A 905,431-nucleotide genomic window follows, 5' to 3' on the forward strand; every position below is an offset into this window, starting at 1 on the left:
CAGGCGAAGTTCACTGATCCCGCGGCCTGGTATCATGGCGCACCGCCGGGAGAGGCTCCCTTCGAATATGCCAATGTCGGTTCGCCCGTGGTCGCGACGGTGCTCGAGGCGGCGAGCGGCGAGCGTTATGATCGGCTGGTCGAGCGAACGGTCTTCGCGCCGCTGGGCATCGAGGCCTGCCTCAACTGGATCGGCTGTGCGCAGGATTTCGCCGAGCGCGCGGTGGTACTCTATCGCAGCACCGGCGAGGTCGCGCGCGATGCCGCCGGGGACCGCCCGCCCAATTGCACTATCCCGGTCGCCGAAGGTGCCGCATGTAACCTTGAAGCCTATGTGCCGGGGACCAATGCCTCGATCTTCTCGCCGCAGGGCGGAGTGCGCATCGGGATGGTGGATCTGGCGAGACTGGGTCAGGCCATCATGAACGAGAATCCCCTCCTGCTCGACCCTGTCGGATTCGCCCGGCTCAAGCGCCCGGAACCGCCGACTGCCGGGAGCGCACCGCTGTTCTGCTTCTACGGCCTCGCCGTGCAGACGCTCCATCCCGGGCTGGCGGGCTGCAACGACGATCTCTTCCCCGATGTCGCGCGCCGGTACGGTCATGCGGGCGAGGCCTATGGGCTGCGCTCGGGGCTGTGGATCGACCCGGAGGGCCACCGCGGCATCGCCTATTTCGTTACCGCCGTGCCTGAGCCCGAAGTCGAGGACACCGGCGGCTTTTCCGACGAGGAACGGGCGCTCGTCGCGCGTGCCGTGGAAATTGCCTCACGGGGCAAGGGTAGAGATTGACCGTGCCGCGCTAATCGCGCAGGGCAATCGGCGTCGGCCACGGGAGCGATTCTGCGGCAGGCGCGCACGGGAGAGACCGGCGGGGCAACCCTCCGGCGCCGAAGGAGCAACCGCCCCGGAAACTCTCAGGCCCACGGACCGTGCGCTGCCATCGGCACTCTGGAAAGCGTCGCCATCATCGGCGGCCACCGAAGGGGTAAGCCCGCGCACCTTTGCATAAAGGTGGGGGCCAGTCTCTCAGGTTTCCCGACAGAGGGGGCATGGAAATGTTGCGCTCCGCAAGGGGCGGCCATGCTGTCGGGGAAGTTTGTTGAGCGAAGACATCGAAATAGAAGAACCCGAAACCGGCACGTTGCCGCTCGATGCCTGGCATCGCGGCAAGGGCGCGCGCATGGTCGAGTTCGCCGGATACTGGATGCCGATCCAGTACGAAGGCATCGTGGCCGAACACGAATGGACCCGCACCAATGCCGGCCTGTTCGATGTCAGCCACATGGGGCAGCTGCTGTTGTCCGGTCCGGATCTCGACGCGGCCGTGGAAGCCGTGTTGCCGATCGACCTGTCGACCCTGAAACTAGGCCAGCAGCGCTATTCGCTGCTGCTCGACGAGGATGGCGGCGTGCTCGACGACCTGATGGTCTCGCGCTGGCCGGAAAGCCTGTATCTCGTTGTCAACGGTGCGACCAAGTGGGACGATATCGGGCATCTGCGCGAATACCTGCCCGACGAGATCACCCTCAACCACCTCGACGAGCAGGCGCTGCTGGCGCTGCAGGGGCCCAAGGCGGCGGATGCGCTGGCGCGCCATGCGTCGGGTGAATACCCGCTGTCGGCGCTGACCTTCATGAAGTTCGGTCGCTTCACCATCGCAGGTCACGAGGTGACCATTGCCCGCGCCGGTTACACGGGCGAGGACGGTTTCGAGATTTCGCTTCCCGGCCATGCAGCCGAGGAAATCGCCGACCTGCTGTGCGGCGAACCCGAAGTGAAGCCCATCGGACTTGGCGCGCGCGACAGCCTGCGCCTCGAGGCAGGCCTGCCGCTTTACGGCCACGACCTTTCGCCTGAAACCTCGCCCATCGAAGCAGGCCTGGTGTTCGGCATCAACAAGCGCCGCGGCAGCCCCGTTGAACAGGGTGGGGGCGGCTATCCCGGTGCGACACGGATCAATCGCGAAATCGTCGAAGGCACGCTGCGCAAATGGGTCGGCCTCAAGGTCGAAGGCCGCATGCCCGCGCGCGAAGGTGCCGAGGTCTTTGCCGGCGGCGAGCAGGTCGGGGTGGTGACCAGTGGCGGTTTCTCGCCCACGCTCGGTGCGCCCATCGCCATGGCCTATGTCGCCAGCGCCCATGCCGCGACAGGCACCGCGCTCGAAATCGAAGTCCGTTCGAAGCGTCTGGCGGCCACGGTCGTCCCGACACCTTTCGTCCCCCACCGCTACTACAGAGGGAAATGATCCGATGGCCCGTTACTTCACCGATGAACATGAATGGATCGACGTCGACGGCGACACTGCCACGGTCGGCATCACCGATTATGCGCAGGGCCAGCTCGGCGACATCGTCTTCGTCGAACTCCCCTCAGCCGGCACTTCGCTCAGCAAGGGCGGCGATGCGGCAGTGGTGGAAAGCGTCAAGGCGGCAAGCGACGTCTACGCCCCTATCGACGGCGAAGTGACCGAAGGCAACGGCGCGCTCGAGGACGATCCCGCTCTCGTCAACACCGCGCCCGAAGGCGATGGCTGGTTCTTCAAGATGACCATCGGCGACGCGAGCCAGCTCGACGGCCTGATGGACGAAGCCGCCTACAAGGCCTTCTGCGACAGTCTCTAATTGATCGTCCCCGTGCCGGGGACCCCGAGGACATACGATGCGCTACCTGCCGCTTACCCAGGATGACCGTTCGGCGATGCTCGCCCGGATCGGTGCCAGCAATATCGACGATCTCTTCGTCGACGTGCCCGAGGAAGCCCGCCTGTCGGGCCCGATCGCGGGTCTCCCGCTGCATGCCAGCGAGATGGCGGTCGAGAAGCACATGCGGCGCCTGTCCAAGAAGAACCTCGCGGCGGCCGATGCTGCGTTTTTCCTCGGTGCCGGGGCGTACAAGCATCACGTCCCGGCGAGCGTCGACCACATCATCCAGCGCGGCGAGTTCCTGACCGCCTACACGCCTTACCAGCCGGAAATCGCGCAGGGCACGCTGCAGATGCTGTTCGAGTTCCAGAGCCAGGTCGCCCGCCTCTATGGCTGCGCGGTCGCCAATGCCTCGATGTACGACGGGTCGACCGCGTGCTGGGAAGCAGTGGCGATGGCCGGGCGCGTGACCAAGCGCAAACGCGTGGTCCTCTCGGGCGCTCTGCACCCGCACTATGCCGAGGTCGTCAAGACCATGGCGAAGTTCACCGAGGACGAGATCGCATCTGCCTCGCCCGCGCTCCAGGCCGCGCCGGATAACGCTGGCCTGATCGCGCGGATCGACGACCAGACCAGCTGCGTCGTGGTCCAGTACCCCGACATCCTCGGACGCATCCCCGACCTCGCCGAGATTGCCGAGGCGGCTCATGCCAAGGGCGCGCTGCTGATCGCGGTCAATACCGAGCCCGTCGCGCTGGGCGCGATCAAGTCGCCGGGCGAGCTCGGTGCGGACATCGTCGTGGGCGAAGGCCAGTCGATCGGCGTCGGCCTGCAGTTCGGCGGGCCGTACCTCGGCCTCTTCGCGGTGCGCGATCCCAAGCATGTGCGCCAGATGCCGGGCCGCCTGTGTGGCGAGACGGTCGATGCCGAGGGCAAGCGCGGCTTCGTGCTCACTCTCTCGACCCGCGAGCAGCACATCCGCCGCGAGAAAGCGACATCGAACATCTGCACCAACTCGGGCCTCTGCGCGCTGGCGTTCAGCGTCCACATGACCCTGCTCGGCGAGAAAGGCCTGCGCGCGCTGGCGGCGGAAAATCACCGCCTCGCCTGCCTCGCCGCCGACCGGCTGGCAAAGGTTCCGGGTGTAAGCGTCCTCAACGACGCCTTCTTCAACGAGTTCACCCTCCGTCTCGGCACGGATGCGCGCAAGGTCGTGCGCACTCTCGCCGACAGGGGCGTTCTGGCGGGCGTCTCGCTCGGCCGCCTGTTCCCGGCGCATGAGGAACTCGCCGACGGCCTGCTCGTCGCAGTGACCGAAACCACCACCGAGGAGGACATTGAAATGCTTGCCTCCGCTCTCGAGGAGGTGCTGGCATGAACGCGCCAAACGCATCCGGCTGGAAGCCCGGCACGCCTGTCGAAGGTCACAACGCCATGAGCGGTCCCGATACCGCCACCGGCAACCGCGCGCTGATGCTGGAAGAGCCGCTGCTGTTCGAGATCGGCCATGTCGAGCAGACCGGCGTCGACCTTCCCGAACCTCAGGGCGGCGCGAACCGCCTGGGCGGTTTCGACCGCGCCGAGGCCATCGGCCTGCCCGGTCTCTCCGAACCCGAGACCGTGCGTCACTACACGCGTCTCAGCCGCCAGAACTACGCCATCGACCTCGGCCTCTTCCCGCTGGGAAGCTGCACGATGAAGCACAACCCGCGCCTCAACGAGAAGGTCGCACGGATGCCCGGCTTCGCCGATGTCCATCCGCTGCAGCCGGTCGACACCGTGCGCGGCGCGCTCGAGGTCATCAATGAACTGGCCTTCTGGCTGATCGAGCTGACCGGCATGTACGGCGTCGCGATGAGCCCCAAGGCGGGCGCGCATGGCGAGCTGTGCGGCATCCTGTGCATCCGCGCCGCGCTGGAAGCGCGCGGCGATGCGCGCGAGGTCATCCTCGTCCCCGAAAGCGCGCATGGCACCAACCCCGCCACCGCCGCCTTTGCCGGATATCGCGTGGAGGACATTCCAGCGACCGCCGAAGGCCGCGTCGACCTCGAGGCGCTCAAGGCACGCCTCGGTCCCGATGTCGCCGGCGTGATGATCACCAACCCCAACACCTGCGGGTTGTTCGAGCGCGACTTGAAGGCGATCTCCGACGCGGTCCACGCGGCGGGCGGCTTTGTCTATTGCGACGGTGCCAACTTCAACGCCATCGTCGGCAAGGTGCGCCCGGGCGACCTTGGCGTCGATGCGATGCACATCAACCTGCACAAGACCTTCTCCACCCCGCACGGCGGCGGCGGTCCGGGTTCGGGGCCGGTGGTGCTGTCGGAAGCGCTCGCGCCGTTCGGCCCGCTGCCCTTCACTGCGCGGACCAAGGACGGCATCGTCCACCTCGTCGAGGAAGAGAACGCGGCCGAGTTCGACCACACGCAGGCCTTCGGCCGCATGACGGCCTTCCACGGGCAGATGGGCATGTTCACCCGCGCGCTGACCTACATCCTCAGCCACGGCGCCGATGGCTTGAAGCAGGTGGCCGAGGATGCGGTCCTCAACGCCAATTACATCCTGCGCAGCCTCGAGGACGTGCTCGATGCGCCCTTCGGACCCAGCGGGCCGTGCATGCACGAGGCGCTGTTCAGCGATAAGGGTTTCGCCGAGGGGCTCTCCACCCTCGATCTCGCCAAGGGGCTGATCGACGAGGGCTATCATCCGATGACCATGTACTTCCCGCTGGTGGTGCATGGCGCGATGCTGGTCGAACCGACCGAGACCGAGAGCAAGGCCGCGCTCGACCAGTTCATCGGTGCCCTGCGCAGCGTCGCAGAGCGGGCAGTGAACGGTGACGAGACACTCAAGACCGCGCCGCACTACGCCCCGCGCCGCCGCCTCGACGAGACGCTGGCGGCAAGGAAGCCGGTCCTCGCCTGGCAGGAGCCCAATCCACCTTCCGGATCGCCGAGTTTGAGCGAGCAGGGCGGGCGTTGATCGCTCGCCCGCGGTCATGAAGATCGTCTTCAGCCGGAAGGGCTTCGATAGTGCGGCGGGCGGTGGGCCTTCGCCGATTGTGGAGGGACGACCGGTAAGCCTGCCCATTCCGGCGGGCGTGGCATCGCGGACAAGCTATGGCGACCTCGGCCTTGGCGACCATGCAGCGCGGGCGAGCAGGGGACGTCATGACGCCGCTTCGCTGTGCCACCACGACCCCATGTTCACCGCTGACGGGCGCTGCCTCTTCGGACAGGTTGGCGCGGCGCAGACCCATCTGGAAAACCGCGGTGTCGGGGTGGGAGACGTGTTCCTCTTCTTCGGCCTGTTCCGCGAGGAGGGTGGCGATCTACATCACCGGATCTTCGGCTTCCTCGAAGTCGAGGATGTTATCCCGCTCGCGGGTGGTGCGCCGGGCTGGCTGGTCAAGCACAGGCATCCGCACGCGCTAGGAATGCACGGCAGCAACGACGCTATCTACGCCGGACGCGGGCAGGTGGCTGCGCGCGCGAGCGATGCGTTGCGTCTCACCGTGCCGGGCGCACAGCCCTCGCTATGGCAGCGGCCCGCATGGTTGAAGCCGGGCGGTCTGAGCTATCACGACCGTCCCGACCGCTGGCTTCGCGGCGGCAGGTTGCGCAGCGTGGCGAGGGGGCAGGAATTCGTCGCCGATATCGGGCGCAGGGCTGCGCCGCGCGACTGGCTCGCGCGGATCATCGAGGAAATCAGAGCGTCTTGATGATCGCGCTGAAGTCGAGCCCGCCGTTGGCCTCGGCGAAGCGCTCGTAAAGTTCCGCCGCGGTCGAACCGAGCACGGTGGTGGCATCGACACTCGCCGCCGCTTCCATCGCGAGGCGCAGATCCTTGAGCATCAGCGCGGTGGCGAAGCCGCCCTGGTAATCGTTGTCCGCCGGGCTCTGCACGCCGACGCCGGGGAGGGGGGTGTAGGCGTTCAACGACCAGTTGTAGCCTGACGAAACCGAGCTGATCTCGTAGAACTTCTGCGGGTCGAGGCCGAGCTTCTTCGCCATGGTCATCGCCTCTGCCGTGCCGATCATGGTGATGGCGAGGAGCATGTTGTTGCAGATCTTGGCGGTCTGGCCCGCGCCCGCAGCGCCGGCATGGATCACGGCCTTGCCCATCGGGTCGAGCACTTCGCTGGCGCGCTCGAAAGCCTTGTCGCTGCCGCCGACCATGAAGGTCAGCGTCCCGCCGTTTGCCGCCGCGATCCCGCCCGATACCGGCGCATCGACCATGTTATAGCCCGCCGCTTCGGCGGCCGCGATGACCTCCTTGGCGGTCGCGACATCGATGGTCGAACAGTCGAGCAGGATGGCACCGGCAGGCGCATGGCCGAAGACGCTGCCCTGGTAGACCGATTTCACGATACCCCCGTTGGGCAGCATGGTGACGACCGCGTCCACGCCTTCGCACGCAGCGCCTGCGTCGTCGAACACTGAACACCCATGTTCGGCGGCCGAACGCAGCGCTTCATCCGCAAGGTCGAAGGCATTCACCTCGTGCCCCGCCTTGACGAGGTTCGCGGCCATCCCGCCGCCCATGTTGCCGAGGCCGATGAAAGCGATTTTCATGTCAGCGTCCCTTCCACTTGCCCTCGCGCTTCTCGATGAACGCGCTCATGCCTTCCTTCTTGTCCTCACTGGCGGTGAGGATCTGGAAGATGCGGCGCTCGATGATCAGGCCCTGATCGAGCGAAGTCTCGAAAGCGGCGTTGACCATTTCCTTGTTGGCGATCGCGGCCATCGGCGGCTTGCTGGCGATGGTCGCGGCGGTCTTCAGCGCTTCCTCGATCAGGCTCTCGTGCGGGACGACGCGTGCGACGAGGTTCGCGCGCTCGGCCTCTTCGGCGCCCATCATCCGGCCCGTCAGGCACATTTCCATCGCCTTCGACTTGCCGACTGCCTTGGTCAGCCTCTGGCTGCCGCCCATGCCCGGGGCGACGCCGAGATTGATCTCGGGCTGGCCGAACTTGGCCTTGTCCGACGCGATGATGAAGTCGGCCATCATCGCCAGTTCGCACCCGCCGCCCAGCGCGAAGCCGTTGACTGCCGCGATCCACGGCTTGCGGGTCTTCTTGACGATCTCGCTGGTCCAGGGGCTGAAGAAGTCGTCGAGATAGAAGTCGGCCGCCGCCTTCTCGCTCATCTCCTTGATGTCCGCGCCTGCGGCGAAGGCTTTGTCGCCCGAGCCGGTCAGAACCGCGCACAGCTGGCTGGCATCGGCCTGGTAGGCAGCAAAAGCGTCGATCAGCTCGTCCAGCACCTGCGAGTTGAGCGCGTTCAGCGCCTGCGGGCGATTGAGCGTGATCAGCGTAACCGCGTCACGCTTCTCGACGGTGATGGTTTCGTAACTCATAGGGGTTTCCATTCCTCGTTGGCGGGAAGCGGGGCGAAGATGCTGTCGAGCAGTTCCTCGCTCACGCCCTCGGGCGTTGCCGGGTCCCATTTGGGGTCGTGTGTCTTGTCGACGATCACCGCGCGGACACCCTCGGCAAAATCGGGGCGGATCAGCACGCGCGAAGCGATCCGGTACTCCATTTTCATGTTGTCGGCGAAATTGTCGAGATTTTGACTTTCGGCAAATTGCCTCAGGGCGACCTTGCAGGTTTGCGGACTCTTGGTGCGCAGGGTCGCGAGTTCCTTCGCCGCCCATTCGATGTCGTCCAGCTCGAGACTTTCGAGGATATCCTCGTACCTATCGGAAGCGAAATGCTTGGCGATCCGCTCGGCATTGGCTTCGATGCGTGCTGGTGGGGGCGTCTCGGAAAGTTCGGAAAGGATGCCCGCAATGCGATCCGGATGCTCGGCTATGCGAGCCTTCGCTTCGGCCAGTTTCTCAGCCGGCAGGTAGTGCGTGGCGATGCCGGCCCACAGGCATTCCGACCCGTCGAGCCGCGCGCCGGTAAGCGCGAGGAATTGCCCCAGCCTGCCGCCGAGACGCGAGAGGTGCCAGCCGCCGCCGACATCGGGAAACAGGCCGATGCCCGTCTCCGGCATGGCGAACCGCGTGTTCTCGGTCGCCACGCGGTACTTGCACGGCATGGCGATGCCCACGCCGCCGCCCATGGTGATGCCGTCCATGAAGGCCACGATGGGCTTCGCGTACTCGAACATCTGGTGATTGAGCTGGTACTCGTCATGGAAGAAGGCGCGCCCGCTCTTGCCCCCGTCGTTCAATGCGGAATGGCGCAGCAGGTTGATGTCGCCCCCGGCGCAGAACCCACGCCCTTCGGCGTGGTCGAGGATGACCGCCTCTACCGCATCGTCCTCGGCCCACTTGGCGAGGCCCGCGCTCATCGCGTGGCACATGTCGAGGGTCAGCGCGTGGAGCGCCTTGGGCCGGTTGAGCGAGATGTGCCCCGCGCGGCCGTGGGTATGGATATGGACCTCGTCGGTCATGCGGCATCCTTGCGTTCGATAAGGTCCCAGCGGTTGCCCCAGGGATCGTTGAAGACCGCGACGGTGCCATAGGGCTCCTCGCGCGGTCCGTCGGTGAATTCCACCCCCCATGCGGTCATGCGGCCATGGTCGGTGGCGAAGTCATTGGTGTCGAGGAACCAGCCCACGCGGCCGCCGGTCTGGTTGCCGATGGCGGAGCGTTGGTCGTCGTTGACGGCGCGGGCGAGCAGCAACCTGCCGCCATGCGATCCGGCCATGACCACCCAGCGCTTGCCTTCGCCAAGGTCGCTGTCCTCTTCCAGCGCGAAGCCCAGTGCGTCGCGGAAGAAGGCGATGGCCTCGTCATAGTCGGGCACCACCAACGCCGTCATGGCGAGGCCAATCATTGGCGCAGCATCTCGCGACCGACGATCATGCGCATGACCTGGTTGGTGCCTTCGAGGATCGAGTGGACCCTGAGGTCGCGCCAGAAGCGCTCGATCGGGTATTCCTTGAGGTAGCCGTAGCCGCCGAACAGCTGCAGTGCGTCGTTGACGATCTTGCTCCCGCTGTCGGTCGCCAGCCGCTTTGCCATGGCCGAGAACTTGCTCTTGTCGGGCGCGTTGTCGGTGACCTTGGCTGCCGCGAGATAGAGCAGGGCGCGCGCTGCCTCGAGATCGGTGGCCATGTCGGCGAGCATGAACTGGGTGTTCTGGAAGTCGGCGATCGGCTGGCCGAACTGCTGGCGTTCCTTGGTGTACTTCACTGCCTCATCGAGACAACGCTGGGCCCCCCCCAATGAGCAGGCACCGATGTTGAGGCGACCGCCGTCGAGGCCTGCCATGGCATAGCGGAACCCGTCGCCTTCCGGCCCGACGCGGTTGGCCACGGGCACGCGGCAATCCTCGAAAATCAGCTGCGCCGTGGGCGATGCGTTCCAGCCGAGCTTCTTCTCCGGCTTGCCGAAGGAGAGGCCGGGGGTGTCCTTCTCGATCACGAGGCAGGTGATGCCCTTGGACTTGTGCTCGCCGGTGCGGACCATGACGACATAGATATCGTTGAAGCCGCTGCCCGAAATGAACTGCTTGGTGCCGTTGAGGACATAGTGGTCGCCATCGAGCACAGCGGTGGTCTTGAGCCCCGCCGCGTCCGATCCCGAACCCGGTTCGGTCAGGGCGTAGCTGGCAATTTTTTCCATGGTCACGAGGCTCGGCAGGAAGCGCGATTTCACGTCCTCGCCGCCGAAGCGGTCGATCATCCACGTTGCCATGTTGTGGATCGAGACATAGGCGCTGGTCGCCGGGCAGCCATAGGCCATGGCTTCCATGATCAGCGCCGCTTCGAGCCGCCCGAGGTTGATGCCGCCCGATTCCTCGCTGACGTAGATCGCGCCGAAGCCGAGCTCGCCGGTCTTCTGGATAACGTCGCGGGGGAAGTGGCTCTTCTCGTCCCATTCGGCGGCGAAGGGGGTGATGTTGTCGGCCGTGAACCGCTGCGCCATTTCCTGGATCGCGAGCTGGTCGTCGGTAAGTGCAAATTGTCCGGTCATGGCGCGTGCCCTAGCGCCGGACGGGGCAGGATGGAAGGCGTCAGCCGCAGGTAATCGCGGTGATACGGCCTTCCCCGTTCAGGGTAACGCGGACCCGCCACGGGCTGAATGCCGTGGTCACAATCATGTCGGGCTCGATCCATTCGAATATGCGGGCGCGCGTCACGTCCTGGATGCTCTGGGCAATCTCCTGCGAGGCTTGCCGGCCGACATGGACCTGTGCCGGTTTCGCATCACAGGCGCCCTCGGCGGCTGCACGCTCGGTGAGGCTCGAATAGCGAGGGGCACATGCCGCCACCGACATGAGCCCCGTGATCGAAACCAGTACGGCTAGCCGCAAGTGATCTCGGTGATTTTCATCGCGTTATCGTAACGCACGTTCACTCGGTCCGGGCGATAGTCCATGGTCCAGGCCGAATCCGACGGACCCCACCGCAGGGTGCGAGCGCCACTCTGCTGCTGGATCGCAGCACCCATGTCGGCGCTGGCGGTATGGCCGATATGCCCCTGAACTGCGGCCGCATCGCAAGTATATGTCGGTTCTGCCGCCGGAGTGCTGGCCGGCTCCTCGTAGGCCGCGCACGCTGCAAGGGGCAGGGCGATGGCGATCAGGGCAATCGAACGCATGGGCATTCTCCTCAGTTGTCGCAACGCATCAGCTTTATCGGGTCTATCCGGTCCTCGTCTACCGAGGACTCGGTGAGTGTATTACCATCGTCGGAAAGATCGAGCTTGCGAGCCATCTGCCACTTCTCTCCCTCGCCCTCCATGGCCAGCGAGACGACGATGCTGTCCGCGCTGTCTACCTCGATGCGCGTGACCTCGCCCCGCGACTCATAGAATCGGATGGACTTGGGCGCGATCTCCAGCCGCATGTCGGACGGCACGTCGCAACTACCCTTGTCGTGATCCCACACGCCCAGGAAGGCTGAGGGAATTTCCTCTGCCGTGACAGGGGTTGGCGAGGAAGTTGGTGACGTCTGCGCGGAAGCCTTCGCTTCGCCAGAGCCGGCTGCGCCAGCAGGCTCATCTGCTCCCGATGCATCCGGTCCCGGCGAACATGCCGCCATGGTCAGGAACAATACGGGAAGGAGCGGGCGAAGGAGGGCTGCATGGTTCATGAAGCCTCCAACGCCCGGGTTGAGGAAACTATCCCTGAAAGATCAACCCATTGTCGGGATGACGAAAGCGTTCGAGCCGTCGCCGCCGCCGTCGGGCCAGCGCTGGGTGACCTTCTTGGTCTTGGTCCAGAAACGCAGGCCTTCCATGCCGTACTGGTCGATGTCGCCGAAGCCCGAACGCTTCCACCCGCCGAAGCTGTGGTAGCTGACCGGCACCGGGATGGGGACGTTGATGCCGACCATGCCTACGTTCACGCGGCTCGCGAATTCGCGCGCGGCGTGGCCATTGCGGGTGAAGATCGCGACGCCATTGCCGTACTGGTGCTGGCTCGGCAGGCGGACGGCCTCTTCGAAGTCCTTTGCGCGGACGATCTGGAGCACGGGGCCGAAGATCTCTTCCTTGTAGCTGTCCATGTCGGTGGTGACGCGGTCGAGCAGCGTCGGGCCGACGAAGAAGCCCTTCTCGTAGCCCTGCAAGGTGAAGCCGCGACCGTCGATGACGACTTCGGCACCTTCCTTCTCGGCGGTGTCGATCCAGCCTTCGACGCGGGCCTTGTGCTCGGGCGTCACGACCGGGCCGTAATGAGCATCCTTGTCGGTCGAGACGCCGACGCGCAGGCCATTGATCGCAGGGATCAGCTTTTCGCGCAGGCGGTCGGCCGTGTCCTCGCCCACCGGCACGACGACAGGCAGCGCCATGCAGCGCTCGCCCGCCGAGCCGAAGGCGGCTCCGGCGAGGTCGTTGACCACCTGGTCGAGATCCGCGTCGGGCATCACGATGCCGTGGTTCTTGGCGCCACCGAAAGCCTGCACGCGCTTCGCGTTCGCCGAGCCGCGCGAGTAGATGTACTGCGCAATGTCGGAGGACCCGACGAAGCTGATCGCCGGAATGTCGGGATGGTCGAGGATCGCGTCGACCATTTCCTTGTCGCCGTGGACGACCTGCAGCAGGCCTTCCGGAGCGCCAGCCTCGATGAAGAGTTCTGCGAGGCGCACCGGCACGCTCGGATCGCGTTCGGAAGGCTTGAGGATGAAGGCGTTGCCCGCCGCGATCGCCATGCCGAACATCCACATCGGGATCATCGCAGGGAAGTTGAACGGAGTGATGCCCGCGCCGATGCCGAGCGGCTGGCGCATCGAATAGACGTCGATGCCGGGCCCTGCACCCTGCGTATATTCGCCCTTCAGCGCCTGCGGGATGCCGCAAGCGAACTCGATCACCTCGAGCCCGCGCTGGATATCGCCGTGAGCGTCGTCGACCACCTTGCCGTGCTCGCTCGACAGAAGTTCGGCCAGTTCCTGCTTGTGCGCTTCGACGAGGCGCTTGAATTCGAACATCACGCGCGCGCGCTTCTGCGGGTTGGTCGCGGCCCATTCGGGCTGGACCTTCTTCGCTGCGTCGACCGCGCGCTGCAGCAGCGCCGCGTCGCCAAGGGCGACCTCGGCCTGGATTTCACCCGTCGACGGGTTCCAGATCTTGTGGGTGCGGCTTGCGGTTCCGCCGGTTCCGCCGACGATGAAATGGTCTACCTGACGCATGGGAATCTCCTCTTGCGGCCCATCTAGAGATGTGTGCGCCACAAGCAAGGGAGGAGCGCGACGGCGCGGGCCACAACGACGTTGACCGGGGCGGACACCTGCGGCAAAGCGCCGCGCACAGGCGGGTATGATGTAATGGTAGCCTGTCAGCTTCCCATGCTGAACGCGCGGGTTCGATTCCCGCTACCCGCTCCAGCCGCCCTTCCCATCATCACAGGTGCATTATAGGGTGGCCCCAGCAACTGCTTGGAGCGACCATGTCGATCTTTACGGACCATCCCAACTCAGTCGGCGAAAGCTATGGCGAGCATATGTCGAGCGCCTTCAGTTTCGGCTCGCGGATGTTCGTGGGGAGCCTTGCCTGTTTCGTGCACGGGATTTTCCCTTTTTGGTTCAAGGGCAACGGCAGCCGCACGGTCCACGATTTGTCCAAGCGCATGATCCATGGCCGCGACAAGTTCGATGGCAAGGCCGCGCATACCAAGCCGGCCGATTGGTGCATTTGAGCCGCCACGATCTTTCTGCTCGATAGGCTTGGGGGCAGGCTTGGACCGCATCGTTTCGCAACAGTCCGGCGACGACGGCAGCCTGCTCGGGCGCTTTAACGGTGCAAAACCCCCGGCGGCGGAGTGGTTCACCGAAGCGCTCGCAATTGCTCCGGACCGGTCGCATTTCGAAGTCGACGGCGCGCAAATCGAGCTCCTGACATGGGGCGAAGCGGGTAAACCCGGACTGTTGTTCCTTCACGGCAATGCCGCCCATGCCGACTGGTGGAGCTTCATTGCGCCCCTCTTTGCCGACGACTTTCGCTGTGCGGCGATCTCGTGGTCGGGCATGGGGCGCTCCGACTGGCGCGAGGCCTATGCGATCCCGACCTTCGCCAAGGAAGCGATGACGGCGATCGAGGTCGCGGGGCTCGCAGCATCGGGTGAGCCGCCGGTTATCGTCGCCCACTCCTTCGGCGGCTTTCCCACGCTGAATATCGGCGCATTTCACCCGCATGCGATAGCTGGCGCGATCCTTGTCGATTCAGCGCCCCCCAAGCCCGGGCAGGGGCCGCCACCCCGTCTTGCACAGGGACGCGAGCGCAACCCGCGCTATCCGACGCTGGAAGCAGCGCTGCGTCGGTTCCGTTTCCTGCCAGAGCAGGACAGCGGCATGCCCGAGATCATCGACTGGATGGCGCGCAACGCCCTTCACCAGGTTCCCGCATCGGCAGACGATCCGGGCGGATGGACCTGGCGCTTCGATCCCCGTTTCTGGAAGAAGTTCACGCCTGGCGCCTTCGGTATCAGGGTTGGAGTGCCGATGGGCATCATCATCGGCGAAAAGTCTGCCCTATTCCCCGAAGGCAGGCTGGAAGAGCTGCAGGCCCTGCTACCAGACTGCCGGTTCTCGACGGTCATAGAGGACGCGCATCACCACGTCCTAGTCGACACTCCGCTCGAACTCGTGGCGGCAATCCGCAAGGGTCTGCCGCTGCTGCGCTAGCCTATTTCGGCGGCATGCGGATCCCGCCGTCGAGGCGGAACTGGTGACCGTTGATATAGGTGTTGCGGGCGATCTCGACGATCAGCGAGGCAAACTCCTCAGGATGGCCAAGGCGCTTGGGGAAAGGCACCGAGGCGTTGAGCTGCGCCCACATTGCCGGATTGCGGTCCTTCATGCCCAGCATCAGCGGAGTCGCGAAGATGCCCGGCATGACCGAGTTCACGCGGATGCCGACATCCATCAGGTCTCGGGCCATCGGCAGGACGAGGCCGTTCACGCCCGCCTTGCAGCTGCCGTAGATGACCTGCCCGATCTGTCCGTCCTGCGCCGCGACGCTGGCGGTCAGCGTAATGCAGCCGCGCTCGCCATCCTCGTTGAGCGGCTCGGAATTGGCCATGCCCAGCGCCGAATGGCTGGCGATGCGATAGGAAGATACGAGGATGCCTTCAGCCCCGAAGGCATAGTCCTCGGTGGCGAGGCGTTTGTAGCTCCCTGTTTCCTTGTCCCAGCCCAGCGTCTTGCCGCGGCGGCTGGTCATCGCGCAGTGGACGGTTACGCGTTCCTGGCCATGAGCGGCACGGGCCTTTTCGAACCCGGCAACGACCGAATCCTCGTCGGTGATGTCGACGCGTGCGAAGGTGCCGCCGATGGCTGCGGCATGAGCTTCGCCCGCTTCTTCGTTGACGTCGAAGATCGTCACCTTGAGGCCCGCATCCGCCAATGCCTGCGCGCTTGCTTTCCCGAGGCCCGATGCGCCGCCTGTCACCACCGCTGCCATGCCTGCCTTCAGTTCCATGCTCTCTCTCCCAGCTCTTTGTCTCTCGTGCGAAACTGCTATCGCATGCCGAGAGCCATAGCCAGTGGAGCCGTCGCAGAACCGTGACAGCATTTCTTTTCGCCCTTCTTGCCACCTTTGCCGCCGGTTTCGGTGCGCGCGACCAGATGCTCGTCGGCACATTGCGCGACCGCCTGGGTCAATCCGGAGGACTGTTGGTGACGGGGTTGGGCACGGCACTGGCCACTGCCTTGATCGCGGCATGGTGCGGAGCGCTGATCGGCTCGACCATGTCGAACGACGCTTCGACCATGTTCGTCGCAATTGCCATGCTGGTCGCCGCCATCGAGTGTGCGCTCCCGCGCCGGCTGATCTCGCCCGACGAGCCGACGCGGTCGCTGGGCGCCATCGGCATCGTCCTGTTCGCGCGCCAGCTCACCGATGCAGCGCGGTTCCTCGTCCTCGCCGTTGCGGCGGCCTATGCCTCGCCCGAGATGGCCGCATTCGGAGGCGCTGTCGGCGGTATGGCCATCGTCGCGATCGGCTGGACGCTCGGAAGGGACGGTCTCGACCGGTTGCCGCTCCGCACCATCAGGCATTTCGTCGCCATCTTCCTCTTCCTCGTCGCCGTATCGACTGCGCTTTCGGCCCGCGGCATCATCGGGTAAACCGATTACCTTGACCGGTTGAAATCGGGAAACCCGTTCAGCCCTTCCTGCGTTGGATGTTCGAACACGAAATCCACGAAAGGTTGGGACCATGGCCAAGGCTGGCGACAATTCGAAGAAGGAACTTATCGCGGCACTCAACGGGGTGCTCGCGGATACCTACGCCCTCTACATCAAGACCAAGAACTTCCACTGGCACGTCGCGGGCCCGCGTTTCCGCGACCTTCACCTCATGTTCGACGAGCAGGCACAACAGCTGTTCGGCACGGTGGACATCATTGCGGAGCGCGCGCGCAAGCAGGACGGCGACACGCTGACCTCGATCGGTTCGATTGCCAAGCACACCAAGATCAAGGACCAGGATTCGACCTCGATCGGCCCGGACAAGATGGTCACCGAACTCAAGGGCGACAACGAAACGCTGCACGAACGGCTCGAAACGCTCAAGGACGCAGCCGAAGCGGCGAACGACAACGCCACCAGCGCACTTGTCGACGAATGGATCGACGCCTGCGAGGAGCGCATCTGGTTCCTCCGCCAGACCGCCAAGTAAGCGAATAGCTATTCGCACGCGCATCGGGCCGCCTTCGCCATTGGGCGTGGGCGGCCTTGGTGTATGGAGAGCGGATGGCTCAGGTGGAAATTATCGAAAGCGCGAGCGACTCGGCGATTGCCGACTGGCTGGCCGTGCAGATTGCCGATGCGCTCAACGCGGGCGACGGGCCGGTGACCATCACTGTCCCCGGCGGGTCGACTCCGTTCCCGATAATGGAGGCGCTGCTCGACCACGATCTCGACTGGACGCGTCTTGTCGTCTGGCCGGGCGACGACCGCGTCGTGCCGGAGGACCATCCCGCATCCAACACCGGCAAGCTGCGCGACCTGTTCGAACCTGCGGGAGCCGAAGTAGTCACTCTGTCCGAGATGGAAGCCGTGCCGCACTTCACGCTGGCGTGGCTGGGCATGGGCGCCGACGGGCATATTGCCTCGCTGTTCCCCAATACCGATCCGCAGGTGGACGAACCGCAGCAAGTGGTGCGGCTCACGCCGGACCCGCTGCCGCCCGAGGCGCCCTTCGACCGCATCAGCCTGACCATTCCTTCGCTGCTGGCAAGCGACCAGCTGGTCTTCGTCATCCGCGGCGAGGAGAAACGCGCCGTTCTCGACCAAGCCATTGGGGGACAAAGCGATCTTCCGGTTGCGCGGCTGCTCGGTGCAGCTAGACAAAAGGTGACATGCTTCACCTGATCCCGAAGCCGCTCCATCGGCTTGCCCTCACCGTCGGCCATCGCCTGCGCCATCATTGGCGCAAGGCGACCGGCGTCACTGGCGAGGGCGTTTCGGTGATCGGACGCGACTTCGACGGCCAGATCCTGTTGGTCCGGCATAGCTACGGGCCGCAGGGCTGGTACTTCCCGGGCGGCGGAATCGGGCGGAAGGAGACGCCGGAGGATGCAGCCCGGCGCGAATTGCGCGAAGAGGCCAACTGCCCGATCGAAGGGCTCAAGCTCGTCGGCATCATCGAGGAGGAATTGTCGGGCGCTCCGCACCGGGCGCACATCTTCGAAGGCGTGGTGAACACCATGCCGAAGGCCGATGGCCGCGAGATTGTCGAGGCCCGGTTTTTCCCGACCCATTCGCTGCCCGAACCGCTGAGCCCGCGCACCAAGGCCCGACTGCAATTGTGGCAGGCGCGCAAGAGCTAGAGCAGGCTCAACTGGGCATCCGGGCGCGACTGCTCGGCTTCGCCGTCACCCTCGAGTTTCGACAGGGTGAGCCCCATCAGCCTGATCGGCATGGGTAGCGGCAGGACCTCCTCCAGCAAGTTCCGTCCGATGGCGGCGAACTCGGCCTTCGTTTCGATTGGCCGGTCGACGGTCTTCGCCCGGCTGAAGATCTGGAAGTCGGTGTATTTCATCTTCAGCGTCACCGTCCGCCCCTTGGCCTCGGCGCGCTCGATATAACCCCACACGATGTCGATGATGTCCTCCATCGTCTCGCGCAGTTCGCTGCCCGATGACAGGTCGCGGTTGAAGGTCCGCTCCCCGCCGACCGACTTGCGGATGCGGCTTGAGCGCACCGGCCTCAGGTCGATGCCCCGCGCGGCGCGATAAAGGTAGTCGGCGAAGCTACCGAAGTTCGCACGCAGCCACTCGATGTCCTTGAGCGCCAGGTCGCCTCCGGTCTCGATCCCGAGCCGCGCCATCTTCTCCGCGCCCTTGGGTCCGACGCCGTGGAACCGGCGAATGGGTAGCTTTGCGACGAATTGCGCGCCTTCGCCCGGGCGGACGACGCACATCCCGTCAGGCTTGTTCTGGTCGCTGGCGATCTTGGCGAGGAACTTGTTGTAGCTCACTCCGGCGCTGGCGGTCAGTTTCGTCTTGGCGCGGATTTCCTGCCGGATCAGTTCGGCAATGCGTGTCGCGCTGCCGATGCCGAGCTTGTCTTCGGTAACGTCGAGATACGCCTCGTCGAGGCTCAGTGGTTCGACGAGGTCGGTGTGATGGTGGAAGATCGCCCGGATTTGCCGGCTCGCTTCCTTGTAGGCATCGAAGCGGTGGCGGACGAAGATGAGGTCGGGACACAGCCTCTTGGCGGTGACCGAGGGCATGGCGCTGCGCACGCCGAACTTCCTCGCCTCGTAGCTCGCCGCCGCCACCACGCCGCGTCCGCCCGAACCGCCCACGGCAACCGGCTTGCCCCTCAATTCGGGATTGTCGCGCTGTTCGACGCTGGCGAAGAAAGCGTCCATGTCGACATGGATGACCTTGCGCAGGCCGCCCGCCTCGCCGTCTTCATCCGTGTCTTTCGCGTCACTCATCGCAACCAAGATAGGCCGACGGGTTGCAAAGCGGAACCTTGTCCGTCACCTGCCATTTTGTGCGCATGCGAAGAGAAGTCCTTGCCAACGGCGAACAGCCGGTAATCGCCGCCGCCCCCAAGAGGCGGATCGGCGAGCGCGAGCTCATCTGGATGATGGCGCTGCTGATGGCGTGCAACGCCTTCGGCATCGACGCCATCCTGCCTGCGCTCGACAGCCTTGCGAACAGCTTTGCCGTTGCCGGTAACGACCGCCAGTTCGTGGTCGGCATCTACCTCCTCGCCGGCGGCATAGGAACGCTGATACCGGGGGCATTCGCCGACCGCTACGGTCGTCGTCCGGTCCTATTCGTGGCCCTGGGCTGTTACATCGCGCTGTCGCTGGCCTGCGCAGCGGTAACGAGTTTCGACCAGTTGCTCTTCCTGCGCGCTTTGCAGGGGTTCTTCGCGGCGGGCATCATCGCTCTGCCGCCCGCCATCATTCGCGACCGCGTGGGCGGCGACCGCATGGCGCGGTTGATGAGCCTCATCTTCGTCATCTTCCTGCTCGTACCTGCGGTTGCGCCCAGTATCGGACAGGGCGTCCTGCTGCTGTTCGGGGACTGGCGCTGGATATTCGTTTCGATGGCCGTGCTTGGCGCCTTAATGACGGCATGGGTCTATTTCCGCCTGCCCGAGACCCTGCACGAGGAAGACCGGCAGGATATCGAGATCTCGCATATCGCCAGCAACATGCTCAGCGCAGTCTCGTTGCGCGCGACCATCGGCTACACGCTGGCGAGTTCGCTCGTCTTCGGGGCGCTGTTCGGCTTTATCAATTCCTCGCAACAGCTGATCGGCGAAGCCTTCGGCGCGGGCGAGATGTTCCCGCTGCTCTTCGCCATCTGCGCGGGCTGCATGGCCATCGCCAACTGGACCAATAGCCGCATCGTCGAGCGCTTCGGCGCGCGGCGCGTGAGCCACACGGCGCTGTTCCTGTTCATCGGCGTGGCAGGGCTGCAGTACTATTTCGCCCACCAGCCGGACGAGGACCTGTGGACCTTCGTGCCCCTGATGGCTGCCAACATGAGCCTGCTTGGGTTCATCGGTGCGAACTTCGGCTCGATCGCGATGCAGCCGTTCAAGCACATCGCCGGAGCTGCATCGAGCGCGCAGAGCTTCCTGCGCATGACCACGGGTGCCCTGCTCGGTGCCACGGTCGGCTACGCCTATGACGGAAGCGCCCGCCCGCTGGCGACGGCGCTGCTGCTGGCGGCGCTGACGAGCCTTGCCTTCGTGCTCTATTCCGAGCGCGGGAAGTTGTTCGGGCCGCCTGAACCCGACGACGAAGACGAGGACTAGAGGTCGCTCGCCAGCCTGCGCCAGGCGAGGTCGGCGAATTCGCAGAGCAAGAGCCGCGTGTCGCGCGGGTCGATGATATCCTCGACATTGAAGCGCTCGGCGCTGCGGAAGGGCGAAGTGACCTTGTCTAGTCGCGCCCGGATCGCCTCGAGTTCGGCCGCCGGGTCCACGGCCGCCTCGATCTCCGACTTGTAGGCAACCTCCAGCCCGCCTGCGATGGGGAGCGAGCCCCAGTCGCCCGAGGGCCAGCAATAGCGGTACTGGTAGAGATCGGCATTGCTCATCGCACTGCCCGCGATGCCATAGGCGCGGCGCATGACAATCGAGGCGAGCGGCACGGTGGCCTTGTAGACCGCGTTCATCGCCTGCACGCCGTAGCGGATCGTGCCCGCCACCTCAGCCTCGCGCCCGATCATGAAGCCGGGATTATCAACCAGATGCACGATCGGCAGGCGGAACAGGTCGGCCAGTTTCACGAACCGCTCGACCTTCTCGGAGGTCTTCGCATCCCACGATCCGCCGAGGTAGCTCGGGTCGTTGGCGAGGACGAAAACTGGCCAGCCGTCGAGGCGGGCGAGGGCGGTGATGCAGGCGCGGCCCCACATGCGACCGATCTCGAACACGGTGCCTTTGTCGAAGATCAGGTCCATCGCCCGGCGCATCGAATAGACCTGCTTCTCGTCGCGCGGAATCAGGCTTAGCAGCGCTTCCTCGCGCCGGTCCGCGGGATCGCCGCTGACAATGCGACGCGCCTGCTGGCCGACGTGTTCGGGCATGAAGGAAAGGAAGTGGCGTGCACGGGCAAACGCCTCTGCCTCGCTCGCTACTTCGTCGTCGACCACGCCGTTGCGGGTGTGGATGCCGCTGCCGCCGAGCGCTTCCTTGGCCTCCTCGTGGTTCGCCGATCCGCCGTCCTTCCAGGCATCGCCTAGCGCGTCGACCACGGCGGGCCCGGCGGCGAAGATCTGAGAGAGGCCCTTGACCATGACCGAGTAATGGCTCGCCGCGATCCGTGCCGCGCCGAGGCCTGCGGTGGGACCGAGCGAGAGCGCCACAACGGGCACGGTGTCGAGGTTCTTCACCACCTCGCCCCACATGTGGACCGCAGGGATGTAGGTCGAACCGATCATCTCGAGCGTCTTGACCGAGCCGCCGCCGCCGGTGCCGTCGATCATCCGGATGATCGGCAGGCGCAGCTCGTGCGCCATCTTTTCGGCCTGCTCCATCTTGCGGCCGATCCCCGCGTCCGCCGCCCCGCCGCGAATGGTGAAGTCATCGGCGGTAGCCACCACGGGCCGCCCGTTGATGGTGGCCTTGCCGAACAGGAACGGGGCAGGGAGGACGCCGGTAAGGTTGCCGTCCTCGTCATAGGAGCCCTTGCCGGCGATCTTGCCGATCTCGCGGAAGGAGCCGGGATCGACCAGGGCGGCGAGCCGCGCGCGGGCGTCCATCTTGCCGCGCCCGTGCTGGCGCGCAACCTTGTCCGGCCCGCCCATCGCCTCGGCCAGCGCCTCGCGATGGCGCAGTTCCTCGAGTTCCTTTTCCCAGCTCATGCGTGCCCGCTCTCCTCAGGCCAGCACGCTTGCAAGGGACGCGGCGAAAGGGAAGCCCTATTCTTCTTTCGGCTCGACAACTGCCAGCACGGCCTCGACCTGCACCTGGCTGCCGGCGCTGACCGAAAGTTCGGTGACTGTCCCGTCGAACGGCGCGGTAAGCGCGTGCTCCATCTTCATCGCCTCGAGCACCATCAGGCGCTGTCCGGCAGTGACGGCCTGCCCTTCGGTGACATCGACTGCGATGACCTTGCCTGGCATGGGCGCGATGATGTCGCCGTCGTGAGCGTGGTGCGCGCCAGCGCCGCGTGCCCCGCGATCGAATACGAAGCTCTGCCCTTCTGCGAACACCACGACCCGCGCAGTATCTACGAATCCGGTTGCGGGAACATCGAGGCCGGATCGCGCGGCCGAGACGGTGCGGGTGTCGCCCTTGTGAGAAAGGGTCGTGGTCAGCACCCCGGGCGCATTGAGGCGTAGCCCGATGGGGAGATGGTCGTATTCCTCGGTCTCTGCCAGGACGACGAAATCGGCTGCGGTCCGCCAGATCGTCTCGTCAGCCTCATCCGAAGTGACCAAATCGTCGAGCTTGGCAGCGATGAAGCCGGTGTCGAGGTTGGCGTCTTCGAAGTCCTCGTCGCGCAGGCAATTGGCGATGAAGGCGGCATTGGTCTTCACCGGCCAGATTTCGACTCCCTCGGCGATTTCGGCGAGCTGGTCGATGGCATCGCTGCGGTTCTCACCCCAGACGACCAGCTTGGCCACCATGGGATCGTAGAAGGGCGAGATCATGTCGCCTTCCTCCACGCCGGTTTCGATCCTGCCCTCAACGCCGAGATCGAAATGTTCGAGGCGACCGGTCGATGGCAGGAATCCCGCAACCGTGTCTTCGGCATAAAGGCGCGCCTCAATCGCATGACCGTCGATGAAAAGCTCGTCCTGCTTGAGCGGCAACGGCTCGCCGCTCGCGACACGCAATTGCCACTCGACCAGGTCCACGCCGGTGATTTCCTCGGTCACCGGGTGTTCGACCTGCAGGCGGGTGTTCATTTCCATGAAGAAGATGCGGTCGGCGCGCAGGCCTTCGCTGGCGTCGGCGATGAATTCGATCGTGCCCGCGCCTTCGTAATCGACCGCCTTCGCGGCGCGCACAGCGGCGGCGCAGATGTCCTCGCGGGTGGCCTCGTCCATGCCGGGGGCGGGGGCTTCCTCGATTACCTTCTGGTGGCGGCGCTGGAGCGAGCAGTCGCGTTCGAACAGGTGGACGACGTTGCCGTGGCTGTCGCCGAACACCTGCACCTCGATATGGCGGGGCGAGGTGATCCACTTTTCGAGCAGGACCTCGTCGTTCGAAAAGCTGGCCTTCGCCTCGCGCCGGCAGCTTTCCAGCGCAGCCTCGAAATCCGCCGCATCATCGACCTTGCGCATACCCTTGCCGCCGCCGCCTGCGACTGCCTTGATCAGCACGGGATAGCCGATGGCGTCGGCTTCCTGCTTCAGACGTTCGACCGACTGGTCCTCGCCCTCGTAGCCGGGCGTCACCGGCACCCCGGCGGCACGCATCAGCTTCTTGGCTGCGTCCTTCAGGCCCATGGCCTCGATGCTCGATGGCTTGGGGCCGACCCAGATCAGGCCCGCATCGATCACCGCTTGCGCAAAGCCGGCGTTCTCCGACAGGAAGCCGTATCCCGGGTGGATCGCATCCGCTCCGGTAGCCTTGGCAGCCGCAATGATCTTCGCGCCAACGAGATAGCTCTCAGCCGCGGGCGAGGGGCCGATATGCACTGCCTCGTCCGCCGAGCGGACGTGCAGCGCCTTGGCGTCGGCATCCGAATAGACAGCCACCGTGGCGATACCCATCTCGCGCGCAGTGCGGATGATGCGGCAGGCGATCTCGCCGCGATTGGCGATGAGGAGTTTCTGGATCATCGTGAGCTAATCAGCGTCCCTTGGGGCAATTGTCGGGTTCGACGGTGTACTGGATGCCGGTGACCTTCCACGCGCCTTCGATCTTGATCAGGTTGAAAACGTCGATGCCGCAGTGGCTGCGCTTGCCATTCAAGTCGAAGCTGTATTCGGCCCAGACGACGGCGATGTTGCCGCGCACCAGCACGGTGGGGTCCCAATAGACCTCGCGGAAGGTGTCATCGCCCTCGTTGATGGTGGCGAGGTCGTCGGCGAAGCTGCGGAAACGCACGATTTCCTTGCCATCGCGCATCCGGTGGGATGCGAGCAGGCCATCCTTGGTCGAGACGGCGCCGATCACTGCGGGGTCCTTCTCGTTCAGTCCGCGCAGGAACTCGTCGACCGAGTGCAGGATCGCGGAATTGCTGTCGTCCTGCGCCAAAGCGGGCGTGCCCAGGCACATCGCAGTGGCCGCGATTGCGGCGAGCCATCCCTTCATCGTCTCTCTCCTGAAACTTCCCGCCCGCGCTAGCCGTAGCGGAAGCCCTCTTCAAGCTACCACCCGGCGACGGGGCGGAAATCGTGGCGCGACCAGAGGATCGGTTCGTCGAGCGGAGTGGGGCGATTGATCAGCGCCTCGAAGAAGGCGTTGGTCACGTGCCACAGCTTTTCGAGGCCATTGACGCGTACCCGCTTGTCCCATGCTTTCTGCCCGCGGCCCAGCACCTTGCGGCCGATCGCGCCGTATATGTTCGCGGCGGACAGGACCGCCCAGCGCTGGCGGAAGCGCAGGCGCGCCGCGCCAAGCTTGGAGGCCTGCTCGTGCTTTTCCATCAGCGCGATGAGGCGGGGCATGAGGCTGGCAAGCACGAAGCGGTTTTCGGGCAGAGCATGTTCGCCCTCGGCCCAGCCCTTCTCGGCAAGCCAGGTCATCGGCAGGTAGCGGCGTCCGGCCTCGGCGTCCTCGACGATGTCGCGGGCGATATTGGCGATTTGGAAAGCCAGGCCGAGGTCGCAGGCGCGGTCGAGCGTGTCTCCGTCATCCTCGGGCACGCCCATGACCTGCGCCATCATTACCCCGACGGACCCCGCGACATGGTAACAATAACGCAGCATGTCTGCCTCGTTCGCCGGCTTCCAGCGGGTGGCGTCGAGCGCGAAGCCGCCGATCATGTCGTTGGCGAGGTCCATGGTCAGTCCGCATTCGTCGGCAACCAGACCGAAGCCGTCGAAGGCCGGGTCGGCGGTCGGCTGTTCCTCAAGCGCACGGCGGGTGAGCACGCGGATGGCCTGCACCCGGTCCTCGGCGTCCTTGAGGTCACCCTGGTCGCCCAGCGGACCGCCCTTGTCCTGATTGTCGGCAATATCGTCGCAGCGGCGGCACCAGGCGTAGAGGAGCCAGGCCCGTTCGCGCGTAGCGCGGTCGAACAGTTTAGAGGCGGCGGAAAAGCTCTGCGAACCTTCCTCGATCGCGGTCCGCGCCTTTTCGACGAGATAGCGCCGTTCCCGCCCGCCGCCGGCGCGGGCTGGGGTGTGGCGGATCTTGCTGGTCGTAAGGGGACGCGGTTTGCTCAGAGGTCTTCGGCCTTCATGCGGAAGATCGGGGTGTGCGGCTCATATGCTGCCATCTTGTCGAGCAATCCGGTTAACGTCTCGTCCGCGATCAATATGCCCTGGTGCGCGGGGCGGACGAAGCCGACATCGGCCATGTGGCGGTTGAAGGCGACGAGGTGGTCGTAGAAACCGAAGGCGTTGAGCAGGCCGACGGGCTTCTGATGATAGCCGAGCTGCGCCCAGCTCATCGCCTCCCACAGCTCGTCCATCGTGCCGACGCCGCCGGGGATGGTGACGAAGCCGTCGGAAAGGTCGGTGAAGCGCTGTTTGCGCTCGTGCATGCCCGAGACGGTATAGAGTTCGGTGCAGTCGTGGTTGGCGACCTCCGAATTGGCGAGCGCTTCGGGGATTACCCCGATGACCTCGCCCCCGGCTTCCAGCGCGCCACGCGCAACCGCGCCCATCAGACCAAGGCGGCCGCCGCCATAGACGGTCCCGATCCCGCGCTCGGCGAGACCTTTGCCCACGTCGTAGGCCAGCTGGATGTATCGCGGATCCTCCGGGCTGGCGGAGCCGCAGTATACGGCGAGACGGTTCATGAAAGCAGGTCCTCGATCATAAGCCCCGCGGTCGCCTTGGCGCTGCCGACGACGCCGGGGATGCCCGCGCCCGGGTGCGTGCCTGCGCCCACGAGGTAGAAATTGTCGATCACGTCGTCGCGATTGTGGCCGCGGAACCACGCGCTCTGGGTCAGCAGCGGTTCAAGGCTGAAGGCGCTGCCCATGTGGGCGTTGAGGTCCATGGCGAAATCGCGCGGTGCGTAGTGAAACTTGGTGACGATGCGTTCGGAAAGGCCCGGGATCAGGCGCCGCTCGACCTCGTCGAGGATACGCTTTTCGAGGATCGGGCCCATCTCTGCCCAGTCGACCGCCAGCTTGCCCATGTGGGCGACGGGGACGAGCGCATAGAAAGTGCTCTTGCCCTCGGGCGCCATGCCCGGATCGGTAACGCTGGGGTGATGGAGGTAGATCGAGAAATCCGCCGGCAGCACGCCGTGGTCGTAGATGTCCTCGAGCAGGCCTTTGTAGCGCGGGCCGAACAGGATCATGTGGTGCGGAATGCCCGGCCAGGTTCCCTCGATCCCGAAGTGGACGACGAACAGGCTGGGCGAGAACTTCTTCTTGGCGAGGCTGTGTGCGTAGTCCGTGCCGCGCTTGGATTCGCCGAGCAGGTCGCGGTAGCTGTGCATGATGTCGGCATTGCTGGCGACGGCGTCGAAGCGCTGCTTCCAGCCCGAATGCGTCTCCACCTCGGTCGCGGTCTTGCCCAGCGTGTGCACCTTGGTGACGGGGTCGTGCAGCCGCACGGTGCCGCCGATACGCTCGAAATGGCGGACCATGCCGGCGACGAGGCGATTGGTGCCGCCCTTGGCCCACCACACGCCGCCGTCCTTCTCCAGCTTGTGGATGAGGGCGTAGATGCTGCTCGTCTTCATCGGGTTGCCGCCGACGAGGAGGGTGTGGAAGGAGAGCGCCTCGCGCAGCTTCTCGTTGTCGACGAAGCTGGAAACTATCGAATAGACGCTGCGCCAGGCCTGCTGTTTCGCGAGCGCTGGCGCGGCCTTCAGCATCGACTTGAAGTCGAGGAACGGCACATGCCCCAGCTTGACGTAGCCTTCCTCGTACACCGCCTCGGAATATTCGAGGAACCGCTGGTAGCCGGCGACATCGGCCGGGTTGAGCGCGGCGATTTCGGAGAACAGCTTCTCCTCGTCGTTCGAATAATCGAAGTTCGTCCCGTCGGGCCAGTTGAGGCGGTAGAACGGCATGACGGGAACGATGTCGACGTCCTCGGCAATGTTGTGCCCGGTCAGCGCCCACAGTTCCTTGAGACAATCGGGATCGGTGATGACGGTCGGCCCGGCATCGAAGGTGAAGCCGTCCTTTTCCCAGAAGTAGGCCCGGCCACCCGGCTTGTCGCGCGCCTCGACCACCGTCGTGGCAATACCGGCGGACTGCAGGCGGATGGCGAGCGCAAGGCCACCGAAGCCCGATCCGATCACGCAGGCGGTCCGGCCTCGCGTCATAGGGACTTCGGAAAGTTCGGGCGAAGGTGCGGTCGGGGACGTCGTTTCGGCGTTCATCGGCTCCCCCCTTGGCGCAGCGGAGCGCCTTTGCCAAGCAAGGCGCGCACACCGGCATGAATCGGGATGGGAGGCTTGCCGCTCAATATGCGCAGCTTGTCGCGGAACGTGGACCGACCCGAATAGAGCCGCTGGATCAGCGGTTCCGGCAGGCGATAGAACCGCTCGAAGATAAGGTAGCGCTGGTCCGGCACCGCGCCGTCGAACAGCATGCGCCCGAGATCGCGATAGAACCGCATCGCCTTCCAGTGCTCCTTCGCGCGCTCCGCGAGGAGGTCGGCGAGTTCGGCTCCCGGAAGGCGGGCATTCTGCGCGATGAATACCGCGTTTGCGGCAGCGAAAGGCAGCGTGTAACTTGTCAACGGATGGACGAAGCCCGCGCGGGCACCCGCACGAACGACGCCGCGCATCCCAAGTTCGCGCTGGAAGGCGGCGAAATTGCCTCCCGTGACCACTGGCAGGACACCCGTCTCCTCGCCGATCGTCTCTCCCTTCCAGCCCTGCTTCTCGCAATAGGCATCGATCCGCGCGGAAAGCGCCTCGCGGTCGAGCGTCGGCGCATCGGCGTAGTAGGTGTCCTCGACAAAGAGTTCGTCGGGCGAGAGAGGCAGCGTATAGACGAAGCGATAGGCATCGTGCTGTGCGACGTCCGCATCCATCACGATCGGGCGCTCGACCCCGTGGGGGGCAGGTGTGCGGATGTGGCGGCCCATGAAGACCTGCCAGCCCCCGCGCAGATGCTGGCTGGGTTCGAAGTCGCGGCAGTCGACCACCCTGTCTGCGGCAATGCCCTGTCCGTTCTCGAGGACAATCCCGTCGTCGCGCAGTCCGGCGACGCGCGTGCCCAGTTGTATCGCACCTTGAGGCAATTCGCGGCGCAGGTATGCGTCGAAGGCGCGGCTGGACATCGAGCGGTAGGTCGCCTTCAGGTTCCGCGAATGGGCGGGGAAACGCACGTCGTAACCGCTCGTCCAGTCGGTCTTGTCGAAACCGACGAGCAGGCCCCTGGCGGTGTCGGCGACATCGTTCTTGAACCAGCTCCAGCGGTGGTTGCCGCCGAAACTGTCACCCGCTTCGAAGATTGCGATAGCCATGTCGGGATAGGTGCGGTGCACGGCGAGGGCGGTTAGCCCCCCGGCCAGTCCGCCCCCCACGATGGCCATGTCGATCTTGCGCCCGCTCATTGGCAGGAAGGCTTAGGGAGTAACTTGGCTTGCGGCAATCACGAGTGTCGCCGCTCAATCGGCGTAACAGGCCTCGAAATGCGCGGTGAAGGCTTCTTCAAGGGCGGCATCGAAAGCGGCCCCTTCTTCCGCGGTGAAATCGTCGTTCACCAAGGCGAGCTCGAGCTGGTGCATTTCGGGCTTCAGCGTCTGGAAATTGCGAAACCAGTCGGCGGTCATCAGGAACCAGCCGATCTTTGCCAGCCTGGTCCTGTCGCCGCCCTTCCTGATCTTCTCCTCCATTACCGCCTTGTCTGCCGCGAGCGCTGCGGCGGAGACTGAGCCGTCCTCGTTCCCCCGGACGTCCGAGAGAACGTTTTCGACCGACTCGTTCTGTTCGGCCAGGCTGATAAGGAATCGCCCGTCATCGGATGCATAAAACTCGGCCGCACCGCGCGCTTCCTCTGGCGAAAGCCTGGATGAAAAGAGCTCAAGCAGTTGCGCCCGGTATTGCGTCACACCTCTTTCGTGCGAAGCGACGAGATGCGGACGCGCGGTTTGTCCCATGAGGTCGAGCGTTCCCGCGCACTCTTCTTCCATCTCGACCATTTCCGGATCGCGCTGCGCTTCCTCGACCATGACGGCGATCGCACTATCGGCGAACCCGGACATGAGACGATCCTTCGCCGCAAGGGCTTCGACGAGGTCGGTGTACGCGCTTCCTCCAGCGGCAGACAGCGGCGCTGGCACAGACGCTGCAATTGCCAGCAGGGCAGCAAGGCTAAGCTTCGTGATCATCGCAGGCTTGTGGCGCGCAAAGTGACGTGGATCAACGGCTTGGCTCGACCGAATGGGGGAACGTCGCGGCGTGAAGGCGGTTCTCCATTGAAAAGGGGCATGTCAGAATGAAATCGCATACGATCCGCTTTGCGCTCGGGGCCATCCTCGTCGCCAGTGCAACGCCAGCTTTCGCGCAGGACGACGAACAGGGCGACGCCTTGCTGCGTGAGTCGCATCAATCGGTTTATACTGGCGACTGGCTCAGCGTCGGGGCGGGCGTGGTCTATTCGCCCAGTTACGACGGGTCGGACGATTATGTGATTTCGCCGCTGCCGATCGTGCAGGGCAAGCTGGGCGGCATCGGGATCAATCCGCGACCCGGCGGTCTGGCGCTCGATTTCATCCCCGATGCCGATGGCGAAGTGGCATTTTCGGCGGGCGTCGCAGCCAGGATCAACCGCAATCGCGCCAGCCAGATCAAGGATCCGGTGGTCAAGCTCTACGGCAAGCTCGACACCGCGGTCGAAGTGGGTCCGACGCTCGGCGTCAGCTTCCCCGCCGTCCTCAATCCCTACGACAGCCTCAGCTTCAACGTGGACGCGCTGTGGGACGTGGCGGGCGCGCACAAGGGCATGACCATCAACCCCAGCGTGACCTATTTCACACCCGTCAGCCGCGGTGCCGCCGTATCGCTGTCGGTCAGCGCGAGCCACGTCGACGACGACTATGCCGACTATTACTACTCGGTCCCGACGCTCAATACGCTGGCCCCCGAAGACACATTGCCCGGCTTCCAGGCCAAGGGCGGTTTCGACAGCGTTGGAGTCAATTTGCTCGCCGGAGTGGATCTCGACGGTGACCTGACCAACGGCGGTTTCGCGCTGATCGTGCTGGGCGGATACTCGAAGATGCTCGGCGATGCGAAGCGCACTCCCTTCACCAGCATCCGGGGTGACGATGACCAGTGGATGCTCGCCGCGGGGGTCGGCTACACGTTCTAGCGACACAATCTGGCGCTTTGACGCCGATCAATGACTCGATTCCTGCGCGGATGTGATAAGCACGTCAGCGAGAGAGGAATCGCCTATGAACGCTGTCGAGAGTTTTTCGCCCTCCAAGAATGCCACCCATGTCGACGTCCTGATCGTCGGCGCGGGCATATCGGGCATCGGATCTGCCTGGCACCTGCAGCAGCAATGCCCGTGGGCGAGCTATACGATCCTGGAGATGAAGGACACGTTCGGCGGGACCTGGGACACGCACAAGTACCCGGGCGTGCGCTCCGACAGCGATCTCTACACCTTCGGCTATCGCTTCAAGCCGTGGGTAGGTGCGCCGATCGCCAGTGCCGAGGAGATCCTCAAGTACATGGGCGAGGTGATCGAGGAGAACGGGATCGACGAGCATATCCGCTACGGTCACCGCATAACCTCCTGCGCCTATTCGCGCGACACGGGACTGTGGACCGTCGGTGCGACCCGCCTGTCCGACGGTGCCGAACTCACCTTCACCTGCCACTTTTTGTGGATGTGCCAGGGCTATTACGACCACGAGAACCCCTACATCCCGCCCGAGTGGCAGGGCATGGGGCTGGGCGACTACAAGGGCGATTTCTTCCACGCCATGCAGTGGGACCCGAACTACGACTACACCGGCAAGCGCGTGCTGGTCATCGGATCGGGCGCAACCGCCGCCACGGTCGTGCCGGCCTTCGCCGAAAAGGCGGAGAAGGTCATCATGCTCCAGCGCAGCCCGACCTATTTCTTCTGCAGCGAGAACAAGAACCCCCTGGCCGACAAGCTGCGCGAGGTCGGGGCCGAGGAGCCCGCGATTCACGACATCGTCCGGCGCCAGATCATGTTCAACCAGGACGTGATGACCAAGCGCTGCCAGGAGGAACCCGAGACCGTTTTCGAGGAACTGAAGGAACTGGTGCGGACCTTCGCGGAAAAGCCCGACTTCGAATTCGAACCGCACTTCACCCCGAAATACCGCGTCTGGCAGCAGCGGCTGGCCTTCTGTCCGGAGGGCGACGTGTTCAGGGCGGCCGTCTCGGGCAAGCTCGACGTCGTCACCGACACGATCGACCGCTTCACCGAGAAGGGTGTGCGCACCTCGTCGGGCCAAGAGATCGAGGCAGACATCATCATCGCCTGCACCGGCTTCAACCTGCTGGTCATGGGAGGCATTCCCTTCACCGTCGATGGCGAGGATGTCGACTGGGGCAAGACCGTCACCTATCGCGGCGCGATGCATACCGGCGTGCCCAACATGGTCTGGGTGATGGGCTATTTCCGCGCCAGCTGGACCCTGCGCGTCGACATGATGGGCGATTTCGTGTGTGCCATGCTCAACAACATGCGCGACAAGGGCGTGTCGCAGGTCGAGGTGAAGTTCCGGCCCGAGGATCAGGACATGGAAATCCTGCCCTGGATCGAGTCCGACAACTTCAATCCCGGCTACCTCAATCGCGGGATCGACGCGATGCCGCGGCGTGGGTCGAAGCCCGAATGGCGGCACAACCAGGATTACTGGGCCGAACGCGAGGCCTTCCCCCACATCGATTTCAACGGTCCGGAATTCGCCTATTCCGGCGGCCAGCCGCTGGGAGAGGAATCGCAGACGAGGGCGACCGTCGCCGCCTGACATTGGTCGAGTAGTGTCCGCCCGTGGTCGGAAGGGCGCTTTTCGGCGCGCGCTTGCGCGTGTCTGAGGGGCGCCACGAGAAAACCAGGGGAAACACAATGAAACTCGCCCGCATCGCATTGCTGTCGACGGCAGCACTTTCGCTCGGCGCCTGCGCCACCACCGGCACAATGTCCGAACCGCAGGGAGTTGCGGTCGTCTCGCAGGCTGACGAGCAGCAGGCTGCCCATGACGCGCTCTTCGCGCTCTTCGCCGATGCCGACGAACGCAATCTCAAGCTCAACCCCATCGGCGCGCTGTTCCGCGGAGACATGCGTTACGCCGATCGTCTGGGCGACTATCTCACCGACGAATTCACCGCCGCGAGCAAGGCGGACACCGAAACCAATCTCACGCTGCTGGCTGCCATCGACCGTAGCAAGCTCTCCCCGACGGACCAGATCGCCTACGATGTGTTCGCGCATGACCAGAAGGGGGCGATGGAAGGCTTCGCGCCCGAACTGATGGCTGCCTCCGAAGTCCGTCCGGTCAACCACTTCGCGGGCTTCCACACCTTCTACCCGAGCTTCGCCAGCGGCCAGAGCGCGGCTCCGTTCAAGACTGTCACCGACTACGAGAACAATCTCAAGCGCCATGCCGACTACATTGCCATCACCGACCGGGCGATCGGCAAGTTCCGCGAAGGCATGAAGACCGGCGTTTTCGAGACCAAGCTGACCATCGGCAATGTCGTCAGCCAGCTCGACACGCAGCTCGCTATGCCGATCGAGGACTCGCCTTTCTGGATGCCGATCAAGAACATGCCGGAAGATTTCTCGGCAGAGGACAAGGCGCGCCTGACCGCAGAATATCGCACAGCGACGCAAGCAATCTACGCTGCCCACACCCGCCTGCGCGATTTCCTGCGCGACGAATACCTGCCGGTGGCGCGCGACAGCGTCGGTCTCGGCCAGATGAAGGGCGGACCGGCCTACTATCGCTACCTCATCGAGAACTCGACCACGCTGCCGCTGGAGCCCGAGTACCTGCACCAGCTGGGCCTCTCCGAAGTCGCCCGGATCAAGGGCGGGATGGAGCAGATCAAGGACGAGGTCGGCTTCAAGGGCACGCTCAACGAGTTCTTCGATTACGTGCGCACCGACGAGAAGTTCAAGCCGAAGAGCCGCGAGGCGCTGACCCAGAGCTATTATGACATCGGCAAGCGCGTCGACGAGCAGATCGGCAACTACTTCTCGCTGCTTCCCAAGACTCCGTTGCAGATCAAGCCTTACGAGGAATGGCGCGAGAAGTTCGAGGCCGGCGGTTCCTACGATTCCGGCTCGCCCGACGGCACGCGTCCGGGCACCTTCTATTTCAACGCCTATGACCTGCCGAGCAGGCTGACGACGGGCAACGTCACGCTCTATCTCCACGAAGGCGCGCCCGGGCACCATTTCCAGATCAGCCTTGCGCAGGAAAACGAGGCGCTGCCCGCCTTCATGCGGTTCGGCGGCAACACTGCCTATGTTGAAGGCTGGGCGTTGTATGCCGAGACGCTCGGTTACGAGATGGGCTTCTACAAGGATCCCTGGGCCCGTTACGGCACGCTGCAGGACGAACAGCTTCGCGCCATGCGCCTGGTCGTCGATACCGGCATCCACGCCAAGGGCTGGACGCGCGAGCAGGCGATCGATTTCATGCTGGCCAATTCCGGCATGACCCGTACCGAAGTCGTGGCCGAGGTCGAGCGGTACATCGCCATCCCCTCGCAGGCGCTCGCCTACAAGGTCGGTGCGCTGAAGATCCAGGAACTGCGCAAGCGGGCCGAGGAGAAGCTGGGCGACAAGTTCGACATCCGTGCATTCCATGCGCAAGTGCTCGATACGGGTGCGCTGCCGCTGCCGGTGCTAGAGGAGAAGATCGACCGCTGGATTGCCGGCGGAGGCAAGTGATCGAGGCGGCCTCCGCAAGCGTGGAGGCCGCTCAGCAAATAGCTTTCCAAGGGGAGGAAAGAACATGAGGAAATTCGCCGCGCAGGCAGCGCTTGCACTGGTCCTTGCGGGAATGTCAGGGGCCTGCACCACCACGGGAGGCGTCGACGCGGAAGCGGTCTCGGCGCTGCCCAGCCCCCACCAGCAACTGGATGCACTCCTCGTCGCCAGCGAAGCAGCGTATCTGGAACGCAATCCCGTATCGGCGTTCTTCCGCGGCGATTTCACGCATGCCGACACTCTGGGCGACTCCTCGCCTGCATATTACGACCGCGAGCGAGCCGCTGCGCAGTCGGACCTGGCATCGTTGCACGCCATCGATCGATCGGCTCTGAGCGAGACCGACCGAATGGTCTACGATACCTTCGAATATACGATGCAGAGGCGCATCGCGGACAATTTCGGCGACGTGCTCAAGACCAACCTCGCCACTCCGATCGACCATTTCACGGGCTTTCACGTATTCTATCCGCGCATGTCGGCTCCGGGCGCCTTCATGCCTTTCGATACGGTGAAGGATTACGAGGACAATCTGTCCCGGCACCGTTCGGCGGCCCAGAACATCGACGAGATGATCGCCCGTTTGCGGACCGGCGCAGATGAGGGGATTACTCTGCCTCGGCTGACCGTCGAAATAATGGTCAAGCAATTCGACACACAGCTTGGGTCACCAGACCCGAGCAATCCCTACTACGCGCCCCTGAAGGCCTTCCCGGACAGTTTTTCCGCTGCCGAGAAGGCGCGGCTCGACGCAGAAACGCGCACCGCCGTGCAGAACGAACTCTTCCCTGCGATGAGGCGGATGCGGGATTATCTTGCAAATGAATACCTGCCGCTGGCGCGGACCAGCATTGCAGCCACAGCGACCCCTGGTGGCGAGGCCTACTACGCGCATCGCATCCACGAAATGACCACGCTGCCGCTGACTGCGGAGGAAGTGCACCAGACCGGACTTGCCGAGGTGGCACGGATCAATGCAGCGCTGTCCAAGGCCCGGGGCGAGGCGGGGGATCGCACGCAACCGACCTATACCACCAAGGCGGACCTGCAGGAGGCATGGTACGGCGTCGGTCGCAAGGTCGATCCGTTGCTCGACAAGCTTTTCATCCACAAGCCGCGGACGGAGTTGCAGATCCTCCCCTACGAGGAATACCGGGAGGCCTTCAACCTTGCGGCTTCGTACAACCCGGGGAAGATCGACGGCACCCGACCGGGCACCTTCTACTTTAGTGGCTGGAACGTGGCCGAGCGCAAGCTGGGCACCTCGATCGCGCTGTATATGCACGAAGGCAATCCGGGGCATCATTTCCAGACCATGATCGCTTACGAGAACGAGGACCTGCCTGACTTCATGCGTTACGGCGGTTTCACGGCCTTCAGCGAGGGCTGGGGGCTGTATGCCGAAAGCCTCGGCTACGAACTCGGCCTCTACGGCGACCCGCTGGATCGCATAGGTGCCCTGGCAGGGGGCGAGTTGCTGCGCGCGGTCCGGCTGGTGGTCGACACCGGCATGCACGCCAAGGGCTGGAGCCGCGAGAAGGCCATCGAATACATGGTCGCCAACGGTCAGCCCCGCGACTTCGCCGAGAGCGAGACGGCACGCTACATCGTCATGCCGGCCCAGGCGCTTGCCTACAAAACCGGCGAGCTCAAGATCAAGCAGCTGCGCGCAAGGGCCGAAGCGGCGCTTGGCGACAGCTTCGACGTTCGCAAGTTCCATGACCAGGTCCTCAATACCGGCGACCTGCCCCTGTCGGTGCTGGAGGCCAAGATCGACGCTTGGATCGCCGGCGGCGGAAAGTAGACCGGCTCGTGAAAGTGGATTGATCGCCGCCCCCTATGGCCGCGTCCTCATGCTGCCATTACGGCGGGGGAGTTGACCGGGGGTGGCGATGGATTTCCTGCGCAAGGCAGACTGGCTGACGCGAGATCGTGTGCGGGGCTATGCCCTGCTCGTCGCGCTCGCCTCCCTGGCCTTGCTTGCTAATAGCTACTTCAAGGCCATGGGGCCTGACGGGACGGATTTCCTCGCATTCTGGGGTGCGGGACATGTCACGTCAGCAGGCGAACCGGCAGCGGCATACGATCTGGCAACGCAGCAGCGTGTGCAGACCGCAACCGGGAGCCTGGGCTGGTTCGCCTTCGTCAACCCACCCCCATTCCTGTTCGCCGCGACGCCCTTTGGCGCGCTGCCGTTCCCGTTGGCCTGGATTGCATGGGTCGGTGTAACCTGGGGGCTGTGGGCGTGGGCGAGCATTCGCGCCTTTCCGCGCCTGTGGCCACTGGTGGTCGCCTATCCCGGAGCGCTGGTCGCGGCGGGCCATGCGCAGACGGGTTTGCTGACGGGCTCACTTCTGGTCCTTGCAGCTCACGAGCTGGGTAAACAGCCGCGCCTCGCAGGCGCCGCCATCGGAGCGTTGGTAATCAAGCCCCACCTCGCCTTGCTGGCGCCATTCTGGTTCGCGGCGGGAGGGAAATGGAGGGCGTTCGTTGCAGCAGGTATGACCGTGGCCGCGCTGCTGCTTGCGGCATTGCTCGCTTTCGGCACGGCGACTTTCGAAGGATACGTGACCAGCTGGAAGGCTAGCGGATTGCTGATGGAAGGGGTGAACACCGACTTCCTCCTGCGCATGACAACCTTCTTCTCGCAGACCCGCATTTTTGCTGGAGACGGGGCAGCCTATTTTGCGGGCAGCATTTCCGCGCTCTTGGCACTGCTCGCCGCAGTAACGTGTTGGCGTCGGTTTGACGGGGATGCCCGCGCCACGGGAGCAGCCGTCCTTGCAGCCACGGCGCTCGCATCGCCCTACCTGTTCAACTACGATCTGCCGTTCCTCATCTTCCCTACGTTGTGGCTAGTGGAGCGGGGCATCGCCGAGGGGTTTCGCACTTACGAAAAGCTAGCTTTGGCGGTCCTGTGGTTCGCACCCTATGCGACTCGCGCCGCCGCACTGCCGATGGGGGTGAACCTCATGCCTCTTGCCGCCCTGGCCTTGCTTTTCCTCGTGTGGACGCGTCCCGGATCGGGACTCGCCGAAACGGAAACGGGAACCGCCGCAGCTACTTAGGGTTTCTACCCATCAGGACGGAGGGAAAGAGTTTCATGGAGGTAACCCATGTCGAGCTTGTCCTTCCACAGTAGCCGCCCCGACCGGTGGACCCAGCCAAAGGCCTATAGCGACAGCAGCTTGCGCTATCAGACCCACGGCAAGATCCTCCCGATGGAGGAACCGGGTTTCCTGGCCCGACTGTTCGGACGGCGCTGAGGGTTCAGTCGAAGGATAAGGGGCCGGAAGCCATGGTGGTTTCCGGCCCCTTTTTCGTGTCCAGTCGCCGGCCAAGCCCGCTTGCCTTTTATGCGCGCAAGCCCTAGATGCGCACCCGTCTTCCGACATTGGGAATCGAAAAAGCCCCTCCCGGACTTGAACCGGGGCGGCGAGAGACCCTACCTGAAAGGGACGTGGCGGAAGGCGCGACGAATTACACGCGAGAGTGCGAACATGGCAGACGAAAAGAAGACTTCGCCGGCGGAATTCATCCGCCAGGTCCAGACCGAGGCCCGCAAGGTGGTCTGGCCGTCGCGCGAAGAAACGGTACGCACTGCCATCTTCGTTTTCATCATGATGCTGATCCTGGGGGTCTTCTTCCTCAGCATCGACACGCTTTTCAGCGCCGCCATGCAGTGGCTGCTGTCGCTCGCATAATCGCCGATCAGGCCGAACTTCCGACAGGGTAACGAGAAAAAATGGCACGCTGGTACATCATCCACGCCTATTCGGGCTTCGAGAACAAGGTCCGTGACGCGATCATCGCCGAGGCCGAGCGCCTGGGCCTGCAGGACGGGGTCGAAGACGTACAGGTCCCGACCGAAACCGTGACCGAAGTGAAGCGCGGCAAGAAGGTCCAGGTCGAACGCAAGTTCATGCCGGGCTACGTTCTCGCGAAGCTCAACATGACCGACGATGTCTACCACCTCGTCAAGAACACCCCGAAGGTGACCGGCTTCCTCGGCACCAACAACAAGCCGCAGGCGATCTCCGACAAGGAAGCTGCGCGCTATTTCGGCGGTGTGGAAGAAGCCAAGGCCGCGCCCAAGACGCAGGTTTCGGTCGATTACGAAATCGGCGACCAGGTCAAGGTGCTCGACGGCCCCTTCGCCAGCTTCAACGGCCTCGTCGAGGAACTCGATTTCGACAAGCAGAAGGTCAAGGTCTCGGTCTCGATCTTCGGTCGCGCGACCCCGGTCGAACTCGACTTCGAGCAGGTCGAACTCGTCAAGTAATTCGGCTGGCGGGGCCCGGGTCCCGCCAAGCTACCCCTAAGAGCAGGCTGTGTCGCGATCCGCGCTGATGCGCGATGCGCTGTGCGTGGTACGCACGAAAACGCGGCTGCTGTCGCACTTCTTCAACTGGAATCGCGCCTTGCGTTCCTTGAAGTCGAGCGACACGCGGCGGAAGTTCTCCATCATGTCCGTTCCCAGCAACAGCGAAGGTTTCCCTGTCAGGTTGAGCACTTCGAACGGCGGGATATCGGCAAAGGCGATCGGCACATTCTGGAGAATGATCGGACCAACCTTGAGCCGCTTGATGATGGCGAAATCGAGCTCCATAGCGGCGCCGGTCACGCCATAGACCTTGATCTTGCTGAATTCGTCGAAGTGACGGCGCAGCAGCTTGTCGCGCAGCGCAAGGTTGCCGATGGTGATCTCGGAGCCCGTATCGACGATTGCGTCGACCTTCTCCTTCTCGGCAGTGACCTCGGTCAGGATCAGCTGGCCGCGCTCCAGACGGCCCGTCACGACGATGATGCCATCGCCGAACATGCCCGCGCTGCGCTCGTCATCAACGGTGATGATGCGCTTTTCGAAATCCAGCATCAGCCGCTGCTCGACAAGGGTGTCGAGGCCGATCATCCCGTCCCCGCCGAGATCGCTTTCGTCGAGCACGGGCAATTCGAGACCGACGGTTTCGGTCGGGCCCAATCCCAGCGTGTCGACCTTGACCGTGTCGACCATGCGGCTTTCGGTCACGCCGTGGAGGAAAACCTGCTCCCCGTCGGGAAGGCCGAGCTTACCCGCCAGCGACTGCCCGATCACCGAGGTGTCGGCGCCGCTGTCGACGACGAAGTTGTAGGGTCCCTTGCCGTTGACCATGACCTCTGCGGTCATCCGGCTGACGCGCTTCTCCGCCTCGATGGCTTCGCCACCGATCTGCAGAGTCTCGTCGATGACGGCAGGCGGCAGTTCGGGCATCCGCATGACCGGCGTGGTCCGCACCTCTTTCGAAGCTTGTGCCATGGCCGGCGATGAGCTTGCCAGCAGCAGAGCTGCGGCGATCGATCCTCTCCACTTCATGCAGCGATCATAGACCTTTGCAATCCTCGAAGGGAGTGGGCTTCGATAGAGGAGCCATCGGGTTCGATGGGCGGTCGACGGCGCAGGGGGAGAATCGCTTGCATTCGCGGCGCGAAACGCTATGTGCGCGCCTTCCCGAGACATCTTAGGGAAACCCGCGCGGGAGGACTGCCCCGGTAGTCCACTTGACCGCTTACCATGAGCCGCGTGTCGAAAGAGTCGCGGCAACAGTGAGAAAGGAGGCCATTCATGGCCAAGAAGATCGACGGCTATATCAAGCTGCAGGTGCCCGCCGGCACCGCCAACCCCTCGCCGCCTATCGGCCCCGCACTGGGCCAGCGTGGCGTGAACATTATGGAATTCTGCAAGGCCTTCAACGCCGCGACCGACAGCCTCGAAAAGGGCATGCCGATCCCGACGATCATCACGGTCTATGCCGACCGCTCGTTCACCTTCATCACCAAGACTCCGCCGGCCAGCTTCCTGATCAAGAAGGCTGCCAAGCTGAAGTCGGGTTCGAAGGAGCCGGGCAAGGTTTCGGCCGGAACCATCAAGCGCTCGCAGCTCGCCGAAATCGCAGAGACCAAGATGAAGGATCTCAACGCGAACGATATCGAGCAGGCAACCAAGATCATCGAAGGCTCCGCGCGTTCGATGGGCCTCGACGTGGTGGAGGGCTAAGACCATGGCAAAGCAGACCAAGAAGCAGCAGGTTCGCGCCAAGCTGGACAGCGAAAAGCTCTACACCGTCGACGAGGCGCTCGCCACGCTGCGCGAGCACAAGAGCAAGTTCGACGAGACCGTCGAAGTCGCGATGAACCTGGGCGTCGACCCGCGTCACGCCGACCAGATGGTTCGCGGCATGGTTTCGTTGCCGAGCGGCACGGGCAAGGACGTTCGCGTCGCCGTGTTCGCCCGTGGCGACAATGCCGACAAGGCTCTCGCTGCCGGTGCCGACAAGGTCGGTGCGGAAGACCTCATGGAAGACATGCAGAACGGCAACCTCAACTATGACCGCGTGATCGCCACGCCGGACATGATGGGCGTCGTCGGCCGTCTCGGTAAGGTGCTGGGTCCCAAGGGCCTGATGCCGAACCCGAAGCTGGGCACCGTCACCCCGAACGTCGAACAGGCGGTCAAGGATGCGAAGGCCGGCCAGGTCGAATTCCGTGTCGAGAAGCTGGGCATCATCCACTCGGGGATCGGCAAGCTGTCGTTCAAGGACGCCGACCTAAAGGCGAACTTCAAGGCGCTGACCGAAGCCGTCGTGAAGGCCAAGCCGTCGGGTGCCAAGGGCAAGTACGTCCGCAAGGTCACCCTGACCAGCTCGATGGGCCCGGGCCTCAAGCTCGACCTCACCGAGGTCGAAGGCGCCTGAGCCACTCGCTTCGAACGATGAGATCAGAAGGGCCGGGGGGAAACCTCCGGCCCTTTCTCATTGTGGAATTGGTGCGCCCCGCAATTGGCGCGAATAGAGCCAGCCGATGCCGATCAGGCTGAAGCCCAGCGCCATGAAGCTGGCGATGCGCAACAGGCCCTCGAGCCCGGCCGCGTCAACGATGAAGACCTTGGCAACCGCCAGGACCATGAGCACCAGCGATCCGACCCGCCAGCTGCGTTCTCCCCGGCGGCTGCCGAGGATGAGGAAGCCGATCGCCAGGACAATTCCGAGCAGCGAGCGCAGCAGGTCCTCCGTCTGCGTCATCGGCGCATCCACGGGTATCGAACCAGCGAAGGCCTGTCGAAGCAACGTTAGGGTTCCCAGGCTGACCAGCGCGACGACAAGCCCGTCTGCCGCAGGTTTCAGGCGCTCGGGAATGGCCCGGCGCAGCATCAGCGCCGTGCCGACCGCAACCGCATAGGCGGCCAGCACCAGGTTGGCGACCGGCGTCGCGCCTACTGCCTGCCTGTCCCACAGCGGGTTATGCAGCAGGCCGGTGTAGACGAGGAAATGGACCAGCGCGGCAGTCATGATGACCCGCCCGACCAGCGGTACCCTTGTCATCGCGGCCCATCCCGCCGCAAGCAGCAGGGCTTGCCAAAGCGTACGCTCGGCAAGACCCTGCGATACGAAGGCCGTGATCGTCTCGATCGCGAAAACCTGCTTGAATGCGACATGCAGCGCCACCGCGAGCGGGATGAGAGCAAGCCATTCCAGGCGGAAATTCACGCTCCGCCAAACATGCGGAGGGAGCCGGAGGAACGCCAGCGCAGCGATCAGGGGTAGCAGGCGACGTCCGATCATCGCCAGCGAAGGGATTGCATCGACAAACACCGGCTCGCCGCCGAGCGACATCAGCGCTGCGCCGACCCAGTTCAACAGTGGGAGGAGCGCCCAGGACGCGGCGATGGCCACGGCGACCAGCCTGGCGACCGGGCGGTCCGGCAGACCGAAGGACAATGCGATGGCCAGCAAGGCGGCTGCCCACGCCAGGGTCCAGCCCGGTAGCACTTGCGCGAGCGCAGCATAGGCCAGCGCCGCGGCAGCCCCTTCCGCGAAATGACGCAACTCGGGCATCCGCTCGCGCCATGCGAGTGCTGCCATGACTGCGAGCGGGGCGAGCCAGCGAAGGAGACTACGCAGGCCAAGCGCCGGTTCGGTGCCTGCGGACAGACGCATGACCTCGGCCTCGACCGCAACGTGACCGAGGAGCGAGAAAATGCTTGCCGTTCCGATGCCCCAGAGCAGCCCGAACAGTTCCTTTTCCTCGCGTTCGCGCAGGAGGGCAAAGCTGCCCGCGAACAGGGCTGCAGCCACGATTGGCGCAAGCCACGCGGGGGTCACCATGAGGCTGGCGGCAAACACCAGCATCAACGCAACCAGCAATTCGAAGGCCAGCATTGGCGCAGGGCCCCTGTGCCAGAGCCGCCATGCCGCCAGGGCCGGGAATGTGGCGAGCGCCAGTGTTCCCGCTGCCAGTGCAGCCTCGATACGGTCTGCGACGAAATCGCCGAACGAGGCGTAGGCAATTATGGCCAGCGCAGCGGTCAAGCCTCCAACCTGCCAGAGATCGATCTTGCGTTCGTCCTCGCGCCAGATGTGGAGCAAGGGGAGGCCGGCAAATATTGCTGCAATGCCGCTTGCCACGATAGCGAAGCCTTCGCCCGACGCACCGGTCCACTGGCCTAGAAGCAACAATCCGACCGTTGCCGCAATTGCATTCGCCTCGCGCATGTCGGGTCTCCTCCAGCCGAAGAAACCGAGAGTCGCACCGAGCAAAAGGTAGAGTCCCCAGGCGAGCGGCGAATAGCCGCCGCTGTCGACCAGCAGGGCCAGCTGGACACTGGCGACCAGCGCGGACGCAAGGCGGAACGGTAGCTCGAAACGGCTCGTCCCCGAAAGCGCGGGCAGCACTGCGCCGAGCACGACGAAATAGAGGCCAAGTGCCAGAACGTCGGCGAAACCTGGTTCGCCGCCGAGCAGCAGCAAAGCGCCCCAACCGAGGCCACCGACCATTGCGGCGATGCCCATCCATTCGCGCTTCTGCTCGCGGCCCGCGTAGGTAAGGCCGCCGGTGACGAGGCCGAGATAGAGTGCCAGCAGCGGCAGATTGGCATTGTCACCCCCGACGACTGCCGGCGCGGCAAAGCCACCGACGAGGCCCAGGACCGCGCTTGGGAGGCCGAAACGGAACGACAGCGCAATGGCGCCGGCGGTGACCGCTGCCAGGCCGAGAAAGGCCATCGTCTGCCCTATCAGGCCGTATTGCGTGCCGGCGAGATAGAACCCGGCATAGAGCGTCGCGAGGCCTGCGCCTGCCAGCGCCTGCGCCACACGAGGATCGGCGACCTTCTCGCGAAAACGGTACGCGGCTTCGGCGCCGGCGATCAGGCCGCCGCCGAAGACGAAGGCCATGATGACGCGCAGCAGCGGGGTGATCAACCCGCGTTCGATCGAATACCGAACCAGGAAAACCCCGGCGACCGCCAGGGTGACCCCGCCAGCCCAGATCGGCAGCCTGCGACCGAAAACGTCTTCGAGGTCGAACGCGAACCTTTCGCGGAGTGGCTTAGGCGGGTGGGGTTCTTCAGTGTGATCAACGGCGGCAGGTGCCGTGACCTGGGGTTCGCCAGCTGGTTCGGGTGTCTCCGAAGGGGGTGCGGAATGGGCCGTCTGGCTCAGGCGAACTTTGGGTACCGTAACCGTTTCGCGAGGTGCCGGAGGGGCGGTTTCTTCAACGGGGACAGGCGCTTCGCGCTCTGCAGGACGCATGGTTCGCATTGCATCGAACATGTGGTCCTGCAGCTCGTCGAGGCGCTCGAGCTTTTGTTCGGCCCGGTCGAGACGATGCCACAAGCGGGCGACCAGCCCGGCCAGTCCGAAGATGAAAAGCCATTCCATCGCGCGATCCCCCTCGCGCCATTTCTAACGGTGGCTTGGTCGGCGCGAAAGCCGCAGTCAGATTCCGCCGTGGGTAAAGGCAAATCCGGCGGCATCGAGTCCTTCGCACAGTTGCGCCATGCAGGCCTTGAGCGCCGCTTCGTCGGTCGAGCGGATGACGAAGTTCGATCCGACCTTGCCTTCGCGGAAGAAGGGATAGCTGCCGATCTGGCAGTTCTCGAACGCCTTCTCGGTATCGCGCAGCAAGATCGCGACCTCGCTTTCGGGGATGAACCCGCCGACCGTCTCGCTCAGCAGCGGTGCCCCGCCTTCGAGCGTGCCGGTCAGCGCGTCGAGCATGCCCGCGGTGATGTGCGGCACGCCGGCCATGAGGTGGAGATTGCCGATCTTGATGCCCGGTGCACCGGACATGCGGTTGGGGATCAGTTCGGCTCCCTCGGGCACGCGTGCCATCCGCAGGCGCCCTTCGTTGAGGCCACCCTTGTCGGAATAATACTTCTCGAGGATCGCCCGCGCCGTAGGATGAACGACGACTGCGACGCCCAGCGCCTCGGCAACCGCATCGACGGTGATGTCGTCATGCGTCGGGCCGATTCCGCCGGTGGTGAAAAGGTAATCGTAGGCCTCGCGCAACGCGTTCACCGCCTCGACAATCCGCTCGATTACATCGGGGACCACCCGGACCTCGGCGAGGCGGATGTTCTGCACCTGGAGCCAGCTGGCGACTTGCGCGATGTTCTTGTCGTGCGTGCGGCCGGACAGGATCTCGTCGCCGATGACGACGAGGCCGGCGGTATAGATGCGTTCGCTCATGCGTGAGGACGTAGTGCGGCTTTGCCCGGAAAGCTACTCCGCAGCTTCGAGCTGTTCCTCGACTTCACGTGCATTTGCTCCGTGGCGGTGTAGATCGAGAATGCCGTCCTCCACCGGATCGGTTTTCATCCGCTTTCGGTCGATCACGTATTCCTGGTTGAGCCGCCACGGATAGCTGACCGCGTTCTTCGGCATGATGTGCTTGCCGCGCTGGATGTAGCCGCTGGAGAAATCGAAGATGTCGTCTTCCTCGAGCCCATGATTCTCGGCGAGAACAGGTACGGCGACATCGGTCCCGGTCGCCTTCTGCTTGGCCAGCACCCGGCAGATATAATCCGAATTGATGTCGGCCCGAAGCGTCCAGCTGGCGTTGAGATATCCGAATACGGCCGCAAGGTTCGGCACGTTCGAGAACATGCAGCCCTTGTAATAGAAGTGCTGCGCCAGATCGATCGGCTGGCCTTCCTTCGACAGAGCGATCTTGCCCGCGACGGCAAGCTTGAGCCCGGTTGCGGTGATGACGATGTCGGCGGGCAGGAATGTATCGTCTGTCAGGCGCACGCCGCCCTTCTCGAAAGCCTTGATGTGGCCGGTTACGACCTCGGCCTTGCCCTTCTTGATCGCCTGGAACAGATCGTCGTCGGGAACGAGGCACAGGCGCTGTTCCCACGGGTTGTAGGGCGGGGTGAAGGGCGTCAGATCGTAGTCCTTGCCCATCGACTTGCGGATCCGCTTGTGAAGCCCGTCCTTCACCTTCTCCGGCTTGTTGCGGGCCATCTTGAAGCTGATGTCCTGCATCTTGATGTTCTTGAACCGGGTGATGTTGTAGGCCGTCTTCTCCGGCAGGATCTTGCGCAGGAAGTTGGCGATGCCGTCCTTGGCAGGGCGGCTGAACATCCAGGTCGGCGTGCGTTGCAGCATGGTGACCTTCGCCGCCTTGTCCGCCATCGACGGGACGATGGTGACCGCCGTTGCGCCGGATCCGATGACGACGACGTTCTTGCCGCTGTAGTCGAGGTCCTTGGGCCAGAACTGCGGGTGGATGACCTGCCCTTCGAACTCGCCGAAATCGAAGCCGGGATCGTAGGGTTCGTCGTAGTCGTAATAGCCTGCGCCGAGGTAGAGCCAGTTCGCAGTCAGCATCTTGCGCTCGCCCTCACCGGTTTCGAGCGTCACATGCCAGCGCGCATCGCTCTCACGCCAGTCGGCGTAGATGACCTTGTGATTGAAACGGATGTGCTGGCGGATGCCACGTTCGTCGACGACGCGATCGAGATATTCGAGGATCGCCGGAGCATCGGCGATCGACTTCTCGTGCTTCCAGGGCTCGAAATCGAAGCCCAGCGTGTGCATGTCGCTGTCCGAACGGATGCCCGGGTAACGGAACAGGTCCCAGGTCCCGCCCAGGTTCTCGCGGCGTTCGACGATCGCGTAGCTGTGGCCGGGGGCCTTCTCGGTCATGTGTGCTGCCATGCCGATGCCGGAAATGCCTGCCCCGACGATGAGAACGTCGAAATCGGTCGCCGTGTCTGCCATCAATTTGTCTCCCACTTTACGCGAACGTAACCCAAGCGGGAGGCGTGCGCTAGTAGGTTGTGAAATGCAACCCGAACTAGGAGGCGCGGGAGGCCAGTTCGCGTCGCCTTTCGGCAGGAGTCTGGGCAGGGGCGCTCTGAGATTGCGCCGGTATTCGCGCGGCCCTGACGCTTTTCAGGCGCACCAATAGGTGGATGAGCACAAGAGGCCCGAGATAGAAGGGGAGCTGACGGAGCAATGTCAGCAGGATCCCGTCGCGGAAGACCACGATCGAGGTCGCTGCAAAGAGAGCATAGTAGAGGCGCGGCATGGCATCGTCGTTGCGCGTTAGCAGCCGGGAGTGCGCGCCGCCGTAGAGCATCGCAAAGATCGCCGCCTGGATGATGATGCCGAAATAGCCGAGCGACATCCAGCCTGCGCCCGGCAGTGAAATCGTCATCCCGATTGGCGTGCCGTAGTCCCACAATTTGAAGAACTGCACAGGTGATCCGATGGGCTTGTCTTTCCACAGGGTGCGGGGGACCGGTTCGGTGAGAATCTGCAGGTTGTGGGCGAAATAGTCCCAGCTGCCCGTCCTTTGGGGGACGGCGTAAACGATGTACTCGAAATACTCGAGGCTGGCGAAATCCATGTGTTCGAGCGGATCGAGCTCCATGGCCGAGGTGTAGGTATCGCCGGCGTCGCCGCCCAGCACACCGCGGATAGCAGCGCCGCGGTCGACGACCACTGCATTGAAGGTGAGAAAGCTGATTGCGGCAATCGCCATCACGCGCCAGTCGAACCAGCTTCGGCGCCGCTCGAGCAGGAATAGGAAAGCGACCGCCGCTGCAGCGAAAATGAAGGAACCGCGTCCGCCCGAGCCGAGCATCAGCAGGCTGGCGGCAAGGAACAGCAGCCAGCCCGAGGCGCGAAACCGGAGCAACCAGACCGCGAGCACGGCCAGCGGGCCAAGGACCAGCGCGGACTCGCTGAACCAGCCGTTGCCGTCGACATTGACCATGATACCGGTCGCCGCATCGCGCGCCATGGTTGCATAGGGGTCGATACGGCGATTCCAGTTTTCCAGCTGTGCAGCCACGGCAAGCGGCACCAGCAGCGCGGAGACGAGCAACATCGGTCCGACCATCGCGCGCCGCAAGCGATCGAAGTCGCCCGTCGCCACAGGTTGGGAGGGAACGGACGCCACTTTCAGCGATACGGCGACGAAGACCACCATCGCCAGATTTGCACCCAGTATGACCGTTATCTTGTCCGCCATCGAAGGCTGGAAATCGTAGACCCGATAGACGAGATCGAACTTGTAGAACCACGCGAACAGTGGGCGGATCACGAAGATGAAGCCGTGGAAGGCGAGGTAGATCGACGCAGGGTGCAGCAGGCTCGCCGCCTCCTGCCTTACATAGGCGATGCAGACCCCGACGAAGAGGATGCAGGATGCAAGGAGGAGGAACTCGTACACTCCAGGAAGGATGCCTTTGCGGAGTGTCTCAGGCAAGCAGCGGACGTACGCGATGCACTGAATTTGTCCGGGCAGCAGCGGTCAGTCTTGCCCCTCGCCCGGCCGGTCCATCTCACGGATGATGTGACCCAGCACGCCCGGGTGGAGAGGATTGTCGAATTCGGCCCCCACGGTGCTCCCTTCGCGCCATTTCACATCGGTGGTGATCGGACCGATATTGCCGACCTTGATCAGGATCGTGCTGCCGACCTCCAGCACCGAAAATCGGTCGAAAAAGCGGCATCCATATTCGGAGATGTCCTTGATCCAGATGTCTCGCGACTGGCCGTGTTTCGACCGATAGCGTCCAGCAACCTGAACCATATGTCGTTCTTCACGGCGACTGTCGCTTGGCATGAGCTTTCCTGGATTTTCGTCAGGATAGCCATGGCAAGACACTTTGCACAAGCGGATTGCCGCCCGCTACCAATCAGACAAGCGATCGGTTAGGGATTGGGCGCGAGAGGAGTCGGGGCAAACATGCCGCATAACGATAAGGGTAGGGTCCGGCGAATGACGTCGATTGACGTCGCCGAACGGGCAGGGGTCAGCCAGTCTACGGTCAGCCGGGCGCTCTCCGGGTCGGAGACTATTACCGAGGCAACCCGCCGCCGTGTCGAGGAGGCGGCACGCGAACTGGGCTATTTCGTCAACGCACGCGCCGCCGGGCTGCGCAAGGGCGAAACCGGGACGATCGCGATCGTCATCATCGGTCGCGAAGGGCAGGGCGCCGCAGCGATAAATCCGTTCTACTATTCCATGCTCGGCAGCACCTGTGCCGCCGCAGCAGAACGCGGCTACGAAGCGCTGGTGTCATTCCAGGCACAACCGGACGACTTCTTCGGCCACTACGTCGCGCGACGCCAGGCAGACGGGGTCGTCGTGATCGGCACGGCGACCAACTCTGCCGCGTGGGACTATTTCCGCGAATGCGCGAAGGAAACCGACGCGATCGCCTTCTGGGGTTCGCCTTTCGACGATGCGGTGTGGGTGCGTTCGGACAATCGCGAGGGCGGGCGGATCGCGGTTCAGCGGCTGGTCGACAGCGGCGCGAGGCACATCGTCTTTGTCGGCGACACCAATTCCTCGCAGCGGCAGTTCCGAGAACGTTATGAAGGCTATGCCGAGGCCGTGGAGGCGGCGGGCCTGCCGGTTAGCGAGCCAGTGGTCAGCGAAGGCGAGGACCGTGTGTCGCAAGGGCGCAGCGCGATTGCCGCATTGGTCGACGCCGGGACAAAATTCGATGCGCTCTTCTTCGCCTGCGATGCCATGGCGCTCGGCGCGCTGGAAGAACTCTCGGCGCGGGGCATCTCCGTGCCCGGCGACGTCGGCGTGGTAGGCTTCGACGGCCTTGGTTCGGGCGAATTCAGCTCGCCGCCGCTCACCACCGTCGAGCCCGACTTCGCCGCGGCAGGAAAGCTTCTTGTCGATACGGCATTGGCGGGTGAGGGGGAAAAGCCCGAACGCCGCGTTCCGGTTCATCTCGTGGAGCGTTCGAGCGTCCGCTGACCCCAATCGACAAACTGCATTTGCCCTCCCTGCCTCACCGCCTATGAAGCGGTCACGCACAGGGAGAGCATAATGAAATCGAGTATCGCTTCCGTCCTCGCGGTTTTGTTCGCGAGCCAGGCCGCATTCGCGCAGGATCCGCAGCCGAGCCCCAATCCGGTAGAGGAACAGGAAGTCGACGCATCGCAGGAAACCGGCCCCAAGGACGGTTCGGGCATTGCGGTTCAGGCCGCTCCGGCCAAGCCCACGGCCGAAGCCAAGAAGGAAGACGAGAAGTGGGACGTCACCGCACCGCGCTGGGCGACGATCCGCCAGGTACCGATCCGCACCGACGAGGGGACGTGGATGGATGTCGACGTCTCGCCAGACGGCCGGATGCTGACCTTCTCCCTGCTTGGCGACATCTATACCATGCCCATTTCCGGCGGCACCCCGACGCGCGTCGCCGAGGGCCTCGCCTGGGAAGTGCAGCCACGATTCTCGCCCGACGGCAAGCGTATCGCCTTCACTTCCGACCGTGCAGGGGGTGACAACATCTGGGTGATGAACGCCGACGGTTCGGACAAGAAGCAAGTCACCAAGGAAGATTTCCGCCTGCTCAACCAGGCAAGCTGGTCGCCCGATGGCCAGTACATCGCGGCGAAGAAGCACTTCACCACCCAGCGCAGCGCTGGCACGGGCGAAATCTGGCTCTACCACGTGTCCGGCGGTGGCGGCGTCAAGCTGGTCGCCCGCGCCAACGAAAACCTGCAGAAGGAACTGGGCGAGCCGACCTACGCACCTTCGGGCGATGCGGTCTACTACACGCGCAATGTCACCGGCGGTAACTCGTTCGAATATGCGCAGGATTCGACGCAAGGCACTTTCGCGATCGAACGCTATGATCTTGCAACCACCGAAGTCACCACGGTCGCCAGCGGGTTCGGCGGCGCTGTGCGCCCCTCGCCGTCGCCGGATGGCAAGTCGCTTGCCTTCATCCGCCGCGACAAGGATCAGACCGAACTCTGGGTGAAGGACCTCGCCAGCGGGGTCGAGCGCATGGTCTATGGCGACCTCGACATGGACATGCAGGAAACCTGGGCGGTTTACGGGTTTTACCCGCTGATGGACTGGACGCCCGACGGCAAGAGCATCGTCGCATGGGCGGGCGGCAAGATCCGCCGCATCGCCGCCGACGGTAGCGGGGCGACTGTCATTCCCTTCCGCATCGACGATACGCGGGGCGTCGCCGACGCCCCGCATCCGGTCATTCCGGTGGGTGAAGACAGCTTCACCGCGAAAATCCCGCGCTTTGCCAGCGTGTCGCCCGACGGACGGACGGTTGCTTTCGAAAGCCTCGGCAAGCTTTACGCCAAGCCGGTGGCGGGCGGCGAACCGCGCCGCCTGTTCTCCGATGGCGGGGACGCGCTGGAACTGTGGCCGAGCTGGTCGCGCGACGGGCGCAAGCTGGCCTTCGTGCGCTGGACCGATGCTGGCCTGGGGCAGGTGATGGTGGCCGATGCCAATGGACGCAATGCGAAGGCGGTCACCACCATGCGCGGCCACTACGCGCTGCCGCAGTTCTCGCCCGATGGCCGTACTGTCGTGTTCGAGAAGCGCTCTGGCGGATACCTGACTTCGCCTCAGTATTCCGAAAACGAGGGTGTTTATGCAGTTCCGGTCAGCGGCGGGACGCCGAAGCTGATTGCCCGCGACACGTCTGAGCCGCAGTTCGGTGCAGCGAGTGACCGCGTGTTCATGCTCGGGCGGTCGGGTGGCAAGCTGCAGCTGATCTCAGCCAACCTCGATGGTGACAAGCGACAGGTGCATGCCGAGGGTGAACTTGTCAGCGGCTATAGCGTCAGCCCCATGGGTGACATGCTGGCATTCCGCGAGAACTACGAAGTCTTCGTAACGCCGCTGATGCCCGGCGGGCAGGCGGTTACATTGGGAGAGAAGGCCAGTTCACTGCCGGTGACCCGTGCGAGCAAGGGCGGTGCGGACTATGTCGGCTGGACCGACGGTGGCCGCACGCTGACCTGGTCGATGGGACCGACGCTGTTCCGCGCGCCGATCGCGTCGATGTTCGCCAACGCTCCGCAGGACAAGGATGCCCCCAAGTTCGAGCCGCCGGTTAACGGTGTATCACTGGCCCGCACGGTCCAGGCGGACAAGCATCAGGGAGTCGTCGCCCTGACAGGCGCGCGCATCCTGACGATGACCGGCGATGGCGCAGGCGTGATCGAGAACGGTACGATCGTTATCGACGGTGATCGCATCGCTGCAGTCGGACCCGCCTCATCGGTCAGCATTCCGGCAGGTGCCACGAAGGTCGATGCCACAGGCAAGACCATCATGCCCGGCCTCGTCGACGCACACGCGCATGGATCGCAGGGGACGGGCGACCTTGTCCCGCAGCAGAACTGGTCGCTGGTCCAGAACCTCGCGCTCGGCACGACGACGATCCACGATCCTTCCTCGCAAGCGAGCCAGATCTTTGAAGCGTCCGAGCGCCAGCGGGCAGGCCTCCTGCTCGGGCCGCGCATCTTCTCGACCGGCGAGGTCATCTATGGCGCGAAGGCACCCGGTATCTATGCCCGCATCGACGGCTATGACGATGCGCTGGCGCATGTCCGCCGTATCAAGGCGCAGGGCGGTGTGTCGGTGAAGAACTACAACCAGCCCCGGCGCGAACAGCGCCAACAGGTGGTTGCTGCGGCGCGCGACGAGAATATGCTCGTCGTGGCCGAGGGTGGTTCGCTGTTCGGCATGGACATGAACCTGATCGCCGACGGCAATTCGACGGTCGAACACAATGTCCCCGTGGAGCACTTCTACGAGGACGTGCTCCAGTTCTGGAGCGGGTCGCAGACCAACAACACGCCGACCCTTGTCGTGACCTACGGCGGACTGGCGGGCGATCCCTACTGGCGCCAGGCGACCGACGTGTTTGCCAACCCGCTGATGGTCCACACCCCGCCGCGCCAGTTGATCGCGGAGACCGGGCGCCGGACGAAGGCACCCGATTGGGCCTATGTCGATGATGATTCCGCGCGCGAGGCGAAGAAGCTCAGCGAACGCGGCGTCAAGATCAGCATCGGCGCGCATGGCCAGCAGGCAGGTATCGGCTCGCACTGGGAACTGTGGAGCTTCGTTCGTGGCGGCATGACGCCGGTCGAGGCGCTGCGGGCAGGGACGATCGTTTCGGCACAATCGCTGGGCATGTCGCGTGATATCGGCAGCCTCGAAGTCGGCAAGCTCGCCGACCTGCTGGTGCTGTCGGCGGACCCCAGCACCGACATCCGCAATTCCGACAAGATCGATCGCGTCATGCTCGGCGGGCGGCTCTACGATGCCCGCACCATGAACGAGGTCGAGACAGGGACGGCGAAGCGCCTTCCCTATTGGTGGGAGTGACCTCGGCGCCTAGGCGGCGCGAATGTGGCCCAGGAAGTCCTGCACCTTGCGGCGCAGGACATCCGCCTGCCCTTCGAGGCTCTCGGCCGAACTGAGCACCTGTGCGGCGGCAGCCCCCGTGGCGAGCGAGGTTTCGCGAACCTCCTCAATGCTGCCCGAAACCTCATCGGTCGAGCGGGCGGCGAGGTCGATACTGCGGGCGAGGTCCTGCCCCGCGACCGATTGCTGGTCGACAGCACTGGCGATCGAGACCGCAGTGCGTTCGAGTTCGCGAATCTGGTCGGCGATCGAGCGCAGCGCGCCGACGCTGGCACCGGTGGAATCCTGCATCGTGCGAATCTGCTCGGCGACTTCTTCGGTCGCGCGGCTGGTCTGCGCGGCGAGTTCCTTCACCTCGCTGGCGACGACGGCAAAGCCACGTCCTGCTTCACCGCCACGAGCAGCCTCGATGGAGGCATTCAGTGCGAGCAGGTTCGTACGCTGTGCAATCGACTGGATCAGTTCGACGATCTGGCCAACCTGGTCCGCTGAATTGGCGAGGGCGGAAATGGTCGCGTCGGCACCGGTCGCGGTTTCGGTCGCGCGACGGGCCAACTCGGCCGAGTGCGACGCCTGCCGGCTGATCTCGCCGATCGACATGGCGAACTCGTCCGATGCGGAGGCGGCAGCGGTGGCACCTTCTGCAGCGCCTTCCATGGCGCGGATGACCTGTTCCGACTTGCCGGTGGCCTGGTCGGCAGTTGCGGCCATGCTTGCAGCCGTCGTCTTGAGCTGGCTGGCAGCGGATGCGACGCTGCCCACGACTTCACCGATGCTGGTGTCGAATTCTCCGGCAAATCGCAGGACTTCCGCCTTGCGCGCCTCTGCGGCTGCCTTGCGGGCGACGAAGAGCTCATCGAGCTTGTGCCCCGACTTCAGGAACACCGCGAGCGATCGGGCGAGGTCGCCGATTTCGTCGACCCGGTCGGTACCCGAAACCTCGATGTCTCGAGCGCCGGCGGCAAGGCGGCCCATCTCGCGCGAGATGTCCACGAAGGGTACGATGATCTGCCTGCGGATGAACTGGAGGCTGGCCACACCGAGGATGAGCGCGATTGCAGTGATCGCGATGATGCCGATCTTGGCCGAAGCGATGTTGGCGGGGTCGGAAAAGCCCCACAGGGCGAGAAGCGTCACCGACACCAACCCGCCCATCGTGAACACGGAAGCGATCATGGCCTTGTGATCGAGCGAGCGGGACATGAACCAGGCAGAAATTCCGCCTTGCTCGCCCTTTCCGGCACTTACGGCGATGTCGACCGCCGCAATCTCCTCAACCATTTCATCCGTAAGGATTTTAGTCTGCGCGTTCATCGCTGGCCATCCCCGCTAAACTTCCTGTCAACCATAAGCGGGAAATGCTTGAGATCGCGTTAAGCGGCCTTCACGTGCCTCAGGAAGTCGTGGACCTGCGTCTGGAGCGTGCCGGCCTGTTCTTCGAGTGACGTGGCAGAGGTCAGCACCTGGCTCGCGGCTGCACCGGCTGTGAGGGACGTCTCGCGCACCTTGAGGATGCTTCCCGAAACTTCGTCGGTCGAACGTGCGGCAAGGTCGATGCTTCGGGCCAGATCCTGTCCGGCGACCGACTGCTGGTCGACGGCGCTGGCGATCGAGACGGCAGTGCTTTCGAGCTCGCGGATCTGGCTGGCGATCGAACGGAGTGCGCCGACGCTGGCACCGGTTGAATCCTGCATTGCCCGGATTTGTCCGGCGATTTCCTCGGTCGCGCGGCTCGTCTGCGCGGCAAGTTCTTTCACTTCGCTCGCTACGACAGCGAAGCCGCGACCTGCCTCGCCGCCGCGCGCCGCTTCGATCGATGCGTTGAGCGCAAGAAGGTTGGTGCGCTTGGCGATCGACTGGATCAGCTCCACGATCTGGCCGACCTGATCGGCCGACGACGCCAGTGCGGAAATAGTCGTATCGGCACCGGTTGCGGTTTCGGTTGCCTTGCGGGCGAGTTCCGCCGAGTGCGAAGCTTGGCGGCTGATCTCCCCGATCGACATGGCAAATTCGTCTGATGCGGATGCTGCCGCGGTTGCGCCCACCGACGCCTGCTCGATGGATCGCGATACGATGGCTGTCTGGTCGCTGGCTTCTTCTGCTGCCCCTGCCATCGAGGACGCAGTGGTCTTGAGCTGAGAAGATGCTGCGGCGACGCCGCTTACAACTTCACCTACCGTGCGTTCGAAACGCTCGGCGATGAGTTGCATTTCCTTGCCACGTTCTGCGCGTAGTGAGGCGCGTTCCTGCGACATGCGTTCGAATTCCCATGCGGCCTGAAGGAAGACCTCGAACGCGCGGGCAAGATCGCCGATTTCGTCCTGCCGGTCGAGAGCGGGGATGTGCATGTCCTTTTCGCCCTTGGCGAGGCGACCGGCGACATCGGTCATACGGCGCAAGGTGTGCGAAATGTCGCGGGCGAGGTAGCGCGCGCTCAACGTCACCATCGAAATGCCGATGACAGCGACCACGATGAAGGCGACGAAGAGCAGGGAAACGATGAAGGTCGAGTGCTCGTCGGCAGCCTTGGCTATCGCTTCGAAATCGCTACGCAGTCCATGTGCCTCATCGACGAACTGTACACCATCGAGGTAGACGCTGTCGGAGAACTCCTGCCATTGCTGGCCCGAGCCGCGCGACCGTTGGGCAGCCTCGACCCGAGTTGTGAGCGAAGCAAGATCGCCGTTGAGCTTGTCGATGGCCGGCAAGGTTACAGGCGCTACGTCTACGGCAAGTGCCTTGATGTCGCTGAGCTTGCGGTCGGCATTGCGAAGCGCATCGTGCGCCGCGACGAGATCCGATTTGTCACCCACGGCGGCGTAATGCTGTACGAACAGACGGGCATCGCCGATGTCGCCGATCATGCGCGCAGCTTCGACATTCGCCTGCGACAAGGCCATCCGCTCCGCCTTCAGTTGCAAGGCGACGTAACCGCCGACAAGCGTTGCCAGCAGGCCGAGCACCACTGCTGCAATGTTGGCCATTGCTATGGCGCGTAATTTCTCGCCGACTGACTTGTTGAAGAGAAAGCCCTTCAACCCGCTGGGACGATCGATGTCGGTCGCCTCAGCGGCCTCGGAAATCCCCGCGAAGAGCGGCTGTCCGCCCAGCTCCGGCACGTGGATTTCGCCCACGACTTCCTGTTCGGCGACAACGCCGTTCACCATGTCCGAAAGTGCGCTCATGCGACCTTGGAATCCCTCAGTTCTGTAGGTGTTGCCGTTCCGACCGGCTTGCCCAGATGCTGGGCGATTTCCTCGGCGGGAAGGGCCTTGAAATAGAGCCAGCCCTGGATCTGGTCGCAGCCGGCGGCGCGGACCATGTCGGCCTGGTCCTGTGTCTCGACGCCCTCGGCCGTCACGCCCATCTTCATGGCACGCGCCACGGTGATGCTGGACAGCATCATGGCGCGGCTGCCCTCGTCTTCGCCTGCCTGGACGACGAGGCTACGGTCGAGCTTGAGCTTTTCAAAGCGGAACTGACGCAGGAAGCCGATCGAGGCATATCCGGTGCCGAAATCGTCGAGCGAGATTTTGACCCCGAAACCGCGGATGACAGCAAGGCTGCGCTCGGCGACCACCGGGTCGAGCACGAGGCAGGTTTCCGTAATCTCGAGTTCGAGGCGCTCCGGATCGAAGCCAGTCTCTTCGAGGATATGGCCGAGCTGGATCGGGAACTCCGGATTGCGCAGCTGAGCGGCGGAGATATTCACCGATAGGGTAATGTCATCCCATTCGAGTGCATCGCAGCAGGCCTGACGCAGGACCCACAGGCCAATCGCATTGATGAGGCCGCTTTCCTCAGCGACGGGGATGAAAATGTTCGGACCCACGCGCTTGCCGTCGGCACGCTCCCAGCGCAGCAGACACTCGACCGCCACGACCTTGCGGGTGCGGCTGTCGACGAGCGGCTGGTAGTTAAGACGGAATTCCCTGTTGGCGAGGCCTGCGCGAAGCTCGTCGTCCATTTCTTTCAGCTGTTCGCGACTCTGATCGAACGCGGCGCTGAACCAGGTGCAGCGCATCTTGCCACCGCGCTTGGACGCATACATCGCCACATCCGAGCGACGCAGCAGTTCGGATGAGCTGAGCTTTTCGCCCGGCACCTTGCGCGACAGGCCGATGCTTGCCCCCAGGGTCAGGCGCCGGTCGTCAACGCTGACCGGCTTGGCGAGGCGTTCGATCAAGCGGCGGCAAAGCCCCTCAAGCAGTGTGCCGGCGACCGGGCCACTGATCAGCAGTGCATACTCGTCGCCGCCAAGGCGATAGACCGAAGCTTCGTCCCCCGCGAGATCCTTCAGGATCGTCGCGCATTCGCGGATCGCGGCATCGCCAACAAAATGGCCATAGTGATCATTGACCAGCTTGAACCCGTCGAGGTCGATCAGTGCGAGTGCGATTTCCTGACCTGCCCGGTCATGCTTCTGGAAGTCGACATGCAGGGATCGCCTGTTGGGAAGCGCAGTGAGGCTGTCTGTAAAACCGAGCTTTTCGTATCGACCGATATGACGCAGGCCGAGTATCGCCAGGACGGCAACTGCACAGCAGAAGATGATGGATCCGGCGGCCAGGACAGGTGCGGGCGTAGAAAGTCCGATCTTGTGGCTGACCATCGCCAGCGACATCGTGAGCAGGAAGATGGTCGATAAGACAAGGATGGGGCCGAGCACAAACGCTCTGCTGTCGGCACCCGCGCTATCGTCCTTGAAACTCACGAATTCCCCCCGCGGTGCGACCCCACGAACTTGTGTACCCTGCGATTTACCTAGGAATCGCTAAGGAAGCGTAAACCCGGGGTTTACCTTGATTGGCAGGCGGTTTGCCTTATCGCGCGGCGGCGATCCGCGGCGAGTGCGCGACGCGCGATGCTACCGACGTCGGCTTGTAGATTGCCGAACCCCATTCGGAGGATTCGAAGCGTTCGGTCTGTCCAACCACCGATTCCCCGGCGCCAAGCATGAGCCAGCCGTCTTGGGCGAGCGCACTAGCGACGCGATCGAAGGCCGATGCCCGGGTAGGACGGTCGAAATAGAGCAGGACATTGCGACACAGTACGAGGTCGAACCGACCGGGCGCGGGCGGATAATCGAGAATGCTCTGCTGTTGGAAGCGGGTCATCGAGCAGATGCGATCGCTCGCCTGCCAGCCGCGTGGCGTCTCGGAAAAGAAGTTGAGCATTTGCGCGACACTGATCCCGCGCTGAATTTCAAACTGCGAATAGCAGCCGGTCTTGGCCGTGGTTATTGCCTTGCCCGAAACATCGGTTCCCACAATGTCGATATCCCAATCCTGCCAACGGCCCGGTTGCTCGGCGAAGATCATCGCCAGGCTGAGCGCTTCCTGGCCGGTCGAACATCCTGCCGACCAGATCGACAGCTTTCGGGTGCTCGCACGCTTGCGAGCCAGGTCGGGCAGGACCTGGTTGGCGAGCGTCATGAAATAGACGTGGTCGCGGAAAAAGTAGGTTTCGTTATTGAGCAGCGCCTCGACGACCTTGGTTGCAAGGTGCTGTTCGCCCGGTCGTTCAAGCATGCAGGCGAGCTGGTCGATATTGTCGATGCCGAATTCGCGAAACAGGCCGGCAAGCGCCGTCGACACACGCCAACGGCGGTTCTCAGTGAGTTGCTGTCCGGTCTTCTGGGCAAGTAGGTCGGCAATAATTGAGTGTGAGGCGTCATTCACGCCCATGCGTCCGCTCCTGCGCTTGAAAGGACCTTCTCGGCCAGTTCCTCTGGCGGGAGCACTGCTGAAGCGAGACCCATCTCGGTCACTGCGCGCGGCATGCCCCAAACGGCGCAGCTTTCCGCGTTCTGCGCGAAGATCGACCCACCGGCGGTGGCGATGACCTGTGCACCCTCGGTTCCGTCGCGTCCCATCCCGGAAAGAAGGACCGCAGCGACGTGCCCGTCGCAGGCCTCGGCAAGCGTTTCGAACATCGGGTCGACTGATGGCATGCAGCCGCTCTTGACCGGATGGTAGGCCAGACCGGTAACCAGACGCCCGGCGCTTTTGCGGACAATCATGTGGCCATGGCCTGGAGCGATGACGATGTGACCACGCCGAATCTCGACCCCTTCGTCGGCAAGGATGGCCGGACGGCGCGCAGCCATTTCCATCTGCTTCGCGAAGACCGGAATAAAGCTGTCGGGCAGGTGCTGAGTAATCAGAATGGGGAGATCGAAGTTCTCCGGCACTTTGCGCAGGAACAAGTTCAGTGCGTGGATGCCGCCAGTCGACGCACCTATCGCAACCACCTGCGGTTTCTTGCCAAGCGTTTTCGGTGCACGAGCGACAGGGACTGATGGCTTTGCCGTCGTCGGGTCGACCCCGGCCAATGCCCTGATCTTGCCAAGCAGGGTATTGCGATAATCATCGTTGAAGCCGCCAGGACGCGGCTTGAGCATGGTGTCTGCGGCGCCAAGCGACAGCGCTTTCACCGTATGTTCGGCCCCGTCGGCGGTCAGAGAGGAGATCACGAGGATCTGCGCCTTGGGCGCAGCTTGCTGGAGCTTGGGCAGCGCCTCGATCCCGCCCATTCCGGGCATCTCGAGGTCGAGCATGATCACGTCGATCTCATGGCTCGCCAGCGCCTCGATCCCGCGTTCGGCGGTGTTCGCGGTGGTGACGAGGCGCATGTCCTCTTCGTTCTGGAGCATGCGCGTGAAGACCGTGCGGACGGTTAGGGAATCGTCCACGATCATGATCCGGACGACGCGCTTCTGCGGTGTCACGGAAACTATCCGTTCAGTGCGAAGTGCCGCAACCATCTGCCGGGCCCCCTTCAGGCCATGCCGACAAGCTGGAGCTTGATCTGCAGGGTCTCGTGATCGAACGGCTTCATCACATATTCGTCGGCACCCGCGCTGATCGCTTCGCGGATGTGCGCAACATCGTTCTCGGTAGTGCAGAAAACGACTTTCGGTTTGTCGCCGCCATCACGTTGGCGCAGCTGAACGATGAACTCGATACCGGTCATGACCGGCATGTTCCAGTCGAGCAGGACCACATCGGGCATTGATTCGAGGCACTTGTTGAGGCCTTCCTGGCCGTTTTCCGCCTCTTCCACCGCGAAACCGAGGGTCTCGAGGATATGACGGGAAACTTTGCGGATAACGCGCGAATCGTCGACGATCAGGCAGGTTTTCATTTCGTAGGACCTCTGGTGTTCGCAACGGTAGTAACCGCCGCAGGTAACTATTCGCTTAAGCTGCCTCTGCGACCGGTCCCGCGACCAGCGTGACCACGTCAATCACGAGCGCAGGTCCCCCGTCGGTTTCGACCATTCCCAGGGATGCATGTTGCCAACCGCTCCCGAAGCCGCCGGGAACGGCCATCGCCTCGCTTCGTGCTTCGCCCACGTCATAGGCCTCGTCGACCAGCAGGGCGTACAGATGCCCGCCTACGTCGACGACCGCAGCACGCTGATCGGATACTTCGCCAGAGCTCTCCAGTCCGAGGGCAACCGGGCAATCGATGACGGTCAGCGCCTGGCTACGCAGTGCAGTCAGGCCACGGACGAAGCCGGGAGTGCCCGGAATAGGCGTGATCTCGTCGATCTCGATCACCGACTGGACCTGGCTGGCAGGGATTGCAGCACGGCGGCCTGCAATCATGCACATCAACAGGAGCTCGTTCATGCGGTCTTCCCCCCTGCCATCTTGCCAAGGCGAACCTGCTTGAGGGCCGCCAGGAGGCTGTCGCGGTCGTAGCGATAAATGGTGTCGGGCATCTCGGGCCCGGCTTCCGGTTCTTGGCGTAGTCGAATGACGTTTCGCGCAGCCGGTGATTGTTCGGTCTCTTCGTGCCGTTCGAAGACGATCGCGACATCGGCGCTGTCATCTCCCTCGCCAGCGATGCGGTAGCCTGCAGCCTCGACCAGCGGACCCAGGATGGTGCGGGCCCATTCGCTGGCTTCGGGAATTCGGCACGACATCGGGTGATCGAGTCGTTGCGGGGCCCGATGGCGGGCGAAGAGGGCGTGGCCATCAATGACTGGCACCGTCTGGCCCTCGATGAGAGTCACACCCTCGATGAGAGGGTCTCCTTCGACCGGGACAATGTCGCCTTCCATTTCCGACGCGTCGAGGACTTCCGAGACGGCATACACAAGCTCGCTTTCTCCATCCGACAGGCGCAGCAGTCGGCAGCGATCTTGGGGAAGTTCACCGAACTCGAGGCCTACGAGTGAGAAGATGGCTCCGTCGATGACGGCCTGCGCACGATTGCCTTCGATGTCGATGGCCTCGCGCGAAATGGTGTCAATGCGGCGAACAAGGTCGAGGCGGGCAGCCCGTCGACGTCCGTCGAGCCCTGCGAAGAGCATGATCGGGACTGTCTTGCGGCGATGTTCGACCTTTTCTTCCTCGACGACGTTTGTTGTTCCTCGTTCGGAAACCAACTGGTGGGTCGCCGCGATGCTCGGCATGTCGAGCAGCATCATTGGTCGACCGTCGTCAAGCAGGGTGGTGCCGGCATAAAGGCGGGTCTCCATGACGGCGGGCGCGATCGGCTTCACCACCACGTCCTCGTGGTCGTAGACCCGGTCGACGGCGAGTGCGAAAACATCGTCGCTGGCTAGGCGGATCAGCACCAGCGTCCTCTCTTCCCAGATGACATCGGCGTTGTCCTCGATGCCGAGGATCGCTCCGAGGGAGAGGCAGGGTACTCGCTTGCCGCGGAAGGTGACGAGGCGACGTTCGCCGGCTTCGGCGAAGTCGACATTGGCGTTGGAACCGAAGACGATCTCTTCGACGTAGCTGCGCGGAATGGCATAGCGCTGACGCCCTGCGCCAACGGTCAGCGCGGCAATGATCGACAGGGTCAGCGGCAACTTGATGTGGAAGCTGGTGCCCTGGCCAGGCTTGCTGGTGAGGTCGATGGAACCGCCGACCTTCTCGATATTGGCGCGCACCACATCCATACCGACGCCGCGTCCGGATACCGAACTCACCTGATCTGCGGTCGACAGGCCCGGCGCGAAGATGAGGTGCTGCTTGCGACGGTCCGACATGGCGTCGACCTCCGCCTTGGTGTGAATCCCGGCAGAGACGGCCTTCGCCGCGATCCGTTCGATGTCCAGCCCGCGACCGTCATCGGTCACCACGAGGCTGATCTGGTTGCCGGCCTGGCGTGCCGAGAAGCGCATCAGGCCGATTTCGCGCTTGCCCTTGTGCAGTCGGTCGCCCGGGCTCTCGATCCCGTGGTCGATTGCATTGCGGATGATGTGGGTCAGCGGATCGCGGACCATCTCGATCATCTCGCGGTCGAGTTCGACTTCACCGCCTTCGAAATCGACCATGACCTGCTTGCCCAGTTCGTTCGACAGATCGCGAACGAGGCGGGGAAGCGAGCTGAACAGGTGTTCGAGCCGCTGCATTCGCATGCGTGTGATCGACGAACGGACATCGGCCAGGATGGTCGAGAGGCGTTCGAAAGGGCCGTCGATGGTCGGCTGTTCGCCAGCATCACGCAGGCGGCGGGCAAGGTCGTTGCGCGCCAGCACCATGTCGGAGACACCCTTCATTACCTCGTCGAGAAGGTCGACCGGCAGGCGGATCGATCGCTGGACCGCGTTGGCCCGGCTGCTTTTGGTCGTGTCCTCTGACGTATCGGCGATTTCTACCGAGATCGCACCCGACGCTGCGGTATCTTCCTGCTCGCTGTCCGCTCGGCGATGTACGAATTCGTCCGGTTCCTGCGGATTGAGTGCCGCGATCAGCGGCTCGTCGCCGCCTTCGGGAAATTCCTCGCCCGCTTCGATCGCATCGGTCATTGCGCTGATGCGATCGATGATCGCGAGCACCGCCGAAACCAGAGCGCTGTCGGGCGTCCGACGCCCGGCGCGGCATTCCGACAGGGCGTCTTCGGCTGCGTGGCTCAACTTCTCGAGGCGGGGGAAGTCGAAGAAGCCGCAATTGCCCTTCACCGTGTGGACGAAGCGGAAAATGGTATCGAGACGTTCGGTATCGGAAGGGTTTGCTTCCCACGCGACGATTTCGCCGCCGCTGGCTTCAAGCATCTCCCTGGTCTCGGCGATAAAGTCCGCCAGCAACTCATCCATGGTGTTCGCCCCTGATACGATCGGGTCGAGCTATGGACGAAGATGGTTAACGATTGGTTTGGGCGGGCCCAGCTCCCTGCTGAGGACTCCGGAGGATTTTCCAGACGACAAACGCGGCGAATGATCCGCCAATAACGTTGGCCGCGAGTTCCGCTGCATAGACAGCCTCCGCACCCCAGACCGGGCGAAGCAGCCAGGCGAAGGGCAGCATGACCAGAAAGACGCGGGCAAAGCTCTGGCCCAGCGCGAAGCGGGCCTTGTCCACGGCATTGAGCGCGCCATTGGCGACGATCAGGACGCCGAAACCGGCATAGCCCCAGACCGAGATCTCCAGATATCGTGCGAACTCGGCGATGACCGCAGGGTCATCCGTGAAGAAGCGGGCAAACCATTGGCCAAGGGCAAACAGCAGAACCGCGATGATGAGCCCGTAGGCGATGCAGAAGACAGCCGCCTCGCGCATGGCCTCGCGTGAGCGGTCGGGCATTCCTGCGCCCCAGTTTTGTCCGACGATGGCCCCGATCGAACCCGACAGGGCAAGCAATGGAACCACGGCGAAACTCTGCAAACGCCCTGCTGCACCGAAGCCGGCGACCGCTGCTTCGCCCTGGCTGGCAAGGAGGGCGGTGAGGACCGAAAGGCCAATGGGATTGATCGCGTTGGAGAAGGCTGCAGGACCTGCAACGGACAGGATCGCCTTGGCCGATTCCCCCATGCGGCACTTGCGGATGAGGGTCGGGTGTATCTTGAGCGCGGAGCGGTCGATCAGCACCAGGGCCACCACGATCGCCAGAACCCAGCCGATCAGCGTTGCCCAGGCCGCGCCGGCGACCCCGAAACCTTCGAAGCCGAAGCCACCGGTTATGAGCAGCGGGTCGAGTATCCAGTTCGCGATCGAGAAGGTCAGGGAGACATAACTCGTGGCCTTCGCTTCGCCCTGTCCGCGCAGGATACCATTGAGGCCCATCTGCAGCAGCAGGAACGGCATGCCGATTGCATAGGGCACCATGTATTCGCGGATGAGGGGCAGCAGTTGCGGCGGCGCCTGCATCAGGCGGAAGAGGGGATCGAGCAGGAGGTAAAGCACAAGAGCGAAGGCGAGCCCCATCACGAGCGCGAAGATCGCGCCGAAATTCGCCCTGCGTTCCGCACGGTCGCGGTCGCCTTCGCCCAGCGCCCGCGCAATCACGGAATTGATGCCGACCATCACCCCGACGCCCAGGCTTGAGATTGCGATCGTGATCGGGAAGATGAAGCTTACCGCCGCCAGTTCGGCCGAGCCGAGCCGCCCGATGAAATAGGCGTCGATGAGGCCAACCGACATGATTGCCGCCACGCCGAGGATCATCGGAAGGGTCTGGGTGACGAGGTGGCCGCGGATACTCCCGCTCGTCAGTTTGGCCGTCGCGCTCATCGCCTCTGCGCCTAGCGGCAAGGGACCGCCTTGCCTAGCGCCCAATCACCCCAGACCGCTTGCGCACTCGCAGCGCCGCATGCGATACTGGTGGAGAAACGAAACCGGTGAGGAACTGAGACCATGGCGACCCAGATCAGGCAACGCGATTTCGAATGCAGCGATGCCGAATGGCAGGCGCGCCAGGACCTTGCCGCGTGCTATCGCATCTTCGACCACCTCGGCTGGGGCGAGAGCATCTACAACCACATTTCAGTCGCCGTTCCGGGAGAGAACGATACTTTCCTCATCAATCCCTTCGGCCTGCTCTATGACGAGGTTACAGCGTCGAACCTCGTGAAGATCGACGTCGAAGGCAACAATGTCGGCCATTCGCAATACATGGTGAACAAGGCCGGCTTCACCCAGCACGCCTACTTCCACAAGCACCTCGGCGCGAAGGCGAATGCGATCTGCCACGTCCACACGACAGCGACGATGGCAGTGTGCAGCCACAAGGACGGACTGCTCCCGACCAATTTCTACGCCTGCAATTTCCAGGGGCGCATCGGCTATCACGACTTCGAAGGCGTCACCGTTCGTCCGGAAGAAGGTGAGCGCCTGGTCGAGAACCTCGGAAACAACTCAATTCTTATGCTGCGCAACCACGGCCCGGTGGTCATGGATCGGACGATCCAGGGCATGTTCGTGAAGATGTGGTCGCTCCAGCGCGCCTGCGAGATCCAGGTCGCCACACTCAGCCAGGGCGCGGCCAACGTCATCTCGCAGGACGTGGTCGACGTTCACCAGCGCGATCTTTCCGTCATGGCGTCGCAGGGCGGGGCAGGCGTGCTGGATTTCGAAGCGTGGAAACGCCGGGTGTCGAAGATCGACGATAGCTGGAAATACTGACCGGCTGACGGTATCCGCTTCGCATGACCAGCATGACCGTCAACGGGAAGCCCGTGCGCTTCCTGATGGATCCAGACACCCCGCTGCTGTGGGCGTTGCGCGACGCGGCGAACCTTACGGGTACGAAGTACGGTTGCGGCGAGGGTGATTGCGGGGCCTGCATGGTCCATGTCGATGGCGAGGCACTGCGATCCTGCCTGATCACGATTTCCGAAGCGGAGGGCCGCTTCATCACCACGATCGAAGGCCTCAGTCGTGATCGCTCTCATCCGGTCCAGCAGGCCATGGTCGCCGAACAGGCGATCCAGTGCGGCTTCTGCACACCGGGCATCGTCATGGCGGCCTCTGCCTTGCTGAGGAAGAATCCCTCACCCAGCGAGGCCGAGATCAAGGCCGCTATCACGAACCTGTGCCGCTGCGGTATTTACCCGCGGCTGGTCGAAGCCATTTTGCGCGCCGGCAGGGTGACCCGCCGAGCCGAGACCATCAGCGCCGCGCCCGCGCCCGGTATCAGCGCCGAGGACGCTGCTCGCGAAGTTCCCGCGATCAGCGCCCCCGAAACTGCACCTTCCGACTAGATTTTCACCTTCACGCCGATCCTGGCGGTGAGCGGCTTGCCCGGCTGGATGTTGTTGTCGCCATGGGCCGACGGGTAATAGTTCTCGTCGAACAGGTTCTCGACGTTGAGCTGGATGCCGATGCGATCGTTGAGCGTGTAATAGGCCGCTGCATCGACGCGAACGTAGTCGGGCAGGACGACGGTGTTGCTGATGCTGGCATATTGTTCGTCCTGGTAGACCAGGCCTGCACCCATCCCGAATTGCTCGCTCAGGTCGATGCGGTTCCATAGCGCGATCTGGTGCTTCGGCAGCTGCTGCAGCACCGTACCGGCGACGGCCCGATCGGTGTCGTTGCGGATCTCGCCGTCGAGATAGGTGTAGCCGAGGCTCGCCTGCCACATGGGCAGGATCTTGCCGACGAGGCTTGCCTCGAAACCCTTGACGCGGCTCGACCCGGTGAGGACGGGAAGACCCGAACCCGACGGATCGGGGGCCGTCGTGTTGGTGCGATCCAGCTGGAACACTGCAGCCGTCGCGAACAGGTCGGGGCGGACCGCCCACTTGACGCCAAGTTCTAGGTTCTCGAACTTCTCCGGCTCGAGCGCCGCATCATCCGCGCCGAGGGTCGAGAACTGGTCGCCCGACTGCGGCAGGAAACTGGTCGAATAGCTGGCGTAGAGCGACAGGTCCCGCTGCGGCTTGAAGATCACGCCGAAACGCGGGCTCCACTTCTCGTCGACACGGGCAGTCTGGACCGGGACTGCAGGATTGAAGAGGTTGGTGGCCTTGAGGTCGAAGCGGTCGAAGCGGACACCGCCGACCAGCTGCACGATGCCGAAATCGAGCTGCTCCTGGACATAGGCGGAGAAGGTATCGAGCTGCGATGCACTGCGATTGGTCAGGCGACCGATCCCGACCGCAGGGACGTCGATGATGCGGGCGAGCGGGCGGTTGATATCCTCGACCCCGCCGCCGAAATCGATCTCGGTGCGCGAGGCAATCGTCTCCTGGTCGCCTACTTCGACGCCTGCGAGGAAGGTCGAACCGATCCCGCCGAAATCCGTATCCCAGACGAGGTTCGCTTGGCCGATCCAGTTCTCGCGGTCGGTCGCGCTGGTGTAGCCGCCGAGGTTCACCGTGGTGCCGTCACTGTTCGAGGGAACGACGTTGGCGTAGTACTTGTCGTAGTTGGCGTACTGGCCGGTGGCGTTGATGCTCACCGTGTCGGTCAACTCATGATCGATCCGTAGCCGGGCAATATGCGCGACATTGGTCGAGGTATTAAATTCGCGGCTGCCGAAGAAGGTCCGATCATAACCTTCAAGCGGTCCGGTCCCGACCGACGGCAAACCGCGGTCGGTCACGCGCTCGTCGTCGTCATAGGTGTAATGTGCGGTCAGTCGGGTGCGTTCGCCGAGACGGGCGGTGACGGTCGGCGAGATGCCGATGAAGCGGCCTTCGTAGAAATCGCGGTGATTGCCGAATTCTTCGTAGGTCGCGTTGAGACGGGCGGCGATCGTTTCCGAGGCGGGCACGTTGAGGTCCGCCGCGAGGGCGAAGGCGCCGAAACTGTCGACCGAGGCATCGAAGCCCAATTCGGTTCCGGTAAACTCGGCGACCTTGCTTACGCGGTTGACGATCCCGCCGCCGCCGCCGCGCCCGAAGATGAGCGCGTTCGAACCCTTGAGCACTTCGACGCGATCGACGTTGTAGAGCGAGCGGTAGTACTGCGCATCGTCCCGCAGGCCGTCGAGGTAGAAGTCCGCCGTGCTCGACTGGCCGCGGATGTAGATCTGGTCGCGATGACCCTCGCCCGTATCGAGCGAAACGCCCGGGACATAGCGCAGTGCGTCGTTGAGCTGGGTTATGCCCATGTCGTCGAGCTGGTCTTCGGTGATCATCGTCACCGCCTGCGGCACGTCGATCAGCGCGGTGGGCGTCTTGGTGGCCGTCGACCCGTCGTCGACGTCATAGCCGTCGCGCGCACCCGTCACGATGATGTCGGTGGGCAGGTAGTCGCGCTCGGGCTGGGCGTCGTCGGCCATCGCAGGCGTGGCCAGCATGGCAGTGCCGAGCAGAAGGGCGCGCGTGAAGGGAAGGGGCCTCATGGAAAACTTTCTTTTCTTGCGAATGATTCTCAAATCCTGTCCGCCTGCTATTGCGAACCATTCGCATTCGCAACAGAGAAATTGAGTTTTGCGCGTGAAAAAACTGCAAGACCCGCTTTCGCCGGGCGCAACTGCCGCCTAGGGCTTGCTACCGGAAAAGGAGACAAGAGCCATGAAGGCGACCATCTGGCACAATCCGAAGTGCGGCACATCGCGCAAAACTCTCGCCATCCTCGAGAGCCTTTCAGGGGTCGAGCTGACCGTGGTCGAATATCTCAAGGAACCGCCAAGCGCCGAAAAGCTCGCCCAGCTCTACAAGGATGCGGGGATCACTCCGAACGAAGGCCTGCGCATTCGCGGGACCGATGCAGAGGAGCGCGGCCTGCCGAACGCCGACGCGGCTACGGTGCTCGACGCCATGGCGACCGATCCAATCCTTATCGAGAGACCTCTGGTCGAAACGGACAAGGGCGTCCGCCTTTGCCGTCCGCAGGACCGGGTCCTGGAGATACTCTAGCGGCGGTCGCGGGTGAGGTCGCTGTCGGCCTGGAGAGACACCCAGCCATAGGCGAAGACGATCAGGCAGATCGCGACGATCAATCCGAAGCCGAGCCAGTCGGAATGTCCGTAAAGCCAGACGCCCAGCGCAGGAGCGTAGATATAGCTCGCCCCCGCCACCGAAGCGGTGATGCCTGACGCCTGCCCCTGTTCGGACCGGGTGACCGCGAGGGACGTTCCGGACGTCGCGCCCGGCCGGAAAAGACCGAAGCCCAGCGAGGCGATGGCGAAACTGAGGGCGATAAGGTGCAGGTCGTCTGCGATGCCGAGTACCGCCACCCCGATTGCCGATATGAGGATGCCCGATAGTGTCGCTGCACGCGGGCCGAGGTTGAAGCGGGGGATCAATCCCCACTGAGCGAGAAGCGTGGCAATCGCACCCGCCATCAGGACCAGTCCGACAGGACCCGTGCCCTCGGTCGGGTTGTCCCGTAGCCCGAGCCTGTCGAGCACGAGGAACCCGGCGATCCCGAGCATCATTGCCTGGGCGTGTCCCCCCAGCAAATTCACTATTACCCAGGGGCGCAGGCGCGGTTCGAACCAGCGAAGCTTGTGCGGCTCCACCTGCTCTTCGCCGTCGTCGTCGTCTTCGGACTGGGTGCCGGAAAGATCCGCCGTCGGACTACCCGAATAGGACGGGTCGTAGGCCTTACCGCGCGCTGGAAACTGCGGCTCGTCATTAGGCAGGCGCCACCTCAGCGCGACCAGCGTAAGGACCCCGATGAGCGCGAAAATGACGAACGGGCCGGTCAGGCCGACGCCCGGGAGGACCATTAATGGTGCCAGGGCTGGGCCGATGACGGTACCAAGGCCGAAGCTCGACGCAATTAGTGAAAGTGCCTGCGTGCGTTCCGAGCGGGGCGTGCGGCTGGCGACATAGGCCTGTACGGCAGGCGGGGCCGCACTGCCGAAGCCGCCGTAGAGGCTGCGCGCCGCCGCAAACAGGAGCAAGGCCCAAAAGGCAGTGAGATAGCCCGAAAGACCGAACCACAACATCAGGCCGCACAGCGAGAAGCTGGCAATGAAGCCGACAAGGCCGAGCGCCATCATCGCCTTGCGTCCGCGCCGGTCGGAACGGTCCGCCCAGATGGGCGCACAGAACACCCACAGCAGCGCTGACCAGCTGTAGGCGAGGCTGATCCACACGTCGTCGACCTTCAGTGCAGTGCCAATGGACGGCATCACCGACTGCATTGCGGTATTGCCCGCTGCGGTCGTCAGCATGACGGCGAAAAGCAGAACCATCCGCTCTCGCGAGATAGGCTTGCTTTGCGGAGCAACGCCCGCGGGGGTCAGTGTCTTGTCCGGATCGGCGTCGCCCATGAAACGTGCGCTACGCCCGCCGAAGCGCGCTTGCAATGCCAGCAGGGTGCTGTCACACCGCGCGAATTCTTTTTTCAGGTCGCCGTGAGGAATTGGAATTGGCTTCCGAACAAGGTGTTGGCGTAATCGAACGCCCCAGTTTCAAGCATAAGGCGGCGCGGTTCTTCGGACAGTGGGGGGTCTTCTTCCGCGGTTTCCTGGAACACCCGAGGATGGTGGGTTCGATCATCCCGTCTTCGCGCTTCACCATCGAGAAGATGCTCGCCCCGGTGAAATGGGAAGAGTGCGAATTGTTCGTCGAATACGGCCCGGGTGTCGGCACCTTCTGCCAGCCCGTACTCGACCGGTTGCGCCGCGACGGTGCCCTGATCGTGATCGACACCAACCCGCTCTACATCGACTATCTCAAGAAGCATTTTCGGGACAGCCGCTTCCATGCGGTGCTCGGCAGTGCCGAGGATGTCGAGGCCATCGTAAGGGCGCATGGCTATGACCACGCAGATTACGTGCTGTCGGGTCTGCCGTTTTCGACCCTGCCCGATGGCGTGGGCCCGGCCATTGCTGCGGCGACCCACCGGGTCATCCGCCCCGGCGGCGCGTTCCTCGTCTACCAGTTTTCGGCCAAGGCGCGCGATTTCATGGCGAAGCATTTTCGCCGGATCGACAGCGGCTTCGAATTCTGGAACGTCCTGCCCTGCCAGCTTTTCTGGGGTTGGAAGGACTGATCAGATTTCGATCGTGATCTCGTCCCGGCTGTGCAGGCGCGCAAGCTGGGCGTGGATAGCGGCGAGTATGCAGGCGCCGACGACAACGGCGATCGCATTTGTTGCCGCCTCGACTACGGCCATCCCGAAGCTAGCTATCTCGGCGCTGGCGAAAGCGAGCAAGAGCGTGGCGACCAGCGAAACGACGCTCGAAATCACGAGAAAAGCGATCACCAGCAGCGCGAAGAACAGGAAAAGCCGCAAGCTGTTGCCCTTGGTCAAGGTCCAAGATTTACGGATCGCTGCGACCGGGTTCATTTCGCCATCCATGGCAATTACGGGCGAGACCAGCGTCAGCTTGATGATGATATAGAGCGTCACCACGAAGGCGAGCACCATGCCGAGCGCAGCCAAGGCCCGTCCGCCGACGACACCCGGAAGGCCAACGAGGAAGAAGATGACGAGGACGATCAGTCCTGCCTGAATGACCTGTACGCCGAGATAGGTCGCGATTGACTTGACCCCGGTTTCGAGAGCCTCCGCAACCGTCGGCTTTGCGCGTTGGCGCATCAGGGCAAGCATGGCGAGGTTACCGATTCCGCCGACGATCATCAGCGCGAGGAACAGCCACCAGTATTTGGCAACCATCGACTGCATCACTGCCATCATGGCGTCGGCATTCGTGCCGGCACCCGGATTGGCGAGTTGCGACATTTCGGGGATGAAGCTGGTCGCCGCAGCGTATGGCAGGAAATAGAAGACCCCGGCGATCGTCACCAGCAAGCCGAGATTGGCTTTCAGCAGCGACATCGCATCGCGCCACGCCTTGTCCAGGTCGAACTTCATCCCGCAACCTCCATTTCCCCCTTGATAAGCGCCTGCCCAGTCGCCACGCAATCGCCGATGTCGGCACAACACCCCGCAAATATCGAATGGCGCAGCGAAAGCGGGCAGATCGCCTATCGCGACGCGCTGGCCGCGATGGAGGAACGCAACCGCGCGATCAGCGAGGGGAGCGCGTCGGAGATGGTCTGGCTGCTGGAACATCCGCCGGTCTACACCGCCGGGACCAGCGCCGATGGTGCCGAACTGCTCGACCCGCGTTTCGAAGTGGTCGAGGCCGGGCGGGGCGGGCGCTATACCTACCATGGCCCGGGGCAGCGGGTGGGTTACGTCATGCTCGATCTCAAGGAACGCGGGCGCGATGTGCGCTGCTTCGTCCACTCGCTCGAAGGCTGGGTCATCGCCACGCTGGCGGATATCGGGGTGGAGAGCTGGCGCTCGGAAGGTCGCATCGGCATCTGGACGCGCGATGTCGATGGGGGCGAGGCGAAGATCGGCGCCATCGGCGTGCGCGTGCGGCGCTGGGTGACGATGCACGGCTTCTCGGTCAATCTCGCGCCCGACCTGACCCACTTCACCGGTATCGTGCCCTGCGGAATAGAGGAATTCGGCGTCACCAGCCTTGCGCGGCTTGGTATCGACCTTGCGCCCGAGGCATTCGATGAGGCATTGCATGCCCGCTTCGGCGATTTCCTCGCCGCACTCGAAGGAAAGGCCTGCGCACTGCCATGATCCGCAAGACTCTTATCGCCTTGACCCTCTCGGCTGCATTGGGCGCTTGCGGAGGCAAGGACAGCGGAGAGACAACCGACGCGAATGCAGGCGCGCGCGGCGAAGTGCTGGGCGGCTCGATCAGCGACGGGATGATCCCGCTCGACGAGTTGAAGTCGCGCGCGGCCCCGATGAAGGCCACTCCGGCCTCCGCCTCGACCGGCAGTGCCGTAGCGCCGGCGGAGGAGGCTGCGGGAGAAGATGCCCCCTCAGAGGCAGAGGCCCCGCCTGCCGAGGATACGGCTCCCGAACTGCCCGAGAACTAGACCTCGCCGAGGACCGCCCTGGCGCGACGCAGCTCGGGCTGGCCGATGCGCCGGCCCTTGTGCATCAGACTGTCGGCATGCGGGCTGACCGCGAAGGCCGAGATCACCAGCTGCGCCTCGCCACGTTCCTCCGCGGTGGGCGCGAACGCGGCGTTGATCGCTGCGACGTGCGCCGGATGGGTCGCGAACATGCCGGTGAATCCGTCTGCCCGTGCGCCCTCGGCGGCACGAGCCATGGGTTCCGGCTCGCGCGGGCCCGAGTATGCCGCCTCGATCGCTTCCAGGCCCAGTGCCTGCGCCACCAGCAATACCTGCGCGCGCAAGTAGGCAAGCGGATCGCTCCACGCACCCCCGGGACCGCGCTTGCGTCGGGCGGACAGCGAATGGGCGAGGCCGTCGGCGTCCCACGCCAGCGCCGATACGCGCGGATGCATATCCTCGAGCAGTTTCGGCACCTGGAGCGCCGCGCGCGGCGACCTGCCGATCTGGGGGATGATGCGCGTCGAATTGCTCCTGACACCGCAACGTTGTTCGATTTCGTAGAGGAGACCTGCGAACTGCTGGATATCGTCCTGCGTACCGCATCCGCCGACTACGATGCCTTCCGGAGCCGCTTCCATCACGGCCTCCAGGTCGTCGCGCCAGTGGGGACTGTCGCCCGGCACGATCCGCGCCCAGCGCGCAAAGCGCCTCGCGGCGACCACCTGTTCGCGGTGCGAGATCAGCCAGTCTCGCGCCTGGAGCCGTGTCTTGGCCTGCTTTTCGGCATGGCCCCCGCGTACGAGATCCACCACCACCACGTCCGCCCCGGCATTGGCTACCGATGCGAGCGCCTTGTCATTGTCGGCCGGGACCAGAATCCACGAGCGCATGCTACCCTCCAGTTGCTCGCCATGTGGCGAATCACTGGAAGGGAGCCTCCTCTCAAATGGTTAGCATGGGGTAATCGATGTACCCTTCCGGCCCCGAGCCGTACCAGGAATGCGGTACGTTGACGTTGGGAGCGATTTCGGCTCCCAGGCGGAAGCGTTCGGCAAGGTCGGGGTTGGAGATGTAGTCGCGTCCCCAGCTGATCGCGTCGGCGCGTCCCGCTTCAATATCGGCAACCGCGCCCTCGGGCGAATAATCGCTGTTGAGCACCAGCGCGCCCGAATAGATCTGGCGGATCAGCGGGCTCTGCTTGGGCACTTCGGTGGCCCCGAAAGTGCCGTTCGGGCCCGGTTCGCGCAGTTCGAGGAACGCGAGGCCGAGGTCTTCCACGACCTTCGTCGCTGCGCCGAAGGTTGCCGGCGGATCGCTGTCGTCGCAACCCTGCGTCTCCCCGTTGGGCGAGAGGCGAACGCCGACGCGATCGGCACCCCAGACATCGACCAGTGCGGTCAGGACCTCGCGCAGGAAGCGGGTGCGGTTTTCCGGGCTGCCGCCGTATTCGTCTGTCCGCAAATTGGTGCTGTCGCGCAGGAATTGGTCGACGAGATAGCCATTCGCGCCGTGCAGTTGCACGCCATCGAAGCCGGCCTTCTTGGCGTTTTCGGCAGCGTGGCGGTAATCCTCGACGATGCGCTTGATGTCATCGACGGTCGCTTCGCGCGCCTGCTCGTAGTCCTTGCGTCCCTCGAAGGTGTGCGCATGACCGGGCGCAGTGGTCGCGCTGGCCGAAACCGGCGGATTGCCACCGAGGAACAGCGGGTGGACGAGGCGGCCCATGTGCCACAGCTGCATGACGATCAGACCGCCTTCCTCGTGCACGGCATCGGTGGTCAGCTTCCAGCCCTCGACCTGCTCTTCGCTCCAGATACCCGGAGCTGCGGGCCAGCCCGAACCTTCCACGGTGATACCGGTCGCTTCGCTGATGATGAGGCCCGCCCCGGCGCGCTGGCGGTAATAGGTCGCCATCATCTCGTTCGGCACCGATCCCGGCTGGCTCGAACGTCCGCGCGTCAGCGGCGCCATGAACACCCGGTTCTTCGCTTCGAGGGCGCCCATCTTCAGCGGCTGGAAAAGCGTTTCATGCATCGCGGACAAATCCTTTTTGCTAGCTCGTGTCGGCGATTGAGCTAGGGGCGAGACATGAGCGGCGCAACCAGCACGGCGGACAAGAATGGCTATCAGGCCAGCGCGTGGCACTTTGTCGCGCTGCTCGCCGGCAATGCCGCGCTGGCGATAGGGCCGTGGTTCGTGCGGCTGGCCGACACCGGTCCGGTCTCGGTCGGGTTCTGGCGCATGCTCCTGCCGCTGCCGATCCTGCTGCTTCTTGCTCGCAGGGAGCGGTCAGAAGCGCCGCTCGACATGAAGCGAGCAGGCTGGATCGTCTTCGCCGGGATCGCCTTCGCGCTCGACCTTGCCGCCTGGCATCTCGGCATCGAGCGTACGCGTCTGGGCAATTCGGTGCTTCTGGCCAATTCGGGCAGCCTGTTCCTGATGGTCTGGGGCCTCGTCCAGCTGCGCCGCATGCCGCATCGCAACGAATCCGTCGCCATATTCGCAGCGCTGACGGGGGTCGCGATCCTGCTCGGGCGCAGCTTCGAGATTTCGCCCCGGACGCTTTTGGGCGACGTGCTGTGCCTTGCCGCGGGTTTCTTTTATGTCCTCTACCTGATCCCCGCGCAGAAGGTGCGCGAGGGGCTGGGACAGTGGACCGTGCTCTCACTGGTCAGCATGGCAGCGGCACCGGTCCTGTTCGTGATCGCATACAGGGTTGGCGAGCCGATCCTCCCCGGACCCGTCGGATGGGCACCCGTTGTTGCCATGGCGATAACCGGCCAACTGATCGGGCAGGCGCTGATCGTCTATTCGCTGAAGAACTTCCCGCCGTTGATCATCGGCTTCGCCCTGCTCACCCAGCCCGCGCTCGCTGCGCTGGTCGGCTTCCTTGCCTTCGGGGAAGTGCTCATGCCGCTCGACTTCCTCGGCATGGCGCTGGTCGCCGCGGCGCTGCTGGTTGCACGGACGACGCCTCGCCAGCGCGCACCTACCGGAACGCCTTGAGGAACAGCAGGTAGCGCTGCTCGACCTCGGCAAGGTCGGGTCCGGCGAGCGCCAGCCGGGCCTGTTCGACCAGCTTGTCGCCCTGCTCCCTGATCAGGCCGACCCGGCCTTCATCGCTCACAGGGGCGGCGGCGGTACGAAGGCTGTCGAACATGACCAGCGACGCCTGCACGCTCGTGGCGACGGCGCTGCGCAAGGCACCGAAGCCGCGCTGGAGGAAGTGGGCGAATGTGTCTGGGAGGGGGTGGACGCTGTCGTCCTCGGGGTGGTCCTCGCACCGTCGCCGCAGGTCGCGTCGTCCCAGTTCGGCAGTCGCCGCACCGAGCCAGTGGATTGCGGTAATCGCGGTGAAGGGATCGTTGATGCCCGGACTGAGCGCGCGCAGGCCGATCTCGACCAGCTCGTCTATCAGGAACTGGGGGTCCTGTGTCGGGGTGCGGGTCGAACCGATCGTGAAGGCATGTTCGACCCGGGAGGGCAGAGTCTCGCTGACGTCTCCGGTCACCCGCACCAGCGCCATGCCGGGATGGACGAAGTCACCTGTACGAACCTCGAGCGCGATCTTCTGGTCGATCGACTCGGCAAGGTCACGCAGCTCTTCGAAATCGATGATCTGTACGTATCCGGTCCGCTCTGTCAGGACCTCCGTTCCGTCGGGCGCAGGTGGCAGTTCCTCGCCGCTGTCATCGCGCGGGTAGTTGTCGCGGATGTCGGAAAGGAGGCGGTGGCCGATACCCTTGAGGACCGTGTTGATGCGAATGCTCGAGGGCACGTGATTGAGGAAGTAGACCAGCACCGCAACCGACAGGGCCATCAGCCCGTAGGCGACCAGCAGCGATAGCTGCGGGACGAAGCCCGGCAGAGTGCTGTGAACGGCTTCCTCTATGCTCGCCGTTGCCTCGTCCTCAGCGCGCACGGTGCGCAGGACGGTGATCGCGTAGACGAAGGTGCCGATGAAGGTCGCAAGGCTCAACTGGTTGCCCTTGTCCTCCATGAAGTTGGTCAGGAGCCGGGGGCCGTAGGTACCGCTGGCATAGGCGACTGCGGCGATGGTGATCGAGAACACGGTCGATGCTACCCCGATCATCGACCCGGCGATAACCGTGAGCATGTTCGACGCGCCGTCGGGTCGTGCGGGGACCAGCCATCCGCCGGTGCTCAGGAACTTGGCAAAGCCGTTGCGGTCGACCCACACCAGGGCGAACGCCATCGCACCGCTCACGATGGAGAAGAGCGCAGGATAAAACCAGTAATTCGAGTTCAGCCGGGTCCAGAACCAGCGTAATTCGGCAGGCAAGCGCGTTTCCCCTGATGCGATCGCAGTCAGGGGCAATACGCTCGAACCCGCTTTGGGTGCCTCAGTCGTCCTTGCCCGAGCCGATTTCGCGGTTGAGGAATGTCAGAAGCAGCGCCGCCCGCTTGGCATCTTCCTCGTGATCCGCGCCGACCGAATGGCCGCCTTCCTTGTACTCGTGATAGTAGAAGGTCTGGCCGAACGCCTCGTGCTTGGCGGCCGCCTTGCGGGCGTGGCCAGGGTGGACGCGGTCGTCGAGGGTCGAGAGGTAGTAGAAGGCGACCGGCGCATCGGCACCCGGCTTCATGTTCTGATACGGCGACCATGCCTTCATGAAGGCCCAGTCCTCCGCCACGTCGGGGTTGCCGTACTCGGCCATCCACGAGGCACCGGCGAGTAGCTTGTTATAGCGCCGCATGTCGATCAGCGGACTGCCCGAAATGATCGCGCCGTAGAGGTCGGGGCGCTGGTTCGCCACTGCGCCGACCAGCACGCCACCGTTCGAGCGGCCCGATGCGGCGATGCGCTTTGGCGTCGCAAGGCGGTTGGCGACGAGGTCGTCGGCGACCGCGTGGAAGTCGTCGAAACTGTTCTGGCGCTTGTCGCGCAACGCGTCCTCGTGCCAGCGCGGGCCGTATTCGCCGCCGCCACGGATGTTGGCGAGGACATAGGCATTGCCGCTTTCCAGCCAGAATAGGCCGAGCGGGCCGCTGCGATAGGGTTCGGCGGTGAGGTACTTGGGCGTCTGCGCGTTGCGGAAGCCGCCATAGGCGTGGATCAGCGTCGGCAGCGGGCCTTCGACGCCCTTGGGACGTACGAGGTAATAGGGCACGCGCGTGCCATCCTTGGAGATCGCGAACTTCTGCTCGACGGTGAACTTCGAGGCATCGAACTGTGCGGGTTCGCTGGCAATCGCGACCGGTTCGCCCTCGCTCGGCACGGCATAGAGCGTGGGCGGGGTGAGCATGTTCTCGACCGTGACGAAGGCCATGTCGCCCTTGCCGCTGGTCTCGGCGATCTGGATGGTGCTGTTGGCGGGCAGGTCCATTTCGCGGCTGATCCAGCCCGGGTGGGCGGGGGTCAGCTCGATCAGCTTGCCCGAGACATCATCGAGCACCTTGATCCACAGCTTGTGCTCGGACGCGGAGACTTCCTCGACCGCCTGCGATGCGCTGGGAACGAAGACGGTGAAGGGGGTCACGTCGTAACCCTTGACCACGTCCTCGAGCGAGAAGGCGACAAGCGAGCCGACGCCAGCAGTGCCGCCCTGGATCGCCAGCGGTGAATTGAGCTTGGCGACCAGGAACCCGTCGAGCACGGCGCGGAATTCCGCGTCGGCGGGCATGGGCAGCGGGATCGTGCTCCCGTCGTCCTTCACTAGCTCGTAATTGTTGGTCCAGAAGCTCGGGCTCCGGTTGATGAAGCGCCAGCGCGTCTCGCCGTCGAGCACCGAAAGCCCGCTGATGCTGACGTCGGCCTGCTGGCCTTCGGCCACCAGCTTGGCGGAAGCGAAATCGCTGCCGCGTTTCCAGAGCTTCACGAGGCGCGGATAGCCGGAATCGGTGAGCGTGCCGGCGCCCTCGTCGGTGCCGACGAAAAGCGTGTCCTTGTCGAACCAGGCGACGTTCGACTTCGCCTCGGGCAGGGTGAAGCCGCCGTCCACGAACTTGCCGGTCACGGTATCGAATTCGCGCACGACATCGGCGTCGGTGCCGCCGTCACTGATCGAGACGAGGCAGCGCGTGTATTCGGGGGCAAGGCAGTCGGCGCCGTGCCAGACCCAGCTCTTGCCCTCGTCCTTCCCCAGCTTGTCGACGTCGATCAGCACGCGCCAGTCGGGCTTGCCGGACATGTAGCTCGCAAGGCTTGCGATTCGCCACAGGCCGCGCGGATTGTTCGCGTCGCGCCAAAGGTTGATGACGCGGTCGCCCTGGATCGCTGTGGGCATGGCGATCTGGCGATCATCGTCGAGGATCTGCTTCGCCCAGGCCTTGGCAATGGGATACTCGGGCGAAGCGGTCAGCAGCGCCTCGGTGTCGGCATTCCAGCGGTCGACCTGTTCCAGAGCCTTCTCGCCCTTGATCTCTTCCAGCCAGATGTAGGGATCATCGGCATCGGTATCCTGCGCCGCCAGCGGCGCGGCGACAAAAGCGAGTGCGGCGGCAAGCGCCAGTCGTGCGACCATTATTCTGTCTCTCCGGTAATCGTATTTATTGCGGGCGACCGAGATCGCCCATGCCGATGGTGCCGCTTGCCATTTCGAGCATGCGGTCGAGGCTGCGCTTGGCCTGGATGCGCAGGCCTTCCTCGATCTCGATGCGCGGCTCGAGGTCACGCAGGCAGGCGTAGAGCTTCTCCATCGTGTTCAAGGCCATGTAGGGGCAGATGTTGCAGCTGCAGTTACCATCCGCGCCTGGCGCACCGATGAACGTCTTGTTCGGCAGCGCCTTTTCCATCTGGTGGATGATATGCGGTTCGGTTGCGACGATCAGCGTGTCGCCGCTGAAGGTCTCGGCAAACTGCAGGATGCCGCTGGTCGAACCCACGTAATCGGCGTGGTCGATGATGGTCGGCGGGCATTCCGGGTGCGCGGCGATGGGCGCATCGGGGTACTGCTGCTTGAGCTTGAGCAGTTCCGTCTCGCTGAAAGCTTCGTGGACGATGCAAACGCCCGGCCACAGCAGCATCTCGCGCCCGAACTTGCGGCTGAGATAGCCGCCGAGGTGACGGTCGGGGCCGAAGATGATCTTCTGTTCCTTGGGGATCTGCTGGAGGATGGTCTCGGCGCTCGAGCTGGTGACGATCACGTCGGACAGCGCCTTCACCTCGGTCGAACAGTTGATGTAGGTGAGTGCGATATGATCCGGATGGGCCTCGCGGAAGGCCTTGAACTTTTCTGGCGGGCAGCTGTCCTCGAGGCTGCAGCCTGCGTCCATGTCGGGCAGGACCACGATCTTCTCGGGCGAGAGGATCTTTGCCGTGTCGGCCATGAACTTGACGCCGCAGAAGACGATCACGTCGGCATCGGTGTCCGCAGCCATCTGCGAGAGCTGGAGTGAGTCCCCGACGAAGTCGGCAATATCCTGGATGTCGGGCGACTGGTAGTAATGCGCCAGGATGACCGCGTTCTTTTCCTTCCGCAGGCGGTTGATCTCTTCGAGCAAATCCTGCCCGGTGAGCGGCTTCGTCTGGTCGGTCATTCTCTTTCCCGTCTTCTTGCGTTTGAGGCGCTTATAGCCTCAACGGGCGCGAAGGCGAGTGCGTTCCGGGCAAGCCCTATTGCATGCTTCTCACATGGAAAAACCGGGCGGCAGGAAGGCCTGCATCGGCCGCTCCGCCCCGGGCGTTCCGGCTACTAGCCACTCGGTCACCGCATACCCGATCGGCGAGTATGCGAGCAGCATCGAGGCGATGAACGTACCCACGTAGATGCCGAAACCCCACTTGTAGGCCGGGTGGACGACACCGTCGCGGCGCTTGTCGGCAATCATTCCGATGATGGGGAAGATGAGAGTCACCAGGAAGGTAACCGTCCAGGAATACGGAATCATCAGGGGCAGGGGAAGCAGGCGACCGAGCCCGGGGCCGGTGAGGATTGCCATGGCACACAGCATCAGCCTGCGATGCCAGCCGGTATAGCGGCGCTGCTTCAGCGCCCAGAACGCGAGTCCGCCGAAGCACAGGAGCAGCGAGAGATTGCTGACGAAGAACTCGTTCATGTCGAAGAAGAACGGCCCGCCGTTGCGCCGTGCCGAGGTCACGATGATCGTAACCCCGGCCGCCACCATCAGCGGAATCCACAGGTAGGCCAGCTTCCCCAGCCGCACATGGAGGGCAATGTTGCCCGAGTTGATGGTGACGTGCTGGGCGAGGTAGAGACCGATCCAGCTCATGAAGATCAGACCGTGGACGTGGAACTGCCACGGAACGGCAAAGGTCGAACGTCCCATCGCCAAGTTGAGCGAGAAGCCCGCGAGAATGATCGCGGACATGACGAATGCCATGATGGTGAAGAAGCGCGTGCCCGGAACGGACGTGTGCTGCGGTGCGGCGGCTGTGGCCATGAGAACCCTCCCTTGTTCTGCGACCGGGCGTTGTTAGTGTGTTATGCGCCTAATACTCCGAGAATATGCCTATTTGAAGTGTCGTTCAACCGGCCGGTTTCGGCTCTCCGTCGAAACGCACCTCGACCTTCACGTCGCCATAGCCGGCAATCTGCAGGGGAATGGCGAGGTTCTGGCGCACCGCCTCCTTGGCAGCCGACTTCGCCATCGAGAGGACCTGCGGGTTCTTGGCGAAGGCAGCCGCCTTGCGTTCGGCCTGCAGCGAGTTGTTGCGGGCAAGGTCGCTGCTGGCATCGCGGGTGACCCAGCTGCCCTCGGTGAAGACCTTCTGCTGCGCCTCGTCGAGATTGGGGCGCGAGATGCGCAGGGCAGGCAGGACGACATCGAGCCGCTCCTTGTCCGCGTCCCACTCGAACCGGTCGCGGTCCATGGTGGAAAGGTCGAGGCGATATTCGACGGTCGCCGGGATGATCGCGGCCTGGCGGCTCTTGAGAAGGTCGACGCCCAGCACGCCGCGCGTGTCCTCGCTCTCGGCGACGACCTCGAAGCGGCTGGAAAAGACGGTAAGCGAGTTCTGCTTCTCGAAGGCGAGCATTGCACGGCCGACCGGATCGCCCTCTTCCTTGTGGAAGAATGCGCGCCAGCCCAGCCAGGCGACCGCAGCGAGCAGGAGGATGACGATCAGCCACGGAACCGCCTGCGTACGGGCAAGCGGTTGCTCGCGCACTACCGTCGGTTGCAGGTCGGTCTCGCGGGTCGTCAGATCGTTTTCCATATATCGTCAGAACGGGCGACGAGGCCCCGGCGTTCCAGATCGATCAGGTGCGCCGTGACCGACATCTCAGCGGCCTTGTCCAGCCTAGGGTCGAGGCCCTTGTACATCTTGGGCACGAATTCGCTGGCGCGGTGGGGCCCTTCGCCGAGCAGGCGGACGATCTGGTTCTCGCGCTGGCGGCGGTGACCGATCATCCCTCGCACGAGCTGGCGCGGCTTTTCGACCGCTTCGCCATGGGCCGGGTAGTAGACCGTATCCTCGCGCGCGTAGAGCTTTTCGAGGCTCGCCATATAGGCGCTCATGTCGCCGTCGGGCGGGATCACGACGCTGGTCGACCAACCCATGACGTGGTCGCCGGTAAACAGCGCGCCGCTCTCCTCCAGCGCGAAGCACAGGTGGTTCGAGACATGGCCCGGTGTCGCGACGGCGGTCAGGGTCCAGCCCGGGCCGGTCATCTGTTCACCGTCTTCCATCACCCGGTCGGGTTCGTATGTGCGGTCGAAGGAGGCGTCGGCGCGCGGGCCGCTGTCGTCGAGGACAAGCGGTGCGCAACCGACAATGGGAGCGCCGGTGCGCGCAGCCAGCGTCTTTGCTGCTGGTGAATGGTCGCGGTGCGTGTGGGTGCACATGATTGCGCAGACATGCTCATCGCCGATCGCGGCATCGAGGGCGAGCAGGTGCTCCTTCTCGTCCGGACCCGGGTCGATCACCGCGCAGCCGTCGCCCAGACCCACGATATAGGTTTGCGTACCCGTGTAGGTGTAGGGCGAGGGGTTGGGGGCGAGCACGCGGCGCACCAGCGGCTCGAGTTGCATCGCTTCGCCCGTGGGCCAGGGTTTGGGAGGAGGTCCAGCCATGGGCTTGCATATGGGGCACCGCTTGGCCCATGTCACGCCCATGCGTATGACAGCGCAGGACAGGGAGAGATCATGGCCGACCGCATTCTCGTTCTCGATGCCGGGACCACATCGACCCGCGCGATGGTATTCGCGCCCGACGGGACGCTCGAAGGCGTGGCGCAGCAGGAGATTACCCAGCACTATCCCGAGCCAGGCTGGGTCGAGCACGATGCATCGGAAATCTGGGACAAGACGCTGGCCTGCGCCTGCGAAGTCGTCGGTGGCGACGCAGGACGCATTGCCGCGATCGGCATCACCAACCAGCGCGAGACCGTGGTCGCCTGGGACAAGACAACGGGCGAACCTCTGGCCCGCGCGATCGTCTGGCAGGATCGGCGCACGGCCGATTTCTGCGCCGGGCTGAAGGACTACGGCTACGAGGAAACCGTCCAGAAGCGCACTGGCCTGCTGCTCGATCCCTACTTTTCAGGCACCAAGATGCGCTGGATGCTCGACCATTGCGATGCCGTGCGCGAGGCCGAGCAGGCCGGGACACTGGCCTTCGGTACGGTCGAGAGCTGGCTGGTCTACAAGCTGTCGGGCGGGACCCATGTGACCGATGCGAGTAACGCCAGCCGTACGCTACTGCTGGCGCTCGACGGCGAGCAGTTCGACGAGGGGCTGTGCGAGATCATAGGGGTTCCGCGTGCAACGCTGCCCGAAGTGGTCGATACGCATGGCCGCATAGCCGTTGCCCGCCCGGAGTGCTTTGGCAGCGAGATCCCCATCTGCGGCCTCGTTGGTGACCAGCAATCGGCCACGATCGGACAAGGCTGCCTCTCGTTCGGCGAGACCAAGGCAACCTACGGCACAGGGGCATTCGTGCTGACCAACAAGGGACAGGAGATTCCCCGCTCCGCCAACCGGCTGCTGGGCACGGTGCTGTACCAGGAGAAAGGCGTGCGCACCTATGCCATCGAAGGCGCCTGCTTCGTCGCCGGGAGCCTCGTCCAGTACCTGCGCGACCAGCTCGGCCTCATCGGCAATGCCGCAGAGACCGAGGCGCTTGCACGCTCGATCCCCGACAGTGGCGAGGTGGTCATCGTGCCCGCACTCGCCGGACTGGGTGCGCCGCACTGGCGGCCCGACGCCCGCGGGGTGATCTCGGGCTTGAGCTTTGCCAGCGGCAAGGCGCAGCTGGCGCGCGCCGCGCTCGAGGCGATGGCGCACCAAACGCACGACCTCGCGAGCGCCTTTGCCGCCGATGGTGCGCCGTGGTCGCGCCTCAGGATCGATGGCGGGATGAGCGCCAACAACTGGATGGCGCAGGACCTGGCCGACATCCTCGACATCGAGGTGGAACGCCCGGACTTCGTGGAAACCACGGCGCTCGGTGCAGCGATCCTCGCTTCGGTCGGTGCGGGGTTCCATCCCTCGCTGGCTGCTGCGGCGCAGGCGATGCGTGGGTCGAGCACCTGCTTTGTGGCGAAGATGGACGAGGATGTGCGCCGCGACCGGCTGGCTCGTTATGCGCGGGCGCTGTCGGCTGCCTGATCAGCTGCCGGTAGCGAAAGCCTTGGCAATCATTCCCTGGAGCGCCTGAACCGGGGCGTCGTGATCGCTATCGCGATTGCGCCAAGCGCGATCGAGCCGCGCCACGCGGGCATGGAGTTCCTCGCTCTCGCGGATCAGCGCCTGTGTTTCGGGCTCGAGCATGGCGATATTGTCGGGATCCGAGGTCCTTTCCTCGGGCAGCGCGCCGTGACGGCGAAGCTGGGTCTCGGTAAGCTCGCCCGAGTAATAGGCACGCTGGTTCAGCAGCCAGGCCAGCACATGCATGACACGGGTCGTCGTGCGCAGCCCCTCGATCGAGAGCGCGACACGCAGGAGGTCGTCCGAACCGGTGCTTTCCGCGCCCAGGCGCAGGTCGAAAACCGCACGGACGTCGTCCGCCAGGACAAGGGCCTCTGCATAAAGGTCCTCGACGATTTCCTCGCTGATGTCGCGCGATTGCATGACAGAAGGATTACGCCTGAAGGGGGCTTCAGGCCAGTGCGTTAACATGCCTGTCCCGCGCTGGAACGATGGCGCGTCCAAGCTGCTCTAAAGCGGAGATAATCAGGCGATTATGTCGGGGACGAGAGTATCCTCGATCAGCGCAATCCGGTCCTTCAACTGGAGCTTGCGCTTCTTGAGTCGCGCGATTTGCAGCTGGTCGACGAAACCGCTGCGCTCGCCCGCCTCGCTCAGTGCGGCAATTGCCGCATCGAGGTCGCGGTGCTCGCTTCGCAGCGTTTCCAATCGCTTGCGCAGCTCCTGTTCGTTCACGCTCGTCCTTCCCGAATCTCGCTTCGCCGCATGCCCCTTAAGGAGGGTGTTTGTAAATCGACAATAGTGTGGTTCTATAGTCGGTCTGCGGCCCGTGCCGCGCCGGCACGAGTCGCTTCTGGGGTCGCAATAAACCCGAAGGAGACAACCCGATGCAATCATCCCACGTCGATGCGCTCAAAGCCAAGCATGCCGGTCTCGAAGCCCGCCTGCACGAGGAACAGACCCGTCCTGCGCCCGACGTCGTGATGATCCAGCAACTCAAGAAGCAGAAGCTACGCATCAAGGAAGAACTCGCGAGCTGCTGAGCATCATCGCATAGCGAAATGCGGGGCGCGGCGGTCCGCGTCCCGCTTTCGCAACCCTCCATTTTTTGCCATAGGCCGTGGCCATGTCAGCTGCAGCCTCCGCCCGCCAGATCCTGACCCGCCTGCACGAGATCATGGCCGGGCGCACACACGCCCAGCACAAGCTTGACCGCGTGGTCGAAGTCATTGCCGACAGCCTCAATAGCGAGGTCTGCTCGATATACCTCCTGCGCGAGGGCGCGCTCGAGCTGTTTGCCACCCAGGGCCTCAACCCGGCCGCAGTCCACGTCACCCGCATGGCGGTGGGCGAAGGGCTGACCGGTACCATCGCCAAGAATATCGAGACGCTGAACCTGGCCGAGGCGAAGGCGCATCCGGACTTCCTCTACCGGCCCGAGACCGGCGAAGAGAAATTCCATTCCTTCGCCGGTGTCCCCATCGTCTATCGCGAGCGTGCCGTGGGCGTTCTGTGCGTCCAGCACGTCGAGCCGCGCCGATACGAGGAAGTCGAGATCGAGGCGCTGCAGACCACCGCCATGATCCTGTCAGAGCTCATCGCGCACAAGGAACTGGTTGACGACGAAGAGACGATAACCTTTGGCGAGGCGCATACCGAGACCGAGGTGATCGAAGGCCTCACTCTTGTCAAAGGCCTCGCGGCAGGGCAGGCGGTTTTCCACCAGCCGCGCATCGAGATCGACCAGGTCGTCGCCGAGGATATCGAAGCCGAGCGCCAGCGCGTCTATCGCGCCTTCGACAAGATGCGCGAACAGATCGACGCACTCGGCAAAGAACCCGAGTTCGGCAAGGGCGGCGAGCACGTCGAGGTGCTCGAGACCTACAAGATGTTCGCCTACGACGAGGGCTGGAGCCGCCGCATCAACGAGGCGATCGATTCCGGCCTGACTGCGGAGGCCGCCATCGAACGGGTCCAGCAGCGCACCCGCATGCGCATGCGCGAGATCGACGATCCGTTGCTGCAGGACCGCATGCACGACCTGGAAGACCTGTCGAACAGGCTGCTGCGCATCGTATCGGGCCAGCTCGGCACCGCGGCAACGCAGGGGCTGCGCCGGGATTCGATCCTGATTGCGCGCAACCTCGGCCCCGCCGAGCTGCTCGAATACGACCGGCGCAGGCTCAAGGGCGTGGTGCTGGAGGAAGGCTCGCTGACGGCACACGTGGTGATCGTCGCCCGGGCGATGGGAATTCCCGTCCTTGGTCGCGCCAGCGGGGTACGTGCGCGTGTGAGCGAGGGGGACGAGATCCTGCTCGACGCGGACCGCGGCACGGTTACGCTGCGCCCCGGCCAGCAGCTGCTCGACGCTTTCGAGACCCGCTTCGCCAAGAACCGCGAGCGGCAGGCGACCTATGCCGAACTACGCGATGTCGAACCCTTCACCCGCGATGGCACGCGGATCACGGTGATGATCAACGCGGGCCTGCGCGATGACATGAGCATGCTGCAGCTGACCGGGGCGGATGGCGTCGGCCTCTTCCGTACCGAGTTCCAGTTCCTCGTCTCGGCCACGCTGCCCGCCCGTGACCGCCAGTTGCGTCTCTACCGCGACGTGCTCGATGCAGCAGGCGACAAGCCGGTCATCTTCCGCACGGTCGACATCGGTGGCGACAAGGCGGTGCCCTATCTCAATTCGCAGGTCGCGGAGCGTGACGAGAACCCGGCGATGGGCTGGCGAGCCCTGCGCCTCTCGCTCGACCGCGAAGGCCTGCTCAAGGCGCAGGCACGCGCCCTGCTGGAAGCGGCCGCGGGTCGGTCCCTTTCGGTCATGTTCCCCATGGTGTCCGAGCCGTGGGAGTTCGACGCGGCGAAGAAAGTGTTCGAAGACCAGCTCGAGTTCCTGCGCGCCCGCCGCAAGCTCCTGCCCGAAGCGGTCGAGTACGGCTGCATGCTCGAAGTGCCTTCGCTGGCAGAAGTGCTCGACCTGCTGATCCCGCGCATTTCGTTCATTTCCGTCGGCACCAACGACCTGACCCAGTTCCTTTTCGCCGCCGATCGCGCCAACCCGTTGCTGGCGGAGCGTTACGACTGGCTCAGCCCGGCCATCCTGCGTTTCCTGCAGCGTGTGTCGCAGGCCACGGTCGGCCATCCGGTGCGGCTCGGCGTATGCGGCGAGATGGGCGGGCGCAGGCTGGAAGCCCTGGCGCTGCTCGGTATCGGCTATCGCCGCCTGTCGATCACACCGGTGGCCGTCGGTCCGATCAAGGAACTGGTTCGCAAGGTGGACCTGGGCGAAATCGGCGCACAGATGAACCAGTGGCTGCTGTCACCGCCAGCGGACCTGCGCGCCGAGCTGAAGCGCTGGGCCGAGCAGCGCGATATCGAGGTCGACTGATTTCGTCGTGCGTCCGGCGCGCTTCGTCGGTTTGCCGGAATCGTGCTACAAGCTGCGCTTGACGCCTGCGCGCCGCACCGCTTTCACGGGCGCTGAAAAAGGCGGCACAAGCCGCGGGATCGCATTTCGGGGACCGCATGGAACAGGACACAAGCGTCGAGGAACAATTTGCCCATACCGGAAGGGTGGGGGACCGCCTGCGCGCCGCGCGCGAGAAGGCAGGGTTCGACCTCGAACAGGTAGCCGCCGAAACGCGCATCCCGATCAGGCATCTCCAGTCGATCGAAGCAGGCCAGTTCGGTGCGCTGCCTTCGCGCACCTATGCGGTCGGGTTCAGCCGTACCTATGCCCGCACCGTGGGTCTCGACGAGCGCGAGATCATCGACCAGGTCCGCGCGGAGCTGGCCGAGGGCGATCTCGATCCACGCACTTCGCCGGCCCGTTTCGAGCCGGGTGACCCGGCACGCGTGCCGGGCCGCGGCCTTGCCTGGTTCGCTGTCCTTGCGGGCATCATCCTCGTGGCGGGGATTTACGCCTTCTACAGCACCTATTTCGCGCCCGGCCTCGGTCCTGCACCCCTGCGCGATCCCGCCGAAGAGAAGCCCGCTGCGGCAGCCGCCGCCCCTGCTGCCGCACCTGCCGCGACACCGACCGGTGGCCCGGTGGTCTTCACCAACGAGATGGATGGCACCTGGGTGCGGTTCTACGACGGGACCGGCAAGACCCTCTTCGAAGGCATCATGGCCAAGGGGGACAAGTTCACCGTCCCTGCCGATGCCGCGAACCCGCAAATCCGCACCGGACGACCCTATGCCTTCACGATTACCGTGGGTGGCAAGGCGGTGCCCAAGCTGTCCGAGGTGGACGAGGTGGTCAGCAACGTCCCGGTCGATGCCGCAGCCTTGATAGCCCGGCCCGTGCCTGCGCCGTCTGTCTCGACTACACTCTCTGCACCCGCGACGCCTGCTCCGGTCGCAACGCCCTGATCGAGGGGAGGGGAAAAGCCCCTTCATGACCTCGACAGCTTTGCGCCCCTAGGGCAGTTTTCCAGACCAACGGATTTCCATCAGGAGCCCACCCGATGAACATCGGACGAATTGCACGCACCTGGGGCCTCGGCAGCGTCGCCGTCGCCCTGCTCGCCACCTCGGTGCCCGCCCTTGCGCAGGACAATGGCGAGGAAATGCGCATCCGCCGCCTCGAGCAGGAAGTGAAGGCGCTGCAGCGCAAGGTGTTCCCGGGCGCAGACGGGCGCTATTTCGAACCCGAGATCAGCGCGACGCCGTCTACCGGCACAACGACCGTGCCGACTAACTCGACCACGGCAGTGACCGATATCCTCGCCCGCCTCGACGCGCTCGAGGCGCAATTGCAGCGCCAGACCGCGCAGAACGAGGAGAATGCCAACACGCTTCGGGTTCTCGGAGAACGCATCGCCGTCCTGGAAGCTGGCGGGGTCAAGCCCGCAGTGGCCACGAACACGGCCCCGGCGACCGAGACGATCGTCTCGCCGTCGAACAATGCGGTGAACACCAATGTCGACAAGATGACCGGCAACGCGCCGCCGGCCAAGCCTGCGACCGGACCCAGCGCCGAACGTCTTGCCGCAGTGCAGGCGATCGCCAAGCCGCAGACCGACGATGCCGGCGACGACGAATATTCCTATGGCTTCCGCCTGTGGAATGCCGGCTTCTTCCCCGAGGCGGCCCAGCAGCTGACGATGTTCGTCGAGAAATATCCCAAGCACAGCCGGATTTCCTACGGCCGCAACCTGCTCGGCCGCGCGTATCTCAACGATGGCAAGGCGCGCGAGGCAGCGCCGTGGTTCCTGAAGAACTACCAGTCGGACAAGCAGGGTGCGCGCGCGGGCGACAGCCTGCTGTACCTTGCCGAAGCGATGATCCAGCTGAAGGACACCAAGCGCGCCTGCATCGCCCTGGCCGAGTTCTCGGAAACCTATCCGGCTCTCGCTACCGGTCGCCTCGCAAGCGATTATGCGGCACGGCGCGACAAGGTGAAGTGCGGCTGACGTGAACCTGGACCCGCTTCTGGTCGAGCGATTTCGCGAAGACCTCGAGGCGGTCTGGCCGTTTTCCGGCACCGGTGAGAAACTGCTGTTGGCGGTGTCCGGCGGGCCGGACAGCCTCGCCATGCTGTTGCTGGCCCACGCGGCAATCCCCGGGCAGGTCGAGGCAGCCACGGTCGACCATCGGCTCCGCGCCGCCGCCGCACGGGAGGCGGCCTACGTCGCTGGCATCTGCGAGCGGCTGGGAGTTCGCCACAAGGTGCTCGAGGTCGATGTCGCCGAGGGCAACCTCCAGGCGGAGGCGCGATCGGCCCGTTACGACGCGTTGGCAGGCTGGATGGAGGAGCGCGAAATCTCCACCATGGCCACCGCTCACCAGCTCGACGACCAGGCAGAGACGTTCCTCATGCGCCTCAACCGTGGCAGTGGGCTGGGAGGCCTCGCGGGGATCCGCAAGCTGACCGGCGTTCCCGGCCACGAATACCTGCGCCTCATCCGGCCGGTGCTCGGCTGGCGGCGGAGCGAGTTGCAGGCGGTGGTGGATGTGGCGGGGATCGAAGCGGTCACCGACCCCTCGAACGAGGACGACCAGTTCGACCGTGTCAGGATGCGCAAGGCGCTGGCCTCTGTGGACTGGCTGGACATCCCCGCAATCGCCAGAAGCGCCGAATTGCTGGCACATGCCGATGCTTCGCTCGACTGGGTAGTGTCACGAGAATGGATGGAGTGCGTCTCGCAAGGCGACGGGGCCATCACCTACCGCGCGCTCAAGACCGGACTAGGCGGCGACCGGGTCATCCGCCCCGCGCTGCTGGTCCGGATTTTCAGGGTCCTGGGCGCAACGCTGGACCTGTCGGCAGCAGGTGCACTCGCCGCCAATCTCGAAAGTGGCAAGGCGGGCAATGTCGCGGGCATCCATGCGGAGGCCGTCGATGTTGCAGGCGAGCGGTTATGGCAATTCCGGCCTGAGAATCCGCGCCGTACCGGCTAGCGCATTTCAGATGATGCTGTCGCCGAGGCCCATGGTCTTGCCGTCGGTAATCACCACCATGTCGCCCTTCTTGGCGATGGCGAAAAGGCGGCTGGCGATCTCGTCCGGCACGCCGACGCAGCCGTGGCTGGCATAGCCGTTCTCGACCAGGTGGCCGCCGTGAATGGCGACCCCGTCGGTGGTCAGGAACAGGCTCCACGGCATGGGCGCATTGCCATATTTCTCGGACACGTTGTGCCGATCCTTGTAGAGGATCGGGAAGTGTCCCGTAGGGGTCGGGTGGTCATCGGTCCCCAGCATCACTGCAGCCGCGCCAATCTCGTAACCGCCCTGGAAGACCGAGATGACCCGTGCCTGCAGGTCCACGGTGACCAGCAAGGGACCGGGCGGCACGTCCTTGTCGTCCCAGTACCACTCGCCGTACTTGATCGGTCCTTCGATCGGGAGGATGCGGCGCACGGTATAGAGGCGGTCGTAATCGGCCTGCGCCTTCGCAGCGATTGCGCCCATCGGCTCGAGCTTCGGCTGGTTGGCGGCAGCGGACGGCGTCGCATCGGCGGGATCGCCCGCACCGGTCAGCGCAACGCCGCCCAGCACGGCGGCAACAACCAGTGTCGCCCCACCGATCCACTTCAGATTCGCATCCATGCGCTGCAGTATGCGCAGCAAAAGGTGAATTTTCCAGTACCGCCCCAGCGGGCAGGGCAGGTGAAACCCTAGCTTCCGAGGGTAAACGCCTCGCGCGCGAGCTTCTCGACATTCGCCTCGTCGACCGGGCCGCGCGGCGAAACCCAGCTTCCGCCGACGCAGAGCACGGGGTCGAAGGCCAGCCATTCGGGGGCATTTTGCAGCGTGATCCCGCCTGTGGGGCAGAAGCGGCACTGGCCGAACGGCGCAGCGAGGGCCTTGAGTGCCGGAATTCCGCCCGAAGTCACTGCCGGGAAGAACTTGAAATGCGTCAGGCCAAGATCGAGTCCGCGCATGATGTCGCCTGCACTGGCGATGCCGGGCAGGAACGGGATGCGCTCGCGGATTGCCGCCTTGCCGAGCGGTTCGGTCAGGCCGGGCGAGACGATGAACTCGCTGCCCGCATCGATTGCCTTCATCAGCTCGGCTTCGTTGGTCACCGTGCCCGCGCCGACGATGGCGCCTTCGACGCTCTTCATCGCGCGGATTGCATCGAGTGCCGCAGGAGTGCGCAGGGTAACTTCGAGGACGCGCAGGCCGCCGGCGACCAGCGCGCGGGCGAGCGGGACTGCATGTTCGACCTCGTCCACCACGATCACCGGAATGACCGGCGCGGTCTGCATGATGTCGGCAATATGGGTCACTTGGCGGCCTTTCCGTGTTCGGAGGCGAATGCCGCAGCGGCACCGAAAAGGCCCGGCTGCGGATGGATGATGAGCTTGACCGGGATCGAGGCCATCAGCTCCTGGAAGCGGCCCTTGGCCTTGAAGCGCTCGGCAAAGCCCGACTTCAGCAACGTCTCGCGAATGCGGTAGCCGAGGCCGCCCGCGATCACGACACCGCCGAAACCGCCCTGCGCCAACGCAATGTCGCCCGCGACACTGCCAAGCGACATGCAGAAGCGGTCGACCGCCGCGGCGGCGAGGCTGTCGCTGCCGTCCTGCCCGCGCGTCCAGATGGCAATATCGTCTTCCTCGGCGACCGGCTTGCCCTCCATCGCGGCGAGCGCCTGGTAGATGTCCGAAATCGCCGGGCCCGCAACAACGCGCTCGACCGAAACGCGGGTATGGCGCTTGCGCAGGCGGGCGAGAATGGCATCGTCGATCTGGTCGAGCGGGGCGAAGTCGATATGCCCGCCCTCGGTCGCCGAGACGCGATAGGTGCCATCGGGTTCGCGATAGAGATGCGCGACGCCGAGCCCCGTGCCGGGACCGAGCACGCTCAGGCGACCGGTTGGTGCGAGCGGCTTGTCGGGACCCGTCAAATGGATGAACTGGTCCTCGCTCGCCCGCGCGACGGCATGGGCGACTGCCTCGAAATCGTTGACGATGGTGAACCGCTCGACGCCGAGTTTTTCCTTCACCAACGCCGGACGGATGATCCACGGATTGTTGGTGAAGCGAATGACTTCGCCGCCAACCGGTCCGGCAATGGCCATCGACACGCGCGGGGGCAGGCTGCCCCCCATGCGGTCGCGAAAGTCCTCCCACGCGGTCTGGAAACTCGCATGGTCGACGGTGTGAAGCGTCTCGGGCTGGCCGAGGGTGATCGAGCCGTCGTCATGGATCGTTGCGATGGCGAAGCGGGCATGCGTCCCGCCGATATCTACGCTGACAACGTCCATGCTCACAGTCCTGCCATGGCCAGCATGGCCGACGCCCCGCGCTCGGCCCCGTCCGCGCCGAGGCGGAACATGGCAAAGAGTTCGCGGCCCATGCCTGTATCGGGTGCCGGTTCGCTCGCCGCTTCGCGCGCGTCGAGGTCGGCATCTGTCGAAAGCGTGCCGGTGACGGCGCACAGCCGCACCATATCGCCGTCGCGCAGTTTGCTGAGTGGCCCGCCGCCGAGTGCTTCGGGCGTGCAGTGGATCGCTGCCGGGACCTTGCCCGACGCGCCCGACATGCGCCCGTCGGTGACGAGGGCGACGCGGTAACCGCGATCCTGCAGCACGCCGAGTGCAGGGGTCAGCTTGTGCAGTTCGGGCATGCCGTTGGCGCGGGGGCCCTGGAAGCGGACGACGACGACCACGTCGCGGTCGAGTTCGCCGCGCCTGAAGGCCTCGTTGACCGAATGCTGGTCCTCAAACACGCGACACGGGGCCTCGATGGTCCAGCGTTCGCGATCGACGGCAGAGGACTTGAAGCAGGCGCGGCCGAGATTGCCTTCGACAAGGCGCATGCCGCCGTCCGCCTGGAACGGGTCGGAGGCTGGACGGAGCATTTCCGCATCGCCGCTGGGGCCGGGATCGCGCCAGGTCAGCGCGTCGCCGTCCATGCCGGGTTCCCTGGAATAGGCCTCGAACCCGCCGTCCCAGATCGTCAGGATGTCGGCATGTGCCAATCCTTCGTCGAGGAGTGTGCCGATGACATAGCCCATGCCGCCCGCATCGTGGAAATGGTTCACGTCGCCCGATCCGTTGGGATAGACCCGCGCCACCAGCGGGACCGCGCTAGAAAGCTCGGCGAGGTCGGTCCAGTCGAAGGCGATGCCCGCCGCGCGTGCCATGGCGGGAATGTGGATCGCATGGTTGGTCGACCCGCCGGTGGCGAGGAGGCCAATGGCGGCGTTCACGATCGCCTTCTCGTCGACCACGCGACCGAGCGGACGGAAGTCGCCATCCTTGCCCATCTCAGCGAGGCGATGCGTCGCCTTGCGGCTCAGTTCCTGCCGCAGCTTCGCGCCCGGCGGCACGAAGGCCGCACCGGGAACGTGAAGACCCATCATCTCCATCATCATCTGGTTGGAGTTTGCCGTGCCGTAGAAGGTGCAGGTGCCGGGCGAGTGGTAGCTGCCCATCTCGCTCGCCAGCAGCTCCTCGCGGCTCGCCTTGCCCTCGGCATAGAGCTGGCGGACGCGCTGCTTTTCCTTGTTCGAGATGCCCGTGCCCATGGGCCCCGAAGGCACGAAGATCGCCGGCAGGTGGCCGAAGCGCAGCGCACCCATCAGGAGGCCCGGGACGATCTTGTCGCAAATGCCGAGCAGGGCGATCCCGTCGAACATGGCATGACTCAGCGCAACCACGGTCGAGAGCGCAATGGCATCGCGGCTGAACAGCGACAGTTCCATCCCGTCCTGCCCCTGCGTCACGCCGTCGCACATGGCCGGAGTGCCGCCCGCGACCTGCACCGTCGCGCCGACTTCGCGCGCCCAGATCTTCATCCGCTCGGGATAGCGGTAATACGGCTGGTGGGCCGAAAGCATGTCGTTGTAGGCGGTGACGACGCCAAGGTTCGGGCCGCGCGCCGCGCGGATTGCCTCCTGGTCTTCCTCCGCCCCGGCGAACGCATGGGCGAGGTTCGAGCAGGACATCGAGTGGCGGTTGACCTGATTGCCGGCCTCGCGCTCCATCAATTCGAGATACTGCCCACGCGATTTGCGCGAGTTCTCGATCACCCGCTGGGTGACGCGATGGACGGTATCGTTCAGTGGCTTACTCATCGTGCCAGCTCACCCCATCACGCTCTGCGAGAGCGATCGCTGCACTTGGTCCCCAGCTGCCTGCACCATATGTCTTCGGCCTGATGCCGGCATCGACCCACAGCTTGCGAATGGCGTCGATCCATTCCCACTGCGCCTCCACCTCGTCGCGGCGGACAAACAGCGTCTGGTCGCCTTCGACAAGGTCGAGAAGCAGCCGTTCGTAGGCAATGCGGCGGACCGCACCCGAGAAGGCATCGTCCATGGCGATATCGAGCGGCACCGGGCGCAGGCGCAGGCCCTCGCGATCGAGGCCTGGCACCTTGGCCATCATGGTCAGCTGGATGTTCTCTTCGGGCTGGATGCCGATGACGAGGCGGTTCGGCTGGGTGGTCGCACCGCGGCCCTCGAAGATCGAGTGCGGGATGCAGCGGAACTGAACCACGATCTCGGTCACGCGTTCGGGCAGGCGCTTGCCGGTGCGCATGTAGAAGGGCACGCCCTTCCAGCGCCAGTTGTCGACATGTGCCTTGATCGCGACGAAGGTTTCGGTGTCGCTGTCCTTGCCGAGTTCCTCGTCGTAGCCCGGTACGGCGGCACCGTTGACCGCGCCTGCGCGATACTGGCCGGTGACGGTCTCGTCGCGGCCGACCGGGCGCAAGGCGCGCAGCACCTTGACCTTCTCGTCGCGCACGGCCGTTGCATCGAAGCTCGTCGGAGGCTCCATCGCGACGAGCGCTAGCAGCTGCAGCATGTGATTCTGGACCATGTCGCGCAGCGCGCCGCTGTCGTCGTAATAGGCGACGCGGCTTTCGAGGCCCACGGTTTCGGCGACGGTGATCTGGACGTGGTCGATGTAACGCGCGTTCCACACCGGCTCGAACAGAAGGTTGGCAAAGCGCAGGGCGAGGAGGTTCTGAACCGTTTCCTTGCCGAGATAGTGATCGATCCGGAAAATCCGGTCCTCGGGGAAGGCGCGGGCGACCGCGTCGTTGATCTCGCAGCTGCTGCCGAGGTCGGTGCCAAGCGGCTTTTCGAGCCCGATGCGGACGTTGCCTTCGGTCAGCCCCGCGTGCTGCAATCCGGAAATCGTTGCTTCGAACAGGCTCGGTGCGGTCGAAAGGAAGATGGCGAGGCCATTTCCATAGTCGCCGATTTCCTTCGCCAGCTCGTCATACCCTTCGACCGTCGTTGCATCGACGGGCACGTAGTGCAGGCGGCCGAGGAAGTTATCGACGCCCGTCCGGCGGTTTTCGGGGAGATATTTCTCCAGCGCTTCGCGCGCGAAGTCGCGATAGGCCTGGGTCGAAAGGTCCGATCGGGCGGTGCCGACGATCTTCAGATCTTCGGCAAGGAGGCCGTCGGCGTCGAGCGCGCAGAGCGATGGCAGCAGCATACGCTGCGCCAAGTCACCGGTCGCGCCGAAGAGCAGCAGTCTGTCCGCGGTGAAGCTCATGCGAAATGCCCTGCAGTCATGGTTCTCCCTCTCTCCTGCGTCAGGCGGTTACCAGCGCGGGCGACACCATGCCAGTGGGCTGCATTCCTATTCTTGCACCACCGACACCCGGCTCGACCGGAAATTGCTTGGCCCGAAGCTGGTGAGGAAGCTGACGTCGGCCGCGTCGCGACCCACGCCGATCTTCACGATATCTTCCGGCGTGGCCATGCCCGTTGCGTCAACCAGCTGCCAGGTGCCGCCATCCCTGGTGTTCGGGTCTTCGAGGAAGACTTCGGCCACGGCGTGGAAATCGGGCGGGGTAACGCCGGGCGAATAACAGGCGACGTAACGTGCCGGGATGGTGCTGGCGCGGGCGAGAGAAATGAGCACGTGGGCATAGTCGCGGCAGATGCCCTGTCGCTGGACAAAGCTGTCGACCGCGCCGGTGTCCGGGCCGGAGCTTCCGGGGACGTAGGAGAGGTTCTGCGCGATCCAGTCGCGGATCGCGGCGATCCGTGCACCGCCCTGAGTGTCGCCGAACTCGGCCTCGACGAAGGGCTGGAACTGGTCTGCCGGGCAATAGCGGCTGTCGAACAGGTACTGCACTGCCTCTCCGGGCATGTCGTGCGGAGCGAGCATTTCCAGCGACTGGAGCGGAGCGATCATCCGCTGGACTTCAGCCCGAGCGCTGTAGCTTACATCGAAGTCGCCTTCCGCCCTGATCCAGATTCGCTCGCCGATATCGTCCTGTGCCGGAACGCGTGCACAATGTTCCGAAGCGGAGAGCGTGGTTTTCGGATTGATGATCTTCTGTTCTGGAAGCGAGGCCGCCTCGAACTGCAGCAACACATCGGTCGGCTGGTCGAGCGAAAAGGAAAAGCTGGCTTCGATGAGGAGCGACATATGACCTTGGAACGCAGGAACTGCGCGCTTGTTTCGTCGAATTTCCCGACTTCATCTCCGATCGGGAAAAGCAAGTCGAACCCCGAAACGAGAAAGGGCCCCGTGAGGGGCCCTATCGAAAACTGGTTGAAGATCGACGATCCTAGTCGTCGCTGAAGAACCAACGCCAAATACGGAACATATGTACCTCCTGTTTGATACAGGAGGGTTAATTCCATTAACCATGGTTGTTTGTAAAGTCTAAACCATGTTCGCTTTTCGCGCTTCTTCTCGGTTCTCGTTGAATTCCAGCAACTTAGACAGGGAAATCGGGCGACTGAAAACATAGCCCTGAAGCTCGTCACAGCCGATTTCGTTAAGGATTTCCACCTCTTCGGGCGTTTCGACGCCTTCCGCAACGATGGTGATTCGCGCTTCGCGGCCCATGGCGACGAGGCTCGAGACGATGGCCCGCGCCTTGGGGTCCTTCAGCATGTTGCTGACGAACAGGCGGTCGATCTTGAGCTCGTCGAAGGGCAGGGCGAAGAAGGTCTCGAAATTCGCTGCACCCATCCCGAAATCGTCGATCGACACGTTGAGGCCCAATGCCCGGAGCTCGGACAGAATGGCTGCGGCGGTCGAAAGATCGGCGATGCGGGAGGTTTCGGTGACTTCCAGGACAAGGAAGCGCGGATCGAAGCGCGTCGCCTGGAGGATGTTGCGGACGATGCCGACGATGCGCATGTCGCCAAGCAATGTCGCGGAGATGTTGACCGACATCTTGATCATCGTCCCGCGGAAATGGAGCAGCTGTCCTGCCGAGCACGCCGACTGGAGGACGTAGCGGGTCAGGTGCTCCATGCGCCCGGCCTTTTCGCACTGCTGGACGAAGTGAAGCGGTTCGATGAAGCCGCGAGCAGGGTCGTGCCAGCGCACCAGGGCCTCGACCCCGGCGATCGATCCGCTCGCACGGTCGATTTTGGGCTGGTAGAGGCAATAAATCTCGCCCGCTTCCATCGCGGCATCAATGCGGGCGCGCAGCGAGATGTCCCACAGCATGTCTGAATGCGATGCGCTTTCGGCAATACGGATGGGCTCCAGCGCTTCGTTGGTCTCTTCCACGGCTGCGGTGGCAGCCGGAACCCGATTGATCGGATCGCCTTCGATCGCGACTGCGCCGAACGTGATGCCAACGTCGACCGAGTTGCCGCCGACATTCACCGGTGAGGCGAAGATGGCGCGCAGTCCGGACAAGTGCTCCTGCAGCGCGTCCGCGTTCTCGATCGGGGAATGCCATGCGAGGTAATGGCTGTCACTGAAGATGGCGAGGTTGGGATCTGCAGCACGGAATCGATCGACCAGCTTGAGCAGGTATTTGCTCCGGTCCTCGACCTTCAGCGTCTTCAGGATGTGCTCGTAATTGTGGACCTTGGCCACGACCACGAAGCCACTGCTGGTCCCAAGACGAATCAGACGTGCTTCCAGCGCCTTGAGGGTGGGCAGGCCGGTATCCTGGTTGAAGTGTGCCACGCGGCGCTTCCAGCGGGTCCACAGGCGATAGGAGGCGTAGACACCCAGCAAGCCGAGTGCATAGGAAGATTCCATGCGGATGCCGATGCGGGCCGCGACGATCAGGCTGGCAAAGAAGGTGACGACCAGCGCAGTATAGCCGATCCACCTGCGCTTGCGCGTCCGACCCAGCAAGATGACAAGTGCAAGCGCGAGGGCACAGAATAGCATTGATGGAACCGGCCCCAGATAACTCAGGCGGTTCGCCTTTAGGGATTCTGCGGCATAGATTTCGACATAGCTGGCCGGCGCATTGCTGCTGTTTGGAATGCGAAGGCTCGATCCGGCGTTCTGACGGTCATAGCCGATGACAACGCTCTTGCCTGCAAGATCGATATCATCGCTCAACTTCCCGCCGAGTGTCACGAGATCGCTCATCGGCAGGGAATCGATTTCCTTGCTGCCGAAGCCATAGTCGATCTGGAATCGTGAAGCTGTCGCATTGCGCGCACCGCCGAGTGCCGCGCCCAGCGTGGTCATCTTTTTGCCACCGATGACGATGGCAAAGTCGGACACCCACCTCACGTCGAAGAGGTCGGAGTTCTGCTTGTCCGAAATTACTCGCGTGGCCTGTCCGGCAAGTTCCGGGACCGTCCGCTCAATCTTCTGCTTGCCTTGCGCATCATGGAACAGCTGGTCCACCACAACTACTCGTGGGCCCAGCAGGGCAATGGCCTCGGAAAGAGGTTCGTCGAATGCGGGTGACGACTCTTCTTCGAAGGCGATATCGATATAGACCTTGCCGACACCGCGACGGTCGAGTTCGCGCAAGGCGTTGGCCAATCGCACGCGGCGATGACCGAAAACCGGATCATTGATTGGCTCGTCGACACTGACAAAGACGATGTCGCCCGAAGGTTTGTGACCCGCGATCTTGGACTGGAACAGCCAGATAAACTGGTCGACCGGTTCGAGCAGGAAAACCGCGGTCATCACCAGGGTGATGCCCACAGCCCAGAGGACGTGGCGCAGCCGTTCCTTCACGCGCGCGCCGAAGCGGCCGTCTGTCGGGACGGCAGCCCTATCGAGGGCAGAAAGGGCGCTCTTCTGGCTCATTGCGCCCCTTATGGGGCCCTTAAGTTTAAGAAAGTTTTGATGCGGGCTGCGCAAAAGGTCGCAAGCCACCGCAGACTGCGGGTTGCGATGGTTAAATGCGGTTTAGGAAATTAGGCTAAGGAAATTCGGCCCGAACCCTCGGGAACGCTCCCAAGCTACTCACCAAAACCTCGAATTTCCGCGACTTTAGGGCAGGTTTCGCGCGGCTTACGAATAAGGTTAACGGGTAAATCCGGCTGTCGCCCGCGTACAAGAATCAGGCCGGAACGCCAAAAAGATCGTGTGCGTCGCTTTCTTCGATCGAAACGTGCACGATATCGCCCTGCGAAAGCGAAGCCGGGACGTTGCGCAGATACACCGCGCCGTCGATCTCGGGTGCATCGGCCTGACTGCGACCGGTCGCGCCGATGTCGCCATCTTCGTCGGGTTCGCCGATCTCGTCGATGATCACCGGAATGACCTTGCCGACCTTGGCGGCGAGCTTGGCGGCGCTGATCCGCTCGGTCACTTCCATGACGCGGGCGTAGCGTTCTTCCTTCATCGCTTCCGGGACCGGGTCGGGCAGGGCATTGGCCTGGGCACCCTCGACCGGCTCGAAACGGAAGGCACCGACGCGGTCCAGCTGGGCCTCTTCCAGCCAGTCGAGCAGGTACTTGAAATCATCCTCGGTCTCGCCGGGGAAACCGACCACGAAGCTCGAGCGGATGGCGATGTCGGGGCAGATTTGGCGCCAGCTCTTGAGCCGTTCGAGCACCTTGGCCTCGTTGGCCGGGCGCTTCATGGCGCGCAAGACCGACGGGCTGGCATGCTGGAAGGGGATGTCGAGATACGGCGTCAGCAGCCCCTCGGCCATCAGCGGGATCACCGCGTCGACGTGGGGGTAGGGATAGACGTAGTGCAGCCGCACCCAGGGCGGAGTACCCTCGGGCGTGCGCAACTGGCCCAGTTCGCGGGCAAGCTCGGTCATGTGCGCGCGGACGGGACGGTCCTTCCACACCCGCTCCTCGTGCCGGGTATCGACGCCGTAGGCCGAGGTGTCCTGGCTGATGACGAGCAGTTCCTTCGTTCCCGCCGCCACCAACTTTTCTGCTTCTCGCAGCACGGCATCGACGCGACGGCTGGCGAGCTTTCCGCGAAGCTGCGGGATGATGCAGAAGGCGCAGGAGTGATTGCAGCCCTCGGAAATCTTCAGGTAGCTGTAGTGGCGCGGGGTGAGCTTGACGTCGGGCTGCGGGATCAGGTCCACGAACGGTCCCTGCGATGGCGGGGCGGCTTCATGGACTGCCTCGACCACGTCCTCGTACTGGTGGGCGCCGGTTACTGCCAGGACCTGCGGGAAGCGGGCGCGGATGACATCCGCCTCTTCGCCCATGCAGCCGGTGACGATGACGCGGCCGTTTTCCGCAATCGCCTCGCCAATCGCTTCCAGGCTTTCTTCCTTTGCGCTGTCGAGGAAGCCGCAGGTGTTGACCAGCACCACGTCGGCACCGGCGTAGTCGGGGCTCATGGCATAGCCGTCCGCACGCAGGCGCGTGAGGATACGTTCGGAATCCACCAGCGCCTTGGGGCAGCCGAGGGAAACCATCCCGACCTTCTTCTGGTCGGGGATCGAGGCGGGGGAAGTGGTCATGCGATTATCCGGATTTCGCGCGGCCCCCTACACGCGATTGACGCTTTGCGCTACCGCCAAGCGATGCGCATCGTCCTGACCAAGGGGAGCACGTCCGATAACGTCGCCATCGAGCGCGACGACGGGTCACGTGCAGGCTTCGACTTTCCCAAGAAAGGCCCGGTTCCGCACGACGCGTTCCATTTCTTCGTCGAACACGAACTGGGCATGGCGCACGGCTTCTGGGGCCTCGTTGCGTCGGGCATGGACCCAGAAGCGGTCGGCGCCATGGCGGCCGAGGCGGGTCATGCCAGCGCCAAGCGGGCCCAGATGCCGCACGACCACATCGTGGAATTGCTTCAGGCCGAACGCCTCGTCGAGTGCTTCGAGGCGGAGAGCTGGGCCGGTGCCAGCGACGACGAGGGGATCATGGCCATGGCCGAGCCGGGCTGGGCAGCCTCGCACGTTCCCCCGGTTGATGGCGTTCGCGCGAAACTTGGTAGTATCCGCGATGGTATCGCCGGGTTTGCCGCAAACTGGCATGCCTTGCCGCCAAAGGGATCGCTGACGCTCGAATGGAAGGGTAATTCCAATGGGTAACATCAACATGTTCGCCGTGGTGATGGCGAGTCTCGCCTTCTTCGCGGTCGGTGCGGTCTGGTATGGCGTGCTCTTCAGCAAGCCGTGGCAGCGCGAAACCGGCGTGACCGAGGCACCGCGAGGCGCACAGGTAGCCAAGATCATGGGCCTGACCTTCGCCTTCGAGATGCTGGTCGTACTCATGCTCGAACACACGATTGCCCGGACGGGGGCATCGGACCGGGCGATCATGATGATCGCCATCGGTTTCGGGCTTTCGATCATGACGCCTGCCATTGGGATCAACTACCTCCACCAGCGGAAGTCGCTGACGCTGTTCCTGATCGACGCCGGCCATTTCGTGGTCGGCATGGCTCTGGCAGGCGCAGTGTTGCTCTACTTGCGCTGAGCCCTAGCCGACATCGAGGCGGTCATTGTGGAAGTGGCCGTCGCCCTTGGCGGCGCCGTTCTCCGTCGGGACGATCTCGACGATGATGTCGCCCGCCTGCAGATTCTGGCACGCATCCTCCCAGAAGCCGAGCGCCTTGCCATCGCGATAGACCCTCAGGCCCCGTCCGCCCGAGGACAGCTGCGAAATCGAACAGCCGCACTCTTCGGGCAGGACCTTGCGCTCGATCAACTGGACCCGGCCAGAAACCGACGCGAGGTCGGCGAGGTAGTCCGCAATGTGCTCGCCCTTCGCGCTTCCCGCCAGCAGCAGGCCGGTAAAGCGCACCGGATTGATGACATTGTTTGCCCCTGCCTGGCGGGCGAGCGATTCGTTGTCGTCAGCACGCACGACGGTGCTGATGGGCACATCGGGGGCGAGTGAGCGGGCGGTCAGTGTGATCAGGATGGTGGTGTCGTCGCGGCCCGCGGAGATGAGCACGTTCGACGCTTCGGAAATGCGCACCGCCTTCAGCGTCTCGTCGCGCGTCGCGTCTGCTGCCATGACATTGCAACCAAGCGCCTCGGCTTCGGACAGGCGGTCCTCGCTCGGGTCGATCACGACGATCCGGCTGGGGTCGGTGCCGCGTTCGATAAGTTCGGTAACCGCCTCCGAACCCGAGATGCCGAAGCCCAGCACGACGATATGGTCGCGCAACTGTTCCTGGATGCGGGCCATGCGCCACTGCTCCCATGTGCGTTTGATGATGAAGTTATAGGCCGTGCCGACGAAGATGAAGAGCACGGCGAAGCGGACTGGCGTCACGATAACCGCCTCTACCAGGCGGGCGCGGTCGGAAATCGGCGCGATGTCGCCGAACCCGGTCGTGGTGATCGAAATCATGGTGAAATAGACGACGTCGAGGAAACTGACCTCGCCGTCGAGATTGTCGACCAGTCCTTCGCGGTCCCACCAGTGGATCATGATCACCGCGAAGATGAGCAGCAGCGCAAGGCCCAGCCTGATGCCTAGGTCGCCCCAAACCGGAATGCGAACAGCCCGGCGAAGCGGCTGGAAACGCGGCCCTCGCGGGTTGCGCGGCGATGCGGTCTGCTTGACCGAAAGTTTCCTGCTCTCTCCGCTCATCCGGCGCCTCTTTCGACAGAAACTGCCGCAGGGTCAACGCCCTTGGGCGAATGGCGCTAGGGCTCGTAGCGGTCCGCGAGCGCGCCGAGCGAGGCGTGGTGGGTGAGATCGAGCTGGAGCGGGGTCACCGAGATATAGCCTTCATCGATTGCTTCGAGGTCGGTGCCATGGTCGAGTGTGTGCTCGATGGAATCGAGCCCGAACCAGTAATATTTGAAGCCGCGCGGATCGCGGCCTTCGACCACCGTGCCGCGCGAATAATCGTGGAATCCTTGCCGCACGGCGCGGATACCCTTCACCTCCGACGCGGGAAGCGGCGGGAAGTTCACATTGACGAGTGTGCGCTTCGGAAGCGGCGTGGTGAGCAGCGGAGCCAGAACCTTCGCGCCCCATTCGATGGCCGCGCCGAAAGGCACGTCCTCGCCCATGCCCTCGCGGGCATAGACCTGGCTCAGGGCAATCGAACGGACGCCCGCCAGCGCGCCCTCGATCGCGGCGGAGACGGTGCCCGAATAGGTGATGTCGTCGGCGAGGTTCGCGCCGCGATTGACGCCGGACAGGATCAGGTCGGGCGGTCCGGGGACGACCTTGCGCAGGCCCATGGTCACCGCATCGGTCGGCGTGCCGGTGACCGAAAAGCGCCGCTCGTCATGCTGGCGCAGCCGGACCGGCTTGGTCAGCGTGAGGGCGTGGCCCATGCCCGACTGCTCCTCGTCCGGGGCGCAGATCCAGATGTCGTCGCTGAACTGGCGCGCGATGCCCTCCAGGACCGCAAGGCCGGAAGCGCGGATGCCGTCGTCATTGGTGAGGAGGATGCGCATCAGGCCTTGGGCTCCAGTGTGGTGACGCCGCCCATGTAGGGGGCGAGCACGTCGGGCACGCTGACGCTGCCGTCGGCCTGCTGATAGTTCTCCATCACTGCGACCAGCGTGCGTCCCACAGCGAGACCCGAGCCGTTCAATGTGTGGACGAAGGCGGTCTTCTTTTCGCCTTCGGGGCGGTAGCGCGCATTCATCCGGCGCGCCTGGAAATCTCCCGTGTTCGAACACGAAGAGATTTCGCGCCATGCGCCCTGGCCGGGCAGCCAAACTTCAAGGTCGTAGGTCTTGCGCGCGCCGAAGCCCATGTCGCCGGTGCACAGCAGCACGCGGCGATAGGGCAGGTCGAGCGCCTCGAGGATGCTCTCGGCGCATTTGGTCATGCGCTCATGTTCGGCCTCGCTGTCTTCCGGACGGCATACGCTGACCAGTTCGACCTTTTCGAACTGGTGCTGGCGGATGAAGCCGCGCGTATCGCGTCCCGCCGCGCCCGCTTCGGAGCGGAAGCACAGCGTATGCGCGGTCATGCGGATCGGCTCGGCAAGGTCGGGCAGGATCTCGCCCGCGACCGAAGCGGTGAGGGGCACTTCCGAAGTTGGGATCAGCCAGCGGCCATCGGTCGTCCGGAAGCTGTCCTCGGCAAACTTCGGCAGTTTGTCGGTGCCGTACATCGCGTCGTCATTGACCAGTACTGGCGGGTTGCATTCGGTGTAGCCGTTATCGCGCGTCTGCTTGTCGAGCATGAACTGGGCGAGCGCGCGATGAAGGTGCGCCATGTCGCCGCGCAGGAAAGTGAAGCGCGCGCCCGACAGCTTGGCGCCGGTTTCGAACTCCATGCCCAGCGCCGGACCGAGGTCGGCGTGCTCCTTCGGTTCGAAGTTGAACTCGCGCTTTGTGCCCCACTGGTGGACTTCGACATTGTCGTTCTCGTCCGCGCCATCGGGCACATCGGACGCCGGGGTGTTCGGCAGCTGTTCGAGCAGCGAACGAAGCGCTTCATCCGCAGCCTTTTCGGCCTCTTCCCATTCGGGCATCGCGGCCTTGATCTCGGCCACTTCGGCCTTCAGTGCCTCGGCCTTGTCCTTGTTGCCCTGGCCCATCGCCTGACCGATGGCCTTGGACGCGTCGTTGCGGCGGCCCTGCGCCTGTTGGACCTTGGTAGCGGCTTCCCTCTTCGCAGCGTCGAGTTCGAGGATTCGCGCCGCGACCGGCTCTGCCCCGCGGCGGGCGAGAGCGGCATCGAAGGCTTCGGGATTCGTGCGGATAAAGGCGATGTCGTGCATGGCGGCGCGCTATGCCCTGCCGTCACGCGAATGGCCAGAGGGTAGCAGATGCGAAGAGGGCCGGGTCGAAGCCCGGCCCTCGCATATCAAGCCCTGGGGAGAGGTCAGAACTTGAACTGGCCCGTGACGTAAAACCGGCGGGGATCACCGTAGAAACCGGTAAGGTTCCCTTCGAGGCCGAGACGCGTAGCAGTCACGAAGTCGTACCCTGCGACGATGTAGCGCTGGTCGAAGAGGTTCTTGCCGTGAACGCCGATCGACCAGCGGTCGCTGTCGTCGGTGTAGACGATGCTGGCATCGACCAGTTCGAAGCCATCCTGGTCGAGTGGGCCGGGCACTTCGAACTGGCTCGAATCCGAGCGCATGGAGACCGATCCGATGAAGTCGACAATGCCGTTCGCGACCGGCAGGCCGAGGTCGAAACCGGCATTCACGGTAATGTCCGGAGTGTTCTGGAACACCCGCTGGTCAGCGACATCATTGCCGAAGGCGTCGATGAAGGTGTTGTACTTGGCATCGAGGTAGCCGAGGGCCCAGTTGAAGGCGAAGCGGCTGCCTGGACCTGCGAAATCCTTGCCTACCAGAGCACGGCCCTCGAACTCGAAGCCGTTGACGTCGGCATCGCCCGCGTTCGAGGTGATACCGATGAAGCTGTCGTTGACGCCGTCATTGTTGGTATCGAAGCCCACCGAGCCGGGAATCTGGACATCGGTGTAGTCGCCCTTGAAGGCGGCCATGCTGATGAAGAGCCGGTTGTCGAGCAGGGATGCCTTCCAGCCGATTTCGTAGCTGTCGACCTTTTCGGGAGCGAAGCTCAGGAACTCGTACCTGTCCGCATAATCTCGATCGCCATCGCCATCGAGGTCGGGTGCCGCAGTCGACTGGCCGCGCGGGTCGAAGCCGCCGCCCTTGAAGCCCTTGGAATAGGTGAAATAGAGCGTGTTGTTGTCGTCCGGCTTGAAGGCCAGCGATGCGCGCGGGGTAAATTCCTTGAACGTCGCACTGCCTTCGAAGTCGCTGGTGACGGCGATCGGAATCGCGGTCGACGGCGGGAACAGGTCGGAAAAGCCGCCGATGAAGGTGGTGCGCAGAATGCGGCTGCTACGCTTGTCCCAAGTGTAGCGACCACCGAGCGAGAGGCTCAGCTGATCGGTAAGGTCGTAGGTGAAATCGCCAAAGATCGACCAGGTCTTGGTGTCGACATCGCCGAGCGTCTGGGCATTCAGGCCGGGAAGTCCCACCGCGGGCAATGCGCCGGTGGTGAACAGCGCCACGTCGAAGGCAGTGAAGGCGTTGGCGTCGAGGTAATATGCGCCGAGAACGCCCGACAGCCTGTCACCTTCGACAAGAAGCTGCAGTTCCTCGCTGAACTGCTTGTTGCGGTAGATCGCCGGAACGTCGAGGTCCGCAGCCGGCAGGCTGTCGAAGTCGATTGGCGTCGTGGACTTGTCCTTGCGATATCCGGTGATCGACTTGAGCGTCAGCGTGTCGCTCAGATCATAGGCGACGGTGAGGCCCCCGCCATAGGCCTCGACCTCCTGTTCGACGACATTGAGGCCGGCGCGTGTATCGTAGACATTGTCGAGGACGGGAGCACCGGTGAAGGCTCCCCGCAATAGGCGATGGCCCTGCCGGGGGTCGGAGTTGTCCTTCACATAATCGCCCGACAGGCGGATGAAGAGCGGACCATTGTCGAACTCGATCGTTCCGCGACCCGCCCAGACGTCCTTGTTGTAGTTCTCGACGCCGGGTTGGGTGAGGTTGTCTCCGAACCCTCCGCGCGAAAGGCGTGCCACCGACGCGCCAATCTTGAAGCTGTCGCTGACGGGTGTCGAGGCCGTGAGGATCAGATCAGCCTGATTGTAGGAACCATAGGTTGCCTTGACCTTGACCTGGGTCTCGTCGGGCAGGGCAGCGGTGACGTATTTGATCGCGCCGCCGATAGTGTTGCGGCCGTAAAGTGTACCCTGCGGGCCGCGCAGCACCTCGATGCGTTCCACATCGTAGACGTCGAGAACGGCTGCCTGGGGGCGGTTGAGATAAACGTCGTCGACATAGAGACCCACGCCGGCCTCGAACCCTGCGACAGGGTCCTGCTGTCCGACGCCGCGAATGAAGGCGGTAAGGGTCGTATTGGTGCCACGGCTGACTTCGAGGGTCAGGTTGGGCACCTCCTGGCCGATCTGGGTCAGGTCGGTCGTGCCCTTGAGCTCCATATCCTCGCCAGAAAGCGCGGTGACCGACAGGGGCACATCGATGATGCTTTCCTCTCGCCGGCGCGCGGTCACGACAATGACGCTCCCGGCCTCATCCTCGCTCGCGGTGGTCGCGGCGGCGTCGCCGACGTCCTGCGCGCTGGCCGGGGTCGAGATGAAAGCGGCAGTGGCGGCGCCTGCGAGAAGGCAGGCGATGAGGTTTCGTTGCGTAAGCATGATTCGGAATTCTCCCTCCCGGATTGTCTTATCCGCCAGCCAATAATGAAACCTGAACCACCTTTCAAGTTCATCTTGCGAGGATCCAAGTTCCGGCTTACGAACGCTCCGGTAACGGGGGATGTCGATGGCGGCTGAAACGAGCATTGCGGACAAGGCCCCGCGCACCGAGCGCGGTCGCAAGACCTTGCGCAAGCTGCTGGATGCTGCGGCCCGCGAATTTGCCGATCACGGCTTCCACGAAGCCTCGATCAGCGGGATCACGCGGCGGGCAGGCGTCGCACTGGGAAGCTTCTACACCTATTACGACAGCAAGGATGCGATCTTCCGCGCGCTGGTGAAGGACATGAGCGAGGCGGTTGGTGCCGCAGCGCGAAACGCGCTGGTGCCTGGCATGGACGCACTGGAAGTGGAGCGAGCGGCCCTGGAGGCATTCCTGCGCTTCGCTGCCGAAAACAAGGCGCTTTACCGGATCATCGACGAGGCAGAATTCGTCGATGCCGAAAGCTATCGCGCTCACTATGAGACCATCGGCTCGCGCATCGAGGATCGCCTTCGGGCTGGCGGCAAGGGTGGCGAACTACGCGAGGGCCTCGGAACACCCGAAGCTTGGGCGCTGATGGGCATGAACGTCTTCCTCGGCCTTCGTTATGCGATCTGGGCGCGCGAGGGCGATCCGGATGCGGCCGAGGTTGCTGCAGCAGCAAATCGCCTTTTGCAGTCGGGAATAGCCCCAATCGCCTGAGCCTTTCCCGGAACCCCGGCAGCCCGAAACGGTTTGATCTCCAAAGGAGACTTTCAAATGTTCGGCAAGATTATCGGAGCATTCGTCGGCGACAAACTCGCCAAGCAGACCAGCGCAGTCGGTGGAGCCGGCGGCGCAGCACTCGGCGTCGTCGCGGCAACCGTCCTGCGCCGTATGAGCCTTCCCGCGATGATCGCACTGGGGGCTGGCGGCTATGTCGCCAAGAGGCTCATTGAGAAGAACGAGCGTGAGAAGGCGGCCAAGTCCGCGACCACGACCGCAGACCCGGACATTTCGCCGCGCCAAGCCGCATGAACCGATAGTTCGCGAGGTCCCATCCACCCGCCTCGGCGGGGCGGATGGTGGGCGCGACAGGGATTGAACCTGTGACCCCACCCGTGTGAAGGGTGTGCTCTACCGCTGAGCTACGCGCCCGCCCGTTCGATGCTTCGATAGCCGTGCCATCGGGGCAGGGGCGGGCCTTTACGCGGCGAATCGCGCCAAGGCAAGCGCCTGCCTAGTCGAGTAGTGCTGCCGCAAACCTGGCGAGCCAGTTGACCTCCAGCTTGGCGGAAGTCCTCGCCTGCGAGACGGGTTCGCACTCGAGGCAATAGGCCTGCATCCCCTGCACCTTGAGAAGGCGATTGAGATCGCCCTGCATTCTCGAAACGAGAGCATTCTCGCGCCGTGCGAAAAGCGCGACAACATCCTGTCGCCTGCCCGTGCCCGCATCGTCGATTAGCCAACGCCGCAAGAGGCTATCATAGTTCGGAAGCGCGCTGCCGAGGTATTCGGCGTGCCAGTTGCTGCCCAGTTTGGCCTGTTTCGCGACCCACTCCAACGCATCGTCGATGCCGCCATATTGGTCCACGAGGTTGATCTGGCGGGCTGTACCGCCATCCCAGACACGGCCCTGTCCGATCCGGTCGACCTGGTCGCGGGTCAATTTACGCGACCCGCCAACCCGCTCGAGGAAATCCTCGTAGCCGTTCTCGATAGTGGCCTGCAGCAGGGCGTCCACTTCAGGGGTTAATCCACCCACGATGTCAGGCTGGCCGGAGAGCGGAGTAGTGCGCACACCATCTGAATTTACGCCCAGGCTAGCCGCGGTCTCCTCGAAAGTCGGAATGACCGCGAAGATACCGATCGAGCCGGTGATAGTCTCCGGCTCGGCGAAAATGCGGTCTGCCGGGGTCGACACCCAATAGCCGCCGCTTGCAGCGAGATTGGCCATGGAAACCGCCACTGGGATGCCCTTGGCCTTGTGGCGCAGGATGGCATTGCGGATCTGTTCGGATGCCAGGACCGAACCACCCGGTGAATCCACGCGTACGACGAGGCCCGCGAGATCCTGCGACAGCGCATCGTCGAGCAATTCGGCAATGCGTTCGCCACCTGCCGTGCCGGGACCGGCGTCTCCATCGACGATTTCACCTGCGATGGTCACGACCCCGATTGGCTTGCCCTTGGAAGGGGCTGGATTGTCTTCGATCCAGGCGTCGAGCGGGGTGGCCGGATAAGCACCCGGAAGATCGCTCCAGTCGTCTTCACCGACCAGTTCGACCACGCGCTTCTCGAAATCGGCGCGCGTGCCGAGTTTGTCGACGAGGCCGGCCTGCAGCGCTGCTGTGGCAAGATCGCCCTTGGCCGCCGCAACCCACCCGACGGGATCGGTGGTGACCTTCGCGATATTGGCTGCCGGCCGCGCCTTCTTGATCGCCGCCTGATACTCTTCCCATAGCGCCCCATAAAGTGCGCTGTAGTTCTCGCGCGCCGCATCCGACATGTCCGAGCGGGTGTAGGGCTCAACCGCGCTCTTGTATTCGCCGACCTTGTAGACACGCGCCTTGACCTTCAACTTCTCGAGAAGGCCGGCGTAGTACTGCCGCTGGCCTCCAGGCCCGGCGATGACCGCACCGCCAAGCGGGTCGACCCAGATTTCCGACGCATGCGCCGCCAGCAGCATGGCATCGTCGGCATAGGCCGTAGCGAAGGCGAGGACAGGCTTGTCCGCTGCACGTACCCGGTCGAGCGCTCCGCCGATTTCTTGCAGGTGGACCTGACCCCCGCCGAGGAACCGGTCGAGATCGAGAACGACGGCGGAGATCCGCTCGTCCTTTGCCGCGGCATCGAGTGCCCGGACAATGTCGCGCGTCTGGTACTCCGTGGTTGGTGCTTCCGATGCGAGCAGCGCTGCGATCGGATCTATCTCGGCCCGCTCTTCCACCACCACGCCGTCGAGTTCGAGCAGGAGCGCGCCATCGCGAACCGCGGCGGGGCTCGGCCGTGCGGCGAGGATCGCGAACAATGCGGCAAAGAACAGCAGCATGAAAATGAGGACCAGCGCGTCCTTGATACCGACCAGCAAGCGCCAGACACGACCCGCAAAATGCATCGAGATATTCTCCTGTTGCGTCCTAGCTAGGGAAGGCGAAGAAACTTCGCCACCGGAAAGCGCTTGAGAGACCCATCAGGCTCGACTAAGGGCGTGGCTTCAATGGCATCGATGGAAACTTCGCCGCATGCGGCCCGCTATCCTGCGGGCGCGCTGGCATTCCCGCACCGCGACCTGATTGGCATCGGCCAGTTGGAACGGCACGAAATCCTGTTCCTGCTCGACGAGGCAGAACAATGGGTTGCGCTTAACCGGCAGGCGACCAAGCACGAGGACCTGCTGGCTGGCCTGACCATCATCAATGCCTTCTTCGAGAATTCGACCCGCACGCTGCTGAGCTTCGAGATCGCGGGCAAGCGCCTGGGGGCGGACGTCGTCAACATGCATGCGGCGCAGTCGAGCGTGAAGAAGGGCGAGACGCTGATCGACACGGCGATCACGCTCAACGCCATGCACGCCGACGCCATCGTCATCCGGCATGGATCGAGCGGGGCGACGCAGCTGATAGCCGACAAGGTCGATTGCCCGGTCCTCAACGCCGGCGATGGGCAGCACGAACACCCGACACAGGCGCTGCTCGATGCGCTGGCCCTGCGCCATGCCCTGCGTGACAGGGGCGAAGCAGCCGACGACTTCACCGGCCTCAAGATCGTGATTTGCGGCGACATCCTGCACAGCCGCGTCGCGCGTTCCAACCTGCTGTGCCTGCAGGCGCTCGGGGCGACGGTCCGGCTCTGTGCACCGCCAGCGCTGATGCCATCGGGGATCGAGGCGATGGGAGCGGAGGTCTACCATGACTTCGAGGCTGCGCTCGATGACGCCGACGTTGCAATGATGTTGCGCCTGCAGACCGAACGGATGAGCGGCCAGTTCATCCCCTCGGCGCGCGAATATCATCACCTTTACGGTCTGACTAAGAAGCGACTCGCCAATGCGAAGCCCGATGCGCTGGTCATGCACCCTGGGCCGATGAACCGCGGGGTCGAGATTGACAGCGAGGTTGCCGATCTGATCGATCGGTCGATCATCACTCGCCAGGTCGAGATGGGCGTCGCAATCCGCATGGCCGCACTCGACGTGCTGACGCGCCGCGCGAGAGGCGTTGCAGGATGGGGAGACGCGGCATGAAGCAACAGCGCCCCATCGCGATTACCAATGGCCGGATCGTCACGCCGAAGGGAATCATCGACGGCACGCTCCGCCTTGCCAATGGAATCATCGCTTCAGCAGGCGCTGAAGCGCCTTGCGACGGGGACGAGATAGTCGAGGTGGGCGGCAAGCTTATCGCCCCGGGACTGATCGACTTCGGTGTGTTCGCAATCGACAAGCCCGCCTTTCACTTCGGCGGGATTACCCGCGCGGCGTTGATGCCCGACCAGTCGCCGCCGCTCGACCTTCCTAGCCGGGTTTCCTACATCGCCAAGAGCGGCAAGCCCGACTTCTGGATCCACCCTCTCGCCGCGGCGACGCGCGGGCTCGAGGGGCGCGAGATCGCCGAAATCGCCCTCATGCGCGAGGCCGGGGCTCGCGGGATCGCAACGGGACGCCAGTGGATAGCGGACTCGGGCGCAATGCTGCGCTTGCTGCAGTATGCGGCGATGCTGGACATGATCGTTGTCTCTCACGCCGAGGATGCGGCGCTGGTGGGTAGCGCCGTCGCGACTGCCGGGGAGGTTGCCACCCGTCGCGGTTTGCCGAGCGCGCCGGCCGAAGCCGAAGCGATCGCCATCGCACGCGATATTTCTCTTGCCCGAATGGCTGGTACCAAGCTGCATTTCCGGCAGGTCACGACGCGAGCCGGGTTGGACCTGGTTCGGCAGGCCAAGGACGCGGGCCAGCGCGTCACTTGCGGCGTCACTCCGGCACACTTCATGCTCTCCGACCTCGCGACGGTCGACTTCCGTACCTTTGCCCGCCTCTCGCCGCCGCTACGCAGCGAAGCGGACCGGCAGGCAGTGCGCGAGGCCATTGCCGATGGGACGATCGACGTCATCGCCAGCGGCCACGACCCGCGCGGGCCCGAGGACAAGCGTCTGCCCTTCGCCGATGCGGAGCCGGGCATGGCGGGAGCCGAGACGTTGCTGGCAATGACGCTGACGCTTGTCCGCGACGGCGTGATCGACATTGGCAGGGCGTTCGAACTGCTCGCGCGCAATCCCGCTGCACTCCTGGGAGTAGAGGCAGGAGCCATTGCCGGGGGACACGAGGCAGACATCGCCATCATCGACCCGGACAAGCCGTGGATCATCCAGAGCGCGAGGATGGAGGCTACCGCCGGTAATACGCCGTTCGATGGTCAGCCTACGCAAGGCCGCGTCAGCGCGCTCTATAAGGGTGGCGTGCCGATTACCCTGTGACTACACAGCCATTGAAAAAGCCCCGCCCGGATTGCTCCGGACGGGGCTACGAAGGCTGGATGGAGTGCGCGAATGTTACCGCGCTGCGACCCGCACTTCGTCCCCGACCACTGCAAGTGCGCCGGGAAGTGGATTGGTTGCGGCGTAGGCAATGCAACCTTCGCCCTTGCTCTTGACCGTGCGGCACATCGACTGTGCCGAAGCCTTGGCGTAGCCGGCGGCGGCAACGCGGTAGTAGATCTTGCCGTTGACGCGGGCCTTGGTGATGACCTTTTCGGCACCCGACAGTTCGGGATAGCGCTTCTGGAATACCTTCCACGCTGCCTGCGCATCGGACATCGAGAAATACGAGCCGAGCTGGATATTGTAATCGCCCGAGGCCAACGCATGCGAGGCGAAGGGAGCAGACTCCTGCGCCTTGCGCGGTGCGGCTACCAGTGAGACTTCTGCCTTCTTGGCCGCCGGCGTGTAGGTTGCCGGGAGCGGCTGGATCGTCTCGGCTTGCGCAAAGCTGTGGTCGAAGTCGTTCGAGATGCCTGCTTCCGCGAGGGCTGCGTCAGCGCTGTCGTCGACGCTCGCCTGCTGGTCGACTGCGGGCAGTTCGGAAGCAAGGGCGAAATCGCTCTGCGGAGCGGTTTCGACCGTATCAGCCGATTCCTGTGCCAGCTGCTCGACGCTCTGGTGGTTCGAAAGCGCGAGCATCGCAGGCTGGCCCGGATCTTCCTTGGCTTCCACACCGAGGAGGCTCGCGACACGAGCCGTGTAGAGCTCGGGGCGGGCCATCGATGCCCAGCTGGCCATGCGGTCGTTGAGTTCGTCGCCCGGAACGTCGTTGGCGGCGATCAGGCGCGCTTCGGTCCACGAACCCGACAGGGCGTAGGCATAGGCGAGGTTCTGGCGAACCTTGACCGTGTTCTGGCCGCCACGAAGCGTGTTGAGGAGGATGTGCACACCCTGGCCCGGTTCACCGGCAAGTGCGAGCGCGAGCCCGAAGTCCGCCGGATCGATTTCCGACTGGTGGACACGAAGTGTTTCGAGGGCGCCTGCTTGGTCACCGATGGCCGTGAGGGCCAGCGTATAGCTGATGACGGTGCGCGGCGCGTTGTCACCGAGTTCGATTGCTTCAGCAAAGGTCGTGGCTGCCGACTGGAAGCGGCCTGCTTCCAGATAGGCGTTTGCCAGCAGGGTGCGGGTATAGGCGTCGCGCGGGCTGGCGAGAACGGCGGCTTCGGCGTGGGTAATCGCCTTGCTCGTCTTGCCTTTGGCCAGAGCAGTTTCGGCCTGCGCGGCCGAATAATTGTGCGACGGCGCGACCTTGCCGGTGCAAGCGCTCAGCGCGGTCGTCGCCAGTGCCGTGGTAACGGCAAGCTGTACGAGCCGGCGGGTCTTGGCATTCGTCTCGGTGCTCATTTCAAATCCCCCTGGAGGCGATCCCACATCGTCTTCGGTTTACTTCTCTTTGCCCTGGACCTGCGCGGCGAGGCTGGCGATTTCCGGCATTTCCGCGAGCAGGGCATCAAGTGCGTCGGTGACCAGCTGCTGGGCGCTGCGACCGCGGACGGTGCAGGCAAGGCGCAGCTGGAGGTGGCGTTGGTGGTCGAGACGCAGCGTGAAGGCTGCGCGCTTGCCGCGGCTTGATGCAGCCTGGCGCACGACCGGACGGTCTTCCGCGACCGGGCGTTCCATATGCGCAGCGATGCGATCGAGCGACTGGCGCACCTGGTTGGGCGCACCGCTTTCGTTCGCGGCCTGCGGAGCTAGCTGCACGACCTTGCCGTCGTGACCTGCATCATCTCCCATGTCGTTCCAGCCGAGGTCTTCAAGGTTGGCAGCCGCTGCGGCGCCATCGACCGGGCCGGGAATTCCCGACTGCGGGCGCATGGCTGGCTTGGCGCCACCCTTGCGGGCAAGGAGAGTGGGAGAGAGCGAGGCGAAATTGGCGTCAGACATCCGGCAGTCTCCGCCTTTCCGTTCTTACTGTGCCACCCGGCGGCCGAAGCCACCCGAGGGGCGATGAGCACCGGGAAGCGCCGACTGCGAGTTCGGCGCGGCGAAAACCGTGCGACGGAAGTTCTTTTCCAGGCGGTCGGCGATGTACTTCCACAGCGCGGTGACCTCGGCGGCCGAGCGGCTTTCGGGGTCGACTTCCATCACCGTGCGGCCATCGATCATCGAGGCAGCGAAATCGGTGCGGTGGTGCAGGGTGATCGGGGCGACCGTGCCATGTTGCGACAGCGCGACGGCGGCTTCCGAAGTGATCTTCGCCTTGGGCGTCGCGGCATTGACTACGAAGACCAGCGGTTTGCCGGCGCGTTCGCACAGGTCGACAGTGGCACCGACGGCGCGCAGGTCGTGCGGGCTGGGACGAGTCGGGACCACGATCAGTTCGGCGACCGAAATCACCGACTGGATTGCCATGGTGATCGCCGGCGGCGTGTCGATTACGGCCAGCTTGAAACCCTGCTGGCGCAGGACGTTGAGGTCGTTCGCCAGGCGGGCCACCGTGGTCTGGGCGAAGGCAGGGTATTCCGCCTCACGCTCGTTCCACCAGTCGGCCAGCGAACCCTGGGGGTCGATGTCGATGAGCACGACCGGGCCGGCGCCTGCGCGCTGGGCCTGAACGGCTAGATGTCCGGAGAGCGTGGTTTTACCCGATCCGCCCTTCTGTGATGCCAGTGCCAGTACACGCAAGGCTTGTCCCCCTGGTTTGCGCCTGTGTCATACGTCTGCCGCGACCATTTGCGGCTCTCCCGATGGGAAATCGCAGACTACCCCTAATTTAGAGTTAACTTGCCGACACTTTGCATCGCCGGGGTCCGGCCGCTGGAGGCGCAAGGCTTTGCTAACCGTGAGTTTACTATAGGATGCGTCACCGGGCGCAGGTTGGCCGCGCCTATTGGAGGGATTGGGTCGATGGTTCGCGTGATGAAACAGGCAGTTGTGCTGGTGGCGGGAGTGGCGATGTTCGCTGTTGCTGTGCCCGCGATTGCCGACGTCAAGGCGGGTGTCGATGCCTGGAGTCGTGGTGACTACGCCATGGCAGTGCGCGAATGGGTCGGTCCTGCCGAACAGGGCGACCCTGACGCGCAGTTCAACCTTGCCCAGGCCTACCGCCTCGGCCGCGGTGTCGATGCCGACCAGGCCCAGGCGGAAGCGCTTTATGCTCGTGCGGCCGCGCAGGGGCATATCAAGGCGGCGGACAATTACGGACTGATATTGTTCCAGAAGGGCGAGCGAGAGAAGGCGATGCCCTATATCGAAGGCGCTGCGATGCGCGGTGATCCGCGGGCGCAGTATCTGCTCGGCATCGCCTATTTCAACGGCGATCTGGTGGAGAAGGACTGGCGCCGAGCCTATGCATTGACTTCGCTCGCCAATTCCACCGGTCTACCCCAGGCACGAGGTGCCCTGGCGCAAATGGACGAATTCATTCCGCTCGCGGATCGACAGGCGGCCCAGACGCTTGCTGCCGAGATCAAGGCCAAGGCGGAGGCGACGCGAGCCAGAGAGCTGGCGGCCGTCGACCTTGCCCTGGCAAGCGAAACGGCCGCGCCGCGCAACCTGCCGACGCCTCCCTCTTCGAGCAAACCCGGCGTCGACTATCCGACACGATCGCCAGGCGATCCCAAGGCGACAATTGTGGCACGGGCAGAACCTCCGGCTCCGGCAAGGACAGCTCCAGAAGCCGTCGTGACACCGCCGAAAGTATCACCGCCACCCGCCGCGATCGCCCAAGCCCCATCGCGTGCATCTGGCAGCTGGAAGATCCAGTTGGGTGCCTTCGGCGTTCCGGGGAATGCCGACAAGCTGTGGGACAAACTTGCGTCTCGCAGCGAAGTTGCCGGGCGCCAGAAGGTCAAGGAACCCGCCGGACGCCTGACGAAGTTGCTCGTAGGCGGATATGCAACACGCGATGAAGCCGCAGCCGCGTGCGCGTCGCTCAAGCGTAGCGGTCAGGACTGCCTTGTAACGCAGTAGTCTGCGCGCAGTTTGTCCGCATCCTTCGACCGTTGGTCGGTTCCTGACTTGGCAATCCAATGCCGTGTGTTAGTGGGATAGAACACGGTGGGGATGGGTAATGGCAGAATCGATCGACCAGATGACGGCGGATGTCGCGAATGTGCCAGTTCAGCCGAGTGCAACGCTGGGTGATGACCGGCTGGTAAGCCTCGACTTCATCCGTGGCATCGCCGTCCTCGGCATCCTTTTTGCCAATATTACAGCCTTCGCGCACCCGTTCATGGTCTATGTCTGGCCAGGCGCCATGCCGGGTGGACCGACCGAGGGGGACCGCATTGTCTGGCTCATCCAGTACGTACTCATCGACCACAAGATGCGCGGACTATTCACCCTACTGTTCGGGGCGGGGATGATGCTTTTCGTCGAGAAGGCCTGGGCCAAGGGTTCAGGGCGCGGGCTGCAGTTCCGGCGCCTCGTCTGGCTGCTGCTCTTCGGCATGATCCATTACTATCTGATCTGGTTCGGCGACATCCTGCAGACCTACGCGGTATGGGGCATGGTCGCTCTGTTGTGCATGAAGTGGCGGGCGAAGACGCAGTTCCTCGTCGGCCTGTCGCTCTACGGGCTCGGCACCCTCGCCATGTTCGGGATGATCGGTTCGCAATACTATCTCGCCACCCATCCGGCAGTGGCGGAGAAGCGCCTTTCGGAGAAGCAGAAGGAGAGAATGCGGAACGCCGTTCCCGAAATCCTCAAGGAGGTGTCCGAGGACATTACGCTGGTCAGGAAGAGCGACTATCCCGCGGCAGTCCGCCACCAGGTTGTCGAAGAAACGGGCCAGAACCTCGTCGGCATCGGTTTCGGCCTCTTCGAAACCATTGGCCTGATCCTTATGGGAATGGGGCTTTACCGCTTCGGCTTTTTCAGCGGCGAACTCGATCGGTCGGAAATGCGGCTGTGGGGTTGGGTGGGGCTGGGTTCAGGTGCCGCCATCTCGGCGGGGCTCGGCATATGGGCCTATGCTTCCGGTTTCCCCTTCTTCCTGACCTTCTTCGTGTTCCAGGGCCTGTTCATGATTCCGCGCCTCCTGTTCACGCTTGGCCTTGCGGCACTGCTTGTCGTCTGGTCTCCCAAGGCTACGCAGGGGTGGCTGGGGCAGCGTTTCGTGGCAGCAGGACGGATGGCGTTCAGCAATTACCTCGGGACTTCGATCATCATGCTGGCGATTTTCCCGGCCTGGGGTCTCGGCCTGTTCGGTTCGATGCACCGTCTGGCGCTTTTCGCGATGGTCCTGGCAGTCTGGGTTGCCATGCTCGGCTGGTCGAAGCCTTGGCTCGAGAGGTACCGCTATGGACCGCTCGAGTGGCTGTGGCGCTGCCTGACCTACTGGCGGATTTTCCCCTTGCGCCGGTAGCCCGCTAGGGTCCTGCGATTTCCCAAAAGGTGCCATGTGTGCCGCCGTGCTTGGTCAGGCGCGCGATCCGTCGGTCACCGTCCCACAATTCGGCATTGCCATGCACGACGTTGATATCCGCCACGAGTAGTGCCGTGGCTTCGTCGAGCACTTCGAGTTCGAGCGTTTCTTCACGCTCGCCCGTGATGGACAATAGGATGCGGCCCATGAAGCATCTCCTTCTCTGCCTGAGCGCAGATGAGACGATCAATGTGAACCCTGTATAACAGCTTTCCTCCCGGCCTTTCCGTAACGTCAATTGAGCGGGGAAATGCGCGTGGAATGCGCTCAGCCGTTGTGCATCACACGCTTCATTCGCTCGCGGTTACGTTTTGCGGCAGTTCTCGTCTCCATCAGGAAGGACGCGAGACCTGCAACGAGAAATGCCATGGTGACGATCCAGCTCAAGGCCACGAGTGTACCGAGCGGGGTGCGAACAAAGGCGCTGACGAACAGCAGTACGATGACGATGCTGATGGTGAGTGCTGCCGCTGTGCTGAGCATGACCGCGCGCTGGGCATAGATGCGCCGCTTCTCAAGGGCGGGCAGTTCCTCCAGCAGGATGCCCGCACGGCCTTCCTCGTCGGCAGCCATGATCTTCTCGATCTTGTTTGCGACCCAGATCAGGCGATTGGTCATCACGTTCATCACCGCGCCGATGGCGGCAAGAAGGAAGGCCGGAGCAAGGCTCAGCTGGACGACATGCTGCACCTGAGCCGTCGAACTCGTGCGCTCGAGGATCGCACTGGCCGGGGTAGACGCTAAAAGGTCGAGCAACATGGGCTCAGTCCTTCTGGTACGGGTTTTTCGGACTCTTGAGGACCACCCGCACAGGCACAGCCTCGAACCCGAGCTTCGAGCGGATGCCGTTCACGAGATAGCGCTCGTAGCTCTTGGGGAGCATGTCGAGACGGGTGCCGAATACCACGAAGCGCGGCGGGCGCGTGCTGGCCTGGGTGATGTAGCGCAGCTTGATCCGCTTGCCCTTTGGCGCGGGCGGGGGATTGGCTTCCAGCGCATCGTCGAACCAGCGGTTGAGCGCAGCGGTCGGTACGCGGCGGCTCCATGCTTCGCGCAGGTCGAAAGCCGCGCAAAGCAATTGGTCGAGGCCCTTGCCGGTCTTGGCACTGACGGCGATCAGCGGAAGGCCGCGAACCTGCGCGAGGCCTTCATCGAGCGCAGCGCGTACACCATTGAAGAGAGCCGAGGCATCCTCTGCCACGTCCCATTTGTTGATGGCGATCATGAGGGCGCGGCCCTCTTCGAGAACCATGCTGGCAATCTTGAGGTCCTGGTGTTCGAGCCCTCGCGTGGCGTCGAGCAGCAGCACGACGACCTCGGCGAAATCGATCGCGCGGCGGGCATCGGCGACCGACAGCTTCTCCAGTTTCTCGACGACCTGCGCCTTCTTGCGCATTCCGGCGGTGTCGATGAGGCGGATCTCGCGCGTTTCGCCGGATCGCGGGTCGGTCCATTCCCAGTCGACCGCGATCGAATCACGGGTGATCCCGGCCTCGGGGCCGGTAAGGAGGCGATCCTCGCCCAGCAGGCGGTTGATCAGCGTGGACTTGCCCGCATTGGGTCGTCCGACGATGGCGAGCTTGAGCGGGCCTGCGGGTGCATCCTCGCCGTCCTCGGCGTCAGCAGCTTCGGCTTCGGCCTCGGCAGCTTCGGCCTTGGCGCCGATGATGGGCCAAAGATGATCGAACAGATCGGCCACGCCCTCGCCATGTTCTGCGGAAAGCGCGACGGGCTCGCCGAAGCCGAGCGAGAAACTTTCGTAGATACCCGCATCGCCCTGGGTTCCCTCGGCCTTGTTGGCGACCAGTACCACCGGGACTTCCTGTCCGCGGAGCCAGCGCGCGATCTCTTCATCGAGAGGCGTGATGCCCACGCGCGAATCGAAGACGAACATCGCGGCGTCGGCGCCTTCGAGGCTGACCTCGGTCTGCTTGCGCATGCGACCGGGCAGGGTATCGGGATCCTCGTCCTCCCAGCCCGCGGTATCGACGACCTGGAATTCGAGGCCCGCGATCTCCGCATCCCCGATACGGCGGTCACGAGTGACGCCGGGCTGGTCGTCGACCAGGGCGAGCCGCTTGCCGATCAGGCGGTTGAACAGCGTCGACTTGCCGACATTCGGCCTGCCGATGATGATCACCGTGGGCTTCGAGGATGATGAGGCGAACATGATGGGGCGCCAAGTGGCGGCTCGCCGCTCTCTTTGCAAGCGGCACGAACGTTCGCGCCCCACTCCGGCAGGGCGCAAGGTAGGTCACTTGTGAGGCGGTCAGTCCTTCTTGGCGACCGGCGCGTTGTCGCCGAGGTCTTCGAACCAGGCTTCGACAGGGCCGCTGAGCTTGAGCGTCAGCGGGTTGCCATGGCGGTCCATGGTCTTGCCGGCCTGCACGCGAACCCAGCCTTCGGGAATCGAGTATTCTTCGATATCCGTGCGCTGCTTGCCCTTGAAGCGAATGCCGACGCCGCGCTTCAGCACTTCGACGTCGAAATGCTCGCTCTTCGGGTTTACCGAAAGGCGTGCGGGCGGGGTGTCGGTCTTGGTCTCTTCGGTCATGGAGGGCGCCCGTAATCGGCCTGTCGCCGCATCGCAAGTTCAATTGGACGAACACCGGCGCGCCATGCTTGCGCTTGGCGTCGCATCCGACTAGAGGCACGCGCCTATACGCGAAGGACTGGCGCCTCTCGCGCAGCTTCGTTCGGGTTAGCGGGCGTGGCGGAATTGGTAGACGCGCTGGTTTTAGGTACCAGTATCGAAAGATGTGGGGGTTCGAGTCCCTTCGCCCGCACCAATGCCGCCGCCATGTGAGCCCTTCGCAAATTTCGGTATTGGAAAGTCACGAGTTCACCCATGCAGATCAAAGAGACCACCAACGAGGGCCTCAAGCGCGCCTACACCGTCACCATCCCGGCCAAGGAAATCGACGAGCGCGTTTCGAGCGAAGTGAAGAAGATCGCCCCGCAGGTGCGCATGCCCGGCTTCCGCCCCGGCAAGGTACCCGCCAACCTCGTGCGCAAGATGCACGGCGAACAGCTTCATGCTCAGACCGTCAACGACATGATCCGCGAATCGGTCGACAAGGTGATGGTCGACAACAAGCTGCGCCCCGCGATGCAGCCCAAGGTCGAATTCGGTGACGGCTACGAAGAAGGCAAGGACGCCTCGCTGACCGTCGAGGTGGAAGTGCTGCCCGAAATCAAGGCCCCTGAAATCGAGGGCCTGAAGATCGAGCGCCTGACCGTTCCGGTGAAGGACGAGGCCGTGGACGAAGCCGTTCAGCGCATCGCCGACCAGAACAAGAGCTACAAGGACGCGCCGAAGACCAAGAAGGCTGCCGATGGCGACCAGCTGATCATCGACTTCGTCGGCAGCATTGACGGTGTCGAATTCGAAGGTGGTGCAGCGGAAAACACCCCGCTGACCATCGGCTCGGGCCAGTTCATCCCCGGCTTCGAGGAACAGTTGACCGGTGTGAAGACCGGCGACGAGAAGACCATCACCGTCACCTTCCCCGCCGACTACCCGGCCGAGCACCTCGCCGGCAAGGACGCACAGTTCGCGATCAAGGTCCAGCAGGTGAAGGTCCCGAACGAAACCAAGGCTGACGACGAGTTTGCCAAGAACCTCGGCCTCGACAGCATCGACAAGCTGAAGGAACTCCTGCGCGGCCAGCTGGAGCAGGAAACTGCCGGCCTCACCCGCACGCAGATGAAGCGCCAGCTCCTCGACAAGCTTGCTGCCGGTCATGATTTTGCCGTGCCGGAAGGCATGGTCGAAGCCGAATTCCAGCAGATCTGGGCCCAGCTCCAGCAGGAAGCGGCCCGTTCCGACGATCCGGAAGCCTCGCTGAAGGAAATGGAAGCCGAGAAGGACGAATATCGTCGCATCGCGGAGCGTCGCGTGCGCCTGGGCCTGCTGCTGTCGGAAATCGGCCAGGCCAACGGCGTCGAGGTCACCAATAACGAGATGAGCATGCTCATCCAGCAGGCTGCCCAGCAGTACCGCGCCGAAGACCGCGAACGCTTCATCGAATACGTCCGCAACGAGCCGATGGCTGCCGCCCAGCTGCGTGCCCCGCTCTATGAGGACAAGGTCGTCGATTTCCTCTTCGACAAGGCCGAGATCACCGACCGCGAAGTGACACGCGAGGAACTCGAAGCCGCGATCGAGGCCGAGGAAGACGCAACCGACGAAGCGCCGAAGAAGAAGGCTCCGGCCAAGAAGGCTGCTGCCAAGAAGGAAGCGCCGAAGAAGGAAGCCAAGGGCGCGGACGAGAAGAAGCCCGCCGCCAAGAAGGCCCCGGCCAAGAAGGAAGCTGCCGAGAAGAAGCCGGCCGCCAAGAAGGCTCCGGCCAAGAAGGCCGCTGCGAAGAAGTAAGCTTCCGGCTGGAAAGCAATTGCGAGGGGCGGTGGACTTCGGTCCGCCGCCCCTTCGCGTTTGGCCGTAGTGTTATTGGTCCGAGGGGCTCCATGCCCCGAACGACGGAGTTGCCAGTTCGGTCGAGCGGGCGCGCTCATAGGCAGCGCCCAGCTTGAGTATTTCGTGGTCGGACCATTTGGCCCCCATGAAGCTCAGCCCGACAGGCAGACGCTCCACCGCGCCCATGGGTACGGTCAGGTGAGGGTATCCCGCGACAGCCGCGAGCGAGCCTGCACCGATCCCGCCGGGATAATGATCGCCCAGGACAAGATCGGTGGTCCAGCTCGGGCCTGCTGTCGGAGCCACCAGCACATCGACGCGATAATCGCGCAGCAGCTTGTCGATGCCATCCTCCCCCGCCAGCCGGAGCGAAGTTGCCCGCGCCTCGCGATAGGCAGCCTCGTCGGTCGTCTGAAGAGCCATTTCGAACAGCGACTGGCCGAACCAGCGCATTTCCTCGTCTGCATGCACCTTGTTGAACTCCACCAATTCCGCCAGCGTCCTTGGCAGGCTCTTGTCGGGGAGCGACGCAAGGTAGGCGTCCATCGTCACTCGCAATTCGTAGAGCAGGACTGTGAATTCGGCCGCCCCCAGTTCGCCCGGTTCATCGGCTTCGATTTCGACGATTTCCGCACCGGCCCTGCGCATGTCATCGATGGCCTTGTCGAACAGGGCGCGGATATCGTCGCGCGAACCGACCTGCTTTCGCAGCACCCCTATCCGCTTGCCTGCGAGTGACGCCCCGGCCAGCCCCTGCGTGAAGTCGGTCTTGCGAGCATCCGCCTCCGCGGTGGCCGCGTCCAGTGGATCGCTGCCTGCAATGGCTCCCAGCAGAAGCGCGGCGTCAAAGACGGTAGAAGCCATGGGACCCGCAGTGTCCTGCGAACTGCTGATCGGAACGACGTGGGTCCGGCTGACCATTCCGACGGTAGGCTTGAAGCCGACGATGCCGTTGATGCTTGCCGGGCAGGTGATCGAACCATCCGTTTCGGTGCCAATCGCGGCCCAGGCAAAGCCCGCAGCGACGGCAGCGCCGCTGCCGGAGGATGAGCCGCACGCATTGCGGTCAATCGCGTGCGGATTGCGGGTCAGTCCGCCCACCGCGCTCCACCCGCTGGTCGAATTATTGTCGCGAATATTGGCCCACTCGCTGAGGTTGGTCTTGCCCAGGACCACGCCGCCCGCAGCCCGGAGGCTGGCGATCAGCGGGGCATCGCGTCCGGTGAGGTTGTCCTTCAGCGCAAGTGAACCGGCAGTCGTCGGCCATTCCATCGTCTCGATGTTGTCCTTCACGAGCACAGTCCGCCCGTCGAGCGGCATCCCCGCCTCGCTCGCCTCATTGGCATAATTCGCGGCCTCGGGTTCATAGACGATAACCGCGTTGAGCATCGGCCCGGCATCGTCGAGCGCCTTGATCCGGGCGATCTGTAGCTCTGCTTCGGCAGGAGCGTCATAGGTTTCGGCCGCGATTGCGGGCGAAGCCAGGAGGGCAAGGGCGAGGGCGAAAGTGGTGGGTGGAGGCCTTCTCATGACCACCACCCTGCCACGGGTACGATCCAATGCAAGCGTACTAGAAATTCCCACTGAGCGTGAAGCGGAAGATCGGGCCTATGCGACGGTCGACAACTTCGTTGAAGAGCACCGCGCCATCGGGCCGTTCGGCATCGTAGACCGTGCGCCAGCCCTTGTTGCGGGCACCGAGCACATTGCTGACCTGGACCTTGGCGGTCATCCCCAGAACGTCCTTGTTCTCGAGGAAGACCGACGCAAAGCTCGGCCCTTCCCAGTAACGCCCGATCTCATATCGGCGCGAGTATCCGGCGGGGTTGAAGGTGAACAGGCCTGCACCCCAGGCCCAGTCGCTGTCGGGAATGTCGTGACGGAAATCGAGCTCCAGCTGCGAATTGAGATCGTAGGAGAATTCGCGCTGCCCGCCCACGAATGGGTCGGTCACGTCCATCCAGCGCTTAGTCGCATCGAAGCTGAGCTGTGCGCCCTTGAAGCCGATCGGATCGAACTTGATCGTCCCGGAGAACTGGATGTGAAGGCGCTTGGCGTCGCCAATATTGCCGCGCGCCTCGCCGCCGTTCTCGAGCGGGAAGAAATCGACGAAATCCTCGAACCAGGCCTGGCGGACCTGCAGCTTGGCCGAACCCCAAGGACCGAACTTCTTGTTCGCCTCGAGTTCGACATTCCAGCTCTGGTCGGGCTGCAACTCGTTGTTCCCGCCGCTGCCATTGTCGTCGTTGAGGTTTACGCTGGCGAGGAAGTCGCCGAAGCCGAGCTGGCCGACCTTGCGGCGCACTTCCACCGACACGTCGAAATCGTCGCTCGGCTTCCAGGCAAGCGACACCGAACCCTTCGGGCGGGTAAACTGGCGCGAGTTGGGCAGTGAACCGGTCTGCTCGATCTTCGAGTACTCTGCGCCACCCGTCGCCTGGAGAGTCAGCTTGGGGCTCAGCTGCTTGGTCACGCTGAGCAACGCTTCGTATCGATCCTCGGTCACTCCGCCGGTTCCCGCGGGGAAGGGCAGGGCCACGAAAGTGCCCGTGTCATCCAGTTCGTACAGCGCGGATGCCCGGTCCAGCCGGTTGAATGCGGCTTCGCCCGACAGCTGGAAATCCGCCTTGAACATGTTCCAGTCGTATTCGAAGCGCCCGATGCGCTCGCCGTAACCATTTCTCTGGGCGAAACGGAACCCGGTGTCGGGTGAGCCATCGTCGAACCTGTCGACGAGTTTGCTGGTGAAATTGTCGCGCTCGAAACGTTCGAGGCCGATCAGCTTCAACTTTCCCGGCCCCAGCGGGAACTGGAAATCGCCGCCGATCTCGTATGCCGGGCCGTCTTCATCGGACAGGACGAGGCGATCGCGCACTGGTCCGCTCGCGGGCACTGCCAGTTCGGTTTCGCGGCGCCAGAAGAAGTCTTCGCCATATTTCAGGTTGAGGTGCGCCAGCGTGTCCGGGGCAAAGGTGTAGGTGAAGTTCGTGGACAGGCGAGGGTTGTCGAACTTGCCGGAGAAGGTGGTGTCCTGGCGCTCGATGAGGTCACCCGCGCCATTGGTGATCACGATCGGGCCGTCGGCGCCGAAGCGGTCGTTGTCGTTGTTGAGCGACACCGTATAGTCGAGATTGCCGGACTTGCCCGAAAGCGAGATCTCGCCACCGTAGAGCTGCGCTTCGGTATTGTGGGGGCGGAAACCTGTATTCCAGCGGAATTGTCCGGAGGTCGCTGTCGTGTTGACGATGACATTGGCGACCTGTCCGTTGAGGCCCGGGATGTCGAGCGTGGCGCCATCGGCAATCTCGATGCGGACCACGTCCTTCGCGGAAATGCGCCGCAACTGATCACGCACGCTGTCCGACTTGCTCGAGAACCTCTCGCCATTGACAAGGACATTGGCGGTTGCCTGGCCCAGGCCGCGCGCCCCGTTGTTGCCGTCGTCGATGACGAATCCGGGCACCTGGCTCAGCATGTCGAGTGCGCTGCGGGGTGCGTAGCGACTGAAATAGTCGGGCTGGAAGACCTGTGCGCCGACAGTCGGTGAGTCCTTCTCGCCGGCGACCGGGACATCGTCCTTGTCGCGTGCATTCACGGCAGTCGGAATGAGCATGAGCGTTGCAATGATTCCAGCAACGGACACGGCGCGGATATTCGGCATGAAAGATTGGCTCCCCATCGAAACTGCTTCGATCTCGGGAGTTCTGATTACACATGTAGGCAATCGGCTGAATCGGTGCTCGACCGACGCGCTATCGATGCCGATGAAACTGGGTTTGGGGCCGCCGAACGACAATCGGCGACCGACCGGCGTCGCACAAAGACGCCGGTCGGGAATGCCGGATCAGAACTTCACTTCGCTGGCGTGCGAAATGACGTTGCCGAGAATGCCATAGGCTTTCGCCTCTTCGGTGCTCATCCAGAAATCGCGGTCGATGTCCTTGATAACCTTGTCGTAATCCTGACCGGTCGCCTCGGCGATCTTGCGGGCAATGCGCTCGCGCATCTTGACGATTTCCTGCGCCTGGATGGCGATATCGGACGCCTTGCCTCCTGCGCCGCCCGAAGGCTGATGGATAAGGAAGCGAGTGTTGGGGAGGCAGAAGCGGCGCTCGTGCGGGACCGAGAGGAAGATGTGCGTGGCGATACTGGCGACCCAGCCGGTGCCGATGATGGCGACCGGCGAATTGATATAGCCGATGAGGTCGTGGATCGTGTCGCCCGACTCGACATGCCCACCGGGAGAGTTGACGATCAGCTTGATCGGCTCGTTCGAGAGGTGGTCGAGGTAGAGCAGTTGCATCGACACGCGCTCGGCGAGTTTCTGGTCGACGCCGCCGAACAGCATCACCGTGCGCGCTTCGAGGAACTTGGCGGTCATCGCGGCACGGATGCCGGTGCCTTCCGTTTCTTCGTCCTCTTCGTCGGCGCGGATGGGGAAATTGGCGGAGAACTGAGTTGGCGACATGTGTGGGACCTCGTGTTGATCTGGCGCGGGGGTTATCGCTACGTGAACCACATCGCAACGATATCGCGTAAAACAAGCCTTGAACCGTGCGGCAGCAGCACAGATATAGCCGCAAACACAAAGGACCCTTCATGATCGACCTGTTCGGCACCGACGCATATTCCACTCAAGGCCAGTTCACCCGTGACCCCGTGACCGGGGCGCTCGTGCCTGTGGTCGTGGAACAGACGAGCCGGGGCGAACGCAGCTTCGACATCTTCAGCCGCCTGCTGCGCGAACGCATCGTCTTCGTGACCGGTCCGGTCGAGGACAACATGGCTTCGCTCATCACGGCGCAGCTGCTGTTCCTCGAGAGCGAAAATCCGTCGAAGCCGATCAGCATGTACATCAACTCGCCCGGTGGCGTGGTGACTGCAGGCATGGCGATCCATGACACGATGCAATACATCAAGCCGCGCGTTTCGACCGTCTGCATCGGTCAGGCCGCCTCGATGGGCAGCTTCCTCCTTGCAGCCGGTGAACCGGGCATGCGCATCGCGCTCCCCAACGCCAGGATCATGGTCCATCAGCCTTCGGGCGGCGCCCGCGGCATGGCATCGGACATCGAGATCCAGGCACGCGAGATACTGCGCATTCGCGAGCGGATGAACAATCTCTACGTGAAGTATACCGGCCAGAGCCTGACCGAGATCGAGAAGGCGATGGACCGCGACACTTTCCTCGAAGCCGAAGAGGCAATGAAGTTCGGAATCGTGGACAAAGTCTTCGAATCCCGTCCTGAGAACGAGGAAAGCGATGCGGATGGCTCGGGCGGCGCGCCCGAGTGATTCCGGCGGCGGGAAACCCTCCTGCCGGGCATCATTGCCACATCATCGTAGGATTTCGGCAACCCTGCCGCTTCAGCTTGTGGCAAGGGGCTTGAAGTACCTATGATATTGACCCTTACCCTGTGCACCTTAAAGTCGGCGAATCCGGCTGGCGGGGAAGCGGGGCAGACGATTAGGAAATGACCAAGTTGAGCGGAACCGATAGCAAGAGCACGCTGTACTGCAGCTTCTGCGGCAAGTCGCAGCACGAGGTGAGGAAACTCATCGCGGGTCCGACCGTGTTCATCTGCGACGAATGCGTCGAGCTTTGCAACGACATCATTCGCGAAGAAACCAAGGCCGGGATCGCGGGCAAGAAGGAAGGCGATGTCCCCACGCCTTCCGAAATCTTCGAAACGCTCAACGATTACGTCATCGGCCAGGACCGCGCCAAGCGCGTGCTGTCGGTCGCCGTTCACAACCACTACAAGCGCCTCAAGCACAGCGGCAAGGCCGGCGACGTCGAACTGGCGAAGTCGAACATCCTGCTGGTCGGTCCGACCGGTTCGGGCAAGACCCTGCTCGCCCAGACGCTGGCGCGCACCTTCGATGTGCCTTTCACCATGGCCGATGCGACGACGCTGACCGAAGCCGGTTATGTCGGCGAAGACGTCGAGAACATCATCCTCAAACTGCTGCAAGCGTCCGACTACAATGTCGAGAAGGCGCAGCACGGCATCGTCTACATCGACGAGATCGACAAGATCACGCGCAAGGCCGAAAACCCCTCGATCACCCGCGACGTGTCGGGCGAGGGCGTCCAGCAGGCGCTGCTCAAGCTGATGGAAGGCACCACCGCCTCGGTTCCGCCGCAAGGTGGCCGCAAGCATCCGCAGCAGGAATTCCTGCAGGTCGACACGACGAACATCCTGTTCATCTGCGGCGGTGCGTTTGCAGGTCTTGAAAAGATCATCGCCGATCGCCTGCAGAAGCGTTCGATCGGTTTCGGTGCGCATGTTGCCGACCCGGACAAGCGCCGTGTCGGCGAACTGCTGGAGAAGGGCGAGCCGGAGGATCTCCTCAAGTTCGGCCTGATCCCGGAATTCGTCGGCCGCCTGCCAGTCATCGCGACGTTGCGCGACCTCGATGTCGAAGCACTCATGACGATCCTCACTCAGCCGAAGAATGCGCTGGTCAAGCAGTACCAGAAGCTGTTCGAGCTCGAGGACGTGGAACTGACCTTCACCGACGACGCGCTCAACGAGATCGCCGAAAAGGCGATCAAGCGCAAAACCGGTGCGCGTGGCCTGCGTTCGATTGTCGAGGGCATCCTGCTCGACACGATGTTCGACCTGCCCGACATGGACGGCGTGACGGAGATCGTGATCGACAAGGATGTGGTGGACGGCAAGAAAGAGCCGATCCAGGTCCACGGCGGCAAGAAGGGTGAAAAGGAAGAGGCGGCCTAAGCGCCTCTCCAGGCCTGGCTCTTCTGGAGCAAGGCGTTCATCCGCTCGACGCGTTCGCGCGGCAGTACCTCGCGGTAATCGTAGGTTTTCTCGAAGTTCGGGATGTCAGGTGGCAAAGCGACCCAGGGCATCTTTTCCGAAACAAAGATCACGGCATCGGGCGTCAGGGTCGAGGGTTCGTCCAGCGTGCCGACGCGTACACCTGCGCCTAGCCGGCCAAGTCTGGGGTAATAGCTCCAAACGGCAACGCCGCATTCGCTACAGCGGCAGATAATGTGCGGGCCGCCGCTTCCGGCCTTCACCACGTCTTCGGTAAGCTGGCCTTGTAGCAGCTCAACGCGGTCGCTTTCGATGAAGGCATTGACCACGCTCGTCGATCCGGTCTGGTGCTGGCACTGGGTGCAATGGCAATTGTTGACGAAGATCGGTGACCCACTGATGCTGTAACGGACCGCGCCACATCCGCATCCGCCTTCGCGCACCACTTCGCCCATTTCCGCCTCCCTAGCAGCCGAGCGCGCAACCCCTCGTCGTTTCGACCTGGATCGTGGCATGCCCGATGCGGTGATGATGCTCCAACTCGTGCTGGATGTCGCGAAGGAATTTGTCGCCCGGATGACCATCGGGCATCACCAGATGCGCGGTTAGAGCGGTCTCCGTGGTGCTCATTGGCCAGATATGCAGGTCATGCACCGCGTGTACTCCCGGTAGACCGGCAAGATAGGCGCGGACCTGTTTTTCCGAAATTCCCTTGGGAACGGCGAGCAGGCTCATCGCCACGCTATCCTTCAGCAGTCCCCATGCGCCCCATGCGATCACGGCCACGATCAAGAGGCTGACGAGCGGGTCGATCCAGTGCGCGCCGGTAATGATGATGGCTATGCCCGCAATGACCACGCCAAGGCTCACCAGTGCATCCGCAGCCATGTGAAGGAATGCGCCGCGGATATTGAGGTCGTCGTGCCGCCCCTTGAGGAAGAGCAGGGCCGTGCCGGTATTGATCAGGATGCCGATCCCAGCGACGATTGCCATGGTCTTGCCCTGCACGACGGCAGGCTCGGCAATCCGGTGCAAGGTTTCGAACAGGATGGCGCCGATGGCGACCAGCAGCAGCCCAGCATTGGCGAGCGCCGCCAGTATCGTCGAGCTCTTGAAGCCGTAGGTAAACCGCTCCGAGGGAGGGCGCTTTGCCGCTACGCTGGCGCCCCAGGCGAGCAGGAGGCTTAGTACGTCGGAGAGATTGTGCCCGGCATCCGCGATCAGGGCCATCGACCCCGCGATCCAGCCGTATCCGGCCTCGATCACGACAAAGGCGGTATTGAGTATGATCCCGATCAGGAATGCGCGACCGAAGTCAGCCGGTGCATGTGCATGGCCATGACCATGTTGGTGGTCGTGGTCGTGTGAATGCCCCTGTCCCATCCGGTTCGACTTTTCCCCTTTGGCGCGACCCGCAGTCGGACCTAGCGCTAAACGATGATGACCGACAAGAAAAACATGCAAAAACAATTAGATATAGAATATCATTATGTGGCATGTTATAACATTATACGAATTGGTCCAGAGGCATTTGTCGCCTGACGTGAAATGGAACTCGGACGAACGATGGACTGCGTAGCGGATGCCGGCATGGGATTGACCGGAGCTCAGAAATTGGCGCCGAGAACCTCTTTCACGACAACTTCGGGGTCGCGATGGCCGGGAGGCAGTATCGAATGGCCGGACATGACCAGGACCGCCTTCCACAAGGCCCACCCGGCTGCTCGCATCGCCAATGAGGGATCCCTGGAGGGCATGCCCTTGAGAAATGTCTCACGCAGCCCTTTGTCGAAGCCTAGCCAGGCAATGGCCCAGTCGCAGGCTGGATCGCCTATCGCCGCAAGCCCGAAGTCGATGACCCCGCCGATCCCACTGCCGGTAGCGATAAGGTTTGCGGGCGCGATATCGCCATGCACAAATGCCTCTCGCGGCGGAGCACCTGCGCTGTTCGCCCGGCTCCAGAACTCACGGACGGCATTGCCCACAGCCGGCTGCAGCCCTTCCGATGCACTTTCAAAGCTGCTGTCGAGGGAGGCCAGACCGGCGCCGCGCCAGAAATTCCCGGCAGACGGGTATTCGCACCCGTCACTGGAGACTTTCGAGAGTGCTGCCAAGAGATCAGCCAGTTGCACGGCATGGATCTCGGTAGGTCGCGAAAGATTCGCCAGAGTCTCGCCATCGAGCCATTCGACGATGAGGAAGGGATAGGGAAATACTTCGCAGGCCGTTCCCACGGCGTGAACGCAAGGAACCGGAATTGGCAATTGGGACCTCAAGGTCCGTAGAGCCTTCGCTTCGCGCAGTGGCTGGGAAGCGTAGCGTGCATCTCGGGGAAATTTGGCGACCAAGTGTTCGCCTACACGAAAGACCGCGTGATCCCAACCTCCCGGAACCACCGGTGAGACGGGCAAGGCTGAAAGCTCGGGAAACTGGTCCGAAATCACCTGCGCAGCCTCGCGGTACCCGATCGGGCTACGCGAGGATTCAGTCATAGATGCAGTTGTCCAGCCCGTCGCGCCGGACGACGCCCACCCGCGCAGCTATGGTATTGCCGTGGCGGCGGAGCCAGCCTCCCGGGTTCTTGACCGAGCGCTCCTTGGGAAGGGGGAGGGCAACTGCCATGCGCGCGGCTTCGGTCGGGCTCAGGCTGGCAGCGGACTTGCCGAAATAGCGCTGCGCACCGGCCTCCACCCCATAGGTGGCGAGTCCCGTCTCCGCGACGTTGAGATAGACCTCCATGATCCGCCGCTTGCCCCAGATCTGTTCGATCAGCACGGTGAACCACGCTTCGAGCCCTTTGCGGAAGTAGCCGCCACCCTGCCACAGGAAGACGTTCTTGGCGGTCTGCTGGCTGATCGTAGAGCCCCCGCGGATCCTCCCGCCCTGAGCATTCATTGCCGCGGCCTTGGCAATCGCCTCGGTGTCGAACCCGTCATGGCTGCAGAACTTGCCGTCTTCAGCCGCAATTACAGCGCGGACCATGTTGCGGTCGATGTTGCTGAGCGATTCCCAGTCCTTGGTGACACCGCCGCGATCCCATACTTCGCCATCCAGTATCATGGTGGCGGTAACCGGTACCGGAACGAACTTGAACAGCAGGACGAGGGCGAGGCTTATGGCGACGAAACCCACCATGGCCTTGAACAGGAAACGGACCAGCCAGCGCATCGCGTGCATCTAGCCACCGGCGACTATCGACGCAATCTGGACGACACCGTTCTCCGATGGCTGTCGTTGCTCTACCGACCGGCGTATTGGGCGCGGATCGGACTGCCCTCGTGCCACTTCGGGGCATCGGGCGCGTTTGCCACATTCTCCGCCAGCTCGAGCCAGAACTCGTTGAAGGTCTGCGCCGCCTTCCAGTCCATCAACTGGGCGGGATCATCCTGCGGCTTGTGATAGCCGGTGCGATACCAATGGCGGTAGATGCGCTCGCTCTCGCTTCCCGGTTCAAAGCCGAAGGTGAAATTGAGGAAGGGGATGCCGGCCTCCATGAACGGGCGGTGGTCGGTCCGCAGGATAAGGCGCCTTTCCGGCTCGGGATCGTCCTGCAACACGAAGCCATGCTTGGCTGCAAGCAGCGCCGCCTGATCGCCCAGTGTGCTGTCGGTCCGGCCATGCGTAGTCAGCCGTTCGAGCGGGAATATCGGCCGTAACTGGTCGAGGTTGAGCACACCTGCGATCCTGTCCATCGGCCATGTCGGATGGGCGGCGAACCAGCGCGAACCGTGAAGACCGAGCTCTTCGCCGGTCCACACACCGATGATGACCGGTCGCCTCATGGGCTTGCCGCGATGCGCCTCGGCAAACTTGATCAGCAGCGCCACATAGGCCGCATCGTCGAGAGTGCCGTTGTAGAGCGGATCGCCATCTACCGCATGACCGAAGCCGTAGCCGTCGAGATGCGCGCCCAGCAGGATTGCCTGGTCCGCGAGCGCAGGATCGGATCCCGGCAGGTAACCTATGACGTTGGGCGTGCTGTACTGGCTACTGCGCAACACTGTCGTCAACCGCGCCGTGCCGCCATCGAAAGACGGGAGCGGCTGACCAGTCGACCCCTTGGTGATTAGGCCCGCGGCATCATGTCCGGGAACGAGTTTCTCCAGCGCATCCGCATTGAGAAGAATGGAAACAAAATCGTCGGCGACCGGGAGTTCGCCGGGCTGCGCGACGACCTTGTTGTAGGCAAAGGGCCAGCGGGGCGGCTCGATCACGAAGCCCGGGTCGGCGATCTGGATGACGCCTTGCGCACCGGCGGCACGCACAGCCTGTTCGCGCTCCGCATCGCCCGGCAGGCCGGTGCGGTTGGCATTGTGGCAGATGACCATCTTGCCAGCGACATCGCCAAGGTCCTGCGCCGCGCAGTAGCCGCGGTAGACGAGCGAATATACCTTGTCAGACGGCACACCGGGTTGGGGGCGGACGACGAAATCGTCGAGATGGGACAATGTGCCACCATCTGCTCTCAGCGTCGCGAACGATACAGCGAGTTCTTCGAGAGGCACCCGTTGATACCAGCTGCCATCGGTCCCGAGCGGCTTGAAGCCAGCCTCGGCCAGCTTGTGGGCCACGAGTACCGCGGCTCTCTCGTGCCCGGGCGTGCCCGATGCGCGCCCTTCATAGGCGTCGCCTGAAATTTCGCTGGCCAGGTCCCACCAGGCCCGCGTGGCCGGATCGCCTGCCTCACCATGATGGTTGGCTGTGAGGGCGACCAGGGCCGCCGATGCGAGCAGCAGTTTTGCCTTGTTCAAACGAAATCTCCCCCGATCATGCCTGACCGGGGGAGACTGAAGTGTTTGCGGACTATGTCAATCGCACCGACTTGGCAGGCGCGTCACGCCATGCCGGGCAGGAGCCTCTCGCCAGCGATGCGCTGCATTGCCTTCTGGAGCTTCTCGAAGGCACGAACTTCGATCTGGCGGATGCGTTCGCGGCTGACGTCATAGACCTGCGAGAGTTCCTCGAGCGTCTGCGGATTGTCCGTCAGGCGACGCTCGGTGAGAATGTGCTTTTCGCGCTCGTTGAGGCTTTCCATCGCTTCGACGAGCATTTCGTGGCGCACTTCTGCTTCCTCGGCATCGGCGACGGTCTCGTCCTGCAGCGGACGATCGTCGGTCAGCCAGTCCTGCCACTCGCCCGAGCCTTCCTCGCCGTTGCGCATGGAAACGTTGAGCGAACCGTCACCGCCCATCATCATGCGACGGTTCATGTTCACGACTTCCTGCTCGGGTACGCCGAGGTCGGTCGCGATCTTGGTCACGTCGTCCGGGTGAAGGTCGGTATCCTCGTAGGCATCGAGGTTCTTCTTCATCCGGCGAAGGTTGAAGAAGAGCTTCTTCTGAGCCGCGGTGGTGCCCATCTTCACGAGGCTCCAGGACCGCAGGATGTATTCCTGGATCGAAGCCTTAATCCACCACATGGCATAGGTGGCGAGACGGAAGCCGCGGTCGGCTTCGAACTTCTTGACGCCCTGCATCAGGCCGACGTTGCCTTCGGAAATGAGATCCGAGACGGGCAGGCCGTAGCCCCGATAGCCCATGGCGATCTTGGCCACGAGTCGCAGGTGCGACGTGACAAGCTGCGCCGCAGCTTCGGGGTCGTCATGTTCCTCGTAGCGCTTCGCGAGCATGTATTCTTGCTCAGCGGTCAGCACCGGAAACTTCTTGATTTCTGAGAGATAGCGGTTGAGGCTTTGCTCACCGCCGAGCGCCGGAACGCTCATGGATCGTGCGTTGCTCACTAATACCCTGACCTTTCTTTCGTCGACCACATTTGCCGGACCCCAGATGGGCATCCGGTCTTTCGGGCCACTCGGTTACTTATAGCTGGACGCGGCCGAAAATGCACCTGCGTTTCGTCGATTTCAACGAGCGGTTTCGTCGATAAGTTCCCGCATATCCGGGGGCAATTCGGCGCAGAAATCCAAGCTTTCACCGCTGATAGGATGTATGAATCCCAGTCTCGCCGCGTGAAGGGCCTGGCGCTTGAAGTCGAGGCTTTCGAGAAGCGCCCGAAGGGGCTTGGGAGTGCGTCCATAGACAGGGTCTCCCAATAGCGGATGACCGATTGACGCACAGTGAACGCGGACCTGGTGCGTGCGCCCGGTTTCGAGGCGACATTCGATCAACGCGGCATTGTTCAGGGGCTTCAGGGTCTCGTAGTGGGTGACGGCACGCTTCCCGCGGCTGGAATCATCCGGGAGGACCGCCATCTTCTTGCGATCCTTGTCGGAGCGGCCGATCCGGCCCGAGATGGTGCCCCAGGGCGGATTGGGGTGGCCGGCGCAAACGGCGAGGTACCGGCGGGTGATCGAATGGTCGGCGAACTGCTTTGCCAGCCCCTCGTGTGCCGCGTCCGACTTTGCCACCACCAATAGACCCGATGTGTCCTTGTCGATCCTGTGCACTATCCCAGGGCGCGCGATACCGTTGATGCCGGACAGCCTGCCCGCGCAATGGTGGAGCAGGGCGTTGACCAGCGTACCGTCGGGATTTCCGGCTGCGGGGTGCACGACCATCCCGGCCGGCTTGTTGACGACGACGAGGTGGTCGTCTTCGAACACGATATCGAGCGGAATGTCCTGCGGTTCGGCGGCAAGCGGCTCGGGTGGGGGGAGAGCGATCGAAAACCGAGTGCCCTCGGCAACCTTGGCCGACGCGCTCGTCGCAACATGCTTGCCGACGGTGACTGCTGCATCGGCAATCAGCGCCTTCACCCGTTCGCGCGACAGGCCAGTAGCCTCCGCCAGCGCCTTGTCCAGCCTGCCTGCCGTTCCCAGAGTTCCGGTGATGATTTCCGCCTCGGCCATGCTAGGGCCATGCGCGATGGCACTCGAAGTCTCAAGCGCGGTGATCGATGTCCTGCTGGAACAGGCGCGATCTGCCCATCCGCAAGAGTGTTGCGGAATCCTCTTCGGGGCGGCTGGGCGAATCCTTCAAGCCGCACCGGCGAGAAACGTGCACTTGCTTCCCGAGAGCCATTTCGAGATCGATCCGCAGGCGTTGGTCGATGCGCATCGCGCTGCGCGCAGCGGTGGGTCACAGGTCGCCGGCTTCTATCATTCCCATCCTAACGGATTGGCAGAGCCGTCACGAACCGATCGGGAGATGGCGGCACGCGACGGGATGATCTGGGCCATCGTCGCGGCGGGACGAGTCTGTTTCTGGCGTTCGGGGGATGCGGGTTTCGAACCGCTTCCCTATGTGACGACGCACCGCTAAGACACCTCACGCAATCTTCAGTACCCAGGAACACGATGGACGACCGCCAATCGATCGACCTTGCCGCGATGCTCTGTTCGCGCCTTTGCCATGACATGCTGAGCCCCGTCGGGGCGCTATCCAACGGCCTTGAACTGCTGGCGGTCGAAACCGACCCTGACATGCGTGCCAATGTGATGCAGCTGCTCGAACAGAGCGCGCAGATCAGCACCAACAAGCTGAAGTTCTTCCGCCTGGCCTTCGGGGCCGCGGGCGGCTTTGGCGAGCGCGTCGACATCGAAGAGCCCAAGTCATTGATCGAGGCGCTGGCCGCGGACAAGAACGGCATCACGATCCACTGGGCCCTCGCCCAACCCAACCTCGCCAAGCCGGCGGTCAAGGTGCTGCTGAACTTCGCCCAGATCGCAATCGATGCACTGGTTCGTGGCGGTACGCTCGATATCGGGGCGGAAGTGCGTAATGGGGCCTGCGAGATCGTGGTTCGCGCCTCGGGTCCCAAGATCGCCTTCGACGAGACCATCGGCAAGGCACTCGACGGGTCGCTCGACCGCTCGGAACTTTCCAGCCGGACAGCTGCCGCTCACATGATCTCTCTCCTCGCCGAGGGTTCGGGTGGCGGGCTGCAGTATGCGAAGACCGACGATGCGCTGGTGCTGGGTGCGGTCCTGCCCGAAAGCGGAGACCTGATCGGGTGAGCACCGACGAGCTGGTCCACCAGGAGCGGCTGTCGCCCAATTTCGACGAGCGCGCGCTGCCCGTCGATATGGTCATTCTTCATTACACCGAGATGCTCGGCCCCGAGGCCGCGCTCGAGCGCATGTGCGACCCCGACGCCAAGGTCTCCGCGCATTACCTGATAGCTGAAGACGGCACCGTCACGCGGCTCGTGCCCGAGGACAAACGTGCCTGGCATGCCGGCGTTTCATACTGGCGCGGGAAGAGGGACATCAACTCGGCCAGCATCGGGATCGAACTCGACCATCCCGGCCATCTTCACGGCTACCGCGATTTCAGCGAGGCCCAGTTCGAGTCTCTGGTACCTCTGCTGGCGCGGATCTTGAAGACGCACGACATTCCGCGTGCCAACGTCATCGGACACTCCGACATAGCGCCGCAGCGCAAGATCGATCCGGGCGAACTTTTCCCGTGGGAGCGACTGGCGGAATACGGCCTTTGCCTTCCGCGACCAAAGATCGAACTGGGCGATCCCTTTGACAACGATGGCGCCTTCTACCTCGCTCTGGAACGGTTCGGATACGACATAACCGACGGGCACAAGGCCGTCGAAGCGTTCCAGCGTCGCTGGCGGCCACACAAGATCGACGGCGAAATCGACGGCGAGGTGCGCGCGATCCTGTTCCAGTTACTCGTCGATCGCGATCGCGGAGCGCACCGCTAGGCGCGATTCGCGCCCGGGTGATATCGCGTCATTGGGCACAAGTTGACCCTCGACCACGCGCACAGACATCAACGGTTCGCCGCAGGACTCACTCTTGCCATCCCGAGCCACGTGGCGGTTCGGAACTGTTCATTTATGAGACAGGTTCAGATTAACACGCGGCCAGCCGAGCCGAGAAAACGGCAATCCGCCACTTGCCTCGCGCAGGTTAGTTCGGGGGTTTTTACACCGGGTCAGCCTCGCTGGGGGAGGTGGCCTGCCAGTCCGGTCCGGGCGCAGCGCGCCGGCTGGTGACGATTGAAGGAGTAGAAGTATGAGTTTCGTTTCCAAGAGCCCCAAGGCTCTTCTCGTAATCGCCGCCATGGCGCTTCCGATGACCGGTAGCCTTTCGGCTCAGGACATGGACACCTCTGCCGACGGCGAAGTCCTGACCACCGTTTACGGCGCCACGCCGACCGACCTCAAGGAAATGCCTGCCGGTCCCGAAATCGAAGGCATCATCACCGCCCGCAAGGGTGAGAAGATGCAGGTCACCTCGACCGACGGCACCAACACCGTGCTGACGATCAGCGACGCGACCGAAATTCGCGGCCAGGGTGGCTTCCTTGGCATGAACAAGAACAAGCTGGGCAAGGATGCCCTGCTCAACGGTCTCCCGGTCACTGTCGACACCGTCCAGTGGGGCGGTCGCGGCCTGATCGCCAGCAAGGTCGCGCTCAAGAGCAAGGACCTCAAGACCGCGCAGATGATCAAGCAGGGCACCGCCCAGGGCTTCGCCGAGCAGACCGCTGCTACCGAAGCGTTGCGCAGCCGCGTTGCCGACATCGACCAATACAACGTGAAGGGCGTGACCAACGTCTATTTCGACACCGCGAAGTACAACCTGTCCGACCAGGCCCGTAACGACCTGTGTGCCGCCGCCAGCCAGGCGAACGGCATGGACAACGCGCTGCTCCTGGTGGTCGGATACACCGACTCGACCGGCGACTACGAGTTCAACCAGGAACTCAGCGAAAAGCGCGCCAGCCGCGTCGTGAACTACCTGCAGCAGGCCTGCGGCTGGAAGCCGTACCGCATGCTGACCCCGACCGGCATGGCCGAAGCCGACCCGGCTGCTGACAACAGCACCGAAGAAGGTAAGGCGCAGAACCGCCGTGTCGCGGTGAACATCCTCGTCAGCAAGGGCCTCGACGGCCTCTAAGACAGGACTGACAGATTGAAGCGGGGCGGGCGGCACAAGTCGTCCGCCCCGTTTTCTTTGGCATCTTGCGAACAGCAGGCGGGGCACTGACTTATCCCCAGCCCTACTGGCCAATCAATCGGGCTAGGGAATATAACTCGTGGCGGGTCGCTGCTTCCTGAAGGGAGGGAGTTGCCATGACACGCAAGTTGTTTGCAGAGTTCTTCGGTACGTTCTGGCTTGTCTTCGGTGGTTGCGGATCGGCAGTATTGGCCGCAGGTTTTCCCGAATTGGGTATCGGCTTCGTCGGAGTTTCGATGGCCTTTGGCCTGACGGTCCTGACAATGGCCTATGCTGTCGGAGGGATTTCCGGTGGGCACTTCAACCCTGCGGTTTCGCTGGGTCTTGCAGTGGGCGGAAGGTTCTCCTGGAACGAATTGATCCCGTATTGGGCTGCCCAGGTCATCGGGGCGTTCTGCGCCGCGGGGACTCTTTTCGTGATCGCCTCAGGTGTGGCCGACTGGACGCCGGGCGGCTTCGCATCGAACGGCTATGGAGAGCTGTCGCCTGGAGGCTTCTCGATGCAGTCGGCCTTCCTGATCGAGATGGTCCTGACCGGCATGTTCCTGATCATCATCCTGGGCTCGACATCGGCGAAGGTACCGGGTGGCTTTGCGCCGATATCGATCGGCCTCGCGCTGACCCTGATCCACCTCATCTCGATTCCCGTGACCAATACCTCGGTCAACCCGGCGCGATCGACGAGTGTCGCGTTCTATGCAGAGACGGGTGCGGTGCCCCAGCTGTGGCTCTTCTGGGTTGCCCCCCTGCTTGGTGCGGCGATCGGAGCCGCAATCTGGCGTTACGTAATTGCTCCTGAGGAATCGCTGCAAGGCATCGGCGGCGAGGGAGAATAGGTCGCATTCGCGGGGCGGCTAGGCAGTCGTCCCGCGAATGACTATATGCCGCTACGCCAGGGGGCCGGGCAGCCGCGCGTTTTAGGACGCGAGGAAAGTCCGGGCTCCACGAAACGAGGGTGGCGGGTAACGCCCGCCGGATGCAAGTCCAGGGAAAGTGCCACAGAGAGCATACCGCCGATGGCCTCTTCGGAGGATCAGGCAAGGGTGAAAGGGTGCGGTAAGAGCGCACCGGGGTTCTGGTAACAGCGCCCGCATGGCAAACCCCACCCGGAGCAAGGCCGAATAGGGGCGGCGCGCGAAAGCAGGGGTGTTTCACCCCAGTCGCCCGGGTTGGCTGCTCGAGCCATGGAGCAATCCATGGCCCAGACGAATGGCTGCCGCCGCGCGGCTGATGCCTTGAGCAGATCGCGTGCGGAACAGAACCCGGCTTACAGGCCCCCTGGCACTACTATTCAGAGAGATATGGTCAGCCGAGTGCGGCTGCAGACGTCGTTATCGTTCCGTCCGTTTCGACAGCTTGCAGCGCCCGACGCGTTTCCCCTTCGAGAACAAGGGCCGTCAGGCGGCCGGTGCGAAATGCGCCGGTATCGATGCCGATGCGGTGGTCGGTACGTTCGATTTCCTCGAAGATCGTATGACCGTGCACGACTACGTGGCTGAAGGGTTCGGTGTGCTTGAGGAAGCGTTCGCGGATCCAGCGCAAGTCTCCCTTCTTCTGGTCCTCGAGCGAACGCTTGGGATTCAGGCCGGCATGGACGAACACATAATCGCCCGCGATGATCATGTCCTCGAATCCCGCCAGGAACTCGCGGTGATGGTCGGGAACGAGATCAGGAAGCTGGCCCTGTAATTCCCTGATCGTAAGCTCGTTGTAGTGCTTGCGCTTGATGCCGTAGCTGAGGATCGTTTCGCGCCCACCATGCTTCACGAAATGGCGGAGCATTTCGCGATCCTCGAAGCTTTCGAGGAACATCTCCTCGTGATTGCCGGCAATGCAGCGCAATTTGCGGGTCTGTCCCCAGTCCCGTGCACGCTCGATAACCCCGGCACTTTCGGGACCGCGGTCGATCAGGTCGCCCAGCAGGACCACCGTGGTCTGCGCGACCGGTTGCGCCGCATCGTCCGACTCGATCGCCTCGATGAGCGCATCGAACAGGTCGAGGCGCCCATGGATGTCGCCGATCACATAGTACCGCTCGCCCTCCGGAACGCGCGATATGCGGCGTTCGGGGGTGCGTTCCTTGAAGAGTTGGCGAAGTGATCGAAGCATCGGGTTTGGATTGGGCGTACTCGGGGGAGACGGGAGATAGGCGCTATCGTTCCAAGCCACAACTTGCGCTGAACGCCCCTGTGGAAGGCGTTGCGGAAAAATCACAGCTTTTGTGCAACTGCGAAAAGATATCGCTCCATATCTTGCGCAGCGCACGCGTGCCGTGCACAAAAACACTCGTATCTGCACGAGGAACCGAAACAAACCGGTCCCGGCGGATTCGCAGGTGGGACGAAGCGACACTCGTACAGGAGTTTAATATGCTGACGTCCTTTCGCGGCTTTTGTGCCGTATCGCTCGCCTCGGCGGGCCTGTTCCTCGCATCGCCGGCTCTGGCGCAGGACGAAGAGGCTGCGGACAGCGGCCCCGTCACGCTTTCGGCCAATGCAGCGCTGACCACCGACTATCGTTTCCGCGGCGTTTCGCTGTCAGGCGGAGATCCGGCCATCCAGGGCGGTTTCGACGTCGCCCACGAAAGTGGCTTCTATGTCGGAACCTGGGCTTCGTCGATCGACGGCGGCGATGCTTATGGCCAGATGGAACTCGACATCTATGGCGGCTGGAGTGGGCAGCTTACCGATGCGGTAAGCGTAGATGTCGGGGCGGTATATTACATCTACCCGACCGAGGACATCGGCGCAGATGTCGACTATTACGAACTCCTCGGCTCGCTGGGCTTCACGCTCGGACCGGCAGAGGCGACCGTCGGGGTCGGCTATTCGCCCAAGCAGGATTCGCTCGGTGGCGACGATAACCTCTATCTCTACACCGACCTCGGTGTCGGCATTCCGAGCACTCCGCTGACCCTGACCGGCCACATTGGCTACACCGATGGTGCGCTTGCTCCGCCGCTGCTGGCCGGTGACGCCGACGATACCGGGATCGACTGGTCCCTCGGTGTCTCGGCGTCGTCAGGTAATTTCGAACTCGGCGTCAGCTACATGGGCGTCGATGGCACCTCGATCGACGGCTTTACCGACGACACCGTGGTCGCAACGCTCACCGCAAGCTTCTGATTTAACCCGTGGGGGGACGGGGGCGGGCTTCGGTCCGCCCCCTTTTTCATGTCGGATGCGGAACGCCCTGGTCAAATCCCTTCCGCCGGGCGCCAGATCTCTTGCCAATTGCTGGTGCGCAGGCACTGTCGCGTCGACCGTGCATTGATGTATCGAAGATCTCGCAACCGGCGACGCCGGGTGGTTGATGCACGAACATGGAGAAGCGACGCGTGACGAAATACCTCCACACGATGATCCGGGTGGCAGATCCCGATGCCACGGTGGATTTCTTCAAGCTTATCGGTCTGGAGGAGGTTCGCAGGTTCGATAGCGAGCAGGGGCGGTTCACGCTGATTTTCCTGGCACCGCCCGGGCAGGAAGGGATCGCCGAGGTGGAGCTGACCTACAACTGGCCGCCCGAAGATGGTGGCGAGGGGGAGCAGTATTCGGGCGGACGCAATTTCGGCCATCTCGCCTATCGGGTCGATAATATCTACGAGACCTGTCAGCGCTTGATGGATGCGGGTGTGACCATCAACCGCCCGCCGCGCGACGGACACATGGCCTTTGTAAGGACCCCCGATGGCATTTCCATCGAACTGCTGCAGGAAGGCTATCTCGAACCGCAGGAGCCCTGGGCGAGCATGGAGAACACCGGCAGCTGGTAGGGCTCAGTCGACGTAGGGGTTCTTCGGATCGTCGGGATGCGTCGTCGTCATACGGAGAATGGCGTATCCTACCAGTGCCGAGACCAACGAACCCAGCAGAGTGCCGATCTTCGCTTCATCGATCAGCTCACGCGAACCGGGGAATGCAAGTTCGCCGATGAAGAGCGACATGGTGAAGCCGATCCCGCACAGGATCGAGACACCCCAGACTTCGGGCCAGGTGGACTGGTCCGGGCGAAGCGCGAAGCGGGTTTTTTCCGCAGCATAGATTGCGGCGAAGATGCCCACCTGCTTGCCCAGGAACAGGCCGGCGGCGATCGCAATGGGTAGCGGAGCCAGGACGCCCTCGATCCCCATGCCGCCCAAATCCACGCCTGCATTGGCGAAACCAAACACGGGAACGATCAGATATGCGCTCCATGGTGCAAGTGCGTGCTCCATCCGCTCGACCATGGTGTCGTCGTCCTTGCCGACCATCGGGATGGTGAGCGCTGCCAAGACACCTGCAATTGTCGCGTGGACGCCGGAATTGAGGACGAAATACCAAAGTACGACAGCCATCGCGATGAAGGGCCAGAAGCGCGTTACCTTCATCCGGTTCATCACAAACATCAGGGCGACGACTGCGGCGGCAGCTGCGAGGTAGCCGAGCTTGAGATTGGCGGTGTAGAAAACCGCGATCACCAGGACTGCGCCGATGTCGTCGACAATGGCGACGGTCAGGAGGAAGAGCCGCAGCGAAGCGGGGACCCGATTGCCGAGCAGGCCAAGCACGCCCATCGCAAAGGCGATATCGGTCGCAGCCGGGATCGCCCATCCGCGCATGAGCTCGGCATCACCCGCGCCGCTGACGAAGAAGACATAGATCGCTGCGGGAACGGCCATTCCGGCGATCGCCGCCAGGACCGGCAGCTTGCGCTGCGCATTGGTCGACAACTGGCCTTCGATCCATTCGCGCTTCACCTCGAGCCCGACGACGAAGAAGAAAACCGCCATGAGCGCGTCGTTAATCCACAGGTGCAGCGTGTTGAGCTTGAACAGTTCGGGCGCGAACAGGGCCCCATGGAATAGCGAGTGGTATGCTTCGCGCAGAGGCGAGTTCGCGGCCAGCATAGCCGCCATCGCAACGAGAATGAGGAGTATCCCGGCCGAGGCATCGCTCACGAAAAGAGCGCGGACGGGAGCAAAGACGATGCGGAGTGCTGAAGGTCGTTCGGTCATCGCGGCCCGCTTTTGAGGAAAGAGCCTCGACTTGCAAGTCCAACACAGGGCGTTGCCACTCAACTGTCGCATCGCTACAAGTCCGGGACAGGGGGATCAGGGTCGTGGATTTCTACCAAATATCTGGAGAGCAATGGTATTTGCTCTTCCACAGGGAGCTTCTGCTGTTCACGGCGGCTTTCTTCGCCGTGGGCGTAGTCGACGAGTTTGCGCTCGATCTCAGCTATCTCTGGATGCGCATCACGGGGCGGATTTCGACGCCGCACATCAGAACCGAAAGCCTGCCGCAAAGGCTGCTGGCTGGCGACGCGGCAATCTTCATCCCTGCTTGGCAGGAATCGTCTGTCATCGGCCCGACGATTGCTCACCTGCTGGCGAGCTGGGGGCACGACAATCTCCGGCTCTACGTCGGTTGCTATCGCAATGATCCGCTGACCATCGCTTCGGTCGTCGCATCGGCTCGAGGCGATAATCGCGTCAGGCTGGTAATCCACGGCGAAGACGGCCCGACCAGCAAGGCCGACTGCCTCAACCGCCTCTACCGTGCCTTGTGCGATGACGAGGCGCGGTATGGACGCGAGGCGCGCATGGTGGTCCTGCACGACGCCGAGGACATGGTAGACCCGGCGGCACTCGCCTTGCTCGATCTCTCGCTGTGGCGTGCGGATTTCGTACAATTACCGGTTATGGCCCTGCCGCAGAGCAATTCGCGCTTCATCGGCAGCCACTATTCCGACGAATTTGCCGAAGCACATGCCAAGTCGCTGGTCGTGCGCGATGCATTGGGAGCCGCAATTCCCGGAGCAGGGGTCGGGTGTGCCGTTGCGAGGAAGATTTTGGCCCGCATGGGACCAGAGCCCTTTGCACGACAGTCGCTGACGGAGGACTACGAGCTTGGCCTCAAGATCGCCGCGCTGGGCGGGAAGGGCCGTTTCCTGAGGGCGCGGGCTTCGGATGGTCGCCTCATTGCGACGAGGGCCTTCTTTCCCTCGCGCCTCGATGTCGCGGTGCGGCAGAAAACCCGGTGGATGCATGGTATCGCGCTGCAAGGGTGGGATCGCCTCGGGTGGCGCGGTACCTGGGTAGATCTGTGGATGCAGATGCGTGACAGGCGCGGACCTTTGGCGGCGATACTTCTTGCGTCAGCTTATCTGCTGATTGCAATCACCGCTGCGGGGTGGCTTGCGTCGGGTCTGGGGATTGTTGCCCCCTCCGAATATTCGCCGCTCCTAGGATTTCTCCTCCTCATCAACGTGCTGGGGCTTGCCGCCCGTTCACTGTCCCGCGCCGTTTTCACTGCACGCGAGTTCGGGTGGCGACAAGGCTTGCTGGCAATCCCCCGCGTCGTGGTATCCAATATTATTTCGATTATGGCCGGGCGCCGCGCGCTCGGCGCATATATCAAGACACTTCGCGGTGGCCCGGTAACCTGGGACAAGACGGATCACAGCGATCATCCGGCCATGGTGCCCTGGCGCGAACTGGTCCGGGTCGCATGATGGACGTGAAAGATAGCGGGAGGGGGCAACCTATCCTCTTCCTCGGCCTTCTGCTCGCCAGCTGGGTGCTGCTGCGGATCGTTACCTGGCAAACACCCTGGATCCCCTTGAATGAGGCGAGAGAGGCGGTTCGCATGACCGCCACGGTATCCACCAGCCTGCCGGAAGGGGCGAGTGGTCGATTGGCCGATCCGGTCGACAACTCACAACGGCTGCCGTCGATTGAGCGGGCTCCAATCACTTCCCCAGAATGGTCCGCGATGCTGCGGGACGGGTCCGACGATGATGCCTCGGAATACGAGAAACATTTCGTGCCGGGTGCTCATGCGTCCGGCCACAACCTGCTCTGGTTGTCGGCCATGGCCGGATTGCCCATGCCCCGTGAAGTGAGTGCACTGCTCCAACGCGAGCGCTCCGACAGAGCAACGAACAATTCGCAACCGATGTTACCGGGCCAGCAACGATCCGAGCGCCGCTGGCACGCCGATGCGTGGCTATTGCTGAGACAAGGCGCAACGTCCGACGTGGCCCTAGTCGACAGGCCTTCAAGCTATGGGGGAAGCCAGGCCGGGGCGGTTTTTTCATTCCGGCTTGATCCGGGAAGTCACCGCGAACCGCAAGTCTACGCCCGTGTCACCAAGGCTTTGGTGCGCGACGGCGAAAGCGAATTGGCCTCGGGTCTCGGGTTCCGTCCGCTCCGTTCCCTGCCGATCAAGGCGCACGCAGAGCTTCGCGCGACCCGTCGCGGAGATGACACCGAGATCAGACCGGCGGCTTTCGTCGCCGGTGGTGTCGATGACGCCCCCCTGCCGCTGGGTCTCGCTGCCAGCGGTTATGCCCAGGCTGGTGTCGTCGGTGGGCGGTTCGGCACTGCATTCGCCGACGGCGCCTTGCAGGTCGCCCGCTCGGGCGAGCGTCAGGTGGATGTGGCTCTTGGGGCGTGGGGCGGCGCGCAGCGTGGTTCCGCGAGGCTGGATGTCGGTCCGTCATTGCAGCTCAATCTCAAGCTTGGTGGTGCGCCCACCACCTTGTCCGCCGACTACAGGATGCGGGTTGCGGGGGATGCCCAGCCCGGTTCAGGCGCTGCCCTGACGATTATTAGCGGATTCTAATAAACGCGGCTCTTCCAACCGGCACGCTGGTGACGTAGAGGCCGCTCATGGACGTCTACCTCCCCATCGCGAACATGTCCGTAAATGGACTGTGGATTGTCGCGCTGGGTGGCCTGACCGGTATTCTCTCTGGACTGTTCGGGGTTGGCGGCGGCTTCCTGACCACACCGCTGCTGATTTTCGTTGGTGTTCCTCCGACGGTCGCAGCCGCATCCGCTTCGACCCAGGTCACAGGCGCAAGCGTAACCGGGGTTATTGCCCATAATGCCCGCGGCGGGGTCGACTACCGCATGGGTGCGGTGATGATTGCAGGAGGCGTCATTGGATCCGGCATCGGCTCCTTGCTGTTCCGCTTCTTCCGGTCGATCGGCCAGATCGACGTGGTTATCAGCATGCTCTACGTCGTGCTTCTCGGTTCCATCGGAATGCTCATGGCCAAGGAATCGATCGAGCTGCTGCGCGGCGGCGGCTCCAAGCAGGTCGCCCGGCGGCGGCATCATCCTTTGGTCGCCAGCCTCCCCATGCGCTGGCGGTTCTACAAGTCGGGCCTTTACATATCGCCTCTGGCCCCGCTGCTTGTCGGTGTGGTGGTGGGCATCCTCACCATGCTCATGGGTGTCGGCGGCGGGTTCATCTTGGTGCCCGCCATGCTCTACATCCTAGGCATGAGCGCCAATGTCGTCGTGGGAACCAGCCTGTTCAATATCCTGTTCGTGACCATGGCGACCACGATGATGCACTCGCTGACGACCAAGGCAGTCGACATCGTGCTGGTGTTCCTCCTGCTTGTCGGATCTGTCACGGGGGCCCAGATCGGCTCGCAGATCGCGGTCAAGGCCAAGCCGGAAATGCTGCGCCTGATCCTTGCTGCGATCGTTCTCGTGATTGCCTTCCGCATGTTCCTGGGCCTGTTTTACCGACCCGACGAAATCTATACGTTGTCACCGCTATGAGGGCGCTGCTTCTCCTCGTCTTCGCATTCGTCCTGATGGGCCAACGTGACCCGATCCTCGTGCCGGAAGTAAGCCAGCACGAAATCCAGGTGCGTCAGGGCTTCACGGGAACGGAATTGCTCCTGTTTGGTGCGATCCTTGATCCGCGTGGCCTTCAGGCAGGTAACAAGTATGATATCGTGGTCGTGTTGAAGGGGCCCTCACAGCCCCTCCGCATCCGCGAGAAGGCGCGGTTTGCGGGCGTGTGGGTCAATGCCGACAGCAGCGATTTCCGCTCAGTCCCCTCGTTCTTCGCTGTATCCTCGTCTCGTCCCATCCAGGACATCGTCGACGAAAAGACGGCTGCAATCTACGAATTCGGCACCCAATACATCCAGCTGTCGCCCAATGGTGTCATCGACGTCGAACAGCAGTCGCGCTTTGCCTCGGGTCTTGTCGATCTCAAGACGCGCCAGGAACTCTACAAGGAAGATTTCCAGGGTGTGAAAATCAGTGAGCAGGTCCTTTACCAGGCCCGCATCTCTCTCCCTTCCAGCGTCATAACCGGGACCTATACGGCGGAAACCTTTGCCATAACCGGTGGGCGCGTAATCGCGTCGGCACAGGCCGACGTCGAAGTTGTGAAAGTCGGATTCGAAAAGCAGGTGACCTACTATTCGCAACAATGGTCACTGATTTACGGCCTGTTGGCAGTGGCCCTGTCGGTAACGATGGGCTGGGGGGCCGGCCGCCTCTTCGCGATGATCTGATACTCCCTCGTCCAACATCGTTGACCGGATTTTAACCGCCTTCGGGCAGGTAGGTGCGGCATGCGCGGGCAGTTCGCGCGACTGAGGGGCCGAACCTGACCATGACCGATATGGGCAACCAGAACTTCCGTACTTTCGATCCATCCAAGGAAGATGGCGCGGAGCCGCCCCAGCCGCGCGGCAATTCGCTGCGCGACCGCATCCGTCGTTCGGAACAGTCGGTTGCGCCGCAGTCCTATGCTTCGCCGTCAGGCTACGTGCACAATCCGGAGCCGGAGCCTGCGCCCGAAGCGCCCCCGGCCTACGAACCGCAGAACCAGCAAAGCTATAATCAGCCCGTTGCAGATGTGCCACCTGCCCCGGTTGCGGAAACACAGCCCGAGCCTGCCCCAGTCGAGCAACCCGACGATACGCCGGTCGCGACCACTGAGGCGGAAGCTATTAGCCAGAACACGCTCGACCCGATCGGCGTCGTACTCGAGATTGCAGGATCGGGTTCGATGATCGCCATCGATCTCCAGCGCCTCAACGAATGTGCCGACGACGACGATCCGTCGGTTGCCATGGCGGGGCAGGTCGGTAGCCAGATCAAGATCCGTGTAGGCAACAACTGGCTGCTCGCCAGCGTTCGCAACCAGCGCCAGGACCGCAAGGCTGGCAGCATCCTCGCCAACATCGACTTCCTCGGCGAAGGTATCGAGGAGAAGCTCACGGGGCGCCTCCACGGCTTCCGCCGCGGTGTGACCCGTTATCCGGTCCCCGGCTCGATGGTCTACGCCGCGAGCACCGCCGACCTCAAGCAGGTCTATGCCAGCGACGGCCGCAGCGCCGTGACGATCGGCAAGGTCTATCCGACCAAGGACATCCGTGCCGGCATCTACATCGATGCCATGCTGGGCAAGCACTTCGCCCTGCTGGGATCGACCGGTACCGGTAAGTCGACCAGCGCCGCGCTGATCCTTCACCGCATCTGCCAGGCCGCGCCCGAAGGGCACATCCTGATGATCGACCCGCACGGCGAATATTCCGCCGCCTTCCGCCAGACCGGCGTGATCCTCGACGTCTCCAACCTGCAGATGCCGTACTGGATCATGAATTTCGAGGAGCACTGCGAAGTGCTGCTGACCTCGAACGGCAACGAGCGTCAGGTCGACGCCGACATTCTCGCCAAGTGTCTCCTCAAGGCGCGCCAGAAGAGCCGCCTTGCCGAAAGCATGGGCAAGATCACTGTCGATAGTCCGATCCCCTACCTGCTCTCGGATCTCTCAAACGAGATCCAGGACCAGATGGGCAAGCTCGACAAGTCGACCACTTCCGCGCCCTACATGCGGATCAAGAACAAGCTCGACGAGATCAAGGCTGACCCGCGTTACCAGTTCATGTTCTCCGGCATGCTGGTGGCGGACACCATGGCCGAGTTCATCGGCAAGATCTTCCGCATGCCTTCAAACGGCAAGCCGATCTCGATCATCGACGTGTCGGGCGTGCCCTCGGACATCACCTCGACCGTGGTCGCCGTGCTCAGCCGTCTCGTCTTCGACTTCGCCATCTGGGGCCGCGAGGAACGCACCAGCCCGATCCTGCTGGTCTGCGAAGAAGCGCACCGCTACGTGCCGAACGAGAAAAATGCCGATGGCAACTCGGTCGGGAAAATCCTCAGCCGTATCGCCAAGGAAGGCCGTAAGTACGGTATCTCGCTGGGCCTTATCACACAGCGTCCGTCCGACCTTGCCGAAGGCGTGCTGTCGCAGTGCGGTACTATCATCTCGATGCGCTTGAACAACGATCGTGACCAGGCCTTCGTGAAGGCCGCCATGCCCGAAGGCGCGCGCGGCTTCCTCGACAGCATCCCGGCGCTGCGCAACCGCGAGTGCATCATCTGCGGCGAGGGTGTCGCCATTCCGATCCGCGTCGCCTTCGACAATCTCGAGGAAGCCAAGCGTCCGGCTTCGGAAGACCCCAGCTTCGTCGACCTCTGGAACAAGACCGGCGGCGAAGAGGACATCGTCCAGCGAACCGTGCAGCGCTGGCGTTCGCAGGGCTGATGTTGGAAATCCTCCCTGCTTTTGCGCAGCGAAAGGGGGGAGGGGGATCGCCAGCCTGAAAGGCTGGTGGTGGAGGGGCCAGGAGCGCCGATGCCCCTCCGTCACACGCCTGCGGCGTGCGCCACCTCCCCATTTGGCCTTGCGGCAAAATGGAGAGGAAATCTCAGCCTCACGTCCCCCTTGTATCCCCGAACAGGTGGATATGCAGGCGGTCGCTCATCCGGAAACCGTGTTCGACGCATAGCGGGGCGAGCCACTTCTCGCGTGCGCGCAGGGTTGCGCTGTCGGTGCCCTCGGGCATCAGGAAGACGTGGTCAGGCCGGAAGCGATAGCGTGTCCGCAGCGTCACGACCTCGTCGATGTCCGAAGGTTCGGCGATCACGAACTTGAACCATGCGCGCGGGTCGGTGGCGTAAGCATCGAGCCGTTCCGGCAGAAGCGCGAGATCGGCAGGATTGCCGCTGTGCGCCAGCTTCGGGCTGACGTTGAACTGGTCGATGCGGACGTCCAGCGCGGTCGGCGCCTTGGTGGTGCCGTTGGTTTCCACCTCAACCGTCATATCGGGCAGGAGGTCGAGCAGGCGTGCAAGGGCAGGGGCCTGCAGCAGCGGTTCGCCGCCCGTGATGACAAGGCGTTTCTGACCGAGTGCCGTGATGCGCGCTGCAACCTCGCCTTCGTCGAGTGTCAGCTGGTTGGCTTTGCGTTCGTAGTCGACGCCATCGCGGTGCGGGCGGTTGTCGCCCTCAAAATGCCAGGTGTAGGCCGTGTCGCACCAGACGCAGGCGAGGTTGCAGCGCGACAGGCGCACGAAGGTGCAGGGCATGCCCGCACTCGGTCCTTCGCCCTGCACGCTGGCGAAGATCTCCGGCTCGCCGGGAGCCTGCGTGGCGAGGACTAGCGGCACATCATCCCAGCCGCGCCAAGGCAGCTTCGAGGCGAGCGACTTCGGCCGTGTGATGCGCGTGGTCGGCGCGCGCCTTTTCGACGGCTTCCGGCGCTGCCCGCTCGACGAAGTTCGCGTTCGAGAGCCGACCTTCGAGCGATTTGGCTTCCTTGGCCGAAGCAGCGAGCGCCTTGTCGAGCCGAGCCTTTTCCGCTGCGATGTCGATCACGCCTTCGAGCGGGACGATGAAGGCATCTTCGCCAGCCGAGACCTGCATGGCTGCACTGGCCGGAGCGTCGGCCATGTGGATCGGCGTCAGTCGGGCGAGCCGCTCGATCGCCGGTCCGCTTGCCTCGATCACGCGCTGGCCCAGTGCCGAGGGGCTGGCGACATAGGCTTCCAGCTTTGCACCCGGCGAAATTCCAAGCTCGTTCTTGGCAGTGCGCACCGCGCTGGTCAGCGCGATCAGCCAGTCTATTTCCGCCTTGGCCTCTGCATCCACCGCCGCACCCGGCTCGGGCCACTTCGCGGTGATGAGCGGATAATGCGCGCGCTCGCCCTGCTTCGACCACAGTTCTTCGGTGATGAAAGGCATGAAGGGGTGCAGCATGACGAGGATCTGGTCGAGGACCCATCCGGCGACGGCCCTGGTCTCGTCATCGATATTGCCCTTGATGAGTTCGAGATACCAATCGCAGAAGCGGTCCCACACGAAGTGGTAGATGGTATTGGCCGCCGCATCGAAGCGCAGGTCGGCCATCGCGCTTTCGAGCTGGCCTTGCGTCTCGACCACCTCGCCGATGATCCAGCGGTTGACCGCATGGTTTGCCGCAGGGGCAGCGATCGACGTGCTCGCGCCGATGCCGTTCGACTGGCAGAAACGCGTCGCATTCCAGAGCTTTGTCGCGAAGTTGCGATAGCCCTCGATGCGCCTGTCATCCATCTTGATGTCGCGGCCCTGGCTTTCCATCGCCGCCATGAAGAAGCGCAGCGCATCCGCGCCGTACTGGTCAATGAGGCCTAGCGGATCGACGACGTTGCCCTTGGACTTGGACATCTTCTGCCCGTCCGCCGCGCGCACGAGACCGTGGAGGTAGAGTCGCGGCCAGGGGTTCTGCCCGGTGTTGTACTGGCCCATCATCATCATACGGGCATCCCAGAAGAACAGGATGTCGAAACCCGAAATGAGCAGGTCGTTGGGGTAGTGCTTTTCGACCAGGTCGGTCTTTTCCGGCCAGCCAAGCGTGGCGAAAGGCCACAGCGCGGAGGAGAACCAGGTGTCGAGGACGTCTTCGTCGCGAGTCAGCGCGACACCTTCCCCGGCGAGCGCTTGTGCCTCTTCTTCGGTGAGTGCGACGTAGGGCTTGCCTTCGGCATCGTACCAAGCCGGAATGCGGTGGCCCCACCACAGCTGGCGCGAAACGCACCAGGGCTGGATGTTCTCCATCCAGTTGAAGAAGGTCTTCTCCCAGCTCTTCGGGACGATTTCGATCGCGCCGCTCTTCACGGCCTCGATCGGCTTTTTCGCCAGCGTCTCGGCATCGACGTACCACTGGTCGGTCAGCCAGGGTTCGATGACCACGCCGCCACGGTCGCCGAAGGGCGTCTGGATCGTACGCGGTTCGGCGTCGTGCTCGGTTTCGTTGCCTTCCTTGTCCCTTGTGACATGCGGGATGAGGAATCCCAGTTCCTTCATCCGCGCGACGACGAGTTCGCGTGCGCCATCGACGCCGTCACGCTTGAAGCGGTGCAGGCCGATGAACTCTTCGGGGACCAGCCCGTCGGCGGTCTGGCAGACGTTGCCTTCCGCATCGAGCATGTTGAGCATCTCGGCAGGCTTCATGCCCGCGCGCTTACCCACCTCGAAGTCGTTGAAATCGTGACCTGGCGTGATCTTCACGCAGCCCGAGCCGAGTTCGGGATCGGCGTGCTCATCGGCGACCACCTTGAAGCGTCGACCGGTGATCGGCTGGAGAATGTCCTTGCCGACGACCGACTTGTAGCGCTCGTCATCCGGGTGAACGGCCACCGCCATGTCGGCCAGCATCGTTTCGGGCCGAGTGGTCGCGACGACGAGGTAATCCTTGCCTTCCGACGTCGTGACGCCGTCTGCCAGCGGATAGCGGAAGTGCCAGAAGCCGCCCTTGACCTCGTGCGTCTCGACCTCGAGGTCGGAGATCGCGGTCTTGAGCTTCACATCCCAGTTCACCAGCCGCTTGTCGCGGTAGATGAGGCCGTCGTTGTAGAGGTCGACGAAGGTCTTGAGCACGGCATTGCTGAAGTGATCGTCCATCGTGAACTGCTCGCGCGACCAGTCCATCGAACAGCCGAGCCGGCGCAGCTGGCGAGTAATCGCTCCGCCGCTCTCCTCCTTCCACTCCCACACCTTGGCCACGAAATCCTCGCGGCTGTAGTTGGTGCGCTTGTCCTGGCGTTCCTCCAGTTGACGTTCGACCACCATCTGCGTGGCGATGCCGGCATGGTCGGTCCCGACGACCCACAGCGCATCCTTGCCGCGCAGGCGTTCGTAACGGATCACCACGTCCTGCAGCGTGTTGTCGAGCGCGTGGCCGATATGGAGACTGCCGGTGACGTTCGGCGGCGGATTGACGATGGTGTAGGGCTCGGCGTCCGGGCGATCGGGCCGGAACAGGCCGTTCTCCTCCCAATGCGCGTACCAGCGCGCCTCGATTTCCGCAGGGTCGAATGTCTTGGGCAGTTCGGTGCTCATGGGACGCGCCTTTGCCAGCGCCCATGCTGCGATGCAACGTTGCTGTGGCACCGGGAGCATAGCCGCTTGTTAAGTGCCGGATTTCCCCGCATACCCGCGCCCGCATGACAGGGCTTGCACAATACGATCTCGGACAAGGCGGAGGCGAGGGCGCGGTACTGGCGCTTTCGGGGCCATACCTCGTTTCGACGATCGGTGCGGTCGATGCAGAACTGCGCTCGCTTCAGGGCCCCATTGCCAAGGTCGATTTGTCCTCCGTGAGCGAGATCGACACGGTGGGCGCGTGGGTTGCCTGTACGCTTTCGAGCGATCACGATGCCGAAATCGTCGGGGCAAGCGAGCGCGCAAAACGTCTTATCGGTGCCCTTCAAGGCATGCGCGGGACCGAAGAGGTCGCTGCGCCGCGGCTGCCGGTCTGGGAACGCGTGCCGACGGCCATGGGCGACAAGGTGTTCAATGCCCGCACCGGTATCATGGGCGTCCTAAGCTTCTTCGGCGCGCTGATTACAGCTGCGGGGAACCTCATCCGGCATCCGGCCCGCTTCCGCTGGCTCGCACTCATCCGCCAGTTCGAACTCGTTGGCGTCGCGGCGCTGCCGATTATCGGGCTGATGAGCTTCCTCATCGGTATCGTCATCGCGCAGCAGGGCGCGGTCCAGTTGCAGCAGTTCGGCGCCGAGACGCTGACTGTGAACCTCGTCGGCCGCATCACCTTGCGTGAACTCGGCGTCCTGATGACCGCGATCATGGTTGCCGGCCGATCGGGCAGCGCCTTTGCCGCGCAGATCGGCACGATGAAACTGACCGAAGAGGTCGATGCCATGCGGACGATCGGCATCGCGCCGATGGAGGCGCTGGTCATCCCGCGCATACTCGCATGTACTTTCATGATGATCATCCTGGGCTTCTACAGCTCGGTCGTCGCAATCGTCGGCGGTGCCGTGGTCGGCGACCTGATGCTCGGCATTCCGTTCTGGAGCTTCCTTTCGCGAATCCAGGAAGTTGTGCCGCTCCATGACCTGTGGGTCGGCCTGGTCAAGGCGCCGGTCTTCGGCCTCATCGTCGGCCTTGCCGGCTGCTACCACGGCATGAAGGTCGAAGGGAATTCGGAGGAAGTGGGCCTGCGCACGACCATGGCAGTCGTCTCGGCTATCTTCGCCGTCATCGTGCTCGACGCATTCTTCGCGGTCTTCTTCACCGAAGTGGGGTGGGGCTGATGGCCGAGGACGGAACCGGCCGGACCCTCGGGCGTCACGAACGCTACCGCGGCGAATACCCCATCGTTGTCGAAGGCCTCAAGAACGCCTTCGGGGAACAGGTCGTTCACGAGAATCTGGATCTCAAGGTCAAGCGCGGCGAAATCCTTGGCGTCGTCGGTGGCTCGGGTACGGGCAAGAGCGTGCTGATGCGCTCGATCATCGGGCTGCAGACTCCGGCCGAGGGCGAGATCAAGGTCTTCGGCCGTTCGATGACCGACGCCGAGCCTGATGAGGAAATCGGCGTTCGCAACCGATGGGGCGTGCTGTTCCAGGGCGGTGCGCTGTTTTCGACCCTTACCGTGGGCGAAAACGTGCAGGTTCCGCTCAAGCAATTCTACCCGGAAATCCCCCACCGGCTGCTGGAGGAAATCGCCCGTTACAAGGTGATGCTGTCGGGCCTTCCGGAAGAGGCGGTGAGCAAATATCCGAGCGAGCTTTCGGGCGGCATGAAGAAGCGCGCCGGCCTCGCCCGCGCGCTGGCGCTCGATCCCGAACTGCTCTTCCTCGACGAACCGACGGCGGGCCTCGACCCGATCGGTGCAGCCGCATTCGACAATTTGACGCGGGAATTGAAGGCAACGCTGGGCCTGACCGTTTTCCTGATCACCCACGACCTCGATACGCTGCACGAGATCTGCGACCGGGTGGCCGTGTTGGCGGACAAGCGCGTGATCGCGGTCGACACGGTTCCGAACCTGATGGAACTCGACCATCCGTGGATCCAGGAATACTTCAACGGCCCCCGCGGCCGGGCGGCGCTCACCGCGCAGGCACTCGACGAATTGCGGCGGCACATGGACATGCCGGTGGCCGCTCATGCGGTCAAAGCGTTGGACAAGACGCCACCGGGCAAGGCATAGGGCAAGGGAATGGAAACGCGGGCAAATCACGTTTGGGTGGGGGTGGTCACATTGTTGATCCTCGCCGCGCTGGCATTCTTCATCGTCTGGCTCGCGCGGCTGGGTAACGGCTCGCAGAAAGAGTACGACATCTTCTTCAAGCAGTCGGTGGCAGGCCTCGCCAATGGCAGTCAGGTCAGCTTTGCGGGCGTTCCCGTCGGGCAGGTCGACGAGATCGTCCTGTGGGAAAAGGACCCCGAATTCGTCCGCGTCCGGATCAAGGTGAAGGAAGAGGTCCCGATCCTGGTCGGCACCGTCGCCACGATCCAGGGCAGCTTTACCGGCGTTTCGACCATCATGCTCGACGGTGCACGTTCGGGTGCTCCGCCAATTACGTGCGAGACCACCGCCTGCACCGAGGGCGCGCCCATCATCCCGCCCGCGGCCGGTGGCTTCAACGAGATTCTCGCCAACGCACCGCTGCTGCTTGAGCGCCTTGCGACGCTGACCGAGCGCCTGACCATGCTCCTGTCCGACAAGAACCAGAGCGAGATTTCGGCGATCCTCGCCAATACCAATCGCGCCAGTGCGAGCCTTGCCGACGCGGCACCCCAGGTCGAAAGGACCATGGCCGAACTGCAGGTCACCCTGCGCGAAGCGAGCGAAACGCTCGACCAGTTCGAGAAGGTGACGGCGTCGACCGATCGGATTCTCAACGAGGAAGGCGAGCAGATCGCCAAGCAGCTTCGCGCGACGCTGAAATCGGCGAGCGGCGCTGCGGCTGCGCTCGAACAGACACTGGAAGAGGCCCGTCCGGCCACCAAGCAGCTCACCGAAAGCACGCTTCCTGCAGCCGAAGCCACGCTCAAGGACCTTCGCGCGACCAGCAAGGCACTGCGCGAAGTTACAGAAAAGATAGACGAGAAGGGTGCCGGAGCGCTGCTCTCCAGCCAGCCATTGCCCGAGTACAAGCCGTGAGGGACCGACGCATGAACAGGATCACCGCACTCGCCGCCATGGCGCCCGTGCTGCTGCTCGGCGGCTGTCTCAGCCTCGGTGGCAAAGTGCCCGAAAGCCTCCTGACCCTGACTCCGGCGACGACGGCTGCGGCCGGTACGGTCGCGCAAGGCTCGTCCAGCAGTTCGCTGGCGCTTGTCGAACTCGACGTACCGCAGGCGCTCGATGTCACCCGCGTGCCGGTGCAGGTGAGCGACACCGAACTAGCCTATCTCAAGGACGCGGTCTGGGTCGAACGGCCGGCGCGCCTCTTCCGCCGCCTCATCGCCGAAACCATTCGCGCAAAGTCGGGCCGCATGGTCATCGACGGCGACGATCCCGGGGCGCTCGCGATAGACCGTGTGGGCGGCACTCTTCGCTCCTTCGGTTACGACGCGCGCACATCGTCGGTCGTTGTGGTCTTTGACGCTGCGCGCAGCGGCGAAGGATCCAGCGTAACGACCAAGCGGTTTGAATCGCGCATTTCAGGCGTACCCGCCGAAGTTGGAGCAGTCGGACCGGCACTCAACCAGGCAGCCAACGATGTTGCAGCTCAGGTGGCGGATTGGGTCGGCTGATCCAGCGCAAAGCCTGCTCGGTGCCATACCGACAGGTCAAAGGAATCTTGGACGTCTTGGCCTTCGAACACCCGCTGGCCGGGAATCAGTTGATCAAGGGCGGTATCGAGCCTGGCGAAGATCCTCTGTCCGCAGCAATTCGTGAAGCTAGGGAGGAGAGCGGACTAGTCCTGGGTAACGGAAGCTTGGAGCTGGGAGTTCCTGTGCCGGTTACTCCGGACTCCACCTGGCATTTTTTCGCGTTCCCAACCTTGGGCCTGCCTGATGGCTGGCATTTCCTCACCCCCGACGACGGCGGCCGGCTTTTCCGGTTCTTCTGGCATCCCCTGCACCACGATCCTGACGACACCTGGCACGAAGCATTTCACATTGCCTTGGATCATGTCCGGGCGACGTTACCAGGGCTGGTAGGCCCGGGAGGAGCTGCCTAGCTTCTGGCCTGCGCCAGCGTAACGAAGACCTGCGCGGCGGAAAATTCCTCTCCCTTACGCGCGCGCGTCGCTTCGGCCTCTTCCTCGCGGCCCCATTGTTCGGCCTGCCATTCCTCCTCGAGATTGGCATCACGCCAGAGGAGCATCGGGTCGTTGATTGCATCGTCATTGGCCAGCAGGGCCACCGCCAGTGATGCGGCGAGGGAGGCCATGGAGGTCATGCCTGCAAGGGTGAAATCGTCGAGGGTCGCGAGGTGCTCGCGCAGCCGGTCCAGCGTCTCTTTCGGCTGGGGCCTGTGCATCACCCCGCTTACGCGCTGGAAGCGGACGCCCATCCGGCCTTCGAGATGGTCCAGCAGTGGGTCCCATACCTCGCGCTGGCGGGCATGGAACGCCTCGTCGGGGTCCGCGCGATAGCAGAGCGTATCGGTCTCGGCGAAGGCCAGCAGTTTGGTGATTGCAGTTTCGCGGTCTGCGGCCACCACATCGATGGCGAAGTCGGCATGATCGCGGAACAGGAATTTGCCGGGGTCGATTTCGTCTCCCTGCTTCGACCATTCCGACGACATGGCTGACGCAAGGATGCGCGTCGGGAGGACCTGCTGTTGGCCGCCCTGCGTCTTGATGCCCCTGCCGTCCAGCTGCACCTGCCAGCCGCCCTTAACTTCGGCGACCGTCACATCCTTGTAAAAACGCTTCACTTGTCGCTCTTCCACTTCCGGGCGAGAAGCAGCGGCATGATGAATACGTCGAGTGCGCCGATGAAGAGGAAAATGTAGCCGACGATTGCGGGTAGGTCGACGATCTGGGCGAGGATCATCGCGCCCAGGACCGCCAGGATCACCCCCGAAATCCGGATCCATTGCATGGCCCAGAAACGGGCCTTCGCGGGGTCACTCTGTGCCAAGGATCAATGCCTCCAATTGTTCGATGGTGTCCGCCACACAGCTCGCTCCAGTGGCCATGAGTTCATCTGCTTCGTGATAGCCCCAGGAAACGCCGATTGCCCGCACGCCTGCAGCTACTGCCATTTCCATGTCGAAACTGGTGTCGCCAATCATGATCGCGTCCTGGGGCTCGACACCCGCTTCGGCGAGCGCGGTTTCCAGCATGGAGGGGTGCGGCTTGGAGGGATGGCGGTCGGCAGTCTGCAAGGTCACGAACAACTGCCTGATACCGTGCGATTCAAGGCACGCGTTGAGGCCGCGGTCGCTCTTCCCCGTGGCCACTCCGAGAAGCCAGCCCGCCGCGTCCAGGCGAGCGACCAGTTCGCCGATGCCATCATAGAGCGGCTCCTGCAGCGCGCCCGAAACGCGAAGCGAACGATATCCGTCCTTATACGCCTCAACGACGCGGGCCCGTTCCTCATCGCTGGCGTGCGGGGCCAGTTCGCGCAGGGCGTAGGGCAGGCTGAGCCCGACCATTCGTCGTACGGCGTGGCGGTCGGGCGTGGGCAGGCCCGCCATGGCAAAGGCCTGTTCCATGGTGTCGCAGATTGCGGCCTGGCCATCGACCAAGGTTCCGTCGCAATCGAAGACGACCAGACGTGTCATGGTGCAAAGCGCTCCATGGCCTGCGCGATGGGGGCATTCCCTGCTGCAACCTGTCCTGCGGCGATGGCTTCACGCACCTCTTGCGGCTGCTTCTGCGAGAGCTTGAACGTCGGCCGCCTGATATCGATTGCCATCTCGAAGCCGGTGATGCCGCGCAGCTGGCGAGCCCAGTTGTCCGCGCTCGTCTCCTCTGCGGACCAGCGATCGCCGCCCAATCGACCTTCGTGCCGGTCGATTGCGCGGTAGAGGAAATCTTCGAGCTCGACCTCGTCGAGCTTGCGGACCGTGCCTTCCATCTCGATCGTCACATAATCCCAGGTCGGTACGGTATCGCGGTTGGCGTACCAGCGGGGGCTGACATACCCTTCGGCACCATTCACGACGACGAGCGCGCGCGACCCTTCGAGATGCGGGACCAGCGCATTGCGGCGCGACAGGTGGAACCGGACGCAGCCACCGTCCGACATCAACAGGGGGGTATGGGCGACACGCGGACCGTCCGGCGTCGTGATGAACACCATGCCGAAGCCGATTTCCTCCACCAACCCATCGAGCAGCGCGACATCACCGCTGCGAAAGAGCGGATTGGGGTGCATCAGCGCTTGCCCTTGGGCGGTTTGGTGGACTTGGGTCCAGTTTTCGCCTTGGGTCCGGCATCGCGGCGACCCCGGCGTTCGCCTTTGCGCGTCTTGCGATAGTTCTTGGCGTGCTGGCGGGCCTGCTGCTTCTTTTCCTCGCGCGATTTTGGCGGCGGATCGTCGCGCATTGGTGTCGCGTCGCTGGCGTTCACGTTGAAGCCCAGTTGTTCGAGGCTGGCCGCGAAATGCTCGGGCAGGTCGGCAGTGACATCGATCTTGCCGCCCGAGGGATTGTCGATGATCAACCGGCGTGCATGGAGATGCATCTTGCGACTGATCGATCCGGTCAGGAAGGCATCCTTGCCGCCATACTTGCCATCGCCGACGATCGGCGTGCCCATGGCTGCGCAGTGCACGCGAAGCTGGTGCGTGCGGCCGGTGAGCGGCTCCAGTTCGAGCCATGCAGCCTTCTGTCCGGCCTTGTCGACGACGCGGTACTTGGTCTTGGCGGGCTGCCCGCCTTCGTGATCGACATGCATCTTCTCGCCACCCGAACCGGGCTGCTTGGCAAGCGGCGCCTCGATGATGCCCTGTGCGACCTCGGGCACTCCGACCACCAGCGCCCAGTATACCTTCTTCGCACTGCGGCCCGAGAAGCGCTTCGAGAAGAACGCTGCGCTTCCCGGGGTGCGGGCGACGAGAAGGACGCCGGAGGTATCCTTGTCGAGCCGGTGGACGAGGCGCGGACGCGGCTCGTCCTCGCCCGGCGCGAACGCGTCGAGTAGGCCGTCGACGTGGGTCGTGGTGCCGGTCCCGCCTTGCGTCGCAAGGCCGGGGGGCTTGTTGAGGACGATGGCGCCCTTGTCCTCGCGGATGACCATCGCATGGGCCTGTTCGATTTCGGCTTCGGTGAGCTGGCGTTTGGCCTTGGGCTTCTTGTGCGGCGCATCGCCGCCTGGCGGCACACGGACGGTCTGGCCTGCCGCAATGCGGTCCTCGGGCTTCACGCGCTTGCCGTCGACACGCAACTGGCCCGTCCGTGCCCACTTGCTCACCGTGCCGAAGCCGACCTGCGGCAGGTGGCGCTTGAACCAGCGGTCAAGGCGCACGCCGTCATCATCGGCATCGACCGTGAACAGCCGCACTTCGTCGGAAGTCTTCATCCGTAGGCTCGCATTACGGTTAGTCCGAAGATCAGCCCGCTGATCCCGAGTGCAAAGGATAGCACGGCATAAAGCGCGGCGAAGGTGAATTGCCCGCGTTCGAGCAGCAGGACCATCTCGAGGCTGAAAGCGCTGAAGGTGGTGAACCCACCAAGCAAACCTACGCCGAGGAGCAAGCGCAGCTGCTCCCCCTCGCCGCTGCCGTGGCGGGCGAGCCATCCGGCCAGAAAGCCCATCAGCACGCTGCCGAAAGCGTTGGCGGCCAGCGTCGCCCATGGGAAGGTCGTGACCGCCTGGACGCCCAGCCAGTGGGTCATGCCCCGGCCCAGCTGGTAACGCATGACGGCACCGATCGCGCCGCCCAAGGCGACGTGCAGGCTGGCAATGAATGGGGAGAAGCCGGACATCGCCCAAGCCCCTAGCGCCAACGGCTCGCCTATGAAAGCCGCCAAAGCGCTTGCCTTTCCCCTCTCGAATCCGTATGTGCGCCCCCGTTCGAGCCGGCCCCTTTGGGATTCGGCGCGTTTTTCGTTTTCTGGACGAACCCGTATTAAGGAGGCAAACCCCGCTTGCGGCGGGCTCTGGCCCGCAAGTTGAGGTGTTGATTTTTATGCAGATTATGGTTCGCGATAACAATGTCGACCAGGCTCTCCGCGCGCTCAAGAAGAAGCTGCAGCGTGAAGGCGTGTATCGCGAAATGAAGCTGCGCCGCCACTACGAGAAGCCGAGCGAAAAGCGCGCCCGCGAAAAGGCCGCTGCTGTTCGCCGCGCCCGCAAGCTCGAGCGCAAGCGCATGGAGCGTGACGGCTCGAAGTAAGCCGTTGCCAGCAAATCCAAGCTAAGCCATGAGGGCGCGGAGCAATCCGCGCCCTTTGCGTATCAGGACCATATCCGCATGACCGAGATTACCCGCGTACCTCTCCAGCCCATCGCCAAGGGCTCGCTCACCAAGCTGTGGCTGGGCGTCCTCTTGGCAGTCCTGCTCGGCGCAGGCCTTGCCTGGGCAGCCGCCCCCAAGGGGCTGTCGGTCGACACGATCACCGCCGGCACGGGCGATTCCCCCAAGCTGGGCGATGTGGTTTTCGTCAAATACGTGGGCAAGCTGAAGGACGGGACCGAATTCGACCGGTCGCAGCCGCTCCCCATTCCTCCCGGCCTGCTGCCCGACGGCAACCCGCTGCTGCTCGAGGAAGGCGCGATTATCGACGGCTTCATCCAGGGCCTGACCCAGATGCAGAAGGGCGGCAAGTACACGCTGACCATTCCGGCCGACCAGGCCTATGGCGCCGAACCGCCCCCGGGCTCGCCGATTCCGCCGAATGCGGACCTCGTGTTCGATGTCGAGATAGTGGATTTCATGAGCCGCGACGATTTCCAGCAGCGCGCCGCCGCTATCCAGCAGATGATGCAGGCGCAGCAGGGCCAACAGCAGGCTCAGCCCGAGGGGGCTCCGCCCGCGCAATAATCTCCATCGCCAGGGAGGGCGCAGGTGACTGAGGACAAGGCGGGCGACGAACACGAGTGGCCCCTGCGGCCCTGGATCCTTGCCGCTCTCCTTGGACTTGGCGGTCTCTCAGTCTGGCTGGCTGCGGACGGTTTTGATGGTGACCCCGAGCCATGGCGAGCGGCGCTCATGGCATTGGCCTTCTTTGGGCCGATCTGCGCCGGGCTGACTCTCGAACGGGAGAATTGGCGGCGTGCCGACCTGTTCTCTGCGCTTGTCGGCCTCGTCATGGGCGGCATTGCCTGGCGGGTCGCTGCCGAGGTCGAACATTACGAGGCGGCGACCTTCTGGCTTGCCGCAGGCGTGGTGTCGGCATTGCTTGCGGTGCCGCTCTTCCAGGCCGGGTTCCACCGATATCGCTGGCAAACCTCCTACCAGAAGACGCACTATCACGTGTGGACCGACGCTATCAGCGGCGGCGGGGCGCTGGCGTTCACGGGTCTTGCCTGGCTCGTGCTGGCATTGCTGGCCCAGCTGTTCCACGCGATCAAGATCGATCTCCTGAAGGATCTCATCGACGAAGGATGGTTCGGCTGGACTTTCTCCGGTCTTGCGTTCGGAGCCGCGCTGGGCGTGCTGCGCAACCAGATCAAGGTTCTCGGTACGCTGCAGAACGTGGTCATGCTGGTCTTCTCGCTGATCGCGGTTCCCCTCGCTTTCGCTGTGGCACTGTTCCTTTTGGCGGTACTTTTCAGCGGGCTCGACGTCCTGTGGGAAGCAACGCGCAGTGCGACACCAATGCTGCTCGCAATCGCGGCAGCGAGCTTCGTGCTGGTCAATGCCGTGCTGCGTAACAGCGACGAATCCGGTAGCAAGTCGCGCATCATGCGGGGGGCGGCATTTGTGCTGGCAGTCGGCATCCTGCCGCTGGCCATCCTTGCGGCGATTTCGATGGGTACACGTATCGCCGAATACGGCCTCAGCCCCGAACGCATCTGGGGCCTCATCGCGATCATGGTCGCAGTGGCCTACGGCGTTGCCTATTTCGTTGCTGCGATCCGCAGTCGCCGACACGGGTGGGACACGCAGCGTCAGGCGAACCTGCATCTCGCAGTCGCGACCTGTGTCCTCGCCCTGTTGCTGGCAATGCCAATCCTCGACTTCGGAGCAATTTCTGCGCGCAACCAGGTGGCACGACTGGATGCGGGCAAGGTGAGCGTCGACGATTTCGATTACGATGCGCTGCGGTGGGATTTCGGTAACGCGGGGCGCGAGGTTCTGGCCTCTCTCACGAAGAATTCAAATCCTCAGGTTGCGAAGCTTGCCCGCGAAGCCGAACAGCGCGAATCCCGCCCTCACCGCTGGCTCAATGAAAATCGCGACAAGCTGGATGAGCGAATTGCGAACCTTCGCATCGATGCCGGCGATGCGGTCCTGCAAGAGGCGATACGGGAGGATGTGCGCAATAATCCGTACCTCTGCATGGCCCCGTGCGTCGCAATCGACGCAGGACCACGACCTGGTGGCGGCCGGTGGGTTGCCTACGTCCAGAACGGTACGGTCAATCGCCGAGTCCTGTTGAGAGAGAAGGGCACCTCGGGGGAAGATTCCTTCGTTCTGGATGTCGGCAATGTCCCCGGGCCGCAGAACCCCGAACAGAAGGCGGATTCTCAGGTGGAGATCCGCGAATGGAAGGGCAGGCGGGTCTATATCGACGGGAAGCCTGCAGGCGATCCGTTCGAATAGCATTGCAGTGCAGCATGACCGCTTGAAGCGCGGCCTTCGCGCGGCTAACGCGCTCGCATGTCCGTAACACGTGAAGAAGTGGCGAAGATCGCCTCGCTCGCCCGCATCAAGATGGGCGATGCGGAACTCGAACGCATGGTGCCCGAATTGAACGGCATCCTGAAGTGGGTCGAACAGCTGGGCGAGGTCGACGCGACCGGCGTCGAGCCGATGACTGCGGTTATCGAAAACCACCTGCGCCTGCGCGATGACGTGGTCGATGCCGATCCGTTCACCGCCGGTGGCCGCCGCGAGGATGTCCTCGCGAACGCCCCCGCTGCAGAACACGGCTTCTTCGGCGTTCCCAAGGTGATTGAATAATGAGCGCGCTTACCGACCTTGGCGTCAAGGCCATCCGCGACGGCGTTGCTGGCGGCGAATTCACTGCGCGCGAAGTGGCCGAGGTGTTCAACGCCGCGGTGGCCGAGGCTGCCAGCCTCAACGCCTTCATTGTCACCACCCCCGAACATGCGCTCGCCGCCGCTGATGCGACCGATGCAAAGCGCGCCAAGGGCGAGGAGCTTGGCAAGATGGGCGGCGTGCCCATCGGCATGAAGGACCTGTTCGCCACCAGAGGCGTCCAGACCACTGCCGCGAGCCACATCCTCGAAGGCTTCAAGCCCGAATACGAGAGCACCGTTTCGCAGAAGCTGTGGGACGCGGGCGCGGGCATGCTGGGCAAGCTCAATCTCGACCAGTTCGCGATGGGTTCGTCGAACGAGACTTCCTATTTCGGCAATGTCACCTCGCCGTGGCAGAAGGCTGGCAGCAACGCCGCGATGAGCCCGGGCGGTTCGTCGGGTGGCTCGTCAGCTTCGGTTGCCGCGCGCATAGCGCCCGCTGCGACCGGCACCGACACCGGCGGCTCGATCCGCCAGCCTGCCGCTTTCACCGGCATTTGCGGCATCAAGCCGACCTACGGCCGCTGCAGCCGCTGGGGTGTCGTCGCGTTCGCATCCAGCCTCGACCAGGCCGGTCCGATGGCCCGCAGCGTTGAAGACTGCGCGATCATGCTCGAGGCCATGGCCGGTTTCGATCCCAAGGACGCTACCAGCCTGAAGATGGATGTTCCCGCGTGGGAAGCGGGCCTTTCCGCCGACCTCAAGGGCAAGAAGATCGGCATTCCGCGCGAATACCGCATGGAAGGGACCGACGAGGAAATCCTCAAGTCCTGGGAACAGGGCAAGGAATGGCTGCGCGATGCGGGCGCGGAGATCGTCGATATCTCGCTGCCGCATACGAAGTACGCGCTGCCTGCCTACTACATCATCGCTCCGGCCGAGGCCTCGTCCAACCTCGCGCGCTACGACGGCGTGCGTTACGGCTTGCGCGACCTGCCGGACGGGGCAGGTTTGCAGGATATGTATGCAGCCACCCGCGCCGCCGGTTTCGGCGACGAGGTCAAGCGCCGCATCCTCATCGGCACCTACGTGCTGAGCGCGGGTTTCTACGACGCCTATTACACGCAGGCGCAGAAGGTCCGCGCGCTCGTCGCCCGCGACTTCGCGGAAGCGTGGAGCCAGTGCGACGCGATCCTCGCGCCGACCACTCCGACTGCCAGCTTCCCGTTGGGCTCGCTCAACGAAGACCCGCTGACGATGTACCTCAACGACGTCTTCGCCGTTCCTGCGTCGCTTGCCGGCCTGCCTGCGATGAGCGTGCCCGCAATGCTCAACTCGGACGGCCTCCCGCTCGGCCTGCAGATCGTCGGCAAGCCCTTCGACGAGCAGGGTGTGCTGAACGTCGGCCTCGCTATCGAACAGCGCGCCGCGTTCGCGGCGAAGCCGGAGAAGTGGTGGTAGAGGCGCCTTCCGCGGCTGCTTCAAGGGCTGCCGCAGCGCATCGCTTCATCGCGCTCGATTCCCTGCGCGGGCTCGCCGCGCTGGCGATTGTGTTCTACCACATGGGTGATTTCGGCTGGGTCGCCGGCCTGCCGCCGTTCCGCTACGGCTGGATGCTGGTCGACTTCTTCTTCATCCTGTCGGGCTTCGTCATCACCTGGAGCTATGGCGAGCGGTTGGCCATGGGCTATCCGCGGACCGGTTTCGTACTGGTGCGGTTGGGGCGAATGTACCCGCTCCACATCGCGACCGTCCTCCTGTTCGTGATCCTCGAATTCGCCCTGTTCCGCCCGGTATTGCACGAGGCACATTCACTCACCGAGCTGGTACGCGGCATATTCCTGCTCGATGCCTTTCGCACCGGTGCCGGAAATTTCTATGCGCCGGTCAGCTGGGCAGTTGCAGTGGAGCTGGTGCTCTACGTTATTGCCGCTTCAATGTTCGGGCGTGGCCGCTCAGCGATTGCAATCGCGGTCCTCCTCGCCGCGATCTCGGCATGGGCTCTGTGGACAGGCTTCAACGTGCCCGGTTTCGGTCGCCTGCTGCAGCGGGGACTGCTGGCATTCCCGCTGGGTGTGCTGGCATGCTGGCTCTATCGCCGGATGGAAGGCAGGAAGCCCGGCGTGTTGCTGGCGAGTATGATGGAAATCGCGCTATTCGCGCTGCTTGTCTGGTTGCTCTGGCTGCCGGGCAAGTACGCGAACTGGATACCGGGCATGGACGTGCTGTTCCTTGTCATGGTGCTGGTTTTCGCATGGGATGCAGGGATCGTTAGCAGGGTGCTTCAGTGGCAACCGCTGGTGACCCTCGGGACGCTCTCTTTTGCGCTCTACATGATGCACCTGTTCTACGTGATCCTGCCCAATCGCCTGCTCCCGCACATGTTCGAGGCGACCGGTCATCCAGACTGGATCGCAACGAAGCCCGACAAGTTCGGTCTTCTCAGCGTCGCTCCACCGCCCGCGCTCGCCACGGCAATCTCGCTCTCGCTGCTGGCCCTGGCCATCGGTACGGCGTGGCTTGCCTGGCGCTATATCGAGGAGCCCGCGCGCGAATGGAGCCGGCGCTTCGCAAATCCGCACAAGTGAGCCTTTTCACGCACGCTGCACTGCACTATCGGCGAGAACATGACTGAATCCACTTACCGCATCCAGGGCGCCACGGGCGAATGGGAGGTCGTGATCGGCCTCGAAGTCCACGCGCAGGTCGTCTCCAAGTCCAAGCTGTTTTCCGGCGCCGCTACCGCCTTCGGGGCTGAGCCGAATACGCAAGTCAGCCTCGTCGATGCGGCGATGCCCGGCATGCTGCCCGTGCCAAACCGCGAGTGCATCCGTCAGGCGGTGCGCACCGGCATGGCGATCGAGGCGCAGATCAACGCGTGGAGCCGGTTCGACCGCAAGAACTACTTCTATGCCGACCTGCCGCAGGGATACCAGATCAGCCAGCTCTACCACCCGCTCGTGGGCGAGGGACAGCTGACCATCGAAGCCGACGAGAAGGCGGGCATCCCCGCAGACAAGGTCATCGGCATCGAACGCATCCACGTCGAGCAGGACGCGGGCAAGCTGATGCACGACCAGCACCCGACCATGTCCTATGTCGATCTCAACCGCAGCGGCGTGGCGCTGATGGAGATCGTGTCGAAGCCCGACATGCGTTCGCCCGCCGAAGCCGGGGCCTATGTCCGCAAGCTGCGTTCGATCCTTCGCTATGTCGGATCGTGCGACGGGAACATGGAAGAAGGCTCGATGCGCGCCGACGTCAACGTCAGCGTGCGCAAGCCGGGTGAGGAATTCGGCACCCGCACCGAGACCAAGAACGTCAATTCGGTCCGCTTCGTGATGCAGGTCATCGAATACGAAGCCAACCGCCAGGTCGACGTGATCGAGAACGGCGGCAAGGTGGAGCAGGAAACGCGCCTGTTCGATCCGAACACCGGCACGACCCGCACCATGCGTTCGAAGGAAGACGCGCACGACTATCGCTACTTCCCCGATCCGGACCTGTTGCCGCTCGAACTTGAGGACAGCTTCCTCGAGGAATGCCGTGCATCGCTGCCCGAACTGCCTGATGCCAAGCGCGCGCGCTATGAGAACGAGCTGGGCCTGACGCCGTACAACGCGCGCGAACTGACCGCAGAGGTCGAGACTTTCGCCCGCTTCGAAACGCTTCTTGCCGCCACCGCCAAGGGTATCGGCAAGCCGGAGAAGGACGTCGCGACGCAGGTCGCAAACTGGGCACTATCGGTCGCGCCGGGGGTAATGAACGCACTGGGTGACGAGGCCAATCCTGCCTATGCCACGGCCGAAGCGCAGGCGGCCATCCTCGACATGCAGGCCAAGGGCGAAATCTCCGGCGGCCAGGCCAAGGAGATTTTCGAGATCGTCCTCAAGACCGGTCGCACCCCTGCCGAAATCGCCGAGGCGGAAGGCCTCAAGCAGGTCAGTGACACGGGTGCCATCGAGGAGGCGATCGATGCGATCATCGCCGCCAATGGCGACAAGGTCGAGGAATACCGCAGCGGCAAGGACAAGCTCTTCGGCTTCTTCGTCGGCCAGACGATGAAGGCGATGCAGGGCAAGGCCAATCCCGCAGTGGTCAACCAGATCCTCAAGGACAAGCTCGGCTGAACCGCAAGATCGGTCGGGCACGTCGGCTTGACCTCGCCTAACCATCCCCTGCCACGGAGGATGGAATGAACGCGACGGCTGCCGACAACTATCGCAAGCGCATGGCGCGGGTGCTGGATCATATCGACCGGCACCCCGACGGCGACCTGCGGCTGGAGGCATTGGCCGGGGTCGCAGCCTTCAGCAAGTTCCATTTCCATCGCCAGTTCGGTGCCAATTTCGGCATTTCCGTCCAGCGCTACGTGAACCTTTCGCGCATGAAGCGTGCGGCTTTCGCATTGGCATGCAGGCCGGAACTGCCGGTCATCGAGATTGCCCTTGCCGCCGGGTTCCAGTCCCCTGATTCCTTCACCAAGGCATTTCGTGGGGAGTTCGGTGTCAGCCCGAGCGCATTCCGCAAGGCACCCGACTGGGCCGCGTGGCAAACGGCAATCACGCCGTACGACAACGCGAGGAAACACATCATGGCTTCGAACTTCCAACCAGGCGATGTCGAGATCGTCGATTTCGCCGAAACGCCGATCATCGTGCTCAGTCACCGGGGCGATCCGGCGATAGTCCAGCCGTCGATTGCGCGGTTCATCGAGTGGCGGAAAGCGAACAGGGTCGGGCCGCAGGTCGCCCGCACCTTCAACATGTTCTATGGCGGCCGTGATGTGGCGCCCGAGGATTTCCGCATCGATCTGGCATGCGAAGCGGTACGGGGTCTAGAACCGAGCGAGGGCATGGAACGCTCTGCCATCGCTGGCGGACGCTGTGCGCGCCTAAAGCTTACGGGCGTCAATGACGAGCTCGAAGTGCCCGCGACCTGGCTCTACCGCGACTGGTTGCCACAGAGCGGGGAAACGCTGCGCGACTTCCCCCTGTTCTGTGAACGGAGCAATTTCGGCCCTGGCATGCCCGAGAGCGAAATGGTGACGGAGCTCTACCTCCCTCTGGAATGACCGGTCCTTGGGCACTAGGCGGGGACGATGACTTCCATCGTCCTTGTCCAGCCCGAGATACCCGGCAACACCGGTGCGGTGGGACGCACCTGCGTCGCACTCGACATGGAACTGGTGCTGATCCACCCGCTGGGCTTCGAGATCTCGGACAAGCGGGTCAAGCGCTCGGGACTAGATTACTGGCCGCACATCAGGCTGGTTGAATTTGCCAGCTGGGATGCCTTCCTCGCCGAACGCAAACCGCGCCATGACCAGCTGTTCCTTTTCGAGGAATATGCCGAGCGCAACTTTTACGAGCCCGAGTACCCGGAAGATGCCTATCTGGTCTTCGGACGCGAGACCAAGGGTATCCCGGAAGAGATCGTCACCGCTCACCGGGCGCAGATGGTCAGTCTCCCGATGCGTTCCGAAAAGGTACGTTCGCTAAACCTCGCTAACACCGTGGCGGCCGCCGCGTACCAAGCGGTTAGGCGACACATATAGGCCCAAGACGGCGCTGATTTTCCTTTTAAGGGATCCATGGTAAGCATTGGCCAATGAAGTGGGCATTCTCCATATTTCTGGGTCTCTACCTCATCGCATTGTTCCTGCTTGCGGTGGGAACCTTCGGATGGTTCGGCCAAGAAAAAGACCCGTTGTCCGGTGTGTTCCTCCTGCCCCTCGGCCTGCCGTGGAACCTCGTTGCCGACAAGCTCGGCTTCGGTGGCTGGCTGACCGCAGTCGCGGCTCCCGCGATAAATGCTGCCGTGCTCTGGTTCCTCTGGAAGCGATAACAGCCTAGTTCGAAGCGGGGTCTTCGGTTCTTGATACCGGCGCCGCCTTGCCCAGCTTGGCTACATGTGCGTCCGCTTCGCGTAACACGGCGACGAACGTGCGGTAATCGTCGTCCATGCAGCCATCGTTCCACGAAATTTCGGTTGTCGTCGCACCCTTGGTCATGCGCAGCAGCCCATATGGAGCATCGGTCATGAAGTTTGTGCAAGCCTGCGAATCCGGGGCAGGCTTGGGCAGGCGCCGGAGGATCTTCTCAAGGACAACATAGTTGGAAGCGTCCGGATCGATTTCGTGCCAGACAAGCGTAGGTGGCGAATTGAAAGCTTCGCCTTCCTTCCTCACAGCCTCGGTCCAGCTTCCTCCACCATCGGGAAGCATGCGCCACGAGGTCACCGGCGCTCCCCAGCTCTTTACCTCGAATGAAACGAAATCCCAGTCCGGCCCGTGTGGTTTCTTGGAGTTTCCGGCATGGGCTGGGAAACCCACAGCCAGTCCCACCGCAACAGCGATTGCCTGGACGAGGCGAGCCGCATTCAACCTGGCGGGCAGTTGTGTCACTTGGTCAGAACTTGTCGAAAGCGTAGACCACCCGTCGGGCGCGAATTACCAGCCCTCGACCATCAGGTGTGAGCGTGTAGTTCGTTGCTGTGGGAAGATCGGCAGCGAGGTCCTCGCCGAAAGTCGGTCGCGGACATAGAGCGCGAGTCGCTGCGACTTGCGAGATAGTCATTACACCGTTGTAAGTTTCCGGCATGGACGCATTCCAGTCTGCCGACCCCCGATTGCAATCCAGTTGCATGACAAGCTTGCCGCCGCGCTGGAAATTGAGCGTATGGCGAGCCTGCAATTCGGGGTTGAGACGAGTCGACGTGCCCGATGTTTCGACGTCGACGAGCCGCCACGTCGTACCATCGAGAGGATGGGAGATGCCAGGCAAGCTTTCGCAACTGACAAGCGATAGCGCGGAGATGCCGAGGACTGCGGCCTTTGCGAGATTGGTGCGCTTCATCGGTTCATCCTTCCTTTGCATTAGCGATGCGGTCCATCACTTCCTTGCACGCGGCAGCGCTGTTTGCGGCCTTTTCGCCCTCAGGAATTTCGGCTTTTCCGGAAAGATCCATCGCGGCTTTGTTGAGCACTTCGTCAAGCTGCCCCGGGGTCAGGTAGCCGAGTTCCTGCGCAGCTTGCGCCGTCGAACAAATGCCTGTCGACAGGCCAACGCCCGCTCCCACACCCACCATGGTTCCACCGATCAGGGGTGCGACAAGGAAGGCACCGCCAGCAAGCCCTGCGACGAATGCCAGAATTCCAACGACTGTCTTGCTCATCGAACCGTCCTCCTCAGCCGCCGGTAATCATCGCATCGACGAAGACGTATGTCTCAGGTCCGTATCGTACGATCACCTGATCTTCCTTGCGGGTCCAGTTGAACTCCCAGCCCGCCGAACCGTCGGATTGTGCGCTGTCGGCACCATAGGGATCGGTGCCTTTGAAGAATACGGCACGCTTGCGGCCATCGGGTTTCTCAACCTCGATCAGGTGTTCACCCGGATTGCCCCAATTGCGCTTGATGCCCGCGTTGCAGTCCTGCGTCGGAGGCTTGTTGTCGAAACCGCATTTGAGAATGGTGGTGGCGTTGTATTCCGTCCCGGAGACAAGGGCGTCGCCTTGCCCGTAGGCCGGCTCCACATCATCCGGTCCGCCTGCCTCTGGACCCTGAGAACTCGCGGTGGCTGGTGTCGCAGTGGCCGTACCTTCAGAGGCATCGGCCTCGGTCTGCGCTCCGCATGCTGCGAGCCCGCCGATTGCCAGTCCCGCAAGGATGAATTTTCGCATATTTCCCTCCAATGGGTTCGAAGGCCGGACCCGGACCGCATGTCGGACCCGGCCTTCCTCGGTGGCCCTACATTGCCCCTTCGCTGCCTGTGTACATGATGTCGCCGATCGTCCCGTCGCGATAGGCGAGGCACTGCCATGGTGCTTCCCCGCCCTCGACGTTGATGAAGATGGCGATGGCAGCCTCCGATTCCTCGATCCGGTTGGTACCGATCACGCGGGCACCGGTTTCCTTGCCAACCTTCATGGCACATTTGCCTTCGAGGCCGCTGGGTCCGCGAATTGCAACCTCCTTCGGCTTGGGGGCGGATGCCGCTTCGACGGGGCCGTTCTCACCGACCGGTGAAGACATGCCCGCATTGGCATCGCCCATCGGGACACTGACCAGGCGAACGCCATCGACGTTGCCGACGACCTTTCCTCCCAACGCCTCGGCATCGGCCTCAGTTGGGCAACCGACAAGGTCGGCACTGTCATCGAGATAGTTCGAAGTCGCCGCACTCTCGCCGAGCCTACGGCACGGATCGCCTGCGTTGGGATAGCCGTCACCAAACGGTGCCAGGGACTCGGGAATTGCCACGGCCTCAGAAGTGGTCACCTCTTCAACCGGGGTCTCTTCTGTCGATCCGCCGCAAGCGGAGAGGGCGAGCGCCGCAGCACTCGCCAACAGGATGCGAAATCGCATGACGTCTCTCCTGTCCGATCAGCGGCAGTTCGGGTGCTGACCAATGTCACGAAGGTCGTAGAAGTGACCGTCGGCGATCGTCACCTGCACGCACTGGTTCGTGTCGCGCTTGTACTGGATCGAGTAACGCGTGTTGCCGCTGGTGAAATTGTCGACCTGGACAAAGCCGCGGCGCGACATTTCGTCCATTCCGCCAGCCGCCCGGGCCCCCTGGAGGTCGGCATATTGAGCTACGGGATGGTAGCCGCCTTTGCCGTGATGGTAGCTGGTATTGGCCTGTCGCTGCTGAACGCCTGCTTGGTAACCGCTCGAGTACGAATCCGAACGGTCATAATTGTGGTAAGCGACATTGTGCAGGCCGTCGTTGTATCCCCGCTCGTACTGCTGCTCTTGCGCGTAGTCGGTGTAGTGTTGTTTGTTTTCGTGGTGGTTCGACTTGTGGCTCAGTAGCGCTCCGAGGATTGCGGCGCCTGCAACGACGCCGACCGCCGCTGCGGCATCGCCACCGCCCTTATGATGGCCGCAATCCTGGTCGGATGCGTCGTTAATGGTCATCACCTGGCCGTTATAGGTCTCAACGACGACGCAGTTCTTGTCGGAGCCATCCCACCAGTAGCTGTAGATGTAGCCCATGGAATTCTTGTTGGTGGAAACGTGACTGAAGCCGCGATCCCTAAGCATTCCCTCTGCTTCTTTGGCATAGTTGCCATTGATATAGGTGAGTTGAGCTGCCTTTTCCGCGAGGACGGGTGTCGCCGCCAAGGCCGTACATGCAGAGAACGCGATAATTTTCGCTAAGCGGGCAGTCATAGTGATCTCCTCGGAATCAACGATTTTGCGTGCGACTGAAGAGCTGGCCCGGCTTTGATTTTCCTCAAAGTCCCCCGATTCTGGGAAATGCTATCAAAGGGTTGTGACCGTGCATATTGTCTCTTCCTGCCAAGGAGTTGACATTTTCTGCCAATTTGTACGCAATAGCCCTAACCAATCTTCCCTGTGGGGCTGAAATTGAGTCCGCTTCTTCAATCGATCGAGAGATTCGAAGCTGAATGCCCGGATTTGGCGTCATCGCTGATTCCCGTCGGAGTGACGCGATACTGGGGTGTAAGCCTGGGTTGGCCGGAGTGGATATGGAAGGGCACGAAACTCTCGGTCGGCCAATTCCCGACCGATGCAATTCCCTTGAGTACCGACCTAAGGTTGATTGCAAATCTCGTCGAGAATGTAGGCGAGGAATATCTTCTGCGCAGCTTACTCGAATGGCCATTCGTGCCACACGAAGATATCCTGTTCGCTTCCCCGGACCTCGCCAGCGCGATGAAGGCAATTGGTAGCCGCATCACCCGGACAAATCCATGCATGTCGATGTCAATAGGTCAGGCAAGGGACGGGGTGGAGATCGTCGTTGAAATCGATCCCTGCATTGGGGAGCTGCGTGGCTTCCTGGAGTTGGTTTCCATCATTTTCCTGTTCAGACTGGTCAATTCCTTCACAGGTTTTGCCGGTAGGGAATTGATAGCACGGTCTCCTATTTCAGCTCAGCTGAGAAATGCAGAAGTTGGCTTGGTTGAATTGGTCGACGGAGTAGAAGGAGGGCAGTTCGCGGCGGGCGCAGATATCACGCGGATCGTGTTGAGCCATGAATACCTGACCCTGCCGAACCCCGAATATCGGCCTGACAGGTGGCAAGTTGTCGTCGATGAACTTGCTCGGGACGCCGCGATTGCCGGTCCGCTTGGGCACGAGGCTCTACGTGCGTTGATCAAAAAATCCCTGAAGCAGCATCGACGCACCCCACAGATCGCCGAACTCGCGTCACAGCGCCAAACGTCGGTGCGATCACTCGCTCGCGAACTAGCGGGACAGGGACTCTCTTTGCGTGAGGTTGCCAATGAGGCGAAGATGGAACTGTCGACCGAATATCTCCGGGACGACTCTATGACGGTCGCCCAAATTTCATCCAGCCTCGGTTATTCTGAAGCGTCCAGCTTCATCAGGTCATTCCGTAAGAAGTTCGGCGTTGCTCCCGGTGAATGGCGGCGAGCATCAGCAGCCAGCTAGGGAAGTACAAAAAGAAAGGGGCGCCGGAATTTTTCCCGACGCCCCCCCAAATTCATTTTTTCGCTTTTTAGCCCTGGCGGGTGCCCGACAGCGGCATGTCGCCGAATGCGCCGGCGTTCACGGTACCGGTGAGGTTGTCGCCGTCGATGGTGGCGGTGCAGGTCAGGGTCATCGGCATGGGAACGGTCATGTTCATCTTCCAGCCGATGGTGTTGCCGTCGATCGTGCCGTCGGCAATTTCCATCGAACCCATGCCGCCTGCCATCAGGCCGGTGAAGCCGGTGCCGTCAGCGTTGGGGGTGACGGTCAGCGTACCCTTCTGGTCGCCCATGGGGCTCTTGACGGTGGTGTCATAGGTACCGGCTACGGACATGGTAATTCCTCTCTTCGCTTGAGGGTGGGATTGGGGCGCTTAATCCGCGTTGCTGACACTCGTGTCAACATCGAGATAGGTGGTCGGAAGCTTTAGTCCGGCAAGCTGGCTGTCGATCAGCTTGCGGTCGCCGACGACGACGATTGTGAGATTGTCCGGGCCGAGATACTGCTTGGCCGCCGCATCGATCGCGCCCTTGCCGATCGCCCGATAGGTATCGGGCAGCTTGGAGTAGTAGTCGTCCGGACGACCCAGCCGTGCGTTCTGCGTAATCGCGCCGAGGACCTGGAAATTGGTCTCGAAACGGTTCGGCAGGCCGCGGATATTGCCGTCTGTCACCCGGGTGAATTCCACGTCGTCCACTGCACGCTTGCCATCCGCAAAATCGCGAACCGTATCGAGGATGAGCTGGATCGAGTCTGCCGTCCTGTCCGACTGAACCGCCGTGCTGATGGTGAACAGGCGAGGGCCAGCGTTCTGGTCGACGCCGCTGCGCGCGCCATAGCTCCAGCCCTTTTCCTCGCGAATGATCATGTTGATGCGGCTGAGGAAGCCGTTGCCCAGCACTTCATTGGCGAGATCGAGTGCTTCCAGCCCCTGCGTCGGGCCATTGAGCGGCAGGACGCGGCCCGCATAGATAACGGATTGCGGCGAGTTGGGCCGATCGATTACCACCAGTCGCGTGCCCTCGACGCGGGCGGAATTGGTGAAGACCTTTTCGGGCGCTGCCGTGCCGTTCGCGGTCCAGTCGCCGAATGCTGCTTCGAGTTGCGGCTTGAGTTCGGCCATGGTGACATCGCCGACCACGGTGATGCGCGCCTTTTCCGGCCGGATCCATTCCTCGTGCTCGGTCCGCAGCGTGGCAGGGGTGATCGCCTTGACCACGTCGACAGTGCCGAGACCGCCGACGGTGCCGTAGGGATGATTTTCTCCGAACACGAGCGGGCGCAGCGTCCGGCTGGCGAGGCCGCCTGGCGAGGAAAGCTGCTGCGCGATTTCCGACAGGCGCTGGTCGCGCACCCGCTGGACTTCGGTATCGGCAAAGGCCGGATTGCGCACGATGTCCGCCATCAGCGCCAGGGAGGGCGTGAGGTTCGACGCGAGGGCATTCATCGTCACTGAACTCGTGTCGAGCGAACTGCCCGTACCGATGGATGCACCGAGCCGCTCCTGCGCCTCGGCGATCTCGACTGCGCTGCGCGTGGTGGTCCCCTCCTCGAGCAGGTCCATCATCAGCGACTGCGTGCCCGCGCCGGCCTTGCCGTCGGCGGCGTAGCCAGCGTCGAATTCCATCGACACCGCGACCTTGGGTACGGCGGTCCGGCGTGCGAGGGTTACCTCGATGCCGTTCGACAGCGTGGTGCGCTCGAGCGTCGGGAAAGTCAGCGAGCCGACCGGGGCTACCGGCGGCAAGCTGCGTTCCGGACCGCTGCGGGCGAGTGCCGGACCGTCGCCCTTGTCCGGTGCGGGCGGCGCGACCTTGTCCTCGTCACCCCAACCGCCCATGTCGGCGCCCTTTTCGGTCCGATCGCCCGGAACGACTGCCAGCTTCATGCCGGGGCGCGAGAGCCACTTGGAGAGGGCCGTCTGGACTTCTGCCGGGGTAAGCGTGGCGAGGCGTTCGAGGTCCTTGCGGTACTGGGCCGGGTCGCCCGAATAGAGCAGGCCTTCCGCCAGGGTCACACCCTTCCCGCCGAAGCCGCCGACCCGTTCGAGGCCATCGATATTGCTCGACAGGATGGACGTGGCCGCGCGCCGGATTTCGTCTTCGGTCGGCCCTTCTGTCATGATTTGCGCAATCAGCTCGTCGAGCCGCGCCTCGGCCTTCGCCCGGTCGACGCCCGGCTTCACGTCCATCTGCGCCTGGAGGAACGAGAGGTTTTCGTGCTGCTGCGAATAGGCGCTGACCGAAACGGCCAGTTGCTCGTCGCGGACGAGCGTGTTGTCGAGGCGCGAGGATGCGAGCCCGCCGAGCACATACATGCCGACGGCAACGGGGATAGCGTCGGGATCGTTGGTCGATGGGCCGGTCCAGTTGCGCGTGACGCGCACGAGCGGGACCTGATCGACCATCTCCCGCGTGACGGGTGCTGCGAGTGTCACCGGCGGCGCGCTGACCGGGCTGATCTCGGGGCCGCGCGGGATGTCTCCGAACCAGCGCTCGACCATCGGTTTGGCGGTCGCCGCGTCGATGTCGCCCGACAGGACGAGCACGACGTTGTTGGGCGCGTAATTGTCCTTGAACCATTTGGCGACGTCGGCAAGGCTGGCGGCATCGAGATCGGCCATCGAGCCAATTGTCGAGTGGCGGTAAGGGTGGCCGACGGGGAGCAGGCCTTCGCCGATGGCGTATTCGGCGAGTCCATAGGGCTGGTTGTCGCCCTGGTTCTTCTCGTTCTTGACCACGCCCCGCTGCTTGTCGAGTTTCTCCTGAGTGACCGCGCCGAGAAGGTAACCCATGCGGTCGCTCTCCATCATCAGCGCCAGGTCGACCGCGCCGGTCGGCACCGTCTCGACGTAATTGGTGCGGTCATACCAGGTCGAACCATTCGTGCTGGTCGAGCCCGCGGCTTCCAGCGGGATGTCGAAATTCTCGACGTTTTCGCTGCCGCCGAACATCAGGTGTTCGAACAGGTGGGCGAAGCCGGTGCGACCTCGCGGCTCGTTCTTGGAGCCGACACGGTAGTAGGTCGTGACCCCCACGATAGGCGCCTTGTGGTCCGTGTGCACGAGCACCGTCAGGCCGTTTTCGAGCTGGAATTGCTCGTAGGGAATGTCGACCTTCTCGACGAGCGAGGCGAGGGAGGACGGGCTGGCTGCCGGCGCGCTGGCAAGCGGGGCATCGACGGGCGCAGTCGCGCATCCGGCAAGGGCGAGGGCGGCAATGCCGCTCAGAAGGTATCGACGCATGGCAGTCCCTTAGTTGCGACCTGGGTCATGTGAAACGGTGTAGCGGCTAACCGCATTCGCGAGGACGTCCTCGCGCCAGAAATGGACCGGCTTCAAGCGGTGCTGGACGAACAGCGTCGCCTGGTCGGCGTAATGCATGGATTTGGGCCGTGTGGTCGCCGCGCCGTAGGGCTGGATCGACTGCGACTTCACGCGCTTTCCCGGTGCCCATTCGGCGAACTGGACAAAGCTGTCACCGTGCTTGACCGCCAGCCTGCCATCTTCCTGCACGTCCCAGGTCGTCGAGGCGCGGAGCGTGTCCGACCCGCCATCGAGCGGAAGATCGACCGAACCTTGGCGCAGGCGCAGCAGGTCACTCATCGGAGGATCGATCCGTCCGAAATGGGTCTTGAGATGGTCGACTGCCCATGCCAGCTTTTCCCCCACATCGGGCAAGGGCTTGTTCTGGTACTCGGCGGACATGAAATCCTTGATCATGAGCAGCGCGAGGCTGTCGGCGCGGCCCTCGTTGTCGGCGGTGAAATCCCAATCCATCAGCAGCGCACGCGCCTTGCCCTCATCACTCTTGGGGTCGAGCTTGAGCTTCGCCAGCGCCGCCCAAAGATCACCGACATAGCCAGCACGTTCGTAGCCCGTGTCGTATTTGATCTTCTCCAGCGTCGCGCGGTCGATGGTCTCTGCCTCGCTCAGCAGCTTCCACGCGCGACGCGAGCGATTGGTCGTCTTGAGTTCGACCCCCATTTCCGGTGCGACGCTCGCCGGTGCGATATCGTCTGCAGCACCGGCCGCTGTGAAGGGCGAGTTGTTCGAATTGTAGAGCCACCCGCTCGACGGGTTTACGTATTTGGGGAGTGCCGAGTAGGCCACCGGCCCCTTCCAGATCGCTTTCGGATCATCACCGGGCAGGACGCCGCGCCAGTCGTAGCCTTTCGGCCGATCGGGCATGGCGGCGTTGTAGACGTAGGCGATATTGCCCTTGGCGTCGCCGTAGATGAAGTTCGTGCTCGGGATGTCCATGCGGGCGAGGATCGACTGCCACTCGTCGAGGCTCTTCGCCTTGTTGAGGCGGTAATAGGCGTCGAGCTGGCCGAGATTGTCCATGCCGCCATAGCGGATGGCGAAAGCGCCGCGGTCGTTGATGATCACCGGACCGTGGATGCTGCGATAGACCGTACGCTGGATCGGCAGCACGAGCGGGCCGATCCGGACGGGGAGGGTGACGGTGGTTTCCTTCAGCGGCAGCCACTTGTCGCCCATGCGGTACTTCTTCCCGCTTTCGTCCAGCACGAGCTTGTAGACATCGGTCATGTCGGGCCGGTTGACCGTGTTGGTCCAGCCGAGGTCCTCGTTATGACCGAGGAAAGGGTAGGGGCTTCCGGGAAAATTGGCGCCTGCATAGTGCCACCCTTCACCGCTTTCGACGACGAGTTCGTACCAGGCGACCCCGCCGCGCCAGGGCTGGTGGCTGTTGGACACGAGACGGGTCACCCCATCGCCCGAGCGCTTTGGGGCGACGGCAAAGGCGTTGGATCCCGACAGCGCTCCATCTTCCGCCCAGGGCAGGGGGAAGGCGCGTGCCTGCTTGGGCTTGCCGATGGCCGGCCCGAATTCGGGTAGCAGGTCGGTACCCTTGACCAGCGGTTCGATCGTGCCGTTGAGGCCGAAGAAGAAGGGTTGGCGCAAGGCAAACCCTGCCGCCACGTCCACCCCGTCAACGGGGAAGAGATTGTCGAGCCTTACCTCACCCCTATGCAGCTTGGCGTAGTCGTTGAGGCCTGTCGCGTAGGCCTCGAACAGGGCACGGGTATCTTCCGGTAACTCGGGATAGTGCCGTTCGGCCGTGCCGCGCGCATCGAGCAGGTGGTAGACGTAATCGACCGCCGCGCCGTCCTCGCCGGCGATGGCGCCATAGCGACCGCGGGCCATCGCGATGACATCCTGCAAGGTTGCGAAGTCGTCCTCGGCATGGGCGCGGGCGACACCATAGGCGACATCGGCGTCGGTCTTGCCGTAGATGTGAGGGACGCCGAACTCGTCGCGGGTGATTTCGGCAGAATAGGCTCGGTCCGACAGGCGAACGTCATCGCGCTTCGCCCAGAACGGCTCCCATGTCGCCAAGGCGACGAAGGCGACGAACAATACGACCAGCAGCGCAAATCCGATGCGCCCAACCCATTTCCGCATTCAGGCAATTCCTCTCTTGGATGTTGGCCTAGCGGGATTCGCGCCAAGGGCAAGGGGACGCTTTGGGTTGGGCAAAACTGCCGCGCGGCTATTTCGTTAATGGGATTCGGCCCGCTAGCCCCGCGAGCGTGACAGCGCAGATCACCATCGGCCACGACGCCTCCGGAAAGCCGGTCCAGTTCGACATCGAGGAACTGCTCGCGACCCGCCTGCTGGTGCAGGGCAATTCAGGCAGCGGCAAATCGCACCTCCTGCGCCGCCTCCTCGAAGAGAGCGCGCGCATGGTGCAGCAGGTGGTGATCGACCCGGAGGGCGATTTCGTGACGCTGGCCGAGCCCTTCGGTCACATCGTCATCGACGGTGCCGCCTATTCGCCCGCCGAGATCGAGGCGCTGGCCCGCCGCATCCGCGAACATCGCGCCAGTGTGGTGTTGGCGCTCGAAGGGCTTGAGGTCGAACAGCAGATCCGCTGCGCCGCGCAGTTCCTCACCGCCCTGTTCGACGCCCCGCGCGAACACTGGTTTCCCGCGCTGGTGGTGGTCGACGAGGCGCAGATGTTCGCCCCAGCCGTGGCGGGCGAGATTGCCGAGGACACAAGGCGCATGACGCTGTCGGCCATGACCAATCTCATGTGCCGCGGGCGCAAGCGCGGCCTTGCGGGCATCGTCGCGACCCAGCGTCTGGCGAAGCTCGCCAAGAACGTCGCGGCAGAGGCCTCGAACTTCCTCATGGGCCGCACCTTCCTCGACATCGACATGGTCCGCGCCGCCGACCTCCTCGGCATGGAGCGGCGGCAGGCCGAGCGGATTCGCGAACTCGAACGTGGGCACTTCCTCGCGCTCGGCCCGGCGATCACGCGCTTGCCGGTGGCGGTGAAGATCGGTCCGGTGCAATCGGGCCTCAAGGCGCGCGCCGAGGGCCTCATGGCCATGCCCGAGACCGCACCTGCCGACATGGAAGCACTGCTGACCCGCGACCTCGCGAGCGAGGTCGCCAAGGCCCCGCCGCCCGGCCCGCCTCCGGCCCCGCGCTGGGAAGAGGTCGAGGCCGATATCGCCCACGCCGAAGAGCGCCAGGTCGAGGCTCCGCGCGCCGCACCCGACACCTCCGCAGTCGCGCAACAGATCGAAGCGATCATCGTTGCCATGGCAGGGGAGGAAGGCGTCGCCTTCCAGTCGGCGAGCGCGCAGTACCAGACCTTCCTGTCGCGCTGCCGGCGCGAACGGATCATCGGCCCGATGCCCGACATGGGCACGTTTCGTCGCCGCTTCGCCATGGCGGGTGCCGGCCTCGACCTTGTCGACGAGGAAACCCGTGAGCGCATCATGAAGCTCGCCCACGCGGTCGAGGACGATTTGCTCGCGCCGTTTCTCGTTCTCGCCAAGACCGCCAGCGCGGGGGAGGCAGATGTCGACGAGGATGCACTGGCGCGCGCCTACGGCACCAGTTCGCCCGGTCGCATCCGCCGCCTGCTCGACCATCTCGAGCGGCAGGGCCTCATCGTGGTGCGCGAGGATTTCGGGGGAGGGCGCTCGGTCCTCGTCCCGGGGCTCGAAGCCTCAGCGACTCCCGCCGAATAGCTGGCGACCGGCGAGGTCGAGCATGATTTCCTCGCTGCCGCCGCCGATCGCGTTGACGCGGACCTCGCGATAGATGCGTTCGACCTTGCTGCCGGTGATGTAGCTCGCCCCGCCGAGGACCTGCGCAGCTTCGCGCGCGACGGCTTCAAGCATCCGCGTGGCCTGCACCTTGAGCATGGCGAAATCGGCCGGACGGTCGCGCCCTTCGCGGACCTGCCAGGCGCACAGGTCGACCCAGGCCTGCGTTGCCTCGATCTGGCGTTCCATGTCGGCCAGCTTGATGCGGATCGACTGGTGGCCGACCAGCGGCTTGCCGAAGGTCTCGCGCTGCTGTGCCCAGTCGGCGGCCTCGGCCATGGCGACGCGGGCGTAGGCGCAGCAGCCCATGGCCATGCCCAGCCGCTCACCGTTGAAATTGCGCATGATGCCGATGAAGCCACCGTTCTCGGTCCCGATCAGGTTTTCTGCGGGCACGCGAACGTCGCTGAAGTGGATCGCGGCGGTATCCGAACAGCGCCAGCCCATCTTGTCGAGCCGCGTGCGCTCGACCCCCTCGCTCGCCATGTCGATCAGCAGCAGCGATATGCCGCCCGCTCCCGGACCGCCCGTGCGCACGGCGCACGTCAGCCAGTCCGCGCGCATGCCGGAGGTAATGAACATCTTGCCGCCGTTGACGACGTAATGGTCGCCATCCCGCACCGCAGTGGTCTTGAGGTTGGCAACGTCCGATCCGCCGCCCGCCTCGGTAATGCCGAGCGCGATGATCTTCTCGCCCGCGAGCACCGGCGGGGCGACGCGCTGCTTTAGATCGTCCGACCCCAGCGCCAGCACCGGCGGCAAGCCGATGCCGTGCGTCATCAGCGATGCACCGAGACCGCCTGCGCCGACGGCGGCCAGTTCCTCGGTCAGGACGAGGCCGTGGAAGATGTCGAAGCCCTGTTCGTGCCCGCCGTACTGCTCCGGGTAGCGCAGGCCGAGGATGCCCGCCTCGGCAGCCTTGCGATGGAGGTCGCGCGGGAGTTCGCCTTCGGCTTCCCAGCGGTCGATGTTTGGCGCGATCTCGCGCTCGACGAAGCGGCGAACGCTGGTTGCCAACGCCTCGTGGCTTTCGTCGTAAAAGGGAGAGCGGGCGCGCCAGTCGTCGAATGCTGTCATGACGGCATCCTCATGCGCGCGGTGCGGACAGTCAATCGGCGAAAATTTTCGCATCCCGTCTGGCCAAACCTGCGGTCACCCCTATATCCGCCTAACACACCTCACGAAAATGGTGGGGGAGGGCTTGTGTTGCTATAATGCAACACCATATTCGAGCGGTAATTCTCGATTGAGGGGTTTCGAATGAATCTCGAAAAGTTCACCGATCGCGCCAAGGGCTTTCTCCAGAGCGCGCAGACCGTCGCCATCCGCATGAACCACCAGCGGATCTCGCCCACCCACATCCTCAAGGCCCTGCTCGAGGATAACGAGGGCATGGCCGCCGGACTGATGCAGCGTGCGGGTGCCCACCCGGGCACGGCCGTGACCGAAGTCGACCTCGCGCTCGGCAAGGTTGCTGCTGTTACTGGCGGCGGCGCGCAGCAGACACCGGGCCTCGACAACGATGCCGTGCGCGTGCTCGACCAGGCCGAGCAGCTCGCGGAGAAGTCGGGTGACAGCTATGTCACCGTCGAGCGGCTGCTCCTTGCTCTTTCGCTGGCCAGCACCACGGCTGCTGGCCAGGCGCTGAAGAACGCCGGGCTCGACCCCAAGAAGCTCGAACAGGCGATCACCGAACTGCGCGGTGGGCGCACCGCCGACAGCGCGGGAGCGGAAAACGCTTATGACGCCCTAAAGAAGTATGCCCGCGACCTGACCCAGGCGGCGCGTGACGGCAAGCTCGACCCGGTGATCGGCCGCGACGAGGAAATCCGCCGCACGGTGCAGATCCTCGCCCGCCGGACCAAGAACAATCCTGCCCTCATCGGCGAGCCCGGCACCGGCAAGACCGCGATCGCCGAAGGTCTGGCGTTGCGCATCGCCAATGGCGACGTGCCCGACAGCCTCAAGGGCCGCACGCTCATGGCGCTCGACATGGGCTCGCTTATCGCGGGCGCGAAGTATCGCGGCGAGTTCGAGGAGCGGCTCAAGGCCGTGCTCGACGAGGTGAAGGGCGCCGAGGGGCAGATCATCCTGTTCATCGACGAGATGCACACGCTGATCGGCGCCGGTGCTTCCGAAGGCAGCATGGATGCCTCCAACCTGCTGAAGCCCGCGCTGGCCCGTGGCGAACTGCACTGCATCGGGGCGACCACGCTCGACGAGTACCAGAAGTACGTCGAGAAGGACCCCGCGCTGCAGCGGCGCTTCCAGTCGGTCTATATCGGCGAACCGAGCGTCGAGGACACGATCAGCATCCTGCGCGGCATCAAGGACAAGTACGAGCTGCACCACGGCGTGCGCATCACCGACGGTGCGATCGTAGCGGCGGCGCAGCTCAGCAACCGCTACATCCAGAACCGCTTCCTGCCCGACAAGGCCATCGACCTGATGGACGAGGCAGCGTCGCGCATCCGCATGGAAGTGGAGAGCAAGCCCGAGGAGATCGAGGGCCTCGACCGCCGCATCATCCAGCTGCGCATCGAGGAGCAGGCACTCCAGAAGGAAACCGATACCGCGTCGAAGGACCGGCTCGAGGCGCTGCGCAAGGAGCTGTCCGAGCTCGAGCAGCAGTCCTCCGAACTCACCACGCGCTGGCAGAACGAGCGTGACAAGATCCATGCCGAGGCGCGGATCAAGGAAGAGCTCGACGCGGCGCGGCTCGAACTCGAGCAGGCGCAGCGGACCGGCGACCTCGCCAAGGCTGGCGAGCTGCAATACGGCAAGATCCCCGAGCTCGAGAAGAAGCTCAACGAAGCCTCCGGCCAGAACGAGAATGCCCTGCTGCGCGAGGAAGTGACCGAGGACGACATCGCCTCTGTCGTCAGCCGCTGGACCGGCATCCCGGTCGACAAGATGATGGAAGGCGAGCGCGAGAAGCTGCTCCAGATGGAGGAGATCCTCGGCAAGCGCGTCATCGGGCAGGCGCAGGCGATCGACGCCGTGTCCAAGGCCGTGCGCCGCGCACGTGCGGGCCTACAGGACCCGGGGCGTCCGCTCGGCTCGTTCCTCTTCCTCGGGCCCACGGGCGTCGGCAAGACCGAACTGACCAAGGCGCTCGCCGGCTTCCTGTTCGACGACGATAGCGCGATGGTCCGCATCGACATGAGCGAATTCATGGAGAAGCACGCGGTCGCCCGCCTGATCGGCGCGCCTCCGGGCTATGTCGGCTACGAGGAAGGCGGCGTGCTGACCGAAGCGGTCCGTCGGCGCCCCTACCAGGTCGTGCTGTTTGACGAGGTCGAAAAGGCCCACACCGACGTCTTCAACGTGCTGCTGCAAGTGCTCGATGACGGCCGCCTGACCGACGGGCAGGGCCGCGTGGTCGACTTCTCGAACACGCTGATCATCCTGACCTCCAACCTCGGCAGCCAGTACCTCGCCAATATGGACGACGGGCAAAAGGTCGAGGATGTCGAACCACAGGTGATGGACGTGGTGCGTGGGCACTTCCGGCCCGAGTTCCTCAACCGCCTCGACGAGATCATCCTGTTCCACCGCTTGGGGCAGGAGCACATGGCGCCGATCGTCGATATCCAGGTCGCGCGGGTGCAGAAGCTGCTCAAGGACCGCAAGATCGTGCTCGACCTTACCGACGGCGCGAAGAAGTGGCTCGGCCGCGTGGGATACGACCCGGTCTATGGCGCACGCCCGCTGAAGCGTGCGGTCCAGCGCTATGTCCAGGACCCGCTGGCCGACATGATCCTGTCGGGCAAGGTTCCGGACGGTTCGACCGTCCACATCGATGAAGGCGACGGGCAGCTCGAAATGAAGATCAGCTGATCCCGAAAGCCGCAATAACGGCCGGAATCACGCGCTGTGTGATTCCGGCCACACATACTGAAAACCCGTAATGACGGCTTTGACAAGCCAGACCCCCTATTGCACTAGCAATCCATTAGGGACTGGGGGTCTCTCGACAGATTCGAACTCTATGCGCCTTGGGGCGCGGGGAAATATAGTTCGGTGTCGGGCAGCAAGAATACTCCCGTTCCAGTGTCGCGAACTGGAGTAAACATGAAAAAGTTCAACGAAAAGACCTTGGCTGGTCTGGCGATTTCCGCTTCGACCCTGGCCATACTCGTGGCCACGCCTGCCATGGCGCAGGAAGAAGGCGATGCATGCGTCGTCGGTACCGTCAACGGGACCCTTGATGCCGACGGCAATTGCGTCGTCATCGAAGGCACCGACGATGTGTCGACCACCGGCGCCGACGGCGCGCCTGTCGAAGGCGGCATCGTCGTCACCGGCTCGCGCATCAAGCGCGACACCTACAGCAGCGTTTCGCCTCTGCAGGTGCTGACTTCGGATACCGAAAACGAAGCCGGTCTGTTCGACCCGACCCAGATCCTGCAGCGTTCGGAAGCTGCTGCCGGCGTCCAGATCGATGCGACCTTCCAGGGCTTCGTGCTCGACAACGGCCCGGGTTCGGCAACGCTCGACCTTCGTGGCCTCGGTGCCGACCGCACCCTGCTGCTGATCAACGGCCGCCGCCTCGCCCCTGCCGGTGTGGAAGGCGCTCCGACCGCTCCCTCGATCAACCTCCTGCCCAGCACGCTGATCGACCGTTACGAACTGCTCCTCGAAGGTGCATCGTCGGTTTACGGTTCGGACGCAGTCGCGGGTGTCGGCAACGTCATTCTTCGCAAGGACTTCGACGGCCTCGAACTGACCGCTTTCGGCAACGTCAATCCGCAGGGTGGCGGCGATGACTACACCATCGGCGGTGCCTGGGGTTTCAACACCGACCGTGGCTTCTTCGGCATCGGCGCGGAATACGACTACCGCGACGAGATCCGTCTGCGCGATCGTGACTTCTTCCGCGGTTGTACGACGAACCTCGACATCACCAACACCGGTGAAATTCGTCGTCTGACCATCGACGACCAGGCCAACACTCTTGCTGACTCGGGTGGCACCATCACCACTTCGACCAGCGAGTGCATTCAGAGCGGTTTCAACGGCCGTATCATCGTTCCGTTCAACCGCCTCGGCTCGGTCTACTATGACGACCGCACCTACGGCTCGCAGATCGGTAACTCGGGTATCCCGGGCTTCAGTGAATCGGCCTTCGGTGGCCCGATCGACGCCGACGGCGACGGCGTTCGCGACGTCGACTTCCTGCTCGGCCAGAACCTGAACGGCATCAACCCCGACCAGATCTTCCTGAGCAAGCAGAAGCGTTACAACATTCTCGCTTACGGTGAATACACCCTGCCCGGCGAAGCCAACATCACTCCGTTCTTCGAAGCGATGTACACCCGCGCCGAAATCAACAGCGACAACGAGTTCTTCGCTCAGGTCTTCCCGTATGTTCCGGACTCGAACCAGTTCAACCCCTGTAACACCAACGTTACCGGGATCGACTGCCGTTCCAGCCTGACCATTCCGGGCTCGCGCCAGGGCGGTATCGGTCCGCAGCCGGTTCGTCCGGTTTTCGCGATCACCGGCGACCGCAACAACACCGACGTGAAGCAGGAGCAGTATCGCGGTGTTCTCGGTATCCGCGGCGATCTGCCGTTCATCTCGCCGAGCTGGAGCTTCGAAACCGCACTGACCTATTCGAAGGCCATCGGCACGTCGAACGTCCGCGGTATCCGTGAAGACAAGCTCGCCTTCGCCCTCGGCATCGACCCGACGATGGACTTCGACGGCGACGGCGTGGCCGACAACAACGGCAACGGCATCGCTGACGATTACAACTCGGGCCAGATCGTCACCAACAACGCCCTGCTGCAGTCGATTTTCGGCTACCCCGCAGCAATCGCGCCATGCGACGCCTCGGCACTTGCAAACCCGGAACTGGCCATGCCGGACCTGCTGGACGGCTGTGTGCCCGTGAACCTGTTCGCGCCGAGCGTGCTGGGTGTCGGCATCGGCGACTTCGCATCGCAGGCCGAGCGTGACTACGTCTTCGGCAACCGCTCGTTCAAGACCACCTATGAACAGCTCGTATGGGGCGCTTTCGCCACCGGCGATCTCTTCGAACTGCCGGCCGGTCCGGTCGGTGCGGTGGTCGGTGTCGAGTACCGTCGCGACGAAATCAACTCGATCGCCAACTCGGTTGCGGCAGACGGCCTGTTCTTCGGCTTCTTCGCTGACAGCGGCGCTGTCGGCAGCAAGGAAACGAAGGAAGCCTATGGCGAAATCGACATTCCGCTTCAGGCCGACAAGCCCTGGGTGCAGGAACTCAACCTGAACCTTTCGGGCCGTATCACGGACGACGAATATTACGGCACCAACTACACCTACGCGGTGAAGGCTGGCTGGCGTCCGATCGACCCGCTGCTGATCAAGTTCAGCTACGGCACCTCGTTCCGTGCTCCGAACCTGCGCGAAAACTTCCTGGGTTCGCAGACCGGCTTCAGCACCCTGTTCGATCCTTGCGCCGTTCCCGATGCTGCGTTTGACGACGTCAACGGCGTGTACGATCCGACAGGAGAAACCCGCGACGCACGTATCCTCGAGAACTGCCGTCGTGAAGGTCGCGACCCGACCACGGCCGGTCTCCTGATCGACCCGACCACCGGTCAGTCGCTCAACACGACGCAGAATACGAGTGTCGAAATCGCCCGCGGCGGTAGCCTCGATATCGATCCGGAAACGTCGCGCTCGCTGACCACCGGCTTCGCTTTCGAAGACACCATCGGTGACGGCTTCGATGTCAGCTTCGGCTTCAACTACTATGACATCAAGGTGAAGGGCTCGATCATCGCGCCGTCGGCACAGTTCATTCTGAACGACTGCTACACGCGTGAAGATGGCCAGCGAAGCCCGTTCTGTGACCGCATCACGGTTTCCTCGACGGGCCGCGAACTGGTTTCGGACGTGTTCGCCGGTTACATCAACCTGAACCAGGAAAGCGTCCGCGGCATCGACCTGAACAGCCGCTTCCGCAAGGAAGTGAACATGTTCGGCAAGCTCGTCGACTGGACACTGACCATGCGTGCCAACCACCTGATCGAGCGTAGCTCGCTGTTCGTGAACGACAACGGCCAGCGCACCTACGACGACGATGCCGGTGAAATCGGTCTGCAGAAGTGGACCGGTCGTGCGACGCTGGCAGCCGACATCGACAAGTTCCGCCTGTCCTGGACGACCCGCTACATCGGCCCGTTCGACCAGGATCCGGACGTCATCGACGAGTTCTCGGACGTGTTCGGTTACAACGCGGACGGCGACTTCATCGGTCAGACCGGCAGCACCTGCCTCGGTGGCGGTTCGCGCGATGCGAACGGCGTTCCCGATGGCGTGGTCGCAGGCGACGGCGTCTACTGTCGCCCCGTCGGCTTCGGCAAGGAGCAGTTCCTGCACACCGCTTCGGTTTCGTATCGCAGCGACAGCCTGGAAGTCATCCTGGGCGTGAGCAACATCTTCGATACCGCTCCGCCGCAGGTCAGCCCCTTCGCTTCGGGTATCACCGATATCTCGAACACCGCACTGGGTGCTGGTTATGACTACAACGGCCGTGAGTTCTTCATGTCGATCAACAAGAAGTTCTGACGACGTTCATATACCAGTCTGAATAAGAAAAGCGGCCTCGGGCATTTGTCCCGGGGCCGCTTTTTCATTATGGTTGCGGGACTGGATTCGGGAGAATTATCATTATGAAAGCGTATCGTACGGCCCTGCGCAGCGCGCTGGCCGGAGCCCTCCTCTTGTCGACCGCGCCGCTGGCGGTCCAGGCGCAGGCCCCCACGGTTCCCATCGATGTCTGGGCCCTTCGTGAAGTCGTGACTTCCGTGTCGGTGTCGCCCGATGGACAGCACATCCTCGTTCTCAAGACCGAGAGCAAGGAGGGCGATTACGTCATGGAGATCTACAAGTCGGACGACCTCTCCAAGCCGTGGCGCCGTCTCAATGCCGACCCGATGGAAATCATCGGCGCGCGGTGGGTGAACGACAATTACATTTTCGGTACGGCTTGGGAGGTGGTGCGCAAGTCGGTCTCTCGTCCCGAAGACGACGTGCGCGGTTACAAGTCGTTCTCCTATTCGCTGGCCGACAACAAGTTCTCGAGCAGCGAGGGCAACCTCAATGTCGTGAACCTGCTGCGAGACGAACCCAACCATATCCTGGTTTCATCGGGCCGTTCGGTCCAGTCAGGCGACGCCGTCGATCCGTTCGAGGCATTCCGCCCGCGCGCCTATTACCGCTACAACCTTGAAACCGGCGCGAAGGAGTTGCTCTACAAGGGCAACGACAAATTCCCCACGGCAGTCTTCGACAATCAGGGCAACCCGCGTTTCACCTCGTCGGTCGAGCCGGGTAGCCATCTGCAGAAGTTCTACTACCGCCTGCCGGGCGAGGGCAGCTGGACCGAGTATTCGACCAGCTACGACCTCGATTCCCACGACAACCTCTACCGCGTGCTGAGCGGTTTCCAGGGCCTGGTCGGTTTCAAGGACGAAGATCCCACCGTCGGCTACATGCTGGACACTGCGGAGGGAGACAAGGCCGCGCTGTGGGAGTTCGATTTCAAGACCGGCAAGATTGGCCAGAAGCTGTTCGAAGCCCCCAATTCCGACGTGATCGGCATCCAGACCAGTTCGATGAGCTGGGCGGGTGACAACCACCTGACTGCTGCGCTTTACCCCGGCGAAATGCTCGAACGTCACTGGTTCGATCCGAAGGAACAGGCGCTCTACGACGCCTTGTCGAAGCAAATCCCCGAGGCCTGGCAGGTCTGGATCACCAGCCGTTCGCGCGATGGCAACACGATGATCGTGAACAACGCCGGCCCGAAGGACCCGGGTTCGTTCTGGCTCGTCCGCAACGGCCGCATGAGCAAGCTGGGCAGCACCAATCCGCTGCTCCGCCCCGAACAGTTGGCCGATGTCCAGTTTATCAACTACAAGGCTCGAGACGGCCGCACGATCCCGGCCTATCTCACCGTGCCGCAGGGCAAGGGCCCGTTCCCGCTGGTGGTCCTGCCTCATGGCGGCCCGCACGTGAACGAGATCGTTACCTATGACGAGTGGAGCCAGTTCCTCGCCAACCAGGGATACATGGTGCTGCAACCGCAGTACCGCATCTCGACCGGCTGGGGTAAGTCGCACTTCGATGCCGGATATGGCGAACACGGCGGAAAGATGCAGGATGACCTCGATGACGGCGCGCTGGCGCTGGTCACACAGGGTCTGGTCGACCGCAACCGTATCGCGATGTTCGGCTGGTCGTACGGCGGCTATGCCGCACTAGCGTCGACCACGCGCGATCCGCAGATCTACCAGTGCGCCATTGCCGGTGCAGCGGTTGCGGACCCTGAAAAGGTCTACAACCTGCGCCGCAACCCCTACAGCCCCAAGGCGCTGGACGAATGGGAGAAGCGTCGCGGTACGATCGGGATCAACCCGATCAAGGAAGTGGCCAAGTCCAACATCCCCTTGCTGATGATCCACGGCGACGTCGACCGGCGCGTCCTATACTTCAACTACAAGGACTACGAGAAGGCGATGGAGAAGGCGGGCAAGACCAATGCCCAGTTCGTGACCCTCAAGGGTGCGGACCACTTCTACAATACGCTGATGTACAACCACCAGACGCAGCTGTTCACCACCATGCGTGACTTCCTGGCCAAGGATTGCGGTCCCGGCGGCCTCTAAGCCGATCGCCAGAACGAAAAGGGCCGGCCCGGTGAATAACCGTGGCCGGCCTTTTCATTCCGGGCGCTGTTTCGGCAACGCCCCACGTTAAATGCTGACCTAGCGCACGCGGACGGCCTTGACCCCACCCTGGTCGTTGATCCTGATGAAATAGGATGAAAGGGCGGCGTTCTTGATCAGGAGCTTGTCTCCGGACTTGGGTTCGAGAAGGCGACGAGGGACCTGGTCGATCCGCCAAACGGCACCCTCGGCAGTGCGAATGGTGTAACCGGTGCCATGCGAGCCGGAGACCGATGCGATGGTCGTCTCGAGCTCCTGGATTTCCTCTTCGTCCTTCCCTTCCTTGTCCTTCTTCCCGAAGATGCCGAAGTCCGGCAGCGAGAAGCCGAACAGCTTGCGCCGCGTCTTGCGTACCTCTTCGCGATCGACGATCTTCAACTCGCCCTTTTCCGTCGCACCGACGATCGCTGCGGCTGCCGCGTCGAAACACGCGAGACGGGCAGTTGGATCGGCCTCCCCCTGGCACGCCTTGATCGACTGGATGTGGACGTTCGTAGAATCCGCCTCCTGCGCCACAGCCGATGCAGGCAGGCATGTTGCGACAAGACTGGCCGCGACGAGATAACTCATCCGGCGGTTCAATTCGTAAGGGACCATTCACCTCTCCCGGCGCAAGTTCGGGCTCCACAATATCCCGCAGGTCGCGGATTTGAAATAGCGAGCTGGTATGTCGCCAACGGATTCGACCTCGTCCGGCAAATGACGTATGTTGAAAATCAATAATCTATTTATTCGAAGGATTACCCGATGTCGTTCCGAAGCATTGCATTGACAGCTGCTCTTTTGACTTTCGCCCCCGCCAATCTTGCCGCTCAGACGAGTGATGCAGGTGGCGAGGAAGCTACAGCCAAGTCCATCATTGTCGAAGGTCAGCAGGAAGACCCGCAGCAGGACAAGATCGTCTGCAAGACGGTCAAGGTGATCGGTTCGCGCGTCAACACGGGCAAGGAATGCAAGAGCCGCCGTCAATGGACTGCCGAGAAGGCGCAGAACCGCCAGGATCTCGAAAAGATCCAGTCTTCTCGCTGGAAGAGCAATTGATCGCGATATTGCCCTAATACGTTCGTCCTGCGGGCAATGCCCCCGGCCTGAGAGGAGTTGGAAAGATGCGTGGAATCAACCTGCTTGGGCTGGGCGTGCCGCTCGTCTTGTCGGTGGCTCCGGTCGCTGCCTTCGCTCAGGCCGCAGAGACGAGGCCCAATGCAGTCGCCAAGGCCTCGGACGTCGCCAGCGAAGAGAAGATTATCGCCGGCCCGAACGAGGAAGAGGTGATCTGCAAGCGCGATAAACCCACCGGTACCCGTGTGGCCACCAAGCGCGTTTGCAAGACCGCCCGTCTCTGGAACCTTGAACGCATCGAGATGCGCCGCACGGTCGAGCGCGGCCAGAACGAACGGATGAAAGAAGGCAACTGACCTGAGCGAGGCTCAGGCAGCTTCGCCTTCTTCTTCGACCGGATAGCCCATCCGCTCTGCCCAGGGGTGCAATATCGGCATGACGCCCCGCAAGTGGGGGGCATAGCGCCGCCAGCGGTAGCTGGCCCGCGTGTACAACTCTTCACCGATCTGGGAGTAGCTGGCCGTGCGCACGTGCCCGCGGCTTTTTGCTGTTGTGGTGTGATCGAGCATTCGCTCGGTCACTTCCAATCCAAGCCATTCGGCAATCGGCTGGAGTTCGTTTTCCGTGTCGACCACCAGGCGTTCGTAACGCACCGCTCGCCAGTCGACGTCGAACAGTTCCAGGCCGCGATGCCATGACTGCCACACGGCATCGTAGGTCTTCGCCGCCTCGTCGAGATCGGTGAAGCTGCGCATCCCGAGGTTCAGCGTGAAATTGGCCATGAAGCAGCTCAAGACCACGTCGTAAGGGTGCCGTTCGGCAAGGATGAACTTCGCGCTTGGGAACAATCGCTTGATCAGCGGGATGCGCTGCATGTTGAGTGGATGCTTGTCGAGTAGCCAGCGGCTATCGTCCCACCCGTTGTCGCGCGCGATGGCGAAATACATGTCGCGCAGTTCGGCGATACGCTCGGGCGTCAGCGTGGCGATATCCTCGTTCATCGTATGACGGACCAGGCGCGGGATCATGGGCTTTTCCTCGAGCACGCTGAGTGCAGGATGTCCCATCAGCATGGTGTCGAGCAGGGTTGTGCCCGAACGCGGGAAGCCGACGAGGAATACCGGGTCACGATATTCATTGCCCGGTGAAGCGGGTGTCCAGCTCGCTCGCCATTCGGGCGTCCAAAGGGCCAGATCGGCCTCAACCCGCTGGCGGTAGGTCTTGCCTACATGTGGGCGAGCCTTTGCCACTGCCGCCTCGTTCATCTTTTCAAAAGCAGCGAACGCCTTGTCGGCAAGGTTCTGGCGATCCGCCACACCACCAACCAGTTGCCAGCGGCGCATCGGCAGGACGGTTTCGGGAATCGCATCTGCATAGCGGGCGGCAGCTTCGAAATCGCCTGCGCGACGGGCCTGCCAGGCAAAGAGGAAAGATGCTTCGGGAGGTGCCGATTCCTTGTCGAGGCCTGCGACGAGAGCATCGAGATCCTCGATCCGGTTCAGCTTCTCCAGCAACATGCCGTATTCGATATGCGCTTCGCCGAAGCCGTCGAGGCGCGAAATGGCGTCGCGGTAGACCTCCATCGACTTGTCCAGATCATCGACCTGGGCGTAAGCCATGCCCAGATCGGTCAGGACCCTGACATTGTCAGGCTCGATTGCCCGTGCATCTTCCAGCACCTTGACCCGCGGAGGACCTCGTTCAGCCTCGCGCAGCACTTCGGCAAGATTGAGGTAGATCGGCACTTCGACGGGCGCGAGCGTGATGGCTTGCTCGAACGCGGTGATAGCTTCTTCGACTTCCCCGAGTTCGGCATAGATGTTGCCGAGGTTGTTGAGCGCAGCGAGATCGTTGGGGTCCGCTTCGATCGCACGGCGGTAGGCGGCCAACGCCTCTTGGTACCGCCCACGCTTCTGTTGGATATAGCCCTCGATCCGAGCAAGTGGAGCGTCGGTCGATCCAGCGGCGATGGCCAGTGCGCCGTCATCATCACCCGACTGCACGAGCGCCGCGGCCAGATTGTTCCGGCTGGCCCTGTCGGCCGGGTTAAGCTGCACCAGTTCGCGCAGGTAGGGGATCGCCCTGTCGAATGCCTCGATATGCAAGGCAGCAAGGCTTCCTATCGCAAGAAACGGACCCCGTTCGAGCGCAGAGGGCAAGGCCTGCTCGATCAGCTGCAGAGCGCCCGCGGGGTTCCCGCTGCGCAGCATCTGCATGGCCTGCATCAATTCCTGGGGCGGGGGAGGGAGATTCATTTTGGGTCGTATCCGGTCAGGGTGTCGGGCGCGCAATGTCGAATGCCACGGTCATTCGCTCGCCCGAAGGAAAGGCGCGCGTACCATGCCACATGGTCGATGGAAACAGTACCAGTCGCCCTATTGCCGGCTCGATGAGCCGTACGGGATCGAGGTCCGGCAGGACATCGCGGCACTCGCCGATCGAGAGCCATCCGGCATGGCTCGACCGGTCGGGCTGCGTCGTGTCCGCCATGGTTTCGGGCAGGTGGATATAGAGCGCGGAGCTGATCCATCCGCGACCGTGCACATGGTCCGAATGGAAGCCGGCGTCGCGCAAGCGCACCGACCAGGAGCCCGCCACGCGGAGCGGGTCACGCTCGGCAAGAAACGTCGGATGGCCCTCGCGCGGCGCAGGCAGCTGTGCGACATGCCGTGCGACCGTCTCCAGTATGACCTTGCGCAGGTGCTGGATGACCGGATCGGTCCGCAGGAGGAGATTTCCATCGGTCTGGGTACCACCACGCACAGACTGGTCGAGCGGTTGTGCCTTGGCAAAGTGCAGCTTGCGGAGGTATTCGGCCAGCCCGGCGATGTCGCCGATCTCATCGGCAATGTCGTAAATCCCGACAAGATTCTCTTCCCCCTCAAGCCAGTCCCAGCGCTCATCGCCCGTCAGGCGCCATGCCAAAGACTGGTATGGCCACAACATGTGGTCATGGTCCTGCGGAAGCAGGGGCTCGAGGAGGGGCGTTACCAGCTCGGCGCGGCCCGCCCGTAACAGGTGCCGCGCATATAGCGAGGCATCACCGACCGAGTGCGACGGATCGAAGGCGGCAAACAGCTTGTCGGCTTCTTCGATCCGATCCAGCTCGGAGGAAACATGCGCGGCCAGCGCGTGGAGCTGTGGGCTGACAATCCCAAGCCTGTTTGCGTCATCAAGAGCTCGCGCAGCTCCTTCAAGGTCGAGCGCCTCGAGGCGGGTGGAAACGTGAAGGCTGTGCAGCGCCACCGAGCGGGGATTGCTGCGGATGGCTGCGGCAATCGTGGCATACGGATCGACGCCCAGCTGGCCGCGGATATGCGCCGCGTCACGGTGCCCCTCGATCCACTCGGCATTGCCGGCAAGGAGTGCGTCGAGGAGTTGGACAGCGTCTGTCGCACGGCCGTCGTGCAGCAAGGCTGCGGCAAGGCCAAGACGCGCAGTGCCGTCCTGCGGGGCGAGGGCGATCGCACGCTCGAACAGGGCGCTGGCCGGCTGGCCCGCCTCGAGCGCGGCGCGCGCATGGGAATGGGCAATGAGCGCATCGCCAGGAGCGATTTGGGCCGCCGTGGAGAATGCGCTGACCGCTGTCGCGCTCTCCTGGGCCGTCCGTGCGGCCAGACCGAGCAATTGGTGCGCACGGGCTTCTCGTGAAAATTTGCCAGCGAGCTTCAGCGCAGCGGGAAGGAGGATTTCAGCATGGCCGGAACGAAGCAGCTCGATGCCCGAGGCAAAAGCGGCCTGCAGATCCCCTAGGGGAAAGCTGGCGATACGCTGGCTGGCTTCTTTGCGGTTCACTGGGATCGAAAGTCCGGAAAATCTGGCGTGGCCGGAGCCACAAAAGAAAATGGCGGACCCGAAGGCCCGCCATTCCCTTTCTAGCGACTGTGAAGCTTAGAATTCAAGCGTCACACCGGCGTAGATGTAGCGACCAAGAGCGTCGTACACCTGCGCGAAGACGTTGCCGTTACACGAGCCGGCAGGGCAAGCCTGCGAGCCGGTCACCGGCGGGGTCTTGTCGAGGATGTTGTTGGCACCCAGGCGGAAGTTGTAGTGGTCGCCCACTTCCGCGGTCAGAGCCAGGTCGAAGTAGCTGACCGCGTCGAAGTGCGAAGCACCCGGACGGCCACCGTCGAGGTCGACGGCGTCGAAGTAACGCCAGCGAACCGAAGCACCGATGCCGTTGGCGAAGTCGAAGCCAACGCGGGCCTGGTGGCGCCACTCGGGGTTCGGGGTTCCGCAAACGTTGCCGGCGAGGCCGACGCAGTCGATGTCTTCGACGCCCGGGACACCCGGGTTCGAGCTGAGTTCTTCAAGCCACGTACCAACGAAGCTGAAGTTCAGTCGACCAAGGTCACCGATCTGACGGTTGTACGAGGCCAGAACGTCGATACCCGAGGTCTTCAGGCGGCCGATGTTCTGCGAAAGATCCTCGATGTAGCCGTTCGACGTACGCCAGATCGAACCCGATGCGTCACGGTTGATCAGGCCGCAGAAGAAAGCGTCTGCGGTGTCGGTGCACTGCTCCATGATGATGTCGGCGCCGATGCCCTGGATGGCACCTTCAACCTTGATCTTGAAGTAGTCGACGCTGGCGCTGAAGCCCGGCAGGAACGTCGGGGTCAGAACCACACCAACGGTGTAGGTGTCAGCGACTTCCGGAAGCAGGTCCGGGTTACCGCCGATCAGGCCGTTGTACTGGTTGGCAGGGTTCGGAGCGACGAACTGGCCGACCGAAAGACCCTGGGCAAGACAGCCCGTGTCAGCTGCGGTGATGGTGAAACCGGCGCAAAGGTCGGTCGAACCGTCAAGAGCAACACGCTGCGGAGCGAAGAGATCCTGCACCGTCGGCGCACGCACCGCACGGTTGTAACCGCCACGCAGACGGATGTCTGCGGTCGGGGCAAGTTCACCCTCGATCTTGTAGGTGTCGGTCTTGGCACCGGTGCTGTAGTCCGAATAACGGTAACCACCGGTCAACGTGAATTCGTGCAGCCAGGTGTCCTGGACGATCGGCAGACGAATTTCAGTGAAGAATTCCTTCACGTTGAACGAGCCCGAAACCGGAAGCGTCGGGGCGCCCTGGCCAGCGAGGTCGCCGGTCTGGAACGCGATGTCCGACATGAATTCCAGCTTCTCCTTGCGGTATTCCGCACCGAGAACGATGCCGACACCTTCCGAGGCCCACGGAGTCTGGATACCGTATTCACCCAGAGCGCCCGAGACGTAACCCGACAGGATCTGCTCGCTGACAACACCGCGCTGGAAGCCCGGGGTCGACAGATAGTTGGTCGCTGCCGCGCTCGGCGGAGTGCCCGGGTTGAAGATGTCCCAGGGTACGCAGTTCGGATCGGTACCGTCGAGCACCGAACGGCAGACCGCGTTGCCATTGGCGTCGGTCACAACGTCGAGTGCGCGGGTGATACGCGTCACCGAAAGGTCGTTGGTGTAGGTTTCGGCGAAGTTGGTACGACCATACTGGTAGTATGCATCGTACGACCAGGCCGGGCTCAGGTCACCACGGGTACCCAGCACGGCGCGGTAGCTGGTGTGCTGGAGGTCGTCGCGACGCGGGCCGCCTTCGACGTTACGACGGCCGATCTGGGCGAAACCACGGTTGTAGGTGGTGCCGGTAACCGGATCAACGAAGTCGAACGGTGCAGCGAAGGTGCCGGTCGGGTCGCCATTGGCGTCGAGGATCGGCGAGTTGCCGACGACGTCAAAAGCGCGGGCCGGGTCGTTGCTGACCAGGAGGTTTTCGTCATCGCACAGACCTGCCAGCTGGCTCGCGCCGAGCAGCGGGTTGTTACAGTTGATCGAAGTGGTGACGAAGAAGTTACCCGACGGAGCGATCTGGGCGACCGTACGGTCGTCCATGAACATGAACTCCATGTAGGGGTGCAGCGCCGAGCTGATTTCGTAGTCGGCGAAGACGCCTGCCGTGTAACGTTCGTCCGGACGCTGATAGTAGTTCAGCGGGGCGTAGTTGTAGGCAGTGAAGCCCGGCAGGAGGGTACGGTTCGGACCGAACTGGCCGATCGTCGAGGTGAACGAATCATAGATGCCGTCACCGTCCGTATCGGTCAGGTTGTCGAAGTCGTCATAGTAGAACACGGTGCCGGTCGGCGAGGTTGCCGAACCACCACAGGTGTAGAGCGTTGCACCGCCAGCGACCTGGGCGTTGGTGCGGGCCGAAAGGGCGCAAGCCGAGTAGTCGCGCGACGACTGGTTCACAGCCTTGATCTTGCGGTAACCGACATAGGCAGTGGCGTGGCCACGACCGTCATCGAAGCTCGTGCCGAAAGCCAGCGTGGCATCGAAGGTGCCGCCGTTGGTCGACATGCCCTTCGGATAGCCGAAGTTGCGTGCGTCGAGAGCGTTGGTGATGTCGGCACCGGCACGGTTGTTGTGCTGGTAGACCGAGTACTGCGTGTCGAGCTTGAAGCCTTCGAAATCGGTATCCATCACGAAGTTGACGACGCCCGAAACGGCGTCGGCACCGTACACCGACGAAGCACCACCGGTCAGCACGTCGACGCGTTCGATCAGGGCAGCCGGGATCACGTTGATGTCGGCAGCCGAAGTGCCCGGGTCACCCGGGACGAGGCGGCGGCCGTTGACGAGAACCAGGTTACGCTCCGAGCCGAGACCGCGAAGGTTCAGCGTGGCAGTACCCGATGCGCCGTTCGAGATGTTGGCGCCCTGTCCGGCGAACACCTGCGGCAGCGAGTTGATGAGGTCTTCGACGCGGGTGGTACCGGTCTGGGCGAACTCTTCGGAACCGACGACGGTAACCGGAGTGGCCGATTCGAGGTTCGGCTGCTTGATGCGCGAACCGGTAACCAGGATGGTGTTGGCAGAAGTGCCAAGCTCGTCCCCGTCGACGCTTTCAGCCGGCTGAACGCCGGCGTCGTCGTCTGCGTCCTGTGCAAACGCCGGGGCGCTCGCCAGGGCAAGGCTAAGTGCAAGCGGAGCCGCACTCACCTTGAAAATGGTGGAATTCTTCATGAGATATCAATCCCCTATAAAGACCCGCGGGGCGGGTTCTCTCATCTTATTCAAGCCAAGGAGACGCGCGCACGCGCACGCCTACTCAAGCTGTCGTACACGATGGAGGCTCGGGAGGGCTCTCCGCAATGCCAAAGTGATTGCAATTGTTAATTGCGGCACGCCATGTGTCTTGCTTGCAACATGGCCGCGGCCCACGGAATTCCGTCATTTTTGTCACCTTAACCATGTCAAACCCCTGTCCCGGTCGGAAAAATGCAACAACGGGCGCAGCTGCCGGCAGCCTAGCGGCGCTTGAGCGTATCCAGTGCAAGGTCCGCTTGACCTTAACGTCAACGTCAAATACGCCAGTGGCAAATCGAAACCTGTGAGGAGAGCCCCCATGCCCAACGCCTATATCGTCGAAGCCGTTCGTACGGCCGGGGGGCGCCGCGGCGGCCGCCTTGCTGGTGTCCATCCGGTGGACCTCGCCGCCAAGTCGCTCGATGCGGTGATGGAGCGCAGCGGGCTCGAAGCCAAGGCCGTCGACGACGTGGTGATGGGCTGCGTCAGCCAAGGCGGCGAGCAGGCCATGCAGGTCGGACGCAATGCGGTTCTCGCCTCCAAGACCCTCGGCGAAGGCGTACCTGCTGTCACCATCGATCGCCAGTGCGGTTCCAGCCAGCAGGCGATCCAGTTCGCTGCGCAGGCAGTCATGTCGGGCACCCAGGACGTGGTTATTGCCGCCGGCGTCGAGAGCATGAGCCGCGTGCCGATGGGTTCGACCGCCATGTTCCACATGAAAGAGGGTCTGGGTAACTACAAGTCGCCCGGCCTTGAGGAAAAATACCCCGGCATCCAGTGGTCGCAGTTCATGGGTGCCGAGATGATTGTCAAGAAGCACGGCTTCACCAAGGACGACCTCGACCGCTTTGCGCTGTCGAGCCATCTCAAGGCGATCGAGGCAACCAAGTCGGGCGCCTTTACCGATGAAATCGTGCCGGTGCAGATCGAGACGCCGGAAGGCACCGAGATGCATACGGTCGATGAAGGCATCCGCTTCGATGCCACTCTCGAGAGCATCTCGAGCGTGAAGCTGCTCAATCCCGAGGGCACCATCACTGCCGCAACCAGCAGCCAGATCTGCGATGGTTCGAGCGCCGTGCTGGTCGTCAGCGAGAAGGCGCTGAAGGAATACGGTCTCACCCCGCTGGCGCGCATCCACAACCTCACTGTCACCGCCGGTGACCCCGTGATCATGCTGGAAGAGCCGCTGTTCGCCACCGATCGCGCGTTGCAGCGTGCGGGCATGAACATCTCGGACATCGACCTTTACGAGGTCAACGAGGCCTTCGCCCCGGTGCCGCTCGCCTGGCTCAAGCACACGGGCGCAGATCCGGACAAGCTCAACGTCAACGGAGGCGCGATCGCGCTGGGCCACCCGCTCGGCGCGAGCGGCACCAAACTGATGGCAACGCTCGTCCACGCGCTCCGCGCGCGCGGCAAGAAATATGGCCTGCAGACGATGTGCGAAGGCGGCGGCGTCGCCAATGTCACCATCATCGAGGCAATGTAAGAACCCCCAAATCCTGAGAGGATAATTCCATGGAAGTCAGTGCAAACACTCCCGCCGTCGTCACCGGCGGCGCCTCCGGCCTTGGCGCGGCAACTGCCCGCGCCCTTGCCGCCAAGGGTGCCAAGGTCGCCATCTTCGACATGAACGAAGAGAAGGGCGAGGCGCTCGCAGCCGAACTCGGAGGCGTCTTCTGCAAGGTCAATGTGACCAGCGACGAGGAAGTCGATGCAGCCTTCGCCAAGGCCCGCGCCGCCCACGGGCAGGAGCGTATTCTGGTCAACTGTGCGGGTATCGGTAACGCGATCAAGACTGCCAGCCGTTCGAAGGAAGACGGCTCGATCAAGCATTTCCCGATCAGCGCCTTCGATTTCGTGATCCAGGTGAACCTCATCGGCACCTTCCGCTGCATCGCCAAGTCGGCTGCCGGTATGCTGACGCTCGACCCGCTCGATGAGAACGGCGAGCGCGGTGCGATCGTCAATACCGCCTCGGTCGCGGGCGAGGACGGCCAGATCGGCCAGGCCGCGTACTCGGCATCGAAGGCGGGCGTCATCGGCATGACCCTGCCGATCGCGCGCGACCTGATGAACGAAGGCATCCGCGTCAACACTATCCTGCCGGGCATCTTCGACACCCCGCTGCTCGCCGCCGCGCCGCAGAACGTGCGCGACGCACTGGCCGCATCCGTGCCGTTCCCCAAGCGCCTCGGCATCCCGACCGAATACGCCAAGCTCGCCATGTGCATGATCGAGACCGGCTATTTCAACGGCGAGGACGTCCGCCTCGACGGGGCCATCAGGATGGCCCCGCGCTAAGCGAAACGATCAAGGGAAGGGCGGCCATCTGAGCCGCCCTTTTCGTTTGGGAGAGAGACATGACCGAATACAAGCAGATCAAGCTCGATATCGCCGATGGCATCGCCACGCTAACGCTTCACCGGCCGGAGAAGATGAACGCGTTCACCCGCGTGATGATGGACGAGATGATCGATGCCATGGACGTGACCGATGCCGACGACAGCGTGCGTGCGGTCATCGTCACCGGGGCGGGTGACCGGGCTTTCTGCGCCGGTGCCGACCTGACCCCCGAGGGCGGCGGTCATGTGTTTTCCGACCCGAACCCGGTCGAAAGCCTTTCCGACGAGCGCGTGCGCGACGGAGGTGGGCGACTGACGCTTCGCCTGTTCAATTCGAAGAAGCCGCTGATCGGCGCCTGCAACGGCGTGGCCGTGGGCGTCGGCATAACGATGCAGCTGCCTTTCGACATCCGCCTGGCTTCCGACAATGCCCGCTTCGGCTTCGTATTCGCGCGCCGGGGGATTACCCCCGAAGCTGCATCGAGCTGGTTCTTGCCCCGCCTCGTCGGCATGCAGACCGCGCTCGAATGGTGCATGACGGGCAGGATCTTCGACGCGCAGGAAGCCAAGGAGCGCGGTCTCGTCCGCTCGGTCCATCCGCAGGGCGAACTCCTTGATGTCGCCCGCGGCATTGCCCGCGAGATTGCCGACAACACCTCGGCGGTTTCCGTAGCCATGACCCGCGCCATGCTCTGGCGCATCGGCGGTGGCGGGCATCCGATGGAAGGCCATCGCGTCGACAGTCGCGCGATCTACCGCCTCAGCCGCAGCAACGATGCGAAAGAAGGCATTGCCAGCTTCCTCGAAAAGCGTGCCCCGGCCTATCCCGACACGGTCAGCAAGAACATGCCCGACTTCTATCCCTGGTGGGACGAACCCGGCTACGAATGAGGGCAGGGCAATAGTTGCGCTTGTGACGGTTACAGGCGCAACTGACTTGCCAAGCGCGGCGCGATTCCTAAGGTTGGCGTCATGTCGAAACGCCAGCCCGCCCAGCGCCTTGCCGATTTCCTGCCCTACCAGCTTTCGGTCGCGTCGAACGCAGTCTCTACCCGCATTGCCGAGCAGTATCGCAAGCGCTTTGCGCTCAAGACAACCGAATGGCGGATCATGGCGGTTCTGGGTGATGCCGGCGCATTGACTCAGCGCGAGATGTCGCAGCTGACCTTGATGGACAAGGTGCCGGTCAATCGCGCATGCAAGCGTCTGGAAGATCGCGGCCTGATCCAGCGATCGCCGAACGCCTCGGACGGACGCTCGCACCTCCTCGAACTTACGACCGAGGGCAGGGCAGTGCACGCGGGCATCATGCCGCTGGCGGTCAAGATCGAGGAAGAGCTCTTCGCCGTCCTGTCACCCGCCGAACAGGCGAGCCTGCGCGACATGCTTGTCCGCGTACGAGAAAACGCGGGCGACTTCGATGCGGAAAGCCTGGCCGACTAGGTCGACCAGGCTCTCTCGCTTCCCGTCTTCTTCTCAGGGTTATTCGGTTATCCGATGCCGCCACTGAAGGCGTCGGCGATCGAACAGGCCGCCGGGCCGAGAATGACGATGAACAGCACCGGCAGGATGAACATGATCAGCGGCACGGTCATGATCGCGGGCAGGCGCGCGGCCTTTTCCTCGGCGCGCATCATACGTTCGTTACGGAACTCTGCCGAGAGCACACGGAGAGCAGATGCAAGCGGAGTACCATAGCGTTCGGTTTGGATCATGGTCGTGACCACGCCCTTCACCGCTTCGAGATTCACGCGATAGGCGAGGTTGTCGAAGGCTTTCTTACGTTCGTTGAGGAACGACAGCTCGATCGCGGTCAGGGCAAATTCGTCGCCCAGTTCCGGATAGGCGCGGCCGAGTTCCTTGGCGACGCGGTTGAAGGCGGCGTCTACGGTCAGGCCAGCCTCGGCGCAGATGACCAGGAGGTCGAGCGCGTCGGGAAGGCCCTTGCGAATGGCATCAGACCGCTTCTTGGCGATGTTCGACAGGTAGATTTCCGGCCCCTTGTACCCTGCGAACAGGGCAGCAGCGAGAGCCATGACGCGCTTCATCTGCCAGTCGGGATAGATCTCGACGAGGTAGAGCAGGACGAATGCGGTACCGCCGAGCACGATCGGCAGGATCATGCGCAGACCAATGATGAGGACCGCCAGTTCCTTGTTGCGGATGCCCGCCCAGGCGAGCTTCTGCTGGACGATGTCGACCTGGCTCTGCTGCAACACTTTCATGTTGCCCAGGGTGTCCTTGATCTTTTCCGTCGTGTCGGTCTTGCGGACGAGGCTCTGGCGCTTCTTCGCGCTCGAAGTCACGAGGCCCGACTTGAGCTCTTCGCGACGACCTTCGAGCGCTTTAACACGCTTTGCCATCGGGTCCTTGATGGTGACGGCCGAATAGATCGCGACGAGCACCGCGACGGCGGCGATCCCTGCCAGGATCGAGCCGACGAGGATGACGTCGAAGCCGAGAAGCTTGGGGCCGGTGGAGGGGTCCATGGGTCTTTCTCTTCCCTGCTCAGATTTCGAAACTGACCATCTTGGCCATGATGAAGCCGCCGATCGACATCCAGACGAGGCCGCCAAGGCCGGTCACGATGAGGCGGTCGTCTTCGAAGAACCCGCCAATGTAGGTGGGATTGATCCACCAGATCAGCGTGAAGACGATGAAGGGCAGCGAGCCGACGATGTAGGCCGAGGCCTTTGATTCCGAGCTCATGGCACGGATCTTGAGCTTCATCTGGGCGCGCTTGCGCAGCACGTCGGCGAGGTTCGACAGCGTCTCGGCGAGGTTACCGCCGGTTTCGCGCTGGATCGCGAGCGTGATGCAGAAGAAGTTGAATTCAGGGATGCCCAGGCGGTCGGCGGTGTCCTGGAGCGAATCCTCCATGGTCTTGCCGATCTTGATGCGCTCGACGATGCCCTTGAACTCCTGGCCCACGGGTCCGGGAAGTTCCTGCGCCACGACCGAAAGCGTCTCGGTAACCGGCAGACCCGAACGAAGGCCGCGAACGAGTAGCTCGATGGCATCGGGGAATTTGGTGTTGAACTGCGCCGTGCGCTTCTTGATCTGCCGGTTCACGATGAAGTGCGGCAGGCCAGCGCCGGCAAGTGTGCCGAGGCCGAGCGAAAGGGCGAAGGAACCCGACCGCAGGAACAGGAGGATGGCCACGCCGAGGCCGATGCCGACAGACGTGTAGGCATACTGGCTCAGCGTCCAGTTCTTCCCCGTACGGTCAAGCCGAACGGCAAGCGCATCCACGCGCGAGCCCGAGCCGGCAACCTTGTAGCGCTTGGGTTTGCGCGCTGCGATTGCCTTCTTCAGCTGGGATTCGACCTTGGCGTCAGTGCTTTCGGAGTGGCGGTAGCGCAACTGCTGCAGGCGGCGTTGGCCGGCCTTGCCCGCGTCGGGACCAGCCACCAGGGTGTAGCCGATCGCGAGCAGCGCGAGGACGCCCACCGCCAGCAGTACTACCTGAATGATGTCCATGCCCACACTCCGTAAGTCGAATTCGGTGGTCCGGCGGGCGCCCCATCGGGCAGCGCCCGCCGGTTAGTCGGTTTATTCCGCGGCTTCGGCGAAGACCGCCTTGTCCTTCTTCTTCGGCATCAGGCCTTTGAGGTCGATGCCGCCGAGGAGCGACTTTTTCGCGGCGGAGGCTTCGCCTTCCTCCGCTCCGTCACCGCCGATGCCGACGATGCGCGCAGCAAGCTGCTTCATCGCGGCAGCGGCCTTGGAGCCGCCGTTCGCCTCGACGAAGGTCTTGCCCAGCTTGGCGGCATTGGCTGCCGCCTTCTGGTCGAAGGGAATGACGATATCGATCTTGCGTTCGATCGAGGCTTCGAAATCGGCTTTGCTGATTTCGGCGACGCCCGGCTGCACCTTGTTGGCGACGATGATCGGCACCGCATGCGGGGCGTTGGTCTTGAGCCAGGACAGGATGCGGATCGAATCGCGTGCCGAGGCAAGCGACATTTCGGTCGTGAGCACTGCCACGTTCACCTCGTTGAGGAGGTGAGGGAAGTTGATCATCATGTTGCGCGGCATGTCGACAACCGTCATCTCGAAAGCGTGACGGAATTCGTCCTGCAGCTGCATGAAGGCCGAACCATCGGTCATCAGCGGCTGGTTAATCGGCGCTTCTGCCGACAGGATCGCGAGGTTGTCGTTCGCACGGATCATGGCGCGTTCGATGAACAGCCCGTCGATGCGGCTCGGATTGTCGATCGCGTCGGTCAGGCCGCGACCCGGTTCGAGGTCGAGCGCCAAGGCGCCGGTCCCGAAGTGGACGTCGAGGTCGAGCAGGGCAGTCGACAGCTTGCGCTCGGTCGAGAAGTTCCACGCGATCGAGGTCGCCAGCGTCGATGCGCCAACGCCACCGCGGGTGCCGATGATGGCGGTCGAGATATGGCGCTTGGCCATTTCCTCGTCGCTCAGGCGCGGAGCGGCAAAGACCGCCTGCGCATTGTTGAGCGAATCGCGCAGCATGCTCGCCGACAGCGGCTTGAGCAGGTAGTCGTGAATGCCGCTGGCGAGCAGGTCGCGATAGAGGCGCACGTCGTTAACCTGGCCACAGGCGATCACCACCGTGCCGGGTTCACAAACTTCGGCGAGGGCGTTGATGTCGTTCAGCGGATCGCCGCTTTCCGACAGGTCGACCATCAGGATGTTCGGGCTGGCCGACACCGACAGCGACTGGACCGCATTACGCAGACCGCCCTTGTTGCACTTTTCCGGCTGCCAGCCGAGTTCGATCACCACCGGACGCAGGACATCGAGCGCGGCCTCGTCGCAGAGATACGCGGCGAATGCGTCACGATTGCCGGGCATGGATGTTTTCAACGAAGCGCTCATGACATCAATTCCCTTCGGTGGAGGACACCTTCGACAGGCCCTGGCTGCCCGTGGCGGGCTTTTCGCGGTAGCTGTCGATGGCTTTGTTGGAGCTGAGGATTACGGTCTCGCCGCTACCCTGCTGGCCGCGCACGAGGTCCTCGGGGTTGGCGACCATGGCCGCCATGTTCGAGTTCACCGCGCAACCGTAGTTGGGGTAGGTGCCGTTGTTGTAGTTGATGTCGCTCTTGGCCGACCAGTCCGGGCAGCCCGGAACGCTGGCCGTGGTGCGCGAGATGACCACGCGGACCTGGCCCGGATTGACATAGCCTTCGGTCGGCGGAGCGCCATCGGCAACGATGATGCCGTAGCGACCGGCGAGGCTGGCCACGGTGGCCTTGACCCCGGGGCTGTTCGTCGGATCGTCGATCGCGATGCGGTCGCCGTAGCGCAGGTCCATCGTTTCGAACCAGCCGTCGAGACGGCGCTGTTCGGACACCGGCAGGCTGTCGCCGCTGGTAGCGACGTCGAAGGTGTAGTTGGTCCGTTCGACCACCGGCTGCTTCGTCGAATAAAGCGAGCGGTTTTCGGGCATCCCGCCGCAGGCGCCAAGGCCGAGCGAAAGCGAGAGGGCGAGGGCGACTGCCGTCTTGCGGGTCAGATCGTTACGCATGTTCTGTTCCTTCTCGATCACTTGAAGCTGAAGCCGGGCTTGGCATCCGCGTCGGCTTCTGCACGACGCGACTGGACCGGAGCGGCTGCCGCCTTGGTTTCACCCGCCGGCTGGGCCTGCGAGATGCCGGGAGTGGCCGGCTGCGCGCTTTCCTGCATGGTCGGCACCGGACGGTGTGCGCCGTCCTTGCCGGCGTTCTCCATGTATCCGATGATGCTCTGGATCTCGTTGGGAGCCTTGAAGCCATCGGTCGGCAGGACCACGTCGTTGGCGTTGATCGGCTTCACCAGGTACGGCGTAACCACGATCACCAGTTCGGTTTCACCCTTCTGGTAGCTCTTCGAACGGAACAGGTTGCCGATGATCGGAACATCGCCGAGGCCCGGGGTCTTCTCCAGGAGGTTCTGCGAGTTGTTCTGCATCAGGCCCGCGATCATGAAGCTCTGGCCAGAGCCGAGTTCGATGGTCGTTTCTGCACGACGGGTCGTCAGTGCCGGGATCTGGAAGCCGTTGAGCGTGACCGCACCGCGGCTCGAGAGCTCGGAGACTTCCGGACGCACGCGGATCGAGATGCGGCCGTTGGCCAGCACGGTCGGCGTGTAGGTCAGGCTGACACCGTAATTCTTGTACTCGACCGAGGTCGTGCCGAGGCCCTGGCTCTGCGGGATCGGGAACTCGCCGCCTGCGAGGAATTCGGCCGTTTCACCCGAAAGGGCGGTCAGGTTCGGTTCCGACAGGGTGGTGACGAGGCCGATCTGCTCGCCCAGGTTGAGCGTGGCAAGAAGGTCGAGGCCGAGCAGCTTGCCGCCCAGCGAAAGCAGGCCGTTGCGAGAACCACGAATCGGCTCGAAAGTCGTCCGCGGTGTCACGAAGCGCTGGTTGATGTAGTCGTAGGGGCGCGTCTCGCTGACGCAGCCGAAGTCGTACACGGCGCAGGGATCGAGCGGCACGGTGTTATCGGTCGGCTGGGCGCCGACGATGTTGCCCGCCCGGCCGCTCTGAGCGCCGAAGACGAAGCCGTTGGACTGGTCGCGCGTGGTCAGGTTGCCCTGGATGTCGCGAACGAGCGAGCGGCTAACCTCGGCAAAGCGCACCTGCAGGTTGACCTGCAGCGGCGTCGCCATGCGCAGGCGGCTGATGACGTTGGTGTCCTCGCCAACGAAGGCTTCGACGAGGCGCTGTGCCTCGGCGGCATCTTCAGGGGCCGCCACGGTGCCGGTGAGCAGCACGGTGTTGGTGCCCATGGTGGCCACGTTCACCTTCGCTTCCGGCATCGCCAGCGCCAGCATCTGGTCGATGCTGCCGATGTTCGAACCGACGCGGACGTTGGCCGACCACACGACGTCGCCGGCAGCGTTGCTGGCGTAGACCGTGGTCTCGCCGCCGCCCTTGCCCATTACGTAGAGCTGGCGCTGCGACTTGACCTGCACATCGGCGACCGTTTCGTCGGCGATGAAGACGTCGGCCATCGTGCCCGGCACGGTGACGAGTTCACCCTTGCCGATCGAGAGGACGATTTCCGTGGAAGGACGCGAGACCGATTGGGCGGTTGCGACATTCGCCGGGATGGCTGCCAGCGGCGCGATAGCCAGGCTGGCGAGCAGCAGTTTGGTGGAAAGACGACGTTTCATGGAATTGCCCCCTGAATGGCTTCCTGTGTCCAAGACCCGGCTCACCGCGTCACCGTGGCGCCTGCGGCGGGAACGGTGTTGGCGGCATTCTGCATGCCCTGACCCTGGGCCTTCATGGCCGAGGAGAGCATCTGTTCGAAAACCGAAGGTTCGGTTGCGTTGGCGGTTGCGTTGCCGTTGGCGCCGATCGGAACAGCTTCCGTTTCCTTGCCACGGGTCACACGGACGACCGGACCGCGGTGCGAGCTGCCCTGGCGCTTGAAGAGGTCGGCCGGGTTGAAGTCGCCGCCGCCGCCGCCGGAGCGCGGTGCAGCCTGCGAAGGCATGCTGCGGCGCTGGAAGCGCGACACGTCACCGCCGGTCACATAGGTGCTCTTGCCGTCATCGGGGCGAGCCATTGCTTCGCGCAGCAGCTTCTCTTCTTCTTCGGGCGTGGCGTTGTCCGGGATGTTCACGTCGCCTGCCGCGATGGCGCGCTCGAGTTCCGACTGGTTGTCGGCGAGCGAGCGCAGCGAGAGGCTGAGCGTACCGATGGTCTGCGCGACGGCGATCTTCTCGGCGATGACCGGGGTCACTTCGAGCGTGACGGCGCGGAAAGGCTTGACGACGGTGGAGCCGTCTTCGGCCTTTTCCTGCACAGTCGACTGGTCGGTCGCGAGCACACGAAGGTTACGAATGATGGTTTCGGACGCTTTCAGCGCCGTACCGCCGTCGGTGCCGTTGACCGTCTGGGTCAGGACCATGTCGACGCGGTCGCCCGGGAAGACGAAGCCGGCAACACCCGACTGGGCCGAAACGGGAACCGTGATGGCGCGCATGCCCGGAGTAAGGGCAGCAGCAAGGAAGCCGCGATCACCAGGAGCGACGAGGGCGCCCTGGGTAACGGGTTCACCAGCCGTGATCGGGAAGCGGACGACCGTGCCGAGAAGCTTGGTCATGTCGGCCTCGCCATCGAGGAAGTAGGCATCCTGCACCAGTTCTTCCGGCCACAGCTGGAAGCCGATGGCGTCGGCGGTGATGATAGTGCCCACCGGCAGCGCACGCTGCGCGACGAGGACCTTGGGCCCCTGCGGCTCGACCTGCGCGGCCTCGGCCTGCGGTGCCGATGCGCCTGCAAACATGCTCCGTGCGATAAGTGCGGTACCGATCGCGACGATCAGCGCACCCACCAGCAGAACCAGCTTCTTCCTGTCCATGGCTGTCTAGCCCCCTCGTATGGCCCGCCGTGAAATCCTGTTGCGGGCAAGTATGGTTTCAACCTCTACGGTCGAATTGGTTAAGATCGGGTTTTCAGCCCAGTGCGATCGCGGCAGAGCCGGCAACCAGCGGTTCGGTGCCGAGGACCCACAGTCCTGCGACGGCGATTGCGAGGCCGTATGGAATGGCGATCCGGTCACGGCGGCGGCGCATGATGTGCACGGCACCGAAACCGATCGTGAGCAGGCCGCCGACGACGGCCATGATCACCACGAGCTTGAGAAACGAATAGGGCGCGATCCACAGCGCGAGCGCGGTGAGCAGCTTGACGTCACCGCCACCCATCTGGCGCAGTGCGAAGAGGATGCAGCACAGGGCGAATATGGCGAAGGCGAAACCTACCTGGAGTGCGACGTCGGGCCAAAGGGCCATGCCGCTGTCCCACCACCAGAGCGGCGCACCGATCGCGATGGCCGCGTTAAGCTGGTTGCCGATCTGGCGGCTCTTTAGATCGGTGAACGCTGCGATGAGCAGCGCGATTGCCAATCCGCCGAGCAATACGTAGGTGAAATCGAAACCGGCCATGATGCCCCCTGAAGGTCTTTCACCGCAGGGTGCTACAGGACAGGGCTTACCAAAAAGTAACCATAGCGGAGCGCAGACAGCCTTGGATCGTTCACCCAGCCCAGCGATAGATCGTCGCGCGATACCGGCCGACGCGGTGGAGAGCACCTGGGCCGCGCCCGGCGGTCAATCCATCCGGCGCATCGACTGGCAAGCCAACAATCCGCCGCGCGGATCGATCCTGTTCCTGCCAGGTCGCGGTGATTTCTACGAAAAGTATCTCGAAACGCTCGAACAATGGCACCGCGTCGGTTGGCGGGTGACGGCATCCGACTGGCGTGGGCAGGCAGGATCGGGTCGCCTGGGCGACGATGAGGTTACCGGGCATATCGGCGATTTCGCGGATTGGGTCGACGACCTGCGTTCGCTGTGGGCCGAGTGGAAGGCATCGACGCCTGCCCCGCATATTCTCGCGGCGCATTCGATGGGCGGCCATGTCGTCATGCGCGCGCTGATGGCCCATGCGGTCGATCCTGACGCGGTGATCATGATCGCACCGATGCTCGGCATGGCTGGTCCGCCGCTGCCGCTGCCGGTGCTTCACACGGTGGCGAAGCTGATGACGCGAATCGGCAAGCCCACCCGTCCGGCGTGGAAATGGAGCGAAAAGCCGGGCGAGATTCCTGCGCGGCGACGCGACCTCCTGAGCCATGACGGGGAACGTTATGCCGACGAGCTTTGGTGGCGCGAGAAACGGCCAGAGCTGGTCATGGGGCCGGGTAGCTGGGGCTGGGTCGAGCGCGCCTACGCATCGAGCCGCGCGATCGAAGCGAAGGGCGCGCTCGAAGGTATCGACACGCCGATCCTCATCGTCTCCACTTCCGCCGACAAGCTCGTCAGCCACGAGGCTGCCGCCCGCGCTGCCGGACGCCTGCCGCATGGAGAGCTGATTGCCTTCGGGCCCGAGGCGCATCACGAGATCCTGCGCGAGGTCGATCCGGTCCGTGACCGCGCCATGGACGGGATCGCCGAATTCCTCGACCGGGTGGCACCGCGAACGACGTGACCACCTACGACTTTGCCATTGTCGGTGCCGGGATTGCCGGGGCCAGCCTAGCTGCCGAACTTTCGGGGCATGGTGCACGCGTGCTCGTGATGGAGGCAGAGGATCGCCCAGGATATCATTCGACCGGGCGATCAGCGGCATTCTGGGAGGAGTGTTACGGCGGGCCGGAAATCGTCCCCCTGACGCTTGCTTCGGGACCCTACCTCAAGGAACACGGGTTCCTCTCGGCGCGCGGCGCACTCTACATCGCGCGTGAGGGGGAAGAGAGCGGACTCGATGAGTTCATGGACACCTTTGGCGAAACTGGTGTCACCATCGAAAGGCTGGGTCGAGCGGGTCTCGAGCGGCAGATCGAAGGGATCCGTTCCGGTTGGTCAGGCGCCATTTGGGAACCTGCCTGCGCCGACATCGATGTGGCCGGCCTCCACGCGCATTATCTTTCGATGGCGAAGAGGAATGGCGTCGACCTCGTGTGCCGGGCGCGGCTGGGCAACGCAGAGCGACGCGGCGGGACCTGGACCTTGCAGACCGAGGCTGGGGAGCAGTTTCGCGCAAAGGTGCTCATCAATGCGGCCGGGGCGTGGGCGGACGAGGTTGCGGCAATTGCAGGAGCCAAGCCGATGGGCATCCAGCCGCTGCGCCGGACGGTCGTGCAATTGCGCGTCGAACCTGCGCCTCCCAGCGACCTTCCGCTCGTGCTCGACATGGAAGGGAGCTTCTATTTCAAACCCGAGTCCGGGCGTCTCTGGCTCAGTCCGCATGACGAGGAGCCGAGCGATCCCTGCGATGCGGCCCCGGAGGAGCTGGCCGTTGCCGAAGCCATCGATCGGCTCGAAAAGGTGGTCGACTGGAAAATCGTGGCAGTGGAGCGAAAGTGGGCGGGCTTGCGCAGCTTCGCGCCCGACCGTTGCCCGGTCTATGGCTTCGACGGTCAATGCGAAGGCTTTGCCTGGTTCGCCGGGCAGGGCGGCTACGGCATCCAGACTGCGCCCGCTGCCGCGCGGCTGACTTCACAATTGCTGCTGGGACTTGAGCGCGATGCCATGACGGCAAGTCTCGACGCTTCGCTCTATTCGCCCGCGAGACGGGGGTAGCCAAGAAGTTCTCATTTGTTAATGTACCGGCCGTCCAATCCGAAGAGAGAGACGGGAGACGCAACCAAATGGCTCACCACTTCAAGATCAAACAAAACAAGAAGGGCGAATACGTCGCCTATTTCATGTACAATTCCGAAACGATGTTCTGGACCGAAGGCTACAGCTCGAAGGCCAGCGCGAAGAACGCCATCGAATCGATCAAGAAAAACGGCCCCGGCGCGGAAACCGTCGACGAAAGCTGATTTCGCCTACCGCTGGCCGGCGAGGATGCGATCCGCTTCGTCGCTGGCCAGCCGGTCTACGCGCTCGTTTTCCTCGTGACCCGCGTGGCCTTTCACCCAATGCCATTTGACCTTGTGATGGCTCGTGAGCTTGATGAGCTCGTGCCATAGCTCGGCATTGCGAACGGGTTTCTTGCTGGCGTTGACCCAGCCGCGCTTCTGCCAGCCGAAAACCCACTTGGTGATCCCATCGACCAGGTACTTGCTGTCGGTGTAGAGGTCGACCTCGCACGGCTCGATCAGCGCCGACAGTGCGCGGATCGCGGCGGTCATTTCCATCCGGTTGTTGGTCGTGTCGGGCTCACCGCCCGAAAGTTCCTTCTCGTGACGCCCCATGCGCAACAGCGCACCCCAGCCGCCCGGGCCCGGGTTGCCCTTGCATGCCCCGTCGGTAAAAATCTCGACCTTCTTCATGCAAAGAGGCTTTGGCCGTTCTCGCGATAGAAGGCCAGACGGCGCGCGAAATCGAGCGGGTCCTTGCGGACCACCAGTGCATCGGCCGGCGTGAATACCCAGTCGTAAGCGCGCGAAGACAGGAAGCGGACGCAGGCACCGCGCAACAGGACCGGCATGGCGGTACGCTCTTCCTCGGACAATGTCCGCCCGGAAGCATAGCCGCGCAGCAATGCGTCCGAAATATCGGAGAGGAACTGGTGCCCACCGCGAGTGAAGCACCAAGCGGCGTGGGTCACGGCAAGGTCGTAGGCGAAATAATCGTCGGCCGAGAAATAGAAGTCGATGAGGCCAGAGACCGTGTCACCGAGCATCAGCACATTGTCGGGGAACAGGTCGCAATGGACCACGCCGTGCGGCAGGCCCGATGGCCAGTTGGCGCCGAGGAACGACAGCTCGTCGTATGCACTTGAGGCGAGACCGGGTGAAATCGCCTCCAGATTGTCGGTCCCGCACTGGTGGATAAGCCGGTCCCACTCTGCGAGCCCCATCGTCTGCTGGCCGTGCATGGGAAAGTCGGCGACCGCGTGATGGAGCTGCGCAAGTGCCCGCCCTACCGCTGCGGCCTGTGCCGGCGTCGGCCGATCGACCGACACGCCGGGCAGGAACTCGATCAGCGCAACCGCCTTGTCGCCGATCATGCGGAACGCAGCTCCGTCCCGGTCGTGGATCGTTGCCGGTACAGGGCAATCGCGCGCCGAGAGATGGTCCAGCAGGCCGAGGAAGAACGGCAACTGGGTTGTGTCGATGCGATACTCGTACATCGTCAGGATGAAGCGCCCGCGCGTCGTCTCTACCAGCCAGTTGGAGTTGGAGACGCCCTCGGCGATCCCCTTCGCCGAGACGAGATCGCCTACGTCGTAGCATGCGACCAGATGCGCGAGGTCCTCTGCGCCGAGATGGGTATAGACCGCCACCTATTCGATGAGCTGCCGGGGCAGCTTGAAGACCATGTTTTCCTCGGTCGTGACGACTGGCGTTTCTTCGACCACGCGCCAGTCGGACAGACGGTCCACCACCTCGCGGACCAGTTTCTCCGGCGCCGACGCGCCTGCTGTAAGGCCGAGGGTGCCGACGCCTTCGAGCCAGCTCGGGTCGATTTCGGACGCGCGCTGGATCAAGCGAGCGTCGGTTCCGAGACGCTGGGCGACCTCGACGAGGCGAAGCGAGTTCGAGGAATTGGGAGCACCGATGACCAGAACCAGGTCGCAGCTGGGCGCGATGCTCTTGACAGCAGCCTGGCGATTGCTGGTGGCGTAGCAGATGTCTTCAGCTTTGGGCGCGACGATTTGCGGGTAACGCGCCTGCAACGCCTCCACCATCTCTCGCGTGTCATCGACCGAAAGGGTCGTTTGCGTGAGGAAGGACAAGTCGTCATCCTGCGTAAACGGCAAGTTGGCGACGTCTTCAACGGTCTCGACCAGGGTTATCATGCCCTCCGGAACCTGGCCCATGGTCCCGATCACCTCGGGATGGCCGGCATGGCCGATGAAGAGGATGTGTTGCCCCTTCTCGATCTGGCGTTCCGCCTGACGGTGTACCTTGCTGACCAGCGGGCAAGTAGCATCGACGTAGAGCAGGTTGCGGCGCTGGGCCTCCGCTGGAACGGACTTCGGCACACCATGTGCGCTGAATACTACCGGTGCATCGTCCGGGACCTCGTCCAATTCCTCGACGAAGATTGCCCCACGCTCCTTGAGGCTGTCCACGACGTAGCGGTTGTGGACGATCTCGTGCCGCACATAGACCGGTGCACCGTACTTTTGCAGCGCCCGTTCGACGATCTCGATTGCCCGGTCGACACCTGCGCAAAAGCCGCGCGGTGCAGCGATGAGGAGCTTGAGGGGAAGGCGCGGATCGGGGTTCTGGCCCGCGGCAGTGGATGGAAAGGGCGCGTTCATGTGCCGCCCTCTAGCGCTTTCCCCCGACCCAAGCTAGGGCGTGTCCGCGCCCGCCGGGCGGGATGAATTCGAATTTCGACAAGGGACGAACTCCGCATGACCAGTCGCCACCGCCTTCTCCCCGTCCTTGCCCTGGGGCTCGCCCTTGCAGGCTGCGCCAGGACGGGCGATCTGGTTATCGACCAGGGCGTCGGCATCTCCGCGATCCGTACCGCCTGTCCGGCTGTCGGCATCCCCGACTATACCGGCGACGTCACCACCTTCCGTGCGCCCGGCTCGACCACTCTCGCCGACCTCGATCTGGTTGCGACCATGACCAACCTGCGTTCGACCTGCGACGAGGGCGCCGAGCGCGTCTATACCGAGGCGACTTTCGACGTCCTTGCCCGCCGTGCCGATACGCGCGGCGCACGCACCGTCACCGTGCCGTTCTTCTCGACCGTCTTGCGCGGCGGTACCCAGGTCGTGACCAAGCGCGTCGGCCAGGTTACGTTGCAGTTCGCCGATGGCCAGGAACGCGCCTCGGCCAGCGGCAAGGCAGGTGCCTTCGTCAACCGTGCCGAGGCATCGCTTCCCGCCGACATTCGCGAGCAGATTACCCGCAAGCGCAAGGCCGGCGACCCGGACGCCGCGCTCGACCCGCTGGCCGATCCTGCAGTGAAGGCTGCCGTCCAGCGCGCAACCTTCGAACTGCTGGTCGGCTTCCAGCTGAGCGAAGCACAGCTGCGCTACAACGCGACGCGCTGAGCAGGCGCGCTGCTCTCTTGCGATTCTGGCCCAATGGGCTAGGCGCGCGCCATGGCTGAAATGCAGACACTCCACGCGGCCTTCGCGGCCCGCATCGACGCGGTATTGAATGCACTGGAACTGGAAGGCGTGCTGCCCTCCGGTATCTCGCGTGCGAACGTGACGGTCGAACCGCCGCGAGATCCCTCGCACGGCGACCTCGCCACCAATGCCGCCATGGTCCTTGCCAAGCCCGCGCAGACCAATCCGCGCGCGCTGGCGGAAAAGATCGTCGCCCACCTCGACCGCGATCCGGACATCGTCGGGACCGAGATTGCCGGGCCCGGTTTTATCAACTTGCGTCTGTCGGACGATGCCTGGCGGCGCGAGCTTGCCGCTATCGTCGCTCTAGGTGGCGACTACGGCCGCTCGACCATGGGCGAAGGGCGCAAGGTCAACGTCGAATACGTCTCGGCCAACCCGACCGGCCCGATGCACATGGGCCATTGTCGCGGGGCAGTCGTCGGCGATGCGCTTGCCGGACTGCTCGAATTCGCCGGGCACGAGGTAATCCGCGAATACTACGTCAACGATGCCGGCGGGCAGGTCGACGTGCTCGCCCGCTCCGCGCACATGCGGTACCGCGAGGCGCTGGGCGAGGATATCGGCGAGATTCCGGAAGGTCTCTACCCGGGCGACTATCTCGTCCCGGTGGGCGAGAAGCTCGCCCAGGAATTCGGTCCGGCCTACAAGGATGCGCCCGAGAGCGAATGGCTGGTTCTGTTCCGCGGGCGTGCCGTTGCCGCGATGATGGACATGATCCGCAGCGACCTTGCTCAGCTCGGCATCCATCACGACCTGTTTTCTTCCGAAGCCGAATTGCAGGCAGCCAAGAAGCCCGAAGCCGCCGAGGCGTGGCTGCGCGAACACGGCTATGTCTATGACGGCGTGCTCGAAGCGCCCAAGGGCAAGGCCCCGCCCGAGGACTGGGAGCCGGTGCAACTGCCGCTCTTCCGCTCGACCCAGTTCGGCGACGACCAGGATCGCCCGATCAAGAAATCGAACGGCGCGTGGACCTATTTCGGTGCCGACCTCGCCTATCACCTGCAGAAGGCGCAGAATGCCGACGAGCTGATCGACATCTGGGGCGCCGACCATGCCGGCACGGTGAAGCGCATCAAGTCTGCCGTCGCCGCGCTCAGCGAAGGGCAGGGCAAGGCGATCCCCTTCGACGTCAAGCTGGTCCAGATGGTCCAGCTGATGAAGGGCGGCCAGCCGTTCAAGATGTCCAAGCGCGCCGGCAACTTCGTCACGCTGGCGGATGTGGTTGAGATGGTCGGCAAGGACGTCGTGCGTTTCACCATGCTGACCCGCAAGCCCGACGCGCAGATGGACTTCGACTTCGACAAGGTGGTCGAGGCGTCGAAGGACAATCCCGTCTTCTACCTCCAGTATGCCCACGCGCGCATCCGTTCGACGCTGCGCAAGGCGGGGGTCGAGCCTTCGGGCGACCACCTCGACCGCCTTGGTGCGGACGAGCTGGCACTGGTTCGCGAGGCCGCGCAGTTCCCGCGCGTAGTCGAGGCCGCAGCCAAGGCGCGCGAGCCGCACCGCATCGCATTTTTCCTAGGTGATCTGGCCGCTGCCTTTCACAGCTTCTGGAATGCGGGTAATGACGATCCTTCGAAGCGGATCATCCAGGAAGGTGATCCCGAATTGACCGCGGCCCGGCTCTACCTCGCCGACGCGGTGGGGCAGGTCATCCGCAACGGCCTCGGCATTCTCGGGGTCCAGGCGGTCGAGGAGATGTGAGCATGGGGTCGAGGCCTTTCGACAGCGACGACGACTGGGACGGTAACGACCAGCTCGACCTTGCAGAGAACGAGCGTCTCCCGTGGCTGGAGTCGGGCGAGGAGGATGAAGGTGCTGGCGGGTTCGATACCTCGCGCCTTGCCCTGCTCGGCGTGCTTGCCTTCCTGGCGTTGGCAGTAGTGGTCGGAGGTATCTGGTATCTCGGCAAGAGCACCTCGGACGAGCCTGAACCTGACGGAAGCCTGATCGCTGCTCCGACGGAACCCTACAAGACCCGGCCCAAGGACCAGGGCGGCAAGGTTTTTGCCGGTACCGGCGACACGAGCTTCGCGGTTGGCGAGGGCCAGAGCCGTGAGGGCAAGCTGGCCGATACCTCGCCGATCGATACCAAGACGACTGCTGCAAAGCCATCGATCGCCTCGACCGTGGGCGAAGAGCCGCGCGAGACCAAGCCGCAACCCGTTTCGGGCGGCGCGGTACAGGTGGGCGCATTCCCGAGCAGGGAAGAGGCAGAGGCAGCATGGGGCCGCCTCATTCGCCAGACGGAAGTCCTGTCTGGTGTCAGCCACCGCGTCGTCGAGGCGCGCGTCGACATCGGACGCGTCTATCGCCTGCAGGCGATAGCGGGTGACCGGGCCGGCGCGAACCGCCTGTGCGACGCGCTGAAGGCCGACGGGCTGGCCTGTTTCGTGAAATAGCGCGCAGACTGGCTTAATTTCCACACTTGCCGCAGGCGGTGCGCTTGCGGGCACAGGGCGAAAGTCGCAGTTTCCTCTCCATGACGCCCGCCATTTTCGGCATTGCCGGCCTCGAACTGACGGCCGAGGAGCGCGACTTCTTCCGCGACGCCGATCCGGCGGGTTACATCCTGTTCGCCCGCAATTGCGAAAACCGCGAACAGCTCCGCCGTCTGACCGATGACCTGCGTTCCCTCCACGGGCGCGATCGGCTGGTCGTCTCGATCGACCAGGAAGGTGGACGTGTCGTGCGGATGAAGCCGCCCGAATGGCCGCGCTATCCTGCAGGCGAAGCCTTCGCCAGGCTGTTCGAGATCGCACCCGCCTCCGCCATCGAGGCGGCGCGCGCCAATGCCGAGGCGATGGGACGCGAACTCGCGCTGGTCGGCGTCAGTGTCGACTATCACGCACCGTTCGACGTGCGCCGTCCGGAAACCGACAACGTGATCGGCGACCGCGCGCTGGGCAGCGACCCGATGCAGGTGGCGGCGCTGGGTCGCGCAGTCCTCGACGGACTTGGCCGCGCAGGCGTCGTCGGTTGTTTGAAGCACATGCCGGGCCATGGCCGTGCGACGGTGGACAGCCACAAGGAACTTCCCCGGGTGGAAGCGAGTGTAGAGGATCTGGAGGTGGATATCGTGCCCTTCCGCACGCTGTCTTCGCATCCTCTGGGCATGAGCGCGCATATCGTCTTCACCGCCTGGGATGCGGACAATCCCGCCACGCTTTCGCCCAAGGTCGTGCGCGACGTCATCCGCGGCCAGATCGGCTTCGACGGGTTGCTGCTGACCGACGACATCGACATGCAGGCGCTTGACGGGACCATTCCCGAACGCGCCGAGCGCGCGTTGGCCGCGGGCTGCGACATCGTCCTCAACTGCTGGGCCAAGCTCGATGACATGGCCGGTATTGTCGAACGCTGCGGGACGATGAGCGAAGCGACCTCGGCTCGCCTCGACCGTGTCCACGCCGCCATGGGCGAACCGGCGGATGCGATCGAAACCACCGAACTTCTGGCCAAGCGCGACGCGCTGCTCGCGCTGGTGGAGGCTGCGGCATGACCGACGAGGGCCTGCTCTTTCCCGAAACCGCCGTGGTCGAGGACGATTGGGACGGCATCGCCAACGAGGCTAAGGTGGACGAGAACGCGCTCTACCTCGAGCTCGACGGGTGGGAAGGGCCGCTGGACCTGCTGCTCGACCTGGCGCGGCGGCAGAAGGTCGATCTGCGCTCGATTTCGATCCTCGCGCTGGTCGACCAGTACCTGGATTACATCGAGCGGGCCGAGGCGCTGCGGCTGGAGCTGGCTGCCGACTACCTCGTGATGGCGGCGTGGCTGGCCTATCTCAAGTCGGCCATGCTCCTGCCCAAGGACGAGCAGGAGGATCCGAGCCCCGAAGAACTCGCCCTCAAGCTGCAACTGCGCCTGCAGCGCCTGGGTGCGATGCGCGACGCGGCGGCGCGGCTCATGGGCGGCAACCGCATCGGACGCGACGTTTTCCTGCGTGGCGCGCCCGAGGGGCTGGAAATTGCCCGCAAGAACCTGTGGCAATGCGACCAGTTCGCGTTGATCGAGGCCTATGGCCGCGTGAAGGCGCGCACGGCACCTGCGATCCACATGGTTCGCGAACGTCCGGTCATGACCCTCGAATCGGCGCTCGACCGCGTGTCGCACATGCTCGGCGTGTCGCTCGACTGGATGGAGCTGAAGGATTTCCTTCCGCCCTATGCCGAACCGCGCCTGCGCCGTTCGGCGCTGGCATCAAGTTTCGTCGCTGCGCTCGAACTGGCGCGGCTTGGCCGGGCCGAACTGCAACAGGACGAGACCTTTGGGCCGCTTCATCTCAGGAAGGCGGGCGCCCGTGGATGAGCTGACCCGCGCAGTCGAGGCGGCGTTGTTTGCCGCCGAGGAGCCGATGACGGCGGAGGAACTCGCGCATTTCCTTGGCGATGCCGCTGTCGGTGATGTTCGTGACGCGCTCGACAGCGTAGCTGCGCATTATCGCGACCGCGGTGTGCAGCTGGTCGAGCGCGGCAAGCGCTGGCATTTCGAAACCGCCCCCGATCTCGCCCACCTGCTGCGGCGCGAGAAGGAACAGGTCCGCCGCCTCAGCCGTGCAGCGACCGAAGTCCTTGCCATCATCGCCTATCACGAGCCGGTCAGTCGCGCGGAAATCGAATCGATCCGCGGCGTTCAGACCTCTGGCGGCACGCTTGATGTGCTGATGGAGGCGGGCTGGGTGAAGATCGCCGGTCGGCGCGAAGTTCCCGGACGTCCGACGATCTATGCGACGACTCCCGAATTCCTCGACCATTTCGGCCTTTCAAGTCGTCGCGACCTGCCCGGCCTTGCCGAACTCAAGGCAACAGGCCTGCTCGATCCGATCGACGATGCCTATGATGCGCTGGTGGGCGAGGATCTCGAGGTCGCAGACCCGGTCGATGCCGAACCGGGCGATTGACCGTAGTCGCACTGGCATTCATCCGCTGCAGCGCCTACAGGTAAGCGCGCGCAGTCAATTTATCGCCGCAGATGTGCGGCACGGAGATTTCCATGGGTTCCTTTTCGATCTGGCACTGGCTGGTCGTCCTCGTAATCGTCCTGGTGCTGTTCGGACGTGGGCGCGTTTCCGACATCATGGGCGAATTCGGCAAGGGCATCAAAAGCTTCAAGCAGGGTATGGACGAAACCGATAAGGCGGCTCCGCGGATCGAAGGTCCGGCTCACGATGCCAAACCCGCCGATCCGGCTCCTGCCGAGCCTCAGCCTGCGCCGCGCAGCGACAGTCAGGGCTGATCCCTACCCTCGGATAACTGGCGATGTTCGACATCGGTGCAAGTGAGCTGCTCATGATCGTCATCGTGGCGATCGTGGTGATAGGCCCGAAGGACATGCCCCGTGCGCTGCGCAGCGCCGGGCGCTGGATCGGCAAGGTGCGGCGCATGTCGAACCACTTTCGCGCCGGGGTCGACGAGATGATCCGCCAGGCCGAGATCGAGGACATGGAAGCCAAGTGGGCCGAGCGGAACAAGCAAATCATGGCCAAATACCCGACCGGCGATGAGCCCGCCGGCGGCGCTCCCGACGATTTGCTCCCGCCACAGATGGAACCGCTCGATCCGGCGGAGGCCGACGCGCGCGCCGAAGCCGCAATAGCGCGTGCTGCGCCGGCCAAGGCGCCCGAGCATGAGAGCGAGCCGCCGCTGCCGCTTGCGCCCCCGGCTGGGCCGAAGGACGCCTGACATGCCGGTGATCAAGGACATCGACGAAACGCAGGCACCGTTGCTCGATCACCTGATCGAACTCCGCGCACGGCTGGTTCGGGCCTTCATGGCCTTGGGCGTGGCGTTCGCAGTGTGCCTCTATTTCGCGAAGGACATTCTCGCCTTCCTCGTCCAGCCGCTGCTCGACGCGGGGCAATCGAAGCTGATCTACACCAAGCTCTACGGGCAATTCTTCGTCGAGCTGAAGGTCGCGCTGTTTGCCGCGTTCTTCATCGCCTTTCCGGTGATCGCCAACCAGCTGTGGCAGTTCATTGCTCCGGGGCTTTATGCAAAGGAAAAGAAGGCGTTCCTGCCGTTCCTGCTGGCGACGCCAATCCTGTTCACCGCGGGCGGAGCGCTGGCCTATTACGTCGTGATGCCCACCGCGTTCCACTGGTTCCTCGGGTTCCAGGGATCGCCGGGCGGGGTCAAGATCGAGGCGCTGCCCAATTCGGAAGACTACCTCGGGCTGGTAATGCAGTTCATCCTCGCCTTCGGCTTGAGCTTCCTGCTGCCCTTGCTGCTCCTCTTGCTCAACACGGCGGGGATCGTCAGCCGGGCGCAGCTTATTGGCGCGCGCCGTTACGTGATCGTGCTGGTTTTCGTGATCGCGGCGATTGCCACGCCGCCCGACGTGATCAGCCAGTTGATGCTCGCGATACCGCTGCTTCTGCTGTTCGAGGGCGCCTTGCTGGTCATGCGCTTCACCGAGAAGCGCCGTCTCGCCGAAGCTGCCAGCGACAACGCCGAAGCCGAAGAGCCTCAGTCCGCGTCGTAAACCTTGCGGCCGCCGACCCAGGTTTCGAGGACCTTGGTCGCACGAAGGTCTGCCGGGGTCGCCAGCAGCGGGTCACGATCGACGAGCACGAAGTCGGCGCGTTCTCCAGGTAGCAGTCGCCCGAAGCGCCCCTCTGCAAAGCCGGCATAGGCAGCATCGCTGGTGAAGCCGGCCAATGCCTGTTCGCGCGTCACGCGGTCCTGCGGACGCCAGCCGCCGAACGGCTGCCCATCGGCATCCATGCGGGTGCTGGCGGCAGCCATGCCGGCGAAGGGGTCGGCGGATTCAACCGGCGCGTCCGAGCCAAATGCGAGCTTACCGCCCAGTTGCAGTATAGTGTTCCAGGCATAGGCCCCATCGAGCCGGTTGGGCCCGAGACGGGCCTCGGCCATCAGGCGGTCGCTGGTCTGGTGAACTGGCTGCATCGAAGCGATGATGCCGTCCTTGGCAAACTTCGGCAGGTCGGCAGGGTCAACGATCTGCGCATGCTCGATGCGCCAGCGACGATCGCCGGGGAAGCTTTCGGCAATCTCGCCAATGGCGTTGAGAGCTTCGGCATTTGCGGCGTCGCCGATGGCGTGGATGGCGGGCTGGAAATTCCCCTGCGCCGCGCGGACGAGGATGTTGCGAAGCTGCGCCGGCGCGGTAAGCGGGAGGCCCGTATTCTTGGGGTCGTCGGAATAAGGCTGCTTGAGCCAAGCACCCCGGCTGCCGAGCGCGCCGTCCATGTACAGCTTGATGCCATTCATCCGCAGCTTGTCGTCGTAGAGCCAGGGAGTGGGCCTGGATCCGGCGATCAGTTCCATGTTCTGCGGGCCGCCGGCATAGGCCATTATGCGCAGAGTCAGCGAACCGTTGTCGCCCGCGCGGCGATAGGCCTGCCAGTCCTCGATTGAAGTGCCCATGTCTGCTGCGGCAGTGATGCCCAGGCGATGGAGCACCTTCTGCGCCTCGGCGAAGGCGAGATCACGCTCGTTCGGGCGCGGGGCGGGGATGGCGGTTTCCATAAGCCGCGTGGCGTTGTCGACGAAAACTCCCGAAGGCGCTTGCGATCCGGCCAGGCGCTCGACGCGTCCGCCATCCGGATTTTTCGTCGCCGTGGTGATCCCCGCGGCCTTCATGGCCATGGTGTTCGCCCAGCCTGCATGGCCATCGACCCGTTCGAGATAGACGGGGCGATCGGCTACCGCACTGTCCAATTCGGCGGCGGTCGGGAAGCGGCCCAAGCCCCACTTCTCCTGGTTCCAGCCGCGGCCGAGGATCCACGGACGCGCTTCGTTCTCCGCTGCGAACTTGCGGATCTTCTCGAGCGCCTCGGCAAGCGAATTGGTGTCGGACAGGTCGAGCGTCAGGGCGGCGATGCCGACGCCCATGACATGGGCGTGTGCGTCGATCAGGCCCGGGATCATCACCCGGCCCTTGCCATCCTCGCGATAGTCGGTCTGCGGCTTTTTGTCGCCGCGCTGCAGGACCTTGGCGACCTTCCCCTGGTCGTCCACAACGATGCCCGTGAAGCGTAAAACCTTGCCGTTTTCGTCAATTGTCAAACCTTCGACATTGTCGATCAGTACGTCTGCGAGGGCCGGTGGGGCCATCGTTGCGGCGAGGAGGGCGGCAATCAACTTGAGCTTCATCTTGGTGCGGTCCCGTAAATGCATGAGGCGCGGCGATAAGGCATAGCTTGGCGCAGGCAAACCCTTTCCGCGATTGCGCACGACCCCCGCGGGCCGTAGGGGCGAGTGCATATGACACAGGCAACTTCCGCCCGCGCCGCCGAAAAGGCGACCGATCTCCTGACGCTCGACGACGTGCGCGCCGCTGCCGCGCGTATCGAGGGTGCCGTGGTGCGCACGCCGATGATGCGTTCGCAGACCCTGTCGGAGATTACCGGGGCCGATGTCTGGCTGAAATTCGAGAACCAGCAGTTCACCGCCGCATACAAGGAACGCGGTGCGCTCAATGCCCTGCTGCACCTCACTGAAGAACAGCGTGCGCGGGGTGTGATTGCAGCGTCTGCGGGCAACCACTCGCAGGGGCTGAGCTATCATGGCCGTCGCCTCGGCGTACCGGTCACCATCGTGATGCCGCAGACCACGCCCAGCGTGAAGGTCATGCAGACCGAGAGCGTTGGCGGCATGGTGGAACAGTTTGGCGAGACCTTCGACGAGGCTTACGCCCACGCCCGCCAGCTCGAGCAGGAACGTGGCCTGACCTTCGTGCATCCCTTCGATGACCCGCTGGTCGCGGCGGGGCAGGGCACGGTCGCGCTCGAGATGCTTGAGGACAAGGACGACTTCGATTGTCTTGTCGTTCCCATCGGTGGCGGCGGCCTGATGAGCGGCATGGCGACGGCAGCCAAGGCGCTCAAGCCCGGGATCGAGATGATCGGGGTGCAGGCAAAGCTGTTCCCCTCGATGTATTCGGAAGTGACCGGCAACGACCTGCCCTGTGGCGGCGACACACTTGCCGAGGGCATTGCGGTGAAGGCGCCGGGCGAATTCACCCGCGAAGTCATTCGCGAGCTGGTCGACGAAATCCTCCTGGTGGACGAGCCCAAGCTCGAGCACTCGGTTTCGCTGCTACTCCAGATCGAAAAGACGGTTGTCGAGGGTGCCGGTGCTGCCGGGCTTGCGGCCGTGCTTTCCTATCCCGAGAAGTTCGCCGGCAAGACTGTCGGCCTGGTCCTGTGCGGCGGCAACATCGACACCCGACTGCTCGCCAACGTGCTCCTACGTGATCTTGCTCGCTCCGGGCGTCTCGCACGCCTGCGGATCGTGCTGCAGGATCGTCCCGGCGCGCTGTTCAAAGTGATGCGCGAGTTCAACGCGCACAACGTCAACATCATCGAGATCTATCACCAGCGCATTTTCACCACCCTCCCGGCGAAGGGACTGACGGCGGAGATCGAGTGCGAGGCGCGCGATTCGGATCAGATAGACGCCCTTGTGTCTTCGCTGGTGGCGAAGGGATATTCGGTGGAGCTGGCCGAACTGGCCTGAGCGAGACGCGCCAGCGCGCGAATTAACCATCCATTCCGTGTGGTTAGTCGGACGAAACGTCGAATTCGTGGTTAAGGGACTTTTAACGCGGGACCCTCTGCGGCATAAAAGAGTCAATGAGACGTTAACTGTCTCTCGACGAAAGGATGCCAAGCGCAGTGACGGCCCCGATCCGCTTTCCCCGGTTCTTCGTGACCAGCCCTGCGCCGTGTCCGTACCTGCCGGGCAAGAGCGAGCGCAAGGTTTTCACGGAACTGCGCGGGACCAGCGCGGACGAGCTCAACGAAGCGCTGGGCCGGATCGGTTTCCGCCGCAGCCAGACGGTTGCCTATCGCCCCTCCTGCCTCGACTGCCAGGCCTGTATCTCGGTCCGCGTCGTGGCCAACGAATTCAAGCCGTCTTCCACGCAGAAGCGCGCGCTTAAGGCGAACGAGGATCTCGTCGCTACCGAGTGTCGTCCCTGGGCGACCGGCGAGCAGTTCGAACTCCTTCAGAAATATCTCGCAGTGCGCCACCCTGGTGGTGGCATGACGCAGATGGAGGAAAACGACTTTGCGGATATGGTGGAACACACTCCAGTATCCAGCTATGTAATTGAATATCGGGAGCCGGGTATCGGCGCCGAACCTGGGCGGCTGGTGGGTGCCTGCCTGACTGACTACCAGGGTGACGGGCTGTCGATGATCTACAGCTTCTACGACCCTGAGCATGAGGATCGCGCCGGGCTTGGTAACTACATCATCCTCGACCATATCCGCCGCGCGGCGGAACGCGGACTGCCTTACGTTTACCTCGGTTACTGGGTCGAAGGGGCAGACCGCATGCAATACAAGGTCCGCTACCGGCCGCTTGAAAAGCTCGGTCGCGGCGGATGGGAACGCATGGCCGATGACGAACAGCGTCGGCTCATCGCCACGGCTACCGCCCCGCGTGCTCGCCGCCGTGACGAGGCCCTGCCTGCCAAGGATGGCACACAGGCCGAATACAAGCTCGCTGACTGAGCACATCCGCCATTCGCTGATCCTTTGTGCTGCCGCCGCGGTCGCGTTCGCGCCGCTGGATCTGGCCGCCCAGGACATGGACGCGCCTCCTTCGCTCGAGGATCTGATTCCCGACAGCGCAGTGGAGGACCCAGATAGCTGGGCTCAGCAGGGAACCGATGCGCCTGTCGCTACCGACATCGATTCCGCAGTAGAAGTCGAGGCGGATACACCGCTCACCGATCTGCCCGGAATGGATCTCGCATGGCCCGAGGACATCGAACTCGAACCGTTGCAGCAGCTCGAGCCCGAGGAAGGCATCGAATTCGTCCAACTGCTCGATGATCGCCAGCAGGTCGCACTCGAGGACGCCGAGACCGAAACGCTTTCCCCCTCTCTCGTCCTAGGCTTTCCGCAGAAGGAACCGCCCTTCAGCGAACGCGGCGATTTCGTCTCGCGCTTCCAGGCGCTGTCGACGATCGAGGAACTGGACGGGGATGACGAGACCGTCGCGCAGCTTGCTGCCCGGGCGCGTGAGGACGAGGAACTGCTTGGCAATCTCCTTCGCGTCTACGGTTACTACGATGGCGAAATCATCCGTAACATCGGCGCACGCGAGGTGGGCGAGGACGGCGGAGAGGCCGCTCCCCGGGTTCGCTTCGACATCATTCCCGGACCCCGCTACAAATACGGAACCATCGATCTCGGCGATCTCGCGAGCGCGCTCGATGCGGAGGAATTGCGCGCATCCTTCGGCATCCAGCCCGGCGACTACCTGCAGTCCGACACCATCGTCCAGCAGCGCTTCAATCTCGACCGCAAGCTGGGCGAGACCGGTTATGCCTTTGCCGAGATCGACGAGCCGGAACTCCTGATCGACCACGAGAGGGTCGAGGGTGACCTGACCATGCCGGTCCGGCCCAAGGGCAAGTATGTCTTTGGCGATGTCATCAGCAGCGATCCGCGCTTCCTTTCTAGCAAGCACCTCGCGGAAATAGCGCGCTTCGATGCGGGCGATGTCTACAAGCGCAGCCTTGAAATGGACCTGCGGCGCGCCATCACCGCGACCGGACTGGTTTCAACCGTCTCCGTGACCCCGCGCGAGGTGGTCGCACCGCAGGGCGACCAGCCGGGCGTGGTGGAGATGGATGTCGGTATCGAGCGCGCGAAGTTGCGCACTGTGGCCGGTGCCATCGGTTACGGTTCGGAAGAAGGCATTCGCGTCCAGGCGAGCTGGGAACACCGCAACCTCTTCCCGTCGGAAGGGTTGCTGCGCCTCCGCGGTATTGTCGGCACGCGCGAGCAGCTTGCAGGCGTGACTTTCCGCAAGAACAACTTCCACGGGCGCGACAACGTCGCCGGTGTCGATGCCTATGCATCAACAATCGACACTGATGCCTATGACGCAAGGACCGTCGCTATCCAGGGAGGGTTCGAAAAGACCTCCACGCTTCTATTCCAGAAGCCGTTCAGTTGGGCCCTCGGAGCCGAATTCCTGGCGACAGATGAACGCAACCGCGTGATTGGGGGCATCCCGCGTCCGCGCAGGACCTTCCTCATTGCCTCACTCTATGGTCGCGCGACAATCGATACGAGCGACTCCCTTGTCGATCCCACCAAAGGCTTTCGAATTACCGGGATGCTGGCCCCGGAAACCTCTCGAACCGCGGGCGACCAATTCTATTACCTGCGCAACCAGGTCGATGCGGCATATTACCAGTCGATCACCGACCGAACGGTGCTTGCTGGGCGCCTGCGCTTCGCCAGTATCCAGGGTGCGCCGCTTTACGCGATCGCTCCTTCTCGCAGGCTCTATGCCGGGGGCGGCGGGTCCGTGCGCGGTTACGGGTACCAGTCCATCGGGCCCAAGAACGACCTCGGCGAGGTGACCGGTGGGCTCAGCCTGGTGGAGGCATCGGTCGAGGCCCGTATTGGTACGGGTTTCTTCGACGGGGCGGTATCGGTCGTGCCATTCTTCGATCTCGGTGCGGTTTCCATCAATCGCACCCCGGATTTCCGTTATGTGAAATACGGCGCCGGCCTGGGCTTGCGGTATGCCACCGGCTTTGGTCCCATCCGCATCGATGTGGGCGTGCCGCTCAACCCCGACCCTGAGGATTCCTCGGTCGCCGTCTATGTTTCGCTGGGTCAGGCCTTCTGATGGTCGATGACGTGGCCATTGTCGACGAGGTAGCGCCCCCGCGGCGGAGATCCCGCCTTGGGCGGGCAGCCAAATGGTTGCTGGGCATTCTGGGTGCGCTCGTACTGGCGGTGGTCGCCGCAGTTGTTCTGCTCAATACGCCCTTGGGTGAGCGCTTTCTCGCCAGCAAGATTGCCGAGCGAACCTTTCCCAATGGCCTCAACATCTCGATCGGGCGGATCGAGGGCAACCTCTATGGCGCGGCGATCCTGCATGATGTTCGCCTCTCCGATCCCAAGGGCGTTTTCCTGACGATCCCGCGCGCGGAGGTCGACTGGAATCCCGGTGCATGGCTGTCCAACCGGCTGGACATCGACAGCTTCGTGGCCCGGCGCGCAACCTTGTCGCGGATCCCCGAATTCCTGCCCAGCGAAGACGACAATCCCATCCTTCCTGGCTTCGACATCTCAATCGACCATCTGGAAATCGACAATCTGACGATCGCTTCCGGAATTGCGGGCGACAAGGCGCAGAGGGTCGATCTCGACGCAGAGCTGCAGGTCGAGGATCGCCGCCTGCTCGTCGATGCGAAGGGCACGCTGGGGTCGCGTGACAGGCTCGCCTTCAGGCTCGACGCGGAACCGGACGGGGATGACTTCGATGCTTCCCTGGATCTCGACGCGCAGGCGAATGGGCCGCTGGCGTCGCTGGCAGGGGTCGAGAAGCCGTACACTGCGAAATTGCGCGGCGATGGCAGTTGGACTGCGTGGAAGGGTGGCCTGCTGGTCAGGAGCGAAGGCAAGCGGGTCGCGGCGCTGCGCGTGACGAACCGCTCCGGTCGCTTCGGTCTCCTCGGAAAAGTCGACCCGTCCGATTTCCTCACCGGCCTCCCGCTGAGGGCGATGGGAAGTGATGTCGCGATCAGATCGGACATCAGGATCGACAACCGGGTATTCGATGGCCGGACGATCCTCATCGGACGGGGACTTTCGCTCGATGCGGACGGCAAGCTCGACCTCGCGGAAAACCGCGTCAACGAGCTCGATGTGATTGCGCAAGTGCGTGACCCATCGCTGTTCGGCAATGGGATTGCGGTGCGTGGCGGCCGGATGATCGCGACAATCAACGGCGCGTTCAAGGACCTGACGATCCTTCACGATCTGCAATTGGCGGAACTCGATGTCAGCGGCACCAAGCTTGCGCGCGTCCGCCAGCGCGGAACTGCCCGTTACGACGGTTCGCGTTGGACTGTCCCGCTCGACCTCGGCGTTGATCGGGTAGCGAGCGGAAATTCGTGGATTGACCCACGCCTCGTGAATGGCACTGCACGGGGCAGGCTGGTCCTCACAGGCAGCAAGCTCGTATCGGACGACCTGAGACTGGTTTTCCAGGGTTTGACCGCGAACCTCGCCTTGCGAGGCGACGTTGCCAAGGGAAGTTACCAGGTTCGCGGGCCGGTTCGCGCGGATCGCCTTGCGCTTGAGAACGTGGGCTCGGCAGGAGGCACGGCGGCCATCGACCTGACTCTCTCGCCGGGTGCACCGTGGAGGCTCAAGGCCGATCTCGATGCGCGTATCGCGCCGGTGACCAATGCCACGCTGGCCAATCTCGCGGGAACGCCGATCCGTGTACGCGGCGGAATAGCCATGGGTGGCGATGCCCCGCTGCGCTTCGACGGCGTGCGGATCAATGCCAGCAAGCTGACGGCGTCGCTCAACGGTGACATTCGCCAGGGCACCACACGGGTCGCGGGCAAGGGACACCACGTCGATTACGGCGACTTCACCGTTGAGGCCTCGCTGACCCAGGAGGGTCCCCGCGCGGTGCTCGTCTTCGCCAAGCCGGCGACTGGTGTGGAGAATGTCCGCCTAGCCATCGCGCCGACCCGGGAAGGTTTCGCGATCGACGCTGACGGAGGATCGGTCCTTGGGCCATTCACAGGCAAACTCGGCCTGTTCGCTCCGAAAGGCGGCCCGACGCGAATCGATATCGACACGCTGACTGTGTCCGAAACAAGCGTTACGGGCGGCCTGACGCTGGTCGATGGCGGTGCACAAGGCCAGCTGGCCTTTGCCGGTGGCGGCCTCGACGGAACGGTGGACCTTGCTCCGCGCGGCGGCGGTCAGGGTCTCGATATCGACCTCAAGGCACGCAATGCGAGCTTTGGTGGAGAGCCGAGAATGCGGATCGCGCGTGCCGACCTGAAGGCGAACGGGCTGATCAGCGACGGCAAGTCGAGCTTCACCGGCTCGGGCACCGCGGCGGGCCTGTCCTATGGGACCCTATTCATCGCCCGCGCGGCAGCCCAGGGCAAGATCGAGAACGGCAGCGGCACAGTCGATGCGTCAATTTCGGGTCGCCGGAATGCCCGCTTCGAGCTGGACCTGAACGGTCGTTTCACGCCGGGGCAGATCGCCGTGGCGGCGAAAGGCGAATTCGCCGGTCGGGCCATCACCATGCCACGCCGCGCCATCCTGACCAGCCTCGAGGGTGGCGGCTGGGAACTGGCGCCGACACAGGTCAGCTATGGCGACGCGGGAATGGTAGCCTCCGGCCGGTTCGGCGGCGACAATCTCGCCTTCGATTTCAAGCTGGCCGGGATGCCCCTTTCGCTCATCGACATCGCGCGCTCGGACACCGGGCTTGGCGGGACGATTTCGGGGACTGTCAATTTCCGCAACGGCGCGAACGGAATTCCGGTCGGAGAGGCGAAGGTCAAGGTTGACGGCCTTACCCGCTCGGGCCTCGTCCTTACTTCACGGCCGGTTGACCTATCGCTGGTCGCGCGCCTTACCGAAAGCGAACTCCAGGTCCGCGCCCTGCTGCGCAACGAGGACATCAGGCGCGGACGCGTCCAGGCTCGGATAAGTGGCCTGCCGCAAGCGGGCCTGCTGCTCGATCGCCTGCGTGCGGGACGCCTGGTGGCGCAGCTGCGCTACCAGGGCGCGGCGGAAAGCCTCTGGCGTCTTGCCGCCATCGAGGCATTCGACCTTACAGGCCCCGTATCGATCGCAGCCGATGCCACCGGATCGCTTGCCGACCCGACCGTACGCGGCTCCGTCACAAGCGACGACTTGCGCGTGCTGAGCTCGCTTTCAGGCACCGACATCCGAAAGGTTTCCGTGCGCGGCAAGTTCACCGGGTCCCGGCTCCAGCTCATGCGGTTTGCCGGGACCACCGATAATGGCGGGACGGTGAAGGGCAGCGGCATCGTCGACCTGCGCACCCTCGGCGAGCCGGTCGAAGGCCGGGTGCTCGAAATCCGCGGCCCGATCATCGACCTGCGTGCTTCGGTGGAGAATGCGCGGCTGCTCAATGCCAAAGGTCTCAATGCAACGATCACCGGACCGCTGCGCATCATCTCGGACGGGCTTGGCGGCACGATCGCCGGGCGGGTCAAGGTCAACCGTGCAAGCTGGAAGCTCGGCGTGGCAGCGGACGACTTGCGGCTCCCTCAGATCCCGACGCGAGAGATCAATTCCCCCGCGAGCCGTGCTCCGCGCGTCGCACCCGCGAGGCCTTGGCGCTACCTTATCGATGCCAAGGCAAGCAGTCGCATCGACGTCGACGGCATGGGCCTCGACAGCGAATGGGGAGCCGATGTCATCCTGCGTGGCACGACCGAGAATCCGCGCATCGGCGGACGTGCGCGCGTGGTGCGCGGCGACTACACTTTTGCAGGAACGCGGTTTGAACTGACCCGCGGCGAGATCGCCTTCGACGAAACCGTTCCGATCGATCCGCGCCTCGATATTCGTGCCGAGACAAAGCGTGACAGCCTGACCGTCGTCGTGACAGTCAAGGGCAGCGCGACCCAGCCGGAAATCGCCTTCACCTCCGACCCCTCCCTGCCGGAGGAAGAGATCATGGCGCGCCTGTTGTTCGGTGGTTCGATCACGACCTTGTCCGCGACCGATGCGCTGCAACTCGGCGCTGCGGTAGCAAGCCTGCGCGGGGGTGGCGGCATGGACCCGATCAATCAGTTGCGCAGCGCGATCGGGCTCGACCGCTTGCGCGTGGTAAGCGCCGACCCCGCGCTTGGGCGCGGGACCGGCGTCGCTCTGGGCAAGAATTTCGGCCGCAGGTTCTACGCGGAGATCATCACCGACGGACGCGGTTATAGCGCTACCGAGGTCGAGTTCCGCGTGACCAGCTGGCTCTCGGTACTCGCAGCTGTCTCGACGATCGGACGCGAAAGCGTCGTCGCAGAGATCAGCCGCGATTACTAGGCCGGGTCAGCCTTCCTTTTTCGGAAGAAGAACCGCGTCGAGCGGGATGAGGACGCCGTTATTGGCGGCAACCGCAGTGCCGGCGAACTTGGCCTTGGCTCCGCCTGGCATCGACACGGTGATTGCGTCACCTTCCTTGGCAAAGGTCACCTGACCTTCTCCCAGGGTCGTCATCGTGACAGGGCCGCCCTTGTCGACGATTGCCTTGTCGATGGCCTCGGGCGTGAGATGCCCGGGTACCATGTGATCGCGCAGGAGCGCGATCAGCATGGGCTTCTGGTCATCCGCGAACAAAGCCTCCCCGTCTTCGCCAAGCGCACCGAAGGCGGTGTCGGTCGGGGCGAGGACGGTGTAGCTGCCCGGACCTTCCAGCAGGCCTGAAAGCTCGCTCTTGGTCAGGGCGTCGCGAAGCTTGGACATACCCTCTTCGCCAGTGATGGCAGCAGCAAGCGTCAGAGTGCCGTCGTCCTTGGTCGAGGCGGTCGCGGATGCGTCGTCCTTCGCCTCGGAGCAGGCTCCGAGGAGCGGAAGCGAAGCGAGAGCAATGGCGGCGATACCGTTCTTGATCATTTTCATGGTCTTGTGCTCCCTCAAACCAGCAGGTCGATCACAGCGGCGACAAGCTGCGTTTCAGGATCGACGCGGTACACGTAGCCATCCGAATAACGGTAATAGGCATCAGGCGTGTCGTAGTAGCGATCGCGATAGGCGTAGGGGACGTTGTAGACGTCGTATCCCATCGGCATCGGCTGGCCGACGCGAATGTCGTCGCCGGTCAGGAGAGCCGCAACCGACATGATTGCGGCGTCTTCCGGATCGACCCGGTAGATCACGTTATCGGCATAGCGGTAGCGACCGCTTCCGCCGAGATCGTAATAGTCGACGTAATAGTCGGGCACCGGATAGTAGTTGTACGAGGTTGGCCACGGGTTGCCGATCGCCAGAGCGCCGCCGAGCAGCGGAATGTAGCCGCTGATGCCGCCGCCATTGCCCAAGCGCAGCAGGTAGCCGTCATTGTAGTAATAACGACCGTCGCCGTAATTGCTCAGGCCGAACAGGCTGGGACGATAGGAATAGCCGAACAGGCTGCGCTCGTATCGGTCCTTGGCCTGGCCCGGAGGCATGCAGCCGTTGTGCTTCTTGGCAAGGCCCGGGGGGCACCCGTTGATCAGGCCACGCGACCCGTCGCGCAGCAGCAGTTCGCGGTCGCGGCGGTAATCGACACGATCGACGAAGCGACGGTCTCCATCGCGGCGATCGTCGTAGCCACGGTCGCCGTTATCGCGGTCGTCATCGCGGCCACGGTTGACGAAGGCGCGTTCGTCGCGCCGCTCGACACGGTTCTCGACTGCGCGGTCAACGCGACGTTCGACCGATTTGCCGCGATTTTCCACACGACGCTCGACCGCCTTGACCTGGCTGCGGTCATTGCCGCGGTTATCCGAACGATGTTCGACAGCCTGCGGCCCACGGTCCTTGCCGCCGCCACGGTCCTGCTTCATTGCCGCAGCTTCAGGCTTGCCCTTGCCGTTTCCGTTACCCTTGCCGGGCTCGGCATAGGCGCCACCAGCTGCCAGCGCGACTGCCGCCACGCCTGCCAGAATGTAACGCATGATAAGTCTCCTTTTGCCGGCTCAACGGGGACGCAACGGTCTTGGTTCCTGCGCAAAAGCCCTTATTTCCGCCGTTTATCGGAGGTTCAGCTACCACAGCGGTAAAGCGTTGCCTCCTCGCGACGACGGCGGACCAGCCCTTTTAGGACCCGCCCACCGGCCATGTTCCAGCGGCCAAACTCGTTCGCGGCAGCTGCGAAATCTCCGGCCCGATGGAGCTTGGTCAGGGTTGCCCGGGCGATGGCGCCGGTATTGTAGTGGAAGCTGACGAGGGCATCGAACTGCGCTTTTGAGGTAGGGGCATCGCCGATTGCGCGGGCCACGTCCCTGGCATGTCGCGCAATGTCCTTCGCGAGCCGGTCGTCGCATTGCTCGCGGGTCCAGACCGTGTCGTGGTCGATATCGGGTCCGGTCGCGCCCCAGCCTATGGTCCATGGCGCCCCGCCCGTGCCGGGATCCGGGTAGGCTTCGACAAGTCCGTCCCGCCGCAATCGCGCACATCCTTCATAGCGCTTGATGAGTTGGAGCCCCGCAGTTCCCATCCCACGATCTGGAACACATGGAACACGGTCCTGAGGCAAGTCTTCCATCCCGTCGAGGGCGCGATCGAGTGCTTCGATCTCGGAACGGCGAAATCCGCGCCCGATCAGGCGGCGGACGAGGTCAAATAGCGGTTTGCGATCCATGATTATGCCTCTCTGGAGTTGCTGGAGGCAGGGCAATTAGGCGGCATCGCCCGGTGTAGGAAAGTCGATGAACTACTCTTCGGTGCAGTGAGCGCATTTGTCCTATCCGGGCAATGGGTACGGGCGTATTGATGCCAGCCAAATGATAACGAGTCCGGACGACCGGGTCGCCGTCTGCATTCTTGGGAGGATGATGCATGAAGCGATCCGTTTTTGTCGCGGGCGTTGCGCTCGCCGCGCTGACGACCGGATGGGCGATCCCGGCGATGACCCAGTCCGCCGCCTCGCCTGCCCGCTACACGATGGATGCCAGGACCATGTCCGGCATGGCAGCAATGGGCGGTGGCGGTGGGATGGCGGCCGCCATGGCGATGATGCAGGGCAAGGGCGGCGGCGCGGCGCATGAACTGCACCTCAAGCTCGGATCGGGGCAGGCCCCGACGGGCACTGCCAAGGCCGACCACTTCATGCCCAGCGGTGCCGGTCTCGGGGCGTCCGTGCCGCTGACCTATACCCCGGGCAAGGGGGAGGTCGGGCCAGCGGGGACAGCGACGCCGAAGGGAAAGCTCTTGCTGTTCTGGGGGTGCGGTGAACATGCCCCTCCGGGCCAGCCGGTGGTCATCGATTTCTCAAAACTGGCCAAGGGCCAGGTTCCGCCTGATCTCTATGCAGCTGCGGTCAACATTCCCGAAGAGTGGCGGATCATGCCCTCCAACAGCCGCACCTACGGCGAATGGCCCAACGGCCTCGAGACGAAAGCCGTCCCGCCGAAGTCCTCGCTGATCGGGGCGCATCGGATCGCAAGCACCTATGCGCCCGAAATCTCCTTCTCCCTCGACCAGGACTTCATGGCCCCGGTCGAGGTGAAGAGCAGCCGGATGCCAAGCGGCGCATGGGACATGCGCTGGCAGGGGGTGGGCGGCGCGACCGGATACTATGCCTGGGTGATGTCAGCAAAGGAGGGGCCGGGTCGCGAGGCGTCGGAGATGGTGTGGTGGACCTCGAGCGCAAACCGTGCCTTCGGCGGCCCGATGTGGGACTGGCTCTCGCCTGCGGCAGCCGCCAAGCTGGTCGCGGCGAAGACCGTCATGGCGCCGTCGCAGACCAGTTGCACGGTTCCGGCCGAAGTGCAGAAGGCGGGCGGCGAGATGATGATGGCCAACCTCTCGGCCTACGGGCCTGAACGCAATTTCTCTTATCCGCCCAGGCCGCCAAAGGCTGCGGCTGGCTGGAAACCCGACTGGATCGCGCGGGTCCGGTATCGTTCAACCAACATGTCCGTTCTCGGCATGGAAATGCCCGACACGGGTCAGATGAGCGACTCCGAAGCCTCCGAAGCGGCTCCCAAGCCCGCCTCCAAACCAAAGTGCAAAGGGCTGAAGGGGATTGCGATGAGAGCTGCCGGTCTGTGCGAATGAACCGGGCGCGCCCGTAGAGGCGTTGAGCTAGGTCGTCGAAACAATCTCGCGAATGGCCTCGGCCAGCCTGTCGACCTCGCGCTCCCGCGTCGCCAGCGCCGGGGTCACGCGAATGCATGCTCCCGAGGCAAGGCCCGTGCGGTGGACGGTGAAGATGCGGTGGCGTTCGAGCAGCTTCGCAGCGAGCGCCACGTTCTGTTCGCGCGTGACCAGTCCACGCAGCCGGAACGAGGTGATCGCGCCATAGCAGCGCGGATCGTCGGGCGTCAGGATTTGGACCTGCGGCAGCTCGCGCAAAGCGGTCACCCAGCGGTCGCGCAGTGACTTGAGCCTGCCTTCACGCCGAGTCGACCCGATCGCCGACTGGAAGGCAAGCGCGGTCGGGACGGTCAGCTGAGCAGCATAGTCCGGCGTACCGGTATGGGCGCGCGAATAGATTCCGGTGCTGTCCGGCGGCTCTGCCGGATCCGGATCGATTGCCGCAATCCTCTCCTTGCGGATGTAGAGCGCTCCCACGCCAAGCGGCGCGCCGATCCACTTGTGGAGGTTCATGGCGATGAAATCGGCCTTGAGATCGGGCAGGGCGAAATCGAGCTGTCCGACGCTGTGCGCTGCGTCGACAATGCAGTCGATCTCCCGCGCTCGCGCAAGTTCCGCGATCTCCGCAACGGGCAGGACAAACCCGGTGCGGTGGCTGACATGCGTCAGGAGCGCCATCCGGACATCGGGATTGGCGGCAAAGGCCTCCGCATAGGCTGCGACCAGATTGTCGTGCGTGGCAGGCTCGGGCAGGGCGATCTTCACGACGCGCACGCCCCGGCGTTCCCCTAGGGAGTCCATGCACGCCTGCGCACTGTCGTAGTCGAGGTCGGAATAGAGCACGGCATCGCCAGGCTTCAGGCGATTGTACTGCAGGATCAGGGCCTTCAGCGCCTCGGTTGCATTGCGGGTGAGAGTTATCTCCTCGAAGGCCACGCCGAAGAAATCCGCTACCTTCTCCGTCACTTCCTGCAGGTCGTCGTTCATGGTCCGGCGAGCGTAATAGCTCGTATCGCGGTTCACCCGCTCGACATTGGCGAGGTACGCCTGCTGCACGGGGCGGGACATCATGCCCCAATTGCCATGCTCGAGCTGGATGATTTCGCGCGTGACATCGTACTGGCCGGCGATCTCGTCCCAGTTCCCGGAGAGCGAAGCCTTGCCCAGCGTGGCGGGCAGCAACGGGAGGGCGGCTGCCCCGAACAAGGTCCTGCGGTCGAATTCCATGACAGCCCCCCGCGCAATTGCCGGACGAGCCTACCAGAGGTGTTTCCCGTGTCGATAGCGCAGCGCCTTTTCGAGCGCGCAAAGAGAAAGGGCGCCCGGTTTCCCGGACGCCCTCCTCGGTGATTGCGGGGCTATGCCGCCAAAAGGTTAAGCGGAATAGTACATGTCGAATTCGGCCGGGCACGGCGTGGTTTCGACGCGCATGACTTCTTCCCACTTCAGCTCGGCATAGGCGTCGATCTGGTCCTTGGTGAAGACGTCGCCCTTGAGCAGGAACTCGTGGTCGGCTTCGAGGCTTTCCAGGGCTTCGCGCAAGCTGCCGCACACGGTCGGCACGTCGGCGAGTTCGGCCGGCGGCAGGTCGTAGAGGTTCTTGTCCATGGCTTCGCCCGGGTGGATCTTGTTCTGGATCCCGTCGAGACCAGCCATGAGCAGCGCTGCATAGGCGAGGTAGGGATTGGCCATCGCGTCGGGGAAGCGGAATTCAACGCGCTTGGCCTTGTCGCCGGAACCATAGGGGATGCGGCAGGAAGCCGAACGGTTGCGTGCCGAATAGGCGAGCAGCACGGGAGCCTCGAAGCCCGGCACCAGGCGCTTGTAGCTGTTGGTGGTCGGGTTGGTGAAGGCGTTCAGCGCCTTGGCATGCTTGATGACGCCACCGATGAAATAGAGGCAGGTTTCCGACAGGCCGCCATACTGGTTGCCCGCGAAGGTCGGCTTGCCGCCATCCCAGATGGAAATATGGGTGTGCATGCCCGACCCGTTATCGTCCTTGATCGGCTTGGGCATGAAAGTCGCGGTCTTGCCATAGGCGTGGGCCACCTGGTGCACGACGTACTTGTAGATCTGCATGCGGTCGGCGGTCGTGACGAGCGTGCCGAAGGTCAGGCCAAGCTCGTGCTGTGCCGCGGCGACTTCGTGGTGGTGCTTGTCGCAGGGCAGGCCCATTTCGATCATGGTCGAAACCATCTCGCCACGGATGTCGACGGCGCTGTCGACCGGGGCGACGGGGAAGTAGCCGCCCTTGGCGCGCGGACGGTGCGCCATGTTGCCGCTCTCGTATTCCTTGCCGGTGTTGGTCGGCAGTTCGATGTCGTCGATGGCGTAGCCCGAGCCGGCATAGCCGTCTTCGAAGCGGACATCGTCGAACATGAAGAACTCGGCTTCGGGGCCGACGTAGACGGTGTCGCCGATACCGGTCGACTTGAGGAATGCCTCGGCGCGCTTGGCGGTGGTACGCGGGTCGCGCGCGTACCATTCACCGGTCGAGGGTTCGACGATATCGCAGAACAGGATCATCATCGGCTCGGCGCTGAACGGGTCCATGTAGACGTGTTCGAGGTCGGGCTTCAGGATCATGTCGGATTCGTTGATGACCTTCCAGCCGGCGATCGACGAACCGTCGAACATCAGGCCGTCTTCGAGCTGGTCTTCGTCGAGCGTCTTGGCGACCATGGTCAGGTGCTGCCACTTGCCCTTGGGGTCGGTGAAACGCAGGTCGACCCATTCGACGCCGTCGTCGGCGATCTGCTTCAGGACCTTCTTTGCACTGGACATTGGTATTGCCTCCGTTTGAACTCGTTGGGTTTGGGGCTCTGCGCCCGGTATTGATCAGATGGCGTCGTTGTCGCGTTCGCCGGTTCGGATGCGCAGCGCGCCTTCGATATTCGAGATGAAGATCTTGCCGTCACCGATACGGCCCGTCTGGGCGGCGGCGGCGATGGCTTCCACGGTGCGTTCGGCGATGTCATCGGCAACGACGACCTCGAGCTTCACCTTGGGCAGGAAATCGACGACGTATTCGGCACCGCGATAGAGCTCGGTGTGGCCCTTCTGGCGCCCGAAGCCCTTGGCCTCGGTCACGGTGATGCCGGACACGCCGATTTCGTGAAGGGCTTCCTTCACCTCGTCGAGCTTGAACGGCTTGATGATCGCTTCGATCTTTTTCACTTGGTTTCCGTCCTCGGGATGCTGCTGCGATTTCGATCCTCGCGCGATTCAATCCAAGAATCGTGCCAAGCGTCGCGTCGGGCCGTAGACGAAGAATTGGGGCCTTCGGAAGGGGTGTTGCGCAATTTTTTGGCCGAATCCGGCTTCTCTTGCGCAACAGCCCGATCGAGATGGCAGGCCAGTGCCTAGCGACTGGTCGCGCCGTGCTTAATTTTTAGGCAGACAAGAGCCGCAGGCCCGCAGTTTCGGGCAGGCCGCAAAGCAGGTTGAGGTTCTGCACCGCGGCCCCGCTCGCACCCTTACCGAGGTTGTCGAGGCGGGCGACGAGGCGTGCGTTCCAGCCACCGTCATTGCCGAACACGAAGAGTTCGAGGCCGTCGAAAGGTGCATCGTCCGGACCCAGCAGCAATTCGCCGACGGGTTGCTTGTCGTGGACCGTGACGACCGCGGAAACGGCGTAGAATTCGCCAAGGGCATCCCGCAAGGCATCGGCCTGCGGCTCATTCGCCATGGCACCCAGATGGAGCGGAACCTCGACGATCATGCCGCGGTAGGCGGGAACGACCGATGGCGCGAAAATGACCGGATGTTCGAGGCCCGCATGGGCCTTCATCTCGGGAAGGTGCTTGTGCTTGAGGTCGTAGCCATAAGCGCGGAATGCGGGGGCGCCAGGTGCCTCGAACCGTTCGATCAGCGCCTTGCCGCCGCCCGAATAGCCGCTCACCGCATTGACGGTGTAGGGCCAGTCGGCAGGCAGCAGGCCTGCGCGCACCAGCGGTGCGACAAGGGCGAGGAAGCCGGTCGGGTAACATCCAGGATTGCTCACCCGGCGCGCCGTTGCCACCCGCTCGCTGCCGACCAGTTCGGGGAAACCATAGCACCAGCCCTCGGTCGTGCGGTGCGCGCTCGAAGCGTCGATCACGCGGGTGCCGGACGCCGGGTCGATGAGAGCGACCGCCTCGATCGCAGCTTCATCGGGCAGGCAGAGAATGGCGACATCCGCCTCGTTCAGCGCCTCGCGCCGGGCGGAGGTATCCTTCCTCTGTGCATCGTCGAGCGTGATGAGGCTGAACTCGCTACGGCCCGCGAGCCGTTCCGCGATTTCCAGCCCGGTCGTGCCCGCCGCGCCGTCGATGAATACCTTATGCGTCACTGTCGGCTTCGAGTGCACCGAGATGCACATAGCCGCTGGGGCCCTCGGGGCCACGCGTGATCCAGGCCCAGTCGCCTGCGACGTCGAGCAGTTCGACCGCCGTTCCGCCCGAAAGCGATGCCCCGTCGCCCGCGTCATCGCGCATGGCGAGCTTGAGAACCGCGCCGCCAGCGGCAACCTTGCGGAGGTGCGGGATCACGTAGTGCGCGGCGAGGTAGCGCCCGGCGAGCGCAATGTGCGCCAAGTCCCCGCGAAGCGGCAGCGTTCCCGGTGCAGGCTTTTCGACCGGACCCTTCAGTCCGACGATCCCTTCGGGAAGTTGGTAGCTGGCCTGTTCGCTCACTCTTTGTGGATGCCCTGAAATTGCGGTTGCGGGCGCTTAACCCCAAGGGCGGATTCCCGCAAGGCGCGCGCGCGGCTTATGCCGAACCGAAACGTTTTTGCAGCATGTGCCATGCAGCGCGCAGGCCATAGGCATCGCCGCCCTTGGGCCTGCCGGGCTTGCCTACCGGACGCCATGCAAAGGTGTCGAAATGCGCCCAGTCGATGCCTTCGCCGACGAACTTGTCGAGGAACAGGCCCGCCACGCTTGCCCCGGCAAAGCCGTTGGTGTGCGAGTTGTTGAGGTCGGCGATGTCGGAGGACAGCCATTCCCGATAGGCTTCGGGCAGGGGCAGGCGCCAGGGTTGGTCGTCGCTCGCCTTGCCCGCCGCGATGAGTTCCTCGGCAGTTTCGTCGCGCCGGGTCATCAGCGCCGGATAATCGGGACCAAGTGCCACACGCGCCGCGCCGGTCAGTGTGGCGAAATCGATGATCAGCTCGGGCTTCTCCTCGCTGGCACGTTGCAGCGCGTCGCCGAGGATCAGGCGACCTTCGGCATCAGTATTGCCGATCTCGACGGTCAGTCCCTTGCGCGTCTTGAGCACGTCGCCAGGGCGGAAGGCATTGCCGCTGATTGCATTCTCGACCGCCGGGACGAGCAGGTGCAGGCGAACCCTCAGCTTTGCCCCCATGACGAGGCCTGCAAGGGCGATGGCGTGGGCAGCCCCACCCATGTCCTTCTTCATCAGCAGCATGCCGCTCGCAGGCTTGATGTCGAGGCCGCCGGAATCGAATGCGACGCCCTTGCCGACGATGGCCAGGACCGGATCGCCTTCCTTGCCCCAGGTCAGGTGCATGATCCGCGGTGCATGGGTGCGGGCCGCGGCACGCCCGACTGCGTGGACCATCGGGTATTCGCGTTCGAGCGCATCGCCCTTTGTCACGCTGAGCTTGGCCGAATGCGCCTTGGCGAGCTTCTCGCACTGCGCCTCGAGCGCCTCGGGTCCCATATCCTCGGCTGGCGTATTGACGAGGTCGCGGACAAGGCTGACGGCCTTTGCCTCGGCAATCGCGGCATCGATCCTGCCAGCCTCCTTGGTCAGGAGGACGCGCGGACCGACCGGGCGCTCGGGCTTCTTGTAGCGGTCGAAAACGTATTGAGCCGTCTGCCAGCCGTGGAGGGCGGGGCCGGGTTCGCCATCGACGCGGCGGTAGGTTCCCTCCGGCAGGACTTCGGCCAGCTTGGCGAGGCACCAGCTCGACAGGTTGTCCGGGTTCGCCACGCCGCCCACGGCAAAGAAACCGTCGCCATCCGGCACGATGCCGACCTGGTAGCCACCGCCGTCGAATTTCTGCGCCGCCAGGGCCGCGCGCTGGCCCGCCGATAGTTTCTTGACCCAATCGGCAAAGCCGTCGCGATTGACGAGGTGGATGGCTGTCGCTTCCTGGCCCTTGTCGGGCTGGATTAGCGGCGTCTTGTCGGCCATATCGGCGAAGTCCCTCTTTCAACGATTTCCATGGAGGAAACCGGCATGCGAGCGTCCCTGTTCCTGATTTCGCTGGCTCTGTCGAGTGCCGCCTGCAGCGATGCTACCGAGTTTGCCGAGGACGCCGGGGTCAAGGAGGAGGCCGTATCGACCCCGGCGACAGCCCAGGCGAAGGCCGCCGCTGGCGGTGCGAATGCCATCTCCAAGGAAACGGAGCAGTATCAGTTCGCCTACGCCTGGCCTGAAGAAGCCGGGCGACACGACAAGCTGGCCGCATTCCTCCAGGAGGACGCCGATCACATGCAGGGCGAACTGGCCAAGGAAGCGGCAGAGGACTGGAAGGGTGCCGAAGGACAGGACTGGACCCCGCGCCAGCACAGTGCATCGCTGGAATGGAAAGTCGTCACCGACACGCCGCGTTTCCTATCGCTGTCCGGCCATCTCGCCACCTACTCGGGCGGCGCGCACGGGATGTACGGCGTGGAATCGCTCGTGTGGGACAAGAAGGCGGACGACGGGATGGATGCCAAGGTCCTGTTCCAGTCACCGACCAGGCTCGAAACCGCTCTCGGGGCGGAGCTTTGCGCCAAGCTCAACAAGGAGCGCGAGAAGCGCAGGGGCATCAGGGTCGACCCGAACAGCGGTGACTCGTTCGACAATTGCCCGGGCCTCGACGAGGCGACGGTGCTGGTGGGCTCCTCGACCGGCAAGACGCTCGACCGTCTGACGATCTACTTCGGCCCCTATGTCGCCGGTCCCTATGCGGAAGGCGATTTCGAGCTCGATTTCCCGGTGACCGCCGCCGTTCTGGATGCGGTGAAGCCCGAATATGCGAGCGGTTTCAGCATCAAGCGCTGACGGCCTCGCAATTCGACGCTGCAATCGCTATGTGGCGCGCATGACCGAATACCAGGTGATCGACAACGACACGGCCGTTTATCGCGACGGCACCATCAAGCTCCACGGGCCGGAAGGCTTCGAGGGGATGCGCAAGGCCGGCCGCCTTGCCGCCGAAATCCTCGACGAGCTGACCACTTTCGTGCAGCCGGGGGTGACCACGGGCCAGATCGACGATCTGGTGCGGACGATGACGCTCGATGCGGGCGCGGTCCCGGCGACGATGGGCTATCGCGGCTATGCGCACAGCTGCTGCACCTCGATCAACCATGTGATCTGTCACGGCATCCCCTCGGACAAAGCGCTGAAGGACGGCGACATCGTCAATATCGACGTGACCCCGCTGCTCGACGGCTGGCACGGCGATACCAGCCGGATGTATTTCGTCGGCGATGTATCGCTCAAGGCGCGCAAGCTGGTCGACGTGACCTACGAATGCCTCATGCTCGGTATCGAGGCGGCATCGAAGCCGGGTGCTCGGCTGGGCGACATCGGCGCCGTTATCGAGGCGCATGCCCGCCAGCATCGTTATGGCGTGGTGCAGGAGTTCTGCGGCCACGGCCTCGGTCGCCTGTTCCACGATGCGCCCGAAGTCATCCATGCCGCCCGCGCAGGGACCGGCCCGGAGCTCAAGCCCGGCATGTTCTTCACCATCGAGCCGATGATCAATCTCGGTCGTCCGCATGCCAAGATCCTCGGCGACGGCTGGACCGCGGTGACGCGCGACAAGTCGCTTTCGGCCCAGTTCGAGCACTCGATCGGCATTACCGAGAACGGCGTCGAGATCTTCACCGAAAGTCCGAAGGGGCTGCACCAGCCGCCCTACTGATCGGGTGCGGGCTCCGCGGGAGTCGTTGTCCGGTCCTGCCATGACTGATCGCTGATGAAGCGGCCTCGCTCGGCCTCGCGGCTCATGGCGATGACGTGGTCCACCCCCTCGATGGTGATTTCGAAAGTCCCGTGCTCGGTTGCGCGGATGAGGCCCTTCGACTTCAGATACCACGCATGGAAGTCGAACGTGTCGTCCGAACAGTCGATCAGCTCCTGGATATAGAAGCCGATCACGCCCGGATCGCGCGGCTTCTCGCGCCGCCGCTTGTAGAGGAACTGCAGGATCTTCTCGTGCGCCGAAGCGTCTTCGGAGGCCGTGCGCTCGTCGATGCGCAGGTCGCCTTCCTCGACCTCCTCGAACACCGCATCCTTGTGGTGTGTGCGGTATTCGCGGTCGTATTCGGCACGCGATTCCGGATCGCGCAGTACGCGATAGGCCTCGATGATCTCCTGGAACTTGTCCACGTCCGCAGTCTGCGTGTGGTCCGGGTGATACATCTGCGCGAAGTAGCGATAGGCCTTTTCGAGCATTTTCGCATCGCAGGTCGGCGACACCTGCAGCAGCGCATAGAAATCGGTAAAGCTGTGACTCTCGTCGTTCATCAAGGCCTCGCCGTGTGACCGGTGGGACGACCGGTTCATGCTTCCACTTTCGGTTGCGACGCCATCGGGCGAGAGTACCTTTGCCTTGTTATTGGCCTTTGTTTTCGTGGCAACGCGGCAATTGTCAAAGGAAATGGCGGAATTAGCTCTCCCGTGCAGACCTGATCGCTGCCCCCGCTGCAAAAGGAGCAAGAGCGCACAGGCCGAGGCTGATTGCTGCGGTAAGGATAATGGCACTGTCGTCAGGACGCGCCAGCGCTCCTGCACCAAAGATCAGGATCGGCACGGCAAGCGGGATGACCATCAGTCCTGCCAACGCGGCACCACCGCGAAGTGTGGCGGTGAGCGCAGCGACGGCAAGGCCCACTGCTGCAAGTCCGGGCGTGCCTGCCAGCAGCCCCCACAGGACCGTGCGCGTGGTCTCTCCCGTTAGGCCCAGCAGGGCGGCTGCGGGCAGGGTTGCCAACAGCAGAAGGGGCGCAAAGGCGAGCCAGTGGGCGAGGAGCCGGACGAACATCGCCAGCTCTTCCGAAACGCCGCGCAGGTGCAACTGGTCGAACACTCCCGCTTCGAGGTCGCTCGCTACCAGCTGCTCGAGCGGGAGGATCGCCGCAAGCAGCGCCGCGACCCAGATCACGCCGCCGCCGGTGCGGGCAAGCATCTGCGGTTCGGGACCGACGGCGAAGGGGTAGAGCATGGCGACGGCGAGGAAGAACAGCAAAGGCAGGATGCTCCCGCCACCCGAACCCCCGGGCAGGAGGTTGCGCAAGTCGCGCCGAAGGAGGGCAACAAAGGCGCGCGTCATGCGGCAAATTCCGAAAGGTCGAGGACACGCATTCCGTCCAGGGGGAAAGGCTGGTGCGATGCCAGGACGCAGATTCCGTCGGCGCGGCAATGGCCTTCGACCATGGCACCGACCATCGATACGCCTCTCTCGTCGAGACCGTTAAGCGGTTCGTCCAGCAGCCAGATGTCGGCATTCTGCGCACTTAGCCGGGCCAGTGCAGCACGCTTGCGTTGGCCGGTCGAGAGATAACGAACCGGAACGTCGAGCAGGTCCTCGAGGTAGGAGGGAACGTTGGTCGGCGGGGTTGCATCGAGCGCACGCCAGAAGCCCAGCGACTTGCCGAGCGGCAGCATGGTGTCGAGGGCGGAGCGCTCGTCGAGCAGCCCGACCTGGCCTTCGCGCTGGACCGTGCCCGCGAAAGGGCGGAGCAGGCCTGCAAGGATGCGCAGCAGGCTCGACTTGCCGATCCCGTTCGCGCCGGTGACGTGGACGACCTCGCGCGGCCGCAACTCCAGCGAGACGCCTCGGAACAGCAAGCGCTCGCCGCGGCGGCAGGCGAGATCGGTCGCGGATAGGCGGGGTGTCATGGGTAACAGGCTCTAGGGGCTCGTTCGCCGGTGGCCAAGTATCCGCTTGGGCTTGTCAACCGGACCAAGCGGACCGACAAGGCCGGCATGGCCAGGTTCGGCCGCTTGGGGGAAGGGGAACGGGAATGTCCGACAAGGGTCACCTCTTGCGCGTGTTGGGGGTGGTCTTCGGACTCGCCGCCGTGGTCGGCAGCGTTGTCGGTCAGGGCATCTTGCGAGCGCCCGGCATCGCCGCACAGGCAAGCGAAAGCGGGACCGTCCTGATCGGGCTCTGGTTCCTGGGTGGAGCACTCTCGCTCCTCGCCGCGCTACCTTATGCGGAACTGGGCGCCGCACTGCCGAGTGCCGGCGGGATCGTCACCTTTACCGAGCGCGCTTTCGGCAAGGGGGCAAGCGTGCTGGCATCCTATTCCATGTTGCTCATGCTCATTTCCGCGCTCGCAAATGTGGCCTTCGTGGCGGGCGAACTGCTGGTCCGGCTGGGCGTCGGCGGAGGAGAAATCGGACCGGGAGCGATCGCGACGGCAACGCTTGCGGTGTTCTTCGCCATCAATGCCATGGGAACGCGCATCAGTGGCGGGGCACAGATCGCGTTTTCCGCCTTCAAGGGCGCGGTGCTGGCGATCTTCGTGGTCATCCTCTTTGCGCAGCCTGGTGCACCCGCCGTTGCGGGTGAAGCGAGCATCGCGCCACAGGGCCTGCTCGGCTACGCGACCGCCATGCTGGTCATCATCGGCGCCTACAACGGCTGGGGCGATGTCGTCTTCTATGGCGAGGAGATCGAAGATCCGGCGCGCGCCCTGCCGCGGGCGCTGTTCGGCGGGATCATTGCCATCACGGTGCTCTACACCGCCGTGAACATGGCGATACTCCATGTCCTCACCCCTCAGCAGATGGCAGCGTCCGACTTCGCTGCAGGAGACGCCGCCGCCGGGATTTTCGGGCAAGCGGGCGACACTGTCTTCACGATCTTCGGCGTGGTTTCGATCGCGGCCATCTGCAGTCTCATGACCATGACCGTCAGCCGTATCGCCTATGCCTCGGCGCGTGTGGGTCTGCTCCCTCCCGCCTTGGAACGCGTCGCCGCGAACGGCACGCCGATCAATGCGATGGTCCTGGTGGTGCTGGGCGCAGCCGCATTCCTCTGGTCGGGCAGTTATCTGACGCTGGCGTCGACCAGCACGGCCTTGTCACAGGTCATGATCCTGCTTTTCGCCTTGTGCTCGTGGCAGCTGTATCGTCGCGAACCTGACCTGCCGCGCCCGTTCCGCGTGCCTTTCTTCAAGTCCGTGATGGCGCTTGTGATCCTGTTCGACGCCGCCCTGCTGGTCGTCTTCGTGTGGCAGGATCCGGCCAATTCGCTGCTCGGATTTGCTCTGGTCGCGGCGCTCGCCGCTGGCTACTGGCTCGTCCGTCGAATGGCCGGCAGCAAGCCGATTCAGGAACAGCAATGACCGTCGAACAACTGACCGAAGAAGAACGCGCCACTTGGCTGAGCGCACTGCCGCAGTGGTCGCTGTCCCGCGACGGCGCGGCGATCGAACGCAAGTTCGAGTTTGCCGACTTCTCCGAAGCCTTCGCCTTCATGACCCGCGTGGCGATGATCGCCGAAACGCGCGACCATCACCCCGAGTGGTTCAACGTCTACAACCGGGTCGAGATCACCCTGACCACGCACGACGCGGGCGGATTGTCGCTCCGCGACGTGAAGATGGCGCGCAAGATCGACGCGCTGGTGGCCTAACGGCCCAGCGGGCTGACGCCGGCGCGCATCTGTTTGCGGACGCGCCCCGGCATCCAGCGCAGTGCAAAGCCGAGCTGGCGGGTGGACTTGCCGATGAGGTGGTGGAGCTGGTCGGAATGCACCGCATCCCATGCGGCCTGCGCCACATCGGCAACCGGCAGGACTTCGGATTTCTGTTCGACCACGGTCTGCCGGATCAGCTCGTTCGACCCGCGATTGGGGGCCTTGTCGAGCAGCGGCGTGTCGACGAAAATCGGGCACAGGTCGGTGACCTTGATGCCTTCCTCGGCCCATTCGGCATCGAGGCTTTCGGTGATGCTGCGCACGCCTGCCTTCGAGGCGCAATAGACGCTCACGCCGCCGACGCCGTGGACACCCGCCGCGCTCGCAATGTTGAGCAGGCATGACCCCGGCGCGGTTTTCGCGAGGTAGGGATGCGCCGCCTGCGCGCCGAAGAGGACTCCCTTCAGATTGATGTCGAGGCAGTTCTCGATATCCTCGATCGACATGTCTGCCAGGGGGCCGCCAACCGGAATTCCGGCGTTGTTGACAACAACGTCGATGCGGCCGCCCGCGGCCGTCGCAAAGCCGTCGAGCGCCTCGTCCCATTGCCCGCGGTCGCGCACGTCGAGCCTGTGCATGAAGGTGAAGCCGTTGCCGATCAACGAGAGCGTCTCGCGCATGCCTGCCTCGTCGATATCGCCGACGCCGACGAACCAGCCTTCGGACGCAAACTTGCGGGCGATGGCGCGGCCGATGCCCGAACCGCCGCCAGTGATGAAGATTGCCTTGCGCGTGCTCATGTCTCTCTCCCTACCCCTATGCCGCTTCAGAGCGCGGCGTTGTTATATGTGTGCCAGGTGAAGATGGCCATGGCCCCGCGATAGGGCCGCCATTTGTCGCCCAGAGCGCGGGTTTCCTTCTCGTTCGGCCTGGCAGGCAGTTCGAGCAACCGGCCCACCGCCTCTTGCACGGCGAGGTCGCCGGCGGGCCAGATATCCTGCCGTCCCTCGGCGAAGAGCAGGTAGATTTCCGCCGACCAGCGTCCGATTCCCTTGATACGGGTTAGTTCGGCGATGGCTTCCTCGTCATCCTCGGGCAGGTCGTCGAATGCGAGTTCGCCGCTGGCGACCAGTTCGCACAGGGACCGGGCATAGCCCTGCTTCTGGCGCGACAGGCCGCATGCGCGCAGCGTGTCGAAGTCGCGCGCGAGCAATTCGTGGGCGTGCATGTCCTCCCCCAGTTCGGCCTCGAGCTTGTTCCACACAGATGCCGCGGCAGCGACACTGACCTGCTGTCCGACGATGGTGCGCAGCAGCGTCTTGTAGCCGGTCGGGCGGATCCGCTCCTCGGGATAGCCGCAGCGCTCGATCGCAGCGGCGACGACCTTGTCGTTCGCGGCGACGGCATCGAGATGGTCGCGCAATTGCGTGTTTGTCAGTCCCATGCCGCTCGCGCTTGCCTTCCCGCCCGTGATTGAATAGCAGCCGCTCGCATAGGGTCGGCCAGTGGCCCTTTGCAACCGAGGAAAGACGCAATGCCCAAACTGATCGTCACCACCCGCGAAGGCGAGACTTCGGAAATCGACGTCGCCGACGGCCTGACCGTGATGGAAGCGATCCGCGACAACGGCTTCGACGAGCTGCTTGCGCTGTGTGGTGGCTGCTGCTCGTGCGCGACCTGTCACGTACACGTCGATCCCGAGTTCAAGGACAAGCTCCCGACGATGAGCGAGGACGAGGACGACCTGCTCGAATCCACCGACCACCGGACCGAGAATTCGCGCCTGTCGTGCCAGATCCCGTTCACCGCCGATCTCGACGGCATGAAGGTTACTATCGCGCCTGAAGATTGATGTTGTTTGCCGGTTAAGGTTGTCGCGCCTAACTGGCACGGCATGATTGCAAGCAAAGTGACCGGGCAGACGCTCGACCTCATCGGCAATACGCCGCTCGTCCGCCTTGCCGGACCCAGCGCGGAAGCCGGATGCGACATCTACGGCAAGTGCGAATTCGCCAACCCCGGGGCCTCCGTCAAGGATCGCGCCGCGCTCTACATCATCCGTGATGCAGAGGCGCGCGGCGAACTGAAGCCGGGCGGCACGGTGGTCGAAGGGACCGCAGGCAACACCGGTATCGGCATCGCGCTCGTCGCGAATGCGCTGGGCTATCGCACCATCATCGTCATGCCGGACAACCAGAGCCGGGAGAAAATGGCGACCTTGCGCGCACTCGGCGCCGAACTGGTCACTGTCCCGCCGACGAAATACGCCGACTGCAACCACTTCCAGCATGTCTCGCGCCGCATGGCTGGCGAGATCGACGGGGCGATCTGGGCCGGGCAGTTCGACAACACTGCCAACCGCAAGGCGCATATCGAAGGCACGGCGAAGGAATTGTGGGAGCAGATGGGTGGCCGGATCGACGGCTTTACCTGCGCGGCGGGTACCGGCGGCACGATTGCCGGCGTCGGCATGGGCCTCAAGGAATTCGATGAGAACGTCGTCATCGCGCTGACCGACCCTCACGGCGCGGCGCTCTACAATTACTACGCCAATGGCGAGCTGAAGGCCGAAGGCTCCTCGGTTGCAGAGGGCATCGGGCAGGGCCGCATCACCGGCAATCTCGAAGGTGCGCCGATCGACACGCAGTTCCGTATCTCGGACGAGGAAGGCCTCAACTGGGTCGCCCGCCTGCTGCGCGAGGAAGGCCTGTGCCTCGGCCTGTCGAGCGGGATAAACGTCGCCGGCGCCATCGCGCTGGGCAAGCAGCTGGTCGCCGAAGGGCGCGAAAATCCGCAGGTCGCGACCATCCTCTGCGACACCGGCTTCCGCTACCTGTCTACTCTATACAATGCCGAGTGGCTGCAGTCGAAGGGCTTGCCCGTCTTCGACTGGTTGCAGCCGCAAGATTGACCTGTCGGGCTGCAGGAGCCTAATCTCGTGCGAATGGCGCAGTTTTTCGACATGAGCCGCAAGCCCCCGGTGGGCGAGCTCCCCGAGATTTCTCCCGGTAGCGCGCAGCGTGCGCGAACCGTTCAGCGGCTCCAGATCGGAGTAACGGGAGTGGTGCTGATGATCGTGCTCGTCGGCCTTGCCAGCCTGGTCGAGAACAGCGCCTCGCAGATCGACGCGACGGCTGTTCCAGAAGCGGCGCCGACCACCGAACCGACCTCCACGCAACAGCAGAACGACCCGCTCGTCGAAGCGGGCGTCGTACCGGACCTTCCTGCACCGCAAGCGACGACCCCCGCCGGGCCGTCGGGACAGGGCGAAGCAGGACAGGTTGCGAACTAGTTTGATTTTCCTTGCCGCGCTGTTCCTGTCCGCGTGCAGCGCGGGACAGGCGGACCAGCGCGTGGCGGACCGGCCAGGCGTCGGGCTCTTCACCAGCTTGCCGATCTACTGGGGCGAGAGCGACAATATAAACGCGATCCTCGATGGCAGCGGTAAACCCGATTGGGTACGCGAACTGGTCGAACATCGCTTCGCCATCCAACCGCTTGATGCGCTTGAGCCGGACACGCTTGCGGGGACGAAGCGCCTTATCATGGCGCAGCCGCGCCCGCTTGCTCCGTCCGAAAACCTCGCACTCGACGAGTGGGTTCGCGAGGGCGGGCGTCTGCTGGTCTTCGCCGACCCCATGCTGACGCGGCACAGCAATTTCGCCATTGGGGACAAGCGTCGCCAGCAGGACGTGGTCGTGCTCTCCCCGATCCTTACGCGCTGGGGCCTCGAACTCTTCTTCGATGACGAACAGGCCGAAGGCGAGCGCTGGGTGAAGGCATATGATGGCGAGTTCCCCGTGAACCTGCCCGGCCAGTTCCGCCTGCGATCAGCTGGCGGGGAAGACGAGTGCATCGTCTCGGAGACCGGCCTCCTCGCGCAGTGCCAGGTCGGGAAAGGCCGGGTGACCTTGCTCGCCGATGCGGCCGTCCTCGACTGGGAAGGCGAGGGCGAGGTTCCGGCCAAGCGCACCGGCGCGCTCGACTCGCTGGTCGCGGCCTCGCTCGACTACTGATCCACGGGAAAACACGGGACAGGCCGGAATCGCGTCCGGAGTCGCGCCTGCGACTCCGCAGAATTCCGTGCATTTCCAGATATCTCGGTAAGATTTTGGTAAGCAGTTCGAGCTTGTAGTGAGAAAAAATAGTTAGATAAATCAGTGATATACGGGCTTATCCCGTGAAATCCCGCAATTTTCCCTTTCTTCCCCGGCCTTCCCGCGATAAATCAAGGGGACATCGGACAAAGCCGACTAGATGCGCACAGCCGAATGGCGTCGCAGCTTGCCCGTTTGCGCGGGCGGCAGGGGGGAAGTCTTGTCCGTTGGGGAGCTATTTCGAACTCGTATTCGGGACTTGGGGCAAGTGTCATTCGGAGGGTACAGCGGTCAGGCCTATTCGCCCGCGGGCGACAAGGGCCGCTTTGTGCTTCCGCCCCTCTTCCGCAAGGCCGTGAAGGATAGCAGCGACGGTCGCGTCCTGTGCCTGATGAAGCACCCCAAGTGGAATTGCCTCGTTGGCTTCGGCCTCAGCCGCAAGCAGGAACTCGACGCCCAGCTCGATCGTGAAGAAGAGTTGGCAGCCCGCCTCGGCAACGAATTCGACCGCGACACCCGCGCGATGCAGCTCTTCGGTTTCCAGGAAATGCCGTTCGATGACAGCGGTCGTTTCGTGATGCCCGATCACCTGCGTACGCTCGCCAACATCGACGAAGGCCTCTACTTCCAGGGCGGCGGTCGCTTCTTCACCCTGTGGAACCCCGAAGAACTCGCCAAGATGGGCGACGACTGGGCTGGCGCGAAGGCGGCCTGCGAAAGCTTCCTCGCCGAAGCGAAAGGCAAATCGAAGGGTGCGGGCAAATGACCGACGCCCCGCACATCCCCGTTCTTCTCGACGAAGTGATCGAGGCGCTCGACCCGCAGCCGGGCGACGTTCTCATCGACGCCACCTTCGGTGCCGGCGGCTATACCCGCGCGCTTCTTGAGCGCGGCGCGACGGTGCACGCCTTCGATCGGGACCCCGATGCCATTTCGTCGGGTCGCAACTGGCGCGAGACGGGGGAAAACCCGCCGCGCCTTATTCTCCATCCGCACCGTTTCTCGGAAATGCTCGACGTCATGACGTCGGCGGGCGTCTCTCGAGTCGACGGTGTGGTAATGGATATCGGTGTGTCCTCGATGCAGCTTGACCAGGCTCATCGCGGTTTTGCTTTCTCTGCGGACGGCCCGCTCGACATGCGAATGAGCCAGGATGGCGAGAGTGCGGCCGATTTCCTCAATTCCGCCGATGAAAAGGCAATTGCCGACGTCCTCTACAACTATGGCGAGGAGCGCCAGTCGCGCCGCGTCGCACGCGCCATCGTGGCGGCCCGTCCGCTGTCGACCACGGGCGAGCTGGCGCGTGTGGTCCGCAAGGCGCTCGGCTTCAAGCCGCACGACAAGAAAGACCCGGCCACCCGTACTTTCCAGGCCATCCGCATCCATGTGAACGGCGAGCTCGACGAACTGTCCCAAGCACTGTCGGCTGCCGAACACCTGCTGAAGGAAGGGGGCCGCCTTGCGGTGGTCAGCTTCCACAGCCTCGAAGACCGGATCGTCAAGCGCTTCCTGCGCGAGGCATCCTCAACCCCGAGCGCCTCGCGTCACGTCCCAATGGCGGCGCAGGACGATCCGGTCTTTTTTCGAGTCAGTAAGGCGATCAAGCCCACCGAAGCAGAGATCGCCCGCAATCCGCGCGCCCGCTCCTCGGTCCTCCGTTACGCGACACGCACGGCAACTCCGGCGAGGGAGGCGGCATGATGGTCACGGGTTCACGCATTCGCCAGATCGGCTGGGCTGTCGTTCTCGGCACGTGCTTCGCAATGCTCCTCGCGCTCACCTTCAAGGTCAATGCGGTCAAGAGCGATGTGCGCCTCACCGAACGTGCGATCATCGCGGCGCAGCAGGAACGGCTGATGCTGGAAACCGAATTCCAGACCCGCGCCAGCCAGCACCAGCTGTCCGACTGGAATGCGGTCGAATTCGGATATGGCGCGCCGCGCGCCGACCAGTATCTCGAGAGCGAGACCCAGCTGGCCGCGCTTGGCAGTCCGCGCGGCATCGGCGCGCCATCGCCGGTTCGCGTGGCCCTGAACCGTCCGGAACGCGAAGGCGCCGAGGATGAAAGCCTGCTGTCGGGCTGGATTGCGGCATCGCAGCCGACCCTGCCTTCGGCCGGTCATCCGGCGCAGCGTGAACTGGCCGCGACCGGCCTTGCCGAACGTCTTTCCAACCCCGTCGGTCCCATCGCCAAGGTCGCCGAGGTGTCGCAGTGAATGCCTTTTCCGGCTTCGGTCCCGCCATTGCCGCGGGTCGGAGCGGGCACGGTGCAGTCAGCATGGCGGTCGCTTCGGGACGAGTTCAGCTTGTCACCGTTCGCCAGCGCACGCTTACCATGGCGCGCTGGCGCGTGCTGTGGATCACCATGGCATTCGCCTTCATCGCTCTCCTCGCGATCGTGCGCATCCTCTACCTGGGTGCGTCCGACCAGGGGCTGCGCGCCACTTCATTTGCCGATGCCCTGCTGCCGCCGCGCGGGGAGATCGTCGACCGCAACGGCGTGCCGCTGGCGCGCGCGTTTCCCGCATATGCACTCTGGTTCAACCCCAAGGCTTTGGGGGAAGATGGCGACCCGCTGGTCAGGAGCCCTGAAGAAGTCGCAAACAAGCTGAAGGCCATCTTCCCCGATCTCGATGAAAAGAAGCTCGCCGCGCAGTTCGCAGCCGGCAAGCAGGGATACATTCGCCGTCGCGTACTGCCCGAAGAGGCGAACCGGGTGCAAGAAATCGGCGAGCTGGCGCTCGAAATGCCGATGGAGAACGACCGCCATTATCCGCAGGGATCGATGGCAGCGCACGTGCTCGGATACGTTGCCGCCGACGGCAAGGGTCGCGTCGGTATGGAGCAGGTGCTCGACGACAAGCTCTCCAACCCCGCCACGCGGGGAACGCCGGTGCCGTTGTCGATCGATGTGCGCGTGCAGGGAGCGCTGGAAGACGAACTGGCCCGCGGCATGAAGCTCAACCAGGCGCAGGGTGCCGCCGGTATCGTCCTCGACGTCGATACGGGCGAAATCCTCGCGCTCGCTTCATTGCCCGAATTCGACCCGAACAAGATCGATGCGCGCGGGCAAAGCCTGATGTTCAACCGCGTCACCAACCAGGTCTACGAACTGGGTTCGACCTTCAAGCCGATCACGGTGGCAGCTGCCCTCGATGCCGGCGTGATCCGCGATCTTGGCAAGCGCTACGACGCCTCGCCGGTCAAGGTCGGTCGCTTCACCATCAGCGACAGCCACAATCTTGGTTCCTCGCTCAATCCCATCGAGACGCTGATCCATTCGTCGAACACCGTTAGCGCGCGCATCGCCGACCAGCTCGGCCCGGAACGCATGCGCCGTACGATGATGGACCTCGGCATGAACGAGCGGCCCTATATCGAAATTCCGGCACGCGGCTTTCCCCTCTGGCCGGGCAAGAAATGGCCGCGCCTGACCAACATGACGGTCGGCTTCGGCCACAGCATCGCGGTGACCCCGCTGCACCTGGCATCGGCCTATGCGGCGCTGGTGAACGGCGGCATCTGGCGTCCGGCGACGCTCCACAAGCTTGGGCCCGGTGAAGCACCCAAGGGCCGCCGCGTGTTCAAGCAGTCGACCTCCAGCCGGATGCGCCAGCTGCTCCGCACGATTGCGGTCTACGGCACCGGACGCAATGCCAACGCCCCCGGCTATCGTGTTGGCGGCAAGACCGGTTCGGCCGAGAAACCGGGTGCGGGCGGGTACAAGAAGTCCGCCATCGTCTCGACCTTTGCCGCGGCATTCCCGATGGACAAGCCGCGCTATGTCATCATCGCCATGCTCGATGAGCCCAAGGGCACCGTCGCCTCCAGCTTCCAGCGCACCGCCGCGTGGAACGCTGCACCCATCGTCGGTCGCCTCGTCCCGCGCATCGGACCGCTGATCGGCGTGCGTCCCGACGATACCCGCGACGTAGATATCTCGGACATCAAGCCGCTTATTCCGGAGGCGGCTTCGGAATGAAACTCTCCAGGTTGACCGCGGCGGCAGGGGTTGCCGGCATCGACAGCGATGCCGAGGTGACCGGTTTCGCCATCGACAACCGCAAGGTCGCGCCCGGCACCGTGTTCGGCGCGTTCCAGGGCACGCAGGTCAATGGCGAGGACTTCATTCCCGCCGCAGTGGATGCCGGGGCCATTGCCGTGGTCGCCCGTCATGGGGTGCAGGTGACGGGCGCTGTCCACATTGCCAGCGACAATCCGCGCAAGACCTTTGCCCAGCTCGCCGCGCGCTTCTTCACCCCGGTGCCGGAGCACATTGTCGCGGTGACCGGCACCAACGGCAAGACCTCGACCGCCGAGATGACGCGCCAGATCTGGCGCATGGCGGGCGAGCGGGCGGCCAGCATCGGCACGCTCGGCGTGACCACGCCAGACGGCAGCGTATCGACCGGGCTGACGACTCCCGACATCGTGACATTCCTCTCCAACATGAGCGGCCTCGCGCGCGAGGGTGTGACCCACGTCGCCTACGAGGCATCGAGCCACGGCCTTTCCCAATACCGGAACGAAGGCCTCAAGGTCGAAGCCGCCGCCTTTACCAATTTCAGCCGCGACCACCTCGACTACCACGCCGATATGGAGGACTATTTCTCCGCCAAAATGCGGCTGTTCGACGAGGTCGTGGCCGATGACGCCACGGCAGTCGTGTGGCTGGGTGCGGACGGTAGCGAGTGGAACCTTCGCGTCCTCGACCATGCGAAACGCCGCGGATTGAAGGTCATGACCGTGGGCGAAGCGGGCGAAGACATCCGCCTGACCAGCCGCGAGCCGACCCAGCTTGGCCAGGTCCTCACAGTCGATCACGCCGGACAGACGCGCAAGATCACCCTGCCGCTCATCGGTGCCTACCAGGTTTCGAACGCGCTCTGCGCCGCAGGGCTGGCACTGGCGAGCGGAACCGATACCGGACTCGTCTGGGATGCCGTGGCTCGGCTTCAGCCGGTCCGTGGGCGGCTCGAACGCGCCGTCATCGCGCCCTCGGGTGCGCCGGTTTACGTCGATTATGCCCACACGCCCGACGCTGTCGAGGCAGCCATTGCGGCGCTGCGTCCCCACGTCACCGGGCGGCTCATCACGGTTCTGGGTGCAGGCGGTGACCGCGATCATGGCAAGCGCGCGCCGATGGGCGAGGCAGCGGCCAAGGCGAGCGATCTCGTGATCGTGACGGATGACAATCCGCGCGGCGAGGATCCTGCGGAAATCCGCAAAGCGGTGCTTGCAGGGGCGCCGAATGCCCGCGAAGTGGGCGACCGTCGCGAAGCCATCTGTGCAGCCATCGCCGAAGCGCACGAGGACGACATCGTCCTCGTCGCCGGCAAGGGACACGAAACGGGTCAGATAATCGGGTCGGGAGAAACCATGCGGGTACTGCCCTTCGACGACGTCGAGGTCGCACGCGAATGCGCGGCGGCCATTGCCAGAGGTGATGCATGAGCGCTGCGATCCTGCGCCACCCGGCCTATGTAAGCTGGCCTGCGGACCCGCGCGACCGCCTGCCGCTGACCCTGTGGTCGGCAATGGATATTGCCAAAGCTGTGGGCGGCACCGCCAGCCATGATTTCCAGGTCGCCGGTGTCGAAATGGACAGCCGCGATGTCGTCAACGGGGACCTCTTCGTCGCGCTCAAGGGCGAGGCGATGGACGGCCACCGCTTCCTCGACAAGGCATTCGCCAATGGCGCTGCCGGAGCGCTGGTCGACCGGCCCGTGGACTGGCCGCACATCCTCGTCGAGGACACCACCGCCGCATTGAAGGCGCTCGCCCGCGCCGCACGCGAACGGACTGCGGCAAAGATCATCGGTGTGACCGGATCGGTCGGCAAGACGGGCGTGAAGGAAGCCATCTTCGCCAGCCTCGAGCGTGCGAGCCGCGGGGCCGCACACCGCTCTATCCGCAGCTACAACAACCATGTCGGCGTGCCTTTGAGCCTTGCGCGGATGCCTGCGCGGAGCCGCTTCGGCGTTTTCGAAATGGGCATGAACAATGCCGGCGAGATCGAGGGACTGACCACGCAGGTCCGCCCGCATGTCGCAGTCATCACGACCATCGCGCCCGCGCACATCGAGAACCTTGGTTCGATGGAGGCCATCGCCGACGCCAAGGCCGAGATCTTCCTCGGCCTCGAGCCTGGCGGCGTCGCGATCATCCCGGCCGACAGCCCCTATTTCGAGCGCCTTGAGGCCTCGGCCCGCAAGCTCGGTGTCAGGATCGTCAGCTTCGGCAAGGCCCGCCATGCCGACATGCGCCTGCTCGATGCCATTCCCAGCGCCAATGGCGGTAGCCTGGTGACCTGCGAATTCCCCGGCGGACGGCTGTGCTATACCGTCGCCGAGCCGGGCGAACACTGGGTGATGAACTCTCTCGCCGTCATGGCTGCGGTGCGCGCTGCCGGTGGCGACATGGCCGCGGCCGGTCTGGCGCTGGCCGAAATGGGCGGCCTCAAGGGTCGCGGCGCGCGCCATGGCATCGACGTTCCGGGCGGCAAGGCGCTGCTGATCGACGAGAGTTACAATGCCAATCCCGCAAGCATGCGTGCCACGCTCGCGCAACTGGGTGCGACGCCATCGGGCCGCCGCATTGCCGTTCTCGGCGCCATGAAGGAACTGGGCGACTTCGGTCCGCAGTTCCACGCCGCACTGGCCGAACCGGTCGTCGCAGCCGATGTGGACTATGCTCTGCTTGTCGGCGACGAGATGGGCGCCCTCGCGCGCGAACTGGGGAAAGCCCAGAGCAGCGTGCTTGGCAAGCCCATTGCCTGGGCGCATTGCCGTAACACAGACGAGGCGATCGAATTGCTCGAGGATTTCGGCATCGTCGCTGGCGATGCCGTGCTGGTAAAGGGCTCGAATTCGGTGGGCCTCGGACGGCTCGTGGAACACTTCACTCGCGTCCGCTGACGCAAAGAGGCTCGATTGCTTTACCTCCTCGCCGAATGGTTGAATTTCGAAGGGATCTTCAACCTCGTGCGCTATCAGACATTCCGCGCCGGGGCGACGCTGATGACGGCGCTGATCATCGGCCTGCTTATCGGACCGCGCTTCATCGACATGCTGCGTGTGCGCCAGGGCAAAGGCCAGCCGATCCGTGAAGATGGACCGCAGACCCACCTCGCCAAGCGCGGCACGCCGACCATGGGCGGCCTGATGATCCTCATCAGCCTGACCGTTTCGGTCCTCATCTGGATGGACCTCAGGAACCCTTTCATCTGGGCCTGCCTTGCGGTGACGCTGGGCTTCGGGATCATCGGCTTCCTCGACGATTACGACAAGGTCACCAAGGCCAGTCACAAGGGCGTGTCGGCGCGCATCCGCCTGCTGCTGGAATTCACCGTGGCGGGTATTGCCAGCTACATCACGGTCAGCCAGATCAATACCTTCCTCTACGTGCCCTTCGTCAACGACTTCGGGATCGAACTGGGCTTCCTCTATTTCGCTTTCGCCGCCGTGGTCATCGTCGGTGCGGGCAATGCGGTGAACCTGACCGACGGGCTTGATGGCCTTGCGACGATGCCGGTGATCATCGCGGCGGGTACTTTCGCAATCATCGCCTACCTCGTCGGTCGCGTGGACTATTCGGGCTATCTCGGCATTCCCTATGTCGAGGGCGCGGGCGAACTGGCGATATTCTGCGCCGCAATCATGGGTGCGGGCCTTGCCTTCCTGTGGTTCAATGCCCCTCCGGCGGCGGTGTTCATGGGTGACACCGGCTCCCTCGCGCTTGGCGGCGCTCTCGGTGCCATCGCCGTGGCGACGCACCACGAAGTCGTCCTCGCCATCGTCGGCGGGCTGTTCGTGTTCGAGGCGCTTTCGGTCATCATCCAGGTGTTCTGGTTCAAGCGTACCGGCAAGCGCGTTTTCCGGATGGCGCCGATACACCACCATTTCGAACAGCTCGGCTGGTCGGAAAGCAAGGTCGTGATCCGGTTCTGGATCGTGGCCATCATCCTCGCACTCATGGGGCTGGCGACGCTCAAGCTACGATGATCACCTCGTCCGCCTGGTCTGGAAAGAAATACGCCGTCCTCGGGCTGGCGCGCTCCGGCCGGGCGACGGTCGAGGCGTTGCTGGCGAGCGGGGCTCAAGTGCTCGCTTGGGACAGCCGCGAGGAAGCGCGCGCCGAGTTCGCCGGGCGGGTCGAGCTGGCCGATCCGGTCGAGGCAGACCTGACGGACTTCGCCGGCGTGGTGGTCAGCCCTGGTGTCCCGCTCAACACCCACCCGATCAAGCCGCATGCCGACAAGTTCGGCGTGCCGGTCATCGGTGACATCGAGCTCTTCGCGCAGGCGCGCGGCGGACTGCTGAAGCACAAGGTCGTCGGCATCACCGGCACCAATGGCAAGTCCACGACCACTGCGCTGGTCCACCACATCCTCAAGACCGCGGGCGTGCCATCCACCATGGGCGGCAATATCGGCCTGCCCATCCTCGAGCAGGACCCGCTGCCCAAGGGCGGGGTCTACGTGCTGGAACTGTCGAGCTACCAGATCGACCTGACATATTCGCTCGACTGCGATGTAGCGGTGTTGCTCAACGTGACGCCCGACCATCTCGATCGCTACGAAAGCTTCGAGGCTTATCGTGCCTCCAAGCTGCGCCTCTTCGCGATGCAATCCGCTGGCCACACGGGCGTTGACGCCAGCTGTGACCCGGCGATCCGCGAAGCATTGGAGGGTGTCGACGGGCCGGGCGAGATGACCACGCTCAACCCCGACGCAAAGGACAGCGATTTTCTCGACCTCGCCGCTGCGCCTTCGCTGCAGGGACCGCACAATGCCCAGAACGCCTATGCCGCCTGGGCAGTGGCTTTCGACCTCGGACTGGACCGCCCCACCGTCAACGCGGCACTGGCGAGCTATCGTGGACTACCGCACCGTATGGAGCGGGTTCGCGAGCTGCGCGGCGTTGCCTACGTCAACGACAGCAAGGGCACCAACACTGCCGCTTCCGCCCCCGCGCTGGCCGCGTTCGAGAACATCCACTGGATCCTCGGCGGGCTGGCCAAGGAGCCGGGTCTGGGCGAGTGCGAGGCCGAACTGCCCCATGTGAAAGCCGCCTACACCATCGGCAAGGCGGGTGAGGATTTCGCCCGCTTGCTGGAAGGGCGGGTGTCAATCGAGCGCTCGGTCACGCTCGAACAGGCGGTGTCCGATGCAGCGAAGGCCGCGGTGTCCGGCGACACCGTCCTGCTTTCGCCAGCTTGCGCCAGCTTCGACCAGTATCGCGACTTCGAACAGCGCGGGGACCACTTCCGCGAGCTGGTGGAGGCACTCAAGTGAACACCGTCCAGCCCTACGTCCCCGGCAAGCGCCAGCCCGCCCACACCCCCAAGGGCAAGATCTCGCGCTGGACCGAGCTCAAGATATGGTGGCGCGAGATCGACCGCGTCCTGCTGCTACTCGTGCTGCTGCTGATGAGCCTGGGTACCATCGCCGTCGCTGCGGCCAGCCCGGCCAGCGCCGCACGCCTCTCGACCGCGAGCGAGAAGCTCGATCCGCTCTATTTTTTCTACCGCCACATCGCCTGGCAGGTGCTCGGCTTCGGCACCATGATCGGCGTGTCCATGCTCAGTCGCGAGAATGCGCGACGGCTTGGCATCCTGATTTCCGGCGCGATGCTGGGCCTGCTGTTCCTCGTCCCGGTCATCGGGCCGGAGATCAACGGCGCCCGGCGCTGGATCAACGTGGGCATGCAGTTCCAGCCGTCAGAGTTCCTCAAACCGGCCTTCGCGATCGCGCTGGCATGGATCCTCTCGTGGCGCATCCGCGATCCCAACCTGCCGGTCCAGGGCATCGCGACCGGCCTGATGGGCCTCATCGCCGCACTGCTGATGATGCAGCCGAACTTCGGTGACACGCTGCTGTTTGCAGGCGTGTGGTTTGTCCTCATCATCCTGTCGGGCATCGACGTGAAGCGGCTCGGCGGGGTCATCGGCGGGGGCATCGTCGGCCTCACCGCAACGTACTTCCTCTACGACAATGCCCGCCACCGTATCGACAGCTTCCTTGGTGGCGGCACCGCATTCGACCAGGTCGATCTTGCCAGCCGCACGCTGCTTGCGGGTGGCTGGACCGGCGCGGGCTATGGCCTCGGCATCCGCAAGATGAGCCTGCCCGAAGCGCACACCGACTATATCTTCAGCGTCATCGGCGAGGAGTTCGGCCTTCTCGCCTGTGCAGTGATCGTGCTGCTCTACCTCGCCATCGTCACCCGCGTGCTCATGCGGCTGGTGGACGAGGAGGATCTTTTCGCCCTGCTGGCGGGCGCGGGCCTTACCGCGCTGCTCGGCGGACAGGCCTTCATCAACATGCTGGTCAACCTGCAGCTGTTCCCGTCCAAGGGCATGACCCTGCCGCTGGTCAGCTATGGCGGTTCATCGACCATCGCCGTGTGCCTTGGCGTCGGCCTGCTGATCGCGGTGACGCGGCGCAATCCCTTCCTGAAAAGCCGGACCCGCGGGCTTGGCGATCTGCTCGGATTAGGGCAGGGCGGCCCGATGAACGAGACCACTTCGCGGCCCAAGCGCGAGATCCATCCATGACCGGTGCGACGCGACATTATGTCCTTGCGGCGGGCGGCACCGGCGGGCACCTGCTGCCTGCCTTTGCGCTTGCGACCGAGCTTGACCGGCGTGGCCACCACGTCGCCCTGATTACCGACGCGCGCGGCGCCGAAATTCCCGGCAAGCCCGACTTCATGCCCGCGCATGTCCTGCCCGCAGGCCGGTTCGGCAAGAACCCCCTGAACTGGTTCAAGGGCGTCTCCGCGGTGATGGAAGGGCGCCGCATGGCGCTGCGCCTGTTCGACAGTTTCGAGCCAAGCGCGGTGGTCGGTTTCGGCGGCTATCCCTCGCTGCCTTCGATCCTCGCCTCGACTTCGGCCGGCATCCCGACGCTGGTTCACGAACAGAACGCCGTGCTGGGCCGGGTGAACCGCCTGCTGGCGAGCCGCGTCGATGCCATCGCTACCGCCTATCCCGAGGTCGAGCGGCTGGCGCCCAAGTTCCTCGAGAAAACCCACCTCGTCGGCAATCCTGTGCGCGCGGGCGTCCTCAGCCTGCGCGACGAGCCCTATCCCGCCTATGGCGAGGACGGTCTGCTGCGCGTCCTCGTGACCGGCGGCAGCCAGGGTGCGCGCGTCCTGTCGGAAGTCGTGCCCGACGGCCTTGCGATGCTCCCGCCAGCAGTTCGCCAGCGCCTGCAGGTAACCCAGCAGTGCCGCGCCGAAGACCTCGACAAGGTTCGCGAGCGCTATCGCACCCATGGCATCCCTGCCGAACTTGGCACCTATTTCGAGGACATGGCCGCACGGCTGGCCGACGCGCACCTTTTCATCGGCCGCGCAGGCGCATCGACCATTGCCGAACTTACGGCGGTCGGCCGGCCCGCGATCCTCGTGCCGCTGCCCATCGCGACCGACGATCACCAGGCCGCCAATGCCCGCGAACTGGCGAAGGCCGGCGGGGCTCGGATGATCCGGCAGGACAGGTTCAACGGCAAGGAACTCGCCAAGCAGATCATGGCGCTGGCCGACAATCCCAAGGGTCTGGCTGCTGCAGCGCACGCGGCGTGGAACTGCGGTCGCCCCAAGGCGGTCGAGGATCTGGCCGATCTCGTCGAGAGCTTCGGCGGGGCAGAGATGATGGATGTCATCCGCGTCGGCGGAAACAACGCTCGCGGCGCGTCGCAGGGCGTGCCGGCAGGTCAGGGTGCAGCGCGGGAGATGGCCAAGTGAGAGGCGTTCCGACAGATATCGGCGTCGTGCATTTCGTCGGCATCGGCGGCATCGGCATGTCGGGCATTGCCGAGGTGATGAACAACCTCGGCTATACCGTGCAGGGCTCCGACATGAAGGAAAGCGCCACGGTCGAGCGACTGCGCAAGCAGGGCATTGCCGTGAAGATCGGGCACGAGAAGGAAAACGTCGAAGGCGCCGCTGTCGTCGTCACCTCCACTGCCGTGAAGCGCACCAATCCCGAAGTGGCCCACGCGCTCGAGAACCGCATTCCCGTGGTGCGTCGCGCGGAAATGCTGGCCGAACTGATGCGCCTCAAGTCGACCATCGCCGTCGCGGGGACGCACGGCAAGACGACGACGACCAGCATGATCGCCGCGCTGCTTGATGCGGGCAATGTCGATCCGACGGTCATCAATGGCGGGATCATCGAGCAGTATGGCTCGAACGCCCGCCTCGGCGACAGCGACTGGATGGTGGTCGAGGCCGACGAGAGCGACGGCAGCTTCCTGCGCCTCGACGGGACGATTGCGGTCGTCACCAACATCGATCCCGAACATCTCGACCATTACGGCGATTTCGAGGGCGTCAAGGACGCCTTCGTCGAGTTCATCCACAATGTCCCCTTCTACGGCGCGGCGGTGCTGTGCATCGACCATCCCGAAGTGCAGGCGGTGATCGGCAAGGTCCGCGACCGCCGCGTGGTGACCTACGGCTTCTCGCTCCAGGCCGACATCTGCGGCGTCAACGTCCAGCCCGATGCAGGCGGCAACAAGTTCGACGTGATTGTCCGCCAACGGGGCGAGGAGGATCGCCGGATCGAGGGCGTCCGCCTCCCCATGCCGGGCCGTCACAACGTCCAGAACGCGCTCGCCGCGATTGCCGTGGCGATCGAGATGGGCTGTGCGGACGAAGTCATCGTCAACGGCTTTTCCAGCTTCGGCGGCGTGCGTCGCCGCTTCACCCGCGTGGGCGAGGTCAAGACGCGGACCGGCTCCGCAACGATCATCGACGATTATGGTCACCACCCGGTGGAGATCAAAGCCGTGCTCGCCGCCGCGCGTGAGAGCGCAGGCGCTGGCCGCGTGATCGCCGTGGTCCAGCCGCACCGCTACACCCGACTGCGCGACCTGATGGATGACTTCCAGTCATGCTTCAACGATGCCGACAAGGTCTTCGTTACCCCGGTCTATGCCGCGGGCGAGGAGGCCATCGAAGGCGTCGATGCAGAGGCGCTGGCGGCCGGTCTCAAGTCGCGCGGGCATCGCTCGGCCGCGACCGTTGCCAACGAGGACGAGCTGGCCAAGGCCCTCGCGGAAGATATCGCGGCGGGTGACCTCATCGTCTGCCTCGGCGCGGGCGACATCACACGCTGGGCCGCCGAACTCGCCGGGCGTATCGAGCGGGAGCGGTCGGCGTGACAATGGAGCAGCCCGACGACGTCTGGAACTGGGACAATGGCATGGCGCCCGACTGCGAAGTCGATGGCGCTGTGGCGGCGCCCATCTCGACCGTCGGGATCCGCGGCAAGCTGACCCATGATGCGCCACTGGCGAAGCTCGTCTGGTTCAAGAGCGGCGGCAATGCCGACTGGCTGTTCGAGCCTGCCGACCTAGAGGACCTCGTGCTGTTCCTCGAACGGCTCGACGGTTCGCTGCCGGTCATGGCGCTCGGCCTCGGATCGAACCTGATCGTGCGCGACGGCGGGGTTCCGGGCGTGGTCATCAAGCTCGGCAAGGCCTTCGCCAGCATCGAGGTTCTGGAGGACAATGTCCTCGCCTGCGGTGCGGGCGCGCATGGCATTCTCGTCGCCTCGACCGCGCGCGACGCGGGCATTGCGGGCATGGAATTCATGCGCGGCATTCCCGGCACAGTCGGCGGCTTCGTCCGCATGAACGGGGGCGCCTATGGGCGCGAGGTCAGCGATGTGCTGGTCGATTGCGACGTCATCCTGCCCGACGGATCGCTGGTGACGTTGCCCGCCGTCGACCTGCAATACACCTATCGCCACTCGGTCCTGCCCGAAGGTGCCGTGGTCGTCGCCGCCCGCTTCAAGGGCGTGCCGGGCGATCCAGCGGTGATCGGCGCGGAGATGGACCGCATCGCCGAAGCGCGCGAGGCAAGCCAGCCGCTGCGCACCAAGACCGGCGGATCGACCTTCAAGAACCCGCCGGGCAAGAAGGCGTGGGAGCTTGTCGATGCAGCCGGGTGTCGCGGCCTACAGATGGGCGGCGCGCAGGTAAGCGAGAAGCACACCAACTTCCTGATCAACATGGGGCACGCGACCAGCGCCGATATCGAAGGGCTGGGCGAGGAAGTGAAACGCCGAGTCTACGCCAATTCCGGCGTCGAGCTGGAGTGGGAAATTCAACGTGTGGGGCGACCGTAGGAAGCAAGTGAAATGACCGATCTCCCCAAACTCCACATCGCCGTCCTCATGGGCGGCTGGGCGAACGAGCGGCCTGTCAGCCTGATGTCGGGCGAGGGCGTTGCCAAGGCGCTGGAAGAGCGCGGCCATAGCGTGACGCGGATCGACATGGACCGGCAGGTCGCGGCGCGGATTGCCGAGGTCGCTCCCGACGTCGTTTTCAACGCGCTCCACGGCGTTCCGGGCGAAGACGGCACGGTGCAGGGAATGCTCGACCTGATGGGCGTGCCCTACACGCATTCGGGACTCGTCACCTCGGTCATCGCGATCGACAAACAGCTGACCAAGCAGGCGCTGGTGCCCGCAGGCATTCCCATGCCTGGCGGCCGCATCGTTAAGAGTGCAGACTTGCACGACCGCGACCCGATGCCGCGACCTTATGTGCTGAAGCCGGTCAACGAGGGCAGTTCGGTCGGCGTCGCCATCGTCACCGACGAAGGCAATTACGGCAACCCGATCGCGCGCGATGCCAAGGGCCCGTGGCAGGAGTTCAGGGAGCTGCTGGCCGAGCCCTATATCAAGGGTCGCGAGATGACGTCTGCCGTCGTGGATTTCCCCGAGGGCCCCCGCGCGCTGGCCGTCACCGAACTGAAGCCCAAGAGCGGCTTCTACGATTTCGACGCCAAGTACACCGACGGCATGACCGACCACGTCTGCCCCGCCGACCTGCCCGACAATATCCGCGACCTGTGCCTCGAATATGCGCTCAAGGCGCACAAGGTGCTGGGCTGCAAGGGTACCAGCCGGACCGATTTCCGCTGGGACGAGGAGCAGGGCGAGGACGGGCTCTTCGTGCTCGAAACCAATACCCAACCGGGCATGACCGCGCTCAGCCTGGTCCCCGAACAGGCGCGCTATGCGGGCTACGAATATGGCGAGCTGTGCGAGATGATCGTCGCTGCCGCGCTGCGCGATCACGCCGCGAAATCGGGCGGGGGCGGCGATGGCTAAGGTCAGTCGCAAGCCGCAGGGTGTCCGTCGCTCTGCCGCGGCCCGCAGCCGCAACCAGAAGGTGCGCGCTGCGCGCAAGCACACCGGCGGCCTGCTCGACCGGACCATGGCGGCGCTGCCTTTCACCGACGAGCAGTGGCACAAGTTTTTCCTGACCATGATTGTCCTGGCAGGCGTGGGGGTTGTCGCTACAATCGCGAACTACGCCGGTGTGCCCGACATCGCTCGCGAGGAGCTGGCCAAGTCCGCCTCGCGCGCCGGGTTCGAGGTCAGCAAGGTCCGGGTTTCCGGCGTCGACCGAATGAACGAGGAACTCGTCTACGAACGCGTGCTGGCGGAACAGGATCGGCCCATGCCGCTGGTCGAACTGGGCGAGGTGCGCCAGCGCCTTCTCGCGCTGCCATGGGTCGCCGACGCGCGCGTCTCGCGCCAGCTTCCCGACACGTTGAAGGTCGATATCGTCGAGCGAATTCCACATGCCGTCCTGCGCAAGCCGGGGCGGCTGGTCCTCATCGATCCGGAAGGCAATGAACTCGAACCGATTAGCGCTGCTGCCGCCAAGGGCAAGCTGCTGATCGGAGGGCCGGGCGCGCAGAAGCAGGTAGTCGAACTCGGCAAGCTGCTCGATGCCGCTCCAGCCTTGAAACCCCAGATCGCCGAGGCCGAATGGGTCGGCAACCGCCGCTGGAACCTGACCTTCAAGACCGGCCAGCTGCTGGCCTTGCCGGAAGGCGAATTGGGAGCGCCCGCGCTGGTCAAGTTTGCCCGACTTGACGGCATGCACCGCCTGATCGGCGGCAAGCCCATCGCCATCGACATGCGCGTGCCCGACCGCGCCTACCTGCGCTGCAAGGATGGCCCGTGCCCGCACGGCCTTGCGGCCAACGGAAGTGCCAACTGATGGCCGCACCCACCACACCCCGCATCACCAGCGTCTATGCGGCAGTGAACATCGGTTCGTTCCGTATTTCGGCCATGATTATGGGTCGGGCGGAGAACGGCGAGATGATCGTGCTGGGTTCGAGCCACCGTGCCAGCGACGGCATCAAGCGCGGCTACGTCACCGATATGCGCGCCGCCAGCCATGCCATCCGCACCGCGGTCGAAAAGGCGGAGGCAAACGCCAACACCTCGGTCTCCAGCGTGTGGATCGGATGTGCAGGTGCCGGGCTTTCGAGCAAGATTTCGAGCGTCGAGATCGCGATTGGCGGACGGCGGATCGAGGAAGACGATATCGAGCACCTGCTCTATGCCGCGCGCGACCATATCGCGCCCGACGGCCGCATGGTGCTGCATGCCCAGCCGGCGCACTACACGCTCGACGGGGCGCATGGGGTCGCCAATCCCAAGGGACTTCATGCCGAGGCGCTGGGCGTCGATGTCCACGTCACCCTCGCCGAGGGTGCGCCGGTACGTAACCTGATAGAGGCGGTGCAGAGCGCGCATCTCGATGTCGAGGGTGTCGTCGCCAGCCCCCTCGCCGCTGCCTATGCCTGCCTGTCGGCGGAAGAGCGCGACCTTGGCGTCGCGCTGGTCGAAATCGGGGCGCAGGTCACCAATGTCTCGGTCCACGCGGCGGGCATGTTGCTGGGCCTGCGTTCCATTCCCGTTGGCTCGAACGACATCACCGACGCCATCGCGTCCTCGCTCGGCATTCGCCGCAGCCAGGCGGAGCGACTGAAATGCGTTTCCGGCTCTGCCATCGCCACACCCACCGACCACCGAGAGATGGTTGCCGTCAACGCGCCCGGTGAAGAACCGGGAGGGCGCCTTGCGCGCGGGGCAGACGAACAGAACCGCATCCCGCGTGCCGAACTTGTTTCGATCGTCACCGACCGCCTTGGTGTGATGAGCGCGGAGATCGGCAAGGCGCTGAAGACGCTCGGCTTCGGCGGGGCGCAGGGCGGACAGGTCGTGCTGACCGGCGGAGGAGCGGAACTCCACGGCATTGCCGAATTCATGCAGGGTGCGCTCGGCCAGCCGGTCCGCATCGGGAAGCCGCCGGCACTGCAGGGACTGCCTGAAGCCCATGCCACCCCCGGTTTCGCGACGCTGGCAGGTCTGTGCCTCTATGCGGCCGACGACCCTGTCGACATCCGCTCCGTGGGCTCGAGTTACCAGCCGACACGCCGTTATTCGGGCCTTGGTCTGGTGAACCGTGTCGTACAGGCGGTGCGTGACTATTTTTGACGCTTGTTTGCACGGGCTAACCGGTCATTAGCCCTTGTGGATAAGGATGTTTCTATGTGCCTCTCGCGATTCGCTTTGCGCTAGATGTGTGACATAGTGATCCGAACGAATTTCGACTTCCCGGGGGATACCCAATGAGCATCAATATCGGTCCGGCTTCCAGCGACGACCTGCGTCCCAAGATCATGGTCATCGGCGTGGGCGGTGCAGGCGGCAACGCCATCGCCAACATGATGGAGGCCGGCATCGAAGGCGTGGACTTCATCGTCAGCAACACCGATGCGCAGGCGCTCAGCACTTCGCCTGCCGCCAAGCGCATCCAGCTCGGCCCCGACATCACTGGTGGCCTGGGTGCCGGCGCCCGCCCCGAAGTGGGCAAGGCTGCGGCGGAAGAAACCGTCGATGAGATCGAGGACGCGCTCGATGGCTGCAACATGGTCTTCATCGCAGCCGGCATGGGCGGGGGCACCGGCACCGGCGCTGCCCCGGTCATCGCCGAAGCCGCGCGCAAGAAGGGCGTCCTGACCGTCGGCGTCGTGACCAAGCCATTCCTGTTCGAAGGCACGCGCCGCATGCGCGCTGCCGAAGCGGGCATCGAGGAGCTGCAGAAACACGTCGATACGCTGATCGTCATTCCCAACCAGAACCTGTTCCTGGTCGCAAAGGCGGAAACCACCTTCAAGGAAGCCTTCATGCTCGCCGACGAGGTGCTGCAGCAGGGTGTCCGTTCGATCACCGACCTCATGGTCATGCCGGGCCTCATCAACCTCGACTTCGCCGACGTCCGTTCGGTGATGAGCGAGATGGGCAAGGCGATGATGGGCACGGGCGAGGGCGAGGGCGACAACCGCGCGCTCGACGCCGCCGAACGCGCCATCGCCAACCCGCTGCTCGACGGCGTGTCGATGGCCGGTGCCAAGGGCGTCATCATCTCGATCATCGGCGGCGAGGACATGAAGCTCCTCGAAGTCGACGAAGCCGCCAACCACATCCGCGAGCTGGTGGACGAGGACGCGAACATCATCTGGGGTTCGGCCTTCAATCCCGACCTCGAAGGCAAGATCCGCGTCTCGGTCGTCGCCACGGGTATCGACGGAAGCGGTTCGGTAATGAATTCGGCGCCGCGCAGCTTCTCGATGAGCGAGAGCCGCGCGCCCAAGCGCCCTGTGCTCGACCTGCCGAGCGACGATATGGTCGAGGAAGAGCCGTTCGAACTCAATGAAGGCCTTTCGGCCGAGCCCGAGGTCGATGAAGACAGCGCATACGGCCTCGCAAACGAAGCGGGAGCGGCTGACGATTCCGTTCTCTCGGACGATCTCGGTTATTCGGAAGAGGATGACGAAGATTTCGACGACGTCGACGAAATCGTCGACCCCCTCGCTGGACTGCGCAACGAGGAAACCGACGAATACGACGGTGGCCACGGCGCCGTTCCGCCTCCGGCAGATGCCGGCAACTACGGTGCGGGCGACGGCTGGAACGAAGACGAGGGCGACGGATCGATGCTCGACCTGTCGGAGACCATGGAAGAAGGGGGGCAGGATGAACTCCAGCTCGGCTCGGACCAGTATGCCGACGGCGAAAGCCCGCTCGCCAGCAAGCCGATGCGCAAGCGCCCCATCCTGGGTGGCGGCGGCGACTATGGTTCGGGCGGCGGCGACGAAGGCGCTTCTGGTGGCAGCACGCTGTTCGAGCGCATGGCCAACCTTTCGCGCGGGGCCAACAAGCCCGCCGATGACGAGGATGACGACGAGGACGACGATGAAGGCGGCAGCGGTTCGCTCAACATTCCCCGTTTCCTCGGGCGCCAGAACAACCAGTAACTCGTAACCCGGTGGCCCGCGTCAGCGCAGGTTAAAGCGCGCGCGGGCAGGGACAGGATCATGCGACGAAATATCCGATTTGCGGGCGCCGCAGCGTTCCTTGCCATCGGCCTGGGGCACGGGCCGGCTTTTGCCCAGCGTGAGATTGTCCAGCCGCTCCCGCCGGAAGGTTCGGCCAAGCTCAACGACGCGCTGACGCGGCTTGCCCGCAATTCGCAGGACGTGTCGGCCCTGGTCGACGCCGGCGAGGCGGCCATGACATTGGGCGATATCGACGCGGCGATCGGCTTCTTCGGCCGCGCCAAGGAGCTCTCGCCGTCGGACAGCCGCGTGATGCTGGGCCTCGCATCGGCCTATTCGCGCTCGCGCCGTCCCGTGGAAGCGCTTCGGCTCTTTGCCGAGGCGGAGAAGGCGGGCGTGGCGCCGGAGCGCATGGCCGAAGATCGTGCGCTGGCTTTCGACCTTGTCGGAGACAGCCGGAGCGCGCAGGCACTTTACCGCCTTTCGCTGTCGAAAAGGCCGGACGCGGAGACAAGCCGTCGCCTCGCGTTGAGCTATGCCATTTCCGGCGACCGCAAGCAGTTCGAGGCGACGCTTCTCCCGCTCCTCAAGGAACAGGACCTTGCATCCTTCCGTACCCGGGCTTTCGGACTTGCGATCCTCGGTGACACGAAGGAGGCGGTGAAGATCGCCAATGCCATGTTGCCGCCTGCCATGGCGCGCAAGATGGAGCCCTATCTCGAATTCATGCCGCGCCTAACCGAGGCACAGCAGGCCGCCGCAGGCACGCTTGGCATCTTCCCGCGCGCCTCGACGATCGGCACCGACGATGCGAAGATCGCTGCATATGCGGGCGCGCCCGCCGAACTGCCCCCGGTGGCGGCTCCTCCGTCCCCCGCACCGACCCCGAGCGCGCCGCCGGTTCGCGTGGCGCAGGCGGATTCCGCGCCGAAGCCTGCCGCATCCGATCCGCGCAACCGCGATCAGCGTCGCCGCCCTGACCGCACCGGCAGCACGCAGTGGCGCGATCCGTTCGCACCCGCTGCACAACAGCCGGCTGCCAAGCCGACGCAGCCGTCCGCGCAGCCGGTAAAGCAGGCACCGCCGCCGCCTCCTCCGCCGCCAACTCCGGCTGTGTCCACCGCGCCCGTGCCGTCGGTCGGTGTCGAACTGCCCCCGCGCGAACTCCCGCCGCGCGAGGAGCCGCCGGTCGTGATCGCGCAACAGGGACAGCCGATCGATTTGCTGACCAAGGAGGAGCGCGAAGCCGCATCGCAGACCCCTGCGTATTCTCCTCCTCCGCCGCCGGCGCCAGCTCCCCCGCCGCCGAGCGCGCCGCCGGTTACGATCATTGCCCAGCCGGTGCCTGCGCCGGTCCAGCAGTCCGCTCCGGAACCCGAGCCCGAGCCGACCATCGAGGAAGCCTTCGCGGCATTCACGCTCGAACCGGCCCCGCAGGCCGCGCGTGCCCCGGGTGCCGTCGACATCACCCGGATCGAGATCAAGCGCGAGAAGCCCGCACCGCCTCCGCCTCCGCCGCCTCCCCCTCCACCGCCAATTCCTTCGCGCAACTGGGTGCAGGTGGCGACTGGCAAGGACCTCAAGGCACTCGCCTTCGACTGGCGCCGGATCGCCAAGAAGGCCGAGGGAAAACTCGATGGGAAGGGGCCCTTCACAACCAAGTGGGTGGAGGCTAACCGGCTGCTCGCAGGGCCGTTCCGCAATGCCACCGAAGCCCGCAACTTCATGAACGATCTCAAGAAGATGGGCATCGACAGCTTTACCTTCACCAGTGCCGAGGGCGAGAAGGTCGACCCTCTGAAATAGGGTTCGTGCGATTGGTTTGTGCACAGGCTTTGCACAGCCGAAATCGGTTCTCCCCAGCGCCGCACGTATCACGGATTGCCAAATCACCCCCCCGTTCTGCATCCCCATTCGCATGACGCGCACGGAAAAGGGTCGATGAGAGCAGTCGGCGAAAACTACGAAGCCGAAGAGGACGCGGCGCCTCTCGAAATGCTCGTGGCGCTCTTCGAAGCGCGCGGCTGGCCGTGCGAAAGCGTCCATGGGGAAATGAGCGGGGAAATCCAGGGAAGCTGGACCACCTACCAGGTCAAGGGCATCTGGCGCCCGGACGACATGGTGCTGCAGATTCTCTGCCTGCCTGAAATCCGCGTCCCCGATGCCAAGCGCAAGCAGGCGCAGGAGCTGGTGACCCGCGTCAACGAGCAGATGTGGCTCGGCCATTTCGACATCTGGTCGAACGGCGGCGTCGTGCTCTATCGCAACGGCACGATGCTGGGCGACGACGGTCTCCTCAGCCTCAGCCAGGCGCAGGCGCTGGTTGAGATCGCGGTCGACGAATGCGACCGCTTCTACCCCGCCTTCCAGTTCGTCCTGTGGGGCGACAAGACGCCGGTCGAGGCACTCGATGCCGCCATGGTCGACGCGGCAGGCGAAGCCTGATCTTGCTGAACTTTTCCGGTTAGCGCCGGTTAACCCGTTTCGGTCCGGTTTCGCTTGAAAATCGGGTCATTCCACCCGATATTCCATCCCTGAGGAGCGGAGGCTCGTACCCTCTCCGCAACGAGGAGTTTGGAATAATGGCCAATTGGAACGACACCGACCAGAGGCAGGGCTTCGGCACCGTGCCGCGCGCTGGCGACGCCGTTGCCAGGCAGGACACTTTCGACGCGGGCCTGCGCAAGCACATGCTGTCGATCTACAACTATATGGCGTCGGGCGTGCTGCTGACCGGCATCGTCGCGCTGCTGACCGCGCGTAGCGGCCTTGCGATGACCTTCGCGAGCGGTCCGCTGATGTGGATCGTCGCGCTTTCGCCGCTCGCCTTTGTTTTCGCCATGAGCTTCGGCGTGAACAAGTTCAGCAAGGCGACGCTCAACCTCATGTTCTGGGCTTTCGCCACGGTGATGGGCCTGTCGCTCTCGACGATCTTCCTCGTCTACACTGGTGAAAGCATTGCTGCGACGTTCTTCGCAACGGCGGGCGCCTTCGCTGGTCTCAGCCTGTTCGGCTACACCACCAAGAAGGACCTGTCGGGCTTCGGCACCTTCCTCACCATGGGCGTGATCGGTCTGTTCATCGCAATGCTGATCAACCTGTGGCTGCAGTCCAGCACGCTGGCGCTGGCAGTCAGCTTCATCGGCGTGCTGATCTTCGCGGGCCTCACCGCTTGGGACACGCAGCGCCTGAAGCAGGAATACCAGTACCTGCGCGGTACCGAGTTCGCGGGCAAGGCCATCATCATGGGTGCGCTCAGCCTGTACCTCGACTTCATCAATATGTTCCTGTTCCTCCTGCGCTTCATGGGCAGCCGCGACTGATCGCGCTCCATTCGTCGCAGGCGTGAATCGCCTCATCGTGCCCGGGGTGTTATCCGCACCCCGGGCATTTTCTTTACCCTCTTCGCAGTCTAGTCCGGTAGTGCTTCATCCCCCGTCAATGGACGACGGAGCAGGATGGATAAGGGTCAAGTATCAGGAGGGTCCGCGCGCCATGAGCCGCGTTTCAACGCAATCCGTCCGCCTTGCGGCTACTGCCGCCGGGCTTGCTGCCATCGCCGCGTGTACGCCGCCTGCTCCGCCGCCACCTCCGCCTCCGCCGCCGCCTCCGCCTGCGGTCGTCATTCCGCCGAGGCCGTTGCCGCCGGGCGGCGCAACTGCAAGCATGACCATCCCCCTCATGGGTGCCAACGGCATTCGCCAGACGGTCAATGCAAATCTCACGCCCTCGCAGACGACATGGAACCTGCGTTCAGCCTTGAACGTGGCGGCGCTCAACTGCCTGAAGCCGCAGTATGCGGGCATCCTCCCAGCCTATAAGGGTTTCCTGGAGACCCATGCGCGCAAGCTGTCCGCCACCAATCGGGCACTGCAGAGCGAATTCCGCCAGAAGTACGGGCCGACCTATCGCGACGTGCAGGATGCCTACATGACGCAGGTCTACAACTACTTCGCCCTGCCGCCTGCGCTTGATGATTTCTGCGCCGCGTCGCTGGCCGTGGCGACGGAGCTGCCGAAGACCTCGAAGGAGGATATCGACCTCTACGCTTCGACCGCGCTTCCGCGGATCGAGAGTGTGTTCGAGAACTTCTTCCGCGCTTACGAGCAGTATCGCGTGAATCTGACCGCATGGAACGCGCAGTACGGTCCGCCGACGGTGACTACGACGGTGCAGGGTTATACCAACCCGCTTGATCCCAATACGCCGGTCGCGCCGGGCACATCGCCCGTGGGCACCATGCCGGCAACGCAGCCGGTCGTCGTCGCGGGCCAGAACCAGGCGCCCGTCGACCTGCCGCCAGCCACCGCCGCCAGCGGGAGCCTGCCGACCAGCGGCCCGATCTTCCGCTCGGGCGAGATTGTCCAGAAGACCGACGACGCGTCCAAGCCCAAGTAAGGGCAGGGCAGGACGGCGGAATTACCCCCTTTGCAGGCGCTTGACCCGTTGCTAACGGTCGCGCCTGCTTTTGCCTTGCCATCCGGCGGCAATCAGACCTGGAACGGGGCCGTAGCTCAGATGGGAGAGCGCGTCGTTCGCAATGACGAGGTCAGGGGTTCGATCCCCCTCGGCTCCACCAGGATCCCCGGCTCCAGCCTATTTCGCCAGACGCGCCTCGATCGCCTCTGCGAGCTTGCGCACGCGCGCCGCGTTGTAGCCGAGGTCGGATACGCCGACGCGGCTGACCGAACGCAGGTCGATCCGGCCCTCGGTGACGCGGGCGACGACGTCGTCCTTGAAGCCGAAGGCAAAAGTTTCCGCCGTACCTTCGACCGTCCCGGCCGCATCGTCGCGGCGAACGTCGGCGAGGCCGATATCCTCCATCGCCCCGGCAACTGCGGCCATGGCCTCGGCATCGCTGCCTTCGTAGGGCACGGGGACGAGATCGCCGTAGCTGTCGGCGATGATGTCGGCATGGCTTTTCGCCGCAATAGGCTGCCCCTTCACCCGGTCGGCCCACAGGGCGATCTGGCCGATAGGCGTGGTGTAGTCGTCGACCGGGTTGGCACCGAACTTCTCGCGCATGGCCATGGTTTCGGGCGAGAACTGCGGCGGGTTGGCCGTGTCGGTGGCCACGTCGTGGATCGGCGGCACGCTATCGCCCTGCGCGCGGACCGACATCAGGCCTGCGAACAGGGTGACGGGGATCGCAAGCGCTGCGGCGGCCTTCCACCATTCGCTACGCGGACCTTTGACGAATGCCATGACAAGCGCGATGATTGCGACCAGTCCGACGATACCCATGAGGATCGGGCCGATGGTTACGACCATCGTGAGGAAGCCGATTTTCCAGTCGATCAGGCCGAACTTCGGTCCGAACACCGCGACGAGGAACCAGAGGACCAGCGCAACCGCCAGCCAGAGTGAAATCCTGGGCAGCTTTGCAATCATCCCCGTTCCCCTTCCAGTTATGTCATCCGCGTCCACGATAGGACGCCACGCCCTGATCGGGAAGCCATAGTCCTTCCGGTGGCGCACCGCTCTGCCAGAAAATGTCGATCGGGATCCCGCCGCGCGGGTACCAATAGCCGCCGATACGCAACCAGCGGGGTGCCATTTCATCGAACAGGCGCTTGCCGATGCCGACCGTCACATCCTCGTGGAAGCCGCAATGGTTGCGGAACGATCCGAGGAAGAGCTTGAGGCTCTTCGATTCGACGATGGTTTCGCCGGGTGCATAGTCGATGACGAGATGCGCAAAATCGGGCTGTCCGGTGACCGGGCACAGCGAGGTGAACTCGGGCGCGGCGAAACGGACCATGTAGAGTTCACCCTTGCGCGGGTTGGGCACGTAGTCGAGCTCGGCCTCCTCGGGAGAGGTCGGCAGCGGGCTGTTGGCGCCAAGGAACTTGGGGCTGGGTGTGTCGCTCATGCCGCGCATCTGCCGCGATTGTCGCTTCCACGCAAGGCAAGGCTTGGAAGCGGGCGCTTCAGTACCTATTCAGCCCGCCGCAGCGCATATGCGCGCCTCCCACCAGATTGCTGCCGATGAAAACGCGTTTCCGCCTTCCCCTGACCGCCCTTGCAGTGACCCTTTCGGCGCCCGTTATGGCGCAGCAGGCCGAGGATTTCTCGCTTCCGCCCGCGCCCGCGCCGAGTGCGACGCAGCGTGCGCAAGGACCGGTGGACACGGAGAGCGGAGCGTTGCCGCTTCGCCCACGGGTGATCAGCACCGCGGCCCCGGCTCCCACACCAACTCCCACGCCTGCCGCTGCGACGCCGCAGCAGAGCAGAGTCGAACGTCCCGTTCCGACCACGGCGGCACCACGCCAGACTGCACCGCAGCAATCCCGCCAAGCTCCCGCGAACCCGCAACCTACGCCGATCGAGCGCCAGCCGGTGGTCCCGCAGGAATTTCCCGCCGCGCCCTCGGCCCGTCCGACCCAGCCGTCGACCGCACCGTCGCCGAGCATCGATACCGGCATTGTCCCGGCTCCCGTCACGCAGGATGCGAGTGAAGCATTGCCGTTCGACTGGCGGCTTCTGGCTGGAGTCGGTGGCGCGCTGGTCCTGCTGCTCGGCGGCTTCCTGTTCTGGCGCCGACGCAAGGCCGCCGAGCTCCCGCCCGAGATCGAACGCCCGGTGGTAGCATCCGCCGCGCCGCGTGCCGCAATCCCGGCGGCCCAGGCGCTAAGCATTCGGTGCGAGGCCGAAAAGCTGACCCGCAGTGCGGTCTATGCGACGCTCAAGTACCGCCTCACGCTGGTCAACCGCACCGATGCGGCGATGACCGACGTCGCGATCGGCATCGACCTTGTCTCCGCCCATGCGGCCGCGCCGATGGAAGAGCAGGTTGCGACGCTGGCCACTCCGCTCGAGACGCGTCACACCCTGCCGCGCATCGCGCCGCGCCAGAACGTCAGCGTCGAAGGGCAGGTCCAGCTGCCGCTGGCGAGTGCGCAGGTGATCTTCCAGGGCCAGCATCCGCTGCTCGTCCCGCTGATGCGCGTGCGTATCGACGGCGCTGGCGAAGGCGTGCTGCTCAAGACCTTTGTGGTGGGCCAGGGCGAACCCGATGGCGGCCGTGTCCAGCCCTTCCGCCTCGACGAGGCTCCGCGCAGCTATTCGCCCATCGCGCAGCGCGAACTCGCCTGAGTCGACTTGGCCAGCGCCGCCCGCTAACCGAAGGGGCGATGGACAGACTCGTTTCAACCGAATGGCTTGCCGGCGAACGGGGTGCCGACGATCTCGTCGTGCTCGACGCGACGCAACACCTCGGCGGGTCCGATCGCGATGCTGCTGCGGAATATCTCGCAGGCCATATTCCCGGGGCGCGTTTCCTCGATCTCGCCAGCTGGACGGACCCTGCTTCCGCCACGCCCAAGGCCGTGCCCGTCAGCGCACAATTCGCCGAACGACTGGGGCGCATGGGCATACGGCCGGACACGCGCGTGGTCCTATATGACGACAGCGCCATCCGCAGTTCGGCCCGCGCGTGGTTCATCTTCGACCTCCACCACTTCGACAACGTCGCCGTACTCGATGGCGGACTGGGCAAGTGGAAGGCGGAAGGAAGGCCGCTCGCCTCCGGTGAGGAAAGCTGGTCTGCGACCGAGTTTCCGACGGGCCCGCAGCCGCGCCGCGAAGTGCTCGACAAGGCCGCCGTCCTGGGGATTGCGGCATCGCAGTCGTGCGAGATCGTCGATGCCCGCGATGCGGAGCGGTTCGAGGGCACGAGCGAGGATCACGTCCACGGCCTCGCCGGTGGCCACATTCCCGGTGCGCGCAACGTCCATTTCCGCGACCTGCTCAATGACGACGGGACCTACCGCACTCCGCAGGAGATCGACCGCCTGTTCCGCGATGCCGGTATCGCCGATGACAGGCCGCTCGTCGCCAGTTGCGGCAGCGGGATGACCGCCTGCGTGCTGCTGTTCGCCCGCGAACTGGCGGGCAGGGGCGGGGCGCTCTACGACGGGAGCTGGATGGAATGGGGCGCAGACCCCGCAACGCCGAAGGAAAAGGGGGCCGCGCGCTGAACATGGCGGGCAAGGACGACAAGCTTTCTCCAGCCACCAGGCTGGTCACCGGCGGCAGGTCGGGCGACTTCGCCGACCATGTCGTCAACCCGCCCGTCTGGCGTGCGAGCACGCATCTCTATGCCGACTGCGCCGCGCTGCGCGACGGAGTTAAGACCAATGAGGACGGCCGTTTCTTCTACGGCCGCCGTGGCGCCCCGACGCAGTGGGCCCTGTGCGAGGCATTGACCGAGATCGAGCCGGGAGCCCACGGCACCGTCCTCTATCCCAGTGGCGTCGCGGCCATCGTTGGTTCGCTGATGGCGGTGCTCAAGGCGGGCGACGTCCTGTTGGTGACCGACAATGCCTACGATCCGACGCGCAGCGCGGCGATGGGCATCCTGAAGCGTTTCGGGGTCGAACACCGCTTCTTCGACCCGCTCGACCATGTGGCCTACGAAGCGGCATTCTGCGACCGTACCAGGGCGGTCATGCTCGAAGTGCCGGGCAGCCTGACTTTCGAGGTCTGCGACATTCCCGCGCTGGCAAGAATAGCCCGCGACAAGGGTGCGACGAGCGTTCTCGACAATACCTGGGCGACCGCGCTGGGCTTTGCGGGCCTGTTGCATGGTTGCGATATCGTCGTGACCGCGCTGACCAAGCATGTCGGCGGGCATTCGGACCTGATGATGGGCGCGGCGAGCGCGGGCGAACGCTGGTATCGTCGCCTGCGTCAGACGAGCCAGCAATTGGGCCATGTCGTCTCGCCCGACGATGCTGCACTGGCGCTGCGCGGTCTCAGGACCATGGGTATCCGGCTGGAGCGCGAGAGTGCGACGGCATTGGCGCTGGCGCAGTGGCTGGAGGCTCGCGAAGACGTGGCTCACGTCCTGTGCCCGCTGTTGCCCGGCGCGCCGGGCCACGAGACCTGGCGTCGCGACTTCACCGGCGGCTGCGGCCTTTTCAGCTTCGTCCTCAAGGGCCGCGACGATGCCGCACGCTGTCGCCTCGTCGATGCGCTGCAACTCTTCGCTATCGGCTACAGCTGGGGCGGGTTCGAAAGTCTCGCGCTCCCATTCGATGTCGAGCCCATCCGCAGCCGCATGGCCTGGCCGAAAACGGGCTGGGGGGTTGAGGACCGCTACGCGATCCGTCTATCGATCGGTCTCGAAGACCCGCAGGACCTTATCGCCGACCTCGAACGCGGCTTTGCGGCGATGAACGAAGGATAGACGTGCAAGCCGAAGCGACCCCAACTCCTACCGCAACTCCTGTCGAGCAGGCCTGGAGCCTGGCCGAAACCGCGCCCGAACAGGGGCCGGTCGCGGCGGCCGAGGGGATCAAGGAGGCGGTCAGTTCCAAGAGCGAGACGGTGGGGTCGATCGTCGACACGCTCGACGGCCTCGCCCTGAGCCTCGGCGACTTCCGCATATCGCTGTTCGACGTCCTCGTGGTCGGTTCGATCATCGTCGGGGTCATTGCCTTCGCCTGGTTCGCCAGCAAGCTTGCGCGGCGGCTGGTCAGGCGCGTCACTAGGCTCGACGGGACGCAGCAACTGCTGGCCGAGAAGATCGTCTCGATCGTCGTCTGGGCGGCTGCCTTCTTCCTCGGCATCGACTTGCTCGGGATCGACCTGACCGCGCTGGCCGTGTTCTCGGGCGCGTTCGGCCTCGCCATAGGTTTCGGCCTCCAGAAGACCTTCGGCAACCTCATTGCCGGGATCATCCTGCTAATGGACCGCTCCATCAAGCCGGGCGACGTCATCGCCATCGCCGACCAGGCAGGCAACGAGACCTTCGGCCAGATCCGCAAGATCGGCATTCGCGCAGTCTCGGTCACCACGCGCGACCAGCGCGAGTACCTCATCCCGAACGAAAACCTGATGATCAACCAGGTCGAGAACTGGTCCTACTCGTCGAAAAACGTGCGCATCCAGGTGCCGGTCGGGATCAGTTACGAGGCAGATATCGACCTTGCCGAGAAGCTGATGCTTCAGGCAGCCAAGGACTGCGACCGCGTGCTCAGTGCGCCACCGCCGACCGTGTGGATGAGCGACTACGGCGACAATTCGGTCAATTTCATCATCCACTGCTGGATCCAGGACCCCGAGGAAGGGGTCGGCAATGTCCGCTCCGCCGTGCTCAAGAAGCTGTGGTGGCTGTTCAAGGAAAACGGCGTCGAAATCCCGTTTCCGCAGCGCGACCTGCATATCCGCTCGAGCGACCAGCTCGATCGATTGCTCGAAATCATGGGCCGCAAGGACGCCGCCAAATCCAAGTAACCGCGTCCTGCATATTAGGATTTGCCGAACAAGTAACGCTTCCAGTCCAAGCAGCCGGATTTTGAAATTTCGGCTTTCACGCCGGACATCTGCAATTTCAAAATCAAAGCTTCGCGGTCTCGCACGCATTCTGATTGGCGCGAAATGGCTGCCATCCGCATCTTTGCGGACATGGCACAGACCGGAACAATTTATCTCGTCGGCGCAGGCCCGGGCGACCCCGACCTTCTGACCATCCGCGCCGCGCGGCTGATCGAGCGCGCGGGAATCATCGTCCATGACGGGCTGGTCGATCCGGCGATCCTCGCGCTCGCACCGCCCGATGCCGAACTCATCTCGGTCGCCAAGCAGCGCTCGAAGCACACGATGCAGCAGGAGGACATCAATGCCCTGCTCGTCAGCATCGCGCGCTCGGGCGAGGACGTTGTGCGGTTGAAGGGCGGCGATCCCTTCGTCTTCGGACGCGGCGGCGAGGAAGCGGAAGCTGCCCGCGCGGCCGGCATCCCGGTGGAGGTCGTCCCCGGCATCAGCGCTGCCAATGGCGCGGCTGCAGCGGCGCAAATCGCGCTGACCCACCGTGATGCCTCGAGCATCGTCAGCTTCGTCGCCGGGCAGTGCAAGGGCCTCAAGGACCAGGACTGGGCCGGCCTTGCCGGCAAGGGCCGGACGCTGGTCATCTACATGGGGGTAAAGACCGCGCCGCAGATCGCCGAGAAGCTGATGGAGGACGGGCTTGCGCCCGACATGCCGGTGGCGGTGATCGAGAACGGCACGCGGCCCGAAATGCGCGTCCTGCGCGGCTTGCTCGCCGGTCTTCCCGAACTGGTGGAGAATGAAAAGGTCGTCAGCCCGGCGTTGATCGTGATCGGCGAAGTGACCGCGCGCGACGACATCACCCTCGCAATGACAGCACAGGAGGTGGCCCGATGAGGCTTCTGACCGGAAACGACCTCAAGACCGGCGCGGTGGTCTGGTGGACCGGCGTCGACTGGTCGATCCACGTCGAGGACGCGGTGAATGTCGCCGCGAACGAGGACGAGATCGCCCGGCGCGAGGAAGCGACGCGCCGCGTCAATGCCCCCTATGCGATCGATGCCGAGATGCGCAACGGCCATCCGCGCCCGCTCCATATCAAGGACCGTGTCCGGGCATTGGGCCCGACAGTGCGGCCCGACCTGACCCTCAAGCCCGCCGAACCCGATATCGGCAACTGGGTGATCTGATGTACAAGTACGACCAATACGACCAGGCGATGGTCGATGCGCGCGTGGAGGAATTCCGCGACCAGGTGCGTCGCCGCCTCGATGGCAAGATAACCGAGGACCAGTTCAAGCCGCTGCGGCTGATGAACGGGCTCTACCTCCAGCTCCACGCCTACATGCTGCGCGTCGCCATTCCCTATGGCACGCTCGACAGCCGCCAGATGCATGCACTGGCGGACATCGCGGACAAGTACGACCGCGGATATGGCCACTTCACCACGCGCCAGAACATCCAGTACAACTGGATCAAGCTGGAGGACGCTGGCGACATCCTCGCCGATCTCGCCAAGGTCGAGATGCACGCCATCCAGACCAGCGGCAACTGCATCCGCAACATCTCTTCGGACCATTTCGCCGGAGCGGCCGCCGACGAGGTCGTCGATCCGCGCCCCTATGCCGAACTTCTGCGCCAGTGGTCGAGCTTCCACCCGGAATTCAGCTACCTGCCGCGCAAGTTCAAGATCGCGGTCATCGCCAGCGAGCGCGACCGTGCAGCCATGCGGTTGCACGATATCGGAATCAACATCGTCAGGAATGACGCGGGCGAACTGGGTGCGGCCTTCTATGTCGGGGGTGGCATGGGCCGCACGCCGATGGTGGCGCCGTGCATCAACCCCTTCGTCCCGCTCGACCAGCTCGTGACCTATGCCGAAGCCTGCCTGAGGGTCTACAACCGCTACGGCAGGCGCGACAACAAGTACAAGGCGCGCATCAAGATCCTCGTCCACGAACTGGGCGCGGAGGAATATACCCGCCAGGTCGAGGAAGAATTCGCGCACCTGCTGACGCAGGGTATCGAGCCGCCGCTGGCCGAACTCGAGCGCATCAGGGGCTATTTCGAAGACCCGTTGTTTGCCGATGCGAGCGGTGACGCGATCGACCGTTCGGACCCCGATTTCGCCCTCTGGGTGGATCGCAACACCGTGCCGCACAAGGCCGCCGGATACGTCTCCGCCGTAATCAGCCTGAAGCCGGTGGGCGGCATTCCGGGCGATGCCAGCGCCCAGCAGATGCACCTGATGGCCGACCTCGCCCGCGACTACAGCTTCGACGAAATGCGCGTCATGCACACGCAGAACATCGTCCTCCCGCACGTCCGCAAGGCCGATCTCCACGCGCTGTGGACCGCGCTCGACGAAGCGGGGCTGGGCAGTCCGAACCTCGACACGGTCGAAGACATTATCGCCTGCCCAGGGCTCGACTATTGCAGTCTCGCCAACGCCCGCTCGATCCCCGTGGCGCAGAAGATATCGGAGCGCTTTGCCGCGAACGGCAAAACCCGGACCCTGGGCGAACTCAAGCTGAAGATTTCCGGCTGCATCAATGCCTGCGGGCACCATCACGCGGGCCACATCGGCATCCTCGGCGTCGACCGCAAGGGGGTGGAGAACTACCAGCTCCTCCTCGGCGGCAGCGAGGCGGAAGATACCAGTCTCGCCAAGATCACCGGACCCGGTTTCGACGAGAACGGCATCGTCGATGCGGTCGAAACCGTCACCACCGTCTACGAACGCGAGCGTCATGATGGCGAGCGCTTCCTCGACACCTATCGCCGGATCGGAATGGATCCCTTCAAGGAGGCGCTCTATGGCTGAGCCGCTGCGTTATCGCGACGACGAGCCCGTCGACCACCCGGCGGTTACCGTCGATTCCTTCCTCGAGCAGACCAATGCCAATGCGGTGCGGATCGAACCGGGCGACGATGCCCGCGATCTTCTCCCGCATCTCGACAGGCTGGCACTGGTCGAGGTCAATTTCCCTGCCTTCGGAGACGGACGCGGCTATTCTTCGGCCCGTATCCTGCGCGAGGCCGGCTTCACGGGCGAATTGCGAGCCGTGGGTGACGTGCTGGTCGACCAGATCGCCTATATGCGCCGCTGCGGCTTCGATGCCTTCGAGCCTGACAAGCAGCTGGACATGGGCGATGTCGAGGCTGCCTTCGCGCGCTGGCCGGAAGTCTACCAGCCGACGGTCGACGACCGGACACCGATCTGGGCGAAACGCCACGCATGAACGAAATCCGCGCCATCGACCGGATCGACACGGGACCGCGCTTCAGCGAGCACGACGCCGTGCGCCTGAACCGCATGTTCCGTGGGACGGAAACGGAAGACTGGTTGCGTGCGGTTATCGAAGGGTCGCTGGTCGGAGACATGGCGATCGTTTCGAGTTTCGGCGCGGAAAGCGCCGTGCTGTTGCATCTCCTCTCTGAGATCGATCCGAACATCCCGGTGCTCTTCCTCGAGACCGGCAAGCACTTCCCAGAATCGCTCGCTTATCGTGACGAACTGGCCGAGCGGCTGGGGCTGAACATCGTCAACCTCTACCCCGAGATCGCCGATCTGCAGGCGCGCGACGAAAGCGGGCTGCGCTGGTCCTACGATCCCGACGGCTGCTGCGAATTGCGCAAGGTGAAGCCGCTCGAAAAGGCGCTAGCGCGCTTCGATGCGAGCTTTACGGGTCGCAAGGCCTTCCAGTCATCTACCCGCGCGAACCTGCCCCGCTTCGAGATCGACACTTCTGACGCGCAGGGAAGGCTCAAGATCAATCCGCTGATCGACTGGTCGGCCGACGATATTGCGGCCTATTTCTCGGCGCATGATCTGCCGCGCCATCCGCTGGTCGAACAGGGCTTCCCTTCGATCGGTTGCTCGCCTTGTACGCGTCCCGTGGCCGAGGGCGAAGACCCGCGCGCCGGACGCTGGGCCGGTTGGGACAAGGTCGAATGCGGCATTCACAAGCCGGGCGAGGAACCGTTCCTCTAGGTTAGCTGGGAGGACGCGAAGCGCGCCCTCCCGCCATGCAGGCCCTATTCGGGCAAGCGTTCTACCGTGACCGATTTGCCGGTCTTCGGATTGCTGGACACCCAGACCCCGTTCTCGTCGATCTTCTCCGGATAGCACTCCTCGACAGCGCCTTCTTCGCTCTTGGTCGCGCAGTATTCGCCCGGCTTCTGCACCCAGGTGCCTGTTTCGACGACCTTTCCGTCGGCATCGGTGGTCGAATAGGTACCATCGGCCTTCACGTCGTCGGTAAGGACTGTCCCGTCCTCCTGCGTGATCTTGAACTTGCCGTAACCCGGGCCGCCATCTGCAGCCATCGCCTCCGCAGGCGTCGCTTCAGCTGCTGGCTCGGCGGTTGCCGCCTCGTCGGGCGCTTCGGCCGGCTGAGAGCAAGCGGAAATGGCCGCAAGTGCAGCTACGAGTACAATTTTCTTCATGGTTTATCCCCTCGATCGTGAACGAACGGGCGGCTGTTACCGCCATTGCGACTCGCGATCCCGGCGGGGACAATACGCCCGTTCGCCAGATCACCAAATCGGGGGACTCAGAGCAGGCCTTGCGAACGGTACCACTGGGCCGTGCGGGTCAGGCCCTCTTCACCCTCGATGTGCGGTTCCCAGACCGCTGCGGGGACCTTTTTCGAGGATCGCGCGACCCAGTTGGGGTGCGCCATGTAGCCCACGCGGTCGGGTGTCAGCCGGGCCTTGTCTCCGCGCAACAGGCGGTCGATCCGTGCTCCGGCCATCATCAACCCCTTGGGGAGGTGCGGTGCGAACACATTGCGACCGACGGCCCTGCCGATCGCTTCGGCCAGTTCCTTGTGCGACCAGCCTCCCTCGCGCCCGTCGTCGGGCTCGAACATGTGGCGGCGGACGAGAGCGGGGGTGGCATCGACGAGGTCGAGTAGCAGGCGCGCCAGATCCTCGACATGGATGATCGAACTCGCTCCGCGCGGCGGCAGGGGAACGATGCCCAGTTTCGCGGAGCGGAACATCTCGAGATAGTCGACGTCGCGGGGGCCGTAGACGCCCGGCGGGCGGACGATGGTCCAGTCGAGACCGCTCGCCTCCACCAGTTCCTCGGCCCTGGCCTTTGATGCGCCATAGGCCGACAGGCCGGGCTCGCGTGCTGAAAGCGAGGAGACGAAAACGAACCGGCGGGTCTTCGTGGCCTTCGCAGCCTCGATCATGCGCGCGGTCCCGGCAACATTGGCTTCCTCGAACTCGGCGGGATCTGGAGTGCTGGTGAGGCCGGCAACGTGGATCACGGCATCGGCGCCTTCGCACAGTCCGGCGAGCGCATCAGCGTCGCCGAGGCCGCCTTCGACCCATGCGACATTCTCGCGCGCGGGTTGGGCACGGCGGGTCAGCGCACGGAGCGCGGCTTCACGCTGCCCGGCAGCATCGAGCACGGCCTGCCCGACGAAGCCGGTCGCGCCGGTCAGCGCGATGGTCACGTGTGCACCATGTGGTCGCGATGGACGACCGCGGCGCGGGGGGCGTAACCGAGCTTCTGAGCCTGCTGGTCCTGCTTGAGGCCGAGGATGCTGCGGCACTCGGCCGAGGTGTATTCGACGAGTCCCTGGCCGAGCCTCTCGCCCTTGGGGCCGTGGATCGCGACAAGGTCGCCGCGGGCAAATTCGCCGGTGATATCGGTCATGCCGGCGGCGAGCAGGCTCGCGCCCTTTTCGAGCGCAGCGACACAGCCTGCGTCGACCGTGACTACGCCTGAGGGAGCAAGGCGGCCGCCCAACCATGCCTTGCGTGCGCTGGCATCGGCCTGCGGCACGAACAGCGTGCCGACTGGCGTGTCGAGCGCCCGCGATACCGGCGAGGGATTGGTGCCGTTGACTATGGCGAGAGCGATCCCGGCGCGTTCGGCAATGCGCGCGGCTTGCAGCTTGGCCAACATCCCGCCCGATCCGAGGCCGGACGAGGATTCCCCGCTGGCCATGGCAATGACCTCGGGTGTGACGCCTTCGACCCGCTCGATCAGTTCGGCTCCGGGCTGTCGTGGATCGCGGTCGTAGAGGCCGTCGACGTCGCTGAGCAGCATGACCGCATCGGCGCCTGCCGCCTGCGCCACGCGGGCAGCGAGGCGGTCGTTGTCGCCGAAGCGGATTTCCTCCGTCGCGACGCTGTCGTTCTCGTTGACCACGGGAACCGCACCTGCCTCGATCAGGCGCGCCAGCGTGGCCGAGGCATTGAGGTAGCGCCGCCGGTCCTCGAGGTCGCCGATGGTCACCAGCATCTGAGCGGCGGTGATGTCATGACGTCCCAGCGCATCGGACCACAGTCGCGCCAGTTCGACCTGTCCGACCGATGCGGCCGCCTGCGCATCGGCAAGGCTCCCGCGGCCCCCCTTGGGCAGCTTCAGCTTCGCCGCGCCGAGCGCAATCGCGCCCGAGGATACGACAATGACTTCGGATGTCTTGCGCAGTTCCGCGATTTCCGCGGCCAGCGTCGCCAGCCAGTCCGTGCGCGGCCTGCCCTGTTCGACAAGCAGCGCCGAGCCGACCTTGACGACAAGGCGGCGCGCGTGGCGTAGGTCGGGGAGGGCGGCGATGGCTTTCACGCTGCCAGCCCTAACCAAAGCAGTGGCTTGGCGAAAGCCGCCTTCGCTTGGGGAACGCCAAGCGCCGGTATCGGCTCAGATCGGCGACCAGTCGGGTGCCTCGCCCTCGTCCTCGACTTCGGCTTCCTGCGTTTCGGTCGCGGTGCGGTCGGGGAGGTAGCCGAGCACGGCATCGAGAAGGTCCTCGATACCCTCGCCGGTGGCGCCGGAAACGCGGAACACCTTGGTGGCGCCTGCCGCGATCAGTTCCTCGGCGAAGCCTTCGCCCAGTTCCTTGTCGGCGAGGTCCATCTTGTTGAGCGCGACGAGCCGCGGCTTGTCGTCGAGGCCCGCGCCGTAGGCCTCGAGCTCGCCTTCGACGATCTGCATAGCCTCGACCGGGTCGACGCCCGAGATGTCGATCAGGTGGATCAGCACACGGCAACGTTCGATATGGCCGAGGAACCGGTCGCCGATGCCTGCGCCTTCGGCAGCGCCTTCGATCAGGCCGGGAATATCGGCGAGGACGAACTCGCGTCCCTTGTGCGTCACCACACCCAGCTTGGGCACGAGGGTGGTGAAGGCGTAAGCGCCGACCTTGGCCTTGGCGTTCGAAACCTGGTTGATGAAGGTCGACTTGCCCGCATTGGGCAGGCCGAGCAGGCCCACGTCGGCAAGCAGCTTCAGCCGCAGCCAGACCCACATCTCCTCGCCCGGCATGCCCGGCTGGTGCTGGCGCGGGGCGCGGTTGGTGCTGGTCTTGTAGCTGGCATTGCCGCGACCGCCCATGCCGCCTTCGAGGAAGACGATGCGCTGGCCAATCTCGGTGAAGTCCGCCAGCACCTCTTCCTTGTCTTCGGACAGGATTTGCGTGCCGACCGGGACCGGGATCACCAGGTCGGGGGCGCCTGCGCCATAGCGGTCCTTGCCCATGCCATGGCCGCCGCGCTGCGCCTTGAAGTGCTGCGAATAGCGAAAGTCGATGAGCGTGTTGAGGCCCTGGACGGCTTCGAACACGATATCGCCGCCCTTGCCGCCGTTGCCGCCGTCGGGTCCGCCGTATTCGACATACTTTTCGCGCCGGAAACTGACGGCGCCCGGGCCGCCTGCGCCCGATTTGAGATAGATCTTGGCCTGGTCGAGAAAATGCATCGCGCGCCCCTAGTCGTTTTTGCCCGCAAAGGCGAGCGCGAGAAAAAATCCGCCTCGCATGGATTAAATGCGCAGCGCCTTCCGTTCTCTTCCCAAGCCGGTCGCCAAGGGGCCCGGCGCAAGGAGGAACACATGAAATCCAATGCAATCTGTTTCGTACTCGCTCTCGTCTCGGCAGGTGCCGCAAGTGCCGCCGTCCCGATGCTGCTTGAAGAGCGTGTTGCGCGCGACGAGGAAAAGCTGATCCTCGACCATCCCATCGCCGGGATCGAGAACAGCCTGTGGTTCGATTATCGCGGCGACGTGATCGAAGCGCAGAAGGAACTGTCGAGCGACCTGCGCCGCGCGAGCGACATCGAGGACAAGCGCGACGCGTGGGAAGAATACGCCGTCGAACTCAAGAATGAACGTGAAGACTACATTCACGACATGGCGAAGCGCGGCTTCCGCCAGGGCAGTGTCACCATCATCGACTGACGATCCCGACCTCGATGCCGCCCAGCGTCCCTCATCGGGCGGCCGACACTGCCAGAAGGGCCGGAGAACTCCCCTCCGGCCCTTCCTTTTTTGCTGCGCTTCGAGTGCGACGTTAGCGCCAGCCTGAACTGCGCGCGGAGGCTTCCTGTTCTGCGTCGAGAGCGGGTCCTGTCGCCATTTCCTGCACCTGCTCGAAGATCGGATTGGTGCTCGCCTGGCGGTAGTCCGTCGAGCTGCCGGGCGAATATTCGACCTCGGCGCGATCCTGCCATCCATCGGTCGTCCGGCATGCGATCGCGGACCGGCCCGGGACGCTGTAGGCGCGGCAGACCTCGTCCTCCCGATTGCGGAAGGAAAGAAGGATGCGTGTCTCGGCATCGCTCGGCTGTTCCGAAACCAGCTGGTTGTCGAGCGCGGCCAGGAGCTGCGGATCGAGCTCGTCCGACCCTGCGCGCGGCAGGAACAGGGCCAAGGCCAGCGATGCGGCAAGCGCGGGTCCGGCATATATCGCCCAGCGCGGCAGGCGGCGCCTGGCCTCAACCCGTTCGCGTGCAGCCGAGAAATCGACAACCTCTGCCTCTTTCGGCCTGAGCATTGCGGCGAGATGATCGGGCACCGGTTGCTCGGCAATAGGCGCGAAATGCGCCGCTAGCTGCGCCTTCAGCGCACGATGCGCCTCGACCTGCGCAGCCAGCTCGGGATCGGAAGCGACCGCAGTTGCAACCGCTGCCTGCCGCTCGGGCGAAAGCTCTCCATCGGCGAAGGCGGCAATCTCTTCGCGGGAAATCGTCATTGGGCCTCTCCCAGCAGTTCGAGCAGGGCATCGCGTCCGCGCACCAGGCGCGAGTTGAGCGTGCCCACCGGGCAGCCGACGATTTCCGCCGCTTCCTTGTAGGCATAGCCTTCGACCATGACGAGCAGCACAGCCTCGCGCTGGTCATCGGGCAGCTTCTGCATGGCCCGATCGACCATCGAAAGCTCGACGGCATGCTCCTGCGCGCCGTCACCGCCGACCGACAGGCCTGCGTCCTCGTGCACGAAGGTCTCGCGGCGGCGGGTCGTCGCCCGGCCTTCGTCGATCCAGATATTGCGCATCACGCGGTACATCCAACTGTCGAGCCGCGTGCCTTCCTGCCACTTGGACCGGTTGGCGAGCGCGCGCTCGAGGCTCATCTGGCAAAGATCGTCACCGTCGGCAGGATTGCCGCACAGCCCGACCGCGAAACGTCGCAGCCGGGGCAAGAGTGCCAGCAGGTCCTGCTCGAACGATGTGCTCAGCGTCTTTGCCTTCCGAGGGATTAAACGGATGACCCCGCCCGTTTCATCCATGCTTAATCGCAGTTAGGTGAAAGGTCGAAGCGATGAACCGCATTATCCTCATCCCCGCGCTGGCCGCGAGCCTCGCCGCGCCGCTGGCCGCACAGGTCGCGCTGCCCGGCGTGTCGCTGCCGCGCGTGGGGGATGTGCTGCGTCCGGTCACCGATACGCTCGAGGACACGACGCGCGTTGCAACCGACCTTGCACGCGACCGCCTGCGGATGATCGACCGGCTGGTGCGCGCCAATCGCGACATTATCGAACGCGACGCGGCGGGCGAACCCGCACGCAAGGGTGAATTGCTGGTGATGGATGCCGCAGCGGATCGACTGGTCGAGGCGGAGAAGTTCGGTTTTATCGTGATCGAGCGCGACGACATCGACGATCTTGGGATCAGTGTAACGCGTATGCGGACGCCGCGGGGCATGACGCTAGCCAAGGCGCAGGCCTTGCTCTCCGAGACATTGCCCGATGCGATCGTAAGCGCGGACAATCTGCACTTCCAGTCGGGTCGCGGCTCGGGCGTGGCGACGCAATTTGCGGCAGCTGCCAGCGGCACCGCCTACTCTGCCGAAGTCGGGATGATCGACGGGGCTAGCGGGGTATCTGTTCCGGTGATCGCGACCAGGGGTTTTGCATCCGGTGCGCCTTATCCGAGCCACCATGGCAGCGCGATCGCCTCGCTGCTGCACTCGGCGGGCGTTGCAAGGGTTCGCGTGGCCGATGTCTACGGGACCGACAAGGCGGGCGGCAATGCGCTTGCCATCGCGCGCGGCCTCGGCTGGCTGGTCGAGCAGGGCAGCGATGTCGTCACCATCAGCCTGGTCGGACCGCGCAATCCGGTGCTGGAACGTGCCATCGCCGCTGCCAGGCGCAAGGGCGTGGTGGTGGTCGCGGCGGTGGGCAATGACGGCCCTGCAGCGCCTGCGGCCTACCCGGCGAGCTACGACGGCGTGGTTGCGGTCACGGCGGTCGACGGCAAGCGCCGCGCGCTGATCGAGGCGGGCAAGGCGCTACATCTCGACTATGCCGCCCCGGGCGCGGATATCTTCGGGCTCAATGCAAAGGGCAAGCGCATCACCTTGCGCGGAACCTCCTTCGCGACCCCGCTCGTGGCGGCGCGGATCGCCCGCGCGGGTACAGGCAACTGGCGCGATGCCCTGGACAAGGAGGCGATCGACCTTGGCCCCAAGGGGGTGGACGACACCTATGGTCGGGGCCTCGTCTGCGCTGCCTGCAAGGGTCGCTAGAAAAATTTCGCCGGTCATGGATTAAGCCTTAGGCGGCATCCGTTTTCCTTTCGAAGCGAGCGACAAACCCCATTCCGGCGCTCGCGGACAAGAAAGGATAAACACATGAAAAAACTTCTTCTTGCCGCTTCGGCTCTCACTCTCTTCGCCGCCCCGCAGGCGCACGCCCAGCTCCTTTCGGGCTCGGGCCTCGGCTCGATCACCGGCAGCGCAGCCGGCGCCATCGGCCCCATGGCGCGCATGCCGACTGACACGCTGCGTTCGACTACGCGCGGTGCCGTGCGCGGCGATGCGAAGACCCGCGGCAGCCAGAAGGTCGACCGCAAGTCGGGCTCGGTCACGGTCGACCGCAGCATCGACACCGGTCTTGAGGCCACCACGAGCCAGCTTCTCGACACGCCCACCGGTTCGGCCAGCGGCTCGGCTTCGGGCAGCGGCAGCGCGTCCGGTTCGGGCAGTGCCAATGCCCAGCTCATCGGCACCGATGCAGTGCGCGGCGCGGCGCAGGATGTCGTCGGTCGCGGCCGTGACACGGCGGAAAGCGTGCGCAACCTCGCCACTCCCGCCGTCGGCGCGGCGCGTGACCGCGCCACCGGTGTAGTCGGTCAGGCAGGTTCGCTCACCGGCGCGGCCCAGGGCGCAGGCTCGGCCGCAGGTTCGGCCTCGGGCATGCTCGGGAATGATTTCCTGGCTGTTGCCGGTAGCGGTGCAGCCGAGGGCGAAGGCGCCTTCGCGGTCGCTCCGGGTATGCCGGTGATGCTGCCGAGTGGCGAGAAGCTGGGCGAAGTGCGCCAGATCGTCGCCGACAAGCGCGGCCAGGTGCAGGAGGTTCTCGTCGAGGCGCGCGATCGCACCATGACCCTGCCTGCCGCCAATCTTACCGGCTCGGCCAACGCGCTGGTGATGGGCGAGGGGACGCTGACCGCGGAGCAGCCCGCCGAAGAGCCGGCTGACGAAACTGCCGAATAGTACGGCGTCGTCGCGCGGGAAGGGCAGTCGGACTTCGGTTCGGCTGCCCTTTTCTTGTGCGGGTGGCGGGCGTATCGGGCCGGAATGCAACTCGACGACCTGCTCCACCGCTATTTCGCCACCGACGACCCGCACTCGATTGGGCCTGCGGCGCTATCGGCGGGGATCGAGCACTGCCTCGTCGACCTCGGGCTGGAGAAGGACCCCGGCAAGCGCTTTGCCCTGTGGTCGTTGCTCTTCATGCTTGGGGCGGCACCCGATCTCGACGTCGCGTTCGAGAACGAGGAAGAACGCGAGGCCGCGCGGAACTTCATGGAACTGCTGGAAGCCGGCGAGAGCCACCTTCGCGAAGGAGGTTAGGGCGGCTGCGTCAATCGCAACCGCCCTGACACCGTCAGGCGAAATCGAAGCCGTTCACCGGGTATAGGGCGTCCCAGTTGGCATGCGGGACGTGGATTCCCATATCGGCAGCACCAGGACCGACGAGCGCCTCGTCAGAGAAGGCAAGTGCTTCCATCCCGACGCTCGTTGCAGGCTGTGCGAACTGGACCGCAGCGGCAACGGCGGTCGTAGTAGCCCCTAGCACGGTGCCGATCAGCTGCCCGTCGGCATAGATTTCGGTCTCGGCACCCGACTGGAAGTAGGAGATCGTCCTCGTGCCGATCCCGGCAATGAGGATGGTATCCGGACCGTTGCCGAAGTCTGCGATCATGTCATCATCGCCAATCTCGCCATCGGCGTGAAGGACGAAGGTATCGGGTCCGAGACCGCCGATGAGAAGGTCACTGCCCGCTCCGCCGTCAAGGACGTCGGGGCCCTTGCCACCGTCGAGGATATCGTTGCCCGCGCCACCGAACAGCTCGTCTGCGCCGTTGCCGCCGAACAGCTGGTCGTTACCGCCGAGGCCGAAGATGACGTCCGCACCATTGCCGCCGTCGATGCGGTCGTTGCCGTCATTGCCGGACAAGTGATCCACTCCGTTGCCGCCGGTAATCACCTGGATGCCGATGTTGAAACGGCCGAGGACAGGATCGTGATCGGACACGGCCATGCCCGTGGTGGAATTGCGGTGCACGATATCGAGGATCGCCCCGTCCATCATCCCGCCGGTGGCGAAGATGTGGTCGATCTGCTGCGCATTGCCCTCGAAGATGGTCGAATAGCGCTCCTCGGCTTCCAGCAGGAACGACAGGTTGTTGAGGATGACGTCCGAACCGTCGCTGATGGTACCGCCGGCGTAGTCCAGTTGTCCGGTGAGGATCTGCAGCGGCTCCTCGAACTGGAAGTCGTTGAAGTCCCCTGCGACGACCACATTGGCGAGCGGGTCGGTTGCCAGCAAGGCATCGACATAGGCATTGACCGCCGCCGCCTGCGCCGCGCGGGTTAGAGAGCCCGCCTGGATTGGCGGTTGGTCGGCGGTGTAGCTGGTGTCCGAGCCGATCATCGAAGTGAAGTGGTTGCCAATGACCGTCACTTCCTCCCCGTTGAAGCTGAACGTTGCACCAAGCGGAGCACGCGCGAATGCTTCGTCATCGATGGTGAAGACCGACGCCGGGTCGAGATCGACAGTGTCGGCGCGATAGAGGAACGCCACGCGGATGTTGCCGCCCGGCTGACCGCCGGTCTGTCCGTCTTCGATGAAGGGATTGTCGAGGACGTAGTACTGAACTCCGGTCTCGGCATAGATCAGGTCTGCGAGCATCTGCAGGGTCAGCGCTGCACTCACCGTGCCGTCGTTGGCCGAGCCGCTGTCGTCCTGCACCTCTTCGAGTACGACGATGTCGGGTGCGTTCATGGCAACGCCGATGTCGAATGCAATCGCGTCGAAACGACCGTCGGCAACGTCGGTGTCGCCATCGGCATCGTTTATGTCGAGGTTGAGGACGTTGTAGGTGGCAATCGTCAGCTGGTTTGCAGCACCGGTCAGAACGGAAGTTTCGCCGATGTTGGTGGTGACGAGACCGACGCTGACTTCTTCCGTCGGCCGGATCTCGAAATTGCCGAAAGCATAGTCGACGATCCCCGTCACGCTCGACAATACGGTGCCCGGGCCCACTTGCGGAGTGTCAAAGGTCACGCCGTTGAGGGTATAGCCGCCGTCGATCTGGATACGCTCGGGATTGAAGTCGGAACCCGCGCCGGTGTCGAAATAGCCCAGATCGCCTTCACCGCCCTGGATGACCACCAGGCCGCTGTCAGCCACGCTCGTCGCGGACAGGTTGCCTGCGCCATCGCTGGCTACGGTCCACAATTCGCCGAAGTTGTTGGTGCTGTCGACTGCGACAGGGTTCTGGACCGTGACCAGCATGCCTTCGAGGCTTTCCCAGAAGTCGATGCCGTCATTGGCAGGGTCGTAGGTGCCGAGCAGGTCGTCATCGATAATTTCGGTCGGCGGCGTGATGCCGTCCGGTCCTATCACCACTGCAGTGGGCAGGCTATTGCCCGTGCTGTCGACCGTAACTGTCGGGCTGGTCAGTTCGGTGATCGTCAGGTTGCTTTCGTCGCCACCGGGCAGGAATTCCGTGACCGTGCCACTGACGGTGACGCCATCGCCCGCAACCACCGTTGGGGTGGAGCCGGTGAAGACAAAGATTGCGTCCGAGGTTGCGGAATTGCCGTCACCGTCCGCGTCCTGCATGTAGAAGCCGGTCGCGGAAACGGCGGTTACGATGCCGGTCGTGGTGACTGAATTGCCCACGAAAATCGACTGGTGGCCTTCCCCCTGGATCTCGCCGATCTGGAGGTTGAGCGCCTCGTCGTTGACGATAGTGCCAGTGGCCGAACCGTCGCGGATGTCGGACCCGCCGGTCGGATTGGTAAGTTCCACGGTGAAGAACTCGCTCGGTTCGGGAAGGATGTCCCCGGTTACGCTGACGGTAATCGTCGCCGTTGTCTGACCGGCGTCGAAAGTGACCGTTCCGCTGAGCGGCCCGGACAGGTCGCCGGTGCCGGCGGATTGCGCACCGTTGCCGAGCATGACCTGGTAGTCGACCGATACGGCGCCTTCGCTGCCCCCGGTACGACGGACCGTGAACGTCATGTCCGTGGTCCCGGTGTCACCTTCGACGACACTGCTGTCGCCAATGTAGAAGCTGCCGTTGGGATTGGGGGGTATGAAATCCTGCCCGCCATTGGGCGCACCGAAACTGTCGCCTACGGGGCCGGTCCAGCTGAAGTCTTCGTAGCTCGAGCCCGCACCCACCAGCTGGATGGAAAGCCCTGCCGGACCGCCGGTTTCTTCGACGCCGACGTCAATGCTGGTCATGCCCGCCGCCGGACCGGAAGTTGCCAGCATCGTGCCTTCATAGGAAAGGAACTGGATGACGTTGCCGCCCGCATCGACCAGTGCGAAACCGTCGGGCGCGCCGTTCTGGATATTCGTAGCATCGACCCATACCGTGCCGAAGCCATCGTCCTGATCGGCGATGACGCCACTCAAAGCGATCGTCTGGTAAGGCACCCCGCCGTTCCCGTTGTAAAGCACGATGCTCCAGCCGGTCAGGTCCGTTCCCGCTGCGCCGGCAATCTCGATCCGTTCGCCCACGTCGGCGCCGGAGTTGTCATAGTGGAACTCGTTGAAGAACACATTCGCGGCTGCGGGCGGCGGGGGCGGAGGCGGAGGTGGCGGGGGAGGAGCATCGCCGAAGGTCTGCCCGGTATTGATGGAACCGCGCGTTTCGGCTGCGGGTCCGGACCAGGTGAAGTCCACCGGAGCGGTTCCGCTGCCCGTAAGTTGCAGTGAATATCCGACCGGCGTTACCCCATCCTCGGCAATACCGATGTCGGTACTGGTCATCCCGGCTGCAGGACCGTCGATAGCGACGAATTCGCCTTCATAGCTGAGGAACTGGAGCACCGTGCCATCGGGAGCCACGAGCGCAATGGCATCGGGTGCACCGTTCTGGAGGCCGTTCGCAGGGAGGTTGAACGCGACCGCGCCGTACCCATTGCCCTCATCGTCGACCGTGCCCGTCAGGGGAATGGTGTTGTAAACCAGACCGTTGCCGCCGTTGTAGAGCACCAGCGAGTAATTGGTCAGGTCGAGCCCTGCCGTGCCTGCTACTTCGATGAACTCGCCGGTATCGGTACCGGCGTTGTCGTAATGGAATTCGTTGATGAACAGCACGTCCTCGACGATTTCCTGGCCAGTGTTGGCAGCCCCGGAAGTGTTCGCCTGGGCGGCAGACCACGTGAAGTCGCCGTAAGTCGATCCGCTGCCGGTGAGCTGGAGCGAATGTCCGGCAGGGACGCCGCTGAGTTCGGCGACGCCGATGTCGGTGCTGGTCAATCCGTCGGCAGCGCCGCCGACGGCAGTAAAGCTGCCCTCGTAGCTCAGGAACATGACTACCGAGCCGCCCGCGTCGACCAGGGCGATGCCGTCGGGTGCACCGTTCTGAAGGCCGGTAGCGGCCACGGAAACGAAAGTGTCGGATCCGCTCAACGCGATCGTGCCATACGGCGCACCGTTCGAACCGTTGTAGAGAACCACCGTCCAGCCGGTCAGGTCGGCACCGTCGAGGTTGGCGATTTCAATGAACTCGCCCGTATCCGCCCCGTCGTTGTCGTAGTGGAATTCGTTGATGAAGATGCGCGATGCCGGATTGGCGACCATACCTGACCCCTTAACGTGAATGCCGTGACAGAACCGCTCGCCGTGGCCGCGATTCGAATGGGGGATGTGCTAGGTCAGGTCCGCGTCAGTTCGGTTACCCCCGAGTTCAAATCCTGTGGACAGGGGATTTTGTCTCAAATCGGGACTCTGCCGGATCAGGGAATTTCTTCAAGAAGTGGGCGTTTCTCGCCCGAGTAGATCGCCCGAACATCGGCGTCCCTGCGCGCCAGCGATGTCGCCTGGTTCACATATCCCTTGTCGGTGATTTCGCCCGCATCGAGCGAAGGGGGATCGGTCAGCAGCAACATCTTACCGATCCGGCGCGAGCTTCCGCCCGCTGTCCGGTTGAACTCCGCGAGCTTGGCCGCGATGTCCCTTGCCAGGATGACGAGGCCCGCGCTCCCGCTCTTCGCGGTATATTTCTGGACCGCAGCGGGGCTGGGCCATGCAAGCACGCCGATGAATTCGCGGTCCTGGCCGGTGATCACGCAGTCGTGGATCAACGGGCTGCAGGCGGTGACGACTTCGGGCCTCAGAGTTCCCACGGAAACCCACGTGCCGGTCGACAGCTTGAAGTCCTCTGTCACGCGTCCGTCGAAGACGAGGCCTTGCAGCGGGTCGTCCTCGTCGAGGAAACGCGCGGCATCGCCGAGCTTGTAGAAGCCCTCTTCATCGAAAGCCTCCGCATTCTTGGCCGGATCGTCCTTGTAGCCGCTGGTTACCGAGGAGCCCTTGACCCGCACTTCCATCTTCTGGCCGTTGGGGACCAGCTTCAGGGTCACGCCGGGCATGGGCAGGCCGATCAGTCCGACGCGGTCGATCTCCCAGTGGACCATGGTGATGCCCTGCGTTTCAGTGGCACCGTACATGGTGGTGATCGGGATGCGCTTGCCTGTCTCGGCAATGGCGAGTGCCTGGATGCGGTCGTAGAGATCATCCGACAGCGTGGCGCCGCCATACCCGAGCGAGATGACCCGTGCGAAGAACGAGGACCTGAGCTTCTCGTCCTGTTCCATCGCGTCGGCCAGCATGGCGAAGGCGACCGGGGCTGAACCGAAACCCGTCGGCGATACCTCGTAGAGGTTGCGGATGGTCGTCTCGAACATGCCGGGAATGGGCTTGCCCTCGTCGAGATAGAGAGTGCCGCCCGACCAGGTGACGCCGTTGAAGGAGATGTTTCCCGCGCTGATATGGCTCCACGGCATCCATTCGAGGATCACCGGCGGTTCGCGGCTGTCGCGCGGCTGTTCGGCAAGCCCCTCCTGCCCGGCGATGACAGTGGACATCATGCCATGCGTCTGGGGGACGCATTTGGGCATGCCGGTCGAGCCGGAGGTGAAGAGATACTTGCCCACCGTATCTGCCGTGATCGCGTCGCGCCGCTCCTCGACGGCAGGGGTGGGGACCTGCCGGCAAAGCTCCACGAAATCGACCGCACCTTCGGGTGAGCCGTCGCAAGTAATGACGGTAAGTCCGGGCAATTCCTCGCGCAGGCGGGCGAGCGCGGCAGCATGCAGCGCGCCTTCCTTCGCGAACACCGCCTTGGCGCCGATCTTGCGGAAGCAGTGCAGCAACTTGGCATGGTCCTGCGACATCAGCGAATAGGCCGCGCTGACCGGGGCAATCGGGACGCCCGCGGTATAGCAGCCGAGCATCAGCAGCGCGTGCTCCAGCGAATTGCCCGAAATGACCATGACCGGATCATCCTGGCCGTGCCCGTGATCGATCAGCCATTGCGCAATCGAATCTGCAGCGGCGCGCGCCTCCCCCCAGGTCACGCCACGCCATGGGCCATGTCCGGGCTGGCGCTGGAGAATGAAGGACCGGTCGGGATGCGCTTCGCTTCGGTCCCGGAAGATTTCCGCAAGGTTCGCCGGCACCTGTGCGGGCGGATGCGAGCTGCTGATGAGCACAGTTCCGTCCTCGCGCCTCTCCACCACAGCTGCAGGCGGCTTCTGCGGAAGGCGGCTGAACGGTGGAGGGCTGCTTGCCATATCAGGGTCTCTCCCGGCGCTGATCAAGGACTCGTCGATGCCAAGCGGTATCCTATTTCCACAGATGATGCGAACGCTGGCGTTCCTGTCCCGGCAGCAAACGGGACCGCGCAATTGCAATGCGTCCTCTGCACGGGCATTGGAGGGCGATGGGGAAAAGGACCGCCAGCTCAGTCGCGCGCAGCCAGGGCAAAGCCAGCATCCGCGACTCCCTTCTCGAAGCGGCCAGCGCCTTGATGCGCGAGCAGGACACAGTCGAGATCGGAATTCTCGACATCGCCTCGCGGGCCGAGGTCAATCACGGGATGATCCGGTACTATTTCGGCAGCAAGGAAGGGATGATGCTCGCCCTGCTGGACCGTGACGTCCAGATGCGCATCCGCCAGCTCGCCGCCCTGTTCCGCCTCGACGTGACGCCGACCGAGCGCATGCGTATCCACCTCGAGGGCATTCTCGATACCTATTACCAGATCCCCTATCTCAACCGCCTGATCCACGCGATGGTCCGCGATGCCTCGCCCGAGCGGGTTCATCACATTGCCGAGGAACTGCTCAAGCCCATCGCGCGGGCGCAGCACCGGATCATCGAAGCGGGTATCGAGAGCGGGGAATTCCGCAAGGTCGATCCCAAGCTGTTCTATTTCAACACGATCGGTTCGGCGGATGGACTCTATGCCAACAGGTTCACCCTGTCGGCGGTGTTCGGCGGGATTCCCGCAGCCGATGATGCGCTGCACGAACGGTACAAGAAGCAGACGGTGGAAACGTTGATGGCCGGTCTGCTGGCGTAGTTATCAGGCTTGATAATCGACGCCGCGGATGCATAAGGGCATCCATGGATCTGCAACTCGACGACCAGCAGAAGCTGCTTCAGCAATCGCTCGCCCGCTTCCTCGAAAAGCGGCTGCCGTTCGACGTCCGCCAGCGGCAGCGCAGCGCGTCGGACTTCCTCGAATTCTGGCGCGCACTCGATAGCGAACTGGGTGTGGGTGCAGCGGGCATCGATGAGGATCTCGGAGGTTTTGGCGGCGGACGCGAGGCAGAGATGATCGTCGCGACCGCACTGGGCGGTGCGCTGGCCGTGACGCCCTATGTGGCGTCGAATGTCCTGTCCTCGACGCTCCTCTCGGCATTGGGCCAGAACGAGCTTGCTGGTGCGATCGGTTCGGGCAATGCGATCGTCACGACAGCCGTGGAGGAAGCCCAGACGCGGGGCGACGTGGCCCTGATCGAAGCGCGGGCGGAGCCGGTGGAGAAGGGCTGGCGATTCACCGGCAAGAAGCTGGCAGTCGATTTCGCATCGGTGGCAGACGTGGTGCTGGTCCCTGCGCGTCTTGCCGACGGCAATCTGGCTCTCTTCGCTTCCACGCCCGCCGAGCTCGGCGCGGCGCTCAAATCCTATCATCTCGTCGACGGGACTCCGGCCGCCGACATCGTTCTCGATGGCCTGGTCCTGCCCGGGAGTGCCTGCCTCGCGAAAGGTGAAGCGGTCCTGGCGGCGCTGAGCCTCGCAGTCGATGCCGCCATTGCCGCATACTGCGGAGAAGCGGCAGGGATCGCCTCGGTCATGGTCGAGGACACTGTTGCCTACACCAAGGAGCGACAGCAGTTCGGCGTCGCTATCGCCTCTTTCCAGGCGCTGCAGCACCGCATGGTCGACATGTGGGCCAAGGCGCGCGAAATCGAGGCGGCTTCATTGCTCGCGACGCTCAAATCGGATCGTCCTGACGCCGTCTCCGCCGCCAAGGCCACGGTTTCGGACGGGCTCCGGCTGATCGGGCAGGAGGCGGTGCAATTGCACGGCGCGATGGGGCTGACGGAGGAATTGCGCGTCGGCCACTACTTCAAGCGCGCAACCGTTCTCGAACATCGCCTCGGCAGCGCGGCCGACCACGTCGAGCGCTATCGAGCGCTACGGTCCCACGCCTAGGGCAGTCTACAAGCCGAGGACGTGCCGCGCGAGGATATTGCGCTGGATCTCGTTCGAACCGGCGTAGATCGAGCCGGCCCTTTCGTTGAGATATTTGAGCGGCGCGATGGCCTGCCACTTCTCGCCAGAGACATAGCCGTCTTCGGGTGCCTCGTATTCAGGGACATCGGCACCTGGACGGGCTGCGTGCGGCTGGAACACCGTCCCGCTCGTCCCCGCAGCCTCAAGCGCCAGTTCGGTCAGGTGCTGCGCCAGTTCGGTGCCCATGATCTTCATCAGCGAGGACATTGCGCCGACGCTTTCTCCGCGCCCGGCTGAAGAAAGCAGCTTCAGTTCGAGCACCTCGAGCACGTCAATGCGGATCATCGCGCGGGCGAGGCGGTGCGCGAAGTCGCCGTGTTCGAGCAGGCTCTTGCCGCCCACGCGCACCTTCGCGGCGCGCGCCTCGATATTCTGCGCGCGAATCTTCAGGCCTGCCGAATAGGCCGAACCGCCGCGCTCGAACTCGAGCAGGAACTTGGCGACCTGCCAGCCCCGGTCCACTTCGCCGATAACGTTCGCGCGCGAGACGCGGACATCGTCGAAGAACACCTGGTTCTGCACGGTCTCGCCCGACAACATGACGATCGGCCTGACGCTCACGCCGCCCTGGTCCATGGGCACGAGGATGAAGGTGATGCCTTCCTGCTTGCGGCCTTCCGAATGCGTCCTGACGAGGCAGAAGATCCAGTTCGCCTCCTGCGCATGCGTGGTCCAGATTTTCGATCCGTTGAGGATGAAATCATCGCCGTCGGGAACCGCGCTCATCTGCAGGGCAGCAAGGTCGGAGCCCGCATTGGGTTCCGAATAGCCCTGGCAGAAGAAGACCTCCCCGGTCAGAATCCGCGGCAGGAAGAAGGCCTTCTGCTCGGGTGTTCCGAATGCGGCGATGACATGGGCAACCATGTGGATACCCATGGGCGAGAGCGAAGGTGCGGATGCCTTCGCCTTCTCGTTGGCGAACAGATAATGCTGGGCGACGGTCCAGTCCTTGCCGCCATGTTCTTCCGGCCAGTGGGGGGCGGCAAGACCCGCTGCATGCAGCTTCAATTGCCACGCCATCGACGCGTCGTGATCGGGATAGACGCTGGTCGCGTGCATACCGGCATCGCGGATGTCATCGGTCAGTTCGCGGGCACAGAATTCCGCGATCTCGGCCGCAAAGGCCTTTTCGTCGGGAGACCAGTCGAGGTTCATGCCATATCCGTTTGCCGTAGATTATCAGTTCTGATAACTCATTTGCTCTCTCGGTCAATCGTCTTGGATGCCCACTCGCCATGAACCAGCACGCCGCCGTCGAACCCGCGCCCGCCAAAACCTACCAGAAGAGTTCGACCCCGACCCAGGTCGATTTCACCAGGCCGGCAGGTGAGGAGGCGTTCTACGCACCCGATTCGATCCAGTGGCGGATCTTCAAGAACAACGTTGCATTGGCGATCGGCGGCGTTGCCGCAGTGCTCCTCGAATTTGCCGACGCGCGCATTCGTTCGGGGGTGTGGGATCATTCCATCTATCCCGTCGACCCGATCGGCCGTTCGCAGCGAACCGGCATGGCCGCCATGCTGGGCGTCTATGGGCCGCGCAGCGTGGCAAGGCAGGTCATTGCCGGCGTGGGCCGCATGCATGCCAAGGTGTCCGGTACGACTCCGAAGGGCGAGGCATACAAGGCGCTCGATCCCGAATTGCTCGACTGGGTATCGGCCACCGCGCAATACGGCTTCAGCACGGCCTATGATCGCTATGTCCACCGGCTGAGCGATGCCGAAAAGCATGCCTTCTGGAACAATGGCGACGAGGTGGCGCGGCTCTACGGCGTGACCGAAATCCCCCATTCCGAGGCCGAGTTCCTGACCATGATGGAACGGCTGGTGCCGCGTTTCGAAGCCCACCAGATCAACATCGACTTCCTCGAGATCGTCGCCTCGGGCAAGGCGCGTCCGGAAATTCCCAGCTTCATCCACCGCGCCATGGCGCGTGCTGCGGTCAGCATTCTTCCGCCTATCGTGAGGCAGAAACTGGAACTCGGGCGCGAATGGGATATCTCCCTGCCCGAGAAGATGCTGGTCAGGTTCTTCGGCAGGGTGGCCGACCGCAAAATCGATCCGGAGTCGCCCGCCTACCAGGCCGCGCTGCGGCTCGGCCTGCCGGGGGATACGGCGTGGAAGAAATAGGGCACAGCGAAGCCGCCGGTGACAGCGGCGAACCTAATCGGGAGAGCAGGGCATGAAGACGCGTTTCACCGAGATGTTCGGTGTGGAGCATCCCATCGCGCAGGGTGGGATGATGTGGGTCGGGAAGGCAGAACTGGTCTCCGCCGTCGCCAACGCCGGGGCACTCGGTTTCCTCACCGCGCTGACCCAGCCGACGCCCGAGGAACTGACGAAGGAAATCGCCCGCTGTCGCGACATGACCGACAAGCCCTTCGGCGTGAACCTCACCATCCTGCCGAGCATCAATCCGCCGCCCTACGCCGAGTATCGCGCTGCGATCATCGAAAGCGGGGTGAAGATCGTCGAAACCGCCGGGTACAAGCCGCAGGAGCACGTCGACCACTTCAAGCAGCACGGCGTGAAGGTGATCCACAAGTGCACCGCCGTGCGTCATGCGGTCTCGGCCGAAAAGATGGGCGTCGATGCGATCTCGATCGACGGCTTCGAATGCGCCGGGCACCCGGGCGAGGACGATATTCCGGGCCTGATCCTGATCCCGGCGGCCGCTGACAAGATCTCGATCCCGATGCTCGCTTCGGGCGGGTTCGGTGACGGCCGGGGCCTTGCCGCCGCGCTCGCCCTGGGGGCCGACGGCATCAACATGGGCACCCGCTTCTGCGCGACCAAGGAAGCGCCGATCCACGAAAACTTCAAGCAGGCCATGGTCGAGGCAGACGAGCGCCAGACCAAGCTGATCTTCCGCACCTACAGGAACTCCGCCCGTGTCGCCGCCAACGCGATTTCGGAGGAGGTCGTCAGGCTGGAGCGCGAGGGCAAGCCGTTCGAGGAAGTGGCGCATCTCGTGAAGGGGCAGCGCGGGCGCGAAGGCTACGAGACAGGTGACACCGAACGCGGCATCTGGAGCGCGGGCATGATCCAGGGCCTGATCCACGACGTCCCGACCGTGCGCGAGCTGGTCGAGCGGATCGTCGACGAGGCAGACGCGATCATCACCGATCGTCTTGCCCGAATGGCGAGCTGAGGGACGCGCCTGACATGGAACAGGTCGCCGGCACGGTCGAAGGCGGGCTGGAGATCGTCGCGGACGGGCTGCCAAGCGACAACATCTGCTTCACACCACCGCCTGCCTGATCGGCGAGGCCACAGGAGAAAGCCCACGTGCCGGACATTATCCTCCACCACTACGATGCGTCGCCTTTCTCCAACAAGGTGCGGCTGCTGCTTGGCCTGAAAGGGCTGGCGTGGAAATCGGTGGTCACGCCCAACATGATGCCCAAGCCGGACCTCGTCCCGCTCACCGGGGGCTATCGCCGCGCGCCGGTGATGCAGATCGGCGCGGACATCTATTGCGACAGCCAGGTCATCATGGCGGAGATCGAGCGGCGGTTTCCGGAGCCGAAGGCGGATTTCGGAGCGGGCTGGCCGATCAACCTGTGGGCGGATCGCCAGTGGTTCCAGCACTCGGTCGCAGTCATTTTCGGCCTTCTGGGCGACAAGGTCGATCCCGCCTTCATCGCCGATCGCGAGAAATTGTCGGGGCGCCCGTTCAACGTGAAGGCGATGGCCGCCTTCGCCGGCCCGGCAAAGGGCCAGTGGCGCGCACAGGCAGGCTGGATCGAGCGTGCGCTCGGGACGGGCGGCGAGGACTTCCTGTTCGGGCCGCAACCCGCCATCGGCGACCTCGCAGCGCATATGAATATCTGGTTCCTGAAGTCCGCCTTCCACGATCTCGCCGATGAATTGCTCGACGGGTTCGACAGGGTGAAATCCTGGTACGCGCGCATCGAGGCACTCGGTCAGGGCTCGCGCGCGGAAATCGCGGGGGTGGAGGCGCTGCGCATCGCGAGCGAGGCCGACCCGGTCGCTGCACCTTTCGTCCATGACACGGCTGCAACCGGCGGGTTGCAGGTCGGCAGCGATGTCGTGGTCTCTGCCGACGACTATGGCCGCGATCCGATATCGGGAAAGCTGGTCTCGGCCAGCGTCGATCGCATCGTCATCAGCCGCAGCGATGGCGACCTGGGAACGTGCAATCTACACTTCCCGCGGGTGGGCTTCGTCGTGACGGGAACTGGTGCCGGTTAGAGGATTCGAACCCCTGGCCTGATGATTACAAATCAACTGCTCTACCAACTGAGCTAAACCGGCGCTCCAGAGGCGGGGCCTTTCGTTCAAAGCGCCCCGAAAGTCCAGCCCTCCGTTGCCGCGATTTCGGGAGTCAGTCCCACAGGCGTCCAGCGCGCGTCATCGTGGGCGACGGCGCGCAGCCATGCCGCGGTGAGGAGCGCGTCGGAGGAATGATCGTCGATCGGTCCCTCTCCCGCGACGCCCGGAGAACCCAGGGCGGCAAGTGCGGCATTGAGGTCCTCGTAACTGCGCATCTTGGCCTTGGCCGCGCTGCGACCGGCCTCGCGCGCGGCGAGGCTGGTGTAGATTTCCACCACCACCGAGCCGCGTGGCGGCAGAGGGTCGACTGGCCAGACAGGCAGGTGGCCGCGGAGATGATGCAGCATCCGCATGCCGGTGAGGCTCGACTTGCCGACCTGCGCTGCGCCGACGAGGTTGAAGTTGGAGTAGGGCTTGCAGCCCATCGCCGCTTGCGCGTGCTCGGTGACGCGGAAGCGGCCCCGGCCGTGCGCCGCCCCGTCGCAGCCGAAACGCGCGCCGGTATCCATCCCGTCGCGGAAGAACGGGCGCAGGTCTGGATGGGCAACGAAGCTGTTGGCCCCGAGATGGTCCTCGTCCGCAGCGATCTTGTCGATCAAGTCCCATAGCGCGGGCGCGTCGGGCGGCGTGTCGGGAAGGCCGGGAAAGTAGGCTCCGCAATCGGCGAAGGGCAGTCCGATGCCGAGGTCTAGCCCGACCAGCGTATCCTCCGGCAGCTCGTCGCGCAGGATCGCCAGCACGTCTGCGCGGCCCCAGAAATGCTCGATCAGGACCGGCGCCCCGCCGTCGCCATGTGCCAGCGCCAGCGCGATGCCCTTCTGCCGTTCGCCCTTCGCACCCGACCAGTCGATGGCGAGGAAATGAGCGAACCTATTGGCGTTCACGCCGCAGCTTGTCCCAGTAGTCGAGCCGCTTCCTTACCTCGCGCTCGAAACCGCGTTCGACCGGCTGGTAATAGGCTTGCGGCTCCATCTCCTCGGGCCAGTAATTGTCGCCCGAAAAGCCGTCCTCGGCGTCGTGGTCGTAGCTGTAGCCGGAGCCGTAGCCGATGTCCTTCATCAGCTTGGTCGGGGCGTTGAGGATATTCTGCGGTGGCATCAGGCTGCCGGTCTCGCGCGCCGACTTGAAGCTCGATTTCATCGCTATGTAGGCGGCATTCGATTTGGGTGCGGTGGCGAGATAGATGCAGGCCTGCACCAGCGCCAGCTCGCCTTCCGGACTGCCGAGGAATTCATACGCGTCCTTGGCCGCCATGCACTGCACCAGCGCCTGCGGGTCGGCCATGCCGATGTCCTCGACCGCCACTCGGATCAGGCGACGGGCGAGGAAGCGTGGTTCCTCGCCTGCGGTGAGCATCCGCGCGAGGTAGTAGAGGCTGGCCTGCACGTCGGACCCGCGCACCGCCTTGTGGAGCGCGGAAATGAGGTTGTAGTGGCCCTCGCGATCCTTGTCGTAGACCGCGACGCGGCGCTGGAGGAAGGCGCCGAGCGCCGCCGGGTCGAGCGGTTCCTCGATCTTCGCGTTGTAGAGCGTCTCGGCCTGGTTGAGCAGGAAGCGGCCATCGCCATCGGCTGTCGCCACCAGTGCCTCGCGCGCGGCAGGCGTGAGGGGCAGCGCACCTTCGAGGTGTTCGGCACGTTCGAGCAGCTGATCGAGCGCTTCATTCGCAAGTCTTTGCAGGATCAGAACCTGCGCGCGGCTCAGCAACGCGGCGTTGAGTGCGAAGCTCGGGTTCTCGGTCGTCGCCCCGACCAGGGTCACCGTACCGCGCTCGACGAAGGGCAGGAATCCATCCTGCTGCGCGCGGTTGAAGCGGTGGATCTCGTCCACGAAGAGCAGCGTACGCTGCCCGGCTTCCGCGGCCTTGTCGGCCTCGGCGAAGGCTTTCTTGAGATCGGCAACCCCGCTGAAGACCGCCGAAACGCTGGCGAAACGCATCCCCACGCTGTCGGCCAGCAGGCGCGCGATAGTGGTCTTGCCGGTACCGGGCGGACCCCACAGGATCATGCTCGAAAGGCGCCCCGCCGCGACCATCCGCCCGATCGCGCCCTCGGGCCCGGTCAGGTGGTCCTGCCCGACGACTTCCGACAGGTCGCGCGGACGCAGCCGGTCGGCGAGCGGCGCATCTTCGCGCAAGGCATCGGGATCGGGTGCCGAGGGCAGGCTGTCGGGGAAGAGATCGGACATTGGTCGGCTGACATAGGACGTTCGCAGAGGATTTGCAGGCCCATCTTGTCATTACCTCATGAAGATATATCTTAGAACTATCGAAGATAACTCAAGGATGCTTCCCATGCACAGGGCACACAAGTGGCGCAAGATGGCGCGGATGGGCGGCTGGCCCTTCGCTGCAGCGATGATGTCGGGCGCCGATTTCGGCAGCGGTTTCGGTCGCGGTTTCTCGCCCGAGAACTTCTCGTTCGAATTCGGGCCGCGCGGGGGCCGTCGCCGTCGCATGTTCGGCTCGGGCGAATTGCGGCTGGTGCTGCTGCACCTGCTCGCGCAGGAGCCGCGCCACGGTTACGAGCTGATCAAGGCGGTCGAAGAGCTGACCGAGGGCAGCTATTCGCCGAGCCCGGGCACGGTCTATCCGACGCTCTCGCTGCTCGAGGACGAAGGCGCCATCGCACAGGCGCAGGGCGACGAGACGCGCAAGGCCTACGAAGCGACCGAAGCTGGACGCCGCGAGCTCGAGGAGCGGGCCGACGAGGTCGAGGCGCTGCTCGAACGGCTGGAAGGCCATGGCGAACGCCGCCGCGCCTACGCGACACCGGAGATGTTCCGCGCGGTCGGCAACCTCGCCAACGTGCTCAAGCACCGCGCCCGGTCAGGCAAGCTCGACGAGGAAACGATCAACGAGATCGTCGACCTTGTCGATGAACTGGCTAAGAAGATCGAGCGTCTCTGAATTCGCCCGCCACTTGCACCCTCGACGCGATGGTCTAGTCTCTCGCGTCGAGGGACGCATTTGGGGGAGGTTGCAACATGAACACCGCCGTGAAAGCGCCGTGGCATCTGTGGGCCGTCGGCATCATCACCCTGCTGTGGAACGCAGTGGGGATCACCAGCTACCTGATGACCGAACTGGGCAAGCTCGAAGCTCTTGGCATGACGCCGGAGCAGATTGCCTATTTCGACACGTTCCCGGCCTGGGCCATCGCCGTCTGGGCGCTCGGCGTCTGGGGTGCCTTTTTCGGATCGCTGCTGTTGCTGTTCCGCTCGCGCCATGCGGTGACTTCGCTGATCGTCTCGGTCGTCGGGCTGGTCGGAACGACGATCTTCCAGCGCGTGGTGACCGAACTGCCGGCCGACATGGAGAACCCCGGGCTCGACATCGCCATCTGGGTCATCACCCTCGGCACGCTGTGGTACGCGATGAAAATGCGCCGCGAAGGCGTGCTGCGCTGACCTACTTGCCGCGCTGCGCCATCAGCCTGAGGTAGGTGTCGAGCACCGCCTGGTTGATGGCGTCCCAACTGTAAGCACGGGCGGCCTTCTCGCCTGCCTCGCCATGTGCGCGGCGCAGCGCATCGTCTGTGCAGTACCGGGCCAGCGCATCTGCACAGCCCTTGGCGAAAGCTTCGTCCTTGCTCGGAGGGATGAGGAAACCCGTCTCGCCTTCGGTGACGATGCTGGCGGCGCCGGTGGCTCCGGCGGCAACGACGGGGAGGCCCGACGCCAGCGCCTCGAGCGTCACATTGCCGAAAGTCTCGGTGATCGAGGGATTGAAGAATATGTCCCCGCTCGCCAGTGCACGACCGAGGTCTGCACCCGTCTGGAAACCGACGAAGCTCCCGCCCGGCAGGGCCTTCTCGAACCAACCGCGCGCAGGGCCGTCGCCGATCACCAGTACCTTGTGCGGGACCTGCCGCTTGCGCAGTTCGACCACCGTGTCGGCAAAGACGTCGAGGCCCTTCTCCATCACCAGCCGGCCGAGGAAAACGATCGCGACGTCATCGTCCGCCAGCCCCTGCGCGCGGCGCCATTCGAGATCGCGCTTCGAAGGATCGAACACCGTCCGGTCGACCCCGCGCGACCAGATGGTGATATCCTCGTGCATCCCCTGCGCCTTGAGCTCCTCGATCTGGCTCTGCGAGGGCGCGACGAGGGCGTCGCAGCGGTTGTAGAAGCGGCGCAGGATGCCTTCTACCGCTGGCTCCAGGAAACCGAGGCCGTAGTAGCGCGGATAGGTCTCGAAGCGCGTGTGGACACTGGCGAGGGTGGGAAGCTTGTGCTGCTCGGCCCACTTCAGCGCCGCGTGCCCGGTCGGGTCGGGCGAGGACAGGTGGACGATGTTCGGCGCGAACTTCTCGAGGTCCTCGCGATTGGCCGCGGAAAGCCCCAGCGGCAGGCGATATTCGCCACGGTTCTTCACCGGCATACGGATGTTGGGAACCCCGACGAGATCGCCTGTCGGCTCGAAGTCGGGGCGGTCGACCACGGGCGCGTAGACGCGCAGCGCCGCACCCTGGCGCAGCAGGTATTCGGCGAGCCGGTTGAGCGCCTGGTTGGCGCCGTCACGCGTGTAATTGTAGTTCCCGCTGAACAGCGCGATCCGGAGGTCCTTGGCTTCCATCGCGCGGGCCATAGTCGGGCGGAACCAATTTGGCGAGAGCGCGCTTGTCCCGAACAACCCACGCTTTGCAGACGCATGGCTATTTCCGATTGACTTGTTGCGCCGCAACATTATTGCCGCCGACGGGCCACGCGGTCCCAACGCCGCGCGTGCTCTCTGCAAGGAGAGACTTACATGACTGACTTGATCCGCCCGGGTGCAAAGCCCGCGCGTCCGTACTTTTCCTCCGGTCCCTGCGCCAAGCCGCCGGGCTGGGCCCCTGAAAAACTCGCAACCGATTCGCTCGGCCGTTCGCATCGCTCCAAGCTGGGCAAGGCGCGGCTGCAGTACTGCATCGACCTGATCCGCGAAGTGCTGGAGGTGCCGGATACGCACCGCATCGGCATCGTTCCAGGTTCGGATACCGGCGCGGTCGAGATGGCGATGTGGACCATGCTCGGCGCCCGCCCCGTAACGACTCTCGCATGGGAGAGCTTCGGCGAGGGCTGGGTCACCGACGCGGTCAAGCAGCTCAAGATCGATCCCACGGTCATCCGTGCGGACTACGGCCAGCTGCCCGACCTCACTCAGGTCGACTGGTCGAACGACGTGATCTTCACTTGGAACGGCACGACCTCGGGCGTGCGCGTGCCCAACGGCGACTGGATTGCCGCCGACCGTGAGGGCCTGACCATCGCCGATGCGACCAGCGCAGTGTTCGCGCAGGATATCGCCTGGGACAAGGTCGATGTGCTGACCTTCAGCTGGCAAAAGGTGCTCGGCGGGGAGGGTGCGCATGGCGTGCTGATCCTCGGCCCCCGCGCCGTCGAAAGGCTCGAAACCTACACCCCCGCATGGCCGCTGCCCAAGGTCTTCCGCCTGATGAGCAAGGGCGCGCTGGCCGAGGGCGTGTTCAAGGGCGAGACGATCAACACCCCCTCCATGCTTGCGGTCGAGGATGCGATCTTCGCGCTCGAATGGGGCAAGTCGCTGGGTGGGCTCTCCGCGATGAAGGCGCGCGCCAATGCCAATGCCGCGGCGCTCGATGCGATCGTGCAGGAACGCGAATGGCTCGGCCACCTCGCCTGCGATCCGGCAAGCCGGTCCAACACCAGCGTCTGCCTGACGGTCGAAGGTGCCGACGAAGCCCGCATCAAGGCCATGGCCAAGCTGCTCGAGGACGAAGACGCCGCTTACGACGTCGCGGGCTACCGCGATGCCCCGGCAGGCCTGCGCATCTGGTGCGGCGCCACGGTCGAGACTGCCGATATCGAGGCACTCGGCCCCTGGCTCGACTGGGCCTACGCTGCCACCGCGTAACCTTTCTGCGCCCCGGCCACGCGCCGGGGTCGCTCCCCCAATTTTCTCCGCAAGGAACCTGACATGACCAAGCCCAAAGTCCTCATTTCGGACAAGATGGACCCCAACGCCGCCAAGATCTTCGAAGAGCGCGGCTGCGACGTCGATGTGATCACCGGCGAAACGCCCGAACAGCTGATCGCCCGCATCGGCGAATACGATGGCCTTGCCATCCGTTCTTCGACCAAGGTGACCAAGGCGGTGCTCGACGCCGCGACCAATCTCAAGGTCATCGGGCGCGCAGGCATCGGGGTCGACAATGTCGATATCCCCGCCGCCAGCGCGCAGGGCGTCGTGGTGATGAACACCCCGTTCGGCAATTCGATCACCACTGCCGAACACGCCATCGCGCTGATGTTCGCGCTTGCCCGCCAGATCCCGGAAGCGAACGCCCAGACGCAGGAAGGCAAGTGGCCCAAGAACGACTTCATGGGCGTCGAAGTCACCGGCAAGACGCTCGGCCTGATCGGCGCCGGCAACATCGGTTCGATCGTCGCCAGCAGGGCGCTCGGACTCAAGATGAAGGTCGTCGCTTACGATCCCTTCCTGACCGAGGAACGCGCGATTGAAATGGGTGTCGAGAAGGCCGACCTCGAAACGCTGCTGGCGAAGGCGGATTTCATCACGCTGCACACCCCGCTGACCGACGAGACGCGCAACATCCTCAGCCGCGAAAACCTCGCCAGGACCAAGAAGGGCGTGCGCATCATCAACTGCGCGCGCGGCGGGCTGATCGACGAGGAGGCACTGGCCGATGCACTCGACAGCGGTCAGGTCGCGGGCGCGGCACTCGACGTGTTCCAGACCGAGCCGGCCAAGGAATCGCCGCTGTTCGGCAAGCCCAATTTCATCTGCACCCCGCACTTGGGCGCGAGCACCAATGAAGCGCAGGTCAATGTCGCGCTGCAGGTGGCCGAGCAGATGGCCGACTACCTCGTCAACGGCGGCGTCACCAATGCGCTCAACATGCCTTCGCTGAGCGCCGAGGAAGCCCCCAAGCTCAAGCCCTACATGAAGCTGGCGGAGAACCTCGGCAGCCTCGTCGGCCAGCTGGCCCACGGGAACCTGACCAAGATTTCGATCGAGCGCGAAGGCGCGGCAGCCGAACTGTCGGGCAAGCCGATCGAGGGTGCGGTCCTTGCCGGCCTGATGCGCCAATATTCCGACACGGTGAACATGGTCAACGCACCCTTCCTCGCCAAGGAACGCGGGCTCGATGTGCGTTCGGTGCGCCACGAGAAGGAAGGTGCCTACAATACCCTCATTCGCGTGACCGTCGGCACCGAAGCGGGCGACCGCTCGGTCGCAGGAACGCTGTTCGGAGCGGACGCGCCGCGCCTCGTCGAGATCTTCGGCGTCGGCATCGAAGCGGAACTCGCGGGTGACATGCTCTACATCGTCAACGAAGACGCGCCGGGCTTCATCGGTCGCATCGGTACCCTGCTGGGCGAAAACGGCATCAACATCGGCACCTTCCACCTCGGCCGTCGCCAGGCGGGCGGCGAGGCGGTGCTGCTGCTGAGCGTCGACCAGCCCATCCCGCAGGACGTGGTCAAGGCCGCTTGCGCGCTCGAGGGCGTGAAGGTGGTCATGCCGCTGGCATTCTGACCGGCATTGGGGCAGGGGGCGGCTGCTGTGACTGACCAAGACGACCTCCTGCCCGTCGGGCTCGAAGACGCGCTGCCTTCGCGGGCGCGAGCCATTACCGAAGCCATGCGCGCCGTACTCGATGCGATGGACGGCCACGGGTACGACCGCGTGCGTCCTCCGCTGGTGGAATTCGAGAAGTCGCTTGCCGGGCGCATGGAAGGCGTCGCGACGCGGCGCATGATCCGCTTCACCGACCCTGAGTCCCTGCGCACCCTTGCGCTGCGCAGCGACATGACGGTGCAGGTCGGGCGCATCGCGGCGACCGTCATGGCGTCGGCGCCGCGTCCGCTGCGCCTGTGCTACGCAGGCGATGTCGCCATGCTCAAGGCCGACCAGCTCGATCCGGCACGGCAGCGGCTGCAGCTCGGCGCGGAGCTCATCGGCAGCGACAGCGTCGCGGCGGCAAGCGAGATTGTGGGTGTGGCCATCGATGCGCTGAAGGGCGCGGGCCTGGGCAACATCTCGGTCGACTTCACGCTCCCCGACCTCGTCGACACACTGGCGGAGAAGGCACTCCCGCTCGACGTCGACAAGCGCGAGGCGGTGCGCCGCGAACTGGACACCAAGGATGCCGGCGGGCTGACCGCAGCGGGCGGCGAAGCCTATCTCCCGCTGCTCTACGCGACCGGTCCCTTCGACGAGGCTATCGCCAAGCTGGCCGAAATCGACGCGGGCGGGGCGCTCGCCAGCCGCATCGCCGGGCTGCGCGACATTGCCGCGAGCATCGGCAAACGTGCCCGCATCACTCTCGACCCGACCGAGCGCCACGGTTTCGAATACCAGAGCTGGTTCGGCTTCACGCTCTATGCCGAGGGGGCACGCGGCACGCTGGGGCGCGGCGGAACCTACACGATCCGCGGCAGCGAAGAGGCGGCGACGGGCTTCACCATCTACATGGACCCGCTTCTCGAGGCACTCGGCACGCGGGCGGATGAAGCACGCAAGACGCTATTCCTCCCGCTCGGACATGACCGCGATGCGGCGGCCCGCCTGCGCGCCATCGGCTGGCGGACGGTAGCGGCGATCTCGGGCAGTGAAGACGCGAAGGCTCTAGGCTGCACGCATCGACTTGAAGACGGTGAAACCATCCCGCTGGGGTGAGCCAGCCGATCAGTCGCCTAGGACCGCCTCGACATCGCCGATCTTGATGTCGCTCGTCATGCCCAGGTAGCGCTCGTAATACGGTTTGTGTGACGCTCCTACGATGGTGAGGACTCTTCGCCCTGGCCCGACGACCTCGCGGATGTTGGCTGCCATGCGCAAATTACGCGTCTCCCAGTAGGCGAGATAGGCGCGGCCCGAGTTGCCCGGCAATTTCGAACCCGCAGCAGCGGCGAAATCGCTCGTTACTGCGGCCCGTTGGCTCTCCAGCGAATTGAGCGCACGGTACCAGTCGATCAGCGGGCCGCCGTCCGCGATCGACTTCTCCCACCGCTCATGTTCGGCGGCGCGTTCCTTGACCGCCGGATTGTCCCAGATTTTGCCCATGTCCTCGCCATAAACCTTCTCGTCGACCGGGCCCGATGCGGCTTCGCCGGTGTGGTCGTCGACCGGAAACACCCGCTCCAGCCCGAGCCGGACGGCGAGCGGGGCCGCGATGGTGACGTTCTCGTTGCGCGACGCCATGCGTTTGCCCAGCAGGTCGACCAGGACTTGTGGCAGGGAGGCATCCGCATGGCGTTCGGCCGGGGGCAGCCGCAACCACTGGACCAGCGCCGAATCCGCTTCACCTGCGGCGAGGAACAGGCCGGCAAGCCGCCTGCGGACCTCGGGCGCGCGATCCTGTGCCGGTTGCGCGAGTATCTCCGAGTAGGCCTTTTCAGCCTCCGGCCCGGTCAGCCCCAACGCCTCGCGCGCCGGTGCCGGGTCGAAGCAATAGTTCGCGGCGACTCCGGGATAGGCGAATTCGTAGGTCCGCAGGTAATCGCATTGGGCGCCCGACATTGCCTCCACCGCAATCGCCTGCGGAGCCCAGGTGGCGAGCCGCGCCAACAGGGGGTCGAAGCGCGTGCGGTCGAAATCCGCGGGCAGGTACGAAAGATGTGCGGTGCCGAGAACCAGCACCTCGCTGCGGTCGCCGCGTTGAAGCGCTGCAGCATCGGCAATCTCGACGGGGGAGGGGGCTGGTGCTGCGAGGCAGGCTTGCGAGCACAGTGATGCGACGATCGCAACGGCTTGAAAGGTCAGGCGGAAATGGGACATCGGGGAACTCCGTGACTGTATTGCTTGAATAAGTCACCACTGCCGGTCCCTGTCAACAGCGAAGGCCCTTGCCGATCCGGGAAAAGGCCAATTCGGTGGTGCTGGCCTTGTCGGTGGGTGAGGATCCGGGGGTCGAAAGCTCGTGGCGATGGAGTGCGCTAGGCAGGAGCGGCAACCCACTTCGGGTGTTTTTCCATGATCGCGGCAAACAGCTCCGACCCGGTCAGCCGGTCGAGCCATGAGCGGACACGCGGGACATCCTGCGTCGCGAACCAGCCCTTGTCGTGATGCGCGAACTGCCGGACGAAGGGGAAGGTGGCGATGTCGGCGAGGCCACGGGTGTTGCCACAAAGGTAGGGCCGCTCCGCAAGCCTTGTTTCGAGGATAACCAGGTGCGCGAGGCAGGCCGCACGATGTTCGAGCGGGTCCGCATCTTCGTACCGCGTGTGGTACTTGTAGCGGTCGAGGTGGTGCTTGAAGGGCCCGTCATTGGCCGCGAGCAGTTCCGGATCGTCGCGTTCCAGCCAGCCTTCGGGGTCGTTCTGCCCGAGAGCCCATCGCATGATGTCGATACTTTCTTCGAGTACCTTGCCATCGGCGCTGATCAGGACCGGAACGGTGCCCTTGGGCGATGCTTCGAGCATTTCAGCCGGCTTGTCGCGCAGAACGACCTCGCGATGTTCATATCCGATCCCGCTCGCATGCAGCGCCATCCGTGCCCGCATCGCATAGGGGCAGCGGCGGAAGCTGTAGAGTATCGCCTCAGCCATCGGCCTTCTTGTTGTGCCGCGCCCCGACATGCTCCTCGCCACGCGCTGCGGCGAGGGCCTCCTGCCGCTGGCGCTCGGCATAGCGGGCGCGTTGTTCGTCGGTGCGGCTGTCTATGCAGTGGAGGCAGCTCACACCCTCGACAAAGCTCTCCTGCGCCATGTCCTCGGGCGAGAGTGGCATGCGGCAGGCGCGGCACAGCGAATGGTCGCCCACGGCGAGGCCATGGCCCACGCTGACACGCTCGTCGAAGACGAAGCACTCGCCTTCCCACAAACTCTCTTCGGCGGGGACGTGTTCGAGGTAATTCAGGATCCCGCCCTTGAGGTGGTAGACCTCGTCCAGCCCCTCCGACCTGGCGAAAGCGGTCGATTTCTCGCAGCGAATGCCACCGGTGCAGAACATCGCGACCTTGGGCGACTTCCCTTCCGCCTCCAGCTCCGCGCGGCGGGCGCGGAACCACTCGGGAAATTCGCGGAAGCTCTTGGTCTTCGGGTCCTCGGCCCCGCGGAAAGTGCCGATCGCGACCTCGTAGTCATTGCGCGTGTCGATCAAGATGGTGTCGGGGTCCGCGATCAGCGCGTTCCAGTCCTCCGGCGCGACATAGGTCCCGACCCCCGCCAGCGGATCGAGATCCGGTTCACCCATGGTGACGATCTCTTTTTTCAGCCGCACCTTCATGCGGTGGAAGGGCTGGTGCTCGGCGCGCGATTCCTTGACCTCGATCGCTGCGCAACCGGGCAACTGGCGAATGTGAGCCAGTACAAGCTCTATGCCATGGTCTACACCGGCTATGGTCCCGTTGATCCCTTCGCGCGCAAGCAGCAGCGTGCCGCGCACGCCGTTTTCCTCGCACAGCGCGAGCAGTGCCGGCCTTAGCGCGGCGGGATCGTCGAACCGCGTGAACTGGTAAAGCGCGGCTATCCGGAAGGGAGCATTGTCGGACACGGCGGCGCCGTTAGCACCGCCGTCGCCCTTCCGCTAGTTGGCGAACCGCGCTGCCAGCCAGGCATCGACCACCGTTGTCGCAGGATAATCTGCTTCGCCCAGCTTGCGGTTGATCTCTGCATGCCCCTTGAGCCCGCGGCCCTCGAAACCCTGCACCTTCGCGCTGGTGCCCGCCTTGCGCAGGGCGGCCCCCAGCTGTCGCGACTGTTCAGTGCCGTCGCGACGCTGGACGTGGAGGATGAGAAAGTCGGGGGCATTGGGCGCGGCTGAGTGCACGGTCGGGGAAAGCGCCTTCTGCCGCTCGGGATCGGTGCCGAAGGCCTGCTTATATGTCTCGCCCATCAGGCGCGCATTCTCGTCCATCTGCGCGGGCACATCATAGGCCGCCCCGTCGAGCGGCAGGACACCGTCGATATCGCGATACGAAAGGCCGGCCTTGCGCAGGTAGGTGGGGTCGGTCCCCACCAGCGCCACGAGATGTGCGCCTGCGCTGTGGCCGACTAGGACGAGCCTTTCGGCATCATAGCCCAGCCGCTTCGCGTCGCGCTTGAGCAGCGCAACCGCATCGGCCACGTCCTGCGCCTGCTGTTCGACCGTTGCATCGGGCACGAGACGGTAGTTGACCGAGGCGACCGCATATCCGAGCCCCTGCCAGTGCGAGAGCTTGGCCGATCCCTTCATCATCGACTTGTCGCCGCGCTTCCACCCGCCGCCGTGGACGAAGACTACCAAGGGCGCACCCCTGACCGTGCCGGGCCAGACATCTACCTTCTGCAACCTGTCAGTTCCGTAAGCGAGTTCGGCGGGCGCGGGCGAGCGCTTGTCTGCGGCAGATGCGACTACACTGCCGCCGATGAGGCCCAGGACCAACAGGGAAGCAATCACGGGTCTTTTCATGGCGAAATACTCACGCAAGCGGCTCGATACAGCCATGCCATTTTCGGGTATAGGAATTCCAGTCGCGGATTGTCCCGGTTTGTCGCGACAGTTCGCTTGCCCTCGCGGGCCTGAAAGCCTAGGCGCGCACGCGTTTGTGTCAGTCTGACAGGCAGGTTTCCCGCATATGGCCAATGTTACCGTGATCGGCGCCCAGTGGGGCGATGAGGGCAAGGGCAAGATCGTCGACTGGCTCGCCAGCCGCGCCGATGCCGTGGTCCGCTTCCAGGGCGGTCATAACGCGGGCCACACGCTGGTGGTCGGCAACACCACCTACAAGCTGTCCCTGCTGCCCTCAGGCATCGTCACCGGCACGCTCAGCATCATCGGCAACGGCGTGGTGCTCGATCCCTGGCACCTCAAGAGCGAAATCGAGAAGCTCGAAGGCCAGGGCGTCGAAATCAACGCTGACAATTTCGCCATTGCGGACAATTGCCCGCTGATCCTCCCGATCCACCGCGATCTCGACGGCCTGCGTGAGACGGCAGCAGGATCGGGCAAGATCGGCACTACCGGTCGCGGGATCGGCCCCGCTTACGAGGACAAGGTCGGCCGCCGCGCGATCCGGGTGTGTGACCTCGCCCATCTCGACCAGCTGGAGCCGCAGCTCGACCGCCTTTGCGCCCACCACGATGCGCTGCGCGCCGGTTTCGACCAGCCGCCGGTCGACCGCGAGGCGCTGCTTGCCGAACTGCGCGAAATCGCGCCTTTCGTGCTGCAATACGCGCAGCCGGTTTGGAAGCGCCTGAAGAAGGTCCGCAAGGCCGGCGCCAAGGTCCTGTTCGAAGGGGCGCAGGGCGTGCTGCTCGACGTCGATCACGGCACCTATCCCTTTGTGACCAGCTCGAACACGGTGAGTGGCACCGCGGCGAGCGGGTCGGGCCTGGGGCCGAATTCGACCGGCTTCGTGCTCGGCATCGTGAAGGCCTATACCACCCGCGTCGGCAGCGGTCCGTTCCCGACCGAGCTCGACGACGACACTGGCCAGCGCCTCGGTGAGCGCGGCCACGAATTCGGCACCGTCACGGGACGCAAGCGTCGCTGCGGCTGGTTCGACGCCGTACTGGTGCGCCAGAGCTGCGCCATCAGCGGCGTGACCGGCATCGCGCTGACCAAGCTCGACGTGCTCGACGGGTTCGAGAAGGTGAAGATCTGCACCGGCTATCGCCTCAACGGCAAGATCATGGACTATTTCCCTTCGCACGCCGCCGATCAGGCGAATGTGGAGCCGATCTACGAGGAAATGGACGGCTGGCAGGAAACCACTGCTGGTGCGCGTTCGTGGGCCGATCTCCCGGCGCAGGCGATCAAGTACATCCAGCGCGTGCAGGAACTGATCGAAACGCCGGTGGCGCTGGTCTCGACCAGCCCCGAGCGCGAGGACACCATCCTCGTGCGCGATCCGTTCATGGACTGACGCGAATTTCGCGATAGGATGGCGGGGTGAGGCATCTCGTCGCAATCCTCCTTTGTGCAATGATCGGTTGTTCGCAGCCTTTGCCGCAGGCGCGTGCCCAGCAGGCGCAAGCCGGGGAACAGGCTGAGCTGTTGCTGGTCGACAAATCGGAGCGGACGCTGTGGGTCTATCAAGGCGGAAAGCCCATCCGCACGTACCGTTCGCTCCAGTTCGGCGATGCGCCGGTGGGTCACAAGCAGTTCCAGGGTGACGAGCGCACGCCGGAGGGACGCTACACGATCGATTACGGTAATCCGCAATCGAGCTATTACCTGTCGCTCCACATAGACTACCCCAATGCGGCGGACCGTGCCTTTGCGCAGCGGAGGGGGCGCTCGCCCGGGGGACTGATCTTCATCCACGGGCAGCCCAACGGCGTCCCGGATGGCGTTCGCATACCGGGCGACTGGACCGACGGTTGCATTGCTCTCTCGAATGCCCAGATCGCGGAGCTCTGGAGCTTGGTGCCCAACGGCACGCCGATCGAGATCAGGCCCTAGTCGCGCCCTTCTTCTAGCATCGCGACCTGAAGCTGGAGGCGCTTAACCTCGCGCAGGACGGTGAACATATTCATCCGGCTGAACAGCCAGTCCTTGAGGAAGCCGGTCGACATCACCAGCACCACCGTTCCTGTCGCCCAGAGGATCGTCTCGCGCGTGTCGGTCGCTTCGAACATCTGCCAGATGCAATAGAACATCAGGCCTGCCATCACGAAGGTCATCGCGAAGACCAGCTTGGCCCAACCACCCAGAGGGCCACCGAGGCTGTCGCCCAGCTGCGTGAAGAGGCCGCGCGAATTGTCGAGGCTGGCGAGGAACGCCTTGTCGTCCTCGTCGAGAGCTGCGTGGATGCGTTCGTCGATTGTCGTCATGTGACGTCTCCTTGGGGATTTTCGGCCAGCACCTGCTTCAGTCGGCGCCGGGCGTGGAACAGTCGGGTTTTGGCAGTGCCGAGCGGCACTTGTTGGACCTCTGCGATCTCGGCGAGAGTCAGCCCCTCGACGAAGAATAGTTGTGCCGCCAGGCGCTGGTCCGGCGGCAGGAGTGCGAATGCCTGGCGGATAGCGATGCCGTCGTCGGTCTGTGAACCCGACCCGGGTTCGGTCGTCATCTCGCCGGACGAGGATCGAACTGCCTGCCGGACACGGATGCGATCGACGCACTTCCGGTGGAGGATGCCGAAAGCCCACGGGGCGAACCGTGCCGGGTCGCGCAGCGTGTCAATTCCGCGCAGGATTGCGAGCCAGCATTCCTGCACGGCAACGCGGGCAAGTTCATCGTCGGCGAGAAGCCTTCGCGCAGTCCGAACGAGGCGGGGCTGCCATCGCGCCGCCAAACGCTCCGCCGCAGACCTGTCGCCGGCTTGGACGAGCGTCACCAGAAGCTCATCGAATAGCCTCGCAGCATCATTGGCATGGCGACCCTGACCGATCATGCAGAGATAGTCGCAGGGACCCGGCTGAAGGTTCAATCGTGTCAGCAGATTTTGCACGATTTCTTGACACGATCCGTATTTGTTCTCATCTTGTTCGCAACTTTCTGGTGAGGAGCGCGAATCAATGCAGGCCGATTTTCTGTATGATGCGGCTGAGGACGGGGCTGGTTGCCAGCTTGGAGTCACGGTCCTGGCGGATCGTGCGCATATCCGTGGCGAGTTGCGTGACGACGCCGAAGCCGCAGGCTTCCGCATCCTCCATTCTTGCTCTCTGGAGGAATACGCGCGCGGTGCGATCACTGCACTTGGTGATGTCGTCCTCATCGATTGCGCGGAGGATTCGGCCCAGTCGCTGGCAATGCTGGCGCGACTGGACATGCGCGCGGGCAAGGCGGGGGCACAGATGGTCGTGTCGACCACGATGGGTGCTCTTGATGCCGTGTTCGGCTGCTTTTCCTTTTCCGCCCCGCAGATACTGGTCGATCCATGCCGTTCGGAACGTGTGATCGCGATCGGGCGCGTGCTCGCCCATGTTCCAAACCTGCGGCTGCGCGAATTGGGCGAAGAAGACCGGCTGATGCTCCTACGCCTGACCGAACAAGTCGGCAGGATTGCGGAACGGCTTGAGAAACTGCCGGCCGGCCAGCGCGCCGGGGGAGGTGCGTTCAGGTTCGAGTCTCCCTCGCAGGGCTGGCATGCCGAAAGCGATGAGTACACGATCGCGCCCCCGCAGTCGCAGCGCCCGCGACTTCCCGAAGCATCGTTCATCCGGCGCATTATCCGTCAACGACAGGCAAGGGCACGGTTCTTCGATGCCGAGCTGTTCGCCGATCCCGCATGGGACATTTTGCTCGATCTTTCGGCTGCTCGAGCGGAACGCTGCCAGGTGTCTGTGACCTCGCTTTGCATTGCTGCAGGCGTCCCGGCCACAACCGCGTTGCGCTGGATCAGCCAGATGGTCGATGCGGGACTACTGATGAGAGTGTCCGATCCACATGACCGTCGTCGGGCCTATATCGCCCTTGCCGATGCCAGCGCCGACGCGATGGCGCGATACTTTGCGGAAGTCGGCGCGGATGGAAGCGTACCGGTCCTCGCTTAGTTCCTCGACTGGGTATCCGAGGTATCAACTGGCGTGCCAGTAATCCTGCATTAGTTCGCTTGCCCAGTCAGGTTGGCGATGCTCGCCGCGAGGCTGGAATTCCCGCATTGCCGGCTTGATATCGAGGACCGGCGTTCCATCGATGGCATCGAGCCCGGCGACTTCGAGCCGGGTGCCATGGATAGCGATTATCTGACAGGTCGTCAGTCCGATCCTGTTGGGGCGGTTCTTGCCGCGCTGCGCGAAGATGCCCACCAGTGGCCAATCACTGCGATTACGCGGATGGCGCGCGCCCTTCTCGATCTTCTCCGGAGCAACCTGGTCGAAGAGGAAGATTATTTCGGCATGGCTGAAGTCGTCCAGGCCGGCGAGGGCTTCGGGTCCGAACTGCGTGTCGTCGAGTTCGATCGTCGCGCGCTCCTTCGCCCAATCATCGTCAACTGCCATCGAGCGACCACCCCGAACATGGCCGATGGGTTTGACGATGTAGTCCATGGTGCCTCGCTTTCAGATGCGCAGGATGACGGTGAGTCCCTCTTCCGGCGGGTCGCAGGGCAGCTTGCGGCGAACCGCATCCGCCCGCGCGCGCTGCAGGATAGTGACGGGAACCCCATCGTCGTGGATGACCGTGTCGGCCATGCCGAGCAGCCGCGCTTGGCGCAGCGTCAGGTCTTCCGGGTCGTCGCTGGTCAGGGTCAGATCGACGATGCGGTTGCTCCCTGCGCTAGCGTTGCCAGCGAGCCACTCGGCGACACGCTCCGCTCCTCCCGCAGCCAGAGGGTCGAGCGCACCATTCTCACCCAAGGCCTCGTCAAGCGCCTGGCGGCGATGCGCGGCGTCGGGAAAACGGTTGCGTAGCGCCGATCTCGCCGAGTTGAGGGCATTCGCAAGCTCACCCAATGTCTGTGGCAGGAAGCGTTCCAGCCGCAGCCGCAGGTGCTTGGCAAGGCCCGCAGACGCCCCGCCGGTACTCACAGCCACCAGCACCGGATCGCGGTCGAGCACGCTCGGCAAGGTGAAGTCGCAGAGCTCCGGCCTGTCTGCGACGTTGACCAGCAGGCCGGCGCGCTTGAGGCGCAGGGCGGCCGATTTCGCCGCCTTCGGATCCTCCAGCGCGACGAATGCCAGCCTTGCGTGATGCGCTTCGGTCTCGCCGCAGGGCATGCCGCCGGCTCGTTCGACCAGCCGTGCCTTGGCCTCTGCCATGTCTCCTTCGCCCACCACCACCACGCGGCTGCCCGCGATGCGGTGGAAGAGCGGCAGTGAATGCATCAGAGCAGCCACTCCGGCACGCGCTCGGCGTCCATGATGGCGCTTGCCGCAATCCGGTCCGCGACGACGGCAAACTTGTCGCCGTCGACCAGCACCTCGGCAACGAAGCCGCGCGAGTTGTATGACGATGCCATGGTCGCGCCATAGGCGCCCGCTGTGCGGAACACGGCGAGGTCGCCTGCGCCGAGTGCGTCACACTCCCGGTCCATGGCAAAGGTGTCACCTGTCTCGCAGATCGGTCCGACGATATGCGCGGTCATGCGCTCGCCAGTGGGTTCGACAGCCTCGAAATCATGCCACGCGCCGTACATCGCTGGGCGAGCAAGATCGTTCATAGCCGCATCGACCACGACGAAGGGCGGCCCGTTACCACTCCGCTTGGAGCGGATGACGCGGGTCAGCAGGACACCGGCATTGCCGGCGATCACGCGCCCGGGCTCGAACATCAGGCGGACGTCCCAGCCCTTGGTGACGCGCGCGACCATGGCCCCGTAGTCCGCCGGCGAAGGCAGCACTTCGCCCGCTTTGTAGGGGACGCCCAAACCACCGCCGAGATCGGCGTGGGTAACGGAAAAGCCGGCGGCCCGGATTTCGCCGATCAAAGCACCGACCTTGCCGAATGCGGTCTCCAATGGTTCGAGATCGGCCAGCTGGCTCCCGATGTGCACGGCAATGCCGCGCATCTCGATGCCCTCTTCGCTTGCGAGGCGCGCATAGATCTCTGCCGCTCGGTCCAGCGGGACACCGAACTTGTTCTCACGCTTTCCGGTGGAGATCTTCTCGTGCGTACGGGCATCGACATCGGGATTGACCCTGAGTGCGCATGCAGCCGTGCGACCATGCCTCCGCGCAATTGCCGCGAGTTCGTACCCTTCTTCCTCGCTCTCGATATTGAACTGGCCGATGCCTTTCTCGAGACCCTGAAGCAGTTCGGCATGGGTCTTGCCGACGCCAGAGAAGACGATGTCCTCCGGCTTCATGCCGGCGGCTAGCGCACGGTTGAGTTCGCCCCCCGAAACGACGTCTGCACCATATCCCTCGTTCGCAAGGACCTTGAGCACGGCGAGATTGGGGTTCGACTTCACCGCAAAGGCGATGTGCGGGTTATCGAGGCCCGAAAGCGCATCACGGAAAACGCGCGCGTGGCGCTCCAGCGTGGCGCGCGAGTAGACGTAGACCGGCGTGCCAACCTCTTCCGCAATCCGCGGCAGGGGCACGTCTTCGGCATGCATGACGCCATCACGTATCTGGAAATGGTCCATGGTCAGCGCCCCTGCCCAAAGGAACGCGCCACGTCGAGCAAGGCTTGCTTGACGGGCAAGTAGTTACTCGGGCGGCAGGTCGAAGGGGTCGTCCTGGCGTTCCTCGGACCGCGTGCGCAGCTCGACACTGCGGTCGGGCGCAGCCTGCGGATCGACAGCCAGCAGATCGGCCGAACTGGGTTGGACCTCGGTCCCGTAGGGTGCCGGCGGCAGTGATGCACCCTTGGCAGGGGTAAGGTCGGCCTTCTGGCCACAGGCGGCCAGCACGCAGGCAAGAGCGAGGAGAGCCAGCTTCTTCATTCAGTCGTCCATTCCCAGAGCCGTGCGGGCTTCAGCCACACGCGCTTCTACCTGAGCGGGTGCGGTCCCGCCATATGAGGATCGCGATGCGACCGAAGCATCGACCGAGAGTGCCTTGTACACTCGTTCGTCGATCCGCGCGTCGATTGCCTTCAGCACATCGAGGGGCAATTGGTCGAGCGCCACGCCATCGGCCTCGGCGCGTTTCACTGCTGCCCCGGTGATGTGATGCGCCTCGCGGAAAGGAATATCCGCCTCGCGTACCAGCCAGTCGGCCAGATCGGTCGCAGTCGCGTATCCGAGTTCGGCGGCGTGCCGCATGCGCGACGTCACGAAAGTCGTGTCGGCCACCATGCCGGTCATCGCGGCAATGCTGAGTGCGAGCAGGCCGGCTGCCTCGAAGACCGGCGGCTTGTCGTCCTGCATATCCTTTGAATAAGCGAGGGGAAGTCCCTTCATCGTGATCATCAGTGCGGTTGCGCAGCCGATGACGCGCCCCGCGTGGCCGCGCACCAGCTCGGCGGCGTCGGGGTTTTTCTTCTGCGGCATGATCGAGCTGCCGGTCGACAGCGTGTCGGGCAGTTTGACGAAGCCGAAGGGCTGGCTGGCCCAGATGATGAACTCCTCCGCCAGACGGCTGAGATGCAGCGCGCAGGCGCTTGCCGCCATCAGGTAATCCAGCGCGAAATCGCGGTCGGACACGGCGTCGAGACTGTTGCGCGTGGGCCTGTCGAAGCCAAGCGCTGCGGCCGTAGCATCGCGGTCGATGGGAAAGCCGGTTCCGGCCAGCGCCGCGCTTCCCAGCGGGCTCTCGTTCATGCGCCGCCGCGCATCGGCGAAGCGGCTGCGGTCGCGCGCAATCATCTCGTAATAGGCCATCAGGTGGTGGCCCAGGGTCACGGGCTGCGCGGTCTGCAAATGGGTGAAACCGGGCATGATGCTGTCGGCGTGCTCTCCAGCGCGCATTACGAGCGCGCGCTGCAAGGCCTCCAGCCCGGCATCGGCCTGGTCCATTGCGTCGCGCACCCACAGGCGGAAATCGGTGGCGACCTGGTCGTTGCGACTGCGCGCCGTGTGGAGACGTCCTGCCACCGGGCCGATAAGTTCGGCAAGCCGGCTCTCGGTCGTCATATGGATGTCTTCAAGGTCCCAATTCTCGGGTACCCCGTCGCGCTCATACTCTGCGGCGACTGTGTCCAGACCGGCGGAAATGGTTGTCGCGTCCTCGGCACTGACGATGCCTTGTGCGCCGAGCATTGCCACATGCGCCTTGGATGCAACGATATCCTGACGCCAGAGCGCCTTGTCGAAGGGGATCGAGGCGTTGATTTCGCGCATGATCGCGCTAGGTCCCTCGGCGAACCTGCCGCCCCACATGGCATTGGAGCCCGAATTGTCCCGCTTGTCGCTCACGCTTGCTGTCGTCCTTGGCCTGTCGGTTGCCGCCTGCGATAGGGACGCACCGGACAAGGCGCAAGAAAGCAGCGCTAAACCCGCGCCAATGGGCGAGATCGACCGTAGCCAGGCGGGAACGCTTATGCCGACCGCAACCGTGCGGAATCTCGAAGGGCGCGAGCTCAACCTCGGAGCACTCCAGGGCACACCCGTGCTTGTAAACCTATGGGCGACCTGGTGCGCGCCTTGCGTCAAGGAACTCCCGCTGATCGATGCACTGGCATCCGAGTACGACGATCGCTTGCACGTCATCACGGTGAGCCAGGACGCCAAGGGAGCAGAAGTGGTTGGGCCGTTCTTTGCGAAGGGTGGGTATCGCTACCTTGAATCCTGGATGGATGCGGAAGCGAACCTGGGCTTTGCGCTTGGCGGCGGATCGCTGCCCATGACCGTGCTCTACGACGCCGCGGGCCGGGAAGTTTGGCGCGTGACCGGCGATTTCGACTGGTCGAGCGAGGAGGCGAGGGCGGCGATTGAGCAGGAACTGCGGGCCGACTGATCCATCGACGGGGCATGATCCCGGAAACCCGATTGATCGGACCGGCACGGGCACGTAGCTATTGTTCATGGGCGACCTGCGGCTTGGCTTCACTCGCAAATTGCTGACGACCTTGGTCGTTCTGCTTGCGCTGGCATGGGCAGGGGCCACTGGCGCTCCGATCGAAAAGACAGGCAAAGTCGATGTCCCGGTAACGGACCTCGAACTCTATCAGCAGATTTCGAAGAGCGTCCGTTCCGGCGAGGGTTATTATGAGGCTGCCATCAGGCACCAGAGGCAGGCAGAGTTCCCATTGCAGCCGGCAAGCACTGTCCGCATCCCGACGCTTGCTTATCTGACAACCTTGGTTCCGCCGCACTACGTGACGGTTTTACTCCTCGTCGCGAATATCCTTGCCTGGGTGGGACGAATGCCCGGAACCCCGGCCGAACGAGCGGTGGCGGGGGTTCTGCTGGCGGTCGGAGGCTTTTTGGCCTTCGATCAGAGCATGGCTTACCTGCATGACCTTTGGGCAGGCCTGCTCCTGTCGCTGGCACTTGTCTCCTATTCCGAAGAAAGATGGTGGCCTACTTGGCTCTTTGCGGCCTTGGCACTCGCAATCCGCGAGCATGCCATCGTTTTTGCCGCTCTTTTCGGAGCCTTGTCGCTCTACCGGCAACGTTGGCCCGAAACGATTGCCTGGATGGTTCTGGGAGCAGTCTTCCTTGCTGGAACGACTGCCCACTATCTCGCCGTTGCCCAATTGGTCACGGATACCGACAAGGCGTCCGATGGATGGCTGTGGTTGCTCGGACCCAAGGCTTTCTTGAACGACATTCTCGCCCTGACCCTGCTGCGCCTCTTGCCCAACTGGCTTTCCGGGCCACTCGCAATCCTGCCGTTCCTAGGCTGGGCGATCCTGAACGACAAGCGCCCGCTGATCGTATTTACGACCTTCGCCATCCTGTTTTGCTTCGTCGGGCGCGAAGACAATTTCTATTGGGGCTTCCTGGTGCTGCCAGCCTACCTCGCGGGCCTTGCTCTGGTTCCACGAGCTATCATTCAGTTCTGGAAGGGAAAACCGCAAATGGTGGGCGCTGACGGGCTCGAACCGCCGACCCTCTCGGTGTAAACGAGATGCTCTACCAACTGAGCTAAGCGCCCCACTTCGTGGAGAGGCGCGGATTTAGCCGGGATTGGCGTTGCGTCAAGCCAAAGACGGAGCGGCGAGGGCAACAAAATGCTCTGAGGCCGCGGACAAGCCGGGACGGTCTCGAACTTTACCGACCCTTGTCCGCCTCCATTGCCAGGCAAAGCGCTCCGATAATTCCGGCGTCATCGCCAAGCGACGGTTTGACTACTCTGTGAATGGCGGCGGCGGGAAGGTAGCCGCGATCCAACTCCCTTTCCTTGGCCCGGACGCGGTCGAGCAGTCCTGGCGCGTTCATGACGCCCCCTCCCAACACGATGACCTCTGCCGAAGACATCGCGAAGATCGTGTGACACAGGTGAGCGAGATAGTGCGCTATGACCGCGTGTGCCTCGTGATCGTCGGGCAACTCGGAGAGTGATTTCCCCCAGCGCCTGAGAATGGCCGGTCCCGAAGCGAGGCCCTCGAGGCAGTCGCCATGGGTGGGACAAACGCCTTCAAATGCCGCGTCGCTTTCGTGCCGGCGCGGGAAGATGTGGCCCATCTCGGGGTGTGCTGCGCCATGGACCGCTTTGCCATCGATAACGAGGCCCCCACCGATCCCCGTGCCGACGGTCACATAGGCAAGCGAATTGGCGTCTTCGCCGGCACCGAACCGGCTCTCTGCCAGCGCCGCTCCATTGACGTCGGTGTCGAACCCGATCGGAACGCCGAATTCACGGCCGAAGAAGCCTGCAAGGTCGCAATCCGCCCAGCCGGGCTTGGGGGTGTTGGTGATCCTGCCCCACCGTCCGTCTTTCGGATCGACTACCGCGGGACCGAAAGTCGCAATCCCGATTGCCGATAGTCTGCCCTGGTTGTGGAACCACGCCGCAGCTTCCGAAAGTGTTTCGGCAGGCGTTCGGGTCGCTATCGTGTGTCTTGCGGTCAGATTGGTCGGCGAGGTGCCCGTACCCAGGACGAACTTCGTGCCACCGGCCTCGATCGCGCCATAGAGGGGCAAATTGCTGCTCATGCGCTGAAGGCATTCCGCGAGCGCTCAGTGCGCCGCCACTCAACATGACCAGTAGTTCGCAAGTCTGAGCTCCGGCGACAATCGGGTGCTCTGGTCTCCCAGAACAAACGGTACCTTCCTCCATGCCAAACGATGCGCGCGTATTCCAGTCCGTTCGCGGGGCGGTTCCTAGACTGCGGTGCTGAACCTGCCCGGCGTTTCGCCGCGATACCGGTCGAAATTAGCAGCGATTGTTCGAGCATAGGGGAGTCCGTCTGCCAGAATGGTCAGGCAGTCATCGTCGATGGATGCGAGGCCGCGCTCCATAAATGGCGCCAGCCTCTCTCTGGCCGCAGGAAGGTGGCTCGCGTCCAGTCTTGCGCGACCGTGGCACAGGAGCTGCTCGATGATCGCGCCGCGACGCTGGTCATCCGTGGTCCGCAATATTCCGCGATTGGCCGCCAGCTGGCCTTGCGATGCGATCATGCGGTAGCGACCGCCGTTCTTTTCGCTTTGTGCGAGCATCTGCGGGAAGCTGCTGATCGCCGATGCGCCCAAGCCGATGAGCACATCGCTCGGGTCGTCGGTGAATCCCTGGAAGTTGCGACGCAATTTGCCGGACATTGCCGCGTGCGCCAGCGGATCGCTGCCCGGCCTTGCGAAATGATCGAAGCCAACCGGTGCGTACCCGTGGGTAACGAGGTAGGAAAAGCCGAAGGCTGCCATGTCGAAGCGTTCCCTCTGGCCGGGAAGCTTGGTCGCATCGATCGCCTTCTGGCGCGGCACGATGTGCGGCACATGGGCATAACCGAAGAGTGCTATCCGGTCGGCACTGAGCACGCGTGTGCGGTGCAAGGTGTCTTCGAGATCGTGCATGTCCTGCCCTGGCAGGCCGTACATGAGGTCGAAGTTGAGCGACGTCACACCCGCCTCGCGCAGCCAGTCGACGGTGCGCAGGATCGTGTCCTCCGATTGTTCCCGGCCGATCGCGGTCTGGCAATGCGGGGCGAAGGTCTGCACACCGAGACTTGCGCGAGTGACGCCTGCCGCCCCGAGTGCGGCAGCCCAGTCGCGGCTCATGGTTCTCGGGTCGAGTTCCACCGAAATGACCGGGTCGGAAAGGTCGAAATGATCGGCGAGGCGGTCGGTGAGAATAGCGAATTCGCCGGGTGAAATAGCGTTCGGACTGCCGCCCCCGAAAGCTACGCGGCCAACCCGTACGCCCCGTGGAAGCAACGAAGCCACGGTTTCAATCTCCGTGTGCAGGGCCGCGAGGTAGGATTCGAGGCGCTGGCGACGATTGGCGCGTCCGGTGTTGCAGCCGCAGTAGAAGCATATCTGTTCGCAGAACGGGATATGCAAATAGAGCGATACCTCGCCTGTCGCTCCTTCGAGGGCTGCGCGATAGTCGGCGGTTGCGATTTCGCCAAAGTCGGCGGCGGTGGGATAGCTCGTATAGCGCGGGACGGGCGTAGCGAGCAGGTCTGGATGATAGGGCCACATGCGGCCATCTGCGCCGCATCCCCGGCACCAGTCATTGCGACAGATCAAACTTCCTGCGGTTGCAGCCTGCGTGACAAGCCTTTTCGGCGCATGGGGGCGCCGGTTCCGGCTTTTGCTGCTTCACGGGAATCTCGATCTGCCCGCCGATGCATAAGGCGGCGGTAATCGACCGCTGAGCAGGCGGGAGCGGACCGACCATCATCGGCAGCAACGATGCGAGGCCGAGCACGACCGCGTTCATTGCTGGTCCTCGGGATCATCGATCAGGATGCGTTGCGCCGCGCCATCAAGATCCTCGAACTGGGAATCGCGCATGGCCCAGAAGAAGGCTGCCAGTCCCAGAGCGCCCATGCCGAGCGCGATAGGGATCAGGAAGGCGAGACCGTTCATCGTCCCTCCTTTGCCAAGCGGAGGGAGTTTCCGACGACCACGAGCGAACTCAGCGACATGGCGATGGCGGCGATCAGCGGCGTGACCATGCCCAACAGGGCGAGCGGAACGGCGAGGATATTGTAGCCGATAGCGAAACCGAAATTCTGCCGCACGATGCTCATTGTCCGCCGCGCCACACGCACGGCATGGGCGACAGGCATGAGCCCGCGGCCCAGGAACACGGCGTCGGCGGCCTGCTGGCTGACATCGCTCGCTGTGCCGGGCGCGATGGAAGCATGGGCTGCGGCGAGGGCAGGGCCGTCATTGATCCCGTCGCCGACCATCAACGGGTGAAGACCACGGGATCGCAGTTCCTCCAGCAAGGCGAGCTTGCCCTCGGGGCGTATTTCACCCTGACCGGCAATGCCGAGCCTCGCGGCGAGCGCGTCGACCGCGGAAGCTCGGTCGCCGGAAATCACGCGGCTCTCGACACCCATCAGCGAGAGCTGGGCGAGTGCCTCCCTCGCGTCGGGGCGGAGCTGGTCGGTGAATGCAATGGTCGTTGACGCCCCGTCGATCTGGAGCGCAGTCGAGGGACCCTCGGTAGCGACGAACGAGCGCGCAAGTGCGACTTTTCTTCCGCTGATCCGACCGGTGACCCCTGAACCGCTCTCTTCGACGACCGACTCGATCTCCGCTGGGACAACCCCTTCCGCCGCGAGGGCACGGGACAGGCCCAGGCTCAGCGGGTGGCGACTTGCCTGCGCGAGGCCCAGGGCTATCGCTTTCTGTTCGTCGCTCAGCGCGGCAATGTCGGGCACAGGCTCGCCGAGGGTCAATGTGCCGGTCTTGTCGAACAGTGCCGTATCGACCTCGGCCAGCCGCTCCAGCGCGCTCCCGTCCTTGACCAGCAGGCCCTTCTTGGCGAGCGCGCCCGACGCGACGACCTGCGCGGCAGGCACTGCGAGGCCCATGGCGCAGGGACAGGTGATGATGAGCACCGCGATCGCAACCGTCAGCGAGAAGTGCCAGCCCGCGCCCGCCACCATCCAGCCGATGAATGCGAGCAGCGCGAGCGAATGGACGGCGGGGGCATACAGCCGCGAGGCGCGGTCGGCGATGCGGACGTACTGGCTGCGCGACTGGCCCGCCTCGTCCATCAGGCGGGCGATCTCGGCAAGAACCGTGTCGGAAGCGACTGCGGTAATGCGGACCTCTACCGGATTGCCGAGATTGATGGCACCAGCGTGCACTTCGTCTCCCGTCGCGGCGGGCTGCGGCGCGCTTTCGCCGGTCAGCATGGCATTGTCGATCGCCGTATCGCCCTTCTCGATGATACCGTCGGCTGCGAGAGCCTCGCCGACTGCGACCTGCATCAGCATCCCGGGTTCGAGGTCGTCGGCGTCGAGGACCCTCGTCGAACCGTCCGCGCCGAGAATGTGCGCGCGCTTGCCCATGCGTGAGAGCAGGGCGCCGATCCCTGCCCGCGTGCGGTTGCGCATCGATGCATCGAGCGCACGTCCCGCAAGGAGGAAGAACAGCAGCATGACCGCGCCGTCGAAATAGGCGTCTTCACCACCGATCACGGTCTCGTAAAGGCTGAGCCCGGATGCGAGGATCACACCGATGGAAATCGGGACATCCATGTTGGTGCGGCGATGACGCAATGCCATGAGCGCGCTCGAGAAGAAGGGGCGCCCGGAATAGGCTATCACGGGCAGCGCGATCAGCGCCGAAAGCCAGTGGAAGAGCTCGCGCGTCACTCCGCCCGCACCCGACCAGACACTGACCGAGAGCAGCATGATGTTCATCATCCCGAAGCCGGCAACTGCTAGTGCGCGCAGGAGCGACTTCGCTTCCGCGTCGTCCGTGGCCAGGGGATTTGCGGCAACCGGCTGGGCCTCGTAACCCAGGTCTTCCAGCGCGTCGATGAGAGCATCTTCGCTCAAGGAATCGACGTGTCGCACGGCAACGCGCTTGGCCGAGAAGTTGACGCGAACGGTATCCACCCCTTCGACCTTGGCCAACCCACGTTCGATTGTGGCAATGCAGCCGGCACAGCGGATGCCAGGCACGGTGAAGCGCGTGTCGACCAGGTGCGGCGCTGTGCCGTCTATGGTCGCATGGACACTCACGAGATGTGGGCCTCCCGCGCCCAGATCTTGCCGGAGTTGTGGAGCGTCAGGCGTACGGTCCAGCGACCGGAGGGAACCGGCTTGTTCGAACGGAATTCGTTGGGGCCTGATCGCTCGAGTTCAACAGTCCGGGCATCCGGAGTGCCCAATGGGCGCCGGATTTCGGCGGAAGCGGTTGCGTATTGCGGGACGTCGGCCGTGCTCACGACCAAGTGCCCGTCGTCATCGCGAGCAATCTCGGCGCTGTAGCCGAGCTTGTCCTGTTCGCGCGATTGCTCCAGCCAGCCGTTGTATTTCTGACTGGCGACATAGGAGTTTTCGACCACCACGCCGCCGAACCCTTCAGTGGCCAGCGCTGCCATGGTGAAGTTCACGGCAAAGACGACACCGAAACCTGCCACCAAGATCGCGGTCATGTGCCGCCCGGTGAATTCCTTGCGCATCATTCTTCTCCCGGCGCATCGAAGCGCGTGGTGACGGTGTCAATTTCGTCCTTCTCGTCGAGAGAGCGCAAGCGGAAGCTGAACTCCTGCGACGAGGCTCCGGTCGGTACTGCGACGTAGGCACGGACCGAGCGGACCTGGTCGGCCGCGACGGTCACGGTCTGGGTTTCCGCCGCTTGGTCGCGGCCAACGGTGTCGGTCCACATCACGGCGCCGGGTAGACCGACAACGGCAATCTCCATGCGGCGCGGGCGGCTTTCCATGTTGCGAAGTTTGAGCGTGTAGGAATTGCGCACCGAGCCGTCGCTCATCAGCATGAACGGCGGATTGCGGTCGGGAGCCACGGTCAGGTCGGTGTGGCTGCGCACGCCAAGTGCGAAGAGAAGCGCAAGTCCAATACCTGCCCAGATGCCGAAGTAGACAATCGTGCGTGGGCGGAGCAGCGCTTTCCATGCGGGGCGCGGCTCGCCACCTGCCGCCTCGCGCTCGCAATCCTCCAGCGTGGCGTAATCGATCAGGCCACGAGGGCGACCAATGTCCTTCATCACGCGGTCGCAGGCGTCGATGCACAGGGCGCAGGTGATGCACCCGATCTGCGGTCCTTCGCGAATGTCGATCCCCGTCGGACAGACCTGCACACACTGGGTGCAATCGATGCAGTCGCCGAACTGGTCCGGGTTCTTTGCTGCCTTCTTCACGCTACCGCGCGGTTCCCCGCGCCAGTCCTTGTAGGTGACGATGAGCGACTTTTCATCGAGCATGGCGGTCTGGATTCGTGGCCAGGGGCACATGTAGATGCAGACCTGTTCGCGCATGAACCCGCCGAGCGTGACCGTGGTCAAGGTGAGCACGGCGACTGTGATGTAGGCGACCGGCGCCGCCTCTCCGCGCCAGAAGTCGTGCACCAGTGTCGGCGCATCGGCAAAATACATGATCCATGCGCCGCCGGTCCAGAAGCCAATGACGAGATAGATCGACCACTTGAAGGCGCGGCGCAGCACCTTGCCCCAGGTCCACGGCGCGGCGTCGAGGCGCATGCGGGCGTTGCGATCGCCATCGACGAAGCGGTCGACGTGCTGGAAGACGTCGGTCCACACGGTCTGCGGACAGGCATAACCGCACCACGCACGTCCGACGGCGCTCGTCACGAGGAAAAGGCCGATGCCTGCCATGATCAGCAGGCCCGCGACGAAGTAGAATTCGTGCGGCCAAATCTCGATGCCGAACATGTAGAAGCGGCGGTTGGCAAGATCGACCAGTACCGCCTGGTCCGGCGAGTAGGGTCCGCGGTCCCAGCGGATCCACGGCGTGCCATAGTAGATCGCGAGAGTGACGAGCATCACGAACCACTTGAACCGCCGGAAGGGCCCGTCGATGCGCTTGTTGTGCACGAAAGCGCGCTTCTCGTAGAGCTTCTCGGGCAGCGTCGTGCGCGGCGGTTCATGCGGTTCGTGTCGGCGGGTCGCCGCCTCGGCATCGGCGACCGCGCTCGACACGGGCTCGTTGGATTTGGTCACGCCGTCGTCGACGACGGCCGACCAGTCACGGCCTTCAGGGTTGCTCATCGACCTTCACCTCGGGATCGGCTGCGACCTCCGCGAAGTCTTCGCCTCCCCCGAGCGAGTGGACATATGCGGCGAGCATCTTGATCGTCACCGGATCGAGACGGCCCTGCCAGTGCGGCATCACGCCCATGCGCGGCTGCAGGATCTGCTGCTTCAGCGCCTCGCGGCTGCTTCCGCGCAGCCAGATCGCATCGTTGAGACGCGGTGCGCCGAGCGAGCGGTTTCCTTCGCCGCCGGCGCCATGGCAGGCGGCGCAATTGTCCGCGAACAGCGACGCACCTGCGGTATTGGGCTTCTCCTTGCCGCTCAGCGACAGGACGTGGCTGACCAATGCATCGAGCTGCTGCGAATTGAACGCCCCCGCAAACGGCGGCATCGCGCTCGTCCGCGTACCTTCGTCACCCGGCTGGCGGATGCCGTGAGTCAGCGTGTATTCGATCGTCTTGAGGTCACCGCCCCATAGCCAGTCATCGTCGTTGAGATTGGGGTAGCCCAATTCATGGCTGCCTGCTGCCCCGGAGCCGTGGCATTGTACGCAGTTGACCTTGAATGCGGCAGCACCACCGGCGACGGCCTTCTGGAGCAGTTCGCTGTTGTCGGACAGGCGCTCGATCGGAACCTGCGCCAGCTGCTCGCGCACCGATGCGCGCGCCTGGTCGGCAACGCTCATTTCCTCGGCCAACTGGCCGCGGCTTGACCAACCCAGATAGCCCGTCGTGGCCCGATCGATCATCGGCCAGGCGGGGAAGGCAATCACATAGCCGATGGCAAACACGATCGTCAGGTAGAAGGTCCACAGCCACCACCGCGGCAGCGGGGTGTTGAGTTCCTCGATGCCGTCCCATTCGTGGCCGACGGTTTCGGTGCCTGTAGGCTGGTCGACGCGCTTATTCACCATCGTCTTGTCCCTCGAAAATCATGGTCGCGGCGGTGCGGTTCTTGTCCTTCGAACCGGGGCGGAAAGGCCATGCGCAGAGCGTCAAGAAGATGAAGAACATGATCGCGAGGCCAATGCCGTCGGCAAAGTGGCGCAAGGTATCGTAAGTGCTCACCGGCCCTTCTCCTTGGCGAGTTCCTCCATCGGGGCGGCACTGTCGACATCGACCAGCGTGCCGAGCATCTGGAGGTACGCGATGAGCGCATCCATCTCGGTCAGGCGGGTCGGGTTACCGTCGAAATCGCGGACCTGCGCCTTGGGATAGCGCGTGGCGAGATCGCCGGCATCGGCTTCCGGATTGGCTTGGGCGAGCATGTCGTCCTTGGCCTTGGCGATATCGTCCTTGCTGTAGGGAACACCCACGCGGCTGAGCGCCGTCAGCGTGGCCTTGGGATCGCCGATCTGAAGCTCATTCTCCGCGAGGAAGCCGTATTGCGGCATCACGCTTTCAGGGACGACGCTCTGCGGGTTGGTCAGGTGCTGGACGTGCCACTCGTCGGAATAGCGACCGCCCACGCGGGCAAGATCGGGGCCGGTGCGCTTCGATCCCCACTGGAAGGGGTGGTCGTACATGCTCTCCGCCGCGAGACTGTAGTGGCCATAGCGTTCGACCTCGTCACGGAACGGACGGATCATCTGGCTGTGGCAGGTATAGCAGCCTTCGCGGATGTAGATGTCGCGTCCGGCCTGCTCCAGCGGAGTGTAGGGGCGCATGCCTTCGACCTTCTCGATCGTGTTATCGATCCAGAACAGCGGGGCGATCTCGACGATGCCGCCGATGGCCACGGTCGCGAAGGTGGCGACGGCGAGCAGGGTAATGTTCTTCTCGAGCCGCTTGTGCCCGGCGAAAGGTTCCTTGGGTGTATCGCTCATTGCTGGTCTCTCACTCGGCCGGGACGGCGCTGGGCTGGGTGGCGACGATGGGGCGGTCTGCCTCCGGATCGTAGGCGGCGTCGCGCATGGGGGCTTCCTCGCGCAGCTTGCCGGCGATGGTCATCCAGATGTTGTAGGTCATCAGGATCGCGCCGCTCAGGTACATGAGGCCGCCGACCGCACGCATGACGTACATCGGGAACATGGCGGCGACGGTGTCGGCGAAGGACCAGACGAGGTAGCCGTCCGGGCCGTATTCACGCCACATGAGGCCCTGCATCACGCCGGCAACCCACATGCTCGCGGCGTAGAAGACGATACCGACGGTCGCGAGCCAGAAGTGCCAGTTGATCATGCGCAGCGAATAGAGGCGCTTGCGCTTCCACAGCCTGGGCACGAGGAAATAGACGCAGGCAAAGGTGATCATGCCGTTCCATCCCAGCGCGCCCGAGTGGACGTGACCGATGGTCCAGTCGGTGTAGTGGCTGAGGCTGTTGACGCTCTTGATCGACAGCATCGGCCCTTCGAAGGTGCTCATGCCGTAGAAGGCCAGTGCCATCACCATCATGCGGATGATCGGGTCGGTGCGGACCTTGTCCCAGGCGCCGTTCAGCGTCATCAGGCCGTTGATCATGCCGCCCCAGCTGGGCATCCACAGCATCACCGAGAACACCATTCCCAGCGTCTGCGCCCAGTCGGGCAATGACGTGTAGTGGAGGTGGTGCGGTCCCGCCCAGATGTACAGGAAGATCAGCGACCAGAAGTGGATGATCGACAGGCGGTAGGAATAGACCGGACGCTCGGCCTGCTTGGGGACGAAGTAATACATCATCGCCAGGAAGCCCGCGGTCAGGAAGAAGCCGACCGCGTTATGGCCGTACCACCACTGGGTCAGCGCATCCTGCACGCCGGCGAAGGCACTGTAGCTCTTGGCGCCCAGCAGGCTGACCGGCATCGCCAGGTTGTTGACCACGTGCAGCATCGCCACCGTGACGATGAAGGCGAGGTAGAACCAGTTGGCGACGTAGATGTGTGGCTCGCGGCGCTTGGCCAGCGTGCCGACGAAGACGATCAGGTAGGCCACCCAGACGATCGTGAGCCACAGGTCGACGTACCACTCGGGTTCTGCATACTCCTTCGACTGGGTGACGCCGAGGAGGTAGCCGGTGGCGGCCAGGACAATGAACAGCTGGTATCCCCAGAACACGAAACGGGCGAGCGCCGGGAAGGCCAGCTGCGTGCGGCAGGTTCGCTGCACGACGTAGAAGCTGGTTGCCAGCAGCGCATTGCCGCCGAAAGCGAAGATCACTGCGCTGGTATGCAGCGGGCGAACGCGGCCGAAGTTGAGATAGGGTTCGAAATTGAGCTGCGGGAACGCGAGCTGGCTGGCGATGAACACGCCTGCGAGGAGGCCCGCGAGGCCCCAGAACATCGTCGCGATGACGCCCCAGCGGACCGGATCGTCGTCATAGCGCGACGGCCCGTCGGGCATGTGAAAGAAGCCCTTGGCCTTGCCCGCCGGATCGAAGCGCGATGCGCTCATCCAGATCATCACGAAGGCCAGCACCGCCACGATCGAGGCGTGGGCGGCAAAGCCTCCGTCGGCGGCGGCGACGGCAGCGGCCATTGCCGCCAGCATGATCAGGAACCAGAGGCCTATCCGGCCGAGTGCGGCTTCCGCTTGCATGGAAATCTCCGTGATTTTTCCGACGCGTATGACGGAGCCCCTGTGCCCGCATTGATCTGCGTCAATTTTTGAAAAGTTTTCACGCGGCCGCGCTCAGATATCCGGCACAGTCCTCGAGGCGATTTGGATCGAGCAGCAGGATGCCGGAGCGTCCGACCGTTTCGATCAGCGACTGTTCGCGCAGCAGTGTGAGCTGGCGGCTGACGGTCTCGATCGTCAGGCCAAGGCTGTCGGCGATGTCGCGCCGAGACATCGGCAGGTCGAGACTGATACCGCGCTCCACCGGCGTCCCGATCCGTTCGGCCATCGCCAGCAGGAAGCTGGCGATCCGCTCGGATGCCGATTTCCGGCCGAGCGTGACCGTCTTTTCCCTGCAGCGTAGCAGCGAAGTGCTCGATGCGGCGAACAACCTGCCTATCACTCCGGCATTCTCCCGCGCGATGTCGAGGAACCTGTCGCCGGGAAAGGCGATGACCGTCGCGTCGCGCAGCGCGCAGATCGAATAGGAATGGTGCATCCGCGCAGGGATCGAAACGACATCGCCCGCGAAGTGGAACGCCACGATCTGGTCGCGCGAGTGCGATGCGTGGGCAACGAGCTTGGTCGCGCCCTCGCGGATGAACACGAATTGCTCGATATGGTCGTCGACCAGCAGCGTCTGGTCGCGCGATATCTCCGCGAAACGGGCGAGGCCCGCGACCCTGCACCGCAATTCGTGCCCCGCCTCGCCGGTTAGGTAGCGGGTGGCGAAATCGTCGAAAGACTGTTCGAACGTCGTCATCGATCCGCCACTGGTTCACGGCGACGGGAATTTCTTTGATCAAGGTCAATGAAGGCAGAATTTCCTGCGCCTAGCCAGCCTCACGAGCGCTGCAAGAACCTGGGCCGCAAGGGGCGGCCACTGCACCGCCAGAGGAAATGAAGATGAAGAAGCTGCTTGTCGCAGCAATGGTCGGCACGGCGTTCCTTGCCGCCCCGGCCCAGGCGCAGGACAATACCGGCAAGGTGCAGGTGAAGCTGCTCGGCACTGCCGTGCTTCCGGACGGCAAGATTACCGACGTCAATGTCGATCTCGTCGGCCTCCCCCTCGACACTCAGACCGAAGCAAACGACAACGTGGTTCCCACGGTTGCCATCGAGTATTTCGTTACGCCCGAAATCTCGCTTGAGACAATCTGCTGCATGACCCAGCACGACGTCGACGCAGTAGCTGGTCTGCCTGGTGCCGAACTGGTTTCGAACGCCAAGCTGATTCCTGCGACCTTGACGGCGAAGTATCACCTTAATGCGGGAGGGATCTCGCCATATTTCGGTGCGGGAGTCACCTATTTCTGGTGGGTAGACGCCAAGCCGGGTGCCGCCACCATCCCGTTGGGTGTGAGCAAGACTGAGCTGTCAGACGAATTCGGCTTCGTTCTCCAGGCCGGGGTTGATGTGCCGGTCGGTGACAGCGGTTTCGGCATTACCCTCGATGCCAAGCGCTACTTCGTCGACACCACCGCACGTTGGTATGCAGCGAGCTTCACGGCTATCGAGACCGAACACAAGCTCGATCCCTGGGTGCTGAGCGCGGGCGTCGCCTACCGTTTCTGACCAAGATGCATGCGTGACCCGCGCCGCCAAGCGCGCTATCGGCGCGGGTCATGACCACAAGGCTCACAGTTCTCGCCACGGGTGGCACGATCGCCGGCATCGCAGGGTCGGCCATCGCCAACGACTACACGGCGGGCGAGATTTCCATCGACGAGTATCTCAAAAAGGTCGGTGTTCTCGGCCTGGGAGCCGAACTGTCCGGTCGCCAGATCGCGAACATCGATTCAGCCGACATGGGGCCGGAGGTGTGGAACCTGCTTCACCCCGCAATCGCCGAGGCGCTGGCCGATCCTGACTGCGACGGAGTGATCGTCACCCACGGGACCGACACGCTCGAGGAAACCGCTTTCCTGCTCGACCTGACGCTGCCTGCGACCAAGCCGGTCGTGGTGGTCGGCGCGATGCGCCCGGCCGATGCGGTCGGCTATGACGGCTTGCGCAATTTCGCCAATTCAGTGCGCGTTGCCGGCGACCCGCTGGCGAGCGGGCGCGGTGTACTGGTGGTCATGGGGGACCGCGTCTTCGCCGCACGCGACGTGCGCAAGGTGAGAACCCGTGGGACCGAGGCATTCCGCGGCTTCCCGCGCGAATCCATCGGTCTGGTCACTCCGTCGACGCTGGAATGGTTCGGCGCGCCGTGGCGCGGCAACACCGATGCCGCCTTCGCTTGGAACAACGACCTCCCGCAGGTCGCCATCATCTACCTCCATGCGGCCATTTGTGCCGATGACGTTGCGCGGCAGGTCGACGCCGACACCAAGGGCATCGTCGTGGCCGGCGTGGGCGAGGGCAATATGCCCGAACGCGTCCGCAAGGAACTTGTCAGGTTGGCGGCGAGCGGCATCCCGGTGGTGCGGGCCAGCCGGGCTAACGAGGGACTGGTGGACCGCGAGCCCGAGGACGAGGCGAACCGCTTCGTCGCCGCCCGCGCGCTCAATCCGCAAAAGGCGCGCATCCTGCTGCAATTGCTGCTTGCCGGCGGCGAGACGGATCCCGCCGCCATCCAGCGCGCATTCGACGGTCGCTAATCCTCAGCCGTTGGGCAGGACGAGGTACTTCTCGCCGGTCTTCATCTGGCGATAGTCGAGAATCGCATCCTTGGTCAGCATGCCCTCGAGGTCGACCTTGGTCTTGTAGCTGCTGGCGAAGGTGGTGGTCAGGTTGTCGAGCACGCGCTTGCGCATACGCATTACCGTTTCCATCCCTGCGGTCGCGAGGAACGGGGTCAACAGCCAGCCCGACAGGGTCCAGCCGAAGCCATAGGACGGGGTCAGCGTGGTCGGCCCGAAGTCGAGGCGGCCGTAGATGAACATGCGCTTCTGCTGGTTCGAGCCATAACGCGAATATTCGGTCATCTTCGACACTGCGACCTGCTCCATTGCCTTGAAGCAGGTGTCGACCATGGTCCCGCCACCGATCGGGTCAAAGCCGTAGAAGGCGTCGGTCTCGTCGATGGCGGCCTTGAGCTTGGCCATGAAGTCGGCATCGGATGAATCGACCACGTGCGTTGCGCCGAGACCCTTGAGCAGTTCTGCCTGGTCGGGCTTGCGGACGATGTTGACGAGGCCGAGGCCGTCTTCCTGGCAGATCTTGACCAGCATCTGGCCCAGGTTCGACGCACCGACGGTGTGGAGGATGGCTTTCTGGCCATCCATCTTGGCGTTCTCGGCAAAGCCCAGAGCGGTCATCGGGTTGACGAAGCTCGACGCGCCGTCCTCGGCGCTGTGGTCACCCAGCGGCAGGCACATGGCCGCATCCGCAATGGCATATTCGGAATAGGCATTGCCGGGCACGCAGGCGACGCGCTGGCCCATCAGCGCCTTGGCCATGTCGCTGTCACCGGTCGCGACGACAGTGCCGGCACCTTCGTTGCCAGCGGGGAGGCGCTGGCCGTGGCGGGCCTTCTGGCCGGAATTGAACGGCTCGGGCATCTTGGCGACGACCTTGCCCGGCGAATAGGTGGCGTTTTCGAAATCGGCCGCGCCGGTCAGGATGGCGAGGTCGGAAGGGTTGATCGGCGCCGCCTCCATCTTGACCAGCACCTGGTTGCCGGTGGGCTCGGGAAACTCGCGGCTGGCGATTTCGACCGTTAGCGTACCGTCGCTTTCAAGAGTGGTGAAAAGCTGCTTTCCGGTAGTCGGCATATCCATTCTCCCAATTCGAATCTGGTGTGGAGGCCTCGCTACGCCTCCGCCGGACGATTGGCTAGGCTGACGTTAGGTCAACCTTTTGACGGATAGACCGCGCGCAAGAAGTAGAGGCCGCAGGACGGGGCATTGAGGCCCAGCGCCTGCCGGTCGCGCGCTTCCAGCGCCTCGGCCACCTGCTCCTCGCGCCAGCGGCCCATGCCGACCAGTGCAAGACAGCCGACCATGCTGCGGACCTGGTGGTGGAGGAAGCTGCGCGCCTCGGCATGGATGCGGACTTCCTCTCCGTCCCTCTCCACATCGAGACGGTCGAGGGTCTTGACCGGGCTGTCCGCCTGGCAATGGGCCGAGCGGAACGTGGTGAAGTCATGAAGTCCGACCAGCGACTGTGCCGCGCGATGCATGGCCTCGTGGTCGAGCGGAGTGCCCAATTGCCACGCCCGGTCGCGATCGAGCGTCAGCGGCGCACGGCGATTGGCGATGCGATAGACATAGGCGCGGCCGATACAGGAAAAGCGCGCGTGCCAGTCGTCGGGTACCACCTCGCACGCGGTGACAGCGATGGGATCGGGGCGCAGGTGCGCATTCAGCGCCTCCATCAGCCGGAATGGGTCGATGTCCTTCGCGATGTCGAGGTGGCTGCGCATGGCGAGTGCGTGGACGCCGGTATCGGTCCTCCCCGCGCTGTGGAGCCTCACATCCTCCCCGGTGACCCGAAAGGCGGCTTCCTCTACCGCCTGCTGGACGCTGGGTCCGTCGGCCTGTCGCTGGAGGCCGAAGAAGGGCGTCCCGTCGAATTCGAGGGTCAGCGCGAAGCGGGTCACGTCAGGATCGTGCCCTTCGCCACCGCATTGCCGCGCAGGAAGGTGTCGAGGTCCATCGCCGGCTTGCCCGCACGTTGCAGGCGGACGGGACGGATTGCGCCCGTGCCGCAGGCGATTGCCATGCGTTCATCGACGACCTCGCCCGGATTGCCGGCGCCTTCGGCATTTTCGGCACGCAAGAGCTTAACGCGTTCGCCGCCCAGTTCGAACCATGCGCCGGGGAAGGGGGCGAGGCCGCGTACCAGTCGCTCGATTTCGTCGGCGGGCTTCGACCAGTCGATCCGGGCCTCTGCCTTGTCGATCTTCGCGGCATAGGTCGCCTGCACGTCGTCCTGCTTGAGCGGGTGGAGCATTTTCAGGTCGATCAGCGTTCCGACCATCAGCTGCGCGCCGATCTCCGCCAGTTCCTCGGTCAGTTCGCCGGTCGTCTTGTCCTCGATCGGCGTGCGCGCTGTGGCGAGCATCGGTCCGGTGTCGAGCCCGGCTTCCATCTGCATGATCGTGACGCCGGTCACCGGATCGCCCGCCATCACCGCGCGGTGGATCGGCGCCGCACCGCGCCAATGCGGCAGGATCGAGGCATGGACGTTGAGGCAACCGAACTTCGGCGCATCGAGGATCGCCTGCGGCAGGATCAGCCCATAGGCTGCCACAACTGCGACATCGGCGTCGAGAGCGGCAAATGCCTCCTGCTCTTCTGCCGACCTGAGCGACTTGGGATGCCGCACCTCGATGCCGAGGTCGGCGGCACGCTGGTGGACCGGGGTCGGCGTCAATTCGCGACCACGCCTGCCACCGGGACGCGGCGGCTGGGTATAGACGCAGACCACCTCATGCGCCGCATCGACCAGCGCCTGCAGCGTCGGCACCGCGAATTCCGGCGTTCCCATGAAGATTATGCGCATGAAGGGCCTTGTGGTCTTTCTCTGTTCCGCTGCGGCCCCTATCTGTCGGGGCATGGCATCGCAAGAGATCGAGACGCTGGCCGCCGCGCTGGCAAAGCTTCCCGGCCTCGGCCCGCGCAGCGCGCGGCGGGCAGTGCTGTGGCTGGTCAAGCGGCGCGAGACGGCGCTGCCCGCGCTGCTCGATGCGTTGGCAACGGTGGGTGAGGCGCTGGTCGAGTGCGACACCTGCGGCAATGTCGACACGCGCAACCCCTGCGCCATCTGCGCCGACCCGCGCCGCGACCAGAAGAGCCTCTGCGTCGTGGAGGATGTCGCGGACCTATGGGCGCTCGATCGCGCCAAGCTGTTCACCGGCAAATATCACGTCCTCGGCGGTCGCCTGTCCGCGCTCGACGGCGTGCGGCCCGAGGATCTCAACATCGCCAAGCTGCTCTCGCGGGTGGAAGAGGGCGGGGTGGACGAAGTCGTCCTCGCCATGAACGCGACGCTGGAGGGGCAGACCACCGCCCACTACCTCGCCGAGCGACTGGAAGCTTACCCGGTCCGCATCACCCAGCTCGCCCACGGCCTGCCCGTCGGCGGCGAACTTGACTACCTCGACGAAGGCACCCTCGCGCAGGCATTGCGCGCACGCAGGCCCGTGGGATAGAAGGATATTTCGAGGGTCGCACCTCGTGGGGGGGAGTGACGGGCTTGGCGACTTCGGCGCAGCGGGCGGGGAAGATTCATCCCGCCTGGTACCTATTTTGGGCGTTATTCCTTTCGACCAGCATCTATTTCCTGCTCGATTCTGTCGGTGACGTGATGTCACCAAGCCTACAGGACGGTTCGACGACCTGGAACCGCATCGTCTGGTATGTCGGCCACGCGGTCATCGCCTCGCCGATCCTGCTGATCGCACCGCTCCAGTTCATGCCGGGCCTGCGCCAATCGCGACCGGTAGTGCACAGGTGGCTCGGGAGGGTCTTTCTCGGTGGTTGCATCGTGGCCGGATTGCTCGGCATCTTCCTCGGCTCGACGCTCTACCTCCCCGGCTCTCGCATCCCGCTGACCCTGCTTGCCAGCACCTGGGTCTTCTTCGCCGCCATCGCATGGCAGGCGGCACGCCGGCGGGACTTCGTCAACCACCGCAGGTTCGCCATCCGTGCCTTTGCGCTGGGTGGCGCATTCGTTTGGGTGCGCATCATCAACAAGGTGCAGGGCGACGTATTTTCCTGGATGCCGACCGAGGATTTGCAGGAAACCACCAAGGAATGGTTGACCCTGTTCCTGCCCATCCTCGTCACCGAACTCTGGCTCAACTGGGGGCCGACCGCGAAGAAGCTGTTCGCCCGCAAGGCCTGACCGTTCGCGGATTGAATAAAGCGCGAACCGCGACTATCTGGCCCGCATGGCTATCCGTGAAATCCTCGAAGTGCCGGATCCCCGGCTAAAGGTCGTGTCCGAACCCGTCACCGAATTCGACGACGAGCTGAACGAGCTCGTCTCGGACATGTTCGAAACCATGTATGCCGCGCCCGGCATCGGTCTCGCCGCCATCCAGGTCGGCGTGCCCAAGCGCGTGCTGGTGATCGACCTCCAGCCCGAGGACCTCGATGCCGAGCCTGAAGAATGCAACCACGACGGCCACCATCACCACCATTATCCGCTGAAGAAGGAACCGCGCGTCTTCGTGAACCCGGTCATCCTTGACCCGGCGGAAGAGCTGGCGACCTACCAGGAAGGCTGCCTCTCGGTCCCCGAGATCTTCGCCGATGTGGACCGTCCAGCAACCTGCCGCGTGCGCTACCAGGACCTCGAGGGTGAGACCCACGAAGAGGAGATGGAAGGCCTGATGGCCACCTGCATCCAGCACGAGATGGACCACCTCGAGGGCATTCTCTTCATCGACCACCTCAGCCGGCTGAAGCGCAACATGGCGCTGAAGAAGCTGAAGAAGATGCGCGAATTCGCGTAAGCCTCCAATTCGGTTGAAACAGCGCGAACGCCACTGGCGTTCCCTCTCCGTTCCGCATAAGGTGGTGGGATGGACCCGATGCTTTTCATTCTTCTCGCCCTCCTTGGCGGACTGCTGATCGGCGGTTTCGCCGGATATTTCTTCGGTTCACGCCCGGTGGCCGACTGGAAGGCTCGCCATGGCGCGGCAGAGGCGGAGGCCAAGGCAGCGGAAGAGAAGCTTTTGCGCATGGCGCCCGAACTCGCCACCATGTCCGAGCGGGCGGCGCGGGCCGACAATTTGGCCGAGGCGCTCGACAAGGCGCGCGAGGAGAATGCGGCCTTCCGAGCCGAGCGTGCCGGTTTCGAGGAGCAGAAGCGGCTGCTCGAGGAAAGCCGGACGAACCTGCTCAAGGAATTCGAGAACACGGGCGCAAAGGTGCTGTCGGCTGCGCAGGAGCGGTTGGTGGCAGCAGCTGCAGAGCGTCTTGGCCATTCCGAAAAGGCGAGCGAGGAGAAGATCAAGGCCCTGCTCGAACCCGTGGGTGCGCGGCTCAAGGCCTATGAGGAGCAGGTGGGCGCGCTGGAGGCCAAGCGCGTTGATGCCTTCGGGCAGCTCACCGGCCTCATCGAGTCGATCAAGACCGGACAGGAAGAGGTCCGGCGAGAGGCGCAGCGTCTGGGCAACTCGCTGACCAATGCCCCAAAAGCACGGGGACGCTGGGGCGAGCGGGCACTGCAGAATGTCCTCGAACAGTGTGGCCTGTCCGAGCACACCGATTTCGAACTCGAGCACTCGATGGAAACCGACGAGGGCCGTCTGCGCCCCGATGCCATCGTCCATGTGCCCGGCCAGAAGAAACTGGTGATCGACGCAAAGGTCTCGCTCAACGCCTACCAGGCTGCATTCGAAGCCGAGGACGATAGCGAGAAGGCCCGACATCTGGAGCTTCACGCGCGGGCGATGAAGAACCATGTCCAGACGCTCGGTGCCAAAAGCTACCAGAGCCAGTTCGACGAGGCGCCCGACTATGTCGTAATGTTCGTGCCGGGAGAACACTTCGTCGCTGCCGCGCTCGAAACCGATCCCGAATTGTGGGACTTCGCCTTCCGGAACAAGGTACTGCTGGCGACGCCGACCAACCTCGTCGCCATCGCGCGCACCGTGGCACAGGTCTGGCGTCAGGACACGATCGCCAAGGAAGCGATGGAGATCGGCAAGGCGGGCGCGGAACTCTACGATCGACTTGCTGTTGCTGCCGAACACATGAAGCGCGTCGGTGGCGGACTGGAGACCGCGGTAAACAACTACAACAAATTCGTCGGCAGTTTCGAGCGCAATGTGCTCTCCTCCGGCCGGCGTCTTGCCGAGAAGGGCATCGAGATCGGAAAGCGCGAGATCGAGGAAGTACCCAAGGTCGAAGCCACGCCGCGCTACAATAACGACGACCTGCCGGAACACGGCTCGCTCCCGGGGGTTGATTCTACTCAGAATCATTAGACCTTACGGGAGTATCACATGCGCAATTTCATGCTGGCGACGGCCCTGCTAGCGCTTGCAGCCTGCAGTGGTGGCGCGGACGAGCCCGTCGCTAGGGAATCGGGCGCTGACGCGTTTCCCGATCAACCAGAGCCGGCCGCCGTCGGCCGTTTTGCTCCGCAGAACGATTGTGTCGAGCTGCCGAACGCGAAACTCTTCTTCGTCGATCTGGGCAAGGCCGTGCGCGACCGCGATGCAAATGCGCTGTTGAAGCTGACAAGCAAGGACGTGAAGCTCGACTTCGGCGGTGGTGGCGGCCTGACCACGTTCCGCGAGCGCCTGGAGGCAGAGGAAGGCCAGTTGTGGAAGGAACTCGACGAAATCCTGATGCTCGGCTGCGGGCGTGACGAAGCCGGCGACATGGTCCTCCCATGGCTGTTCTCTCAGGATCTCGGGGTCGATGATCCGTTTTCGACGATGGTCACGATGGGACCCGATGTCGTTATGCGCGACAAGCCCGCATCCACCGGCGCTGTTGTCGAAACGATTCCCTGGGACACCGTGCAACTTGCTGACGGCTTCGATCCCAAGGCACCCTTCGCGAAAGTTACCAGCCGCTCGGGCAAGGAGGGATACATCGCCACCGACAAGCTGCGCTCTCCCTTGGATTACCGCATCACCGCTGCACCGGCGGGAGACGGCTGGCAGATCGTCAGCTTCGTTGCCGGTGACTGATCAGCCTTCAAGGCTGGCGAGCACTTCATACCCGAACGTTGCCGTCGCGAATGCGGCGTCGCGCCTGTACGTCTGTCGGAATTCGACCGCGTTGTCGCGCAACCCGGATCGGCGGAGCACCGGGAAAATCCTCCAGCCTGGTGGTCAATTTCCTCGATCCTGTTAGGAACTGCGGGAGCTGACGAACGCAATTCAGAGGGCGCGGATGAAAGGTGGCAATTCAGTAACCGACCGCCTGAACAGCCTGGTTGACCGACCTGACGTCTTGCTCGCCATTCTTGCGGCCGTCACGTTTTCCCTGAGGTTTCCTGCGCTGGGCGACTGGAACCTCGAGATTGATGATCAATGGTATTCCTTGGTCGGCCACCGATTACTTTCGGGCCAGCTTCTCTACGTCGACATCTTCGATCGCAAGGGCCCGGCTCTCTACCTGCTCTTTACTGCCCTTGCGATTCCCGGAAAATCGGTCCTTCCGTATCAGATCCTGGCGGGGGCCTGCGCCACCTGGGCATCCTATCTTTGTGCGCGGATTGCCATGGACAGGTCGAACGTGCTGGCCGGGCTGGCTTCGGCCCTGCTCATGACCGGGCTCGTGTTTGCCCATGGCGGGGCAAATGCCCAAACCCCAATCTTCTACAACCCGCTCGTCCTAATCGGGGCATCGGCGGTCGTAAGCCGGATCGACCTGTTGTCGAAGGGAAGGATTGATCGTCGACTTGTGCTGGGGTTCCTCGCGACGGGCCTGGCCATAGCCTTCAAGCTATCGGTCGTTTTTGAAGGAATTTTCTTCGGCCTGTTTGCCAGCTTCTTGATGTGGAAGAGTTCGAATTCCCGCGCACGAGTATTGCGAAACGTGGCGACCCTTGCCGCCGCGGGCGCTGCGCCAATGCTCGTCGCTACGCTCTTCTATGTCGCGATCGGTCACTTCGACGAATTTTGGCAGGCAATCGTGCGTTCAAACTTCGACCGAACATATTTTACCCCGGCAGATCGGCTGAAAAGGGTCGAAATCTTCGTAACCATGATCGGGCTCCCGCTGGCACTTTTTGTGGGAAGCGTCGCGCTTCAGGTCATCAACCGGGAGTGGGATCGGGAGGCGCGCTTCCTTGCAGGATGGGCGGCAGTCTCAATTCTGGCGATCCTCATCTTTCCGGCGTTCTATTCGCATTATGCCCTGACCACGATTGCGCCGCTTTGCATCGGCATCGCACCAATCCTGAAGCGTTCGCGTGCGGCACTGCTTGTAGCGCTGGCCTTCGTACCGCTTGCTGTCGCCAAAAGCGGTGAGTTCGCGCCGTCAACACGGGAGAGGTCGCGCCACGCATCGGCCGAACTCGTGAAGTATGTCGATACAGAGTTGGGAAATGGGAAACTGGTGGTGTGGGGTTCGCCGAGCTATCTTCACGTGATGGTCGGTTCGCCCCCGCTAAGCTTCCTTGCATTCCCTCCCCATCTCTACCACCAGCTCGAAGCAGGCGCGAGCGGCAGGGACGAAGTCATGGAAGTTCGTCGAATGCTTGCTCAGCGACCTGACGTGGTTGTCGTTCAGGAGAACCTTGCGAAGCCGCAAAACAGGGCAACCCAGGCGCTAGTGGCAGAATACCTAGCTACTTGCCGCAAGGCTCGAAAGTTCGTCCTGTTTGATCATTTCGGTGATCAGCACCAAACAGTCTACAGCCGTTGTTCCGGCACCGTACGGCAAAGGCGAATAATTGGATCGTAAGGCGCACTGCAGCCCAGCTTGCTGTATTCGCGGTGGCCTATTCAGTCTGAGGCCTGTCAGCCTTCGAGGCTGGCGAGCACTTCATACCCGAGCACTGCCGCCGCCACTGCGGCATTAAGGCTGTCGGCGCGTCCTTTCATCGGCATGGTGACGCGCAGGTCGCAGGCCATTTCGTAGTCCTCGGGCAGGCCGCGGCTCTCGTTGCCGACCATCACGAAGCATGGTGCTGCATAGGGCGCGCCGCGATAGGGCTGTGCGTCGCGCAGCGATGCCGCCACCAACTGCCCGTTTCCGGCGCGCAGCCAGGGCTCGAACTCCTCCCAACGCGCCTGTGCAATCTTCTGGGTGAACACCGCCCCCATGCTCGCGCGGACTGCCTCGACGCTGAAGGGATCGGCGCAATCGTCGATCAGGATGAGACCGCCTGCCCCGATCGCATCGCCGGTGCGCAGCATGGTGCCGAGATTGCCCGGATCGCGTAGCGCCTGTGCGACCAGCCAGATGTCGGCAGCATTGCGGTCCAGCGCATCCAGTCTCGTGTCGAACTCGGCAAAGACACCCGCAACCGCCTGGGCATTGTCCTTGCCAGTGATCTTGGAAAGGATGTCCGGGCTGGTTTCGATCACCTCACCGCCCGCAGCTTCGACCGACATCTCCAGTTCTGTCAGCAGCGGATGGGGATCGCGGTTCGTCGATAGCACGAGGACTTCGGGGACATGGCCGCATTCGCGCGCATCTGTCAGAAGGCGAAGACCTTCGGCGAGGAACTTGCCCGAAGCCTTGCGGTGCTTCTTCTCACGAAGTGCACGCAGCGCCTTTACTGTGGGGTTGGAAAAGCCGGTGATGACCCGCCGCGATTCCGCGCGTTCGAGGGTCATGTCAGGGTTCTCCGAAACCGTCCTCGACCATGGCGGCGAGCCCGGCCATGGCATCCTCGCTGCCAGTGCCGGTGACGATGATCTCGATGACGTCGCCCTTCGCCGCGCCGAGCATCATCAGGCCAAGGATGGAGCCGCCTGCCGCTTCGTTGTCGCCCTTGGTCACGCGGACGTTGCAGCCGTCGGGCAATTCCGAAACCGCGTTGACGAACTTCGCACTGGCGCGAGCGTGCAGGCCGCGCTGGTTGACCACGGTGAGGGTGCGGCGCAGTTCGCTCAAGACGCCTTCCGTGCGCTGGAGATGTCCTGACCGAGGAATTCGGAAGCGACAGTGATGTAGTTGCGCCCGGCAGTCTGTGCGGCATGGACGGCGTCGACGACATTCATCGACTTGCGCGCGCCGGCGAGGCGGATGAGCATGGGCAGGTTGATGCCTGCAATCACCTCGATGCGACCGGTGTCCAGCAGCGAAATCGCGAGATTGGAGGGCGTGCCGCCGAACAGGTCGGTGAGGATGATGGCGCCGTCGCCCGTGTCGACCTTGGCAATGGCGTCGGAAATATCCTGGCGCCGCTGCTCCATGTCGTCGTTGGGGCCGATGCAGATTGTTGCAACGCCTTCCTGTTTGCCCACCACATGCTCCATCGCGTCGATGAAGTGCTCGGCAAGCTTGCCGTGGGTGACGAGGATCATGCCAATCATGCGCGACTTGTTCCGAACTGTTCCCTTGGAAGGACTCGTGCCGCGCTCTCAAGCATCATGCGGCTCGGGAATCAACGCCGTTCGAGTGGATCTGCCGGCCTGCTTCCCAGGTTGCGATGAATGACCGTGGGCGAAAACCCCGCCTTGCGCAAGACCTCGGCCGCGCGTTCCGCACTGTAAACCGAGCGGTGTCTCCCGCCGGTACAGCCGAAAGCGATGTTCAGGTAGCTGCGCCCCTGCGCCGCGTACCGCGGCAGCAGCTCGGTGATAAGGGCAACGATACGTTTGAAAGCCGGCTCGAACGAGGGATCGGCGGCGATGTGTGAACCCACGGCTTCGTCCAATCCCGTCTTCTCGCGCAGTTCCGGAACCCAGTGGGGGTTGTCGAGAAAGCGCATGTCGAACAGCAGGTCGGCCAATGGCGGCATTCCCCGCGCGAAGCCGAAGCTGGATACAGTCACCGTCATGGCGCGCTCGGCCGTGTCCGAAAAACTCTCGCGGATGACCTGCTGCAACTGGTTGGACGAGAAGTCCGATGTGTCGACGACGATCTCGGCCCAGCGGCGGAGGGGTTCGAGCAGTTCGCGTTCGGCCTTGATGCCATCGAGCGCCGGTCGGCCGCGAGCCATCGGATGCGGGCGGCGTGTTTCGTTGTAGCGTCGCTCCAGCTCGCCGCTGGCGCAATCGATGAAGAGCGTCGTCAATTCGATGTCGGCGCCCGTGTCCAGCTGCTTGCACAAGGCGATGATCTCGGCAGGGGCAAACCCGCGCGTTCTCGAATCGAAGCCTATTGCGAGAGGGGTGGGGTTCTTGTCACCACCCACCAGGCCGGCAAGCAGGCGCACCGGGAAATTGTCGATCGCCTCCCACCCCAGATCCTCGAGCACTTGCAGCGCAGTGGTCTTTCCCGCGCCCGAGAGGCCGGTCACCAGCAGAATCCGCTGGGTTGAGGAGGGTTCCGAATCGCCGGGCATCGCGGTCAATTATGCTGTTTGCGTCGGGCTAGGGAAGCGAAGTCCGTGCTTCAGCAGAGCATATTCCGCCCTGATCGCCTGGACCGCATCTCCCGGAGCGAAACGCAGGAGCGGGATTGCAACGCCTTCAAGCTCGCGGAATCCGAGTTCCAGCGGATATCGTTCCGCATCATGGTCGAGCGTGAGCATGATCGCGACGGGCGCTTCTATCGCAGGCATTTCGACGATGCCGACATTGCGGACCTCGATCTTTCCGCGAGTGTTCGGCGGCGGCGCCGCGACAAGTTGATCACGGTCATTCACGAGCGTTACCGCATCGTCACCGATGAGCATTGCTCCCCTGTCGATCAGCGCCAATGCCAGCGAGGTCTTGCCGCTTCCCGATGGCCCTTCGATCAACAGGGCGCGTCCGTCGATCGCAACCGCGGTTACGTTGGGTAAGACCGTGGACGTCATCGCTTGGCGGGAATTCCGAAGACAAGGCAGGCGCCTTCCTTGCCGTCGGCACGGGACGTGGCGACCAGCGTTCCGTCATGCGCTTCGGCAATGGTACGCGCGATGGCGAGGCCAAGGCCCGAATGTTTGCCGAAGTCCTCGCCATCCGGCCGGTCGGAGTGGAAGCGTTGGAACACCTTCTCGCGCTTTTCGACGGGAATGCCCGGGCCTTCATCGGAGATCGCGAGGGTAATCCAGCCGTCCTTCCGGGTCAGGTTGGCGCGGATCTCGCCGCCCGTCGGGGAGAACGACACGGCATTGTCGAGAAGATTATCGATCACGCGCTCGAGCCGGATCGGGACGCCGAGGACGGACATGGGACCACCGTTGATCTCGACGACGAGCTTGCGCCCTTCGTTCTCCTCACGCTCCTCGCGGGCGGAAACGATGTTGGAAAGCAACATCTCGAGGTCGACCGGCTCGAACTCGGCGCGCGAAAGTTCGGCATCGATGCGGCTGGCGTCGGAGATTTCGGTGACCAGGCGATCGATCCGCTGGACGTCGTGGGTGGCGATGTCGAGCAGTTGTTCCTTGAGCGCAGGATCCTGAACCTTGGCGAGTGATTCCGTGGCACTGCGCAGGCTCGCAAGCGGGTTCTTGATTTCGTGTGCGACGTCGGCGGCGAAGCTTTCGACCGCGTCGATCCTCTGGCGCAGTGCACCGGTCATGTCGGACAATGCACGAGCGAGCATGCCGATTTCGTCACGCCGTTGCGGGAGGCGTGGAACGACGACTTCGCGGTCGCGACCCTGCCGCACGCGGACAGCCGCCTGCACCAGTTCACGCAAAGGTCGGACGATGGTTTGCGCGAGGAAGAAAGAGAGCAGGGTCGAAACCAGCAAAGCCAGCAGCACGACTACTGCAACGGTCGAGCGCGCCTCGCGAACGCTTTCGGTAATGTCGACCGGGTTGCGCGTGAGCAACAGCGTCTCGCCATCCAGGCCGACAGGTGCTGCCGCATTGATGACGTGGGTGCCATCGGGGGCATCGCGCAGAACGATTTGCGTGAGGCTTTCCTCGCGGGCGCGCGTAAGCTCCGGCCAGTCGGCCACGTCGTCGCTTTCAGGCTCGCGATAATCGGGCAGGGCGGGTGCGCCGACGACGCGGTCGAACCAGCGGTCCATGCGCAGTGCGAAGTCGGTCTGGTCGACTTCGGAAGGCTCGGGCAGGTCAAAGCTCGGCGGTGCGAGGGCAAAGCTGTCGGATTCGAGTTCGCCCTTGGGATTGTACACCCTGAGACGCAGGCGCTGTTCCTTGCCGATCTGGATGAGCAGGGCATCCTGCCTCTGGCGCGTGGCGCCGGCGAGCGCCTCGGCAGTGATCTGCGCTTCGACCAGCGCGAGCTTGAAGCGCTCGTCTAGGAGCTGCTTGCGGTAGGCATCGACGTAGATGACGCCGCCACCCAGCAGCACCAGCGGCAGGATGTTTACGAAGAGTATGCGGCTGGTGAGCGACAGCCTGCGCGACCAGCGCAGGTTCTCGAGGCGCGGATCGCCCTTCAGGACGCTGCCGATTTCCGACATGGCCTGTCCCGGACCCACTTCAGCCGTCGCTGAAGCTGTAGCCAGCGCCGTAGAGCGTTTCGATGGCGGAGAAGGTATTGTCGATGCTGCGGAACTTGCGCCGCATGCGCTTGATGTGGCTGTCGACTGTGCGGTCGTCGACGAAGACGTCGTCGGGGTAGGCAGCATCCATCAGCTGGTTGCGGCTCTTGATGACGCCGGGGCGCGAAGCCAGCGCCTCCAGCAGCAGGAACTCTGTCACGGTCAGCGAAACCGGCTTGCCGCCCCAGGTGACATGGTGGCGTGCCGGATCCATGTGGAGGCGGCCGCGCTCGATTACCTCGCCATGCGGTTCGTCGAGCGCGTCGGTGACGGTCAGCGGGCGTCGCGCATCGCTGCGGCGCAGGATCGTGCGGATGCGCGCCAGCAGCAGGCGCAGGCTGAAGGGTTTGGCGATATAGTCGTCGGCACCCATCTGCAGGCCGGCTTCCTCGTCCGCCTCGTCATCCTTGCTGGTGAGGAAGATCACCGGCAGCGGCGATTTTTCGCGCAAGCGACGCAGCAGTTCCATTCCGTCCATCTTGGGCATCTTGATGTCGAAGATGGCGAGGTCGGGCGGGTTGGTCAGGAGCGCTCCGAGCGCCGCTTCTCCATCCGAATAGACGCGGGTAGCGAAACCTTCCGCCTGCAGGGCGATGGACACCGTTGTGAGGATATTGCGGTCGTCGTCGACCAGCGCGATTACCGTCTGGTCCGGGTCATCGGGGTTCGCCCCCAGGATCGCATCGCTGCTCATGATCGCGTGCCTATCGCTTTTATCGGTGCAAAACAACGCGAGCCTTACCTGCGTTAAGCACAATTCGTCGCGCCCGGTTTGACGCAGCGGCACTGCGCTACTATGCGAAAAATCGAGTGCTGCGCATTCGTATGCGCAGATGATTCCATCACAGTAACGCATGCGCGCGCTGGAGATATTCCTGGTGACTTTCCCGCTTTCCCACTCGCTGTCCGATCAGGGCATCGAAACTGCCGCCACCATCCACCCCAACCTCGATTCCGGTGAACTTACCGCCGCCGCGCTCGAACGTGGCGAGGGCCGCCGCGCCAAGGACGGACCGCTGGTCGTGGAGACGGGCCGCCACACCGGCCGCAGCGCCAAGGACAAGTTCATCGTCCGCGATAGCGAGACCGAGAACACCGTGTGGTGGGACAACAATGCCTCGATGACGCCGGAGAACTTCGCTGCGCTCAAGGCCGACTTCATGGCCGCGGTCGCCGACAAGAAGGAACTCTTCGTCGCCGACCTGTTCGGCGGTTCGCAGCCCGAATACCGGGTGAACGTTCGCGTTATCAACGAGCTTGCCTGGCACAACCAGTTCATCCGCACTCTGCTGGTGCGCCCGACCGAGGCCGAACTTGAAGGCTTCGTGCCCGAATACACGATCATCGACCTGCCGAGCTTCCAAGCCGACCCTGCCCGCCACGGCACGCGCAGCGAAACCGTGATCGCGGTGAACCTCAGCGAGAAGCTGATCCTCATCGGCGGCACCAAATATGCTGGCGAGATGAAGAAGAGCGTCTTCGGCATTCTCAACTACCTGCTCCCCGCAAAGGGCGTCATGCCCATGCACTGTTCGGCCAATGTCGGCCCCGACGGCAAGACCGCCGTGTTCTTCGGCCTTTCGGGCACCGGCAAGACTACGCTTTCGGCCGACGCCAGCCGCACGCTGATCGGTGACGACGAGCATGGCTGGTCGGACACGGCAGTCTTCAATTTCGAAGGCGGCTGCTACGCCAAGATGATCCGCCTAAATCCCGAGGCCGAGCCGGAAATCTATGCCACCACCAAGATGGAAGGCACGGTGCTCGAGAACGTCGTGATGAACGATGCGGGCGAGATCGACCTCGACGACAACACCCTCGCCGAGAACACTCGCGGTGCCTATCCGCTGTCCTCGATCCCGAACACCTCGGCCGAGAACATGGGCCCGCCGCCCTCGAACGTGATCATGCTGACTGCCGACGCCTTCGGCGTCCTGCCCCCGATCGCACGCCTCACGCCGGATCAGGCGATGTACTATTTCCTTTCGGGTTACACCGCGAAGGTCGCCGGGACGGAGATCGGCGTGACCGAACCAGAAGCCACCTTCAGCACCTGCTTTGGTGCACCCTTCATGCCGCGCCACCCGAGCGTCTACGGCAACCTCCTCAAGGAGCGTATCGCCAAGGGCGAAGTGCAGTGCTGGCTCGTCAACACCGGCTGGACCGGCGGCAAGTACGGCACCGGCAACCGCATGCCGATCAAGGCAACCCGTGCGCTGCTCAACGCTGCGCTCGACGGCAGCCTCAACGACGCTCCGTTCCGCAAGGACCCCAATTTCGGTTTCGAAGTGCCGGTCAGCGTCGAAGGCGTCGACAGCACCATCCTCGATCCGCGCTCGACCTGGGCGGACAAGGAAGAATACGACCGCACCGCGCACAAGCTGGTGCAGCTCTTCGTCGACAACTTCCAGCCCTTTGCTGCGCATGTCGACCAGGGCGTCCGCGACGCGGCCCCCGCCGCCGCCTGACGCCACACGAGTTGGAGAGGAGGCCCCCGGCCGCTGCCCTGAGGGGAAGCGGACCGGGGGCTGTTTCTTTGCTGGCCCGACGCTACACTCCCGCTGTTACCGCAGCGGGAGAAGGATGATGAGCGTCTTCGATTCGATCCTGAAGAACATGGCCAATGCCCCCGACGATGTCGTCAACGTTGCGGCAAAGGTTGGCATCGACCCGGGCATCGCGGAAAAGGCCATTGCCGCTTTGGGCAAGGCGCATGGCGAGGCCGGCGACACCGTGCTGTCGGCCGCAGCGAAGACGGGACTCGATACAGGTACTCTCGCCAGGCTGGTCGAACAGATCGGCGGCGAAGGATCCCTCGCCGAGTATGCTCGCATGGTCGGCGCCAATCCGCAGGCGAAAAATATTCTTGGCATGCTCGACCAGGACGGCGACGGTAATCCGCTCGACGACATAGCCGGACTGGCGAGCGGACTGTTCGGCAAGAAGTAACGACCCGGGTGTGACTGCGCCCACTTCCATCGCAGAGGAGAAAGCTATGAACCTGTCCCAAGCCCTGCAGCAGAGCGGGGTTATCGAGAGCATGGCTAGCGAACTTGGCATCGACGAACAGACGGCCCGCATCGGTGCGGGTGCTCTCCTGCCGGCAATTGTGGCGGGCATGGGGAGGCAGACGACTGCAACGGCAGCACCGACCGGTGGTCTCGGCGGTCTGGGCGACATCCTGGGCGCGGCTTTGGGCGGCGGTGGAGCTGGCGGTGGCATCGGCGGAGCGCTTGGCGGCGGACTGGGTGGTGTTCTCCTGGATGCCGTCCTCAAGAAGGAACCCACGCCCACCCAACCGGGCAACGACATCCTGGGTCAGATATTCGGCAGCAAGGACGTGAGTCGGGGCGTTGCAGAGGAAGTTGCCGGATCGACCGGCATCGATGCCGGGATTCTGAAGAAAATGCTCCCCATTCTCGCGATGGCAGTGGTGGGATACATGATGAACCAGAAGCAGGGCGGCAGTGGCGCGAGCGGGGGAAGCCCGCTCGGCGGTGCGCTCGGCGGCATTCTTGGTCAGGTGGTGACGGGCATGATGCGGCGCTAACCGCTCAGCGAAGCATCAGGCCTTTACACGCGCGATGTAACGGCCGACGTTCTTTTCCAGCACGTCCATCGGTACATTTCCGCCGAGGATGACGGCGTCGTTGAAAGCCTTGAGATCGTAGGCGCCGCCGAGCTCGGCCTGAGCGCGCTTGCGCTGGTCGACGATGCGGCTGTGACCGAGCTTGTAGCCGGTAGCCTGACCCGGCCAGCTGCAATAGCGATCGACCTCGCTTTCGACTTCCTCGCGCTTGCTACCGTTGCGCTCGACGAAGAAACGCACGGCCTGCTCGCGGCTCCAGCCTTTCGAATGGAGACCGGTGTCGACGACCATGCGGCAGGCGCGGAAAGCGAGGCTCTGCAGGTAGCCCAGGCGGCCGACCGTGAAATCGTCGTACGCCCCAAGCTCGTCCGCCAGCTGTTCCGCATAGAGCGCCCAGCCTTCGCTGAACGGGTTGAAGGCGAGGATCGAGCGGATGAGCGACAGGCGGTTGGAGAACTCGCCTTCCCAGATGTGACCGGGGATGGATTCGTGGAAAGCCAGATCGGCGAGGTCGTACTTGCGATGCAGGTCTGTGCTGCGCAGGTTGATCCAGAAGCGGCCCGGGATCGTGCCGTCCTTGCTCCCTGCGCCGCCATAGGCGCCCGGCGCGCCGACTTCCTCCGCCGGCGGGATGCGCTTCACCTCCATGTTCGGACTGACCAGCGTGTTGAAGGCGCGCGGCATTTGCGACTTCACCCAGTTCACCCGGTCCCAGATAAACGCCATGATCTCTTCGCGGCCCGCATCGCCCGGCGCAAACTTGTAGCGCGCATCCTGGCCCAGCGCCTGCATCCGTTCCCCGACCGATCCCGTGGTGTAGCCGATTTCGCGCAGGATCGGGTCCATCCGGCCGTGCAGCGCCTCGAGTTCGTCGAGGCCCTGGCGATGTATCTCGTCGGCACTCATGGTGGTCGTTGTGCTCGACCGCAGGGCCCAGGCATAGAACTCCTCGCCATGCGGCCGGACAGAAATGCCCGGAGCATCGGTGGCTACGGCACGTTCGGCCTTGAGCTCTGCCAGCTGGCGCAACAGCGCATCGGCGATCGGCCCGGTTTCCAGCGTAAGCGCACGATTGGCATGGCTCTCCGGCATGCCGGTTGATTTCAGCTTGGCACGCAGATCGTCGGCGAAGAGCTCGCCCTTGCTGGCGCTTTCGATGGTCTGTTCCATCTGGCGGATGGTTTTATCGATCAGGAATGCGGGCGGCACAACGCCCATCGCGCGGGCCGCCTTGATCCGCTCAAGTTCGCCATCGAGTGTGGCGGGGAAGGCCTCGACGCGCTGGATGTAGGCATCGGCATCGTCGCCATTCTCGACCTTCTGGTCGGACTGCATGAAGCGCGGCATGGCGAGGTACTCGCCGACGTTCTGGATAACGACGTAGGGGGCGGTTCGCCAATTGCCGACGGGTGTGTCGCCATAGGGCAAGGCGAAGCCATCCAGCGCGACTTCGTAGGCGCTTTGAACTACATCGAGGTTGGTGACGGTGTCGCTGTCGAGCCCGTCACGCGGATAGGCCGCAACGCGTGCCAGGTCCTGACGCAACGTCGCTGCAAAGGCCTGCTGCCCGGCCTGCGTCTGGTCCTCCAGCTTGCCGCGCAAATACGCATAGCGACCCGTATCGACGCCGAGCGAGGTAGCACGGCCCGGTTCGTGCTCCAGCAGGTTGTAGGCAACCACTTCGAGCAGCCGGTCTGCGCCGATCTGCGCCGCTTTCCCAACCATCTCGTCGCGCGGGAGGCTGGCGCAGCCGCTGAGGGTGAGCGCTGTCGTGGCGCCAAGTCCTGCGAGGGCCTGGCGACGGGTGATGTCGAAGCTGGTCTGGGTCATGGCGGGCGGTGTGACCCGCCCGCCAGATACTGTCAAATCAATCGAGGAATTCGGCCGGGACCTTGCCGCCATTGGCCGCAAGTTCGTTCATCACGCGGCGATGGAGCCAGATGTTGTCCTCGGCGCTGCCCGAATAGTCCTCACGGCCAAATTCGATCGCCAGTTCCTTGCGGTGAGCGTAGTCGGAATCGACGCCGATCAGCTTCATCAGGTCGACGATCGATGTGCGCCAGTTGAGCTTGTCCGCGCCCGGCATGGCGTCGAGATTGCTTTCGATATCTATTACGGGGACGGCCTTCTGCTCAACAACCGGGGCATCGGCCCATGCGTTGCCGGTCGGCTGCGGCGTCGGAGCTTCTTGCGCCTGAGCCTTTTTGCCGAAGATTGCGTCCTTGATCTTGCCGAAAATGCTCATGCTGCGTCCTCCATTTGCCAGCGTCCCGGATGGGCTGCGCCTGATTGAGTAACGAGGCAGTGTCGCGGGTGTTCCGTCGCAGGGCTTGAAGGTCGCGTTCGTGAGGCTATGGCAGGCGCATGCTCGATGCCGTACTCTCGCTCACTGTCCTTGCCGCGATAATGCTGATTATCGGTGCCTTCTTCATGTGGCGCCGGACCGGCAACCTGAAGAACGCCCTGCTGATGGTGCTTCTGGCCGCAGTCGCGCTGGTCAATGTTGCCATCTGGACCTTGCCCGATGCGAGCGGGAGCGCCCCGATCGAAAAGGTCGACCGGGGCGCGGGGGAGTAGGCCTACTCGGGCAATTCCCAGATGACGGAACCGGTGTAGCTGCCAGCGACCGGCTCGCCGCTGCCGCCACGTGCAGGTTCGAAACGCGCTCTGCGAGTGACGAGACTGCAGGTCGCTTCATCGAGTTCGCTATGTCCGGTAGAACCGGTAACGCTGCAATTGGTGACCTTGCCGTTGGCTGCAATCTCGAGCCGGAACTTGGCAAGGCCTGTCAGTTCGCGCCGCGCCCAGCTGGGCTTGTAGTCGGCATTGGTCAGCCACCGCGTGGGATCGTTGCGCGGCTTGGCGGCCACCGCGTCGAAGCTCGGCTTGGGCGATGGCCGCGGTTGTTCGATGACCGGACCGGTACCCGGCTGCGGCAGAGGGACGGGCGGGGGGATGAGTTCCGTGGTCTCGACCGGCGGATTGATCGGTTTGAGTTCGAACTTCGGCTGGGGGACGAAGACGGGTGGGGTCACGCTTTCCTGCGGTACTACCTCGTCGACTGGGGGAGGCGGTGGCGGCGGAGGGGCTTCCGGAATGTCCCGCACGTCCATCTTGTTGATAATTTCCGGTAGCCCGCCGCTGATCGTGAGACCGGCAACCAGCGCGAAACCGATTGCGGCATGGATGCCCACCACCGCCGCCATGCTGGCGGGAGACGGCCTGCGGGACTGGTCGACAAATGACATGGACGTGCTCCTCTTCCAAAGCGGGAAGCGCTGACCGCTTCCTCGTTTGGGCAATGTTACAACATAACATTCCAGAGTCAAGCGCGCTCGGAGCGTGGAGCGCTACTTCGTCTAGTGGATCACTTGATCGGGCAGCTCGGGTCGAGACGGAAGTCGAGGTAGTTGTCGACCGACTTCATCAGGTCTTCCTGCTCGTTCTCGAAGAAGTGGTTGGCGCGCGGAATTTCCTCGTGATGCACCGTGATGTGCTTCTGCGTGCGCAGCTTCTCGACCAGCTTGGTGACCGAGTTGGGCTGCACCACAGTATCCTGTGCGCCATGGATGAAGATGCCGCTGGCCGGGCAAGGGGCGAGGAAGGAGAAGTCATACATGCTCGCCGGAGCACCGATGGAAATCCAGCCGCGGATTTCCGGGCGGCGCATGAGCAGCTGCATGCCGATGAGCGCGCCAAAGCTGACGCCGGCGATCCAGGTCGTCTGCGCTTCGGGATGGATCTGCTGCACCCAGTCGAGCGCACTTGCCGCATCGCTAAGCTCGCCAACGCCGTTGTCGAAGCTGCCTTGGCTGCGGCCGACGCCGCGGAAATTGAAGCGCAGGGTCGCGAAACCGCGGTTCACGAAGGTCTTGTAGAGACGCTGCGTGATCTGCTCATTCATGGTGCCGCCACCCTGCGGGTGCGGGTGGAGAATCATCGCCACGGGCGCGCGCGGGCGCGGGGCGGGAGAGAAACGGCCTTCGAGGCGGCCTTCGGGGCCGGGAAAGATGACGGTCGGCATGGGCGGGATACCTGTCGAATTGTGCTTGGTCGCAGGCCACGGGTGGCGCGCGGGAGGTCGCGGGCTATATAGGGTCCGCAAGCAAAATCGCAATCATTTCGAGCCCGTATCATCCCGGAACGCATCTACCTCGATCACGCCGCCACAACGCCGCTGCGCCCCGAAGCGCGGCGCGCGATGGAAGTGGGCTTCGACCACTGGGCAAATCCGTCCTCGCCCCATGCCGAAGGGCGCAAGGCACGGGCCATGCTCGAGGACGCGCGCGAGCGGGTGAAGGCAGCGCTTGGGTGGGAAGGCGAGGTGATCTTTACGAGCGGAGCGAGCGAGGCGGCAGCGCTGGCGTTAGAGCACTCCAATGTGTGGGACGAGGCTATCAGCGCTATCGAGCATGACGCGCTGTATGCTGATGCCAAAAATCGGCGAAGTGCTATTGTCGCGGTATCTGGAGATGGTGCACTCAACCTCCGTGAGGCCGAAGCCCGTATCTCACACGCTCCGGAAATTGCTGGGCCGACGGATGACAACTGTTGGCTGTTGGCGATCCAACATGTGAATTCGGAAACGGGAAACCGCCAAGATATCACTCAGATTAGCAATATGACACGAAGTTATGGTGCCATGTTGCTCGTGGATTGCGCACAATCCGCAGGGAAAATGCCAATTCCTCGTGAGGCCGACTTGGCGCTCATCTCCGCCCACAAGTTCGGTGGCCCAATCGGCGTCGGCGCTCTGCTAGTGCACGACTACGCCGTACTCGCCCCTTCCGGCGGACAAGAGCGAGGATACCGGCGCGGGACTGAGAACCTACCGGGGATATTGGGCATGGCTACCGCGCTCGAAGCCTGTACTGATCCATATGCTTCCGACGAGATCATGGCGCCGCTCGACGAGCTAGCCAAAGAATGCCGGAAGATTGGCGGAACCTGGCTTTCCGATCGTCTCTCCGACCCGACGCCCTACATCCGTGCCGTCGCGATGCCGAACATGAGCGCAACCGCGCAGGTCATGCGTTTCGACATGGCGGGAATTGCGGTCAGCCAGGGCTCGGCCTGTTCCAGCGGCACGATGAAGACCAGTCGCGTGCTCGAGGCGATGCAGGTCGAGCCGGAGATCGCTGCCAACACGATCCGCGTTTCGCTCGGCTGGAACACTACCCGCGAGGAGGTGGAACGGTTCTGCGAGGTCTGGCTTGAGATGGCAAAAGCATGATTTACCTCGACTACCAGGCCACCACTCCGCTCGCACCCGAGGCGCGCGATGCGATGATCCGCTGGCTCGACGGGCCGGGAGGAACCGGCTTCGGCAATCCCCACAGCGCGCATCGCATGGGCCGTGAAGCGAAGGCGGCGATCGAGGTCGCGCGCGAGCAGGTCGCCGCGCTGTTTCCGCCGGGGGGCCGCATCATCTTCACCTCCGGCGCGACCGAGGCGCTCAACCTTGCCATCCGTGGCTCGGGTCTTGGGGGCACGGTCGCCTATTCCGCGATCGAACATTCCGCTGTGGGCGATACCGCGCAGGCAATGGGAAGGAGCCATGTCCTCGCGGTCGACAGCGAAGGTATTTGCAGTGCCCAACAGGACCTGCCTGCCGACACGCGGCTCGTTTGCGTGATGCAGGTCAACAACGAGATCGGGACGATCCAGCCGACACTCGACTGGCATCGCAAGGCAAAGGAGAACAATGCCTTGTTCCTCTGCGATGCGGTGCAGGCCTACGGAAAGATACCGGTGACGGCCGCCGACATGATCGCGATTTCGGCGCACAAGTTCTACGGACCCAAGGGCGTTGGTGCGCTCTGGGTGCGCGACGGGGTCGAGCTGGCCGAAGTGCAGACCGGTGGCGGGCAGGAGTTCGGACTGCGTTCCGGCACCCTCTCCCCGGCACTGATCGCGGGCATGGGCGCGGCGGCAAAACTTGCGAATGAAGCGCTCGATCGGGACAGCGACCACGTCGAGACACTCTGGAACAGGGCACGCGAGCTTTTTGCCGACTGGACCCTCAACGGCAGCGCCGATGCGCGCTGGCACGGCAATCTCAACATCCGCCGCGACGGGCTCGACGTGGCCCGACTGATGAGCGACTGCCGGACGGTCATGTTTTCCGCGGGCAGCGCTTGTGCCAGCGGCTCGGGCCGCCCGAGTCACGTGCTCAAGGCAATCGGGCTTTCCGATGCCCAAGCCAAAAGTTCCATACGCCTCGGCTTCGGACGCTATACTACTCTGCAGGAAATCGAGGAGGCGGCGCGCCTCATCAATGCAGCAGCGGAGGCGCAGGGACTTTGAAGGTGCATTTCACCACGTCGCGGGGCGAACAGGTTACCGCCGAAGCCGCGGCGGGCGACAACCTCCTTCGCGTGGCGCAGGCGGCCGGCCTGCCGCTCGAGGGGACATGCGAGGGACAGATGGCCTGTTCTACCTGCCATGTGATCGTTGCACCCGAATGGTTCGACCGGCTTGATGCTGCCTGCGAGGAAGAAGAGGACATGCTCGACCTTGCGGCAGGCGTCGCCCGCACCAGCCGCCTGTCCTGCCAGATCGTGCTCGGCGAGGAGCTTGACGGGCTTTCCGTCAGCATCCCCGCCGACAGTCACGACATGCGCCGGATCTAGTCCGCCGCTTCCGCAGCGGACTTCTCGGGCAACCAGCCCGAGCTGCCGATCCCGGTCGATAAGCCCAGGCGGCGCCACGTGCGCACGCCGATCCACACGATCGCGCCGAGCGGGACAAGAACCGCCAGCAGCACGATCAACACACCGATAAGGTTGCCGAAGAGCGCGCCGAGCGAATTGAAAGCGCTGCGGATGGGATCGACGAACCCGCCGGCACTCGGCTTTCCGCTTTCGTAGCTGACTGTCATCGTCGAATAGGCGACCCGGCCGCGCATCTCGGTCAGCCAGCTGCGCGCCTGGTCGATCTCCTCGTTGACCTGCGCCACGCCGCGCTCGGCGGCAACGAGTTCGGAGACAGTGCCCTTGCGGTTCTGCAGCACTTCCATCAGCCGGTCGCGCAAGGCCGTGCGGGCGCGCAGTCGTGCTTCGGTGTCGACGATATTCTTGGATAGGTCCTCGCCTTCGATCGAGGACGAAACCAGTTCGCCATCGACCTTGCCCGAGGCATTGGCGAGATCCTTGCCGAAGCCCCGCGCATCGCGGCTGCGCACCGCAAGGGTCAGGCTGCCATAGGCGTAGTCGCCCTCATTCTCGGCCTGGTTCATCGAGATAATCCGACAGACGTCGGGACCCTTCGCCTCGCACATGTCGGCATGGCGTTCCTGCAGGGAACGAATGGCGTTGGAGGGAAGCCGGAACCCGTAGGCGTAGCGGTAGGCGACTTGCGGGACGCCGACGGGAATGTCGGCACTGGGCACCGATGTCGACTGATCGCCAGCCATGTCGGCACTTGCTATCGGAGCAGGAGGCGGAGGCGGTGGCGGGACGGGGGCCGTGGCGCGGGACGGCTCGGCCATTTCGTAGGTCATGGCAGGCGCTTCGGCGACGTCGACCGTCGTCATGTGCTCCTCGACCGAACGGTCATCGCTTTGGCCGCAAGCGGTCAGCGCACATGTTGCCACGATCACAATGGGAAGGGTCCGTTTCATCGCAAGCTCCTCTCTTCTCCCGACTCGAACATAATTCTGCCTTAGTTCCGACACAATGTAAATGTTACAACGTAACGTTCAATATCGCGCCATAGATGGCAAGCTGCCAAAAGCTCGAAACCCCGCCACCTTCCGGCGGCGAGGCTTCAATCTGTCCGCTTCGAATAGGGGATTAGGCGGTTTCGAGTTCGCGCTTTTCCACCTTCACGCCCAGCATTTCGATCAGCGCCTTGCTGAAGGCCGGAATATCGTCGGGCTTGCGACTGGTGATGAGGTTTCCGTCGACCACGACTTCCTTGTCGACCACCTTGGCACCTGCGTTCTTCAGGTCGGTACGAACCGAAGGCCAGCTGGTGACACTCTTGCCCTCGACCAGGCCTGCTTCGATCAGCATCCACGGTGCATGGCAGATCGCTGCGATGGGCTTCTTGGTATGGTCGAACATCTTCACGATCTCCACTGCTTTCTTGTTCATGCGCAGGATATCGGGGTTCATCTGGCCGCCCGGGAGAAGTAGGGCATCGTATCCCTTGCAGCTATCAATCTCGTCCACGGTCTTGTCGACCTTGACCGCATCGCCCCAGTCCTTCTGGTCCCAACCGCGGATCTTGCCGCTTTCGAGGCTCACGACAGTGGTTTCGAAACCGGCCTTCTCGAGGTTGGCCTTGGGCTCCATCAGCTCCGACTGTTCGAAGCCATCGGTGGCGAGGATCATGACATGTTTCATGGGGTGTATCTCCTTGATTTGCTGTTACCCATTCAACGTGTGGGGACAGCGGCGCGTTCCGTGCTGACAGGCGAGCCGTGGCTCTGGTAGGGCGAAGCCCATGTCGACTACCGAACTGGACGATTCCGGCGCCGATCCCTTCGACGCCATCGTCGATGCACCCTTTGATTCCGCGCTGTCCGAGCGCTACCTCGTCTATGCGCTGAGCACGATTACCGCCCGCTCGCTGCCCGATTTGCGCGATGGTCTGAAGCCGGTCCACCGCCGCCTGCTGTGGGCGATGCGGCAGCTGAAGCTCGATCCCAATTCCGCCTTCAAGAAGTCTGCCCGCGTGGTGGGCGACGTCATCGGCAAGTACCATCCGCATGGCGACGCCTCGGTCTATGACGCGATGGTCCGCCTCGCGCAGGATTTCGCGCTGCGTTACCCGCTGGTCGAGGGGCAGGGGAACTTCGGCAATATCGACGGCGATAACGCGGCCGCCTACCGCTACACCGAAGCGCGCCTGACCAGGACCGCACTGCGCCTGATGGAAGGGCTGGACGAGGGTACGGTCGAATTCGTCCCGACCTACAATGGCGAGGAGGAAGAGCCCGAAATCTTCCCCGGCCTGTTCCCTAATCTCCTTGCCAACGGGGCCAGCGGCATCGCGGTTGGCATGGCGACCAATATCCCGAGCCACAACGTCGCCGAAATTGTCGATGCGACGCTGGAAGTGATCGACAATCCGCATGTCGAACACGCGCGGCTGATGGAGCTGTTCAAGGGCCCGGACTTCGCCACCGGCGGGGTGGTGGCCGAAAGTGCCGAGACGATTGCCGCTGCCTATGAGACCGGGCGCGGCAGTTTCCGTGTGCGCGGTCGCTTCCATGCGGCGGAGGCGGACAAGGCGGAGGACCGCGAGGCGGGCATCGAGCGTCTCGGCGGGGGCCAGTGGCAGCTGGTCATCTCCGAAATCCCCTACCAGGTGCAGAAGGGCAAGCTGATCGAGCAGATCGCGCAGGCGATCGCCGACAAGAAGCTGCCGATCCTTGAGGACGTGCGCGACGAAAGCGACGAGAAGATCCGCATCGTCCTCGTCCCGCGCAGCCGCAATGTCGATCCGGAACTGCTGAAGGAGAGCATCTACAAGCTCACCGATCTCGAGACGCGCTTCGGCCTCAACCTCAACGTGCTCGACCATACGCGCACGCCGATGGTCATGGGCCTGAAGGAGCTGCTCGACAACTGGATCGTCAGCCAGATCGACATCCTCCAGCGCCGCAGCCAGCACCGGCTCGACCAGATCGCGCGGCGGCTGGAGCTGGTCGAAGGCTACATCATAGCCTTCCTCAACCTTGACCGGGTGATCGAGATCATCCGTTACGAGGACGATCCCAAGGCAGTCATGATGGCGGAGTTCAAGCTCACCGACCGCCAGGCGGAGGCGATCCTCAACATGCGGCTGCGGTCCTTGCGCAAGCTTGAGGAAATGCAGCTGCGGCAGGAGCGCGACGAGCTGCTGAAGGAACAGGACGAGCTCGAAAAACTGCTGTCCTCGCCAGCCCGCCAGCGCACCCGGTTGAAGCGCGACCTCAACGCCCTGCGCAAGGAATACGCCGAGGATACGCCGCTGGGTGCTCGCCGCACGACCATTGCCGAAGCCGCGCCCGCAGTCGAATTCAGCATGGACGCGATGATCGAGAAGGCGCCGATCACGGTCATCCTGTCCCAGCGCGGCTGGGTGCGCGGGGCGACGGGGCACCTGCCGCTCGACCAGGAATGGAAGTTCAAGGAGGGCGATGGTCCCGCCTTCGTGCTTCACGCGCAGACCACCGACAAGCTGCTGCTCGCCGCCGACAACGGGCGGTTCTACACGCTCGGCGCCGACAAGCTGCCTGGCGCGCGCGGCTTCGGCGAACCGGTGAGGAACACGCTCGACATCGAGGCCGAGGCGAACATCGTCGCGGTCATCGTCCACAAGCCCGGCCAGCGCCTGTTGCTGGCGGCGACCACGGGCAAAGGCTTTGCCGCGACCACCGATGAACTCCTCGCCGAAACCCGAAAAGGGCGGCAGGTGGTGAACCTCAAGGACAAGGCGAAGCTCGTCGTCGTGAGGCCGATCGAGGCGACCCACGACCACGTCGCGGTGGTCGGCGACAACCGCAAGCTGGTGGTCTTCAATCTCGAGGAGCTGCCCGACCTTGCGCGCGGGCAGGGCGTGACGCTGCAGCGCTACCGCGACGGCGGCCTCAGCGATGCGACGACCTTCAAGCTCGACGAAGGCCTCAGCTGGACCATGGGCGGCAAGGAAGGCCGCACACGGACCGAAGGCGACATGTGGCAGTGGAAGGTCGCGCGCGGAGGGGCAGGGCGCATGCCGCCGCAGGGTTTCCCGCGCGACAATCGGTTCGGCTGATTACGCAAAAGGCCGGGAGCACGCGAACGGCTCCCGGCCCCCAATAAACCCATGCGACCCGAAGGACTGGGCTACTGTTCCTTACTGACCGCCCTGTGCCGCCATGGCGGCGTCGATCTGGGCGTTGGTCAGGCGAGCCATGAGGCCGTGATCGGTTGCGTCGAAGTGCGAGCGCAGCAGCGTGACCTTGTTGGCCTCGTCGCCGCCGCGCGCGATCACGACATTGTTGCCGTTGATTTCGAGGACGGTGCCGAGCGCGGCGTGATCTGCAGCCATGGCTTCGGCGCCGACGACCAGCGCTGCGTCGCGCTTCGCCGCGGCTTCGGCCAGCTGCGCGTCGATCATGCTGTCGAGCTGGGCCTTGGTGACGGTGATGGTCGGACCGGCTTCACCCTGGCCGTACATTTCGACGCCCAGCGGAACCTTGTGCTTGCCGGTGTCGAGCACGGCCTGGCCGTTCTCGACCGAAACGATGGTACCGACAGCCTGGCCTTCGGGGCCGGTGACCGTGGCGCCGGCAACGACCTGGTCGTTGGCAAGGGCGGGGGTGGCAGCAAGAGCAATGGCGGCAACCGCCAGCTTCGCAAACTTCATTCTTCTACTCCAAGACTGTTTCAACGTGACGCGGCTTTCCCACACGCGGAAGCGCAGAAAAGCCGACAAGACTGGCTTTGAGCGGGGCGAGAGCAAGGCCCGACAAATCCCGCTGTGATCCCCAAGGGAGCGGGCGCTCTATTTCAGCTTGAGGCCGAAAAGGCAACCTCAGGGGCCGTTTTACGGATAGCGAGCTTAAGCTGCGCTGAAGATCAGCGTCCCGCTAGTGCCTCGTCGAGCAGGGTTTCGACACGCTCACGCGGGGGGAAACCTTCCTCGACCCAGCGCTTCTCGACCGCCTGCAAGATGCGCGCGACCTCCGGCCCTTTGCCTACCCCGCGGGCGACGATCTCGCCGCCCTTGAGGGGCAATTTCGGGACCTCCCAGTCGAGCAAATCCGCGGGATTTTCGCCCGCGATGAGCAGCCGGTCGACTGCGCATTCGACGCCGACGTCATAGGCGAGCGCCTGCGGGTTCTCCACGTCGCGGGTGTCGCGCCTTGCCACGCAAGTCAGCCGGTCGCGCTGGCTGCGCGAGAAGCGCAGGCGGGCCGAGACCGTTTCTGCGACCGGCGGCACGGCAGGAAGCATTGCCGCGATGCGGCGCATGGCGTCCGGCTCGATCCCCGCAGCACGCTCGCTGGCAACCAGCTCGCCGAGCTTGCCCACCTCGTGCTTGCCGCATTCGGGGAGCACCACCTGGAGCACGCCGAGTTCACGCATCTTGGCGACGGTCGCCACCGGGTCGGGCAGGGCGAGGAGGTTCTGCAATTCCCAGCCCACGCGCTCGCGGCTGAGGCCCTTCAGCGTCGGCGCCAACTCGCTGCAAGCCGCCGTCGCCTCATCATCCCAGCCATCGGCGAAACGGGTGGCGAAGCGGAAATACCGGAGGATCCGCAGGTGGTCTTCCTGGATCCGCGCGACCGGGTTGCCGATGAAGCGCACGCGGTTCGCTGCCAAGTCGTCGAGCCCGCCGAAATAGTCCGAAATCTCCAGCGTCAGCGGGTGGGCGTAGAGTGCGTTGATGGTGAAGTCGCGCCGCGCGGCGTCGTCCTTCCATTCCTCGCTGAAGGAGATGGTTGCGCGCCTGCCATCGGTCGCGACGTCGTGGCGTAGCGTCGTGATTTCGACATTGCCGTCCTCGAAGATCGCAGTGACCGTACCGTGGTCGATCCCGGTCGGGATGGTCCTGATACCCGCTTCGCCACACCGGTCGATGACCGCCGCTGGCAAATGGCGCGTCGCCGCATCGATATCGTGGCTGTCGTGCCCGGTAACGGCATCACGCACGCAGCCACCGACCCAGCGCATGTCATCTGCCCCAAGAGCTTCGACAAGGCGCAGGTAATCCTCGCGCTTCGTCCACGGGCAATCGGGCATGCGCTCAGCCATCGTCACGTCCGTGCCAGGCGATACGGCGCGACAGGTTCCAGCAGATTGCGGCCGTGACGCCCCAGATCCGGTAGCCATCGTAATCCATTTCGAGATAGCCGCGCATTGCGCCCTTCCAGAAGACCTCGTTGCGGCTCCATTGCGACGCATCCATCAGAAGGTCCAGCGGGCATTCGAACCAGCTTTCGACCTCGCGCGGCTCGGCGCGGATCGGCAGGTTGGCAGGTATGGTGGCGAGGACCGGGGTGATGTCGAAGCCGGTGCCGGTCTGGTAACGGTCGGTGGTGCCGATAACGCGCACTTTCCCGGGCTCGATATGGAGTTCCTCCCATGCTTCGCGCAGGGCGGCCTCCACCGCGTCCTCGCCATGGTCGAGCTTGCCGCCGGGGAAGGCGACCTGTCCCGGATGGTCGCGCATGGTACGCGGTCGCTGGGTCAGGATTACGGTCGGTCGTTCCTGTTCGGTAACGGCTATGAGGACGGCAGCATCGGCAGTCCTGCCGACGTCCGCAAACCTGCTGTCGGTCATGAGTTCGCCGACATCTTGCGCGTGGCCGTGCTCAAGCATTGCGGCAAGGCGGTCGAAGAGATCGCTCATGCAGGCAACAACGAAAAGGTTTCGCCGCCGCTCTCGACGGTCCAGTCGTCTCCGCTCTCGAGCGCGATCTGCGCCAGCTGTTCGTAGGTCGAGCGATTGAGCCGCGCTTCGCAACCACGCCTCACCCCGAGGTAAAGTGCCGGGGATTCGGCGTCGCCTGCCGCGCGAAGGGGATGGTCACGGTCGGCAATTACCAGCTCGTCCGTGTTGAGGCGGAATGCCAGATTGCCCTCGGCAACACTGACGTCGGTGGCGATGAAGGCTGCATCCTCCACCTCAATGGCGAGTTTCTGGTGCGGAGTGACCAGCCAGTGCTGCCTCTCGTCATCGCGCAGCAGCAGTCCGGAGAAGGCGCGCACCATCGCGGTGCGGGTGATCGGCGATCCCTCGTGCAGCCAGGTGCCGTCGGCAAGGATGCGCATGTGGCTCTCGCCGCTTTCGGCTGGCGTCCAGCGCTCCACAGGCGGCAGTTTGCGCGCCTCGACCGCCTCGGCGATCTGGGCGAGCGACATTCCTGCAAGTTCGGGAGGGGGATTGTAGGGCATCGGTCGGGTTTGCGATGCCAGATGGAACACGTCAGGCCAAGACCGGTTTCCACGGCCCCAACATTCCCTCGCGCGGGAGGATGGCCGGATTGCCGCTGCGGGCGAGCAGGCGGTGCTTCTCGAACGGCCCCGGGCAATGCCACCCTCCGGTGTGCGCGGAGGTGAAATCCCAGCGGTCGTAATAGTCCGGATCGCCGATCATTACCTGCGGCAGAGGTGCCGCGCCATCTTCGAAGCCGGCGTCGATCGCGCCGAGGCTCGCCGCCATCAGCGCCTTGCCGAAGCCTTCGCCCTGTCGCCCGGGCATGACGGCAACCGGGCCGACCATGATCATGGGGTGAGGGCGCCCTTCGGGATCGGTCAGCGCCACGGGCCACAGCTGGATCGTGCCGACGAGATAGTCGTCCTCGTCGAGCGCGGCGAAGCTCAGCCCTTCGAGCCAGTCGGTCCCTTCACGGATGCGATAGGCGGTGCGTGCATGGCGTCCCTCGCCGAAAGCAGCGTCGAGCAGATCTTCGACCAGCGCCGGGTCGATCGCGGACAAGGGAACGAGCGTCGCCATAAGGGCGCGGCGCTTAGAACCAGCGAACGCCCAAGTCGATAAATTTCGCCTAGGCCCCGGTGTAGCTATTGCGGGCGTAGTTCGAGCAGGCGTCCATCGCTACCGTCCTCCAGCACCCACAGCGCGCCATCGGGTCCTTCGATGACCGAACGAATGCGATTGTCCATGGGATAGCGCGTCACCTCTCTCGCGGACTCGCCATCGATGCGAACCCGGACGATGGCTTCGGAAGACAGGCCCGCAATCAGCAAGTCGCCCTTGAGACCGGGGAAGAGGTCGCCCGAATAGAAGGTCATGTTGCCCGGGGCGATGACCGGGGTCCAGCTGATCGCCGGCTTGGCGAAGCCGTCGTCGGCAGTGTGGTCAGGGATGTCGGAACCGTCGTAGTTGTCGCCGTTCGAGCGGACCGGCCAGCCATAGTTCTGGCCCTTCCTGACGAGGTTGAGTTCATCGCCGCCCGCCGGGCCGTGCTCGACTTCCCACAGGCGTCCCTGTGCGTCGAAGTCCACGCCAAGCAGGTTGCGATGGCCCCACGACCAGATCTGGTTCGAAGGGCTGCCCTTGGCCTCCAGCGGATTGCCGGCGGCCGCCGTACCGTCGAGGTTGAGGCGAACGACGCTGCCCAACGTGTTCGTCGTGTCTTGCGCTGGATCGAACTTCTGGCGGTCGCCGCTGGTCACGAAGAGGTATTTCCCATCGGGACTGAAAGCGATGCGGTGGGAGTAGTGCCCGCGACCGCTCACCTTGGGTGTCTGGCGCCAGATGACCGCCAGTTTGGAAATGGCGCATTCGTCGGCCTGCTGGCAGTCCAGCGTGCCCCGACCGACTACGGCGCCGCGGGTGTCGCTCGGACCGGCCTCGACCCAGCTGAGGTAGATTGTCCGCGCGGTGGTCCCCTTGGCCTCCTCGCCCGGCAGGAATGCGACGTCGCCAAGGCCGCCCTGGCCACCGTAATCGACGTTCGGCAGTCCCGTGACCGTGCCCAGCCTGCCATTGGCCGTATCGACGAACTTCATCGTTCCGGCCTTCTCGGTGATGAAGAGGAGTTTAGTGCCTGGCAGGAACGCCTCGGCCCAAGGCTGGGAAAAGCTGCCATGCGCAGTCTTTGCGAAGGTGAACCCGGCCTCTGATCCGGTAGGGGATGGCGAGGGTGTCGATGTGGGCCCGTCGGTGGATGACCCGATGCTGCAGCTTGCCGCCATCAGTAGCGGGGCTAGGGTGGCGGCAATCATGGAAACGCGGCTCATCTACTCGTCCTCTCCCTCTTGCGGTCTCGGCGACGCGCCGCTGGTCGTCGGAGTGGACGAAGCGGGGCGCGGACCGCTGGCCGGGCCGGTGGTCGCAGCAGCAGTGGTGCTGTGCAACCCCTCGCCGACCGGTCTCGATGATTCCAAAAAGCTTTCGCCCAAGCGGCGTTCCGAACTGGAGCCTCAAATCCTTGCGCGTTGCGCATGGGGGCTTGCCGTGGTGGAGCCGGAGGAGATCGACCGGCTCAATATCTTCGGCGCGACCATGTTGGCGATGACGCTGGCAGTGTCCCGGCTCGTCGCGGCGCTGGGGTGCGAACCCGATGCGGTGCTGATCGACGGTAATTTGACCCCGCATGGTCGCCATGCCGACTGGCGCTGGGCCGATGCCCGCCCGATCGTCGGCGGCGACGGCAAGGAGCAGTGCATCGGCGCCGCCTCGATCATCGCCAAGGAGCACCGCGACCGGCTGATGCAGGAGGCTGCGAAGGAGCACCCCCATTACGGGTGGGAGCGCAACAAGGGTTACGGCTCGGCCGAGCACATGGAGGCACTACGCATCCACGGTCCGACACCGCTTCACCGGCGCAGCTTCGCGCCGGTGGCGCAGGCCGATCTGTTCGCACTCGGAACCTGACCGCCCGCCACTCGCTTTCCTCTGCAACAGGAGGATTTGATGGAAAATTCCCATTCCGGACACTCTGGTCACGGCAAGTGGACGACCTTCTTCGCCATGATCGCCACGTCGGTCGTGACCATGTTCGTGCTGACCTATTTCAACAGCTGGCAGGTCGACCACGTGTTTTTCAGCCAGACGCGCATGTGGATGGCGCTGATGATGGGCTGCGCGATGATCGTGGTCATGCTCGGATTCATGTGGGGCATGTACAAATCGCGCACCACCAAGCTGCTGGTCCTTGGCGGGGCATTTGTGTTTGGCGCAGGCTTCCTCGCCCTCGTGCGCAGCCAGGAGACGGTGGACGACACCGCCTGGATGAAGGCGATGATCCCGCACCATTCGATTGCCGTGCTGACCAGTGCTCGTGCCGAGATCTCGGACCCGCGCGTGCGCAAGCTCGCCGACGACATCATCAAGGCTCAGGTCAAGGAAATCGAGGAGATGAAGCTGCTCATCGCCGATATCGAGGCTAATGGGGAATTGGGCGAGGGGACGCCGATCCCGGCCCGCAGCACAGCCCTGACTCCCGAACTGCGCGCCGAAGCACGCGAGGCAGCCGCCCGGTAATCGCCACCCCGATCAGCTCGCTGAGGCAGCTTCCCGTTCGGCGGCCTTCTCGGTCTCGATCTTTTCGCGCTGCTTGGCCACGGCGCGAGCCTGTGTCGCGAGCGCAGTCCATGTCGCTTCGGAACGGAGCGCCCTTTCGCGGACGTTGTCGAGCGTGGCTGCTTCGGCGTCTGCAGCGGCTTCCCTGGCGCGGGCGGAATAGAATTCGTAAGTCTGGCTCATGAAGCCTCCCCTTGTCGGGTCGTGAGTGGAAGCGCGCTGCCAGCAACGGGGCCAGGCAGCGCGCTCCCGTGATCGGTCAGTCGGCAGCCGACAGATTGACGGCGCTTGCCTTGCCGTTGCGGCCGGTCTCGATCTCGTAATTCAGGCGGTGGTCCTTATCGAGCGTGTGCATCCCTGCGGCCTGCACGGCACTGATGTGGACGAAGCTGTCGCCCGAACCATCATCGGGCTGGATGAAGCCGTAGCCCTTGTCGGTGTTGAAGAATTTTACGGTGCCGGTCTTCGACATGATGTGTTCCTTTCCAGAACGTGGTTGCCCGAGGCGCAACTTGCCCCCGGGGTCGTGCGTCAAATCGTCCGATGAAAGGAAGTCGTCGTCTGGTTTTCGCCGTGGTCCCGATGCAGGGCATGCGGGCAGGTGGCGGTCGTCAAAGGCCGAAGTCCGTCGCAAATTTCGACGTCAGCGGTGGCTCAGTAGCACGACGGGGGCATTCGACCTAACGATTAAACCTGTTGCGAATTGAGTCCTTCGCGCCACACCCGCATCATCTTGAGTCCGGCGATTCTGCGCAGACTCAACATCTTGTGCCGGACTCCTTTCGTTCTCTCTTGGATAACGGCCCGTTAACCATAACCGGCTATCGCAAGGCTCTTGACGCGGAGTCCGCTTGGACTCACCCTGTGGATAACTACGGACAGGGGAATATGATGGGGGTCATAGAGACCACGAAGAACCGCGCCCAAGCGGTTGTAAAAGCTGCTGCTACGCCGAAGGAGCTGCTCCCGCTGGGTCAGATCATCCCGGGCGATTGCGTGGAAGCGATGCGGTCGATCCCGACCGCGTCGGTCGATCTCGTCTTTGCCGATCCGCCCTACAACCTCCAGCTCGGCGGCGACCTCAACCGTCCCGACGGCAGCCATGTCGATGCCGTGACGGACGACTGGGACAAGTTCGACACCTTCGCCGCCTATGACGAGTTTACCCGCGCCTGGCTGACCGAGGCGAAGCGCATCCTCAAGCCCGACGGCGCGCTGTGGGTCATCGGCAGCTACCACAACATCTTCCGCGTCGGCGCGATCCTGCAGGACCTCGGGTTCTGGATCCTCAACGACATCGTCTGGCGCAAGTCGAACCCCATGCCCAACTTCAAGGGCACCCGCTTCACCAATGCGCACGAGACGCTGATCTGGGCGAGCCAGGGCGAGAAGGCCAAGTACCACTTCAACTATCGCGCGATGAAGACGCTCAATGACGAGCTCCAGATGCGCAGCGACTGGGTCCTGCCGATCTGTTCGGGCGGCGAGCGGCTGAAGGAGGGCGGCACCAAGGTCCACCCGACGCAGAAGCCCGAAAGCCTGCTCTATCGCGTGCTCCTCTCGACCACCGAGAAGGGCGACGTCGTGCTCGACCCGTTCTTCGGCACCGGCACCACTGGCGCGGTGGCCAAGCGCCTGGGGCGTGAATGGATCGGCTGCGAGCGCGAGAGCGTCTATCGCGACGCCGCGCTGAAGCGGATCGAGAAGGAACTCCCGCTCGACGAAAGCGCGCTCACCACCATGCAGGCCGGCCGCGCCGCGCCCAAGGTTGCCTTCGGCGCGCTGGTCGAGGGCGGCTTCCTCAAGCCCGGCACCGAGGTGTTCGACAAGAAACGCCGCTGGGTCGCGACAGTGCGCGCCGACGGCTCGCTGGCCTATGGCAAGCAGGCAGGCAGCATCCACTCGCTCGGCAAGGACCTCCAGGGCGCGCCCAGCTGCAACGGCTGGACCTTCTGGCATTACGAGAACGGTGGGGAGATCAAACCCATCGACGCCGCGCGGCAGCTATACCTGCTGGCGGTGGAGGATTGAGGATCAAGCTCGCCTTCCTATCGGCGACTTCCACTAGTATGTGAATCCGTCCGGGACTGCGCAACCTCCCGTCCAGGCGCTCGCGCTCAAGCGTTGCCTCGTCGATCCGCCACATGGCGGGTATGGGAGTGCGGGGTTCGACCATGAGTGAAGCAGAAACTTCTCCCCGGTTTGATCAACTGCTCAGGGTATTCCTTCGCATCGGCCTGCTCAGTTTCGGCGGTCCGGCCGGACAGATTGCGCTGATGCATCGTGAGCTCGTCGAAGAACGACAATGGGTGGAAGAGGAGGACTACCTCCACGCGCTCAACTTCTGTCACCTTCTGCCCGGCCCCGAGGCACAACAGCTTGCGACATGGATCGGCTGGCGCCTGCACGGCTGGCGCGGAGGGCTGGCGGCTGGCCTCCTGTTCGTGATTCCGGGGGCCATCGTCATACTGGCCCTGTCGATGCTCTACGCGATCGCCGCCAATCTCGACTGGTTCGTCGCCGTGTTCCTCGGAGTAAAGGCAGCGGTGCTTGCGATCGTGGTCCAGGCCCTCCTCCGTATTGCCGGGAGAGCACTCAATTCCCCGTTCAAGAAGGTGTTGGCCATCGCTGCCTTCATATCTCTCTTCCTGCTCGACCTGCCGTTTCCATTGATCGTTCTAGGGGCTGGGCTGATCGGCGTGTCGGTCGCCGCTGTCCGCCCCCATTGGCTTTCGCTGGGACAGAGTGCGGCACCTGTCGAAGATGGACCCCGGCCATGGAGGGCAACATTGCTCGCGGTGCTGGTCTGGGGCATCATCTGGGCGGTCCCGATGGCCCTCGTTGCTGCGACCCTTGGGCGCGAGCACGTGCTGTGGGACATCGGCGCCTTCTTTTCGCAGCTTGCCGTTGTGACATTTGGCGGCGCCTATGCGGTCCTCGCATATATGGCGCAGGAGGCTGTGCAGGGGTTCGGGTGGTTGAACGCCCGCGAGATGGCGGACGGGCTCGGCCTTGCGGAAACGACACCGGGGCCCCTGATCCTTGTCACTCAATTCGTGGGCTATCTGGCAGCTTACCGTACGCCGGACCCGTTCACGCCGCTTGTTGCCGGGCTGTTGGGCGCAGGGCTCACCACTTGGGTGACCTTCGCGCCGTGCTTCCTTTGGATTTTCGCTCTGGCGCCGTGGATCGACAGGCTCGGGAAGGCCGTCAGGCTCAAGGGCGGGCTGGCAGCGGTGACGGCGGCAGTGGTGGGCGTCATCGCAAACCTGACCGCGTGGTTCGCACTGCATGTGATCTTCACTTCAGTGGGCGAGGCGAGGATGGGACCGGTCAGATTCTACTTGCCGGACTGGGCCAACTTCGACTGGCGGGCAGCGCTGCTGTCGGCAGTGGCTTTCCTCCTGACATTCGGTGCAAAATGGTCGGTGTTTCGAGTGCTGGCAGTATGCGCCTTGGGTGGGTTGGCCCTCAGTTTGGTGTCACTGTAGGCAAGGCGGCAGGCGAATGGGGATGATCCCGTCCGGGTCTACTTCGTGTGAGTAGCAGCGGACTGTCCTACAGGCTGCCTTCAGCGCTATGACCTGGCAAATGCGCTCACGATCGCCGTCACACTCGGCCCACGCAAGGCGACACTTTCGCCCGCAAGGTCACACTCTGCCGATTTCCCCTCATAACCCTGTTCCATGTGTTCCATCCTGTGGGGTTTGCGCTAGGCAGGTCCTCCTATGATCCAACACGCCTCCATCCGCCCCATCGGCCTCGTCCCCGGTCCGCAGTCAGAGCACGGCAATGCCATCCGGCTGGCGGGCGGGATGGTCTATGCGAGCCGCTTTGCAGTGGTGCTGCGGCGTGACGGGCAGGTGGTCGAACGCTGGCTCGCCTCGCCCGACACGATTGCCGAGGTGATCGGGAACCTGCCCGACCAATGCGGGGCCGAGGCCGAGGCGCAGTGGAGCAACCTCACGCTCGCGCATCCGCCGCTGGCGCTGGGCGCGCGGACGATCCGGCTCGACCAGCCGCAGGTCATGGGCATCCTCAACGTCACGCCCGACAGCTTCAGCGATGGCGGCGCGCATGACAGCCCCGATGCCGCGCGCGAGCACGCCGCGGCCATGGTCGAGGCGGGGGCGGGCATCATCGACGTCGGCGGCGAGAGCACCCGCCCCGGGGCCAAGCCCCTGTGGGAAGGTGACGAGATCGCCCGCGTCGTCCCCGCGATCGATGCCTGCGTCGCCATGGGCGCGGCGGTCAGTATCGACACGCGCAAGGCGGCGGTGATGGAGGCCGCGCTCGAAGCGGGGGCGCACATGGTCAACGACGTCTCCGGCCTCGCGCACGATCCGCGCAGCGCCGAGGTGGTCGCGCGCGCCGGTGTGCCGGTGGTGCTGATGCACGCGCCGGGTGCGGCGGGCGAGGACCTGCACGAGGGCGGTGAATACGAGAACGTGGTGTTCGAGGTCTTCGATGCGCTGCGTGCGCGGCGCGATGTGGCGCTCAGCGCGGGGATCGAGGCAAGGAACATCCTCCTCGATCCGGGCATCGGCTTCGGCAAGTCGCTTGCAGAGAACCTCGCGCTGATCAACGCACTGCCGCTGTTCCATGTGCTTGGCCATCCGCTGATGCTCGGCGCGAGCCGCAAGCGGATGATCGGCGCGCTCTCGAACGAAGCAGAGGCGGACGCGCGGCTCGGCGGCAGCATCGCGCTCGCCATGAAGGGCATGGACGCGGGCGTGCAAATGCTGCGCGTCCACGACGTCCCCGAAACCGTCCAGGCGCGCAACGTCTGGCGCGGCCTGCGCGATGCGGCGCTGACCGACTTCGCGGACCTGCCGGGCTAGCTCCCGGGCGAGGCGGCGCTACCCGCCAGCAGGCCGCCGTCGAGGGTGAGTTCGGCGCCGGTCATGTAGCCGCTCTCGGGCGAAGCGAGGTAGACGCACAGCGCGGCGACCTCCTCGACCGTGCCGAAGCGCTTCAAGGGGGTGTCGGCAACGAAAGCCGCCATCCGCTCCTCGCGGTCGGGACCGTCGCCGATCAGCGCATCCCACATGGGGGTGAGCACGGCGGCGGGGTGGATGGAGTTGCAGCGGACCTTGAGCCCCTGCTGCGCGGCGTAGAGCGCGACCGACTTGGTGTGGTTGCGGATCGCCGCCTTGCTTGCCGCATAGGCCGCCGCGCCGGGAATGCCGACGAGGCCGGAGCGGGAGGAGATGTTGATGATCGACCCCGTTGCCTTGGCTCGCATGGAGCGCAGGGCATAGCGGCAGCCGAGGAAGCAGCCGTCGGTGTTGACCGCGTGAACCCGGTGCCATTCGGCAAGCGTGGCGTTCTCGGGATCGTGGGCGGCGGGGCCATCCTCGAAACCGGTGATGCCGGCGTTGTTGACCAGCACGTCGACCTCTGGGAAGGCCTGAGCCAGCCGGTCCCATTCGGCTTCGCTGGCCACGTCGAGCCGGTGCCACTCGCAGCCGAGTTCCGATGCAGCTTTCCTACCCGTTTCGGGATCGATATCGGTCAGCACCACGCGCGCACCTTCGGCGACGAAGGCCTTGCAGATTGCCTTGCCGATACCGCGCGCGCCGCCGGTGACGACGCACAGCATGTCGTTCAGTCTTTGCATGGGGACCGGCTAGGCCGGTCAGGCGGCGTTGTCGATGCCGAGCTCGGAAAGCTTCCGGTAAAGCGTCGAGCGCCCGATGCCGAGACGGCGGGCGACTTCGGTCATTCGTCCACGGTAGTGGCCGATGGCAAGGCGGATGACGTCGGCCTCGATGTCCTCGAGCGCGCGCAGGTTGCCGTCCTCGGTGTAGAGCAGGACGCCGAGCCCGCGATGGCGGCTCTCGCCGCGGTCCGGGCTGTCGCCGAGCAGCTGCGAAAGCTGGGGGAAGCTTGACGCGGTCAGTGCCTCGCCGTCGCAGAACACGGCGGCGCGGAAGAGAACGGCCTGGAGCTGGCGGACGTTGCCCGGCCAGTCGTAGGCCTCGAGCAAGGTCAGCGCGCTGTCGGCGATCGAGTGATGCTGCAGGCCCGGCTGCTCACCGATCTGCGAAAGGAAGTAGCGCGTAAGGGCAGGGATATCGCCCATGCGCTCGCGCAGCGCCGGCAGGCGGACGCGGGTAGCCGAGAGGATGTCGAACAGCTTCTTCGAGAAGTCGCCTGCGGCGACCAGCTCGTCGATGTCGAAATCGCTCGCTGCAAAGATGCGCACGTCGATCTTGAAACCGTGCGATGCGCCGGTGGGGCGCACGATGCCGCTTTCGAGAACGTCGGCGAGACGGTCCTGGAGGACAAGGTCCATCCGGTCGATGTCGTCGAACAGCAGCGTCCCGCCGTCGCAGGATTCGAGCAGGCCGGTCTGGCGATCGAAGGCACCGGCGAAGGCGCCCTTCTCGTGACCGAAGACGAGCGATTCCAGCGACATCGACGGCATGGAGCCGCAGTTCACCAGCTTCATCGCGTTCTTGGCGCGGGTCGAGGAGCCGTGCATGGCCCGCATCAGCATTTCCTTGCCCGTGCCACTTTCGCCTTCGACCAGAGCATGTCCGTGGCCACGCGCTGCGGTCGCGGCCTTTGCCAGGGCCGTGCGGAACGGTGGGGCGGAGCCGACCATGGCATCGAAGTCGAGCGCCGCTGCGAACTTCTCGGTCATCGGCTGTAGTTCGTCGCGCGGAGCCTCGTCGCGGGTCGCGCTGCGCAGTGCAGCGAGCAGGCGATCGGGACCGACCGGCTTTATGAGGTAGTCTGTTGCGCCCGAGCGCATGGCTTCCACCGCCAGTAACGGCGAAGTGCTCGCGGTCAGCATAAGCAGCGGCACATCGGGCCGGAGTTGGCGGATCTGGCGTATGAGTTCGCAGGCGTCTTCGCCCGGCACCCACTGGTCGAGCAGGACAGCGCGGATTTCGCCGCTTTCGTCGGCGGCCAGCTTCTGGATCGCTTCTTCGCCAGAACCGACAACGAGCGTGCGCCAACCCTCGCGCGATGCAAGTGCGCTGACGAATCGGCTCTGCGCCGGCTCGTCGTCGATCAGCATAAGCAGGCGGGTGTCATCGCTCGCCATGGTTGTCCCGGGCTCCCATTTGGCGGCCACGCAGGTCGCCTTCGCGAATGACTTACGGGAAAGGAGTAAAGACCCGATTAAGGCTGCCGGCTTTGGGGAATGGGACGAAGGTGGGACTTGAGCCACCGCGCCTGGCGCGATAGACCGCCGCCAACGACAATCCGCAACCTCAGGGGTATCGCATGAATTCCGCCAACGACATGAAGGCGCACAGCAAGACCTATTCCTCGTTCATCGGCATGCTCAAGTGGGCGATCCCGGTGATTGCCGCGATTACGGCGCTCGTCGTCATACTGATTTCGAACTAACGCACCTCCGATGCGGATCGCGGTGCTGAAGGAGCGCGCGGCCGGCGAGAGCCGTGTTGCGATCACGCCTGAAACGGTGAAGAAATTCATCGGCTTGGGTGCCAGCGTTGCGGTCGAGGGAGGGGCAGGTCTCGGCGCTGCAATCACCGACGACGCCCTGCGAGAAGCGGGTGCAGAACTCGGTTCTGCAGCCGCGACGATAAAGGACGCCGACATCGTGCTTGGCGTGCAGGCCCCGGATATCGCTTCGCTGGCCGGAGCAAAGCCCGGTGCGTGGGTGGCGGCGACTTTCGATCCATTCCGCAACGCGGCGCTGGTCGACGCCTATGCCAAGGCCGGCTTCGAAGCGCTGAGCATGGAGTTCATGCCGCGCATCACGCGTGCGCAGAGCATGGACGTGCTTTCAAGCCAGTCCAACCTCGCGGGCTACAAGGCCGTTCTCGCCGCGGCGAACGAATATGGTCGCGCTTTCCCGATGATGATGACCGCTGCCGGTACGGTGCAGGCGGCGAAGTGCTTCGTCATGGGGGTGGGCGTTGCGGGGCTCCAGGCGATTGCGACCGCCAAGCGCCTCGGCGCGCAGGTCTCCGCGACCGACGTCCGTTCGGCGACCAGGGAGCAGATCCAGTCGCTCGGTGCCAAGCCGATCTTTGTCGAGAACGTCGCGGGGATCGAGGGCGAGGGTTCGGGCGGCTATGCCACCGAAATGAGCGAGGAATACCAGAAGGCGCAGGCCGAGCTGGTGTCCGGGCACATCGCCAAGCAGGACATCGTCATCACCACCGCGCTGATCCCGGGCAGGCCCGCGCCGCGCCTGATCTCGGACGCGCAGATTGCCAGCATGAAGCCGGGCAGCGTGATCTTCGACCTCGCGGTCGCGCAGGGTGGCAATGTTGAAGGCTCGGCCGCCGACCAGGTGGTCGAAAAGCACGGCGTGAAAATCGTCGGCTATTCGAACACCGCAGGCCATCTCGCCGCCGACGCCTCGGCCCTGTTTGCGCGCAATCTGTTCAACTTCCTCTCGGCCTTCTGGGACAAGGAAGCGGGCAAGCCTGTCCTCGACGAGGAAATCGGCAATGCCGTGCGCCTGACGCAGGGCGGCAAGGTCGTGAACGAGAGGCTGGCGGCGCAGTAGATTATCCGGACCCGGGGAGGGCCACAGTGGACTTCATTTCGATCCTGTCGATCTTCGTGCTGGCGTGTTTCGTCGGCTATTACGTGGTCTGGTCGGTCACGCCTGCGCTGCACACGCCGCTGATGGCGGTCACCAATGCGATTTCATCGGTGATCATTGTAGGCGCGCTGATCTCAGCCGCGGAGGCCGGGAATGACCTCGCGAAATGGCTCGGCTTGCTTGGCGTGGTCCTGGCGAGCGTAAATATCTTCGGCGGATTTGCCGTAACCGAGCGCATGCTGGCGATGTACAAGAAGAAGGAGAAGAAGTGATGTTCTCCGTTCTTGGCCAGACGACTGCCTGTGCAGATCCGGTTACGATGGATTGCAGCTACATGAAGGCGATCGCTGCGAGTGCCTCCGAAACCGCGGCCGCGCATGGTCCCGTTAACCCTTGGGTCGCACTCGCCTACCTTGTGGCAGGCATCTTCTTCATCCTTGCCCTGCGTGGCCTTTCGTCACCTTCGACGAGCCGCACGGGCAACCGCTTCGGCATGATCGGTATGCTGATTGCCGTGGTGACCACGCTGCTCACGCACTCGGTGGTCAACATCGTCGAGATCGGGATTGCGATCTTCCTCGGCGGGATCATCGGCGTCACTGTCGCGCGGCGCATCGCGATGACGCAGATGCCCGAACTGGTCGCTGCGTTCCACTCGCTGGTCGGCCTTGCCGCTGTGCTGGTCGGGTGGGCTGCCTATCTCAGTCCCAGTGCCTTCGGACTGCTGGCCGCCGACGGCGGGATCGAGTCCGTCAGCAAGATTGAGATGGGTCTGGGTATCGCCATCGGGGCGATCACCTTTTCGGGCTCGGTCATCGCCTTCCTCAAGCTTTCGGGCAAGATGAGCGGTTCGCCGATCCTCCTGCCTGCGCGCCACGTGATCAACCTCGGCACGCTGGCCGCCATTATCGTTCTGACCGCGCTTTTTGCCATGGCCGGTCCCGCCGAAACCATGCCGCTGATCATCGCATTGACGGTTTTGAGCTTCGTGATCGGTTTCCTGCTGATCATCCCCATCGGCGGGGCGGACATGCCGGTCGTCGTCTCGATGCTGAACAGCTATTCGGGCTGGGCCGCTGCGGCGATGGGCTTCACGCTTGGCAATACGGCCATGATCATCACCGGCGCACTGGTTGGCAGCTCGGGCGCGATCCTCAGTTACATCATGTGCCGCGCGATGAACCGCAGCTTCATAAGCGTCATTGCCGGCGGCTTCGGTGCCGAGGCGGGCGCAGGTGGTGGCGAAGCCAAGGAACAGCGCCCCTACAAGCAGGGCAGCGCGGCGGACGCCGCTTTCATGTTGGAACAGGCGGAGAAGGTCATCATCATTCCCGGCTACGGCATGGCGGTGGCGCAGGCACAGCACGCTCTGCGCGAGATGGCCGACATTCTCGAGGAGAAGGGTGTCGAGGTGAAATACGCCATCCACCCTGTTGCCGGACGCATGCCCGGGCACATGAACGTGCTGCTCGCCGAAGCCAGTGTTCCCTACGAGAACGTCTACGAGCTGGAGGACATCAACTCCGAATTCGCCCAGGCCGACGTCGCCTTCATCATCGGCGCGAATGACGTGGTCAATCCGGCGGCCAAGACCGACAAGACCAGCCCCATCTATGGCATGCCGGTGTTCGACGTCGACAAAGCCAAGCAGGTCTTCTTCATCAAGCGCAGCATGGGCGGCGTGGGTTACGCGGGCGTCGACAACGACGTATTCTACATGGACCAGACCATGATGCTGCTCGCCGATGCGAAGAAGATGGTCGAGGATATCGTCAAGGCGCTGGACTGAGGTCGTGTTTTGAAGCGCGTCCTGCTCGTCATAGTCGTGCTGCTTATTGCCGGCGGTGCCGTCTGGTTCTTCACCGGAGGACCCGAGCGCGTTGCACGCCAGCGGATCAAGAGCGAACTGGTCGCACGGGGGCTTCCGCAACCGATGGCCGAGTGCATGGCGACGCGCATGTCCGAGCAATTGTCGATTGCGCAGCTCCGCAAGCTCGAGGCGCTGAAGCCCGAGGCGGGTGAGGCCGATGTGCCGATGACCGTCGCGGGCGTGCTCGAGCGGGTCCGTCGGGTCGGCGATCCCGAAGTCGTCGAGGTCACTGCCACCTCGGCCGCGATCTGCGCCTTCGGCGGTATCTGACCTACACCAGCTTGCAATCGCGCCCCCTTGCGGCATGATGCCGGGCAGGGGAGAAAGCCGATGACGCGATATTTCGCTGCTGCCGCTGCACTGCTGATGGCATCCACTGCGCTGGCTCATGACGGACACGAACATGCCGATGCCACGCTTGAGCGGGTGGGCACCGAATACATGGTCATGCAGACCAGCGCGAAGCCTGAGGCACGGGAACCCTTCCTTCGCGGCCTCGCGCTGCTCCACAACTTCGAATACAACTACGCCGCGGAGGAATTCCAGCGCGCCCAGGCCGCCGATCCGGGCTTCGTCATGGCCTATTGGGGCGAGGCGATGAGCTACAACCACTCGCTGTGGGAAGAGCAGGATCGCGACAAAGCGATTGCTGCTCTCGCGAAGCTGGGGCCGACACCCGCAGACCGCGCGGCGAAGGCGCGCAATCCTCGCGAGTCAGGCTGGCTGGCCGCGGTCGAGGCACTCTATGGCGAAGGCACCAAGCAGGAGCGGGACATGGCCTACCTCGCCGCCATGCAGCGTCTTTTCGATGCAGACCCATCCGACATCGATGCGCGCGCCTTTACCGGGCTTGCGATCCTCGGTTCGTCACATGGCGGGCGCCAGATCCCCATCTACATGCGCGCAGCCGGTCTGCTGGAGCCGGGCTTCATCACCAACGACCACCATCCGGGCATCCTGCATTACCTCATCCATTCCTATGACGATCCAGTGCATGCACCGCTGGGGGCACGCGCCGCCGAACGCTATGCCAAGGTCGCGCCGGATGCGGGCCATGCCCAGCATATGGTGAGCCACATCTTCCACGCGCTGGGCGACTGGCAGGCGTCCGAACTGGCCAACATCAACGCGGACTCGGTGGTGGACCGCCAGCGGGCTGCACAAAGTCGCGATCCCGCATTCTGCGGGCACTACAACGAATGGCTGGTCTATGCGCTGATCCATCAGGGCAAGGATGCCAGCGCGATCGTCGACGGCTGCCGGGCCCAGGCTCTCGGCGCGATTGCGGGAGAGCGGAAGGGACGCCTCGGGTTCGGGGCACCATCGAGCTATGGTGCGATTTCGCTCTGGAACGGGGTATTGACCGGAAACTGGCCGGATCCGGTCGAGGGCACGGGCGATGGCTATCTCCTGATGCGCTTCGACCTCGCGACTTCGCGCCTGCTCGCCCATCGTGACGACGTTGCGGAAATGCGCTCGACGCTCGAGGAAATGCGTAGCCTTGGCAGCGAGATCGCGAGCGTATTGCCGACCGAAGATCCGCTCAACACTTACACCATGCCGTGGATTTCCCGTCAGCTTGCACAGGGCGATGCACTGGTGGCACTGGCTTCGGGCAAGACTGAAGACGGCCTCGCCATGCTCCGCGCAGCAGCCGAAGCCGAAGACGCCTTGCCCGAGGATTTCGGACCGCCTGCAATCGCCATCCCCAGCTACGAAATGCTTGGCCAGCAACTCCTGGTACTCGGGCGCAAGGACGAGGCAGCCGCGGCATTCCGGATGGCTCTGGCCTTCTCGCCGGGCCGCAAGCCTTCGCTCGACGGGCTTGCCGTAGCGGAAGGCTCCGGCGGCTAGCGCCTCCGCTTGCAATCACGCTCCCTTGCGGCAGTATGGGTTGCAAGGGAGAGACTCATGATCCGTCTGACGATTGCCGCAGCCATGCTGGCGAGTGCCGCGCCGGTGCTTGCCGAAACCCACTCAGTGACGCCCGGAGATGGAGCCCAGGAACGCCTGCAGGAAGCTCTCATCGTGGCCAAGCCCGGAGACGAGATCGTCCTCGCCGCGGGACGCTACTCCCTTACTGACGGACTGAGCCTCGACGTCGACGGCGTGACCATCCGCGGGGCGGGCATGGACGGCACGGTACTCGATTTCACCACCCAGAAGGGAGCGGGTGAAGGCCTGCTGGTGACCAGCGACAACGTTACCCTGCGTGATTTCGCACTGGAGAATCCCAAGGGTGACGGGATCAAGTCCAAGGGTGCCGACAACATCATCTACCATCGCATCCGTGTGACCTGGACCAATGGTCCTGCGCCCACCAACGGCGCCTATGGCATCTACCCGGTCGAAAGCGACGGCGTGCTTGTCGACGGGGCAAAGGTTTCGGGCGCGTCCGATGCGGGCATCTACGTCGGACAGTCGAACCACATCACAGTGCGCAACTCGATTGCCGAGGCCAATGTCGCCGGAATCGAGATCGAGAACAGCCGCAATGCACTGGTCGAGCACAATGTCGCCACGCGCAACACGGGTGGCATCCTGATCTTCGACCTGCCTGGCCTGCCGGTCATGGGTGGCGGTAATGTCATCGTCGCGAACAACCTCGTGGTTGCGAACGACACACCCAACTTTGCACCCCCGGGCAACATCGTCGCGGGCGTGCGCCGCGGGACCGGCATCATGGTCATGGCCAACGACCGCGTGCTGGTCGAGAACAACATCCTCTCCGGCAACCCGACCGCGCCGATCATGGTGATTTCCTACACCCAGGCGTTCACCGATCCGCGGTACGATCCGTTTCCGCGCAATGTGACGGTCGGGGCCAATCTGATCGCCAACGGGGGTTACGATCCCCAACTCGAAGGTGCGGATCAACTGCTCGCAGCCTTCGGTGGCGAATTGCCCCCGCTGCTGTGGGACGGGCTCGGAAACCCGACTTCTGCGCTCTACGTTGCGCCGGGTACCAAGGGATGGACGCTCGGTCTGACAGAGCAGGGCAAGGGACTGACAGGTGCTCAGCCTGCGCCGCTTACCAATGCCCCCGCGCCCATCGAAATATTCTACCGCGAAGGCATTGGGGCGCCTGCCGCGCTGCTTGAAAGGCTGGGTGGATGAAGCATTTCGCCTGGGTCGCTTGCGCCGCGCTGGCATTTTCCGGCGCGATGGTAGCGCGCGCGACCCCGCCCGGCTCGGTCAACGAAGTCGCGATAACCGATCCTGCGATGCCGAGGTCGTTGTCCGAGTACGGCTTCTTCGCTGACGCGCCCGCGCAGTTGCCGGGCAAGGGCGTCACCCCCTATCGGCTCAATACGCCGCTGTTTTCGGACGGAGCTGAAAAGCTGCGCTTCGTCTACGTGCCGGCAGGTTCAATGGCGCGAGCGAATGGCGAGAACCTGCTCGACCTGCCTGTCGGAAGTGCGCTCATCAAGACCTTTGCCTTTCAGCAGGATGGCAAGCGCCGCCTGGTCGAAACCCGCGTACTCCTGCACCGTGCCGACGGCTGGCTCGCGCTGCCCTATCTGTGGAACGACGAGCAGACCGAGGCCCGGCTTGCCATCGCGGGGGCGCGGCTCGACCTCTTCACGCCGAAAGGTGAGGCGATCAGCTACCGCGTGCCCAACAAGAACCAGTGCAAGGAATGCCACGGATTGGACGGCGTAGTGACGCCGATCGGTCCCAAGGCGCGCAATCTGTCGCGCGACTGGCTCGCGGCGATGGTCGATGCCGGGCACCTCGACAAATTGCCCCAGGATGCCGACCAGCTTCCCGTGTGGGAGGATCGCGAGAGCGCCAACCTCACGGCCGCGGCGCGCGCCTACCTCGACGTCAACTGTGCCCATTGCCACCGGCCCGGAGCAACGGCATCGAACAGCGGACTGGACCTGCGTTGGGAACAGCAGGACCCGCACGCGATCGGCATCGGCAAGCGACCAGTGGCAGCCGGACGTGGGGCAGGCGGAAATTTGTTCGACATTGTCCCCGGTGCACCTGACAAGTCGATCATCGCTTATCGTATGAGCACAACCGAGCCGGGCGTTGCCATGCCGGAGATTGGCAAGGAGACGGTCGACACCGACGGGCTGGCCATCGTGCGCAATTGGATCGAGGAGATGGCCCCATGAAGTGGCTCTGGCGCATTCTTGGCATACTGCTTGGCCTGCTGGTCGTGCTGTTCTTCGTGTTTCGGGTGCCCGATACCGATCCTGCCGAGATGCGCGCGAAATATGCCACTGCCCCGTCGCAGTTCGTGAAGCTCACCGACGGCCGTGAAATTCATCTCCGCGACGAGGGACCGCGCGATGCGCCCGTCATCATCCTGCTTCACGGCTCGAACGCGGACCTTTCTGCTTGGCAGAAATGGACCGAGGCCCTGCGCGACAAGTACCGGGTGATCCGCTTCGACCAGCGTGGCCACGGGCTGACCGGACCTGCGCCCGGTGACGATTACGACCTCACGGCCTTCGTCAATGACGTCGACGAGGTTGCAGATGCACTGGACGTCGGGACTTTCACCTTGGGAGGCAATTCGATGGGTGGCGGGATCGCGATGGGATACGCCATCGCCAATCCCGACAGGCTCGACGCGCTTATCCTCGTCGATGCGGGCGGAGCTCCGATCGAGCGTAAGGGTAGCGGAAATCTTGCTTTCACTCTCGCAGGCAAGCCGGTCATCGGCGACTTGATGAGCCAGCTCTTGCCGCGTTCGCTTGTCGAGAAGAGCCTGTCGCAGAGCGTATCGAACCAGGCCGTGGTGACCCCCGAGGCGGTCGATCGCTATTGGGAGATGGCTCGCTATCCAGGCGCGCGCGCGGCCACGCGCAAGCGCTTTTCTACCCCCCGAAGGTCCTTCTCGGCGGAAAGCGTCGCTGCGATGCAGGTCCCGACGCTCGTGATGTGGGGTGAAGAGGATGCGCTAATCCCCTATGACGCGGCAGGCTGGTACATGGACCATCTCCCCAACGCAAAGCTGGTTCACTATCCGGGGATCGGGCACCTTCCGATGGAAGAGGCACCGGAAAAGAGCGTCGCAGACCTGACGGCTTGGCTCGACGAGGTGTTGGCGAACGGTAACCCGACTTCTGCGGAACCCGAAGATACGCCGTCCGTTTCTACGCCTTAGGATCGTTTAAGGGCCGCACGGTTGACCGTCGGCTTCAAGGGAAGGGGCGCAGGGTTTGCGGAAATTGGGGTTGATTGGCGGGATGAGCTGGATCTCGACCCGCGACTATTATGAACGCATAAATCGGCTGGTGCAGAAGAGGGTTGCTCCGATGGCGGGCCCGCCAATGCTCATCGAGAGCCTCGACTACCTGCAGATTTACCAAGCGAAGCAGGTAGAGGATTGGGATGCCGTTGCCACCATCCTGATCGATTCAGCACGGCGGCTTGAGGGCGCCGGGGCCGAGGGGCTGGTGATCGCTGCGAACGCAATGCACAAAGTGTACGACCGCATAGGGGAAGCCGTGTCGATACCGGTGCTCCATATCGCCGACAGTGTCGGTCGGGCGATGCAGGAGGCCAACTGCAAGAGCGCGGCGCTGCTCGGCACGCGATATGTCATGACCGAAAGTTTCTATCGCCAGCGTCTCGTCGCGCACGGTGTAGATTTGCTTCCTCCGCAGCCCGAAGACGTCGAGATGGTCGATGGCATCATCTACAAGGAACTTATGCTGGGCCGCGTGACGCGCGATGCAGAGCGGGCAATCAAGACGATGATTACGATGAAAGAAAAGGAGGGGGCGGAAGCGATCGTCCTCGCCTGTGCCGAACTCGAACTGGTGGTCGATACCGATGCAAATGTTCTGCCGGTCTTCGATTCCACGACGATCCACTGCAAGGAAATTGCCGACTGGATACTCGAATGATGCGTCAATCGGTCAGGTATCGTTAGAAAAGAGCGCGAAGAATTTTTTTCAACGAAATTTACCATGACGATATTGATGCAAAGTTTTTTGTCGGCATGATGTACCTTCCTAACTCTGGGAAGGGACTCACAATATGAAAATTACCGTTGGTCGCATGGCGGCCGCGAGCGTCCTTGCGCTTGCGGCAGCGGGGATGTCTGTCTCGGGTACGGCCCAATCGGCCCCCGCAGCAGGCTCCAAGATAGAGAATTCCTACATCTGCGTTTTCAACCCCGGTCTCGTCGCCAAGGGCAACGTCAAGGCCGAGGCGGCCCGCTCCGCCAACGCTGCTGGTGGTGGTGTCGGCCACACCTACCAGAACACCATTCGCGGCTTCTCCATCAACGCATCAGCCCAGGGCGTTGCGAAGATGCAGGCCAACAACCCGCGCATCGCATTCTGCGAGCAGGACCAGGTCATCACCACTATGCAGAGCGGCAAGCCGGGTGGCGTGACCGCCCAGGCCGAAACGCTGCCGTGGGGCATCCAGCGCGTTAACGGCGGCCAGACCGGCGCGACCGGTCGAGCGATCGTTATCGACACCGGTGTCGACTTCACCCACCCCGATATCAACGTGAACACTTCGCTTGCGCGCAACTTCACCAAGGATCGTGACGGAAACGATCTGAACGGCCACGGCACCCATGTCGCAGGTACCATCGCTGCCATCGCAGGAAACGGTATTGGCGTTATCGGGGTCGCTCCGGGCGTTACGGTTATCCCGGTCAAGGTTCTCGACCGTCGCGGCTCGGGTTCGAACAGCGGCGTCATCGCCGGTATCGACTATGCAGCAAGCATTGCTGCAAGCGGTGATGTGGCCAACATGAGCTTGGGTGGCGGCTTTAGCCAGGCGCTCAACGATGCAGTCATTGCCGCAGCCGGAAGCGGACTGAAGTTTGCCCTGGCCGCAGGCAACGAGAGCACGAGCGCAACTACCAAGTCACCTGCATCGGCCAACCACCCGAACATCTACACAGTGTCGTCGTTCGCACAGGGTGACAATTGGTCGAGCTTCTCGAACTATGGCAACCCGCCGGTCGATTATGCCGAGCCGGGTTCGTCGATCTACTCGACCTACAAGGGAGGCGGCTATGCCACCCTGTCGGGCACCTCGATGGCCAGCCCCCACATGGCGGGCCTGCTGCTCCTTGGTGCCATCCGCAGCGGCGGTTCGGTCAACAATGACCCCGACGGTAACCCGGACACCATCGGCATCCACTGATAGGGTATCGAAATCGGGAGGGGCCGCGCGGCATATGTCGCGCGGCCCTTTCTTTTTGCCGATAAGCAGGCGGGTTCGCTTTTCGTTCACGTTGTCGCGCGCGGGTACCTGACCTAAGCCGCTGCCACCCATGGAAAGAGCCCGCTACGCTGCCGACCCCGCCAAGTCCCGCGGGCGCGAATTCGCCGAAAACCGCGACGGAACCCGCGGTCCTCGCAGCGAGTTCCAGCGCGACCGGGACCGGATCGTTCACTCGATCGCCTTTCGCCGCCTGCGCTCGAAGACGCAGGTCTTTATCGCACCGGACGGCGACCATTATCGCACGCGCCTGACGCATAGTATCGAGGTCGCGCAGATTGGCCGGGTAATAGCGCGCGAACTCGGTCTGGACGAGGACCTGACCGAAGCCCTCTGCCTTGCTCACGATATCGGCCATCCGCCCTTTGGTCATGCAGGCGAGAAGGCACTGGAAGAGGCAATGACCCACGCAGGCGGTTACGACCACAATGCGCAGGGTATCCGCACGCTGGCACGGCTCGAGAGCCCGTATTGCGAACACGAGGGCCTCAACCTCACCTGGGAAACGCTTGAGGGCATGGCCAAGCACAACGGCCCGGTCGACGCACCACATTGGGCTTTGGCGGAGGTCGACGCTGCCTTCCCGCTCTCGCTTGGCGAATGGCCTTCGCTTGAGGCCCAGGTCGCGGCAATTGCCGACGACATCGCCTATGACAATCACGATATCGATGACGGCTTACGCGCCGGATTCCTCGAGCTTGACGACCTGCTTACGCTCGACTGGCTCGGCGACCAGTGGCGCGCGGTGGAGCGGCGGTTCCCGAACGCATCGCGTGACCGCCAGCTGCGCGAGCTCGTGCGTACGCAGATCGGTACCATGGTCAACGATGTACTGGTGCAAACGCGGTCGCAATTGGGTGGCATCGACAGCGCCGAGGACGTGCGTGCCGCCGGACATGCTCTGGCGACTTTCTCGCCCGCGATGCGCGACCAGGAACGCGGTCTCAAGCACTTCATGTACGAGCGGCTCTACTATCACCCCGACCAGCTTTCGACAGCGGAGCGGGCGCGCGACGTGATTGCGCGCCTCTTCGTCGCCTATAGTCAGGATTCATCGACGATGCCCGATGACTGGCTTTCGCAGATGCCCGCATCCGAACCGCATCGCAGCCGCCATATCGCCGACTTCATTGCCGGCATGACCGATCGTTACGCCATCGACCAGGTGCGCCGGATTTATGGTCGCGCACCCGAAGGTTTGAGCAATGTCTGAGACAATCCGTATTGCGCTTGTCGGCTCGACCGGCCTGATTGGCCGCACCGTCATGCAGGCTTGCGTAGGGCGCGAGGACTTGCGCCTTACCGCTATCGCCCGGCGCGAGGCAAAGCTGCCCGAAGGGGCGCGGATGGAAATGTTCGTCGCAGACCCTGCGCAGTGGGACGAAGTGATTGAGGCGATCAAGCCGAAGGCGATCATTTGCGCGCTTGGCACGACATGGAAGAAGTCTGGACAGGACGAAGCGGCATTCCGCGCGGTGGACCAGGATCTCGTCATGGCTGTCGCCAGGGCCGCGAAAGAGCATGGTGTCGAACGTTTCGTTCACGTCAGTTCGGTCGGGGCGGACTTCGCGTCGAAGAACTTCTACCTTCGCGTCAAGGGCGAGGTCGAGCGGGACCTTGGCAAATTGCGACTGGGACGCCTCGACATTCTGCGCCCCGGATTGCTTCGCGGGACGCGCGAGAACGACCGAAGAGTCGCGGAACGCTTGGGGATTGCAGCTGCGCCCTTGGTCAATCTTGCCCTGCAAGGGCAGTACCGCAAGTACCGTGCCATCAAGGCGGAGACAGTTGCCGACGCTGCATTGGCTCTTGCCAAACGAAACGCCAGGGGGCGCTTCGTGCACGATAACGATGCGATTGTCCGCGCGGCCAAGAGTTTGCCGAAGATCGGTGCCGAAGACGACTAGGAATCGAAGGGGGAGGGGGCATGATCGGCTGGGCGACGCGACTGTTCGCATTCTGGACGCTAGCCGGGACCATGCTCGCATGGTTCTTTCCGCCGCTGTTCCTCTGGGTTGTCGACGGTAGTATCGTTCCCTTCGGCCAGCCGCTCGTCAGTGTCATGCTGGGCGTGGTCATGCTCGGCATGGGACTTACCCTGACCCTCGATGATTTTAGGGGTGTGCTGCGGATGCCGCGCGCAGTTCTTGCCGGAGTGGTGCTCCAGTTCTCGATCATGCCGCTCGCCGGGATCGTACTGGCAACATTGCTGGGTCTGGAAGGCGGGTTGGCCGTCGGCCTCATCCTCGTCGCCTGCTGTCCGGGCGGCACGGCTTCGAACGTCATTTCGTACCTCGCGCGTGCCAATGTTGCTCTTTCAGTGGCGATGACCATGGCATCGACCCTGGTCGCCGTCGTCGCCACGCCGCTGCTGACAGGCTGGCTTGCGGGCGTGTTCGTCGAGATCGATCGCTGGGCGTTGTTCCGCTCCATGATCGCCGTCGTGCTCGTGCCCGTCGTTCTCGGTGTCGCGCTGCGTGCCCTGATGCCCGACGCAACCCGAAATATCGAACCGATTGCTCCTCTAGTCTCCGTCCTTCTGGTCGTCCTGATCGTCGGAGCAATCGTTGCGCGATCAAAGGACCTGATCAGCCAGCACGCCGGGATCCTGTTGCTTGCCCTGTTCCTTCTGCACGCGGCGGGATTCGCCTTGGGATATTTGCTGACGCGTGTTCTTCGCTTCGATGAAGAAATAGCGAGGACAGTCAGCATCGAGGTGGGAATGCAGAACAGCGGCCTCGGGTCGACGCTCGCCTCCACGCCAAGTTTTGCAGCGCAATTCGCCAACCCCTTGCAGGCCGCGCTGGCTCCCGTACCCAGCGCGATATCGGCAGTCTATCACGTCGTCATCGGCAGCCTGCTCGCCTCGTGGTGGCGGCGCCGGACGGAAGAAGAGGAAGTTTAGATCATGTGGCAAACTGCATTCGGGATCGCGAACCTGCTTGCCATGGCAATGTGGGCGGCACTTATCCTCCTGCCGCGCAAGCCCGCGCTGCTTGCGGCTATCCTTTATCTCGGCGTGGGCCTGCTGTGCCTTGCCTATGCTCTCGGCATATCGGCCATCCTTGGCGGACTGGTCGACCCGAAGGGCCCGGGAGGCGGAACCGTCGATTTCACCACGATTGAGGGTGTCCGGTCGATCTTTGCCAGCGACGGCGGTGTGACAATCGGATGGATCCACTACCTCGCCTTCGATCTCTTCGTCGGGCTGTGGATCGCAAGGGATGCGGATGCCAAGGAATTTTCCCGCCTGGTGCAGGCGCCGATCCTGTTTCTCACATTTATGGCCGGTCCCTTTGGCCTGGTTGTCTGGCTGCTGGTCCGCGAAAGGCGGGCCCGGAAGAATGGTCGCTGGGAATAGGCTGCAAAGGCCAAAGCGGGGCAGGAATCAGGTTGCCTAATGCAACCGGCGTGGCATGATGTTCATCAAAGCTGATAACAGCGGAGAGGATTGATGGCAGCGACGCAAAAGCTCACGTTTGACGAGCTTATCCGACACTGGGCGCAGGAAAAACCCGATGCGGTCGCGCTGGAGCAGGAAGGTGACGCGATTACCTTCGGTGAGCTTGAAGTGCGCTCCCGTCAGATTGTGTCCATGCTTGCGTCGCATGGGGTGGGCAAGGGCGACAGGATTGCCTGGCTGGGCAAGAACGCGCGCCACTATTTCGAGCTCTTCTATTCTGCCGCGCGCGTCGGTGCGGTAATGGTCCCGATCGGGTGGCGCCTCGCCCCGCCGGAGATTGCCTATATCCTCGGCGATACCGGGGCGAAGGTCCTGTTCATCGACGAAGGTTTCGATGAACTCGCGGCAAAGGCCTGCGGCCAGATGGATTCTCCTCCCGAGATTATCGACACGCCAACTGCGAAGACACAGATCGCCGCGGCGAGTGCAGATGAGTTCACGCCCGCGGGCCGTGATGATGCGATCCTGCAACTCTACACTTCGGGCACCACAGGCAACCCCAAGGGTGCCGTCCTCACGAACGGCAACCTGTTCTCGCTTCGCCTGCCTGCGGAGGAAGCCGCACAGCCCTGGTCGAGTTGGGACGAGGACGAAGCCATACTGATCTGCATGCCCTGCGCGCATATCGGCGGGACGGGGCTTGGCATTATGGCCATGGCAGCTGGCATTCGCGGCATCGTCCAGGCGGAATTCTCACCTGAGGGCGTCCTCGACGGATTCGAGCAGGGCATTACTCGGCTCTTCATCGTGCCGGCGGCGCTCCAGATGGTTGTCCAGCACCCGAGAGCGAAAACCACCGACATGTCGGGCGTCAAATATGTGATGTACGGTGCCGCTCCCATCCCGCTCGACCTGCTGCGCGAAGCGGTCAAGACCATACCTGCCGCAGGATTCCTCCAGTGTTACGGAATGACCGAGACGACCGGCACGATTGCCATGCTGCCTCCCGACGACCACGATCTCGAAGGTAACCAGCGTATGCGCAGCGCGGGCAAGGCAGTTCCGGGTGCCGAGCTCAAGGTCGTGGACGAGAACGGAGATGAACTGCCGCTTGGCGAAGTTGGCGAGCTCATCTGCAAGAGTCCGTCGAACATGGCAGGTTATTGGAACCTGCCTGAGGCTACCGCCAACTCGCTCAAGGACGGGTGGATGTACACCGGCGATGCCGCCTACATGGACGAAGACGGCTACGTCTACATTCAGGACCGGATCAAGGACATGATCATCTCGGGAGGTGAAAATGTCTACCCGGCGCAGGTCGAGAGCGCCATCTACGGTCACCCGGCGGTGGCGGAAGTCGCGGTCATCGGTGTGCCAGACGAAACCTGGGGCGAGGCCGTGAAGGCTTGTGTCGTTCCCAAGCCGGGGGCGACTGTCGAACCGAACGATATCATTGCCTTCACGCGTGAGCGACTAGCAGGCTTCAAGGTGCCCAAGAGCATCGACGTGATCGACGTGATGCCGCGCAACGCCAGCGGCAAGATCCTGCGGCGTGAATTGCGCGCTCCCTATTGGGAAGGTCGCGACCGACAGGTCAACTGACGGCGGGCCGCGTCATGCAGCCCGCCGGCTAGGTCAGTCGATGGCGTCTTCGCCGGCCTGGCCGACGGATTCGATGTCGTTGCCAAGGCCCTTTACAGTGTTGCAGGCGGTGGCGGTCAGCGCCATCGTGGTGATGCCGAGGGCAAGCAGAAACTTACGGACCATCTTTTCTCTCCATGTCGAAGAGCTCGTACTTGAGCGATATGGGTTAAGAAACGGGTTGCGCACTACGCGGTTCCCGCGCGGGACAGGCGATGCTCGCGCCAGGCGATCAGCGCGCCCGCACCTATGACCAGCGGTGCACCCAGCCAGGTGGTCGTCGGTGGCAGGCGGTTCCAGATCATCCAGCCATAGAGTGTCGCCCAGATGAGCGAGGAATAGTCCATCACGATTACGCTCGCGACCTGGCCGAAGCGAAGCGATGCAGTGAGGAGAAGCTGCGCCACACAGCCCAGTGCCCCTATCGCCAGCAGCAGGAGCCACTGCTTTGGGCTGTGTGCCTCGATGAAGAAGGGCAGGCCAAGGGCAAAGACTGCCGTCGACCATGCCGAAAACCAGAACACGATGGCGATCGGCTCGTCGGTACGGCCCAAGTCGCGCAACTGGATCGAGATCACTGCCACCATGAAGGCCCCGCTGAGGCCGACGATGACGCCAAACATGGGCATATGCGACTGTCCGGGCTGGGTGATGACCAGAATGCCGAGGAAGCCTGCAATGACCGCGCCCCAGCGCCAGGGACCAACCGTCTCACGCAGGAGGATTGCGGAAAGGATCACGGCAAAGATCGGGGTAGTGAAGCCCAGCGTTGTCGATTCAGCGAGTGGCAGCAAGATCGGGGCGCCGAAGGTTAGTGCCATTCCGATCATGCCGAGGACTGCACGCCGAATGTGCGCAGACATGCGGTTGGTCCTCAACCTTGACAGTTGTCCTTGAGCGGCAAGCCACAAGCCTAACATCGGCACGGTCAGGGAGGCTCGCCAGAACAGGATCTCGCCGAAATGCACTCCGCTCTCGGCAGTGTATTTCACCAGCATGACCAGCGTCGCCAGCGTGAAAGCCGCGCAAAGTCGCAAGGCGAGGGCAAAGCCCGGTCGCTGGGGGACGTGCTGTTCGCTCACGACTCAAGGGCCTAGCTGCCGCGCAACCTTTGGCAAGCAAGCAATTGCATGCCCCCATGTGCTCCCCCATATGCCCGCGCATCATGTGGAAGCTGCCCGACGAAATTCTCTTTGCCAGCGATGCGGAACTGCTGGCGCTATGGGGAGCCGGGATGCTCGTCCTTGCCGCGCTTTGCTCTGTGATGGAGCGGCGGCGGATGAAACGGGCACAGATCAACCGCATCGGCTGGGTGCCGTGGACGGGCCTGTTCCTGACCTTTGCAGTGATCGGCGGCGGGCTGCTGGCGGTGGCCGTGCCTGCAATGTTCAATCCGGGCTAGGCGTCTTCGCGCGTGCGGCGCTCCGCCTTGCCGCGCATGAGCATCCAGCTTTGCAGCATCAGCGCCGCGAAGCGCACTTCGCAGGGCCTACCGGCAATGAGAACTGTCGAGCTTGAATGGCGCGACAGGTTACAGGCAGGCTTCCAGATATGCCTGGTCGAAGCCGAACTGGCGGGCCTTCTCCAGCGTATAGGGGCGCAGGCCCGAGCTGCGGAATTCGCCAAGGATCTTGCCGTCGTCGCTCTCGTCGAGATACTCGAACTTGAAGAGCTCCTGCGTCACGATCACGTCGCCTTCCATCCCGATCACTTCGGTGATGTTGGTCGTACGGCGCGAACCGTCGCGAAGACGCTTCACCTGTACGATCAGATCGACCGATTCGGCGATCTGGCGCGAAATGGCTTCCTTGGGGATCTTGATGTCGCCCATCAGGATCATGTTTTCCATACGGCCGAGGCACTCGCGCGGCGAGTTGGCGTGGAGCGTACACATCGAACCGTCGTGACCCGTGTTCATCGCGGCCAGGAGGTCGAAACACTCCGCGCCGCGAATTTCGCCCAGGATGATGCGGTCAGGACGCATACGCAGGGCGTTCTTGACGAGGTCGCCGATGGTAATGGCACCCTGGCCTTCAAGGTTCGGCGGGCGCGTTTCGAGCGGCAGCCAGTGCGGCTGCTGCAGGCGAAGTTCGGCCGCGTCTTCGATAGTGAGCACGCGCTCACCCGGGTCGATCATCTTCGACAGGGCGTTGAGCATGGTCGTCTTACCCGAACCCGTACCGCCCGAGATGACGATGTTCATGCGGCATGCGCCCGCAATCTTGAGTGCGGTACACATCTTTTCGCTCATCGAACCGAAGTCCTTGAGCATGTCGAGCGTGATCGGCTTCTCGGAGAACTTACGAATCGAGATTGCGGTGCCCTTGAGCGACAACGGCGGAACGATGACGTTCACACGGCTGCCGTCCTTGAGACGGGCGTCGGCCAGCGGGGTGGTCTGGTCTACGCGGCGGCCGACCTGGTTCACGATGCGCTGGGCGATCTGGAAGAGGTGGCTCTCGTCACGGAACTTGATGCCAGCGAGGGTGAGCTTGCCCTTCTTTTCGATGTAGGTCTGGTCCGGACCATTGACCATGATGTCAGTCACGTCGGGATCGTTGAGCAGTTCTTCGAGCGGACCGAAGCCGAGCAGTTCGTCGACCAGAACCTTTTCCAGCGCGAACTGTTCACGACGGTTAAGGGTGACCTTCAGTTCGGCCAGCACTTCCATGATGATCGGGCGGAATTCTTCCGACAGCTCGTCTTTCGACAGGGTCGCGGCTGCTTCCGGGTCGACGCGTTCGAGCAGGCGCGGGAGCACCTGTTCCTTGATCTTGTGAACACTCGCTTCGAAGCCGCCAACCTGCGATTCACCCGAATGGCTGGTGTTCATGCGATCGTCGAGGCGCGACATTGCGTCGCCTTGCGAAGGCTTTCCAGCGGGCGCTGCGGCTGCCGGTTCGTCGGGGATCGGCGGGAACTGTTCGCCGCCCTTGGCTTCAGCAGCAGAACCACCGCCACGCATGGGTCGTGCGACCCCGAACTGCGGACGTGCCCCGGCACCCATTCCTGCCGGTCCGTTCTTGCGTCCGAAAGCGCTCATTCCAAAACCCCCACGCGATATTGACGTGTTTCGTGTGTGCGAAGGTGCTCTCCCTCAGGGAAACCACGCCTCTCGAAGAGTGGTGAATAAGTTGGAAACCTTTATTTTTGGCTAATGCGGACGGTCAGAGGGACACCGCAAGAACACGGATTTTCGCCGATTTTTTCGGCAAGATGAGAGAAGCGAGGCTCCACGACGCCAAGAGGGGCTGGCCACTATCCCGCGCAACGTCTAGCGGCCCAAGATCAGGGAAAACGACGGATATCCGCAGCAATGCAGCATCAAGAACGCGGGGGCATACTCTTGGCCCTTGCCGGTTTCATCTTCCTGTCGATCGGCGACGCCGTCATCAAGACCATGGCAGGGCAGTGGTCGCCACTGGCGGTCGCGGCATTGCGCTATGTCTTTGGAGCGATAGCTCTCTCGGCCTTGCTCCTGCGCAGCGAGGGTCCACGTGGTTTCAAGCCGAGCCATCCGTGGTTGCAGCTGGCCCGCGGCATTTGCGTTGGCGGCGCAACTCTGTGTTTCTTCAGCGCCATCTTCAATATGCCCCTGGCGACGGCAATGGCGCTCGCTTTCGTCTCGCCCGTGCTGGTCGCATTGCTCAGCGGGCCCCTGCTGGGGGAACAGGTGCGCCCGATGGTCTGGCTGGTTTCTGCGCTGGCACTGACCGGGGTCGCCCTTGTCCTGCGGCCCAGTTTTGCGGAGCTTGGCTGGGTGGCACTCCTGCCACTCGCGTCGGCCACGTTTTTCGCGCTTCTGGTCATCGCCAACAGGGCAAGCGCGGGGCAGGGTAGCGCTCTTTCCATGCAGGCCTACGTTGCGGTGGTTGCGGCACCACCCATGGTCCTTGCCGCAATTGGCGGTCACTTGAGCAATATCGAAGCACTCCGGATTGGAATGCCGGACTGGACCATTGTTGCGAAGTGCGCCGTGGTCGCTTTTACCGCCAGCACGGCTCATTGGCTGACCTATCTCGGCACCATGCGCGCAGGCGCCTCGACCATTGCGCCGACCAGCTATGTACAGATGCTCGTCGCGACCTTTATGGGCTGGTGGTGGTTCGGCGATGTTCCGGATCTCGCTACACTCGCAGGCGCAGCGATCATCATCGGGGCGGGCCTCATCCTCTGGTGGAGCACGCCGAAAGCAGCGCCCGTCGCCGATTGATCGACGGGGAATAGTCGCTAAGTCTCGGCGTCACACGCGAATACGAAAAGGCGGAAATCTATGTGCGGAATAATCGGGATCGTCGGCAAGGAAGCGGTTGCGGACCGGCTCGTCGATGGCCTCCGCCGCATGGAGTACCGCGGTTATGACAGTGCCGGTGTTTGCACCATCCATGATGGCGAGCTGGTGCGCCGTCGCGCAGAAGGCAAGCTCAACAATCTCGTAGTCGAACTTGCGGCCAACCCTGCGCCTGGCAATGTCGGCATTGCTCACACCCGCTGGGCAACCCATGGTGCCCCGACGGCAAAGAATGCCCACCCGCATGCCACGCCATTTGTCGCCTTGGTCCACAACGGGATTATCGAGAATTTCAAGGAGTTGCGGGCCGAGCTGGCAGATGCCGGGCGTACTCTTGAGAGCGACACCGACACCGAAGTCGTTGTCCAGCACATTTCCTGGTTGGTCGAACAGGGCAAGTCGCCCGAGGAGGCAGTCGGCGAGGTTCTTCCGCGCTTGCGGGGGGCTTTTGCGCTCGCCATCGCCTTTCGCGACCACCCCGGTATCCTTATCGGCGCCCGGCGCGGTTCGCCGCTTGTTGTGGGCTATGGAGACGGCGAAACCTACATCGGCTCCGATGCGCTGGCACTGGCTCCCTTGACGCAGCAGATCACCTACCTTGAAGAAGGCGACTGGGTTGTCATCGACCATGATGGCGCGACGATCCGCGATGAGGCGAACGAACCGGTCGAACGCCAGGTGCAGACCTCGGGTGCGTCGGCAGCTGCGGTAGAGAAGGGCAATTACCGCCACTTCATGCAGAAGGAGATCTTCGAGCAGCCGACCGTGGTCGCGCAGACGCTCGGCTCCTACCTGCGCCAGTCGGACAACTCGGTGGCTCTGCCGCAGTTCGATTTCGATATCTCGAGCATCCGCCGCGTGACCATCGTCGCCTGCGGCACGTCCTATTACGCTGGCATGGTGGCGAAGTACTGGTTTGAGCAGTTTGCCCGCGTGCCGGTCGACATCGATGTGGCGAGCGAGTTCCGTTACCGCGAGCCGGTGCTGGAAGATGGCGGGCTCGCATTGTTCATCTCGCAAAGCGGCGAGACGGCGGACACACTGGCTGCCTTGCGCCATTGCAAGGAGAACGGCCAGACGATCGGCGTCGTCGTGAATGTCCCGACGAGCTCGATGGCGCGCGAGGCCGACCTGCTGTTGCCGACCCATGCCGGCCCGGAAATCGGGGTCGCCTCGACCAAGGCTTTCACCTGCCAGCTGGCGGTGCTCGCGGCGCTTGCCGCACATATGGCGGTGAAGAAGGGCCTGATGTCACGGGCCGAGGAACAGGAAGTCGTCGCCCACCTCCTGGAGGCGCCGGCGGCTCTCAACAGCGCGCTCGACCATGACGACGACATCGCATCGATGGCGCACCTCATCGCCCCGGCGCGCGACGTGCTCTATCTGGGCCGTGGACCAGACTACCCGCTGGCGATGGAAGGGGCGCTGAAGCTGAAGGAAATCAGCTACATTCACGCCGAAGGTTATGCCTCGGGCGAGATGAAGCACGGGCCGATCGCTCTGATCGACGAAGCCGTACCTGTGATCGTCCTGGCTCCTTCGGGACAGCTGTTCGAAAAGACCGTTTCGAACATGGAGGAAGTCCGCGCCCGAGGGGGCAAGATCGTACTCATTTCCGACGCGGAGGGTCTCGAACAGGCGGGCGAGGGTTGCCTTGCCACGATCGAGATGCCGAGGGTGCATCCGCTGATTGCTCCGCTGGTCTATGCCATCCCTGTGCAGTTGCTCGCCTACCACGTCGCATGTGTCAAAGGCACGGACGTCGACCAGCCTCGCAACCTTGCAAAATCGGTAACGGTCGAATGAGGGAGGAGGGCGGCTGCCACTGCGGCGCGGTGCGCTTCGCGATCGAGATCGATCTGCCGGTCGACCTGCTGATCTGCAACTGCTCGATCTGCTCGATGACCGGATTCCGCCATCTGATCGTGAAGAGCGAGGATTTCACGCTCCTGAGCGGTGGTGACGCGCTGACGAGCTACAAGTTCGGCACTGGCAAGGCCGACCATCTCTTCTGCTCGACCTGCGGCATCAAGAGTTTCTACCGGCCGAGATCGCATCCCGATGGCTGGAGTGTTAATTTTAACTGCCTCGATAGGCCGGGGCAGATCGCGGTAAACGAGGTCCCTTTTGACGGCCGCAATTGGGAGGCGGCAAAAGCGGCTTTGGATGCTGAAAAATAAAGCCAAAATTTACCATCAAAGTGCTTTCTGAGCCCTAGGAAATTTACCGGTAGCTAAGACTTACCCGTTAACCAGACAGGGTGAGCGAGCAGAAATCCGATTTGGCCCAATTGGTCCGGCCCCTGTCGATACGTCAGGCGACCGGGCTTGATGCGCCTGACGGCGCCGACTGGGCGCGCGTTCACGGTCATCAGTATGCCCTGCTCGGAAAGCGGACGGTCGTTCGTGCGTCGGTCCAACTGATGGCGCTCATCCTCGTCGTGGCAACACTGTGGAGCGGGGTCGACCATGTCCTCCTCGTGGCATGGGGCGTAGCGCTTGCCTTTGCAGTTGCCTTGGCGGTGTCCGAGGATCGTCGTGCACTGACTGCCGAGGTTGCGCATTACGGCGCTGAGGAAATCAGGCGACATGCAGTCGCTTCGGCGGCGAAGGGAGTGATTTGGGGCCTGGGCATGATGGCCTTCGCCACTTCGGGAGGTGCCGATCGCCTGTGGATCGTATGGAGCGTCGCGGCGCTGTTGATGTTGGCCACCTCTGTCAGTCGCTACAGTGCCCCGATCAGCTCGATGGCATTTTCGGCATCGGTGGGGATCGGAGGGCTTCTTGCCGCTGGCATCGCGGGCAACTGGCTGCTCGTTACGGTGGTCCTTTTCAGCGTAGTATTCGCCGTGTTCGGCGTTATCGAAAATGCCCGGGTTTTTGTCGCTTCGCGCCTTACCGAAGCCGCGATGCACGAGAAGAGCGAGACGGTCTCCATGCTCCTGCGCGAATTCGAGGAGGGGCAGGCCGACTGGTTATGGCAGATTGACACGCGCCGGCGCCTGAAGGGGGTTTCACCGCGCTTCGCCTATGCACTGGGCAGCGATGCCAAATCTGTTGAGGGCGTGGCCTTTCTCGAGCTGATCTCGGGCCCCAATTGGAGCAATGACGAGTACCGCGAAACGCTGAAGGCCTTTGCCGACAAGATCAAGCGCAAGGAGCCTTTTTCGGACCTTCTCGTCCGTGTCGCCCTGCCTACCGGACAGCGGTGGTGGGAGCTTTCCGGTGCGCCGATTGTCGACGACAACGGCATCTTCCAGGGCTTTCGCGGGGTCGGTTCGGACGTCACCGAACAGCGCGAGAGTTCGGAAAAGATTGCCTATCTCGCTCGCTACGACACGCTTACCCATCTGCCCAACCGCCTGATGCTGAACGAGGCGTTGGGCGAAGCCCTCGCATATGCCGAACACTGGCGATCCCGCTGCGCATTCCTGATGATCGACCTCGACCGCTTCAAGGCGGTCAATGATTCACTGGGACACCTCGTCGGCGACGTGATGCTCGGTCAGGTGGCCAATCGTCTGAAGAGCATCGTCGGCGAACACGAGCTGTGCGGACGACTGGGCGGAGATGAGTTCGGGATCGTGATCCGCGACCTTAGTAACCGTCGCCGGATCGAAGAACTCGCCAAGGCCGTTATCGAGCAGCTTTCCGAACCCTACCAGATCGAAAACCAGATCCTATACGTTGGCGCCAGCGTCGGTTCTGCGATCGGCCCCCGCGACGGTAAGACTGTAGAGGAGATGCTGCGCAACGCTGACCTCGCGCTCTATCGCGCCAAGGATGAAGGTGGTGGCGAGCACTTCGAGTACGAACCTTCGCTCCACGCCAATGCCGAGGAAAAGCGCCAGCTCGAATTCTCGCTCCGCAGCGCCCTCGAAAAGAACGAGATGGCGCTCCACTACCAGCCCGTGGTGGATGCCCATACTGAAGAGGTGGTAAGCTTCGAAGCGCTGATCCGGTGGAACAGCTCGGAGCATGGTTTCGTAAGCCCGGCCAAGTTCATCCCGCTGGCGGAAGATACCCGCCTGATCGTGCCGATCGGTACATGGGTGATGCAGCAGGCCTGCAACGAAGCCGCCCGCCACTGGCCGAGCGACGTGAAGGTGAACATCAACGTCTCGCCCGAACAGCTGCTGGAGCCCGAATTCGCCTCGACCGTGGTCCGGGCGCTGTCGCACAGCGGACTCGATCCCAAGCGACTGGAGATCGAGGTGACCGAGAGCATATTCCTGCGCGATGCCAGCGTGGCGCGCAAAGCGTTGGAGCAGTGCATCGCACTTGGCTGCTCGGTGGCACTCGACGATTTCGGGACCGGTTATTCCTCGCTCGGCTACCTGCGCAAACTCAACTTCACCACGATCAAGGTCGACCGCAGCTTCGTCCAGGGTGCCGCCCAGCAGAGCCGCGAGTCACTGGCGATCATTCGCGCAGTGGTCGCCATGGCGCAAAGCCTCGACATGACCACCACTGCCGAAGGTGTCGAAAATGCCGAGGAAGCCATCATGGTACGCGATCTCGGGTGCACCAAGATCCAGGGCTATCACTTCGGTCGTCCGATGAGTGCCGAGGACGCGCGCAAGGTGTTTGCCCGCCGCGCCGTCGACCTTAATCGAAAGTCTGCCTGATCAGGCGTCCGCGAGCGCGCGGACAGCGCTTTCGAACAGCGCTGCCCCGTCAGTACCACCATGCGCGGGATCGATGGCTCGCTCCGGATGCGGCATCATGCCCAGAACATTGCCTGCCGCATTGAGCACACCGGCGATATCTCGGGCCGACCCGTTTACGCTCTCGGTATAGCGGAATGCCACACGTCCTTCTCCCTCGAGCCGGTCGAGTGTCGCGTCGTCGGCGTAGAAATTGCCGTCGTGGTGGGCAACAGGGATGCGGATGTCCTGGCCCGCTTCATAGCCGCCAGTGAACAACGACTGTGCGTTCTCGACCTTGAGGCCCACGGTCCGGCAGATGAAGTTCTGCCCCGCATTGCGGAGAAGCGCACCCGGAAGGAGCCCGGCTTCGGTGAGGACCTGGAAGCCGTTGCAGACGCCCAGAACCGGCACGCCACGATCGGCCGCTGCCTTAACGCTCTGCATGATCGGACTGTTGGCCGCCATTGCGCCCGAGCGAAGGTAATCGCCATACGAGAAGCCACCGGGGAGGGCGATGAAATCGAGGCCATCGGGCAATTCGGCATCACCGTGCCAGACGCGCAGTGGGGCGGTGCCCGAAATCCGCTCTATCGCCACCGCCATATCGCGGTCGCAGTTGGAACCGGGGAAAGTGACGACGGCAGCGCGGAACGACATCAGGCAACCTTCTCGATGCGGTAGTTCTCGATCACCATGTTGGCGAGCAGCTTGCGGCACATGTCGTCAAGTGCCTCATCGGAGGTGCTGTCGGCGACATCCAGCTCAATCAGCCGTCCAACGCGCACATCGTCGACGCCTTCGAAGCCGAGACCTTCCAGCGCGTGATGGACGGCGCGACCCTGCGGATCGAGCACTCCGGGCTTGAGGTTGACGTGGACTCGGATCTTCATCGGCAGGCCTTTCGTGTTGGCGCGCCTATGCCGCGAAGAGGTGCGCGGTTCAAGCAGCAGCGACGCGACAATCCGCTGCGGTCACATGAGTGTCAGAAAAACCACCGCTGTAGCAGTGTTGCAACTGTTGCAATGAATCTGAAGCATTCGGGGCGTGGTTGGGACTCAAGCGGGTTTCAATCTGCTACGGCATGGCCACGGCCAACCGGCCACTTCCCTCCAAATTCCCGCGCAAGGATCGGCGCGGGGTCAAGCAGGACATTCCCCACATGAAACTAAGCCGCACCGCAGCCCGTCTTATCGGGACCAGCGCCTTCGCCATTGCTGCCATCGCCGCGCAGCCTGCCTATGCCCAGGATGCCGACACGACCGGCGCCGAAGAGCAGGCAGACGGCCAGCTCAATACCATTATCGTGACCGCCAACCGGCGCGAGGAAAACCTGCAGGAGGTGCCAGTTTCGGCAGCCACCCTGTCGGCCGACACGGTCAAGACCATCTTCGACGCCGGTGCCGAAGTCACCGCGCTCGCTGCTCGCGTCCCGGGCCTCTTCGTCGAAAGCTCCAACGGCCGTGCAGCCCCGCGCTTTTACATCCGCGGCCTCGGCAACACCGACTTCGACCTCGCTGCCTCGCAGCCGGTTTCGGTCGTGATGGACGACGTTGTGATGGAAAACGTCACACTGAAGTCCTTCCCCATCTTCGACATCGAGCGCATCGAAGTGCTGCGCGGTCCTCAGGGCACGCTGTTCGGCCGCAACACCCCGGCGGGCATCGTCAAGATCGACACTGTAAAGCCGGGTGACGAGTTTGCGGTTGCCGGTTCGCTGAGCGTCGGCAGCTTCGGTTCGGTTTCGGCCGATGGCGGTGTCACCATCCCGTTGGTCGACGGCATGGTATCGATGCGCCTTTCGGGCCTGTGGCAGCACCGCGGAAATTGGGTCGACAATGGCTACACGGGTGAAAAGAACGCGCTCGGTGGTTATGACGAAATCGCCGGTCGTGCCCAGCTGCTCATCACGCCGACGGAAGAGCTTTCGATCCTCGGCACCTATGCGGTGCGTGACCTCGACGGCACTTCGACGCTGTTCCGCGCCAATATCCTCGGCCCCGGCGACAACGAGCTGAACGAAAACTACGATCGCGACACCGTCTTCTTCGATGCGGGTGGCGGCAACCAGGCCAAGTACAAGGCCGACATCGCCACTGTGAAGCTCGACTACGATGCGGGCTTCGGCACCTTCACCAGCATCACGAGCTGGGCGAACAGCGAAGGCTCGAGCCGCGGCGACATCGACGGTGGCTTCGGCGCGTCCTTCCTCCCCGAGATGGGTCCCGGCTTCATTCCGTTCCCCTCGGACACGCAGGACTCGATCGAGCTCGACCAGTTCACCCAGGAAGTCCGTCTCGCCTCGGCAACGGGCGGTTCGATCGAATGGCAGGTCGGCGGCTTCTACTTCGACAGCGACTTCGACGTGACAACGGTCGGCTTCGATTTCCCGCCGCCGGTTACCGTCAACCACACCAACGAGAGCTGGGCGGTCTTCGGGCAGGTTTCGACCCGCGTCAGCGACGTTCTCAAGCTGACCGGCGGCCTGCGCTGGACCGACGACCAGAAGAACTTCATCGTCAAGTCGGGTTCTGCCCCGCAGGCGCGTGAAGTTTCCGACGCTCGCCTGAGCTGGGATGCCGCGGCGTTCCTCGATGTCAGCGATGACGCCAGCGTCTATGCCCGCGTGGCCAGCGGCTTCCGCGCCCCGACCATCCAGGGCCGCGACGTGGCCTTCTTCTCGGCTCCCTCGATCGCAACCAGCGAAAAGATCATGAGCTACGAAGCCGGCTTCAAGTCGGAGCTGGCCGGTCGCACGGTGCGCCTGAACGGTGCGATCTACTACTACACGATCAAGGACCCGCAGTTCTCGGCCGTGGGTGGTGCCGACAACCTCGTCCAGCTGGTGAATGCCGACAAGGGTCGCGGCTACGGCTTCGAACTCGACAGCGCGTTCCAGGTGACGCCTGACTTCCTCATCACGGCCGGCCTCAGCTACAACAACACGAAGATCCAGGACGACACGCTGGCCGTGGGCATCTGCGCCCAGTGCACCGTGACCGATCCGACTGTCGTGCTGTCGGGCAACACCCGCGCGCTGGTCGATGGCAACCCGTTCCCCAATGCGCCCGAGTGGATCGCCGACGTCACCGCACGTTACGCTGTTCCGATGGGCAATTCGGGCGAGCTGTTCGTGTTCACCGACTGGGCCTATCAGGGGAAGACCAACTTCTTCCTGTATGAAAGCAAGGAGTTCAACTCGAATAACCAGGTCGAGGGCGGCCTCCGTATCGGTTACGCCAAGACCGACGGCAGCTTCGAACTGGCGGCCTTCGTGCGCAACATCACAGATGCCGACAATGTGAAGGGCGGCATCGACTTCAATAACAACACGGCTTTCGTGAACGACCCGCGCGTCTTCGGCGTGTCGGCCCGCTTCAGCTACTGAGCCGGTTGATCTGACAGGAAGGGGGTCGGGCCGCGGGTCCGGCCCCTTTCTTATTGTCCTTCGGGAATGACGTGGAATTCGACCGCCCCGGCGGGATCGAGGTAGGTGCGCGCCGTTTCCATGATCTGTTCGGGCGTAACTGCCGAATACCGCTCCTTGGCCGTGATAAAACGCTCGATGTCCTCGGGTTTGCTCTGTGCGCGGTCGACGTAGCCCATCCAGCCGCCATTGCTCTTCAGCCGGTTGTCGAAACTTTCGAGTACCGGCTGCAAGGCGCGTTTGAGAAGATCGGGGTCCACCGGTTCAGCCCGCAGCTTCTCTATGACCGAAACCAATGCCCCGTGCGTCGCAGCGATGTCCTTCACGTCGACCTGCGCACCGACCATGAAGGTGCCGAAGCCGGTCCACACCTCGGACTGGGTCGTGTCGACTTCCGAACCGTAAGTCTTGCCGAGTTCTTCCCGCAGGGTGTCCGTCACCATAAGTCGGACAATGCGTCCAAGGAGAGTGAGGCGGGTGGATCGCTCCCAGTCGCTATCGTCGGCGGTGGGCCACATGAGATTGACCAGCGCCTGGTCCTTCTCGCCGCCATGGCGGACAATCTTCAGACCGCGCTCCTTGGTGAAGCTGCGCTGGCGTTCTCCCTGGTCATAGGAGCGAAAATTCGCTTCGCGTGGGGGAAGTGCACCAAGGGTGCGGGCCACCGCATCGATGGCCTTTTGCTGGTCGAAGTCGCCGACGACGGCGATTTCGATCGCGCCCCGGGTCAGACGATCGGAAATTGCATCGCGCAAGCTGCCGTAATCGAGTGCAAGGTAGGATTCGAGCGGCTGCCGCGAGAAGCGTGGGTCGCCATCGGTGACGATCTTGCGCATCGCTTCCCCGAAGGCTGACGATGGGGTTTTGTCGAGACGGGCAAAGAATGCGGGAAGGCTCTGCCTCCACGCCCCCAGACCTTCGGCCCGGTATCCCGGGTCACTTACGAATGCGGCCAGCACCTGGAGCTGGAACTCGAGATCCTTAGGTGTGGTATTGCCGGACATTGCGAAGCGATCGTCCTCGACCGAAATGTTGCCGCCAACCGAGCGTCCCGCCAGCAATGTTTGTAACTGGTCGAGCGAATGCTTGCCCAGGCCACCGGCTACCAGTCGTCCAAAGAGTTCGGTGCCGAGCGGTTTATCCTTGCTGTCGACAAGCCGGCCGCCATCGATGCCGAGCTGCACTGCCACCCGATCCTTCTCGAGCGTAGTCGGCTTGAGGTTGAGCATGACACCGTTTGCGAAGCGCAAGGTGCGGATGTCGAGCCTTTCGGACATCGTGTCGGACACGATTTTTCCGGGCGCTCCGAAATCGGTATAGCCGAACTCGGTGACGGCCTCCTGCGGCGGAGCATCGACTTTCCTTGCATATGCGGCAGCGACGGCCGCGCGCAGTGCGCCTTCGCCACCCTCGGGCGCGGCCTTGCCGGTAAAGCGCACCAGCGGCGCTGCGAGTTCGGGCCAGCCGTCTTTCATCGCTCCAAGCACGGCCTCCGGACTGATGGTGTCGGCCATCGCCTCGAACTGGGCGAGGCGATTGGCAGCACTGTCGGGCACCGAATTGCCTTGAGCGGTTGCGAGCGCCGCGCCTAGCCATCCGCCGTTGCTGCGGGTCGGTTCCTGCGCCGCAGAGTTTTCGAGCGAGTTGCGGATATTGGCTACCTGCTCCGCCACTTCGGCGGCGGTGAAGCCGTACTCCATGGCGCGGCGATACTGGTCGACCGCGGCGTCGAGCCCGCGCTGCCAGCCGCCATCCTCCGTCACCACGGTAAGTCGCGTCGTGCGCGACAGATTGTCCTGTTCGGAAAGTTGGAGGAAGGCCCCGCGGAATGGCGGGTCTTCTTTCTGCGCCTCGCGGCTCATCCGGCGGCCGATTATGCCGCTTGCCACTTGGCGTAGGGTTTCCTGCTGCCGCGCTGCGACTGTATCAGGTGCATCGACAAAGGCCGCGTGGCGCATCAGCGTCACGCTCTCGTCGAGGGCGGGGTGGGTGTAGATGTCATAGGCGTCGGCATACGCCGGATCGACGGGCCCCGGGCTCGGCTGGTCGGGAGACACTGCCGGCTTCCAGTCGGCGAAACGTGCGCGGATGGCCGCCTCGACCTTCGCAGGATCGTAATCACCCACCACGACAAGGGTGGTCGAGGAGGGAATGTATTCACGCTCCCAGAATCTCCGCAGCCCCGTGGCGGTTGCCGCTTCTAGGGTCTCTACCGTGCCGATGGGCAGGCGGGCCGGCATCCGTCCCTCGGGATAAGTGAACTCCAGCCCGTCGACGAAGTTCTGCAGCGCATAGGTGTTGCGCACCCGCCGCTCGGACAGCACAACGCCGCGCTCCCGCTCGACCGCTTCTGGGGTGATGGTCAGCTCGCTCGCCGTTTCGCGCATCAGCATTAGCGCGGTGCCGAGAAGATCCTCGTCGGCTCGCGGCAGGTCGAGCTTGTATTCGGTGTATTCGAAGCCGGTCGAGGCATTGGTGTCGGCGCCGAAGGCCAGACCGAGGCGTTCGAGCAGCTTGACCATCTCGCCCTCGGGCACATTGGTCGAGCCATTGAAGGCCATGTGCTCGACATAGTGGGCGAAGCCGCGTTCCTCGTCATTTTCATCCAACGCGCCCGCATGAACCAGCATGCGAACAAGTGCAGTGCCCTCCGGTCGCTCGTTGTGGCGAATGATGTAGCGCATGCCGTTTTCGAGCTTGCCGAAGACCCAGCCGTCGGCTGGCTGGATATCGCTTTCCTCCAGTTCCCATGCAGCGGGATCCCAGCCTACCGCTTCGGCATGAGCGACCGACGATGTGGTAAGAAGGAGGGCGGCAAAGAGAAACTTGCGAATGATCATGGGCAAGGGCTGCCCTATCGGCACCCGGCTGACAATGGCGTGAACCTTCTTGTTAACGCTGGAGGCGATTTTGCCCGTGTTTTCGTGCGATTGGCGCGATATGAAGATCCCCGTGAGCAGCCTCGATCTCGTCTATAATCCGGTGTCGGGCAGCTTCAGCCAGGCGCATCTCGATGCGCTGGTCGCGGCGCTTCGTTCCCAGGGGTTCGAGGTGACCCCGCTACCGACGACGGCCGAGGGGGCGCAGTTCTCGGGCGACGCGGATCTCATCTGCATACACGGCGGCGACGGGACATTGCGCGATTGCGTAAAGACGCTCGGCGAGGATGCAGGGCGTATCCCGCTCGCCGTGGCGCCCTCGGGCACGATCAACCTCGTGGCCCGAGAACTGGGCTATCCGCGACAGCCGGAAGCTTTCGCTCGCAAGTTGGCGGAAGGATGGAAGCGCGGTTCGGAAAGCTGGATCCATGCACCGCTCTATCAGCTGGGCGACATGCCGATCGTATCGTGCCTTTCAATCGGGCCGGACAGCCATGCGGTTGCGCGCGTCTCGGGACCGCTGAAGAAGCGCATCGGTCGCTATGCCTATGTCGTGGCGATGATGCAGCAGATGCGCGAATGGCCACGCTCGGCGATGCAGATCAGGGGGACGGCCGTGGATGGCGAGCGTTTCGAATGCGCAGCCGAAGCCGTGATCGTGTCGAGCGCGGCGCTCTACGCCGGACCCTTTCGCCTGAGCCCGCAGGCCGCGCTTGCCGCGGATTCGGTCGAGCTCATATCGCTGAAGAAATCGACCCGCCTTCGCACCATCGCGCTCAGCCTTGCCGCCATGTTCAACCTGCCGGTCGCGCGCCTCGGCATTGCCGAAGTACGCTCTGTCCGCCGCGTCGAGTTCGACCGTTGCGTTACTCCCGTACAAGTCGACGGCGACCACATGCCCGATTGCGCCTGGGCTATCGGTCCAAGCGGCCTGACGCTGCGCTACGTAGTCTGATTACTTTTTCGGCTTGGGCGAGCTGCGCAGGCGGCCGCGGTGTGCGTTCATGTCAAGCACTTCGCCGGGACCGCTGTCGTCGTCCTGCAGCAGGCGGAGGCGTCGGGCGACCTCCTGATAGGCTTCGCTTTCCCCGCCAAGGTCGCGGCGGAAACGGTCCTTGTCGAGCTTTTCGCCGGTGTTGATGTCCCACAGGCGGCAGCCGTCGGGGCTGATTTCGTCGGCCAGGATCACGCGGCTGTAGTCACCGTCCCAGATGCGTCCGAACTCGAGCTTGAAGTCGACGAGGCGGATGTCGATGGCGCTGAACATGCCGCACAGGAAGTCGTTGATGCGGATTGCCATCGACGAGATGTCCTGCATCTCTTCGTGGCTGCACCAGTTGAAGCAGGCGATTTCCTCTTCCGAGACCAGCGGGTCGCCGAGGCTGTCGTCCTTGTAGCAGTATTCCAGCAGCGTGTGCGGCAGCAGCTCGCCTTCCTCAATGCCCAGGCGCTTGCTGAGCGAGCCGGCGGCTACATTGCGCACGATCACTTCGAGCGGGATGATCTCGACCTGGCGGATCAGCTGCTCGCGCATGTTGAGGCGGCGGATGAAGTGCGTCGGGATGCCGATGTGCGAAAGGCGGGTGAAAACGAACTCGCTGATGCGGTTGTTGATCACACCCTTGCCGTTGATCGTGCCCTTTTTCTGGGCGTTGAAGGCGGTCGCGTCGTCCTTGAAATACTGGATCAGCGTGCCCGGTTCGGGGCCTTCGTAGAGGATCTTGGCCTTGCCTTCGTAGATCTGGCGGCGACGTGCCATCGGACAGTATTCCTTATCGCTCAAAAAGCTGTCGCCCCGGTAGCGGAATCGGCTGGCGACCGCGGCCCGGGGCGTTCGCTTGGCGCATACAGAAGCGCAGGTGCGAAAGCAATTGTGGGCGGGTTCAGTGTACCGCTTTGGACGGGATGTCTTCCACCGCCGGTGCGTGGTCTTCCTTGAGCTTGGCGATCATCCGACCCAGCGTCGCTCGCTGGACAAGGACGCTGAACAGGACTGCGCCGAACGTTGCCGCCAATATCAACTCGCGCGTTTCGCCCGGTGGGAGGGATAGGGCGAGCGCGATGGAAATCCCTCCGCGCAGCCCGCCCCACCACAAGACCCTCCCGGCGCCCTTTTCGCTTAGGCGCGCAGCAGGAATCGCCTTCGTCGAGATTGTGACCGCGATAGCTCGGGCCAGCAAGGTAAGCGGAATGACCGCCAAGCCGAAAACCAGGTCATCGAGGCCGGGTACCAAAGCGATCATCTCGAGGCCGATGAGCAGGAAGAGTACAGAATTCAGCAGCTCGTCGACCAGCTCCCAGAACTTGATCACGTAGTCGCGCGTCACGTCGCTCATGGCATAGGTAACGCCCTGGTTGCCGATCAACAGGCCCGCTACGGCCATGGCAAGCGGACCGGAAATGTGGAAGGCCGAACATAATGCATAGCCGCCCATAACGATGGCGAGAGTGATGAGCACTTCGAGGGTGTATTCGTCCATGCTCGCCAGCGCTCGATAGCCGATCCAGCCGAACACCAGTCCGACCACCACGCCGCCACCGGCTTCAATCGCGAAAAGTCGGGCCCCTTCGGCGAGCGAAAACTCCGCCCCTGTTATCGCGGCCCCCAGCAGGATCGTGAAGACCACTATGCCGACACCGTCGTTGAACAGGCTTTCACCCGCGACTGCGCTCTGGAGCGATGCTGGGACGTTTTCCTCGCGCAGGACGCCCAGGACAGAAACCGGATCGGTGGGCGAGATCAGAGCGCCGAAGACGAAGTACCAGATCGGCGCGATCGGAAGGCCCAGCAGCATGCCGACGCCCATCGTCGCGAACCCTACCAGCACGGTCGAGACGATCACGCCGACCGTGGAGAGCAGCAGAACTGGCAGCCAGGCGGAGCGTAGGCGCTCGAGATCGACATGCAGTGCGCCTGCAAAAAGCAGGAAGCTGAGCATGCCCTGGAGAAGCGTCTCGGTGAAGTTCAGCTCTTCGAGCAAGCGTGCGACACGGTCGTCCAGGGTAACACCGGGGAGGAGGGCATTGGCAAGCATCAGTCCGGTCGCTGCCAGCGCACCCATGACGGTCAGGCCGATGACATGCGGCAGGCGCAGGAAATGGTGGTTGAACCACCCGAGAAATGCGGCGGTGACGACGAGCAGGGCGGCAATGTCGAACGCCGACAGTGCGGCGGAAGCTGTTTCGTGCATGGGATGGGGGTAGCGCGGGTTCCACGCAAGGTGAAGCTTGCGCGCCAACAAAGGCTTGGGCAGCATGGTGCGCGCATGCACCGTTACCGTCATTCCGGCCTCGAAATCGCATCCGAGATCGCCCTGCCGGAATGGGACGGCTTTGCGAGCAGTTCGACTAGCAACGCAGACATCAAGATCAAGCTGTCCGACGAACGTTCTCCGGCGTTTCCAGGGGACGGCAGCACCTATTCACTGGGCTCAACTGCGGGTTTCTGCATAGAAGGCGTCGGCGGGTGGAAGCTCGAGGCAGGACGTCGGATGACGCTTTATCCGAGCCTTGCCGTAGACCCAGCTGAACTGCGGCTTTTCACACTGGGAAGTGCCTGGGGCGTGCTCGGTTACCAGCGAGGCGATGCGATGTGGCATGGCAGCGCCGTGGAATTGGATGGCAGCGCAGTCCTGTTTTGTGGTGATGCGGGCGAAGGCAAGAGTACGATGGCGGCGGCCATGGTAGCGACGGGCGCGAGGCTGTTTGGGGACGATCTTTCGAAGGTGGAGCCGAACGCCGGGGGTGCGCTGATCCACCCTTCATCTTCGCGGCTCAAGCTGTGGGGTGCTGCGGTCGATCATTTTGGCTGGCGCGAGCGCGTGGTCCAGCGCGACGTGATGCGCGGAGATAAGTTCCACTGCCATATCGAACCCAACCATGCCGGAGGTCCGCCGCTCCCGCTGGCCGCAATTGTCGTGCTGGAAAGCGGCGAGGCCCCGTTGCTGGAGCCGTTATCGGGCAGCGAAGCGCTTGCCGAGGTCCTGAGCGGCACGATCTACCGCCCCGAAGCGCTCGAAACCATGGGCCGTTGGGGCGAGCAGGGCGCGCTGGTAGCGCGAATCATCGCAGGTGCCAAGGTATTCCGCCTGACCCGACCGCGCGATCTCGGGGCAATCGGCGAGAGCGTCGGGTTGGTTTCGAAGATGCTGGATCGGCTCGGGTAGCGAAGTGGTGCCCAGGGGCGGAGTCGAACCACCGACACGACGATTTTCAGTCGTCTGCTCTACCACTGAGCTACCCGGGCACACTGCTTCGGCGGAGGGGCTACAAGAGCCCCGCGAGCAATGAGAGCGCGCCTATGGCGAAGCGGGCACGCCTTGGCAAGGGGGTAATTCAGTCCTCGCGCGTGCGCAGGACTTCGTCGGCGATTTCCTCGGGCATGGCAGGGCGACCAGGCACGGCGTAACCGTCGCCGAACCATTGCGCCAGATCGCGGTCGCGGCAGCGCGAGGAGCAGAACGGGCTGAACTCGGCACTGCGCGGCTTGCGGCAGATCGGGCAGGGTTTGGACGAGTTAGGCATGATCGACCATCTGGGCATGGGGAGCCGCAATCGCAATGCCGGGATCGGGCCTTACCACGAGTTCGCGGCCCATCCGGCGGCGCAATTCGTCGAGCCATTCGGGACGCAGCTTGTCGATGACCGCGGGATGGGCGGACAGCTCGATTCGTCCGGCCCCCGCCAGACCCTCGGCCTTGCGCAGCAGCAGGCGGGCAGCAGCCCCCGCGCGGTTGCGCGCGATGCGATGGAGGAGCGAGGGACGCTCCAGCCGCGCGATGATCTGGACGAAACCGAAACCGTTCATGGCCGTGCGTTCATGCGGCCAGTGTCCGAGGCTTCGTTCCAGCCCGGTATCGACGACCTTGCGATCGCCCTTGTCGCTGACGGTGGGGAAATCGATACCGATGTTGCCGGCAAGGTCGAACCGCCCGATGCTGCGCGCCAGCGCCGGAATGCCGTTGAAGGTGATCGCTTCGAATGGTCCGCCGTCGATGTCGATCAGCGTCATGGCCGGGGTCTCGGCGAAGAGCAGGCTCCCGCCGTAAAAATCGACCTGCTGGATCGCGGCTTCCATCCACAGATCGTCCCAGTTTGCGTCGCCCGGGAAGCGGTGGACGACTTGCACTTCGGCCTCCTCGCCCAGAGCTTCGGCGAGCGATGGAGCGGGCTTGACCGGGTTCTCGGTGAACCGGCACTGGGCAAGCTTGAGCCGGCCCCGTTCGGCCATGGCTTCGCGTGTTACCCGCATTCGGACAGGGGCGCCGATGCTGACTGGACGGGGAACGAGCGGGCACAAGGCCTTCTCGCCATTGGCGAACTCGACCAGGCCCGCGCGGCCTTCGCCCAGCCTTTCGAGCAGCTTCGCATCGGCGATCTCGCCGGTTACCAGCCCACTTCCGGGCCAGCTGACGCGCGCCGCCTCGATGCCGTTTTCGCCGAGCCGGATCGCGCGGTGTTCGCCGATCCCCTCTTCGACGAGCCAGCGGTCAGGCAAGGTCGAACCCTGCCGCCTTGAGCAGCGCACGGGTCTCGTAGAGCGGTAGGCCGACAACGCCCGAATGGCTACCCTGGATGCGGCTGATCAGACCCTCGGCAATGCCCTGGATGGCATAGCCACCCGCCTTGCCGTGCCATTCGCCGCTGGCGATGTAGGCCTCGATCTCCTCGCGCGAGAGGCGCTTGAAGATGACCACAGTCTCGCTCAGTCGCTCACGCATGGTGCCGTCAGGTGCGCGCAGGGCGATGGCGGACAGCACTCGGTGACGTCGACCCGACAGCAATTCGAGGCACTGACGCGCGATCGCCTCGTCCTCGGCCTTGGGCAGGATGCGGCGTCCGGCAGCGACAACGGTGTCGCCTGCGAGCACGAAGCCTTCGGACGAAGTAGCGGTCTCTGCCTTCTCGCGCGCCATGCGCCTGGCGTAATCGCGCGGAAGTTCGCCCTTGCGTGGGCTCTCGTCGATATCGGCTGCGGTGATCGCGTCGGGCGTCAGGCCGAGGCGCGCGATGAGTTCGCGCCTGCGGGGACTTGCGGATGCGAGGATGAGCTTGGGCGAACCCACGCCGGATTACTGCGGGCCGGGGCCGCCGCGACCGGGCATGAAGCGGTAGGTGATGCGCGCCTTGGTCAGGTCGTAGGGCGTCAGTTCGCACAGGACCTCGTCACCCACCAGCACGCGGATGCGGTTCTTGCGCATCTTGCCGGCGGTATGACCGAGCACTTCGTGGCCATTCTCGAGCTCCACCCGGAACATCGCGTTCGGCAGCAGCTCGACCACGCGCCCGCGCATTTCGAGAAGTTCTTCTTTGGCCATGCAGTCTTGTTATCCGTAAATTGTCAGAAATTGCGTGGCGGCGCCTTTAGCCGGAGCGCGGCCAAAAGGGAAGCCTTGGCGCATCGGGTCGGGGCCGACCAAGAGTCCATATGTCTCGACGAGCGACAAACCGATACAGGAACCGCCCTTGCGGGGCATGGGTTCTTCCCGCAAGTGCGAGAGGGCGGGGGCATGTTTCGGTTTAGTTTGAAGGTGATCGTTGAGTAAGCTCCCCGCATTTGCCGTATCGCTGGCGGCTATCGCCTGGTCGACCTGTGCGATGGCGCAGGATGTCGCACAGGTCACGCCGTCGGAGGGCAAGCCCCAGGAAGAACCGGCGGCGCTCGACCCCGGCACCATCGTCGTCACCGGCGAGCGTATCCGTGGCCAGCTGATCACCGACCAGCCGCCAGTCGCCGAATACGACGCTGCAGATATCGCGGCCTTCGGCGGGAGTTCGATTGCCGACATCATCTCCGCGATCGAGCCCGCGAGCGGCAGTGCGCGCGGTGGACGCGGAGGTGGCCAGCCGGTGTTCCTGATCAACGGCATCCGCGTGTCGAGCTTCCGCGAATTCCGCAACTACCCGCCCGAAAGCATCGCCAAGGTCGAGGTGTTTCCCGAAGAGGTCGCCCAGCGTCTCGGCTTCCCGCCCGACCAGCGCGTGGTCAACATCGTGCTCAAGCCGAACTATTCCTCGCTCACTGCGGAGCTCGAGCTCGAGGCGCCGCAGGATGGCGGCTATTCGCGCAACGAGCAGGAACTCACCTATCTCAAGATTACAAGTGGCGGGCGGCTGAACTTCAACCTCGATGTCGAGGACACCAGCGCGCTGACCGAGGATGAGCGCGGCTTCACCGTTCCCTCGACCATCGCCGGTGTCGATGACGAGGCACCTTTTCGCACGCTGCTTTCTGACAGCCTAAAGGTAGAAGGCACGGCAAACTACGTCCGCGCCGATATCGACACGGGTGCATCGACCAGCCTCAATGCCACGGTCACACGCGAGGAAAGCCTCGGCCTGTCGGGCCTGCGCGAAGTGGGTGGCATCGTCTCTCCGCTGGAAACGCGGCGCACGACCGATACCTATGCCTTTGCCGGAGCATACAACCGGCGCTTCGGCGGGTGGCAGGGCACATTCACCACCGACGTGATCCGTGCGCTCGGCGATACGGAGATCGACCGGTTCGACCAGAGCGGATTCGACCTTGCGCAGAGCAACACCTGGACCGTCACCAACAAGGCGACGCTGGTCGGCTATCCGCTCGAACTGCCGGCGGGAGAGGTTTCGACAACCTTCGACCTTGGCCTCGACTGGAAGCGGATCGAGAGCGAGGATACCCGGTCGACCACCGGGCTTCAGGCGACACGTCGCCGCTTGCGCGGGGGCGTCAACGTCTCCGTTCCGATTGCCGAGGATGACGGCGCATGGGGTGCCATCGGCAGCCTGACAGCCAACTTCTCCGCCGGCGCGGAGGATCTCTCGGACTTCGGTGGGCTTTACAGCTGGACCGCCGGGCTCAACTGGTCACCGACCCGCAGCCTCAACTTGCAGGCCACCCGGATCTGGCGCGAGGTTGCCCCGACGCTGAGCGACCTTGGCCGTCCGCGGATCGACAGCTTCAACGTGCCCGTGTTCGATTTCGTGACCGGTGACAGCGTGCTTGCGACTGTCACCACCGGCGGCAATCCGTCGCTGCTCGCCGAAACGCAGGCAGACTGGAAGTTTGGTGCGAACTGGGAATTGCCCTTCTGGAAGGACACGCGCTTCCAGGTCGATTACGCGCTCAACAACTCGAGCGACGTAACTCTCAGTTCGCCATCCTATTCGGCGGCGTTCGAAAGCGCTTTTCCCGATCGCGTCACACGCGGCACTTCGGGCGAGCTGCTGGCCATCGACCGTCGTCCGGTTACGCTGTTTCGTACCAAGAGCAGGACGCTCAGCTTCGGTCTCAACACGCGCGGCACCATTGGCAAGGCGCGCGAGAGCGGCGGGGGTCAGGGGCAAGGACGTGGTGGTCCACCGGGGTTCGGTGGTGGAAGGTCCGGTGCGGGCGGTCCCGGCGGCGGTGGCGGGTTCGATCCCAACCGCTTCCGCGAGATGCGGGCGAAATTCTGCGCCGCACCGGCAACCGAGACTCCCGATCTCTCCCTGTTGCCGGAGCGCATGCGCGAGCGCCTGATGGGGCCCGACGGCAAGCCCGATCCTGTCCTGGTGAAGGACGCGCGCGACCGCTTCTGTAGCGAGAATACCGAGCGTGATTTCGAAGCAGTGCGCACGGCTCTCTGCACCGACCCGCCCAATATCGACGCCCTCCCGCCACAGATGCTCGAGCGGCTGAAGCGCGAGGACGGCACGGTCGATCCGGACAGGCTCGCCGCGATAAAGGAACGGATCTGCGCCGCACCCGGAGCGCGACAGAGCGGTGAAGCCAGCAGCGCCGAGGCGCGCGGGGGCGGTGGACGCGGCGGTCGTGGCGGCCGGGGCGGAATGCCCTTCGGTCCCGGCGGCGGCGACAACGGACAGGGTCGCTACTTCGTCAGCCTCAACCACTCGATTGCGCTCGACAATGAGATACAACTAGCGCCCGGTGGGCCGATCTATGACCAGATCGACGGCGAGGTCATCGGAGGTGGGGCGGTGCCTAAGCACACAACGCGCCTCGAAGGCGGGCTGTTCTGGGGTGGCTATGGCTTGCGCGTTTCGGGCAATTACATCGGCGAAGCCGTGCTGCGCGGCAGTGGCCTGCCGGGGTCGAGCGACCTCTTCTTCGGGGACCTTGCGACCGTGGACCTGCGCCTGTTTGCCGATCTCGGGCAGGCGCTGAAAAAGGATGACGGTTTCCTCAAGGGCTTCCGTTTGTCGCTGGTCGTGAACAACCTCTTCGACGGGCAGCGGAGGGTCGTCGACAGCAGCGGGCAAATCCCCGATGCCTACGACCCGCGCCGCATCGATCCCATCGGCCGATACTTCGGCATCGACCTCAGGAAGCAGTTCTGACGCGAAGCCTCAGTGCAGTCGCGTCCGCGGGAAGGCGATGTTGGCAATGCCCTTGGGCTGGAACCTGCGCCACTTGCCCTCTTCCTGCGCCAGTCGGTCGGCGATGGCGTAGACTGCAGCGGGATTGACGCCCAGGCCGCAATGGCTGGCGAACACCTCGATGTTCTCGCACTGGTCGTGGTCGAAATCCTGCACCGAGCCGCGCCAGTGCACCACACCGTCGGCCTTGGTCAGGATCGAGGTCGTGGGGACGGGCGGAGCCTTGGCCAGCTCGCGGAAATTGCCGTCGCGAATGGGCTCGGGCTCATGGCCGTTGAGGTATTCGAACAGGCGCCGCGCATTGGTGTGGTTGCGATCATCGCTGATGGGCGAACCGAGGCTGATCACCTGACGCACCTTTTCCGGTGCCAGCTTGGCGAGCTCGCGGGCGAATACGCCGCCGAGGCTCCAGCCGACGATGCTGACCTTGCCGCCGGTGCGTGCGTGAAGCTCGTCGACGCAGGCCATCATCGCCTCGATGCGCGCATTGTCGACGCGGACATTGCGTCCGAGGTTCCAGCCCACTGCATCGTAGCCGAGCTTGGCCAGCAGGCGGCGCAGCGGAGCGGTCGAGAAGTCCGAAGCCATGAAACCCGGCAGGACCAGCACGCCGTGGCCGTCGCCGCGCGGCAGCATCCCCATTAGCGGGGTGAGCGCGTAGAAACTGGCGAGTTCGGTCATGGCGCGACCCGGTTCGGTCAGCGCGAGAACGATGTGCGGCGGACGGGCTTCATCCGGCGCAACGTTGGTCTTTGCAGTCACGTGGTGGCTTTTCCTTTCCCTTTCGGGGCAGCCGCTGAACGGCTGGCGACCCCTTTGGTGCCCTTCGCCGGGGCCTTTTTCGTTGCTGGTGCCCCCTTCTTTGCGGCGGGCTTCTTTTTGGTTGCTGGTGCCTTTGCCTCCGCCGGCCTGGGCGCAGCCGCACCACCCGCCTTCTTTGCGGCATCGCGCAGTTCGGTGAAGCTGTCCTCGATGCACTGGGCGTAGAATTCCGGATCGGGCAGCAGTTCGCGGCAGGCGGTGAAGGCGATGGTCGCCTCGTCGGTATAGGACTGGACCACATGGCCGAGGCCCATGCCGTCGGTCAGGCACAGCAGTCCCATCATGCTCTCGAGCCGTGCGCCGGAGGAATAGATCGGAACCGGCGGGCCGGGGACATTGGTGACGACGGTGGTGAACACCGGCCCGACACCGCGGTTAGCCAGGCCGAGGCGGGTGTAGAGCTGCGCCCCGAGGCTCATCCACAGCGCCGGGCTGACCTTGCTCACTTCGGTCATGTTGCGCGCGCCTACGGCGTCGGTCATCGCCTTGGAATTGGTCGTGCGGTCATGGACGAAGCGCATTCGCTCGATAGGATCTTCGATATGCGTGCCCAGTGGAGCGACCATGGCCGCAACCTGGTTGCCCATGTCACCCTTCTCGGTCGCCGAACGGACCGATATCGGCGCCATTGCCGTCAGCGTCTTCTTCGGAAGGTCGTTCTTGGCGAGGAGGTACTTGCGCATCGCCCCGCCGACGATGGTCAGGAACACGTCATTGACCTTGGCACCCTCGACGGCGGTGCGGATCGCCTTGATGTCGGCCAGCGGCACGCTGCGTCCCTCGACCACGCGGTGGCCGGAAATCGCCCGGTTGAAGCGCGTCTTGGGTGCGATCATCTCGCCCGAGACGTCGAATTCCTTGGCGACTATGCCCTTCAATGCCTTGGCCAGGCCCGGTGCAGCCTTCGCCGCGACCTCGATCTGCTTGAGAGGGTTGGTAATGGCGTTGAAATAGCTCTTGCCCAGCAGTTCGACCGGATTGGGGACCTTCTCGGGCTTCCAGTCGTCCTTCGCATCCGGCGGCGGCTCGTCGGGGGACAACGTGTGCATCGCCTCCATCAGGTCGATGCCGCTCATGCCGTCGATCGCCGCATGATGGACCTTGGTGACCATCGCAAAGCTGCCCTTGGCGACGCCGGGAATGTTTTCGAGACCCTCGACAACGGTGAACTCCCATGGCGGGCGGGTCAGGTCGAGCGGGCGGGCGAAGATGCGCGCCGCCTGGATGCACAATTGTCGCCAGTCGCCGGGTTTGGGCAGGGCGATGTGGCGGACGTGATATTCGAGGTCGAAGTCCGGATCCTCGATCCAGTAGGGATAGTCGAGATCGAAAGGCACGCGCACCAACCGCTGGCGGATCGTGCGGGACAGCTGCATGCGGCTCTCGAAGAAGGCCAGGATATCCTTGAAGCGGACAAAGCCGCCGGGCGCAGTTTCGGGGTTGTAGATGAGGATCGAGCCGATGTGCATCGGCGAATTGCGCGTCTCCAGCGCGACGAAACTCGCATCCATCCCCTGGAGCTGGCGCATAGGCATCTTCTCCTGCACGGCCTGCTTTGCGCAGGTCCGAATGTTGCAGATGCTAACATGTGACGATTCCGCGTCAACTTGCCGCCTAGGTAAACGGCTTCCCTAGCGGCGAATGCTCAGATCGCGTCGCCCGCCGCCACCCCGCTGGCCCAGGCCCACTGGAAGTTGTAGCCGCCCAGCCAGCCGGTAACGTCGACCGCCTCGCCAATCGCGTAGAGACCGGGAATTCGCTTTGCTTCCATGGTCTTGGAAGAAAGTTCTGCGGTCGAAATGCCGCCCACGGTGACCTCTGCCTTGGCGAAGCCCTCGGTGCCGTTGGGGTGGAATTCCCAGCGCTTGAGCCGTTCCCCGGCTGCTCGCAACGCCTTGTCCGCCGTGTTGGCTAATTCGCTGCCCACGCCGATCTTATCCGCAAGAATGTCGGCAAGGCGGTCGGGCAGGGCTTCGCGCAGCAGCGAGCGAATGGTGGCGCGCGGATGGTCGCGCTTGGCATCGAGCAGCCATTCGGCGGTGCGATCGGGCAGGAAGTCGATCGCAACCGGATCGCCCGGCCGCCAATACGAACTCACTTGCAGGATCGAGGGACCGGACAGCCCGCGGTGGGTGAAAAGCGCCGCTTCGGCGAAGCTGGTCCTGTTGGCGGTCGCGACAACGGGTGCGGAAACGCCGGATATTTCGCGAAACAGCACCTCTTCCCCGCCCAAGGTAAGCGGGACGAGTGCTGGCCGCGGCTCGACAACCTTGAGCCCGAATTGGCGAGCGAGATCATAGGCGAAACCGGTTGCCCCCATCTTGGGGATCGATGGCCCCCCGGTGGCGATGACGAGGGCATGAGCGGAATAGGCTTCCGACTGCGTTTGGACAGTGAATGTCCCATTCTGGGACACTGCGACGACCTCCTCGCCACATTTCACCGCAACGCCGCCTCTTGCGCATTCCTCCAGCAGCATCGCGACGATCTGCTTCGCCGAACCGTCGCAGAAGAGCTGGCCGAGCGTCTTTTCGTGCCAGGCAATACTGTACCGCTCGACGAGTTCGATGAAATCGCGTGGTGTGTAGCGGGCCAGCGCACTCTTGGCGAAATGCGGATTGGCGCTGAGGTAATTCGCTGGACCCGCGCCGATATTGGTGAAGTTGCACCGCCCACCACCCGAGATGAGGATTTTCTTAGCCGGTTGTTCGGCCTTCTCGAGGACCAGCACGCGCTTGCCGCGCTGACCGGCGCGGGCAGCGCACATCAGGCCGGCAGCGCCGCCGCCGAGGATGATGGCGTCGTATCGGTTTTCCACCTTGCGCCCATCGCGGCTTTACCCCGTGCGCGCAAGCACTGGGGCGGCGAATTTTGGTGCTTGGCGGCCAATCGCGCGACAATTAAATCGCAGGATCAAGCGCAATGGCCCGAGCTCGAGTCGCTGGCATTCCGCCCGAATTGTTCTGAGTCTTCACTTCTTGAGCAAATGTTCGTGCGGAGAGAATTGCGATGGGAGCTGCTTCCGACGGATTTTGGGGACTCGCCACGAGGATTGTGTCTGCACAGGACGAGGCCACGATCCGTTACGAGTTCCGTGAAGTCCTGAAGGAACTGGGGTTCGGTGCGGCCTACTACCTTTCGCCCGTTGTTTCGGACCCCCGGGTGGGCCGTCAGTTATACACCTTCGGCTTCCCCGAGGAATGGGGTCGTCAGTACGGTGACAAGCTTGGCATGATGGACCCATTCCCGAGGGCAGCGCTGAAGCACGGCGGTGTCTTCCGTTGGTCTCAGGTAGGCAAGATTCTCCGGCTGCAACCACGCAATCTGCGGTACCTGAAGGCTCTGGAAGGCTTCGGCATCTACGATGGCATCGGGTTTCCGTGCTATGGTCCCGGTGCACGCCGGAGCTTCGTCGGCGTAGGGCTGCCAGCTTCGGAGAAAAGCTTCAGCCCTGAGGGGGTGTTGAAAGTGCAGGTGGCCGGGCAACTGGCCTTCCAGCGACAGGCTCAGATCAACCGGTTGGTCGACCTGGCCAACCCACGCCTCTCGCAGAGGGAACACGACGTGTTGCAGCTGATTGCCAAGGGCAAGAGCAACAGCGTTATCGCCCAGGTGCTGCGCATCTCGAGCTCTACTGTCGGCGTCTACGTTGCGCGGCTGTTCGAGAAACTCGGCGTAAGCGATCGCACCTCCGCGTCTGTGAGGGCGCTCTCTTTGGGCCTCATTCCCGGCTTCGTGACCCCCGAAACAGGTGTGAAGTAACCAGCGATCCACCTCTATGTCGGGCAATTGCTCGACTTTAACTTCTCGCCTCTTCCCTTAATGGCTCTCGGCGAGCGGAAGCCGTAGCCCTTCGAGTCGCAAATTCGAGGACCTCAGGCGCCCGCAGCGACAGTCGCCTGGTCCCCGGATCGGCGGATGCGCGGGACGGTTCGGGGCCATCGTTTGCTGGCAACGGGCCGTCCTTCAGCAGTGCATATGTCGTGGTCACCGATGCTGGCAGTTTGCCAAGCGGCTTTTCCGCCCTATCTCGGCTGCCATGTCGCGCACGAAAGCCGGTTCTCCCCCTGATCCCCGAGGCAAGGAGCGTTTCAACGAGGAACGCGCCGCCTATACCGTCGCCAGTGCGCAGCCAGACCTCGAGGCGGGGATCACCGCGATCCGCGAGACGGTGAAGGTGCTGAAGCCCAAGCCTGGCGTCTATCGCATGCTCGATACGCGTGGCGACGTGCTCTACGTCGGCAAGGCGCGCAGCCTGAAGGCGCGGGTGGCGAACTACACTCAGGTCAAGGGACTCTCCAACCGGCTCCAGCGGATGATCAGCCAGACCCGGCGGATGGAGATCGTCACCACCAATTCCGAGGCCGAGGCACTGTTGCTCGAAGCGCAGCTGATCAAGCGCTATCGCCCGCCGTTCAACGTCCTACTGCGCGACGACAAGAGCTTCCCATTCATCCTGCTGCGCGCCGATCACACCTTCCCGCGCATCCAGAAGCACCGCGGCGCGCGCAAGGCCAAGGGCAATTACTACGGCCCCTTTGCCAGTGCCGGATCGGTCAACAAGACGCTGAATGCGCTGCAGAAACTGTTCCTGCTGCGCAGCTGCACCGACAGCTTTTTCAACAATCGCGACCGGCCCTGCCTGCTTTACCAGATCAAGCGCTGTTCGGCCCCTTGCGTCGGGCGCATCGACCAGCAGGGCTACGACAGTCTGGTGCGCGAGGCGAAGGACTTCCTCGGCGGCAAATCCTCTGTCGTGCAGGCACAGATCGAAAAGCAGATGGCCAAGGCCGCAGCCGACCTCGATTTCGAGACCGCCGCGATTCTGCGCGATCGGCTGCGTGCGGCGACCTTCATCCAGGGTTCGCAGGCCATCAATGCGCAGGGTGTTGGCGATGCCGATGTCTTCGCGCTTGCTGCCAAGGGCGGGCAAGTCGGGGTGCAGGCCTTCTTCATTCGCGGCGGGCAGAACTGGGGCCACCGCACCTTCTACCCACGGAACACCGGCGATCTCGACCTCGCCGAAGTGCTGTCCGACGTGCTCCTCCAATTCTACGAGGAGGTGCCGCCGCCGCGCACGATCCTCGTCGATCGCGAACTGATCGAACAGGAACTGGTGGCCGAGGCGCTGGCCGAGAAGGCGGGTCACGCCGTGGCCATTTCGATCCCCCAGCGCGGCACGCGGCGCAAGCTGATGGAGCAGGCCCAGCGCAATGCTGTCGAGGCGCTCGACCGGCGGCTCGCGGAAAGCGGTACCAAGGCGAAGATCCTGCGCGAGTTGGCCGAATTCCTCGAGTTGGAGGACGTGCCGCAGCGGATCGAGGTCTACGACAACAGCCATATCCAAGGCGACAAGGCGCTCGGCGCCATGGCCGTTGCCAGCCCCGAAGGCTTCGAAAAGGGCCAATACCGCAAGTTCAATATCAAGACCGCGCAGACCAACGACGACTTCGGCATGATGCGCGAGGTGATGGAGCGGCGCTTCCGCAACCTCGCCGAAAATCCCGATGGCGATACGGGCAAGAAAAACAGTCACGAGACCGTCTGGCCCGACCTCGTCCTCATCGACGGCGGCAAGGGCCAGATGTCATCGGTGCGCGACACGCTTGAGGAGATGGGGATCGAGGACGTCCCGTTGATTGCCATCGCCAAGGGGCCGCACCACGGCAGAGAAGGCCGCGAGGTGTTCCACTTCCCTGACGGACGCGAGAAGACGCTGCCGGTCAACTCGCCGCTGCTGTTCTACCTCCAGACCCTGCGCGACGAAGTCCACCGCTACGCCATCGGCGCCCACCGCGCCAAGCGCAGCCGCGCGATCACCGCTTCACCACTGGACGAGATCCCCGGCATCGGCCCTTCGCGCAAGCGAGCCCTGCTGTTGCACTTCGGCACTGCGGGGAAGGTGAGGGCAGCGGCGCTCGAAGACCTGCAACGCGCACCCGGCATCAGCGAGGGCGTGGCGCAGCAGATCTACGATTTTTATCACGCCGGGGGGTGATGGGTGGATGTCCGCTAGCGACCCGATTGTGGTCATCGTGTCATGTGCTAGCATTGGTTATCTAGGGAGATGGCCATGCTGAAACGACGTAACGTTCTTACAGCGGGATTAGCTTTGCCTTTGGCGGCAGGAGCGGTTTCCGCAAAGGGCCAGATGCCGCAAGATCCATTGGTTGGATCATGGTCATTGATCGAAGCGATGACCGTTCAAAAGGACGGGGAAACAGGTCCTTGGGATGGCCATACCCGCCCCTACACTGGGCTCATCGTTTATGGGGCCAGCGGTATGATGTCGGTGCAGATCGCCACAGCAAGGGCGCCAATGCCGTCGGATGGCAACCTCAGGAAGCTGACAGCGGACGAGCAATTGGCGTACCTCCACAGCTACTATGCCTACTATGGAAAATATGAGTTCGATCCTGCCCGGTCGGTAGTCACTCATTTCGTACAGTCGTCTCTCGATCCTACCGAAACCGGCATTGTTTATCGTCGGGCCGTGAAGCTTGTCGGCGATGTCGTCACGCTAACAACCTTGGAACCGAACGACGCGTCCGGCAGCCACAACGTGCTGAGCTGGCGCCGGCTTTGACGCGCATGCATTATTAAGTCAGCTTTTCACCCCAAAAATGTCATCCCAGCGAACGCTGGGATGACATGGGGTCAGCACCCCTTTCCTACACCCCCTGTCCCGTGCCCTAAGCTGGCGGATGAAGCACTATCGTCCTCGTGTCCCGCAATCCCGCTCGCCGCCCATTGCCATCCCGCCGTTCCACGCCGTGCCGGTGCGCATTCGCGCGGATGGGTGGACACCGCTCAGGCAGGCGGAGTTCATCGGACACCTCGCCGCAAAACGCTCGGTTGCGGCGGCGGCGCGCGAGGTGTCGATGGCGCGCGAGACGGCCTATCGCTTGCGTGAGAGGCCGGGTGCCGAAGGCTTTGCGGCGGCATGGGACGTCGCATTGGCGCGGCCAGGATCGGAGGCGGGGAGGGCGCGGCTACTCGCGGCGCTGATGGCAGCGCGCGAGGCATTGAAGCCCTCGCGAAAGGTCACAGTCGAGCAGCTCAAATGGCGGGTGGAGACCGGGCTGTGGCAGGTCTTCCTGCGAGGTGGTTGCTACGCCGGAGTGCGGCGCAATCCGGACAATTCCGCGCTTCTTGCGCTTCTCGCCCGCACTCGCCGCGCGGAGTGCGCGACCTGATGAAAACGGAAGGTCACACATTTCCTCTGTGGTGTTTGTGTTCCACTCCCGCTGCCGATCCGATTTTGTCCCAGATCAACGACAGGCCGCGCTTCTCGGCCGACAAGGACCACAGCGAGGCTGTCGAGCGGTCGCTTGTCACCGCCGCCTCCGCGAGGAGACGCGATATGAAAACCATCCTGTTCAATGCGCTCGGAGACCCGGGCAACGCCGGGCGTCTCGATGCCGTGCTCGATATTGCGCGGGCATTCGAAGCACATGTGACGCTGCTCCATTCGGTGCCGTTCGAAGCGAGTGTGGCCATCGATCCCTATGCCGCCACATTCGCCGCGCTTGCGCCAGTCTGGCAGGACGAGGCCAACCGCGTGCGCGACAAGATCATCGCCGATCTCGGGAACGAGGATGTTCCGTGGAACTGGGTCGAAACGGTCGGCCCGACTGCGCGCGCCCTCCTCAAGGAGTCCGCGCTGCAGGACCTGATCGTCGTCGGGGCCCGGGACCCGCAGGCAATCGATGCCGGGCCGTCATTTACAGCCGGCGAACTGGCGGTGACGGCCGATTGCCCCGTACTGGTGCTGCCGGAGAATGCTTCGCGGTTTGACGCTACTGCTCCGGTGCTGGTGGCATGGGATGGATCGGCCGAGGCATCGCACGCGCTCAAGGCCGCAGTGCCATTCCTTCGCAAGGCCAAGGATGTGTATCTGGCGGTGGTCAAGGAGGCATCGAAGAGCGAGAAACCTCACGACCTGCCTCCACTCGGCGGTGCTGATTACCTTTCGCGCCATGGGATATCGAGCCAGCTGGTGGAAATCGACCCGCGCGAGCACGTCGTCGCCGAGGCTATCCGCACCGCAGCGGAAATTCGCCATGCCGGTCTCATCGTGATGGGGGCCTATGGGCGGACGCGCCTGTCGGAGCGGATTTTCGGCGGCACGACGCGCGACATGCTCGCGGACGTGCGAATTCCGGTTCTCCTGACGAACTGATGTGAAGAGGGCGGCTTCGGGCCGCCCTCTCGTCAGTTGCGGAAGCTCGGGTCGATCCGGTCGAGCTTGCGCAGCAGGGCTGGCCAGGCGAGGCCGTCGGCGACCATGCCCATGCCGGCGGCGGGCGTCTGGCTCTCGACCTTCTCGGGCGTGCCCTGCGGCGGATTGTTGAGGTTCTCGCGACCCGCACTTAACATGCGGACCTGTGCGGTGCAGGCGCGCTCGATGAAGTAAAGGCGCAGGAAGCACTGGGCCACGGTCTTGCCGATCGCCAGCGTGCCGTGGTTGCGCAGGATCATGGCGTGCTTGTCGCCCATGTCCTCGACCAGGCGCTCGCGCTCCTCGAGGTCGGTCGCGATGCCTTCGTAGTCGTGATAGGCGATGTCGTGGCGCGCGATCATGCCGGTCTGCGTGTGCTCCATCAGCCCTTCGGACATGGCGCTGACCGCCTGTCCGTCGGGGGTGTGGAGGTGCATCACCGCATGCGCATCCTCGCAGTTCATGTGCAGCGCGGAATGGATGGTGAAGCCCGCCGGATTGACCGGATGCGCGCTCGGCAGGACCGGCTGGCCGTCGGTGTCGATCTTGACGAGGCTCGAGGCGGTGATTTCCTCGAACATCATGTCGTAGGGGTTGATGAGGAAATGGTGCTCCGGTCCCGGAACGCGGGCGGAGAGGTGGGTGAAGATGAGGTCGTCCCAACCATAGAGCGCCACGAGGCGATAGGCGGCGGCGAGATCTACACGGACCTGCCATTCCTCGGCGCTCACGGCACCGCGGATGTGGCTGTCGTCATTGGCTGACTTGGTTTCGAGTACGGTGGCCATTGTCGCTCTCCTCAGTTCTGCTCGACTGCCGACTTGTAGATGCTGGTCCGGGGACGCTCGAACAGGCGCATCACCATCGGTGCAAAAAATTCCAGCGGCTCGCTGTCGTAATCCGGATCGAACGCCGGACAGTCGTACTTGTCAATGAATTCGCGCGTCGCCTCGAAATACGGCGAGTCCCGGAAACGGTCGCGCATATCGGGATCGAGGCCCACGAAATGGAAGAAGTTGTTTCCTTGGAAAATTGCATGATGCTTCACGATCCAGTGGAGTTCCTCCGAAACGAAAGGCTGCAGGATAGCGGCGGCGATATCGGCATGGTTGTACGCACCCAGCGTGTCGCCGATGTCGTGCAGCAGCGCCATGACCACGTAATCCTCGGGCTTCCCATCGCGATAGGCGCGGGTGGCCGTCTGCAGGCAGTGGGTCAGCCGGTCGACCGGAAAGCCGCCGAAGTCGCCGTCGAGCAGCTTTAGATGTGCCAGGATCCGCGCCCCGCCGCTTTCGGCAAAGGGCTTCATGTGGGTCATGATGATGTCCCAGTCTTCCTGGGTCCCCTCCGTCATGGTGCGGAAGGCGGCGGTCTTCTCGAGCACTTCGGTCATTACATCGCTCCTCGGCGAAAGTTGCGAATCACCTTCTAGGCGCGCATGAGGCAAAGGAATGCAAAGGACTTATCATTTCGTCGCCATGCCACCGACAAGGGCGGAGGGAGAGGTTCTGTCGGCACTGGTCGAGGTTGGTCGCAGGCGCGACTGCGCGGGTGGCACGCCGGTTCTTCACCGCGGCGACCCGGGAACCGGCTTCTGGCTCATCGAGAGCGGCCACGTAATGGCCTGCCGCTTCGGACCCGAGGGGGAGCGGACTTTGTTTGCCGTGCTCGGACCGGGCGACCTGATTGGCGAGGTCGCATGCTTTGCAGGGGTTACGCAGCAAGTTGATGCGATCACCGAAGGCGAGGCGTCACTCGTGTGGATCGAGATGGCGCAGGTCGAGCGCCTGATGGCGGACAAGCCCCATGTCGCAAGATGGCTGCTGGGGACGCTGGCCAACAAGCTGCGCGCGGCACTCGATCGGGTCGAGGGCGACCAAAGCCTGTCAGCACAAGCAAGGATCGCGCGGGTCCTCGTCGATTTGGCGGCGCGCGAAGGGGCCGAGCTTACGCTGACCCAGCAGCAACTCGCGGACCATGTCGGCGTTTCGCGCGTCACGACCGGGCAGGTGCTTGCCCGCTTTGCGCAGGAGGGCGCGATCGAGCGTGGCTATGGCGGCCTGCGCGTGCTCTCGGTCGAGCGATTGGCGGCTCATTCGGCCTAGGCCTGCGTTGCCGTTCCCGCGACGACATACAGCGTCACCAGAAGCCCCGCGATCAGACCGGCAGGACGGTAGCTGCCGGTGCGCTGCCACACAAAGCTGGCGATGATTGCCAGCGCGGTGAGTACGGGGACGAACTGGATCAGGATGACCGTGCTCAGCGGATCCCAGGCGGTGATGAGGGTGCCGGTTGCGAGAAGCACGCCGTAAATCACCGCGAGCAAACCCGAGATGCCGCCGGTGAGGGCGAGGATGGCGAAGACCGAGCGTCTGGTCGCGCTCTCTCCCGCAACTGTCAGGCCAGCAAGCCCGCGCATGGTGATAAGGAACGCCAGGGTAATCGGGACGACGTAGATCGCTGCGATCCCCCATTGGGCCGCGCTTGGGAACTTGATCGCCACGACCCACAGGCGCAGGTCGGTCAGGAACAGGGCCCCGACCAGCCAGACCACCGCATAGGCGATTGCCGCGATACTCACGGCAAGGACGAGCGAGCGCAGCCAGTCGGGGCGAGTGTCCTCGATCGAAGCCTTGGTGAAGCGTCCGACGAGCAGGCTCAAGCCCGCGCCCAGGAGTGCCCAGACGGTCACTTGCGTCGTAACCATCTGCGGCAGGAATGGCGTTGCCGGTACGAGCAGGTAGATCGCGCCGAATACGGGAAAGAACAGAACTGCGGGCACGATCGTGGTGAGGGCGAAGTCACGCTTCCATGCCCGGTCCAGGGCGTTCCTGGCGGGGATCGGGGTGCCGCGCAGCGAAGCGAAGAACGGGTGGCGCAGCAACAGGTCGATTGCACCGAGAATGACCATGACGAAGCCGACAAGACCGACGCCCGTGCCGATCTCCTTCCACAGCCAGGTCTGGTTTTCGGCGGTGAGGGGCTTACCCCCATCGAGCGTCGCAGCGAACCAGTCGGCGGCATCGCCGATGGCGGCATGCGAGAAATGGTCGCCGGGGTGGGTGGTCGCTGGCTGGTAGAGCCTGCGCGCGGTCCCGGCTGCAATGTCGCCGTAAGTGCGGCCCAGTTCGACATCGGTATCGGTCCCGAACACAGCCTGCAGCTTCTTGCTTTGCGCTACGTCCGCCGCTCGGTCGACGCCCCACATGAGCTGCGAAAACTCGTCGTAAGTGCTGAAAACGAGGCCCAGGTTGCGCGGCCAGCTCGGCGATCCCTCCTGCGCGAAGGGCGCGCCTGTCGATGACCCTTCAAGAACTACAGACTTGTACGCATCGGGCATGGTCGCTGCCGCAGCGAGGACGGTCCAGCCGCCCATGGAGTGGCCTTCGAGGCCGATATTGTCCTTGTCCACCATCGGCAGCGAGCGAAGGTAGGTCAGCCCGTCGGGACCGCCGAAGCCGTTCGAGAAGGCGGGCCCGTCGCTATAGCCGTGCCCGGTCTGATCGAGCGCGAGCACAACATAGCCGCGCCGAGCGAACTCGATCGCAAATCCATCCTGCGTCTCGCGCGAATTGATGTAGCCGTGAACTGCGAGAATGCCCGGAGCAGGCGTCTCGGGCGTGGCATTGGCAGGGACGTAGAGCAGGGCGCTCATCTGCTTGCCATCGGTACCGGTAAAACGGACATCGGTGACGGTAGTGCCGCCTGCCTCGCGGACCTGCTTGGCGAGAAATCCGCCAGCCAGGATCAGCAAAAAGCCCGCTACTAGCAACCACCAGCGCGGCTTGTCGGTCGCCTGCCCCGTCACGCCATTTGTCGCCATTCGCTCGTTCCCCCTCGGGATGAGCGTCTAGCAAGCTTGGTCGGGCGTGACTATCCGCGCGAGGAAGCGCCGGGTTTGCCCTTGAACGGCTTGCCCTTGCCCTTGAATCCCGGCTTGGGCTTTCCTGCGAACGGCTTGCCGCCGCCTGGCTTGCCTTTGTAGCCGCCGGGCGCCTTGCCGCCCGGTGCCTTGCCGATCGGACGGGGGCGAACGCGCGGACCGCTGGCATTGTCGCGGTCACGGCGGTTCTGACGTGCCTCGAAACGCGGGCCTTCTGCAGATTCGACGATCTGGATGGCGTCCTGCTCGTCGTCGGGCGAGGCGGTGCGGGCCACGGCGTCGGCGAACTTGGCGGCGATGACGCGAGGAATCTGGAAGTAGGTCTCGAACCCGCCGACCTTGATCGCGCCAATTTCATTGCGGGTGATGTGCCCGCGGCGACAGATCAAAGGCAGGATCCAGCGCGGCTCGGCGTTCTGGCGACGACCGATGTCCATCTTGAACCAGACCACATCCTCGAAGCCCGGGCGGTGACGCTCGGCCTTGGCCTTCTCGCGCGCTTCGGGCGTGTTTGCGAGCAGCTCTTCCGGCTGCGGCATGCTGGCGCGATGCGAATGGACGAGCGCGGCAGCGATATCCTCGGGCGGCATGCGCTTCATCAGATCGGCGGCGAGCTCGCGGTCGTCCTCGTCGAACTCGCGCGGTTCGGTCAGGCGCTCCATCAGGCGCGTGCGATCCTTGGCGCGGATGGCCTCGGGCGTGGGGGCGTCGAGCCATTCCGCCTCGATCCGCGCGCCGCGCAGCAGGCCTTCGACCCGGCGACGGCGGTTGTAGGGAACGATGATCGCCGCAATGCCCTTCTTGCCCGCACGGCCGGTACGGCCAGAGCGGTGCTGGAGCGTCTCCGCATCGCGCGGGATTTCGACATGGACGACGAGGCTCAGCGAAGGCAGGTCGATCCCGCGCGCCGCGACATCGGTCGCAACGCAGACGCGAGCGCGACGGTCGCGCAGCGCCTGCAGCGCCTGGTTACGCTCGGACTGAGAGTGCTCGCCTGACAGCGCGACGACGCCGAAGCCGCGCTCCTGCAGCGTCGCGTGGAGGTGCCGCACATTGTCGCGTGTGGCGCAGAACAGGATCGCGGTCTCCGCCTCATGGAAGCGCAGGAGATTGACCACCGCATGCTCGATCTCGGACGGACCGACGGTGATGCACTGGTAGGAAATATCGCCGTGACCACGATCCTCGCCAACGAGGCTGAGGCGCAGCGCATCGCGCTGGTAGCGCTCGGCCAAGCGCTCGATCGGGCGCGGCATGGTGGCAGAGAACAGCAGCGTGCGACGGCTGTCGGGCGTCGCGTCAAGGATCTCCTCGAGGTCTTCGCGAAAGCCCATGTCGAGCATCTCGTCCGCTTCGTCGAGGACCACGCCGACAAGACCCGAAAGGTCGAGCGCGCCGCGTTCGAGGTGGTCGCGCAGGCGACCCGGCGTGCCGACCACGATGGCCGGCCCGGCCCGGAGCGCACGGCGTTCCTTGCTCGCGTCCATCCCGCCGACGCAGGTCGCGATGCGCAGGCCGGCCCCGGCATAGAGCCAGCCGAGTTCGCGGCTCACTTGCAGCGCAAGTTCACGGGTGGGCGCAATGACAAGCACCAGCGGTTGCTCGCTGAGCGGCATATCGCCGATCTCGCCAAGCAGTTCGGGGGCGAGCGCGAGACCGAAAGCGACGGTCTTGCCGCTACCCGTCTGCGCCGAAACGACGAGATCGCGGCCCTGCGCATTGGGTGCAATAACGGCGGCCTGGACCGGAGTGAGAGCGCTGTAGCCACGATTCGCAAGCGCATCGCCGATCACCGGCGGAAGGGTTTCAAAAGACATGGGTTCTCGATTCTATCGACAGCGCGGCGCGGCGGGGGGCTGGCGCTCTGGCACTGTTCGGGCGGGCCTATAGCAGGCCTGGCCCGGTTTGGCTCGCGGTTTTTTGTGCAGGTGCGAAAGGGGCCGTTCAGCCTTCTTTTTTCACCCGTCGCCGCATCATGCCTTCCTGCGCCACGCTGGCAACAAGCTCTCCAGCGCGGTTGAAGATGCGACCGCGGTTGAAGCCTCGGCCGGATCCGCTCCACGGGCTGTCGGTGGCGTAGAGCAGCCATTCGTCGGCGCGGGCCGGGCGGTGGAACCAGATCGCATGATCGAGGCTCGCGCCGACCAGCTCGCCGCGCATCCAGCTGAGGCCATGGGGCAGCGCACTGGTGCCGAGCAGGGTGAAGTCGCTGGCATAGGCGATCACTGCGCGGTGCAGCGCCGCATCGTCAGGCAGGGGCGCGACGGCGCGGAACCAGCTGTGGGCTTTCGGCTCGCTCGGTTCGCGGTTCATCCAGTGCAGCCGGCCTGCCGTGCGCATGTCGATGGGTCGGGGACGCAGGAAGATCGCGCGCTGCGCTTCGGGCATGCGGTCGCCGGCGCGTTCGGCAATCTCGCGGCGGATGTCCATGTCGCTCTGGAGTTCCTCGGGTGGCGCGACATCGGGCATTTCGACGTCGTCATGTTCGAGGCCTTCCTCGGGTCGCTGGAAGCTTGCGGTGAGGTTGAGGATCGGCCTTGTGCTGCCATCCGTGTCCACTTGGCTCGCCACCACACGGCGGTTTGCGAAACTGCGCCCGTCAAAGTCGCGCGCGGTGCGGTAGGAAATGTCGATCCCTTCCTCGCCGCCGCGGAGGAAGTAGGCGTGGAGCGAATGCGCCTCCAGTCCCTCGGGTGCGGTGGCCTGTGCGGCCTGCAACGCCTGCGCAATGACCTGTCCACCGAAGACGCGACCGACGCCACCGACCTGCTTGCGGCCGGTGAAGGCATCCTCGCCATCGCGGGTGACGGTCAGCAGGCGCACGAGGCCTGCGACAAGTTGCTCGGTGGTTCTCGTATCGCTCACGAGAGCGGCTTTGCGGCGACCTTACGCTTGCGTCAAGCGCCGCATCACGCGCCATGCGGTCGACTTTGCACTGTTGGACGCGGGCCAGCGTCCCGGTGCGCGCGGCTTTAGGCCCATCCGCCGCAAAGTGCCGTTGAAAGATCGGGCGTAGGCCTCGGCATAGCTCCACTCGCTGCGCCAGGTAATGGAAAGCGAGATCGAGCTTTGGGCGCCGTTGCGCACGAAATGCGGGGCCATCACGGGGACGAATACAGCCTCGCCAGCATCGAGCGTATAGGCCGTGCCCCCTGCCAGCAGCTCGTCACGCCAGGGCAGTTCGCGAGGGCCGCCGAGGTGGTAGCTCTCATGCACCTCGTCTGGGGCGAAACGCGCGTCGCCTGCCGGGAACTGGGTCATGGTCTTGGTCCCGGCGAGCTGGAGCAGGATATTGTGCTCTGGGTCGAAATGGTAGGGCGTGACGGCGTTCGGGCTGGAGATGAAAATATAGCCCTGCGGCGTCAGCATGGCGCCGGTCTTGCTCTCGATGACTGGCCGGATTTCGTCGAGCAGGTCGAGCAGCAGGGAACGATATTCTGGCACCTGCTCGATGTTCTTGAGCACGGCCCAGCTGTCGCTGGTGGCGATCTTGCGGATGGTTTCCCCGATGGTCAGGCCCGACGCATCGGGCTTGCCATCGACGCCGATCGGCAGATTGCCGCGATTGTACTCGATGCTGGTGACCGGCAGCGCTTCGGCCAGCCCCGCGAGACCGTCGAGCGAAAAGCGCTCGTTGCGCTGCAGCGAGTGACGCAGCACATGCGGGGTCTCGGGATAGTTGGCAGCGAACGTGCTGCGGGATTCTGGTGGGAAGGCGGTCATTTCCGTCGGCTCCAGCGCCATTCTTCGAGTTTTATCCAGGCCTCACCCACCCAGCGACGCGGGCCGCGTCCGATGGCCACGCTCTGCCACACGATCTCGCGCCGTTCGCGCCAGATGTGGTCGATCATGGCGTGATCCTGCGCGGCGCAGCTGTCGCACCATTCGATCGTCGGATCGTCAAGCAGGTCGAGATTGGCGAGTTGCAGCTGCACCCCGGGCGAGAACCGCGCGAGGTCCTCGTCATAGGCGGTCTTGAACGAGAAGGCGCCGCGACCGGCGAGGAAGGTGGCCAGCATGGCGATCGGGCGGCCGTCGAGTGTTAGCGAGAGACGTTCGAGCCGGCCCATCCGCGCGGCGCTTTCGATGGCGGAGCGGAAAAGGTGCTCGGTTTCGGGATTGCTCGAAAGCGCGGAGCTTTCATTGCCCTTCCAGCCGCGAGCCTCAAGGGCGAGGAAATCCGCGATCCAGTAATCAACCTGTGCGCCATCGTGCGAGCGGATCAGTTCGAGCGCGCCCAATTCGCCGAGACGCTTGTATTGGCGACGCAATTCCTTGCGCTTTTTGGCGGTCAGTGCCTCTTCGCGATATTGCGCGGCAGTGAGATCGGAAGAAAGCAGGGCCCGCTTTTGCTCCATGACAGTGCGCAGGGAGCGCCGCTGGTCCTTGCAGACCTTGTCGAGCGCTGCGGCCAATTCCCCGTACCTAGGCTGCTGGGGCAGGTGGAGGAAAAGCATCCGGGCACCCGTCCGATCGCACCAGGCGAGGTAATTCGACCAGAAATCCGCCTCGTGGCCCGCCGCGACCAGCGGGCTGCCGAGGAATGCATTGTGGTGCATCCAAATGGCGCAATTGGGAATGCTGCGCGCGTGGTACGAGTTGGCTTGGTGATGGGGCACCAGGCCGACGAGCTTCGCATCGGCCACGAGAAGCAAAAGCATGACGCTGCCGCCGGGATCGAAGGCTTCCAGCGCCGGTCTCAAATACCACGGTTCGAAGAATGGGTTGGGGGTGGAGGCGCAATCGGTGAGGCGCTGCCAGTGCGGTTGCAGCGTTGCGAGGTCGAGCCGGTTCCAAGGCAACGCATGGAAGCCGTCGCGCAGCCCGAGCGGGGCCGCGACCCCGTCATGGGCGCGGTCGGCTGTTGCCACCGGATCGGCCAGTCCCATCGGCCCAACTACCCTCCTGTCGCGAACCATTTCGCGGTGTGCGCGCGTCATACCGCATCTGCGCTGAAAAAGACTTAATCCTCCAAAAAGCAAAAGGCGGCGGCACCCGTAGATGCCGCCGCCTCGTTTCCCGGACTAGGATCCGAAGAAGTTAGCCCGCGGCGAGAGCTGCGAGAAGCAACAGCGCGACGATGTTGGTGATCTTGATCATCGGGTTCACGGCAGGGCCGGCGGTGTCCTTGTATGGGTCACCGACAGTGTCGCCGGTCACGGCAGCCTTGTGGGCTTCCGAGCCCTTGCCGCCGTGGTTGCCGTCTTCGATGTACTTCTTGGCATTGTCCCAGGCGCCGCCGCCGGCGGTCATGGAAAGCGCCACGAAGAGACCGCCAACGATAACGCCGAGGAGCAGTGCGCCCAGCGCCGCGAAGCCATTGGCCTGGCCTGCAATCGAAGTGATCACGAAGTAAACCACGATCGGGGCAAGAACCGGCAGCATCGAGGGGATGATCATCTCCTTGATCGCAGCCTTGGTCACGAGGTCCACGGTCCGCGCGTAATCGGGCTTGGACTCGTAGGTCATGATGCCGGGGTTGTTCTTGAACTGCTCGCGCACGTCGACCACCACGTCACCGGCTGCGCGGCCCACGGCGGTCATGCCCATCGCACCGAAGAGGTACGGGAGCAGCGCGCCGAGCAGCAGCCCGACGATAACATACGGGTTCTCGAGGCTGAAGTTGACCGTCAGGTTCGGGAAGAACTCGCGAAGGTCGGTGGTGTAGGCAGCGAAGAGAACCAGCGCGGCGAGGCCGGCCGATCCGATCGCATAACCCTTGGTCACGGCCTTGGTCGTGTTACCCACGGCGTCGAGCAGGTCGGTTTTCTCGCGAACGCTGTCGTCGAGACCGGCCATTTCGGCGATGCCGCCGGCATTGTCGGTCACCGGACCGTAGGCGTCGAGCGCCACGACCATGCCTGCCAGCGCCAGCATCGCGGTAGCCGCATAGGCGATGCCGATAAGGCCCGCGAGCGAGTAGGCGATGATTATGCCTGCGACGATGACGATGGTCGGCAGGGCGGTCGATTCAAGGCTGATGGCGAGACCCTGGATCACGTTGGTGCCGTGGCCCGTCTCCGAAGCCTTGGCGATCGAGCGGACCGGGCGATAGTTGGTGCCGGTGTAGTACTCGGTGATCCAGATGATCAGGCCGGTGATCGCAAGGCCCAGCAGCGAGCAGAAGAACAGCGCCATGCCGTTGAACCCGGTGCCCGGAATCTCGGTGGCCATCCCGCCAAGAGCATAGTCGGTCACGACATAGATCAGCGGAATCGACAGGATCGCGGTGACGAGGAAGCCCTTGTACATCGCACCCATGACATTCGTGCCGCCGCCGAGGCGGACGAAGTAGGTGCCGATGATCGAGGTGAGGATGCATGCACCGCCGATCAGCAGCGGGAGCGCCATCATCGGCATCAGCAGTTCGCCGAGGCCCTTCATCAGCAGCGCGGTCAGGACCATGGTGGCACCGACGGTGACGACATAGGTCTCGAACAGGTCGGCAGCCATGCCGGCGCAGTCGCCCACGTTGTCGCCCACGTTGTCGGCGATCACTGCCGGGTTACGCGGATCGTCTTCAGGGATGCCTGCCTCGACCTTGCCGACGAGGTCGGCGCCGACGTCGGCGGCCTTGGTGAAGATACCGCCACCCAGACGTGCGAAGATCGAGATCAGCGAAGCTCCGAAGGCGAGGCCGACGAGGCCGTCGATCACGTGGCGGTCATTGGCGGCGTAACCGGCGGGGCCGGTCAGGTACCAGAAGAACACCGCAATCGCGAGGAGGGCGAGGCCCGCCACCAGCATGCCGGTGATGGCGCCTGCGCGGAAGGCAAGGGTAAGACCCTGCTGCAGTCCGCTTTGCGCCGCAGCGGCGGTGCGAACGTTCGAACGGACCGAAATGTTCATCCCGATGAAGCCCGCCACGCCCGAAAGGATCGCGCCGATGACGAAGCCGGTGGCCGGAATGGCGCCGAGGAATACGAACACCAGCACGGCCACGACCACGCCGACGATGGCGATGGTGGTGTACTGCCGCTTCAGATAGGCCTGCGCACCTTCCTGAATGGCTGCAGCGATTTCCTGCATCTTTTCGTTGCCGGCGCCGCTGCCCAGCACCTGGCGGCTGGTGACGAAGCCGTACACGACGGCCAGCAATCCCAGCAGGATGGAAATGGTAACAAGATCCACGGAAAACTCCCCTCCCGTTTGATTTTATGATTGATGCGACCCGACGCAACAAACGCCGGAGCATGTGCGCGAGGGGTATAAGGACGACTGATTGCGTGACAAGGCCGAAAAGCGCAGCAATCCGCGCTTATTCCCCCGCCTTGGCCGAAAGTTCAGTGCCTGTAGCCGAGATTGCCCTGCGGCGGGCTGCCGTCGAGGAGGATCGGGTGCCCCCCGGCCTTGAGCACGCTGCCGATCCGGTGGATTTCGAAGCGCTCGCCGAGATCGGCCGGTCCGCTAAGAAGCAGGACATAATCGTCGCCCCAGCGCATTGCCTCGTCGAGCCGGTCCGGTGGCGTAATCCGTGCGACCGCATCGCTATCGATGGCGAGCGTGCAATGGCTCGCGGCTGAAATGCGCGAGGCGTCGAGCAGAAGCCCGTCCGAAATGTCCATCATCGCGCTGGCGTGAGGGGCAAGCGCGCGCCCGAGCTCCAGCTGGGGGCGCGGGCGTGTATAGGCCAAGTCGCTCGCTCCGGTACGGTCGCGCAGCGCCTCGAAACCGAGCATTGCCTGTCCGATGGGACCGCCGATCCACAGCGCCTCGCCGGGTCGTGCGCCCGACCGCGATGGCACGGGACTAAAGGTCGCGCGACCTATTGCCGTGCAACCCCAGACTCGTTGCCCCTCGCCGCGCACAGTATCGCCACCAAGCAGGGCCACTTCGTATTCGGAGCAGATTTCGCGAAGGCCCGTGATGAAACGCTCGTCGCCCTCGCCAAGCATGTGCGATACGAGGATGCCGACTGGCTCCGCTCCCTTCGCGGCCAGGTCGGAGAGATTCACCGCGACCAGCTTCCATGCGATGTCTGCCGGGTCCTGGCCTTCGAGGAGATGGACGCCTTCGACGAGTGTGTCGTGAGTGATCACGAGCGTCTCGCCACCGATCTCGATCACGGCGGCGTCGTCGGCAAGTCCGCGTGCAGCGGGTGACGTCGCAAGTGCGCGCAAGCTGGCGATGAAATCGAATTCGCCGCTCACGACTTTCCGGGAAACTCTGCCGCTGCCATAGCTGCCGCACATTGCATGGAGGCTTCGACGTGTCACTAACCTTCCGCCTTGCCCTTGCCGCCCTTTCGCTGTCCGTCCCGGTCGGCGCTGCGGCGCAGGACGTGCCGAAGCCTGCCGTGCCGCAGGTGAGCTCCGGAAAAATCGTCTGGTGGTCCGACTTCGCCCCGGCCCAGGACGTCGGTGTCAGTGACATCTGGGTCTGGCTGCCAGCAGGTTACGCGACGCACCCCAAGCGGCGTTTCCCGGTGCTCTACATGCACGATGCGGAGAATATCTTCGATCGCCGCCTGTCGAACTTCGACAAGGAATGGGCGATGGACGAAGCGGTCACGCGCCTCGCGGCGCGCGGGGACTTCCGCGAGTGGATCATCGTCGGGCTGCGCAGCCCCAAGGACCGCTATCAGACGCTGTTTCCGCAGAAGCTGATGGATCACCTGCCCGAGGAGTACCGCAAGTCGGTCCTGTCGATCGATTTCCCGGGCATCGCCGCAGGTCCGCAACTGCGCGGGGACCGCTATGCAGCGATGGTCACCAAGGACCTGAAACGCCGCGTCGATGCGACGTTCCGGACCCTGAAGGGACCGGAAGACACGGCGGTAATGGGATCATCGATGGGCGGGCTGATGAGCCTCTACCTGATTGGCGAGTATCCCGAGGTCTTTGGCCAGGCGGCGGGCCTCTCGACCCATCTGCCGCTGTCAAATCCCGACGAGGGCGACAGCGAATTGCGGGCCAAACAGGTTGCTGAGGCGTTCTCGGCCTATTTCGCCACGACGCGTCTCGATCCGGTGCGGAACCACATCTACATCGATCATGGCACTGCCACGCTCGATGCGTTTTACGCACCATACTTCGCGCGTTTCGGGGAGATGATGGCGGCGCGCGGCTGGGCCGGGCCTTCGTTCGAGAGCCGGGCCTTCTTCGGGGCCGAGCACGAGGAGAACGCCTGGGCCCAACGGGTCGACATCCCGCTCGGCTTCCTCGACCGGAAGGACCCTTGAAGGACTAGCGCCCTGCTTCCTTGGCCACCGCGTCGAGGATTCCGTTGACGAATTTCGCCTCGCGGTCGTCGAAGAAGGCCTTGGCGACGTCGACGTACTCGCTGATCGATGTAGCCTTGGTCACATCCTGCCGCGCGAGCAGTTCGTAGGTCCCGGCTCGCAGGATCTGGAGCATGGTCTTGTCGAGGCGCGCCAGCGTCCAGCCCTCGGCAAGACGGCCAGCCAACAGGTCGTCGATCTCGCCGCGGCGGGCATCGACGCCCGAAACGACGTCGTCGAAGAAGTCGACATCGGCGTCGGCATATTCCTCGTCCTCGACCACTTGGCCGATACGGTGCTGGTGGAACTCGTCGAGCAGGCGGGCAAGGGCGGTGCCTTCCATCTGCTGCTGGTAGAGCGCCTGGACGGCGGCGAGGCGGGCGGCCGAACGGGCCTGCGAGCGGGAATTCTGGGTCACTTGTTCAATCTCACGGCAATCGAGAGGGCGTGGGCGGGAAGGCCCTCGGCCTCGGCAAGGCGGATGGCAGCCGGTCCGATCGCGGCGAGCGCGGCATCGGAGGCGTCGATGAAGCTGGTGCGCTTCATGAAGTCGAGCACTGAGAGCCCGCTGGCGAAACGGGCGCGGCGGCCGGTGGGAAGCACGTGGTTGGGGCCGGCGATGTAGTCGCCGACGGCTTCGGGTGTATGGCGGCCGAGGAAAACGCTGCCGGCATGGCGCATCTGCTCGAACAGCGCCTGTGGGTCGTCGACCATGAGTTCGACGTGCTCGGCAGCGAGGCGGTCGGAGAGGGCAGGGGCCTGGTCGAGGCTATCGACGATCACGATAAGGCCGTGCGCGTCCCAGCTTGCCTTGGCGGTCTTGGCAGTGGCCAGCTTCATCAGCGCAAGGTCGATGGCATCGCCCACCTGCCGGGCCAGCGCCTCGCTGTCGGTGATCAGGATCGACTGGCTGGTCGGATCATGCTCGGCCTGGCTGAGGAGGTCGGCGGCGATCCATTCGGGATTGTTGTTGGCATCGGCGATCACCAAGATTTCGCTGGGCCCGGCGACCATGTCGATGCCGACCACGCCGTAAAGCTGGCGCTTGGCCTCGGCGACCCAGGCGTTGCCCGGACCGGTGACGACATCGACGCGCTTGATGCGGTCGGTGCCGTAGGCCAGCGCTGCAACCGCCTGGGCCCCGCCGACGCGCCACATCTCGTCCACGCCCGCGATATGCGCAGCGGCGAGGACAAGCGGATTGGTCTGGCCCTTGGGTGTCGGGGTGACGACGACGAGGCGCTCGACGCCGGCAACCTTGGCCGGGATTGCGTTCATTAGCAGCGATGACGGGTAGGCAGCGCGACCTCCCGGGACATAGAGACCTGCGGCATCGACCGGCAGCCAGCGCGCGCCGAGGCGCATGCCGATATCGTCGGTGTAATCGCGGTCCGCCGGCAGCTGGTTCTCGTGGTAGGAGCGGATGCGCTGTGCGGCGGTGTTCAGTGCACTGTTCAGTGCCGGATCGAGCGCTTCATACGCAGCCTTGCAGGTTTCGGCAGAGATACGCCAGTCGTCCTCGGTGGTGAGGCGGTGGTCGTCGAAGCGCATCGAATATTCCACCAGCGCGGCATCGCCACGCTCGCGAACTTCGTTGAGGATGGTCGCGACATCGCGCTGCACATCGACGTCGCTCTCGCGCCGGTCGCGGACTATGCGCCTGAACTTCTTGTCGAAATCCGGGTCTGTCGTGCGGAGCAACTGCATCACACGTCCCTGCGGAATGCGTCGACCAGCGCGGCGACGCGTGGATCGGTCTTGAGAGCGGCACGGTTGACGATCAGCCGAGCGCTGATGTCGAGGATGTGTCCCGTCTCGACGAGGCCATTGTCCTTCAGCGTCTGGCCGGAGGAAACGAGGTCGACAATCCTGCCTGCCAGTCCCAGTGCAGGGGCGATTTCCATTGCGCCGTTGAGTTTCACGCACTCGGCCTGCACGCCGCGCTGCTCGAAAAAGCGGCGGGTCAGGTTGGGGTACTTGGTGGCAACCCGCACATGGCTTGCCCCGTCGACACTGGCGGCGCCTTCTTTCGGTTCGGCGACCGCGAGATGGCAGTGGCCGATATCGAGATCGACCGGCGCATAGAGGTCCGCGTAATCGAATTCCTCGATCACGTCGGAACCGACGATGCCCAGTTGCGCGGCACCGTGCGCGACGAAGGTTGCCACGTCGAAGGCACGTACCCGAATGATGTTCATGTCACTGCGCGTGGTCGCGAAAGTCAGCGAGCGGTTGGCCTTGTCGTGGAAGGCGTCTTCGGGCACGACGCCGGCACGCGCCATCACGGGCAGCGCCTCGTCGAGGATGCGCCCCTTGGGTACGGCGAATGTCAGGCTGTCGCTCATGTCGCGGGCAGATAGGCAAGCGCTTGCGAAAGGGCAACGTATATGGGTGATTCCGGGCAAAGACCGCACTACGAGAAGATGGATATCGACACCAAGGGTGACGGCGCGGTCGGCAAGGGGTTCCGCAACCAGGTCGCCTATTGCCTCAATAACGGAGCTCCGATCACCGCCCGGGTGGTCACGGCGATCTGGGCTGCGATCGAGGGTGGGCTCGACAATGCGCTCGCTCGCCGGATTGCCGAATGGCAGGGCGCGCCCTTGGCCGATGCGCTTCCGTTGCGGATCGCTGGAGGCCTGCACTGGCTCCATCTGACGGGACGTGAGCCGGCATTGGCTCCCATCTATCGCGGCATAGGGGCAGACGATGTTGCGATCATCACCGACGCCATGACAGCACACGAAGCGCAACTGCTGCCGTGGCTCGATGGGCCTCCGCAAACCAATGAAGCAGGCCGGTCGAGCAATTTCATCGCCGCCATGCTGTGGCTTGCCGGCAAGGGCCTGCCGCCGCGCTTCGAATGCCTTGAGATCGGGTCGAGCGCGGGCATCAACCTAATGCTTGATCGCTACCACTATGATCTCGGCGGGGTGCAGGTCGGACCGGCGGACGCGGTGATGCACTTCAAGCCGGAATGGCAGGGGACTGCTCCGCCTGACAGGCAGATCGAGATCGTTTCGACCAAGGGATGCGACGTTGCGCCGGTCGATCTGACCGACCCGAACCAGTCCGAACGGCTAATGGCCTACATCTGGCCGGAACACACGATCCGTTTCGAGCGGATGGAGGCGGCCATTCGTGCTGCAACCGAGCGCAAGCCCGACCTGACGAAGATCAATGCAGCGGAATTCGTCGAGCGCGAATTGGCAAAGCCGCAGGAGCCGGGCACCACCCGGATGCTGATGCACTCGATCGTCTGGCAATACGTTCCTGCCGACCAGCAGGAGAGGGTGACTGCAGCTATGGAGGCCGCAGGCGCTAAGGCTACGGCCGAAACTCCGCTAGCGTGGGTATCGGTCGAGGCCGACCGGACCGTCCACCGCCACAATCTCAAGGTGCGCTACTGGCCCGACGGAGCAGAAGCGACGCAACTCACCTGGTCACACGCCCACGGCGCCGACATCGAGTGGCTGGGTAACTAGGCGGTCTTTTCGAGGAAAGCTTCCATCGCCGCATTGAAGGCTTCGGGTGCTTCCCACTGGACGAAGTGACCGGTCCCCGGAACCTGCACCACTTCGGGGTTGTCGATGACTTCATCGAGCCCTTCGAGGTTGGCAGGCGGCAGCGCCATGTCATCCATCGCCCAGATCACCAGCGTCGGGATGGCCAGCTTGGGCAGGGGGAAAGGCTGGTAATCGGCGGGGAGTTCGTAGGGCGCGTCGAGCGAAAGCACCTCCATCGGGCTCGCACGATAATAATTGAGCATGCCGAAGGCGGCGTCGGGATTCGACCAGTCCTGGAGCAGTTGCGCCTGTTCCTCCGGGTCCATCGACGTGGTGACTTCGCGCCCCTCGAAGGCCTTCATCAGCACTGGGGCCAACCCATGCTCGCGGATCATCGGATCGTTCGCCGGGTCGCGGAAGATGCGGAAATACTGGCTCGCCTCGCGCTGCTGGCGGTTGGTGTAGAGCAGCTTGGGGAAGAGCACCGGATGTGGCGCGTTGGCGATGATGGCTCGCGTAACCCGACCGTTCATCATCCCGCCGTAAGCGACGCCCCAGGCAATCGCGCCGCCCCAGTCGTGACCGACGATGGTGAACTTGTCGATGCCCAGTGCATCCATCAGAGCAAAGGCGTCGCCGATCATCTTGTCGGGCGTGTACTCCGACACTTCCTGTGGCTTTGAAGAGCTGCGATACCCCCGCTGGTCGGGTGCGATACAGCGATAACGATCGGAGAAATGCGCGATCTGGTTGCGCCAGGTGCGGTGGCTTTCGGGAAAGCCATGGAGGAACAGCAAGGCCGGTGCATCGCGCGGTCCCTCGTCGACCACGTCGAGGTGGATGCCGTTGGCGAGATCGACACGCTTCTGTTCCATGGTCAGCCCTCCGCCTTCATCTTCTCCATATAGCCCGCTGCGACCATGCCTGCGACCTGGTCGAGCAGCTGGTCGGGCGTGCGACGCATCTCGCCCATCGCTTGTTCCATCCCGTTGGCGACGATGATCTCGCGTTGTCCTGCTTCGACCGCATCAATGATGCGCTGTGCTGCCTCCAGCGGCGGGATACCGTTATCGATGACGCTGTCGCTGCGTCCGCGCTTGCTGCCGTCGGAGGTGAGCGCATTGCGGCTGACGTCGGTGGCGACAGAGCCGGGGTAGATGACATGGACCTGCACGCCGCTTTGCGAAAGTTCTGCACGGAGCGCGTCGGCATATCCGGCGAGCCCGAACTTGGCCGCGCAATAGGCCGTGCGCATCGGAACGCCGACCTTGCCCGCGATCGAGCTGATGAACAGAAGGTGCCCGCTACCGCGCTCGGTCACATGCGGGAGCAGCGCCTGCGTCGCCGCGATCTGTGCGGTGAGGTCGATGTCGATGATCTCGCGGTAGACCGCGATGTCGGTATCGACCGCTGCGCTGCGCTGGGAAACTCCGGCATTGGCGACGAATATGTCGACCCCCTTCCACGCGACTGCCTTGTCTGTCGCTGCCCACATCGCAGCGTCGTCGCGGACGTCGAAGGGCAGGATCAGCGTCTCGGTCGGCAAATCTGCCGCGACTTCCGCAAGGCGCGCCTCGTCACGTCCGGACAGAACAATGTTGGCGCCTCGGCTGGCCCATTCGCGTGCAAGCGCTGCGCCGATGCCGCTGCTCGCGCCAGTAATCCAGGCGGTCTTGCCTTCGAAACTCATGTTGGTCCCCTCACGGATAGGTTACGGTATTCGGCTCGCCGTCGGGGAGTGGAATGTATTCCTCCTCATCCCCTGGAACCTTGGGAAAGCGACCCTCGCGCCAGTCAGCTTTCGCTTGCTCGATACGCTCGCGGCGCGAGCTGACGAAGTTCCACCAGGCATGACGGCGTGTTTCGAATGCCTCGCCGCCGAGCAGCATGACCCGCGCTCCGGTCGCGCTTTCCAGTGTCATGTCACGGCCCGGCTGCAGGATGGCCAGTTCGTACTGGTTGAGGTCATGTCCATCGACGCTGGCTTCTCCTGCAACAAGCATGACCGCGCGTTCGTCGGCATCTTCCTCAAGCGGAATGGCGCCGCCCGCTTCGAGCAGGATTTCTGCGTAGATCGTGTCGGCGTAAGTGGTCGTGGGGGCGCGCTCGCCCCAAAGCTCGCCCATGATGACGATTGCGCGGGCACGACCGTCTTCGATGATCGGCAGGTCGGTGACCGCCTCGAATGTGGGATCGATCTCTTCCCGCCCATCTGGAAGAGCGAGCCAGGTCTGCATTCCAAATAGTCGTGGTCCGTTCTTGCGTTCGGATTCAGGCGACCTTTCGGAATGAACGATGCCCCTGCCGGCGGTCATCAGATTCACCTGCCCGGGGCGGATGGTCGAGAACGTGCCGAGACTGTCGCGATGGTCGATCGCACCCTCGAACAGCCAGGTAACCGTCGCGAGGTTGATGTGGGGATGCGGGCGGACATCCATGCCGGTACCAAGATCAAGCTGGGCCGGGCCAAACTGGTCGACAAAAATGAAGGGCCCGACCATCGTCCGCTTTCGAGCGGGAAGGACGCGCCGGACCTCGAATTGGCCAAGGTCGTGGGTGACCGGAGTGAGCGTCTGTTCGAAAAGGCTCATCCGTCGCCCTCCTATGCCGTTGGTGCAGATGCGTGGATGGCGAGGGCGTGAACCCGTTGTCCGGGTATGTCCCCGAGTGCGCGATTGACCATTCTCTGCCTGTCCAGGCGGGACTTGTCGGCAAAGGCGGCTGCCTCGATCACAACCGTGAAATGTGATTCCCCGCTGCCATCGTCGCCCGAGTGGCCATGGTGCTTGGCGCTGTCATTGATGACCTCGAGCCGCGTGGGCCGGAATGCCTCGGTGAGAAGGCGCTCCATTTCCTGCTGGACGGGTCCGCTCATGAGCCAAAATCTCCTTTGCAGGGGTAGCCATAGCGCATCCTGCTCCCCATTCTAGAACGAATGCGCCAAACAAAGTTTCACGGACGTTACGAAGCCGAAGGGCGAACCTGTGCGCACCCTTCTTGCCGGGAAGCAGGCGAATTTCGCGCGCCGGGCATGCGCGGGCATGGTTTCGACGGTCCGGGCGAATGGCAGTGGCTGTGCCTTGAGCACGTACGCGAATTCAATTCCGGCTACGACTGGTTCGAGGGCATGAGCGCCGAGGAAATCTTCGAAGCGCAGTCGCCTGCCAGCGGTTGGCGGACGGAAAGTCCGAGTTTCCGTTCCAATGCCGGCGTCGACGGGATGCCGCGCTGGGCCGACTATGACGACCCACTCGATGCCATCGCCGCGCGGGCCGCAGGCATCAAAAGTCGTGCCCGGCGCGAGGCGGAACTGGCCATGGACGGCCGCTTCAGTCGCGAGGAAGCGATGGCGCTCGAAGAACTTGGGCTCGGCACCGACGTCGATCGCGCGAGACTGCGACGGCGCTACTCCGAACTGGTCCGGCGCTACCATCCCGACCGAAATGGCGGTGATCGCACGCACGAAGCACAACTGGGCAAGGTGGTCGAAGCGTACCAGACCTTGCGCAAGTCGCGGGCGATCGCCTGACTGTCAGTCGCGCTCGGGAGCTCCAGGCGGGAAATATGGCCGATAGGGCCGCGCATCTTCGACACAGCGCGCGACCTCCGGGAGAGCCAGCAATTCCTCGCGCAGAGAAATGACCTTTGGGCAGGACTCCGGGATCGGGTCGACCCAATCCGCATAGAAGAGTGCAGGTGCCGCGGCACAGGTCACCAGGCTGACGTGCGGGGAAAGGCTGTGCGTTTCCAACCAACTTTCGAGCCATTGGTAGGCGCGTCTTAGACCGGCCTTACCGGCCTCGACCTCCCGCATGTTGGGCTCCCCGATTGTCGGGGTGTTACCGACCTCCGTGTTGCTGAGGTACGCGCCGACCACGCGCTGGAAGCTGCCCTGGAAATAGTTATCGAATACCCTGTCGAGCATCCGCGCTTCCACCGCAACGGCGGGACTGGCCGGTATGAGCGGAGCCGGGCCCGGGTGATGGACGGCCAGGTATTCGACGATGGTCGTCGCTTCGATGACCGCGATGTCGCCATCAGTGAGTACCGGGAATTTGCCAGCCGGATGCGCGGAATGAACGACCGCGTTAGCCTCGTCGCATCCGGGGCCGATCTGCCTGAACTCGAACTGCGTCCCGTTGGCGTAAAGCGGGATCAGTGCCTTCCAGGTGTAGCTGGAAAAAAGATGACCATAGAGGGCGAGGGTCACCAGGTGCCCTCTGCCACGCGCCTGCGGCGTTCGATTTCCCGATCGCTAATGATGGGGATGGGTGCTTCATCTGGATAGGGTGGCAAGGACCCGGCGGGGCGATAGGTCGCGACGACGGTACCCTTGTCCGTGATCCAGTGATCGATCATGTCCAGTCGTTCGACGGGAGTGCCTTCGCCGAACATCCTCTTGCCGCGACCGAGCGTTACGGGGAAAGTCATCAGGACCAGTTCGTCGATCAGCCCGGCAGCCAGAAGACCGGGATAGATCGTACTCGATCCCTGGATGACGAGGTCGGGCCCGTCAGTCTGCTTCAGGTCGGCTACCGCTTCGATGGAGGACAACCGGTGGCTGTTTTCCCAAGGGAGTTCCTGATCTCCGCGCGTCAGCACGTATTTGGCGGCGCTGGTGAACGCCTCGCTCATCGGCTTGTTATCGCCTTCGGCATAAGGCCAATAGGCGGCGAAGATGTCGTAGGTCCGCCGACCCAGCAAGAGGTCGTACTCGCCGCCGAACAGCTTGCCGAGAGCAGGCTCAATGCCTTCGTCCCACAGCTTGAAAACCCAGCCGGCCTCTTCGAAGCCACCCATCGGGTCCTCGCCCGGTCCGCCGGGTGCCTGCATTACGCCGTCGAGCGAGAGAAACATCCCTCCGACAATCCTTCTCGCCATCGAACTATTCTCCCCTGCGGGCAGCGTTGATCGTGGCGACGTCGAGCTTGGTCATGTCCATCATCGCGGTGAAGGCGCGCTGCGCCTCGTCACCACCTGCTGCAAGTGCGTCGAGCATGGTGCGCGGAGTGATCTGCCACGAGAAGCCCCACTTGTCCTTGCACCAGCCGCAGGCGCTTTCCTGACCGCCATTGTCGACAATCGCGTCCCAGTAACGGTCGGTCTCGGCCTGATCCTCGGTCACGACCATGAGACTGACGGCCTCGTTGGGCTTGAACATCGGACCGCCATTGAGGCCCGAAAAACTGCGACCGAGAAGGGTGAACTCGACGGTGATGGGATCGCCCTGCTTCCCGCTCGGGAAATCCGTCGGTGCGTAGCGGATCGCATCGAGAGAGCTGTCAGGGAATGTGTCCGCATAGAAGCGCGCAGCTTCCTCCGCGTCGCCGTCGAACCACAGGACGGTGGTCAGCTTTTCGCTCATTGTGTGCTCTCCTTGCGGGGACCGACGAGCCCGATTGTCGCGCCGCTCGGGTCGTGGGCGTAAACTGAGTATTCGCCCCCCGGGATTTGCTGAGGTTCGCCAAGCAGCTTGCCGCCATGGTCGTTGACCGCAGCGCAAGCACGATCGATGTCGTCGACGCCGACGAAGTGCTGCCAGCGCGAACCTTCTCCGCCCGGCTGTGCCTTGCCGATCGCGCCGATCCCGACGCCGTCGTGCTGAATGAAGAGATAATCGCCCATTGGCCCCATCGGCATGGCTCCTTCCTGGGTCCAGCCGAAGGTGCTTGTATAGAGAGCCGTCGCAGCAGCCTGGTCCGTAGTCCACAGCTCATTCCAACGGAAATGGCGCGCCTTCACGACGTCGAAAATGTCGCTCCTTGCGTCAGGATTGCCGGGGGGTGGGGTGGGGGTCATCAGGTAGATCACAGCCCCCTGCGGGTCGGAAACAAGCGCCATGCGACCCACACCCGCCATATCGTTCGGCCCCATGTGGATCGCGCCACCAGCCTCGACAAACGCGGTTGCTGCAGCATCGACATCTGGAACGTGAACATAGCCGAACCAGCCCGGTTTCGCGCCGTTGGCCAGCATGTCTTCGGAGAGCGCGAGTACACCGCCGGCAAACCCGCCATCGCCGCGATTGATCATGCGATAGTCCATGGTGCCGTCCGGCACGCTGTTTTCCGCATCGATATCCCAACCGACCACTGCCGCGTAGAAGTCGCGCGCACGCGACGGGTCGTCGGTCATCAGCTCGTACCAGATGAAGGCTCCGCGATCGTCCGCCAAAGCTCAGGCCTCCGCTTCGAAGATCGTTTCGAACCCACCGATGATCATGCGCTTGCCGTCAAAGGGCATTTCACTGCCATCGGGGGCGCCGAATTCGGTCTGCATGCGTTCATCGGCCATCATCTTTTCATGCGCCGCATCCGCGGTCGCCTTGTCGGGCCAGACCATCCAGCTGAAGACGACCTTCTCGCCTTCCTCCAGATTGACTGCACGGCGAAAGTCGGTGTGCTGCCCGTCCTTCACGTCGGACTCCCACGCCTCGACATGGCCGATGCAGCCATAGTCCCGCGCTATCGGCCAAAACTTCTCGGCCACTACGCGATAGGCTTCCTTGTTGGCTTCCGGCACGGGCACCACGAATCCGTTCACATACATGCTCTCTCTCCTTCAATCCGCGTTGTCCGGGTGGCGTGCGAAAGCGGCGAGTTGGTCTGCCATCGCCTGCTTGAATGCGGGGCGCGCCTCGCCGCGAGCGACATAGGCCTCGACCGCCGGATGCGTTGCCAGGACGCGGCTGCCACCTAGCGATCTCAGCGTGGTGACCATGGCGATGTCCGCAACGGTGAACTGGCCGTCGAGCCATTCGGAAGCACCCAGCCTTGCCTCCAGCGGAGCAAGCCGTTGCCCGAGGAATTGCTCGAGGCTCGGTCGGCGCAGCTTTGCCCATTCCTCGTCCTTGGCGAAGAACGATATGTTGCCATGTTCGAAGATCGGAGGCTCGACCGTGTTGAACGCAGCGAACAGCCAGGAGATTGCTGTCGCCTGCCTCTGTGGGTCTGCGGGCAGGAGCATCTCGCTCTGCTGCGCCAGGTGGAGTAGCGATGCACCGCTTTCGAAAAAGGCTACAGCGCCGTCGCGGATTATCGGAATCTGGCTCCACGGTTGCCCCTCGACCAGCCAGTCGGGCTTGTCGGCGACATTGGCCAGCCGCTCGCGATAGGAAATACCCGCTTCCTCGCACGCCCAACGGGGACGCAAGTCGCGCACGAAGCCCTGCGCGAAGGGCGGGACCCAGCGGTAGCCGCTGATCTCGACCTGCGCGCCGGGATCGATCATCGAAATCAAGCCTGTGCCTCGGCGAATTCGGCGGGACCGACTTCCACAGCGGCTTGGTCCATCCAGAAGACTTCCCAGATGTGGCCGTCAGGGTCCTCGAAGCTGCGACCGTACATGAAGCCGTAGTCCTGCTTGGGATTGCAATCAGGCGTTCCGCCCGCGCCAGCCGCCTTGTCGACCATGGCATCGACCGCGTCGCGGCTTTCCGCACCCAGAGCGTTCATGACCTGCGCAGTCTTCCTGGCATCGGGAATGTCCTTCGTGGTGAACGACTTCCACTTTTCGTGGGTCAGCAGCATGACGACGATCGCATCGCTCAGCTGCATTGCGGCAGCGGTTTCGTCGGTAAACTTCGGTTCGTTGGTGAAGCCGACCGCCGAATAGAACGCCTTGGATTTCTCCAGGTCGGAAACGGGAAGGTTTACGAAGATCATCTGGGTCATCGGGAGGCGTCCTTTTCGAAGAGGAGGGTGAGGTAGCGCTTGAGGTGCACCAGGCTTTCACGCGCCATTGCGGCGGCGCGTTCATCGGTCTCCTGGGTCTTGGCGAGGATGAAGGCGCCCTGGATGACGACCTGCATGTGGATCGACAGGCCGCGCGGGTCGGCATCGATCCCGTACTTCGACACCGCTTCGGCGAAGTCGTCGACGAACAGATCGGCATTGCCGAGAATCGAGTCCGCGCAGGCCGCACGGATCGGCTCGCTTGTGCGGAAGCCTTCCTGGATCATCGTTCCGGCAACGCAGCTGAAGCTTTCGGTCGGGCCGCCGACTAGCGCGATGCGCAAGTCGAGATACCCGAGGATGCGTTCCAGCGGATCATCGATCTGGCGATAGGGAGCATCGTCGAAGAAGCCGGACGTCGACGTGCTCCAGTATCGCGCAAGCTCAACACCCAAAGCCTCTTTCGAATCGAAATGATGGAAGAAAGCGCCCTTGGTGACACCAGCCTCTTCGCAAAGTTCGCCTACCGAAGTCGCAGCGAACCCCTGCCTCCTGATCAGCCTCACACCGGCCTCGAGCAACTTGTCGCGGGCATTCTGTGGCGCGGGCCGGAATGGGCGGTTCGGGATCATGCGACTCGCCATACCGACCGGTTGGTATGTTGCCAAGGCGCTTGCGACGAAGCGCACGAAAATGGCGTCAGATCAATCTATTGCCGAAACGCCCAGCGCAGCGTCTTGCCCGCACCCCAGGTCGCTGCGCGGGCCGGAATGCCCCCGAGTCCCGGGCGTTCGAGGCCAAGCATGGACCGCGCAAATGGCGGCAATAGGGCAATGGACTCGGCCATGATGGCCTTTTGCAGCGCGACCGGTGCACCCTCTGGCCTGATCGCGACGACGAATTGCGCGACCTCGCGCGCCTCGGGGCTGGTTCGCAGGTCGTCCCGCAATTCACGAAATACTGCTTCAGCCTCGCGCCGGTTAGTCGGGACAGGATCGGCGCCCAATGCAGCGGCGATTACAGCGAACTGGCGATAGTATTCGTCCTGCTCGTGGCAGGGCATGTCCGGGCGCACGTGGCGCAAGTAAGCCGCAAGGAAGCTGGTCGCTTCCGCGACATGGACCCAGGCGAGGGTGCGCGGATCGCGCGCGGAATAGGGCGTGCCGTCGGGCAGGGTGCCGTTGACAGAGGAGTGGATGCGATTGACCCGCTCGATCGCCTGCATCGCGATATCGCGCTGGGCGAAAGTCGTGTCGGTGATGAAATGCGCTGTCCGGCTGAGCCGGCCGTGCATATCCTCGCGGAAGTTGGAGAAGTCGAGTACGCCCTGCAAGGCATGGGGGTGGAGCATCTGCAGGAACAGACTGCGGATTCCGCCGACCATCATCCCGATGATGTCCGCGTGAACCATCCGGATCGGGCTGTCGCGCTCGAACAGGGCATCGTCGGATGACTGTCTCGGCGTTGCGGAGGCGTCGCCCTCATTGAAGGCCGCGCGGACGTTGCCCACTATCCGCTGGCGTAGAAATTCGAGGGGGTCTGGGCGACTCACACTGCCAATATAGGCTTGGCGCGCCCGCGATAAATCCCTAGGCCGCAAGCGCGATGAACAAGATGCAGAACACGAATATCGACGTCAGCGGCAAGACGCTGATGGATGGTCCGGACCGCATGGTGAAGGTGCGCGAGGTCTTCGGCATCGATGTCGATTGGGAAGTGCCCGCCTTCTCGCTGAAGGACGAGCGCGTTCCCGAGATCGATCCCGAATACGTGTTCGATCCCGACACCACTCTGGCGATTCTCGCCGGTTTTGCTCACGATCGCCGCGTGATGGTCCAGGGCTATCACGGCACGGGCAAGTCGACGCATATCGAACAGGTCGCAGCGCGCCTGCGCTGGCCTTGCATCCGCATCAACCTCGACGCGCACATCAGCCGTATTGACCTCGTCGGGCGCGACGCCATCGTCCTGCGCGACGGGTTGCAGGTGACCGAATTCCGCGAAGGCCTGCTGCCGTGGGCACTCCAGCATCCGGTGGCGCTGGTGTTCGACGAATACGATGCGGGCCGCCCCGACGTGATGTTCGTGATCCAGCGCGTTCTGGAACAGCGCGGCAAGCTGACCCTGCTCGACCAGAACCGCGTGATCCACCCCGATCCCTATTTCCGGCTGTTCGCCACCGCGAACACGGTCGGGCTAGGCGACACATCCGGCCTCTATCATGGCACGCAGCAGATCAACCAGGGCCAGATGGACCGCTGGAACATCGTGGTCGGGCTCAATTACCTTCCCGCCGAGACAGAGCAGAAGATTGTCGAAGGCAAGGCACCAGACGTCGATCCGAAGATTCTGGCCGACATGGTCAAGGTTGCGGACCTGTCGCGCCAGGGCTTCATCAATGGCGACATATCGACGGTGATGAGCCCGCGCACGGTCATCACATGGGCCCAGAACTACGAGATTTTTGGCAACATCGGTTTCGCTTTCCGCGTCTCCTTCCTCAACAAGTGCGACGAGGAAGAACGCATGCTGGTGGCGGAATATTACCAGCGCGTCTTCGGCGAGGACTTGCCGGAAAGCGTGGTCGGACGGTCGTCGTAGTGGGCGGTTAAGCTGCAACCCTCTATGCATGGCTGTGTTGTTAGTCTAACACAGTAGGCAATGGGCGTTTTCGATACTTTCAGGCGCAAGCGCGACACGGACGCAGGCTTCGAGCCGCACCGGGGATACTACGCGCTGCACGACTCGCTCGATTACGACGACTGGGACGACCGCCTGGACCGTCTCGACGATGCTGTGCGCTTCGAGGAAAAGCGTCGCCAGCGCTGGTGGCAGCGGGAATATTGGCGTGGTCGGCGCAAGCGCTGGTGGGCGGTGCGTATTGCCGCTGGCCTGGTCGGACTTTTCATCGTGCTTTTCGCATGGCTTGCCATCACGGCACCGCTCAACAAGTCGTTGCAGCCGATCGCTGCACCGCAAGTCACCTTGCTGGCCGCTGACGGCACGCCGATCGCGCGAAACGGAGCGATTACCGACGAACCCGTTGATGTCTCGAAACTCCCGCCTCACGTCATCGAGGCCTTCATGGCAATCGAGGACAGGCGTTTCTACGACCATTGGGGTGTAGATCCGCGGGGCATAGCACGTGCGGCATTCACCGGTACCGGTGGCGGAAGTACCATTACCCAGCAGCTTGCCAAGTTCACCTTCCTCTCTCCCGAGCGGACTTTGACGCGCAAGGCTCGCGAGGCGATGATTGCCTTCTGGCTGGAGGCCTGGCTGACCAAGGACGAAATCCTCGAGCGCTACCTTTCGAATGCATACTTCGGTGACAACGTTTACGGCCTGCGCGCGGCAAGCCTGCATTACTTCTATCGCCAGCCGGAAAAGCTGCGACTGAACCAGGCGATCATGCTCGCGGGCCTGGTTCAGGCGCCTTCGGCCTACGCACCCACGCGTCACTATGACCGTGCCGTCAAGCGCATGGGCATGGTCACCAACGCCATGGTCGACGCCGGCTACCTCACCAAGGCCGAAGCGCGCCAGGTGCGGCCGCCGTCACTCGATGTTCGGATGCGTAACAACCTGCCGACAGGAACGTATTTTGCCGACTGGGCGCTGCCCGAAGCACGCAAGGTGACCGAGGGCGGCTATGACCGCCAGACCCTCACAACCACCCTCGACAGCAGGCTCCAGAATATTGCCCGTCGGGTCACCCAGCGTGCTCCCCTGGGCAAAGCCCAGATCGCTCTCGTCGCGATGCGGACCAATGGCGAGGTCGTGGCGATGATCGGCGGCAAGGACTACGCCAAGTCACCATTCAATCGTGCGACGCAGGCAAGGCGGCAACCGGGATCGACCTTCAAGCTGTTCGTCTACCTCGCGGCCCTGCGTGCGGGATGGGAACCCGACGACCTGATCGACAACTCCGAGATAACGCAAGGGAGCTATCGGCCCAAGAACTCGCGCGGGCGCTACTCTCCGACACTGACGCTGGAGCAGGCGTTTGCGCAGTCTTCCAACGTGGCGGCGGTGCGCCTGTTGCAAGAGGTCGGTAGCGACAAGGTCATCGCCACTGCACGCGATCTCGGCGTGACGTCTCCGCTCGACAAGGGCGATCCCACCATGGCGCTCGGTACGAGCACGATGACCCTTCTGGAACTGACCTCGGCCTATGCCGCGGTCGCGGCAAATGCCTATCCCGTTGAGCCGCATGCTTTTGCCAAGCCTGAGCGCAACTGGTTCGAAAACCTTGTGGACGGCCCGTCGAGTTTCTCGCGGTCTACCCATGACGAATTGGAACAACTTCTGCGCGCGGCCATCAACAGCGGGACAGGGAAGGCAGCAATGTTGAGCGGTCCCAATTTCGGCAAGACAGGCACAACGCAGGACAATCGCGATGCGCTGTTCGTGGGCTATGCAGGCGATCTGGTCGTGGGCGTGTGGATCGGCAATGACGACAATACGCCGTTGCAGGGTGGCATTTCCGGTGGCGGACTGCCCGCTCGCATCTGGCGCGACTTCATGACACAGGCATTGGGCGTCCAGTCGACGCCGCAAAGCAATCCGGACGAGAACGCGGATCCCGGCGGCCCCATCAAACCGCTCGACGTACCTGATCTTGAAGACATTCCACTTGGGGATGGTACGTCTCGACTACGTGTGCGGGACGGCACGGCAGTGCTCTCCACGGAAATCGACGGCATCCCGGTTGAAATCGAGCTCGGCGATCAGGGGGTCGTTGTCGACGAGGCTGCCATCGAGGAAGCGCGACGCCGTGCTGCCGAGGAAGCCGCGAGGGCGATCCGGCGCCGAGAGGAAGAAATCGTACCGAACTAGTCAGCCATGAGGACATTCATGACCGCGGTGGCGATGGGCCGTGCGGGATCGTCCTGCCATGCCTCAACGGTAATATTGGCACTGCGGCGCCCGAGTTTGGTTATGCGTCCCTTCGCGAAGCTCGTCCGGCTCTTGCCCGCGGCGAGGTATTGAACGGTGATGTTGATCGGCTTGAGCATGGCGTCGCGACCCAGTCGCTCCAGTTCGGCGCGTAGCACGGCATAGCCCGCCGTCTCGAGCAACCCGCCGGTTGCGCCTCCGTGATAGTGTTCGGGGCGCCCTTCTACAGTTTCGTCGAAATCGACCCGCATGACGGGCACACCTGCGTCCCAGCCATCATGCGTGATGCCGAGCGATCGCGCGTAGGGCGTCAAGGCGACGATCTGCTCCTGCTCAGGCATCGTGCATCACCCGCGTGTTGGGAGCTATCTTCATGAAGACGGCCTGGATGTGGGCGACCGGGTCGTCGATGTCGCCATCGTGGGCGACACCGCGGACGAATGCGGCGCTGCGGGTGACGCGATAGCACTGCGAGCGCCCGAAGACGGCTGCACCCTCGCGGGCGGGGCGAACATAATCCACGCGAAGGTCCAGCGTCGCGATCGCGGTGAAATCATCCATCGCCCGCCAGATCGCCATGCCGCTCGCCATGTCCATCAGGCTGAGGATCGGGCCCGATGCCAAGACGCGCTGGCCCTCTTCTCCGAGCAAATCCTCACGCCACGGTAACTCGAGCTCAACCCAGTCCTCGCCATGGTCGGAATATCTGAGGCCGAGCCAGCCGGAATGGCCCCTGCTGACGAAGAACGGCGTCGCGGCACGGGGATCGAATTTGCGCGGCTGGTCGGTCATTCATGCCGCGATAGCCACGGGTTCCCGCAGCTTACAATCTTTTAATTTCAAGCGCCGCGAGGGACAGGCCAGCAGTGCCCCAGGCGGGCGTGGACAAGGGGTCGTGGCCCGCCGGTACTAGGGAAGCAAAAATCATGAACCTGCCCAAGATCGACATCGCCAGCCTGCCCGGCATTGACCAGGTTACCGGCCTGTTCGGAAGCCTCGTCGCCAGCGGAGGCAAGATGGACGACACCGTCGTGGTCGTCATGGTCTATGTCTACGACACGACCGGCGGCAATCTTTTCTGAGGCCCAGGGCGCGATGCAGACCAACGAAGCATTGCGTGCGCTGCGCGGGGACATCCCCGCGCAGCATCGGGCGCAAAAGGCGATGGAGAAGGTGATTGCTGACTGGCGCTCGTCCGGTTTGGGGGGCGTGGCAAGGGACGAGCTGAAGCGCTTTGGCGAGGGAGCGGAATGGAAGGACTGCCCCACCCTTGTGCAGCTGATCAGGGACCATGCCATGGCAACGGCTCTTGTGACGCCGTTGATCGAAGGCATCGCAGCGGCATTGCGCGACCACCCCTTTGGTCATGTGCCGTTTCGTCACCAGCTGTCGGACGGGGTTGCGATGCTGCAATTGATCGAGGCTGGCCCAGCGGTTGTCACCCTGCTCGCATATGGCGAAGAGGCAGCCGTACCTGCTCCTGAGACAGTCTCCTTTTCCGACGTCGAGCGGCACGAGATCGTGCTTTCCGGTTCAGCAGACCTGCGCATTGCCGAACTCATTCAGGAAACTGGCACCCATGCTGCCATCGATTGCAGTCCGCGACGTGTGGTCGAGGGCGAACCGATGCATTTCCCGCCCGATATTGCCCGGATTGCCGAGAAGATTCACGGGCAGATGGTGGTGCTGAGAGTGGCCCGATCGCCACTGCATCCTCGTCCTTCACGGGCATTTCGCCTCGACGATGGCTCTCTGGTGCACCGCGCCAGCGGGGACAGGGGCGAAAGCCGGCGAGAGATCGCGATGGCAGTGCTCGGACGAATGGGGCGCCACGAAGCGGCACCACTTCTTGCCGAACTGGCGCGCGAAGGCAGCGATCATTTTCGCTGGCAGGCATTGCGCGAATGCATCGCGCTCGACAGCGCGACAGGCTTCGACGCGCTCACCGAATGCGCAAATACCGCCGACGACCCGCTCGCCGGGCATGCCGGGGCGCTGCGAGCGCACCTCCTCGAAGCCTACCCCCAACTCGCAACCGTCCAGGAGACCATGGCATGCCCCGCGTAATCGGCAATCGAGCCGAAGAGGCTCTCAGTCTCGAACAGACACTCGCGCTGCTCGGTGACGGCTTTTCGCCCGCTGACGAGGAAAGTACCGACGAGGCGGCGCAGCTTCTCGCAGGTCTCGGCCGCAACCGCGACTTCCTCGGCGATTTGCTGGTGGACCAGCTGCGCAACCGCCATCGCGACGGCGGGATAGAGAGCGCCTATGGGCCACAGGCGATCGTCCTGTCACCGGTAAGGGGCAAATGCTTCCTGCGGGCCAACATCTGGCCGAGCGATGACGAGGCCTGTTTCACCGCGAGCGGCGCGCGCAACTTCGTCTATGGCCTGCCTCACGACCACAATTTCGACTTCCTGACGGTCGGCTATTTCGGGCCCGGCTATCGCAGCGACTATTACGAATACGACTACGAGAGCGTGACGGGTTTCCGTGGCGAGTTGGCGGACCTGCGCTTCGTCGAACACAGTGCGCTGCACGAGGGACGGCTGATGCACTACCGCGCCCATGTCGACATCCATTCGCAATTGCCGCCGGAAGCGACCTCGATCTCACTCAACATCATGCATGTCGACGCCGCGCAGGGCTGGTTCGACCAGTACGGCTTCGATCTCGACAGCAATGCCATTACGGGTGTGCTCAACCCGACCTCGACGGAGACCTTCCTGCGCTGTGCGGTCGGGCTGGGAGGCCAGCGCGCCCTGGATCTCGCCGAAACCTTCGGCAGGCGACATCCGAGCGACCGGTTGCGGCTGGCCAGCTATGAAGCGCGGGCCGGACTCTGTCGCGAACCCGGTGAACGGGATGCGCTGTGGCGCGAAGCGGAGTTTTCGGGAAGTCGCCTGCTGGCGATGGAAGCGGCCGCGCGAAGGCGGGCGCTGGCGGCCTAGAAACCGCCGCCGGCCAGTGCGTCGATGGCACCCTGGAGGATGACTGCGGCGGCGTGGCTGTCGATCTTCTCGGCGCGCTTGGCGCGGCTCATGTCCTGGGCGATCATCGCCCCTTCCGCGCTGGCAGTGGACCAGCGTTCGTCCCACAGCAGCACCGGCAGGTTCAGCGCGGCAGCGACATTGCGCGCATAGGCACGGCTGGCCTGTGCACGCGGTCCTTCGCTGCCATCCATGTTGCGCGGCAGGCCGATCACGACGCCACGCACGCCGCGCTCCGCGACTATCGAGCGCAGGGCTTCGCTATCCTTGCCGAACTTCCCACGGATGATGGTCTTGCCCGCCGTGGCAAAGCGCCAGCCTGCATCGCAGGTTGCGACGCCCACGGTCTTCGTGCCGACATCGAGTGCCAGCAAGGCACCACCGTCGGGCAGCGCGTCACCGAAGTCGAGCCGGTTGTCGGTTACGAGGGGCTTTGCGTCCATGCCTTCACCCGCGCGACTACGTCTTCCTGCACGTTCTTCCAGAACAGCGGGATATCATAGACGTGATAGTTTCCACCCGGCAGCACGCCTTCTCCCAGCGTCGGGGGCTCGCCGATGTAGAGCAGGCCATTACTGCCGCATCGCGCCGGCACCGCTCCTGCAACCAGCGAACCCGAGGTCATGCCCTCGTCGGGCACCAGCGTGCCGAGGTTGGCGCTAGCGGGTGCATTGCCGCCGGTGGACCCGGTCAGCGGATTGACGCAGAGGATCGGACCGTCGCCGCGCGGCTGGCCATCATACCCGGGCGTCGCCTTGTAGCGTTCCATGATGAGTGAAGCATCGCCATCTTCGGCAAAGGCCGACCAGGCAAGCAGGCACTGTGTCTGTGCGGGCGCCGCGCAGGCCGGGAAAGGCAGGGCCGGAAGGTCATGTTCGACCGAAACCGGCCAGCCCGGTGCGTAGACTGCGACGATGCGCTTCTCGAGCGGTGTGCCGGCAACTTCCTCGCGCAGCAGGCGCAGGACATGTGCCGCACCCTGGCTGTGCCCGGCAAGGACGATGGGCTTGTCGGCATCGACGCTCTCGACGAAATAGCGGAAGGCCTGCGCGACATCGGCATAAGCCGCATCGATCGCCTTCGCCGCCTCGGGCTTGTCGGTCAGGAAGGCACCTGCCCCTGCCTGGCGGTATTTGGGTGCCCAGATTTCGTCGGCGCGGTTGAACGGGCTTGCGAGGCCCTTGAGGAAGAGACGGGCCCGGCTGTTGGTCGAGGCATCGTCGAGCGTCGCATTCCAGTCGCCGCCAGCCTTGATGTAACTCGTCGGGGGAACGAAGAAGACAGCAAAGGATGGCAGTTCACTGGCATCGGCCGGTTCGCCGGGCAGGGTGGCGGTCGCAGCCATCGGGTTCCCTTGGTCGAGGCTTTGCTCTGCGGCGGGCGCGTCGGGCGAGGGAGTTCGGGTCGCGGGATCGACAGGCGCTTCGGCAATGGCTGGCTGGTATCGGGCCGGGTCTTCGGTCCCGATGCCGGGGCGCGAGTACCACATGTCCGGGTCTTCGTACGCATTGGCCGCCAGCGGCTTTTGTTCGACGAATTCACCGCGTGGGACGAAGGCGATCTGCGTCGCTTCGCGCGACCAGATCGACAGGGCGATTGCGCCGGCGATGACGATGACGATGATCACCGCAATCAGGTAAAGGAACTTGCGGGCCATCAGGCAGGCTCCGCCTTCATGGCACCGTGCCGGGCATCGTCGCCCTTCTGCAGCCGGACCGCGCGACGCTCGAGCGCCACCTTCATCATGGCCAGCATCGGGTCAGCCAGCGCGAGGCCGAGGATCCCGAACAACGCACCGAAGATGAGCTGTGCGGAGAGAACCAAGGCCGGGGCGAGGTCGACCGTCTTCTTGGCGATCATCGGCACCAGCACGTAACCGTCGAAGTTCTGGACGAGGAAATAGACGAAGATCGTGTAGAGCCCCATCTCGGTCCCGCCGGAAAAGCCGACCAGCACCATCAGCACGCCGGAGATGATCGCGCCGATGTTGGGGATGAAGGCGAGCAGACCCGTCAGCAAGCCGAGCAGCGCCGCCATCGGCACCGGTTCAAGCCCGATGATCATCCCGCCGAATGCCAGCATGATCCAGGTGAAAAACCCTTCGAAGCCCATGCCGAGGAGGCGACCGGCGAGCAGGCGGCGCATGGTGTAGGCCTGATAGCTCAGCGTATCGAAGAAGGCATCGCGTCGGCCTTCGGGGATCATCCAGGCAACACCGCGCTCGTAAACCCGCGGGTCGATGGCGAGATAGATACCGATTATCGCAATCAGGAAGGCCGTGGTGAGCCCGCCGAAGATGCCACCGATTGCCTTGGTGACCGTGCCGACGCCGCTGACCAGGTTGCTGGCGATCTTCTGGACGTCTTCCTGTCCGATCGCGAAGCCCTTGGACTGGAGGAATGCCAGCAAGCGCCCGATCTGCTCGCCAATGATGGCTGGAAATTCGGCGGCCTGCTGCGAAATCTGCGAGCCCGCGAAATAGCCGAGCCATATGAGGAAGGCGACCGTCAGGAGAAGCACGATCCCGACGCGCCAGTTGCGACCAAGCGGCAGGATGCGGCCCAGCAGGCGCGCTCCTCCATCGATCATGGCGGCGAATACAAGTGCCCCGAAGATAACCAGCAAGGACTGCGACAGATGGACCGCCAGGACGATCAGCCCGATGACGAGACCCCAGACGAGCGCCTTTGACGCCTCATACCGAAGCTTGGGACTTTCGATCCGCGTTGGGCTGGCCCCGGCAGTGTCACCGCCCTTGTCGTTTGTCGAACCGGACGGCGATGTATCTGTCATTGCGTGCTTTTCCTCTCTGCGAGCGGTGGCCGCAGAGTGGTCCAGGCGCGTCCGTCACGCAAGCTCGTAAACCAGCTGATCGGGTTCAGCGTCGTCGTTCCGTCGAGCGAGAAGGTGATGAATTCCGCCCGTCCTCCGATGTTGGCCAGAGGAACGGGACCCAGCAGGCCGCGGTCGCTGATGGTCTCGCGACTGTCGGCCGAATGGTCGCGATTGTCGCCCATTACGAAGACCGCATCGTCGGGAACGGTGATCTCGGCGAAGTTGTCGAGCTGCTGCCGCTCGTGGTCGATGATCAGGTAGGTAGCGCCATTGGGCATGGTTTCGCGCATGACAGGGACGCGGCAGACGCGCTTGCCGGTGTCGTCGGTGGCACGGAAATTATCGAGGTCGAAGCCGTCGCAGCGCGAATTGGCATCGAGCGGCAGGTCGATGGCGGGCTCAACCTTCTGTGGAACCGGCGTGCCGTTGAGGATGATCTGGCCGTTCTCGACAGCGATGCGGTCGCCGGGCAGCGCAACGACGCGCTTGATGTAATCCTCGTCACGTTCCGGGTGCACGGGGATGACGATGTCGCCGTATTCGGGTGTCGCGGCCCACAGCCGCCACTTGCCACGCGGCGCGAGGTGGAAGCTGATCGACGACCAGTTCCAGCCATAGGGATATTTGCTCACCACCAGGCGGTCGCCGACCAGCAGGTTCGGCATCATCGATTCCGACGGGATATAGAACGGTTTCGCGATGAAGCTGTGGAACGCGAAGACCGCGAGCAGCATGATGGCGAGACCGCGGATTTCCGCCAGCCAGTCGACCTTCTCGTCGGTCTTGTCTTTCTTGTTCTTGGGAATGTCGTTCACTGCCGGGCTGCCGGTACTCATGCGGGAATGGCCTCGATGATCACGTAGGCCTGGGCCCATGGATGATCGTCGGTGAGGGTAAGATGAATGCGCGCCTCATGGCCGTGCGGAATCATTTCCGCAAGCCGGATTGCAGCCCCTCCGGTAAGGGCGAGCGTCGGTGCACCCGAAGGCGCGTTCACCACGCCGATGTCCTTCATGAACACACCGCGCCGAAATCCCGTGCCGACAGCCTTGGAGAAGGCTTCCTTGGCGGCAAAGCGCTTGGCGTAGGTGCCTGCGATGGTGAAGGGCCGGCGGCGGGCCTTGGAAATCTCGATTTCGGTGAAGACCCGCTGCTCGAAGCGCTCGCCAAAGCGTTGCAGGGAGTTCTGGATCCGCTCGATATTGCAGAGGTCGGAGCCGAGGCCGATGATCACGGGCGCGCCTCGTCCATCAGGTCGCGCATCCGGCGCACGGCTGCTTCCAACCCGACGAATACCGCTTCGCCGACAAGGTAATGGCCGATGTTGAGCTCGGCCAGCTCGGCTATGGCGGCGATGGGTTTCACGTTTTCGTAGGTCAGGCCGTGCCCTGCGTGCGGCTCGATACCCAGCTGGCGGGCGAGAGCGGACATTCTCGCTATGCGATCCAGCTCGCGCGCTTCCCGCTCGGTGTCGCCGTCGAGGCCGGCATGCGCGTATTCGCCCGTGTGAAACTCCACCACCGGCGCACCAAGGCGTTGCGCGGCTTCGAGCTGGCGCTCGCTTGCTTCGATGAAGAGCGACACGCGAATGCCCGCATCGGACAGGCGAGTGACAATCGGCGCAAGCTGGTTGTGCAGGCCTGCCGCGTCGAGCCCGCCCTCGGTTGTGCGCTCTTCGCGCTTCTCGGGCACGATGCAAGCGGCGTGCGGCTGGTGGGCCAGCGCGATGGCGAGCATTTCCTCGGTCGCTGCCATCTCGAGGTTGAGCGGCAGGTCGGTCGCTGCCTGGATACGACGCAGGTCGGCGTCGCGGATATGACGCCGGTCTTCGCGCAAATGGGCGGTGATCCCGTCACCCCCCACAGCTGCGACGATCTCGGCCGCGCGCACCGGATCGGGATGATCGCCGCCACGCGCGTTCCGGATGGTCGCGACATGGTCGATGTTCACCCCGAGGCGCAGTCGCTGGCTCAAGCCGTGCGGCTCCCGGGCTTGGTCACGGGGATCGCGGCCAGTTCGGGTGGCACTTCGTCCTCGGCATAGGAGGGGAAGTTGATGTCGACGAGCGGGAAGAAGGGGACACCGAGGTCGGCGGTGCCATTGGAGCGGTCGACGAGCGCGCACTCGGCAATAACCTCGCCACCTTCGCGCCCGACGGCGTCGATCGCTTCGCGGCTTGATAGGCCGGTCGTCACGACGTCCTCGACCATCAGCACCTTGGCGCCCGGTTCGAGGCGGAAGCCGCGGCGCAAATGGAAGACGCCCTCCGGCCGTTCGAGAAACATGGCGTCCTTGCCCAGGGCACGGCCCATTTCGTGACCGATGATCAATCCGCCCATCGCCGGGCTCACCACCACGTCGATCTGACTGCGGATTTCACGCGGGATTCGCTGGGCCAGTGCAAGTGCCAGCCGCCCGGCGCGTTCCGGGTTCATGAGCACGCGCGCGCACTGCAGGTAATGCCCGCTGTGGCGCCCGCTCGAGAGCTTGAAATGGCCTTCGAGGAGGGCCTCGCTGGCGCGGAATTCGCTGAGGATGTCTTCGTCTGTCATACCGGTCTGGCTCAAAGCGCGTTGCGCCGCTTTAGGCAAGGGGCAAACGAATGTGCATATTTTTCTCGCCTGCCCGCTTGAGGCCCGCGCAAAGCCTGCCTATAGGGCAGCCCAAATCGCGCCCCTGCGCCGGGGGAATCCCTTGCGCGCGGCCGGTAAATGAGGGTCACTCCGACCGAGCCGATAACGAGACACGAAAGAGCGTCCAGAGATGAAATTTCATGGCTCCCGCAACGGGTTCCACCGCATCGCAGCCGGCCTTTCCATGGCACTGGCCCTTACGCTCAGCCCGGTGCTGGCAGTCGCGCAGGATGCGCCTGCCGCTGAGGTAGAGCCTGCTGTCGAGGCACCCGTCGCTGCCGATGCCGCCGCGACCGATGTGACCGCGGCCGATGCAGCTGCACCTGCAGCAGGATCGTACACGCCGATGAAGCCGACTGCCGGCAAGGGTATGCCCGTCGAACGTGGCATCGATGTTCAGGACCAGTATTCGCCGACCGGCGATTTCGCGCATGGCCTGCACATCGGCCTGGTCTGGGTGATGGCAATCATCAGCGCTTTCGTGCTGCTGCTCTTCATCATCGTCATCGTTCGCTTCAATGCAAAGGCGAACCCGGTTCCCTCGAAGACCAGCCACAACACGCTGATCGAAGTTATCTGGACCGTCGTCCCCGCGCTGATCCTGCTCGGGATCGCGATCCCTTCGATCACGCTGATCTCGAAGCAGTACAAGAGCCCGCCGAAGGATGCGATCACCGTCAAGGCGATCGGCTACCAGTGGTACTGGGGCTACAATTATCCCGACAACGGCGATTTCGAAGTCGTGTCGAACATGCTCAAGGAAAAGGCCGACGTTAAGGCCGGCGAGCGTTTCCGCACCGATGACGACGGCCCGTCGCACCTCGCGGTCGACAACCGCATGGTCCTTCCGGTCGGCGTTCCGATCCGCCTGCAGACCACTGCAGCCGACGTGATCCACTCGTTCGCAGTGCCGAGCCTGTGGTTCAAGCTCGACGCGGTCCCGGGTCGCCTGAACGAGAAGATGCTCATCATCAAGGAACCGGGCGTCTACTTCGGCCAGTGTTCGGAGCTGTGCGGTGCGCGCCACGGCTACATGCCGATCGCCATCGAAGCGCTGCCGCTTGACCAGTTCAACGCCTGGGTCGTTGCCCAGGGCGGAACGGTGAAGGGCGCGAAGGCTGAAGAAGCTGCGGCGCCTGCTGCAGCTCCGGCTGCCGCAGCACCGGCTGAAGGCGAAGCTGCGCCGGTTGCTGCCGAAGCTACCACCTGATATTAGCAATTACTGATATACGAAGCCGAGAGAACAGACCGATGGCCACTACCGCCGACCACTTCCAGGCTCACGACGACCACGCACACCATGATGCCGATCACAAGCCCGGCTTCTTCGCGCGCTGGTTCATGTCCACCAACCACAAGGACATCGGCACGCTGTACCTGATCTTCGCGATCATCGCCGGCATCGTCGGTGGCGCGATTTCGGGTATCATGCGCATGGAGCTGGCCCAGCCCGGCATCCAGTACCTGCAGTTCTGGGCGGAGTTCATGGGCGGCAATGCCGACTTCGACACCTCGCTTCACATGTGGAACGTGTTCATCACGGCTCACGGCCTGATCATGGTCTTCTTCATGGTCATGCCGGCCATGATCGGCGGCTTCGGCAACTGGTTCGTACCGCTCATGATCGGCGCGCCCGACATGGCGTTCCCGCGCATGAACAACATCAGCTTCTGGCTGACGGTCGCCGGGTTCTTCAGCCTGCTGTTCTCGCTGTTCGTACCGGGCGGTACCGGCCCGGGCGCGGGTACCGGCTGGACCGTCTATGCTCCGCTGTCGACCAGCGGTTCGCAGGGTCCGGCTGTCGACTTCGCGATCTTCTCGCTTCACCTTGCGGGTGCGGGTTCGATCCTGGGCGCGACCAACTTCATCACCACCATCTTCAACATGCGCGCGCCGGGCATGACCCTGCACAAGATGCCGCTGTTCGTATGGTCGGTGCTCGTTACCGCCTTCCTCCTGCTGCTCGCGCTGCCCGTGCTTGCTGCGGCGATCACCATGCTGATCACCGACCGCAACTTCGGCACGACCTTCTTCGACCCCGCAGGCGGCGGTGACCCGATCCTTTACCAACACCTGTTCTGGTTCTTCGGCCACCCCGAAGTGTACATCATGATCCTGCCGGGCTTCGGCATGATCTCGCAGATCGTTGCGACCTTCAGCCGCAAGCCGGTGTTCGGCTACCTCGGCATGGCCTACGCCATGGTCGCAATCGGCGTCGTCGGCTTCGTCGTGTGGGCCCACCACATGTACACCGTCGGCCTCGACGTGAACACGAAGATGTACTTCACCGCGGCAACCATGGTCATCGCAGTCCCGACGGGCGTGAAGATCTTCAGCTGGATCGCCACCATGTGGGGCGGTTCCATCCAGTTCAAGTCGCCGATGGTCTGGGCGATCGGCATGATCTTCCTCTTCACCGTGGGCGGCGTGACCGGCGTGTACCTCGCCAACGGCGGCGTGGACGACGTGGTGCACGACACCTACTTCGTCGTCGCGCACTTCCACTACGTGCTGTCGATGGGTGCGGTGTTCTCGCTGTTCGCGGGCTTCTACTACTGGTTCCCGAAGATGAGCGGCAAGATGCACTCCGAGCTGCTGGCCCACCTCCATTTCTGGGGCTTCTTCATCGGCGTGAACGTGATCTTCTTCCCGCAGCACTTCCTCGGCCTGCAGGGCATGCCGCGTCGCTACCCAGACTATGCGGAAGCCTATGCCTACTGGAACGAGATCAGCTCGCTCGGCTACGAAATCATGGCCGGTTCGATGATCTTCTTCTTTGCCAACATCGTGTACGCCTTCGTGGCGGGCAAGAAGGCCGCAGACAATTACTGGGGCGAAGGCGCCACGACGCTCGAATGGACGCTGTCGAGCCCGCCGCCGTTCCACCAGTTCAGCGAACTGCCGGTGATCGAGGACCATCACACTGCCGACGATCACATGAGCCCCAAGCCCGCTTCGGCGTAAGGCGCAAGGCAATCGAACAAGCAGCGGCCGGTCCCCAAAGGGCCGGCCGTTTGCCGTTGAGGACCAGGAGAAGAGCATGCCAGAAATGCGCACCATCGATGTCGGCGACCTGAGTCTGCGCTGTGCCATCGAGGGCCCGGAGCCGGGCTCGGCGCCGCTTGCCATCATGGTCCATGGCTTTCCTGAAAGCTGGTACAGCTGGCGTCACCAGCTCGGCCCGGTCGCTGATGCGGGCTTTACGGCCTGCGCCATCGACGTTCGGGGATATGGCGGCTCGGACAAGCCTCACGCAGTCGATGCCTACTCGATGGAGCACATCGTCGGGGATCTCGTGGGCCTCAAACTGGCGCTCCATCCCGACGAACCCGCTGTCCTGATCGGACACGACTGGGGTGCACCGATCGTCTGGAACACGGCGCTGACCAACCCGGATCACTTCCGTGCAGTCGCGGGGATGTCGGTACCCTTCGCCGGCGTGCCGCAACGCCCCTTTACCGAGGTGTTCCGCGAACATTTCACCAGCCAGGGCCGGTTCTTCTACCAGGAGTATTTTCAGGACCCGGGTGTGGCCGAGGCCGAGGCCGAACGCAATCCGCGCGACTGGGTGGCGCGGATGATGTACTCGATCAGCGGCGATGTCCCGCCGGGCGAATACTGGAGCAAGCAGCTGGGCGCGACCTTCCTCGAAGGGCTGCCCGATCCGCAACCCGTCCCGTGGCTGACCGAGGAAGACCTCGACTTCTACGAGAGCGAGTTCAAGGCGTCGGGTTTCCGGGGTCCGCTCAACCGCTACCGCAACCACGAGAACGATTACGAGTGGCTGCAGGGCTGGGTGGGCAAGAAGATCGAACAGCCCGCGCTGTTCATCGGCGGCACCCGCGATCCGGCCACGACCCTCTTCGGCGCGGTTGCCGACCCGGTGGCCATGATGCGTCTGTTCGCTCCGCGCGTCGAAGGCCACGTGCTCGAAGGTGTCGGCCACTGGACGCAGCAGGAGCGGCCCGAAGAGGTCAACCGCTTGCTGATCGACTGGCTAAAGCGGCTCTAGCGCCCTATATGGCCCCCGATTCCATGACCCAGGCGATCCCCACCCAACTCCCCGCCGACTGGCGAGACTTCTTTGCGCTGACCAAGCCGCGCGTGATGACGCTGGTGATCTTCACCGGGTTCTGCGGCCTGCTTGCCGCGCCGGGAAGCATTCACCCTGTGCTGGGCTTCACTGCCATTCTCTGTATAGCGCTGGGCGCGGGCGGGGCGGCTGCGCTCAATCAGTGGTGGGAAGCGGATATCGATGCCGGGATGAAGCGTACCGCGCAGCGCCCACTGCCTGCAGGTCGGCTTCATCGCACCGACGCACGCGATTTCGGCATTCTCATCTCGGCTGCTTCGGTCGTCATTATGGGGCTGGGCGTCAACTGGCTTGCGGCTTCCATCCTCGCGATTTCGATCTTCTACTACGCTGTGGTCTACACCATCTGGCTCAAGCCGCGCACACCGCAGAACATCGTCATCGGAGGCGGCGCCGGGGCCTTCCCACCGATGATCGGCTGGGTTGCCGTTACCGGCGACATCACCTTGATGCCGGTCCTGCTGTTCGCGATAATCTTCATGTGGACGCCGCCCCATTTCTGGGCGCTCGCGCTGTTCGTGAAGACCGATTACGCAAATGTCGGCATTCCAATGATGCCGGTCGTAAAGGGCGAGAAATCGACCCGTCGCCAGATCCTCGTTTACACGGTCCTGCTGGCCCCCATCGCCATCGCGCCATGGTATCTCGGCTACACGGGCGCGGTCTACGGCGTGATCGCCTCGGCACTCAGCCTTGCTTTCTTCGCCCTCGCGCTGCCTGTGGGCCTGCGCGACACGGCGGAGGGCGATACGATGAAGCCTGAAAAGCGCCTGTTCGGTTTCAGCGTCGCCTATCTCTTCGCCCTGTTCGCTGCGCTGGTGGCGGATGCCTATCTCACCCCCATGTTGATGGCCTGATGATGACTCCCGAAGAAGAAGCCGAATTCCGTCGCCGCCAGAAGAGCCGCAATCTCGTGCTCGGCGGCATCCTGCTGGGCCTTGCCGTCCTGTTTTACGTGATCACCATCGTCAGGATGTGAGGCCACGATGACCGCTGCAACGCTCCAGGCCCGCAAGAACCGCACCGCAATGCTGGCGCTGCTTGGCGCTGCTGCGATGCTTGGTCTCGGTTATGCCGCTGTCCCGCTTTACCAGCTGTTCTGCCAGGTCACCGGCTTCGGCGGCACGACCCAGCGCGCCAGTGAGAGCGACGCCGACATCGCCGCTCGCCAGGCGGCGAGCGGTGCGGCACGAACGATCTCGGTCCGCTTCGATGCCAACACCGCGGGCGACGTACCGTGGAGCTTCCACCCGGAACAGCCGACCGATACGGTCACGATCGGCCAGCGCGACATGGCCATCTACATCGCCAAGAACAATTCCAGCGAGCGCATCACCGGCACCGCGACATTCAATGTCGAGCCCGAGCAGGCCGGCAAGTATTTCAACAAGATCCAGTGCTTCTGCTTTACCGAGCAGGTGCTCGAACCGGGGCAGCAGGTTCGCATGCCGGTGCTTTATTACGTCGACCCGAAGGCGCTCGACGATCCGAACATGGACGGGGTTGAGCAGATCACCCTTTCATATACTTTCCACCGGGCTTTGGATTTAGCCGAGTAGCCCCTAGACCCGCGCGCAATGGCGCATTAAGGGCCTCCGCAAAGCGAAAACCAGGACGCGTAAACATGGCTGGCAACGTCAATCACGAATACCACATTCTCGAACCCGATATCTGGCCGCTGATCGGCTCGATTTCGGCGCTCACCTTCACCAGCGGCATGGTGCTGTTCATGCACGACATGCCGAGTGCGAAGATCGTCCTCGGCCTCGGCATCATGGGCCTGATCGCGACCTTCTTCAGCTGGTTCTCGAACATTGTGAAGGAAGCCCAGCGCGGCGACCACACGCCCGTCGTGCAGCTTCACCTGCGCTACGGCATGATCCTGTTCATTGCTTCGGAAGTGATGTTCTTCGTCGGCTGGTTCTGGAGTTTCTTCGACTTCGCACTGTTCCCCTCGACGATTTCCGAGGTGGTTGGCGGGCAGTTCCCGCCCAAGGCAATCGAGGCGGTCATGGACCCCTTCAGCCTGCCGCTGCTCAACACGCTGATCCTGCTTTGCTCGGGCACCACGGTTACCTGGGCGCACCACTCGCTTATCCATGGCGACCGTGACGGTCTCAAGAAGGGCCTCTGGCTGACCATCCTGCTGGGCGCGCTGTTCACCAGCATCCAGGCCTATGAATACGCCCACGCGCCGTTCGGCTTCGGTGGCAACACCTACGGCTCGGCATTCTACATGGCGACCGGTTTCCACGGCTTCCACGTGCTTGTCGGCACGATCTTCCTGATCGTCTGCCTCGTGCGCACCTACAAGGGCCACTTCACCCCGCGCCAGCACTTCGGCTTCGAAGCGGCTGCGTGGTACTGGCACTTCGTCGACGTGGTGTGGCTGTTCCTCTTCGTCGCCGTCTACGTCTGGGGCGGCTGGGGTGCACCCATCCACTGATGTCCTCGGACATTCGGATTACGGCAGAGGGCAGCCCGGCTTAGGTCAGGCTGCCCTTCGCTTTTAGAAAGCCCTCGCATGACCCGCCGCATTCCCATCATCCCGACCGTAATCGTTGCCGCTGCCATCGCGACGATGATCGCGCTCGGTTTCTGGCAGCTCGATCGCAAGGGCCAGAAGGAAGCGCTGATCGCACATGCCGAGCGCTCGCTGAGCATGTCGTCGGAGGTCGAATATCCGCGCGACGAGCGCGCTCTCGATGGGGTGCTTTACCGCCGTACCCGCGTGACCTGCGCCAGCCTGATAGATGCGACGACAGTTGCGGGCTCCAGTGCGCGGGGCGAAAGCGGTGTAGCCCATCGTGTGACCTGCGACCTTCCTGACGGCAGGCCCGTGAAGATCGACCTGGGTTTTTCGCGCGATCCGGCACCGGTTCCTTGGAGCGGCGGTGAGGTCAGCGGAATGATTGCCCCCGGCGGCAGGATCGTCGCGACGGACGAGGTGCCCGGGCTTGAGCTGCTCGCGCTGCCGGATCCGAGGGACCTGCCGAACAATCATCTCGCTTACGCAGGTCAGTGGTTCTTTTTCGCCCTGACCGCACTGGTGATCTACATCCTTGCCCTTCGACGCCGCACTCAATCGGAGGGCAGGGAGGCTAAGGGGGAATAAAGCCCCCATTGCTTGCCCGTACACCCGCCGCCCGCTAACCGCATCGCACGATGAAATACGTCTCCACCCGCGGCTCTGCGCCATCGCTCGATTTCGCCGGCGTCACGCTGGCTGGCCTCGCCTCGGATGGCGGGCTCTATGTGCCCGAGCAGTGGCCACGCTTCACGCAGGACGAGATCACGGCGATGCGCGGGCTACCCTATGCCGAACTCGCCGCGCGGGTGATGCAGCCCTTTGTCGGCGATTGCCTGACGCCCGATCGCCTGCTCGAGCTGACGACACAGGCCTATGGCCGTTTCGCGCACAAGGCGGTGACGCCGCTGGTCCAGCTCGACGAGCAGCAATGGCTGCTGGAGCTGTTCCATGGCCCCACGCTCGCCTTCAAGGACGTGGCGCTGCAACTCCTCGGCCTGTTGTTCGAGGAGTTCCTTGCGCGCGAGGATGGCAGCCTGACGATCGTCGGCGCGACCAGTGGCGATACCGGCAGCGCCGCCATCGATGCGGTTGCGGGCCTCGACCGGGTCGAGATCTTCATGCTCCACCCCAAGGGCCGGGTGAGCGACGTACAGCGGCGCCAGATGACGACGGTGCGTGCGCCGAACGTCCACAACATCGCCATCGACGGCAGCTTCGACGATGCGCAGGCGATGGTGAAGCGTATTTTCGCGGATGCCGACGTCACGGCCAGGCATCGCATCGGAGCGGTCAATTCGATCAATTGGGCCCGCCTGATGGCGCAGGTGGTCTATTACTTTGCCGCCTCGCTCCAGTTGGGCGGCCCCGAACGCAAGCTCGCCTTCAGTGTGCCCACGGGCAATTTCGGCGATGTCTTCGCCGGCTATGTTGCCGCGCAAATGGGCCTGCCGATTGAGCGACTGGTGGTTGCCACCAACATCAACGACATCCTCCACCGTGCGCTATCGCAAGGCGACTATTCGACCGGCACGGTGACGCCGACCGCAGCGCCGAGCATGGACATCCAGGTCTCCTCCAACTTCGAGCGGCTGCTTTTCGATGTCGGTGGACGAGACGGAGCGGCGCTCGCCGAGCAGATGCGCGCCTTCGAGGCGAGCAAGGCCATGCGCCTCACCAATGCCCAGCAGCAGGGTGCCTCGGCGCTCTTCACCAGCGCGCGTGCCGACGAAGGCGAGACCGCACAGTCGATGCGCTGGGCCTATGAGCATTGCGGCGAAATCATCGACCCTCACACCGCGATTGGTCTCCACGCCGCCCGCCATGCCGAGCTGCCAGGCGATATTCCCGTGGTGACGCTTGCCACAGCTCACCCGGCCAAATTCAATGATGCCGTCGAACGTGCCACCGGCACGCGCCCGCCGCTGCCTGCCCGTGTCGGCGACCTCTTCGCGCGCGAGGAGGCTTACGTCGAACTCCCGGGCACTTACGAGGCTGTGCGCGACCACATCCTCGCCAACGCATCCTGATGGCCGAGCTCGTCCGCAATCCCGTACTGATGGTCGGCGAGGGCTGGGATGCCTATCGCCTGCTCGACAGCGGCAATGGCCGCAAGTTCGAGGCCTACGGGCCCTACAGCTTCATCCGTCCCGAACCGCAGGCCATGTGGACTCCTCGGCTTGAGGGTTGGGATGCGCATGGCGAGTTCGTTCCCGGCAGCGATGAGGACGGCGGCGGGCGCTGGCAATACTTCAAGGACGTTCCGGGCGCGGGCTGGGAACTTGGCTGGGGCGACGAAGTGCGTTTCAACGCTCAGTGCACTCCCTTCCGCCATCTTGGCTTCTTCCCCGACATGGCCCCGGTGTGGAGCTGGATGGGTGATCAGCTTGCCGGCAGGGACGATGCCGAGACGATGAACCTGTTCGGCTATACCGGCGTCGGTTCGCTCGCCCTGTCGCAATACGGCCGCGTCACCCATGTCGATGCGAGCAAAAAATCGGTCGCCCAGGCGCGCGAGAATGCCGCGCTTTCGGGCATGGAGGACCGCCCGGTCCGCTGGCTGGTCGAGGATGCAATGAAATACACCGCGCGCGAGGTGCGGCGCGGACGGCGTTACGATGGCATCATCCTCGACCCTCCCAAGTTCGGGCGTGGTCCCGATGGCGAGGTTTGGCGGCTGGAGGAAGGGCTGCCCGGTCTCGTCGCCGATTGCCGCCAGCTGCTCGATGCCGACAGCAGCTTCCTGTTCCTCACCGTCTATGCAGTGCGCATGAGCAGCCTCGCGCTGGGCGGGTTGCTCGACGAGGTGTTCTCAGGCCTTCCGGGAAAGATCGAGCACGGCGATCTTGCCGTGCAGGAAGACGGCTCGGGCCGCTTGCTCCCCACCGCAATCTTCGCGCGCTGGTCCAATCCGCGCTAGGGGCAGGCCATGACCGATTCGCTGATCCTCGAGGTGGCCGATTTCGAGCACGACGTGCTCACCGGAATCTATTCCGAAGAGACCGGGCGCCCGCAGCCGCTGCGCTTCACCATCCAGGCGCGGATGAAGCCGCTGGCGAAGTACGAGGCCGAGACCTCGCTCGATGCGAGCAAGAACTACATGGATCTGAAGTTCGCGGCCTCCGAAGCTTTGCCCGAAGGCGTCCATTTCAAGCTGATCGAGGCAGTTGCCGACCACGTCTGCGAAACCCTGTTCCTGCAGGACAGCCGCGTCGAGGCGGTCACCGTTAAGATCGTCAAGCTCGCCATCGCCGAGGCGCACGAGAAGATCGGCATCACCCTCCACCGCGAGCGCCGGTGATGAAGCGAATTGCGGTCGACGGCCTGCCGGACGATCCGCTCGCCGCAGCCGGCGTGTTCCATCAGCACTGGCTGGCCCATGTCGAGGACTTCCTCGGCAAGGGCGAGGACGTGATGATCGTTGTGCCTTCCGCAGATCACACGCATGGCGAATGGCGGCTGGCCATCGTTGCCGGGCTCGCGCGCAAGCACACGCCGCGCCGCGTCAACATGGTCGCGGGCGAGGGCGAAGCGGTCGACGCGACCGAAACCTATCTTGCAGCGGCGCCCGGCATCACCGGCCAGTACCTGGAGACCTGAGCGATGGTCCGGATCCTCTTCCTCGGTCCCCTGCGCGACCTTGCCGGAGTGCAGGAGCGCGAGGTCACGGGGCCGCTAAGCTGGAACGGGCTGCTCGAAGTCGTCGGACCCGAGGTTGCCGAACAGCTCAGGCTGGACCGCGTCAACGTCGCCTGCGCCGGACGAGTGCTGGCCGACAAGACTGCGCTGCGTGCCAACGATGGAGACGAGATCGCGCTGCTCCCGCCGGTAAGCGGTGGTTAGGCTGGCACTCTCGACCCCGCTCGACGTGCGCCTGCTCGACAGGGGGCTGAGCGTCGGTGAGGCGCTGGCGGCCTTCAATGCCGCGCACGAGGCTGCCGGCGGGGTGGTTTCCTTCCTCGGCAAGGTCCGTCCCGACGGCGACGTACTGGCACTGGAACTTTCGCACTACGAACCGCTGACGCTGCCGGGCATGGAAGGATTGGCCGAAGAGGCCCGCACCCGGTTCTCGCTCGACGGGGCACTCGTCTGGCACCGGGTCGGCGTCATGACGCCGGGCGAGGCGATCGTCCTTGTGGCCACCGCAGCGCGCCATCGCCGCGATGCCTTCGATGCCGCGCAATACCTGATGGACCACCTCAAGAGCGCGGCGTGGCTGTGGAAGCGCGAGAAGCGCGCGGACGGCTGGCACTGGATCGAACCGCGCGACATCGACCATACGGATCTTGCCCGCTGGAACTAACGCCAGGGTGTTGATCCATATCAAGGAACCCGCTTCCGATTCGCCGCAACCTGCTCCTCAACAGCAAGGAGCAGCGTAAATGTCGAAGAACCTCCCCCGTGATCTCGTCGCCGGCCAGGCAAATGTCCGCGACCATGCCGTCACCCCGACCATCGTGGATCGCAGCTTCGAGCTCCCGAAAGAGTTCTACATGGCGACCGTCGGCCTTTATCTCGGCTTCCTGGCGGTCATGGCTATCGGCGTGCCTTCGGGCGGACTGATCCTGCCCATGGTCCTCTTCGCTGTTTCGATCATTGCGGGTTTCGCCCTGCCGGTCGTCTGGTCGCGCCTCGCGCCGGAAGAGACGCAGAAGAAGCCCAAGAGCTGGGGGGCACTCAAGCTCCATGGCATTATGACCCATACCGGCCGCGTGACAGCGAAGGATGCCGCGGTGCAGGTCCTGATCCTTCCCGTACTGGTATTCTGCTGGGGCATCGTGGCCGTCACGATCGTGGGGAGCGTTGCCGGCTAAGGTAATCCCGGTATCCAGTACACCTCGCGGGGCCGGGCGACCGGTCCCGCGATTTTCTTTCCGGGATCAGCGAACGCGCGAACGCAACCGCTCGAGGACCGAGTCTTCTTCGCTGATAAGGTCGATGACCTGCCCGCGCGCCACATCGATGGCCGCGGCATCCTCTGCCTGGATCGAGGCGGCGGCATGGATGATGTCGAGTTCGCCGAGGGCAATCGCGGCAATGCTGCGGGCCGAATCGAGGTCAGCCAGCGCCACTTGCGCGGCGGCCCAGCTGTCGCTCCCGATGTCTGCGCCGGCAGCGGAACCCACCAGCTTTTCGGCTACGGGCTGCGCAGCGGCGAAGGTGGCATGGGCCTCGCGTGCCTGTGCCACCAGCGCTGCAAGGCGCGCATCCAGACCACCGCTCAGGTCGACTTCTACGGGAGGGACATCGAGCTGCTGCAAGGGAGCAGGCTCGAAGCTGCCCTCTACCCGCTCGACATCGCGAATGGCGAGCGAGGGATAGCCGTCGGTGCCGGTACCGGCACATCCGGAAAGGGCAAGGGCGAGGAGAGCAGGGCGAATGAACTTGCGGTCGGTCATCGCCGCCTCCATATCACGCGTGACGCGGGGCGCCAGCAGACATGCAAAAATCCGCATCCGGGCCGTTGACTTGCAACCACCTTTCGCCTAACGGCACGCTTCTTTCCGGGGCCGCCATCCGGCGGCTCGACGGGTGCGCCGTATATTCGCAAGAGTACGGCAAAGCTAATTGATTGAGAGATAACCACCATGTTCGCAGTAGTGCGCACGGGCGGCAAGCAGTACCGGGTTGCCGCCGGAGACAAGATCGCGGTTGAAAAGCTCGCTGGCGAAGCCGGCGACACCATTACGCTGGGCGACGTCCTGCTGGCCGGCGATGGCGACAAGCTCGCCGATGCCGCCAAGACCGTCGTTTCGGCCGAGATCATCGCGCAGGCGAAGAGCGAAAAGGTCGTCGTCTTCAAGAAGCGTCGCCGTCACAACTATCGTCGCAAGAACGGCCACCGCCAGCAGATGACCCTGCTGCGCATCGTTGCCGTGGGCGATTCGAAGGCCGAGAAGAAGGCTGCTCCGAAGAAGGAAGCCGCTCCGAAGGCCGACGCTGCGGAAGCAAAGGCTCCGGCCAAGAAGGCCGCGCCGAAGAAGGAAGCTGCCGAGAAGGCCGCTCCCGCAAAGAAGGCTGCGCCCAAGAAGGCTGCTGCCAAGAAGACCGAAGCCAAGAAGTAAGGAGCGCGAACCATGGCACATAAAAAAGCAGGCGGTTCATCGCGCAACGGTCGTGACTCGGCCGGTCGTCGTCTTGGCGTGAAGAAGTTCGGCAGCCAGGACGTGGTCGCCGGCAACATTATCGTGCGCCAGCGTGGCACCAAGTTCTACCCGGGCAGCAATGTCGGCATGGGCAAGGACCACACCCTTTTCGCGCTTACCGACGGTATTGTGCGATTCCACAAGGGCAAGCTCGGTCGCAAGTTCGTGTCGGTAGACATGATGGCAGAAGCCGCCGAATAAATCGGACGCTCCGATAAAGGGATCGTCCAGACAGGACGGTCCCAGCCGGGATAAACACCGGCAGCCGAAGAGGGAGATGGGACCGACCCGTCTCCCTCTTGTCGTTTCTCCCTCTCAGACTGGCGAAATTTCCTTTCGCCGCCACGCAACTGTCACGCGTCCGGCCTAGGAGCCCGGAGCGTGGTCCAAAGGGGAGAATACCGATGTTCCATGTAACGGAGAGGCTGCTGTTGCGGCCTGCCTGGCCCGAAGACTGGAAGGGCGTGCTCGAAGCGATTGCCGACGAGGGTATCGTCCGCAACCTCGCGCGCGCGCCGTGGCCCTATGACGAGGCCGCCGCCAGGTTCTTCGTCGAACTCCCCCAGGACGAACGCCTTCCCCATTTCCTCGTGGTCGAATCAGGCAGTGGCCGGATCATCGGCTCGGCCGGCTTGGGCGAACACGATGGCCAGCCCGAGGTCGGTTACTGGTTCGCCCGTGACGCATGGGGCAGGGGCTATGCGGCCGAAGCTGCCCGCGGGGTGGTGGAAGTGGCCAAGCTGCTCGGTCACCGCAGGCTGGTTGCCGGGCACTTCGTCGACAACCCGGCATCGGGCAGGGTGCTGCGCAAGGCCGGTTTCGTGCCCACGGGCTGCATCGGCAAGCGCCACAGCCTCGCGCGCGGCGAGCAGGTTGCGTCGATCGAGTATGTGCTCGACCTCGACGAGGCCGACATGCTCCCGCCAATGGCCGCCTGACCAAATAGAAAGGCCCCGCGATCGCTCGCGGGGCCTTTTCACATTCAAGACCCGAGGCTTACTCGGCGGGCATCAGCGCCGCTTCGAACTCGCCCTCGAACTTGTTGATGAGGGCGCGGTCGTCGTGGTCCCACGGGTGGAAGCCGGGCTTGAAGTAGCTCAACCATGCCGGGAAGATCCGGCGCACGACGCCCGGGCTGACGGTGAGGTACTTGAACAGGCCCCACTTCGCCTTGCGGCCGGTAATCCCGTCCTGCGCCAGAAGTTTGAGCGTATCGTTCCAGCGGTTCCTGAAGAAGTTGAAGCTGACGATCAGCATCATCAGGCTGCGCAGCTTGTAGCGGCGCCAGGGCGACCAGTCGCGAGTGGCGTGCAGATAGGTATCGTAGGCGACACCCTTGTGCTCGATCTCTTCGATCGAATGCCATTCCCACATCTTGCGAACTTCTTCGTCCGCATCCTTGAAATGCTTGGGGTTCGCGAGGAACTCGTAGGCCATCATGGCCGTGTAGTGTTCGAGAGCCATGGTCGCGGCGAGGTTGACTATGACCGGGCGGTCCTTCGTCAGCGCCAGCATTTCGGCAACGCGCTGGTCGATCGCCTTGATATCATAGCCATGTTCTTCGGCGAGGCGGTTGAAAGCGACGTGCTCACGCGTGTGGTTGATTTCCTGCTTCACGAAAGCGCGAATCTCGGCGGCCAGCTTGGGGTCGGCGCCGTCGCGATGGGCCTTCACGGCCTCGATGAAAAAGGCCTCGCCACGCGGGAAGGTCGCGGAAAGGGCATTGTGCCAGGCGGTGCCGAAAGGCTCGCCGGCCCACCAGCGGCGCGGGGTGGTGCCGCGGTTGAAACGTTCGTCGCGCACAGTCAGGGTCAGGTCCGCCGGGGTGGGGACGCTGCGGCGCGTATCGGTATCGAATTGGACAGGGGCGTTCATCGGGAACTCCACTAGGATTAACTTACATCAGTGTCAGTAAGGGTTACTGACACAATTGTCAATAAGCATCCCGCATGGGCTTCACCCCGCCTGTCGGATGGGCTAACGCCTTGTCGATGGCGACCCGTAAACGACTGTCACCCGAGGAATCCCGCCTTGCCGCGCTGGAGGCCGCGCGCTCCCTGCTGATCGAGGCCGGGCCCCAGGCGGTAACGCTGAAGGCCGTGGCTGCGCGAATCGGGCGCACCCATGCCAACCTGCTCCACCACTTCGGTTCGGCTGCGGGGTTGCAGCGCGAACTGGCACGCCACCTTGCCGAAACCGTGTGCTCGACCATCGTAGATGCGGTTCGGGCAAGCAGGGCGGGGCTGGGTAGCCCACGCGAAGTGGTCGATCTCGCCTTCGACGCTTTCGACAAGGAGGGCGCCGGCGCACTTGCCAGCTGGATGATCCTGACCGGTAACGAAGATGCGCTGACGCCGATCGTCGAGACGATCCATGACCTCGTCGACGAAATCGCGCCGGAAGAGGCTGCGCACGGTGCCGCGCCGCTCCAGGTTCACGAAGAAACTCTTGCGCTCGTCCTGATGGCCATGGGTGACGCCTTGATCGGCCAGGCACTCTCGCGCTCGCTCGGATTGCCGGAGACTGCCGCCCGCGACCGGGCCGAGCGGATGCTGATGAATTCGATCGCTGCGCTTATTCCGCAGAAGTAAGGCCGGCCCGCATCCATTCGGGTGCAGCGTTCGGCGCGATATCCTCGACACGCAGGTGTTCAACGGCCCGATCGAGCGCTTCATATGCATGCTTGCGCCGTTTCTCGGTCGACTGCGACAGCGGGACCACGACCAGCCGGCGGTTGACCTTCTGCCGCCAGTTCATCCGGGCAGTGTTCTCCTGCCCGACGTAACAGCCCTTGGTGAAGCTGACGCCGTTGAGCTCGACCGCATTGGTTTCCAGCCACAGAATATCCTGCATGTCGGCGCGCCCCTCGGGCACACCCAGCGCCAGGCGATGCGCCAGCCACGCCGCGTCGGCAGGCTCATCCGCTTCATTGGCGGGCGCCAACCAGCGCTGCCCGAGATCGGCAAGCCGCGGATCCGCCGCGCCGCCGTCACCGGGCTCTTTCTGCCAGTGAACCGCGACAGCGGGATCAACGGCAATGTCGATCTTGCGCCGCAGGCGATAGAGCGAGAGCCGCTTCGCCAGTTCCTCGGCCGCCGAAGCCTCGCAATCGAGCAGCAGTTCGCCGTGACCCGCAGGCCATACGATGAAATCGAACAGCATCTTGCCCTGCGGCGTCAGCAGGCCCGCATAGACCGGCAGCAGGCCGGTCACGTCATTGGTCACAAGGCCCTGGAGGAAAGCGGCCACGTCCTCTCCCTCTTCCTGTGGAGTGAGGCGGATCACGGCGCGGTCGAACAGGCGGGTAGCGGTCATGGGTGACAGATAGGCGACCGGACGCCATAGGCAACCACATGGCCGAATCGCTGACAATCCGCCGCCCGGACGACTGGCATCTCCACTTTCGCGACGGTGCCACCATGCGCGCCGTGGTGCCGCATACCGCCCGCCAGTTCGCCCGCGCGATCGTTATGCCGAACCTCGTCCCGCCGGTGACGACGAACGCACTTGCCGCCGCCTATCGCGAGCGCATCCTCGACGCTGTGCCCGAGGGCGTGGACTTCACCCCGCTGATGACCGCCTATCTCACCGACCAGAGCGACGCGGAGGATCTGGCCGCCGGTTTCGCGGATGGAGTGCTGACCGCAGTGAAGCTCTATCCGGCAGGGGCGACCACCAATTCGGCGCAGGGCGTGACCGATATCGCGAATGTCATGGGCGTGCTCGAGCGCATGGCCGAAATCGGCATGCCGCTGTGCGTCCATGGCGAGGTGACGCATGCCGACATCGACATCTTCGATCGTGAGGCGGTGTTCATCGACCGCGTGATGCAGCCGCTGGTCGCGCGCCTGCCCGAACTCAAGGTGATCTTCGAACACATCACAACCCGGCAGGCAGCGGAATTCGTCGATGCTTCGGGACCGAACATCGCCGCGACGATCACCCCGCAGCACCTCCACATCAACCGCAACGCCATGCTAGTCGGCGGAATTCGTCCGCACATGTACTGCCTGCCCGTTGCCAAGCGCGAGGAGCACCGGCTGGCGCTGCGCAAGACGGCGACTTCGGGTTCGGCGAAGTACTTCCTCGGCACCGACAGCGCACCGCATCACAAGCACACAAAGGAAACCGACTGCGGCTGCGCGGGCATCTTCAACGCGCCCTATGCGCTGGAAAGCTATGTCACCGTGTTCGACGAGGAAGGCGCGCTTGACCGGTTCGAGGCCTTCGCCTCGCTCAACGGCCCGCGCTTTTACGGCCTGCCGGTCAACGAGAGCATGATTACGCTGGAGAAGGCACCGGTCGAAGTCCCGGCGACGGTTAGCGGCGGGGAAGCGGAGATCGTCCCCTTCCACGCAGGCGAAACGCTCAGCTGGCGGCTGGCGTCCTAGACCGCGCGACGAGGTCCCACACGAAGATCGCGGCTGCCGCCCAGATACAGGCGAAACAGGCCAGCTCCGCCGGGTGCAGCGGCTTGTGGAATACAGTCAGCCCGAGTACGAAGACGATGCTCGGCGCGAGGAACTGGATGAAGCCCAGCGTCGAATAGGGCAACCGGCGCGCCGCGATGGCGAAAAGGAGCAGGGGGAATGCCGTCAATGCACCGCCGAGCATGATCGCAAGGCCAAGGCCCAGGCTCTGCGTGAATGCCGAACCCGCCGGCGTCTGCGCATAATACCAGGCGACCGCGGTGGCCGGTACGAGCAGCAGCATGGACTCGATGGTCAGGCCTGGCACCGAACCGACCGGGACCTGCTTGCGGATCAATCCATAAGTGCCGAAGCTGAGCGCAAGCGTCAGGCTGATCCAGAGCGTGGTCAGAGCGCCGCCCAGCAAGAGCGAGACGCCAAGCGCCGCGAGCCCGACCGCGATCCACTGACGCCGGGTCAGTTTCTCACCCAACAGCAACGTGCCGAGCAGCACGTTGACCAGCGGATTGATGTAGTAGCCGAGGCTTGCGGCGAAGACCTGGCCGGATTGGATTGCCCAGACGTAGACGACCCAGTTGATGGCAATGAGCGCGGAACTGAGCGCCAGCAATCCCAGAACCTTGGGGTTGGCAAGCGCGCTGCGGACTTCCGGTCCCTGCTTGCGGAAGGCGACGATCAGCAAGCATAGCGGCAGCGTCCAGATAATCCGCCAGCCGACGAATTCGAAGGCCGGCACCGACTTCACCAGGATCAGGTAGAGCGGCAGGAAGCCCCAGATCAGATAGGCCCCGAAGGCCGCGCCAAGACCGGTGCGGTCGCTGTGGGGGTGGTGCTGGTTCATCGATTCAGCGCCTAGGGGTAGGAGAATCGCCCCGCAAGCAACAATTCGTCGCTGCTGGAATGTCGCTTTGTCGCAAATTCGAATCCTGACAGCCGCGTTGCATTCTGTTCAGGAAGGCGGGCCTAAAGCTTAACACCAGACACCGAGTCTCACCGCCTGAAGAAACCAGAAGGAACCGCAAAATGGCCAAGATTTTCCGCACCACCGCCATTGCACTTGCGGCCTCGAGCATGACCCTGTCGATGCCCGCCGCCGCCGCCCCCGATGCCCACGCGTCGGCCGTCGCGCACGCCAATGCCGCCTATGGCGACATGACTTACGAGCACGGCAAGAAGAAGGGCCATCGCAAGCACTATCGTGAATATGAGGAATACGGTCACTACAATCGTTACGACGACCGCCGCTATCGCTCGTACTCGCGTCCCTACTACATGGGCTACGACCGCTATTATGGCGAGCCGGTCTACCGCGACACGCGCATCTGGCGCGGCAATGACGGCCGTTATTACTGCCGCAAGGAAAATGGCACCACCGGCCTGCTGGTCGGCGCGGGCGTCGGCGCCCTGATCGGTCACGAAGTGGCAGGTCGCGGCGGGGATCGGACCCTTGGCGCCATCCTCGGCGCTGCCGGCGGCGCCCTGCTGGGTCGTGCGATCGACCGCTCCAGCACCCGCTGCGGATAAACTGAACACCAGTCTTCGGTCGTGCCCACCCACGGCCCGAGGCACGGCTTCCACCGAGCCGTGAGGGCGTCGTCTGTCTCCAATTCCGGGGGCGGGCGGCGCCCTTTACCTTTTGGGACTACCACCGTCCCGCTATGATGCAGCTGGCGCTGGTGGCTGGCGTCGGGAGGCGTCCCGCGCCAGTGACAACGTCAAGCGATAGCGGGAGACCCCATGAATCTGCGTCCGATTTCTGCCCTTGCCGCCTTGGCGCTGGTTTCGGCCTGCGGTGACAATGCCACCGGTCCCAAAGAGGGCGAGGCGATGGATCCGGCCAGCCAGCAGGCGCTCAATGACGAGCTAATGACCGACCCGGACCTTGCCAACCGCAACGAGGCGGGCGCGGCGCTTTCGGGCACCGGCAATGACGCGGTTCCGGAAATCGACAAGAGCACCCGCGCAATCGAAGCTGCCCGGACGAGGGCGGTAGAACTGGTTGGCGGCACGGCAAACATGAAGCCTGCACCGGCCGCGCGCCAACTCGCCGCGAATGCCCCCGACACCAAGGCGATGGTCGCCGCCGCCAAGGCAGCCGTCACGCCGGGCGGAGCGAACTGCGCCGATAGCGTCGAATACGGTGCGGCCTGGGCGGCTAAGCTGCCAGCCACTTTCCCCGTCTATCCGCGCGGCAATACGCAGGAGGCAGCTGGCACCGACGAGGGCGATTGCGCACTGCGCATCGTGACCTTCCTCACCCCGGTGGAGATCGACGAGATCTTTGCCTTCTATGCCTCGCGCGCGACGGCGGCAGGCTACGCGGTCGAACACGTGCTCAAGGGTGAGGCGAACATCCTCAGCGGCACCAAGGGCAAGTCAGCCGTCGTCGTCTACGCCACGCGCCTGCCTTCGGACGTGACGCAGATCGACCTCGTCACGTCCGAGTGAGGACGGGCGTCAGGCGTCCTTGAGGCCCACGCCGATGTTGGCGCGCGGCTGCTCCATCTCCGTGCTCGCTACCGGATAGGCGCAATAATCGGCGGCATAAAAGGCTGCGGGACGATGGTTGCCCGAGAGGCCGACGCCGCCGAACGGCGCGGCCGAGGATGCGCCGTTGGTCGGGCGGTTCCAGTTCACCACACCGGCGCGGATCTCGGTCCAGAAATGCTCGAAATCCTTCGGACCGCCGCCAATCAGCGAAGCGGCGAGGCCGTAACGCGTGTTGTTGGCCTCGGCGATGGCGGCATCGAAATCGGCCACGCGGATGACCTGCAGCAGCGGGCCGAACAACTCGATGTCGGGACGTTCGGCAATGTCGGTCGCATCGAGGATGGCTGGGCTGAGGAAGGGAAGGCTCTCGTCCTTGCGCTTCATGTGCATGACCGGGCGTCCACCACGGTTCATCAACGCGACGAAGCTCTCGGACAGCAGGTCCGCCGTCTGGTTGTCGATCACGCAGCCCATGAACGGCTGGGGTTCGGCGAAGGGTTCGTCAACGATCAGCCGCTCGGTCAGGCGCTTAACCTCGGCGACCAGCTTGTCGAACATCGAATCGACGATGATCAGGCGCCGCGCTGCGGTGCAGCGCTGGCCTGCGGTGGTGAAGGCGGACTGGATGATGGTGACTGCCGCATCTTCGAGCTTGGGCGTGTCGATGGCGACGATCGGATTGTTGCCGCCCATTTCCAGCGCAACGATCTTGCCCGGGTTGGTCGCCAGCTTGCGGTTGATGGCGATGCCCGCGCGCGCGGAGCCGGTGAAGAGAACGCCGTCGACCGCATCGTGCTCGACCAACGCCTTGCCTTCTTCCGGGCCGCCGTGGATGCACTGGATGACGCTTTCGGAAATGCCTGCCTCGTGGAAGCAACGGGTCAGGAATTCGCCCACCGCCGGCGTCTTCTCCGACGGCTTGAAGATGATGACATTGCCCGCGATCAGCGCGGGGACGATGTGGCCGTTGGGCAGGTGCGCGGGGAAGTTGTACGGGCCGAGGACGACCATCACTCCATGCGGCTTGTGGCGCAGCGCCGCTGTTCCCTGGAGGGCGCTGTTGAGCTTCTTCTGGCCGGTGCGCTCGGCATAGGCGGTTACCGAAATCTCCACCTTGGCGATGACCGCCTCGACCTCGGTGCGGGCTTCCCACAGGGGCTTGCCCGTTTCGCGGGCGATGAGTTCGGCGAAGGGCTCGGCGTGCTTGCGGACGGTATTGGCGAAGCGACGGAGCAGTTCGATGCGGTTGCCCAGCGGCGTGCGCGCCCACTCTGCCTTGGCACCGGCCGCGCGGTCGATGACTGCTTCGACATTGCCCGCCGTGCCGCGCCAGATTTCGGCACCGGTTGCAGGCTCGAAGGAAACCAGTTCGTTGCTAGACACTTCTACCTTCCCGCGTCGCGATCCCGGATGCCCGCGCCTATGTGCGAGGCGAGGCAAGCGGTCAAATATCCATTTATGTAACTAACCCGCATGGCCAAGGGGTCCCGGCGGGGTCCCGTGCGCTTCACCCATGCGCCGCAGGGCAGCCACCTTGGCTTCGAGCACGCTCCAGTCGTCGCGCTGGTCGATGGCGGACCAGATCGATTCGACCTCTTCGATCAGCATCGACTGGGGTTGTTCCTCTGACCAGTAATCGTGGTTCGCGTCGATCGGCTGGTAGGTGGCGAGCGCCTTGGCGAGGCTGCCCTGGGTTCCCCGGCCGCCGCGGTGGCGAAAGAAGAAAGCGTCGGGGCTCTCGCCGCTTTCGCGCAAGTGCGCCTCGCATGCGGCGACGAGGGCGGCATCGTCTTCCGGCCCGCGCGATTCGACGCCAAGACGCCAGCACCAACGCCGCCCGATCGCTTCCATATAGGCAGGGCCGAAGCGCTCCATCGCGGCAATCAGCGGCGGGGCATCGGACAGCTGGCGCAATGCGACGGCCAGCTGCCCGCAATTCCAGTGCAGCGCCTCGGGCTGGCGGCCGAAGGCGTAGAGGCCCTGGTGGTCGAAATAGGCGGCCGTGAAGCCCGGGTCCCAGCGCGGCGCGAAGCGCCACGGGCCGTAGTCGAAGCTCTCGCCCGAGATGTTCATGTTGTCGGTGTTGAGGACGCCGTGGACGAAGCCCGCGACCATCCAGCTTGCGGCAAGGTCGGCAAGGCGCTCCACGACCTGTCCCAGCAGCGTGGCGGCGGGGTTTTCGTCTGTCCCGCTCGCGGCGGGACCAGGGAACCTATGGAGACAATAATCGACCAGCTGCGCCATGTGATCGCGCTCCTCGAACACGGCGAGCCGCTGGAAGGTGCCGATACGGATGTGACCGTGCGAAAGACGGGTCATCACTGCCGAGCGCGTCGGCGAGGGCTCGTCCCCGCGCTGCAGCGCCTCGCCGGTTTCCACTACGCTGAACGTCTTCGAGGTGTAGACCCCGAGCGCCTCGAGCATCTCTGTCGCGAGGATTTCGCGCACCGCGCCTTTCAGCGTCAGCCGCCCGTCGCCGTCGCGGCTCCACGGCGTGCGTCCCGAACCCTTGGTGCCCAGGTCCAGCAGCCGGTCTTCGCTATCGCGCATCTGGGCGAAGAGGAAACCGCGCCCGTCACCCAGTTCGGGATTGTAAACGCGGAACTGGTGGCCGTGGTATCGCAGGGCGAGCGGTTGCGGGAGATTGCCCTCCAGCGGCTCGAAGCGTCCGAAATGCGCCACCCACTCCTCGTCCGACATCTCGGCGAGGCCGATGCTTGCAGCATGGCGATCGTTGCGGAAGCGCAGCCTTGTCTCGGGGAAATCGGCTGCCTCGACCGGATCGCCGAGCCAGTCTGACAATTCGAGGATTGCAGGATCGGGGCGATAGCTCGCGGCTTGCGGTTCTCCTCGCATGTCGCGATAGTGGGGGGTGAAGGCGTCCGGCACAAGGGCGCCACCAACCAGCGACGGGACGAACGCCGCCAGCAATGGACAACAGCTACACCGACCGCACCTGGCAGAGCGCCGACGGTCTCACCCTCCATTTCCGCGATTACCCCGGCAGCGATGCGCGCCCGCCGGTGATCTGCCTGCATGGCCTGACCCGCAATGCACGCGATTTCGAGGCGCTGGCACCCCACATCGCTGCACAGGGTTGGCGCGTGATCGTTGCCGAAATGCGGGGACGCGGGGACAGCGACTATTCGGACGACCCGGCCACCTATGCCGTGCCCACCTATGTCGGCGATCTGATGGCCCTGCTCGACCAGGAGGGGATCGAGAGCTTCGTGTCGGTCGGGACCTCGATGGGCGGGCTGATCACGATGATCCTCGCGACATTGCAGCCGCAGCGTATTGCCGGTGCCGTGCTCAACGACGTCGGTCCGGTTCTCGAGACCAGCGGCCTCGACACGATCAAGGGCTATGTCGGGCAAGGGCGCAGCTTCCCCACCTGGATGCATGCCGCCCGTGCTCTCGAAGAAGTTCACGGGGCGACCTTCCCGCGTTTCGATACCGAACAGTGGATTGCCATGGCCAAGCGCACGCTGACCCTGTCGAGCGGCGGGCGCATCGTGTTCGACTACGACATGAAGATCGCCGAGCCGATCCTTGCGGCCGACGAAAACGCGGTCCCGCCCGACCTCTGGCCCGCTTTCGAGACGCTGGCCGCCAAGCCGCTGCTGATGCTGCGCGGAGGGATTTCGGGCCTGCTAGGCGAGGCAGCCTTCGCCGAAATGCGCAGACGTGCCCCTGCAGCGGCAGCGGCGACGATTCCGGAAGTAGGTCATGCGCCCACGCTCGACGAACCAGAGGCCCGGGCGGCGATCGACAGTTTCCTTGCAGGACTTGCATGAGCGCGAAGAACGGCGGCGTTCCGCACATACTCCACCTCCAGTCGACCTTTGCCGCCGGTGGCAAGGAGCGGCGCACTGTCCAGCTGATCAACGCTTTCGGATCTAAGGCACGCCACACGATTGTGTCCGCCGAACCCGAGCGGCTGGGCGCTGCGGATGGCATCGCCAAAGGTATCCACGTCATCCTGCAGCCGGAATTTCCCAGCCTGAAGGGCCTGCCGCTTCCCGGCCGCCTGCAGAAGATCGCAAGGGCGATGAAGGGTTACGACCTCGTCTTGACCTACAACTGGGGCGCGATGGACGCGGTGATGGCGCACACGCTGTTCAAGGACCTGCACAATCTGCCGCCGCTGATCCATCACGAGGACGGCTTCGACGAAAGCGAACTCAGGAAGCTGAAGACCAGCCGCACCTGGTATCGCCGCGTCGCGCTGGGAAAGTCGGCCGGACTGGTCGTGCCATCGGAGAAGCTCGAGGAAATCGCGCTGGTCGATTGGCAGCAGCCGCTGGGCCGCGTGAAGCGCATTCCCAACGGTATCGACACCAAGGCTTTCGCCATGCGCCCCAAGAAGGACGTGTTGCGGACCATCAAGCGTCCGGGCGAAATGTGGGTCGGCACGCTGGCTGGCCTGAGGACGATCAAGAACCTGCCGCGCCTGGTGCGTGCCTTTGCCCCGCTGCAGGAACACTGGCACCTCGTCATCCTGGGCGAGGGCGAGGCGCGCGCGGCGATTGAGGCGGAGGCTGACCGGCTGGGTGTCAATCACCGCGTCCACCTGCCCGGAGCGGTCGATGATCCTGCTCGCGTGATCGGCCTGTTCGACATCTTCGCCCTGTCGAGCGATTCCGAGCAGTTTCCCCTGTCCGTGGTCGAGGCGATGGCAGCAGGCCTCCCGGTCGCGGCCCCGGCGGTGGGCGATATCGCCGACATCGTGTCGGACGAGAATGCGGAATACGTCTCCGCACCCGGTGACGAGGCGGAACTGGCCGAAAACCTGCTGCAACTGTCGCTCTCGAAGGAACTTCGATCGCGCCTTGGCGAGGCCAACCGGAAGAAGGCGGTGGCGCAGTTCGACGAGGCGAAGATGGTCGCGACCTACCGGCGGCTCTATTCCAGTGCCATGCGGCGGGATTTGTAGAGCTTTCATGCCCGGTTCACTCGGACGGGGACAGGTTGGTTGCACCATTGCCCTTGACCTGCGCACTGCCTAAAGACCCGCGAACCTTTCACAACCCAAGCGGAGCCCGCCCCAAGTGGCCCTCACACCCAAGACCCCGATGACCCGCGAAGACAAGCTCGCCCAGCGAGACGCCGCAGAGCAGGAAGCACTGCTGCGCGAGGTGGACGATGCCGTTCGCCAGGGCGATACGGAGGAATTCCTGACCAAGTGGGGCAAGCCCCTGCTGGGCGTCGTGGTTGCCGGGCTCGTCGGGTTCGGCGGCTACCTGTTCTGGCAGAGCCGCCAGGAAGCGGCGATGGAGAAGAACTCCGAAGTGCTCGTCGGTGCACTCGATCAGGTCGGCGTCGGCAACCTCAAAAGCGGCTATGATGGCCTCGAGGAACTTGCCGGCGCAAAGGAAGGCGCGGCATCCGCCGCCGCCGGGATGATCCGTGCTGGCATCGCCGCGCAGCAGCAACGTCCCGCAGAAGCAGCCAAGCTGTTCGCCGCCGTTGCGGCCGATGACAGCGCCCCGCAGGTCATGCGCGACCTTGCCAAGGTGCGGGAAATTTCGGTCAAGTACGACGCCATGAAGAGCGCCGACATCATCGCCGCGCTCAAGCCGCTGGCGGTGCCAGGGAACCCTTATTTCGGGAGCGCGGGCGAAATGGTCGCCCATGCCTATCTCGACATGGGCAAACGCGCCGAGGCTGGCGCAATGTTCGCCCAGATCGCCAAGGACGATGAAGTACCCGAAACGCTCAGGTCGCGCGCGCGCCAGATGGCCGGCGTGCTGGGCGTCGATGCAATCGAAGACGTCGATGCGCTGCTCAGGGAGCAGGGTCTTGAACGCGATGCCGGGGCCGAAGCGCCCGCGGCAGGACAATAAGCGCCTTTCGGGGCCGGAACGAACGGAAGATGGTACGGATGGATCGACAGTCGATTTCGCGTGGCGCAGTGGTAGCAGCCCTTGCCCTCGGCCTTGCGGCCTGCAGTGGCGGGCTGTTCGGGAAGGGTGACAAGAAACAGACCCCGACTTTGGGCGAACGCCAGCCGATCCTTTCCAAGATCGTCACCAGCACTTCGGTCGACCCTGCGCTTGCAGGCGTGGCCGTGGTCCTGCCGCCCGAACAGGTCAATGCAGACTGGGCGCAGGCCGGCGGCACCGCGAGCAAGTCCTACGGACACCTTGCTCTTTCGGCGACACCGACCCGCGCCTTCACCGCGCAGGTTGAAGGTACCAGCAAGACGCGCCGTCTTGGCTCGGCTCCAGTGGTCGGCGATGGAAAGCTTTTCGCCGTCGGCAGCGACGGACAACTGACGGCGTTCGACGCGCAGACCGGTGCGCGCCGCTGGAGCTATGCCGCAGAGATGGCGAGCGACCTCAAGCCTTCGTCCTTCGGCGGCGGCGCCAGCTATGATTCCGGCAAGGTCTACATGACCGATGGTGCCGGGAACGTAGTCGCGCTCGATGCCGGCAACGGAGCGCAGCAATGGAAGGTAAAGCCCGGCGGTCCGCTGCGCGGTGCACCGACCATCGCCTTTGGCCTCGCCTTCGTGATGAGCCAGGACAACCAGATCTTCGCCCTCAGCCTGGCCGACGGTTCGGTCCAGTGGCAGGAATCGGGTTCCTCGACGCTGGCAGGCGTTTTCGGCGTGGCCGCGCCCGCAGCCGGACAAGGTACGGTGATTGCAGGCTACAGCTCGGGCGAACTCATCGCGCACCGATACGAGAACGGGCGCACCTTGTGGGCCGATGCTCTGGCGAAAACATCGATTTCGACCTCGGTGTCGTCGCTCACCGACATCGACGCCGACCCGATCATCGACCAGGGCCGTGTCTATGCACTCGGCCAGGGCGGTCGCATGGCGGCTTACGAGCTGGTGACCGGACAGCGTATCTGGGAACTCAACCTTGCGGGCATTTCCACCCCCGCTATCGCCGGCGAGTGGATTTTCACCCTCACCGACGACGCGCGCCTGCTGGCGATTGCCCGCAGCTCGGGCAAGGTACGCTGGCTGACGCAGCTGCCGAAGTGGCGCGACATGAAGGACGAGAAGGGCCAGATCTTCTGGAACGGACCGGTCCTCGCCGGCAACAACCTGTGGGCCGTGAACTCGGAAGGCCAGATCTACAAGATCAGCACTGCCGAGGGTTCGGCGAGCCTGTTCCAGGACATCGGCGAGTCGGTCACGCTGGCACCGATCGTGGCCAACAAGACGCTCTATGTCCTTGACGACAGCGGCCGGATCACCGCCTTCCGCTGATTTTGGACCGTCTGCCGCCGCCCTGTTAACCATTCTCGTGTAAGGGCGGGGGCAAGATGGGCGACGTATCCACTGAAAGGCTGGCGCGGCCGGAAAGCGACGTTTCGGCGGCGGTCGGGCTGATGGGCCTTGCCGGCCTGTTCGGCTGGGTCGCTTTCGCGCGCTCATACCCGGCGATCGCCAACGCGCTGCAATTGCCCGGACCGCATCAGGTGATGTCGGGACCGCACGCGGCGCTTGCTGCACTGTTCGCCGCCGCCCTGCCGATGGCGCTGTGGTCCATCTTCGTCGACAAGGTCCACCTGCGCCCCTCGACGGGCCTCGACTGGGGGCTCGCCAAATCGCGCAAGCCCGATCGCCGTATCACCTGGACCAAGCTGTTCGGGATATGGGCCACCTGGGCAATCATCGCGGCGCTTTATTGCCTGTGCCGCTGGTACTGGAGCGGGAACTACGTTTTCGCCATCCGCGTGCTCGCATGGTCGGCCATTCCGGTCGTTATCCTGTCGGTCCCCTATGTCATGTGGATCGACCGCTACATGACGCAACCGAGGGACCACGCCTGGCACTTCGGTGCACTGCTAACGCGCCAGGCAGGATGGGAGCTCGAAGCCGTCAAGGCGCACTGGCGCACCTGGATCATCAAGGGGTTCTTCACCGCCTTCATGATTTCGATAACGCCCTTCGCCTTCGATCATGTGGTGAGCGCGGACTTTGCCATGCTGGCGCAGAACCCTGCCCAACTCGCCCTGACGGTGATCGAGGCGATGTTCATGGTCGACGTGATCATCGGCACGGTTGGTTACATCGTCACAATGCGTCCGCTCGACGCGCATATCCGCAGCGGGAATCCCTTCCTCGGTGGCTGGGCGGCTGCGCTGATCTGCTATCCGCCGCTTGTCTGGGGCATCCTCGGTGACGGGAAAGCGATCAATTACGAGCAGAACACGCCCGGCTGGATCTACTGGATGGAAGGCAATCCGGCCCTGCTGAGCGCTTGGGCCATTCTGCTGGTGGCACTCACTGCAGCCTATGCCTGGGCGACGTTTGCTTTCGGCCTGCGTTTCTCGAACCTGACCTATCGCGGCGTGCTGACCAATGGGCCTTACCGCTTCACGCGCCATCCGGCATATGTCTCCAAGAACCTCTTCTGGTGGTGCGCGACGCTGCCGTTCCTGGTGTCGACCGGCAACCCGGTGGAGGCGATCCGCAACACCTTCTTCCTCTTCGTCGTCAACGGCATCTACTACTGGCGCGCGAAGACCGAGGAGGCGCACCTCCTTCGCGAAGATCCCAAATATCGCGAATATCACGCCTTCATGGCGCAACACGGGCTGCTGACCGCGCCGCTGACGCGCGCGGCGGAGATGCTCAGCCGAGCGGTTGGCCTTCGTCCGTCTCGTACATCCTGAGGTCGCGCGCGACCGGCGGGTTCGCCGCCATCACCTTCTGGAATTCCTTCATGTGCGCCGAAGCCCCGTGCGCGGCGAGTGCTTCACGATCGCGCCAGCGTTCGAACAGGATCAGCGTATCGGGATCGGCAAGGTCGCGGGCGAAGGTGTAATCGTAGCAACCATCTTCCGCGCGGCTGGCGCGGACCATCGCTACTACCGCATCGATCACATCCTGTCCCGCATCGCCTGCCAGCTTGATGGTACCGTTTATCTGGATCATCGCCGCTCTCCCTCGCTCAGAAACTGTATTTGTAGACGCGCTTGATGTCTCCGCCCCATTCGCCGTTGTAACGGTCGAGGAGGACCTGCGCCGGGACCTTCCCGCTTGCGACGATCTCGTCGAGCGTTTCGAGGAAGCCCGTCTCGTTATCGCCGGAGGAATTGAGCTTGCCGCGTGCGGTGAGGCCAGCGCGGGAGATCTTCAGTACCTCGCGGGCAAGGTCGCGCAGCTTGCCGCCACCGGGGATTTCGGCATCGAGCGCCAGCTTCGGCACCGCGTTGCGCAGGGCCTCGCGCTCGTCCATCGACCAGCCCTTGACCAGGTCCCACGCGGCATCGAGCGCGCCCTGATCGTAGAGCAGTCCGACCCAGAAGGCGGGAAGGGCACAGATGCGGCTCCACGGGCCGCCATCGGCGCCGCGCATCTCAAGGAAGCTTTTGAGGCGCACTTCGGGGAAGGCGGTCGACAGGTGATCCCACCAGTCGCTCTGTGTCGGCTTCTCGCCGGGCAGGACCGACAGCTTGCCATCGAGGAAGTCGCGGAAGCTTAGGCCCGCCGCATCGATGTACTTCCCGTCACGGAAGACGAAGTACATCGGCACGTCGAGCATGTAGTCGACGTATCGCTCGTATCCGAAGTCCTCGTCGAAGACGAAGGGGATCATGCCGGTGCGGTGGGGGTCGGTGTCGCTCCAGATATGGCTGCGATACGACAGGTAACCGTTGGGTTTCCCTTCGAGGAAGGGCGAATTGGCAAAGAGCGCGGTCGCAAGCGGCTGGAGCGCGAGACTGGTGCGAAACTTCTGCGCCATGTCGGCTTCGGAAGAATAGTCGAGGTTCACCTGGATCGTGCAGGTGCGCAGCATCATGTCGAGGCCGAGGCTGCCGACACGCGGCATGTGCCGCAGCATGATGTCGTAGCGGCCCTTGGGCATGATCGGCAGTTCTTCACGGGTCTTGTCCGGCCACATGCCGAGGCCGAGGAAACCGACGCCGAAACGTTCGCCGACTTCCTTCACCTGCTGCAGGTGTCGCCCGGTCTCGGCGCAGGTCTGGTGCAGGTTTTCCAGTGGCGCGCCCGAAAGTTCCAGCTGTCCGGCGGGCTCAAGGCTCACGGTGCCGTCCTCGCCGCGCATGGCGATGACCTTGCCGTTCTCTTCGACCGGTTCCCAACCGAACTCGGTCAGTGCCAGGAGGATGTCGCGGATGCCGCCGGGCTCGTCATAGGACGGGGCCTTGAAGGTCTTGCGGCAGTAGACGAGCTTTTCGTGCTCGGTACCGATGCGCCAGGCGTCCTTGGGCTTCTCGCCCTGCTGCATCGGCAGGACCAGCTGGTCACGCGACTCGATGATGGGATCGTCCTTGGCGGATGTGTCGCGTGTGCTCATGCCGGTTGCGTTAGAAAACCGAACCTTGCGTGGAAAGGAAATTATTCTTCGTCGATCCAGTCGCCAGCCTCGGCCATCCACACTGCCACGCCGGCTATCGCGGCCGTTTCGCCGCGCAGGATACGGGGGCCGAGACTGATCGCGACCGAGGCGGGATGCGCGCGGATCGCGGCGCGCTCGGCCTCGTCGAAGCCGCCTTCGGGACCGACCAGCAGGGCAGCAGGCCCCTCGGCATAGCAGAATGCGTCAGCTGCTGGCTCTCCGCCGTTCTCGTCGGCGAAGAACAGATGGCGGTCCTGTGGCCAGTCGCGCAGCAGGGTGTCGAGCTTCACTGGCTCGCCCAGTTCCGGGAGTGCGGTGCGGGCGCACTGCTCGGCGGCCTCGGTTGTGACTGCTCGGGCGCGTTCGGCGTTGAGCTTGTCGGCAACGCAGCGCCGCGTGACGACGGGCACGATCCGCGCGACGCCAAGCTCGGTTGCCTTTTCGAGCACGAGGTCGAAGCGGTCTTTCTTCAGGAGCGCAGGGCAGAGCCAGAAATCGGGCACCGGCTCACGCTCGCGCAGCAGTTCGCGTGGGGCTAGGGTTACGTGGCGCTTGCCGGCCTCCACCACCTCCGCAGCCCATTCCCCGGTCGTATCGTCACACAGGATCACGGCATCACCCGGCGCGACGCGCATTACCTTGCCAAGGTAATGTGCCTTGTTGCCTTCGACATGCACCGGCAAGTCGAGGGCGATAGGACTATCGACGAACAGGCGGGGAGCACTCTTTGGCGGCCATGCGGGTGTTGCGGGCATGGCTTTGCAGGTGGCACGGTGGAAGGTAGGGAGCAAGCGATGAGCGACGCCGCTGCCCCCGAAATCGTCCCTGACACCGAGCACCGCGGGATCATTGCGCGCCTGCCGCAACTGCCGCGCGACCTGGCCCAGCTTGCCCGCTTCGACCGCCCCATCGGGTGGTGGCTGCTATTCTGGCCGTGTGCCTGGGGCGTGTGGCTGACGGGAGCGGGATGGCAGGTCGAGCTGGTGCTCTGGCTATTGCTCGGCAGTATCGCCATGCGCGGGGCTGGGTGCGTCTACAACGACATTGTCGATGCCGACCTCGACCGGCAGGTGGCGCGAACGGCGGTGAGGCCGGTGGCAAGCGGACGGGTGTCGAAGAAGCTGGCATGGGGATGGCTGCTCGCGCTCTGCCTCGTCGGACTTCTGGTGCTGCTGCAGCTGCGACCGCTGGCGCAGGGCGTTGCGCTGGCGAGCGTTGCCCTCGTGGCCGCCTACCCCTTCATGAAGCGGATCACCTGGTGGCCACAGGCGTGGCTCGGCATGGTCTTCACCTGGGGGCTGCTGGTCGGCTGGACGGAATTGCGGGCCGACAATTGGGACGCGCTTGCCGCAATGTATGCGGGCGCGGCGCTCTGGGTGATCGGCTATGACACGATCTATGCGCTGCAGGATCGCGAGGACGATGCGCTGGTCGGAATCCGGTCTTCCGCCTTGCGCATGGGCGCGCACGTGAAGGGCGGCGTCGCCGGATGTTATGCCGGGGCGATCGGGCTCTGGGCGCTGGCCTTCTGGCTTTATCGCGCGGACTGGGTGGCGCTGCTCGCCTTGCTGCCGGCTGCGGGCCACCTTGTCTGGCAGGTCGTGACGCTCGAACCAGAGGACGGTGCCAATCCGCTCGACCGCTTTCGTTCCAACCGCTGGACGGGCGCACTGGTCGCCATCGCCTGCTTCATCGTGGGGAACGCCTGATGTGCAACCTCTACCGCATGACCAAGAACAAGGACGAGGTCGCCAAGTGGTTCGATGTGGTCAACGAGCTCGGCGGCGCGAACTTCGGTGAGGAGGTCTATCCCGGATATCCCGGCGCAGTCGTCGAGGGAGCCCGCTTGCGCCAGATGAGCTGGGGTTTCCCGCTGGTGCTCAAGGGCAAGAACGGCCAGCCGCTGAAGCCCAAGCCGGTCAACAATGCCCGCACCGACAAGCTCTCCGGCTTCTTCTGGCGCTACAGCTTCGAGGAACGGCGCTGCATTATCCCGGTGACGGCATGGGCCGAGGCCGAGGGGAAGAAGGGATCGATGACCCGCAGCTGGCTCTCGCGCCCGGATGCAGAACTCTTCGCAGTTGCGGGCATCTGGCGCACCAGCGAGGAATGGGGCGATGTCTACTCCATGGTGATGACCGATGCCGCCGGCCTCGCCGCAGAGGTTCACACGCGCATGCCGGTGCTGCTGGCCGAGGACGATATCGCCACCTGGACCGGCGGGACTCCGCAAGAAGCCTTTGACCTGTGCCGTCCGTGGGAGGGAGAGCTGACCCTCGACCGAACGGGGGAGCCGTGGTCCGGTCGTGGACAAGTCGGCTTGCTCTGACCCCGAAAACTTGAGCGACTCGGAAAGGGAGGAATAGCCTCCCTTTCATGACGGACACCTTCGTCGCCCTTTCCGATCCCACACGCCGGCTCCTGCTGGACCGGCTGAGCGAGGAAGGCGGGCTGACGCTGTCCGACCTTTCCGAAGACCTGCCGATGACCCGACAGGCGGTGGCCAAGCACCTGGCGGTGCTCGAGGCGGCCGAACTTGTCGCAAGCGAGAGGGACGGGCGGTGCAAGCGGCACTACCTCAATCCCGTACCGCTGGCGAAAATGGCCCGCCGCTGGCTCGGCCGGTTCGAGGATGTACCGATGGGTGCGATTGCGGGTTTCCGCTCGCAGCGCCCCGCTACTTCACCCGCACACCGGATTTGACCACGGCATCGACGTCGGCGAGTTCGCCTACGTCTGCCAGCGGGTCGCCCGATACGGCGATCAGGTCGCCCCATGATCCCGGCTTCACCACGCCGACCTGACCGGACTGGCCCAGTGCCTGCGCCGCATTGACCGTCGCCGCGCGGATCGCCTCGATCGGGGTCATGCCGTATTCGACCATGACCGCGAACTGGCCACCGACTTCCTCGTGCGGCATCACACCCGCGTCGCTGCCGAAGACCATGCCGACGCCGGCCTGGTGCGCCTTGCGGAAATTGTCGCGCTGGGCCTGCGCGATCTCGCGATCCTTGCGTAAATTGTCTTCCAGAGTGCCGTTAGAACGGCCCACGCGCTGGGTGTAGTCGGTGTTGTAGATGTCCATCGACAGCCAGGTGCCATGCTGCTTGGCGAGGCGGATACCTTCATCGTCGATCAGGCTGGCATGCTCGATCGTGTCGATGCCCGCCTTGATCGCGGCCTTGATGCCCGCCGCGCCGTGAGCGTGAGCGGCGACCTTGAGGCCCCAGAAATGCGCTTCTTCGGCAATCGCGCGAAGTTCCTCTTCGTGGAGTTGCTGCTGCCCCGGCTCGGTGTTGCGGCTGAATACGCCGCCGGTTGCGCAGACTTTGATGACTTCGGCGCCATACTTGCGCTGCTCACGTACCCGGAGGCGGAATTCCTCGGGAGAATCGGCAACGCCGGGGCTCTTCGCGCCGAAGCTGGGCGGGAGATAGGTTTCGTCGCAATGCCCACCGGTCGCACCGAGTGCATAGTTCGCGGTCACGATGCGCGGGCCCGGTATCCAGCCTTCCTCGATTGCTTCGTCGATCGCCTTCACGTTGTAGTTGCCGTCGCCGACGTTACGGACGGTCGTGAAACCGACCTGCAGCATCTTCTCGGCATTCACGACGCCAAGGACGGTTGCGAAATTGTCGGTGAACTGGAGGCCGGTGTAGCCGCCGTACTCGGGCCGCCCGTCGAGGTGGACGTGCATGTCGATGAGGCCGGGCAACAGGGTCTTGCCGGCAAGGTCGATATGCGTCGCGCCATCCGGCACCGCGCCGCCCGACGTCACCGCCGAAACCTTCCCGTCGACGATAACCACGACCGGATCGGCGATGTACTTGCCGCTCTCGACATCGAGCAACCGGTCGGCGGTGACGGCCACCGTTTCGGCAGCGAGCGGAGCGGCTACGAAAAGGGCAAGCGCGGAGGCGCAGGCGGCAAGCTTCATGATGATTCCCCTGCGGGGCGCGAGATCCGCGCCCCTTGGGGAAAGTTCATACACGAACAGGCCGGGTTGGAAACGGGGTAGGGCGGTCCTCGCGCTTCTTCAGTTCCTTCTTGCGGCGCGGGAAGAGCGGCTGCGCAAACATTGGCGCGCGGGGGATGACCTCATTCATAGCTCACCACCTCGAATTCGATGCCGTCCCAGTCGAAGAAGTAGAAGCTACTCGGTCCCGGATCGTACTCGCTGTGGCTGAAGGTCTCGAGCCCATGGCCGAGCACGACCTTCTCGGCCGCGTCGAGATCGTCGACCTGCAGGCCAACATGGTTCAGCGGCACGCCCTTGGCGAAGCCGCCCTTCGCAGCGTCGTTGGTGTAGATGGCGACGTAATTGTGCGCATCGCCGACGTGGATCGTCCGCCCGCCCATCAGCGAGGGACCGCGCCATCGCTCCTTCCACCCGAGAAGGTCCTCGAACAAGGTCTTGCTGCGTTCGGGATCAGTGACGGTGATGTTGACGTGTTCGATATTGCCGTGGGCCATTGTGCATCTCCTTTGCCGCCGGAGGTTGAGAGTGTGGCGACATGCGATGCGCCGACTTGTGCAACCTCAACCTGACTTGAGGTCAAGCTGCAAAATCGCTATCGCTGTAATCGATGAAAGCGAACGACCTCCTGACCATCGGCGAACTCGCCGCGCGCACGGGCCTGAGTGTCTCGGCAATCCGGTTCTACGAGGACAAGGGGCTGGTCGAGCCCTGGCGGACCAATGGCAACCAGCGCCGCTTCCTGCGCAGCGACATCCGCCGGCTGAGCTTCATCATGATTGCGCAGAAGCTGGGCCTGTCGCTGTCGGAGATCGATGAGGCGATGAAGCGCCTGCCGCAGGGTCGCACGCCCAATGCCGCCGACTGGAAACGCATAAGCGGCACCATCCGCCAGCGCATCGACGCGCAAATCGCCCAGCTTGAGAAAGTGCGCGAGGACCTCGACGGCTGCATCGGCTGCGGGTGCCTGAGCCTGAAGAAATGCGCATTGTTCAATGCCGGCGACAAATGGGCCGAGAAGGGTGCGGGGCCGCGGGTGCTGCTTTAGGCGATTGACTGGTGCTCGAACCGAGGCATGATGCTCGTGATCTTGGGGGAGGTTTAATGCGCATACATCGGTCTGTCTTCGCCATCGTAGCCCTGAGCCTTGCCATGCCGCTGGTCGCACAAGGCTCCAAGGTCTCGGAAGCCATTGAGCTTGCGACTGCGCCGGAAAAGCTGAAGCCGGGGCAGTGGGTATGGGATCCGGGTGCCGCCAGCGGCGGACACGTCACGGTACTGGTGGACCTGACAAGCCAACTCGCGTTCATATATCGCAACGGCATCAACATTGGCGTTTCGACGATTTCTTCCGGTAAGCCGGGTCATGAGACGCCGACGGGTGTTTTCACCATTCTCCAGAAAGATGCGAACCACCACTCGAGCACCTACAACAATGCACCGATGTATTTCCAGGAGCGGCTGACTTGGGATGGTGTGGCGCTCCACGCGGGCGGATTGCCCGGATACCCGGAAAGTCACGGTTGCGTGCACTTGCCCTATGCCTTCGCCAAGGCCCTGTTCGCAGTGACCGATATGGGCGGTACGGTCGTTGTGACAGGCCGCGCTGGGACACCGATCCATGCGAGAGCGGGCGGTGTGCTGGCGCCGATCGCGGAAGGTGGCGGTGCGGCGCTCCACCAGCCGTTGCCCGACGACAAGAATTGGCAGTGGCGTGATGATGGCCCGCAAACCGGGCCGCTTTCCATCGTTGTTTCGACATCCGACGAACGCATCGTCGTCATGCGAAACGGTGAGGAGATTGCCCGATCACGCGCAGTCATCGAGGGAGATCGTGATGGCACCCACGTGGCGATCCTGGAGAAGGGTGAGGACGGCAAGCCTCACTGGATGCTCGTCGGCGTTCCCGGTCACGAGGGCGAAGGGCACCATGCGGTTGACGCGACCATGCTTGAGCGACTGCGCATGCCGAAGGAGTTCCATCGCCGGCTGCACAGTCTGATGGAGCCGGGTGCCACTGTGCTCGTGACCTCGGCCAGTGTCGGGGCCCACAACAGCGGAAAGCAACTCTCGTTGCTTAGTGCCATCGAAACTGCCGACGCGCTCTAGGGACTAATACTCCGGCCCCAGTTCGGGGTCCAAGTCCCGCGGCCGCGCGAAATGCACCAGCTTGCCGCAGCCTTCGCGCAGGTCGGCCCAGTCGTCGATGGCGAGTTCGAACACTGCGTAGGCGGCGGTAGGGAACTTGACCTTGGCCTCGTCGAACAGGGCGTTTTCGTTCTTGGGCGAGACCATTTCGAAGACCATGTCGCCGAGGCCAGGGTTGTGGCCCGACACCAGGATCGCCTTCGCGTCGCCGCCATGGTCGCGGATCACGTCGCAGATCGTGTCGGTCCCGGCGAGATAGAGCCGCTCGTCCCATACGGGTTCGAGGTCGGGCAGGGCATCGGCGAGGGTCAGCTTCACGCGCTCGGCCGGGCTGGCGAGGAGCAGGTCCCACTTGACCCCGTGGTCGCGGATATGGTCGCCGATGACCTGCGCGCCGCGGTGGCCGCGATCGTTGAGGCCCCGGTCGAAATCGCGCTTGTCGCTCTGCCCCCAGTCGGACTTGGCATGCCGCAATAGGCCGAGGATCTTCACTGGGTCTGGCTCTCCGCTTCGTCGGACACAACGCTCTCTCGCGTCCCTCCAACACCTTGTGCGACCCGCTGTAAAGCCTCTTCCAATGTCATACGTATGACTGGCGTGCCCGCGGGGAATGCGGACAGCAACCGGGTGGGGAAGGCTGGTGAGAGGACGACGAAGTGACCCGCATCGTCACGGCTGCGGATCAGGCGTCCGAATGCCTGTGCGAGCCGCGCACGAATGATCCGGTCGTCGTAACGCTGGGCACCGCCTTCCTGCTCGGCGGCAGCGGCGCGGCGGGCGCGGTGGAGGATGGTCGGACGCGGCCAGGGGACGCTTTCCATGACCACGCAGCGCAAGGATTCTCCCGGAACATCGACCCCGTCGCGCAGGGCATCGGTGCCGAGCAGGCTGGCGCGCGGGTCGTCGCGGAAGATGTCGGTCAGCGTGCCGGTGTCGATAGGATCGACATGCTGCGCATAGAGCGGCAGTCCTGCGCGGGCGAGACGGTCGGCAATACGCCCATAGACTGCACGCATCCGGCGGATCGCGGTGAACAGGCCGAGCACGCCGCCATCGCTTGCCTCGATCAGCCGGGCATAGGCGCCCGCCATGGCCGGGATGTCGCCCTTGCGGATGTCGGTGACGATGATGACCTCGGCCCGGCTCGCATAGTCGAACGGACTGTCCGCCTGCGCGGTCTTCGGCTTCAGGTCGAGGTGGAGCGCACCGCTCTTGGCGATGGCATGCTCCCAGTCCGGACCGCTCTCGTCGCGATCGGTCAGCGTGGCGCTGGTCAGCATGACGCCGTGCGCCGGTTCGAGCACCACCTTGGCGAAGGGCTTCATCGGGTCGAGCCAGTGGCGATAGAGACCGACGTCGAATTCGCGCGCGTCATTGCGATCGACCGCCAGCCAGTCGACGAACTCGGGATCCGCCGGTCCGCCGAGTCGTCCGAGCAATGCTTCCCAAGCAGCGATCAGGTCGATGCGCCAGGCAAGTGAGTGGCGTGCGCCCTCGATACGGGCGCGGCCCTGTCCGTCGAGCCAGTCGGGCGCGTCTTCCAGCACTGCCTCGAGCCGCCCGGCGAGCTTCAACAGCGGCTGGCGGATTTCGGCCAGCGCCTGCGCGGCGGCACCGGCGGCCTCGACCAGCTCGCCGGGTAGCTGTGCGGTCTCGGTCTCGATGCCGTATCCCGCCTCCTGTCCGCTCTCGTCGCGCGCGTAGGTGACGGCGCGGACCTGCGCGAGCAGTTCTTCCAGCGGCCCGATCGGGGCATTCTCGACCAGCCGCCCGAGCCAGCCGTCGGAGGGGAGGGCGTGCGCCGCCTCGACCGCCGCTTCCACCGCGTCGCCTCCGGCCTCGTCATAGCTCGCAACATCGGCGAGCCGTGCGGCCAGCCCGCGCCTGCGACCGCGACTGTTCTTCTCCGGCCCGACGATCCAGCGCCGAAGCTCGATCGCCTCGGCTCCGGTGAGCGCGGCAGAAAAGGTGGAATCGGCGGCATCGAAGACGTGATGCCCTTCGTCGAAGACGATCCGAGTGGGGCGGTTGGCCGCATCGCGCCCGCGCGCGGCGTTGACCATCACCAGCGCGTGGTTGGCGATGACGAGGTCGGCCTGTGCCGCGGCGCGGGCGCTCTTCTCGATGAAACACTTCCGGTAGTGCGGACACCCGGCATAGACGCACTCGCCGCGCTGGTCGGTCAGCGCCGCGATGCCGCGCTTGCGGAACAGCGTGCCGAGCCAGCCGGGCAGGTCGCCGCCGATCATGTCGCCGTCCTGCGAATAGGCCGCCCAGCGCGCGACGAGATGCGCGAGGATGGCGGGGCGTCCGGCAAACCCGCCTTGCAACGCATCCTCGAGGTTGAGCAGGCAGAGGTAGTTCTCGCGCCCCTTGCGAACCACCACGGGGGGCGAGCCGTCGGGGCGCGTCGCGGGCCATGCGCGGGCACTTTCGCGGCGCAGCTGGCGCTGGAGGTTCTTGGTGTAGGTCGAGACCCAGACCGTGCCGCCCGACAGCCGCGCCCACAGCGATGCGGGTGCCAGATAGCCCAGTGTCTTGCCGATGCCCGTTCCGGCCTGCGCGAGGAGGATATGCGGTCGCCGCTCGCGGTCGCGCGGGGCGAACACGCTGCCCGCATCGCGCGAGAACAGCCGCTGGCCGTCGCGTTGCTCGGCGCCCTCTCCCGTCAGCCGGGCGAGTTGGCCTTCGATCTCGGCTTCCTCGATCAGCACCTGCTGCGGCTGGGGGCGGTCGGGTGCTTCCTCCCATTCGGCAAGCTTGGAGAAGAGCCATTTCTCGGCCTTCTCCGGCTGGCGGATATGCGGGGCGAGGACACCGGCCCAGGGCCACCTCAGCCGCGCGAGCGATTGCAGGGTCGACCAGGCCCCTTCGCGTTGTTCCCAGCTATCGCTCTCGCACGTGGCGACGAGCGCACCTGCCGCCTGTTGCAGGAGCAAGGGCACGCCTGCGTCGTCGACGGGCTCCTCCAGCCCCAGCGCGTGGGCCAGACCCTTGGGCGTCGGCACGCAGAACTTTGCCGGATGGACGAAGGCGAACAGCTCGAGCAGGTCGAGGCCGGAGAGGTCCGGATAGCCCAGCCTGCTTGCCACCAGCGGGGCATTCATCATCAGCAGCGGGGTATCGGCCGCGGCCATGACAGCCTCGCCCTTCGAACAGCCGCGCGTGCTGCCGTTGGCATCGCGCAGCCAGGTCCCGGCGTGGCTCGCGTGGAGGGAAGGGAGGGGCAGCGGGGCGCTCACGATTCGACCATGCTTAGTGTGGAACGAAAAGTAAACACAGGGAAGGGATAGGTTCAAAACCTGCCAACGGTTCGTCGCAAGCGGTCTTCACGCCGCCCCGAAATTAACCATGCAGATCGTTTGAAAACAGCGCGTTGTCCGTTCCTGAACGGGAGATTACAGGAACTGTGGCCAAATCCTGCCGGTTTTATCGGCATGACCAAGACCCGCCATCTGCTCGCCAGCGCCCCCATCGCGATTGCCGCCATGGCCGCGCTTTCCGCCACTCCCACGCTTGCCCAGGAGACCCCGGTCATCGTCCTCGATGTCCCGACTCCAGCAAGTTCGCCTGCGCCGGTTATTGCCATTCCCGAAGCGGTGCCCACCGCGACTGCGACGACTGTCGCAGAACCGGCTAGCGAGCCGGTTGCCCGCACGGGCACGCCGGTTTCCGAGCCTGCAGCGTCGACCGCGAGCCAGCGTCGGGCAACGTCCGCGCCAGCCGCCCGCACCGCTGTGAGTTCCGCCGCGCCGTCTGCTGCCGCAGCCGTAACGCCGACGGAGGCGGTCGCAGTGCCGACTTCCGATATCCTGCCGGCAGCCAATGCTGCGGAGATCGCTGCAGCACAGGCTGAACTTGAACCCATTCCCGAACCCGTGAAGGACGGATCGAGCGCTGCGCTGCTGTTCGCTCTCCTCGCTGCGGGCGGCGTAGGCCTCGCCGCGTTCTTCCTGGTGCGTTCGCTCCGTCGCCGTGTGATCGATGTGCCGGTGATCGAGCAGCCTGTTGTTACGCGTCCGGTAGACACCTTTGGCCGCGAACCGGCCGTGACTGCCTACGACGCCGCTCCCGTCGTCGCCACGCCGGCTCTCGAACCCACCGCTCCGATTGCCTCGAGCAACGGCGCTGCGGTCGAGATCCCGCCGGTAGCCCCGCAGACCGAACGTGAGCGTGACAACCTGCTGCGTCGCATGATCGCGGCCAAGCCGGACCGCGCCAATCCCTTCCAGTCGCACAAGGCACGGGCGAAGCGTGCGCGACTGATCCTCCAGTCGATCGGTACCCGCTTTACCGATCGCAAGCCGGGCATCGACCTCAGCCAGTACACCAATGTCTGGCCGGAGCTCCGTGGCTGGCGACCTGCGACCGCCTGATCCCCTCCCAATCCTCAGCTGGCGTCGCAGCGGTAGGGGTGTCCGCCTTCGGGTCGGGCACCCCTATTGCGTGTCAGGCGGCGATGGCGAGGTCCGAAGCGGCAAGCGCTTGGGCAAGGTCCGCAAGGATATCGTCGCTGTCTTCCAGCCCAACCGACAATCGCAGCAATCCTTCGCCGATCCCGTGCGCCGCGCGTTCTTCGGGCGTGTAGGTCGAGTGGGTCATCGATGCCGGATGCTGGATCAGGGTTTCGGCATCGCCGAGTGACACGGCGCGCATGATCATGCCGAGCCGGTTCATGAAGCGAATGCCCTGCTCGTAGCCGCCGGCAAGGTCGAAGGCGATCATCCCGCCGGGCAGCGCCATCTGGCGGCTGGCGAGTTCGTGCTGGGCGAAGCTTTCGAGGCCGGGGTAGTGGACCGCCGCAACCTGCGGCTGGGCCTCCAGCCAGCGCGCGACGTCGGCCGCGGTGGTGCTGTGCCGCTCCATCCGCAGCGCAAGTGTCTTGAGGCCCCGCATGATGAGGGTGGCGGTGAAGGGGCTCATCACAGCGCCGGTCATGTCCTTGAGGCCCTCCAGCCGGACCCGCTGCATCGTCTCGGCACTGCCCGCGACGAGGCCGCCAACCAGATCGCCATGGCCGCCGAGGTACTTGGTGGCCGAATGCACGACCACATCCGCGCCAAGTTCGATCGGGCGCGTCAGGGCGGGTGTCGCATAGGTGTTGTCGACCACGACCTGCGCACCGTGAGTGTGCGCTACCGTGCTGATCGCGGCGATGTCGACCAAGCGCATGTTCGGGTTCGCGGGCGTTTCGAAATAGACGAGTTTCACCCGATCGCTCATCGCGGCTTCGAGGGCTGGGGGATCGGTCAGGTCCACATGGGTGACCTTGATCCCGAACTTGGCGAGGCCGTGGCGGAAGAAGGCGAAGGTGCAGCCATAGAGCGTCCTGTCGGTCACGATCTCGTCACCGGCGGCGAGCAGCGTCCACATCACTGCGGTGATCGCCCCCATGCCGCTAGCGGTGGCAACACCCGCCTCGGCACCCTCGAGCGTGGCGATGCGTTGTTCGAGCAGGTCCAGCGTTGGGTTGGAGATGCGGCTGTAGAAGTAGCCCGCCTGTTCACCGGCAAAGATCGCGCCGCCCTGTTCCGCGCTTTCGAAGGCGAAGGTCGATGCCATGTGCATGGGCGGGGTCAGCGCACCCATGTTCTCCGCCGGGTCGTACCCGTGGTGAATGGCGCGGCTGGTGAAGCCTGAAAGCTGCTTGCGACTCATCGTTTGTGCCCTTGTTTGTTGTTTCGGCACCATCATAGCGTCGTGACCCTGGCATTTCTCTCCTATCTATGCCACGATTGTTCTTCAGATTAGCATGATATGCCAACGAAGGTGTCAATGGACGCAAAAGATCGCCAGATACTTCGTGAACTCCAGCGCGACGGGCGCCTGACGAATGCGGAATTGTCGGAGCGGGTGAACCTCTCGCCTTCACCATGCCTCAGGCGGGTGCGCAATCTCGAGCAATCGGGCGTGATCGACCGCTACGTCGCCATCGTCGACCGCGAGGCTGCCGGTTATCCTGTGACCGCCTTCGTTCAGGTCACGCTCGCCCGGCATGACCGCGAGGTGGTCGCCGCCTTTGAGGCGCGGGTCCGCGAGACGCCACAGATCCTCACCTGCCATCTGATGACGGGAAGCTCGGACTACCTGCTCCAGATCGTGGTCGCAGGCCTAGACGCCTACGAGGATTTCATGCGCGGCACGTTGCACGACACGCCGGGCATCGCGACGATCAATACGAGTTTCGTTTACGGTACGGTGAAGGACACGGTGGAATTGCCCTGAGTGTCTCGTTGGCGGCTATTGGCAGCACACGAGGTAAACGCGAAGGGCAAATATGGGGTGGAAGGCGGACATTCGCTCAGCCATAGTTTGTCTGAACATCGCAACCTCAGGAGCGACGCTTTGGCGAACCCTTTTGACCTTTCAGGAACAGCGGCCGTGGTGACTGGAGCGAGCCGGGGCATTGGCTTGGCCATCGCACGTCACATCCTTTGGGCTGGTGGATATGTTGTCATCGGTGGGATCGATAAGGCCGAAACAGAAACCACGATCCAGCAGCTTGCCAGCGAGTTTGATGCTGACCGTGTGTCAGGGTCGGCAGGCGATATCAGCCAACCTGAAGCAGCACATCGGCTGATTGAACTCTCCTATGAACACTTCGGGCGGTTGGATACAGTTGTGTGCAATGCTGGCATCGACATCATCAAACCAGCCGTCGACTACCAGCCAAGTGAGTGGGATCGCATCCTTTCGGTTAACCTGCGGGGTGCTTTTCTGCCTGCGCAAGCAGCAGCTAGGAGATGGATCGAGGAGAAACAGCAGGGTAGCGTCATCCTAACGTCCTCCATAATTGCTCGCGCTGGTGTGGCGGGATTGGCCCCGTATGGCGCAAGTAAGGGCGGGATAGATCAGCTTGTTCGCGGCCTTGCGGTCGAGTGGGCGAAATATGGTATCCGGGTGAATGCGGTAGCTCCGGGCTACGTCGACAATGTAATGAGCGGTGTCGAAGTTCATTCTGACCCCGAGAGTGACAAGCGCATTCGTACGTTTACGCCGCTGGGCCGTCGAGCGACGGTAGACGAGATTGCAGCGCCGTTTGTGTTCCTTGCTTCGGCCGCAGCCAGCTACATCACAGGGACCGTTTTGGTCGTGGACGGCGGTTATACAGCTCAATAATCTGTTCCGCTTTGTTGTCGTTAGCCGACGGACCGCTTTCAGACAAAGCTCCGCCTCGTCCTGCCATGATGGTAGGCCAACGATCTCTGTCCTACTCGACATGCTCGCGATACCGAGTGTGCTATGGGAACTCGATCACTTCTCACGGCATCGGCCTTCTCGCGAGCCGAAAGTCACACTTCACCCCGCAAGGGTGACACTTTCGCCGTCAGAGTGACAACCGGGCCTATCTTTCCCAGGACCGTGTTCCATGTGTTCCATCCTGTGAGGTTCGCTCCCGCTCGCTCCAACATTCATCCAACACTTCGCACTTGCGAAATGCGGACGCAGCGGCAAAGGCGTTGGCCATGAGCATGACCGATCTGATCGCCGCCGCACGCGTGTCCAAGGCCTGGCCGTTCCAGGAGGCGCAGAAGCTGCTCAAGCGCTATCCCGACGGCACGAAGCCGGACGGATCGCCGGTCCTGTTCGAAACGGGATACGGTCCCTCTGGCCTGCCGCATATCGGCACGTTTCAGGAGGTGCTGCGCACCACGCTGGTTCGCCGCGCGTTCGAGGCGCTGATCGGGGCGAAGCCGGAAGACGGCAAGACGCGCCTCGTCGCCTTCAGCGACGACATGGACGGGCTGCGCAAGGTGCCCGACAATATCGAGAACAAGGCCGTGCTCGCCGCCAATCTCGGCAAGCCGCTGACGCGTATTCCCGACCCTTTCGGCACTCACGAGAGCTTCGCGCATCACAACAATGCGATGCTTCGTGCCTTCCTCGACCGGTTCGGCTTCGAATACGAGTTCGTGTCCTCGAGCGACGAGTACAATTCGGGCGCCTTCGACGAAGCGCTGCGCCAGGTACTGCGCAAGAACCAGGCGATCCTCGACATCATGCTTCCGACGCTGCGCGAGGAGCGCCGCCAGACCTATTCGCCGATCCTGCCGGTCAGCCCCACCACGGGCGTCGTGCTGCAGGTCCCGGTCGAGGTCGTCGACGCCGAAGCGGGTATCGTCCGCTTTACCGACGAGGACGGCAGCGTGGTCGAACAGTCTGCGCTCGGCGGGCAGAGCAAGCTGCAATGGAAGGTCGACTGGGCGATGCGCTGGTATGCGCTCGGCGTCGATTACGAGATGTGCGGCAAGGACCTGACCGACAGCGTCACCCAGTCGGGCAAGATCGTTCAGGTGCTCGGCGGCCGGAAGCCCGAAGGGCTGATCTACGAGCTCTTCCTCGACGAGAAGGGCGAGAAGATCTCCAAGTCCAAGGGCAACGGCCTGACGATCGAGGAATGGCTGACCTATGGTTCGGAAGAGAGCCTAGGCCTCTACATCTTCCCCAATCCCAAGAGCGCCAAGCAGCTCCACGTCGGGGTCATCCCGCGCGCGGTCGATGATTACTGGCAGTTCCGTTCGGCGCTGCCGACGCAGGAGCTAGACAAGCAGCTGGGCAATCCGGCGTGGCACCTGTTGCGCGCCAATGGCGGCTACGAAGCTGAGGAAGCTTCGGGCGCGGGTGACAGCCTGCCGGTGACCTATGGCCTGCTGCTCAACCTTGCGAGCGTGCTGGGGACCGAGGCGACCGAAGAGAACCTGCGCGAATACCTCGAGACCTACATCGGTGCGGGCAAGGTTACGCCCGAGCTAGAGGTGCTGATCGGTACTGCGGTTGCCTACACCCGCGACTACATCGCGCCGACGCTGTCCAAGCGGGCGCCGACTGCCAACGAGGCGGCGGCCTTGCAGGCGCTCGATGCGTATCTCGCCGCCGCTCCGGCGGATGCGAGTGCCGAGGACTTGCAGACCGAGGTGTACGAGATCGGCAAGCGCGAGGAGTATGGCTTCGAGAACCTGCGCGACTGGTTCAAGGCGCTCTACCAGACGCTGCTCGGCAGCGACCAGGGGCCGCGCATGGGCAGCTTCATCGCGCTCTACGGGATCGCGAACAGCCGCAAGCTGATCGCCGAGGCGCTCGCGCGGGGCTGACGCCTCAGGTGTGCTTTCGCGTGCGGTACCATTTGGTCAGCACGTACTTCACGCCCTTGTCGACCGGCGTACCGGCGTGGAGCGTATCCTCGTTGGGCACGCCCTCGGGCGTGGCATTGTTCCACACGAGCAGGACCCCCGGCTTGGGCTCGATGGATACCCCGACTTCGACGAAGTGGGTGTGCCCGCCTTCTTCGACCTCGTTGAGGAAGGCCATCGCGGTCCAGCAGCGCTGCCCGCCACGCTTGCGTTCCTGCTTCCAGTACTCCTGGTCGGTATAGAACCAGTCGTTGTGCGGCTTGAATTCCTGACCCGGCAAGTATCGCTGGCCCTGGATGTTCTCGCCGCAGATCGGATTCATGTCGAGCAGGTCGTCAATCCGCCGGGAGATCATTTTCACGAAGGGATCGTGCGGATTGAAGTTCCCCGAATACGAAGTGCGGAACTTGGCGATATAGGCCGTCTCGTGAAGCTGGCTCGGCTGGGCGACCTGGTCGATCATGCGGATCAGCCGCTGGCACTCCTCGGCGGTGAGAAAGTCGCCCACGGCGAAGATTTCTGCCTTGTCGGTGGGGATCTTGTAGGCATTGGGATCGGCTTCGAGGCGCTTGCGTACCTGTGCGCCGACCCGCTTCAGGGCACCCTGGTCGGGGATGATGGCAGTCTTGGTCATGGGGTCGTGTGTTAGCAAGCCACGCTGGCGCATCAAGCATATCGCTTGCCGGACGGCGAGTAAGCGCTAGTTTGTGCAGACGAACTTCGGGGAGTGAGACATGAACACCACTGCTGCGCGCCGCTATTCGATCGGCGCGATGATCTTTCACTGGCTCATCGCCATCCTTGTCATCATGAACTGGCGGATTGCCGAGACGGCGCACCACCTCAAGGGCGCGGACCAGATGGCAGTTTACGGTTACCACAAGGCGTGGGGTATGCTGATCCTGGTCCTGACGGTCGGTCGACTCCTGTGGCGCTGGACGCACCCAGTTCCCCCCCTTCCGGCAGACCTGAAACCATGGGAAGCCAAGCTGGCGCGAGCAGTGCACATCATCTTCTACGTGCTGCTGATCGGACTTCCCATCGGCGGCTGGCTGGCCACATCCTTTGGTGCTCGCCCGATCGATTTCTTCGGCATGTTCACCATCCCGACGTTGCCGGTGGGCGAAAACAAGGAATTGAGCCACACGATCTTCGAAGCGCACGCAACCGGCGGGTCGATCTTCATCTACCTGATCGCGCTGCATATCCTTGGTGCGCTGAAGCATACCTTCTTCGACAAGAACGGGGGCATCTTCCGCATGTTGCCCTTCGGCAAGGTGCCGGGCTGATACATGCAAAAACCCCCGCCGATCGCTCGGCGGGGGTTCTCTTTCGCCTACCGGACCACTCTCAAGCCGGTGGACGTTAAGGCTTACCAGAAGAAGTCGTAGATCACGTCGACCACTTCGCCGCTGTAGATGTCGACCAGCAGGACATCGTCATAGTAACGGACCCAGCGGTAGGGACCGTAGACATCCGGCAAGCGATAGCGCCAGGGATCGTTGATCCAGTAACGGCTGCCGAAGAACACGTCTCCAAGATAGAAACCGATGCTCAGGCGGCGATAACGATAGTCCCGGTAGGGCGCGTAGTAGGTGCCCAAGCGGAAGATGCTGCGGTTGTGGCTGCGATAGCTGTACCAGTCGTAGCGGTGGTTATCGCGCCATACCCGGCGGTCCCAGCGATCATAGTCATGCCAGCGCCGTCCATCGTGATAACGGGCGCGACGGCTGTCGTCGCGTCGTCCATCGCGGTATCCGTCGCGTCGACCGTCACGGTAAGCATCACGACTGCCATCGCGATAGCCGTCCCGACGCCCGTCGCGATAGGTCGAGTCGCGGCGACCGTCCCGGTAGTCGCGATTGCGGCCTTCGGTCGATCCGAATACTCCCATGTCGCGCCCACGGCGATCTTCGACACGACGGTCATCACGGCGGTCTTCTGCGCGGCGCTCGATCACCCGGTCGCCTGATCGGCGATCGGAGCGATTCCAGTCGCGGCCGCTACGTTCCACGGCCACGTCCGAGCGACGATCCGAACGATTCCAGTCGCTGCCACGTCGTTCGTCGCCACGGTTCGGCTGCTGGACCACCGCAGCAGGAGCCTGCCTGCGCTGTTCGGTGCGAGGTGCTTCCTTGCGGTATTCCTGGCGCTGTTCGGCGCGTTCGACGCGCTGCTGCATGCGCTCGGCACGCTTGCCGCGGTCCCCGCCATCGCGGTTGCGCTCGGCGCGAGGTTCATTGCTGGCCGAGGCTGCCTGGGCCTCGGTGGGAAGGGCGGTAAGCGCGGTGGCGGCTGCGAGAGCCCCCAGAGCACTACCCTTCAACAGATTGGTCAAAGTCATGGAGCGTGTCCTTTTTTCTCTCGTCCAGTGCCGCTCCACCACCGCGGCGCATTGTCGATGTGTCACTGTGTATCACAACGTCCTGACGTGAAACTGAACCGCTCTGTCACCCTTCTGTTCATGTTCGAGCACTTCGATATTAACAACTTCGTCATTGGAAAACAGTCGGGAGTAGCGCAAGGGAATGGCGTGCTAGATAGTCTGGACGCAATCCGCGAAGATGTTGCGCGCAGGTTTGCGCAGTCTGCGCATGACCGCCGATCGGCTTTCCACACGCCTGTGGTGGCCACTGCCGATGCGGATGCTCGCGTGATGGTATTGAGGTCCTTCGATGAAGCCAACTGGACCATGCGCTTTCACACCGACGCGCGTGCTCCCAAGGTAGACACCATCGCACGCGACAGTCGGGTAGGTGTCACCGTCTACGACCGCGAAGCGAATCTCCAGGTCAGGGCACGAGGAATAGGTCGCGTGGTCCTGAACGGACTTCTGGTCGATGCGGCGTGGGAGAGCAGCACGCGCTTTGCCCGCAGGTGCTACCTCGGGGCAGGGCCGGGTGAACTGGCCGACAGCCCGACCAGTGGACTGCCACCGCAAATCGAGGGGGCGGAACCGGGTTACGACGAACTCGCGCCGGCAAGGGAGAATTTTGCCGTGCTGCTGGTGGAAATCAACGAATTCGACTGGTTCTCCCTCGCTCACACGGGACACCGCCGCGCCCTAATCGCGCGCGAATCGGCACGCTGGATTACGCCGTGACGTGGTTCCGGTCGAAGACCACTGTTCGGTTACGTCCGCCACGCTTGGCAAAATAAAGTGCGTTGTCTGCGGCCTTGAGCAGGTCGGCTTCACTTGCACCCAAGCCCAATTCGGCAATTCCCGCGCTGATAGTTACCCTGTCCAGGCCATCGACCGACCATGCGCGGGTCTCGACATGCGAGCACAAGTCCGCACAGCGGGGCTGGAGGTCACTTGCAGCAACGCCCCGAGCGACCACCAGGAATTCTTCACCACCGAACCGACCGACCGTACCCAGACCACCAAACCGTTCGGTCAGCAAATTGCCCATTTCCTGGAGGATACGGTCGCCTGCTTCGTGGCCGAAACTGTCATTGATGGCCTTGAAATGATCGACGTCGATCATTGCGACGGTAAGGAGTTCATCGTGCCTGGCTGCATCGCGCACGGCATCGCCGAGGTCCGAAATGATCTTGCGACGGTTGGCGATGCCGGTGAGGTGGTCGGTCTCGGCCAGGAGCTTGACCTCCTTGGCCTCGCGCTCGGCCCTGCTGCGGGCAAGGGCAAGCTCGCGGATGGTTCTCGCGCGCTCGCTGATATCCATGATGGTCCCGAAGATGGCATAGTCTTCCGCGCGTGCCTGCGTTCCAAGTTCGCCGCGGCACTCGGTATCGAAGACCTGACCCTGGACGCCCGGAACACGTGCTTCGAACACGAAAGGTACTCCAGTCTGCAGCGACTGGTGCAGTATCCCTGCAACCCGGGCCTGGTCGTCAGCATGGAAGAGCGCGGCAATATCCGCGATTGATCGCGGCTCGGCTTCCTTGCCGAACAACCGCCGAGCTTCGCCCGAAAGATACACGCGCCCCTCGCTCGGCGAATAGCGCCAATGGCCGACCCGCGCGGCCTTCTCCGCGGCGGTCAGGAAGCGATTGCTCGACTCCAGCTCAAGCAAGTCACGCTGACGCTGCGCGAGGAGCAGACCGATGGGGAGTGCCGAAATCAGCAGGCCGAGGATGTAGACCTGCATGTAGAGCACCTGCTGGTGCTGTGTGGGGAAATAGCCGCTCACAGGCCCCGCATTGTAGATCGTGAGTACCGACCCGATGACGGCCACGACCATCAGCGCGAGCGATGTGCCACTGATCCCGAGGACGGCCGTTGCGATGGAAATGGCAATAAGGGGCAGGAAGAGCAGGGGTATCTCTGCTTGGCCGAAGGCGACGAAACTGGTCAGGGCGACAAGCAGCAAGACCCAGAATGCACGCAGGCTGTTAAGGCGCAGATAGCCATTGTCATGCTGGACAAGGAACAGGATGAATGGCGCGACGATCAGCATGCCCAGGCCCACTGTGCTCGCCCACGAACTCAGGAACCGGAGGTCGAGATTGGTAGACAGTAGCCCTGCGACGAGCGCGCTCAGGCAGCTTATAACGATGGCCGAAGCGGCGAACCTGATCAGGTTGAGCGGCTTTGCCAGTAGTTCGCCGCGACTCTTTTCCCCTCCCATTAGGAAGAAGACCGACCAACCCTCCGCGAGATTGGCGATAGTGTAGCCGACACAGGCGAGGATCGGCACACCGCCGAGGTAATTGGCGAGCAGGCTGGCAAGAGCGACGCCCGCAGTGGTCGAGATGCGGCCCTGTCGTCCCAGGTGCATGAGCGAGGCGACGAAAATGCCGCTCGAGGGCCATACGGCGGCAATGCCATCTTCGCCTTGCGTCAGGTCGAGCGCGACCATGGCGCATCCCAGCCACGCCAGACTGTACGCGACAGGCCAGACTATGTTTTCGCTTCTACCTGCAATCCCACGGTCCAAGGCATGTCCCCCTTGGGACGCGCCTTAGACCGGGAATATTGTCGGGGCAATTAACGCGTTAGCTTCTTGTAGGCGAGGCGGGTCGGACGATCGGCAGCGTCACCGAGGCGGCGTCTCTTGTCCTCTTCATAGGCTTCGAAGTTTCCTTCGAACCATTCGACATGGCTGTTGCCTTCGAATGCCAGGATGTGCGTCGCCAGGCGGTCGAGGAAGAAGCGGTCGTGGCTGATGACCACGGCGCAGCCGGCGAAGTTCTCGATCGCATCTTCCAGTGCTGCAAGGGTTTCGACGTCGAGGTCGTTGGTCGGCTCGTCCAGCAGCAGGACGTTACCGCCGGCCTTGAGCATCTTGGCCATGTGAACGCGGTTGCGCTCACCACCCGACAGCTTGCCGACGTTCTTCTGCTGGTCCGCGCCCTTGAAGTTGAACGCGCCGACATAGGCGCGCGTGCTCATGTCCTGGCCATTGACTTTCATGTAGTCGAGGCCATCCGAAATCTCTTCCCACACGTTGTGCTTGGGGTCGAGATGGTCACGGCTCTGGTCGACATAGCCGAGGCGCACGGTCGAGCCGATCTCGATCGTGCCGCTGTCGGGTGTTTCCTTGCCCGTAAGAATCTTGAACAGCGTCGACTTGCCCGCGCCGTTCGGACCGATCACGCCGACAATACCGCCCGGGGGAAGGGTGAACGACAGGTCTTCGAACAGCAGCTTGTCGCCATAGGCCTTGGAAATGCCCTTGGCCTCGATGACCTTGCCGCCAAGACGCTCGGGCACCTGAATGACGATCTGGGCCTTGCCGACCTGCCGGTTGTCTTGGCTGTTCTGCAGTTCCTCGAACTTGCGGATACGCGCTTTGGACTTGGTCTGCCGTGCGGCCGGGGTCTGGCGGATCCACTCGAGCTCACGCTGAAGGGCCTTCTGCTTGCCCGATTCCTCGCGGCTTTCCTGCTCGAGGCGCTTCGCCTTCTTCTCAAGGTAGGTCGAGTAATTGCCTTCGTATGGATAGTACGACCCGCGGTCGAGTTCGAGGATCCAGCCGACGACGTTGTCGAGGAAGTAGCGGTCGTGGGTGATCATCAGCACCGCACCCGCGTATTCCTTGAGGTGGTTTTCGAGCCACTGGACGCTTTCGGCGTCGAGGTGGTTGGTCGGTTCGTCGAGCAGCAGGATGCTGGGCTTCTGGATCAGCAGGCGGGTCAGCGCGACGCGGCGCTTTTCACCACCCGACAAGTCCTTGACCGGCCAGTCGCCGGGAGGGCAGCGCAGCGCTTCCATCGCGACCTCGAGCTGGTTGTCGAGCGTCCAGCCGTCGACCGCATCGATCTTGTCCTGCAGCTCGCCCATTTCCGCGCCCAGCGCGTCGAAATCGGCATCGGGCTCGCACATCAGAGCGCTGACTTCGTTGAAGCGAGCGACGAGGTCGGCGGTTTCCTTGGCGCCTTCGCGGACATTCTCGAGGACGGTCTTGGTCGGATCAAGCTCGGGTTCCTGCTCGAGATAGCCGACGGTGATGTTCTCACCCGGCCAGGCTTCGCCGGTGAAGTCCTTGTCGATCCCCGCCATGATCTTGATCAGCGTCGACTTGCCCGCACCGTTGGGGCCGACGATGCCGATCTTGGCGCCCTGGTAGAACTGCAGGTTGATATTCGACAGCACCGGCTTCTGGGCGCCGGGGAAGGTCTTGGTCATGTCCTTCATGACATAGGCATATTGGGCGGCCATCAGGCGGATCCTTCGAAACAGAATGGGATGAGCGGGCGGAACATGCCCGGCAGGTATGGGGCGCCAGATAATGACGCCGGGGCAAAGGGGCAAGCTCGGGATTGGCTTCGCATCTTCTTTCCCCTAGCCCCCCGCCCAATGGAAGAGGTCGAGTTCGAAGTTGTGGCGGGAACGCTTCCCACGGTCGCGATACTGTTCACCCACTTCGCGCCCTATCACATCGACCGGATCGAAGCGGCAGCCGCACGGCTCAAGGGCAGGGCGAGAGTGCTTGGCGTCGAGTGTGCAAGCGGCGAAGATACCTATTCGTGGGAGCCCAAACGCGAGACTTGCGAGGCTGACTACCTCTCGTTGTTTCCGGGCCGGAAATACGAGGACATCGGAAGGCTCGAACGGCTGACCGCCTATGCGGAGAAGCTCCGGCATTGCGAATGGGTGCTCTCGGGCATCCCGTGGAGCGACGTGGACATAGTTGCCCTGTCATGGCGCAGGCGGACGAAGGGGCGCAAGATGGTGGCGATGTCGTGCTCCAAGTTCGACGACAAGCCGCGCAACCTCGTACGCGAACAGGTGAAGTCGAAGCTCCTCCAGGGTTATTCCTCGGCAATCGTCGCCGGTCCGCGCCAGCGCGACTACCTGATGTTCCTCGGTTTCGACGAAGCGGATATCCTGCCGGGTTACAACACGCTTTCGGTGGAACGCATTAGGCAGCAAGCCCCCTTCGAACCCGTCGCGTGGGCAGATCGCCCTTTCACCTATGTCGGGCGGCTGGTCGGGAAGAAGAACCTGCCGACGTTGCTGGAAGGATATCGCCGATATGCAGCGGCAGCGGGGAAGGGCGCGCGAAGGCTCCTGCTTGTCGGCGACGGTCCCCTTCGCGGGGAACTTGAAACACTTGCGGAAACCCTCGGGATTGCGAATTGCGTCACCTTTGCCGGAGCGACCGACAGTGCAGGCGTGTCGGCGCACCTCAGCCGCGCTCTCGCGCTGTGCCTCGTCTCCACCGAAGAACAATGGGGCAATGTCGTGAACGAGGCCGTGGCCCTGGGCATCCCCTCGATAACTTCGGCCAACGTAGGCGCGCGTGACGCGCTGGTCCGGAGCGGGGTGAGCGGGCATGTCGTCGAACCGGCCTCGCCCGAAAGTATCGCTCGGGCCATGGCAGCAACAGCTTCAAGCGAGGCCAACTGGGTTGAACTCAGCCGCGCCGCATCGGAACACACATGGCTCGCCGACGCGGCGCGATTTGCCGATGCGGTCGAGATGCTCGTGGACCCGGAAAACGGCCCTGCAGCGGACATCGAACGCTTTTGGCAGGAATGCGAAGGCGGTTGAGCGACTGATCGCTGGACAGGGCAAGGTGCGCGCAATAGCAAGCCCGCCATGACAAGGTCGCCATTCGCGCTCGCCGCGCTCTCGCTCGCCATCGCCGCTCCCTCGAACGCGACCTCGCCGCCCAAATGGACGTTCGGCGACCAGGCGCAGAAGGCCCTCGAAGAGGACAAGACTGCCTGGGATTTTCTCGAGGGGATCACGACAGAGGTCGGACCGCGCATGGCTGGGACCGAGGCCGAGGTAAGGGGCCGTAGCTGGGCGGTCCAGTGGCTCAAGCGCAACGGCTTCGCTAATGTGATCGAAGAGCCGTACGACATGCAGACCTGGGTACGCGGAGAGGAAAAGGCGGAGGTCACCGCCCCCTATGCCCAGCCGATGCGCATTACCGCACTCGGGACGAGTGCCTCCACCGGACCCGACGGCATCGAGGCCGAGGTGGTCTATTTCCCGACCTACGCGCACCTTCAAGCGGCGGAACCGGGCAGCCTGAACGGGAAGATCGCATTCATCAGCCATGACATGCGCCCGACGCAGGACGGCTCTGGCTATGGCTTCGCCGGACCCGCACGCTGGACCGGTGCAGGCCTCGCCGCCAGCAAGGGCGCGGTCGCCACGGTAATCCGCTCGATCGGGACCGAGAACCACCGCACGCCCCACACCGGCGGCACGACCTTTCCGGAAGGGGTCGCCGCGACACCGGCCGGTGCATTGTCCAATCCCGATGCCGACAACCTCGAACGCATCTTCGCACGCCAGCCCAGGAGCGTGCGGATGAAGCTCGTCCTCACACCGCGCGACCTTGGGACGACGAAGAGTGGGAATGTGACAGGCGAGATCGTCGGACGCGACCCTTCGCTGCCACCTGTACTGTTGGCCTGTCATCTCGACAGCTGGGATCTCGGCACCGGGACTATCGATGATGGTGCAGGCTGCGCCATCATCGCTGCCGCCGCCAAGCAGGTCGCTGCACACGGCAAGCCGCTGCGAACTATTCGCGTGCTCTTTGCAGGGGCCGAGGAGACCGGGCTGTGGGGCTCCAAGGCTTATGCCGCTGCGCATAAGGATGAGCCCTTCTTGGTCGGGATTGAAAGCGACTTCGGTGCTGATCGCATCTGGCGGATCGACAGCAATTTCACGAAGACTGACGCCGACTTGTACACGCAGCTTTCTGCGGCAGTAGCGCCTTTCGGTGTCGCCCCGTCCATGCAGCAGGCAGGGGGTGGAGCTGATCTCAATGTGGTGCGCGAGCAGAAGGGGGCGCTGGTCGACCTGCAGCAGGACGGAACGCGCTATTTCGACCTGCACCACACTCCCGACGATACGCTGGACAAGGTCGATCCGGTGCAGCTTCGCCAGAATGTCGCTGTCTGGACTGCGGTTGTCGGTACCCTGGCCAACAGGGCGGACGGGATAAAACTGGCCGAATAGGACAGGTGCACGGTTGACGCGCAATTAACTATTCGCCGCTAGGCCAATCCGTATGGGACGGGCCTTGTAATCCATGCGCGAACAGATACTTGGGCTGATCACGCCGTTGATGGCGCTGATCTTCTTCAGCGTGTTCCTGCTGCTTTGGCGGCGGGGCAAGATGGGGGCCTATGTCCTCGCCTTTGCCGGAGCCTACCTGTTTTTCGGTCTCGGGTTCGTCGCGACGCACCTTCTCCCCGATACAGGCGCATTCTACGTCTTTCACCTTACCCAGCTGTTCTACACCGCAGGCAGCGTGTGCGTGATCTGGGGCGCGACAAGGCGTGTGAACCAGCACGTATCATTGCCGGTACTGGGTCTCGTTTATGTGCTGACAGCGTTGACGCTCGCGGTTGCCGTCGGAATGTCCGATGAGACGGGCCCCCGGCTCTATATCGTGAACACCGGATATGGAGTGATGTTCACAATCGGCACGATGGCGCTGCTGCAGGCTCCGCGCCGTTCAGCACTCGACAAACTCGTGACAGTCCTGTTCGCGATTTCCGCAGCGCAGTTCTTCATCCGGCCCGCGTTGACCCTGCTGATCGCGGGGGGCTCGGCTGCCAGCGATTATCGGGAATCCATCTACTATTCGGTGCTTAGCGTCGCAGTGACCATCCAATCGCTGGCGACGGCCGTATGCCTGATCTGGGCATGTGCGTGGGACCTGATCCAGGGCGAGCGCGAGCGAGCCCAGCGCGATGTGCTGACCGGCTTGCGTTCGCGCCGCGCATTCGAGCAGGACGCGCTCTCAACCATAGAGCGTGCCAAGCAGGAGGGCGTCCCGATAGCGATCGTCGTCGCCGACATCGACCATTTCAAGAGCGTCAACGACGTCTATGGCCACCAGGTCGGCGACAAGGCGATCGCCATTTTCGGTTCGGTGGTCGACGGCATGATCCGTCACAGCGACATCGCCGGACGCATCGGGGGTGAGGAATTCTGCATCATCGCGTGGAACTGTGATGCGGCAAGCGCCAAGACCATGGCCGATCGCATTCGTCGACGGTTCGCAGATACCCGGATTCCCGGAATGCCGGACGACAATCGCCTGACCGCAAGCTTTGGCGTCGCATCGCGACGCGAGGGCGAAGGCTATGGCAAGTTGTTCGCGCGGGCCGATGCCGAGCTGTACCGCGCCAAGGAGAGCGGTCGCGACCGCATTTGCCTGCCTGAGCGTGAGAACAATCTTTCCCGACTGCCGCTGGATCGTGAGGTCCGCACGGCCTCGGCCTAGCCTCGCAGCAACCTTGGCATCTGGGCCATTTGCAGGCCGGCCCTCAATACCAGAAACGCGACGAAGGACAGCCAGAGTCCGTCATTGCCAAGCGGCCAGGTTAGCCAAAGCAGGACTACATAGCCTGCTGCGGCACCTGCCATGCTGACCAGTAGCGCGCGGGTCCAGCTGGCGCCGACGAAGACCCCGTCGAATACGAAGCCTGCAATGCCTGCGAAAGGAATCGCAATCAGCCAAGGCAACATGGCAGATGCTTCGTGCGCTACAGCTCCTGTCGCGGCGAAGCTTTCGATTATTGTGCGACCGGCAACAGCGAACAAGATCGCAAGCAGGCCGGCGACTGCGAAGCCGCGCCACAGGATCGCTCTGACGTAAGCGATGAATCCTTCCCGATCCTCGGCCCCCATGCGTTCGCCGTTGAGGACCTGCGCAGCATTCTCGAAGCCGTCGAGGAGAAGCGCGGAAAGGACGAAGAGCTGGTAGATGATGCCGTTGGCGGCGAGCACGACCGGCCCCCTTTCGGCCCCAAGTCGGGTGAGGGCGGCAAGCGCTACCATCAGCACCACCGTTCTCAGGAAGAGATCCCGATTGACCGAGAGAAACGGGCGCAGCGCCGCCAGCGACAAGTGCGCGCGATCGGCGCTAGCTTCACGCAGGTCCGCGGCATCGCTACGGCTCACGAGGAAGGCGCAGGCACCAAGCTTCGCGAATTCTGCGATGAAGCTCGACCAGCCAATGCCCGCAATGCCCCAGTCGAGCCCGAGCGCGAGCCACAGGCCAAGCGCAACATTCAGCGCATTGTAGGCAATTTCGATGACCAGGACTTCGCGCATGCGCCGACGACCGACCAGAAAGCCGACGAAAGCAAAATTCGCCATGACCGCGGGGGCGCTCCAGTAGCGGATATCGGCATATGTCCGGGCCGCGATGGCCACATCTCCGTCGGCTCCAAGAGTCTTGAGCATCAGGGGCAGCAGCACCGGCTTCGCGATCAGCAACATGATTGCGATGGCAAACCCGACCACCAGGCCGCGCAAAAGGACTGCTGCCTGCTCCCGCTGGCCCAAGCGCGTGCCCGCTTGTGCGACCAGGCCGGTAGTCCCGGTCTTGAGGAAGTTCATCACGGTGAAGAGGACTGCGAAAAGCTTGGCCCCGACATCGACCGCACCCTGGGTCGCTGCATCACCGAGCTGGCCGACGATCCACATGTCCCCGACGCCGATCAGCGCGGTCGCAACATTGGTGATCATTGCGGGGAGCGCGATGGCCCAGATCACGCGGGTGTCGATAATCGGTGCCGGGTTCGCGCGTCTCGAGTTCACGCAGTGCGTGTGCGGGCTCAAGCCGGTCAGGGCAAGTGTCGAATGGTCCGGTGAGGGTCGCTCAGGCGGCCTTCGCCCGGGCGACGGGAATGATGTTGCCTATCCGGTCGACGACATCTTCCAGGCGCTCACGATGGACGCAGTAGAACACCTGCTTCGCTTCCCGCTCGGCTTCGACGAGGTCCGCATCACGAAGGACGCGCAGCTGTTGCGACAATGCAGGTTGGGTAATGCCTGTGGCCGCTTCGATCTCCCCGACCGACAGGCGGTTCGATCCCAGTGTGCAGAGGATCTGGAGGCGCGAAGGATGCGCAAGTGCCTTCAATGCATCGATCGAAGGGCAGCGCTCGCCCAGTTTTGCTTGGCTCATGACCGGCTCTCTCCCCCGGAGCGGACTCGCACGCCAAGCCAGCACCGGCAGCGTAATCATATGATACTTATCATATTACGCAAAACTGAATTACACTTTGGGTAAAATTGCAAGAAGTTGCATTTGACGTGCAAGACTAGCAATGTCGCCGGACGCGCGATGATGTAAGGGGGCGCCATGTTGGATCAGTTCGACGCGCTGCTGCTCGCCCGAATCCAGTTCGCCTTCACGGTGAGCTTCCACTTCATTTTCCCGGCATTCTCGATCGGGCTGGCGAGTTATCTCGCGGTGCTCGAAGGCATGTGGCTGAAGACCGGTCAGGATCTTTATCGCGACCTGTTCAAGTACTGGCTGAAGATCTTCGCCATCGCCTTTGCCATGGGCGTCGTGAGCGGCATCGTGATGAGCTACCAGTTCGGGACCAACTGGTCGGTGTTCTCGGACAAGGCCGGGCCGGTCATCGGGCCGCTGATGGCCTACGAGGTGCTGACGGCATTCTTCCTCGAGGCAGGGTTCCTCGGCGTCATGCTCTTCGGCATGAACAAGGTCGGGCGCGGGTTGCATTTCACCGCCACACTTATGGTTGCGCTGGGCACGTTCGTGTCGGCCTTCTGGATCCTGAGCGTGAACAGCTGGATGCAGACGCCGACCGGTTACGAGCTTGGTGCCAACGGGCAATTCTTGCCGGGCGAAAGCTGGCTGAACATCATCTTCAATCCCAGCTTCCCCTATCGTCTCGTTCACACGGTGATTGCGGCATACCTCACAACCGCGTTCGTCGTGGGAGGCGTTGGCGCTTGGCATCTCCTGAAAGACCGCACGAACGCCCACGCGCGCAAGATGTTCTCGATGGCGATGTGGATGGCGGCACTGGTCGCCCCGGTGCAGATTTTCGCAGGCGACATGCATGGACTCAACACGCTCGAGCACCAGCCGGTCAAGGTCATGGCGATGGAGGGGCATTACCAGAGCCATCCAGACGGCGCTCCGCTCTACCTGTTCGGTATACCGAACGACAAGGAACAGCGGCTCGATTACGCGGTTGGCATTCCCAAGCTCTCCAGCCTGATCCTGAAGCATGAACCCGATGCTCCGCTTGAGGGCCTCGACACTGTGCCCGACGCAGACCAGCCGCCTGTCTTCCCGGTGTTCTGGGCGTTCCGCGTCATGGTCGGGATCGGCTTCGCCATGCTCGGCATCGGCGCATGGAGCCTGCTCGCCCGGATGCGGGGCAAGCTATACGACTGGAGGCCGCTGCACCGTGCGGCGGTGGCAATGGGCCCTGCCGGCTTCGTCGCAGTGATCGCGGGCTGGATTACCACCGAGGTCGGGCGCCAGCCCTTCACGGTCTATGGCCTGCTCCGCACCGCCGAGAGCGCCAGTCCGCTCGACGCGCCTGCGGTGGCAATGTCGCTTCTGGCCTTCGTGCTGGTCTATTTCGCGGTCTTCGGTGTCGGCACCTGGTACATCCTGCGCCTCATGAGCGGCGCGCCACATGCTGGCGAGAAGGGCGTCAAGCGCACCGAGAAGGGGCCGATCCGCACCGCCGGTATCACGCCCGGGCCAACGCAGAATCCCGGCGAGGATCCCGATGTCCTGCCCGACAGCGCCGAGGAGGCGACCGATGGGCGTTGATATCGACCTTACCACCGTCTGGGCTTTCATCATCGCCTTCGCGGTTTTCGCCTATGTCATCATGGACGGTTTCGACCTCGGCATCGGCATCCTCTTCCCCTTCTTCGATGTGGGGGAGGAGCGCGACCAGGCGATGAACTCGATCGCGCCCGTGTGGGACGGGAACGAGACTTGGCTGGTGTTGGGAGGAGGGGGGCTCCTTGCTGCATTCCCGATGGCCTACGGTATCGTGCTGCCGGCGACCTATCCGCTCATTATCGCCATGTTGTTGGGGCTCGTGTTTCGCGGAGTAGCCTTCGAATTCCGCTGGCGCGACCCGGGACACAGGGCGTTCTGGGACTTCGCCTTCACCGTCGGTTCCATCGTTGCCGCGATGTCTCAGGGAATGGTGCTGGGCGCGTTGTTGCAGGGGATCGAAGTGGTCGACCGCGCATATGCGGGTAGCTGGTTTGACTGGCTGACGCCCTATACGCTGCTGACCGGACTGGGTGTTACCGCAGGCTACGCGCTGCTTGGCGCGACGTGGCTCATTGTGAAAGTGGAGGGACGCTGTCTCGATCATGCCTATCGCCTCGCCAAGGTGACATTCTTTGCCACTTTGGGGCTTCTTGTCGCGGTGAGCCTCTACACGCCGTTCCTCGATGCGCAGTACTTCGAACGCTGGTTCACCATGCCCAATGTGCTGTTCGCCGCCCAGGTCCCGCTGCTGACGGGGATCATCGCGTTCGCCTTGCTGCGTGCGCTGGCGAAGCGGCGGACCTATCGCCCGTTCCTGCTCGCCCTCGGCCTGTTCCTGCTCGGAATGGCGGGGTTGGGCGTATCGATGTGGCCTTATGTTGTGCCCGACCAGGTGACCATCTGGGACGCCGCTGCACCTGAACGCAGCCAGGTCTTCATGCTCTGGGGCACTGCCTTCATCATGCCCGTGATCCTCGCCTACACCGGCTGGGCCTATTGGGTCTTTCGCGGCAAGGTTGGGACGGAAGGGTACCACTGATGCGGCTCGTGCCCCTGGATGGTGCCGAGAAGGCCGAAGGGCAACCACTCTGGCGCCGCCTCGGCTGGATGGCGGCAATCTGGCTGGCAAGTGTCACCCTGCTGGGAGCAGTCGCGTACTTGCTGAGGCTGTGGCTTTCCTGAAGCCGTCGTCACAGGGAAATGAAATGGTCGGGGAGACAGGATTCGAACCTGCGACATCCTGCTCCCAAAGCAGGCGCGCTACCGGACTGCGCTACTCCCCGACACTGTTTCAACACCGCGCTGCGACTGGTGGGCCCGGCAGGACTCGAACCCGCGACCTAGCCGTTATGAGCGGCCAGCTCTAACCAACTGAGCTACAGGCCCCCATGCGCCGCATGCGGAGCAGAGCGCCTAGCCGCGCGCAGTTGCACTGGCAAGTCGCTAGACGTCGACTGCGTCCATGATTTCCGCAACGGTTGTCGGCCGCACTCCGCGCAAGTCGAAATAGCCGTATACCGACCGCAGCCATTCGTAGAACCGGTCGAGATCGTCCTCGTCGCGAACATATGGTGTGTAACCGGGAACAAGCGAGGGGCTGTGGAAGCTGAGCACCAGCAGTGGCAGGCCATCGTCCAGCGCAATGTCGATCCCGCGCAGCGCTTCTTCGCTCGAAACGCCTTCGGGCGTGAGCGCGATGCGTTCAAGCAGGCCGAGGCGTGAGAGCACCCCTGCCGCGCGCGGAAAGCGCTTGGTCAATGGATAGAGCGTCTCTCCCTGGCGGCGGAGCATGCCCCAGTAGACGGTGGTCAGGGGCAGCTCGAGCAGCTTGCGCTCGCCATCGGCCCAATAGGGAGCGACCGGATGGGCGCTGTAGTCCGGACCACCTTCGGCGCTGTAGTCGAAGCAGGCGCGCACCGAGGTGTCGATTGCGACACCCGTGTCGGCCAGCATGCGGGCGGTTTCCCTGCCGATGCCGTATCGACCAGCGCGGTAGATCCGGGGGGGAGTTGCGAACTTCTCTTCGATAAGGTCGCGCAGGAGGGTGAACTTCTCGCGTTCGAGCGCGTGCGGCAGGTTCCCGGCGAAGCTGTTGTGGCGATCGACCTCTTCATCGAAAGGCGGGTTGACCCAGGGATGCAGCTGGATGCCGATCTCTGCTTTCCCGGCTGCAACTGCGGAACCGATGACTTCTTGTGCCACCGGCGAATTGGCGACCGGCCAGTCCACGAGATAGACGGGCGACACACCGATTCCCTCGCAGAATTGCTGCAGCTTTGCGATGCGGCGGATGCTGTCGAGCCCGTAACCGTCGCGGGAAAAATCGCCCTTCCAGTCGAACTCTTCTTCCGTGTCGACCGTCAGCAGCGCGCGCGGCCCGAAGCCTTCGGCAAATCTTGCCGCCTGCTGCCTGCGCGGCGGGTCCAGAAGGTTGGCATTGGTGATCGTCAAAGCCCCAGCGGAAGTGAATTCGGTGGCGGATTATCCCGCGGCGCGACCATTGATGTCGTTGGGGCTAGGCAGGGCATCCTCGGGGGTCAAGAGCGGGAGCGACAGGATCAACCACTTGTCGTCGCGAACGAGTTCACCGCCGGCAGAGCGCGCCTCGGCACGGGCCAGCCGCAGCGAGAAGCCGGCACCGAATATGCCCGAACTCAGCGTGCTTGATGCCGACCGGGCTTCCGACGAGAAAAGCTCCTCGGTCGCGGCGAGCGATGCCGGCAATTGTGCCCGCAGCGAAACTTCGTCCCCCTCGGTCTTGAGGTCGAGCTTGATCGCCTCGCCTGCACCGGTGGCACCGGCCAATGTCGCCAGTACGCGCCACGCGAGCATCTCGGCCTCCTGCTGAGCCAGCGGAAGGAGAGCGGCAACCTCATGCACGGTCGTATCGAAGCGCGCGACGCGCGGGCTGAGCACGGATTGGAGTTGCTTGACCTGCGTGCGCACGATCCCTGCGAAGTCGCTGGCCCCTGCCTCGAGATCGAGGGCACCCGTCTCCAGCTTGGCTAGGCGATCGAGTTCGTCGAACCCGGCCAGGATGCGGGCGCTGTCCCCGGCGATCGAGGCCGCAAGTGCGCGGTATTCGTGCGGGGTCGGGCCGAAAACCTGCTGTTGGATGACCTCGGCATAACCCTGCATGGCATTGACCGGCGTGCGCAGTTCGTGGAGCAGCTGGCGCAAGCGGTCTGCCCCGGCATTGCGGTCTGCCTCTGCCATGCCAGCCGAGCGCCGGAAGCGGCCGGCGTAGCCGAAGAACCGGCCGTCCCCGCGGGTAAACCGCGGGGTGGCATCGACGATCCAGTCGCCGGAAATGGCAGGACCGCCCCTCAGGGTGAAGCGAGCCCCTCGAAGGGGCCGACGGTGAAGCAGCGCTGAAGCGAAATCATCCTCGCGCGCATCGGCATCATGTCGTGCGGTGAGCGTGGTCCCGATGACCATTGCGGCGACGTCGCCTTCGGCCCAGTCGATCCGTCCTTCGGAATCGGTGCCGAAGATAAAAGCATCGATCCGCTTGCGTACAGGCGCCGCGTCCAGCCCGGCCATGGGCAGCGAAGGCGCATCATTCGCCGTTGCTTCGGCGCGGTTGCGCTTGAAGGTCTCGATCCGCTCGACCAGCGCACGGATGCCTTCGCCATCGGGCATTTTTGCAGCTGGTTCCGGCTCCTGCGCGGGTTCCAACCCCGCTTGGGATTCCGGTTCTTCCTCACTTGCGACTTCGATGTCGTTTGCAGGGGAAAGGATCAGCGGCTCGGGTGCTTCGGGAATTTCGGGCGCCGCAACCTCGTCCGGATCGTCGACCAGCATCTGCACCATGTCGGGCAGGGGAAGCGCGCGGTCTTGCACGCCCAGCTGGTCGAGCACACGAACCGCTTCCATGGGAAGATCGCGGCGATGGCGCAGGAAGCCGCGGGCGCGGATCGGCAGGCGCGGTATCAGCTCTTCCCACTCAGCGCCGCTGAGTTCGGCACGATACAGCGCCGCAGCCGCGATCGACGGGTGCGCCTCCCCGAACCAGCGAACCAGCTCCGGATTGCGGAACCGCCAGCCGGTCTCACCGACGATCTTGGCGCGCTCGGGGACGGGAATCATCTCGGCCAAGGCGATGAGTCGCAAATAGGCGGCGGCCTTCAGCGCGGGGTCGCCGGCCTGCGGGCGCTCCCCCAACAGGTCGATAAGTTGCCGGAATTGCGTCTTTCCGGCGCGCTCGCCCGTGGCGCGGTTGCGCAGCACAGTGGCAAGGCGGTCGTCGAAATGCATCGGTTCTCCGGTCGGTTAGACGGTTTGCGGGCCGTAAACCATGGCAGCGCGAGGGTTTCTATCTGTGAAAAAATTACACTGAACGAGAAGTTGCCTGCGCGTTGCAAAGCGGGACAATTGCTGGCAAAGATAATAATGTTAGCCAATAAGTCGCATATGCGTTGTCAACATTTCGTATGCTGACTCGCGCGACCGCATGGCAGCTCAAGATTCAGGGGCAGATGAAGTTATGGCCAATCTCGACGAAATCGACCGCAAGCTCCTCTCCGAGCTGCAGGCCGAGGGGCGCATCACCAACGTCGAGCTGGCCCATCGCGTCGGCCTGACCGCGCCACCTTGCCTGCGTCGCGTCCGGGCGCTCGAGGAAGAGGGGGTCATCAAGGGCTATCATGCCGATCTCGAACCCGGGAAGTTGGGCTTTTCGATCACCGTCTTTGCCATGGTCAGCCTCAAGAGCCAGGCCGAGGACGCGCTGCGCGAATTCGAAGCGGCGATGAAGGAACTGCCCGAAGTGCGCGAAGTGCACATGCTCAATGGCGAGATCGATTTCATCCTCAAGATTGTCGCCCGCGACCTGCAGGGCTTCCAGGAATTCCTCACCAGCAAGCTCACGCCCGCGCCCAATGTAGCGAGCGTCAAGACCTCGCTGACGATCCGCACCAGCAAGCACGAGCCGGGCGTTCCGCTGGGCTGATTTGCAGGATGGCAGCGCCCGATACGATCGAAGGCCACTGCCTATGCGGCGCGGTCTGCATCGTGATCGAGGGCCCCAGCGCAGAGGTCGAAATCTGTCAGTGCAGCATGTGCCGCCGCTGGGGTGGAGCATTCTACAGTGCGCAGACCGGAAAGCAGATGACCGTGCGCGGCGAGGAGCACGCCGAAGTCTACCGCTCCAGCGAATGGGCCGAACGCGCGTTCTGCCGGACTTGCGGCAGCAACCTGTGGTTTCGTTTCCTGCCTACCGGCAACCGCAGCTTCTCAGCCGGTCTGTTTGACGGCTCAAGACGGTTCGCGGTGGAGAAGGAGATATTCACCGACGAGGCAGCTGACTGGTGTCGTCTCGCCGGCAACCATCCCCGCCAGACAGGCGCAGAAGTCATCGCCGAGGCGAGGGCCGCGGGCTTCTTTCAGGATTAGCTTGTGTGGCCGCTAGGAAACAAAGCGCGAGAACTCAGTCTTCGCGCTCCTTGAGCCATTCCTCGAGCCACTTGATCGAATAGTCGCCGGTCTGCACGTCGGGCTGCTGGAGCAGTGCCTGGTGAAGCGGGATGTTGGTTTTTACCCCTTCGACGACCATTTCCTCGAGCGCACGCTTGAGGCGCATCATGCAACCGTTGCGGGTGCGGCCATAGACGATCAGCTTGGCGATCATGCTGTCGTAATAGGGGGGGATCCTGTAGCCCGCATAAAGCCCGCTATCGACCCGCACATGCATGCCGCCGGCGGCATGGAAATAGCTGACGAGGCCGGGCGAGGGCGCGAAGGTCCAGGGGTCTTCCGCATTGATGCGGCACTCGATGGCGTGGCCCTTGAACTCGATTTCGTCCTGCGTGACCGAAAGCGGCTGGCCATCGGCGATACGGATTTGTTCGCGGACGAGGTCGAGGCCGGTGATCGCTTCGGTCACCGGATGTTCGACCTGCAGGCGGGTGTTCATCTCGATGAAGTAGAACTCGCCGTCTTCCCACAGGAACTCGATCGTGCCCGCGCCGCGATAGGCCATGTCGCGCATCGCCTTGGCGCAGATTTCGCCCATCCGCATACGGTCCTCGACCGAAAGGACGGGGCTGGGTGCCTCCTCGAGAACCTTCTGGTGGCGGCGCTGGAGAGAGCAGTCGCGCTCGCCGAGATGGATGGCGTTGCCATTACCATCGCCGAAGACCTGGAATTCGATGTGGCGCGGATTACCGAGATATTTCTCGATATAGACGGTCGCGTCGCCGAATGCGGCCTTCGCCTCGCTGCCGGCCTGCTGCATCAGCGTCTCGAGCTGGTCCTCGCTCTCGCACACCTTCATGCCGCGGCCGCCGCCGCCGCTCGCCGCCTTGATGATGACCGGGTAGCCGATCTCGGCTGCGATCTCGCGCGCCTCGTCGATGTCGGAGACGGCACCGTCGGAGCCGGGCACCAGCGGCAGGCCGAGTGCGCCCGCGGTGCGCTTCGCCTCGACCTTGTCGCCCATGGTGCGGATGTGTTCGGGCTTGGGGCCGATCCATTTGAGGTCATGCGCCTCGACGATCTCGGCGAACTTGGCGTTCTCGGACAGGAAGCCATAACCTGGGTGGATCGCATCGGCATGCGCGATCTCGGCGGCCGAGATGATGTTGGCGATGTTGAGGTAGCTGTCGGTCGCACTCGGCGGACCGATGCACACCGCGTGGTCGGCCAGGCGGACATGCATGGCATCGGCGTCGGCGGTGGAGTGGACCGCGACCGTCTCGATACCCATTTCATGCGCCGCGCGATGGATGCGCAGCGCGATTTCGCCGCGGTTGGCGATCAGTATGCGCGAAATACCCATGGATCAGCCGATGACGATAAGCGGCTGGTCGAATTCGACCGGCTGGGCGTTCTCGACAAGAATGGCCTTGACCGTGCCCGACTTGTCGGCGGCAATCGGGTTCATGACCTTCATCGCCTCGACGATGACCAGCGTCTGGCCTTCCTTGACGCTGTCGCCGACCTTCACGAAATCGGCCGCGCCCGGTTCGGGAGCGAGATATACGGTGCCGACCATCGGCGACTTGATCGCGCCGGCGGTATCGGCGGCTGCCGCTGCTTCAGGTGCAGGTGCGGCTGCAGCAGGAGCGGCTGCGGGGGCCGAAGCCATCATCGGCATTGCAGGAGCGGCCATCGCCACCCCGCCGCCGCGCGAAACGCGGATCTTGCGCTCGCCATCTTCGACTTCGATTTCGGTGAGACCGGTTTCGCCCAGCATCTCGGCAAGTTCGCGCACGAGAGCGGTATCGACGTTCATTCCGGACTTGCCGGCGGTGCCTTTATGGTCGGCCATGGGACCTCGTTATCTGTTGCGTGGCAGCGCCTATGCGCCGGGCTGGCGCGTGTGACAAGGGGTGAGAAGCTGCAATTTACAGCGCAGCAGCCTTCTCCAACGCTACGGAATAGCTGCGCGGGCCAAGACCTTTCACTTCGTCCACCGCGCCCATGCCGACATAGGAGATGTGGCGAAACTCCTCGCGCTTCGAGGGATCGGACAAGTGCACCTCTATCACAGGCACGCCGATCGCCTTGATCGCGTCGAGCAGAGCGATGGAGGTGTGGGTATAGGCTCCCGCGTTGAGCAGCACCGCCTTGGCCCCGACCTCGCGCGCTTCGTGCAGCCAGTCGACCAGCACGCCCTCGTGGTTGGTCTGGCGCACATCGATTTCGACGCCGAGGCCCTTTGCCTGTTCGTGGAGGGCCTGGGCGATGTCGTCGAGCGTGTCGGAGCCATAGATCTCCGGCTCCCGCGTGCCGAGCAGGTTGAGATTGGGGCCATTAAGAACGAAGATTGTCTGCATCGCTCTGGGTTAGCCCGATCGGAGACGCTACGGAAGAGCGCGACGCATCCAGTCCCAGGACGCGTCGCGATAATGTCTAATTGGCCAGCAGGCGCCGGGCCTCTTCGCTGACGATGTCGGCGACCTCCTGATACAACTTCGCGAACACGGCAGACGAGCGCCAGGCCGCGCCTACACTACGGTATTCGGTCCAGTTCCCGGGCTCGGCGATCCTCACGCCGTCGATCCCGCCCGCGTTCGAGCGGACGTAGATTTCGGGCAGCATTGCCAGGCCGACGCCCGAGGCAGCCATTTGCCGCAACGCATCGAGGCTGGTTCCCTCGTAATCCGCCAGAATCGTGGCGCCGAACTGCGCGCAAACCCCTTCGAGTTGACGGTGATAGTGATGGCGGTGGTCGAGTGTCAGGAATGTTCGGCCACCGAACGAACGCCTCGTGAGCCTGTCGAACGTAAGGAGTGGATCGTCCGGCGGTGCCACGATCCGTAACGGCTCACGAAAAAGCGGTTCTATGTGCAGGCCGCGACCCGCGATAGGCATGGGCGACAGGACCATGTCGAGTTCTCCCGCTGCCAGTTCGCCTTGCTGGACCGAGGGGATGCCCTCGCGGATGTAGAGCCGGAGCGCAGGGTAGCGCCGGTGGAGCTCCTTGATGACTTGCGGCATCAGGTAGGGGCCGATGGTGGGCGTTACGCCAAAACGGATGGTGCCAGCGGGTCGCGAGGCAACCCGGTCGGCGACTTCGCCGAAATCCCTCACCGCACCAAGCACGCTACGCGCGGATTGGATGAGTTCGCGGCCCCCGGGCGTCAGTTGCATGCCCTTGGGCACGCGCTCGAAGAGTTTCAGGCCCAGCGCGTCCTCGAGCGAGCGGAGCTGCTGGCTGAGGGCTGGCTGCGTCAGTCCGAGCGCCAAGGCAGCGTCCCCCATGTTGCCGGTCTCGGCGATCTTGGCGAACATTTCGAACTGGCGGATCGAGGGCATGGGTAGACATTAGCAAATCTTATCGAAAAACCGCAAGAGTTCGAATTGGATTATCATGATGCTTTCCCTCATGTGGCGCCGCGATGGCGGCCCAGGCCGCACGAGTTTCGAGGAGAGCATGATGAAGAACTTCGCAATTGCCGCAGTGCTGACGCTCGGTCTGTCCGGTGCTGCCATTGCGCAGGACAAGGACTGGTCATTCGGCGACGGCGAGACCCACGAACACTGGGGTGACATCCGAGCCGAATACGCCACTTGCGACGCGGGCAAGATGCAGTCGCCCATCGACCTCACCGGCCCCGACGCCCGTGGCGACATCAAGCTCGAAACCCGCTTCGGCGAAGCCAGCGGCAGGCTCGCGCTGGCCAAGCAGAAGGTCCAGATCGACTTCACGCCCGGACAGGGCAAGGGCATGACCAGCGGCGACAAGACCTTCAATCTGCTGCAGGTTCACTTTCACACGCCCTCGGAGCATGCCGTAAACGGCAAGCGCTATCCGATGGTGGCGCACTTCGTTCACGCGACGCAGGCCGGGGAGCTCGGCGTCCTCGGCGTCTTCTTCACCGAGGGGAGCGAGAATCCCGCCATCGATGCCCTGTTGAAGGCTCATGCCAAGGGCAATGGTGCCGCCCTCTCGGTCAACATCGATGACATGATCCCGACCGATCTCGACGTCTATCGCTATATGGGTTCGCTCACCACGCCGCCATGCAGCGAAGGGGTGAACTGGCATGTCGCAGACGTTCCGGTCGAGGCTAGCGCTGCACAGATCGCCAAGCTCAGCGGCGCTCTCGGACCCAGCGCGCGTTCAATCCAGCCGCGCAACGGCCGCCTGCTGGTCGCTCCCGAATAAATCGTCCCCTGACCGGCGCCGGAAACAGACAAGGAGTAGGAAATGGATCAGCTTTCTGCGACCCTGCTTTCGGCGCCGGTACTTTTCTTCGTACTGGGAGCCCTTGCTGCGGCGGCGCGATCGGATCTCGCCGTGCCGGAAACCATCGCCAAGGGGATGTCGCTCTACTTGATGGCCGCGATCGGCCTTAAGGGCGGCGTTGAAGTCGCCAATGCGGGCATCGGACCCGAACTCGTCACGGCGCTGGGGGCAGGTTTGCTCCTGAGTGCCTCCATACCATTCCTGGTTGCCCCGGCGCTGGCGCGCTTTGGCGGGCTGGACCGGACGAACACCGGCGCGGTTGCCGCACACTACGGATCGGTCAGTGTCGTCACCTTCGTGACTGCCAGCCAGGTCTATGGCGACAATGGTTTCGTGGTTGCCGGCTTCATGGTCGCGGTCCTCGCGATGATGGAAACTCCCGCAATCCTTTCCGGCCTGTTCATTGCGCGCAAACAGGGTGGCAGCGCATTGTCGCGCGAGCTGATGCGCGAGGTGCTGTTCAACGGCTCGGTCGTCCTGCTTCTGGGCAGCTTCGCAATCGGCATGCTCATCGGTGAGAAAGGCTTCGAGCCGATCTCGCCGCTGTTCAAGGCCGGCTTCACCGGTGTCCTGTGTCTCTTCCTGCTCGACATGGGCCTGATCGCAATGCGGCGCATACTCAAGACCCGTGCCCTTACCTGGCGCCTGGCAACTCTTGCGGTCGCATTCCCGATCATGAACGGAACCATCGCGGTGACAATCGGGACCCTGATCGGGCTCGATGCGCCCTCGGCCGCCGCGCTCGGCATCCTTGGTGCGAGTGCATCCTACATCGCCGTGCCGGCAGCGATGCGCCTGTCACTGCCACAGGCTGACGCCGGCCTGTATCTCGCGATGTCGCTTGGCGTGACCTTCCCGTTCAACATAGTACTGGGCATCCCGCTCTTCCGCTGGATGTCCGAGACCCTTGGAGCCCTGCTATGATCGAGACGACGCCCCGTGAAAGGATCGAAGTCCTGGTCGACGCGCCGCTCGCGCCGCGTCTCGCCGACATGGCAGAGGCTGCGGGGATTACCGGTCACACGCTGATCCGCACCGAGAGTGGGCGCGGTCGACACGGCGATTGGTCCGAGGATCTCATTAGCGGTGCGACGGCAAAATACATCTTCCTGACGATTGCCAATCGTGATCGGGCGGAGACTTTTCTGCAGATGATCGCGCCATTGCTCGACAGTCATGGACTGGTGGTCCTGCGTTCGACCGTGGACGTCATACGTCCGGAAAGGTTCTAGGGGTCGCTACTGATCGACACCCTTGACCTTCCCCCACTGCCGCGCCGCGGTGTAGCCGAGATAGCCCGTGCCGAAGAGCGCGTAGAGCGCATCGGGCAACGCAGCGAGGTATCTGGTCATGCCGTCGCCGATGGCAAAGGCAGCAGCAGGATTGAAGGCGGCGATCACCCCCATCGGCACGCTGAACAGGATCAGCGCGTACATGGTGTAGAGGAAGCTGGGACGGGCGCGGCTGGTCCAGGGGTCGCTGCTCTGCGCCTCGGCGACGATCGCCGACATGCGTGCCTCGATCTGTTTGAGTTCCTGCGTGCCTTCGAGCGTCAGCAGTTCGAGCTTGGCCTTGGCACGGGCTTCCTTGTCGGGGATGACCTTGTCGATGATCGAGGCGATCGGGCCGATAAGCGATTCGATGAGCGGCATGTGGCGTCTCCGGTTAGCGAGACCGAATCAGTTAACCACAATGGTTCGTGTAGGAAAGACAACTGGCCGCAAACGCACAGCAGCACGTCGCAATCGCCGGAGTTTGGGGAGGAAACCACTGGTCGGGACGAGAGGATTCGAACCTCCGACCCCCACACCCCCAGTGTGATGCGCTACCAGGCTGCGCTACGTCCCGAGACCAGTGGAGGGCGGCCCTATAGGCGGGACATCGGGGCATGGCAAGCGGGTGTCTCACCCAATTCGTTGCCCTGCGCCAGCATTGCTGCTAACCGCGCCCGCACTTCGGCCATCGGGCGTGCGGAGGGTGCTTGAACGAGCCATCCCGCGCACCCACTTGCGGCCGGTCGCGACAACCATACGACAGGTAATTCCCCGATGCTCGATTTCCTTGCCGCCGCCAGTTCCACCGCGGCCCAGCCGCCCGCTTGGACCGGCTGGATCCTGCCTCTCGGCATGCTGCTGATCCTGTGGTTCCTCATCATCCGTCCGCAGATGCGCCAGCAGAAGCAGCACCGCGAAAAGGTCGAGGGGCTCAAGAAGGGCGATGAAGTCGTGACCGGTGGTGGCCTCGTCGGCAAGATCACCAAGGTGGAAGAGCACTTCGTCCATGTGGAAGTGGCCAAGGGCATGGTGGTGAAGGCGGTTCGCGGCACCATCGGCGAAGTCCTGTCCTCGCGCGGCACGCCCGCGGCGAACGACTGAGGCGAGGGCGGACACCCATATGCTCGACTTCCCCACATGGAAGAAGGCCTGGCTCTGGCTCATTACCGGGCTTGCCTGTCTTGCTGCACTCCCGTCACTGCTGTCGTTCACCAGCGTTCGCTGGCCCGAAGCGCTACCCGACCCGATGGTCAACCTCGGTCTCGACCTTGCTGGGGGTAGCCACATCCTGCTCGAGGCCGACAGCAAGCAGGTTGCTGCTCAACGCCTCGAGAACATGGAAGAGAACGTCCGTGGTCTTATGCGCAATGCCGAACCGCGCATTCGCATCGGCGATGTCTCGACCCGCGGCGGCCGGCTGAGCTTCATCCTCGACGACCCGACCGAAATCGACCGTGCCCGCGAAATCATGCTGCCCTCGATCAACGGTACGGGCCTCGTGCGCGAATGGAACCTGTCAGTCGAGGACGGCAATCGCATCATCTTGACCCAGACGCAGGAAGGCGTCGACACCGCGGTTTCCGACGCGATGGAAAGCGCGATCGAGGTGGTCCGCAAGCGTATCGACGAACTCGGCACGCGCGAACCGACGATCATTCGCCAGGGCGACACGCGCATCGTGGTGCAGGTCCCCGGCCTGCAGGATCCCGATGCGCTCAAAGCGTTGCTCGGTGAAACCGCGCAGCTCGAGTTCAAGCTGGTCGACCAGAACGCCCTGCCGAGCGACGTGCAGCAGGGCCTCGCCCCTCCGGGTAGCGAGATCGTCCCTTATGCCGAAACCTCCGACTTTGCGGGCTCGTCGATCGCCGTGCGTCGCCTTGGCGGTATTCGTGGCGACAACCTCACGGGCGCGCAGCAGAGCTTCGAACCGCAGACCAACCAGCCGGTGGTCAACATCCAGTTCGACAGCGACGGCGGCCGTCGTTTCGCCAAGCTGACGACCGAAAACGTCGGCAAGCCCTTTGCAATCATCCTCGACGGCAAGGTGCTTTCGGCACCCAACATCAACGAGCCGATCCGCGGCGGTACTGCCCAGATTTCGGGCGGCTTCTCGGTCGAGACGGCCAACCGGCTGGCGATTTCGCTACGTTCGGGTGCGCTTCCGGTCGACCTCGCGGTGATCGAGGAACGTACTGTGGGTCCTGACCTCGGTGCAGACTCGATCAAGAAGGGTCTGATCGCGATGAGCATCGGGTCGCTGCTCGTCGTGCTGCTGATGATCTTCACCTACGGTCGCTTCGGCATCTACGCCACCGCGGCACTGGTCATCAACGTGCTGATGATTCTCGGCATCATGGCCGGCCTCGGCACCACGCTGACACTGCCCGGTATCGCCGGCTTCGTGCTGACCATCGGTGCCGCAGTGGACGCCAACGTGCTGATCAACGAACGTATCCGGGAAGAGCGCAAGCGCGGCCGCCGTGTCGTCGCCGCGGTCGAGAACGGGTACAAGGAAGCGAGCCGCGCGATCTACGACGCCAACGTCACCAACTTCATTGCCGGTGTACTGTTGTTCCTGTTCGGCTCGGGCCCGGTTCGCGGTTTCGCGGTCGTGCTCGTGATCGGCCTTTTCACCAGCGTCTTTACCGGCGTTACCATGACCCGCATGTGGGTCGCCGGATGGTTGCGCAAGGCGCGGCCCAACGATCTCAACCTGTAAGCGGAGGCGAGAACGATGAAACTCCTCAAGCTCGTCCCCGACGACACCAACATCAAGTTCCTGCGCTGGCGCGTGCCCTTTTTCGCGGTCAGCATCCTGCTGATCGCGGCAAGCTGGGCACTCGTCCTGACCAAGGGCCTCAACTACGGCGTCGACTTCTCGGGTGGCCTCGAAGTGCGTGCGACCTTCACCCAGAGCGCGGAGGCCCCGGTGGCCGACCTGCGCGAAAAGGTGGCGACGCTCGGCTATGGCGATCCTGTGGTCCAGCGCTTCGGCGAGGATAACCAGGTCTCGATCCGCGTTCGTCTTCCGGACGAAGTGTCGGCCGACAAGGACGCGGCCCAGGCAGCGGCTAACCAGATCGTCGACAAGCTGAAGACCGATTATCCGGATTTCCGCCTCGACGGGAACGACAACGTGTCGGGCAAGGTTTCCGGAGAGTTCCGGACCCAGGCGGTCTACGCACTGCTCGCGGCGATGCTGGCGGTGGCGGTCTACATCTGGGTCCGCTTCGAATGGCAGTTCGGTGTCGGCGGCCTTTTTGCGCTGTTCCACGACGTCAGCCTGACACTCGGCATGTTTGCCCTGTTCCAGCTGGAATTCAGCCTGCAGATCATCGCCGCGATCCTGGCCATCATCGGCTACTCGCTCAACGATACGATCGTCGTCTACGACCGCATCCGCGAGAACCTGAAGAAGTTCCGCAAGATGCCGTTGCCGGAACTGCTCGACCTGTCGGTCAACGAGACGCTGGCGCGTACGGTCATGACCTCGCTGACGCTGCTCATCGCGCTGATCCCGCTTCTGCTGTTCGGTCCGGCCAGCCTGTTCGGCATGGTTGCGGGCATCACACTGGGCATTTTCGTGGGTACCTACAGCTCGATCTACATGGCAGCGCCGCTGCTGGTGTGGATGGGCGTCACCAGCGACAGCTTCATCCCGACGGAAAGCGCAACCGACAAGCAGGAACGCCTCGCCCGCGGCCAGGTCTAGACGATGCTGTCGTAGTAGGCAGCCAGCGCTTCGCCGTTGGCCTGCCAGCTGAAATTCTCGACCGCCTCCGCCACCTTTTCGGGTGAGCGGGGGCGTTCGCCTATCTGGCGGATTCCTTCGGCAATAGCGCGACAATTACGCGCGACAATCACGCCCGCATCGGGGGTTTTCACGATCTCGCGCGCACCACCCGCATCTGTAATCACTAGGGGGGTGCCGCAAGCGAGCGCCTCGATCCAGGCATTGGCGAGTCCTTCGCTGGCGGAGGGAAGGACCATCAAATCCGCAGCAGAGTAGAGCGGCGCGAGCGATGATGGCGGCTGGCTGCCGAGGAAATGGACCCGGTCCGCGACGCCCACTTCCTTGGCCAGCTTGCGCAGCGAAGCTTCGTCCTCGCCCTTTCCGACGAGTAACAGCCGTGTGTCGGGGAACCCTCCCATGGCCTTGATGATCAGCCCCTGGCCTTTGCGCTCGATCAGCGCGCCGACGCTGAGCAGGAGCGTCTCCTCCTTGCGACATGGAACGTCGAATGTATCGGCAATCGTTGCGCGCAGGCCCGTGTGGTCGAGAGGGCGGAAGAGATCACGATCGAGACCGGTGTAATGGGTCGTGATCTTCGCGCGGTCCATGCCGAGTGCGGCCATGTCATCGGCCAGCGCATCGCAAACTGCCAGCACGCCGGCGGCGGCATTGGCAGTCTCGAGCAGCGCCTTGCGACCATAGGAACGGGCACCCCAATAATGAATGTCCGCGCCACGCGCCTTCACGGAAAACGGCAAGCCCAGTTCGCGCGCAATCATCATTGCCGCTGGGCCATCGGGATAGAAGAACTGCGCATCGACAAGGTCGAACGGCGTCTCGGCATGAAGTCTGCGCGCGAGGGGTATCACTGCCTTTGCGATTGCGCCGGGGTTCAACCTCCCTCCGAACCTCGGGATGAGGCGGAAGGTCGGACGATAGACGGTGAGGCCGAAGTCCGTACCGTCCTTGGCCGCTTCCTGCAGCGCCTTGTATCGCCCGACTGCCATTGGAGGCAGGCCAATGGGATTGACGACCACTGCCTCCCAATGCGTGTCGCCCTGCAGCGCCTCGAGTGACCGCGCGACGAATATGCCGAAGCGCGGGTTGGCCTCATTGGGAAACAGCGTGGAGAGCGAGAGGACGCGGCGGGTCTTGGCGGTGCTCACAGCGAACGGACCAGCATTTCGGCAACCGCGATCCAGGGCGGATTGTCGACGACCTGCTGCTTCTCTCCGTGTCCGGGCGGAAGGATGCCCACCAGCGTGCCCTGCCGGTCGATGAGCCGCCCGAAGGCGAAGCGGCCGGCCTTTCTCGGTACAAGCACGTCACGATTGATGGCCCGGCCGGCATGCGCTGGCTCGATCTGGCGAAGCCATAGCTGGTCGCCCGGACGATATTCGCCGTGCGGATAATCTATGGCGAGGACCATCAGGGCACCCTCGTTGCCGAGTTCGGTTGCGAGGATTGCGTCACGCGGAGTGACAAGGGCTTCCGGTCCGCTCGCGCCCAGACTTGCAACGACCTGCGGATGCTCGCCCTTTTCCGACCGGACGAGCAGTTCCGGATCGACCTCGAGGGCTGCGGCAATCCGCTCCATCCACTTGAGCGAGAGGTTGCGCATCCCCGTTTCGAGCCGCCCGACGGTCTGCGGAGTGGTAGGCGGACTGCATGCCTCGGCAAGGTCGGCCAGCGTCCAGCCCTTCTGCTTGCGGATGTCGCGAATGCGGTTGATCAAGTCGCCCCTCCGTTAACCGATTTGGTTTTCGACCTTTCCTACATGAACCAGACAAATGCAAGGCTGATTTCCCAACGTCAGGAGAACCCCATGAATCGCAGGCTCGTCGAACGCGAACTTACTATCGAAGGCCCGCGCCGCGGCGGCGAGCCGCACAATAGGCGGCGGAGTGTGACGGTCAATCTCGGGGAAAGCCCGCTGACCTGGCTCCACTCTCGCGGTCACCTTTCCGATCGCCAGTTCGATGCCGGGGAGCGGTTGCGGACCGACTACGAACGTGCGCAATTGTCGCCATCGGTCACCATGCGCTGGGACCCTGTGCGGGTCGATGGCGGGGGCGGCGACGGCTTGACGCCATCGGAGCGGCAAATCGCTGCCAAGGCACGGTTCGACGGCGCGATGAAAGAGGCGGGAGCGGGATTGAGCGACATCCTCTGGCGCGTCGCCTGCGCGTGCGAAGGGCTCCCCGATGCCGAAAAGGCGCTGCAATGGCCCGCGCGCAGCGGCAAGCTGGTGCTGAAACTGGCGCTTGACCGGGTGGCGGATTTCTACCGGATCAGGTGAGCCCGTTTGTTTGGCCAGGACCGTGTTCCATGTGTTCCATCCTTTAGGACTGGCCGCGAAGTGGCCCTAGATGTGGGCGGCAACCGCCTGCCGCAGCTCTGGAATGACTTCGGCCTCGAACCAGGGGTTCTGGCGCATCCAGATGGTCGATCGCCAGGCCGGGTGCGGCAGGGGGAGGAAGCCGGGGAGGAACTGGCGGAATTGCCGGATGCGGTCGGTCATCGAAAGCTTGCGGGCCCCGGGCAGGTAACGCGCCTGCGCATAGGTCCCGACGAGCAAGGTGAACCGGTCCTGCGGCAGCATGTCGAGGATCAGGTCATGCCAGCGTGGCGCGCATTCGGGGCGCGGCGGCTTATCGCCCCCGCTGGCCTTGCCGGGATAGCAGAAGCCCATCGGCACGAGTGCGACCCTGGCGGGGTCGTACATCTGCTCCTTCGAAAGGCCGGTCCATTCGCGCAGGCGGTCACCACTGGCATCGTCCCACGGAATGCCGCTCTCGTGAACCTTCGAACCGGGCGCCTGTCCGATGATCAGCAGGCGTGCGGTGGGGGAGAAGCTGGTGACCGGCCGGACGCCGTGCGGGAGGTGCTTGGCGCACAGGGTGCAGGCCGCGATCTCCCGCTGGAGGCTCACCCCTCGACCATCTCCGCCAGGGCCAGCCAGCGCTCTTCGGCAGCGTCCTTCTCGGCCCGGGCATTCTCGATGCCCTTGGAGATATTGGCGAACTTCTGCGGATCGGAGGTGTAGAGGTCGGGGTCGGACAGGATAGTCTCACCCTTGGCGATCGCCGCCTCGAGTTCTTCGATCCGCGTCGGCAGGAGTTCGTAGTCGCGCTGGTCCTTGTAGGAGAGCTTGGTCGACTTCGGGGCAGGTGGGGGCGGCGGTGCGGGCTTGTCTTCCGCCTTGGCAGTCTTGGCTTTGGACGCCACGGGAGCACGACGCTTGGCCTCCCAGTCCTCGTAACCGCCGGCAACAATGTCGACCTTGCCAGACCCGTCGAGGCCGAGAGTGATCGTCACGGTCCGGTCGAGGAAGTCGCGGTCGTGGCTGACGATGAGGACAGTGCCTTCGTAGTCCGCGATGACTTCCTGCAGGAGGTCGAGCGTCTCAAGGTCGAGGTCGTTGGTCGGCTCGTCGAGCACGAGGAGATTGGATGCCTTGGCGAACTCGCGCGCCAGCAGCAGCCGCGACCGCTCTCCGCCTGACAGGACCGCGACCTTCATGTCGACGATCTTCGGGTCGAACAGGAACTCCTTGAGATAGCCCTGCACATGTTTGCGCGTTCCCCGGACATCGATCCAGTCGCCGCCTTCGGCCAGCACCTGGCGCACCGTCTTGTCGTCGGTCAGGAGCTGGCGCTGTTGGTCGATCATCACGCCGGTCAGCGTCTTGGCGATCTCGACCTTTCCGCTGTCCGGCGCGAGTTCGCCGGTGAGCATCTTGAGCAGCGTCGTCTTGCCCGCACCGTTCGCGCCAACGATACCGATCCGGTCGCCGCGCTGGATGCGCAGCGAAAAGGGCTTGATGATCGCACGGTCGCCGAAGCTCTTGGTGATGTTCTCGGCGACGATTACCGACTTCGACTTGAAATCCTCCTCGGTCGCCAGCTTGAGCTTGGCCGTGCCCGAGCTTGCGATCATCGAGGCGCGCTGGGCGCGCATCTGCCACAGCTTTTCGAGCCGCCCCTGGTTGCGCTTGCGCCGGGCGGTCACCCCGCGTTCGAGCCAGTGAGCCTCGAGCTTGAGCTTGGCGTCGAGCTTCTCTGCCGCCCGCGCTTCCTCCGCATAGACCGCCTCTTCCCACGCCTCGTACCCGCCGAAGCCGACTTCCTTGCGGCGCAGGTTTCCGCGGTCGAGCCAGATCGTTGCCCGGGTCAGGCGCTTCAGGAAGGTGCGGTCGTGGCTGATGACGACGAAGGCGCCCTTGTACCGGTCGAGCCAGCCTTCGAGCCAGTCGATCGCACCGAGGTCGAGGTGGTTGGTCGGCTCGTCCATCAGTAGCAGGTCGGGCTCCTGAGCCAGCGCCCGCGCGATGGCAGCGCGTCGCTTCTCGCCGCCGCTCGCGCTAGCCGCATCGCGGCTCATGTCGATGCCGAGCTGGCCGGCGATGGATTCGATCTCGTGTTCCGCAGGCGCGTGTTCGCCCGCCAGTGCCCAGTCCATCAACGTCTGGTAGCCGGTCAGGTCGGGGTCCTGTTCCAGCAGCACTATGCGAGTGCCTGGCTTGACCTTGCGCTGGCCCTTGTCGGCCTCGATCCGGTCGTCGATCAGCTTGAACAGCGTGGTTTTGCCGACGCCGTTGCGGCCGATCAGCGCGAGCCGGTCACGCGGGCCGATATGAAGGTCGAGCGGATCGTTATCGGGGCCGCCGAACAGCCACTTGCCCCCCTGCTGGAGAGCGAGGCCTTCGAGGCTGAGGATCGGTGGTTGCGCCATGGAGCGCGCGAGGTAGTCGCGCGCGCGCCGCTCCGCAAGCCGCTAGCGGGCGGCCTTCTGTTCCTCGACCATGCGGGCCACGTCGGCAAGCAGGGCTGGAGCGTCGTAGACGATGCCGTCCTTGACGGTCCAGCGCACCCCACCGACCTGCTCGATCACCCCCGTCTCGCGATTGAGGCGTGTATGACCGGTGCCGTAAAGCACCTTGAGATTGGCGAGGGGGTTCTCCGGCACGATGACGAGATCGGCGAGCTTGCCCACGGCGATGCGGCCCATCGGCGGTTCCTGGCCCAGTGGTGCGTAGATCTCGCGCGCGCCGTCGATGGTGGCGGCGCGAATGACCTCGAGCGGGGTCAGGCCCGCCTCGCGCAGCATTTCGAGCTCGCCGATGTAGGCGAAGCCCCAGGTCTGGTAGATATAGCCCGGATCGGACCCCGCAGTGACGCGCCCGCCCTTGCGGTGGAAGTCGTGCACCAGCTTGAACCACTTTTCGTAGAAGCCGCGCCAGGCGACCTCGTCCTCGGTCGTCCAATCCTTGTAGTAGCTGCCATGATTGGTCGGGCTCGGGGCATAGTAGTTCATCAGCGACGGCAGCGTGTACTTGGCATGCCAGTCGAAGCCGCGGGCACGCATCACGTCTCGGCTGGCGGAATAGATGTTGAACGTCGGGCTCATGGTGACGTGCTTGTCGATCAGGAAATCGACATACTCGTTCCACTCGTCGCTGCCTGGCTCGACTGTCTGCGGGGCAAGCCGGGCGACCCACCCGAAGCGGGACTGCTCGTCCATGTAATTGTAGTTGTCCGGATAGCGGACCAGGCGACCGTCCTTCAGCAGGCTTTCGAAATGGCCGTAGAAGTGAGTGACGCCGTCGAGCCCGAGTTCGACCGCCTTGCGCGCGGTCACTTCTGCAACGCCGGTCTGGGCGAGGTGGGCAACGGTGCCCATCTGCTGCAGCTCCGCCTCGTCGAGTGCCGCCTTGAACACCTCGGGCGTCTCGGAGTTGAAGAACTTGACGCCCCAGTATCCGTTCGCCTTGGCCCAGCGCACCCACTCGCGTGCCTTGGTCGGCGTGTCCGGATCGCCGCGCGACCACTTGTCGCCGAATACGGCGTAGGGGATCAGGCGCGGGGCGGTGATGGTGTTGGCGGCGCTGCGCTGGGTATCGGAAATGTCGGGCGAGCCCGGACCGAAATAGAAGCTGACGCCGCGCACCGTGGTCACCCCGTGGGCGAGCCAGAGCTTGTATCCATAGGAGGGCTGGGGCGCCTTGTCGGGATCGCCATTGTGGCCATGGACGTCGACGAAACCGGGCAGGACGAACATGCCCTTCGCATCGACGGTCTTCTGCGCTGCCCTGCGAACATCCTCGGGTGCGCCGCCGGGATAGAGCTGTGCGATCCTGTTACCCTCGACGAGGATGTCGACCGGCCCCATGGGTGGGGTGCCCGTGCCTTCGATAACCGAAGCTCCGGTAATAAGCAGCTTGCCGAAAGGACCCTCGCCTTCGCCAGTCGGGCGGGAAGGAACCGGCTCCATGCCCTGCTGTGCCACCGCAGTCGTGGCCAAGGCCAGCGCCAGTGCCGCCAGCATGTGTCGCGCAATTCGCATCGAAGTCCCTCCCGTTGCCTTCCGGTCTATCGGTTCGTTCCGGCCATGGGAAGGGCCACGGGCGGGAACACATCCGTTCAGCCAACCGTAAACGAGCTTTCGCGACAATTGCTGCGAACCCCAAGGAGCAAACCCATGAAAGCTTTTGCAATTCCAGTCGTTCTCGCTGCCGCTGCGGCGGGCCAGGCCCAGGCTGCCGAGGTCGCGATTGCCACGCAGGGACCCGTCGTCGAGCTCCAGGTCTCGCAGCAGGTGCTGGGCGATCCGGACAAGGCAATGGTCGGTGCGGGCGTCACCACCCGCGCGATGACTGCGGTCGAGGCGATGCGGCTCAACGCGACCGAGATGGAGAAGGTGCTGACCCGCCTGCGCCAACTCGGAATCGCTGACGAGTATGTCCAGACGACAGGCATTACGCTGAGCCCGCAGTACAGTTACGGACCGAACAACGTTCAACGCTTTCTCGGCTACGACGCCGCGAACAACGTCTCGGTGGAATTGCGCGACCTCAAGAAGATAGGCCCTGTGCTCGATGCCCTCGTTGCGGCTGGCGCGAATAATCTGAGCGGTCCGGTGTGGGGCATAGTCGACGACGAACCGCAGAAGGCGCAGGCCCGAGCGGCGGCATTCAAGGCAGCTGCCTCGCAGGCTGCCGACTACGCACGCATGAGCGGCTATTCGGGCGTCCGCCTGCTCGCAGTGGAGGAGCAGCTCGGATACCAGCAACCAGTCTACAATATGATGGAACGTGCGGTGCCGACGGCAGTCGCGCTGCAGGCGTCCACACCGACCCGTCCGGGCCGTGTCGCCTCGCAGGTTACCTTGACATTGAAGTACGAGCTCACCCGCTGAACTTGCTGAACGCCCGCCGCCGTGAACATTCACACCTTGTTCAATGCGGCGGGCTTAGGCATGGCGACATCATGAAGCGCATCCTCGCCTCCATTCTTGCCTTTGGCATCCTTGCCGGTCCGGTTGCGGCCGCGCCTGCGTTCGCACAGCGCAGCAACGAACAGGGCGAGGCACGTCGCGAGATGAGTGCGGGCAACATCATGCGCCTGCGCGATATCGAGGCGCGCATCCTGCCGAGCATGAAGGGCGCCGAATACCTCGGCCCGGCTTACGACCCGACGGCACTCGCCTATCGCCTGAAGTTCATCAAGGACGGCCGCGTGCTGTTCGTCGATGTCGATGCGCGCACCGGCAAGATCCTTCGCCGTAGCAAGTGATTTCCCAATGGTTTCGCGGGTGCGAAACTCCGTTCAGGTTGACGCGTTCATCTACATGAACGAAATGCGTCACAAACTATCCAAGGACGGACATTCATGAGGATCCTGATCGTCGAGGACGAGCCCACGCTCGGCCAACAGCTTAAATCGACGCTGGAGCAAACCGGTTACGCAGTGGACCTGTCCACCGATGGCGAAGACGGCCATTTCATGGGCAGCACAGAGGATTACGATGCCGTCATCCTCGACCTCGGGCTGCCCGAAATCGACGGCCTGACCGTCCTCGGCATGTGGCGCAAGGAGGGACGCAGCTTCCCCGTCCTGGTGCTCACTGCCCGCGACAGTTGGAGCGACAAAGTCGCGGGCCTCGATGCCGGGGCGGACGATTACCTAGCCAAGCCCTTCCAGACCGAGGAATTGATCGCCCGCCTGCGCGCGCTCATTCGTCGCGCGTCGGGCAATACTTCGAGCGAACTGACTGCGGGCGATGTCCGGCTGGATACGCGCTCGGGCCGCGTCACGTTGAGGGGTGAACCTGTCAAGCTGACTGCGCAGGAATACAAGCTCCTCAGCTACCTCATGCACCACAAGGGCAAGGTGGTCAGCCGGACCGAACTCATCGAACACATCTACGACCAGGATTTCGATCGCGATTCGAACACGATCGAGGTTTTCGTCACTCGCATCCGCAAGAAGCTGGGTGCGGATGTAATCACGACGATCCGTGGACTTGGATACAGCCTCGACGATCCCGCCGACCAGCCGCGCGCCTGAGCCTGACGCCCTGTCGCGGGCTACGCAGGAGATCGAGGCGCCGGCCGGCGGGGCTCCCGGTGAGCCGATAGCGGCTGCGCCCCAGCGGCGGCGCAGTCTCGCCACCCGCATGATGGCGATCGCCGCCGTGTGGATCGGCGTGCTCCTCGTCGGAGGGGGTTTCCTGCTCGATCGCACGCTGACGCGCATGATCGAGAGCAATTTCGACGACCAGCTCGAATACCTGCTCAATTCGATGATCGTGGTGTCGGAAATCGGGCCTGACGGTGAGGTTTATTTCAACCGCCCATTGGGCGAGCCGCGCTTCCTCGAACCCAACAGCGGACTCTACTGGCAGATCTCGGGTCAGGGACAGGAAGATACGCCGTCCTATTCGCTGGAGGCGAAGCCTTCGCGCTCCTTGTGGGACACGCCATTGAAGCTGCGCGAAAACCACTTCGACACGGACCCCCATTTCTACGATTCCGATCAGTTCAAGGACGAGCCGCTGCGTATCGTCGAGCGCTCGGTGATCCTGCCCGACAGCGAGACCCGCTGGACATTCGCCGTGGCATCCGCGCGCGAGGAGCTCGATTACCAGACAAGCCGCATCCACTCGATCCTGGTCTGGAGCTTCCTCGCTCTCGGTCTCGGCCTGATGGCCATGGCTATGTTGCAGAGTTGGTATGGCCTATCGCCCTTGCGGCGCGTGCGTGCTGCGATCCAGTCTATGCGCAGCAAGGGCAGCAACCGCATCGAGGAGCCGCTACCGCTCGAAGTCGAACCGCTGGTCGAGGAAATCAACGCACTGCTCGCCCACACCGAGAAGCAGGCCGAGGAAGCACGTACCCATGCCGGCAACCTCGCCCATGCGCTCAAGACACCGCTGACCGTTCTCACCAACGCGGCGACCGCGCGCGATCCGCAGCTCGCCGACCTCGTTTTCCGCGAAACCAAGACGATGCAACGCCACGTCGAGCACCATCTTGCGCGGGCGCGAGCCGTGGGCCGACGGGCATCAGGTCACAGCTACGCCGAGGTCTGGCCGAGCGCCGAGAGTGTCCTTCGCGCGGTGACACGCATCTACGAGCACACCCGTTTCGATCTCGACGGCAACAAGCAGGCAGCCGTCAGCATCGAACGGCAGGATCTCGATGAAATTCTCGGCAATCTGATCGAGAATGCGGCCAAGTACGGCGGTGGCAGCGTATTCGCGACGATCGATGCCGAACCCGGCTCGGAACAATGCGTGATCTGGGTCGAGGATGATGGAACCGGCATTCCGGAAAAGGAACGCACCCGCATCTTCGATCGCGGCGCGCGCCTCGACACGGGCAAGCCAGGTACGGGCCTTGGCCTTGCTATCGTACGCGACGTTGCGGAAATCTATGGCGGTTCGGTCGATCTCGGCGAGAGCGAAGATCTTGGCGGACTGCTGGTGAGGCTCAGTCTGCCGCGGGCCGGCTGATTATCCTTGCCGCGCCTGTTCGTGGTGGCGGATCACCTCGTCGATGATGAAGCGGATGAACTTCTCGCTGAACTCGGGATCGAGCTGGCTTTCCTCTGCCAAGCGCCGCAGCCGCGCAATCTGGGACTGTTCTCGTCCCGGATCGGCCGGGGGGAGGGAGTTCTTCGCCTTGTGCTCGCCGACTGCCTGGGTGATCCGGAATCGCTCCGCAAGAATGTGGATCAGCGCGGCATCGATGTTGTCGATGCTCTGGCGATAGCTGGCGAGGACCGGATCTTGGGCTGGCGCGTTGTTCATTTGAGCACGCTAACACCGAATCCACGCTTGCCAAGAAAGCAAGTGCAGCCCATGGCCAAGCCGAAATGACAGCCGACGTCGTACCCCTGCCGCGCAAGGAACCCGAAGCCTCGATCGAGCCCATGCTGGCTCTGACCGCTCCGGGCATGAACCAGGTCAACCAGGTCATTCTCGACCGGATGCAAAGCGAAGTGCCGCTAATCCCGGCGCTGGCGGGTCATCTCATTTCGGGTGGCGGCAAGCGCCTCCGCCCTATGCTTACCCTCGCCGGGGCCGAGGTCGTCGGATACAACGGTGCCCGGCACTACAAGCTCGCCGCGGCGGTGGAGTTCATCCATACCGCAACCCTGCTGCATGACGATGTCGTCGATGGCAGCGACCTCAGGCGCGGGAAGGCAGCGGCCAACATCATCTTCGGCAATCCGGCGACCGTGCTGGTCGGCGACTTCCTGTTCAGCCGCGCCTTCGAACTGATGGTCGAGGACGGCAGCCTCAAGGTTCTCAAGATCCTTTCCAGCGCCAGCGCGATCATTGCCGAGGGCGAGGTCGACCAGCTGACTGCCCAGCGCAAGATCGACACGAGCGAGCAGCGCTACCTCCACATCATCCGGGCCAAGACCGCCGCGCTCTTCGCCGCTGCCAGCCGCATCGCGGCAGTTGTCGCCGAATGCAGCGAGGAGCAGGAGCAGGCGCTCGACGAATATGGTCGCAACCTCGGCGTAGCCTTCCAACTGGTCGACGATGCGCTGGACTATGATTCCAACGCCGCCACCATGGGCAAGGACCGTGGCGACGACTTCCGCGAAGGCAAGATGACGCTGCCCGTCATCCTCGCCTACGCTCGCGGGGACGAGGAAGAGCGGACCTTCTGGAAGGCCGCCATCGCCGGACACCGCACCAGCGACGAAGACCTCGACCACGCGATCAAGCTGATCGACCGGCACAATGCCGTGGCCGACACCCGCGCCCGTGCGCGCCATTTCGCCCAGCGCGCGATCGACGCGCTGTCGATCTTCCCCGACAGCAGGGCGCGGCAGGCGATGACGCAGGCCGCCCTCTTCGCCGTAGCCCGGGGTTACTGACATCCCTCACACCGAAACCGGGTCGCAACCGGATCAGGAGACCATTCCCCATGCAATTCAAGCGCCTCGGCACCTCGGCCATCGTCGTTTCGGATATCTGCATGGGGACGATGACCTTCGGCAGCCAGACCGACGAGGCGGAGGCGCTGCGCATCCTCGACCAGAGTTTCGATGCCGGGATCAATTTCTTCGACACGGCCGAGGGCTATCCCGTCCCGCCGGACAAGAAGTACGTCGGCCGGACCGAGGAAATCGTCGGCAAATGGCTCAAGACCAAGCCGCGCGATGCGATCATTCTCGCCACAAAGGTCTCGGGCCCGAGCCACGTCTGGTTCCGCAGCCCCAAGCGCGAAGGCATGACCGCGCTCGACCGGCGCAACATCATGGTCGCGGTCGAGGACAGCCTGAAAAAGCTCGGCACTGACTACATCGACCTCTACCAGACCCACTGGCCCGACCACGACACGCCCTATGATGAAACCATGGAAGTGCTCGACGAGCTGGTGCGTGCGGGCAAGGTGCGGATCACCGGCTGCTCCAACGAGACGAGCTGGGGGCTGATGAAATCAATCTCAACCGCAGAGCGGCTGGGGACGGTGCGCTACCAGACAATCCAGAACAATTTCAGCCTCAACAACCGCCGGTTCGAGGACGAACTTGCGCAGGTCTGCCGCAAGGAAGGCGTGAGTCTGATCCCCTATTCGCCGATCGGCGGCGGGGTTCTGTCGGGCAAGTATGCCGATGGCGCACGACCGGAGGGCGCGCGCTTCTCGCGCTATCTCGAGATCGGCGGACGCCAGGCGACGATGGCCAAGCGCTTCGTCAACGACAAGTCACTCGCCTCGACCGCGCGTTTCGCCGAGATCGCGCAGGGTCTCGACATGAGCCCCGTGACGCTGGCGGTCGCCTGGTCGAAACAGCACGATTTCGTCGCCTCGACCATTGTCGGCGCAAGCCGGCAGGACCAGGTCGATGAAATCCTCGCCGCTGCCGATGTCGTCCTGAGCGAAGAGACGCTGAAGGCGATCAACGCGGTTTCGCGCGAAATCATGTACCCGATGGGTTGATACGAGAGCCCGGCATCCGCATCAGGCTGGCGTGACCAGCCTACCGATCGACTCCGTGCTACCCGACCTGCTCGCCGCACTGCGCCGGACGAGCGGGGCGGTGCTGATTGCGCCGCCGGGTGCGGGCAAGACGACCGCCGTTGCGCCTGCGTTGATCAAGGAGGAATGGTGCAAGGGCACGGTCATCCTGACCTCTCCGCGCCGCGTCGCCGCGAGGGCGGCGGCGGACCGGATGGCGGAAATGTTGGGCGAGAAGCCGGGCGAAACCGTCGGCTACCTGACTCGCCTCGACAGCAAGCGCTCGGCGAAGACCCGCATCCTCGTGGTGACCGAGGCGATCTTCGTGAACACCATCCTCGCCGATCCCGAGCTGGAGGGCGTGTCCGCGGTGCTGTTCGACGAGGCGCACGAACGGCACCTGGACAGTGATCTCGGCCTGGCACTGGCGCTCGAAAGCCGAAGTGTCTTGCGCGAGGACCTGCGCGTTCTGGTCATGTCGGCGACGATCGACGGTGCGCGCTTCGCCACCCTTCTGGGCGGCGATACGCCAGTCATCGAGAGCGAGGGCAGGGCGCACCCGCTACGGATCGAGTGGCTTGGCTCCTCGCCTCAAGAACGTATCGAGGATGCGATGACATCGGCCATCGCCACAGCCTGGAAGCAGGAAGAGGGCGACATCCTCGCCTTCCTCCCTGGCGTCGGCGAGATCGAGCGAACGCGCGAGCGGCTGGAGACGCGGCTACCCTCGGCGCTGGTCCTGCCGTTACACGGGCAGATCGAGCCGGCGGGACAACGTGCCGCCATTCGCCGCGATCCGGAAGGTCGCCGCCGGATTGTGCTCGCGACCGCCATTGCCGAGACGTCGCTGACGCTCGATGGCGTGTCCGTCGTGGTCGACGCAGGCCTGTCGCGCCGCGCCGAGTTCGACCGGGCTGCAGGTACGACGCATCTCGTCACCCATCGCGCCAGCCAGGCTGCTTCGGCGCAGCGTGCCGGTCGTGCAGCGCGTCAGGGGCCAGGCGTCGCCTATCGCCTGTGGGAAGAGGGCGGCCACGGCGGGCGGGCGCGGTTCGACCCGCCCGAGATGCTGACTTCGGACCTCGCGCCGCTTGTCCTCGCGCTGGCCCAATGGGGGAGCGGAGACCCGGCGGAACTTGCATGGCTGGATCCACCACCAGAAGCTTTTGTCGCGGCGGCGCGCAGCACGCTCCTGTCGCTGGGTGCGCTCGACTCAGAGGGACGAATAACGGATCGGGGGCGCAAGCTTGCCCGTCTTCCGCTCGACCCGCAGAGTGCGGCCTCGCTGCTGTTCGGTGCTGAGTATGGCCGGGCAGAGCGCACGGCACGCCTTGCTCTCCTGCTTCAGGAGCGCGGTCTGGGAGGTCGTGGAGAGGACCTGGAAGCGCGTCTGTCGCGCTGGGATGCGGACCGCTCGCCGCGTGCGGAGGCGAGCAGGAAGCTCGCCGCGCGCTGGGCGAGGGCCGCCGAGGAACTGGTCGACAAGAGACAGGGCGACAAACCCGGGGATGCGGTCCTTCTCGCTGCAGGCCGACCCGAGTTCATCGCCAAACGCAGGGATGCGAGCGGAGAGAACTGGATTTCGGCCGGTGGCAGGGGCTTTACCCTCGACCCTGCTACCTCGCTGGCCCGTACGAACTTCATCGTCATCGGCGATGCCCAGGGGCAGGCCAAGGGTGCCCGCATCACCTCGGCCATCGCGCTCGACGAAAACGAGCTGGAGGCATGGTTCCCCGACCGCGTGGAGCGCCGCCAGTCGCTTCGCTGGACCGGCTCGCGGGTTGAGGCCCTCGTTGAAAGACGCTTCGGCGCGATCACCCTGTCCTCGGGTTCGGACCCGTCGCCCGACCCGCGGGCGATTGTGGATATGCTTGTGGATAAAGCACTGGAGAACCCGGCAAAACTCCTCCCGTCGGAGCTTCTTGCCCGTGCGCGGCATGCCGGGATCTCCGAAATTTCATCCGAAGGCCTGGCTGCGAGTGCCGCCGCGTGGCTGGAACCGCTGCTCGCCGGTCGCCGCGATCTCGACCTGCCCAGAGGCAAGTTGACGGACGCACTGCTCGCGCTGCTCGACTGGGACACGCGGCAGCGGCTCGATCGGCTGGCACCGCGCGAATTCACCTCGCCAGCGGGGACGACCCACCCGATCGACTATTCCGGGGACGACGCCCCCAGCGTCGAGGTGCGCGTGCAGGCCCTGTTCGGACTCGAAAGCCATCCGATGATCGGTGACACGCCGCTCCTGCTCAAGCTCACCAGTCCGGCGGGCCGGCCGATCCAGTCGACACGCGACCTCCCCGGATTCTGGCGTGGGAGTTGGACCGATGTTCGCAAGGAGATGAAGGGCCGCTACCCCAAGCATCGCTGGCCGGAGGAACCTTGGGCCGAAAAGCCCAGTTTGAAGACCAAGAACGCCTTTTCTCGCTCGGAAGGTTGAACTAGAGGCCCACGCACTATGGCAGCACGAATCTACCAGCGACCGAAGAACGCAATGCAGTCGGGCAAGGCCCGGACTGACGAGTGGGTGCTCGAGTTCGAGCAGTCGGAGGCTCGTCGTCCCGATCCCCTGATGGGCTGGACCGGCAGCGGCGACACGCAGGCACAGGTGCTGCTGACCTTCGAGAGCAAGGATGAGGCGAAGGCCTATGCGGAGCGCTACGGCATTACCGCTCGCGTCCATGCGACCCCGCCCAAGGGCCTCAAGCTACAGGCCTACGCCGACAATTTTCGGTAATTGATTTTTCATCGACCGGTCGCCATATGCGCGTCTGGGAGTCGGTCGGACGTTTGCGTTCGCTCACCGGGTCAGGTCCGGAAGGAAGCAGCCCAGGTGGATTGCGGCGGGTCGGCCGGCTCCTTTTCCACTTTCCCCGAATGATCGCTTGATCCATGCTGCCCGCATCGCCGGGGGGTGGGCATGAGCGATTTCGAGTATTTCTTTTCCTTTTTCGGGCTTCTCCTGGGCCTTACCGTGGCCGAGGTTGCGGTGCGGTTCGCCGACGCCATCGACGGTCACCGCCGACGCCCGATCGGTGTGCTGACGCCGCTGCTCGCGATTTTCGTCCTGCTCGACATCAGCAGCTTCTGGCTGTTCACCTGGTCGGCGCGGGATATCATCCTGATCAACTGGCCGACGATCTTCGTCGCGCTGGTCGTCGCGCTGCTCTATTTCCTGTCGGCCGCGCTGGTCTTTCCGCGCACCCCTGACGACTGGCTGTCGCTGGACGAGAATTTCTGGGCGCGGAAGCGTTATGTCCTCGGCGGCATCCTGACCGTCAACGTGATCCTGCATCTCCTGCTTTTCACGCGGGCCGTTCCGAAGATCACCGAATACTGGTTCTTCGTTCACAAGCTCATCTACTTCGGGCCGGTGATCTGGGCCTGGAAGACAAACAAGCGTTGGGCAGCGATCTTGGCGCTCCTGCTGGCTATCGGGAGCTATGGACTCGAGTACTCCGACATCCTGCCGACTTCTGAATGGGGTAAAAAGCTCGGGTTGGGCGGAACAGTTGCCGATAGCGCTTCGACAAGCGGGACAAGCGTGACTAGATAACCCTCATGGGTGATTCACCGGACAATCCAGACGGCCTCCCGTGGGAGAGCGAGGCCGAGAAAGCCGACGTGCCAAGCGCGGCCGATCTCGAGGCTGCCGGGCAGGAATCGATGTTCAGTGCTCCCGAGCAGCCTCCGGCGCCGAATGAAGCGCTTCATCCACAGGTAGCGGACACGCCAGAACCGGCAAAACAGGCCGCGCAACCCTATCGCGTTCTTGCCCGCAAGTACCGCCCGCAGACCTTCGCCGAACTTATTGGTCAGGAGGCGATGGTCCGCACGTTGGCTAATGCCATCGCGCGCGACCGGCTCGCTCATGCCTTCCTGATGACCGGCGTCCGCGGGGTCGGGAAAACCTCGACCGCCCGGCTCATCGCGAAGGCGCTCAACTGCATCGGGCCGGACGGGCAGGGCGGGCCGACGATCAGCCCATGTGGTCAGTGCGAGCCCTGCCGTGCCATCGCGGAAGGCCGCCATATCGACGTGATCGAGATGGACGCTGCCTCGCACACCGGTGTCGACGACGTGCGCGAGATCATCGAGGCGGTGCGCTATGCCGCCGTCTCGGCGCGATACAAGATCTACATCATCGACGAAGTCCACATGCTGTCACGCAATGCTTTCAATGCTTTGCTGAAAACACTTGAGGAGCCACCGGCGCATGTGAAGTTTCTCTTCGCGACCACCGAGGTCGAGAAGCTGCCGGTCACGGTTCTCAGCCGCACCCAGCGCTTCGACCTGCGCCGGATTCCGGTCGAATTGCTCCAGGCACACTTTGCCGAAATTTGCCGCAAGGAAGGCATAGAGGCCGAGCCCGAAGCCCTGCACATTGTCGCCAACGCTGCCGAGGGTTCGGCGCGCGACGGTCTTTCGATCCTCGACCAGGCGATCGCCCATGCCGACCTCGAGACCGAGGGCAAGGTCACGGCAGAGCGCGTTCGGGACATGCTCGGGCTTGCAGATAAGACCGCGCAGAGGCGCCTGTTCGGCCACCTCCTCGCGGGCGAAGGCAAATCGCTGCTAGGCCTGATTGACGAGCAATATGCGCTTGGCGTCGAACCATTGGCGCTGGTGCGCGCACAAATGGACCTCGCCCACCGCATAGCGCTGGCGCAGGCTTCAGGTGGCGAGGTCGATGCGACGACCGCCGAGGAACGCGATCAGATTTCAGGCTGGGCCAGCTCCCTGGAAGTCGGTCAGGTGCACCGCCTTTGGCAACTCCTGCTCAAGGGTCACGAGGAGGTGCGCCTTGCGCCAGACCCGCTGGTTTCGCTGCGCATGGCTTTGTTGCGGGTCATGCATGCAGGTCAGATGCCCGATCCCGGCAAGTTGGCGAAGAAACTCGAAGAGCTCGCCGAGCGCGGGCCCGCGCCTTCGCAAACCCCAACGAACGCGGAAAGCGCGACGCCTGCTGCAAGCGCAACGCTTGATTGGGCGACGCTCGTCGACAAGATAGATCATGCGGGGCAGCCGCTTGCCGCGAGCGTCATGCGCTTGCAGGTTCGCGTGCAGGAACTGGCCGACGGCATCCTCAAGTTCGGGCGCGATCCGAAGTTTACCGACGACGTCCTGCCAATGCTGCGCGATGCCCTGCTGGCAGTGACCGGCAAGCGCTGGTCGGTCGAGGTGTTTCCCGGCGGCGAGGGCGCTCCCTCGCTCGTCGAACAGGCGGAGGCCGCCCGCGAGGCTGCCGCTGCCGCAACCCGCTCGCATCCGCTGGTGAAGGCCGCTTTCGAGGCCTTTCCCGATGCCGAACTGATCGAAGACGGCGCCGATGCCCCCCGTCGGCGCGACATACCCTGGAGTAGAAACGCATGAACATGGAAGAGATGCTCGCACAGGCCCAGAAGGCTGCCGAGACCATCCAGAAGCAGATGGGCGAGGCGCAGGCCAAGCTCGACGAACTCGAAGTCGTCGGCAATGCCGGCGGCGGCCTTGTGCAGGTCCGCGCCACCGCGCGCGGCCGCATCCTCGGCGTGACCATCGACGAAAGCCTGATGAAACCCGAAGAAAAGCAGATCGTCGAGGACCTCGTCACCGCCGCCTTCAACGATGCGCGCGACAAGGCGGACCGCGTTTCGGGTGAGGAGATGGCCAAGATCCAGCAGGGCATCGGCCTTCCCCCAGGCATGAAGCTGCCGGGAATGTGATCGGAAAGGGCGGAATCCTCCGCTCGTCCACACACCTTTTTCCCCATCCGTTGCGAAGGGGGGACTACGTCACCATATTCCCGTCAAACGGCCCCAATGGCCCGGACGGAATTGATCTATGACTGCCAGCTTTCCCCTTCTTCCCCTTCGCGACATCGTCGTCTTTCCCGGCATGGTCGTCCCGCTTTTCGTGGGTCGCGACAAGTCGGTTGCCGCGCTGGAAACCGCGATGGAGGGATCGAAGGACATTTTCCTTCTCGCCCAGCTCGATCCGGGCTGCGACGACCCTGAGCGTGACGATCTCTACGACGTCGGCGTAGTGGCGCAGGTGCTCCAGCTCCTGAAGCTGCCCGACGGCACGGTCCGCGTGCTTGTCCAGGGCTCGCGTCGCGCCACGCTCGACCGGCTGGTCGAGCAGGGCGATCATGTCGTCGCCGAGGTTTCCTACCGCGATGCCGTGACCGCATCGGGCAGCGAAGTGCTGGCCATGATGCGCCAGGTGATCGAGCAGTTCGGCGAATATGCCAAGCTGAACAAGAAGATCGGCGAGGATGCTGCCGACCAGCTGACCGACATCGACGATGCCGGTGAACTGGCCGACACGATCGCCGCCTCGATCAATGCCAAGGTATCCGACAAGCAGGCGCTTCTGGTTGAACATGATCCCCTGAAGCGGCTCGAGATGGTCATGTCCTTCATGGAAGGCGAGCTGTCGGTGCTGCAGGTAGAGCGTCGCATCCGTGGTCGCGTGAAGCGGCAAATGGAGAAGACGCAGCGCGAATATTACCTCAACGAGCAGTTGAAGGCGATCCAGAACGAGCTGGGTGGCGGCGATGAGGATGGCGGCAACGAGATTGCCGAACTGACCGAGAAGATCGCCAAGACCAAGCTCAGCAAGGAAGCGCGCGAAAAGGCCGAGGCGGAACTCAAGAAGCTGCGTTCGATGCAGCCGATGAGCGCCGAGGCAACCGTCATCCGCAACTATCTCGACGTGCTGCTCGGCCTCCCCTGGGGCAAGAAGAGCAAGGTCAAGAAGGACATCGCCAAGGCGCAGGAAATCCTCGATGCGGATCACTACGGTCTCGAGAAGGTCAAGGACCGCATCATCGAATACCTCGCGGTGCAGGCGCGCACCCGCAAGCTGAAGGGGCCGATCCTGTGCCTCGTCGGCCCTCCGGGTGTCGGCAAGACCAGCCTCGGCAAGTCCATCGCCAAGGCGACGGGGCGCGAGTTCGTGCGCCAGTCGCTGGGCGGCGTGCGCGACGAGGCCGAGATTCGCGGCCACCGCCGCACCTATATCGGCTCGCTCCCGGGCAAGATCGTCACCAACCTCAAGAAGGCCGGCAAGTCGAACCCGCTTTTCCTGCTCGATGAAATCGACAAGCTCGGACAGGATTTTCGAGGCGATCCGGCATCGGCGCTGCTCGAGGTGCTCGACCCCGAGCAGAACAACAAGTTCCAGGACCATTATCTGGAGCTCGACCTAGACCTGTCGGACATCATGTTCGTGACCACCGCGAACAGCCTCAACCTGCCGCAGCCGCTGCTCGACCGCATGGAGATAATCCGGCTCGAAGGTTATACCGAGGACGAGAAGGTCGAGATCGCCAAGCGCCACCTGCTGCCCAAGCAGGTCAAAGAACATGGCCTCAAGAAGGGCGAGTTCTCGCTGACCGAGGACGGGCTGCGCGATCTCATCCGCTATTACACGCGCGAGGCAGGCGTCCGCACGCTCGAGCGCGAACTGGCACGACTGGCTCGCAAGTCGCTGCGCAAGATCCTCGAAGGCAAGGCGACGAGCATCGAGATAACGACCGAAAATCTCAGCGACTATGCCGGCGTGCGCAAGTTCAAGCACGGCATGGGCGAGGAAGAGGCGCAGGTCGGGGCGGTCACGGGCCTTGCATGGACCGAGGTCGGCGGCGAGTTGCTCACCATCGAAAGCGTCACCACGCCGGGCAAGGGCGAGATCAAGACCACCGGCAAGCTCGGCGACGTGATGACCGAAAGCATCGCGGCTGCCTTCAGCTTCGTGAAGGCCCGCGCCCCGCACTACGGGATCAAGCCTAGCCTCTTCCAGCGCCGCAACATCCACATCCACCTTCCCGAAGGCGCGGTGCCCAAGGATGGCCCAAGCGCAGGCGTGGGCATGGTCACTTCGATCGTATCCGCGCTTTCGGGCGTTGCAGTTCGTCCGGACGTTGCGATGACCGGCGAGGTCACATTGCGTGGTCGCGTGCTGGCCATCGGCGGTCTCAAGGAGAAGCTTCTCGCTGCGCTTCGTGGCGGGATCAAGAAAGTGCTGATTCCCGAGGAGAACGTGAAGGATCTGGCCGAGATTCCGGACAATGTGAAGGAAGGCCTCGAGATCGTCGCCGTCTCGCATGTCGACGAGGTGCTCGAACACGCACTGGTTTCGAAGCCCGAGCCGATCGAATGGACCGAGGCGGATGATCTGGCCAGCCAGCCCGACCACCCGCACACCGCAACGCCTTCGCAGACCGCACATTAGCATTTGATATTGTGCGCTGCAGCGACTCGCCTCCACTGGCGGGTCAATAATCCGTTGCCAAAAAAGACCTGTCAGTGAGCGCGCCAAAGTAAACGGCGCGTTCACCTCGTCTTGACCCGATTCAGGGCCGAAAACGTCGCATTTTGGCCGAATTTGGCTTTGACACCCGGGTCAAAAAACTCTCAATTCCCCCGCATTCGGGAAGGCGATTCACCGAACATTTTTTTTCGAAAAGAACGAGGGGGTTCCCACAAATGAACAAGAACGACCTGATCAGCGCGGTTGCCGATGCCAGTGGCCTTTCCAAGAGTGATGCTTCGAGCGCCGTCGAGGGCGTGTTCGATTCGATCACCAAGGCACTGTCCAAGGGCGATGAAGTCCGCCTGGTTGGCTTCGGCACGTTCTCGGTCGCGAAACGCAAGGCCTCGACCGGCCGCAACCCGCGCACTGGCGAACCGATGACCATCAAGGCATCGAACCAGCCGAAGTTCAAGGCCGGCAAGGGCCTCAAGGATTCGGTCAACTGACAGACTGAGGTTCCGCCACGGCGTCGCGATCGCAGACGCAGCGTCCATGGCTAAAGAACACGCCGCACCCGCTCATGGCAGGTGCGGCGTTTTTCGTTTCTCAGTCAAACGCGATGAGTGCCGTGGGGGCCTGTTCCGTGCGGGCGGTTATCGCCCATGCCAGCCGCTGCCCCTTGGCATCGGCCTTGGGGCCCTCGTCGGTATTGTTCGCAAGAATACGCCCGTCCGTGACGATGGCAAAGGTGCCTTCGGGCGTGGCGAACTTGGGCACGCTCTCGCCGCCCTCACTCGCCATGGCACCAAGGCCGGCCAGCCCGGACATCATGCCCTGCATCGGATTGCCGCCACCCATGGCCGCGAAGCCGGGCGCATCAATCCTAACCTGCTCTTCATCGCGCAGGTTCACGCTGACGAAGACATTGGCCATCGGCAGCTTCTCTATCGTCGGGAATGCAAAGTCGTGCGAGAGCTGTCCCGAAATCGCGAAATCGACGTCGAACAGGCCGTCGCCCTTGTAGACCACCGCGTTCCAGCCGCGCTGCCGTTGCAGCCGTTCCGCAAGTTCCTTTGCCGCTTCGGGATTTGAAGGATCGATCCCGCCGAGGAATGCCTTCATCTGTTCGGCTTCCTGTGCCTTCTTCTCGCGACGTTCGGCGGCCCCGGTCTCCCAATCCTTCTTCTGTTCCGCGACCTCGTCAGAAGTGCAATCACGCTCCTCGAAATCGTCGTTCCAGCACTCGGCCTTGAACTCTTCCTCGGTCTTGTTTCCCATTTCCGCGAGTTTGCTCAGGGCCAGCATCTGGATTTCGCCGTCGTAGGCGTACGAGAAGCTGCCGTCCTTCATAAGGTGCAGTTCGCTCGCGAACTTGCCCGGTGTCAGCAGGCACCCGCTCAGCATGAACGCACTGACACCTGCCAGCGCAGCCGCGCGTATCTTGGTCGAAATCATTTTCCCCCCTTGGAATGTCTATCGAGTTGCCACGGCGTATAGCGCAATCGCGGCAGCATTCGAAACGTTGAGGCTTTCGATCGTGTCACCGATCGGAAGCTTGGCGAGTGCGTCGCAATGCGCCTCGATATTGTGGCGCATGCCTTCGCCTTCCGCTCCGAGGACCAAGGCAACGGGGCCTGCGGGCAGGGCCTCGGCCAGCGTCGCCTCAGCCGAGCCGGTCAGCCCGATGCGCCAGTATCCGGCTTCGGCCAGCTGTTCGAGCGCGCGGGCAAGGTTGACCACGCGGACCCATGGCAGGACTTCGAGTGCGCCAGAGGCCGACTTGGCAATAACGCCGCCTTCGGGCGGAGCATGGCGATCCTGCGTGACGATCGCGGCGGCACCGAAAGCTGCTGCAGAGCGCATGATCGCGCCGACATTGTGCGGATCGGTAACCTGGTCGAGCACCACAATCGGCGCATCGGGATCGCCGCCCAGCACTTCGTCGAGATGGATGTCCTCGAGCGGCGCGCATTCTAGGACGAGCCCCTGGTGCGGCGCATCCTTGGCGACGAGGCGCGCGAGGTCGGCGACATCGGCGTACTCGAGCGGGAAGTCTTGCGGCAACTCGCCGTCGAGCGATTCGACTCCTTCGCGCGTTGCCCACAGTTTGCGGTGGACGCGATCGGGGTTTTTCAGTGCTGCTTCGACCGCATGTCGGCCCCAGAGCCGCACGGCTCCGCTACTTGCCCGGCCGCTTCCGCGACCTCCCTTCATCCTGCCCGCGCGGCCGCGCAGGGCGCGCTTGCGTTCGCCTTTGGCCATCATATTCTTCCAGTCAGAAACTTCGAATGCGGCCTCTGCCAGCGAGGCCATTGACAGGCAAGCGCCGCTTCGCCAAAGGGGCGCCTCTCGGCCGGGGAGCCATATGGCTTCCCCAGCATTTTCTCCCTAGCGAGATCGGGCGAACCCGTGTGGACAGGTGGCCGAGTGGTTAAAGGCAGCAGACTGTAAATCTGCCCGTGCAAGCGTACGCTGGTTCGAATCCAGCCCTGTCCACCACCCGCCCTTCTTCACAGCAGATGGCGGTCAGTTCGCGCGGTGGGAAAGCCCTGCTGCGTCGAGAATCACGACTTCGCGCCGTGCGGGAAGATCGATCAAGCCGTCCTTCTTCAGCTTCGTCAGCTGCCGGCTGACCGTCTCGATCGTGAGCCCGAGGACGTCGGCAATCTGCTGGCGCGACAAGGGCAGGGTGATGTGCTCGGATGGGCCCAAGTGGATCGCAGCGCAGGTTTTCTCGCTCAGGCGATCGGCAATTTCGAGGAGGAACGTCGCGAGCTTCTGTTCCGCATTGAGCCGGCCGAGAAGCAGCATCCAGCGCCTCGTCTTGTCGAGCTCGGCCAGGGTGCGCTCCAACAGCTTGTGCTCCAAGCGCGGGTGTTCGCGGGTGAAGCGGTCGAAATCGCGCCTTTCGAATACGCAGACATAAGCATCGGTCAGTGCCTCCACCCCATAAGGGGCGGTCTCGCCGAACGGTCGGCCCAGGAAATCGGAAGGGTAGGCGAGTCCAAGGATCTGCTCGCGTCCATCCGATGTCTGGGTAGAGAGCTTCAGGACGCCCTCGATGACGTTGGCCACCAAGAGGGCTTCGTCACCTTCCCACAACAGCTGTTCGCCAGCCTGTATACGGCGACGACGGCCCAGCTTGTTGAGAACGCCGATCTCCTGTTCGTCGAGGTCGGCGCAAATCGCACGGTTGCGGATTGCGCAGGACTGGCAGAAATTCACAGTCGAGTTGGCGTGCGATTGATCCATCGCAATTGTCATAGTCCGGTGAGGCGATACTGCCAACCGCTTGCTCCAATTCCAACAGGGGCCTAATCCCGCCGGCCATGACACACGATACAGCGCTGACCGGCCGTCCCGTCATTTCCGCAACGGGCCTCTTCACGCCCGAAGAGAGCATCACGAACGAGGAACTGGTCGCCAGTTTCAACGAGTTTGTGCGGCGCCACAACGCCGCCCATGTGAATGCCATCGAGGCCGGCGAGATGGAGCCGCTGCAGGAAAGCTCGGTCGAGTTCATCGAGAAGGCAAGCGGTATCAAGGCACGGCATGTCATGGCCAAGGCGCCGGTGCTCGATCCTGAAATCATGGCCCCACGCTGGCCCGAGCGGTCGAACGACGAGCTTTCAATCCTCGCCGAGATCGGGGTGAAGGCGGCGCGCGATGCATTGGCGCGTGCCGGACGCAAGGCGGAAGATGTGGATGCGGTGCTGTGCGCAGCCTCCAACATGGAGCGGCCCTATCCGGCGATGGCTATCGAGATCCAGCAGGCGTTGGGGATCGACGGCTTCGGCTTCGACATGAATGTCGCCTGCTCAAGCGCGACTTTCGGTATCCAGACCGCCGCCGACTACATTCGCGCAGGCAATGCGAAGAGTGTGCTGGTGGTCAGTCCGGAAATCACCAGCGGCCACCTCAACTGGCGCGACCGCGACAGCCATTTCATCTTCGGCGATGTCGCAACCGCTGTCCTTGTCGAGGATGCCGCGATCGCTCCGAAGGAACATTGGGACATTCTGGGCACGCGCCTGAAGACCGTGTTCTCCAACAACATCCGCAACAACTTCGGCTTCCTCAACCGCGCCTATCCGGAGAGCAAGGGCGGGGCGGACAAGCTGTTCGTCCAGGAAGGGCGCAAGGTCTTCAAGGAAGTGGTGCCGATGGTCGCGGAAATGATCGTCACCGAGGCGGAGCGGCTGGGTATCGATCCTAAGGGACTGCGCCGCCTGTGGCTTCACCAGGCGAACACGGGCATGAACCGTTTGATCGCCCACCGCGTGTTAGGTCACGAGGCGGATGCCGACGAAAGCCCGACCGTTCTCGACACTTACGGGAATACTTCGAGTGCAGGCTCGATTATCGCTTTCCACCTCCACAGCGCGGACCTGAAAGGGGGCGACACGGGCCTGATTTGCAGTTTCGGTGCAGGCTATTCGGCAGGGACAGTGTTCGTACGCAAGGCCGCCTGACGCCTTGTGGCGCTGGGATTGTGCGCCTAAGTGCCCTTCATGGCAGGTGATCTTCTCGATAATCAGGGCCGCGGCGATGTCCGCTGGTCCTTCCCCCCCATCCATCCCGAAGGCCGCAAGTTTGGCCTGATCGCCGTGGTGATCAGCCTCGGTTTTCTGTTCGGTCTCGATTGGGAAATCGTTGGCTGGCCGCTGCTGCTGCTTTCGGTCGGTGTGTTTGCTTTCTTCCGCGATCCCGAGCGCGTGGTGCCGCAGGATGATCGCGTCATCGTCGCGCCGGCGGACGGGCTGGTCACGCTGATAAAGCAGGTCGAACCGCCCAAGGAATTGATGATCGACGACGGTACCGAGCATAGTGGTCTGCAACCGGGCCCGGTTACTCGCATCTCGATCTTCATGTCGGTTTTCGACGTGCACATCAATCGCGCCCCCGTGGCGGGCACAATCCGCCGGGTTATCTATATCCCGGGAAGTTTCGTCGACGCGGGCCTCGACAAGGCGAGCGAGGAGAACGAGCGCCAGCACATCTTGATCGAACGGATGGACGGGCTGAAAATCGGCTTTACCCAGATCGCCGGACTGGTGGCGCGGCGCATCGTCCCCTTCGTCAAGCCGGGCGATACGGTTGGCGTGGGCCAGCGCGTGGGCCTCATCCGGTTCGGCAGCCGCGTCGACGTTTACCTGCCCGCAGGGACCGATTCGAAGGTCATGCTCGGCCAGAGGATCATTGCGGGTGAGACTGTGCTCGCCGAAATCGGTACGCAGAAGCTGATCGAGGGCGTGGCGCAGTGAGCCTGTTGCCGCCCGAGCCCACGCCGGAGCCGGAAGAGCGCGCTCGCCTCGGCCCCAAGTCAGCCGAGGACGAGAGGCCGCTGATGGGCAAATCGCGCGGGCTGACGCTGCGTGCGATGGCGCCCAACGCGATCACTGCTGCGGCGCTGTGTTCGGGTCTTACCGGGATCAGGTTCGCGATTTCGGAACAGTGGGCTGCTGCGGCTGTCGCGATTATCGTTGCGGGGCTGCTCGACGGCATCGACGGCAGGATTGCGCGGCTCCTGAAAGCGCAATCGCGTTTCGGGGCGGAACTGGACAGCTTGGCGGACTCGCTCAGCTTCGGGACCGCACCCGCGATCATCATCTATCTCTGGTCGCTCTCGGTCGAGCCGCGCTGGGGCTGGTTTGCCGCGCTGGCGCTGGCGATCTGCTGTGCTCTCAGGCTTGCGCGCTTCAATGCCCAGATCGACATGGACGAACAGCCGCACAAGTCACTGGGCTTCCTCACCGGTGTTCCAGCACCGATGGGGGCAGGGCTGGCGTTCATGCCGTTCTACTTGTGGTCGGCAACAGGCCTCGAGGCATTTCGTGAGCCTGTTCTGGTCGCGCCATGGCTGGTCGCGGTCGCCTTGCTCATGATTTCCAGCATGGCGACGCCCAGCTGGACATCGCTTCGTCCGCGCCGCGGGATCAGGATCTGGGTACTGGCTTTCGTCGGCCTGATGTTCGCCGCGCTGCTGGTGGAACCCTGGTGGACGCTAAGCGCAATCGGTATCGGCTACCTCGCGCTGCTGCCGTTCACGCTGATGCGGTATTCACGCGTCAAGCGGCGCGGCTGAGCGAAACCTTCGCGACAGGCCGAGCCGGCGAGCGGTCGAAACCGGAACATCCGCCAGAGGTAATCGGGCTGCGCAGCACCGGCAACGGTGCGACGATCGCCGTGCGTGCGACTTCGCGACGCAGCTGGCCGAAAGCGGACCACCAGCGCAGTCCGCTATCGGCGAGCACAGCCGTTGCTGCCACGAAAGTGAGGGCGACGACGGCGGTCAGGAACAGTGCGAACATTGCAAATTCTCCCTGCCCGGCTGTCGACTTGCCTGTTGACAGGCCGGGGAAATCTAGTGGAAAACCCTTATTGCCCGCCGGCGGTTCCGGCGATGAGAACAATGTTCTCGGTTTGTTCTCCCATGTCAAGCGCTTTTCGCGACCGGTTGCGCGTATTTGTCGTCAAACCGTTGACACCGACATTGCGCGAAAGGGGGAATCCGGCCCGAATTCCCCGCAAATCCGCCTAATCGAGGTAATAATCGATCGTCGTCACCACGCGCACCCGCTGGTCGGGGCTGCTCGCCGTGCTCGATCCGCCGTAGTCCCCGTCGCTGCTACCCGATTCGCGACTTGAAACGGAAAAGTAGCCCTGCGTTGCGGTCTTGATGCCACCGACCGACGAGCCCGAATCATTGGCGAACTTTTCGGCCGCTCGGCGAGCATCCTTGGTCGCGGCGGCAATCATCTCGGGCTTCACCTTGTCGAGCTCGGTATATTCGTAGCTGGCATTCGTGCTGTCGACGACCAGTCCGGCCTGCGCCAATTCGTCCTTGTTCGCCTCGATCGCGCCCACGCCGGCGACATTCTCGGTGTCGAATCCGATGGCGCGACTGACCGAATAGACCTTCCGTCCAGTCGTCTTGCCGTTGATGTATTCGTCGGAAACCGAGATGCTGGCGCTGCTAGGGGTGGTCTGCTCACCCTTGAAGCTGTGCTTGGCGAGATAGGTGCGGATCATCGTGGTGTCGCGATCGACCGCGGCGAGGGCATCGGCGAGGGTATAGGCGCTTTCGGAATAACCCACCGACCAGGACGCGCGATTTGCAGTAACGTTACGCTGCGCCACACCGCGTACGGTAACTTCGCGGTCGGCACGCTTCATGCTCACCATGCCCCTCGCCAGGGCTACCGATCCCGCCGTCATGCCGAGAGCAAGGATCAGGCTGCCGCCGAGGAAAGCGATCCGGTTGTTGCGCGCGAAATCCGAAAAGAACCCACTTTGCTCTGTCATGCCAACCTCCCTAACGGTCGTCGCCTCATCGCGACCAACTGCGATGAACTGTGCAATTCTGTAGATGAACGGAGTATTACTGCGATCACCGCCGATGCCCCGGAGCAGGCATTTTTCGATGGTATTTCCCCCCGAGGGGCGCTAAGGGGCCGCCTTCGCAGTCAGGTCGGCCGGTTTTTTGCGGCCGGACGAGCGGCGAAAATCCACATGGAAGGCGCTCATACCGGTGCCCGTCGCGGGATACTCCGCAACTCGGGTTCCAGCTTTCCAGAGGCATAACCGGAAAGGAATATGATTATGGCGGCTCCTACCGTCACTATGCAGCAATTGATCGAGGCCGGCGCACACTTCGGCCACCAGACCCACCGTTGGAACCCGCGCATGAAGCCGTACATCTTCGGCGCGCGCAACGGCATCCACATCATCGACCTGTCGCAGACCGTGCCGCTGTTCGCGCGCGCGCTCGACTTCGTGCAGCAGACCGCACGTTCGGGCGGCAAGGTGCTGTTCGTCGGTACCAAGCGCCAGGCGCAGGACGCGATCCGCGAAGCCGCGCTCGCTTCGGGCCAGCACTTCGTCAACCACCGCTGGCTGGGCGGCATGCTCACCAACTGGAAGACCATCAGCGAACGCATCAAGTACCTCAAGACGCTCGACGAGCGCCTTGCCGGTGACACTGCGGGCCTGACCAAGAAGGAAGTGCTCGACCTGAACCGCAAGCGGGACAAGCTCGAAATGTCGCTCGGCGGCATCCGCAACATGGGCGGCATTCCGGACGTGATGTTCGTGATCGACGCCAACATGGAAGACCTCGCCATCAAGGAAGCCAACGTTCTCGGCATCCCGGTGGTCGCGGTTCTCGACACCAACGTCGATCCCGAAGGCATCGCCTTCCCGATCCCGGGCAATGATGACGCCGCCCGCGCCATCAAGCTGTACTGCGATGCGATTGCCAACGCTGCCAAGAGCGGCCGTGGCGAAGGCATCCAGGATTCGGGTGCCGACGTCGGTGCGATGGAAAATCCGCCGGAAGAGAGCGTCGAGGCCTGAGCCTGACTTTGGACGGGTGCCTACGCGCGCCTGTCACAATGCGAAGCTACGCGCCGGGCCGCTCCACAGCTGGCCCGGTGCCCGCACATTAATTCAAGAAGGAAGAATACCATGGCTGCATTCACTGCCGCTGACGTGAAGGCCCTGCGCGAAAAGACCGGCGCGGGCATGATGGACGCCAAGAAGGCGCTCGAAGGTGCGAATGGCGACATCGAAGCCGCTGTCGACGCGCTGCGTGCGAAGGGCCTCGCCACCGCCCAGAAGAAGTCGAGCCGCACTGCGGCCGAAGGCCTCGTCGGCGTTGCCGTCGAAGGCACCAAGGGCGTTGCCGTCGAAGTGAACTCGGAAACCGACTTCGTCGCGAAGAACGACCAGTTCCAGGACTTCGTGCGCAAGACCACGCAGGTCGCGCTCGGCACCGCCGGTGACGACGTCGACACGCTCAAGGCTGCTGCTTACCCGACCGGCGGCACCGTCGGCGACAAGCTGACCGACAACGTCGCGACGATCGGCGAGAACCAGCAGATCCGCCGCATCAAGACCGTCTCGGTCACCGACGGCGTCGTGGTTCCCTACATCCACAATGCGGTCGCTTCGGACCTCGGCAAGATCGGCGTGCTCGTCGCTCTCGAGAGCGAAGGCGACAAGGACAAGCTGGCCGAACTCGGCAAGAAGCTCGGCATGCACATCGCTGCTGCTTTCCCGCAGGCGCTGACCGCCGAAGGCCTTGACAGCGAAGTGCTCGACCGCGAGCGCAAGATCGCTGCCGAAAAGGCTGCCGAAAGCGGCAAGCCGGCTGAAGTCCAGGCCAAGATGGTCGACGGCGCGGTCAACAAGTACGCCAAGGAAAACGCCTTGCTGAGCCAGGTCTATGTCATCGACAACAAGACCCCGATTTCGCAGGTCGTCGAGCAGGCTGCCAAGGACGTCGGCGCCAAGGTCGAGCTGGTGGACTACGTCCGTTTCCAGCTGGGCGAAGGCATCGAGAAGGAAGAGAGCGACTTCGCCGCCGAAGTCGCCGCTGCCGTCGCCGGCTAAGCGACTAGCGCTTCCTCAAGAACAAGGGCCGCCGAACTTCGGTTCGGCGGCCTTTTTCGCATTGGGGCCGCATTCTCCGCTTCGTTCATCGAGAGAGTTCCCAACATTAACGGCGAGCGGTCGACGAATTCAGCTTACCTGCAGCCCTTGGCCTGTAATCGGGGCTCATGACAAAGCGAGTTTCTCCCAAGCCCGACGCATCCGGCAAGCGCCGGAACGGGAAGCCTTTTGCAAGTATACCACTGGTGGCGCTTGCTGCGCTCGGTAGCGTGAATGGCGCCCAGGCCGGACAGGCGGAAGCGACGATTTACGTCGACGCAAACGGCAGTGATTCACGGTCCGGCATGTCGCCCGGCGAAGCGCTACGCACGCCCGCAAAGGCGATGGCGCTGGCAGGCCGTTCCGGACTTCCAGTCACGGTTGTCCTGTCGGGCCAGTTCCGCCTTGCCGATCCGATCGTCATCGAGCGCGGATTGCGGAATGTAACTCTCGTATCGAGCGCCGATCGACCGGCAGTGCTCACCTCGGGTGGCGCTGCCGCAGCTATCGTCGTCAAGGCAGATCGGGCACGCATCTCGGGCCTCACCATCAATGGATTTCCGCAGCGCGGCATCTTCGTGACGGACGCACGCGGAGTGACAATCCGCGAAAACCGCATTCTGGAAACGCGCAGCAACGGGTGGAGCCAGGGCGCCATTCATCTGACCGGCAACGTGACTGGCGCTATCGTGGAACGCAATCGCGTGAAGGGCGCCGACTACGCCGGCATCCAGGTCGATACGAACAGCAATTCCGATGTCAGCAATATCGTCATTGCCGGCAACCGCGTCGAACAGACTTGCCGCGTCATTGCCGATTGCGGTGCTATTTACATCAACGATCGTGGACGCAGCAGCCGCGGCACGCTCATCGCCGACAATGATGTGCGCGATTTCGGCCCGCCTTCGGCCAAGGGCAGGGGTATCTACCTCGACGATTGGGCATCCAACGTGACCGTCCGTGGCAACCGTATCGAGGGCCGGGGAAGCTACGCTTTCCAGATCCATGGCGGTCACGACAATCTTGTGACGAACAACATGGTTTTCCTGTCCCGGGGGACGAAGCCATTCCTCTACCAGCAACACGTGCGATCGAAGTCTTGGACCGAAATGACGGGCAACCGCATTTCCGGAAATGAGTTTAATGGCGAAATGATCGCTGCGGTGGTCGATCTGGCCCGCATCCCCGATCGAGGGCGTCCGCAACTGCGAGACAACCGCGCTTGCACTGCCCGGGGCTGCGCATCGCTCGATAGCTGAAAGTGCCGATGCAAGGCTGACGAGCGGGTCTGGCGTAGGAAATCCACTTATCCCAAATCGAGGATTGTGTCGGCTTTCGGCTGTTTGTGGAGATTGGGCCGACACTCCCGGAACGCCTCGATTGCGGACATTCAAAATTGTCGCCATCCTCGGGACGAAAAACGCGATGCTGCGGAGAGTTAGACCGATGAGCTTCTACGCAACGATCCGAGACTGCGTTGACAGGTCATGGCAGGGTTCAACTTGGCGTGTCTTGCCATTGCCCGCGATGCTACCAGCCCTGCTTTCAATGGTGATTGAGAGCAAAGCGCTGGTCACAATCGCGTGGGTCTGGTTCGCAGTGTGGACGTCATTCGTCATGTGGCGCTGGTGGCTCATGATGAGAACGGCGACAGGCGAGGCCGACGAGACTTTCGACAAAGAAGGCAAGTTCAAGTTGTCCAAGGAGTATTGGACGACGGAAAGCGCGACCTCAGCGGCAAAAAGGCGCCGCAAGGACTAACCGTGGCCCCGCGCCGGATACACCCAAACATTAGTTGCTGTCCGCTTCCCACCCAAAGGTGGTTAGACTTAAATCTGCTTGATTGGCCCCAAAAGCAGCCGCGTGCCTCATTGCCCTGTTGGAGGTCTTCTGGCTTTCCCTTTGCGCCCTGTCCCCTTCGCCGCTAAGGAGCCGCATCCCACGTCGCAACACGGATTCTTAAGCCTCCATGCCCGTATCTTCGATGAAACGCGTCCTGCTCAAGCTTTCGGGCGAGGTGCTCATGGGCGACCAGCAGTTCGGGATCGACCCGGCATTCGTCATGGAACTGGCCAAGGAAGTGAAGGCAGCGAAGGATACAGGGCTCGAAATCTGCCTCGTCATCGGCGGCGGTAACATCTTCCGCGGCATGGCCGGGGCGGCGCAGGGCATGGACCGCGCGCAGGCCGACTACATGGGCATGCTCGCCACCGTCATGAACGCGCTGGCGATGCAGAACGCGCTCGAACAGCTTGGCGTCCAGACCCGCGTGCAGAGCGCTCTGCAGATGGACCAGGTGTGCGAACCGGTGATCCGTCGCCGTGCCGAACGCCACCTCGAAAAGGGTCGCGTGGTCATCTTCGCCGCCGGTGTGGGCGCTCCCTATTTCACCACCGACAGTGGCGCTGCGCTGCGTGCGGCGGAGATGAAGTGCGATGCGCTGCTCAAGGGCACCAGCGTCGACGGAGTCTATGATAGCGACCCCAAGAAGAATTCCGAAGCAAAGCGCTTCGAAACCGTGACTTACAGCAAGGTCCTGGCAGACGACCTCAAGGTCATGGACGCCAGCGCCGTCGCCCTGTGCCGCGACAACAATATTCCGATCGTCGTCTTCTCGATCCGCGAGAAGGGCAATCTTGCCCGGGTCATCGCGGGCGAGGGTACGCAGACGGTCGTCCAGAACTGAACGATACGAAGACAAGAGGAAGCCTGACATGGCCAAGTACGACAAAGCCGACATCGAGCGCCGCATGAACGGTGCCGTCGAAAGCCTGAAAGGCGACCTTTCGGGCCTGCGCACCGGCCGCGCCAACACCAGCCTGCTCGATCCCGTCGTGGTCGAGGTTTACGGCGCGATGATGCCGCTGAACCAGGTCGCCACTGTCTCGGCACCCGAGCCGCGCATGCTCAGCGTGCAGGTGTGGGACAAGTCGAACCTGATCGCGGTCGAGAAGGGCATCGCCAAGGCGAACCTCGGCCTGAACCCAATGATCGACGGCCAGACGCTGCGCCTGCCGATGCCGGACCTGACCGAAGAGCGCCGCAAGGATCTGGCAAAGCTGGCCGGCCAGTATGCCGAACAGGCGAAGATCGCGATCCGCAACGTCCGCCGCGACGGCATGGAAGCGCTCAAGGAAGACGAGAAGAAGAAGGAAATCTCCGAAGACGACCGCAAGCGGTCGGAGGACGAGGTCCAGAAGCTGACCGACAAGTATGTCGGCGAGGCCGAGCAGGCCGCGCAGGCCAAGGAAAAGGAAATCCTGACCCAGTAGGGGATCGGGGCCGGGGACGAGAATGAGCGGCGAAGGCCAACAGGCCCGGCATGTTGCCATCATCATGGATGGCAACGGCCGCTGGGCGAAGCGCAAGCACCTGCCGCGCGCCATGGGCCACCGCAAGGGCGTGGAGGCGGTGCGCGAGCTCGTCCGTTCGCTCAAGGACACCTCGATCGAGTGCCTGACGCTCTATGCCTTCAGTTCGGAGAACTGGAAGCGGCCCGAGGACGAGGTCGACGACCTGATGAACCTGATGCGCAAGTTCATCAAATCCGACCTGCCCGAATTTATCGCCAACGACGTCAAGCTGGCTATTATTGGCGACTGGCAGGGACTTGCACCCGATATCGTCGAAATGCTCGAGGATGCGTTGGCGCAGACCGCGCACGGGTCGCGCACGCTGGCAGTGGCGCTCAACTACGGATCGCATGCCGAGATTGCCCGCGCGGCGAGGCTGGCGGCGGCCGAGGGCGCAATCGACGAGGCGGCCATCGCGCGCCACCTGTTTACCGCCGACCTGCCGCCGCTCGACCTGCTGATCCGCACCAGCGGAGAGGTGCGCCTGAGCAATTTTCTCTTGTGGCAGGCGGCCTATGCGGAAATGATATTCACCGACGTGCTGTGGCCCGACTTCACTCCGGATCACCTGCGCGCCGCGCTCGATGACTTTGCCAACCGGGAGAGGCGATTTGGCGGACGTTGAGGTAATGGCGGAGCCTGCGGCTCCCGCGAGAAAGAACGCCGACCTTCCGGTTCGGATTGTCTCGGCTGTCGTGATGCTGGGCCTTGCCATCGGGGCGCTCAAGGCCGGTGATCCGTGGCTCGACATCTTCATCGTCGCCGTTGTGGCTACGACGTTGTTCGAGTTCGTGATGCTGGTGCTGAAGGCGACGGCGAGCCTGCCGCTGCGAATTCTCGGTGTCGCCGCCGGGGTCGCCTATGTCGGTATCGCCGGCTTCATGCTCACTAAGATGCCGGTCCCCATGGTGGTCGCGGTCGTTGGCGCGGTGATCTTCGTCGACACCTTCGCATATTTTACCGGTCGCACGTTAGGCGGACCGAAGATCGCGCCTGCGATCAGCCCGTCGAAAACCTGGGCAGGCCTGCTGGGAGCGGTCATTGGGGCGACACTGTGGGTCGGTGGCTGGGTCTACGTGGTTGCGCACGCCATTTCAGGTGACAAGACGCTAGGGTTCGAGCCGCAGGAGATGCTCCAGATTCTCGGGATCGGCCTGCTGGTCGCGGTAGCAGCTCAGGCGGGCGACTTCTTCGAGAGCTGGCTCAAGCGCAAGGCTGGCGTGAAGGACAGCTCGAATCTCATTCCGGGTCATGGCGGCTTCTTTGATCGAACCGACGGCATGATCCCGGTCGTCATCCTGGCCGGACTTCTGGTGCGCGGAATTTCGTGATCCGTTCGATTTCCATTCTCGGCGCGACAGGTTCGGTGGGCGAGCAGACGCTCGACCTTGTGCGGCGCAATCGCGAAGAATGGAAGGTCGTGGCGCTCACCGCCCATTCCAATGTTGCGGCTCTTGCTGCGATGGCCCGCGAATTCGACGCTGAGGTGGCGGTTATCGCCGACGAGACGCGGCTCGACGAGCTGCGCGCCGCTTTGGCCGGCAGCGGGATCGAGGCGGCAGGTGGCCGAGCAGCGCTATGCGAGGCCGCATCGCGCCCGGTAGACATGACCGTCGCCGCGATCGTGGGCTGTGCAGGGCTGGGCCCGGTGATGGCCGCGATCGAGCAGGGTGGAACAATCGCACTGGCAAACAAGGAGGCACTGGTCTCGGCGGGCGAGGTCATGACCGAAGCCGTGAAGAGTCACGGCGCCACGCTGCTACCGGTCGATTCCGAACACAACGCGATATTCCAGTGCCTGTCCGGCAATCGTATCGAAGATGTGCGCTCGATCACGCTCACTGCCAGCGGCGGGCCGCTCCGGCTGGTTGAAAATCTCGACGCGGTGACGCCGGAACAGGCAATCGCCCACCCCAATTGGGACATGGGCGCCAAGATTAGCGTCGACAGCGCAACCATGTTCAACAAGGGCCTCGAACTGATTGAGGCGCATCATCTGTTTCCGGTGGGCCTCGATCGCATTCGCATCGTCGTGCATCCGCAGAGCGTAATCCATTCGATGGTCGAATATCGCGACGGCTCTACCCTGGCCCAGCTTGGGCCTTCGGACATGCGCGTGCCCATCGCGTCGTGCCTCGCATGGCCGCTGCGCATGGATACGCCCATGGCACCCCTCGACCTGGCGGCCATAGGTGAACTCAGCTTCTTCGCACCCGACGAGGTGCGGTTTCCTGCGACACGCCTTGCGCGCGAGGCGGCGCAGGCGGGCGGCGCGGCGCCGGCAATACTCAATGCCGCAAACGAAATCGCGGTTGCGGCCTTCCTCGAGCGTAAGATTGCATTCAGCCGCATTCCCCTATTGGTGGAGCGCGTGCTCTCGGAAGGGCAATTGCCTGACCCGCCGCGGACCCTAGAAGAGGTTCTGGGCGTTGATGGGAGTGCGCGCAAACGCGCGAACGAATTGCTGGAGCTCGCCTGACTTGGAAAGCACTATTCCCCTTTGGCTGTATTACGTCATCGGCTTCCCGTTGCTGCTGGGGCCGCTGGTGACCGTTCACGAGTTGGGTCACTACATTGTCGGTCGCTGGTTCGGTGTTCAGGCGGAAGCGTTCTCGGTCGGTTTCGGCAAGGAAATCTGGGGCTTCACCGACAAACGTGGGACGCGCTGGAAGCTCGCGGCCATTCCCTTGGGCGGGTATGTCCAGTTCAAGGGCGACATGAACCCGGCCAGCATCCCCGATGCCGAGGCTATCGCCAAAGCGGAGGCGGATGAGCGGGAAGGGAGCTTCCACCACGCAGCCCTTTGGAAGCGCGCGCTGATCGTTTTTGCAGGGCCTGCGACGAACATCATTCTTACCCTCGCTATTTTTGCGAGCTTCTTCGCCTTTTACGGCAAGCCGGTACCGGCCAACGCGGACCAGCAGCTGACAATTGCCGAGTTTGCGCAAGGTTCGGCCGCGCAACAAGCGGGCCTTGAGATCGGGGACCGGATCGTCGCGGTGGATGGCAAGCAGATGCGGGGTTTCCGGGATCTCCAGGATGCGGTGCTGATGTTCCCGGGACGCACCCTCGATTTCGCAGTGATGCGCGACGGAAGCGAGCGCCATTTTGAAGTGACCGCAGCGAGCCGCGAGATCACCGACCAGTTCGGCAATACCTCGCGCATAGGGCTCGTCGGAATTCAGGCCAAGGCAGTCGACTACCAGTATGTGCCGCAAGGCATCGTCGCGAGCGTCGGACTTGCAGTCGACCATTCGCGAGGCATCGTCGAAATGATGATCACCGGAATGGGCCAGATCATCAATGGCGAACGCTCGGTCAAGGAACTTGGCGGGCCGGTAAAAATCGCGAAGTTTTCCGGCGAGCAGTTGAGCATGGGGGCGCTCGCCTTCATCAACTTCGCGGCGCTGATTTCGCTTAATTTGGCATTCATCAACCTCCTGCCAATCCCGGCCCTCGACGGCGGGCACCTGGCTTTCTACGCGGCTGAAGCGGTCCGCCGGAAGCCGGTCGGCCCGCGCGGTCAGGAAGTGGCGTACCGCGCCGGCGTGGCCCTCGTGCTCATGCTGATGGTGTTCGTCACGGTGAACGACCTGGCTGGCCTCCCGATCTTCGGGAAATAGCCGGGGAAAGGGAGCGCGAGAACCGGCAATTCACTGTAGCAATGCTTGATTGGCGAGTGCGCATCGGGCAGGGGACGGTCGAGCTTCCCCGGGTGCGGCGGGCTCTTTGCCGGATCGGGTAGCAACAGCCGGTTCTGAATATTGTTTCGAGGACGGGAAACTCCTTGTCGATGACTGACTTTGCAACTGCCGCCACGCGACGTTCCACCCCCTGCGCGCGGCTGGCGATCAGCCTGCTTGCCGGCACCATGCTGGCCGGTATCCCGCAGGCGGCAATGGCGCAGGAAGCAACCGATGCCGCTGCGGCGCAGGCCGCCCCAGCCGCCCAGTCCGAAGTGGTGCGCACGATAGCCGTGGCCGGTGCACAGCGTCTCGAGCCGCAGACGATCCTGTCCTACATCCGGTTGCGCCCGGGCGACGTGTGGAGCCAGGCGGTCGGTGACCAGGTCCTGAAGGACCTTTACGCGACCGAACTGTTCTCCAACGCCAGCGTGGTCAACAATGACGGCAACGTGGTCATCACGATCGTCGAAAACCCGGTGGTCAACCGGATCATTATCGAGGGCAACAAGCGCCTCAAGGTCGACAAGATCCTGCCCGAGATCAAGCTCTCGCCGCGACAGATATTCACTCGTTCGAAGGTCCGTGCGGACGTGACCCGCATCATCGAGCTCTACAAGCGTCAGGGCCGTTTCGCCGCCACTGTCGAGCCGAAGATGGTCGAGCTGAGCCAGAACCGCGTCGATATCGTCTTCGAGATCAACGAAGGGCCCAAGTCCAAGGTCCGGCAGATCAATATCATCGGCAACGAGAAGTTCTCCGACGGCGAACTGCGTGGCGAAATGCTGACGAAGCAGGCGCGCCTGACGAGCTTCTTCAGCTCGAACACCAGCTATGACCCGGACCGCCTCGCCTATGACCAGCAGCTCCTGCGCCAGTTCTATCTGACCGAAGGCTATGCCGACTTCCGCGTGGTTTCGGCGGTCGCAGAGCTGACGCCGGACAAGAAGGACTTCATCATCACCTACGTCGTCGAGGAAGGGGAACGCTACAAGTTCGCCGACGTCTCGGTCGACAGCCAGATCCGCGATTTCGACAGCAAGGCGATGTCGACGCGTCTGCCGATGAAGACCGGCGACTGGTACGATGCCAAGCAGGTCGAGGACACGGTCGAGCAGTTGACCGAACTGGCCGGAACCTTTGGCTACGCCTTTGCCGACGTCTCGCCGAATTTCTCGCGCAATCCGGACGACAAGACCATGTCGGTCCAGTTCGTCCTCCGCGAAGCGCCACGCGTCTATGTCGAGCGGATCGACGTCAACGGAAACACGCTGACCCAGGACAAGGTCCTGCGCCGCGAATTCCGTGTGGCCGAGGGCGATGCCTTCAATTCGCTGGCGGTCAAGCGTTCGACCTCGCGCATCAACTCGCTGGGCTATTTCCAGGAAAACTTCGAGATCAACCAGGTCGAGGGCAGCCAGCCCGACCGCATTGTTCTCGAAGCCAATGTCGAGGAGCAGGCTACCGGCCAGTTGCAGCTGTCGGCCGGCTTCAGTTCGCTTGAAAGCTTCATCCTCGCCGGCTCGATCCAGCAGCGCAACTTCCGCGGCCGTGGTCAGACAGTTGGCCTAAGCCTCAACTACTCGCGCTATTCGAAGTCGGCCCAGGTCAGCTTCACCGAACCCTATGTGTTCGACCGCAATATTTCGGCTGGCGTGGACATCTACCGCCGCGATCTCAACAGCTTCAACTTCCGCAACAACCAGCGCAACACGACGTACAAGCAGGCCACCACCGGCCTTTCGCTGCGCGCGGGCGTGCCATTGACCGAATACATGTCGGCCGTCGGAAGCTACACTTTCAACTACGACGACGTGTCGCTCGGGAACGAGTTCTTCACCAACGGCGCGTGCGATCCGACCAAGGCCAGCCGCTTCCTGTGCGAGGCAATCGGCAAGCGTTCGAGCTCGATCGTCGGTCTGACCCTTAACTACGACACGCTCGACAGCCGCCTGCGTCCCACGCGCGGCGAGACGATCAGCTGGACGACCGAATTCGCCGGCCTTGGCGGCTCGGAACGTTACCTGCGCAGCCGCGCACGCCTGGCCAAGTACTGGGGCATCGGTAGCGGGTTCATCTTCTCGCTGGCCGGCGAAGGCGGCTGGATCAAGGGTCTGAAGGACAGCAATACTCCGGGTACGGACAACGTTCGCCTGATCAACCGCTTCTTCCTGGGCGAACCGCAGATGCGCGGCTTCGACATTAGGGGCGTCGGCCCTCGCATCGTGCGCCTGCCGTACTTCGATGACGACAACGATCCGACAACGCCCGACGTGCCGCAGGCGCTGGAGGATGCTCTCAATTCCAAGAACCGTCTCGACGACTCGCTGGGTGGCAGGGCCTATTACCTCGGTCGCGCCGAGCTCGAGATCCCGCTTGGCAGCGGTGCGCGCGAGATGGGCCTGCGTCCGTCGGTCTTCGTCGACGTCGGCTCGCTTTTCGGCATTACCGAGCCGATCCTCCAGGATTTCCCGAACGGCGTACCGCTGACCAACGACCTCGGCCAGCAGCTGTATTTGCAGTCGGGTACCGACGCGAGCGGCAACGAGGTCTTCTCTTCGGTTACCAACCCGATCTCGCCAAGCGGCGCGACGAACACTCCGCAGTATCGCGCGGCCGGCTTCAAGGAAGTCTTCGTCGGCGACAGCGTATCGCCGCGCGTTTCGGTCGGCTTCGGCGTCAACTGGAACTCACCCTTCGGTCCGTTCAGGATCGATGTATCGAAGGTCCTTAAGAGTCAGGTCGGTGACGACACCAAGACCTTCTCCTTCAACGTAGGAACGCAATTCTGATGAATACCAAGATCAAACTCGCTGCCGGTGCCGTTCTGGCCGCCGCAGCCGTTGCTGCTACCCCTGCTTCGGCGCAGGTCGCCGGCATCGCCACCAGCAGCCCCGAAGCCGTGATCGTGCGCGCCCAGGCGCGCATCACCGCCTACCAGCAGATCGAGCAGCAGTATGCCGCGCAGATCGCCCAGATCCGTACGCTGCGCCAGGAAATGGCAACGCTGCAGCAGACGCTCGACACCAACAAGGACGGGCAGCTGAGCCAGCAGGAGGCCACGGCCAACAAGTCTGCGGTCGACCAGCTGCAGGCGAAGGAACAGACGGTCGCGCAGACGACCCAGCCGATCGTTCTTGCCCAGACCTATGCCATCGAGCAGCTGATCAACGACTACGCCAATGTCCAGCAGCAGGTCGTCAACGACAAGAAGATCCAGATCATGCTGACCCCGGACGCGATCCAGTGGGCACCTGATTCGGTCAACGTCACCGACGCGCTCGTCGCCGTGATCAACAAGCGCATGCCTTCGGTGCAGATCACCCCGCCGGCAGGCTGGCGTCCGCGCCAGGAGTCGCTGGCCACCCAGCAGACCGTGGCGCAGATCCTTGTTGGCGTTGCCCAGCAGCAGGCAGCTGCCGCGCAGCAGAGCCAGCAGCCGCAACAGCAGCAGCCGACCGGCCGCTGATCCGACCAAGAAGGGGGCAGGGCATGAGCGAGGAAACCACCGGTTTCGACGTCGTGGAGGTGCTGAAGCGCCTGCCACACCGCTATCCCCTGCTCCTGGTCGACCGGGTGAAGGAGCTGGTCGTCGACGAGCGCATCCATGCGATCAAGGCGGTCAGCTTCAACGAGGACTTCTTCCAGGGCCACTTCCCCGGCGCGCCGATCATGCCTGGCGTCCTCCAGATCGAGGCACTGGCGCAGGCTGCGGGTGTGCTCGCAGTGGAAAGCCTCGGCCTCGCAGGTTCTGGCAAGCTCGTTTACTTCATGGCCATCGAGAATGCGAAGTTCCGTGCGCCCGTGACGCCGGGTTGCCTGCTCGACCTCAAGGCCGAGTTCGTCCAGAAGCGCGCGCGCGTGTGCAAGTTCGCAGGTGAAGCATCGGTCGACGGCAAGGTGACCTGCGAAGTCAGCTTCACCGCGATGATCGCCGACGCGCCGGAATAAGGTTGCCAATCCCGGCGCTCGCCGCTATGCGCGCGCCTTTCCCATTCACAGCTGGACCGGTCGGAACCGTTCCGAAGCTAGAAGGACGAATATCATGAAGGCCGAAGGGCACCCCGACTATCACATGATCACGGTCAAGATGACCGATGGTACCGAATTCCAGACCCGCTCGACCTGGGGCAAGGAAGGCGACACGCTCGCCCTCGAAATCGACCCCACGAGCCACCCGGCCTGGACCGGCGGCAAGCAGCAGCTTCAGGAAGGCGGCCGCGTCGCAGCCTTCAACAAGCGCTTCGGTGGCCTCAGCCTCAAGAAGTAAGCTCCAAGGGCTTTCGAAATCAGGGAAGGGCGGTCCGTTTGGGCCGCCCATTCTCGTTTGGCGCGCCTACTGGGCGCAGTCGATACAGCGGGTCGCGATAGGTCGCGCTTCGAGCCGGGCACGGGAGATCGCCTTCCCGCATTGGCTGCAGGTGCCGTAAGTGCCGTTGTCCATGCGCTGCAAGGCCATGCGAATCTGTGAGATCTCGTTGCGCAGGACTGCATCCACCCCTTCCAGCGCCTCGTCATCGGCAAGGTCTACGGCCTGCTCGCTGAAATCCGCGTCGAGAGGGCCACGCAGATCGTCCTCGATGTCCTCGACCCGCTCGAGGAGTTCTCCGAGCCTCTCTTCGAGCCTGACCCTAATTCCCGAATAATCGTCCATCACCATCCCCACGGTTTTTCGCGATACCACTTCGTGATCACGTACTTGGTCCCTTTGCGCACCTTCATCCCGTGATGGAGCGTATTGGGGTTCTCACGTTTGTCGGGCCGGCGGTTGTTCCAGCAGACCAGCTTGCCGCGTTCCGGCTGGAACATCTTGCCGACCGTCTTGAACCGTGTAGCACCGCCGGCATCGACGTCATTGAGATAGATCATGAAAGTCCAGGTTCGCTGGCCAGCGACCGAACAGTATTTCACCCAGTCGGCGCCGCCCGGATTGAAATAGTCGCAATGTGCCTTGAACTCCTGGCCCACGGCGTAGCGTTGGCCCTGAACCGGCTCGCCATGAGCCGGGTCGATGCCGTTCAGGGCGAAGAACAGCTCTTCCAGTTCCTTCACCCGCGGCTCCTCCGCGGACAGGTCGCAGGTCTCGCTGGTGCGGAAGTAATGGTCGTCCCCGGCATCGGCGAGGGTCGAGGGACGACGGTCCTTGTCGATCAGCTCCATGAGGTCGGTGCACATGCCGGCGGACAGGAAGTCCTTGAGTTGGAACAGTTCCAGCTTGTCGCTCGGAACGCGCTGGACCCCGGGATGCGACAGGAGGGTCTCTGCCGAAGATTCGCCGCTGCTTGTCATGCTGTCCGATTATAGTGCGCAACGCGCCGCGAAAGATAGTTTCACCGGAAGCCTCCGCTGCGCTTTTTCACTTCCCATTTCGAACGTGTTGTGCAACAGGCACGCGCCGTTGCGCAGGGCGGGTTGACGCTGTCACCGCGAGGCGTATCAGGCCCCCTTCCCGGGCGGTTCCGGGGGCATGTGGCGATCGTAGCTCAGTTGGTTAGAGCGCCGGTTTGTGGTACCGGAGGTCGCGGGTTCGAACCCCGTCGATCGCCCCATTTTCTCCCCCCTTATGACCGCTCCGACACATGATTGCGGGGCTAAGCGCGATGACGGCATTCTGGACCGAAGCTGACTACGACGACCACGAACTGGTCGAGGTCGTACGCGATCCGAAGAGCGGCCTCACCGCGATAATCGCACTCCATTCCACTCACCTCGGGCCCGGTGCCGGCGGCACCCGCTTCTGGCACTACGCCAACCCCGAGGACGCGATGCGCGATGCGCTGCGCCTGAGCCGCGGGATGAGCTACAAGAACGCCATGGCCGGCCTGCCGATGGGCGGGGGCAAGGCGGTGATCCTGGCCGATGCCGACAAGACGAAGACGCCCGAAATGCTGGCGGCCTTTGCCGACGCCGTCGATGCACTCGGCGGCAAGTATGTGACCGCGGAAGACGTGGGCATTTCGGAAGCCGACATGGCCGCCGTTGCCCAGCGCACGCAACACGTTTCCGGCCTCCCGGTCGAGGGCGAGGATGCTGCGGGCGGCGATCCGGGCCCGTTCACCGCGCTGGGCATCTTCCTCGGCATCAAGGCCGCCGTGAAGCACAAGATGGGCAAGGACAGCATGGAAGGCGTACATGTCGCCATCCAGGGCACCGGCAGCGTCGGTGGCGGCGTCGCTCGCCTGCTCGCCAGGGAAGGCGCAAGGCTGACCCTGTCCGACATTCACATGGACCGCGCCGAGGCCCTGGCGACCGAGCTGGGCGCAGACACTGCGGCGTCCGATGCGATCATGTCGGTGGCCTGTGACGTGTTCAGCCCCAATGCGCTGGGCGCCATCCTCGATGACGAGGGCATCGCGCGCCTCGACTGCCAGGTAGTCGCCGGCGGTGCGAACAACCAGCTCAAGCGCCCCGAACACGGCCCCATGCTCGCCAAGCGCGGCATTCTCTATGCGCCCGATTATGTCATCAACGCCGGCGGCATCATCTCCGTGACGCTCGAATACCTGTGCCGCAACGACAAGGCACCCTGCGACATCAACGAAGTGCGCAAGCGGATCGCACTGATTCCCGGGCGGCTCGAGCAGATCTGGCAGGAAAGCGATGCCACTGGGCAGTCGCCCGACCAGGTCGCCGACCGCATGGCGCAGGAGCTCATTGGGCGGTAATTTTTCCGCCTTTCGCGGGGGAGCCGGACCTTTGGGCCATTGTTTCCGATCCCGGCCCCTGCCAAAGCAGCCGCGGACGGATAACAGATGCACGGCTTCGCGAACCCCAAACGCTTCCTTTCGCTTGCTCGCTGGCTGACTCCGCTGCTCATCGTGAGCGGCCTGATCGTCAGCGCGGGTGCGCTATGGTGGGGCCTGACGCAGGTTCCACCCGATCGCCTGATGGGCGAAACCGTCCGCATCCTCTTCCTCCATGTCCCCGCCGCATGGCTGGGCATGGGCGGCTGGACTGCGATTGCGGTGTCGAGCCTCGTCTTCCTAGTATGGCGTCATCCGCTCGCCGCGCTGGCTGCGCGGGGTGCGGCGGTACCTGGCCTCGCCTTCACAGTGATATGCCTCGTCACCGGCTCGATCTGGGGCCGCCCCACCTGGGGTACCTGGTGGGTATGGGACGGGCGGCTGACGAGCATGCTGGTGCTCGCCTTCCTCTATGTCGCATACATCGCGCTGGCACAGGCGGTGGAGCGCGAGGGCGTGTCGCCTCGCATTCCGGCGATTTTCGGTCTGCTCGGTGCGATCAATATCCCGATTATCAACCGTTCGGTGGTGTGGTGGAACTCGCTCCACCAGCCGCCCAGCATCACCATGGGCAAGAGCGCAATCGACGCTGCATTCCTCGTGCCGCTGCTGATCGCGGTAATCGGCTTCTCGCTGCTGTTTGGCGGCGTCGTGCTGGCCCGGATGCGGGCATTGCTGGCCGATATCCAGACCGAGGCACGCCTGCGCCGCAAGGCGATGGAGGACATCTGATGCGCGAGGCGCTGGACCAGTGGGATTTCGTCGTGGCCGCCTATGCGGTCGGTGTCCTCGGCACGTTGGCCATGGTCGCGTGGGCCTGGTTCGACATGAAGCGGGCCGAACGCCGGCGCGAGGAGGCGCGGGGCAAGTGAGCGCGATGAAAGCCAAGCACCAGCGGCTGGTCTTAGTGGTCCTCGCACTCATTGCCATCGTCGGCGCTGGGTTGCTGGCGACCTATGCGCTGCGCAATCAGGCGAGCTATTTCTACCTGCCCGAACAGATGCTCGCCGATCCCCCGCAAGTGGGACAGGCGGTGCGGCTTGGCGGGATGGTCGAGAGGGGCTCGCTCAAGACCGATACCGATGGCGTAACCCTGCGGTTCAATGTCACGGGCAACGAGGGGTCGCGCGTGCCGGTACGCTTCAGCGGCATCGCACCCGACCTTTTCGTCGAGGGGTCAGGCGTGGTTGCCGAAGGGCGGCTGCAAGCCGACGGGACCTTTGTCGCAGACAACCTCCTTGCCAAGCATGACGAGAATTATGTGCCCAAGGAACTGGAGGGCATGACCCAGCAGCAGGCCTCCAAGATGGCCGAGGAAACCACGGTCGGGCTCGAATGATTGCAGAGGTCGGACTTGCTGCCCTGTGGCTCGCCGCCGCGCTCGCCGCGCTGCAGATGGTTGCGGGCTTCCTTGCAGTTCGGGCTGGCGATGAGACCGAACTCGCCGGGCTGATCCGTCCCGCCGCCGTTGTGCAGGGCGTCCTTGTCTCGATTTCCTTCGTCATGCTGCTGTGGCTGTTCGCGGTCACCGACCTGTCGGTGAAGCTGGTCGTTGCGAATTCGCATTCGATGAAACCGCTGGTGTTCAAGATCGCCGGTGCATGGGGCAACCACGAAGGCTCGATGTTGCTATGGGTCACCGTCATGGCTCTGGCGGGAGCACTCATCGCACTCGTCGAGCGCCGCCTGCCGGAACGCACCATGCAGGCGACACTGGCCGCGCAGGGCGTGGTTTCGCTGGGCTTCTATGCCTTCCTCCTGTTCAGCTCGAACCCCTTCGAGCGACTTCCGACACCGGCAGCGGAGGGGATGGGACTCAACCCGCTGTTGCAGGATCTCGGTCTCGCTTTCCACCCGCCGACGCTCTATCTGGGCTATGTCGGCCTCTCGGTCGCCTTCAGCTTCGCTGTCGGCGCGCTGCTGACGCGGCAGGTGACCCCCGATTTTGCCCGCGCGATGCGCCCCTGGGTGCTCGGCGCCTGGGTGTTCCTGACCGTGGGCATCACCGCCGGCAGCTATTGGGCCTATTACGAGCTTGGCTGGGGCGGCTGGTGGTTCTGGGACCCGGTCGAGAATGCCTCGCTGATGCCGTGGCTTGCCGCGACCGCGCTGCTGCATTCGGCCAGCGTGCTCGCCAGTCGCGATGCGCTGCGCGTGTGGACGATCATGCTCGGTGTGGTCGCCTTTTCGATGAGCATGGTGGGCACCTTCCTCGTGCGTTCGGGCATTTTGACCAGCGTCCACGCCTTCGCCGTCGATCCCGAGCGTGGCAGCTTCATCCTCATGCTCCTTACGGTCTACATCGGCGGGGCGCTTTTGCTGTTCGGCCTGCGCGCCGGGACAGTGAGTGAGGGGGAGCGCTTCGCCGTGGCCAGCCGCGAAGGCGCGCTGGTGTTCAACAACGTCATGCTGAGCGCCATTCTCGCCATCGTCCTGCTCGGCACGCTCTACCCGCTGGTGACCGAGGCGTTCGACGTACGCGTTTCGGTTGGTCCTCCCTATTTCAACCCGGTCGGCGCGATCTTCACTGTGCCCATGCTTGTGGTGATGGCCGTAGGGCCGCTGCTGCGCTGGCGGCGTGACCGGCTCGACCGCGTCCGCAACGAAATCGCCATTATCGCTGCCCTGACGTTGGCGGCGATTGTCCTCTTCAGCCTTATCGCGCAGGTCGAACTCCTGCCGCTACTCGGCCTGGCGCTCGGACTTGCCGTCGGTGTCGGCAGCCTCCTGCCGCTGCGCGGGCGCAAGTTGACCCACGTGCCAATCGCGACCTGGGGGATGGTCGTCGCTCACTTCGGCATCGCTGTCGCTCTGGTCGGCATGGCGAGCGAGAGCGCCTTCTCGAAAGAGCGTCTTGCTGCCGTTGAAGTGGGGCAGAGCACCACGGTCGGTCCCTGGACGATCACTTTGCAGGGCGTCGAGCCGGTCGCGGGGCCGAACTGGACCGCCATCGAAGGGCGCATTGCGGCGAGCTACGCCGGCGGGGAGCCGACCATCATCGACCCTCAGGCGCGCAATTTCTGGGCGCCGCCGCAGCAGACCACGGAAAGCGCACTGGTGACCCGCTGGAACGGCCAGCTCTATGCCGTCATGGGTGACCGCGCGCCCGACGGACGCTGGCAGCTGCGCCTCTGGTGGAAACCTTTCGTCCCGCTGATCTGGCTCGGTGGACTTCTCGTGGCCCTCGGCGGGGTTCTCGCTCTCGTCGGACGCGTGATGGCCGATCTCAAGCGGCGCGAGGTCGTGCGTCGCATGGCATCGCGCCGGGCCGAGCAGGAGAAACTCGCATGAGCTGGCGCCTGTGGGTCCCGCTGCTGCTGTTCTCGGCCTTCCTCGGCCTTGCCGCCTATCAGCTGACGCAGCCCAAGGACGAATTCGTCGAAAGCCGCATGATCGGCAAGGAGCTTCCCTATTTCGCGCTCCCGCCCGCGATGGAGGGTTCGCTGGGGACCGCCAATGCCGACTTCAAGGACGGCAAGCCGCGGCTGCTCAACATCTGGGCGAGCTGGTGCGTGCCGTGTATTGCCGAAGCGCCGCATCTCGATGCGTTGAAGCGTCAGGGCGTCGAGATCGTCGGCATCGCCATCCGCGACCGGCCCGAGGACGTCGCGCGCTTCCTTGCGCAGCACGGAAGTCCCTATTCCCGCATTGGCCGCGACGACCTGTCGGAGGTGCAGCTGGCGATCGGTTCGTCGGGCGTGCCCGAGACCTTCGTGATCGATGGCAAGGGCGTCATCCGTTACCAGCACATCGGTGATGTGCGGGCCGAGAACGTGCCCATGTTGCTCGAAAAGCTGCGTGAGGCGGGACAATGAAGCGCTTCATTCTGCTGTTGAACATGGTGTTCGTTCTTGCGCTGTTCGGTCCCGCGCATGCGCAGGACACCATGCCGCCCGCGCCCTATGCCTATCGCCAGCTCGACGATCCGGCTCAGGAAGCGAAGGCGCAGGAGCTGATGGAGACGCTGCGCTGCCTCAAGTGCCAGTCGCAGTCGATCGCCGACAGCGATGCGCCGATGGCGGGCGACATGCGCCACCAGGTCCGCATCCGCATCGCGGCGGGCGAGGATCCGGAGTCGATCCGCGCCTGGCTGATGGAGCGCTATGGCGATTACGTCAGCTACAAGCCCGAAGTGAGCGCATCGACCTGGCCGCTGTTCGCCGTCCCCTTGCTGCTGGTGCTGGTCGCCGGGGCGATCCTCTATCGTCGCTTCGGGAGGCGCGGATGACCTGGCTCCCGATCATGGCGCTGGCTGCGCTGACTTTCGGCATTGCGGTTTACGCCCTCAAGCTGCCGCGCAACCTGTGGATGCTGTTTGCCGCCGCACTGCTTTTCGGCCTTGCGGGCTATGCCATGCAGGGCTCGCCGGACCTGGCTTCGGCTCCTGCGGCCGGTCCGTCCGCGCAGCAGTCCGAAACTGGCGAATTGCTGGTCGAGGCGCGGCGCGAGTTCTATCCCGACACTGCGCTTCCCTCGCGGTTCGTGGTGACCGCCGATGCCTTCGCGCGGCGCGGACAGTTCGAGCATGCCGCAAATTTCCTGCGCAATGCGGTCTCGGAAAATCCCCGCGATGGCGAGGCCTGGCTGGCGCTGGGCAATGCGCTGGTCGAGCATGCGAACGGCCAGCTTACCGCGGCGGCCCTCTACGCCTATTCGCAGGCCGAGGAAGTGCAGCCGGACAACCCCGCACCGACTTATTTCCTCGGTCTCGCGCTGTTGCGCGCGGGCCAGCCGGGACAGACCCGGGCACTATGGAGCGAACTGCTCGAAGAGGCGCCGGCCGATGCCGCATGGCGGCCGGCGCTCGAAATGCGCCTCCAGCGGCTCGATGCCCTGCTCGGCATCGGTCCTGCGCCCGATAGTTCCGGAACAGGACAGTAATCCGACGGTTGCGCAATTGGTTGCGATGGCCCGAACAGGCTGCTAATCGGCGCGGCTTGCGCTGGCTGGCCAGCCACAATGCAGGTTTTTGACCCAATGCGTCAGGACAAGTTTTTCCTATGAGCGATGCCGTCGTGCCGCAAACCGCCGTGCCCAACGAAGTTGATGGCGACGGCGACCATTCGCACGGGCACGGCTCGAGCTCGAAGGCCGCTCTGGCCATCGGTGCGGTCGGTGTCGTCTTCGGCGATATCGGTACAAGCCCGCTCTATGCGTTCCGCGAAACCTTCCTTGGCGAACACAGCCTCGCGATCGACAAGCTGCATATCTATGGTGTGGTCAGCCTGATCTTCTGGTCGATGACGCTGATCGTCTCGATCCAGTACGTCACCATCCTGATGCGCGCCGACAACAAGGGGCAGGGCGGCACGCTGGCCCTCGTCGCCAAGCTGTCGCGCCATATCGGGGCGACGAGGTACGGCTGGATTACCGTGCTGCTGGGCGTCTTCGCCACGGCGCTGTTCTACGGCGACAGCATGATCACTCCGGCGATTTCGGTCCTTTCCGCGGTCGAGGGTCTGACGGTCGTCAACGCCGGTCTCGAACCCCTGGTCATTCCCATCGCACTCGTCTTGCTGGTCGGGCTGTTCCTGATCCAGAAGCGGGGAACGGCGACGGTCGGCAAGCTCTTCGCGCCGATCATGATCGTCTACTTCGTCACGATCGCTGTGCTGGGCGTGATTCACATCGTCCAGAACCCCTACATCCTCCAGGCTCTCAATCCCTGGTATGCGGTGCAATTCTTCCTCACCGACAAGTGGATCGCCTTCCTCGCGCTGGGTTCGGTCGTGCTGGCCGTGACGGGCGCAGAGGCGCTTTATTCCGACATGGGCCACTTCGGTCGCGGACCGATGCGCCTGTCGTGGTTCGGCTTCGTCATGCCCTGCCTGCTGATGAACTATTTCGGCCAGGGCGCGATGATTGCGGCGATGGACCCGGCCCAGACCGCCATCGCGATGCAGAGCCCGTTCTTCAACATGGCACCCGAGCAGTTCCGGCTTCCACTGGTCCTGCTGGCCACCTGCGCCACGTTTATCGCCAGCCAGGCGGTGATCAGCGGGGCCTTTTCGATTACCCACCAGGCGATCCAGCTGGGCTTCATCCCGCGCCTGTCGACTGCGCACACCAGCGCGACCCATCACGGGCAGATCTACATCCCCTTCATCAATAATGCGCTGATGGTGGCGGTCATCCTGCTGGTGCTGATGTTCCAGAATTCCAGCAACCTTGCCGCGGCTTACGGCATCGCCGTGACCGGCGCGATGTTCATCGACACGCTGCTGATGGGCGTGCTGCTGGTGGCCGTGTGGAAATGGCGCTGGTGGATGGCGCTGCCGGTTTTCGTGCTCTTCATCTTCGTCGACGGCGCCTACTTCTTCGCCAACCTGCCCAAGGTGCCTTACGGCGGCTGGTTCCCGCTGATGATCGGTGCCATCGCCTTCACCCTGCTGACAACCTGGTCGAAGGGCCGCAAGCTGATGCGCGAGCGCATGAGCGAAGTTGCGCTGCCGATCGAAATCTTCGCCAAGAGTGCCAAGAACAGCGCCACCCGCGTGCCCGGCACGGCAATCTTTATGGCCAGCCAGACCGCCGGCGTACCCAGCGCACTGCTGCACAACATCAAGCACAACAAGGTGCTTCACGAGCGCGTGGTCATCTTGACCGTGCTGATCGCCGAGGTGCCCTACATCGATCCCGCGGAACGCTGCGAGATGACCGACCTTGGCGATGGCTTCTACCGCGTCGTCCTGCACTATGGCTTCATGGAAGAAACCAACGTGCCCGAAGGCCTCAAGCAGATGCAGCGCTGCGGCGGCGAATTCGACATGATGCACACCAGCTTCTTCCTCAGCCGCCAGACCCTGATCGCCAGCCCCAAGCCGGGCATGCCGATCTGGCGGGAAAAGGTGTTCGCTTGGATGCTGCGCAACGCCGCGACGGCAATGGACTTCTTCCGCCTGCCGACCAACCGCGTGGTGGAACTGGGAAGCCAGCTGGAAATCTGATCTCACGCGCGGTTGCGTGGCAGGTTCTGCCAGTGTTCCGCGCAATCACGCGATCATCGGCAATCCATCGGTCCGCCATCATGGACCATCGGATCCAGGCATGAGCACTTCCCTCCCTGTCCACCGGACGATTCCCGTCCAGACAGGGAGGAACAGGATGAGAAGTCACCTCAAGGCTGCGGCCCTTTGTTCATTGCTGATTGCTTCGAACGCCGATGCAGGGGTCCCGCGCACCCAACCGGACCAGGCGCTGCAGGAACTGGCAAGGCAACTCGAGCCGTTCAAGGATGTCGAATACGCAAAGAGCCAAGGCTACGTCAGCTCGCCAGGATGCGAGTCCCATCCGACGCTGGGGGCCATGGGCTATCATTATTCCAATCCCCGCCTGCTCGGCATAACGGGGCTCGTGAACGGACGGGTCAACGGCGACGGGACCTATACTGGTGTCAATCCTCCGGCAGTTCTCCTCTACGTTCCCGACGGACACGGCGGACTGAAGCTGGCCGGAATCGAGTTGCTGGTCTTCGCCGAAGCCTGGCACGCAGAGAACAAGCAGCCACCGATGTATCGCGGGCGCGAATACAATTACATGGCCGACAACCCTGCGACGCCACAGGATGAGGCGCATGGTTTCATGCCGCACTACGACCTTCACATCTGGCTGTTCCAGAACAATCCGAGTGGCCTCTACGCCCAGTGGAATCCGGCAGTCAGCTGTAACAACCTGAAGATCGTGGAGTTCCCCGAGCACTGAGGGCAGCGATCGTTCAAGCGGTATCCGGTTCTTCCTGATCCGTGGATCGGCCGTGGGTTCGGGCCCGGGTCTTCCCGGGCTCCCCATTGGCTATATCGCCTTTAGTTCGTCAGTCTCGAACAAGACGAGATTGCGCTGGCCAATCGCATGGTCGACCCAACTGTCGCGCCATGCACGGATGTGGTCGGACGCGAAATGTGCGTCGAGGGCGGAGCGATCGACCCAGCGTTCGATTACGTGGATCAGGCCCGGATCGAAGAGGTCTTCGGCGTAGTCGTACTGGAGGCAACCGGGCTCGGCGCGGCTGGCATCGACCATCGACCTCATGGCTTGCCGTGCAGAAGTGAGGTTCTCGGGCGGCAGCCGGAATGTTCCAACGATCAACAGCATCGATACCTCGCGGCCTGCCAGCTATGCCGTGGGCGGTTCGTCCTTGGCCACCTCGTCGACATCGTCGAGTGCCAGCCCGTGCTTCAGCAGCATCGGGATCTGGGTGAAGGTGAAGAGGAAGCTGAGCGGCATGAACACCCACAGCTTGGCCCAGAGCCAGCTTTCGAAGCTCAGCTGCATGCGCAGGACTTCGTTGAGTGCGGCGAGGGCGAAGAAGAACACGCCCCAGTTGCGCGACAGCTTGAGCCAGCCTTCCTGGTCGACGCCTTCGAAGGCGGCTTCGAGCAGGACCTGCAGCAGCGCCTTCCCGCGCAGCCAGCCGCCGATCAGCAAGACGCCGAACAGCAGGTAGATCGCGGTCGGTTTGATCTGGATGAACTTCTCGTCCTGCAGCCAGATGGTCAGTCCGCCGAAGCCGACGATCAGCGTGGTCGAAAGGATCAGCATCGGCGATACGTGGCCGAACTTCCACTTGCTGAAGGCCAGCGCGACGACCGCCGCGATCATGAACGCGATGGTGCCGTAGATCACTGCCGCGATCTCGCCGAAAGTGTGGTCGACCGGCGGCTGGTAGAACTTGTAGACGCCGAGGAAGACCAGCAACGGGCCATAGTCGACGAGGATGTTGAGCCAGCCGGACTTCGGTTTCGGCTTGGCGGCTGGGGCTTCGCTCATCAGGCCACTCCCGCAATCACGCGCGCGACAAGGTCGGGGTCGAAGGGGCGCAGGTCGTCGATCTTCTCGCCCACGCCGATGGCATGGATGGGGAGGCCGTACTGTTCTGCCGCCTGCACCAGGACGCCGCCGCGCGCGGTGCCGTCGAGCTTGGTCATGACGAGGCCGGTGACGCCTGCAACTTCCTTGAACACGTCGATCTGCGCGAGCGCGTTCTGCCCGTTGGTGGCATCGAGCACCAGCACGACATCGTGCGGTGCCTCGGGGTTGAGACGGCCGAGGACTTTGCGGATCTTGGCCAGTTCGTCCATCAGCTCGCGCTTGTTCTGGAGGCGGCCGGCCGTGTCGACGATCAGCACGTCGGTGCCGACCTCGGTCGCCTGCTTGACCGCGTCGAACACGATGCTCGCCGGATCGCCGCCTTCGGGACCGCGCACGATGGGGACGCCGACGCGCTCTGCCCAGGTGGCGAGCTGGCCGATGGCGGCGGCGCGGAAGGTGTCACCGGCCGCCAGCATCACGGCATAGTCGTCTTCCTGGAAAAGGTGCGCGAGCTTGGCGATGGTGGTGGTCTTGCCGCTGCCGTTGACGCCGATCACCAGCAACACCTGCGGGCGCGGGAAGGCGGTGATCTCGAGCGGCTTGGCGACCGGGCGCAGTATCGCGGCGATCTCCTCGGCCACGGCTTCCTTCAGTTCCTTCTCGCTGATTTCGAGGCCGAAGCGCTTCTCGCGCAGCTTCTCGCGGATGCGCGCGGCGGCGGAAGGGCCGAGGTCGGAGAGGATCAGCGCATCCTCGACATCGTCGAGCGTCGCATCGTCGAGCTTCGCCTTGCTCACCGTTTCGGCGAGATTGGCGGTCAGCTTCTCGGAAGTCTTGCGGAAGCCGCCGAACAGGCGTTCGGTCCAGCTCGGTTTGTCACTCATTGCAGCAGGCCATTCTCGTATCGTTGCGGCGTGACGGTGAGGATTTCACCGGGCGTGGTCCCATGGGGCAGGGCGACGCGTGCGAAGTGCGGGGTGTAGCCCGTCCCGTCGCGCTCGGCGAGGACGCTGTGCGGCTTATCGACGAGCGACGCCAGCCACTCGTCGCGGGTCTGCGTGGCGACCGCGCGCAGTTCGGCGGCGCGGCGCTTGACGGTTTCGCGATCGACCTGCGGCATCCGCTCGGCGGGGGTGCCGGGGCGGGGCGAATAGGGGAATATGTGGCCGTGAACGATCCGCAGGTCGCGGACGATCGACAAGTTCGCCGCGTGGTGGTCGTCGGTCTCTGTCGGGAAGCCCGCGATCAGGTCCGCACCCACTGCAAGATCGGGGCGGAGCGCTACGAGACGCTCTACAAGGTCTACAGCATGCTGCCGCAGATGCCGCCGCTTCATGCGCTTCAGGACGAGGTTGTGGCCGTGCTGGAGCGAGAGGTGCAGGTGGGGCATCAGCCGCTGCTCGCCGGCGAAAAGTTCGAAAAGCAGCGGGTCGATCTCGATCCCGTCGAGGGACGACATGCGCAGGCGGGCGAGGTTCGGGAAAGTGTCGAGCACTGCCTGCACGAGCTCGCCGAGTGGCTGATTTCCGGGCAGGTCGTGACCCCATGAGGTGACGTCGACCCCGGTCAGGACAACCTCCGATGCGCCGTATTCGAGGTGCCTCTCCACCTCGGCAAGCACTTGCGCGATGGTCAGCGAACGACTGGCCCCGCGTCCTTGCGGGATGATGCAGAAAGTGCAGGCATGGTCGCAACCGTTCTGCACCGCGATGAAGGCACGGGTACGGTCCTGCGGGGCAGGCACCGCGGCGGGCACGTTCCACGCACGCGGGTCGAGCTTGGCCGTATTGGCGACGAAGCCGTCGACCTCGGGCATGGCGGCCAGTTGCTCGCGCTCGACTTCCGCTGCGCAGCCGGTGACAAGCAGGCGCGCCGCCGGATTGTCGCGCCGCGCCCTGCGGATGGCCTGCCGCGTCTGGCGCACCGCCTCGCTGGTGACGGCACAGCTGTTGACGACCACGAGATCACGCTCCTGCGCCAGCATCGCGCGAATCTGCTCGCTTTCGGAGATGTTCAGGCGACAGCCGAGCGAAATGACCTGCGGTGCGCTCAAGCGAAGTCGCCCCACTCGAAACTGCCGCGAAAGCTCTCGGTCGCAGGGCCCGTCATGTGGATGCGGTTGCCCTCGTCCCACGCGATCTCGAGATCGCCGCCGGGCAGCATCACGGTCACTTCGCGCTCGACCAGCCCGCGCCGCATGGCATGGACTGCCGTGGCACATGCCCCGGTGCCGCAGGCGCGGGTAAGACCCGCACCGCGTTCCCATACGCGCAAACGGATGCGCTGGCGGTCGACGATGGTGGCGATGTTGACGTTGATCCGCTCGGGAAAGAGCGGGTCGTTCTCGATCTCAGGCCCGATTTCGCCGAGCGGGATGGCGTCGGTGTCGGGCACGAAAAATATCACATGCGGATTGCCGACATTGACCGCTCCGGGCGCTTCGAGGCCTTCCCATCCCACAGGCATTCGCAGCGTGTCCATCGCGTAGGCCAGCGGTATCGCGTCCCAATCGAAGTGCGGTTCTCCCATGTTCACGCTCGCGCCGCCATCACGCGGTTCGACCGCAATGACCCCGCCCGAGGTTTCGACCCTTGCCGCGGATCCGTGCAGGAGCGCTACCGCGCGGCTGGCATTGCCGCAGGCTTCCACCTCGCTGCCGTCATGGTTGAAGATCCGCATGCGGAAATCTGCGGTATCACTCGGCTCGAGCAGGATCAGCTGGTCGCAGCCGATGCCCGTGCGCCGGTCGGCTATGGCGCGCGCCGTCGCTTCGTCCATCGCGGGAAGCGGAGCGGCACGCGCGTCCAGCACGACAAAGTCGTTGCCGAGGCCGTGCATCTTGGTGAAATCGACGCGCATCGTGCGCGGCATCTATGCACTGGCGCGCGCAGCGTCCAGTGGTCAGCGCGTCAGCCGGCCTTCTTGCCGCCGCCGCGCTTTTCGTCCGCAGCCTTGAAATCGACTTCGGTGACGTTCTCCAGCGAGGTCTTGGCGAGGCGGTCCTGGGCAGCAAGGCGTTCGATCACCTTGTCGGCAGGCTCCGGGCGACCATAGTGGTATCCCTGTCCCTTCAGCTTGCCCATTCCCTTGAGCGCTTCGAGCACGGCTTCGTTCTCGACGCCCTCAGCGGTGATCGGAAGCTGCAGCCCGTCGCCCATCGAAATGATCGCATCGACCAGCTTGCTGCGGTTGTCCGATTCCTTGAGCTCGGAAATGAAGCTCCGGTCGATCTTCAGCCGGTCGAAGGGCAGGCTGCGCAGCTGCGACAGGCTTGAGTAGCCCGTACCGAAGTCGTCGAGGCTCACCTGCACGCCCTGGTTGCGCAGCGAGGTGATCATCGAGCGGACCATGCCGATATTCTCGTGCAGGCAGCTCTCGGTGATCTCGATATCGAGGCGGTTGGCAGGGAAGCGGTGCTTGACCAGCAGCTTGAGCAGCTTCTGGGCGAACCACGGATCGCGCATCTGCACGGGCGAGATGTTCACCGATAGGGAGATTTCCGAATCCCACTCCTTCGCGTCTTCGAAGGCCTGGGCGATCAGGCGTTCGCTGAGCTCGCCGATAACGCCGATCTCCTCGGCGATGGGGATGAAGATATCGGGACCGACGAGACCGAGTTCGGGCGATTCCCAACGGGCCAGCATCTCGAAACCTACCAACTGGCCGCTTTCGAGGTCGACCTGCTGTTCGTAGTAGGGTTTGAACTCGCCCAACGCGATACCGCGGCGGATGCCTGCTTCCAGCTCGTTGCGGAAGCGCAGCTCGTTCTCCATCGGCATTTCGAACCAGTAGAAGCGGTTCTTCCCCTGCTTCTTGGCGTGATACATCGCAATGTCCGCCTTGTGCATGAGGCGTTGGGCGGACAACTCGCCAAGGTTCGTATCTTCTATCTGGATACTCGAAGCGATGCCGACCGACATGGTAACGTCGACCGCGCTACCTTCATGGAGCACGGGACTGGCGACCTGCTCGATGATACGGGTGGCAAGCTGGTCGATGCGATCAGGTACTTGCGGGTGATACGGCACCACGCAGACGAACTCGTCGCCGCCAAGGCGGGCAAGCAGGGCTCCTTCGGGCAGGAGCTTGAGTATGCGTGCAGCGGTACTACGAAGCACCTCGTCCCCGGCCTGGTGTCCGTTGAGATCATTGACCTGCTTGAAGTTGTCGAGGTCGAGCGCAATCGCGGCGAGCGCGCGTTCATTACCGACCCCATCGGTCAACAAGTGGCCCAGCGCCGCAGTGAAGCTGCGACGGTTGTAGCATCCCGTCAGATGGTCGAGATCCGCAAGCTTGCGAGCTTCTTCCTCGGAACGGCGGCGGGTCTCCAGCTCGGAATTCAGAGCCTTCAGGCGATTCCAGCCCAGCAGGATCAACGCAATGTTGAGCAGCAGCGCATTTGTGAGAATGAGGTCGGGAGACGGAGCTGAATGGATCCAGCTACGCATCAGCGTGGGTACGGCGACGCCGGCGGTGCCGACGAAGAGTATGACGGCAGCGATCGCGATCCCCAATGTCACGACATCGTGATCGCGACGAACGTCTTTCGCCGTCGATTGCACGTCTGCGCCACCCGTCTTCGTGTTTTTGTTCGCGGCCAAGCCCGCCCCCTGGTGTTCACTGGTCCTCCGAACTAGCGGTTCGCGACTAAAAAGCGGTTAATTGCCGGGTTGCCATGCCTGTGACTCTGGTCAGTCGACGCCCTGGAGGCTAGGTGCGGCTGCATACCGAACCGGCAGAAAGGAATGAGCTCGCGAAAATGCGCTACTGGCTGATGAAATCGGAACCCGACGCCTACAGCTGGGATGACCTGAATGCCGAGGGGGAAGGCACGTGGGACGGCGTGCGCAATCACAGGGCCAAGAACAATCTCGCGGCCATGGAGGTCGGCGACCAAGCCTTTTTCTATCACTCCAACATCGGGAAGGAAATCGTCGGCATCGTCGAGATCAGCGAGTCCGGATTGACCGACCCCACCGACCCGGAAGGAAAATGGGCAGCGGTAAAGGTTAAGCCCAAATCGGTCATCCCGAACCCGGTGACCCTGAAGGCAATCAAGGCTGAGCCCCGCCTGGCCGAATGCGAACTGATCAAACTCTCGCGTCTTTCTGTCGCGGAACTGACACCCGAAGAATGGACCGTAATTCTGGAGATGGGGGGAGCGTAGGCTCCCGTCGCATACCCGGACCGGCTTACCGCATCGTCCGGAACGTTGGCTCCAGGCAGGACATTATCCTACTGTAAACGCGCCGGTTTTGGTGCATCAGACAGAAGGAGACGCCAAATGGGTGAACTTAGCGAAAAGATCAAAGGCAATGCCAACGAACTGGCCGGCAACACCAAGCAGGCGGTCGGTGAGATGACCGGCAACGAGCGCCTCGAGCGTGAAGGTGAAGGCCAGGAGCGCAAGGGTGAAGCCCAGCAGTTCAAGGGCGAAGTCGAAGGCGCACTCGGCAACGACATCTGAGTTCGCTGACAGCTTGCAGCAGCGAGAGAGGGCCGTTTCCCACCGGGAGACGGCCCTTTCGCCGTTTAGCGGTTGCGCAGCCCGCTCACACTGGCGCCGCTTGCCGCAAGTTGCTCGATGTCGATCAGGCAATGGATGAGGCGCAGGCCGGTGCGTCCCTGTGCTTCGGAGAGAGCAGCCTTGAACTCGTCGGTCGTTTCAGCATGCGCAGTCCAGCCACCGAAAGCCGCACCTAGGGCCGCGAAGTCGGGATTGGCGAGCCGCGTGCCGCTTATGCGATCCTCGCCCGGGAACTCCCGCTCCTGGTGCATGCGGATGGTACCATAGGCACCATTGTCGACGACGATAACGAGAAGGTTCGCGCCATGCTGGACGGCGGTGGCGAGTTCCTGTCCGTTCATCAGGAAATCGCCATCACCCGCGATGGCGACAACCATGCGTTCAGGATGGCGAAGCGCTGCCGATACTGCGGCCGGGACGCCGTAACCCATCGCGCCGCAGGTCGGGGCGAGTTGACTGGGGTATCCGGCATAGCGCCAGTAGCGGTGCCACCAGCCGGCGAAATTCCCGGCACCGTTGCAGATGATCGTGTCCGCCGGGAAGGTGTCGCGCATGAACTGAACGCACTGGCCCATGTCGAGCTTGTGGCCGTTGGGATGCGCGGTGGCCCATGCTTCCCATTCCGCATGCGCCTCGCGACCGGCGTCGAAGTCGATTGCATCGCCTTCGTCCCACAGCGCGGCACTTTCGGCGAACTCGTCCATGCCGGCACAGATGGCGAGGTCCGCCGGATAGACCCGGTTCAGTTCGTCGGCGTCGGGATGGATGTGGATGAGCTTGCGGTCGGGCGCGGTCAGCGATGGCACCGTGTAGCCATCTGTAGTCGCTTCGCCCAGCCGTGCACCCACGGCGAGGATAAGGTCGGCATTCTTGACCCGCTCGACCAGCTTGGGGTTGGGGCCATAGCCCAGGTTGCCGGCATAGACCGGGCTCGACGGCGCAATCGCGTCCTGGCGGCGGAAAGCCGTTGCGACAGGGATGCCGAGGCGCTCGGCGAAGAGCTGGAAATGCTCGCGCGCCTTGGCGTTCCATCCTGCGCCGCCGATGATCGCCACTGGAGAAGCGGCATCGGCAATCATCGCCATCATGGTCTGGATGGCGTCGGGGCAGGGGGCCTGTGCGGGGCGTTCGACACGCGGGCGCGGCGTGCTGTCGGTATCGCGGCTCAGCATGTCCTCAGGCAGCGCGAGGACGACGGGGCCAGGGCGACCCGACATCGCGGTTGCGTAGGCGCGGGCGACGTACTCGGGAATGCGGTCGGCCGAGTCGATCCGCGCGGCCCACTTGGCAATGGGGCCGAAGAATGCCGCGAAATCGACTTCCTGGAAGCCTTCGCGGTCACGCATCTCGCTGTCGACGTCGCCGACGAAGAGGATCATCGGCTGCGAATCCTGCATCGCGACATGGACGCCAATGCTGGCGTTGGTCGCACCCGGACCGCGGGTTACGAAGGCCACGCCCGGGCGACCGGTAATTGCTCCGTCGGCACAGGCCATGAACGCCACGCCGCCTTCCTGGCGGCAGGTCACGACCTCGATCTGGGATTGCTGGCCAAGACCGTCGAGGACCTGGAGGAAGCTTTCACCTGGAACGGTGAAGATCCGGTCGCAGCCCTGTACGGCAAGGCAATCGACGAGGAGTCGGGCGGCTTCTGGCGTAGCTGTTGCTCTCATGGGCGAGGCGGTTAGCCCGCCGGTCGAAACTTCGCAATCACCGTCAGGAATATGGTTAATTTCGCGTGAATCGTGTCACTTCGGAACAGCTGAAAAAGTGCAGGATACCGAACCGTTAAAAAAGCGTTAACTCACCATCATGAGACGCGCACTTGTCCTTTCGAGCGAAACGGCCCGGCATTGGTTCCGGGCGAGCCTGCCGCAGCGCCGGGTGGCCTTCGCCGACATTCCTGCCACCGAACCGGTTAGCTGGAAGCTTACTGCAGACGACGTTCGGGGTGTCGCAACGACCTATCTCGCTACAGTCGCAGCTGTTCTCGCCTTCATCGTCTGAAAAGCTAGGGTCCGGCAGCCAGCGTCGCTTCGGCGGCCACTTCTTCTGCCTGGTGCAGACGCTTGCCGAGCCATGCGGAAAACAGGCACATCCCCGCGCTGATCAGCACTTGTTCGACGATCGGTACACCCGCCGCGCTCATCGCCATCGCGAGCAGAGAGCCGCCGACCATCGCCCCCGAATTCACGATATTGTTGGCGGCGATCGTGCGCGATGCCTTGTCGGGCGCGACGCGCGTGGTGAGGAAGGCGTAGAGGGGCACGACGAACATGCCACCGGCCACCGCAACGCCCAGCAGGCACAGCAGGAGAAGACTCGCCATCGGCCAGGCGGTGAAGCCCGGGACGTCGAGCAGCTGGTCCGGAGCCTCGGTCGCCCAGATCTTGCAAACGACGTAGAAGGCCACGACGAACAGCGCCATGACAAGCACCGAGCGTGAAGCGTAGCGTGCCGAGACCGAGCCCTTGAGCAGGCGGTTAACCGCCACCGATCCGATTGCGACCCCGACGGAAAAGACGACCAGGAACAGGCTTGCTACCTCTTTCGAGGCCATGATTACGTTCTTCGCCAGCGGCGGAAACTGGATGAACAGCACCGCGCCGATGGTCCAGAAGAAGCTGATCGCGAGGATGGCATAGAACACTTCGGGATTGTGCATGGTGTCGCGTACCAGCTTCACCGATGCTCGCAGGATGTGCCAGTCGAGCTTTTCGACCTCACCTTGCGGCGGCGCAGGGGGTACCTGCAGGCTGATGACCCAGCCGATGATTGCGGTCAGGATGATCCCGACGGCGGCGACCTCGACCTCGATCCAGCCGGCAAGGATTGTCCCTGCCAGGATCGCTACATATGTCCCCGCTTCCACCCAGCCGGTCCCTGCGAGCACCTCTTCCTTCGCGAGGTGCTGGGGCAGGATGGCGTATTTGATCGGGCCGAAGAAGGTCGAGTGAACGCCCATTGCGAACAGGGCGGCGAGCAAGAGCGGGATGGCAACTGTATCGACCGCCATTCCCTTCCATGCCATCACGAGCCCAATCGCGCCGACCGACATGATGATGATTTCGCAGAACTTCACTATGCGGATGATCCGCGCCTTGTCGCGCATGTCAGCCAATTGTCCGGCCAAAGCCGACAGGGTGAAGAATGGCAGGATGAACAGGCCCGAAGCGAGCCCGCTGAATGCCGCTTCCTGGCTCTCGTCGTTGTAGACCTGATATACGACGAACAGGACCATCGCGGTCTTGTAGAGATTGTCGTTGAAGGCATTGAACAGCTGCGTGATGAACAGCGGCAGGAACCGCCTCGACCGCAGCAATTGCGAAGATGTAGTCATGACCCCCCGGGCTAAAGCCGCTCTCGGCCCCCTGTGTAGAGCGATGCTCGTGGCGGACAAGGGCAAAGCGGCGTCTTTTGCGGCGAGCCGCAACGCGCTAGGGGATTGGCAAGATGCTGACGCTTCCTAACATACTGACCCTCTCGCGCATTGTGGCGATCCCGCTGCTAGCCTTCCTGCTGTGGTGGCCCGGGTGGGAAAACGGATACCTGATGGCCTTCGCGCTCTACTGCGCCATGGGAATCACCGATTACTTCGACGGCTATCTGGCACGGTCGAGCGGGACGGTGTCGAAGCTGGGCATTTTCCTCGATCCGATCGCCGACAAGATCATGGTCGCGGCAGTGATCCTCGTCCTTGCGGCCCAAGGTGTGCTGCGTGGACCCTATGTCGGCGACATGCATGTCGTCGCCGGACTCATCATCCTGATGCGCGAGATCGCGGTTTCGGGCCTGCGCGAATTTCTCGGTCCGCTCCAGGTGTCCGTACCGGTCAGCCGACTCGCCAAGTGGAAGACGACTTTCCAGATGGTGGCGCTGGGATCGCTGATCCTCGGGCAGGGTCTGCCGCGCTGGACGGTCATGCTGGGCGAGCTTGAAGCGAACGTGCCGCATACCGTTGGCCTGACGACGCTGTGGGCCGCTGCGGCACTGACGGTCATCACCGGCTGGGACTACCTGCGCGTGGGCCTCAAGCACATGGATTGATGCGCACCAACCCGCGCAGGCAATCAACCTGATATAAACTTTTTGCCCTCACAAGCAGGCACATGAGTGCCTCGCTTCACCTTCTTCTGTCCGCCCTGCTCAAGATTGGGGCCGTGGCCTTCATCCTGAATGAAGTGCGCGGGCTGATCCTAGCGGCGCCGGTCCTCTATGGCCTTTACCTCTCGGGCGGGACACCGATGGCGATCTATCTCGCCGCCTGCTCGCTCGGTGGCATCGCGTTGAGTGTGATCGTCCCGATCATCGCGGTGAAGAAGGCCGACCGCTTCCTCAAGGCACGCGTTGCGGCCTGAAATCAGGCCGCGCTTCGCTGTCGGATGATGGCGAGAACATTGTTCTGGACGTCGCCGAGCATCCGCTCACCCCACCAGCCGAAATACCAGTCCAGCCGACTGCACATCGCGTAGCGAGTTGCCAAAGTTACGCGGGTTCGACCGTCGGGCATCGGTTCGAGCCGGTAGCTGCCCGACCGGATTTTCAGGATCTCGCCATCGGGCGACACGTGCCGGTCGACTTTGTTCTGAAGGCTCGGATCTGGAAAGGTAAAGTCCCAATCGATCGACCGTCCCGGTCGGATGCTGGTGATCGCTTCCTCGAACCGTGCGTCCGCCCCCCACTGGGCCAGTCGCACACGCTCGCCGTTGCGCTCCACCAGTCGCGCTTCGGTCGGTCGGGGTACGCCCAGCCAGTCGTGAGTGAAGGTGCCCTTGCCCTCCTCGGGTCCGATCCTCGGGATCGAGACGAGGAGCGGCCAGATCTTCTCGGCCTCAGCTTCAATCACGACCGACCGCACGACTTCGCGTTGTTCCCAGTCTGCGGGCGCGACTTCTTCCGCGTAGATGAGCAGGAAAGGCAGGACCGCCAGGCCGACCGAACGTAACCTGCTTGATCCCGCGTCGTCGTCCTCTTTTCGGCGCAATGCGAAAAGCGCAACGAGCCCGCCGCCGAGACCTGCGAGGAACCAGACCGGCATGACCATGACGACGCAGATCAGCCCCTCAGCTCCCAGCTGGACGAGGATATAGCAAAGAATTCCCAGTCCGACGGGCGCGACCAGGCAGCCGAGGGGGGAATACGACCCCAAGTTCAGAGTCAGCAGTGCCCCTACACACACGGGCAAGGCAATCAGGGCACCGAATCCCGTGAATTCGTCGATACTGCCCGAGCGCGATCCCAGGACGAGATAGCCGAATGCTCCGAGCATGACGAGGACTAGGCCGAGCGACAGTAGCGTGTGATCGCTGTCGTCCCGCGGGTCGCTGAAGCTCATCCGGCGCGCAGTTCTTTCGCCAGCAGCTCGAAATCGTCGCGGCGGGGCGAGTTCTTCCGCCAGATCAGCGCGATCTCACGCGTTGCGCTCTTACTCTTGAGCGGGCGGGCGACGACGTCGGTTCCGTTGAGAATGCCTGCATCGACCGCCATTTTTGGCAGCATGGTCAGGCCGAGGCCATTGTCGACCATCTGCACCAGTGTGTGCAGGCTGGTCCCGATCATCGTTGCTGAGGCGCGCAGTTCGGGCCTGTTACAGGCCGCGAGCGCATGCTCCTTGAGGCAGTGTCCGTCCTCGAGCAGCAGGAGGCGACCCTCGTCGATCATGCTTGGGGGAATGACCTCGGGCGGATTGCGCGGATCATTCTTGGGGAAGGCGACGTAGAGCTCGTCGTCCGAGATGTGCGCCTTCTCGACCTCGCCCGTATTGAAGGGAAGGGCGAGCAGCACGCAATCGACCCGGCCATGCTGGAGCGATTCGACTGCGTCGTGGCTGGTCTCCTCGCGCAGGAAGAGCTGGAGGTCGGGCCGTTCCTTGCGCAGGCGCGGCAGGAAACGCGGCAGCAGGAAGGGCGCGATCGTGGGGATGACGCTCATGCGTAGCTGGCCCGCGAGCGGCTTGCCCGCTGCCTGGACGAGATCGGCCAGTTCTTCCGCCTCGCGCAGGACGCGATGGGCCTTGGCGACCACCTGATTGCCAAGCGCGGTGAAGCGCACGACGCGGCGGCTGCGTTCGACCAGCGTCACGCCGAGCAACGATTCCAGCTCGCGAATGCCCGCCGACAGGGTCGACTGGGAAACGAAACTCGCCTCGGCAGCGCGGCCGAAGTGGCCGTGCTCGTGCAGTGCAACGAGATACTGCAGCTGTTTCAGCGTGGGCAGGTACGTGCTCAAGGGAAGCTTACTCCGCCGCCTGCGCCTCGATGATGGGCGGTTCGACATCGTCGACATGGGTCATGTGCAGGCGACCGTTCTTGACGGCGAAAGCCATCTTGCCTTCGACCAGGTCGAGCGCGTCCTTTCCGAACACCTCGTAGCGCCAGCCTTCGAGGAGGGGCAGCTTGCGCACCCCGGCGGCAAGCGCTTCCATTTCGTCGGCTCGGGTGAGAAGGCGTGCGGCCACATCGATCTCGCGGGCGCGAACCTTGAGCAGCAGCTTGAGGAGGTCGGCGACCAGCGCGCCTTCCTTGCCCAGCGGAGCACCAACCTTGGGCTTCTCCGGCATTTCTTCCTTGGGCAGCGGTTCGGCCTTCTCGAGCACCTTCATCAGGCGCTTGCCGATGTCGTTGTCTTTCCACGCGTTCGACAGGCCACGCACCTTGACCAGATCGGGCTGCTTCTTCGGCGGATGGCTGGCGATGTCGGCCAGCGTTTCGTCGCGCATGATGCGGCCGCGTGGGATGTTCTTGTGTTGCGCCTCGGCCTCGCGCCATGCGGCGAGCGCCTTGAGGCGGCCAAGGACTGCCGGGTTGCGCCCGGGCGAACGGATGCGCCGCCAGGCCAGCCCTGCGTCATTGGCGTAGTTTTCCGGGTCGGCGAGCTTGTCCATTTCGGCATCGAGCCAGGCCCCGCGGCCGGTCTTGATCAGCTTCTTGAGGATCTTGGGGAAGATCTTCGACAGATGGGTGACGTCGCCGATGGCGTATTCGATCTGCCGGTCCGTCAGTGGACGGCGGCTCCAGTCGGTGAAGCGTGCCCCCTTGTCGACCGTGAAGCCGAGCCAGCTTTCGACGAGGTTGGCATAGCCGATCTGTTCCGACTGGCTGATCGCCATCATCGCGATCTGCGTGTCGAAGATCGGGTGCGGGGTCTTGCCGGTGAAATTGTAGACGATCTCGACGTCCTGGCCGCCGGCGTGGAAAACCTTGAGGACCTCCTCGTTCTCGCACATCAGGTCCCACAGGGGTTTGAGGTCGATCCCATCGGCCAGCGGGTCGATCGCGGCGGCTTCTTCCTCATTGGCGATCTGCACCAGGCACAGTTCCGGCCAGTAGGTGTTCTCGCGCATGAATTCGGTGTCGACGGTGACGAATTCGCTCTTCGCCAGGCGCTCGCACAGGTCGGCGAGAGCTTCGGTCGTGGTAATCAGGTCGTGTATCTTCATCGTATCGTTTCGTGTCTGTCGGGCGGAGTGCCGCCCCCGGGCCTGCTGCGGCCCAAATTCCGAACGCCCCCGAGCTTGACAAAAGTCCGGGCTTGCCCTGTTAGCGCGCGCGATTCCTGCTAGAGGGCGCCCCGAGGAATCACGCCGCGCCCCTAGCGCCATAGCTCCGAAAATGGAAAGAATTTAGATGCACGCCTATCGTACCCACAACTGCGCACAGCTGACGAAAGCCGCTGTCGGCGAAACCGTTCGTCTTTCGGGCTGGGTTCATAACAAGCGCGACCACGGCGGTGTGCTCTTCGTCGACCTGCGCGATCACTACGGCATCACCCAGATCGTCGCCGACAGCGACAGCCCCGCGCTGCCCGTGCTCGAGAAGCTGAAGCTGGAATCGGTCGTCACCATCGACGGCAATGTGAAGGCCCGCGCAGACGTTGCGGTGAACCCGAACCTGCCGACCGGCGAAATCGAGGTCTTCGCCCGCGAAGTCACCGTCCAGAGCCGTGCGGAAGACTTGCCGCTGATCGTCAATTCGGCTGAAGACTATCCGGAGGAAACCCGCCTCAAGTACCGCTTCGTCGACCTGCGTCGCGAGCGCCTTCACAAGAACATCGTGCTGCGCTCGAACGTCATCGCTTCGCTGCGCCGCCGGATGATCGACCAGGGCTTCACCGAATTCCAGACCCCGATCCTCGGCGCTTCCAGCCCCGAAGGCGCGCGCGACTACCTCGTGCCGAGCCGCCTCCACCCGGGTCGCTTCTACGCTCTGCCGCAGGCGCCGCAGATGTTCAAGCAGCTGCTGATGGTCGCGGGCTTCGACCGCTATTTCCAGATCGCGCCGTGCTTCCGCGACGAGGATTTGCGCGCCGACCGAAGCCCGGAATTCTACCAGCTCGACTTCGAGATGAGCTTCGTCACGCAGGAAGATGTCTTCCAGGCGATCGAGCCGGTGCTGGCAGGCGTGTTCGAGGAATTCTCGGGCGGCAAGACGGTGACCCCGGCGGGCACATTCCCGCGCATCCCCTATGCGGAGGCGATGCTGAAGTACGGGTCGGACAAGCCCGACCTGCGCAACCCGTTGATCATCAGCGACGTGACCGATCACTTCACGACCTCGGGCTTTGGCCTGTTCGAGAAGATCGTCGGCACCGGCGGTCGCGTGCGCGTCGTTCCGGCCCCGAACACGCATGAGAAGAGCCGCAAGTTCTTCGACGACATGAACGACTGGGCGCGTCGTGAAGGCTTTGCCGGGCTCGGCTACGTCACTCGCAAGGGCGGCGAATTCGGCGGCCCGATCGCCAAGAACCACGGCACCGAAGGCATGGAGAAGCTCTACGCCGAGCTCGGCCTTGGCGAAAACGACGGCCTGTTCTTCGCCGCGGGCAAGGAAAAGGACGCTGCCAAGCTTGCTGGTGCCGCGCGCACCCGCGTCGCTGAGGAACTGGGCCTGATCGAGGAAGGCTGCTTCAAGTTCTGCTGGATCGTCGACTTCCCGATGTTCGAATACGACGAGGAGCAGAAGAAGGTCGACTTCAGCCACAACCCCTTCTCGATGCCGCAGGGCGAGATGGAGGCGCTGGAGACGCAGGACCCGCTGGAGATCAAGGCCTGGCAGTACGACATCGTCTGCAACGGCTACGAACTGTCGAGCGGCGCCATCCGTAACCACCGCCCGGACATCATGTACAAGGCGTTCGAGGTTGCCGGTTACAGCAAGGAATCGGTCGACGAAAACTTCAGCGGCATGATCGAGGCATTCAAGCTCGGCGCACCGCCGCACGGCGGCTCGGCTCCGGGTATCGACCGCATCGTGATGCTGCTGGCAGACGAGCCGAATATCCGCGAGGTAATCGCGTTCCCGCTCAACCAGAAGGCGCAGGATCTGATGATGGGCGCGCCGAGCCAGGTCGAGCCGCGCCAGCTGCGCGACGTGCACATTCGCACGGTCGAAGCGCCCAAGCCGGGTAACTGAGCTTAAATCAAAAAGGCCCCGGATTGCTCCGGGGCCTCCTTCTTTGAGCGGGTTGGATATCGCTCAGTCGAACTGTCGTTCGATGCTGTCGCCGAACTGTTCGCCGCGGCAGATGTCGTCATAGGCCTGCTGGACGATTGCGCGCTCGCTGGCTTCGAGCTGGTCGCTGCCCAGCGCGGCTTCAAACTTGCCGCGAAGATAATCTTCGCCTTCCTCGACACGCTCTGCGGCGGCTTCGTCATTGCTTTCGAATGCGCTGGTGATGCTCTACCACATCTGGTGGGCTTCACCCATCAATGTGCCCTCAGTGACGAGTTCATCGCCCTGACGCTCGAGTTCGGCGTTCATTTGCTGGAGGGTCTGTTCGCGCTGCTGGCAGCGATTGGCCAGGGCCTGCTGCAGCTGCGGATTGTCGGCCTTATCGGCTGCCTTGCGGTATCCTTCGACAGAATCGAAGGTTGTGTCGACGAGGCTCTTGAATACGGTAGTGCTCATGGAATTGCGTCCCTTTTCCAATGGGTTGATGCAACTCCAACGAGCGATGTGGCGGAGTGGGTCCCGCGATTTGCCGCAGCTCCACTCCGCACACCCGAATTATCGTGCGCTTCAGCCCACGTCTTCGAGGAAGACGTACTCATGCTGTGCATCGAGAAGGATCAGCGCGCGTTTCCCGTCGCGCTCGCCAACCACCAGCGGGAAGCCGAAGAAGCCGGGGACCATCATCACGATCGAGGTCGTTCCGTCATCGTTCGCCTGCGTGCCGACAGCCGAGCTGCCCGAAGTCATGGTGGCGACTGTAACCCCGTCCTTTTTCGCGAAGGTCAGCGGGCCGAGGTCTGCATTGGTGTAACGTGGTGCGAGCTTTGCCAGCACCGCAGCATCGCCCTTCGGATCGACCTGTTTGCGGAATGTCTCGCGGGCTTCTGCTCCCAGCGAGACGGCAGCGGCAAGGTTTTCGTCCGCTTCGGCCTTGCCGTCGTAGAGCACTTCCATGAGCTTGCGCTGGAACAGTCCGAGCAACGCCTGGCCGGTATCCGAATTGGTCAGCAGCACCGCGCCGATCCGGTCTTCGGGAATGAACCAGAAGTTGCTCTTGTAGCCGATGAGGCTGCCGCCGTGGAAGAATACGTCCTTGCCGAGACCGCTGCTCTGCATCAGTCCCATGCCGTACCAGCTTTCCTCGCCCGTCGGGACATAGTGCTGGCGGCGTTTGAGCAGGTTCTTCTCGGATGCGAGCTGCTTGCCATCCGCCAGCTTGCCCTTGTTGAGCTCGTTCAGCGTATACAGCGCCATGTCATGCGCGCTCGACCATGCGCCGCCGGCAGGTCGGTATGGGTAGACCATGTAGTTCCAGTCCATCGGCGCCGCTTCGACCGGACCGTTATAGCCACGCGCGTGGGGACGGGCCCAGTTGGTCGCCATCGCCTTGCTGAAATCGAAGGTCGTGCGGGTCATGCCGAGGGGTGAAAAGATGCGTTCGGACATCGCCCGGTCGAAGGCCGCGCCCAATTCCATGTCAGGATATACTAGGTGACCGCCGATGTACCCGGCCGCGCTGGCCATCAGGTTATTGTACTGGAAGACTTCGCCAAAACCGCTGGTCGGCTCGGTGGCGGCCAGTTGCACGAAGGTGTCGCTCGCAGGCGTCGTGCGGCTGGTGTTCATCACCCACTGCATGTCCTTGCGCGGCAGGCCGGTGCAGGCGCAGATCAGGTGCTCGACAAGGACTTTCGATGTCGTCTCGTCGCTGCCGAGCCGGAAGCTGGGGTAGACATCGGTCACCTTCTGGTCCCAGGCAAGCTTGCCTTCGTCGACCAGCGTCGACAGCAGCAGCGTGGCCATGCCCTTGGTGTTGGACGCAATCATGAACTCGGTGTCCTTGTCCACCTTGTCCGTACCGCCGCGACTCGTCACGCCGAGGCCGCCTTCCCAGACGATCTTGCCGTCCTCGATCAGAGCGAGGCCGACGCCGGGAATCTCCAGTCCTTCCATCGCCTTTTCGACGTAGCCGGTCAGCTCGGCGATGCGCGCCGCCGTCAGGTCGTTGGCCGCCTTTCCGGCAAAGCTTTCCTTGGCGTAGTCCGCCGGACGTAGCGAGCCGAAGGCCTGGTTGATTTGGGCTCCGCGCTTGGCGACGGTCGCCAACGCGCCATTGATCAGGACGACCGTCCAGCCGTCACCCTTGCGCAGGCCAATGCCCTGGACCGCGACCTTTTCCGCCGGTGAGCTCTTGTAGTTGACGACGGTGATCTGGTCCCAGCCTTCGCGCGCCGGCGGATCCTGCGCCAGTTCGACTTCGCGTGCAAATGCAGGATCGAACTTCGTCCAGGCCCGCTTGACGGCATCCTGACCGTCGGTGGCAGCGTCGACCGCGACGAGGGCGGCGGTGACATCGCCTTCCGGGGCAGTGAACACCAGCATCCCGTCGCGGGTCTCGCTCGCCCAACCCGGGATCGGAACCATCATCGCCCCGGTTCCCGTTTCCACAGCGACCGGAGCTTCCGACTCGGCAGCTTCCTGGGCCAGCAGCGGCAACGGTGATGCTGCGAGGAGCAGGGCGGAGGTGATCAGGGCAAAGCGTTTCATCGGCATTCTCTCCATCTGTCTTATCGGCATAATACGCCTTGATTGTGACAGGTCAATTTCGATGGTTGCATCCTGCCCCTTGCGCAGGGCGCGCCCGTTCATTAGGGCGAAACCCAACTTTCAAACCCCCAGGAATTCGAGAGGGAATAAAATGAGCGATACTGCCGACCGCGTGCAGAAGATTGTCGTCGAGCACCTCGGCGTCGAAGCCGACAAGGTGACCCAGGAAGCCAGCTTCATCGACGACCTCGGTGCGGACAGCCTCGACATCGTCGAACTGGTCATGGCGTTCGAGGAAGAATTCGGCGTGGAAATCCCCGACGATGCGGCCGAGAAGATCACCACCGTTGGTGACGCCACCAAGTATATCGAAGAGCACAAGGGCTAAGCCTGACGCTCAACGGACCCTGCCCCTGAGGCGGGAACGGACAGGCCCGACCCGATAACGGGCCGGGCCTGTTGTCATTTTGCGGAGAATTGCATGCGTCGTGTGGTCGTTACCGGTCTTGGCCTCGTCACCCCGCTGGGTGGAGATGTCGAAACGAGCTGGGCAAACCTGATTGCGGGCAAGAGCGGGGCAGGGCAGATTACCCGCTTCGATACCGAGGGGCAGAAGTGCACCATCGCCTGCGAGGTGAAGCCCAAGGACCATGAATGGGGTTTCGACCCCGACAAGCGCGTCGACTTCAAGGTCCAGCGCCAGGTCGATCCCTTCATCATCTATGGCATCGACGCTGCCGGACAGGCGCTCGAGGATGCGGGTCTGGCCGACATGGACGACGACCTCAAGCTTCGCACCGGTTGTTCGATCGGCTCGGGCATCGGCGGCCTTCCGGGCATCGAGAGCGAATCACTGGTGCTGGCCGAACGTGGCCCGGGCCGTGTGTCGCCGCACTTCGTCCACGGGCGCCTGATCAACCTCATCAGCGGCCAGGTTTCGATCAAGTACGGCCTCATGGGCCCCAACCACGCCGTGGTGACCGCCTGTTCGACCGGCGCGCACTCGATCGGTGACGCTGCCCGCATGATCAAGGACGGCGATGCCGACGTTATGCTGGCGGGTGGTTCGGAATCGACCATCAACCCGCTTGGCGTGGCCGGCTTCGCGCAGGCCAAGGCGCTCAACATGAGCATGAACGACCGCCCGACCGAGGCGAGCCGTCCCTACGACAAGAACCGCGACGGCTTCGTCATGGGCGAGGGTGCAGGCGTCGTCGTGCTGGAAGAATATGAGCACGCCAAGGCGCGCGGCGCAAAGATCTATGCCGAAGTGGTCGGCTATGGCCTGTCGGGCGATGCCTATCACGTCACCGCTCCGCACCCGGAAGGCAAGGGTGCCGAACTTGCGATGCGCATGGCGCTGCGCAAGGCCGGGATGGAGCCGGGCGACATCGACTATGTCAATGCGCATGGCACGTCGACGATGGCCGATACGATCGAGCTGGGCGCCGTGAAGCGCGTTCTTGGCGATGATCTCAGCGGTGCTTCGATGAGCTCGACCAAGTCGGCCATCGGTCACCTTCTCGGCGGTGCCGGTGCGGTGGAGGCGATCTTCTGCATCCTCGCCATCCGCGACCAGATCGTGCCGCCGACACTGAATCTCGACGATCCGGACGAGGGCACCGAGGGCGTCGACCTCGTGCCGCACAAGGCGAAGAAGCGCGAAGTGAAGGCTGCACTCAACAACAGCTTCGGTTTCGGTGGCACGAACGCATCGCTGATCGTCAAGAAGGTCGACTGACGTGAAAAAGACCGGCGCGCTGGGGCTCGGCGCGATCCTCGCGCTGGTGCTGCTGGTCGGCGCGGCATGGTTCCTGTCGGGCTGGTGGGGCGGCGCGGATGTCGAGGAGGACACGAACTTCATCGTACCCTCCGGCGCGTCGCTGACCTCGGTTGCCAACAAGCTCGCGGAGGAAGGCCTCGTGTCTTCCGCCGATGCCTTCCTGCTGCGGGCGAAGATCTTCGGTTCGTCGGACCCGATCAAGGCCGGGGAGTTCCTGATCCCCGCCGGTGCGAGTCCGGCCCAGATTCTCGACACCTTCCAGCATGGCAATGCGCTTGCCCGTCTCGTGACCATCCCCGAGGGCCTGCCCTCGATCATGGTGTGGGAACGCCTGATGGCGGAGGACCTGCTCACGGGCGAAATCCCCGTCCCGGCGGAGGGTTCGGTCCTGCCCGACAGCTACGATTTCGAGCGTGGCGAAACGCGCGCCGCAGTTCTCGCCCGGATGCAGGCGGCGATGCAGAACTACCTCGCCGAAGCCTGGCCGAAGCGGGGCAAGGACATAGCGGTCGACAATGTGAAGGATGCAGTCATCCTCGCCTCGATCGTGGAAAAGGAAACCGGCGTCCCGCGCGAGCGCAGGATGGTCGCTGGCCTCTATTCTAACCGTGTGAAGGACGGGATGCTGCTGCAGGCCGACCCGACGATCATCTACCCGATTACCAAGGGCAAGCCGCTCGGTCGCCGTATCAAGCAGTCGGAGATCGCCGCGATCAACGACTACAACACCTATTCGATGGTCGGTCTGCCCAAGGGCCCGATCACCAATCCTGGCCGCGAATCCATCGCGGCAGTGCTCAACCCGGCCAAGACCGAGGCACGCTATATGGTTGCGGACGGTACGGGCGGCCATGCTTTCGCCAGGACGCTGGACGAGCATAACGCGAACGTCGCCAAATGGTTCGAAATCCGCCGCAAGCGCGGAGAGATGTGAGCGAACCGACGCATCCCCTCGACGATGCGCCGCTCATCCTGACGGCGCAGCTGCCCGAGCACCTGCATGCGCGCTTCACTGCGCTGAGGACCGCCCACTTCCCGCCAGAGCGCAATTATCTCGAAGCTCACGTCACGCTGTTCCACGCGCTTCCGGGGATGTGCGAGGACGAGGTGGTTTCGGCCTGCAAGGCAGCTGCGAGCGAGTTCGCACCGGTCGCAGCGGAGGTCGCGGGCATCATGCCGCTAGGCGGCGGCACCGCCATCCGCCTCCGGAGCGAGGGCATGTTGCGGCTCCGCGACGAACTGGCAGATCGTTTTCGCGGCCTGCTGACGGGGCAGGACCAGCACCGTCCGCGCCTTCACGTCACGATCCAGAACAAGGTGCTCGCCCGCGACGCCAAGGCGCTGCAAGAAGAGCTTGAAGGCACCATCCCCGACCAACCCTTCACCTTTCGCGGATTGGAGCTGTTCCGCTACCGGGGTGGACCATGGGAGCCGGTCCGGCAATTTACGTTTCGCGGGCGAGCAACAGCCTGAAGCGGAGGGGCGGTAGATGCCCAAAAGCACTCAACGGTCTCGCGACGCGCGGGCTTTTCGTCCTTGCTGATGCTGTCGCGGTGGCAACTATCCGCTGCCTGCAACTGTTTGCCCGACGGCGGGGGTGCCCTCTCTTGTTCATCTGATCGAGTATGGATTCCCTCCCCGCGCCATAATCGCAAATCGGTCCATTTCGGCAGTTGACCGGGGGCTGACACCGCCCTAAATGCGCCGCCTGTCGTGCGGGCCTTGCCGCCTCGGCATGCCTTTCGGGGCGGAGTAGCTCAGGTGGTTAGAGCAGCGGAATCATAATCCGCGTGTCGGGGGTTCGAGTCCCTCCTCCGCTACCATTTTTCACGCGCCTCACATCGAAGCTCAGAGCGGTCCGGCAACCGGATTTGCATTGGGATGCTTATCATGCGTAAATTTGCCCTTTCGAGGGAGGAGCGTGTGAAAGTATCAGCAAAGACAATTCTTGCGACCATGTCGGCATTCGTGATCGCTGGGTGTTCCGGGGCGGCCGAAGAAGAACCTGCCAAGAGTGACGCGGTGGAAGCTGCCGAGGCGAGTACAGCCGAGGTCGTGACTGCGGAGCCTGCGCCAAGCACGGATGCGTTTGAAGTCTGCGATGCCGATGGCAATCGCTACGCGTCGGAAGCCGATGCAGAAGCCGCAGGGCTCGATAGGGCCGAATACGGCGCTACCTTCTGCGAATACGTCGAATAGGCCGCAGTTGGTGCTGCGCGCGGCGTGACCCTATTCCCACGCCGCACTTGCAGAACGCCATACCTTTGCCTCCTCGTCCCACACGCTGGACGTGACGCAAGGCGTGGGATTGATCCCGTCGCAGTTCGATCCATGGACTCGTGCAAGCAGGACGGTGTGCGGACCGAACTGGGTGATTTCCCACCCCTGGTTCTGGATTGAGGCCAGTTTGGAGCCAATCAGAAAGTGAGACATGCTGCCGCCCGTGCCGCCGTAAAGCGATGCCGCGGTGGAGCATGCGAACCGGCCTTCGTTAACGACCCAATCATCGGCATTGTCCCCATCCAGGTCCACCCGTTGGACAGCACCTTCTTCGAGAGCGAATTCACCGCTGTCGAAACTCGCACATTCGGCCCGTGCAGCGTCAATCTTGGCTTGAATAGCACTTGGCATGTTCGCGCTTTCAGCCGCCGCAGGCGATGACACGAGCGAAATGGCTGTAACCATGGCGACACAAGCCGTTGATGAAGTTTGCGACATGAGACTCTCTCCCTCAATCCATGTGCTCGCAGACCCGAGGTTTGATCTTGCGAAGATTCCTCATGGGAGGCAAGCACTGACCTCAAGGCAACTTCTTTCCCGATGGAATCATAATCCGCGTGTCGGGGGTTCGAGTCCCTCCTCCGCTACCATTTCCTGCATATCCAGGAACGACCTAGAAGATCAGCGTTCGACCAGTGCGAACAGCTCGCGCGCGTGTTGCGTGTATTTCTCCAAGTCATCGTCGTTCGCCCAGATCCAACGGCTTGAATCCAGAATTTTCTGATAGGCCTCGAAGGTGAAGCCTGGCGCACGTTTGAGCGCCGCAACCCCTTCGTCCGGCCGTCCATCCATGTGCCAGAGTACACCTTCGATTACATTGGCAAGGGCATAATTGGGGTTACGGTCGTTGGCGTCCCGCCATGCATCCCGCGCCTCTTTCCATTCGCCTCGCCTCATGTGGGCCACGCCCCGGTAGGTCGCCCAGATCGCCATACGTGGGTGATGGGGGGCCCTCCTCTCGGCAGTTCGGATCATCTCGATCCCGCTTCCACCTTCACTGGCAAAGACACTCGATGCGCCAAGCAGGGCCAGTGCATGAGGGTTGTTCGGGTTTCGCTGCACAGCCTGGCGCAGAAAGCGGACAGCCTCGTTATGGTCGCCAAGCATGAACGGCAGGGTGCCGGCGGCCAACAAGACATCGGGATCGCCGGGCGCGATCGATCGGGCGATTGCCAGGTGCTCGCGTGCCTTTGCGAGTGTGGCTGCAGGATCGGCTGCCCATCCGCTCAACAGGTTCTGGGCCAGCTGGATGGTCAAACCGGCATGAGCGGACACGTTCTCCGGCTCGATCTGCAATAGGTCCTCAAGGTGGTCCACGATCTCCTTTGCGCGGCGCTCGGAGTAGAGCGCGCGCAGCATCTCGGTCGTCTGCACGATCTGGCTCGCATCGCGATCGGAGCCGTCAACGTGCGAAACCTCGGCACCGGCAATCTGAATTTCGCTGAGGATTGGCGTCGAGAGGTCCAGGATGAACTCTTCGAGATCGTCATGGAACCTGTCGATCTGCTCCTCGAGACGCCATGAAAGGATGTGGCGATTGTCCTCGGCGTCGATAAGCCCGATGCGCAATCGCAGCATGTCCCCGCGCCGGGAAAGCGCTCCTGACACGAGGTAATGAACGCCGAGTGTCGTCGCGATGTCCCTCAGTTCGCTCTGGGCCGACTTCCCCTTGAGTCCCGGATCATAGGCCGCGACCTTAAGGTTGGGCGCGTTCGACAGCATCGAGACTAGATCGTGTCCAATGTCGTCGGCAAGGAATTCAGTCTCGTCTCCGCCCATGTTCTGGATGGGCAGTATGCCCACGGAATTTCTGCTCATCAGGCTTCGCGACGATTTGCCTGCAACTGAAGTGTGCCGCGTGGGGAGTTGGGTTGAAGGCGCCCTTTGGGGCGAAGTGCCGCTGATCTTGTGGGAAAGCTCACTGGCGAATGACCGCCACGCTCGATCGGTCCTGTCGCCGCTCCAGTGCGACAGATCCGAGGTGTGGGTCAGTTCGAACATGATCGGTCGTTCGCAAGTCTCGATCATCACCGGCATCAGTGATCCTTGACGATCGGCCAGTGTCGCTTCGGCCCGAACCCAACGCGATTTGACCGAATTCCGGGACCACAAAACGATAACGGCCTTCGCACCGCGCAACGCCGCCTCGATGCGTTCGTCGAATGCTTCGCCCATGCGCAGCGTCGCGTCCCACCACACGGAGAAGCCCTCTTCCTCCAGATGCCGCGCGAACAGTTCGACCGTTTCGACATCGGCATGGCTGTAGGACAGGAAAATCTCAGACATTGCGTGCCGTATCCCCACCCATTTCCCGAGAAGGGACATAAGCTACCATGGCCAATGCCGTCAAAGCGTTCCGCTTTAGGGGAAACAAGGCAGGTAATGACGGCCGGGAGGGCTTTAGGCCTTCGTTTTCTGGACGCTGGGACTGTGTCAATTGACTCAGCGCCTCGACAGCATAGGTCCCATTCCCCTTGAAATCATGAACCGCGTGCTTGGGGTTCGAGTCCCCGTTCCGCTACCATTTCGATCTTGTAGCCGAGCATCCGCATCCTCGCGGGACGCGGACCTATTTCGTCGAGAAGAGCAAACGGCCCGGTCCGAGTAGCTCGAGGATTTCGTCGATCTTGCCCTGTTCGAAGGCAAAGCACCCCAGGCTACGTCCGACACGCCCCTGCAGTTCAGCCATGGACCTGTCGACGTACTCTGCCCCATGGATCACGATGGACCGATCCCAGGCGAGATTGTTTTCGGCATCGAGCCCTCGCAGGCGCCGCGAACGACCATGTTTGCCATAGTAGATGTCATCGGTCAGGAAACTGCCCGAAGAAGAGGCGTTTGATCCGGGCCGGTTCGAGAACCGTTCCACGAAGCCCGAATTCGACGGATCGGAACCACGTCCGTGGGATACAAGGTATGATGCCTCGATCCGCCCTTGTTGCACATCGATGATGTGAAAGCGCGCCTCTGACGATGCCTGACTGTAATCGGCAATTGCCATCCTGTCCCGATGGACGACACTGGCATGGTGGCGGGAAAGGGCCTCCAACCCACTCTGTATGACCGGAGGGACCGGGGGAAGGGCAGGAGAAGGAGGAATAGATGGAGATTGGGAAGGAGGTGCGATGATCGCACCTCCGGGAGATGCAAAACCGGCGCCGACACATATTCCGGCACCAATGAATTGGCGTCTGCTGATTGTCATGGTGCGATCCCTGGGCAACAAGGTTAGGATGTGGGGTTCGCAACTGGGGGAGGCAAGGTTGAACGGATCGAGAGGGATGTTCCGGCATTCGGCGCTGGCGCTTTCGGTAGGCCTGCTCACATGCTCGCCGGCGTTGGCGCAGGATATGTCTCCCGAGTGGTCCTCGGCGGACATTACGAAGCTCAGGCAATGGGTTGCAGCTGCGCCACAAGATGCACTTCCGCAAATTTCTACGCGTGACCTCGACAGGGCCGTTGATCGTGGCAATGAGAAAGAAATTTCAGCCGAGGCGCGGGAAATCGCACTCGATCTTGCGAAGAAGCATCTCAAAGGCGCAGCCAGGTCCAGCGAACGACGGGGCTGGAACATTCGTGACACGGATGACGAGCACTCTCTTGCGCCGATGCTCGACAAGGCACTGGAGACGGGCACGCTCGACACTTTTTTCGCCATGCAGCGCCCGACGCATCCTGAGTATTCGGCGCTGCGGACGGCTTACGCCTCGGAAAGCGATCTCAAGAAGCGCCAGGCCATCGCCTTCAACATGGAACGCTGGAGGTGGATGCCTCGATCGCTGGGGACCGATTACGTCCTTGTGAATGCTGCGCGCTTCGAAGCCAACTTATGGCGAGATGGCAAACCGGCCGGGACTTGGCGGGTCATCGTGGGCAAGACCTCGACTCCCACCCCGGTGTTCGACGCCACCATAACAGGTGTGGTGCTGAACCCCTGGTGGGAAATTCCAGCGAGCATTGTGAGAGAAAGCGTGGGTGCGCTGGTTCGGCGCAATCCTGCGCTGGCAAAGGCTCGTGGCTACGTATGGTCGGGTGGACGGTATCGGCAGAAGCCCGGGCCGAACAATGCGCTGGGCCAGATGAAGCTGGTCATGCCCAACCCCTATTCGGTATTCATGCATGACACCCCCAACAAGACGTTGTTCGACAAACCGGTGCGCGCGTTCAGCCATGGTTGCATCCGTACCGGGGACGCGATCGGCTATGCCGCGACCCTGCTCCAGGGCGTGAAGTCACGCGAGGAGGTCGACCGTATCGTAGCCGGGGGCGAAACTACGGAAATCTCGATCCCCACACCGCTCCCCCTATACGTCGCCTATTTTACGGCGGTGGAAGACGGAGCCGGTGGTGTGAACATTCTCGACGACATCTACGGGCGGGACGGTTTGATCAGGCAGATGTCCGCAACATACGGCAACATACAGCCTGCGCAGGCCATAGGGTGCGATATGGGCGCCAACGGTTAACGGGCGCTTCCCCCACTCGACTTGAGATCACGACACACTAATCCATTGAGGGATGATCGATGGTCTCGTCTTCGGATGGCGAACGGCAGTGCTCCTTGTTGCATTCGCGCAGTTGCTTGCCATCGCCGTTGCGTTGCATCGTCCGATCCGAAATCGCACCGCAAACCGGACATTGAGCGCACTCCTGATCGTTCTCGCCCGATTGACCGATCGTGACTTGTCCTTCGAGGGCTATCGCCAATGGGTGCGCTATCGCCGCACGCCACCTGAACTCGATCAATTTCTCGACACGTGGGATCCATCGTTCAGGACCATCGGCGAGGGGGCGGAAGACCTCGGCAACGGGTTCTTCGAACTGGGCAGGGAAGCGACCGATACAATCCCGGCCGTTGGCCCCAGGCTCGAACTGCCGGTGGCAGCACTCGTGGGACCGACGTGCAGCTCCGCCACATTCTCCTTCGCGCGCCGGGCACAGGAGGCTGGTCTCATCAGGCTGTTCGGCGAACAGACCGGCGGCAACCTTCGCGGGATCAATGGCGGGGCCTATTTCTTCGTGCGCCTGCCGGGCAGCGGCCTCGAGTTCGATGTTCCCCTGATCGCCAACTTCCCGACGACGCCGCAGCCCGACCGTGGTGTTCTTCCCGATGTGGAAATCAGACCGACGGTGGCGGATATCGCGTCGGGACGCGATACCTGCATGGAGGCGGCGAGAGCCTGGGTTTCCGGGCGCTGATCGCAACCCCGGCCAAGGCGTCAGCTGCCGCTTCCTCCCAGCGCTTGCCACAAGAGCACGCGTGCACGACGCGCCCGTCCTTCAGCTGCTGCGGCCCGTTCACCGCTGGCATCGGCAGCTCGCCTGGCTTCGAGCACGGTAAGGAAGTCCGCAAGACCGGCGTTCTGGCGGGTCTCGGCGAGACGCGCGGCGCGTTGGAGGTTGGCTGCCTCGTTGCGTGCCGCAGCGGCCTCGGCATCGGTAGAGGCGACGAGGCCATAAGCCGCCTCGGCATCGCCCAAGGCAGAATAAACCGCGCCGCGGTACGCTTCGAAAGCGGCCTTCTTGCTTGCGGCAGCGGCGTCGATTTCGGCTGATATGCGACCGAAGTCGAGCAATGGCGCGGCGACAGATGCAGCAAGGGTACCGACAACCGACTGGCTGTCGAACAAGTCGCCAATCCCGAATGCCAGAAGGCCCACTGCGGCCGAAAGGTCGAACACGGGAAAGCGCCGGCGAGCAGCCGCGGCCAGTTCGGCATCCTCGGCAGAGAGCGTGGCCGCCGCCGCAAGTACGTCCGGTCGATTGACCAGCAAGGCAGAGGGAAGGGTGGCAGATGCGATCGGCTGACCGAGCGCCGGCGCGGCTTGCGCCAAAGCCGTGCGTACTTCGGGTGCAGGTTGCGCGGTCAGCGTGACGAGGCGGCCGACGAGGCGCACACGCTCGCTTTCGAGAGCAGCGAGGCGGCTGCGCGAAGTACTGGCCGAACTCTCTGCACGAACCCGGTCGAAACCGGGGGCAATCCCGGCGCGCTCGCGGACGCCGGCAAGGCGCGCCAGTTCGTCTGCTGCGGCAAGGTCATTTTCGATAGCAGCCTGCCTGCGATCGAGCGTGCGCCAGTCGATGACGCTGGCGGCGATTTCGCCGAGGAGAGCGTTGCGCACGCCTCGGGCATTGGCGTCCGCCGCATCGACCCGCGCGAGTGCTGCGCGTTCCTGCGCGCGCAAACGCCCGAAAATATCCGGATCCCACCGCGCGGTAAGGTTCGCGCCATAGGACACGCGCTCGGTGTCAAAGGAAATCCCGGGCGGCAGGTTGGACGAAAACTGGGCAGGATTGGTACGCTGTCCGGTGACCGACGCATTGGCCCCTATGTTCGGGAGACGCTCGGCACCTGCGCGGTCGGCACCGGCGCGCGCCTGTTCGATGCGCGCTGCTGCCTCGGCCAGTGTCGGCGAGGCAGAGAGCGCCTGCGCCGATAGCGCAATGAACGCGGGGTCGTCCTGCGGCAGCAGGGCTTCCAGAGATCCTGCGGTCGCTGTGTCGGGTGAATAGTAGAAGCTCTGAGGAAGCTCGGGTGCAGGTGTCGCGACTTCGGGAGGTGGACCTGCCACGCATCCGGAGAGCGATAGCGCGCCGACCGCAAGGAGGAGCGTATAACGGTTCACTTGCCCGGTACTTTCGCAGCGATGTAGGCGTCGACCTGCTGGCCGACCCGGAACAGTCCGTCGGTTTCCGGCAGCTCGTAGATTACCTGCAGCACACGCACATCGACGCGTTCTGCAGCGCTATTGGTCAGCGAGCGTTTGGGCACGACCAGAGGTTCGGCGCGGACGAATTTCGCCTTCACCTGTCGATCCGAGGCACCGCGCGGGCTGACCGTCGCAGGTGCACCCAGCGCGACGCGCGGGGCCTGCTCCTCGTCGATGTCGATGCGGACATGGAGCGGCTGGGTCTGGCCCATCTCTATGAACGGCTGCGATCCGCCGCCACCCATGGTGCTGACGTATTCGCCCTTGCGGATATTTACCGCGAGGATTTCGCCGGCAATGGGCGCGCGGATCGTCAACCTGCCGATCTCGGTACTGGCCGAGTTGGCACGGGCTTGAGCAGATTGCAGCCGGGCCTGGGCGAGGCGGAGGCGTTCGTTTGCCGCTGCCGCCTCGCCTTCGGCGCGGATAACCTCCGCACGGCTTACGGCGGCCGGATCATCGACATTGCGATAGAGTGCGAGCTGTCGGCCTGCCGTTGCTCGCGCGGACTGCGCCTCGGCAATTGCGGCCCGGGCTTCCGCGATCGCCGCATTCGCTTCGCCCAGCGCAGCCCGCGCCGCGCGATCGTCGACGGTGAAGAGGACCTGCCCCGCGCCAACGCGATCTCCCGGCGCGACATAAAGGCCGGTCACGAGGCCGGAGAGGGCGGAGCCGATCTGGATGACTTCGCTCGACGGTTCGACGACGCCCGCTCCTGCTACCCGTTCCGTATTGGCCAGCGCTGCGGGAGCACGCGGCGGCTCGCGCTCGGGCTCGGACAGTTGGCGATCGGGCAGGCCGTTCCAGATGAAGAACACTGCCAGGATGAGGCCGATAACGGCGATCACCGGCAAAATCTGTCGCGAGAAGCTGAAGTTTCGCGGATCGAAAGCCATGTCAGTGTCCTTCCGGCATGTCGGTGCCGTCATGGGTGATGCGACCATCCTCGAGCACGAGGATACGGTCAGCGAGGTCGAAGATGCGGTTGTCGTGCGTCACGATGATGCAAGCCCGATCGGGGGCGACAGCCACCTCGCGCAGCAGGTCCATCACCCGGCGACCCGAGGAGGCATCAAGTGCGGCGGTCGGCTCGTCGCAGACAACCAGCCGAGGTTCGTGGACAAGAGCGCGGGCAATCGCGACGCGCTGCTGCTGGCCGCCCGAAAGCTGGCTCGGCAGCTTGTGTGCCTGGTCGCCTATGTTGAGCTTCTCCATCATTGCTACGGCTCGCTCTCGCGCCTCATCGCGATGCATTCCCTGCGCGATCAGCGGCACCGCGGCATTGCTGGCCGCGTCGATGGAGGGGATGAGATTGTACTGCTGGAAGATGAAGCCGATGTTCTGCAGGCGGAACTCGACCAGTGCGGTGTCGTCGAGTGCGTAGATGTCGGTTCCGAAAACCTTCACCTCGCCAAGTGTTGGCCAAAGGATGCCGCACATGATCGAGATGAGCGTCGTCTTTCCTGACCCGCTTTCGCCGACGAGGAAGGTCAGCTCGCCCGCACGGATGTCGACGTCGATCCCGTGCAGCACGGTGAGGGTCTGCTGGCCCGCAGTGAAGTCGCGTGTCACCCCGCGCGTACAGATTGCCGCCGTGGGTGCGCATCCGCCGATGGCGGTCGTGTCCATCTTCTCGCCCATCAACGGAACACCGATGCCGGCTCGGTCCGCAGCACGTTGCGCAGCGCCAGCCAGCCGGTGAGGGCAAGGATGACGATTACGGCGGTCAGGCTGATAAGCGGGATCTGCCAGGGGATGTAGAAACCCTTGAAGAAGGGATTGCCGGAGAAGCTCCACAGGAAGCCCACCGTGCCGAGCACCCCCAGCCCATAGCCGATCAGCCCGACAAGCCCGGCTTGGGCCGCTACCATGCGACGGATCTTGGCATTGGTGACGCCGATGGCCTTGAGGGCGCCGAATTGCTTGATGTTGTCGCGGATGAAGAGGCTGAAGGTCAGCCCCACGATGGCGACGCCGACGATGAAGCCGAGCGCGACAGTAATGCCGAAATTGAGCGGGATGCCGGTATTCTCGATGATGAAGTCGATGCCGTCCTGCGCAAATTCGTCGCGGGTGCGGGCGCGCAGGCCGGTCTCCTTCTCGATCCGCTTGACCAGTTCCTCGGGGGTCACGCCGTCCGCTGCGCCGACGAGGACAAAGGACAGGCGATTGCGGGTGCCGGGCACATAGCGGAGCGCCGCGCTGTACTTGGTGTAGAGCGTGACCTGGCTGGTGAAGCTTGGGATGGCATCGGCAACGCCGCGAATTACTGCCCGCTGGTCATTCAGTTCGAGCCGCTGGCCGATCGGATCGCGTCCATCCTCGAACAGGCGGAGTACGCCCGTATCGTCGATGATCACGCTGTCGGGCTGCGACAGCACGTCTATGCTGCCTTCCTTCATGCGCTTGGGCAGGCCGATGAGGGTCGCGTCGTCGACACCGATGATCGCTACCCCCTCGAGGTCGCCATCACCTGATCGCACCGAGGCCGCGGCGCGCAGGTGCGGTACCGCCCACTCCACACCCGGTACGCCGCGCACCTTGTCGAGCGCAGTCGAGGGCATGGCGTAGTTCACTTCCGTGGTGCGACTGACTGTGTCCATCACCCAGACGTCGGGATTGCCGACATTGTAGACCCCGCTCGCGCCACGCTCGACGAGGTTGACGAAGATGGTCAGCTGCTGGGTGATGAGGAGGGTGGAAAAGGCGATGCCGAAGACGAGGCCATAGAATTTCTGGGCGTCGCCGGTGAGCATCCTGATGGCAATCCAGATCATGCGTTCGCTTGCCTTGCCCCTTCGACTCGTCCATTACTGAACGCAGTCGTTCAACTGAACGGTAGCGTTCATTTTGTCAACCGAAGCAGGCAAGAGGGTCGGAAGGCCCACCGATACCGCCAAGCGCGATGCGATCATCGCGGCGGCGACGCGCGCCTTTTTCGACCGTGGATTTGCGGCGACCTCCATCGAGCAGGTGGCGGCCGATGCGGGCGTGTCGAAGGTCACCGTCTATAACCATTTCGGCGACAAGCGTGGCCTCTTCGCCGCGTCGGTCGAGAACCAGTGCGAGACGATCAGCGGACATTTCTCCATTCGAGAAATCCCGCGGGGGTCGCTGCGCGAGCGCCTGACCGCGATCGGCGAGGCGATGGTCGCCTTCCTGTCACGGGAGGACATGGTCCAGTTCGACCGCCGGATCGCGGCCGAAACCGAACATGAGCCTGAGATCGGCGCAGCTTTTCTCGCTGCCGGACCTCACCGCATGAAGCGTGCGTTTTCCGGTTTCATCTCGGCGCTCAATGCCGCGGGCGAGCTCGACGTCGATGACCCCGAGCTTGCAGCGGAACAGTTCGCCAGCATGTGCAAGGGAATGGGCGATCTCGATCGGCGTTTCGGCCAGCCCAGCGATCCGACAGAAAACCGGAAGCGTATCGAAGGGGCGGTGGAGGTTTTCTGCCGGGCCTACGCACGGCACTGACCGCCGGCGGATGGCCTCGACAACCATTCCTCCACCGTCCTTCAGGTCAGAATCTCACCCTCACACCGAGGTCGATATTGTGACCTTCATGCTCGCGGATGACCTCGAAATTCGAGAGGTCCCGGAAATGGACCTTTCCGGCGCTCATCCACCGGTATTGCGCCGTCACCGCGATCTTTGGCGAAACAGTGTAAGCGCCACCGGCCATCAACTGGTAGACCAGTTCGCCCTTGTGATCGTCAAGGATGAGAAGCGGTGCCTCGTTCGGGAATGGTGGGCGGGCAGAAAATAGCCGGGCCTTGATGTCGGCATATCCGACGCCCGCCCCTAGGTATGGGCGGAGGTCACCCGAACCGAAATCGAGATAGGCATTGCCCATGATCCGCCAGCTCTTGTGCCCCCCTTCAGCCGCAATGGTGCCCGTGGGCGGCGCGATCGCGACGTAATGATCCGAGTCATTGCTCGCGTATCCGCCTTCGATCTCGAGACGGGCCATTCCGATCTCCCGGCCAACGGCGACAGTGAAGCCGTAGCCGGTGTCCATGACATTGACCGTTTTGACCGTTCCGATTGGCGCGGGGAGGCCGACCACCTCGGTTTCTGAATCGTCGAGAATGGAAACCGTCCCTGCCACCGCGACATACCAGGCATCGTCATCGGCTGCGCTGGCAGGCGTCGCGCACGCGCAGGCTGCAAACGAAATGCCAACAGCTGTAATTGTCTTCCTCATCGCTTTGCTCCTCCATGTGGAGCGGAAATCGTCTCTTTATCGGCATGAGAAGTGAATGATCGCGCCCCGACCAAATTCTGACGAACTGGTGATCGATGACTTGTGCAGCAGACAGCGCAGTTTTCCGCGACTATCCCTTTGAGCACGATCTAAGCCATGCTGGTCGGCTATGCTTGCGGCAGCTGATTGGCTATACGGGACGAAGGCATCCGTGAGATTGGGCACGAAGAGGCTTTGGTCTGAATGGATATATCGCGAAGCACTCTGAGAACTGCGGCAAGTCTGGCCGACCAGCCCGGTTTCATTATCGGGGCGATCGAGGTCGATCCGGCAACCCGAACGGTGCGGGCCGGTCGCGAGACAGAAAAGATCGAACCTCGCGTGATGCAGGTCCTGATTGCGCTGGCAGAGGCATGCAACGAGGTCCTGACACGCGACGCCTTGTTCGATCGCTGCTGGGGCGGCGTATACGTCGGGGACGACAGCCTGAATCGTGCGATCGCCGGAGTCCGAAGAATAGCCACGGGGATTGCACAGGGCACTTTCGAAGTCGAAACCATTCCGCGTACCGGCTACCGGCTGATCTCAGAGACGGGACCTCTCTGGCTTTCCGAACTTGAAGCGCCGGATGCGGGACAACCGGAAAATTTGCCAGGGCCGGGTATTTCGCGGCGCTGGACAATCGCCGGGGGTCTGACCATCGCTGCTGCAGGAGCAGCATACTTGCTGTTCAGCAAGCCTGACCCGGCGACACAGCTGGTGGACGAGAGCCAGGTCGCGATGCGGGCCGGGACGCCGGAATCGATGATGCGCGCGATAAAGCTTCTGGAGCAGGCAGTCTCGGTATCGCCGCATAATTCGGCTGCATGGGGTTTGCTCGCCATGGCATACGCACGGATCGACGAGCACGCGATTGAAAAGGCCCAGATATCGGCCACCAAGGTCGAGGAGGCGGCGAACCGGGCATTGCAACTCGACACTGGTAATGCCGATGCGAAAGCTGCGCTTGCTATCTACATCCCCTATTACGGCGATTGGTTAGCTGCGGAACGGCGCTTCGATGCCGTTCTCGCCGAGCATCCGGATCATCTCTACACGCAGGATGCGCGCCTGTTCTTCATGGGTGCCGTGGGGCGGATGAAAGAGTCCGGGATCGAGCGCGAGAAGCTCAATGCCAAGGCTCCGTTCGATGCCTCCTTCGCCTACAAGCAGGTTTACTCGCTGTGGTTCCTCGACCGGATTGCAGAAGCGGACCGGGTCGCGCAACGCGGTCTCGAAATGTGGCCTCGCGATCCCGGAATGTGGTTTGCCAAGCTGTGGTTGCTTGCCGGAACCGGGCGACTGGATCGCGCCATCGCCCAGGTCGCCGACGCGGCATCGAGGCCGCCTCTTCCGCCTCCGCTCGTGGGGACTCTCATGGCCTCACTCCAGGCTGCAAAGTCTCGTGACAGGGCCGCGATCGAAGCAGCATCGCGACAGGTGATGGGAGGAGTTTCGCGGAGCGTAGCGGCAGTCGTCAGCGGCATGATGCTGCTCAACATTATGGGAGCAATCGACCAGGCATTCGCGCTGGCCGACGCCTACTATCTCGAGCGTGGACCGGTGATCGCCGCGATGCAGTGGCGACCGGGTCAGCCATTCGTCCCCGACCAGCGACGCCGCAAGACCAATATGCTGTTCGTCCCGTCCGGGGCGCAGATGCAGCAGGATCCGCGTTTCATGCCGCTAATGCAGGAAATCGGTATGACCGATTACTGGGATAAGCGCGGTATCGGGCCTGACTTCCTTCGACCCGCGTGACCTAGAACCGCGCTTCGACGCCGACACCTGCCTCGCGCGGTTCAATAGCGGTCCCGAAGTTGGGAGTTATCAGGTAAGTCAGCGAAAACTCGTCGAACAGGTTTCTCGCATATCCGAACACGGAAACCGAGCCGAACTCATATTCGACGCGAGCATCCAGGATCGTGGAGGGGCTGATCCGGAGTGTCTGATTGTTGGCATCATCGCTGTAGTAGCTGCTGTGGTGGCGAATCTGGGCTGACAACTCGAACCGATCGACCGGGCGCCAGTCGATCGCTGCCATCGCGCTAAGACCAGGAGAACGCTGGAATTCCTTGCCGAGCGTGGAGTCGCGCGGGGTTACCGTTTCGGTGACCTTCGTGTCGAGCAGTCCCATGCCAAGTCTCGCATCGAGTCTGTCGTTCACCCGCCAGGCGATCTCCGCTTCCAGGCCGTAGCTGCGTGCGGCAGGGGCGTTGGCGAACTCGCTAAAATAGGTGACTTCACCGGTAGGCAAGGTGAAGGGGACGAGCTGCGATCGCTGGGCGTCGGAAATATCGTTGTAGAACGCGTTCGCTGCAAAGGACGCGCGGCCATCGCTGCTGCGGACACGCATGAACAACTCGTAATTCCATAGCTTTTCGGCTTCGAACGAATCCTCCGCCCGCCGGCGAAAGCTTATGGAGGTGCCCCCGGGATTGTAGGCGCGTTGCACCAGGAGACCGGCAGTGAAGTCCGGGTTTGGCTCGTAAGCCAGCGAGACTTTCGGCAACCAAGCATCGAAGGTGCGGTCGTAGTCGAGCATGATGGTGCCGACATTGCCCACGCGAATTTGCCGGTCACGCTGGTAGCGCAATCCAGCGATTAGCGAGAGGGTGGGCAGAAGGTGCCAGTTTGCCTCGCCGAAGAAGCCCAAACTATCCTGCTCGTCGTCGAACTTGCCTGTCCCGATCCCCAAGCCGGTGATGTCGATCGATTGGGTCTGGTCCTGGGTAAGACGATTGGCTCCGACTACGAGGTCGAAAGCGGTACTCGGTTGCCAGCGCAGTGTCTGCTCGACGGAGAAATCGGATGTGTCGGCACGCGTCTTGCCAAGCCCGGGAAGTCCGAAACGGCGCAGCACGGCATCGCCATATGAAACCGTCAAGGTGGACCGCAGGCCGCGCGTCATCTCGATCTCGGCGCGCGAGGTCAGCGATGTGGCCTCGACCTTCATGACGCCGATCATCTGGTTCGGGATCGGCAATTTCCGATCCTCGAAAGGTTTGCTCACGCCTTCGAACTGGGGCGCTTGCGACCTTGTATAGGCTAAGGTCGTTTCCACGGAAGCGCCGGGCAGGGAGGTGGGCGTGACCTTCACCTTCAATCGCGCCGTGCCGTAATCGTCGCGGTCGATATCTGCGCCCGGTATTCCGTCCGTCATGTCGCTCGAGACGGTAGAAAAGCGCACATCGCCCGAAGCGCGAAAGGCAATCTGGTCCTCGACGAGCGGTCCGCTTACCATTGCCGAAAATTGCCGCGTGTCGAAGTCGCCCACGATGGCGCGCGCGCGGCCCTCCCAATCGGGAGTCGGAGCCTTGCTGGTCACGAATATGGCGCCTGCTATCGAGTTGCGACCCTGCGTAGTGGTCTGCGGGCTGCGGAAGACCTCGACCTGCGCGATGTCCCACGCAGACTGGGATCCAGAGATAAATTCGTAGAAGCTGACGGGACGACCATCGACCTGGAGTGTCACGCGCGGCCGTGCACCACCGAGGAAAGCGAAAAGATTGCGCAATTGTCCGGTGGAATCCTGTCCGCGAATGGCAGGGCCTTCCTCGCCGGTCCCCAGTTGCACATTGGGAACGAGCGCGAGAATCTGATCGAGTCTGTCGGCGCTGGCCTTTTCGGCATCGTCGCCGGAGACGAGCGACACGCTCGAAGCAGTGTCGGCCTGCGTCCGCGGAATTCGTTCCCCGGTCACAATGATCCGTGATGCGTCCGTGGGTCGATCGCCCGCAGAATCCTGCGCTGCGGCAGCGCCGGGTAAAGCAACACCCGCCAGGACGAGTACGAAGAACCTCTTTTCCATCGAGCCCCCGCAAACTGATATTTTTCAGAAGCTAACCCTCGTCGCGGCGACAGTCCACGCCGATCGGGCCCGGTTGCTGAATCATCGGCAAATCATCGGCTGTCCGTCATGGCCAGAGGCCGATTACGAGGTGCAACCTTTGCTCATGCCCTACCCGGATAACCGGGGAATGGGTCGGAACGGAGGCTATGCCATGATCCAGGCACCAGTTCGTATCGTATTCGCCGCCCTTGCCCTGACATCCCTCGCGGCCTGTGGAGGTGGTTCCGGCCCCTTGGCATCGACCCCTCAGCCTCCACCACCGCCACCACCGGCGCCACCGCCGCCTCCGCCGCCTCCACCCCCACCTGTTTCGGGACAGTTCGGGGTCACAGAAAGCACGGACTTCGCAGTTGTCGGTGATGCGGTGTCTTTCAGCTGGGATGCGGACACCAACGCCTATGTCGTGGAATTTCCGGGAACGAGTCCCACCAATCTGGTGAGAAGTGGTACCTACGCGTCTAACGACGCTCATTACCCGCCTTCAGGATGGTATGGCGTAAGTATCTCGAAAGATCTTGAGTACACCTACAGCAATCTCGCCATCGTTTTCGAGAACGGCTGGGGTTACCCGGTCGGTGGGTTTGCCTATGGTCTCGCAACTCAATCCGGCGATGTCCCGGTTACGGGGACCGCTACCTATCGTGCCCAAGTGTACGGTGGTGATGGGGAACCATCCGACTATTCCCAGTGGGATATCCGGGCTTGGAACTACTATGTCGAAGGGACGGCCGATCTCACGTTCGACTTTGGCGCCGGGACCCTTGCGGGTGCGATGGACCCGACAATCTTCAGCTACAACGGCGAGACGAGGTCACTTGGTCGTTACGAGTTCGTCAACACCGTCTTCGGTGTCGGCAGTACCCAGTTTTCCGGTGAGCTCGCCAACGCATCGCTCACCGACCTGGGTACTTTCAATGGCCTGTTTACGGGACCGCAGGCTGCCGAGCTGATAGCGCAATGGCGGGCACCCTACGTCAATCCTTGGACGAACGAGTCGGGCCTGCTGCGGGGTGTATGGATCGGCAAGAAGGGCAACTGAGGTGCTTGTCTGCCTGGCCCTCGCGCTCGGCATGGCCGTTGGCGAGGTCCAGGCAGTTTCTGGCGCGTCCGAAACGGGCGAAGCGACGACGCAACGCCAGCTGAGTCCGGCGGAAATGTTCAGCCTTGCCGACAGGGCATGGCGTTCGGGTGACCCGGTACTTGCAGAGAAGGTGTTGTTAGCCTTGGCGGACAATCCCGACCGCCGGTTGCACAATGAAGCCCGCTTTCGCCTTGCCATGCTTTACCGGTCGCAGAAGCGGGAAACAGAAGCGGCCGTGTTACTCCGTCGCATTCTTGACGAGGAACCGGATGCTGCGCGGGTCAGGCTGGAGCTGGCCGCTCTGCTCCGGACGCTGGGTGACATGCAGGCAGCCTTGCGTGAATTGCGCGCTGTGCAGTCCGGATCGCTTTCCGGCAAGGCAGCGCAGTTCGTCGACCGGATTGCCGCGAGCTTGCAGGCTGAAAAGCCGTTCGGGTTATATGTGGAACTGGCGCTGGCACCCGACTCCAATATCAACCGGGCCACAAGGTCAGACACGCTCGACACGGTAATCGGCGAATTCGATATCGGGGACGAGGGAAAGGAGCGGTCGGGGATCGGCGGGGCGCTGAGAATGACGGCAAACTGGCGTGCGCCGTTGTCGTCCCGCCTGCAATGGCGCAGCAGGATTACCGGACAGGCCAACATCTACCGACAGTCGGACTTCAACGACATCGCCGTTGAGATCGCTTCGGGACCGGAGATGCCATTGGGCAAGGGGCGGGTCTCGATCGATGCGATCGCGGGTCAGTCGTGGTTCGGCATGTCGCCATCCCAACGCAGCGCGAGACTTGCTCTCGGCGTCGCCTATCCGCTTAACCCTGTTTCCCAATTGCGCATCGATCTGTCGGGCGGGCGGCAGCAGAACCTGTTCAACAGCCTGCAGACCGGATGGTCGGCGGTGGGCCAGGCCCGGCTGGAGCGGGCCCTGTCGCCGCGCCTATTCATGGCTGCATCAGTGGGCGCGGCTCGCCTGAAGGCGAATGACGATGCATTCAGTACCTGGTCGTGGAATGCCGGGATTGCTGCCACCAGAGAAGTCGGGCGGGCGTCCGTCACGGCCTCCCTCGATTACGGAAAACTGAAGGCCGATGAGAGGCTCGCCTTGTTGCCGAGAGCTCGCGAGGATACGAGCATCCGGGCACAGGTCGGCGCAGTTTTCCGGCAAGTCACGCTTTACGGCATGTCTCCCTTCGCCCGCCTGTCCTACGAACGGAACCGCAGCACGGTCGAGTTCTACGACTATTCCCGGGTTCGGACGGAATTCGGCATGAGCAGGGCGTTTTGAAACCCCAGGTCAGACGAGTGGATTGGCCCCGCTCATATAGACGTAGACTTCCTGGAACTTGCCGTCGCGTATGCGCCAGAAATTGGTATTGAAGAGGCGGGTTACCTCGCCGTCGTGACCGGTCAGTACTGCTTCGAAGCTGGCTGCGATGCGCCCGTTCGCCTCGTCCACCGTGCAGGTGAAATCCTTGTGTACGATGTCGGCATAGCCGGCGAAAAAGTCCTCGAACATGCGGCGGATTTCCGCCTTGCCGGAATGCCGGGTGAAGGCAGTCTGGACGCAGAACAATGCTTCGTCGTGAAAGCAGGCGAGCGTCGCGTCCATGTCCTTGGCATCGACATTTGCGAAGTATTTTTGCGTTGCGAGATCGAGCAGTTCGTCGCGCGAAAGGGTGGGAGCATACTGCATCAGGCGTCCCCTTCCTTGAGGAGGTTGTCGCCGCTCATGTAGACATAGACCCGGTGGAACTTGTCGCCCTTCAGATAGAAGCGATTGCAGTTCTCGTAGCGCAGTTCATCGCCACCCTGCGGGGTGATGAGCACGGTGAACTGGCTGCACACCGCATTGCTCTGCGGGTCGGCGGTGTGGACGAAATTGCCGTGCCAGATGTCGGAGAAATCGGCGAAGAGCTTTTCGAACATGGCCCGGATTGCGCCGATGCCGTTGTGGACCGTGTTCGACGTCTGCTCGGTCAGGATCGCATCCTCGGTGAAGCAGCCGAGCACCTTGTCCATCTGCTTGTTGTCGACGCCGTCGAAATAGCGCTTGGTCACGATGTCGATGTAATAGGGGTAGGGCAGGGCATCCTGCCCAGTGCCGCCTTCGCTCCAGCTCATGCGAAATTCCTCCTGATGTCGGCATCCTTGCCCACTTCGGGCGCCGGAAACGCCTTTTTCGAGTGGGTGAGGCCAAGCCCGATCAACATCTCGAGATGCTTGTATGCGACCTGTCCGGGATTGAGCACCGGGATGGGCAGTTCGCTCGCCAGATAGGCGGCAGACTGGTGCATAGTGGTGGAGCCGAGCACGATGACATCAGCGCCGTCCTCCTCGATTGCCTTGATCGCCTCGGCCTTGAGCTTGGCGAAGATGACTTCCTCCTTGCCCGCAAGAAGTTCGGTGACGTCGGGCCGCGTGTCGATGGAACGCAATGACGCGACGCGGTCCCAGAAGCCGTACTCGGTTAGCGTCTTTTCGTAGAGCGGGAACCACTGCGGCCACATGGTCAGCACGGTGAACTTCTTGCCCAGCATCATTGCGGTGCAGAAACTCGCCTCGCCCGGACCGACGACAGGGATCGAAAGGCGCGAGCGAAGGGCGCGGAGGCCACTGTCGGATACGGTATCGATCAGCACGCCCGAATAACCCTGATCTTCGGCGTCGATCCCCGCCTGGAAGACCGTCCAGTCCATCAGCAGCATGTCGTGGTAGCTGTCGCCGAGCGCGGCGCCCCAGCCTACGGCGGCGAATTCGGGCTTGAAGCCTGGGGCGACGAAATCTTGGGGTAACTGCTCCGCTCGCGCAGCTACCCCTGCTTCGTCCATCGGTATCGGAACGATGACCTTGATCCGATGGACCGGACCATCGGCCATCAGAACTTGTATCCCAGTTCCACGCCGACCAGTCGCCGTGCGCCCGGTGAGATGAAGGACCCGCCGAACTCGACCGCCGGGATGACTTCGGAGAGGTATTTCTCGTCGAGCACGTTGTCGGCGAAGACATAGGCGCTGAAATTGCCGAACTCGAGGCCGCCGCGAACGTTGAGGACGCCGAAGGTGTCGCGCCGGGCCACGTCATAGCGAGCGTTGCCGACGAAACCGGGGAGACCGAGTGCGGAGATTGGCAGCAGACCGCTGAACAGCGTTGGTAGCTCCTGGTCCTGGACCGTGTGGAACCAGGTGGGCCCTGTCAGGCGGTAGTCCCAACGCATGACGAAATCGACCGTGTCGGTCAGCGGCGTGTCGATCTCGGTGCCGAGGTTCAGCGTCCAGTCGGCAGTATAGGGCGACTTGTTGCCTACGGTGTAGGGACGCGAGGCATTGGCCTTGATCTCGCTGTCCGTGACGTTGAAAGCGCCGTAGAGCTTCCAGCCATCGGTGACCTTCGCACCAAGGTTGAGCTCCACGCCCTTCACCTGGACCTCGTCGATGTTAGAGACCACGCGCAGCAGGCCAAAAGGTCCGACGAAGAATTCGAAGAACTGCATGTCGTCGATCTTCGTGTAGTAGCCGGCAAGGTCGAAGGTCAGCGCACCATCAAGCAGCTCACCCTTGATGCCCGCTTCGAACGCACTCGACCTTTCCTTGCGGAATTCGTCGTCGATCGTGACGTCTGCGCCGAAGAACTGGGTGAAGTTCTGGTCGACGATGGTCGACGAACCCTGGTTGTTGAAGCCGCCCGATTTAAAGCCGATGCCCCAGTTCGCATAGATGTTGAGGTCGGGCGAGGGTTTCCAGCTGAGGTTCACCTTCGGCTGGAGCTGCTTGTAAGTCGCGCTCTTGGGGCTGAGGGTTCCAAACGCCTGGCCCGGGTTGATCGGGCCGCCTGTGAAGGGGTCGGTCGCATTGGGTACGAGCGATGTGGTCGAGCGGTCTTCGATATCGTACCGCAAGGCCAGGCCGACATCGAACTGCGGGCTGACCTCATAGTCGATCGATCCGAAGGCTGCGTAGACATTTGTCTTGAATGCGTCGTTGAGGAGCAGTGAGGTCGGGTTGGACGTGTTCGGAGCGTTGTAGAGGTTTTCGATCACCCCTGCGCCCGTGTCGGCGCCAAGGCTGACCCCGACTTCACGATCGATGTTGAGGTAGTACGCGCCGAGCTGCCAGTTGAGCGGGCCGCTGCCGTCCGATGCCAGGCGGATTTCAGCACTGATGTCACGCTGGTTGCGCGACTGGAACTGCGTGCCGTCGCATGTCGTCGGGCTGTAGGGTCCGAAGGTCGAGCCGTTCGCAGGGGCGAAGATGAAGGGGACGGGGATCTGCCCGATGAAGCCCGGCTGGTTTACCGGGAAGCCTGTGAGGTCGGCGGTGGATGCGAAGCAGGCGTTCACTGCGGGGTCGCCAGCGGGATCGGCAGCCCCGATATAACGGGCGAAGTCGGCCGAAGTGCCGTCCGCGACGAGGCTCTGGTCGACATCGGAGTAGAGTGCCCACGCTGTCAGGACCAGGCTGTCTCCGAAACGGTGTTCGATCTTGGCCGAGACGTCGAAGCTGTCCTGGTCATTGGTCGGGCGGATGTTGCTGTAATAGCGGAAGTCGTGCGTGTTCACGTCCTCGTAGAACGCCGGGTTTACGCCTGCGAAATTGGGCAGGTGGAACGAGGCGTTGAAGTTGATCGACGCCCCGCGCAGCTGCGCATAGCGAGCCTTAACATCGAGTTCGGTCTCGCTTCCCAATTGCGCAACCACGCGGCCATCGACGGACCAGGTTTCCTGGTCGTCAACGACCTTGGCATTGTCGAGGTAGATGTTGCGATAGAAGCCGTCGGTGGTCCGGTAATAGCCGGAAAGGACGAAGCCGAGTCCCTCGCCGATGGGGCCCGCGATGTGGGCCGTACCTTCGAAGGTGTTCTCGTTGGCATAGGATGCCTTGACCGCGCCTTCGAAGCTGTCGCCGGGCTTGAGGGTCTGCAGCACTATCGCCCCGGCGGCAGCGTTGCGACCGTAGAGGGCACCCTGCGGACCCTTGAGGATTTCGACCTGGCGCAGCGTCCCCTGTGACTGGTTGAGCTGCGCGGTGTTGGTCTTGAGGATGCCGTCGACCACAAGGGCAACCGAACTTTCCGCATCGCGTGCACCGTTGATGCCGCGGATGTTGACCTGCGTATCGCCCGCTTCCGCCGTGCCGGTAACGATGGTCACACCCGGCGTCAGCTGTGCGAAATCGTCGGCGCTGTCGGCCCCGGTCTTCTCGATGGAGTCGGCAGTGAGCACGGAAACCGATGCAGGGACGTCCTGAAGCCGTTCGGCCTGGCGCCGTGCCGTGACGATGATCGTGTCCTCGCTCGACTCGGCCGAAGCGTCGGTCGCTTCCTGGGCAACGGCGGGCGCCGCTACCAGCGGAGCGGCGGCGATGGTGGCAAGCAGAAACGACTTGAACGCGCGCATACGGAAACCTCCCCGGTTTCCCGCCCCCGTCCCTCACGGGGTTGGGAATTGAGCCTTGCGACTCGTGCTTCATATTGTATACAAATCGAGTCGGTCAAGCGGCAGGAGAGAGGGATGTCCCGCGCATCGGATCGCGCCTACAACACCATTCGCGAGATGATCATGTCGGGTGAGCTCGCCCCCGGTGATGCCTTGGGCGAGGAAGCCCTGGCCGAGCGCTGCGGCGTTTCGCGCACACCGGTTCGTGATGCCTTGCGCCGGCTCGAGGCAGACATGCTCGTTGCCCGCACCGACACCCAGCGCAGCTTTGTCGCCGACTGGTCGCTCGACGATATCGCCGATGTTTTCGAACTGCGCGCAATGCTCGAAGGCCACGCCGCGCGTCGTGCTGCCGAGCGCATGGATGACGGCACGTTGAAGGCGCTGCGATCCTGCAATGCCGAGTTGAGGCAGGCGGTCACCACTTCTCCGCCGGACGTCGATCGCTTTCTCGAGCGCAATCGCGAATTTCACGCGCTGATCCTCGAGATGGCGGGGTCGCGCAAGCTCGTCTCGCTGCTGGCTTCGGTCATCGAACAGCCGGTCGTCTGGCGCACGGCGCATCATTATGGAGAGGAGGAGCTGCGCCGATCCTGCGGTGAACATGACGAATTGCTCGCGGCTTTCGCTCGCCGGGATGGGGCTTGGGCTGAAACGATCATGGCCGGTCACATCCGCCGTGCCTTCCATGCCTATGCTGATGCCCACCGTGGGCTGACGGCGATCGACTCCCCGGCGAGGAAGCGGACGGCATGACGGCAGAAATGTATACATCTGCCGTGGAAATGGTGGAGGTCAGTCCCCGCGACGGCCTGCAGAACGAGAAGCAACCCGTCTCGACTGCGGACAAGCTCGAGCTGATCGCGAGGGCCATTGCGTCCGGTTCGCGGCGCATCGAGGTCACCAGCTTCGTCAACCCGCGTGCCGTGCCCCAGATGGCCGACGCGGAGGCGGTGTGCGAAGGTTTGCCCGAGCGCGACGATGTGACCTACATCGGCCTCGTCATGAATCCTCGTGGTGCCGACCGCGCTATCGCCACCCGTCGCATAGACCAACTTGGGGCGGTTGCCGTTGCGACCGACCGCTTCGCCATGGCCAACCAGGGCCAGACCAGCGACGGTTCGGTCGAGGCATCGAAGCAGATCATCTCACTCGCACGCGCTGCCGGACTGACCGGGCAGGCAACCATCGCTGCAAGCTTTGGTTGCCCCTTTGAAGGCGAAGTGGCCGAGGACCGCGTGGTGGCGATGGCGGCTGCCATTGCCGAGGCGGATCCCTTCGAGATCGCGCTCGCCGACACGATCGGCGTGGGCAATCCGGCGCATGTCGCCAGCCTCGTGGCGAAGGTTCGCGCAGCTATTGGATCGATCCCCATACGCGTCCACTTTCACAACACACGAGGCACCGGCCTGGCCAATGTCTGGGCAGCGATCGGCGCGGGCGCAACGGTCGTCGATGCATCGATCGGTGGTCTCGGGGGCTGCCCCTTCGCTCCGGGAGCCGCCGGAAATGTCGCGACCGAGGACGTCGCCTACATGCTCGAACGTGCCGACATAGCGACCGGCCTCGACCTTGAAGCACTCATCGAAGCGAACCGCTGGCTTGCGGGCGTCATGGACAAGCAATTGCCAGCAATGGTGGGCAAGGCGGGCGGCTTCCCGCGCCCTGCGGAACACGAAGAAAAGGAAACGGCCTGATGCGTTACCGGCTTGGCGTCGATGTCGGCGGCACCTTCACGGACTTGCTGCTGTTCGACAATGAAACCGGCAATTTCTGGCGGCACAAGACGCCCTCGACCCCGCATGACAGTTCTGAGGGAATCCTCAACGGCGTGACTGCGATTACCGGCGAAGCGGGCGTCGATCCGGGCGAGATCGAGTTCTTCCTCCACGGAACGACGGTCGCGACCAATGCCGTGCTCGAAGGCAAGGGCGCGCGCGTCGGTCTGATCACGACCGAAGGCTATCGCGACATCATGCAGATCGCGCGCAGCTTCGTGCCCGGCGGGCTTGCTGCGTGGATTGTCTGGCCCAAGCCGCAACCGCTCGCAGCGCTCGAAGATACCGTCACTGTAAAGGGGCGCATGGATGCCGACGGCAAGGAGGTGCGCCCGCTCGACGAAGCGGAGGTGCGGGCCAAGCTGACGCAGCTGCGCGATGCCGGGGTCGAGGCGATCACCGTCAGCCTCATCAACGCCTATGTCGACGGTCGGCACGAGAAGCGCATTGGCGAGATCGCGCACGAGATCCTGCAGGATGTCCCGGTGTCGCTCAGCCACGAGGTCCTGCCCGAGATGCAGGAATACGAACGGACGCTCTCGACCGTCGCAAATGCCTCGGTCCGTCCGGTGGTGGGCAAGTACGTCTCGAACCTACGCACCAAGCTCCACGATGCGGGTGTGAAGGGCAAGCTCTCGCTGCTGCGCTCCGACGGCGGGTTGATGAGCAGCCAGAAGGCGGAAGAGCACCCGGTCAACATCCTCATGTCGGGTCCTGCGGGTGGCGTGACCGGCGCGCTGTGGGTCGCGAAGAACGCAGGGTTCAAGAATATCCTCACACTGGACGTTGGCGGCACCTCGACCGACGTTGCCCTGATCGAAAACCTCGAGCCACGCCGGGTGCGCACGACTGAAGTGGGCCACCTGTCGGTGCGCGCATCCTCGCTCGATGTGAAGACCGTCGGCGCGGGCGGCGGTTCGATCGCCTATGTCCCCGAACTGACCGGCGCGCTACGTGTCGGCCCGCAGTCGGCGGGCGCGGTGCCGGGGCCGGTCGCCTACGCCAAGGGTGGCGAGCAGCCGACCGTCACCGATGCCAATGTCGTGCTCGGCTACCTGCCCGAGGACCTCCTTGGCGGATCGTTCAAGCTCGACCGCGAGGGTGCGAAGAAGGCGGTTCAGACCATCGCCGATGCGCTCGGCATTCCGCTGATGGATGCGGCGCGCGGGATCATCGATATCGTAAACGAGAACATGTTCGGCGCGCTGCGCATGATCTCGGTCCAGCAGGGCTATGACCCGCGCCACTTCGCGCTGATGGGCTTCGGCGGGGCTGGGCCGCTCCACGTCAATGCCGTGGCCCGCCTGATGGGAAGCTGGCCCGCGATCTCGCCCGTATCGCCCGGCGTGCTCTGCGCTCTCGGCGATGCCACGACGCGGATGCGGACCGAAACGGCTCGCAGCTTCAGCCGTCTTGCAACCGAGACCGATGTCGAGGAGCTGGTTGCGATCCTCGACGAAATGGCAAAGCAAACCCGCGCCGAGCTGACCAATGACGGCATCCCCGAAAGCCAGGTGACGAGCGAGTTCGAGGTCGACGTGCGCTATGCCGGACAGGCCTTCGAGGTCCCGCTGACCATCGACCAGGCGACCCTGCGCGAGAAGGGCATTGCCGGCATCCTCGAGCGGTTCGACGACGAACACCGGCGCCTGTTCACCTTCAACATGGACACCCCGCACGAGATCGTGAACCTGCGTGCCGTCGCGCTGGGCGAGGCCCCGCAACTGCCCGCCGCCGAGCTCGAGAAAGGCAAAGGCGACCCCTCGGCCGCGAAGATTCGCGATCACGCACTGTGGATGGACGGTCGCGAGATGGCCGCGGTGATCTACGACCGATCACGATTGAAACAGGGGGATGTGATCCCTGGCCCTGCCATCGTCACCGAAATGGATTCGACGACGCTCATCGAAAATGGCTGCGTCGCCACGGTCGATGCGGTCGGCAACATCCTCATCAATCCCGCGAAGGAGGCCTGAGCCATGCCCGCACAGATCATCCAGCAGAACGCCAAGCCCTTCGACAAGATCGCCATCGACCCGGTCACGCTCGACATCATCGAGAACGCACTGCGCAATGCCCGTATCGAGATGGATGCGACGCTGGTGCGCACCGCCATGTCTCCCGGTATCCGCGAGCAGGGCGATGCCTTCCCGCTGATCGCCGACCCCGATGGCAAGATGATCGTCGGCCAGTTCGGCAGCTTCATCGACGGCTTCCTCAAGGGCTTCGACGGGACCATCGAGGACGGGGACATGATCTTCCTGTCCGACCCCTATTCCTGCGAGGGTGCGATCAGCCACTCAAACGACTGGCTGGTCCTGCTGCCGGTCTACAAGGACGGCCGCCTGCTCGCCTGGACTGCCATGTTCGGCCACCAGAGCGACATCGGCGGCAAGGTTGCAGGGTCCATGCCCATCGATGCCAAGTCGATCTTCGAGGAAGGCGTGCGCATTCCGCCGGTGAAGATCTGGAAGCAGGGCGTCTATAACGAAGACCTGATGAAGCTGGTGATGCACCAGACGCGCAAGCCCGACTGGTGCCAGGCCGATCTCAACGCGCTGATCGCCAGTTGCCGCGTTGCTGCCAATCGCGTGGTCGAGATGGCCAACCGCTTCGGCGACGACGTCTACGTCTCGGCGACGCAGGAACTCCTCGCCCGCAACCATCGCGCGATGAAGGCGCTGATCGGCATGGCCGTGGCGGAGGAGCCGGTCAGCTTCGAGGATTACATCTGCGACGATGGTCTCGGCTACGGACCCTACAAGATCCGCTGCACCATGTGGCGCGAGGGCGACAAGGTCATCCTCGATTTCGATGGTACCGATCCGCAGTCGGCAGCGTCGATCAACTTCTATCTCAACGAGAACATGTTCAAGATGTTCTTCGGCATCTACATGATCATGGTCTTCGACCCGCAGATCCTGTTCAACGACGGGTTCTACGATCTCATCGAGGTCCGCATTCCCGAAGGCTCGCTCCTCAAACCGAAATTCCCGGCAGCCCTGTCGGGTCGCACCCACGCCCTCGGGCGTATTTTCGACATCCTCGGCGGGCTATTGGGGCAGAAGACCCCGGAGTTCCTCAATGCCGCGGGTTTCAGCTCCTCACCGCACCTGTTCTATTCCGGGTGGGACAACCGTGAAGGCCGCGAAGGGGAGTGGTTCCAGCTGTTCCAGATCGGCTTCGGCGGCATTCCCGGCCGGCCACTGGGCGACGGTCCGGACGGGCACTCGCTGTGGCCTGGCTTCACCAACGTGCCGAACGAGTTCCTCGAGCGCTATTTCCCCATGCGGATCGAACGCTACGAGACCGAACCCGACAGCGGCGGGGCGGGGCTGCATCGCGGCGGTAACGGCATACACATGACCTACCGTGTCCTCGCTGACGGGCAGATCGGTATCCATGACGATCGCTGGTTCGTTCCGCCCTGGGGCGTGAATGATGGTCTGCCGGGCAAGCGCGCGCGAAAGATACTCGAACGCGCCGACGGCACCACCCAGATCCTCGGCAACAAGACCGACGACATTGCGGTCAGAGAAGGTGACCAGCTCCACTACATCACTTGGGGCGGGGGTGGCTGGGGCGATCCGCTGGAGCGTGATCCCGAACTGGTTGGCCTCGAAATCCGGCAGGGTCTCGTCACCCCCGATGGTGCACGCGACTACGGTGTGGTTGCCGATGCCCAAGGCAAGGTCGATGCCTCTGCGACCGAGACACTGCGCAGCCAGATGCGCGGAGCACGCAAGGGCAACAAGCTGTTCGACTACGGTCCCTCGATCGACGAGTTGCGCGCCAATTGCGAAGCGGAGACGGGCCTTCCCGCGCCGATCCAGCCGGTCTGGCGCAACGTCCCGCAAGCGGAGGCAGCCGAGTGACTTCGGCCTCAGTCGGATCCCTGGCGGGCTTGAGGGTGGTCGAACTCGGCCAGCTTCTGGCCGGGCCGTTCTGTGGTCAGCTGCTGGGCGACATGGGCGCCGACGTCATCAAGGTCGAGCCTCCGGGCAAGGGTGATCCGATGCGCGACTGGGGGCAGGGCGACGAGAAGGTCCAGTGGGAAGTCATCGCGCGCAACAAGCGCTCGGTCACCTGCAACCTGCGCGTGCCGGAGGGCCAAGCGCTGGCCAAGCAGCTGATCCTCACTGCCGATGTGCTGGTCGAGAATTTCAAGCCCGGGACGCTCGAGAAATGGGGACTGGGCCCAGATGTTCTGCTGGCGGAAAAGCCTTCGCTCATCATCGCGCGTATGTCGGGATACGGGCAGGACGGCCCCTATTCGGACCGTGCCGGTTTCGGCGGCATTGGTGAGGCGATGGGGGGCTGGCGCTATGTCGTCGGCGAACCGGACCGCCCACCGGCGCGCATGGGCATTTCCATCGGTGACACGCTGTGTGCGACATACGGAACCATGGGCATCCTTGCGGCCTTGCATCACCGTGAAAAGACCGGCGAGGGCCAGGTCATAGACACTGCGCTTTACGAGGCCGTGCTGCAGGTCATGGAAGGGCTGGTGCCGGAGTACGACTACAATGGCTTCATCCGCGAGCGTTCCGGCTCGATCCTCCCGGGCATCGCGCCGTCCAACGTCTACACCTGCAAGGATGGTCCGTTCATGATCGGTGCCAACAAGGACGAGATCTTCGCGCGCCTGGCCGAGGCGATGGGCCAGCCTGAACTGGCGAGCGATCCGCGCTATGCGACGCACCTCGCCCGCGGCCAGCACCAGACCGAACTGGACGATCTGGTCAACGCATGGACTTCGACTCTGACGATCGACGAGGTCGATGCGGCAATGATCAGCCATTCCATCCCTGCCGGGCGCGTCTATACCGCGAAGGACATGCTCGACGATCCGCATTTCCAGGCCCGTGAGGCGATTGTGGAGGTGGAGACGCAGACCCGTGGGCCAATCAAGATGCAGAACGCATTCCCGAAATTCTCGAAGACGCCCTCGGGCATTCGTCGCCCTGCTCCGGCCGTGCCCGGACAGGACAATGCCGTGGTCTATGGCGACCTTCTCGGCCTGGGCCCGAACGGCCTCGATGAGCTGAAGGCACAGGGCGTCATCTGATGGCGGATGACGGGCTTGCGGAAAGCTATGCGCAGGCCTTCGCGGGCAGACTGATGCCGGGCCAATCTCCGGCGTTGTTGCTGGTGGATATGGTCGAGGCCTACCTGCAGCCGGACAGTCCGCTTTATTGCGAGACGGCGCCTGCCGCGGTCGAGAGTGGCGCACGCTTGCTCGATGCGGCGCGCAAGGGTGGGCGCCCGATTGTGTTCACCAATGTCGAATACGAGCCCGGCGGGGCCGACGGTGGGCTGTTCTATCGCAAGGCCCCGGTCCTCGAGGTTTTCCAGCGCGGTTCGCCATTGGGCGCCTTCCCTGCTGCCTTGACACCGCGCGAGGGCGAGTGGGTTGTGACCAAGCAATACCCGTCGGCCTTTTTCGCGACCGGCCTTGCCGAACGGCTTCACGAGGCAGGCGTCGACACGCTTCTGATCGGCGGCTTTTCGACCTCGGGCTGCGTCCGTGCATCGGCACTGGACGCCTTGCAACATGGCTTCGTGCCGCTGGTCGTCACCGACACCTGTGCCGACCGCCATCCCGCGCCGCACGAGGCGAACCTTTTCGACCTGCAGGCGAAATACGCCGAGCTGGTCGACAGCGAATTCGGAGCCAGTCTCCTGGCCTGAGAGCTCGCTCAGCTGCCGGAGAAGTTGGTCTTGCGCTTCTGCAGGAAGGCCATGCCGCCTTCCACCGCGTCATTGGTGCCGCCCGCGATCCGCTGGGTATTTGCTTCCGCCGCAAGCGTCGAAGCGAAATCCAGCTGCAGGCCTTCACGAAGAGTGCGCTTCATCAGGCCGAGCGCGACAGTCGGACCACTGGCGAGTTTCTCGACGAGATCTTTCGCGGTCTGCTCCAGCGCGTCATCCTCGACGCATTTGTAGATGAGGCCGATCCGCTCGGCTTCCTCGCCGTGGATCTTTTCGCCGAGCATCATCATGCGGGTTGCCTGGGCCGTGCCGACCAGGCGCGGCAGGAGCCAGCTCGAACCGCCATCGGGGACCAGCCCGATATTGACGAAGGCCTGGAGGAAGTAGCCGCTCTTGCCGGCGACCACGAAGTCGGCGGCAAGGGCGATCGAACAGCCGACACCAGCCGCCGGTCCCTGGACCATGCTGACCACCGGGACCGGCAGGTTTGCCAGCGCCATGACCATCGGGTTGTAGTGGCGCGAGAGCGAGTGGAAGGCACCATCGCCGCCGCTCATCGTCCGCTCGCCGCGGGCCGCGAGGTCGGCGCCAGAACAAAAGGCGCGCCCTTCGCCACGGATCAGGACGGCGCGCGCATCGCCGAGCTCGCGGATGGCGTCGAAGATCTCGTCGGCCATCTGGGGAGGGCAGGCGTTGAGCCGCTCGGGGCGGTTGAGAGTGATCGTCAGCACCGACCCATTGCGTTCGGTCTTGATGGTCTCGAAATCACTCACTGCTCTCTCCCTTGCATGTCTCTCTGGTGAAGTTTCTTGGTCGGGTCCGTGCGGAATTGCAACTGTTCTCGGTCGGGTCAGGCCCGCTTCCAGATCGCCAGTTCGTCGGGGCCGTCGATGATCGATCCGGAAGTCCCGACAGGTTCGTGTTTTCCGTCCGTCAGGAACCCGATTGCCTCGGCGTCTTCTGTTGGCACACAGGCCAGTGTGCGATCGCCCTCGGGCGTCCTTGCCACGATCACGCCTCTCGTCGGCGATCCCTCACGATCATAGAACACGGTGTAGGTCTCGATGGTCGCCGGACCGCGATAGCCTTCGTCGAGGCGAGGGACAGGCCCGCGCCGCTGGTCGGCTTCTGCCTGGTAGTCAAAGTCCTGCGGGAACACGGTCGGCAGCGGTTCTCCCGCGAGCAGGATCGTGTGGTTGTGCGTGGCATAGCCACCGTTGGCGAAGAGCAGGCCCTTGTCCGCGGTGCCGCGAAGCTTTTCGACCATCGCCACGACTGCGTGGCTCATGTAGTTGCCGATTGGACCACCGCCGAAGGTCAGGCCGCCGAACACGGTCGAAGGGCGGTCGAGCGGCCATCCCAGCACGCGTCGCGCCATCTTCGGCACGCAGGGAAAGCAGCTGTACAGCTCAACTTGGGCGAGATCCTCGACCTTGACCCCGTTGAGCTCCATCGTCCGCTCGATCGAGGTCGCGAGGCTGGGAGAGGCGTCATAGCGGTCGCGATTGAGGAAATTGCCGCTTTCATGCGCCGCAACTCCATAACCGATATGGACCAGCCGGTCGTCGGGAATTCCGCGCCGACGCGCCTCGGCGAGACTGGTGAAGATGAAGCCTGCACCCTGGTTGACCGACGAATTTGCGACCTGAAGTTTCGTATACGGGAATGCGATCGGGCGGTTTGATTCGCTTGGTGTCACGACGTCATCGGCGGAAACAGGTTTGCGGATCCACGCGCCTTCGCTGTCCGCTGCAACTTCGCTCATCAACGACCAGATAGCGCCGCTTTCCGCCTGCCCTTCGGCCAATGTCTGGCCATAGGATGCGCGTCCCGCATTCTCGTAAAGCGGATAGACATCGGTCGGGACGACGAGGCCGTATCCCTGCGCGTAACCCTTGCGGACGCGGTGTGAGGCATCGCGAAGGGCATTGGGCTTGTCTGCTCCTTCAGCGCGCTTCATTGCGGCGAGCTGGCCGGCAGTTCGCAGTGCCTCGCCGCCGGTGATGGCGCAGATTTTCGCCTCGCCTGCGCCGATGCGATTAGCGGCTTCATGAAGTAGCAGGATCGGGCTGTCGCCATTGGGCATGGCGGTCTGCATGCAATGCGCGGGGGTGATCCCGAGTGCTTCGGCGACCTTGCCATCGACCGGGCTCAACTGAGGCCAGGCGAGTTGCGCAACCACGCTGAGGCTATCGCAATCGGCGAGCAATCCGCCGCCCGCGTCGGCATCGGCGCGTCGCAACGCCTCGGCCATCAGACCAACAGGATCGAGCCCGTCGCCCGGTTGCTGGGGCCGGTCGTTGACCTGTCCGACGCCGACGATGACGGGTACGCGTTCCGGATCGATATCAGCCATGCTCTCTCCCTGCCTGGTGCCACAGACCCTAATCGTCCGGTTGCGCTTCGCAACCGAAGTTTTGGCATCAGGAGATGAAGGAGAGGATGGCTGGGGTGGCAGGATTCGAACCTGCGCATGGCGGTACCAAAAACCGCTGCCTTACCGCTTGGCTACACCCCAGCAAGTGGGCGCTCCTATAGCGCCACTTGCCGGGATGTGAAGGGGGCTGATCAGAACTTCTTGCCTTCGAAATCTGCGGCCGAATGGCGTTCGAGAAGCTGCTCGTCCTCTTCGCCCCAAGCCTTGTTCACGATCCGCCCGCGGCGCACCCCGGGACGCTCGGCGATCTGCTTCACCCAGCGTTCGACATGGGTGTATTCATGGATCGACAGGAACTTGCGCGCCTCGCCATAGATGCCGCCTACGACGAATGGGGCGAGCCATGGCCACGTCGCCATATCTGCGATCGTGTAGTCCTTGCCGCCGAGATATTCGCTCTGGGCGAGACGCTTGTCGGCTACGTCGAAAAGGCGCTTGGTTTCCATGGCGTAGCGGTTGATCGGGTATTCGTACTTCTCCGGTGCGTAGGCATAGAAGTGCCCGAAGCCACCGCCGATGAACGGTGCGCTGCCGACTTGCCAGAAGAGCCAGCTCAGGACCTCGGCGCGCGTGTGATCGGTCGGGAGAAATGCCCCGAACTTCTCGGCGAGGTGCAGCAGAATAGCGCCGCTTTCGAAGACTCGAACCGGCTCGGGACCGCTCTTGTCGAGCATGGTGGGAATCTTGGAGTTCGGATTGAGGTCGACGAAGCCCGAGCCGAACTGGCTGCCGTCGGAGATATTGACCGTCCAGGCATCATATTCGGCATCCGAAAATCCCGCCTCGAGCAGTTCCTCGAACATGACGGTGGCCTTCACGCCATTGGGCGTCGCCAGCGAGTAGAGCTGGAAATCGTGCTCGCCGACCGGAAGTTCCTTCTCGGACCTTGCACCCGAAGTCGGGGCGTTGATTGCCGCAAAACGACCGCCGTTTTCGGCGTCGAAGGTCCAGACTTCGGGGGGAGTATAGGTTGGGTCGGCCAAGGGGTTTCTCCTTCTCACAGGCTCGAGTGGCTAGGTCACTCATCCGTTCGTCGCAAGGTGGGGAACCGTGACAGCGATCCCAATGTTCTTCACTTCGCCATGACGAAGCTGATCTATGTAGACGACGACCTTCCCGGAATCTCCCGCAAGCGCGCGGGCAAGGGCTGGGCGTACTACGATCCGCAAGGGAAGCTGATCGGCGATGCGGAGGAGAAGCGCCGGCTCAATGCGATCGCGCTTCCGCCGGCGTATGTGGACGCGTGGTTCTGCCCGGCACCCAACGGCCATATCCTAGCAACCGGCATCGATGCGAAGGGGCGCAAGCAATACCGCTATCACCCCGACTTTCGCGCCCAGCGGGAGAGCGAGAAGTTCGACAGCTGCATCGCCTTCGGCAATCTGCTGCCGCTCGTGCGCAAGCGGGTCGAAGCCGATCTCGCTGGACGCGAACTGACGTTTGAACGCGCGGTTGCAAGCGTGGTCCGCCTGCTCGATCTCGGTGCCATCCGTGTCGGGAATGAAGGCTATGCGCAGCAGAACAAGAGTTTCGGTGCAACGACCCTGCGGCGCCGCCATGCCGAGGTGACCGGCAAGACCCTCCGGCTCAAATACAAGGGCAAGTCTGGCCAGATGCGCGAAGTCGTGCTGTCGGATGGCAGCCTGGCGCGGGTGGTGCGCAAGATGCAGGACCTGCCAGGGCAGAACGTCTTCAAATATGTCGACGGCGACGGTGAGGTCCATTCGGTCGATTCCGGCGACGTGAACGCCTATCTTGAAGAGACCATGGGCCACCGCTTCACGGCGAAGAATTTCCGGACTTGGCATGCCAGCGTGATGGGTTTCGAATGCCTGCGAACGGGCGAAGGCAAGCTGCCGATGAAGGAACTGCTCGATTGTGTCGCGGGCAAGCTGGGCAATACGCCTGCAGTGACCCGCAAGAGCTACATCCATCCTGCCGTCATCGACCTCGTTGATCGTCAGGAAGAATGGCGCGCGGATCTTGATCTTCCCAGAGCGACCAAGTGGCTGACACGAGAGGAGCGCGGTCTTCTCGACCTTCTGGAGCAAGCACCGAGCGCAATCGAGCTTCTGGCAGCCTGATTTGCCATTGCCCAAAGTATCCGAAAAGGATACTCACGTGTCATGCACCGCGCCGGAGCAAAGATACGCGCATTCCGTGAGGCGCTCGATCCGCCTCTGACGGCGGAAGAATTCGGCATTCGCTACGGCGAGCCGGAGCCTTGGCCGAGCCGCACGGTGTATGGCTGGGAGGCAAAGGGCAAGATCGCCCGTGCAGCCGTCCAGCGTCGTCTCTCCGATCTTGGCATTTGCGAACCTGGCGACTGGCTGGCCCCGGCGCCGATACCCACCTCCACCGCGAAAGATCCCCGCTCCATGGCCGAAGCCGCCACACATCGCTTTTACGATCTGCACACGCACGGGTTCGTTCGGGTGGCCACTGCCACCCCGCGAGTGCGGACAGCGGACGTCGCCCATAATGCCGAGGGTATCATCGAGCAGGCACGAACCGCGGCCGATCGCGGTGTCGACCTGCTGCTTTATCCGGAACTGGCGCTGTCTTCCTACGCACTCGACGACCTGCACTTGCAGACAGCGCTACTCGACATGGTCGACATGCAACTGACCCGGATCGCGCGGGAAACATGCGAACTGGCACCGGTCCTGGTTTTCGGAGCGCCGCTGCGCCGCAACGGGCGCATCTACAATTGCGCGATCGTGATGGCGCGCGGCGATGTGCTTGGCGTCGTGCCGAAGAGCTTCCTGCCGAATTACCGCGAATATTACGAGAAGCGCTGGTTCGCCCATGGTCGCGAATGCATCGGGCTGACCATCGATGCCGGCGGTGCCGAGGTTCCGTTCGGCACCGATATCGTCTTTGCCGCGCAGGACATGCCGGGCTTCGCCTTCGGTATCGAGATTTGCGAGGACTTCTGGTCCCCCAATCCCCCGGGAACGCTGGCAGCACTGGCCGGGGCAACGATCCTGCTCAATCCGTCTGCATCGAACATCACCATCGGCAAGTCGGACGAACGCCACCTTCTCAGCCGTGCCAGTTCGAGCCGCGCGGTCTGCGCCTACGCCTATTCAGCCAGCGGGCACGGCGAGAGCACGACCGACCTCGCCTGGGACGGGCAGGGGATGATCTACGAATTGGGTGACCTGCTGGTCGAAAGCGCCCGCTTCGATCTCGAGCCTGAATTGTGCGTGGTCGATGTCGACACGCAGCGCATCCTCGCCGAGCGGTTGCGCATGGGGACCTTCAACGACGCGGCCGAGGCTGCAGGTCGGCCGGAGGACTGGTTCCGCCGCGTCGAGTTTGCCCATGGCGCTTCAGGCGAAGACAGGGGCCTGGTACGTCCCATCCGCCGCTTTCCCTTCGTGCCCAATCGCGCAAACAAGCTGGACGAGGATTGCTACGAAGCGTTCAACATCCAGGTGGACGCACTCATGCGGCGGATCGAGTCGACGAAGGCGAAGTCGCTGGTCATCGGCATTTCGGGCGGGCTCGACAGCACGCATGCCTTGCTCGTCTGCGCCAAGGCCTGCGACAGGCTGGGTCGTCCGCGCACTGACATCCGCGGCTACACCATGCCCGGCTTCGCGACCTCGGAAGGAACGAAATCAAACGCCTGGAAGCTGATGAAGGCGTTCGGCATCACGGCCGAGGAAATCGACATCAAGCCCGCCGCGAGACAGATGCTTGAGGACATCGAGCACCCATTCTCCGACGGCGAACCGGTCTATGACACGACGTTCGAGAACGTGCAGGCCGGGCTGCGCACAGACTACCTTTTCCGGCTGTCGGGCCATCATGGCGGTTTCGTTATCGGGACCGGTGACTTGAGCGAGCTGGCGCTTGGATGGTGCACATACGGTGTTGGCGACCAGATGAGCCATTACGGCGTCAATGCCGGCGTGCCCAAGACACTGATCCAGTACCTCATCCGCTGGACCATTGCGACGGGCCAGTTCGACGAGGGGGTCGATGCCGTACTGGCCGACATTCTCGACACCGAGATCAGCCCCGAGCTCGTCCCCGCCGATGCCAGCGGAAAAATCCAGAGCACTGAATCGATCATCGGTCCCTATGAGCTCAACGACTTCTTCCTCCACCACATCATCCGCTGGGGACAGAAGCCGAGCCATGTCGCCTTCCTTGCCTGGCATGCCTGGAAGGACGCGAAGTCGGGTCTCTGGCCCATTGATTTTCCCGAAGGTGCGAAGAACGAATACGACCTTTCGACAATCGCGAACTGGCTCGAGAATTTCCTCAAGCGCTTCTTCGGGTTCAGCCAGTTCAAGCGCAGTGCTTTGCCCAACGGTCCGAAAGTGTCCGCTGGCGGGGCGCTAAGCCCCAGGGGCGACTGGCGCGCACCTAGCGATGCCGTGGCCGATGTCTGGCTGGCAGAGCTCGCTGCTTCCCTACCTCCCGAAGGCAAAGCATGACCGCGCGTGCCATCGCTGTGATGATGCTCTGCAACATCGTCTGGGCACTCAATGTTGTCGTCAGCAAGGTCGCGGTGGATGACCTCGCGGTTCCGCCGCTGTTCTATGCCGTGCTGCGCTCGCTTATCGTAGCGATCGCACTCGCTCCCCTACTCTGGCCGTTGCCGGAAAAGCTCTGGAAGGTGCTCCTTGTTGGCCTTGCGATCGGTGGCGGTTCTTTCGCGTTGTTCTTCATGGGCCTCAAGACCGCCAGCCCTTCGGCGTCAGGTGTGGTCAGCCTTACCGGCGCGCCGATGACCGTCTTGTTTGCGATCATCTTTTTGGGGGAAAGGATCCGCTGGAAGCGCGGTTTAGGCATCGGCCTCTCCTTCGGCGGGGTGTTCTTCGCCATGACCGGATCGAGCCAGATGGAGGCGAGCAGTGGCCTGCTGCTGGTATTCGTGTCCGCCGTGATCGGCGCGCTCGGCGCAGTCTTCGTCAAGAAGCTCAATATTTCGTCGATCCGTCTCCAGGCATGGGCCGCGGTCGCATCGATCGCAGTGCTGGGGCCACTTTCGATGCTGTTCGAGCACGACCTGATGGCACCGGTCATTGCTGCGCCTTGGGAGGTAGCGGCATGCCTGTTCTTCGCTGCGGTCATCGTGTCGATCGGCGCGCACACCGCCTATTTCCAGATGCTCCAGCGTTACGACACGAACGTCATCGTGCCCCTGACGCTGTTCACGCCGATCCTGACTATCGCATTTGGTGCCTGGCTGACGGGTGACACCATCGGTGGCCGCCTGATTGTCGGCGGTGCCATCGCCCTGGTCGGCGTCGCGATCATCGTCGTCCGCCCGAGCGAGACCTTTACGCGGCGTTTCCTGGTGAAACTGCGGCTCTGATCAGCCGATCGGCATGACCCAGCCATGCGTGTCGGCAATGGTGCCGCGCTGGATGCCGACGAGCTTCTCGCGGATCTTGCTGGTGAGTTGGCCGGGTCCGCCACTGCCGATGGTGAACTCGCCGTCCTCGCCCGCGACCTTGCCGACCGGTGTCACGACTGCTGCGGTGCCACAGGCCATGGTTTCGAGCAGGTGCCCGCATTGGGCATCGGCGCGCCACTGGTCGATGGAGTAGGGTTCCTCACTGACGTTGAGCCCCTCCTCGCGCAGCAGCTGGATGAGGCTGGCACGGGTGATGCCCGGCAGGATCGTGCCGGTCAGCGGCGGAGTTATCACGCGGCCGTCATCGAAAACGAAGAACAGGTTCATGCCGCCAAGTTCCTCGACCCATTTGTGCTCGACCGCATCGAGGAACAGCACCTGGTCGTGGCCACGGGCAAAGGCTTCGCGTGTCGGGACGAGGCTGGCGGCATAGTTGCCGCCGCACTTGGCCGCACCGGTGCCGCCGGGGGCAGCGCGGGTATAGCTCGAAATCCAGATGCTGACGGCCGGGGCACCGGACTTGAAATAGTTTCCGGCAGGCCCCGCGATCACCATGAACTTGTAGCGTTTTGCCGGGCGGACACCGAGGAAGGCCTCCGTCGCGATCATGAAGGGGCGCAGGTAGAGCGACGAGCCCTCCGCACCAGGGACCCATTTGCCGTCCACGGCTATGAGCTGGCGGATAGCCTCGACGAAGAGCTCTTCCGGCACATGTGGCATGGCAAGGCGATCTGCGGAGGCATTGAGCCGACGCGCGTTCTCTTCAGGACGGAAAAGGGCAATCGTGCCGTCCTCGTGGCGGTAAGCCTTGAGACCTTCGAAGATCTCCTGGGCATAGTGCAGGACGGCTGCAGCCGGATCGAGCATGATCGGTGCGCGCGGTTCGACCTTCGCATCGTGCCAACCTTGGCCTTCGGTGTACTCGATCGTCACCATGTGATCGGTGAAATGCGTGCCGAAGCCGGGATTGGCGAGGATCGCCTCGCGATCGGTGTCGGAGGTGGGGGCGGGGTGCGGGATGTGCTCGAACTGCATAGGGCGCGGGTAATCCGGGCACGCGCCTTGCGCAAGGCAGGCAAACTATATCGCCCAAAATGAGAAGGGCAGCGCCACCCTTGGGTGTGCTGCCCTTCGCATGGTCAGCGGCGGGAAGTGCCGCTCACGAAGTCTCTATCCGGTATCTGCTTACCGATAGTACCTCGCGCGGAAACTTGCCGACCTCTCTGCTGAACCATGAGACATCGGATCACCTCCTTTCGCGCTTGTGAGCTAGAAGCCCCTTTCCAAGGACCCCAAGACCGCGTTTCGCCGCTGATCTTGAGTACCAATTTGTTGCGCGAACGGGATGAAAACAAGGCTTGAAAAAAAGTTTTCCCACGTCAGAATTGTTAGATGTGGCCCGGCAGATTTGCGCGGGCCTTTTTCTTGCCTAGCGACAGTCCTCGATGACCCGCGTCACTTCCGCCCAGTTCGGCAGGTAAAGCGCGCTAGTCCCCGGCATCTCCACGGCAAATCGTCCACGGGTCAGGGCCATCGCGTCGAGCAGCGGGTCGCTGGCAGACAGATTCGCGCTGACGCTGTTTGAACCGCTCTGGACAGCCAGCGTGCGGTCTACTGTCTCGGTCCTGATGATCATGGCTGTGGAAGAATCGCTTCCCGATGCGCGCGTGAGAATCACGCTACGGGCCTGGCGGTTGCATTCGATAGAGAAACGGGTGCCTTGTTGCGGCTCGCCGAACAGGGCGATCGATCCGGTATTGGTCGCGCGATAGGTCCACGATCCCGAGGTTTGCGGTGCGTCGATCCAGTTGTCGAACGTCGGAGCCGCAGGGGACGGAGCGGGCGTAGGCGCCGGGGCGGTAGCTGCCGGAGTGGGCGTCGGGGCAGGCGTCGAGTCCGGTGCCGGCACGCAGGCGGCGATGGCGAATGTCAGCGCAAGTGCGCCTGCGGCATTGGCATAGATCGGTTTCATATGTCCTCAATGCCCGCTAGGCGCTTTATTTCCAATGGCCCAAAAACGATGAGCAAGAAGATGCGCCTCGACCAGATGCTGGTGGACCGCGGGCTCGTGGAGAGCCGCACGCGGGCGCAGGCGCTGGTCATGGCGGGCCTGGTATTCAGTGGCGAGACCAAGCTGTCGAAGCCCGGCCAGCAGCTGGCGGAGGACGCACCGCTCGACGTTCGTGGACGTGACCATCCGTGGGTTAGCAGGGGCGGGATCAAGCTGGCGCACGCGATCGAACATTTCGCCCTCGACCCCCAGGGCGCAATTGCGATGGATATCGGCAGTTCGACCGGCGGGTTTACCGACGTCCTGTTGCAAGGGGGGGGGGAACACGTCTTTGCGGTCGACAGCGGCACGAACCAGCTGGCGTGGAAGCTGCGGCAGGACCCGCGCGTCACTGTGCTGGAACAGACGAGCGCTCGTATCCTGACGCCGGAAATGATCGACCGCCCGTGCAACTGGGTGGTCTGCGATGCGAGCTTCATCGGCCTTGCCAAGGTTCTCGACAGGCCGCTCGAACTGGCCGCCTCCAAATGCCGCCTCGTCGCGCTGATAAAGCCGCAGTTTGAGGTCGGGCGCGACGAGGTCGGCAAGAAGGGCGTCGTCAGCGATCCTGCACTACACGCGCGTGTCTGCGACGAAGTCCGCGAATGGGTCGAAGGCCTCGGCTTCCAAGTGCAGGGCATTGTCGAAAGTCCGATCAAGGGACCGGAAGGCAACATCGAATTCCTGATTTCCGCGACTCGCGATTGACGCTGCGGCACTTCGCGCTCTAGGCGCTCGGGCAATCGCATTCACGGAGAGAGCATGAGCGCGAACATCGCCGAAATGGAACGCCGCCGCGCCGCCGCCAACCAGCCGATGGTTCTCGCGGGCGTGCTCGACATCAACTCTTCCAAGAAGGCCGCGCGCTTCGTGCGTTTCTGCGACGCCTTTGAAATCCCGATCCTGACCTTTGTCGATGTGCCCGGCTTCCTCCCTGGCACGGCGCAGGAGCACAACGGCATCATCAAGCATGGCGCGAAACTGCTCTTCGCTTATGCCGAGGCGACCGTGCCCAAGATCACCGTGATTACCCGCAAGGCCTATGGCGGTGCATACGACGTGATGGCCTCCAAGCACCTGCGCGGGGACCTCAATTACGCCTGGCCGACCGCCGAAATCGCCGTGATGGGCGCAAAAGGCGCGGTGGAGATCATCTTCCGCCAGGAGAAGGATGATCCCGACCAGATCGCAGCCCGGACAAAGGAATACGAAGACCGCTTCGCCAACCCCTTCGTCGCAGCGCAGCGCGGCTATATCGACGAGGTGATCTACCCGCACTCCACACGGCGGCGGATTGCTCTGGGGCTACGCAAGCTGCGGACGAAGCAGCTCGAGAACCCTTGGAAAAAGCACGACAATATTCCGCTGTGAGCTGGATGCTGCTTCTGCTCGGTCTTGTCGCCGTTCCAGTCTTTACCTTTCAACTGGTGAATGGGATCAGATCGGGCTCTATTAGGGGGACTAGTTTTCTTGTTGAGCGCGACGAAAACCCTATAGTTTTCAAGATGGCAGTTGTTCTCAATGGCCTCTTTGTTCTGGTGGCCTTTTGGTTTGTGTACGAAGGAATCATGAGGATAGTGCAATGAAACTTGGCCGTCTCAACCACATTGGCGTCGCCACGCCCTCGATCGAGGAATCGATCCGCTATTACCGCGATGTCATGGGCGCGACCTCGTTTCACAAACCTTTCGATCTCGAGGCGCAGGGGGTGAAGGTTTGCTTTGTCGATACGCCCGGCCAAAATGGGACCTACGGCACGCAGATCGAGCTGATCGAGCCGCTCGGCCCCGACAGCCCCATCAACAATTTTCTCGAGAAGAACCCGTCCGGCGGACAGCACCACCTGTGCTACGAGGTCGAGGATATCGAGGAAGCACGCAGCTGGTTCGAAGGCCTGGGCAAGCGCATACTCGGCCCCACCCGCATCGGCGCGCACGGCACGCCGATCTTCTTCCTCCACCCCAAGGACATGATGGGCCAGCTGACCGAGATCATGGAAACGCCCAAGGACAACGCGCACTGGTCGAACTGACCGGCGCGGGAGAGAGAAAGACATTGCTGTTCTACGATAGCCCGAACCCCGCGCCCAATCCGCGCCGTGTCCGCATCTTCGCGGCGGAGAAGGGCATCGACCTGCCTTCGCAGGAAGTCTCGATCCCCAAGCGCGAACAGAAGTCGGCCGAATTCGTCGCCAAGAACCCGCGCGGGCAGACGCCGATCCTCGAACTCGATGATGGGACCGTGATTGCCGAGAGCGTGGCGATCATGCGCTATCTCGAGGCCCTGCACCCCGAACCGCCGCTGTTCGGCACAACCCCGACCGAGATCGCCGCAATCGAGATGTGGTGCCGCCGCGCGGAAATGATCGCGATGGCGCCCGTGGGACAGGTCTGGGTTCACACGCATCCCTTCACCGCCGCCATTCCCGGTCGCAACCAGGAGTGGGGCGAGACCAACCTGCCGCGCGTCGCCGATGCCTTCCGCTTCTTCGACCAGTCGCTGGCGGGCCGCGACTTCATCGCCGGTGACGACTACACTGCTGCCGACATCCTGCTGCTGACCACAGTCGACTTCGCCTCATTCGTCGGCTGCGGAATGCCCGAGGATTGCGAAAACCTGCGAGACTGGCACGATCGCGTGTCCGCCCGCCCGAGTGCCAAGGCCTGAGTGCGACCATGAGCGACAAACCGACATACGACGACTGGAAGCCCCTTGCCGACAAGGAAGTGAAGGGCCGTGATCTCACCTGGCACACGCCCGAGGGGATCGCCGTGAAGCCGCTCTACACCAGCGAGGATACGGCTGGCATCGATGCCGGCGTTCCCGGCATCGCGCCGTTCACGCGCGGGCCCTATGCCTCCATGTACACCGGCCGTCCGTGGACCATCCGCCAGTATGCCGGCTTCTCGACCGCCGAGGAGTCGAACGCCTTCTACCGCCGCAACCTCGCTGCGGGCCAGAAGGGGCTGAGCGTGGCTTTCGACCTCGCGACCCACCGCGGCTACGACAGCGATCACTCGCGCGTGGTCGGCGATGTCGGCAAGGCAGGCGTCGCGATCGACACCGTGCGCGACATGGAAATCCTGTTCGACCAGATCCCGCTCGACGAGATGAGCGTGTCGATGACCATGAACGGCGCGGTAATCCCGGTCATGGCCTTCTACATCGTCGCGGCCGAGCGGCAGGGGGTGAGCCAGGACAAGCTTGCCGGGACCATCCAGAACGACATCCTCAAGGAGTTCATGGTCCGCAACACCTACATCTACCCGCCCGAGCCGAGCATGCGGATCGTATCCGACATCATCGCATATACCTCGGCCAACATGCCGAAATTCAACAGTATTTCGATCTCGGGCTATCACATGCACGAAGCCGGGGCGACGGCGGTGCAGGAACTCGCCTTCACCATCGCCGACGGCAAGGAATACGCGAAGCGAGCGATGGAGGCGGGGCTCGATATCGATGCCTTTGCGCCGCGCCTGTCGTTCTTCTGGGGCATCGGCATGAACTTCTTCATGGAGATCGCCAAGATGCGCGCGGGACGCGCGCTGTGGCACGACGTGATGGAAGGGCTGGGGGCAAGGGATCCCAAGTCAAAGATGCTGCGCACCCATTGCCAGACGTCGGGCGTTTCGCTGCAGGAACAGGACCCGTACAACAACGTCATCCGCACCACGATAGAGGCGATGGCGGCGGTGCTGGGCGGAACGCAATCTCTGCACACCAATGCGCTGGACGAGGCGATTGCGCTGCCGACCGACTTCTCCGCCCGCATCGCGCGCAACACGCAGTTGGTGATCCAGGAAGAGAGCGGCGTCACCAAGGTCGCGGACCCGCTGGGCGGCAGCTATTACATCGAGAGCCTGACCGCTGCGCTGGTCGATGAAGCGCGAAAGCTGCTGCAGGAAGTCGACGCGGCGGGCGGGATGACCGCCTATGTCGCCACCGGCAAGCCCAAGGCCGCCATCGAGATGGCCGCCGCCGCCAAGCAGGCGAGCGTGGACAAGGGCGAGACGGTGATCGTGGGCGTCAACAAGTACCGGCTCGCCAAGGAAGACCAGCTCGACACGCTCGACATCGACAACCACGCCGTGCGCCAGAGCCAGATTGCGCGTCTCGAGCGGGTGCGGGCAGGGCGCGACGAAGCGGCCTGCCAGGCGGCGCTCAAGGCCCTGACCGAAGCCGCTGCAGCCGATCCGCGCGCGGCCCGCGCTGCGCTTGCCGACGGCCGCGACGAGAAGGGCGTGCCGCTGCCGCCGTCGGTGGTCGCGGAGATGCAGGCCAAGGGTGACGTGAACCTCCTCGCCCGCGCGATCGAATGCGCACGCCACGATGCGACGCTGGGCGAAATCTCGGCGGCGATGGAGGCGGCCTTCGGGCGTTACGACACGCTGCCGCGCCCGGTACGCGGGGTCTATTCCAGCGCCTATGCGGGCGATCCGCGTTACGAGCAGGTGGTCGAAGGTGTGCAGGCCGTCGAACGTCGCCTTGGCCGCAAGCCGAAGATCATGGTCGCCAAGATGGGCCAGGACGGCCACGACCGCGGCGCCAACGTGATCGCCAGCGCCTTTGCCGACATGGGCTTCGACGTGCTCAGTGGCCCGTTGTTCCAGACGCCGCAGGAAACCCGCGACATGGCGCTCGACAATGGCGTCGATGCTATCGGCGCGAGCAGTCTTGCCGCAGGCCACAAGACCCTGATCCCCGAACTGATCGGGCTGCTGAAGGAAGCCGGTCGCCCCGACATCAAGGTCGTCGCAGGCGGCGTCATCCCGCCGCAGGATTACGACTTTCTGCGCGAGGCCGGGGTTCAAGGCATCTACGGCCCGGGCAGCAACGTGGTCGAGTGCGCAGCGGACATGTTGCGCTTGCTCGGCCACAATATGCCGCCTGCAGGTGAGGACCTGGACGAGGCTGCTGAATGAGCGCTTCCGGTTCCAGCCAGTTCGTGCCGATCGCCACGATGATGTTCGCTGCCGGACTGGGAATTCCAGTTTTCGCGGCGCTGAACTCGGGGCTCAGCCAGCAACTCGGCGGCCCGGTGGCGGCCACGGCAGTAACATTCGCTGTCGGCTTCGTGATCGCGATCGCGACGCTAACCTTTACCGGATATCCCCCTGCGAGCGCTTTCACTTTTGAAAAGCCGTGGCTCTGGATCGGCGCGATAGTGATGCTGTTCTACGCCACGTCGGTTGCTTATTCCGCGCCGCGCATCGGGCTGGGCAATGCGATCTTCTTCGTCTTGCTCGGGCAGATCGTGGCAGCGGCCATTATCGACCATTTCGGACTGCTCGGGACGATCCAGAGCACCATTACTGCCAAGCGAGCCATCGGGCTGATCGTGATGGCAGTCGGACTATACCTCGCCAGGAAACCTGCATGATCCAAATCCGTACCGACTGGACCCGCGAGGAGATCGCGGGCCTCTTCGACCTGCCTTTTACCGAACTTCTGTTCCGCGCCGCCACCGTCCACCGCGAGTTCCATCCGCCCGAGCAGGTCCAGCTCTGCACGCTGCTGTCGATCAAGACCGGCGGTTGCCCGGAGGATTGCGGCTATTGCTCGCAGTCGGTGAAAGCCGACAGCGGTGTAGAAGCGACCAAGCTGATGGGGGTGCAATCGGTCCTCCAGCGCGCGGCGCAGGCGAAGGACAACGGCAGCCAGCGGTTCTGCATGGGCGCCGCCTGGCGCAATCCCAAGGACCGCGACATGCCCGCCATCGTCGAGATCGTGAAGGGCGTGCGTGCCATGGGGCTGGAGACCTGCATGACGCTGGGCATGCTGACGCCGAAGCAGGCGGAGATGCTCAAGGAAGCGGGCCTCGACTATTACAATCACAATGTCGACACTGGGCCGGAATACTACGAGCGTGTAATCTCGACGCGCAACTACCAGGACCGGCTCGCCACGCTGCAGAACGTGCGCGATGCGGGCATCAACGTGTGTAGTGGCGGGATCGTCGGCATGGGCGAAACGCGCGAGGACCGGGTGGGCTTCGTCCACACGCTCGCTACGCTCGAACGCCATCCCGAAAGCGTACCTGTCAACGCGCTCGTGCCGGTGAAGGGCACGGTGTTGGGCGACATGCTGGCCGATACCCCGCTCGCCAAGATCGACGATATCGAATTTGTCCGCACCGTCGCGGTGGCCCGCGTCTGCATGCCGATGAGCATGGTGCGGCTCTCCGCCGGTCGAGAGTCCATGAGCGAAGCCACGCAGGCGCTGTGCTTCATGGCGGGCGCGAACTCGATCTTCACCGGCGACAAGCTACTGACCGCACCCAATGCCGGTGACGACTCCGATGCAGCGCTGTTCACCAAGCTTGGCCTTACCGCGCTGAAAAATCAGGAGCCGATGCGGGATCGCCAAGCGAGAGATGCAATTCTGGCGTAATCATGTCGCCTCCTTACAAGGATTGGGTCTCAGGGGTTGACACAGGACCCTTGGACGGGTCCGGTAACCCTGCTGGGGGACAACAGCACAATTGATAATTCGGGCGCTTTTGCGGGTCGTATCCTTCAACGGGGAGATGACTGATGAAAAAGCTAATTCTTGCTGCCGCCGCGCTTGGCCTTGGACTGAGCGCAACCCCTGCCGCTGCCGACGATGCAACGTCCCATGAACTGCGCGAGGTCGACTGGTACCGCGTCCAGTTCATCAAGTGGAAGGAAGGCAAGGGCGGGCGCGCCCATGAGATCATCGAGATCTTCGAGAAGACCGACAAGGCGCTCGGCTGGAACGACGTGATCGATTTCCACATGAGCACTGGCGAGTGGGACTCTGTAGTGGCGATGAAGATGCGCAATGGCATCGCATCGATGGGCTGGAAAAAGGACCCTGACGGCGACAAGTGGATGGCCGAATTCTCCAAGCAGGCCGGGGGCGAGGACAAGGCCAAGGCCCTGTTCGCCGAGTTCGACGAATGCATCCTCGAACAGCAGACGCAGATCGGTCATATCGACATCAACGAATGACCCTCGCGCAATGGCGCAAACCTGCGCCTTGATACCGGGCCTCCGCTGCGGCATGGGCGTGTCACACGACTGTCCGTTTCGGAGGCCCGATGTTTTCCAAGATCCTGATCGCAAACCGTGGCGAAATCGCCTGCCGGGTCATCAAGACCGCACGCGAAATGGGTATCAGGACAGTTGCCGTCTATTCGGACGCCGATGCGCGCGCGCCTTTCGTGCGGATGGCGGATGAGGCGGTGCATATCGGTCCGGCGCCGGCTGCGGAAAGCTACCTGATCGCGGACAAGATCATTGCCGCTTGCAAGCAAACCGGGGCCGAGGCGGTTCATCCGGGCTATGGGTTCCTTTCCGAACGCACCAGCTTCGCCGAGGCGCTGGCCAGGGAGAACATCGCCTTCATCGGCCCGCCGGTGAATGCCATCGCCGCGATGGGTGACAAGATAGAGTCCAAGAAGCTGGCCAAGGAAGCGGGGGTCAATGTCGTCCCCGGTTTCGTCGGCGAGATCGAGGATACCGAGCACGCAGTCCGTATCTCGAACGAGATCGGCTACCCGGTGATGATGAAGGCCAGCGCCGGCGGCGGCGGCAAGGGCATGCGCCTCGCCTACAACGAAACCGACGTGCGAGAAGGCTTCGAGAGCGTGAAGCGCGAGGGGCTGAACAGCTTCGGCGACGACCGCGTCTTCATCGAGAAATTCATCCTCAATCCGCGCCACATCGAGATCCAGATCCTCGGCGACCAGCACGGCAACATCGTCTACCTCAACGAGCGCGAGTGCAGCATCCAGCGCCGCCACCAGAAGGTGGTCGAGGAAGCGCCGTCGCCCTTCGTCACGCCGAAGATGCGCAAGGCGATGGGCGAGCAGTGCGTCGCGCTGGCCCGCGCGGTCGGGTACTACAGCGCAGGAACGGTCGAACTGATCGTCAGTGGTGCGGATCCGAGCGGCGAGAGCTTCTACTTCCTCGAGATGAACACCCGCCTGCAGGTAGAGCATCCTGTAACGGAAGCGATCACTGGCGTAGACCTTGTAGAGCAAATGATACGTGTCGCGGCGGGTGAGAAGCTCTCCTTCACGCAGGACGATGTGAAGATCGACGGCTGGGCGATCGAAAACCGCGTTTATGCCGAAGATCCTTACCGCGGCTTCCTTCCTTCCACCGGCCGCCTGGTGCGCTACCAGCCGCCGGTAGAGCCTTGGGCCGATGACGGGGCAGAGAACGGCCGCCGCGGCGTGGCCGGGGTTCGCGTCGATGATGGCGTGTTCGAGGGCGGCGAGGTGTCGATGTTCTACGACCCGATGATCGCCAAGTTGATCACCTGGGGCGAAACCCGCGACGAGGCGGCGGACTTGCAGGTGCAGGCGCTCGATGCGTTCCGGATCGAGGGTCTCGGCCACAATGTCGATTTCCTCAATGCCATCATGCAGCACCCGCGCTTCCGTTCGGGCGAGCTGACCACGGGGTTCATTGCCGAGGAATATCCCGAAGGCTTCCACGGTGCTGCGGCTTCGGATGAGCTGCTGCGCGGGCTTGCGGCGATCGGCGGGGTGATCGCCACCGCCGATGCCGACCGCGCACGGCGGATCGACCAGCGACTCCACGACCATTACTACGCACCCGGCGACTGGACCGTGCGCATCGGCGAGCGCGATTATCGCGTGGTGCTGGAAGAGGATGCGATCACTGTCGATGGCGAACCGGTCGACATCGACATGGAATACACGCCGGGCGAGGCGATGCTCGACCTTGAGCTGGGTGACGAGGCTTTGACCCTGCAGCTCGCGAAGACCCGCACCGGCTATGCCATTACCACGCGCGGCGCGACGCACCGCTTGCGGATCCTCCAGACGCGTATCGCGCATCTGGCCGACCACATGATCGAAAAGATCCCGCCCGACCTGTCCAAGCTGCTCATCTGCCCGATGCCGGGTCTGCTGGTGAAGCTGCACGTCAGCGAAGGCGAGGAGGTCCAGCCGGGCCAGCCGCTCGCCACTGTCGAAGCGATGAAGATGGAAAACATCCTCCGCGCCGAGAAGCAGGCCGTCGTGAGCAAGATCAACGCCGGCGAAGGCGACAGCCTCGCGGTCGATGAGATCATTCTCGAACTCGAATAGCGAAGTCCGCGTTCGAATTTACCAAATCGGTGCGCAATTTTCCGATTGTGCACTTGCTCAATATTGCAAAATTGCAATTAACGGGCCGGTTCATGGTAAACCCGCTTTTAAGGAATCCCGACCCCGCAGATAATGGCCTCCTTCGAGTCGCTTCTGAAGCATCTACGCACAGGAGTTCGCAGTTATGGCACACAGGGGAACAGGGTTCTTCGACACGCGGGGTCACTACCACAAGACCCCCGAGGACGCGACGATCGCTGACCTTGCAGCATTGCTCGGCAAGATCGGCGAAGGCGAAAGCCTCGCGCCCGGCATCGCGATGACATTGCTCGACCGGAGGAGCGAAATCGAGCGCCTCTTCGCCGAGCACGACACGATGATGGTCGACTACCAGCCGATGGGCGCGGGCAGCAAGATCACGCGCCTGACACCACGCGCGAGCTAGTCGGCCGCGTCAACTGCGGCGAGGATCCTTGCCGCACAGGCGTCGAGTTGGCCGTCATCGTTCACGACCGTGAGATCGTAGTCGATACCTTCGTGAATGCGGCCCGCCTGGTTTCGAGTGAGCCCGATCATGCGGTCGCCACGCGCCTTCTCGCGTCTCTCGGCCTCCGCTAGCGGGACATCGACGCGCACGATGGTCAGCTCGTGGCCCGCCAGTTGCGAGCGGTAGTCATCCACTTCCAAGGTCGTGCAAACATCATCGACGATCATGTCGATCCCGCGATCTGCTGCGACCCTGACGAAATCGCGCATGGCCTGGCGTAATTCCAGTCCTCGCGGTCCGCTGGTAAAGGAAATTTCCGGGACATCCGGGTCCTTTGCCGCATTCCTGACCACGAACCACTCGGGCGATGTCTCCCGCCCGACCGGGATCATCGAAATGAATTTATCGAAAGTGACGTGGAGCCAGTCACGTTCGGCCTGGTCCTGCATTTTTCGCGCAAGTGACGATTTGCCGGCGCTGCTGACGCCCGTGAGGACCACGACGCGCGCCATTACTCCTCGATCATCGCCACTGCGCGGATCCAGCCAGCGCTGGCGCGCTCGATCTTCACCGGGAAGCAGCTGACCGTGAAGCCATGGTCGGGAAGTGCGGCAAGGTTGGTCAGTTTCTCGATCTGGTAATAGGGTTGGATGCGCCCGGCCTTGTGGCCTTCCCAGATAATTTTCGGATCGCGCTCTTCCGCCCAGCGCCGCGCGGTGTGGCTGAAGGGCGCATCCCAGCTCCACGCATCGGTGCCGACCACCTCGACTCCGCGTTCGGTAAGCCACAGCGTGGCTTCTTCGCCAAGGCCCACACCCTGATCGGTGAAGTTCTCGGTTCCGTACACGGCGCCCGATTGCACCAGCACGATATCGAGCGGCTGCAATTCATAGCCCATCTTGGCAAAGGCTTCTTCAACCTCGGCAGCGGTGACGACGTGGCCGTGCGGAAGGTGGCTGAAATCGAGCCTTACGCCCGGGCGCAGGAAGCGATCGAGCGGTGCTTCGTCGATTCTCGGCGCAGGCGCCGCGCCGCTGTTCGTGGTCGAATGGAAATGCCACGGCGCATCCATGTGCGTGCCGTTGTGCGTCGATAGTTCGAGCATCTCGACCGCCCAGCCTTCGCCATCGGGCAGATCGTCCTTTTCCAACCCCGGGAAGAACATGGCGATCTGCTGCCATGTGTTCTCATGGGTCATGTAGGTGATCTTCGGACGCATCACCTCGGGGTCCGAAACCACGTCGTTGGTGATGGGGATGGAGAGGTCGATGAAGCGCGTCATGCTGCGCAGCATGGGCGCAGCGCAGGTGGCGGTCAATTGCCGCGCAACTGTCCCTCGAGGAAGTCCGCCACATCATCCAGCGCGACGTCCCTGGCGACAAAGGCATCGCCTATGGCGCGGAGCAGGATGAAGGGCAAAGTGCCCGCGTCCATCTTCTTGTCGTGCAGCATGTGCGCGACAAGATCTGCGCCGTCGCAATCCAGCCCCAAACCGGCGATCTCAGTCGGAAGGCCAGCATTCGCGACCGCGCGTGCGACCTTTCCCGCATCAGCGTCGCCAATCAGGCTGCGCCTGGCAGAGTATCGCGCAGCGAGGACCATGCCCAACGCCACGCCCTCTCCGTGCAGCAGCCGATCGGAGAAGCCGGTTTCCGCCTCAAGCGCATGGCCGAAGGTGTGACCGAGATTGAGAAGGGCACGCGTATCCTTCGTCTCACGCTCGTCTTCGGCAACGATCCGGGCCTTCGCTGCGACGCTGGTGGCGACTGCGTGTTCGAGTGCAGCAGGCTCGAGCGCGACAACCTCGGACCCGTGGTCCGCCAGCCAGTCGAAGAACTCCGCATCGCCCAGGACGCCGTACTTCAGTACTTCGGCATATCCGGCGCGCATTTCGCGAGCGGGCAGCGTGGCCAGCGTGTCGAGGTCGGCCAGCACCAGCGAAGGCTGGTGGAAGGCGCCGATCAGGTTCTTGCCCGCCGCAGTGTTGATCGCGGTCTTGCCGCCAACCGAACTGTCGACCTGCGCAAGCAGCGTGGTCGGCAATTGCACGAAGCCGCAACCGCGCTTGAGGATGGCACAGGCGAAGCCGGTCAGGTCGCCGACCACTCCGCCGCCCAGCGCCAGCACATGGTCGCCACGCTCGACGCCCTCCACCAGCAGCCAGTCGGTCAGCTTGGCAAGCGAATCCCAGCTCTTGGAGCCTTCGCCGGATGCGACCTTGTACAGTGCGATTTCGTGTCCTGCCGCGCCGAGCGACTTCTTCAGTCTTTCCCCGTGCGCGGCCCACGCGTTCTCGTCGGCCACGACCGGCACGCGGGCCTTGCGCAGGAAGGCCTTTGCACGCGTGGCGGCATCGTCCAGCAGGCGGTGACCCACCTCGACGTCATAGCTCCTGCCGGCCAGTTCGACCCCGATCACAGCCATGCGTCGATTGCCTCCAGGATGCGGTTCACGGTCTCCGTATGCGGACCGTCATCGGTCATGACATGCAATTGCGCCTGCGAATACGCACCTTCGCGCTTCTCCTTGAGCGCGGTGAGGATTTCGCGGGGATTGCCGTTTCGCAGCAGCGGACGGGTGTTGCGGCGACCGGTGCGCTCGACCAGCGTATCGATGTCGCAATCGAGCCAGACCGCCAACCCGCGCTCGAGGATCAGCGAGCGCGTCTCGTCGTCGACAAAAGCGCCGCCGCCGGTTGCGATGACGCCGAAATCCTCTTCCATCAGGCGTGCGATAACGCGACGCTCGCCATCGCGGAAATACGCCTCGCCATGCGCTTCGAAGATTTCGGAGATGCTGCGGTCGGCCGCGCGCTCGATCTCCTCGTCGGCATCGACGAAGCTGGTGTCGAGCAGGGTCGCCAGACGTCGCCCGATGGTCGACTTGCCCACTCCCATCAGCCCGACCAGCACCACCGGTCGATCCAGCCGGTTTGCGATACCGGCTATCTCTGCTTCGGTCATGGCGAGCGCGTGGGTCATTGCCGCCGTGCCTAGAGATGGGCTAGGGCGCGCACAAGGTATCAGCACTTGAAACGGGACGCGAAAATCTTGGCCATGAGCTCTAGGCGGATCGGGGGAATACTGGCGGTGGCGTTTCTGGCTCTGTGCGTCCTTGCCTGGATCGACGGGGGCGAGGAACCGCTGCACCCGATCGAGCAGGAAATTTCTGTGCCCGGAGGCGTGCAATGAAGGCGTCCTGGCTGATCGGCGGCGCGGCGCTTGCCCTGACTTCCACCCTGGTGTTCGCGCAGGACGCGCCCGAGGACCTGCTGCCGCCGGGTTTCGACAATCCGGCACCTGCTCCCCGCGCGACCCCGGCCCCATCGCCGGGTGCCCCGCGACCCGCACCGACTATCCCGGGCGAGGTGGTCCAGCCGCTCCCGACAGCGACTTCTAGCGCGCCAGAGGCCTCCGGCTTCGACTTCGGCAAGCTGCCGACGCTCGAGGAACTGGAAAAGATGACCACCGACGAGCTCGACGATTTCCTCGGGCTGAAACCGAAGTTCGATATTCCGGCGGCTGCAAGGCGCTCGCCCGAAAAGGCCGGTGTCATTGCGCTGGCCGAAGGCGGGCTGCCGTCTGAATCGCTGTCGAAACAGCCGGCCGCGCTGGTGCGTGCCGCTCTTGCCGGCACCAAGGCGCCGCTCGTGTCGCGCTGGGGCCATATCCTGCTGCGTCGCGCTCTGGCGAGCCGCCTCGCTGCGCCCGAAGGCATGAGCCCGATCGAATTCGCCACGCTGCGCGCCCGCGTGCTCAACACGATGGGCGAACATGGCGTTGCGCGGGCACTGGTGCAGGATATCGACACGGCGAACTATTCGCCGCAGCTCGCGAACGCGGCGGTCGACGCCTATATCGGCACGGCGGATATCGTCGGCGCCTGTCCGGCAGTGCGCCTCGTGAAGACCGACCGCGACGATGCCGAGTGGAAGATGCTCGCGGGCATCTGCAACGCCTATGCGGGCGAGGAAACGCGGGGCCTCAACGACCTGCGCCGCCTGCAATCTCGCGGCGAGGGAGCGCCGATCGACGTGCTGCTGGCACAACGTTTCGCAGGGGCGGCGGGTGAAGGACGCCGGGCGGTCACCATCGAGTGGGACGGCATCGACAAGGTCACCCCCTGGCGTTTCGCGCTCGCCAATGCGCTGGGCGAACCATTGCCCAAGAACCTGACCGACGACCTTGGCGATGCGCTGTTGCGCAGTGCCGCCGTGACGCCCGCGCTCTCGCCGACCGAGCGGCTCCGCGGAGCTGATGTCGCTGCCCAATCGGGTATTTTCTCGTCCGCAGCGATGGTCGACCTCTACTCGCAACTTTACGCAGAACCGGGCGACAATGACGACGCGGCACGCATCGCCAGCCGCCTGCGCGATGCCTACGTCGGCAGCGATCCGGCAGCCCGCCTCGCAGCCATTCGCGACGTGTGGAACGGAGCGGGCGACTTCGGTTACGCCCGCATGGTGCTGACCGCCTATGCCGCAGCGCGCATGCCCGCGCAGTCGGATTTCGCCGACGATGCGGGCGAACTCATTGCCTCGATGCTCACTGCCGGTCTGGACCGCGATGCGATGCGCTGGAACGCGACGGTCGAGGAAGGCTCGCTGGGCTGGGCACTGCTGGCACTGGCTGAGCCGAAGCGCCAGGCTGCCGTCTCGAACGGCGAACTCGACAGCTTCGTCGACGATGATCCTTCCACCGGACAGCGCAAGTCGCGCATGCTGGTGGCGGGGCTTGCCGGATTGGGACGGGTCGGGGACGCCGAAATCAAGGACTACAGCGATCGCCTGTCGATGAGCCTCGGCGGCGAGACCCGCTGGACCCGGGCCATCGATGCCGCCGCAAAGGCGCGCAACCCGGCGCTGGTGGCCATTCTCGCCGGCCTCGGCATGCAGGGCGACAGCTGGGACAGGATGACCGCGCGTCACCTTTTCCACATCGTTTCCGCCCTGCGCGCAGTCGGGCTGGAGGCGGAAGCACGGATGATCGCCGCGGAGGCGGTCGCACGCGCCTGACGTGAGCGCGATTTCCGACTTCCTCGCCATGCTCGCTGCCGAGCGAGGCGCGGCACGCAATACTATCCTCGCCTACGGACGCGATCTCGAACAGGCTGAGGAGATGCTCGGCAGTTCGCTTGCCGACGCATCGACCGCGCAACTCGCCAGGCTGGCACAAGGCTGGGCCTCGCTTGCGCCGGCGACGATGGCACGCAAGGTTTCCGCGTTGCGCCAGTTCTTCGGCTTCCTTGTCGACGAGGGCCTACGCGAGGATGATCCCAGTCACGCCCTGCCGCGACCCGCAACGAGGCGGCCCCTCCCAAAGATCCTCAGCCATGCCGAGGTCGAACGCCTGTTCGCGCAGGCCGAGGAAGAGGCAGCGAGCGACAATCCGCTTGCGGTGCGGCTGCTTACCCTGCTGGAAATGCTCTACGGCTCCGGGCTGCGGGCGACGGAACTGGTGTCCTTGCCCCTGTCGGCCGTGCCGCGCGATGCACCTTTCATCACGGTCATGGGCAAGGGCGGACAGGCACGGATGGTGCCAGTCAGCCAGCGCGCAATCGCCGCGCTTTCACGCTGGCTGCCTTTGCGCGAGGGCGGCACGCAATTCCTCTTTCCGTCGCGCAGCAAGCACCTCTCCCGCATCCGGCTGTACCAGCTGCTGAAGGAACTGGCCGTCCGTGCCGGATTGCCGCCGGAAAAGCTCAGCCCGCATATCCTGCGCCATGCCTTTGCAACGCATCTGCTCGAGGGCGGAGCAGACCTGCGCGCACTGCAGACGCTGCTCGGCCATGCCGACATTTCCACGACGCAAATCTACACCCATGTCGATGCTGCGCGACTGGTGAAGCTGGTAAACGAGCGGCATCCGCTTGCGCGCCGCGCCGCATCGGACTAGCGCGACGCGATGATTTCTTACCTCGAATTCGAGAAGCCCGTCGCGGAGCTGGAACAGCGCATCGCCGAATTGCGCAGCGCGTCCGAAGGCGACGATGTCGATATCTCCAACGAATTGCAGCGCCTCGAGCTGAAGAGTGCCGAATTGCTGGCGAGCACTTACGCCTCACTGACGCCGTGGCAAAAGACCCAGGTCGCACGCCATCCGTCGCGGCCGCACTTCCGCGACTACGTCGAACACGCGTTCGAGGAATTCGTCCCGCTTGGCGGCGATCGCCTCTATGGCGACGACGATGCCATCCTCGGCGGCCTCGCCAAGCTGGGCGGACGCAAGGTCGTGCTGATCGGGCATGAAAAGGGCAACGACACGGCGAGCCGCATCAAGCACAATTTCGGCATGGGCAAACCCGAAGGCTATCGCAAGGCGATCCGCCTGATGGAACTGGCCGGACGCTTCGGGCTGCCGGTGGTGACGCTGGTCGACACCTCGGGCGCTTTCCCGGGCGTGGAGGCGGAAGAGCGCGGGCAGGCGGAAGCCATCGCCCGGTCGACCGAAGCCTGCCTCGCGCTGCCGGTCCCCATGGTCGCCGCGATCGTGGGCGAGGGCGGTTCGGGCGGCGCGGTCGCGCTGGCCAGCGCCGAGCGGGTGCTGATGTTCGAACACGCGGTCTATTCGGTAATCTCGCCCGAAGGTTGCGCTTCTATCCTGTGGCGCACGGCCGAGAAGGCTCCCGATGCCGCCGAAGCGATGAAGGTCACGGCACAGAACCTTGCCGATCTGGGCGTTATCGACCGCATCGTCCCCGAACCTGTCGGCGGGGCGCATCGCGATCCGCGCGCGGCGGCACAAACGCTGGCCACCGCCATTGGCGAGGAGCTAGACATGTTGTCGCGCGAGGATTCCGCCAGTCTGATCCGGATGCGGGAAGAGCGGTTCCTGAAAATCGCCGGCTGAACGGGCAGGGAGGCAGCTCGGGAACAAACTGCCCGGCCTCCCGGTTTCCCCTTGCATACACGAACTTAAGGAGGGTCGCTCGTGCGGCCTTTCCGCGCAAGGGGAGCCCTCATATGCCGCGTTTCAAATCCTTAGCTGCTGCCTCGACCGCCACACTCTCGCTCGCGCTTGCGGGCTGCATGGGTACAGGCAGCATTCCCGACGCCTCGGCCCCCATTACCCAGAGTGAAGCGCAGGCCGGAGCCGAAGCGCATCCGCAGCTGCTCGCCGAATTCGGCGGTGCGATGACCGGCAGCCAGGCACAATATGTCGAGCAGGTCGGCAAGAACATCGCCGTCCAGTCGGGCCTCGGCAATGCGCGCGAAAGCTTCACCGTGTCGCTGCTCAACAGCTCGGTGAACAACGCCTTCGCCATCCCCGGTGGCTACATCTACACCACCCGCCAGCTCGTCGCCCTGATGAACAACGAGGCGGAACTCGCCGGCGTTCTCGGCCACGAGGTCGGCCACGTCGCGGCGCGTCACTCGCAGCGCCGCCAGGCCAAGGCGCAGCAGAATTCGCTGCTCGGCGCGGCAGGTGCGATTCTTTCGGGCATCCTCCTCGGCAACAGCGGGCTGGGGCAGCAAATCGGACAGACCTTCCTGCAGGGCTCGCAGCTGCTGACGCTGAAGTTCTCGCGCACGCAGGAACTCGAAGCTGACGAACTGGGCATCCGCTACCTCAACCAGGCAGGGTACGATCCCAAGGCGATGGCAACCGTCCTGCAGAGCCTGGCACTGCAGAACGCTCTCGATGCGCGCCTGATGGGCCGCGACAATGCGTCGATCCCCGAATGGGCGTCGACGCACCCCGATCCGGCCAGCCGCGTCCAGACTGCGCTGACTAAGGCGCAGGGCATGAGCGGCGTCACCAACCGCGACACGTTCCTCACCCGCATCGATGGGCTGCTCTACGGCGACGATCCCAAGCAGGGCGTTATCGAAGGACGCGAGTTCATTCATCCCGAACTGCGACTTGCGTTCACTGCACCGCAGGGCTTCTACATGATCAACGGCACGAGCGCCGTCTCGATCAGCGGCCAGAGCGGTAAGGCCCAGTTCTCGCTCGCGCCGTACAATGGCAACCTCAACACCTATGTGCAGAGCGTCTTCTCGGCGTTGAGCAAGGAGCAGCAGGTCACGCCGTCGTCGATCCAGAAGACCACCGTGAACGGCATTCCGGCCGCATACGGCACCGCACGCGTGAATTCGAGCAGCGGCCAGGTGGATGTGACCGTATTCGCCTACGAATTCGCCAATGATCGCGCCTATCACTTCCTCGCCATTACCCCGGCGGGCCAGGCAAGCACGTTCAACGCCATGTTCTCGTCGATGCGCCGGATCACGGCACAGCAGGCGAGCGGTGTGATCCCGCGTGTTCTCGACGTGATCACTGTTCGCAGCGGCGACACCGTCGCCTCGCTGGCGAGCAAGATGGCCTATACCGACAACCAGGTCGAACGCTTCCGCGTCCTCAACGGCCTGACTGCCAATGAAAACCTCACCGTCGGCCAGAAGGTGAAGATCGTGGTGCGGGGTAGCTAAGCCCCGATCCACATCTGCTTCAGGCAAAGAAAAAGGCGGCAGGATTGCTCCTGCCGCCTTCTCTTTGTGTGCGTGCTATCGCTTAGGCAGCGGTGTTAGCAGCGCTCATCGAGGTGCCGACCTTGTTGAAGGTGGTCGACAGTTCGTTGCCGAGGCTCTGCATGGCGGTGATCGCAGCAACGGCGATCAGAGCAGCGATGAGGCCGTATTCGATGGCGGTCGCGCCCTGTTCGTCGCGAAGCAGCTTGTTGATGAACTTCATGTGTCGTCTCCTGGTTCAGTCTTCGTTCCCGGCTCTCTCCGACAATGTACGGTTCGAGCGATCTTCGTTTAGCAGGCGAGAAGTTGAGAAATTCCTAACTCGTTCGCCAACTTTCCTTCCCTCAGGCAGCGGCCGTTGCGGCAGCCACCTTGTCCTTCACATTGGTCCACATGCCGATGGTGCTCTGCCCGAAAGCAGAGATGCCGCCGACCATGGCCAGGAAGATGAGGGCGAGGATCAGCCCGTATTCGACAGCAGTGGCTCCGCTGGTGTCGTGTCCCAGTTTCTTGAGAAATTTGACCATTTCAGAGTTGCCCCAATTGTCACTTTGTCGAAGCTGACATCGACGGGATAAGGGGGGCAGAGTTAAGAAACAGTTGAGGGAAGACGCGGAATTGGAAAAAAATCCGACATGGATGTGCGTGGTTGCCTTGGCTCTCCATGACGGGAAGGGACATTGGCTTATGCATCGCCGCCCTGAAGAAAAGCATCATGGCGGCCTATGGGAATTCCCGGGGGGCAAGGTCGAATCGCGCGAAAACCCTGCGCAGGCGCTTGTTCGCGAGATTTCCGAAGAGCTTGGATTGACGCTCGATCCGCGCAAGCTGGAGCCGTGTCGATTTGCGCAGGAAGAGCCTGGCGAACGCGAATCCCCGATTGTCATCCTTCTTTACACTTGCAGTTGGGGCGGCAGCGCGTTGGCCGCGCTGGAGGGTGGGGAGATCGGGTGGTTCACCCCGTCAGCCATCCTTGAGCTCGACATGCCCCCTCTCGATATTGCCCTTGCTGCAGGTCTCTTCGAAAAAGCTTCGGATTAGGGATTGCCAAGCCTGAAACCCGCACCTATGTGGCGCCCTCCAGCGCACCCGTAGCTCAGCTGGATAGAGCACCAGACTACGAATCTGGGGGTCAGAGGTTCGAATCCTTTCGGGTGCGCCATACAAGCCCATCCCTCGCAAGAGGGGTGGGCTTTTGTGGTTCCGGGGCTAATCGTCCTCGTCCTCGAGCGAGTGCATGTCATCATCGCTGAAGCCGAAATGATGGCCCGCCTCGTGAATGACCACGTGGCGAATGAGGTCGTCCATCCGCACGCCGGTATCTCGCCATTCCGCGATCAGCGGTTCGCGGAACAACCAGATTCGCGCCGGCATGCGACCGCTTTGCCAGATCGATCGATCGGGCAGCGGGTGACCTTCATAGAGACCGGTCAATTGCCAACGTTCCGTGAGGCCGACCGATGCGAGCTGTTCCGTGGTCGCGAAGTCCACCACCTGCATGACGATTTCGCCCATCTGCTCACGAAACTGCTCGGGAAGGGAGGCAATCACCTCCTCGGCCATCTGCTGCATCTGGCCAGGTGTCGGACCCTGTCGTCGCTCGAACATGGCTGGGGATATGGGCAGCACCGGTTTCGGGCGCAAGCTGCGGAACCCGAGCGCCGCTGACCTGTTGGAAGGGCAAAGGAGACTTTCCCATGACCGACACCGCCGAAATTTTCGACCGCCTCAAGAAAGATCACGACAAGCATCGCGAACTTCTCGATCGGCTGCTGGAGACCTCTGGCGAGAGCGAAGAGCGCAAGATGCTCTTCACCGAGCTGACCAAGGAACTGAAGGCCCATGCCGCTGCCGAGGAGCAGGCGCTGTATTCCACCATGCTGCGCAAGCCCCCGACGACCGATGACACGCGGCACTCTGTGGCCGAGCATCACGAGATCGAAGAGGCGCTCAACGATCTTGCCGCGACCGACATGTCCGAAGGCGGCTGGCTGACCAAGTTCAAGACCTTCGACCACGACTATCGCCACCACATCGACGAGGAAGAGCAGGAGCACTTCCCCGAGTTCGAGGAATACCTCGACGAGAACGACATGAAGCACATGCGCAGCGTGTTCGAGCGGCGGAAGAAGGAAGAGAAGGCCGAAGCCGAGGTCACGCCCGAGAAGAAGGAAGACGCCAAGGAATAACGGCCGGTACAGGGGGCAGACTTTTGGCTGACGACATCGATCCCAGCTGCACTTCGCAGTTGGAGCCGGGCATCGAGCCCGGGACATGGCGCTATGAACACGCCACTCGCGCGACGATGATCGTCGATGCGGCGGATTATTTCACCCATATGCAGGATGCGATGCTCAATGCGCGCAATCGCATCCTGCTAATCGGCTGGGATTTCGACACCCGCATCCATCTCGACCATGGCCGCCGCTGGTGGCAGCGTGGCTGGAAGAGCGAGCACCCGAAGCGGCTGGGCAGCTTCATCGCCTGGATCGCGCGCAAGCGCAAAAACATCGACATCCGAATCCTAAAGTGGAGCGTCGGGCTCTTCTCGATGATCGGGCGCGGGACCATGTGGTACGACATCGCCCGCTGGGCGCGGCACAAGCGGATCACTTTCAAGTTCGATACGGCTCATCCGGTCGCGTGCAGTCACCACCAGAAGATCGTCGTAATCGACAACCGGGTGGCGGTGTGCGGTGGCATCGACATGACCGACCAGCGCTGGGACACGCGCGAACATCGCGAGGAGGATGCCCGGCGCAGGACTCCACGTGGAAAGTCATATGGCCCTTGGCACGATGCAACCATGATGATGGAAGGCGACGTTGCCCTGGCCTTGGCCGAACTGGGCGCGGATCGCTGGACCTGCGCCGGGGGTGAAGCCATTCCCGAGATCGACCCGTGCGACAACTCCCCTTGGCCCGAAGCGCTCAAGGCACAGTTCGAAGACGTTGAGATCGGCATTGCGCGTACCCGCGCGGCCTATCGCGATTGGGACAAGGTCGACGAGATTCGCCAACTCTATGTCGAGCAGATCAAGCGGGCGAAGAAGCTGATTTACGCGGAAAGCCAGTATTTCGCATCGCGTGCGGTTGCCGAGGCGATCCTTGCGCGCGTGCAGGAGGAAGACCCGCCCGAAATCGTCATCGTCCACCCGGCCAACGCCGATGGCTGGCTGGAACAGCAGGCGATGGACCATGCCCGTGCCGAACTGGTCCGCTGCATCAAGGAGGCGGACCACAAGAACCGCTTTTCGATCTGGAACCCTTATACCGGCGAAACGCCGATCTACGTCCATGCGAAAGTGACGATCGTCGACGACGAGATCATTCGCATCGGTTCGGCCAATCTCAATAACCGCTCGATGGGTCTCGACTCGGAGTGCGATGTGTTCATCGACACCGCACGCCCGGCCAATTCCCATGCCGGCGATGCGATTGCGGCGCTACGTCGTTCGCTCATCGCGGAGCATACCGGGGTGGACGAGGACGAGGTCGATGATCTCATTGCCCGTCATGGTTCGCTCGCGGAAATGATCGATCACACCCAAACCGAAAGCGGCCGAAACCTCGTCCGCTATCATCCGCCGGAACTCAACGATGCGGAAAAGTCGCTGGCGCAGAGCCAGCTGCTCGACCCCGAAGATCCCGGCGACATGTTCGAGCCATTTGCAAAAGGTGGAATGTTCCGCGATGGGAGCCGCTTGGGACGCATCCGGAACAGGATCAGGAGGATCAGGGGCAAGTGAGCAGCCTTGTAGGACCCGACGAAGACGACCCGCGCGGCAAGCCGCCGGTGCCCGAGCATGTGCAGGATGCAATTCGAACGCTCATCGAATGGGCAGGCGATGATCCGACGCGCGAGGGCCTTCTCGATACGCCCGCGCGCGTCGCGCGCGCGTGGAAGGAATACTGCCTCGGTTACGAGGATGACCCTGCGTACCATCTGAGCCGAGTGTTCGAGGAGGTCGGTGGCTACAACGAAATCGTGCTGCTCAAGGACATCCCGTTCCAGTCACACTGCGAGCACCACATGGCACCGATCATCGGCAAGGCCGCGATCGCGTATCTGCCCAATGACCGCGTGGTCGGCATCTCCAAGCTGGCCCGCGTGCTCCACGGCTTCGCCCGACGCTTGCAGGTGCAGGAGCGCCTTACCGCCGAGGTTGCCGATTGCATCTGGGAAAACCTCCAACCGCAAGGCGTAGCGGTGGTGATCGAGGCGGCTCATAGCTGCATGACCGCGCGCGGCGTGCGTACGCCCGGCGTCGGCATGATTACGAGCCGGATGATGGGCACATTTCTGGAAGACCAGCGCAGTCGCAAGGAAGTGCTCAGCCTGATGGGCTACGGCTGACGGTTTAGCGGCTGAAGATGCGCTCTATCAGACCCGGCCGCTTGCGCCGGGGCGGTGTTTCGCCGGCTACCATGTAAAGGTAGTTACCGAGCAGGACCGCCTGTTCCTTGGTAATGAAATAGCGGAACTCGCGCACGTCGTCGTTGCTCTGCGGAGTCTTGCGAGTGCTCTGCATGGTGAGCAGCGTCTGGTTGCCGGCAGGCGTAGCCTTCCAGCCCAGCAGGACGCCGAAGTCTCTTTCGGGATCGGTTTCCGGAGTATCCACCATTCCCCCCAATCCCGCACATGATGCGCCCCACCGTGCGAGTCGTGCAAGGCGGGGCGCAACATTGTCCGCAGATGGGACGGTTGGCGTCAGAGCTGCCCGAGCAGGTGCTCCGCACTCGAAACCGAGAAATCCCCCGGAGCCTCGACATTCAGTTCCTTGACCACGCCGTCCTCGACGATGGCCGACCAGCGCTGGCCACGCTTGCCCATGCCGAAACCCGAACCATCCATAGTCAGGCCGACTGCTTCGGCGAAATCGCCGTTGCCATCTGCCAGCATGGTGACTGCATCAGCGCCGTTGGCAGCCTTCCAGGCACCCATGACGAAAGCGTCGTTGACCGCGGTAGCAACGATTTCGTCGACACCCTTGGCCTTGAGCTCGTCGGCTTTGTCGACATAGCCGGGAAGGTGGCGCGCGGAGCAGGTCGGTGTGAAGGCACCCGGGACCGAGAAAAGCGCGATAGTCTTGCCCTTGAAATATTCGCTCGACTGGACTTTCTCGGGACCGGCTTCGGTCGCCTTCACGAGTGTCACGTCGGGCAGCTTGTCACCCACCGAAATCGTCATTGCCTGGATTCCTTGTCTATTCCGTCCGGTGCCGGAGGTAGGCGGGCGGTGTGGCAAGTGCAACCGCCGCTGGATGGTTAATTCTGCTTTACTGCGGCTCTTTAAAGACCGGTAAACTTCTCGGTGCGAATTTCTCTCCAGCGGGCACAGGGACGCGCCGCAGGGAGACAGGGACATGCACATCGGGAAGACCTTCATTGCGGCCGCAAGCGCAGCAGCAGTGCTATTGACTCCAGTGGCGGCTGGCGCCGCACCTTCGCAGAACGCTGAAAATATCCGCAAGCTCGACATCATGCTGATGGTGACCTCGCTTCGCTGCCGTATGGGCAAGGACGATTTCCAGCCGCAGTATCGCAAGTTTTCGGCCAACCACATCACGACGCTGAACGGCGCTGCCAGGACGCTCGAGGCTGGCCTCGTAAAGCGTCACGGTGCCAAGGGGGCCAAGCGCGCGCTCGACCGCATCAGCGTGGGCATGGCCAACCAGTACGGGCAGGGTCATCCGTGGCTCGACTGCGGCGCTCTGAAGGACATTACCAGCGATCTCGCTGCCAGCAAGAATTCCGCCGACTTGTCGCTCGCAGCCGACGAACTCCTGGCATCGGGGCCGCGCAACGGGGGGCGCTTCGCGGCTCGGTAAGTCCTCTCGGGGTCGTCGGGTTACGGGGGTTGTTGCCCTCGACCCGGGGAGCGGCTAGGGGCGGCGCCGACAAGCGCCGCCCTTTTCGCATCTGCGGTGCATATCCCCTATCCACCCGAGGATTGACCGTGACCGCCTTCACCGACTTCGTGATCAAGGACATTGCGCTGGCCGACTATGGCCGTGCCGAAATCGCCATTGCCGAAACTGAAATGCCCGGCCTGATGGCGCTGCGTGAGGAATACGGCGCCAGCCAGCCGCTCAAGGGTGCGCGCATCACCGGCTCGCTGCACATGACGATCCAGACCGCCGTCCTCATCGAGACGCTGGTGGCGCTGGGCGCCGACGTGCGATGGGCGACCTGCAACATTTTCTCGACCCAGGACCATGCCGCTGCAGCGATCGCCGCACGCAACATTCCGGTCTTCGCGGTGAAGGGCGAAAGTCTGGCCGACTATTGGGATTACGTCGGTTCGATCTTCGACTGGTCGACCGATGAGGATCCGGACCTTACCGCCAACCTCATCCTCGACGATGGTGGCGATGCGACCATGTTCGCGCTGTGGGGTGCCCGCATCGAGGCCGGCGACGAACTGCCCGAGCCGCAGAATGCCGAGGAAATCGAATTCCAGCGTGCGCTCAAGGCCTTCGTCGCCAAGAAGCCGGGCTACCTCACCGCCTCGGTGAAGAACATCAAGGGCGTCTCCGAAGAGACGACGACCGGTGTCCATCGCCTCTACCACATCGCCAAGGGCGGCAAGCTGCCGTTCCCGGCGATCAACGTGAACGACAGCGTCACCAAGTCGAAGTTCGATAACCTCTACGGTTGCCGCGAGTCGCTGGTCGACGCGATCCGCCGCGCAACCGACGTCATGCTTTCGGGCAAGATCGCCTGCGTCGCGGGCTTCGGCGACGTCGGCAAGGGCTCGGCTCAGTCGCTTCGCAACGGAGGCGCACGCGTCCTCGTCACCGAAATAGATCCGATCTGCGCGCTGCAGGCAGCCATGGACGGCTTCGAGGTCGTGACCATGGAAGAGGCCGTGACCAAGGCCGACATCTTCGTCACTGCCACTGGCAACGAGCATGTCATCACCGCCGCCCACATGGAGGCGATGAAGGACAAGGCGATCGTCTGCAACATCGGCCACTTCGACAGCGAGATCCAGATCTCGGCGATCGACAATTACGAGTGGAACGAACTCAAGCCCGGCACTGACGTGGTCAAGTTCCCCGATGGCAAGGAAATCATCGTGCTTGGCAAGGGGCGCCTTGTGAACCTTGCCTGCGCTACCGGCCACCCGAGCTTCGTGATGAGCTTCAGCTTCACCAACCAGACGCTGGCCCAGATCGAACTGTGGACCAAGGGCGACGATTACGACAACCAGGTCTACGTCCTGCCCAAGCACCTCGACGAAAAGGTCGCTGCGCTGCACCTCGACAAGCTCGGCGTGAAGCTGACCCAGCTCAGCCAGAAGCAGGCCGACTACATCGGCGTGCCGGTGGCCGGGCCGTTCAAGCCGGACCACTATCGCTACTAAGTGACAATCCTTTGCGGGGAAGTGCGGTGGCTTGCCATTGCATCCCCGCCACAGGGCGCATAGCTGGCAAGTGATGGATTCCTCGCCCGCTTTGCTGGCCGTCGTCGGCCTGCTGCTTGCCCTTTGGACCGCTGCCGCGGTCTGGGTGATGCTGCGCGCAAGCGGTCGCGAGCAGAAAACCGTCGCCAGCCGCAAAGCAGCGCTGCGCATGGCAAGGATGCTGGAGGAATCGCCGGCGATACCCGTGCTCGTGCGGACCGACGGCAGGATCGAGGCGCCCGACCGCTTCGCGCGGTGGCTCGGGCTCGCCAAGGTGCCCGAATTCCTCAGCGAACTGGCCGATCTCGACGGCAGCGGGCTTTCCGAACAGCAGATCGAGGAGCTGACGCGCAAGGTCCGGCGGACGCAGAAGACCGCCAAGCCCTTCCGCATGTCGATTACCGTTCCCGGATCGCGCCGCGCATTGTCGCTCAACGGCACCCTTGCCGACCCGGCGGTCTCGCCCAGTGGCGCGGCGCTCGTCTGGGTGTTCGACTACAGCGAAAGCCAGCAGGAACTCAGCCAGCTGCGCGAGGATGCGGCACGCGCGCAGGACGATTTCGGTGCACTTGTCGGCCTGATCGAGGCGGCGCCGATGCCGATGTGGTTTCGTGGGGCGGACATGAAGCTGCGCCTCGTCAACCGCGCCTATGTCGAAGCGGTCGGGGCCGAAAGCGCAGACCAAGTCGTCGCCGACCAGGTCGAACTGGTCGAGACCGTTGGTGGACGCTCCGCCTCGCAGGTCGCGCAACAGGCGGCAGACCGCCGCCAGCCGATCGAGCGCATCGTATCCGCGACCATCGACAACGCCCGACGCACGATCCGCGTGACCGACCTGCCGCTGGTGGGCGAGGGGATCGCCGGCTACGCCGTCGACATCGAGGAGATGGAGGAGCAGGCGCGCGAATTCCGCGCCTTCCGCGAAGCCCAGCGCTCCATGCTCGACCAGCTGTCGATCGGCGTGGCGCAGTTCGATGCCCAGCACCGGATGAACTTTGCCAACCAGCCATTCCACCGCGTCTTCTCGCTGCCTCCGGGTGTGGTCAACGACCGCACCACGTTCGAGCAAATGCTGCTGATCGCGCGCGAGAACGGGCGCATTCCGGAGGTCCGCGACTTCCCCGCATGGCGCAACGAGGTCGCCCGCTGGTTTCTGTCCGACGAGCCGCACGAGGAAGCCTGGCCGCTTTCGGACAGCACGCACCTGCGCATCATTTCGCAGCCGTTGCCCGATGGCGGCCTTGTCATGATCGCCGAGGACCGGACCGAACAGCTGGCTTTGTCGGCCATGCGCGACACTCTGCTTCGCACTCGCACGGCGACCTTCGACAGCCTGTTCGAAGCACTGGCGGTGTTCGCACCGGACGGTCACCTTGAGCTGTGGAACCGCGGTTTCCCCGGTGCATGGGGTGTCGATCCCGAAATGCTCGACGGGCATCCGCAGGCCGAGGACCTGCTAGAATCCATCGCGGCCAATCTCGCCGATCCGAAGTCCGTTGCGATTGTCGGCAACACCATCCGGTCGGCTACCCTCGACCGCAAGAAGCGTGAAGGGCGGATCGAGATGGCGGACGGCCGCACGCTCGACTTTGCGGGCGTCCCGCTGCCCGACGGCAATGGCCTGCTGACCGTGCTCGACGTCACCGCCTCGCGGCAGGCCGAAGAGGCCCTACGCGAACGCAACCGCGCGTTGGAAGAGGCGGATGCGGTCATGACCCGCTTCCTTGCCAACATGAGCTACGAATTCCGCACGCCGCTGACCTCCATCGGTGGCTTTGCCGAACTTCTGTCCAGTGGTGTCGCAGGCGAACTCACACCGCAGGCTCTCGAATACGTGCAGGCGATCACGCTGTCGGTCGGCAAGCTCACCGAGCAGGTCGAGAACGTCCTCGACCTGTCGCAGAGCGAGGCCGGACTGATGCCGTTGCGGAAGCAGAAGATAGACCTGCTGCCTTTCGTCACCGACATCGTCCGCGCTGAAGAAGAGCGGATCGTCGAGGCCGGCCTGACGCTCGACCTCAAGGGCGATCCGGGCAAGATCATCAATGCCGATCCGCAGCAGCTGCGCCGGGCAATCACCAACCTCCTCGACAACGCGATCAAGGGCACTCCCAAGGGCGGGAAGCTGCTTGTCGACATCGGCCGGAAGCGTGGCGACACCAGGATCGTCATCGCCGACAACGGCACCGGCATGAGCCAGCACGAACTCGCCCGCGCGCTGGAGGGCATCCGTATGGCGCCTGACGGCAAGGGCATCGAACGCCGCCAGGGTCTCGGCATCCCGCTCGCCCGCCAGCTGGTCGAGGCGCATGGCGGAACGCTCGAGTTCCAGAGCCGTCGCAACGCCGGGACCACTGCGACGATCACGCTGCCGTGAGGGTGGAATTGCCCGATCTGGCCGCGATGGAGCGCTTCGGCGCGGTAATCGCTGGAAAGCTCCAGCCCGGCGATGTCGTGGCACTTTCCGGCGATCTGGGGACCGGGAAGACCACGCTCGCACGGGCAATCATCGCCGCGCTCGGTCATGAAAGAGAGGTACCTTCGCCGACCTATACGATCATCGAGACCTACGATGCCCTGCGCATCCCGCTGGTCCATGCCGATTTCTACCGGCTTGAGGATCCGGCCGAGGTCGAGGAGCTGGGGCTCGACGACTATCGTGAGGGCGCCGCACTGCTCGCGGAATGGCCCGATCACGCGGGCGGCTTCGCGCATGAGGCAGGTTGCCTTTCAATCACGCTGGAAAAAGTGGGCGAGGGCCGCGAAGCCGTTGTAACCCCGGGCGACAATTGGCAAAGCCGCTGGCCATGAGCGACGCGCTGCCGGAAGGCATTCACGAATTCCTTGGCGACACCGAATGGGAGGGTGCGGAGATCGCACCGCTGGTCGGCGATGCCAGTTTCCGCCGGTACTTCCGCATTCGCATGGGCAGCCGCAGCGCCATGCTGATGCACGCCCCGCCGCCGCACGAGGATCCGCGCCCGTTCCTGCACGTCGCGCACTGGTTGAATGACAATGGCATGCGCGCGCCGCACATCCTCGCAGAGGATGCGGCAGGTGGCTGGGTGCTGACCGAGGACTTCGGTGACCAGCGCATGCGCGAATGGATAGACGACCATCCGCGCGATGAAGAGCACATCTATGCGCAAGCCATCGACGCATTGGTCCAGCTTCACCAGCTGCCGCCGGGACCTTTCGATCCATACGACATGGCCGTTTACCGGCGCGAAGTGGACCTGTTCGTCGAGTGGTACTGTCCGGCGATGGGGCTCGAGGTGGACCTCGACGGCTGGCGTGCTGCATGGGACGAGGCGCTGACGCCGCTGCTGGTCCGCCAGATTCCGGGCGTGACGGTGTTGCGCGACTATCACGCGGAAAACATCATGCTCCTCGAACCGGGGAGGCTTGCGGGCGAACAGGGGCTGATCGATTTCCAGGACGCGCTGGTCGGGCATCCGGCCTACGACCTCGTCAGCCTGCTCCAGGATGCCCGCCGGGATGTCTCCGAAACGCTCGAGCATGACATGCTCTGCCGCTATCGCGCTGCAGCCAATCCGGGCGAGCACTTCGAGGCCGACTACGCCCGTCTGGGTGCCCAGCGAAACACCAAGATCGTCGGCATCTTCACCCGACTGTGCAAGCGCGACGGCAAGCACCGCTACCTCTCTATGATACCGCGCGTGTGGCAGGCTCTTGAACGCGACCTTGCACACGAAGCGCTCGCACCGGTCGCGAATTGGTTCGCGGCCAATATTCCGCAGGAAATCCGCGATACGCTCGGCGGGGAGATGCAGTGAGCAAGCTCGCTTCCGACACCGCGATGCTGATGGCGGCAGGGCTGGGCAAGCGCATGCGCCCCCTGACGGCTGCCACACCGAAGCCGCTGGTTCGCGTGGCTGGCAAGCCGCTCATCGACCGTGCGCTAGACCGGCTGGAGGATGCGGGTGTCGCCAAGGCGGTGGTCAACGTGCACTACCTCGCCGACGCGATCGAGGCGCATGTGGGCCAGCGCAAGGCTCCATCGGTAGTCTTTTCTGATGAACGGGCGGTCCTGCTCGAAACCGGCGGCGGCATGATCAAGGCGCAGGCCGCCGGCCAGCTTCCCGATCCCTTCTTTGCCTGCAATGCCGACAGCATCTGGCTGGACGGGCCGCGCAATGCCTTTGCCGACCTTTCCGCTCGCTGGGACGCGGACAAGATGGATGCATTGTTGCTGGTGGTGAGCCATGCGCGTGCATTCAACTTCGACGGTACGGGCGATTTCTACATGGACGGGGCAGGGCGCCTGACCCGCAAGCAGCCGGGACGTATCGCGCCCTTCATCTACACCGGCATCCAGATCGTTTCGCATCGCCTGTTGCGTGACGCGCCGGAGGGCAAGTTCTCGACCAACGTGCTGTGGGATCGCGCGATCGAGGAGGGTCGGCTTTACGGCGTCGCGTTCACCGGGCTGTGGTATGAAGTGGGAACGCCCGCCCATATCGCTCCGACCGAGGAGGCGCTCAGGGGTGGCTGACCGCCCGGGTCCCAAGGTCTATTCGATCGCAGCCCACCGGGGTTTTGCCGATGCCCTCGTTGCCGGGCTGGTACCCCGCTATGCCGACGGCGACCTGGGCCTGGCCCGGCTTACCCTCCTGCTGCCGAGCAGCCGTGCGCGCCGCACTGTCTCCGAGGCATTCATTCGTCACGTCGGTGAGACCGGCCGCCAAGGCCTGCTGATGCCGCGCATGGCGATCGTCGGCGATCTCGATCTCGACGAAACGCTTGGTCCCTTGCTCGACCCCCTCGGTGGTGCGGATGTACCACCCGCAATAGACCCGCAGCGCCGCCTCTTTGCCCTGGCCCAGGTTCTCGGCAAAAGCATGGACGATCCACCCGGCGGGGCGACGCTCCTGCGGCTGGCACGTGAAACTGCTGCCACGATGGATCGCCTGCTGGCGGAGGGCATTTCGCCCTCCGACCTTGTCGACGACAAGGTCACGGGCATCTATCCCGATCTGTCGAGCCATTGGCAGGACAGCCTGAAGCTTTTCGCCGAGGTGCAGGCCCGCTGGCTGGCGCAGCTTGACGAATGGGGCGCAATCGACACCGCGACGCGCCGCAACCGGCTGTTCGAACACGCGGCGCGAGAATGGAAGGCCAACCCGCCGCTGACCCCAATCGTGGCGGCGGGCGTGACGAGTGCCGCGCCGGCGCTTGCCGATCTGCTGCGCGTCGTGGCCGACCTGCCGCAGGGTGCCGTGATCCTGCCCGATTTCGACCTGACAATGCCTGATGTCGTGTGGGACGAACTCGGCAGGGCAGGGGCGGCCCCCGAGCCCGGCGAGAGCCCATTCGCCCGCGATGACGCGGTAACGCATCCGCAATACCACCTGAAGTTGTTGCTCAACCGCATGAGCGTGCGGCGCGAGGAAGTGCAGTCGTGGCACCGACGCGGGATGACGGCCGCGCCGCCGGAGCGCAGCCACGCAATCGGCTCGCTCTTCCTGCCGCCCGAAGCGAGCAAGGCATGGGTCGATCTCCCCGCAGACAAGCGTCGCATGGCAGGCGTGCGGGTGATGCAGGCGGCCAATCCCGAAGAGGAAGCTCAGGCTATCGCGCTGCTCGTTCGCGAAGCCTTGGAGCAGCCGGAAAGGCGCGTCGCAGTCGTCACTCCCGACCGGGCGCTTGCCCGGCGGGTGGTGCATCACCTTTCCCGCTGGAACGTCACAGCTGACGATTCCGCTGGCCGGCCGCTGTCGCAGACCGCCGCAGGGCGCTTCCTGCTCCTGCTCGCCGAAGTTCTGACCGAGGATGCGGCACCCGTGCCGCTGATGGCACTGCTGGGCCATCCGCTGGCGACCGGCAGCATGGAGCGCGGGACATGGCTGCGCCAGCTTCGCCGGGTCGAGCGGGCGCTGCGCGGACCGCGAAGGGAAGGCGGGCTGACACCCGTTGCGTCCTGCGCGCGAGATCTGGCCGAACGCCATCCCAAGGTCGGTGAGTGGTTCGCGTCTGTGGAAGCTGCCCTCTCACCGCTCTTCCAGCTGCCCGAGGAGGTCGGTCTTGCCGAACTTCTCGACGCACTGGCGAATGCGGGAGAGGCACTGTGCGGAGAGGGTCTCTGGGCCCGCGAGGACGGTCGCGCGCTTGCGGGGTTTGTCGAGGACATGCGCCTTCATGCTCGCGACGCAGGATTCGCCCTCGATCGGCGCGAAGCAGCTGTCGCGTTGCGCGACGCGATGGAACAGGTCGCTGTACGACCACCCTATGGCGGCCACGCCAGGGTGCAGGTTCTGGGTCTGCTCGAAAGCCGCATGAACCGTGCGGATCTCGTCATCTGTGCGGGCCTCAACGAGGGGGTCTGGCCCGTCCGAGGAAGCGTCGATTCCCTCCTCGCCCCACCTGTACTCCGCGCGCTTGGAGTGCCCGGAGGCGATTTCCGCATCGGGCTTTCAGCGCACGACCTTGCCGGTGCCCTGGGTGCGCCGGAGGTGGTCCTGAGCCGTTCTGCGCGCGACGAGGGTGGGCCTGCGATCCCTTCACGCTTCCTTTTGCGGGTGCAGGCGCTGCTCGGCGACATGCTCGACCGGCACAGCGAGACCCGCGCCATCGATCTCGCCCGCGCAATGGCCCGCGCTTCGCCCGTGGAAGCGCATCCGCGACCGCGACCGGTTCCCAGTACCGAGCAGCGCAAGGTCGACATTTCGGCGACCGCACTGGATCGGCTCCTGGGCGACCCGTACCAGTTCTACGCGCAGAAGATCCTCGGCCTGTCGGAACTCGACACACTCGATGCCGATCCCGACGCGCTGTGGCAGGGTAACGTCGCGCACAAGGTGCTGGAGCGCTGGCACGAGGAACGCATCGCCGGTCGACCAGCGAGCATTGTTGCCATCATGGAAGACGTGCTCGATGCCGAAAATGCAGACCCGCTAGTGCGGGGCCTGTGGCGCCCGCGGCTGGAGGCTGCGCTGCGGTGGGTCGAAGAAACGGTCGAGCGGTACGAGGATCGCGAGGTCCTTGCTGTCGAACAGCGTGGGGCTATGCAATTCGAAGGCGTACCTGTGCACGGCCGAGCGGATCGCATCGATCGGCTGGAGGACGGCACGCTTGCCATCGTCGACTACAAGACAGGGCAGCCACCCAGTGCCGCCATGGTCGAGCAGGGTTTCGCGCTGCAACTCGGCATCCTTGGGCTGATCGCGGAGCGCGGAGGTTTCGAACGGCTGCGCGGCGACCCTGGCGGCTACGAGTACTGGTCGCTTGGCAAGGCGAAGGCCGATAACCCCCATGGGTTCGGCTATGTCGAGGTTCCGCTAAAGGTCGGACGCAAGACCTCGGGCGTATTGCCGGAGGATTTCCTGCCCCTGACTGCGGCCAAGCTGGGCGAGGCGATCGGTCGCTACATCAAGGGAAGCGACCCGTTTACGGCCCGCGAGAACCCGAATTTCCCAGCCTACGACACCTACGACCAGCTCATGCGGTTGGACGAGTGGATCGCATTGCAGGACGGGGATGAAGCCACATGAGCGGGAAGGTCTATCCCCTCCAGGGCGAGCAGCGCCCGGCGGTCGATCCGCACGAAAGCGTGTGGCTTTCGGCGAGTGCGGGGACTGGCAAGACCCAGGTCCTTTCCGCCCGCGTGCTACGGCTGTTGCTGGAGCCCGGTGCAGACCCGTCGCAAATCCTCTGCCTGACTTTCACCAAGGCGGGCGCGGCCGAGATGGCCGTGCGTGTAAATTCCGTGCTTGCCCGCTGGGTACGGATGGAGGCGACCGAGCTTGCGAAGGAACTCGGCTACCTCGGCGCACCTATTGATCCCGATACGCAGGCGCGGGCGCGGGCGCTCTTCGCACGGGTGCTCGACTGTCCGGGCGGCGGCCTCAGGATCGATACGATCCACGCTTTCGCGCAGTACCTTCTCGCAGCTTTTCCGGGAGAAGCCGGCATGTTGCCGGGTTCGCGTCCCATGGAGGATCGTGAGCGCGACCTGCTGAGCCGCCAGGTCCTATCCGACCTGCTTTCCGAAGGCGATCCGCACATCTGCGACGCAATTGCCGAAATGAGCCGTCGCAAGGGGCCCGACGCAGTGCGCGGCTGGCTGATGCGCTGTGCCTCGCACATGGAGCTTTGGCAGGGGCCGGGAAGCTGGCAGCCTCCGATGGTTGCGCGAGTTCATGCGACGCTCGGGATGCCGGCAGATGCCGGGCAGGACTGGGTGGCCGAGGGATGCACCGACGCTGCCTTTCCTGTGGCTACCTTACGTTCGCTGCGTGATGCGGCCCGCGGCTGGAACGCGGCCACCGGGCAGAACGCAGCCGATTTTGCCGATCGATGGCTCGCGAGCGGGACCGAAGACCGGTTGGCTGAGCTCGACGGATTCCTCGATACTTTCCTCAAGAAGGATGGCGATCCGCGCAAGATGGCGGGCGCGGAGAAAGTCGATGCGTCGTTTTCGGCCCATCAGGAAATCCTCGCCGAAGCTGTGACCATGGTGCGTGAACGCGCCGCCTTGCTCGATCTCGCCGCCTTCCTGGCGCCGCAACTGGAAGCTGGCCGCGCATTCGCGCTTGCATGGGACAAGGCCAAGCAGCGTGAGGGGCTGGTCGATTTCGATGACCTGATCGCCCGCGCGGCAACCCTGCTGGCCAACAGCGAAATGGCCGACTGGATCCGTTACAAGCTCGATCGCAGCTTCGACCACATCCTCGTCGACGAGGCGCAGGATACCAATGCCGCGCAGTGGCAGATCATCAAGGCGCTGACGGACGACTATTTTTCGGGCGAAGGCGCACGGGGCGAAATCATCCGCACCATCTTCACGGTCGGTGACTACAAGCAGGCGATCTTCGGTTTCCAGGGCACCAGCCCCGAGAATTTCCGCGAAGCGCGGGACTATTATCGCAAGCGCCTTGCGGAACTGGCCGAGGAATTGCGGGGGAGCCGAAGCAACCGGCAGTCGAAAGGATTGCGCGAATACGGGCTCGACCAGAGTTATCGTACGAACGCCACTGTCCTCGAGTTCGTCGACCGCGCAATTCTGGGCATCGGTCCCGAAGGTCTAGGACTCGACCACTACGACGAGCACCGAGGCAGCAGCCGCCCCGGCCTCGTCACTCTGTGGAAGGAAGTGCGCGGGCCGGGCGGCGAGGGTGAAGAGCCGGGCGAGGAAGAAGGCTGGCTGTCCAAGCACGACCGCCGGATGGCCGACCAGATCGCCATGCAGGTCAAGCGCTGGTTCGATCCAGCGGGCGACGGCTTCACGCTGGTAAAGGGCGACAAGCCGCGGCGTGCCGGTCCGGGTGACGTGATGATCCTCGTCCAGAAACGGCGCGACCTAGCATCGCTGATAGTGGCCCGGTTGTATCGCCATGGCGTGCCGGTGGCCGGTGTCGACCGTTTGCGCCTCGGCAATCCGCTGGCGGTCAAGGACCTGATGGCTGCGATCCGCTTCGGCGCGCAGCCGCTCGACGACCTCACGCTCGCCAGCCTGCTCGTGTCTCCGCTGGTCGGTTGGAGCCAGGAGGAACTGCTCGATTACGGCTATCGAACCAAGGGCATGCGTTTGTGGGAGCACTTGCGCGACCATGAGGCGCCACGGGTCCGGGAAACGGTCGATGCGCTGCGCGAAATTCTCCGCCGCGCCGACTACGACAGCCCGCAACAGCTACTCCACTGGATACTGGTGGGGCCGATGGATGGGCGGCGCAGGCTGGTCGCGCGGCTCGGGCGCGAGGCGAACGATCCGATCGATGAACTGCTGAATGCCGCAAACGCCTATGCCAGCGCGCATGTCGCCAGCCTGCAGGGCTTTATTCGCTGGTTCGATGCCGGGGACGCCGACCTCAAGCGCGAAGCGGGCGAGGGCGGTGACCAGGTTCGCGTAATGACCGTCCACGGATCGAAGGGCCTGCAGGCGCCCATAGTCATCCTTGCCGATGCAGCGATCAGGCCGGATCCTTCTGGCGACCTTGAGCTGGTCGATGACGCTCATGGGTTGGGGCATCAGAGGACCATTCCTCTTCCGGCGCTCTCCAAGGAGGAGAAGGTCGGTCCGGTCCGCATGGCGGATTCGGCCAAGGCTGCGCGGGCGATGCAGGAGCACTGGCGGCTGCTCTACGTCGCAATGACGCGGGCAGAGGAGGCGCTGTTCATCGGCGGGTCGCTCGGGCCGCGCGAGGCGAAGAACGGGCCGCATGAGGACAGCTGGTTTGCGCGGCTTCATGCCCTGTTCGGCGCGGACGAGGGACTTGCCGACGATATCTGGGGTGCCCGCTGGGAAATCGGGACGCGAGCGCCGCCGGTGCCTGCGGAGCACCAAACGCATGCGAATGAAGCGCTCGAATTGCCCGAATGGGCGCGCCGAATGGTGGGGCCCGAACCGCGCCCGCCCAGACCGCTCGCCCCCTCGGGACTGGGCGAGGTCGAGGGCAGCGATCCGCCGCTGCCTCCCGCCAATGCCGCCGAAGCCGCGCGGCGCGGCACGCTGATACATGCCCTGCTCGAACGCTTACCGCAGGTGATGGCAGACCGGGAAGAGCGCGGGCGCAAATGGCTGGAGCGGCAAGCCGCCGAACTGCCCCGGGAAGCGCGCGAAGAGATGCTCGCACGCGCACTGGAAGTCCTGGCCGTGCCCGGTTTCGCCGATATCTTCAGTCCCGATGCGCTTGCCGAAATCCCTCTGGCCGCCACGGTCGAAGGCCAGGTCGTCATGGGTACCGCCGACCGCCTGCTGGTCACGGGCGAGCGGGTGGTGGTGGTGGATTTCAAGACCGCGCGGCGGCCTCCGTCCTCGCTCGACGCCATACCCGAGAGCACGATGCGGCAAATGGCTGCCTATGTCGCTGCCCTTGAGCGCATCTATCCCGACCGGACAGTCGAGGCCGCTGTCCTCTATACCCAGACACCGCAACTCTTCGCCTTGCCCGGCGAACGGTTGGATGCCTACAAGACGCAGTTTGCGGCCTCGCAGGAAAGTTTCGCCCTGCCGCCGCTTGAGTAATCGCCTGCGCCACCCACATCGGTGCAAAGCATTTCAGGAGAAATTCCCATGGCAACCACCGCCGTCACCGATGCCAGCTTCAAGAGCGACGTGCTCGAATCCGACAAGCCCGTGCTGGTCGATTTCTGGGCCGACTGGTGTGGCCCGTGCAAGATGATCGCTCCGGCGCTCGAAGAGCTTTCGGAAGAGCTTGCCGACAAGGTGACCATCGCCAAGATGGACATCATGGAAAACCCGGAGGTTCCCGGCGGCATGGGCGTGCAGGGCATTCCCTACCTCGTCCTCTTCAAGGACGGACAGCCCGCCGCCCACATGCGTGGCGCGGCACCGAAAGGTCAGCTCAAGCAGTGGCTTGAGAGCGTCCTCTAATCCAGTTTCGAATAAAGTCCGGCGAGCTCTTCCCACAGGGAGGGGCTCGCCGCTCCTATGAGGCCGGTGCGACCGTGTTCGTCGACACGGTAGGGTGAACCGTCCGGTCTGGCTGCCATCCCGCCAGCCTCGTTTAGCCAAAGAACCCCAGCTGCATGATCCCAGGCCAGCGTCCGCTCGAAGATGGAAACATCGTTCGTACCGAGCGCGAGGCGCGGATACTGCTCGGCCGCGCAATAGGGCACGTCGACCAGGGCATAGTTGGGAGCAACATGGCGTTTCGTCGCCTCCCGGCGCGCCTCATCCATGAAGACCAGTGAAATCGCGGCAACGGGCGGTGTGGCGCCGGTGGGCCGCGAGGTAACGTCCTGCCCGTCGATCGAGGCGCCCTTGCCCATGTGCGCGACGCAGAACCGGCCGCTCAGGCAATCATAGATCCAGCCCGACCGGGCCTCGCCGCCGTCCGCGCGCGCGACGATCACTCCGAAAGGCGGCTGTCCGGCAGCGAAGTTGCGCGTTCCGTCGATGGGATCGACAATCCAGCAGGGTCGGTCGAGCCGCTCGAGAATGCCCGGGTCGGCATGCGCCGCTTCCTCGCCAACGAAGGCGAGCGAGGAGTCGATAGCCGCCAGGCCTTCGCGCAGGAGCGCTTCGCTTTCCTTGTCGGCGATGGTGACGGGATCGTTGCCGCCCTTGTCCTGCACCTCACCCTCGGCGAGGTTGCGATACCGCGGCAGGATTGCCTGTTCGGTCACCCGCCGCATGAGCGCAAGGATTTCGCGGTCGAGGGCGCTTTCTGCACCGGTCACGTCAGCGGGACCTGCGCGATGCGGTCGAAGGCCTCACGCTGGCGCAGGCGCGCATACCAGTCCTTCACCGCGGGGCGCTCGGCGCGCTCGATGGGGAGGGTCAGCCAAGTGTGGATGTAGACGCCCATCGGGATGTCACCGATCCCGAACTGCTCGCCCGATAGCCAAGGTTGCCGTTCGAGTTCGGCTTCGAGAATTGCGACCATCTTACCTGCCGCACTGGCTGAGGCGGCAATAGCGCTCTCATCACGCTCTTCCGGCTTCTTGCGGACGAGATCGATGAAGGCATTGCGCTGGGCATCGGCGAAGGAAAACTGCCAATCCATCCACTTGTCTGCCGCAGCGCGCTGTTGCGCATCTGCCGGCTGAAATTCGGGCCCGTAGCGATCGGCGAGATAGCGCAGGATCGCATTCGATTCCCACAGTAAGAAGCCATCATCGTCGATGGTCGGGATCAGGCGGTTCGGATTGGCCGCAAGATAGGCATCGGTGAAGCCGAACTGCCCGCCCATGTCGATGCGCTGGTGGGGTAGGCCGATTTCCTCAGCAAGCCAGACGACCTTCTTGACGTTGTGCGAATTGATGCGGCCCCAGATCGTCAGCATGGCGCTTCAGCTCCGGTAATCGGCATTGATCGCGATGTATCCGTGGGTGAGATCGCAGGTCCACACCGTCGCCCGCCCTTCGCCAATGCCGAGGTCGACGGAAATGTCGATCTCCTGCCCCTCGAGATGCTTTGCCACCGGCGCTTCGTCGTAGTCGGGCAGCGGCTGTCCGTCCTTTGCGGCCCAGGTTCCCCCGAAGCCGATGGAAAGCCTGTCGCGGTCTGCGGGCTCACCCGCCTTGCCCACGGCCATCACCACGCGTCCCCAGTTGGCGTCGCCGCCGGCAATCGCCGTTTTGACCAGCGGCGAATTTGCGATCGAGAGGCCCACGCGGCGCGCGCTTTCGTCGCTGTCTGCACCGGTCACGGTGATCGCGATGAACTTCTGCGCGCCTTCCCCGTCACGGACGACAAGGTGCGAGAGCTCGCGGCAAACATCGAGTAGCGCCGCGTAAAAGGCATCGGCTCCTGCGTCTTCCCAGGTGGAGATAGGCGCGTTGCCCGCTTTGCCGGTGGCGAAGGCGAGCACCGTGTCGCTGGTCGAGGTGTCGCCATCGACCGTGATGCAAGAAAAGCTCGCATCATTGGCTCTGGACAGCATTTCCTGGAGGAATGCCGGTTCGACCGAAGCATCGGTGAAAACGTAGCCGAGCATGGTCGCCATGTCGGGTGCGATCATGCCGCTGCCCTTGATGATGCCTGCCAGTTCCACGCGAGTATTGCCGATCAGTGCCGATGCCGCGGCGCCCTTGGTGAAGGTGTCGGTCGTACCGATAGCGGAGGCGGCTTCCTCCCACCCGCAAGGCTGGGCAGTCAGCGCAGCTTCCACGCCTGCACGGGCCTTGTCGCGGGGCAAGGGAACGCCGATCACGCCGGTAGAGGAAACGAAGACTTCGCTCGGCTGGCAGTCCAGGGCCTCTGCCACCTGCGCCATGATCTGCTCGACCGCCTCGCGCCCGCGGTAGCCGGTGAAGGCGTTGGAATTGCCGGCATTGACCACCAGGGCCCGGGCCGATCCCAACCGCGCCTGTTCGCGCCCCAGTTCGACTTCGCTCGAAGCGCAGGCGCTCTTGGTGAAGACCCCCGCTACAGCGGTGCCGGGTGCCAGCTCGGCCAGTGTCAGGTCGGCCCTGTCCCAGTTCTTGTAGCGGGCACGCGCCACGCGCAACGTCACGCCGGAAATGGCGGGCATGGCGGGAAACGGGCGGGCGAGGGGAGAGCGCGCGAGGTCCATGCCCCGCGCGCTATATCGTCGCCCCTCCGCCCGCAAGCGTTCAGGCAGCTGCCATGCGTCCCTTGGGTACCAGCAGGAAGGCTGCAAGGTAGAGCAGGCCGGTCACGATCAGCAGGTTGTTGTAGCCGGTGAACAGCGCCGCATACTCAAGGCAGCCGCCGACGATCGTGCCGAGAAGGTTGATCGCAAAGGCGCTTTGCGAATCGCCGCTTTGACGGAAGCGCTTCGCAAAGGCGATGTTCGCCAGGTAGATCGGCACGAACGCCAGCAAGGTCGCTGCGATAAGGCGCGGCCAGAAGCCTAGCGGCAGCAGCCATTCGGGCTTGATGATCCATGCCGCTGCAAGCGAGGCTGCAATCGCCACGAACACGACCTTGAGCGGCGGTGTCTTTACTCTTCGCTCCGTTTCGACAGCCGCAAGCACGACAACAAGGACGCCTGCGAAGACGAGCGCGTTGACGAACCAGGTCGTGCCGAAGAGCAGGGCGAAAGTGGCAATGTTTTTGGTTTCCAGCAGCAGGAAGGCAGCACCCATGAAGAACAGGTCGGCGTAGGGACGCATGGTCCCCAGCGGTCCGCCGAGCACGCGGATGGTAGCCAGCGATGCGAGAAGGATCGCGGCAATGGTGATGGCGTACAGGGGCGGGAAAGTGCCGCCACGGAAATAGAGGAAGGGTGCATCGTCACTGACGGTGGAAATGGAGGTGGTCGGCTGCCATTTCTCGCCGCAGGTCTGGTCGGCTTCGTTCATCGCGACGCTGACCACGGCCTGAGCGTCAGCCCAGGTATCGACGCATGGCTTGTGGCCGAACACGGCCTGTGCAGTCCCGCCAAGACGGTCGATCAACCACGGCTCGCGGTAGTAATTGTACATTGCGAAGGCGCCGTTGGGCTTCAACACGTCCTTGACCGACTGCATCGCTTCCTTGGTGAAGAGAAAGCTTTCGAGCCGGATCTGCGATGCGCCACTGACCAGCGTAAGCGAGTCAGGCAGGGCGAACAGGACGAGATCGTACTTGCGATCGGTGTTCTCGAGGAAAGCGCGACCGTCGTTGACGTGACGGGTGACGCCCGGATTCTGGTAGGGGCGGTTGATGTTGTTCTTGGCGCCGATTTCCATGATCAGCGGGTCGATATCGACGGCATCGACATGCTTGGCGCCTTCGCTCAGCGCGATGGCCACGTCGGATCCCGAACCTGCGCCGACGATGAGGACATCGTCGAGCTTCTTGGGAAGGCGCAGGTAGGGCGTTTCATAGATGCGCTCACCCTGCTTCAGTTTCCATTCCGCTGGCGCCATCAGCTGGTGCGGAACACCGTTTGCGCGGATAAGGAGGAAGCCCTTATCGCCTTCGACGACTTTCTGGGTTTGGACCTTGTAATATGGCGACCAGGCAACGCCTGGTTGCAGGGTTTCCATGCCCAGACCGATCAAAAGGGCAATCGACCAAAGTGCGCTGACAAGGCGTCGGTTCTTCGCACTCAGGATCACGATCGGAATTAGTACGATTATGCCCCAGACGATCGATGGGGCCTGCAGGAAACTAAGGGCGGTAAAGGCGAGAATACCAGCCAGCGAGCCAAGCAGGTCGCTGCGATAGGAAATTAGCGGGGGAAGATGCGCGAAGCAGCGACCGACCATTTCTGCCGGTCCCGCGAGAATAACCGCCACGAGAAGGAAGACGATCGGCAACGCGAGCCATGCAGGCGGTCCCTTAATCTCAAGCGAGGTAAAGTAGATCAGGTCCGACCCGCTTCTCTCGATCGAAACCGGGAAGACGATCACGAGGATCACCAGGATGCAGAGCAGCGGCAAGGTTATCGGCCATACCGACCAGCTCTTCCGACTGATCAGGAAGCCCGCTCCGATACCGAGGAAAGATCCAAGAAGGACGAAATTCGAGAAATAGGACAGGTGGACGACGTTCGAGCCGAGCCAGCGGATCAAGGCCAGTTCAAGGAACAGCATCAGGAAGGCTGAAAGAACCAGCCGCCTGACTACCGGTTTTGCGGCGTCCCCTTCCAACACGTTGTTTCCGGTGGCTTCGGAGGCGTCGAGCGCCTGTGCGGTATCGTTGGTCACGTGATCCCCTGTCCCCATTCCGCCCGTGATGGGCGTCCAGCAGCCACCGATATGGCGTTATGGTTAGCGAACTCTTAAGCCGGACGACCGTCCATGGACAAAGGTGTGGGGCCTCACTATTGTGGAATAACGATGTTCCGGCAGCTCCTCGCCCTCCTTGCCTTGCTCAGCGGTCTTGCCGCTTACGGCGCGCCTGCACAGGCGGCCATCGGCAGCGGCGTGGACATCGGCGTGGAGCAGGCGGCGGACAATGCGGTCGCACCCAAGTCGGGCAAGCCGGTTTGCGCCGACCGTGAAGTCCAGCAGAAGCTGAAGGGCGAGAAATCGACTCCTTGCCGTCCTGCGCCGACCGTCGTCATCGTGGTCCCGACCGTGATGTTCGGGCCCGACCGCGCTTACGAATAAAGCGCTTTCCACACGTTTCCGATCCGGTCGCCCGGCACCATCGGCGTGCGCGGGCATTTGCCATATAGAATTACCCAGGGGCTACCCAATCCATGCTCAATTCCGTGATGAAGGCCGTTTTCGGCTCGTCCAACGATCGTTACGTCAAGTCGCTCGGCAAGATAGTCAACCAGATCAATGCTCTGGAGCCGCAGATCCAGGCTCTTACCGACGAAGAACTCGCTGCGCAGACCGACAAGTTCCGCGCCCAGCTCGCCGACGGCAAGACGCTCGACGATATCCTCCCCGAAGCCTTCGCCACTGTGCGTGAGGCATCCGTCCGCGTCCTCGGAATGCGGCACTTCGATGTGCAGATGGTCGGCGGCATCGTCCTCCACCGTGGCGAGATTTCCGAAATGAAGACGGGCGAGGGCAAGACCCTCGTCGCGACGCTCGCGACCTACCTCAATGCCATCGAGGGCAAGGGCGTCCACGTCGTTACCGTCAACGACTATCTCGCCAAGCGCGACGCGGAATGGATGGGGCGCCTGCACCGCTTCCTCGGCCTCACGGTCGGCGTGATCGTGCCCGACCTCAGCGAGTTCCAGCGCCGCGAGGCCTACAACGCCGACATTACCTACTCGACCAACAACGAACTTGGGTTCGATTACCTGCGCGACAACATGAAGCATGAGCGTAGTCAGATGGTGCAGCGCCCCTTCAACTTCGCCATCGTCGACGAGGTGGACTCGATCCTGATCGACGAGGCGCGTACCCCGCTGATCATCTCGGGCCCGACCGAGGACAAGTCCGAACTCTACATCGCGATCGACGAGGTGGTGAAGACCATCCCCGAGACCTGGTACGAGAAGGACGAGAAGACCCGCAACATCAGCCTTACCGAAGAAGGCACCGAGGAAATCGAGAAGCTGTTGATCGAAAAGGGTCTGCTTGCGACCGACAACCTTTATGACGTCGAGAATACGCAGGTCGTCCACCACCTCGATCAGGCGCTGAAGGCGGTTCACATGTTCAAGCGTGACACCGACTACATCGTCAAGGACGACAAGGTCATCATCATCGACGAGTTCACCGGGCGCATGATGGATGGTCGTCGCTGGTCGAACGGCCTCCACCAGGCTTGCGAAGCCAAGGAAGGCGTGAAGATCGAGCCGGAAAACCAGACCCTCGCATCGATCACCTTCCAGAACTACTTCCGCATGTATCCCAAGCTGTCGGGTATGACCGGTACGGCAGCGACCGAGGCGAACGAGTTCTGGGACATCTACAAGATGAACGTGGTCGAGATTCCGACCAACGTCCCCGTCCAGCGCATCGACGAGGAAGACGAGTTCTACAAGAACACGCAGGACAAGTTCCAGGCCATCGCCAAGGCGATCCGCGAAAAGAACGAGACCGGTCAGCCTGTGCTCGTCGGTACGGTTTCCATCGAGAAGTCAGAACTTCTCAGCGAATTCCTCGACAAGGAAGGGGTGAAGCACGCCGTGCTCAACGCCCGCTTCCACGAACAGGAAGCACACATCGTGGCCCAGGCCGGCCGTATCGGTGCGGTCACGATCGCTACCAACATGGCCGGTCGCGGCACCGACATCCAGCTTGGCGGTAACCTCGAATTCCGCATCGAAGACGAACTTTCCGGCATGGAGGATGGCCCCGAAAAGGACGCGGCCATCGCTCGCATCAAGGCCGAGATCGCCGAGGAAAAGCGCAAGGTCCTCGAAGCCGGCGGTCTCTTCGTCCTCGGCACTGAACGTCATGAAAGCCGTCGTATCGACAACCAGCTTCGCGGGCGCTCGGGCCGCCAGGGCGACCCTGGTCTGAGCCGCTTCTACCTCTGTCTCGAGGACGATTTGCTGCGCATCTTCGGTCCCGATACGCTGTTCTCGCGGATGATGAACTCGAACCTGGAAGATGGTGAGGCCATCGGTTCGAAGTGGCTGTCGAAGGCCATCGAAACCGCCCAAAAGAAGGTCGAAGCGCGCAACTACGAAATCCGCAAGCAGGTCGTTCAGTATGACGATGTGATGAACGACCAGCGCAAGGTCATCTACGAACAGCGCGCGGAAATCATGGATAGCGAGGCGGTCGACGACGTCGTTGCCGACATGCGTCACGACGCGATCAACGCCATTGTCGGCACGGCATGCCCCCCGGGTTCGTATCCGGAGCAGTGGGATATCGCCGGTCTCAAGGAACGAACCGAGGAGGTTCTCGGAATTTCGCTGCCGATGGAACAGTGGGTTGAGGAAGACCACGTCGAGCCCGAACTGATCGAGGAACGCATCCGCGAGGAAGCCGACCGGATCATGGAGAACAAGGTTGCCGCGGCCGACCCCGCGCTGTGGCGCCGGATCGAGAAGAGCGTGCTGCTGCAGGAAATGGACCAGGAGTGGAAGGAACACCTCTCCACGCTCGATGCCCTGCGCCAGGTCGTGTGGATGCGTGCGCATGCGCAGAAGCAGCCGATCAACGAATACAAGCAGGAAGCCTTCAGCCTGTTCGAAAGCATGCTCGACAAGCTGCGCGAGACGGTCACCAGCAAGCTCATCCGTCTCGAACTGCGCGAGCCCGAGCCAATGCCGATGATCGACCTGCCGGAACTCCCGGCATTCCTGACGGGCCACATCGACCCGCTGACCGGTCTCGAGAACTCGAACGACGGCGACGGTTCGGCGACGCAGGAAGCCCTGTTCGGATCGCTTGCGGGCAGCCCCCGTGCAGCGGTCGGACCGGGGGGGGCGGCAACCGACAATCCCTATGCCGGGATGAACATCAGCCGCAACGCCATGTGCCCCTGCGGTTCGGGTAACAAGTACAAGCACTGTCACGGCGCCATCGGCTGACGCCGCAGGAACCTCCAGCCGCGGTTCCGCCCTATGCGGGCCGCGGCTGGCGCAACATGGGAACCAGGGGCGGACTATCCGGCTGCGGATGTAGCGGATCGCCGCTGACTTCGAAGCCGCACGAACTGTAGAAGCCGTGGTTTGCGGGGTTCGAATTTTCGAGATAGGCGGGCATTCCCTCCTTGTCACATGCGGCCAGGACCGGTGCGATGAGTTTGCGCCCAAGCCCCTTGCCCTGTGCCGCAGGTCGCACGCCGATGCTGAAGAGGTAGGCGTGCGGAAAGTTCGGATGGACCGAGTCCATGGCTTCGCCGGTCAATATGCCGCGCTTCACGGCGCCGGGACCGCACATGAGGGCAGTGGGCACTGCGAAACGGAAATAGTCCCAATTGCTGAAACTGGCATCGCCCCCCGGCAGCATCCACATGCATGCGCCTTCATCGCCAAGTGAATAGGAGTATCCGCGCGGTACGTAGATGTTGCGGGCCTGCATGTGGAACAGGTTACGGATTCCTGCAAAATTGCCGAACAGCCAAAGGTTGAACGGGTCGTTGCGGAAGGCATCGGCGGTTATGCTGCCGATCTTCCGCGCGTCGCGCTTGTTTGCGTGCTTGAGTTCCAGCCCAAGGTCGATTTCGCCGGGATCCATGTGCTTTCCCCCAAGAAGCAAGTGCGGGAAGGCTAGCTGAGCGTCACCGGGCGGTCTAGGCGTCGCAAATGCCGCTCTTGCTCGCTGCCTTCCTGATTACTGCCTTGCTCTACGCCAGCGTCGGTTTCGGCGGGGGCTCAACATATAGCGCGCTCCTTGCCCTGTCCGGCGTCGACTACCGCGTGCTTCCCATCATTTCACTGTGCTGCAACCTCGTCGTCGTCCTTGGCGGTACGATCAGGTTTGCCCGCGCAGGAGTGATACCCTGGCGCCCGGCAGCAATCCTGACAGCCATTGCTGCGCCAGCAGCATTCCTCGGCGGGCTGACGCCGGTCGGGGAAAGCGCCTTCATGCTGCTTTTGGGGGCCAGCCTCGTACTCACCGCATCGACGATGCTGCTCCCGGTCATGGGAGACGATGAGGTGCAATCCCATCCTCTGGCAAGGTTCGCCCCGCTGGCAGCCGCACCCCTTGGATACCTGGCGGGGCTGGTCGGCATAGGCGGCGGGATATTCCTCGCGCCGCTGCTCCACCTCACCCGCTGGAACAATCCGCGCGCTATCGCCGCAACTGCGAGCCTGTTTATCCTGGTGAATTCCCTCTTCGGCCTTGCAGGACAGGTTCTGAAGGGCGGAGAAGGGCGTTTGGCTGCAGCGTTCGACTTTGGCCTTCCGCTGTTGGTTGCGGTCGCAGTCGGTGGCCAGATCGGGAGCTGGATCGCGGTGCACAAGCTGCCGCAGAAATGGATCCGCTGGGGAACGGCCGCGCTGGTGTTCTGGGTGGGGTTTCGCCTGCTGACGGCATAACGAAAAAGCCGCCCGAAAGGCGGCTATCGTTCTGGCGATGTGCAGAAAGTGGCTCCCCGAGTTGGATTCGAACCAACGACCAAGTGATTAACAGTCACCTACTCTACCGCTGAGCTATCGGGGAGCAGCCCGTCAGGCAGGGGTGCGCCTATATGGGCGGCTCTGCGGTTTGGCAAGCGGGCAATTGGCAAAAAATTGCGCGGAATTTCCGGCAGCGTCGCTCAGAACACGAACTGTTCGGAAACTATGCGTTCGTCGAGCGCGTGGCCGGGGTCGAACAGCAACGTCAAAGCGCTTTCACGGGCTATTTCGAGATGCACTTCGGCCACGTCGCGGATTTCCTTCTGGTCGGCGACGGCACTGACGGGCCGCTTCTGCGATTCATGGACCTTGAAGGAGATCCGACTGCGGTCAGGAAGGATGGCACCTTTCCACCGTCTCGGCCGGAACGCGGAGATGGGAGTTAGGGCGAGGAGTTGCGAATCGAGTGGCAGGATCGGTCCGTCGGCTGACAAATTGTAGGCTGTCGAGCCTGCCGGAGTGGCGACCAGCACGCCATCGCAGACCAGTTCCTTGATCCGCACCTTGTCATCGACGCTGACTTCGATCTTGGCGGTCTGGCGCGTTTCACGCAGCAACGAGACTTCGTTGATGGCGCAGTGGCGCACTACCGCGCCGTCTTGGGTTGTCGCCTCCATCGCCAGAGGCAGGATAGTGTGCGGCTTTGCCCGCGATATCCGCCCTAGCAGCTGGTCGGCCCGGCGATTGCGGTTCATCAGGAAGCCGACCGTACCGAGGTTCAGGCCGTAGGCCGGCACGATCTTGCCAGTGTCGAGCATGGTGTGGAGGCTCTGAAGCATAAAGCCGTCTCCCCCCAGGACCACTGCTGCATCGGCATCCTCGAGGGGAACCCAATCGGCCAGCTGGCGATAATCCTCCGCCGCCTCCTGAGCACGCTCCGAGTCGGAGACGAGAAGTGCCAAGCGGCTGTAATCTGCCATTTTTGCGCCTCTACTCCACCACGCGACCGCGCAGGTTCCGGTTGCAAACGCGTACCTATGGGTGCGCGTCCCATTTGGCAACACAGCGGAATTGCTGGCCAAAATTTCGCGACAGGAGGATAAGAGTCGTCACATGGCCACATTGCCCGACCACGTGAACATGGAAAGCCGCGATAGCCTCACCGGCCTCGCCGACCCGGCGCACGCCCGGGCGACAATGGCGCGCTGGCAGGAAGAATGGCCGCGCGACAGCATTGCCTGCCCGATCCACGCGATGCTCATCTCACTGGGTCGAATCGACACGGTCAATGTCGCGTTCGGAGAAAGTGCCGGTGACGGCGCCCTGGTCGAAGTGGCGCAGCGGATACGTCATTTTGCCAGCGACGAGCTAGACAGCACTGCGTGGGTTGCTGCCAGATTGACCGGCGGCAATTTCCTTTTGCTCGCCCGTCAGCAGTGCAGTCGCGAGCGCTGGCAATGGCTTGCGGAAGCTCTGGCTGACGCCATCGCCATGCCCATTGCCAATCCCGAGGGTGGGGCGCGATTGCGATTGTGGCCGCGAATTGCGCTGATGCGCGTCACCGAGGGCGATGGACCCGACCAGGTGCTCGATCGACTGTCGGAGGCCTCGGCGCGAATGCGCGGCGGGCAGGGCCAACGCATCGACTGGTCCACCGGCGAAACCGCAAGTCTCGGCAGGACCTTTCGCGAGCTGGAAGGCGATCTTCTCGCCGCGATCGACAATGAGGAGATCGAAATCCTCTTCCAGCCGCAATACACTCTGGCCGACGAACGTATGATCGGGGCCGAGGCGCTGGCCCGCTGGCACCACCCCACTGTGGGCCGCATCGGAGCAAGCACGTTGTTCCAGATTGCGGAGCGGGCGGATCACACCGCGCAGTTGTCGCGCCACATTGCAAAGCGCGCGCTCCAGCAGGCGGCGCACTGGCCATCGCACCTGCGGCTATCGTTGAACGTGACACCTGCCGACCTTGCAGCCGACAGTTTTGCGATGGAGTTCGCTCGCATGGCGGAGCGTACGGGATTCCCGCTTTCGCGAATTACGCTGGAAATCATCGAACAGGTCCTGTTGGCGGACCTCGATCGCGTCGGCCATGTGCTGGATCAGCTGAAACTGTTCGACATTCGCCTGGCGCTCGATGATTTCGGGGCGGGGTTCTGCAATTTCCGTTACCTCAAGGTCTTGCCGATCGATTGTATCAAGCTGGACCGTTCGATGATCGATGGCGTCCTGGAGGACGAACGTGATCTCGCCGTTTTCCGGGCGATTCTCGCGATGGCGCGCGCGCTTGATCTTGCCGTGGTAGTCGAAGGGGTAGAAAACGAGGCGCAGCGTCGCCTCGTCGCTGCGGAGGGATGCGAGTACTATCAGGGCTTCATCCGCTCCGAACCGGTTTCGGCGCAGAAATTTCTAGAGATGGCCGCCTCTTAAGCGGCCTTTTTCTCGTCTTTTCGAGATTTCTTGACGATTCCGGACAGGCCCTTGGTTAGTTGGAACAGGCCGTTCAGTCGGCTTTCGGGCGAATTCCAGGCTCGGCTGATGACCAGCTTCATGTCCGGACGAAGCTTTGCCGTGCCCTGCAAACGATCGACGTAGGCCAGAAGCCCGACAGGATCGGGGAAGTCGTCCTTGTGGAAGGCCACCAGTGTCCCAGCTGCCCCCACATCGATCTTGGCAATGTTGGCCTCGATAGCCTGGTGCTTGATTTCGATCAGGCGAACGAGATTGGCTGTCGCGGCGGGCAAGTCGCCGAAGCGGTCGATCATTTCGGCTGCCAGAGCCTCGATTTCTGCCTTGTCGGCAGCATCGTTGAGGCGGCGATAGAGAGCCATGCGCACGGCGAGGTCGGGGACGTATTCCTCCGGGATCATGATCGGCGCGTCGACCGTGATCTGCGGGCTGACCGTCTCGCGCTTGGCCTCCAGCCCCAGCTCGCCCGCCTTGGCGGCGAGGATCGCGTCCTCGAGCATCGACTGGTAGAGCTCGAAGCCGACCTCGCGGATATGGCCCGATTGTTCGTCGCCCAGCAGATTGCCCGCGCCGCGGATGTCCAGGTCGTGGCTTGCCAGCTGGAAGCCCGCGCCGAGGCTGTCGAGGTCGCCCAGCACCTTGAGGCGCTTCTCCGGCACTTCGGAAAGCTGCGTGTCGGCGGCGTAGGTGAGGTAGGCGTAGGCGCGCAGCTTCGAACGACCGACGCGCCCGCGCAACTGGTAGAGCTGGGCGAGGCCGAAGATATCCGCGCGGTGGATGATGATCGTGTTCGCGCTCGGCAGGTCGAGGCCGCTTTCGACAATCGTAGTCGCCAGCAGGACATCGTACTTGCCCTCGTAGAAGGCGCTCATCCGCTCCTCGATCTCACCCGCGCCCATCTGGCCGTGTGCGGCGACGAACTTCACCTCGGGCACATGCTCGTGCAGCCAGTCGGTGATCCCTTCCATGTCTGAAATGCGCGGCACGACGATGAAGCTCTGCCCGCCACGGTGGTGTTCGCGCAGCAACGCCTCGCGCATCACCATGTCGTCCCATTCCATCACGTATGTGCGCACCGCAAGGCGGTCGACCGGCGGGGTCTGGATGGTCGAGAGCTCGCGCAGGCCCGACATGGCCATCTGAAGGGTGCGCGGAATGGGGGTGGCGGTCAGCGTCAGCATATGGACATCGGCGCGCAACTGCTTGAGCTTTTCCTTGTGGTTCACCCCGAACCGCTGCTCCTCGTCGACGATGACGAGGCCCAGATTCTTGAACTCGGTCTGCTTCGACAGGATCGCGTGGGTGCCGACGACGATATCGATATCCCCGCTTGCAAGGCCATCGCGGGTGTCTTTCATTTCCTTTGCCGGGACGAGGCGTGAAAGCCTGCCAACTTTGAGCGGAAAACCGTTGAAGCGGTTTGCGAAATTCTCGAAATGCTGGCGTGCGAGCAGGGTGGTCGGCGCGACCACGGCGACCTGCTGCCCGTTCATCGCCGCCACGAATGCGGCGCGCAGGGCAACCTCGGTCTTGCCGAAACCGACGTCGCCACAGACCAGCCGGTCCATCGGCTTGCCGCTTTCAAGATCCGCGAGCACGTCGGCGATGGCGCGATCCTGGTCGTCGGTTTCTTCCCACGGGAAGCGGTCGAGGAATTGATTGTATGGGCCGGGTTCGACCTCGAGCACGGGCGCCTTGCGCAAGGCACGCTGCGCCGCGACCTTCAACAGTTCGCCGGCAATCTCGCGGATGCGCTCCTTAAGCCGCGCGCGGCGCTTCTGCCAGGCCTCACCGCCGAGCTTGTCGAGCATGACCGCCTCTTCGGACGATCCGTAGCGGCTGAGGACGTCGATATTCTCGACCGGGATGTAGAGCTTGTCGCCCCCACGGTACTCCAACATCACGCAGTCGTGCTTCGACTTGCCGACAGTGATCGGTTCGAGGCCGAGGTATTTGCCGATGCCGTGTTCAGTATGGACGATCAGGTCGCCGACGCTGAGCGCCTGCAGTTCCGCGAGGAAGGCATCGGCGTCCTTGCGCTTCTTCTTCCGCCGGACGAGGCGGTCGCCGAGGATGTCCTGCTCGGTCAGCAGTTCCATCTCGTCGTTGGCGAAGCTCGCCTCGAGCGGCAGGACCATCGCCGCTGCCTTGCCCTTCGCTGATAGGCCGAGCGCTTCCTGCCACGTATCGGCCAGCTGCACCGGCATTCCCGCCTCGTCGAGGATCGAGGCGATGCGTGCGCGGCTGCCCTTGGAATAGGCAGCGATCAGCGGCCGCTTGCCCGCCTTGCCAAGTGCCTTGAGGTGATCGGCCAGCACCGGATACACATTGTCGCCGCGCGCACGTTCGGGCGCGAAATCGCGGCCGGAGCGGAAACCGAAGCTGATGACCTTGTCGCTCTCCGGCTCGTCGAACGCGGTCGCGCGGTGGGCGGGGGCCGCAGCAAGGGCGGCCTTGAACTCTTCGTCGGACAGGTAAAGCGAGGCCGGATCGAGCGGGCGGTAACTGCCTTTTGCCTGGCCGCTCGCAGCCTTTCGCTGCTCGAAATAATCGGCGATGTCCTTGATCCGCTCCTCGGCTGCACCGAGTGCGGCGGTGTCGACAACCAGCAGGTCATCCTTGCCGAGGTGGTCGAAGAAGGTTGCCAGCCTTTCCTCGAACAGCGGGAGCCAGTTTTCCATGCCCGCCAGCCTGCGTCCCTCGCTGACCGCCTCGTAGAGCGGATCCTGCGTCGCATGGGCAGCGAAGAGTTCGCGATAGCGGGTGCGGAAGCGCTTGATGCTGTCTTCGTCGAGCAGCGCCTCGCTGGCGGGGAGAAGGAGATGCGAGTCGAGCCGCCCGGTGCTCATCTGCGTGTTCGGATCGAAGGTGCGCAGGCTCTCAAGCTCGTCACCGAAGAAATCGAGCCGCAGTGCCTCTTCCATGCCGCTGGGGAAGATGTCGACGATCGAGCCACGCACGGCGTACTCGCCCTTGTCGATCACCGTGTCGGTGCGGCTGTAACCCTGGCGCTGGAGCAGGGCGGCAAGGCTCTCGCGCCCGATCTCGGTGCCCACCTTGAACTCGCGCACGCTCTCGCGAATGCGGAAGGGAGTAAGGACGCGCTGGAGCACCGCATTCGCGGTTGTGACGACCAGCTGTGCCTTCGCCTTGCCCGCCTGCAAGCGGTGCAACGCAGCAAGGCGGCGGGCGCTGATCGAGAGGGCCGGGCTCGCGCGGTCGTAGGGCAGCGAATCCCACGCGGGGAATTCGATCACTTCCAGTTCGGGCGCGAAGAAGGCGGCGGCATCAACGATCCCGCGCATCGCCGCATCGTCAGGTGCGATGAACACTGCGCGGCCGGTGCTGGCGCGGGCGAGATCGGCCATCACCAGCGGCTGTGCGCCACGTGCGACCTGGGCGAGAGTGAGGGGCTCGCGGGCTTTCAGGATACGGGAGAGGTCGGGCATTGGGTTCCTAGCGTTCCTGTCAACATGATGTTCCGCGCACGCACGATTGCCCCCTGCCCGGTCGGGAAGGGGGGGTGGCGAATTGTCAGCGCGAGATAGGCGCTAGGGCTGGAAGGTCAACGCGGAATGTCGACGTAATCGAGCAGCTGCATTGCCTCGATCAGCGGCCCTGCAAAGCGGAGCGGCACGGGCTGGGTCTTCAGTGCCCAGGCCATGACGTCGACGTCATCTTCCTCGAGCAGCGCTTCGAACCAGCGCAACTCGTCCTCGCCCCAGCCTTCGTGATAGCGGTCGAAGAATCCGCCGATCATGTAATCCGCCTCGCGCGTGCCCCGGTGCCATGCACGGAATCGCGCGCGCTGCTTGCGGCCTTCGAATGTGAGGTGGTCTGCCAAGGAAAATGCCTGTCGTTCGCGTCGGTTCGCCCTTTGACCCATCGCCCGGTTTCGATCAAGGGTGGCGCGGGCGCGATAGCGGAGTGGACGGACAGTGGCGGACGATCTCGAAAGAAGCTTTGCGGCAATGCGCCTTGCCTCTTCGATGGCGGAAGAATTCCGGCGCGATATCGCCGAGGCCGAGGCCACACCGACCGCCGGCTATCCTGAACTGGTCCGGCGGTTTCGTGGCCCGGTGCCCGAAACGGGCGGGGACGCAGAGGACATCATCCGCGAGCTTGGCGAGCTGGCGCGCGACGGGATTCGCGGGACGACCGCGCCACGTTTTTTCGGCTGGGTCATCGGCAATTCGCACCCGACCGGGGTCGCCGCCGACTGGTTGACCTCGGCCTGGGGGCAGAACGCCGCCAATGTCCAGGCCGCGCCGGCTGCCAGCGCGGTCGAGGCGGTGGCCGTCGAATGGCTGCTCGACCTGCTCGACCTCCCGCGGACTGCTTCGGTGGGAGTGGTGACTGGTGCGACGGTGGCGAACTTCGTGTCCCTCGCCGCTGCCCGCAGCGCGCAGCTTCGCAAAGTCGGCTGGAACGTCGAGGCGGACGGGCTCTTCGGGGCTCCACCCATCCGTGTCCTGATCGGGGCCGACGCCCATACGACGGTCTATGCCGCGCTCAAATTCCTTGGCCTCGGCGCTCGGCGCGTCCGCGAGGTCGCGACCGATGACCTGGGCCGGATGCTCCCGGGCGACTTCGAAAAGGCGTTGGGCGAGGGCGAGGGGCCGGTCATCGCGATTGCCCAGTGCGGGCAGATCAACACCGGCGTGAGCGATCCCTTCCACGAGATCGCCCCGATGGTCCGCGATGCGGGCGGCTGGATGCACGTCGATGGCGCATTCGGGCTGTGGTCGCGCTCTTCTCCGAAACTGCGCCACCTTGCCGACGGGGTCGAACTGGCGGACAGCTGGGCGACTGACGGGCACAAATGGCTGCAGACGCCCTATGACTGCGGTTTCGCCATTGTCCGCGATGCCGAGGCGCATCGGCGGGCGATGTCCTTTTCTGCAAGCTACCTGCCGCCAGCCAACGAGGACGAGCGCGATCCGTCCGCCTATGTCATGGAACTTTCGCGCCGAGCGCGAGGCTTCGCCGCCTGGGCGATGATCCGACAGCTTGGCCGTGAAGGCATCGCCCGCATGGTCGAAGGCAATGTCGCGGTGGCGAAGGCCATGGCGGCGGGCATGGCGGCGATCGAGGGTGCCGAACTCGTCTGCCCGGTCGAACTCAACCAGTTCATGGTCCGCTTCGGTGGCGACTGCGACGTCGAAGAAGGTGACCGGCTGACGCTGGCGACCGTGCAGCGACTGCAGGAGGAATCGATTGCCTTCGCCGGTCCGGCCCTGTGGCGCGGGCAATGGGTCATCCGTTTCTCGGTCAGTTCCTGCGCCACCACGATGGAGGACGGCGTGATCACGGTCGAGGCCGTGCGCTCGGCCTGGAAGGCTGTCCAAGCCGGTGCCTAGTCGTTAACTCCCTCGCGATGCGTCCCGATATTCTCAACCCGCTCTTCACCGAGACCGAGGCGCTCGAAGGTGTCGGCCCCAAGCTGAAGAAGCCGCTGGAGAAACTCGGCCTCACGCGGGTGCGCGATCTCGATTACCACCTGCCCGAACGCTTCGTTACGCGGCGGGCGGTCAACAATCTCGACGAGGCTGGCGAGGGCGAGCAGATCGTCGTCAAGCTGACCGTGACCGAACACCGCGGCGGTCGGTCTCCGCGCGCTCCCTATCGCGTGCTGGCGCAGGATAGCGTCGGTAACATCCTCGCGCTGACCTATTTCGGTCGCGCATCCTATACCGCCAAGAAGCAGCTGCCGCGGGGCGAAACCCGCTGGGTCGCGGGCAAGCTCGAACGGTTCGGGGACATGCTCCAGATCGTCCACCCCGACCACGTGGTCGAGGAGGGCGGCGAGACGCTGCAGCGCCTGTGCGAGCCGGTCTATCGCCTGTCCGAGGGGCTGACCCAGCCCAAGGTGTCAGGTCTCGTCGAGCAGGCATTGGCGCGCACACGCGAGCTTCCCGAATGGATCGAGGAACGCCAGGTCGAGAAGTCCGGCTGGCCTGCCTGGCGCGACGCTCTGGTCCTGGCGCACAAGGGCGAACACAAGCTCGCGCGCGACCGGCTGGCCTACGACGAGCTGCTCGCCAACAGCCTCGCGCTGATGCTGGTGCGGGCCGACAACCGCAAGCGGCGCGGGCAGGCGTTGCAGGGCGACGGCAGCTATCGCGGCAAGCTCGACCTCCCGTTCCCGCTGACCGGCGCGCAAAAGCGGTCGATTGCCGAGATCGAAGGCGACATGGCGCAGGAATCGCCCATGCTCCGCCTGCTGCAGGGCGACGTGGGCGCAGGCAAGACCGTGGTCGCGCTCGAAGCCATGCTGATCGCGGTCGAGGCGGGAGCACAGGCGGCCTTGCTCGCGCCGACCGAAATCCTCGCCCGCCAGCATTACGAGAGCCTGCGCCGCATGGCCGAGCCGACCGGGGCGCATGTCGCGCTGCTGACGGGCCGCGACAAGGGCAGGGCGCGCGAAGCGACCCTCATGGGCCTCATCGACGGCAGCATCGATATAGTTGTCGGCACCCACGCGATCTTCCAGGACGCGGTCGCCTATCACAATCTCGCGATGGTCGTGATCGACGAGCAGCACCGCTTCGGGGTCGGCCAGAGGCTCATGCTCGCGAGCAAGGGCAAGCGCGCGCCGCATGTGCTCGCCATGACCGCGACACCGATCCCGCGCACGCTGACGCTGGCCCAGTATGGCGAACTCGACGTCAGCAAGCTCGACGAGCTTCCTCCCGGTCGTCAGTCGATCGACACGGTCGTCATGGGGCAGGACCGGATCGGAGCGCTGGTCGAACGCCTTGCCGCGCAGCTTGACGAGGGGCGCCAGGCTTATTGGGTCTGCCCGATGGTCCGCGAAAGCGACGGGCCGGACGAGATCGCCGCAGCCGAAGCGCGTTATGCCGCGCTGGCAGAGCGGTTCGGCAAGGACGTCGTTCTCGTCCACGGGCAGCTGGCACCTGAAATGAAGGACGCGGCGATGGAGCGCTTCGCCAGCGGCGATGCCAAGCTGCTGGTCGCGACCACCGTCATCGAGGTCGGGGTCGACGTGCCCAATGCAACGTTGATGGTCATCGAACAGGCCGAGCGCTTCGGTCTTGCCCAGTTGCACCAGTTGCGCGGTCGCGTGGGCCGGGGCAGCGAGAAGAGCTTCTGCGTCCTGCTCCATGGCGAAGGCCTGTCCGAAACCGCGCAGGAGCGCCTCAAGCTGATGCGCCAGACGCAGGACGGGTTCCTCCTTGCCGAGGAGGACCTGCGCCTGCGCGGTGGGGGCGAACTGCTCGGCACACGCCAGTCCGGCGACACACCCTTCAGCGTTGCCAGTCTCGAGCAGATCACCGAACTGCTCCCCGTCGCCTATGACGATGCCCGCCTGCTCATGGAACGCGACGGCGGCCTCGAGGGGCCGCGCGGTGAGGCGGCGCGCGTGCTGCTCTACCTTTTCGAGCGGGACTATGGCGTGAAGACCCTGCGCGGCGGCTGAATCCATTCGTTGGACGGAGCGCTGCAAATCCAATAGCATCACTCGACCGGCCATTGACGCGGGATGCCTGTGAGCGACGTCTTCATCTCCTATGCCCGCAAGGACGCCGCCATTGCCGGCCAGTTCGCCAAGGCATTCGAGGCACATGGTCTGGAGGTCTGGTGGGACAATTCGCTCCAGACCGGCGAGGTGTTCGACGAGGTCATCGAGGCGGCTTTGCGTGCGGCCAGGGCGGTGGTGGTGCTGTGGTCGAGCAGTTCGGTCGCCTCGCGCTGGGTCCGGGCGGAAGCGACAATCGCCGACAGGCGGGGAACCCTGATTCCGGCGATGATCGAGGATTGCGAGCGGCCGATCGTTTTCGAACTCACTCACACCGCCGATCTGATTGGGTGGTCGGGAAACACGGGTGACACGCGTTGGCTGGACCTGCTGGAGGGAGTGAGGCGCCTTGCCAGCACCCGGTCGGAAGCCGACCTTGCAAGTGTGGCTGCAATTTCAGCGCAGAAGCCTGCGCAGCCGTCCTCGAGCACCTCGCAACAGCCCTCGGTGCTGATCCTCCCCTTCGTGAACATGAGCGGCGAGTCGGCGCAGGACTATTTTTCCGACGGCGTGAGCGAGGACATCATCACCGACATGGGCCGCATCCCCGGCATGTCAGTGGTCTCCCGCAACACCGCCTTCTCGTTCAAGGGGCGGACGGTTTCGCCCACCGATCTGGCCGCTCGCCTCGGTGTGACACACATCCTCGAAGGCAGTGTCCGCAAGGCTGGCGAGCGGGTCCGGATCACCGCCCAGCTCTTCGATGCCAGAAGCGACACCCAGTTATGGGCCGAGCGCTTCGACCGCACGCTCGACGACATATTCGCGATCCAGGACGAGATTTCGCAGTCCATCGTCGCGGCGCTGAAACTGCATCTCGCCCCGGAAGACCGAAAGGTTATCGGACAGCGCGATGCGACGAATTCCGAGGCCTACGAGCTCTTCCTCATCGCGCGGCAGTTCAACCGCACCGGTAGCGAGCGAATTCGACCGCTTGTGATACGGCTGTGTCGCCGCGTGGTCGAACTCGATCCGGGCTTTGCGCGGGCTTGGGCGTTGATGTCGATCGGCGAGGCTGAAATGGCGCAGCGCGGCGTCCCGGGCACCTCGATGGCGCAGGCCCGCGAGTGGGCGGAAAGGGCCATCGCCGCGGATGCCAGCGTTGCGGAGGGGCATGCTGCGCTGGCCGAGGCAACCCTGCGTGATGCAGCCTCGAAATCGACCGCATCGGCACCGCTGGTGCAAGCCGCGCTGGAACGGGACCCGGACTGCTACGACGCGCATGTCCTTGCCGGCTACCTTCATCTAGCGGAGCGAAATTATCCCGAGGCCATCGCCAGCTTCGAGCGTGCGATTGCGCTCGAGCCGCTCGAGTACCGGGCACGGGGTATGGTAATGCAGGGTTATTCCGGCCTCGGCGACGAGGAGCGATTGAAGGCCGCCGCGCGTCGTTTCATCACGCGGGGAGAGGAGATACTCAAGACCGAGCCCGACCATGGCGGGGTTCTGGGTTTCATGGTTGCTTCGCTGGTTGCACTTGGGGAAGCCGAGCAGGCCATCGACATGACTCGCAAGGCCGAAATCTTCGACCCCGAGAACATGCGCCTTCTGTACAATCTTGCCTGCGCCATGGCGCAGCTCAACGAGCCCGAGATGGCGGTGCGTCTGCTCGGCAAGATGGTTGACGAGGTCCACCTCGGCTGGTTCGAGTGGATGGCGGTCGACAACGACCTCGATCCCATACGCGAAGATCCCGGCTTCAAGGCGCTGATGGCGCGTGTCGCCCAGGCTTGAAGGCCGGCGTTACCGCAAAAGGTCGAGGATTGCCTTCGCGCCCAGGCTCACATCTTCCCAGGTATCGCGGAAATTGTCCTCTCCACCATACCAGGGGTCGGATACCTCTGCTCCTTCGCGGCCGGGCACGAGATCCATCATCATTGCGACCCGCGCCTTGCCGTTGCCGGGATCGATTCGCCCGATGTTGGCCATGTTCGAGCGGTCCATGCCGACGATGATGTCGAAACGGTGGAAGTCCTCGACCGCCAGCTGGCGCCCGCGGTAGTGCGAAATGTCGATCCCGTGCCGCTCTGCCTCAGAGACGCTGCGCGGGTCCGGCGGCTCGCCGACATGGTAGTTGGCCGTACCCGCGCTATCGGTTTCGATATCCAGTCCCGCGTCCTGCGCCGCACGCCGGAATGCCGCCTCCGCCAGTGGCGAGCGGCAGATGTTTCCGAGGCAGACGAACAGGACCGCGGGCTTGGTCATCGGCGGGCTCAGGTCGCGTCGTCGACCGAGTTTGCCGCCGACTGGAGGTCTTCCCCGAGCCCGCGAACGGTGTTGCATGCCGACAGCGAAAGCGCGCCGGCCGCCATGAGCGATACGATGATGATCTTGCGAAGCATTGGTGACGATCCCTTGTCTGTGTGCCGCTTGCGCGGAGGTGACGGGCAAATTGCCGCGTCACGCTTGATCGTCAATGAACGAAGTGGTCGGGGAGAGAGGATTCGAACCTCCGGCCCCTGCCTCCCGAAGACAGTGCTCTACCAGGCTGAGCTACTCCCCGACCGGATCGGCCCGCTGCATCTGGTGCTGCGGGTGCGAAGCAAGGCGCGCCCTATAGGTGTGGAATGTGGGCTGCGCAAGCGGGCAATTCCTGCAAATTCGCTCTAGGAGGAAAATCTCCTGAAGAACGAGCCGGACGTGTCCCAGAACCACCCCGAACAGCAATATCTCGACCTCATGCGCCACATCTGGAGCGCGGGGAGCGAACGGGTGGACCGAACGGGAATCGGTACGCGCTCGGTCATGGGCGCGATGTTGCGATTCGACCTGGCCGACGGTGCCATGCCGCTGATCACGACCAAGCGCGTCTACTGGAAGACCGCGACGCGCGAGCTGCTGTGGTTCCTTACCGGGGACACCAATATCCGTCCGCTGGTGCTGCAGGGCGTGAAGATCTGGAACGAGTGGCCGCACGCCAACTACGTCAAGGAAACCGGCGAGCAGATTTCGCTGGAGGATTTCGTCCAGCGCATTGCCGAGGACGAGGCCTTTGCCGAGCGCTGGGGCGATCTCGGTCCCGTCTACGGTAAGCAATGGGTCGACTGGCCGACCTACCGCTATCGCAAGGACGGGCTCTACGAGAAGGGGCCAGGGATCAACCAGGTTGCCGAGCTCGTCGAATCGCTACGCAACAACCCGGGCAGCCGCCGCCACATCATTGAAGGCTGGAACGTCGCCGAGCTCGACCGCATGGCGCTGCCGCCTTGCCACAAGACCTACCAGTTCCATGTGGCGGGCGACCGCCTCAATTGCGTACTCTACCAGCGCAGCTGCGACGTAGCGCTCGGCCTGCCGTTCAACCTATGGTCCGCCGCGCTGCTGACGCGGATGCTCGCGCAGCAGGTCGACCTGCCGCCGGGCGAACTGGTCTGGATGGGCGGGGACACGCACCTCTACCTCAACCACGCGCACCTCATCGAAGAGCAACTGTCGCGGGAACCGCAAGGGCACCCGACGCTTGAGATCATGCGGCGTCCGGCCTCGATTTTCGACTACCGCATTGAGGATTTCGAGGTTCGCGACTACACGCCGCACGGGCCCATCAAGGCGCCCGTCGCGGTTTGATCCGGCCGACACTTGACCGTTTCTCCCGCGTGAAATAATATAACGCCAACGCGTAAGATTGCGTCTGGGAGAGTCTCATATGGCCGATAGGCCCGCAGGCGCGGCAGGTGAGGGCGATAATCGCCCCAAGCTGTCGCTCCATGTCCCCGAACCCAAGTTCCGGCCCGGCGACGCGGTCGACTTCTCGCACCTGCAGATTCCGGAGGCCGGCGTGCAGCCGCGCCCCGACGAGACCTGCGATCCCAAGGACATGCGCGACCTCGCTTTCGGGCTGGTCCGCGTGCTGGGCGAGGATAACAAGGCCCACGGCCCCTGGGACCCGAAGCTCGATCCCGAAACGCTTCGTCGGATGCTCGGCCACATGGCGATGACCCGCGCCTTTGACGAGCGCATGTTTCGTGGCCAGCGCCAGGGCAAGACCAGCTTCTACATGAAATGCACCGGCGAAGAGGCGACTAGCGTCTCCGCCTCGATGGCGCTGGCGGCGGATGACATGGTCTTCCCGAGCTATCGCCAGCAGGGCATCCTGATCCAGCGCGGCTACCCGCTGATCGAGATGATCAACCAGATCTACTCGAACAAGGGCGACAAGCTGAAGGGCCGTCAGCTGCCGATCATGTATTCGAGCCGCGAGCACAGCTTCTTCACGATCAGCGGCAACCTCGCGACGCAGACGCCGCAGGCCGTGGGCTGGGCCATGGCCAGCGCCGCCAAGGGCGACAGCCGGATTGCCGCGACCTGGGTGGGCGAGGGCAGCACGGCGGAGGGAGACTTCCATTCGGCCTGCCTGTTCGCGACCGTCTACAACGCGCCGGTCATCCTCAACGTCGTCAACAACCAGTGGGCCATCTCGAGCTTCTCCGGTTTTGCCGGCGGCGAGCGCACGACCTTCGCAGCGCGCGCCATCGGCTATGGCCTCGCTGGCCTCAGGGTCGACGGTAATGACGCGTTGGCCTGCTATGCGGCGGAGAAGTGGGCCGCCGATCGTGCGCGCGCCAATGCCGGTCCGACGCTGATTGAGTTCTTCACCTATCGCGCCGAGGGGCATTCCACCTCGGACGATCCTTCTGGCTATCGTAGCGCGCAGGAGCGTAACGAGTGGCCGCTCGGCGACCCCGTCACGCGGCTCAAGGACCACCTCATCGCCATCGGCGAATGGGACGAGGAGCGCCAGCAGAATATGGACCTCGAGGCGGCGGAATACGTCAAGGCCGTCACCAAGGAAGCGGAAGCCAACGGCATCCTCGGCCATGGCTTGCACCATCCGTTCCGCACCATGTTCGAGGACGTGTTCGAGGAGTTGCCCTGGCACCTCAAGGAACAGAGCGAGCAGGCGATCCGCGAACGCGAGACCAAGTTCCCGGGAGGGCTCAAGCTGTGAGCACCACCACCAAGACACGTGAATCAAGCGCTTCATCGGGCACCGAACGCCGCCTGAACATGATCGAAGCGATCAACGAAGCGCTCGATGTCAGCATGGAGCGCGACGACAACATCGTCGTGATGGGCGAGGACGTCGGCTATTTCGGCGGCGTGTTCCGCTGCACTGCGGGGTTGCAGGAGAAGTACGGCAAGACTCGCGTGTTCGACACGCCGATTTCCGAATGCGGCATCATCGCCGCGGCGGTGGGCATGGGCGCCTATGGCTTGCGTCCTGTGCCGGAAATCCAGTTCGCCGACTACATCTATCCCGGTCTCGACCAGCTGATCTCTGAAGCTGCCCGCCTGCGCTATCGTTCGGCGGGCGAGTACATCGCGCCGATGACCGTGCGCTCGCCCTTCGGCGGCGGCATCTTCGGTGGCCAGACGCATAGCCAGAGCCCGGAGGCGCTGTTCACCCACGTCGCCGGTCTCAAGACGGTGATCCCGAGCACGCCCTACGATGCGAAGGGCCTGCTGATTTCGGCGATCGAGGACAATGATCCGGTGATCTTCTTCGAGCCGAAGCGCATCTACAACGGCCCGTTCACCGGCTACTACGACAAGCCCGCCCAGCCGTGGAAGAATTTCGACGCCAGCCTGGTGCCCGAGGGTCATTACAGGATTCCGCTCGGCAAGGCGCGTCATGTCACCACTGGCGACGAACTCACCATCCTCGCCTACGGGACGATGGTTCACGTGGTCGAGGCGGTGTGCCGCGAGAAGGGCGTAGACGCAGAAATCCTCGACCTGCGCACGCTGGTACCTCTGGACATCGAAGCGATCGAGGCTTCGGTTGCCAAGACTGGCCGCTGCCTGATCGTCCACGAAGCGACCCGCACCAGCGGTTTCGGCGCCGAGCTTTCAGCGCTCGTCACCGAACGCTGCTTCTATCATCTCGAGGCGCCCGTCGAACGCGTTACCGGCTTCGACACGCCTTATCCGCATAGCCTCGAATGGGCCTATTTCCCCGGACCGATCCGCATCGGCGAGGCCCTCGACAAGATCCTGAGCGAGTAACCGACATGGCGAAATTCACCTTCAAAATGCCCGACATCGGCGAAGGCATCGCAGAGGCCGAAATCGTGCAGTGGCACAAGGCTGTCGGCGACACGGTCAACGAGGACGAAGAATTCGTCGACATGATGACCGACAAGGCGACGGTGCCGATGGAAAGTCCGGTCACCGGCAAGATCGTCGAGATCGCCGGAGCCGAGGGCGACATGGTCTCGATCGGTTCGATGCTGGTCGTGATCGAGGTCGAGGGCGAAGCGCCCGAAGACGCGCCCGAGGACGAGGCACCCGCGCCCAAGGCCGAAGTGGTCGAGGAGCGGATCGAGGTGGAAACGCCCGATGCGTCCGACGCGGACCACGCTCTCGCGGTCGATCCGGAACCCGAGCCGCTGCCTGCGCCGACCCCGGCACCGCACCCGCAGCAGCATGCCAAGGTGCTTGCAACGCCCGCCGTGCGCGCCCGTGCCAAGGATCTCGGCGTCGACCTGTCGCACGTGAAGCCTGCCGAGGATGGCCGCATACGCCACGGCGACCTTGATGCTTTCCTGTCGTATAATGGCGGCTACGGCGCTGCCGCTCCGGCTCGCAAGGACGAGGAAATCAAGGTCATCGGCATGCGTCGTCGCATCGCCGAGAACATGGCCGCATCGAAGCGCAACATCCCGCACTTCTCCTATGTCGAGGAATGCGACGTGACGGCACTGGAAGAGCTGCGCGCGCAGCTCAACGCCAATCGTGGCGACAAGCCGAAGCTGACCATCCTGCCGCTGCTGATCACCGCGATCTGCAAGACCCTGCCCGATTTCCCGATGATCAATGCCCGCTATGACGACGAGGCCGGGGTGGTGACCCGCTACGGTTCGGTCAACATGGGCATGGCGGCGCAGACCGATGCCGGCCTGATGGTTCCGGTGATCAAGGACGCGCAGGCGAAGAACCTGTGGCAGCTGGCGAACGAGATTGCGCGCCTTGCCGAGGCAGCGCGCACCGGCAAGGCCAAGGCTGACGAGATGCAGGGCGGCACGCTGACCGTGACCTCACTCGGCCCGCTCGGCGGCGTCGCGACCACTCCGGTCATCAATCGCCCCGAAGTCGCGATCATCGGCCCCAATCGTATCATCGAACGCCCGATGTTCGTCCCCGACGGCAATGGCGGCGAGCGGATCGAGAAGCGCAAGCTGATGAACATCTCGATCAGTTGCGACCACCGCGTCGTCGATGGCTGGGATGCGGCGAGCTTCATCCAGGCTGTGAGGAAGCTCATCGAAAGTCCGGCGCTGATTCTGGTGAGCTGATCGGCTATCATGGTTCTTCCCGTAGGGAGGGCACGATGAAGACCGATCCGCGCGTCGACGACTACATCGCCAAGGCTGCGCCGTTCGCGCAGCCAATCCTCACGCATTTGCGGTCAGTGGCGCACGAGGCGCTTCCGCAAGGTGAGGAAGGCATGAAGTGGGGCATGCCGCACTTCATGCTAGGCGGTAAGAATGTTGCCGGGATGAGCGCATTCAAGGCCCATTGCGCCTTCATCGTCCACGGAGAGGGGCGGGTATCCAGTGGCGATGGCATGGGGGCCTATGGCAAAATCGCTTCGCTTGCGGACTTGCCGGCTGACACGGAAATAATCTCCGCAATTGAGGCCGCCGCGGCCCGCGTTGCCAGCGTCGGGAGCGCGACCAAGGGGAGGGCGCCAAGAACCGCCAAACCGGAAATACCGGTGCCGGAGGATTTTGCCACAGCGCTGGCAAATAGCGAAGCGGCACGGACCGCGTTCGACGGTTTCGCCCCCTCGCATCGCCGCGAATACCTGGAATGGATCACCGGTGCCAAGCGCGAGGAAACACGGTCCAAGCGGATCGCTCAGGCGATCGAGTGGCTAGTCGAAGGCCGCAAACGGAACTGGAAGTATGAATCCTGCTAAGCGGCGGGATTACTTGCCAGGTTTCGGACTGTAGGCGGCTGACTGGATATCGAGAGCCGACTGCGCAGCATAGGCACCGCCTGCCAGCATGGTCAGCGAAACCGCCAGAAATGTCATTCTCAGCATTGCAAACCCCCCGTTTGCCCCACGCCGATAACCCCGCCCGAATGTCGCGCGGCGAGGTAAATTTCGAGTAAAGGGGAAGTGGAATTGCGACGGTTCGAAAAAGAGCAAAAAAAGGGGCCAGATCGGCATTGACAGGAATCGGACCCTGCCTTAGTGGCGCGGCTCCCAAGTGGCTGCGCGGGTGTAGCTCAGTTGGTTAGAGTGTCGGCCTGTCACGCCGAAGGTCGCGGGTTCGAGCCCCGTCACTCGCGCCACTTGGGGATTTTCCTACAATAGTTCGTCGAATTCAATGCTCTCGCCATGCGTGGGCAGGCTGACTAGCATGCCGTCCTCACCGATCCGCAGCTGACCGTCGAATTTCTCTTCCGCGTGGCCGAGGAAGGCCTTGGCCACCGGTGCCGCCGGCGGGCCGGGCACGAGGTGGTAGAGCACGAGGGCCTTCACACCAGCTTCCTGCGCTACCTCCGCCGCTTCTTCGGGCGAAGTGTGATAGTCCGGAATATCCGACATGATTTTTGCCGCATCGGCATTTCCGCGCGCGGCCAGGGTCTTGCCGATGCGTCCGATCATGCGGTCGTTCAATGCCTCGTGGAATAGCAGGTCCGCACCGTTGGCGAACTGGGCAAGTGCATCCGACTTGACCGTATCGCCGCTGATGACCATTGCGCGTCCGCCATATTCGATGCGGTAGGCATAGGCGTTGTCGACGGGCTTGTGATCGACCGCAATCACCCTGATCGTGACGCCGTCTCCCTGCCACGCAATGGCGTCCTTGGCCGGGTCTAAGATGTGCGCGGTGCCGCCAAAGCCGCCAGGCCTCGCCACCTCGGGGCCGTGATGGGCGATGCGGTATCGGCGGTCGATGCTGTAGGCCTCTACGAACCCCGCCACGACCTGGTCAGTGCCTGGCGGGCCATAGATCGGTAGAGGAGTGTCGCGACCGCCCGCCATCCACGCCTGCAACATCAGCTCGCCCAGGCCGTCGAGATGGTCGGAATGGAGATGGGTCAGGAACCCCGCTTCCAGCCGGTCCATCGGGAAGCCCATGCGACCCAGCTTGCGGATCGCGCCCGAACCTGCGTCGAAAACGAAGGCCTGTTCGCCGGCGAGGACGCCAATGCAGGGACCCGCGCGCTCGGCATCAGGGAGGGGGGAGCCACTACCGCAGAGATAGGCGTGGATGCCGTCGGGTAGCTTGGCTGCGGTATTGCGCCCGACATTGCGATCGACCGTCCTGTCGAACAGGAATTGGCCGATCCTTGCCTGGCCCAGCCAGAAACCAAGCGCGACCACCACGACAAGCGCGAGGATCGCAAGGCGTTTCATGCGGCCTGTCCTTGCGAGTTGAGGGTTCTCAGGTTTTCCTCATGTCCCGCTTTGTCGATCTTGTAACGCGAGACGAAAAACAGCGCACTCAGCCACAGGAAGAACATCGATGGGGCATACCACGCGCCCAACTTCCACAAGGTGTCCGGGTCGACCGAGGCCGGATCCGCCCCTTGGGGAAAGGAAATCACTGACAGGATAAAGCCCGCAAATAGCACCCCGAGGCCCTGGGTCGTCTTTCGCGTGAAGGTCATCGCTGCGTAGTAGACACCTTCGCTCCGCCTGCCGGTCTTTACCTGGTTGGATTCCACCAGGTCGGCAATCATCGAGAAGGCGACTGCCGTAACCGCGATGATGAGTGCAAGGTCGATGACGTTGATCGACAGGACGAGGGGGAAGAGCAGCGGGTCGCCGTTATCCGGCATCAGTCCGAGGAGCCGCAGCAGGACGGGAGCGGGCTGGATGGTGAAGGCGAGAAGTCCGAGGATAATGGTCCCCTTCTTCTTCCCGAAGCGCTTGCCTACGCGCGGAGCGATCAGGAAGCCAAGCAGCGCGGAAAAGAACACCGTGCAAGTCCAGATGAAGATCTGGAATTCGCTGAAGCCCCAGAAGTAGTTGAGCAGCAGGAACGACAGCGAGGCGGAAAGGCCTGTGGCTACGGCGAAGAGAACCGTGGCTGCGAACAGGGCAAGGAAGCTCCTTTCGCTCAAGGTTTCCACCATCTCGCGGAAGATCCGCCGCGCGCTGAACCTCTCTGTCGGGATTGGGGGGACATGGAGGTGGGGGATGCGGCTGTGGGTTCCCAGCGCAGACACCATGATTGCAATAAAGATCGCGATCGATCCGATGATTCCGTACGTGACGTAGGCATCCGGGTCACGCATGCCGAGCGGGCCGGTAAGGAGGACTCCGAACATGATGATGCTCATGATGTTGCCCCCCGACCAGCCGAAGAACATTCGGTAGGACTGCAGCGTAGTCCGCTCGTCGTAATCGTGGGAGAGTTCGGGGATGAGCGCAGAACTCGGCGTTTCGTAGAAGGTGATGAAGGTCCGGATAAGGATCGAAATTCCGGTCAGGTAGAGGAACAGTCCGGTCTGCGAGAGCTCGGGCGGGTTCCACAGCATGAAATAGGTCAATGCCACCGGCAGGGCGGCTGCATACATGAACGGGTGGCGCCTGCCCCAGCGAGAGCGGAAGTGGTCGGACCAGTACCCGACCAGCGGATCGCTCAGCGCATCGAAAACCAGGGCGATGAGGATGGCCAGACCGACGAGGCCTGGCTCGAGGCCAACGACCGTCCCGTAGAATAGCAGCAGGAAATAATCGAAGCCGTTGTTCTTGATCCCGTAGGCGGCCGATCCAAACCCGTAGGCCAGTTTGGTGCCGAGGGATGGCTTTTCCTGCGCCCCGTCCATGCGGGCGGCGGTGCTTGTGGCCATGCGATACTCTCTCCCTGTCTCTCCGGGAGAGAGGCTAGGGAAGCAATTTGCGATTGGCAATCAGCGCCAGTGGCCGGTTTCCATCCAGATCAGGAAGCGCCTTAGAGGGAGCAGCCAGATGACCCCAAGGATAACATAGACGATCGTCTGGGCGAGCGTAGGCCAGCCGCCAATGATTTCCGGCACATAGCGGGCGACGATCAGTCCATAGACGGCGAGCGCGGCAAGAAGGCCGAGAATGCCGACAGGAATGCGCCAGGTGGGCTCGGTTCTCATGCAAAGGGTCCGTAGATGCGGGTCGGGGTCACCACCGCTGCCAGCGGGTGGTCGTGCTGTTCGACGGGCAGGTTCTCGACAAGCTGGCAATCCCAGGCAAGGCCGATTGCAGTTACGCCGGGATGATCGGCCAGCCAGCGGTCGTAATGCCCGCCGCCCTGTCCCAGACGATCTCCTTCTGCGGTGAAGCCGACAAGCGGGACGAAAACGACGTCCGGTGTCATGAGCGGGGCATCGCCGAATGGTTGGAGCAATCCATACGGCCCGTTCTCGAGGTATTCCTCCTCGAACGGATCCGCAAAGCGGGCGAATTCCATTTCGGCCCCGCGCGACGAGAACCGCGGGAGCGCCAACTTGTGTCCGCGTTCGAAGAGGAATTTCGCATAGGACGCGGCTGGCGCTTCATGCTCGTTCGCCCGGTAAAGCCCGACGATCGCACCGAGCGGGATCAGATCGAGAAGCGGGGCTGGGGGCCTATGGAAGACAAGCCCGCGCATGCTGGCTGGCAAGGCCGCCACATGCTCGCGCCGTGCTGCGCGAAGCGCCTTGCGCAGTTCATCCTTTGCCTGTTTCGGCAATGCAGTCTTCCTCATTTCCCAGGTGAGAGTGGCGGAACCACCATGGGTCGTTTGCCGGCGAAATCCTCTGACGCCTCAACGTCAGGTGGGTGCCGTATATCCCGACCTCCAGGACGAACCCGCAGACCAGGATAGGGACAGCTCCCGTGGATTGCTTATAGCCTCAGGGATATTCATGCAGCTCGTGCCGGGCAGTCCCGCCGCTGCCTATCTAGGTGGTATGCGGGCCGCCCTCAAGCACCAGTGCTGCGTTTTCGAGTGCGCCTGCAATGCGTTCGAGCTGCGTCGCGATACGTTCGACGTCGAAATCGGAGCTTGGAGCCGGGGGCGGTGCGGTATTGTTTCGCTTCGCTTCGTCGAGCTCGTCGGCCAGCAGCAGTGCTGCGAACAAGAGGTTCTTGGCTTCCTGCGACGAGAGGTTGGCGCCCATGGTCCCGAGCTTCCCGTCGATGACAGAGGCAAGGCGCTGGACGTGCTCTTCCTGCCCGTCGGCACAAGCGACGGTATACTTTCGCCCGCCGACCTCGAGCGAGACGTCGCTCATTTCTCGAGTCTCTCGATAAGCGTGTCCAGTTCGCCGAGGCTGGTCCGCACACTCGCCTTGAGAGCTTCGTGGCGTCGGGCGAGGTCCTGATCACCGGTTCCTTCGCGACGCCCGAGCGCGGCCTGCGTTTCGATCCGGGCAAGAGCCCTGTCGATACGGTCGATAGCCTGCGAGATGCGTGCGGAACTCATCGCGCGCATAAATACCAAGATTGGTGCGTGCAGGCAAAGGGTTGGCCCGGCCTGTTGATAACTGGGGTGAGGGTCGTTGCGGTTGTGCACTTGCGAGGGGGCGGGTTGACCTAGTGCGTCCCCTCCGCGATGGCGTGCGCGCGTCGAATCGGCCCCTTTTCCGGAGAGCAACAGAATGAGCCTTCCCACCGCACGCATGACCCAGATGGCCAATGCCATCAGGGCGCTTTCGATGGATGCGGTGCAGGCGGCGAATTCGGGGCACCCCGGCATGCCGATGGGCATGGCCGATGTCGCCACAGTGCTCTGGAGCGAATATCTCCGGCACGATCCCAAGGCACCGGACTGGGCCGACCGCGACCGCTTCGTGCTCTCCGCCGGTCATGGCTCGATGCTGATCTACAGCCTCCTCCACCTGTCCGGGTACGCCCGCCCGACCATGGATGACATCCGCAATTTCCGCCAGCTCGGCAGCCCTTGCGCCGGCCACCCGGAGAACTTTCTTCTCGATGGCGTGGAATGCACCACCGGTCCGCTCGGCCAGGGCCTTGCGATGGCGGTCGGCATGGCCATGGCGGAACGGCACCTCAACGCCGTCTTCGGAAGCGACCTTGTCGATCACCGTACTTGGGTCGTGGCCGGTGACGGCTGCCTGATGGAAGGTATCAACCACGAAGCCATCGGTCTCGCCGGACATCTCAAGCTCGGCCAGATGAACGTGCTGTGGGACGACAACCGCATCACCATCGACGGCGACACGGACCTGTCGACAAGCGAGAACATCAAGGCACGCTACGAGGCGACCGGATGGCATGTCACCGAGTGTGACGGGCATGATTTTGCCGACATCCGCCGTGCGATCGACGAAGCGATTGCGGATGAACGCCCCTCGCTGATCGCCTGCCGCACGGTCATCGGCAAGGGCGCGCCCAACAAGCAGGGCGGCCACAACGTCCACGGCGCTCCGCTCGGAGCCGATGAAGTTTCCGCTGCCCGCGAATATCTGGGCTGGACCGCCGAACCTTTCGTCGTGCCGGACGACATCCTCACTGACTGGCGCTCGACCGCCGATCGCGGTGCGCAGGCCCACGGCGAATGGCGCACTCGTCTCGACAATGACAGCGATCTGCGTACGCGCTTCGAAGAGCAGATGGCGGGCATCGGCAATCAGGCGAGCGCGGCGCTCGAAAACTACATTCGCGATCTTGCCGCGAACCCGAGGACCGTCGCCACGCGCAAGGCGTCGGAAATGGCGCTCGGTCCGCTGACAGAGAAGCTTCCCCAGCTGATCGGCGGTTCGGCGGACCTTACCGGTTCGAACAACACCAAGACCGCCTCGACCACGCCATTCAGCGCCGACGACTACAGCGGGCGCTATGTCTATTACGGCATCCGCGAATTCGGCATGGCCGCCGCGATGAACGGAATGGCGCTGCACGGCGGTGTCGCACCTTACGGCGGCACCTTCCTGATCTTCAGCGACTATTGCCGCAACGCGATCCGCCTGTCGGCGCTGCAGCAGATCAACGTCACCTATGTCCTGACGCATGACAGCATCGGGCTGGGTGAAGACGGACCGACGCACCAGCCGATCGAACAGATCATGAGCATGCGGCTCATTCCCAATCTCAACGTCTATCGCCCGTGCGACACGATCGAGACGGCGGAATGTTGGGCGCTTGCACTCGAAGCGCCGAAGACCCCTGCCGTCCTTGCGCTGAGCCGCCAGAACCTGCCGCAGCTGCGGGGCGAGGGCGATGCCGATTGGACCGCCGCGACAAACCGCTCCGCCAAGGGCGCATATCGCCTCAAGGCTGCCGAAGCGACGCGCAAGGTAGTGCTGGTCGCCACGGGCTCCGAAGTTGCCGTGGCAATGGACTGCGCCTCGCAGCTCGAGGCACGGGGCATCGGCGCCGACGTCGTGTCCATGCCCTGCATGGAACTTTTCGCGGCACAGGACGCGGCTTATCGTGCAGACGTATTACCTGCCGATGTGCTCAAGGTTTCGATAGAGGCGGGCGTAACCCAGGGTTGGGAGCGGTTCGTTGGCAATGACGGAATTACCATCGGCATCGACCGCTTCGGCGCCTCGGCCCCGGCGGAACAGCTCTTCGAGAAATTCGGTCTCGTTGCGGATGCGATTGTTCCGCAAATCACCAAGAAATTGAACGGTTAAGCAGGAGTTCCTTGCAATGACGACGAAGGTTGCAATCAACGGTTTCGGACGTATCGGCCGCCTCGTGGCGCGCGCCATTCTCGAGCGCACCGACCACGACCTCGAGCTGGTCAGCATCAACGACCTGGCCGACACCAAGTCGAACGCCCTGCTGTTCCAGTACGATTCCACCCATGGCCGTTTCCCTGGCACGGTCGAGGTCGGCGACGGCTTTATTGCGGTGAATGGCAAGAAGATCGCCGTCACCAGCGAACGTGACCCGGGCAACTTGCCGCACGCCGCGCAGGGCATCGACATCGCGCTCGAATGCACCGGCTTCTTCCAGAGCCACGAAGCTTCGGAACCGCACCTCAAGGCGGGTGCCAAGCGCGTGCTGATTTCGGCCCCGGCGAACAATGTCTCGGCCACCATCGTCTATGGCGTGAACCACAAGACGCTGACCGCCGACGACGTGATCGTTTCCAACGCCAGCTGCACCACCAACTGTCTCGCGCCGATGGCCAAGGTGCTGCACGAGACCGTTGGCATCGAGCGCGGCTTCATGACCACGATCCACAGCTACACCAACGACCAGCGCATGCTCGACCAGATGCACAGCGACATGCGTCGAGCCCGCGGCGGTGCTCAAAACATGATCCCGACCACCACCGGCGCTGCCCGCGCGGTCGGCCTCGTCCTGCCCGAATTGAAGGGCAAGCTGGACGGTTCGTCGGTCCGCGTCCCGACGCCCAACGTCAGCCTGGTCGACCTCGTGTTCACCCCGGGCCGCGATACCAGCAAGGACGAACTCAACGCGGCACTCAAGGCCGCTGCCGAGGGTCCGCTCAAGGGCGTGCTCGACTACACCGACCAGCCGCTGGTCAGCAGCGACTTCAACCACCAGCCTGCTAGCTCGACCATCGACAGCCTCGAAACGGCGGTCATGGAAGGCAAGCTGTGCCGCGTGGTCAGCTGGTACGACAACGAATGGGGCTTCTCGAACCGCATGATCGACACTGCGGGCGTGATGGCGAGCTTCCTCTAAGGACCGACACATGAGCAACTTCAGGACCCTGGACGACCTTGGCGACATCACCGGCAAGGTCGCGCTGGTGCGCGTCGATCTCAACCTGCCGATGCAGGAAGGCCGTGCAAGCGACGTCACCCGGGTCGAGGCGGTCAAGCCGACCATCCTCGAACTGGCGGACAAGGGCGCCAAGGTCCTGTTGCTCGCCCATTTCGGCCGTCCCAAAGGTGCGCGCCATTCGACCATGAGCACCAGCATGGTGCAGGGCGATGTCGAGCGCGTGCTCGACCGCGAAATCATGTTCATCCCCGAAGTCATGGGCCCGGTGGTCGAACAGGCGGTCGGCATCCTGCGCAATGGCGACATCGGGCTGCTCGACAACGTCCGCTTCTGGCCGGGCGAGGAAGCCAACGATCCCGCATTTGCCAAGGGCATCGCAGCGAATGGCGATTTCTATGTCAATGATGCCTTCTCCGCCTCACACCGCGCGCATGCGACGACCGAGGGGCTTGCGCATTTCCTCCCCGCCTATGCCGGGAGGTCGATGGAAGCCGAACTGCGGGCGCTCAACGCCGCTCTCGGCGATCCCGAGACCCCGGTTGCGGCGGTGGTCGGTGGAGCCAAGGTTTCGACCAAGCTAGACGTGCTCCACAACCTCGTCGGGAAGGTCCAGCACCTGATCATCGGCGGGGGCATGGCCAACACCTTCCTCGCTGCAAAGGGCGTCAATGTCGGCAAGTCGCTGTGCGAACATGACCTGACTGACACCGCCAACCGCATCATGGACGAGGCGGGGCATGCCGGATGCACGGTACACCTGCCCTATGACGTCGTGGTCGCGAAGGAATTTGCCGCCAACCCGCCGAGCATGCGCACCTGCAACGTGCATGAGGTCGCAGCGGACGAGATGATCCTCGACGTCGGCCCGCTTGCGGTCGAGGCGCTGGGCGATGTCCTCAAGACCTGTCGCACGCTGGTCTGGAACGGCCCGATGGGCGCCTTCGAGACGGTGCCGTTCGACGCGGCGACCGTGGCACTGGCCCGCACGGCCGCTGCACTGACGCAGGACGGCTCGCTCACGTCTGTCGCAGGCGGGGGCGATACCGTTGCGGCGCTCGCGCATGCTGGGGTGAAGGACGATTTCACCTTCGTTTCGACGGCAGGCGGTGCCTTCCTCGAATGGATGGAAGGCAAGGACCTTCCCGGCGTGGCGGCGCTCTCTGAATGAGCGAGATGGAAAACCGCGGCCCGACCCTCATTACCGAGGGTGAATGGGCTGGTTGGCGCACCTGGGACCACGACGCCTTCGAAACGCGCACGGGTCCGTTCTACATGCGCGAGGAAGGCGACAGCTGGGTCTCCGCCTTCCGCGCCGGGCCGCAGCACATGAACGGCGGCGGGTCGATGCACGGCGGCTGTATGCTGACCTTTGCCGACTTCGCGCTCTTCTCCATCGCCTATCCCGAACTGGGAAACAGTTTCGGTGTCACGATCAATCTCTCGGGCGATTTCCTCGGCCCGATCGCGGTCGGGGAACTGGTCGAAGCGCGAGGCGAGATCACCCGCGGCGGGGGCAAGACGATCTTCGTGCGCGGCATGATCACGGGCGACGGCAAGCCTGCGTTGAGCTTCACCGGCATCATCCGGAAGATAAACCGGACCTAGGCGACGCGCTGCTGTTGCAGGTGCGAAGAGGCTTAGCTATTGGGCCGCGCATACGAATGCACGGACACGGGGATTCTCGGATGACTTTCGACGAAATGCGCGCGCGCGTCGCGACCGGACAGGGCTTTATCGCGGCGCTCGACCAGTCGGGCGGCTCCACGCCCAAGGCGCTTAAGGGCTATGGCATCGAGGAAGGTGCCTGGACCACCGAGGACGAGATGTTCGGCCTCATCCACGCGATGCGCCAGCGGATCATCGAAAGCCCCTGCTTCGGCAATGGTAAGGTCATCGGCGCGATCCTGTTCGAAAAGACCATGGACGGCACCAGCGGCGGCAAGAGCGTGCCGCATCGTCTCGCCGAGCGCGGCATAATACCCTTCCTCAAGGTCGACAAGGGCCTCGAGGACGAGCGCGACGGTGCGCAGCTGATGAAACCCAACCCGGGTCTGGAGGACATGTGCAACCGCGCCCGTGAGCTCGGGGTCTTCGGCACCAAGATGCGCTCGGTCATCAAATCGGCCAATCCGGTAGGCATCAAGGGAGCAGTCGCACAGCAGTTCGCCGAAGGTGCGCGGATCCTGTCCTGCGGCCTCGTCCCGATCCTCGAGCCCGAATACGACATCACTGCGACCGATCGTGCCGAGGGCGAAAAGATCATGCTCGCGGCCATCGAGGAAGGTCTTGATGCGCTTCCCGATGGCCAGCAGGTCATGCTCAAGCTGTCGATCCCCAAGGAAGCAGGGCTCTACACCGGTCTGACCAGCCATCCGAAGGTGCTGCGCGTGGTCGCGCTCTCGGGTGGCTATTCAACCGACGAAGCCTGCGAGCACCTGGCACAGAACCCGGGCATGATCGCCAGTTTCAGCCGCGGCCTGCTGCAGGACCTGCGCCACCAGCAGAGCGACGAGGAATTCGACGGGACGCTGTCGAGCGCGATCGACCAGATCCACGCCGCCAGCGTCGCCTGACGCCTACTGGTTCTCGACGTACCAGGCACCATCTTCGTAGGTGAAGCGGTACTGGTCCGGCTTGATCTCTTCCTGCGTGGTCTTGTTCGGTTCGCCTGCGATCAGGCGGACGACCTTTTCGTGGGTGCCGTAGGTCTCGCCCAGCGTAATGTTGGCGGTATCGCGCCAGCCCGCGCCGTCGATCCGTGTCTCCACGACGAGGCGGCCGGCCCAAACGCAGCGTGCGTTGATCGGACAGCGGCTGTCCTCGACGACGCGGATCGGCGTGACCACGATGTCCGCCACTTTCACCGGCTGACCGAGCGGAACCGGCGTTCCCTCGTTCCAGGGCGTGCCGATGACATTGGGTGCATCGGGCACCACAACGCAGGCAGCGAGAGTGGACGAGGCGAGGGCGAGTGCGGCAAGTGCCGTGCGGGTCGTGGTCATGGCGCTGAAATAGCGCCGTTTTGCATTGCGCCAATCTGAATAGGTGACGAAACGCCCTTGCGACGATACGAAGCGCGCCGATGACCGACGAAACCACTCCTTGCCAGCTCTACCTGATCTCTCCGCTCGACGTTTCGGGGGATTTCCCGCAGCGGCTCGAACGCGCGCTCGTGGCGGGCAAGGGTCTTGTCACTGCGTTCCAGTTCAGGGTGAAGGGTGTCGACCAGCACGAGGCCGCGCGGCTTGCTCAGCCTTTGCAGGCCATATGTGCGGCACACGATGTGGCTTTCATCGTCAACGATTCCGTTGCGCTCGCAAAGCGGCTTGGTGCAGATGGCGTTCATCTGGGCCAGAAGGACGGCGATCCGCGGGAGGCGCGTGAGAAACTAGGCCGCGACGCGCAGATCGGGGTGACTTGCCATGGCTCGCGCCACCTCGCACTCGAAGCCGGAGAGGCGGGCGCCGATTACGTCGCTTTCGGTGCATTCTTCCCCAGCTCGACCAAGGAAACCGAGTACGAGGCCGACCTCGAACTGCTTGAATGGTGGAGTGAAATGGTCGAGCTTCCTTCGGTCGCCATCGGGGGAATTACACCACAGAATTGCCGTCCGCTGGTCGAAGCTGGAGCAGACTTCCTCGCCGTGTCCGGCGCAGTCTGGTCGGGCGATGAAGTGGCTGCAATCAATGCTTTCGCGGAGCAAATGGCGCCCAAGTGAGTTGAATGCCCTGAATGGGGGCGGGTCGCGTCCCTGAACACCAGGGAGTTTCTCATGCGCCACCTCATCGCCACCGCTTCGCTAATCGCGCTCGCCGCCTGCGGCCTTGCCGGTCAGGACAACGACAAACAGGACACCGATAGAGTCGCCACCACCGATGCGGGCGAGGACTGGGGATACGACACCTACGACGCCGACAACCTGGCGGATTCGATGGCTTCCAACGACGACGGGTCCATCTCCAAGGACGCCATTCCCGATGCCGAGGAGCGTCCCATCATGCAGGCGCAGGTGGTGCTCGATCGTATCGGCTTCGGGCCGGGAGTGATCGATGGCAAGATGGGTATGTCGACCGAGAACGCGCTGCGTGGCTTCCAAGAGGCAAATGACCTGTCCGTCACCGGAAAGCTGGACGAACAGACAAAGGCAAAGCTGAGCGCATGGAAGCAGATCCCGGCAACCCGTGTAGTCACCATTCCGGCCAGCTGGGGAACAACCGAATACACCGACATGCCCGACGACGTTGCCGAGAAAGCCAAGCTCGAAACGCTTGGATATGCGTCACTGGACGAGCGGTTGGCAGAACGCTTTCACACCACGATCGACGTCCTCAAACAGCTCAACCCGAACGGCCAGCCGGCGGGGGCTGTTGAAGGCAAGGGACCCAACCCTGCAGCTTCCGCGACGCCTGATGTTGCTCACCCGGATGGGCAACAACCCAGTTTCTTCCGCGCCGGCCAGCAGATCCGCGTTCCGAATATCGGCGCGGACAGGATCGCCAAGGGATCGGTCAAGGAGAGAAGCTGGCAGCAGACCCTCGCGTCGCTGGGCGTGGGGACCGAACAGCCAGAGGTTGATCGCCTTGTCGTCAGCAAGGCGGGCAAGACCCTCAAAGCCTACAATGGCGACAAGCTGGTCGCGCTTTTCACCGTCAGTTCCGGATCGAGCGAGTTCCCTTTGCCGCTTGGCGAATGGAAGATTTTGGGCGAAGCCTACAATCCGCCATACGCCTACGACCCTGAAGTCCTAGGCAAGGACAATTCCGACGACGGTACGCACAAGCTGCCGCCCGGCCCGAATTCGCCCGTTGGCGTCGTCTGGATCGACCTCAGCAAGGAACACTACGGCATTCACGGCACGCCTGATCCGGAAACAATCGGCAGAGCGCAGAGTAGTGGATGCGTGAGGCTGACCAATTGGGATGCCGCGCGCCTTGCAGGGATGGTCTCGCAATCGACGAAGGTGATTTTCGAGGCATGAGGAGCTAGGGTGGCGCCATGAGCTTTGCAGACCGGATACTGACCATCGTCGTAACCGCCACGCTGACCAGCGCAGTCTGGATCGTGGCGGGCGGCACTCTGATCGAGAATGCAGGCAGTGCCAGCCAGCGCGATGCCACCCGACCGGCGGAGGCTGCGCCAAGCCCTTCTTCCCGCTCAGGAGCTTCGGGTGCCGCCGGCTCGGCGACCGATGCCCCGGAAGCTGGAATGCTCGATACGCGCCCGGTCTCTGCGCCGAGCACGCTCGCGGCGGGCGATCTCCTGATCCCGGTGCTCAACATCCGCGCAGGCGATCTGACGGATACCTTCAGTGACTCGCGGGCCGGGGGGCAGCGCCTGCACGAGGCCATCGACATCATGGCCCCCAAGGGCACTACGGTCGTCGCGGCTGCTCCGGGAGAGGTGGAGAAACTCTTCCGTTCCGATGCCGGGGGCAACACGATCTACGTGCGTTCGACCGACGGCGAGACGATCTACTACTACGCGCATCTCGACAAATATTCGGAGGGCCTCAAGGAAGGCCAGAAAATCCGGCGGGGGCAGCGGCTCGGCACGGTCGGCAGTACCGGCAATGCCTCGGACGAGGCACCGCACCTGCACTTCGCCATCCTGCAGACGATGCCCGATGCCGAATGGTGGGAACCGGCGGTTGCGCTCAATCCCTATCCGCTGCTCCGCGGCAAGTAGGATCTAGCGAAGCGGTCCGGCGCGATGGCAGCGCAGGCGGGTCAATTTCCCGTCACGCCCGATTTCCTGTAGCAGGCCCGAACCCAGCACCATCAGCTTCATTCCCTTGAGCGGGCCGCGCGTGAAGGTGATCTGGCGACCTTCGGCAAGATAGGTGCCGTTGCCGCGGTCGGTGCGATAGCTGGAGCCCTCGATAATCGAGAACGCCTTCCCCTCCTGCTCGATCCATGCCGCGCCAGTAGCGTCGCCGGGCAGGGCACAGACATATTCCCCCTGTTCGACAAGGCCGAGGCGGCCCTGCGCCGCCAGCGGCGTGGTGAGGGAGCCCGCTGCGGCAGCAGCGAGAAGCAGTCTTGCAAGTGTCTTCATACGATCCGTCCGATGCCCATATAACACCTGGCCGGCCGATTTTCCACTCGCTTGCCCGATGCCTCGCTCTCCGCTAAGGCGCGCGGCGCACAACGCCTCCCCAATCGGGCGGGCACGCTCTTTTACAAGTCGAAGGTAGCTTCCCCATGAAGATCAGCGGCGTGGACATCCGTCCGGGCAACATTCTCGAATACGAAGGCGGCATCTGGAAGGTCGCCAAGATCCAGCACACCCAGCCCGGTAAGGGCGGTGCCTACATGCAGGTCGAGATGAAGAACCTGCAGGACGGCCGCAAGACCAACGTCCGCTTCCGCAGCGCCGATACGGTCGAGCGCGTGCGCCTCGATACCAAGGAATTCCAGTTCCTCTACGAAGACGGCGAGATGCTGGTGTTCATGGACAACGACACCTACGAACAGATCACCCTGCCGAGCGACCTCTTGGGCGATGCACGCCCGTTCCTCCAGGACGGCATGCAGGTTACCCTCGAACTGTGGGAAGAGAAGCCGATCTCGGTGGAACTGCCCGCCCAGATCGAAGCCACCATCGTCGAGGCGGACGCGGTGGTTAAGGGCCAGACGGCATCGTCATCCTACAAGCCCGCGATCCTCGACAACGGCGTACGCATCATGGTGCCCCCGCACATCGAAAGCGGCACCCGCATCGTGGTCGACGTTTACGAACAGACCTACGTCGGCAAGGCCAACTGACCGGGCATGGGCAAGTCCGTCGCCAGCCGGTTCGAGAATGTCGATGTCGCCAATAGCGTCCTGCTGGGGGTGGTGATCAACGACGACGAACTGACGCTGGAGATGGACTTCTGCCTGGCGCCCGAGCACCCCGACTACGAGGCGCCGGGCGAGGGCGAGGAGCATTGCTTCCATCCCGGCATGCTGAAATTCGCCGGCATCTCGAAGCTGACGCTCGAGCGTGCCGACAACGCAAGCGGCGGGAACAAGCGCCGCTTCGCCATTCATTCCTTCAATATCGAGGGCACGAAGTTCGACATGAGTTGCGAGTGGGGTGACATCCATTTGCAGGCCCGCTCGATCCGTGTCCTTACCGAATAAGAGAGTACCCATGGCCGCAGTATCCGGACTCATCCGCGTAATGGAGAAAGCCGCACGCAAGGCGGGTGGCCGCCTGCGTCGCGATTTCGGCGAGGTCGAGCACCTGCAGGTGAGCTTCAAGGGCCCGGCAGACTTCGTGTCCAAGGCCGACATGCGCGCCGAGCGCGCGATCTACGACGAGCTCCTTGCCGCGCGCCCTGATTGGGGCTTCGTGATGGAGGAAGCCGGTACGATCGAAGGCGATCCGACCAAGCCGCGCTGGATCGTCGACCCGCTCGACGGTACCAGCAACTTCCTCCACGGCATCCCGCATTTCGCCATCTCGATCGCCGCGCAGGAGCCCAAGCTCGACGGATCGGGCTGGGGCGATGTGGTTGCGGGCGTCGTCTACAACCCCGTTACGGACGAGACCTTCTGGGCCGAGAAAAGCCGCGGTGCGTGGCTGCACGATGGGCGCTTGCGTGTTTCCGGCCGCAGCCGCCTTCCCGAAGCGCTGATTGCAACCGGTATCCCGTTCCAAAGCCACGGCGACTTCGGCGAATGGACCAAGATCTTCGCAGCGGTGGGTCCGCAGGTTGCTGGCATCCGCCGCTTCGGCGCTGCTTCGCTCGACCTAGCATGGCTTGCCGCGGGACGTTTCGACGGCTTCTGGGAAAGCGGCCTCAATGATTGGGACACTGCCGCAGGCTGCCTGATCGTGCGCGAAGCGGGTGGTTTCGTGTCCGACTTCCGTGGACGTTCGATGCCGATCCATGCGAGCCAGGTGCTCGCGGCCAACGATGCCTTGCATTCGAAGCTGCACAAATTGCTGGCAAACGCCTTGAAGGCTTGAACGAGCGCGGCTAACTCCCGCGCTCCCGACCCAGTGCCCCTGTGGCGGAATTGGTAGACGCGCTCGACTCAAAATCGAGTTTCTTTGAAGTGCCGGTTCGAGTCCGGCCAGGGGTACCAGCCACCAGATCGATTGCGACCGACGGGTCGGGAAATCCCGAAATACCTTGTGTTGCGGGCAAAGGTTTGAAATTGCCCAACACAGATGATCGGGGTTCCTTCATACCACGCCATCGCGGCCATGGCCGTGACCATTGCAATGTTCGTCGGCTTTGCGCGCGGAAAGATGTCGGTCGAGATCATCTCGCTCCTGACGATCGCCGTCATTGCCGTCGGCCTTTATTTCTTCCCGCTGCCCGATACCAAGCCCACTGACGGGCTGACGACGGCATTCTCGGGCTTCGGGCACTACGCACTCATTACAATTTGCGCACTGATGATCATGGGGCGGGGGCTAGTCGTCACCGGGGCGCTGGACCCGGCGGCGCGATTCCTCGAGCGGGTGTTCAAGCTGAACGGCCAGTTGGGCCTCCTGCTGTCGCTGGTTGTTGCGTTCCTCCTTTCAATGGGTGTCAACGACACGCCGGTCATGGTGCTCCTGCTGCCGATATTCGTGCAGCTGGCCGCACGCGGTGGTATGGCCTCATCGAAGACACTGATACCGCTCAACGCCGCAGTGTTGATCGGCGGCATGGCGACCACGATCGGCACCTCGACCAATATCCTGGTGGCCTCGATCGCCGTCGACCTCGGTCTGCGACAGATGTCGGTGTTTTCGTTCACGCCCATTGTGCTCGTGTCCGCAATTTTCGCCTTGCCGTACCTCTGGCTGGTGATGCCTCGCATGCTGGGCGACAACCGGGTGGAGAAAACCCACGCCTCGCGCAGGTTCGAAACGCGTTTGCGGATTACCGAGAATTCGATCCTTAACGGGCGTGAGCTGAGCGAGGTATTCTCAAGGCTTCCCGCGGAAATCGAGTTTGGCGACGTCCCGCTGGGACTCCTGCGGCCCAACCAACGCCTGCGCATGTCGGGGACTCATGAGGCGATCGAGGAGGCATCGCGCATCCTGAGGGGTGATACGGCACCCAGCTGGGTCCTCGACCGCATAAAGCGCAGGTCCGATGAAAGCCGTGTCGATATCGCGGTCGTCGAAATGACCGTAACGGTGGACTCCCGGCTTATCGGTCGCACTCTCCCGTCATCCGGAATTGCCGACCTTTATGGCGTAGCGGTGATCGGCATTCACCGGCCGGACCGCATTCTGGGTGAGCGCGAAATTCCCCTGCAAGGCGGAGAACAGCGTTTTGCCGAGGGTGATGTCCTGCTGGTCATGGGCCTGCCCGACGATCTCCAGTCCTTCGCCCGTGCGGACAGCCTGCTCATACTCGAAGGGATGCGCGAACTCCCCCGTCGATCGAAGGCACTTCTAGCCGGTGGGATCATGGTCGGTTCGGTTGGGCTCGCCTCGGTCGGCTTCCTGCCGATCGCAATTTCCGCCCTTGCCGGGGCGATCCTGATGTTCGTTACCGGATGCGTGAAGTTCGACCGTGTCGGGCGAGCACTCTCGGCAAAGGTTATCGTCCTCGTCGCCGCGAGCATTGCGATCGGCAAGATCATTCTCGACAGCGGGGCTGCGGAATGGATTGGCGGTGTCATGGCGCTGGGCCTGCAACACCTGCCTCCTGCTGCCGCACTCGCGGCGATCATGCTGGCGGTTACATTCCTCACCAACTTCGCCTCGAACGCGACCGCTGCCACGGTGGGCACACCCATCGCCTTTGCCATCGCGACCCGACTTGGCTTGCCTCCCGAACCGCTGGTGCTTGCCGTGCTGTTCGGCTGCAACCTGTGTTACGCGACGCCTATTGCGTACCAGACGAACATGCTGATCATGTCCGAAGGCTCCTACGAATTCCGGGACTATATCCGTACCGGCGTGCCGCTGGTTTTGCTCATGGTCACGACCTTGTCGATCGCGTTGGTGGTGACCTACGGACTGTGAGCCTTTCCTAACGGTGACGGCTCTGCAACAGTGAGCGCGACGCCGATGTAAGGTTATGCGGCGAGTTTTCAGGTTTCATGGACCGTGCTCCATGTGTTCCATCCTGTTGGGAGAGTGAGAAGAATGTCCAACTCGGGTCCTGCAGCACTCGTCGCATTGGCAATGGCCGCTACGGCTGCTCCTGCCAGCGCGGACGACCTTCGCACCGCCATCGCCGCCGACATGCCGTCACTGATGGAAATCTACCGTGACCTGCACCAGCACCCCGAGCTGAGCTTCCAGGAGGTACGGTCGGCCAAGGTCATGGCCGATGCCGCGCGCAAGGCGGGCTTCAAGGTCACCGAAGGCGTCGGCAGGACAGGTATCGTCGCAGTTCTCGAGAACGGGCCGGGACCGACCGTCATGATCCGGGCCGACATGGACGCCTTGCCCGTGGTCGAGCAGACCGGGCTTCCCTTTGCCAGCAAGCAGCGCGGCATCCCGCCTTCCGGCGGCGAGACCGGCATCATGCATGCCTGCGGCCATGACACGCACATGACAGCGTGGATCGCGACCGCTCGCCAGATGGCTGCACGCAAGGGCGAATGGTCGGGCACGCTCGTCATGATCGGGCAGCCGGCGGAAGAAACGGGCGAGGGCGCCAAGGCGATGCTCGACGACGGGCTCTACACGCGCTTTCCCAAGCCCGACTATGCTCTGGCCTTCCATGACATGTCGGGCGTTCCGGCGGGCATGATCGCCTATGCGAGCGGTCCGGCAATGGCCAATGTCGATAGCGTCGACATCTACGTGAAGGGGGTCGGCGGCCACGGCGCGGCTCCCCATACGACGAAGGACCCGATCGTCCTTGCGAGTGCCATCGTGATGCGCCTGCAGACCCTGATCAGTCGCGAGAACAATCCGATAGAACCCGCGGTCGTGACCGTTGGCAGCTTCCATGCGGGCTCGCGCTACAACATCATATCCGATTCCGCCCACCTCCAGCTTACCGTGCGTAGCTTCACTGACGAACAGCGCGCGCGGCTGATCGACGGGATCAAGCGGATCGTTGCGGGCGAGGCCATGGCTTCGGGCGTGCCCGAGAACCTGATGCCCGAGGTGAAGTTCGGCGAGGGCTTCACGCCATCACTGATCAATGAACCCGGCTTCACTGCGCAGGTCGTCGCTCCGCTGGTCGAACGTTTCGGCGCCGAAAGAGTTGTGAGCGCCCCGCCGATCATGCCGGGCGAGGACTTCTCGCGCTATCGCCGCGCCGATCCGGCAAATGTCCAGTCGGTGATGCTGTGGGTCGGAGGCGAACGTCCCGAAGCCATCGAGGAAGCCGCGAAAACCGGTGCGACCCTGCCTTCGCTCCATTCGCCCTTCTGGGCGCCGGATGCGGAAAAGGTTATCGCATCGGGGGCAGAGGCTCTGGCCAGCACGGCCATCGACCTCATGTCGAAAACCAAGGGCTAGTCATAAAATTGTGGCCGCCGGAGTGTTGGGGACACTCCGACGGCCGTATTCTCCTCCCCAGGAGAACTGTTGAATTCTAGTTGCCCGTCAACCGTCTGACGGCACGTAGGTGCCGAGGCGGTGGTGCAGCGCGTTGATCTTGGCCAGCTCCTCGCGGTCGTCCGTCTGGCGGGCGTAGGCGGTAAGCGCGGTACGCAGCAGGCGGAAGTCGGCGGTCGAGAACAGTGCGCGGGCGCGGCCCGGTTCCGTCTTCGGAGTGTCGTCGGTCATGCTCGTCATCCTCTCTCTCCTTACGCCGCAGCGAACTGGTTCATGGTGTTTGCAGCACCGCCAGCCTTGAGCGCTGCCTCGCCGGCGAAGTATTCCTTGTGGTCGTCGCCGATGTCGCTGCCACTCATGTTCTGGTGCTTCACGCAAGCGATGCCCTGGCGGATTTCCTCGCGCTGGACGTTCTTGACGTAGCCCAGCATCGCCTGGTCGCCGAAGTATTCCTTGGCGAGGTTGTCCGTGCTCAGCGCAGCCGTGTGGTAGGTCGGCAGCGTGATGAGGTGGTGGAAGATGCCGGCGCGCTTCGCAGCATCGCGCTGGAAGGTCCGGATCTTCTCGTCGGCTTCGGCGGCCAGATCGGTCGCGTCGTAGTCGATGCTCATCAGCTTGGCCCGATCGTAGGCCGACACGTCCTTGCCTGCCGCTTCCCAGGCATCGTAGACCTGCTGGCGGAAGTTCAGCGTCCAGTTGAAGCTGGGCGAGTTGTTGTAAACCAGCTTGGCGTTCGGAATGACCTCGCGGATGCGGTCGACCATGCCGGCGATCTGCTCGATGTGCGGCTTCTCGGTCTCGATCCACAGAAGGTCCGCGCCGTTCTGGAGCGAGGTGATGCAGTCGAGCACGCAGCGGTCCTCACCGGTCCCCGAACGGAACTGGTAGAGGTTGCTGGGCAGGCGCTTGGGTGACAGCAGCTTGCCATCGCGGCTGATGAAGACCTGGCCGTTCGTGATGTCGGCCGGATCGACTTCGTCGCAATCGAGGAAGCTGTTGTACTGGTCGCCAAGATCGCCGGGCTCGGTCGAGTAGGCGATCTGCTTGGTCAGGCCCGCGCCGAGCGAGTCTGTGCGCGCAACGATGATGCCGTCGGGAACGCCCAGTTCGAGGAAGGCGTAGCGGATCGCACGGATCTTCTGGAGGAAGTCCTCATGCGGAACAGTGACCTTGCCGTCCTGGTGGCCGCACTGCTTTTCGTCCGACACCTGGTTCTCGATCTGCAGCGCGCAGGCGCCGGCCTCGATCATCTTTTTGGCGAGCAGGTAGGTCGCCTCGGCATTGCCGAAACCGGCGTCGATGTCGGCGATGATCGGAACGACATGCGTTTCATGCTCGTCGATCTGGCGCAGCAGGCGGTGCGTGTTGACTGCGTCGCCCGCGGCCTTGGCAGCGTCGAGTTCGCGGAACAGGCCACCCAGTTCACGGGCGTCGGCCTGCTTCAGGAAGGTGTAGAGCTCGCCGATCAGCGAAGAGACCGAGGTCTTTTCGTGCATCGACTGGTCGGGCAGGGGCCCGAACTCGCTGCGCAGGGCGGCGACCATCCACCCCGAGAGGTAGAGGTAACGGCGCTTGGTATTGCCGAAGTGCTTCTTGATGCTGATCAGCTTCTGCTGCGCAATGAAACCGTGCCAGGTGCCGAGCGACTGCGTGTAGTTCGCAGGGTCGCGGTCATAGGCTTCCATGTCGGCGCGCATGATCTTCGCGGTGTACTTCGCGATGTCGAGGCCGGTGGGGAAGCGGTTCTGTACGACCATGCGCGCGGCGCTCTCGGCGTCGATGGCAGCCCAGGGGGTGCCGTTGGCAGCGATGGTTTCGTTCAGTTCCTTGATCCGGGCCGAGTAGGTCACGGGTATGCTCCTTGATCGTCTGGGGCGTGATCGCCTCGCAACCGATGTGGGGGAGGGTGGAGATTCGCGACAGGAAAATTTACAAAAAATCTTGTCTAGACTTGTGCTGACGCGGTAGGGAGTATGTAAATGTGTAAAGAAAGTGACATGCAATGGCTGAGGAAGCCCTCTTCGCCGGTCCTGCCATCCGTCGCCTGCGCAAGCGTGAGGGGCTCACACAGGCCGCGACTGCGGCGCGACTGGACATATCTCCGAGCTACCTCAACCTGATCGAGCGCAACCAGCGTCCAATCAGTGCGCGCGTGGTCATGCGCCTGGTCGAGCAGTTCGACTTCGATCCCCGCACCTTGCGCGAGGATGAGGCGATCGGCGGCATCGATGGTCTCGCCCGCCGTTTCGCCGACGAGCGTTTTGCCGATCTTGGCATCGACCGTGAGGAAATGCAGGAATTGCTCGCCAGCGCTCCCCAAGCCGCAGCGGCATTTGCGCGCCTCTACGATAATGCGGGGCGGGCGCCTGTCGAAGAGGACGATCCCCTATTCGCGCTGCGCCGGGAGATCGAGAAATGGCGCAATCATTTCGCCGATCTTGACAACGCTGCCGAGGAACTTGCCGATGAAATGCGCCTGTCGCGTGGAGATATTGGGCTCGCGCTGACAGACCGTCTGCGCGAACGGCACCAGCTTTCCGTTCGCATCCTGCCGCGCGACGTAATGCCCGACAGCATGCGCCGTCTCGACCTCCATGCGCGCCAGATACAGCTTTCCGAAATGCTCAGCGCGGCATCGCGCAATTTCCAACTCGCGCTTGCAATCGCGCGCCTGGAATTTCGCGACGAAATCGATGCCATTGCCAAGGGTGCGCAATTCGATGACGAGACTGCACGAGGGCTGTTCACGCGCCATCTCGATGGGTATTTCGCCGCGGCGCTCCTGATGCCGTACTCCCGTTTCCTGCGTGCCTGTGAAGCCACCGGATACGACTTGCCGGTCTTGTTAAGGCGCTTCAGCGTGAGCTTCGAGCAGCTGGCCCATCGCCTGACCACGCTCCAGCGCGTCGGGCAGCGAGGATTGCCGTTCTTCATGGTTCGGGTCGATCGGGCTGGCCAGTTCTCGAAAACCTTCGTCGGGGCGAGCACTGCGCGGTTCGTCAACTCCGACGTCAGTTGCCCACTGTGGCATGCGCACCGCGCTTTCGAGCGAGCAGGGGAATTGCAGGTGCAGTTTGTTTCACTCGACGTTGCTGGGGAACGCGAGGGGGGCTGGCTGACGATTTCCCGCACGGTCGAAGGGCGCGGGGAGCCGGGCGAAACGCAATTCGTCGTCTCGATCGGTGTTGAGGCGGTCCTCGCGGGCGATCTTGCCCAGGCGCGGGGCATTTCGTTGCGCTCGGACGATGCGCAGCCCATCGGACCCGGCTGCCGTCGATGCCATCGGGTACGGTGCAGCCAGAGATCGCTGCCACCCACCGGTCGACGGCTCACTTTCGATCCGGTCCGCTACGGCATCACGCCGTTCGAGTTTGCAGGCAATTAACCAACGATCTTCGGCGGTTGAGGAACCGCAGCGAGGTCGCACACGTTTTACGCTCCAAAATCTCATTCGCAGGGAGCGAAAAATGACCGAAGAACGCATCACCGAAACGACCACGCCGACCGGCGATACGCATACCACTCATACTGTCATTACCGACGGTGAAGGCCGCAGCGGCGGGACCAACTGGGGCATCCTGCTCCTCGTCCTGATCGTCGCCGTAGTGGGCATCTTCTTCCTCACCCAGATGAGCGGCGCGGAAGTGGCCAAGGACAATGCGGTTGCGGAAGCCGCCAGTGAAGTCGGCAATGCTGCCAACGAGGTTGGCGATGCCGCCCAGAATGCCGGCGAAGCCGTTCAGGACGCCGTTTCCAACTAAGGCGATTTTCGAAGAACAAGGGCGGCGAGGCACTGCTTCGTCGCCCTTATTCTTGTCAGTGTAAAATTTACCGACAATTCATCCCTGTCTGCTAGTCAAGAATTCCGACACCTGGAATTCGCGAGCCCGGACAAGATGATCCGCCTTTTCAAGCACTACATCTCGTACAATGTCGTGCTGCTCGGCATATTGGACCTGCTTGTCCTTGTGGCCGCCGGCGAAGTCGCCTGGCGCATCCGTATCACGCAGATCGGAAGCAGTATCGGATTGCTCGAGAACCGTTTGATCGAGCTGAGCGGATTTGCGCTCGTGACCTGGCTGACGATGATCGCGGTAGGTGCCTACAGCCCTGAGGGATTGCGCTCCATCCGCTTCGCTGCTTCCCGCATGCTCGTTGCAATATTGCTGGGCGTGGGTGCGATTGCCATCGCCAACTTCATCCTGCCAGGATCGGTGTTCTGGCGCTCGATCCTGTTCTACGCGACCATCATCGCCTTCTTCGGGCTCGTCATTGCGCGCTACTTCGCAGAGAGAATGATCGGCATCGAGACCTTTCGTCGGCGGATACTTGTGCTTGGCTCGGGGAAGCGCGCTGCTCGGCTGATGCGGCTTTCGAAGAGGCCAGGAAGCGGTTTCATCGCTACCGCATTCGTCGACATGGGCGACTGTACACCCGAAATCGAACATTCCGTCCCACGGCAGTCGATCCAGGATTTCGGCCGCTACGTCGAGCGGCTTGGCGCCAGCGAGGTTGTCCTTGCATTGGAGGAACGCCGCAACTCGTTGCCATTGAAGGAACTGCTGCGGATCAAGACGAAAGGCGTGAACGTCAACGATTACTCGAGCTTCATCGAGCGCGAGACGGGCCGCGTCGACCTGGACACACTCAACCCCAGCTGGCTGATCTTTTCGGACGGTTTTTCGGCCGAACAGCGGATTTCACGTATACTCAAGCGCGGCTTCGATGTTGCGGTCAGCCTGGTCATCCTGGTGGTCGCCTTGCCCCTGATTGTCTTCTTTGCGGCCGCGGTGAAGCTTGAGAGCAAGGGGCCAGCGTTCTTTCGCCAGCGCCGCGTGGGTCTCTACGGCGAAGACTTCACGCTTATCAAACTGCGTTCGATGCGCACCGATGCGGAAGCCAACGGTGCGAAATGGGCAGAGGAGAACGATCCGCGCATTACTCGCGTCGGACGGATCATTCGCAAGGTTCGAATCGATGAACTCCCTCAGTTGTGGAGTGTCCTGAAGGGCGAAATGAGCTTCGTTGGACCACGTCCCGAAGTGCCGCATTTCGTGGCCGATCTTGAACGCGAGCTGCCCTATTACGCGGAACGTCATGTGGTGAAGCCAGGGATCACGGGCTGGGCGCAGATCAACTATCCCTATGGCGCAAGCATCGAGGATGCCAGGCACAAGCTCGAGTACGATCTGTACTACGCGAAGAACTACACTCCCTTCCTCGACATCCTGATCCTGTTGCAGACTGCGCGGGTGATCCTCTGGCCGGCAGGTGCGCGCTGATGATCTGGGCGGGGACCCTATCATATGCCGCTTATTCGATCGGCGCGATTATTTGTGCCATCGCCGCGGTCTGGGTGGGCAGCAGGGGCGATCCCAACCGCAGCGACCGGGCGCCAGCTATTGCCGCGCTAGCGCTAACTGCAAATTGGTGCTTCGCGGCGGCGAGTTTCGAGCCGGGCAACTTTATGGTCGAGCTGACCGAAATCGCACGCAATCTTGGGTGGTTGTTTGTGCTGTTTCGCCATTTCGCCAACGATGGTCGTGACGAGAGCCTGCGCATCGTGCGGCCCGCGATGGTTGCACTCGGCTTCGTAGAAATATTGCACTTCGCCTTGCTGCTGCTGGCAAAGCGTTACTCCTTTACGCCGGAGATAGCCTCGCTCGTCTTCGAGACCGCCGTACTTTTCCGGATAATGGTGGCCATTGGCGCACTGGTGCTCGTTCATAACCTCTACATCGGTGCATCCGTGGCCTCGCGCAGCTTGTTGCGGTGGAATGCCGCAGCTTTGGCCGGTCTCTGGGCGTTTGATCTCAACTATTACACCGTCAGCTATATTATCGGTGCGGTTCCTGGCCAGATTGCGGCCGTGCGTGGTCTGGCAGCGGGTATTGTCGCAGTCCCCTTTGCGTTCGGCTTTGCCCGGGCGGCGGCAGGCCTGGAGTTCCGTCCATCGCGTGCTGTTACTTTCCGTTTCCTGTCATTGCTGGTGATCGGTGCCTACCTCGTCATGATGGTCGCGGTGGCGCGGTGGCTGGACCTGCTGACCGGCGATCTGGCGAGGCTTGCGCAAGTGGGACTGGTGATCGCAGCCGGAGCTCTGGCGCTGATCTGGTTGCCGTCACAGCGCATGCGCGGCTGGCTTCGCGTGACGGCAATCAAGCACCTGTTCAAACACCGCTACGATTACCGCGCTGAGTGGATCCGATTTACTCATACAATCGGCAGGACAGGCTTCGATGAAACCAGCCTGCAGGAGCGTGCAGTCAAGGCGCTTGCCGATATCACTGACAGTCCATCCGGCCTGCTCCTGGTACCGGATGAAACCGGTGCGCTGCAGATTGCCGCAAAATGGCGCTGGCATGGCGATGAGATCCCGGCACCCGCAGCTCCTGCAGCGCTTTCGGCGATACTAGAACGCGAGGAGCTGATCCTCGACCTCGATGAAGTGCGCGATGGCAAGGATCACTACGGTGAACGCGATGCTGTGCCTCAGTGGTTGCGCGACGACAGGCGTGTCTGGGCAGCAGTTCCGCTGCTTCACTTCGACCGCCTGGTAGGGCTTGCCGTCCTTTCCCGCCCCCCGGCGATGCGCAAACTCGATTGGGAGGATTTCGATCTCCTCACCGTCGTCGGGCGACAGCTGGCCAGCTACCTGGCCGAGGAAAGCGGTCAGGCGGCACTGCTGGAAGCTGGACGCTTTGATGAGTTCAACCGGCGGATGGCATTCGTGATGCATGACATCAAGAACCTGTCGAGCCAGATGTCGCTGTTGCTTCGCAACGCCGAAAAACATGCCGACAAGCCGGAATTCCGCAAGGACATGCTGGTGACGCTGCGCAACAGCGCAGACAAGCTCAATGCCCTGCTGGCACGCCTTGCGCGCTATGGCCCCAAGGACACTGCGAAGGCGGAGCCATTCGACATGGCAGTTGTTGCCCGCACTCTCCAGAAGCGCTTTGCCCACCTGCACACCGTTTCGCTCCTGCGGGTGGAGAGTGCATTGGTAACCGGGGACAGTGAAGCATTGGAGCAGGCTCTGGTTCACCTGGTCCAGAATGCAATCGATGCGAGCGACAACGACAGCGCGGTGGCACTTGAAGTCTATTCGGATGGCGTCTGCGGCAAGATCAACGTGATCGACAACGGACGTGGCATGAGCCCGCAGTTCCTCCGCAACGGACTATTCAAGCCGTTCGTTTCATCGAAGGATGGCGGCTTTGGCATTGGCGCGTTCGAGGCTCGCGAGATGGTTCGGGCAATGGGTGGTCGCCTTGATGTCGAATCCCGCGAAGGGATCGGATCGCGCTTCACCGTCGCATTGCCTTTGCTGGCTGCCGACCAGCTGATCAGGCGCAGCCCTGACCCTGCAAACTACGAGACCGTCTGATATGGCCAATACGAGACCAACACTGCTCATCGTCGAAGACGATGAAGGCCTGCAGGCACAGCTCAAGTGGGCTTATGACGACTTCGATGTCGTCATTGCGGGCAACCGTGAGGCTGCACTTGCTGCCTTGCGCGCGGAAGAGCCGCCCGTCGTTACCCTCGACCTCGGCCTGCCGCCGGATCCAGACGGCACGAGCGAAGGCTTTGCGGTGCTTGAAGCGATCATGGCGATGAAGCCGGACACCAAGGTCATCGTCGCCTCCGGTCATGGCGCGCGTGAAAGCGCTCTGCGTGCGATCGAGCAGGGTGCTTACGACTTCTACCAGAAGCCCGTGGATATCGACACGCTGGGCTTGATCGTCCAGCGGGCCTATCGCCTGCACCAGATCGAAAGCGAGAACCGCCGCCTTGCGGACAAGGTCGGCGAGGATCGCACGGTCCTCGGTTCCATGATCACGGCAGCACCGGAGATGGGCAAGGTCGCACGCACCATCGAGCGTGTCGCGCCGACCAATGTCTCTGTCATGCTCCTGGGAGCCAGCGGTACCGGTAAGGAACTTCTCGCCAAGGGTCTGCACCAGGCAAGCGACCGACGCAGCGGAGCCTTCATCGCCATCAACTGCGCGGCGATCCCCGAGAATTTGCTCGAAAGTGAGCTGTTCGGGCATGAAAAGGGCGCATTCACCGGGGCGGTAAAGACGACAGAGGGCAAGATCGAACTTGCCGATGGCGGAACCCTCTTCCTCGACGAGGTCGGCGACATTCCCTTGCCGTTGCAAGTGAAGCTCCTCCGTTTCCTGCAGGAGCGGACCATCGAACGCATCGGTGGCCGCAAACCGATCGCCGTGGACACCCGTATTGTCTGTGCGACGCACCAGGACCTCGAGGCGATGATCGGCGAGGGCACATTTCGCGAGGACCTCTATTATCGCCTTGCCGAGATCGTGGTGAAGGTGCCCACGCTTTCGGAGCGCCCGGGCGATGCGGTGCTGCTCGCCAAGCATTTTCTTGCCCGTTTCTCGGCCGAGATGAACCCGCACGTGAAAGGCTTCGCGCCCGATGCACTGTCGGCGATCGACAATTGGGGCTGGCCTGGCAATGTTCGCGAACTCGAGAACCGCGTCAAACGCGCGGTGATCATGGCGGACGGCAAGCTGGTGGGGGCCGAAGATCTCGATCTGCTGGATACCGACGAGGATGGCGCGGACCTGGCGCTGAACCTCAAGACGGCTCGCGAACAGGCCGACAGGCGAATGATCCGTCAGGCTCTCGCAAGAACCGAAGGCAACATTTCGAACACGGCGAAGTTGCTGGGGATCAGTCGGCCGACGCTATACGATCTCCTGAAACAGTATGACCTCCAGGCGTGATCGCCTCGCCCTTGGAATCCTGCTGCTCGCCTACACTGCGGGACTGACCGGTTGCGGTCAACGAAGCCCAGACGTTGCTCCGCTGGAGCGGGCCAAAGGCGAGCTGGCATCCGGACATGCCGCTGGCGCCAAATTTATCCTCGTTGAGTTGCTGTCCGAAGGTGCACCGTCCCCGGCCCTGGCTGCCTACTTTGGCGAGGCTGCCCTGGCCAGAGGCGATCTCGAGGAAGCTGCAAGATGGCTCGATCCGGGGAATTTCAGCGAAGATACGCGGGCTCACGGACTTCGGATGCAGGGCCGATTGGCCATGGCGAGGGGCAATCTGCCTGCAGCCGGTCAGGCATTTGACCGTTCATTGTCTCTGGACCCCGGAAGTGCTGCGCTCTGGGTGGACATCGGCCGGCTTCGGTATCGTGGCGGTGAACAGTTGCAGGCTCTCGAAGCGGCCGATCGAGCTGTAGCGCTTGGACCGCAGCAGGCCGTAGCTCTGCAGTTTAGAGGCCAGCTGTCGAGAGATTCGCAGGGGGTCGTGCCGAGTATCCGGTGGTTCGAGAGGGCGCTCGCCGCACAACCCGGTAATCTCGATATCCGTATCGACCTCGCCGCGACCTTGGGCGATGCGGGACGGGCAAAGGCTGCCTTGGGGGTGCTTCGCGGTGAAGGCGGACAGGCCGTCGGCCATCCCCGCGGAGAGTTTATCCAGGGGGTAATCGCCGCGCGTGGAGGGAAGTTTTCTCTCGCAAGGGACTTTCTGGAAAGGTCTGGGCTCGGGAAAGAGGGAGTCGCCTCCGCGCTTCTTCTTTCGGCGATCATCGACATTCACGAAGGCAACTTCGACAGCGCCGCGCAGACACTGGACCGCCTGTACGGACGACAGCCTGACAACGGCCGGGTGGTTGATTTGCTGGCGCTGGCCCTGTCGCGAGGCGGTAGCGAAGCAGAACTGGTCCACCGGTTCGAAAAGCGGGCAGCCGGTCCGGCCGGTTCCAACTACCTTCGGACCCTCGTCGGCAGGGCATACGAGGCCATGGATGATCGTGTGTCGGCTTCGCGATTTCTCGACCTTGCTGCGCAGGGAAGCCGAGGTCTGTCAGCCCTTCCGATAAGCGGTGGACTACCTGAAGAAAGGGATCGGATCAGGTCAGCAATCGCCCGCGGACAATCCGTCGACGCTCTCCGTCAGGCTCGTGCCTTCGCCAGGCAGTTCCCGGGTTCCTGCGATGCCCTGGCGCTGCTGGGTGACGCATTGTTGGTCAGCGGAAACAGGGAAGAGGCAGCTCAAGCGTACTCGAAGTCGGCGAAGGTCCGCAAGCCGTGGCCACTGGTCCCTCGAATGGCATCAAGCGTGAACGGGAAAGCAGCCGCGCGATACATGCTCGAAGACTTCGTAGTCGCCAATCCGTTGAACGGAGAGGCCGCAGCAATGCTTTCCGATGCCTACGCGCTCGAAGGGCAATGGACCCGGGCCGCCGCGCTGCTCGATCATGCCATGTCCTTGGGTCATGGGCGCGTGCCCTGGGTACTTTCGGCACGGAGTATTGCCGCCGCTCACTTGGGCGAAAGCGAGGAGGCCCTGCAGTATGCCATCGCCGCCAATTCGCTGCAGCCTATGAACCAGAGCGCTGTACGAGCCTTGCTCGGCTCTCTCCCCCGGGAACAAGTGGAGGCAAGGGCAGAATTGTCCACCAAGCTTCGCTCACTCGGTCGGCGGTGATGGCTCGACAAAGCGGTGGGGCTAAGTAAGTGACACCAGATGGCCGCCAGAACGCTTTTCGCCGACCCGATGCTGCGCATGCTCGTGTTGGCAATTCTGTTAGCGGCGATTGTCCCGGCAACCGGTGAGGCGCGCACCATTGCACAAGGTGTGGCCAATGCCGCGATATTCGTGCTCTTCCTGCTCAACGGCCTGCGCATTGCGCGGAAGGACATTGTGGCAGGGTTCAGGAACCTGCGGTTCCTTTTGCCTCTTGTGCTATGGGTATTTGGCGTGATGGCCTTGATCGGTCTCGGTCTCGCGAAGCTCGCATCGGGATGGTTGGCTCCGTCGGTCGCTCTGGGATTCCTCTACCTCGGGACCCTGCCTTCGACGGTGCAGTCTGCGACGTCCTACACATCGCTGGCCGGAGGAAATGTCGCGCTGTCGGTCGTCGGTGCCGCACTGCTCAACATCCTCGGGGTGTTCGTCACAGTCCCGATCTTCCTCGCCCTGGGTGGCAGCGGAAGCGGTGCTGTCGGTTCCGAAGTTGTCGTGAAGATCATGCTCCTTCTCATCCTGCCATTCGCAATCGGTCAGTTTGCCCAAGGATGGGCGGGCTTGTTCATTGCGAAGCACAAGGGGAAGATCGTCTGGATTGATCGCTTTGCCATCGCTGCGGCGATATATGTCGCGTTCTCCGGGGCAGTCGAACAGGGTATCTGGACCCGGGTAAATGTCTTCGACTGGCTGTCGATCCTGGCACTCGTCGCACTGTTCCTGCTGGCCGGGAACTGGGGAGCGTGGGGGGCAGGCGGTGTGCTGGGGCTCGAGCGCGGGGACCGGATCGCATTTCTATTCGCGGCTGCGCAGAAGAGCGCTGCTGTGGGTGCTCCGCTTGCAACTATCATGTTCCCCACCAAAACTGCGGGTTTTGTGGTGATCGCCTTGCTGATCTACCATTTCTTCCAGTTGGTGGTCGCTGCGCCGATCGCTAGCCGGCTGGCTGGTCCACCTCATCCGGATGGCGCCGATTATAACGGACCGACCACGCAAAGCTGAGACCGATCAGCACAGCACCGATCAGCCCGGTCACTGTCTCGGATATGTGAAAGCGAGCCGAGAGCAGCATGATGGCGCCAAGCACGATGATCGCCCAGAAGGCGCCGTGCTCCAGGAAGCGATAAGCGGCAAGCGTACCTTTGCGAACAAGGTGGATCGTCATGGAACGGACGAACATCGCACCGATGGACAGACCAAGAGCGATGACGATCATGTTGTTCGACAAGGCGAAGGCACCAATGACCCCGTCGAAGCTGAAGCTGGCATCAAGGACGTTGAGGTATAGGAATCCCCCAAGGCCACTCCGCATTACGGCACCCTGAAGCGCGCGGGCCTCTTCCTTGGCCTCAAGGATCGCGTTGATGCCTTCGACTGCGATGAAGGTTACGAGGCCAAGTATCCCCGCAACCAAGAATGTCAGCGCCTCGTCTGGCTGCAGCATTGTCGAGATGCCCCACAGCGCGAGGAGGAGAAGGGCGATTTCTGCCGCCGGCAGCGCTGCAAACTTGCTGAGCTGCTCTTCAATCCAGCGTATCCAGTGAATCTCCTTGTCGAGATCGAAAAAGAACTTGAGGCCGACCATGGCCAGGAACGCCCCGCCGAAACCAGCAATGCCGACATGTGCGGATGAGACGATGCGTTCATATTCGTCTGGACGGTTCAATGACAGGTTCACCGCGTCCATCGGGCCGATCCCGGCGGCGATTGCTACGATGGCGAGCGGGAAAACAACACGCATACCGAAAACGGCAAAGGCAATTCCCCAGGTCAGAAAACGCTTTTGCCAGACTTCGTCCATTTCCTTGAGAACAGAGGCGTTCACGACCGCGTTGTCGAAGCTGAGGGAGATTTCCAGAACCGACAGGACGACGATGATCCAAAGCATCGAAAGCGTGCCCGGGATCGTCCCTGTGCTGGAAAACCCGTACCATGCTCCCAAGCCGAGGCACACGACCGTGAAGACCAGCGAAAAGCCGTAGAAACGCAGGAAATTTCTCATGGTCGCAGATCAGTCCTTGGGCTGGTAGGTTTGCTCAGGCCCGGGGAAGCTGCGATCGCGAACCTCTTGTGCATATTGCGCGACGTTGCGTTCAATGACCTCCGAAATGCTCTCGAACTTCTTCACGAACTTGGGCACGCGCTCGAACATGCCGAGCATGTCTTCGGTCACCAGTACCTGGCCGTCACATTGCGATGACGCGCCTATCCCGATCGTGGGGCAAGAGACAGACTGGGTAACCTCGATGGCGATCGGTTCGACCACGCCTTCGATAACAATGGCGAATGCTCCGGCATCGTCGAGCGCCTTGGCATCCCCCACGATGGTTTCGGCCTCGGCATCGGTCCTTCCGCGTGCGGCATAACCGCCCAGAACATTGACGGCCTGCGGAGTCAGTCCGACGTGGCCCATCACAGGGATCCCGCGCTGATTGAGGAAGGCTATGGTTTCCGCCATCGGCGCCCCGCCTTCCAGCTTCACTGCCGCGGCGCCCGTCTGCTTGACGAGATACGAGGCGCTTTCGAAGGCTTGTTCCTTGGAGGCTTCGTATGAGCCGAACGGCATGTCCACTACGACAACTGCATGATAGCTTCCGCGAACCACAGCGGCGCCATGTGCCGCCATCATTTCCAGTGTGACGGGCACAGTAGATGGCAGACCATAAATTACCTGCCCGAGCGAATCCCCGACGAGCAGGAGATCGCAATGCCGATCGAGAATTTGGGCTTGTCGCGCGGTGTATGCCGTCAGCATGACGAGTGGTTCCCCCGTCTTGCCGTCGGTCTTGCGTGTGCGGATCTTGGGCACCGTAAGGCGCTTCATCGGCCTGGGAGTCGGATTGGCGCGGCTGGTGCTCGTCTCGAGCTGGAAGGTCGTTGACATGGCGAGCCTTCTAGACGCGCCACTTATGAGGGGAAAGCCCGCAGTTTGCGCCTTGTAATGGAACGGTCTTGCGTTAGGGTCCCCTCCCATTCGCGAAGCGCGGCAAGGCTGCGCCGCCAATGGGAGGAATAATCCACATGCTCCTGGATAGGGTCAAACCGCTGGACGCCATTCTGGCAACGGCGGAGAAAAAATCGCTCAAGCGCACGCTCGGTTGGTTCCAGCTAATGCTGTTCGGCATCGGCTGCGTGATCGGAACCGGTATCTTCGTTCTCACCGCAGCAGGCGCGCAGAAGGCCGGTCCCGGCCTCATGCTGGCTTTTGCCATCGCAGGGTTCGTCTGCATCATCGCAGCGCTCTGCTACGCTGAGATCGCCGCAATGATCCCAGTCGCTGGATCTGCCTATACCTACAGTTATGCCACCATGGGCGAGTTTCTTGCGTGGACGGTCGGTTGGGCGCTGATCATGGAATACGCCATTGCCGCAGCGGCCGTTTCGGTCGGCTGGTCAGGCTATTTCAGCGGGACCTTCCTGAACGAGTTGTTGGGCGTAACCCTTCCACCATGGCTTGCTGCAGGCCCGCTTGCGCTTGGCGGCGCACCAGGTGGCCTCATCAACCTGCCCGCACTTCTGATTGCCTTGCTGGTCACCGGATTGCTGATCGTCGGAACCAGTGAAAGTGCCAAGGTCAACGCCATCCTCGTGGCAATCAAGGTAACGGCGCTGACGGCCTTCGTTGCGCTGACTTTGACAAGCCCCGAGTTTGATGCTGAGCGCTTCAACCCGTTCCTGCCTGCCGGGATCTTCGGTGGCTGGGGAACGGGCGTCGGTGCGGTGGGCGCCGCTGCAACGATCTTCTTCGCATATGTCGGCTTCGACGCGGTTTCTACCGCAGCGGAAGAAACGAAGGATCCGCAGAAGAATGTGCCGATCGGCCTCGTCGGCTCGCTGCTGTTCTGCACGGTGTTCTACATCCTCGTTGCTGCTGGTGCTGTTGGCACCATCGGTGGCCAGCCGATCATGGGTCCGAACGGAGTGCCGTTCCCTGCCGGTTCCGAAGAGCTTGCTCGCCAGTGCGCTACCTACGCTGCGGACCAGCTTCCGCTAGTCTGCTCTAACGAAGCTCTCGCTCACGTTCTGCGCCAGATCGGATGGTCGGGCATCGGTAACCTGCTCGGGATTGCGGCGTTTCTCGCGCTGCCTTCGGTCATCCTCGTGCTGATCTTCGGCCAGACCCGCATCTTCTTCGTGATGGCACGTGACGGCCTGCTGCCCGAAAAGCTCAGCACGGTGCACCCCAAGTACAAGACTCCCCACATCGTCACCATGATGACGGGTGGTGCAGTTGCATTGGGAGCAGCCTTCTTCCCTGTCGGGAAGCTGGCCGACATCTCCAACGCGGGCACACTTTATGCGTTCATGATGGTAGCCATCGCTTTGCTGGTCCTTCGTCGGCGTGACCCGGAGCGCAAGCGCGCCTTCCGTGTGCCGATGGCGTGGATCATTGCTCCGCTGACGATTGCGGGCTGTGTGTTCCTGTTCCTTAACCTACCGATCGACGCGATGCTCTTCCTTCCCGGATGGGGCGTACTCGGTATCATCGTCTACTTCCTTTACAGCCGTGGCAGCAGCCATTTGGGCCGTGGTATCGTCGAGGTCGTCGACGATGTTGCTGGTGAGGAAACCCAGATTCCGATCCACCCGCCGGCGGACTGAGGTTTCGCCTAGGTAAAAAAGAAGGGCCGCCCCCTCTCGGGAGCGGCCCTTTTCTTTTGTGCGGCTGTCAGATCAGATGTCGACTGCTTCGACGTGGCGCTTTTCCGCCTCGTCGTGGATGGTCATGCCCAGCGCCATCTTGGCAGTGTTGAGTAGGCCGATGTCCATACCCCAGATTTCTGCCTGTCCGAGGTCCATGCGCAGGAAAAGCAGGTCCGGATCGTCTTTGCCGCCGTCGTACCATGCCTTGACGAAGTTGTTCCAGAACTGCTCGAAACGTTCCTGGCTGGTTTCGACCGAGAGCGTGCCATCGAAGCGGGCGAACAGGTCATGGTCCTTGGCGGTGAAGCTAGCCTTGGCCTTGCCGAGCTTGGCGAAGTCGCTCTTCTTCTGGGTGAAGAACCAGATCGCGCTGTTGGCATCTTTGTCGAGCTGCGCGGTCATGGGCACCGAAGTGTCCGACTGACCTTCGAGTTCAAGGAACAGGAACGGCGAGTCTGCCATCGCCTTCCAGAACTTCTGCTTCAGTTCGTCGGGGTTGCCTGCGGAGTTTTTCATGAGGGGGCCTTTCGTGATTGCGTTTGTCTTTCATACGCATGCGGGGGGCGGGACGTTCCGGCGTTCACGCTCGGACGGGGCAGGGCACGGATGAATTGCCTATTAGACCGACATGGAACATAATAGGAACATACGAGTCGATTCCCTATGATCCATACTGATCCTGCTCCACTGCCTTTCACGGCCTTTGAGGATGTCGCCGCGATTTCCACGCGGCGCAGTGCCCGGTGGCGTCCGGGGCTGGCTGCGCAATCCGGGCCAGCATTGCACAGCGAAATCTTCGCCTCATCGCGCGAAGGGGCGGGCGCGGCGGTGGCTCTGGCGCTGGCCCTAGACGACTGGCGCAGCATTCCCCGTGGGGAAGTGCGTAAGGAAGAGGACCGCCGCGCCGTGCTGTGGGTGCAGACGCGCGAGGCAGCGCGACTGAGTGGGCGCCCCTATCGTGCCGGCCTGCCGCGGGAACTGGCGACAAGGCTAATCCACGTACTTGCCGACAAGCCGGAGGATGCGCTCTTTGCCCTGGAAGAGGGTTTGCGCTGCCGCGACCTCGCCTTCGTGATCGGGGAAGTGTCCGGCAATCCGCGGGCGCTCGATTTTACCGCCTCGCGGCGGCTGACGCTGGCGGCGCAAAAACACGGTGTGCCGCTGTTTCTCGTCCGTCTCGATGCTCAGCGCGACCTGTCTTCGGCGCGGATGCGCTGGGAGGTGATCTCGGTGCCTTCAGCACCGCTCCGCTGGAACGCGCAGGCGCCAGGCGTACCGGCATGGCGGGCCGAACTGTTCCGCGCCCGTACCCATGCGCCGGGCGAATGGCTGCTGCACCAGGACGGTGTTCGACTGAAGGCAATGCGCGAGCGGGCCGCGGACAACGACACCGAAGGCGCGATGGACTGGACTGCGGGGCTGCAGCGCAGGCGGCTTCCGCAAGGGGCGTGAACATGATCGGGCACGGCAACGACCGCCCGCGCAGGATACTGTCGATCTGGCTTCCTGCACTGGCGATGGATCGCTGGCGGCAGGGCGGTGGGAAAGAGCGTCGCGAGTTCGACAGGCAGCCGCTCGTCCTGATCGCCGACACTGCGCACGGACCCCGCATCGAAGCTGCCAACCGTCCCGGGTCGGAAGCCGGCGCACGACCCGGAATGATGCTGGCGGACGCACGCACGCTGTGCCCGCAGCTCATTACCGCGCCTTCCGATCCAGCGGGTGATCTTGCCTTTCTCGAGAGCCTTGCCGTCTGGGCGCAGCGATGGGGGCCGTGGTCGGCGCTCGATGCGCCTGACGGGCTGCTGGTCGATGTAACCTCGGTCCCGCACCTCTTCGGCGGCGAGACGAGACTGGTCGAGGATGTCCATAATGCCTTCGCCCGCCGCGAACTGGCAGTGCGCACCGCCATCGCGCCCACCGCAGGCGCGGCTTGGGCGCTGGCGCATTACGGGCCGCCGGGCACGATTGTGGAAGGGCACGAGGAAATCGCGCGTGCCCTGTCCGACCTGCCCGTCGCGGCACTGAGGCTCGACAAGGATGTGGTCACCGTGCTGCGCCGCCTCGGCCTCAAGCGATTGGGCGAGATTGCGACCATCGGGCGCGACGCGATCCAGCGGCGTTTCCGCAACCGCAAGTCGCCTGCGGCCAATCCGCTGATCCGGCTCGACCAGCTGCTCGGCCTTGTGCCCGAGCCGCTGTTGCCCGTGGTGCCGGTGCAGACGCCGCTGGTTCAGCGTCGACTGATGGAGCCGATCCGCCACCGACAATTGCTCGACACGGTGGTGTCCGATCTTGCCGCCGACATGGCACGCGAACTGGAGGGCAGGGGGTTGGGCGCGCGGCGCCTCGAACTCGGCCTGTGGCGTGTCGATGGCGAGGTGGTCGTACGCCGCCTCGAAATGGCCGCAGCGACGCGCGATCCGGCGCATATCGTGCGACTGTTCGCGGCCAGGCTAGACGATGTCGACGCTGGCTTCGGGATCGAGATGCTGCGCCTGCGTGCCAGCTGGGCCGAACCGCTCGCGCTGGAGCAGGGCGATATCGAGGCTGTGGCGGAAAGCCACGGGACTTCGCTTTCCGCGTGCATCGACCGGCTGACTGTCCGCCTCGGCCCGCGCGCGGTCAGCCGGCCGGTTCCCTTTGCCAGCCATTTGCCCGAACGGGCGCAGCGCTGGCAGCCTCCACTCGACCCGGAACCGGCTTCACAAGGCTTGCTCGCTTTTCATGAAAGGCCACTGAAAATGCTTGAGAAACCTGAAATGATCGCGGTGCTCTATGCTACCCCGGACGGCTACCCCCAACGCTTTCGCTGGCGCGGTTCCGTGCACGAGGTGGTGCGGGTGGAAGGTCCGGAACGGATTGCGCCCGAATGGTGGCGCGAGCGCGGTAGTACGCGCCTGCGCGATTACTACCGGATCGAGGATGACCATGGGCGCCGCTATTGGATCTACCGCCAGGGCATCATCGGTGACGGGAGGGGTAACGACCGCAACGGCGGGCTGCCCGACTGGTATCTGCAGGGACTCTGCGCCTGAAATCAGGCGGGCTGCTCGGGAGCGGGTTCTTCCGTAGGCTCGTCAGCAGCTTCTTCCGGCAGGACAGGCTGTTCCTTGCCATGCTCGATCTCCGACTTCTCGGGGAAGAGGGCGCTGATCCTGCAAATCTCATCGCCACGCAAAATCGTTGCGGCCACGCGGGATTGTTCCATCGCCTCGGGCGTGTTGTTGAACGGCGGAACGACCGTCTGCGCTGGTGTGCAAGTCCGCGGGGCCGGATGGGCATCATGCGCCGCCTCCGCGTGCTGGTCTGCAGGCTCGTCGGACGCGATTGCGGGTACGGCAAGCATCGCGAGGGCAGAAAAGGCAAGAATGGCGCGCATAGGTTCCTCCGAACGGCCCCATGCCCCCGATCGCCTTGCCCGCGACTGAATGCCTATTCCGAGCGGAGGAACTCGCTTCGGCGCGACCGTTTCTGGCCGAGCGGGATATTCCCGAAGTTGGCTACCGGCCCGCTGGGCGCCTCGACCGTCTGGCTGGCATGTTCCACTACCGCCATCGGGATCGGGCGTTCGAAGATCAGGCCGCAGCTGTTGTCGTTGACCCAGACGACCTTGCAGAAATGCTCCTGGTCCGCCCATTCGAGCAGGCCGGAAACGCCTTCCACGGGCGGGTTAGGCGTGTCGAGGCGGGCACCTGCCTCGGAAAGGTCGCTGAGGCGGCCGATGCGGTCGCCACCGAGCATCTTGAGCCGGGCAGGGCAGTCCACAGCATATCTGCGGCTCGCGCGGCGTTCCGGCTGCGCGACAGCCGCATTCCTCCGAAATAGCGCCACCCATGTCCTCCTGTTGTCGGGCAAGGATAACGCCTTGGGTGGTTAAATGCGCTCTCACGGGGATGGTGAGCGCAATTTAACCATGACGATTGCCTTTTGTTATTGGCGAAGGATTGTTGAGAACATATAAGGAACAAATGTCCTCGCAATCGGTCCTTCAGAAGCTGGAAATCCTTGCCGACGCGGCGAAATACGATGCCTCCTGCGCTTCGTCCGGCACGGCCAAGCGCAACTCGATGGGCGGCAAGGGGATCGGCTCGACCGAGGGGATGGGCATCTGCCATGCCTATGCGCCCGATGGCCGTTGCATCAGCCTGCTCAAGATACTGCTGACCAACCACTGCGTGTTCGACTGCCATTACTGCGTCAATCGCAAGAGCTCGAACGTGGCCCGCGCGCGCTTCACGCCGCAGGAGGTGGTCGACCTCACGCTCGCCTTCTACCGGCGCAACTACATCGAGGGGCTGTTCCTGTCGTCGGGCATCGTGAAAAGCTCGAACCACACGATGGAACAGCTGGTAGAAGTCGCACGCATCCTGCGGGAAGAACACGATTTTCGCGGGTACATCCACTTGAAGACAATCCCCGAGGCGGATCCGGAGATCGTTCATCAGGCGGGCCTCTACGCCGACCGTGTCTCGATCAATGTCGAACTGCCGACCGACAGCGGCCTGACCCGCCTCGCGCCCGACAAGAGCGCAGCGCAGATCGAAGGCGCGATGGGCAAGGTGAAGGCCGATCTCGTCGAGGCGAAGGATGCGAGGAAGCGTTTCCGCCATGCGCCACGTTTCGCGCCTGCGGGCCAGTCGACGCAGATGATCGTCGGTGCCGATGCCGCGACCGACAGCGACATCGTGGGCAAGGCGAGCCGGCTCTATGACAGCTTCAAGCTGCGCCGCGTGTACTACAGCGCTTTTTCGCCGATCCCCGATGCCAGCGCGGTCCTGCCGCTGAAGCGCCCGCCGCTGATCCGTGAGCACCGGCTTTACCAGTCCGACTGGCTGATGCGCTTCTACGGCTACAAGCCGTCCGAGGTGATGCAGGCAACCGAGGCAGACGGGAACCTGCCGCTCGACATCGACCCCAAGCTGGCCTGGGCGCTCAAGTTCCGCGAGCAGTTCCCGGTTGACGTGAACCGCGCTTCCAAGGAGCAGCTACTGCGCGTCCCTGGGCTTGGTGTGAAGGCGGTGGGCAAGATCCTCGCCAGCCGCCGCCATCGCACGCTACGCCTCGATGACGTGGCGCGCCTCACGCTGTCGATCACCAAGGTGCGCCCGTTTATCTGCACCGTCGACTGGTGGCCCGTGCTGCTGACCGACCGCGCCGACCTGCGCAGCCTGCTCGCGCCGAAGACCGAGCAGCTGGAGCTTTTTGTCGCATGACTGTTAAACAGGCCCTTGGGCTCCAGCACGTCCGGCTCGGTACCTATTACGTCGTCAACCTGCCCGAGGCCGACGATTTCGACTTCTGGCGCGAACGGGCCCGTGCGCTGGTGCAGTGCGAGGTGCCGCCCGACCGCATTGCCTGGGTCGAACCGGGGGGCAGCGGCGACCTCTTCTCGCATGGCGAGCGGCGGATGCCGGTCCCGCCCGTCGGTGCGCGTCCCGTCCGCGCCAATCGCCGCTTCGTGCAACTGGCGCGCAATGCAGCGCTTCATTCGGACACCGAACGCTTTGCGCTGCTCTACCGCTTGTTGTGGCGGCTGCAGGCCAATCCCCGGATCATGGAGGACAAGGCCGATCTCGATGTCCGGCGGATCGAGGAACTCGACAAGAACGTCCGCCGCGACAGTCACAAGATGCATGCCTTCGTCCGCTTCCGGCTTGTGGAGAGCGACCCTGATGCGCTCGGGGAGGAAGCGGGCGAGCACTATGCCGCCTGGTTCGAGCCCGAGCACCACATCCTGCGCGCCAATGCGGGCTTCTTCATGCGGCGTTTTTCCAACATGCGCTGGTCGATCCTGACCCCGCGCGGCAGCCTGCACTGGGACGGGAGCATCATGTCCGAAGGGCCGCCCGCACAGCGCAGCGATGCGCCCGGCGGCGATCCGATGGAGGACCTCTGGCGCAAGTACTATGCGTCGATCTTCAACCCCGCGCGACTGAAGGTCGGCGCGATGCTGAAGGAGATGCCGAAGAAATACTGGAAAAACATGCCCGAGGCTTCGCTCATCCCGGACCTCATCGCGGGCGCGCAGAACCGCGAGGCGGCGATGGTCGAGAAGGGCGCGCTTGAATTCGAGGAACGGCCCGACACGCTGAAGGCGATCGACCGCGCCATCCACGCCTGCCGCAAGTGCCCCATCGGCGCGCTCGACAACAATGCGGTGATGGGCGAGGGGCCGCGCGATGCGGCGCTCATGATCGTTGGCGAGCAGCCGGGCGACAACGAGGATTTGCAGGGTCGCCCCTTTGTGGGGCCGGCAGGGCAATTGCTCGACGTTCACCTCGAAAAGGCCGGGATCGACCGGCGCACGGCCTACCTCACCAATGCGGTGAAGCATTTCAAATACGTCCAGCGCGGCAAGCGGCGCCTGCACCAGAACCCGGGCGCGAAGGAAATCGACACCTGCCGCTGGTGGATCGAGGGCGAGCGCGCGATCGTGCAGCCCAAACTGGTGCTCGCCATGGGTGCCAGCGCGGCGCGCAGCGTACTGGGCAGGACGGTGAGCATCTCGAAGGTGCGCGGCAGGCCGATCCCGCTGGAGGACGGCAGCGAGCTGTGGGTCACTTCGCACCCGTCCTACCTCCTGCGCCTCGAAGGCCCCGCGCGCGAGGAACAGGCGCGGCTGTTCGATGCCGACCTTGCGGCGGTCAAGACGCGGCTCGGGGAAGTGAGGGGGTGAGATGCCCGAGAACGACCTCCAGATTCCCAAGCGGACGATCGAACTCGACCCCGATCTGATCGACGCACCACCGCGCGCGCCCTTCGTCGAACTCGGTATCGCCTCCTGCTTCAGCTTCCTGCGCGGAGCGAGCGATGCGGTCGACCTGGTGCTGCAGGCCCGCGCGCTGGGGTACGATGCCATCGGGATTGCCGATGCCAATACCATGGCCGGTGTCGTGCGCGTCCATACCGAAGCAAAAACGCTGAAATTGAAATCGCTTATCGGCTGCAGGATAGAAACTGTCGAAGGTCTGGCCTTCCTCGCCTATCCGGTCGACCGTGCAGCCTATGGACGGTTGTGCCGGCTCATCAGTGCAGGACGGATGCAGACGCTCGACGGTGAATGGCAGGAGAAGGGCGCCTGCGACATCTCGCTCACCATGCTGGCCGGCCATGCCGAAGGGGTGCAACTGGTCCTGCTCCCGCCACGTGACCTAGCCCGCGAGTTCACCGTGCCCGCCTGGGCGAGCAATGTCGTCGGTCTTGGCGGGGAACGGATGCAGGAACATGTCGCCGCGCCCGTTGCCGATGTCCTCCCGCATCTGGCGGCGGGCCTGTCGAGCCTTCGCCATATTGCCGCCAGCTATCTCCATACCGGCGATGATGTCGCGCGGATCGAGCAGCTTGACGCGCTGGCGCGGGCGAACGGGCTCACCATCCTTGCGACCAACGATGTGCATTACGCGACACCCGACCGGCGGCCCTTGCAGGACGTGATGACGGCGATCCGGCACAAAACCACCGTCGCTGCCGCCGCGCACCTGCTCCATGGCAATGCCGAGCGTTACCTGAAGCCGCCCGAGACGATGGTGCGCCTGTTCGAACGCTGGCCCCACGCCATTGCCGCCGCACGCGAAGTGGCCGATGCCTGCGACTTCAGCCTCGACGAACTGCGCTATGAGTATCCGGAGGAGATCTACCCCGACGGCCAGTCACCGCAGCAATTCCTCGAGAGCGAGACGTGGAAGGGCGCGCAATGGCGCTATCCCAGCGGTGTGCCCGACACGGTGCGCGCCACGCTGGAGCGCGAGCTGGCGCTGATCGGCAAGCTGGAGCTGGCGCGCTATTTCCTCACCATCAAGGACATCGTCGACTACGCGCGCGGGGTCGATCCGCCGATCCTGTGCCAGGGGCGCGGCAGCGCGGCAAACTCGGCGGTCTGTTATTGCCTCGGCATCACCAGCGTCGACCCTGCCAAGCACGCGCTGCTGTTCGACCGTTTCATCTCGGAGGAGCGCAAGGAGCCGCCCGACATCGACGTCGATTTCGAGCATGAGCGGCGCGAGGAGGTGATCCAGTACATCTACGGCAAGTATGGCCGCCATCGCGCCGGCCTGTGCGCCACGGTGATCCATTATCGCCCGCGCATGGCCATCCGCGAGGTCGGCAAGGCGATGGGCCTGACCGAGGACGTCACCGCTGCCCTGTCCAAGACCGTGTGGGGGGGATGGGGCCGCGAGATCAGCGAGAAGCACGCCGCCGAAACGGGTATGGACGTCACTGATCCCCACCTGCGGCGCGTTCTCAAGTTGACAGAGCAAATGATTGGTATGCCGCGGCATTTGTCGCAGCATGTCGGCGGTTTCATCCTCACCGAAGGCGCGCTGACCGAGACCGTGCCGATCGGTAACGGTGCCATGCCCGAGCGCAGTTTTATCGAGTGGGACAAGGACGATATCGAGGCGCTGGGCATCCTCAAGGTCGATGTGCTTGCGCTGGGCATGCTGACTTGCATCCGCAAGTGCCTCGACCTGCTTGACGATCATCACAACCGTCCCCTGAGCCTTGCAACCGTCCCGCGCGAGGACCCGGAAACCTATGCCATGCTGCGCAAGGGGGATTCGCTCGGCGTGTTCCAGGTCGAGAGCCGGGCGCAGATGAACATGCTGCCACGCCTGCGCCCGCGCGAATTCTACGACCTCGTCATCCAGGTCGCGATCGTGCGCCCCGGCCCGATCCAGGGAGATATGGTCCACCCCTATCTCAAGCGTCGCCGCGGGGCGGAACAGGTCGTCATTCCCGCGCCATCGCCCGAACACGGTCCGCCCGACGAGCTTTCCAGCATCCTCGAGCGTACGCTTGGCGTCCCGATCTTTCAGGAGCAGGCGATGAAGATCGCGCTTGACGCGGCCAAGTTCTCCTCGCTCGAGGCGAACCGGTTACGCAAGGCGATGGCCACCTTCCGCAGCCGCGGGATGGTCGATGAACTGCAGGACATGATGGTAGAGCGCATGGTCCACCGCGGTTACGACCGCGAGTTCGCGCAGCGCTGCTTCAACCAGATCCGCGGTTTCGGCGAATACGGTTTTCCCGAGAGCCATGCGGCGAGCTTCGCGCACCTCGTCTACGTGTCGAGCTGGCTCAAGTGCCACTTCCCCGCAGCCTTCGGTTGCGCGCTGCTCAATTCGCAGCCGATGGGCTTTTACGCCCCGGCGCAGATCGTGCGTGACGTCGTCGAACATGGCGTCAAAGTGCTGCCTGCCGACGTCAATTTGTCGCAGTGGGACTGCACGCTGGAGCAGGTGAGTGAAGCCACACATCGGCGTGACGGCAGTGGTGGCGACAGCGGCCGTCTCGACAGGCATATCGCGTTGCGGCTTGGCCTGAGGCAGGTGGACGGCTTGCCGGAAGCCGTGGCGGCACGGCTGATTGCCGAGCGCGAGGAGCGGGGTGCTTACGCTGACGTCACGGCGCTGAGGGACCGTGCGCGCATAGGGCCGGCGCATGTCGAGCGGCTTGCGAGCGCCGACTGCTTCGGCTCGATGAACCTGACGCGGCGGCAGGCCTTGTGGGATGCGCGCAGCCTGATCGGCGGGCCGGACCTGCCGCTGTTCGCTGCGGCGGCGGCGCGGGACGAGGGGGCGGAGACCTCGCGCACCCGACTCCCCGTCATGCCGCTGTCAGAGGAGGTGGTGGCCGATTACCAGACCACGCGTTTGAGCCTGAAGGCCCACCCGATGGCCTTCCTGCGCGCTAGCCTTGCCGAACGCGGTTTCGTGCGCGCCTGCGACCTGCGGGAGCGCAAGTTTCGCTCCATGGTGCATGTCGCCGGGGTGGTGCTGATCCGCCAGCGACCGGGTTCGGCGAAGGGTGTTTGCTTCATCACGCTGGAGGACGAGACGGGTGTCATCAACCTCGTTGTGTGGCCCGATCTCAAGGAAAAACAACGCCGTGTGGTGATGGGTTCACGCCTGATGGAGGTGCGTGGCCGTGTAGAATACGACGATGAAGTTATACACGTTATAGCGCATCACATGGAGGATGCGACGCATCAGCTGTACCATCTGTCCGATGACATGCTGAATGCACCCGTCGCCCGTGCCGATCATGTCAATTCGCCGCTGCCCGACAAGTTCAACCCGCGCGACAACCTACGCGAGGGCAAGGACGATCCCTACCAGCCGGTCGAGCCCTGGCAGGAGCCGCCACCGGGCAATCGTGAATGCGGATGGCAGGGCGGGCACCCGCGCGATGTGCGAATCATTCCACCCAGCCGCGACTTCCACTAGGGCGCCGACCATGCTCGATCCGGACAAGATCATCGCCTTCATGCTCGTGACCGCCGCGACCAGCATTGTGCCGGGGCAGTCGATGCTGTTCGTCATGGGCCAGGCGATCTGGCGCGGAACGAGGGCGGGCTGGGCCGCGTTGCTGGGGATGCAACTGGGCTATGTCGTCTGGTGGGTCATGGCAGGGCTGGGGCTGGGGACGCTGGCCAGGGCCTATCCCCTCGCGTTCCGGATGTTGGCGTTGGCCGGTATCGCCTATCTTGCTTGGATGGGTCTGAAGGCGGTGCGCCATTCTTTCCACCTCGCAGACGAGCACGCGCCAATACCCGAGGCCTCGTCGCGCAATGCCTTCCGCGACGGGATCATGGTCGCCGCGAGCAATCCCAAGTCGCTCGTCTACATGGTCGCGCTCATCCCGCCCTTCGTGAACGCCGCCAAACCGATCTGGGGCCAGATCCTGTCGCTCGCGGTGATCGCACTGGCGATCGATCTCATGGTGGGAGCACTCTACATCTTCGCCGGGCGCAGCCTCGCCGGAGCGATCGAGCGACCGGCGACGCGGCGCTGGATCGATCGGGGCATGGGGATCGCATTTCTCCTCATTGCGGCGCTCATATTGCTGGACCTCCTCTCCACACCCGTGTGAGATAGGCGTGAGACAAGGGGAGACTGACATGCGCCGATCCATCCTGCTGCTGGCAACCGCCGCCGCATTCGCAACTCCTGTCGGTGCAGGGGCGCATTCAGACATTCCAGCAGCGATCTATACCGATCCCGCACCCGATGCCGAGAACCCCCCGCGGATGGAAACGCTGCACATTCCCAGCGGCGGGGTCGAAATCAACGCCATCGCTTACGTCGCCAGCGGTCCGGGTCCGCACCCCACGCTGCTCATCTGCCATGGCTGGCCGGGCAACGAGAAGAACCTCGACCTCGCACAGGCCGCGCGGCGGGCCGGATGGAATGCGGTCGCCTTCAACTATCGCGGATCATGGGGCAGCCCCGGCTCCTTCCGCTTCGCCCAGAACCCCGAGGACGCAGCGGCGGTGCTTGCTTACCTGCGCGATCCGGAAAATGCTGCGAAGCTCGGTGTCGACACGAGCCGGATGGCGATCATCGGCCACTCGATGGGAGGCTGGGTCTCGGCCATGACGGCCGGACAGGATAGCGGCCTCGTCGGCATGGGCCTGATCTCGGCGGCAAACATGGGCTGGGTAGGGAGGCTCGAGCGTGGGGACCTTGCCAAAAGGTCCGCCGGCAACGCCGAAACGCTGGCCGACACGTCACCCGAGATGATGGCGGACGAACTCATCGCCAACCAGGCAGCGTTCGACTTCCTCCAGTACGCACCGCAGCTCGCGGGCAAGTCTAACCTCGTCCTCAGTTCAGACGATGACCTCGCCTTCATGACCGACGCGCTGGTCGAGGCGATCCGTAAATCCGGCGGCACAAAGGTCACCGCGATCCACGAGGCGACCGACCACAGCTGGTCGGGCAAGCGCATCACCCTGCAGGCGCATGTGCTTCGCTGGCTTCAATCGATGGAACCGGTCGGGCGGTAGGGCACTGAGACGGCGTTTGCCGTTGAATCAGGCGATCAGTCCACGTACTTGGGGCGGGCATCTTGCATCGTCGGTCGGTACATAGCGAACCCGCCCGAAATCGACGACGTAAGCCGAGCCTTGATCGTCGAGGGCATGGATGCGGTCGAAATCCTCGTCATCAGACGGCACGTAAAGCAGCAGCGCACGTCCGGGAGGAACTTCGTCGATCACGCCCGGGGCAAGCCGCGCCGTTGCCATAATATTGCGGCCAGCAGGATCCACGCCTCGCGGATAATGGAGAAAGTTCACGAGGAAGGCGAGATTGTCCCGATTGAGCCCGTCGCTCCATTCCAGGTGGTAGACGCCAGCCTCCGTCTCGCGGACGTTGGGCGTCGCAATCCCGTAAAGCTGGGCAAAATCTTCCGTAATGCGATCCAGCTCGCTCCGCCTCCACCCGGTCACGCGCACCGTGAAATCGCCGGCAGCAACGGCAGGACGATGCGACTTCTCGCGCGCTTCGCGGTTCTTCCTGAAACGAATTGCCAGCACCAGCGAGCACAACATGATTAGAAGTGCAGCGACGCCCAGTGGTTGCATGGTCTTCAGTTCGCCTCGAGCGAATAACCAGCCGAACGCACTGTGCGGATCGGGTCCTTGGCGCCGTCGATCTCAATCGCCTTGCGCAGGCGACGGATATGGACGTCGACCGTGCGCAGCTCGATATCGCTTTCGGTACCCCAGACGCCGTCGAGCAACTGGTTGCGGCTGAACACGCGGCCCGGGCTTTCCATGAAGAACTTCAGCAGGCGGTATTCGGTAGGCCCCAGCTGGAGGGTGTTGCCGCGGCGCTTTACCTTGTGCGCGACGGGATCGAGCGAGATGTCGCCTACCTCGATTGTCTCGCCGGCAAGTGCGGGGCGGATACGCCGCATGACGGCCGAAACGCGCGCCAGGAGCTCGCGCGGGGAAAACGGCTTGGTGAGATAGTCGTCCGCACCAGTTTCAAGACCGCGGATGCGGTCGTCCTCGGCTTCGCGCGCGGTCAGCATGATGATCGGAACGTGGGCCGTTTCCTTGTCGCGGCGCAGGCGACGGCAAACCTCGATCCCGCTCGTGCCCTCGATCATCCAGTCGAGAATGACGAGGTCCGGCGAATCTTCGGCCGCCATGAGCAAGGCTTCATCGCCGTCCGCAGTGGTGCGGACGTTGTAGCCTTCGTTGTTGAAACGGTATTCGAGCAGTTCTGAGAGAGCCGGATCGTCTTCGACCAGCAAAAGCTTGGGCGCGTTCAAAAGTTTGCCTTCCCGCGGATTTCCATTCTCGGTCGGCACTGCTTTATGACCCTTGCGCTACAGATTTGTGTCAGGCGTCCCCGTCGGGCGGATAATTCCCGGTCGCCGCGAAGTGCACCATTTCGGCAACATTGGTCGCATGGTCGCCAATGCGCTCGAGGTTGCGGGCGACGAACAGCAGCTGGGCCGCGCTCGAGATCGTCGACGGATTTTCGACCATGTGGCTGACGAGGTTGCGGAAGATCGAATTGTAGAAGGCATCGACCTTCTCGTCGGTCGCAATGACTTCGCGCGCCAGTTCGGCATCGCGGGCGGCATAGGCGGTCAACACGTCGTGGACCATCTCGCCGGCCACTTCGGCCATCGCGGGAAGCAGGGTCAGCGGCTCGAACTTCTTGCGGTTCGGGCCGATTTCCTTGCTCGCCTTGGCGATGTTCTTCGAATAGTCGCCGATGCGTTCGACCACGCCGGCGATCTTCAGCGCCGCGATGACTTCGCGCAGGTCGTCGGCCATCGGGGCGCGCAGCGCGATGATGCGGACGGCCAGCTTGTCGACCTCGCTCTCCAGCGCGTCGATCTTCTTGTCGCCCTTGACGACCTTCTTCGCGAGATCGTCGTCGCCCTGGATGAGGGCGTCCATCGCTTCCTGAATTGCAGCCTCGGCCAGACCGCCCATCTCCGCGATCAGGCCGCGCAGCCGGGTGATGTCCTCGTCGAATGCCTTGACGGTATGTTCCTGCATCAGCCGTAACGCCCTGTAATGTAGTCCTGCGTCCGCTGTTCGAGCGGGTTGGTGAAGATGTCCGATGTGCGACCGTATTCTACCATCTTTCCGAGATGGAAGAAGGCCGTGCGCTGGCTGACGCGGGCAGCCTGCTGCATCGAGTGGGTAACGATGACGATGGCATAGCTGCCAGCGAGTTCCGCGATCAGTTCCTCGATCTTAGCCGTCGCGATGGGGTCGAGGGCCGAGCACGGTTCGTCCATCAGGATGACCTCGGGGTCGACCGCGATCGCGCGGGCGATGCACAGACGCTGTTGCTGGCCGCCCGAAAGCGCGGTGCCGCTGTCCTGCAGGCGGTCCTTGACCTCGTTCCACAGGCCGGCACGCTGGAGCGACTTTTCTACGATGGCGTCGAGCTCTTCCTTGCCTTCTGCCAGGCCATGGATTTTCGGACCGTAGGCAATGTTCTCGTAGATCGACTTGGGGAAGGGGTTCGGCTTCTGGAACACCATGCCGACGCGCGCGCGCAACTGCACGACGTCCATCTTCGAACGGTAGATATCCTCGCCATCGAGCGTGATCTCGCCTTCGACCCGGGCCGAGGGGATGGTGTCGTTCATGCGATTGAGCGTGCGCAGGAAGGTCGACTTGCCACAGCCCGAGGGGCCAATGAAGGCCGTGACGTACTGCGTCGGGATGTCGATCGACACCTCGTCGATGGCCTTCTTGTCCCCGTAGAACACGGAGACGTCGCGCGCGCTCATCTTGGCGTCGGTCACTTCAAGGTTTTCGTGAACTACGGTCACCACTTTTTCTCGAACTTGTTGCGCAGGTAGATTGCGAGCCCGTTCATGACGAGCAGGAACAGCAATAGCACGATAATCGCCGCGCTGGTGCGTTCCACGAAACCGCGGTCGATTTCGTCCGACCAGAGGAAGATCTGGACCGGGAGTACGGTCGCGGGGGAGGTAAATCCGTCAGGCGGCGTCGCCACGAAGGCGCGCATGCCGATCATCAGCAGCGGCGCGGTTTCGCCGAGCGCGCGGGCCATGCCGATGATGGTGCCGGTAAGGATGCCGGGCAGTGCGAGCGGGAGGACGTGGTGGAACACGACCTGCACCGGCGATGCACCGATGGCGAGTGCGCCATCGCGGATGCTGGGCGGAACTGCCTTGATCGCGTTGCGGCCGGAAATCACGATTACCGGCATGGTCATCAGTGCCAGCGTCATGCCGCCGATGAGCGGCGCAGAGCGATAGCTCGGGAAAATCCACAGGAAGACCGCGAGGCCGAGGAGGCCGAAGATGATGGAGGGAACCGCGGCGAGGTTGTTGATCGAAACCTCGATCAGGTCGGTCCAGCGGTTCTTGGGCGCGTATTCCTCGAGGTATAGCGCCGCCAGGACGCCGATCGGGAAGGCGAGCATCAGCGTGATCGCCATGGTCAGCATCGAGCCCTTGAGTGCGCCCCAGATGCCCACCTGCTGCGGATTGGTGGCGTCCGAGCGCGACAGAAAGCCGACGTCGAAGTTTTTCTCTAGCTTGCCTTCCGCGGTCAGCTTGGTTGCAAGCTTGCGCATCTCGGGCGAACCATCTCCGGAATAGGCGGAGGCCAGCTTTGCGGACGTCGGCAGCGAGAAGGTCACTTCCTCGCGCAGGATGGAGGGATCTTCGATTATGGCATCAGCGACGTCGCGCCACGCATCAGGCCCGATTTCCGCAGCGGCTTCATCGCCGAGTTCCTTGCTCGCGAAGAACGCGACCACTTCGGCGAGGCCCTGTGCCTGCAAGGTGTTGACCGCATCGGGCTGGGCCATCGCCGTGGGGTCGGCGGCAATGCCGGCCTCGGCGAAATTGATCGGCACATCCATTTCGACCCGCTGGAAGCCGCCAATGCCGTTCAGGGTCATCGTGACGAGCAGGAACAGCAACACCGTGATCGAAAACAGGATCGCGCCAAGGCCGACGGCCTTGAAGCGTTTTTCCGCAGCGTAGCGCTTCTGCAGTCGCGCCTCGAATTCGGCGGTGCGGGTGGGGGCGACGCGCTCACTCATATGCTTCGCGGAACCTCTTCACGACGCGCAGGGCGACGAAATTCAGGCCAAGGGTGACCATGAACAGGACGAAGCCGAGTGCGAAGGCGCTCAGCGTGGCCGGATGGTCGAAACTGCCTTCACCGGTCAGCATGGCGACGATCTGGACGGTAACCGTGGTCATCGCTTCGAGCGGGTTGGCCGTCAAATTGGCGGCGGTGGATGCCGCCATGACCACGATCATCGTTTCGCCAATGGCACGGCTGATGGCGAGCATGATGCCCGCGACGATGCCGGGGAGGGCTGCAGGAACCAGCACGCGGCGGATGGTCTCGCTGGTTGTCGCGCCCATGGCCAGGCTGCCGTCGCGCATGGCCTGCGGGACGGCGGCGATGGAATCGTCTGCCATCGAGGACACGAAGGGGATGATCATCACGCCCATGACGAGACCAGCTGCGAGCGCGCTTTCGCTCGACGGGTTGGAAACGCCAAGCGCCAAAGCGAGATCGCGGATGGCGGGCGCAATGGTGAGGGCGGCGAAATAGCCGTAGACCACGGTCGGCACGCCGGCGAGGATCTCCAGCGCGGGCTTGATCCACTTGCGCAGGCCCGGCGCTGCGTACTGCGTAAGATAAATCGCGCTCATCAGGCCCAAGGGGATGGCGACGATCATCGCAATTATCGCGCCGATGAAAATCGTGCCCCAGAACAGCGGGATCGCACCGTAGCGACTGCCATCCACCGCCGAAACGCTGGCCATCGGGTCCGGACCCCAGTGGGTGCCGAAGAGGAAGTCGATCGGCGAGACCATTCCGAAAAAGCGGACCGTCTCGAAGACGAGGCTGGCAAGGATGCCGATCGTCGTCAGGATCGCTACCAGCGATGCGCCGAGCAGGATCATCATCACGATCCGCTCGACCTTGGTACGGGCCGCAAAGTCCGGTTTAAGGCGCAGGAAAGCCCACGTCCCGGCGAGAAAGGCGATGACCAATGTCGCGGCAATGCCGATCCAGCTGTAGAATGCAATGGCGTCGCGGAAGGGCTCTACGAGCGCCGCGGCCTTGTCATTGAACACCGCCGGGGCGGCCCCGATTGCGACATTGCGGGCCTCGTTGAGGATCGCCTGGCGCTGGAAGCCGAAAGCGGGGAGCTGTGACGCAGCGGGATCTGCAAGGACAGACTGGGTTACCAGACCCGGCGCCAGTGCCGACCAGGTGGCGGCAAAGGCGAGGACCGGAAGGACGACCCACAGCGCGACGTACCAGGCGTGATAGCTCGGCAGGCTGGCGATGCGGCCGTCAGTGCTCTGGCGTTTGAAGGTCCAGGCACGTGCGCGGGCCGCCAACCATCCGGCGAGCCCGAGGCCTAGGGCCAGGAGTAGCAGGATTGTTGGCGACATGCGTCTTATTCAACCTTACTTGAGCTGCGAACCGTCGAGCAGCGTGAACTGCGTCGCTGCTTTTGCGTTGGCCGCCATAACGTCATCCGGCGACGCGACAAGCCCATGCTTTGCAAGCGGGCCATCCTTTGCCCACATCTTCGTCCATGCGGCGAGGTATTCCTTGAGGCCCGGAACGGCGTCGAGGTGGTTCTTCTTCACGTACATGAACAGCGGGCGGGCGCCGGGATATTCGAAGCTTGCGATGTTGTCATAGGTCGGCTCGACACCGTTCATGGTCAGGCCCTGGACCTTGTCGGCGTTCTCTTCGAGGTAGGAATAGCCGAAGATGCCAACAGCGTTCTTGTTGCCTTCGATCTTCTGGACGATCAGGTTGTCCTGCTCGCCCTGGTCGACATAGGCGCCGTCCGCACGGACTTCGGTGCAGATCTTCTTGAATTCGTCTTCGTTGGTTTCCTTGAGCGCCTTGGTCGCTTCGTCGGTCTTGCAACCGGCTTCGAGGATCAGTTCCTTGAGTGCGTCGCGGGTACCCGAAGTCGACGGCGGGCCATAGACGAGGATCGGGGTCGCCGGGAGCGAGGGATCGACGTCCTTCCAGGTCTTGGCGGTCTGGTCCTTGCCGTAAGGCTTGGCGGCCAGCGCTTCGTAAACGATCTTCGGAGTCAGGTTCATGGTGATCCCGCCCTTCGACGAAGCCAGCGCGATGCCGTCGAGGCCAACCTGGATTTCAACGATGTCGGTGACGCCATTGGTCTTGCAGGTTTCGAACTCGCTTGCCTTCATGCGACGCGATGCGTTGGCGATGTCGGGAGTTTCGAAGCCTTCGCCCTTGCAGAATGCTTCGATGCCGGCGCCCGAGCCGATCGATTCGATGATCGGAGCCTTGAAGTTGGGGTTGTCGCGGCTGAACGCCTCGGCGACGGCCTTGGCGAAAGGATAGACGGTCGACGAACCGGCAGCGCGGATCGAGTCGCGGGTAGCCGAATCACCACCATTGCTGCCGCAAGCGGCAAGAGCGACGGTCGAAACAGCCAGGAAAGCGATGGTCTTGAACTTGGTCATGGGAAAGCCCCTTGGTTGGAAACTAGCGGCGCCAAAGCGCCTCAATGTTACACGGTTGCGACAATAGTCTGACGCGTGATCAGAAATCGATCTGGGCGCGGACGCCGAAGGCATCGACATTGTACGAGCGATCGCCGTCGGCGAGAGCGTAAACCGCATCGTCATACTGCAGGATGCCGTAGTTGACACCGAACAGGGTGTAGTCGGTCGGCTTCCAGATCAGCGATGCGAGCAGGCCGTCCTGGGTGCCGCCGACGATGCCGGCGTCATTGAGGTCGAGGAAGTCATAGCGCAGGTTGAGCTGCAGCGATCCCATGCCGCCCTTGTTGAACGGGTTGGCCGGCTTCGAGCGGTCGAACTTGCCGCTCTTGTAACCGCGGGTGTCACCCTTGGTGAGGTAGTAGCCGACTTCGGCATAACCGCCGAAGAAGGTCGGGTTGGCACCGGCGCCGGCGAGGTTGACCTTCTGCCAGTAACCTTCGGCCGCCGCGTGGAACGGTCCGGAGATCATGGCAGCTTCGAGGCCGAGGCCGAATTCGCTGTCGGCAGGGATATTGCCGGTGTTGATGAAACGCTCGGAGGTGAAGTGGACGAGCGGACGCTGGCGGTAACGCACGGTGGCGCCATCTTCGGCGATGTCGTTGTAATGCACCGAACCACCGAAGTGGAGCTGGGTCTTGCCCATCTTCGGCATGTAGACGAGGCGCGCGTCGGCACCGCGATTGTTGGTCTCGGTGTTGGCGAAATTGTCGGTGAAGACACCGCCCTGCGCCATGAAGTCGCCGCCCTTGTAGGTGACCGATGCACCGATGCGACGTTCGAAGGCGAATGCGTCGGTAAAGGCCGCGCGCTCGATGAAGGTCGTGTTCAGGCTGCTGGTCAGCTCTTCCAGCGACTGGAAGTTGTTCTGGTGGCCGACGATGACTTCGATCGGACCATCGGTGTAGGAGAGGTAGGCATCGGCCGCCTCGACTTCATTGTGCGCGAAGTCGAGTTCGAACTTGTAGCCGAAGCCGCCCGGGATGTCGCCTTCGACGCCAAGGCGCGCGCGGCGCACTTCGTTGCCGAAGCCATCGCTGCGGCCGGTCGAATCAGGTGCGCTGGTGAAGCCGGCGTCATACATCAGGCGGCCGCGCGGCTTGAAGCTCCAGCCACCCTTGCCTTCGATGACCGGTGCGCCCTTCCAGGCGATCTTGCTGTCGGGTTCCTTGGCGACGGGAATGGCGGCAACCGTCTCTGCCTGCGCCGCAATCGTGGCGTCCTGTGCGTCATTGGCAGCCTTGGCCGCGGCCAGTTCGCCTTCGAGCTGGTCGATACGGGCGTTCATTGCCTGGAGCTGGGCGCGCATTGCGGCCAGTTCGTCGGCGGTGACGGTGACGTCTTGCGCAAGTACCGGGGTGGCCATGGTGCAGCTGAGCGCGGCGGCAGCCACCGAAAGGCGGAATATGCGGGTCATTGTGGATCCTTTTGGGGAGTCGGTTACGATCTGGCGACGCCCCTATGACCGGCAGATTACACTAATGTGACAGTTGTCGCGTAGGTGTCTCCGACCGGTGGAAATCCGGTGGATAACACCGCTCAGGGCTCGATTAGTCGACCTGTTGTTCGCTCTCGAGAGGCAGGCTGACTGTCACCCGCGTGCCTTCACCCGGTGTGCTTTCGATATCGAGCCGTCCGCGATGACGTTCGACGATATGCTTCACGATCGCGAGGCCGAGCCCCGTGCCACCCGAGGCGCGGCTCCGGCCGGGGTCGGTGCGATAGAAACGTCGTGTGAGGTGAGGGACATGCTCGGCGGGGATACCGTCGCCGCGGTCCGTAACGACGATTCTCACTCGATTCTCGCTCCGCTGCTCCACAGCCACGGATACGGGCTTGTCGGCATCGCCGTACTTCAGGGCATTGTCGACGAGGTTGCGGACGAGCTGTTCGAGCTGCTGTTCGTCGCCTCGGACCCAGAAACTGCCCTCGGAAGTGAACTCCAGCCGGTCAGCACGCTCGTTTCCGGCGCCGTCGCACGCAGCACGTTCCACCAGGCCTGCCAGTTCGATTCGCGCCTCGGGCAAATCGTGCTTTTCGGCCTCGATCCGAGATAGCGACATGAGGTCGCTGACAAGGTCCTGAAGCCGTTTCGATTCACGATGGATGGTCCCCAGGAACCGTTCCGCGACCGCCGGTTGCAGGTGTTCGACGTCTTCCTGCAGCGTTTCGACATAGCCGATGATCGACGCCAGCGGCGTGCGCAGTTCATGGCTGGCATTGGCGACGAAGTCGGTATGGGCGCGCGAGATGTCAGCTTCGGCGGTCTTGCTGACAAACTCGATCACGGCGAGGCCATCGTTCATCGTCTTGCGATTGACCCGCCATATATCATGCCGCCGCGCGAGATTTCGGACGATCGCGGTTCCGTCGGAGCCGCGTTCGATCAGTCGGACCGCCTCGGGCTGGCGCAGCGCCATGCGCACGTCCTGCCCGATGATGTGCGCACCAAGCAGTGCGCGTGCCGCATGGTTGGCAATGACCACCCGGTCGCGTTCGGTGATGATGACGGGGGTTTCCGAATGCTCGAACAGGTCGCGCATCGAATCGCGGGTGAGCGAGCCGTTGTTGCTGGTGTCGCTGGTCGGCGGAGGCTCGGCACCGATGAGCCATAGCGAGCCGACCCACACGAGCAGAATGGCTAGGACCGCGACAAGGTCGACCCCGAAGAACGCCAGAAACGCGCAGGCCGTGAGCGCGATCGATATTCCGGACCAGGGGAGTGGGCGCCCATTCATCGTGGCGCGGCTTAGCCGCCAGTCTGTGGCTCTGCCAACCAGTTTCGGAGAAAGTCACGAAAGTGGTGACCCCTACGGGAATCGAACCCGTGTTTCAGCCGTGAGAGGGCCGCGTCCTGACCGCTAGACGAAGGGGCCGTTCCAGGGCTCTGGCCATGTGGCCGGCCGGAATCGAAAACGCCACCGTGGTGACCCCTACGGGAATCGAACCCGTGTTTCAGCCGTGAAAGGGCCGCGTCCTGACCGCTAGACGAAGGGGCCACATCGGTGGCGTGGCGGCGCACTTAGAGGCGGGTTGGTAAGGCGTCAACCCTTCAATGTGCGCTGCGGCAAAGCTTTGTCGTCAATCGGCCCACGCAGCATCTTCGAGGTGGAGTTCCGCCTGGGGCCGGTTGCCCCAGTCGTCGATCTTGGCGCGTCCTGCCAGCCACAGGCGGCGGCCCTGTGCGGCGTGGAGAAGCGCCTGGCCCATGGCGCTCTCGGCAGCGCGAAAGGCGATTCCCTTGAAGCTGCGACCATCATCGCCTGCGGCAATGATGCGAACGTTGTCGGTTCCGACGATATCGCATTTGACCAGCCTTACCGGGCCTACCGCGATCCGCGGTCCGGGCCAGCCGACCCCGTAGGGTCCGCCTTCTTCCAGCGAGTTGACGAGATCGGGCGTCAGTCCTCCCGGCGCGACGGCGACGTCGAGCAGCATCTCGCGACTGGCCGACGCACGGGCGACCTGGCCCTCCAGATGCGTGTCGAGCCATTCGGCGAGGGCCTCGACCTGTGTGGCATCGACCGTCAACCCGGCAGCCATTGCATGCCCGCCGCCGGCCACCAGCAGGCCTTCGTCCCGTGCGCGGATAATCGCGGCACCGAGGTCCACGCCAGCGATCGAGCGCCCCGACCCCTTGCCCTGACCCGATTCATCGTCGAGCGCGATTACCAGCGAGGGTTTCCCGGTCTTCTCCTTGATCCGCCCCGCGACGATTCCGATGACCCCCGGATGCCAGCCGCGTCCCGCCAGCAAGTGCACCGCGCGGTTGTGCTGTGCGGCCAATTGTTCCTCGGCCGCAGCCTGCACTTCGGCCTCGATCGCGCGACGCTCGTCGTTGAGCGCCGAGAGCTGGGCGGCGATAACGCGCGCCTCCTCGGGATCCTCGGTGGTGAGGAGGCGTACACCGAGCGTCGATTCTCCCACGCGGCCTCCGGCATTGATCCGCGGGCCCAGCGCGAAGCCGAGGTCGCTGCAGGCAGGGGCGCGCTTCAGCCGGCTTGCGTCGATGAGGGCCGACATGCCGATATTGTCGCGCCTGCCCATGACCTTGAGACCCTGCGCCACGAACGCTCGGTTGAGACCGTGCAGGGCGGCGACATCGGCCACTGTGCCCAGCGCCACGAGGTCGAGCAGTGCGAACAGGTCCGGCTCCTTGCGAGACGCGAAATAGTCCTGCGCCCGCAGGGTGCGCACCAGTGCGACCGCCAGCAGGAAGGCAACGCCGACCGCAGCAAGGTGGCCATGCGAGGCGGCGAGGTCTTCTTCGTCCAGCCGGTTCGGGTTCACCAGTGCGACGGCGCGCGGCAGTTCGGCCGAGCACTTGTGGTGGTCGACAACGATTACATCGACGCCCGCGTCGTTCGCCATAGCCAGTGCTTCGTGCGCCATGGCGCCGCAATCGACAGTGACGACAAGGCTGCTGCCCTGTTCTCCCAGCCTGACCAGCGCCTCTCCCGAAGGGCCGTAGCCCTCGAGCAGGCGATCGGGAATGTAGTAGCCTGCCTCCACGCCGAGCTCGCGCAGGAGACGGATGAGAAGGGCCGAACTCGTCGCGCCGTCGACGTCGTAGTCGCCGTAGATCGTGATCCGCTCGCCCGACAGAACCGCCTGCGCGATCCGGTCTGCAGCGGCATCCATGTCGCGGAAGGCGGAAGGGTCGGGTAGGAAATCCCTCAATGTAGGGTTCCGATGCCGCGCGAGATCCTCTCTCGCGACACCACGCGCCAGGAGCAGCTGGCTGACGATATCCTCGCCGGAACCCATTCCGGTGGCCAGCTCCATGTTACCACCGCGCCAGCGCCATGCCCTTTCATTGAGGGAGCGTGAGACGCCGAATACGTGGGAGAGGGCCTGCGATGCCATTGCGGCATCCTAGCCGCAGCGGGGGCGATGGCAAAGCAGGCTCGATTGACAATCGACAGGCGCTGGCGAAATTGGCCTGATGGAAGGTGGACAACTTCTCATCGTCTGGCACAGCCGTACAGGCACAGCGGAGGCCCTGGCGCGAGCGGTTGCGGATGGCGCAGGAGAGCGCGCCCAGATGCTTCATTGTTCGCAAGTCGGGCCGGAAGAACTGATCGCAGCCGCCGGCTACCTCTTCACCTGTCCCGAAAATCTCGCATCAATGACCGGTGCGATGAAAGAGATGTTCGATCGCTGCTACTACCCGGTCCTCGGCAGGATCGAAGGCAGACCTTATACCTCGGTCATTGCAGCCGGTTCCGATGGGGAAGGGGCGCAGCGACAGCTGGACCGGATAGCAACAGGCTGGCGTCTGCGAAAAGCGATGGATGGCTGGATCGTCATAACCCATGCCCAGTCGGCGGAAGAAATCCTCGCACAGAAAACCGTGCCGCAGGCCACTCTGGAAAGAGCCCGCGGAATCGGTCAGGCGCTCGCCGAGGGCATCGCGTTAGGCATCTACTAGTAACTTCGTCCGTACTGGACCAATATTAGTGGGATTTTCTGGACACGACGGTGAAAACTGTCGCAGTCTCAGACAATTGGAGGGGCGCGACGATTTTCGGGGGGGTGAGAATTTACGCTGGTACTGACACGGCGAGGGATATGCCGGGCGTTTTCCTATTCTTCGGAAAGGGGCAGCGCCCATCGAGACGTGCCGTCGTCGAACAGTTGGCAAACAGCGACACCGCGTTCGTCAGCCATGACCCGGTCCAAGCCGATCGCATCCTGAAAGACGAGCGCGAGGCGGAGCTGTCGTCATGGCTCGAACTCGTCTGTCACGGCCTTACTTTCGATGTCCTGGGGCTGGGCGATGGCCCCGCATTGACTACCGGACCTGTGGCGCACCGTTTCGGGTGTTCGGCTGATATCGATAGCGGGGACTTCGAAGCCATCGGACTTTTTCCCGGTCCTCACCTGGCCGAAGGCGCCAACAGTCTCCCGGTCGTTCGAACCATGCTGCAACTGGCGCTGCTGCTGGCTGAGACGAGCGCGGAATTTCGTGGGGCCTACTGGTCACCCGCCCGCTCTCTTATCGGACCCGATCTCTTCAGGCGGATCGTCGGCGAATGGCTCGCCGGTGGTCCGTTTCCGTCGCTCGGTCTTGTCGGTTATGTCTTCGGTGATGATGGCGGCATGCGGAGTGACGGCCTCTCGTTCCTTGCCGATCGCGAAATTGCCCTCGAACCCGCCCTGTCGGCCGATCGCATTGCGGCCGCGAGGCTGGCGGTGAGGGTCGTACACCTGCTCGTCGGCAGCCTGCCACCTGATCACGTTATGCCATTCACCTTCGAAGGTCGGGAAATGCATTTGCGCCCCGACCCTGAAGGAAAGTTGATCTTCGTCGAGCTGGCTTGATCGCAGATCCACCCGCTCGCATCGCTGCCCAGACCGGGTTGCGAAGACCTCTCCCCTTCCGGAAGGTCAATCGCCGCGATGGTGCGCAATATGGCCCTTCGCTGCAACGTCACCATCGCTTGCCCTGCCAGCTCCTGACAATGCGGTGCTTCACGCCGTTCTTCGACGCGGTCGGGAGAGAGAGGATCGGCTTCGACGACTTCCGACGCAACGGAATGCTCCTCCCGGCACGCGAGGAAGCGGTGGGCAGGCTTCTGCTCCCGCTGCACCGGGGGCCGCATCGCGACTACAACGCGATGGTCGCCGACAGGGTCGGACGGATCGAACGAGCCTGGGCGCGCGATCGGGTAAGGTTCGGGACCGACAACCACGAGGCAGCGGCCATGCGCCTGGCATTGCTGCAGAAGGGTCTGCGGCGCAGGCTACTCGATTGTCGGCAGCCGCTGATGCTCAATCGCAAGGATCCGCTTGGGGCCGGCGTAGACTTTTCGAGCCTCGACGCACTCGCCGAGGAGTTGTGGGCGGCGGCCTAGGCGGTCGCCTTGGCCAGCGCTTCCTTGGCCGCGCGGTACTCAGCCTCGAGACGTGCCACCGTCTCCTCGACAGGAGCAGAGCGCGTGACCGTACCGATGCCCTGACCCGAACCCCAGATGTCCTTCCACGCCTTGGCCTTGGTGTTGCCGCCGCTGCCGAAGTTCATCTTCGAAGGATCGCTCTGCGGCAGGTTCTCCGGATCGAGGCCGGCGGCCTCGATGCTGGAACGCAGGTAGTTGCCATGCACCCCGGTGAAGAGGTTGGTGTAGACGATGCCGCTGGCGCTTCCTTCGACGATGGCATCCTTGTAGCGCTGGTCGGCATTGGCTTCGCTCGTCGCGATCCATGGCGAACCGATGTAGGCGAAGTCGGCACCCAGAGCCTGTGCCGCCAGGATCGAACGGCCATGCGCGATGGAGCCCGACAGGGCGATAAGGCCATCGAACCAGCTGCGGATTTCCTGCATCAGCGCAAAGGGGCTGAGCACGCCGGCATGGCCACCGGCCCCTGCGGCCACCGGGATCAAGCCGGTCGCACCCTTTTCGATCGCCTTGCGGGCAAAGCGGTCGTTGATAACGTCGTGCATGGTAATGCCGCCCCAGCCTTTTACCGCGGCGAACACATCTTCGAGCGCGCCGAGCGAGGTGATGACCAGCGGCACCTGCCACTTTGCGCAGGTGGCCATGTCGGCATCGAGGCGGTCGTTCGACTTGTGGACGATCTGGTTGACCGCATATGGAGCCGCCGGACGGTCGGGATTGTCGCGGTTGTGCGCGGCCAGTTCCTCGGTGATCTGGTGGAGCCATTCGTCGAGCTGGCTCTGCGGGCGTGCGTTGAGCGCGGGAAAGCTGCCCACGATCCCCGCCTTGCACTGTGCGATTACCAGTTCCGGACCCGACACGATAAAGAGCGGCGATCCGATGACGGGAAGGCGCAGGCGATCGAACGGGGCGGGAAGGGACATGCGGGGACTCTCCGTTGCTCTATGAAACGCAAATCTGCTTATGGCGCACGAATGCGCTTGTCGAGGATGACGTTACGTAAACGTCAAGCAGCGGGCAGGACGTGTTCGATGCCGTAGATGCGCGCCGCGGTTCCTGCGAAAAGGGCATGCTTCTCATCGGCGCTGGCGCCCTGGGCCAGCCGCTTGAAGGCGTTCCACAACTCGGCGTAGCTCGCGCCCCAGCGGTCGACCGGGTAATTGCTCTCGAACATCCCGCGATCGGGTCCAAAAGCCTCGATGCAGGTGTCGATGTAGGGGCGCCACATGGCCGCCAGATGCTCTGATCCGTGGCCCTTCATCGGCCCGTCTTCAGGGAGGCCGCAGAAGGCCATGGCGAGGCCGCCGAGCTTCACGGCGACATTGGGACATTCGGCCAAGGCGTGGATCGAACGGCGCCAGCGGTCGAAGTTCTCGTGCAGCTTGCCGCGATAGCTTGCGATGTTGAGCGGGGTTCCGCAGTGGTCGAGCACGATCTGCTGCTGCGGGAAAGCCCGTGCCAGCGCCAGGACGTCACCCAGCTGCGGTTCGAGCAGCCAGGCATCGAAAGTCAGGCCATAGTCGGAATAGGCGGCAAACCCGGCACGGAATGCGTCGGAATGATAAAGCCCCTCGGGCGCATGGAAGGGAGGGCCGAGCACCTCCGGATCGGCATCCCAGGCGGCAGCATGGCGAATGCCGCGGAAGCGCCCGTTGCCGGCAGCGACCAACGCCTCGATCACCGGTTTCACCGCATCGCCCAGCGTCAGGTCGGCATGACCCACGATGGCAGCGCAGGGGCGATAGTCGCCATAGAGTCCGCTCGCACCCTGAGCCGCGACCCCGTTGACGAACTCGACTTCGCCCACCGTCTTCAGCGCTTCGCCGCGCGAGGCATCGTAGAACGCGCCGCATTCCATGAACACGGTCCCCACCACGTTATGGCCGCTGTGCGTGTCTGCGTGGAGCTCGTCGAAGGTGTAGTAGGCCGCGCCAACCAGCGCCTCGAGGAAGTCATGCCGAGGTTCCGGGAAAGCACTCATCAGCGGCCGCAGGTCCCACAGGTGGTGATGCGGGTCGATGATCGGCAGGTCAGGGTCGATGATGGCTTCGCTCATGTCGGTCTCTCTCCCTTTGGACGCATGCAGGATCGGATGAGGGATCCCTGGCCTTGTTCCAACAGGATGGAACACATGGAACACGGTTCTGGCAAGAGAAACTGCGGGTAACTCGGCGCAATGCCTTCAGCCGAAACCTTTGCCAGATCCAGCACTCTGACACGGGCCGTTCGTAGGCGTGCAATGCAGAGTAGAAAAAGCGCCAGACATGCTTTCCGGCGCAGTAACAATTTGGGAACCTCAACGAGCTATTCTTGCCGGACAGTTCAGCGATCGGGGGGCAATTCCGATGGTTTTTGGCAGGAAAGGTCTGGAGACCGCATCGCGGTCGTCTCACTTGCAGCAGGCGCGTCCATTCATGGCGGGCCAGGTAGCCGAAAGCTACGCCTATGCCGAAGATGACGACGATCCGGCATTCGTCCCGCGCGTGGGCCCACGTCATGGGAAGGTGTGGATGGCTGCGGGTCTGTTTGCCCTCTTCGCGATCAAGCGCTGAAACTGCACTTCTCGTTCTGACCTGACAGCGACGGATCAGCTTTCGGCCCTGCGGCCTCCCATGCTCGCAAACAGGCCGACGACCTCGTCCCTGCAATCTTCGCACTTGCGGGTGTCGACCGATACGAAAACCTTGCCGCGGCGAATTTCCTGTTCGTAGAAGCCGACCTCGACCCCGTCGACGTCGTGATCGCTCAACATCTTGGCAATTGCGCTGCCGGTCGCGCCGATGACGCCGCTGACACCTGCAACCGAGCCGAAAGCTGATGCGGTCAGCGCGCCTGCTACGGCCACCGGACCAACGCCCGGCACGAACAGCACCGCCATGCCAAACAAGGCACCGGCGATACCGCCGCCCACGACACCCGTGGTGATTTCGCCAACCGAGTGTCCCTTGGGCGGCTCGTAGGGCTGGTCGAGATAGTTGCTTGCCCGCCAGACGAGCGAAATAGCCTCGTCAGGCACACCAACTGCCTTGATCGCCAGCACCGCGGCGTTCGCCGCTTCAAGCTGGTCGAAGACGGAGGTCAGGATGAAATCCTTGCTTTCATTCAATTTCTTGCGGGCGATATCGAAGGCCCTGGCGAAGCTGTCGCGTTCGCGTTCTGAGCGGAATTCGGCGCGAAGGCCGGCTGAATCATGGAGTTTCTGGACGCTCGGCGTGTGAGTTTCGCGGAACATCGTGCGCAAGAGCATGTCGATGGTCGAGGGACGCAGACGCTGGTCGGTGCCGCGATTGATCCACTCCATTGACCGAGGACGCGGGTGTGCAGTGTCGAGATAGTATAGCGCGGAGAGATCGGCAGCCTTGACCACGTACGCTGGCAATTTCTCGGGCGGGGAGACCATGGCGAAGGAAATAAGCGCCATGGAGAGAAAGTCCATGGCGCAATGGCATTATGTCGGAAACGTTCAATTTATAGTATTCGTTCTTAGCCTTGGCGTGCCACAGCATTGGCAGCGCTGAGTACGGCGCGGACGCTGGCTGTCGCGACGTCTTCATCGATGCCGCAGCCCCAGACGGTCCGACCGTCACCTGTCCGACATTCGAGATAGGCGGCCGCATTGGCGTCGGTACCGGCACCAAGCGCGTGCTCCGTGTAGTCGACCACCTCGAGATCGACGCCGAAGCTGTCCGCCAGCGTGCTCATCACGCTGGAGATGAGGCCGTTGCCACGACCCGAAACGCTTTGTGCCTTCCCGTCGACCTCGATGGTGCCGGCAAACAGGCGGGTTCCGTCCGATGCACGGCTTTCTTCGTAATCGACCAGGCGGAACTGGCGCGGTTCCATCTTGACGTAATAGGCATGGCGGAAGGCGTCCCAGATATCGGCGGCAGTCAGCTCACGGCCGAGCTCGTCGGCCATGCGCTGGACATGCGGGCTGAAGTCGGCCTGCATCTTCTTGGGCAGCTTGAGCCCCTTGTCCTGCTCCAGCACCCAGGCGAAGCCACCCTTGCCGGACTGCGAGTTGACGCGGATCACCGCCTCGTAGCTGCGGCCGAGATCGGCAGGGTCGATCGGCAGGTAGGGTACGCGCCAAACCGGCGAATTCTGGCTCGCGTGTGCCGCGAAACCCTTCTTGATCGCGTCCTGGTGGCTACCCGAGAAGGCCGTGTAGACCAGCTCGCCGCCATAGGGATGGCGCTGGTGGACGGGAATCTGGTTGCAGTATTCGACCGTCTCGATGACCCGGTCGATGTCGGAAAAGTCGAGGCCCGGGTCGACGCCCTGCGTGTACATATTGAGCGCCATGGTCACGAGGCAGCAGTTGCCGGTGCGCTCGCCATTGCCGAACAGGCAGCCTTCGACGCGGTCGGCACCAGCCATCAGCGCCAGTTCCGCCGCCGCGACGCCCGTGCCGCGATCGTTATGGGTGTGCAGGCTGATGACTGCGCTCTCGCGGTTCGGGAGATTGCGGATGAAGTATTCGACCTGGTCGGCATAGATGTTCGGGGTCGCCGCCTCGACCGTTGCAGGCAGGTTGAGGATGATCGGATGATCGGGCGTGGGCTGGAGGACGCCCATCACCGCCTCGCATACCTCCAGGCTGAAATCGAGTTCTGCAGTGGAGAAGGTCTCCGGCGAATACTCGAAGTGCCAGTCGGTGCCCGGTTGCTTGGCCGCTTCGTCGCGCATGACCTTGGCACCGGTGACGGCGATTTCGCGCACTTGGTCCTTGGTCATGCCGAACACGACCTCGCGCCAGGCGGGGCTGACAGCGTTGTAGAGGTGGACGATGGCCGCCCGTGCACCGGTGAGGCTGGCAAAGCTGGTGCGGATCAGGTCCTCACGGCTCTGGGTCAGCACCTGGACGATTACGTCGTCGGGAATGCGCCCCGATTTTACGAGACCCGAGATGAAATCGAACTCAGTCGCGCCCGCGCTGGGGAAACCGACTTCGATTTCCTTCACTCCGATTTCGACGAGCAGGTCGAAGAAACGGTTCTTCTTATGCGCGTCCATCGGATCGACGATCGCCTGGTTGCCGTCGCGAAGGTCGGTCGACAGCCAGCGCGGCGGGGCGGTGATGGTTCGGCCCGGCCACTGCCGGTCGGTCAGCGGGACCTGCGGGAAGGGCGAATATTTGGCGCTCGGATCGCGGAGCATGGACATCGGAAAATCTCGGTTCTTGCGGAAGCTTCGGGGTGGAGGTTGTTCCCTTGGGCGCTCAGCGCGCCCGCTCCGGCACGCCAGCTATCACGCCCAAGGGCGTGTAAGTCGCAGAATAAGGCCGAGTGCGTTGTGCATGTGCGTTGCTATGCGAAAGCAGGGAAGGGTTGTAAAGCAAAACAGGCTTGGGCATCCCGAGAAATTATCTTGCATCGCACAGGGGGAAGAATGTCCGAACCGCATCCGCTCAGCACCACTCTCGGTCTCGTCCGGGTGGTGTCGCTCGATCCAGAGGGCAAGGCGAGCCTGGAATACGAAGCCAAGTCCGAGCAATGCCATTCGGGCGGCGTAGTGCAGGGCGGCTTCATCACGGGATGGATCGACGCGGCAATGGCGCACGCGGCTATCGCGAAGAACGGGCCCGGCATCGTCCCCATGACACTCGAGCTCAAGGTCAGCTTCTTTGCCCCGACACGGCCCGGAATAGTGATTGCCGAAGCATGGGTGGAACGGCACGGCAAGCACACGAGCTTCTATGAGGGCCATCTCAAGGACACGCAGGGCAGGGTCCTGGCGAAGGCAACGAGCACGATCCTGCTGGCCGACGTCAGCCGGGTCATGGAAGCCTCGAAGAAGGCGACGGGAGGTTAGCGATGGGTGAGATCAGGCCGTTCGAACTCAATGTCGCGGAGGATGAACTCGTTCGTCTCGCAGACCGGCTCGATCAGACACGCTGGCCCGAGGCCGAGACGGTGGACGACTGGTCGCAAGGCACGCCGCTGGCTGCCCTGCGCGAACTCGTCGCCTATTGGCGGATCGAATACGATTGGCGGCGCTGCGAGGCACGGCTCAATTCCATCGGCCAGTTCATCACCGAGATCGACGGGCTCGACATCCATTTCCTCCATCGCAAGTCGTCGCGACCCGACGCGCTGCCGCTGGTCATCACGCATGGCTGGCCGGGGTCGGTGGTCGAGTTCCTCGGCATCATCGACGAACTGGCGGAGCCGTCGAATCCCGACGACATGGCTTTCCACGTCGTCGCGCCATCGCTGCCCGGGTACGGGTTCTCGGGCAAGCCGTCGGGCACCGGTTGGGGCGTCGAGAAGATTGCCCGCGCATGGGCCGAACTGATGCAGCGGCTCGGCTATGGCCATTGGGTCGCGCAGGGCGGCGACTGGGGCGCGGCGGTGACTACCGCAATCGGCCAGCTCGCGCCGGAAGGGTGCAAGGGCATCCACCTCAACATGCCGCTGGGCCGTCCGGGCCCCGACGACATGCAGAGCCAGGACCCCAAGGTCCTGCGCGCCTTCCAGCGTCTCGGCTTCTACCAGGAGTGGGACTCGGGATATTCGAAGGAACAGAGCACGCGGCCGCAGACGATCGGCTATTCGCTGGTCGATTCTCCTGTCGGCCTCGCCGGATGGATTGTCGAGAAGGTCTATTACTGGACAGACAATGGCGGATCGCCGTGGGACGCCTTGTCGATGGACCATGTGCTCGACGACATCATGCTCTACTGGCTCCCCGCGACAGGAGCGTCGGCAGCGCGGCTATACTGGGAGAGCTTTGCCAAGTTCGGGGCTGGAACGGTCGCTATTCCTGCCGGAGCAACGGCTTTCCCGAAGGAAATCCTGCCTGCCCCTCGCGAATGGGCAGAGCGGACGCTCACGCACCTCGTTTACTGGAACGAGGTGGAGAAAGGCGGTCATTTCGCCGCGTGGGAGCAGCCCGAGACCTTTGTCGCCGAACTGCGCGCCTGTTTCGGGATGATGGCCTAGCGCCAGCGCAGCCGGTCTGGATTCAACTGGCTGACCGACGTGACGCCCATCAGCCGCATTCCGCGCTCGATCTCTTCCTTTAGGATGCCGACAGCGCGCTCGACACCGGGCTGGCCGGCGGCGGCGAGGGCGTAGAGATACAGTCGTCCACCTGATGCAGCGGTGGCCCCGGCTGCGAGGCTCTTGAGGACATGGGTCCCGCGCCGGACGCCGCCATCAAGGATGATCTCGATCTCCCCGCCCACCGCATCGACGATTTCGCGCAGCTGGTCGAAGGGAGCGCGGCTGCCGTCCAGTTGCCGACCGCCGTGGTTCGATATCATGATCGCATCGGCCCCGATCTCGACCGCCCGACGCGCGTCTGCTGCGCTCATCACGCCCTTCAATGCAAACTTGCCGCCCCAGTCCTGCCGAATCCGCGCGGCGGTGTCCCAATCCATGTTCGTGTCGAGCATGGTGTTGAAATAGTCCTGGATGCTGACCGCCTTGCCCGTGCCTTCCTGCACGTGCCCGTCGAGATTGGGCAGGCGGAACTTCGGGCCGAAGACATAGTCGAGCGTCCAGCGCGGGCGCGTGGCGTAGCTCCACAGGGCCGAAGGCGTGAAGCGCGGCGGGGTGGTGAAGCCGGAACGCAGGCACCGCTCGCGCTTGCCCGAAACGATCGTGTCGACCGTCAGCGCGATCGCGTCGAACTTCGCTGCCTGGCAGCGTTCGATCATGCTGGCATTGAGGCCCTTGTCCTTGTGAACATAGAGCTGGAACAGCTTCGGCCCGCCGGTCAGCGCGGCGATCTCCTCGATCGAATGGGTTGCGAGGCTGGAAATGCCGAACCACACGCCGAATTCCTCGGCAGCCTTGGCGACGGCACGCTCGCCATCGCGGTGAAAGGCTCGCTGAAGCGCCGTCGGGCTGAGCATCAGCGGCAAGGCGCTCTTTCGACCCATGATCATGCAGGAGGTGTCGATTTCCGCGACGCCCGCAAGCACATCCGGGACGAGGTCGACATCGTCAAAGGCACTGGTGTTGCGCGCCTTGGTGATCTCGTCGTCGGCAGCACCGTCGATGTAGTCGAACACCGGCCAGGGGAGCCGCTGCCGGGCCAGCTTCCGGAAGTCGTCGATATTGTGGCAGTCGGTGAGTTTCATGCGCGCCCCAGTGCATGTTGTTCGGCTTCGCTCAGGTGACGCGGTTTTGCGATCGGCTCAAGCGTCGCGGCGTCGTAGAGTTCGCTCCGGCGACGGTCGCCCGAGACGATATCTCTGATCATCCGCCTGAAGAAGCGGCGCATCAAACGCCCCATCGAGAGCGGGCGAAGTCCGGAGGTATCGCCGGTCGCTTCATCAAGGAAGAGATGGCCCAGCGGCGCTCCCAGAGCATTGCGTCCTGCCTGATCGCAGTTCGCCAGCAGCGTTGTGATATAGGGGATGCGGCCGTTCTTGTAGGCATTGAACATCGGCGTCCCGCAACACTTCGCGTACCAGCGCAAGGTCGGGCCGTCGGTCATGTGGAGCCCCGCGAGCATCTCCTTGCCGCGATCGAGATGCATGCGTGCACATCGCGACTGGTAGAGTGCGGTGCCGCCATTGGCGTCGAGGATGCGCGCTTCCTTGCCGAAGTGCCGGACGAGGTCACGGCAATCCCTGCAGTGGCAGACGACGTGATCGCCTTCGACACTTGTCGCCTTGTCGATCGTGCCTGCAACGGCTCCGCACTCGCAGGCGAAGTTCACGGCTTGCGAAGAATCTTTTCCATAGGTCGCCCTTTGGCCAGTTCGTCGACCAGCTTGTCGAGATAGCGGATCTCGCGCATCAGCGGCTCTTCGACGGTTTCGACCTGGACGCCGCAGACCTTGCCGGTGATGAGCGTGCGATCGGGGTTCATCGGCGCTTCGCCGAAGAAGTGCGTGAAGTCGGTCTGCTTTTCGACATGCCCGTCGAGCTCGGACTGGGAATAGCCGGTCAGCCAGCGGATGACCTCGTCCACCTCTTCGCGCGTGCGGCCCTTTTTCTCCGCCTTGGCGATGTAGGCACGGTGCACGCCCGCGAAGGGCATGGCGTAGATGCGATGTCCTGCCACGCCCTTCGGGCTATCAGTTCTTGTCCTTGTCGACCAGTTTGTTGGCGCCGATCCAGGGCATCATGGCGCGCAACTGGGCGCCGGTTTGCTCGATCGGATGGGCAGCGGCAGCCTTGCGGCTTGCCTTGAGTTCAGGCTGGCCGGCCTGGTTGTCGAGCACGAAGTCCTTCACGAAGCGACCCGACTGGATGTCCTTGAGGACGCGCTTCATTTCCGCCTTGGTCTCGTCGGTGATGATGCGCGGGCCGGTCTTGATGTCACCGTATTCTGCGGTGTTCGAGATCGAGTAGCGCATGTTGGCGATGCCGCCTTCATAGAGCAGGTCGACGATCAGCTTGGTTTCGTGGAGGCACTCGAAATAGGCCATTTCGGGCGCGTAACCTGCCTCGACCAGCGTCTCGAACCCTGCCTGGATAAGGTGGGTGATACCGCCGCAAAGCACTGCCTGTTCGCCGAAGAGGTCGGTCTCGCACTCTTCCTTGAAGTTGGTCTCGATGATGCCCGAGCGACCGCCACCTACCGCGCTGGCATAGGACAGGGCGAGCTGCTTAGCGAAGCCGTTGCCACCCGACTGGCTTGATTCCTGGTGAACCGCGATGAGGCACGGCACGCCGCCGCCCTTGAGATATTCGCCGCGCACGGTGTGGCCCGGACCCTTGGGGGCGATCATGATGACGTCGACGTCCGCCGGCGGGTCGATCAGGCCGAAGTGGATGTTGAGGCCATGCGCAAAGGCAAGCGCGGTACCGGGGCGCATCTTGCCCGCCACCTCGTTGGCATAGATCGCCGCCTGGTGTTCGTCGGGCGCGAGGATCATCAGGACGTCGGCCCACTCGGCGGCTTCGGACACGGTCTTGACCGTGAAGCCGGCCGCTTCGGCCTTCTTCGCTGTGGCTGAGCCGGGGCGCAGGGCGATGGCGACTTCGCCGACGCCGCTGTCGCGCAGGTTCTGGGCATGGGCGTGGCCCTGGCTGCCGTAGCCGACGATGGCGACCTTCTTGTCCTTGATCAGGTTGGTGTCGCAATCGGTATCGTAATAGACTTGCATTGGATCCCTCGTTCTACGCGCCGGCTGCGCCGCGCATCATACCCACGATCCCCGAGCGGCCGACCTCTTCGAGGCCGAGTTCGCGCATCAGGGCGATGAAACTGTCGATCTTGTCCGGCGCGCCGGTCAGTTCGAAGACGAAACTGCTGGTGGTGGTGTCGACGACCTTCGCGCGGAACAGCTCCGCGATGCGCAGCGCCTCCACGCGGTTGTCGCCCTTGCCGGAAACCTTCACCAGCGCCAGCTCGCGCTCGACATGTGCGCCGCTCTCGGTGAGGTCGATGACCTTGTGCACCGGAACCAGTCGCTCGAGCTGGGCGCGGATCTGGTCGATCACCGGCTCCGGCCCGCGCGTCACGATGGTGATGCGGCTGATGGCATGGTCTTCCGAAATGTCGGCCACGGTCAGGCTGTCGATGTTGTAGCCGCGCGCGGTGAACATGCCTGCGATCTTGGCGAGGATGCCCGCCTCGTTGTCGACGATCACATTGAGGACGTGGCGCTCGGACGCCTGCTGGGCGATCTTCATGCCATGCGCCCCTGCCACAGTGGCTCGAACATGCGGCCTTCGCCGTCGTATTCGCGCAGGAAGTCCTTGCCGCGGCGCACCGCCTCGAAATTGTCGGTCTGGCGGGCGAGGTCGAGCCCCTCGTCGAGCAGCAGCCAGCTACCGTCGGCCTGCTTCTGCGCGACCTCCATGCCGACGAAGCGCTCGCCATTGTCCTCGAGCCAGTCGAGCAGCTGCTCGGCATCGCTACGGGTGAACCAGCAGCGGCGTTCAGCGCGCGCGGCGAATTGTTCAGGAAAGTTTGCCATCATGCCCATCACACAAGTGCCTTGGCTTCGTCGTCCATCGTGCCTTCGACGTGATCGCCGTAAAGCAGCATGTCGGTGTGCGCCGCTCCGCTGGGGATCATCGGGAAGCAGTTCGCTTCCTTTGCGACCATGCAGTCGACCATGACCGGCCCGTCATGCGCGAGCATGGCCTCGATCCCTGCGTCGAGCTGGCTTTCGTCCTCGATCCGGATGCCCTTCCAGCCATATGCCTCGGCCAGTTTCACGAAGTCCGGCAGGCTGTCCGAATAGCTGTTCGAATAGCGGCTCTCATAGGTCAGTTCCTGCCACTGGCGGACCATGCCCATGTATTCGTTGTTGAGGATGAAGACCTTCACCGGCAGGCGATACTGGCTCGCCGTGCCGAGTTCCTGGATGTTCATCTGGATGCTCGCCTCGCCAGCCACGTCGATGACCAGGCGGTCCGGGTTGCCCAGCTGCGCGCCGATCGCGGCGGGCAGGCCATAGCCCATGGTGCCGAGGCCACCGCTGGTCAGCCAGCGGTTGGGGCCGAAGAAACCGAAATACTGCGCCGCCCACATCTGGTGCTGGCCGACTTCGGTGGTGATGATCGGGTCGAGATGCTTCGTCAGCGCGAAGAGCCGTTCGATGCTCTTCTGCGGCATGATGAGGTCACTTCCCTTGTCGGGATAGGCGAGGCAGTCGCGCGCCTTCCAGCCGAGGATACGGGCCTTCCATTCGCCGAGATCGCGCGTGTTGCGTCCGCCCCATGCCTCGACCAGCTGTTCGAGCACATGGCCGCAATCACCGACGATGCCGAGGTCGACAGGGACGATCTTGTTGATGCTTGCCCGGTCGATATCGATGTGGATTTTCTTGGCTTCGGGCGCAAAGGCATCGAGCCGGCCGGTCACGCGATCATCGAAGCGCGCGCCGATGGCGACGATCAGGTCGGCTTTGTTCATCGCCATGTTGGCTTCGTAGGTGCCGTGCATGCCGAGCATGCCGAGCCAGTCGGGATGATCAGCGGGAAATGCGCCGAGGCCCATCAGCGTACTGGTGACGGGGGCGCCGGTCAGGTCCTGCAGCTTGCGCAGCATCTCCGAAGCGCGCGGACCGGCGTTGATGACGCCTCCTCCGGTGTAGAAGACCGGCCGCTGCGCCGATGCGATCATGGCGACCGCCTCGGCAATCTCGTCCGCCGCGCCGACGACGCGGGGCTGGTAGCGATGCGAGGGCAGGGGGGCAGTGTCCTGCTCGTCCCAGCTGGCAAGCGCGATCTGCACGTCCTTGGGAATGTCGACGACCACCGGGCCGGGTCGACCGGTCGTGGCGATGCGGAAGGCTTCCTCGATCGTGGCCTGCAGCCGCTCGGGGTCCTTCACCAGATAGTTGTGCTTGGTGCAGTGGCGGGTGAGGCCGATGGTATCGGCTTCCTGGAATGCGTCCGTGCCGATCAGTGCAGTGGGAACCTGCCCGGTTATCACCACCATCGGGATCGAATCCATGTAGGCATCGGCGATGCCGGTCACGGCATTGGTCGCACCCGGACCGCTGGTGACGAGAACCACGCCGGGCTTCCCGGTCGAGCGGGCATAGCCTTCCGCCGCATGGGCCGCCCCTGCCTCGTGGCGGACGAGGATGTGGCGGATGTCCTTATCGGCGAAAAGCTCGTCGTAAATCGGCAGCACGGCGCCGCCGGGATAGCCGAAGACGAACTCCACCCCCTGCCGTTTGAGGCATTCGATCAGGATGGACGCGCCGCTGCGCTCGCTACTCACAATACCCTCCGGACCCGTTTACATGGCTTGAAGTTACAAATCGGCCCGGCGCTGGGGTCTGGAGCGCCGGGCCGACTATCAGCGCTTTACCGCTGATGCGATTTCACTGTCAACCACTTTCACGCAATAAAGATACAAGAAAACTGATATCGGCAATGCTTTTGTTATCAACCCGAGGCCAGTCCTCCGGTGGTTGGTGGCGGAACCACGTGTACTGGCGCTTGGCGTACTGCCGTGTCGCCTGCTGGCCAGCGGCGATTGCTTGAGGGCGCCCAAGTTCGCCTTTGAGCATTGCCGAGATCTCGGGCACGCCGATGGCGCGCATGACCGGGAGCGCAGGATCGAGCCCGCGTTCGAGCAGCGCCTCGATTTCCTCGATCGCGCCGCGTTCCAGCATGAGTTCGAACCGGCGATCGCATCTTTCGTAGAGCCACTCGCGATCGGGCAGCAGGATCAGTGGAGCGAGATTGACGGTATCGCCGATCCCGCCCTCCTTGCGCGCCTGCCAGTCGGTGAGTGTCCGTCCTGTGGATCGCACGACCTCGAGCGCTCGCGTGGTGCGTGACACATCAGCCGGAGCGAGACGGGCCGCGGCACCGGGATCTTCCCGCTCTAGCGCAGCGCGGGCCTCGGCCTGGGGCAACAGGCGGACTTGCTCACGAATATCCGGATCGATCGCTGGAACTGGGGCAATCCCGTCGAGCAGGGTCCGCATGTAGAGGCCCGTCCCGCCGACCAGCACGGGCACGGCATCCTCATCATGCAGCGCCTCGATCTCGCGCCTTGCCGCTGCGGCCCAGTCGGCCGCCGAGCACGGTTCGGCCCCGTCCCACGCGCCGAACAGGCGATGCTCGATCCCGCCCATCTCGGTTTCGTCGGGGCGCGCAGACAGAACCTTCAGGTCGGCATAGACCTGCGCACTGTCGGCATTGATCACCACCGCGCGTCGGCCTCCGGCCTCGGACTGTTGCGCCAGCCTGACCGCGAGATCGCTCTTGCCGCTGGCGGTCGGCCCTGCAATGAGCGCGACCGGTTTCCTCGCTGCTGGATTTTCGGGAGAATTCGTCTTGTTCATCGCGCGTCTGATAGCAGACCACGCAGACCTTGATACCCGGCTCGACCGGCTGACCGGGGCTCTGGCGGACGCCGGCTCGCCGCTGGCTATGGCTGGCCTCCTGGATTCGGGCGACAACGTCCTCCAGCTATCCCTGCCGCATGGCGACAGGGCAGCTTTGACGGCAGCGATCGTCGAACATTTCGGCGAATGCGACCTCCTCGTCGCCGATCACGAAATCGAAGTCCCGCGCCTGTTCGTATCGGACATGGATTCGACCATGATCGGGCAGGAATGCATCGACGAGCTGGCCGATTACGCCGGGATCAAGGACAAGGTTGCCGAAATCACCGAACGGGCCATGCAGGGCGAACTCGATTTCCAAAGCGCCCTGAAGGAGCGCGTCGGACTGCTCGAGGGTCTGGGCGAGGGTGCAATCGACGATTGTCTTGCAGACCGCATTCGTCCGGTCGAAGGTGCTGCCGCATTGGTCGCTACCTTGCGGAGCAAGGGCTGCCGCACCGTGCTGGTTACCGGCGGGTTCCACCACTTCGCCGATCCGGTAGCAGAGCAGCTTGGGTTCGAGCGGGTAGTCGGCAATCGCCTGGCGGTGTCCGGCGGCAGGCTGACTGGCGGATTGGCCGGTCCCATCAGCGACGCCTCGACAAAGCTCGCGACGCTGGAGGAAGAGCGTGAAAAACTGGGCGAGGGTGCCCGCGTGCTCGCCACAGGCGATGGGGCAAACGACATCCCGATGATCCAGGCCGCCGATTATGGCATCGCCTATCGCGCCAAGCCCAAGGCGAGGGACGCAGCAAACGGACGGATTGCCAGCGCTGATTTGCGCGTCATCCTGAAACTCCTCGGCATTCCGCGCGGCGAATGGGTTGAATCGGTCGTTCGATAAAATTTGGCGCGCGCGTCCAATTATGTTTAACTGGTTGCGATTAGAGACCGGTTCAGAAGGGTAGCCGGAAATGAACGACCAGACGACTGTATTGCATGGAATCGAGGCCGCGAGCGACGGGACGCCACTGCGCCATCCTGATCGTCCGGTTCCCAGGTACCAGCCGCTTGTGGCTCTCAGGCACTTCCGCGAACTCCTCAAGGACAAGGAGAACACAGCGGAGGTCTTCAAGATCTATGAGGCGCTGCCCAGCAAGAACTTCATGCCCCGTGTCCGCGCCCTGATGCTGAGCGAGCAGGGTGAAACACTGCGCGAGAGCGAACCGTTCTTGCCCGCCATCCTCGATGACCACGATGCGCTCCGTAAGTTGCCGGAGGGCAGCGTTGCGCATGCCTATTGCGACTTCATGGAGCGGGAAGGGCTGTCAGCCGCGGGACTGGTCGAGGAATCGGAGAAGGCCGGCCGCCCGACTTATCCCGACCTCGTGCAGTGGTTCGGCTTTCGCCAGCGCGACACGCACGACCTGATGCACGTTCTTACCGGCTATGGGCGCGACGCCTTGGGCGAGCAGTGCGTCCTGCTCTTCACCCACGGCCAGAGCCCGGCGCATGGCCACCTGCTGCTCGGCTACGCCGGCTCGCTTCACATCAAGAAACTCGTCAAAAGCGCGGCGCCGGTGATGAAGGCCACGCGCGAGGCGCATCGCACAGGCAAGGCCTGCCCGCCGCTTGTCGGCCTTTCAATTCGTGAACTCCTCGCGAAGGATCTCGTTGAAGCACGCCGCGAGTTGAACATTCCCGACCCCCACTGGTACCGCGAATGTCACCGCATCTGGCGAGAAGAGGGGATCAATCCCTACGACTTGATGGCTGCCCGCAAAGGCAACTAGAGCCAGCTGGCAATCTGCGAGAGCGGTTTCTTTTCTAGCGCTTTTGCCGGAACCGTCGCACCTTCTGCAGGAAGTCCGGCGACCACGATCATCAACGGTTTCTCGTGGTCGGGCCGGCCGCAGATTTCGCGCAGGAAGCCCATCGGCGAAGGCGTATGGGTGAGAGTGGCAAGTCCTGCCTCGTGCAGCGTCGCGATCAGCATGCCGCAAGCGATGCCCACGCTCTCGTTGACGTAGTAGTTCTGCGTCTTGCCGTCCTCCGCGATGCCGCCTTTGCGCTGGGCGAACACGACGATCAGCCACGGTGCAGTCTCGAGGAAGGGCTTGTCGGGATCGGTACCGAGCGGGGCGAGTGCCGCCAGCCATTCCTCGCTGGCCTTTCCGGCATAGAACTCGGCTTCTTCCGCCTCAGCCGCCTCGCGGATCGCGCGCTTCTTGTCGGGGGATGAGACCACGGCGAAGTGCCAGGGCTGGTGGTTGGCACCATTGGGTGCGCTTCCTGCAGCGACGATGGCAGCCTCGATGATCTCTCGCGGGACTGGTGCGTCGGAGAAATAGCGGCAACTGCGACGCTCGATGATCTTGTCGCGGAAGGCTTGTGCCCGTGCGATGCGCTCTTCGTCGGGCAGGTGGGGTAACGAGTAGGGAACCGTCTCGTGGTCGCGCATCAACGCAATTCCTTGCGGATGACCAGCTTGAGGCCCGACCAGACATCGTCGACAGCGCATACTTTCGTGTCGACCAGGCCCATCGGCAGGCAGACCTCGCGGATCGTGTCCTCGGTAATGTCCGTCGGAACTTTGGAGGCCTTTTTCGGCCAGCTCACCCAGACCTGCCCGTCCTTGGCCATGGAGTGGCGCAAGGTCGTCAGCTTGGCTTCCATGTCGGCGCGGTCGGTCACGAAAATGTGAGCCGCATCGGGCGCGTCTTCAGGCCCCGAGACGAAGGTCAGTTCGAGTGCGTACTCGTCGATCTCGTCCTGCACGCTTTCAGGCATTCCGTCGAACCACACGCGCTGGCCGTCTCGCAACGAGAGCTTCTTGGCCAGCGGCGTGCCGGAATACCCTGAGGCCACGCCTAGCTTTCCATCCACTCGTGGAAGAAGCTGGTGTGCGCGGCCTTCATCTCGGCGATGGTCTTGCCGAATAGCGCGTCGCCGCCGGTGCGGCCGATACGGCGGAAGCCGATCGAAGCGGTCTCCGCGTTCTCGGTGCCCTTGGCGAGGGCTTCGTTGAGCGCATTGGTGTCGGGAACGGTGATGACGTAGCGTCCCTGGTCCTCGCCAAACCACCAGGCGGCCTTTGTGTATTCGTCGTTCCATTCGACGTCGGCACCAATGCCGCCGGCCATCGCCATTTCGGCGAGAGCGACCGCAAGGCCGCCGTCCGAAACGTCATGGACCGCGCTGACGAGACCGTCGGCGATGAGTTCGAGGACGATCTTGCCGGCGTTCTTCTCGACCGTCAGATCGGTCGGCGGGGTACGGCCTTCGTCACGGCCATGGATTTCCGACAGCCACAGCGATTTGCCGAGATGCGAGCGTTCCGGATCGGCGGTTGCCCATTCCTCGGCGTGGATGAGGTAAATCGCCTCGCCTTCGGCCTTGAAGGGCATGGTCATCATGTGATCGTAGTCGTCGATGATGCCGACGCCACCGATGGCCGGCGTGGGAAGGATCGCGGAACCGCCGCCGGTCGCCTTGCTCTCGTTGTAGAGGCTGACGTTGCCCGACACGATTGGGAAGTCGAGCACGCGGCAGGCGCGGCCCATGCCTTCAAGCGCATGGACGAACTGGGCCATGATCTCCGGCCGCTGGGGATTGGCGAAGTTGAGGCAGTTGGTCACTGCCAGCGGCCGCGCACCGACCGCGCAAAGGTTGCGATAGGCCTCGGCAATCGCCTGCTTGCCACCTTCGTAGGGGTCGGCGAAGACATAACGCGGCGTGCAATCGGTGCTGATCGCGAGTGCCTTCTTCGTGCCGTGGACGCGGACTACGCCCGCATCGCCGCCGGTCTGGAGCGTGTCGGCACCGACCTGGCTGTCGTACTGCTCCGAAATCCACCGGCGCGAGGACAGGTTGGGGGAGGCGAGCAGCTTGAGCAGGTCGCCGCCGACGTCGTCGGTGTCGGGCCGCTCGGTCATCGGCTTGATGCCGGCCCAGGCGGTGTACTCTTCCTTCGACATGTAGGGGCGATCGTATTCGGGCGCATCTGCGGCGAGCGGGCCGAGCGGGATGTCGCAGACAACCTCGCCGTTGAATTCGAGCACCATGTGACGGGTGTCGGTGACTTCACCGATAACCGCGAAATCGAGTTCCCACTTCTTGAAGATGGCTTCGGCCATGGCTTCCTTGCCGGGCTTGAGAACCATGAGCATGCGCTCCTGGCTCTCGCTCAGCATCATTTCGTAGGGCGTCATGCCCTCTTCGCGGCAGGGCACCTTGTTCATGTCGAGCCGGATGCCGGCCTTGCCGTTGGTGGCCATTTCCACCGACGAGGAGGTCAGGCCCGCCGCACCCATGTCCTGGATCGCGACGATGGCGTCGGTCGCCATCAGTTCGAGGCAGGCCTCGATCAGCAGCTTCTCGGTGAACGGATCGCCGACCTGCACGGTCGGGCGCTTTTCCTCGGCATCCTCGCCGAAATCGGCAGAGGCCATGGTCGCGCCGTGGATACCGTCGCGCCCGGTCTTGGAGCCGACATAGACGATCGGGTTCCCGACCCCCGTCGCGGCCGAGTAGAAGATCTTGTCCGCATCGGCGACACCGACGGTCATCGCATTGACGAGGATGTTCCCGTCATAGGCGGGGTGGAAGTTGGTCTCGCCGCAAACGGTGGGCACGCCGACGCAATTGCCGTAGCCGCCGATCCCTGCGACCACGCCCTTGACGAGGTGCTGCATCTTCGGGTGGTCGGGCCGCCCGAAGCGCAGCGCGTTGGCGTTCGCCACCGGGCGCGCGCCCATGGTGAAGACGTCGCGCAGAATTCCGCCGACGCCGGTCGCCGCGCCCTGGTAGGGCTCGATGTAGCTGGGGTGGTTGTGGCTCTCCATCTTGAAGATCGCCGCCTGCCCGTCGCCGATGTCGATCACGCCGGCATTCTCGCCCGGACCGCAGATGACCCAGGGAGCTTCCGTGGGCAGCTTCTTCAGGTGCAGGCGCGAGGACTTATAGGAGCAGTGCTCCGACCACATGACCGAGAAGATGCCAAGCTCGACCAGATTGGGCTCGCGGCCGAGGGCGTGCAGGACGCGCTCGTATTCTTCTTCGGAAAGCCCGTGCTGGGCAACGATCTCGGGGGTGATCTGGGACTCGATGGTAGCCATGCGCGCGCCCTTAGCGGCGCGCGCTCGCAACCGCCAGCCCCACGCGGTTCTTATGCCACCGAGTTTCATCGAGCCAGAAAGCAAGCGCGGTCAGGATTCCAAAACTCAATAGCGCTGTAAGGTACATGGCGATTCCTGCCTCTTCGGGCTGCGGGCCGAACCAGTTGATCGCCTGGAACAGCAACATTGTGCCAAGTAACACGAGGGGAGGTACCAGCGGGCCCTTCGTGCGCTTCACGTACCAGATGAAGGTTAGCAGGACCAAGCCCAGCTCCAGCGGCATTTCAATGGCAGGCTGGTTCCACAGTCCGAGGCCAAGCTTGGGACCTGCTCCTGCCAGCGTCAGGTCGGGGCGGTGAACAAGGAGGTCGAGCAACCAGTGCGAAGCGACCACGATGGCCGCCCAAGTGCTCGCGACGACATTGCGGCTTGCGTAATAGACCGCGCCACCGAACGCGATGGCGATCGCAATGGTGCCCAGCAGGCTATGGGTTATCGGCATTTGGTAGAGATCGAGCGGGTTCATCCGGGTGATCCCGGGGACGATCCTCAGCTTCTCGATCCCGACGATGGCAAAGGAGAAAAAGAGCCAGTCGATCGCCTGCGCGGCGATGAACAGCGTTCCGAGCCTTGGCGATTCGTCGGTGATGGCGCGGGCGGCGAAGGCCGAAGCGAAATGTCCGATGTACATCGTAGGTCAGCCGAATTTCGTTGCGATATAGGTGGCCGCACTGGCTGCGACGGCGGTGGCGAAGGCTCCCCAGCAGATGTCGACGATAGTGATGGTGGTCGACCATTGGCGCAGCGTAGCCTGGTTTGTAAGGTCGTAGGTGGCGTAGCAAAGGGCACCCAGCAGGGCCCCGTTCAGTGCCGCATTCCCGATGCCACCGGCAAGTCCCGGGCGCACGGCGAACCACACCATTCCGGCGATGTAAGCTCCGTAGAAGACCAATGCAGGGGCCATGCGGAAGCTGTCCGCCAGCATGTCACCGAGGTGGGGTCGGTAGAAGTTGTTTCCGGCCCAACCGAGCCAGAGTGCATCGAGCACGCCGAACACCAGTGCCGCTGCAATGTAGGCGACAATCCACGTCATATCCGCTCCCCGCTTTTTCCGCTTACTTGACCGCGTGTTCGCGCACGGTCAATGCTCCACCGCGATGGCAGAGGATCCCAAAGCGATTGGAGAGATGTCCTTCGAGGAAGCGCTGCGCGCCCTCGAGGGGGTGGTGCGGCAACTGGAGAGCGGCGAAGTCCCGCTCGACGAGAGCATCGACCTGTACGAACGCGGTGAGGCGCTGCGCAAGGCCTGCCAGGCCCGCCTGGATGCGGCGCAGGCAAGGATAGAGAAGATTGTCCAAGGCACCGGTGGTGTTCCCTCTGGGACCGTGCCCTTCGACGCGGATGGGTCGCAGTGAACCTCGTGACCGCCAAGCCGGACCTTCTGAGCGAGGCTTTCGAGCGTATCCAGGACGAAGTCGACAGCGCGTTCGACGCATTCCTTCCTGTTCCGCAGGACAGCCGTGCTCGCTTGGTGGAGGCGATGCGTTACGCGGCAATTGGCGGAGGTAAGCGGGTCCGACCACTGCTGGTCGTGGCTACGGCCGAATTGTTCGGGGTCAATCGCAATGCCGCGGTGAATGCGGGCTGTGCTGTAGAGGCAATCCACGCATACTCACTCATCCATGACGATCTTCCCTGCATGGACGATGACGATCTCAGGCATGGCAAGCCGACCGTCCACATGGCTTTCGATGAAGCAACGGCTGTTCTTGCAGGCGACAGCCTCCACGCGCTCGCTTTCGACATTCTCACTCAGCCTGACACCAGCACCGACCCATTCGTTCGCGCCGAGCTGGTGGCCACACTTGCGCGGGCCAGCGGTCACGACGGAATGGCCGGCGGGCAGATGATGGACATGATGTCCGAAGAACAGGATTACGACCTGCGGCAGGTGACCCGGCTGCAGCAGCTCAAGACCGGCGCCCTGCTGGCCGCCAGTGTCGAGATGGGCGCCGTGCTCGGGCGCATACCGCCGGAAGGACGCGCGCATTTGCGTGCTTATGCCCGCGACATCGGCCTTGCCTTCCAGATTGCCGACGACCTTCTCGACGTCGAGGGTGACCAGGACAAGGCCGGCAAGGCGCTGCGCAAGGACGAGGGGCAGGGCAAGCGTACATTCGTCACGCTGATGGGCGTGGAGCAGGCCCGGGCACAGGCCGAAATGCTTGTGGAACAGGCAGGGAGCCATCTGGCCAGCCATGGCGAAGACGCCAGACTGCTGGTCGAACTGGCACGTTTCATCGTGAAGAGGGATCACTGATGGCGAAGCGCATTGGCGTCTATCCGGGGACTTTCGATCCGATCACGCTCGGACACATGGACATCATCGAGCGTGGAGCGAAACTGGTCGACGAGCTGATAATCGGCGTGACCACCAACATCGCCAAATCGCCGATGTTCGACGATGACGAGCGCATCGCGATGGTTGAGCGCGAAGTGGCCGCGATCGGCTGCAAGAACTGCCGTGTCGTCGGTTTCAATTCGCTTCTCGTTGATTTCGCTGCAAAACAGGGGGCAACGACCATCGTGCGCGGGATCCGCGGCGTGACCGACTTCGAGTACGAATATCAGCTGACCGGCATGAACCGACAGCTGAACCATGACATCGAAACGGTCTTCCTCATGGCTGAAATTTCGTTGCAGCCGATTGCCAGCCGGCTGGTGAAGGAAATCGCACTTTACGGCGGAGAAATCGAAAAGTTCGTGACCCCGGCTGTGCGGGCGGATGTCGAGGCGCGCGTCGCCAGACTCGGCAAGGTTGTGGGCTAACTGCCGCAGCGCCAAGCTATTCATTGAACGGACAGACCCCGCTCGCTAGAGCGTGCCCCACTCAGGACAATTCGACGGAATCACGATGCTCAAGTCTTCCCTTGCCCTTGCTGCTGCCGCCCTCGTCGCGATCGCTCCCGTTGCCGCGACGGCGCAGGAAGCCGATGCAGCTGCACAGGCCACGGCTGATGCACCGGCCACCGATCAGCGTGTATTCCAGCCAATCAGCTACGACATGGCAGTCGATCCGGATAATATCCTTCTGCTCGACCTTTCGAACGGCCAGCGCGTTGCCATCCGCCTGATGCCTAGCTGGGCGCCGCAACACGTCGATCGCGTGAAGACGCTTGCCCGCCAGGGCTTCTACGATGGCATCATTTTCCATCGCGTAATCGAAGGCTTCATGGCGCAGACGGGCGATCCGACCGGTACGGGTACGGGTGGCTCGCAGCTCCCTGACCTAAAGCAGGAATTCAACAAGATGCCGCACGTTCGCGGCACAGTGTCGATGGCGCGCGCGGCCAGCGAAGACAGCGCGAACAGCCAGTTCTTCATCGTCTTCCTTCCGCGCTTTAGCCTCGACAACAAGTACACCAACTTCGGTCGTGTGATTTCGAACATGGCTGCGGTCGATGCGATCCAGCGTGGCGAGCCGCCTGCCAACCCCACGCGCATCGTTCAGGCATCCATCGCGTCCGACAACAAGCCGGTCCCGGCCGCCCCGGCACCGCGCATCGAGGCGAATATTTCCGCCGACGAGCTCAACGCGCCGATCGGCAACTGACTTTCATCTCGCGGCGCCCGCGACTATGCGAGCGCCGCTATGAAGGTCGACCTCTTCGATTTCGAACTCCCGCAGGAGCTGATTGCCCTGCGCCCGGCGGTGCCGCGCGACTCTGCGCGCATGTTGCTGGTCGAGGGAGGCGATGTGCCTTTCCGCGATTTCAGCGTCAGCGACTTGCCCTCGCTGCTGCGCGCCGGTGACGTACTGGTTTTCAATGACACACGGGTCATCCCCGCCCAGCTCGAGGGCAGGCGGGGCGATGCCAAGATCGGTGCGACCCTGCACAAGCGTATCGATCTCAGGCGCTGGCAGGCCTTTGTGCGCAACGCCAAACGACTGCGCCTCGGCGACCGCGTCGAGTTTGGCGGTGGCGTAGCGGCGATTGCAGAGGACCGCCTGACCGACGGGAGCTTCGTACTCGCCTTCGAAGGCGACGAGCCGGTCGAGGTGCTGCTGGAGCGGGCAGGGCGCATGCCGCTGCCGCCATATATCGCCGGCAAGCGTGCGACAGACGATCGTGATCGCGAAGACTACCAGACCATGTTCGCGCGCGAGGACGGCGCCGTTGCCGCCCCGACTGCCGCCTTGCACTTCACGCCGAATCTGATCGATGCACTCGATGTGGCAGGGATCGGGCGCGAGACGCTGACCCTGCACGTCGGGGCAGGTACCTTCCTGCCGGTAAAGGTCGACGACACCGACGACCATGCCATGCACGCCGAATTCGGTCGTATCGAACCCGAGACGGCGGAACGCCTGAATGCCGTTCGCCGGAACGGCGGTCGGATCATCGCCGTTGGAACCACCAGTCTGCGCCTTCTCGAGAGCGCGACAGGCGAAGATCGGGTTATCAAGCCTTTCGCGGGAGACACTTCGATATTCATCACGCCCGGTTATCGCTTCCGCGCGGTCGACGGGTTGATGACGAATTTCCACCTTCCCAAGTCGACCTTGATGATGCTGGTGAGCGCGCTGATGGGGCGTGATCGGATGATGGCCGCCTATGAGCATGCCATCGCCAACGGATACCGCTTCTACAGTTACGGTGATTCCTCGCTGCTGCTGCCCTAGCAAGCATCCGACGAAAACAGGCTGCGTTGGTCGATCAAGCGGTCGATCAATCCGTCTTCTGCGGGGATGCGCCCGTCGAGCATGAGCATGGCCACGCCATGGGCTACTGCCCACGCCTGCAGCGCGAGACGCTCGGCACTTTTCTTGTCCCCCGTGATCGCGAGCGAGTTCGCTGCCAGGAGTGCCTGAGCCTGGTCGTTTTCGGGACCATGAAGGACGGGATCGCCCTGGGTAAACATGAAGCGAAACAGGGCAGGATGGGCGAGCGCGAAACGGACATAGGCACGTCCCGTTGCCGCAAAGGCGCCAGGGCCGCCGCCCGTCTTGTCGGACGCCGCTTTCTGCGCGGTGTAGAGCATCTTCAACCCTTCGGTCGCCAGCGCATCGGCCAAGGCCTTCTTGTCGGGGAAATGTCGGTACACTGCCGTTGGTGAGACCCCCACCGTGCGCGCCAGTTCACGCAGCGAGATGTCCTTGCCTTCACGCCCCTCCAGCGCGGCGATCCCGGCTTCGACCAAGGCTTCGCGCAGGCTTCCGTGATGATAGGCTTCATTCGATGTTGACACTGTTACCATTATCCGTATGTTTACAGCGTTCACTTTAGACGGAGCGAGTCGGTAATGGCAAGCGTGATCGAAAAAACCATCCGCAAAGCGGTAGCCCCTGCAATCATGACCGTTGCGGGGATCAATCGCCGACGCCTCGATGATGCGGACGCAAATCCGTTCCTACACGGCGTCCACACCCCGATAAAATCGGAACTGACCCTGACTGACCTGACGGCATCAGGAGCCATCCCGACGGAGCTTGACGGGCGCTACGTCCGCATCGGTCCCAACCCGTTCGGTGAAGCGGGAAACGGGCATCACTGGTTTATCGGCGACGGTATGGTTCACGGCATCCGTTTGAAGGACGGCAAGGCCGAGTGGTATCGCAACCGCTACATCAAGTCGCGCGAGCTCGAAGGGAAGGGCGGCCCCGCAGCCGCACCGGGACCGCGTCGCGGGTTCAGCGACACCGTCAACACGAACGTCCTTGGTATGGGCGACAAGATCATGGCGCTGGTGGAAGCCGGCTCATACCCGGTCGAACTCGACGGCAATCTCGAAAGCGTCGCCTACAGCAACTTCGGCGGCGGGCTTGCCGGATCGTTTACCGCGCACCCGCACCAGTGCCCCGACACCGGTGAACACCATGCCATCTGCTATCAGGGAGACGAAGCCGATCGCATCCGCCACGTCGTGCTCGACAAGCAGGGCACGGTCCTGCGAGAAACCGTGATCCCGGTCGCGCATGGCCCTTCGATCCACGATTGCGCGCTCACCAGAAACTACGCGATCATCCTCGACCTGCCCGTGACCTTCTCGATGAAGGCGCTGCTGGCGGGTCACAAGTTCCCGTATCGCTGGAACCGCGAGCACCAGGCGCGCGTGGGCCTCATCCCGCGCACCGGGTCTGCCGACGATGTGATCTGGTGCAACGTCGACCCTTGTTATGTCTTCCACGTCGGCAACAGCTTCGAGGACGGTACCGGACGTGTGATCATGGACGTCTGCGCCTACGAGACGATTTTCGATGGCGACATGCCGGGGCCCTATGGCCGCCCGCTCGGACTGGAGCGATGGACTATCGATCCCGCGGCCGGAAGTGTCGAGCGCGTTACCCTTGACGAAACCGCGCAGGAATTCCCGCGCCCGGACGAGCGGTATTTCACCAAGCCCTATCGCTACCTCTGGAGCGACGGCATCTCGGGCGAGGCGGATTTCTTCGGCTCGATGCCGATATACCGCCACGACCTCGAGACGGGCGAGCGGATCGCGCACTATTTCGGCGAAGGCAGCATGCCGGGCGAATTCGTCTTCGTCCCGCGCTCGGCGAGCGCACCGGAAGGTGACGGTTGGGTGATGGGCTATGTGGTCAACCGGAATGCCGGTACGACCAGTCTCGAAATCCTCGATGCTGTTTCGCTCGAACCGGTTGCCTCGGTGCATATCCCCCACATCATCCCACCGGGCTTCCACGGGAACTGGATTGCCGCTAGCCACGACTGAGTGGAGCCGATTCTCGAACTCAGCGGCCTGACCAAGGTCTATCCAGGCGGGCTGAAAGCCCTCGACAATGTCGACCTGACGATCCGGCGGGGCGAGATCTTCGCCCTGCTGGGGCCCAATGGTGCTGGCAAGACCACCCTGATCGGTGCGGTTTGCGGACTTGTGCGTTCGAGTGGTGGGACCATTCGCGCTTTCGGACTCGATCTCGAAAGCGACTGGCGCAAGGCGAGGGCGCGTATCGGCCTAGTTCCGCAGGAAATGGCCACCGACATGTTCGAGACGGTTTATCGCGCCGTCTCCTATTCGCGTGGACTGTTCGGCGTCTCGCCCGACAAGGCGCGGATCGAGGAAATCCTCCGGAGCCTTGCCCTTTGGGACAAGAAGGACGAGCAGATCCGGGCGCTCTCCGGCGGCATGAAACGCCGTGTCCTGATCGCCAAGGCGCTAGCGCACGAGCCCGACCTGCTGTTCCTCGACGAGCCGACTGCGGGCGTTGATGTCGAGCTGCGCAAGGGCATGTGGGCGATCATCGACCAGATGCGTGCGCGTGGCGTCACGATCATCCTGACGACCCATTACATCGAGGAAGCCGAGGAGATGGCCGACCGTGTCGGCATCATTTCCAAGGGCCGGATCCTTATGGTCGACGAGAAGGATGCCCTGATGGCGCGTCTCGGCCGAACCGAGGCACATATAGCTCTGGCCGAGCCGATGGCCGAATTGCCAGCGGCCATTGCTGGCTTTCCGGTCGAGCTCGAGGAAGGCGGCACGTCGCTGCGCTATCGCGGTGGCGACGGCACGGGGAAGGGCAAGGCCGAGGTGGCAGAGGTGACCAAGGCGCTGACCCGCGCCGGAATCGACTACACGGGCATCGAGACCCGGGAGAGCAGCCTTGAAGACATCTTCGTCAGCCTGCTCGGGGAGGACGGCTGATGATTGCCTGGCGTTCCACCTGGTCGATCTACAAGCGCGAGCTGGTCCGTTTCCTGCGCACGGCATTCCAGTCGGTGCTTGCTCCGGTGCTCACGACCTCGCTCTATTTCATCGTCTTCGGAGCGGCGATCGGCGGGCGGATGCCCGACCTCGGCGGGGTCGACTACGGCGCCTTCATCATTCCCGGCCTGTTGATGCTGACACTGCTCGGCGAAACCACCAGCAATTCGAGCTTCGGCATCTACATGCCCAAGTTTACCGGCACGATCTACGAACTGCTAAGCGCGCCGGTCGGTGTCGCGGAGACCCTGATCGGCTTCGTCGGTGCAGCGGCTACCAAGAGCCTCATTTTGGCGACGATCATCCTCGTCACCGCACGCCTCTTCGTGGACTATCACATCGCCCACCCGCTGCTTGCGGTGATCTACATCATGCTGGTCGCGGCCGCCTTCAGCCTGTTCGGCTTCATCCTCGGCATCTGGGCGGACAATTTCGAGAAGCTGGGCATCATTCCCATGCTCTTCCTGACCCCGCTCACTTTCCTTGGCGGGACCTTCTATTCGATCGATATGCTGCCCAAGCCGTGGGACACGATCGCGCTGTTCAACCCGATCGTCTATCTTGTCAGCGGATTGCGCTGGACCTTCTATGGAAGTGCCGACGTCGACATCCGGGTCAGCTTCGCGATCACCATGGCTTTCCTTGCCATCTGCGTGGCTATCATCGCCTATATCTTCAGGACAGGCTGGCGCCTTCGCGCCTGACAAATCCCTCAATTCGTTCATGAAACAGCAAGTGTATTGCTGAGATAGGGCACGTGCGTCGCGAGGGCGGCGCTCGATAATCAAAAAGGAAGTTCCTTTCATGAGGAAGACCGTACTTGCACTCGCAATCGCCGCTCCGGCGATCGCTCTCCCCACAGCCGCTCAGGCACAGGACGTGGTACCGGGCAGCGGCTTCGTCGCCGTGACCGCGGGTATTCACGACCTCAATGTCGAAGATGAAGTCCAGGCCGCTGTCGTTGGTCTCGAGATCAACGATTCGAGCCCCATCTTCGGCATTGCCGCAGGCTACGACGTTCCGGTCGGCACCGGCCTGTTCGCGGGCGTCGAAGGCAACTTCAACCTCGGCACCGACGCGATCGACAGCGAGTATGGCCTGTCGGGCCGCCTCGGCTTCGCCATGCCCGGCGGCGCCAAGGTCTATGGCCGCGTCGGCTACCAATGGATCGATCTCGACCTCAATGCGATCACCGGCGCCGATGATTTCGACTTCAGCGATTTCGACGATACCGACGGAGACGTGATGGTCGGCGCGGGCGTCGATGTGCCGCTCGGCAAGACCTTCATCCGCGCCAACATCGATACGGTTTCGTTCGACACGCTGCGTGGCACTGTCGGCGTCGGCATGCGCTTCTGATCCGGTGGGCGGCGGGCTTCGCGCCTGCCGCCCCCTCTTTCGGGATGACTTGGCGTCATCCCCCCGCTAGCGGGGCGGGCATGACTGCTCCCCGTTTCCAGTTTGATATCCACGCCACTGACGGCAAGGCGCGCACCGGCACGATCCGGATGATGCGGGGCGATATCCGGACGCCCGCCTTCATGCCCGTGGGCACGGCCGCCACGGTGAAGGCGATGAAGCCGGAGACGGTGCGCAAGACCGGCGCCGACATCATCCTTGGCAATACCTACCACCTGATGCTCCGCCCCGGTGCGGAACGCGTCGCCAAGCTCGGCGGGTTGCACAAGTTCATGAACTGGCACCGCCCGATCCTGACCGACAGTGGCGGCTACCAGGTGATGAGCCTGTCGGAATTGCGCAAACTGACCGAAGAGGGGGTCGAGTTTCGCAGTCACCTCGATGGATCGAAGCATATGCTGACGCCCGAACGCAGCATGGAAATCCAGCGTCTGCTGGGCAGCGACATCGTGATGGCTTTCGACGAATGCCCGCGCGCCGATCGTCCACGGGAAGAGATTGCAGCGAGCATGGAAATGTCCATGCGCTGGGCGAAGCGCAGCCGCGACGGCTTCGATAGCGGAGAGGAGCATGCAGCCAGATCGGCCTTGTTCGGTATCCAGCAGGGTGCGCTGGACGAAGAATTGCGCAAGGCGAGCGCCGACAAGCTCGCCGACATCGGCTTCGATGGCTATGCGATCGGTGGACTTGCCGTGGGAGAGGGGCAGGAGGCGATGTTCGCCACGCTCGACTTCGCTCCGGGGCAGCTGCCGGCTGACCGCCCGCGCTACCTCATGGGCGTGGGCAAGCCCGACGATCTCGTCGGCGCGGTCGAGCGCGGGGTCGACATGTTTGATTGCGTCCTCCCCAGTCGATCGGGTCGAAATGGTCAGGCATTCACCTGGAACGGGCCGATCAACCTGCGCAACGCCCGCTTTGCAGAAGACCAGGAACCGCTCGACAACCGCTGTTCCTGTGACACCTGCGGGACTTACAGCCGCGCCTATATCCATCATCTCGTCCGCTCGAACGAAATCCTCGGGGCGATGCTGATGACCGAGCATAACATCGCCTTTTACCAGCAACTGATGCAGGTCATGCGCGATGCGATTTTCGATGGACGATTTACCGAATTCGCGTCGCAATTCAGGAATGAATATTACAACCGATAGCGCGTTGCGTTCACGACGGAATTGTATAGCTTCACCCCATTACTTGAATGGGGGGCGCATGACTTTCTGGAAGATTGCAAGCGGAGCGTGCTGTACGGCAGTCGCTTTCGCATCTCCGGCCTTACAAGCCGAAACGGCGGAGGAAACTGCGGCCAAGTTTGCACTGCGGCCGGTTGTCCTCGACGTCAGTCTTTCGCCTTCGGGTGACAAGATCTCCTATATCGCTCCCCAGGGCGATCGTGGCGAAATTCTCTATGTGATCGACCTCGCGGGTACGGCCCAGCCCGTGGCTGTTATCGCCAATACGGAAGAAAACACCGATCTCGACGAATGCGATTGGGCAACCGATACGCATCTCGTCTGCTCCCTGTATTTCATCCGACAGGATGGAATCCTGCTCTTGGGGTATGACCGGACGATGTCGGTTTCTGCCGTAGACGGGTCGGCTCGATTGATGTCCCAGCAGACCAATTCGCGCATGCTTCGCGTGACCCAGGACGGTGGTTCGGTGGTCGCACTGGACGTTCCGGGGGAGAAGAACCAGATCCTCATGACGCGGGACTGGGTCAAGGAACGGTCGATCGGAACGCGCGCTTCCAATGATCGCGAAGGGCTTGGCGTCGACAGCATCGATGTCACCACCGGCAAGCGTCAGATCAAGGTCCATCCGGACGTCGATGCCGAGCGATACATTGCCGACCAGTTCGGTGAGGTGCGCCTCAAGATGCGCCACGCGCGCGACCGCAGCACCGGCGTCTACAAGGAAGATCGTACTTACTATTATCGGCCGAAGGGCAGCAGCGAGTGGAAGATGCTGTCGAAGGAGACGCTTCAGCCAGGGGGCGGAAACACGGGCTTTGTCCCGGTCGCGGTCGATTCAGAGTTGGACATTGCATACGGCTTCGGATCGAAGAACGGATATGATGCGATCTACAAGGTTTCGCTCGCCAATCCTGCCGTGCCGGAGCTCGTCTCGGCGAAGGATGGGATCGAGGTCGATTCCCTTATTCGCGTGGGACGGCAACGACGTGTGGTCGGGGTGAGCTACGCGACCGAAAGGCGCAATATCGACTATTTCGACCCAGCATTCCGCAAGCTTTCATCGGGTCTGGCGGCTGCCTTGCCCGGCAAGCCGCTGGTGAATATCGTCGATGCGAGCGCCGACGAGAACAAGTTGCTGATCATCGCTGCAAGCGACGTCGATCCCGGCACGGTTTACCTGCTTGATCGCAAGACCAACCAGATGGAACCCCTGCTCGAAATGCGCAGCCACATGGATGCGTCGGCAATGGCGGAGATGAAGCCGGTCAACTTCACCGCCTCCGACGGAACCCAGATCCCCGGCTACCTCACCCTTCCCAAGGGTTCGACGGGCAAGGGATTGAAGGCAATTATCCTTCCGCACGGCGGGCCAAGCGCGCGCGACGAGTGGGGCTTTGACTGGCTGGTGCAATTCTTTGCCGCGCGCGGTTACGCGGTTCTCCAGCCCAATTTCCGCGGCGCGGCGGGCTATGGCGAGGCATGGTTCGGCCGCAATGGCTTCCAGGACTGGAAAGTGGCAATCGGCGACGTCAATGACGCAGGGCGCTGGCTGGTCAAGCAAGGGATTGCCGATCCCGTCAAGCTGGCCATCGTTGGATGGTCCTATGGTGGCTATGCTGCACTCCAGTCGCAGGTCCTAGATCCTGACCTGTTCAAGGCTGTCGTGGCCATCGCGCCCGTGACCGATCTCGCCAAGATGCGAGAACATGCAACCTATTTCACCAATTCGCGCCTCGTGCGGGGCTTCCTGGGCGAGGGCGCGCATGTGCGGGAAGGCAGCCCGGCGCAGAACGCTTCGGTGATGAAGGCTCCGGTCCTGCTGTTCCACGGGACTTTGGACCAGAACGTCGTGGTCGACCAATCGCGCTTCATGGAAAAGCGTCTCAAGGAAGCGGGTAAGGCTGTAACCTATGTCGAGTTCGACGGGCTCGATCACCAGCTTGAAGAATCCAAGGCACGGTTCAAGATGCTCTCTGATATCGACAAGTTCCTCGATACGAATCTCGGAGGCTGACAGTGGCGAAGGAGAACAGGCAGATCGTTGTCCCGGCCAAGTGGGGCCTGCCCTATGCGGAGGATCAGGTGCAACCGGTCAAGAGGCGGGAACAGACCTACATCGTTGCCTTCGCGGTTCTGACGATCATCGCCTGGCAGACCCAGATCGGCACGTTGGTTCTGATGCCGTTCACCCTGCTTTCGACCTGGTGGCACGAGATGGCGCACGGCCTGACCGCAGCAGCGCTGGGTGCCAATTTCCAGCGCCTGGTGATCTTTGCCAACGGATCCGGCTATGCCGAGCATTCCGGAAGCCTCTGGTCGGTGGGTCAGGCGATCGTGGCGGCAGCGGGACTGCTGGGTCCCAGTATCGCGGGATCGTTGATGATCATCGCGTCGCGCTCGCGCCGCGCCACGCGACTGGCTTTGCTCGGCCTTGGCGCGGCCTTGCTGGTCACAACGCTGATCTGGGTGCGGTCGATCGTGGGCTGGGTGGTGCTGCCGCTATTCGCCCTTGCCGCGCTCTACATCGCGGCACGCGGCAGTGAGAAGTGGCAGCGCATATCCGTCGAGTTTCTCGGCGTGCAGGGCGCTGTCAGTGTTTACCAGGACTTCGACTACCTTTTCAGTCCGGGCGGGGTTGTTGGCGGGCACGCTGCCTTGTCGGATACCGGCAGGATCGCCGATGCACTGATCCTGCCTTACTGGTTCTGGGGCGGGGCCATTACCGTGGCGATCGTTGCCATGGTCTGGAAGGCGCTCCAGGTCGCCAGCCGCTACTAGGCCGGCTCCTTCTCGCGCATCTCCAGAATTGTTCCCCTGTACGGGATGAAAGTACCCGTCCCGTCGAGAAACCCCGCGCCGATGGCATTTGCCCGCGCCTGCGCCTCGCGCAAGCTATCATACCATTTGCCGCGGCGTTTGGGGGTCAGGAACCGGTATTGGGTCATCGCACCTGCATTAAGCGCGAGGATGCCCCCGGTTCCCTGCAAACCCCTGAAAATGCGGTGAATTGAAACGAAAAGGGCGGCCCCGCAGGACCGCCCTCTTTCGTGACGATATCGTCGGAACTTAGCGCGAGTAGAACTCGACGACCAGGTTCGGTTCCATGGTGACCGGGTAGGGCACTTCGTCGAGCTTCGGCACGCGGGTGAAGGTCACCTTGTCGTTGCCGTCGGTAGCGACGTAGTCGGGAATGTCACGCTCGGGCAGGCTCTGCGCTTCGATGACGAGCGCCATTTCCTGGGCCTTCTTGCCGAGGCTGATCACGTCGCCGACCTTCACGCGACGCGAGGCGATGTTGCACTTCACGCCGTTGACGTAGATGTGGCCGTGCGAAACGATCTGGCGGGCCGAGAAGATGGTCGGCGCGAACTTGGCGCGGTAGACGACCATGTCGAGGCGCTGTTCGAGCAGGCCGATCAGGTTCTGGCCGGTGTCGCCCTTCATGCGCGACGCTTCGATGTAGGTGCGCTTGAACTGCTTTTCGGTGACGTCGCCGTAGTAGCCCTTGAGCTTCTGCTTGGCGCGCAGCTGGAGACCGAAGTCGCTCATCTTGCCCTTGCGGCGCTGGCCGTGCTGGCCCGGGCCGTAGGAACGCTTGTTGACCGGCGAATTCGGACGACCCCAGATGTTTTCGCCCATCCGGCGGTCGAGCTTGTACTTGGCGCTGGTGCGCTTCGTCATGAGACGTATTCCTTCAATTTGCTGTCACCATCCCATCGATGGTGCTTCAACCCGGCATCGCACCGCTGGAGCTATTCTCCAGCGCGGCCACCGCTTCACCGGGGTACGGGGCCAATTCGCGAAGGCGCGCCATTAGCAGTTTTCCCGCTCGCGTCAACCGGTCTGCTTACACCGAATTGCCGTTGGCGCGTGGCTCGGCCGGGTGTAGCACGCCGGGATGGACAGGGCCGCACATCCCGGGAGAGGGGAGGTTGGTCAATGCCCGAAACATTCGACTTTGTCGTCGTCGGTGGAGGTTCGGCCGGAGCAGCGCTTGCTGCAAGGTTGACTGAAGATCCGCAGGTCACAGTTGCACTGATAGAGGCAGGTGGAAAGCCACCTGCGCACGAGGCGATGCCGATGGCTTGCGCTTCACTCCAGCTCGACCCCGAAACCGACTGGATGTTCAGGGGCAGCGCGGGGAAAGGTGCCCAAGGATTCCTGAACAAGACTGTTCCTGTCCCGCGCGGGCGGATGCTCGGCGGATCGTCGGGCATCAACTACATGGTCTATGTGAAGGGCCATCCCGGCGACTTCGACAATTGGGCCGCCCGCGGAGCAACCGGGTGGAGTTTCGCCGACGTCCGGCATTGTTTCGAACGCATGGAGGAAGTCCGGCCATCGAACGAGGCGATCATCGATAGCGAGGGGCGGGGGACCTCTGGCCCCATCGGGGTGGGGATACGCTCGCCCGTCATCCCCGCCGCGCGGCAGTTCGTGCAGGCTGCGGAAGCGGTCGGGATTCCCTCGGGCGACTACAACGGCAGTGGTCGCTTCAATCCGAATGGAGTCGTCTCGCTGGTCCAGACCAACACTAGGGATGGTCGTCGTTCAAGCACCTATCATGGCTATCTCGAAGGCAAGGCCGAAGAGAGAACCAACCTCACGATCATTACCGGAGCGCACGTCACGAAACTGCTGCTTGATGGAGACGGTCACGACCTTGCCTGTCGGGGAATAGAGTACCGTGATGCGACGGGGGGATTGCAGCAGGTTCACGCACGCCGCGAAACCGTTCTCAGCGCAGGTGCAGTAGGATCCCCGCACCTGCTGATGCTTTCGGGGGTCGGCTGTCGGCGCGAGCTGGAGGCCGTCGGCATCCCCTGTCGCCTCGACAATCCGCACGTCGGCAAGCACCTCAAGGATCATTACCAGGTACCCATGGCGTTCAGGGCCCCGGGAGTAGGTGTTCCCCTCGCGGAGTTGGGATTGTCGGCAGGACCCGACGCCCTGCGCGGACCAGACGGTCCGCTCCCGGAAGATCCCGCCGATGACGCTACTCTCAGCCCGGAAAACCAGGCAATCAAGGATGAAGCGGAACGCCGGCTAGCCGAATGGAACGAACACGGCACAGGCTATGCTGCTTCGTCGATCTACGATGGCATCGGCTTTTTCTCGACCGGCCTGGGCGACGATTACACCCATGACGCGCAGATCGGATTTGTCCCCACGTGCTATGGTCGCGACGTGATTGCGGACCGACTGCTGATCGATGTCGACCAGTTCTTCGAAAATCCCGACGCAGTCTTCGCGCCCGAGGCGGAAAACGTGATCATCCTCGCCAGCAACTGTGTTCCCCATGGCGAAGGCGAACTGGTCATCTCGAGCGCCGATCCGTCGGTCCAGCCGGAAATCAACCTGAACTATTTCGACGATCCCCACGACCTCAAGATCATGGTCGCAATCCAGCGCAAGGTGTTCGAGATTGCTGCCAACTGGCCCGGGGGATTGGGCGGATGGATGGCTCCTCCCAAGCTGGCAAAAATGCACGATTATCGCGATGGCGATGTGCCGAGCGACGCCATGCTGGAGAACATGGCGCTGCATTTCGCGGCCACGGTCTACCATCTTTCCTGCACATGCCGGATGGGGGATGTGGTCGACGAGCGCCTGAGAGTGAAGGGGGTGAAAAATCTTCGCATCGCCGACGCCAGCGTCATGCCCGAGATACCGAGCGGAAACATCAACGCGCCGAGTATCATGATAGGCGAGCGTGCTTCGGACCTGATCAGGGAGGATCACACGATCGCGATGGAAACAGCCTAGGGTCACAGCCGACTTGGCGCTCGACAAAAGGCGCTGCAGAGGGCAGTGCGCCGCCCCATGAACGAGACAATTCTGTTACCCGAGGAATGTGAAACGATGGTCGAAGTTCGCGCCGGTGTCGACGCGACCGATCGCGAACTCATGCAATTGCTGGATCGTCGCTTCGGTTACATGCGAGCGGCGGCGCGGATCAAAACGGACCGAAGTGTTGTGCGCGATGAAGCCCGCAAGGCAGAGGTGGTCGACAACGCGCGCGCGGACGCCGAAACGCGCGGCCTGCCTGGTCCGGATCTGGCCAAGATCTGGGACTTGTTGGTCGAGAGTTCGATAGCTTACGAACTCGTCGAATGGGACCGCATCAGGGCCTGACGCGGCCGCGCATCAATTACCGCGGTTGAAGCGGACCCACTCTTCCGACGTCATGCAGACCTTCTGCTTGCGCCTGCTGTTCATGTCGGTGCGGATGAACTTGCAGATCTCGTCGTCCTTCTTCGTCGTTGCGTCCTGGGTTTCTGCTTTTTCCTCCTTCCGCACCTCGTTGGCCTCCTGGGCGACGAGGGGGGAGGAAAGAAAGGCAAAGCAGCAGGCGATCACGGCAGTACGCATCGAAAAATCCTAAAATAAAACAAGCATCCAAGAGGGACTAGATAGAGCCCACTCGATAGTCCACGGTCGCTCGATCAACGACTTCGGGGTGGCCTTTCCAGCGAAGAAAGCACGCCTCGCAGCGTTCGTACTTCGAGGTGGTTCCAGCCTGGTTTGGTCAATACTCCACGCAACGTCCGTCGGGTGGCATCCGACCGGCTTTCGGGAAGGTAATATCCCTTCGGCTCCAGCATGCGTTCAAGGTGCTCGATCAGGCCTTCGAGTTCTTCCTGCGGCGCCGGTGGGAGGAGTTCCTCCTGCGTGGGCTGCACCAGTTTCTTGTTCTTCGACCACTCATAGGCGCAAAGGATCACGGCCTGCGCGAGGTTGAGAGATCCGAATTCAGGATTGATCGGGACTGTCAGGATTGCTCGCGCAAGGGCGACGTCCTCGGTCTCGAGACCCGACCGTTCGGGTCCGAACAGGAAAGCGCTGCGTCCAACATTCTCAGTCATTTCGCGCGCTGCTGCTTCGGGGGTAAGAACCGGCTTTGTCACACCGCGTTTGCGCACCGTAGTCGCATAGACATGCGCGCAGTCGGCCACCGCCTCTGCGGTAGTGGCGAAAACCCGCGCCTGTTCGAGCACCGTGTCCGCTCCCGCAGCGGCTGGTCCGGCCGAGGGATTGGGCCAGCCGTCACGTGGCTCGACCAGGCGCATTTCGGTCAAGCCGAAATTGAGCATGGCGCGGGCCGCCTTGCCGATATTCTCGCCCAGCTGCGGCCGGACGAGTACCACCACGGGCTTGTTCGTATCAGCCACGCGACTTTCCGTCTTGGGCCGCTTCCTGCACGGTGCTGGCAAATTCTTCGAAATCGCGCGCTTCGCTGAAGTCGCGATAGACCGAGGCGAAACGGATATAGGCCACGCTGTCGAGCTGGCGCAGGCCGTTCATGACCATTTCGCCGATGCGTTGAGAGGAAACCTCGGCCTCGCCCGCTGTTTCGACCTGGCGCTGGATACCGCTGACGAGCTGGTCGATGCGCTCTTGCGGCACGTCGCGCTTGCGGCAGGCGAGGGTTATCGACTGTTCCAGCTTGCCGCGGTCGAACGGTTCGCGACGGTCACCCGACTTGACCACCGTCACCTCGCGAAGCTGTACGCGCTCGAATGTCGTGAACCTGCCCCCACAGCTTGAACACTGGCGACGCCGGCGGATCGAGGTGTTGTCCTCGGTCGGCCGGCTGTCCTTTACTTGGCTGTCGTCATGTGCACAGAAAGGGCAGCGCATTTAGGTCCGTATACGTTTGTAGAGGGCGTAGCCTGCACCCGCGACACCGCCAATGAGCGGGCCGACCACCGGCACGAAGATACCTGCGGCGGCTCCGACAGCAGCACCCTTCAGGACCGGCTTCGATGAAGGATGATTGAGTCCTTCGTTGATCATGTCCTTGAGTTCTTCTGCCGCATCCGGAAACAGGTTGGGATCCTTGGGGCGTTCTTCGCGATCCGACATGAATATTCTCCTGGAAATCGAATAGTTGTCGAAACGAATGACCACAATTACAGCGCTATGTCACGCGAGTATTGGTCCAAGTTAGCGAAGAAATCAGGGCCTTAGGCGCCTGTAAAGCATGAAGCCTGCTCCCGCGATAAGGCCGATGGGCCACGTTACCACTGGCAGGACTCCGCCAACGACCGCGCCAACCGCCGCACCGGCAAGAACAGGTTTCGTGGACGGATGATCGAGGCCCTGCTTAAGCATGCTCTTCACCTCTTCCTGAGCGTCGGGAATGAGGTCGTGGTCCTGATGCTTGGGATCCTGTTCGTCCATATGCTCTCTCCTCAGCGGCCGGGATAAACCGGGAAGGCAGCGCAGAGTTCGGCGACCTTGCCACGCACCGCTTCTTCGACCTGACCGTCACCCTCGGGGCCATTGCGCGACAGACCGTCTACCACTTCGGCGATGAGCGCGCCAATCTTCCGGAACTCTTCCGTCCCGAAACCGCGCGTCGTGCCTGCCGGCGTGCCAAGGCGGACGCCGCTGGTCACGAAGGGGCTACGCGTGTCGTAGGGAATGCCGTTCTTGTTGCAGGTGAGCCAGGCGCGATCGAGGCCTTTCTCGGCATCCTTTCCGGTGACGTCCTTGGCAGTGAGGTCGACCAGCATGGAATGGTTGTCCGTGCCACCCGAAACCACGCGCAGACCGTTTTCCTCGAGGCTCGCAGCAAGCGCACGGGCGTTGTCGACGACGCGGCGGGCATAGTCCTTGAAGTCGGGACGCAGCGCCTCACCGAACGCAACCGCCTTGGCGGCGACGACATGCATAAGCGGACCGCCCTGGAGGCCCGGGAAGACCGCCATGTTGAGCGGCTTGGTCAGTTCCTCGTCGTTCCAAAGGATCACGCCCGATCGAGGGCCGCGCAGCGACTTGTGTGTGGTGGTGGTGACCACATGGGCATGCGGGAAGGGGGAAGGATGTGCGCCGCCTGCGACAAGGCCGGAGATGTGGCTCATGTCGACCATCAGGTAGGCGCCAACTTCGTCAGCAACCTTGCGGAAGGCTTCCCAGTCCCACACGCGTGAGTACGCGGTGCCGCCGGCGATGATGAGCTTGGGCTTGTGCGCCTTGGCGGTCGCCATGACCTCGTCCATGTCGATACGCTCGTCCTCGCGGCGCACGCCATAGCTTACGGGCGAGAACCACTTGCCGCTCATGTTGACGGGTGAGCCATGGGTAAGATGGCCGCCCGAGTTGAGGTCGAGGCCCATGAAGGTGTCGCCCGGCTGAAGCAGCGCGAGGAACACAGCCTGGTTCATCTGGCTGCCCGAGTTGGGCTGGACGTTGGCGAAGTTGCAGTCGAACAGCTGCTTGGCACGCTCGATGGCGAGTGTCTCCACCACATCGGCATAGTCGCAGCCGCCGTAATACCGTTTGCCGGGATAGCCTTCCGCGTATTTGTTGGTGAAGACCGATCCGGTGGCTTCGAGAACGGCGGTCGAAGCGATGTTCTCCGACGCGATGAGTTCGATCTTGTCCTGCTGGCGCTTCAGTTCCTTACGGATGGCGGCATGGATTTCTGGATCGGCCTCGGCAAGCGTGTCATGCCAGAAGCGGTCCATCGGATCGCGGTCATGGGAAGCGGGCTGGGTGGCCAAATCAGGTCTCCGGGTTCGAAAGCTTGTCGACGCGGCGCTGATGGCGTCCGCCGGCGAAATCGGTGGTGAGGAAGGCTTCGAGACACGCCTTGGCCATGTCGCTGCCGGTCAGGCGCGCACCCATGGCTATGCAATTCGCATCATTGTGTTCGCGGGCCAGCGAAGCGGAGAGTGGTTCCGACACCAGCGCGCAACGGACGGCAGGGTTGCGGTTGACGCTGATCGAAATGCCGATGCCCGATCCGCAGAGGGCGACGCCGCGTTCTGCGGTCCCGTCGGCAACCACCGAGGCAAGCTTGTATCCGAAGTCCGGATAGTCGACGCTGTCAGTGGTATCGGGGCCAAGATCGGCAACCTCGTGCCCCTGCTCGATCAACCATTCACGCAGTTCGGCTTTCAGGTCGATGGCGGCATGGTCGGAGGCAATGGCGATACGCATGGCGGCCCCATAGGCGAGGTAACCGATTCCCTCCACCCCAAAGCCTTGCTTTTCGACCACTGCTGTTGGACCGGGTGACCAGGCACATGTGGGTGAATACGTTGGTCGTCAGGAATCGAACAAAGGTCGACGAAGGCTTACTAATTTGAGCGATTGCTACATGATCCGGGAATGGATCTCATGACCAACAGGCGTGATGCCCTATGCTTCGTGGGCGGAGGTCTTCTGCTGGGGAGTTGCGGCATGGCATCCCAATCGGAATCAGGCATAGCGACTCGTCCGGCAACGCTTGGCGACATCCCCGAGATCGTCGGCATATTGGGCGCATATCGCGAGAAACTTGCCCGCTGGTCACCTCAATTCTGGCGCCCGGCACCCGGTTCGGCAGCGATGACGACGATGTACCTCGGTTCGCTCGTCGGGAAGAAGGAGCACATCTTCCTGGTGGCCGAGGAAGCCGGGGCGGTGATTGGCTTCGCGCTGGCGCTGGAAACCCCCGCACCTCCAGTATACGCCCCCGGTGATACCGGAACGCTCGACGATTTTGCTTTGTCGGACGATGACCGATGGGAGGAAGTCGCAGGGGCTCTGCTCGCCGCAATCATGCGCAACGCGAAAAAGCTTGGCTGGAAGCAGCTCATAGCAGTCAGCCCCAAGGCCGACGGCCTGAAGAACCGCCTATTGGAAGAGGCTGGCCTCGTCGTCGCATCCCAATGGTGGACGATGAAGCTCTAGCCAAACTTACTGGTCGAGGAAGGACCTCATCTTGCGGCTGCGGCTCGGGTGCTTGAGCTTGCGCAGCGCCTTCGCCTCGATCTGACGGATACGTTCGCGGGTCACCGAGAACTGCTGACCGACTTCCTCGAGCGTGTGATCGGTGTTCATGCCGATACCGAAACGCATGCGCAGCACGCGCTCCTCGCGCGGCGTGAGCGAGGCAAGGACTCGGGTAACCGTCTCCTTGAGGTTCGACTGGATCGCAGCATCGACCGGGATGATCGCATTGGGATCCTGGATGAAGTCGCCCAGATGACTGTCTTCCTCGTCGCCGATTGGCGTTTCGAGCGAAATCGGTTCCTTGGCGATCTTCATCACCTTGCGAACCTTTTCGAGCGGCATCGACAGGCGCGCGGCCATCTCTTCCGGCGTCGGCTCGCGACCTTCCTCGTGGAGGAACTGGCGGCTTGTGCGGACCAGCTTGTTGATCGTCTCGATCATGTGGACCGGGATACGGATGGTGCGTGCCTGGTCGGCGATCGAACGGGTAATCGCCTGCCTGATCCACCAGGTTGCGTACGTGCTGAACTTGTAGCCGCGGCGGTACTCGAACTTGTCGACCGCCTTCATCAGGCCGATGTTGCCTTCCTGGATGAGGTCGAGGAACTGCAGGCCGCGGTTGGTGTACTTCTTCGCGATCGAGATCACGAGACGCAGGTTGGCCTCGACCATTTCCTTCTTGGCGATACGCGCTTCGCGTTCACCCTTCTGGACCATGTTCACAATGCGACGAAACTCGTCGAGCGCCATACCGGTCTGGCTGGCGATGTCGGAGATTTCCGCGCGGATGCGCTCAACGGCGTCGGCTTCCTTCTCGGCAAAGGCGGCCCACTTCTTGTCCTTCTTGGCGCGGTCGGTGAGCCACGCATCATCGAGCTCGTTGCCGATATAGGCATCGAGGAAGTCGGCGCGCTTGACCTTGTGGCGCTCGGCAAGGCGCAGCATCTGGCCCCCCAGTGCCGTCAGGCGACGGTTGAAGGCGTAGAGGTTGTCGACCAGGAACTCGATCTTGGTCGCGTGGAACTGGACGCTTTCGACTTCAGCGGTGAGCTGTTCGCTCAGCGCTTCGTACTTCTTTTCCTTGGCCGGCGGGAAAGCCTCGCCGCGGCCCATGATCTCGACGCGCTCGGCCTGGAGCTTCTCGAACTTGCCGAAGAGGTCCGTGATGCGGGCAAAACGTTCGATGGCGTCCGGCTTGAGCGCGGCTTCCATCTGGGCGAGGGACATGGTGTTGTCTTCCTCGTCGTCATCGTCCGCGGCGCGACGCTTGGACGAGCCTTCGCCGTCCTCGTCCTCGTCTTCGTCGACATCTTCCTCTTCCTCGACCTCGTCGTCGTCGCGGATGGTCGGGCCCGCAGTCGCTTCGGAGATTTCGCCGTCGTCGTCATCGTCCTCGGCGTCGTCGGCGAGCTTGTCGGCAGGCGGTTCCTTGGAAAGCATCGCGTCGAGATCGAGAATCTCGCGCAGCTGCATTTCCTCGTTGTTGAGGGCTTCGGACCACTGGATGATGGCGTGGAAGGTGATCGGGCTCTGGCACAGGCCCATGATCATCATGTCGCGCCCGGCCTCGATGCGCTTGGCGATGGCGATTTCGCCTTCGCGGCTGAGCAGTTCGACCGCGCCCATTTCACGCAGGTACATGCGCACCGGGTCATCGGTGCGTTCGCCGGTCGCCAGCTTCTTGGAGGCAGCTGCAGTCTTTTTCGCCGGCTTCGAATCGTCGTCGTCGTCGTCCGAATCGTCGGCGGCAATTTCCTCGACGTCGTTGTCCGAATCCTCGGCCGCCTCGGCATCCTCGTCACTCTCGACGATTTGCACGCCCATGTCGGACAGTGCGGACTGGATATCCTCGATCTGGTCGGAACTCATCTCGCCCTGCGGAAGGGCGTCGTTGAGTTCGTCATAGGTGACGTATCCGCGCTTTTTCGCCTTGGCGATCAGCTTCTTGATCGATGCTTCGTTAAGATCGATCAGCGGTGCGTCGTCATTGTCGCCAGACTTCGACTTGGTGGCCATAAACTTCAGTCAACCTAATCTGTAAGGCGTCCGGGACCTGCACCCTTAGCCATCATGAACCCGTTTCGTCGGCCGCAGCAGCCTTCCGCCGCCCGAACTGTTTCAAACGCTCGTTAAGGGCCAGTAAGCGCTCGCGCAATCGGGCCTGTTCGGCGAAAGAACCTTCCGGGTCGCGATCGAAGCGCGCAGTCGCCTCCGCCAAAGCGGATTCGAGCGCGGGCCTTTCGACCAGCAGCGACACAGCCTCGGCCAGATCCTCGCGCGCATCACCCGGGTCGGTGCCTTCATCGAGGAAGGCGAAATGAGCTTTTTCCGGTGGGGCGGGAAGGCCGTGTGCGAGCGATATGGGCGATTGCGCGGACAAATCAAGCGTCTCGGCCGCCTCCAGCAGCGATTCGATGGCGGGACCGACATTTCTGTCACGCATGGCGAACTGGTGCAGGGCATGCTCGTGGCGGTGGATCTGGTCTGGGAACCGAACGAGGCCGGCAATAACGGCCCGGGCAAGGGCGTCGCGTGAGCCACCGGATATGGCCCGCGTAAGCTGCTCGCGCGCTGCCGGAGAAAGGGCAGGGGCTGGCTGCTTCCACTCGCCCTTGCGAAACGGCTTGCGCGGCGCGAACTCGCGCTGTGGGCGTGAGGGGAAAGCGAATTCGGAAAACCGCTCGAGCAATTCGCGCTTGTAGAGCGAACGGATGTCGGGGTGCTGGATGGTCTCGACATGGTCAAGCAGGCGCGCCTTGAGTCCGGCCTTGTCCTCGGGCGTGTCGAGGGGAGCGGACATGCGCTCGAAATCCCAGAGGGTATCGAGCAGGCTGGCAGGCCGCGACAAAAGATCCTCGATCGCACCTGCGCCCTTTTCACGGATGAGGTCGTCCGGATCCATGCCACTGGGCAGGCGGACTATCGAGAGCGAGTGGGCAGGGCGAAGCATTGGCAGGACGCGCTGGATTGCCCGCATGGCCGCCCGCTGGCCGGCATTGTCGCCGTCGAAACACAGTATCGGCCGTTCGACCTGGCGCCAGAGTAGCTCGATCTGGTTCTCGGTCAGCGCCGTTCCGAGCGGTGCAACCGCCTCGCGAATACCGGCGTTGGCGAGGGCGATTGCATCCATATAGCCCTCGACCACGATGATCCGTCCCGTCTGTCGGGCGGCAGGAGCAGCGCGGTGGAGGTTGTAGAGCGTACGCCCCTTGTCGAAGAGCGGAGTATCGGGGCTGTTGAGGTACTTCGGCTTGCCGTCGGGATCGAGCACGCGGCCGCCGAAGGCAATGACCCGCCCGCGCATATCGTGGATGGGCAGCATCAGGCGATTGCGGAACCTGTCGTAGGGTTCCTTGTCTTCGACCGAGATACGCATGCCGGATTCGATCAGCATGGACTCGTCGAAACGAGATAACGCGCCCTTCAGTGCCTGCTTGCTGTCAGGCGCGAAGCCGAAGCCGAATTCGCGGATTGTCGCGTCCGAGAAGCCGCGTCGTGCAAGATAGCCTCTTGCCTGCGCCCCTTCGGGCGACTTCAGGTTGTCGGCGAACCATTCCTGCGCGGCGCCGGTCACGTCGTGAAGGCTGGCGCGCTTCTCTGCCCGCTCCGCAGCGCGCGGGTCGGGGGCAGGGACTTCCATTCCCGCTTCGCCGGCCAGTTCCTTGACCGCATCCATGAACGGCATGCCGCGCTGGTCGGTCAGCCAGCGGATTGCGTCGCCATGCGCCTCACAGCCAAAGCAGTGGTAAAAGCCCTTCTCGTCATTGACGTAGAAGCTAGGCGACTTCTCGTTGTGGAACGGGCAGCAAGCCTTGTACTCGCGCCCCGCCTTGGTCAGGCGCAGGGTACGACCGATCACCGCGGACAGCGTGGTCCGCGCGCGCAATTCGTCGAGCCATTGGGGTGTGAGCGCCATAAGGTCGCAGACCTTATAGACCCGATGCCGCCACCGCTAGCGTGGCTTCTTGCCCTCCACAGGCTTGTCCTCAGCCGGGAACGGTCCCCGTGCCGCCGACTGGTTACCGTCGACTTCGAGCAGGTAATTGTCGGCAGGCCCCGCAGGCGGGAGGGTCGACTGCCACCAGAAGGTGATGGTCGAACCGGGTTTCCAGCCTCCGCCTTCGGTCACACGCCAGATCAGGCTGCCGTTGTCGAGGGTAGTGGTAATGGCCTCGGGAGCGCCAAGTGCCGCCTCCGCCTCGGCCTTCGCGTAGCCGATGGCACCGGTGAAGCCGTGCGCCTTCGCTGTCGTGCGGAAAAGCGTGGGCGCCGCTTCGACCACTTCAGGACCAGAGGTCGGCTTAATCTCATCCCTTTCAGCATCGTCCAAAGTGACCTGATGCACATAGGTGTAGAGCGTGCCCTCGGGCATCTTTCCGGGTACGCATTCGATCACCTCGGCAGGACAGGCGACATAGCTGACCATGGTGCCGATCTCGGTATTTCCGGCGCTGAGCACGGTTTCGACCTGTGGACCCTGCGGCCCGACCACCTTCGCGCCGAGCGTTGCCAGGTCGAGGTCTGCGGCAACGAGGTTGCGCGGTGCGGCGACCGTGGCCGTCGGGGTGGGCAGCGGTTCGGGGTCGCTCTTGCCGCAAGCCGCAAGCACAATCAGCAGGGGCAGGGTGAGCGCGTGACGCTTCACGAAAGCGCTTCCTTCACCAGGCCGCTGGCCTTGCTCATGTCGAGCGAAGCGCCGTAGCGGGATTTGAGTTCACCCATCAGGCGGCCCATGTCCTTCATACCCTCGGCGCCGATCTCGCCCTTGATCGCGGCGATGGCATCGCGGGTTTCATCCTCGCTCATCTGCTTGGGCAGGAATTCCTCGATCACCGCGAGCTCGGCCTTTTCCTTGTCGGCGAGTTCCTGGCGTCCGCCGCCTTCGTACATTTCGATCGATTCGCGGCGCTGCTTGGCCATTTTCATGAGCACGTCGGTGACGAGCTCATTGTCCTCCGGCTTCTTGTCCGAAGTGCGCAGTTCGATGTCGCGATCCTTGATCTTCGCCCCGATCAGGCGGAGCGCGGCAGTGCGCTCCTTGTCCTTGGCCTTCATGGCGGTGACGGTTTCGGCCTGGATTTTCTCGCGAAGCATGGAAGTCCCTGTGTCAGTAAGCTGTGGATGATTCACGCCTCATTTAGGGCAGCGGGCCGCAAAGCCAAGACTTGTGCAGATTGGCGGGTTGACGGGACTCGTCGAGACCCCTAGCGGCTGGGTCTTAGCACACATCGCCGGAAACCCCTGACTCGGAGAGCCCAATGGCCCTGTCCGCATTCTCGCACGCGCAACCCAAAGGCGCGACGGGAGTCCTCGTCCTCGCGGACGGAACTGTAATCTGGGGCAAGGGCTTCGGCGCGACGGGTTCTGCCGTCGGCGAGGTCTGCTTCAACACCGCCATGACCGGCTACCAGGAGGTGATGACCGATCCCTCCTACGACAGCCAGATCGTCACCTTTACCTTCCCGCATATCGGCAATGTCGGCGCGAACGAGGAAGATCACGAGAGTCGTGGCTTGGGCGCCGTTGGCTGCATTGTCCGGCAGGAAGTGACGCCGCAATCGAACTTCCGGGCACAGCAGGAATTCGTCGACTGGATGACAGCGCACGGAAAGATCGGGCTTTCGGGAGTCGACACCCGCGCCCTGACACGTCGTATTCGCCTTAACGGCGCGCCCAACGCGGTGATCGCACACAGTCCGCGCGGCGAATTCGACCTGAAGGCGCTAAAGAAACAAGCCGCCGAGTGGAGTGGGCTCGAAGGGCTCGACCTCGTTCCGTCCGTGACGCGCGGCGTGCTGGAGGACTGGCGCGGCGGGCATTGGCAGCTGGGCTTCGGCTACCATGAGGCAGGCCACGAGCGCCCCCATGTCGTCGCGATCGACTATGGCGCCAAGGACAATATCTTCCGCAACCTGGTCAAGGCAGGGGCCAAAGTGACCGTCGTACCGGCGCGAAGCACGCTCGAGGAAATCCTGCGGCTCGAACCCGATGGTGTTTTCCTCTCGAACGGTCCGGGTGACCCGGCGGCGACGGGCGAGTATGCCGTGCCGGTAATCAAGGGCCTGCTCGAGCGCGATATCCCGCTCTTCGGCATCTGCCTCGGCCACCAGATGCTCGGCCTCGCCGCGGGCGCGAAGACGGCCAAGATGTTCCAGGGCCATCGCGGTGCCAATCACCCCGTCCAGCGCGTGGGATCGAGTTGGGGCGAAAGCGAAGGCCTCGTCGAGATCACCAGCATGAACCACGGCTTCGCGGTCGATGCCGACACGCTGCCGCCCGAGGTGGAGCAGACCCACGTTTCGCTCTTCGATGGCACCAATTGCGGCATTTCGATCAAGGGCAAGAAGGCCTTCGGCGTGCAGTATCACCCCGAGGCGAGCCCGGGCCCGCAGGACAGCTTCTACCTTTTTGAAAAATTCGTTGGGATGCTCGGATAAATGCCCAAAAGAACTGACATCTCCTCGATCCTCGTCATCGGTGCCGGGCCAATCATCATCGGCCAGGCCTGCGAGTTCGACTATTCCGGCACGCAGGCGATCAAGGCGCTGAAGGAGGAGGGCTACCGGGTCATCCTCGTCAACTCCAATCCCGCCACGATCATGACCGATCCGGAAATGGCCGACTCCACATACGTCGAGCCGATCACGCCCGAGATCGTCGCCAAGATCATCGAGAAGGAGCGGCCCGACGCGGTGCTTCCGACGATGGGCGGGCAGACGGCGCTCAACTGCGCGCTCTCGCTGTTCAACGACGGCACGCTGGCAAAGTACGGGGTCAAGATGATCGGCGCCGATGCCGATGCCATCGACAAGGCCGAGAACCGCCAGCGGTTCCGCGCTGCGATGGACAAGATCGGGCTAGAAAGCGCGCGCAGCGGCGTGGCGCACACGGTCGAGGAAGCGCTCCATGTGCTCGAGACCACGGGCCTGCCCGCCATCATTCGTCCCAGCTTCACGCTCGGCGGCACTGGCGGCGGCATTGCCTACAACAAGGCCGAGTTCGAGCGGATTGTGCGCGAAGGGCTCGACGCGTCGCCCACCACCGAGGTCCTGATCGAGGAATCGCTCCTCGGCTGGAAGGAATACGAGATGGAAGTTGTCCGTGATCGCAAGGACAACTGCATCATCATCTGTTCGATCGAGAACGTCGATCCGATGGGCGTCCACACGGGCGATTCCATCACCGTCGCCCCGGCGCTGACGCTGACCGACAAGGAATACCAGATCATGCGCACCGCCAGCATCAACGTGCTGCGCGAAATCGGCGTGGAAACAGGTGGTTCCAACGTACAGTTCGCAGTCAATCCGAAGGACGGCCGCCTGATCGTCATCGAGATGAACCCGCGCGTCTCGCGCTCCTCGGCGCTGGCGTCCAAGGCCACCGGGTTCCCCATCGCGCGCGTCGCGGCGAAGCTGGCGGTCGGCTACACGCTCGACGAGATCCAGAACGAGATCACCGGCGCGACGCCCGCCAGCTTCGAGCCGACCATCGACTATGTCGTGACCAAGATCCCGCGCTTCGCCTTCGAGAAGTTCAAGGGTTCGAAGAACGAGCTGTCGACCGCGATGAAGTCGGTCGGCGAAGTCATGGCGATCGGCCGCTGCTTCGCGGAATCGATGCAGAAGGCGCTGCGCGGCCTCGAAACCGGGCTCGACGGATTCAACCGCGTGGTCGAGCTCGAAGGCGTGCCGAAGGACCAGATCTTCGCCGCCCTGTCGCAGCGTACGCCCGACCGCATCCTCAAGATCGCGCAGGCCTTCCGCGAAGGCTTGAGCGTCGAGGAAATCCAGCCGATCACCGGTTTCGACCCGTGGTTCCTGCGTCAGATCGAAGCAATCATCTACGAAGAGCAGATGCTCGGCCACAATGGCCTGCCGCGCGATGCAGCGGAGATGCGTCGCCTGAAGGCCATGGGCTTCTCCGATAAGCGCCTCGCCACTCTGGCAGTGCGGTCGGTCGGCGTTGCTGGCGGGCTTGCCGAAACGCAGGCGCGCCGGTCGGGCCTGCTTCACGATGCCCTGCGCGCCATGGCCGGTGCTACGAGCGAGGAAGAGGTGCGAAAGCTGCGCCACAAGCTCGGCGTCTATCCGGTGTACAAGCGGATCGACAGCTGCGCTGCCGAGTTCGAAGCGATCACGCCCTACATGTACTCGACTTACGAGGCGCCTACTTTCGGTGAGCCGGAAGACGAGGCGAACCCCTCGGACCGCAAGAAGATCGTCATCCTCGGCGGTGGCCCGAACCGCATCGGGCAGGGCATCGAGTTCGACTATTGCTGCGTCCACGCTTGTTTCGCCCTTGCCGAGGCCGGGTTTGAGACCATCATGGTCAACTGCAACCCGGAAACGGTCTCGACCGACTACGACACCTCCGACCGCCTCTATTTTGAGCCACTGACCGAAGAGGACGTGCTTGAGATCATGCGCGTCGAGATGTCGAAGGGCGAGGTCGTCGGCGTGATCGTCCAGTTCGGCGGTCAGACCCCGCTGAAGCTCGCCGCCGCGCTGGAGCGCGAGGGCGTGCCGATCCTCGGCACCAGCCCCGATGCCATCGACCTCGCCGAGGATCGCGAGCGGTTCGCCAAGCTGGTCGCCAAGCTCAAGCTCAAGCAGCCCGACAACGGCATCGCCCGCAGCCGTGACGAAGCCGCCGCCGTGGCGCGCACCATCGGTTACCCGGTGCTCCTGCGCCCGAGCTACGTCCTTGGTGGCCGCGCGATGGAGATCGTCGATAGCGAGGCGCAGCTCGACGACTACATCAACACCGCAGTCAACGTCTCGGGGGACAGCCCGGTGCTGGTCGACCAGTACCTACGCGATGCGGTGGAATGCGACGTCGACGTAGTCTCGGACGGCTTCGAGGTCCGCATCGCGGGCGTCATGCAGCATATCGAGGAAGCCGGTGTCCACTCGGGCGACAGCGCCTGCACCCTGCCGCCCTACAGCCTGCCCGACGACATCATCGCCGAAATGGAACGGCAGGCTGAGGCGCTCGCCAAGGCGCTTCAGGTCCGTGGCCTGATGAATGTCCAGTTCGCCGTGAAGGATGGCGAGGTCTACCTCATCGAGGTAAACCCGCGCGCCAGCCGCACTGTGCCTTTCGTCGCCAAGGCCATCGGCCGCCCGGTCGCCAAGATCGCCGCACGCGTCATGGCGGGCGAGGGGCTGCACGAGTTCGAGCCTTTCGACATCCGCCCCAAGCACATGGCGGTCAAGGAAGCCGTCTTCCCCTTCGCGCGCTTCCCGGGTTCGGACCCGGTGCTGTCTCCGGAGATGAAGTCGACCGGCGAAGTCATGGGGATCGACAAGGACTTCCCTGCCGCTTTCCTCAAGTCGCAGCTGGGTGCTGGCATGCACCTGCCGCGCGAAGGAACGCTGTTCGTATCGGTGAAGGATAGTGACAAGGATGTTATCCTCCCCGCGGTGAAGACCCTGCTCGACCAGGGTTTCAAGGTCATCGCCACGGGTGGCACGCAGCGGTTCCTTGCCGAGCGCGGCCTGGAGGTCGAACGGGTCAACAAAGTGGCCGAAGGTCGTCCGCACATCGTGGATGCGATCATCGACGGCGAAGTGGCGTTGATTTTCAACACCACCGAGGGTTGGCAGTCTCTTCTAGACAGCCAGTCCATCCGCGCGAGTGCGCTTGAGAAGAAGCTTCCGTACTACACGACGGCCGCCGCCTCGGTGGCCGTGGCACGATCCATAGCAGAGGTCTCGCCGAGCCAGCTTGAAGTGCGTTCATTGCAAGACTATTATAGCTGACAAGAACAAGACGCATTTCCCCTCCCGACATTCGAAGCGACAGGTTCCGCATCCTGCGGACCGGGTTCGAATTGTCCCAGCGACGGGGTGAGTAAGGAAGGAACAGGGGCCCATGGAAAAGGTGCCGATGCTGGCAGAGGGCTATGAGAAGCTGACTGCGGACCTCAAGGTCCTGCGCGCCGAACGCCCGAGGATTGTCGATGCAATCGAGGAAGCTCGCGCGCATGGCGACCTCTCGGAAAACGCAGAATATCACGCTGCCAAGGAGCGCCAGGGCCAGGTCGAAGCGATGATCGCAGAGATCGAGGACAAGGTCAGCCGCGCCCAGATCATCGATCCGACTACACTCTCAGGCGACAAGGTGATTTTCGGTGCGACCGTCACCCTGCTCGACGAGGATGACAAGCCGATCAAGTACCAGATTGTCGGCCAGACCGAGGCCGATGCGAACAAGGGGCGGATCAGCTACAATTCGCCCATTGGCCGTGCGTTGATCGGCAAGCAGGTCGACGAAGAGGTCGAAGTGACTGTCCCCTCGGGCGACAAGTTCTACCTCATCGAGAAGATCGAGTTCATCTGAGGCACCGCAAAGGGGGGCGACAGATTTGGCAACACCACCAATCAGGCTGGTCGCCGAGAAGCGGGTCGCCCGGTATTTCCTTGGGAAGGGCGCAACGAGCGCTGCAGATGCAATCGCCTATGAGCCCGATCTTGGGAGCCGAAAGCGAGCGTTCGACCGCTTGAAGGGCCTCGACATCGTGCGTTCTGGTGGACGCGACCGGTGGTTCCTGGACGAGGCACGTTGGGCGGAATTGCGCTCACAACGGCGGGGACGCATGGTCACCATGCTCGCCGTGGGAGCCGCCATCGCCGCATTTGTCGTCACCCGCTGAAGCAAGCCTTCAGGCGAGCAGCTTCTCCATCGCCCAATTGTGGATCGGGACCATGTGATCGCCGTGCGCGATCTCGAATTCTCGCCTGTGCGTAGCCGTGTACCCCAAACGCTCGAAGGCCGGGCGGGCGAGATCGCTCGCCTCCGTATACAGCCTGGTGCAGCCGATCGCGCGGGCCTCCTGCTCCGACCGCTCGAGCAGCTTCTCCGCGATCCCGCGGCGCGTATGATCGGGATGGCAGTATAGATGGTCGAGGTGCCCATCGGCCTCGAGCAACGTGTAAGCTATCGGACGGTCATCCGGGTCAGTCGCAACGAAGATGGTATGGCCGGCAGCTGCGCGCTCGAGATACCGTTCGGGAGTGTGGTGACGCGCAAACCATGCGTCGACCTGTTGCTGCGTGTAGGCACGGGTTCCAATGTATGAGATCGCCGCCCCCATGATGCTGGCTAGAGCCTGGGCATCGTCGTCCCGGAAGCGGCGGATCGCATACTCCACCTTATCAGTTCTTTAGGCGCTCGGATCGAGCAACTTGTGCAGGTGCACGACCACGTACTTCATTTCTGCATCGTCGACGGTCCGCTGTGCATTGGCGCGCCATGCGTCGACCGCAGCGTCGTAGCTGCTGAACACGCCGGCAACATGAATGCCTTCGGGGTCGGCGAAGGTCACTGCGCGGGGGTCGGTCACGCGACCGCCCATGACGAGGTAGAGCGTCTGCTTGCTCTCGGTTTCTTCCATTTTGAAGTCTTTCTCGAAGGGGGAGGAGGAGATTGCGTGCGCCCCATAGCGAAAGCGGCGCGACAGGCAACCCCGTCGCGCCGCTACGGCATGCTGAAAAAGTGAGCTCTTAGTAGGTCAGGCGCGTCTTGATGGCCTGAGCTGCACGCGATCCGCCACGCGTCGCCTTGCGAGATGTAGCCCGTAGGACCTCGCCGGCGGCATCGAGCCTGCCTGCTGCTTCGCGACGTAAGTCACGGGCGGTCGAGGCTGCCGTTTCTCCAAAATCTTCGAATCGATCGCCAGCCAGGTGCGCTGCATTGCTTGCGTTGTCGATCATGCGTGCACCGTATGCGAGGGCCGCGTCGGCAACGAGGCCGGCGAACACTCCACCACGTTTGCCGAGGCGGCGCCCCGGCTTGGTCATCGCGCCAATGGCGAGGCCGACGGCTATCGCGCCGCCGATGACAGCGTAGGGGTGCTTTTTCGTGAATGCGACTGCAGTGTCTGCGGCGTCCTTCGCCTGGTCGGCCAGGGTTCGCTGCTCGTTGCGCTTCTCACCTGCCTCGATGCGTGCGCGCAGCTGGTCACGCTTTTGCTGGTCGGAGAGCTTGCTGTCGGCACTGATAGGGGTGACGTTGGCGGGTTTGGCGGTGTCGGCCATGATTTCCTCCAGAATTTGTGTCTCGGCGATTAAACGCTAATCAGCGGCTCACCGTTCCTCCGCTTCGTCGCGTTCGGCTGCCGCATCGTCCGGTTCCTCGCCCAGTCCGAGCAGCGAAAGAATCGGATTGCGAGCGAACCACACGACCACTGCTGCGATTAGCGCTGCAAGTGCGCCCTTGTTGTCTTCGGCGACCTCGACGGCTTCTTCGTAGATATCGACTGCGCCCTCTCGCACCTTGTCGAAGGCGCGTTCGGTCAGGCCACGTTTGGATAGACCAGTCTTGAGGTGTTCCAGGTCGGCCTCGACCAAAGCTTTGGCGGAATCGCGCAAATAGCGATCTTCGATCATTCGGGCGCGACGGTCGCTCATTCGCCAGAGTCCTCGAATGCCGAACGGATATCTTCGATACGCCCCTTTAGCAGTCGCAAGAGAACGAAACCCGCTATGACTAGGAAGAGGGTGACGATGCCGGTCGCGATCCACGGTCCCACGAGCGGGACCAGTGCGATTACGACACCCACGGTCGCGGCGATCAGCGCAAGATGGAAGACCCCAAAGGCTCCCAAGCCAAAGGCTACCGCCCCGGCTGCGCGATTGGCCGCATAACCCGCGCGGCTCTTCTGGAACGCGACTTCTGCCTCGGCATAAGTCTTTCCGTCGTCGATCAGCGCGAATATATCGTCGGTGAGCGAGGGACCGTTACCGGTGCCTTCCTCTTCCGACGGACCATATTCATCGGGCAGGTCGAGCGGTCCGGAAAACTCTTCCGACCGCTCGATACCTTCATCTCTCATCTGCAGCCCCTCCGCGTGGTCGGATTAGCGCGACCGGCGGAACAGGCGGGACAGGAAGAAACCTGCAATTGCGGCGATGCCGATGGCGGTGCCGGGGCTCTTGCGGACGAATTCGCGACCATCTTCGACGAGATCGTCGACGGTCTTCTCGTCGAGCTTCGCAGCATATCCATCGAGCGTGCGCGATGCCGAACGGGCGTAGTCGCCATACTTGGCGCCGAGGCGGTCATCGACTTCCTGGGCGTTTTCGTTGACCACGCGGCTGAGGGCGCGCAGGCCTTCGCCCGCCTTCACCTTGCCTTCGGTGGCCAGTTCCTTGCCCTTGACCTTGGCATCGGCTCCATAGGCCTTCGCATCGGCCACCCAATCTTCGCTCTTGCCCTTCGCCTGATCGCGGTAGGCGACAGCGCGGTCGCGGCCTTCGGCCTTGAGGGCGGCAGCGCCTGCCTTGGCTTCTTCGAGCGCGGCGTTGAAACGCGACTTCGCTTCTGTGCGGTTGTCAGTGGTCATGGGAGTGGTCTCCTTTGCTACGCCCTTGCTTGCCGCGGGCTTGCGCGGCTTCGCGGCGGTGGACTTTTTTGCGGTGGTCTTCTTGGTTCCGGTGGTCTTGGTTTTCTTTGGCGCCCCGGTTGCTGGAGTGTCAGCCATCGTTCTTGTCCTTGCCCTCAAATTCGTATTCATCACCGCTACTCTTGTCGAACGCGGTAGTCCTTGATGCAACGCAACTTGCGCCCCGATGTTCCGGAGCATAGAGCGCCACCGACTCCCCATTTGGGGGTGTAATAGCTATTTACAACACCTTTCACCGGAGCGCCACTGGCATGACTGCGATCATCGATATCCACGCCCGCGAAATTCTCGACAGTCGTGGCAATCCCACTGTCGAAGTCGATGTTCTGCTGGAAGACGGCAGCTTCGGTCGCGCAGCCGTGCCCTCGGGGGCTTCGACCGGCGCCCACGAAGCGGTGGAACTGCGCGACGGTGACAAGGATCGCTACCTGGGCAAGGGTGTTACCAAGGCGGTCGAGGCGGTAAATACCGAGATCCGCGACCTTCTGATCGGCGCCTTCGACGCCGAAGACCAGCGCGACATCGACCTGTCCATGATCGCGCTCGATGGCACTGCGAACAAGGGTCGTATCGGCGCCAACGCCATCCTCGGCACCAGCATGGCGGTAGCCAAAGCTGCGGCCAATGCCCGCGGCCTGCCGCTGTACAGCTACATTGGCGGCGTTTCGGCGCACGTCCTGCCCGTTCCGATGATGAACATCATCAATGGGGGCGAGCACGCCGACAATCCGATCGACATCCAGGAATTCATGATCATGCCGGTCGGCGCGGACAGCCTGGCCGAAGCGGTGCGCTGGGGCGCGGAAGTCTTCCACACGCTCAAGAAGAAGCTGCACGAGAAGGGCCTCGCCACCGCAGTCGGCGACGAGGGCGGTTTCGCACCCGATCTTGCAAGCACGCGCGATGCGCTGGATTTCATCATGGCTTCGATCGAACAGGCCGGGTTCAAGCCAGGCGATGACATCGCCCTGGCACTCGACTGCGCCTCGACCGAATTCTTCAAGGACGGCCAGTATCTGATCGCGGGCGAGAACCTCGCACTCAATGGCCATGATATGGCAGAGTATCTCGACGCCCTGTGTCGCGACTACCCGATCTGCTCGATCGAGGATGGCATGGCCGAGGACGATTTCGAGGGCTGGAAGGCGCTGACCGACCGGATTGGCGGCAATGTCCAGCTGGTCGGCGATGACCTCTTCGTGACCAACCCCCAGCGTCTGCGCGAAGGCATCGACCAGGGCCTTGCCAACTCGCTACTGGTGAAGGTCAACCAGATCGGGACGCTGTCCGAAACACTGGATGCAGTGAGCATCGCGAACCGCGCGGGCTATACCGCCGTCATGTCGCACCGTTCGGGCGAAACTGAGGATGCAACCATCGCCGATCTCGCGGTCGCGACCAACTGCGGTCAGATCAAGACCGGCTCGCTTGCGCGTTCGGACCGGCTTGCGAAGTACAACCAACTCATTCGGATCGAGGAAGAGCTCGGCGACAGCGCGGTCTATGCCGGCAATGCCTGCTTTGGCAGCCTGAAATTCTGACGGAGCACCTCGATTGAGGTGATTGTCACGCCGCTCCACCGGGGTTAGCGTTGGGAAAACGCACCCGGGAGAGAGGGTTTGGTTTCATTTCCGGCACATCCTGACGATGTGACGCCCCAATGGCTTGGCGAAGTACTGGATGCTGAAGTGCGTTCGGTCAGTTGGAAGCCTATCGGTACGGGCCAGGTCGGCGACAGCGTCAGGTTCACGCTGGAAGCCGACGGCGCTCCGCGCACCCTTGCGGGCAAGTTTCCGGCAGCTGACACCGCGAGCCGTGGCACGGCAATCATGTTCGGTCTCTACCGCAAGGAGGTCGAGTTCTATCGCCAGACCGCACCGCATCTCGAAGTGCGCGTGCCGAACGTTCACTTCGCAGATGTTAGTGAGGATGGTGGCGAGTTCATCCTTCTCTTCGAGGATGTGGGACCTGCTCGTCAGGGTGACCAGATCGCAGGGTGTGGGATAGAGGATGCACGTCACGCCATGAGGCAGGCGGCGGCTATCCATGCCCCGAGCTGGGGCAGGGAGGACCTGCTCCAGGCAGCGTGGATCCAGCCGCCTGCCAACCTCGGCGAGACGATTGCCGGTCTTTACCCCCAGGCCCAAGCGGTCTTCCGCGAGCGCTATGCAGACTCGCTGGAACCTGAACTGATGCGTATTTGCGAGGAACTTGCCGAAGCTGCGCCCGTCTGGTTCCATCGCAACGAACCGCCGAAGTGCATAGTCCACGGCGATTTCCGGCTCGACAACATGCTGTTCGATATCGGGGGCGGGGCGGAACCGATCGCGGTACTCGACTGGCAGACCGTGACCATCGGCAATGCCCTCACGGACGTCGCATACTTCATGGGTTGCGGCATCGGCGAGAAGCTCTGGCGCAATCACGAAGATGAATTGCTGGATCTGTGGCTGGCCGAGATGGCGGCTCACGGCGTGGAGCTTACGCGCGAAGAGGTCTGGGATGACTACCGCCGCGGTGTGCTCCATGGCGTGAGCACGGCAGTATTCAGCGCAGCTTTCGTCGAGCGGACGGCACGCGGAGACGACAACTTCCTGTCCATGGCCCGAGGTTCCTGTTCACTTGCACTCGCGCGTGACAGTATCGGTGCACTGAAGGAGACGATTTGATGGTCCTGACCCGCGGTGACGAATATCCGATCCACCAGACGCCTGAACCCATCGCCTATTCCGGGACGGACCGGAACTTCTACGACCGCTATTTCTTCAACGGCTATGCGCCTGACGGCAGCGGCTTCTTCGCGATCGCGCTGGGTGTGTATCCCCATCTCGATGTCATCGACGCACACTTCAATGTTATCCGTGACGGTGTGCAGCACTGCATCCATGCCAGCGCCGAACTTCACATGGAACGCATGGCGATGGCTGTCGGGCCGATCTCGATCGAAGTGCTCGAGCCGCTCAACAAGCTTCGCATCCGGCTCGAGCCGTTCGAGGGAATGGCGGCAGACGTGACCTTCACCGGGCGTGCCTTTCCTATCGAGGAGCCGCGCTTCACCCATCGTATCGGTCCGCGCGCATTCATGGACTACACACGGATGACCCAGAACGGCCGTTACGAGGGCTGGATCGAGGTTGACGGGAACCGCCGCGATCTCGCGCCGGACACCATGGGCACGCGCGACCGCAGCTGGGGCGTTCGTCCCGTTGGGGCGCGGGACCCGCAGCCCATGCCCGGCCACACATTTCCCGGCTTCTTCTGGCAGTGGACACCGGTCAATTTCCCCCAAGGTTCGCTGTTCTTCCACGTCAACAACGACGAACACGGCGAGGCTTGGAACACTCGGGCCGCATGGGCGGACGAGGGCGCGGAAGCAGCGCAATTGTCGGAAGGGCATGGCAGCATGCGTACCCGCCTTCACCAGGGCACACGCTGGCCCGCGGGAGGCATCCTATCGCTCGCCGTGCGCGGAGCTCCGGAACAGGTGAGCTTCGAACCGCTGGGGCGCTTCCAGATGCGTGGCCTCGGCTATACGCATCCAGAATGGGGCCACGGGCACTACAAGGGACCGCTGGTGGTCGAGCGTGAGGATATCCATCTGGAGGATCTCGATCCTCTGTTGCCCGAGAATCTCCACGTACAGATGCCCGTCCGCGTCGAAGCCGGTGATGGGACCGTGGGTATCGGCGTGTTCGAACAGCTGATCATGGGGCCGTTCTCGCCGCTGGGGCTGACCCAGTTCCTCGACGGGGCAACTTAGCGGGCGAGGAGCAGGGTCGCGACCCCGACGAAGATCAGCGCTCCGCCGAACAGCTTGAGGCGGTCCGCCCTCTCGCCCAGGAAGAATACCGCGATCACCAGCGCGAACAGGATTGAGCTTTCGCGCAAGGGTGCGAGGCGCGGCAGGTCGCCGATGGAATAGGCCAGCAACGCCAGTCCATAGGAAACCACACCCAATGCTCCGGCAAGTGTGCAGGACTTCCAGTTAGCCCGTGCGTAGATCAGGAATTCGCGGCCTCGCCACGCCCCGAAACCCGCACCGATGCCCGCGCCAAGGATGAGAAATGCCCAGGCAATGTAGGATGCCGGGCTGGGGGCGTTCCGTACACCACCGGCGTCGAGGACGGTGTAACAAGCCACTGCCAACCCGGTCAGCAATGAGTATCCCAGTGCGGCAGGCGTCAGATGGCGACCGATTGCGCTGAGCATGATACCGCTAACGACCAGTCCCATACCCAGTGCAATGGGCAGGGTGATCGCATCGCCCAGAATGAAAACACCGCCCATCGCCGCGAACACCGGAGCCGTGCCGCGCATGACCGGAAAACTGGCGCTCATGTCCGACACTTCGAAGGCGCGGACCAGTGCGAGGAAATAGACGGCATGCACCACCAGCGACCCCGCCAGCCAGCTCCAGGCGCCATGTGGCATAGGGAAGAACAGCACGGCCGGAAGCACGAGCAGACCGCCGCTGAGGTCGATCAGCGCACGACGCGCCAGCTTGTCGTCGCCAGACTTGAGGACGGCATTGACCACCGCATGGATGGCGCCAGAAGCAACCATCATCAGTGCGGGGCCGTCGATCATCGCATCATGCAGCGAAGCGCTGTTGCAGCGCGAACAGGGCGAGTGCAGCCTTCGCTGCCTCGCCACCCTTGTCCTTGTGATGGCGATCGGCGCGGACGATGGCCTGTTCCTCGTTCTCGACGGTGAGGATGCCGTTGCCGATCGCGACACCGTCCATGGTGAGCGCCATGATCCCGCGCGCACTTTCGCCGGCGACGATTTCGAAGTGATAAGTCTCGCCTCGGATGACGACGCCGATGGCGACATAACCATCATAGCGTTCGCTTTCAGTCGCCAGAGCGATGGCGCCCGGAATCTCGAGTGCTCCCGGAACCGTCAGAACCTCAACTTCGTGGCCAGCGGCCTCCAGCGCCGTACGGGCGCCATCGATCAGCATGTCGTTGAGGTGGTCATAGAAACGGGCTTCGACGATGAGAAAACGGGCCATGATCAATCCTTGGGAATGCCGCATTGGGCGAGTGTGTAACCCTGGTAGCGCGGATCGTCGCTGACGTCCGCAAGGCTCCAGGAGGGGTTCGGGAGGGCGGCGAGCTCTGCGCCATCCTCGAGTTCGATTTCGGAGAGCCAGAGCCCTTGCAGCGGGCCGTCGAACCTGTCGACCGAATAATCGCACCCATCTTGCGCGAGTTTGAAGCGTGTCTTGATCAGTTCGATGGCCGGTAAATCACATAGGACCCGATGCTCGGTCTCTTCGATGTATGCCGTGACGATCGGTCGGGCGAGGGGATCAACGCACTCGTACTTGCGTGTCAACTTCCACACGCGCTGGTCCCCGCATGACATCTCACGGAGGCGCAACCTGGTTCCCTCGATATAGCGATCGCGGATTGTGATCGGATCTTTCAACGCCGCGAGATCGATGCTTTCGTGATCGACGAGCCATCGGCGCTCGCGTTCGAGGTGCGCGTACTTCGGCTCCGCAGCCTCGTGGGCGGCAGTCCTCATGCGCTTCAACAGGAAGCCTGAAGCGCTCACTCCGGTATCGGGCGCTCGCCCGTGACGGAGATGCCATATCCTTCGAGCCCGACGACGTTGTGATGCGAGTTCGTCAGCAATTCCATCTCATGCACGCCGAGGTCGGCGAGAATTTGCGCTCCGACCCCGTACTCGCGCAGTTCGCCGCTGTCGGCAGGACGGACACCGCCAACCTCGTTCTGCAGGCTTTCCGGTCTGTTCGGCATCAGCAGGACGACAACCCCGCTACCGTTGTCGCCGATGGCTTTCATGGCCCGTTGCAGAGTGCGCTTGCGCTCACCCCTGCGGCCGAGGACGTCGTCGAAGATGGAAATACGGTGCATGCGAACGAGAGTGGGCTTACCCTTCTCGACCGCGCCCTTTTGCAGGGCGACGTGCGTGCTCCCGTCGACGGCATTGCGATACGTCATTGCTTTCCAATCGCCGCCATAGTCGGAGACGAAAGCACTTTCGCTGGCCCGCTCGACCAGGTGGTCATGCCGCATACGGTATTCGATGAGGTCGCGAATGGTGCCGATTTTCAACCCGTGTCGGCGGGCAAACCCGACGAGGTCTTCCAGCCGAGCCATGCTGCCGTCCTCGTTCATGATCTCGCAGATCACGCCAGAGGGGTTGAGGCCCGCAAGGCGGGAGATGTCGACGGCGGCCTCGGTATGGCCGGCGCGGACGAGAACCCCGCCGTCTCGAGCAATCAGGGGGAACACGTGGCCAGGCGTAACAATGTCCTGAGCGTTGCGCGTCGGATCGATGGCCACGGAAACGGTACGCGCGCGGTCGGCCGCCGAGATGCCGGTGGTGACCCCCTCGCGTGCCTCGATTGATACGGTGAATGCGGTCTCGTGACGGGTCCCGTTGCTGCGGCTCATGAGTTCGAGGCCGAGTTGCTCGGTGCGTTCACGGGTCAGCGTGAGACAGATGAGGCCGCGGCCATGCATCGCCATGAAGTTGATGGCATCGGGTGTCGCCATTTGCGCTGGAATGACCAGGTCGCCTTCGTTCTCGCGATCCTCGTCATCTACCAGGACGAACATGCGCCCATTGCGCGCTTCCTCGATTATTTCTTCGATGGGCACCAGGACTGGAGTTTCGTCATTGGCATCAAGAAATCGCTGGAGTTTGCCGAGGGTGTCGGCCGTGGGGTTCCAGCCATCCTCCGCACAGTCGCGCAGGGTGTTGGCATGGAGCCCGGCTGCTCGTGCGAGGCCCGCACGGGTCATCGAACCTTCCGTGACGATGGTGCGAACGCGAGTTATGGTGTCAGTGGTCATGCGACTCGGTCTATCACATCACAATGTGATTACCAATTACGCTACGACATCGTTGTGTGATCGGGGGTGGTGGTGGACGCACTAGGGCTCGAACCTAGGACCCGCTGATTAAGAGTCAGCTGCTCTACCAACTGAGCTATGCGTCCACACTGCGGCTTGCCGCGTGGCCGGATAAACCGGCGCCCCGACTCGGGGGAGGCGCTCATATAGCGGGCCTCGCGCGGATTGAAAGGCCTTAAATGGAGCAAAATCGGGCGTCAGGAAAAATATATTTCGCGCCCGTCTTCGGTAAGGGTGATGGGCGCGCTCAACACATCGTCGGTAGGCATTCCCCGGGTAATCAGGCGCTCGTGTTCGAGCGCTCTCAATGCCACGAATACCTTCTCGAGCGGAGCATCGAGCATCCTGCGCAAATCCCATATAGTCAGAGATTTACCACGCTCGCCAGCCTTGCCGACGAGGTGAAATATTTCGTTGCCCAGTTCGATCGATGACCGGACGCGAATGACGCGCATGTTTGTGTCGGACACACGTCGTCCGACGGTGGGCGAATTCATTTTTGGCTTGTTCAATTTGCGATCCCTTCGCCGACCGGACCTCTCTCCAAGGTTGATCGACAATGCCGCGCCAATTATCATTTTCGATCTGTCGCTGAAAGTAGCAAAGCCGGGGGACAGTCGGCGGCTACCCGGGAGAGGGGTATGCTCGACACGCTGCTCGAAATCGAGAAACTCACCGATGTCGGTGCGGTGCTCCTGCTTGCCAGCGAGTTCGCATCTGGCCTTGGTGCCGTGCGACAGAGTTACCATTTTTCTCCGGTTCTGGATTCGGCCAACTCGGATCGTACTGCCGTTGTGGCCTCGGGGTTCGCAGATGAGTGGATGGACCTCTACCATCGGGATTTTCGAAGCCACGATCCGATCCCTGAACGGACCATGCGCCACGGTCAGCGCATCAGTTGGCGCGAGGCGATGGAACTGGAAGAGAATACTCCCGAACACGAGGCCTACTTCTCGGCGATGCGAGACCACGGATTACATCACGGGTTCGGCCTCCCCCTGTTCGGCCCCGGCGGACGCGAGGCCTACGCAAGTTTCGACTTCGATCGTCCGATGGAGAGTGCAGACGCCCCCATGCTGGCCAAGCTGGGGGCGGTAGCCCAGGCATCGCAGGCGCGGGTCAGTCGCCTGCTCAACGAAGGACGTGAAAGCCCGGTTCTGTCTGACCGGGAGACCGAGGTGCTGCGGTGGCTGGCACGGGGAAAATCGGTGACCGAGATTGCGACCATCCTCGACCTCTCGCCCGAGACGGTCCGGACTTATTCGAAGAGGCTTCACGACAAGCTGGGCGCCCACAACCGCGTGGGTGCGATTATCCGTGCGCTGAAGCTGAACCTGCTTCGGCTCTAGCCCGACAGTCCCGAGCGCGGCGCCATCTGGTTCCAGCGGTTGACCATCATCAGCGATCCCAAGCAGATCATGTTCGTCATCATGGAGCTACCGCCGTGGCTCATGAAGGGGAGTGGAATGCCCACCACCGGTGCAAGCCCCATGACCATCATCAAATTGATGGCGACGTAGAAGAAGACGGTCGCTGTCATCCCGGTCGCCAGCAACTTGCCGAAGCGGTCGTTGCTGTTGCGAGCAACGGAAAGGCCCCAACTGAGAATGAGGGCGAATGCGCCCAGCACCACCAACCCGCCAATAAATCCCCACTCTTCCGCCATGGTGGCGAAAATGAAGTCGGTATGCGGTTCGGGCAGGTAGTTCAGGTGACTTTGCGACCCCTCGTTGAAGCCCTTGCCCGAAAAGCCGCCAGAACCGATCGCGATCTTCGACTGGGTAATGTGATAGCCGTCGCCCAGCGGATCGCTTTCCGGATCGAGGAAGGTGAAGACGCGCTTTTGCTGGTATTCCTTGAGTCCGAAGAAGAAGGCGAGCGGGGCAATCACCGCGCCTGCTGCACCTGCTCCCACGAACCAACGCAGCGGCAGTCCGGCGACGAACATTACGATCGCGCCACCGAAGCCGATAGCAAGCGATGTCCCAAGGTCGGGCTGTAGCAGAACGAGAGCCATGGGCAGCCCAATGATTGCGCCCGCAGGAACGAGCGAACGCCAGGTCGGAACCATACCGACGGGCAAGCTGGCATAGAACCGGGCCAGTACCAGGACGATGGCGGGCTTCATCAACTCCGATGGCTGCAATTGCATGAAACCGAGGTCGAGCCACCGCTGGCTGCCACCACCAACGAAACCGACCGCTTCAACGATCACCAGCAGGAGGACGATCACGCCATAAATCGGAAAGGCGAAGAACATCGCAAGATCGCGGGAGAACCTGCTGAGAACGAATGCCATCGTCAGGAAGACGCAAAAACGCATGAGGTGCGACAGGGCGTAGGGAGTCCATGACCCGCCTGCAGCCGAGTAGAGAACCAGAGCGCCGAAACAAATCAGCGTCACCAGCGGGAACAGCATCTGCCAAGGCTGCCGAGCGATAGGGGCAGGGACGATACCTGTCATTGCGGACCGGGGGTGCCAGTGCCGGGAGTGGTAGTCGGGACGCCAGCCGCCGCATCTGTCGCTACTGGCGCCGGATCAATTATTGAGGAGGGCGGTGGACTGTCTTCGTGCGGTTGCGTGTCATTGCGCGGTCGCACAGTCTCACCTGCGATTTCTTCCTGTCGCCGCGCGTCAATCCGTGCCTCTGCCTCAACCTGGTCGAAGATGTCCTCGTCACGTGCAGGAACTGGCTTCACGGATTCACCGGCTGCTGCGGCATATGCGCGATACCGTGCATCGAGCCGTTGTTGCGCGGTACCGCCCCACTGCGCTTCCATCGAACGCAGAGCATCCATTCCCTTCGCGGGATCGAACAGGAACGTCATCACGTCCCTCGCAATCGGATAGGCCGCACCCGACCCTCCTCCGTGCTCGATAACGACAGCACCGGCGTACTTCGGTTTGTCGAACGGGGCGAAGAAGATGAACAAGCCGTGGTCCCGGTACTTCCATGGTCCCGATTTGCCATTCGACAGGTTCAGGCCGACAACCTGTGCCGTCCCGGTCTTTCCAGCCATCATCACGTCGGGAATGGGCAGGCGCGCCCTACCGGCCGTTCCTGGACCGTTGACGACATCGCTCATGGCCTGTCGGACATAGCGCACATGCTCTTCATTGAAGTCGGCCTTCGCGAAGCGGGTCGTTTCCTTCTTGAGCAGGTTAGGTGCCAGGTGCCGGCCGGTCGCCAGTCGTCCTGCCATGACCGCCAGCTGCAAGGGATTGGCAAGCATGTAGCCTTGCCCGATCGTGGCGTTGACCGTGTCGAAGGTCTGCCATTCGCGACCGTACTTCTTGAGCTTCCACGCAGGGTCGGGAACTGTGCCGTAGAACTGGCTTGCCACGGGGAGATCGAATTGCTGTCCCATCCCGCAGGTACGGGCCATCGCGGCGATGGGGTCCATGCCAATCCGCTGCGCGAAGTGGTAGAAATACACGTCGCAGGATTGGTAGATGCCCTTGGCCATATTGACCATTCCGTGCCCGCGACGGTTCCAGCAGCCGAAAACGCGGTTCCCCACCCGTAGTCCGCCTCCGCAGAAGACCGACTCGTCAGGGTCAAGACCGGCCTTGAGGAAGGACATCGAGACCATCGGTTTCACGGTCGAGCCGGGAGGATACAGCCCCTTCAATACCTTGTTGCGCAGCGGAACGCGCTCGTCCTCGCTAAGCATTGCGTATTCAACTCGACCGATGCCTTGCGAAAAGCTGTTGGGGTCGAAGCTCGGCATGGATGCCATACAGAGGATGTCACCGCTTTCGCAGTCCAGCACCACGACCGAGCCGCTCTCCAGCCCGATGCGACGCGCGGCATAGTCCTGCAGTGGCCCGTCGATGGTCAGCTGCACCGGATCGCCCTGGATATCTTCGCGCGTTTCGAGGTCGCGCACGATGCGGCCGGATGCAGTCACTTCTACGCGCCGCCCGCCGGGGATCCCGCGCAGTTCCTGCTCGAACTGCTTTTCCAGCCCATCCTTGCCGATCTTGTAGCCGGGCGTGACGAGCAGAGGATTGCGATCCTGCTCCTTGAATTCCTCGGCATTAGCTGCGCCGACATAGCCGATGAGATGACCTACCGAAGGTCCCGTCGGATAGTAGCGCGAAAAGCCGCGTTGGGGCACGACGCCGGGAAGATCGGGCAACCGGACGCTGACAGCCGCGAATTGTTCGTATTTCAGTCCAGACGCCACCTCGACAGGCTGGAAACCAGGAGAGTCGTCGAACGCCTTGCGAACGTCTGCAGCCTGGTTTTTGTCGAGCGACAGAATGCGGGTGAGTTGCTCGAGCGTCTTGTCCGGGTCAGGGGTGCGGTCGGGAATGATGTCGACACGGAAGTCTGCCCGATTTGAGGCGAGCGGTGCACCATTGCGGTCGAGTATCCAGCCTCGTCGCGGCGGGATGAGGGACAGGTTGACGCGATTGCTTTCGGATTCGAGCTTATATTTCTCATTCTCCGCAATGGCGATGTAACCCATGCGCGCGGCGAGCAGGACTCCCACTCCTCCCATCGCCGTTCCGATAACGAAGGTTCGGCGGTCGAAGGCATTGTCGAGCATCGTCTGGGTGAGGATGCTGCTCTGCCGCTTTTTCCCGAAGCGCCTCATTGCGTCCTCATCCAGCGCGTGAGGCGCAGGCGATCGAGGCGCGCGACCACGCGTGCGACGATGGGAAATGCCAGGATGGAGAAGAGCAGCTGGGGCACGAGAGAGATGAACGAATGAATCGTGGGAGTGGCGCCGGACAATATCCAGCCACCGACCAGATAGGCCGCAATCAATATACCAGCTGTGAACCAGTCCTGCCAGAAACTGCGCCAGGGCAGGCGGGTTTCGATGATTTCGATGGCTATGAGTGCCAGCGACCATGAGAACACACCGAAGCCGAACGGCTGACCATTGAACAGGTCATCGAACATTCCGAGCGGAAGTCCGGCCCAGACCGGCAGCAACCCGGGCCGCACCAGTCTCCACCCCAGCAGGAGGAGAAACCCGAGCGGTGGCATCATGGGAAGCGCGACAGCGATCAGGAATACAGGCAGGATCGACGCCGCAAGCACGCTCAGCCATGGTAGGACATTCGCAATGAGCGTCGAATGCGATCGATTGATACGGCTTCCATAAGCATCGCTGCGCGAACGCGGGTTCATCCGCTCCATCAGTCGGACAGCTCCTGTTCGACCGGCGTTTTGAGTGCCTCCACTGCTTCACGTTCGAAGATGGGTTCGACAGCGACAAAGTCTGTGGCGGCAGGATCGCTGACAACCCGTGCCAGGCCCCCGTCGTCGGTGACCTGAGTGACGATGGCCACGGCAATTCCGGGGCGGTAATAACCGCCAGCACCACTGGTGACGAAGAGGTCCCCGGGCTTGAGCGGATTGATTCCGAGATTGATAAGACGGATACGCAGGAGACTGTCACCGCGTCCTTCAGCGAATGCCACGACTTCATCCTTTGCCCGGCGTACGGGCAGGACACTTTCGCTGTCGGTCAGAAGAAGAACGCGGGCGCTGTCGCCACCCACTTCCAGTACCCTGCCGACAATGCCGCGCGGTGAGCGGATGGGCATTCCCACTTCAACACCCTTGTCCCGACCCGCGCCAACATAGGCGAAGCGACGCGTGCTCGATGCGGAGGATCCGATCAGGCGGGCAACAGCGACAGGCTTTATCGCCGTGTCGTCGAGGCCGAGAAAAGTCTTGAGACGCCTGTTTTCTTGACGGATCGCATCTGCCTCGGCGAGCCGAATGCGCGCGATTTCCATTTCCCGCTTGAGTGCAGCATTCTTCGAACCGGCGCGATAGTATCCGGTGATCGAATCCCACCAACTCTTGCTCTCGGTGCGAACCGTGGCGGTTGCCTCCGTAGCCGGCGCGATCGTGTCGCTCGCACCGCTCCGCGCCCAGCCGAACAGGTTGGGCTGGAACAATGAGAGCGTGAGCAGCACGGCGCCGATGAGAGCGCCGATGCCGGCAATAATGTAGCCGGTGAAAAGGTTGTACTGCGCCCTGCGCGAATAGCTCGAGCGCCGTTGGCCTGTCGGCGCCATGGAAAGTCCTTCCTCAGGCCGTCATCAGCACGCCGCGATAGACGGGATCTTCCATTGCTCGACCGGTGCCGATCGCGACACAGGACAGCGGATCTTCTGCGATGGTCACCGGCAGGCCGGTTTCCTCGCGAAGGTACTCGTCCAGACCGCCGATCAGCGCGCCGCCGCCGGTGAGCACGATGCCCTGGTCGACAATGTCCGCTGCCAATTCGGGGGCAGTGTTCTCAAGCGCGATGCGAACGCCTTCCACGATAGCGCCGATAGGTTCGCTGAGCGCTTCGGCGATGTGCCCCTGGTTGATCGTGATTTCCTTGGGCACGCCGTTGACCAGGTCACGTCCCTTGATGGTGATGCTCTCGCCAACGCCGTCTTCGGGAGTGCGGGCGATACCGTAGTCCTTCTTGATGCGCTCGGCAGTAGCTTCACCGATCAGAAGGTTGTGGTGTCGTCGGACATAGGAAACGATCGCTTCGTCCATCTTGTCGCCGCCCGTGCGCACCGAGGTAGTGTAGGCCAGGCCGCGGAGCGAAAGCACTGCGACCTCGGTCGTGCCGCCGCCGATGTCGACGACCATCGAGCCTACCGGCTCGGTCACAGGCATGTCGGCGCCAATCGCTGCGGCCATGGGTTCGAGGATCAGGAAGACCTGCGAGGCGCCCGCGTTCGATGCCGCGTCGCGGATGGCGCGGCGTTCAACCGAGGTCGAGCCCGAGGGAACGCAAATGGTGATCTCCGGATAGCGCAGCAGGCTCTTGCGGCCGTGCACCTTGCGGATGAAGTGCTTGATCATCTCTTCGGCAATTTCGATGTCGGCGATAACGCCGTCACGCAGCGGGCGGATCGCTTCGATACTGTCGGGGGTCTTGCCCATCATCATCTTCGCATCGTCGCCCACGGCCTTCACGCGCTTCACGCCGTTGATCGTCTCGATCGCGACCACCGACGGCTCGTTCAGGATGATACCCTGATCCTGTACGTAGACCAGCGTGTTCGCGGTGCCGAGGTCGATCGCCATGTTCTGCGAACCGAGTTTGAAGAGATTGTTCCAGAAGCCCATTTTCGCTCGATATTCCGTTAGATCGTGAGGGTGGGAAGGCGCGCCGCGCGACCCGTGCGACAACCCTGAGGGGGATTGGTGGCGGCTCTTTAGCGACACAATGGGCAAAAGGCCAAAAATTTCCGCAATTCCCTTGGGTAAAAGCGCAACGTCTGGCCTCGGATTCGTGGCGGTTCGTCGCTACCCTGCTATCTCATGCCTGAAATTCGTCGCCTGCCCGAGAATCTCGTCAATCGCATTGCTGCGGGAGAGGTGGTGGAGCGCCCGTCGTCGGCGCTCAAGGAACTGGTCGAAAATGCCATCGATGCAGGTGCCACGCGGATAGCGGTAAAGCTGGTCGACGGCGGTCTCGCGAGTCTCGAAGTTACCGACGATGGCTGCGGCATGTCGCCCGACGAAATGGCTCTTGCCCTCGAACGCCATGCAACATCGAAGCTACCGGACGAAGCCATCGAGCAGGTGGTCACGTTGGGCTTCCGCGGAGAGGCTCTGCCGAGCATTGCCAGCGTCGCGCGGTTCACTCTCGAAAGCCGGCCACACGGTGCCGAGCAGGGTTGGAAGCGCGTCGTCGACCATGGCGATTTGGTCGCGGAAGGCCCTGCGGCCCTGCCGCCCGGAACGCGGGTGCGGGTCGAGAACCTCTTCGGGAAGGTGCCGGCACGCCGCAAGTTCCTGCGCACTGCACGAAGCGAATATGCGGCATGCGTCGATGTCGTGCGCCGCCTCGCCATGGCGCGACCCGACGTTGCGATCACGCTCGATCATGCAGACCGCAGGGTGCTCGGCCTCCAGGGTGGGGAGGGTTTGGAGAATCGTGTCGCCCAGATCGTTGCCCGCGAACTGAAGGACAATGGCGTTTCGATCGATGTCGAGCGCGGAGCAATGCGGTTGACCGGAATCGCCGGTCTGCCGACCTACAATCGCGGCATCGCCGATCACCAGTACCTTTTCGTCAACGGTCGCCCGGTGAAGGACCGCCTGCTGACTGGCGCAGTCCGTGGCGCCTACGCCGACATGCTGGCGCGCGACCGCCATGCGGTGCTCGCCCTGTTCCTCGACCTCCCGCCTGAAGACGTGGACGTGAACGTCCATCCGGCGAAGACAGAGGTCCGCTTCAGGGATGCGCAGGCTGTGCGCGGCTTCATCGTCTCGGGGCTAAGGCAGGCGCTGGCCACCAGCGACAAGCGTAGTGCGCAATCTCCCGACGCGGGGGCAATGTCACGCTGGCAGGCAGAGCCGGTTCGCGAAGAGCCTGCACCGGCGCTGCGCTCGATCTTTGCCGGACGCGACTGGACAGCGCCGCAGCCGCGCGTCGCGGAGGCCAATGCCGTGTGGCGCGGTGTCGAGGCGGAGGTCATGGCTGCTCCACGGGGGAGGGCGGAGGAAGCCTCGCCCGTGACCGCCGAGGAACAGGATTTCCCCCTGGGCATCGCGCGTGGGCAGGTCGCCAACACCTACATCGTTGCCGAAACCAAGGATGGGCTGATCCTGGTCGACCAGCACGCGGCGCACGAACGCCTCGTGCTGGAGCGGTTGCGTGCTGCGGGAGCGGAGGACGCGGTCTCCCGGAGCCAGGCATTGCTGATCCCTGAAGTGGTCGAGATGGACGAGACATCCTGCGACAGGCTCGAGGAAGCTGCCGACAAGCTCGCTGAACTCGGACTCTCGATCGAGCGCTTCGGCCCCTCTGCCATGCTTGTACGCAGCATGCCCCACGCCATCGCAAGGACTGATCCCGAAAAGCTGTTACGCGACATCGATGACGACCTTGCCTTGAACGGCGAAGCTTTGCTGCTTGGCGAGAAGCTCGATCTGGTGCTGGCCACCATGGCATGTCACGGCTCGGTCCGGGCGGGGCGCCCTTTGCGCGTCGACGAGATGAACGCTCTTCTGCGTGAGATGGAGCGGACACCCCGTTCGGGCCAATGCAACCATGGGCGGCCCACGTGGGTTAAGCTCTCCATGGAAGACGTCGAGAAACTCTTCGGGAGACATTGATGCGGTTCGCAATTCCTGTTGCCTTGCTGATGCTTGGGGCCTGTTCCTCGGAACCCAGCGAGGCGGACCGGCAGGCCGCAGTGGCGGAAGTCGAGGCAAACCAGGAAGCACCGCCGGAGATGCTCGACCCGCGTCCGATCCGTTATCCCGATATCGAAAAATACGGGCTCTATGGTGCCGGGTGCAACTTCGCACCCGACGGTGGCGGGCTTGGCGCGATTGCGCTGGCCATGGCGAACGAAGGCTACATGAAGCGCGGAGAGGAGATTCTGCGATTTGCGGCCGACAAGGGCAGCGATGAGCTGCCTTATCTCGCGCGGAGGAAATACGACGGAAAGGATTATTCCTTCACGCTCGATCTCGACCGGGACAGCGGTGCACCGACCGGTGACGAGACCAGCGACTATTCGGGAACACTAACCGTCAAGGACGGGAAGGACCGGGTCGTCTATCGTGCGACAGGGATCGCACAATGCGGCGCCTGACTTAGTCCGTGCCTTGCGGGTCGCGGGTGCGGATGAGGCCGTTCGACACCATCTCCATGACCGGTTCGTCATCCTGGTTGAACACGGTAAGCCTGCTCTTGAAAATGCCCATTTCGGGCCGGCTCGCACTGCGCCGCTTCTCGATCACCTCGCTCTCGCAGCGCAAGGTATCGCCGGGATAGACCGGCTTCTTCCAGCGCAACTGGTCAACGCCGGGTGAGCCCAGGCCGGCCTGTTTGTTGGCTTTCAGGTTCTCGACGAGCATCGCCATCGTCATCGCGCAAGTATGCCATCCGCTGGCGGACAGGCGCCCGAAATGGGTCTTCGCCGCTGCGGCATCGTCGAGATGGAAGGGTTGGGGGTCGTAGCGGGAGGCGAAGTCGATGACCTCTTCGCGAGTGACCTCGTAATGCCCAAAAGCTTGCTTGTGCCCGACGGCAATGTCTTCGTAAAACTGCATTGCAAATTGCAATGGATCAGGCGGCAGGGCTTAGCAACATCCAAATCGCCATGGCGATCATGGCAAGGTTCTCGGTCAGCGAAACGAAGCCGAGCGGCACGTTGCTCGATCCTCCGACGCAGGCGCATTTGATATCGCGTTTCTGAATATACACCGCATAGAACACGCTGACGGCACCGATCGTCCCGATGAACAGTGCGACCGGGATGGAAATCCAGTCGAGCGCATGGGCGGCCATCAGGACCCCTGCGCCGAACTCGAGAAAGGGGTAGGCGTAGGAATATGGCACCAGGCGTCGGCCCAGGAGGTCGTAACCGAGGAACATGGAAGAGAACTTCTCGACATCCTGCAGTTTGAGCATGGCGAGGATCACCATCGAAAACGAGATGAACCACTCGGCAGCCCGCACTGTGAGTGCGTTCCCAAAGCTCAAATGGCTGACCGCCAGCGCAAGCGCCGCGGCCGCGGCAAACACGGCCAGCACCGGAATGTAACTCGTCGACCCCGCCTCGGGGAGTGGCCTGCCAAGGTATTTGCGGAGGTCGGTGTAACCACCGATCCGTTCACCACCGATGAAGATTTGCGGCGTTGTCGAGACAGCGTGCCGCTCTTTGAAATTGTCTGTCTGCTCGCGGGTGGTGAGGTGGTGGTCCTCAACCTTGAAGCCGTTCTTCTCAAGAAGCCATTTGGCTTTCACGCCATAGGGGCAAACATGGGTGTCCATCACCATGCGGTGAATTTCGGCGGTCTTGGTGTCGGTCATCCTGAGAATGTCAGGCGCGGAATTTGGGTTTCAACCCCTCGGGCCCGAAATCTGGGATGATCCGATAGCGTGCCGTCACGAGGCTAAAGACCCCGAACATGATCAGGCCGACGGCAACGAAAGTGTAGAGCAGGCCATTGTCGCGCAACGACAAGATGGCCTCGCCCAGTCCCTTGATCTGGCTCTCGCTTGAAAACCACGCACCCTTGATCATCGACCAGCCGATAATGGCGAAGACGATACTGCGTGCCGCGTGACCGATCTGCCCGACCGTTTTCACGCCGCCAGGTGCGCGCGCACTGATGCGGTTCATGAAGCTGGCGGTCGCGGTTTTCTTGGCCTGCATGAATGCGCCGACCATGAAGCCAATGCCAAGAATGCCGATGAGCACCGAGCCCAGGTCCATCGACAAGACGGTGCCTGCCATTTCCTGGCTGCCAGCATCGGTGTCCGAACTCTGCTTTTCACCCACGGCAAATTGATAGCAGGCATATGAGAGGAAAAGGTGTGCAACGCCGCTCGCAACATCGCCCACGCGCTTCAGCAGGCCCTTGGTGTCACTGCCGTGGTGCTGGATGTCGCCTATTGCAGAGATGAACCTGAAGCCTGCATAGGCCAACAGGCCAATGGCCATGAGCCAAAGTAGAGGCGTGCCAAAGGGAACTTCCTGGAGATAGTCGTAGACCGCTGCGCCGCCGCCCTTGGCTTCGCCGGCGGTGCTGAGAGCGAGATATCCGAGAAGCAGGTACGTAATCCCGCGCGCTGCAAATCCCACGCGGACCAGCCAGTTGAATTTCTCGGATTTGTCTACCATCGCCTCACTTCCCTTGTTTCACGCACAACGGCGCGAACCCGCCGAGCGTTCCGGGAAAAGGGAGGCGCTGGTCAGTTCTTGAGTGCGGGAAGGATCGGGTCGACGGTCCCGTCCGAGGGTGTCGACTGAGGCAAGCCGATCAGCTTGCGAACCAGCGGAGCAACCGACGTATTCTGAAAACGGGGCAAATTTGTTCCGGAGCGAAATGCGGGCCCGTTGGCGATAAACAGCGCATCCATTTCCTTTGCGAAGGGATCATACCCGTGCGTCCCGCCGGACCATGGGGAGGTTGGCTTGGTGGGGAGAATGTTCCAGCCCACTTCAGCTAGGCAAAGGTAGCTGGGAATGCGCGGGTGCGTGCCGTATTGAAAGCGCGCGGGGATTTCCGACTTGCGCCAGCAATCCATGTGGTCGTGCGGTTTCAGGAGAGCCGTCTCCAGTTTTGCTGCATTGCCGCTTGTTGCCTCGAACGTCGCGTAAGGGCCGTTTTCAACCAGTCTGTAGAGTGCCGGATCCACCAAGGAGTCGAGCGCAATGACCCGCTCCGAACTGGTCGCGGCCATTCCATGGTCGGCAACGATGACTAGGTTGGCCGGTTGCCCCAGCTTGGCCAGCCCGTCGACCAGCATGGCGACGTATCTGTCGACATCGCGGAGGGCGGCGTTCACCTCCTCGCTGTCGGGTCCGCCATCGTGTCCGGCAGTATCCACCGTGTCGAAATAGAGCGTGACGAAAGCCGGCCTGATGTCGGCCGGTCGACGGAGCCAGTCGAGCACGGAATTGACCCGCTGCGTGTTCGTGACCTGCATCGAGAATGCCTGCCAGTCCTGCGCCATCACGCCACCCTCGACCGGACCCCAGCCTTCGACCTTGCCGCCCCATGGCACTGCCGAGCCGGGCCAGAACATTGCCGCGCTGCGGATGCCGGCTTCCTCGGCTTCGACCCAGACCGGCTTTGCGTCGGCCCACCAGAAGGGATCGACCGTGGACATGGTAAAGACCTCGTTCGGCCGGGCCGGATCCTCCATCTTGTTGGCAGTGATTCCGTTATGGTCGGGCACCAGGCCCGTCACGAGGGTCCAGTGATTGGGAAAGGTCTTGCTGGGAAAGGACGGGGACATGTCCGCCCGGACGCCGGTTGCGGCAAGCCCCGACAGCGTCGGTGTCATGCCGCGTTCCAGATAGTCCGAACGGAAGCCGTCGATGGAGACAAGGATGGTCACCGGCTCGCGTGCTTCCTGGACCGCCACCGGGGCGGAAGCGCTTTCCACCGCAGGAGCACAGCCTGACAGTGCGAGAGCAGCGGCGGCAATTGCAGTGGCGAACCGGTGACCCATCTTCATTTCCTCAATGTCCCCCGCCGACGAGTGACAGCCGTGCGAAGACTGTCGCGCCGAAGGGGTTCTTTCCATAAACGCCGTCGAGCACCTCAGGCTTGCCATAGAAGGCGCCTGAAGCGCCCAACGCAAGCTCGAACGGCTTCAGATCGATCCGATGCGCATAGCCGAACTGGAACTTCGACACACGAAAACGCTGGTCATGTAGCGGATCGTCATGGTCGGGGAAGAGCTCGTCATTGGCGACGTTCTCGAACCGGCCAAATACGGTGTTCGACTTGTCAAGGTCGTAGTTGACCTCTGCCAGCCATGCGGTCAGCGGGCTATCGTCGTGTTCCTCGCCCGGCAGTTCGTCCGCGTGATCTTCGACCCTGCGCTTCGAACTGAAAGCCAGCATGGCCGAAAGTCCGTCGAAGTTGGCGTAGTGAGCCGATGCCGTGAAGCGACGTTCGTCCTCACCGGGATGGACCGCCTCGGGTTCCTTGATCCAGCCATAGCTGGCCTGGATCCCCAGGTTCGCGCTGGGGGTCAGGGTGCCGCGAAGCGAATAGCTGTCGAGCTTGGGCGTCTCGATATCCCACCGGTCCTCATCAGGCTCTGCGCCGCGGAACAGCGATCCCTCAAGCTGGAAGGCTGAAGTCTTCACGCCTGCAGTCACGACGCCGTAGGTGATGTGCGTGGAATCGAACCAGTGATGGGTGATCGGCGGTTCCGGATTGAGGGCTGCGGAATCGCGATGCATGAATGCGCTCGGTCCGAGCGCCGGTTCGCCCACCGGGCCGCCGTAAAGGAAAGCCGTAGTTCCTTCACCGACATTCACGTCGATGCGTGCAGCAAGCTCCATGAAGAGGTCGTGAGGATGCTGCCGGTCGACCAGTGGCTCGCCGTCGGCGGTTTCCCCGGTCGCGAATAGGTTGGGATAGCCCCTCGCATCCATCAGCGGTTCGAGGCTGAACATGCTCTTCAACTGGATGCGGCCCCAGCCGGTCTGGCGCTCCGCATTGAGCATGCCCATCGAAGTCACGTAGAGCTGGCCGTCACCGCGCGGGCCCGAATGGTCGGTATACTGCGTCGAGACGAAGCCGTGGGCCATGACCATCCACGGGTCGTTCGCCAGCATCAGCCCATGATGACCCATGGGCATACCCCCGCAGGCACCGCCCACGCCCTCCGAAGCACCGGGTAAAAGCGAAGTTCCGGAACCCTCCTTGGTGCGCAGGACGTATCCGATCGCGATGCAAGCATCGTCCTCGGCCATTTGGTGCTGGCCGTGATCCATCTGGGAATGGTCCATTTGCGAATGGTCCATTTGTTCCATGTCGTGTGACTGGTCGGCGGTTTCGCTAGCCGATTGCGGTGTCGCATCATGATGTGAATGGTCCTGCGCTGCGGCAGGATATGCGATGACTGCGCCGCCAAGCAGCGCCAGAGTGCGTAGTTTCATTATCGTTGGTCCGTCTGTTTGCCTTGATTGGTCGGCGCTGGGGCCGTCGAATCCGGACTAAGAACGGGGAGGGGGCGTGTCGGGCGGGGGCGCGCGGGAGCTGAGCCGGGCCACCAGGTCCGTCACCGGCGATATGCCGGTCAATTCCACAAGGGCAAATTCGTCTGCGGGGGTGCTCAGGGGCGCGCATCCGATGCATTGGTGTGACGATGCAGTAGCGGCATGGTCATCATTCGACTGCCCGCCTTCATGATGGGAGCTGCCATGATGCGTCTGAGCTGCCGAGGCCTGCATTTCGCCGCAGGTACTCGCGCGCGCAAGGCCCGGTAAGGCCAGCATGACGACAAACAGGGCAAGCATCAGCGTCCGCATGGTTCGTATCTAGGTGGTTCCGGCTGCGCTGCCAATCACACGTTGAACTTGAACAGCATCACGTCGCCGTCCTGCACCACGTATTCCTTGCCTTCCTGGCGCAGCTTGCCGGCTTCCTTGGCGCCGCCTTCACCGCCCAGACCGACATAATCGTCATAAGCGATGGTCTCCGCACGGATGAAGCCGCGTTCGAAATCGGTATGGATTTCCCCTGCCGCCTGCGGAGCCTTCGCGCCCGAAGGGAAGGTCCAAGCACGGGCTTCCTTTGGTCCGGCGGTGAAGAATGTCTTCAGGCCAAGCAGTTTGTAGCCTGCGCGGATGACACGGCTGAGGCCGCTTTCGTCGAGCCCGAGTTCGGTAAGGTATTCGGCGCGATCCTCGGCAGGCATGGCGACCAGTTCGCTCTCGATGGCTGCCGAGACGACGACCGCTTCCGCGCCCTCGGCAGCGGCCTTGGCGAACACCAGTTCGGACAGGGCATTGCCGGTCGAAGCATCCTCTTCCGCGACGTTGCAGACGTAGAGAACGGGCTTTGCGGTCAGCAGCTGTGCCTGGCGGAATATCCGTGCCTCTTCATCGTCCTTGGGCTCGGTCAGGCGGGCAGGTTTGCCCTCGCGCAGCAGGTCGAGCGCCTGGCCAAGGACGGAGGCCATCAGCTTGGCTTCCTTGTCGCCGCCGGTTGCGCGCTTGGCTGCGGCAGGAACACGCTTCTCGAGACTTTCTAGGTCGGCGAGCATCAGCTCGGTTTCGACCACCTCGGCATCGGCGATCGGATCGACTTTGTTGGCGACGTGCTGGATGTCGTCGTCCTCAAAGCAGCGCAGCACATGCACGATGGCATCGACCTCGCGGATGTTGCCGAGGAACTGGTTGCCCAGGCCTTCACCCTTGCTGGCCCCCTTCACGAGACCAGCGATATCGACGAAGGCGAGCTGCGTCGGGATGATCTTGGCACTGCCGGCAATGGCAGCGATCTTGTCGAGCCGCTCGTCCGGCACCGAAACCTGCCCGACATTGGGCTCGATCGTGCAGAACGGGTAGTTCGCGGCCTGCGCGGCCTGCGTTTCGGTCAGTGCATTGAAAAGGGTGGACTTGCCCACGTTGGGCAGGCCGACGATCCCGCAACGGAAACCCATCGAAAACTCCGGAATATGGCTTTGGCCGCGCCCTTAGCCACAAGCGGAGAGGATTGCCAGCAGATCAGGCCTTGTGCACAGCCCGGACGAGCGGCCCAAGCGGCGATCTGCCGAGCCATTCAACCTGCGTGCGTGCGCAGACCTCGTTGATTGCGACCTGCGGGATGTCTCCACCGCTCACCGGGAGCCGGAGCGGCCGCGTGCCGGGAGGCATGCCAAGAACACGCGCCATCGCTTTGGGCACGTCCATGGGGTCGGCAGTTCGCCCCGAACCATCTTCCTGTCCCATGCGTGCGACTACCTGCGGGTACCCGTCTAGATGGCGCTGATCCACGCGCTCCTTCAGCTCCTTCGAATAACGGTTTCGGTTGACCCAGACTTTGGTGGGATAACCACCCGGCTCGATGATAGTGACGCCGATATTATGCGGCACGAGCTCGTAAGCGAGTTGCTCGAACAATGCTTCAACCGCGAATTTCGTTGCCGAATAGTGGCCTGCGTATGGGACAATCACGCGTCCCAACTGGCTGGACACTGCGAATATGTGGCCCTGCTTCCGGGCCCGCATCCCGGGGAGTACGGCGCGGGCCAGTCTTTGGTACCCGAGGACGTTCGTATCGAAAGCCAGGCGCGTCGCTTCCATGTCCTGGACTTCTATCGGCCCGGTAATGCCGATGCCCGCATTGTTGACGAGTGCATCCATGCCGCGTCCGGCAATTCTCTCGGCCTCTGCCACGCCCGCAGCGACCTGCGCATCGTCGAGCACATCGATTTCGATGACATGGATGTCCAGCTTCTCGTCCCGGGCAAGTTTCCGCAACTCCTCCGCCTCGGGGCGGGGAAGGTTGCGCATGGTGGCAAAAACCTTCGCCCTCGAGCGCGCGAAGAGTTCGCTAGCTAGGCGCCCGAACCCGGAAGAAGTGCCCGTGATCAGTATGGCCTTACCCGAAAGCCCGCTCGCCGGTTCGATCGCATCCGCCAATGCTACGCGACTTCCGGCAAGTGTCACCCCGGTGGCGGCGGCTCCGGCCAGAAGGCTCCTGCGATCAATCTGCGGCATCTGTACTCTCCCTTCCTTCGAAGCCTAGCACCGCGCCCAGTGCTTTCATCAATGGTTTATTCTCTCGTGGTAGGCGTAAACCATGATCCGCAATCGACTGCTTTCCACCACGATCCTGATAGCCGCGGCGCTGTCCGCATGCTCGCCGAGCCCGGAGACGAGCTTTGCCAATGGACGCGAAGCATTCGCCGCCAATGATTACCGCGGGGCGCGTGTCGCACTGATCAGTGGGCTACGCGAAAAACCCGATGACCATGAAATGCGCGTGCTTCTGGCGCGGACCCAGATTGCGCTCGGCGATGGTGAAGGTGCCACATCTACGCTGGCAAAGTTGCCAAAGGAAATGACGGATCGCCCGGACGTGGCTGCTGTGGCTGGTGAGGCCGAAGTACTGCGCGGTCAGTACGACAAGGGCATTGCCCTGGTCGACGGGCTGGAAACGGCCGCTGCCGACCGGGTTCGCGCTCTGGCTTATGTCGGGCTAGGCGAGGTCGACAAGGCTGCAGAGGCGTTTGCAGCCGGTGCCGACCGTGCAGCGCCAGATGCTTCGCTGCTGGCTTCCTACGCCCGCTTCTCGCTGCTGCAGGGTGAGGCTGCCAAAGCCGACGCATTGGTGGGCAGGGCGCTCAAGCTCGACCCGCGAATGGTCGAGGCTCACCTGGTCCGTGCCGACATGCGCCTGACGCGAAACGAATTGCCCGGCGCGCTCGCATCGTTCGATCGCGTGCTCGAGCTGCATCCCGCCAATTTCGACGGGCGCGTTGGCAAGGCGGAAGTGCTGATCTCGCTTGGACGCCTCAAGGATGCTGAACCGCTGGTGGCGACCCTTTCGGAGGAAGCACCAGACGAGCAATCGGTCATCTTCCTGACCGCAAGGCTGGCAGGGAAGCAAGGCGACTGGGCCAAGGTCCGGACCATCCTCCAGCCTTACGAAAACGAGTTGCGAGGTAACCCGGTTGCTACGGCGCTCTATGGTCGTTCGCTCATTGAACTCGACCAGCCGGCAGTTGCGTTGGGAGTTTTGCAGCCTGCGCTCAAACGCCACGGCGGATCGCGCGCGCTGAGGCGTCTTGTTGCGCGGGCACAGCTGGCATCACGCGACCCTGCGGGGGCGCTCGTCACGATCCGTCCGCTTGCAAGCAGACCCGATGCCACGCCCGAGGAACTGAAGCTGGCCAGTCTTGCAGCCAAGGGCGCTGGGAGCGAAGGCGCGGCATCGTTCGAAAAGCGTCTCAGCACACCCTCGCCCGAATGGATCGGCGGTGAATTGGCAAAAGCCGATCGCGCACTCCGCAACCGGCAGTGGAGCGATGCGGAGGCTCTCTATCAGAGCATCCTGACGCGGACCGGCGGCGAAAACGCGATGGTTCTCAACAATCTTGCCTTTGCCAAGCAGCAACTGGGCAAGGATAGCGAGGCGCTTGACATGGCGCTTCGTGCAGTCAAGCTGGAGCCGGACAACGCCTCGATCCTCGACACCGCAGGCTGGATGCTGGTCCAGTCCGGCTCGAAGGCCCGCGGTCTGGAAATGCTAAGGCGCGCAGCGAAACTCGATCCGGACAATCGCACGATCGCCCGTCATCTGGGACAGGCCGAGGCGAGCTAGGCACCAAACATCGGCACGAAAAGGAAGCGGCGCGTGATCGAAACCACGCGCCGCCGAATGCGCTTGAATTGTATGGCCCGCGATCAGGCGTAGGCTACGCGAACCTTTGTCGCTGCCTGCCGACGTCCACGGGCGCCGAAGGCAATGGCGAGGACAGCCATGCCGAACAGCAGGACCATGCCCGGCTCGGGGACGTCGTTGCCGCCCGACGAGCTGGTCGAGGTGATCTGGCGACCGCTGGCCGAGGTTACGCCGTCGATACCGCTGATCGACTGGTAGCGGACGAAGAAGTCGTCGAGGGTCAGACTTGCAGGCGCAGTGCCGAAGCTGAGGCTCAGCGTGCCGGTCCCGGTCGCACCATCGTAGACGCCGCCCGAACCGCCACCTGCGCAGCTTCCGGTGCTCTGGGCCTGGAAGCAGACGTCCACGTTGCCAATGCCGTTCGGATAGTTCGAATCGGTGTTGGTGAAGCGATAGGTGCCGGTGCTGGTCGCCGCATCGATGTCAGGATCGGTGTTGAACGCGAAACCCGAGACGCGCGAGGTGATACCGTCACCGCTCGCGCCGGTGTTGGTCAGCGAGTAGTCGAATGTATAGATGCCATTCTGAATACCGGTGAGCGTCAGTGTAAGCGATGAGTTCAGGCCGTCCAGCGACGGTCCGCCGTTGACGAAGCCGTCGAAATCGATGGTGAAGCTGTCACCGATCGAGCCGGAATCGAGCAGGATGGGCTCCGCAATTGCCGGAGTGGCGGTAGCCAGTCCGATGAATGCCATGGCTCCGGTGATGAATCGCTTAAAGTTCACAATTGCCCCCAAATCGGAATGACTTGCCTGATTTGCAGGTTCCGAAGTGTCACGTCCTTAGTGGCATTGCCAGCGCGCAGTCGGGTGTGTGTCAAAGGGGAACAAGCCGCTGGAAGGATGCTAACCGCTCGCGAGTGGTCAGTCCTGCAGGCGCAACGCCAGTTCACTCATGAAACGGGCATCGTCTCCCCGAGCGAGCCATTCGGCTTCCGCACCGATAGCCGCCAGCATGTCGGCAAGGTCGTCCATTTCCGACTTGGCATAATTGCCTAGCACGTGGCCTGTCACTCGCTCCTTGTCGCCGGGATGGCCGATGCCAATCCGTACCCGCCGAAAATCCGGCCCGAGGTGCTGGTTGATGCTGCGCAGGCCGTTATGCCCGGCCAGTCCGCCCCCGGTGCGGACCTTGACCTTGAACGGGGCAAGGTCGAGCTCGTCATGGAACACTGTCAGGGCGTCGACATCCAGCTTGTAGAAGCGCAGTGCCTCGCTCACCGAACGGCCGCTCTCGTTCATGTAGGTTGCGGGTTTAAGCAGAAGGATCTTCTGGTTGCCGATCCGGCCTTCCTGCACCCAGCCCGAAAACTTCTTCTGGACCGGGCCGAAATCGTACATCTCCGCCAGCAGGTCGCAGACCATGAAACCGACATTGTGCCGGTGGAGCGCATATTGCGGTCCGGGATTTCCGAGGCCAGTCCAGATTTGCATGCGCGGCTGCTAGCTCAAGCGAGCGCGTCGAGAAAGGCCTGCGCCTCTGAAGGGCGACGGAATCGAGCGATCCGACCGGGGAAGGCCCCGAGACGACGTTCTAGTACCGGCGTTTTCACGCGGCGAAAGACGGCGACGTAGTGGAGAAATTCGAGATCGAAGCGTTCGGGACACCCGGGCGGGGCATCGGGACGGACGGTTCCGTGTAGTGTCGTGATGCGCTTCACCAGGCGCCAGAGACACAGCAATGTCGGATAGTCGAGCAGGATCGCCGTGTCGGCCAGGGCGAGCCTGCGATCCATGCTGCCGCCGTAATTGCCGTCGATGATCCAGCTGTCCCCTGCAAGCAGCGTGTCGAGCTTGGCATCCCAGTCTGCCGGATCGGGTTCGGTCCAGCCTGGCAGGTGGTAGTGTGCGTCAAGGTGGATCAGGGGAAGGCCGCTGCGCTGCGCAAGGGCGCGAGCGAAGGTCGACTTTCCCGCCCCTGGCGAGCCGATGACGAGGACGCGCTTCACGATCTTGCGAGGTCAGGCTGTAGGCCAGATCGGCAACAGCCTCGAGTCCGCGACCGCAGCGGTCCGATGGCAAGTGATGCGCTGGGCTTCGGGATCGGATGCGAAGGCGAGGAAGCTCTGCTGGTTCGCTTGTCGTACGAGGACGACGTAGTCCCAAGCCTCCTCAACCGGACCGATCAGGAATTCGTCCGCACTGCCCGAAAACAAAACCTCACCCCCACTGGCCACAAGCAAGGGCTCGAGCTCGTCCATGTAAATGCGATAGGCCTGTTCGCCTGTCACTCCGCCGTCCGGTTCCAGCGCGGGTGCGTGCGAGTAATCGGCACGCTCGCGGAAGCGCAGCAGGTTGAGCATCACGACGGCCCCGGATTTCGGGTTGCCGAAAAAGCGTGCTCCCTGTTCGGGCGTTACTTCCAGGTATTCTGCCATGACGTGCCCTCCATAAAAGCAAAACGCCGGCCCCTCTCGGGACCGGCGCTTCATGAAGCCCGCGAAGGGTGGGGCAGGGACTACTCCGCGCCGCCTTCTTCTTCGGTGGTTTCTTCTTCTTCGGCTTCGTCAGCAGCCTGGGCGCTGGCGGGTACCGAAGCGGCGTCGGCCGACGAAGTGTCGCCTTCTGCCTTCTTGAGTGCCGAGGGAGCGACCAGCGTGGCGATGGTGAAGTCGCGATCGGTGATCGCGCTCTCGCTGCCGGCGGGCAGGGTCACTTCGCTGATGTGGATCGAATCGCCCACATCCTTGCCGGTGACGTCGATCTCGATTTCGCTCGGGATCTTGTCGGCTTCGCAGATGAGGTCGAGCTCGTGACGGACGATGTTCAGAACGCCGCCCTTCTTGAGGCCCGGGCTCTTCTCTTCGTTGGCGAACACGACAGGGACGTTCACTTCGACCTTCGCGCCCTTTGCAAGGCGGAGGAAGTCGACGTGTTCCGGGCGGTCGCTCACGGGATGGACAGCGACGTCCTTGGGAAGCGTGCGGACCTTCTTGCCACCGATCTCGATTTCGACGATCGAGTTCATGAAGTGGCCGGTGCCGAGCTGGCGAACCAGTTCCTTGGCTTCCACGTGAATCAGTGTGGGTTCTTCCTTGCCGCCGTAAATCACGGCAGGGACGCGGCCATCGCGGCGCAGTTGACGGGAGGCTCCCTTGCCAGCCCGTTCGCGCGCCTCGGCCGGCAGGGTCAGAGCGTCGCTCATCTGTATTGCCTTTCGAATGCGTTTGAATGCTTCGGTCCGCCACGCCTCCAGGGATGACCATGACGCCGAAGGGCGCGCCATTAGGGGGAAGGGGGACAAAAGGCAAGCCTTGGTGTGCAGGGCCGGAAATCCCGCCCCAGAGCTGAGCCAGGCTATTGCGTCCTTGCCACGCTGTATCCGCGGGCCTCGAGCATTGCCGCAAGACCATCGGGTCCGCCCATGTGGCCGGCGCCCACTGCGACGAGCGGTTTCTCGGGGCGTGCCAATATGGTCGCCAGTTTCGCGGCCCAGTCGTGATTGCGCCGTACCAGCAGTGCCTCGCGCAGTTCCGGATCGGCGAGCATTCCACCGTCGGCAGTGCGGGATAACGCATCCACATCGCCGCGCAGCCAATCGCGGGCGAGACGGTCGTCTTCCGAGGTTCCGCCGATGATCTCGTCTATCACCGCCTGCAACAGGTCGCGTTGTTCGGTCTCGGGCAGGGTGTCGAAAATCGAAAGTTGCCTTTGCGCGCCTTCCAGTTCCTCGACACTCCGGCCCCTGAAGTCGGCCAGCAGGGCCAGATCGGCACCATTGCCCCCGTCGCCGTCCTGTGCGGCCTGGGCGAGGGCAAGGGCGGCGGCCCATGTCTCCATCGTGTCGAGGTCGCTTTCGGCAATACTCGCCTTGTCGAGGACTGCATCGAGCTTTTCCCTGTAGGCAGGAGTTACGCGGCTGCGGATTTTGCCTTGCGGACCGTCGAACGCCAGCCTGCGGAATTGCGCTGCCATTGCCGCTCCATCCGCGAGATTGCCGACCTCGACGACCAGCAGGTCGGCCTCGTCGATCGCGGACTGCAGCCGGGCAGTACGCCATCTGGTTCCTTCAGGCAGGGCATGGATCGTTCCGAAGAGCCAGCCTTCAACTTTGCCCGAACCATCGCGGATTTCCCACAGGGCCGGTTGCGAGCCAGCCTCGGCAAACTCCTTGTCCTTCTTGCCGCACCCGGCAAGCAGCAGTGTCCCGAAAAGGACACCGAAGATCGCTTTCGCCAGCGGGTTCATGCGCTCACGGATCGCAGGCCTACTGGACCCGCTCGACCCGGAATCCGCGCTGCGTGAGATAATACTGGACGCTCTTTTCCCCGGCGAGATGGCCTGCGCCGACCGCGACGAACACAGCGCCGGGCTTGTCCATGCGATTGTCAATCCACTCTGCCCACTTCGCATTGCGGTTATAAAGTAGGATGTTGGTCAGAACGGGATCGGTCAGGCCCTCGTTTAGGAGAGCTGCGAGGCCGTCTGCATCGCCTTCCATCCATTCGGCGACCATCTTGTCCATCATCGGCGAGACGGATTCGATATTCTCCGCAGAGGACATCAGGAAAGAGATCTGCGATTGCATCGGGAGCTGGTCGAACATGTCGATCTGGAAACCTATGGTCTCCAGTGCATCGCGCGTTACCTGCGGAGACAGATCCTTTTCGATGACCTTCTCGACACCGGAGTCCATGTCGTAACCAGCCTTGAGCAAAGGCAGCATTGCCAGTGTCATGCCCGCGAACCATGGTTCAAAGCGGTCGAATGCGTCGACCGGCAGGCCCAGCTTCGACATCGCGGTTTCGTACGAAACGCGCTGGTCGGCATCGAGCAGGTCGCGCATAGTCTTGTCACCGCTCAGCATCGCCTTGGCAGCTATCATCTGCTGGGAAGACGGATCGGTAATCGCGTCCCCGGGGATCTCAGTCACCAGAGTGCTCGAATACTCCAGCGCCTGCTCGACGGGGCCCACCCGCCACTTGACCTCGCGCGGCAGGGCGTGGACGGTGCCGAAGAGGTAGATGGTCGTGTCCTCGTCCGCGAGCATCCACAGGGCCGGGCCAGACGGCTCCTCCGGGTTCTCGACAGCAGCTGCCGGAACGGGGGCAACATCGGAGACTGCATCCTGCGCCTGAGCGGCAGCACCCTGGAAGAGCAGGGAAAAGCAGGCAGCAGTACCGAGAAGGACACGTTTCATGTTCGGGTAAATCCGTGGAATTCAATCTACTTGATAGGTTGCCCGTGGCCCAAGACAAGATCAGCCATGCTGGCGTTTCCAAAGATTTGCCAGATTTACGCCCACTAGCGTTACGATAAAGAGGATCATGACGTCTGGTCGCGGCAGGAATCCGCCACGCCAGGCGAGCCACCAGACGGGCGCCACAAAGTAGAACAGCTGTCCGCCGACCATGAAGCCGAAGTCGTTGGCGCTGCGCATGAAGTCGTCCGAATTGCGACGCACAAGGAATATCAGCAGCGGTATGGCGATGCACCACACCGCCAGCATGGGCAGGACAACGCTGCCGGGCAGAGCCGCATTGCTGAACAGATCGAGACGTTCGCCATTGGGTCCGCGATGCGCAATCAACGGGTATCCGGCCAGCGGTCCCAGCAGGGCTATTCCCACCAGGATCCAGCGCATCCTGATACCGCGCGCAGTGCGGGGCTCACCCATGGTGAAATCGGGCGCAGTACGCCAGAAGATGCGGCCCACGAAGATCGAGGCGATCACGATAGCGGCGATGACCAGCCAGTCGAGCGGACCGTCGGCCTTGCGGGCAAGAATGATCGGAAGAATGGCAAAAGGCAGGAAGAGGCCAAGGCCAACCGCCCACAGCAAGAGGTTGCGCCAATAGCGGGCAGAACCCGGCACGACCTCGCCAGGGGCATCCGACAGGTCAGTTTTCGTCATCGAATATTTCCTCAATTGGCATGTCGAACAGCCGCGCGATGCGGAAGGCGAGGGGCAGGGAGGGATCGTGCTTGCCCGTCTCGATCGCGTTGACTGCCTGACGCGACACGTCGAGATGCATGGCCAGCTCCGCCTGGCTCCACTCCCGTTCGGCACGAAGGACGCGGAGGCGGTTCTTCATCGGCTGTCCTTCCAGCGCAGGAACTGGAAGATCCCGACGAAGGAAAGCATGTAAAGGAACCAAACTCTCCGGAGCACTAGTTCGGGTCGCATTTCGCTGAGATAGAAGGCGTTATAGAACTCGCGGTAGAAGTCCGGAGCACGCAAGTCGGTGTTCACGAAGATGCCTCCCAGTACCCACGGCCCGATGAGGAGGAAGGGTGGTATTAACGCCGCCCCGTAGGCCATCACCCGCAAGCTGCGCTTCACCAGCCCCTCGGCGTAATCGTCGCGCATGAAGCTTGCGACCATGAGGAACAGCGGGACGAAGCTATTGAAGATGATCATCACCAGCCCGCCAGCGAGATACCAGGCCGGAGCATTCTCCACGTCGTAATGGCTAACGATCCAGTCGATCAGGCCAACGACCAAAAAGAACAGACATATGTCCATCAGCCGAAAGTAGAGCCGGCTGCGGCGCGCGGTCGATTTCGCCTTCCCAGGCGATTGCGAGGCGTGTTGCATCCTCAATACCCCCTCAGTCGCGCCCAGGTGAAGGCCAGGTGAAAGGTCGCAGCGATGGCAACCAGGCCGAACACGGTGTCGTCGACATAATCCCGGGTGAACGAGACGATGCTGGCGAATAGCCAAAGCCCGGTCACGCACAGCGTCCAGCGCGCGGCGAAATAGACAAGGCTTTGGAAATACTCGTCCTGCCGACCGATAAAGGCGAGGCCGATCAGCGAGCCTGCGGTGAAGCCTCCGGCCAACGCCTCGACATGGTCATAGAAACCAAAAATCTTACCGGTGAGGAGGAGCAGCGAAGAGCCCAGTCCGACCCACATCATCTTCATGGTGAAGCCGCGGTCGTCGACGGTCATGGCATTGGGGTTGTACGGCATTTTGACGGCCTCCAGATCAATACGTGCCGCGGATGCGGGCCCAGGTGTGGGCGACGAAGAATGCGGTGTAGGCAACCGCAGGACCTGCGCTCGCAGGAAAGTCCATGTTGTCTTCGACCCCGGCTAGGCCATCGATGAACCCTTCCATGGCGGGGCCGAACAATTCCCAGGCAATCAGCGCGATGAAGGCCGCACCGGCCCCCGCGCGCCAGAGTGCGGCGACGTATTCGTCGGCATTGCGGGTCACGAACAGCACGAGCACGGTGAGGACGAAGAGCATGCCCCAGATCGTGCCGACAGTGCCCGACAAAACGTCGGCCTTGCGTGCCCACATGAAGGCAATGGCGACCACGCCGACCCAGCCTGCGGCGAGGTGGAGCGATGAGCGGGAGATCTTCGGGGCAGTCGGCATGTCTCTACTCACGTTGCCGCCCGGCCGGGATGTTGGGTCCCGGTCCGGGCGGAAGTTGTTTTCAGGCGCCAGAGTCTTCGCTGACCGCGCTCGAGAGGCGGAAGTTCGGAGTTTTCGCGATGGCGACGGCCACGCCGGCGCGGGCGGCCTTGCGCAGCTCGGCGCGGCACTGGCGCTGGTCGGAGAGCGACGCGCCATCGCGGGCATCATTGTCGCAGGCTTCGCGGATCGTCCGCTCGACTCGATTGTCGAGACGCAGCTGGTCGACGGGATCGGCTAGATTAAGGTCGCGGGTTTCGATGGTGATTGACATGGCTTCATCGGCCATCGCCTGCGAGGGAACGAGTGCGAGAGCGGCGAACAGGAAAGCGATCTTCTTCATGACAATTCTCCAGTTGGATGTAGGGTCCAGTGGTGAGGTCAACCTTCCGGTGTGTCAGGTTGTCCTGACTATATGTCGCGATTCGCTGACTATGTCAACAATACCTGACACGATGTCTGGATAACCTGTCATTTTCTGCCTTGCTGCATAGCGGCATTGACGCATTTTCGCGCATCCGCCAAAGCCCCGCGCCATGGACCGCAATCCGCAAAAATCATTCCAGGACATGATCCTCGCACTCCACGATTTCTGGAGCGCGAAGGGGTGCCTTATCCTCCAGCCCTATGACATGCGCATGGGGGCAGGGACCTTCCACACCGCGACTACCCTGCGCGCACTCGGGCCGGAGCCGTGGAACGCGGCCTTCGTCCAGCCCTGCCGCCGTCCAACCGACGGTCGCTATGGCGAGAACCCGAACCGGCTGCAGCACTATTACCAGTACCAGGTGATCCTGAAGCCGAGCCCGCCCGATATCCAGGACTGGTATCTCGAAAGCCTGCGCGTCATCGGCATCGACCCGCTGAAGCATGACATCCGCTTCGTCGAGGACGACTGGGAAAGCCCTACGCTGGGCGCCTGGGGTCTGGGCTGGGAAGTCTGGTGCGACGGGATGGAAGTCACCCAGTTCACCTATTTCCAGCAGATGGGCGGTTTCGACTGCAAGCCCGTCGCGGGCGAACTGACCTACGGACTCGAACGCCTCGCGATGTACATCCAGGGCGTCGACAATGTGTACGACCTAGATTTCAACGGGCATGGCGTCACCTATGGCGACGTCTTCCTCGAGAACGAGAAGCAGATGTCGAAGTGGAACTTCGAGGTCGCCGAGACGGACGCGCTATTCGACCTGTTCAACAAGGCCGAAGCCGAGTGCAAGAACGCGCTTGCAAACGAGGTCCCTATCGCTGCCTACGAACAGGCGGTCGAGGCGAGCCACATCTTCAACCTGCTGCAGGCCCGCGGCGTGATCAGCGTTCAGGAACGCGCGAGCTACATGGGCCGCGTTCGCGACCTCGCGCGCGGAAGCTGCGAGGCGCACATGGCCAAGGAAGCCGCCGCCTGGGCCGAGAAATATCCGGAGTGGTCGGCATGAGCGACTTCCTCCTCGAACTGCTCAGCGAAGAAATCCCCGCGCGGATGCAGGTTGGCGCTCGCGAAGAACTGGAACGCCTGTTCCGCCGCGAGATGGAAGCCGCGGGCGTCAGCGTCGGCGAAATCACCGTCTGGTCGACCCCGCGCCGCCTTGCGCTGATCGCCCGCGGACTTCCCGATGCCACGCAGGCGGTGAGCGAGGAAGCCAAGGGTCCGCCCGAGGGCGCTCCCGATGCCGCGATCGACGGCTTCTGCCGCAAGAACGGCGTTACCCGCGATCAGCTCGAACTGCGCGATGTGAAGGGCCGCAACACCTGGTTCGCAGTGATTGAAAAGCCGGGTCGTGCGACGAAGGATGTGCTCGCCGAAGCGATCCCGGCGATCATCCGCGACTTTAGCTGGCCCAAGTCGATGCGCTGGGGTGCAGCCTCGCTCTCGACCGAGAGCCTGCGGTGGGTGCGCCCGCTGTCGGGCATCGTTGCCCTACTGGGTGATGAGGTGGTCGAGTGCGAGGTGCATGGTGTCACTTCGGGCGCGGTCACGCTCGGCCACCGCTTCCATCATTCGGGCGACATCACCATCGGCAATGCTGACGACTACGCGGTCAAGCTGCGCGCCGGCCATGCGATCGTCGACCATGCCGAACGGCAGGACATAATCCGCTCAGGCGCGGCCAAGGTTGCCGCGGACGCCGGCCTCAAGCTGGTCGAGGACGAGGGGCTGGTGATCGAGAACGCGGGCCTTACCGAATGGCCGGTGCCGCTGCTCGGCCGTTTCGACGAGGCCTTCCTCGATGTGCCGCCGGAGGTCATCCAGCTCACCGCGCGCGTGAACCAGAAATACTTCGTTTGCGAGGACAGCGCTGGAAAGCTCGCCAACGCCTTCGTCTGCACCGCCAACATCGAGGCCGCGGATGGCGGCGCGGCGATCGTGGACGGCAACCGCAAGGTCCTCGCGGCGCGTCTCTCCGATGCGCGGTTCTTCTGGGAGCAGGATCGCAAGACGCCGCTCGCCCAGCAGGCGCGAAAGCTGTCGCGCATCACCTTCCACGAAAAGCTCGGCACCCTGGACGACAAGGTCGACCGCGTCGCCAAGCTCGCCGACTGGCTCGTCTTCGACGCCAAGGCACCCAATGGCGACCACAAGCTGGCCCGCATGGCGGCGGAGCTGTCGAAAGCAGATCTCGTCACTGAAATGGTTGGCGAGTTTCCCGAGCTTCAGGGGCTGATGGGGGGATACTACGCGCGCGCCGAGGGTCTGCCGGAAGAAGTCGCCGACGCGATCCGCGATCACTACAAGCCGGTCGGGGCCAGCGATGAGGTACCGACAGCGCCGACCACGGTTGCAGTCAGCCTTGCTGATAAGCTCGACAATCTCTTGAGCTTCTTCAAGATCGACATCCTGCCGACCGGCTCGAAGGATCCATTTGCCCTTCGTCGCGCCGCGCTCGGTTACCTTCGCCTGGTCCAGGCGAACAATTTGAAGCTCGAACTCGACCAGGTGGTGCACGCATGGGCGAGCAAGCCGCTTCCCGCGCTGGCGGAAAAGCTGGCCGACTTCCTGCTCGACCGCCTGGCCGTCCAGCTGCGCGACGAAGGCGTGCGCCACGATTACATCCAGGCATCGCGTGCCTGGCAAGGGCGGACGGACATGCGCGTGGACCGGGTCGAGGCCCGCGCGCGCGCGCTAACTTCGTTCATGGACACCGACGACGGCGCGAACCTCCTCGCCGGCTACAAGCGCGCGGCCAACATCCTCAAGAAGGAAGACTGGCACGGCATCGAGGGTGAGATCAGCCGCACGGGCGAGGAAGACCCGCTGGCGCTGGTCGACGATCCCGACATGAAGGCAGTGATCGACGCCAAAATGGCCGAGCGCCATGCGCGCGACCTTTCCTACACGCCGGAACCTGCCGAAAAGGCGCTGATGGACGCTCTCGCCACCGCTCAGCCGCAGGCCGCCAAGGCCATCGCCGCCGAGGATTTCGCCGCCGCCATGGCTGCGCTTGCCTCGCTGCGCGCGCCGATCGACCGCTTCTTCGATGAAGTGACGGTAAATGCGGATGAAGAAAACAAGCGGGCAAACCGGCTCGACCTGCTTGCGACCTTCCGTGCTGCAGTGCACAAAGTTGCGGACTTCAGCCGGATCGAAGGCTGATCCGTTTCATTCGCATGGACCCTGTTCCATGTGTTCCATCCTGTAGGGACTGCCCTGATGAGTAACGACACGGTCTTCACCTTCGGCGGGAATGCTCCGCATTCGAATGCACGGCAGAAGGACAAGACCGTCGTCGGCGGCAAGGGTGCCAATCTGGCGGAGATGGCCAGCATCGGCTTGCCGGTTCCCCCGGGCTTCACCATCGCGACCGAAGAGTGCCTCAAGTACCTCGAACAGGGCGCGGATTTCTCCGACAAGCTGCGCGCCGATGTCGCAGAAGCACTGGCTCACGTCGAGCGCACGGTGGGCAAGGGCTTTGGCGATGCGGCCGATCCGCTCCTCGTCTCGGTCCGGTCGGGCGCGGCCGTCTCAATGCCGGGAATGATGGATACCGTCCTCAATCTCGGCCTGAATGACGAGACGGTGGAAGGCCTCGCCGCGACCTCTGGCGACGAACGCTTCGCCTGGGACAGCTATCGCCGCTTCATCCAGATGTATTCCGACGTGGTGCTCGGCGTCGACCATGGCCTGTTCGAGGAAGCGCTCGAAATCGCCAAGGAAGACAATGACTATTACGCCGACACCGAAATGTTGGCGGATGACTGGAAGTCGCTGGTCGCCGAGTACAAGCGCATTGTCACCGAAGAGCACGACGCGCCGTTCCCGCAGGACCCGAACGAACAGCTGTGGGGCGCCATCCGCGCCGTCTTCGACAGCTGGGACAGCGAGCGCGCCAAGGTCTATCGTCGCCTTAACGACATCCCGCACGACATGGGCACGGCGGTGAATGTGCAGGCCATGGTGTTCGGCAACATGGGGGAAACCAGCGCCACCGGCGTTGCTTTCACACGCGACCCTTCGACCGGCGAGCGCGCCTATTACGGCGAGTGGCTGGTCAATGCGCAGGGCGAGGATGTCGTCGCCGGTATCCGCACCCCGCAGTACCTCACCAAGGCCGCGCGGGAAGCGGCCAACGCCAAGCCGTTGAGCATGGAAGAGGCCATGCCCGAGGCCTATGCCGAACTGGCGCGCGTCTTCGACCTGCTCGAGCGGCACTACCGCGACATGCAGGACATCGAGTTTACCGTGCAGCAGGGCAAGCTGTGGATGCTCCAGACGCGCAGCGGCAAGCGCACGGCCAAGGCGGCGCTCAAGATGGCGGTCGAAATGGTCGGCGAGGGGCTGGTCGACGAAAAGACCGCGATCCTGCGTGTCGATCCCATGGCGCTCGACCAGCTGCTCCACCCGACTCTCGATCCCAATGCGCCGCGCGATGTGCTCACCAGCGGCTTGCCCGCGTCTCCTGGTGCGGCGAGCGGCAAGATCGTGCTCGACGCCGATACTGCCGAAGTCTGGGCCAATCGCGGCGAGAAGGTCATCCTTGTCCGGGTCGAGACTTCTCCTGAAGACATTCACGGCATGCATGCCGCCGTCGGCATCCTGACCGCGCGCGGTGGCATGACCAGCCACGCCGCCGTGGTCGCACGCGGCATGGGCCGTCCTTGTGTTTCGGGTGCCTCGCAAGTTTCGATCGCCCGCGAAGGCCGCGTCCTGACCATCGGCAATCGCGAGCTGAAGGAAGGCGACACCATCACCATCGACGGCTCCAACGGGCAGGTCATGGCGGGCGAAGTCGCGACCATCGAACCCGAGCTCGCCGGCGATTTCGGTGTCCTCATGGAATGGGCCGACAAGCATCGCCGGATGCGGGTTCGTACCAATGCGGAGACCGAGGCGGACTGCCGCATGGCGCGTCAGTTCGGGGCCGAGGGTATCGGCCTCTGCCGCACCGAGCACATGTTCTTCGATGCCGACCGCATCAGCCTTGTGCGCCAGATGATCCTCGCCGAGAACGAAGCCGGGCGACGTGCGGCACTCGACAGGCTGCTGCCCGAACAGCGTGGCGACTTCGTGAAAATCTTCGAAGTCATGGTCGGCCTGCCGTGCACGATCCGCCTGCTCGATCCGCCCCTCCACGAATTTCTGCCACACGAGGATGCGGACTTCGTCGAACTGGCCAATGCCACGGGCCGCGATGTCGACCAGCTAAAGCGCAGGGCAGGGGAGTTGCACGAGTTCAACCCGATGCTCGGTCATCGTGGTTGCCGCCTCGGCATCACCTATCCCGAGATCTACGAAATGCAGGCCCGCGCGATTTTCGAAGCGGCGTGTGAAGTGGCCAGGGCGTCGGGCGAGGCTCCGGTGCCGGAGATCATGATCCCGCTAGTCGCGACCAGGCGTGAACTCGAAATCCTTAAGGGCGTGGTCGACAAGGCTGCCAAGGAAGTGTTCGCGGCATCGGGTACGGCCATCGAATACCTCGTCGGCACCATGATCGAACTGCCGCGTGCGGCACTCATGGCGGGCGAAATCGCCGAGGTGGGCGAGTTCTTCAGCTTCGGTACCAACGACCTCACGCAGACCACGCTCGGCGTCAGTCGTGACGATGCGGGGCGCTTCCTCACGGCCTATGTCGAGAAAGGCATCTTCGCGCGCGACCCCTTCGTCAGCCTCGACGTGGATGGCGTCGGCCAGCTGGTGGAGATTGCCGCAGAGCGTGGGCGGGCAACTCGTGCTGGCATCAAGCTCGGCATCTGTGGTGAACACGGTGGCGATCCGGCCAGCATCGCTTTCTGCGAGAAGACGGGTCTCGACTACGTCAGCGCTTCGCCGTATCGCGTGCCGATTGCCAGGCTGGCGGCGGCGCAAGCCAGTCTGCGCTAGTCTTTCCAGCCAGTTAGGGTCAGAACCTCGAAGACTTCGAGGACTCTGCCGTGCTTGTTGGCTCCCTTGAGGAAAGCCTCCCGAGCACGCTGCAATTCGTCTTTCCCAAGAGCCGAGGCAGGTCGGGCGAGAACATTGCCCAGACCCTGGTCGCGGAGGTCCGAAATGAGCTTGTCCATCGTCGGGAAGGCGACGGTGAGGCTCCGGCTGTCCACGACCTGGCGCTTGAACAGTGCACGCTGGAGAAGCGCCGATGCGGCGGCATTGTCGACCAGCGGGTGCATCCGCGGTTCGGGCCGCTCTGGCTGGGCCGCGATCATGGCCGAACGCAGATTGGCTAGGCTGCCTGCCCCGATCAGGCTCGCAATGAAGAGACCGTCAGGAGCAAGCGCATTGCGAATGTGGAGGAGGGCGCCGGGAAGGTCGTTGACCCGGTCGAGCGAGGCGAGGCTGACGATGAGGTCGTAAGGCGGGCCGCCTATCGGCAATTCCTCATCGAGACTGGCGACGTCGCGCTCATCGACATGGGCGCCTCGTCCTCGCAGCGACAATGCCAAGGTCGAGGTGATGTCGCCCACGACAAGTGCGCGCTTCGGTTCGAAACGCATGAATTCCAGCCGCTCGAGCACATCCTCGACCATGTCGTCGAAGACGTAGCGCGCAGCGTCGCGCTGCGACTGCCTGACCCGTGCGCGCCTCAAAGCTGCGATCCGACGAGTGCGAGAGAATATGCGGGGAGGGGCCGAATTCGCCATGTCGTCCGCCCTGCCGCTCTTGCTCTTCGCACGCAAGCGCGGCAGCAAGCACCAATGTCGAAAAGTCGCATGATTTCCGAGAGTCTCGCGCCGCTTCTCGATTTCGTTTATCCGCCCCGCTGCGCCGCATGTGGTGAGGCCATCGGGGCTCATGGCGGACTGTGCACCGATTGCTGGGGCGACCTGGTCATCCCGTCGGGTCCTTCCTGCGCAAGTTGCCAGAGGCCCTTCGGCGATACCGGACCGGCAGAGGGAGGCATCTGCGCTCCATGCCTCGCCAGTCCGCCGAAACACGCCGGCATCCATGCCGGGACTCTCTACACGCAGACCTCGCGAAAGCTCATCCTGGCGTTCAAGCACGGAGGGAGGATTGCCCTTGCACCGATGCTTGCCCGATTGATCGCCGCGCGCCTTCCGCATCCCGATCCCGAAACAGTGATAGTGCCCGTGCCGCTGCATCGGCGCCGGTTGTGGAGCCGCGGATACAACCAGGCAGCCTTGCTGGGAAAGGAACTGGAAAAGCTTGGTCACGGTCGCCTGCTTGTCGATGCGCTACAGCGCACCAGGCCGACGCCGAGTCTCGGTGGTCTGGGTGCCAAGGCGCGCAACAAGGCGCTGACAGGCGCGATTTCGGTGACCGGCAGTGCAAGGGGCAAGATTGGCGGACGCGATGTCCTGCTGGTCGACGATGTGCTTACCAGCGGGGCGACGAGCGCCGCCTGCGTAAGGGAATTGATGAAGGCCGGTGCCACGAGCGTGCGAATCGCGTGCTTCTCGCGCGTCCTCGATGAAGCGATCGACATTTCGCGCTCCAGCGCTGCCAAGTGAAACGCCCGGGTCCTTTCGGACCCGGGCGCCACGTGACGAATATTACCGGACCCATCTTTCGATGACGGTGCGGCCCCCCAGCAGCACCTAGTCCATCCCTCATCGTTTCCGGATGCGCCGTGCAAACCCTCAACACGGCAGCGTATCCGGGACCCCCATGAACCTGGCGCTCTGATGGCACCGCTGCTCCGGTGGACAGGCCTCACTTGCCTGCGAAGACCAATGTTCAACAAACTTACTGTTGTTGGAATATTGATTCCGATCCGGCGTCGATTTTGACTAGCATTTGTGGTTATCGTGCAACAAGCACCAAGCACTTCTGCAACGCACAATAAGGAAGCCTCGTGGACGAAAAACTGGCCCGAGAGGTCGGCACCGACTTCATGCCGAAGTTCGACGACAAGGGTTTGCTGACCGCAGTCGTTACTGATGCGAACGACGGTTCGGTTCTCATGGTGGCTTTCATGGACGCCGAAGCGCTCGAGGCGACTCGCGCTTCGGGGGAGGCTCACTTCCATTCGCGATCGCGCGGGCGCCTGTGGAAAAAGGGTGAGAGTTCGGGGAACGTGCTCAAGGTGGTCGAGATGCTTGTCGACTGCGACCAGGACGCGATTGTGTTGCGCTGTTCGCCCGCAGGTCCGACCTGTCATACCGGGGCCACAAGTTGCTTCTACCGCGTCCTTGACGGTGACACTCTCCACCGCGTCAAGTCTTGACGCTTACGTAAACGTTCGGCTATTGGGTCGGCATGACACAGCCGCTGCCCAGCAACCTCCCGCACGCCGACACCGACCGTCGCCACGCGGGCGCGCATCTCGATCGTCCGGACAAGCTCGACCGGGAGCAGTACTCGATTTCGGACCTGACCAGCGAGTTTGACTGTACCGCGCGCGCGCTGCGCTTCTACGAGGACGAGGGGCTGATTGCGCCGTCGCGCATCGGCCTGACCCGCATCTATTCGAAGCGTGACCGGGCGCGCCTGGCGTGGATCATGCGCGCCAAGAATGTCGGGTTCTCGCTGACCGAAATTCGCGAGATGATCGACCTCTACGATCTCGACGACGGGCGGCAGGAACAGCGCCGCGTCACGATCGAGAAGTGCAGGACGCACATTGCCAAGCTCAAGGCCCAGCGCGCCGACATCGACAGCTCCATCAAGGAACTGACCGAGTTCGTGACGCTTGTTGAGACGCAGCTCGACTGATTTGCCTCCCCGGCGGGAAACCGACCGAAACCAATACCAAGGACACACAAGATGCCCACCTATACCGCGCCGACCCGCGACACGCGTTTTATCGTCAATGAGGTGATCGACCTCGCCAGCTACGGCAACCTGCCTGGTTTCGAGATGGCGACGCCCGATGTTACCGACGCGGTGATCGATGAAGGGGGTCGTTTCTGTGCCGAGGTACTGGCGCCGATCAACCAGTCGGGCGATCAGGAGGGTTGCACGCGCCACCCCGACGGCTCTGTAACCACGCCCAAGGGCTTCAAGGAAGCTTTCGACCAGTTCCGCGCAGCGGGCTGGGGCACGCTTTCGGCGCCGGAGGAGTTTGGCGGGCAGGGCATGCCGCACGTCCTAGGCATGGTCATGGAAGAGTTCATCTCCAGCGCGAACCAGGCCTTTGGCATGTACCCTGGCCTCACCAATGGCGCGGTCTCGGCGCTGATCGCCAAGGGTTCGCAGGAGCAGAAGGAGAAGTATCTCCACAAGATGATCTCCAACGAATGGACCGGCACCATGAACCTGACCGAGCCGCACTGCGGCACGGACCTCGGCATGATCCGGACCAAGGCGGAGCCCCAGGGCGATGGCAGCTATGCCATCACGGGTACCAAGATTTTCATCTCCGCCGGCGAACACGACATGGCCGAGAACATCATCCACCTCGTGCTGGCCAAGACGCCCGGCGCGCCCGACAGCACCAAGGGCATTTCGCTGTTCGTGGTGCCGAAGTTCCTCGTCAATGACGACGGCTCGCTGGGCGAGCGCAATGGCGTGATGTGCGGCTCGATCGAACACAAGATGGGCATCCACGCGAACTCGACCTGCGTGCTCAACTACGACGGCGCCAAGGGCTGGCTCGTGGGCGAGGAAAACAAGGGTCTCGCCGCCATGTTCATCATGATGAACGCTGCGCGCCTAGGTGTCGGTATCCAGGGCCTGTCGCAGGCCGAAGCCGCCTACCAGAACGCAGTCGCCTATGCGCTCGACCGTCGCCAGGGCAGGGCACTTACCGGTCCCGCCGATCCCAATGCGCAGGCCGACCCGATCTTCGTCCACCCGGACGTGCGCCGTATGCTCATGGACGCCAAGGCCTTCACCGAAGGCATGCGGGCTCTGTGCTTGTGGGGCGCCCTGCTGGTCGACCTCAGCCACAAGGCACCGACCGAAGAGGAACGCGCCCAGGCAGATGCGATGATCGGCCTGCTGACCCCCGTCATCAAGGGCTATGGCACCGACAAGGGCTATGACGTTGCAACCAACATGCAGCAGGTCTTCGGCGGCCACGGCTACATCGAGGAATGGGGCATGAGCCAGTTCGTGCGCGATGCCCGTATCGCCATGATCTACGAAGGCACCAATGGCGTGCAGGCAATGGACCTGTGCGGCCGCAAGCTCGCCCAGGGCGGCGGCGCGGCGATCCAGGCGTTCTTCAAGGCTGTCGGAGACGACATTGCAGCTGCTAAGGGTGACGAGACCCTTGGCCCGCTCGCAGAAGCGCTCGAAAAGGCGCTTGGCCAGCACCAGGCATCGACCATGTGGTTCATGCAGAACGCGATGCAGAACCCCAACCACCTCGGGGCCGGCGCGCATCACTACATGCACATCATGGGCATCGTGACGCTGGGCTGGATGTGGCTGCGCATGGCCAAGGTGGCGCAGGCAGCGCTGGCCAATGGCACCGGCGACAAGGCTTTCTACGAAGCCAAGCTCGCCACCGCGCGCTATTACATGGACCGCTTCCTGCCCGACGCCGGCGCGCTGCGCCGCAAGCTCGAAAGCGGCGCCGACAGCATGATGGCACTGGGAGCCGAGGCATTCGCCACGGCTGCCTGAAGTCAGCACGAAATCGATGGAAGGGCCCGGGCGTAGATCCCGGGCCTTTTTCGTTCAGCCCAGGACTTCGTCGAAGAACGAATGCATCGCTGCCCAGCTCTGCCTGTCCGCGCTGGCGTCATAGGCCGGGTTGGGCGAGCCATCGAGCATGGCCCGGTTGGTGAAGCCGTGTTCGATGCCGGAGTAGCTGTGGAAGTGCCAGTTCGCCTTCACGGCGTCCATTTCTTCCCAGAACGCCATCACCTGGCTGCGCGGCACGAGTGCGTCGGCATCGCCGTGGCAGACAAGGATGCGCGTCGTGAACTCATCCTTCGCCTTGAGCGGTGTTTCGAGAATTCCGTGGAAGCTGACCACGGCAGCAAGGTCCTGTCCGTCACGCGCCATTTCGAGCACGGCGAAACCGCCAAGGCAGAAGCCGATGGCCAATTGCGGCAGGTCGGGTTCGAGGTCGCGAAGCTTTGCAATCGTCGCCCGCAAGCGCGTGCGCATGGCGTCCGGGTCCGACCTCAACTTGGTCATGACCGCGAACGCCTGCTGGAAGTCCGACGGGGTTTCGGGACCATAGAAATCCCCGATCAGCACTGCATACCCGGCTTCGACGAGCGCTCGGGCCTTCGCCTCCACGCCGGGGGTGGAGTTCATGAAGGTCGGGAACACCGCGACTGCCCCACGCGCCGGTCCATCGGGGCGCATGTGCAAGCCTACGAGTGGCGTGTCACCGTCGACATAGTCGACGCGCTGGAACGCGCTCATTCGGGCAGGAAGTCCGGCACCGAGAGGTACCGCTCGCCGGTGTCGTAGTTGAAGCCGAGCACGCGCGAGCCTTCCGGCAGGTCGGCCAGCTTCTGCTTGATGGCCGCAAGCGTAGCGCCGCTCGAAATGCCTACGAGGATACCCTCCCTGGCGGCGCACTGGCGCGCCATTTCCTTGGCATCCTCGGGATCGACCTGTATCGCGCCATCGATCGTCTGGGTGTGCAGGTTGGCCGGGATGAAGCCCGCGCCGATCCCCTGGATGGGGTGCGGTCCGGGTTGTCCGCCGCTGATGACGGGCGAAAGCGTCGGCTCGACCGCAAAGGCCTTCATCTCGGGCCAGGCAGCTTTCAGTACTTCCGCACATCCCGTGAGGTGGCCGCCGGTCCCGACGCCGGTAATCAGGACATCGACCGGGGTCTCGGTGAAATCGCTCAGGATTTCGAGCGCCGTCGTGCGGCCATGGACCTTCCAGTTGCTGTCGTTGTCGAACTGGCTCGGCATCCACGAGTTCGGCGTGGAGGCAATCAGTTCCTGCGCCCGCTCGATCGCGCCCTTCATGCCCTTTTCCTTGGGTGTCAGGTCGAAGCTGGCACCATAGGCGAGCATCAGGCGGCGGCGCTCCATGCTCATGCTTTCGGGCATGACGAGGATGAGCTTGTAGCCCTTGACCGCGGCAGTCATCGCCAGGCCGATGCCGGTGTTGCCGCTGGTCGGCTCGATGATAGTGCCGCCAGGCTTGAGGCGTCCGTCCTTCTCCGCGTCCTCGATCATGGCGAGACCGATACGGTCCTTGATCGACCCGCCAGGGTTGGCGCGCTCGTTCTTCACCCAGACCTCGTGGTCGGGGAAGAGGCGCGAAAGGCGGATGTGCGGTGTGCCTCCGATGGTGGCGAGGACGGAATCGGCTTTCATGTGAGTGCCTCCTTGCGGGTCGGACTGGCGCCGGTTGTGTCCGGCAGGAATTCTGGTTCGAAGGTCTTGGCCTGGCGCAGCTGGGGGAAGATTACTGCCCAGATCGCGGTCACCACTATGGCACCCATGCCGCCGAATACAACCGCGCCCGCAGCACCGAAGAATGCGGCGGCCAAGCCCGATTGCATCTCGCCCAGTTCGTTGGAGGCAGAGATGGCAAGGCCGGAGATGGACGAGACGCGGCCGCGCATCCGGTCGGGTGTGTTCAGCTGGACCAGGCTCGAACGGACAAAGACCGAAATCATGTCCGCCGCGCCAAGCAGGGTGAGCATGGCCAGCGACAGGGCGAAATTTCGGCTGAGGCCGAAAACGATGGTCGCCGCGCCAAACACAACGACAGCCCACAACATCTTGGGGCCGACATTATGCTCCAGCGGTTTCCACGCCATCCACAATGCCACCGCCGAGGCCCCGATTGCCGGCGCGCCGCGCATGATACCGAGGCCTTCCGGGCCGACCATCAGGATATCGCGCGCAAACACGGGGAGCATCGCAGTCGCACCGCCAAGCAGGACTGCGAACAGATCGAGTGTGATGCAGCCGAGAAGGAACTTCTGGCGCCAGGTAAACTGTGCGCCCTCGATCATCTGGCGAACCGGATGAAGCGGCGTCGCGTCCTGTTCGGCACGGATAGGCCGGATCGAACGGATGAGGATGGCCGAACAGATGAGCAGGCCGGCCGAGATGACATGTGGCAGCCAGTTGCTCTCGGCAAATACGAATCCGCCTGCGGCGGGTCCGATGACGCTCGCCACCTGCCATGCGATGCTCGACATGGCGATTGCTCGCGGCAGCAGGCGAGGCGGGACGATGTTCGGGGCGACCGCGCTCATTGCCGGACCGACGAAGACGCGGGCTGCGCCGTGCATCGCCGCCAGCGTGAACACGCCGGGCAGGGTAAGCGTGTCGCTCCAGGTCATGAAAGCCAGCAATCCTGCGACCGTGCAGTCGGTGAGGTTCGCCAGCGCGGCTACGGTCCGGCGGTCAAAGCGATCGGCGGCCCAACCCGCGACCGGTGTCAGCAGGAGAAGCGGGATGAACTGCGCCAGGCCCAGCAGGCCGAGCAGGAATGCACCCTCGCTGCGGGTATATCCATAGTCGGTGCGGGCAATGTCGTAGGCCTGGTAGCCGATCAGTACGACCATCGACATGGTCGCGAATACTGCAAAGAACCGGGCCAGCCAGTAGCGCCGAAAGTCGCCGATCGCGAGCGGCGAGGTAGGCTCCGGCAATGTCGCTTGTTCTTCGCTCACGCCCAGACGCATGGCAGGCGCGTCTTCGGTTGTGAAGACGCGCCTGCTTCGCGTTCTGGAATCAGAAGTTTATTATCAGCGCAGCTTGCGAAGGCGCGGATTGGGCTGGAGCGTATCGATCAGCGCGAGGAAATCGTCGACGCGGATAATGCGCTCGAACTGGAAGCCCGCGCGGTTGTCTCGGCACCAGATGACATAGGATTCGATGCGTCCAACCACCGGGAGGCGGATGATGACGCGGTCGCCACGGACGAGGCCGTCCGCATTGTCGACCATGAAGCCATTGGCCGAGATGTTCGCGATATGCAGACGCAGATCGCCCTTGCCGAAATGTTCGGCAATCACGGGGTGATCGACCGGGTGGCGCGCCATGCGCCGCTGGTCGGTTACGCTGAGTTGTGCTCCGGCACCCATCGATGCGATCCTTCCACTAGAATGACTCGAATGGTGGTATCGCCGCAAAAGGCTGAAAATTGGTAAACCCGCGCTGAAGAATTATGAACCGCGCCTGCAGGGGCCACCGCTCACCGGCGCAAGATCGCGTGTTTTTTCTTGCCCAGGCTCAGCTTCGCTTCGGTGCCCTCGGCCAGCGAAACCAGATGGGCCGGGTCGCTGATCGTCTCTCCGTCCAGCTTCACTGCGCCCTCCGCCAACTTGCGCTTTGCCTCTCCGTTGGAAGCGGTGAATCCGAGTTCGGTCAGCGCCGCGCCGATCCGCATGCCTTCGGGACCGACCGACAGGGAAGGGAGGTCTTCGCCCGCACCGCCGCCTGAGAAAGTCTCCGCTGCCGTGCGTTCGGCCAGTGCCGCGGCCTCTTCACCGCGAACGAGCTTGGTTACCTCGTTCGCAAGGATCGCCTTGGCCGAATTGATCTCCGCTCCCTCGAGCGATTCGAGGCGTTCGATCTCGGACAGCGGCAAGTCGGTGAACAGGCGCAGGAAGCGCCCGACGTCGCGGTCGTCGACGTTGCGCCAGTACTGCCAGAAATCGTAGCTCGGCAGCTGCTCCTCATTGAGCCAGACGGCGCCCGCGGCGGTCTTGCCCATCTTGGACCCGTCGGCAGTCGTGAGCAGCGGCGTGGTCAGGCCGAACAATTCGGTCCCGTCCATCCGGCGCCCCAGCTCCATCCCGTTGACGATATTGCCCCACTGGTCGCTGCCACCCATCTGCAGGCGGCAGGCGTAGCGCTGTGCCAGCTCGCGGAAGTCGTAGGCCTGGAGGATCATGTAGTTGAATTCGAGGAAGGTCAGCGGCTGTTCGCGCTCGAGCCGCAGCTTGACCGAATCGAAGGTCAACATGCGATTGATCGTGAAATGCGGGCCGACGTCGCGCAGCAGTTCGATGTAGCCGAGCTTGCTCAGCCACTCGTCATTATTGACCATCACGGCATCGGTGGGGCCATCGCCAAACACGAGCAAGCGCTCGAACACCTTGCGAATACCGGCGATGTTGGCGTCGATATCCTCGTTCGTGAGCATCTTGCGGCTTTCGTCCTTGCCGCTGGGATCGCCGACCTTGGTGGTGCCGCCGCCCATGACCACGATGGGCTTGTGCCCGGCCTGCTGCAGGCGACGCAGCATCATGATCTGCACGAGGCTGCCGATGTGCAGCGAAGGAGCAGTGGCATCGAAGCCGATATACCCCGGGATGACCTGCTTGGCGGCAAGGGCATCGAGGCCCGCCGGATCGGTGATCTGGTGGATGTAGCCACGCTCTTCGAGCAGGCGCAGGAGATCGGAGGTGTAGGTGCTCATGGTGGCAGGGCCTCTAGCAGCGGTGAACCGTTCTCCCAAGTGGCTTGCGGAGGCTTTTCTGCTGCGCAATAGCGGCGCCATGCACTCGCTTGTCCTGCACCCCCACTGCGCCCCCGGCCCCATCACCAGGGTAAAGGCCGAAATCGAACCCACGAACGAAGGGTGCCGTGCCCGGTTTCGCTTCGTCGGCGACATCGCGTCGATCAAGGTGCCCGAAGCTGCTGCGCCGGAGCGGATGGACAATCTTTGGAAGACAACCTGCTTCGAGATTTTCTGGCAGCCGGAAAGCGGGACCTATTACCGCGAATTCAACCTCTCGCCCTCGACCCGCTGGGCCTGTTACGATTTCGACGATTTCCGCCTCAACAGTCGGGATGCTCCTGCCGAGGTCGATATCGAGTGCACCCATGATGCGCACGAGCTGGTCCTGTCGGCGGAGATCAAATCCGAACTGCCGACCCCTGCCGCGGTCGCGCTGAACGGGATCGTGGAGGACAAGGACGGAAACATCCAGTTCTGGGCGCTCGCATTCCAGGACGGGAAGCCGGAATTCCATTCGACCACCTGCCGCAAGCTGCACCTCGCGGGGCGCCTGTGAGCGTGCGTTTCGGCATCGACCGGCTGCTGGCCGAGGACGACCTCGTCGCCCAGCTCAAGGGCAAGCGCGTCGCACTGGTCGCGCATCCGGCATCGGTCACCGCGCAGCTGAAGCACTCGCTCGACGCGCTGGTCGAACGGGGCATCAACGTGACCAGCGCCTTCGGGCCGCAGCACGGCCTCAAGGGCGACAAGCAGGACAACATGGTCGAAACCGAGGACGAGACCGATCCTCGCTACGGCATCCCGATCTTCAGCCTTTACGGAGAGGTTCGTCGCCCGAGCGGGCAGATGATGTCCTCGGCCGACGTGTTCCTGTTCGACCTGCAGGACCTTGGCTGCCGTATCTACACCTTCGTCACGACGCTGCTTTACCTCATGGAAGAGGCGGCCAAGGCGGGCAAGGAAGTCTGGGTGCTCGATCGCCCCAACCCGGCGGGTGGGCCGGTAGAAGGGACCCTGCTGGTTCCCGGACAGGAAAGCTTCGTTGGCGCCGCTCCCATGCCCATGCGCCACGGCCTGACCATGGGCGAGATGGGCCTGTGGTTCCGCGAGCATTTCAAGCTCCACCTCGATTACCGGGTTGTCGAGATGACCGGATGGCAACCGGGCAAGGCTCCCGGCTATGGCTGGCCGGACGACCGCATCTGGATCAATCCAAGCCCGAACGCGGCAAACCTCAACATGGCACGCGCCTATGCCGGCACGGTGATGCTCGAGGGCACGACGCTGAGTGAGGGCAGGGGGACCACCCGGCCGCTCGAAATCCTGTTCGGCGCGCCCGATGTCGATGCGGGCGCCGTCCTCGACGAGATGAACCGCCTGGCGCCCAGCTGGCTTCGCGGCTGCGCCGTCCGGGAATGCTGGTTCGAACCGACCTTCCACAAGCACGCCAAGACCCTCTGCAACGCGTTGATGGTCCACGCCGAAGGTCCGTTCTACGATCATCACGAGTTCCGCCCGTGGCGTTTGCAGGCGCTCGCCTTCAAGGCGATCCGCACGCTTTTTCCCGACTACGAGATCTGGCGGGACTTCCCCTACGAGTACGAATTCGACCGTCTCGCCATCGACGTGATCAATGGCGGACCGTCCCTGCGCGAATGGGTCGATGATGCCGAGGCGGAGCCCGGCGACCTAGAGGCCATCGCTTCGGCGGACGAGGCGGAATGGCGTCAGACCATCGCACCGCATCTTCTGTATTCCTGATCCGCGCTTGACCAAGCCTTCGAATTAAGGAACGTTCTCCAGACGTGACGGGCATACCCGCGCTTCTGGAGAGGAATTAATGGCCACAGCTGCGCCAGCGGGCGACACGAGCAAAACCGTGCGTGTGACGCTCTGGATTTTGCTGATTGTCTACATCTTCAATTTCATCGACCGTCAGATCGTCAACATCCTCGCCGAACCGATTGCGAAGGATTTGAAGCTTTCGGACACGCAGATCGGACTGATGACCGGCTTGGCGTTTGCGCTGTTCTACACCGTTCTGGGCCTCCCGATCGCGCGCTATGCCGATCGGCCGACGACAAATCGCCCGAGGCTAATTGCTGTCGCTCTGGCGGTCTGGTCGGGCATGACCGCGCTGTGCGGACTGGCTAACAATTTCATCCAGCTTCTCCTCGCGCGGATCGGCGTTGGCGTCGGCGAGGCAGGCTGTACGCCTGCCGCGCATTCGCTCATCAGCGACCTGGTTCCGAAGGAAAAGCGCGCCTCGGCGCTTGGCTTCTACGCCCTCGGCATTCCGATCGGCACTGTCCTCGGCATGATCATCGGCGGCCAGCTCGTCGACGTCCTTGGCTGGCGCAAGGCCTTCATGATCGTCGGCTTGCCCGGAGTGGCCATGGCATTGGTCGTGTGGTTCGTCCTGAAGGACCCGCGAAGGCATGTGGCCGAAGCCACTGCAGTTTCGCCCCCTCCGGGCATGGCGACCGGTGAGGCGATACGCTCGATCCTCTCCAGCAGGGCAATGGTGCTGTTGCTGATTGCGGCCTCCTCGGCCGCTTTCCTCAGCTACGGGAAGACGACGTGGGCAACGATCTTCTTCCAGCGCACGCACGGTCTTACACCCGGCCAGGTCGGCCTGTGGTTCGGTATCGTCAATGGGGCCGGGGGGATCCTCGGGACCTGGCTCAGCGGCAAGATCGCCGACCGGTATGGAGCGATCAAGCGCCAGCACGTGCTGACAGCGGCGGCGCTCGGAATGCTGCTTGTCGCACCTACCGCGATCCTTGGCTATTCGGCGAGCGACTGGCGCATTGCCTTGCTGATCCTGTTCTTCCCGACCTTCCTCGGCTCGCTCTACTATGGCCCGACCTATTCGAGCGTTCAGGGACTTGTGACGCCACAGGCGAGGGCACTGGCATCAGCGGTGCTGCTGTTCTTCCAGAACCTCATCGGCCTCGGCCTCGGGCCCCTGCTCTTCGGCATGTTGTCCGACGTTCTTAAGCCGTCCTTGGGCGAAGACAGCGTCCAGTGGGTTCTTTACAGCGCCAGCGTCATGAGCCTGATCCCAGCGTTCTTCTTCTGGCGGTGCAGCCTGCGGCTCGACGAGGAACTCGACCAGAAGGGCTAGTCGGGCTTTCTGACGGGATTGACCAGACTGACGAGCACGAAGCTGATGATCATCAGCAGGTACCAGCTGCCGAGCTTGCCGATGCCGACCATCTTCCACTCGTTCTCCTGGCCGGGGTAGCTCCACGCCCTTGCGTAGGTGCCGATATTCTCGGCGAACCAGATGAACAGTGCGACCAGCAGGAAGCCGACGAGAAGAGGCATCCAGCGGTGTCTGCGCCAATTGCGGAAGTGGATTTTCGTGAAGGCGAAATACCAGCCTACCGCTGCGAAAATCAGGATGCGGACATCGGGTAGCCAATGATGCGCGAAGAAGTTTGCATAGATCGCGGCAGCCAGAAGGTACGTTGCCCATCGCGGCGGATAATTCGAGAAGCGGAAATCGAAAATCCGCCAGACGCGGGCGATGTAGCTGCCGACGCTGGCGTACATGAAGCCCGAGAAAAGCGGGACGGCCCCAATGTGGAGGACACTCGCTTCAGGATAGAGCCAAGATCCGGCGGCGGTCTTGAACAACTCCATGACCGTGCCGACTACGTGGAAGATGAGGATGACCTTTGCCTCCTCGAGCGTTTCCAGACGCAGCGCCAACATCCCTCCCTGGATCAAGACGGCTCCGAGCGTGATGAAGTCGTAGCGATGCAGTGGCGCGTCATCGGGATAGAAGAGGTGGGTGCCCAGCAGCAGGACCAACATGAGTGCGCCGAACAAGCACGCCCAGGCCTGCTTGAAGCCGAACAGCAGGAATTCGTAGAGCCACAATCTCCAGCCCGTGCCGGGATCGAACTGTTCGAGGCGGAGGCGTACCGCCTCGAAGCGGGAGTGGTGAATGGTCAAACGTACACCGCGATCGCAGCAATCACCATCGCGGCCGGTATAAACACAGCCTGCGCCAGCAGGGTGCCAGCAAGGCGGCTTAGGGAAATCCACCCGATGGTCCTGCGAAACTGGCCCTCGGAGACTTTCCCGTCCACCACGTCGTCGGTCATGACCGACAGTTGCGGGTCGATGAGTGCGAACAGCAGGATGGTCGCGAAGCCGTTCACGACCGCAGAAAGCTGGCTTGCCGTCACCCGGAACTCGGGCGCGAGGTACCCGGCGTAAAGCGAAGCGAGAACGCCCACTGTCAACAACGCTTGAGCCATCATGTTGCCGAAGAGAACACCCCAGCCAACTCCAAGTCCTCCCCGCAACGATGCCAGTTGCGAAGGGCCGGGGAGGGTGACGGACTCCTTCATCACTTTCAGGCCCGCCGGGCTCGCGCTGCGCAGGAGCAGGCGCGTAGTCGAGCGGTTGTTCTGAAAATAGCCGATCGCTCTCGAAAAGACGCGTTGGCCCGTCGGGATCAGGAGGATACCGGAAAGCACCGCGATTGTTGCCGAGAGCAGCACGAGGCGAAAATCGGCCTCGAGACCGCTGCCTGCACCGCTATGAAGCCGCGTTTCGATGCGCTTGGCAAGGAACGGGCCGAGGAAGCCGTTGGCGGTACGCGAGAACAGCACGAGGATGTTGAACAATGCGAAGCTCAGCGCGATCCGCTGGGTTCGCACACCTGCAATGCGTGCCGAATAGGCCAGGGTACCGATCAGGTGAATGGCGAATGTCAGCAGGCAGATGACAAGCAGCGGAGAGTCCATCCCGTGCGCCTAGACTGACAAATCGTCGCACGCCACGGCGAAAGCGTAAGCCCCGCTCAATAGTTGATCCAGCCCGGAATGGGGCCGGCAGAACCGGTTAGATTTACTTCGACCCGCCGACCGCGAAGGTCTTCTCTGAAGTTATACCGTTCGGGCATCACGGCGCGCAAATTGAAGGAAACGTTGTCCGCGCCATGGGCAGGCAGGTGCAGGCTCCCCCAGGCGATATCCAGCATACGCGCGTTCTCGTCATCGTGCATTGACCTGAAGTGTGTATGCCCGCCATCGGCGCGGATCTCGACAGCGAAACGTTCGAGGACCGGATCGGCGCCGTCAACGGCCCAGACCGCGGCAAAAATGAGCTCATCCCTTCGCTGACGCAGTTCGGCATGCTCGACCAGCGATGCCGGGGGATGCCAGGGGTCGTCCCCGAAGATCGCGTTGAGGTAAACCTTCTTCGGCGGAGTGTGCGCATCCATGCGCGGTGAGAATTCGCTGTGCCAGACAGAGATGTAGGGCGTGAGGGGTGATCTTACCGGAATGCCGAAGGCCTTGATCGCCATCGCTTCACCCTGATGGATCCGCGTATCCGCCACGGGTGCATAGGAGAACAGGCGGGTTTCGCCGCCCAGATCGTGCGTGCAGCTGGCGATGCAAACGTGGCCGTCCCCCGAGGCCAAGTTCATCCCTGCTTGCGGCTCAACTCGCGCATTGCATCATCCAACCCGTCGAGTGTCAGCGGATACATGCGGTCATTGACCAGCTGCTTCATCACCTTGGTCGACTGCGAATAGTTCCACTGCTTCTCCGGCACCGGATTGAGCCACACGGTTGCGGGATAGGTGTTGACCATGCGCTGCATCCAAACCGCGCCCGCTTCCTCGTTCATGTGCTCGACGCTGCCGCCCGGATGAGTGATCTCGTAGGGGCTCATCGCCGCATCGCCGACGAAGATGACCTTGTAGTCGTGGCCGTATTTGTGGAGCACGTCCCAGGTCTTGGTCCGCTCCTGCCAGCGGCGGCGGTTGTCCTTCCAGACCCCCTCGTAGAGGCAGTTGTGGAAGTAGAAGAACTCGAGGTTCTTGAACTCGGTCGTCGCCGCGCTGAACAGTTCCTCGCAGAGCTTGATGAAAGGGTCCATCGAACCGCCGACATCCAGAAACAGCAGCAACTTCACGGCATTGTGCCGCTCGGGGCGCATGTGGATGTCGAGCCAGCCCTGCTTGGCGGTGCCGTCGATCGTCGCATCCAGGTCGAGCTCGTCCGCCGCGCCTTCACGGGCAAAGCGGCGCAGGCGGCGCAGCGCCATCTTGATATTGCGGGTGCCAAGTTCCTTGGTGTTGTCGAGGTTCTTGAACTCGCGCTTGTCCCAGACCTTGAGCGCCCGCTTGTGCTTGCTCTCGCCCCCGATGCGGACGCCCTCGGGGTTATATCCCGCGTTGCCGAAGGGGGAGGTGCCCCCGGTCCCGATCCACTTGTTGCCGCCCTGGTGGCGCTTTTCCTGTTCCTCGAGCCGCTTCTTCAGCGTCTCCATGATCTCGTCCCAGGACCCCAGCGACTTGATCGCCTCCATCTCCTCTTCGGAAAGGAACTTCTCGGCGACGGCCTTCAGCCAGTCCTCGGGAATGTCGACCGGGTTTTGCCCGTAATCCGACATTATGCCCTTGAAGACCTTGGCGAAGACCTGGTCGAAGCGATCGATCAACCCCTCGTCCTTCACGAAGGTCGCGCGCGAAAGGTAGTAGAACGCCTCGGGCGTCTGCTCGATCACGTCCTTGTCGAGCGCCTCCAGCAGGGTGAGGTGCTCCTTGAAGCTTGCGGGGATGCCTGCTGCGCGCAGCTCGTCGACGAAGTTGAAGAACATGTTCGCAGCGTAGCGCGACCAGCGGCTGAGGCGAAGCGAAAAGCGCCACGCTTAACCCGCCGCTAACCATTCCCGTTTATCCGGATCGCCAAAGGACAAGAACGGGGGCGTTCCGCTCATGGAAATCAGTGCAATCAACACGCAGGGTGCGGCGAATATCAGCCAGATCCCCGAAAGCTGCGGCAAGGTAACGGTCGGCTGCACCGACGTTGCAGGCATTGTGCAGGGCGTGATCGACTCCTTCGGGCATCTGCGTGCGGAATACATCGAATTGCAGGGAACGGTTTCTGCCCTCGACGAAGACCAGCGCAAGGTCCTCGAAGCCAGCGACGAGGCGCGAATTCTCTCGGAACGGGCAATCTCGCGCCTCAGCGACGGGACCGAGCTTATCAGCAATTCGCTCCAGGAAATCGGCAATCTGCTGACCCTGGTCGAGGCTCTGACCGAACACGTCACGGGTTTCGCAGCGGCGATGGACCAGGTCCGTCGCAGTTCACAGGAGATCGACCAGATTGCCGAAACGACCAACATCCTCGCGCTCAACGCCACGATCGAGGCGATGCGTGCCGGCGAGCAGGGCCGCACCTTCGCGGTCGTCGCCAACGAGGTGAAGACCCTTGCCAGCGAAACCCGCAAGGCAACCGAAGAGATTGCTCGCACGATCGACATGCTCGGCAGCGAAGCGGAAATCGTCATCGAAAAAATCCAGAGCGGCAGTGCAGCAAGCGCGCATGCAAAGAGCTCGGTTTCAATGATCGAACATACGATGCGTAACGTGTGCGAAATCCTGGTCGAAGTTGACGGCCAGCAGGATCAGATTGCACGCAATACCGCGACGATTTCGGACCATGTGCACCGCGTGCAGGACGTGCTCCACGACTTCGATCTCGCGGTCACGACCAACGAGGGCAAGCTCGAAACCGCCCATGGCCGCATGGAGGAGCTCGAACTCACCGCGAGCGACATGTTCGACAAGCTGGTCAAGGCAGGTCTTTCGCCCAACGATAGCGCCATGGTCGACCGGGCAATGGCCCATTGCCAGAACCTCGCCCGCATTGCTGAAGAGGCAATTGCCAAGGGGGAACTGACCATGGAGCAATTGTTCGACCAGAACTATCGTCCGGTACCGGGTACCAATCCGCAGCTCTACCGCACCACGCTGAGCGACTGGGCTGACCGCAATTGGCGCCCCGTGATCGACGCCGTGGTTGCCGAAGGCGGCTACATCAAGATGTGCTCGCCGGCAGACATGAGGGGCTTCCTGCCGACCCACGTCAGTGCCCATTCGCGCCAGCCCACCGGCGACATCGCGCACGACACAAAGTATTGCCGCAACGGCCGTATCATCCTCGAAGGTGTCGACCTGGTCTCGAAGGCCAGCAGCGATCCCTACACCATGGCAGTCTATCGCCAGGAGGGCGACGGCAAGAACTACATCGTGGTCCGTAACGTCTACGTGCCGTTGTTCATCAACGGACGCCGCTGGGGTGATTCCGAGCTGGCTTACACCTTCGACTGATTGCAGCCGCAGAAACGACAAGGGGCGCGTTCCGGCAATGGAACGCGCCCCTTTTTCGTTGCGGCAATAGGCGTCAGCTCTGGCGGCGCGCCATGAAGGCCAGCCGCTCGAACATCATCACGTCCTGCTCGTTCTTGAGCAGCGCGCCATGCAGCGGAGGGATGGCGGCGTTGGGATTGCTGTCCTGCAGCACCTCGACGGGCATGTCCTCGTTGAGGAGCAGCTTGAGCCAGTCGAGCAGTTCGCTGGTCGAAGGCTTCTTCTTGAGGCCGGGGACTTCGCGGATTTCGTAGAAGATATCCATCGCTTTGGTGACGAGGTTCTTCTGGATGCCGGGATAGTGGACCTCGATGATGTCACGCATCGTCTCGCGGTCGGGGAACTTGATGTAGTGGAAGAAGCAGCGGCGCAGGAATGCGTCGGGCAGTTCCTTCTCGTTGTTCGAGGTGATGACGACGATCGGGCGTTCCTTGGCCTCGATCCGCGTGTGCGTTTCGTAGACGTCGAAACTCATGCGATCGAGTTCCTGCAACAGGTCGTTCGGGAACTCGATGTCGGCCTTGTCGATCTCGTCGATGAGCAGGACGGGCAGTTCGGGGCTGGTGAAGGCCTCCCACAGCTTGCCCTTCTTGATGTAGTTCGAGATGTCGTGGACACGCTCGTCGCCAAGCTGGCCGTCGCGCAGGCGGGCCACGGCGTCGTATTCGTAAAGACCCTGTTGCGCCTTGGTCGTCGACTTAACGTTCCATTCGATCAGCGGTGCGTTGAGGGCCTTGGAAATCTCGTGCGCAAGGACCGTCTTGCCCGTGCCGGGCTCGCCCTTGACCAGCAACGGGCGGCGCAGCGTGACTGCTGCATTCACCGCGACCTTGAGGTCTTCGGTAGCGATGTAGGAGCTGGTACCTTCAAAACGGGACTGGTCGGACATCGGTTTTCCCTTGCAACTTTACGTTAGCGTTAGGGTGCGTCGACGCTAAGGGCAAGAGCCAGTTGCTTCCCCTGAGCGGTACGTAGCTCGGCTTACCCGTCATCCGACAGGATACGCCGCTTGACCGCGTGTATTCCAAGCCAGATCGTAGCCATGAAAACGGGAACGGCCCAAGCCTTGATCATGGCATGGGTTGGCAAGCCCTGATGCTCGTCCATCGCGTCGAGGACATATCCCAACAGGCCGACGCCGTAGTAGGCGAGGGCAAAGATCGACAGGCCTTCGACAAGTTGCTGCAGGCGCATCTGGCGCTGTGACGTTCGCTCCATTGATCCCAGCAGTCGCGCGTTCTGGTTTTCGATGCGTGTTTCCACACGTGCTCTCAGCAGCGCTGTCAGGTTCGCCGCGCGCTGCGAGAGGATGAGCAGGCGATCGCGGTGCGCCGCGCAGGTACGCACGGCGGGCATAAGCCTGCGGCGAGTGAAACTGGTGAGCGACTGGTGATTGCCGATCGGCTCGGGAGCAAGATCCTCGAGCCGCTCGGCGACCAGCTCGGCATAGGCGCGCGTAGCATCGAGCCGATAGCCAACCTCATTCGTCAGGTTGGCAATGTTCAAGGAGAGTTCGGAAACTCCTTCGAGGAGGTCGTCGTCATTCGTGGCGGGGTCCGAGACGCGTTCGGCGATACGACCCAGTTCTGCTTCCGCACCGTCCAGTTCTGCCCATTGGCGACGCACTGTCGGCAGGGCGAGAAGGGCAAGATTGCGATAGTTTCCCAGTTCCTGGAGTTGCTGGACTATTCGTGAAATCGTCCCCGCTTCGGCACCGCACGTCGCCACCAGCACGCGGCCATACCGGCGTTCGTGGAGTCTGAAATCGGACCAGAAGCGCATTGCGCCGCCTATCTGCGAGGAAACGAGTTCCCCGTCGTTAAAATTGAGTCCGGGCAAGATGGAATGCGCATCCCGTTCGCTCGCCACAAGGATGATTTCGGTCGCGCGCAGGACCTTGCCGGGCAAGGAGTCCAGTTCTCTCAGGGTATCATCCAGCACCAATTTTTCCGGGGCGCCGGCATGGAAGACGGTGATCGTCGAGCCTTCGGTATGTCGTTCCCAGGTCAATGGCGTACCACCCGGAAGAGAACCCGAAACATGGCGACAGGTCGGGTCCAGCGGTGCCGAACTATAGAGCCACCGACCTACAATCTCGTTTTCTGCATCGCGTTCTTCGGGTGCAACGATCCTGAGATTTTGGAGCAGATACGCAGGAGCGTTCAAAGGCGGCCACCGGCGAAGGTGCATTTCCGTGTTTATCTGCTGCCGTAGTTCGTGCTCGCGCAAGCGCGGACCCTCCTCATATTAGCATATCCTAACATACGTTGGGACATCATGCGAGAGTCAGGGCTTCGCGCCAGAAGATCGATGCAGCAATTGTGCTTCGGAGCAATTCCGAATGCGAGGCCCCGATTATCGCGAGAGGTCTATTCCACAGGGGTCGTGGTTTGGGGGTCGGATGCAAACTTCTTGGCCGCGTCGGCGAGCGCTGGAGAGAAGGTGCCAAGCAGATCGACAAACGCGCGCATCACCAGCTCCTCAAGCATCGATCATTTCGCGGTCGAACTCGCCCGCATTGTTCTGGATGAAGTTGAAACGATGCTCGGGATTGCGGCCCATGAGCTGGTCGACCAGTTCCTTGACCACTGCACGCTGCTCGAATTCCTGCGGGAGGGTGATGCGGATGAGGCTGCGGCTCTCCGGGTTCATCGTGGTTTCGCGCAGCTGGCCGGGGTTCATTTCACCCAGGCCCTTGAAGCGCGCAACCTCGACCTTCTTGCCCTTGAAGACCGTCTCTTCGAGTTCCTTGCGATGGATGTCGTCGCGGGCGTAGCGGCTCTCCTTGCCTGCGGTCAGGCGATAGAGTGGCGGCTGCGCGAGGTAGAGGTGCCCATTACGCACGACTTCGGGCATTTCCTGGAAGAAGAAGGTCATCAGCAGCGTGGCGATATGCGCGCCGTCGACGTCGGCGTCGGTCATGATGATGATGCGGTCGTATCTCAGGTTTTCCGGGTCGCAATCCTTTCGCGTGCCGCAGCCCATGGCGAGGGTAAGGTCGGCAATTTCGGAATTGGCGCGGATCTTGTCGGCCGTAGCTGACGCGACGTTGAGGATCTTGCCGCGGATCGGCAGGATTGCCTGGGTCTTGCGGTCGCGTGCCTGCTTGGCGCTGCCGCCGGCGCTGTCGCCTTCGACGATGAACAGTTCTGTTTCGCCGTCGCCTTCGCCCGAACAGTCGGTCAGCTTGCCGGGGAGGCGCAGCTTCTTGGCATTGGTCGCGGTCTTGCGCTTCACCTCGCGCTCGGCCTTGCGACGCAGGCGCTCGTCCATGCGCTCCATCACCTGTCCCAGCAGCGCCTTGCCCCGGTCCATGTTATCGGTGAGGAAGTGGTCGAAGTGATCGCGCACCGCATTCTCGACAAGGCGCGCGGCCTCGGGCGAGGTCAGGCGATCCTTGGTCTGCGACTGGAATTGCGGGTCACGGATGAAGACGCTCAGCATGACCTCCGCACCGGTCATTACATCGTCGGCGGAGATGTCCTTGGCCTTCTTGGTGCCGGTCAGTTCGCCGAAGGCTCGCAGGCCCTTGGTCAGCGCGGCGCGAACGCCCTGTTCATGGGTGCCGCCGTCGGGCGTCGGAACGGTGTTGCAATACCAGCTGGTCGACCCGTCGGAGAACAGCGGCCAGGCAATCGCCCATTCGACGCGGCCCTGTTCTTCCGGAAAATCCTGCGAACCGACGAAAGGCTGAGAGGTAACGCATTCGCGCCCGCCGATCTGTTCGGCAAGGTGATCGGCAAGGCCGCCGGGGAACTTGAACACCGCCTCTTCGGGCACATCGTCGGTGGCGAGCGAAGGGGCGCACTTCCAGCGGATCTCGACGCCGGCAAAGAGGTAGGCCTTCGAACGCGCCAGCTTGAACAGGCGCTTGGGGCTGAAGGCACGGTCGCCGAAAATCTCGGTATCCGGCACGAAGGACACAGTGGTGCCGCGGCGGTTGGGCGTCGGACCAAGTTCCTGCAGCTTGCCGGTCGGATGGCCCTTGGAGAATTCCTGCGCGTATAATTGGCGGTCGCGTGCGACTTCGACGCGGGTGTCGCTCGACAGGGCATTGACCACGCTGACGCCGACGCCGTGGAGGCCGCCGCTGGTGGCATAGGCCTTGCCGGAGAACTTGCCGCCGGAATGCAGGGTGGTGAGAATGACCTCGAGCGTCGACTTGCCCGGATACTTGGGATGCTCGGCCACCGGGATCCCGCGACCGTTGTCGGAAATGGTGACGCGATTGTTCTCGTCGAGGCGCATTTCGATCCGGCTCGCATGGCCCGCGACCGCCTCGTCCATCGCGTTGTCGAGAACTTCGGCGACAAGGTGGTGGAGGGCGCGATCGTCGGTGCCACCGATATACATGCCGGGACGACGCCGGACGGGCTCGAGACCCTCGAGGACTTCGATGGAGGATGCGTCGTAATCGCCGCTGGTCGCGGGGGTATTGTCGAAAAGATCGTCGGACATGGCTTCGCTATATCGCGGTGGCTCGCGCCGCTACAAGCGCACGGCGCGGGTTATCCGCCCCCTCAGAAACGTGCGGGCGCTGCCTCCACGACCACCACCTCGTTCGCACGCACTTCGCGCAACTCCATGGCGCGTTCGACCACGCCGGAATTCTTGAAGCGGAAGGCGCCGTCGAGGCCGAGGAAACCGTCCTCGCTGCGCAGGCTCTTTATCGGGAATGCCTTTCCGACCTTCCAGTCACGCGCGACACGCAGGGTCAGCAGGACAGCATCGTAACCGAGCGTTGCCACACGATAGGGTTGGCTGCCGAAACGGGCTTCGTAGCTGTCGACGAAACGCTTGTAACGGCTGTCCGACACGGCGGAGAACAGGGTCCCGCGCATAGCGGAAGCCTTGGTGATCGAGCTTTCGCCGCTCAGGAGTTCGGTCCCCAACAGGCGTGCGGACCCCGCACCGCCAGGCTTGAGCACGCCCGCAGCCTGTATGGACAGTCGTGCGCCCTCGGCGATGAGAATCGCATCGTAGCCGCCCTTCGCCTTCAATCGCTGCGCTGCGCTGACGATCGAGGTGTTGCCGCGCGAATAGCGTTCGGTGTGCACGACCTTGCCGCCGAATGTCGCGACTGCCTGCTTCATCGCCGCTTCGGCGCGTTCGCCATATTCGCCGCCCGGCGAGAGGATGGCGAAGTTCTGCGAGCCCTTCGTCCGGGCATACTGGATGGTGCGCATGATCGACTGTTCGGGGATGTGGCCCATGACGAAGACGTCCGGTCCGCCGACAGTCGTATCGTTGGAGAAGGTGATGACCGGAACGTTCGCCGGACGAGCCTCCGCCAGGACCGAGGGCACGTTCGTGCCCAGCAGCGGGCCGAGGATCAGCTTGTTCCCCTCTTGCACCGCCTTCTTCGCCGCCGCCTGCGGTCCGATGGCCGTGTCGTAGGTCGTGATGCGCAAGTTGCTCGCATTGGTGTCGAGCAGCGCCATGGTGGTCGCATTGGCGATCGCCTGCCCGACGTTGCCGTTCGATCCCGTCATCGGGACGAGCAGGGCAATGCGATGGCGCGTCTCGTCGGTCGGCAGCGCCTCGGTCGGCTCGCCCGTCGGCGTGTCCACCGGCCCGGGCCTTTGTGCCCCCTTCGGAATGACGGCGCACCCCGCCAGCAGGGCTGCCAGCCCCATCGTCACCATGGCTCGACGGTCGATAGTCCAGCGCTTCATCTTGCCGCGTCCCTTACATCTGTCCATTGGGGGAGGGTGAGCGAAAACGCCCCTCCCGAAAATAGCCTCGATCCGGGGCTCTATATCGTTGCCACCCCTATCGGCAACCTCGGCGACATCACCCTGCGTGCGGTCGATGTCCTGCGCCGCTGCGACGGTGTGGCTTGCGAGGATACTCGGGTGACTGGCAAACTCCTGAAACATCTCGGTATTTCAAAGCCGCTCTGGCGATACGACGACCACAGCGAGCATCGCGATCGTTCGCGCCTCGTCGAATCGATGCGGACGCGGGCAGTCGCACTGGTCAGCGATGCGGGGACTCCGTTGGTCAGCGACCCTGGATATCGCCTCGTCAACGATTGCCGGGCGGAGGGGATACCGGTCACGGCGCTGCCGGGACCCTGCGCGGCGGTAATGGGGCTGACCCTCTCGGGCCTTCCCAACGACCGTTTCATGTTTGCAGGTTTCCTGCCGTCGAAGGACAAGGCGCGCCGCGAATTCCTTGAGGAACTGGCCGGCATCGACGCGACGCTGATCTTCTACGAAACGGCGCCGCGCCTGCTGAAATCGCTCGACGCGATCGATCACGCACTTCCCAATCGTGAAGTGGCCGTGGCGCGCGAACTGACCAAACTGCACGAGGAGGCGCGCCGAGGCATGCCGCCCGGCCTGATCGCCTACTACGATGCACATCCGCCCAAGGGGGAAATCGTGCTGCTGGTAGGGCCACCGATCGAACAGGTGATGAGCGGCAAGGATGCAGACATGCTGCTTGCCGACGCATTGACCACCATGAAGACCTCGCAGGCAGCTGCGCATGTCGCCAAGGTCACCGGTCTCGACCGCAAGGAACTCTACAAGCGCGCGATGGAACTACGCGGCGAATGAAGCGCGAGATTGCCGAAAGGAGCGGCCGCGACGGAGAGGCGAGGGCGGCGCTGTGGCTCCGTGCCAAGGGCTGGCAAATCCTCGACCGACGGGTGAAGACCGCGGCGGGCGAAATCGACCTCGTGGCGAAACGTGGTCGGCTCGTCGCTTTCGTCGAGGTCAAATGGCGCCGCAAGCGGGAGGAACTCGACCTCGCAATCGACGAGCGCAGGCTTTCGCGCGTTGCAGCGGCGGTCGAGGCAGTCGCACATCGCTACGCCACCCGGGGCGAGGATATCACGCTGGACGTTATCCTGCTTGCGCCCGGCGCTTTCCCTCGCCACATCGCGAACGCCTGGCAACCTTAGGAGATCGGCATGGGCCTGCGCGTCGCGGTACAGATGGACCCGCTGGAAAGCATCAATATCGCGGGCGACAGCTCGTTTGCCCTGATGCTGGCAGCGCAGGCACGCGGGCACGAGGTGTGGCACTACGACGTCGCCTCGCTCGCCTACGAAAGCGACGGCTCGCCGATGGGCAAGATCACCGCGCATGCCGCGCCAGTGACCGTCCGGCGCGAGGCCGGCAACCACTTCACGGCAGGCGAGCGCCGCAAGATCGACCTCGCCCGCGACATCGACGTCGTGCTCATGCGACAAGACCCGCCGTTCCACCTCGGCTACATCAGCGCCGCGTTCCTGCTCGACCGGCTCAAGGGCACTACACTTGTGGTCAATGATCCGCGCGAGGTGGTGAACGCGCCGGAAAAGATGTTCGTTCTCGATTACGCGCGTTTCATGCCGCCGACACTCGTCGCGCGCAGCATCGACGACATTCGCGAATTCCAGAAGAAGCACGGCTCGGTCGTGGTGAAGCCGCTTCATGGCAATGGCGGCAAGGCGATCTTCCGCATCGACGCCGAAGGAACCAATCTTTCGGCGCTGAGCGAGGTCTTCAACCAGACCTGGCCCGAACCGCACATGATCCAGCCGTTCCTCCCCGAGGTGGCCGAAGGCGACAAGCGCATCGTCCTCGTCGATGGCGAGGTTGCAGGGGCAATCAATCGTTTTCCGGGCGAGGGCGAGTTTCGCTCCAACCTCGCGCAGGGCGGCCATGCCGAGGCGACCCAGCTTTCGGAGCGCGAGCAGGAAATCTGCGATGCCATGGGCCCCGAACTCAAACGGCGCGGCCTGGTCTTCGTCGGCATCGACGTGATCGGCGGCAAGTACCTGACCGAGATAAACGTCACCAGCCCGACGGGGATCATTGCCATCGACCGGTTCAATGGGACTGACACGCCTGGCCTCATCTGGGATGCCATCGAGCGGCGGCAGGCGAACCAATAATCGACAGGCGCATTCTCAAGGCATGAACGCCTTCATCCTGAACACAATCGCCAGCGGCGGATACGTCGGCATCTTCCTGCTGATGGCGCTGGAGAACATCTTTCCGCCGATCCCGTCGGAAATCATCATGGGGTATGGCGGCGTGCTGGTGGCGCGCGGGCAGATGGCCTTCCTCCCGCTGCTGCTGATCGGGACAGCCGGCACGGTCGCCGGAAACCTCTTCTGGTACTGGCTCGGCCGGCGTTGGAGAGAGGAAAACCTCAAGGCTTTCATTATGCGCTATGGCCGTTGGCTGACGTTCGAGTGGCATGAATTCGTCGAAGCGCGGGACAGGTTTCGCCGAAACGGCGACTGGATCGTCTTCCTCCTGCGCTTCTCGCCCTTCCTGCGGACCATCATCTCGCTCCCGGCGGGCCTGGCGAGGATGAAACTGTGGCGTTTCGTCCTGTTCACCTTCCTCGGCTCGCTCATCTGGAACGGCGCGTTGATCGCCGGAGGCGGGGCGGTTTCGGGCCTCATGGCGCGCTACGAGACGGCAGCGGGCTGGGCGGTCGGCCTTTTCCTTGCCGGTGGTGTGGTCTGGTACGCTTACCGCGTGATCACCTGGAGCCCGAGCGAGACGGGCGACTAGTCCTGTTCGCGCGGGTGCGCGTTGCGGTAGGTTTCCAGCAGGCTCGCGGCATCGACTTTCGTGTAAATCTGCGTCGAACCCAGGCTGGCATGACCGAGCAGTTCCTGAAGGCTGCGCAGGTCGGCACCCGCGCCGAGCAAGTGCGTCGCGAAGCTGTGCCGCAGGGCGTGCGGTGTGGCAGTATCCGGTAGGCCGAGTGCCTTGCGCGCCTGGACCGTCGCCTTCTGGACCATGCCCTGCGACAGTGCGCCACCTTTCGCGCCACGGAACAGCGGACCATCGCTGGTAAGGCGCCAGGGGCACTTGTCGACATAGGTGGCGACCGCATCCCTGATGACCGGCAGCAGCGGCACCACGCGTTGCTTTCCGCCTTTGCCCGTCACGGTCAGCCGCTCTCCCAGTGGCAGGTCGCCACCCTTGAGGGAAAGTGCCTCGGCAATGCGCATGCCCGCGCCATACAGAAGGAGAAGCACGGCGCGATCGCGAGCACCAATCCACTCCGTGGCCGCCAGCTCGCCGACCGTGTCGGCAAGGCCGACTGCATCGTCCGGCGTCACGGGGCGGGGCAGGCCCTTCTTGATCCGCGGGCCACGCAGGCGCGGGGCTTCTGCCCGCTCGCGACCGGTCTGCGCCCTGGCGAATGAAACGAAGCCCTTGAGGGCCGAGAGTTCCCGTGCAGCGGAGGCATTGGACAGTCCGTCTGCGCGGCGTGACGCCAGATGGGTGCGCAATTGCATCGCGGTGACGTCGGCGACGTCATCGAAGCTGGTGAAGCCTGTACTGGAAAGCAGTCGTTCCGCCGCGGCTCCATAAGCCCGCACCGTGTGCGGCGAACGGCGCCGCCCAAGCGCGAGGTGATTGTGCCATGCCTCGAGCAGGTCGGCCTTGCTCATGACGTCACGAGGTCTGCCTGCACCAGCTCGCCCAGCAGCGCATCGAGCAGCGGCATTCCCTGCGGCGTGACGCCAACGCGTCCGTTCGCCTGCCACGCAAGGCCGAGGTCGCGGTAGAGCGCCAGCTTGGCGTCATCGACAAGTGTGGCAGGCGTGACGTCGAAGCGCCTGGCGATGGTCTCGAGATCGATCCCCTCGGCAAGTCTGAGGCCCATCAGCAAGGCTTCGGATGCCTGCTCCCTCGTTCCGAGCACCCGCTCTTCAGCAATGCCGTGCCCGCGTTCGCTCACAGCTGCGAGGTAGTTCTCAGGCTTGCGATGCCGTGTCGTAGCAATGCCGTTGCGGCGCCCGTGAGCGCCGGGACCGATCCCCATGTAGTCCTGGTAACGCCAGTAGGTGAGATTGTGGCGGCTTTCCTCGCCGGGACGCGCGTGGTTGCTGACCTCGTATGCGGGAAGTCCTGCCGCCTCGGTCATCTCGCGGGTGAGGGCAAACAGGTCAGCCGCCCGGTCATCGTCGAGCGGGTTGAAGATGCCCAGCCTGACGTCCGTGGCGAAACGCGTCGCAGGCTCGATTGTCAGCTGGTACAGCGAGAGATGGCCGGTCCCGAGGTCGAGGGCTTCGGACAATTCCTGGCGCCAGGCCGACTCGCTCTGGCCCGGCCGGGCATAGATCAGGTCGAACGAGACGCGCTTGAATGTGCGCTGCGCTACTACAAGAGCCTCTATAGCCTCTACAGCATCATGCAGCCTGCCGAGAAAACGGAGCGTCTCGTCCCGCAGACTCTGTACGCCCAGCGACACGCGATTGACCCCGGCGGCGACCAGCGCGGCGAAATTGGCTGCCTCGACGGAAGAGGGATTGCCTTCCAGCGTGATCTCGATCCCGTCGTCGAAACCCCAGATATCTTCCGCTTCCCGCAGCAACCTTTCGACCAGGCGCGGTGGCATGAGGGAGGGAGTTCCTCCGCCAAAAAAGATACTTGCGAGCGGTTCCTTAGAAGAAACCTGCGCTGCCTCGTGGCGCATATCGGCCAAAAGTGCGGCCTCCCACGCGCCCATATCAGCACTATCACGGACGTGGCTGTTGAAGTCGCAGTAGGGACATTTCGCGAGGCAGAATGGCCAGTGTATGTAGAGAGCGCGAGCCAAGATGCCTTCAGCCAATCTTAATCTTGCGGGCGGAATTTACGCGCCCATGGACGGGTCAAAAAAACGGGTCGCGTCGCTTGTCGGCGCGTTGGGAATGCTGTGTGCCACGGGGATCGCCGTGGCCGCAAGCGCATCGTCGCCGGGCGCGACGTCGGATCTGCATCTCGCCGCGCGGATGCTCAAGACACATAATGACGAGCGCGCGCGATTGAACCTGCCGAAGCTCAAATGGAACGTGCATCTCGAGGACGAGGCCCGCGACTGGGCGCAGGAACTTTCGCGCAGGGGCAGGCTGGACCATGCCGACAGAACTATACGGAACGGAACGGGCGAGAATCTCTGGATGGGGACCGCCGGCAATTGGCCGGTGGAAACGATGGTCGGCATGTTCATCGACGAGCGCAAGAACTACCGGCACGAAGCCTTGCCCAACATCTCGCGCACGGGAAACTGGAAGGACGTCGGTCACTACACGCAGGTGGTGTGGCGCAACACGCAGGAAGTAGGCTGCGCAGTGGTGACTGCTCGTGGAAACGACGTCCTTGTCTGCCGCTACTGGCCCGCCGGCAATGTCTGGGGTCAGCGAGCCTATTGAGCGCCTAGCCGAATTGCTCGGCAACCAGCTTGGCAAAGGCATCGGCCCGGTGGCTGATGCGATGCTTTTCCTCCGGATCAAGCTCAGCAAAGGTATGGGTGCGTCCGATCGGCACGAAGACCGGATCGTAACCGAAACCCATGGTGCCACGCGGTGGCCAGGTCAGGGTCCCCGGAGCCGTTCCCTCGTAGATTGCGTACTCCCCGTCCGGCCACGCCAGCGCGAGAACGCAATGGAAGGCGCAGGAACGGTCGACGTCGGCTCCCTTTTGCTGGAGCATCCCCTCTACCTTGCCCATGGCCATGTACCAGTCGCGGCCCGGATCGCCTTCGAACCACTGGCGCTCGGCCCAGTCGGCGGTGTAGACTCCGGGTCTGCCGTCGAGGGCATCCACCGATAGGCCGCTGTCGTCGGCGAGGGCGGCAAGACCTGACGCCTCTGCCGCCGCACGGGCCTTGATCAGCGCATTCTGGACAAACGTCGTTCCGGTTTCCGCAGGTTCGGGCAGGCCCAGCGACCCGGCCGAGATGCACTTCACGCCATGCGGATCGAGGAGAGCGGAAATCTCCTTGAGCTTGCCCGCATTGTGGGTGGCGATCACCAGCGATCCCGAGCCGAGCCTGCGGGTCATTTGCGCGTGGCCTCTTCCTGGGCCTTGAAGATCTGCGCGCAGCCGATCTGGGCAAGCCGCAGGAGGCGCAGGAAGCCTTCCTCGTCATAGGGAGCGCCCTCGGCGGTGGCCTGTGCCTCGGCAATCTTGCCGCCTTCGATCAACACGAAGTTCGCGTCGGCATCGGCGCTGCTGTCCTCTGGGTAGTCGAGGTCGAGCACCGGAGTGCCGTTGTAGATACCACAGGAGATTGCGGCCACTTTTGCAGTGATCGGGTCTTCCTTGATAGCGCCCGACTTCATCAGGCCATCGACTGCAAGCCGCAGGGCAACCCACGCGCCAGAAATGGATGCCGTACGCGTTCCGCCATCGGCCTGCAGCACGTCACAGTCGAGCGTGATCTGGTGCTCACCGAGTTTTTTCATGTCTACCACGGCGCGCAAGGAGCGACCGATAAGTCTCTGGATTTCCTGAGTTCGTCCGCTCTGCTTGCCCTTGGCTGCCTCGCGCTGGCCGCGGGTGTGGGTGGCGCGTGGAAGCATTGAATATTCGCCGGTGACCCAGCCTTCGTTCTTGCCGCGCATCCAGGGCGGCAAACGGTCCTCGACGCTGGCGGTGCACAGCACCCGGGTTTCGCCGAAGCTGATCAGGCAGCTGCCCTCGGCGTGCTTGGTAAAGCCGGTTTCGATGGTGATGGCGCGCATCTCGTCGGGCGCGCGTCCGGAAGGTCGCATGTGTTTCTCCAGTGCAGGCGATTCTCGGGTCCGCGTTTGGCGCAAGGGTCTTGAGGCCGCAAGGGGAGCAGCTAGATAGGGTGGATGAATTCGCCCCCGCTCACCGACCTCAGCGACCGTGCACGCGAGATTTTCCGTCTCGTCGTCGAAGGCTATCTCGACAGCGGCATTCCGGTGGGCTCGAAGACCCTGGCTGGCGAAGGGGGGCTAAACCTCTCCCCGGCTTCGATCCGCAATGTCCTCGCCGATCTTGAGACAAGGGGGTTGCTGTCCGCCCCGCACACCAGTGCAGGGCGCATGCCAACCGAAACCGGTCTGCGCCTGTTCGTCGATGCCATGATGCAGGTTGCAGAGCCTACGCGCGAAGAGCGTGCGGCCATCGAGCAGCGCCTTTCCGAACCGGGGCCGATTGAACGGGCGTTGGAAGAGACGTCCGCCCTGCTGTCCGACCTCTCGGGCGCAGCGGGCATGGTCATGGTCCCGCGCCGCGAGCCGAGGCTCGCGCAAGTTTCGCTGACGCCGCTCGATGCCAGTCGCGTATTGGCAGTACTGGTGGGCGAGGACGGGCACGTCGAAAATCGTATTCTCCCGTTGCCAGCCGAGGCGCTGCGATCGTCCCTGGAGCAGGTGAGCAACTATCTCACTGCTCGTGCAGCCGGACGAACCCTTGCCGAGGCGGCTCATCTGGTCGAGAGCGAAATCGCGTCGGGGAAAAGCGCACTCGACGAAGCAAGCAGAGACCTCGTTCGGCGGGGCATAGCAACCTGGACGGAGGACGCGGCCAACCGCCCTGTGCTCATCGTGCGCGGCCAGGCGAATCTTCTCGACGAAAGCGCCCTTGCCGATATCGATCGCGTCCGATCTCTCCTCGACGACCTCGAGAACAAGCAATCGGTGTCCGAACTTCTCGAACGCGCGCGGCAGGCCGAAGCCATGCGTATTTTCATCGGAAGCGAGAACCGCCTGTTCTCGCTTTCCGGTTCATCCGTCATCGCCGCGCCATACCGCGATCGCGAGGGAAAGGTGGTCGGCGTGCTGGGCGTGATCGGCCCGACTCGGTTGAATTACGCGCGCGTCGTCCCCATGGTGGATTTCACGGCCCGATCATTGGGCAAGAGAATAGGCTGACAGGGTTTTTCAAGTGATCGACGAGAACAAGGACGAACCGCGGACCA

At 63.4% G+C, this 905,431-nt stretch carries 894 protein-coding genes, 22 tRNA genes, 3 other RNA genes, 1 pseudogene and 2 riboswitches (2 of these 922 cut by a window edge); of the genes and pseudogenes, 468 read left to right on the top strand and 452 right to left on the bottom strand.

The genetic code is table 11. From position 1 onward, the window contains the following. From RAM60_RS00880 to RAM60_RS00905, 6 genes are all read left to right on the top strand, one after another. Positions 1-789: the 3' portion of a serine hydrolase domain-containing protein gene (locus RAM60_RS00880; RefSeq protein ID WP_510640397.1), read on the top strand. 405 nt of this gene lie to the left of the window's left edge; 789 of the gene's 1,194 nt are visible here — the last part of the coding sequence; its start codon lies beyond the left edge, outside the window; its stop codon occupies positions 787-789. A gap of 57 nt (positions 790-846) precedes the next feature. Continuing rightward, positions 847-940: riboswitch (glycine riboswitch) on the top strand. Next, positions 941-1,052, top strand: a riboswitch (glycine riboswitch). It abuts the riboswitch before it with no gap. A 44-nt stretch (positions 1,053-1,096) separates the two neighbouring features. Beyond that, positions 1,097-2,245, top strand: coding sequence for a glycine cleavage system aminomethyltransferase GcvT (gene gcvT, locus RAM60_RS00885; RefSeq protein ID WP_510640015.1), 1,149 nt, complete (start codon positions 1,097-1,099; stop codon positions 2,243-2,245). Positions 2,246-2,249: 4 nt separating this feature from the next. Continuing rightward, positions 2,250-2,621, top strand: a complete 372-nt coding sequence (gene gcvH / locus RAM60_RS00890) for a glycine cleavage system protein GcvH (RefSeq protein ID WP_369025967.1) — start codon at positions 2,250-2,252, stop codon at positions 2,619-2,621. A gap of 37 nt (positions 2,622-2,658) precedes the next feature. Further along, on the top strand, positions 2,659-4,020 hold the full coding sequence (gene gcvPA, locus RAM60_RS00895) for an aminomethyl-transferring glycine dehydrogenase subunit GcvPA (RefSeq protein ID WP_369025966.1): 1,362 nt from the start codon (positions 2,659-2,661) through the stop codon (positions 4,018-4,020). Next, on the top strand, positions 4,017-5,624 hold the full coding sequence (gcvPB, locus tag RAM60_RS00900; RefSeq protein ID WP_369025965.1) for an aminomethyl-transferring glycine dehydrogenase subunit GcvPB: 1,608 nt from the start codon (positions 4,017-4,019) through the stop codon (positions 5,622-5,624). Before gcvPA ends, gcvPB begins: the two co-directional genes overlap by 4 nt. A 16-nt stretch (positions 5,625-5,640) precedes the next feature. After that, positions 5,641-6,363, top strand: coding sequence for an Nmad3 family putative nucleotide modification protein (locus tag RAM60_RS00905; RefSeq protein WP_369025964.1), 723 nt, complete (start codon positions 5,641-5,643; stop codon positions 6,361-6,363). Here the strand turns inward: RAM60_RS00905 and mmsB are convergent. Genes mmsB through RAM60_RS00950 form a run of 9 tightly spaced genes read right to left on the bottom strand, consistent with a single transcriptional unit; the run spans position 6,350 to position 13,231 of the window. Further along, complete coding sequence (gene mmsB, locus RAM60_RS00910; protein WP_369025963.1) at positions 6,350-7,216, bottom strand: 3-hydroxyisobutyrate dehydrogenase; 867 nt, start codon at positions 7,214-7,216, stop codon at positions 6,350-6,352. The genes RAM60_RS00905 and mmsB overlap by 14 nt on opposite strands. 1 nt (position 7,217) lies before the next feature. Then, on the bottom strand, positions 7,218-8,000 hold the full coding sequence (locus RAM60_RS00915; RefSeq protein WP_369025962.1) for an enoyl-CoA hydratase-related protein: 783 nt from the start codon (positions 7,998-8,000) through the stop codon (positions 7,218-7,220). Beyond that, on the bottom strand, positions 7,997-9,043 hold the full coding sequence (locus RAM60_RS00920; protein WP_369025961.1) for an enoyl-CoA hydratase/isomerase family protein: 1,047 nt from the start codon (positions 9,041-9,043) through the stop codon (positions 7,997-7,999). Before RAM60_RS00920 ends, RAM60_RS00915 begins: the two co-directional genes overlap by 4 nt. Then, positions 9,040-9,429, bottom strand: coding sequence for a VOC family protein (locus tag RAM60_RS00925; protein ID WP_369025960.1), 390 nt, complete (start codon positions 9,427-9,429; stop codon positions 9,040-9,042). The genes RAM60_RS00920 and RAM60_RS00925 overlap by 4 nt, the downstream gene beginning before the upstream one ends. Continuing rightward, the gene (locus RAM60_RS00930) at positions 9,426-10,571 is read right to left on the bottom strand and encodes an acyl-CoA dehydrogenase family protein (RefSeq protein WP_369025959.1); all 1,146 of its coding nucleotides are present in this window, start codon (positions 10,569-10,571) and stop codon (positions 9,426-9,428) included. Before RAM60_RS00930 ends, RAM60_RS00925 begins: the two co-directional genes overlap by 4 nt. Positions 10,572-10,611: 40 nt before the next feature. After that, positions 10,612-10,911 carry an I78 family peptidase inhibitor gene (locus tag RAM60_RS00935; RefSeq protein ID WP_510640020.1) on the bottom strand — a complete coding sequence of 100 codons (300 nt, stop codon included), beginning with the start codon at positions 10,909-10,911 and terminating at the stop codon, positions 10,612-10,614. Further along, positions 10,902-11,198 (bottom strand): I78 family peptidase inhibitor, encoded by a 297-nt coding sequence (locus tag RAM60_RS00940; protein WP_369025957.1) that lies wholly within the window; start codon positions 11,196-11,198, stop codon positions 10,902-10,904. The genes RAM60_RS00935 and RAM60_RS00940 overlap by 10 nt, the downstream gene beginning before the upstream one ends. 11 nt (positions 11,199-11,209) lie before the next feature. After that, positions 11,210-11,692, bottom strand: coding sequence for a hypothetical protein (locus RAM60_RS00945; RefSeq protein ID WP_369025956.1), 483 nt, complete (start codon positions 11,690-11,692; stop codon positions 11,210-11,212). Positions 11,693-11,734: 42 nt separating this feature from the next. Then, positions 11,735-13,231: a CoA-acylating methylmalonate-semialdehyde dehydrogenase gene (locus tag RAM60_RS00950; RefSeq protein ID WP_369025955.1), complete on the bottom strand. Its 1,497-nt coding sequence runs from the start codon at positions 13,229-13,231 to the stop codon at positions 11,735-11,737. Positions 13,232-13,352: 121 nt separating this feature from the next. On the opposite strand from RAM60_RS00950, the gene RAM60_RS00955 reads away from it, so the two are divergent. The 3 genes from RAM60_RS00955 (at position 13,353) to RAM60_RS00965 (ending at position 14,722) form a co-directional block, all read left to right on the top strand. Beyond that, positions 13,353-13,426 (top strand) — tRNA-Gly (locus tag RAM60_RS00955). Between the two features lie 62 nt (positions 13,427-13,488). Continuing rightward, positions 13,489-13,737: a DUF6356 family protein gene (locus RAM60_RS00960; protein WP_200982323.1), complete on the top strand. Its 249-nt coding sequence runs from the start codon at positions 13,489-13,491 to the stop codon at positions 13,735-13,737. A gap of 40 nt (positions 13,738-13,777) precedes the next feature. Further along, a complete protein-coding gene (locus RAM60_RS00965) occupies positions 13,778-14,722 on the top strand; it encodes an alpha/beta fold hydrolase (protein ID WP_369025954.1) in 945 nt (314 codons plus the stop codon). Position 14,723: 1 nt separating this feature from the next. Here RAM60_RS00965 and RAM60_RS00970 read toward each other — a convergent pair whose 3' ends face one another. After that, entirely contained in the window at positions 14,724-15,518 is a 795-nt protein-coding gene (locus tag RAM60_RS00970) for an SDR family oxidoreductase (protein WP_369025953.1), read from the bottom strand. Between the two features lie 83 nt (positions 15,519-15,601). On the opposite strand from RAM60_RS00970, the gene RAM60_RS00975 reads away from it, so the two are divergent. From RAM60_RS00975 to RAM60_RS00990, 4 genes are all read left to right on the top strand, one after another. Continuing rightward, positions 15,602-16,165: a hypothetical protein gene (locus RAM60_RS00975; protein ID WP_369025952.1), complete on the top strand. Its 564-nt coding sequence runs from the start codon at positions 15,602-15,604 to the stop codon at positions 16,163-16,165. Positions 16,166-16,256: 91 nt separating this feature from the next. Continuing rightward, entirely contained in the window at positions 16,257-16,718 is a 462-nt protein-coding gene (locus RAM60_RS00980; RefSeq protein ID WP_200982331.1) for a Dps family protein, read from the top strand. Between the two features lie 74 nt (positions 16,719-16,792). Beyond that, positions 16,793-17,413 carry a 6-phosphogluconolactonase gene (locus tag RAM60_RS00985; protein WP_369025951.1) on the top strand — a complete coding sequence of 207 codons (621 nt, stop codon included), beginning with the start codon at positions 16,793-16,795 and terminating at the stop codon, positions 17,411-17,413. After that, positions 17,401-17,871, top strand: a complete 471-nt coding sequence (locus RAM60_RS00990) for an NUDIX domain-containing protein (RefSeq protein WP_369025950.1) — start codon at positions 17,401-17,403, stop codon at positions 17,869-17,871. Before RAM60_RS00985 ends, RAM60_RS00990 begins: the two co-directional genes overlap by 13 nt. On the opposite strand, the gene dinB is transcribed toward RAM60_RS00990, so the two are convergent. After that, on the bottom strand, positions 17,868-18,986 hold the full coding sequence (dinB, locus tag RAM60_RS00995) for a DNA polymerase IV (protein WP_369025949.1): 1,119 nt from the start codon (positions 18,984-18,986) through the stop codon (positions 17,868-17,870). The two genes, RAM60_RS00990 and dinB, sit on opposite strands and share 4 nt — an antisense overlap. A gap of 65 nt (positions 18,987-19,051) precedes the next feature. Between dinB and RAM60_RS01000 the strand changes: the two genes are divergently transcribed. After that, positions 19,052-20,326, top strand: a complete 1,275-nt coding sequence (locus RAM60_RS01000) for a multidrug effflux MFS transporter (RefSeq protein WP_369025948.1) — start codon at positions 19,052-19,054, stop codon at positions 20,324-20,326. Here the strand turns inward: RAM60_RS01000 and RAM60_RS01005 are convergent. The 8 genes from RAM60_RS01005 to RAM60_RS01040 are packed head-to-tail and all read right to left on the bottom strand — an operon-like array spanning position 20,323 to position 29,442. After that, complete coding sequence (locus RAM60_RS01005; RefSeq protein ID WP_369025947.1) at positions 20,323-21,879, bottom strand: acyl-CoA carboxylase subunit beta; 1,557 nt, start codon at positions 21,877-21,879, stop codon at positions 20,323-20,325. The two genes, RAM60_RS01000 and RAM60_RS01005, sit on opposite strands and share 4 nt — an antisense overlap. A gap of 57 nt (positions 21,880-21,936) precedes the next feature. Beyond that, a complete protein-coding gene (locus tag RAM60_RS01010) occupies positions 21,937-23,808 on the bottom strand; it encodes an acetyl/propionyl/methylcrotonyl-CoA carboxylase subunit alpha (RefSeq protein WP_369025946.1) in 1,872 nt (623 codons plus the stop codon). Between the two features lie 10 nt (positions 23,809-23,818). Next, positions 23,819-24,283 (bottom strand): hypothetical protein, encoded by a 465-nt coding sequence (locus RAM60_RS01015; protein ID WP_369025945.1) that lies wholly within the window; start codon positions 24,281-24,283, stop codon positions 23,819-23,821. A gap of 56 nt (positions 24,284-24,339) precedes the next feature. Continuing rightward, positions 24,340-25,359: a phytoene/squalene synthase family protein gene (locus tag RAM60_RS01020; protein ID WP_510640398.1), complete on the bottom strand. Its 1,020-nt coding sequence runs from the start codon at positions 25,357-25,359 to the stop codon at positions 24,340-24,342. Next, positions 25,356-25,937, bottom strand: coding sequence for an LOG family protein (locus RAM60_RS01025; protein ID WP_200982347.1), 582 nt, complete (start codon positions 25,935-25,937; stop codon positions 25,356-25,358). Before RAM60_RS01025 ends, RAM60_RS01020 begins: the two co-directional genes overlap by 4 nt. Next, entirely contained in the window at positions 25,934-27,424 is a 1,491-nt protein-coding gene (locus RAM60_RS01030; protein WP_369026163.1) for a phytoene desaturase, read from the bottom strand. The genes RAM60_RS01025 and RAM60_RS01030 overlap by 4 nt, the downstream gene beginning before the upstream one ends. 53 nt (positions 27,425-27,477) lie before the next feature. Further along, on the bottom strand, positions 27,478-28,665 hold the full coding sequence (gene crtY / locus RAM60_RS01035) for a lycopene beta-cyclase CrtY (protein ID WP_369025944.1): 1,188 nt from the start codon (positions 28,663-28,665) through the stop codon (positions 27,478-27,480). Between the two features lie 54 nt (positions 28,666-28,719). Next, on the bottom strand, positions 28,720-29,442 hold the full coding sequence (locus RAM60_RS01040; protein WP_369025943.1) for a hypothetical protein: 723 nt from the start codon (positions 29,440-29,442) through the stop codon (positions 28,720-28,722). Positions 29,443-29,549: 107 nt separating this feature from the next. Between RAM60_RS01040 and RAM60_RS01045 the strand changes: the two genes are divergently transcribed. The 8 genes from RAM60_RS01045 to nusG all read left to right on the top strand — a co-directional run bounded on the left by RAM60_RS01045 (position 29,550) and on the right by nusG (position 38,322). Further along, positions 29,550-30,425 (top strand): MipA/OmpV family protein, encoded by an 876-nt coding sequence (locus tag RAM60_RS01045; protein ID WP_369025942.1) that lies wholly within the window; start codon positions 29,550-29,552, stop codon positions 30,423-30,425. 85 nt (positions 30,426-30,510) lie between these two features. Beyond that, a complete protein-coding gene (locus RAM60_RS01050; protein ID WP_369025941.1) occupies positions 30,511-32,070 on the top strand; it encodes a flavin-containing monooxygenase in 1,560 nt (519 codons plus the stop codon). 98 nt (positions 32,071-32,168) lie between these two features. Beyond that, positions 32,169-34,001: a DUF885 domain-containing protein gene (locus RAM60_RS01055; protein ID WP_369025940.1), complete on the top strand. Its 1,833-nt coding sequence runs from the start codon at positions 32,169-32,171 to the stop codon at positions 33,999-34,001. Positions 34,002-34,065: 64 nt separating this feature from the next. Continuing rightward, positions 34,066-35,844, top strand: coding sequence for a DUF885 domain-containing protein (locus RAM60_RS01060; protein WP_369025939.1), 1,779 nt, complete (start codon positions 34,066-34,068; stop codon positions 35,842-35,844). Between the two features lie 88 nt (positions 35,845-35,932). Next, positions 35,933-37,108: a glycosyltransferase family 87 protein gene (locus RAM60_RS01065; RefSeq protein ID WP_369025938.1), complete on the top strand. Its 1,176-nt coding sequence runs from the start codon at positions 35,933-35,935 to the stop codon at positions 37,106-37,108. Between the two features lie 48 nt (positions 37,109-37,156). After that, entirely contained in the window at positions 37,157-37,306 is a 150-nt protein-coding gene (locus tag RAM60_RS01070) for a hypothetical protein (protein ID WP_369025937.1), read from the top strand. Positions 37,307-37,540: 234 nt separating this feature from the next. Continuing rightward, a complete protein-coding gene (gene secE, locus RAM60_RS01075; protein WP_200982363.1) occupies positions 37,541-37,744 on the top strand; it encodes a preprotein translocase subunit SecE in 204 nt (67 codons plus the stop codon). A gap of 41 nt (positions 37,745-37,785) precedes the next feature. Continuing rightward, positions 37,786-38,322: a transcription termination/antitermination protein NusG gene (gene nusG / locus RAM60_RS01080; RefSeq protein WP_200982365.1), complete on the top strand. Its 537-nt coding sequence runs from the start codon at positions 37,786-37,788 to the stop codon at positions 38,320-38,322. A 36-nt stretch (positions 38,323-38,358) separates the two neighbouring features. Here nusG and RAM60_RS01085 read toward each other — a convergent pair whose 3' ends face one another. Continuing rightward, positions 38,359-39,393 carry an aspartyl protease family protein gene (locus RAM60_RS01085; protein WP_369025936.1) on the bottom strand — a complete coding sequence of 345 codons (1,035 nt, stop codon included), beginning with the start codon at positions 39,391-39,393 and terminating at the stop codon, positions 38,359-38,361. A gap of 249 nt (positions 39,394-39,642) precedes the next feature. Here RAM60_RS01085 and rplK point away from each other — a divergent pair, with 249 nt between their 5' ends. Together rplK and rplA are read left to right on the top strand one after the other, a co-directional pair. Continuing rightward, positions 39,643-40,074 (top strand): 50S ribosomal protein L11, encoded by a 432-nt coding sequence (gene rplK / locus RAM60_RS01090; RefSeq protein WP_200982369.1) that lies wholly within the window; start codon positions 39,643-39,645, stop codon positions 40,072-40,074. Positions 40,075-40,078: 4 nt separating this feature from the next. Next, positions 40,079-40,771, top strand: coding sequence for a 50S ribosomal protein L1 (gene rplA, locus RAM60_RS01095; RefSeq protein WP_200982372.1), 693 nt, complete (start codon positions 40,079-40,081; stop codon positions 40,769-40,771). Positions 40,772-40,828: 57 nt separating this feature from the next. Here rplA and RAM60_RS01100 read toward each other — a convergent pair whose 3' ends face one another. The 5 genes from RAM60_RS01100 to RAM60_RS01120 form a co-directional block, all read right to left on the bottom strand. Beyond that, on the bottom strand, positions 40,829-43,735 hold the full coding sequence (locus RAM60_RS01100; RefSeq protein ID WP_369025935.1) for a DUF2339 domain-containing protein: 2,907 nt from the start codon (positions 43,733-43,735) through the stop codon (positions 40,829-40,831). Between the two features lie 57 nt (positions 43,736-43,792). Further along, the gene (locus RAM60_RS01105; protein ID WP_369025934.1) at positions 43,793-44,548 is read right to left on the bottom strand and encodes a competence/damage-inducible protein A; all 756 of its coding nucleotides are present in this window, start codon (positions 44,546-44,548) and stop codon (positions 43,793-43,795) included. A gap of 33 nt (positions 44,549-44,581) precedes the next feature. Next, a complete protein-coding gene (locus RAM60_RS01110; protein ID WP_369025933.1) occupies positions 44,582-46,084 on the bottom strand; it encodes a flavin-containing monooxygenase in 1,503 nt (500 codons plus the stop codon). Positions 46,085-46,160: 76 nt separating this feature from the next. After that, positions 46,161-47,543, bottom strand: coding sequence for a hypothetical protein (locus tag RAM60_RS01115; RefSeq protein ID WP_369025932.1), 1,383 nt, complete (start codon positions 47,541-47,543; stop codon positions 46,161-46,163). A gap of 81 nt (positions 47,544-47,624) precedes the next feature. After that, positions 47,625-47,906, bottom strand: coding sequence for a hypothetical protein (locus RAM60_RS01120; RefSeq protein WP_369025931.1), 282 nt, complete (start codon positions 47,904-47,906; stop codon positions 47,625-47,627). A gap of 189 nt (positions 47,907-48,095) precedes the next feature. Between RAM60_RS01120 and RAM60_RS01125 the strand changes: the two genes are divergently transcribed. Both RAM60_RS01125 and RAM60_RS01130 read left to right on the top strand, forming a co-directional pair. Further along, positions 48,096-49,091, top strand: a complete 996-nt coding sequence (locus RAM60_RS01125) for a LacI family DNA-binding transcriptional regulator (RefSeq protein ID WP_369025930.1) — start codon at positions 48,096-48,098, stop codon at positions 49,089-49,091. A gap of 72 nt (positions 49,092-49,163) precedes the next feature. Further along, positions 49,164-52,487, top strand: coding sequence for an amidohydrolase family protein (locus tag RAM60_RS01130; RefSeq protein WP_369025929.1), 3,324 nt, complete (start codon positions 49,164-49,166; stop codon positions 52,485-52,487). Positions 52,488-52,496: 9 nt separating this feature from the next. Here RAM60_RS01130 and RAM60_RS01135 read toward each other — a convergent pair whose 3' ends face one another. The 9 genes from RAM60_RS01135 to RAM60_RS01175 form a co-directional block, all read right to left on the bottom strand. Then, complete coding sequence (locus RAM60_RS01135; protein WP_369025928.1) at positions 52,497-53,840, bottom strand: methyl-accepting chemotaxis protein; 1,344 nt, start codon at positions 53,838-53,840, stop codon at positions 52,497-52,499. A gap of 59 nt (positions 53,841-53,899) precedes the next feature. Continuing rightward, the gene (locus RAM60_RS01140; protein WP_369025927.1) at positions 53,900-55,711 is read right to left on the bottom strand and encodes a methyl-accepting chemotaxis protein; all 1,812 of its coding nucleotides are present in this window, start codon (positions 55,709-55,711) and stop codon (positions 53,900-53,902) included. After that, positions 55,708-57,240, bottom strand: coding sequence for a putative bifunctional diguanylate cyclase/phosphodiesterase (locus tag RAM60_RS01145; RefSeq protein WP_369025926.1), 1,533 nt, complete (start codon positions 57,238-57,240; stop codon positions 55,708-55,710). The genes RAM60_RS01140 and RAM60_RS01145 overlap by 4 nt, the downstream gene beginning before the upstream one ends. 109 nt (positions 57,241-57,349) lie before the next feature. After that, complete coding sequence (locus tag RAM60_RS01150; RefSeq protein WP_369025925.1) at positions 57,350-58,213, bottom strand: CheR family methyltransferase; 864 nt, start codon at positions 58,211-58,213, stop codon at positions 57,350-57,352. Next, positions 58,204-59,256 (bottom strand): chemotaxis-specific protein-glutamate methyltransferase CheB, encoded by a 1,053-nt coding sequence (gene cheB / locus RAM60_RS01155; RefSeq protein WP_369025924.1) that lies wholly within the window; start codon positions 59,254-59,256, stop codon positions 58,204-58,206. Before cheB ends, RAM60_RS01150 begins: the two co-directional genes overlap by 10 nt. Positions 59,257-59,306: 50 nt before the next feature. Beyond that, a complete protein-coding gene (locus tag RAM60_RS01160; protein ID WP_200982392.1) occupies positions 59,307-59,672 on the bottom strand; it encodes a response regulator in 366 nt (121 codons plus the stop codon). A 55-nt stretch (positions 59,673-59,727) separates the two neighbouring features. Then, positions 59,728-60,162 (bottom strand): chemotaxis protein CheW, encoded by a 435-nt coding sequence (locus RAM60_RS01165; protein WP_369025923.1) that lies wholly within the window; start codon positions 60,160-60,162, stop codon positions 59,728-59,730. Beyond that, complete coding sequence (locus RAM60_RS01170; RefSeq protein WP_369025922.1) at positions 60,159-62,585, bottom strand: chemotaxis protein CheA; 2,427 nt, start codon at positions 62,583-62,585, stop codon at positions 60,159-60,161. The genes RAM60_RS01165 and RAM60_RS01170 overlap by 4 nt, the downstream gene beginning before the upstream one ends. A 46-nt stretch (positions 62,586-62,631) precedes the next feature. Continuing rightward, on the bottom strand, positions 62,632-63,999 hold the full coding sequence (locus tag RAM60_RS01175) for an MATE family efflux transporter (RefSeq protein WP_369025921.1): 1,368 nt from the start codon (positions 63,997-63,999) through the stop codon (positions 62,632-62,634). 123 nt (positions 64,000-64,122) lie between these two features. Between RAM60_RS01175 and RAM60_RS01180 the strand changes: the two genes are divergently transcribed. Together RAM60_RS01180 and RAM60_RS01185 are read left to right on the top strand one after the other, a co-directional pair. Next, complete coding sequence (locus RAM60_RS01180) at positions 64,123-64,890, top strand: class II aldolase/adducin family protein (protein WP_369025920.1); 768 nt, start codon at positions 64,123-64,125, stop codon at positions 64,888-64,890. Between the two features lie 23 nt (positions 64,891-64,913). Continuing rightward, a complete protein-coding gene (locus RAM60_RS01185) occupies positions 64,914-65,468 on the top strand; it encodes a (2Fe-2S)-binding protein (protein WP_369025919.1) in 555 nt (184 codons plus the stop codon). Here the strand turns inward: RAM60_RS01185 and RAM60_RS01190 are convergent. Continuing rightward, the gene (locus tag RAM60_RS01190) at positions 65,465-67,558 is read right to left on the bottom strand and encodes a TonB-dependent receptor (protein WP_369025918.1); all 2,094 of its coding nucleotides are present in this window, start codon (positions 67,556-67,558) and stop codon (positions 65,465-65,467) included. The genes RAM60_RS01185 and RAM60_RS01190 overlap by 4 nt on opposite strands. Before the next feature lie 172 nt (positions 67,559-67,730). On the opposite strand from RAM60_RS01190, the gene RAM60_RS01195 reads away from it, so the two are divergent. Beyond that, positions 67,731-68,075 (top strand): arsenate reductase family protein, encoded by a 345-nt coding sequence (locus RAM60_RS01195; protein ID WP_200982407.1) that lies wholly within the window; start codon positions 67,731-67,733, stop codon positions 68,073-68,075. Here RAM60_RS01195 and RAM60_RS01200 read toward each other — a convergent pair. Continuing rightward, on the bottom strand, positions 68,072-69,439 hold the full coding sequence (locus tag RAM60_RS01200; RefSeq protein WP_369025917.1) for an MFS transporter: 1,368 nt from the start codon (positions 69,437-69,439) through the stop codon (positions 68,072-68,074). The two genes, RAM60_RS01195 and RAM60_RS01200, sit on opposite strands and share 4 nt — an antisense overlap. A 35-nt stretch (positions 69,440-69,474) precedes the next feature. Between RAM60_RS01200 and RAM60_RS01205 the strand changes: the two genes are divergently transcribed. Further along, positions 69,475-70,164 carry a class I SAM-dependent methyltransferase gene (locus RAM60_RS01205; protein ID WP_200982411.1) on the top strand — a complete coding sequence of 230 codons (690 nt, stop codon included), beginning with the start codon at positions 69,475-69,477 and terminating at the stop codon, positions 70,162-70,164. Here the strand turns inward: RAM60_RS01205 and RAM60_RS01210 are convergent, their stop codons facing one another. Next, positions 70,165-70,989 carry a glycerophosphoryl diester phosphodiesterase membrane domain-containing protein gene (locus tag RAM60_RS01210; protein ID WP_369025916.1) on the bottom strand — a complete coding sequence of 275 codons (825 nt, stop codon included), beginning with the start codon at positions 70,987-70,989 and terminating at the stop codon, positions 70,165-70,167. Between the two features lie 57 nt (positions 70,990-71,046). Between RAM60_RS01210 and lipB the strand changes: the two genes are divergently transcribed. Both lipB and RAM60_RS01220 read left to right on the top strand, forming a co-directional pair. Beyond that, positions 71,047-71,718: a lipoyl(octanoyl) transferase LipB gene (gene lipB / locus RAM60_RS01215; protein ID WP_369025915.1), complete on the top strand. Its 672-nt coding sequence runs from the start codon at positions 71,047-71,049 to the stop codon at positions 71,716-71,718. Next, complete coding sequence (locus RAM60_RS01220; RefSeq protein WP_369025914.1) at positions 71,715-72,023, top strand: hypothetical protein; 309 nt, start codon at positions 71,715-71,717, stop codon at positions 72,021-72,023. The genes lipB and RAM60_RS01220 overlap by 4 nt, the downstream gene beginning before the upstream one ends. Here the strand turns inward: RAM60_RS01220 and RAM60_RS01225 are convergent. Then, positions 72,020-72,895, bottom strand: a complete 876-nt coding sequence (locus tag RAM60_RS01225) for an HpcH/HpaI aldolase/citrate lyase family protein (RefSeq protein WP_369025913.1) — start codon at positions 72,893-72,895, stop codon at positions 72,020-72,022. The two genes, RAM60_RS01220 and RAM60_RS01225, sit on opposite strands and share 4 nt — an antisense overlap. A 52-nt stretch (positions 72,896-72,947) precedes the next feature. Beyond that, on the bottom strand, positions 72,948-74,039 hold the full coding sequence (locus RAM60_RS01230) for an alkene reductase (RefSeq protein WP_369025912.1): 1,092 nt from the start codon (positions 74,037-74,039) through the stop codon (positions 72,948-72,950). 54 nt (positions 74,040-74,093) lie between these two features. Here RAM60_RS01230 and RAM60_RS01235 point away from each other — a divergent pair, with 54 nt between their 5' ends. Then, complete coding sequence (locus tag RAM60_RS01235; protein ID WP_369025911.1) at positions 74,094-75,011, top strand: DMT family transporter; 918 nt, start codon at positions 74,094-74,096, stop codon at positions 75,009-75,011. Here the strand turns inward: RAM60_RS01235 and RAM60_RS01240 are convergent. The 6 genes from RAM60_RS01240 to RAM60_RS01265 form a co-directional block, all read right to left on the bottom strand. Then, the gene (locus tag RAM60_RS01240; RefSeq protein ID WP_369025910.1) at positions 74,995-76,308 is read right to left on the bottom strand and encodes a DUF2254 domain-containing protein; all 1,314 of its coding nucleotides are present in this window, start codon (positions 76,306-76,308) and stop codon (positions 74,995-74,997) included. The two genes, RAM60_RS01235 and RAM60_RS01240, sit on opposite strands and share 17 nt — an antisense overlap. Before the next feature lie 61 nt (positions 76,309-76,369). Continuing rightward, on the bottom strand, positions 76,370-78,490 hold the full coding sequence (locus RAM60_RS01245; RefSeq protein WP_369025909.1) for a prolyl oligopeptidase family serine peptidase: 2,121 nt from the start codon (positions 78,488-78,490) through the stop codon (positions 76,370-76,372). A 25-nt stretch (positions 78,491-78,515) separates the two neighbouring features. Beyond that, positions 78,516-79,505, bottom strand: coding sequence for a quinolinate synthase NadA (nadA, locus tag RAM60_RS01250; RefSeq protein WP_200982428.1), 990 nt, complete (start codon positions 79,503-79,505; stop codon positions 78,516-78,518). Between the two features lie 90 nt (positions 79,506-79,595). After that, positions 79,596-80,369 carry a hypothetical protein gene (locus tag RAM60_RS01255; protein ID WP_200982430.1) on the bottom strand — a complete coding sequence of 258 codons (774 nt, stop codon included), beginning with the start codon at positions 80,367-80,369 and terminating at the stop codon, positions 79,596-79,598. A gap of 85 nt (positions 80,370-80,454) precedes the next feature. Then, a complete protein-coding gene (locus RAM60_RS01260) occupies positions 80,455-81,144 on the bottom strand; it encodes a DUF4230 domain-containing protein (RefSeq protein ID WP_369025908.1) in 690 nt (229 codons plus the stop codon). After that, positions 81,129-82,001, bottom strand: coding sequence for an MBL fold metallo-hydrolase (locus tag RAM60_RS01265; RefSeq protein ID WP_369025907.1), 873 nt, complete (start codon positions 81,999-82,001; stop codon positions 81,129-81,131). Before RAM60_RS01265 ends, RAM60_RS01260 begins: the two co-directional genes overlap by 16 nt. Before the next feature lie 72 nt (positions 82,002-82,073). On the opposite strand from RAM60_RS01265, the gene RAM60_RS01270 reads away from it, so the two are divergent. Continuing rightward, positions 82,074-83,537, top strand: a complete 1,464-nt coding sequence (locus RAM60_RS01270; RefSeq protein ID WP_369025906.1) for a glycerol kinase — start codon at positions 82,074-82,076, stop codon at positions 83,535-83,537. On the opposite strand, the gene RAM60_RS01275 is transcribed toward RAM60_RS01270, so the two are convergent. Together RAM60_RS01275 and RAM60_RS01280 are read right to left on the bottom strand one after the other, a co-directional pair. Then, a complete protein-coding gene (locus RAM60_RS01275) occupies positions 83,538-83,999 on the bottom strand; it encodes a DUF1465 family protein (protein ID WP_369025905.1) in 462 nt (153 codons plus the stop codon). Positions 84,000-84,101: 102 nt separating this feature from the next. Further along, on the bottom strand, positions 84,102-84,311 hold the full coding sequence (locus RAM60_RS01280) for a YdcH family protein (RefSeq protein ID WP_200982440.1): 210 nt from the start codon (positions 84,309-84,311) through the stop codon (positions 84,102-84,104). Positions 84,312-84,463: 152 nt separating this feature from the next. Between RAM60_RS01280 and RAM60_RS01285 the strand changes: the two genes are divergently transcribed. From RAM60_RS01285 to tilS, 5 genes are all read left to right on the top strand, one after another. Beyond that, positions 84,464-84,619, top strand: coding sequence for a YdcH family protein (locus tag RAM60_RS01285; RefSeq protein WP_200982442.1), 156 nt, complete (start codon positions 84,464-84,466; stop codon positions 84,617-84,619). Positions 84,620-84,702: 83 nt separating this feature from the next. Beyond that, positions 84,703-86,973, top strand: coding sequence for a phosphoenolpyruvate--protein phosphotransferase (gene ptsP / locus RAM60_RS01290; RefSeq protein WP_369025904.1), 2,271 nt, complete (start codon positions 84,703-84,705; stop codon positions 86,971-86,973). A gap of 137 nt (positions 86,974-87,110) precedes the next feature. Continuing rightward, positions 87,111-87,959 (top strand): helix-turn-helix domain-containing protein, encoded by an 849-nt coding sequence (locus RAM60_RS01295; protein ID WP_369025903.1) that lies wholly within the window; start codon positions 87,111-87,113, stop codon positions 87,957-87,959. A gap of 95 nt (positions 87,960-88,054) precedes the next feature. Next, the gene (locus RAM60_RS01300) at positions 88,055-89,002 is read left to right on the top strand and encodes a tetratricopeptide repeat protein (protein ID WP_369025902.1); all 948 of its coding nucleotides are present in this window, start codon (positions 88,055-88,057) and stop codon (positions 89,000-89,002) included. A 1-nt stretch (position 89,003) separates the two neighbouring features. Beyond that, positions 89,004-89,990, top strand: a complete 987-nt coding sequence (gene tilS, locus RAM60_RS01305; protein ID WP_369025901.1) for a tRNA lysidine(34) synthetase TilS — start codon at positions 89,004-89,006, stop codon at positions 89,988-89,990. A 6-nt stretch (positions 89,991-89,996) separates the two neighbouring features. On the opposite strand, the gene RAM60_RS01310 is transcribed toward tilS, so the two are convergent. The 8 genes from RAM60_RS01310 to rimO all read right to left on the bottom strand — a co-directional run bounded on the left by RAM60_RS01310 (position 89,997) and on the right by rimO (position 100,669). Next, positions 89,997-90,638: a L,D-transpeptidase family protein gene (locus RAM60_RS01310; protein WP_369025900.1), complete on the bottom strand. Its 642-nt coding sequence runs from the start codon at positions 90,636-90,638 to the stop codon at positions 89,997-89,999. A 68-nt stretch (positions 90,639-90,706) separates the two neighbouring features. After that, entirely contained in the window at positions 90,707-91,300 is a 594-nt protein-coding gene (eda, locus tag RAM60_RS01315; RefSeq protein ID WP_369026162.1) for a bifunctional 4-hydroxy-2-oxoglutarate aldolase/2-dehydro-3-deoxy-phosphogluconate aldolase, read from the bottom strand. 17 nt (positions 91,301-91,317) lie between these two features. After that, positions 91,318-92,301 carry a glucokinase gene (glk, locus tag RAM60_RS01320; RefSeq protein WP_369025899.1) on the bottom strand — a complete coding sequence of 328 codons (984 nt, stop codon included), beginning with the start codon at positions 92,299-92,301 and terminating at the stop codon, positions 91,318-91,320. 2 nt (positions 92,302-92,303) lie between these two features. After that, on the bottom strand, positions 92,304-94,115 hold the full coding sequence (edd, locus tag RAM60_RS01325; RefSeq protein ID WP_369025898.1) for a phosphogluconate dehydratase: 1,812 nt from the start codon (positions 94,113-94,115) through the stop codon (positions 92,304-92,306). Then, a complete protein-coding gene (zwf, locus tag RAM60_RS01330) occupies positions 94,108-95,550 on the bottom strand; it encodes a glucose-6-phosphate dehydrogenase (protein WP_369025897.1) in 1,443 nt (480 codons plus the stop codon). Before zwf ends, edd begins: the two co-directional genes overlap by 8 nt. Positions 95,551-95,637: 87 nt before the next feature. Next, positions 95,638-96,435: a transglutaminase-like domain-containing protein gene (locus RAM60_RS01335; protein WP_369025896.1), complete on the bottom strand. Its 798-nt coding sequence runs from the start codon at positions 96,433-96,435 to the stop codon at positions 95,638-95,640. 240 nt (positions 96,436-96,675) lie between these two features. Next, positions 96,676-99,039, bottom strand: a complete 2,364-nt coding sequence (locus RAM60_RS01340; RefSeq protein ID WP_369025895.1) for an EAL domain-containing protein — start codon at positions 99,037-99,039, stop codon at positions 96,676-96,678. 256 nt (positions 99,040-99,295) lie between these two features. After that, complete coding sequence (rimO, locus tag RAM60_RS01345; protein ID WP_369025894.1) at positions 99,296-100,669, bottom strand: 30S ribosomal protein S12 methylthiotransferase RimO; 1,374 nt, start codon at positions 100,667-100,669, stop codon at positions 99,296-99,298. A gap of 45 nt (positions 100,670-100,714) precedes the next feature. Between rimO and RAM60_RS01350 the strand changes: the two genes are divergently transcribed. Beyond that, positions 100,715-101,248 (top strand): hypothetical protein, encoded by a 534-nt coding sequence (locus tag RAM60_RS01350; RefSeq protein ID WP_510640028.1) that lies wholly within the window; start codon positions 100,715-100,717, stop codon positions 101,246-101,248. Further along, positions 101,241-101,636: a DUF1761 domain-containing protein gene (locus RAM60_RS01355; protein ID WP_369025892.1), complete on the top strand. Its 396-nt coding sequence runs from the start codon at positions 101,241-101,243 to the stop codon at positions 101,634-101,636. Before RAM60_RS01350 ends, RAM60_RS01355 begins: the two co-directional genes overlap by 8 nt. A gap of 3 nt (positions 101,637-101,639) precedes the next feature. Here the strand turns inward: RAM60_RS01355 and RAM60_RS01360 are convergent, their stop codons facing one another. From RAM60_RS01360 to RAM60_RS01375, 4 genes are all read right to left on the bottom strand, one after another. Beyond that, positions 101,640-102,761: a potassium channel family protein gene (locus RAM60_RS01360; RefSeq protein WP_369025891.1), complete on the bottom strand. Its 1,122-nt coding sequence runs from the start codon at positions 102,759-102,761 to the stop codon at positions 101,640-101,642. A gap of 56 nt (positions 102,762-102,817) precedes the next feature. Further along, on the bottom strand, positions 102,818-103,582 hold the full coding sequence (surE, locus tag RAM60_RS01365; RefSeq protein ID WP_369025890.1) for a 5'/3'-nucleotidase SurE: 765 nt from the start codon (positions 103,580-103,582) through the stop codon (positions 102,818-102,820). Next, on the bottom strand, positions 103,582-104,862 hold the full coding sequence (gene serS / locus RAM60_RS01370; protein ID WP_369025889.1) for a serine--tRNA ligase: 1,281 nt from the start codon (positions 104,860-104,862) through the stop codon (positions 103,582-103,584). The genes surE and serS overlap by 1 nt, the downstream gene beginning before the upstream one ends. Before the next feature lie 104 nt (positions 104,863-104,966). Next, a complete protein-coding gene (locus RAM60_RS01375) occupies positions 104,967-107,294 on the bottom strand; it encodes a TonB-dependent receptor (protein ID WP_369025888.1) in 2,328 nt (775 codons plus the stop codon). A 127-nt stretch (positions 107,295-107,421) separates the two neighbouring features. Here RAM60_RS01375 and RAM60_RS01380 point away from each other — a divergent pair, with 127 nt between their 5' ends. Then, positions 107,422-108,039 (top strand): TetR/AcrR family transcriptional regulator, encoded by a 618-nt coding sequence (locus RAM60_RS01380; RefSeq protein ID WP_425504502.1) that lies wholly within the window; start codon positions 107,422-107,424, stop codon positions 108,037-108,039. A 57-nt stretch (positions 108,040-108,096) separates the two neighbouring features. Then, positions 108,097-108,354, top strand: a complete 258-nt coding sequence (locus RAM60_RS01385) for a hypothetical protein (RefSeq protein WP_369025887.1) — start codon at positions 108,097-108,099, stop codon at positions 108,352-108,354. A gap of 45 nt (positions 108,355-108,399) precedes the next feature. Here RAM60_RS01385 and RAM60_RS01390 read toward each other — a convergent pair. Both RAM60_RS01390 and sppA read right to left on the bottom strand, forming a co-directional pair. Further along, positions 108,400-108,474: transfer RNA gene (locus RAM60_RS01390), tRNA-Val, on the bottom strand. An 82-nt stretch (positions 108,475-108,556) separates the two neighbouring features. Continuing rightward, on the bottom strand, positions 108,557-110,434 hold the full coding sequence (gene sppA, locus RAM60_RS01395) for a signal peptide peptidase SppA (RefSeq protein ID WP_369025886.1): 1,878 nt from the start codon (positions 110,432-110,434) through the stop codon (positions 108,557-108,559). 102 nt (positions 110,435-110,536) lie between these two features. Here sppA and RAM60_RS01400 point away from each other — a divergent pair, with 102 nt between their 5' ends. Next, entirely contained in the window at positions 110,537-111,562 is a 1,026-nt protein-coding gene (locus RAM60_RS01400; RefSeq protein WP_369025885.1) for an aspartate carbamoyltransferase catalytic subunit, read from the top strand. Beyond that, the gene (locus RAM60_RS01405; protein WP_369025884.1) at positions 111,559-112,791 is read left to right on the top strand and encodes a dihydroorotase; all 1,233 of its coding nucleotides are present in this window, start codon (positions 111,559-111,561) and stop codon (positions 112,789-112,791) included. The genes RAM60_RS01400 and RAM60_RS01405 overlap by 4 nt, the downstream gene beginning before the upstream one ends. A 75-nt stretch (positions 112,792-112,866) precedes the next feature. Here the strand turns inward: RAM60_RS01405 and RAM60_RS01410 are convergent, their stop codons facing one another. Genes RAM60_RS01410 through RAM60_RS01420 form a run of 3 tightly spaced genes read right to left on the bottom strand, consistent with a single transcriptional unit; the run spans position 112,867 to position 115,482 of the window. Further along, a complete protein-coding gene (locus RAM60_RS01410; RefSeq protein ID WP_369025883.1) occupies positions 112,867-114,201 on the bottom strand; it encodes a tetratricopeptide repeat protein in 1,335 nt (444 codons plus the stop codon). A 39-nt stretch (positions 114,202-114,240) separates the two neighbouring features. Continuing rightward, positions 114,241-114,741, bottom strand: a complete 501-nt coding sequence (locus RAM60_RS01415) for a hypothetical protein (RefSeq protein ID WP_369025882.1) — start codon at positions 114,739-114,741, stop codon at positions 114,241-114,243. Between the two features lie 24 nt (positions 114,742-114,765). Next, positions 114,766-115,482, bottom strand: a complete 717-nt coding sequence (locus tag RAM60_RS01420) for an AAA family ATPase (protein WP_200982485.1) — start codon at positions 115,480-115,482, stop codon at positions 114,766-114,768. Between the two features lie 234 nt (positions 115,483-115,716). Between RAM60_RS01420 and RAM60_RS01425 the strand changes: the two genes are divergently transcribed. Continuing rightward, complete coding sequence (locus tag RAM60_RS01425; RefSeq protein WP_369025881.1) at positions 115,717-116,769, top strand: SPOR domain-containing protein; 1,053 nt, start codon at positions 115,717-115,719, stop codon at positions 116,767-116,769. Between the two features lie 100 nt (positions 116,770-116,869). Then, positions 116,870-118,165 (top strand): DUF418 domain-containing protein, encoded by a 1,296-nt coding sequence (locus tag RAM60_RS01430; RefSeq protein ID WP_369025880.1) that lies wholly within the window; start codon positions 116,870-116,872, stop codon positions 118,163-118,165. A gap of 4 nt (positions 118,166-118,169) precedes the next feature. Here the strand turns inward: RAM60_RS01430 and RAM60_RS01435 are convergent, their stop codons facing one another. From RAM60_RS01435 to RAM60_RS01450, 4 genes are all read right to left on the bottom strand, one after another. Continuing rightward, positions 118,170-118,373 carry a hypothetical protein gene (locus RAM60_RS01435; protein ID WP_200982487.1) on the bottom strand — a complete coding sequence of 68 codons (204 nt, stop codon included), beginning with the start codon at positions 118,371-118,373 and terminating at the stop codon, positions 118,170-118,172. A gap of 119 nt (positions 118,374-118,492) precedes the next feature. Continuing rightward, on the bottom strand, positions 118,493-118,984 hold the full coding sequence (locus RAM60_RS01440; protein WP_200982489.1) for a DUF2721 domain-containing protein: 492 nt from the start codon (positions 118,982-118,984) through the stop codon (positions 118,493-118,495). 4 nt (positions 118,985-118,988) lie between these two features. Next, positions 118,989-120,395 carry a ribosome biogenesis GTPase Der gene (gene der / locus RAM60_RS01445; RefSeq protein WP_200982491.1) on the bottom strand — a complete coding sequence of 469 codons (1,407 nt, stop codon included), beginning with the start codon at positions 120,393-120,395 and terminating at the stop codon, positions 118,989-118,991. 99 nt (positions 120,396-120,494) lie between these two features. Further along, a complete protein-coding gene (locus RAM60_RS01450) occupies positions 120,495-120,779 on the bottom strand; it encodes a DUF3297 family protein (protein ID WP_369025879.1) in 285 nt (94 codons plus the stop codon). Between the two features lie 150 nt (positions 120,780-120,929). On the opposite strand from RAM60_RS01450, the gene RAM60_RS01455 reads away from it, so the two are divergent. Together RAM60_RS01455 and tig are read left to right on the top strand one after the other, a co-directional pair. Next, positions 120,930-121,014: transfer RNA gene (locus RAM60_RS01455), tRNA-Leu, on the top strand. 59 nt (positions 121,015-121,073) lie between these two features. After that, on the top strand, positions 121,074-122,600 hold the full coding sequence (gene tig / locus RAM60_RS01460) for a trigger factor (RefSeq protein WP_369025878.1): 1,527 nt from the start codon (positions 121,074-121,076) through the stop codon (positions 122,598-122,600). Between the two features lie 72 nt (positions 122,601-122,672). On the opposite strand, the gene RAM60_RS01465 is transcribed toward tig, so the two are convergent. From RAM60_RS01465 to RAM60_RS01475, 3 genes are all read right to left on the bottom strand, one after another. Beyond that, positions 122,673-124,172: an amidase gene (locus RAM60_RS01465; protein ID WP_369025877.1), complete on the bottom strand. Its 1,500-nt coding sequence runs from the start codon at positions 124,170-124,172 to the stop codon at positions 122,673-122,675. Between the two features lie 40 nt (positions 124,173-124,212). Further along, positions 124,213-126,303, bottom strand: a complete 2,091-nt coding sequence (locus RAM60_RS01470) for a TonB-dependent receptor plug domain-containing protein (RefSeq protein WP_369025876.1) — start codon at positions 126,301-126,303, stop codon at positions 124,213-124,215. Between the two features lie 183 nt (positions 126,304-126,486). Then, positions 126,487-127,110, bottom strand: a complete 624-nt coding sequence (locus RAM60_RS01475) for an ATP-dependent Clp protease proteolytic subunit (protein ID WP_369025875.1) — start codon at positions 127,108-127,110, stop codon at positions 126,487-126,489. 131 nt (positions 127,111-127,241) lie between these two features. Here RAM60_RS01475 and RAM60_RS01480 point away from each other — a divergent pair, with 131 nt between their 5' ends. Continuing rightward, positions 127,242-127,937 (top strand): ATP-dependent Clp protease proteolytic subunit, encoded by a 696-nt coding sequence (locus RAM60_RS01480; RefSeq protein ID WP_200982500.1) that lies wholly within the window; start codon positions 127,242-127,244, stop codon positions 127,935-127,937. A gap of 179 nt (positions 127,938-128,116) precedes the next feature. Next, entirely contained in the window at positions 128,117-129,385 is a 1,269-nt protein-coding gene (clpX, locus tag RAM60_RS01485; RefSeq protein ID WP_200982502.1) for an ATP-dependent Clp protease ATP-binding subunit ClpX, read from the top strand. On the opposite strand, the gene RAM60_RS01490 is transcribed toward clpX, so the two are convergent. The 7 genes from RAM60_RS01490 to RAM60_RS01520 all read right to left on the bottom strand — a co-directional run bounded on the left by RAM60_RS01490 (position 129,382) and on the right by RAM60_RS01520 (position 136,232). Continuing rightward, complete coding sequence (locus RAM60_RS01490) at positions 129,382-129,879, bottom strand: GFA family protein (RefSeq protein ID WP_369025874.1); 498 nt, start codon at positions 129,877-129,879, stop codon at positions 129,382-129,384. The two genes, clpX and RAM60_RS01490, sit on opposite strands and share 4 nt — an antisense overlap. 10 nt (positions 129,880-129,889) lie before the next feature. Beyond that, a complete protein-coding gene (locus tag RAM60_RS01495; RefSeq protein WP_369025873.1) occupies positions 129,890-130,807 on the bottom strand; it encodes a cation diffusion facilitator family transporter in 918 nt (305 codons plus the stop codon). A gap of 224 nt (positions 130,808-131,031) precedes the next feature. Beyond that, the gene (locus tag RAM60_RS01500) at positions 131,032-131,916 is read right to left on the bottom strand and encodes a phosphotransferase (protein WP_369025872.1); all 885 of its coding nucleotides are present in this window, start codon (positions 131,914-131,916) and stop codon (positions 131,032-131,034) included. After that, the gene (gene mtgA, locus RAM60_RS01505) at positions 131,909-132,592 is read right to left on the bottom strand and encodes a monofunctional biosynthetic peptidoglycan transglycosylase (protein WP_369025871.1); all 684 of its coding nucleotides are present in this window, start codon (positions 132,590-132,592) and stop codon (positions 131,909-131,911) included. Before mtgA ends, RAM60_RS01500 begins: the two co-directional genes overlap by 8 nt. Before the next feature lie 71 nt (positions 132,593-132,663). Further along, positions 132,664-134,175, bottom strand: coding sequence for a M28 family peptidase (locus RAM60_RS01510; RefSeq protein ID WP_369025870.1), 1,512 nt, complete (start codon positions 134,173-134,175; stop codon positions 132,664-132,666). 83 nt (positions 134,176-134,258) lie between these two features. Beyond that, complete coding sequence (gene rpoH / locus RAM60_RS01515; protein ID WP_369026161.1) at positions 134,259-135,146, bottom strand: RNA polymerase sigma factor RpoH; 888 nt, start codon at positions 135,144-135,146, stop codon at positions 134,259-134,261. 141 nt (positions 135,147-135,287) lie between these two features. Further along, on the bottom strand, positions 135,288-136,232 hold the full coding sequence (locus RAM60_RS01520; protein WP_369025869.1) for an RluA family pseudouridine synthase: 945 nt from the start codon (positions 136,230-136,232) through the stop codon (positions 135,288-135,290). A 16-nt stretch (positions 136,233-136,248) separates the two neighbouring features. Between RAM60_RS01520 and RAM60_RS01525 the strand changes: the two genes are divergently transcribed. The 6 genes from RAM60_RS01525 (at position 136,249) to rnpB (ending at position 140,590) form a co-directional block, all read left to right on the top strand. Then, a complete protein-coding gene (locus RAM60_RS01525) occupies positions 136,249-136,644 on the top strand; it encodes a M67 family metallopeptidase (RefSeq protein WP_369025868.1) in 396 nt (131 codons plus the stop codon). A gap of 35 nt (positions 136,645-136,679) precedes the next feature. Beyond that, a complete protein-coding gene (locus RAM60_RS01530; protein ID WP_369025867.1) occupies positions 136,680-137,339 on the top strand; it encodes a histidine phosphotransferase family protein in 660 nt (219 codons plus the stop codon). A gap of 68 nt (positions 137,340-137,407) precedes the next feature. Continuing rightward, complete coding sequence (locus RAM60_RS01535) at positions 137,408-138,043, top strand: N-acetylmuramoyl-L-alanine amidase (protein WP_369026160.1); 636 nt, start codon at positions 137,408-137,410, stop codon at positions 138,041-138,043. 313 nt (positions 138,044-138,356) lie between these two features. Beyond that, entirely contained in the window at positions 138,357-139,244 is an 888-nt protein-coding gene (locus RAM60_RS01540; RefSeq protein ID WP_369025866.1) for an OmpA family protein, read from the top strand. A gap of 176 nt (positions 139,245-139,420) precedes the next feature. Next, complete coding sequence (gene aqpZ, locus RAM60_RS01545; RefSeq protein WP_369025865.1) at positions 139,421-140,140, top strand: aquaporin Z; 720 nt, start codon at positions 139,421-139,423, stop codon at positions 140,138-140,140. A 56-nt stretch (positions 140,141-140,196) separates the two neighbouring features. Continuing rightward, positions 140,197-140,590: RNase P RNA component class A (gene rnpB, locus RAM60_RS01550), an RNA gene on the top strand. A gap of 19 nt (positions 140,591-140,609) precedes the next feature. Here the strand turns inward: rnpB and RAM60_RS01555 are convergent. Further along, on the bottom strand, positions 140,610-141,413 hold the full coding sequence (locus RAM60_RS01555) for a metallophosphoesterase family protein (protein WP_369025864.1): 804 nt from the start codon (positions 141,411-141,413) through the stop codon (positions 140,610-140,612). A gap of 260 nt (positions 141,414-141,673) precedes the next feature. Between RAM60_RS01555 and RAM60_RS01560 the strand changes: the two genes are divergently transcribed. Together RAM60_RS01560 and RAM60_RS01565 are read left to right on the top strand one after the other, a co-directional pair. Further along, the gene (locus RAM60_RS01560) at positions 141,674-142,429 is read left to right on the top strand and encodes a TorF family putative porin (protein WP_369025863.1); all 756 of its coding nucleotides are present in this window, start codon (positions 141,674-141,676) and stop codon (positions 142,427-142,429) included. A 212-nt stretch (positions 142,430-142,641) separates the two neighbouring features. Then, the gene (locus RAM60_RS01565; RefSeq protein WP_369026159.1) at positions 142,642-143,079 is read left to right on the top strand and encodes a VOC family protein; all 438 of its coding nucleotides are present in this window, start codon (positions 142,642-142,644) and stop codon (positions 143,077-143,079) included. A gap of 3 nt (positions 143,080-143,082) precedes the next feature. On the opposite strand, the gene nhaA is transcribed toward RAM60_RS01565, so the two are convergent. Continuing rightward, positions 143,083-144,300 carry a Na+/H+ antiporter NhaA gene (gene nhaA / locus RAM60_RS01570; protein WP_369025862.1) on the bottom strand — a complete coding sequence of 406 codons (1,218 nt, stop codon included), beginning with the start codon at positions 144,298-144,300 and terminating at the stop codon, positions 143,083-143,085. 104 nt (positions 144,301-144,404) lie between these two features. Here nhaA and RAM60_RS01575 point away from each other — a divergent pair, with 104 nt between their 5' ends. From RAM60_RS01575 to RAM60_RS01595, 5 genes are all read left to right on the top strand, one after another. Next, positions 144,405-145,799, top strand: coding sequence for a glycosyl transferase family protein (locus tag RAM60_RS01575; RefSeq protein ID WP_369025861.1), 1,395 nt, complete (start codon positions 144,405-144,407; stop codon positions 145,797-145,799). Continuing rightward, entirely contained in the window at positions 145,796-146,911 is a 1,116-nt protein-coding gene (locus RAM60_RS01580; protein ID WP_369025860.1) for a hypothetical protein, read from the top strand. The genes RAM60_RS01575 and RAM60_RS01580 overlap by 4 nt, the downstream gene beginning before the upstream one ends. 47 nt (positions 146,912-146,958) lie before the next feature. After that, complete coding sequence (locus RAM60_RS01585; protein ID WP_200982534.1) at positions 146,959-147,864, top strand: sulfite exporter TauE/SafE family protein; 906 nt, start codon at positions 146,959-146,961, stop codon at positions 147,862-147,864. Further along, positions 147,861-148,613 carry a TIGR02186 family protein gene (locus RAM60_RS01590; RefSeq protein WP_369025859.1) on the top strand — a complete coding sequence of 251 codons (753 nt, stop codon included), beginning with the start codon at positions 147,861-147,863 and terminating at the stop codon, positions 148,611-148,613. Before RAM60_RS01585 ends, RAM60_RS01590 begins: the two co-directional genes overlap by 4 nt. Before the next feature lie 101 nt (positions 148,614-148,714). After that, the gene (locus RAM60_RS01595) at positions 148,715-150,658 is read left to right on the top strand and encodes an ATP-binding protein (RefSeq protein WP_369025858.1); all 1,944 of its coding nucleotides are present in this window, start codon (positions 148,715-148,717) and stop codon (positions 150,656-150,658) included. Between the two features lie 169 nt (positions 150,659-150,827). Here RAM60_RS01595 and RAM60_RS01600 read toward each other — a convergent pair whose 3' ends face one another. After that, a complete protein-coding gene (locus tag RAM60_RS01600) occupies positions 150,828-151,562 on the bottom strand; it encodes a 7-carboxy-7-deazaguanine synthase QueE (RefSeq protein WP_369025857.1) in 735 nt (244 codons plus the stop codon). A gap of 1 nt (position 151,563) precedes the next feature. Further along, positions 151,564-154,272 carry a valine--tRNA ligase gene (locus tag RAM60_RS01605; RefSeq protein ID WP_369025856.1) on the bottom strand — a complete coding sequence of 903 codons (2,709 nt, stop codon included), beginning with the start codon at positions 154,270-154,272 and terminating at the stop codon, positions 151,564-151,566. A gap of 104 nt (positions 154,273-154,376) precedes the next feature. Between RAM60_RS01605 and RAM60_RS01610 the strand changes: the two genes are divergently transcribed. From RAM60_RS01610 to RAM60_RS01630, 5 genes are read left to right on the top strand one after another with little or no spacing between them, the layout of a single operon-like run. Beyond that, positions 154,377-155,489 carry an ABC transporter permease gene (locus RAM60_RS01610; protein WP_200982540.1) on the top strand — a complete coding sequence of 371 codons (1,113 nt, stop codon included), beginning with the start codon at positions 154,377-154,379 and terminating at the stop codon, positions 155,487-155,489. Next, positions 155,489-156,391 carry an ABC transporter ATP-binding protein gene (locus tag RAM60_RS01615; protein ID WP_369025855.1) on the top strand — a complete coding sequence of 301 codons (903 nt, stop codon included), beginning with the start codon at positions 155,489-155,491 and terminating at the stop codon, positions 156,389-156,391. The genes RAM60_RS01610 and RAM60_RS01615 overlap by 1 nt, the downstream gene beginning before the upstream one ends. 9 nt (positions 156,392-156,400) lie before the next feature. Next, positions 156,401-157,348 carry an MlaD family protein gene (locus RAM60_RS01620; protein WP_369025854.1) on the top strand — a complete coding sequence of 316 codons (948 nt, stop codon included), beginning with the start codon at positions 156,401-156,403 and terminating at the stop codon, positions 157,346-157,348. Between the two features lie 11 nt (positions 157,349-157,359). Further along, a complete protein-coding gene (locus RAM60_RS01625) occupies positions 157,360-157,944 on the top strand; it encodes an ABC-type transport auxiliary lipoprotein family protein (protein WP_200982546.1) in 585 nt (194 codons plus the stop codon). A gap of 56 nt (positions 157,945-158,000) precedes the next feature. Then, positions 158,001-158,375, top strand: coding sequence for an NUDIX domain-containing protein (locus tag RAM60_RS01630; protein ID WP_510640046.1), 375 nt, complete (start codon positions 158,001-158,003; stop codon positions 158,373-158,375). On the opposite strand, the gene RAM60_RS01635 is transcribed toward RAM60_RS01630, so the two are convergent. Genes RAM60_RS01635 through crcB form a run of 6 tightly spaced genes read right to left on the bottom strand, consistent with a single transcriptional unit; the run spans position 158,372 to position 162,076 of the window. Beyond that, positions 158,372-159,076, bottom strand: a complete 705-nt coding sequence (locus tag RAM60_RS01635) for an ATP12 family chaperone protein (RefSeq protein WP_369025852.1) — start codon at positions 159,074-159,076, stop codon at positions 158,372-158,374. The genes RAM60_RS01630 and RAM60_RS01635 overlap by 4 nt on opposite strands. After that, positions 159,073-159,282 carry a hypothetical protein gene (locus RAM60_RS01640; RefSeq protein ID WP_200982552.1) on the bottom strand — a complete coding sequence of 70 codons (210 nt, stop codon included), beginning with the start codon at positions 159,280-159,282 and terminating at the stop codon, positions 159,073-159,075. Before RAM60_RS01640 ends, RAM60_RS01635 begins: the two co-directional genes overlap by 4 nt. Further along, a complete protein-coding gene (locus RAM60_RS01645) occupies positions 159,269-159,928 on the bottom strand; it encodes an HAD-IA family hydrolase (RefSeq protein WP_369025850.1) in 660 nt (219 codons plus the stop codon). The genes RAM60_RS01640 and RAM60_RS01645 overlap by 14 nt, the downstream gene beginning before the upstream one ends. Continuing rightward, positions 159,925-160,524, bottom strand: coding sequence for an FMN-binding negative transcriptional regulator (locus RAM60_RS01650; protein ID WP_369025849.1), 600 nt, complete (start codon positions 160,522-160,524; stop codon positions 159,925-159,927). Before RAM60_RS01650 ends, RAM60_RS01645 begins: the two co-directional genes overlap by 4 nt. Then, entirely contained in the window at positions 160,524-161,669 is a 1,146-nt protein-coding gene (locus RAM60_RS01655; RefSeq protein WP_369025848.1) for an RluA family pseudouridine synthase, read from the bottom strand. Before RAM60_RS01655 ends, RAM60_RS01650 begins: the two co-directional genes overlap by 1 nt. Continuing rightward, positions 161,666-162,076 carry a fluoride efflux transporter CrcB gene (crcB, locus tag RAM60_RS01660; RefSeq protein WP_369025847.1) on the bottom strand — a complete coding sequence of 137 codons (411 nt, stop codon included), beginning with the start codon at positions 162,074-162,076 and terminating at the stop codon, positions 161,666-161,668. The genes RAM60_RS01655 and crcB overlap by 4 nt, the downstream gene beginning before the upstream one ends. A gap of 203 nt (positions 162,077-162,279) precedes the next feature. Between crcB and rpsU the strand changes: the two genes are divergently transcribed. The 10 genes from rpsU to RAM60_RS01710 all read left to right on the top strand — a co-directional run bounded on the left by rpsU (position 162,280) and on the right by RAM60_RS01710 (position 171,086). After that, positions 162,280-162,486: a 30S ribosomal protein S21 gene (gene rpsU, locus RAM60_RS01665; protein ID WP_200982562.1), complete on the top strand. Its 207-nt coding sequence runs from the start codon at positions 162,280-162,282 to the stop codon at positions 162,484-162,486. Between the two features lie 78 nt (positions 162,487-162,564). Further along, positions 162,565-163,134, top strand: a complete 570-nt coding sequence (locus RAM60_RS01670; RefSeq protein ID WP_369025846.1) for an FKBP-type peptidyl-prolyl cis-trans isomerase — start codon at positions 162,565-162,567, stop codon at positions 163,132-163,134. 24 nt (positions 163,135-163,158) lie between these two features. Beyond that, positions 163,159-164,859, top strand: coding sequence for a DUF4153 domain-containing protein (locus tag RAM60_RS01675; RefSeq protein WP_369025845.1), 1,701 nt, complete (start codon positions 163,159-163,161; stop codon positions 164,857-164,859). Positions 164,860-164,916: 57 nt separating this feature from the next. Beyond that, the gene (gatC, locus tag RAM60_RS01680) at positions 164,917-165,219 is read left to right on the top strand and encodes an Asp-tRNA(Asn)/Glu-tRNA(Gln) amidotransferase subunit GatC (RefSeq protein ID WP_369025844.1); all 303 of its coding nucleotides are present in this window, start codon (positions 164,917-164,919) and stop codon (positions 165,217-165,219) included. Further along, a complete protein-coding gene (gene gatA / locus RAM60_RS01685; RefSeq protein ID WP_369025843.1) occupies positions 165,219-166,700 on the top strand; it encodes an Asp-tRNA(Asn)/Glu-tRNA(Gln) amidotransferase subunit GatA in 1,482 nt (493 codons plus the stop codon). Before gatC ends, gatA begins: the two co-directional genes overlap by 1 nt. Further along, positions 166,691-167,827, top strand: coding sequence for an acyltransferase family protein (locus tag RAM60_RS01690; RefSeq protein WP_369025842.1), 1,137 nt, complete (start codon positions 166,691-166,693; stop codon positions 167,825-167,827). Before gatA ends, RAM60_RS01690 begins: the two co-directional genes overlap by 10 nt. A gap of 39 nt (positions 167,828-167,866) precedes the next feature. Continuing rightward, the gene (gene gatB / locus RAM60_RS01695) at positions 167,867-169,369 is read left to right on the top strand and encodes an Asp-tRNA(Asn)/Glu-tRNA(Gln) amidotransferase subunit GatB (protein WP_369025841.1); all 1,503 of its coding nucleotides are present in this window, start codon (positions 167,867-167,869) and stop codon (positions 169,367-169,369) included. 65 nt (positions 169,370-169,434) lie between these two features. Beyond that, on the top strand, positions 169,435-170,313 hold the full coding sequence (locus RAM60_RS01700) for an AraC family transcriptional regulator (RefSeq protein WP_369025840.1): 879 nt from the start codon (positions 169,435-169,437) through the stop codon (positions 170,311-170,313). 27 nt (positions 170,314-170,340) lie between these two features. Further along, complete coding sequence (locus tag RAM60_RS01705) at positions 170,341-170,796, top strand: tRNA (cytidine(34)-2'-O)-methyltransferase (RefSeq protein ID WP_369025839.1); 456 nt, start codon at positions 170,341-170,343, stop codon at positions 170,794-170,796. Positions 170,797-170,849: 53 nt separating this feature from the next. Beyond that, positions 170,850-171,086: a hypothetical protein gene (locus tag RAM60_RS01710; RefSeq protein ID WP_369025838.1), complete on the top strand. Its 237-nt coding sequence runs from the start codon at positions 170,850-170,852 to the stop codon at positions 171,084-171,086. Between the two features lie 4 nt (positions 171,087-171,090). Here RAM60_RS01710 and RAM60_RS01715 read toward each other — a convergent pair whose 3' ends face one another. From RAM60_RS01715 to RAM60_RS01740, 6 genes are all read right to left on the bottom strand, one after another. Beyond that, a complete protein-coding gene (locus RAM60_RS01715; RefSeq protein ID WP_369025837.1) occupies positions 171,091-171,480 on the bottom strand; it encodes a hypothetical protein in 390 nt (129 codons plus the stop codon). Between the two features lie 169 nt (positions 171,481-171,649). Then, on the bottom strand, positions 171,650-172,096 hold the full coding sequence (locus RAM60_RS01720; protein WP_369025836.1) for an META domain-containing protein: 447 nt from the start codon (positions 172,094-172,096) through the stop codon (positions 171,650-171,652). Between the two features lie 4 nt (positions 172,097-172,100). Further along, a complete protein-coding gene (locus RAM60_RS01725; RefSeq protein ID WP_369025835.1) occupies positions 172,101-172,415 on the bottom strand; it encodes a hypothetical protein in 315 nt (104 codons plus the stop codon). Between the two features lie 13 nt (positions 172,416-172,428). Continuing rightward, positions 172,429-172,923: a hypothetical protein gene (locus tag RAM60_RS01730; RefSeq protein WP_369025834.1), complete on the bottom strand. Its 495-nt coding sequence runs from the start codon at positions 172,921-172,923 to the stop codon at positions 172,429-172,431. A 67-nt stretch (positions 172,924-172,990) separates the two neighbouring features. Then, a complete protein-coding gene (locus RAM60_RS01735; protein WP_369025833.1) occupies positions 172,991-173,608 on the bottom strand; it encodes a hypothetical protein in 618 nt (205 codons plus the stop codon). Positions 173,609-173,626: 18 nt separating this feature from the next. Continuing rightward, on the bottom strand, positions 173,627-174,289 hold the full coding sequence (locus RAM60_RS01740) for a hypothetical protein (protein WP_510640053.1): 663 nt from the start codon (positions 174,287-174,289) through the stop codon (positions 173,627-173,629). A 327-nt stretch (positions 174,290-174,616) separates the two neighbouring features. On the opposite strand from RAM60_RS01740, the gene RAM60_RS01745 reads away from it, so the two are divergent. After that, the gene (locus tag RAM60_RS01745) at positions 174,617-175,669 is read left to right on the top strand and encodes a helix-turn-helix domain-containing protein (protein WP_369025831.1); all 1,053 of its coding nucleotides are present in this window, start codon (positions 174,617-174,619) and stop codon (positions 175,667-175,669) included. Between the two features lie 67 nt (positions 175,670-175,736). Here RAM60_RS01745 and RAM60_RS01750 read toward each other — a convergent pair whose 3' ends face one another. The 3 genes from RAM60_RS01750 to RAM60_RS01760 are packed head-to-tail and all read right to left on the bottom strand — an operon-like array spanning position 175,737 to position 181,136. Further along, positions 175,737-176,042, bottom strand: coding sequence for a hypothetical protein (locus RAM60_RS01750; RefSeq protein ID WP_200982590.1), 306 nt, complete (start codon positions 176,040-176,042; stop codon positions 175,737-175,739). 39 nt (positions 176,043-176,081) lie between these two features. Continuing rightward, complete coding sequence (locus tag RAM60_RS01755) at positions 176,082-178,952, bottom strand: M16 family metallopeptidase (protein ID WP_369025830.1); 2,871 nt, start codon at positions 178,950-178,952, stop codon at positions 176,082-176,084. Between the two features lie 9 nt (positions 178,953-178,961). Continuing rightward, positions 178,962-181,136, bottom strand: a complete 2,175-nt coding sequence (locus RAM60_RS01760) for an acylase (protein ID WP_369025829.1) — start codon at positions 181,134-181,136, stop codon at positions 178,962-178,964. Between the two features lie 128 nt (positions 181,137-181,264). Here RAM60_RS01760 and RAM60_RS01765 point away from each other — a divergent pair, with 128 nt between their 5' ends. Then, a complete protein-coding gene (locus RAM60_RS01765) occupies positions 181,265-182,716 on the top strand; it encodes an ATP-binding protein (protein ID WP_369025828.1) in 1,452 nt (483 codons plus the stop codon). On the opposite strand, the gene RAM60_RS01770 is transcribed toward RAM60_RS01765, so the two are convergent. After that, a complete protein-coding gene (locus tag RAM60_RS01770; protein WP_369025827.1) occupies positions 182,696-183,871 on the bottom strand; it encodes an acyl-CoA dehydrogenase family protein in 1,176 nt (391 codons plus the stop codon). The two genes, RAM60_RS01765 and RAM60_RS01770, sit on opposite strands and share 21 nt — an antisense overlap. Before the next feature lie 183 nt (positions 183,872-184,054). On the opposite strand from RAM60_RS01770, the gene clpB reads away from it, so the two are divergent. The 3 genes from clpB to RAM60_RS01785 all read left to right on the top strand — a co-directional run bounded on the left by clpB (position 184,055) and on the right by RAM60_RS01785 (position 192,456). Then, positions 184,055-186,634 carry an ATP-dependent chaperone ClpB gene (gene clpB, locus RAM60_RS01775; RefSeq protein WP_200982601.1) on the top strand — a complete coding sequence of 860 codons (2,580 nt, stop codon included), beginning with the start codon at positions 184,055-184,057 and terminating at the stop codon, positions 186,632-186,634. A gap of 234 nt (positions 186,635-186,868) precedes the next feature. Next, on the top strand, positions 186,869-190,354 hold the full coding sequence (locus tag RAM60_RS01780; RefSeq protein WP_369025826.1) for a TonB-dependent receptor domain-containing protein: 3,486 nt from the start codon (positions 186,869-186,871) through the stop codon (positions 190,352-190,354). Positions 190,355-190,458: 104 nt separating this feature from the next. Next, entirely contained in the window at positions 190,459-192,456 is a 1,998-nt protein-coding gene (locus tag RAM60_RS01785) for an alpha/beta hydrolase family protein (protein WP_200982605.1), read from the top strand. A gap of 99 nt (positions 192,457-192,555) precedes the next feature. Here RAM60_RS01785 and RAM60_RS01790 read toward each other — a convergent pair whose 3' ends face one another. Further along, positions 192,556-193,086: a hypothetical protein gene (locus RAM60_RS01790; RefSeq protein WP_369025825.1), complete on the bottom strand. Its 531-nt coding sequence runs from the start codon at positions 193,084-193,086 to the stop codon at positions 192,556-192,558. Between the two features lie 177 nt (positions 193,087-193,263). Between RAM60_RS01790 and RAM60_RS01795 the strand changes: the two genes are divergently transcribed. Then, on the top strand, positions 193,264-193,557 hold the full coding sequence (locus RAM60_RS01795) for a hypothetical protein (RefSeq protein WP_369025824.1): 294 nt from the start codon (positions 193,264-193,266) through the stop codon (positions 193,555-193,557). Positions 193,558-193,622: 65 nt separating this feature from the next. Next, positions 193,623-193,931, top strand: a complete 309-nt coding sequence (locus RAM60_RS01800; protein ID WP_369025823.1) for a hypothetical protein — start codon at positions 193,623-193,625, stop codon at positions 193,929-193,931. A 12-nt stretch (positions 193,932-193,943) separates the two neighbouring features. On the opposite strand, the gene RAM60_RS01805 is transcribed toward RAM60_RS01800, so the two are convergent. The 3 genes from RAM60_RS01805 to RAM60_RS01815 form a co-directional block, all read right to left on the bottom strand. Then, positions 193,944-195,830, bottom strand: coding sequence for a tetratricopeptide repeat-containing sulfotransferase family protein (locus RAM60_RS01805; RefSeq protein WP_369025822.1), 1,887 nt, complete (start codon positions 195,828-195,830; stop codon positions 193,944-193,946). 16 nt (positions 195,831-195,846) lie between these two features. After that, positions 195,847-197,370, bottom strand: coding sequence for a putative 2OG-Fe(II) oxygenase (locus tag RAM60_RS01810; RefSeq protein ID WP_369025821.1), 1,524 nt, complete (start codon positions 197,368-197,370; stop codon positions 195,847-195,849). 96 nt (positions 197,371-197,466) lie between these two features. Then, positions 197,467-200,580 carry a TonB-dependent receptor domain-containing protein gene (locus RAM60_RS01815; protein ID WP_369025820.1) on the bottom strand — a complete coding sequence of 1,038 codons (3,114 nt, stop codon included), beginning with the start codon at positions 200,578-200,580 and terminating at the stop codon, positions 197,467-197,469. 382 nt (positions 200,581-200,962) lie between these two features. Here RAM60_RS01815 and RAM60_RS01820 point away from each other — a divergent pair, with 382 nt between their 5' ends. The 4 genes from RAM60_RS01820 (at position 200,963) to RAM60_RS01835 (ending at position 204,434) form a co-directional block, all read left to right on the top strand. Then, positions 200,963-202,135, top strand: a complete 1,173-nt coding sequence (locus RAM60_RS01820) for an acetyl-CoA C-acetyltransferase (RefSeq protein WP_369025819.1) — start codon at positions 200,963-200,965, stop codon at positions 202,133-202,135. 29 nt (positions 202,136-202,164) lie between these two features. Beyond that, on the top strand, positions 202,165-202,950 hold the full coding sequence (locus RAM60_RS01825) for an SDR family NAD(P)-dependent oxidoreductase (RefSeq protein ID WP_200982622.1): 786 nt from the start codon (positions 202,165-202,167) through the stop codon (positions 202,948-202,950). 59 nt (positions 202,951-203,009) lie between these two features. After that, the gene (locus RAM60_RS01830) at positions 203,010-203,882 is read left to right on the top strand and encodes a crotonase/enoyl-CoA hydratase family protein (RefSeq protein WP_369025818.1); all 873 of its coding nucleotides are present in this window, start codon (positions 203,010-203,012) and stop codon (positions 203,880-203,882) included. An 81-nt stretch (positions 203,883-203,963) separates the two neighbouring features. Further along, positions 203,964-204,434, top strand: coding sequence for a MarR family winged helix-turn-helix transcriptional regulator (locus tag RAM60_RS01835; RefSeq protein ID WP_369025817.1), 471 nt, complete (start codon positions 203,964-203,966; stop codon positions 204,432-204,434). Between the two features lie 47 nt (positions 204,435-204,481). On the opposite strand, the gene RAM60_RS01840 is transcribed toward RAM60_RS01835, so the two are convergent. The 7 genes from RAM60_RS01840 to RAM60_RS01870 form a co-directional block, all read right to left on the bottom strand. Next, positions 204,482-205,480 carry a type II secretion system F family protein gene (locus tag RAM60_RS01840; protein ID WP_200982628.1) on the bottom strand — a complete coding sequence of 333 codons (999 nt, stop codon included), beginning with the start codon at positions 205,478-205,480 and terminating at the stop codon, positions 204,482-204,484. A gap of 19 nt (positions 205,481-205,499) precedes the next feature. Next, positions 205,500-206,471 (bottom strand): type II secretion system F family protein, encoded by a 972-nt coding sequence (locus tag RAM60_RS01845; protein WP_200982630.1) that lies wholly within the window; start codon positions 206,469-206,471, stop codon positions 205,500-205,502. Between the two features lie 72 nt (positions 206,472-206,543). Then, positions 206,544-207,836: a CpaE/TadZ family protein gene (locus RAM60_RS01850; RefSeq protein WP_200982632.1), complete on the bottom strand. Its 1,293-nt coding sequence runs from the start codon at positions 207,834-207,836 to the stop codon at positions 206,544-206,546. Between the two features lie 4 nt (positions 207,837-207,840). Then, on the bottom strand, positions 207,841-208,488 hold the full coding sequence (locus RAM60_RS01855) for a CpaD family pilus assembly protein (RefSeq protein ID WP_200982634.1): 648 nt from the start codon (positions 208,486-208,488) through the stop codon (positions 207,841-207,843). Positions 208,489-208,505: 17 nt separating this feature from the next. After that, positions 208,506-210,119, bottom strand: coding sequence for a type II and III secretion system protein family protein (locus tag RAM60_RS01860; RefSeq protein WP_369025816.1), 1,614 nt, complete (start codon positions 210,117-210,119; stop codon positions 208,506-208,508). Between the two features lie 41 nt (positions 210,120-210,160). Beyond that, positions 210,161-211,315, bottom strand: coding sequence for a Flp pilus assembly protein CpaB (gene cpaB, locus RAM60_RS01865; RefSeq protein WP_200982638.1), 1,155 nt, complete (start codon positions 211,313-211,315; stop codon positions 210,161-210,163). A gap of 94 nt (positions 211,316-211,409) precedes the next feature. Further along, positions 211,410-211,901 (bottom strand): A24 family peptidase, encoded by a 492-nt coding sequence (locus RAM60_RS01870; protein WP_200982640.1) that lies wholly within the window; start codon positions 211,899-211,901, stop codon positions 211,410-211,412. 82 nt (positions 211,902-211,983) lie between these two features. Here RAM60_RS01870 and RAM60_RS01875 point away from each other — a divergent pair, with 82 nt between their 5' ends. The 3 genes from RAM60_RS01875 (at position 211,984) to RAM60_RS01885 (ending at position 214,285) form a co-directional block, all read left to right on the top strand. Beyond that, positions 211,984-212,946, top strand: a complete 963-nt coding sequence (locus RAM60_RS01875) for an alpha/beta hydrolase (protein ID WP_369025815.1) — start codon at positions 211,984-211,986, stop codon at positions 212,944-212,946. Next, positions 212,943-214,040: an NAD(P)/FAD-dependent oxidoreductase gene (locus RAM60_RS01880; RefSeq protein WP_369025814.1), complete on the top strand. Its 1,098-nt coding sequence runs from the start codon at positions 212,943-212,945 to the stop codon at positions 214,038-214,040. Before RAM60_RS01875 ends, RAM60_RS01880 begins: the two co-directional genes overlap by 4 nt. Before the next feature lie 68 nt (positions 214,041-214,108). Further along, entirely contained in the window at positions 214,109-214,285 is a 177-nt protein-coding gene (locus tag RAM60_RS01885; RefSeq protein ID WP_200982644.1) for a YegP family protein, read from the top strand. A gap of 6 nt (positions 214,286-214,291) precedes the next feature. On the opposite strand, the gene rnhA is transcribed toward RAM60_RS01885, so the two are convergent. From rnhA to ispH, 3 genes are read right to left on the bottom strand one after another with little or no spacing between them, the layout of a single operon-like run. Beyond that, positions 214,292-214,738 carry a ribonuclease HI gene (gene rnhA / locus RAM60_RS01890; RefSeq protein WP_200982645.1) on the bottom strand — a complete coding sequence of 149 codons (447 nt, stop codon included), beginning with the start codon at positions 214,736-214,738 and terminating at the stop codon, positions 214,292-214,294. Next, the gene (locus RAM60_RS01895) at positions 214,735-215,694 is read right to left on the bottom strand and encodes a homoserine kinase (RefSeq protein ID WP_369025813.1); all 960 of its coding nucleotides are present in this window, start codon (positions 215,692-215,694) and stop codon (positions 214,735-214,737) included. Before RAM60_RS01895 ends, rnhA begins: the two co-directional genes overlap by 4 nt. Then, a complete protein-coding gene (gene ispH / locus RAM60_RS01900; RefSeq protein ID WP_369025812.1) occupies positions 215,695-216,678 on the bottom strand; it encodes a 4-hydroxy-3-methylbut-2-enyl diphosphate reductase in 984 nt (327 codons plus the stop codon). A gap of 96 nt (positions 216,679-216,774) precedes the next feature. Here ispH and RAM60_RS01905 point away from each other — a divergent pair, with 96 nt between their 5' ends. From RAM60_RS01905 to tatC, 9 genes are all read left to right on the top strand, one after another. Continuing rightward, positions 216,775-217,425 carry a hypothetical protein gene (locus RAM60_RS01905; RefSeq protein ID WP_200982648.1) on the top strand — a complete coding sequence of 217 codons (651 nt, stop codon included), beginning with the start codon at positions 216,775-216,777 and terminating at the stop codon, positions 217,423-217,425. Between the two features lie 51 nt (positions 217,426-217,476). Next, positions 217,477-219,216 (top strand): arginine--tRNA ligase, encoded by a 1,740-nt coding sequence (argS, locus tag RAM60_RS01910; RefSeq protein ID WP_369025811.1) that lies wholly within the window; start codon positions 217,477-217,479, stop codon positions 219,214-219,216. A 2-nt stretch (positions 219,217-219,218) separates the two neighbouring features. Then, positions 219,219-219,914 carry an SPOR domain-containing protein gene (locus RAM60_RS01915; protein WP_369025810.1) on the top strand — a complete coding sequence of 232 codons (696 nt, stop codon included), beginning with the start codon at positions 219,219-219,221 and terminating at the stop codon, positions 219,912-219,914. Positions 219,915-219,994: 80 nt separating this feature from the next. Continuing rightward, positions 219,995-221,014: a beta-N-acetylhexosaminidase gene (gene nagZ / locus RAM60_RS01920; RefSeq protein WP_369025809.1), complete on the top strand. Its 1,020-nt coding sequence runs from the start codon at positions 219,995-219,997 to the stop codon at positions 221,012-221,014. Then, positions 221,011-221,823, top strand: a complete 813-nt coding sequence (locus tag RAM60_RS01925; protein ID WP_369025808.1) for a segregation and condensation protein A — start codon at positions 221,011-221,013, stop codon at positions 221,821-221,823. The genes nagZ and RAM60_RS01925 overlap by 4 nt, the downstream gene beginning before the upstream one ends. 46 nt (positions 221,824-221,869) lie before the next feature. Beyond that, entirely contained in the window at positions 221,870-222,415 is a 546-nt protein-coding gene (gene scpB / locus RAM60_RS01930) for an SMC-Scp complex subunit ScpB (protein WP_510640399.1), read from the top strand. Between the two features lie 92 nt (positions 222,416-222,507). Continuing rightward, positions 222,508-222,750 (top strand): twin-arginine translocase TatA/TatE family subunit, encoded by a 243-nt coding sequence (locus tag RAM60_RS01935; protein WP_369025806.1) that lies wholly within the window; start codon positions 222,508-222,510, stop codon positions 222,748-222,750. A gap of 23 nt (positions 222,751-222,773) precedes the next feature. Then, entirely contained in the window at positions 222,774-223,196 is a 423-nt protein-coding gene (gene tatB / locus RAM60_RS01940; RefSeq protein ID WP_369025805.1) for a Sec-independent protein translocase protein TatB, read from the top strand. A gap of 1 nt (position 223,197) precedes the next feature. Further along, positions 223,198-223,995: a twin-arginine translocase subunit TatC gene (gene tatC, locus RAM60_RS01945; protein ID WP_369025804.1), complete on the top strand. Its 798-nt coding sequence runs from the start codon at positions 223,198-223,200 to the stop codon at positions 223,993-223,995. On the opposite strand, the gene RAM60_RS01950 is transcribed toward tatC, so the two are convergent. Beyond that, positions 223,980-225,629, bottom strand: a complete 1,650-nt coding sequence (locus tag RAM60_RS01950; RefSeq protein ID WP_369025803.1) for an amidohydrolase — start codon at positions 225,627-225,629, stop codon at positions 223,980-223,982. The genes tatC and RAM60_RS01950 overlap by 16 nt on opposite strands. Positions 225,630-225,740: 111 nt before the next feature. Here RAM60_RS01950 and RAM60_RS01955 point away from each other — a divergent pair, with 111 nt between their 5' ends. The 4 genes from RAM60_RS01955 (at position 225,741) to RAM60_RS01970 (ending at position 234,343) form a co-directional block, all read left to right on the top strand. Further along, positions 225,741-226,994 carry a threonine ammonia-lyase gene (locus tag RAM60_RS01955; RefSeq protein ID WP_200982663.1) on the top strand — a complete coding sequence of 418 codons (1,254 nt, stop codon included), beginning with the start codon at positions 225,741-225,743 and terminating at the stop codon, positions 226,992-226,994. A 158-nt stretch (positions 226,995-227,152) separates the two neighbouring features. Continuing rightward, positions 227,153-227,995 carry an arginyltransferase gene (locus tag RAM60_RS01960; protein ID WP_200982665.1) on the top strand — a complete coding sequence of 281 codons (843 nt, stop codon included), beginning with the start codon at positions 227,153-227,155 and terminating at the stop codon, positions 227,993-227,995. After that, on the top strand, positions 227,961-230,135 hold the full coding sequence (locus RAM60_RS01965) for an autotransporter assembly complex protein TamA (RefSeq protein WP_369025802.1): 2,175 nt from the start codon (positions 227,961-227,963) through the stop codon (positions 230,133-230,135). Before RAM60_RS01960 ends, RAM60_RS01965 begins: the two co-directional genes overlap by 35 nt. Beyond that, entirely contained in the window at positions 230,135-234,343 is a 4,209-nt protein-coding gene (locus RAM60_RS01970) for a translocation/assembly module TamB domain-containing protein (protein WP_369025801.1), read from the top strand. The genes RAM60_RS01965 and RAM60_RS01970 overlap by 1 nt, the downstream gene beginning before the upstream one ends. Before the next feature lie 6 nt (positions 234,344-234,349). On the opposite strand, the gene RAM60_RS01975 is transcribed toward RAM60_RS01970, so the two are convergent. The 3 genes from RAM60_RS01975 to RAM60_RS01985 all read right to left on the bottom strand — a co-directional run bounded on the left by RAM60_RS01975 (position 234,350) and on the right by RAM60_RS01985 (position 236,642). Further along, positions 234,350-234,919 carry a fasciclin domain-containing protein gene (locus RAM60_RS01975; RefSeq protein ID WP_369025800.1) on the bottom strand — a complete coding sequence of 190 codons (570 nt, stop codon included), beginning with the start codon at positions 234,917-234,919 and terminating at the stop codon, positions 234,350-234,352. Positions 234,920-234,933: 14 nt separating this feature from the next. Beyond that, positions 234,934-235,956 carry a hypothetical protein gene (locus tag RAM60_RS01980; RefSeq protein WP_369025799.1) on the bottom strand — a complete coding sequence of 341 codons (1,023 nt, stop codon included), beginning with the start codon at positions 235,954-235,956 and terminating at the stop codon, positions 234,934-234,936. Positions 235,957-236,042: 86 nt separating this feature from the next. Beyond that, positions 236,043-236,642 (bottom strand): lysozyme, encoded by a 600-nt coding sequence (locus RAM60_RS01985; protein WP_369025798.1) that lies wholly within the window; start codon positions 236,640-236,642, stop codon positions 236,043-236,045. Between the two features lie 197 nt (positions 236,643-236,839). Here RAM60_RS01985 and RAM60_RS01990 point away from each other — a divergent pair, with 197 nt between their 5' ends. After that, positions 236,840-238,060 carry a hypothetical protein gene (locus tag RAM60_RS01990; RefSeq protein WP_369025797.1) on the top strand — a complete coding sequence of 407 codons (1,221 nt, stop codon included), beginning with the start codon at positions 236,840-236,842 and terminating at the stop codon, positions 238,058-238,060. A 27-nt stretch (positions 238,061-238,087) separates the two neighbouring features. Here the strand turns inward: RAM60_RS01990 and RAM60_RS01995 are convergent, their stop codons facing one another. The 6 genes from RAM60_RS01995 to RAM60_RS02020 form a co-directional block, all read right to left on the bottom strand. Continuing rightward, a complete protein-coding gene (locus RAM60_RS01995) occupies positions 238,088-239,326 on the bottom strand; it encodes an aminotransferase class V-fold PLP-dependent enzyme (RefSeq protein ID WP_369025796.1) in 1,239 nt (412 codons plus the stop codon). 147 nt (positions 239,327-239,473) lie between these two features. Beyond that, positions 239,474-240,883, bottom strand: a complete 1,410-nt coding sequence (glnA, locus tag RAM60_RS02000; protein WP_369025795.1) for a type I glutamate--ammonia ligase — start codon at positions 240,881-240,883, stop codon at positions 239,474-239,476. 54 nt (positions 240,884-240,937) lie between these two features. After that, complete coding sequence (locus RAM60_RS02005) at positions 240,938-241,276, bottom strand: P-II family nitrogen regulator (RefSeq protein WP_200982681.1); 339 nt, start codon at positions 241,274-241,276, stop codon at positions 240,938-240,940. A gap of 214 nt (positions 241,277-241,490) precedes the next feature. Further along, positions 241,491-242,429, bottom strand: coding sequence for an N-acetyl-gamma-glutamyl-phosphate reductase (gene argC / locus RAM60_RS02010; protein ID WP_369025794.1), 939 nt, complete (start codon positions 242,427-242,429; stop codon positions 241,491-241,493). Next, positions 242,419-242,772: an SH3 domain-containing protein gene (locus RAM60_RS02015; protein ID WP_369025793.1), complete on the bottom strand. Its 354-nt coding sequence runs from the start codon at positions 242,770-242,772 to the stop codon at positions 242,419-242,421. The genes argC and RAM60_RS02015 overlap by 11 nt, the downstream gene beginning before the upstream one ends. A 76-nt stretch (positions 242,773-242,848) precedes the next feature. After that, positions 242,849-244,237: a leucyl aminopeptidase family protein gene (locus tag RAM60_RS02020; RefSeq protein WP_369025792.1), complete on the bottom strand. Its 1,389-nt coding sequence runs from the start codon at positions 244,235-244,237 to the stop codon at positions 242,849-242,851. 45 nt (positions 244,238-244,282) lie between these two features. Between RAM60_RS02020 and RAM60_RS02025 the strand changes: the two genes are divergently transcribed. Both RAM60_RS02025 and map read left to right on the top strand, forming a co-directional pair. Then, entirely contained in the window at positions 244,283-245,095 is an 813-nt protein-coding gene (locus tag RAM60_RS02025) for a DUF3298 and DUF4163 domain-containing protein (RefSeq protein WP_369025791.1), read from the top strand. A 40-nt stretch (positions 245,096-245,135) separates the two neighbouring features. Continuing rightward, on the top strand, positions 245,136-245,963 hold the full coding sequence (map, locus tag RAM60_RS02030; RefSeq protein WP_369025790.1) for a type I methionyl aminopeptidase: 828 nt from the start codon (positions 245,136-245,138) through the stop codon (positions 245,961-245,963). On the opposite strand, the gene RAM60_RS02035 is transcribed toward map, so the two are convergent. The 3 genes from RAM60_RS02035 to ccmA all read right to left on the bottom strand — a co-directional run bounded on the left by RAM60_RS02035 (position 245,957) and on the right by ccmA (position 247,942). Continuing rightward, complete coding sequence (locus tag RAM60_RS02035; protein ID WP_369025789.1) at positions 245,957-246,568, bottom strand: DnaJ domain-containing protein; 612 nt, start codon at positions 246,566-246,568, stop codon at positions 245,957-245,959. The genes map and RAM60_RS02035 overlap by 7 nt on opposite strands. Positions 246,569-246,710: 142 nt before the next feature. Beyond that, entirely contained in the window at positions 246,711-247,373 is a 663-nt protein-coding gene (locus RAM60_RS02040) for a heme exporter protein CcmB (protein WP_369025788.1), read from the bottom strand. After that, positions 247,370-247,942, bottom strand: coding sequence for a heme ABC exporter ATP-binding protein CcmA (gene ccmA / locus RAM60_RS02045; RefSeq protein WP_369025787.1), 573 nt, complete (start codon positions 247,940-247,942; stop codon positions 247,370-247,372). The genes RAM60_RS02040 and ccmA overlap by 4 nt, the downstream gene beginning before the upstream one ends. A gap of 125 nt (positions 247,943-248,067) precedes the next feature. On the opposite strand from ccmA, the gene RAM60_RS02050 reads away from it, so the two are divergent. Together RAM60_RS02050 and RAM60_RS02055 are read left to right on the top strand one after the other, a co-directional pair. Next, positions 248,068-249,396, top strand: a complete 1,329-nt coding sequence (locus tag RAM60_RS02050; protein WP_369025786.1) for an APC family permease — start codon at positions 248,068-248,070, stop codon at positions 249,394-249,396. Then, positions 249,393-249,686 (top strand): 4a-hydroxytetrahydrobiopterin dehydratase, encoded by a 294-nt coding sequence (locus RAM60_RS02055; protein ID WP_369025785.1) that lies wholly within the window; start codon positions 249,393-249,395, stop codon positions 249,684-249,686. The genes RAM60_RS02050 and RAM60_RS02055 overlap by 4 nt, the downstream gene beginning before the upstream one ends. Here the strand turns inward: RAM60_RS02055 and RAM60_RS02060 are convergent. Both RAM60_RS02060 and RAM60_RS02065 read right to left on the bottom strand, forming a co-directional pair. Then, positions 249,683-250,489 (bottom strand): SDR family oxidoreductase, encoded by an 807-nt coding sequence (locus RAM60_RS02060; RefSeq protein WP_369025784.1) that lies wholly within the window; start codon positions 250,487-250,489, stop codon positions 249,683-249,685. The two genes, RAM60_RS02055 and RAM60_RS02060, sit on opposite strands and share 4 nt — an antisense overlap. A gap of 26 nt (positions 250,490-250,515) precedes the next feature. Next, entirely contained in the window at positions 250,516-251,133 is a 618-nt protein-coding gene (locus tag RAM60_RS02065) for a DNA-3-methyladenine glycosylase family protein (protein ID WP_369025783.1), read from the bottom strand. A gap of 90 nt (positions 251,134-251,223) precedes the next feature. Between RAM60_RS02065 and RAM60_RS02070 the strand changes: the two genes are divergently transcribed. The 25 genes from RAM60_RS02070 (at position 251,224) to RAM60_RS02190 (ending at position 277,528) form a co-directional block, all read left to right on the top strand. Then, positions 251,224-251,541, top strand: coding sequence for a 2Fe-2S iron-sulfur cluster-binding protein (locus tag RAM60_RS02070; RefSeq protein ID WP_200982704.1), 318 nt, complete (start codon positions 251,224-251,226; stop codon positions 251,539-251,541). Positions 251,542-251,583: 42 nt separating this feature from the next. Further along, positions 251,584-252,600 carry a cysteine synthase A gene (locus RAM60_RS02075; protein ID WP_369025782.1) on the top strand — a complete coding sequence of 339 codons (1,017 nt, stop codon included), beginning with the start codon at positions 251,584-251,586 and terminating at the stop codon, positions 252,598-252,600. A gap of 51 nt (positions 252,601-252,651) precedes the next feature. Then, positions 252,652-252,981 (top strand): hypothetical protein, encoded by a 330-nt coding sequence (locus RAM60_RS02080; RefSeq protein ID WP_510640077.1) that lies wholly within the window; start codon positions 252,652-252,654, stop codon positions 252,979-252,981. A gap of 1 nt (position 252,982) precedes the next feature. Next, positions 252,983-253,705, top strand: coding sequence for a motility-associated ABC transporter substrate-binding family protein (locus RAM60_RS02085; protein WP_369025780.1), 723 nt, complete (start codon positions 252,983-252,985; stop codon positions 253,703-253,705). Positions 253,706-254,054: 349 nt separating this feature from the next. After that, positions 254,055-254,552 (top strand): division/cell wall cluster transcriptional repressor MraZ, encoded by a 498-nt coding sequence (locus RAM60_RS02090; protein WP_369025779.1) that lies wholly within the window; start codon positions 254,055-254,057, stop codon positions 254,550-254,552. After that, complete coding sequence (gene rsmH / locus RAM60_RS02095) at positions 254,549-255,487, top strand: 16S rRNA (cytosine(1402)-N(4))-methyltransferase RsmH (RefSeq protein ID WP_369025778.1); 939 nt, start codon at positions 254,549-254,551, stop codon at positions 255,485-255,487. Before RAM60_RS02090 ends, rsmH begins: the two co-directional genes overlap by 4 nt. After that, positions 255,484-256,002, top strand: coding sequence for a hypothetical protein (locus tag RAM60_RS02100; RefSeq protein WP_369025777.1), 519 nt, complete (start codon positions 255,484-255,486; stop codon positions 256,000-256,002). The genes rsmH and RAM60_RS02100 overlap by 4 nt, the downstream gene beginning before the upstream one ends. A 62-nt stretch (positions 256,003-256,064) precedes the next feature. Beyond that, positions 256,065-257,768, top strand: a complete 1,704-nt coding sequence (locus RAM60_RS02105) for a peptidoglycan D,D-transpeptidase FtsI family protein (RefSeq protein WP_369025776.1) — start codon at positions 256,065-256,067, stop codon at positions 257,766-257,768. Next, a complete protein-coding gene (locus RAM60_RS02110; protein WP_369025775.1) occupies positions 257,765-259,240 on the top strand; it encodes a UDP-N-acetylmuramoyl-L-alanyl-D-glutamate--2,6-diaminopimelate ligase in 1,476 nt (491 codons plus the stop codon). Before RAM60_RS02105 ends, RAM60_RS02110 begins: the two co-directional genes overlap by 4 nt. After that, a complete protein-coding gene (locus RAM60_RS02115) occupies positions 259,237-260,703 on the top strand; it encodes a UDP-N-acetylmuramoyl-tripeptide--D-alanyl-D-alanine ligase (protein WP_369025774.1) in 1,467 nt (488 codons plus the stop codon). Before RAM60_RS02110 ends, RAM60_RS02115 begins: the two co-directional genes overlap by 4 nt. Positions 260,704-260,718: 15 nt before the next feature. Continuing rightward, on the top strand, positions 260,719-261,789 hold the full coding sequence (mraY, locus tag RAM60_RS02120) for a phospho-N-acetylmuramoyl-pentapeptide-transferase (RefSeq protein WP_369025773.1): 1,071 nt from the start codon (positions 260,719-260,721) through the stop codon (positions 261,787-261,789). Further along, on the top strand, positions 261,786-263,081 hold the full coding sequence (gene murD / locus RAM60_RS02125) for a UDP-N-acetylmuramoyl-L-alanine--D-glutamate ligase (protein WP_369025772.1): 1,296 nt from the start codon (positions 261,786-261,788) through the stop codon (positions 263,079-263,081). Before mraY ends, murD begins: the two co-directional genes overlap by 4 nt. Continuing rightward, positions 263,078-264,343: an FtsW/RodA/SpoVE family cell cycle protein gene (locus tag RAM60_RS02130; protein ID WP_510640080.1), complete on the top strand. Its 1,266-nt coding sequence runs from the start codon at positions 263,078-263,080 to the stop codon at positions 264,341-264,343. Before murD ends, RAM60_RS02130 begins: the two co-directional genes overlap by 4 nt. Next, positions 264,340-265,536 (top strand): undecaprenyldiphospho-muramoylpentapeptide beta-N-acetylglucosaminyltransferase, encoded by a 1,197-nt coding sequence (gene murG / locus RAM60_RS02135; RefSeq protein ID WP_369025771.1) that lies wholly within the window; start codon positions 264,340-264,342, stop codon positions 265,534-265,536. Before RAM60_RS02130 ends, murG begins: the two co-directional genes overlap by 4 nt. Continuing rightward, complete coding sequence (murC, locus tag RAM60_RS02140) at positions 265,533-266,957, top strand: UDP-N-acetylmuramate--L-alanine ligase (protein WP_369025770.1); 1,425 nt, start codon at positions 265,533-265,535, stop codon at positions 266,955-266,957. Before murG ends, murC begins: the two co-directional genes overlap by 4 nt. Positions 266,958-266,998: 41 nt before the next feature. After that, positions 266,999-267,925, top strand: coding sequence for a UDP-N-acetylmuramate dehydrogenase (gene murB / locus RAM60_RS02145; RefSeq protein ID WP_369026157.1), 927 nt, complete (start codon positions 266,999-267,001; stop codon positions 267,923-267,925). A gap of 12 nt (positions 267,926-267,937) precedes the next feature. Then, positions 267,938-268,915: a D-alanine--D-alanine ligase gene (locus RAM60_RS02150; protein WP_200982734.1), complete on the top strand. Its 978-nt coding sequence runs from the start codon at positions 267,938-267,940 to the stop codon at positions 268,913-268,915. After that, a complete protein-coding gene (locus RAM60_RS02155; protein ID WP_369025769.1) occupies positions 268,908-269,816 on the top strand; it encodes a cell division protein FtsQ/DivIB in 909 nt (302 codons plus the stop codon). The genes RAM60_RS02150 and RAM60_RS02155 overlap by 8 nt, the downstream gene beginning before the upstream one ends. After that, the gene (ftsA, locus tag RAM60_RS02160) at positions 269,816-271,105 is read left to right on the top strand and encodes a cell division protein FtsA (protein WP_200982738.1); all 1,290 of its coding nucleotides are present in this window, start codon (positions 269,816-269,818) and stop codon (positions 271,103-271,105) included. The genes RAM60_RS02155 and ftsA overlap by 1 nt, the downstream gene beginning before the upstream one ends. A gap of 134 nt (positions 271,106-271,239) precedes the next feature. Next, positions 271,240-272,928, top strand: a complete 1,689-nt coding sequence (ftsZ, locus tag RAM60_RS02165) for a cell division protein FtsZ (protein WP_369025768.1) — start codon at positions 271,240-271,242, stop codon at positions 272,926-272,928. A 60-nt stretch (positions 272,929-272,988) separates the two neighbouring features. Beyond that, positions 272,989-274,755, top strand: coding sequence for a tetratricopeptide repeat protein (locus RAM60_RS02170; RefSeq protein ID WP_369025767.1), 1,767 nt, complete (start codon positions 272,989-272,991; stop codon positions 274,753-274,755). Between the two features lie 135 nt (positions 274,756-274,890). After that, complete coding sequence (locus RAM60_RS02175) at positions 274,891-275,394, top strand: type III secretion system chaperone family protein (protein WP_369025766.1); 504 nt, start codon at positions 274,891-274,893, stop codon at positions 275,392-275,394. Positions 275,395-275,531: 137 nt separating this feature from the next. After that, the gene (locus tag RAM60_RS02180) at positions 275,532-276,272 is read left to right on the top strand and encodes a Bax inhibitor-1/YccA family protein (RefSeq protein ID WP_369025765.1); all 741 of its coding nucleotides are present in this window, start codon (positions 275,532-275,534) and stop codon (positions 276,270-276,272) included. 172 nt (positions 276,273-276,444) lie between these two features. Continuing rightward, positions 276,445-277,347: a hypothetical protein gene (locus tag RAM60_RS02185; protein ID WP_510640085.1), complete on the top strand. Its 903-nt coding sequence runs from the start codon at positions 276,445-276,447 to the stop codon at positions 277,345-277,347. Between the two features lie 105 nt (positions 277,348-277,452). Further along, positions 277,453-277,528 (top strand) — tRNA-Ala (locus RAM60_RS02190). A gap of 17 nt (positions 277,529-277,545) precedes the next feature. Here RAM60_RS02190 and RAM60_RS02195 read toward each other — a convergent pair. Beyond that, the gene (locus RAM60_RS02195) at positions 277,546-278,340 is read right to left on the bottom strand and encodes a DUF1499 domain-containing protein (protein WP_369025762.1); all 795 of its coding nucleotides are present in this window, start codon (positions 278,338-278,340) and stop codon (positions 277,546-277,548) included. Positions 278,341-278,362: 22 nt separating this feature from the next. Beyond that, entirely contained in the window at positions 278,363-278,830 is a 468-nt protein-coding gene (gene queF, locus RAM60_RS02200; protein ID WP_510640087.1) for a preQ(1) synthase, read from the bottom strand. 107 nt (positions 278,831-278,937) lie between these two features. On the opposite strand from queF, the gene RAM60_RS02205 reads away from it, so the two are divergent. The 9 genes from RAM60_RS02205 (at position 278,938) to RAM60_RS02245 (ending at position 287,215) form a co-directional block, all read left to right on the top strand. Beyond that, positions 278,938-280,044 carry a hypothetical protein gene (locus RAM60_RS02205; protein WP_369025760.1) on the top strand — a complete coding sequence of 369 codons (1,107 nt, stop codon included), beginning with the start codon at positions 278,938-278,940 and terminating at the stop codon, positions 280,042-280,044. Positions 280,045-280,082: 38 nt separating this feature from the next. Continuing rightward, a complete protein-coding gene (locus tag RAM60_RS02210; RefSeq protein WP_369025759.1) occupies positions 280,083-280,928 on the top strand; it encodes a sulfurtransferase in 846 nt (281 codons plus the stop codon). Positions 280,929-280,930: 2 nt separating this feature from the next. Then, entirely contained in the window at positions 280,931-282,139 is a 1,209-nt protein-coding gene (gene metC / locus RAM60_RS02215; RefSeq protein WP_369026156.1) for a cystathionine beta-lyase, read from the top strand. A gap of 2 nt (positions 282,140-282,141) precedes the next feature. Then, on the top strand, positions 282,142-283,188 hold the full coding sequence (locus RAM60_RS02220) for a mechanosensitive ion channel family protein (RefSeq protein WP_510640090.1): 1,047 nt from the start codon (positions 282,142-282,144) through the stop codon (positions 283,186-283,188). Positions 283,189-283,359: 171 nt separating this feature from the next. Further along, on the top strand, positions 283,360-284,118 hold the full coding sequence (gene cobA / locus RAM60_RS02225; RefSeq protein WP_369026154.1) for a uroporphyrinogen-III C-methyltransferase: 759 nt from the start codon (positions 283,360-283,362) through the stop codon (positions 284,116-284,118). Beyond that, a complete protein-coding gene (locus tag RAM60_RS02230; protein ID WP_200982759.1) occupies positions 284,115-284,411 on the top strand; it encodes a DUF2849 domain-containing protein in 297 nt (98 codons plus the stop codon). Before cobA ends, RAM60_RS02230 begins: the two co-directional genes overlap by 4 nt. Continuing rightward, a complete protein-coding gene (locus RAM60_RS02235; RefSeq protein WP_369025758.1) occupies positions 284,411-286,045 on the top strand; it encodes a nitrite/sulfite reductase in 1,635 nt (544 codons plus the stop codon). The genes RAM60_RS02230 and RAM60_RS02235 overlap by 1 nt, the downstream gene beginning before the upstream one ends. Continuing rightward, positions 286,038-286,463 (top strand): DUF934 domain-containing protein, encoded by a 426-nt coding sequence (locus RAM60_RS02240; RefSeq protein WP_369025757.1) that lies wholly within the window; start codon positions 286,038-286,040, stop codon positions 286,461-286,463. The genes RAM60_RS02235 and RAM60_RS02240 overlap by 8 nt, the downstream gene beginning before the upstream one ends. Continuing rightward, positions 286,460-287,215, top strand: coding sequence for a phosphoadenylyl-sulfate reductase (locus tag RAM60_RS02245; protein ID WP_369025756.1), 756 nt, complete (start codon positions 286,460-286,462; stop codon positions 287,213-287,215). Before RAM60_RS02240 ends, RAM60_RS02245 begins: the two co-directional genes overlap by 4 nt. A 44-nt stretch (positions 287,216-287,259) precedes the next feature. On the opposite strand, the gene RAM60_RS02250 is transcribed toward RAM60_RS02245, so the two are convergent. The 4 genes from RAM60_RS02250 to obgE all read right to left on the bottom strand — a co-directional run bounded on the left by RAM60_RS02250 (position 287,260) and on the right by obgE (position 290,938). Continuing rightward, positions 287,260-287,670, bottom strand: coding sequence for a hypothetical protein (locus RAM60_RS02250; protein ID WP_200982764.1), 411 nt, complete (start codon positions 287,668-287,670; stop codon positions 287,260-287,262). A gap of 107 nt (positions 287,671-287,777) precedes the next feature. Then, positions 287,778-288,689 carry an NAD-dependent epimerase/dehydratase family protein gene (locus RAM60_RS02255; RefSeq protein ID WP_369025755.1) on the bottom strand — a complete coding sequence of 304 codons (912 nt, stop codon included), beginning with the start codon at positions 288,687-288,689 and terminating at the stop codon, positions 287,778-287,780. Next, on the bottom strand, positions 288,686-289,807 hold the full coding sequence (gene proB, locus RAM60_RS02260; RefSeq protein WP_510640094.1) for a glutamate 5-kinase: 1,122 nt from the start codon (positions 289,805-289,807) through the stop codon (positions 288,686-288,688). The genes RAM60_RS02255 and proB overlap by 4 nt, the downstream gene beginning before the upstream one ends. Positions 289,808-289,882: 75 nt before the next feature. Then, positions 289,883-290,938 carry a GTPase ObgE gene (gene obgE, locus RAM60_RS02265; RefSeq protein ID WP_369025754.1) on the bottom strand — a complete coding sequence of 352 codons (1,056 nt, stop codon included), beginning with the start codon at positions 290,936-290,938 and terminating at the stop codon, positions 289,883-289,885. A gap of 132 nt (positions 290,939-291,070) precedes the next feature. Here obgE and RAM60_RS02270 point away from each other — a divergent pair, with 132 nt between their 5' ends. Next, on the top strand, positions 291,071-291,415 hold the full coding sequence (locus RAM60_RS02270; protein ID WP_369025753.1) for a hypothetical protein: 345 nt from the start codon (positions 291,071-291,073) through the stop codon (positions 291,413-291,415). 112 nt (positions 291,416-291,527) lie between these two features. Here RAM60_RS02270 and RAM60_RS02275 read toward each other — a convergent pair whose 3' ends face one another. Both RAM60_RS02275 and RAM60_RS02280 read right to left on the bottom strand, forming a co-directional pair. Continuing rightward, positions 291,528-292,208, bottom strand: coding sequence for an anti-sigma factor family protein (locus RAM60_RS02275; protein WP_369025752.1), 681 nt, complete (start codon positions 292,206-292,208; stop codon positions 291,528-291,530). Then, complete coding sequence (locus RAM60_RS02280; protein ID WP_200982772.1) at positions 292,205-292,744, bottom strand: RNA polymerase sigma factor; 540 nt, start codon at positions 292,742-292,744, stop codon at positions 292,205-292,207. The genes RAM60_RS02275 and RAM60_RS02280 overlap by 4 nt, the downstream gene beginning before the upstream one ends. A 32-nt stretch (positions 292,745-292,776) precedes the next feature. Between RAM60_RS02280 and RAM60_RS02285 the strand changes: the two genes are divergently transcribed. From RAM60_RS02285 to RAM60_RS02295, 3 genes are all read left to right on the top strand, one after another. Continuing rightward, positions 292,777-293,982, top strand: coding sequence for a S8 family serine peptidase (locus tag RAM60_RS02285; RefSeq protein ID WP_369025751.1), 1,206 nt, complete (start codon positions 292,777-292,779; stop codon positions 293,980-293,982). Positions 293,983-294,087: 105 nt separating this feature from the next. Further along, the gene (locus tag RAM60_RS02290) at positions 294,088-294,951 is read left to right on the top strand and encodes a hypothetical protein (RefSeq protein ID WP_369025750.1); all 864 of its coding nucleotides are present in this window, start codon (positions 294,088-294,090) and stop codon (positions 294,949-294,951) included. 84 nt (positions 294,952-295,035) lie between these two features. Next, positions 295,036-295,311: a hypothetical protein gene (locus RAM60_RS02295; RefSeq protein ID WP_369025749.1), complete on the top strand. Its 276-nt coding sequence runs from the start codon at positions 295,036-295,038 to the stop codon at positions 295,309-295,311. Positions 295,312-295,345: 34 nt separating this feature from the next. On the opposite strand, the gene RAM60_RS02300 is transcribed toward RAM60_RS02295, so the two are convergent. Both RAM60_RS02300 and RAM60_RS02305 read right to left on the bottom strand, forming a co-directional pair. Continuing rightward, positions 295,346-299,563: a DUF8508 domain-containing protein gene (locus RAM60_RS02300; protein ID WP_369025748.1), complete on the bottom strand. Its 4,218-nt coding sequence runs from the start codon at positions 299,561-299,563 to the stop codon at positions 295,346-295,348. A gap of 155 nt (positions 299,564-299,718) precedes the next feature. Beyond that, a complete protein-coding gene (locus RAM60_RS02305) occupies positions 299,719-301,557 on the bottom strand; it encodes an AMP-binding protein (protein ID WP_369025747.1) in 1,839 nt (612 codons plus the stop codon). A 149-nt stretch (positions 301,558-301,706) separates the two neighbouring features. On the opposite strand from RAM60_RS02305, the gene RAM60_RS02310 reads away from it, so the two are divergent. Further along, entirely contained in the window at positions 301,707-302,348 is a 642-nt protein-coding gene (locus tag RAM60_RS02310; RefSeq protein ID WP_200982783.1) for a TetR family transcriptional regulator, read from the top strand. Positions 302,349-302,392: 44 nt separating this feature from the next. Next, entirely contained in the window at positions 302,393-303,487 is a 1,095-nt protein-coding gene (locus tag RAM60_RS02315) for an acyl-CoA dehydrogenase family protein (protein ID WP_369025746.1), read from the top strand. A gap of 6 nt (positions 303,488-303,493) precedes the next feature. Here the strand turns inward: RAM60_RS02315 and RAM60_RS02320 are convergent, their stop codons facing one another. Further along, positions 303,494-304,723, bottom strand: coding sequence for an acyl-CoA dehydrogenase family protein (locus RAM60_RS02320; RefSeq protein WP_369025745.1), 1,230 nt, complete (start codon positions 304,721-304,723; stop codon positions 303,494-303,496). An 80-nt stretch (positions 304,724-304,803) separates the two neighbouring features. Here RAM60_RS02320 and RAM60_RS02325 point away from each other — a divergent pair, with 80 nt between their 5' ends. From RAM60_RS02325 to RAM60_RS02335, 3 genes are all read left to right on the top strand, one after another. Continuing rightward, positions 304,804-305,697, top strand: a complete 894-nt coding sequence (locus RAM60_RS02325) for an oxygenase MpaB family protein (protein WP_369025744.1) — start codon at positions 304,804-304,806, stop codon at positions 305,695-305,697. Between the two features lie 52 nt (positions 305,698-305,749). Continuing rightward, positions 305,750-306,718, top strand: coding sequence for an NAD(P)H-dependent flavin oxidoreductase (locus RAM60_RS02330; RefSeq protein ID WP_200982791.1), 969 nt, complete (start codon positions 305,750-305,752; stop codon positions 306,716-306,718). 137 nt (positions 306,719-306,855) lie between these two features. Continuing rightward, positions 306,856-307,782 (top strand): glutathione S-transferase family protein, encoded by a 927-nt coding sequence (locus RAM60_RS02335; protein ID WP_369025743.1) that lies wholly within the window; start codon positions 306,856-306,858, stop codon positions 307,780-307,782. On the opposite strand, the gene RAM60_RS02340 is transcribed toward RAM60_RS02335, so the two are convergent. The 3 genes from RAM60_RS02340 to RAM60_RS02350 all read right to left on the bottom strand — a co-directional run bounded on the left by RAM60_RS02340 (position 307,770) and on the right by RAM60_RS02350 (position 310,050). Beyond that, positions 307,770-307,845: transfer RNA gene (locus RAM60_RS02340), tRNA-Thr, on the bottom strand. The genes RAM60_RS02335 and RAM60_RS02340 overlap by 13 nt on opposite strands. 23 nt (positions 307,846-307,868) lie before the next feature. Further along, a complete protein-coding gene (locus tag RAM60_RS02345; protein ID WP_369025742.1) occupies positions 307,869-308,747 on the bottom strand; it encodes a hypothetical protein in 879 nt (292 codons plus the stop codon). After that, complete coding sequence (locus tag RAM60_RS02350; RefSeq protein WP_369025741.1) at positions 308,734-310,050, bottom strand: replication-associated recombination protein A; 1,317 nt, start codon at positions 310,048-310,050, stop codon at positions 308,734-308,736. The genes RAM60_RS02345 and RAM60_RS02350 overlap by 14 nt, the downstream gene beginning before the upstream one ends. 106 nt (positions 310,051-310,156) lie before the next feature. Here RAM60_RS02350 and RAM60_RS02355 point away from each other — a divergent pair, with 106 nt between their 5' ends. Continuing rightward, complete coding sequence (locus RAM60_RS02355; RefSeq protein WP_369025740.1) at positions 310,157-310,771, top strand: PadR family transcriptional regulator; 615 nt, start codon at positions 310,157-310,159, stop codon at positions 310,769-310,771. Between the two features lie 77 nt (positions 310,772-310,848). Then, positions 310,849-311,271, top strand: a complete 423-nt coding sequence (locus RAM60_RS02360) for a hypothetical protein (protein WP_369025739.1) — start codon at positions 310,849-310,851, stop codon at positions 311,269-311,271. A gap of 1 nt (position 311,272) precedes the next feature. Here RAM60_RS02360 and RAM60_RS02365 read toward each other — a convergent pair whose 3' ends face one another. Continuing rightward, entirely contained in the window at positions 311,273-312,439 is a 1,167-nt protein-coding gene (locus RAM60_RS02365) for a glycosyltransferase family 4 protein (protein WP_369025738.1), read from the bottom strand. A gap of 174 nt (positions 312,440-312,613) precedes the next feature. Here RAM60_RS02365 and RAM60_RS02370 point away from each other — a divergent pair, with 174 nt between their 5' ends. The 3 genes from RAM60_RS02370 to RAM60_RS02380 all read left to right on the top strand — a co-directional run bounded on the left by RAM60_RS02370 (position 312,614) and on the right by RAM60_RS02380 (position 316,528). Continuing rightward, positions 312,614-313,738 (top strand): phosphoserine transaminase, encoded by a 1,125-nt coding sequence (locus RAM60_RS02370; RefSeq protein ID WP_369025737.1) that lies wholly within the window; start codon positions 312,614-312,616, stop codon positions 313,736-313,738. Positions 313,739-313,801: 63 nt separating this feature from the next. Beyond that, entirely contained in the window at positions 313,802-315,385 is a 1,584-nt protein-coding gene (serA, locus tag RAM60_RS02375) for a phosphoglycerate dehydrogenase (RefSeq protein ID WP_369025736.1), read from the top strand. A gap of 27 nt (positions 315,386-315,412) precedes the next feature. Further along, positions 315,413-316,528: an ATP phosphoribosyltransferase regulatory subunit gene (locus RAM60_RS02380; RefSeq protein WP_369025735.1), complete on the top strand. Its 1,116-nt coding sequence runs from the start codon at positions 315,413-315,415 to the stop codon at positions 316,526-316,528. A 9-nt stretch (positions 316,529-316,537) separates the two neighbouring features. On the opposite strand, the gene RAM60_RS02385 is transcribed toward RAM60_RS02380, so the two are convergent. From RAM60_RS02385 to RAM60_RS02400, 4 genes are all read right to left on the bottom strand, one after another. Then, entirely contained in the window at positions 316,538-317,629 is a 1,092-nt protein-coding gene (locus RAM60_RS02385; RefSeq protein ID WP_369025734.1) for a DUF5694 domain-containing protein, read from the bottom strand. A gap of 158 nt (positions 317,630-317,787) precedes the next feature. Beyond that, positions 317,788-318,399 carry a glutathione S-transferase gene (locus RAM60_RS02390; protein ID WP_369025733.1) on the bottom strand — a complete coding sequence of 204 codons (612 nt, stop codon included), beginning with the start codon at positions 318,397-318,399 and terminating at the stop codon, positions 317,788-317,790. Continuing rightward, a complete protein-coding gene (gene trhO, locus RAM60_RS02395) occupies positions 318,392-319,345 on the bottom strand; it encodes an oxygen-dependent tRNA uridine(34) hydroxylase TrhO (RefSeq protein WP_369025732.1) in 954 nt (317 codons plus the stop codon). The genes RAM60_RS02390 and trhO overlap by 8 nt, the downstream gene beginning before the upstream one ends. 33 nt (positions 319,346-319,378) lie before the next feature. Continuing rightward, complete coding sequence (locus RAM60_RS02400) at positions 319,379-320,242, bottom strand: alpha/beta hydrolase (RefSeq protein WP_369025731.1); 864 nt, start codon at positions 320,240-320,242, stop codon at positions 319,379-319,381. A gap of 166 nt (positions 320,243-320,408) precedes the next feature. Here RAM60_RS02400 and RAM60_RS02405 point away from each other — a divergent pair, with 166 nt between their 5' ends. Both RAM60_RS02405 and RAM60_RS02410 read left to right on the top strand, forming a co-directional pair. Further along, complete coding sequence (locus RAM60_RS02405; RefSeq protein ID WP_369025730.1) at positions 320,409-321,698, top strand: adenylosuccinate synthase; 1,290 nt, start codon at positions 320,409-320,411, stop codon at positions 321,696-321,698. A 26-nt stretch (positions 321,699-321,724) separates the two neighbouring features. Beyond that, positions 321,725-322,237, top strand: a complete 513-nt coding sequence (locus tag RAM60_RS02410) for a L,D-transpeptidase family protein (RefSeq protein ID WP_510640103.1) — start codon at positions 321,725-321,727, stop codon at positions 322,235-322,237. Here RAM60_RS02410 and RAM60_RS02415 read toward each other — a convergent pair. Together RAM60_RS02415 and RAM60_RS02420 are read right to left on the bottom strand one after the other, a co-directional pair. After that, complete coding sequence (locus tag RAM60_RS02415) at positions 322,234-322,608, bottom strand: DUF6768 family protein (RefSeq protein WP_369025728.1); 375 nt, start codon at positions 322,606-322,608, stop codon at positions 322,234-322,236. The two genes, RAM60_RS02410 and RAM60_RS02415, sit on opposite strands and share 4 nt — an antisense overlap. Continuing rightward, on the bottom strand, positions 322,605-323,228 hold the full coding sequence (locus RAM60_RS02420; RefSeq protein WP_510640105.1) for an RNA polymerase sigma factor: 624 nt from the start codon (positions 323,226-323,228) through the stop codon (positions 322,605-322,607). The genes RAM60_RS02415 and RAM60_RS02420 overlap by 4 nt, the downstream gene beginning before the upstream one ends. A 67-nt stretch (positions 323,229-323,295) precedes the next feature. On the opposite strand from RAM60_RS02420, the gene RAM60_RS02425 reads away from it, so the two are divergent. Beyond that, a complete protein-coding gene (locus tag RAM60_RS02425) occupies positions 323,296-324,273 on the top strand; it encodes a MarR family transcriptional regulator (protein ID WP_369025726.1) in 978 nt (325 codons plus the stop codon). Between the two features lie 24 nt (positions 324,274-324,297). On the opposite strand, the gene RAM60_RS02430 is transcribed toward RAM60_RS02425, so the two are convergent. From RAM60_RS02430 to argH, 5 genes are all read right to left on the bottom strand, one after another. Then, positions 324,298-324,768, bottom strand: coding sequence for an SAM-dependent methyltransferase (locus RAM60_RS02430; RefSeq protein ID WP_369025725.1), 471 nt, complete (start codon positions 324,766-324,768; stop codon positions 324,298-324,300). Between the two features lie 12 nt (positions 324,769-324,780). Then, positions 324,781-325,545, bottom strand: a complete 765-nt coding sequence (locus RAM60_RS02435; protein ID WP_369025724.1) for a precorrin-2 dehydrogenase/sirohydrochlorin ferrochelatase family protein — start codon at positions 325,543-325,545, stop codon at positions 324,781-324,783. Next, positions 325,545-326,807 (bottom strand): diaminopimelate decarboxylase, encoded by a 1,263-nt coding sequence (lysA, locus tag RAM60_RS02440; RefSeq protein WP_369025723.1) that lies wholly within the window; start codon positions 326,805-326,807, stop codon positions 325,545-325,547. The genes RAM60_RS02435 and lysA overlap by 1 nt, the downstream gene beginning before the upstream one ends. A gap of 63 nt (positions 326,808-326,870) precedes the next feature. Next, positions 326,871-327,107 carry an LPS translocon maturation chaperone LptM gene (gene lptM / locus RAM60_RS02445; RefSeq protein WP_369025722.1) on the bottom strand — a complete coding sequence of 79 codons (237 nt, stop codon included), beginning with the start codon at positions 327,105-327,107 and terminating at the stop codon, positions 326,871-326,873. Further along, on the bottom strand, positions 327,108-328,484 hold the full coding sequence (gene argH / locus RAM60_RS02450; protein ID WP_369026152.1) for an argininosuccinate lyase: 1,377 nt from the start codon (positions 328,482-328,484) through the stop codon (positions 327,108-327,110). It lies immediately after the preceding gene. Positions 328,485-328,608: 124 nt separating this feature from the next. Between argH and RAM60_RS02455 the strand changes: the two genes are divergently transcribed. After that, on the top strand, positions 328,609-329,061 hold the full coding sequence (locus RAM60_RS02455; RefSeq protein WP_369025721.1) for a TlpA family protein disulfide reductase: 453 nt from the start codon (positions 328,609-328,611) through the stop codon (positions 329,059-329,061). Positions 329,062-330,128: 1,067 nt separating this feature from the next. Here RAM60_RS02455 and RAM60_RS02460 read toward each other — a convergent pair. The 13 genes from RAM60_RS02460 to RAM60_RS02520 form a co-directional block, all read right to left on the bottom strand. Then, a tRNA-Val gene (locus RAM60_RS02460) sits at positions 330,129-330,204 on the bottom strand. Between the two features lie 116 nt (positions 330,205-330,320). Further along, positions 330,321-331,205, bottom strand: a complete 885-nt coding sequence (locus RAM60_RS02465; protein WP_369025720.1) for an ROK family protein — start codon at positions 331,203-331,205, stop codon at positions 330,321-330,323. Positions 331,206-331,373: 168 nt separating this feature from the next. After that, positions 331,374-332,687 (bottom strand): radical SAM protein, encoded by a 1,314-nt coding sequence (locus tag RAM60_RS02470; RefSeq protein ID WP_369025719.1) that lies wholly within the window; start codon positions 332,685-332,687, stop codon positions 331,374-331,376. A gap of 31 nt (positions 332,688-332,718) precedes the next feature. Further along, positions 332,719-332,928: a hypothetical protein gene (locus RAM60_RS02475; protein ID WP_369025718.1), complete on the bottom strand. Its 210-nt coding sequence runs from the start codon at positions 332,926-332,928 to the stop codon at positions 332,719-332,721. Next, positions 332,925-333,077 carry a cbb3-type cytochrome oxidase assembly protein CcoS gene (ccoS, locus tag RAM60_RS02480; protein ID WP_369025717.1) on the bottom strand — a complete coding sequence of 51 codons (153 nt, stop codon included), beginning with the start codon at positions 333,075-333,077 and terminating at the stop codon, positions 332,925-332,927. The genes RAM60_RS02475 and ccoS overlap by 4 nt, the downstream gene beginning before the upstream one ends. Next, on the bottom strand, positions 333,074-335,194 hold the full coding sequence (locus tag RAM60_RS02485; RefSeq protein WP_369025716.1) for a heavy metal translocating P-type ATPase: 2,121 nt from the start codon (positions 335,192-335,194) through the stop codon (positions 333,074-333,076). The genes ccoS and RAM60_RS02485 overlap by 4 nt, the downstream gene beginning before the upstream one ends. Next, complete coding sequence (locus tag RAM60_RS02490) at positions 335,191-335,610, bottom strand: FixH family protein (protein WP_510640111.1); 420 nt, start codon at positions 335,608-335,610, stop codon at positions 335,191-335,193. Before RAM60_RS02490 ends, RAM60_RS02485 begins: the two co-directional genes overlap by 4 nt. A 26-nt stretch (positions 335,611-335,636) precedes the next feature. Then, on the bottom strand, positions 335,637-337,202 hold the full coding sequence (gene ccoG / locus RAM60_RS02495) for a cytochrome c oxidase accessory protein CcoG (protein WP_369025714.1): 1,566 nt from the start codon (positions 337,200-337,202) through the stop codon (positions 335,637-335,639). Then, a complete protein-coding gene (gene ccoP / locus RAM60_RS02500) occupies positions 337,189-338,100 on the bottom strand; it encodes a cytochrome-c oxidase, cbb3-type subunit III (RefSeq protein ID WP_369025713.1) in 912 nt (303 codons plus the stop codon). Before ccoP ends, ccoG begins: the two co-directional genes overlap by 14 nt. After that, positions 338,090-338,254, bottom strand: coding sequence for a cbb3-type cytochrome oxidase subunit 3 (locus tag RAM60_RS02505; RefSeq protein WP_200982843.1), 165 nt, complete (start codon positions 338,252-338,254; stop codon positions 338,090-338,092). The genes ccoP and RAM60_RS02505 overlap by 11 nt, the downstream gene beginning before the upstream one ends. Next, the gene (ccoO, locus tag RAM60_RS02510; RefSeq protein ID WP_369025712.1) at positions 338,251-339,012 is read right to left on the bottom strand and encodes a cytochrome-c oxidase, cbb3-type subunit II; all 762 of its coding nucleotides are present in this window, start codon (positions 339,010-339,012) and stop codon (positions 338,251-338,253) included. The genes RAM60_RS02505 and ccoO overlap by 4 nt, the downstream gene beginning before the upstream one ends. Before the next feature lie 10 nt (positions 339,013-339,022). Continuing rightward, positions 339,023-340,699 carry a cytochrome-c oxidase, cbb3-type subunit I gene (gene ccoN / locus RAM60_RS02515; RefSeq protein ID WP_369025711.1) on the bottom strand — a complete coding sequence of 559 codons (1,677 nt, stop codon included), beginning with the start codon at positions 340,697-340,699 and terminating at the stop codon, positions 339,023-339,025. Positions 340,700-340,778: 79 nt separating this feature from the next. Next, positions 340,779-341,480, bottom strand: a complete 702-nt coding sequence (locus RAM60_RS02520) for a helix-turn-helix domain-containing protein (protein WP_369025710.1) — start codon at positions 341,478-341,480, stop codon at positions 340,779-340,781. A gap of 143 nt (positions 341,481-341,623) precedes the next feature. Here RAM60_RS02520 and RAM60_RS02525 point away from each other — a divergent pair, with 143 nt between their 5' ends. Continuing rightward, positions 341,624-342,292: an OmpW/AlkL family protein gene (locus RAM60_RS02525; protein ID WP_369025709.1), complete on the top strand. Its 669-nt coding sequence runs from the start codon at positions 341,624-341,626 to the stop codon at positions 342,290-342,292. A gap of 50 nt (positions 342,293-342,342) precedes the next feature. Then, positions 342,343-343,320: an asparaginase gene (locus RAM60_RS02530; RefSeq protein ID WP_369025708.1), complete on the top strand. Its 978-nt coding sequence runs from the start codon at positions 342,343-342,345 to the stop codon at positions 343,318-343,320. A gap of 3 nt (positions 343,321-343,323) precedes the next feature. Here the strand turns inward: RAM60_RS02530 and RAM60_RS02535 are convergent, their stop codons facing one another. The 3 genes from RAM60_RS02535 to fmt form a co-directional block, all read right to left on the bottom strand. After that, positions 343,324-344,436, bottom strand: coding sequence for a zinc-binding dehydrogenase (locus RAM60_RS02535; protein WP_369025707.1), 1,113 nt, complete (start codon positions 344,434-344,436; stop codon positions 343,324-343,326). Positions 344,437-344,513: 77 nt separating this feature from the next. Beyond that, complete coding sequence (gene truA, locus RAM60_RS02540) at positions 344,514-345,263, bottom strand: tRNA pseudouridine(38-40) synthase TruA (RefSeq protein WP_369025706.1); 750 nt, start codon at positions 345,261-345,263, stop codon at positions 344,514-344,516. Next, on the bottom strand, positions 345,260-346,168 hold the full coding sequence (fmt, locus tag RAM60_RS02545) for a methionyl-tRNA formyltransferase (RefSeq protein WP_369025705.1): 909 nt from the start codon (positions 346,166-346,168) through the stop codon (positions 345,260-345,262). The genes truA and fmt overlap by 4 nt, the downstream gene beginning before the upstream one ends. 52 nt (positions 346,169-346,220) lie before the next feature. On the opposite strand from fmt, the gene recR reads away from it, so the two are divergent. From recR to RAM60_RS02575, 6 genes are all read left to right on the top strand, one after another. Continuing rightward, a complete protein-coding gene (gene recR / locus RAM60_RS02550) occupies positions 346,221-346,817 on the top strand; it encodes a recombination mediator RecR (RefSeq protein ID WP_369025704.1) in 597 nt (198 codons plus the stop codon). A 155-nt stretch (positions 346,818-346,972) separates the two neighbouring features. Further along, positions 346,973-347,512: a DUF2306 domain-containing protein gene (locus RAM60_RS02555; protein ID WP_369025703.1), complete on the top strand. Its 540-nt coding sequence runs from the start codon at positions 346,973-346,975 to the stop codon at positions 347,510-347,512. A gap of 46 nt (positions 347,513-347,558) precedes the next feature. Beyond that, positions 347,559-348,125, top strand: a complete 567-nt coding sequence (locus tag RAM60_RS02560) for a peptide deformylase (RefSeq protein ID WP_369025702.1) — start codon at positions 347,559-347,561, stop codon at positions 348,123-348,125. A 69-nt stretch (positions 348,126-348,194) separates the two neighbouring features. Continuing rightward, complete coding sequence (locus tag RAM60_RS02565; RefSeq protein ID WP_369025701.1) at positions 348,195-349,604, top strand: DNA recombination protein RmuC; 1,410 nt, start codon at positions 348,195-348,197, stop codon at positions 349,602-349,604. Positions 349,605-349,622: 18 nt separating this feature from the next. Next, a complete protein-coding gene (locus tag RAM60_RS02570) occupies positions 349,623-350,318 on the top strand; it encodes a hypothetical protein (RefSeq protein ID WP_369025700.1) in 696 nt (231 codons plus the stop codon). Between the two features lie 205 nt (positions 350,319-350,523). Beyond that, the gene (locus tag RAM60_RS02575; protein ID WP_369025699.1) at positions 350,524-352,041 is read left to right on the top strand and encodes a hypothetical protein; all 1,518 of its coding nucleotides are present in this window, start codon (positions 350,524-350,526) and stop codon (positions 352,039-352,041) included. A 56-nt stretch (positions 352,042-352,097) separates the two neighbouring features. On the opposite strand, the gene RAM60_RS02580 is transcribed toward RAM60_RS02575, so the two are convergent. The 7 genes from RAM60_RS02580 to RAM60_RS02610 all read right to left on the bottom strand — a co-directional run bounded on the left by RAM60_RS02580 (position 352,098) and on the right by RAM60_RS02610 (position 357,388). Beyond that, positions 352,098-352,919 (bottom strand): TrmH family RNA methyltransferase, encoded by an 822-nt coding sequence (locus RAM60_RS02580; RefSeq protein ID WP_369025698.1) that lies wholly within the window; start codon positions 352,917-352,919, stop codon positions 352,098-352,100. 1 nt (position 352,920) lies between these two features. Beyond that, positions 352,921-353,199 (bottom strand): HPr family phosphocarrier protein, encoded by a 279-nt coding sequence (locus RAM60_RS02585; RefSeq protein ID WP_369025697.1) that lies wholly within the window; start codon positions 353,197-353,199, stop codon positions 352,921-352,923. After that, on the bottom strand, positions 353,196-353,621 hold the full coding sequence (locus tag RAM60_RS02590; protein ID WP_200982875.1) for a PTS sugar transporter subunit IIA: 426 nt from the start codon (positions 353,619-353,621) through the stop codon (positions 353,196-353,198). Before RAM60_RS02590 ends, RAM60_RS02585 begins: the two co-directional genes overlap by 4 nt. Positions 353,622-353,692: 71 nt before the next feature. Then, positions 353,693-354,595, bottom strand: a complete 903-nt coding sequence (rapZ, locus tag RAM60_RS02595; RefSeq protein ID WP_369025696.1) for an RNase adapter RapZ — start codon at positions 354,593-354,595, stop codon at positions 353,693-353,695. A gap of 9 nt (positions 354,596-354,604) precedes the next feature. Further along, entirely contained in the window at positions 354,605-355,051 is a 447-nt protein-coding gene (locus RAM60_RS02600) for an HPr kinase/phosphorylase (protein WP_369025695.1), read from the bottom strand. Beyond that, positions 355,048-356,613: an ATP-binding protein gene (locus RAM60_RS02605; protein ID WP_369025694.1), complete on the bottom strand. Its 1,566-nt coding sequence runs from the start codon at positions 356,611-356,613 to the stop codon at positions 355,048-355,050. Before RAM60_RS02605 ends, RAM60_RS02600 begins: the two co-directional genes overlap by 4 nt. A gap of 19 nt (positions 356,614-356,632) precedes the next feature. Next, a complete protein-coding gene (locus RAM60_RS02610; RefSeq protein WP_369025693.1) occupies positions 356,633-357,388 on the bottom strand; it encodes a response regulator transcription factor in 756 nt (251 codons plus the stop codon). A 160-nt stretch (positions 357,389-357,548) separates the two neighbouring features. Between RAM60_RS02610 and RAM60_RS02615 the strand changes: the two genes are divergently transcribed. The 3 genes from RAM60_RS02615 to RAM60_RS02625 all read left to right on the top strand — a co-directional run bounded on the left by RAM60_RS02615 (position 357,549) and on the right by RAM60_RS02625 (position 360,244). Further along, a complete protein-coding gene (locus tag RAM60_RS02615) occupies positions 357,549-359,162 on the top strand; it encodes a phosphoenolpyruvate carboxykinase (RefSeq protein WP_369025692.1) in 1,614 nt (537 codons plus the stop codon). Positions 359,163-359,277: 115 nt separating this feature from the next. After that, positions 359,278-359,643 (top strand): hypothetical protein, encoded by a 366-nt coding sequence (locus tag RAM60_RS02620; protein ID WP_510640120.1) that lies wholly within the window; start codon positions 359,278-359,280, stop codon positions 359,641-359,643. Positions 359,644-359,689: 46 nt separating this feature from the next. Further along, positions 359,690-360,244 (top strand): DUF937 domain-containing protein, encoded by a 555-nt coding sequence (locus RAM60_RS02625; RefSeq protein ID WP_369025690.1) that lies wholly within the window; start codon positions 359,690-359,692, stop codon positions 360,242-360,244. Positions 360,245-360,259: 15 nt separating this feature from the next. On the opposite strand, the gene RAM60_RS02630 is transcribed toward RAM60_RS02625, so the two are convergent. After that, the gene (locus RAM60_RS02630) at positions 360,260-362,113 is read right to left on the bottom strand and encodes a DUF885 domain-containing protein (RefSeq protein WP_369025689.1); all 1,854 of its coding nucleotides are present in this window, start codon (positions 362,111-362,113) and stop codon (positions 360,260-360,262) included. A gap of 37 nt (positions 362,114-362,150) precedes the next feature. Beyond that, a complete protein-coding gene (locus RAM60_RS02635) occupies positions 362,151-362,528 on the bottom strand; it encodes a DUF3597 domain-containing protein (RefSeq protein WP_369025688.1) in 378 nt (125 codons plus the stop codon). 119 nt (positions 362,529-362,647) lie between these two features. On the opposite strand from RAM60_RS02635, the gene RAM60_RS02640 reads away from it, so the two are divergent. Further along, a complete protein-coding gene (locus RAM60_RS02640; RefSeq protein WP_369025687.1) occupies positions 362,648-362,860 on the top strand; it encodes a hypothetical protein in 213 nt (70 codons plus the stop codon). 2 nt (positions 362,861-362,862) lie between these two features. On the opposite strand, the gene RAM60_RS02645 is transcribed toward RAM60_RS02640, so the two are convergent. Further along, positions 362,863-363,531, bottom strand: coding sequence for an energy transducer TonB (locus RAM60_RS02645; RefSeq protein ID WP_369025686.1), 669 nt, complete (start codon positions 363,529-363,531; stop codon positions 362,863-362,865). A 119-nt stretch (positions 363,532-363,650) separates the two neighbouring features. Next, entirely contained in the window at positions 363,651-364,307 is a 657-nt protein-coding gene (locus RAM60_RS02650; protein WP_200982899.1) for an alpha/beta hydrolase, read from the bottom strand. A gap of 177 nt (positions 364,308-364,484) precedes the next feature. Here RAM60_RS02650 and RAM60_RS02655 point away from each other — a divergent pair, with 177 nt between their 5' ends. The 3 genes from RAM60_RS02655 to RAM60_RS02665 are packed head-to-tail and all read left to right on the top strand — an operon-like array spanning position 364,485 to position 366,915. Continuing rightward, positions 364,485-365,516 (top strand): cysteine desulfurase family protein, encoded by a 1,032-nt coding sequence (locus RAM60_RS02655; RefSeq protein ID WP_510640124.1) that lies wholly within the window; start codon positions 364,485-364,487, stop codon positions 365,514-365,516. Beyond that, the gene (locus RAM60_RS02660) at positions 365,513-366,589 is read left to right on the top strand and encodes a cysteine desulfurase family protein (protein WP_369025685.1); all 1,077 of its coding nucleotides are present in this window, start codon (positions 365,513-365,515) and stop codon (positions 366,587-366,589) included. Before RAM60_RS02655 ends, RAM60_RS02660 begins: the two co-directional genes overlap by 4 nt. Beyond that, entirely contained in the window at positions 366,586-366,915 is a 330-nt protein-coding gene (locus RAM60_RS02665; RefSeq protein ID WP_200982903.1) for a 2Fe-2S iron-sulfur cluster-binding protein, read from the top strand. Before RAM60_RS02660 ends, RAM60_RS02665 begins: the two co-directional genes overlap by 4 nt. Here the strand turns inward: RAM60_RS02665 and RAM60_RS02670 are convergent. Together RAM60_RS02670 and RAM60_RS02675 are read right to left on the bottom strand one after the other, a co-directional pair. Then, the gene (locus tag RAM60_RS02670) at positions 366,912-367,904 is read right to left on the bottom strand and encodes a DUF4349 domain-containing protein (protein ID WP_369025684.1); all 993 of its coding nucleotides are present in this window, start codon (positions 367,902-367,904) and stop codon (positions 366,912-366,914) included. The genes RAM60_RS02665 and RAM60_RS02670 overlap by 4 nt on opposite strands. A gap of 172 nt (positions 367,905-368,076) precedes the next feature. Next, entirely contained in the window at positions 368,077-368,631 is a 555-nt protein-coding gene (locus tag RAM60_RS02675) for a type 1 glutamine amidotransferase domain-containing protein (protein WP_369025683.1), read from the bottom strand. Between the two features lie 100 nt (positions 368,632-368,731). Here RAM60_RS02675 and parC point away from each other — a divergent pair, with 100 nt between their 5' ends. Then, on the top strand, positions 368,732-371,029 hold the full coding sequence (gene parC / locus RAM60_RS02680; RefSeq protein WP_369025682.1) for a DNA topoisomerase IV subunit A: 2,298 nt from the start codon (positions 368,732-368,734) through the stop codon (positions 371,027-371,029). 81 nt (positions 371,030-371,110) lie between these two features. Here the strand turns inward: parC and RAM60_RS02685 are convergent, their stop codons facing one another. From RAM60_RS02685 to RAM60_RS02710, 6 genes are all read right to left on the bottom strand, one after another. Next, positions 371,111-371,623, bottom strand: a complete 513-nt coding sequence (locus RAM60_RS02685) for a hypothetical protein (RefSeq protein WP_369025681.1) — start codon at positions 371,621-371,623, stop codon at positions 371,111-371,113. 212 nt (positions 371,624-371,835) lie between these two features. Further along, on the bottom strand, positions 371,836-373,014 hold the full coding sequence (locus tag RAM60_RS02690; protein ID WP_369025680.1) for a CCA tRNA nucleotidyltransferase: 1,179 nt from the start codon (positions 373,012-373,014) through the stop codon (positions 371,836-371,838). Beyond that, positions 373,007-373,612, bottom strand: a complete 606-nt coding sequence (locus RAM60_RS02695) for a CoA pyrophosphatase (RefSeq protein ID WP_369025679.1) — start codon at positions 373,610-373,612, stop codon at positions 373,007-373,009. The genes RAM60_RS02690 and RAM60_RS02695 overlap by 8 nt, the downstream gene beginning before the upstream one ends. Then, positions 373,609-374,157 (bottom strand): DUF1285 domain-containing protein, encoded by a 549-nt coding sequence (locus tag RAM60_RS02700; protein WP_369025678.1) that lies wholly within the window; start codon positions 374,155-374,157, stop codon positions 373,609-373,611. Before RAM60_RS02700 ends, RAM60_RS02695 begins: the two co-directional genes overlap by 4 nt. Before the next feature lie 31 nt (positions 374,158-374,188). Then, a complete protein-coding gene (locus RAM60_RS02705) occupies positions 374,189-374,719 on the bottom strand; it encodes a GNAT family N-acetyltransferase (RefSeq protein ID WP_369025677.1) in 531 nt (176 codons plus the stop codon). A gap of 65 nt (positions 374,720-374,784) precedes the next feature. Further along, positions 374,785-375,966 carry a PQQ-dependent sugar dehydrogenase gene (locus RAM60_RS02710; RefSeq protein WP_369025676.1) on the bottom strand — a complete coding sequence of 394 codons (1,182 nt, stop codon included), beginning with the start codon at positions 375,964-375,966 and terminating at the stop codon, positions 374,785-374,787. Here RAM60_RS02710 and rnhB point away from each other — a divergent pair. Beyond that, positions 375,950-376,603: a ribonuclease HII gene (gene rnhB, locus RAM60_RS02715; protein ID WP_369025675.1), complete on the top strand. Its 654-nt coding sequence runs from the start codon at positions 375,950-375,952 to the stop codon at positions 376,601-376,603. The genes RAM60_RS02710 and rnhB overlap by 17 nt on opposite strands. A 39-nt stretch (positions 376,604-376,642) precedes the next feature. Continuing rightward, positions 376,643-377,212 (top strand): DUF305 domain-containing protein, encoded by a 570-nt coding sequence (locus tag RAM60_RS02720; protein WP_369025674.1) that lies wholly within the window; start codon positions 376,643-376,645, stop codon positions 377,210-377,212. Between the two features lie 12 nt (positions 377,213-377,224). Here RAM60_RS02720 and RAM60_RS02725 read toward each other — a convergent pair whose 3' ends face one another. Continuing rightward, positions 377,225-377,434: a hypothetical protein gene (locus RAM60_RS02725; RefSeq protein ID WP_369025673.1), complete on the bottom strand. Its 210-nt coding sequence runs from the start codon at positions 377,432-377,434 to the stop codon at positions 377,225-377,227. A gap of 76 nt (positions 377,435-377,510) precedes the next feature. Beyond that, entirely contained in the window at positions 377,511-377,723 is a 213-nt protein-coding gene (locus tag RAM60_RS02730) for a cold-shock protein (RefSeq protein ID WP_369025672.1), read from the bottom strand. Positions 377,724-378,142: 419 nt separating this feature from the next. On the opposite strand from RAM60_RS02730, the gene RAM60_RS02735 reads away from it, so the two are divergent. From RAM60_RS02735 to folP, 3 genes are all read left to right on the top strand, one after another. After that, on the top strand, positions 378,143-379,282 hold the full coding sequence (locus RAM60_RS02735; RefSeq protein ID WP_369026150.1) for a site-specific DNA-methyltransferase: 1,140 nt from the start codon (positions 378,143-378,145) through the stop codon (positions 379,280-379,282). Between the two features lie 143 nt (positions 379,283-379,425). Next, complete coding sequence (gene chrA / locus RAM60_RS02740; RefSeq protein WP_369025671.1) at positions 379,426-380,742, top strand: chromate efflux transporter; 1,317 nt, start codon at positions 379,426-379,428, stop codon at positions 380,740-380,742. Between the two features lie 237 nt (positions 380,743-380,979). After that, entirely contained in the window at positions 380,980-382,092 is a 1,113-nt protein-coding gene (gene folP / locus RAM60_RS02745) for a dihydropteroate synthase (RefSeq protein ID WP_369025670.1), read from the top strand. On the opposite strand, the gene RAM60_RS02750 is transcribed toward folP, so the two are convergent. Together RAM60_RS02750 and RAM60_RS02755 are read right to left on the bottom strand one after the other, a co-directional pair. Beyond that, positions 382,089-382,871 carry an SDR family NAD(P)-dependent oxidoreductase gene (locus RAM60_RS02750; protein ID WP_369025669.1) on the bottom strand — a complete coding sequence of 261 codons (783 nt, stop codon included), beginning with the start codon at positions 382,869-382,871 and terminating at the stop codon, positions 382,089-382,091. The genes folP and RAM60_RS02750 overlap by 4 nt on opposite strands. A gap of 18 nt (positions 382,872-382,889) precedes the next feature. Beyond that, positions 382,890-384,308 (bottom strand): sigma-54-dependent transcriptional regulator, encoded by a 1,419-nt coding sequence (locus tag RAM60_RS02755; RefSeq protein WP_200984147.1) that lies wholly within the window; start codon positions 384,306-384,308, stop codon positions 382,890-382,892. A 182-nt stretch (positions 384,309-384,490) separates the two neighbouring features. Between RAM60_RS02755 and RAM60_RS02760 the strand changes: the two genes are divergently transcribed. The 16 genes from RAM60_RS02760 (at position 384,491) to RAM60_RS02835 (ending at position 399,871) form a co-directional block, all read left to right on the top strand. Then, positions 384,491-384,616 carry an aa3-type cytochrome c oxidase subunit IV gene (locus tag RAM60_RS02760; RefSeq protein WP_200982942.1) on the top strand — a complete coding sequence of 42 codons (126 nt, stop codon included), beginning with the start codon at positions 384,491-384,493 and terminating at the stop codon, positions 384,614-384,616. A gap of 10 nt (positions 384,617-384,626) precedes the next feature. After that, on the top strand, positions 384,627-385,751 hold the full coding sequence (locus RAM60_RS02765) for an NAD(P) transhydrogenase subunit alpha (protein WP_369025668.1): 1,125 nt from the start codon (positions 384,627-384,629) through the stop codon (positions 385,749-385,751). Positions 385,752-385,777: 26 nt separating this feature from the next. After that, positions 385,778-386,062, top strand: a complete 285-nt coding sequence (locus RAM60_RS02770) for an NAD(P) transhydrogenase subunit alpha part 2 (protein WP_369025667.1) — start codon at positions 385,778-385,780, stop codon at positions 386,060-386,062. Positions 386,063-386,124: 62 nt separating this feature from the next. Further along, positions 386,125-387,579: an NAD(P)(+) transhydrogenase (Re/Si-specific) subunit beta gene (locus tag RAM60_RS02775; RefSeq protein WP_369026149.1), complete on the top strand. Its 1,455-nt coding sequence runs from the start codon at positions 386,125-386,127 to the stop codon at positions 387,577-387,579. A 9-nt stretch (positions 387,580-387,588) separates the two neighbouring features. Then, entirely contained in the window at positions 387,589-387,930 is a 342-nt protein-coding gene (locus RAM60_RS02780) for a hypothetical protein (protein WP_369025666.1), read from the top strand. Positions 387,931-387,990: 60 nt separating this feature from the next. Further along, positions 387,991-389,514, top strand: a complete 1,524-nt coding sequence (locus RAM60_RS02785; protein WP_369025665.1) for a tetratricopeptide repeat protein — start codon at positions 387,991-387,993, stop codon at positions 389,512-389,514. A 57-nt stretch (positions 389,515-389,571) separates the two neighbouring features. Beyond that, complete coding sequence (locus tag RAM60_RS02790) at positions 389,572-390,777, top strand: parallel beta-helix domain-containing protein (RefSeq protein ID WP_369025664.1); 1,206 nt, start codon at positions 389,572-389,574, stop codon at positions 390,775-390,777. Next, positions 390,774-391,784, top strand: a complete 1,011-nt coding sequence (locus RAM60_RS02795) for an SO2930 family diheme c-type cytochrome (protein ID WP_369025663.1) — start codon at positions 390,774-390,776, stop codon at positions 391,782-391,784. Before RAM60_RS02790 ends, RAM60_RS02795 begins: the two co-directional genes overlap by 4 nt. Further along, positions 391,781-392,782, top strand: coding sequence for an alpha/beta fold hydrolase (locus RAM60_RS02800; RefSeq protein WP_369025662.1), 1,002 nt, complete (start codon positions 391,781-391,783; stop codon positions 392,780-392,782). The genes RAM60_RS02795 and RAM60_RS02800 overlap by 4 nt, the downstream gene beginning before the upstream one ends. A 55-nt stretch (positions 392,783-392,837) precedes the next feature. After that, the gene (locus tag RAM60_RS02805) at positions 392,838-393,527 is read left to right on the top strand and encodes an aspartate/glutamate racemase family protein (RefSeq protein WP_369025661.1); all 690 of its coding nucleotides are present in this window, start codon (positions 392,838-392,840) and stop codon (positions 393,525-393,527) included. Positions 393,528-393,660: 133 nt separating this feature from the next. Beyond that, entirely contained in the window at positions 393,661-394,788 is a 1,128-nt protein-coding gene (locus RAM60_RS02810; RefSeq protein WP_369025660.1) for a S8 family serine peptidase, read from the top strand. Between the two features lie 130 nt (positions 394,789-394,918). Then, on the top strand, positions 394,919-396,079 hold the full coding sequence (locus RAM60_RS02815) for a deoxyguanosinetriphosphate triphosphohydrolase (protein ID WP_369025659.1): 1,161 nt from the start codon (positions 394,919-394,921) through the stop codon (positions 396,077-396,079). Beyond that, the gene (locus RAM60_RS02820; RefSeq protein ID WP_200982962.1) at positions 396,072-396,773 is read left to right on the top strand and encodes an NAD(P)H-binding protein; all 702 of its coding nucleotides are present in this window, start codon (positions 396,072-396,074) and stop codon (positions 396,771-396,773) included. Before RAM60_RS02815 ends, RAM60_RS02820 begins: the two co-directional genes overlap by 8 nt. Positions 396,774-396,793: 20 nt before the next feature. Continuing rightward, positions 396,794-397,771, top strand: a complete 978-nt coding sequence (locus tag RAM60_RS02825; protein ID WP_369025658.1) for a bile acid:sodium symporter family protein — start codon at positions 396,794-396,796, stop codon at positions 397,769-397,771. Between the two features lie 3 nt (positions 397,772-397,774). After that, on the top strand, positions 397,775-398,227 hold the full coding sequence (locus RAM60_RS02830) for an ABA4-like family protein (protein ID WP_369025657.1): 453 nt from the start codon (positions 397,775-397,777) through the stop codon (positions 398,225-398,227). A 93-nt stretch (positions 398,228-398,320) separates the two neighbouring features. Then, a complete protein-coding gene (locus tag RAM60_RS02835; RefSeq protein WP_369025656.1) occupies positions 398,321-399,871 on the top strand; it encodes a fatty acid--CoA ligase in 1,551 nt (516 codons plus the stop codon). A 33-nt stretch (positions 399,872-399,904) separates the two neighbouring features. Here the strand turns inward: RAM60_RS02835 and RAM60_RS02840 are convergent, their stop codons facing one another. Both RAM60_RS02840 and RAM60_RS02845 read right to left on the bottom strand, forming a co-directional pair. Beyond that, positions 399,905-400,036, bottom strand: coding sequence for an entericidin A/B family lipoprotein (locus RAM60_RS02840; protein WP_200982970.1), 132 nt, complete (start codon positions 400,034-400,036; stop codon positions 399,905-399,907). Between the two features lie 62 nt (positions 400,037-400,098). After that, positions 400,099-400,992, bottom strand: a complete 894-nt coding sequence (locus RAM60_RS02845) for a DMT family transporter (RefSeq protein ID WP_369025655.1) — start codon at positions 400,990-400,992, stop codon at positions 400,099-400,101. Positions 400,993-401,075: 83 nt separating this feature from the next. Between RAM60_RS02845 and RAM60_RS02850 the strand changes: the two genes are divergently transcribed. Then, entirely contained in the window at positions 401,076-401,312 is a 237-nt protein-coding gene (locus tag RAM60_RS02850; protein ID WP_369025654.1) for a hypothetical protein, read from the top strand. 129 nt (positions 401,313-401,441) lie between these two features. Here the strand turns inward: RAM60_RS02850 and RAM60_RS02855 are convergent, their stop codons facing one another. Next, positions 401,442-402,953 (bottom strand): TadA family conjugal transfer-associated ATPase, encoded by a 1,512-nt coding sequence (locus tag RAM60_RS02855; RefSeq protein ID WP_200982974.1) that lies wholly within the window; start codon positions 402,951-402,953, stop codon positions 401,442-401,444. A 273-nt stretch (positions 402,954-403,226) separates the two neighbouring features. On the opposite strand from RAM60_RS02855, the gene RAM60_RS02860 reads away from it, so the two are divergent. The 4 genes from RAM60_RS02860 to RAM60_RS02875 all read left to right on the top strand — a co-directional run bounded on the left by RAM60_RS02860 (position 403,227) and on the right by RAM60_RS02875 (position 408,828). Next, positions 403,227-404,123: a DMT family transporter gene (locus tag RAM60_RS02860; RefSeq protein WP_369025653.1), complete on the top strand. Its 897-nt coding sequence runs from the start codon at positions 403,227-403,229 to the stop codon at positions 404,121-404,123. A 60-nt stretch (positions 404,124-404,183) separates the two neighbouring features. Then, the gene (gene glmS / locus RAM60_RS02865) at positions 404,184-406,007 is read left to right on the top strand and encodes a glutamine--fructose-6-phosphate transaminase (isomerizing) (protein ID WP_369025652.1); all 1,824 of its coding nucleotides are present in this window, start codon (positions 404,184-404,186) and stop codon (positions 406,005-406,007) included. Continuing rightward, a complete protein-coding gene (locus tag RAM60_RS02870) occupies positions 406,004-406,381 on the top strand; it encodes a GFA family protein (protein ID WP_369025651.1) in 378 nt (125 codons plus the stop codon). Before glmS ends, RAM60_RS02870 begins: the two co-directional genes overlap by 4 nt. A 101-nt stretch (positions 406,382-406,482) precedes the next feature. Next, positions 406,483-408,828, top strand: a complete 2,346-nt coding sequence (locus RAM60_RS02875; RefSeq protein ID WP_510640138.1) for a putative bifunctional diguanylate cyclase/phosphodiesterase — start codon at positions 406,483-406,485, stop codon at positions 408,826-408,828. Here the strand turns inward: RAM60_RS02875 and purQ are convergent, their stop codons facing one another. Both purQ and purS read right to left on the bottom strand, forming a co-directional pair. After that, a complete protein-coding gene (gene purQ / locus RAM60_RS02880) occupies positions 408,829-409,506 on the bottom strand; it encodes a phosphoribosylformylglycinamidine synthase subunit PurQ (protein ID WP_369025649.1) in 678 nt (225 codons plus the stop codon). After that, positions 409,506-409,739, bottom strand: coding sequence for a phosphoribosylformylglycinamidine synthase subunit PurS (purS, locus tag RAM60_RS02885; RefSeq protein ID WP_200982984.1), 234 nt, complete (start codon positions 409,737-409,739; stop codon positions 409,506-409,508). The genes purQ and purS overlap by 1 nt, the downstream gene beginning before the upstream one ends. 269 nt (positions 409,740-410,008) lie before the next feature. On the opposite strand from purS, the gene RAM60_RS02890 reads away from it, so the two are divergent. Next, positions 410,009-412,234, top strand: a complete 2,226-nt coding sequence (locus tag RAM60_RS02890) for a TonB-dependent receptor (RefSeq protein ID WP_510640140.1) — start codon at positions 410,009-410,011, stop codon at positions 412,232-412,234. A gap of 50 nt (positions 412,235-412,284) precedes the next feature. Here the strand turns inward: RAM60_RS02890 and RAM60_RS02895 are convergent, their stop codons facing one another. After that, positions 412,285-415,113 (bottom strand): M16 family metallopeptidase, encoded by a 2,829-nt coding sequence (locus RAM60_RS02895; RefSeq protein WP_369025647.1) that lies wholly within the window; start codon positions 415,111-415,113, stop codon positions 412,285-412,287. 112 nt (positions 415,114-415,225) lie between these two features. On the opposite strand from RAM60_RS02895, the gene RAM60_RS02900 reads away from it, so the two are divergent. Next, entirely contained in the window at positions 415,226-416,107 is an 882-nt protein-coding gene (locus tag RAM60_RS02900) for a diacylglycerol/lipid kinase family protein (RefSeq protein WP_510640143.1), read from the top strand. Here RAM60_RS02900 and purC read toward each other — a convergent pair whose 3' ends face one another. Further along, positions 416,108-416,911, bottom strand: coding sequence for a phosphoribosylaminoimidazolesuccinocarboxamide synthase (purC, locus tag RAM60_RS02905; RefSeq protein WP_200982990.1), 804 nt, complete (start codon positions 416,909-416,911; stop codon positions 416,108-416,110). Positions 416,912-417,035: 124 nt separating this feature from the next. Beyond that, positions 417,036-418,436: a cation:proton antiporter gene (locus tag RAM60_RS02910; RefSeq protein WP_510640145.1), complete on the bottom strand. Its 1,401-nt coding sequence runs from the start codon at positions 418,434-418,436 to the stop codon at positions 417,036-417,038. Here RAM60_RS02910 and RAM60_RS02915 point away from each other — a divergent pair. Then, a complete protein-coding gene (locus RAM60_RS02915) occupies positions 418,419-419,318 on the top strand; it encodes a hypothetical protein (protein WP_369025644.1) in 900 nt (299 codons plus the stop codon). The two genes, RAM60_RS02910 and RAM60_RS02915, sit on opposite strands and share 18 nt — an antisense overlap. Positions 419,319-419,323: 5 nt before the next feature. On the opposite strand, the gene RAM60_RS02920 is transcribed toward RAM60_RS02915, so the two are convergent. The 5 genes from RAM60_RS02920 to infA form a co-directional block, all read right to left on the bottom strand. Next, a tRNA-Phe gene (locus RAM60_RS02920) sits at positions 419,324-419,398 on the bottom strand. An 89-nt stretch (positions 419,399-419,487) separates the two neighbouring features. Next, positions 419,488-419,676: a DNA gyrase inhibitor YacG gene (locus tag RAM60_RS02925; protein WP_200982997.1), complete on the bottom strand. Its 189-nt coding sequence runs from the start codon at positions 419,674-419,676 to the stop codon at positions 419,488-419,490. After that, a complete protein-coding gene (locus tag RAM60_RS02930) occupies positions 419,669-420,649 on the bottom strand; it encodes a ribonuclease (RefSeq protein ID WP_369025643.1) in 981 nt (326 codons plus the stop codon). The genes RAM60_RS02925 and RAM60_RS02930 overlap by 8 nt, the downstream gene beginning before the upstream one ends. Continuing rightward, positions 420,642-421,217 carry a Maf family protein gene (locus RAM60_RS02935; RefSeq protein WP_369025642.1) on the bottom strand — a complete coding sequence of 192 codons (576 nt, stop codon included), beginning with the start codon at positions 421,215-421,217 and terminating at the stop codon, positions 420,642-420,644. Before RAM60_RS02935 ends, RAM60_RS02930 begins: the two co-directional genes overlap by 8 nt. A gap of 6 nt (positions 421,218-421,223) precedes the next feature. Beyond that, entirely contained in the window at positions 421,224-421,469 is a 246-nt protein-coding gene (gene infA / locus RAM60_RS02940) for a translation initiation factor IF-1 (protein WP_007163491.1), read from the bottom strand. Positions 421,470-421,689: 220 nt separating this feature from the next. Between infA and RAM60_RS02945 the strand changes: the two genes are divergently transcribed. After that, the gene (locus RAM60_RS02945; RefSeq protein ID WP_369025641.1) at positions 421,690-424,470 is read left to right on the top strand and encodes a TonB-dependent receptor; all 2,781 of its coding nucleotides are present in this window, start codon (positions 421,690-421,692) and stop codon (positions 424,468-424,470) included. Positions 424,471-424,479: 9 nt separating this feature from the next. Here the strand turns inward: RAM60_RS02945 and RAM60_RS02950 are convergent, their stop codons facing one another. The 3 genes from RAM60_RS02950 to RAM60_RS02960 form a co-directional block, all read right to left on the bottom strand. Beyond that, positions 424,480-425,271: an esterase/lipase family protein gene (locus tag RAM60_RS02950; protein ID WP_369025640.1), complete on the bottom strand. Its 792-nt coding sequence runs from the start codon at positions 425,269-425,271 to the stop codon at positions 424,480-424,482. After that, entirely contained in the window at positions 425,268-426,860 is a 1,593-nt protein-coding gene (locus RAM60_RS02955; protein WP_369025639.1) for a WS/DGAT/MGAT family O-acyltransferase, read from the bottom strand. Before RAM60_RS02955 ends, RAM60_RS02950 begins: the two co-directional genes overlap by 4 nt. 116 nt (positions 426,861-426,976) lie before the next feature. Then, positions 426,977-428,098 (bottom strand): BaiN/RdsA family NAD(P)/FAD-dependent oxidoreductase, encoded by a 1,122-nt coding sequence (locus RAM60_RS02960; RefSeq protein ID WP_510640400.1) that lies wholly within the window; start codon positions 428,096-428,098, stop codon positions 426,977-426,979. 287 nt (positions 428,099-428,385) lie between these two features. Between RAM60_RS02960 and RAM60_RS02965 the strand changes: the two genes are divergently transcribed. From RAM60_RS02965 to RAM60_RS02985, 5 genes are all read left to right on the top strand, one after another. After that, a complete protein-coding gene (locus RAM60_RS02965; protein ID WP_369025637.1) occupies positions 428,386-429,093 on the top strand; it encodes a helix-turn-helix transcriptional regulator in 708 nt (235 codons plus the stop codon). A 277-nt stretch (positions 429,094-429,370) separates the two neighbouring features. After that, positions 429,371-431,329, top strand: coding sequence for an excinuclease ABC subunit UvrC (uvrC, locus tag RAM60_RS02970; protein WP_369025636.1), 1,959 nt, complete (start codon positions 429,371-429,373; stop codon positions 431,327-431,329). 75 nt (positions 431,330-431,404) lie between these two features. Continuing rightward, positions 431,405-431,917, top strand: coding sequence for a lipocalin-like domain-containing protein (locus RAM60_RS02975; protein WP_369025635.1), 513 nt, complete (start codon positions 431,405-431,407; stop codon positions 431,915-431,917). A 118-nt stretch (positions 431,918-432,035) separates the two neighbouring features. Beyond that, positions 432,036-432,527: a hypothetical protein gene (locus RAM60_RS02980; protein WP_369025634.1), complete on the top strand. Its 492-nt coding sequence runs from the start codon at positions 432,036-432,038 to the stop codon at positions 432,525-432,527. Positions 432,528-432,694: 167 nt separating this feature from the next. Next, the gene (locus tag RAM60_RS02985) at positions 432,695-433,513 is read left to right on the top strand and encodes a universal stress protein (RefSeq protein ID WP_369025633.1); all 819 of its coding nucleotides are present in this window, start codon (positions 432,695-432,697) and stop codon (positions 433,511-433,513) included. A gap of 32 nt (positions 433,514-433,545) precedes the next feature. On the opposite strand, the gene RAM60_RS02990 is transcribed toward RAM60_RS02985, so the two are convergent. Both RAM60_RS02990 and RAM60_RS02995 read right to left on the bottom strand, forming a co-directional pair. After that, entirely contained in the window at positions 433,546-434,340 is a 795-nt protein-coding gene (locus tag RAM60_RS02990; protein WP_369025632.1) for a class II aldolase/adducin family protein, read from the bottom strand. A gap of 11 nt (positions 434,341-434,351) precedes the next feature. After that, on the bottom strand, positions 434,352-434,945 hold the full coding sequence (locus RAM60_RS02995; RefSeq protein WP_369025631.1) for an HD domain-containing protein: 594 nt from the start codon (positions 434,943-434,945) through the stop codon (positions 434,352-434,354). Between the two features lie 58 nt (positions 434,946-435,003). Here RAM60_RS02995 and RAM60_RS03000 point away from each other — a divergent pair, with 58 nt between their 5' ends. Beyond that, positions 435,004-435,657: a Crp/Fnr family transcriptional regulator gene (locus tag RAM60_RS03000; protein WP_369025630.1), complete on the top strand. Its 654-nt coding sequence runs from the start codon at positions 435,004-435,006 to the stop codon at positions 435,655-435,657. Here RAM60_RS03000 and RAM60_RS03005 read toward each other — a convergent pair. From RAM60_RS03005 to thiL, 7 genes are all read right to left on the bottom strand, one after another. Beyond that, entirely contained in the window at positions 435,654-437,375 is a 1,722-nt protein-coding gene (locus RAM60_RS03005) for an alpha/beta hydrolase family protein (RefSeq protein WP_369025629.1), read from the bottom strand. The genes RAM60_RS03000 and RAM60_RS03005 overlap by 4 nt on opposite strands. A 50-nt stretch (positions 437,376-437,425) precedes the next feature. Next, on the bottom strand, positions 437,426-439,252 hold the full coding sequence (locus RAM60_RS03010; RefSeq protein ID WP_369025628.1) for a DEAD/DEAH box helicase: 1,827 nt from the start codon (positions 439,250-439,252) through the stop codon (positions 437,426-437,428). 127 nt (positions 439,253-439,379) lie between these two features. After that, entirely contained in the window at positions 439,380-440,300 is a 921-nt protein-coding gene (locus RAM60_RS03015; protein WP_369025627.1) for an acyl-CoA thioesterase, read from the bottom strand. 21 nt (positions 440,301-440,321) lie between these two features. Continuing rightward, a complete protein-coding gene (locus RAM60_RS03020; RefSeq protein WP_369025626.1) occupies positions 440,322-441,179 on the bottom strand; it encodes a transcriptional regulator in 858 nt (285 codons plus the stop codon). After that, positions 441,155-442,375 (bottom strand): GNAT family N-acetyltransferase, encoded by a 1,221-nt coding sequence (locus tag RAM60_RS03025; protein ID WP_510640154.1) that lies wholly within the window; start codon positions 442,373-442,375, stop codon positions 441,155-441,157. Before RAM60_RS03025 ends, RAM60_RS03020 begins: the two co-directional genes overlap by 25 nt. A 100-nt stretch (positions 442,376-442,475) precedes the next feature. Next, positions 442,476-444,566, bottom strand: a complete 2,091-nt coding sequence (locus RAM60_RS03030) for a sodium-translocating pyrophosphatase (protein ID WP_369025624.1) — start codon at positions 444,564-444,566, stop codon at positions 442,476-442,478. Between the two features lie 152 nt (positions 444,567-444,718). Continuing rightward, positions 444,719-445,585 carry a thiamine-phosphate kinase gene (gene thiL, locus RAM60_RS03035; RefSeq protein ID WP_369025623.1) on the bottom strand — a complete coding sequence of 289 codons (867 nt, stop codon included), beginning with the start codon at positions 445,583-445,585 and terminating at the stop codon, positions 444,719-444,721. Between the two features lie 59 nt (positions 445,586-445,644). Between thiL and RAM60_RS03040 the strand changes: the two genes are divergently transcribed. After that, complete coding sequence (locus RAM60_RS03040; RefSeq protein ID WP_369025622.1) at positions 445,645-446,616, top strand: alpha/beta hydrolase; 972 nt, start codon at positions 445,645-445,647, stop codon at positions 446,614-446,616. Positions 446,617-446,620: 4 nt separating this feature from the next. Here the strand turns inward: RAM60_RS03040 and nusB are convergent, their stop codons facing one another. Genes nusB through hisG form a run of 3 tightly spaced genes read right to left on the bottom strand, consistent with a single transcriptional unit; the run spans position 446,621 to position 449,000 of the window. Then, positions 446,621-447,073 (bottom strand): transcription antitermination factor NusB, encoded by a 453-nt coding sequence (gene nusB / locus RAM60_RS03045; protein WP_369025621.1) that lies wholly within the window; start codon positions 447,071-447,073, stop codon positions 446,621-446,623. Further along, positions 447,070-448,362: a histidinol dehydrogenase gene (gene hisD / locus RAM60_RS03050; protein WP_369025620.1), complete on the bottom strand. Its 1,293-nt coding sequence runs from the start codon at positions 448,360-448,362 to the stop codon at positions 447,070-447,072. The genes nusB and hisD overlap by 4 nt, the downstream gene beginning before the upstream one ends. Next, positions 448,362-449,000, bottom strand: a complete 639-nt coding sequence (hisG, locus tag RAM60_RS03055) for an ATP phosphoribosyltransferase (protein ID WP_200983038.1) — start codon at positions 448,998-449,000, stop codon at positions 448,362-448,364. Before hisG ends, hisD begins: the two co-directional genes overlap by 1 nt. Positions 449,001-449,042: 42 nt before the next feature. Between hisG and RAM60_RS03060 the strand changes: the two genes are divergently transcribed. Next, positions 449,043-450,140 carry a DUF2332 domain-containing protein gene (locus tag RAM60_RS03060; protein ID WP_369025619.1) on the top strand — a complete coding sequence of 366 codons (1,098 nt, stop codon included), beginning with the start codon at positions 449,043-449,045 and terminating at the stop codon, positions 450,138-450,140. On the opposite strand, the gene RAM60_RS03065 is transcribed toward RAM60_RS03060, so the two are convergent. The 4 genes from RAM60_RS03065 to RAM60_RS03080 are packed head-to-tail and all read right to left on the bottom strand — an operon-like array spanning position 450,137 to position 453,036. Further along, positions 450,137-451,036, bottom strand: a complete 900-nt coding sequence (locus RAM60_RS03065; protein WP_369025618.1) for an alpha/beta fold hydrolase — start codon at positions 451,034-451,036, stop codon at positions 450,137-450,139. The two genes, RAM60_RS03060 and RAM60_RS03065, sit on opposite strands and share 4 nt — an antisense overlap. Before the next feature lie 2 nt (positions 451,037-451,038). Further along, the gene (locus RAM60_RS03070) at positions 451,039-451,851 is read right to left on the bottom strand and encodes an SDR family NAD(P)-dependent oxidoreductase (RefSeq protein ID WP_369025617.1); all 813 of its coding nucleotides are present in this window, start codon (positions 451,849-451,851) and stop codon (positions 451,039-451,041) included. A gap of 10 nt (positions 451,852-451,861) precedes the next feature. Next, entirely contained in the window at positions 451,862-452,752 is an 891-nt protein-coding gene (locus RAM60_RS03075) for a pirin family protein (RefSeq protein WP_369025616.1), read from the bottom strand. Between the two features lie 11 nt (positions 452,753-452,763). After that, on the bottom strand, positions 452,764-453,036 hold the full coding sequence (locus tag RAM60_RS03080) for a BolA family protein (protein ID WP_369025615.1): 273 nt from the start codon (positions 453,034-453,036) through the stop codon (positions 452,764-452,766). Between the two features lie 60 nt (positions 453,037-453,096). On the opposite strand from RAM60_RS03080, the gene RAM60_RS03085 reads away from it, so the two are divergent. Beyond that, on the top strand, positions 453,097-453,690 hold the full coding sequence (locus RAM60_RS03085) for a J domain-containing protein (protein WP_369025614.1): 594 nt from the start codon (positions 453,097-453,099) through the stop codon (positions 453,688-453,690). 3 nt (positions 453,691-453,693) lie between these two features. Here RAM60_RS03085 and RAM60_RS03090 read toward each other — a convergent pair whose 3' ends face one another. The 9 genes from RAM60_RS03090 to RAM60_RS03130 all read right to left on the bottom strand — a co-directional run bounded on the left by RAM60_RS03090 (position 453,694) and on the right by RAM60_RS03130 (position 459,344). Continuing rightward, a complete protein-coding gene (locus tag RAM60_RS03090) occupies positions 453,694-454,371 on the bottom strand; it encodes a glutathione S-transferase family protein (protein ID WP_369025613.1) in 678 nt (225 codons plus the stop codon). After that, positions 454,368-455,042, bottom strand: a complete 675-nt coding sequence (locus tag RAM60_RS03095; protein ID WP_369025612.1) for a dihydrofolate reductase family protein — start codon at positions 455,040-455,042, stop codon at positions 454,368-454,370. The genes RAM60_RS03090 and RAM60_RS03095 overlap by 4 nt, the downstream gene beginning before the upstream one ends. A gap of 4 nt (positions 455,043-455,046) precedes the next feature. Beyond that, positions 455,047-455,526, bottom strand: coding sequence for a VOC family protein (locus RAM60_RS03100; RefSeq protein ID WP_369025611.1), 480 nt, complete (start codon positions 455,524-455,526; stop codon positions 455,047-455,049). Beyond that, positions 455,523-456,335, bottom strand: coding sequence for a VOC family protein (locus tag RAM60_RS03105; protein ID WP_369025610.1), 813 nt, complete (start codon positions 456,333-456,335; stop codon positions 455,523-455,525). The genes RAM60_RS03100 and RAM60_RS03105 overlap by 4 nt, the downstream gene beginning before the upstream one ends. A gap of 3 nt (positions 456,336-456,338) precedes the next feature. Beyond that, a complete protein-coding gene (locus RAM60_RS03110) occupies positions 456,339-456,710 on the bottom strand; it encodes a DUF1428 domain-containing protein (protein WP_369025609.1) in 372 nt (123 codons plus the stop codon). Positions 456,711-456,722: 12 nt separating this feature from the next. Next, complete coding sequence (locus tag RAM60_RS03115) at positions 456,723-457,391, bottom strand: glutathione S-transferase family protein (protein WP_369025608.1); 669 nt, start codon at positions 457,389-457,391, stop codon at positions 456,723-456,725. A gap of 5 nt (positions 457,392-457,396) precedes the next feature. Further along, complete coding sequence (locus RAM60_RS03120; RefSeq protein ID WP_369025607.1) at positions 457,397-457,834, bottom strand: VOC family protein; 438 nt, start codon at positions 457,832-457,834, stop codon at positions 457,397-457,399. Continuing rightward, the gene (locus RAM60_RS03125; RefSeq protein WP_369025606.1) at positions 457,831-458,466 is read right to left on the bottom strand and encodes a TetR/AcrR family transcriptional regulator; all 636 of its coding nucleotides are present in this window, start codon (positions 458,464-458,466) and stop codon (positions 457,831-457,833) included. The genes RAM60_RS03120 and RAM60_RS03125 overlap by 4 nt, the downstream gene beginning before the upstream one ends. Positions 458,467-458,543: 77 nt before the next feature. Next, positions 458,544-459,344, bottom strand: a complete 801-nt coding sequence (locus RAM60_RS03130) for an oxygenase MpaB family protein (RefSeq protein WP_369025605.1) — start codon at positions 459,342-459,344, stop codon at positions 458,544-458,546. A gap of 95 nt (positions 459,345-459,439) precedes the next feature. On the opposite strand from RAM60_RS03130, the gene cobS reads away from it, so the two are divergent. Beyond that, a complete protein-coding gene (gene cobS, locus RAM60_RS03135; protein WP_369025604.1) occupies positions 459,440-460,435 on the top strand; it encodes a cobaltochelatase subunit CobS in 996 nt (331 codons plus the stop codon). Between the two features lie 60 nt (positions 460,436-460,495). Beyond that, positions 460,496-462,673 carry a transglycosylase domain-containing protein gene (locus RAM60_RS03140; RefSeq protein WP_369025603.1) on the top strand — a complete coding sequence of 726 codons (2,178 nt, stop codon included), beginning with the start codon at positions 460,496-460,498 and terminating at the stop codon, positions 462,671-462,673. Here the strand turns inward: RAM60_RS03140 and RAM60_RS03145 are convergent. After that, complete coding sequence (locus RAM60_RS03145; protein WP_200983066.1) at positions 462,670-463,074, bottom strand: PaaI family thioesterase; 405 nt, start codon at positions 463,072-463,074, stop codon at positions 462,670-462,672. The two genes, RAM60_RS03140 and RAM60_RS03145, sit on opposite strands and share 4 nt — an antisense overlap. After that, positions 463,067-463,525, bottom strand: coding sequence for a PaaI family thioesterase (locus RAM60_RS03150; protein ID WP_200983068.1), 459 nt, complete (start codon positions 463,523-463,525; stop codon positions 463,067-463,069). Before RAM60_RS03150 ends, RAM60_RS03145 begins: the two co-directional genes overlap by 8 nt. A 134-nt stretch (positions 463,526-463,659) precedes the next feature. Between RAM60_RS03150 and RAM60_RS03155 the strand changes: the two genes are divergently transcribed. The 3 genes from RAM60_RS03155 to RAM60_RS03165 are packed head-to-tail and all read left to right on the top strand — an operon-like array spanning position 463,660 to position 465,684. Continuing rightward, positions 463,660-463,815: a hypothetical protein gene (locus RAM60_RS03155; RefSeq protein WP_200983070.1), complete on the top strand. Its 156-nt coding sequence runs from the start codon at positions 463,660-463,662 to the stop codon at positions 463,813-463,815. Between the two features lie 13 nt (positions 463,816-463,828). Continuing rightward, entirely contained in the window at positions 463,829-464,800 is a 972-nt protein-coding gene (locus RAM60_RS03160; RefSeq protein ID WP_369025602.1) for a HEAT repeat domain-containing protein, read from the top strand. Next, entirely contained in the window at positions 464,788-465,684 is an 897-nt protein-coding gene (locus RAM60_RS03165; protein WP_369025601.1) for a transposase, read from the top strand. Before RAM60_RS03160 ends, RAM60_RS03165 begins: the two co-directional genes overlap by 13 nt. Here RAM60_RS03165 and ruvX read toward each other — a convergent pair. Genes ruvX through pyrE form a run of 7 tightly spaced genes read right to left on the bottom strand, consistent with a single transcriptional unit; the run spans position 465,681 to position 471,110 of the window. After that, complete coding sequence (gene ruvX / locus RAM60_RS03170) at positions 465,681-466,166, bottom strand: Holliday junction resolvase RuvX (RefSeq protein ID WP_369025600.1); 486 nt, start codon at positions 466,164-466,166, stop codon at positions 465,681-465,683. The two genes, RAM60_RS03165 and ruvX, sit on opposite strands and share 4 nt — an antisense overlap. Next, the gene (locus tag RAM60_RS03175) at positions 466,145-467,380 is read right to left on the bottom strand and encodes a DUF3089 domain-containing protein (RefSeq protein WP_369025599.1); all 1,236 of its coding nucleotides are present in this window, start codon (positions 467,378-467,380) and stop codon (positions 466,145-466,147) included. The genes ruvX and RAM60_RS03175 overlap by 22 nt, the downstream gene beginning before the upstream one ends. Then, positions 467,380-468,516 (bottom strand): AI-2E family transporter, encoded by a 1,137-nt coding sequence (locus tag RAM60_RS03180; RefSeq protein ID WP_369025598.1) that lies wholly within the window; start codon positions 468,514-468,516, stop codon positions 467,380-467,382. The genes RAM60_RS03175 and RAM60_RS03180 overlap by 1 nt, the downstream gene beginning before the upstream one ends. Next, the gene (gene lepB / locus RAM60_RS03185; protein WP_369025597.1) at positions 468,513-469,394 is read right to left on the bottom strand and encodes a signal peptidase I; all 882 of its coding nucleotides are present in this window, start codon (positions 469,392-469,394) and stop codon (positions 468,513-468,515) included. The genes RAM60_RS03180 and lepB overlap by 4 nt, the downstream gene beginning before the upstream one ends. Continuing rightward, positions 469,391-469,792 (bottom strand): holo-ACP synthase, encoded by a 402-nt coding sequence (gene acpS / locus RAM60_RS03190; protein WP_369025596.1) that lies wholly within the window; start codon positions 469,790-469,792, stop codon positions 469,391-469,393. The genes lepB and acpS overlap by 4 nt, the downstream gene beginning before the upstream one ends. Beyond that, a complete protein-coding gene (locus tag RAM60_RS03195) occupies positions 469,789-470,532 on the bottom strand; it encodes a pyridoxine 5'-phosphate synthase (RefSeq protein ID WP_369025595.1) in 744 nt (247 codons plus the stop codon). Before RAM60_RS03195 ends, acpS begins: the two co-directional genes overlap by 4 nt. Continuing rightward, a complete protein-coding gene (gene pyrE / locus RAM60_RS03200) occupies positions 470,529-471,110 on the bottom strand; it encodes an orotate phosphoribosyltransferase (protein ID WP_369025594.1) in 582 nt (193 codons plus the stop codon). The genes RAM60_RS03195 and pyrE overlap by 4 nt, the downstream gene beginning before the upstream one ends. Before the next feature lie 211 nt (positions 471,111-471,321). Here pyrE and coxB point away from each other — a divergent pair, with 211 nt between their 5' ends. The 15 genes from coxB (at position 471,322) to RAM60_RS03275 (ending at position 482,625) form a co-directional block, all read left to right on the top strand. Next, positions 471,322-472,401 carry a cytochrome c oxidase subunit II gene (gene coxB, locus RAM60_RS03205; protein WP_369025593.1) on the top strand — a complete coding sequence of 360 codons (1,080 nt, stop codon included), beginning with the start codon at positions 471,322-471,324 and terminating at the stop codon, positions 472,399-472,401. Between the two features lie 41 nt (positions 472,402-472,442). Next, positions 472,443-474,155: a cytochrome c oxidase subunit I gene (gene ctaD, locus RAM60_RS03210; protein WP_200983103.1), complete on the top strand. Its 1,713-nt coding sequence runs from the start codon at positions 472,443-472,445 to the stop codon at positions 474,153-474,155. Between the two features lie 76 nt (positions 474,156-474,231). Further along, entirely contained in the window at positions 474,232-475,203 is a 972-nt protein-coding gene (locus RAM60_RS03215; protein WP_369025592.1) for an alpha/beta fold hydrolase, read from the top strand. A gap of 23 nt (positions 475,204-475,226) precedes the next feature. Then, positions 475,227-476,141 carry a heme o synthase gene (locus RAM60_RS03220; RefSeq protein ID WP_510640165.1) on the top strand — a complete coding sequence of 305 codons (915 nt, stop codon included), beginning with the start codon at positions 475,227-475,229 and terminating at the stop codon, positions 476,139-476,141. Continuing rightward, positions 476,141-476,263, top strand: coding sequence for a cytochrome c oxidase system small membrane protein (locus tag RAM60_RS03225; protein ID WP_281388141.1), 123 nt, complete (start codon positions 476,141-476,143; stop codon positions 476,261-476,263). Before RAM60_RS03220 ends, RAM60_RS03225 begins: the two co-directional genes overlap by 1 nt. 7 nt (positions 476,264-476,270) lie before the next feature. Continuing rightward, complete coding sequence (locus RAM60_RS03230; RefSeq protein WP_369025590.1) at positions 476,271-476,843, top strand: cytochrome c oxidase assembly protein; 573 nt, start codon at positions 476,271-476,273, stop codon at positions 476,841-476,843. 65 nt (positions 476,844-476,908) lie between these two features. Beyond that, positions 476,909-477,730: a cytochrome c oxidase subunit 3 gene (locus RAM60_RS03235; protein ID WP_200983107.1), complete on the top strand. Its 822-nt coding sequence runs from the start codon at positions 476,909-476,911 to the stop codon at positions 477,728-477,730. Positions 477,731-477,808: 78 nt separating this feature from the next. Then, positions 477,809-478,399 carry an SURF1 family protein gene (locus RAM60_RS03240; protein ID WP_369025589.1) on the top strand — a complete coding sequence of 197 codons (591 nt, stop codon included), beginning with the start codon at positions 477,809-477,811 and terminating at the stop codon, positions 478,397-478,399. 50 nt (positions 478,400-478,449) lie between these two features. Then, positions 478,450-479,841 carry a threonine synthase gene (gene thrC / locus RAM60_RS03245; RefSeq protein ID WP_369025588.1) on the top strand — a complete coding sequence of 464 codons (1,392 nt, stop codon included), beginning with the start codon at positions 478,450-478,452 and terminating at the stop codon, positions 479,839-479,841. Next, the gene (locus RAM60_RS03250) at positions 479,841-480,731 is read left to right on the top strand and encodes a class I SAM-dependent methyltransferase (protein WP_369025587.1); all 891 of its coding nucleotides are present in this window, start codon (positions 479,841-479,843) and stop codon (positions 480,729-480,731) included. The genes thrC and RAM60_RS03250 overlap by 1 nt, the downstream gene beginning before the upstream one ends. Positions 480,732-480,740: 9 nt before the next feature. Beyond that, entirely contained in the window at positions 480,741-481,112 is a 372-nt protein-coding gene (locus RAM60_RS03255; protein WP_200983119.1) for a dihydroneopterin aldolase, read from the top strand. Next, complete coding sequence (locus tag RAM60_RS03260; RefSeq protein WP_369025586.1) at positions 481,112-481,411, top strand: Rossmann fold domain-containing protein; 300 nt, start codon at positions 481,112-481,114, stop codon at positions 481,409-481,411. Before RAM60_RS03255 ends, RAM60_RS03260 begins: the two co-directional genes overlap by 1 nt. Before the next feature lie 3 nt (positions 481,412-481,414). Continuing rightward, a complete protein-coding gene (locus tag RAM60_RS03265; RefSeq protein WP_369025585.1) occupies positions 481,415-481,654 on the top strand; it encodes a MoaD/ThiS family protein in 240 nt (79 codons plus the stop codon). Next, entirely contained in the window at positions 481,647-482,114 is a 468-nt protein-coding gene (locus tag RAM60_RS03270; RefSeq protein WP_369025584.1) for a molybdenum cofactor biosynthesis protein MoaE, read from the top strand. Before RAM60_RS03265 ends, RAM60_RS03270 begins: the two co-directional genes overlap by 8 nt. A gap of 79 nt (positions 482,115-482,193) precedes the next feature. Beyond that, entirely contained in the window at positions 482,194-482,625 is a 432-nt protein-coding gene (locus tag RAM60_RS03275) for a hypothetical protein (protein WP_369025583.1), read from the top strand. A gap of 66 nt (positions 482,626-482,691) precedes the next feature. Here the strand turns inward: RAM60_RS03275 and RAM60_RS03280 are convergent, their stop codons facing one another. Beyond that, complete coding sequence (locus RAM60_RS03280) at positions 482,692-483,210, bottom strand: hypothetical protein (RefSeq protein WP_369025582.1); 519 nt, start codon at positions 483,208-483,210, stop codon at positions 482,692-482,694. Between the two features lie 189 nt (positions 483,211-483,399). Between RAM60_RS03280 and rplU the strand changes: the two genes are divergently transcribed. The 3 genes from rplU to RAM60_RS03295 all read left to right on the top strand — a co-directional run bounded on the left by rplU (position 483,400) and on the right by RAM60_RS03295 (position 484,895). Beyond that, positions 483,400-483,876: a 50S ribosomal protein L21 gene (rplU, locus tag RAM60_RS03285; RefSeq protein ID WP_200983131.1), complete on the top strand. Its 477-nt coding sequence runs from the start codon at positions 483,400-483,402 to the stop codon at positions 483,874-483,876. A 12-nt stretch (positions 483,877-483,888) separates the two neighbouring features. Further along, a complete protein-coding gene (gene rpmA / locus RAM60_RS03290) occupies positions 483,889-484,158 on the top strand; it encodes a 50S ribosomal protein L27 (protein ID WP_200983133.1) in 270 nt (89 codons plus the stop codon). Between the two features lie 203 nt (positions 484,159-484,361). Continuing rightward, positions 484,362-484,895, top strand: a complete 534-nt coding sequence (locus RAM60_RS03295; protein WP_200983134.1) for a GNAT family N-acetyltransferase — start codon at positions 484,362-484,364, stop codon at positions 484,893-484,895. Between the two features lie 58 nt (positions 484,896-484,953). Here RAM60_RS03295 and RAM60_RS03300 read toward each other — a convergent pair whose 3' ends face one another. Beyond that, positions 484,954-485,832 carry a metal-dependent hydrolase gene (locus RAM60_RS03300; protein ID WP_369025581.1) on the bottom strand — a complete coding sequence of 293 codons (879 nt, stop codon included), beginning with the start codon at positions 485,830-485,832 and terminating at the stop codon, positions 484,954-484,956. A gap of 116 nt (positions 485,833-485,948) precedes the next feature. On the opposite strand from RAM60_RS03300, the gene RAM60_RS03305 reads away from it, so the two are divergent. Further along, a complete protein-coding gene (locus RAM60_RS03305; RefSeq protein ID WP_369026148.1) occupies positions 485,949-486,548 on the top strand; it encodes a TetR/AcrR family transcriptional regulator in 600 nt (199 codons plus the stop codon). Here the strand turns inward: RAM60_RS03305 and ygfZ are convergent. After that, positions 486,532-487,272: a CAF17-like 4Fe-4S cluster assembly/insertion protein YgfZ gene (gene ygfZ, locus RAM60_RS03310; RefSeq protein WP_369025580.1), complete on the bottom strand. Its 741-nt coding sequence runs from the start codon at positions 487,270-487,272 to the stop codon at positions 486,532-486,534. The genes RAM60_RS03305 and ygfZ overlap by 17 nt on opposite strands. A gap of 38 nt (positions 487,273-487,310) precedes the next feature. On the opposite strand from ygfZ, the gene pyrC reads away from it, so the two are divergent. Then, positions 487,311-488,348 (top strand): dihydroorotase, encoded by a 1,038-nt coding sequence (gene pyrC, locus RAM60_RS03315; RefSeq protein WP_369025579.1) that lies wholly within the window; start codon positions 487,311-487,313, stop codon positions 488,346-488,348. On the opposite strand, the gene rarD is transcribed toward pyrC, so the two are convergent. Then, complete coding sequence (gene rarD / locus RAM60_RS03320; protein WP_200983144.1) at positions 488,326-489,228, bottom strand: EamA family transporter RarD; 903 nt, start codon at positions 489,226-489,228, stop codon at positions 488,326-488,328. The genes pyrC and rarD overlap by 23 nt on opposite strands. Positions 489,229-489,410: 182 nt before the next feature. Here rarD and RAM60_RS03325 point away from each other — a divergent pair, with 182 nt between their 5' ends. Both RAM60_RS03325 and RAM60_RS03330 read left to right on the top strand, forming a co-directional pair. Further along, positions 489,411-489,911 (top strand): glycine zipper 2TM domain-containing protein, encoded by a 501-nt coding sequence (locus RAM60_RS03325; RefSeq protein ID WP_369025578.1) that lies wholly within the window; start codon positions 489,411-489,413, stop codon positions 489,909-489,911. A gap of 213 nt (positions 489,912-490,124) precedes the next feature. Next, the gene (locus RAM60_RS03330) at positions 490,125-490,835 is read left to right on the top strand and encodes a hypothetical protein (protein ID WP_369025577.1); all 711 of its coding nucleotides are present in this window, start codon (positions 490,125-490,127) and stop codon (positions 490,833-490,835) included. A gap of 9 nt (positions 490,836-490,844) precedes the next feature. Here RAM60_RS03330 and astD read toward each other — a convergent pair whose 3' ends face one another. Both astD and RAM60_RS03340 read right to left on the bottom strand, forming a co-directional pair. Beyond that, a complete protein-coding gene (gene astD / locus RAM60_RS03335; protein ID WP_369025576.1) occupies positions 490,845-492,260 on the bottom strand; it encodes a succinylglutamate-semialdehyde dehydrogenase in 1,416 nt (471 codons plus the stop codon). A gap of 81 nt (positions 492,261-492,341) precedes the next feature. Beyond that, positions 492,342-493,733 (bottom strand): protein adenylyltransferase SelO, encoded by a 1,392-nt coding sequence (locus tag RAM60_RS03340; protein WP_369025575.1) that lies wholly within the window; start codon positions 493,731-493,733, stop codon positions 492,342-492,344. 74 nt (positions 493,734-493,807) lie between these two features. On the opposite strand from RAM60_RS03340, the gene RAM60_RS03345 reads away from it, so the two are divergent. The 5 genes from RAM60_RS03345 (at position 493,808) to RAM60_RS03365 (ending at position 499,514) form a co-directional block, all read left to right on the top strand. Next, on the top strand, positions 493,808-494,674 hold the full coding sequence (locus RAM60_RS03345; RefSeq protein WP_369025574.1) for an alpha/beta fold hydrolase: 867 nt from the start codon (positions 493,808-493,810) through the stop codon (positions 494,672-494,674). Further along, positions 494,671-495,813 carry a glycosyltransferase family 4 protein gene (locus tag RAM60_RS03350; protein ID WP_369025573.1) on the top strand — a complete coding sequence of 381 codons (1,143 nt, stop codon included), beginning with the start codon at positions 494,671-494,673 and terminating at the stop codon, positions 495,811-495,813. The genes RAM60_RS03345 and RAM60_RS03350 overlap by 4 nt, the downstream gene beginning before the upstream one ends. A gap of 115 nt (positions 495,814-495,928) precedes the next feature. Beyond that, positions 495,929-496,723, top strand: coding sequence for a tetratricopeptide repeat protein (locus RAM60_RS03355; protein WP_369025572.1), 795 nt, complete (start codon positions 495,929-495,931; stop codon positions 496,721-496,723). A 29-nt stretch (positions 496,724-496,752) separates the two neighbouring features. After that, positions 496,753-498,102, top strand: a complete 1,350-nt coding sequence (locus RAM60_RS03360; protein ID WP_510640174.1) for a BamB-related PQQ repeat family beta-propellar protein — start codon at positions 496,753-496,755, stop codon at positions 498,100-498,102. A gap of 56 nt (positions 498,103-498,158) precedes the next feature. After that, positions 498,159-499,514: a methyltransferase family protein gene (locus tag RAM60_RS03365; protein ID WP_369025570.1), complete on the top strand. Its 1,356-nt coding sequence runs from the start codon at positions 498,159-498,161 to the stop codon at positions 499,512-499,514. Here the strand turns inward: RAM60_RS03365 and RAM60_RS03370 are convergent. The 3 genes from RAM60_RS03370 to RAM60_RS03380 are packed head-to-tail and all read right to left on the bottom strand — an operon-like array spanning position 499,474 to position 501,960. Further along, on the bottom strand, positions 499,474-499,776 hold the full coding sequence (locus RAM60_RS03370; protein WP_200983163.1) for a putative quinol monooxygenase: 303 nt from the start codon (positions 499,774-499,776) through the stop codon (positions 499,474-499,476). The genes RAM60_RS03365 and RAM60_RS03370 overlap by 41 nt on opposite strands. 16 nt (positions 499,777-499,792) lie before the next feature. Then, the gene (locus RAM60_RS03375) at positions 499,793-501,163 is read right to left on the bottom strand and encodes a glutamate--cysteine ligase (protein WP_369025569.1); all 1,371 of its coding nucleotides are present in this window, start codon (positions 501,161-501,163) and stop codon (positions 499,793-499,795) included. 41 nt (positions 501,164-501,204) lie between these two features. Beyond that, positions 501,205-501,960 carry a 16S rRNA (uracil(1498)-N(3))-methyltransferase gene (locus RAM60_RS03380; protein ID WP_369025568.1) on the bottom strand — a complete coding sequence of 252 codons (756 nt, stop codon included), beginning with the start codon at positions 501,958-501,960 and terminating at the stop codon, positions 501,205-501,207. Positions 501,961-501,999: 39 nt separating this feature from the next. Between RAM60_RS03380 and ubiA the strand changes: the two genes are divergently transcribed. Genes ubiA through RAM60_RS03395 form a run of 3 tightly spaced genes read left to right on the top strand, consistent with a single transcriptional unit; the run spans position 502,000 to position 503,908 of the window. Continuing rightward, on the top strand, positions 502,000-502,914 hold the full coding sequence (ubiA, locus tag RAM60_RS03385) for a 4-hydroxybenzoate octaprenyltransferase (protein WP_369025567.1): 915 nt from the start codon (positions 502,000-502,002) through the stop codon (positions 502,912-502,914). Beyond that, a complete protein-coding gene (locus RAM60_RS03390; RefSeq protein ID WP_369025566.1) occupies positions 502,914-503,534 on the top strand; it encodes an SOS response-associated peptidase in 621 nt (206 codons plus the stop codon). Before ubiA ends, RAM60_RS03390 begins: the two co-directional genes overlap by 1 nt. 47 nt (positions 503,535-503,581) lie before the next feature. Next, on the top strand, positions 503,582-503,908 hold the full coding sequence (locus RAM60_RS03395) for an ArsR/SmtB family transcription factor (RefSeq protein ID WP_369025565.1): 327 nt from the start codon (positions 503,582-503,584) through the stop codon (positions 503,906-503,908). On the opposite strand, the gene RAM60_RS03400 is transcribed toward RAM60_RS03395, so the two are convergent. Continuing rightward, positions 503,883-505,142 carry a Xaa-Pro dipeptidase gene (locus tag RAM60_RS03400; RefSeq protein ID WP_369025564.1) on the bottom strand — a complete coding sequence of 420 codons (1,260 nt, stop codon included), beginning with the start codon at positions 505,140-505,142 and terminating at the stop codon, positions 503,883-503,885. The genes RAM60_RS03395 and RAM60_RS03400 overlap by 26 nt on opposite strands. 161 nt (positions 505,143-505,303) lie before the next feature. After that, a complete protein-coding gene (locus tag RAM60_RS03405; RefSeq protein WP_369025563.1) occupies positions 505,304-505,678 on the bottom strand; it encodes a VOC family protein in 375 nt (124 codons plus the stop codon). 113 nt (positions 505,679-505,791) lie between these two features. Between RAM60_RS03405 and soxR the strand changes: the two genes are divergently transcribed. Both soxR and RAM60_RS03415 read left to right on the top strand, forming a co-directional pair. After that, complete coding sequence (soxR, locus tag RAM60_RS03410) at positions 505,792-506,229, top strand: redox-sensitive transcriptional activator SoxR (protein ID WP_369025562.1); 438 nt, start codon at positions 505,792-505,794, stop codon at positions 506,227-506,229. A gap of 56 nt (positions 506,230-506,285) precedes the next feature. Beyond that, the gene (locus RAM60_RS03415; RefSeq protein WP_369025561.1) at positions 506,286-507,290 is read left to right on the top strand and encodes a L,D-transpeptidase family protein; all 1,005 of its coding nucleotides are present in this window, start codon (positions 506,286-506,288) and stop codon (positions 507,288-507,290) included. 3 nt (positions 507,291-507,293) lie between these two features. Here RAM60_RS03415 and RAM60_RS03420 read toward each other — a convergent pair whose 3' ends face one another. Together RAM60_RS03420 and RAM60_RS03425 are read right to left on the bottom strand one after the other, a co-directional pair. After that, entirely contained in the window at positions 507,294-507,821 is a 528-nt protein-coding gene (locus RAM60_RS03420; protein ID WP_369025560.1) for a SixA phosphatase family protein, read from the bottom strand. Next, complete coding sequence (locus tag RAM60_RS03425) at positions 507,818-510,571, bottom strand: ATP-dependent DNA helicase (RefSeq protein ID WP_369025559.1); 2,754 nt, start codon at positions 510,569-510,571, stop codon at positions 507,818-507,820. The genes RAM60_RS03420 and RAM60_RS03425 overlap by 4 nt, the downstream gene beginning before the upstream one ends. A 195-nt stretch (positions 510,572-510,766) precedes the next feature. Here RAM60_RS03425 and RAM60_RS03430 point away from each other — a divergent pair, with 195 nt between their 5' ends. Continuing rightward, on the top strand, positions 510,767-511,705 hold the full coding sequence (locus RAM60_RS03430) for a hypothetical protein (RefSeq protein ID WP_369025558.1): 939 nt from the start codon (positions 510,767-510,769) through the stop codon (positions 511,703-511,705). Positions 511,706-511,778: 73 nt separating this feature from the next. On the opposite strand, the gene RAM60_RS03435 is transcribed toward RAM60_RS03430, so the two are convergent. Continuing rightward, positions 511,779-512,987 (bottom strand): methionine gamma-lyase, encoded by a 1,209-nt coding sequence (locus tag RAM60_RS03435; protein ID WP_369025557.1) that lies wholly within the window; start codon positions 512,985-512,987, stop codon positions 511,779-511,781. Positions 512,988-513,104: 117 nt separating this feature from the next. Here RAM60_RS03435 and RAM60_RS03440 point away from each other — a divergent pair, with 117 nt between their 5' ends. From RAM60_RS03440 to RAM60_RS03450, 3 genes are all read left to right on the top strand, one after another. Continuing rightward, complete coding sequence (locus RAM60_RS03440; protein ID WP_369025556.1) at positions 513,105-513,554, top strand: Lrp/AsnC family transcriptional regulator; 450 nt, start codon at positions 513,105-513,107, stop codon at positions 513,552-513,554. 18 nt (positions 513,555-513,572) lie between these two features. Then, complete coding sequence (locus RAM60_RS03445; RefSeq protein ID WP_369025555.1) at positions 513,573-514,448, top strand: SDR family NAD(P)-dependent oxidoreductase; 876 nt, start codon at positions 513,573-513,575, stop codon at positions 514,446-514,448. 347 nt (positions 514,449-514,795) lie between these two features. Further along, on the top strand, positions 514,796-516,421 hold the full coding sequence (locus RAM60_RS03450; protein ID WP_369025554.1) for a lysine--tRNA ligase: 1,626 nt from the start codon (positions 514,796-514,798) through the stop codon (positions 516,419-516,421). A gap of 4 nt (positions 516,422-516,425) precedes the next feature. Here the strand turns inward: RAM60_RS03450 and RAM60_RS03455 are convergent, their stop codons facing one another. Continuing rightward, positions 516,426-517,094, bottom strand: coding sequence for a prolyl hydroxylase family protein (locus RAM60_RS03455; RefSeq protein ID WP_369025553.1), 669 nt, complete (start codon positions 517,092-517,094; stop codon positions 516,426-516,428). Positions 517,095-517,194: 100 nt separating this feature from the next. Here RAM60_RS03455 and RAM60_RS03460 point away from each other — a divergent pair, with 100 nt between their 5' ends. Further along, positions 517,195-517,749, top strand: a complete 555-nt coding sequence (locus RAM60_RS03460; protein WP_369025552.1) for a cytochrome b — start codon at positions 517,195-517,197, stop codon at positions 517,747-517,749. A gap of 83 nt (positions 517,750-517,832) precedes the next feature. Here the strand turns inward: RAM60_RS03460 and RAM60_RS03465 are convergent, their stop codons facing one another. Next, positions 517,833-518,804, bottom strand: a complete 972-nt coding sequence (locus tag RAM60_RS03465; RefSeq protein WP_369025551.1) for an RcnB family protein — start codon at positions 518,802-518,804, stop codon at positions 517,833-517,835. A gap of 189 nt (positions 518,805-518,993) precedes the next feature. On the opposite strand from RAM60_RS03465, the gene RAM60_RS03470 reads away from it, so the two are divergent. Next, on the top strand, positions 518,994-519,563 hold the full coding sequence (locus tag RAM60_RS03470) for a flavin-binding protein (RefSeq protein WP_510640179.1): 570 nt from the start codon (positions 518,994-518,996) through the stop codon (positions 519,561-519,563). Here RAM60_RS03470 and RAM60_RS03475 read toward each other — a convergent pair. Then, positions 519,553-521,361, bottom strand: coding sequence for a sensor domain-containing diguanylate cyclase (locus tag RAM60_RS03475; RefSeq protein ID WP_369025549.1), 1,809 nt, complete (start codon positions 521,359-521,361; stop codon positions 519,553-519,555). The two genes, RAM60_RS03470 and RAM60_RS03475, sit on opposite strands and share 11 nt — an antisense overlap. Positions 521,362-521,411: 50 nt before the next feature. Continuing rightward, entirely contained in the window at positions 521,412-523,085 is a 1,674-nt protein-coding gene (gene ettA / locus RAM60_RS03480) for an energy-dependent translational throttle protein EttA (protein ID WP_369025548.1), read from the bottom strand. Positions 523,086-523,223: 138 nt separating this feature from the next. Here ettA and RAM60_RS03485 point away from each other — a divergent pair, with 138 nt between their 5' ends. The 3 genes from RAM60_RS03485 to RAM60_RS03495 all read left to right on the top strand — a co-directional run bounded on the left by RAM60_RS03485 (position 523,224) and on the right by RAM60_RS03495 (position 527,124). Continuing rightward, a complete protein-coding gene (locus RAM60_RS03485; RefSeq protein WP_369025547.1) occupies positions 523,224-524,420 on the top strand; it encodes a glycosyltransferase in 1,197 nt (398 codons plus the stop codon). Between the two features lie 48 nt (positions 524,421-524,468). After that, the gene (locus RAM60_RS03490; protein WP_369025546.1) at positions 524,469-525,848 is read left to right on the top strand and encodes a M20/M25/M40 family metallo-hydrolase; all 1,380 of its coding nucleotides are present in this window, start codon (positions 524,469-524,471) and stop codon (positions 525,846-525,848) included. A 73-nt stretch (positions 525,849-525,921) separates the two neighbouring features. After that, positions 525,922-527,124 (top strand): GGDEF domain-containing protein, encoded by a 1,203-nt coding sequence (locus RAM60_RS03495; RefSeq protein WP_369025545.1) that lies wholly within the window; start codon positions 525,922-525,924, stop codon positions 527,122-527,124. On the opposite strand, the gene RAM60_RS03500 is transcribed toward RAM60_RS03495, so the two are convergent. Then, positions 527,121-528,446 carry an MATE family efflux transporter gene (locus tag RAM60_RS03500; protein WP_369025544.1) on the bottom strand — a complete coding sequence of 442 codons (1,326 nt, stop codon included), beginning with the start codon at positions 528,444-528,446 and terminating at the stop codon, positions 527,121-527,123. The two genes, RAM60_RS03495 and RAM60_RS03500, sit on opposite strands and share 4 nt — an antisense overlap. 61 nt (positions 528,447-528,507) lie before the next feature. Beyond that, on the bottom strand, positions 528,508-528,816 hold the full coding sequence (locus RAM60_RS03505) for an ArsR/SmtB family transcription factor (protein WP_369025543.1): 309 nt from the start codon (positions 528,814-528,816) through the stop codon (positions 528,508-528,510). A 177-nt stretch (positions 528,817-528,993) separates the two neighbouring features. Between RAM60_RS03505 and RAM60_RS03510 the strand changes: the two genes are divergently transcribed. From RAM60_RS03510 to RAM60_RS03520, 3 genes are read left to right on the top strand one after another with little or no spacing between them, the layout of a single operon-like run. Next, positions 528,994-530,451: a cytochrome ubiquinol oxidase subunit I gene (locus RAM60_RS03510; RefSeq protein ID WP_369025542.1), complete on the top strand. Its 1,458-nt coding sequence runs from the start codon at positions 528,994-528,996 to the stop codon at positions 530,449-530,451. After that, positions 530,441-531,448 carry a cytochrome d ubiquinol oxidase subunit II gene (cydB, locus tag RAM60_RS03515; protein ID WP_369025541.1) on the top strand — a complete coding sequence of 336 codons (1,008 nt, stop codon included), beginning with the start codon at positions 530,441-530,443 and terminating at the stop codon, positions 531,446-531,448. Before RAM60_RS03510 ends, cydB begins: the two co-directional genes overlap by 11 nt. After that, on the top strand, positions 531,448-531,591 hold the full coding sequence (locus RAM60_RS03520) for a DUF2474 domain-containing protein (RefSeq protein ID WP_369025540.1): 144 nt from the start codon (positions 531,448-531,450) through the stop codon (positions 531,589-531,591). The genes cydB and RAM60_RS03520 overlap by 1 nt, the downstream gene beginning before the upstream one ends. Before the next feature lie 24 nt (positions 531,592-531,615). Here RAM60_RS03520 and RAM60_RS03525 read toward each other — a convergent pair. The 4 genes from RAM60_RS03525 to RAM60_RS03540 all read right to left on the bottom strand — a co-directional run bounded on the left by RAM60_RS03525 (position 531,616) and on the right by RAM60_RS03540 (position 534,666). Then, a tRNA-Pro gene (locus tag RAM60_RS03525) sits at positions 531,616-531,692 on the bottom strand. 26 nt (positions 531,693-531,718) lie between these two features. Then, positions 531,719-531,795 (bottom strand) — tRNA-Ile (locus RAM60_RS03530). A gap of 57 nt (positions 531,796-531,852) precedes the next feature. Then, entirely contained in the window at positions 531,853-532,854 is a 1,002-nt protein-coding gene (locus RAM60_RS03535) for a polysaccharide deacetylase family protein (RefSeq protein WP_369026147.1), read from the bottom strand. 36 nt (positions 532,855-532,890) lie between these two features. Next, a complete protein-coding gene (locus tag RAM60_RS03540; RefSeq protein ID WP_369025539.1) occupies positions 532,891-534,666 on the bottom strand; it encodes a sensor histidine kinase in 1,776 nt (591 codons plus the stop codon). Between the two features lie 229 nt (positions 534,667-534,895). Between RAM60_RS03540 and RAM60_RS03545 the strand changes: the two genes are divergently transcribed. Both RAM60_RS03545 and RAM60_RS03550 read left to right on the top strand, forming a co-directional pair. Continuing rightward, positions 534,896-535,360, top strand: coding sequence for an Lrp/AsnC family transcriptional regulator (locus RAM60_RS03545; protein WP_200984161.1), 465 nt, complete (start codon positions 534,896-534,898; stop codon positions 535,358-535,360). 8 nt (positions 535,361-535,368) lie between these two features. Next, entirely contained in the window at positions 535,369-535,803 is a 435-nt protein-coding gene (locus RAM60_RS03550) for a GFA family protein (RefSeq protein ID WP_369025538.1), read from the top strand. A 34-nt stretch (positions 535,804-535,837) separates the two neighbouring features. Here the strand turns inward: RAM60_RS03550 and accC are convergent, their stop codons facing one another. The 4 genes from accC to RAM60_RS03570 all read right to left on the bottom strand — a co-directional run bounded on the left by accC (position 535,838) and on the right by RAM60_RS03570 (position 539,169). Continuing rightward, complete coding sequence (gene accC / locus RAM60_RS03555) at positions 535,838-537,187, bottom strand: acetyl-CoA carboxylase biotin carboxylase subunit (protein ID WP_369025537.1); 1,350 nt, start codon at positions 537,185-537,187, stop codon at positions 535,838-535,840. Positions 537,188-537,190: 3 nt separating this feature from the next. Beyond that, entirely contained in the window at positions 537,191-537,679 is a 489-nt protein-coding gene (gene accB, locus RAM60_RS03560) for an acetyl-CoA carboxylase biotin carboxyl carrier protein (RefSeq protein WP_369025536.1), read from the bottom strand. Positions 537,680-537,755: 76 nt separating this feature from the next. Continuing rightward, positions 537,756-538,187 carry a type II 3-dehydroquinate dehydratase gene (locus tag RAM60_RS03565; protein ID WP_369025535.1) on the bottom strand — a complete coding sequence of 144 codons (432 nt, stop codon included), beginning with the start codon at positions 538,185-538,187 and terminating at the stop codon, positions 537,756-537,758. 76 nt (positions 538,188-538,263) lie between these two features. Continuing rightward, positions 538,264-539,169, bottom strand: a complete 906-nt coding sequence (locus tag RAM60_RS03570) for a hydrogen peroxide-inducible genes activator (RefSeq protein ID WP_369025534.1) — start codon at positions 539,167-539,169, stop codon at positions 538,264-538,266. A 55-nt stretch (positions 539,170-539,224) separates the two neighbouring features. Between RAM60_RS03570 and RAM60_RS03575 the strand changes: the two genes are divergently transcribed. The 3 genes from RAM60_RS03575 to RAM60_RS03585 are packed head-to-tail and all read left to right on the top strand — an operon-like array spanning position 539,225 to position 541,335. Beyond that, positions 539,225-540,022, top strand: a complete 798-nt coding sequence (locus tag RAM60_RS03575) for a carbonic anhydrase (RefSeq protein ID WP_369025533.1) — start codon at positions 539,225-539,227, stop codon at positions 540,020-540,022. A 42-nt stretch (positions 540,023-540,064) separates the two neighbouring features. Further along, complete coding sequence (locus RAM60_RS03580; RefSeq protein ID WP_200983260.1) at positions 540,065-541,027, top strand: sodium-dependent bicarbonate transport family permease; 963 nt, start codon at positions 540,065-540,067, stop codon at positions 541,025-541,027. Beyond that, positions 541,024-541,335: a P-II family nitrogen regulator gene (locus RAM60_RS03585; protein ID WP_369025532.1), complete on the top strand. Its 312-nt coding sequence runs from the start codon at positions 541,024-541,026 to the stop codon at positions 541,333-541,335. The genes RAM60_RS03580 and RAM60_RS03585 overlap by 4 nt, the downstream gene beginning before the upstream one ends. A gap of 6 nt (positions 541,336-541,341) precedes the next feature. Here the strand turns inward: RAM60_RS03585 and RAM60_RS03590 are convergent, their stop codons facing one another. Continuing rightward, complete coding sequence (locus RAM60_RS03590; RefSeq protein ID WP_369025531.1) at positions 541,342-541,755, bottom strand: holin family protein; 414 nt, start codon at positions 541,753-541,755, stop codon at positions 541,342-541,344. Between the two features lie 119 nt (positions 541,756-541,874). Beyond that, a tRNA-Pro gene (locus RAM60_RS03595) sits at positions 541,875-541,951 on the bottom strand. A 200-nt stretch (positions 541,952-542,151) separates the two neighbouring features. On the opposite strand from RAM60_RS03595, the gene yajC reads away from it, so the two are divergent. The 3 genes from yajC to secF are packed head-to-tail and all read left to right on the top strand — an operon-like array spanning position 542,152 to position 545,089. Then, complete coding sequence (yajC, locus tag RAM60_RS03600; protein WP_200983266.1) at positions 542,152-542,478, top strand: preprotein translocase subunit YajC; 327 nt, start codon at positions 542,152-542,154, stop codon at positions 542,476-542,478. Between the two features lie 19 nt (positions 542,479-542,497). Beyond that, positions 542,498-544,096 (top strand): protein translocase subunit SecD, encoded by a 1,599-nt coding sequence (gene secD, locus RAM60_RS03605; RefSeq protein WP_200983268.1) that lies wholly within the window; start codon positions 542,498-542,500, stop codon positions 544,094-544,096. A gap of 15 nt (positions 544,097-544,111) precedes the next feature. After that, on the top strand, positions 544,112-545,089 hold the full coding sequence (gene secF, locus RAM60_RS03610) for a protein translocase subunit SecF (protein ID WP_369025530.1): 978 nt from the start codon (positions 544,112-544,114) through the stop codon (positions 545,087-545,089). On the opposite strand, the gene RAM60_RS03615 is transcribed toward secF, so the two are convergent. Both RAM60_RS03615 and RAM60_RS03620 read right to left on the bottom strand, forming a co-directional pair. Beyond that, entirely contained in the window at positions 545,086-546,276 is a 1,191-nt protein-coding gene (locus tag RAM60_RS03615) for a glycosyltransferase (RefSeq protein ID WP_369025529.1), read from the bottom strand. The genes secF and RAM60_RS03615 overlap by 4 nt on opposite strands. Continuing rightward, entirely contained in the window at positions 546,273-546,845 is a 573-nt protein-coding gene (locus tag RAM60_RS03620; protein ID WP_369025528.1) for a helix-turn-helix domain-containing protein, read from the bottom strand. The genes RAM60_RS03615 and RAM60_RS03620 overlap by 4 nt, the downstream gene beginning before the upstream one ends. 90 nt (positions 546,846-546,935) lie before the next feature. On the opposite strand from RAM60_RS03620, the gene RAM60_RS03625 reads away from it, so the two are divergent. After that, positions 546,936-547,409, top strand: coding sequence for a DUF6456 domain-containing protein (locus RAM60_RS03625; RefSeq protein ID WP_369025527.1), 474 nt, complete (start codon positions 546,936-546,938; stop codon positions 547,407-547,409). Positions 547,410-547,475: 66 nt separating this feature from the next. Here RAM60_RS03625 and RAM60_RS03630 read toward each other — a convergent pair whose 3' ends face one another. From RAM60_RS03630 to RAM60_RS03640, 3 genes are read right to left on the bottom strand one after another with little or no spacing between them, the layout of a single operon-like run. Next, positions 547,476-548,042 carry a uracil-DNA glycosylase family protein gene (locus RAM60_RS03630; protein ID WP_369025526.1) on the bottom strand — a complete coding sequence of 189 codons (567 nt, stop codon included), beginning with the start codon at positions 548,040-548,042 and terminating at the stop codon, positions 547,476-547,478. Further along, positions 548,039-549,844: an ABC-F family ATP-binding cassette domain-containing protein gene (locus RAM60_RS03635; RefSeq protein ID WP_369025525.1), complete on the bottom strand. Its 1,806-nt coding sequence runs from the start codon at positions 549,842-549,844 to the stop codon at positions 548,039-548,041. Before RAM60_RS03635 ends, RAM60_RS03630 begins: the two co-directional genes overlap by 4 nt. A gap of 42 nt (positions 549,845-549,886) precedes the next feature. Continuing rightward, entirely contained in the window at positions 549,887-551,455 is a 1,569-nt protein-coding gene (locus RAM60_RS03640) for an amidohydrolase family protein (protein ID WP_369025524.1), read from the bottom strand. Positions 551,456-551,590: 135 nt separating this feature from the next. Between RAM60_RS03640 and RAM60_RS03645 the strand changes: the two genes are divergently transcribed. From RAM60_RS03645 to RAM60_RS03660, 4 genes are all read left to right on the top strand, one after another. Continuing rightward, a complete protein-coding gene (locus RAM60_RS03645; RefSeq protein WP_369025523.1) occupies positions 551,591-552,307 on the top strand; it encodes an SIMPL domain-containing protein in 717 nt (238 codons plus the stop codon). A gap of 71 nt (positions 552,308-552,378) precedes the next feature. After that, complete coding sequence (locus RAM60_RS03650) at positions 552,379-552,684, top strand: PepSY domain-containing protein (RefSeq protein WP_200983286.1); 306 nt, start codon at positions 552,379-552,381, stop codon at positions 552,682-552,684. A 96-nt stretch (positions 552,685-552,780) separates the two neighbouring features. Further along, positions 552,781-553,458 carry a response regulator transcription factor gene (locus RAM60_RS03655; protein WP_369025522.1) on the top strand — a complete coding sequence of 226 codons (678 nt, stop codon included), beginning with the start codon at positions 552,781-552,783 and terminating at the stop codon, positions 553,456-553,458. A gap of 109 nt (positions 553,459-553,567) precedes the next feature. After that, entirely contained in the window at positions 553,568-554,905 is a 1,338-nt protein-coding gene (locus tag RAM60_RS03660) for a sensor histidine kinase (RefSeq protein WP_369026146.1), read from the top strand. On the opposite strand, the gene RAM60_RS03665 is transcribed toward RAM60_RS03660, so the two are convergent. Continuing rightward, positions 554,906-555,202 (bottom strand): chorismate mutase, encoded by a 297-nt coding sequence (locus tag RAM60_RS03665; protein ID WP_369025521.1) that lies wholly within the window; start codon positions 555,200-555,202, stop codon positions 554,906-554,908. Positions 555,203-555,267: 65 nt separating this feature from the next. Here RAM60_RS03665 and RAM60_RS03670 point away from each other — a divergent pair, with 65 nt between their 5' ends. The 10 genes from RAM60_RS03670 (at position 555,268) to RAM60_RS03715 (ending at position 566,110) form a co-directional block, all read left to right on the top strand. Continuing rightward, positions 555,268-556,284, top strand: coding sequence for a polyprenyl synthetase family protein (locus RAM60_RS03670; protein ID WP_369025520.1), 1,017 nt, complete (start codon positions 555,268-555,270; stop codon positions 556,282-556,284). Between the two features lie 50 nt (positions 556,285-556,334). Then, positions 556,335-557,351, top strand: coding sequence for an aldo/keto reductase (locus RAM60_RS03675; protein ID WP_369025519.1), 1,017 nt, complete (start codon positions 556,335-556,337; stop codon positions 557,349-557,351). A gap of 31 nt (positions 557,352-557,382) precedes the next feature. Next, entirely contained in the window at positions 557,383-559,806 is a 2,424-nt protein-coding gene (gene hrpB, locus RAM60_RS03680) for an ATP-dependent helicase HrpB (protein WP_369025518.1), read from the top strand. An 18-nt stretch (positions 559,807-559,824) separates the two neighbouring features. Beyond that, positions 559,825-560,103, top strand: coding sequence for an ETC complex I subunit (locus RAM60_RS03685; protein ID WP_369025517.1), 279 nt, complete (start codon positions 559,825-559,827; stop codon positions 560,101-560,103). Between the two features lie 34 nt (positions 560,104-560,137). Continuing rightward, an RNA gene (gene ffs, locus RAM60_RS03690) (signal recognition particle sRNA small type) lies at positions 560,138-560,232 on the top strand. Between the two features lie 54 nt (positions 560,233-560,286). Beyond that, positions 560,287-560,922 (top strand): hypothetical protein, encoded by a 636-nt coding sequence (locus RAM60_RS03695; protein ID WP_369025516.1) that lies wholly within the window; start codon positions 560,287-560,289, stop codon positions 560,920-560,922. Positions 560,923-560,927: 5 nt separating this feature from the next. After that, positions 560,928-562,739, top strand: coding sequence for a DNA polymerase III subunit gamma/tau (locus RAM60_RS03700; RefSeq protein WP_369025515.1), 1,812 nt, complete (start codon positions 560,928-560,930; stop codon positions 562,737-562,739). Next, the gene (locus RAM60_RS03705) at positions 562,736-563,071 is read left to right on the top strand and encodes a YbaB/EbfC family nucleoid-associated protein (protein WP_200983303.1); all 336 of its coding nucleotides are present in this window, start codon (positions 562,736-562,738) and stop codon (positions 563,069-563,071) included. The genes RAM60_RS03700 and RAM60_RS03705 overlap by 4 nt, the downstream gene beginning before the upstream one ends. A gap of 118 nt (positions 563,072-563,189) precedes the next feature. Beyond that, entirely contained in the window at positions 563,190-565,583 is a 2,394-nt protein-coding gene (gene lon / locus RAM60_RS03710; protein WP_369025514.1) for an endopeptidase La, read from the top strand. A gap of 254 nt (positions 565,584-565,837) precedes the next feature. Beyond that, positions 565,838-566,110, top strand: a complete 273-nt coding sequence (locus RAM60_RS03715; RefSeq protein ID WP_200983307.1) for an HU family DNA-binding protein — start codon at positions 565,838-565,840, stop codon at positions 566,108-566,110. Between the two features lie 100 nt (positions 566,111-566,210). Here RAM60_RS03715 and RAM60_RS03720 read toward each other — a convergent pair whose 3' ends face one another. Beyond that, positions 566,211-567,059 (bottom strand): hypothetical protein, encoded by an 849-nt coding sequence (locus RAM60_RS03720; RefSeq protein ID WP_369025513.1) that lies wholly within the window; start codon positions 567,057-567,059, stop codon positions 566,211-566,213. An 18-nt stretch (positions 567,060-567,077) separates the two neighbouring features. Then, entirely contained in the window at positions 567,078-567,866 is a 789-nt protein-coding gene (gene rlmB / locus RAM60_RS03725) for a 23S rRNA (guanosine(2251)-2'-O)-methyltransferase RlmB (protein WP_200984164.1), read from the bottom strand. Positions 567,867-568,017: 151 nt separating this feature from the next. On the opposite strand from rlmB, the gene RAM60_RS03730 reads away from it, so the two are divergent. Then, a tRNA-Tyr gene (locus tag RAM60_RS03730) sits at positions 568,018-568,103 on the top strand. A 27-nt stretch (positions 568,104-568,130) separates the two neighbouring features. Here the strand turns inward: RAM60_RS03730 and RAM60_RS03735 are convergent. After that, positions 568,131-568,856, bottom strand: a complete 726-nt coding sequence (locus RAM60_RS03735; protein ID WP_369025512.1) for a Crp/Fnr family transcriptional regulator — start codon at positions 568,854-568,856, stop codon at positions 568,131-568,133. A gap of 77 nt (positions 568,857-568,933) precedes the next feature. On the opposite strand from RAM60_RS03735, the gene RAM60_RS03740 reads away from it, so the two are divergent. The 3 genes from RAM60_RS03740 to RAM60_RS03750 are packed head-to-tail and all read left to right on the top strand — an operon-like array spanning position 568,934 to position 571,689. Further along, a complete protein-coding gene (locus RAM60_RS03740; protein ID WP_369025511.1) occupies positions 568,934-570,076 on the top strand; it encodes a beta-ketoacyl-ACP synthase III in 1,143 nt (380 codons plus the stop codon). 39 nt (positions 570,077-570,115) lie between these two features. Then, on the top strand, positions 570,116-570,868 hold the full coding sequence (locus tag RAM60_RS03745; RefSeq protein WP_369025510.1) for a phosphatidylserine decarboxylase: 753 nt from the start codon (positions 570,116-570,118) through the stop codon (positions 570,866-570,868). Next, a complete protein-coding gene (locus RAM60_RS03750; RefSeq protein WP_369025509.1) occupies positions 570,865-571,689 on the top strand; it encodes a CDP-alcohol phosphatidyltransferase family protein in 825 nt (274 codons plus the stop codon). The genes RAM60_RS03745 and RAM60_RS03750 overlap by 4 nt, the downstream gene beginning before the upstream one ends. Here the strand turns inward: RAM60_RS03750 and RAM60_RS03755 are convergent. Further along, complete coding sequence (locus tag RAM60_RS03755) at positions 571,673-571,915, bottom strand: hypothetical protein (RefSeq protein WP_369025508.1); 243 nt, start codon at positions 571,913-571,915, stop codon at positions 571,673-571,675. The genes RAM60_RS03750 and RAM60_RS03755 overlap by 17 nt on opposite strands. 226 nt (positions 571,916-572,141) lie before the next feature. Then, positions 572,142-572,909, bottom strand: a complete 768-nt coding sequence (locus RAM60_RS03760; protein WP_369025507.1) for an SIMPL domain-containing protein — start codon at positions 572,907-572,909, stop codon at positions 572,142-572,144. 297 nt (positions 572,910-573,206) lie between these two features. Here RAM60_RS03760 and rpsB point away from each other — a divergent pair, with 297 nt between their 5' ends. From rpsB to rpmE, 14 genes are all read left to right on the top strand, one after another. Next, the gene (rpsB, locus tag RAM60_RS03765; protein WP_369025506.1) at positions 573,207-573,959 is read left to right on the top strand and encodes a 30S ribosomal protein S2; all 753 of its coding nucleotides are present in this window, start codon (positions 573,207-573,209) and stop codon (positions 573,957-573,959) included. Positions 573,960-574,070: 111 nt separating this feature from the next. Next, on the top strand, positions 574,071-574,997 hold the full coding sequence (gene tsf, locus RAM60_RS03770; RefSeq protein ID WP_369025505.1) for a translation elongation factor Ts: 927 nt from the start codon (positions 574,071-574,073) through the stop codon (positions 574,995-574,997). Positions 574,998-575,242: 245 nt separating this feature from the next. After that, a complete protein-coding gene (locus tag RAM60_RS03775; protein ID WP_369025504.1) occupies positions 575,243-576,295 on the top strand; it encodes a right-handed parallel beta-helix repeat-containing protein in 1,053 nt (350 codons plus the stop codon). 187 nt (positions 576,296-576,482) lie between these two features. Beyond that, positions 576,483-576,797, top strand: coding sequence for a hypothetical protein (locus RAM60_RS03780; protein WP_510640192.1), 315 nt, complete (start codon positions 576,483-576,485; stop codon positions 576,795-576,797). Between the two features lie 208 nt (positions 576,798-577,005). Beyond that, positions 577,006-577,722, top strand: coding sequence for a UMP kinase (gene pyrH, locus RAM60_RS03785; RefSeq protein ID WP_200983331.1), 717 nt, complete (start codon positions 577,006-577,008; stop codon positions 577,720-577,722). Between the two features lie 28 nt (positions 577,723-577,750). Next, positions 577,751-578,308 (top strand): ribosome recycling factor, encoded by a 558-nt coding sequence (gene frr / locus RAM60_RS03790; RefSeq protein ID WP_200983333.1) that lies wholly within the window; start codon positions 577,751-577,753, stop codon positions 578,306-578,308. A 22-nt stretch (positions 578,309-578,330) separates the two neighbouring features. Continuing rightward, complete coding sequence (uppS, locus tag RAM60_RS03795; protein ID WP_369025502.1) at positions 578,331-579,014, top strand: polyprenyl diphosphate synthase; 684 nt, start codon at positions 578,331-578,333, stop codon at positions 579,012-579,014. Further along, on the top strand, positions 579,001-579,720 hold the full coding sequence (locus tag RAM60_RS03800; protein ID WP_510640194.1) for a phosphatidate cytidylyltransferase: 720 nt from the start codon (positions 579,001-579,003) through the stop codon (positions 579,718-579,720). Before uppS ends, RAM60_RS03800 begins: the two co-directional genes overlap by 14 nt. Then, positions 579,720-580,868 (top strand): 1-deoxy-D-xylulose-5-phosphate reductoisomerase, encoded by a 1,149-nt coding sequence (dxr, locus tag RAM60_RS03805; protein WP_369026145.1) that lies wholly within the window; start codon positions 579,720-579,722, stop codon positions 580,866-580,868. The genes RAM60_RS03800 and dxr overlap by 1 nt, the downstream gene beginning before the upstream one ends. Before the next feature lies 1 nt (position 580,869). Beyond that, entirely contained in the window at positions 580,870-582,012 is a 1,143-nt protein-coding gene (gene rseP, locus RAM60_RS03810) for an RIP metalloprotease RseP (protein WP_369025500.1), read from the top strand. A 170-nt stretch (positions 582,013-582,182) separates the two neighbouring features. Beyond that, the gene (gene bamA / locus RAM60_RS03815) at positions 582,183-584,864 is read left to right on the top strand and encodes an outer membrane protein assembly factor BamA (protein WP_200983339.1); all 2,682 of its coding nucleotides are present in this window, start codon (positions 582,183-582,185) and stop codon (positions 584,862-584,864) included. Further along, positions 584,864-585,541: an OmpH family outer membrane protein gene (locus tag RAM60_RS03820; protein WP_369025499.1), complete on the top strand. Its 678-nt coding sequence runs from the start codon at positions 584,864-584,866 to the stop codon at positions 585,539-585,541. Before bamA ends, RAM60_RS03820 begins: the two co-directional genes overlap by 1 nt. Positions 585,542-585,564: 23 nt before the next feature. After that, positions 585,565-586,023 carry a 3-hydroxyacyl-ACP dehydratase FabZ gene (fabZ, locus tag RAM60_RS03825; RefSeq protein ID WP_200983342.1) on the top strand — a complete coding sequence of 153 codons (459 nt, stop codon included), beginning with the start codon at positions 585,565-585,567 and terminating at the stop codon, positions 586,021-586,023. A 94-nt stretch (positions 586,024-586,117) separates the two neighbouring features. Next, positions 586,118-586,342, top strand: a complete 225-nt coding sequence (rpmE, locus tag RAM60_RS03830) for a 50S ribosomal protein L31 (RefSeq protein WP_200983343.1) — start codon at positions 586,118-586,120, stop codon at positions 586,340-586,342. A 66-nt stretch (positions 586,343-586,408) separates the two neighbouring features. Here rpmE and RAM60_RS03835 read toward each other — a convergent pair whose 3' ends face one another. Then, positions 586,409-586,726, bottom strand: coding sequence for a TraR/DksA family transcriptional regulator (locus RAM60_RS03835; protein ID WP_369025498.1), 318 nt, complete (start codon positions 586,724-586,726; stop codon positions 586,409-586,411). Beyond that, the gene (locus RAM60_RS03840) at positions 586,726-587,361 is read right to left on the bottom strand and encodes a prolyl hydroxylase family protein (protein ID WP_369025497.1); all 636 of its coding nucleotides are present in this window, start codon (positions 587,359-587,361) and stop codon (positions 586,726-586,728) included. Before RAM60_RS03840 ends, RAM60_RS03835 begins: the two co-directional genes overlap by 1 nt. 183 nt (positions 587,362-587,544) lie before the next feature. Here RAM60_RS03840 and RAM60_RS03845 point away from each other — a divergent pair. The 11 genes from RAM60_RS03845 to RAM60_RS03895 all read left to right on the top strand — a co-directional run bounded on the left by RAM60_RS03845 (position 587,545) and on the right by RAM60_RS03895 (position 596,516). Next, a tRNA-His gene (locus RAM60_RS03845) sits at positions 587,545-587,621 on the top strand. A 51-nt stretch (positions 587,622-587,672) separates the two neighbouring features. Next, positions 587,673-588,737 carry a Leu/Phe/Val dehydrogenase gene (locus RAM60_RS03850; RefSeq protein WP_369025496.1) on the top strand — a complete coding sequence of 355 codons (1,065 nt, stop codon included), beginning with the start codon at positions 587,673-587,675 and terminating at the stop codon, positions 588,735-588,737. Between the two features lie 87 nt (positions 588,738-588,824). Then, a complete protein-coding gene (ccmC, locus tag RAM60_RS03855) occupies positions 588,825-589,547 on the top strand; it encodes a heme ABC transporter permease CcmC (protein WP_369025495.1) in 723 nt (240 codons plus the stop codon). Then, entirely contained in the window at positions 589,547-589,687 is a 141-nt protein-coding gene (locus tag RAM60_RS03860; RefSeq protein ID WP_369025494.1) for a hypothetical protein, read from the top strand. The genes ccmC and RAM60_RS03860 overlap by 1 nt, the downstream gene beginning before the upstream one ends. A gap of 5 nt (positions 589,688-589,692) precedes the next feature. Continuing rightward, positions 589,693-590,154 carry a cytochrome c maturation protein CcmE gene (gene ccmE, locus RAM60_RS03865; RefSeq protein ID WP_369026144.1) on the top strand — a complete coding sequence of 154 codons (462 nt, stop codon included), beginning with the start codon at positions 589,693-589,695 and terminating at the stop codon, positions 590,152-590,154. Next, positions 590,151-592,106: a heme lyase CcmF/NrfE family subunit gene (locus RAM60_RS03870; protein ID WP_369025493.1), complete on the top strand. Its 1,956-nt coding sequence runs from the start codon at positions 590,151-590,153 to the stop codon at positions 592,104-592,106. Before ccmE ends, RAM60_RS03870 begins: the two co-directional genes overlap by 4 nt. Next, complete coding sequence (locus RAM60_RS03875; RefSeq protein ID WP_369025492.1) at positions 592,103-592,630, top strand: DsbE family thiol:disulfide interchange protein; 528 nt, start codon at positions 592,103-592,105, stop codon at positions 592,628-592,630. Before RAM60_RS03870 ends, RAM60_RS03875 begins: the two co-directional genes overlap by 4 nt. Beyond that, positions 592,627-593,043 (top strand): cytochrome c-type biogenesis protein, encoded by a 417-nt coding sequence (locus RAM60_RS03880; RefSeq protein ID WP_369025491.1) that lies wholly within the window; start codon positions 592,627-592,629, stop codon positions 593,041-593,043. The genes RAM60_RS03875 and RAM60_RS03880 overlap by 4 nt, the downstream gene beginning before the upstream one ends. After that, complete coding sequence (locus RAM60_RS03885) at positions 593,040-593,696, top strand: tetratricopeptide repeat protein (RefSeq protein ID WP_369025490.1); 657 nt, start codon at positions 593,040-593,042, stop codon at positions 593,694-593,696. The genes RAM60_RS03880 and RAM60_RS03885 overlap by 4 nt, the downstream gene beginning before the upstream one ends. A gap of 119 nt (positions 593,697-593,815) precedes the next feature. Next, positions 593,816-595,762 carry a potassium transporter Kup gene (locus RAM60_RS03890; protein WP_200983363.1) on the top strand — a complete coding sequence of 649 codons (1,947 nt, stop codon included), beginning with the start codon at positions 593,816-593,818 and terminating at the stop codon, positions 595,760-595,762. 157 nt (positions 595,763-595,919) lie between these two features. Then, positions 595,920-596,516 (top strand): hypothetical protein, encoded by a 597-nt coding sequence (locus tag RAM60_RS03895; RefSeq protein ID WP_369025489.1) that lies wholly within the window; start codon positions 595,920-595,922, stop codon positions 596,514-596,516. A gap of 90 nt (positions 596,517-596,606) precedes the next feature. Here RAM60_RS03895 and RAM60_RS03900 read toward each other — a convergent pair whose 3' ends face one another. The 6 genes from RAM60_RS03900 to RAM60_RS03925 are packed head-to-tail and all read right to left on the bottom strand — an operon-like array spanning position 596,607 to position 602,224. Further along, positions 596,607-596,906, bottom strand: a complete 300-nt coding sequence (locus RAM60_RS03900; RefSeq protein WP_369025488.1) for a putative quinol monooxygenase — start codon at positions 596,904-596,906, stop codon at positions 596,607-596,609. A gap of 21 nt (positions 596,907-596,927) precedes the next feature. After that, on the bottom strand, positions 596,928-597,581 hold the full coding sequence (locus tag RAM60_RS03905; RefSeq protein WP_200983369.1) for an inner membrane-spanning protein YciB: 654 nt from the start codon (positions 597,579-597,581) through the stop codon (positions 596,928-596,930). Continuing rightward, the gene (gene ftsY / locus RAM60_RS03910) at positions 597,581-598,507 is read right to left on the bottom strand and encodes a signal recognition particle-docking protein FtsY (RefSeq protein ID WP_369025487.1); all 927 of its coding nucleotides are present in this window, start codon (positions 598,505-598,507) and stop codon (positions 597,581-597,583) included. The genes RAM60_RS03905 and ftsY overlap by 1 nt, the downstream gene beginning before the upstream one ends. Beyond that, a complete protein-coding gene (locus tag RAM60_RS03915) occupies positions 598,504-599,676 on the bottom strand; it encodes a MiaB/RimO family radical SAM methylthiotransferase (protein ID WP_369025486.1) in 1,173 nt (390 codons plus the stop codon). The genes ftsY and RAM60_RS03915 overlap by 4 nt, the downstream gene beginning before the upstream one ends. Continuing rightward, positions 599,673-600,482: a diaminopimelate epimerase gene (gene dapF / locus RAM60_RS03920; RefSeq protein WP_369026143.1), complete on the bottom strand. Its 810-nt coding sequence runs from the start codon at positions 600,480-600,482 to the stop codon at positions 599,673-599,675. Before dapF ends, RAM60_RS03915 begins: the two co-directional genes overlap by 4 nt. A 50-nt stretch (positions 600,483-600,532) precedes the next feature. Then, positions 600,533-602,224, bottom strand: coding sequence for a putative bifunctional diguanylate cyclase/phosphodiesterase (locus RAM60_RS03925; protein WP_369025485.1), 1,692 nt, complete (start codon positions 602,222-602,224; stop codon positions 600,533-600,535). 158 nt (positions 602,225-602,382) lie between these two features. On the opposite strand from RAM60_RS03925, the gene RAM60_RS03930 reads away from it, so the two are divergent. Further along, positions 602,383-602,790, top strand: coding sequence for an EVE domain-containing protein (locus RAM60_RS03930; protein ID WP_369025484.1), 408 nt, complete (start codon positions 602,383-602,385; stop codon positions 602,788-602,790). Positions 602,791-602,907: 117 nt separating this feature from the next. Continuing rightward, entirely contained in the window at positions 602,908-603,090 is a 183-nt protein-coding gene (locus tag RAM60_RS03935; protein ID WP_200983379.1) for a CsbD family protein, read from the top strand. Positions 603,091-603,155: 65 nt separating this feature from the next. On the opposite strand, the gene RAM60_RS03940 is transcribed toward RAM60_RS03935, so the two are convergent. Then, a complete protein-coding gene (locus RAM60_RS03940; protein ID WP_369025483.1) occupies positions 603,156-604,823 on the bottom strand; it encodes a thiamine pyrophosphate-binding protein in 1,668 nt (555 codons plus the stop codon). A 139-nt stretch (positions 604,824-604,962) separates the two neighbouring features. On the opposite strand from RAM60_RS03940, the gene RAM60_RS03945 reads away from it, so the two are divergent. Further along, positions 604,963-605,157, top strand: coding sequence for a hypothetical protein (locus tag RAM60_RS03945; RefSeq protein WP_200983381.1), 195 nt, complete (start codon positions 604,963-604,965; stop codon positions 605,155-605,157). A 4-nt stretch (positions 605,158-605,161) separates the two neighbouring features. On the opposite strand, the gene RAM60_RS03950 is transcribed toward RAM60_RS03945, so the two are convergent. Next, on the bottom strand, positions 605,162-606,490 hold the full coding sequence (locus RAM60_RS03950) for an MFS transporter (protein WP_369025482.1): 1,329 nt from the start codon (positions 606,488-606,490) through the stop codon (positions 605,162-605,164). 113 nt (positions 606,491-606,603) lie between these two features. On the opposite strand from RAM60_RS03950, the gene pgsA reads away from it, so the two are divergent. Both pgsA and RAM60_RS03960 read left to right on the top strand, forming a co-directional pair. Continuing rightward, a complete protein-coding gene (gene pgsA, locus RAM60_RS03955; protein ID WP_200983383.1) occupies positions 606,604-607,197 on the top strand; it encodes a CDP-diacylglycerol--glycerol-3-phosphate 3-phosphatidyltransferase in 594 nt (197 codons plus the stop codon). Positions 607,198-607,259: 62 nt separating this feature from the next. Further along, a complete protein-coding gene (locus tag RAM60_RS03960; protein ID WP_369025481.1) occupies positions 607,260-607,508 on the top strand; it encodes a hypothetical protein in 249 nt (82 codons plus the stop codon). A gap of 2 nt (positions 607,509-607,510) precedes the next feature. On the opposite strand, the gene RAM60_RS03965 is transcribed toward RAM60_RS03960, so the two are convergent. The 3 genes from RAM60_RS03965 to rnd are packed head-to-tail and all read right to left on the bottom strand — an operon-like array spanning position 607,511 to position 610,588. After that, the gene (locus RAM60_RS03965; protein WP_369025480.1) at positions 607,511-608,485 is read right to left on the bottom strand and encodes an SRPBCC family protein; all 975 of its coding nucleotides are present in this window, start codon (positions 608,483-608,485) and stop codon (positions 607,511-607,513) included. Further along, positions 608,482-609,378, bottom strand: coding sequence for a hydrogen peroxide-inducible genes activator (locus tag RAM60_RS03970; protein WP_369025479.1), 897 nt, complete (start codon positions 609,376-609,378; stop codon positions 608,482-608,484). Before RAM60_RS03970 ends, RAM60_RS03965 begins: the two co-directional genes overlap by 4 nt. A gap of 7 nt (positions 609,379-609,385) precedes the next feature. Further along, a complete protein-coding gene (gene rnd, locus RAM60_RS03975) occupies positions 609,386-610,588 on the bottom strand; it encodes a ribonuclease D (RefSeq protein ID WP_369025478.1) in 1,203 nt (400 codons plus the stop codon). A gap of 187 nt (positions 610,589-610,775) precedes the next feature. Between rnd and aspS the strand changes: the two genes are divergently transcribed. Further along, a complete protein-coding gene (gene aspS, locus RAM60_RS03980; RefSeq protein WP_369025477.1) occupies positions 610,776-612,560 on the top strand; it encodes an aspartate--tRNA ligase in 1,785 nt (594 codons plus the stop codon). Between the two features lie 267 nt (positions 612,561-612,827). Here the strand turns inward: aspS and RAM60_RS03985 are convergent, their stop codons facing one another. Both RAM60_RS03985 and RAM60_RS03990 read right to left on the bottom strand, forming a co-directional pair. Next, the gene (locus RAM60_RS03985; protein WP_369025476.1) at positions 612,828-613,055 is read right to left on the bottom strand and encodes a DUF2383 domain-containing protein; all 228 of its coding nucleotides are present in this window, start codon (positions 613,053-613,055) and stop codon (positions 612,828-612,830) included. A gap of 111 nt (positions 613,056-613,166) precedes the next feature. After that, positions 613,167-615,146, bottom strand: a complete 1,980-nt coding sequence (locus RAM60_RS03990) for a serine hydrolase domain-containing protein (RefSeq protein ID WP_369025475.1) — start codon at positions 615,144-615,146, stop codon at positions 613,167-613,169. Positions 615,147-615,297: 151 nt separating this feature from the next. On the opposite strand from RAM60_RS03990, the gene RAM60_RS03995 reads away from it, so the two are divergent. The 6 genes from RAM60_RS03995 to RAM60_RS04020 all read left to right on the top strand — a co-directional run bounded on the left by RAM60_RS03995 (position 615,298) and on the right by RAM60_RS04020 (position 619,128). Continuing rightward, positions 615,298-615,534, top strand: a complete 237-nt coding sequence (locus tag RAM60_RS03995) for an acyl carrier protein (protein ID WP_006834437.1) — start codon at positions 615,298-615,300, stop codon at positions 615,532-615,534. Positions 615,535-615,627: 93 nt separating this feature from the next. Continuing rightward, entirely contained in the window at positions 615,628-616,887 is a 1,260-nt protein-coding gene (fabF, locus tag RAM60_RS04000) for a beta-ketoacyl-ACP synthase II (RefSeq protein WP_369025474.1), read from the top strand. Between the two features lies 1 nt (position 616,888). Then, a complete protein-coding gene (gene mltG / locus RAM60_RS04005; protein WP_369025473.1) occupies positions 616,889-617,863 on the top strand; it encodes an endolytic transglycosylase MltG in 975 nt (324 codons plus the stop codon). Next, positions 617,860-618,402: a 2'-5' RNA ligase family protein gene (locus tag RAM60_RS04010; RefSeq protein WP_369025472.1), complete on the top strand. Its 543-nt coding sequence runs from the start codon at positions 617,860-617,862 to the stop codon at positions 618,400-618,402. The genes mltG and RAM60_RS04010 overlap by 4 nt, the downstream gene beginning before the upstream one ends. Positions 618,403-618,675: 273 nt before the next feature. Beyond that, a tRNA-Met gene (locus tag RAM60_RS04015) sits at positions 618,676-618,752 on the top strand. Positions 618,753-618,852: 100 nt separating this feature from the next. Continuing rightward, positions 618,853-619,128: a hypothetical protein gene (locus tag RAM60_RS04020; RefSeq protein ID WP_369025471.1), complete on the top strand. Its 276-nt coding sequence runs from the start codon at positions 618,853-618,855 to the stop codon at positions 619,126-619,128. Between the two features lie 30 nt (positions 619,129-619,158). Here RAM60_RS04020 and RAM60_RS04025 read toward each other — a convergent pair whose 3' ends face one another. The 3 genes from RAM60_RS04025 to RAM60_RS04035 form a co-directional block, all read right to left on the bottom strand. Further along, on the bottom strand, positions 619,159-619,647 hold the full coding sequence (locus tag RAM60_RS04025) for a hypothetical protein (RefSeq protein ID WP_369025470.1): 489 nt from the start codon (positions 619,645-619,647) through the stop codon (positions 619,159-619,161). Between the two features lie 183 nt (positions 619,648-619,830). Then, a complete protein-coding gene (locus tag RAM60_RS04030) occupies positions 619,831-621,534 on the bottom strand; it encodes a TIR domain-containing protein (protein WP_510640207.1) in 1,704 nt (567 codons plus the stop codon). Positions 621,535-621,778: 244 nt separating this feature from the next. Then, a complete protein-coding gene (locus RAM60_RS04035; RefSeq protein ID WP_369026142.1) occupies positions 621,779-622,414 on the bottom strand; it encodes a murein L,D-transpeptidase catalytic domain family protein in 636 nt (211 codons plus the stop codon). On the opposite strand from RAM60_RS04035, the gene RAM60_RS04040 reads away from it, so the two are divergent. Continuing rightward, positions 622,335-623,675, top strand: a complete 1,341-nt coding sequence (locus RAM60_RS04040) for a L,D-transpeptidase family protein (protein ID WP_510640209.1) — start codon at positions 622,335-622,337, stop codon at positions 623,673-623,675. The two genes, RAM60_RS04035 and RAM60_RS04040, sit on opposite strands and share 80 nt — an antisense overlap. A 172-nt stretch (positions 623,676-623,847) precedes the next feature. Continuing rightward, positions 623,848-624,408, top strand: coding sequence for a S41 family peptidase (locus RAM60_RS04045; protein ID WP_369025467.1), 561 nt, complete (start codon positions 623,848-623,850; stop codon positions 624,406-624,408). A gap of 20 nt (positions 624,409-624,428) precedes the next feature. On the opposite strand, the gene RAM60_RS04050 is transcribed toward RAM60_RS04045, so the two are convergent. The 4 genes from RAM60_RS04050 to RAM60_RS04065 are packed head-to-tail and all read right to left on the bottom strand — an operon-like array spanning position 624,429 to position 628,696. Beyond that, positions 624,429-625,835, bottom strand: a complete 1,407-nt coding sequence (locus RAM60_RS04050; protein ID WP_369025466.1) for an efflux transporter outer membrane subunit — start codon at positions 625,833-625,835, stop codon at positions 624,429-624,431. Next, positions 625,832-626,815: an efflux RND transporter periplasmic adaptor subunit gene (locus RAM60_RS04055; protein WP_369025465.1), complete on the bottom strand. Its 984-nt coding sequence runs from the start codon at positions 626,813-626,815 to the stop codon at positions 625,832-625,834. The genes RAM60_RS04050 and RAM60_RS04055 overlap by 4 nt, the downstream gene beginning before the upstream one ends. A gap of 1 nt (position 626,816) precedes the next feature. After that, positions 626,817-627,548: an ABC transporter ATP-binding protein gene (locus RAM60_RS04060; protein ID WP_510640213.1), complete on the bottom strand. Its 732-nt coding sequence runs from the start codon at positions 627,546-627,548 to the stop codon at positions 626,817-626,819. 11 nt (positions 627,549-627,559) lie between these two features. After that, the gene (locus RAM60_RS04065) at positions 627,560-628,696 is read right to left on the bottom strand and encodes an ABC transporter permease (protein WP_369025463.1); all 1,137 of its coding nucleotides are present in this window, start codon (positions 628,694-628,696) and stop codon (positions 627,560-627,562) included. A 73-nt stretch (positions 628,697-628,769) separates the two neighbouring features. Between RAM60_RS04065 and RAM60_RS04070 the strand changes: the two genes are divergently transcribed. After that, positions 628,770-629,396, top strand: a complete 627-nt coding sequence (locus RAM60_RS04070; RefSeq protein WP_369025462.1) for a TetR/AcrR family transcriptional regulator — start codon at positions 628,770-628,772, stop codon at positions 629,394-629,396. Positions 629,397-629,442: 46 nt separating this feature from the next. On the opposite strand, the gene RAM60_RS04075 is transcribed toward RAM60_RS04070, so the two are convergent. After that, positions 629,443-630,126, bottom strand: coding sequence for an outer membrane protein (locus RAM60_RS04075; RefSeq protein ID WP_369025461.1), 684 nt, complete (start codon positions 630,124-630,126; stop codon positions 629,443-629,445). Between the two features lie 243 nt (positions 630,127-630,369). Here RAM60_RS04075 and RAM60_RS04080 point away from each other — a divergent pair, with 243 nt between their 5' ends. Further along, positions 630,370-631,926 (top strand): tetratricopeptide repeat protein, encoded by a 1,557-nt coding sequence (locus tag RAM60_RS04080; protein ID WP_369025460.1) that lies wholly within the window; start codon positions 630,370-630,372, stop codon positions 631,924-631,926. Position 631,927: 1 nt separating this feature from the next. Here the strand turns inward: RAM60_RS04080 and RAM60_RS04085 are convergent, their stop codons facing one another. Next, positions 631,928-633,976, bottom strand: coding sequence for a TonB-dependent receptor (locus RAM60_RS04085; RefSeq protein WP_369025459.1), 2,049 nt, complete (start codon positions 633,974-633,976; stop codon positions 631,928-631,930). 478 nt (positions 633,977-634,454) lie between these two features. Between RAM60_RS04085 and RAM60_RS04090 the strand changes: the two genes are divergently transcribed. Together RAM60_RS04090 and RAM60_RS04095 are read left to right on the top strand one after the other, a co-directional pair. Then, positions 634,455-635,057, top strand: coding sequence for a transferrin-binding protein-like solute binding protein (locus RAM60_RS04090; RefSeq protein ID WP_369025458.1), 603 nt, complete (start codon positions 634,455-634,457; stop codon positions 635,055-635,057). A 1-nt stretch (position 635,058) separates the two neighbouring features. Beyond that, positions 635,059-636,387, top strand: a complete 1,329-nt coding sequence (locus RAM60_RS04095) for a surface lipoprotein assembly modifier (protein WP_369025457.1) — start codon at positions 635,059-635,061, stop codon at positions 636,385-636,387. Between the two features lie 9 nt (positions 636,388-636,396). Here the strand turns inward: RAM60_RS04095 and RAM60_RS04100 are convergent, their stop codons facing one another. Genes RAM60_RS04100 through RAM60_RS04115 form a run of 4 tightly spaced genes read right to left on the bottom strand, consistent with a single transcriptional unit; the run spans position 636,397 to position 640,494 of the window. Beyond that, positions 636,397-636,795 carry a nuclear transport factor 2 family protein gene (locus RAM60_RS04100; protein ID WP_369025456.1) on the bottom strand — a complete coding sequence of 133 codons (399 nt, stop codon included), beginning with the start codon at positions 636,793-636,795 and terminating at the stop codon, positions 636,397-636,399. Further along, on the bottom strand, positions 636,795-637,223 hold the full coding sequence (locus RAM60_RS04105) for a nuclear transport factor 2 family protein (protein ID WP_369025455.1): 429 nt from the start codon (positions 637,221-637,223) through the stop codon (positions 636,795-636,797). Before RAM60_RS04105 ends, RAM60_RS04100 begins: the two co-directional genes overlap by 1 nt. Beyond that, positions 637,220-637,978 carry an aspartate/glutamate racemase family protein gene (locus RAM60_RS04110; protein ID WP_369025454.1) on the bottom strand — a complete coding sequence of 253 codons (759 nt, stop codon included), beginning with the start codon at positions 637,976-637,978 and terminating at the stop codon, positions 637,220-637,222. Before RAM60_RS04110 ends, RAM60_RS04105 begins: the two co-directional genes overlap by 4 nt. After that, on the bottom strand, positions 637,978-640,494 hold the full coding sequence (locus RAM60_RS04115) for a TonB-dependent receptor (protein WP_369025453.1): 2,517 nt from the start codon (positions 640,492-640,494) through the stop codon (positions 637,978-637,980). Before RAM60_RS04115 ends, RAM60_RS04110 begins: the two co-directional genes overlap by 1 nt. 114 nt (positions 640,495-640,608) lie before the next feature. On the opposite strand from RAM60_RS04115, the gene RAM60_RS04120 reads away from it, so the two are divergent. Genes RAM60_RS04120 through RAM60_RS04145 form a run of 6 tightly spaced genes read left to right on the top strand, consistent with a single transcriptional unit; the run spans position 640,609 to position 648,002 of the window. After that, positions 640,609-641,289 (top strand): GntR family transcriptional regulator, encoded by a 681-nt coding sequence (locus RAM60_RS04120; RefSeq protein ID WP_369025452.1) that lies wholly within the window; start codon positions 640,609-640,611, stop codon positions 641,287-641,289. Next, positions 641,286-642,230, top strand: a complete 945-nt coding sequence (locus tag RAM60_RS04125; protein ID WP_369025451.1) for a hydroxymethylglutaryl-CoA lyase — start codon at positions 641,286-641,288, stop codon at positions 642,228-642,230. Before RAM60_RS04120 ends, RAM60_RS04125 begins: the two co-directional genes overlap by 4 nt. Continuing rightward, a complete protein-coding gene (locus tag RAM60_RS04130; RefSeq protein WP_369025450.1) occupies positions 642,230-644,287 on the top strand; it encodes a hydantoinase/oxoprolinase family protein in 2,058 nt (685 codons plus the stop codon). Before RAM60_RS04125 ends, RAM60_RS04130 begins: the two co-directional genes overlap by 1 nt. A gap of 3 nt (positions 644,288-644,290) precedes the next feature. After that, entirely contained in the window at positions 644,291-646,186 is a 1,896-nt protein-coding gene (locus RAM60_RS04135; RefSeq protein WP_369025449.1) for a hydantoinase B/oxoprolinase family protein, read from the top strand. Then, positions 646,183-647,379, top strand: coding sequence for a CaiB/BaiF CoA transferase family protein (locus RAM60_RS04140; RefSeq protein ID WP_369025448.1), 1,197 nt, complete (start codon positions 646,183-646,185; stop codon positions 647,377-647,379). Before RAM60_RS04135 ends, RAM60_RS04140 begins: the two co-directional genes overlap by 4 nt. After that, positions 647,379-648,002, top strand: a complete 624-nt coding sequence (locus RAM60_RS04145; protein ID WP_369025447.1) for an isochorismatase family protein — start codon at positions 647,379-647,381, stop codon at positions 648,000-648,002. Before RAM60_RS04140 ends, RAM60_RS04145 begins: the two co-directional genes overlap by 1 nt. A gap of 8 nt (positions 648,003-648,010) precedes the next feature. On the opposite strand, the gene RAM60_RS04150 is transcribed toward RAM60_RS04145, so the two are convergent. The 4 genes from RAM60_RS04150 to yghU form a co-directional block, all read right to left on the bottom strand. Beyond that, on the bottom strand, positions 648,011-648,796 hold the full coding sequence (locus RAM60_RS04150) for an enoyl-CoA hydratase-related protein (protein WP_369025446.1): 786 nt from the start codon (positions 648,794-648,796) through the stop codon (positions 648,011-648,013). A 77-nt stretch (positions 648,797-648,873) separates the two neighbouring features. Beyond that, on the bottom strand, positions 648,874-650,379 hold the full coding sequence (locus RAM60_RS04155; RefSeq protein ID WP_369025445.1) for an acetyl-CoA acetyltransferase: 1,506 nt from the start codon (positions 650,377-650,379) through the stop codon (positions 648,874-648,876). Positions 650,380-650,466: 87 nt separating this feature from the next. Next, positions 650,467-650,541: transfer RNA gene (locus tag RAM60_RS04160), tRNA-Gln, on the bottom strand. Between the two features lie 50 nt (positions 650,542-650,591). Continuing rightward, positions 650,592-651,443, bottom strand: a complete 852-nt coding sequence (gene yghU, locus RAM60_RS04165) for a glutathione-dependent disulfide-bond oxidoreductase (RefSeq protein ID WP_369025444.1) — start codon at positions 651,441-651,443, stop codon at positions 650,592-650,594. Positions 651,444-651,542: 99 nt separating this feature from the next. Here yghU and RAM60_RS04170 point away from each other — a divergent pair, with 99 nt between their 5' ends. From RAM60_RS04170 to RAM60_RS04180, 3 genes are all read left to right on the top strand, one after another. Beyond that, positions 651,543-652,544, top strand: coding sequence for a DNA topoisomerase IB (locus RAM60_RS04170; RefSeq protein ID WP_369026141.1), 1,002 nt, complete (start codon positions 651,543-651,545; stop codon positions 652,542-652,544). 294 nt (positions 652,545-652,838) lie between these two features. Beyond that, positions 652,839-654,911 carry an NAD(+) synthase gene (locus RAM60_RS04175; RefSeq protein ID WP_369026140.1) on the top strand — a complete coding sequence of 691 codons (2,073 nt, stop codon included), beginning with the start codon at positions 652,839-652,841 and terminating at the stop codon, positions 654,909-654,911. Continuing rightward, entirely contained in the window at positions 654,908-655,795 is an 888-nt protein-coding gene (locus RAM60_RS04180; RefSeq protein WP_369025443.1) for a DMT family transporter, read from the top strand. Before RAM60_RS04175 ends, RAM60_RS04180 begins: the two co-directional genes overlap by 4 nt. On the opposite strand, the gene RAM60_RS04185 is transcribed toward RAM60_RS04180, so the two are convergent. Continuing rightward, a complete protein-coding gene (locus RAM60_RS04185; protein WP_369025442.1) occupies positions 655,796-656,872 on the bottom strand; it encodes a branched-chain amino acid aminotransferase in 1,077 nt (358 codons plus the stop codon). Positions 656,873-657,266: 394 nt separating this feature from the next. After that, a complete protein-coding gene (locus tag RAM60_RS04190; RefSeq protein WP_369025441.1) occupies positions 657,267-657,809 on the bottom strand; it encodes a hypothetical protein in 543 nt (180 codons plus the stop codon). 48 nt (positions 657,810-657,857) lie between these two features. Here RAM60_RS04190 and RAM60_RS04195 point away from each other — a divergent pair, with 48 nt between their 5' ends. From RAM60_RS04195 to RAM60_RS04240, 10 genes and pseudogenes are all read left to right on the top strand, one after another. Beyond that, positions 657,858-658,595, top strand: a complete 738-nt coding sequence (locus RAM60_RS04195; RefSeq protein WP_510640223.1) for a TlyA family RNA methyltransferase — start codon at positions 657,858-657,860, stop codon at positions 658,593-658,595. A gap of 93 nt (positions 658,596-658,688) precedes the next feature. Further along, positions 658,689-659,258: pseudogene (locus RAM60_RS04200) on the top strand (carboxyl transferase domain-containing protein); the annotation flags it as partial. Positions 659,259-659,469: 211 nt separating this feature from the next. Next, entirely contained in the window at positions 659,470-659,919 is a 450-nt protein-coding gene (gene mce / locus RAM60_RS04205; protein WP_200983481.1) for a methylmalonyl-CoA epimerase, read from the top strand. A gap of 23 nt (positions 659,920-659,942) precedes the next feature. After that, entirely contained in the window at positions 659,943-660,554 is a 612-nt protein-coding gene (locus tag RAM60_RS04210) for a glutathione S-transferase family protein (RefSeq protein WP_369025440.1), read from the top strand. An 8-nt stretch (positions 660,555-660,562) separates the two neighbouring features. Further along, positions 660,563-662,812, top strand: a complete 2,250-nt coding sequence (gene scpA / locus RAM60_RS04215; RefSeq protein ID WP_369025439.1) for a methylmalonyl-CoA mutase — start codon at positions 660,563-660,565, stop codon at positions 662,810-662,812. Continuing rightward, entirely contained in the window at positions 662,809-663,270 is a 462-nt protein-coding gene (locus tag RAM60_RS04220) for a DMT family transporter (protein ID WP_369025438.1), read from the top strand. Before scpA ends, RAM60_RS04220 begins: the two co-directional genes overlap by 4 nt. After that, positions 663,267-664,280, top strand: coding sequence for a biotin synthase BioB (gene bioB, locus RAM60_RS04225; RefSeq protein ID WP_369025437.1), 1,014 nt, complete (start codon positions 663,267-663,269; stop codon positions 664,278-664,280). The genes RAM60_RS04220 and bioB overlap by 4 nt, the downstream gene beginning before the upstream one ends. A 143-nt stretch (positions 664,281-664,423) precedes the next feature. Continuing rightward, the gene (locus tag RAM60_RS04230) at positions 664,424-664,861 is read left to right on the top strand and encodes a hypothetical protein (protein WP_369025436.1); all 438 of its coding nucleotides are present in this window, start codon (positions 664,424-664,426) and stop codon (positions 664,859-664,861) included. An 89-nt stretch (positions 664,862-664,950) separates the two neighbouring features. Next, a complete protein-coding gene (locus tag RAM60_RS04235) occupies positions 664,951-666,972 on the top strand; it encodes an ATP-binding protein (RefSeq protein ID WP_369025435.1) in 2,022 nt (673 codons plus the stop codon). A gap of 184 nt (positions 666,973-667,156) precedes the next feature. Then, positions 667,157-667,417, top strand: coding sequence for a hypothetical protein (locus RAM60_RS04240; RefSeq protein WP_200983489.1), 261 nt, complete (start codon positions 667,157-667,159; stop codon positions 667,415-667,417). Here RAM60_RS04240 and RAM60_RS04245 read toward each other — a convergent pair. The 4 genes from RAM60_RS04245 to RAM60_RS04260 are packed head-to-tail and all read right to left on the bottom strand — an operon-like array spanning position 667,414 to position 670,440. Continuing rightward, positions 667,414-667,971, bottom strand: coding sequence for a phosphotransferase-like protein (locus tag RAM60_RS04245; protein ID WP_369025434.1), 558 nt, complete (start codon positions 667,969-667,971; stop codon positions 667,414-667,416). The two genes, RAM60_RS04240 and RAM60_RS04245, sit on opposite strands and share 4 nt — an antisense overlap. After that, the gene (locus RAM60_RS04250) at positions 667,971-668,741 is read right to left on the bottom strand and encodes a cyclase family protein (protein WP_369025433.1); all 771 of its coding nucleotides are present in this window, start codon (positions 668,739-668,741) and stop codon (positions 667,971-667,973) included. The genes RAM60_RS04245 and RAM60_RS04250 overlap by 1 nt, the downstream gene beginning before the upstream one ends. Positions 668,742-668,773: 32 nt before the next feature. Beyond that, positions 668,774-669,883: a 3-dehydroquinate synthase gene (aroB, locus tag RAM60_RS04255; RefSeq protein WP_369025432.1), complete on the bottom strand. Its 1,110-nt coding sequence runs from the start codon at positions 669,881-669,883 to the stop codon at positions 668,774-668,776. Then, entirely contained in the window at positions 669,874-670,440 is a 567-nt protein-coding gene (locus tag RAM60_RS04260) for a shikimate kinase (RefSeq protein ID WP_200983497.1), read from the bottom strand. Before RAM60_RS04260 ends, aroB begins: the two co-directional genes overlap by 10 nt. 206 nt (positions 670,441-670,646) lie before the next feature. Here RAM60_RS04260 and RAM60_RS04265 point away from each other — a divergent pair, with 206 nt between their 5' ends. The 4 genes from RAM60_RS04265 (at position 670,647) to RAM60_RS04280 (ending at position 675,890) form a co-directional block, all read left to right on the top strand. Beyond that, positions 670,647-672,473, top strand: coding sequence for a hypothetical protein (locus RAM60_RS04265; RefSeq protein WP_369025431.1), 1,827 nt, complete (start codon positions 670,647-670,649; stop codon positions 672,471-672,473). A gap of 1 nt (position 672,474) precedes the next feature. Beyond that, positions 672,475-673,353, top strand: a complete 879-nt coding sequence (locus tag RAM60_RS04270; protein ID WP_369025430.1) for a tyrosine recombinase — start codon at positions 672,475-672,477, stop codon at positions 673,351-673,353. Positions 673,354-673,362: 9 nt separating this feature from the next. Beyond that, positions 673,363-674,307: an acetyl-CoA carboxylase carboxyltransferase subunit alpha gene (locus RAM60_RS04275; RefSeq protein WP_369025429.1), complete on the top strand. Its 945-nt coding sequence runs from the start codon at positions 673,363-673,365 to the stop codon at positions 674,305-674,307. Positions 674,308-674,420: 113 nt separating this feature from the next. Next, positions 674,421-675,890 carry a M48 family metalloprotease gene (locus tag RAM60_RS04280; protein WP_369025428.1) on the top strand — a complete coding sequence of 490 codons (1,470 nt, stop codon included), beginning with the start codon at positions 674,421-674,423 and terminating at the stop codon, positions 675,888-675,890. Positions 675,891-675,972: 82 nt separating this feature from the next. On the opposite strand, the gene RAM60_RS04285 is transcribed toward RAM60_RS04280, so the two are convergent. Together RAM60_RS04285 and RAM60_RS04290 are read right to left on the bottom strand one after the other, a co-directional pair. Continuing rightward, positions 675,973-676,152 (bottom strand): Flp family type IVb pilin, encoded by a 180-nt coding sequence (locus RAM60_RS04285; protein ID WP_200983507.1) that lies wholly within the window; start codon positions 676,150-676,152, stop codon positions 675,973-675,975. Positions 676,153-676,273: 121 nt separating this feature from the next. Then, positions 676,274-676,456, bottom strand: a complete 183-nt coding sequence (locus RAM60_RS04290) for a Flp family type IVb pilin (protein ID WP_369025427.1) — start codon at positions 676,454-676,456, stop codon at positions 676,274-676,276. 112 nt (positions 676,457-676,568) lie between these two features. On the opposite strand from RAM60_RS04290, the gene RAM60_RS04295 reads away from it, so the two are divergent. Continuing rightward, positions 676,569-676,970: an NUDIX domain-containing protein gene (locus RAM60_RS04295; protein ID WP_369025426.1), complete on the top strand. Its 402-nt coding sequence runs from the start codon at positions 676,569-676,571 to the stop codon at positions 676,968-676,970. Between the two features lie 44 nt (positions 676,971-677,014). Continuing rightward, positions 677,015-677,091, top strand: a tRNA-Arg gene (locus RAM60_RS04300). A gap of 47 nt (positions 677,092-677,138) precedes the next feature. Here RAM60_RS04300 and RAM60_RS04305 read toward each other — a convergent pair. Next, positions 677,139-677,537 carry a metallopeptidase family protein gene (locus tag RAM60_RS04305; RefSeq protein WP_369025425.1) on the bottom strand — a complete coding sequence of 133 codons (399 nt, stop codon included), beginning with the start codon at positions 677,535-677,537 and terminating at the stop codon, positions 677,139-677,141. Positions 677,538-677,626: 89 nt separating this feature from the next. Here RAM60_RS04305 and RAM60_RS04310 point away from each other — a divergent pair, with 89 nt between their 5' ends. Genes RAM60_RS04310 through folE form a run of 3 tightly spaced genes read left to right on the top strand, consistent with a single transcriptional unit; the run spans position 677,627 to position 680,285 of the window. Continuing rightward, positions 677,627-678,118 (top strand): hemerythrin domain-containing protein, encoded by a 492-nt coding sequence (locus tag RAM60_RS04310; RefSeq protein ID WP_369025424.1) that lies wholly within the window; start codon positions 677,627-677,629, stop codon positions 678,116-678,118. Between the two features lie 23 nt (positions 678,119-678,141). Then, positions 678,142-679,677 (top strand): phospholipase D-like domain-containing protein, encoded by a 1,536-nt coding sequence (locus RAM60_RS04315; protein ID WP_369025423.1) that lies wholly within the window; start codon positions 678,142-678,144, stop codon positions 679,675-679,677. Next, positions 679,674-680,285 (top strand): GTP cyclohydrolase I FolE, encoded by a 612-nt coding sequence (folE, locus tag RAM60_RS04320; RefSeq protein WP_200983511.1) that lies wholly within the window; start codon positions 679,674-679,676, stop codon positions 680,283-680,285. Before RAM60_RS04315 ends, folE begins: the two co-directional genes overlap by 4 nt. Before the next feature lie 4 nt (positions 680,286-680,289). Here the strand turns inward: folE and RAM60_RS04325 are convergent, their stop codons facing one another. Further along, on the bottom strand, positions 680,290-680,553 hold the full coding sequence (locus RAM60_RS04325; RefSeq protein WP_369025422.1) for a hypothetical protein: 264 nt from the start codon (positions 680,551-680,553) through the stop codon (positions 680,290-680,292). Positions 680,554-680,639: 86 nt separating this feature from the next. Beyond that, the gene (locus RAM60_RS04330) at positions 680,640-681,119 is read right to left on the bottom strand and encodes a peroxiredoxin (RefSeq protein WP_200983513.1); all 480 of its coding nucleotides are present in this window, start codon (positions 681,117-681,119) and stop codon (positions 680,640-680,642) included. Positions 681,120-681,294: 175 nt separating this feature from the next. Between RAM60_RS04330 and RAM60_RS04335 the strand changes: the two genes are divergently transcribed. The 9 genes from RAM60_RS04335 to trxA all read left to right on the top strand — a co-directional run bounded on the left by RAM60_RS04335 (position 681,295) and on the right by trxA (position 694,689). Beyond that, a complete protein-coding gene (locus RAM60_RS04335; RefSeq protein WP_369025421.1) occupies positions 681,295-681,759 on the top strand; it encodes an S-adenosyl-L-homocysteine hydrolase in 465 nt (154 codons plus the stop codon). 128 nt (positions 681,760-681,887) lie between these two features. Then, positions 681,888-683,297: an adenosylhomocysteinase gene (ahcY, locus tag RAM60_RS04340; RefSeq protein ID WP_200983515.1), complete on the top strand. Its 1,410-nt coding sequence runs from the start codon at positions 681,888-681,890 to the stop codon at positions 683,295-683,297. 73 nt (positions 683,298-683,370) lie between these two features. Next, on the top strand, positions 683,371-685,713 hold the full coding sequence (locus RAM60_RS04345; RefSeq protein ID WP_369025420.1) for a PAS domain-containing sensor histidine kinase: 2,343 nt from the start codon (positions 683,371-683,373) through the stop codon (positions 685,711-685,713). Further along, positions 685,710-686,147 (top strand): tRNA (adenosine(37)-N6)-threonylcarbamoyltransferase complex ATPase subunit type 1 TsaE, encoded by a 438-nt coding sequence (gene tsaE / locus RAM60_RS04350; protein ID WP_369025419.1) that lies wholly within the window; start codon positions 685,710-685,712, stop codon positions 686,145-686,147. Before RAM60_RS04345 ends, tsaE begins: the two co-directional genes overlap by 4 nt. Beyond that, the gene (locus RAM60_RS04355) at positions 686,144-687,133 is read left to right on the top strand and encodes an aminoglycoside phosphotransferase family protein (RefSeq protein WP_369025418.1); all 990 of its coding nucleotides are present in this window, start codon (positions 686,144-686,146) and stop codon (positions 687,131-687,133) included. The genes tsaE and RAM60_RS04355 overlap by 4 nt, the downstream gene beginning before the upstream one ends. Next, positions 687,130-687,852 (top strand): nucleotidyltransferase family protein, encoded by a 723-nt coding sequence (locus RAM60_RS04360; RefSeq protein WP_200983521.1) that lies wholly within the window; start codon positions 687,130-687,132, stop codon positions 687,850-687,852. Before RAM60_RS04355 ends, RAM60_RS04360 begins: the two co-directional genes overlap by 4 nt. Continuing rightward, complete coding sequence (gene addB, locus RAM60_RS04365; protein WP_369025417.1) at positions 687,845-690,847, top strand: double-strand break repair protein AddB; 3,003 nt, start codon at positions 687,845-687,847, stop codon at positions 690,845-690,847. The genes RAM60_RS04360 and addB overlap by 8 nt, the downstream gene beginning before the upstream one ends. After that, the gene (gene addA, locus RAM60_RS04370; protein ID WP_369025416.1) at positions 690,844-694,320 is read left to right on the top strand and encodes a double-strand break repair helicase AddA; all 3,477 of its coding nucleotides are present in this window, start codon (positions 690,844-690,846) and stop codon (positions 694,318-694,320) included. The genes addB and addA overlap by 4 nt, the downstream gene beginning before the upstream one ends. Positions 694,321-694,368: 48 nt before the next feature. After that, positions 694,369-694,689: a thioredoxin gene (gene trxA, locus RAM60_RS04375; RefSeq protein ID WP_200983527.1), complete on the top strand. Its 321-nt coding sequence runs from the start codon at positions 694,369-694,371 to the stop codon at positions 694,687-694,689. On the opposite strand, the gene RAM60_RS04380 is transcribed toward trxA, so the two are convergent. From RAM60_RS04380 to RAM60_RS04395, 4 genes are read right to left on the bottom strand one after another with little or no spacing between them, the layout of a single operon-like run. Beyond that, entirely contained in the window at positions 694,686-695,453 is a 768-nt protein-coding gene (locus RAM60_RS04380) for an inositol monophosphatase family protein (protein WP_369026139.1), read from the bottom strand. The two genes, trxA and RAM60_RS04380, sit on opposite strands and share 4 nt — an antisense overlap. Positions 695,454-695,494: 41 nt before the next feature. After that, complete coding sequence (locus RAM60_RS04385; RefSeq protein ID WP_369025415.1) at positions 695,495-696,103, bottom strand: glutathione S-transferase family protein; 609 nt, start codon at positions 696,101-696,103, stop codon at positions 695,495-695,497. Between the two features lie 6 nt (positions 696,104-696,109). Next, positions 696,110-697,336, bottom strand: a complete 1,227-nt coding sequence (gene argJ, locus RAM60_RS04390) for a bifunctional glutamate N-acetyltransferase/amino-acid acetyltransferase ArgJ (RefSeq protein ID WP_369025414.1) — start codon at positions 697,334-697,336, stop codon at positions 696,110-696,112. 40 nt (positions 697,337-697,376) lie between these two features. Beyond that, positions 697,377-699,419: a spermine/spermidine synthase domain-containing protein gene (locus tag RAM60_RS04395; protein ID WP_369025413.1), complete on the bottom strand. Its 2,043-nt coding sequence runs from the start codon at positions 699,417-699,419 to the stop codon at positions 697,377-697,379. A 132-nt stretch (positions 699,420-699,551) separates the two neighbouring features. Between RAM60_RS04395 and RAM60_RS04400 the strand changes: the two genes are divergently transcribed. Together RAM60_RS04400 and secA are read left to right on the top strand one after the other, a co-directional pair. Beyond that, positions 699,552-699,824, top strand: coding sequence for a hypothetical protein (locus RAM60_RS04400; protein WP_369025412.1), 273 nt, complete (start codon positions 699,552-699,554; stop codon positions 699,822-699,824). A gap of 92 nt (positions 699,825-699,916) precedes the next feature. Further along, entirely contained in the window at positions 699,917-702,667 is a 2,751-nt protein-coding gene (gene secA / locus RAM60_RS04405; RefSeq protein WP_369025411.1) for a preprotein translocase subunit SecA, read from the top strand. Between the two features lie 31 nt (positions 702,668-702,698). Here the strand turns inward: secA and RAM60_RS04410 are convergent, their stop codons facing one another. Further along, positions 702,699-703,316 (bottom strand): GNAT family N-acetyltransferase, encoded by a 618-nt coding sequence (locus tag RAM60_RS04410; RefSeq protein WP_369025410.1) that lies wholly within the window; start codon positions 703,314-703,316, stop codon positions 702,699-702,701. A 68-nt stretch (positions 703,317-703,384) separates the two neighbouring features. Between RAM60_RS04410 and RAM60_RS04415 the strand changes: the two genes are divergently transcribed. Beyond that, complete coding sequence (locus RAM60_RS04415) at positions 703,385-704,122, top strand: sulfite exporter TauE/SafE family protein (protein WP_369025409.1); 738 nt, start codon at positions 703,385-703,387, stop codon at positions 704,120-704,122. 49 nt (positions 704,123-704,171) lie between these two features. On the opposite strand, the gene RAM60_RS04420 is transcribed toward RAM60_RS04415, so the two are convergent. Together RAM60_RS04420 and RAM60_RS04425 are read right to left on the bottom strand one after the other, a co-directional pair. After that, positions 704,172-704,246: transfer RNA gene (locus RAM60_RS04420), tRNA-Asn, on the bottom strand. Positions 704,247-704,343: 97 nt separating this feature from the next. Further along, positions 704,344-705,123 (bottom strand): NAD kinase, encoded by a 780-nt coding sequence (locus tag RAM60_RS04425; RefSeq protein ID WP_369025408.1) that lies wholly within the window; start codon positions 705,121-705,123, stop codon positions 704,344-704,346. 133 nt (positions 705,124-705,256) lie between these two features. Between RAM60_RS04425 and RAM60_RS04430 the strand changes: the two genes are divergently transcribed. After that, positions 705,257-706,576 (top strand): bifunctional diguanylate cyclase/phosphodiesterase, encoded by a 1,320-nt coding sequence (locus RAM60_RS04430; RefSeq protein WP_369025407.1) that lies wholly within the window; start codon positions 705,257-705,259, stop codon positions 706,574-706,576. Here RAM60_RS04430 and mfd read toward each other — a convergent pair. Together mfd and RAM60_RS04440 are read right to left on the bottom strand one after the other, a co-directional pair. Continuing rightward, positions 706,573-710,064 (bottom strand): transcription-repair coupling factor, encoded by a 3,492-nt coding sequence (gene mfd / locus RAM60_RS04435; RefSeq protein ID WP_369025406.1) that lies wholly within the window; start codon positions 710,062-710,064, stop codon positions 706,573-706,575. The genes RAM60_RS04430 and mfd overlap by 4 nt on opposite strands. Positions 710,065-710,180: 116 nt before the next feature. Then, positions 710,181-710,459 carry an FAD assembly factor SdhE gene (locus RAM60_RS04440; RefSeq protein ID WP_510640238.1) on the bottom strand — a complete coding sequence of 93 codons (279 nt, stop codon included), beginning with the start codon at positions 710,457-710,459 and terminating at the stop codon, positions 710,181-710,183. Between the two features lie 94 nt (positions 710,460-710,553). On the opposite strand from RAM60_RS04440, the gene RAM60_RS04445 reads away from it, so the two are divergent. The 3 genes from RAM60_RS04445 to RAM60_RS04455 all read left to right on the top strand — a co-directional run bounded on the left by RAM60_RS04445 (position 710,554) and on the right by RAM60_RS04455 (position 715,889). Then, complete coding sequence (locus RAM60_RS04445; protein WP_510640240.1) at positions 710,554-711,975, top strand: pyridoxal phosphate-dependent decarboxylase family protein; 1,422 nt, start codon at positions 710,554-710,556, stop codon at positions 711,973-711,975. Between the two features lie 17 nt (positions 711,976-711,992). Beyond that, positions 711,993-714,056 (top strand): ATP-dependent DNA helicase RecG, encoded by a 2,064-nt coding sequence (gene recG / locus RAM60_RS04450; protein WP_369025403.1) that lies wholly within the window; start codon positions 711,993-711,995, stop codon positions 714,054-714,056. Between the two features lie 69 nt (positions 714,057-714,125). Then, a complete protein-coding gene (locus tag RAM60_RS04455; RefSeq protein ID WP_369025402.1) occupies positions 714,126-715,889 on the top strand; it encodes a TIR domain-containing protein in 1,764 nt (587 codons plus the stop codon). Between the two features lie 9 nt (positions 715,890-715,898). On the opposite strand, the gene RAM60_RS04460 is transcribed toward RAM60_RS04455, so the two are convergent. The 3 genes from RAM60_RS04460 to RAM60_RS04470 all read right to left on the bottom strand — a co-directional run bounded on the left by RAM60_RS04460 (position 715,899) and on the right by RAM60_RS04470 (position 716,658). Further along, positions 715,899-716,360 carry a low molecular weight protein-tyrosine-phosphatase gene (locus RAM60_RS04460; protein WP_369025401.1) on the bottom strand — a complete coding sequence of 154 codons (462 nt, stop codon included), beginning with the start codon at positions 716,358-716,360 and terminating at the stop codon, positions 715,899-715,901. An 8-nt stretch (positions 716,361-716,368) separates the two neighbouring features. Beyond that, the gene (locus RAM60_RS04465; RefSeq protein ID WP_369025400.1) at positions 716,369-716,497 is read right to left on the bottom strand and encodes a hypothetical protein; all 129 of its coding nucleotides are present in this window, start codon (positions 716,495-716,497) and stop codon (positions 716,369-716,371) included. A gap of 84 nt (positions 716,498-716,581) precedes the next feature. Next, a tRNA-Pro gene (locus RAM60_RS04470) sits at positions 716,582-716,658 on the bottom strand. A 137-nt stretch (positions 716,659-716,795) separates the two neighbouring features. On the opposite strand from RAM60_RS04470, the gene RAM60_RS04475 reads away from it, so the two are divergent. The 6 genes from RAM60_RS04475 to RAM60_RS04500 all read left to right on the top strand — a co-directional run bounded on the left by RAM60_RS04475 (position 716,796) and on the right by RAM60_RS04500 (position 722,456). Further along, positions 716,796-717,722 carry a thymidylate synthase gene (locus tag RAM60_RS04475; protein ID WP_369025399.1) on the top strand — a complete coding sequence of 309 codons (927 nt, stop codon included), beginning with the start codon at positions 716,796-716,798 and terminating at the stop codon, positions 717,720-717,722. A gap of 79 nt (positions 717,723-717,801) precedes the next feature. Next, positions 717,802-719,103 carry a 3-methyl-2-oxobutanoate dehydrogenase (2-methylpropanoyl-transferring) subunit alpha gene (locus RAM60_RS04480; protein WP_369025398.1) on the top strand — a complete coding sequence of 434 codons (1,302 nt, stop codon included), beginning with the start codon at positions 717,802-717,804 and terminating at the stop codon, positions 719,101-719,103. 59 nt (positions 719,104-719,162) lie between these two features. Continuing rightward, a complete protein-coding gene (locus RAM60_RS04485) occupies positions 719,163-720,161 on the top strand; it encodes an alpha-ketoacid dehydrogenase subunit beta (RefSeq protein WP_369026138.1) in 999 nt (332 codons plus the stop codon). Between the two features lie 5 nt (positions 720,162-720,166). Further along, a complete protein-coding gene (locus tag RAM60_RS04490) occupies positions 720,167-721,450 on the top strand; it encodes a dihydrolipoamide acetyltransferase family protein (RefSeq protein ID WP_369025397.1) in 1,284 nt (427 codons plus the stop codon). Positions 721,451-721,485: 35 nt separating this feature from the next. After that, a complete protein-coding gene (locus RAM60_RS04495; protein WP_369025396.1) occupies positions 721,486-722,076 on the top strand; it encodes a YdeI/OmpD-associated family protein in 591 nt (196 codons plus the stop codon). 303 nt (positions 722,077-722,379) lie between these two features. Next, positions 722,380-722,456: transfer RNA gene (locus tag RAM60_RS04500), tRNA-Asp, on the top strand. A 13-nt stretch (positions 722,457-722,469) separates the two neighbouring features. Here RAM60_RS04500 and RAM60_RS04505 read toward each other — a convergent pair. From RAM60_RS04505 to RAM60_RS04535, 7 genes are all read right to left on the bottom strand, one after another. Then, the gene (locus RAM60_RS04505; RefSeq protein ID WP_369025395.1) at positions 722,470-723,528 is read right to left on the bottom strand and encodes an MBL fold metallo-hydrolase; all 1,059 of its coding nucleotides are present in this window, start codon (positions 723,526-723,528) and stop codon (positions 722,470-722,472) included. Further along, positions 723,525-724,970: an MFS transporter gene (locus RAM60_RS04510; RefSeq protein ID WP_369025394.1), complete on the bottom strand. Its 1,446-nt coding sequence runs from the start codon at positions 724,968-724,970 to the stop codon at positions 723,525-723,527. The genes RAM60_RS04505 and RAM60_RS04510 overlap by 4 nt, the downstream gene beginning before the upstream one ends. Before the next feature lie 60 nt (positions 724,971-725,030). Then, the gene (locus tag RAM60_RS04515; RefSeq protein WP_200983567.1) at positions 725,031-725,246 is read right to left on the bottom strand and encodes a DUF2842 domain-containing protein; all 216 of its coding nucleotides are present in this window, start codon (positions 725,244-725,246) and stop codon (positions 725,031-725,033) included. Next, positions 725,243-725,839 (bottom strand): 5-formyltetrahydrofolate cyclo-ligase, encoded by a 597-nt coding sequence (locus RAM60_RS04520; protein ID WP_510640244.1) that lies wholly within the window; start codon positions 725,837-725,839, stop codon positions 725,243-725,245. The genes RAM60_RS04515 and RAM60_RS04520 overlap by 4 nt, the downstream gene beginning before the upstream one ends. A 15-nt stretch (positions 725,840-725,854) precedes the next feature. Then, positions 725,855-726,025: non-coding RNA, 6S RNA (ssrS, locus tag RAM60_RS04525), on the bottom strand. 10 nt (positions 726,026-726,035) lie between these two features. Continuing rightward, the gene (locus tag RAM60_RS04530; protein WP_200983571.1) at positions 726,036-726,368 is read right to left on the bottom strand and encodes a cell division protein ZapA; all 333 of its coding nucleotides are present in this window, start codon (positions 726,366-726,368) and stop codon (positions 726,036-726,038) included. Further along, positions 726,365-726,559, bottom strand: a complete 195-nt coding sequence (locus RAM60_RS04535; protein WP_369025392.1) for a hypothetical protein — start codon at positions 726,557-726,559, stop codon at positions 726,365-726,367. Before RAM60_RS04535 ends, RAM60_RS04530 begins: the two co-directional genes overlap by 4 nt. A gap of 175 nt (positions 726,560-726,734) precedes the next feature. On the opposite strand from RAM60_RS04535, the gene tkt reads away from it, so the two are divergent. The 5 genes from tkt to RAM60_RS04560 all read left to right on the top strand — a co-directional run bounded on the left by tkt (position 726,735) and on the right by RAM60_RS04560 (position 732,374). Continuing rightward, positions 726,735-728,735 (top strand): transketolase, encoded by a 2,001-nt coding sequence (gene tkt, locus RAM60_RS04540; RefSeq protein ID WP_369025391.1) that lies wholly within the window; start codon positions 726,735-726,737, stop codon positions 728,733-728,735. A gap of 16 nt (positions 728,736-728,751) precedes the next feature. After that, positions 728,752-729,759, top strand: coding sequence for a type I glyceraldehyde-3-phosphate dehydrogenase (gap, locus tag RAM60_RS04545; protein WP_369025390.1), 1,008 nt, complete (start codon positions 728,752-728,754; stop codon positions 729,757-729,759). Positions 729,760-729,769: 10 nt separating this feature from the next. Then, positions 729,770-730,969 (top strand): phosphoglycerate kinase, encoded by a 1,200-nt coding sequence (locus RAM60_RS04550; protein WP_369025389.1) that lies wholly within the window; start codon positions 729,770-729,772, stop codon positions 730,967-730,969. Further along, complete coding sequence (locus tag RAM60_RS04555; RefSeq protein ID WP_200983579.1) at positions 730,966-731,406, top strand: PaaI family thioesterase; 441 nt, start codon at positions 730,966-730,968, stop codon at positions 731,404-731,406. The genes RAM60_RS04550 and RAM60_RS04555 overlap by 4 nt, the downstream gene beginning before the upstream one ends. Before the next feature lie 80 nt (positions 731,407-731,486). Further along, entirely contained in the window at positions 731,487-732,374 is an 888-nt protein-coding gene (locus RAM60_RS04560; RefSeq protein ID WP_369025388.1) for a fructose bisphosphate aldolase, read from the top strand. 3 nt (positions 732,375-732,377) lie between these two features. On the opposite strand, the gene RAM60_RS04565 is transcribed toward RAM60_RS04560, so the two are convergent. Beyond that, positions 732,378-732,803, bottom strand: coding sequence for a hypothetical protein (locus RAM60_RS04565; RefSeq protein ID WP_369025387.1), 426 nt, complete (start codon positions 732,801-732,803; stop codon positions 732,378-732,380). A gap of 80 nt (positions 732,804-732,883) precedes the next feature. Between RAM60_RS04565 and thiE the strand changes: the two genes are divergently transcribed. The 3 genes from thiE to RAM60_RS04580 are packed head-to-tail and all read left to right on the top strand — an operon-like array spanning position 732,884 to position 735,486. Next, positions 732,884-733,519, top strand: coding sequence for a thiamine phosphate synthase (gene thiE, locus RAM60_RS04570; RefSeq protein WP_369025386.1), 636 nt, complete (start codon positions 732,884-732,886; stop codon positions 733,517-733,519). A 54-nt stretch (positions 733,520-733,573) separates the two neighbouring features. Beyond that, complete coding sequence (locus tag RAM60_RS04575) at positions 733,574-734,779, top strand: L,D-transpeptidase family protein (RefSeq protein WP_369025385.1); 1,206 nt, start codon at positions 733,574-733,576, stop codon at positions 734,777-734,779. Positions 734,780-734,796: 17 nt separating this feature from the next. After that, positions 734,797-735,486 (top strand): M23 family metallopeptidase, encoded by a 690-nt coding sequence (locus tag RAM60_RS04580; RefSeq protein WP_369025384.1) that lies wholly within the window; start codon positions 734,797-734,799, stop codon positions 735,484-735,486. A 3-nt stretch (positions 735,487-735,489) separates the two neighbouring features. Here RAM60_RS04580 and RAM60_RS04585 read toward each other — a convergent pair whose 3' ends face one another. Further along, the gene (locus tag RAM60_RS04585; protein WP_200983592.1) at positions 735,490-735,855 is read right to left on the bottom strand and encodes an elongation factor P; all 366 of its coding nucleotides are present in this window, start codon (positions 735,853-735,855) and stop codon (positions 735,490-735,492) included. Between the two features lie 146 nt (positions 735,856-736,001). On the opposite strand from RAM60_RS04585, the gene efp reads away from it, so the two are divergent. The 6 genes from efp to RAM60_RS04615 all read left to right on the top strand — a co-directional run bounded on the left by efp (position 736,002) and on the right by RAM60_RS04615 (position 741,216). Then, positions 736,002-736,565 (top strand): elongation factor P, encoded by a 564-nt coding sequence (gene efp / locus RAM60_RS04590; protein ID WP_200983594.1) that lies wholly within the window; start codon positions 736,002-736,004, stop codon positions 736,563-736,565. A gap of 6 nt (positions 736,566-736,571) precedes the next feature. Next, on the top strand, positions 736,572-736,925 hold the full coding sequence (locus RAM60_RS04595) for a hypothetical protein (protein WP_200983596.1): 354 nt from the start codon (positions 736,572-736,574) through the stop codon (positions 736,923-736,925). 10 nt (positions 736,926-736,935) lie between these two features. Then, entirely contained in the window at positions 736,936-737,757 is an 822-nt protein-coding gene (locus RAM60_RS04600; protein ID WP_369025383.1) for an inositol monophosphatase family protein, read from the top strand. A 35-nt stretch (positions 737,758-737,792) separates the two neighbouring features. Next, positions 737,793-737,876 (top strand) — tRNA-Leu (locus RAM60_RS04605). Between the two features lie 85 nt (positions 737,877-737,961). Beyond that, positions 737,962-739,761 carry an SLC13 family permease gene (locus RAM60_RS04610; protein WP_369025382.1) on the top strand — a complete coding sequence of 600 codons (1,800 nt, stop codon included), beginning with the start codon at positions 737,962-737,964 and terminating at the stop codon, positions 739,759-739,761. Positions 739,762-739,884: 123 nt separating this feature from the next. After that, entirely contained in the window at positions 739,885-741,216 is a 1,332-nt protein-coding gene (locus RAM60_RS04615) for a M20 metallopeptidase family protein (protein ID WP_369025381.1), read from the top strand. An 87-nt stretch (positions 741,217-741,303) separates the two neighbouring features. Here the strand turns inward: RAM60_RS04615 and RAM60_RS04620 are convergent, their stop codons facing one another. Together RAM60_RS04620 and RAM60_RS04625 are read right to left on the bottom strand one after the other, a co-directional pair. Beyond that, positions 741,304-741,495 carry a hypothetical protein gene (locus RAM60_RS04620; protein WP_510640251.1) on the bottom strand — a complete coding sequence of 64 codons (192 nt, stop codon included), beginning with the start codon at positions 741,493-741,495 and terminating at the stop codon, positions 741,304-741,306. Positions 741,496-741,506: 11 nt separating this feature from the next. Continuing rightward, positions 741,507-743,105, bottom strand: coding sequence for an isocitrate lyase (locus RAM60_RS04625; protein ID WP_369025380.1), 1,599 nt, complete (start codon positions 743,103-743,105; stop codon positions 741,507-741,509). Between the two features lie 152 nt (positions 743,106-743,257). Here RAM60_RS04625 and RAM60_RS04630 point away from each other — a divergent pair, with 152 nt between their 5' ends. The 7 genes from RAM60_RS04630 to RAM60_RS04660 all read left to right on the top strand — a co-directional run bounded on the left by RAM60_RS04630 (position 743,258) and on the right by RAM60_RS04660 (position 752,769). Further along, a complete protein-coding gene (locus RAM60_RS04630) occupies positions 743,258-744,640 on the top strand; it encodes a helix-turn-helix domain-containing protein (protein WP_369025379.1) in 1,383 nt (460 codons plus the stop codon). An 82-nt stretch (positions 744,641-744,722) separates the two neighbouring features. After that, positions 744,723-745,016, top strand: a complete 294-nt coding sequence (locus RAM60_RS04635; protein WP_369025378.1) for a hypothetical protein — start codon at positions 744,723-744,725, stop codon at positions 745,014-745,016. A 135-nt stretch (positions 745,017-745,151) separates the two neighbouring features. After that, positions 745,152-746,537, top strand: coding sequence for a TIGR03013 family XrtA/PEP-CTERM system glycosyltransferase (locus RAM60_RS04640; protein WP_369025377.1), 1,386 nt, complete (start codon positions 745,152-745,154; stop codon positions 746,535-746,537). Continuing rightward, entirely contained in the window at positions 746,537-748,645 is a 2,109-nt protein-coding gene (gene prsK, locus RAM60_RS04645) for an XrtA/PEP-CTERM system histidine kinase PrsK (RefSeq protein ID WP_369025376.1), read from the top strand. The genes RAM60_RS04640 and prsK overlap by 1 nt, the downstream gene beginning before the upstream one ends. A 1-nt stretch (position 748,646) precedes the next feature. Further along, complete coding sequence (gene prsR / locus RAM60_RS04650; RefSeq protein ID WP_369025375.1) at positions 748,647-750,014, top strand: PEP-CTERM-box response regulator transcription factor; 1,368 nt, start codon at positions 748,647-748,649, stop codon at positions 750,012-750,014. Next, positions 749,998-751,728 carry a tetratricopeptide repeat protein gene (locus RAM60_RS04655; RefSeq protein ID WP_510640255.1) on the top strand — a complete coding sequence of 577 codons (1,731 nt, stop codon included), beginning with the start codon at positions 749,998-750,000 and terminating at the stop codon, positions 751,726-751,728. Before prsR ends, RAM60_RS04655 begins: the two co-directional genes overlap by 17 nt. Positions 751,729-751,767: 39 nt before the next feature. Continuing rightward, positions 751,768-752,769 (top strand): bile acid:sodium symporter family protein, encoded by a 1,002-nt coding sequence (locus tag RAM60_RS04660; RefSeq protein WP_369025374.1) that lies wholly within the window; start codon positions 751,768-751,770, stop codon positions 752,767-752,769. On the opposite strand, the gene RAM60_RS04665 is transcribed toward RAM60_RS04660, so the two are convergent. After that, entirely contained in the window at positions 752,702-753,769 is a 1,068-nt protein-coding gene (locus RAM60_RS04665) for a DUF475 domain-containing protein (RefSeq protein WP_369025373.1), read from the bottom strand. The genes RAM60_RS04660 and RAM60_RS04665 overlap by 68 nt on opposite strands. A 9-nt stretch (positions 753,770-753,778) precedes the next feature. Continuing rightward, positions 753,779-754,651 (bottom strand): 3-methyl-2-oxobutanoate hydroxymethyltransferase, encoded by an 873-nt coding sequence (gene panB / locus RAM60_RS04670; RefSeq protein ID WP_369025372.1) that lies wholly within the window; start codon positions 754,649-754,651, stop codon positions 753,779-753,781. Between the two features lie 137 nt (positions 754,652-754,788). Between panB and RAM60_RS04675 the strand changes: the two genes are divergently transcribed. Further along, positions 754,789-756,369, top strand: a complete 1,581-nt coding sequence (locus RAM60_RS04675; protein WP_200983621.1) for an amino acid permease — start codon at positions 754,789-754,791, stop codon at positions 756,367-756,369. A 72-nt stretch (positions 756,370-756,441) separates the two neighbouring features. Here RAM60_RS04675 and RAM60_RS04680 read toward each other — a convergent pair whose 3' ends face one another. After that, positions 756,442-756,927 (bottom strand): pyridoxamine 5'-phosphate oxidase family protein, encoded by a 486-nt coding sequence (locus tag RAM60_RS04680; RefSeq protein WP_369025371.1) that lies wholly within the window; start codon positions 756,925-756,927, stop codon positions 756,442-756,444. Positions 756,928-757,074: 147 nt separating this feature from the next. Here RAM60_RS04680 and RAM60_RS04685 point away from each other — a divergent pair, with 147 nt between their 5' ends. Then, complete coding sequence (locus tag RAM60_RS04685; RefSeq protein ID WP_369025370.1) at positions 757,075-757,863, top strand: hypothetical protein; 789 nt, start codon at positions 757,075-757,077, stop codon at positions 757,861-757,863. 2 nt (positions 757,864-757,865) lie between these two features. Next, positions 757,866-759,449 carry a Y-family DNA polymerase gene (locus RAM60_RS04690; RefSeq protein ID WP_369025369.1) on the top strand — a complete coding sequence of 528 codons (1,584 nt, stop codon included), beginning with the start codon at positions 757,866-757,868 and terminating at the stop codon, positions 759,447-759,449. Between the two features lie 2 nt (positions 759,450-759,451). Here the strand turns inward: RAM60_RS04690 and RAM60_RS04695 are convergent, their stop codons facing one another. Together RAM60_RS04695 and RAM60_RS04700 are read right to left on the bottom strand one after the other, a co-directional pair. Continuing rightward, on the bottom strand, positions 759,452-759,793 hold the full coding sequence (locus tag RAM60_RS04695; protein WP_369025368.1) for a hypothetical protein: 342 nt from the start codon (positions 759,791-759,793) through the stop codon (positions 759,452-759,454). A 53-nt stretch (positions 759,794-759,846) separates the two neighbouring features. Beyond that, entirely contained in the window at positions 759,847-760,245 is a 399-nt protein-coding gene (locus tag RAM60_RS04700) for a PilZ domain-containing protein (RefSeq protein ID WP_200983630.1), read from the bottom strand. Positions 760,246-760,382: 137 nt separating this feature from the next. On the opposite strand from RAM60_RS04700, the gene RAM60_RS04705 reads away from it, so the two are divergent. Genes RAM60_RS04705 through RAM60_RS04725 form a run of 5 tightly spaced genes read left to right on the top strand, consistent with a single transcriptional unit; the run spans position 760,383 to position 768,202 of the window. Further along, positions 760,383-761,627 (top strand): putative DNA modification/repair radical SAM protein, encoded by a 1,245-nt coding sequence (locus RAM60_RS04705; protein WP_369025367.1) that lies wholly within the window; start codon positions 760,383-760,385, stop codon positions 761,625-761,627. Further along, positions 761,624-763,090 (top strand): UdgX family uracil-DNA binding protein, encoded by a 1,467-nt coding sequence (locus RAM60_RS04710; RefSeq protein WP_369025366.1) that lies wholly within the window; start codon positions 761,624-761,626, stop codon positions 763,088-763,090. Before RAM60_RS04705 ends, RAM60_RS04710 begins: the two co-directional genes overlap by 4 nt. Before the next feature lies 1 nt (position 763,091). Further along, a complete protein-coding gene (locus RAM60_RS04715; RefSeq protein WP_369025365.1) occupies positions 763,092-766,640 on the top strand; it encodes an error-prone DNA polymerase in 3,549 nt (1,182 codons plus the stop codon). 10 nt (positions 766,641-766,650) lie between these two features. Then, a complete protein-coding gene (locus RAM60_RS04720) occupies positions 766,651-767,286 on the top strand; it encodes a LysE family translocator (protein ID WP_369025364.1) in 636 nt (211 codons plus the stop codon). 28 nt (positions 767,287-767,314) lie between these two features. Then, on the top strand, positions 767,315-768,202 hold the full coding sequence (locus RAM60_RS04725; RefSeq protein WP_369025363.1) for an alpha/beta hydrolase family protein: 888 nt from the start codon (positions 767,315-767,317) through the stop codon (positions 768,200-768,202). A gap of 27 nt (positions 768,203-768,229) precedes the next feature. On the opposite strand, the gene RAM60_RS04730 is transcribed toward RAM60_RS04725, so the two are convergent. The 12 genes from RAM60_RS04730 to recJ all read right to left on the bottom strand — a co-directional run bounded on the left by RAM60_RS04730 (position 768,230) and on the right by recJ (position 779,598). Next, the gene (locus tag RAM60_RS04730) at positions 768,230-768,781 is read right to left on the bottom strand and encodes a hypothetical protein (protein ID WP_510640260.1); all 552 of its coding nucleotides are present in this window, start codon (positions 768,779-768,781) and stop codon (positions 768,230-768,232) included. A 5-nt stretch (positions 768,782-768,786) separates the two neighbouring features. Continuing rightward, positions 768,787-769,476: a phosphate regulon transcriptional regulator PhoB gene (gene phoB, locus RAM60_RS04735; RefSeq protein ID WP_369025361.1), complete on the bottom strand. Its 690-nt coding sequence runs from the start codon at positions 769,474-769,476 to the stop codon at positions 768,787-768,789. 70 nt (positions 769,477-769,546) lie between these two features. Next, positions 769,547-770,218, bottom strand: coding sequence for a phosphate signaling complex protein PhoU (gene phoU, locus RAM60_RS04740; protein ID WP_369025360.1), 672 nt, complete (start codon positions 770,216-770,218; stop codon positions 769,547-769,549). Beyond that, positions 770,218-770,964 (bottom strand): phosphate ABC transporter ATP-binding protein PstB, encoded by a 747-nt coding sequence (pstB, locus tag RAM60_RS04745; protein ID WP_216629308.1) that lies wholly within the window; start codon positions 770,962-770,964, stop codon positions 770,218-770,220. Before pstB ends, phoU begins: the two co-directional genes overlap by 1 nt. 38 nt (positions 770,965-771,002) lie before the next feature. After that, positions 771,003-772,253, bottom strand: coding sequence for a phosphate ABC transporter permease PstA (gene pstA, locus RAM60_RS04750; RefSeq protein WP_200983649.1), 1,251 nt, complete (start codon positions 772,251-772,253; stop codon positions 771,003-771,005). After that, positions 772,246-773,631 carry a phosphate ABC transporter permease subunit PstC gene (gene pstC / locus RAM60_RS04755; RefSeq protein ID WP_369025359.1) on the bottom strand — a complete coding sequence of 462 codons (1,386 nt, stop codon included), beginning with the start codon at positions 773,629-773,631 and terminating at the stop codon, positions 772,246-772,248. The genes pstA and pstC overlap by 8 nt, the downstream gene beginning before the upstream one ends. A gap of 15 nt (positions 773,632-773,646) precedes the next feature. Next, positions 773,647-774,693: a substrate-binding domain-containing protein gene (locus tag RAM60_RS04760; protein ID WP_369025358.1), complete on the bottom strand. Its 1,047-nt coding sequence runs from the start codon at positions 774,691-774,693 to the stop codon at positions 773,647-773,649. Positions 774,694-774,772: 79 nt separating this feature from the next. After that, a complete protein-coding gene (locus RAM60_RS04765; protein WP_369025357.1) occupies positions 774,773-776,149 on the bottom strand; it encodes an OprO/OprP family phosphate-selective porin in 1,377 nt (458 codons plus the stop codon). A 133-nt stretch (positions 776,150-776,282) separates the two neighbouring features. Beyond that, on the bottom strand, positions 776,283-777,470 hold the full coding sequence (locus RAM60_RS04770; protein WP_369025356.1) for a sensor histidine kinase: 1,188 nt from the start codon (positions 777,468-777,470) through the stop codon (positions 776,283-776,285). Between the two features lie 63 nt (positions 777,471-777,533). After that, positions 777,534-777,608 (bottom strand) — tRNA-Glu (locus tag RAM60_RS04775). A gap of 48 nt (positions 777,609-777,656) precedes the next feature. Continuing rightward, a tRNA-Glu gene (locus tag RAM60_RS04780) sits at positions 777,657-777,731 on the bottom strand. An 82-nt stretch (positions 777,732-777,813) separates the two neighbouring features. Next, positions 777,814-779,598 carry a single-stranded-DNA-specific exonuclease RecJ gene (recJ, locus tag RAM60_RS04785; RefSeq protein WP_369025355.1) on the bottom strand — a complete coding sequence of 595 codons (1,785 nt, stop codon included), beginning with the start codon at positions 779,596-779,598 and terminating at the stop codon, positions 777,814-777,816. Positions 779,599-779,677: 79 nt separating this feature from the next. On the opposite strand from recJ, the gene RAM60_RS04790 reads away from it, so the two are divergent. The 3 genes from RAM60_RS04790 to RAM60_RS04800 all read left to right on the top strand — a co-directional run bounded on the left by RAM60_RS04790 (position 779,678) and on the right by RAM60_RS04800 (position 781,589). Continuing rightward, positions 779,678-780,163 (top strand): flavodoxin family protein, encoded by a 486-nt coding sequence (locus RAM60_RS04790; protein WP_369025354.1) that lies wholly within the window; start codon positions 779,678-779,680, stop codon positions 780,161-780,163. A gap of 140 nt (positions 780,164-780,303) precedes the next feature. Continuing rightward, the gene (locus RAM60_RS04795) at positions 780,304-781,056 is read left to right on the top strand and encodes a hypothetical protein (RefSeq protein WP_510640264.1); all 753 of its coding nucleotides are present in this window, start codon (positions 780,304-780,306) and stop codon (positions 781,054-781,056) included. Then, positions 781,053-781,589, top strand: coding sequence for an AHH domain-containing protein (locus RAM60_RS04800; RefSeq protein WP_369025352.1), 537 nt, complete (start codon positions 781,053-781,055; stop codon positions 781,587-781,589). Before RAM60_RS04795 ends, RAM60_RS04800 begins: the two co-directional genes overlap by 4 nt. Here RAM60_RS04800 and RAM60_RS04805 read toward each other — a convergent pair. Together RAM60_RS04805 and RAM60_RS04810 are read right to left on the bottom strand one after the other, a co-directional pair. Further along, positions 781,586-782,554: an NAD(P)H-dependent flavin oxidoreductase gene (locus tag RAM60_RS04805; protein ID WP_200983659.1), complete on the bottom strand. Its 969-nt coding sequence runs from the start codon at positions 782,552-782,554 to the stop codon at positions 781,586-781,588. The two genes, RAM60_RS04800 and RAM60_RS04805, sit on opposite strands and share 4 nt — an antisense overlap. A gap of 83 nt (positions 782,555-782,637) precedes the next feature. After that, positions 782,638-783,687, bottom strand: coding sequence for an amidohydrolase family protein (locus RAM60_RS04810; RefSeq protein WP_369025351.1), 1,050 nt, complete (start codon positions 783,685-783,687; stop codon positions 782,638-782,640). Positions 783,688-784,045: 358 nt separating this feature from the next. Here RAM60_RS04810 and RAM60_RS04815 point away from each other — a divergent pair, with 358 nt between their 5' ends. Then, a complete protein-coding gene (locus tag RAM60_RS04815) occupies positions 784,046-784,183 on the top strand; it encodes a hypothetical protein (RefSeq protein WP_369025350.1) in 138 nt (45 codons plus the stop codon). A 35-nt stretch (positions 784,184-784,218) separates the two neighbouring features. On the opposite strand, the gene RAM60_RS04820 is transcribed toward RAM60_RS04815, so the two are convergent. Both RAM60_RS04820 and leuA read right to left on the bottom strand, forming a co-directional pair. Further along, complete coding sequence (locus tag RAM60_RS04820) at positions 784,219-785,052, bottom strand: hypothetical protein (protein ID WP_369025349.1); 834 nt, start codon at positions 785,050-785,052, stop codon at positions 784,219-784,221. A 62-nt stretch (positions 785,053-785,114) separates the two neighbouring features. After that, complete coding sequence (gene leuA, locus RAM60_RS04825) at positions 785,115-786,797, bottom strand: 2-isopropylmalate synthase (RefSeq protein WP_369025348.1); 1,683 nt, start codon at positions 786,795-786,797, stop codon at positions 785,115-785,117. Between the two features lie 225 nt (positions 786,798-787,022). Between leuA and RAM60_RS04830 the strand changes: the two genes are divergently transcribed. Both RAM60_RS04830 and RAM60_RS04835 read left to right on the top strand, forming a co-directional pair. Next, a complete protein-coding gene (locus RAM60_RS04830) occupies positions 787,023-787,445 on the top strand; it encodes a PaaI family thioesterase (RefSeq protein WP_369025347.1) in 423 nt (140 codons plus the stop codon). A 2-nt stretch (positions 787,446-787,447) separates the two neighbouring features. Continuing rightward, positions 787,448-788,575 (top strand): epoxide hydrolase family protein, encoded by a 1,128-nt coding sequence (locus RAM60_RS04835; RefSeq protein WP_369025346.1) that lies wholly within the window; start codon positions 787,448-787,450, stop codon positions 788,573-788,575. Here the strand turns inward: RAM60_RS04835 and RAM60_RS04840 are convergent. The 8 genes from RAM60_RS04840 to miaA form a co-directional block, all read right to left on the bottom strand. Then, positions 788,572-789,720 (bottom strand): alpha-hydroxy acid oxidase, encoded by a 1,149-nt coding sequence (locus RAM60_RS04840; protein WP_369025345.1) that lies wholly within the window; start codon positions 789,718-789,720, stop codon positions 788,572-788,574. The two genes, RAM60_RS04835 and RAM60_RS04840, sit on opposite strands and share 4 nt — an antisense overlap. Next, the gene (locus tag RAM60_RS04845; RefSeq protein ID WP_369025344.1) at positions 789,717-790,304 is read right to left on the bottom strand and encodes a DUF6151 family protein; all 588 of its coding nucleotides are present in this window, start codon (positions 790,302-790,304) and stop codon (positions 789,717-789,719) included. The genes RAM60_RS04840 and RAM60_RS04845 overlap by 4 nt, the downstream gene beginning before the upstream one ends. Beyond that, positions 790,301-790,651 carry a DUF2200 domain-containing protein gene (locus tag RAM60_RS04850; RefSeq protein WP_369025343.1) on the bottom strand — a complete coding sequence of 117 codons (351 nt, stop codon included), beginning with the start codon at positions 790,649-790,651 and terminating at the stop codon, positions 790,301-790,303. The genes RAM60_RS04845 and RAM60_RS04850 overlap by 4 nt, the downstream gene beginning before the upstream one ends. Positions 790,652-790,664: 13 nt before the next feature. Further along, positions 790,665-791,699: a ketol-acid reductoisomerase gene (gene ilvC / locus RAM60_RS04855; RefSeq protein WP_369025342.1), complete on the bottom strand. Its 1,035-nt coding sequence runs from the start codon at positions 791,697-791,699 to the stop codon at positions 790,665-790,667. 13 nt (positions 791,700-791,712) lie between these two features. Next, a complete protein-coding gene (gene ilvN / locus RAM60_RS04860) occupies positions 791,713-792,228 on the bottom strand; it encodes an acetolactate synthase small subunit (protein ID WP_200983676.1) in 516 nt (171 codons plus the stop codon). After that, a complete protein-coding gene (locus RAM60_RS04865; RefSeq protein ID WP_369025341.1) occupies positions 792,225-792,524 on the bottom strand; it encodes a hypothetical protein in 300 nt (99 codons plus the stop codon). The genes ilvN and RAM60_RS04865 overlap by 4 nt, the downstream gene beginning before the upstream one ends. After that, the gene (ilvB, locus tag RAM60_RS04870; RefSeq protein WP_369025340.1) at positions 792,524-794,275 is read right to left on the bottom strand and encodes a biosynthetic-type acetolactate synthase large subunit; all 1,752 of its coding nucleotides are present in this window, start codon (positions 794,273-794,275) and stop codon (positions 792,524-792,526) included. Before ilvB ends, RAM60_RS04865 begins: the two co-directional genes overlap by 1 nt. Before the next feature lie 109 nt (positions 794,276-794,384). Then, positions 794,385-795,350, bottom strand: coding sequence for a tRNA (adenosine(37)-N6)-dimethylallyltransferase MiaA (gene miaA / locus RAM60_RS04875; RefSeq protein WP_369025339.1), 966 nt, complete (start codon positions 795,348-795,350; stop codon positions 794,385-794,387). Between miaA and serB the strand changes: the two genes are divergently transcribed. Beyond that, the gene (gene serB, locus RAM60_RS04880; protein WP_369025338.1) at positions 795,343-796,236 is read left to right on the top strand and encodes a phosphoserine phosphatase SerB; all 894 of its coding nucleotides are present in this window, start codon (positions 795,343-795,345) and stop codon (positions 796,234-796,236) included. The genes miaA and serB overlap by 8 nt on opposite strands. A gap of 70 nt (positions 796,237-796,306) precedes the next feature. Beyond that, a complete protein-coding gene (locus RAM60_RS04885; protein ID WP_369025337.1) occupies positions 796,307-797,125 on the top strand; it encodes a Coq4 family protein in 819 nt (272 codons plus the stop codon). On the opposite strand, the gene RAM60_RS04890 is transcribed toward RAM60_RS04885, so the two are convergent. The 5 genes from RAM60_RS04890 to RAM60_RS04910 are packed head-to-tail and all read right to left on the bottom strand — an operon-like array spanning position 797,122 to position 801,542. Then, positions 797,122-797,793: a nitroreductase family protein gene (locus tag RAM60_RS04890; protein ID WP_369025336.1), complete on the bottom strand. Its 672-nt coding sequence runs from the start codon at positions 797,791-797,793 to the stop codon at positions 797,122-797,124. The two genes, RAM60_RS04885 and RAM60_RS04890, sit on opposite strands and share 4 nt — an antisense overlap. Next, on the bottom strand, positions 797,793-798,200 hold the full coding sequence (locus RAM60_RS04895) for a DUF3052 family protein (RefSeq protein WP_369025335.1): 408 nt from the start codon (positions 798,198-798,200) through the stop codon (positions 797,793-797,795). Before RAM60_RS04895 ends, RAM60_RS04890 begins: the two co-directional genes overlap by 1 nt. A 2-nt stretch (positions 798,201-798,202) precedes the next feature. Beyond that, positions 798,203-800,449: a phosphoribosylformylglycinamidine synthase subunit PurL gene (purL, locus tag RAM60_RS04900; RefSeq protein ID WP_369025334.1), complete on the bottom strand. Its 2,247-nt coding sequence runs from the start codon at positions 800,447-800,449 to the stop codon at positions 798,203-798,205. Between the two features lie 10 nt (positions 800,450-800,459). Then, positions 800,460-801,140, bottom strand: coding sequence for a hypothetical protein (locus tag RAM60_RS04905; protein ID WP_369025333.1), 681 nt, complete (start codon positions 801,138-801,140; stop codon positions 800,460-800,462). Between the two features lie 6 nt (positions 801,141-801,146). Next, entirely contained in the window at positions 801,147-801,542 is a 396-nt protein-coding gene (locus RAM60_RS04910) for a DUF2177 family protein (RefSeq protein WP_369025332.1), read from the bottom strand. Positions 801,543-801,606: 64 nt separating this feature from the next. On the opposite strand from RAM60_RS04910, the gene RAM60_RS04915 reads away from it, so the two are divergent. From RAM60_RS04915 to queA, 5 genes are all read left to right on the top strand, one after another. Next, on the top strand, positions 801,607-801,864 hold the full coding sequence (locus RAM60_RS04915) for an exodeoxyribonuclease VII small subunit (protein ID WP_200983689.1): 258 nt from the start codon (positions 801,607-801,609) through the stop codon (positions 801,862-801,864). Continuing rightward, the gene (locus RAM60_RS04920) at positions 801,861-802,769 is read left to right on the top strand and encodes a polyprenyl synthetase family protein (protein ID WP_369025331.1); all 909 of its coding nucleotides are present in this window, start codon (positions 801,861-801,863) and stop codon (positions 802,767-802,769) included. Before RAM60_RS04915 ends, RAM60_RS04920 begins: the two co-directional genes overlap by 4 nt. After that, on the top strand, positions 802,769-803,278 hold the full coding sequence (coaD, locus tag RAM60_RS04925) for a pantetheine-phosphate adenylyltransferase (RefSeq protein WP_369025330.1): 510 nt from the start codon (positions 802,769-802,771) through the stop codon (positions 803,276-803,278). Before RAM60_RS04920 ends, coaD begins: the two co-directional genes overlap by 1 nt. An 85-nt stretch (positions 803,279-803,363) precedes the next feature. Then, positions 803,364-804,062: a peptidylprolyl isomerase gene (locus RAM60_RS04930; protein ID WP_369025329.1), complete on the top strand. Its 699-nt coding sequence runs from the start codon at positions 803,364-803,366 to the stop codon at positions 804,060-804,062. A gap of 39 nt (positions 804,063-804,101) precedes the next feature. After that, a complete protein-coding gene (queA, locus tag RAM60_RS04935; protein ID WP_369025328.1) occupies positions 804,102-805,133 on the top strand; it encodes a tRNA preQ1(34) S-adenosylmethionine ribosyltransferase-isomerase QueA in 1,032 nt (343 codons plus the stop codon). Here queA and RAM60_RS04940 read toward each other — a convergent pair. Beyond that, complete coding sequence (locus RAM60_RS04940) at positions 805,130-805,708, bottom strand: TetR/AcrR family transcriptional regulator (protein ID WP_369025327.1); 579 nt, start codon at positions 805,706-805,708, stop codon at positions 805,130-805,132. The two genes, queA and RAM60_RS04940, sit on opposite strands and share 4 nt — an antisense overlap. A gap of 45 nt (positions 805,709-805,753) precedes the next feature. Here RAM60_RS04940 and RAM60_RS04945 point away from each other — a divergent pair, with 45 nt between their 5' ends. The 7 genes from RAM60_RS04945 to RAM60_RS04975 all read left to right on the top strand — a co-directional run bounded on the left by RAM60_RS04945 (position 805,754) and on the right by RAM60_RS04975 (position 813,567). Continuing rightward, positions 805,754-807,184: an 8'-apo-carotenoid 13,14-cleaving dioxygenase gene (locus RAM60_RS04945; protein WP_369025326.1), complete on the top strand. Its 1,431-nt coding sequence runs from the start codon at positions 805,754-805,756 to the stop codon at positions 807,182-807,184. Then, complete coding sequence (locus RAM60_RS04950) at positions 807,185-808,117, top strand: ABC transporter ATP-binding protein (protein ID WP_200983694.1); 933 nt, start codon at positions 807,185-807,187, stop codon at positions 808,115-808,117. Continuing rightward, positions 808,117-808,881 carry an ABC transporter permease gene (locus RAM60_RS04955; RefSeq protein WP_369025325.1) on the top strand — a complete coding sequence of 255 codons (765 nt, stop codon included), beginning with the start codon at positions 808,117-808,119 and terminating at the stop codon, positions 808,879-808,881. The genes RAM60_RS04950 and RAM60_RS04955 overlap by 1 nt, the downstream gene beginning before the upstream one ends. Positions 808,882-808,981: 100 nt before the next feature. Continuing rightward, on the top strand, positions 808,982-809,536 hold the full coding sequence (locus RAM60_RS04960; protein WP_369025324.1) for an outer membrane beta-barrel protein: 555 nt from the start codon (positions 808,982-808,984) through the stop codon (positions 809,534-809,536). 80 nt (positions 809,537-809,616) lie between these two features. After that, on the top strand, positions 809,617-810,747 hold the full coding sequence (gene tgt, locus RAM60_RS04965; RefSeq protein ID WP_369025323.1) for a tRNA guanosine(34) transglycosylase Tgt: 1,131 nt from the start codon (positions 809,617-809,619) through the stop codon (positions 810,745-810,747). Between the two features lie 58 nt (positions 810,748-810,805). Next, positions 810,806-812,803 carry an alpha/beta hydrolase family protein gene (locus tag RAM60_RS04970; protein ID WP_369025322.1) on the top strand — a complete coding sequence of 666 codons (1,998 nt, stop codon included), beginning with the start codon at positions 810,806-810,808 and terminating at the stop codon, positions 812,801-812,803. Positions 812,804-812,805: 2 nt separating this feature from the next. Further along, positions 812,806-813,567 carry a M50 family metallopeptidase gene (locus RAM60_RS04975; protein ID WP_369025321.1) on the top strand — a complete coding sequence of 254 codons (762 nt, stop codon included), beginning with the start codon at positions 812,806-812,808 and terminating at the stop codon, positions 813,565-813,567. Here the strand turns inward: RAM60_RS04975 and RAM60_RS04980 are convergent. Together RAM60_RS04980 and rpsD are read right to left on the bottom strand one after the other, a co-directional pair. Further along, on the bottom strand, positions 813,564-813,734 hold the full coding sequence (locus tag RAM60_RS04980) for a hypothetical protein (protein WP_200983699.1): 171 nt from the start codon (positions 813,732-813,734) through the stop codon (positions 813,564-813,566). The two genes, RAM60_RS04975 and RAM60_RS04980, sit on opposite strands and share 4 nt — an antisense overlap. Before the next feature lie 121 nt (positions 813,735-813,855). Continuing rightward, positions 813,856-814,470 carry a 30S ribosomal protein S4 gene (gene rpsD / locus RAM60_RS04985; RefSeq protein ID WP_200983700.1) on the bottom strand — a complete coding sequence of 205 codons (615 nt, stop codon included), beginning with the start codon at positions 814,468-814,470 and terminating at the stop codon, positions 813,856-813,858. 258 nt (positions 814,471-814,728) lie between these two features. Between rpsD and RAM60_RS04990 the strand changes: the two genes are divergently transcribed. Next, positions 814,729-816,555: a GMC family oxidoreductase gene (locus tag RAM60_RS04990; RefSeq protein WP_369025320.1), complete on the top strand. Its 1,827-nt coding sequence runs from the start codon at positions 814,729-814,731 to the stop codon at positions 816,553-816,555. Between the two features lie 57 nt (positions 816,556-816,612). Further along, positions 816,613-816,924 carry a chorismate mutase gene (locus RAM60_RS04995; protein ID WP_200983702.1) on the top strand — a complete coding sequence of 104 codons (312 nt, stop codon included), beginning with the start codon at positions 816,613-816,615 and terminating at the stop codon, positions 816,922-816,924. Between the two features lie 12 nt (positions 816,925-816,936). On the opposite strand, the gene RAM60_RS05000 is transcribed toward RAM60_RS04995, so the two are convergent. The 7 genes from RAM60_RS05000 to rpiB form a co-directional block, all read right to left on the bottom strand. After that, positions 816,937-817,161, bottom strand: a complete 225-nt coding sequence (locus tag RAM60_RS05000; RefSeq protein ID WP_369025319.1) for a hypothetical protein — start codon at positions 817,159-817,161, stop codon at positions 816,937-816,939. Between the two features lie 74 nt (positions 817,162-817,235). Then, a complete protein-coding gene (locus RAM60_RS05005; RefSeq protein ID WP_369025318.1) occupies positions 817,236-817,961 on the bottom strand; it encodes an RNA methyltransferase in 726 nt (241 codons plus the stop codon). Next, the gene (nrdR, locus tag RAM60_RS05010) at positions 817,954-818,430 is read right to left on the bottom strand and encodes a transcriptional regulator NrdR (RefSeq protein WP_200983705.1); all 477 of its coding nucleotides are present in this window, start codon (positions 818,428-818,430) and stop codon (positions 817,954-817,956) included. The genes RAM60_RS05005 and nrdR overlap by 8 nt, the downstream gene beginning before the upstream one ends. After that, a complete protein-coding gene (locus RAM60_RS05015) occupies positions 818,431-818,655 on the bottom strand; it encodes a hypothetical protein (RefSeq protein ID WP_369025317.1) in 225 nt (74 codons plus the stop codon). Positions 818,656-818,748: 93 nt separating this feature from the next. Next, a complete protein-coding gene (locus tag RAM60_RS05020) occupies positions 818,749-818,973 on the bottom strand; it encodes a hypothetical protein (RefSeq protein WP_200983707.1) in 225 nt (74 codons plus the stop codon). 11 nt (positions 818,974-818,984) lie between these two features. Next, entirely contained in the window at positions 818,985-820,262 is a 1,278-nt protein-coding gene (glyA, locus tag RAM60_RS05025; RefSeq protein WP_369025316.1) for a serine hydroxymethyltransferase, read from the bottom strand. A gap of 37 nt (positions 820,263-820,299) precedes the next feature. Further along, complete coding sequence (gene rpiB / locus RAM60_RS05030; RefSeq protein ID WP_200984188.1) at positions 820,300-820,737, bottom strand: ribose 5-phosphate isomerase B; 438 nt, start codon at positions 820,735-820,737, stop codon at positions 820,300-820,302. A gap of 243 nt (positions 820,738-820,980) precedes the next feature. On the opposite strand from rpiB, the gene RAM60_RS05035 reads away from it, so the two are divergent. Next, entirely contained in the window at positions 820,981-821,472 is a 492-nt protein-coding gene (locus RAM60_RS05035; protein ID WP_369025315.1) for a GNAT family N-acetyltransferase, read from the top strand. Between the two features lie 6 nt (positions 821,473-821,478). Here RAM60_RS05035 and rpoD read toward each other — a convergent pair whose 3' ends face one another. Genes rpoD through RAM60_RS05055 form a run of 4 tightly spaced genes read right to left on the bottom strand, consistent with a single transcriptional unit; the run spans position 821,479 to position 826,608 of the window. Beyond that, positions 821,479-823,530: an RNA polymerase sigma factor RpoD gene (gene rpoD / locus RAM60_RS05040; RefSeq protein ID WP_369025314.1), complete on the bottom strand. Its 2,052-nt coding sequence runs from the start codon at positions 823,528-823,530 to the stop codon at positions 821,479-821,481. A gap of 52 nt (positions 823,531-823,582) precedes the next feature. Continuing rightward, a complete protein-coding gene (dnaG, locus tag RAM60_RS05045) occupies positions 823,583-825,430 on the bottom strand; it encodes a DNA primase (protein WP_369025313.1) in 1,848 nt (615 codons plus the stop codon). A 36-nt stretch (positions 825,431-825,466) separates the two neighbouring features. Continuing rightward, positions 825,467-826,159 carry a hypothetical protein gene (locus RAM60_RS05050; protein WP_369025312.1) on the bottom strand — a complete coding sequence of 231 codons (693 nt, stop codon included), beginning with the start codon at positions 826,157-826,159 and terminating at the stop codon, positions 825,467-825,469. Then, positions 826,156-826,608: a GatB/YqeY domain-containing protein gene (locus tag RAM60_RS05055; RefSeq protein WP_369025311.1), complete on the bottom strand. Its 453-nt coding sequence runs from the start codon at positions 826,606-826,608 to the stop codon at positions 826,156-826,158. Before RAM60_RS05055 ends, RAM60_RS05050 begins: the two co-directional genes overlap by 4 nt. A gap of 164 nt (positions 826,609-826,772) precedes the next feature. Here RAM60_RS05055 and carA point away from each other — a divergent pair, with 164 nt between their 5' ends. The 4 genes from carA (at position 826,773) to RAM60_RS05075 (ending at position 832,168) form a co-directional block, all read left to right on the top strand. After that, positions 826,773-827,951, top strand: coding sequence for a glutamine-hydrolyzing carbamoyl-phosphate synthase small subunit (carA, locus tag RAM60_RS05060; RefSeq protein WP_369025310.1), 1,179 nt, complete (start codon positions 826,773-826,775; stop codon positions 827,949-827,951). Continuing rightward, positions 827,952-831,275, top strand: a complete 3,324-nt coding sequence (gene carB / locus RAM60_RS05065) for a carbamoyl-phosphate synthase large subunit (protein ID WP_369025309.1) — start codon at positions 827,952-827,954, stop codon at positions 831,273-831,275. Positions 831,276-831,387: 112 nt separating this feature from the next. Next, positions 831,388-831,855, top strand: coding sequence for a transcription elongation factor GreA (gene greA / locus RAM60_RS05070; RefSeq protein ID WP_200983716.1), 468 nt, complete (start codon positions 831,388-831,390; stop codon positions 831,853-831,855). A 25-nt stretch (positions 831,856-831,880) separates the two neighbouring features. Beyond that, the gene (locus RAM60_RS05075) at positions 831,881-832,168 is read left to right on the top strand and encodes a hypothetical protein (RefSeq protein WP_369025308.1); all 288 of its coding nucleotides are present in this window, start codon (positions 831,881-831,883) and stop codon (positions 832,166-832,168) included. 9 nt (positions 832,169-832,177) lie between these two features. On the opposite strand, the gene RAM60_RS05080 is transcribed toward RAM60_RS05075, so the two are convergent. The 6 genes from RAM60_RS05080 to RAM60_RS05105 all read right to left on the bottom strand — a co-directional run bounded on the left by RAM60_RS05080 (position 832,178) and on the right by RAM60_RS05105 (position 834,859). Then, on the bottom strand, positions 832,178-832,666 hold the full coding sequence (locus RAM60_RS05080; protein ID WP_369025307.1) for a GNAT family N-acetyltransferase: 489 nt from the start codon (positions 832,664-832,666) through the stop codon (positions 832,178-832,180). Between the two features lie 12 nt (positions 832,667-832,678). Next, entirely contained in the window at positions 832,679-832,909 is a 231-nt protein-coding gene (locus RAM60_RS05085; protein WP_200983719.1) for a DUF4170 domain-containing protein, read from the bottom strand. 109 nt (positions 832,910-833,018) lie between these two features. Then, positions 833,019-833,552 (bottom strand): hypothetical protein, encoded by a 534-nt coding sequence (locus RAM60_RS05090; RefSeq protein ID WP_369025306.1) that lies wholly within the window; start codon positions 833,550-833,552, stop codon positions 833,019-833,021. A gap of 48 nt (positions 833,553-833,600) precedes the next feature. Continuing rightward, complete coding sequence (locus RAM60_RS05095; protein ID WP_369025305.1) at positions 833,601-833,924, bottom strand: hypothetical protein; 324 nt, start codon at positions 833,922-833,924, stop codon at positions 833,601-833,603. Then, positions 833,921-834,349: a phage holin family protein gene (locus RAM60_RS05100; protein WP_200983722.1), complete on the bottom strand. Its 429-nt coding sequence runs from the start codon at positions 834,347-834,349 to the stop codon at positions 833,921-833,923. The genes RAM60_RS05095 and RAM60_RS05100 overlap by 4 nt, the downstream gene beginning before the upstream one ends. A 24-nt stretch (positions 834,350-834,373) precedes the next feature. Then, positions 834,374-834,859, bottom strand: coding sequence for a hypothetical protein (locus RAM60_RS05105; RefSeq protein ID WP_246450010.1), 486 nt, complete (start codon positions 834,857-834,859; stop codon positions 834,374-834,376). A gap of 311 nt (positions 834,860-835,170) precedes the next feature. Between RAM60_RS05105 and eno the strand changes: the two genes are divergently transcribed. The 3 genes from eno to RAM60_RS05120 all read left to right on the top strand — a co-directional run bounded on the left by eno (position 835,171) and on the right by RAM60_RS05120 (position 838,679). Beyond that, the gene (eno, locus tag RAM60_RS05110) at positions 835,171-836,460 is read left to right on the top strand and encodes a phosphopyruvate hydratase (RefSeq protein WP_369025303.1); all 1,290 of its coding nucleotides are present in this window, start codon (positions 835,171-835,173) and stop codon (positions 836,458-836,460) included. A 78-nt stretch (positions 836,461-836,538) separates the two neighbouring features. Further along, the gene (locus RAM60_RS05115; RefSeq protein WP_369025302.1) at positions 836,539-837,588 is read left to right on the top strand and encodes a phosphotransferase family protein; all 1,050 of its coding nucleotides are present in this window, start codon (positions 836,539-836,541) and stop codon (positions 837,586-837,588) included. Further along, on the top strand, positions 837,588-838,679 hold the full coding sequence (locus tag RAM60_RS05120) for an Rv3169 family protein (RefSeq protein WP_369025301.1): 1,092 nt from the start codon (positions 837,588-837,590) through the stop codon (positions 838,677-838,679). The genes RAM60_RS05115 and RAM60_RS05120 overlap by 1 nt, the downstream gene beginning before the upstream one ends. Here RAM60_RS05120 and RAM60_RS05125 read toward each other — a convergent pair. The 6 genes from RAM60_RS05125 to RAM60_RS05150 all read right to left on the bottom strand — a co-directional run bounded on the left by RAM60_RS05125 (position 838,676) and on the right by RAM60_RS05150 (position 842,306). After that, positions 838,676-839,506, bottom strand: a complete 831-nt coding sequence (locus RAM60_RS05125) for an EamA family transporter (RefSeq protein ID WP_369025300.1) — start codon at positions 839,504-839,506, stop codon at positions 838,676-838,678. The two genes, RAM60_RS05120 and RAM60_RS05125, sit on opposite strands and share 4 nt — an antisense overlap. Positions 839,507-839,510: 4 nt before the next feature. Continuing rightward, positions 839,511-839,933, bottom strand: coding sequence for a 6,7-dimethyl-8-ribityllumazine synthase (gene ribH / locus RAM60_RS05130; protein WP_369025299.1), 423 nt, complete (start codon positions 839,931-839,933; stop codon positions 839,511-839,513). Positions 839,934-839,935: 2 nt separating this feature from the next. After that, the gene (locus RAM60_RS05135; RefSeq protein ID WP_369025298.1) at positions 839,936-840,451 is read right to left on the bottom strand and encodes a CYTH domain-containing protein; all 516 of its coding nucleotides are present in this window, start codon (positions 840,449-840,451) and stop codon (positions 839,936-839,938) included. Between the two features lie 26 nt (positions 840,452-840,477). Further along, positions 840,478-841,749: a 3,4-dihydroxy-2-butanone-4-phosphate synthase gene (gene ribB, locus RAM60_RS05140; RefSeq protein ID WP_200983730.1), complete on the bottom strand. Its 1,272-nt coding sequence runs from the start codon at positions 841,747-841,749 to the stop codon at positions 840,478-840,480. 70 nt (positions 841,750-841,819) lie between these two features. After that, a tRNA-Lys gene (locus RAM60_RS05145) sits at positions 841,820-841,895 on the bottom strand. A 111-nt stretch (positions 841,896-842,006) separates the two neighbouring features. Beyond that, the gene (locus tag RAM60_RS05150; protein WP_510640285.1) at positions 842,007-842,306 is read right to left on the bottom strand and encodes a hypothetical protein; all 300 of its coding nucleotides are present in this window, start codon (positions 842,304-842,306) and stop codon (positions 842,007-842,009) included. Between the two features lie 144 nt (positions 842,307-842,450). Between RAM60_RS05150 and RAM60_RS05155 the strand changes: the two genes are divergently transcribed. Beyond that, on the top strand, positions 842,451-843,158 hold the full coding sequence (locus RAM60_RS05155; protein ID WP_200983732.1) for a helix-turn-helix transcriptional regulator: 708 nt from the start codon (positions 842,451-842,453) through the stop codon (positions 843,156-843,158). Here RAM60_RS05155 and rodA read toward each other — a convergent pair. From rodA to RAM60_RS05180, 5 genes are read right to left on the bottom strand one after another with little or no spacing between them, the layout of a single operon-like run. Beyond that, on the bottom strand, positions 843,155-844,273 hold the full coding sequence (gene rodA, locus RAM60_RS05160) for a rod shape-determining protein RodA (protein WP_200983733.1): 1,119 nt from the start codon (positions 844,271-844,273) through the stop codon (positions 843,155-843,157). The two genes, RAM60_RS05155 and rodA, sit on opposite strands and share 4 nt — an antisense overlap. Then, on the bottom strand, positions 844,270-846,414 hold the full coding sequence (mrdA, locus tag RAM60_RS05165; RefSeq protein ID WP_369025296.1) for a penicillin-binding protein 2: 2,145 nt from the start codon (positions 846,412-846,414) through the stop codon (positions 844,270-844,272). Before mrdA ends, rodA begins: the two co-directional genes overlap by 4 nt. Continuing rightward, complete coding sequence (locus RAM60_RS05170; RefSeq protein ID WP_369025295.1) at positions 846,411-846,965, bottom strand: rod shape-determining protein MreD; 555 nt, start codon at positions 846,963-846,965, stop codon at positions 846,411-846,413. Before RAM60_RS05170 ends, mrdA begins: the two co-directional genes overlap by 4 nt. Then, the gene (locus RAM60_RS05175; protein ID WP_369025294.1) at positions 846,965-847,855 is read right to left on the bottom strand and encodes a rod shape-determining protein MreC; all 891 of its coding nucleotides are present in this window, start codon (positions 847,853-847,855) and stop codon (positions 846,965-846,967) included. The genes RAM60_RS05170 and RAM60_RS05175 overlap by 1 nt, the downstream gene beginning before the upstream one ends. Before the next feature lie 13 nt (positions 847,856-847,868). Then, positions 847,869-848,912: a rod shape-determining protein gene (locus RAM60_RS05180; RefSeq protein ID WP_200983737.1), complete on the bottom strand. Its 1,044-nt coding sequence runs from the start codon at positions 848,910-848,912 to the stop codon at positions 847,869-847,871. Between the two features lie 195 nt (positions 848,913-849,107). Here RAM60_RS05180 and mutL point away from each other — a divergent pair, with 195 nt between their 5' ends. Both mutL and RAM60_RS05190 read left to right on the top strand, forming a co-directional pair. Beyond that, the gene (gene mutL / locus RAM60_RS05185; protein ID WP_369025293.1) at positions 849,108-850,910 is read left to right on the top strand and encodes a DNA mismatch repair endonuclease MutL; all 1,803 of its coding nucleotides are present in this window, start codon (positions 849,108-849,110) and stop codon (positions 850,908-850,910) included. Beyond that, entirely contained in the window at positions 850,910-851,395 is a 486-nt protein-coding gene (locus RAM60_RS05190; protein ID WP_369025292.1) for a hypothetical protein, read from the top strand. The genes mutL and RAM60_RS05190 overlap by 1 nt, the downstream gene beginning before the upstream one ends. 1 nt (position 851,396) lies before the next feature. On the opposite strand, the gene RAM60_RS05195 is transcribed toward RAM60_RS05190, so the two are convergent. From RAM60_RS05195 to RAM60_RS05225, 7 genes are all read right to left on the bottom strand, one after another. Beyond that, on the bottom strand, positions 851,397-851,855 hold the full coding sequence (locus RAM60_RS05195) for a MaoC family dehydratase (RefSeq protein WP_369025291.1): 459 nt from the start codon (positions 851,853-851,855) through the stop codon (positions 851,397-851,399). A gap of 16 nt (positions 851,856-851,871) precedes the next feature. Next, on the bottom strand, positions 851,872-852,618 hold the full coding sequence (locus RAM60_RS05200; protein WP_369025290.1) for a MauE/DoxX family redox-associated membrane protein: 747 nt from the start codon (positions 852,616-852,618) through the stop codon (positions 851,872-851,874). A gap of 10 nt (positions 852,619-852,628) precedes the next feature. After that, positions 852,629-853,432, bottom strand: a complete 804-nt coding sequence (locus tag RAM60_RS05205) for a DUF1206 domain-containing protein (protein WP_369025289.1) — start codon at positions 853,430-853,432, stop codon at positions 852,629-852,631. Between the two features lie 71 nt (positions 853,433-853,503). Further along, positions 853,504-854,769, bottom strand: a complete 1,266-nt coding sequence (locus tag RAM60_RS05210) for an alkaline phosphatase family protein (protein ID WP_510640290.1) — start codon at positions 854,767-854,769, stop codon at positions 853,504-853,506. Between the two features lie 10 nt (positions 854,770-854,779). Further along, on the bottom strand, positions 854,780-856,213 hold the full coding sequence (locus RAM60_RS05215) for a hypothetical protein (RefSeq protein ID WP_369025287.1): 1,434 nt from the start codon (positions 856,211-856,213) through the stop codon (positions 854,780-854,782). A 407-nt stretch (positions 856,214-856,620) separates the two neighbouring features. Continuing rightward, positions 856,621-857,721: a redox-regulated ATPase YchF gene (gene ychF / locus RAM60_RS05220; protein WP_369025286.1), complete on the bottom strand. Its 1,101-nt coding sequence runs from the start codon at positions 857,719-857,721 to the stop codon at positions 856,621-856,623. A 64-nt stretch (positions 857,722-857,785) separates the two neighbouring features. Beyond that, positions 857,786-858,781 (bottom strand): SDR family oxidoreductase, encoded by a 996-nt coding sequence (locus RAM60_RS05225; protein WP_369025285.1) that lies wholly within the window; start codon positions 858,779-858,781, stop codon positions 857,786-857,788. 82 nt (positions 858,782-858,863) lie between these two features. Between RAM60_RS05225 and RAM60_RS05230 the strand changes: the two genes are divergently transcribed. Beyond that, entirely contained in the window at positions 858,864-860,387 is a 1,524-nt protein-coding gene (locus RAM60_RS05230; protein ID WP_369025284.1) for a tetratricopeptide repeat protein, read from the top strand. 83 nt (positions 860,388-860,470) lie between these two features. Here RAM60_RS05230 and RAM60_RS05235 read toward each other — a convergent pair whose 3' ends face one another. From RAM60_RS05235 to RAM60_RS05295, 13 genes are all read right to left on the bottom strand, one after another. After that, a complete protein-coding gene (locus RAM60_RS05235) occupies positions 860,471-861,193 on the bottom strand; it encodes a cistern family PEP-CTERM protein (protein WP_369025283.1) in 723 nt (240 codons plus the stop codon). A 138-nt stretch (positions 861,194-861,331) separates the two neighbouring features. Continuing rightward, the gene (gene pth, locus RAM60_RS05240) at positions 861,332-861,901 is read right to left on the bottom strand and encodes an aminoacyl-tRNA hydrolase (RefSeq protein WP_369025282.1); all 570 of its coding nucleotides are present in this window, start codon (positions 861,899-861,901) and stop codon (positions 861,332-861,334) included. A gap of 14 nt (positions 861,902-861,915) precedes the next feature. After that, a complete protein-coding gene (locus tag RAM60_RS05245; protein ID WP_369025281.1) occupies positions 861,916-862,416 on the bottom strand; it encodes an AAA family ATPase in 501 nt (166 codons plus the stop codon). 12 nt (positions 862,417-862,428) lie between these two features. Next, the gene (locus RAM60_RS05250) at positions 862,429-862,845 is read right to left on the bottom strand and encodes a DUF1330 domain-containing protein (RefSeq protein WP_369025280.1); all 417 of its coding nucleotides are present in this window, start codon (positions 862,843-862,845) and stop codon (positions 862,429-862,431) included. 80 nt (positions 862,846-862,925) lie between these two features. After that, a complete protein-coding gene (locus RAM60_RS05255) occupies positions 862,926-863,612 on the bottom strand; it encodes a 50S ribosomal protein L25/general stress protein Ctc (RefSeq protein ID WP_369025279.1) in 687 nt (228 codons plus the stop codon). Between the two features lie 152 nt (positions 863,613-863,764). Next, positions 863,765-864,655: a TraB/GumN family protein gene (locus RAM60_RS05260; protein WP_369025278.1), complete on the bottom strand. Its 891-nt coding sequence runs from the start codon at positions 864,653-864,655 to the stop codon at positions 863,765-863,767. A 19-nt stretch (positions 864,656-864,674) separates the two neighbouring features. Further along, entirely contained in the window at positions 864,675-865,607 is a 933-nt protein-coding gene (locus RAM60_RS05265; RefSeq protein ID WP_369025277.1) for a TraB/GumN family protein, read from the bottom strand. A 60-nt stretch (positions 865,608-865,667) separates the two neighbouring features. Continuing rightward, positions 865,668-866,321 carry a hypothetical protein gene (locus tag RAM60_RS05270; RefSeq protein WP_369025276.1) on the bottom strand — a complete coding sequence of 218 codons (654 nt, stop codon included), beginning with the start codon at positions 866,319-866,321 and terminating at the stop codon, positions 865,668-865,670. Beyond that, a complete protein-coding gene (locus RAM60_RS05275) occupies positions 866,308-866,502 on the bottom strand; it encodes a helix-turn-helix transcriptional regulator (protein ID WP_200983754.1) in 195 nt (64 codons plus the stop codon). Before RAM60_RS05275 ends, RAM60_RS05270 begins: the two co-directional genes overlap by 14 nt. Next, positions 866,499-867,005, bottom strand: coding sequence for a hypothetical protein (locus tag RAM60_RS05280; protein WP_510640296.1), 507 nt, complete (start codon positions 867,003-867,005; stop codon positions 866,499-866,501). The genes RAM60_RS05275 and RAM60_RS05280 overlap by 4 nt, the downstream gene beginning before the upstream one ends. 2 nt (positions 867,006-867,007) lie before the next feature. Beyond that, positions 867,008-867,382 carry a hypothetical protein gene (locus RAM60_RS05285; RefSeq protein ID WP_369025275.1) on the bottom strand — a complete coding sequence of 125 codons (375 nt, stop codon included), beginning with the start codon at positions 867,380-867,382 and terminating at the stop codon, positions 867,008-867,010. Positions 867,383-867,398: 16 nt separating this feature from the next. Next, complete coding sequence (locus tag RAM60_RS05290; RefSeq protein WP_369025274.1) at positions 867,399-867,794, bottom strand: hypothetical protein; 396 nt, start codon at positions 867,792-867,794, stop codon at positions 867,399-867,401. Between the two features lie 61 nt (positions 867,795-867,855). Beyond that, on the bottom strand, positions 867,856-868,176 hold the full coding sequence (locus tag RAM60_RS05295; protein WP_369025273.1) for a UrcA family protein: 321 nt from the start codon (positions 868,174-868,176) through the stop codon (positions 867,856-867,858). A 193-nt stretch (positions 868,177-868,369) separates the two neighbouring features. On the opposite strand from RAM60_RS05295, the gene RAM60_RS05300 reads away from it, so the two are divergent. Genes RAM60_RS05300 through ppdK form a run of 3 tightly spaced genes read left to right on the top strand, consistent with a single transcriptional unit; the run spans position 868,370 to position 874,149 of the window. After that, a complete protein-coding gene (locus tag RAM60_RS05300) occupies positions 868,370-869,269 on the top strand; it encodes a glycine--tRNA ligase subunit alpha (RefSeq protein WP_369025272.1) in 900 nt (299 codons plus the stop codon). Beyond that, positions 869,266-871,425, top strand: coding sequence for a glycine--tRNA ligase subunit beta (gene glyS, locus RAM60_RS05305; protein ID WP_369025271.1), 2,160 nt, complete (start codon positions 869,266-869,268; stop codon positions 871,423-871,425). The genes RAM60_RS05300 and glyS overlap by 4 nt, the downstream gene beginning before the upstream one ends. Before the next feature lie 57 nt (positions 871,426-871,482). Then, positions 871,483-874,149 (top strand): pyruvate, phosphate dikinase, encoded by a 2,667-nt coding sequence (ppdK, locus tag RAM60_RS05310; RefSeq protein ID WP_369025270.1) that lies wholly within the window; start codon positions 871,483-871,485, stop codon positions 874,147-874,149. On the opposite strand, the gene RAM60_RS05315 is transcribed toward ppdK, so the two are convergent. After that, entirely contained in the window at positions 874,146-874,850 is a 705-nt protein-coding gene (locus RAM60_RS05315) for a class I SAM-dependent methyltransferase (protein WP_369025269.1), read from the bottom strand. The genes ppdK and RAM60_RS05315 overlap by 4 nt on opposite strands. A gap of 123 nt (positions 874,851-874,973) precedes the next feature. Here RAM60_RS05315 and RAM60_RS05320 point away from each other — a divergent pair, with 123 nt between their 5' ends. From RAM60_RS05320 to RAM60_RS05335, 4 genes are all read left to right on the top strand, one after another. Further along, entirely contained in the window at positions 874,974-875,732 is a 759-nt protein-coding gene (locus RAM60_RS05320; RefSeq protein WP_510640300.1) for a double zinc ribbon domain-containing protein, read from the top strand. Positions 875,733-876,115: 383 nt separating this feature from the next. Continuing rightward, a complete protein-coding gene (gene hisI / locus RAM60_RS05325) occupies positions 876,116-876,448 on the top strand; it encodes a phosphoribosyl-AMP cyclohydrolase (RefSeq protein WP_369026136.1) in 333 nt (110 codons plus the stop codon). Positions 876,449-876,480: 32 nt separating this feature from the next. Then, positions 876,481-876,936: a MerR family transcriptional regulator gene (locus RAM60_RS05330; protein WP_200983764.1), complete on the top strand. Its 456-nt coding sequence runs from the start codon at positions 876,481-876,483 to the stop codon at positions 876,934-876,936. A 51-nt stretch (positions 876,937-876,987) separates the two neighbouring features. Next, positions 876,988-878,793, top strand: coding sequence for an acyl-CoA dehydrogenase C-terminal domain-containing protein (locus RAM60_RS05335; protein WP_369025267.1), 1,806 nt, complete (start codon positions 876,988-876,990; stop codon positions 878,791-878,793). Between the two features lie 54 nt (positions 878,794-878,847). Here the strand turns inward: RAM60_RS05335 and RAM60_RS05340 are convergent, their stop codons facing one another. From RAM60_RS05340 to tyrS, 5 genes are all read right to left on the bottom strand, one after another. Beyond that, positions 878,848-879,546: a dienelactone hydrolase family protein gene (locus tag RAM60_RS05340; protein WP_369025266.1), complete on the bottom strand. Its 699-nt coding sequence runs from the start codon at positions 879,544-879,546 to the stop codon at positions 878,848-878,850. Beyond that, positions 879,543-880,460 (bottom strand): cysteine synthase A, encoded by a 918-nt coding sequence (cysK, locus tag RAM60_RS05345; protein WP_200983767.1) that lies wholly within the window; start codon positions 880,458-880,460, stop codon positions 879,543-879,545. Before cysK ends, RAM60_RS05340 begins: the two co-directional genes overlap by 4 nt. After that, positions 880,457-881,773: an MFS transporter gene (locus RAM60_RS05350; RefSeq protein WP_510640303.1), complete on the bottom strand. Its 1,317-nt coding sequence runs from the start codon at positions 881,771-881,773 to the stop codon at positions 880,457-880,459. Before RAM60_RS05350 ends, cysK begins: the two co-directional genes overlap by 4 nt. 75 nt (positions 881,774-881,848) lie before the next feature. Then, positions 881,849-882,187: a PilZ domain-containing protein gene (locus tag RAM60_RS05355; RefSeq protein ID WP_200983769.1), complete on the bottom strand. Its 339-nt coding sequence runs from the start codon at positions 882,185-882,187 to the stop codon at positions 881,849-881,851. 110 nt (positions 882,188-882,297) lie between these two features. Beyond that, positions 882,298-883,527, bottom strand: a complete 1,230-nt coding sequence (gene tyrS / locus RAM60_RS05360; protein WP_369025264.1) for a tyrosine--tRNA ligase — start codon at positions 883,525-883,527, stop codon at positions 882,298-882,300. Positions 883,528-883,549: 22 nt separating this feature from the next. Here tyrS and RAM60_RS05365 point away from each other — a divergent pair, with 22 nt between their 5' ends. The 3 genes from RAM60_RS05365 to RAM60_RS05375 all read left to right on the top strand — a co-directional run bounded on the left by RAM60_RS05365 (position 883,550) and on the right by RAM60_RS05375 (position 886,696). Then, positions 883,550-884,125 carry a DOMON domain-containing protein gene (locus RAM60_RS05365; RefSeq protein ID WP_510640304.1) on the top strand — a complete coding sequence of 192 codons (576 nt, stop codon included), beginning with the start codon at positions 883,550-883,552 and terminating at the stop codon, positions 884,123-884,125. 2 nt (positions 884,126-884,127) lie between these two features. Further along, a complete protein-coding gene (locus tag RAM60_RS05370) occupies positions 884,128-885,330 on the top strand; it encodes an exo-beta-N-acetylmuramidase NamZ family protein (RefSeq protein WP_369026135.1) in 1,203 nt (400 codons plus the stop codon). A gap of 79 nt (positions 885,331-885,409) precedes the next feature. Next, a complete protein-coding gene (locus RAM60_RS05375; protein ID WP_510640305.1) occupies positions 885,410-886,696 on the top strand; it encodes a spinster family MFS transporter in 1,287 nt (428 codons plus the stop codon). Here the strand turns inward: RAM60_RS05375 and RAM60_RS05380 are convergent. From RAM60_RS05380 to RAM60_RS05395, 4 genes are read right to left on the bottom strand one after another with little or no spacing between them, the layout of a single operon-like run. Beyond that, on the bottom strand, positions 886,693-887,526 hold the full coding sequence (locus RAM60_RS05380) for a DUF817 domain-containing protein (RefSeq protein WP_369026134.1): 834 nt from the start codon (positions 887,524-887,526) through the stop codon (positions 886,693-886,695). The genes RAM60_RS05375 and RAM60_RS05380 overlap by 4 nt on opposite strands. A 2-nt stretch (positions 887,527-887,528) precedes the next feature. After that, positions 887,529-888,332: a lipid II flippase Amj family protein gene (locus RAM60_RS05385; RefSeq protein ID WP_369025261.1), complete on the bottom strand. Its 804-nt coding sequence runs from the start codon at positions 888,330-888,332 to the stop codon at positions 887,529-887,531. Between the two features lie 56 nt (positions 888,333-888,388). Further along, positions 888,389-889,018, bottom strand: a complete 630-nt coding sequence (locus RAM60_RS05390) for a hypothetical protein (protein ID WP_369025260.1) — start codon at positions 889,016-889,018, stop codon at positions 888,389-888,391. Continuing rightward, positions 889,015-890,196, bottom strand: coding sequence for a vWA domain-containing protein (locus RAM60_RS05395; protein ID WP_200983777.1), 1,182 nt, complete (start codon positions 890,194-890,196; stop codon positions 889,015-889,017). Before RAM60_RS05395 ends, RAM60_RS05390 begins: the two co-directional genes overlap by 4 nt. A 118-nt stretch (positions 890,197-890,314) precedes the next feature. Here RAM60_RS05395 and RAM60_RS05400 point away from each other — a divergent pair, with 118 nt between their 5' ends. After that, positions 890,315-891,715 carry a methyl-accepting chemotaxis protein gene (locus RAM60_RS05400; RefSeq protein WP_369025259.1) on the top strand — a complete coding sequence of 467 codons (1,401 nt, stop codon included), beginning with the start codon at positions 890,315-890,317 and terminating at the stop codon, positions 891,713-891,715. A gap of 73 nt (positions 891,716-891,788) precedes the next feature. On the opposite strand, the gene RAM60_RS05405 is transcribed toward RAM60_RS05400, so the two are convergent. From RAM60_RS05405 to RAM60_RS05420, 4 genes are all read right to left on the bottom strand, one after another. Continuing rightward, positions 891,789-892,643, bottom strand: coding sequence for an AAA family ATPase (locus RAM60_RS05405; protein WP_200983779.1), 855 nt, complete (start codon positions 892,641-892,643; stop codon positions 891,789-891,791). 92 nt (positions 892,644-892,735) lie between these two features. Further along, positions 892,736-893,983, bottom strand: a complete 1,248-nt coding sequence (locus RAM60_RS05410) for a DUF3422 family protein (RefSeq protein WP_369025258.1) — start codon at positions 893,981-893,983, stop codon at positions 892,736-892,738. A gap of 252 nt (positions 893,984-894,235) precedes the next feature. Then, entirely contained in the window at positions 894,236-896,212 is a 1,977-nt protein-coding gene (gene parE, locus RAM60_RS05415; RefSeq protein WP_369025257.1) for a DNA topoisomerase IV subunit B, read from the bottom strand. Positions 896,213-896,274: 62 nt separating this feature from the next. Then, the gene (locus RAM60_RS05420; protein WP_369025256.1) at positions 896,275-897,429 is read right to left on the bottom strand and encodes a penicillin-binding protein activator; all 1,155 of its coding nucleotides are present in this window, start codon (positions 897,427-897,429) and stop codon (positions 896,275-896,277) included. A gap of 36 nt (positions 897,430-897,465) precedes the next feature. Here RAM60_RS05420 and rsmI point away from each other — a divergent pair, with 36 nt between their 5' ends. From rsmI to RAM60_RS05440, 4 genes are read left to right on the top strand one after another with little or no spacing between them, the layout of a single operon-like run. Beyond that, a complete protein-coding gene (gene rsmI, locus RAM60_RS05425; RefSeq protein ID WP_369025255.1) occupies positions 897,466-898,317 on the top strand; it encodes a 16S rRNA (cytidine(1402)-2'-O)-methyltransferase in 852 nt (283 codons plus the stop codon). Then, positions 898,314-898,664, top strand: a complete 351-nt coding sequence (locus RAM60_RS05430) for a YraN family protein (protein WP_369025254.1) — start codon at positions 898,314-898,316, stop codon at positions 898,662-898,664. The genes rsmI and RAM60_RS05430 overlap by 4 nt, the downstream gene beginning before the upstream one ends. Positions 898,665-898,673: 9 nt before the next feature. Further along, entirely contained in the window at positions 898,674-899,642 is a 969-nt protein-coding gene (gshB, locus tag RAM60_RS05435; protein WP_369025253.1) for a glutathione synthase, read from the top strand. Between the two features lie 22 nt (positions 899,643-899,664). Next, entirely contained in the window at positions 899,665-900,273 is a 609-nt protein-coding gene (locus RAM60_RS05440; protein WP_369025252.1) for a DedA family protein, read from the top strand. Here RAM60_RS05440 and RAM60_RS05445 read toward each other — a convergent pair. Together RAM60_RS05445 and hemW are read right to left on the bottom strand one after the other, a co-directional pair. Next, a complete protein-coding gene (locus tag RAM60_RS05445; protein WP_369025251.1) occupies positions 900,270-901,166 on the bottom strand; it encodes a tyrosine recombinase XerC in 897 nt (298 codons plus the stop codon). The two genes, RAM60_RS05440 and RAM60_RS05445, sit on opposite strands and share 4 nt — an antisense overlap. After that, positions 901,163-902,317, bottom strand: a complete 1,155-nt coding sequence (hemW, locus tag RAM60_RS05450; protein ID WP_369026133.1) for a radical SAM family heme chaperone HemW — start codon at positions 902,315-902,317, stop codon at positions 901,163-901,165. Before hemW ends, RAM60_RS05445 begins: the two co-directional genes overlap by 4 nt. Before the next feature lie 46 nt (positions 902,318-902,363). On the opposite strand from hemW, the gene RAM60_RS05455 reads away from it, so the two are divergent. Next, positions 902,364-902,912, top strand: coding sequence for a CAP domain-containing protein (locus RAM60_RS05455; RefSeq protein WP_369025250.1), 549 nt, complete (start codon positions 902,364-902,366; stop codon positions 902,910-902,912). Positions 902,913-902,916: 4 nt separating this feature from the next. On the opposite strand, the gene rdgB is transcribed toward RAM60_RS05455, so the two are convergent. After that, entirely contained in the window at positions 902,917-903,543 is a 627-nt protein-coding gene (gene rdgB / locus RAM60_RS05460) for an RdgB/HAM1 family non-canonical purine NTP pyrophosphatase (RefSeq protein ID WP_369025249.1), read from the bottom strand. Beyond that, positions 903,540-904,256: a ribonuclease PH gene (rph, locus tag RAM60_RS05465; protein WP_200983790.1), complete on the bottom strand. Its 717-nt coding sequence runs from the start codon at positions 904,254-904,256 to the stop codon at positions 903,540-903,542. Before rph ends, rdgB begins: the two co-directional genes overlap by 4 nt. An 84-nt stretch (positions 904,257-904,340) precedes the next feature. On the opposite strand from rph, the gene hrcA reads away from it, so the two are divergent. Both hrcA and RAM60_RS05475 read left to right on the top strand, forming a co-directional pair. Then, complete coding sequence (gene hrcA / locus RAM60_RS05470; protein WP_200983791.1) at positions 904,341-905,384, top strand: heat-inducible transcriptional repressor HrcA; 1,044 nt, start codon at positions 904,341-904,343, stop codon at positions 905,382-905,384. 16 nt (positions 905,385-905,400) lie between these two features. Further along, positions 905,401-905,431, top strand: the beginning of a protein-coding gene (locus RAM60_RS05475; protein ID WP_369026132.1) for a nucleotide exchange factor GrpE. The gene runs 557 nt beyond the window's last position; the window shows 31 of its 588 coding nt (coding positions 1-31); the start codon lies at positions 905,401-905,403; its stop codon lies beyond the right edge, outside the window.

It is taken from the genome of Qipengyuania sp. RANM35, from assembly GCF_041021145.2.
In the GTDB taxonomy this organism is placed as follows: Bacteria; Pseudomonadota; Alphaproteobacteria; order Sphingomonadales; family Sphingomonadaceae; genus Qipengyuania; species Qipengyuania soli.

Coding starts and splice junctions, on each gene's coding strand:
- RAM60_RS03995 (WP_006834437.1), top strand. CDS start 615,298: ATGAGCGATACTGCCGACCGCGTGCAGAAGATTGTCGTCGAGCACCTC.
- RAM60_RS01755 (WP_369025830.1), bottom strand. CDS start 178,952: ATGCGTCGATACCTTCTGAGCGGCATTGCCGCCCTCGCCCTTGCCGGA.
- RAM60_RS05215 (WP_369025287.1), bottom strand. CDS start 856,213: ATGAAACTACGCACTCTGGCGCTGCTTGGCGGCGCAGTCATCGCATAT.
- RAM60_RS03675 (WP_369025519.1), top strand. CDS start 556,335: ATGCAATTCAAGCGCCTCGGCACCTCGGCCATCGTCGTTTCGGATATC.
- RAM60_RS01300 (WP_369025902.1), top strand. CDS start 88,055: ATGAACATCGGACGAATTGCACGCACCTGGGGCCTCGGCAGCGTCGCC.
- RAM60_RS01760 (WP_369025829.1), bottom strand. CDS start 181,136: ATGCGGAAATGGGTTGGGCGCATCGGATTTGCGCTGCTGGTCGTATTG.
- RAM60_RS03240 (WP_369025589.1), top strand. CDS start 477,809: ATGACCCGCCGCATTCCCATCATCCCGACCGTAATCGTTGCCGCTGCC.
- RAM60_RS04655 (WP_510640255.1), top strand. CDS start 749,998: ATGACCTCCAGGCGTGATCGCCTCGCCCTTGGAATCCTGCTGCTCGCC.
- RAM60_RS04510 (WP_369025394.1), bottom strand. CDS start 724,970: ATGGCCACAAGCACCGCCGCCCGCATGGACGGGGCGCAGGAAAAGCCA.
- RAM60_RS00950 (WP_369025955.1), bottom strand. CDS start 13,231: ATGCGTCAGGTAGACCATTTCATCGTCGGCGGAACCGGCGGAACCGCA.
- RAM60_RS02705 (WP_369025677.1), bottom strand. CDS start 374,719: ATGGCGACGCTCGTTCCCTTGTCCGCGATCGACCCGGCGCTGGTCGAA.
- RAM60_RS02685 (WP_369025681.1), bottom strand. CDS start 371,623: ATGAAGTTTGCGAAGCTGGCGGTTGCCGCCATTGCTCTTGCTGCCACC.
- parC (WP_369025682.1), top strand. CDS start 368,732: ATGTCGACTACCGAACTGGACGATTCCGGCGCCGATCCCTTCGACGCC.
- aqpZ (WP_369025865.1), top strand. CDS start 139,421: ATGACACGCAAGTTGTTTGCAGAGTTCTTCGGTACGTTCTGGCTTGTC.
- RAM60_RS03505 (WP_369025543.1), bottom strand. CDS start 528,816: ATGAGCCAAGCAAAACTGGGCGAGCGCTGCCCTTCGATCGATGCATTG.
- uvrC (WP_369025636.1), top strand. CDS start 429,371: ATGTCGCGCACGAAAGCCGGTTCTCCCCCTGATCCCCGAGGCAAGGAG.
- RAM60_RS01670 (WP_369025846.1), top strand. CDS start 162,565: ATGACCGAGATTACCCGCGTACCTCTCCAGCCCATCGCCAAGGGCTCG.
- pyrC (WP_369025579.1), top strand. CDS start 487,311: ATGGCCGAATCGCTGACAATCCGCCGCCCGGACGACTGGCATCTCCAC.
- nusG (WP_200982365.1), top strand. CDS start 37,786: ATGGCACGCTGGTACATCATCCACGCCTATTCGGGCTTCGAGAACAAG.
- purS (WP_200982984.1), bottom strand. CDS start 409,739: ATGAAGATCCGAGTCCACGTCAACCTCAAGCCCGGAGTGCTCGATCCG.
- RAM60_RS05445 (WP_369025251.1), bottom strand. CDS start 901,166: ATGAGCAAGGCCGACCTGCTCGAGGCATGGCACAATCACCTCGCGCTT.
- ubiA (WP_369025567.1), top strand. CDS start 502,000: ATGAGCGACGCCGCTGCCCCCGAAATCGTCCCTGACACCGAGCACCGC.
- ftsZ (WP_369025768.1), top strand. CDS start 271,240: ATGAGCATCAATATCGGTCCGGCTTCCAGCGACGACCTGCGTCCCAAG.
- RAM60_RS01770 (WP_369025827.1), bottom strand. CDS start 183,871: ATGACAGCATTCGACGACTGGCGCGCCCGCTCTCCCTTTTACGACGAA.
- RAM60_RS01010 (WP_369025946.1), bottom strand. CDS start 23,808: ATGATCCAGAAACTCCTCATCGCCAATCGCGGCGAGATCGCCTGCCGC.
- RAM60_RS01750 (WP_200982590.1), bottom strand. CDS start 176,042: ATGTCCGTAGCCGGTACCTATGACACCACCGTCAAGAGCCCCATGGGC.
- RAM60_RS03300 (WP_369025581.1), bottom strand. CDS start 485,832: ATGAACGCCCCTGTCCAATTCGATACCGATACGCGCCGCAGCGTCCCC.
- lipB (WP_369025915.1), top strand. CDS start 71,047: ATGTCGGCACAACACCCCGCAAATATCGAATGGCGCAGCGAAAGCGGG.
- RAM60_RS03650 (WP_200983286.1), top strand. CDS start 552,379: ATGAAGCGCATCCTCGCCTCCATTCTTGCCTTTGGCATCCTTGCCGGT.
- RAM60_RS02535 (WP_369025707.1), bottom strand. CDS start 344,436: ATGCCGACTACCGGAAAGCAGCTTTTCACCACTCTTGAAAGCGACGGT.
- purL (WP_369025334.1), bottom strand. CDS start 800,449: ATGGCTACCATCGAGTCCCAGATCACCCCCGAGATCGTTGCCCAGCAC.
- ccoN (WP_369025711.1), bottom strand. CDS start 340,699: ATGCAAGCGGAAGCCGCACTCGGCCGGATAGGCCTCTGGTTCCTGATC.
- RAM60_RS02210 (WP_369025759.1), top strand. CDS start 280,083: ATGGACAGACTCGTTTCAACCGAATGGCTTGCCGGCGAACGGGGTGCC.
- RAM60_RS03390 (WP_369025566.1), top strand. CDS start 502,914: ATGTGCAACCTCTACCGCATGACCAAGAACAAGGACGAGGTCGCCAAG.
- RAM60_RS04915 (WP_200983689.1), top strand. CDS start 801,607: ATGGCAGAGGATCCCAAAGCGATTGGAGAGATGTCCTTCGAGGAAGCG.
- der (WP_200982491.1), bottom strand. CDS start 120,395: ATGTTCGCCTCATCATCCTCGAAGCCCACGGTGATCATCATCGGCAGG.
- RAM60_RS04400 (WP_369025412.1), top strand. CDS start 699,552: ATGTTCCGGCAGCTCCTCGCCCTCCTTGCCTTGCTCAGCGGTCTTGCC.
- RAM60_RS03900 (WP_369025488.1), bottom strand. CDS start 596,906: ATGCTGTTGATCGTTGGAACATTCCGGCTGCCGCCCGAGAACCTCACT.
- RAM60_RS04725 (WP_369025363.1), top strand. CDS start 767,315: ATGCGCCGATCCATCCTGCTGCTGGCAACCGCCGCCGCATTCGCAACT.
- RAM60_RS04080 (WP_369025460.1), top strand. CDS start 630,370: ATGGATATATCGCGAAGCACTCTGAGAACTGCGGCAAGTCTGGCCGAC.
- rarD (WP_200983144.1), bottom strand. CDS start 489,228: ATGAACCAGCACCACCCCCACAGCGACCGCACCGGTCTTGGCGCGGCC.
- RAM60_RS04335 (WP_369025421.1), top strand. CDS start 681,295: ATGCACATCGGGAAGACCTTCATTGCGGCCGCAAGCGCAGCAGCAGTG.
- RAM60_RS03000 (WP_369025630.1), top strand. CDS start 435,004: ATGCAAAGGACTTATCATTTCGTCGCCATGCCACCGACAAGGGCGGAG.
- RAM60_RS03820 (WP_369025499.1), top strand. CDS start 584,864: ATGAATACCAAGATCAAACTCGCTGCCGGTGCCGTTCTGGCCGCCGCA.
- RAM60_RS01380 (WP_425504502.1), top strand. CDS start 107,422: ATGGCGGCTGAAACGAGCATTGCGGACAAGGCCCCGCGCACCGAGCGC.
- purQ (WP_369025649.1), bottom strand. CDS start 409,506: ATGTCGTTCCGCGCTGCCGTCGTCACTTTCCCCGGTTCCAACTGCGAC.
- RAM60_RS03985 (WP_369025476.1), bottom strand. CDS start 613,055: ATGAGCACTACCGTATTCAAGAGCCTCGTCGACACAACCTTCGATTCT.
- RAM60_RS04610 (WP_369025382.1), top strand. CDS start 737,962: ATGATCGGGGTTCCTTCATACCACGCCATCGCGGCCATGGCCGTGACC.
- hisI (WP_369026136.1), top strand. CDS start 876,116: ATGCCGAAGTTCGACGACAAGGGTTTGCTGACCGCAGTCGTTACTGAT.
- RAM60_RS02860 (WP_369025653.1), top strand. CDS start 403,227: ATGCAGCATCAAGAACGCGGGGGCATACTCTTGGCCCTTGCCGGTTTC.
- RAM60_RS04305 (WP_369025425.1), bottom strand. CDS start 677,537: ATGTTCGAGCGACGACAGGGTCCGACACCTGGCCAGATGCAGCAGATG.
- RAM60_RS00925 (WP_369025960.1), bottom strand. CDS start 9,429: ATGATTGGCCTCGCCATGACGGCGTTGGTGGTGCCCGACTATGACGAG.
- RAM60_RS05400 (WP_369025259.1), top strand. CDS start 890,315: ATGGAAATCAGTGCAATCAACACGCAGGGTGCGGCGAATATCAGCCAG.
- RAM60_RS02195 (WP_369025762.1), bottom strand. CDS start 278,340: ATGATTGCAAAGCTGCCCAGGATTTCACTCTGGCTGGCGGTTGCGCTG.
- RAM60_RS04110 (WP_369025454.1), bottom strand. CDS start 637,978: ATGGCCGATGGTCCGGTCCATCGGATCAAGGTCATCGTTCCGATACCG.
- RAM60_RS02230 (WP_200982759.1), top strand. CDS start 284,115: ATGAGGCTTCTGACCGGAAACGACCTCAAGACCGGCGCGGTGGTCTGG.
- RAM60_RS03430 (WP_369025558.1), top strand. CDS start 510,767: ATGACCAAGACCCGCCATCTGCTCGCCAGCGCCCCCATCGCGATTGCC.
- RAM60_RS02825 (WP_369025658.1), top strand. CDS start 396,794: ATGATCGGCTGGGCGACGCGACTGTTCGCATTCTGGACGCTAGCCGGG.
- RAM60_RS02055 (WP_369025785.1), top strand. CDS start 249,393: ATGACCGTCGAACAACTGACCGAAGAAGAACGCGCCACTTGGCTGAGC.
- RAM60_RS02235 (WP_369025758.1), top strand. CDS start 284,411: ATGTACAAGTACGACCAATACGACCAGGCGATGGTCGATGCGCGCGTG.
- argJ (WP_369025414.1), bottom strand. CDS start 697,336: ATGGACCTCGCGCGCTCTCCCCTCGCCCGCCCGTTTCCCGCCATGCCC.
- gatA (WP_369025843.1), top strand. CDS start 165,219: ATGAGCGCGCTTACCGACCTTGGCGTCAAGGCCATCCGCGACGGCGTT.
- RAM60_RS01000 (WP_369025948.1), top strand. CDS start 19,052: ATGCGAAGAGAAGTCCTTGCCAACGGCGAACAGCCGGTAATCGCCGCC.
- sppA (WP_369025886.1), bottom strand. CDS start 110,434: ATGCATTTTGCGGGTCGTGTCTGGCGCTTGCTGGTCGGTATCAAGGAC.
- RAM60_RS02290 (WP_369025750.1), top strand. CDS start 294,088: ATGAAAAAACTTCTTCTTGCCGCTTCGGCTCTCACTCTCTTCGCCGCC.
- RAM60_RS04175 (WP_369026140.1), top strand. CDS start 652,839: ATGGCCGAAGCCGCCACACATCGCTTTTACGATCTGCACACGCACGGG.
- RAM60_RS01430 (WP_369025880.1), top strand. CDS start 116,870: ATGGCAGAATCGATCGACCAGATGACGGCGGATGTCGCGAATGTGCCA.
- serS (WP_369025889.1), bottom strand. CDS start 104,862: ATGCACGACATCGCCTTTATCCGCACGAATCCCGAAGCCTTCGATGCC.
- RAM60_RS01470 (WP_369025876.1), bottom strand. CDS start 126,303: ATGCCGAATATCCGCGCCGTGTCCGTTGCTGGAATCATTGCAACGCTC.
- RAM60_RS02070 (WP_200982704.1), top strand. CDS start 251,224: ATGCCCAAACTGATCGTCACCACCCGCGAAGGCGAGACTTCGGAAATC.
- RAM60_RS02400 (WP_369025731.1), bottom strand. CDS start 320,242: ATGAAAAGACCCGTGATTGCTTCCCTGTTGGTCCTGGGCCTCATCGGC.
- RAM60_RS05395 (WP_200983777.1), bottom strand. CDS start 890,196: ATGTTCTTCAACTTCGTCGACGAGCTGCGCGCAGCAGGCATCCCCGCA.
- RAM60_RS04720 (WP_369025364.1), top strand. CDS start 766,651: ATGCTCGATCCGGACAAGATCATCGCCTTCATGCTCGTGACCGCCGCG.
- edd (WP_369025898.1), bottom strand. CDS start 94,115: ATGAGTAAGCCACTGAACGATACCGTCCATCGCGTCACCCAGCGGGTG.
- RAM60_RS04250 (WP_369025433.1), bottom strand. CDS start 668,741: ATGACGCGCTTCATCGACCTCTCCATCCCCATCACCAACGACGTGGTT.
- RAM60_RS02285 (WP_369025751.1), top strand. CDS start 292,777: ATGAACCGCATTATCCTCATCCCCGCGCTGGCCGCGAGCCTCGCCGCG.
- RAM60_RS01285 (WP_200982442.1), top strand. CDS start 84,464: ATGCAATCATCCCACGTCGATGCGCTCAAAGCCAAGCATGCCGGTCTC.
- RAM60_RS03625 (WP_369025527.1), top strand. CDS start 546,936: ATGAATCGCAGGCTCGTCGAACGCGAACTTACTATCGAAGGCCCGCGC.
- RAM60_RS02320 (WP_369025745.1), bottom strand. CDS start 304,723: ATGAACCTCGACTGGTCTCCCGACGAAAAGGCCTTTGCGGCCGAGATC.
- RAM60_RS01225 (WP_369025913.1), bottom strand. CDS start 72,895: ATGCGCTCGTGGATTCTGGTCCCGGCCGACAATGACAAGGCGCTCGCA.
- RAM60_RS01495 (WP_369025873.1), bottom strand. CDS start 130,807: ATGGGACAGGGGCATTCACACGACCACGACCACCAACATGGTCATGGC.
- RAM60_RS04260 (WP_200983497.1), bottom strand. CDS start 670,440: ATGACCCACGCGCTCGCCATGACCGAAGCAGAGATAGCCGGTATCGCA.
- ilvN (WP_200983676.1), bottom strand. CDS start 792,228: ATGAAGATCGCCCAGCAGGCGTCCGAGCGCCACGTCCTCAATGTGATC.
- RAM60_RS02765 (WP_369025668.1), top strand. CDS start 384,627: ATGCGGATCGCGGTGCTGAAGGAGCGCGCGGCCGGCGAGAGCCGTGTT.
- RAM60_RS04885 (WP_369025337.1), top strand. CDS start 796,307: ATGAACGACCAGACGACTGTATTGCATGGAATCGAGGCCGCGAGCGAC.
- coxB (WP_369025593.1), top strand. CDS start 471,322: ATGAAATTTCATGGCTCCCGCAACGGGTTCCACCGCATCGCAGCCGGC.
- RAM60_RS01915 (WP_369025810.1), top strand. CDS start 219,219: ATGGGGTCGAGGCCTTTCGACAGCGACGACGACTGGGACGGTAACGAC.
- lptM (WP_369025722.1), bottom strand. CDS start 327,107: ATGAAGAAGCTGGCTCTCCTCGCTCTTGCCTGCGTGCTGGCCGCCTGT.
- RAM60_RS04230 (WP_369025436.1), top strand. CDS start 664,424: ATGAAAAAGCTAATTCTTGCTGCCGCCGCGCTTGGCCTTGGACTGAGC.
- RAM60_RS05195 (WP_369025291.1), bottom strand. CDS start 851,855: ATGCAGTTTTACGAAGACATTGCCGTCGGGCACAAGCAAGCTTTTGGG.
- RAM60_RS01785 (WP_200982605.1), top strand. CDS start 190,459: ATGAAAGCGTATCGTACGGCCCTGCGCAGCGCGCTGGCCGGAGCCCTC.
- RAM60_RS02490 (WP_510640111.1), bottom strand. CDS start 335,610: ATGACCGCGATCTTGGTGGCAGGTTTCGGTGTCGTCTTTGCCGTGAAC.
- RAM60_RS05330 (WP_200983764.1), top strand. CDS start 876,481: ATGACACAGCCGCTGCCCAGCAACCTCCCGCACGCCGACACCGACCGT.
- RAM60_RS03695 (WP_369025516.1), top strand. CDS start 560,287: ATGAGCGATTTCGAGTATTTCTTTTCCTTTTTCGGGCTTCTCCTGGGC.
- RAM60_RS01045 (WP_369025942.1), top strand. CDS start 29,550: ATGAAATCGCATACGATCCGCTTTGCGCTCGGGGCCATCCTCGTCGCC.
- murG (WP_369025771.1), top strand. CDS start 264,340: ATGACCGGTGCGACGCGACATTATGTCCTTGCGGCGGGCGGCACCGGC.
- RAM60_RS03455 (WP_369025553.1), bottom strand. CDS start 517,094: ATGACCAAGACTGCCATCATCCCCGACCAGGGTGCCCTGAAGCGGGTC.
- RAM60_RS00940 (WP_369025957.1), bottom strand. CDS start 11,198: ATGCGTTCGATTGCCCTGATCGCCATCGCCCTGCCCCTTGCAGCGTGC.
- RAM60_RS03895 (WP_369025489.1), top strand. CDS start 595,920: ATGAGAAGTCACCTCAAGGCTGCGGCCCTTTGTTCATTGCTGATTGCT.
- RAM60_RS04565 (WP_369025387.1), bottom strand. CDS start 732,803: ATGACCACGACCCGCACGGCACTTGCCGCACTCGCCCTCGCCTCGTCC.
- RAM60_RS03840 (WP_369025497.1), bottom strand. CDS start 587,361: ATGACAAGCAGCGGCGAATCTTCGGCAGAGACCCTCCTGTCGCATCCC.
- RAM60_RS02615 (WP_369025692.1), top strand. CDS start 357,549: ATGCGCGCGCTGGAGATATTCCTGGTGACTTTCCCGCTTTCCCACTCG.
- RAM60_RS04310 (WP_369025424.1), top strand. CDS start 677,627: ATGACCGACACCGCCGAAATTTTCGACCGCCTCAAGAAAGATCACGAC.
- RAM60_RS01355 (WP_369025892.1), top strand. CDS start 101,241: ATGGGTAACATCAACATGTTCGCCGTGGTGATGGCGAGTCTCGCCTTC.
- RAM60_RS04240 (WP_200983489.1), top strand. CDS start 667,157: ATGGCACACAGGGGAACAGGGTTCTTCGACACGCGGGGTCACTACCAC.
- RAM60_RS01235 (WP_369025911.1), top strand. CDS start 74,094: ATGAGCGGCGCAACCAGCACGGCGGACAAGAATGGCTATCAGGCCAGC.
- RAM60_RS01850 (WP_200982632.1), bottom strand. CDS start 207,836: ATGAGCGCTTCGTTGAAAACATCCATGCCCGGCAATCGTGACGCATTC.
- RAM60_RS00985 (WP_369025951.1), top strand. CDS start 16,793: ATGGCTCAGGTGGAAATTATCGAAAGCGCGAGCGACTCGGCGATTGCC.
- RAM60_RS02175 (WP_369025766.1), top strand. CDS start 274,891: ATGAGAGCAGTCGGCGAAAACTACGAAGCCGAAGAGGACGCGGCGCCT.
- RAM60_RS01625 (WP_200982546.1), top strand. CDS start 157,360: ATGAACAGGATCACCGCACTCGCCGCCATGGCGCCCGTGCTGCTGCTC.
- RAM60_RS02520 (WP_369025710.1), bottom strand. CDS start 341,480: ATGACGACGTTCGAACAGTCTTTCGACGATTTCGCCACCCGCTACCTA.
- hrcA (WP_200983791.1), top strand. CDS start 904,341: ATGAATTCGCCCCCGCTCACCGACCTCAGCGACCGTGCACGCGAGATT.
- scpB (WP_510640399.1), top strand. CDS start 221,870: ATGACGGCGGAGGAACTCGCGCATTTCCTTGGCGATGCCGCTGTCGGT.
- RAM60_RS05275 (WP_200983754.1), bottom strand. CDS start 866,502: ATGAAGAACCGCCTCCGCGTCCTTCGTGCCGAACGGGAGTGGAGCCAG.
- clpX (WP_200982502.1), top strand. CDS start 128,117: ATGACCAAGTTGAGCGGAACCGATAGCAAGAGCACGCTGTACTGCAGC.
- RAM60_RS03705 (WP_200983303.1), top strand. CDS start 562,736: ATGAACATGGAAGAGATGCTCGCACAGGCCCAGAAGGCTGCCGAGACC.
- RAM60_RS02310 (WP_200982783.1), top strand. CDS start 301,707: ATGGGGAAAAGGACCGCCAGCTCAGTCGCGCGCAGCCAGGGCAAAGCC.
- RAM60_RS03905 (WP_200983369.1), bottom strand. CDS start 597,581: ATGAGCGAAGCCCCAGCCGCCAAGCCGAAACCGAAGTCCGGCTGGCTC.
- RAM60_RS01700 (WP_369025840.1), top strand. CDS start 169,435: ATGAACGCGACGGCTGCCGACAACTATCGCAAGCGCATGGCGCGGGTG.
- RAM60_RS03025 (WP_510640154.1), bottom strand. CDS start 442,375: ATGACGCGCGCACACCGCGAAATGGTTCGCGACAGGAGGGTAGTTGGG.
- pstA (WP_200983649.1), bottom strand. CDS start 772,253: ATGAGTGAGCGCGTCGCCCCCACCCGCACCGCCGAATTCGAGGCGCGA.
- RAM60_RS04520 (WP_510640244.1), bottom strand. CDS start 725,839: ATGAGGAAGACTGCATTGCCGAAACAGGCAAAGGATGAACTGCGCAAG.
- RAM60_RS03850 (WP_369025496.1), top strand. CDS start 587,673: ATGACGGCATTCTGGACCGAAGCTGACTACGACGACCACGAACTGGTC.
- ctaD (WP_200983103.1), top strand. CDS start 472,443: ATGGCCACTACCGCCGACCACTTCCAGGCTCACGACGACCACGCACAC.
- RAM60_RS04515 (WP_200983567.1), bottom strand. CDS start 725,246: ATGAGAACCGAGCCCACCTGGCGCATTCCTGTCGGCATTCTCGGCCTT.
- RAM60_RS03745 (WP_369025510.1), top strand. CDS start 570,116: ATGGCAGGTGATCTTCTCGATAATCAGGGCCGCGGCGATGTCCGCTGG.
- RAM60_RS03645 (WP_369025523.1), top strand. CDS start 551,591: ATGAAAGCTTTTGCAATTCCAGTCGTTCTCGCTGCCGCTGCGGCGGGC.
- RAM60_RS02110 (WP_369025775.1), top strand. CDS start 257,765: ATGAAACTCTCCAGGTTGACCGCGGCGGCAGGGGTTGCCGGCATCGAC.
- ftsA (WP_200982738.1), top strand. CDS start 269,816: ATGGCCGCACCCACCACACCCCGCATCACCAGCGTCTATGCGGCAGTG.
- RAM60_RS04180 (WP_369025443.1), top strand. CDS start 654,908: ATGACCGCGCGTGCCATCGCTGTGATGATGCTCTGCAACATCGTCTGG.
- RAM60_RS04060 (WP_510640213.1), bottom strand. CDS start 627,548: ATGGACACGACCGCCATCGGCGGATGCGCACCCACGGCGGCAATCTGT.
- RAM60_RS04715 (WP_369025365.1), top strand. CDS start 763,092: ATGCCCGAGAACGACCTCCAGATTCCCAAGCGGACGATCGAACTCGAC.
- RAM60_RS04760 (WP_369025358.1), bottom strand. CDS start 774,693: ATGACCAAGTTCAAGACCATCGCTTTCCTGGCTGTTTCGACCGTCGCT.
- RAM60_RS02840 (WP_200982970.1), bottom strand. CDS start 400,036: ATGGTCCGTAAGTTTCTGCTTGCCCTCGGCATCACCACGATGGCGCTG.
- RAM60_RS02600 (WP_369025695.1), bottom strand. CDS start 355,051: ATGACGTCCACGGTCTTACCCAACGTAACCGCGGTTGCGATCGACGGA.
- RAM60_RS02020 (WP_369025792.1), bottom strand. CDS start 244,237: ATGGCCGACAAGACGCCGCTAATCCAGCCCGACAAGGGCCAGGAAGCG.
- RAM60_RS02815 (WP_369025659.1), top strand. CDS start 394,919: ATGGAAAGAGCCCGCTACGCTGCCGACCCCGCCAAGTCCCGCGGGCGC.
- RAM60_RS05430 (WP_369025254.1), top strand. CDS start 898,314: ATGAAGCGCGAGATTGCCGAAAGGAGCGGCCGCGACGGAGAGGCGAGG.
- RAM60_RS03440 (WP_369025556.1), top strand. CDS start 513,105: ATGGACGCAAAAGATCGCCAGATACTTCGTGAACTCCAGCGCGACGGG.
- RAM60_RS01780 (WP_369025826.1), top strand. CDS start 186,869: ATGAAAAAGTTCAACGAAAAGACCTTGGCTGGTCTGGCGATTTCCGCT.
- RAM60_RS02575 (WP_369025699.1), top strand. CDS start 350,524: ATGAAAGGTGGCAATTCAGTAACCGACCGCCTGAACAGCCTGGTTGAC.
- aroB (WP_369025432.1), bottom strand. CDS start 669,883: ATGGCTGTGATCGGGGTCGAACTGGCCGGCAGGAGCTATGACGTCGAG.
- RAM60_RS03100 (WP_369025611.1), bottom strand. CDS start 455,526: ATGAGCGAAAAGCTGACCACCGTCCTGTGGTTCGACGGCGACGCGGAG.
- RAM60_RS02250 (WP_200982764.1), bottom strand. CDS start 287,670: ATGAAGAAAATTGTACTCGTAGCTGCACTTGCGGCCATTTCCGCTTGC.
- RAM60_RS01720 (WP_369025836.1), bottom strand. CDS start 172,096: ATGAAGCGCACCAATCTCGCAAAGGCCGCAGTCCTCGGCATCTCCGCG.
- RAM60_RS02955 (WP_369025639.1), bottom strand. CDS start 426,860: ATGCGCCAGCTCCAGGGGATGGATGCGAGTTTCGTCGCGCTGGAGACG.
- RAM60_RS02890 (WP_510640140.1), top strand. CDS start 410,009: ATGAAACTAAGCCGCACCGCAGCCCGTCTTATCGGGACCAGCGCCTTC.
- phoU (WP_369025360.1), bottom strand. CDS start 770,218: ATGCAGGAACATACCGTCAAGGCATTCGACGAGGACATCACCCGGCTG.
- RAM60_RS01935 (WP_369025806.1), top strand. CDS start 222,508: ATGGGTTCCTTTTCGATCTGGCACTGGCTGGTCGTCCTCGTAATCGTC.
- RAM60_RS03580 (WP_200983260.1), top strand. CDS start 540,065: ATGGATCAGCTTTCTGCGACCCTGCTTTCGGCGCCGGTACTTTTCTTC.
- RAM60_RS04765 (WP_369025357.1), bottom strand. CDS start 776,149: ATGACCCGCATATTCCGCCTTTCGGTGGCTGCCGCCGCGCTCAGCTGC.
- RAM60_RS04615 (WP_369025381.1), top strand. CDS start 739,885: ATGTCCAACTCGGGTCCTGCAGCACTCGTCGCATTGGCAATGGCCGCT.
- murD (WP_369025772.1), top strand. CDS start 261,786: ATGATCACCTCGTCCGCCTGGTCTGGAAAGAAATACGCCGTCCTCGGG.
- RAM60_RS03670 (WP_369025520.1), top strand. CDS start 555,268: ATGACAGCCGACGTCGTACCCCTGCCGCGCAAGGAACCCGAAGCCTCG.
- RAM60_RS03585 (WP_369025532.1), top strand. CDS start 541,024: ATGATCGAGACGACGCCCCGTGAAAGGATCGAAGTCCTGGTCGACGCG.
- RAM60_RS04710 (WP_369025366.1), top strand. CDS start 761,624: ATGACTGTTAAACAGGCCCTTGGGCTCCAGCACGTCCGGCTCGGTACC.
- RAM60_RS02695 (WP_369025679.1), bottom strand. CDS start 373,612: ATGAGCGATCTCTTCGACCGCCTTGCCGCAATGCTTGAGCACGGCCAC.
- RAM60_RS01120 (WP_369025931.1), bottom strand. CDS start 47,906: ATGGTTCAGGTTGCTGGACGCTATCGGTCGAAACACGGCCAGTCGCGA.
- RAM60_RS03860 (WP_369025494.1), top strand. CDS start 589,547: ATGCGCGAGGCGCTGGACCAGTGGGATTTCGTCGTGGCCGCCTATGCG.
- RAM60_RS05105 (WP_246450010.1), bottom strand. CDS start 834,859: ATGACCACTGACAACCGCACAGAAGCGAAGTCGCGTTTCAACGCCGCG.
- gshB (WP_369025253.1), top strand. CDS start 898,674: ATGGGCCTGCGCGTCGCGGTACAGATGGACCCGCTGGAAAGCATCAAT.
- RAM60_RS01450 (WP_369025879.1), bottom strand. CDS start 120,779: ATGACCGAAGAGACCAAGACCGACACCCCGCCCGCACGCCTTTCGGTA.
- RAM60_RS02975 (WP_369025635.1), top strand. CDS start 431,405: ATGCTGAAACGACGTAACGTTCTTACAGCGGGATTAGCTTTGCCTTTG.
- ettA (WP_369025548.1), bottom strand. CDS start 523,085: ATGGCCGCCCAATATGCCTATGTCATGAAGGACATGACCAAGACCTTC.
- RAM60_RS02060 (WP_369025784.1), bottom strand. CDS start 250,489: ATGAGCACGCGCAAGGCAATCTTCATCACTGGCGGCGGTTCGGGCATC.
- RAM60_RS01105 (WP_369025934.1), bottom strand. CDS start 44,548: ATGAGCGAACGCATCTATACCGCCGGCCTCGTCGTCATCGGCGACGAG.
- RAM60_RS01725 (WP_369025835.1), bottom strand. CDS start 172,415: ATGAGCAAGACAGTCGTTGGAATTCTGGCATTCGTCGCAGGGCTTGCT.
- RAM60_RS04495 (WP_369025396.1), top strand. CDS start 721,486: ATGAAGACCGATCCGCGCGTCGACGACTACATCGCCAAGGCTGCGCCG.
- RAM60_RS02775 (WP_369026149.1), top strand. CDS start 386,125: ATGAAGGCGATCGCTGCGAGTGCCTCCGAAACCGCGGCCGCGCATGGT.
- RAM60_RS04410 (WP_369025410.1), bottom strand. CDS start 703,316: ATGGATCCCGGCGAAATCGACCTTGGGCTGGAACTCAAGCACGCAAAC.
- RAM60_RS04530 (WP_200983571.1), bottom strand. CDS start 726,368: ATGAGCGACGTCTCGCTCGAGGTCGGCGGGCGAAAGTATACCGTCGCT.
- RAM60_RS05285 (WP_369025275.1), bottom strand. CDS start 867,382: ATGCCGTACAACCCCAATGCCATGACCGTCGACGACCGCGGCTTCACC.
- RAM60_RS04680 (WP_369025371.1), bottom strand. CDS start 756,927: ATGAAAAACTCCGCAGGCAACCCCGACGAACTGAAGCAGAAGTTCTGG.
- RAM60_RS01705 (WP_369025839.1), top strand. CDS start 170,341: ATGACTTCCATCGTCCTTGTCCAGCCCGAGATACCCGGCAACACCGGT.
- RAM60_RS03180 (WP_369025598.1), bottom strand. CDS start 468,516: ATGACAGATACATCGCCGTCCGGTTCGACAAACGACAAGGGCGGTGAC.
- RAM60_RS03945 (WP_200983381.1), top strand. CDS start 604,963: ATGAGACGCGCACTTGTCCTTTCGAGCGAAACGGCCCGGCATTGGTTC.
- RAM60_RS01015 (WP_369025945.1), bottom strand. CDS start 24,283: ATGAAGGGATGGCTCGCCGCAATCGCGGCCACTGCGATGTGCCTGGGC.
- RAM60_RS00930 (WP_369025959.1), bottom strand. CDS start 10,571: ATGACCGGACAATTTGCACTTACCGACGACCAGCTCGCGATCCAGGAA.
- RAM60_RS02675 (WP_369025683.1), bottom strand. CDS start 368,631: ATGAAACATGTCATGATCCTCGCCACCGATGGCTTCGAACAGTCGGAG.
- RAM60_RS03220 (WP_510640165.1), top strand. CDS start 475,227: ATGACCCAGGCGATCCCCACCCAACTCCCCGCCGACTGGCGAGACTTC.
- RAM60_RS02275 (WP_369025752.1), bottom strand. CDS start 292,208: ATGACGATTTCCCGCGAAGAGATTGCCGCCTTCGCCGATGGAGAGCTT.
- RAM60_RS02720 (WP_369025674.1), top strand. CDS start 376,643: ATGGAAAATTCCCATTCCGGACACTCTGGTCACGGCAAGTGGACGACC.
- RAM60_RS04840 (WP_369025345.1), bottom strand. CDS start 789,720: ATGAAACTCACCGACTGCCACAATATCGACGACTTCCGGAAGCTGGCC.
- accC (WP_369025537.1), bottom strand. CDS start 537,187: ATGGGTATTTCGCGCATACTGATCGCCAACCGCGGCGAAATCGCGCTG.
- RAM60_RS05095 (WP_369025305.1), bottom strand. CDS start 833,924: ATGAGCGACCGTCGCGCCCGAATGATCGAAGATCGCTATTTGCGCGAT.
- RAM60_RS01530 (WP_369025867.1), top strand. CDS start 136,680: ATGGACGACCGCCAATCGATCGACCTTGCCGCGATGCTCTGTTCGCGC.
- RAM60_RS02100 (WP_369025777.1), top strand. CDS start 255,484: ATGATGGTCACGGGTTCACGCATTCGCCAGATCGGCTGGGCTGTCGTT.
- RAM60_RS02560 (WP_369025702.1), top strand. CDS start 347,559: ATGGCTATCCGTGAAATCCTCGAAGTGCCGGATCCCCGGCTAAAGGTC.
- RAM60_RS04940 (WP_369025327.1), bottom strand. CDS start 805,708: ATGGTAACAGTGTCAACATCGAATGAAGCCTATCATCACGGAAGCCTG.
- RAM60_RS04280 (WP_369025428.1), top strand. CDS start 674,421: ATGCCGCGTTTCAAATCCTTAGCTGCTGCCTCGACCGCCACACTCTCG.
- RAM60_RS01100 (WP_369025935.1), bottom strand. CDS start 43,735: ATGGAATGGCTTTTCATCTTCGGACTGGCCGGGCTGGTCGCCCGCTTG.
- prsR (WP_369025375.1), top strand. CDS start 748,647: ATGGCCAATACGAGACCAACACTGCTCATCGTCGAAGACGATGAAGGC.
- rdgB (WP_369025249.1), bottom strand. CDS start 903,543: ATGACCCGCAGGCTCGGCTCGGGATCGCTGGTGATCGCCACCCACAAT.
- RAM60_RS04955 (WP_369025325.1), top strand. CDS start 808,117: ATGATTGCCTGGCGTTCCACCTGGTCGATCTACAAGCGCGAGCTGGTC.
- RAM60_RS03095 (WP_369025612.1), bottom strand. CDS start 455,042: ATGGCGAGAAGGATTGTCGGAGGGATGTTTCTCTCGCTCGACGGCGTA.
- RAM60_RS05440 (WP_369025252.1), top strand. CDS start 899,665: ATGAACGCCTTCATCCTGAACACAATCGCCAGCGGCGGATACGTCGGC.
- RAM60_RS04035 (WP_369026142.1), bottom strand. CDS start 622,414: ATGACAATCAGCAGACGCCAATTCATTGGTGCCGGAATATGTGTCGGC.
- RAM60_RS03575 (WP_369025533.1), top strand. CDS start 539,225: ATGATGCTTTCCCTCATGTGGCGCCGCGATGGCGGCCCAGGCCGCACG.
- leuA (WP_369025348.1), bottom strand. CDS start 786,797: ATGTCCATGCTCCGCGATCCGAGCGCCAAATATTCGCCCTTCCCGCAG.
- mmsB (WP_369025963.1), bottom strand. CDS start 7,216: ATGAAAATCGCTTTCATCGGCCTCGGCAACATGGGCGGCGGGATGGCC.
- RAM60_RS05135 (WP_369025298.1), bottom strand. CDS start 840,451: ATGAGGACTGCCGCCCACGAGGCTGCGGAGCCGAAGTACGCGCACCTC.
- RAM60_RS01150 (WP_369025925.1), bottom strand. CDS start 58,213: ATGGGCGTGAATGACGCCTCACACTCAATTATTGCCGACCTACTTGCC.
- RAM60_RS02985 (WP_369025633.1), top strand. CDS start 432,695: ATGAAAACCATCCTGTTCAATGCGCTCGGAGACCCGGGCAACGCCGGG.
- RAM60_RS04385 (WP_369025415.1), bottom strand. CDS start 696,103: ATGCTGACGATCTGGGGCCGCATCAATTCGCACAACGTCAAGAAGGTC.
- tig (WP_369025878.1), top strand. CDS start 121,074: ATGCAGATCAAAGAGACCACCAACGAGGGCCTCAAGCGCGCCTACACC.
- RAM60_RS02065 (WP_369025783.1), bottom strand. CDS start 251,133: ATGGGACTGACAAACACGCAATTGCGCGACCATCTCGATGCCGTCGCC.
- RAM60_RS05035 (WP_369025315.1), top strand. CDS start 820,981: ATGGCATCCCAATCGGAATCAGGCATAGCGACTCGTCCGGCAACGCTT.
- RAM60_RS05250 (WP_369025280.1), bottom strand. CDS start 862,845: ATGGCAGAATACCTGGAAGTAACGCCCGAACAGGGAGCACGCTTTTTC.
- RAM60_RS04085 (WP_369025459.1), bottom strand. CDS start 633,976: ATGGAAAAGAGGTTCTTCGTACTCGTCCTGGCGGGTGTTGCTTTACCC.
- RAM60_RS01990 (WP_369025797.1), top strand. CDS start 236,840: ATGAAGCGATCCGTTTTTGTCGCGGGCGTTGCGCTCGCCGCGCTGACG.
- RAM60_RS04130 (WP_369025450.1), top strand. CDS start 642,230: ATGCGTTACCGGCTTGGCGTCGATGTCGGCGGCACCTTCACGGACTTG.
- RAM60_RS04265 (WP_369025431.1), top strand. CDS start 670,647: ATGAAGGCGTCCTGGCTGATCGGCGGCGCGGCGCTTGCCCTGACTTCC.
- RAM60_RS02355 (WP_369025740.1), top strand. CDS start 310,157: ATGCACAGGGCACACAAGTGGCGCAAGATGGCGCGGATGGGCGGCTGG.
- RAM60_RS02270 (WP_369025753.1), top strand. CDS start 291,071: ATGAAATCCAATGCAATCTGTTTCGTACTCGCTCTCGTCTCGGCAGGT.
- RAM60_RS04970 (WP_369025322.1), top strand. CDS start 810,806: ATGACTTTCTGGAAGATTGCAAGCGGAGCGTGCTGTACGGCAGTCGCT.
- RAM60_RS03380 (WP_369025568.1), bottom strand. CDS start 501,960: ATGCCCGCAACACCCGCATGGCCGCCAAAGAGTGCTCCCCGCCTGTTC.
- RAM60_RS04245 (WP_369025434.1), bottom strand. CDS start 667,971: ATGGCGCGCGTCGTGGTCCTCACGGGCGTCAGCAGCGCCGGCAAATCG.
- RAM60_RS01400 (WP_369025885.1), top strand. CDS start 110,537: ATGGCATCGATGGAAACTTCGCCGCATGCGGCCCGCTATCCTGCGGGC.
- RAM60_RS03990 (WP_369025475.1), bottom strand. CDS start 615,146: ATGAAACGCTTTGCCCTGATCACCTCCGCCCTGCTCCTCGCAGCATCA.
- RAM60_RS00920 (WP_369025961.1), bottom strand. CDS start 9,043: ATGACCGACGAGGTCCATATCCATACCCACGGCCGCGCGGGGCACATC.
- uppS (WP_369025502.1), top strand. CDS start 578,331: ATGAGCGGCGAAGGCCAACAGGCCCGGCATGTTGCCATCATCATGGAT.
- RAM60_RS03940 (WP_369025483.1), bottom strand. CDS start 604,823: ATGAGAGCAACAGCTACGCCAGAAGCCGCCCGACTCCTCGTCGATTGC.
- infA (WP_007163491.1), bottom strand. CDS start 421,469: ATGGCCAAAGAAGAACTTCTCGAAATGCGCGGGCGCGTGGTCGAGCTG.
- ccmE (WP_369026144.1), top strand. CDS start 589,693: ATGAAAGCCAAGCACCAGCGGCTGGTCTTAGTGGTCCTCGCACTCATT.
- RAM60_RS05390 (WP_369025260.1), bottom strand. CDS start 889,018: ATGAACTTGGCCTCGGGGGACGGCCACGTTTGCATCGCCAGCTGCACG.
- RAM60_RS00905 (WP_369025964.1), top strand. CDS start 5,641: ATGAAGATCGTCTTCAGCCGGAAGGGCTTCGATAGTGCGGCGGGCGGT.
- RAM60_RS02910 (WP_510640145.1), bottom strand. CDS start 418,436: ATGACGGTAACGGTGCATGCGCGCACCATGCTGCCCAAGCCTTTGTTG.
- RAM60_RS03345 (WP_369025574.1), top strand. CDS start 493,808: ATGGACAACAGCTACACCGACCGCACCTGGCAGAGCGCCGACGGTCTC.
- RAM60_RS03340 (WP_369025575.1), bottom strand. CDS start 493,733: ATGCGAGGAGAACCGCAAGCCGCGAGCTATCGCCCCGATCCTGCAATC.
- cysK (WP_200983767.1), bottom strand. CDS start 880,460: ATGAAAGCCGATTCCGTCCTCGCCACCATCGGAGGCACACCGCACATC.
- RAM60_RS02915 (WP_369025644.1), top strand. CDS start 418,419: ATGCACCGTTACCGTCATTCCGGCCTCGAAATCGCATCCGAGATCGCC.
- RAM60_RS05255 (WP_369025279.1), bottom strand. CDS start 863,612: ATGAGCGACGCTCTGACCCTGCCGGCCGAGGCGCGCGAACGGGCTGGC.
- RAM60_RS01055 (WP_369025940.1), top strand. CDS start 32,169: ATGAAACTCGCCCGCATCGCATTGCTGTCGACGGCAGCACTTTCGCTC.
- RAM60_RS03155 (WP_200983070.1), top strand. CDS start 463,660: ATGAACCTGCCCAAGATCGACATCGCCAGCCTGCCCGGCATTGACCAG.
- RAM60_RS03115 (WP_369025608.1), bottom strand. CDS start 457,391: ATGATCGATCCCGGCGCGCAGGTCGAGATCAGCGGCTACCGCTGGGTC.
- RAM60_RS04505 (WP_369025395.1), bottom strand. CDS start 723,528: ATGAAACGCCTTGCGATCCTCGCGCTTGTCGTGGTGGTCGCGCTTGGT.
- RAM60_RS02670 (WP_369025684.1), bottom strand. CDS start 367,904: ATGAAACGGACCCTTCCCATTGTGATCGTGGCAACATGTGCGCTGACC.
- rplK (WP_200982369.1), top strand. CDS start 39,643: ATGGCCAAGAAGATCGACGGCTATATCAAGCTGCAGGTGCCCGCCGGC.
- RAM60_RS01955 (WP_200982663.1), top strand. CDS start 225,741: ATGACACAGGCAACTTCCGCCCGCGCCGCCGAAAAGGCGACCGATCTC.
- RAM60_RS03875 (WP_369025492.1), top strand. CDS start 592,103: ATGAGCTGGCGCCTGTGGGTCCCGCTGCTGCTGTTCTCGGCCTTCCTC.
- lon (WP_369025514.1), top strand. CDS start 563,190: ATGACTGCCAGCTTTCCCCTTCTTCCCCTTCGCGACATCGTCGTCTTT.
- rimO (WP_369025894.1), bottom strand. CDS start 100,669: ATGACCACTTCCCCCGCCTCGATCCCCGACCAGAAGAAGGTCGGGATG.
- RAM60_RS03590 (WP_369025531.1), bottom strand. CDS start 541,755: ATGCCGCTCATCGAATCGCTTATCGGCCCGATCGCCTCGATCATCGAC.
- RAM60_RS01730 (WP_369025834.1), bottom strand. CDS start 172,923: ATGCGAAAATTCATCCTTGCGGGACTGGCAATCGGCGGGCTCGCAGCA.
- RAM60_RS03175 (WP_369025599.1), bottom strand. CDS start 467,380: ATGGCCCGCAAGTTCCTTTACCTGATTGCGGTGATCATCGTCATCGTC.
- lysA (WP_369025723.1), bottom strand. CDS start 326,807: ATGGACCATTTCCAGATACGTGATGGCGTCATGCATGCCGAAGACGTG.
- RAM60_RS01605 (WP_369025856.1), bottom strand. CDS start 154,272: ATGAGCACCGAACTGCCCAAGACATTCGACCCTGCGGAAATCGAGGCG.
- RAM60_RS01005 (WP_369025947.1), bottom strand. CDS start 21,879: ATGAGCTGGGAAAAGGAACTCGAGGAACTGCGCCATCGCGAGGCGCTG.
- RAM60_RS05270 (WP_369025276.1), bottom strand. CDS start 866,321: ATGACGAAAACTGACCTGTCGGATGCCCCTGGCGAGGTCGTGCCGGGT.
- accB (WP_369025536.1), bottom strand. CDS start 537,679: ATGGCCGACCATAAAGGCACCGCCGGCAAGTCCGGAATGAACGTCGAT.
- RAM60_RS02830 (WP_369025657.1), top strand. CDS start 397,775: ATGTGGCAAACTGCATTCGGGATCGCGAACCTGCTTGCCATGGCAATG.
- RAM60_RS02475 (WP_369025718.1), bottom strand. CDS start 332,928: ATGAACGCGGTCGTGCTCGGCCTCGCATCGTTGCTGCCGATGATGGTC.
- RAM60_RS04535 (WP_369025392.1), bottom strand. CDS start 726,559: ATGAGTTCCGCACGCATCTCGCAGGCTATCGACCGTATCGACAGGGCT.
- RAM60_RS04185 (WP_369025442.1), bottom strand. CDS start 656,872: ATGCAGTTCGAGCACATCCCGCACCCCGCCCCCACCTCCGACACCGAT.
- RAM60_RS02530 (WP_369025708.1), top strand. CDS start 342,343: ATGACCACAAGGCTCACAGTTCTCGCCACGGGTGGCACGATCGCCGGC.
- parE (WP_369025257.1), bottom strand. CDS start 896,212: ATGTCCGACGATCTTTTCGACAATACCCCCGCGACCAGCGGCGATTAC.
- RAM60_RS04170 (WP_369026141.1), top strand. CDS start 651,543: ATGACGAAGCTGATCTATGTAGACGACGACCTTCCCGGAATCTCCCGC.
- RAM60_RS05190 (WP_369025292.1), top strand. CDS start 850,910: ATGCGGTTCGCAATTCCTGTTGCCTTGCTGATGCTTGGGGCCTGTTCC.
- RAM60_RS04620 (WP_510640251.1), bottom strand. CDS start 741,495: ATGACGAGCATGACCGACGACACTCCGAAGACGGAACCGGGCCGCGCC.
- RAM60_RS01220 (WP_369025914.1), top strand. CDS start 71,715: ATGATCCGCAAGACTCTTATCGCCTTGACCCTCTCGGCTGCATTGGGC.
- RAM60_RS02385 (WP_369025734.1), bottom strand. CDS start 317,629: ATGTCCCATTTCCGCCTGACCTTTCAAGCCGTTGCGATCGTCGCATCA.
- RAM60_RS01965 (WP_369025802.1), top strand. CDS start 227,961: ATGGCACACAGGCCGAATACAAGCTCGCTGACTGAGCACATCCGCCAT.
- RAM60_RS03075 (WP_369025616.1), bottom strand. CDS start 452,752: ATGAGCCTTTTCGAACAGACGCTCACTCCGGTCACCCACGACCTTGGC.
- RAM60_RS04835 (WP_369025346.1), top strand. CDS start 787,448: ATGGGTGAGATCAGGCCGTTCGAACTCAATGTCGCGGAGGATGAACTC.
- RAM60_RS05170 (WP_369025295.1), bottom strand. CDS start 846,965: ATGGAGCGGATGAACCCGCGTTCGCGCAGCGATGCTTATGGAAGCCGT.
- RAM60_RS02620 (WP_510640120.1), top strand. CDS start 359,278: ATGATGAGCGTCTTCGATTCGATCCTGAAGAACATGGCCAATGCCCCC.
- rplU (WP_200983131.1), top strand. CDS start 483,400: ATGTTCGCAGTAGTGCGCACGGGCGGCAAGCAGTACCGGGTTGCCGCC.
- RAM60_RS04675 (WP_200983621.1), top strand. CDS start 754,789: ATGCTCCTGGATAGGGTCAAACCGCTGGACGCCATTCTGGCAACGGCG.
- tsf (WP_369025505.1), top strand. CDS start 574,071: ATGGCTGCATTCACTGCCGCTGACGTGAAGGCCCTGCGCGAAAAGACC.
- murB (WP_369026157.1), top strand. CDS start 266,999: ATGGCGCCCGACTGCGAAGTCGATGGCGCTGTGGCGGCGCCCATCTCG.
- RAM60_RS03060 (WP_369025619.1), top strand. CDS start 449,043: ATGGGTGATTCCGGGCAAAGACCGCACTACGAGAAGATGGATATCGAC.
- pth (WP_369025282.1), bottom strand. CDS start 861,901: ATGCAAATCTGGACTGGCCTCGGAAATCCCGGACCGCAATATGCGCTC.
- RAM60_RS02075 (WP_369025782.1), top strand. CDS start 251,584: ATGATTGCAAGCAAAGTGACCGGGCAGACGCTCGACCTCATCGGCAAT.
- clpB (WP_200982601.1), top strand. CDS start 184,055: ATGAATCTCGAAAAGTTCACCGATCGCGCCAAGGGCTTTCTCCAGAGC.
- pstB (WP_216629308.1), bottom strand. CDS start 770,964: ATGAGCGCGCGCGACGTCTCCGTGTTCTACGGGGACAAGAAGGCCATC.
- RAM60_RS02245 (WP_369025756.1), top strand. CDS start 286,460: ATGAACGAAATCCGCGCCATCGACCGGATCGACACGGGACCGCGCTTC.
- addA (WP_369025416.1), top strand. CDS start 690,844: ATGAGCGGGAAGGTCTATCCCCTCCAGGGCGAGCAGCGCCCGGCGGTC.
- eda (WP_369026162.1), bottom strand. CDS start 91,300: ATGCAGACCGCGCCGGTCATTCCGGTGATCGTGGTGGACGAGGTCGAA.
- RAM60_RS01815 (WP_369025820.1), bottom strand. CDS start 200,580: ATGAAGAATTCCACCATTTTCAAGGTGAGTGCGGCTCCGCTTGCACTT.
- recR (WP_369025704.1), top strand. CDS start 346,221: ATGGCATCGCAAGAGATCGAGACGCTGGCCGCCGCGCTGGCAAAGCTT.
- nagZ (WP_369025809.1), top strand. CDS start 219,995: ATGACGCCCGCCATTTTCGGCATTGCCGGCCTCGAACTGACGGCCGAG.
- RAM60_RS01975 (WP_369025800.1), bottom strand. CDS start 234,919: ATGAAAATGATCAAGAACGGTATCGCCGCCATTGCTCTCGCTTCGCTT.
- ispH (WP_369025812.1), bottom strand. CDS start 216,678: ATGAACGCGCCCTTTCCATCCACTGCCGCGGGCCAGAACCCCGATCCG.
- RAM60_RS01820 (WP_369025819.1), top strand. CDS start 200,963: ATGCCCAACGCCTATATCGTCGAAGCCGTTCGTACGGCCGGGGGGCGC.
- RAM60_RS04430 (WP_369025407.1), top strand. CDS start 705,257: ATGGCCACATTGCCCGACCACGTGAACATGGAAAGCCGCGATAGCCTC.
- RAM60_RS02350 (WP_369025741.1), bottom strand. CDS start 310,050: ATGTCCGATCTCTTCCCCGACAGCCTGCCCTCGGCACCCGATCCCGAT.
- RAM60_RS04770 (WP_369025356.1), bottom strand. CDS start 777,470: ATGAATGGGCGCCCACTCCCCTGGTCCGGAATATCGATCGCGCTCACG.
- RAM60_RS01655 (WP_369025848.1), bottom strand. CDS start 161,669: ATGAAGACTTCCGACGAAGTGCGGCTGTTCACGGTCGATGCCGATGAT.
- RAM60_RS04075 (WP_369025461.1), bottom strand. CDS start 630,126: ATGAGGAAGACAATTACAGCTGTTGGCATTTCGTTTGCAGCCTGCGCG.
- ribH (WP_369025299.1), bottom strand. CDS start 839,933: ATGGCCCGTTTTCTCATCGTCGAAGCCCGTTTCTATGACCACCTCAAC.
- RAM60_RS01885 (WP_200982644.1), top strand. CDS start 214,109: ATGGCTCACCACTTCAAGATCAAACAAAACAAGAAGGGCGAATACGTC.
- RAM60_RS03160 (WP_369025602.1), top strand. CDS start 463,829: ATGCAGACCAACGAAGCATTGCGTGCGCTGCGCGGGGACATCCCCGCG.
- RAM60_RS01195 (WP_200982407.1), top strand. CDS start 67,731: ATGAAGGCGACCATCTGGCACAATCCGAAGTGCGGCACATCGCGCAAA.
- RAM60_RS04795 (WP_510640264.1), top strand. CDS start 780,304: ATGCCGGGCGTTTTCCTATTCTTCGGAAAGGGGCAGCGCCCATCGAGA.
- RAM60_RS05420 (WP_369025256.1), bottom strand. CDS start 897,429: ATGAAGCGCTGGACTATCGACCGTCGAGCCATGGTGACGATGGGGCTG.
- RAM60_RS01030 (WP_369026163.1), bottom strand. CDS start 27,424: ATGACGCGAGGCCGGACCGCCTGCGTGATCGGATCGGGCTTCGGTGGC.
- RAM60_RS02895 (WP_369025647.1), bottom strand. CDS start 415,113: ATGATCATTCGCAAGTTTCTCTTTGCCGCCCTCCTTCTTACCACATCG.
- RAM60_RS04425 (WP_369025408.1), bottom strand. CDS start 705,123: ATGGCAGATTACAGCCGCTTGGCACTTCTCGTCTCCGACTCGGAGCGT.
- pgsA (WP_200983383.1), top strand. CDS start 606,604: ATGCTGACGCTTCCTAACATACTGACCCTCTCGCGCATTGTGGCGATC.
- RAM60_RS04960 (WP_369025324.1), top strand. CDS start 808,982: ATGAGGAAGACCGTACTTGCACTCGCAATCGCCGCTCCGGCGATCGCT.
- RAM60_RS02590 (WP_200982875.1), bottom strand. CDS start 353,621: ATGATTGGCATGATCCTCGTCACCCACGGCAAGCTTGCCGAGCACTTC.
- RAM60_RS03495 (WP_369025545.1), top strand. CDS start 525,922: ATGCGCGAACAGATACTTGGGCTGATCACGCCGTTGATGGCGCTGATC.
- RAM60_RS04105 (WP_369025455.1), bottom strand. CDS start 637,223: ATGAGCTGGAGCGAAGGCGGCACTGGGCAGGATGCCCTGCCCTACCCC.
- bamA (WP_200983339.1), top strand. CDS start 582,183: ATGACTGACTTTGCAACTGCCGCCACGCGACGTTCCACCCCCTGCGCG.
- crcB (WP_369025847.1), bottom strand. CDS start 162,076: ATGTCCGGCTTCTCCCCATTCATTGCCAGCCTGCACGTCGCCTTGGGC.
- RAM60_RS03230 (WP_369025590.1), top strand. CDS start 476,271: ATGACCGCTGCAACGCTCCAGGCCCGCAAGAACCGCACCGCAATGCTG.
- RAM60_RS02390 (WP_369025733.1), bottom strand. CDS start 318,399: ATGGCTGAGGCGATACTCTACAGCTTCCGCCGCTGCCCCTATGCGATG.
- RAM60_RS03550 (WP_369025538.1), top strand. CDS start 535,369: ATGGCAGCGCCCGATACGATCGAAGGCCACTGCCTATGCGGCGCGGTC.
- argS (WP_369025811.1), top strand. CDS start 217,477: ATGGCTGAAATGCAGACACTCCACGCGGCCTTCGCGGCCCGCATCGAC.
- RAM60_RS01650 (WP_369025849.1), bottom strand. CDS start 160,524: ATGCACCCCAATCCGCTCTTTCGCAGCGGTGATGTCGCGCTGCTCGAT.
- argH (WP_369026152.1), bottom strand. CDS start 328,484: ATGTGGGGCGGCAGGTTCGCCGAGGGACCTAGCGCGATCATGCGCGAA.
- RAM60_RS02870 (WP_369025651.1), top strand. CDS start 406,004: ATGAGGGAGGAGGGCGGCTGCCACTGCGGCGCGGTGCGCTTCGCGATC.
- RAM60_RS04995 (WP_200983702.1), top strand. CDS start 816,613: ATGAACGAGACAATTCTGTTACCCGAGGAATGTGAAACGATGGTCGAA.
- ygfZ (WP_369025580.1), bottom strand. CDS start 487,272: ATGACCGCTACCCGCCTGTTCGACCGCGCCGTGATCCGCCTCACTCCA.
- RAM60_RS03520 (WP_369025540.1), top strand. CDS start 531,448: ATGCGGCTCGTGCCCCTGGATGGTGCCGAGAAGGCCGAAGGGCAACCA.
- rpsD (WP_200983700.1), bottom strand. CDS start 814,470: ATGACGAAGCGCACCAGCGCCAAGTACAAGCTCGACCGCCGGATGGGC.
- RAM60_RS03540 (WP_369025539.1), bottom strand. CDS start 534,666: ATGCATTTCGACGACCGCCTTGCCACTGTGCTGCGCAACCGCGCCACG.
- RAM60_RS03010 (WP_369025628.1), bottom strand. CDS start 439,252: ATGTCTTTTGAAACCCTTCCGCCGGTGATCGGCGATGCGCTTGCGAAT.
- fabF (WP_369025474.1), top strand. CDS start 615,628: ATGCGTCGTGTGGTCGTTACCGGTCTTGGCCTCGTCACCCCGCTGGGT.
- lepB (WP_369025597.1), bottom strand. CDS start 469,394: ATGAGTACCGGCAGCCCGGCAGTGAACGACATTCCCAAGAACAAGAAA.
- RAM60_RS02630 (WP_369025689.1), bottom strand. CDS start 362,113: ATGACCCAGACCAGCTTCGACATCACCCGTCGCCAGGCCCTCGCAGGA.
- RAM60_RS05090 (WP_369025306.1), bottom strand. CDS start 833,552: ATGGCCGACACCGCCAAACCCGCCAACGTCACCCCTATCAGTGCCGAC.
- glnA (WP_369025795.1), bottom strand. CDS start 240,883: ATGTCCAGTGCAAAGAAGGTCCTGAAGCAGATCGCCGACGACGGCGTC.
- ychF (WP_369025286.1), bottom strand. CDS start 857,721: ATGGGTTTCCGTTGCGGGATCGTCGGCCTGCCCAACGTGGGCAAGTCC.
- RAM60_RS01585 (WP_200982534.1), top strand. CDS start 146,959: ATGGACGTCTACCTCCCCATCGCGAACATGTCCGTAAATGGACTGTGG.
- RAM60_RS02710 (WP_369025676.1), bottom strand. CDS start 375,966: ATGAGCCGCGTTTCCATGATTGCCGCCACCCTAGCCCCGCTACTGATG.
- RAM60_RS01135 (WP_369025928.1), bottom strand. CDS start 53,840: ATGAACGCGCAGACTAAAATCCTTACGGATGAAATGGTTGAGGAGATT.
- RAM60_RS04355 (WP_369025418.1), top strand. CDS start 686,144: ATGAGCGACGCGCTGCCGGAAGGCATTCACGAATTCCTTGGCGACACC.
- pyrH (WP_200983331.1), top strand. CDS start 577,006: ATGCCCGTATCTTCGATGAAACGCGTCCTGCTCAAGCTTTCGGGCGAG.
- RAM60_RS02795 (WP_369025663.1), top strand. CDS start 390,774: ATGAAGCATTTCGCCTGGGTCGCTTGCGCCGCGCTGGCATTTTCCGGC.
- RAM60_RS04640 (WP_369025377.1), top strand. CDS start 745,152: ATGATCCGCCTTTTCAAGCACTACATCTCGTACAATGTCGTGCTGCTC.
- RAM60_RS01620 (WP_369025854.1), top strand. CDS start 156,401: ATGGAAACGCGGGCAAATCACGTTTGGGTGGGGGTGGTCACATTGTTG.
- hisG (WP_200983038.1), bottom strand. CDS start 449,000: ATGAGCGACAGCCTGACATTCGCCGTACCCAAGGGGCGCATCCTCGAC.
- RAM60_RS01210 (WP_369025916.1), bottom strand. CDS start 70,989: ATGAAGTTCGACCTGGACAAGGCGTGGCGCGATGCGATGTCGCTGCTG.
- crtY (WP_369025944.1), bottom strand. CDS start 28,665: ATGAGCGGGCGCAAGATCGACATGGCCATCGTGGGGGGCGGACTGGCC.
- RAM60_RS01800 (WP_369025823.1), top strand. CDS start 193,623: ATGCGTGGAATCAACCTGCTTGGGCTGGGCGTGCCGCTCGTCTTGTCG.
- RAM60_RS04100 (WP_369025456.1), bottom strand. CDS start 636,795: ATGCAGTATGCTCCCACCCTTTCGCGCGACGAACTGCTCGATCTCGCA.
- tatB (WP_369025805.1), top strand. CDS start 222,774: ATGTTCGACATCGGTGCAAGTGAGCTGCTCATGATCGTCATCGTGGCG.
- ftsY (WP_369025487.1), bottom strand. CDS start 598,507: ATGAGTGACAAACCGAGCTGGACCGAACGCCTGTTCGGCGGCTTCCGC.
- RAM60_RS04820 (WP_369025349.1), bottom strand. CDS start 785,052: ATGGCGCTTATTTCCTTCGCCATGGTCTCCCCGCCCGAGAAATTGCCA.
- glk (WP_369025899.1), bottom strand. CDS start 92,301: ATGGACGTTGTCAGCGTAGATATCGGCGGGACGCATGCCCGCTTCGCC.
- RAM60_RS04560 (WP_369025388.1), top strand. CDS start 731,487: ATGACTTTCGACGAAATGCGCGCGCGCGTCGCGACCGGACAGGGCTTT.
- RAM60_RS03965 (WP_369025480.1), bottom strand. CDS start 608,485: ATGAGCTTCAGCGACCCGCGGGACGACAGCGATCACACGCTACTGTCG.
- rpmA (WP_200983133.1), top strand. CDS start 483,889: ATGGCACATAAAAAAGCAGGCGGTTCATCGCGCAACGGTCGTGACTCG.
- RAM60_RS05150 (WP_510640285.1), bottom strand. CDS start 842,306: ATGAATTCGCCCACCGTCGGACGACGTGTGTCCGACACAAACATGCGC.
- secD (WP_200983268.1), top strand. CDS start 542,498: ATGCTCGACTTCCCCACATGGAAGAAGGCCTGGCTCTGGCTCATTACC.
- dinB (WP_369025949.1), bottom strand. CDS start 18,986: ATGAGTGACGCGAAAGACACGGATGAAGACGGCGAGGCGGGCGGCCTG.
- RAM60_RS03235 (WP_200983107.1), top strand. CDS start 476,909: ATGGCTGGCAACGTCAATCACGAATACCACATTCTCGAACCCGATATC.
- RAM60_RS03565 (WP_369025535.1), bottom strand. CDS start 538,187: ATGCAGACAATCTTCGTTCTTAATGGCCCCAATCTCAACCTGCTCGGC.
- aspS (WP_369025477.1), top strand. CDS start 610,776: ATGCACGCCTATCGTACCCACAACTGCGCACAGCTGACGAAAGCCGCT.
- RAM60_RS03640 (WP_369025524.1), bottom strand. CDS start 551,455: ATGCGAATTGCGCGACACATGCTGGCGGCACTGGCGCTGGCCTTGGCC.
- RAM60_RS02835 (WP_369025656.1), top strand. CDS start 398,321: ATGGCAGCGACGCAAAAGCTCACGTTTGACGAGCTTATCCGACACTGG.
- RAM60_RS01265 (WP_369025907.1), bottom strand. CDS start 82,001: ATGGCTGGACCTCCTCCCAAACCCTGGCCCACGGGCGAAGCGATGCAA.
- RAM60_RS02605 (WP_369025694.1), bottom strand. CDS start 356,613: ATGTCGGAAATCGGCAGCGTCCTGAAGGGCGATCCGCGCCTCGAGAAC.
- RAM60_RS04575 (WP_369025385.1), top strand. CDS start 733,574: ATGCGCCACCTCATCGCCACCGCTTCGCTAATCGCGCTCGCCGCCTGC.
- dapF (WP_369026143.1), bottom strand. CDS start 600,482: ATGCGCGTCGATTTCACCAAGATGCACGGCCTCGGCAACGACTTTGTC.
- RAM60_RS01590 (WP_369025859.1), top strand. CDS start 147,861: ATGAGGGCGCTGCTTCTCCTCGTCTTCGCATTCGTCCTGATGGGCCAA.
- pyrE (WP_369025594.1), bottom strand. CDS start 471,110: ATGACAGACGAAGACATCCTCAGCGAATTCCGCGCCAGCGAGGCCCTC.
- ribB (WP_200983730.1), bottom strand. CDS start 841,749: ATGACCACTGACACCATAACTCGCGTTCGCACCATCGTCACGGAAGGT.
- RAM60_RS03755 (WP_369025508.1), bottom strand. CDS start 571,915: ATGTTCGCACTGTTCCTGACCGCCGTCGTCGCCCTCACTTTCGTGGCA.
- RAM60_RS02455 (WP_369025721.1), top strand. CDS start 328,609: ATGGGCGAGATCGACCGTAGCCAGGCGGGAACGCTTATGCCGACCGCA.
- RAM60_RS01500 (WP_369025872.1), bottom strand. CDS start 131,916: ATGACTGAATCCTCGCGTAGCCCGATCGGGTACCGCGAGGCTGCGCAG.
- queA (WP_369025328.1), top strand. CDS start 804,102: ATGAAGGTCGACCTCTTCGATTTCGAACTCCCGCAGGAGCTGATTGCC.
- RAM60_RS01200 (WP_369025917.1), bottom strand. CDS start 69,439: ATGGGCGACGCCGATCCGGACAAGACACTGACCCCCGCGGGCGTTGCT.
- ccoP (WP_369025713.1), bottom strand. CDS start 338,100: ATGGTGAATAAGCGCGTCGACCAGCCTACAGGCACCGAAACCGTCGGC.
- RAM60_RS01190 (WP_369025918.1), bottom strand. CDS start 67,558: ATGAGGCCCCTTCCCTTCACGCGCGCCCTTCTGCTCGGCACTGCCATG.
- efp (WP_200983594.1), top strand. CDS start 736,002: ATGAAGATCAGCGGCGTGGACATCCGTCCGGGCAACATTCTCGAATAC.
- RAM60_RS04665 (WP_369025373.1), bottom strand. CDS start 753,769: ATGAGAAATTTCCTGCGTTTCTACGGCTTTTCGCTGGTCTTCACGGTC.
- RAM60_RS02155 (WP_369025769.1), top strand. CDS start 268,908: ATGGCTAAGGTCAGTCGCAAGCCGCAGGGTGTCCGTCGCTCTGCCGCG.
- tkt (WP_369025391.1), top strand. CDS start 726,735: ATGAGCCTTCCCACCGCACGCATGACCCAGATGGCCAATGCCATCAGG.
- RAM60_RS03375 (WP_369025569.1), bottom strand. CDS start 501,163: ATGAGCACACGCGACACATCCGCCAAGGACGATCCCATCATCGAGTCG.
- RAM60_RS05280 (WP_510640296.1), bottom strand. CDS start 867,005: ATGCAACACGCCTCGCAATCGCCTGGGAAGGCGAAATCGACCGCGCGC.
- RAM60_RS04490 (WP_369025397.1), top strand. CDS start 720,167: ATGGCGAAATTCACCTTCAAAATGCCCGACATCGGCGAAGGCATCGCA.
- RAM60_RS04325 (WP_369025422.1), bottom strand. CDS start 680,553: ATGGTGGATACTCCGGAAACCGATCCCGAAAGAGACTTCGGCGTCCTG.
- RAM60_RS03295 (WP_200983134.1), top strand. CDS start 484,362: ATGTTCCATGTAACGGAGAGGCTGCTGTTGCGGCCTGCCTGGCCCGAA.
- RAM60_RS02990 (WP_369025632.1), bottom strand. CDS start 434,340: ATGGCCACCGTACTCGAAACCAAGTCAGCCAATGACGACAGCCACATC.
- RAM60_RS05180 (WP_200983737.1), bottom strand. CDS start 848,912: ATGGGCTTCTGGAACAATCTCTTCAAACTCGGTTCGCAGAACATGGCG.
- RAM60_RS02185 (WP_510640085.1), top strand. CDS start 276,445: ATGAGCCGCGTTTCAACGCAATCCGTCCGCCTTGCGGCTACTGCCGCC.
- secA (WP_369025411.1), top strand. CDS start 699,917: ATGCTCAATTCCGTGATGAAGGCCGTTTTCGGCTCGTCCAACGATCGT.
- rodA (WP_200983733.1), bottom strand. CDS start 844,273: ATGACAGGTATCGTCCCTGCCCCTATCGCTCGGCAGCCTTGGCAGATG.
- dnaG (WP_369025313.1), bottom strand. CDS start 825,430: ATGGCGCTCACACCCCAATGGCTCGACGAATTGCGCGCGCGGACCACG.
- RAM60_RS03020 (WP_369025626.1), bottom strand. CDS start 441,179: ATGGCGCTGGAGCCGACGGAAATGACCGCCTTCCCACCAGAATCCCGC.
- RAM60_RS02980 (WP_369025634.1), top strand. CDS start 432,036: ATGAAGCACTATCGTCCTCGTGTCCCGCAATCCCGCTCGCCGCCCATT.
- glyS (WP_369025271.1), top strand. CDS start 869,266: ATGAGCGACTTCCTCCTCGAACTGCTCAGCGAAGAAATCCCCGCGCGG.
- RAM60_RS02725 (WP_369025673.1), bottom strand. CDS start 377,434: ATGAGCCAGACTTACGAATTCTATTCCGCCCGCGCCAGGGAAGCCGCT.
- RAM60_RS03065 (WP_369025618.1), bottom strand. CDS start 451,036: ATGGAACAGAAGCGTGTCGATCTCGCCAACGGCATCCACCTCGACGTG.
- RAM60_RS04695 (WP_369025368.1), bottom strand. CDS start 759,793: ATGCGCGCCATTCTTGCCTTTTCTGCCCTCGCGATGCTTGCCGTACCC.
- RAM60_RS03305 (WP_369026148.1), top strand. CDS start 485,949: ATGGCGACCCGTAAACGACTGTCACCCGAGGAATCCCGCCTTGCCGCG.
- RAM60_RS02635 (WP_369025688.1), bottom strand. CDS start 362,528: ATGAGCATTTTCGGCAAGATCAAGGACGCAATCTTCGGCAAAAAGGCT.
- rnhA (WP_200982645.1), bottom strand. CDS start 214,738: ATGAAGAAGGTCGAGATTTTTACCGACGGGGCATGCAAGGGCAACCCG.
- greA (WP_200983716.1), top strand. CDS start 831,388: ATGGAAAAGGTGCCGATGCTGGCAGAGGGCTATGAGAAGCTGACTGCG.
- RAM60_RS05055 (WP_369025311.1), bottom strand. CDS start 826,608: ATGCTTCGCGAGAAAATCCAGGCCGAAACCGTCACCGCCATGAAGGCC.
- RAM60_RS02360 (WP_369025739.1), top strand. CDS start 310,849: ATGAACACCGCCGTGAAAGCGCCGTGGCATCTGTGGGCCGTCGGCATC.
- mce (WP_200983481.1), top strand. CDS start 659,470: ATGAAACTTGGCCGTCTCAACCACATTGGCGTCGCCACGCCCTCGATC.
- RAM60_RS03490 (WP_369025546.1), top strand. CDS start 524,469: ATGACAAGGTCGCCATTCGCGCTCGCCGCGCTCTCGCTCGCCATCGCC.
- RAM60_RS04135 (WP_369025449.1), top strand. CDS start 644,291: ATGCCCGCACAGATCATCCAGCAGAACGCCAAGCCCTTCGACAAGATC.
- RAM60_RS01085 (WP_369025936.1), bottom strand. CDS start 39,393: ATGAAGTGGAGAGGATCGATCGCCGCAGCTCTGCTGCTGGCAAGCTCA.
- RAM60_RS04055 (WP_369025465.1), bottom strand. CDS start 626,815: ATGGCTTTCGATCCGCGAAACTTCAGCTTCTCGCGACAGATTTTGCCG.
- RAM60_RS01615 (WP_369025855.1), top strand. CDS start 155,489: ATGGCCGAGGACGGAACCGGCCGGACCCTCGGGCGTCACGAACGCTAC.
- RAM60_RS04945 (WP_369025326.1), top strand. CDS start 805,754: ATGGCAAGCGTGATCGAAAAAACCATCCGCAAAGCGGTAGCCCCTGCA.
- RAM60_RS04415 (WP_369025409.1), top strand. CDS start 703,385: ATGCCGCTCTTGCTCGCTGCCTTCCTGATTACTGCCTTGCTCTACGCC.
- RAM60_RS03415 (WP_369025561.1), top strand. CDS start 506,286: ATGCGCATACATCGGTCTGTCTTCGCCATCGTAGCCCTGAGCCTTGCC.
- RAM60_RS03365 (WP_369025570.1), top strand. CDS start 498,159: ATGGGCGACGTATCCACTGAAAGGCTGGCGCGGCCGGAAAGCGACGTT.
- RAM60_RS01825 (WP_200982622.1), top strand. CDS start 202,165: ATGGAAGTCAGTGCAAACACTCCCGCCGTCGTCACCGGCGGCGCCTCC.
- RAM60_RS04980 (WP_200983699.1), bottom strand. CDS start 813,734: ATGACCCAATACCGGTTCCTGACCCCCAAACGCCGCGGCAAATGGTAT.
- ccoO (WP_369025712.1), bottom strand. CDS start 339,012: ATGAGCGATACACCCAAGGAACCTTTCGCCGGGCACAAGCGGCTCGAG.
- RAM60_RS03460 (WP_369025552.1), top strand. CDS start 517,195: ATGAACACCACTGCTGCGCGCCGCTATTCGATCGGCGCGATGATCTTT.
- RAM60_RS00945 (WP_369025956.1), bottom strand. CDS start 11,692: ATGAACCATGCAGCCCTCCTTCGCCCGCTCCTTCCCGTATTGTTCCTG.
- RAM60_RS04600 (WP_369025383.1), top strand. CDS start 736,936: ATGGCCGCAGTATCCGGACTCATCCGCGTAATGGAGAAAGCCGCACGC.
- RAM60_RS04115 (WP_369025453.1), bottom strand. CDS start 640,494: ATGCGCGCGTTCAAGTCGTTTCTGCTTGCCACCATCGCCGCCGCTCCG.
- RAM60_RS00915 (WP_369025962.1), bottom strand. CDS start 8,000: ATGAGTTACGAAACCATCACCGTCGAGAAGCGTGACGCGGTTACGCTG.
- purC (WP_200982990.1), bottom strand. CDS start 416,911: ATGGCACGTCGCCGCCAGATCTACGAAGGCAAGGCCAAGATCCTCTAC.
- RAM60_RS01385 (WP_369025887.1), top strand. CDS start 108,097: ATGTTCGGCAAGATTATCGGAGCATTCGTCGGCGACAAACTCGCCAAG.
- RAM60_RS01230 (WP_369025912.1), bottom strand. CDS start 74,039: ATGCATGAAACGCTTTTCCAGCCGCTGAAGATGGGCGCCCTCGAAGCG.
- RAM60_RS01375 (WP_369025888.1), bottom strand. CDS start 107,294: ATGCTTACGCAACGAAACCTCATCGCCTGCCTTCTCGCAGGCGCCGCC.
- RAM60_RS01980 (WP_369025799.1), bottom strand. CDS start 235,956: ATGCGTTACATTCTGGCAGGCGTGGCGGCAGTCGCGCTGGCAGCTGGT.
- RAM60_RS05205 (WP_369025289.1), bottom strand. CDS start 853,432: ATGGTAGACAAATCCGAGAAATTCAACTGGCTGGTCCGCGTGGGATTT.
- RAM60_RS04345 (WP_369025420.1), top strand. CDS start 683,371: ATGGATTCCTCGCCCGCTTTGCTGGCCGTCGTCGGCCTGCTGCTTGCC.
- RAM60_RS05260 (WP_369025278.1), bottom strand. CDS start 864,655: ATGAACCCGCTGGCGAAAGCGATCTTCGGTGTCCTTTTCGGGACACTG.
- rapZ (WP_369025696.1), bottom strand. CDS start 354,595: ATGCCCGGCGATTCGGAACCCTCCTCAACCCAGCGGATTCTGCTGGTG.
- RAM60_RS01835 (WP_369025817.1), top strand. CDS start 203,964: ATGTCGAAACGCCAGCCCGCCCAGCGCCTTGCCGATTTCCTGCCCTAC.
- RAM60_RS05020 (WP_200983707.1), bottom strand. CDS start 818,973: ATGGACGAACAGGATCCCAAGCATCAGGACCACGACCTCATTCCCGAC.
- RAM60_RS01040 (WP_369025943.1), bottom strand. CDS start 29,442: ATGATCACGAAGCTTAGCCTTGCTGCCCTGCTGGCAATTGCAGCGTCT.
- RAM60_RS03950 (WP_369025482.1), bottom strand. CDS start 606,490: ATGACTACATCTTCGCAATTGCTGCGGTCGAGGCGGTTCCTGCCGCTG.
- RAM60_RS01520 (WP_369025869.1), bottom strand. CDS start 136,232: ATGGCCGAGGCGGAAATCATCACCGGAACTCTGGGAACGGCAGGCAGG.
- RAM60_RS04805 (WP_200983659.1), bottom strand. CDS start 782,554: ATGTCCCTTCCCGCCCCGTTCGATCGCCTGCGCCTTCCCGTCATCGGA.
- RAM60_RS02150 (WP_200982734.1), top strand. CDS start 267,938: ATGACCGATCTCCCCAAACTCCACATCGCCGTCCTCATGGGCGGCTGG.
- RAM60_RS01995 (WP_369025796.1), bottom strand. CDS start 239,326: ATGGAATTCGACCGCAGGACCTTGTTCGGGGCAGCCGCCCTCCCGTTG.
- RAM60_RS04990 (WP_369025320.1), top strand. CDS start 814,729: ATGCCCGAAACATTCGACTTTGTCGTCGTCGGTGGAGGTTCGGCCGGA.
- RAM60_RS05225 (WP_369025285.1), bottom strand. CDS start 858,781: ATGCCGCAGATTGATCGCAGGAGCCTTCTGGCCGGAGCCGCCGCCACC.
- RAM60_RS02430 (WP_369025725.1), bottom strand. CDS start 324,768: ATGGACTACATCGTCAAACCCATCGGCCATGTTCGGGGTGGTCGCTCG.
- RAM60_RS02295 (WP_369025749.1), top strand. CDS start 295,036: ATGCAACTCGACGACCTGCTCCACCGCTATTTCGCCACCGACGACCCG.
- RAM60_RS04905 (WP_369025333.1), bottom strand. CDS start 801,140: ATGTACATCGGACATTTCGCTTCGGCCTTCGCCGCCCGCGCCATCACC.
- thrC (WP_369025588.1), top strand. CDS start 478,450: ATGAAATACGTCTCCACCCGCGGCTCTGCGCCATCGCTCGATTTCGCC.
- RAM60_RS05000 (WP_369025319.1), bottom strand. CDS start 817,161: ATGCGTACTGCCGTGATCGCCTGCTGCTTTGCCTTTCTTTCCTCCCCC.
- RAM60_RS03435 (WP_369025557.1), bottom strand. CDS start 512,987: ATGAGTCGCAAGCAGCTTTCAGGCTTCACCAGCCGCGCCATTCACCAC.
- RAM60_RS01410 (WP_369025883.1), bottom strand. CDS start 114,201: ATGAGCACCGAGACGAATGCCAAGACCCGCCGGCTCGTACAGCTTGCC.
- RAM60_RS04290 (WP_369025427.1), bottom strand. CDS start 676,456: ATGGTCAAATTTCTCAAGAAACTGGGACACGACACCAGCGGAGCCACT.
- RAM60_RS02280 (WP_200982772.1), bottom strand. CDS start 292,744: ATGGATGAAACGGGCGGGGTCATCCGTTTAATCCCTCGGAAGGCAAAG.
- RAM60_RS03110 (WP_369025609.1), bottom strand. CDS start 456,710: ATGTATGTGAACGGATTCGTGGTGCCCGTGCCGGAAGCCAACAAGGAA.
- rpmE (WP_200983343.1), top strand. CDS start 586,118: ATGAAGGCCGAAGGGCACCCCGACTATCACATGATCACGGTCAAGATG.
- RAM60_RS04910 (WP_369025332.1), bottom strand. CDS start 801,542: ATGACGTGGATTGTCGCCTACATTGCAGCGGCACTGGTGTTCGGCGTG.
- RAM60_RS03890 (WP_200983363.1), top strand. CDS start 593,816: ATGAGCGATGCCGTCGTGCCGCAAACCGCCGTGCCCAACGAAGTTGAT.
- RAM60_RS01870 (WP_200982640.1), bottom strand. CDS start 211,901: ATGGCCGGTTTCGATTTCACCTACGTATTGCTCGGCGGATTGGCAATC.
- RAM60_RS02035 (WP_369025789.1), bottom strand. CDS start 246,568: ATGAACGACGAGAGTCACAGCTTTACCGATTTCTATGCGCTGCTGCAG.
- prsK (WP_369025376.1), top strand. CDS start 746,537: ATGATCTGGGCGGGGACCCTATCATATGCCGCTTATTCGATCGGCGCG.
- RAM60_RS01060 (WP_369025939.1), top strand. CDS start 34,066: ATGAGGAAATTCGCCGCGCAGGCAGCGCTTGCACTGGTCCTTGCGGGA.
- RAM60_RS01205 (WP_200982411.1), top strand. CDS start 69,475: ATGCCAGCAGGGTGCTGTCACACCGCGCGAATTCTTTTTTCAGGTCGC.
- gcvH (WP_369025967.1), top strand. CDS start 2,250: ATGGCCCGTTACTTCACCGATGAACATGAATGGATCGACGTCGACGGC.
- gap (WP_369025390.1), top strand. CDS start 728,752: ATGACGACGAAGGTTGCAATCAACGGTTTCGGACGTATCGGCCGCCTC.
- scpA (WP_369025439.1), top strand. CDS start 660,563: ATGAGCGACAAACCGACATACGACGACTGGAAGCCCCTTGCCGACAAG.
- RAM60_RS03145 (WP_200983066.1), bottom strand. CDS start 463,074: ATGCCTGAGCAGGAGCAGATCGTCGCCTTGACGCCCTACGCGCGATCG.
- RAM60_RS04040 (WP_510640209.1), top strand. CDS start 622,335: ATGATCGCACCTCCGGGAGATGCAAAACCGGCGCCGACACATATTCCG.
- RAM60_RS04330 (WP_200983513.1), bottom strand. CDS start 681,119: ATGACGATTTCGGTGGGTGACAAGCTGCCCGACGTGACACTCGTGAAG.
- RAM60_RS01170 (WP_369025922.1), bottom strand. CDS start 62,585: ATGGATGAGTTGCTGGCGGACTTTATCGCCGAGACCAGGGAGATGCTT.
- RAM60_RS05265 (WP_369025277.1), bottom strand. CDS start 865,607: ATGAAACGTGTCCTTCTCGGTACTGCTGCCTGCTTTTCCCTGCTCTTC.
- RAM60_RS02690 (WP_369025680.1), bottom strand. CDS start 373,014: ATGGCTGAGCGCATGCCCGATTGCCCGTGGACGAAGCGCGAGGATTAC.
- RAM60_RS01340 (WP_369025895.1), bottom strand. CDS start 99,039: ATGAGCCAGAAGAGCGCCCTTTCTGCCCTCGATAGGGCTGCCGTCCCG.
- glyA (WP_369025316.1), bottom strand. CDS start 820,262: ATGGACCGCTTCTGGCATGACACGCTTGCCGAGGCCGATCCAGAAATC.
- RAM60_RS01475 (WP_369025875.1), bottom strand. CDS start 127,110: ATGTCGCCAACTCAGTTCTCCGCCAATTTCCCCATCCGCGCCGACGAA.
- tgt (WP_369025323.1), top strand. CDS start 809,617: ATGACTGCTCCCCGTTTCCAGTTTGATATCCACGCCACTGACGGCAAG.
- ilvC (WP_369025342.1), bottom strand. CDS start 791,699: ATGCAAGTCTATTACGATACCGATTGCGACACCAACCTGATCAAGGAC.
- RAM60_RS05015 (WP_369025317.1), bottom strand. CDS start 818,655: ATGTCGGATCGCGAAGAACGCCCCAAGGATCCCAACCTGTTTCCGGAT.
- RAM60_RS02315 (WP_369025746.1), top strand. CDS start 302,393: ATGGATCTGCAACTCGACGACCAGCAGAAGCTGCTTCAGCAATCGCTC.
- RAM60_RS04685 (WP_369025370.1), top strand. CDS start 757,075: ATGATCCATACTGATCCTGCTCCACTGCCTTTCACGGCCTTTGAGGAT.
- RAM60_RS05230 (WP_369025284.1), top strand. CDS start 858,864: ATGATCCGCAATCGACTGCTTTCCACCACGATCCTGATAGCCGCGGCG.
- RAM60_RS03360 (WP_510640174.1), top strand. CDS start 496,753: ATGGTACGGATGGATCGACAGTCGATTTCGCGTGGCGCAGTGGTAGCA.
- RAM60_RS04580 (WP_369025384.1), top strand. CDS start 734,797: ATGAGCTTTGCAGACCGGATACTGACCATCGTCGTAACCGCCACGCTG.
- ccmA (WP_369025787.1), bottom strand. CDS start 247,942: ATGACACCCCGCCTATCCGCGACCGATCTCGCCTGCCGCCGCGGCGAG.
- RAM60_RS02325 (WP_369025744.1), top strand. CDS start 304,804: ATGAACCAGCACGCCGCCGTCGAACCCGCGCCCGCCAAAACCTACCAG.
- RAM60_RS02405 (WP_369025730.1), top strand. CDS start 320,409: ATGGCCAATGTTACCGTGATCGGCGCCCAGTGGGGCGATGAGGGCAAG.
- RAM60_RS04155 (WP_369025445.1), bottom strand. CDS start 650,379: ATGGCTGATATCGATCCGGAACGCGTACCCGTCATCGTCGGCGTCGGA.
- cobS (WP_369025604.1), top strand. CDS start 459,440: ATGAACAAGATGCAGAACACGAATATCGACGTCAGCGGCAAGACGCTG.
- RAM60_RS03280 (WP_369025582.1), bottom strand. CDS start 483,210: ATGACCGACCGCAAGTTCATTCGCCCTGCTCTCCTCGCCCTTGCCCTT.
- RAM60_RS02330 (WP_200982791.1), top strand. CDS start 305,750: ATGAAGACGCGTTTCACCGAGATGTTCGGTGTGGAGCATCCCATCGCG.
- soxR (WP_369025562.1), top strand. CDS start 505,792: ATGAAAGCGAACGACCTCCTGACCATCGGCGAACTCGCCGCGCGCACG.
- RAM60_RS03005 (WP_369025629.1), bottom strand. CDS start 437,375: ATGGCGACAAATGGCGTGACGGGGCAGGCGACCGACAAGCCGCGCTGG.
- RAM60_RS01175 (WP_369025921.1), bottom strand. CDS start 63,999: ATGAGCGCGACGGCCAAACTGACGAGCGGGAGTATCCGCGGCCACCTC.
- RAM60_RS05405 (WP_200983779.1), bottom strand. CDS start 892,643: ATGTCCGACCAGTCCCGTTTTGAAGGTACCAGCTCCTACATCGCTACC.
- RAM60_RS04630 (WP_369025379.1), top strand. CDS start 743,258: ATGGCTGAGGAAGCCCTCTTCGCCGGTCCTGCCATCCGTCGCCTGCGC.
- RAM60_RS01260 (WP_369025908.1), bottom strand. CDS start 81,144: ATGGAAAACGATCTGACGACCCGCGAGACCGACCTGCAACCGACGGTA.
- RAM60_RS01310 (WP_369025900.1), bottom strand. CDS start 90,638: ATGGATGCGAATCTGAAGTGGATCGGTGGGGCGACACTGGTTGTTGCC.
- RAM60_RS01065 (WP_369025938.1), top strand. CDS start 35,933: ATGGATTTCCTGCGCAAGGCAGACTGGCTGACGCGAGATCGTGTGCGG.
- RAM60_RS04790 (WP_369025354.1), top strand. CDS start 779,678: ATGGAAGGTGGACAACTTCTCATCGTCTGGCACAGCCGTACAGGCACA.
- RAM60_RS03740 (WP_369025511.1), top strand. CDS start 568,934: ATGACACACGATACAGCGCTGACCGGCCGTCCCGTCATTTCCGCAACG.
- RAM60_RS04555 (WP_200983579.1), top strand. CDS start 730,966: ATGAGCGAGATGGAAAACCGCGGCCCGACCCTCATTACCGAGGGTGAA.
- RAM60_RS04120 (WP_369025452.1), top strand. CDS start 640,609: ATGTCCCGCGCATCGGATCGCGCCTACAACACCATTCGCGAGATGATC.
- ccmC (WP_369025495.1), top strand. CDS start 588,825: ATGCACGGCTTCGCGAACCCCAAACGCTTCCTTTCGCTTGCTCGCTGG.
- RAM60_RS02755 (WP_200984147.1), bottom strand. CDS start 384,308: ATGGCGAGCGATGACACCCGCCTGCTTATGCTGATCGACGACGAGCCG.
- ptsP (WP_369025904.1), top strand. CDS start 84,703: ATGTCAGCTGCAGCCTCCGCCCGCCAGATCCTGACCCGCCTGCACGAG.
- RAM60_RS02040 (WP_369025788.1), bottom strand. CDS start 247,373: ATGACGCGCGCCTTTGTTGCCCTCCTTCGGCGCGACTTGCGCAACCTC.
- RAM60_RS02750 (WP_369025669.1), bottom strand. CDS start 382,871: ATGCAAAGACTGAACGACATGCTGTGCGTCGTCACCGGCGGCGCGCGC.
- RAM60_RS05300 (WP_369025272.1), top strand. CDS start 868,370: ATGGACCGCAATCCGCAAAAATCATTCCAGGACATGATCCTCGCACTC.
- RAM60_RS05100 (WP_200983722.1), bottom strand. CDS start 834,349: ATGAGAGATGAAGGTATCGAGCGGTCGGAAGAGTTTTCCGGACCGCTC.
- RAM60_RS01255 (WP_200982430.1), bottom strand. CDS start 80,369: ATGGCCACAGCCGCCGCACCGCAGCACACGTCCGTTCCGGGCACGCGC.
- RAM60_RS00960 (WP_200982323.1), top strand. CDS start 13,489: ATGTCGATCTTTACGGACCATCCCAACTCAGTCGGCGAAAGCTATGGC.
- RAM60_RS04930 (WP_369025329.1), top strand. CDS start 803,364: ATGCTCAAGTCTTCCCTTGCCCTTGCTGCTGCCGCCCTCGTCGCGATC.
- RAM60_RS02365 (WP_369025738.1), bottom strand. CDS start 312,439: ATGGAAGCCAAGGACCTCCGGATCGCGCTGTTCAGCGGGAACTACAAT.
- RAM60_RS04295 (WP_369025426.1), top strand. CDS start 676,569: ATGTGCGTGGTTGCCTTGGCTCTCCATGACGGGAAGGGACATTGGCTT.
- RAM60_RS03125 (WP_369025606.1), bottom strand. CDS start 458,466: ATGATCCCGAACCGCCCATTCCGGCCCGCGCCACAGAATGCCCGCGAC.
- RAM60_RS03325 (WP_369025578.1), top strand. CDS start 489,411: ATGGCCAAGATTTTCCGCACCACCGCCATTGCACTTGCGGCCTCGAGC.
- RAM60_RS01560 (WP_369025863.1), top strand. CDS start 141,674: ATGCTGACGTCCTTTCGCGGCTTTTGTGCCGTATCGCTCGCCTCGGCG.
- RAM60_RS05455 (WP_369025250.1), top strand. CDS start 902,364: ATGGACGGGTCAAAAAAACGGGTCGCGTCGCTTGTCGGCGCGTTGGGA.
- RAM60_RS02700 (WP_369025678.1), bottom strand. CDS start 374,157: ATGCCCTACAATCCCCCTCCCGAACTTGCAGGAATGTCGCTCGCCCAG.
- RAM60_RS01070 (WP_369025937.1), top strand. CDS start 37,157: ATGTCGAGCTTGTCCTTCCACAGTAGCCGCCCCGACCGGTGGACCCAG.
- RAM60_RS03085 (WP_369025614.1), top strand. CDS start 453,097: ATGCGCCAAACAAAGTTTCACGGACGTTACGAAGCCGAAGGGCGAACC.
- RAM60_RS04705 (WP_369025367.1), top strand. CDS start 760,383: ATGTCCTCGCAATCGGTCCTTCAGAAGCTGGAAATCCTTGCCGACGCG.
- RAM60_RS04220 (WP_369025438.1), top strand. CDS start 662,809: ATGAGCGCTTCCGGTTCCAGCCAGTTCGTGCCGATCGCCACGATGATG.
- RAM60_RS04065 (WP_369025463.1), bottom strand. CDS start 628,696: ATGATCTGGATTGCCATCAGGATGCTCACCGGCGACGCCCAGAAATTC.
- RAM60_RS03465 (WP_369025551.1), bottom strand. CDS start 518,804: ATGACTTTGACCAATCTGTTGAAGGGTAGTGCTCTGGGGGCTCTCGCA.
- eno (WP_369025303.1), top strand. CDS start 835,171: ATGACTGCGATCATCGATATCCACGCCCGCGAAATTCTCGACAGTCGT.
- RAM60_RS02435 (WP_369025724.1), bottom strand. CDS start 325,545: ATGCATTCACTGCCGCTCTTCCACCGCATCGCGGGCAGCCGCGTGGTG.
- RAM60_RS01360 (WP_369025891.1), bottom strand. CDS start 102,761: ATGAGCGGAGAGAGCAGGAAACTTTCGGTCAAGCAGACCGCATCGCCG.
- RAM60_RS04460 (WP_369025401.1), bottom strand. CDS start 716,360: ATGACCAAGCCCGCGGTCCTGTTCGTCTGCCTCGGAAACATCTGCCGC.
- RAM60_RS03120 (WP_369025607.1), bottom strand. CDS start 457,834: ATGACCCAGATGATCTTCGTAAACCTTCCCGTTTCCGACCTGGAGAAA.
- RAM60_RS01860 (WP_369025816.1), bottom strand. CDS start 210,119: ATGAAACGTCGTCTTTCCACCAAACTGCTGCTCGCCAGCCTGGCTATC.
- RAM60_RS01710 (WP_369025838.1), top strand. CDS start 170,850: ATGAAGTGGGCATTCTCCATATTTCTGGGTCTCTACCTCATCGCATTG.
- RAM60_RS05120 (WP_369025301.1), top strand. CDS start 837,588: ATGGTCCTGACCCGCGGTGACGAATATCCGATCCACCAGACGCCTGAA.
- RAM60_RS01335 (WP_369025896.1), bottom strand. CDS start 96,435: ATGTCGCTCCTCATCGAAGCCAGCTTTTCCTTTTCGCTCGACCAGCCG.
- RAM60_RS04810 (WP_369025351.1), bottom strand. CDS start 783,687: ATGAGCGAAGCCATCATCGACCCTGACCTGCCGATCATCGACCCGCAT.
- RAM60_RS04730 (WP_510640260.1), bottom strand. CDS start 768,781: ATGCAACCACTGGGCGTCGCTGCACTTCTAATCATGTTGTGCTCGCTG.
- RAM60_RS02205 (WP_369025760.1), top strand. CDS start 278,938: ATGAAAACGCGTTTCCGCCTTCCCCTGACCGCCCTTGCAGTGACCCTT.
- RAM60_RS03960 (WP_369025481.1), top strand. CDS start 607,260: ATGAGTGCCTCGCTTCACCTTCTTCTGTCCGCCCTGCTCAAGATTGGG.
- RAM60_RS03870 (WP_369025493.1), top strand. CDS start 590,151: ATGATTGCAGAGGTCGGACTTGCTGCCCTGTGGCTCGCCGCCGCGCTC.
- RAM60_RS01125 (WP_369025930.1), top strand. CDS start 48,096: ATGACGTCGATTGACGTCGCCGAACGGGCAGGGGTCAGCCAGTCTACG.
- yajC (WP_200983266.1), top strand. CDS start 542,152: ATGCTCGATTTCCTTGCCGCCGCCAGTTCCACCGCGGCCCAGCCGCCC.
- RAM60_RS02555 (WP_369025703.1), top strand. CDS start 346,973: ATGTCACCAAGCCTACAGGACGGTTCGACGACCTGGAACCGCATCGTC.
- frr (WP_200983333.1), top strand. CDS start 577,751: ATGGCCAAGTACGACAAAGCCGACATCGAGCGCCGCATGAACGGTGCC.
- RAM60_RS05340 (WP_369025266.1), bottom strand. CDS start 879,546: ATGAGCGCGTTCCAGCGCGTCGACTATGTCGACGGTGACACGCCACTC.
- RAM60_RS03570 (WP_369025534.1), bottom strand. CDS start 539,169: ATGCCCTCGATCCGCCAGTTCGAAATGTTCGCCAAGATCGCCGAGACC.
- RAM60_RS02105 (WP_369025776.1), top strand. CDS start 256,065: ATGGCGGTCGCTTCGGGACGAGTTCAGCTTGTCACCGTTCGCCAGCGC.
- RAM60_RS04465 (WP_369025400.1), bottom strand. CDS start 716,497: ATGCTTCGCAAGATCATCATCGTATCGCTCATGGCGGCCGGCGCGCTT.
- RAM60_RS03250 (WP_369025587.1), top strand. CDS start 479,841: ATGGCCGAGCTCGTCCGCAATCCCGTACTGATGGTCGGCGAGGGCTGG.
- glmS (WP_369025652.1), top strand. CDS start 404,184: ATGTGCGGAATAATCGGGATCGTCGGCAAGGAAGCGGTTGCGGACCGG.
- rpiB (WP_200984188.1), bottom strand. CDS start 820,737: ATGCGTATCGCCATTGCCTCCGACCATGCCGCCATCGACCTGAAAGCC.
- RAM60_RS01465 (WP_369025877.1), bottom strand. CDS start 124,172: ATGAGAAGGCCTCCACCCACCACTTTCGCCCTCGCCCTTGCCCTCCTG.
- RAM60_RS04815 (WP_369025350.1), top strand. CDS start 784,046: ATGGCGGGCCAGGTAGCCGAAAGCTACGCCTATGCCGAAGATGACGAC.
- RAM60_RS01275 (WP_369025905.1), bottom strand. CDS start 83,999: ATGCAATCGCGCGACATCAGCGAGGAAATCGTCGAGGACCTTTATGCA.
- RAM60_RS03835 (WP_369025498.1), bottom strand. CDS start 586,726: ATGGACGATTATTCGGGAATTAGGGTCAGGCTCGAAGAGAGGCTCGGA.
- secE (WP_200982363.1), top strand. CDS start 37,541: ATGGCAGACGAAAAGAAGACTTCGCCGGCGGAATTCATCCGCCAGGTC.
- RAM60_RS03215 (WP_369025592.1), top strand. CDS start 474,232: ATGCCAGAAATGCGCACCATCGATGTCGGCGACCTGAGTCTGCGCTGT.
- RAM60_RS02115 (WP_369025774.1), top strand. CDS start 259,237: ATGAGCGCTGCGATCCTGCGCCACCCGGCCTATGTAAGCTGGCCTGCG.
- RAM60_RS02580 (WP_369025698.1), bottom strand. CDS start 352,919: ATGACCCTCGAACGCGCGGAATCGCGGCGGGTCATCACCGGCTTTTCC.
- RAM60_RS04635 (WP_369025378.1), top strand. CDS start 744,723: ATGACCGAAGAACGCATCACCGAAACGACCACGCCGACCGGCGATACG.
- RAM60_RS02655 (WP_510640124.1), top strand. CDS start 364,485: ATGGAAGTGGGCTTCGACCACTGGGCAAATCCGTCCTCGCCCCATGCC.
- RAM60_RS04585 (WP_200983592.1), bottom strand. CDS start 735,855: ATGAAGACACTTGCAAGACTGCTTCTCGCTGCTGCCGCAGCGGGCTCC.
- RAM60_RS05085 (WP_200983719.1), bottom strand. CDS start 832,909: ATGGAAGAAACCGAGAGCAAGCAGACGCTCTACCTCGTCATGGGCGGT.
- chrA (WP_369025671.1), top strand. CDS start 379,426: ATGAGTGAAGCAGAAACTTCTCCCCGGTTTGATCAACTGCTCAGGGTA.
- mtgA (WP_369025871.1), bottom strand. CDS start 132,592: ATGCGCTGGCTGGTCCGTTTCCTGTTCAAGGCCATGGTGGGTTTCGTC.
- RAM60_RS00970 (WP_369025953.1), bottom strand. CDS start 15,518: ATGGAACTGAAGGCAGGCATGGCAGCGGTGGTGACAGGCGGCGCATCG.
- cydB (WP_369025541.1), top strand. CDS start 530,441: ATGGGCGTTGATATCGACCTTACCACCGTCTGGGCTTTCATCATCGCC.
- RAM60_RS02415 (WP_369025728.1), bottom strand. CDS start 322,608: ATGACGACAATCGACGAACGCATCCACGCAGCTCTCGACGAGGACGAC.
- folP (WP_369025670.1), top strand. CDS start 380,980: ATGATCCAACACGCCTCCATCCGCCCCATCGGCCTCGTCCCCGGTCCG.
- RAM60_RS02470 (WP_369025719.1), bottom strand. CDS start 332,687: ATGTGGCCCTATCATCCAGACCTGCTCGCTACGCCCGTCCCGCGCTAT.
- RAM60_RS04865 (WP_369025341.1), bottom strand. CDS start 792,524: ATGGGCATGATGGCAAACTTTCCTGAACAATTCGCCGCGCGCGCTGAA.
- RAM60_RS01180 (WP_369025920.1), top strand. CDS start 64,123: ATGGCGACCCAGATCAGGCAACGCGATTTCGAATGCAGCGATGCCGAA.
- miaA (WP_369025339.1), bottom strand. CDS start 795,350: ATGAACAAGACGAATTCTCCCGAAAATCCAGCAGCGAGGAAACCGGTC.
- RAM60_RS03400 (WP_369025564.1), bottom strand. CDS start 505,142: ATGAAGCTTGCCGCCTGCGCCTCCGCGCTTGCCCTTTTCGTAGCCGCT.
- RAM60_RS02800 (WP_369025662.1), top strand. CDS start 391,781: ATGAAGTGGCTCTGGCGCATTCTTGGCATACTGCTTGGCCTGCTGGTC.
- RAM60_RS01735 (WP_369025833.1), bottom strand. CDS start 173,608: ATGCGATTTCGCATCCTGTTGGCGAGTGCTGCGGCGCTCGCCCTCTCC.
- rpsU (WP_200982562.1), top strand. CDS start 162,280: ATGCAGATTATGGTTCGCGATAACAATGTCGACCAGGCTCTCCGCGCG.
- RAM60_RS01110 (WP_369025933.1), bottom strand. CDS start 46,084: ATGGCAGACACGGCGACCGATTTCGACGTTCTCATCGTCGGGGCAGGC.
- RAM60_RS03655 (WP_369025522.1), top strand. CDS start 552,781: ATGAGGATCCTGATCGTCGAGGACGAGCCCACGCTCGGCCAACAGCTT.
- RAM60_RS03225 (WP_281388141.1), top strand. CDS start 476,141: ATGATGACTCCCGAAGAAGAAGCCGAATTCCGTCGCCGCCAGAAGAGC.
- RAM60_RS03070 (WP_369025617.1), bottom strand. CDS start 451,851: ATGAGTTTCGAAGGCAAGACCGCCTGGATTACTGGCGCGAGCAGCGGC.
- RAM60_RS01555 (WP_369025864.1), bottom strand. CDS start 141,413: ATGCTTCGATCACTTCGCCAACTCTTCAAGGAACGCACCCCCGAACGC.
- RAM60_RS02735 (WP_369026150.1), top strand. CDS start 378,143: ATGGGGGTCATAGAGACCACGAAGAACCGCGCCCAAGCGGTTGTAAAA.
- RAM60_RS02300 (WP_369025748.1), bottom strand. CDS start 299,563: ATGGTCGCCAATCCGGCATCGCGCATCTTCATCAACGAATTCCACTAC.
- RAM60_RS01435 (WP_200982487.1), bottom strand. CDS start 118,373: ATGGGCCGCATCCTATTGTCCATCACGGGCGAGCGTGAAGAAACGCTC.
- RAM60_RS01490 (WP_369025874.1), bottom strand. CDS start 129,879: ATGGGCGAAGTGGTGCGCGAAGGCGGATGCGGATGTGGCGCGGTCCGT.
- RAM60_RS01270 (WP_369025906.1), top strand. CDS start 82,074: ATGGCCGACCGCATTCTCGTTCTCGATGCCGGGACCACATCGACCCGC.
- RAM60_RS01845 (WP_200982630.1), bottom strand. CDS start 206,471: ATGGACATCATTCAGGTAGTACTGCTGGCGGTGGGCGTCCTCGCGCTG.
- zwf (WP_369025897.1), bottom strand. CDS start 95,550: ATGAGCTTCACCGCGGACAGACTGCTGCTCTTCGGCGCGACCGGTGAC.
- RAM60_RS04285 (WP_200983507.1), bottom strand. CDS start 676,152: ATGAAGTTCATCAACAAGCTGCTTCGCGACGAACAGGGCGCGACCGCC.
- RAM60_RS01840 (WP_200982628.1), bottom strand. CDS start 205,480: ATGGACCCCTCCACCGGCCCCAAGCTTCTCGGCTTCGACGTCATCCTC.
- RAM60_RS04190 (WP_369025441.1), bottom strand. CDS start 657,809: ATGAAACCGATCTATGCCAATGCCGCAGGCGCACTTGCGCTGACATTC.
- RAM60_RS03880 (WP_369025491.1), top strand. CDS start 592,627: ATGAAGCGCTTCATTCTGCTGTTGAACATGGTGTTCGTTCTTGCGCTG.
- nrdR (WP_200983705.1), bottom strand. CDS start 818,430: ATGCGCTGCCCTTTCTGTGCACATGACGACAGCCAAGTAAAGGACAGC.
- RAM60_RS05210 (WP_510640290.1), bottom strand. CDS start 854,769: ATGGGTCACCGGTTCGCCACTGCAATTGCCGCCGCTGCTCTCGCACTG.
- RAM60_RS05320 (WP_510640300.1), top strand. CDS start 874,974: ATGATTTCCGAGAGTCTCGCGCCGCTTCTCGATTTCGTTTATCCGCCC.
- rplA (WP_200982372.1), top strand. CDS start 40,079: ATGGCAAAGCAGACCAAGAAGCAGCAGGTTCGCGCCAAGCTGGACAGC.
- RAM60_RS01905 (WP_200982648.1), top strand. CDS start 216,775: ATGACCAGTCGCCACCGCCTTCTCCCCGTCCTTGCCCTGGGGCTCGCC.
- pstC (WP_369025359.1), bottom strand. CDS start 773,631: ATGTCGCCAACAATCCTGCTACTCCTGGCCCTAGGCCTCGGGCTCGCC.
- RAM60_RS02565 (WP_369025701.1), top strand. CDS start 348,195: ATGGACCCGATGCTTTTCATTCTTCTCGCCCTCCTTGGCGGACTGCTG.
- rnhB (WP_369025675.1), top strand. CDS start 375,950: ATGGAAACGCGGCTCATCTACTCGTCCTCTCCCTCTTGCGGTCTCGGC.
- RAM60_RS04550 (WP_369025389.1), top strand. CDS start 729,770: ATGAGCAACTTCAGGACCCTGGACGACCTTGGCGACATCACCGGCAAG.
- RAM60_RS02790 (WP_369025664.1), top strand. CDS start 389,572: ATGATCCGTCTGACGATTGCCGCAGCCATGCTGGCGAGTGCCGCGCCG.
- RAM60_RS01535 (WP_369026160.1), top strand. CDS start 137,408: ATGGTCATTCTTCATTACACCGAGATGCTCGGCCCCGAGGCCGCGCTC.
- tatC (WP_369025804.1), top strand. CDS start 223,198: ATGCCGGTGATCAAGGACATCGACGAAACGCAGGCACCGTTGCTCGAT.
- RAM60_RS03350 (WP_369025573.1), top strand. CDS start 494,671: ATGAGCGCGAAGAACGGCGGCGTTCCGCACATACTCCACCTCCAGTCG.
- RAM60_RS03760 (WP_369025507.1), bottom strand. CDS start 572,909: ATGACAGAGCAAAGTGGGTTCTTTTCGGATTTCGCGCGCAACAACCGG.
- nadA (WP_200982428.1), bottom strand. CDS start 79,505: ATGACCGACCAGACGAAGCCGCTCACCGGGCAGGATTTGCTCGAAGAG.
- RAM60_RS03485 (WP_369025547.1), top strand. CDS start 523,224: ATGGAAGAGGTCGAGTTCGAAGTTGTGGCGGGAACGCTTCCCACGGTC.
- RAM60_RS02080 (WP_510640077.1), top strand. CDS start 252,652: ATGAGCCGCAAGCCCCCGGTGGGCGAGCTCCCCGAGATTTCTCCCGGT.
- RAM60_RS04480 (WP_369025398.1), top strand. CDS start 717,802: ATGGCCGATAGGCCCGCAGGCGCGGCAGGTGAGGGCGATAATCGCCCC.
- surE (WP_369025890.1), bottom strand. CDS start 103,582: ATGCGCATCCTCCTCACCAATGACGACGGCATCCGCGCTTCCGGCCTT.
- RAM60_RS05335 (WP_369025267.1), top strand. CDS start 876,988: ATGCCCACCTATACCGCGCCGACCCGCGACACGCGTTTTATCGTCAAT.
- RAM60_RS01790 (WP_369025825.1), bottom strand. CDS start 193,086: ATGAGTTATCTCGTCGCGGCCAGTCTTGTCGCAACATGCCTGCCTGCA.
- RAM60_RS03275 (WP_369025583.1), top strand. CDS start 482,194: ATGTCGAAGAACCTCCCCCGTGATCTCGTCGCCGGCCAGGCAAATGTC.
- RAM60_RS02370 (WP_369025737.1), top strand. CDS start 312,614: ATGACTGACTTGATCCGCCCGGGTGCAAAGCCCGCGCGTCCGTACTTT.
- queF (WP_510640087.1), bottom strand. CDS start 278,830: ATGCGCGGCATGAGCGACACACCCAGCCCCAAGTTCCTTGGCGCCAAC.
- RAM60_RS03780 (WP_510640192.1), top strand. CDS start 576,483: ATGAGCTTCTACGCAACGATCCGAGACTGCGTTGACAGGTCATGGCAG.
- RAM60_RS02650 (WP_200982899.1), bottom strand. CDS start 364,307: ATGCCGACCGTCATCTTTCCCGGCCCCGAAGGCCGCCTCGAAGGCCGT.
- RAM60_RS01595 (WP_369025858.1), top strand. CDS start 148,715: ATGACCGATATGGGCAACCAGAACTTCCGTACTTTCGATCCATCCAAG.
- RAM60_RS04380 (WP_369026139.1), bottom strand. CDS start 695,453: ATGCGGCGGGTGACCGAACAGGCAATCCTGCCGCGGTATCGCAACCTC.
- rlmB (WP_200984164.1), bottom strand. CDS start 567,866: ATGGCCAAAGGCGAACGCAAGCGCGCCCTGCGCGGCCGCGCGGGCAGG.
- RAM60_RS03635 (WP_369025525.1), bottom strand. CDS start 549,844: ATGGCGCAACCACCGATCCTCAGCCTCGAAGGCCTCGCTCTCCAGCAG.
- RAM60_RS01425 (WP_369025881.1), top strand. CDS start 115,717: ATGAAACAGGCAGTTGTGCTGGTGGCGGGAGTGGCGATGTTCGCTGTT.
- RAM60_RS01295 (WP_369025903.1), top strand. CDS start 87,111: ATGGAACAGGACACAAGCGTCGAGGAACAATTTGCCCATACCGGAAGG.
- RAM60_RS03715 (WP_200983307.1), top strand. CDS start 565,838: ATGAACAAGAACGACCTGATCAGCGCGGTTGCCGATGCCAGTGGCCTT.
- rnd (WP_369025478.1), bottom strand. CDS start 610,588: ATGAAGATACACGACCTGATTACCACGACCGAAGCTCTCGCCGACCTG.
- RAM60_RS04145 (WP_369025447.1), top strand. CDS start 647,379: ATGGCGGATGACGGGCTTGCGGAAAGCTATGCGCAGGCCTTCGCGGGC.
- RAM60_RS01950 (WP_369025803.1), bottom strand. CDS start 225,629: ATGAAGCTCAAGTTGATTGCCGCCCTCCTCGCCGCAACGATGGCCCCA.
- panB (WP_369025372.1), bottom strand. CDS start 754,651: ATGTCAACGACCTTCCAGCTCGAGACGAGCACCAGCCGCGCCAATCCG.
- RAM60_RS03260 (WP_369025586.1), top strand. CDS start 481,112: ATGAAGCGAATTGCGGTCGACGGCCTGCCGGACGATCCGCTCGCCGCA.
- obgE (WP_369025754.1), bottom strand. CDS start 290,938: ATGCATTTTCTCGACCAGGCCAAGATCTATCTCAAATCGGGCGCAGGC.
- RAM60_RS03700 (WP_369025515.1), top strand. CDS start 560,928: ATGGGTGATTCACCGGACAATCCAGACGGCCTCCCGTGGGAGAGCGAG.
- RAM60_RS02625 (WP_369025690.1), top strand. CDS start 359,690: ATGAACCTGTCCCAAGCCCTGCAGCAGAGCGGGGTTATCGAGAGCATG.
- RAM60_RS03510 (WP_369025542.1), top strand. CDS start 528,994: ATGTTGGATCAGTTCGACGCGCTGCTGCTCGCCCGAATCCAGTTCGCC.
- RAM60_RS04890 (WP_369025336.1), bottom strand. CDS start 797,793: ATGCGCGACCACGAGACGGTTCCCTACTCGTTACCCCACCTGCCCGAC.
- rph (WP_200983790.1), bottom strand. CDS start 904,256: ATGCGACCTTCCGGACGCGCGCCCGACGAGATGCGCGCCATCACCATC.
- RAM60_RS05385 (WP_369025261.1), bottom strand. CDS start 888,332: ATGGACTCTCCGCTGCTTGTCATCTGCCTGCTGACATTCGCCATTCAC.
- RAM60_RS02660 (WP_369025685.1), top strand. CDS start 365,513: ATGATTTACCTCGACTACCAGGCCACCACTCCGCTCGCACCCGAGGCG.
- RAM60_RS03330 (WP_369025577.1), top strand. CDS start 490,125: ATGAATCTGCGTCCGATTTCTGCCCTTGCCGCCTTGGCGCTGGTTTCG.
- RAM60_RS01740 (WP_510640053.1), bottom strand. CDS start 174,289: ATGCTTAGGGATCGCGGCTTCAGTCACGTTTCCACCAACAAGAATTCC.
- mfd (WP_369025406.1), bottom strand. CDS start 710,064: ATGCCCGACCTCTCCCGTATCCTGAAAGCCCGCGAGCCCCTCACTCTC.
- hisD (WP_369025620.1), bottom strand. CDS start 448,362: ATGCAGTTGCTCCGCACGACAGACCCGGATTTCGACAAGAAGTTCAGG.
- RAM60_RS03395 (WP_369025565.1), top strand. CDS start 503,582: ATGACGGACACCTTCGTCGCCCTTTCCGATCCCACACGCCGGCTCCTG.
- RAM60_RS05375 (WP_510640305.1), top strand. CDS start 885,410: ATGGCCACAGCTGCGCCAGCGGGCGACACGAGCAAAACCGTGCGTGTG.
- RAM60_RS03450 (WP_369025554.1), top strand. CDS start 514,796: ATGAGCATGACCGATCTGATCGCCGCCGCACGCGTGTCCAAGGCCTGG.
- RAM60_RS02050 (WP_369025786.1), top strand. CDS start 248,068: ATGTCCGACAAGGGTCACCTCTTGCGCGTGTTGGGGGTGGTCTTCGGA.
- RAM60_RS01405 (WP_369025884.1), top strand. CDS start 111,559: ATGAAGCAACAGCGCCCCATCGCGATTACCAATGGCCGGATCGTCACG.
- RAM60_RS01130 (WP_369025929.1), top strand. CDS start 49,164: ATGAAATCGAGTATCGCTTCCGTCCTCGCGGTTTTGTTCGCGAGCCAG.
- RAM60_RS05355 (WP_200983769.1), bottom strand. CDS start 882,187: ATGGGTGCCGGAGCACAACTCAGCGTAACCGACCAGCGGCGCATGGCG.
- RAM60_RS02570 (WP_369025700.1), top strand. CDS start 349,623: ATGCGCAATTTCATGCTGGCGACGGCCCTGCTAGCGCTTGCAGCCTGC.
- carB (WP_369025309.1), top strand. CDS start 827,952: ATGCCCAAAAGAACTGACATCTCCTCGATCCTCGTCATCGGTGCCGGG.
- RAM60_RS03255 (WP_200983119.1), top strand. CDS start 480,741: ATGACCGATTCGCTGATCCTCGAGGTGGCCGATTTCGAGCACGACGTG.
- RAM60_RS03885 (WP_369025490.1), top strand. CDS start 593,040: ATGACCTGGCTCCCGATCATGGCGCTGGCTGCGCTGACTTTCGGCATT.
- RAM60_RS03545 (WP_200984161.1), top strand. CDS start 534,896: ATGGCCAATCTCGACGAAATCGACCGCAAGCTCCTCTCCGAGCTGCAG.
- RAM60_RS02525 (WP_369025709.1), top strand. CDS start 341,624: ATGAAGAAGCTGCTTGTCGCAGCAATGGTCGGCACGGCGTTCCTTGCC.
- gatB (WP_369025841.1), top strand. CDS start 167,867: ATGACTGAATCCACTTACCGCATCCAGGGCGCCACGGGCGAATGGGAG.
- RAM60_RS04595 (WP_200983596.1), top strand. CDS start 736,572: ATGGGCAAGTCCGTCGCCAGCCGGTTCGAGAATGTCGATGTCGCCAAT.
- RAM60_RS03370 (WP_200983163.1), bottom strand. CDS start 499,776: ATGATCCAGATAAACGGTACCATCAAGCTGGCAGGCGATGCGGGACAG.
- cobA (WP_369026154.1), top strand. CDS start 283,360: ATGGCACAGACCGGAACAATTTATCTCGTCGGCGCAGGCCCGGGCGAC.
- RAM60_RS01795 (WP_369025824.1), top strand. CDS start 193,264: ATGTCGTTCCGAAGCATTGCATTGACAGCTGCTCTTTTGACTTTCGCC.
- RAM60_RS01855 (WP_200982634.1), bottom strand. CDS start 208,488: ATGCGTAACGATCTGACCCGCAAGACGGCAGTCGCCCTCGCCCTCTCG.
- RAM60_RS01185 (WP_369025919.1), top strand. CDS start 64,914: ATGACCAGCATGACCGTCAACGGGAAGCCCGTGCGCTTCCTGATGGAT.
- RAM60_RS02465 (WP_369025720.1), bottom strand. CDS start 331,205: ATGAGCAGCAATTTGCCCCTCTATGGCGCGATCGAGGCCGGTGGCACG.
- RAM60_RS02610 (WP_369025693.1), bottom strand. CDS start 357,388: ATGAGCAGCGATGCGATCCTGGGGGCGAACCCCGATGACCCGGACCAG.
- RAM60_RS03150 (WP_200983068.1), bottom strand. CDS start 463,525: ATGACCGACCAGCCGCGCAAATTCGATCCCCGTGCCGCGACGCCGTTC.
- RAM60_RS02305 (WP_369025747.1), bottom strand. CDS start 301,557: ATGGCAAGCAGCCCTCCACCGTTCAGCCGCCTTCCGCAGAAGCCGCCT.
- nhaA (WP_369025862.1), bottom strand. CDS start 144,300: ATGACCGAACGACCTTCAGCACTCCGCATCGTCTTTGCTCCCGTCCGC.
- rpoD (WP_369025314.1), bottom strand. CDS start 823,530: ATGGCCACCAAGTCGAAGTCTGGCGACAATGACGACGCACCGCTGATC.
- RAM60_RS01245 (WP_369025909.1), bottom strand. CDS start 78,490: ATGGTCGCACGACTGGCGCTTGCCGCCGCACTCGCTTTTGTCGCCGCG.
- RAM60_RS01805 (WP_369025822.1), bottom strand. CDS start 195,830: ATGAATCTCCCTCCCCCGCCCCAGGAATTGATGCAGGCCATGCAGATG.
- rpoH (WP_369026161.1), bottom strand. CDS start 135,146: ATGAGCGTTCCGGCGCTCGGCGGTGAGCAAAGCCTCAACCGCTATCTC.
- fabZ (WP_200983342.1), top strand. CDS start 585,565: ATGAGCGAGGAAACCACCGGTTTCGACGTCGTGGAGGTGCTGAAGCGC.
- RAM60_RS01440 (WP_200982489.1), bottom strand. CDS start 118,984: ATGTTGCTCGACCTTTTAGCGTCTACCCCGGCCAGTGCGATCCTCGAG.
- RAM60_RS02645 (WP_369025686.1), bottom strand. CDS start 363,531: ATGTCATTTGTCGACCAGTCCCGCAGGCCGTCTCCCGCCAGCATGGCG.
- RAM60_RS03685 (WP_369025517.1), top strand. CDS start 559,825: ATGGCAGCACGAATCTACCAGCGACCGAAGAACGCAATGCAGTCGGGC.
- gcvPB (WP_369025965.1), top strand. CDS start 4,017: ATGAACGCGCCAAACGCATCCGGCTGGAAGCCCGGCACGCCTGTCGAA.
- RAM60_RS03140 (WP_369025603.1), top strand. CDS start 460,496: ATGGGCGTTTTCGATACTTTCAGGCGCAAGCGCGACACGGACGCAGGC.
- RAM60_RS05295 (WP_369025273.1), bottom strand. CDS start 868,176: ATGAAGAAGATCGCTTTCCTGTTCGCCGCTCTCGCACTCGTTCCCTCG.
- cpaB (WP_200982638.1), bottom strand. CDS start 211,315: ATGGACAGGAAGAAGCTGGTTCTGCTGGTGGGTGCGCTGATCGTCGCG.
- RAM60_RS01480 (WP_200982500.1), top strand. CDS start 127,242: ATGATCGACCTGTTCGGCACCGACGCATATTCCACTCAAGGCCAGTTC.
- RAM60_RS02855 (WP_200982974.1), bottom strand. CDS start 402,953: ATGAGCGCTTTCGGACGCAAGAACGGACCGGCAGGAATGGGTGCCGGG.
- RAM60_RS01525 (WP_369025868.1), top strand. CDS start 136,249: ATGGCACTCGAAGTCTCAAGCGCGGTGATCGATGTCCTGCTGGAACAG.
- rsmH (WP_369025778.1), top strand. CDS start 254,549: ATGACCGACGCCCCGCACATCCCCGTTCTTCTCGACGAAGTGATCGAG.
- metC (WP_369026156.1), top strand. CDS start 280,931: ATGGCGGGCAAGGACGACAAGCTTTCTCCAGCCACCAGGCTGGTCACC.
- RAM60_RS04830 (WP_369025347.1), top strand. CDS start 787,023: ATGTCCGAACCGCATCCGCTCAGCACCACTCTCGGTCTCGTCCGGGTG.
- recG (WP_369025403.1), top strand. CDS start 711,993: ATGCGTCCCGATATTCTCAACCCGCTCTTCACCGAGACCGAGGCGCTC.
- coaD (WP_369025330.1), top strand. CDS start 802,769: ATGGCGAAGCGCATTGGCGTCTATCCGGGGACTTTCGATCCGATCACG.
- RAM60_RS01540 (WP_369025866.1), top strand. CDS start 138,357: ATGAGTTTCGTTTCCAAGAGCCCCAAGGCTCTTCTCGTAATCGCCGCC.
- RAM60_RS02995 (WP_369025631.1), bottom strand. CDS start 434,945: ATGACCGAAGTGCTCGAGAAGACCGCCGCCTTCCGCACCATGACGGAG.
- RAM60_RS01610 (WP_200982540.1), top strand. CDS start 154,377: ATGACAGGGCTTGCACAATACGATCTCGGACAAGGCGGAGGCGAGGGC.
- mutL (WP_369025293.1), top strand. CDS start 849,108: ATGCCTGAAATTCGTCGCCTGCCCGAGAATCTCGTCAATCGCATTGCT.
- RAM60_RS02025 (WP_369025791.1), top strand. CDS start 244,283: ATGCGAGCGTCCCTGTTCCTGATTTCGCTGGCTCTGTCGAGTGCCGCC.
- RAM60_RS01970 (WP_369025801.1), top strand. CDS start 230,135: ATGGTCGATGACGTGGCCATTGTCGACGAGGTAGCGCCCCCGCGGCGG.
- RAM60_RS01050 (WP_369025941.1), top strand. CDS start 30,511: ATGAACGCTGTCGAGAGTTTTTCGCCCTCCAAGAATGCCACCCATGTC.
- thiE (WP_369025386.1), top strand. CDS start 732,884: ATGACCGACGAAACCACTCCTTGCCAGCTCTACCTGATCTCTCCGCTC.
- ccoS (WP_369025717.1), bottom strand. CDS start 333,077: ATGAACGGTCTCGCCTTCCTGATCCCTATCGCGCTCGGCATGGGCGCT.
- ruvX (WP_369025600.1), bottom strand. CDS start 466,166: ATGGACGCAAAGCCCCTCGTAACCGACAACCGGCTCGACTTCGGTGAC.
- RAM60_RS01830 (WP_369025818.1), top strand. CDS start 203,010: ATGACCGAATACAAGCAGATCAAGCTCGATATCGCCGATGGCATCGCC.
- RAM60_RS05290 (WP_369025274.1), bottom strand. CDS start 867,794: ATGCCGACTGCCCCGAAGATCTCCCGCTCATCGCTCCACCTCGCCGCA.
- RAM60_RS01580 (WP_369025860.1), top strand. CDS start 145,796: ATGATGGACGTGAAAGATAGCGGGAGGGGGCAACCTATCCTCTTCCTC.
- trxA (WP_200983527.1), top strand. CDS start 694,369: ATGGCAACCACCGCCGTCACCGATGCCAGCTTCAAGAGCGACGTGCTC.
- gatC (WP_369025844.1), top strand. CDS start 164,917: ATGTCCGTAACACGTGAAGAAGTGGCGAAGATCGCCTCGCTCGCCCGC.
- RAM60_RS02960 (WP_510640400.1), bottom strand. CDS start 428,098: ATGTGCGCTGCCCGCGCCGGTCAGCGCGGCAAGCGCGTGCTGGTCCTC.
- ppdK (WP_369025270.1), top strand. CDS start 871,483: ATGAGTAACGACACGGTCTTCACCTTCGGCGGGAATGCTCCGCATTCG.
- RAM60_RS03735 (WP_369025512.1), bottom strand. CDS start 568,856: ATGGATCAATCGCACGCCAACTCGACTGTGAATTTCTGCCAGTCCTGC.
- RAM60_RS03080 (WP_369025615.1), bottom strand. CDS start 453,036: ATGAGCGGACCCGTCCAGCAGGAAATGGAGCGCCTTCTCACCGAGGCA.
- RAM60_RS04690 (WP_369025369.1), top strand. CDS start 757,866: ATGATCGGGCACGGCAACGACCGCCCGCGCAGGATACTGTCGATCTGG.
- mrdA (WP_369025296.1), bottom strand. CDS start 846,414: ATGAGGCGCTTCGGGAAAAAGCGGCAGAGCAGCATCCTCACCCAGACG.
- RAM60_RS02925 (WP_200982997.1), bottom strand. CDS start 419,676: ATGCCTAACTCGTCCAAACCCTGCCCGATCTGCCGCAAGCCGCGCAGT.
- RAM60_RS02810 (WP_369025660.1), top strand. CDS start 393,661: ATGAAAATTACCGTTGGTCGCATGGCGGCCGCGAGCGTCCTTGCGCTT.
- RAM60_RS03405 (WP_369025563.1), bottom strand. CDS start 505,678: ATGGCCCACGGCAATATCGAACACGTCAACATCACCGTCACTGATCCC.
- RAM60_RS03265 (WP_369025585.1), top strand. CDS start 481,415: ATGGTCCGGATCCTCTTCCTCGGTCCCCTGCGCGACCTTGCCGGAGTG.
- RAM60_RS02730 (WP_369025672.1), bottom strand. CDS start 377,723: ATGTCGAAGACCGGCACCGTAAAATTCTTCAACACCGACAAGGGCTAC.
- bioB (WP_369025437.1), top strand. CDS start 663,267: ATGATCCAAATCCGTACCGACTGGACCCGCGAGGAGATCGCGGGCCTC.
- RAM60_RS04030 (WP_510640207.1), bottom strand. CDS start 621,534: ATGTCCCTTCTCGGGAAATGGGTGGGGATACGGCACGCAATGTCTGAG.
- recJ (WP_369025355.1), bottom strand. CDS start 779,598: ATGGCATCGCAGGCCCTCTCCCACGTATTCGGCGTCTCACGCTCCCTC.
- RAM60_RS05125 (WP_369025300.1), bottom strand. CDS start 839,506: ATGATCGACGGCCCCGCACTGATGATGGTTGCTTCTGGCGCCATCCAT.
- RAM60_RS02170 (WP_369025767.1), top strand. CDS start 272,989: ATGCGACGAAATATCCGATTTGCGGGCGCCGCAGCGTTCCTTGCCATC.
- RAM60_RS01025 (WP_200982347.1), bottom strand. CDS start 25,937: ATGAACCGTCTCGCCGTATACTGCGGCTCCGCCAGCCCGGAGGATCCG.
- RAM60_RS02850 (WP_369025654.1), top strand. CDS start 401,076: ATGTGGAAGCTGCCCGACGAAATTCTCTTTGCCAGCGATGCGGAACTG.
- rpsB (WP_369025506.1), top strand. CDS start 573,207: ATGGCGGCTCCTACCGTCACTATGCAGCAATTGATCGAGGCCGGCGCA.
- RAM60_RS05175 (WP_369025294.1), bottom strand. CDS start 847,855: ATGGCGCCGACAGGCCAACGGCGCTCGAGCTATTCGCGCAGGGCGCAG.
- serA (WP_369025736.1), top strand. CDS start 313,802: ATGACCAAGCCCAAAGTCCTCATTTCGGACAAGATGGACCCCAACGCC.
- RAM60_RS00990 (WP_369025950.1), top strand. CDS start 17,401: ATGCTTCACCTGATCCCGAAGCCGCTCCATCGGCTTGCCCTCACCGTC.
- RAM60_RS01415 (WP_369025882.1), bottom strand. CDS start 114,741: ATGTCTGACGCCAATTTCGCCTCGCTCTCTCCCACTCTCCTTGCCCGC.
- RAM60_RS03930 (WP_369025484.1), top strand. CDS start 602,383: ATGCGCTACTGGCTGATGAAATCGGAACCCGACGCCTACAGCTGGGAT.
- RAM60_RS02240 (WP_369025757.1), top strand. CDS start 286,038: ATGGCTGAGCCGCTGCGTTATCGCGACGACGAGCCCGTCGACCACCCG.
- RAM60_RS04485 (WP_369026138.1), top strand. CDS start 719,163: ATGATCGAAGCGATCAACGAAGCGCTCGATGTCAGCATGGAGCGCGAC.
- RAM60_RS01645 (WP_369025850.1), bottom strand. CDS start 159,928: ATGACACGTCTGGTCGTCTTCGATTGCGACGGAACCTTGGTCGATGGC.
- RAM60_RS03660 (WP_369026146.1), top strand. CDS start 553,568: ATGATGGCGATCGCCGCCGTGTGGATCGGCGTGCTCCTCGTCGGAGGG.
- RAM60_RS01140 (WP_369025927.1), bottom strand. CDS start 55,711: ATGAGCGCACTTTCGGACATGGTGAACGGCGTTGTCGCCGAACAGGAA.
- RAM60_RS02785 (WP_369025665.1), top strand. CDS start 387,991: ATGACGCGATATTTCGCTGCTGCCGCTGCACTGCTGATGGCATCCACT.
- RAM60_RS02425 (WP_369025726.1), top strand. CDS start 323,296: ATGCAGGCCGATTTTCTGTATGATGCGGCTGAGGACGGGGCTGGTTGC.
- RAM60_RS01985 (WP_369025798.1), bottom strand. CDS start 236,642: ATGGATCGCAAACCGCTATTTGACCTCGTCCGCCGCCTGATCGGGCGC.
- RAM60_RS04660 (WP_369025374.1), top strand. CDS start 751,768: ATGGCCGCCAGAACGCTTTTCGCCGACCCGATGCTGCGCATGCTCGTG.
- RAM60_RS02820 (WP_200982962.1), top strand. CDS start 396,072: ATGTCTGAGACAATCCGTATTGCGCTTGTCGGCTCGACCGGCCTGATT.
- gcvPA (WP_369025966.1), top strand. CDS start 2,659: ATGCGCTACCTGCCGCTTACCCAGGATGACCGTTCGGCGATGCTCGCC.
- RAM60_RS04025 (WP_369025470.1), bottom strand. CDS start 619,647: ATGTCGCAAACTTCATCAACGGCTTGTGTCGCCATGGTTACAGCCATT.
- fmt (WP_369025705.1), bottom strand. CDS start 346,168: ATGCGCATAATCTTCATGGGAACGCCGGAATTCGCGGTGCCGACGCTG.
- RAM60_RS05200 (WP_369025290.1), bottom strand. CDS start 852,618: ATGACCGACACCAAGACCGCCGAAATTCACCGCATGGTGATGGACACC.
- RAM60_RS03165 (WP_369025601.1), top strand. CDS start 464,788: ATGCCCCGCGTAATCGGCAATCGAGCCGAAGAGGCTCTCAGTCTCGAA.
- RAM60_RS04275 (WP_369025429.1), top strand. CDS start 673,363: ATGATTTCTTACCTCGAATTCGAGAAGCCCGTCGCGGAGCTGGAACAG.
- RAM60_RS04125 (WP_369025451.1), top strand. CDS start 641,286: ATGACGGCAGAAATGTATACATCTGCCGTGGAAATGGTGGAGGTCAGT.
- tyrS (WP_369025264.1), bottom strand. CDS start 883,527: ATGAGCACCTACACCTCCGATCTCCTGCGCCTGCTCGAAGAGCGTGGC.
- carA (WP_369025310.1), top strand. CDS start 826,773: ATGGCCCTGTCCGCATTCTCGCACGCGCAACCCAAAGGCGCGACGGGA.
- RAM60_RS02180 (WP_369025765.1), top strand. CDS start 275,532: ATGGCCAATTGGAACGACACCGACCAGAGGCAGGGCTTCGGCACCGTG.
- secF (WP_369025530.1), top strand. CDS start 544,112: ATGAAACTCCTCAAGCTCGTCCCCGACGACACCAACATCAAGTTCCTG.
- RAM60_RS05155 (WP_200983732.1), top strand. CDS start 842,451: ATGCTCGACACGCTGCTCGAAATCGAGAAACTCACCGATGTCGGTGCG.
- RAM60_RS00980 (WP_200982331.1), top strand. CDS start 16,257: ATGGCCAAGGCTGGCGACAATTCGAAGAAGGAACTTATCGCGGCACTC.
- map (WP_369025790.1), top strand. CDS start 245,136: ATGACCGAATACCAGGTGATCGACAACGACACGGCCGTTTATCGCGAC.
- RAM60_RS01160 (WP_200982392.1), bottom strand. CDS start 59,672: ATGAAAACCTGCCTGATCGTCGACGATTCGCGCGTTATCCGCAAAGTT.
- RAM60_RS03665 (WP_369025521.1), bottom strand. CDS start 555,202: ATGAACAACGCGCCAGCCCAAGATCCGGTCCTCGCCAGCTATCGCCAG.
- RAM60_RS03935 (WP_200983379.1), top strand. CDS start 602,908: ATGGGTGAACTTAGCGAAAAGATCAAAGGCAATGCCAACGAACTGGCC.
- RAM60_RS01925 (WP_369025808.1), top strand. CDS start 221,011: ATGACCGACGAGGGCCTGCTCTTTCCCGAAACCGCCGTGGTCGAGGAC.
- RAM60_RS03720 (WP_369025513.1), bottom strand. CDS start 567,059: ATGATTTCGACCAAGATACGCGCGGCTGCGCTGGCAGGTGTCAGTGCG.
- RAM60_RS01165 (WP_369025923.1), bottom strand. CDS start 60,162: ATGAACGAGCTCCTGTTGATGTGCATGATTGCAGGCCGCCGTGCTGCA.
- RAM60_RS04235 (WP_369025435.1), top strand. CDS start 664,951: ATGTTTTCCAAGATCCTGATCGCAAACCGTGGCGAAATCGCCTGCCGG.
- RAM60_RS02760 (WP_200982942.1), top strand. CDS start 384,491: ATGAATTCCGCCAACGACATGAAGGCGCACAGCAAGACCTATTCCTCG.
- ccoG (WP_369025714.1), bottom strand. CDS start 337,202: ATGAGCAACCCTGAAGGCCGTGACTGGTCGGCCGTCGTCGACGACGGC.
- RAM60_RS02640 (WP_369025687.1), top strand. CDS start 362,648: ATGCTCGATGCCGTACTCTCGCTCACTGTCCTTGCCGCGATAATGCTG.
- RAM60_RS04195 (WP_510640223.1), top strand. CDS start 657,858: ATGAGCAAGAAGATGCGCCTCGACCAGATGCTGGTGGACCGCGGGCTC.